Here is a 922,746-nt window from a genome sequence, read left to right as displayed (position 1 = left end):
CTGCCAATCGACCGGCACGGCTGCGGTCATGAAGCCTGACACGCCGCCGATAACGAAAAGAATAATGAAGCTAGAGAAGAATAAAAACGCGGTTGTCATTTGTGGACGTCCCATCGCGATGGTGGCGATCCAGGCGAAGACGGCAGTCGCGCTCGGAATAACGATGACGAACGAAGCCGCACTGAAGAAGGACATGCCGATGTTCGGCAGACCTGTCGCAAACATGTGATGGACCCAGACGCCGAAGCCGAGAACCATCGTCAGGACAGTAGCCAGCGCAACGAAGGTGTAGCCGACGAGGGGACGCCGGCAAAAAACAGGAAGCGCATCGGACACGATGCCCATGGCTGGAAGCACGATGGCATAGACCCAGGGATGCCCAAACATCCAAAAGAGGTGCTGCCATAGGAGAGGTTGGCCCCCGGCTGGGACGTCATAGAAATGCGTTCCAAATCGCCGGTCGAGCCAGAGAAGAAAGAACGCCAGACTGACAGCGGGAACTGCCAGGATATTTCCGGCCGATGCCGTCAGCGTTCCCCACACCATGATGGGTAAGCGATTGATCGACATCCCAGGAGCGCGCGTGCGCAGAAGCGTCACGACGAAGTTGATCGCGCCCACCGTCGTCGAGATCCCTAGAAAGATCAGCGCCATCGCGTAAATGTCGATGTTGATGCCGGGATTGAAGTCCTTTGACGCATACGGCACGTAGTCGAACCAACCGGCGTCCGGGGCAACGCCGCCGACGAAACTGCCATAGAGGAAAATTCCGGAGAATAGATAAATCCAGTAGGAAAGGGCGTTGAGCCGCGGGAACGCCATGTCGCGAGATCCAAGCAGCAACGGCCACAGGTAGTTGCTGAACCCAGAGAGAATTGGCGAGGCGTACCAAAAGATCATCGACACGCCATGCATCGTGAAAAGCTGATTATATTGTTCGGGAGTCAGCAAATGCTCGTTGGGACCGGCGAGCTGGAGACGCATAATCAGCGCTTCGATGCCGCCGATGATTAAAAATGCAAAGGCCGTAACGATATAGCGAATGCCGATCGACTTATGGTCGACGGTCGAGAGCCATCCGAGGAATCCCGGGCGCGTCTCCCAAATGCGTTCGAGCTTTTCAGCAAGTGCAGGCGTCGCATCGACGGTCGGGATCGCGGTCGTGTCTGCCATGCGTGTCCCTCCTAGTGCAACGTTCTGAGGTAGCTCGTGACGGCTTGAAGCTCGTCGCCCGACAGAGAGACCCGCGGCATGCGGCTTGCCGGTTTGATGTGCTGTGGGTCGGCAATCCATCCCGCGAGATAGCCGCCGGCGTTAGGGACCGTTCCATCCGCGAGTGTCGCACGAGTCATAAGGTGCGACAGATCTGGCCCATAGATACCGCCGGCTTCCGTCCCGCGAACGGTGTGGCAGCCCGCGCAGCGCCGCTCGAACATGACCAGTCCAGCTTTCCCGTCGTCCGTAGCTGGCGGCGCTGCGGGTTTCAGCTGATCGTTTCGCCATGCCTCGAATTTGTCCGCGGGTTCCGCAACAACGCGGATTGCCATATGGGCATGCTGAGCGCCGCAGTATTCCGCGCATTGCCCGAGATAGGTGCCCGGCTTTTTCGCTTCGATCCAGGTGGTGTTGATCTGCCCTGGAATGACATCCGTCTTACCTGACAGTGCGGGTACCCAAAATGAGTGGATGACGTCCGCAGATCGCAGCGTCACTTTTATCGGAACGCCCGCCGGGATGTGAATTTCATTGGCTGTGGTGAAAACTTGAGATGGCTTGTCGCTCAAATAGCGAATACCCCACCACCACTGATGTCCCGTGATCGCGATCGTCAACGCAGGCTTTTGCGGCGGCTCGCCAATGGCCGCAAGCGTTACCATTGTCCAGACGACGCAGCCAACAAGGACAAGCGTCGTGATGCCGAGGCCCCATCCAAAAATGTTGAAATTGTTTGGTCGATGGCCGTCAGGCTGTATGCCGTTGTCCAGATGAGACGGGGAGCGCGACCGGAATACAGCCCATAAGACCAGCCCAGTCATCAAAATCACAACGATGATCGAAATCGCCAGTAGGCCCCAGGTCAGCGCAAGGATGCTGTCGGCCTTAGGGCCGGAGGACTGAAGAAAATTGAGAGGGGCAGCGGTCGCGAATGCCCGGGCAGGAAAAAAGGCGCACAGAGAGAACGCCGGAGCAGCGTTCGCCGTCACTTTCACTAGATCGTGCTGCGCGCTTCTCATTTCTTTTCTTCTTGAGCGGCTGTCTGATTATGCGGCGGATGTGATAGCGAGCGGACGTAAGCGGCGAGCTGCCAAATCTGTTCGTCTGGCAGGAATCCGCGGAACGACGGCATGCCATTCGGGCGGCCTTCCCGGATGGTGGCGGCAATGTTTTCGATGGAATCGCCATAGATCCAGACGTTGTCCATCAGAGGCGGCCCCATGCCGCCGCCGCCATGGAAATGGCACCCGACACAGTTCATGGCCGTGAAGAGTTGCTTCCCTGCAGCGATTTGCTCGGGATCGTTTTCGATGCGGCGGCCTTCGGCGCTGTGATCGACGACGGGCTTGCCTGCTCCAGGCGTTAGCGGCACCAGGGCGACGCGTGGCTCTTCGTTCGATTGAGTAGAGCTTCGCTCAGTCGCTTGGTCGCCTTTGCTTTCTTGCGCTTTGCATGCCGACAGCGACATCGCCAATGCGGCGCACGCCAGAAAGGAAAATATACGCGTCACTGTTCTTACTCCGCAGTTGCGGATTTCTGATCCATGGAAGGCGTAATGTTGTAGTCAGCAAGAATTTTTCTGATGTCGTCGCGTCTCCGGTCGATAATTCGGTTGATCTCGTTCGCGAGTTCTTCATCTTGCTTGCGAACGCCCATGGCGATCGAGAATGACATCAAGCGCCCCGTCGTAACCGGCGTTACGCGCAATGGAGGTATCTCGCGTGCGGCGTAATAGTCGGCGATAGGTCCCCACACGAGCGCGATATCGATATCGCCGTTCGAGACTGCGTCGACGATCGGCGCCAGCGGATTTGGCTTCGACCAATCGCCATAGACCATGAAACCCTGGACATGCTGATTGAGACCACGTCGCGCAAGCTCATCCATCGGCGGCGTATTTGCGCCGTCATTACCGACGAGTTGGACACCGATGCGTGAAGTCTTAAGTCGCTCATCGTCGAAGGATGTTACGGGGCTTGCCCCTTGCCGCTGAACGAAGGCATAGCTCGCCGTATAATAAGGTTTTGTTGCTCGAACGCGCTCAAAGCTCGTCGGTACGCCGGGAACGACGTCGCAAAGCCCGGCTTTCAGCCCTTTACGGACAAAGCCGCGCCATTCTGGCTTCCAGACGAACTTCGCCGTTGCGCCCATGTCGGCGGCGACCAATTCGGCGATCCGGTTTTCGAAACCTTCACCTTTCGCGTTGGAATAAGGCATATTGTTCGGATCGGCGCAGACCTTGAGTTCGCGTGAGATTGCGGGAGAAGATGCCAGGAAGACGGTCGCAACGGCGCCGCATGCGAGGCTAAGGAAGCGCGAAGACATTGAGCGTTCCTCCTTTTGTCGTGGCCTCTGGCAGATCCTTCATCGCATTGACGAAGCCGAGCGCGGCTGTTCCGTCACGCTTGTCAAGGCCGCCGGCAACGATGGCGCCCGCCCATCCGCCGACCCCCGATAGAACCGACACATACTGTTTACCGTCGGGGCCACGCCATGTTGTCGGCTGGCCGATAATTCCCGACGAGGTTTTGTGCTGCCAAAGGAGCTTGCCGGTTTTAGCGTCCACCGCCTTGAACCAGCCATCCATCGTTCCGTAAAAAACGACGTCGCCAGCCGTTGAGAGAGCGCCGCTCCAGACGGGGAACTTTTCGTTGATGCTCCACACCTTCGTCCCGGTCTTGATATCCCAAGCGTCAAACTCACCGCGATGGCCGTCGCCCGGACCTGCTTTCATCTTGACGTTGGCGCCGACGTAGGGCGTCCCCGCGATGTAGCCGACTTCGCCCTCCTCGATATCCATGCACAGATTATTGTGTGGAATGTAGAGCAAGCCCGTTGAATTCGAGAACGAGGATGGCTGCCAATCCTTGCCGCCTGGTGGAGCGGGACAGACGTCTTTGACGACTTGATCGACCTTTGGCTGCTTAGCCGCGTTATATTGAATGCGCCCGGTCTTGAGGTCGACGCCGGTGCTGCTCGTTATGGGGGCGAAAGGCTTCGCCGATAGAACTTCGCCTGTCTCGCGATCGAGAACGTAAACGTAGCCATTGCGATCGGGATGAACGAGGAGCTTTCTTGGTTTTCCGTTCCAGTTGGCATCGATGAGGATCGTCTCGTTCACACCATCGTAATCCGACATATCGTGCGGACTTGTCTGATAGAACCATCGCGCCTGCCCGGTATTGAGATCGCGAGCGAAAATACCTGCCGTCCACATATTGTCGCCAGGCCGCATCGACGAATTCCATGGACCCGGATTCGACGTGCCGTAGTAGACGAGATTGAGATCCGGGTCATACGCAACCCAGCCCCATACGGTGCCGCCGCCATGTCTCCACATATCGGCAGGCCATGTCGATACGCCCAGGTCTTTGCCTTTGTATTGCGGGTAGAATGGTTTGAAATCCGAACCGATCAGCACCTCGGAATCGGGGCCGGTGCTGTAGGCTTTCCAGTCGATCTTACCGGTCGCCTGGTCGAGTGCCGCAATCCAGCCGCGCACACCCATTTCGCCGCCTGAATCGCCGACGAGAACTTTGTCCTTGGCGACAAGCGGCGCCATGGTGATCGTTTCGCCGTGCGTGATATCGCCGAGCTGCGTTCGCCAAATCTCTTTTCCGCTTGTCGCGTCGACAGCGATCGTATTGCCGTCCAACGTGTTGAAGAAGACGCGGCCGTTCGCATAGGCCGGGCCGCGATTGACGACATCGCAACATGCTACGCCTTGCGACGCGGCCAGAGGGTGGGGTTTGTAACTCCACTTCAAAGGCGCACCAGGTTTCGAAAGGTCGAGCGCATACAGGATATTGGGATACGGCGAGACGACATAGAGCGTATCGCCTATGACGAGTGGCGCCGCTTCCTGCCCGCGATCGACGCCCATCGAAAAGGTGAGGACGCTCGTCAGCTTGCTAACGTTTTGCGCATTGATGTCCGAGAGCGAGCTGTAGCGCGTGAGCGCCGTGTTTGCGCCAGGCATAGGCCATTCGTTGCCTCCCGGCGTCGCGAAGGCGGGGCCCTGCGGTTTTGACGCATCGGCCCCCGCATTTTCTGGATTTGCCGCCGTGCCGACCACCGCGGTCCTGATTTGAGGCGAGGATGTCTGGGAGAAGGATGCCTGGGGGATCAATACCGGCAACGATAGAGCTACAAAAAAAGAGAGAGGCGACCCGAGCTTTTTCATCGGCGGTCCCTGATGCGAGTTCTTTGCGCGCTTAGCAAAATCGTTGGCCGCTCGGAAAGGCGACCTCTAAACTTGGCTACTAGTCGTTGCTCGCTAGAACCGTATCAGCTGGTCATGGTTCCGAAATTTATCGATCTTTTTGTGCTCGCTCTTTTGCAGCACGGATAAATACGATGAGCACCGACAAACCGTCTCCGTCAGGGGAGACATGAAATACGGTGCCCTGGTGTTCGAAGGCTATTCAGCCCGACGTTCCAGTTTTTCGTTCGATTACATCGACGATTTTATCCGAGCGAGCCGCTGCCTTTTCCTGATGCTCGCGCTCGGCCTCGCTTTCATTATAAAGCTCTTTCGTAGCGCGGTCGGTAATGTCACGAGAATGGGGTATCCTATCTTTTTCGCGCGTTGTTTTCATGCCGTAGAGGTAAAGCAACGCTAGAACGACCGGACCGCCAACAACAGCGGCGACAAATATAAGATTGCTGAGCGTGGACATGGATCCGTCCTCCTTATCGTGGCAACAGACCGCCTGCTCCTGAGTTCCGAAATCTCGCGCTTTTGTAATGGGTGACGTTTCGATCAGCTGAAAATTGTCTTCGACGAGAGCCTCCTTGTCATTCTCGTCGATGTAGAGCGTCGGCCACGACGAATGAATCCAAGCGCAATGCATATTATGACATCGAGATCGACCGGGCCTTCGCGAAGCCCCACGTGGGCCAACTTTCCGAAGATGGCGAAAGGTCGCAATGTTGCCGATTGAACCCACGGCCTGAGCGTCTTGCACGTCGCCAAGCGCGATCGGATTGATACATTACAATAAAAGTATACAAATGGAGGCAAGACCATGGGCGTCCCTTGCAATGATACGGGCCGCTCCGGTCACGGGTGGAATTGGAATAGGAGTTTCAGGTGTACAGTGCTTGGCGTGCCGTTTGCGCGTGCGGAACCGTATGTTCTGTCCTCACACTGTCTCAAGCTTCAGCTCAAGAGCCAACGCAAGATTTCACGCAAGCGCCTGCCGCTGATCCAATTCCGATGCCGGAGATCACTGTCGAAGCTGCCAAGGTAACCTCGACGAAGAAGGCGCCTTCCAAGAAAAAAACCGTCGCGTCGAAAAAGCCAAATTCCCTGCCGCAAAGTGCCAGTACCGTGCAGTCTGACTCGGCTGCAGCTGCGGCAACAATGCCGACGGCAAACCCGATGTCGACGCTGACGCCGCCCGTGGCTTACGCTGGCGGTCAAGTTGCGACGGGCGGCCAGCTCGGCATGCTTGGCAACCGAAGCGTGATGGATACGCCTTTCAACCAGACAAGCTTCACGGCGAAGACGATCCAGGACCAGCAGGCACGCTCGGTTGCGGACGTCTTGTTGAATGATCCGTCGGTGCGCGCAAACCAAAGCGCGAGCGCGGGCTATGGCCAGGATACGTTCTACATTCGCGGCTTCTACTACGATACCGGCGAAATGGGCTTGAACGGGCTCTATGGCATCGCACCGACGTATACGACACAGCCCAATTACGTCGACCGTATCGAAGTTTTGAAAGGACCGAGCGCGCTCTTGAACGGCATGCCTCCGGGCGGCGCGGTTGGCGGCAGCATCAATCTCGTTACGAAGCAGGCGCCTGACGATCCGATCACGCAGGTCACGACGACCTATCAATCACAAGGCCTCGTCGGAACCGAACTCGACTATGCGCGGCGCTACGGCCTGAACAAAGAATTCGGCGTGCGGTTCAACGGCAGCTATGGCTCGGGTGACACAGCGATCGACGATCAGCACAACGAGGTGGGCGATGCCGTTCTCAATCTCGATTATCGCGGCGAGCGGCTGCGCCTCTCTGCAGACGTCGGTTATCAGGCGAATGATTTGACAGGCGTCCAACGATTCATCACCGTGGTTCCTTCATCACTTCCTACTTTGGTTAGGCCCGTTCCCCCCTTCCTGCCGCTTATGAACGGAAAAGTTCCGCCAGCGCCAGATGCCTCATCTAACTACGGCGGCATGCCTTGGGAGTATTGGAATACAAGCTCGACGTTCGCGATGGTACGCGGCGAGTACAAACTTACCGATCACGTGACGGCTTACGGCGCCTACGGCTGGAGTGACAACAATCTCGACTATCTCTTCGCGTCGCCTGGGCTGCTCAACGCTAACGGAGACTTTGTAACCTTCCCGCTCAAAGGTGGCTCTCTGACGCAAAACTGGGCGGGCAACACGGGGATCCGTGCCGACTTCGATACCGGTCCGATCAATCACCTGTTCAATGTCGATTATTCCAAGACTGTACGCGACAACGTCGGTCGCTGGCACAACGGTAACGCGGCGTCTTGCCTGCCGCCGCCCTACAACGCAGCGTTCCAAGGGTACAGTATCTGCTCGAACATCTACGATCCGGTTCCCATCTCGAAGCCGACGTCCTTCGGCCCGCAGATCGCGACGTTGGCGGAAACCAACCTGTCGAGCGAGGGCGTGTCGGATACGATGTCGATCCTGGACAATCGCATCCAATTCACGATCGGCGTCCGTCATCAGGATGCGGGTGCCGACAACACCCGTACTACTGTTACAAGCACCGAGATCTCGTCGACGGACGCGTCGGTCTGGAGTCCTGCTTACGCCTTGGTGGTAAAGCCGCTCCGTAACGTTTCGCTATACGCGAACTACATCGAAGGCCTACAAATGGGAACGACGGTTGGCCCAACCTATGCGAATGCCGGCGAAGCGCTGCAGCCGTCGCAAACCACTCAGAAAGAGGTGGGAGTTAAGGTCGATTTCGGGTCCATCAGCACAACGTTCGCTGCTTTCGACATCGCGCAGCCGTCGCTCATCGCAATCAACAACGTTCTCGGTTATGACGGCGAGCAGCGCAATCGTGGCCTCGAGTTCAATGTCTTTGGTGAGCTTACGCCTACGCTGCGGCTCTTGGGTGGCGTCGCTTTGATTGACGGGCGCCTTGAGAAAACTGCTGACGGCACCAACGACGGCCACAAAGCGCAAGGTGTTCCCGATACCAGCGTCAATATGGGAGCCGAATGGGATACGCCGATCCAAGGCCTGACCTTGAACGGTCGGGCGATCTATACGAGCGGCGTCTATATCGACGCGGCAAATCATTACTCCATTCCCGATTGGACACGCTACGATGTTGGCGCCCGCTACACGTTCGATAATCCTTGGAACGGCAAGCCGATGACTGTTCGTTTCAACGTCGAGAACGTTCTAGATACGAACTATTACGCATCATCATATAGCAGCGACGGCATCATAACGGTCGGCGCGCCACGAACCTATCTGGTGTCCAGCACGGTCAACTTCTGATCGTTAAGTCTTCGCGATTGTAGTCCAAGCGCGGACGCTCATAACTGGATGTATGTAAGTTCTAACTTCGAAGAGGCCCGCAATTCCTTCGCCGTCCTTCATGCTGACAGTGCTGCCGGCGCTCATTTTTATGGGTGCCGGTCTCTTCTTACTGCGCGCCAGTTGGCTCAGCGATCGAAGACCGCATTTGCCATGGGTAGTCGGCGGCTGGCTGTCTCTTGTCGCAAGCGTCGCCTTCCTGATGCGCGAAATGAGCGGCGAGGTCGCGCTGGCGTACGCTCTGCTGGCACTCGCCGTCATGGCCTATGTCGCCGTCGCGATGACGGTCGAAGTGCGGGGCAGACGATCTCCGGTGATGATGTCTCTCGCGCTTGAGCCGGAAGCTCGGCGCACCGACTGGCGACGCGCGGTTGCCAAAAGTCTGTTGGCTATTGTGCTCGCGGGTGTCGCTGCAATCGGCATCGGGGTCGCATTCGCCGTCGCCATGCCGCTAGGCGTTCATGACCGCATTGTTATAGGCGGCGTGCTGGTGCCCGTGCTGTGGGGCGGCGGCATGGCGTGGACGCTCGCGGATGCGAAGCTCGCGCGGGCGACGATCATTCTGCTTGGCGTGTCGGCCGTAAGTTACGGCATTGCTTTTTTGCCAAAAGTTTTGATGTGATGACGAGTCAAAAGCCGATTGTGCAAGACATCGCGAGAAACCGGAAACGTCCGCTGCTGCCGCCGAAGTTCGTGCAAGCAATGCTCGCGGGACACTCGGCGCTGGGGCTCGCGTTTGCCGCTTTGATTTATATCGTATGCCTGACCGGCACACTCAGCGTTTTCCTGCTCGAGTTTCACCGCTGGGAACAGCCGAATGCGCCGCGGGTCAGCGGTCCGGTCAGCGCTAAGGCCATAACGGAGGCGACTTGGGCAGCACACGGGCAAGCCCTGATCGATGACGCCAGCCAAAATGTCGTTCTGACATTTCCAAGCGCGATCAATCCCCGATTCACCGTCAACTATTTCAATGTGGCTACAGGAAAAGACGGAGAATGGGTGGCGGATGCGGATGGCCGATTGGTCGTGCGTACCGTAGCTCCATTCGCCGATTTTCTCGGCGAACTGCATACGCGGCTGCATCTGCCACGGACCTGGGGGTTCTTCATTGTAGGTTTAACCGGGGTCACGCTGCTATCCTCTCTCATATCGGGACTGCTCGCACACCCGCGAATCTTCAAAGATGCTTTCGCGTTGCGCTGGGGTGGATCGAAGCGATTGCAGGAAGCCGACCTTCATAATAGGTTGGGTGTCTGGGGACTGCCGTTTCATTTTATTGTTTCGCTGAGTGGGGCGCTTCTTGGTCTTTCGACGTTAATCGTCGGAGTACTGGCTTTGGCTGCGTACGACGGCGATTCCGACAAAGCGTTGGCGACCATTCTCGGTCCAAGAGCAGTGGCGACGGGCAAGCCCGCTGCGATGCCGGACATCGCCTCTATGATCGCCGACGTGCGGCGCGAGAAACCCGACGCAGAACTCGTATCTGTTCAATTTCAGCAGATTGCGACGAGCGGCCAAATGGTGCACTTGCGGATGCGGACACCGGGACATCTTGCTTTTGCAAATACCTATTACTTTGACAGCACAGGCAAACGCATCGGTGATGGCGGTCTTGAAGAGGGCGGGATCGGGCAGCAGATCCTCGGAGTGCTGCAGCCGCTTCACTTCGGCTGGTTTGGTGGCCTAACCGCAAAAATTCTCTACGCTATTCTAGGTCTGGCGCTCACGATCGTCACGCAGAGTGGAGTTGCGATCTGGCTGGCTCGCCGGCGAGACAAAGGGCGGCCGGCTGAGCGATGGGAAAGGGTCTGGTCAGGTCTGGTGTGGGGACAGCTGCTGGCACTCGCAATTGTAGTGGTTGCGGCGCTCTATGTGCAGGATGGGCTCATTGCTGTTTATCTGACGGCGACCATCGCGAGTCTTTCAATCTCATTCGTGCTTTGGAACGCAGCGCTCGTTACGAAAGTACTGCAAGCGCTGACGGGCGTTGCCTTGGCGTGTGTCGCCACGCTTCACTTCTGGAAGTGGCGCGGATTGGCGACCGATCCAGCGTCATCGTGGATCGATGTCGGATTGCTGATCATGGCGGCAGTTATTCTAATTCTAGCCGTTCGGACTTCGTACACGGCAAGTACGCCGAATATCTCTGCCGCGATCCCATGATGGCCAGTCAGCAGAGATAGCGATCGGAGCGTTAGCTGCGTGGCAGCCGCACTGTCGCCAGCAAACCACCGTCATGAGGTGAACTGAGTGCGATCGTTCCGCCCTGAGCAGAAACGATATCTCGGGCAATGGCCAATCCAAGTCCTACGCCGCCCGTTTCTCTGTTGCGAGATTGTTCAAGCCGGTGAAATGGCTGAAAGGCTGCCTCAATCAGATCGTCCGGAATGCCGGGACCGTGATCCTTTACAGTGACAACGACGTGCTCGCCAATTAGCTGAAGCCCGACGCGTGCGGACATCCCGTATTTCACCGCGTTATCGACAATATTCATGAACGCTCGTTTGGTTGCGAGGGGCTGGCAGACAGTAAGCAGATGATCCGGACCTTGGTAGTCGACGCATGCGCCTGCATCCGAAAAACTATCACAAATCGTGATAAGCAATGCACCGAGATCCACACGCTCGGTCTTTTCGCGTTTCGAGTCGTCGCTTGCGAAAGCGAGCGTCGCGGAAAGCATCTGCTCCATCTCCTCGACATTGTGGACAAGCGCGTTCCTGCTCGCGCTGTCATCTAGTTCCTCCATCGTCAACCGGAGTCGGGTCAGGGACGTTCGAAGATCGTGCGATATGGCGGCGAGCATGTGCGTCCGCTCATCGACGAAATTCTTGATGCGGTTCTGCATCTCATTCAGTGCGCGGCCGACAACCGCAAAGTCTCCCAGCTTCCTCGTATCGACCGGGGTGGCGTTGCGATCGATCCCAAGGCGTTGCGCCGCGCCAACAAGGTCATCGATCGGAGACAGCGTACGCTTGGCCGTCCATATGGATAGGAAGGAGATTAGAAGGATCGCGGCGGCGGCAGTGATCATCGGGGGACTAAAAAGCGGACCTAATCGTGGTGGGCGGCGCGGCTCAATGTGTAGCCAGCTTCCATCAGGTCCTTGGACCAAAATGCTGAAGTCGCCGATAATGGGAATATCCGGCTCGTTGGTCGTCAAGGCACCTGTCGGCAAATGTTGCTCAAATCCTGCGGGCACAAACTGTGTGTTCTCGCCGCCTCGCGGGAATGGCGGACCCCCGCGCGGTTCCACCGAGACGCTCCTGATGCTCCCGCCCAGGCTTTCACGAAGCGAACGCTCCAGCCGCATAAAGAACCCGGACGCAACGCGCTCTGGGCTTGGTGGCTCCATACGTATCTCGTCCCACGAAATGAAAAGGTGCAGTTCGTTGCTGAGGGCTTTTGCGACTTCTTTGCGATGCGTCGTCTCGACGTCGAAGATTTTCTTCGTTGCTTCGCTCGTTTCAGAAATCAGCCAACGCGCGCTGTAGATCGTTTGTGTGGGCGGCGGCAAAAAGAAGAATGTCACCGCATTGAGCCCCTGCAAAAGAAGCAGTGCGGTGAGCATCGTGAGTGCAATGCGCGTGCTGAGGCCGACCCGAAATATTCGCATGGGGGTTGCTTTCAATCGCGCGTCGCTTCGCTGTCGATCGGGGCGGTGAAAATATAACCGCCGCTGCGAACGGTCTTGATGAGCGTCGGTTGCGCGGGATTGGATTCAATCTTGCGCCGCAGTCTGCTGAGCTGGACGTCGACTGTGCGATCAAAGGGCGTGCTGGAGCGTCCGCGCGTCAGGTCGAGAAGTTGGTTTCTGGTCAGGACTTGCTGGGGCCTTTCGACAAATGCGAGCAGCAAATCGAATTCTCCCGCTGTAAGATCGACGAGGACATTATCCGGATTTCTCAGGACCCGTCTCACAGTATCGAGATGCCAACCGTCGAACATGTAGATGCTCTGCGTAACCGGCTCTTCTTTCGAAAGAGCGTTCTGCGTTCTGCGAAGAACCGCACGGATACGCGCAAGAAGTTCGCGCGGACTGAATGGCTTTGTTACGTAGTCGTCGGCACCGATTTCCAGACCAATAATGCGATCCGTCTCGCTCGACATCGCAGTCAGCAATACGATCGGAATCGGCCGGGTTGCTCTTAGTCGTCGGCAAAGAGACAAGCCGTCCTCGCCCGGCATCATAATATCGAGAACGATAAGATTGAATTTTCCCACCTCAAGCGACTTCCACATCGCAATATCGTTTCCGGCTTCTGTGACGCGAATGCCGTTCGAGACGAGAAAGCGAGCTAGGCCGGAGCGTATCTGTTTATCATCGTCGACTAGAAGAATATGGGGAGATGCAAACAACTTATCGCCTTTATGGTTCTAACTGGCATCCTATCTTTATTGCTTGGTCAGCCACACAACAATCTCATTTCTGTAACGGACCGTTACAGTTCGAAGTGTCCCCGAAATCCAAACCTCCCTTCGCTCTGTTAGATACGGCGCAACCGGTGATCGCGAGAGCTTTGAAAGCTGTTGGTGATTCGCCCTGAAGCTGAGGAGGTTGTCGTGTCCAGGAATAAACGATCCGTCATCGTAGTGACGGCTGCCGCCGCAATGTCACTCGTCTGTGGCGCCGCCATCTATTCGAGTGCGGCCGCAGAGCCAACCAACAAAATTCCGCCGCAGAAGCAAATGCCGATGGAGCCCGGTTTCCATGGAATGGGCGACAAATTCCCGGGCTGCGGAATGTTCGGTTCCATGCCGCCGCCCCCGCCGCCGCATAGTCCTCGTCCCTTGGCTTCGCTTCTGTCCGAAGCTGAGACCGAGATCGGCATTCGTGTCGAACAACTTGATGCTTGGCGCGACTTTACAGACGCGTTGCTGAATGTCGCCAAGCCGCCTCATCCCGGTAAGAAAGAGCCGGAACCGGCGGCGGGTGATCAACAAAAGCCCTTCGCGTTCGCTGAGAAAATGGCAGATGACGCGGTCGCGCGCGGTCACGATGCAGAAGCCCTCAAGAAAGCTATCGAAGCTCTTCGGGCAAAACTCACGCCCGAACAGTTGACCAAAGTTAGTGCAATAGAACAGCGCATCATGCCTCCGCCGCACGACGGACCGATGCCGCCGCCGCCTTTCAATCTCGTTCCGCCTCCGGGTTTGGGTGGCGGGAACGGACCTGACGGTCCGCATCCCGACCCGTTGTGAGCGGAGATGCTGGGCGCGGAGTTTCCTATCTCTTCGCGTCCAGCACATTTGAGGAGACGGTGATGACACGCTTTTACGAAATCGGATTGCTGCTCACACTGGCGTTTCTGTTCTTTGTTATCGCAGTGACGAGTGCACACGTCTGATGTCATTTGGCAAAATGAATATGGAACCAAAAAATATGAATCGGCAGTTGTTGCCAGACATTCAGCCTCAGACGGCGTCCGAGCAATTGGCTCTAAGCCTCATACGCGACGGTGCGTTGAGGGAAGAGGAGTTTTTGGAGATGTCGGCGTTGTACCCGAGATGGCAGGTCTATTTGTCATTGCGCTTAAGAAGGCTCGCGCATTCTTGGGGCTGGAATTGAGGTTTTAACAGCATTGAACTTTAGTTTAGGCCACGGCGGGCGACCCCCGGGCGGCTGCGGTTTCAAGCCGATGTGTTAGACGGAGCAGCGTACGTGAATTGCTGCTCGGCACTGCGGCCATCAATCGCGTTGAAAAGCCAACTGAAGCCTATGCCGCTGATAGTTCACCCGTTGGCTAGCCGGGAGAGTGCACGCTTTTCCCCAAGAGATCGAAGGACCCTACTATTTCGATCGAAAACTTATTCGCTCCGATATTCGCGAAGGAAGGTCGGGCCTAAGCACGATCATGCTGCTCATTGTGATCGATGCAACGACATGCAAACCAATGACCGGCGCTCGTGTCGAGGTCTGGCATGCCGATGCGCGCGGCGTCTATTCGGGCTATGCGCAAGAAAAAATGGTCGAAACGGTTCTTGAGATTGACGACGAGCGGTGGCGCAAAATTGTTCTTTGATAGCGTCGAAGGTCGCGGAGGGAGGGCCATAGAATGCCTTGATCGCATATTTCCGATTCTGGCGATTTGGTATTCGGATGAAAAGTTTTATGGCTGTCCGTTTGTCAATGCTGCGACTGAAGACGCAACGCACGATAAATTTCTGAGCGGGTACCGGCTGAGAGCGGGGAGTAGTTCAAGGTGATCGACAAGTGGTGAGTTGAGCCAACCTTCGGTGAGTGCGGTGCCTGCCGTGCAGAGCATGCAGACATGGGGCGCGACGACCGCTAAATGCAAATGCTACCGCAATAGCATCTGCTGCAGACCCATAAGCAGACGTGGACTAAGATGTCCTTGTGCGTACCATCTTCTCTCCATTTTCTTTTGTGTCGGTATCCCTTCGCTGGCGATCCCTCACCTCTTCGAGATCTCGTTCGAGAAAGAAGTTCAACATCGTACGAATGAGCGCAACAGCGGCCAGACGAGCCACGGCTTGCCAATCCGTTGTGACGGATGTTTCGATTATGTCGGCGGCTAGCTGAAACGTGAGTCCAGCAACGAGCCATCGCGCATAGCGCAACCACACATCGCGACGTTCGTGTCCTGTCCGGGATCCCAACAACACAAGACTACCGTTCACGAACGCCTCAATCGTTCCGAGTACGATGACCAGTAGCGCAACCGCATCGATGAGCAGAACCGCGGTCTTTCCGGCTTCAACAAACCAGGCCTCCACGACACACTCCAAGTATTTGCGAGCAGCAAAATGCTTCCTTGTTGCTCAAAGCTAGCGCCGCTTGGCGGTGTTGCCGATCCAAACCGCAAGTTTCCGGTAAGCTCAGTATCCGCGACACCAGCAAAGATTCGACCCGCGGCCGAAGGCCGAAGCTGGAAGCCGCTAGGGGAAGGATGTACCCTTGCATAAGATCAAATTTTCCGCCGCCGTTGGTGTGGAATAATAGCATGATAATTTGATAGGTGCGGCCAAGATAATTGAAGTCGTTGATATTCTGAAAGCGAGATAGAACTGCACCGTCGAGAAGACGTTGAGTGGGGTGGGGTTTTCGCTTTTTCGCATCGGCCTAGATGGACGGGGCGCGTGTGCGCAACGCGGGGATACTCAGCCGCTAAGTGGTAGATCGAGCTGGGCGGGCTCGCGTTGCTGAAAGCTTGAAACCGAAACGCCGACGAGACGAATGCCGGTAGAAACAGGATAGGTCGATCGTGTGAGCCCGAGGCTGAGTTCGCGGAGAAGCTCGCGGGAATTTATGAGGCCTGCGATCGTCCTGCTACGCGTAATGATGCGGAAATCGGAATACTTAATCTTGACCGTGACGGTTGAACCGAAACTCTGGTTCTTGTCGCACCATTCCCACACATCATCGGCCATTTCTAGCACGCCTGCTTCGATATCGGCTGGCGCGAAGCGGTCTTCGTGGAACGTGGTTTCAGAGCCCGAGGATTTGCGCTGCCGGTTTGGCTGGACCTCGCGGTGATCTTCTCCGCGAGCGATTGCGTAGTACCATGGTCCGGACTTGCCGAAGTTCTGTTCGAGAAAATTGAGCGACTTGGCTTTAAGGTCGGCTCCAGTGAGAATTCCAAGCGCGTTAAGTTTCTCTGCGGTCACTTTGCCGACGCCGTGGAACTTCGCGACAGGCAATCCTTCTATGAACTCGGCACCTTTCTGCGGAGGGATCACGAACTGGCCGTTTGGTTTGCGCATGTCGGACGCGAGCTTTGCGAGAAACTTATTGTAAGAAATGCCCGCCGAAGCCGTGAGGCCCGTCTCGTCAAATATCCGTCTTCGGATTTCTGCTGCCGTGTCGGAGGCCGTGGGTAGTCCCCGCAAATTTTCAGTCACATCGAGATAGGCTTCGTCGAGCGAAAGCGGCTCGATGAGAGGCGTGTATTCCGCGAAGATATTGCGGATCTGATTTGAGACGGACTTATAAACATCGAAGCGCGGCCTCACGAAGATAAGGTCCGTGCAGTTTCGCATCGCCGTGGTCGATGGCATCGCAGAGCGTACGCCAAACTTCCGGGCTTCATAGCTCGCGGCGGCGACAACGCCGCGTTTCGCGCCGTGACCGACAGCAACCGGCTTCCCACGCAGCTCGGGATCATCCCGCTGTTCGACGGACGCATAAAAGGCATCCATATCGACGTGAATGATCTTGCGGGCGACGTGCTCTCTCATCGGGCCAGCCTAGCGGAATTGCGTGCGCTCGGCACGAAGTTCTGCGCCAGCCGCGAATGGACACCGGCCGTAGACGACACTTCCGCGCTGCGAGGTTTGATAATTTCGATTGGAAGCAGTGCTCAGATGGAAGGTGGCGCGCGAGGACCGTTCAGCGATTGATCCAAATGGTGCAGTGGCAGTCGATCTTACTTCGGAACAATGAGGGGCAGGATCGTCACTCCCGACTTCGCCAGCAACCCGTCTATCCAATCAAAAGCCGGTCAACTTCTGCACAATACGCGCAAGCTTGCTGTGAAATCGCATCGGTCCTTCCAATGCGATTAGGCATATGCAGTCTGTTCCTTCCGCGGCGACGGGGGCGTGCTCGAAGCCCTCGCCCATCTCGACAACATCACCAACTTCATACGATCCGAATTCATCGCTGAACGCTCCTTGAAGCACGAGGGTCAACTCCGATCCGGAATGTCCGTGATCTGGCAGTTTAAGGCCGGGGCCGACCTTAATGAGCCTGAGTGACGATTTGGAATGTTTTGCCAGTGGAATAGGAAATTGCCAGATCCCGGGAGTGACGCGTTTCCATTTGATGTTTTCAAGCCGATTTCCAACGAATTTTCGGAGCGGTGCTGGAACATCGCATTTAATCGAATTTTCCGTGATTGATATGGGCTGCTCGACCGGAACGTTGGGAGACGGCATTTTCATAACGAGCGGCATGGGTGACACGTCTTCAAGAAGTGTCGCACCGACCGAGCCCAGGAACGTAAGCTCCTTTTGGCAACGAGGACAAATGGTCATGTGGCAGGCCATGACAGCCGCCAAAGCTTCCGGCATGCTGCCAGCCGCACAGCTCACTAGATTTTCGGGGGCGGGGTGGCGTCTGATCGTCATTGTTCCGGTTCCCCAACCGCGTTACGAAGTTTCAAATACGCCAAACGGATACGCGACTTGACCGTGCCAACCGGCAAATTAAGCCGGCTGGCAATGTCACGATGTGGCAAACCTTCAATGAAAGACAGAATCACCACCTGTCTTTGCTCCTCAGGCAGCGCATCGAGAGCTCTCCTTATAATCGAGCGTTGCTGCTTGCCTGAAACGGCCTCATCAGGAGACGTATCCGAACTCGCCTCCTGAGCGTAGTTATCCGGCAATTCGACCCACGTCTTTTCCTTACGTAGGTAATCAATCCTCAGATTACGTGCGATCGCAAAAATCCATGTGGCTACGCTGCCCTTGTCCTCGGAGTAGAGCGCGGCCTTGCGCCAGACGCTCAGCATCGTTTCTTGCGCGAGCTCTTCTGCCGTGGCGGCGTCAGCTCCCTGCCGCATCATGAAAGCTTTCACGATGGGTCCGAATTTCTCGAACAGCGCGCGATACGCTTGGGCATCCTTTTGAGCAGCGATCCGTTCGAGCTTCTCGATGTCCGGCATTTTTGTTTCAAATCTTGAGGAAGTCGGGCCGCCGCCGCGAATTAAAGCGTCCATCTAATAGTGATCGCGGCACCGCTTAACAGCTTTTGTACACCTTGTAACGTAAATCAAGATGAGGCCGCCGATCCAAACGCGATGGCAAGAAACCATAAATGCTATCGCAATTTGTTGTCGTAGGCGCTTTCCGATACCGCCGCGCACGCGCTTTCGCCGCTGTGATCCGAACTCTTTGGTGGTGCGTAATCTTCGCAAGTTCGCCTTTCAATCTGGGCGAATGTGCCATTGTCAACTTGCGGGGTCCATCTTGCCACGGCCCCGCATTTTTCCTTCCGCGCGGGATGCGTCTCTAACTCGTATCTCTCCAATACACATCACCGTGAGATGTGATCTTTGAAAGGCTCGCTCACGTAGCTTTGCGAAATAAAAGGGAGCGCCGCCATGCTTGCCATTTTTGTTTCCGCCTGCCTTGTTCGCGACCCCAGCGTCTGCCGCGAATTCAAGATCCAAGTTGATGCGGGTATCGATTCGATGACCTGTGTGGTCCAGGCGCCGTTGCAGTTCGGCTTCTGGGCCAAGGAGCATCCGGGCTGGCAGATTTCTCGTTGGCGGTGCGGCGCGGCTAGCGAAAACAAAATATGAGAGTTGCTGCGGATTAGAGCTGTGTGACTGTCGTCGCCTGAAACGATCCGGATAGAATTTGATACTGCTTACCGGAACGAGGCGATTGGTGAGAGATCCAAATGCGCTTTTGGCGCGTAATGATCGCTTAGACCATTCGTGGATGTCGGTATGCCTATCGTCTCGCCGATGCTTTTCTTGGGTGCAGTCGCCATCTTTGCGGCAGTTGAGCGGTTCCGCTCTTCGCAGACGCAGCTAGCCACAAGAACAAGCGTGACGGCTTTATTGAGGAAGATTGTTGAACGGCATTTTGACTGAAGCAACGGTTCAAGACAGGTCGCCATGGCTTTTCTGACTGGTTACGTTGTGTTCCTCATCGTTTTCGGACTGATGGATTTCGTTTGGTTGAGCATCACGGTTCCGAAACTGTATCTGCCTGTTCTCGGAGATTCGGCTGCGACGACTGTGAGGCTAGTTCCTGCGATCGTTTTTTATCTTTTCTACGCGGTTGGCGCAGTCTTCTTCGGCGCGTTACCGGGACTGTCGTCGGGTCCACGAACAGCGTTTTTGTGCGGATTGTTTTTTGGCACCGTTGCGTACGGGACGTATGACCTCACGAACTATGCAACCTTGCGGAACTGGTCGTTAGCGCTGACCGTTGTCGATATGTCGTGGGGATCGTTGGCGACAGGTGTTGCCTGTCTTGCCGCGTATTTTGCAATGAACCACTTCTCAGCTTGAGCAATTTAAGCCGCGTTCAACGCCCTGCGATGAGCGCGCAATAGCGTCTTTAAGAACGGCGCCGATGCGGACCTGGGAAAAAGGCGTTGGTGCCTGCTTGATACTTGCGGAATTCGTCGCCGGAGCGGGTGAGCATGTGCTGTTCGAGAAGTGGTATCCCCGAAACATGAACGAGCAGCCAGTACATCACGACGGGCCCCAGGATCGCGAGCCACCCCCAAGGATATCCGCCACTTAGATCAACGGCGATGATGGGGTACGTGAGCCAGCTTACCCACTCGAAGAAATAATTGGGATGCCGTGAGAACTGCCAGAGGCCCTGATCGCACACCCGCCCCTTATTCGCGGGGTTGCTGCGAAATCGCGCGAGCTGCCAATCCGCTAGTGCTTCTCCGGCGCAGGCAAAAATCAGTACGACGGCACCCAGAAGATCCTGAAGATGCAGCCCTTTCACGGGATTCCAGGCCGCGATCAGGATCGACAGTGTCAGCGGGATGCTTACCCACGCTTGCTTTTGCGCGAACCAGAACATTTGACGCTCGGCGTCCGGCTCCCATTCCGTAATCAGCCGCGCGTATCGCGGGTCGTCTGTTGAGCCGTTGGTTCTCACTCCGATATGGAGGGCCAGGCGGCCGGCCCACAGGCAAACCAATAGAGCAACCAGTGCGGAGCGTTCAGTAAACCCGCCGCCCACCAAAGCGCCTGCGATCGCCGTCAGGCCCACCCCGAGTGTCCAGGTTGTGTCAATCCAGCCGGAGTTGCGCGTCCCCCGCCAAACTAGCCATCCAACTGTCATGGCCAGAGACAGAGAGCCGAACGCATATGCCACTGCGAACACGAAGGATAAATTCGTCATCAGCTTCCTGTGGGCGCCAGCCTGGGGCTCGTAAGGCGCTACGTCAACGTATGCGACGACAATGTCCCGCCGAAAACGAGTTGGGCGATTGGATAATGCTTACGCGGCTTGCCCGAATATGGATCACGCCCGGGTGATCCAAGATCTACGAGCGCTCGTATTCGTACTAAGCGCTGGCGTAACCGTTCCAGTCCCTGCCGAGAAATATTTTGATGCATCACACTGCTGGCGAGCCGTTGCTGAGGATTGCTGTTGTTGGCAGTGGCATTTCGGGGCTGTCGGCGGCTTGGCTTCTGAGCCAGAGGCACATTGTAACGCTATACGAACAAGACGAGAGAATTGGCGGCCACTCAAATTCCGTGTCTGTGCCAGGCTCTGGTGAGTTCGTTGACACCGGATTTATCGTATATAATGAACTGAACTACCCAAATTTGACGGCACTATTCAAGCATCTCAACGTTGCAACGCAGCCCTCGGAGATGTCTTTAGCAGTTTCTCTTCGAGGCAGTCGGCTTGAGTATTCAGGGACCAACCTACGTGGCCTGTTTGCGCAACGACGCAATATCGTCAGCCGGCGATTTTGGTCGATGCTGTACGATCTGCGCAGGTTCTACAAAAATGCTCCAGTGGATCTTCCAATACTCGAGGCCCGACCTATCACGTTAGGCCGGTATCTGGAGGAAAATGGATACGGCGGGGCCTTTCGGGATGACCATCTCTTGCCCATGGCGGGTGCGATCTGGTCGTCGCCGCCGCACGCAATACTCGATTGTCCCGCGGCGACCTTTGTTCAATTCTATCATAATCACGGACTGCTGAAATTGAGCGACCGGCCTCCCTGGCGCACGGTAACGGGGGGAAGCAGAAATTATGTAGCGATGTTGACGTCGTCCTTGCGAAAGAACATCCGTATAGGCACGTCGATTTCCCAGATCAAATCGAGCGATCAAGCCGTGTTTGTCCGGGATGCGCAGGGCGGCATCGATAGCTTCGATCACGTGGTCATCGCGACCCATGCTGATCAGGCGAGGGGGCTTATCGTGGACCCCAATATCGCGGAGCGCGCCACACTCGGAATGTTCCGATATAGCCGAAATCGGGCCGTCTTGCATTCCGATGCCTCGTTCATGCCGAGGCGGCGCGCGGTTTGGTCAAGCTGGAATTATATCGAGACGGGCGAAGGCGTTGGCGAAGTGCCGACGATCAGTTATTGGATGAACCGGTTGCAGAATCTTCGGACGGAACGGCCGCTTTTCCTCTCCCTCAATCCGAAGTCCGAGCCGCGTGACGTCCATTATGAGACCTATTACGAACATCCGCTCTTGGATCGTGCTGCAATAGTCGCGCAGAAAATGCTGTGGTCTCTACAGGGACAGCGGCGAATTTGGTTCTGTGGCTCCTACTTTGGATATGGCTTTCACGAAGATGGCTTGCAGGCGGGGCTGGCGGTAGCCGAACAAATCGATCCGCGTTGTCGGCGGCCTTGGTCCGTTGAAAACGAATCCACTCGCATCTTCATTCGCGCCAAATTGCGATCGCCCGAGGCAGTGGCATGACCGTTGGCTCTGCTCTCTATTTAGGCTCTGTCACGCATCGCCGCGTTCGCCCGGTGCTTCATCTCTTGCGTTATCGCGTATTCTGGCTTCTCCTCGACCTGCGCGAAATTGATCAGATTTCAAAGTCGTTGCGGTTGTTCTCGCGAAACCGCTTCAACGCACTCAGCTTTTTCGATCGAGATTATTGCGACGGCGGAGAGACGCCCCTTGGCGCCCAAATCCAAGAGCATCTGCGAAAAGCCGACGTTCCAGCCGACGGCAAGATCCTTCTGCTGTCGATGCCTCGAATTCTCGGATACGTCTTCAACCCACTGAGCCTGTACTTTTGCTACGATGTCGGCGACCGGCTAAAAGCCATCGTCTATGAAGTTCACAACACGTTCGGTGAATGCCACAGCTATGTCCTTCCCGTGGAAGGGGATGGAAAGACGATCAATCAGCAATGTGAAAAGGCGTTTTACGTGTCGCCTTTCCTCGGGATGGATTTGCGGTACGAGTTCAAAGTCACGCCTCCCGGCAACCGACTTAGCGTTGCGATCCGCGGCTACGACAGCACGGGTCTCGTGATCGCGACCTCTCTTTCCGGGTCCTTACGCCCGCTCACAGACCGTGCGTTGCTTTCGGCTCTGGTAACGTTTCCATTCCTGACATTGAAAGTCATCGCTGCAATTCACTGGCACGCGCTGCGGCTCTATCTGAAGGGCCTTAAAATATATGAGCATGGTCTCGCAACTGCTGTGGCGAGAGATATTCCATCCAGGAAATATAAATGAACGATACAGCAGCACGCCTGAGTTTGAGCGATAGTTTTTCGACGCGCTCGCACTTGGCGAGGCTTATTGCTCGACGCATTCCGCCGATTGACGCGGGCGCATTGCAGCTTTCTCTTCCCGATGGCGGAGAGATTATCCGGCGCGGTGATGCGCCGGGCCCGGAGGCCATTATCAAGGTCTGCTCGTGGCGGGGGCTCGTGAGAGTACTGATCGACGGAGAGCATGGGTTTGCCGATGCTTATCTGGCGGCCGAGTGGTCGACCCCAGACCTTAGAGCGGTGCTGGCTTGGGCAATACTTAATGAAGCCGCGCTTGCGCGCGCTGGGTCGGGTTCATGGTTCACACGCGTGCAAAACAGGGTCTGCCACCTTCGGCGCAACAACACGCGAAGGGGCAGTCGCCGTAATATCGCTGCTCACTATGACCTGGGAAATTCTTTTTATCAGGCTTGGCTTGATACGGGCATGAACTATTCGTCGGCAATGTACGTGCGCGGCGACACATTAGAATCCGCCCAGACGCGAAAGATAGAAAGCATAATCGATCTCCTTGGTCTAAAAGGGGGCGAGCGGGTTCTTGAAATCGGTTGTGGTTGGGGAGCCCTTGCCGAGCGTATCGTCGGCAAAGGTTGCGATTTGACGGGGCTCACTCTCTCTCGTGAGCAGCTTTCGTATGCCCAGGGTCGAATAGGGGCCGTTCGACAAGGGGCTGCCAATTTACGGCTTCAGGACTACCGCGATGTCGTAGGATATTATGATCGCGTCGTCTCGATTGAAATGATCGAAGCGGTGGGGGAGCGGTTCTGGCCGGCCTATTTTTCAAAAATACGGGACGTTCTCAGGGAAGGCGGCAGTGCAGTCTTGCAAGCTATAACCATCGATGAAAAGCGTTATAGACATTATCGCAGAAATCCGGACTTCATTCAGCGCTATATCTTTCCAGGCGGTATGCTGCCGACGCGGACACTTCTTGTCGAACTGGCTGCTTCTGCCGGATTAAGACTCGTGCATGAAGAAGCATTTGGAACGAGTTATGCGCGGACACTGGCCGAGTGGCGGGAGCGATTCCTGTCTGCATGGCCGCGGATCGAAAGCATGGGTTTTGATCAGCGGTTCAAGCGCATGTGGGAATATTATTTTGCCTACTGCGAGGTTGGGTTTTACGTTGGTTCTGTCGATGTGAGGCTCTTTAAATTTGTTCGATGATGATGCGCTGGCTACGAGAGTTAAGTTAGCTATCGCTCTAGGCCCAACACTACGGCGCGGTATCGTGAGCTTTCGGTCGACATCGGATCGATTTGGCGTTCGTGGATGCCATGTCGATGGGCGGGCTAATTTGGCCGGGGCGCTTGGCTCCCACGCCGGTGCGTTCACCGTTTACTCATGGGCCTCGTTGTGCTTTCGCCTCGGCGATGGCCGCCCGAAGATCCTCCTGCAGATAAGGTTTGGCCAATCTCGTGATGGGAAAGCCGTTCCCGGGCAGCTCGGCGTAACCCGTAGCAATCACGATAGGCAACTCTGGATGAAGCGCCTTTGCCTCGTGCGCGAGCGCGAGACCGGTCATCTGCGGCATTGCCTGATCGGTAATGAGCAAATCGATGTCGCTCCGCTCCTTGAGGATGCGCAATGCGTCGGCGCCGGAATTCGCGCTGACGACCGTGTGCCCGAGATCCTCTAGCATCGCTTTCGTGCCCATAAGCACGAGCATATCGTCATCAACCACAAGGATGCTCATCGGATCGCCCGTGGAGATGAAGGTTTTGGGAACCGCTTCGCTCGGAACTGTCTCCTGCTCAGGGGCGGCGGGTAATACCAATTCGACCGTCGTCCCTTGGCCAATTTTGCTGAAAATATTGATTTTCCCCCCGGATTGTTCCGCTAACCCCTGCACCATCGAGAGGCCGAGGCCCGTTCCTTTGCCCACCCCCTTCGTCGTGAAAAAAGGCTCGCCGGCACGGCGCAAGGTCTCATTATCCATTCCTGCGCCGCTATCGGTCACGTACACGTGGACCTGCTTATTCCCCCCACCCGGCTGACCCGAGCGGCCGCCAATGACAATGGTCCCCCCGCCCTCGATCGCGTCCCGAGCATTGACCACCAGATTGAGGAGCGCCGTCTCCAGTTGGTGTGGGTCAGTAAGCACAGCAGGAAGCCCCACGGGAAACCGCGTCTCGAGAACGATTTCCAAACCAATGCTACGTCGAAAGATCTCAGACATGCCATGAACGAGAGAAGGAATATCTACGGGCACCTTCGTCAGCTCGGTGCGGCGCGCGAACACCAGCATTCGCTGCGTCAAAGCCGCGCCGCGCTTGGCGCCGAGAAGCGCGTTGTCAACCAACGCGGAGAGCTTGTCGTCGGCAAGAGGTCTGATCGCGCGCTTCGTCACGAGGAAGCTCATTCAACGGATCGCCGAGGAGTACGGGAAAGGCAGATTGCTCCTCATCATGACTACAAATCTCGATCAGTCACGGCCCGTCATTTGGAACATTGGAGCCATCGCCGCGAGCGGAAAGCCGGAGTCACGCGATCTTATCATCGATGTGTTGCGCGCGTCGGCAGCCATTCCGGGTGTGTTTCCGCCCGTGATGCTGGATGTCACGATAAACGGCCAGCATTTTCAGGAAATGCACGTGGATGGAGGAGTCGTTGCTCAAGCGTTCTTGTATCCGCCGACGTTGAGCTTACGCGATATCGGCAAAGCGAACCCTGATCAAAAGCGAGTTGCTTATATTATTCGTAACGGACGGCTTTTTCGCCCAGAAGAGAGCGTCCGCCGCCAAACGCTATCGATTGCCCAGCAGGCAATTTCGACGATGACTGCAACGAGCGGTGTCAACGACATGTATCGCTTGTACGTGACCGCCAAAAGAGATGGCGTCGGCTATAATTTGTCGTTTATCGATACGGACTTCTCGGAGCCATACCAAAGGACCGTTCGATCGCGACTACATGAATAAGCTCTTTGAATACGGATATCGCAACGCGCGCATAGGCTACACTTGGCACACTTCGCCGCCGGGATATGCTGAATAGCCATGATACCGACAGCGGCGATCTGAACCGAAAGAGATTGCTGTCTCCTCTGAGCTGATGTCGGTTATCTCCACACTATAGTCTTCGCTAACTTGGTCATGCAGCGTGTTTGCTCAGGTCAGCTTCTGGTGGTTGTTGGCGGCGGGGGTGCCGAGGCACCGGACGGGCAGATGGCTGCTTTGATGCGCAACGCGCACGCAACGCGTGAGGCGCTGATGACGGGGCGGGACATAACCATCGACGCAATGTCGCATAGGCTTGGCATCAAACGGGATTATCTGTCGATGCACATGCGTCTGACTTATCTCGCGCCGGACATAGTGCATGCGTTGATGTTAGGACGATATCCACCCGAGCTGACACCGGCCCGTCTTCTCTCCCTTTCCAAAGAACTGCCACATGACTGGCAGCTTCAGCGCGCAGTTCTCGGGTTTGAGACGCAGTCGCGCGCCGGTGACGCCTAAAAACGATGCGACTCTGACCGGCCGAAAAATGCCGACAGAGATAAATGGCGCCCGAGGCCCGAAAACATCTCCAGAGACGAGGCAGGCTGGACGAGAGCCCAAAATGGTAGTCGACAAGTGCCGGATTCGGCGACGAAATTCCGCCTACAGAAATCATAAAACATACAGCGATTTCAATGACTTGGTCGCTGGCTGTGCTGGCAGTCTGCCGCGAACGGGTCTCCATTTGGGAAATCCCTGCAAACAGCGAAATTATCAGGGAAGTCGTGACTTTCGCCAGCTGAGTTGCCCGCGCCCAGCGACCAGCCGCCTGTTTTCATGCACTTTTCCGCTGCACGAATGGCGAATTCCCTAAACGGCCGAACAGGGAATATCAGGGATCTCAAGGGGCGTCGGACGACAGCTTCCAGACGAGGTTTCCTCTACACCTGAAAGCTTGAATGCATCGCTGGATAGAGCCCGAAAACGGGTGGGTCGCAAACGGACCACCCGTCCTTTTTCCGGACACAGCGCCTCTCGTATGGGTGCGCGTCCGCCGTCTCCTGTGCTATAGTCGCTACATGGCTAAGACAGTTTCCAAGGGCAGCAAGAAATCCTCCGGCGGCGCCAGGTGGGTCGTTCGCGATTCACATTCTGGGCAGTTCAAGATCGGCCGCGACGCCTTCGCGAGTATCAGTTCTGTCGAAGGCATCTCCCTCTCCCAGGACATGCGCAAGGTACTTGCGCGTACCGAAGGCATGAGCGCTGCCAAGCGCCGCTCGGAACTTGCCTCGAAATACGGAAAGAAATAAGCGCTGGCTATGTACGACGCCGAGCGCGATCCGTACTGCTATCCGGGCAGTGATGTTCTCAAGAATAAAGCCGGTCTCACGACGGCGAAGGCGCTTGAGCGATTCGAGACGGCAATGACGTTTGTGCGTTCGGAAGAACCGCTGCCAAGCGGCAGGCTGTCGGTTACGCATTACCGGGCCATCCATCACCATCTTTTCCAGGACGTCTACTCGTGGGCCGGTCGCTACCGCACGATACGAATTTCGAAGGGCGACAGCGTGTTCTGCTATCCGGAGAACATCGCGGCGCAAATGACCCGTGTCTTCGGTTGGCTCAAAGACGGAGATTTTCTGCGCGGCCGAGAAACGGTTAATTTCGCCAAAGACGCCGCTCATTTTCTTGCGGAACTGAACGCCATCCACCCCTTCCGAGAGGGCAACGGCCGCACGCAGCTCACGTTCCTTGCCCTTCTTGCCGACGCAGCCGGACATGCCCTTGATCTCGCCAAGCTCGATGCCAGCGCTACGCTCGGCGCTATGATCGCGAGCTTTAACGGCGACGAAGCCGATCTCACTAAAATAATCGCGGACCTTGCCGCCTAATCCTCCGTGACCATCGCACGCGTCACACCATCTCCGAAATGGGGCGGAAGCGGAGCTGATCGGCGCCCTTTGCCATTCTTGAATTCGCAGGCTGAAAGCCTAATTGCATCGACGGAAGGCATCTCAAATCGGGGGTGGGTCGCAAACGAACCACCCCGTTTTTTTGCCCTTGAACACCCACTCCAATTGCCCGATTTTTGTCTCGGACGCTTCACCCCTGAGGTGGCGGTTGTCCAAGCGAGCCAGTCAAGCCAAGGATGGGCAGTACGTCGGCCGCGCTTTCAGCCAGGTCCTCGAGCCAAGCTCGGACCTGAGGAGCGCTGCGCGATGTCGGGCCCTCGATTGGCGACTTCCATTCCGGTGGTGAACGTATTGTTCACAGCCTGGAGAGCGAAGTCGATGTCAAACACCCGATCCGCACGGGACCCGATCCGGGCCGCAACCGGTCTTAAGTCAGCGCTGCAGGAGAAGTCACGGAACCGACGGCAGGCGAAAAAGACACTAGCCTCCTGCGAAGGTTCGGCCGCTTACCAGCGCAACGATCTGCTACCGAACCTGCGCGTTGAATATTTACCAATCGACGCGCTGCGTCCTGCCGACCGCCGTGTACGAAAATCGACTGCCTCACAATCGGCCAAGGTCGACCTGAGCCTGAAGCGGTTCGGGCTCTGCGTTCCAGTCTTGATCGATAGTGACGGTCGCATCGTGCACGGGCACGTCGTTTGGGAAGCTGCACACCGGCTCGGCCTCGCAACCATACCGGTCATCCGAATTGAACATCTTAACGCGAGCGAGCGGCGTGCGCTTTCGATTGCCCTCAATCGGCTCGCAGAAACGGGTGACTGGGATGTCGACGGTCTGCAGCTCGAGTTCGAGGAACTGATCGAACTCGATGAAGACGTCATCGCCACCGGTTTCGAACTTGCAGAGATTGATACGCTCTTACTTGTTCACGACGATGACGAAACCGCAGGCGACGTCCTCCCGCCGCTCCCTCAGTCGAGCGTTTCTCGACCGGGAGATATTTGGGTATTGGGAGACCATCGACTGATTCAAGGCGACGCGCGTGACCGCGAAGCCTATCAGCGGCTCATAGGAGCTGACGAGGGTGCCCAGCTCGCCTTGACCGACGTCCCGTTCAACGTTCCGATCCAAGGCCACTGTACGGGCCAGGCACATCATCGAGAGTTTCAGGTCGCGCACGGTGAACTGAGCCGTGAAGAGTTCGATGTCTTCAATAGGGATTGGATGCAACTCGCATCATCGGTCCTTGTCGATGGGGGCCTTCTCGCGACGTTCATCGATTGGCGCAGCGTCGAACTCATTCTGTCCGCCGGGCGCGAGCTCGATTTGGGTCTCTTGAACGTCATCGTCTGGTCAAAATCGAACGCCGGGCAAGGCAGCCTCTGGCGATCGGCGCACGAGATGCTTCCGGTCTTCAAGAAGGGAAGCGCATCGCATAAAAATAACGTCGAGCTCGGGCGCTGGGGACGCTATCGCAGCAACGTCTGGACCTATCCGGGTGCATCCAGCATGGGCTCGGATGCGCGCGAAGGCCTGGCCGTACATCCGACCGTTAAGCCTCGTGCGCTGCTCGAGGACGCTCTTCTCGATATCACGGACCGCGGCGACGTCGTGCTCGACTCCTTCCTGGGATCGGGCTCGACGCTGCTTGCGGCGGAGGCGACCGGTCGCATCTGCCGCGCAATCGAGATCGACGGCCGGTACTGTGATGTCGCCATCCACAGATGGCAGCAGATGACAGGGTGCGAGGCGATCCTTGAAGAAACTGGCGAGACGCATGCTGCGGCCGCGCAACGGCGTAGTACAGCGTCCCCGGACGAGGGAGAGAGGTAATGTCCGAGAAGCCAATCAAGGCATCACCGAAGGATGCTGTCGGTTATGGTCGTCCTCCGAAACAGCACCAGTTTAAGCCTGGTCAATCCGGCAACCCGAAGGGTCGACCGAAGGGCGCGCCGACACTCCAGGAGATCATGGCGAAAGAGGCCACCAAGCACGTCAAGATCAAGCAAGGCGAGAACATCGTCACCGTTTCTAAGATGGAGGCGCTCGCGCGGCGCGTCTTTAGCAAAGCACTCGAGGGCGATCTTGCAGCGGCCCGCGTGATTTTCCAGCTGGCTGCCGAACCGGAGGCGGCGGCGAATGCAGGTTCCGAAGAGCCCTTCGCGTTACCGAGCGACGATACCATCAAGCGTATGCTGAAACGGTTCGACCACCTCAACTCGTCAGGTGGAGGTAAATAAGATGAGCGCGATGGGTGTTGCGCAGCTGACAGGCGACGACATCGAGACGTTCGATGCTCTGATCGCCATGGCGCGTGCCGACTTCATGTGTTTCGTTGATATGACCTTCAGAGTTCTGCACCCGGGCAGCGACCTTGTCTATGCAGACTATCTACAAGTCTTGGCCGATCTGTTGATGCAGGTGGAAGAGGGAAAGTATCGACGCGTCAACATCAACCTACCGCCACGACACATGAAGTCGATGATGGTGTCCGTCTTCTACGTCGCGTGGCGCCTAGGACGCAACCCGGCATCCAAGTTCATCGCGATCTCGTATGGCGACGATCTTGCGCACGATCTTTCGGTGATGACCCGTACGTTGATGCAGTCAGAAATTTATAGACGGATTTTTCCTGAAACGGTTCTCGACAAGAAATCCGAAGATCACATTCGTACGACCCAAAAAGGTGGTCGCTACGCGACGGCGGTCGGAAGCGACATCACGGGCTTCGGTGCCGACCTCATCATCGTCGACGATCCGATCCAAGCCGATGACGCCGGTTCGGAACACGTCAAAGCTCGCGTTCGCGATTGGATGTCGAACTCGGTTTCGACGCGCTTCAACGATCAGGCAAAGGGTGCACTTATTCTTGTCATGCACAGGCTGGCTCCGGACGACCTTTCGGCAACGCTCGAACCGAATGCCGACTTCGTTCTGAAGCTGCCGATGATTGCCGAAAAAGAAGAGAAGTACGAGTGTCACGGCAAGCTGACGATGCACCGCCGGCCCGGCGACGTGCTCAATCCGGCGCGCATGACAGCAGAGGACGCGGCGAAGCTCAAAGCAAGTCTTCCGCGTCACGTCTGGGACGGTCAGTATCAACAGCGGCCGACGGCTGGCGGGTCGGGCATGCTCTCGGTCGAACGATTCCAGCGGTTCGATTTATCGAAGCCGCCGAAGTTCGAACTGAGCGTTCATTCCTGGGATGTCGGCGCGACCATCGGCGGAAATGCGAGCGTCTGTACGAAGTGGGGGCTGGCCGCCAATAAAGACAACAGAGACGCGCTCCACTTGATTCAAGTTATCTCGGTGACGCTTGAGCTGCCGGAGGTGCTTGCAACGATCAAGTCCGAAATCGAGCGGGACCGGCCAGCCCTGGTCGTCATCGACGAGCGCGGAGTCGGTCTCGGCGTAGCGCAGCATCTGAGGAAGGCTGGCTATCGAAACATATCCTGGTCTGACACGAGGTCAGCTCCGATCATCCCCGGGCCGGCTTCAAAATGTCGACCATCCGACTCCAAGATAGTGCGCTTCGGAAGAGCGATCTTCAGGATCGATGCCGGTGAAGTTCTGATTCCGACGTCGGCATCGTTTCTCGAAAAGTTTCTCTACGAGGTGAGCGCGTTTCCTAATATTTCGGATGACGATCAGGTTGATAGCATGACCCAAGTTGTTGCAAACCTCGATAACGCAATTTTTCAGGCGAGACGCAATATGCGAAATTTTGGCTAGGTGAGGGGGAAACAACGTCATTCGCACTTCCAAGAGCCACACGTTAGTGCATCGCCGGCTTCCCAGCGATACCCAGTGGTGCGTGCCCTCCGCAAGCCCACCGCGTGCCTGCACGATTGCCATTTTTCGTGCAGGAAACGGGTGCGCCGACAATGCAAAAATCGGCGACCGTCGGGCGCGTCTGAGAAGGCGCGCGCACTCCTAGTAACTCTCACTCGCCTGAACTCGACTTCAAATGCCGGATCGTTGACACGGCGCCGGCGAGGCCGTCGCTAGTCAGTGCACTGCAGCAATGAGCGCCGATGTTAGCCTTAGGAATAACTGTCGTTGATGCGCGCCTTTGCGTGTGCCAAAAATCCTGCAGCGGGCCTCGTACGTAAGCTGATATTTTGTTGTAAGGGAAATGGTGTGACCACATCACGCCTCCAAATGAACTCGACGGGGCGTCGTGTTCCCTTCTTTGCAGGCCCGGCTCTCAGCAGTGCCGACCACCCCTGGGCCGGTTACTATTTCGAGGAATCCGACGGACCCGCCGAGCCAATTCCATGTCATTCCTGGCCCAAGACAACGCTGCTGTTCGTTACCAGCGGCGGCGGGTCGTTGAATTGGAAGCATCGCGGCATTTGGCGAACGGATGCAGTTCAGAGGGGAACTGTCTCCATCATCCGGCGCGACGTTGAGATTCAAACGTGCGTGCCAAGCAATCCCATGCCGACGATGGTACTTCAATTGGATAACTCCAAATTGCAGCACATAGCACCCGATAATGTTCTCGCGATCGATAAATCCTTGGACACGGCGCAGGTCAGAAGCGATCGCGTGCTCGCCGCATTGATGTCGACGATGCGTGAGGAAGTACGAGAAGGGTGTCCCTCTGGCAGACTATTCGCAGAAACCATCTCACTCGCTTTGCTTACATATTTGGCGAGCCGATACGTAATTGCGCAGAGTGCGAACGATCGCGGAAATAGCCTGTCGCTAGCTCAAAAGCGTGTTCTTGTCGATTATATCCGATCGAACCTGACCAGCGACATTGCCGTGACTGAGCTTGCCGGACTCGTGCATATGAGCCCTTCACATTTCAGCCGGATGTTTCGTTCCGCATTCGGCGTAACGCCTTATAGATTTGTTATGTATGAGCGAATAGAAGCGGCGAAGAGCATGCTTGCCGCCACAAAATTAACTGCGAGCGATATTTCGTCCGCATACGGATTTGCTAGTCAAAGCCATTTTGTGAAAGTTTTTCGCCAGTTCACAGGCGTGACGCCGAAGCAATACAAAAGAAGCATTTGATCCGCCTACGTTCAATTGCCCATTGGGGGGCGCCGATTTTCTGCGCATGAATAAGTATACGCTGTTCGGAGCAGGATCGTGCCCGAATGCGCAGGATCATTGTAGTTCTATTGCCAGCCCGTCCGTAACATCCGTTTTGATGAGCGCACATGAGTTTCGACGAAGATCGAAAGTGCTTGTCATTAACATCAAGGGACGAAGCAAAAAAAGGTGAGTCAATGATGGGCAACAATAGTCGACTTGCAAAATTCAGTCCTTGGGGGGTGGGGGCGTTAACGGCCCTTTTCGTCGCCACAGGATCGACCGGCGCGGCTTTTGCGCACGACAACGGCAATCATGGTAAGAGGCCGCCTATCGTGCTCGACAGTTCCGGTGGGTTCATAATCGGCGGGTACCACAAGACAGGCCTGAGCCCTTCGTTCCCCGATCGAACGCTGTCGTGCGATCACGGGTACGTCGAGTATTTCCTGCCCGCAAAGCCGCGCAAGACCAGCCTTGTCCTGTGGCACAGCTCTAGCGCGCAGGTCTGGCAGAATCGTTGGGACGGCGGCGAAGGTTATAAGGATAAGATGCTGCGCGCCGATTATCCCACGTACATTTGGGACGGCCCGCGAGTGGGCAGGGCCAACTGGAGCTGCGAGACGGTCACCTACACGCCGTCAGCCCGCGATCAAGGCAATTTCACCGCCTGGGTTTTCGGCCCCGCGGTCCCTGCCGGCCAGGTCCCTACCCCAGCGGAGTTTTACCCGGGCTCCCAGTTCCCTTACCAAAGTCCGAAACTTGAGGAGTATTGGTGGAATGCGACCGGCGCTCGCTACGACGAGTTCGATATTGAGAAGAATATCGAGATCGAGACGGATGCGGCGGCCATTGCGGCCGACTCCGGCAGATTGGGCAAAAGCATCGTCTATCTGACAAACTCCGCGGGTGGGCTTCGCGCTATGAAGACGACAGCCAAGGCCACGGGCAACAACATCAAGGGCATCTATACTTACGAAAGTATCGGATATGTGTTCCCGATCGGTGATCCGCAAGTTGCAGCCGCGAACATTACGCTGTGCACGGATCCCGGCCCGGCCTGCGCCTTCGGTCCGCTGGGGGTTACACCAGAAGACTTCAAGAAGCTGGCAAGACTTCAGATTACGTTCGCATGGGGCGATCACCGGCCTGAAACATACAGCTTCGTCATACAGTCCCGCTTGTGCGCCAAGCTCATCAACGAATACGCTGCGAAGTACCACTTAGGAGGGCACGCCGAAGTGCTGAAGCTGGCAGAAGATGCAGGACTCACGGGAAGCACGCACATTGCGTTCGCCGACATGGACAACGATAAGGTTGCAGCGCTGCTCTTCAAGTTCCTGAAGAAGACCAAACTGGACGGCTATGCAAAGGCCGATGACCATGGCCATGACCACGGTTGGTGATCATCGGTAGCGAAAGTATTGATGCCTCTACCTGCGCGGTGCAGGTAGAGGACTAGCTATCGTGACACCAAGTTTGCATGGTCAGCTCATCCAAGTTTGGCGTTTTAATGCTCCGATATCGTAACCTGGAGTGCAAGTTGGAGGGTGCTACTGCACGCAAAACCGAAGAGCGAGACGGTGGAACGGAGCGAACGCGCGAGCAGGGCTTCGTGCTGCTGGTTGTTCTGTGGGTGCTCTCTTCCGTCGTCATGCTGGTTGCGTCGTTCAACAGTACGGTCCGCAGTGGCACGTCTTCGGCCGTATCAGAAGTCGGGTTGACCAAATTGGAAGCATTGCTCGACGCGGGTGTCGAAGTTGCGGCGGCGCATCTGATTGATCAGGACAAGCAGCAACGGTGGTTGGGAGACGGAAGAAAGCATTCAATTGAATTCGCCGGCGCGCAGCTGTCGATCACGGTGATGAATGCAAACAGCTTGATCGATTTGAACAAGAGCAGTGCCGCGCTGCTGCGCGCCTTCTTTCTAAAATTTACAAATTCCAAGATTGAAGCATCACGATATACAGACCTTATTCTGCGTGCCCGGCGGGCCGCCAGTGAAGATGGACGTGTCGATGGCGGCAACACGGCAGACCGCGCGGCTACGGATTTCCCTTCTCCAGATGCGGCCTTCATCGATGTATCGCAGCTCGGTCGTCTGCCCGGCATCCCCCGCGACGTGTTCGATGATGTTGCACCCTTTCTTACAGTTTTCAGCGATGATGGTACCATTTATCCTGTCACAGCACCGATTCAGATTCTTGAGGCAATTCCGGCACTCGGCCGGGCTGACGTTGAAAAAGTTCGTCACGCGGACAAATCGACTCTTGTTGGCCTGATGGGAATGGCGCCGGACTTTCTGACTTACGAAAGCGGGACCGCACATCTCGTCACCGTTCGCGCCCACCGTTCGAACGATGATTATGGCGTCGCTCGAACTTTTGTGATCGCAACAGGGGTCGACCGAGATGCGCCCTACAGGCTGCTGGCAAAGTGGCCGATGACAAATACGGCTGCAGAAAAAGCAAGATGACGCGAGAAAAGACAAACAAAAGGGCGGTTTTTCGCCTGCATAGCCACCGTTCTTTTCGGGAGATCGCCGATGCCAGCGACACGCGTTTTGGATAAATCAGTTGATCGTCTCAGTTTTCCGGCGGCGTCCCAAGCCGGTTGCCGTCAAATATTTGAACAAAGCCAGGGGCAGACGACGGTTCGCATCAGGCACCTAAGTGATTTTCCTTCTATCAACATGCTTCACACTGCGAGTTATCAGACGGGAGATGTGGAACGGCCTCGAGACATGGTTTGCGCGTGGACGTCGGATATTGCTCCAGCTTGTTTATCGAGATCCGCCTATGCGCTTTATTTAATTTCCGGCGAAATTACATATGGAGATTTGCATTGTCCGGCGACCGCCGGCGATCTCTTGGTGTTCTGGGGTGATTTTCGATTAGCCAGCATCGAAGCAGCAAAACTCAGAGCGTTGCTTTTGATAGTACACGAGCTCGAGCGACCAGATGGCATAGCCGACCAGTTCTCCACGGCAGTTCATATCTCTCGTCACCAGCTATTGGCACCTTTAGCGAGCTGTTTGGCGTTCATCGCTTCTCGCTATTCATTGGCATCTCAATTTGAATATGAAATGCTGTATGGTGCAGCTCGGGGATTAATCGCTATCGGACTGGCTCGGTCTGGCCAGCATGCTGAACCTATCGTACGGTCGCTAGGTCTCCAGATGCTCCAATACGTTGATCGCGAATTGCAGGATACTGATTTAGATCCGGCGAAAGTCGCCAGCTACTTCGGCGTCAGCGTCCGCTACGTGCACAAGTTGTTCGCTCAGCAAGGGCTTACGCTGGGGGCGTACATAAGAGCGAAGCGGCTAGAGCAAGTGCATTTTGAGCTCACCGCGCCGGGGAACCAGGACCAAAAAATAGCTAACATAGCGAAGAAGTGGGGCTTCAAAGATCTTTCAACGTTCGCGAGAGCTTTCCGAGAGAAGTACGGCTGCAAACCGAGCGAAGCGCGTTCCTCCCAGGTCCCGAGCCTCAGAAGCACTCCGCAATTAGATTTTTAGTTGCGTTTGGTCCCGGTCCTTGCAAAGTCCGATCGACCTAGTCGCCTGATATCCCGACTGAGAATTTCTCATTATCGGCCAGAATGGACGGTAAGTGCGTTCGCTTACTGATCGCGGGGAATACGCAATAGCGACATTACGCCTTGGCGCTTCCATGGGTTTAGGTCGCTCCGGGCGTCCGCTCGCTGAACGGGACATGGCTTCGGAGGTTTTTGCTATGTCTATCGCGCTCTTTGAATGACCTTAGCGCAACCGGCGAAGGCGCATTCTAACTACAGAGCTTCGTTATCCTGCACGATAAAGACCGTAACCTTGTCCATTGTCGGAAGGAAACCCGCCGCCATCGCTAGCCGGCGCCAGCATCATGGCAAGAACTCTTAAAATACTGATGAAATTGAGTTCTCTGTCAGCCTCTTTTTGTTCGCCGTAATCCGAGACTGCATTCTGGGTATCGCTACACTTTCCAGTGTCAAGACTCCGAGAATTCAAAACCCTCGTAGGTCAGGAGGACGACACCATGAAGAAATCCAATCAGCGATCGAAATTTCGGGCGCAAGCCTTGGCGGCTGGCATTCTTTGCATCTTCTCAGCGCCTTGCGCATTGGCGCACGGTAACGACAAAAATAACAACGACGATCTTGGTCCCTTTATCGTCGGCGAACAGGGTGTTCTCTACATGGGCGGCGTCTATGACACCGCGCCATCATCGGGAATGCCGACGACGATGTCAGGACAAGCGCATGTATTCTATCAGCTTCCTGTTTCGCCAAATAATCATTCGTGGAATTGGAAACGTACAAAGCGCCTGCCCATTATTATGATTCACGGCAGCCAGCAGACCGGCGCTAACTTTCTCGGAACTCCTGACGGTCGTCCGGGATGGGCAGCCTATTTCGTGGCGCACGGCTGGCCGGTTTACGTGATTGACCAGCCGGGCCGCGGCAAATCCGGCTATTTCCCGAATGCCTATGGGCCACAGGGTCCTAATCCGAACCCGACGACTGTAAAGCAGATGTTTACGGCGCCTGAACTCACCAGTCCTCTCGGCTGGCCGCAGGCAGCGCTTCATACGCAGTGGCCCGGCGGCCCCGGGAGCGGTGTGCCGGGCGAGTACGCCTTCGACCAGTTTTTCGCGTCACAAGTCGCGAACATGCCCAATGGCGATCAGGCTCTCGCACTCACCACGGCTGCAGTCGCAGCTTTGATCAAAAAGATAGGCCCGGCGATCATCATGACCCATTCGATGACGGGTCCGGAAAGCTGGTTTATTCCTCAGGCCGCGCCGGGCATGGTCAAAGCGATCATCGCGGTCGAGCCCACCGGTAATTCGAGTCTTAATGGTGACAGCACGCCTGGAACGTCATGCGGTCTCAGCAATGTTTGTTTGAACTTCAGCCCGCCTGTCGCGAGCGCTGCGGACCTCGGTCTGACCAAGACTCCGCCGCCGTCAGGCGGAGTCCAAGGACAGCCAGCAGCAAATCTGAAAAGCTGCTGGTTGCAATCCGGTCCCGTTATTCATCAGCCGACCAACCTCAAAGGCACGCCCATTTTGATTCAGACGGGCCAGGCGTCTTATCACTCAGGATATGATTACTGCACGTCGATGTTCCTCGATCAGGCCGGGATTCCCAACACCTACGTCTATCTGCCGAGCGCAAAGATATACGGCAACGGCCACATGCAGATGCTTGAGATGAATAATCTGCAAATTGCGGCCTTCGATGAGAAATGGCTTTCGAAGGCGCTTCATGTCCACGACAACGATTTGGCATGGGATCACTGAGTTTCAGAGCGGCGAGGGAAGCGGACAAGAACGTTCGCTTTCCTCGAAACGTGCTTTTCAGTTAACGGACAAGTGGCGTTGCGCAATCTATCGCCACTTGAGAGCCTAACGACGAAGGGAGCGTTGCCAGCAAGTGACGACCGCGATTTCAATCAGCTTTGCCAGAATTTCTCCGAGACGTCTTTCCTAGAAATCGTTCTATAGTCGCGAAATTCCAAGTCTCTTCTCGCGGCTGATGCGCGTTATTCGGATGGGGGCAACTTTGCGGAAATCGAGATACCAGCTTCCATCGATGAAGCTGCTCTTTTGCGGGCTATTGGCGGTCTCCGTGTTGAACGGTCCCGCCGCCGCCTTGATGCCCCCGAAGCATAGCGGTGTCGGCACTGGGTATCCCTTGGTTCAACTGGCGCATGGCTTTCATTGCCGACGAATGTTCGGTTGGGATCCTCGTTTGGGGATCTATCATTGGCATCGCCATGAAGGAATATGCAGAGATCATCACCGTTGCATGAAAGTGATGTACCGATGCGATTTGCTGATGGGGAAGGGATGGGAACCCTGGTCATACGAGCGGTGGGGCTTCGATAATTGGCGCTTCGACAAATGCATGCTTGATGCAGGATGCTATTAGTTCGAGGATGGCCTAGTTCATTCGAGCTTTGGATTTCCGGCGATGACGCGTGGTACTTCACTTGGCGGAAAATTTGCGGCCCGAGCATTCTTTTTCACGCTTGCGCTCGTTCTTGGCCAATCGGAACTTCGTGCAGAGGGTGTAACGATTGAGAGCGATAACCCGTCGCAACGCATCAAATTGCAAGTCGATAAAGCGACGGTGGGAGAGGTGCTGCAAGCATTACACGACAAATACGGTGTCGAGTTAGCTGGCAATACCGACATCGACTCTGATGATCCAATCTCGGTGACCTTTCAAGGCAGTCTGCCAAACATACTTGAGCGATTGTTGCGCAATCGAAATTATATGATTGTCCGATCAAAAAAGAACGTTACGGGCGTAGAGAAAATTTTGATCGCCGTCTCGGACCACTCGAAGGATACGAAAAGCCCACCGCCTCCCGCCGCGTCGCCGGCGATGCCTTGAGTCATCTTTCCTTGCTTAAGGCGGTGAAAGGCTAGGGACATGACGTCCCTCCGGAGTCCGAGCAAGCCTTCTTGAAGCGGATGACCTGAGACGTCTCATCATCGCGTTTAAGTGTGACCGCGTCCCGCTCCACCGAGGCTACAAGCCATCCCTTGAGCATGTCGCCGACCTGAACGTGAAAATCCGTTCCCGTATCTTCGCTGCGGAGCAATGCAATTGTTCTTTCGGGGTTCAGCAATACTCCCAGCAGTTGGTAGTCAGGTGGCGGCTGCGGTGGCGCAATTTTCGATTTAGCTTCTTGCGGGGGTGGCCGTCGCCGACTTGGCGCAAAGAGCGGTCTCTTCACCCAGTTTTCAAGCGACGCTTTGTCGAACGTGGCCAAGGGATTTCCCGTAAGAAGAGAGACTTCCGTCGTCGGCTTTTGTTCGGGCGCCGCATCTCCCTCTGACTTCGCGTTGTCGAGGGGGGTGATTTGTGCAGTCGCGCTTGAAGGGCTGGGAGCTGCGGAATTCCACATCGATAATATGGTATCACGGTTGTCGAGCCATACGAGCGCGCCCAAGGCTAAGCATACAATAACGAGCAGAAGGGGACGATACTTCGCCATATCAGGACGCTCCGCTTTGTGCAGCAAAGCCGCTAACCTGCAAGGTTACATCGAGGGGCCCTAGATAGTGGGGCTCGGGGGGCCGAAAGTCGTCGTGAATCGCTCTGACCGTAATGTCGTCTATGAAGATGAGGGGCGTTCCCGTTTCGAGTGTATGAATAATGTCGCGCAGACCGTCGATCCCGACGTTGATCGAAATGCTGACGGAGATTTGCATGAGATTGCCGTCCTCCTTGGGCGGCAAGATTTGAATGCTCGAGGCTGTTCCACCGTTTGCAGTCACGAGCGAATTGACGAGACTTTGCAGGTTCGCACCGGCCACGCCCGTCTTGTCGCCTTCGAGCAGCAGGCTCTTATCTTGTCCGAGGGCTGCGAGATCTGCATGCTCTTTGCGGAGCTTGTCCTCATGGGCGACTTGCGCACGCAGTTGCGGGAGTAATTCCTGTTTATCCGCAATCGTGCTTTCGAGCGCTGCAACGCGCATAAAGGGCGCTACTGCAACGCCGCCCAGAGTCAGGACCACGACCAGAAATATTGCGACGGATACGTAGGCTCCATAGGATTTCACTGGTTCTTCTCCGGAGTTCCTTCGCTTTGGACCTTTCCGACGATCGAAAATGTTCCGAGTTTGTCGCCGTCATCTCGTGTCGTGGGGGCGGAAAATCGCACGTCTTCAAATTCGGGAGTGCTTTCAAGTGTGCTGATGAGCCCCGTCGGATCAGGTGATTTTCCGACGATGCGCGCTTCGTTGTCGTGGATTTCGAATTCGTCGAGATAAGCGGTATCCGGAAGCGCACGACTAAGTGCCTCGATCAGTTCCATCACTGGGCGATGATCGATTTTTCGCTTTGCGAGGCGCTCGCGCTCGTCTCTGATCTTTGTGTTCTCTTCGTTGAGCCGCTTCACTTCGTCGACGCGCTTCATGACGGCGGCGATCTGACTATCGAGTTCTCTATATTGCGAATCTCTATTCCAAAGTTGATAGACCCCGAAGGCGCAGATTGCGAAGCTGGAGACGACGAGGGCGCCAAGCACCAAATTCAATCGGCCCGCCGTCCTGACGATTGGGTCGGGTTCGAGCCGTAGCAGCTCGATTTTCGATGCAGCCTCCGGCGAAGGTGCAAAGTCGACTGCACGAGGAGAAAGGCCAATTTCGCGCGCACGTTCGAGCGCACTGTCGACGATTTGCCGTGTTGTCGCGACGATTTCCGTATCGATTTGGTCGGAGGAGAGCGCGTTAGGGCCGATGATGCGATAGCCGTAGTACGTCTTCTCCTGCGGCCAAGCAACGATAGTTTCAATCTTGTTTTCCACGATGGAATTCATCAAATCGGCGGCGGCTTCGGGGACACGTATGGTTCTCTGAACGACCTCGGTCGGAGAAACTCGGAGCAAAATCTGCTTTGAATCTTGCGAAGATTTGCCGATCAAAATTCGCCTCACCTTGGCGATTTCGTCGGGCCCCGCATCCTTTGCGAGTGTCGCGAGGCACACCATGGGACCTTCGCCTTTCGTGAAGATCTGCAGGCCTCCAGCGGTATGAAAGAGCATCGTACGCCATGGGCGCTCGCCCGTGGGTCGACGTGTGATGACGCTGCTCAATTCACGGAGCCACCAGGTATAAAGCCGGCGAGCACGGCTTTGATTGTTTGGATCGTGCGTCACTGCGTTTTCTCCGCGGGCACACTGACCATGGGCAATTTCGCGAGCAACCTATAGGGTGCCGACGGATCAACGCCCGTTGCGATTACGAAGGTGCGGTTGATGCTATAGCTGTCGTCGGGGCGGTGGGCGCTGACCGTTACGAGATAGGCCGGTCCACTCTGGTCCGTCACGTAGGCCTGAGCATTTTGTACGATGTCCGCGACAGCCGATTTGTCGGCGTACTTTAGTTTTTCGATATCGGCGCGATTAAGACCCGGTATCGCCTCCAACACGGGGCGTGGCGCCGCGATAGGGTCGATGGTTCCGTCTCTGCTGTAGACGGTGAGATAGGGGGCGACCCGATTGAATAAGTCGACGGGTATTCCTTTCGTTCGTCCAAGCTCCCAGACATCGATGAATGCCGCTCGAGTAGAAAACGTATCATGCGGGGCGTTTGAAGCAGCATCGGTTTGGCTTTGCTTTCCGGTACCGGTAGCGGCTTCGCGAGCTTTCATCACGATGTTGGTCATTTTTTGAGCTTTGATGGCAGAGCGCGTAAATTTCTGGAAGAAGGACAGAAGCAGCTTTTCATCACTTTTATTGAGATCGATGAACCCATTTGCATCTGTGGCTGAGATCGCTAATTCGGATCCCGCAAATTTTATGGTGTGTTTTACGCCGTCTCCGGTCCAGCGCCGATTATCATTCTGGTCAATCAGATGCGCCGCCGCGACTTCGACCCCGGCGTCGATGAGAGCTTCCGACTTCGTCCAACTGACTTCTGAGACGGCGGATGCCGTGCTCCCGCGGACGGCGCCGTTGAAGGACGAGACAAGGATGACTGCCGAGGTCAGGACCCACAGAACAACGAGCATGACGAAGCCATGTTCGCGGGGGCGTTCGATCGCGTCCGCGCCACCAGTGAGCCTGCCAGAGATCTCCCTTTCCACCGTCTATCTCCCGCTTTGTTCCTGAGACACGAAGGTGTTCTGGTTGAACTGCCCTTTGGTCCGGGCGCTGCATCCGTCGGAGCCTTCGGTGAGACAGTCGAGTTCCGCGTCTGTCCGCAAGGCGACGACAAAGGGCTGAGCGATATCGGCGCCTGTCCTCGCATCGATGATCTCAAGCCGAATAAGATCCGGCAGCCGGTTGGGCTTCGGCCATGAGGCGAGCCATCGACCGCCGCGCGCGCCCTTCTGGGCATATGAGAATTGATATTTAAATGGCCCTTCCAATAGCGACACTTGGTTTGCCGGCGTGGCTCCTGGAAACTGAAACATGTTGCTTACGTAGGGTGCGCGGGCTCTGATCATCTCTGTCTGCGAACCATTGCGCGCGATCGAATAGTCGACGAAGTAGGGGCCGGGCGAGGTCGGGTAGGGAGGTTCCATGGTCACGAACGACAGTCGTCCTTCGGTTCCCGTGAATATGAATCGCCGGTTTTCATTCACGGTATGGCTAAGTCTACGGAGGCCTGAGACGTCCCGCTGAAAAATATCGAATGCGCGCGACAACATTTCGAGCCTCTCGATGCCGTTTGCGTTTGCATTCCAATTCTGTGAGAGCGTGCGAAGAGCTGCGCTCAGCAGGCCGAGTATCATCGTCAGGATCGTGAGACTCACGAGCAATTCGATCAGTGTGAAGCCGCTCTCTCCACGTATCGGTGCCCTATGTCTCGGGACGCTAGCCATTGTTACGTCCTAACTTCAACGAATCGAGCTCAAGTTGCCGGCCGCCGGGCCAACTGACCGTCACGCGGACGTGCTGGAGCTTCCAATCATCGCGCGCCTGAATCTTTGCCCATGGGGCCGTTTCCGGCTGCACGTCGACCGACCACTGAAAGCCGTTGTCTTCGCCGGTCTTCGGAATGGGCTTTCCCGACCAGCCGGAGTCCGCATCGGCGAGCAATCCCTGGGCAAGAATCCGCGCTCTGGCGTAGTTGGCCGCAGTTCCTGCCGTTCTAAGCGCGCGCGAATGCGCTTCAAACAAGCTGACAAGTCCGATCGACAGGACCAGCATTGCGATCAGCGTTTCGAACAAAGTGAAGCCAGATCTTGGGTCGCCGGACACGGGCCGTTCAGTTGAGCGAGTCGGCGGAGACGCGACCGGTAAGCCAGTTGACGCGAATTTCATAACCTTTGCCTTCTGATTTGAGAGCGATGGTGCCGCCGGTAGAACTGCCGTTCGGGAAGAAACGGATTCCCGCACTGGAAGGAGAGAGCCTTTCACTATCCGCGGCCGTGACATCCAAATTTATGGATCTTGAGAGCGCTAGTGGTGGGATGCCGTTGCCAAATTCTATCGCGTGCCGATCAACGTCGATCACCGCGACGCGATCCGTCCCGGAGATCATCGCGCCGGATCTGATATCGCGCAGACGCGACGCCGCCAGGAGCGAAGCTGTCTTCAATTGGGCGGAGCTCGATGGGCTGCGATAAAGCGTCGAAATCGCGCCCGCGGTTAGCGCAATAACGACGAGTACCACCAACACCTCAAAGAGGGTGAAACCGGCCTCTCCGCATGCAGCTCGGTTGCTATTGCCAGCTCGCCACATCTTGGTCCTCGCCTTCGCCGCCTTCCTTCTTGTCGGCGCCGAGTGTCAAAATATCGAATGCTCCGTGCTTTCCGGGATAACGGTAGATATACGGCTGTCCCCAGGGATCGAGCGGCACCTTATCCTTCTTGAGATAGGGTCCGTTCCAGCTCGGCATGTTGCCGGGCCGCTGAACAAGCGCCGTCAGCCCTTCTCGCCCATCGGGATATCTGCCGTTATCGAGCTTGAAGAGTTCGAGCGACGTCCCCAGGCTCTCAATCTGCACTTTTGCGGTTTTTGTTCGCGAGCTTCCGAGATAACCGATCACCCGCGGTGCGACGAGGCTCGCAAGAAGAACGAGGATGACCATCACGACGAGCAATTCGATGAGCGTGAAGCCCATCTCGCCGGCGTGCTTGCGCTTCTTTCGCCTGGCGAGGTTCGAACGATTGATTTTTTTTATCTTCATTTCCGCTGCCCTCTTCATATGGCGAGATCGTTGATGCTGATGACCGCACTCAGGATCGACACGATGATGAACGCGATGATGCCGCTGACGAGAAGAATGATCACCGGTTCGAATATCGTGAACGTCCGCTCCACGGTTCTCTCTAATTTCTCTTCGAAGACTTCCGCCATATGCTGCAGGGAAGATGAAAGGCTGCCGGTCTCTTCTCCGACCCGAAGCATGTTGATGAGGACCGGAGGGAAGATCGCCGACTGGGCAAGCGGGTCGAGGAAGCTGCGACCCTTTCTGAGCGCATCGTAGGAGCGTTCCAGGGCAGCCGACGCCGACTTATTGCCGATAACGTCGCCGACAAGCTTCATGGCCGAGGGGAGATCGATGCCATTCTCGATCAGCATGCCGAGCGTGCGGCAGAATCGGACTGTCAGGTTGAGTTTGAGGATGCTTCCGATCAAGGGGAGGCGCAGAAGCAGGTTCTCGACGTGGCCGCGGAGCTTGGACCAACCAAGCACGAGGATGATGATCGTCGCTGCAATGGCGGCAAGCAGATATTCCCAATTGGCGAGCAGCCAGTCCGACGCACCGATGACAAAGCGCGCCTGATCGGGAATCTTCGTGCCGGCGTTGCTGATCATATCTTTGAAGCGCGGTACGACGACTGTCAGCATGATCGTGACGGCGGCGATCGCCATCACGATTAGCAGGCAGGGGTAAAGCACTTCCGAAAGCGCCATGCTTTTCAGCTTTTGAGACTTTTCCCGGCCTGTCGCTATTCGCTCGAGGACGGTCTCAAGGGTTCCGCTCGCTTCGGCGACGCGGACCATTCTGGAGTAGATCGGTGGGAACGCGCCACCTTGAAGCTCTAATGCCTCGCAAAAGCTCTTTCCGCTGCTGATCTCCCCGCCGATGCGGCCGATCAATCGCCCGAGCGCTTTCGAGCCTGCATCTCTTTCGAGAAATGCGAGCGCTTGGTCGAGCGGCAAGCCAGCTTTGATCAGCATGCCGAGTTCGCGTGTGAAGAGTGTTATCTGCCGGCTTGACGGAAGTCCCGAGAAGAGAGACGAGCGCGCGCGGTTTGGCCCCGATGCAGACGCTTTGATCTCCATCACTTCGATCGGAAAATGCCCGAGCTGATGCAGGTCCTGCAAAACGGTCGTACGGTCCAACGCTTCCATCTCACCGGAGAGGCTGGCCCCGGCGCGTGTAAGCGCCTTATATCGATAGAGCATGATTAGTCGGCCAAGTGAGTATCGCCGAATCCATGCGTGTCAGATGTTGTCATGATGCGTCCTCCCAATTTCTATTTCTTTTGACGACGCTGTCTTTGGGCGTCTTCAAACGTCGAGTGCTACGCGCCGGACCTCCTCTTGCGTGGTGACGCCTGAGCGGCATTTGGCCAGTCCGTCCATAATCATCGTGGTCATGCCGTTTTTTCTGGCCGCAGCCTCGATCAGGGCTGTCTCGGCGTGCGGCTGAATGAGTTGGCGAATTTCATCATCGACGCTCAGGACTTCAGCGATGACGAGGCGCCCGCTGTAGCCAGTCCCGAAGCATCGTTCGCAGCCGACCGCGCGCCAATGACGATCTTCGCCGGGCGTGGCATCGGCGGCTTGTGCGCGACCCAGCGACAGCCTTTCGTCTGAAGGTTGCTTACAATAATCGCAAAGAACTCTGACCAAGCGTTGCCCCACGACGCATCGGAGCGAGGAGGCGAGCAAGAACGCGTCAATACCCATATCGAGAAGGCGGGGGATCGCGCCGGCGGCTGTGTTCGTGTGAAGCGTCGACAACACGAGATGTCCGGTGAGCGCTGAGTGGATTGCGATACTCGCAGTCTCTCCGTCGCGCATCTCGCCAACCATCAGAACATCGGGATCGTGACGAAGGAAAGAGCGGAGTGCGTCCGCGAACGTGAGGCCGATAGACGGCTTGGCCTGCGTTTGGTTGACACCGTCAAGTTCGTATTCGATGGGGTCTTCGATCGTCAAAATTTTGCGGTGAGATTTGTTAAGTAGCGACAGTGCCGTCGCAAGGGTCGTCGTTTTGCCGGATCCGGTTGGGCCAGTGACCAACATCAAACCGTATGGCGCCGATAGGTGCCTGCGTATTTCGGTTTCGTCGCGCTGGCTAAATCCGAGAGGAGCGAAATCCAGCATCCGCCTGACGTTATCTAGAAGTCGGATCGCCACGGCCTCGCCATGCACCGTCGGGATCGTGGCGATGCGCAGGTCGAGCCGGTGCTCGTTGATGCGGATGCGGGCGCGTCCGTCTTGTGGGAGCCGACGTTCGGCAATGTTCAATCCGGACAGAATCTTTACGCGTGAGACGACAGCCTTGGCCATTTGCGCTGGGGGTGGAGTGACCTCTCGCAACATCCCGTCGACCCTTATACGAATGACGACGCGTCCATCGAACGGTTCAATGTGAATGTCCGTTGCACGCGCGTGTATCGCATTCTGAATCATCTGATTGACGAATCGAACGACGGGCGCGCCGAGTGCCATGTCGCGAAGATGTTCTACGTCGTCGCCGCCTTCGGCTTTATTGCCCTCTTGCCAAACGGTGGTTGTTCCACGTTCGCGCGAGCTTCGCTCGATGGCGGCCAAGATGTCCTCGGCTGCGGCAACTCGAGGAATGATTTCGCGCTGAAGTGCAATGCGAACGGCGTTGATGGATTGAACGTCCGACGGGTCCTCCATCGCAAGAAGGACGCCGTCTTCGACCTCTCCTAGGGGAAATATTTTGTTTTCCCGCAAGAAGATTGGGGAAATATCCGTTTGCGGCGGTTGAAATCTTGTCCAGTCGCCCTCTTCGACTTTTGGGACATTGTGAAAATCTGCGACCGCGCGAACCAACGCCTGCGACTGTAAGCCGGATGCCTTTCGTAGAGCGGAAAAGATGGATGCGCCGGTTTCCTGACGGAACTTGCCTACACTGTCCAGGTCGGTCGGTGTGATGAGCCGCCCGCTGAGTAGGTACTCTTCAAAGCTTCCACTCATACCTTCCCTCCAACACCGAGCGCCAAAGTCGAGGGCGTCGACTGCGCGCGAGTTTAGCAAAGTGGGTGGGCTTCAAAAATCCTTTTATTTCGATTTGAGCTGCTCAATCGATCAGAGACTCGATATTCTTTTATCGGTATTTCGCATTACGAACACGGAATGCACGGAAATCCAATTTAGTGCACTAGGTGCAAATTTCGCGCGATTATGCTTTCGAGATTAAGTAACGCGGGCGCCACAGACCGCTTTTCAAAGTCCGCGCGACCAACGAAAAGACGTCACTGATTTTTTAACGCGAGCTATTGTCTGATCGATTCGGAAGGTCGGCCGTTCGGGGAAGCGGCTGATCACTTTGCGAACAGCTTTGGAGCGCCGGGTCGAAGAATAAAATAATAAAAAAAATGCGTTCGAGTCCGAGTGGTGACGGGGGAAGGCGTTGATGATTGGGTGGAAGTTTCTGGCCTTGGCCGGATTTGTTTCTATCAGCGTTTCGGGTTGCTCGGCGTTGCTTGAGAAGCCGCTTATAGAGCCGCCAGATGAGATGGATAAACTTTCTAACGCCGATCTTGCCCCTGTCGCTCCAGCGAAATATCAGCCGCAGGTGAGCCGGAGCCTGAGCACCGGCTCGATCGAACGGAAATATCCGGGCGATAACCGCATCGCGAGAATGCCTCGGCCGTCAAGCGCGGGTGTGACCCAGACGGAAGCGGGATACGAGCTCAACTTCGCCGACACTGAGCTCTCCGAACTTGCAAAGGTCATACTCAAAGACACGTTGGGTATTACGTATGTCTTTGACTCCCACGTCGAGGGCCGCGTGACGGTCTCGACGGGCGGCCCTGTTACGCGGGCAGAACTCATCTCTATTCTCGAGAGCATCTTAGCGACAAATCATGCGGCGCTGCTTATTGAGAACAATGTCTACCGCATTGTTCCGGAGGCGGATGCACATCAACAGGGGATTTCTGCATTCGACTATGTCCGCGAAAGCCATGAGGTCGGCGGCGGCTATGGGGTGTCGATTTTCGCACTTCGGTATGTCTCCACCGAGGCGATGATGCGGATGCTCGATGGCTTGATGGTGAAGCAGGACGATCTTCGCGCCAGCGTCTTCGACAACCTTCTATTCATTCGCGGATCGAGCCAAGTCCGCCAGTCAGTTGTCGATATCATTGCCATGTTCGACGTCGACTGGATGAAAGGACAGTCTGCTGGAATATTTAAACTCGCCAATGCTTCGCCTGACGATGTGATACGCGAGTTGCACCAGGTGTTCCAAACTGACAAGCAGGGTCGTGGAATGGTGAGGTTCCAGCCCATCGGACGCCTCAATGCGATTTTGGCTTTAGCTCCCCGGTCTCAGACCATCGATAAGGTCGGGGATTGGATTTCGCGCCTCGATCATAGCGGCGCCGACGACGACAACTACTATGTCTATAGAGTTGAGAACGGCAGAGCCAAGGACTTAGCAAAGCTATTGATGGCTGCGTTCTCAGGTTCAGGTGAATCGGGTCGCGGACCCGAGGAAAAAGAGGTTGCGCCGACGCTCGGCGCATCGAGACTCAATTCGACAAGCGGCAGCAGCTTTGGAAGCTCTTCAACAAATTCGACTGGAAGCGGATTTGGCACTAGCAGCGGCGGATCCGGCAATAGCGGTTTCGGCGGCGGCGACACCCCCGGAGCATCAAACAGCAGCCCATTAAAGAGCGCTCCTCCGTTGGCGTCGTCAGATGATGATTCCTCATCGGATATTTCGACATCTTCCACGTCATCATCATCGTCGTCGTCGTCGTCCGGCGGCGTGCGCATCACCCCGGACGAGCACAACAACAAGCTTCTGATCAGAGCATCCGAGCGGAACTACAAGAAAATCTTGCAAATACTTCGCCGAATTGATCAGCCGCCTTTGCAGGTCCTAATCAACGCGACGCTCGCCGAGGTCACTCTCAATAAGAACTTGCAGTACGGTGTACAGTTCTTCTTTCAGAAGAACCACGGGAAAGCGGGAGCTATCGGATTCAGCACTGCGGATGCGCTGGCGATTGCTCCAGTCACGCCGGGTCTCAATTTGATTGCAGGAAGCGTAGGCTCCGATCCGAGAGTCATTCTCGACGCGCTTGCGCAGGAGACCGCTGTTCGCGTGGTGTCGTCACCATCGGTGGTGGTCCTTCATAACCAACAAGCGACGCTGGAAGTGGGAGACCAAGTTCCGATCATCACCCGTGAAGCTCAAAGTGTAATCAATCCGGATTCGCCGACGGTCAACGAGATCGACTATAAGAACACCGGTGTTATCCTCAACGTTACGCCCCGCATCAACAGCAACGGTTTGGTGACGATGGAGATCCAGCAAGAGGTAAGCGCCCTGCAGAATCCGACGGGCCAAGCGAACGCAACCGCCTCTCTCACGCCGACGATATCTCAGCGGCGCGTCACAAGTACTATTGCCGTACAGAGCGGCCAGATGGTCGTTCTTGGTGGTCTCATACGTGAAGAAGTGAACCGTTCGAAATCGAGCATACCAGTGCTTAATAAAATTCCGTACTTGGGCGACGTATTGGGTGGGGAGACAGACAACAACAAAACACGGACGGAACTCATCGTCTTCATCAGGCCTACAGTTATCCGCGATCCGGAAGATGCGGCCGATGCCGCAGAAGCGCTGCGCGCAGGCGTGGCGTCGTTGGCGCCGCGGCCTACAGCCTGGGATGCACGAGTGGAGGGCTATGGTGGGAGGAACGAGCCACGTCGAGGCGCAATTAAATGAATTACGATGCGGCGGTTGGTAATAACCGTCTAGGCAGCCGCCGTTAAGGCATTTGCACACCAGACGATCCAAATCGCCGGTGCCAGGAAGACGCCAAACGGCATTGCGGTCGCGCCGGATAGCACCCGCCTTTGCCACAGCATCATCGCGATGATGTAGGTGATCGCGAGGATGCATCCCAATAGGAGGACATTCGTCATCCCCTGGAAACCCGTCCAGGCTCCGGCAACTGCGCCTAGTTTTACATCTCCGAGGCCAAGGCCTTCTCTGTTGCGCCAGTAAAAGTAGGCTTCCCTGATGCCATATAGGAGCATCGCACCGAATATCGCCGCTCCGGTGTGTTCTAGTGTCAGTGACGGGTCATGTTGGAGGTCGCCCAGGAAATATGTTGCCAGCAACCCGATAGGGATTGATGGCAACGACAAGGCATCGGGGATTATGTAACGTGCGACGTCGGATGCTGCGATCCCCAGCATTGTCCAGCCGAGGACGCAAGAGACTGCCGCATATGGAAATTCGAAGACGTAAACAGAGAGCACCGCAATCGCTATTGCCGCGCAAGCGATGACAGGTGGTGCAACGCGAGTGCGAGTCATCGGTGCCGTCCGTCGTGCCGTGAAAACATACACGCCGCGGCGGCAGCGACCGGGTTTGGACGGGATGTTCCAGCGTGGATAACCACTAGCGTGTTACGATCGGCAGAGGTACGGGCCCTGTAATAGTAACGGCCAATGGCGCGGACGCATCGACGATATTCACTGGGAACGGCGTGCCGCCATTGGTAACCGGGAGCGGAGTGTTCACGTCAAATGCAACGACGCGAACGTTGGCAATCGATTGCGCGTCGGCCGCGGGCGTCGTGAAGAAAGGACGTATTGCGATACAAACCAAAGCAATCGCAATGATTGTTTGAATGAATTTGCTGTATGAATCCATTTTTTATGGCTCGCTGGAAGGATTGATATCGGGCAGCACAAGAAGTTCATCGAAGCTAGCCTGTCTCGAGGAAAAATTCTCTCGTAAATATCCAGCGTTAAATCGATGAACTCTCCTGTCGCGGTTGTTCCTACGACCCGATAACACCTGCAGGTTCAGATGGCGGACGTCCTTGGCTACTCATCCGCTATAACGTAGCTCGCAACGAGGAGCGTCACCCCGTTCGACGCTCGACTTTGTGCTGGTCCTGACAAGTTCCTGGTAGTGAGCATTGCTCGGCGTACAGCCGAATTGCTTTTTGAATGCCCTATGGAAGGTCGACAGATCGTTGAAGCCCCAACGATAGGCCAGCGCGGAAATGGAGGGACGACGTCCGGAGCTGACTTCAAGATCCCATTTTATCCGCTTCAGCCGTTCGGTCGTCACGTGTGCGCTGAACGTCGTCCCGAACTGCACAAACAGCTTATGCAAATAGCGCACGGATATTCCGAACTGCTCGGCCACGTGGGGTGGTGAAAGTTCCGGATCAGAGAGGTTGTGATCGATATAATCGAGAAGTCTGGCTAGCAAATAGTTTTTTGGAATATTCGGCTGTCGATCGCATTCGATGAAGCCGACGGACATTGGAAGCAACGAGATGCATGCTTGAAAAAGAGCGGCGAGTTCTTCAGCCGGGGCGGTGCATAGCGTCTGCGCGAGCATCGTGAGGCAGCCGGCCAATGGACCAACCAGCTTTTCTGAAGGTATTAGGACGTTTGAAAATTTGTGATCGACGTCCTGTGCTTTCGGGAATGCAGAAGTTGGAATGATGAAGGCGAGATTATCGCACGGAGCATCAGGCCGTTCGGTCAACGTCACGGGAGAGAAACTCTCATACAAGACGAGGTCACCGCGTTTGGCGATGTTTGAGGTGTCGCCCTGGTCGACTTTCAGCTCACCGGAGATGATAAGATTGCCGTGTATGCAGTCGATCGGCGATTGCGAAATATTCGATTTCGTTTTTATTGCCACGATTGGGCTCATCCGGACGCGGCCGATAGCTCCATTTGCCAGCGCAACACTTTCGACTCTTCCTGCAAAATCCCTCCCGTAGAATTCGGGAGTCCACGGCATAAATGCGGTACAAATTGTTTCTCGAAAGAGGCTGAACGCTTCGGCTTTAGATCCGTATTGGCTGTCCCAAATATGAAGATGATCGTTTTTCTGCGGGAAGGCCCCATCGACGTGGCTCGCCATTGAATTCCTCCTTGCAGCGGTTCTTGCGCCGCTGCTTCTCAATGCTAGCCCGGACTAAATAACCTGTCTTGGCGTTAACAACCATGGCGCGCAGTGAACTAACGCAGAAATGATACGAACTATCGCCTGAACAATATCCTCATCTCAATCACTGCTTCCGGAGCAACTCCGAGAATTTGCTTCAAATGAGAAGAAGAGGACACGCGTACATCAATCCTCAATATTGTGCTGCAACGCGACGTGCTCTTTCGGGAATCGCCCACGCTCACAAACAAGGACATGTCTTGCAAGTCTCGCCTCAGACCTCGCGGCGCGACGGCAGGGACCGCGCTTAGTCCAAAAGCGGGCGCGCCTAGAGCGACTTCGTGCATTCGTTGCAACAACCTGTGCGCCCACGCCGTCGCTGGCCTGATCAAATTCGTGGACAACCACTTCAGGCAGAGGAGCCGGGTCTAGCCGGTCGAAGGTCCGATCGTGGCGACGCTAAACAAACCTCTGTTCTGAAGCGATCGCCCGCGTCTCAGGGAGAGAAAACATGAGAACCGCTATCCAATATGTTGGACAAAAGCGTCCCGCACGACGGCGAAGCCTGAACTCGCTTGGGTCGGCCGCAATGATGGCTGTCGCTGCCGCCGGTTTGACATTCAATGTCGCCATTGCGGACAGCGGGCCCGTCGTCGGCACAGTCGACGGCCCGGTGCGAGGATATTCTGACAAAGGCGTGAATATCTTTCTTGGGATTCCCTACGCGGCGCCGCCTATTGGAAAGCTCCGGTGGCAACCGCCTGCGGCGATGAAGAGGTGGAAGGGAACGCTTGATGCGACGCACTTCGGAAACACCTGCCCGCAGGTCACCGAACTCGGAGCATTTGCCGGGCCATCAAGCACCAGCGAGGATTGTCTTTACCTCAATGTCTTCACGACGGGTGCGAGCAAGAACGGCAAGAAAAAGCCGGTCATCGTCTGGATTCATGGTGGCGGCAACATTGACGGAGAAACAAATGACTACGATGCGAGCAAGCTCGCGACCGGCGGGCCCGCAGGCGTGCCGACGGTCGTGGTGACGCTCAACTACCGTCTCGGCATCCTAGGCTTTTTCTCTCACCCGGCCATCAACGGCGAGGGGCATCTCTGGGGTAACTACGGAATACTTGATCAACAGGCAGCACTTCGCTGGGTTCAGCGCAACATCGCGGCATTCGGCGGAGATCCAAACAAAGTGGCTCTCGGCGGCCAATCTGCCGGTGCAGTAGACACCGGCGCAAACCAGGTGTCTCCGTTCGCCAACGGCCTGTTCAACAGAGCTATCTATCAAAGCTCGCCCGGCTTCTTCTCGACGCTTCCCTCTGCTAGCGACGCCCTTGCCAAAGGGAACAAGTTCGCAACAGACGCGGGTTGTTCAGGATCGAATTCCGATGCCGCGAGCTGCCTTCGAAAACTTTCAGTGGCTCGCATACTTCAGCTTCAAGGAACACCGAATGCGGACGGTCCCTATACGGCAGGCGCGTTCGTGGATGGGACGGTTATTCCTTTAACGCCTGAGCAGGCTTTTACGAGCGGCAAGTTCAATAAGATGCCCGTCATCGGTGGCGCCGTGAAAGACGAACTCACCTTTACAACGGGCATAACCGAGTACTTCTCCGGTCCGCCCCAGGCACCCATGACTGCAGATCAGTACGCAGCAGCCGTCACCGGGCCGGCGGCGGCGCAATATCCCCTCTCGAGCTTCGGCGGAGATACGATGCTCGCCTACGAACGATATTTAACCGACCCCAATAAATGCCGTGAGCTTCATGTCGTGCGTCTCTGGGCTCCCCAGGTTCCGACTTACGCATATGATTTCACCTATCAGAATGCTCCCTATTATTTTCCGAAAATGCCGGGTTTCTCACCTTTGGCCGCGCACACCATCGACATCCAGTTCCTGTTTGCGAATTGGCACGGCGGCAATCTTGGCGTCAACATCGACCAGTCGTCGGGCCAACCGCGGGAGCTCAACGGGCAGGAGACGAAGCTCTCAGATCAACTCGTTGCGGCATGGACCAACTTTGCCGACAAGGGCAATCCAAACGGCTCCGGCAATTCGCCTTGGCCGAGATTCGGGAACGGGAAAGGCGCAAAGTACTTTGTGCAGGACATTCCGCTTTCTACGACGTCAATCGCAAATTTCCGGAACGAATATAAATGTGATTTCTGGGACACTCAGCTTACATACTAATGCATGCTGACGCACAATGAGAGTGCGGGGCGATGGCTTATTCGCTCCGCATTTCGAGTTATCGCAAATAAGACCAATTTGCATCAAAGATCGCGATTCGGATGATCGATGTTCCTGGACCGCTCATTTAATGACGTGATGCGATACGAAGTGTGCATCCCTTTCTGAGCGACGAACGTCGATCGAAATGGCTCTGAGAAATTTTACGACGCTGAATGATATTTTTGTGCGCTGGCTGCGCGCACGACGTGCGCACTACGCCAAGTTAAGTTCTCCTGCTGCGAAGCCGATTTTTTTCATCGACGCATAATTCTCTCGCGGCATTGGCAGAGACCAGCCGCTGTTCACGGCGGTCGGTGGCTCAATCCATCGGACCAAAAACAATAAATAATAGGAGAGAAAATTATGCGAAGCAGTTTTGCGTCGTGCAAACGGCGCGCGTCTCTGCGGCGTGGCGCCGTGGTCTATACGCTTGTGGCGGCAGGGTTGATGTCGTCGCCAGCCTTCGCGGGCAAGAAAGATGATGGCGGCCCGACCGTCTCCGTTACCGATGGTCGGGTCCGCGGTACGACGGCCAACGGTGTCAACATCTTCCGCGGCATTCCTTACGCAGCTCCTCCGGTAGGAAAGTTGCGGTGGGAACCGCCGCAGCCTGTCAAGCGCTGGAAGGGCGTTCTTGACGGCACAAAGTTCGCCAACACCTGCCCGCAAGTGACAGAACTTGGCGCGTTCGCCGGCCCCACGAGCGTGACAGAAGACTGTCTATACTTGAACGTCTTCTCGACCGGCAGCAGCAAAAAGAAGGGCGTTATTGTATGGATCCACGGCGGCGGGAATGTCGACGGCGAGTCCAACGACTACGACGCGACAAAACTCGCACAAGGCGGTCCTGATGGACACGAGACTGTTGTCGTCACTCTGAACTACCGCATGGGACTTTTCGGATACCTCTCGCATCCTGCGCTGAACAGCGAAGGGCACCTGTGGGGCAATTACGGGATCATGGACATCCAGCAGGCTTTGCGTTGGGTTCAGCGTAACATCTCGGCATTCGGTGGCGATCCCAATCGAGTGGCGCTCGGCGGCCAATCTGCCGGTGCGCAGGATACTGGTGCAAACGTTATCTCGCCGATGAGTGCCAACCTCTTTAGTCGAGCCATTTATGAAAGCGGGCCACTGCCGACAATGACTTCAGCGGCAACGGCTCTCGGTCGAGGTCAAGGGTTCGCTGCGGCCGCCGGATGTCCGACTGATGGCAGCAAACAAGCCGCCCAGTGCCTACGCGGACTGACGACGGAGCGAATTCTGCAACTGCAGGGCACTCCGAATGCCAACGGCCCATATATCGTTGGTCCGTTCGTCGATGGCACGGTGATTCCGATTACGCCCGAAAAGGCTTGGACCACAGGTCAATTTAACAAGATGCCTACCATGGGTGGCCGTGTGAAAGACGAGGGTAATTTCTCGATCGGCATCACCGAGTACTTCTCCGGTCAGCCGCCTGTCCCAATGACGGCCGATCAGTACACCGCAGCTATCACAAAAACCTACTCAGGCAATGCAGGTCCAGGCGGCGCGCCTCCGGCATATCCGGCTGGCACGGTGGACAAGGTCCTCGCGCAGTATCCGCTGTCTGACTATGGAAATGATCCTATGAAAGCGTACGATCGAGTGACGACGGATACTCAGAAATGTCAGGCTGATCATGTCCTTCATCTCTGGGCGCCGCAGATTCCATCATATGCATACGATTTTACCTACCAGGATGCTCCATACTATTTTCCGAAGATGCCTGGCTTCAAGCCCGGAGCGGCACATACGATCGACATCCAGTTCCTGTTCGACAACTGGCATGGCGGTCAACTCGGCGTTAATCTCGATCAGAGTTCGGGTCAGCCTCGCGAGCTCAACCAGCAGGAAACGAAACTTTCCGATCAGCTGGTGGCCGCGTGGACGAACTTCGCATGGTCCGGCAACCCGAACGGGTCTGGTAATTCGCCTTGGCCGAAATATGGTGCGGGCAACAATGCGAAGTATCTAGTCGAAGATATTCCGCTGTCGACTATGGGCCGCAAGGATTATCGCGACGCATACAAGTGCGATTTCTGGGACAGCGTGCTGCTGTATCCCGCTGAGTGAGATCAATAGAAGAGAGGAAGGCCGCTCGATTTGAGCGGCCTTTTTTATTTCGGCTAGTTCAAAGGCTTTTCATCGTCCTCAAAGCGAGCGATCGCGTCTTCGATCTGATCTTTGAGCGTCATCAACGCGCGGTGGATCGCAACGAGGCTATTACGGTCCAGCATGCCAAAACCATTTGCCGCTGACTTCTCAATGGCATGGCAAAAAGCGATTAGGAGGCGAGGATCTTCGGACATGGCGAGATAAATATGGTTTTGAGCAAAATTAACATTGAAAACGCCGACCACTATAAAACCCGTCGCGAGTGCAGGCGAATTTTTTCCGTCTCGTTGGCGGTTATTTGAAAAAGACGGCAGGTCTCATCCGGTTGCTTCCGGCTGCCGAGGACCGCGGAAAGCGGTAGTGACGGCCACGATTTTTGTGCATTGCGCACGTTGAAGAGTATCCTTAGCGCCAGATTTGAGATGACATTATGCCGAACTGGTCGGTACATATGCCATCAATGAAGAACGTTCGCGCCTAAAGCAAAAACACTCCCGACGGGCCGAAGAAGCCTGCGTGCGAGACAAAATGATCCCGAACGGGAGGCGAAAATGAAGGCGGGAGAAGACGCGGCCGACAGGCTTCATCTCAGCATTTGCGATACGGAATTCTATCCTGCTCGCGACGGATTTGCTGCCTTCCGCGAGGCGGTGGCGGCCGCGTTTATGCCATGGCTGCTGGAGCGAAATTCAGAGGCTGAGTTTAGTGCGCGAATTGCGAGTTTATCCACAGAGTTCGGATCATTCGCGCGCACTCGGATGACGCCTCTGCCGGGTTTTCGAAACAAGCCGGAGATCTCGAAATCGCCGGAACTTTGCCTCTACGCCAACTATGTCATATCGGGCCAGCTCATCGTCGATCAGGGTGATCGTATGACGACCGCCAACACAGGCGATCTCATCATTTACGACAGCACGCTGCCTGTGAAGCACATCAAGCTTGGCGATGCCCCGTTCGAAGACCTGTCTTTCAGCGTTCCTAAGACGCAATTCGGGAGCGAAGGGCAGGTCTTTGAAAACGTCTCGATACCTAATGCCAAGATTATTTCGCCCCTTGCCAGCTGCTTTGCGTTTCTCTCGCAAAATATCTCATCAGCTCAACCGGACGAGTTAGGAGCTGTCGGCGCGGCTTGTGCCGCATTGCTGCCTATTGCGGTCGGTCACTTGACTGAGCCCCCGCGCGGTAAGGACTTCGTGGTTACATCGAGCTACTATGCGCGGGAGCTTATGAAGTTTGTCGATGCCAACATCAACGATATAGATCTATCGCCAAGTACGGCAGCCGCGAACCTCGGCATATCGGTTCGTTATGTTCACAAGCAATTCGCTATGATTGGGACTACATTCAGTAGTTACGTAATGTCGAAACGTCTCGAACACGTCAGTCGCGATCTCGTTTCGGACACTGGACGACAACAGCCGATTTTCGTCCTCGCCTACCGTTGGGGTTTCAACGATCTTTCGACCTTCATAAGAGCCTTCAAGAAGAAATTCGGGTGTTCTCCGCGGGAATACCGCGCGAAGTTCTAGCTAACGCCGCACGCGCCAGGAAACTCTCGGCCCGATGGGTCCTCAAACTAAGACCCCATAGCCCGCAACTCGGTCAAGCATCAGAAAGTTACGCGAACCGCCAGCTTTGAGCGGTCGATTTTTTTGCGTTTCGTTCGCCCGCATCCAATCTGATTCTCTCGATGCAAAGTTCCATGCACGGCGATGCGCTTTATCTAACGCGCAAGAAAACGATCGTGTGTCAACGCACGTCAAAAAAAGTTCGGAGAGGAAATCCCATGCATGGATTATTTGGCGGCCCCGGCCGGGAACGCTCGTGGCGAAAGCGGATTTTTGCCAGTTTGGCAGTCGTGGCAGGCCTTGCGACGGTTCCAGCTTTCGCTCACAGCAACGCGAACTTCATTTTCGGCCCCTTCTTCTTTCCCTTTTGGGGCCATGATTTCAACTACTCTGGACATCATCACGGCGGCGACAGCAATGGCCCAGTCGTAAAAACTGCAGAAGGGTCAGTGCGTGGCTACACGCTGAACGGCGTCAACATCTTTCTTGGCATTCCCTACGCGGCGCCACCCGTAGGCAACCTGCGCTGGCGGCCGCCGCAACCCGTGCAGAAATGGAAATCGACGCTCGACGCGACGGAGTTTGGACCCACATGTCCGCAGGTGACCGAGCTTGGCGCCTTTGCCGGTCCAACAAGTATCAATGAAGACTGCCTCTATTTGAATGTCTTCACGTCCGGCAAAGGCCGTACGAAGAAGCCTGTGATTGTATGGATCTACGGCGGCGCCAACGAAGATGGCGAATCGAACGACTACGACGGCAGCAAACTTGCGACCGGTGGTCCGCTCGGGCAGGACACCGTCGTCGTGACGATGAACTACCGTATCGGCATTTTGGGCTTCTTCTCGAACCCCGCCATCAATTCCGAAGGGCATCTTGCCGTCAACTACGGCATTCTTGATCAGCAGGCCGTGCTGAAATGGGTCCAACGAAACATTGCAGCGTTTGGCGGCGATCCCAACAACGTCACCCTCGGTGGCCAGTCCGCAGGCGCCTACGATACGCAAGCGAACTTGATCTCGCCCTATGCGAAGGGACTGTTTCACAGAGCGATCCTCCAAAGCTATCCCGCGACCAGTTGGTTGACGGCGGATGCGACGCTGACGCGTGGAACCAATTTCGGCGTGGCAGCGGGATGTCCGGGATCGAATGCCGCTGCTGCAAAATGCCTCCGCAATCTCTCTGCGGCACGCGTTCTCCAACTCCAAGGCACGCCGAATACGACGACGCCATATCTTGCGCAGGTGACCGTGGACGGTAACGTCATCCCTCTCCAGCCGGATGATGCTTGGAAGTCCGGAAACTTCAACAAGATGCCGATTATGACGGGTGACGTGCACGACGAGGGCAACTTCACCGTCGGTATCAACGAATATTTTTCATCACCCCAAGGCCCGATGACACAGGATCAATACCTGGCGAGAGTCACCGGCGCCGCTCTCGATCAATATCCGCTCTCCAACTATGGAAGTCCAAATCTCGCTTACAATGCTTACGGTTCTGACCCGCAGGCGTGCCTGACACTTCACGTCGTCAAAGAACTGGCGTCGTTGGTGCCCGTGTATGCCTATGAATTCAACTATCAGAAGGCGCCGTATCACTTCCCGCAGATGCCGGGTTACACGCCGCTCGCAACCCACACGATCGATATTCAGTTCCTGTTCCCCGGTTATCACGGGGGAATTTTGGGCGTGAATCTCGATCAGGCGACGGGTCAGCCGCGTGAGATCAGCGGGGACGAGGTGACACTCTCGGATCAACTCGTGGCAGCGTGGACGAACTTCGCCAAGACGGGCAATCCGAATGGCTCTGGCAACTCGCCCTGGCCCAAGTTCACGACGGGTGATCAGAACTTCTACTCGCAGAATGTGCCGTCATCGAGCGTCTTAGGGGCCGACGCATACGCGAATGATCACAAGTGCGCCTATTGGAATCCCGTACGCGGGTACTGACCGCAGGCCATAGAAAATTGAGAGGCGCGCCGTAGCGCACCTCTCGTCCTTCGTTTGGCGCCATTGCTAGTTCGGTCGCATGACTGCAAGCGCCGACGGCAGGCGTGAAGAAATTCGCATGTCGTTCTAGGGAGAAGAAAATGAGAAATCAGAGGTCTCTTCTGAAAGCACTGTTGGCCTGCGGAGGAACAGCTTTGCTATCCGCGGCCCTACCGCAATTCGCAGCAGCACAACAATTATCTGATCTCAAATCGTCGCCGCCATTGACGCTGAAAGGAGAAGGAAGCTTCTTTGTCGGTGGCAGTACGCACGTCATTGACTCAAAGTACATCTCGCCATCGGCTTTTTCCGCTGACTCCGGGAATTCGATGATCAACCAGATGTACGTCCAGTTCCAAATTCCCAAGGATACGATTGATCAATATCCGATTGTTTTCGTGCATGGTTGTTGCCTGACATCGAAGACATGGGAAACCACGCCCGATGGACGTATGGGCTGGTACGAATACTTCACGCGGAAGGGCTTCAAGACCTACATGGGTGAACAGGTCGGCCGTGGGCGTTCGGGCTTCGATGCGTTGCAATACCAGAAGGTCCTGACGGGTGATGCGCCGCCCAGCACCAACCCCGCTATTCTCATAGCAACAGACCAATTCGCCTGGAATGTTTTCCGCTGGGGCGACTATGCAACGAAGACGCCCTACAAGGATGAACGATTTCCGATGCAGACAGTGGGCGTCGGCAAAAACGCTACGCTGGATTTCTACAAGCAGGTCATCCCGGATCTGAACTCGACGTTGAGCGAGGCAGCTTCTCCCACCTGCGCAGATGGCAATTGCACGCCAGCCGACCCCAATGCGCCTTTTAATACTCCGGAGAACATGGCGCTGCTCGCAAATCAGCTAGATGGCGCTATTCTCGTTGGCCATTCCCAATCGAGCGGCTTTCCTACGATGGCTGCCCTCCGGCCCGGTTCAAACGGCGTGAAAGGAATTATTCAGCTCGAGACGGGGTGCTTCGCGAATCTCACGCCTGCGAATATTCAGGTCCTTAAAAACATTCCCATACTGATTATGGTTGGCGATCACTTCTCGACGCCCCAACCGACACCCGCTTGCGTCACGATGCAAAAGCAAATCAAGGATGCGGGTGGCGATATGACGTTTGTCGCGCTGCCGGATCTCGGCATCCACGGCAACAGTCATATGTTCATGCAGGATAACAACAACCTGCAGGTCGCCGATATCATCATCAGCTGGATTAAAAAGCATGTGAAATACAAAAATCATGGTCATGGCCATGATGGACACGGACACTGGTGATGTCGACACCGACTATCGCATGTCGCCTCGGTTGCCGTTGGCAGACGGTTCATCGGATTTTTCCAATGAACCGTCAGCCATTTTTCATGCGATAACCTTGTCCAAGAATGTCCGTCGTGCGGCGTCTCTATCAGACGGTGCCATAACGCCTCTGGTTCGGGAATGGCACGGGCAGACGCATACAGTCATCATCTGACAATGCCTGAAAGTGATCGCACGACTCGCCATGCCAATGTACACTAGTGAGAGTGGCCCTGTGAGAACATCCGGCGCGACGAACGTTCGGGCAAATGTGCGCGGTTTCTCTCGGACGGGATTTTGCGGAAATTGGAGCGGCATTTCTTCGCTTCCAGAAGTATTGTGCGCTTAAATACAAGGCCGCCGTTGGGCAGAGTCACTGCGAACCGGGTCTTGTGAATTGATTAATCCAAGCAGCACGATTTCATTCTAAGGCAGGGTACCGATAGGCGTGCATCCAACGCGGCTTCGCAGAAAAAGCTGCCGAGGACTAGGCAGGGCAGAGTGCGTCGCACGCGGTTGAATCGTCCCAATAGCTGTCGTTGAGTAGCAGCGATCGGTGACGCAGGGAGCCCTGCCGACCACGTCCGCTGTGAGAGCGAGATAGGTCGAATCGTCGGATGGTCGATCGCGTGTTCAAGCCCTGAGTTGACTTGTTCACGTTCGGAAATCGCTTCCGAAGGCTACGAGGCCGGACGATGCTTTTTCTGCTGCTTCTTTTTATGAGCGAATTTTGACCCAGGCTTATATTCGCCGCTTGATTTTGATGAACCTGGGTGAGGCCCTGGACCCTTGGGATGAGTTTTCTGCGCGTCACGCTTTCGATGAGGATGCGCGCCAGCTTTTTCTTTGTTTCGATCCCGCCATGGCATCTTCGCGTGCCGACCCGTTTGAGGATCAGACAAGGTTGCGGCTTTGGCCTCGTCGTCTTTCTGCTGCCGGGGAGCGAGGGTCGGATTGCGGTGCGTACCAGCGTCGTCACCCATGGAGGCGCCGATGCGCGAAATTCGCCCCTCGTTAGGCTTCATGGAGCGCGCGGCATCCGCGAACGTCTCTGCGGATTGGGCGGCGATCTGGAAGCGCGTGTCGCGGTCGAAGATTTTGATGGAACCGATCTCGGCTTTCGTCACATTGCCGGCGCGGCAGAGAAGCGGCAGCAGCCAGCGGGGCTCGGCATTACGCTCGCGGCCGATATCGATCCGGAACCACACCATCTCACGGCCCTGATCACGTACGGCGTGCGCGGAGCGGCTGTCTCTCGGGGGCGCGATCGCGCGCTCGTGTCGGCCTTGCGGCCCTTGGCAGCGTACTTGCCTATGCTCGACCCGCTCCCGAGGTGCTCGCGCATGATCATTGCGCCGCCGCGGCGAGCCCGTATCCTCAGTAAGATCTTCCGGCGCGGGCAGCTGGGCTCGGTGGATGCGGACCAACGCGAGAGCAATCTCTTCTGCCGTGCGGCTGGACTGAAGGGATTGCGCAAGCTTCAGGTCCTCGTCCGTCGTGGGAGCGGTGAAGATAGAGCTGGCCAGAAAGCGCTCCTGATCGCGTGCGCGGATCTCCTCAGCGGTCGGTGCCGGGCCCCCATGTGACCTTGAGCTTCGCACCGACCAGCAGCGCATCGGCCTTACGCCGGCGGTCGAAGGGGACAATCAACACACACAGGCCCTTGTTGCCGGCCCGCCCCGTGCGACCAGAGCGATGAAGGAGTGTCTCTGCATCATTGGGCAGATCGGCGTGAATGACGAGCGAGAGAGCCGGCAAGTCGAGCCCGCGCGCCGCCACATCCGTCGCGACAAGGACGCGCGCGCGGCCATCGCGCAGCGCTTGCAGTGCATGCGTGCGCTCGTTCTGCGTCAACTCTCCGGATAGGGCCACCGCAGAGAAGCCGCGTTCCAACAGACGCGCGTGCGTCCGCTTTACGGCTTCGCGCGTCGAACAGAACACAATCGCGGCGCCGGCCTCGTGAAACCGAAGCACGTTGACGACGGCGTTTTCAGTATCGCCCGGAACGACGCGAATGGCGCGATAGTCGATGTCGGCATGCTGCTCGTTGCGCTTCACCGTTTCGATGCGAACAGCGTCGCGCTGGTAGCGGCGCGCCAGTGCTTCGATCTCGCGGGGCATGGTGGCCGAGAACAGGAGCGTCTGGCGGCCTTCAGGGGTTGCGTCGAGAATGAATTCCAGATCCTCGCGAAATCCGAGATCGAGCATCTCATCGGCCTCGTCAAGCACAACGGCTGCGAGTTTTGTCGGGTCAAGCCGCCGTCGTTCTAAATGGTCCCGTAGACGTCCGGGCGTGCCGACCACGATATGGGCGCCGAAGCCGAGTTGGCGGGCTTCCGCGCGTGCGTCCATGCCCCCGACGCAGGTCACAACACGCGCCCCGGTGTCTGCATAGAGCCAGTCGAGTTCGCGCTGCACTTGCATCGCAAGCTCACGCGTGGGCGCGATGATCAGCGCCAGCGGCTCAGCGGCTTGCGAGAGACGTTCCGCTTCTCCAAGCAGCGTCGACGCCATCGTAAGTCCGAAGGCGACCGTTTTCCCGGAGCCGGTTTGCGCCGAGACCAGCAAATCGCGCCCTACCGTATTGGCTTCGAGAACCGCTAATTGCACGGCGGTCGGCGCAGAGTAGCCGCGCGCAGAAAGAGCGCGCCCGAGCGCGGGATGAACCGACGGGAAGGTCATGATTGTGAAGTCTTTTCGAATGGAGAAGGCCCACCCGGCTCTATTCGAGTGGCAGGCGCACTTCGTCAAGAATGTCGTTATTAGCGTGCCTAGGGGGTATTCGGCGTAAACGCCAGCAGGCAGTTAACGCGCTTCGAATGTTGGTTAGCCTGCCACGTAAGACTTTCGGCCGGAAGGTCTTAATAGCGGTCGTTAGCGTCCCACGGTCGGCGACGACAAGTTGGTCGCGGACCATGTCTGCCCACGGCGCTTATGCGTCAGATTTCGATCTTCTCGGCAAACTCGATCGCGTCGTCGACCTCAATGCCGAGATAGCGCACCGTGCTCTAGATTTTTGAATGTCCGAGCAAAAGCTGGACTGCTCGGAGGTTGCCCGTCCCCCTATAGATAAGCACCGCCTTTGTGCGCCGTAGAGATGCGTGCCGAACTTGGCCGGATCAAGCCCGATGCTCGCTACCCACTCCTGCACTAGTTGGCGCGAGCGTGAGCAACTGGTGTTAAGTTGTCCGCCCTATGATACGATTTCATCATGGCAGCTTCACTCTACGACCTCGGCGTTCCGACCTTCCTACAGAACCTGAGAGCCGTCGGAGGCGATGAGAAAGAGGGACGAATTAGGCAGTTAGCACGCAAGGCCACCGCATTTCAGGCGACGTCGGCTTATGGGATGTTCCCTCAATTCGGATGCGCATTTCTTTCCTCCAATCACTGACAACGACTCCCTTATGGGTGCCGAAGAATCGAATCGCTTTAAACTCGGGCTTGCGAATTGAAAATCCGGGCAGCAGTGTTGGTTCAAGGATGGCCCACATTTGAACCAAGGCACCGGTAACTGCATATCTAGGGGACGCTTCGCAGAGAAAGCGGAAGTCGCATCTTTGAAATCGCATGCTCTTCTGATGAGCGGATACGACTTCACGAAGATCCCCGAGAGCAGACATCGGAAAATTGACACGATTGGCCAAGAAGAGACATTTTGCAAAGCTACAAAACGAGCGGAGGCATAAGCAAAGACGCTTCTTGTAATAGGATTTTATCCAGATATCCCATCAATTGAAAAGTTTTAATCGGCAGCTTCTCGTAGGCTTCAAAAGTGCTCTCCTGTTACGGGTTGAAAATCAGTGCGGCGAAGGTCAGGAAGACTACGAGACGGAGGACGCCAAAGACAATATTAGTCGGGGCGCCGGATGACTTCATTTGTGCGAGGAACAGAGTCAACGTCAATAGAGCGATTCCGACCGGCTCAAGACCGAGTTCAAACGGAGTTCCTATTGCTAGACTGATTGTCAGCATGACCGGAATGGTCAGCCCAATTGTCGAAAGCGCTGACCGTCGGAAATTCAACCGTGGCGAACCGAATTAGGACCTACCTAAAGCCGGCTGTGCATGACGAATTTGTCGATGAAGCCGCTTGCTGGATGGTGAAACCGATGTTAGCCGGCCTTATTTCGCGCATGGTGAGAGGACGGCCGCGTCTAGACGCGGCCGTCCATCAACAGACCCTACATGGGATAGCTTAAAAGCGGATCCCAGAAGTCGCATTTGTAATTGGCTCTATATTGAGTAGTTGATTCAGATGCCAATGGTATATCCTGCTGAAGGAACGGACCTCCAGTTGTAGCCTTTGGCCATGGGGAGTTTCCCGTTCCATTTGGATTTCCGGTATTTGCAAAGTTGGTCCAAGCCGCTACCAACTGATCAGACAGAGCGATTTCCGTCCCCTGCAGTTCGCGCGGCTGGCCGCTGGTCTGGTCGAGATTCACTCCCAGATTTCCACCATGCCAATTTTTGAAGACGAACTGAATGTCGGAGGTATGGTATGCGAGAGCACGGAAATGGCCTGTGGGCGATGACACATTCGGCATCTGAGGAAAATAATACGGTGTATTCTGGTATGTGAAGTCATAGCTATAGGTAGGTATTACGGGTGCCCATAAGCTTAGCACGTGAAGTGCTTGGCACTTGCCAGGATCCGTTGTGACGCGGTCATAAGCAATCTGCGGGTCATTACCGTAATTGCCAACAGGGTATTGTGCTAATACGGCGGCTGCGTTAGCGCCATATGTGTTCGTAACGTTAGCTTCATATTGCGCTTCTGTAATCGCGGTCTGAGGGGGGCCGGAAAAATATTCCGTAATGCTTATTCCGAAGTTTCCTTCGTCCTTCACCCTTCCACCCATGGTGGGCATTTTGTTGTAATTTCCGGATGTCCAGGCTGCCTCAGGCTGAATTGGAATTATTGAACCATCCACAAATGGTCCGGTGATGTATGGGCCGTTGGCATTGGGGGTTCCCTGCAATTGGAGTATCCGTTCGGCGCTCAATTTACGCAGGCATGAGGAGTTCGAACAATTGGCGGCAGCTGCGAACGCATTGCCTCTAGACAGGGCCAGCGCTGCGGTTGCAAGGGACGGCAAAGGGCCGCTCTGGTAAATTGCTCTGTTGAAGAGACCTCTAGCCAGTGGCGATAAGACGTTCGCGCCGGTGTCTTGCGCGCCCGCAGATTGACCACCAAGCGCAACCTTGGTCGGGTCGCCGCCGAAGGACGCTATATTGCGCCGTACCCATCGAAGCACGGCCTGCTGATCAAGGATACCGTAGTTACCCCAAAGATGCCCCTCCGAGTTCAGATGCGATTCTGATAAAAACCCGAAAAGACCCAGTCTGTAATTCAGGGTTACGACCACTGCTTGGGTGCCCATCGGACCGCCCGTAGCCAACTTGCTGGCGTCATAGTCGTTGGTCTCACCATCCACGTTTCCGCCGCCGTGGATCCACACTATAACGGGCTTCTTTTTTCCTTTATTCCCTGTCGTGAAAACGTTTAGGTAGAGACAATCCTCGTTCGTGCTCGAAGGTCCGGCAAATGCGCCAAGCTCGGTAACCTGTGGACAGGTGTTCGCGAATTTGGTGGCGTCCAACACTCCATGCCAGCGCTTTACTGGTTGAGGTGGTTGCCAGCGCAGATTTCCGACCGGTGGCGCCGCGTACGGGATTCCCAAAAAGATATTCACGCCCCCTTGATTAAAACCTCTGACGGGGCCGTCACTGGTGGTCACTGTCGGGCCACTAGAGGAATCGTGATTGCCCGCTAACGCGGGACTCGAAATAGCAGCCGCTGCAATTAAGCCGCAACAAATGACGCGTCGGCGTGATGATTTTGATCGCCGGACTTGATTAAACGACCTAAACATAGCGCTCTCCCTTAACAAACTGATTGTGGGTGCCAGCTGTTTGCTGGACCTCCATTTTGCGACGATGAGGGGAAATTGGCGTGGGAGCGAGCGCACTCGAAAGTGCAGTCAGTGAACTGGGCATACGAGACGCTTAGCTATGAGCGCACGATCAGAGCACGAAGTGCACTGAGTTTGCCTTCGCGAGTTTTTTTGGATTGGGTTGTCCGTCTTTAGGGTAATCGCGACAGTTGAACGTCGGCTCATCTAGTTGAAGGCCATGTGGTTGCGTTGCAGTTGACGGGGCCTCTGATCGATAGTGCGTCGCATGAGTGCGCCAACTTTTTTCGGATGCGGGCACTACGCCCGAAGTCAACGTAGGCGGGTGTGAGAATGCCCGGGCATTCGTGGAACTGGCGGCGACTGTAGTGGTCGATGAGCTGGTGAGGCCTTTCCCCTTCCGATCATGGACACGTTTCGGGGACGGCGAACAGGATTGAAACGTCCACGGAATTCACGACAAGCACGAGTATGATTTCTGGTCACGAATTACAAAATTATCGGCTGCATCCCAAATTTGGGGTGCAGCAAAATTCCAAAGCAAAGACTGGCGAGTGGCAGAAGTGCACTGCAAGCTCATATCAGTTCACCCTGAGCGTAGCTGTGATTTTCGTTCTCTGAAAAAATTCACGCGCGCGAGGGCCATCTAGATCATGTCTCGCACGCGAAAATGGCGCGCACAAATGTCTGGCCGTTGGCATGACTGCCAAACAGGAGTTGCCATCATTGGGAGAGGAACGTATGAGTTTAAAGGGCCTAATGGGAACAAGATGGAATCGCGGGCTCGCGCTTTGCTCGGCATTCCTCTCAGTATTCGGAATTTTGGCGCCCGCACTGGCGCATAATTCCGACAATGGCCAGGGACCAACCGTTAATACGGTTGATGGGCCGGTCCGGGGTTTCACAAAGAATGGCGTGAACGTCTTCTTAGGCATCCCCTATGCGGCACCGCCGGTCGGAAACCTGCGCTGGCGGCCTCCGGCGCCGGCCGCCCGGCACGGTCTCCTCGATGCCACGCACTATGCCGATTCGTGCGAGGTGACTGAACTTCAGTCGTTCGGCGGCCCCAAGAGCATGAGCGAGGACTGCCTCTATATCAATGTTTTCACGGCAAACGTGCATGGCGGCAATCACGGCAAGGCCATGCCGGTCATCGTGTGGATCTACGGCGGTGGTAACGTCGAGGGCGAATCCAATGACTACGATGGGAGCAAGCTAGCGACCGGTGGGCCGCTGGGCACCCCCACCGTGGTTGTCACCTTCAACTATCGCCTCGGTCTGTTCGGCTACCTATCAGAACAGCATTTGAACGCGGAGCATCACATTTGGGGCAACTACGGGATCATGGATCAGCAGGCCGCGCTCCGTTGGGTTCAGCGTAACATTCGCGCGTTCGGCGGCGATCCGAGCAGGGTTGCGCTTGGCGGCCAATCGGCTGGCGCAGTGGATACCGGTGCGAACGTGCTTTCACCGGGTTCAACGGGTCTGTTCAATAGAGCAATCTATCAAAGCTCCCTGCCGGCGTTCTCCGGATTGCCGACCTCTGCGACGGCGTTAGCAAGGGGCAGCGCCTTCGCTACTGCGGTCGGCTGTTCGAGTTCTGCTTGCCTGCGCAGTTTGTCAGCCGCACGCATCCTGCAGATCCAGGGAACGGCCAAAGGCAATGCCGTCGATCCGATCCTCAAGCAGACCTACACGGTTGGTCCGTTCGTGGATGGAACCGTCATTCCCCACCAGCCGGAGACGGCCTTCACGACGGGGCAATATAACCACATGCCGACGATGGCTGGGACGGTTGCCGACGAAGCGAATTTCGGTGCGGCGATCACCGAATATTTCACCGGACCGCCGCAAGTGGCTATTACCCCGGATCAGTACACGGCCAGTAAAAGTGCCGCCGTGCTGGCCGCGTATCCGCTATCGGCCTATGGCAACAATCCGCAAGTCGCGGCGGACCGGGCCGGCACCGATCCAACCAAGTGCCAGACGCTTCACGTTCTCAATCTGTGGGCGTCGAAAATACCAACCTACGCGTACGATTTCACTTACACGAAGGCGCCGTTCAACTTTCCGCAAATGCCGAACGCCTACTCTCCGACCGGACATTTCCAGGCGCTCGCCTACCACACGGCGGACATTCAGTTTCTGTTTCCGAATTTCTCGGGCGGTATCCTCGGTGTAAACCTCGATCAGGACAGCGGCCAGCCACGCGAGCTGCAGGGTAGCGAGATCAATCTCTCCGACCAGCTCGTCGCGGCTTGGACCAACTTTGCGGCAACCGGCAACCCGAACGGTCCGGGTAACCTGAAATGGGCACAGTACAGAGCAAACACTGGCCCATTCCTGCAGCAGGATATTCCCACCTCGGTTGAATCCGTCGCCCAATATAGAAGCAATTACAAATGCGACTTCTGGGATTCGAGTCTGACCTATCCCACTGACTAGCTTGTGAATTGATAGAAACGGAGAATAGGGAGGAGCGGCCTGTCCGTTTCTTGTGATTGAAGGGACAGGCCGCCGTCAGAGGGCGCTATTGCAACGGCAAAAACAGTGCGAAGATCGCCTCATCACACCGGTCTCGCGTTCGCTATGGCACCTACACTGGCGGCGATGGCTGAACCGCAAGAACGAGAATCTATGATCTTATTTTGATGAACATCACTTGCCGATTTTTGCATTGAGAGAGGTTACGAACGCGAGCCTGCCGAGATGAGCCGCCGCGTGGCTCGGCGACACATTCCCGACCGTCTTCAGAGCCTCTCGTGTATCGGACTTTTCGATCTCTTAATGCTCGACTGAAATTAAGCGAGGCGCAGCGCGAGCGATGTCCGCTATGGGTAAATCGCGTCTGTTTCCAGTTGACCAATGACGTCTGCTTCCAATCTGAAAGTTCCATCGAGGCAAGCAGAATATCTTTGGATGCGCCACGGCTTAGATTTGCCAGTCGTTGGCTATGTGATCTCGTTGTTCAGATTTGTCTTCGGAATTTCGCAATAATCTCGTCGCTTGCTTTTTCCGCGAGCATGGTCACACAAGCATAAATGTTACCACCTACCAAGCCCGGCATGACTGATGCATCGACCACCCGCAGGGCTTCGATTCCCCTCACGGAGAAATCCGGCAACACGACTGCATTGGGATTCTCGGCGGCACCCATCCTGCATGTGCCGCAGGGATGATGCAAATACGATGTATTGCGACTTATGTATGCGTGGCGCGCATCGTTCCCCTTCGGTATATCTGGGGCTGCGCGGTTGTCGATGATGTTCGCCATGGCGGGGCGGCTGGTGATCGCCTCGATAGTTGTCAGCGCTTCGGCCAGCGTTTGATCGTCGGCCGGAGCGTTTTTCCCCTGCTGAACCACAGGATCCTTTGACGGGTCGCTGTTGACGAGTTTTAAAACGCCGCTCGCCGAAGGCCTTAGCACCATGGCTCGGATGGAAAAGCCATCGGGCGCGTGCGGAACCGCAAACGGAAGATAGGGCCGTGCGTCATCGGCGACCGCCGTGCAGGAAATCTGCAGGTTTGGCGCCGCGAGGCCGGGATCGGTCCGCGCGAAGCCGATTGCGCAAGTCGGCAGCATGGAGAACAGGCCGTCTCGGAAGAGCCGAGCACGCGCCAATTCAATTGCCAGCCGGTCGTAGCGAAGATGGCGTCGGATCGTACCGGTGTCCTTTCGCCGAAACCGCACCGCCAGGGAAAGGTGATTCTGCAAATTGCGCCCGACGCCCCCAAGAGGCGCCTGCACCCGGATCGCGTGCGCGCGCAGGACCTCAGGATCCCCGATGCCGGAGAGCATCAAAAGCGCTGGCGATTGGATCGCGCCGCCAGACAAGATGAGCTCGCCTGTCGCGCGGGCGTATTTTGCCCGACCATTTTGGGCGTAATGCACGCCCCGCGCGCGTCCTGCGCTTATCTCAATGCGCGTTGCGCGGGCGCCCGCTTCGATGGTGATTGATCCGCTGCTGCTCTTCTGGCGAATGTAACCGTCAAAAGCGCTGCAACGGCGACCCTGTCGTATCGTGGCTTGGACAAATCCAAAACCATCCTGTTCGGCGCCGTTGTAGTCGTCGTTCAGTGTATGACCGGCCGACTCGGCTCCGGCCAAAAAAGCTTCGGTCAGCGGATCAGGAAGATAAGCGCGTGCAACAGATATCGGTCCATCACCGCCCCTTAGCGCGCTGGCTCCCTCTTCCCATCGCTCCATTCGGCGAAAATAATGAAGGACATCTGCAAAGCCATAACCTTTCAGGCCCTGCGCTTCCCACCCATCGTAATCAGTTTTGTGGCCGCGAACAAAGGCGAGCGCGTTCACGCTTGACGATCCGCCCAAGACCTTGCCACCGAGAAGCTCGCCTGTCTTGCGATCGTCGACACGATTTTCGTAGATCCAGTGCTGTCGTTTGCGCCGTAACAAATCGGGCCAGGCGAACGGGAGCGGAATACGCCAATCCTTGTCCGCTTCGCCGACTTCGAGAAGCAATATCCGGGCGCCAGAGTCAGCTAGGCGCCGCGCGATGACACAACCCGCGGCACCAGCGCCCACAACGATATAGTCGTATTCCGGTAATCCGTCCGACGGATGGTTAGGCATGACTATGCTGCAGCATGCTCTCGATGAAGCCAGCATTCGCGATGAGCGAACTGTCCTTGTTCCGGAAACCCATGATCTGCAACCCGAGGGGAAGTCCGTCGGCGCGCAGGACCGGTAGTGAAATGGCCGGAATGCCAAGCAGCGAAGCGGGAATCGCAAAACTTGGATCGCCCGTTGAATGTAATCCCACAGGGGCGGGACCCGAGGCCGAGAGCGTCAAGCACACGGAAGCAACTTCAGAAAGTTTTTCATAAACGCCGCGAGTTCTCTCGCGTTCGGCTAAGCAAGCGCCATACTTCTCCTGCGACATCTCGGCGGCCGATTCTAGTCGACGGCGCATGACATCGCTGAGTTTGGAAGCATCAATATCGCGCGCATAGGTGTTGAGCGGCCATTGATCTTCCCAGATATTGATCAAACCTGCCAAACCTGCGGCCCCCGAAATCGCCTCTTCCGCAGCAGCGACTGCGGGATGCGTTTCGCTCTTGTGAATGCGAACGCCGGCGTCCCATAGCGTGGCGATGGTCTTCTCGATCTCTTTCCGAGCGTCTTCCGACGCGGCCGCCCAAGCGCCTGTCCGCAAAAAGACGATGGAGTCCGGCCGCTCTGGCGATGGCACACTTAGAGGTCCATCCAGTCCCATATGTCCGTAGTCGCCGCCGGCACGCAACGATATCTGTCTGGCGACGACCCACGCTTCATCGAGGGATGCTGCGAGGACGGTCGTTACGCTGTGACTCTTGTAATCGAAACTTCCGCCTCGGTTGATCGCGTTCACGCTGGGCTTAAAGCCGTAACAGCCGCAAAAGCTTGCTGGCCGGATTGTTGAGCCGATGACTTGCGTCCCGAGGCCGACCGGAATCAAGCCGCAAGCAACCGCTGCAGCGCTTCCGCTGCTCGACCCGCCGGGAGTTCTGTTCAAATCCCAGGGATTATGCGTGGGGCCGGGTTCGACGGCGGCAAATTCCGTTGTCACGGTTTTACCGAGGATGATCGCGCCTGCCGCTCTAAGCGCTGCGACCGCGGCTGCGTCCCGATGGGTGCGCCGTCCCCTGAACAGAGGAGAACCTTCCCCCGTCGGCATCGATGCGGTTTCCATGATATCTTTAACGCCGATGGGCATGCCATCGATCGGCGACAATGGCTTTCCGGTTTGCCATCGTCGGGTCGCTTCGGCTGCAGCTCTCCGCGCCCCAGCGATGTCAAGAGCAACGAAGGCAAGGACGTTCCGCTCGTTCTCTTCAATGGCTGTCAAGCAGCGTTCGAGAAACGCCTCGGGGGTGTCTCGCCCCGCGACGAAGGCATTGGTCGCCGGTAAGAAGGGCCGCATTTCGGGCTTGAGATCCCGGCTCCAGTTGTTCACGTGACACGCCTTTTCTTGTGAAGATTTTTGGGGATTCACAGATGTCGACACGCGACACAGTCATCTGGAACGAAGCGACGGCAGCTATGCGGCCACTTCGTCGAGGGTGATCGACGCCGCTCGTTGCTGCATCGCCAGCATGCTCGTCTTCATCAGGAAGCCTCGCGCGGCGACAGGATCGCTCGCATCGGCTTGCAGGGACTGAAACACGCGCTTGCGTTCCTCGGGATCCTTGGCCTCCAAGCGCTTCTTGTTGGCGATGGTTTGGGCCTGGACGAACTCGATCGAAACCGTCCGACGCTGCAAAGAGTACAAGGACAGAAGTTCGTTGGGCTCACCATTCAAGACAGCCAGTAGCTTCTCAGAGAGATTGGCTGCGTCTTGCAGACCGCCGTTGAGGCCCATGCCACCGATAGAGTTGTTGATATGGGCCGAATCGCCAGCGAGCAGGACGCGCCCTTGCCGGAATGTCGTCGCGACGCGCTGGTGTATCGTATAGATGTTGCGATGGACGATCTCGTAAGGGCGAGGGGAGGGAAAGAATTTCTGAAGCCTGGACTGAACGGCGATATCACTCAAAATAATCTTTGGATCGATGGTGGGATCGGCGGGAAACACCGCGCGCCAAAGGCCCGGCGGGCCATCTCCTGCAACTTTGAAGCAGTTGCACCACTCTTCGGGATCGCGAAATAACTCCGTACACAATACCCGCGCTGTTCTTCGAAATCAAAGGGCGTCGTGATGACGAGAAACCGCTCAGGATAGGTGAAACCCGCAAACTCAATGCCGCACGCCTTTCGGACCGCGCTACGCCCTCCATCGGCGCCGATCAAATAATCCCCTCTCATCTTCTTCTCGACGCCGTTGACGCGGGCGGTGATCGTTACTGAATCCGCGTTCTGCTCAAGACCGAGCACCTCGTGTCCGAAATTGACCTCGACGTTGGGAAGCTTTCTCAGATGCGCCAGGAAAATGGCGGTCGTCTTGAATTGCTCACACTGCACGACGTAAGCGAACTCTGTATCCGCTTTCAGGACCGCATGGTCGAATTCCGCGACGAGGTCGCCAGTGACGCGATCCCAGAATTGAAAGATGGGAGCTACGAGACCGACATCGCGCATCTCATCCACCAACCCCTCTTTGGCTAAAACCTCCAACGTCGCGGGATGGGTCGTCGCCGCGCGGGGGTCAAGCTGCAATTCGTCATTGAGATCGAAAAGGCGCACATCGACGCCGCGTCGTCCCAGTATCAGCGCGCAGAACAGGCCGACGGGGCCGCCGCCAGCGATGAGCACAGTCTTTCCTATCATCGCACGTAACTCCAGATTTCCTACCGTGTCGCACGGGCCGACCGGCGGCCCCTGAGCCTTGCAAGAGAAGCGAGGCGCCGAAGCCCATTCTCAGCGCCCACCCCTTCTCCAAATAACGTTCGTTCGTTAGCCATCGAATAGTATCGGCCGAGAAAAGCACCATGGCCGCTTCTTTCTCCGTGTGTCGGCATGGTAAGGCCACGGGCCGTATTCGTAGTCTTCAATGGAATAAGCGCGTGGCGAAGTCTCCTTCGATTTTCGATCAGCAAATCGGCCTCATGATCTGGGATGTGGAACGCCACATCGCCCGGGAGTTCGCGCTCCGCGCCGCGACGCTTGGCATCGCGGCCGGTCTCACGCCGTTTTTGAGGGTTCTCGAGACCCGCGATGGGATCACCCAGCAGGAAATCGCCAACCAGGCAAGGATGCGCGGATCAACGACCGCGAAGGCCTTGAATGACCTTGAGCGATATCGTTTGGTGACGCGTGAATCGTCTAAAAACGATGGGCGCAAGAACATCATCTGGTTGACGCGCGAAGGAAGGGATCTTTGTCGCCGTCTCCAAGTCGAGGCGGAGCTATTCAACCGACGCCTTCTCACCGGGCTGACCCAGCGGGAGGAAAAGGCCCTTCGGCGTGCGCTCGCGAAAATTCGCGACAATCTCACATGAATGAGTGCCATCGCCATCGATTCACGAGAGATCGACGAGGATATCATCGCCTTCGACGCGCACCGGGTAGAGCTTGAGATCGCAGATGATCGGCGCGCCCATCCCGCGGCCGGTTTTGGCCTCGAACCGGCCGCCATGGAGCGGGCATTCGAGAACGTCTCCCTCGAGCCAGCCGTCGCTCATGAAAGCATGGGCATGCGTGCAGATATTGTTCGACGCATAGATCGCCCCGTCGACATTATAGACCGCGATATCACGGTCTTCGATCTTGAGGCCCAATATCGTGCCCGGCTCGATGGCAGATTTCTTGGCAACGGATGTCCATCGCTCCGTCTTGGTCTCGGTCATGTACGTTCGGTCTCCTCGTTGCGCATCACTCGCGAGGCCGCGAAGGGCTACTTGCAGAGTTCTTGAATTTTGTATGTCCGGTCGGCCAAAAGTGCCGCGTTGACCCCCTGGCCCTTTGCAATCAACTGGCGCGCAAAACGCATATCGCGCGCGTTATTGATCGCGATGGCTCCGACCGGCACGCCGCCCAGAAGTTGAAATGCGATCGATTGCTTCTCTTCCGGTTCTCCGCGCCATACAAGTTCATCCCATTCGATCGGATGGCCGGCGACCTGCAGATTCATGTCGAATTGATCACTCCAAAGCCAAGGCACCTCCGCAAAGGGGGCCGTTCCCCCAACCATTACGTTGGCGACAGCGATGGCCTGGTTCTGCGCATTCTGCCAGGCTTCCAAGCGGATCTGCCGCTTTAAGAGTGGATTGTAATGGCGCGTCACATCGCCGGCCGCGAAAATTGCGGGATCGCTCGTCCTTCCAAATTCATCGACAACGATACCGTTAGAAACGGTAAGCCCCGCCCGGGACGCCAATTCGTCGTTGGGAACCGCCCCGATGCCGGCAATGACCGTATCCGCTTCGACGGTCTCTCCATCGGCAAGACGGAGGACAACCCTAGCGTCCTTCCGGTCGACTGCGACGACCGCTGCGCGAAAGCGAAAACGAACACCACGGTCGGCATGTTTGCTGAGGACGACATTTCCGATCGCGTCCGGCATGACGCGGCCTAAGGGGCCGGAGGCAACTTCAAAAACTTCGACGTCGCAACCCACCGTGACCGCCGTTGCGGCGATTTCCAGACCGATGAAGCCGGCTCCGATAATCGCAAGTTTTTTCCCACGCTTCAGTCGATTCCTGAGACTGAAAGTGTCGTCAATACCCCGTAAATAGATGATATCGGAATCGGCACTTCCGGGAAGCGCGAGCCGCCGCGCGCGTGAGCCGGTTGTTATAAGGAGCTTATCGTACCGGAATGACCGGCCATCCTCAGCAACGACCCGCTTGTCATCGCGGTCGATTTCGACAACTCCTGTCCCGAGTCGGACATCAATGCGGGTGTTGTCGTACCAGTCGCGTGTTCGCAGGAATACGGTATCGAGAGCTACGTCTCCGGATAGCACACCCTTCGACAGTGGCGGTCGCTCATAGGGCAAATGGACTTCTTTGCCGATCAGGGTGATACGGCCGGTGTAACCTGCGTCACGCAAGGCAGCGGCAGCGCATCCGCCGGCCTGGCCGGCGCCGACGATGATGATGGAATCGTCGCTCACCCGTCTCCTCGCCTTAAATTGCATTGATGATTCCGGCAGACTTACGCGCAACAAACCCGCCGATGCACGCACACCTAGAGGAAGACCACTGGGTCGTCAATGTGAAATATCACTGGCACTTAAAGAACTCCAGATCGCGCGTTGCTTTGTGTCGTCTGGACATGTAATATTTTTGGGCATGTGCCTGTGATATTTTCAGGCAAGAGGGCAAAGACCACGATGATTCAAATGGCTAGAAGGGCACCCGCGAAGGCTGCGAGGCGCGACCGCAACAAGCCGCATATTTCGTTGCGCGACAAGGCCTACGAGACGATCAAGAACAAGATCATTACCTGCGTCTACCCCCCAGGGGAATGCATCAATGAATCTTTGGTCGCCGACGCCATTGGTGTCGGTCGCACCCCGGTTCATCAAGCGCTCGACCGTTTGCGGCTTGAGGGCATGATCGAGGTGATGCCGCGAAAGGGCATCATCGTTAAGCCGGTGATCCTGTCGGCCGTGATGCAGATGATCGAGGTCCGTGTCGCCAACGAGTGTTTCTGTGCACGTCTTGCGGCCCAGCGGGCAAGCGACGATGATATCCGCGCGCTTCAGCAAATCGCCAAGCGTGCGCGTTCCGCAATTGCAAAGCACGATATAACCGCGCTTATGTCCCTTGACCGGGATTTTCACATTGCGCTCGCCGAGGCTGCGAAGAATAGCGAACTCAGCGATATATTGCTGCGTCTGCACGAGCAGTCGCTACGATTTTGGTTCATATCGTTCAAAAGCGATCATCACGTCTCTTTCCAGGACCAGCATGAGGCTTTGATTGACGCGATTGAGCGCCGCGATCCCGACGCGGCTGAGGCGGTGATGCGGGCGCATATCGAGGCGTTTCGCGAGAGCGTAGCTCGGAACCTGTAGAATTCTTCGCGCGTGACTGGGAGGGCGCTGCTGAAGGCAGAGTGCCGTCACTCCCCGTGAAAGCGCCTTCGACGGCTAATCGGAACGATTCGATGTGACGACGCATTGCCTCTGAGGCGGCCTCCGCGTCGCCGCGTTTGATCGCCTCGACAATGGCCGCGTGTTCGGCAGCGATTTGTTCGAGGCGCATCGGCGTTCCTGGGACAACGAACCAATAGCCAAGCGATCTCGCATGGAGATTGGAAAGAATGTCCTGAAGCAGGAGATTCCGCGATATCCGGGCGAGGCTTGCGTGCAACGAGCGATCGAGGAGTAAGAGGCGTTCGACGTTCCTCATCGCCGCCGAGTGCTGCGCACGGACCGAGATGTCGTCTAATTCATCGATATCGCCTTTTGTTGCGTAGCGCGCGGCCAAACGCGCGCAAAGCTCCTCATTGGCTGAGCGTACTTCGGTTATGTCGAGCACTTCGCGCGGGCCAATAGCTCGAACGATCGACCCCCGACCCGGAATGAATTGGACAAGCTTGTCGTGCGTCAGTTGCTCCAAGGCTTGGTGCGTTGGCGTGCGGCCGATGCCAAGGTCTTTAGAGAGAGAACGCTCATTGATATAGTCGCCGGGCTTTAGTCGTTGGGTGGCGATCAAATCCAGAATGCTCTTGTAAGCGAGTTCGCGCAAGTTCGCCCGCGTCGCCTTTGCTGCTCTCTGTCGAACCATCATTGGGGCCTGTCGATGAATCATTCCGGGCTCTCCGCAGAGCAATAAGCGATGGAAAACCCGACTTCGCGTCCGAACATATATCGTTCGCAAGGTCTGAACTCTAGCACGCGACGTTGAGAACTTTGGAGCGCACATAAGCTCGCTTGCTTTGGAGGCGCGATTGACATAACGTGCCCGCACAGTGAAATACCACAGGCTTATAAATGACAGTTTATCCGGTCGCTGGATCGAAATGGGTTGATGTCCAGAAGGGCGAGGTCAGTCGCGATGTGTTCGTCGATGACGGCATCTACCACACTGAACTAGAAAAGATTTTCAACAAGACGTGGGGGTTTCTTGCGCATGAGACGGAGATCCCCGCGCCTGGCGACTATGTCGTTCGCAAACTAGGGATCGCCGAGGTCGTGGTTGCCCGGGACCGACAGGGCAAGCTCCAGGCATTCTTGAACAGTTGCCGTCATCGCGGCGCGCAGGTCTGCAGGGCCGATTCGGGAAACGCCCGCAATTTCGTCTGTCCTTATCATGGTTGGACCTATGATCAGACGGGCGCGCTGCTAACCACGACCTTCGACAAGCATCTTCCGAAAGATGTCGACATGTCGGCGCTGGGCTTGCCCAAGGTTCCGCGTCTCGAAGTCTACAAAGGTCTGATCTTCGGCGCTTGGGATGCCGACATTGTTCCGGTCGCTTCCTATATCGGCGATTTTGCTTGGTACCTGGATCCATTTCTGTCGCGTTCGCCGGGCGGCATGGAGGTGTTGGCGCCCCCGCATCGATGGCGCGCCAAGTGCAATTGGAAAGTTGGAGCGCTCAACTTCGTTGGCGACGCCCAGCATATCCTAACCACGCACGTTGGGCCGCTCACCCTCGACCCCGTTCGCGCGGCTCGCTCGGGCTTTGCGACCGCAGCCGAGAATAGCTTCCAGGTGGTCGATGAGCGCGGTCACGGTTGCACGCTGACTTATTTGGCTCCGGGCTTACCTGAGGAAGCTTATCAAACTCATCCAAAAGACCTCGATCAAATCTACCGTGAAACGCTGCAGCCAGGTCAAATGGAGATGCTCAATAGGCTCCGCGTGATCGTCGGCACCATCTTTCCCAATCTCTCCTTCATTGAAACGCAGGTGGGGCCCGCCGAAAAGGCGGTGATCATGCGCCAATGGCAGCCGGTCAGTGGCACGGAGATGGAGATTCGCAGCTGGATCCTCGCAGAACGGGAAGCAACGCCTGAATATAAGAGCAACGTGCTCCGCAAGGGCTTCCATAATTTTGGTGCAGCCGGCGTCTTCGAGCAGGACGATGTCGAACTTTGGGCGTCCGCAACACTCGCTAGCGACAACACGATCGCTCGCCAATTTCCCTACAGTTTCCATACCGCTCTCCCCTACCTCAACAATCCGGACGAGGCCCATCAGGGGCCATGCAAGGTATTCAGGCCTGCCGATACCGAGGTGGCACAGCTCGAATTTATGCGCCGCTGGGGACAGCTCATGGAACCGATCGCTTAGGGAACATCACAGTGGTTATTGCTGATTGCGCGATGACGGACGAAGATTTTCGCGTTCTCAAGAACGTCGAGCGGTTTCTGTTTCGGGAAGCACGCACTCTCGATAGTCGGGATTACGAGGCGTGGTTCGCTATGCTGACGGATGACATTCGCTACGTCGTCTGCGCCCAGGAAATGCGCGAGGCCGGCGCGAAGCCCGTCTCCTACGCGTTGATCGATGAAGGGCGGTCCGAGCTCGGCCAGCGCATTGATCAGATCAGAAACCCGCGCCTGTCGAGAGCGGAAAATCCACCTTCCCTTTCTCGGCGCTTGGTTTCAAACATCGAAATCCTGGGTGTGGGCTCCGATCACATCTTGAAGGTCAGTTCCTATGTCATGGCCCACCGCGCGCGCGGCAACGTTCCGCAAGGCGGGTTCTATGTTGGTCACCGATCAGACGTCCTTCGAATGACTTCCGATGGTCTGCGCGTCGCCCAACGCGAGGTTGTTCTTGATCAGGCCATCCTCTTTGACGGGGCGTTGACCACCATTCTTTAGACACGGCAATCCAGTTTTGCCGCCGGATAAATGCCAAATGGATACGGACCAGATAAGGCTCGGCATTGCGGGTCTCGGGCTTGCCGGTGCGTTCATGATACGTGCGGCAGCAGTGCATCCTGCTTTTGCGCTTGTGGCGGGCATGGATCCCGCAGCCGCGCCCAGGGATGCCTTTGCGCGTGATTTCGGCGCGCGCACCTATCCCGATTTCGACGGTCTGTGCGCCGACCCGGATGTCGAGGTGATCTATATCGCATCGCCCCATCGCTTCCATGCGGAACAAGCCATCAAGGCGCTTGAGAGCGGCAAGCATGTGCTGGTGGAGAAACCGCTGGCCCTAACGGTGGAAGACTGCGATCGAGTCGTGGAGGCGGCAGTGCGGACAAAGCGCGTCCTGATTGTCGGGCACAGCCACGGCTTTGATCCGAATGTGCGGAAAATGCGCGAGATCATTGCGTCGGGCGATCTTGGCCGCGTCGCCATGGTTCTGACCTTCAACTACACCGACTATGTGTATCGGCCGCACGGGCCGGACGAAGCCAATCGTGCGCTGGGTGGCGGGGTCGTCTTCAATCAGGTGGCGCACCAGATTGAGATTGTCCGCTTGCTCGTGGGCGAACCAATTACGGCGTTGCGTGCCCACGCCGACCGTCTGGACCCTGATCTGAGCACGGATGGAGCGGCAATGGCCTTTCTCGAATTCGAGGGGGGCGCCGTCGCTTCGCTGACCTATAATGGATACGGCTATTTCGATAGCGATGAGTTTCATCAGAACGTCGCGGAAGGCGGAACGCTGAAAAGCGGCGGCCACGCGTTCCTGCGCAACAAGGGCGCAAGGCATCGGGACGAAAGCGCGATCCAGGGGTTGGCATACGGGGCGCGCAACCTGCCTGTCGAGCAGCCGTTTCTACCGCATTTCGGAGTGACGATCGTAACGTGCGAGCATGGGGATATTCGATTGTCTGCCGATGGAATTCTCATCCACGGCGGCAATGGCACGGAGCGTGTCGCTGTTCCGCGAGGCCGAGGACGTCCCGGGCAAGGCGACGCGCTTGATGCTCTGTGGAGTGCGGTTCGCGAGAGAAAGGCTTACGTGCAGGACGCTCGATGGGGCCGCGACACGGTCGCGGCGCTGCTCGCCATCGAGCGCTCGGCGAGCACGTCGTCCCGCATCGAGCTCGAGAAAACCAGAGTCATGGCGTGACGGGTCATTCGATGCTGCACGAGCCGAAACGCTATGTTGACATACCCTTTCCCGAACGGGCGAGGATTTCCTGGCCAAACGCGGCACGCATTGCCGTCTGGGTCGTGCCTAATATCGAGTTTTACGAGCTCGATCCGCCGACGGGGCCGGTCAGGCCACCCTGGGGCCGTCCCGTTCCGGACACCTTGGCCTATTCATTGCGCGATTATGGCAATCGCGTTGGTGTCTGGCGCGTATTCGAGACGCTTGATCGGCACGATATCCGTGCTTCGGTTTCGCTCAACGCTGCTGTCTGCGATCATCTCCCGGACGTTGTTAATGCCTGCCTCGATCGCGACTGGGAGCTTTTTGCCCATGGGATTTACAACACACGGTGGATTTACGGCATGGATGAGCGCCAAGTCCGCGCCCTTATCCGGGACAGTGTCGATACCATTCACACTTTTTCAGGTGTGCCTGTCAGAGGTTGGCTGTCTCCCGCGGTGAGTAGCACGGAAGATTTCCTCGATCTCCTTCCCGAGTTCGGCATCGATTACGCCATTGACATGGTCCACGACGACCAGCCAACACCGATTTGCGTGCGTGAGGGCCGGCTCATCAGTCTTCCGTATTCGAGTGAGATAAATGATATCCGCGTGATGGGCATGCGCGGCTACACGCCCGCAAGCTGGGCGCAGATGCTGAAGGATGCTTTCGATCGCCTCTATCTCGAAGGGGAGGAAAGCGGAACGGTCTTTTGCATTCCACTGCATCCCTACATCGTCGGCCAACCGCATAGGATCGCGGCACTGGACGACGTCCTTACGCATATCAAAAAGCGCGAACACGTGTGGTTCGCGACGGGAAGCGAGATCGCCGATCATTATTACCGGACAAGCTATCCCGCGGCTCTCGCACCGTGCGGGGATCTCAGCCAATGATCGGCAATGAATACCTGCAGTATCCGGCGCGGCGCCCGGGGCTCGACCACATGTGGTTTCCTTTTCGAAGTGCGAACACGAGGCGCCAGCTGAGGTGGCCCGGCACCGCACAACTCGCCCTATGGATCACGATCCCGCTCGAATTCTTTCCGATGAGCGGCGGCAACGCGCCGTTTCGGGCAACCGGCGCTCTCGACCGTCCCTATCCGGACTTCTGGGGCTACGCAGCGCGCGACTACGGTCTTCGCATCGGAGTTTATCGCATCATCAAGGCTCTCGACCGGCACGGCTTTCGGGCAACCGCTGCGATCAACGCTAAGGTGGCGCCCCGCTTGTCCCGCCTTCTCGATGGTCTTCTGGAACGCCGATGGGAGATCATGTGTGCGGGCGCCGACATGGGCACGCTTCACCACAGCGGCGTCGATAAGGATGCAGAGCTTGCCATCATCAGGAGCGCCCTTGGCTGCTTGCGCCGGAGCGGTCGCGACATCATCGGATGGCATTCGCCCGGCTACTCACAATCAATGCACACGATGGAGCTACTAGCAGGCGAAGGCGTCAAGTATGTCGCCGATTGGGTCAATGATGACGTTCCTTACGAAGTCCGCACCGCCAACGGCAGCCTTGTTGCCATGCCGCTTACCTACGAGCTTTCCGACCGCAAGGTGATGGTGGAGCATGATCGTACGATCGAGGACTACACAACGATGGTCCTCGATGCCGCGCGCCGTTTGCGAGCAGAAACCGCCGACGGTGCACGAATTCTGTCGCTCTCCGTATCTCCTTGGATCGTCGGCTACCCCCACCGTATTGCGGCATTCGAGAGGATGCTCGACGGCCTTCTCGATCAAGGCCCCTTTTGGGTCGCCACGGGGCGCGAGATCTTCGAAGCCTATCAATCCATAAACTCGGAACCGGTCCCAAAGGCGTGAACATGGAAGCACAGCTCATATCGGAAAGTGTCGCGAACGACGCTCGCCACAGCACCGCATATTACTTTCTCGAAGGGCTGAATGAGATCGGCATCGAGTATCTGTTCTGCAATCTCGGAACGGATCACGCGCCTATCATCGAAGAGATGGCGGCGTGGCAAGCCGAAGGCAGAAAGATGCCTTCGGTCATTCTTTGCCCTCACGAGAATACGGCTGTTCACATGGCGGGCGGCTACGCGCTGCTGACGGGACGCGGCCAAGGTGTCCTCGTTCATGTGGACGCCGGAACGGCTAACGCCGCTATGGGCCTTCACAACCTGTTGCGCACACGCCTGCCCGTGCTGCTGATGGCGGGCACCGCTCCATTTACGAGCTTCGGCGAGTTGACCGGGTCGCGGGATACTTACGTGCATTTCGTCCAGCAGCCAAATGACCAAGGCAGCCTCGTCCGTCCCTACGTCAAGTGGGAATACACTCTGCCATCGGGCGTCATCGCAAAGCAGGTTCTGCGCCGAGCCTCATCCATAATGGAGAGCGAGCCGAAAGGCCCGGCGTATCTGATGCTCCCGCGCGAAGTCTTGGCCGACGAGTGGAAAGAAAGCGAAGTTCATTCGTATCCTGCCGAGCGCTTTGGCACGACATCGCCCGCAGGTGCCGACCCGGATCTTATTGCAGAACTGTCTGTTCGGCTTCTAGCCGCCGAAAATCCCATATTGATTACCCAATACGCCGGACGTGATCCGGAAGCGTCGGCCATCATTGCCGAACTTGCGGCGTTCGCCGGTATCCGCGTGATCGACTACCTATCGGTCAACAACATATCCTGGACGTTCCCGGGATTCGGCGGTTTCCAGCCCACCGAATTGGAGAAAGTGGATGTCGGTTTGCTCGTCGACGTCGAGGTCCCATGGCTCCCTTCGGTCTATAAGGACAATCCTGGAACTTATTGGGCCCAAATCGACGTCGACGTGCTGAAGCCCGCGTCCCCGATGTGGCCGTTTCCAGCCAATTTGCGCCTAGAGGGTCGTAGCGCAAGAATTTTAGCCCAACTCCTCAACGCTCTTCGCAAGAGGGCAACTCCGAAATTCAAGTTCGAGGCGACGAAGCGGTTCGCAGCGCTAAAAGAGGCGCAACACGCGAGAGAGCAAGGCTTCGCCAAGCTCGCGGCGGACCCGGGATCTCAGAACCTTATCAATCCTCACTATATCTGCGCCGCCCTCGGCGAGTTCCTGGAAGAGGACGACCTCGTTATTAATGAAGCCGTCACGCGCCAGTCCGTTCCGGCTATGCAGATTCGCCGGCCTCTGTCGGGGACAATGATCAGTAACCCCGGCGGCGGACTCGGGGCCTCTGGCGGCCTTGCCCTCGGCGTAAAACTTGCGCGGCGAGACAATGCTGTCGTTCAGATCGTCGGAGACGGCACGTTTTATTTCAACAATCCGTCTGCCGTTTTCGCCGTGTCGAAGCAATACGGACTTCCGATATTCACGATCGTCCTCGACAACGCCGGCTGGTCGGCTGTCAAGCAATCGGTCCAACGCGTCTATCCCGACGGCATCGCCAACGCGCACGACAGCTTCCAGGCAATCCTCGCATCTGAAATGGATTTCACGAAAGTCGTCGAGGCGGCTGGCGGTTATGGCGAGCGGCTTACCGATCCGGCGCAAACCAAAGCCGCGATTGCGCGATGCCTAGCGGCCGTGCGCGGCGGTCGGAGTGCCTTGCTGCACGCATGCACAAACAAGCTCTAAAGCGCAGATCGAAGCTTTGCGGGAAAGCCAACATATGACCTCTCGGCATTTTGAGCCTGTGCATGCCGGCCTTTTGATCGGCGGCGAGTGGCGCCCCGGTAACCGCGAGCTGGAGGTGCGCGACCCGGCTCGCTTCGATGAGCTCGTCGGAACCGCAACGCGTGGTTCAGTGGCAGAAGTCGATGAGGCGATAGCAGCGGCAAAAGCGGCACAGCCGGGCTGGGCGAAAATCGGTTTCAGAGAAAGAGCGGCTGTACTGTCGCAGGTTTTGGAGCGACTCGACCGCGACTTCGAAGCGCGCGCCATCCTCTACGTCCGCGAGAACGGCCGCACTCTCGCCGAGGCGCGCGCGGAGCTGGGCACAATAGCCGTAAATCAGCGCCTGACTTTGGAATTGGCCGGAACGCTCGAACAGGGCCGAAGCTCGTCGTTTGATCGCGGCACGACGCTTGTCCGTCACATCCCGTTCGGCGTCGTTGTGTCCATTGTTCCCTGGAACGCGCCCGTAACGCTCGCGATGCTGCAGATTATTCCGGCCTTGCTCGCGGGCAATTCCGTTGTGCTGAAGCCCCCGGAAAGCTGTCCACTGACGCTCATCAGAACGATAGAGCTTTTTGCGGACTTGCTCCCTGCCGGAACACTCAACGTCGTCACCGGTCTGCCCGCGGAGATCGGCGACAGGCTAACGACGCATCCTGATGTCGGCAAAATTGGCTTCACCGGCAGCATCAAGTCCGCGCAATACATCATGGCGAAGGCGGCAGGCACCATCAAAGGCGTTACGCTTGAGCTGGGTGGCAACGATCCGGCGATCGTGTTGGTGGACGCTGATCTCTCGGAAGAGACGCTCCGGAAAATGGTCGGCGGGATTTTTCAAAGCTCAGGCCAAGTGTGCATGGCCATCAAACGGATCTACGTCGCCGATGAGATTAAAGACCGGTTCGTTGACACGTTCCAGCACGTAGCCGATCGCATTGTCCTCGGCCACGGACTGGAAGCCCGTACTTCCATGGGCCCCATGCACACGCAAGCAGGTGTCGACCGCGCCGCCGGCCTTTTGGCCGATTGCAAAGGACGTGGCGCTGATATCGTAACGCTTGGCTCCGCTGATATTTCCGCCGATTTTTCGCGTGGCTATTTTGTGCAACCTGCCATGGTGAACAATCTTCCTGACGATGCTCCGCTCATGGCGGACGAACAGTTCTGCCCTATCATTCCCATTAGCGGCTTCAATGATGTCGACGAGATCGTTCAACGCTCGAACAACACGCATTTCGGGCTTGGCGCATCGGTTTGGGGACGCAACATGGATCGCGCCATCGACATCGCCAAACGGCTTGAGGCGGGAACCGTGTTTATCAACAGTCACGGAATCTCGAGCATCAACAGAAGAGCGCCCTACGGCGGCATCAAGCAGAGCGGCATCGGTCGCAAGGCAGCGCTGGAAGGGATCGGCGAGTACCTGCAGCTCCAGACTTTGACTATTGCAGACTAGGCCCGCTCGTCGGGCCGCCTCCAACAAGTTCAGCGAGATCACGCGGCGCCGCCCACGCGTTGTCGGCATTGCATCACGTCTAGTTCCCATTATCGCGCAAAAGCGCGCTCAGCCTTTGGCGTTCCTGCTCAAAAACTAGAACCTGATCAAAAATAATTCCAAAGGGGATCAGTTCGCGGGTTGACTAAAAAATGGCAGTGATGTTTCACTGTGCATAAAGATCGTCAGATCGTCTGGAGCTTACTATGACCGCGATACTAGAAACGACAGTGCTCAAGGGAGCTCACGTGATCGATCCGGCAAACGGCATCGATCGGATTACCGACATCATGATCCACGATGGTCGCATCGCGGCAGTAGGCGACGCGCTCGACGCCGAAAATGCATCCATCATTGATCTCAAGGGAAAATACGTCACGCCGGGCTGGATCGATATGCATGTCCACGCGTACGGCACGCTGGGCTTCGCCGACCCGGATACCGTCGGCGTTTACCACGGCGTCACGTCTTTCGTCGAAGCCGGTGGGCCGGGCATTGGCACCCTCGATGAATTCTTTGCGTTGATGACCGATCTCGAGACTGACCTTTACGTCGGTCCCTTTATCCGTCCGTTGGGATTGCTCGGCCTGAACTTCATCGAAGGCGATGTGCGCACGCTGGGTGATGTGCCGATCACGCGCTGGGTGGATACGGCGAAACAGCACAAGGATCGCATCCGCTACATCAAATGCAATGCCATGGGCGATTACGGTCCTGGCACGTTGAACGTGACCAAGGGGCTGGCCCAGATTCTGGGCGTACCGCTTTATATGCACATCGGTGAGTTCCAGCTTCAAACGCCCGACCCGGTGCTCGCCTATGAGGCGTTCCGAATTGCCGAGAAGGGTGACATGATCACCCACATCTACCACGGAAATCTTGGTCAAATTATCGACGAGAACGGCAAGATCATGCCGGTCGTCAAGGATGCGCTGGAGCGTGGCGTGATTTTCGATCTCGGTTTTGGCGGCTATAATTTCTCTTGGGACGTCGCCGAGAAGGCCTTCGCGCAGGGAATCGTTCCCCATACGATCAGCTCAGATCTCCAACAGTTCAATGTCGTGCGACCCGCAAAATCGCTCGCCAACGTACTGAGCATCATGATGCATCTCGGTATGCCGCTGAAGCAGATTATTGAAGCGGTAACGATCAATTCGGCCAAGGCCATCTCCCTGACGGATCGTGCCGGAGATCTATCTGTCGGAAAGCCCGCCGACGTTACTGTGTTCGAAATCGAAGAAGGCCAATTCGAACTCAGCGACTGCTTCACGCAGACGCGCACCGCCAATAAGCGCTTTGTGCCCAAAATGACCTTCAAAAACGGCAAGCGCTTCGATGTGGATATGGATCTCGGACAGAATGAAGCCAATTGGTTTCTTCAAATCGCAGAAGACCATATTCCCGAGGCCGGCGCCGCGCTTTCGGATCGTCAGCGTGCCTTTCTCGGCAGTCTCGGCGGGGCGCTGTCGAACGTCGATTGGGAGCTCTCCTCTGCGGAAAGGCTCGACATTCCAAAGGCGCTAGAACTTCAGGCTCTTTTCCACCGCGTGCGAGAAGAGAATGATCTTCCGCTCCGCGAAGCTCTGCGCGCGGTTTACGACTCCTTCGTCGATAGCAAATTTACCATGCAGATCGGCCTTTTCTTGATGCGTATCGAGCGGCCGCTCGCCTTGTCGAGAATGGCCGAAATGGCCGGCAAGCGCCCGCACATGGCGGCGTAACATCGACGCACCTTTCGCACCGCGACGACAACCCATCTGGACGGCTCAAGAATGACAACGATGACTGAATACTCCTGGCAAGCGCTCAAAGGTCTCGATCCTGAAACCGCTACCTTTCCGGCGCGCGCCAACTTCGAAGGTGAAGGAATAGTCATATTTCGGACCAAAGACGGCTTTCGCGGAACGCAACGAGGTTGCCCCCATATGCAGGCGACCATGCTGAACGGCGAACTCACTGCCAACGACACCATGGTTCGTTGTCCCTTGCACGTCTTCACCTTCAAGCTGTCGGATGGAAAGGGCGTCAACTGTCCGGGCTTCAAAATAAAGGTCTTCGAGGTGAGGCAGGATGGCCAAACTTTGTACGCACGGCCGGTCAACGCGTGATCGTCAAACGTTTGCAGGGATAGTGAGATGACGGTCGTCGACGTAAAACAGAATGCCGCCATTGCGCGTGAGGAAATCAGCGTGCGTCGCCGCCGCATGAACCGTAGCCTCACCATCCATCTGGTGCAGTTCGGAATACTCGTCGCGATCCTTGCCATTTGGCAATTCGGTGTATCTGACGCGTCGCTCCCCTATTTCAGCCGTCCGACGATCATCGGGCAGCGACTTATCGTGCTTTTGAGCGGCACGACAATTTACCGGCACATCTATGTGACGCTGACTGAAATCGTTTCGGGTTACGTCCTCGGAGCCGCGCTCGGTCTTCTGCTCGGCTTTGTACTTGGCCGTTCTCCCTTTCTCTCGGCGGTGCTTCAACCCTACATCATGGCGCTTTACAGCATTCCAAAAATCGCGCTGGCGCCGGTTTTCATCGTTTGGCTTGGATTGGGAATCGCGTCGAAGATCGCCGTGGTCCTGCTATCCTCCTTCTTCCTCGTGTTCTTCAACACCTACTCGGGCCTTCTCGGCGTGAACGAGGAGTTTGTTCGTCTAGCGCGTCTCATGGGCGCCTCCTGGACACATACCCTCTGGCGCGTCGTTCTTCCGGCCGCGGCCCCGCAGATATTTATCGGACTTAAGACGGCCGTTCCTTACGCCGTCATCGGCGCCGTGATCGGCGAATACATCGGCGCCAACGAGGGACTAGGCTTCTTCATTCTCTACGCTTCGCAAACCTATGATGTGCCCTCATTGTTTTCGGGCATCATCCTGTTGGTCAGCATCGTCTTCGCCGTGAACGTCGTACTGACGCGTATTGAGCGGCGCATCATGCAGTGGCGCAAAGTCGGCCCGCAGGCGCTCAACATCTGATGATCACCCATTCCTTGCCATTTCTTACATCAGTCGTTGGGGGAGAGAGTTATGCTTGAACGTCGCCTATTCATCAAAAGCGGGGCAACCGTCGTGGCCTCGCTTGCTTTGCCAAATACATACATCTCTAAAGTTTTCGCCGCCGCCGGCGCATTGGCAGCACACGGCGTCTATTCGGCTCCCGGACTTTCTTTTGCGGCGATCTTTCTCGCAGATGCATTGGGGACCTGGAAGAAAAACGGCCTTACGGCCGAGGTGAGCCAGGTGCACGGCGGCCCACTTGCGATGGCCGCTCTGACCAACGGAGAGAGCGCCTTCGCCGCTGTCGCTTCGTCCGATCCCGTGATCAGTTGGGACAAGGGGATCAAAACCCAAGCCGTTGCGGTATTCACGGGGTCTCTCGCGCTTCAGGCGACCGCCCATAAGGATTGGCTTGCTAAAACGGGCAAATCTTTGGAAAGCCCGATTGAAGAGCGGTTGAAGTCTTTCAAAGGGGCACGAATTGGAGTGGCGACCATTGGCGGGGGGCCAGCGCAATACTTACGCTACGCACTTCGCAAGGTCGACATAGATCCTGAGAGAGACGTCACCATTCTTGCGACTGGCTTTGGAGCGACAAGAATGGCAGCTTTACGTACCAAGCAGGTGGATGTCACCGTCGGAGATGCCCCGGAGGCAGATGAGGTTACGGAAGAGGGCTTCGGTTCGCTGTTCATCAATTTTGGACACGACGTGCCGGAGTTTCGCGAGTTCGCGTACACCGTCCTATCAGTGTTGCCGGAAACGGCCAGTAAAAATCCGGAACTGGTCCGGCGCATCGTACATTCGATCAAGGATGCGAATGAGACGATCCACAAAGACGTTGAGGCTGCCGTCAATATTCTGATGCCGGTCTATAACAATAAGGTCGACGCGAAGATCCTGAAGCGGGCAATCCTGCGCGATCAAAAGGCTTACACGCCCGGCTGTCTGATGACGCAAGCGATGTGGGAAAACAATTTCGCAGCCGCTCTCGCGACCGGCATGATCTCCAAAAAACCCCCCATCGCTGAAGGACAGTTCTGGACAAACCAGTTCCTGAGCTAGGCCCCGCCACGATGGATCAGTCATTTTCGAGCCGAGATGGATTACGCCAATGCTGAACAGAAACGTCTCGGGTCAAAATGATGTGGCCCTCACCTTTAAAGACGTGAGCTTGATCTTCGGAAGCGGCCAGCACGCTGTTCCCGCAATCGATAAAGTCAATTTCGACGTACTCGATGGCAAGGTAACAACGGTTGTCGGTCCTTCAGGTTGCGGCAAGACCACGTTGCTGCGCTTGGCGGCCGGCATGGTGCCCGCGTCGGGCGGTCAGGTTCTCCACGACGGCGCTGTCGTCAACCGGCTAAATACGCAGGTGGGCTTTGTCACACAAGACAGCAATCTGTTCCCTTGGCTCACAGCGCTCGCCAATGTCGAGTTCCCTCTCATCGTGCGTGGCGTTCCGAAGGAAGAGCGTCGCGAGAAGGCGCATCGCTGGCTGAAGCTCGTTGGATTGTCCGGGTTCGAAAACCACTATCCCTCGCAGCTCTCAGGCGGAATGCAAAAGCGTGTCTCGATTGTGCGCACGCTCATCTACGAGCCGAATGTCGTTCTATTCGATGAGCCTTTCGGGGCGTTGGACGCTCAGACTCGGATGACGTTGCATCACGAGCTGCTCGAACTCTGGAAAGAGAAGAAAAGCACAATGCTTTTCATCACCCACGACCTCGTCGAAGCTATAACATTATCAGATCAGATTATCGTCATGACCCGGCGCCCCGGGCGCGTGAAGCAGATTTATGAAGTGCCGCTGGCGCGGCCGCGCAACGTCTTCGAGATCTACCTTGAGCCCGGGTTTGACGAAGCTTACGCTGCACTCTGGCAGTATTTCAAATCAGAGATCGTTGTCGCTTAATGGCATCTACCTGAAGCGCGTAAATCGCTAAAGCGAGGTCGCTGGCCTAAATGACCAGCGACCTCTTTTGCTATGGCTTAGCGTCCGTCTCTCTGCGGAAGCGATCGCCAAGGCGATCAAACACAAGATAGTGGCCTTTGAACCAAGGCTCCTGTGCAAGTCGGTTCCGCCATGGTGTCTCGCGGGCCTGTTTGCGCGCGTCCGACTCCAGAACCGATCGATCGGCGAGGTAATGCAGCGCCAGACGATTATACTGACCGGGCTCGCCATCAAAGATCTCGAAGCGACGAACGCCGAGCCACCGGCTGTCCTGCATCAGAAGGGGAATATGATCCTGATCGTACCAGGAATCGAAATCCGACTGGCGTTCCTCCGGCACGTAAAAGAACACGGGATAGAGAACCGGAGAGTCGATGAAATCATCATTGCTGTTTGAACGTGACCCGATTTGCTCTGCGAGATAGCGCGTAAAACCAGTCACCGCGCCGAGCATCTCCTTTGTCTCTGCCGAAGGCTTGCCTTTGATCTCCTTGTATTCCGGTGTCTGTAAGACATCCGGCGACGACATTTCATAGACGGCGAGGTAGTTTCTTTCGTTGCCATCACGATAGCGTTGAGCGCTCGTAAATCCGGGAGCTCCCATGCGGAGCGGGATGTGATGTTCGTCATACCAACGATTGAAGCGGTCTTCGCGATCCTCCGGCGGTGTCATTTCAGAAAAGAGGATCGTAGGCACTTGGGACATCAGAATTCTCTCCGAGGTATTGCTTGACAGCACGAATGTGGCTCGCCAAATTCCGCCCAATTCACTAGGTTGTCAAACAATCTGTGAGTAAGACGATAGCGAGAGAATGGACAATGCAGCTGAACATCAGGCGAATGAGCACGGTCATCGAAGACAAGTTTGAGGAAGCCGGCAAAGCTGCAAATCCGCCCCTTCGAAAATTGGCCGTTATTGCCGTCGTGGAGAACCCGTTTGTTGGGCGCTATGTCGAAGACCTAAGCCCTCTGGTTACGGTGAGCAGCTCGATCGGCGCAGAGATGGCAAAACGTGCGATCGAAGCGTTTGGATCCTATGAAGTTGAGAGCTACGGCAAGGGGGGCATCGTCGGCTTGTCGGGCGAGCAGGAGCATGCGAACGCGCTGTTGACGACGACCTTCGCTACGCCTTTCCGCGAATTGATCGGGGATGCGCCGGCCTGGATTTCATCCATGACCAAAGTCGCCGCGCCCGGCTCGCTTATTGATATTCCAATGAACGCGATAACCGACGTCTATGTGCGGTCGCACTATAACGGCATGTCGCTCGTCCTGGCCGATTCCCCGTTGCCGGATGAGATTGCGCTCATCTTCTGTCTTGCGAATCGCGGCCGCCTCAACGCCCGCGTGGGCGGATTGACGTTTGAAGACTCCAAGTCCGCGCTACGCAAGCCCCAGTTTGCCTAAGCGTTCGCCACACCATTTTCGGTAAACTATGGTCGGCCGCCGAGCCGGGAACCGACCCTTCATCACTGCTTCCGGGGGGATGGCGTCGCAGACCTTCAGTGGCTTTCGCCACTGAAGGTCTGTTGGATGCGACACTCTGCGACTCGCGCCTTTCGCACTGTTTCCGGAGTGTTTCGGCTGCGGCCAACGAAGCGCGGTATGCCGTCGGTTACGACGGCGCCAATTCCCATGATGTCGCCATTGCATAAGGCGGAAAGCGCGTCATTTTGCGAGCCGCCGAGGCAAGCATCCACGAGCACGATGTCGGCGTCCTTCCCTTCTGCGATAGTGCCAGAGTTCAGCCGATACGTTTTTGCGTTGTTGCCCGTCGCCATCGCGATAGCGATTTCCGGCGCGACGTGTCCAAGCGACGCCAAATGGCTCATCGTATACATCATGCCCAATGGCATGATCCCGCTCCCGGTAGGCGTATCTGTCGCGATGAGAAGCCGGTCCAGACGATCGACGTCTTCAAGCAACTCAGCAACCAGCAGCGTCGTGCGCAGATTACCCGCCGTGCAGACCTGCATCGCGACATCGCTCTCGTGGACGAGACGGGGGAAGTCTCTGTCCGGCATAGCGATCGGGCCACCATTGACGTGGAAGGACACGTCGGGCTGCATCTTGATGAGGTGATCCGCCCAAATTCCTGAAGATCCAGGAATGGACGAACCGCCCGTGTGGACCATCGTGACCATGTTCTGGTCCTTCGCGAGTCGAATGTAAGGAGCGTAATCGTAGGGCGTCGCAAACGCACCAAACCCGGCTTTGGCAAGCCATACCCCGTTCCGAGCCAACTCCGCAAAATCGGCGCTCGTCAAACCCGGCTCGATGATTACAGCCCCGGCATGGACGCGCATTCCGCCGGGGCGGAACTTATCGAAGGATTTCCGCGCGGCGATAGCAAGGGCTTTCACGCCATCGGGATCGCGGGGACGGCCGGGCACATGAACTTCGGAGGCGCTGATGCTCGTTGTTACGCCGCCGTGGGTATAGCTCTCCAGAAAGCCCACGGTCTTTTGGCGAGGTGTGTAATCCCCGAAGGTGATGTGGACGTGAGAATCGATCAATCCCGGCATCGCCATCATGCCTCCCGCATCAATGGCGACATCACTGTCGGCGACCTGCCCCGATCCCACGGAAGTTATTTTGCCGTCGTCCACGAGGATGACATCGCCGGCGATTGCGGGTGAGGCAATGTCGCCGGTCAGGATCTTACCGATATTGAAGATGGATACTTTCATGAAGCTATTTCCGCCGTTCTTTATGCGTGTTTCTCAAATCCGTTGGTCCGTTCCGTGACCGACTTATTTTCCCTAAATGTCAAAAGGACATGCGTAATTAGAAGGCATTACACGCTCAAAGTTTTGTCAAACGCGCTGCTGATTTTAGATTGTCAGACGATTTGTCAAGTGCTTAGTTTTCAACTTCAGTATTCAGCTATGGGGGAATGGCGTTGAACCGGGAGAGGGACGAATACGGAAGATTTCTCGACAGACTTCCAATGAACCGTCGCCATTGGACCGTATTTGCGGTTTGTGCGGCCGCATTTGCTTTTGACGCTCTCGATTTTCAAATCATGGCACTCGTCGGGCCGGCGATCACAAAAGAATGGAGCCTTCGGCCTCAGGAACTCGGATTTATCCTTTCCGCAACCGGCGTAGGTATGCTGATAGGAGCCTATCTCTTCGGCATTCTAGGCGATCGGATTGGACGGCGCTTAGGATTTCAGATCACGATCGCAATCTTCGCATTGTCCAGTGGACTTTGCGTCTTTGTGCAAAACCCCGCCCAATTGGTGGCGCTGCGCTTCATCACCGGCATCGGAATTGGCGGATGCATTCCCATCGATACGGCAATGATGTCCGAATACATGCCGGCGCGCCGCCGCGGACAGCTCATGGCGTGGTTCGCCCTGTTTTTTCCAATTGGAGGCCTTTTGGCGGCTGCCGCTGCGCGAATCCTGGTGCCGGAAATCGGGTGGAGAGCCCTATTCGCTGTCGGCGTCGCTCCCGCAATTTTAGTCCTTTTGGTCCGCTTGCTCATCCCCGAAAGCCCGCGCTTTTTGCTTGCCCGGGGGCGCATGAGCGAAGCTGAAAAATCTATCGACTGGCTTACCGGAGGCCATTTCCAGAAGCGTTCGTCGTCTTTTTCCCTACCGCTATCCGCGATCGCTCCTGCCAATTTCGCCGACCTCTTTGGCTCGACATATTTCAGGCGCACCGTGATGTTGACGGGAGTTTGGTTCTTCTGGGCCTTTTCTTATTTCGGCTTGATCTTGTGGCTTCCGTCTATCCTCACCCGCTTCAAGGGCATCGAACCTGCGGGCGTTTTCGAATACCTCATAGGATTTCAATGCTGCGGCATTCTCGGACGTGTCACGATGTCGTTCGTTGTCGATCAATGGGGACGGATCAAGACCTTTGCGCTTTGCGCGACGGGCGCTGCTGTCGCGGCGATGGTGTTCGGGCAGCAAACTTCAGTGATCGGCACTCTTGTTGCTGGCTACATATTGGCATTCTTTCATGACGGCGGCCAAAGCGGAATAGCGGCTTACGCACCGGAGCTCTATCCGACGCGCGTGCGAACCACGGGCGTTGGCTGGGCCAATGGAGCGGCGCGAATAGCGGCATTTCTTTCGCCGGCGATCATGGGGTATTTGGTTCCTTTCGGCCCTTGGGCTCTCTTTGCGTTGCTTGCAGCCGGATATCTTCTCGCTGGCATCGTCATCGTCAGTTTCAGGATCGAAACCGCCGGTCTAAATCTGGAAGATGCGGCACTCGATGCCGATTCTCAGTCCCATGAGACTGTGGCGGTGCTGCCTTAGCGCGAGAGCTCGCGCCGGTCACGAACAAGGTAACTCTTGTCGAGCATGACATGGATACCCTTGTTGCCGTTGACGACCTGTGTCACCCGAATGTCGGCGGCAATGCTGCAAAGGCTATAGGCATCTTCGCGAGAGAGTCCGGTGCGCGCGCAGATGAGTTTCAGCATATCTCGCAAAGCGATCACGACACCATCATCGAGATCAGGGTGAAACGCCATCGTGATGATATGATTCGCCGTTTCCGCGAGCGGCCAATCAAGATGTAGATCTTCGCGCAGGTGCAATTCGAAGGTCCCGGTCAGGCCGGTCTCGATTGCGCTGCAGACCTCACCGTCGCCTTGTGCTGCATGCCCATCTCCCACCGAGAACAGTGCGCCCTCAGCGTGAATCGGCAGATAAAGGGTCGTTCCCGCAACCAGTTCCTTGTTGTCGATGTTTCCGCCATTTCTGCGAGGCGGCAGAGACGAGACGGCGCCCCATTGCTTAGGAGGCGCAGTTGCCATCACGCCGAAAAAAGGCGTGAGGGGAATTTCTAAGCCCCACGGCATTTGCGCGATCTTACGTTTCCGGTCGATCGGAAAATGAATGACTCTGAATTCTTCGAAGTCATCGGGCAGCGCGCCGGCCAGCGGAAAAATGATGTTGTAGCCCCAGTCGCAGTTGAGCTCGATGGATTTGATCCGCACCTCGAGGACGTGGCCGGGTTTGGCGCCACGAAGTTCCACCGGCCCCGTCAGAATGTGCCCGACTGGGCCTTGCCTCACTTGGGCATGGATAGCAGATAACGCGTCCGGCACGATGAAGCCGCTCGCAGCTGCCGGCATATCCATAGGTCTGCCCGAAACGGTCGAAAGTGTAACCGTGTCCCCCGATGTCACAGATATAACGGGCTTCAGGGAAGCGTCGAAAAATCCCCAATGCACGGTATCCGGCGATGCGGATACGCGATGATGTCCGAGAACCCTCGTGGCTTCTTCACTGTCATTCATCGAGATCTCCGGAGAAGAGGCGCGTCGATGGGAGCCCGCGCTTTGCAGCGGGCTCCTCTTGCTGGTGATGCGCCGCGAGGTTCAGTGGCGACCCAAAAGCGGGATAACCGCGCACGAGCATATTAGGCTGCCGCAGACAAGCACGTAGAGGCCCCAATCGATACTGTTGGTCGCTGCGATGACTACGCCCATGGCAAAAGGAGCGAAGGCCCCGATCGTGTTTGCAATTCCATTCATAACTCCAATTCCGGACGAGGCAACCGTCGGCGGAATGATCTTTATCGAGAGGACGTAGGTGGCAGGAACGCAGAGACCAAAACATCCGGCGCTGAGCGCGATCAATAAAGCCGCTGATGTTGATGAGTCGACCGCCGTGGCGAAATAAAGCAACAGGGAGGCGCCCGTCAGGCCGATGAAAAGTAACGGCGCTTTCCTTTCTAAGCGATCGGACAAGAATCCGGATAAGACCTCGCCGACGAAGAGCAAGACGAATGGAAGAGAGGAATAAACACCGAGATGCTGGACGTCGAAATGGCGCGCGCGCTGCAGATAAGTCGGCAACCAGCTATTCAAGCCCCACAGGTAAATAAGCTCGCCGCAATCGAAAATCGTGAGGAGCCAAAATGCCGGGCTCCGCAGGAAAATTTTGCTGTCGTCCCAAATGGAACCCAGCGTCGCGCTTGAAGCAGGTTTCGAACCAGGAGCGTCCGAGCGCTCTCCGACCACCATCCAAAGCAGCGGTGTCATGATAGCGATGCTGAGTATGCCCAGAACCCAAAACGCTTCCCGCCATCCATAGCCCGTGACAAGGAAGATAATCAGGGGGAACCCTACTGCAGATCCGAAGGGGCTGCCCAAAAGCCAAATCGAGTTCGCGCGTCCGTGTTCTTTTGACGGAAACCAACTGCTGACGACTTTGAGTATCCAGCTGAATTGCGGACCTTCGAAAAGGCCAAGCGCGATCCGGGACGTAAGCATAGATGCGTACGACGTTGCGCTTCCCATCACCAGCATGAGCGCGCCCCAGATGACGGAGCCGGAAATGAGCATTTTGCGTGGCCCGAAGCGATCGCCTGTAAAACTAAAGAGAAGTGACGATATCCCGTAGGTGACGAAGAAGGCGGTCATCAGCATTCCAAGAAGCGCGGGATTGAATCCAATTCCCATCGCGTTCTGAAAATCGGCGTTGTTGAAAAGAACAGCGACGCTAATCCGGTCGAGATAACCTATTACGACAAGAAGCATAAGCACGACAGCGATAAGCCATCGCTTGCCCGGAGCGCTTTTACTTTGCACCGCAACGCGGGCCGATGTCGTATCTGTTTCGAGAGTGCTGTCGGTCATCGGATTTCGTCTCCGTGTATAGGTAAGAAACAGCAGCGCGATTGAGGACTTGGCGTCAATCGGCCGACGAATCTGAGGCTAGCAAGGCAAACGGTGGGTCTGTGTGACCATATTGTCTGTATGTCTTACAGAATGGGAGGCCAATGTTGCGGCAATTCCACGTTCACCTTGCCTCAAAAGCATGCATATCGGCCCGGGTATGACGATTTAGCAACTCTCGTTCAAAGCCTCATGTAAACGGTTTGACTGATTGTAAGACAAGTTGGCATTATGGGGACGCATCGCTGGTTTGCAGCATCGGAGGACGGGGAATGAGTGTGTGGGGGATGGTTACAGGAATTCGAAAGGATGGGGCGGGCATAGGGAGTGTCAATTTCGCTGCTTCGGTCGCTCTGAGTGCCTTTTGCTTAATTCCGGCAGACACAGCCTGTGCGGTCGAGAACGGCATCTATGGCGCGCCGACGGGCGGAACGGATATTCGGCAGGCGTATCTGCCGGATGCGCCAGGCATCTATGGCGGCGCGGTCAGCGCATTTTTCAATTCTCCGGACTTTCGGAACCAGTTCGGCGACAAGTCGACGACCCTCAATCCTGCGCACTTGAATGCAGAGGTTCTAGGTGCGGGAATCTTGATCGTCTATCCCTGGAAGCCGCTTGGCTTCACGTTGGCCTCATCCTTTCAGGCGAGCGCTCAATACGAAGGCGAAACTCTCACTCCGGGAGGCTTTCACAAGCACGGAGCAGGGTGGGGCATCGGCGACAGCTTCACGGATGTTATTCGCGCAAGTAAGTATCTCGGCCTTTTCGGCGCGGAGCGGGGTGATAAGCCGTGGAAATACGGGTTGACGGTCGCCGCCGGTCTCGCGCTTGAGGTCCCAGTCGGCACGTATAACAAGAACGACTTCGTCAATATCGGACATAACACTTTCATCACCATCCCGAACATTGCTGCCACGTATTTGACAGGGCCCAATCTTTCTCTCGGCGGTGACGGCACTGAAATCAGCGGCCGGCTATTTTTTGATACAAACAAGCAAAATCCCGACACTGGCTATCACAGCGGCAATCTGATCGACCTCGACTGGGCGGTGAGCGAAAGGTATGGATCTTGGCAGGTCGGTGTTGCGGGCGACTATGTACAGCAGCTCACTTCCGACCGAACCGGGTCGGGGCTGCAGGTCGCACCCGATGGCGATCTCTTTGGCAAAATAGATCTCGGTCCAGTGGTGGCTTATGACTTCGAAGATCATAGCTCGCTGAAATTCAAGGCGCTCTTTCCGATCGAACACGAGAACAATTTCGATAACCGCGCCTTCGTTTTGTCCTACACACGTAAGCTGGTCTCATTTTAACCGACAGACCTAGATGAACTCCCGGAGCGTCCGACTAGATAGCGACGCTGTACTGCAAACGGAACGGAGCCTTTAGGCCGTTCCGTTTGCATTTTTTTTGTGGATATCAGAACGCAATCTTTTGATGAGCAAAGTCCGGGATCTCGTTCGCCGGATTATCTCAGTTTGTCGGCTTTTACGCTGTCAAATAGGGGAATTAGCGGAAATGTAGCCGAAACAAAATGCGGCTGAGGAGGCCCCGGCCGCGACGTCGTCAGAGGCCTGGTTCCGAGGACTAAGTCCGCGAAATCTCAAATACGGACGGATGGAAGATCTCGTTCAGTGCGAGTTTTCGCGCGGCAAGGCCCTGGTCGACAGAATAGCGCACGAGGGTTTCGATCTCGTGCGCTGATTCAGAAATGCCGTAGCGCCAGAAGTCCGCGCCCATCAGCTCCTTGGCGTCCTGCAAATTTACTTCCGGCCATGGAAGCGTCAGCCGCGCGACTGCTTGCTCCGCCATCTCGCGGAGTGCCACCTCCTTTGCCTGGCAGAACGCCTTGTAAAGAGTTGCTGGCAACCAGGGGTAGCGTTCGACAAGCGCCTTCTTGATCCCGATGAGATGCATCATCGGGAAAATCTTCGTCCGCCGATAATAGTCGCTCTCAACCTCCCGAAAGTTGGGAAACATGAGGCCGATGTTTGGCGTACCTTTTACATAGCAAGAAAGCTCGCGCGCGCTGAAGACGGCGTCGAGTTCTCCGTCAGCCAGCATTTTGTTCAGCGTTTTGTCAGCGGGAATCGCTTGCAGTTCAACACCGGCCGGCAATGACAGAGGGGTTCGTTCATCGCGGCCGGACTCTTCCTGACCGCCGGTTCGCCAGCGGATATCAGCGGGATCTACATCATACTCGTCCTTCAATATGCCGCGCATCCAAACATTTGCAGTCTGCTGGTATTCCGGAAGGCCGACGAGTTTTCCTTTCAGATCGCGTGGTGTCTGGATGCCGCGATCGGTTCGGATAAACAGGCAGGAGTGCCGAAAATGCCGGGATACAAACGCCGGGATCGCCACATAAGGACAGCGATCGCGCGATGTCTGCATCAGGAAGCTGTTGAAGGAAAGTTCCGCGATATCAAAATCTCCGTATCGAAACGCCCTGAAGAAAAGCTCTTCAGGCTCCAAGGCGAGGTACGTGACCTCGCAACCGTCGACGCGAACACGCCCGTCTTTGATGGCACGCGTGCGGTCATAGTCGCCGCAAGCAATAGTGATAGGCACTGGTTTTGACATACACGTCACCTTGAGCTTCCTGAGATATTTCACTGGAATATAGAAGCGGTGAGTGTTGATTTGGTCAAGTGCGCAGATCCGCAGACCTGATTGAAGACGCGGGCGAGATTTTCCTTCTCATTGCCGCCGCCTGACGATTCGCGTCAGATGTTGCCCCCGCTAAATCGGCTTGGGCAGCTCTGAGTTAAATCAAACGAGACCTGGGGATACGCAACCGTAGGGTGTTGCAAAATGTCAGCAGTTATTCGATATTGTCAAACAATCAGACTCAAGGGGGGCGAGTGAGGTTGCTCTGTCGAGGTTTGACGGCGTTTCGAAGCACGCGATAAAGGTCTAGTGTATCAGCTTGCCAAAATCTCGTAACGCGAGGCCCGTGATCGCCGTAATATTGGTTCCCATCCGGCGCGCCCTGCGAACGTCATAGTCAACTCGGAATCACCTCGGAGAGGATGATGGACCTCAAGGTCTCAGCGCAGACTGTTCAAGGACAGGCGGTACGCAACCTGCGCGAAGCGATTACTTCGGGCATGTTCCAGCCTGGTGATCGTCTTGTAGAGGCAGAGATGTGCGCACGATTGGGGATCAGCCGCCCCTCGTTGCGAGAGGCGTTGCGTAGTCTTGAAGCCGAGCGATTGATCGTAATCGTCCCCAATAAGGGACCGCACATCCCTATTCTCTCTCTCGAAGAAGCGAAGCAGATTTACGACGTGCGGGCACTGCTCGAAGGGGAGGCTGCCGCGTTGTTTGCCAGCCGGGCCACGGTGGCAGCGCTGGATATTATGAAGCGTGCGTTGACCCAATTTGACTTGGCGACGAAAGAAGAGGATCTGAGTGGGCAGCTTGAAACGACGCGACAATTCTATGAACAGATGCTCGGAGGTTGCGGCAATAAGATCATAGAGGAGATGCTGAACGCTTTAACTGCACGCATCACCTTTCTTCGGTCGAAGTCGATGTCACAACCCGGACGGGCGCAAAAGAGCAGTCGGGAAATGAAGGCGATTTTCAAGGCTTTTGCCGCAGGCGACGCGGAGGCCGCGCGCGAAGCAGCCGTGGGACATGTGCGGATGGCCTGTAAGGCAGCGACGGAAAAATTTCTTGCGGACCAAGCTAGTCCTAAGAATTGGCCCTCGCGCGGTCGATCGAAATAGTCGAAGCCGTAGGCAAATACCCGGCATTCCTCGCCGACCTGGTGTTGCAGTGGGTTGGGCTCCGTGGGGAGCGTTGCAAAAAGTGCGACCCGGATGCACGAGAGAATGCATCCGGGTCCTGGGACGCGCGACTCTCATGACGAAAGCATGCGCAAATGGCTTTATAGCACCTCTTTTTTCCCAGGCAAAGATTGTCAGACAATATGGTGGTAGTGTGTTTCCTACCTCAGATTGCTGCTCAACCATTCAACACAAAGTAGGAGCGCCATTCGCTCATAGGGAACTGCCTCGGCTTTGGGAGCCAACTCCTGCAGTACGAATCGACTTACGTTTTTGTCCGGAGTACTTGATGTCCCATGATTATGACCGCGACCACATTTGCCTTCTGCTCGTCGAGCCAGGATAGAAGCTTGGATATCTCTCGGTCCGGATAATGAACCAGTTCGACTTCCGAATGAGTCTACATCAAGCAAAGTCAAGCGTCGCGTGCCCCAATCAAGCGAAAACCACCCTAATCGGGCTTCACATCTAAGGCGAGATCGAGCTGTCCGTCCGCATCGGATCCAAATTTCGAGACAGCGACGCCGACCAACCGAATGCCCTTTGAGACGGGATAAACGGATCGCACAAGTGACAGACTAATATTGCGAAGGCAGTCGTGCGTTGCGATGGGCGCCGTTACTGTGCGGCTCCGGGTGATAATTCTGAAATCTGAATATTTGATTTTTACCGTGACTGTCGCACCGAAGCTCTGGTTCTTCTCGCACCAGACCCAGACATCATCGGCCATCGAAAGGACGCCCTCTTCGATTTCGGCTGGAAGAAAGCGGTCCTCGGGAAACGTCGTCTCGGAGCCCGACGATTTTCTCGGCCGGTTCGGCTCGATGGGTCGATCATCCTCCCCGCGCGCAATTGCATAATACCACCCGCCGGATTTACCGAAATGCTGCTGGAGGAATTCGAGGGACTGCGCGCGAAGATCGGCGCCGGTGTAAATCCCGAGCGTGTTGAGCTTCTCGGCTGTCACAGGCCCTACGCCGTGAAACCTCTTGACGGCTAAGGCTTCAATGAATTCTGCTCCGTGATGAGGTGGAATGACGAACTGGCCGTTGGGCTTGCGCATGTCGGAGGCCAGCTTGGCCAAAAACTTGTTGTAGGAAACGCCCGCAGAAGCCGTGAGGCCTGTCTCGGAGAAGATCCGAGAGCGAATTTCGGTGGCAGTATCGGCTGCCGTGGGCAGGCCACGCAGGTTTTCCGTCACGTCGAGACAGGCCTCGTCGAGAGAGAGCGGTTCAAAGAGCGGCGTATACTCGGCGAAGATTTCTCGAATCCGGCGCGAGACGGCGCGATAGACCTCAAAGCGTGGCGGTACAAAGATGAGATCCGGGCATTGCCGCAGCGCCGTCGTTGAAGCCATCGCCGAGCGCACGCCGAACGCTCGAGCTTCATAGCTTGCGGCTGCGACGACGCCGCGTTTAGCACCATGGCCGACTGCGACGGGCTTGCCGCGCAGATCAGGATTATCTCGTTGCTCGACTGAGGCGTAGAACGCGTCCATGTCGACATGGATAATTTTGCGGATAACTGTCTCGCCCATATCGAGCACCTAACACATCCACGCTAGGACTGAGAAACCGCGCTATCCAGCACTGGCTCTGGTGGAAAGAGTCACTGCAAACTCGAACTTGCGAATCCACTAAGCGGCTCCAAAATTTAATGGTGGCCAAGTTCATGCCGCGACAGCATTAGCCTTCTGATCTCGAGCCAAGACAGAACTTTGCACATCTCTCTCACCGAATTGATAAGGTAGTCCGTAGACCAAGTCAGGTCCTAGGGCCGGAGGCGATGATCCAGTATCGTCCTCGACGACGGTTTGAACTCGCCCGTCATTTTTTGTCTTGGTGCTGGGATTGCTGTGATACGCACAGCTGAATCGGAAAACTTGGCTTTTCCGCTTGAATCTTATGCGAATCGAAGAGAAACCAGAAAATTCTTCCGATCGTCTTTTTTAATCATTTTGCTTTAATCCCTTTTGCGAGGGCGACTATGTGGCCCGACACAGAAACTGACGTCGATTTTCTGAATTATACCGAGATCGCGGAACTTATCGCCGAGCTTATTGAGCGACCGAGCCTTCTGCCTTTGTCACTGGGGGTCTTTGGCAGCTGGGGCGTCGGGAAATCGAGCACCCTTCGGCTGGTTGAAGCGGAGCTAAAAAAAAACTCTGACAAATATCTCATCATAAAATTCGATGCTTGGCTCTATCAGGATTTCGATGACGCGCGCGCCGCGCTGATGTCCGTGATCACAGGTGAGCTCGTGAAGGCTGCTCCCAAACCGGACCTAAAAGAGAAGGCAAAAGGCCTGTTCGCGCGTGTCAATAAGCTCCGCGCCCTTGGCCTCCTGATGGAAGCTGGCGCGCTCACCATAGGCGTGCCCACTTTCGGGCTCGTACAAAAAGGGATCACGGGTCTAGGCGACGTGCTCACAGGTCAAGGCAACGAAGCCGACGTGAGCGCAATCGAAGACGGCATCAAGGCCGTTGGGGAAAAAACATCCGGTCTTGTGGAGCCGGCAGCGCCGCGCGAACCGCCACAGGAAATCGAAGCTTTCCGGGAAGAATTTGGCGAAGTCCTCCAGAGCCTGGGTAAAATTGTCGTAGTATTCATCGACAACCTCGATCGATGCTTACCTGCCAATGCGATCCAGACGCTCGAAGCAATCCGCTTATTTTTGTTTCTTCCCAAGACTGCATTCGTGATTAGCGCTGACGAGGACATGATCCGCCACGCCGTCGCGCATCACTTCAAGGAGCCGGGCGAAAGGCACATCGCTGACTACCTCGACAAGCTGATCCAGGTGCCGGTGCGGGTTCCGCGCGTCGGCGTAGAAGAAGTCCGAGCGTATCTTTTTTTGCTGCTGATCCGCGACGCTGTCCCAAATGAAGAGGCGCGCGAGAAAATTCGGCAGCATCTGTTGGAACGTTTGCGTCTGACATGGACTGACGAGCAACCCTTCAATGTGGCTCAAGTGCTGGCGATCATTGATAGAGCATCCGACGATAGTCTGCGAACGTCCCTGGAAATGGCAGAGCGCATGGCGCCAATGCTCGCCCAAGCGTCGCGAGTGCAGGGCAATCCACGCATCGTCAAGCGGTTACTAAACGTCGTGCGCATGCGAACATCAATCGCCAAGAAAAGGAAGATGCCGCTCGATGAAACCATCATTGCCAAGCTGGCATTGTTTGAGCGTTGCACTGATAGCCAAGCGACCGAGGCGCTCCACGATGCGATCAATAATTCGCCGGGCGGAAAGCTTTTATTTCTAGCGCCCGCTGAGGCCGGCGAGGAGGAGAGCGAATACAAGTCGAAACTCCCCGAGGCCTGGCAGAAGCACTTACTGTTCATTGGGGAATGGATCCGGCTCGAACCCAAAATAAGCGACGTCAATTTGAAACCGGCTGTTTATTTGGCTCGCGAGACAATCCCCCTTCGGTACGCGACGAAAAATCTACCGCACAAGGTCGCCACGGCAATCGCGGAGTTGTTGAAGACGCCGACGCTTGTGTCGTCAGTTGCCGCGAATGTTATTGCGGGCCTTGACGCGAGCGAGCGCATCTTGGTCACAGAGCAGGTGGTAAACCACGCCAGACAAGATTCTGAATGGAAGAAGGCTCGTGCCGATTTTCGGGGTTTGATCCTTCTCGCGCGCAGCTCGACGGACGCTGCAAAAATTATTAGACGGTTCATTCAGCAACTGCCGGTCAAGCCCCCGTGGATGGCCACCATGCTCAAATCTGAAGAATGGTTTGAGGGGTAGCGCATGGGCACGTCTGCATCGAGCAAGGGACCAAATTCGAAATCGCCGCTCGTGCCGCCCTGGGCCGATGCGAACCCGTCGAGCCCTTTGCCAGACCCAGGCCATTTGCGCTTTCGAGGCTTTCGAACGGATTTTGGACGGGCCGCCGCGGGTGGCGGCAGAGCTGACCTACAAAGGGCGCTCGGAAAATATGCGAGGGAAGCCACCGGCGGTTCGTCAATAGGTCCACGCCGTTTCGGGCCAGCCTATGTTGCTGGAGCTGCGCTCGCGGGCGCTCTGTCAGATCTTGCCGCGGGCGGAACGGGGGAGGATGCGAGCGGCGTAGACCTATCGAGTTTTGTCGGCCGACCCATTGACGTGGCGGCACAAGAAATCGCTCGTGCTCTGTCGCCGAAAAATGCCGATGCCGATCAGATCGCGGCCGCCATTCAAGAGGCTTTGGCCGAGACCCTCCCCGAGGTGGATGTTTTTGATCCAGCGCTAATTTCTCCAGACCAACTCATTCAAGTACTGGTTGAATTCTTTAGCCGCATTCTCTTTCAGGAAATCTGCAGCGTCGCCGGCGAAGCTTGGAAGCATTCTCCTGACGCCCCCGCGACGATGCAAACGGAAGCGGATCTTCTTGAGCTAGTGAAGGTCGTGGTTGAGAAGCACTTAGCCCCGCGCCTCGCTAGAGGACTTGATAGGCTCTCTCGGGCCGAGATTGCTCGATTGGAGCGGCAGGCGATCGACGAAGTTTGGCGGGAATGGGAGAATATCTCATGACACGCTTGGTCTTTAGAGTGGAAGAAGCGAAGGTTTCGGCGCGTGAGCGAAAGTCGGAAATTCAAGTTCTTTTATACGGCTCTCATGCGCCCTATTCGCATGTCGCCACTGTAGGCGCACAGGCGAGAGAAGAGTCTGCTCGCATGGGTGTGCAGCCTACTCCCGAAGCGATGGATCTTTTGTCAGTGGCGATGGCGGTAACCGCCGCCGATACTTTTGTCGCCCGAGAGGATGCGCCCGATGGATGGAGCCGTCATTTCGAGATCGAGTTACCCCTTTGCCAACCGAAGTTGTGGGAATCGCTCGAGCCGACGCTGACCGACGCATTGCGCTTCTTGAGTTCCGATACTTGGAGCTTCACTTTCACTAAGGGTGGCATGCGGCCTCCGACGTTATCAGAATTAGGTCGTTACCGGCGAGTACTGGATCTAACCCGAGCCGATTGCACGGCGTTGTTTTCGGGAGGACTAGATAGCGCGATCGGCGCGCTTGACCTACTTGAGGGCGGTGCAAGACCCCTTTTAATCAGTCACGCATCGCGCGGCGATGCTACAAAGCAGGAGGCTGTCGGCGCACGCCTCCCTTCCGTGTGTCAGCGTCTATCAGTAAATACCTATCCAACATGGGAAGGAATTGATGACGATAGCATGCGCACGCGAAGTTTTCAGTTCCTGGCGCTGGGCGTCCTCGCGGCCTCGTGTATGTCCCAAGTACGTGGGGGAATCATAAAGCTGTTTGTCTGCGAAAATGGATTGATCGCACTCAATCCGCCACTTACGCCGCGACGAATTGGCTCTCACAGCACACGGACGTGTCATCCTTATTTTTTGAACGGGTTTCGTGCGCTTGTGGAGGCACTCAAGCTTCCCGTTGTCATTGAAAATCCGTATGAGTGGCGAACGAAGGGTGAAATGGTCGCCGCGCATCGCGCACATAAAGGGTTTCGCCAGTTGGCTGCCGAAACCGTTTCGTGCGGTAAATGGAAGCGCAAGAACCAGCAGTGTGGCCGGTGTGTCCCGTGCCTTATCCGGCGTTCAGCGCTGCACGCTGGGGGCTTGATCGACGATACCAATTACCAATTTCCAGATTTAATGGCGGTGATGAAGGACGAGGATGGCCGAGACGATCTGATTGCCATTCAGGCAGCCATCATGCGCGGAGGATCATTCGCTTCCTGGGTTTCTCAATCAGGACCTCTTCCAATCGAAGATGCAGAGCGGAATCATTACCTTGACGTGGCGCGACGAGGCCTCAATGAATTGGCAGACTATCTTCGTTCCGAGGGCTTTCGTTTGTGATCGATTTTCATTGCCATCTCGATCTGTACGAGGACCCGGAAAACGTTGCAAAGCAAGCGGAAGATGCACGCATCTACGTTCTGTCCGTGACCACCACCCCCAAGGCATGGCGTGGAACAGCGGCGCTCGGCGCAAAGCGGCGTTATATTCGGACGGCTCTTGGTCTCCACCCCCAGCTAGCCCACGAGCGAGTCCAAGAGCTAGCTTTGTTCGAGAAGCTATTGCCCGAGACGCGCTATGTTGGAGAGATTGGACTCGATGGGTCGCGTGAGTTTCGTCAACATATCGATGTTCAACGCGCTGTCTTTGATCGCATTCTCCAAGCCTCTAAGGCTGCTGGTGGGAAGATCCTCACAATTCACAGTCGAGGTGCAGTCGATAGTGTACTGAGCGCGCTGCATAGCCATCAATCGGCAGCGACCTCAGTATTGCATTGGTTTTCGGGAACGGCGGCCGAACTTGCGGCCGCGTCTCGGCTGGGATGTTGGTTTTCGGTTGGGCCGGCGATGCTCAGAAGCGAAAAGGGGCGAGTCCTTGCCAAAATGATGCCGCGCGATCGGATATTGACGGAAACCGACGGGCCCTTCGCCAAGAAAGGAAACCGCCCTCTCGTTCCGGCAGATGTCGCGCTCGCCGCGCAGGAACTTGCTGCGATTTGGAAAACGAGCACCGACGAAGTGGAAATGATTCTGAAGAGAAATCTCAAGGAGTTGTTGAACCGCGTCCCTGGTGAAGGTGTGGCCGCCACAAAATAAAAGTGTCACCGTTTTCCAGTGCCGCCGATCGAGGCTGATGCCAAAATTCGCCGGCTTATCCCTTCCACTGTGCCTACCCGTTAAGAGCTCGCTTCCTCGTTCGGTTGAGCGCCCTTACTGCCTCGCGATTGGCGTCGTCGTGCAGAGAAAGCTGCCGAAGACGCGCTAGGCGATAGTGCGCTGCACATCGACGCGATGTCCCAATACCTGACGTTGGGGCTGACGAAGTTCTGCACCAACAATCGCTGCACAAAGAAGCCCGCTGTTCGATGATGAACAAACGTCATGGCTTCCTTGCGTGGCGGACTTGAGCCGCAGAATAATGCAAATCACCTTAACGTTTGGCGCGTGATGCTCGCCGCCGCGGTTGTTACGCCGAGTTCTATTGACGGCGACATGACGATCCCTTCGACAGCCGTCGACAAGCTGATTTCTTACCTGCGCGGGTCATCGTCAGGCCCGCGACGCCTGATCAATCCGCCTTATCTGTGGCACCGGATTTCCTGTGGCCAGACACACAATGAAGGGAACGTCCGTGCGAAGAGAACTCGGCTATTTTCCGCACAAGCTTGATATGTCGTTCGATGACATCATCATCGCCACCTTGCCCGAACTGCAGCGTAAGATTGAAAAGCTCCAAAAGAGCGAATATCGCGATGGTGATTGGATCTTGGCACCGGGGCGACGTCGCGTATTTGCGATGCCGAAGACGCATGAGATTGGGGCTGGGAGCGGCTCAAACATGCAGCGAATCGAGTTTATGGTCTGGTGCCTTGGTTTCCTGGTCGGGATGCGGCTGACGACAGCGGAAGCTGGCTTCCTGGACGCAACGCCTTGCCGTCAAGGCTGCCTAGTGGATTTTGTCTGTACTCCGGGCGATCTCACTCGCGCGCTGACCCACTGTAACCGCTTCTACGCTGACCGTTCGGGCGGGAAGGCGCCGGGCCTCGTGGTATCGGTTATCCACGCGCTGTTCGTGAGCGGGAGCCCGCACCTTCTTTGCTATGAGCGATTGCAGTATCTGTACACGGCACTCGACGCCTGCTGGAAGGCATCAATGGATCTGAAGCAACTGAAGAAACAGTCGCACGGCGAGCGCATCGAAGCAATGTGTCAGGCTTGGCAGATCGCGCCTCCGGCATGGGCACTCTATGACAAGTCGACCAATAACTGCCAGCTTTCAGAACTGCGCAACGCAATGATCCATGAGGGGCTGGTGGGAAGCGAGCCCTTAGGTTTTAGGATCATTCAGGGTTTCGATGGCACCCCGCATCCCCTGGGCAACCCCCTATTGGAAGTGGAGCACCTGGTATCGCGCTTGCTTGTTTCCATCATGGGCATACCCGCCTCCAGCTACATAGGCACTCCCATGGATACGAGGAGCATCTTAGCCCTAGAAGTTACGGCCTGAGACAGCATGCTTTCTGTTGGCGGCCGCTCACCGTGGGAGACAAATGATCAAGGACAGACCTCAGGCTCTTCTCGCCGATCCGGCATATTGCACGCTGCCCAAACCGCCGCTTCGGGTCGATTGGTCATCGGTTCCGGAGTTGATCCGTGCGGCGATGCAAGATCTCGGAGGTATTCAGCCGGTTACAAAGGCTATGGCCGAGGCCGCGGGCGGCAAACTTCGCGACAAGCCCAGCGACGGCGAAGTCGCACTATTCAAGAAGCGCGGTGCGCAATTCCAGATGATTTCGGTCGTGCTGAGCGTGGTTGCCGCTGGCGTGTCGGAAGGCGCGCTCAATGTGAAGCCGTTTGCCGTGACGCTGATTCCTGGTTCGAAGCGGGGAGAGATCTCGCATGACGGCATCGAGTTCGTCTCGAAAGTCGACGTGGCCAAATGGTTGAAGACCGAGCCCTCCTACACGGGCTACGATCCGTTCTCTGGCGACTGGTCTCTCTACGGGAATATTCCAGGATATCTCGACGGCAAGAGAAAGGGCTTCCTGGATGAGATCGGGATCGTCGTCGACCAGTTTTTCTTAGCCACCGAACTTGCGGATGACGATGAAGTTTTGACGATGAATCTGCAAATGCCCTCGCAGAAAATGACGGAGAAGTACGAGAAGCACCGCAACCGTCTTCTCTTCACGCCATTCCAAGAAGTCGAAGCGCGGCGCGTGTGGGGCGCCGAGACGCCAATCGAGTTATTCCTTTTGCAAGCTCTCGCAAAGGAAGGGCTATTCCCGCAGAGCCAGATGCTGATCATGGACGACGGCGTGACGTTTCCATCGTGGTATCACCTATGGAGTGACATTGAGTTTCGCCACAGCAGGGGGCTGGTGACGGAGGCAGACTTCTTCTTTGAAACCGAGCGCATTGCCGTCTTCTGCGACGGGGCCCATCACGCGAGAAAGAAGCAGCGCGAGAAGGACACAGCCATCAACCAGAAGCTCGAGGCCCTGGGTATTCAGGCTGTGCGGATTCCTGGTAGCGAAATCAATTTCGATCTTCCCAAAGCCGTTTCACGCGTCACGGAGGCCTTGAAGGCCGCAGACAAGAAGCAGCCTGTGGCACGGGATGCGAAAGCGGAAGCATCATGAAGCCACCACCTAAGATCGAGTAGTGGCGCGTTGCGACCTGTCCGATTGCCGCCATCTCTGCCTCAGCCAATTTGGCGTCGGTCCCATTAGCGGCCATGGGCCTCTAATGATCGGCGCGGCGAGGATGGCCTCGGACAATGTCTGAATTCGGAGATGCTGCGTCGACGCGGTGATATGCAAAGACAGTGTTTAGTGGCCTCAAAAGCGACCGCACCTAAGCGCGGTCATCGAGACAGTCTCCTCGACAATGTGTTTGCGGATTTCGAGGAGCATTTGCGTGACGGCCTCGTCAAAGCGAGCATCCTCAATGCGTTGCGCAGCTGTCGCGATCATCGTTCCTCCGAATAAGTACTTGCGCATGTTCTTTGTTTGTTCTATGCATGAAGAATGGTAAGGCGGGCGAAATCACGAACTGTCAGATTGATCGTGGATGGCCTTACCAGATCGCACTCAATGCGGAGGTGACAGTCGGTAGAGCGCACAATGCGGCGGCGAATTTTGCAAAAATCTGTCGATCGCACCGCGTGGCCATACGTTCCGGCAGAACGATCAGTGGATCAATGTGTGGTGTTTCGCGCAAGAAGCCGATGCCGAGAAATTCCGCGCGCGTTTTGGCGGCGAGTTTCTCGATCCGGATGAGAGGCCGAGATGGCCAGGAAAGCCGCGGAAGCGCAGCCCACGGTGAACGAGGGAGCGCGCATACCGCCCAATCGACTCAACGATGGCGGCCTTCCTTTTCTGCTAACAACTTTTGCGAACAGTACTATTGTGTTTTTTGTCGGGTCGGCTGCGATTCGTCTCAGGGGCATTTATGGCGGAAACTCAAATCGAATGGACCGATGCTACGTGGAATCCGGTAGCCGGATGTTCCATCGTCAGCCCAGGTTGCAAGAATTGCTACGCCATGGAGATGGCAAAACGCCTGGAAGCGATGAATGTCGAGAAATACAACGGCCTAACTCGGCGGAGCGGCAAGCGCACCATTTGGAAGGGCCTTGTGAGGGAAGATCCATCTTCGCTCCGCATTCCCTTGAGCTGGAAAAAGCCTAAGAAGATTTTCGTAAACTCGATGAGCGATCTTTTCCACGAGGGGGTGAGCGACAAGTTTATTGCTGAAGTGTGGAAAGTGATGCGTGCCACGCCGCACCATCACTATCAGATCCTCACCAAACGTCCCAAACGGATGGCGAGGGTCGTCACTTCTCGCATTGGTGAAGTTCTGCCCAATGTTTGGCTGGGTACGAGCGTCGAGAACGCCGGCGTGATCGATAGGATTGAACATCTCCAATCCGTCCCTGCCGCTATCCGCTTTATTTCATTTGAACCCCTCATTGGCCCTGTGGGCGAAGTCGATCTTTCCAACATCCATTGGGCGATCGTCGGCGGCGAGAGCGGCAGATCGGCCAGACCCATTCGTGAAGAATGGATCGACGAAATTCATGATCAGTGCTCTCACTACAAGACTGCATTCTTTTTCAAACAGTGGGGAACGTGGGGCAAAGATAACAAGCGTCGCTCAAAGAAGGCGAACGGCAGAATCTATCGCGGCAGGGTATGGGATGAGATGCCTCACGCCGCCACCGTGGCAGGAACGTAAGTGACCGCCGCTTTCCCAAAATAACAGGCCGCATAAATGGTCGAAAAGCCTTACCAATGGGCGAGCGGCGCAACGCTCGAAGAACACTCCAAGCGCAAACATGCTATCTTGCGCCAATACTTTTCACGATACCTGGCCGTCCGCTGCCAGTTACCTCAGCAAACCCGTTTCAGGCTTGCCATCGTTGAGGGTTTTGCAGGGGCCGGACGTTATAAATGTGGTGCCGCCGGCTCTCCGGTTATTTTCATTGAGGAGCTTCGCCAGACCTGCGAGGCAGCCAATCTAAAACGGGCTGCGGAAGGATTCGCGCCACTCGACCTTGAGTGTCTGCTCATCTTCAATGACGCCGACCCTGAAACCGTAGAAATCTTGAAGACAAATTTGCAGTCTCTCTTGGCGGCTGTCACGATTGAAGTGCCGCGTCTTCACTTGAGAGTGGAATTTTCGAGCAAGGCATTCGAGGAAGCGTATCCCGAGATCAAGCAGCGCCTACTGGCAGCGCGCTATCGCAACGTCGTCTTTAATTTAGATCAGTGCGGCCACAAGCATGTAGAGCGCAAAACACTCGTGGACATCATGCGCTCGTGGCCATCCGCTGAAATTTTCTACACCTTTGCCATCGAATCTTTGCTTACCTACCTTAGCCAAACAGCGCCGCAGGTTGTTCAAAAACAACTTTCGTATCTTGGCCTCCCAGCTGGAGGATTCGATGCGCTTGACGGCCTGATGAACAAAGACATGTGGCTTGGGGCAGCGGAAAGGATGGTATTTGAAGCCTTTCGCGACTGCGCGCCGTTCGTCAGCCCATTTTCGATCAACAATCCGGAAGGCTGGCGCTACTGGCTCATTCATTTCGCCAATTCTTATCGCGCGCGCCAGGAATACAACGATATCCTACATCTCAATAGTAGCTCTCAAGCCCACTTCGGTCGATCTGGCCTTAACATGTTAGCTTACGATCCTACGCACGAAGGGGCCCTCTACCTTTTCGACGTGTCAGGCCGCAACAACGCGCGAGACCAACTCGCAGAAGACATACCGCGTCTCGTATCGGAATTTGGTGACGCGATCATCTTGGGTGATTTTTACGAGAGCATTTACAATATGACGCCTGCTCATATGGACGATATCCACGGAGTTATGATCGAGAACCCTGACCTTGAGGTGTTAACGGGCGAAGGAGGTGAGCGCAGGAGACCAGGCACCATCGTTGCTTCGGATATTCTACGGATGAAGCAACAGCGCAGTTTTTTTCCGATGTTTTTCGGGGCTCAAAAGCCCCCAACGAAGGATTAGCAGGGCCTAGAAACCGCGCCGCTGATGCTTTGACTGTGACGCGGGATAAAGGTTTAGTGTCGTCGCCCATAGGTAACCAACATATTGATTTCGCTGAATTTTTATTGGCGGCGTTTAATGAAATTAGACACGTGCATACTTGATGTATTATAAATAGCGCTGTGTGACACCAAGGTTTCGATGACTGCGCCATTCTCCTCGATGATCGAGGACATTCTCTTCAAGGACGGGCCGATGTTGTCGGCCGCTCTTTGCAAACGGCTAGAAGGGATGGGGCTTTCGTCGGATGTGGCGCGGCAACGCGTTTCACGCGCCAGAGGCAAGGTGCGCAGATTATCGACCCTGACCTTTCCGAAAAACACATTCATTCTCTACCACGAGACGACGCATAATTCCGCTGATTATTGGGATGCTGTTGTACGCATCACATCGGCCGAGAGTCCTGCGTATGGTCCGGCGTTGGCAGCGATCCTTCGGCGCGATGGCATCGTTCCAGAATCTCAATTTTGCATCATCAGCGGCGCCCCAGAAAAGCAGCGCGGGCAAACGCCAAGTTCACTCCTTCTCGCGCGTCTTATCTCATGCGGACTTCTCAAGCGTGTCGCGATCGAAGGTATCGGTTCATGCGTCGCCTTAGATGCTAACGGTCACTTTCAACATGCTTCGCCTGCGCGGCTGCGCGCACGGCTTCTCACGGAAAATATCATGATCCTGGCCGTCCGGGACTGGGCACGAAAACTCGGCATGGCGAGCTACGAAAAAATCGCGACACGGGATGGTCTCGTTACGCCTAAATACGGAACCTTCCATTGGGACTTGTGCGGACCGTCCTACATTCGGCCGATGATAAAGCGGATACCTGGCGCCCAACCCAATCCCGGCTTTCTCGTTTGCGATGTCGTGGCGGGTAATGCCATTGACGAATACGCCATCGCTGCCTTCATCCGCAAATGCAAGACGCTCTCTGCTTTGCGCGGGCTTCCGCCCATGATGCCGATGCTCCTATCGGATGGGTTTACACGCGAAGCTTTTAGAGCGGGGCGCTCTCATGGAATTATCATGGCGACCCCGGAAACTCTCTTCGGTCGCGACGTGGCCTCGGGCTTAGCGCTTCTTCTTCAAACCGTGACGAAGGCCGCCGATGTAGTCGTTGAACGGCCGGAGGTGATCCCGGAGCTTTTCGGCAAACTCGGTGAAATCGAAGGCGCTGCCGGCAATTTGCGCGGAGCACTGTTCGAGTTGATCATGGGTCACGCCATTCACATGAACGAAGGCGATCCGATTGAAATCGGGAAAATCGTTACAAACCATGCAACCGGAGAGCGCAGAGAAATCGATGTTTTGCGGATCAAAGAACGTAGGGAGGCTTGGGTTTATGAGGGAAAAGGTAATCAGCCTTCAGAAGTCATTAGTCTCGCAACCGTCGAAGAATGGGTAACAAAAAAAGTCTCGGTTATCTACCGGGCCTTGCGGGTCGATCCTCGGTTTCAAAACCTAAAAATAGGCTTCGAATTTTGGACATGCGGCAGCTTTTCAAATGACGCTCGCGCATACCTCGAAGAAGTGGCGCGGAAGGCGAAGAAGTATACGATTGGGTTCAAGGACGGAGCGGATGTTCGTAAATACGTCGCTGAAACAAAATCCTCTGCCATTTTGAAGACCCTCGACGATCATTATTTTGAGCATCCGCTATCGCGATTTGATTTGAAGTACGATGCATCAGCAAAACGTCGCGCGGTTGAACCCGCGCCGAAAGTAGAGTTGGGCGACTTCCTTGACTGTCCTTCCTCGGAAAATTCTCCATTATTGCTTGAAGATTTAACGCAGGATCATCAGAAAGAAGGCTAAGGCGCGACGGAGTTATTCGTAAGTTTGAGCCCCTGGGATGGCGACGGAGCCCTCATGGACGAACGCGAGGCTATGGCGCGCCCGTGTGACGCCAACATACATTTTAGTAATTGATTTTTCGATGTGCGTTAAGGCTCCGGTTCGTAGCCACTGCTTGGCTTTTCCATGGGGAAATATCAAAACGCGTTTGAAGGTGAGGCCTTTGGACTCGCCAAAGTTCATGGCCGGTATGCCGTCGCATGCTGTTTTAACGTCGAGCCGAAGCACCTGCGGACTAAAGGCCTTCATGTATTCGGCAACCTTCAACGGCGCGATTATGAAAACGCCGTCATGTCCTGTGGTCTCCGTGTTTAAGGACGTCGTCGCGGGTTCTCCTGGAAAAAAGCTATCGCCGAGATCAGCAATTTTTTGATGACATCTATGCGTGTGTCGCTCGTTAGAGAGGATTGCAAGGTCAGTAGTTGCCCATTCTTCGAACTTTCTAATGATTTTTGAACCGCCGTAGGCGGCATTTTTTGCGTTATTATTTGTTTTGAAAGTTGCTTGGCGGTGGTCGCCAACGAGCGTCAACTTCACCCCCGATTTCAGAACAAGTTCGAGCAAGTCGAGATCGTATCCCGCCATGTCCTGAACTTCATCGACGATCAGGTGATCAAAACGCGTGGCGAGCCGATTCATCACGGCGCCATTCGTTAAACGGTTACACTCGCAGATGAACTTTGAGATTTTATCGGAGTAGATGTAGCGGCCTTCCGCAAAGTAGTGAGCCGCTACATTGGCAGCCGGGACGAGCGCCACGGATTTCCCTTCAACAAACATCAGATTGTCAATGCGTCGGTCGTGAAGGACACGGCGATAGGGCCGAGCCAATTCGCGAAGAAGAAACGTAAACCACGTCATCAACTCGACATGAGCAGGTATCACCGCTTCACGCTCATAAAATTTGCGCGCGATCTCCCTTTCATTGTTACGGGTATAGGTTACGAGCAAAGAGCGAGAATTGGCATCATGGAGCGCGTCGCTGACAATGCGCGTTGTCTTTCCGCCGCCCGCAGCACACATGATGATACGGTTATTCGACGGCACGGGCGATGTACTCCGGAACCTTCCAATCTTCTGTGGTTGCAAAGAACTTCAAAGCGGTGTCGGCTTTGTTGCTCGTCATGTAGTCGAGCAGCTCGGCGTCTGAAGTAAAAGCTCTGCCGAGGATTTTCTCGATCGTTGGGCGCCCATTCGCCTTTAGCAATTGCGGTTCAAGCGTCGGAAAAGATTCATCCGGATCGAAAAGGATGGCGACCTTGGGCCTTCCCGCGTAGTCCGCGTATTTCGATTGGAGCGCGGCGATTTTCCCATCGTTGTCGGTTACAACCGCGACCGTTCGATCGAGCAACACGGCGATTTCTAGAAAGCGTTTGAAGGCGAGAGAATTGACGGAGATGACGTCAACGCCGCCCTCCAAAGGCATTTTCCCGTGCAGCTTTTTGAACGCGGCTTGGACGATCAGCTCGTCCGATGGTCCCTCAACAAGATTGAGCGCGTTGCCAGAATGAGGCGCAAGGTGTCGTGACCCGGAAGGCGCATGAAGTAATCATGTGTTCCACTTGTCAGGTCGTTCAGCCGAATAGAATGTCCCTGATGGAAAAGCACCACCGCTTCCACCCCAAGCTTGTTCAGAACGAAACTACTATGCGTCGTGATGATAAGCTGCCGCTGCCCTCGGCGCTCGGCGATATGGCTGATAAGGGCGTTGAGGTTAGAGAAAGAAAGATGGTTCTCGGCTTCTTCGATGAGGATGAGGTGAGAGTCGGCGGATGATTCCATCGCCAGCTTTATTTTGATGGCGTTTTGCTCTCCCTTGCCGACGAGCGTCATAGGCACATCGTCGAGGTGGGGCATGACTCCGGTCTCCCAACTCGCCCTTGAGGATGTGTCTAGAGATACCGACAACGCTTTGTTGGAGATGTCACCCTTCTTTTGCGCCAGAGCATCATTGACCGCTTTGACCTTCGCCTGCTCCATGAACGCGTCTTTCATCATCCGATAGGACAACGCAAGGTCCACTTTTTGCTTCTTGTTCAGGCTATCCCGCACAATATCCACGACGTAGCGCGTCGCCGCAGCATTGTTGCGGATGATGCTTGCGTCTATGAACGCCGGTTTCAGGGCAATCGTGCGCGCGGTAATTTCGTTGTCGGCAAAACTTCGCCAGCGAACCATGTAGTATTCAACGGGAAGCGTCCGAATAACTTTCGGATCGGCGACGTAAGCCTTAAATTCCTCCGCATATTCTTGATTGAACTCGATCGTAAGCGTGACGCCCGGAGCATTTTGATTGAGGGAATTATTCGTGCCCTTCAAAATGGCAAGAGCCCCCACATCTTCTAAGTATAATTCGATCGTGATGGCAGGAGGAGCAGTGGTCTTGCCCGAAATGAGCGTGCTGATGTACTCCCCAACTGCCGATGCATTGAAAAGATACGGATGAAGCTCACTTTGAATTGGCCTTCCGTTTAATTGCCCCGTCAGCGCTAAATGAACGGCCTCAAGAAGCGTGGACTTGCCACACTCGTTATTGCCGACGATGATATTTAGGCCAGCGTTTAATGTAACATCTGCCTTCCGGAGGCAGCGATAATTGCTCACAATGACGCGTGAAATATGCACATTGCCCCCGATGGAAATGTCGCTCAACATGCTAGCGACGATTTAGAAAATTGAAGGAGTCCCTCCGGGGCAAAACGGTAGTCCCCGACTCACCGAATTTATCCTACCCGCAACCAGCTTTAAAATGGGAGTCGGCGCTTCGCCTGTTGGAAGCCATTATTTATGCGTGCAAGTGCGATCACGGGACGGGCACTTTAACGGCGATGCTGACTGACGCATGGCCAATCGTGGTTGTCGTCATTGGCGTTCCCGATTTCTACATTCATGCTCTTGTGAACCTGCGCGACACTGAACGGTCCAATCCGCCAGGCGATGGTATTGATGCTTCCCCTCAGGCGGAGCGCAAAACCGGCTAATTTTCTGATCGATGTCCGTTTTCAACCGTCAAGCAGGCAACGAGCGATGCTCTGTTTGGCATGAATGCGAAGACATCCCTGACTTCTGCTTTCTCGGCCTAGCAGCCGCGCACCAAAACGACGTGCTGCGGTTGCTCAGGTCAGCAAATGGGATAATGCCGTCCCAGCCCGCTGGTCGATCAAATCTAAATGTCAGTGCGTCGACACGGTTGTTAACCGATATTTCGAAGTTAGACACAGCAGCGAAATCAGCTCTCGACTTCTGCCGCAAAGGACGCATTCGTGTGGGAAGCGGTCGGCACTTTGGCTCGCTGAACATCTGAGAAATCACCTCGCGGTCGCGGGGCTTCAGGCAGTGGGAGCGCCATTGGGGCGCGCCAAAAGTCACGGAGCCCAGCATGACCACAGTTGAAGTTCATTCCCCGACCAAAGCCAAGCGAGCAACTCAACCCTCTGGTGGCGCGAACAAGTCGAAGCGTGGTCCGGAACAGTCAAAACCGGCGGCAGCGCCGGCAGGGCGCCCTGACGTACCAGCGCGCAGCACGAAGCAGAACCGTATTCTGTCGCTGCTGAATCAACGCTACGGCGCGACCATCCCCGAGATGATGCTGGCAACGGATTGGCAACAGCACAGTGTCCGTGGTTTCCTCGCGGGAACAGTGAAGAAGAAGCTCGGTCTCGATCTGACGTCCTCCAAATCTGATGGAGAGTTGCGGCGGTATAGGATTGCGCCCCGTCGCGGTCGCTGACATGGCAAAACCGTCACTGGGCCTACCTGCAGAGATCGCACGACTTGAGAGCCTTGCGATCGATGCGCTGCGCAATGAGTGGCGGCGTCTCTATCAGACGTCGCCACCCAAACGCCTGAGCCGCGATATCCTGCTGCGTGGGGTGACCTACAGGATCCAGGAATTGGCGCATGGCGGGCTATCGAAAGGTTCACTCCGCAGACTGCAGTCCTCGACTTCGGAAGAACTCTCGAGCAAGAGGCGTCGTCGGCCCGTCTCGTTTAAGGCGGGTACACGTCTGATCCGGGAATGGCGTGGGCAGACGCATACCATCGTCATCCTGGACGATGGCGTCGAATGGCGGGGACAGCGCTATCCATCGTTGTCGGTTGTCGCCCGCGAGATTACGGGCGCCCGCTGGTCTGGACCAAGGTTCTTTGGTCTGAAGACTGGTGCGGGCGCTGCCTCGTCCTCTGGTCAAGAGAGGCTTCTTGAATGATCAAGGTCCGCTGCTCCATCTATACCCGCAAGTCTTCCGACGAAGGCCTGGAGAAAGAGTTCAATTCTCTCGACGCGCAAAGGGAGGCCTGCGAAGCCTTCATCAAGAGCCAGAAGCATGCAGGCTGGACTGCGGTGTCTAACCTCTATGACGATGGTGGCCTTTCTGGCGGGACGATGGAGCGTCCTGCGCTGCAGCGGCTGCTCGCCGATATCAAGGCCGGGAAGGTCCAGATCGTTGTCGTCTACAAAGTCGACCGGCTGACACGCTCTCTGGCCGACTTCGCCAAGATCGTCGACATCTTCGACGTCAATGGCGCCTCGTTTGTATCGGTGACCCAGCAGTTCAACACCACTACGTCGATGGGGCGTCTGACGCTCAATATGCTGCTGTCGTTTGCTCAGTTCGAGCGCGAGATCGCCGGCGAGCGCATCCGTGACAAGATCGCGGCGTCGAAAGCAAAGGGCATGTGGATGGGCGGCACCGTGCCACTTGGCTACGACGTCAAAGACAGAAAGCTCGTCATCAATTCGGCCGAAGCTGAAACCATTCGCCTGATTTTCCAGCGATACGCCGAGCTCGGCTCAGTCAAGTTGCTGCAAGCTGAACTCGATCGCCGTGGCCTGCGTAGCAAGCGACGTGAGGGCACGAAAGGCCTAATTACAGGCGGCGCCAAGTTCTCACGCGGGATCCTGTATCTGATCCTTCAGAACCGACTCTACCGAGGTGAAGTCGCTCACAAGGGTAACGTCTATCCCGGCCAGCACGAAGCCATCATCGAGGCCGAACTCTGGCTTGTGGTTGAGGATAAGCTAGCCGCGAACCGAAAGGCCCGGTCCCTGGCGACAGGGGCGGAGGCGCCAAGCCTTCTATCAGGGCTGCTTTTTGACCATGACGGCAACCGGATGACGCCCACGCACGCTAACAAGCGTGGTCGCCGGTACCGATATTACATTTCTGCCGCCCTGCTTGATACAAGCAGATCCTCCGGAAACACGATGCGCGTACCGGCAAGCGAGGTAGAAGGTCTGGTCCTTGATCGCGTACGTACGCTCCTGACATCGCAAAAGGAGATCGCCGACGCTCTAGCTGCACTTCAACTGAGGGCTGGAGAACTGGAGGCAGCACTCAGCCGTGCCGCGAAGTTCGGGAAGGAATGGCCCATCATGCCGCCTGAGACGGCACGGGCAGTTATCCGTCAGGCCGTTGCTCGCGTGATGCTCTCGCCAGATCAGATCGAGATTGTGATCGATGCTGAACAGCTTGCGGGCGCGCTCGGCGTAGAGGGAAAAATTGAGAGCGCATCAGATCGGTCGATCATTCTCACAGTGCCGGCCGAGCTGCGTCGTTCTGGTCAAGGCAAGCGCATGGTGATCGGCGACCCATCGCAGAGACCTCCCGACGCATCCCTCGTTCAGGTGTTGCAGGAGGCCTTCTCTGTTCGCGCCAAGATCTTGTCCGCTACGACGGAAACCCTCAATGACATCACGTCGGGCATAACCAAAAGCAAAGGTCGTCTGACGGCACTGATGCGTCTGACGTATCTCGCGCCAAGCATTATCGAGGACATCTTTGGCGGTCGGCAGCCACCGGAGCTCAGTCCGAAACGCTTGCTCCGTACCTCCCAGGATCTGCCGCTCGATTGGAGCGCGCAGCGCAAGTTCTTGGGCTTCGCCTGACGGTCGAACGCCGGGATACTATGGCCGAAGCCAAACCGCCCGCCCCAAAAGTCGGCAGCAGAGACGTTTCGCGGAATGCCGCCTCGGAACGTGCTGATTTGCGTCTCTGCGGACCACTCACGGGACCCACCGAGGGCTAAGCCGCGGAAACGACGGCGTTATTTTGAGAGCACCCGGAGGCGTGAAAAGTCTGCGATTTCAGTAAGTTGGCTGGCTGTGCAGGCAGTCTGACGCGAACAAGTCTCTAGGTGGATTTTCCGTGTTCACCCCCGAAAAACACGGAAAATGCGCAAAAATACACGGAATTGGCGCGATTGATCGCTTCAAACGCCCGATATCATAGGGCTTTCGCGAATTTGCCGATGAAACCAAAACACGGAATCATGGGTGGTGAAGCACGGATGCCAGTACGGGGATCGCGGTTACGGCCCGGCGTCGCTTGAGGCCGGGCCAAGCTATGTTCGAGGACGTTGACGGCGACTTCGTCGAGCGCCACGCCGTCATGGGTTGAACTCACGACGGCTTTCGGTTCATGTCCTGCAAGGACTTCGGTGGAGGACGCTGGTGAAGAGCACGTTGGTCTCGGAGCAGGAACGCGTGCGCAAGCTCGAGAACGTTGAGAAATTGAAGAGCGATGACTTAATGGACGTCGCGCACCACCTGCGACAGGTGCTCGACGACAGACCAGACGAGTTTCTTACGATCGCGAAGCAACTCGGCATCGCCAGGCGCAAGGCATATTATTATGTCGAGATCGATCGGGCCTTCACGGAGCTCAAGGTGGATAGCCGTCGCTTGAACCGGATCGGCTGGACCAAGCTGCGTCTCATCTCACCACATATTAACGTTCGCAACTGCGAGCGGCTCCTGAAGCTCGCCGAGGAAAATTCGACCTACGGTCTTGCCCGTCTCGTGAATAATGACGGGGCAGATCCAGGTGCCAAGGTGCATGCCGTGCTCCTTCATCTAACGCCGGAGCAATACGACGTCTTCCGGGACGTCCTCGAGGCTCACGGCGCCAAAGCTACAGGCGGTGGCCTTTCCGAGAAGGAGCAGGCCCTGACCAAGGCGCTCACGAAACTCCGAAAACGATAGGTCGCGAGCAGCAGTTGACATCGACGGCACGTCCGTGCAATTAAAGTGCACGGACGAGGGCCGGCACACCTTGTGGCATGTGCTGATCGGCGAGATCGGACATGGCACGTCGGCTCCCACCCAACTGAATAGCACTTAACTAGCCCAGAGTGTGAACTTAAAGTGCCCACGTTTTTGAACCGCTATAGCGGTCAGTCATCTCACTTCGGAATGTGTTTCGAGCGTTAAGCATGTCAGCCAGAGAGACGATCAACTCACGAGCTTTGAAAAAGCAGCTTCAGACGGCAACTAAGAATCGCCGCTCGAACAACCATGATGAGACGCGGATCAGCGCCGCGCTCCATGGCCAAGGTCGCAATGATCCGCAACCGGCGCTCACAACTGTCTTTAAGCCTATCAACTCGCTCCGTCCGTCGGCGAATAGGACGCGCGAGACGACAGCGCAGCTCCTCGAAAGCGTGATCCGATCCATCATGAAGTTTGGGATGGTGCTCCCGATCCTGATCGACAAGAACGGCACCATCGTTGCAGGGCACGTCCTGTGGGAAGCGGCGGTCCGGCTCGGCCTCGAGACAATCGAATGCCGGGTCGTCGACCATCTCAACCCGCTTGAGCTGGAGGCCCTCAGTCTCGCGCTCAATCGCATCGGTGAGATTGGCAAGTACAACCTCGATAAACTCCGCGACCGGATGATCACAATCGAGTCGCACGGGATCGAGCTGATCTCGACCGGCTTCACCTTGCCCGAGATCGATCAGATCAAGCTCGAGCCGCTTCCGAGCGAACGCAATTCTGAGGAAAGTGAAGGCGCGGCTGATACTGTCGTTGTGCCGATGAGCAGGGCCGGTGACCTGTTCCGTCTTGGCCGCCATCAGTTGCTCTGCGGTGATGCTCTTGATGAAGCGTCGTATAAGCGTGTGCTCAGCGGGAGCGCGGCGCACGCGGCCTTTTCCGATCCGCCCTACAACTGCAAGATCGAAGGTTTCGTCGGAGGTCTCGGCAAACACAAGCACGAAGACTTCGTCATGTTTGCGGGGAAGGAGAGCGAGGCCGAGTTTCGGCAGTTCCTAAGAACGTATCTCAGTCTTTGTCGGGCATCATTGTTACCGGGCGCTGTCCTCTTCGCCTGCATGGACTGGCGTCAGATCGAACTCTTGCTCGATGGGGGGCGTGAGGCCGGCCTGGATCGCATCAATGTCGCTGTCTGGAACAAAGGGTCGGGTGGCATGGGCGGGCTCTACAGATCGTGCCACGAGCTTGTCGCCGTGTTCTGCAACGGGAAGTCGCCGGCCACAAATAATGTGGCGTTGGGTGTTTTCGGGCGAGATCGCACCAACGTCTGGACCTATGCGGGCGCTAACCGGCGGGGATCGTCGGCCGCGCTGGCACTTGCCGACCATCCGACCCCGAAGCCTGTGGAACTTGTCATTGATGCGATCGTCGACGTGACCAATGTCGGCGAAGTGGTGCTCGACCCATTTTCGGGGTCGGGCACGACGATCATTGCCGGCGAGCGCTGTGATCGCGAGGCCCGCTGCATCGAACTCGATCCCAAGTATGTCGATCGTGCGATCCGGCGCTGGGAACGACTGACCGGCGATCGCGCCGTGCATGTCGAGACGGGTTTGACCTTCGCGGAACTCGTCGAACAACGTACTGACGACGGGCAGGGCAGCCATGAGTGAGGAGAAGAAGCCTCCGAAGTCCTCGAAGTGGGGCAAAGGCAAAACCGACCCCGAGAGCTGGTGGAAGAAGGGCGGCCAATCACCCAACCCGAAAGGCCGACCCAAAGGGTCGAAGAACCAGAAGACGCTCTACCAGGAGGCATTCGGAGAAAAAGTCACCGTCACCATGGACGGTAAACAGAAGACCATGTCAAAGAAAGAACTGGGCTACCATCAGGTCGCCCAGCAAGCCGCTGCAGGCAACCTAAAGGCTTTTCAGATCCAGAAAGAGCTCGACGAGAGGTACGACCCGCCGGAGGCCGCGCCGCCATCGCCAGATGAGTCCGCCGCGGATTTTGCGACGCTCGATGCGTGGATCGAGCTTCGCGAGAAATTTCACGTCTTCAAGAAAAAGGATGATGTCGATGGCTGACCCGTTCGAGCTGCGAAGGATCGTCGATGACTTGTGTCGCCGCGAGTTCCGTTCCTTCGCGATCCGGGCCTTTCCAGTGCTCGAAGGAGGAATGCTCGAGCTGTCTCATCACATCAGCATCATCTGTCGGTTGCTCGAGAAGGTTTATGATGGCGAGGTCCCCCGCGCCCTGGTTTGCATTCCACCACGCTATCTGAAGACCTATCTGATTTCGATCGCCTACACAGCGTGGCTGCTCGGCAGGAACCCTAAAACACGCATCGTTTGCGCATCCTATGCAGCATCGCTCGCCGAGAAGTTCAGCGGAGACACGTTGAAGCTGATGCGATCTCCTTTTTATCGGCGACTGTTTCCAGGGACGATTCTGGATCCCAAACAGCAGAACAAGACCGAGGTTGGCACAACCGCGGGGGGATATCGTCTCGCAACGTCCGTCGGCGGCACGGTGACTGGCCGCGGCGCGCATTTTTTTATCGCCGACGATTTGCTCAAGGCCAGCGAGGCGCATTCGCCGACGGCTCGGGAGAACTGCATCAACTGGTTCAACTCGACGATTCACAGCCGCTTCGACAAACCGAAAAAGCGCAGGATCATTGTTGTCGGACAGAGACTTCATGCCGAGGATCTGCCGGGCCATCTCATCGCGAAAAGCGGCTGGGAAGAATTGATCCTGCCGGCGATCCACTCCGAAAAGAAAATATACGACGTTGTCGCCGGAGGATGGAACGTGTGGCTCGGCCCGGGGCACATTCTTCAGCGTTCCCGGCACGACAAGGAGGATCTTGAGCAGCTCAAGAAAGACATGGGCGAGCATGATTTTGAAGCCCAGTATAATCAGCGCCCGTTGCCGCCGGGCGGCTATATCTTCAAGAATGCCTGGGTGAAGCGCTATCAGAAAGCTCCTGGTCCAGCGAAAGTTGAAGCAGTGATCCAATCGTGGGACACTGCCTATCAAGGTGACGAAACCAACTCCTACACGGTCTGCACGACCTGGGCGAAGTGTCCCGACGGGTATTATTTGCTCGACCTCTGGCGCGACCGCCCCAACTTCGTGGACCTCGTCAATCAGGTCAAAGTCCAGAAAGAGAAGTGGAACGCCAAGCTGGTCATCGTCGAGAAAAAGGCCAGCGGCATCAGTCTCATCGAGTACTTCAATAAAACGGGCAACCAGCCGTGGCTGCTCTCGCGGGACCCTGAAAAGGGTAAGGTCGAGCGCGCGCAGGAGCAGACAGTGAAGTTTGAGCAGGGCCTCGTCTGGCTACCTGTCGAAGCGCCGTGGCTGGCAACTTATGAGGCCGAGATCTTCCAGTTCCCACATTGCAAGTTCGACGATCAGGTTGACTCGACTGTCCAATTTCTTGGTTCTACGGGTTTCGCGCTCTTTCGTAGCCGACTTCGTTCGCTGGTTTGACAGCCATCCTTCGCTCAATTGCGCACTCGCCATTGGCCGAAGACGACCCTCGACTTCTGCCGATCGGGTCGCTGTAATTTGATACAGGCTCGACCGCTCGATGGCTGCCAATTACCCTAAAGACATAGGGGCCTCGAACTCGATCCACGCTATGTCGACGTCTTCCTGCGCCGCTATCACGAGGTCTCAGGCGAGCAACGAATTCTGCACGATACCGGGGAAACGTTCCAGAAGCTAGTGTTCCGTCCCGGACACAGGATTCCCACGGCCTGGCAAATCAGTCATTCTCGGGGACATGCGAGCAAACATATCCTTCAAGGTGAGCGCGGCTGAGCGGGAGCGCCTGCAGCGCCTGGTAGCGGATCGCAACACGCCAGCGAAAGTCGTATGGCGCGCCAAGATCATCCTTGGCTCCGCGGATGGCTTGGGCACGATGGCGATCATGCGCGTGTCAACGCCGGAGCGATAGTGCAGCGGCTGGCCGGAGTAAAAGTGCAGCAGGGATGCGCAAGCAGGAAGGCCCCCTCGAGGGGGCCTTCCTGCTTGCGGCGCGTCATTCATGAGGAACGGCATCCGTCGGGTTGTCGGCCCGGTTGCGGCGTGACCGGCGCTTGGAGTGGGCGAGCCTGAAGCTGTCGCCGTTCATCTCCAGGATGTGGACGTGGTGCGTCAGGCGGTCGAGCAGCGCCCCGGTCAAGCGCTCCGAACCGAACACGGATGTCCACTCGTCGAACGGCAGGTTGCTGGTGACCAATGTGCTGCCGCACTCGTAGCGCTGCGAGAACACTTCGAACAGCAGCTCGGCGCCGGTCGGCGATAACGGCACGTAGCCGAGTTCATCGATGATCAGCAGCTTATAAGCCGCCAGCTGACGCTGCAGCCGCAACAGGCGTTTCTCATCACGTGCCTCAAGCAGTTCGTGGACGAGGGCCGACGCCGTGATGAAGCCGACGGATAGGCCCTTCTGGCAAGCCGCCAAGCCGAGCCCAAGCGCAACGTGGCTCTTGCCCGTGCCACTGTTGCCGACCGCGATAATATTCTCGCGGCGCTCGACGTAATCCGATCGCGCCAACTCCAGAACCAGCATTTTGTTCAGCGACGGCAGCGCCAGGAAGTCGAAGCTATCGAGGCTTTTGACGGTCGGGAACTTCGCCGCCTTGATCCGGCGCTCGACCATGCGCCGTTCGCGATCGATCATTTCCATCTCGGACAACCGCATCAGATAGCGCGCATGATCGACGCCCTCGGTGGCGCACAGACGGGCAACCTTGTCGTACTCGCGCAGGAACGTCGGCAGCTTCAGCGCCTTCAGATGGTGGGCGAGTAGGATCTGTGGTGTATCGGTCATGCCGCCACCTCAGCCAACAGCTCCATGTACGACCGCGCCGACGTCGTGGCCACGGTCGCTTTGGGCAGATACGGATAGATCGTCATGTCGAGCCGTGGCGGACGCCGCTCGATACGACACAGCACCAGATGCTTCACGGCATCGTATCCGATCGCCCCGCGTGCAATCGCATCGCCAACGCCGGCGGCCACGTCTTCGATCTTGAAGATCTCCATCAGCCGCAACACCTGCACGAACTCGCGCTTTCCCTTTTTGCCCATACGGGCTTCGAGTAGCCGTCGCAGGGTCGCGAACGCATTCGGCAGCTTCCAATCGGCCAACGGTGCGGCCTGGTCGAGCGCATTGGTCTTCTGCTCGATCAACGCCAGATAATGCAGAGGATTGAACACGAAGTCCTCGCGCTCATACGAACGGGGATGTCGCGCAATCACCTCGGCACCGCAGGCGATGACGACCTCGTGGACATAGCCCCGGATCAGAACTTGTCTGTGCCCGAAGGCCGTCGGCACCGAGTAGTCGTTGCTGCGATAGCGCACCAGCGACAGCGAGTTGACGCTGCCTGGCCGTTTCTCACAAGCGTCATAGGGCGCCGGCAGCGGCTTCTGGAATGCAGCACGATCCCGTTCCAGCCGCTCGCCGATCGTGCCGTCATGGCCACGCAGCCGGTCGGCCAGACGCTTGCGGCACTTGTCCAGAAGATGCGCGTTCAACGCCTCGAAGCTCTCGAACACCGGAACCGGCACAAGGAAGTTGCGCCGCGCATAACCGACGAGTCCCTCGACCTTGCCCTTGTCGTTGCCTTTTCCGGGGCGACCGAACCGGTCCGTGAACAGGTAGTGCGATTGTAACTCGCTGAACACGCGCGTGCGCTGGCGGCGGCCACACCCAAGAATGCGGCCGACCGCGATCTTTGTGTTGTCGTAGAGGATCGACTGCGGCACGCCGCCGAAGAACTCGAACGCTTTGACGTGCCCGTCGCAGAACGCCTCTGTCGTCTCGGCCGGATACGCCACGACGAAGATCGCGTCAGAGTGCGGCAGATCCATAGCCAGATAATGGATCTTGCGCTCGACGCCGCCGATGACACCGAGCGCCTCGCCGAAGTCGGCCTGGGCATGGCCCGGCGGATGCACCAGCGGCACGAACATCTCTTGGCCGCGCTGGCGCCAACCCGCCACGTAATCCTTCACAATCGTGATCCGGCCCGTGAAGCCGTGCTCATCGCGAAGCCGCTCGAAAATGCGTTTGGAGGTATGCCGCTGCTTCTTCGGCCGATCCTTGTCAGCCTCCAGGATCGCATCAATGATACCAATGAACTCTTCGAGTTTCGGCCTGAACGGCGGCTTCTGGCGCACATACCCAGGCGGCACTGAGAACTTCAGCATCTTGGAAACGGTTCGGGCGTTGATCCCAAAACGCTCCGCTGCCGCTCGCCGGCTGATCCCCTCAATCTGCACCGCGTGACGGACCCGTGCGTAAAGCTCCACCGTCTTCATCCCCCGCCGCCCTCTGCCGACGCAGGCACAAGGCTTCGTTCTGCCGCACTTTTAGTCCGGCGCAGCCGAACAAATCAGCCGCTTCTGCGAGGTAGTATTGCTCCGGCTTTTACAGGACGAGGTGCTGCTCACAGCGACGGCGCAGAATTTGAGGCGACTGGCGAAGCTGCTCTGCCGATCGCCGCCCCGAGCCACGACGGCATGTGCCGCGTAAACGTCCGGTGGCGTCAGGAGTTGGTGCGCATAAGTCGATGCGGCCGCTCTGGAGCGAGGGCGGAACAGAAAGGCCGCTCAAAAATCAAATCTGAGTGGTCGCGCCCGAGCAGACGGGTTTTGCAACACATTCTGAATAACTCCGGACATGGAAGCCATCAACACTGGCCGCCAAGGCTTGTTGGATGCGCAGTTTATGTCAACGCGACGGCAGGAGCCTTTTCGAGAGGGACCGCTGAGCTTCTCGTCCTCGACCTCGGAACCTGGACAGGGATTTGCATTTATCTTGCTGTCTCCGACCGGACGCCGCGCGCGTTTTTGTTTCAAATGGCTGGGTTCAGCGCGGCAGTCATCAGCGTTCCCTACCTCGACGATCCCGGCAACATCTTCATGGCCACGATTTCGCGTGTCGAGGAAATGAAGGTCGCTATCTTGGCGGTTACGCTCGCTTTTGGATTTTCACCCACAAGATTTTAAAATGCCGACATTTTTTTGGTAAGCTTCTGTTGGCAATCCACTCAAACTCTCACGCCTAAAGGGGGCCGCGCTACGACTTCCGAAGGAGTCTACATCAAGCAAAGTCAAGCGTCGCGTGCCCCAATCAAGCGAAAACCGCTCTAGGGTCCAGACTCAATTGAGCCAATATGCGACGAGAGCGGCGAGATGAACAGCGGCCAAGAAATTCCGGGCGAGCTTGTCATATCGCGTGGCGATGCGGCGGAAGTCCTTAAGCCTGCAAAAGCAGCGTTCGATGACATTTCGGCCTTTGTAGGCGCGTTTGTTGAAGCGATGGATGACGACACGGTTAGATTTATTGGGGATTACGGGCTTGGCGCCGCGACGAACGATTTCGCCGCGAAAGTTGTCGCCGTCATACCCTTTGTCGGCGAGGAGCGCGCGCATGGGTGGCGCGAGCGCCAGGACATCGGGCGCCGCAGCGATATCGGCATCCTGGCCTGGAGTCAGATGCAGGACGACCGGCCGGCAGAGCGGATCGCTCAGCGCATGGATTTTTGTCGTGCGGCCTCCGCGCGAGCGGCCAATTGCTTGGTTGTGCTCCCCCCTTTTCCGCCGGAGGCACACCGGTGAGCTTTAATCGAGGTCGAGTCGAGCGACAGCACAACGCCGTCTTCGCCAGGCTTGGCCAGCGCTTCGAAGATTGCGCACCATCGTCCTCGCTTGGCCCAGCGATTGAAGCGATTGTAGATCGTCGTGTAAGGGCCGTATTCACGCGGACAATCGCGCCATCGTGCACCCGATTGCAGCATGTGAATGATGCCGCTGATGATGCGCCGATCGTCGTCCCGATCCGGCCCCGTCAGTCCCGTCGGCAGATGCGGTTCGATACGCGCCCATTGCCTGTCATTCAGCCAAAACACACCAGCGCGCATTCTCTCGCCCCCGAATCAAAAACACGTAGGCAAGAGAATCACGTGGCGCTATTTAGGGAACCTCTGAATAGCACGCTCGGCCAGGGGCGGCAGTGACGTTCATCGCGCTTTTTGGGGGCGTTCGAGCAGCTGGCAGATGCCGCTACGGCGCCGTTCGGCCCGCATTCCTCGCTCAAGCAGACGCAAGTCGACTGCGAGCGAGGTAGAGATTGGCGAGCGCGAAGAGCGCGAACACCTGTGCGCCGTTCTTGGCGATGCCGCGGTAGCGCACTTTGCGATAGCCGAACTGGCATTTCAGGACACGGAAGACGTGCTCGACCTTTGCGCGCACCTTGCCGAAGCGGCGGTTCCTCGCGCGCTGGCGCTGCGTGAGATCGCGGCCGGGCTTCGCCTTCTCCTTCACCGCCCAGAGCACACCGGCGTCTTCGGCAGCGCGCTTCTTCTCCTCACTCGCGTAGCCTTTGTCGCCGTAGACCGCGGTGTCGTCCTCGCGGATCAGGTTGGCCATCACCTTCGCATCGTGAACCTTGCCCGTCGTCACGCCGGCCGTGTGCACGAGCCCGCTTTCCGCATCGACGCCGATGTGCGCCTTCATGCCGAAGTACCACTGGTTTCCCTTCTTCGACGATGACATGGCGGGATCGCGCTTCTGCTCCTTGTTCTTCGTCGAGGATGAGGCGGCGATCAGCGTCGCGTCGACGATGGTGCCGCCGCGCAGCAACTCGCCCTTGGCCGCGAGGTGCTCGGCCACGCTCTCGAAGATCGCCTTCGTCAGCTCGTGCCGTTCGAGCAGATGGCGGAAGTTGAGGATCGTCGTCTCGTCGGGGATCGCATCGCGGCCGAGTTCGAGACCGGCGAACGCGCGCATCGATTGGATGTCGTAAAGCGTCTCCTCGGCGCCAGGGTCGGAGAGGTTGTACCACTGCTGCAGGCAGTAGATGCGCAGCATCGTCGGCAGCGGGAACGGGCGGCGCCCGCCCTGCGGGCCAAGCTTGGGATAGTGCGGCTCGATCAGCGCTTCGAGCTGGGCCCACGGCACCACGGCCGACATCTCGGCCAGGAATACATCTCGCTTCGTGCGCTTCTTCTTCGCTGCAAACTCGAGCGATGCAAAGCTCAACTGGTCAGCCATCCGTTGCCCCCTCGAATCAATGACCTCAGTGTGCCATGGCCGAGCGTGCTATTCAGAGGTTCCCTAAATAGCGCCACGTGATTCTCTTGCCTACGTGTTTTTGATTCGGGGGCGAGAGAATGCGCGCTGGTGTGTTTTGGCTGAATGACAGGCAATGGGCGCGTATCGAACCGCATCTGCCGACGGGACTGACGGGGCCGGATCGGGACGACGATCGGCGCATCATCAGCGGCATCATTCACATGCTGCAATCGGGTGCACGATGGCGCGATTGTCCGCGTGAATACGGCCCTTACACGACGATCTACAATCGCTTCAATCGCTGGGCCAAGCGAGGACGATGGTGCGCAATCTTCGAAGCGCTGGCCAAGCCTGGCGAAGACGGCGTTGTGCTGTCGCTCGACTCGACCTCGATTAAAGCTCACCGGTGTGCCTCCGGCGGAAAAGGGGGGAGCACAACCAAGCAATTGGCCGCTCGCGCGGAGGCCGCACGACAAAAATCCATGCGCTGAGCGATCCGCTCTGCCGGCCGGTCGTCCTGCATCTGACTCCAGGCCAGGATGCCGATATCGCTGCGGCGCCCGATGTCCTGGCGCTCGCGCCACCCATGCGCGCGCTCCTCGCCGACAAAGGGTATGACGGCGACAACTTTCGCGGCGAAATCGTTCGTCGCGGCGCCAAGCCCGTAATCCCCAATAAATCTAACCGTGTCGTCATCCATCGCTTCAACAAACGCGCCTACAAAGGCCGAAATGTCATCGAACGCTGCTTTTGCAGGCTTAAGGACTTCCGCCGCATCGCCACGCGATATGACAAGCTCGCCCGGAATTTCTTGGCCGCTGTTCATCTCGCCGCTCTCGTCGCATATTGGCTCAATTGAGTCTGGACCCTAGAGCTTCAATGAATTCTGCTCCGCGCTGGGGTGGAATGACGAACTGGCCATTGGGCTTGCGCATATCGGAGGCGAGCTTGGCCAAAAACTTGTTGTAGGAAACGCCCGCTGAAGCCGTGAGGCCGGTCTCGGAGAAGATCCTAGAGCGAATTTCGGTGGCAGTATCGGCAGCCGTGGGCAGGCCACGCAAGTTTTCCGTCACGTCGAGATAGGCCTCGTCGAGGGAGAGCGGCTCAAAGACCGGCGTATATTCGGCGAAGATTTCCCGGATCTGTCGGGTCTCGACACAGATCGCGGCAAGACCCATCTCAACGAGGCCTGCATAAATCCATTGGGATAGTGGTCCGGCCTCCAACCCGACGCGCTCAAACGGTTGATCGAGTTCGCGCAGCCGTTCGGCAATAGCGTCCGGAGCGCTCTCAACCGTCGTTTCGAGGAGAATCTGACCATTCGCGTCGAGGACACAAATAGCGGTCGTCTTCACCGAGATATTCGAGACCAGCAAACAGTGACATGACGGCTCCTTCAATATGGAATGTCGGAGCTGCCATCTCACGCCACAATCGGCGGCGGGGCGAGGGGGAGCCCGAATACCCCATCTAAGCCCCGCACGCCGACGCGTTTGCATTGAGCATGTTCGACACGAACTCCACGTCTCCGAGCGTCGCGCCTGTGCGGCGCTCGGTCAGCATCGCTCGACGCAACGCAAGGTGCCGATCGGCCGCGACGATGAAGAGCGGCTGACCGCCGACATTATCGAACTGGCCCGCCAATATGGCCGTTACGGCTATCGCAAGATCGCCGCATTGCTGAGAGATGCGGGCTGGCTCGTGAATGACAAGCGGGTTGAACGGATCTGGCGACGCCACATTCGGTCTGACTACGGCCCCGAGTTCATCGCCAAGGCACTGCGCGAATGGACACTCTTAAAGAGGCCAGGATCATCATCGAGAGTTGGAGACGCCACTACAACCGCGCATCAGAACACCCATCTTGCTATGTGATTGAAGAGAAGAGGCTTTGTTGGCCGGGATGCGATCCCGTGGGGTATCTCGGGTTCTGTCGTGCCCGTTCGATGATTGATCGGGCGGCTGATGTCGTGAGCGCGGTGCGGGCGAAGATCCACGGTCCGTCAGGAAGAGGATGGATTGCCTCGATCTCTCCGGCTTCCGCAGCAAGCCGCAGCGTCTTGGGCGCAATCTGCAGAAGCTTCGCGGCGTTACTCAGGTTGAGCCATGGCTCAATCCCATCCTCGGCGGGCTTGAACACCGGGATGCGATAGTTCGAGCGCATCGATGTTACGCGCTCGCGGGTCCATCGGTTGCCATTGCCGGTCTTCAGACCATTGCGGTTGAGGATGCCTGCGATCAGGTCGTCATTGGCGATGAGCACGAGCTGGCGCACGGCGGTGGTCACATCGGCGGATGTGCTGTTCCGTTGACCGCGGCGACGCTTGGGCAGGCGCATCTCGCTGTGCACACCGCCAATCCAGTGAACGACGAGAACGATCTCGGCGGCTGCATCGTCGATATCGGCCACCACCTCATGGATGATGGTGCGCACGATGCGCTTCTTCAGCCGCGCATCGGTCGCTGGTGCAGACCAGACGGTCTTGAGGTTCGACGCCAGCAGACCGAGCGCGAGAGGATCGATGGCGGCAACGGGCGTGGCTGCATCATGCGCCGCGATCTTGGCTTCGACCTCCGCCACATGCGTGAGCGCCCTGTTCCAGCGCGCCTCCAGTTCGCCCGTGACCAGCCGATTGGCTGGATCGGCAGCATCGTATTGCCTGAAGGCGCGGTCAGCGGCGTAGCGCGTCGCTTCGAGGTCGCGGCCGAGGGCCTCGCGCACCTGATCCCGCCGCTGGCCGGCCTCCTTCTCGGCGGCCGTGGCGGCGGCGATCGCGCCGGGACCCACCACAGTCAGCAACGCATTCTCGATGGCATCGTCAACACGCAGACCGCCGAAGGCGATGCAGTGAGGGGCGCCATTGTCCATCCAGGCTCGGCTGCAGCTGTAGCGTGGGATGCCGTGCTTGGCGCCTGTGTACTTCAGCGTCAGCTTGCGCCCGCAGCGCTTGCAGCGGATCAGCCCGGCAAGGAGCGCGTCGCCATGCTTGGGCGCGCCGTGATGCCGGCCGGTGGGAACGTTGCTGCTGACCATTTTGCGGATCGCTTCCGCCCTCTCCCAGCTTACGTATCCTTCGTGCGCATTCGGCATCAGCGCCAGCCAATCAGTCCGCGCTTTGCGACGGACCTTCACGCTGACGCCATCGGCGCTGTATCCCGATGCTGCGGCAGTCTTACCATAGGCATAGGCCCCACCGTAGATCGGATTGTCGATCATCCGGTGGATGGTGGCGTAGTTGGGACGCCGCCAGGTCGTGTCCCCGTTGTTCTGCTTCACCGGCAAATCAAGATCGTGCTCATGGAACCAGCACAGCGCCTGCCGCGCGCTGCCAAGCTCCTGCACCTTGTCGAAGACCAGCGTGATCGCCTCCTGCACACGCCGGTCTGGATCCTTCTCGTAGCGGTCGCCGGCCTTCACGAAGCCTACCGGCGCGCTGACGACAAGCTCCCCTCGGCGCGCCTTCTCGTAGCGGGCGGACAGTGAGCGCTGGCGTAGGAGATCGAGTTCGTATTCGTTGAGGCTGCCCTTCAAGCCCAGGAGCAGCCGGTCATTCCCTTGTCTCGGCGCATAGATCGTCTCCTGATCGACCAGCACGGTGTCGACCACGCGACACATCTCGATCAGCTGTTGCCAGTCCCGGCTGTTGCGGGCGAAGCGCGAGACCTCGCGTGCGCAGACGGCGCCGACCTTGCCGAGGCAGACTTCGGCAACCATGCGCTCGAAGCCAGTGCGCTGCACGCCGCCGGCGGCGGAACGGCCAAGATCGTCATCAATGACCTCGATCTCCGACCAGCCGAGCGCCGTCAGGCGGTCTCGCATGGCGTACTGCAGCGCGCTGCTCTCGCGGTTGTGCAGCACCTGATGGGCCGAGGATTGCCGCACATAAAGTAGCGCCTTGCGCTCCAGGTGATGCGGCCGGACCTTGCCAGTGATCATGACCGGCCTCCATCCGCACGGCCGGGCCGCTGATCTGAGCGTGCTCCAGGATCAGCCGCGCCATCAGGCTGGTCAGCGTATCCCGCGTCTCCTGCGGCAGGTCCTGCCATGCCGGTATCTGCGTCGGCGTTACGCCGTCGAATAGGTCGATCTGCTGGCAGCGATCGCTTTGCTGAAGCCTTCGCCGGTCGGCCGGCATCGCTGGCGGTTGCACCGGGCTTCGCATGGTCATGGGCCTCTCCCCGATTCTGATCGTGAGAGGATATGGATGCGCCAGAATGCGACGCATTCGATGACGGCAGCGGCGGCTTCAATGCCTGCCGCAGAAGATCGGACAGCGCCGACAGCGCATCCATGCTGACAAAGGGCGATGCGCTCAGCCGCGTCGGATCGAAGCACCTCACCCGGTCGAACATCCAGGCCGGCACTTCCAGCCACCGGTCCGTCGCTGAGCCGCTCAACGTGCAGCGGAAGACGACGTCATCGGCCTTGTCGACCGCCTCGTGAATCGCCACTCGCATCCCGAACCATGGATGCCAATGATAAAGCACTTCTCGAAAAACGGTCCCGTGGGCGTTCTTAAATCTTGTTGTACAACACCGTCCGGCCACACTCATCGCTCCACTACAGGCCGCCGGCTCCGGAGGCCCTGCAATGGCCGGCTACGCAACCCGAACCAGCTTCGCCGGCCACTCCAGCATTGAAGCCAAGGCCGACGATGCATTAACATCCAAACTGGATCACCTCATGGGTCTGGCCAGTAGGGACGGGCGCGCCGGAGGCTGCTAAGATTCCACGCCGTTTACGAGCCCCAATTTCAACGAGAGCCCCCCGCCCCCATGACCTCGACACGGAAGCTTCTGATTTTTGCCGTCCTCGCTGCGATCGTGGCCGGGGGAGGGTATTGGGGGTGGCAGAGGTTCTTCAACAAAAGTCTGCCCGACGGTATCGCCAGCGGCAACGGACGCATCGAGGCGACCGAGATCGACGTCTCCACCAAGATCGCCGGCCGCATCAAGGACATCCTGGTGAACGAAGGCGACTTCGTCGAGGCGGGCCAGGTGCTCGGCCATATGGATATGGAGCAGCTCGAGGCCCAGCGTCGGCAGGCGCAGGCGCAGCTCCAGCGGGCCTTGATCGGTATCGACACCGCCAAGAGCCTCGTCACCCAGCGGGAGGCCGAGCGGCGCGCCGCCGTCGCCACCATCGCCCAGCGCAACGCCGAGCTCGACGCCGCTGATCGCAAGCTCGCGCGATCGAGCGAGCTTGTGAAGACCAATATCGTGTCCCAGCAGGTGTTCGACAATGACCGGGCGAGCGCCGAAGGCGCCAAGGCCGCCGTGGCGGCGGCAGAGGCCCAGCTCGCCGCCAGCGAGGCCGGGATCAGCTCTGCCAAAGCGCTGATAGTAGATGCGGAAGCGGCGGTGGACGCGGCGCGCGCGGCCATAGACAGCATCACCGCCGACATCAATGACGGCGTCCTGAAATCACCGCGCGCGGGACGCGTCCAATATCGTGTCGCCCAGCCGGGCGAGGTGCTCTCGGCCGGGGGGCGGGTGCTGAACCTCGTCGATCTCGGCGATGTCTACATGACCTTCTTCCTGCCCACCGCCCAAGCGGGTAGGATCGGCCTCAGCACGGACGTGCGCCTCGTGCTGGATGCCGCGCCCCAATACGTCATCCCCGCCAAGGTCACCTTCGTGGCGGACGTCGCGCAGTTCACCCCGAAAACGGTGGAGACGGAGGAAGAGCGCCTCAAGCTCATGTTCCGGATCAAGGCGCAGATCCCGCCGGAGCTGCTGAAAAAATACATCCACCAGGTGAAGACCGGGCTGCCCGGTATGGCCTATGTGCGGCTCGATCCCAGCGCGAAATGGCCTTCCCGTCTGCAACAGGGACTGCTGCAATGAGCCCCATCGGAGACGCAGGTCCGCCGGTTCCTCCCATCCCGCTGGTGGTGTCGATCCGGGCTCTGTCTCTTGTCTACGGCAAAACCCGGGCGCTGGGTGCGGTGAGTCTCGATATTCCCGCCGGTCGCATGGTCGGGCTCATCGGGCCGGATGGCGTCGGCAAGTCGAGCCTCCTGTCGCTGATCGCCGGAGCGCGGGTCATTCAGCAGGGACACATGGTGGTGCTGGGCGGCGATATGGCCGACGCTCGCCACCGGCGCGCCACCTGCCCGCGGATCGCCTACATGCCCCAGGGCCTGGGCAAGAATCTCTACCCCACCCTGTCGGTGTTCGAGAACGTCGATTTCTTTGGCCGCCTGTTCGGGCACGACCGGACCGAGCGGGAGCGCCGCATCCGCGAATTGCTGGAGAGTACCGGGCTCGCCCCGTTCGTCGATCGCCTCGCCGGCAAGCTCTCCGGGGGCATGAAGCAGAAGCTCGGGCTGTGCTGCGCCTTGATCCATGATCCCGATCTCCTGATCCTCGACGAGCCCACCACCGGCGTCGATCCTTTGTCGCGGCGCCAGTTCTGGGAGCTGATCGATACCATCCGCGGCGGCCGGCCGGGCATGAGCGTGATCGTCGCCACCGCCTACATGGAGGAGGCCGCCCGCTTCGACTGGCTGGTGGCCATGGACGCCGGGCGGGTGCTCGCCACCGGCACGCCCGCGGATCTCCTGGCGAAGACCGGAGCCACCAATCTCGATGCGGCTTTCATAGCCTTGCTTCCGGAAGCAAAGCGCGCTGGGCACCAGGAGGTAATCATTCCGCCCCGCCCGGAGGGCGCCGACGGGGAGATTGCCATCGAGGCCGAACATCTGACCATGCGCTTCGGCGACTTCACCGCGGTGGACGACGTGAGCTTCCGCATCGGCCGCGGCGAGATCTTCGGCTTCCTCGGCTCCAACGGCTGCGGCAAGACCACCACCATGAAGATGCTCACCGGCCTGCTGGCGGCGACCGAAGGACGAGCACATCTGTTCGGTCAGGAGGTGGATCCTGACGACATGGCGGTGCGACGGCGCGTCGGCTACATGTCCCAGGCTTTCTCGCTCTACTCCGAACTGACGGTGCGGCAGAATCTCGACCTGCATGCGCGCCTGTTCGGCCTGGCCACCGATGCCATTCCCGATCGGATCGCCGACATGGTGAAGCGGTTCGATCTTGCCGACGTCACCGACACGCTGCCGGACGCCATGCCGCTCGGTATTCGCCAGCGCCTGTCGCTGGCGGTAGCCATGATCCACGCGCCCGACCTGCTGATCCTCGACGAACCCACGTCCGGCGTCGACCCGATCGCCCGCGACAGCTTCTGGCAGATCCTCTCGGACCTGTCGCGCAAGGACAACGTGACCATTTTCGTCTCGACCCACTTCATGAACGAGGCGGAGCTGTGTGACCGCATCTCGCTGATGCATGCTGGCAAGGTGCTGGTCAGCGACCGTCCGGCGGCGATCATCGAGAAGCGCGGCGCCAAGGATCTCGAAGAAGCCTTCATCGCCTATCTGGAAGACGCCATCGGCGCCAAGGCGGCTCCTGCCGCGCCGGCGGAGGAGCCGCAGACGGCGCCCGCGACACGCGACCTCGTGGAGGAATGGGCCGGCCAAGTGGCCTCACATGGCAAGCCCACCTTCAGCTTGCGCCGCATGTACGCCTATACCCGGCGTGAGGCTCTGGAGCTCAGGCGGGATCCGATCCGCGCGACCCTCGCCCTCCTGGGCAGCGTGCTGCTGATGTTCGTGGTGGGCTACGGCATCAACATGGACGTGGAGAACCTGTCCTTCGCGGTACTCGATCGCGATGACACCACGGTGAGCCGCGACTACGTGCTGCAGATCGCCGGCTCGCGCTATTTCACCCAGAAGGCGCCCATAACCGATTACGATGACCTCGATCGGCGCATGCGCGCCGGCGAGCTCAGCCTCGCCATCGAGATTCCCCCCGGCTTTGCGCGCGACGCGGCATACGGACGCAAGGTGCAGATCGCCGCCTGGATCGACGGCGCCATGCCCACCCGGGCGGAGACGGTGCAAGGCTACGTTCAGGGCATCCACGCGGCCTGGCTCACCCAGAAGGCGCGCGAACTCTACGGCAAGGCCGCTGCGGCCGGGGATTTCCAGCTGCAGTTCCGCTACCGCTACAATCCGGGCGTCGAGAGCCTGGTCGCCATGGCGCCGGCGGTGATCCCGCTGCTCCTGATGATGATCCCGGCCATGCTGGCGGTGCTGAGTGTCGTGCGCGAGAAGGAACTGGGATCGATCATCAACTTCTATGTCACGCCGGTGACGCGGCCGGAATTCCTCGTCGGCAAGCAGCTGCCCTATGTGGGCCTTGCCATGCTGAACTTCCTGATGCTGGCGGCCGTCGCCGTCTTCATCTTCCAGGTTCCCTTCACTGGCAGCTTCCTCACCTTCACCTTCGGCGCCCTGCTCTACGTCATCATCGCGACCGGGATGGGGCTCGTCATCTCCACCTTCATGAGCAGCCAGATCGCCGCCATCTTCGGCACATCGCTCATCACGCTCATTCCCGCGGTGCAATATTCCGGGATGATCGATCCGGTCTCCTCGCTCGAGGGGCTGGGGAAGTTCATCGGGACGATCTACCCCACCACCTATTTCGTAGTCATCTCCCGCGGCACCTTCTCGAAAGCCCTGGGCTTCGCCGATCTGTGGAGCGCGTTCGTGCCGCTGCTGATCACCGTGCCGGTGCTTCTGGGCCTGGGAACGCTGCTCCTCAAGAAACAGGCGACGTGAGCCATGCGCGCCGCCAACGTCCTCCAGCTCGGCATCAAGGAACTGCGCGGCCTCGTCCGCGACCCGATGCTGCTGTTCCTGATCGTCTATGCTTTCACGCTGTCGATCTACACGGCGTCCAGGGCGATGCCGGAAACCCTGAACCGGGCCGCCATCGGCATCGTGGACGAGGACCAGTCGCCGGTGTCGGTGCGCATCTCCACGGCGTTCTACCCACCCTATTTCACCCCGCCGCAACTCATCACGCAGCAGGAAATGGATGCCCGTATGGATGCGGGCATCGATACGTTCGCCCTCGACATCCCGCCCGACTTCCAGCGCGATCTCCTGGCCGGTCGGTCGCCCACAATCCAGCTCAACATCGACGCCACCCGCATGTCCCAGGCCTTCACCGGCGCCGGATACATCCAGTCCATCGTCACCGGTGAGGTGAACGAGTTCCTCAACCGCTATCGCCGTGCCGACACCGTGCCGGTGGACCTCGTGCTACGCGCCCGTTTCAACGCCGAACTGAACAAGAGCTGGTTCGGAGCCATCACCAACATCATCTCGTCCATCACGATGCTCTCCATCGTCCTGACTGGCGCCGCCCTGATCCGCGAGCGCGAGCACGGCACCATCGAGCATCTCCTGGTAATGCCGGTAACGCCCACCGAGATCATGGCGAGCAAGATCTGGTCCATGGGCCTCGTGGTGCTGGTGGCGTCCGCCTTTTCCCTGACAGTGGTCGTGCAGGGCCTTCTCGCCGTGCCCATCCAGGGCTCCCTCGCCTTGTTCCTGGCAGGCGCCGCCCTCCAGCTCTTCGCCACCACATCGCTGGGCATCTTCCTGGCGACGGTCGCCGGTTCCATGCCGCAGTTCGGCCTGCTGCTGATGATGGTGCTACTGCCCCTGCAGGTGCTCTCCGGCGGCGTCACTCCGCGTGAGAGCATGCCGGAGATCATTCAGATCATCATGTTCGCGGCCCCCAACACCCATTTCGTGATGCTGGCCCAGGCCATCCTGTTCCGGGGAGCCGGGCTCGACGTGGTCTGGCCCCAGTTGCTAGCCCTCGTCGCCATCGGAACAATCCTGTTCTTCTTCGCCCTCCAGCGCTTCAGAGCCTTCCTGCGGTGAGCACCGCACCCATCGGTCAGCATGAACTGATCTTCGCCCGCACAGGTGGACACCTCGGATAAGCTCCTTCGAGGCTCGAACGAACCGACGCTCTCGCAGCTAAGCATCGATCCGGAGTAGAGGGCAATGACGATTGAAACACCTCCTGCAGGCTCAAAATCACACGCCCGACTCCCCGGTGGCATCTGGGCGCTCGGATTTGTCAGCATGTTCATGGACATCTCGTCGGAGATGATTCACACGCTGCTTCCGATCTATCTCGTAACCATGCTCGGCACATCGACGTTGACGGTCGGCTTCATCGAAGGCATCGCCGAGGCAACCGCGAACATCACCAAGATATTCTCCGGCGCGCTCTCCGACTGGCTCGGCAAGCGCAAGCTGCTGACAGCCCTCGGCTATGGCCTCGCCGCTTTCACCAAGCCGATCTTCCCGCTGGCTGCCAGCGTCGGCTGGGTGGTCGCAGCGCGCTTCATCGATCGTATTGGCAAGGGCGTCCGCGATGCCCCCAGGGATGCGCTCATCGCCGATCTTGCACCGGAGGAACTGCGGGGCGCGGGCTTCGGCTTGCGTCAGGCTCTTGACACGATCGGGGCCTTTGTCGGGCCGCTCGCCGCGATCGTCCTGATGGCGCTCAGCTCCGACAATTTTCGCTTCGTGTTCTGGATCGCGGTCATTCCGGCCTTCATCTCGCTCGCGGTGATGATATTTGCAGTTCGCGAGCCCGCTCGGCATGAAGCCGACGCCAAGCCGAGGCTCCGCCTCGTGGATGCGAAACGCCTGTCCGGCCAGTTCTGGGCCGTGGTCGGCGTCGCCACCATCCTTACCCTTGCCCGGTTCTCCGAGGCATTCCTTATCCTGCGTTCCCAGAATGTCGGTCTGCCGATCGCGCTGGTGCCCACCGTCATGGTGGTGATGAACATCGTCTACGCACTTGGCGCCTATCCGGCCGGCGTGCTCTCCGACCGGATCGGAAGAGGTGGATTGCTCGCGGTCGGTATCGTCTGCCTGATCGTCGCCGACCTCATCCTCGCGCTCGGCACGGGCATTTCGCTCGTCATGATCGGCGTCGTCTTCTGGGGGCTGCACATGGCGCTCACGCAGGGGTTGTTCGCGAGCCTGGTGGCCGACACCGCCCCGGAGGATCTTCGCGGGACGGCGTTCGGCGTGTTCAACTTCGCCGGAGGCATCGCCATGCTGATCGCCAGCGTCATCGCCGGCGGCTTGTGGGACGCCTACGGTCCGGCCGCGACCTTTCTGGCCGGCGCGGGGTTCGCCGTGGTTGCGTTGATCGCTTTCGGCCTGTCGCAACGCTGGGCCAGCAGCACCTCCCCTGACCCGAGCAAGGATTGACGTGCCCCTCGCCCCGAAACTCAAGCCGTCAGCCACCCGCGCCAGGATCGCTTCAGGATCTCCAGGACGACAACCAGACCTATGGCGGTGCCGAACGCGACGGCGAGATCATCGGCATGCAGCGGCCCGAAGCGAAAAAGATCGCGCGCCGGCGCCCATGCCAGGGCAGTGCCCAGCAGGACGCCGGCCACGGCGCTCACCCACCACAGCGCGCGATTGTCCCACCGGAGCGCCCCGCGCACCGAGCTGTCGAAGGAGCGGTTGACCAGCACCAGTCCCAGATTGGCCAGCACGAGCGACACGAAGGTGAGCGCACGCACATCCCCCGCCGGCATGCCGCGCCGCAGCGCCAGCAGATAGAGTGCGGCAACGGCTGCGAAGGCGAGAACGCCCTGCAGCAGGCTCCAGAGCACGAGCCCCGACGAGAACAGACGGCTCGTCGCCGCGCGCGGCGGCCGGCTCATGATGTCCGTCTCCTCCTTTTCCGCCTCGAAGACCAACGAGCAAACGGGATCGATGATCATCTCGAGAAAGGCGATGTGGATCGGCGAGAAGATGATGGGCAGGCCGGTCAGCAGTGGCAGCAGCGCCAGACCGGCGATCGGCACATGCACGGCGAGGATATAGCCCATCGCCTTGCGCAGATTGTCGTAGATGCGCCGGCCGAGACGGACGGTCTTGACGATCGAGCCGAAATCATCGTCGAGCAGGACGAGCGCGGCGGCTTCCCGCGCCACATCGGTGCCGCGGCCGCCCATGGCGATGCCGATATCGGCGGCCTTGAGCGAGGGGGCATCGTTGACCCCGTCGCCCGTCATTGCGACGATGGCCCCCGTCGCCTTGAGCGCGCGGACAATCCGCAGCTTCTGCGCCGGCATGGTACGGGCGAATACGGAGACCGAGGCCACCCGCCGGTTCAGTTCCGCATCGCTCATCGCCTCAAGGTCATCGCCGGTGACGACGGTGTCGGCGGCGAAACCAGCCTTATTGGCGATCGCCAGAGCCGTCGCGGGATAGTCTCCCGTGATCATGATGACGCGGATACCAGCCGAGCGGCATTCTTTCACGGCCTCCAGCACTGATGGCCGCAGCGGGTCGGCAAGCCCGACAAGGCCCAGACAAGTGAACGCGAACCCTTTCGGCGATGCGGGCCACTTCTCGCCGCGAAAGCGCGCCTCCGCCACCGCGAGGACCCGCATGCCCTCGGCGGCCATCCGGTCGACGTCGCGGGCGAGCGCGCCGAGCGCTTCCTGATCGAGCCGGCAAAGCGCGGCAATCGCCTCCGGCGCACCCTTTGCGGCGACCTTGCAATCGTCCGTCCCGGAAACCTTCCAGACCTGTGTCACCGCGAGCAGATCCGGGCGTAGACCATAGCGGTGCACGAGTTCTTGTTTGTCCTCCCCGTTGCCTTCGCTGCTGCCCGCCTGCGCGGCCAAGGCATGAAACGCCCTCTCCATCGGATCGAACGGATCGGGAGCGCTTGCGAGCTGGCCCCAGTCGACGAGGCGCCGGAACCTGTCCGGCAACATCGACTCCCGTCCGGGCTCGAGACGGAGCATCTCATCGCCGGCAACGAGACAGATGATCGACATGCGGTTCTCAGTCAGCGTACCGGTCTTGTCGGTGCACAGGACCGTTGCCGCTCCAAGGGTCTCTATGGCCGCGGCGCGGCGGGTGAGCACGCGCGCCCGCGATATCCGCCACGCGCCCATGACAGTGAACACGGTCAGGACGAGGGGAAACTCCTCGGGCAGCATCGACATACCGAGCGCGATGCCTGCGAGAAGCGCCTCGAGCCAGGACCCGCGCCACAGACCGTAGAGGAGGACGGTCAAGGCACAGGCCGCGAGACCGAAGATGGCAAAGACACGCACCAGCCGGCGGGTTTCCTGAGTCAGGCGGGGTGGCGCGCTGTCGATCGCCTCCAGCGCCTGACCGATCTGGCCGATCTCGCTGCGCGGCCCCGTGGCTTGGACCCGCGCCAGTCCCTGGCCGCGCACCACAAGGGTGCCAGAGAAGACGAAAGGCAAATCGTCACCGCCTGGCCGCGCGGCACGGACGTCATCGCCGGCCACGACTTTGCGGACTGGCGCCGATTCACCAGTCAGGAGCGACTCGTCGGCCTGCACGTCGGTCGCTGCCATGAGGCGCGCGTCCGCAGGCACCCGGTCGCCTTCGCCGAGGACGATGATATCGCCGCGAACCACTTCGCGGCCTGGGATCCGCTGTCGCTCGCCGTCGCGAATCACGAGCGCACGCGGGCTGGTGAGATCCCGCAGCGCCTCGAGCACGCGCTCGCTACGGCTCTCCTGCACGATGGCGATGATGACCGAAATCGACGCGAAGACGAGAAGCATCAGCGCCTCGACGCGGTCGCCGAGCAGGAGGTAGATGATACCAGAGCCGATGAGCAGACCGAACATTGGCTCGCGCACGATTTCGAAGGCCATGCGCGGCAGCGATCGATGTCCAGCGCGCGGCAGCTCATTGTAGCCTTCTGCCGCGAGACGGGATCGCGCTTCGCCGCTTGTCAGTCCTTCCAAATCATCCCGCACGATGACTGCCTCCTTGATGTATCGGGATGGCGCCGCCGGTCGAGAGGAGCTGCGTTCGGGGTGCTGACTTGAAACGATTGATGCCCGGTAAATCGATCTCATTCCGACACTAGCCTGTAGAAGATCGCCCGCATTGCGTCGAGAGTCAGGATGGCCGTAGGCAACAGCAAAGCACCGGCGAGCTTGTTCATCCGAAGCGGCCCGAAAGGCGATGCCTCCGAATCTCGGAGACAAGCACGCGGCGGAGCGCTGTCCGGTAGGCCTGGGCGAGCGCAATTCGACCACAAGCAGCGGCAAGGTACCGTTCTGTGTCAGAGGCAAGAAGGGGTACTCCAAATGTGGCTGTCAAAGCTCACGAGGGGAGCCCTCCATGTCACAGCGGGCTGCGACGATTGAGAGTCTACCAATGGCCTTCGAGATGGTGAAGGCGATGCAGGCTGACAGGTTAGAGTGGGCGGAAGGTTATCGCCCGCTCGGCCGGCAGGCCTTTGAAGAGGCCAAGCCAGATATTATTTGCCCGGTGCACCCGCTGCGATGCTGGTGCGGATGCCGTCGAATATCTTCGTTCCGTCCTCCAGCAGATGCGACACCGACTGCTGCGCAAACGCGACATTCAGCTTAAACGCTTCAGCGGGATCGGTGCACTGGGAGACCTGTCTCAGGTAAGTTGCCTGATCCTGCAGCCTGTCTGCGGCTAGGCCCAGAACCTTCCCCCATCCGTCGGCGTAAATCTTTGCCGGCGCGTCGCTCCAGAGTTTTACCCAGTCTGTATTGCCCAGAGACGCGAATAGGGGATTGGATGCGGCCGTTTGGCTTTTCGGCGGTGTCGTTTCGGTCGCCATGACGAGGCAATCCTTTCAAGAAAAGTGGTTAACACCATTATTTTATTATCAAGGCGCCGGTCGTCATTGATTTATCGCAACGCGCGTTGACCAAAAATATGATAAAAAAACCCTGGAGTTTCTAGTTTCTGGAGTTTCTAGTTTCTCATGGCCCGACCCACCGCCGGCGCCGCAGCAGCCAAGCGCGAGCAGATCCTCGAGGAGGCGATCCTGCGGTATGAAGACACATCGCTCAGGGCGATCGCCGCCGATGTCGGTATCGATGTCGCCCATGTGCACTGCTCCTTCGGCTCGAAGGAACTGCTCTTCGCCGAGGCTGTCTGCGCAACGAGACGCCCGGAACGTTTCCTTGGCGGTCCGCCGGGCCTGCTGGCCGCCAAGCTCTCGGCCGAGATTCTTGTTCGTCAGGCGATGCATGACAACGACGAGGTCAGGCCGCTCGATATCCTCATGCGCTCGCTGAGCAGCCGTGAAGCCTCCTGGATCCTGCACGACAGCGCTCTGACCGATTTCATCGAGCCAATTTCAAAGATGACCTATCCGTCCTCCGCGCGGCGCGCCGCGATGATCGCCGCCGTGCTCCTGGGGATCGGTGTCCTCAGGGAGGTCCTCACGGTCGAGCCGCTGCTCGATACCGAGGATGGTGAGGTCCAGCAGCTCACCATCCAACTGCTCAAGGTTCTGATCGGCGCCCGTCCCTATGATGTGGCCGCGCGCGCGGCCGAGGGAGACGACCGATGACAGCAGCAGCCTCCACCACAAAGCCTTTGACGGCGGTTGTCGCGGTCGGTGAAGAGAGCGTCGGCAGCGAGGGGTTTCGCGCTATCGACCGCATGAGCGACGTGGTCGTCGCCCAGGTCACGGTCGGCTTTTCCCCGGCCTCCCTCGCGCTCGCCTTTTTCGACTGGTCAATTCATCTGGCGGCGGCCCCGGGCAAGCGCGCTGAGCTCGTCAGCAAGGCGGCGCGCAAGGCAGCCCGCTTCCTCGGCTACCTCGCCGCGGCCAGCTCCCATTCCGATACGCCGCCGTGCATCGAGCCGCTGCCGGGGGATTATCGGTTTGCGGCGGAGGGCTGGAAGAAGCAGCCCTACGCCGCCTTCGCCCAGGCGTTCCTGCTCAATCAGCAATGGTGGCACAACGTGACCCACGAGGTGCCCGGCGTCACACCGCACCACGAGCACGTCGTCTCCTTCGTCACCCGCCAACTGCTCGACCTGTTCTCACCCTCGAACCATCCGCTCACCAATCCTGAGGTTGTCGCCAAGGCGTTCGAAACCTGTGGTGCGAATTTCATCCAGGGCTGGCGCAACTTCGTCGAGGACGCCACCCGCACGGCCACCAACCAGCCGCCGGTTGGAACCGACGGCTTCATTCCCGGCAAGGATGTTGCCGTCACGCCCGGCAAGGTCGTCTACCGCAACCACCTGATCGAGTTGATCCAGTACGCCCCGACGACCGACAAAGTCCGGGCGGAGCCAGTCCTGATCGTCCCGGCCTGGATCATGAAGTACTACATCCTCGATCTCTCGCCGGAGAATTCGCTGGTCCGCTACTTGGTGAAGAATGGCCACACCGTCTTCTGCGTCTCCTGGCGCAATCCGGACGCCGCCGACCGCGACCTCACCATGGACGACTACAGGCGCATGGGCGTCATGGCCGCCCTCGACGCCGTCAACGCCATCGTTCCCAATCGGAAGATCCACGCCACCGGTTACTGCCTCGGCGGGACGTTGCTGACGATCGCCGCCGCCGCCATGGGACGGGCGGGCGACGACCGGCTCGCCTCGGTGACTCTGCTCGCTGCCCAGATCGATTTCACCGAGCCCGGCGAACTCGCGCTTTTCATCGACCACAGCCAGATGCATTTCCTCAACAGCATGATGTGGAACAGGGGCTATCTGTCCGCCGATCAGATGGCCGGGGCCTTCCAGCTCTTGCGCACCAACGACCTCATCTGGTCGCGTCACGTGCGCGAGTATCTGATGGGTGAGCGTGCGCCCATGATCGATCTCATGGCTTGGAACGCGGATTCCACCCGCATGCCCTATCGGATGCATTCCGAATACCTGCGCCGCCTCTATCTCGACAACGAGCTGGTAGCCGGCCGCTTCATGGTCGACGGCCGTCCCGCTGTTCCCCAGAACATCCGTGCGCCCATGTTCGTCGTGGGCACCGAGCACGACCATGTCGCGCCGTGGCGGTCTGTCTATAAGGTCCACCAGCTCGCCGACACCGACGTCACCTTCGTCCTGACGAGCGGCGGCCACAATGCCGGCATCGTCAGCGAGCCCGGCCATCCCCGGCGCCGCTTCCGTGTCGCCACGAAGCGCGTCGCCGACTTCGATCTCGGTCCAGAGGAATGGCTGCTCGCGGCGGAGCGGAAGGACGGCTCCTGGTGGATTGAATGGACGCAGTGGCTCGGCGCCCACTCCTCTCCGGAAACCGTGTCGCCTCCCAGCATGGGCGCTTCAGACGAGGGCTATCCGCCGCTCGAGGACACGCCGGGCAGTTACGTCTTGCGGCGATGAGGGTGTGATGACCCAGGATTTCCTCACCAATCACACCCTCGATGCGCTGCAGCCTGGGGATGCAGCGTCTCCGGTGCGCGCCGCCGAATGCAACGACGTCGACCGGTTCGAGGCGGTATCGGGAGATGTGATGTGAAGCGGGTGCTGGGCTGCCGATTCCCGGCGATCGGAAGTGAGCATCCAATATACGGGCAACTGTGGAAGGATTTGAGATTGACCTATACGGGGGCGCCTTCCAGTGCCGCATAAGAAGTACCCTGCGGAAGAGGAACAAGCCCCACGCTCGGGTCGCCCTCCGGCGCACATCGGTGGTCTCGCATCGCAAAACGACTTACCGCCCGGCCCAAGCATCGGTATCGACCATATGGTGATCGATGGAAGGCCAGTAAGCATACGAGAGCAGGGCGTGATCGAAAAGCCATTTGGCCGCCTTCTGCATTTCGAGGCGGATCTGACCGGACGAAGGCCTCCGATACTCGTCGTCGCGCCTCTCTCGGGCATGAGGGCGGAAATCCTCTACGACATGATCCTTGGAATGCTGCCCCGCCACGACGTCTATTGTCTTGCCTGGAAAGACGCTGCAGACGTTTCCGCCCGAGACGGTCCGTTCGGCCTCGAAGACAACATCACCTATGTCGTCGAGATGATCCAGTATCTCGGCGGCGCGACCCATGTGATCGGACTTTGCCAGTCCGCCTTGCCGGCGCTGGCGGCGGCGGCGATCCTCGCGGAGGACCCAGTGCGGCCCGCGACGCTGACGCTGCTGGGCGGCAAGCTCGACACGCGCATCAGCCCGACCCGCACCGATCTTCTGACACGCAGTCTGCCTCTGGCATGGTTCAAGAATTATGTCATCGCTACTGTCCCCGCCTCCCGGCGAGGGCATGGCCGACACGTCTATCCGGGCAGCACCGAGCTGATGATGCTTTCGACCTATTGTTTCCGTCATTGCGCGAGCGGCGGCGAGCTTCTCGCTAAGTTTCTTCACGACGACGGCAGCGATGCCTTGGGCCATCCGTTCTTCAGGCTTTTCTTCTCGATTGACGATGTGTCGGCGGAATTCTTCCTGGATACGGTTGCCCAGGTGTTCCACCAGGCCGCCCTGGCAGAAGGCCGGTTGGCGTGGCGGGGCACGAAGATCGCTCCTGAACGAATCACGAAGACCGCGCTACTGACCATCGAAGGCGGGATGGACGACATTTCGGGACCGGGTCAAACGCAGATCGCCCATGATCTCTGTGCGGGGATACCCTCCGAACGGCGTGGCCATTTGCTCTGCACGCACGCGGGCCATCTCGGGCTGTTCTTCGGCTGCCGCTGGCGAAAGGAGGTTCTTCCGCATATTAGCCGCTTCATTCGGGAGAATGGAAATTGAGTCCATTGGCCACGCACGTGCTGCACGAGATTCCAGACCCGCCGCCACGGAAGGTCGCCCCCGACACGTGTTCCGTTCCGGCGCGACTCGGCAATGTTGAAGGGCTCAAATTATGATGCCGGGGTTCGAGCCGGAGCAAGGGGTGTCGACGGACACTGCGGTGTCCGTCGACAACTCGCATCCCCCGCCGCGACATATCGATTTCCTGCTGGTCGGAGGTGGCGTCGCCAGCGCCGTCGCGGCCGAGACGTTGCGGGCGGAAGGGGCTGCCGGCTCGATTCTGATCCTGTCGCAGGAGGATCTGCCGCCATACCACCGGCCGCCCCTGTCCAAGCGGATGCTACTCGACGACGGCATCGGGCAGCAGATCTTCGTTCACCCCGAAAGCTTCTATCGCCAGAAGGCGATCGATCTGCAACTCAACGCCCGGGTGGCATCCGTCGATCCGGAAAGCCACACGATAACGACCGCAATGGGCGAACGGATCCACTATGGCCAGCTCCTGATCGCCACCGGCGCGACACCGAAGCCTCTTCTCGTCCCAGGCGCAGATCTCGCCGGAATCCATGTCCTGCGGCAGAGAGCCGACGCCGAGATGGTTCGTCGGGCCGCCGCCCAAGCCAGGCGTGCCGTGGTGCTCGGGGGCAGCTTTCTTGGTATGGAAATCGCCATGTCGCTGGTCGAGCTCGGCCTCGATGTCAACATCATCGAATTCGGTGACCGGCTGCTTCCACATCTCGAATCCGCCGACGTCTCCGCCTACTTCCAGCGATATGTCGAAAATCGTGGAGTCTCGGTGCTGCTGAACGACACGGCGGTTGCGCTCCGTGGCCAGGACCGCGTTCAGGAACTCGAGATGAAATCCGGGCAGCGGATGCCCTGCGAGCTCGTGGTCGTCAGCATCGGTGTCGTGCCGGCCACCGCGTTTCTGCATGACAGCAACATCGCCCTTGAGGAGGGACGCGTCGTGGTGGACGCGCTGCTTAGGACGAGCGCGCCGGATGTCTTCGCGGCCGGCGATGTCACCACGTTCTATGACCCGGTCTTCGCACGGCGCCGCCACATCGAACATTGGGACAATGCGGTGAAGCAGGGACGTCTTGCCGCTAGGAACATGGTGGGACGCCGGCTGCCCTATGACGAGGTTTCCTATTTCTTCTGCGAGATCGGCGATATTGGCTTCAACATGCTCGGCTGGCCCACGGAGGCGGAGGAACGGATCGGTCGCGGCGCGATCGAAACCCGATCCTTCGCGCTGTTTTATCTTAAGGGCGACGTGCCGCGTGCGCTGTTCTCGATAGGCAGGCCCGTCGATGAAACCCGGCTCGCCGAAGGCCTGATCCGCCATCGGGTGAATGTACGCGCGATCAAGGACCGGCTCAGTGATCCGGCCTTTCCCCTGGAGCATATTCCTGCGGGGACGGCACTGGTCCTTCAGGGCGGAGGTGCTCTCGGCGCCTTCGAGTGCGGTGTCGTCAAGGCCCTCGAAGAGGAGGAGATTTTCCCGGACATCGTCGCCGGCGTTTCGATCGGCGCGTTCAACGGCGCGATCATCGCCAGCAACCCGCGTCATGCGACGCCGGCGCTTGAAGCATTCTGGGCCGAATTGGCCGTCGCGACCGTGGAGCTGCCATTCGCCTGCGGTGAGCGAGCGGCGGCAGCGTTACAGGTCCTGACATTCGGGGTGCCGCGGTTCTTTCGACCCCGCTGGATGCTGCCGTTCAGCTCGCTCACCGAATTCCCAGTAAACTGGACGAGCTATTACGACACCGCGCCCGTGAAGGAGCTTCTTGCGAAGTACGTGGATTTCACGGCGCTCAAGACGAGCCCGGTACGCTTGCTCATCAGCGCTGTCAATGTCACCACGGCGGAGCTCGAAGTCTTCGACAGCTATGTCGACGATCTCACCCCCGAGCATGTCCTGGCGAGCGGCAGCCTGCCGCCGGGATTCCCCTGGACGGTCGTCGACGGCAATGCCTATTGGGACGGCGGCATTGTCAGCAACTCACCGCTTGATCTTCTCGTCGACCGCTGCGGTCCGGACGGCAAGCGGGTTTTCATCGTCGATCTGTTCTCGGGCAGAAGTCCGCTTCCGACCAACATGATGGAGGTGCTGCTCCGGCGCGACGAGATCGTCTATTCCGAACGGACAAGAAGCGACCTGCGCCATCGCGAAACGATCGGCGCCTATCGCAAGCTCATCGATCATCTTCTCACCCATCTAGATCCGGCGGAAACCGCCAGGATCAAACATTTGCCGGCGTATATTCAACTCATGGGCGACGGAGCTGCGACGACCATCACGCGGTTCAGGCGGCAAGGACAAGACCGAGAGCCTGCTTCTCTCGACTATGATTTTTCATACAAGACCATTCGATCGCATCAAACCGAAGGTTACGCGGTCGCCAGGAAGGTCATTCGCGGTGGCTCACCTTGAGGGAACTCGGACTTGAATACGTCGGGCTTCAACGGCTGATGCAGGGCCTCGACCAAAGCCTTTTCTCGCGCTTCCATCAGAGAGTATACCTTGCGGGGCGGGCTTCCCGTCGCCTTTCGATCAGCCCCTCGCGCCAAAGGCGATCGAGCGCCGGATAGATGGCCCCGAAGCTTGCCTCGGTGAAGTAGCTGAGCGGCCCTTCCGCAGCGCGTTTGCGGATCTCGTAACCTGTCGCCTCTCCAAAGGACAGGATGGCCAAACATAGCGTCTTGACGTGCATGTCATCAAAAGACGGGATATCTCTTGTCATGGCATTGCTCTCCTTTGTGGAATCAGCACCCCGAGCCTACCGGCTCAAGGTGGGCAAGATCGGTTCTGCCTTACGGCAGGGATCGAGGCGCTCGGCACGATGATGGAGGCGGATGTCACGGCGGCCTGCGGGCCGCGCCACGGTCGTGACACGGCGCGGCGGGCGCACCGTTGGGGCCGCACGCGGGGACGGATCGGCTTCCACGGCGGCAAGATCGAGGTCGAGCGCCCGCGGGTTCGTGGCGTGGACGGCCGCGAGGTCACGATTCCGAGCTGGGAAACGGCGGCGCAGGAGGACTGGCTCGGTCGCTGGGCGATGAACCTGATGCTGATCAACGTGTCGACGCGCCGGTTCGCCGCGCTGTCCGGCTGCCCGAGGGTGACGTGCCGGCACCGCCCGGATCGGGGGTTTCGAAGTCGGCGGCCTCGCGGAGGTTCGTCGCGCTGTCGGCGGCGCGGCTGGCCGACTTCATGACTGCCGATCTGTCCGCGCTCGACCTTCTGGTGGTCCAAATCGACGGGCTGCATATCGGCGACGATCTCGTGCTGGTCGCCGCGATCGGTGTCGACGGTGAAGGCAACAAGCATCCGCTGACGCTGGTGGAAGGGGCGACCGAGAACGCCGCAACGGTTCAGGCCCTGCTGGACAACCTGGTCTCGCGCGGGCTCGCACCGACGGTGCCAAGACTGTTCATCGTCGACGGCGCGAAAGCGTTGTCGAAGGCGATCCGCCGCACCTTCGGCTCGGCCGCCGCGATCCAGCGCTGTCAGATCCACAAGGCGCGCAACATCATGGAACGCCTGCCGAAAGAGCATCATGCGGCCACCCGTCGGGTGCTGCGCCAGGCCTGGGAGCTCGATGACGCCGACAAGGCTGAAAAATTGATCCGCAATCTCGCGCGTCGACTCGACCAGCGATGGCCCGGCGTAGCGGCCAGCATCCTCGAAGGCGTCGACGAAATCCTGACTGTCGTCCGATTGAAGCTGCCGAAGGAGCTTCGTCGATCGCTCGCCTGTACCAACATCGCCGAGAATATGATGGGCACCATTCGCCGCGTCACACGCAACGTCAAACGCTGGCGTGATGCCGGCATGGCCTTGCGATGGGTCGCGGCCGGCATGATCGAGGCCAACAAGGGCTTCCGACGATTGAAGGCGCATAAGCAATTGTCGGTTCTGCGTGCGGCCCTTCAAGCTCACCACGATCGCATGACGATCAAGCCCGTTGCCCACGTCACGAGGGCCGCGTAACATTCAGTCCGGCAACGTCGGCCCGACCTAGTGTTCCGTCCCGGACACAGGATTCCCACGGCCTGGCAAATCAGTCATTCTCGGGGACATGCGAGCAAACATATCCTTCAAGGTGAGCGCGGCTGAGCGGGAGCGCCTGCAGCGCCTGGTAGCGGATCGCAACACGCCAGCGAAAGTCGTATGGCGCGCCAAGATCATCCTTGGCTCCGCGGATGGCTTGGGCACGATGGCGATCATGCGCGCCACGGGCAAATCGAAGCCATGTGTGTGGCGCTGGCAGGAGCGGTTCGCGGCGGAAGGGGTGGATGGCCTTGTGCGCGACAAGACGCGTCCGCCGGGCCGGGCGCCATTGTCGGCGGCGGTGAAGCGCAAAGTGCTCGCCAAGACCGCGAACGAAACGCCGCCGGACGCCACGCATTGGAGCGTGCGGACGATGGCGAAGGCGGTCGGCATCAGCCGCACGAGCGTCCAGCGCATCTGGGCCGAAGCCGGCCTCAAGCCGCATCTGGTGAAGAGGTTCAAGATCTCCAGCGATCCGGCGTTTGAGGAGAAGGTCACGGATGTGGTGGGGCTCTACATGAAGCCGCCTGATCGCGCTCTGGTGCTGTGTGTGGATGAGAAGAGCCAGATCCAGGCCCTTGACCGCACGCAGCCCGGCCTGCCCTTGAAGAAGGGCCGGGCGGCGACGATGACGCACGACTACAAGCGGCACGGCACGACGACGCTCTATGCCGCGCTCGACGTAAGGACCGGCCTGGTCATCGGCGACTGCAAGCCGCGACACCGTGCGCGGGAGTTCATCGCCTTCCTCAAGTTGATCGACGAGATCGTGGACGACCGTTTCGCCCTGCATCTGGTGGTGGACAACTACGGGCGCACAAGACGGCAGCGGTGAAGGCCTGGCTCGCCAAGCATCCACGCTTCCATCTGCACTTCACGCCGACCAGCGCCTCCTGGCTCAATCTGGTCGAGCGCTTCTTCGCGGAGATCACGAGAAAGCGCATCCGGCGCGGTGCGTTTGCCAGCGTGGCCGCGCTCGAGGCTGCCATCCGCGACTATCTGGCGAGCCACAACGCCAATCCAAAGCCGTTCGTGTGGAGCAAGACGGCGCACACCATCCTGGAAAAGGAACGGCGTGCCTTCAACGCACTCGAAGCCGTCAAAGCTGGGTATCAACCGTCAGAGTCGGAACACTAGGTTGACGTGCTGTGAGATGTATTCTTGCCTTGACGCTGATTTTCATTTCGACAGCGGTCCATGCTGATGCTGTTTCGGAATGCAATGACGGCTCAAATATTGCTCGACAGATTCACGGATGCACCGAAATTATTGATCATACAATGATAACCGAAAACCTGTCCATCGCGTACATCAACCGAGGCATCGCCTATGCGGGACAGAGCCAATCGGCCAAAGCCTTGGCCGACTTCAGCGCGTCCATAGCAGCTGACCGGAACAATGGTATTGCGTATTATGATCGCGGTAACATCTACTTCGATCTACAAAATTTTGAGAAAGCGGTCGCCGACTATTCGAAGGCGATTGAGCTCGAGCCCGACATGACCACTGCATATTTGAACCGTGCGATGGTGAACGAAATTCTTGGAGTTCGCGTTGCGAGTATTTCGGACTATCGGAAAGCCTTGGCCCTCGATCCCTTACTTTCGCCAGCCTCTTCAGGCCTGAAGAGGCTGGGTGCGGCGCCATAAGTTTGCGCCTTCGGCTAAACTGCGCTCTTGATGGAATATTGCGGCACGCCGGCCGTGTGCTTGCTAAGCTAATCTGGCCGACAACGATTATAACGCGAACTTTATTGCAGATAGCGAAGTCTCCCGAGCTATAGACCGACAATCTTTCATGAACGTGAGGGAGTCGCTCTACGGAACCACGACGACAACGCTAGGCGAGAGGCTCGCCACTTTTTGCGATACACTGCCGAGCAACAGAGCGGCGAGACGCCCACGCCCTCGTCTTCCAACGACAAGCATATTCGCCCCCACACTCTGGGATGCATCCAAGATATTTTGAGCGGCGTCTCCCCACAGTTGCTGGGTTTGAACAGTCTTCACGCCTTTAGCCAGCGCTCTTTCCCGTGCACGTATCAAGATCTGCTTGGAATGTTGATCGATAGCGTCGCCGATTAGCTTCTCCATGGCAGGGCTCCGCCTCACCTCGTGCAACGTCTCTTCGGGCAAGTCGCTTGCCACGTACACGATATGCAGGATGCCGCCGGTAGCTTTTGCCAACTCCGCCGCAACATCCACGGCGCGTTCTGCACTTTCGGACCCGTCGGTCGCCACCAAGATCTGTTGCATGTCTTTTCCTCACTGGTGGCCGTCGGATCCTGAGAAGGGGTGAGCGAACCTTTGAAGGCGCGGCACTAGGCGGGGGGAGCCTAGTGCCGCTTATCTTGGGTCTTTGCCTCGGATGTATCCGAAGCCCTGGCTCAGCATCACGGGGGGTTGAAGCTGAGCCACCCAATCGAGCTAGCCGGAGAGGGACACCGGTAGCCAACGACATCAAGACTGAGAGACGGGGACGAGCGCATTGATACGGGTCAACTGTTTTCCCAATACGACCCTCTCCATTCTTAACCGGATGCGCTACGAGATCTGAAAGTTCAAGGCATAGTAAGTTATTCTGACTCGTCGATGAATTGGAAAAACCCGCTCAATAATACCTTTGCATCCGACGACCGTCTAAATGTCTGGCAGGTGGGCACATATCTTGAGCACGAACCAACAGGTTTGTTCGCTCTCGGCGCATGGGCACGCATCAACCAGCAAGTCAATAAAATGAACAATCCAACAACAGATACGTACTATCTCAAAATTGGCGATCGATTGAAATTTACGTCACTCGGCCACACCATCCCATTCGGAGAATATCTGCAATCGACCGATGGCGTTGCAATCTATGACGTGAACAACACTCAAGGTGGCGCCAAGGTTATCGATGGGTCGGGGAGCACAATTTTGGGGACTCGGCGTTGCTCAGGAAATTGACGTTGCTGCCATGTTGGTTTGGCTACGCTACAGGCATCATGAAGTCGACGTCCCAGGTCGGAATTTAGAGGATGCGGACACCGTTGCCTTTGGATCTCAGATAAGTTTCTAAGTGATCGGACACAGACCATTATATCAAGGTTTATCGCGACGAATCCGCTAAGCGTCTGTGATGCGGTGATTGGCCGGCAATGACGACGAGAAGCGAAATACGCACATTCTGACGAACGAAGATTGGCGAGATTGCATTCGGTTTGTTAGGGAACCTCTGAATAGCACGCTCGGCCAGGGGCGGCAGTGACGTTCATCGCGCTTTTTGGGGGCGTTCGAGCAGCTGGCAGATGCCGCTACGGCGCCGTTCGGCCCGCATTCCTCGCTCAAGCAGACGCAAGTCGACTGCGAGCGAGGTAGAGATTGGCGAGCGCGAAGAGCGCGAACACCTGTGCGCCGTTCTTGGCGATGCCGCGGTAGCGCACTTTGCGATAGCCGAACTGGCATTTCAGGACACGGAAGACGTGCTCGACCTTTGCGCGCACCTTGCCGAAGCGGCGGTTCCTCGCGCGCTGGCGCTGCGTGAGATCGCGGCCGGGCTTCGCCTTCTCCTTCACCGCCCAGAGCACACCGGCGTCTTCGGCAGCGCGCTTCTTCTCCTCACTCGCGTAGCCTTTGTCGCCGTAGACCGCGGTGTCGTCCTCGCGGATCAGGTTGGCCATCACCTTCGCATCGTGAACCTTGCCCGTCGTCACGCCGGCCGTGTGCACGAGCCCGCTTTCCGCATCGACGCCGATGTGCGCCTTCATGCCGAAGTACCACTGGTTTCCCTTCTTCGACGATGACATGGCGGGATCGCGCTTCTGCTCCTTGTTCTTCGTCGAGGATGAGGCGGCGATCAGCGTCGCGTCGACGATGGTGCCGCCGCGCAGCAACTCGCCCTTGGCCGCGAGGTGCTCGGCCACGCTCTCGAAGATCGCCTTCGTCAGCTCGTGCCGTTCGAGCAGATGGCGGAAGTTGAGGATCGTCGTCTCGTCGGGGATCGCATCGCGGCCGAGTTCGAGACCGGCGAACGCGCGCATCGATTGGATGTCGTAAAGCGTCTCCTCGGCGCCAGGGTCGGAGAGGTTGTACCACTGCTGCAGGCAGTAGATGCGCAGCATCGTCGGCAGCGGGAACGGGCGGCGCCCGCCCTGCGGGCCAAGCTTGGGATAGTGCGGCTCGATCAGCGCTTCGAGCTGGGCCCACGGCACCACGGCCGACATCTCGGCCAGGAATACATCCCGCTTCGTGCGCTTCTTCTTCGCTGCAAACTCGAGCGATGCAAAGCTCAACTGGTCAGCCATCCGTTGCCCCCTCGAATCAATGACCTCAGTGTGCCATGGTCGAGTGGTTGTTCAGAGGCTCCCTAGATTCTTCTTGCAACGCGGGGCGAAATGAGGATTACATTGAGAATCTAAATTGGAGAGGCGCTTTCCGTCCCGCTGGGGGAGCAATCCATGAATAGCAATAGAAAGAATATTAGACATTCGGAGCAGACAAACCTCTCAATCACTATTTTTGATGCGGAAAGTTGTTCGGAAAAGCAAAAGTTCGCTCGCTTTCGCGACACGCTTGCAAGTAAGGGCATGCCTTGGCGTTTCGAAATGATGCCGGACGCTGATTTTCATGCACGCATTATAAGTGCAGAATTGGGTTCCGACCTGATTTCTCGTGTGCAAATGACGCCCCTTATTGGAACGCGTTCAGGGACAGAAATAGCAAATTCAAATGAGGACGTCTTTTATGTTTGTTACATTTTGCACGGCGCAGCGCAAGTAGAACAGGATGGACGGGACGCGTGCGGAATAAAGCGAAGCTTGATGATTTTTGATGGCTCATCTCCGGTCAAAGTTAAGGAGCGTGCTGAACGCTCCTACGATGTATTCTCGCTCGTGGTCCCAAAGGTTCGTTTCAATGACTTAGAGAACGCTAACTCTCTGTTTCGCAATATTTCTATTCCACCTGAACAATTGGCCAATCCACTGGCGGCGTGTTTGGACGCTCTGGTGATGACGTTGCCAACTACTTCGTCGGAAGAGCTGGCAGCTTTGTATGATGCTTCCATTATTCTTCTGCCGATGGCTGCCGGGCGGAGAAGGAAAGAGCTTATAGAACGAATGGAGCTAATACCTAGCCGCTATGTTCGAGAGTTGTTGAAATTTATCGAACATAATCTCGGTAACGCGGAACTATCTCCGGGTGCAGCAGCTGAACATTTCAACGTGTCCGTAAGATACATTCATAGGCAATTCGCTATCAATGGCACGACATTCGGCACTTACGTGATGGGAAAACGCCTAGAAGGTGTACGTCGCGACCTTGTCTCCAACGCATACGACAACATTCCTATTTCGGCCTTGGCTTTCCGCTGGGGGTTCAGTGATCTTTCAACATTTACCCGAGCTTTCAAGAAGCGATTTGATTGTACCCCGAGAGAATGTAGACGCAGGGGTTAAACGGCCAGCGGAAGTGGCGAACACTGCCGCCACTTCCGCTGGTTTACGTCGGCCACCGTTCAGTAGCCTGCAACCGGATCCCAGAAATCACATTTGTACTCGCTTCTGTACTGCGAGACAGTCGTCGTCGAGAGAGGTATGTCCTGGACGAAGTACTTCGCGCTGTTGCCGGCGCCGAACTTTGGCCAGGGTGAATTCCCCGAGCCATTCGGATTGCCGCTCTTCGCGAAGTTAGTCCACGCGGCAACGAGCTGATCGGATAGTTTCGTTTCCTTGTTATTTAACTCTCGTGGCTGACCCGTCTCCTGGTCGAGATTCACGCCGAGTTGTCCGCCATGCCAGTTGTTGAACAAGAACTGGATGTCAATCGTGTGTGCTGCCAGACCTTTGAAGCCCGGCATCTTCGGGAAGTAGTAAGGGCTGTTCTGATAGGTGAAATCGTAGGCGTAGGTCGGCACCTGCGACGCCAATGTCTGTAGAACGTGGAGATCCTTGCACTTGATCGGATCCGTCGTCGCTCTGTCGTAAGCGGCCATCGGATCGCCGCCATAGTTGGAGAGCGGGTACTGATCTGCAGTTCCGGCCGGAAATGGCGTTCCAAGGAAAGGAGAAAGCGCTCCTTGTGCGATCGCCGCTGCATACTGATCCGCTATCATCGGCGACTGAGGCGGGCCGGAGAAATATTCAGTAATACCTGTAAAGAACGTGCCCTCGTCTTTGGTCGCGCCTCCCATGACGGGCATCTTGTTGAACCTGCCGGCTGCCAAGGCTTGCGCCGGATTGGTCGGGATGATTGTGCCATCGGCAATTGCTAAACTGATGAAAGCACTGTTCGCGTTGGGCGTGCCTTGCAATTGCAGAATGCGCGCCGCTGTGAGATCGCGCAGGCATTTTGCGGCGGCCGCATCAGATCCCTTGCATCCGGCCGCAGTCGCAAAGTTCTTGCCGGTGCTCGACGCGGTGGCTGCTGGAATGGCTGTGTCGAAAAATGCTGGTGAACTCTGCGCGATGGCTCGGTTGAACAGGCCATTGCTCAACGGCGAAAGCAAGTTGAGTCCGGTATCGAGCGCGCCTGCAGATTGGCCGCCCAACGCAACACGGGACGGATCACCACCGAACGCTGAAATGTTGCGCTGAACCCAGCGAAGCACAGCTTGCTGATCGAGGATGCCGTAGTTGCCCCAGAGATGGCCTTCCTTATTTATCGCAGGGTGTGAAAAAAAGCCAAACAGGCCTAGGCGGTAGTTCATCGTCACAACGACGGTCGGGGTACCGTTCGGGCCGCCGGTCGCCAGCTTGCTGCCATCGTAGTCGCTCGACTCGCCATCGAAATTTCCACCGCCATGAATCCAGACGATGACCGGCTTCTTTTTGTTGTTATTCTTGTTGGTAGTGAAGACGTTGAGATAAAGGCAGTCTTCGTTCGCACTCGTCGGACCTGCAAATGCGCCGAGGGTCGTTACCTGCGGACACGTGTTCGCATAGTGCGTGGCGTCGAGTTGGCCTTTCCAGCGTTTGACTGGTTGCGGCGGCTGCCAGCGCAGATTGCCGACGGGCGGAGCGGCATACGGAATGCCCAGGAAGATATTGACGCCATCCTTTGTGTATCCGCGTATCTTTCCATCGGTCGTCTTGACGGTCGGTCCGCTATTGTCGTTGTTGTTTTGGGCAATTGCGGGAGTTATCGCTAGTCCTGCTGCAAGCATTGAACACGCAAGAAGACTTTGGCGCAACGAACTATGTCGAGCGCCGAGATTGAAGATACTTTGCATTATTCCTCTCCATTGCAGATTGTTTGCTTTTCTTTTATTGAGAATAATTCGCTGCTTCTTTCGCAAGGAAGTGACGGAAGCATACTCATGGCGTTATTTCGTTTGTCCTGAGCGAACAGAATTGGCCTGGAGCGCCATAATCCGGATTTTGGACCTGTATCTTTTGCACTCAACTCCGCGCATCTTGCCTATGCCAACGCAGCGTTGATTAACACCCCAAGCATTTCGGATTGAGAAGTGGCGGCTTCTGTCGCCACTTCCAGAGTTCTTGTCGTGCGTAGCTGCTTAGTAGCTGGCGACGGTGTCCCAGAAATCGCATTTATAAACAGATCGGAATTGCGATACCGGCGTCGTTGACAGCGGAACGTCCTGCACGAAATATTTCGCGTTCTGTCCGGCATCGAACTTCGGCCAAGGCGAGTTGCCCGAGCCGTTCGGATTGCCATTCTTTGCGAAGTTGGTCCATGCAGCGACAAGCTGATCGGAGAGCTTTGTTTCTTTCTCATTGAGTTCGCGAGGCTGGCCTGTCTCCTGATCAAGGTTCACGCCGATATTGCCGCCATGCCAGTTATTGAACAGGAACTGGATATCGATGGTATGAGACGCCAGAGCTTTGAAGCCCGGCATCTTCGGGAAATAGTACGGCGCATTGGGATAGGTGAAGTCGTAGGCATACGTCGGGACCAGCGGCGCCAATTTCTGTAACACGTGAACTTCTTTGCACTTCGCAGTATCTGTCACCACGCGTTCGTAGGCGATCATCGGATCGTTGTTGTATGTGGACAGTGGATACTGATCGGCAACACCTGCCGGCATTGCACCACCGGTGCAGAAGGCGCAAGGCGCGCCTTGTGTGACCGCAGCTGCATACTGATCGGCGGTCATCGGTGCCTGCGGTGTTGCGAAGTATTCGCTGATGCCTGTTAGGAATGTCATCTCGTCCTTGGTTGCGCCACCCATGACCGGCATTTTATTGAACCGCCCGGTGGCCCAGGCTTTTTCAGGGGTGATGGGGATGATCGTTCCGTCGACGAACGGCGTGCCCGTCGTGTAAGGGCCATCGGCATTTGGCGTACCCTGTAACTGCAGAATGCGCGCCGCAGAGAGATTGCGCAGACAGTCAGCGGCCTTTGCACCCGAACCGGTTGGGCAAGCGGCAGCCTTGGCAAAATTTTTGCCGCGCGTTAGTGCATCCGCAGCTGTCGGAAGTGTGGAAAAGAAACCAGGCGAGCTTTGGAAGATTGCGCGATTGAAAAGACCATTGCTCAAGGGCGACAAGAAGTTCACACCCGTGTTATAAGCCCCAGCGGATTGGCCGCCCACCGCCACGCGGGTTGGGTCGCCGCCGAAAGCTGAGATGTTGCGCTGGACCCAGCGAAGCACAGCCTGCTGATCGAGGGTGCCGTAGTTGCCCCAGAGATGGCCTTCTTTGTTGATCGCCGGATGGGAAAACGTTCCGAATAAACCCAGTCGATAGTTCAGTGTTACAACAACTGTTGGCGTGCCGTCGGGACCACCAGTCGCGAGCTTGCTTCCGTCATAGTCGTTGGATTCGCCATCGACATTGCCACCACCATGAATCCAGACGATGACAGGTTTCTTTTTGTTGTTATTCTTGTTGGTGGCGAAGACGTTGAGATAAAGGCAGTCCTCGTTCGCGCTGGTCGGACCTGCAAAGGCTCCAAGAGTAGTTACCTGCGGACAAGTATTTGCATAGTGCGTAGCGTCGAGTTGACCTTTCCAGCGCTTGACCGGCTGCGGCGGCATCCATCTCAACTTCCCGACCGGCGGAGCGGCATACGGAATACCTTTGAAGATGTTGACGCCATTTTCGGTGAGGCCGCGCACCTTGCCTTCGGCCGTTTTGACCACTGGACCGTCGCTATTCGCGCCTGCCGACGTAGGCGAGGTAATAACTGCGGTCGAGATCAGCGAACAAACCAGAATTGCACTACGTGTCGATCGTTGTCGTTGGCTCAGGTTAAACGAGCTTTGCATAGTTCGCTCCCTAGTCGTTGTGTGTGTGTTTGCTATTTTCTTTGCTCTCCACTTGGGGAGGCCGTACTAAAGGGCACTTCGAGAGCGACTGCGTTGCAGAAACCGACAGTAATATGCAGTGAGCGACATTAATCTTGATTTTGCGATGCAAAGAGCCGGCTCCGGAAATCTGCACAGTGCGATAATCTCGCCTTCATCATTCCAACTTCTGCATTCCCGAAAGCACAGGACGTCGATCACAAATTTTCAAACGTCCTAATACCTTCAGAAAAACTGGTTGGTCCATTGGCCGGCTGCCTCACGATGCTCGCGCAGACGCTATGCACTGCCCCAGCTGAAGAACTCGCGACTCTTTTTCAGGCGTGCATTTCGTTGCTTCCAATGTCCGTCGGTTTCATCGAATGCGGTCGACAGCCGAATATTCCCAAAAACTATTTGCTAGTGGATGGAATCTAACGCTTGGTGCCCGCGCTTGACGGCGGCGATGATCTTGTCGGGATCGGCGGTCCAGGTGAAGGGCTTTGGCTGCTGGTTGTGCTCGGCGAGGAAACGGTTGATGGCGGCCTGGAGATCGACAATGGAGTGGAAGACGCCGCGTTTCAGGTGGCGCTTGGACAGCTTGGCGAAGAAGCCTTCTACCGCGTTGAGCCATGAGCATGATGTCGGAGTGAAGTGGAAGGTGAAGCGCTCGTGACGGTCGAGCCAGGCGCGCACCTTGGGGTGCTTGTGGGGAGCATAGTTGTCGAGGACCACGTGCACCGCCTTGTCTGCGGGAACCTCGGTGTTGATGGCATTGAGAAAGCGGATGAACTCCTGATGGCGATGGCGCTGCATGTTCCTGCCGATGACGGTGCCGTCGAGGACGTTGAGGGCGGCGAACAGGGTGGTGGTGCCGTTGCGCTTGTAGTCGTGCGTCATCGTACCGAGCCGCCCCTTCTTCATCGGCAGGCCGGGCTGCGTGCGGTCAAGGGCCTGGATCTGGCTCACATGGGGATTTGTGGGTCAAGATGTTCGGATCAGGATTCCATGGTAAATCTCCGGTCGTTGCTGCGTATCCAAGGTCTGAGCCCGTTTGCATGACCCGGCCCGTTTCCGATGCCGCTTCAAACTCACATCCGGTCGCCGCTCACATCGGCCGCACCAATATCCCGCTTGCGTCGGGCGAGGGCTCAGGAGGGCGGGACCATTCTCTTCTTCGGCTTTTTAAGCCAGGCCAAATTTCGGTCCGCTCACCTGGATCCACCGGAGCTGATCAGGCCCCGGAAGATTGAAAAGGGGGAAGCGTTTGTTTTCAGGCGGCCGTTGTCTCGGCTCCTTCCAGCACAACCCCGGCGGTCACATATTTCCAGAAGGCGATCAGCAGCTTTCGCGCCAAGGCAACGATCAGCACTTTCCGAACTCGGCCACCATTGAGCTGTACGCGCTGATGAAACCACAGGGTCAGTATCGAACGGGGCTGATGCCTTACCCACAACCAGGCGAGCTGGATCATGGTTGTTCGCAGCCGCGGGTTTCCGGCTTTGGAGACGCCTTGTTCGTGCGCGACGGATCCGCTCCGCCAGGGCGTCGGCGCCAATCCGGCATAAGCGGCAACCTGCCGTCGGTTGGAAAAGTTTCGGAACAACCCCTCCGACCACAGGACACCGGCGAATTCCGGGAGCCGATCAAGTTCGCGTCCAATCTGTGCCTTCAAATGCTCAGGTAGCGGACGACCATCACCGGTCCTGAGTTCCTCAAGCCGCTCCCGTCTTTTGCGCAATAAGGGCCCATAGTCAGAGATGCCCTGGGCGAAGAGCAGCCCCTTGATCCGATTGACGTGCTCGACCCGCTCCGCTGTCAGCGTCTTGCGCTCGCGACAGATCCGGCGGCGATCCTCCTCTTGTGGGGTCGGTGCTCGAACCATGGCGCACACCCGCGGCTCGCCTCGCTTATACGCCAGCAGCGCGCGCACCAGAGCTTCCCCGTCGATCTTGTCAGTCTTCGCCCGTCGACGCCGGCGCGACGTCGCGATTGAAGCAGGATCAACGACGTGGCTTTCGACCCGTTCGTCCTGCAGCAAGCGGTGAATCCAAAAGCCGTCGAGACCCGCCTCCTGAATCACGATGATAGGAACGACATGCCCCGTGCGGACCTGCACCTTGTCCTTGAGCTGACAGAACCGTGCCCACAGTCCAGCGACATCGCCGCTGCGAACCGTATGCTTCGACATCTTTTCTCCGCCGCCCGGCGACAGCGATGTAATCAGCCAGGTCGATCGACTAAGTTCCAACGAGACGAAAATCGCGCCAAAATCGGTGCGGATAGCGGTCGGCGCTTGGGGTTGGTCAGTAATTATTTGCATGGTCGCCTCCAGAGTGGGTGGGTCAGCAACCTCACTCTGCCAGAGCGTCGGTCGCTATCCACTCCCCATGGGATCTCTTCTCATCCACACACAGCACCAGAGCGCGATCAGGCGGCTTCATGTAGAGCCCCACCACATCCGTGACCTTCTCCTCAAACGCCGGATCGCTGGAGATCTTGAACCTCTTCACCAGATGCGGCTTGAGGCCGGCTTCGGCCCAGATGCGCTGGACGCTCGTGCGGCTGATGCCGACCGCCTTCGCCATCGTCCGCACGCTCCAATGCGTGGCGTCCGGCGGCGTTTCGTTCGCGGTCTTGGCGAGCACTTTGCGCTTCACCGCCGCCGACAATGGCGCCCGGCCCGGCGGACGCGTCTTGTCGCGCACAAGGCCATCCACCCCTTCCGCCGCGAACCGCTCCTGCCAGCGCCACACACATGGCTTCGATTTGCCCGTGGCGCGCATGATCGCCATCGTGCCCAAGCCATCCGCGGAGCCAAGGATGATCTTGGCGCGCCATACGACTTTCGCTGGCGTGTTGCGATCCGCTACCAGGCGCTGCAGGCGCTCCCGCTCAGCCGCGCTCACCTTGAAGGATATGTTTGCTCGCATGTCCCTGAGAATGACTGATTTGCCAGGCCGTGGGAATCCTGTGTCCGGGACGGAACACTAGTGTTCCGACTCTGACGGTTGATACCCAGCTTTGACGGCTTCGAGTGCGTTGAAGGCACGCCGTTCCTTTTCCAGGATGGTGTGCGCCGTCTTGCTCCACACGAACGGCTTTGGATTGGCGTTGTGGCTCGCCAGATAGTCGCGGATGGCAGCCTCGAGCGCGGCCACGCTGGCAAACGCACCGCGCCGGATGCGCTTTCTCGTGATCTCCGCGAAGAAGCGCTCGACCAGATTGAGCCAGGAGGCGCTGGTCGGCGTGAAGTGCAGATGGAAGCGTGGATGCTTGGCGAGCCAGGCCTTCACCGCTGCCGTCTTGTGCGCCCGTAGTTGTCCACCACCAGATGCAGGGCGAAACGGTCGTCCACGATCTCGTCGATCAACTTGAGGAAGGCGATGAACTCCCGCGCACGGTGTCGCGGCTTGCAGTCGCCGATGACCAGGCCGGTCCTTACGTCGAGCGCGGCATAGAGCGTCGTCGTGCCGTGCCGCTTGTAGTCGTGCGTCATCGTCGCCGCCCGGCCCTTCTTCAAGGGCAGGCCGGGCTGCGTGCGGTCAAGGGCCTGGATCTGGCTCTTCTCATCCACACACAGCACCAGAGCGCGATCAGGCGGCTTCATGTAGAGCCCCACCACATCCGTGACCTTCTCCTCAAACGCCGGATCGCTGGAGATCTTGAACCTCTTCACCAGATGCGGCTTGAGGCCGGCTTCGGCCCAGATGCGCTGGACGCTCGTGCGGCTGATGCCGACCGCCTTCGCCATCGTCCGCACGCTCCAATGCGTGGCGTCCGGCGGCGTTTCGTTCGCGGTCTTGGCGAGCACTTTGCGCTTCACCGCCGCCGACAATGGCGCCCGGCCCGGCGGACGCGTCTTGTCGCGCACAAGGCCATCCACCCCTTCCGCCGCGAACCGCTCCTGCCAGCGCCACACACATGGCTTCGATTTGCCCGTGGCGCGCATGATCGCCATCGTGCCCAAGCCATCCGCGGAGCCAAGGATGATCTTGGCGCGCCATACGACTTTCGCTGGCGTGTTGCGATCCGCTACCAGGCGCTGCAGGCGCTCCCGCTCAGCCGCGCTCACCTTGAAGGATATGTTTGCTCGCATGTCCCCGAGAATGACTGATTTGCCAGGCCGTGGGAATCCTGTGTCCGGGACGGAACACTAGAATCTTGAATATATTCCGGTCAAAGCCGATCTCATGCAGCAACTCCAGGAGATGACCCGCTATCTTCCAGCTCTGGAAGATCCCGATTTTGCGCCCGGTGAGTTTAGTCCCGCTCAGAAGACGAAATCTGGTTCCATCATCATGCCTTATGTGATTTTCGGCGACGTCGCCGAGGCGTTTATCAGGACCGCCTATAATCGTGGATGGGTGTTACGCGGTTTCGACTGGGCATCATGGGCTCATTCGGACGAAGCTCAAGCGATGTGCGGCGATCGGGGTAGCGCAGAATCTGAGGAAGGCCGGTTATCGGAACATATCCTGGTCTGACGCGACGTCAGCTTCGATCATGTCTGGACCAGCTTCAAAATGTCGACCATCCGATTCCAAGATCGAACGCTTCGGGCGAGCGATTCTCAGAATTGATGCCGGCGAAGTTCTGAGCCCAATATCGGCACCGCTTCTCGAGAAGTTTCTGTACGAGGCGAGCGCGTTCCCTAATATTTCCGACGACGATCAGGTTGACAGCATGACTCAAGTTGTTGCGAATATCGATAGCGCAATTTTTCAAGCGAGGCGCAACAAGCAGAATTTTGGCTAGGCCCACAAGCTTCACAGGGCGATCTCGTCAGTCTACGAACGATAATCTGACGCGCGCGGACACCAGTCTCGCGCGACCGTTCCGAGCCCGATGCTTATGGCTTCCACCCGGAAGCGAGTTTGAACTCGTGGACAACTCCGCAAATTCATCAAGAGCAGGCGCACGCGGCGGTACTCGATCAGCTTCCAGAAAAGTCCCTTTCAATCGGCAGTCCTCTCGGCACGCGCGTCCGTTCGCTTCGCGACCCGTGGACCATCATCGAGCCTCGGCGGCTTGCTCCAGTTGGCGTAGCCGCGACTCTTCTTCGGTGATGTAGTTCCTCGTGTTGGGAATCGCGTCGATTTTCCTGGTAAGTTGCATTTGGAAAACCATCAGTCCGCCGTAGCGAAAACCAACTTCGCTTCCCGCCAGATAGAATTCCCACATACGGCAGAACCTTTCGCCGAGAACGGCCGCAGCATCTGCGCGATGACTGAGGAAACGGTTGCGCCACGCCGCAAGCGTGTCGGCATAGTGCAACCTCAGGATCTCGATATCGGTGACGATGAGTCCGGAATTGTCAACAGCGGGAAGAACTTCCGCTCGCGAGGGCAGCCCGTTGATCGCAAACGGCTCTATCAACTCTTGGTTTCGATGATTCAGGCTATGGTAGTTTGCTACTTTGCCCAGGAGATGTCCCGATCGCTGTTGAACTAGGTCGGGCCGACGTTGCCGGACTGAATGTTACGCGGCCCTCGTGACGTGGGCAACGGGCTTGATCGTCATGCGATCGTGGTGAGCTTGAAGGGCCGCACGCAGAACCGACAATTGCTTATGCGCCTTCAATCGTCGGAAGCCCTTGTTGGCCTCGATCATGCCGGCCGCGACCCATCGCAAGGCCATGCCGGCATCACGCCAGCGTTTGACGTTGCGTGTGACGCGGCGAATGGTGCCCATCATATTCTCGGCGATGTTGGTACAGGCGAGCGATCGACGAAGCTCCTTCGGCAGCTTCAATCGGACGACAGTCAGGATTTCGTCGACGCCTTCGAGGATGCTGGCCGCTACGCCGGGCCATCGCTGGTCGAGTCGACGCGCGAGATTGCGGATCAATTTTTCAGCCTTGTCGGCGTCATCGAGCTCCCAGGCCTGGCGCAGCACCCGACGGGTGGCCGCATGATGCTCTTTCGGCAGGCGTTCCATGATGTTGCGCGCCTTGTGGATCTGACAGCGCTGGATCGCGGCGGCCGAGCCGAAGGTGCGGCGGATCGCCTTCGACAACGCTTTCGCGCCGTCGACGATGAACAGTCTTGGCACCGTCGGTGCGAGCCCGCGCGAGACCAGGTTGTCCAGCAGGGCCTGAACCGTTGCGGCGTTCTCGGTCGCCCCTTCCACCAGCGTCAGCGGATGCTTGTTGCCTTCACCGTCGACACCGATCGCGGCGACCAGCACGAGATCGTCGCCGATATGCAGCCCGTCGATTTGGACCACCAGAAGGTCGAGCGCGGACAGATCGGCAGTCATGAAGTCGGCCAGCCGCGCCGCCGACAGCGCGACGAACCTCCGCGAGGCCGCCGACTTCGAAACCCCCGATCCGGGCGGTGCCGGCACGTCACCCTCGGGCAGCCGGACAGCGCGGCGAACCGGCGCGTCGACACGTTGATCAGCATCAGGTTCATCGCCCAGCGACCGAGCCAGTCCTCCTGCGCCGCCGTTTCCCAGCTCGGAATCGTGACCTCGCGGCCGTCCACGCCACGAACCCGCGGGCGCTCGACCTCGATCTTGCCGCCGTGGAAGCCGATCCGTCCCCGCGTGCGGCCCCAACGGTGCGCCCGCCGCGCCGTGTCACGACCGTGGCGCGGCCCGCAGGCCGCCGTGACATCCGCCTCCATCATCGTGCCGAGCGCCTCGATCCCTGCCGTAAGGCAGAACCGATCAAAGCTCGCCCGCACTTCCGCATACGCTTCGTCCACAGCCCCGGTCGCCGGCGAACCAGCTGGTGTGATATCTCTTGTCATGGCGTTGCTCTCCTTTGTGGAATCAGCACCCCGAGCCTACCGGCTCAAGGTGGGCAACGCCGACCTCTTCAGAAATTCAACAGAACCCCGGGACATCCCCTGAACCCGATTTCAATCCTTCTAGCGAGCCAAAAAAATGGATAGATACAGCAAGTTCATTCAGACCGTAATAGCGATCGCCCTGGTTTGGATCGTGATTCGACCCTTCTTCACGGTGACGGCCGCGGACGCGCAATCGATTGCCAACGTTCGCGTCGTCGCATTTGACGTGAACACTCCGCTCCCGGTCACCACTGGTGGCACGCCGTTCCCAGTGAATATCGTCGACGCGTCCGTGCCATTGGCCGTTACTATTACGGGGCCCGTACCTCTGCCGATCGTAACACGCTAGTGGTTATCCATGCTGGAACATCGCGTCCAAACCCGGGCTCTGCCGCCGCGGCGTGTATGTTTTCATCGCAAGACGGACGGCACCGATGACTCGCACTCGCGTTGCACCACCTGTCATCGCTTGCGCGGCAATAGCGATTGCGGTGATCTCTCTTTACGTCTTCGAATTTCCCTACGCCGCACTCTCTTGCGTCCTCGGCTGGACAATGCTGGGGATCGCCGCATCCGACGCCGCACGTTACATAATCCCCGATGCCTTGTCGTTGCCATCAATCCCTATCGGATTGCTGGCGACATATTTTCTGGGCGACCTCCAACGTGACCCATCGCTGACACTAGACCACACCGGGGCGGCGATATTCGGTGCGATGCTCTTGTATGGCATCAGGGAAGCCTACTTTTACTGGCGCGACAGAGAAGGCCTTGGCCTCGGAGATGTAAAACTCGGCGCAGTTGCCGGGGCCTGGACGGGTTTCCAGGGGATGACGAATGTCCTGCTATTAGGATGCATCCTAGCGATCGCCTACATCATCGCGATGATGCTGTGGCAAAGGCGGGTGCTATCCGGCGCCACCGCAATGCCGTTTGGTGTCTTCCTGGCACCGGCGATTTGGATCATCTGGTGTGCAAATGCCTTAGCGGCTGCTGCCTAGACGTCATTACCAACCGCAGCATCGTAATTCATTTAATTGCGCCTCCTCCCGGCTCGTTTCTCCCACCATAGCCCTCCACGCGTGCATCCCAAGCTGTAGGCCGCGGCGCCAACGAAGCCATGCCCGCGCGCAGCGCCTCTGCGGCATCCGCCGCGTCCTCCGGATCGCGGATAACCGTAGGTCTGATGAACACGATGAGCTCCGTCCGTGTTTTGCTGTTGTCTGTCTCCCCGCCCAATACGTCGCCCAAATACGGAATTTTGTTGAGCACAGGTATGCTCGATTTCGAACGGTTCACTTCTTCGCGTATGAGACCACCAAGAACGACCATCTGGCCACTCTGCACAGCAATAGTACTTGTGACGCGTCGCTGAGATATCGTCGGCGTGAGGGAGGCCGTTGCGTTCGCTTGACCCGTCGGATTCTGCAGGGCGCTTACCTCTTGCTGAATCTCCATCGTCACCAAACCGTTGCTGTTGATGCGGGGCGTAACGTTGAGGATAACGCCCGTGTTCTTATAGTCGATCTCATTGACGGTCGGCGAATCCGGATTGATGACACTTTGAGCTTCACGGGTGATAATCGGAACTTGGTCTCCCACTTCCAGCGTCGCTTGTTGGTTATGAAGGACCACCACCGATGGTGACGACACCACACGAACAGCGGTTTCCTGCGCAAGCGCGTCGAGAATGACTCTCGGATCGGAGCCTACGCTCCCCGCAATCAAATTGAGACCCGGTGTGACCGGAGCAATCGCCAGCGCGTCCGCAGTGCTGAATCCGATGCCCCCCGCTTTCCCGTGGTTCTTCTGGAAGAAGAACTGCACGCCATACTGCAAGTTCTTATTGAGAGTCACTTCGGCGAGAGTGGCGTTAATTAGGACCTGCAAGGGAGGCTGATCAACCCGACGCAGGATTTGGAGGATCTTTTTGTAGTTCCGCTCAGATGCTCTGATCAGAAGCTTGTTGTTGTGCTCGTCCGGGGTGATACGCACGCCGTCGGATGACGACGATGATGAGGACGTGGAAGATGTCGAAATATCCGATGACGAATCATCATCTGACGATGCCAGCGGAGGAGCGCCCTTTAACGGGCTGTTGTTGTTTGATGCTCCAGGGGTGTCGCCACCGCCGAAACTGCTATTGCCGGTTCCGCCCCCGCTAGTGCCGAATCCGCTTCCAGCCGAATTCGTTGAAGAGCTTCCAAAGCTGCTGCTGGTCGAGCTCAGTCTCGATGCTCCGAGCGTTGGCGCAACCTCTTTTTCCTCGGGTCCACGAACAGATCCGCCGCCTGAACCTGAGAACGCAGCCATCAATAGCTTTGCCAGGTCCCTGGCCCTGCCGTTCTCGACTCTATAGACATAGTAGTTGTCGTCGTCAGCGCCGCCATGATCGAGACGCGAAATCCAGTCTCCGACCTTATCGATGGTCTGGGACCGGGGGGCTAGGGCCAAAATCGCGTTGAGGCGCCCGATAGGTTGGAACCTTACCATTCCGCGACCTTGCTTGCTGGCCTGAAACACTTGCTGCAACTCGCGTATCACATCGTCAGGCGATGCATTGGCGAGTTTAAATATTCCAGCAGACTGTCCTTTCATCCAGTCAACGTCGAACATGGCAACGATATCGACAACTGACTGGCGGACTTGGCTCGATCCGCGAATGAATAGAAGGTTGTCAAAGACGCTGGCGCGAAGATCGTCCTGCTTCACCATCAAGCCATCGAGCATCCGCATCATCGCCTCGGTGGACACATACCGAAGTGCGAAAATCGACACCCCATAGCCGGCGCCAACCTCATGGCTTTCGCGGACATAGTCGAATGCTGAAATCCCCTGTTGATGAGCATCCGCCTCCGGAACAATGCGGTAGACATTGTTCTCTATGAGCAAGGCTGCGTGATTTGTTGCCAAGATGCTCTCGAGAATAGAGATGAGCTCAGCCCGCGTAACAGGACCGCCTGTCGAGACCGTCACGCGGCCCTCGACGTGGGAGTCAAAGACGTACGTAATGCCCAATGTGTCTTTGAGGATCACCTTTGCAAGTTCGGAAAGCTCAGTGTCGGCGAAGTTGAGTTCGTATCCCGTATTAGTCTGGGTAACACCCGGGGTTGAGGTCCGAGGCATTCGCGCGATCCGGTTATCGCCAGGATATTTCCGTTCTATCGAGCCGGTGCTCATACCGGGGCTAACTTGCGGCCGATATTTTGCTTGAGCGACAGGGGAAAGATCTGCGTTGGAAAGCTTAGCCATCTCATCCGGCGGCTCTATGAGTGGCTTTTCGAGCAAAGCAGAACACCCCGAAACGCTGATAGAAACACATCCGGCCAGGGCCAGAAACTTCCACCCAGTCATCAACGCTTTCCCCCGTCACCACTCGGACGCCAACTCATTTTTATTATGTGATCTATCGATTCGCTGCTCAGAGGTAGTTCGCCGAAGCCATCTGCCGCTTCCCCGGACGGCCGACCTTCCGAATCGATGAGAAGGGGACAATAGCTCGCGAAAAAAAAAGCAGTGACTTCTTTTCGTTGACCAAAGGGACTTTGAAGAACGCTCTGTGGCGCTGGCGTAACTTAACGTTCAAAGCATAACGGTGGGAAGTTTGCGTTTAGTGCACTGAATTGGATTTCCGTGCATTTCGCTCCGCAATGTACGATGCCGACAAAAGAATATCGATTAGTCTTAGATCGATTAGCCCGCACAAATCGAAATAAAAGGATTTTTGAAGCCCCTTCACTTTGCTAAGCTCACTGGCAGTCGACGCCTTCCTCTTTGGCGCTCGGTGTTGGAGGCTATGTATGAGTGGAAGCTTCGAAGATTACCTGCTCAGCGAACGGCTTATCACACCGACCGACCTGGACAGTGTAGGCAAGTTCCGTCAGGAAACCGGCGCATCCATTTTTTCCGCGTTACGAAAGGCGTCCGGCCTACAGTCGCAGGCGTTGGTTCGCGCGGTCGCGGACTTTCATAAAGTCCCAAAAGTCGAAGAGGGCGACTGGACGAGATTCCAACCGCCACAAACGGATATTTCGCCAACCTTTTTGCGGGAAAACAAAATATTCCCACTGGGAGAAGTTGACGGCGGCATCCTTCTTGCCATGGAAGACCCGTCAGACGTTCAATCCATCAACGCCGTCCGGATAGCACTTCAGCGCGAAATCATTCCTCGCGTTGCCGCGGCCGAGGACATCCTGGCTGCCATAGAGCGAAGCGCGCGAGAACGCGGAACAGCCGCCGTTTGGCAAGAAGGCAATAAAGCGGAAGGCGGCGACGACGTAGAACATCTGCGCGATATCGCACTCGGCGCTCCGGTCGTCCGATTTGTCAATCAGATGATTCAGAATGCCATCCACGCGCGTGCTACGGACATTCACATAGAGCCCTTCGATGGCCGCGTCGCCATTCGGATAAGGGTCGATGGGATGTTGCGGCAGGTCCCTCCGCCCCCGGCGCAGATGGCCAAAGCCGTTGTCTCACGCGTAAAGATTTTGTCCGGATTGAACATCGCCGAGCGTAGACTCCCGCAAGACGGACGAGCGCGCATTCGAATCAACGAGCACCGCCTCGACCTACGCATCGCCACGATCCCGACGGTGCACGGCGAGGCCGTCGCTATACGACTTCTCGATAACGTCAGGCGAATGCTGGATTTCGCTCCTCTCGGTTTTTGTGAGCGTGACGAGGCCGAAATGCGCAAGCATCTATCGGCGCCGTACGGCTTGATGTTGGTCACGGGCCCAACCGGATCCGGTAAGACGACAACGCTTGCGACAGCGCTTTCGCTACTCAATAAATCTCACCGCAAAATTTTGACGATCGAGGATCCGATCGAATACGAGCTTGACGGCGTCAACCAAACGCAAGCCAAGCCCTCGATCGGCCTCACGTTTGCGGACGCGCTCCGCTCATTCCTTCGTCACGATCCCGATGTTCTGATGGTTGGCGAAATGCGTGACGGTGAGACTGCGAGCATCGCAATCCACTCAGCGCTCACCGGACACCTCGTGTTGTCGACCCTTCACACGAACACGGCGGCTGGCGCGATTCCCCGCCTTCTCGACATGGGAATTGACGCCTTCTTGCTGGCCTCCTCGCTCAGATGTGTCGTGGGGCAACGCCTCGTCAGAGTTCTATGCGATCATTGCAAGCAGCCTTCAGATGAAAAGCTCTCGCTAGGTCGAGCACAAGCCACCGATCTTACGCCCGACGAAAATCGCCATTGGCGCGCGGTCGGCTGCGAACGGTGCTTCGGGACTGGCTACAGCGGACGCCTTGTCATCGCTGAAGTTCTGAGCGTCGATGATGAAATTCGCAAGCTCATTCAGCCGAACGCCGAGACCGCACTAATCGAGTCGGCAGCTAGAAAAAACGGCATGACGTCGATGATTATGGACGGACTGGCCAAATGCCGCTCCGGCGTCACCACACAAGAGGAGGTCCGCCGCGTAGCACTCGACGTTTGAAGACGCTCACAGACAACGTCATCAAAACAAAAAAATTGGGAGGACGCATTATGACATCGACAACTGACGAGCATCGACTCGGCGATTCCCGCCGGGCCGACTAGTCATGCTCTACCGATACAAGGCGCTGACGCGCGCCGGCGCCAGTCTCTCCGGCGAGATGGAGGCGCTGGACCGTACGACCGTCCTGCAGGACCTGCATCAGCTCGGGCATTTTCCGATCGAGGTGATGGAGATCAAGGCGTCTGCGTCCGGATCAAACAGCGCGCGCCCGTCTCTCTTCTCCGGCCTGCCGTCAAGTCGTCAGATCACACTCTTCACGCGCGAACTCGGCATGCTGATCAAGGCGGGTTTGCCGCTCGACCAAGCGCTGGCATTTCTCGAAAGAGACGCGGGCTCGAAAGCGCTCGGGCAGTTAGTCGGGCGCATCGGCGCAGAGATCAGCAGCGGAAAGAGCTTTTGCGAGGCATTAGAGCTCCAAGGGAACGCATTCCCGCCGATTTATTCTAGAATGGTCCGCGTTGCCGAAGCGAGCGGCACTCTTGATACCGTCCTCGAGCGAATAGCTGCCGGCCGGGAAAAGTCCCAAAAGCTAAAGAGCATGGCGCTTTCGGAGGTGCTTTATCCCTGCCTGCTGATCGTGATGGCGATCGCAGCCGTCACGATCATGCTGACGGTCGTCGTACCGCGCTTCAAAGATATGATTAGCAATGCCGGCACAAAGATCCCAGATCAGGCGCGCTTCGTCATCGGTGCGTCGGACTGGCTGCTCGCCAATTGGGAATATCTGCTTGCCGCCATTGCAACGACGGTCATCGTTCTCTTGCTTGGCTGGTCCAAGCTCCGCGGCCACGTCGAGACCGTTTTGCTGCGTCTCCCTTTGATTGGAAGCATTCTCAAGCTCAACTTAACGGTCCGGTTCTGCCGCACACTTGGCATGCTGATCGAGAACGGCATCGATCTGCCCGCTGCCATGAAGCTCGTCGGCGACGTTATCGGCAACAAGTCGGCGTCGGCCGCCCTGGACCGCTCATACGACGCGCTCAGAAAAGGTCGCAGCTTCCTCGACCCGCTTTCCCAGTCGGCAATCTTCCCTCCGGTCCTGATCAACATGCTTCGCGTCGGAGAAGAGACCGGGAGCCTTTCATCGTCCCTGCAGCATATGGCGGAAGTCTTCGAAGAAAAATTAGAGAGAACCGTAGAGCGCACGTTCACGATATTCGAACCAGTGATCATTCTTCTCGTTAGCGGAATCATCGCGTTCATCATCGTGTCGATCCTGAGTGCGGTCATCAGCATCAACGATCTCGCCATATGACAGAGGGCCGCGGCAATGAAGACCAAAAAAATCAATCGTTCGAGCCTCGCTAGGCGAAAGAAGCGCAAGCGCACCGGTGAGATGGGCTTCACGCTCATCGAATTGCTCGTCGTGATGGTCATTCTCGTTCTTCTTGCGAGTCTCGTCGCGCCGCGCGTGATCGGTTATCTCGGAAGTTCGCGAACGAAAACCGCCAAGGTGCAGATTGAAAGCCTGGGGACATCGCTCGAACTCTTCAAGCTCGACAACGGCCGATATCCCGATGGACGAGAGGGGCTGACTGCGCTTGTTCAGCGGCCCGGCAACATGCCGAGCTGGAATGGCCCCTACCTCAAGAAGGATAAGGTGCCGCTCGATCCCTGGGGGCAGCCGTATATCTATCGTTATCCGGGACAGCATGGATCCTTCGATATTTTGACACTCGGCGCCGACAAGAAGGAAGGCGGCCAAGGCGAGGACCAAGATGTGGCGAGCTGGCAGTAACAAAGCAGCTGCACGTGGGGAGGCTGGTTTCACGCTCTTTGAGGTGTTGGTGGTGCTCGTCGTCATTGCGCTAACGGCGGGCGCGATCTCGACTCTTTATCGCAGCCCCTCAAGCTCCGCCCAATTGAAGACAGCTTCGCTCCTGATGGCATCACGTCTCCGCGATATCAGATCGGGCGCGATGATCTCCGGGACGGATCGCGTCGCGGTGATCGACGTCGATCGGCACGCGATCGAATTCGGTAACGGCATCCCGCCGCTCGCGCTTTCAAGATCCATCCATTTGGATGTCACAGCCGCGGACAGCGAGAGACTCTCTCCAACCAGTGCGGGAATTCGCTTCTTCCCGAATGGTAGTTCTACCGGCGGCACCATCGATCTCAAATCAGAAGGCAAAGTCTATGAAATTCGCATCAACTGGCTTACCGGTCGCGTCTCCGCCGACTCGCTCAACTAAACGGCCCGTGTGCGGCGATTCAAGATCTGGCTTCACCTTGTTCGAAACGCTGATCGCGATGCTGGTCTTGTCAATCGGGCTTGTCAGCTTGTTTGAAGCTCATTCGCGCGCGCTTAAAACGGCGGGAACCGCAGCTAACTATGCCAGAGCGCGGATTCTTGCCCAGGGATTGCTCGCCGACGCCGTCTCCGGCTGGTCGGGAAAGCCGGTTGCGAAAAACGGCGAAGACAACGGCCTTAAGTGGTCGGTCGACGTCCGGCCGGAAACGGCCCCTTGGGCGAAAATTCATGCGCGCGACGATTGGAAGCTCCAGCGCGTCCGCGTGACGGTCAGTTGGTCCGGCGGGCGACAACTCGAGCTCGATTCGTTAAAGTTAGGACGTAACAATGGCTAGCGTCCCAAGACATAGAACATCGGCAAGTGGAGAGAGTGGCTTCACACTGATCGAGTTGCTCGTAAGCCTCACGATCCTGACAATGATACTCGGCCTATTGAGCGCGGCTCTTCGCACGCTCTCGCAGAATTGGAATGCCAACGCGAACGGCATCGAGAGGCTCGAAATGGTGTCGCGCGCATTCGACATTTTTCAGCGAGACGTCTCGGGCCTCCGAAGACTTAGCCGTACCGTGAATGAAAACCGGCAATTTATATTCACGGGAACCGAAAGCCGGCTGTCGTTCGTGACCACAGAACCTCCCTACCCGACCTCACCTGGCCCCTACTTCGTCGACTATTCGATCATTCACAATGGTTCGCAGACAGAGATGATCAGGGCCCGTGCGCCCTACCTAAGCAATATGTTCGCCTTTCCAGGAGCGACACCGGCAAACCAGGTGTCGCTATTGGAAGGGTCATTTAAATACCAATTCTCATATGCCCAAAAAGGCGCGCACGGTGGTCAATGGCTCGCGTCGTGGCGGAAGCCCAACCGGCTGCCGGACCTCATTCGGCTTGAGATCATCGATGCGAGGACGGGCGCCGATATCGCTCAGCCGTTTGTCGCCGCTTTGCGGACAGACGCGGAACTCGCCTGTCTCACCGAAGGCTCCGACGCATGCAGCGCACGGACAAAAGGACAGTTCAACCAGAACACCTTTGTGTCTCAGAAAGAAAGCGGGAGATAGACTGTGGAAAGGGAGATCTCCGAGAGGCTCACTCGTGACGCACACGCGATCGAATACCCCCGCGAACATGGCTTCGTCATGCTTGTTGTGTTGTGGGTTCTGACTTCGGCAGTCATCCTTGTTTCGTCCTTCAACGGCGCCGTCCGCGGCAGCACTGCCTCCGTCGTCTCGGAAGTCGGTTGGACGAAGTCGGAAGCTCTTGTTGACGCCGGTGTCGAAGTCGCGGCCGCGCATCTCATCGACCAGAATGATAATCGGCGCTGGCCAGGAGATGGCGTAAAACACTCCATAAAATTCGCGGGAGCCGAATTATCGATTTCAGCCACAGATGCGAATGGGTTCATCGACCTCAACAAGAGCGACGAAAAGCTGCTTCTGTCCTTCTTCCAGAAATTTACGCGCTCTGCGATCAAAGCCCAGAAAATAACCGACGTCGTGATGAAAGCTCGCGAAGCTGCTACCGGCACCGGCAAGCAAAGCCAAACAGACGCTGCTTCAAACGCCCCGCTGGATACGTTTTCTGCTCGGGCGGCGTTCATCGATGTCTGGGAGCTTGGGCGAACGAAAGGAATACCAGTCGACCTATTCAACCGGGTTGTCCCCTATCTCACCGTCTACAGCAGGGACGGAACCATCGACCCCATTGCGGCGCCGAACGCAGTGTTGGAAGCGATACCGGATCTTAGTCGCGCCGATATCGAAAAGCTAAAATACGCCAGCAAATCGGCCCTCGAAGACGTCGCGCAAAATGCTAAAGCCTATGTGACGGATCAGAGTGGCCCGGCTTATCTCGTAACGGTGAGCGCCCATCGGCCCAACGACAGCTATGGCATCAACCGGACCTTCGTAATCGCGACGGGTGTAGATCCGTCGGCACCCTATCGGATGCTCGCGAAATCGCCCATGGTCAGTGTGCCCGCGGAGAAAACGCAATGACGCGCGATCCGAACAGTCAAGGCCGCGTTCGCCGCCTTTACATATGGTGGCTGCGCGAATTGAGCAGCGTCATCACGCGTCGACCGACAGGCGAGCGTCCATGGCGTACGATGCTTTTTCATACCGTTGGAGGCCTGCAGATCTTCACTAAAGGCGAAGGTCCCATAGTGTGTCTCGCGACACTGGCGAAGGACGCGGGGCCAGACGAAATTGCCAACGTGAGGCGAATTTTGATCGGCAAGTCTTCGCAAGAGTCAAAGCAGATCTTGCTCCGATTATCGCCGACGGAGGTTGTTCAGAGAACCATACGCGTTCCCGAAGCCGCGGTCGATTTGATGAATTCCATCGTGGAAAACAAGATCGAAACAATCGTCGCCTGGCCGCAGGAGAAGACGTACTACGGCTATCGCGTCTTGGGTCCTAACGCACTCTCCTCCGACCAAATCGATACGGAAATCGTCGCGACGACGCGGCAAATCGTCGACAGTGCGCTGGAGCGTGCGCGCGAGATCGGCCTTTTTCCGCGCGCAGTTGACTTTGCGCCGTCGCCGGAGGCTGCATCGATCATCGAACTGCTGCGGCTCGAACCTGACCCAATCAGCAGAACGGCCGGCCGATTGAATTTGGCGCTTGGTGCCCTCGTCGTCTCCAGCTTGGCGATCTGCGCATTCGGCGTCTATCAGCTTTGGAATCGCGAAGCGCAATATGGCGAACTCGATAGCCAGATCGCCGCCGTCATGACACGCGTCGCCGAGGTCAAGCGGCTCAACGAAGAGAACACAAAAATCAAAGACGAGCGCGAGCGCCTCGCCAAGCGTAAAATTGATCATCGACCCGTCATGGAACTGATCGAGGCACTTAGTCGTGCGCTGCCGGATACCGCTTATCTCGATGAATTCGAAATCCACGACAATGAAGCGCGCATCGTCGGAAAATCACCTGATCCGACGGGGCTCATCAGTACACTTGAAAGCACTCCCGAATTTGAAGACGTGCGATTTTCCGCCCCCACGACACGAGATGACGGCGAAAAGCTCGGAACATTTTCGATCGTCGGAAAGGTACAAAGCGAAGGAACTCCGGAGAAGAACCAGTGAAATCCTATGGAGCCTACGTATCCGTCGCAATATTTCTGGTCGTGGTCCTGACTCTGGGCGGCGTTGCAGTAGCGCCCTTTATGCGCGTTGCAGCGCTCGAAAGCACGATTGCGGATAAACAGGAGTTACTCCCACAACTGCGTGCGCAGGTCGCCCACGAGGATAAGCTCCGCAAAGAGCATGCAGATCTCGCAGCCCTCGGACAAGATAAGAGCCTCCTGCTCGAAGGCGACAAGACAGGCGTGGCTGGTGCGAACCTGCAAAGTCTCGTCAATTCGCTCGTGACTGCAAACAGTGGAACAGCCTCGAGCATTCAGATCTTGCCGCCCAAGGAGGACGGCAATCTCATGCAAATCTCCGTCAGCATTTCGATCAACGTTGGGATCGACGGTCTGCGCGACATCATTCATACTCTCGAAACGGGAACGCCCCTCATCTTCATAGACGACATTACGGTCAGAGCGATTCACGACGACTTTCGGCCCCCAGAGCCCCACTATCTAGGGCCCCTCGATGTAACCTTGCAGGTTAGCGGCTTTGCTGCACAAAGCGGAGCGTCCTGATATGGCTAAGTATCGTCCCCTTCTGCTCATTATTGTGTGCTTAGCGTTGGGCGCCCTCGTATGGCTCGATAACCGTGACACCATATTATCGATGTGGAATTCCGCAGCACCCCGCCCTTCAAGCGCGACTGCACAAATCACCCTCCTCGACAACGCGAAGTTAGAGGGAGATGCGGCGCCCGAACAAAAGCGGACGACGGAAGTCTCTCTTCTTACGGGAAATCCCTTGGCCGCGTTCGACAAAGCGTCGCTTGAAAACTGGGTGAAGAGGCCGCTCTTTGCGCCAAGTCGGCGACGGCCACCCCCGCAAGAAGCTAAATCGAAAATTGCGCCGCCGCAGCCGCCACCCGACTACCAACTGCTGGGAGTATTGCTGAACCCCGAAAGAACAGTTGCACTGCTCCGCAGCGAAGATACGGGAGCGGATTTTCACGTTCAGGTCGGCGACATGCTCAAGGGATGGCTTGTAGCCTCGGTGGAGCGGGATGCGGTTACACTTAAACGCGATGATGAGACGTCTCAGGTCATCCGCTTCAAGAAGGCTTGCGCGGACTCCGGCGACGCGGCGTGCCCTTAGTCTTTCGCCGCATTGGAAAAAGAAGGAAGCTCAAGGCATCGCCGGCGACGCGGCGGGAGGCGGTGGGCTTTTCGTATCCTTCGAGTGGTCCGAGACGGCGATCAAAATTTTCTCTACGCCCGTTACGTTCCTTTTAGATCGGACAATCATATAATTTTGATTGCGCAGCAACCGCGCAAGTATGTCCGGCAGACTGCCTTGAAACGTCACCGAGATTGGATCATCAGAGTCGATGTCGGTATTACCGGCCACCACGACACCGTATTTGTCGTGTAATGCTTGCAGTACCTCTCCCACCGTCGCTTTATCGACTTGCAATTTGATGCGTTGCGACGGGTTATCGCTCTCAATCGTTACACCCTCAGCACGAAGTTCCGATTGGCCAAGAACGAGCGCAAGCGCAAAAAGGAATGCTCGGGCCGCAAATTTTCCGCCAAGTGAAGTACCACGCGTCATCGCCGGAAATCCAAAGCTCGAATGAGCTAGGCCATCCTCGAACTAATAGCATCCTGCATCAAGCATGCATTTGTCGAAGCGCCAATTATCGAAGCCCCACCGCTCGTATGACCAGGGTTCCCATCCCTTCCCCATTAGCAAATCGCATCGGTACATCACTTTCATGCAACGGTGATAATCTCTGCATATTCCTTCATGGCGATGCCAATGATAGATCCCCAAACGAGGATCCCAACCAAACATTCGTCGGCAATGGAAGCCATGCGCTAGCTGAATCATAGATTCTTTGTGGGCGAAATTGCTATATCTCGGTGGGTTCAGCGCTGCGGCCGGTTCGCTCAGTAGGAGCGCCGTCAGTAACCCGCAACAGAACCACTTCATAGACGGAAGCTGGTGTCCCGATTTCCGCAAAGTTGCCCCCATCCGAATAAAGCACATGAGCCGCGACAAGAGACGCGAAAGAACTATAAAACCATTTTTAGCGAAACCGCCCCGAAGAAATTATGGGCAATGTGATTGAAATCGCGGTCGTCACTTGCATGCCACGGTCTCCCCTCTTCGCGCGGCTTCCATGGCTATCGACCCCAAGCTCTCTCCTGATTACGCACCATAGTCAGCCATCTTGAGCCACCAGTATGGAGCGGGTTTTGCGGCAACTGCGGCGCGGGCGAGGGCGGGGATCATGGCGGCGAGATCGAAGCGGTGGTTGAAGCGCCATTCGAACTCGGCGAGGTAGCGCACGATGTGCTTCTTGCGCAGCGCGCGGTAGGTGCCGGTGATGGCGCTCTTGATGTTGCCGAGCATCGTGTTGACCCACTTGAAGGCGGGATGGCGGGGGGCCTTGCGGCCTGAGCCCGTCGCGATCGCGATATGGACGCAGCCGGCGTCAGCGACGCCGCGGAAGCAGGCGAGCCCGTCGGTGAGGACCGTCGCGCCCGGCGCGATGATGCGCTTCGCAAGGCTCTTCACACGTCGGCGCTTGAAGCGGGCGATGCGGGAGAGCTTGATCCGGTGCGGCCGGCCTTTCTCATCGGTTTGAACCGCCGCGACGATCGGCTTCTTGCCGGGGCTACCGCGACCCGTTTTGGCGCCGCCGCGCTCTCCGCCGAGATAGGCGTCGTCCATCTCGATGCGTCCGTCGAGCTTGTCCTCTCGCTGGCGATCCGCATCACCTCGGCGAGCTTGGTCTTGATTTTCCAGGCCGTCGTCTGCGTCGTGCCAAGGCGGCGGCCAAGCTCGATCGAGGAGATGCCCTGCTTGGTCTGCGTGATGAGGTACATGGCGCGGAACCAGGTCGTCAGCGGTACCTTGGTGGAATTGAAGATCGTGCCCGCCGTCAACGACGTCTGTCGCCGGCACGCGTTGCACTGGTAGAGCTTGCGCGGCCCAACGATACAGTGATCGGTTCCGCCGCATGCCGGGCAGACGAAACCGCCCAGCCACCGCCACCCGGCAATCGCCGCCCGGCAAAGGTACGCGATTGCGTCGGAAACCGCCTGGACTTCTGCCGGAAAGCACGCATTGGTGTCATGACTGGCTCGCGGCTCAACGACCGCGTTCAGCAGTAGGGCTCGCCTCGCGACTTGCGGGGCTTTGGGTGGTGCGAGCGTCAACTCCGACGCCGCGATCCACCGGAGCCCAACACCATGCCCACAATACCACATTTAAATTCATCGAACTCAAAGCGTTCGCGAGCCACCACCCGTGCAGCCGTTGAAAGACCGGCGCAATCTAAAAAGCCAACATCTCGCCCGTCAGTTAAGGAACTGCCGAAAGACGAGCCACATCGTACCGGCGTCACGAAGCACGGACGGCTTCTTACTCTTCTCGGCCAGCCACATGGTGCCAGCATCGAAGAGATGATGCAGGCGACGGATTGGCAGCAGCACAGCGTGCGCGGATTTCTGGCAGGAACCGTCAAAAGGAAGCTTGGCCTCGACCTGACATCATCCAAGACCGATGGCGAAGTCAGGCGTTATCGGATCGTGACGCGTCGAGGCCGTTAACATGGCCAAAGCCGTCCTCGATATTGCAGTTGAGATTGCGCGGCTTGAGAGTCTCGCAATCGACGAGCTGCGCGAAGAATGGCGGCGTCTACACCAGACGCCGCCACCAAAGCGATTAAGTCGCGATATTCTGCTGCGAGGGGCCACCTACAAGCTGCAGGAGAACGCATTCGGGGGCTTGTCGAAAGCGGCACTTCGCAAACTTCAGGGCTCGATTGCTGGTGGCTTATCGTCTGCCGAAAAATGCCGCCCGCGCGTTTCGTTCAAGCCTGGCACCCGGCTCGTGCGCGAATGGCACGGCGTGACGCACACGGTTGTCATCCTGACCGACGGTGTCGAGTGGCGTGGCCAGCGGTATGGGTCGCTGTCAGTCGTCGCACGGGAAATAACCGGTGCGCACTGGTCAGGGCCAAGATTCTTCGGCTTGAAAACGGGGGCAGCGCTCGAATGAACCGGATTGCCTGCGCCATCTACACCCGCAAGTCGTCCGACGAAGGGCTTGAGAAAGAGTTCAACTCGCTGGACGCACAGCGCGAGGCGTGTGAGGCGTTCATCTTGAGCCAGAAGCACGCCGGTTGGGTAGCCGTCCGCGATCTCTACGACGACGGAGGTTTATCAGGTGGCACGCTCGAGCGGCCGGCACTACAGCGGCTGCTGACTGATATTACGGCTGGTAAGGTGCAGATCGTGGTCGTCTATAAGGTCGACCGGTTGACGCGCTCGCTCGCCGACTTCGCCAAGATCGTCGACGTGTTGGATGCACACGACGCCTCGTTCGTGTCCGTGACGCAGTCGTTCAACACGACGACGTCGATGGGCCGGCTGACACTCAATATGCTGCTCTCATTTGCGCAGTTCGAGCGCGAAATCGCGGGCGAGCGCATCCGTGACAAGATTGCGGCATCCAAGGCCAAAGGGATGTGGATGGGGGGCACCGTGCCGCTCGGCTATGACGTCAAGCATCGCAAGCTGGTCGTGAATGCGGCCGAGGCTGAAACGGTGCGCCTGATCTTCAGACGTTATGCCGAACTCGGTTCCGTCACGGTCTTACAAGCAGAACTGGACAGCCAAGGTCTTCGCAGCAAGCGCCGGGAGGGGGCCGGCGAGCGGCTGGCTGGTGGCCGGCCGTTCTCGCGCGGGATCCTGTACTTGATTTTGCAGAACCGGCTCTATCGCGGCGAGGTTGAGCACAAGGGCAATGTCTATCCCGGTCAGCACGAGGCGATCGTGGAGCAAGAGGTTTGGACACTCGTTCAGGAGAAGCTCGCCTCCAGCCGTCGGGAGCACAAACTCGCCATCGGTGCCGAAGCACCAAGCCTCCTGTCGGGTCTCATCTTCGATAGCGATGGTAACCGGATGACGCCGACGCACGCCAATAAGCGCGGCCGGCGGTACCGCTACTATATCTCCGCCTCGCTTCTTGACCGCACAAAGCCTGGACCGAACCCCATGCGCGTGCCAGCAAGTGAGGTTGATGGACTGGTCGTCGAACGCCTGCGGAGGCTGATGGCATCGCGCCAGAAAATTGCGGACACGCTCGCGTCGCTGGGCCTCAAAGCGCGGGAACTCGAAGCTGCACTGGAGCGGGCCGATGCGCTCGGCAAGAAATGGCTAATGTTGCCGCCGGAAGAGCTGCGAAAGTTGACGCGAAGCGTCGTCGCCCAGGTGATGCTTTCTCTTGAGAAGATTGAAGTCACGATCGGAGTGAAGCAACTCGCTGTTGCACTTGGCTCGCCGGTCAAGTCCGAAAACGATACGGGACTCACAATCGTGTTGTCGATTCCCGCCGAGCTGCGCCGATCTGGTCAAGGCAAGCGCCTTGTCATTGGCGAGCCGTACATGCAAATTGGTGACGCCAGCTTGGTTGCGTTCCTGAAGGAAGCGTTTGCCGCCCGGCAGGCGCTTTTGGCGGATACGAGCGAGACGCTGAACGAGATCACAGCACGCACGACGAAGAGCAAGGGGCGACTGACGGCGCTCATGCGCGTCTCCTATCTTGCGCCCGACATTGTCAGCGACATTCTGGCAGGACGTCAGCCGCCTGAACTCAGCGTCAAGCGGCTGGTGCGCACGTCGCAAAACTTGCCTCGCGATTGGGGCGGCCAGCGCGCCTTTCTAGGCATGGGCTGACGAAATCAGCGCGCACCGTTCGCGAACAGTTCCGAATCCGCCCGCCCCGGCAGCCGCCATTTGAGACGTTTGCCCAGAAGTCGTCGGAGATCGCCGAAATTTGCGTCTCTGATAGGTTGTGATGCGATCACGTCGCGGCTAACGCGCGGAACTTGCGGGCTCTTTCGTCCGCACACAGAAATAAAAAATATTATTGTATTTCAATAAGTTAGCTGGCTGAGCGAGCAGAATTCGAACCTGAGCAGGCAACAGCATCGTCGGCGAAAACCACCTCTGTATGCAAGAGCGGACATTTTTGGCCTCGAGCAGAAGCTTTTCTATGGACCAGAAGCGGAACTCCCAGCCCTACGGGCTTCTTGCTGCACGATGACTGCTCTGTCCCAGAAGCGGCCGACGGCACTTGGAATGGTTGGTAGCAGCGGCGTCTCCTCGGATAGGTCCACTATCCGGCGATGAGCGGACATCGAAGGCACAGTAAGAGTGCTAATGACCGATGAGAACCGGGCCCTTGCATGAGATGAGCTTCGGACGGAACGCGGAGTGGTGGACCCCGGCGAACAATCCGTAACGGCGAAAGCGAGATCTTCAACGTGAATGCTCAGTTTGTATTCTGTGGAGAATTGCGTCCATGCGCACTTGCCACTCAACATCGAATATTTGGCACGCCACAATGGCGCATGCGATTGATACATGCAGCAAGGGGCGCAGCGAGTTCATACTGCGCGCGTGAACGGATGGCACGCACGGGTCGGACGCCGAAAGGACATTGGCTTTGGACCAAGAAAGAAGACGATATCGTCAGGGCGCTTTATCCGGACTACAAGGCTCTCCGCCGGAAGTTGCGCAGACGAACCTACCCTGCAGTTAAAAATCGCGCCCGAACACTCAACGTCGTCAAGCGACGGCGCATGTGGCTTGCTAGCGAAGTCTCGCGGCTTAGACGCCTGTATCCGAGAGCGACGCAGGAAGAACTCATGCAAGCTTTCCCCGGGATGACTTGGAGAAGGATCGCTTACAAGGCCCGGCATGTCGGCATACGCCGGGCGCGACGCAAGCTCGCGACCACCGGCCATCCGTTGATAGACACAATTAGGGACCGCGCGCAAAACCTCAATCTCTCGATGGTAGATATCGATGAGATCGCGGGAACTAAGCGCTATTTTCAGAAGGCGGCTTGGTGCAACGGGAACTTCAACCGCAAGGCCGTACTCCGCGCGGTCGAAGCCTTGGGTGGCGAGGTTTCCGTTCATTGGGATCGAGATGGCCACTTGCTGCAAGCCGTTGGATGACGCTTGCAATATTGGCGCGCAGATCGCCATGGCGTTTCGTGCGCCAAGGGAACTCGGTAGGGCGGGGCCAGTCGATGCGGTCCACTAACCATTTATACTCGCACAAAGCGACTGGAGCGCTAGAATAGGAAATTCACTCGCAACGTCCCATAAGCGGCAGTCGGCCTGATGTTTGAGGGGTTGGCATTCCAGTCTATGGGAATGTCGGTTATTGAAAGAAAAGCAGAAACACCTTTGGTCTGGCTAGTGGGGTGCGGCGAGAAACCGAGAACCGCGAAACGAGGGATTGGACGTTGAGTGGTGGCGTCAGTCCGACGGCCGATAATATGTCGTGGCAACTCCATGAAACTAGTTTTGCGATTTCTTCTGTTCACCACCCTTTCCCATGTCTAGGCACCGCCAGCCGACAAAGCATAATGGAATTATGCCTCGTCGATTCACCTGGGAGCGCGGCCCCTTCGAACAATGCCCGCAATGTATGCAGCGGACGTTCGGCATATTATCGGCCGGTGGGCAAGGCCTGACCATGCGCTGCACCGACTGCCGATATTCTTACGTCGACGGCCTGCCCGTGGTCGACAAGCGCGTTCTTTACCTGGATCAGAATGCCTTCAGCGTGCTGTTCGCCGTTTCCTCAGGCGGCAGACTCCCGAAAGGGCATGAGGAATTCGCTCGGGAAATGCATCGGCTATTGCAACGCGTCGTCCTACTCCAGCAAGCCATCCTTCCGCACTCCGACATCCACCGGGACGAAACCACGGTCTTCCGTGACGCCAGCGCCCTACGGCGGGCATATGAAATGATCGGCGGAGATATTTCGCTCACCGACACGCACTCGGTCGAGCAGCGTCAGATTGCGGAATACGCCAGCGCCTTCATCGCACAGCGCGAGCCGGCGCTGAATTTTGACGTCGACGAGGTGCTTGAAGATGAGCGCAATGATTGGCTGCGCGATATGCATATCACCGTCGACATGCACTATGGACAGTTTGCCGACGAACTGCGGGCCTCGCGCGACCGCGGGCACGAGGCGATGATGCGCCTCGTGGAAATATGGGCAGCGGAGCGTCCGACCTTTGACGCCGTGCTTCAACATGAACTGAAAGCCTTCGCGTCCGTCCGAAAATCGGGGCTCGTCGACGCCGTGAATGCAGTGATTGCCACGGCCGGAAGCGATGATCCGATGGCATTCTCCAATGCCAGTCAGAACAACTTTCTTTTGGAACAAACGACGCTCCGGCACGCATTTCTTGAAGCCGGATATAGTGAGCGTGATGCTGGGCGAGAGGTCATTCGATTCTGGGAATGGGAACGCAACAAGGATATTCCCCACCACCGCATATCTTCCTATCTCTTCGCGGGCATGGCACGTCGTGTCGTGGGTGGGCAGCGTCGTGTCACTCGTGGCTTTATGAATGACGTCCGCGCAATATCGACTTATGCGCCCTACGTGGACGCGATGTTCATCGACCGCGAATGTGCCGATTTGCTTCGGGAAGGTAGGCTTCGCGATGAGCTTCAATATAAGGCGAAGATTTTCTCTTTCGCTGATCCCCAAGCCTTCCTAAAATATTTGCAGGAGATCGAGGAGCAAGCGTCGACCGACGTCCGATCATTCGTCTCAAGAATTTATGGTCTAGACCGATGAGCGAGGCGCCGTTACGCGACCTAACGCCGGAGTTGCTCGCTCTCGTTCGACAGCATGATGCTTGGTGGGAGAGATGGGCCGGCGATAAGGATCAAGCCGACAAGCCACCTGAGCCCGTTTTTCACTACACAAGTTGGGACGGCTTTCTCGGAATAATGAAAAGCCAGAGCTTTTGGCTGCACAGCATATTCGGGATGAACGATGAGACGGAAATGGACTACGGGTCTAGTATCGCTCGCAATATTCTAATCGGCAAGAACGTCGCCGCCCACATGGCGGATGATGAAATGCTGAAAGTATTTCTAGGTCCCCTGCTTGCACCGGATCACTTGAAGCACATCAAAGAAGTGTTTGATTTTTACTCAATCAGTTTCGGTGAACGCGACGACCCCGGTCAGTGGGACACATATGGCGATAAGCATCGCGGCGTTGCCATTGGACTGGCCCCGGCACTATTCGCGAACATCAATGCAAGAGACCTTGCCCCGGAAGACAAGGTTTATGTCGCAAAGGTTTTATATGGCCCACTGGCATGCGCAGAGCGTCACCATGCGGCCATCGACGTCACCTTCGATCTTTTAGAGATCGCACGCCAGCGCGGCCTCGTAACGGCGAACGCCGCCGGTTTAGCGTTCACGAAGGCCATGGCGACACACATGGCCGTGCCGATCATATGGAACAGCATCACAACCAAATCGCTCGACTGGGAGCATGAACGCGAATTGCGGATGCTAGCCGTCAATGATTTGACGAATCCCCATCTCCCCATTCACCACCGCGATGATGGGCGATCCTATGTGATTGTGCCGATGCCCCTTCTTGAAACGGGGATGGTTGCGGAAATCGTCGTGGGCGCGAATGCCCATGTCGATGCCGAAGCCGAAGTGGAACACTTATTGCGCAGCGTCGGCATGCATGCAGTTCCGCTTATACGTCGCGCTTGAACGGCGCGCCGATCTTGATTTCGATATGGCAAGCATATGCCGCGCGGCCCGTGCAGGCGAGGCGCCCGGAGATGCCGATAATTCGCATTAAGACGATACAGCATCGCTCTGACTGGCTTCCGTGCTTTGAAGGCGCCCGAAATCTGCAGTGCCATCTGTTTGAATGACATACCGAAACGTCAGAGAATCTTGGGATGCGTCCCTAGTATCGTCCTGAATATCGACGATTTGAATTGCGGCATAAAAGCCATTTGAGTTTCGCAGGATCGCGATTTCGCCAACAGCAGGTGATCGCGATCGCGATGTAAAATCGAACGCCGATGCATCGGATATAGCGGCAATTTCACCCGCTCCCTTGGCAATCGCTACACCGTCGATGGACGGCGGATCGTTGTAGAGATGAATGCGCTCGTTGCTGGCCTTGGACCATTTCGTCTCAAACGTGAACGGTCCTGAACCAATCAAAAAACCGCCATTATAAGCGCTGTAGTCGAACGTCACTTCGCCGACAGTGGCATGTGCGGCGGGCGGAGCAATATCCGATGCCTTCGCCGACCCGGCGCCGATTCCAAGTTTCTCGCATATTTTCACGGTCAGGGCGGCAGGGCTGAAGTCTGCCGCTCGCAGGTATTGCAGCGTGTCGGGAATGCCGGGGAGCGGAGTATCGTCAAAACGAACGGGCAGCAGATATTCATCGTCTGCGCTGATGGCTCTGCTGAGGGCCGAGCGGCGCTCATGCCTCGTCCATTTCTTGGCGACATAGGCCTCCGAAATGAACATGACGGCATGCCGAGCATCTTTCGTGAAGACCTTGTGGAAGTATTCTACACCGTCCTTGCCCCACAAATTTGTGGCTTCGAATTCGTCGTAGAAGACGGCCACGCCTCTAGCGACGAGATGGCGTGCAACTTCTCGAACATAGGCTCGTTGCTCCCCCGCGAACGAGAGCGCCACTTGGTAGGCGCGCGGTGCAGCAGATGCAGTTGCGTCCGCCTTCACTGCGGGTGGCATTGCTTCGGGGGCAGGTGGAAATAGGGCGGCCTTCAGCGCCTCGGCCTGCTTGACGATCGCCTGATCGCTCACATCCTCCCAGTTTCCGGAGTCGTGCTCTGCAGGGAAATTGATCCCATCACCGCGCAGGATACGGTCCTTTTCGATTGCAGCCCGACGCAGCTTGCCAACGAAGCTCATCAACGCGCCCGCACATTCGTCGATCGCCTGAATCGCGACTGCGGGAGAATAATTCCTCACGGCTTCTTCGACCCAAGTGAACTGCTCGATGACCTCTTTTTTCGTGCCGCGAACGATTGCCCACCAATAGACATTGCGCGGTGATCCCGAGAACTTGATTCCGCCGTAGTGTGCCTGTCGGCCGTCAAACGTATCGATGTCGGCCGATGACCCAGCCCCGATGTGATGCCACTTGAAAAACCACTGGTTGTGAAACCAGAGGTATCTCTCGTCCAGGCGCATATGCAGGCGGGTTGCTGTAGGTGTCATGGCTGGATTTCTATTAGACTAGACGCGAATGTCGCAAGCGTTGCCCTGAGTGACGGAGGTTCCGCCCACAACTCACTGGGCGACAAGCTTGCCAACAAGGGGGTTATTCCTTCAGCGTGAACGGTTTTGGCGCGTGTTCAACGCATTCTCTATCCCGCGCTTGAAGCGATCTTCCGCGCCGGGTCCGTCTTCAACTTTCTCAGGTTTTTTTGCCATGTCCAAGTCTTACAGGCTCCGCAACACGAACTATGAGTTTACTCCGACCGACGGTCCCGTAGATAACGCAGAGCCGTCTCCAGGAGATAAGCTATCGAGAAAAATGGCTTGGTGGGGTAAGGTTGCCCTGAATCAGGATTGTAACGACTGGTAGGACGTAGCCATCAGCTTCACGGAACAGTATACCGATGCCCTCCTCCATTGGGAACGGCGGGTTAACTTTTGGGCTGGTGTCCAGCACGCAGAGGATGCCTATCCTCTTGCCGTTGCCAACCGCGTACGACGTTGTTTGCTTGATGAACTTCTTGCAATCCTCGAGCGCAAGAGTACGATTTGTCTCCACCTTGAGTTCGATGGGTACACCCTGAAACATTAAGTCGCCGATGCCGCCCGCTGAGCGTGGGTGCTCTTGCAAGGCCGAGCCAATGCTCGGGTCATTTCGAAGCGCCTTGCGCACTTCGATCTGAAATTGCCCCTCTGACCAAACACCGGGAAACACGTTGTCTTGTACGGCTTGACCGACGTGTTTTGCTAAGTTCACTAAGAGTTTAAGGCAGATAGCTCTTTCGTCCTGCGAAACAGTGGGCCAACGTCGCAGCTCATCTCGAATGCGCAGGATACGTTGGTCGATATTTGCGTAGCCTGTTTGGGGATTGCGCTGCCAGTCAACGCTCTCAAGCCTGAGCGTTCTTTGCCCAACAACCTCGACCGGCTGCTCGACGCTTAGCGGTTGAAACTCGGCGCCATACTTGAACTCTAACGGTCGGGAAAAAAATGACTGTGGGACGGAAAAGACAGCCCGCTCTCGAACTGAAAACGTGAACGGCGGATCACCGGACGGCGCAGAAACTTTGAAAGTTGGCAGTTGGTAGAGAGTCGCGGACTCGACGCTCAAGGGAGTCAGCACGAGGCGTTCTGCCTTCTCGGGCCAACGAGATATGCGAATGTGAAGCTCGAGGTCATGGGTCACGTTGGGTGCCATATGCTGGATGTCGGCTACGGGACGGCCATCAATGGTGAACTCAACGAATGCGACCGCGAGCTTCGGCTTTTCTTTGCCTACGCTACGATGATCCCCATCAAAAATCGGTCGCTCTTTGGGGTGGCTGGCAAAGATACCCAGGGGAAGCGGTTGTTTCGCCAGCTTGCTGAGAACAGCCTTGCCGTCGTCAGACGTCGACACGCTCGAAACATTCGCCGCAATCTCGCCAAGCGCAAGTAGGTGTTCCCGGCCAGCGTACTCCTTGAGCCAAATTGATGCCTTCTCTTTGGCCGCGCGCAAGAATCTGTCCGCGTCGCTTGTGGCGGCCACCACAGCCGCATGCCACTCAGCTATGCATGTGCCTATGCTTACGAGGTCGGCGAAGCCAGCATAGATGGAGGCCGCGGGACCTTCTCCAAATGCTTTGGCCGTATCACGCATACGCTCCGCCGCGAGTCGCAATCGCGCTGGATCGACAGCTTGCGCGGCTTCGGCGACCGATCGAAGTGCCTCTACGGCATCAATTCTTGTGGAGAAAGCCTCGCATAGGATCTCGTCGCTGCTTATTCGTCTCGTAGTCAGTTTCACGTTCCTTTCGCACCTTTCTCCATCGTTGAGCGAGAGTGTCAAGTTCTTCGGTCTTGTTATTGGCAATGACGGCTTCGTATTCAGCCGCCAGCATCCTGAGCTCAGCCGAAAGCTTAAGCTGCTTATTTGCGGTCGTGTCCTCGATCCCTTCGTAGGCAGCACGAGCCACGTGCGCAGCTTCAGCCCACGCACCGGCAAGAGACAGCAGCTCAATTGCGAAGATGGCCAGGCTGTAGGACCTGGACGCTTCCCGCAATCCGAAGTTTTTGATCTCGTCGAGACTAGTCTTCACAACGTCGAAGGGAATATTGATGAAAAGTTCCAGCAACTCGTTGGTGCGGTTACTTCCAATCTCCCTGTCGTCGAGCAGCTTGATCAGAAGCTGCGGATATTTGACATGCGATAACAAGCGCCGAGCCCAATAGTGAATGTCTCGCGAAATGACGGACGATTCCAAGCCTAGCAGAATTGACATGACCGTGTCGCCCAGCCGCCCTTGCAAATCCTCGGGCTTTCTGCAGCGGTCGCAGTAGAGCTCTAGGCATTGGAGCAAGAAACGGTCGTCCGAACGACTCTTGTTGTAGACATTCACAAGGTCGGCCAAGGCCCGCGCCTGTTCCCTCTCCAAATCCGTCGGCAAAAAGAACCGCTCCAAGGCATGTAAGGCCGCCTTGTGAACAATGACGTACGGGTCGCTCAGCAACGGTAGGAAGGCTTGGAAGACCAAGTCCGGCAGGTCTTTGGTTCGCCTGCCGGAAAGCTCGCCGATTGCGGTCGCCGCATAAGAGCGCAAGAGCTGTGAACCGCTGACCATTGCGCCATAGAGGTCAGGGAGAATGGCGCTCAGCTTTTCTGCGCTGCGGGCGATTTCTGGTAGATTGCCAATGATAACCCCAACCAATTCCACCCTGGTCTCGGGCTGGGCACGCAAGAAGACAACAACCTTCTCAATGTCCTCAAGCCCGGCTGATCCGGCAGCCTGACAAGCCCATCTAATGCAGGTATCTCGGAGATACGTCAGACCAGACCGACGATGCCAACGATCCATGGCAACGAGTTGGGCTGGACGTGGATCTTGAAGTAAGGTCGGCTCCTCTAGCTTGTTGAGTTTGTCGTCAAGTATCGCAGCCGTGCCTAGCAAACTGTCGATCTCTCGAATGGCCAAGGGCTTGAGGTCGTACAAATCGCGACTGAATGCACTTTGTAGCGAGTCGAGTGCCTCCTCGCCCTCAATTTCCGTAGCGGCCCAGATGAGGCGCCGGAAGGCTATCTCGTGGGCCTCTTTTGGAGTGACATTGCCGTTGGTAAACCTAAGATCGCGAAGCGCCCATTCGTATATCTCGAGAGCCGCCGCCCTCCCTTCATCGTCTGCGCCAAGCAAGTAGCTTTGAATCAGAGCATCGACGTCCTTGGGACTATGCAGGAAGGCATCAACGATGGCGTTGCGTATGATCGCGGCTTTCTCGAAGTCGTGATCGTCCAGGCCTTCGAGCAGGTATTTCGCGCGGATAATCTTGGCAATCAACGTGCTGGCGAACTTGACCGAAAACGCTGGATTGGCGCCTCCGATACTGATGATGACTCTAGCCGCTTCCTCGACATCGTCCGCTGAATGAGAATCGAGCATTTTGAGAATGCCGCGCTGTACGGCATCAGGATGGTGTTCGTAGATTCTAAGAAGCGGGCCCGGGCGCTTTTCCCGGCGCATTCCGCCAATCATCATGTACTCACGCGGATACGCGTGGTTGGTCAGGGCGGACAATGCGGGTTCGACGAATCCGCTATCAACCGCTTGGGCATGCTTCTCAGCTAATTCCGCAGCAATCTCCCTGCCGTCGTAACGAGCCAGGGATTTGAGCGCGGCATTTCCAACAACAGAAGGCTGTGCGCCGAGAATGTCCAGCACAGGCAGCCCAGCTGCAGCGCGATGGCCGCCCACGTCGATCAAGCTCAACAAATGCTGCTGAACTTCTGGGCTAAAGTGCTCCGGCGCGAGTCGGGCGGTCTCCATTATTGCTGCAACCTTGTCGTCACTGGGATTGTGGTCGAGTTCAGCAAGCTGATCCAGAATAGCCGCTTGCACGACCGTCAATTTTGCCCTGATGAGACGTCGATCCGCGTCTCGCTTAGCCAGTTCCGCAAGTCGATCGGATTCATACCTCGCATTACGTAGTTGCTGCTCGGCATTTTCTTTATCGCGCGTAACGACCAATTCACTGATGTTGGGAAAGCGAACCGCCGCACGATGCTTGCAGTCGACGCAGTTGCGATCGTAAAAATCGACGGCTGCCTCGCCGAGATCCCACATAGACATGCCATCAGCTGGCGCATGGGGACATTCAATCGAGTGGTGGCCAATTGGCAGGCCGGTCTCCATTTCGATCAAGCCAGTTCCGCCAAACTTCTTGACCTTGGCATGCCGGCACCAGTTGTTGATCAACATGAGCGCGCGCTGGTTCTTCTGACCAGCAGCAATACTCTCATTGATCAACTTGTGGGTGTTTCTCACGGCCTCTCCTTGCGCCTTGTGCACACCAAGCGAGCTAGAGCATGTTCCCACTGCGACTTGAGTCGGGCAACCGGAGTGCCGGGCCGAGAAGCGGAAAAACTGGAACGCAAAAATCTTATAAATTCAGTTCATTAGCGTGCATTCAGCTTGCCGAGGCACGTTTTTAACGGGCACTTCGCGCCAGTGCGAGTTTATCAAGAACAACACGAAGAGCGGCAGTGGTGGTATCCGAGGGCTCGAGCGGGGCGTTGCGGCATCCGTGATGGGTTCCACCGCTGGCCCGCAGGTCCCGTGCAGCTATGTCCGATTACTGAGGTGCTGCGGCCATCTCGCTACACCAGCGTGGGCCTCGGATCGTCGACGCCGCGAATGTCTGCAAACTCGGGAGGGTGTGTGAAAACGCGCCCAAATGTAGCGAAGCACTGTACGATTCTCGCTAGCTAAGCGGGAGGACTGAATGGGGCGGTTCATCGAGGGCGCGGACCGCGCGCAGGCAACGCTTCTTCCTGAAGCGATCGACGACTATGTTGGCGAACACAACCCAGTTCGCGTCGTGGATGCCTTTGTCGACGCGCTCGATCTGGCGGGGCTCGGCTTCGACGGCGTCATCCCCGAGGACACCGGTCGCCCGAGCTATCACCCGGCGACGCTCCTGAAGATCTATGTCTACGGCTACCTCAACCAAGTTCAATCGTCGCGCGGGCTGGAGCGCGAGTGTCATCGGAACCTCGAGTTGATCTGGCTGACAGGGCGCCTGGCGCCGGACTTCAAGACAATTGCCGACTTCCGCCGTTGCAACGGGATGGCCATCCGTAAGGTATGCCAGCAGTTCGTTGCCCTTTGCCGCGGCCTGGATCTCCTGGACGCCAGCATCGTCGCGATCGACGGCAGTAAGTTCAAAGCTGTCAACGCGAAGACGAAGAGCTTCACGCGCGAAAAGCTGCAACGGCGACTTGGCGAGATTGACGCCGCCATCGCGAGGTATCTGGTTGAACTCGACCGTGCCGACGAGGTGTTGAGCAAGACCGGCATGTCAGTACCGGAGGCTCGGCTCGGCCGCGCGATCAAGAAACTGGCCCACTGCCGGCGCGAGGCCAATACCCTGAAAGCGATAGAGCAGCGCATGGACCGCAGCGGAGAGACGCAGGTCTCGCTGACCGATCCCGATGCCCGCGCCATGGCGACTACGAGCCGGAAGCCCCGCGTTGTTGGCTACAATGTGCAAACTGCCGTCGAGGCGAAGCATCACCTGATTGTCGCGCATGAGGTGACGAACCTTGGCTACGATCGCGATGCCCTGGCGATGATGGCGCGCGCGGCGCGGGAGGAGATGTCCAGAGACGATATCGAGGCGGTTGCCGACAAGGGCTATTACAAAGGCGAGGAGATCGTCGCATGCGAGGAGGCCGGCATTCCGGTCACCGTGCCCAAGCCGCACACCTCCAACGCAGCTGCCCATGGTCGCTTCGATCGCGCCGACTTCACCTACATCGTCGGCGAGGATGCCTATGTCTGCCCGGCCGGAGCGCGGCTGACGTACCGCTTCACGAACACCGAAGCTGGTAAGACGCTGCACTCATATTGGACCGATGCGTGTGGAAGCTGCGCTATCAAAGGCCGGTGCACCACCAGCAAGCAACGTCGCGTTCGTCGCTGGAAGCACGAGGACATCCTCGAACGCGTCCAGCAGCGGCTCGACGATGATCCCGACAAAATGCCTTTGCGTTGCCAGACCGTCGAGCACCCGTTCGGGACGATCAAAGCGTGGATGGGCGCCACCCACTTCAAGATGAAGACGCTGAAGCACGTCGCCACCGAGATGGCACTGCACGTTCTGGCCTACAATCTGAAGCGGGTGATAGCGATCCTCGGCGTGCCAAAGCTGCTCGGGGCGATCTGAGGCGCAGCGGGATAGGCCCCTGGTTGCGCCAGAATCCATCCGTGCCTGCTCGTTCTCACACAGCCTCTCGGCAAAGCGGATAGGTCAGGTGGCTGATCGCTCGGTGACTGCGCGTCGGCGCAGGTCGGCTTGCGCGATCGCCGGCGGCTGGTAGGCTGCTCCGTTCACCGCAATATCCTCGCCCGGCGGGGCGATCTGATCGATCCGATTGAGAATTTCATCGTCGAGGCGCAACGCGGCACCTGCGAGCAGATCGTCGAACTGCTGCATCGTGCGCGGTCCAAGAATGGCCGACGTGACATCGGAATGTGCCATCACGAAAGCCATCGCCATGTGGGTAAGGGAAACCCCGGATTCTCCCGCAAGCTGGATAAGCCGCTCGACTGCGTCGAGACTGCGCTCATCGGACATCTGCTTCGGGAACACTTTTGCGCGCAGGCTGTCGGGCATCGGCTGCCCCTTGCGGTAACGTGCCGTGAGCAGGCCCTTCGACAAGGGGCTCCAGACCATCACGCCCATGCCGTAACGCCGGCAGGTCGGCAGCATGTCCCGCTCAATACCGCGATCGAGGATCGAGTAAGGCGGCTGCTCGGTGCGGAAGCGGGCAAGCCCGCGCCGTTCCGCCACCCACTGCGCTTCCACGATCTCGGAGACGGGGAAGGTCGACGACCCGATCGCGCGCACTTTGCCGGCGCGCATCAGATCAGTGAGCGCGGAGAGTGTTTCCTCGATGTCGGTGTCGGGGGAAGGCCGATGGATCTGGTAGAGGTCGATGTAATCCGTCTGCAATCGGCTGAGCGAGTCTTCTACCGCGCGGATGATCCAACGCCGCGAGTTGCCTTGCATGTTCGGGTCGTCTCCCATCGCCCCATGCACTTTGGTGGCAAGCACGATCTTGTCGCGCCGTCCCTTCAGCGCCTTGCCGACGATCTCTTCGGACGCACCCGCGCTGTAGCGGTCTGCAGTGTCGATGAAGTTGATGCCGGCATCGAGCGCCTTGTGGACAATGCTGATGCATTCGTCGTGATCGGGATTGCCGATCCCTCCGAACATCATGGCACCCAGGCAATAGGGACTGACCTTGATGCCGGTTCGTCCCAACGAGCGATACTGCATTGCCGGTTCCTTGCTCCAATGTGGCCAACTCAACTGTGTCGCGCTATAGAGAGACGAAGCGGAACAGAATTCCGTTTATATGGAACAATGTTCCGTTTAGCAAGAGGCATACGTGAAGGACAAGCCGGCGCATCCCGACGAGGGCTCGGAGCCTTCAAAGCGCGCGGATGCACGGCGCAACACCGACGCGTTGCTGCAAGCCGCCAAGGAAGTATTTGCAACGTCTGGAGTAGACGCACCGGTTCGGGAGATTGTGGAGAAGGCCGGTGTCGGCCTTGGTACTCTTTACCGGCACTTCCCGCAGCGATCAGATCTGATCGTCGCAATCATGCGACGTGAGATCGACGCCTGCGCAGAGGCCGCGCAAACTTTGTCTACCAAACACAAGCCGGGCGAAGCATTGGCTCGTTGGATGCAGCGTTACGTCGATTTCGTTGCGACCAAGCGGGGCCTCGCGAGCGCACTTCACTCGGGCGATCCGGCCTACCAGCCGCTGAGGGGTTATTTCGACCAGCATCTCAAGCCCGCGCTTCGCGCGCTGTTGAAAGATGCAATCGCAGCAGGCGAGATCCGCGCGGGAGAAGAACCAGACGATCTGTTGCGTGCGGTCCCGAGCTTGTGCATGTCCGCTGAGGGAAGGGAAGGCCTTGCGCGCGCTCGAAGAATGGTTGCCCTCCTCGTCGATGGATTACGCTACGGTGCGTCTTGAGCGGGCTCGTCGTCATAAAATTATGGAACTTCCGCTGAGGGTCAAAAGCGCCGTTTCGCGTCCAGCCGTTTGAAGTCCGCTTGTTATCCGTAACCGTACATCGCAATTTTTAACTGAGCGTCTGAATTCGTGCATTTGCAGCGACAACAGGCCTCGACTTCTGCCGCAAAGGACGCATTGGTGGTGTGACAAGAGGCGGTTAGCTAGCTGCCGATTTTTTCAGGGCTTCGCCCCGCGGAATGCGGGGCTTTGGGTGGTGGAAGCGCCGATTGGGCGCGTCCTTAAACCCAGGAGCCAGATATGACTTCAGCTGAGACCATTTCTTCCGCGCAGCCCCCGAAAGCCGCATCTCGGAATAAAACCGCCAAAGCAAAACCTACGGCCAGACAGCCATCATCAGCGCGGACCGCACGTAAAGCCGATCTCAGCGACGGTTCGCACACGACGCGGGTCACAAAGCACGATCGCGTCCTGACGCTGCTGAACCGACGTGAAGGCGCGACGATTCCGGAAATGATGGAAGCAACCGACTGGCAGCAACACAGCGTTCGCGGCTTCCTCGCCGGAACGGTCAAAAAGAAGCTTGGCTTTACGTTGACGTCGAAGAAGCTCGAGGGCGAGCTTCGCCGCTATCGCATCGAGACCAAGCGTGGTCGCTGACGTGAACAGCACATCACTTGACATCGCTGCTGAGCTGTCGCGTCTCGAAGGCCTCACCAACTTCGAACTGCGAAGCGAATGGCGGCGGCTGCATGGAATGCAGCCGCCGAAAAGCCTCTCTCGCGATCTCCTGCTTCGCGGCATCACCTACAAAATCCAGGAGAGGGCGTTCGGCGGCCTCTCCAAATCTGTCCTTCGCAGGTTAAGTGGTGCGGCGCCGGAGGTGCCCGAGGGCACTACCCGCAAAGCGCTTCCTGCCACTGTGAAGCCGGGCACACGACTTGTTCGCGAGTGGAATGGGCAGACCCATACCGTCCTCGTCCACGCGGACGGCGTCGAGTGGCGCGGCAAGCGGTATCGGTCGCTCTCGGTCGTCGCGCGGGAGATTACCGGCGCGCACTGGTCCGGCCCGCGCTTCTTTGGTCTGGACGCGCGTTCCAAATGAAGCGGCTAAATTGCGCCATCTACACTCGCAAGTCCTCTGATGAGGGCCTTGAAAAGGAGTTCAACTCGCTCGACGCACAGCGAGAGGCGTGCGCTGCCTTCATCCTGAGCCAGAAGCATGCTGGCTGGGCGTGCCTTCCCGACCTCTACGACGACGGAGGTCTTTCGGGCGGCACGATGGATCGGCCGGCACTCCAACGGCTGCTGGGCGACATCCAAGCGGGCAAAGTTCAAATCGTGGTCGTCTACAAGGTCGACCGGCTGACGCGGTCGCTCGCTGACTTTGCCAAGATCGTCGACGTGTTCGACGCGCACGGCGCCTCGTTCGTCTCGGTCACGCAGCAATTCAATACGACAACGTCGATGGGGCGCTTGACGCTTAACATGCTGCTCTCATTCGCGCAGTTCGAGCGTGAGATTGCCGGCGAGCGCATTCGCGACAAGATTGCGGCATCCAAGGCCAAAGGTATGTGGATGGGCGGCAATGTTCCGCTGGGATACGACATCAAGGATCGCAAGCTGATCGTGAACGAGGTTGAAGCCGAAACCGTCCGCATGATCTTCCGGCGTTATGCGGAGCTCGGATCGGTCAGGGCGCTCGGACACGAACTTGATCGGCTTGGTGTCGTCAGCAAGCGCCGCGAAGGTGCCGGTGGTGTTTTGGCGGGTGGAAACCGATTCTCACGGGGTGCTCTCTATACGCTTCTACAAAACCACCTCTATCGCGGCGAAATCGCTCATCAGGGCAACATCTATCCCGGACGGCATGAGCCAATCATCGACGCTCAGCTTTGGCAAGTCGTTCAAGAGAAGCTGTCTGGTAACCGACAAGCCCGGGCGCTTGGCGCGACTGCCGACGAGCCCAGCCTGTTGGCTGGACTGATCGTGGACGGCAGCGGTGGGCGCATGACGCCGACGCATGCCGTCAAGAAGGGCCGCCGCTATCGGTATTACGTCTCGACGTCGCTGATCACGGGCGCCCGATCGGATCACACCAAGGGCTGGCGCATTCCAGCGGGCGACATCGAATGTCTGGTTTTTGATCGCCTTCGCGCATTCTTTGCTTCTGCGTCGGATGTTGGGGAAGCGTTGTCATGCTTCGAGCTTGACGCATCGAGACTTCGTTTGGCGCTTTCGAAGGCGATGCAACTCACTGACGGTTGGGCGGCACTCCCTTCGGTCGGGATTCGGGAACTCGTCAGATCCGTTGTCGGGAATGTCGAGATCCACGATGAAAAGATCATCGTGTCGCTCAAGCGAAAGGAGATGGCATCTGTCCTGCTGGGTGACACTTTCAGTCTGTCAACGATCAAGGGGCCTGAAACATTCGAGCTGCACATCGGTGCGAAGCTGCGCCGTGCAGGGAAGGGGATCCGGTTGGTTGTTGGCGGCGGGGTCGCCGAGACACCGGACGGGCAGATGGCTGCGTTGATGCGCGACGCGCACGCAACACGTGAGGCGCTGATGACGGGGCGGGACATAACCATCGACGCAATGGCGCATCGGCTTGGCATCAAGCGGGATTATCTGTCGATGCACATGCGTTTGACTTATCTCGCGCCGGACATAGTGCGCGCGTTTATATCAGGACGATATCCACCCGAGCTGACACCGGCCCGCCTTCTTTCTCTTTGCAAAGACCTACCGCATGACTGGCAGCTTCAGCGCGCAGTTCTCGGGTTTGAGACGCATTCGCGCGCCGGTGACGCCTAAAAACGATGCGACTCTGACCGGCCGAAAAATGCCGACAGAGATAAATGGCGCTTGAGGCCCGAAAACGTCTCCAGAGACGAGGCCAGCTGGACGAGAACCCAAAACTGTAGTCGACAAGTGCCGGATTTGGCGACGAAATTCCGCCTACGGAAATCATAAAATATGCAGCGATTTCAATGACTTAGTCGCTGGCTGGGCAACCAGGATTCGAACCAGAGCATGCAGAGTCAGATTCTTCCTAACCTAACCCACGGAAATAACGAGAGAAAATTCAGAGGACTTTCGTTTCTCTGCACTGAGACGCAGAGATTCGGCATTTCAGACTCCCTGCCTACGGAGGCTCCGGCTGCCGCTTTTCGCGAGACTGCTAACGTCCCTCACCACCAAGCCGTCAGCGGTGGCGGTTCGCCCAGCGGATCATGAAATGGATCGACCGCGGGGAAGAGGCCTTTACGCTTAATCTCTTCGGCTAATCCCGCGGGACCAAGCAACCGGTCAAGTTCTTGGAGGCGTTCGCGAACCCAATTCGAAAAGCGCACAAGTCCCTCATCGGCCTCGGCATCAGCTAATCGAGACAAGCATTGCCGCAGATGAGAAGCTTCGTTTTGCTGTTCGATAACGAGCTGAAGAAAGCTTTGGCGGTTCTTGTCCCGCTCCTTGCGTTTCTTGGAGAGATCGTGACGTGCAACTAGTGCCTGATGCAAGCGCTCCTTTTCTTCACGTTCTTCTCGCCGCACCTTCTGCAGAGCAAGAAATGCTTTAAGGCCGGCCGCGATATCGTTGAGCATGCTTTCAAGCGTTTGTGTTTTGCCGTCGCCCCATGAGCGTCGGATTGGATCCCAATATCCTTCGATCTTGAATACCAGTTGTCCCGTATAAACCGTGTCGTGATCTGGATAGGCACGTGTGAATAGATTTTCGTCGCCGAAAGTGCTTCGGTTGGGATCGCGAAAGTATTGATCGCGCCTTCGGATACGCCGTTCCTCGGCTGCAATTTCCGCAGCGCTAGGCTCATGTTTCTCGCGCTTTGTTCGTTCGATAACAACAAATGTCGCGTGATCTTTCTCCTGGGTGATCCGCATGGCCTCGCCAGTTGCTTCAGGATTAAAGCCATCTTTATCGAGAAGTTTAAAAAGAGCGTCGACGAATAGCGTAACGCGCTGGACACTTTCGGGCCCAACTATGACGCCACACAGCCCTTCACCGACCGCATGAACGGCCCCGTCGGGCTCGCATTTTCTCGCTCGTAAAATTTTCCAAGTGGCGCGAAGCGTAGGATGCAAATTGTCGAAGTCTGCATTGATTACTGGTGGAGTTGCATCCTTGATCTTCTTTTCGGCTTTGGACTTCGCTAGGATTTCACGAGCCGGTTCTGGAAGTCCGGTCATTGCTCCGGAAATTTTAATTTTAGCAGGGATCCGGCCGACCGGCTTTAGAAGCGGCGGCCGGCGAACCTTTTGGCCCGCTTCAACTCTCGCCCAGTAGCCGCGAGGCGGGGTCGGAATTTCATTACGGGTGCAGACCTTCGAGAGGCCGACATCCGAGATGCCAAGCTCTTCGGCAAGCTTCTGCATCGGCTTGGACCAGACGAGCTCGTATAGCTCGGCGCGGGTGAAGTATTGCTCTTTCATCGTCATGAAACTCTGTTGGCACTTTCGCCATTCACTTGGGGGACACAACCGCCAAAGCGAATCAGCTAAGTTATCCGCCTTCCGTGCACAGCTTGCCCACACGTTGTGAAGGTCGGCCATGGTCAATTATCGAGACATCAACGCGCTCGCAAAAGATGCAAAGCGCGTCCAAAGCACAGCAAAATTCCTGTTCGCGCTAGACGCTGATTGGACGGACTGGGAACTCGATTTCCTGGAGACCATGATGCGGTGCTCAAGCGATCTGAGTACCAGACAGGCAGAAAAACTGGCGAAGCTTCGTGATGACGCGACCCGTTACACTTCGGCGAGCGGTTTCGTGTTCTCAACGGTGATAGAGAGATGCTGGCGCGACCGTTTCGACCTCGAGACCGATGAAGATTTGGAATTCATCGAGCGACTCAAGAGTCGAGGAGAGGTAGCTTTGCGTCGAGGCGATGCTTATCGATTGAGGCAATGCGCGGTAACGCTTGGCGAGATCGAGCCACATCAACCATGGGTACTCACATCTCGTACCTATTGACGAGCCAACTCGGATATATGTGACTTCGCCCGTCAAAGGCCTACTTCACGACTGGCAGCTCCAGCGCGCAGTCCTGGGGGTTTGAGACGCCCGTGACACACTGACAATGCCTTAAAGCGATGCGAGTCTGACCGGCCGAAAAATGCCGACAGAGATAAATGAGGCTCGAAGCCCGAAAATATTTCCAGAGACGCGGCCTGCTGCGCGATAACCTAAAATGCGGGTCGATAAGGCGCCGATTTTGCGACGAAATTCCGTTCGCGGAAATCTGGTAATATGCAGTGATATCAATGACTTAGTCGCTGGCTGTGCTGGCAGTCTACGGCGAACTAGTCTCTAGGTGGATTTTCCGTGTTCACCCCAGAAAAACACGGAAAATGCGCAAAAATACACGGATTGGGCGCGGTTGATCGCTTTAAACGCCAGATACAATAGGGCTTTCGCGGATTTGCCGATCAATCCAAAACACGGAATCCTGGGTGGTGAAGCACGGATGCCAGTACGGGGATCACGGTTACGGTCCGGCGTCGCTTGAGGCCGGGCCAAGCTATGTTCGAGGACGTTGAGGGCGGCTTAGTTAGGGGGGGCGCCGTCACGGGTTGAACTCACGACGGCTTTCGGTTCATGTCCTTCACGGACTTCGGTCGAGAACGCAGGTGAAGAGCACGTTGGTCTCGGAGCAGGAACGCGTGCGCAAGCTCGAGAATGTTGAGAAATTGAAGAGCGATGAATTAATGGACGTCGCGCACCACCTGCGGCAGGTGTTCGATGATAGACCAGACGAGTTTCTTACGATCGCGAAGCAACTCGGCATCGCCAGGCGCAAGGCATATTATTATGTCGAGATCGATCGGGCCTTCACCGAGCTCAAGGTGGATAGCCGTCGCTTGAACCGAATCGGCTGGACCAAGCTGCGTCTCATCTCGCCACATATTAACGTTCGCAACTGCGAGCGGCTCCTGAAGCTCGCCGAGGAAAATTCGACCTACGGTCTTGCCCGTCTCGTGAACAATGACGGGGTAGATCCAGGTGCCAAGGTGCATGCCGTGCTCCTTCATCTAACGCCGGAGCAATACGACGTCTTCCGGGACGTCCTAGAGGCTCACGGTGCCAAAGCTACCGGCGGTGGCCTCTCCGAGAAGGAGCAAGCTCTGACCAAGGCGCTCAGGAAACTTAGAAAGCGATAGGCCGAGCAGCAGTTGACATCGATGGCTCGATTGTGCAATTAAAGTGCACGGACGAGGGTCGGCGCACCTTTTGGCGTGTGCTGATCAGCGAGATCGGACATGGCACGTCGGCTCTCACCCAACTGAATATAGCACTTGGCTGGTCGGAGTGTGAACTTAAAGTGCGCTATGTCGGTTTTTCGAACCGCGATAGCGGTCGGTCATCTCACTTCGGAGCGTATTAGCGTTAAGCATGTCGGCCAGAGAGACGATCAACTCACGAGCTTTGAAAAAGCAACTTCAGACGGCGAGTAAGAATCGTCGTTCGAACAACCATGACGAGACGCGGATCACCGCCGCGCTCCATGGCCACGGTCGCAATGATCCGCAACCGGCGCTCACAACTGTCTTTAAGCCTATCAACTCGCTCCGTCCGTCGGCGAATAGGACACGAGAGACGACAGCCCAGCTCCTCGAAAGCGTGATCCGATCTATCATGAAGTTTGGGATGGTGCTGCCGATCCTGATCGACAAGAACGGCACCATCATTGCCGGGCACGTCCTGTGGGAAGCGGCGGTCCGGCTCGGCCTCGAGACAATCGAATGCCGGGTCGTCGACCATCTCAACCCGATTGAGCTGGAGGCCCTCAGTCTCGCGCTCAACCGCATCGGCGAGATCGGCAAATACAACCTCGATAAGCTGCGCGACCGGATGATCACAATCGAGTCCCACGGGATCGAGCTGATCTCAACTGGTTTCACCTTACCCGAAATCGATCAAATCAAGCTCGAACCTCTTCCGATCGTACCCAATCTTGGGGATGACGAAGACGCGGATAAAACCGTCGCTGTTCCGACGAGCAGGGCCGGCGACCTATTCCGTCTTGGCCGCCATCAGCTCCTCTGCGGTGATGCTCTTGATGAAGCATCATACCAGCGTGTGCTCAGCGGTAGCGCGGCTCACGCGGCCTTCTCCGATCCGCCTTACAACTGCAAGATTGAAGGTTTCGTCGGAGGTCTTGGCAAGCACAAGCACGAAGACTTCGTCATGTTTGCGGGGAAGGAAAGCGAAGCCGAGTTCCGCCAGTTCTTGCAAATGTACCTCAGTCTTTGCCGGGCTTCCTTATTGCCCGGCGCGGTTCTGTTCGCCTGCATGGATTGGCGTCAGATCGACCTTTTGCTTCAGGCCGGACGCCATGCCGGCCTGGATCGGATCAATGTCGCGGTATGGAACAAGGGATCGGGCGGCATGGGAGGGCTGTATCGGTCGGCCCATGAACTCATTGCTGTATTTTGTAACGGGAAGTCGCCGACCACAAATAACGTCGCGTTAGGCGTTTTCGGCCGAGATCGCACAAATATTTGGTGCTATCCGGGCAGCAACCGGCGGGGGTCGTCTGCTGCCCAGGCACTTGCCGATCATCCAACGCCGAAACCTGTCGAACTTGTCGTTGATGCGATTCTCGACGTGACCCATGCCGGTGATGTGGTGCTCGATCCGTTTTCGGGGTCGGGCACGACGATCATCGCCTGCGAGCATTGTGACCGCGAGGCCCGCGGGATCGAGCTCGATCCTAAGTATGTTGATCGCGCCATCCAGCGCTGGGAACGGCTGACGGGAGATCGCGCCGTCCACGTGGATACAGGTCTGACCTTCTCCGAACTCGTTGAACAGCGCATCGCTGAAGAGGCGGAGGGCAACAATGGCTGAGGAGAAGAAGTCACCAAAGTCCTCGAAGTGGGGCAAGGGCAAAACGGACCCTGAGACCTGGTGGAAAAAGGGAGGCCCGTCTCCCAACTCGAAGGGTCGACCCAAGGGCTCGAAAAACCAGAAGACGCTGTACAAGGAAGCATTCGGAGTCAAGGTCACCGCCACCATAGACGGAAAACAGAAGACCATGTCCAAGAAGGAGCTGGCTTACCACCAGCTGGCCCAGAAATCCGCAGGCGGGGATCTGAAGGCATTTCAGATTCAGAAGGAGCTCGACGAGCGATACGACCCGCCAGAAGCAGCTCCGCCAATGCCAGAAGAGTCCGCCGCGGATTTTGCGACGCTCGAGGCATGGATCGAGCTTCGCGAGAAATTTCACGTCTTCAAGAAAAAGGATGAATCCGATGGCTGACCCGTTGGAGCTACGAAGGATCGTCGATGACTTGTGCCGTCGCGAGTTTGGTTCCTTCGCTATTCGTGCCTTTCCGGTGCTGGAAGGAGGGATGCTCGAGATGTCTCGTCACATCAGCATCATCTCCCGGCTGCTCGAGAAGGTGTATGACGGCGAAGTCCGGCGCGCGCTCGTTTGCATCCCACCACGCTATCTGAAGACTTATTTGATTTCGATCGCATACACAGCTTGGCTGCTCGGCAGGAACCCAAAGACACGCATAGTTTGTGCATCTTATGCAGCCTCGCTCGCAGAGAAGTTCAGCGCAGACACATTGAAGCTCATGCGGTCTGCTTTTTATCGGCGACTGTTTCCAGGGACAATTCTGGATCCCAAGCAACAGAACAAGATCGAGATCGGAACGACTGCAGGGGGATACCGGTTGGCAACGTCGGTCGGAGGTACGGTGACTGGGCGCGGCGCGCATTTTTTTATCGTCGACGATTTGCTCAAGGCCAGCGAGGCGCATTCACCGACGGCACGCGAGAGCTGTATCCACTGGTTCAACTCAACGATTCATAGCCGTTTTGATCACCCAAAGAAGGGCAGGGTCATTGTTGTCGGACAGAGATTGCACGCCGAGGATCTGCCAGGCCATCTCATCGCGAAAGGGGGCTGGGAAGAACTGATACTGCCAGCCATATTCCCCAAAAAACAGATTTACGACATTGTCGCTGGTGGGGACAAGATTTGGATTGGGGAGGGATCCATACTTCAGTGGTCACGGCATAACACGGCGGATCTCAAACAGCTGAAAATAGACATGGGCGAACATGATTTCGAGGCCCAGTACAATCAGCGTCCGCTGCCGCCGGGCGGTTATATCTTCAAGAACGCCTGGGTGAAACGCTATCAAAAAGCCCCTAGTGCAGCGAAAGTCGAGGCGGTGATTCAATCGTGGGATACCGCCTATCAAGGCGATGAAACCAACTCCTACACGGTCTGCACAACCTGGGCGAAGTGCCCGGATGGGTATTATCTGCTGGACGTATGGCGCGACCGGCCCAACTTCGTAGATCTCGTTAATCAGGTCAAAGTCCAGAAAGCGAAATGGAACGCCAAGCTGGTCATTGTCGAGAGAAAGGCTAGCGGCATCAGTCTCATCGAATACTTCACCAAATCGGGTTACGAACCGTGGCTACTTTGGCGCGATCCTGAAAAAGGCAAGGTCGAACGCGCACAGGAGCAGACGGTCAAGTTTGAGCAAGGCCACGTCTGGCTACCTGTCGAAGCTCCTTGGCTAGCGGCCTATGAAGCCGAGATCTTCCAATTCGCTCAATGCAAGTTTGATGATCAAGTTGACTCAACCGTACAATTTCTCAGCTCTACGGATTTGGCAGTCTTTCGTAGCCGGCTTCGGTCCCTGGTCTGACAGCCATCGTTCGCTTAGTTGCACGGCCGCCATTGGTCGAAGACGACCCTCCACTTCTGTCGCGAAGTAGACATTCGTGCCGGAAGTTAGCGGCCTCGTAAACTCAATCGGGCCGCCTTGTTTCATTGATGCGGGATTCAGCGCGCTATGGTTGCTAAAAGCCCTCCGGACATTCCAAGTAGCGCCGAGCTTCTGCGGTATATGGAGGAAATGGCAGCTTATCTTCCGGTTTTGCAAAGTCCTGATTTTTGGCCGGGCGAGTTCAGACCAGCGCAGAAGACAGAAACCGGATCCATCATCATGCCTTACGCGGTTCTCGGCGACATCGCAGATGCATTTGTCAGCGCCGCCTATGATCGGGGGTGGGTACAGTGCGGCTTCGATTGGGCATCGTGGGCTCATTCGGATGAAGCACAGAAGTTATGCAACGATCCCTCTGCACTCGCGCAAGCTGAGCCATTGCAGCTCGTGTACCTGATCACAGTCGTGTGCCGGCAGGATCGCTTTCGAGACGGCACATTGCTCAGTGCATTTAAGTCGTTCCTGATCCTCGGCATCGTACGCCGGGCAGCGGCCATTGTGGAGGATGAGAGATGCCGATTACAAAGTTGAGCGATTGACCTTACACCCCCAAAGCATTCGATTTGTTTTAGAGAGGAGGGGCCATTATGAATTTTGTCGCTTTGGATTTCGAGACGACAAACGCCGAACTAAGCGGCATTTGGCATGTATTCATGGAATCGACGAAACGCAGGTTCGCGGTGCACTGCGCTTCGAAGCTATTTATCCCTGCGATAGCAAACTGGCAGGCTCACAAGATGATCGTCAGCCACAGCCTCTTGAAGTCCCTCGTCACTCAGGCAGAGAACAATCAGCGTTCAACCCAACATGCCACGATCGCCCCACAACACTGAAGAGAACGATCGCGATATTGGCGAGGGGAATCTTCGACAGTAGTCTTCCATATCGATCAGCTTGCTGCAGATGCGCTTGATTGTGGTCAATATCTGAAGAATGACTTTCCGGTAAGCATCGGAGATACTTAATCGAATGCGCAGGAGTATTCGAACATGCTTATGACGAGGATTGTCTACCTCATGTTCACGCTCATCATCCTTGCGATAAATATCGCGGCACTTTGGGGCGTGTTCCGTGGCTCGGGTGAAATCGCCCCGGTCGTGCCTGCAGCGCTTATTATTAATAGCGTGTGCTGGCCCCTAGCCCTTGTAGTTGCTTACCGGGTTGGCCAGGTCACAGGTGTTGAATATTTTCGCAAGGCGCGTGGTTAAATTTGAAGCCATGCGGAAGGGTAAACCGATAGCGTCGGTTGATTTTCCGCCAACGAATCCTTTTGCAAATGATTTCAATTTTTAGGTTCAGAAGGCTTGCCTAGCGAGTACGCGGGATTGACTTAGCTCAATGCCAATAAACTGCGCGGACTGCAAATTTTGTCCGGAGTATTGCGTAGCGTATGGAGCAAGTTCATGTCGATCAATAGCGCGGACGGAAGCGAGTCATGGTTGATGGCGCCTCCTATTTTGACGGCCGCTCAGACGTTTCCGGGCGTGGCGGCGAGGTGGAGTGAACTTGGAGTGTCGGCGAACCGGCAGTATTTCCAATTCCTCAATCGTCGGATCCAAGCAGACGTCGAGTTTTTAACAAGCCTTGCCCGCGTGCGAAAGCCCGAAGAGTATTGGCAGGCATGGACGTCTTACTGGATGCGTGCGACGAACGACTATCAGTGCGAGTTTGCCGAGGTGTCGAAATACTGGCAGACGGCCGCATCGGAAGGCGCTGAGATTCTATCGACTTCTCTTGAACGAGGAGGTCAGAAGTTAGCAGCGTAGATAGCCGAGTACAGGCCGAAAGACGCTTGTGCATATGGCTTTGACTGACGGCTATTTAACTCCAACTAAGATGTGGCCAGATCTTCTCAAAGAAGATATCGCGAAGACGTGGGTGCCCGATGGGTTCGAAAATAGCTGGCTGTCGCGTCGTTGTGACTGGTATGGGTACGGTTACGGCTTTAGGTCAGACGGTGTCCGAATTCTGGTCGGGCCTGACGGCAGGAAGGTCAGGCGTGGCGCCGCTCTCTGACGCCTCTTTCTCGGGTTCGCGAATCCGGATTGGCGCTTCGGTTAGGGACTTTAATCATAAGAGTCGGCTCGCGCATTGGCGCCGCGACCAAACGGTGGTGCTTTCTGATCGTTACTCATGGTTGGCGGCAGCCGCCGCAGACGAGGCAATCAAGCAATGTGGGCTTGAGCTTCCACTAACGCATGGAGCCCGCGCAGCTTGTATTATCGGCTCGGGCGCCGGCGGTCAGATCACGGCGGAAACTGCCTGCCGCGATCGATTTATAGATGGCAAGAAAGCTGTCCACCCGTTGTTGCTTCTGCGAACGATCAGTTCGTCGGCTGCCGCGCACATCGGGATAGAGTTGGGTATAAAAGGTCCAACTTTTTCAATTTGTAGTGCAGGAGCGAGCGCATCCCACGCCATAGGCGTCGGTCGTGCTCTCATTCGTGACGGCTTCGTCGACGTGGCCATCGTCGGTGGCTCCGATAGTATGCTCACTTACGGCGCGATTCTGGCATGCGATGCACTGCATTTGTTGTCGCCAGAAGGATGCTTTCCGTTCTCGCAAAATCGTAACGGAACGGTTTTGGCGGAAGGAGCCGGTGTACTGATACTCGAGTCGCAAGCGTACGCGACAGAGCGCGGTGCGAAAATCCTTGCAGAACTCTGCGGTTTCGGAATGACCTCCAACGCGACTGACATGCTACACTCGAACGATGCGAGTATGAGCGCGACTATGGACGCCGCTCTCAGCGACGCCGAGCTCGGGCCAGAGAATATTGATTACATAAACGCCAATGGTACCGGCACCGTCTCGAATGATCAGAGCGAGACGATCGCCATCAAAAAGGTTTTTGGCAGGCACGCAAAGAACCTCGCTGTTTCTTCAACAAAGTCGATGCATGGTGAGTGCTTTGGTGCAGGAGGCGCTATCGAGGCCATAGCGTGTATCAAAGCTATGGAAACCGATGTGATGCCACCAACAATTGGACTGGCTGAAAGAGATCCAGTTTGCGACCTTGACTACGTGCCGAACGTGGGTCGCCTTCGAAAGCTGCGCCATACCATGTCGAACACATTTGCATTAGGAGGGTTGAATGCGGTTTTGGTTTTCGGACCGCCCCCTTCAGCGGCATGAGCTCAGAGGAGAAGTCGCGCTCTTCAAATCTATCCTGAAGAGCACATAAGCATCGGGATTGGAAAGATCTTGATGGACGCGCTGAGCATCTCGGGGCAACCGCTGGGTAACGGAAACTGTGCTTTGAGACAAATCAATTTCGAGCGGGCTTCGCTCGGATCAATAAAACTTACGTGTATTGCGTGATCGGGGATGTGTCTCATGTCGAACGAAGAGAGTGCCGTTACTGCGTCGCCATTTTCGAAATTTTTTGAAAACGCGTCGACAGCAAGTCAGCATTACTCCGATTTCTTGCAGCGTCGAATGCAGTCGAATATAGATTTCGTCGGCTCTCTTTCGCGTTGTAAAACGCTCCCCGAATTTTGGAGGGCGTGGTCAGACTACGGCACTGCGTCCACAAACGACTATCAGAAAGAATTTGCCGATACCGCGAAATATTGGCAATCAGCCAACGAGGAGATCACCAAAGCTTTTGTGGGGTCTCTACAGGATGCAGGCAAAAAATTAGCTGCTTTAAAGTAATGCAGCACGATGGCTTTTGGCCTGAAGCTTCGTTAGGATGAATTGATCATCCAAGGCTCCGATCTGGAAGCCCCTCCGATGATTTTATCTCTCGCAATTAAAGATTTATTCGCCGACCGCCTGAAATTTATTGCGACGCTAGTTGGCGTCGCATTTTCGGTCATGTTGATGGCAGGCCAGACCGCCATTTTTCTCGGGGCATGCAGGGACATCACGATCATGATCGACCGATCGCGAGCTGATTTATGGATCATGCCTCAGGGATCTCCAAGCTTCGAAGAAGCTCTTCCGCTATTGACACAGTTCGAGCGGCAGAGCGCGTTGGTAACCCGCGGCGTCAAACAGGTAACTTCGCTTGTTACGTGTTTCTCCAATTGGCTGCAGCCCTCGGGCGAGTCGAATATTATTGTATTGATAGGCTCCGAGCCAGGCTCGGCGGGGCCGCAACCTTTCGATTCTCCCGTCATCGGTCAGGAGGGAGGGGCGAGTGTCGACATCGACCGAGGTTATCTTGACGTCCTTGGCGTTTCAGGGATTGGCGCGACAGCGGCCGTTGACGGCCGCCAGGTACGCATTTCCGCGTTGAGTGAAGGGATCCGTTCGTTCACCCACTCGCCTTACGTTTTTGCGAAGCCGAACCAGGCGCGCAAATTTCTGGGTCTTCCCGCTGATGCATCGACCTTCCTGCTTGTTGATATTGATAACCTCTCCAACCCTGAAGAGGTCCGCTCAAAGCTAAAGGAGCGGATGCCAGACGTGGATATACTGACGACACAGGAGTTCAGGACACGCAGCATCAATCGCTGGCTCTACCAAACTGGAGCCGGGCAAGCCTTGGTAATTGGGACAATTCTCGGTGCACTTATCGGAGCCGCGATCATTGCACAGAATATCAATATGAGCGTCGAAGACCACATCCACGAATTTGCCGTTCTTAGAGCCATCGGAGCCGCTAAAGGCTATTTGCAGTCAATAGTGTTGATTCAGGTTCTCGTTATGACCGGCATAGGCACGATCGTCGGACTCGGCACAATCCTTTGTCTGGTGCCCCTGAGTGAGAGATCCCCCTTGCTCCTCACCGTCAGCGCGTCTCAACTGACACTCGTCGTCGTGGCGACGTTGGGCATAGGGTTGCTCTCATCGATCGTCGCCCTCAATAAAGTCAGAAACGTCGACCCTGTAGACCTTCTGAAATAGCTAACAATACTCCGACCGCTACCCCTTATCTCCGGCTCGGCAAATCAATTTTGCCTGCGTGTTTACTGGCAAAATCTGAAGTGGCATCCGCATCGATATTGACTAAGCAACTCATCATTGGCGAACAAGTTGGCGGAAAGCCCAGCTGAAGCTTATGAGGCAGGTCAGACTTTAGGAGTTGAGTGCGTCGATCATCTATATCCTTATGCGATCTTGGCGACGTCGCCGATTCGTTTATCAACGCTGCTTATGATCGCGGATGGGGTACTTTTGCGGCTTCGATTGGGTCTCTTGGGGGCATCCGAACGAAGCTCAAGCGATGCATCCGTATTCGCCACGTGCGGAGTCGATACAACTATTGTACTCGAGCACAGCTTTGATCCGGCCGGATCGGTTCTCGGAACGTTGCTCGAGATATTCAAGTCGCGCTCGATCCTAGGCATAGTGCGCCGCGCAGCAGCCATCATCGATGATGAGAACATAACAAATGTGGTGAGAGTGGATGATACCCCTTCCGCTTCTTAACAACTGCCCTCATCAAGTCGTGCTCGACTGAAGGTAATCCAGGGGCTTATCAGCCTCTTATGTCAATCGGTCAGTGAACAGGACTGTGCACCGCCTTCCCTCGCTAACGTAGCAAGGAGCCATCATGCACTACAGCAGCGGAAACTATGAAGCTTTTGTTCGTCCCCGAAAGCCCGAGGGAGTCGATAAAAAGACGGTGTGGTTTGTCGGCTCAGGTCTCGCTGGGCTCGCGGGTGCGGCCTTCTTGATCCGAGATGGCGGTGTGCCGGGCGATAAGATCACCATCCTCGAAGAGTTGGAAATTCCGGGTGGCGCGCTTGACGGTCTCAAGGTGCCTGAAAAGGGTTTCGTGATCCGCGGCGGCCGTGAAATGGAGGAGCATTTCGAGTGTCTGTGGGACCTCTACCGCTCAATTCCATCCCTGGAGATTGAAGACGCCAGCGTCCTTGATGAGTTCTATCGACTGAACAAGGATGATCCGAATTACTCCCTGCAGCGCGTCACTCAGAACCAGGGACAGGATGTACCCGACAAGGCGCTGCTGACTCTCAATAAGCAGGCCCGGAGAGACTTGATCTCCATTTTCCTGGCGACGCGCGAGGAAATGGAAAACAAGCGCATCAACGAAGTTTTTAGCGAGGATTTCTTCAAGAGTAATTTCTGGCTCTATTGGCGCACCATGTTCGCCTTTGAGGAGTGGCATTCCGCGCTGGAAATGAAACTCTATCTTCATCGCTTCATCCATCACGTCGGACACCTCGCGGACTTCTCTTCCCTCAAGTTCAATCGATACAATCAATATGAATCGATGGTCCTTCCGCTCGTCAAATGGCTGCAGGATCATGGCGTCCGATTTCGGTACGGCGTCGAGGTGACGGACATCGATTTCGATATCCAGCCGGGCCGCAAGCAAGCAACCCGGATCCATTGGGTGGAAAACGGCGCGATCGGAGGCGTCGATCTCGGGCCGGACGATCTTGTGTTCATCACCAACGGATCGCTGACCGAGAATTCCGACAGCGGCGACCACCACATGCCCGCGAAAATCAAGGATGGGGCGGCGCCCGCATGGGACCTATGGCGGCGGATTGCGGCCAAGGATCCAGCCTTTGGTCGCCCGGACGTGTTTGCCGCCCACATTCCCGAGACGAAATGGGAATCGGCGACGATCACAACGCTCGACGAGCGGATACCGCGCTACATCCAAAAGATCGCCAAGCGCGATCCCTTCAGCGGCAAGGTCGTGACGGCTGGCATCGTCACCGTGAAGGATTCCAGCTGGCTCCTGAGTTGGACGGTAAGCCGACAACCGCACTTCAAGCAGCAACCGAGGCATCAGATCGTGGCCTGGTTCTACGCTCTGTTCGTCGATAAGCCGGGTGACTACGTGAAGAAGCCAATGCAGGACTGCACGGGCGAGGAAATCACTCAAGAGTGGCTCTATCACCTCGGGGTGCCGGCAGAGGAGATCCCGGAACTCGCCGCGACCGGCGCAAAGACCGTGCCGGTGATGATGCCCTACGTCACAGCCTTCTTCATGCCGCGTCAGGCGGGCGATCGGCCAGATGTTGTTCCGGAAGGGGCAGTCAATTTCGCTTTCATCGGCCAGTTCGCCGAGTCCAAGCAGCGCGACTGCGTCTTCACCACCGAATATTCCGTTCGAACTCCGATGGAAGCCGTCTACACACTCCTCAACATCGAACGGGGCGTACCGGAAGTTTTCAACTCCACCTACGACATTCGCACGCTGCTTGCCGCGATCGGCCCGCTGAGGGACGGCAAAGGAATTAGCGTCCCTGTGCCAGCGTTCCTGCGCAAGCTTCTAGTGAAGAAGCTCGATTCCACCGAAATCGGCGAACTGCTCAAGGAGTTCCATTTGATTTCGGAGTGAAGAAAAGGGCCCGTCATTGCAAGACGATCACTCGCATGGCTTGTCACTGGGCTTTCGGGGAGGTGGGGGTCCAGCAATTTTCGAGCTTGAAAAAGCGACACGTGGATCTTCATGGCCTTGCATTGCCAAATCGGAGTTTGATGGCGGCGATGAATATCGACATTGGGTATTCACTTCAAAAGTTCGGTGCACATGTTCTACGAACGGCCAATCATCGTCGGGATGTCCCTGCACGCCTCCAACAAAATAGCGGTCTAATCAGCCTTAAACATCATAGAAAATGTTGTGCCAATGATTGTGATCAAGCAAAGGAAGAGCGACGCTGCCTTTGAGCGACATCAAGGCGAATTCGTCCAGAACTGTTTTTGAGTTGGTCGTTGTCGGTTTCCCTCCCCGGCAACACGTTGGGTCTGCTTGCATCTTTTCCCCCGTGACGCAAGCTCAGCCTTGGTCATTCCCCCCCACCAAGGCACCTTAACCAACTCGGCGGCATCAGGTGTCCTGCTCCTTCGGATCCTGCTGTCGCCTTCTCTCCTCCCGACTTAACTGCATTGTCAGTGCCCAATCGTACGGGCGAGGCCCTTTTGCCGTTAAAGAGCGGTCCCGAAAACGTATCGCCGGGAGGTGTCCCAGCGGAACCGCCAGGGTCTCGTTCGGGTCGAACAGACGTGTTTGAAATAAACAGTGGTTTATCTAGCACCGACTCATTGCATGTAGTGCAACGTTACCCTGGCACCGACACTGGACAAATTTTGTCTAAAGCGCGAACTGCTGAAGATGGCTTGACGGGCAACGTGCCGGCATTCTGTCCACGCCCCACAGGAGGTACAATATATCCGCTTATATCAAGGCCGGGCAACGCGACTGACCGTAAGCATTTGTAGAGTGTGATGTGTTATCCGACAATTCATTACATAATTAGCTGTCTTTTAGGCGGATTTTACATATCGTATCAAACAATCATTTCACTTTTATATTGAATTAGCTTATCCCTTAGCCTTGTAGGGAGCAGTGGGCCGATGGCGAAACAAAATTCGTTGGGTCACTGCGCCCCATAGATCGCCGGTGCTGCAATTAGAAACTCACGACGATCGCAAAGCAGCGCGCTGGAATTCGGTGGTTTAGCCACTGCTGACGAGTAGCCGCGAGTATCTGAGAAAGCGATACGCTACCCAGAAGAAGCCCGGCAAGACGTCCCCGGCCGCGGCGACCGACTATGACAACATCTGCTTTTAGCTGCGCAGCCGTTTGCATGATCACCTCGGTCGGATCACCCCAGCCCCAGTGAAGAGCTAACGGGTTCGCACCTGCCTGACGGGCCTGCTCTCGGGCCCTTGCTAATATCTGTCGGCACTTGGTATCGAATGCTTCTGGCATGGCCTCCTGTTCCTCAACGTTTGCAAATGCCCCAAGATCCTCGCCTAAACCTGTCATGACTGAAATTACCGTCAACTCGGCATTCGCGCGCTTTGCGAGGATTGGCCGCGAATTTGACCGCCCGGGCTGCTCCTTCGGAGTCGTCCGTGGCAACCAAGATTGAATACATTTGGTGCTCTCCTTATATTTCCGAGAGCCTCCTATTTGACGCGCAAACTCCCAAGAACGCACCGCGCTATTCAATGCCTGGGTCGTACACTTCTTTTTGCACGTTTGGTGCCAACTCTACTGCCGCGATGCTGGCGATCGGCGATGAATTTGATCGTATTGAAAATGAGAAACTCAAGTTCACGTTCGTCTATTCCGTGGCTTGGTTCGATCCGCAGAACCTTCCGTAGAATGCCTACGCCTGCCAACAGCGAGGCAATGATAAAGGCACGGCATTCCGTCGAATCCTCGAGTTTGTTCCCGAGAGGCTGAATGAAATCCTTCAATACAAATTCGTGCAAAACCCGGGAGGCATCCGGGCTCGAGAGCGAATGAACAATAATGTCGAGTGGCCCTGGCGCTCTTAGGTCGCCTGCCTCCTGGGCAAATAGCTCGTTCGTGAGAACTTCGGGTAGCTCGTTTAGGCTTCCGATGAGAAGACGCTCAGGTTGGACTGCCGTTTTAATTGCTTCAGCGAAAAGCCGCTCTTTCGACCCAAAACACCGATGGACATAGGCGACGTCCACTCCGACATCAGCCGCAATATCTCGTAATCCCGTATCTTCAAAGGAATGCGTGGAAAACCGGTGTATCGCGGCATTAAGGATTTGGTCCCGCGTAGTGGCCGGCTTCGCTAAACAAGGACACATAAATACCTCACCAAAATAGAATATTGCGATCTTCGCCGAAAAAAAGTCAACAGCTGTTGACGAGGATCAAAGCTGATCTATCGGGTTGCTGCTGATGCTCGTGTTATTGCCACTGCAGGCTCTCTCAGGAGGCGTGACACCCCGAGAAAGCATGCCCGAAATCATTCAAGATATCATGCTCGCAGCACCCAACACGCACTTCGTGATGTTGGCACAGTCCATTCTGTTTCGTGGTGCGGGGCTTGATGTGGTCTGGCCACAGTTCGCTGCTCTCCTTGTAATCGGATCTATCCTTTTCATTTTGTCATTACGGCGCTTCCGGAAGTTTTTGAGATGATTGCACTGGGTGGAACTGCGGAAGCGAAGTCCTTTTGTGTTCGTCTGCCCACTTTAAACGGCGCTTAAGGTGACTGAGCGAACCCGGCTATTTCCAACCTCGGTTCAGGAAATGAGGAAATGGCGGTGCAATCGCCAACTAAGGTTCAATTCAGCTTTCGTCGTCGCAACGCATTAGTGCCGGCGAATCGGGTACATGGAGCGTGTACATCAAGGGTGGCAAGCGCATTGATCTGCGAGCTACCGCCCATGCGCACGCTAGAGAAAATTTCCGTTGGCAGAGTGGTAGAGCTGTGGCCTGAAATGAAGCTTGCCACGACCAGATCATCGAATGACAGGGTGCAGGCCAATAGCCGACCGGCCCCGAGCGCGGGTGCAATCAGCGGCAACGTGATCGCCTAGAGTGAGCGGCGATCGCTCGAACGAAACAAGCCGAGCCTGCACCACTAAGGCCATCTGCCCCATCCGCGGATCATTCGGTCGACAAAGCCATAGGTCCAGCAGCTCCTCCGGCAGCAGATTCGTCAGCTTCCCAATTTCGCCCGGGTCGAGCCCGCTCTCCATCACGCCGAAAACGGCGCTCACTGCCTCTTCCGGATCAATGCCCAGCCCGCGAAATGGATCGCCATCGACATAATCTAGGAAGTCTTGTTTGTGGTGCTATCACATCCATTCATCGAGAGATCCAGCCAGACTCGATGTTTCGACAGGACCCCCAGGAGACAAATCTCTGGCTTAAAGAGCTGATGAGACGGTTTGAGACCGGAGACCGATATTTGGCATATAAAGTGCTGAACGCTACCTTGCGCGCGCTTCGCGATCGTATCGGGCCAGAGAACGCGGCGCATCTGCTTCCCATGCTCATCCACGGGTTCTATTATGAAGGCTGGCATATGGCTGCGACGAATGGACAATGAAACAGCCTCTGAAATCGAAACTGCTCGGTGTCAATTTTTCGATCCCTGGCTGGCCTAGGCAGTGAACCTTAGGCAGCGAACTCTGAAGCGTCACTATCTTGATGCTCTACATCGGTCGATCGCGGATGTGCCCCTCGGCACGCAGAACGGCAATGGCCGCCTCGAAAACGCGTCGTGGGTCGCCGGAAGCGTCAAGACGATGCCATGATATCGGACCGAGATCGAACTTCAGTTGCGAGCGGACGACGTCCGCCGTCGCATCGGAGGCATCCCCCATGCGCGCTTCAACACGGGCCGTCAGTTGGTCTTCCGGAGCATCGAGCCAGAAGCCCAAGAAACGACCGCCTGCGCGCAATGCAGCTTCCTCTATCGCCAACCTTTCATCAGGACGTGCGAATACCGCGTCCGTCACCACCGAATGGCCGGAAGCAACAGTTGCTGCAGACTTGTCGCCGAGGTGTTGGTAGACGGCCTTCGACGTCTCGGCAGTGTAGTATTGGCGCGAGAGACGGTGCTCTTCCGCCACCCCCGCGAGACGCTTGCGCTCAATATCGCTGCGCAAATGTATTGCGCCCGGGGCACGCCCCAAAAGCGGAGCGAGTATCCGTCCTAAGGTCGATTTTCCCGAACCGGATAGCCCTCCGATGGCGATGGCAATTGCCGGAGACGGACGCAGGTATTGAAGCGAAGAGGTGAGAAATGCTTGGGCTTCCCGGAGGAGCCCGTCCGAAATAGGGCCTTGCTCTTGCCGCGCGCGCTCGAGCGAAACGACGGCCCTGACGCAGGAGCGACAGGCAAGGAAGAGCGGTAGGCACGCGAGACCATCGATCTCAGAGCCAAGCGGTGCTTCGCCAACGTAGCCGTTGATAACGCCGTTGGCTTCGGCTCGCAGGCCACGATGGTCAAGATCCATCAGCAGAAAAGCGAGATCGTAGAAGACGTCGGTCGTCGCCAGCTCCTCATCGAACTCGAGAGCGTCAAAGGGAACGGGGTCGGAGTTGATCATGACGATGTTCCCGAGATGGAGATCGCCGTGACATCGTCGCAACGCACCTGATGCCGCTCGTTGATCGAGCAAACGCGCATTTCTAAAAAGATGGTCGTGCGCCAAAGAGCTGAATGTTGAGGCATTCTCGCAAATGAGATCTCCACCCGTTGAAAGCTCCGATGCGAGCTGCTCGACGAGACGGTAAATGCGTGCTGAACCTTGGTCTGCCGATGACCGCGGCGCAGAGCGATGGTAGTTCGCGACCATAACTGCAAGCTTCTGTGGCAATACCGCCGGCAGCGGACCGCGATCGGCGATCCGCACAAGAACCGAGGCCTGGTCGAACCGGCGCATATGAACAGCCCAGTCGACCGTCTTGCCGGCATTCTCCAAAGTCAAGATGCCGTCCGCACGCCGCGAGATCTGCCGAAGACCGAGATAGATGGTTGGCGCGTGGGGTTGATTGAGCTCGATTTCCCGGCGGCATGCCGAGAACCGTCGCTCGAGGATCGTGAAGTCGAGGAACGGCAACTTGACCCGCTTCTTGACCTTGAAGGCCTGATCACCTGCTAGAAAGACGCGCGCGCAGTGCGTCTCAATGACGTCGACAGATCCGCGAGGCAAAGAATAAGTCTCGGCGGCACTTAACAAGGCAACAACTTCGGCCTCTTCGTCGATTGCATCGTTCAAGCGTCGAAGCTCCTTGCCAGCCAGCCTTGCACTTAGCTCCTACCCCGTGAAACGGCTACCAGACTCGCTCAAAAGCATCATCAGACGAATGGAGCATATGCGACCGTACTCCCAATGATCTCGGTTTCGTCGGTGCGGATCAGTCCCAAATGGCCTGCTGCCTTGAAGCGGCGCCAAGGTGACTGAGCGAATCCGGCTATTTCCAACCTCGGATGAGGAGATGAGGAATGGCGCGGAAGCGGTTTACGACAGAAAGAGATTATCGGCCTGCCGCGGGAAGCAGAAGTCCGGTTGAGTCAGGGCCAGACGATCGGATCGGTGTGTCGAGGCCTCGGTGTTTCAGAGCAGAGCTACTATCGCTGGCGGCGTGAGTACATTGGCCTGAAGCTTGACCAGGCGAAGCGCTTCAAAGATCTCGAACGAGAGAACGGACGGCTGAAGAAGGCCGTGTCAGAGCTCACCATCGACAAGCTGATTCTGAAGGAAGCGCTCGAGGAAAAATTCTAAGCCCTTCCCGGAAGCGGGCATGTGTTGCGCATGTCCGCTCCCAGCTGTCCATATCCGAACGCTGGGCGTGCACCGTTATCGGTCAATCTCGTGCGACGCAGAGACGGTGTCTCACGACGGCAGACGATGAGGCGGCTCTGACAGCCGACATCGTGCGGCTGGCGACCCGTTATGGCGGTACGGATATCGCCGCATCTGTGCGTTGCTCGTCGCCGAAGATTGGCGGGTGAAAGTCAAACGGATCTATCGGATCTGGAGCCGGGAAGGGCTGAAAGCTCCCATGAAGCAACTGAAACGGGGCCGTCTCTGGCTCAACGATGGGTCATGCGTGCGTCTGAGGACCGATCCGGCGAACCACATCGGATCGTATGACTTCGTTCACGACCGCACTCAGGATGGTAGGAAGTTCCGCATGCTCGTGGTGCTTGATGAGTTCACGCGGCGATGCCTTGCGATCATCGTTGCCCGGCGGCTCAGATCTGACGACTGTCTCGCCGATCTCTTCGTCACTCACGGACCGCCGGAACACATCCGCTCCGACAACAGCCCGGAGTTCGCCGCAATAGCTGTACGGGGAATGGCTCGGCCGGGTCGGCGTCAAGACGCTCTCCATCGAACCGGGAAGTCCATGGGAAAACGGCTACTGCGAGAGCCTGAACTCGAAGCTCCGAGACGAGCTTCTAAACGGTGAGATCTTCACGACATTGCGTGGGGCTCAGGTCCTGATCGAGAACTGGCGGCGACACTACAATGCCGTTAGACCGCACTCATCGCTGAATTATCGGCCGCCGGCACCAGAAGCGATCTTGCCGCCAGCATCCGGTCAGCCCAGATGCTGGACAACGACGGCCGGATTCTAACTTAGACCCTGGCTCCGCGATGTGGGGCAGGCCAATGCCTAGCAACGGCCTCAAGGCTGCTCGACAAGTGAATAAGCAGCTATTAGATGATGCGGGTCAGATAACCTCGCGCTTTCTTCAGCGTTGAAGCACGTAATAGCCAGGAGCGTCGTCAAGCGAGGGGTATCCTTTTTCAGGTGCTCCCAAGGATGGCGGTGGAACGTCCTCAGTCGAGTGCTCCCTCAGCCACGCTTCCCACTCAGGCCACCAAGAACCTAGGCATTGGGGTACTTCTTGGTGCCAGACGTCTGGTGCGACGTACGACTGAGAGGCAGGCTTGACAGCCACCTGATAAGAGCGATGCGGATGGCCGGGCTCCGAGACAACGCCGGCGTTGTGGCCGCCGCTCGTAAGCAGGAAAGTGACCTCGGTCTCTGCGAGCAGGTGAATCTTGTAAACGGAGCGCCACGGAGCAACGTGATCTTTGAGAGTTGCAACTCCGAAAATCGGGGGGCGAATCTCACTAATGGAAATGGGCTGGCCGTCCACAGCATAACGTCCCTGAGCCAGATCGTTACGCAAGTAGAAATGGCGCAGATACTCTGAATGCATTTTGTATGGCAAACGGGTGCCATCGGCGTTCCAGGCCATTAAATCGAATATAGCCGGACGTTGACCGAGTAAATATTCACGAACGGTACGTGACCAAATGAGGTCTTTCGAGCGCAGAAGCTGAAATGCCCCGGACATCTGATTAGAGTCGAGGTATCCCTTTTCCCACATCATGTCTTCGAGGAACGCGACCTCGCTATCATCAACGAAAAATTGGAGTTCGCCGGGCTCCGAGAAGTCCGTCTGTGCAGCAAGAAGAGTCAAGGATGCAAGCCGATCGTCTCCGTCGCGACCCATAGCTGCCGCTGCTAAGGCGAGGAGGGTTCCCCCGAGACAATAGCCGACCCCGTGGATCTTACGATCAGGCACAATGGCGCCAACAGCTTCGAGCGCTGCCGTGATGCCAAGGCGACGGTAGTCATCAAGACTTTTATCCCGATCATTCTCATCTGGATTTTTCCATGAGATTATGAAAACGGTGAATCCCTGGCTCACTAACCAACTAACAAGAGAATTCCGCGGCGACAAATCGAGAATGTAATACTTCATGATCCAGGCCGGCACGATCAGGATGGGCTCGGCTTTGACCTTATTGGTGGTGGGTACGTACTGGATCAGCTCGATCAGCTCATTGCGTAAAACGATTTTGCCGGGCGTCAGCGCAACATCGCGGCCCACAGTGAAATTTTCGGTCCCCACGGGTTGATCACCGAGAACTGCGCGGCACCAATCCTCAAATAAATTTTGGGCGCCGAGTACGAAGTTGGCTCCTCCTTCCTTCAAACTCCTATCGATAACTTCGGGATTGAAAGCCGGAAAATTTGATGGCGAGAATGCATCGAGGATCTGCCGAGTTGCAAAGGTGACGACATTCTCGTGATGCGGTTCCACACCCGCAACACCCGTCATTGCGTTATGCCACCACTGTTGTGTGAACAAGAAGCCCTGATAGATGAGATTAAAGGGTGGCCGCTGCCAAGCTGGGTCATCGAACCGGTCATCCTGTTCCAGCGGTTCGATGCATGGCTGACAATCTTTTCCGACGACGGCGTGGAACGTGAAGTTCACGTAGCGTAACCATTTCCGCAACCCCTTTTCCCACAATTGCTGTTGCTTCCCAGGGGAAATCGCTAGATGCGCCAGCCAATCGGAATAGGCGCTGGTCAAGGACCCAGGCGAAAGACCGAGCGTCGCATGGGCCATCGCTGCGTGGATGAAGCGGTCGAGGGCGCGGCGCTCGCCAATGTCCTCGCCCGGTTCTCGCAGGACCGTGGTATCTTGCGATGGCGTTACAATGCCGTGTCTTGAGTTCGGAGCCAAAGGCCGACGGGCTGTTTCACTATGGCGAGAAGCCTCGCCAACCTTGTCACGCGGCTCGTCGACACGAAGTGCTGCTTGAACTTTCTCAGTCATCGATTTCCTCGCGCTATTCGCTGGCATGGGTCGGATAAGGGCGGGGTAGAAACTATGAGGGTGTTATTTTTTTCCGAGCTTGCTTAAGGCTCGTCCCAGAGGAGTTTTGAGCCTTCCTGCCCACCAACGTTCAATTGAGGGCGGCGGATCTGGCGGCTTCGTATCAGACGAATTTTGAGATGTTTGCCCGGTCCCAGACTTTGTCGATCGTTCGTCGGGCACGATGCATCTCCCTCCGGTCAGGCCAAAAGCTTGATTTAGGCCAAAGATGAGCGAGATCGTCATGTCTGTCTGTTCGATTTCCAACAGATCTATCCACTTAAAATATCGGTAAATTTTGCGTTTTTTTGGCTCCCCGAGAAGGCGATAGGTCAGATCTCGGATTGTGCCATAACACTCGCAGGTGCAATCCTCGAGCCCGCGCCGATCTTCGATTGTTACCCAGCCTCGAGAATAGCTAATGAGGCCTGATCGTTGGAGAGCTTTGGCGGCAATTGAAACCCCAACGCGCTGTAGGCCGAGCATCATAGCCAGAAATTCGTGAGTAAGGTCGAATTGGTCGGATCCGGCGCTATCATGCGCGATCATAAGCCAACGACAGCACCGCTGCTCCAAGCTGTGCAAACGATTACAGGCAGCAGCCTGCCCGATTTGGTCGATAGCAAGATGATAATACCGCTCAAGCAGCTTTTCAAAGCGCCGGTTCCTCGCAACTTCGGTCCGAAGATGATGCGCATCAAAACAAAGCGCCGAACCGGAGAGTTGAACTATCCGCTCAAGGGTCGCCGTCGACCAACCCAGCAGCGCGTGGGGCCCGACAAGCCTTCGATCCCGACGGCGTCGATCTCGACTGTACGCACGTCTTTGATAGTGATGATCGTAGAAACGAGGCCGCTGTTGACGAATTAGGCTTTGTCTGTTGACTCCTCGGCGCCATAAATAATTTGACCGCGACGAAGAACGAAGCGTTTCATCAAGGGGAGAATGTCTCGAAGGGTCGCAGCTGGAACGGTCAATAGAAGCCGACTTTTAATCTCGACGTCGCCGACTTGGCAAAACCACTCGCTTCGCTCTCAACGCTGCTACGTTCGGGGATGTTTCAACAGCCTACCAATCATCCCGGGGGCAGGCTCGAGATCTCCTCCTTGCCAACTAAGCGATAGCACGAGCCCAGCCGTGTGTTTAGCCACTATCAATTCCTCGTTCGTGGGAATGACCCAGACAGAAACCTCGCTATCGACTGTGCTGATGCGTGACGCATTTTTTCTGTTCGCATCATCATCGACCTGAATTCCGAGCCATCCTGAGCGCTTACACACTAATTCACGGACTTCTGCGGCGTGCTCTCCGATTCCGGCCGTGAACACGACCGCATCGAGCCCCTCGAGAGCGGCGCACAAAGAACCAAGTTCTGATGATACCCTGTAGACGAATAGGTCCACCGCTTCACGAGCTTGCGGTTCTTTGCTCGAAAGAAGGTCTCGCATATCGCCGCTCAGTCCTGAAACGCCCTTCATTCCGGACTCTCGATAGAGCATCTGCTCCACCTGCTCGACGGTCATACCGCGCTCTCGGAGAAGCCAGATCATGAGGCCGGGGTCGAGATCGCCTGAGCGGGTGCCCATTACGAGACCGCTCAAAGGGCTAAATCCCATCGTCGTCGCGATGCTCCTCCCGCCACGAACTGCACACATACTGGCACCGCTGCCAAGGTGTGCAATGACGGTGCGTCCCTCCGCAGCGCGTCGATCGAAATTTGCAAGGGAGCCACTGATGTACTCATAGGAGAGACCGTGAAAGCCGTAGCGGTGCGCGCCGGCTTCGCTCAAGCTGCGCGGAAGACCATAAAGCTCCGCGACGCGCGGCATCGTCCGGTGAAATGCGGTATCGAAGCATGCGACCTGCGGAAGATGAGGATGCAATCGCTTCAAGATCTCTAGTGGCTCGAGATTGCGCGGTTGATGTAGCGGGGCAAGCGGCACGAACGAACGAAGCTTTTCCAGAATAGCTGGCGTGACAACGACGGGACCGGTATGTTCCAGCCCGCCTATAGCCACGCGGTGGCCGATGGCGCCGAGCTTCTCGGAGCCAAGATGCTCTTCGAGCCAACTCATCAACTGCGAAAGCAAGTTATGGACGTCGTTTCTGTCCTGGGTTGGCGGGCGCCGATCGACGAGCGACGTTCCGTCGGCGTCCGACGCCACAAGACGAGGATGCGTCCCGATACCGTCAAGTTCCCCATGGAGCCTTAAAGCAAGATCTACCGTATAAATGGCGAATTTGATGCTCGATGAGCCGGCGTTGATCACGAGGATGTTCGAATCCTTAGCCGTGGCCGCCTCCATCAGTTAAGTCTGACATCGCCAATTGCCGTTTTCGTCGTGCATGAGCAAGCAACGCGGCAACAGCACTCGACGCCAAGCGGCTCTTCGCGCTATCGGCCCTGCTTGTGAGTACGATTGGAACGCGAGCACCGAGCACGATGCCGGCCGCCTCACTGTCCGCTAGATACTCGAGTTGCTTCGCGAGCATATTGCCGGCTTCAAGATCAGGCACAACGAGAATATCTGCCTGCCCGGCGACGGGTGAGTGGATATGCTTGATCTCGGCCGCCTTCAGATTGATCGCATTGTCGAATGCAAGGGGCCCCTCAAGAAGGCCACCCACAATCTGCCCCCGATCCGCCATTTTGCAGAGCGCGGCCGCTTCGATTGTCGAAATGATCTTTGGAGTAACGGTCTCCACCGCGGAGAGAATAGCAACCTTCGGTTCCGAGATACCCAGAGCTTGCGCGAGATCGACCGCGTTCTGGATGATATCGACCTTGTCCTCAAGCTTCGGATAGATGTTGATCGCCGCGTCGGTTATCAGCAACATACGAGGATAAGCTGGAACGTCGAATATAAAGACATGACTGATGCGCCGCGCCGTGCGCAATCCGGTCTCATCGTCCATCACAGCATGCATGAAATGGTCGGTATGCAAGCTCCCTTTCATAAGAGCCTCAGCCTCACCAGACCGGCAGAGGCTCACGCCTACAGCGGCAGCCTTCACATCGGTCTCCACGTCGATGACCTTATAGCTTGAAATATCGAGTTTCAGACGATGCGCCAAATTGGCCAATTCTTCCTTTGGCGCAATGAGCGTTGGCGTAATGAGCCCTGATTCCGCGGATTCACAAGCGCCCCGTAGCGCAACGTCGCTCAATGGGAACACAACCGCCGTGGTGATCGGCTCAAGGATTTCAGCTCTATCAACTAGCTTCGAAAAAATGTGATGGTGTCGAGACATCATGACGTCGACCCGCCGACCGGCGTACCATTGAGATCATCGCGGCACGACCGAGTCCAATTCCAATGCTGTCGCAAGTTTCGTTCCCTCCCTTTGGGTTCTTGACTCATGAACACTCAAGCGCAAGTGCAATGCCTTGTCCGCCGCCGATACACAGAGCGACAAGGCCTCGGCGAATGCCATCGCGGCGCATCGAATGCGCGAGGCGTGTCGTCAGCACTGCACCTGTCGCACCAATCGGGTGACCGTGGGCAATCGCACCACCCTCGACGTTCACAATCTCCTCGGGTAATTGGAGCTCTTGAATAAGCGCCAGCGCGATGGCGGCGAAGGCTTCGTTGATTTCAACGCGCTCGAGATCGCTGATCTTCCAGCCCGCCCGCGCAAGGGCCTGATGCACGGCTGGCACGGGGCCTAAGCCGAACATGCCTGGTTCGACGGCACCAACGCCAAACGAAACGAGCCGCGCCATGGGCTCTATGCCCTGCTTATCGGCCCAATTCGCATCCGCAACGATCATTGAAGCCGCGCCACTATTGAGCCCCGGTGCATTGCCAGCGGTTATTGTTCCATTCTTGCGAAAGGCCGGTTTCAGCTTGGAGAGCTTTTCAAGCGTCGTATCCGGACGATTTTGCTCATCTTTCTCGAACACCAAAGGGCCCTTACGACTTGGCACGTCCACAGAGACGATTTCTGACGTGAATTTCCCCGCAGCTTGAGCGGCGCCAAAGCGCGTCTGCGAGCGGTAAGCCCACTTGTCTTGAGCTTCCCGCGTAATTTGAAACTTGGCGACCAAGTCTTCCGTCACCCAGCCAGAATGCTCGTCGCAGAAGGCATCGGCCAACCCGTCGCGTAACATGCTGTCATAGATTTGGGCATCTCCCATCCGGTAGCCCCACCGTCCCGACGCCATCAAGTACGGTGCTTGATCCATATTCTCCATGCCACCCGCTATGCCGCATTTCGCGTGCCCAAGCATTACTTCCTGGGCAACACTTGCGATGGCCTGTGAACCGGATCCACACACACGATTTACCGTCATTGCTGGAACTGTCACAGGAATGCCGGCTTTAACAGAAGACTGACGCCCAGGGTTCATCTTCGAGCCCGCCTGAATAACCTGCCCCATAACGGCAAGTTCGACTGCCGATGGATTGAGTTTCGCACGCTTTAGCGTCTCTTTGATTACTGCAGCCCCCAGATCCGGCGCAGCAATATCTTTGAGCTCTCCTTTATACGCACCGATTGCCGTGCGGACTGGAGAGCAGAGAACAAGAGCCGACTGACCCATGGATTCATACCCCTGAAAAATTTACCTCGGCCTATTGCATGTACTTGCCGCCGTTGATCGAGAGCGTTTCGCCTGTGATGAAACCAGCATCATCACCGACAAGAAAAACAACGGCACGCGCAATCTCTTCCGGCTTTGCCAAACGTCCGACGGGCACAGCAGCGACAATTTTTTTCAAAATGTCCTGAGGCACTGCCGCAACCATCGCCGTATCGGTGTATCCCGGGGCGATGGCGTTGACGGTAATGCCGCGGGCCGCACCCTCAAGAGCCAGAGATTTGCTGAAGCCGATAATTCCTGCCTTTGCGGCGGCATAGTTGGTTTGACCGAACTGCCCGGCGAGGCCGTTGATTGAACTGATATTGACGATGCGGCCGAACCGCCTCTCCCGCATGGATTCGATCACGGCCCGGCACATGTTGAAGCAGCCGCCAAGATCGATGTCGATCACGGAGCGCCACTGCTCGCATGTCATCTTATGCAACGTCACATCTTGCGTGATGCCAGCATTGTTGACGAGGATTTCGATTGGTCCGATCGCTTTCGCGATTTCCGCAACACCACGCTGACAATCATCGAAGACGGCGACGTTCCACTCATAAACCGGAATTCCGGTTTGATCATGAAACTTCTTCGCCTCGTCTCCATTTCCGAAAAACGTTGCTGCCACCTGGTGGCCGGCCTTCTTGAGAGCGATACACGTCGCCGCACCAATACCAGTAACGCCTCCGGTAACAACCGCTGTTCGCGTCACATCAGTCATCCGACTCATCCTCCCATATAAAATCAATTTAAAACCTAGCTCGACAATCGTTGGCTGGCATTGATATCGATCAGTAAAATCGACATCGGAGAGAAGGACGGCGGCGTCGTTGACCACATTGGCCAGTAATCGTTCCGGTCACCCAGGCAGCACTCCAATGGATGAAGCGGTATGGGCGTGAGCCGCCCCCAATTCTTGGACCACGTGGGATGAGAAAATTCTCAGGTTGTCGTCATCTGGGGCGCGCCCCAGATGACGGTTTCGCCAGCTCGCTGGGCGTTCTGTTGCCGATCGAGCTGTGGGGCCGAATTTCGTTATAATCTCGTCGCCATATATCACACTTTCGCTGGGCGTCCGAGACATTCATGAACCAGTGTACGTTCAGGCACTCAGCTCGGAACTTGCCGTTCAGGCTCTCGATGAAGGCATTGTCCGTCGGTTTCCCGGGCCGCGAGAAGTCGAGGATTACACCGCGCTGGTAAGCCCAGAGATCGAGATCCTTGGAGACGAACTCCGAGCCTTGGTCGACTCGAATGGTCTTCGGATAGCCGACGTCCCGACAGACACGCTCGAGCGTTGCAACCACATCGGCACCTTTATAGGTCCGGCGAACTTCGATGGCCGGTACAAAGCGCGAGTGCGTGTCTATGACCGTCAGGATGCGCAAGCGATCGCCATCGTAGGTTTGATCATGCACGAAATCCATCGCCCACACATCGTTGGGATGAGATGCCGCCCGGCGGTCTTCGCGCAATTTTGCTCTGACCCGCCGCTTCGGCGTTTTATTGCGCAATTGCAGGCCCATTTCACGATAAAGCCGATACACACGCTTGGCGTTCACACCCCAGCCTTCACGCCGCAGAAGCACGTGGATGCGGCGATAGCCATAGCGCACGCGCGTCTCGGAGATCTCTTTGATGCGCTTTTTAAGTCCGGCCTGCCCGGCACGGCGGTGGCGGTAATGATAGGTCGAGCGGCGGGCCCTCAGAACCGAGCACGCACGCCGAATGCTCACTTTCCATTCGGCTCGAACATCATCAACCAGCTCCCGCTTGCGAGCAGGCCTTAGAGCTTTCTGCGGATGACGTCCTGCAGCATGGCACGATCAAGGCTCAGATCGGCGACCAGCTTCTTCAGCTTGGCGTTCTCTTCGTCGAGCTGCTTCAGACGCTTCATCTCCGACGGCATCAAGCCGCCATACCGCTGACGCCATCGATAAAAAGTCTGCTGGGAGATTCCAGCTTTCCGGCACACCTCCGCAACCGCTGTCCCTTCGTCAGCTTGCCTCAGAATGAAGGCGATCTGGCTATCGGTAAACTTCGAGCGTTTCATCGTCTCTCCTCGTCCGGCCAGCAAGGCCGCTAAACGAGAATTTTCTCAGATTCGATGGTCCAGTTTGCGGGAGGCAGGTCATGGAACTCAGACGCCGACAGCACTTCAACGCAGCAGCATGATCTTCAACCCGATGAGCCAAAGACTCTCTTGGATCAGCCGCTCAACTGTCCTGAAAACCCTGACGGCGAACAGTTGATCGCTTCGACGCGTCCGATAAACTCTCGAACCTGCGTGACAGGTTTTTTCTCTGGGATCGCATAGCCAACCACCGGAGTTCCTCCCGGCATTTGAGCATGCGCTGGTGAAGCAAGAAGAAGTACGATTGTGTGGGCTGCAATCCAATGGAAGCGATTCTTTTACAAGAAGCGATGGACATCATTTGTCGCCCTTGGAGGATATGTCGCGATTGAATGCCGGGTGTGCGAGACCCGTGACGTCGGACCCTACCGAAATCGCCACTTGGTGGCTTGCCAGTTTCCGCCGATCCGGATCAGCTTGTGGTCTCCCGATCTTGCCTTCCAGATCAGTAAGGTCGACGAACTGATCCGCCTGCCGTCGCAAGTCGTCCGAGATCATTTGCGGCTGCGTTTGCAACGTAGACACGACGCTGACGCGTCGGCCTCTTTCCTGCAGTGCCGCCACAAGATAGCGAAGGTTGCCATTTCCTGAAAAGAAGATGAGATGATCGATATGAGCGGCGATACGCATGGCATCGACTGCCAATTCGACCTCCATGTTTCCCTTGAGCCTACGTCGGCCGTCATGTTCCATGGTTTCCCTGATAGGCTTAGTCACCACGGAAAAACCATTGTAGTCTAGCCAGTCCACGAGGGGCCGGACGGAAGAAAATTCCTGATCGTCGGCAATTGCCGTATAATAATAAGCTCGGATAAGGCGCGCCCGCTCGCGGAAGACTCCAAGAAGCCGACGATAGTCAATCTCAAAGCCGAGCTGTCTCATGCTCGCGTAAAGATTGGGGCCATCGATAAAGAGTGCCATGCGTTCATTGCGGTCAAAAAACATCGAACCTGACATCCCGAAGAATTTCGTGCCGACTATTCAAAAAATTACCTATTTCAGTTGTTAGCGGACACGGCTAAATCTGAAGCTTTTCTATTAGGGGTGCCATGACGCGCCTCTGCTTCAAGACCGGGAGGCGTCTTCATCCACGTGTAACCACCACGTCCTGCGCGGTAACCGACTTGGTAGAGCGTGCGCATATACTTTTGATCAAAGGGTTCGGGACTCTTCATTTTGAAGTCAGCCGGGATGGCAGCGAGGTTGAAGTCCATATGATCGCGCTCGGCCGTTGCATAGATACGATAGAGGTCGCCGAGGCCTTCGTTCTTGATGAGCGTCGAGATCGAGCGTCCGGTAATCGACAGCGTGTTCGCTTCAATCGGCTGCCACTCGGGGCTGATCTTGCCATTCCGGATAATGAAGACCCGTCTGGTCATGGCCTTCGCACTTAGGTCAGCGCCGGACAACGACAAGGCCGGAGGCGCTACAAATACCTGCTGAGTGACGCCGCCGTCGGCATGCAATTCGTCATAGGTTCGGCCATCCGCACGCACTTGGATGCGCACAGGCGGAAAGACCCCCGGAATCGATGCCGAAGCCAGCAAGACCTTTCGAAATAGACTAAGGGCCTCGGGACTATCGCTCATCGCAATGCGACCCATATCCCAGAGCACCGGGCGCTGCGCATCGAGATTCGTCGTTCCAATAAGGAGTATGCGGCCGTTCATGCGCTCGCGAGCGACCTCGCGCAGGAACTGCCGGTCGACATATCTGGCGATGAGACGCGCGAGAGGAGAACTGTCGGCCAGGGCGGAACCACCGAAAAGTCCGGAGACGACGTTTTGCGTGAAGATGTCCTGCTGTGTATACTTCGTGAAAATCTCCCCGAGCTCTGGATCCTTTTCCCGCCCAAGAAAGACGAACGGCGCGATCAGTGCACCGGCACTAACGCCGGTGACGAGATCAAAATCTGGCCTCGCACCGGCATCGCTCCAGCCGACTAAAAGCCCCGCACCAAATGCCCCGTCATCGGCTCCTCCCGATATCGCGGCGATGTTGATCACGGGGACCTGGCCTTGATGCTGATGTGAAGCCATAAGGGCACGCATCTTAGGAGCTTCAGCGCGCACGAGCTTTCGCAAAGACTCTTCGGAAGCATCGCCCCAGATGCGAATGCCTGTCATCCCTGTTAGCTGGGCTTCATCGACGAGCGTTTCCGGGACAATGTCGCGAGGGAGTGTGGCCGCGCATCCTGCGTCGAGACCGGCAAGAAGGACCGCTGCTAAGATTGATCGCGCACGCGTTGTGGAGCCATGTTCTGGACGCATCTGTGTCTCCCCCCTTCCGGAAGAATCTCTCAGGCTCGCCGCAGCGGCCTTCGATTCGTCCTTGTTTCTCTAAGGGACATAGTCAGATCGTTCGTCCCGTAGGCTTTCAAAAACGCGGCGACACCCGCCTTGGCGCGCCGGCGAATCTCTTGAGAGGAAAGTCTGGATTCGACGCCAAAAAGAGCTTTCAACTCGGTATCCCGGCACGTAAGCGCCATAAAATGACCAGCCGCCACGAACGGGTCCGCCAATTCGAGGTGGCCATTTTGGGCTTGTTCGCGGAGATATTCTGCAACTGTTTCCTGTGCCCGCTGCGCGCCCGCCTTGTAAACGGTGGGACAAAAATCTGGGAAACGATCGGTTTCAGTGAGCGATAATCGGTAAAGGGCAACGAACTTGCGGCGAACCAGAAGTCCGAGCGTATGTTCGGCAAACGCAATAAGGGTCTCGCGGACGTTCGCATCCCTGCTCGCTCTGGCGAGAGGCTCCATGAACTCATCGACGAGCTCATCAATGATCGCACGAAACAGGGCCTCTTTGCTTTCAAACTGATTGTAGATGGTTTGGCGCGAAACGTTGGCCGCTTCAGCAATTACTTCCATGCTGACGCCATCATAACCACGAGAGACGAACAGCTCGGACGCTGCAAGGATGATTGCATCGTGTTTCCGCGAATGCTCGCTCAATTTGATTTGTGTCATGATTGCCCTCCGCCTTGGGAGACATAACGCTTAGGATTGGACTGTAAAGTCTAAAATTTTGGCAAAAGCAAGTTTCCCAGGGCTTATGAAGCGCTGGGGAATGACGCTATGAAGTAAAAGGCAATTATTCGGGAGCACATTGCGCAGAAATTGAATGGGCCGGCCGAGGCGCTTATCCGGCCAAAATAGATAGGAGCCTCCGCCCGGATGGAAAGAGCAGCAACATCTTGGGTCGTTCGACCATGAACCCTGAGAGAGCACAACGCACATTATAATAGCGAGATAATAGCGAGAAAAAAAGGTGGCCGAGAGCTAAGTCGCCAGCAGGAGGGGGAAAGCTGGCACAAAGGCTCTGGCCACCTAGGGCACCCACGAAGTACGATTTGAAGCCGCAAAAGATACTTCATTTTCTTGTTAGTTTGCTCAACGCGTGACCCAGCCGCGTTCGGCCTAAGCTCCCCAACTTTCCAAATTGATCGTAGGAAGATTGGATCGGGGCCGAAGCGTTTCCTCCTTTTTTATTATGCAACCTTGATGCAATGTCGAAGACATCGCATCTGACCCTTGCTCTTGTTCCCTCGTTCGGCAAAAGATCATCGCCGAGTTTTTACTCGAAGCTCGAGACGGGTGTCTGTTCGGTTCCAAACACGGAGGTTGAAGAAGATGGTGATAGAAAACAAAAACAAACGATTATTTTGTGGGTTGGAGAGAGAGGCGATCAAACAGGCGTCGAATCGTGCCGTAACATTCGCAGGCCGTAGCTTCGAGACCACCGCGTTCTATGATTGTTATTTGCCCCCGCTTATATTGGATATAGCCTTCCTGCTGGAGGGTAAGTGCGGTGAGGGAAATACTGGCGCGTTGAACTCCAAGTGTCATGGCGAGGAACTCATGTGTCAGCTGAAAATGATCAGCTCGCGCACTGTCATGTGCTGTTAGAAGCCAACGGCAACAACGTTGCTCGAGTTTATGTAGACCATTGCATGCTGAGATTTGCGCGATCTGACACATAGCTAGATAACAATATTGCTGCAGAAGCGTCATGAAGCGAGGGTTTCGCGTAACTTCGGGCTGTAAGTCTCCAGTTTTGCAGTAAAGAGCGGTGGTGGGAAGGCTAACTACATATTCGAGAGCGGCGGCCTCGAATCCGAAAAGAGCAACCGCGCCGACTGCACCTTCAATACCAACAGCGCCGATCTCCATTGTGCGCCCGTCCTCCATTGTCCTGGCAGACGAGACGGGCCCTTGATTCACGAAGTAGATCTTATCCACGCAGTCGCCGACGCGATAGAGCACCTGTCCCGCTGACAATCTTATGACTTTCATTGGAGCAGTGACGCGCTTCAGGGCTTCCGGCGGAAGTGCGCACAAAACGCGGTTTGCGATTACCTCATCGGGTCGTTGCCCCATCCCTTTTGCCCTGTCCCCTTTGAGACGCACCGACGGCAAGGCAACGCCTATCGGTTGTGAGTCCCAACAGAAGCTCGCCATTCCACGTGTCTTAAGTGGAACGCCCCATAAAAAATGACCGAATTAGACTGGACTGTAAAGTAAAAAATCTAATCACCTAGAGAATCGTCACCTTCGTATTAGGCCCGGGGCTCAGGTGGTGCGGCGAGTCGGCAGATGTCTCGCTTTCACTCTCTTCTCAAGCTAAGGCCGATGGAAACGATCTCAGCAATACTGTTTCTTTTCCTGGCCAACCAGACGCCGACTTGGCCGTTCGAGCCGCTCTCCTCTCTGCAGCTGGTGGTAGAGGGGTGAGTTCCAGCGTGCCGACAACGTCCAGGGAAAGTGAAGGCCACGACGTTGACGTCATCTTTGTCAGGCTCGAGTTTAGCTAAGCGTTGAACGAGATTTGATAAGTCAATTCTCCAGATACGCGCGGCCGACTGCACAATGTCGCCAACCGTCGCTAGCCGAGCCGTCGGTGTAAGCCGCAGTTGAGAGTGAGTTACGTAGGCAGCGCCGTCACCCGTTATGAGAGCAGCGATGCCGTCGTGGTAGTAGCATGATGATCGATAGGCCTCTCTACATCACGACCGGTGCCGCAGGACAAAGAAGGCTTTGTCACCGCGGACACTAAAGCCCACAAAACAAGGGCCAGATCATCAGGATCAAATCATCGGTGGCTGGACACGTTTTATCAGCTGAGGGCGCTTTTCGTAATGTTCCACGCCTGTGCGAGCTTGCTTGACCTGCGCTTGTAGTCCTCGCGAACTTCGGAGATCCTTTGTACGATGGTGTCCTTCGTTTTCGCCGCCGCAGCTTTCGCCTGCTCCTGCAAGGCCGCAACTTTGGCTTCGGCTTCGTCGTGCAGCGCGGTCGCCTTCGCCTTAGCGCGCTGCAGCGCGTCCTCGAGCCGTTGTTCGACCTCGGTGATACGGCCCTCAAGATCTTTTTTAGCTTGGTCCGTCGCTTTTTTGTACGCGCTGTGAAGATTGGCGAGTTCGGCTTTAGTAGCGGAGATTTCGCGCTCTATTTGCTCGTCCTCGACATCGTTGCGGAATGTACGGATAACTACACCCCCAAGTGCTGAAATCCGCGTGTCGAGAGGGGTCACCCAGTCTTCCCCGATCTCAGCGACGATCGCCGTCTTGCCGGGCGTCAATTCTCCGGCCACCCGCTCGACGAAGTCAGCAGAAACTCCCATGTCGTAGACGTCTTTGAAGCTGCCGGCGAATGCCCCAGCAGCCAGTCCTGCAGCAACACCGAGCGGTCCGGCGAGGAGACCGATCAAACTTCCAGTCAATGCACCAATCGCCGTCCCTAATGGACCGCCGGAAGCTGCCTCTTTGACCACGATGAGACCTTTGTCATCTTTGGCAATGACGGCCTCGCTATAGACGACGATGTCGCCGTCCCTATGCAGTTCCTTGAGTGCGCGTGTGCCTTCATACGCTTTTGCTTCATCGGAAAAGATAATCGCTACGAATTTGCTCATTGCTGTTGTCTCCAAAGCCGCAACGGCCAGGACGGGCCTTCACATATATTACATACATGCCGTATGTTTGCAAATGAAGGATGCAACCGATTTATCGGATGAGATCGTGGGCCGGGATCCCTGTGAAGTCAGTTAACCTTGCTATCACAAGAGACAAATACGAAGACGGCCATTGCGTCCAGGTTGTCAGGATACTGATCTGTGCGATCTCTCGACCAGGGATGCATTCGTCTGCTCATTGCTTTTTCAACTCGTGCGCAAACCGAGCGCCAGAGCGACCCAGGCCCATCCGTAGAAGATCAAATCAATTCCAATAAATAGGCCGATCACCCAAAGTCCTGAGGCGGGCCATTGAGCGAGAACGAGTAGCCCGAGAGCGAACGAGATTATTCCATCCATTGCCTGCCAACCCCAGCCCGGGAGCGCTAGAACGATGGAACTGATCAGGTGAAACAGTCCACCAACAATGAAGAACATCGCCATAAACATCGTCACAACCTCGGCGCTGGCCAACGGCCTCGCAACTATCAGCAGACCTGTTACCCCGAAGAGAATGGCGGCAAGCAGGTGGTGAAAGACACCTGCCCAATGCCCAATCATGATGGCCTGCGCAATTTCGATACCGGACGCAATTACAAGCAACCATCCGAAGAACACCATCGACGCGACTGTGGCCGCCATGGACCGAATGACTGCGGCCATACCGAGCGCCACCAATGCAATCCCGAATGCCAGGAACCAGCCCCAATATTGAACAAGATCGGGCGGGATCTGCACAACAAGAACTTGAACGTCACTCATCCCTGCGATCCTATCTGCGCATTTGGTTTGCTCTGGAATGCACGCCACTGGTCAAATGACCAACGAACTCATTCACAAAAACAGTTCCGGCATATTGACCCGCATCACTTGACGGCGAACGGAGGGTGATCAGCTCGAAATCGTTTTGCGGAGCGCTATTCATTGACCAGCCCGTTACTGGCGGGTTGGAATGCAACCGCCGACGAGATTGGTGCGCATGGGCAAAATCTCCCACGTGCATAACTTCGTCGTCATTTCGGAATGCTCAGGCTGAATACCTTTCCAATTTCGTGCATACAAACATACTGTATGTATGTATATTAGGCAACATGTATTTTAAGCTACGTCGCGGTACGCGCATGACGCCGCGGATCGACGGCAATAAGCAGGCGGGCGACCAATGAGGGAAGCGAGCTACATCGACGCGTCGTCGGCGTCGGTAGGCGATAGCAGGAGCATCAAGCTGCATGGGCCTGAGGCCTTCGAAGGCATGCGCCGGGCGGGACGGCTGGCCGCCGACATTCTGGACCGGCTCGTCCCCTACGTCGTGCCGGGAGCACAGACCGATACACTCGACGCTCTGGTAGTTCAGATGTGCTAGTTCAGATATGCGCAGAAGCAGGTGCACGTGCACGTGCTGCGTCGCTCGGCTACCGCGGATTTGGTCACAGTTGTTGCATCTCGATTAATCATGTCGTCTGCCACGGCATCCATCCGAATGGACGCTCAAAGAAGGCGATATCGTCAATATCGACGTGACACCTCTGCTCGACGGCTGGCACGGTGATGCGAGTCGCATGTACCTCGTCGGCGCGGTGAGCCTGAAGGCTCGCTGTCTTGTCGAGGTGACCTATGAGGCACTGATGCGAGGCATCGAACAGGCGCGCCCTGGTAACCATCTGGGGGGACATAGGTCACGCCATCGAGCGGTTCGTCGGGCCCTATGGCTACGGCATTGTGCGCGACTTCTGCGGCCATGGCTCGGACGCGTATTCCACGACGCGCCCGAAGTTCTGCATGTGGGCCAATCGGGCAGTGGTCCGCAGTTGCGACCCGGCATGTTTTTTACCATCGAGCCCATGCTTAACGCCGGGAGTCAGGCAGTGAAAGTCTTGAAGGACGGCTGGACTATCGTCACCTGTGATCATAGCTTATCGGCGCAGTTCGAACACTCAATAGGCATTACGGCAACCGGTTGCGAAATTTTCACCCTTTCTGCCGCCGAACGATAGTGAGGAGACCGAACACGAAGTGAGGTTCAGGGCATTGCCAAGAGCGGCGCCCGTCAACCAGACCAGCGTGCGATGCCCTTGAAGTATTCGATCTTCACCTCAACGGAGAGTTCACGCGAGCATGCTCCGCTCGGGGCGGCTTCAGCAGAGGCCGCTTCAGCAGAGATCGGAGCGGCCATTCCTTTCCTGACAGTGCAGACATGACCGACACCAAACGACGTCTCCCGATTATCACCCCCTCAACGCCGCACGAATTGTCTCGCGCAAAGAGGTGGTCCGCCGTCCGATGAGCTTGCTGAGTTGGTGGCTCTGGTCAAAAAGTGCCCCCTTGCTGGCGGCTACGTCCGATTGCGCCAGCATCGCAGCGATCGGCTCGGGCAGGCCGGCGTTGAGCAGCACTGCTTTGTATTCGGTTTCAGCCAGATTTTGAAAAAGGATGCTCTTTCCTGTCTGGTGCGAGAGTTCGGCGGCAAATTCGGCAAGCGTATAAGCCTCATCGCCCGCTAGCTCGTAAGTGCGACCATCCTGGTCTTCGCCAGCGGTCAAGACAGCGGCGGCCGCATCCCCATAGTCGCCCCGGCCTGCCGAGGCGATGCGACCGTTTCCGGCGCTGCCGAGGACGGCGCCGTACTGGAGCGCAGCTGGGATGGAGGCGGTGTAGTTTTCAGTATACCAGCCGTTTCGCAACAGTACGTAAGGAACGCCGCTCGCCTTTAAAAGCCCCTCGGTCTGGCGATGCTCCTCGGCGAGACCGAGCAGCGAGGTATCGGCGTGAAGGAGGCTCGTGTAAGCGATGAGCTTGACGCCGGCCCCCTTCGCCGCATCGATGACTGCCTTGTGTTGCGGTACGCGCCGTCCAACCGCATTGCTCGAAATTAGCAGCAACTTGTCGACACCTGAGAGCACTGGGCCAAGGGTCTCGGGCCGGCTGTAGTCAGCCTCCCGAACCTCGATGCCTCGTGCCACAAGATCGGATGCCTTCTCAGGGTCACGCACGAGGGCTGCGATCTCCGCCGCTTGAACAGTTCTTAGCAGTGCAGCGATTACAAGGCGGCCAAGATGGCCAGTCGCTCCGGTAACTGCGTACATGATATTTCTCTTTGTCGCCGGTTGAGATGTCACCTATTTAGGGAGCACTGTTGTTTTCGATAAGTACGCACACGAAGGTAAGTATGGATGGAGAGGCAGACTGATCCGGACCTCCAGGAAAGCGGATGCTTTTCAGACAGAGTTAGGCGGGGCGAGGTGCTCGCCGCCGACTGCCCTTCGCGCAAAGTCCTGATTCATCTCACCAGCTGCTGGGGCGTGCTGATCCTCGTCGCGCTCTCGGCGGGCACGCATCGCTTTAGCGAGCTCAAGCACAAAATCAGCAGTGTGAGCGAGCGGATGCTGGCGCAGACGTTGCAATGGCTCGAGGCAGATGGATTCGTGCGTCGCGTCTCGCATCCCGTCGTGCCGCCGCACGTCGAATATAGCCTGACCCGACTCGGCGCTCACGTTGTTGATGCGTGATTGCTGCCTGCCTTGCAATTAGGGAATGGCACGAAAGTGCCGAAGAACTGCTCAATGCCCCGAGCTTGACAGCTGTCCTCCAAGGTTCGGTCTATTTCCTGCGCGAGGCGTTCTTCGTCAGTATCGCCCAAGAATCGAGAACGGACCTTACGATGGCTGCGGCGTCGGGAATGAGCTCGAAATCGGTTTTGCCACGAGCCCATTCATTGACAAGCCCACTGATCACAGCCTGAAACGCAATGGCAGCTGATGTGGGAGTCCAATGGGCGGGCATTTTACCGTTGCGTCCGACGGCTTCAAAAACGGTGACAAGCGAAGCACGTAAGCGCTGTTGAAACACATCGCCATCGTTTGGGGCATCGGTGTCGTCGGTGCTATCGAGCTGTAGGAGGACTTTAAGCAGCCGCCGCTGACGCGGGTCCGCCTGAAGTCGTTTGAACGTTGCACTTATGACTCTGCCGAGAGCGTTGAGAGGATCAACCTTGGTGTCCTTCGCGAGCTGGTCGGCAAGCTCCTGCATGGGAAGGCGCATGTCGTCCCGGATGGCAAAGACGACGCCCTGCTTGTTGCGGAAATGCCAATGGACAGCACCGCGCGTGACGCCGGCGGCAGCCGCAATTTCGTCGAGCGATACATTCTCATAGCCCTTATCGAGAAAGAGCGTTTCTGCGGCCTTCAAAATGGTTCTCCGCGTCTCTTTCGCTTGTTCCTTTGTTCGTCGCATCCTTCCCCACATTCCTAGCTATTCACAAACATACTGTATGTATATTAGGCTAACCGTTTTTAGCGTCCAGTGCATGGTCCACGTATGATTTCCTTCCTTCGCAAAGCAACGCTGCTTGGCGCAGCCTTTTTCTTTCCCTCTCCGGCACTTGCGCAAGCGGACCAAGGGCCACCGCCAGCCGTAGGCGTTGTAAAGGCGGTAATGATCCGCGATCACCGAGACCACAGAAATCAGCGGCCGCGTCCAAGCTGTCGACCATGTCAATCTTTCAGCTCGTGTAATGGACTTTCTAGATGAGCGTCTTTTCGTTGAGGGGGCGGAAGTCAAGAAAGGCGATCTCCTCTTTCGTCTCAAGCATGCGCCATTCGACGTGGCGGTGAAAGCCAGTCGTGGCGCAGTGGCTCAGGCCCAAGCCCAAGCCCAAGCCCAAGCCCAAGCGCAGTTGGAGAACGCCAAACTGACGCTCAATAGGGCAGAAGCACTACTGAAAACCGCGGCTGGCATGCAGAGCGCCGCTGACAACGTGCTTGCGGCACAGAGGTCGGCTCACCCCACCCCTATCTGGCGATGCCGAGAACGGTTTCTTCCTCAACATGCTTCTTCCACATGGTCAGCCTCTTTATCGCTATACGGGCCGCTCGAGGTTTAGCGAATACGCGGTGGTCACGGAAGACTCGCCAAGGAAGATCAATCCGTAGGCTAACCATCAGCACGTGTTGTCTGCTGGGCCGCGACGCAGCCACCGGCATCGGCGCAGTTCATAACATCGACAGCGTTCAGATAGGCAACTCAAGTACCATGTTCGGTCTCGGCGGTATCGACCTCGCGATCGAGTGCATCGGTGGCGTTCTTATCATGCGGGTATCGTGGCTGGTGGTAGTCTGAGATCATCGGCATGGCCAGTCGGACTAAGTATGATGGCTTTCATTTGGGAGAAGAGGATGGGCTTGGCGAGCGTAGATTCTTTCTCAAACTGCAGTTCAACGTTTACAGCGGACCCGTATTTGCCGGAACGGTGTCGAGATCAATCATCGAATTGAGTTCGTGAAACGGACAGCCGTTCAGCTCGCTGCGGTAGTTGGCGGAAAACCGGTAGGCTGATCGGCGTGCGCGCATAACATTTCCCAGCGGACGATGCGCCTCAATTCCGTGCCAAGGGGAGAAAAGAACCCCATCGTCCAAGTTGGCGGATCGTGCTGCGGTCCAGCTCGCTTGCGGTGGAACTGTCAGTGTTGCCACTGGGAAAAATGGGCTGCCGCTCTCTGGCCAGACCACGGACGCATCCTCAATAGGATTGGCCTCTAGGTCGCGGCACAACTGCGCCCGGATGGTCCAGGCACCGCCTTCCTGCGCGAGAATTCCCGCAAGTTCCTCGCGAATCGCGTTGGGCCGGGCGGCGAGATTGATCCGCTTTTCTTGCAGAGCTTGGAAATTCGCGATGTTTACTCGCTCCTCGGATTGAACGGCGCGTCTTGCGGAAAGATTAGGCCGTGCTCACGTGTAGCAGGAATTGTGTCCTCTGAGCTGGCCACGCTTGCTCGGAAAGACCGGATTCGTGTTAAATTTGAATGGGGTTTCGGCCAAATCTTCGCTAGGTCAAGGTCTGGCCGCGCCAATGCGGCTGCGTGGAGTTGGGATCTTGCTTGAAAATGGGCAATTATCAAAGCCAGATAGCCATGCGCTCGTATAAATTTTTTTCAATTCAAGGGAGTGCAAACCGGACCTCGAGTAAATCAGTTTCGCGTACAAGACGTCGAACCAGTTCCTGTGAGATTTGATTCGAACGACCCAAGCGATAGATTTCTTCGCGTTCAGCCTTGATAGCTGCAAGACGCAATTCTCGCTCGATGCGGCTGGCTTTCTTAGCTATAGCTGCCTCTTTCCCAGTTTTTGATCTTCCATCAATTCGCTCTCTATACAGTTCCATAATGCGCGCGCTTACATCTGCGTAGAGGTCTGCATCGTCTCGGCTTCCTTCTTTCTCGCGGAGAAGTCGATCAATCGCTTTAATAGCAGCTTCTGCGGAAGCGACACGTGCATCATCTTCTTCTTGAAGATGTGAAGGTTCCGGTGGAAGCTTTAGACCAGATAGGAGAAATGGCAGACCGACTGTGGCGGCGAGAAGCGAAACGATAATAACGCCGGCAGCGAGAAAGATTGCAAGATCTCGTGCTGGAAATGGCGAGCCGTCGTTCATTACGAAGGGAAGCGTCAAGATACCCGCGAGCGTAACTGCGCCTCGCACACCAGCGACGGAGGTTGCGGCAACGAGCCTCCAACTCGGCCTTTCCACATACTGTCCACTCCGCGCCGCGCGAAAGAGTGTGAAGCGCAGAGAGACCCAAACCCATATCAAACGTAACACCGCGAGTGCCACGTTTATCGCTATAACGTAGATGGCAAGCCAAATGGGATTTGGGTGACCTGTGTCGCGAACAACTTTCGCCGCTCCGTCCACGAGCTTTGGGAGCTGTTCTCCGAGCCCGACAAATATCACTCCGTTTGCCGCAAACTCTATCGTCGAAAGAACCGCTGTGCGCCGAACACGGGTGACGGCGAGCGCCTGTCCAGTTTGTTCTGCGTAGCTCATTGTTATGCCCGCAGCGACAGCCGCGAGAATACCCGAGCCTTGTAAATGATCAGCGAGAAGATAGGCGCCAAACGGGATGAGGAGGGCGATCAGTATCTGCGACTCAGGCTCTTCTCCCAGACGGCGAGAAAGTAAATTCTTTCCGATAATAGCGCACCAAGTGAAGGTAACACCAACCAATATTCCCGCAAAGGCGAGCCAGAGGAATGTGAGCGAGGCTTCTGCCAGCGAAAATGCCCCGGTCATGGCCGCCGCGACCGCGAAGCGCATGCAAACCAGACCCGATGCATCGTTTAGGAGCGCTTCTCCCTCCAGGATATGCATAAGCCGATTAGGTATCGGTACACGTTCGGCGATTGCCGATACGGCAATAGGATCGGTTGGAGAAAGAATTGCCGCAAGTGCAAAGGCAACTGAGAGTGGCACAGCCGGGATCATCCAATGAACAAAAAATCCCAAACCTAATACCGTGAAGACGACAAGTCCGAGAGCTAGTCCCAAAATTGTCTCCTTGTCGCGAAAGAGGCCGTCTTTGGGAATTCTCCATCCATCGATGAAGAGAAGCGGCGGCAAGAAGAGGAGAAAAAATACCTCCGGCTTTAGCTCGATTCCTTGAGACGCCACAGAGGCAATGCCTGCACCGAGCGCGATCTGAACAATTGGGAGCGGCAACGGAATTGGAGACAGTCGCGCGAGCCATCCGCTGATGACTACGGCAAGCAATATCAAAAGCATAATAACGATAGCGTCCAAACGGCTTTCTCCTTTTTATGGCTTTCAAGGCCGACGAACCGAAATTCAGCATTGTTTTCGCGCAACCTAAAACTTTGGTTGGCGAGCATCGGTGCGAACTCGTCCTGTGTACTCGCGCGCATATGCGCTTAACCGGAATTTCTCCGAGGAAGCAGGTATGGCGTTTGATCGTGGATTGGAAATCATCGCGCTCAGTTAGCAAGAAAGCCGCTGAACTTCCGAACGGTTCGAATCTGATCGATGAAGAGCGATGCCGAATGCCGCGATGCATAGGCCTTCGACAAAGATATCAATTTCCAGGACGGTCGGGAGGCTTGGCTTCCAATCAAAAATCAGAGCACAGCCGGCCCAGAGGGCACCAACGGTTCCCAAATATCCAGAATCTCCGATCCACTGAGCTGCCCGCCGCGGATAGGCCGTTATGCCAATCCAGACGCGTGTTAAGGCAGATAGCAGCAAAAGCGCGCCGCTTGCGGCGAATTGCAGATCATTGATCTTGTCATTCACGAGAATGAGGCCTGCAACTGCGACGAAGGCGCCATTTAACATCCAATCGAGATAGATATCGGGCCTAGCGATCTTAGAAGTCATGACAATCGTCGTTATACCCGTGAAGGCGGCCGTCATCCCGATTGCCAAATTGGATGATGTCGCTTGATAACAGATCAGCAAAAAGCCGATCAGACAGTAGAGGCTGATCATGAAACTCAATACGATGAGCCTGAGCCAATCGGTCTTCTTTGAGAATCGCTTAGCCGAAACCGTTCGGCTTGACTGAATAAAATCCCACATTCTTGTCCCTCGCTTTGAGGTTGGCGGTCGAGGCGGCGCCTAAGTCGTTTCTTCCGATCTGTCGTCATTAGCTGCATGCGAGGCGAAGCGTTTTGAGACGCCGTGCAGAAAAAGTCGTACCGAGGCCGAGACCCATTGTTCGATATCGTCCGGACTGGGCGGACTTCCGGAATAGGCGCGCCGTAGGCAGCTATCTATGGCGAGACTCATGAATTGCTCTGCAGCCAATTCGAGGTCGTTGATGTCAAGTTTTTTGCGATGTTTTCTGAGTATGGCGACTATAGCTGCTATGGCAGGTTTTCTGGCCGCTTCGTCCGCGAGCGCACCGAATTCGGGACGTCGCTTTGACTCAGAAATTATGATTCGATTGACGCTGACGTGTTGTGGCGTAACGGCGAATGTTGCCAAGTAGTGAGCGAGAGCACGAAGGGTCGTCTCAAGGTTGCTGCTCCTGGACTTTGCCTGATCAATTGGAACGAGCCACCGGTTGATAAGTCTGCGAAGCACGGCATTAAACAGCGCACCCTTATCGGGATAATGTGCGTAGAGCGTTCGTTTGGACGTCCGAGCAATCTCCGCGACCGCATCCATCGTGGTGGCGTCGAAGCCCAGCCGTAGAAACATCTCTCCCGCCACGTCGAGGACGAGAGCCTGGCGCCGTTCGATATCGTCGTTTCTGGGCCGTCCGGACTTGGCTTTGGGAACGGCAATTTTTCTGGTTCTGATCATCGCTGATTTTCCAGTCGCAGTTTTTTTAATGCAAAATAAAACGGTACAGTACCGTTTTATTTTCATTGCTGCGCTCCCTAAATTGAGGGGCTCAGAAAGAGCCGACGGCGACGCCGATTTATCCGGGGAACACTGTTGTTAAAGCGGGTCAACGCGTTCTACGCGGGCGCTGGAATTTAGCTCCGCGCATGATGTTGGAACGCTGCGTCGCATGGGGAAGAACGTGCTCGAACGGCAATCGATCGTAGCGGATGTACTATGAAACCCAATGTTTTCTCACGAAGTGGAGCGCTGAGCCTCCTTGACGCAAATCTTCTTATCCGAGATCGCGATAGAAAGTCCGTTGGTGATCGAAGTTTTTACAATTCCGCTTTGTGTTCCGGCTCAGCGCTTCTGCCCTGTTTGATACGTTCGCGGATCGACTGGAAGAACACATAGAGCATCGGGATCAGGAAGATGCCGATGATACTGGCTCCGAGCATACCTGCAAAAACCGGTGTTCCAACGTCGCGTCGGCTGATCATCGCCGCGCCCGTTGCAACAATGAGCGGGTAGAGACCGAGAATAAAAGCAATCGACGTCATCATCACAGCGCGAAAACGCATTTGAGCGCCGAGGATGGCGGCATCTTGGATCGAATCGCCATGTTCCCGGCGTTCCTTGGCAAATTCGACGATAAGAATGCCGTTCTTTGCTGCGAGCGCGATCAAGACGACCAAACCGATCTGCGCGTAGACGTCGAGCGACAGCTTTGCCGTCAAAATTCCGAGGAAGGCGCAGAGGACACCGACGGAAACGGACAGCAGAACCGGCACTGGAATCATCCAGCTTTCGTACAGGGCGACGAGGAAGAGGAAAGCAAAGAGAACGGCAAGCCCGAGCACGATGCCGGTCTGTCCTTGAGCTTCGTGTTCTTGATAGGCTGTGCCGGTCCATTCAAAGCTGTACGACGGCGGTAAAGTTTTCGCCGATACCTCAGACATGGCTTGCAATGCGCTTCCCGAAGAGACGCCGGGGGCGGGTGAGCCATTGATGGTTGTCGAGCGATAATTATTGTAACGGCTGATGGTCTGAGGTCCGAGTATAGTCGATAAGGTGGCAACTGAGCGAAGTGGAACCATTTCACCGCTCTTATTACGTACGTAAATTTTCCAGATCGCGTTTATGTTGTTGCGATCGGTTGTTTCCCCTTCAAGATTGACCTGCCACACGCGACCGAAAAGATTGAAGTCGTTGATGTAGGTTCCGCCGAGTGTCGATTGCAATGCGGAGAAGATATCGCTGACTGCGAGCCCCAATGCCTGCGCCTTATCGCGATCGATATTCAGATAGATCGAGGGATTGGAGGCGGTGAAGGTCGAGAAAACGCGCTGCAAGCTCGGATCCTGGTTCGCAGCAGCGATCAACCCTTGCATAACGCTGCCCATCGTTGCGGGATCGGCGCCTTCGAGGTTTTCCAGCTGATATTCAAAGCCGCCGCTCGTCGACAGACCGATAATCGGAGGTACGTTGAACGCGAAAATTTGAGCGGTGCTGATCCGTTGCGCCGCCGCTGTTACCTGGCCAATCAGCGCTTGAGCCGAGTCTTGCGGCGCCTTGCGGTCTTCGAATGGCTTAAGGCGCGCGATCAGAAAGGCTGCATTCGGTTGTGCGCCGCTGTCGAGAAGGGAATACCCAACGATCGAGATGCTATCCTGCACTTGAGGATATTGTTTCAAGATTGCTTCGGTTTGGGCGACGACATCTGTGGTCCGGTTAAGGGATGCGCCGTCCGGTAATTGGATGACAATGAAGAAGGCGCCTTGATCTTCTTCCGGGACAAAGCCTGTTGGCGTGACTCTGCCTAGGTAGAAGATGGCGGCCGCAGCTGCGGCGACTGCAACAAGGCTGAGAATTGAGACGCGCACGAGCCGGCGGACAATTGCGGCGTAGCCATCGCGCACATGATCGATGCCACGCAATACATAAGCCATCGGACCACGCTTAACGCTGTGCCGCAGGAAGACGGCGCAAAGTGCGGGTGATAGTGTCAACGCGTTGAGCGCCGAGATAATCATCGCTGCGGAAATCGTGACCGCGAATTGCCGGAACAGTTCACCCGTAAGCCCTGGAATGAACGCTATGGGAACAAATACCGATAGCAGGACCAGCGTGATGGCGATGACGGGGGCTGTGATCTGGGACATCGCCTTCTTTGTGGCATCTGCGGGCGAAAGTTCCGGCTCCTCCTCCATGACGCGCTCGACGTTCTCGACCACTACGATGGCGTCGTCGACGACGATACCGATGGCTAGCACCATGGCCAAAAGTGAGACGGTATTGGCTGAATAGCCAAGCGCGAGCATGACCGCGAAAGCGCCGATCAAGCTTACCGGGACGGCAATTGCCGGAATGATGGTCGCGCGGAGACTGCCGAGGAACAAGAAGACGACAACGATCACGAGCACGAAGGCTTCGACAAGTGTTTGAATGACCTCGTGAATGGTGTCGCTGACGAACGTGGAGGTGTCATAGACAACCCGAGACTTCAGCCCTTCGGGATATCTCTTGGACATCTCATCGAGCGCGGCGTTGATGCGGGCCGACGTTTGAACGGCATTGGCGCCGGGTGCGAGATAAATTGCGATAGCGACGGCGGGCTTTCCATTGAGCCGGCTGTTCACATCGAGGTTTTGCGCTCCAAGCTCGATGCGGGCGACATCTCGGACGCGCAAAACCGATCCATCCGGATTCGCGCGGACAACGATATCGCCGAACTGTTCAGACGTCGTTAGACGGCCTTCAGTCTGGACGTTCATCTGAAACTGTTGATCGCCCGCCGCCGGTTGCGCACCGATACGACCAACGGGAGCCTGCACGTTCTGAGCTTCGATAGCCTGCACAATGTCGGACGGTTGCATTCCGAGATTCGTTAGGCGCTGCGTATCAAACCAGATCCGCATCGAATAATTCTGCGCGCTGAAAAGAAGCGCCTGCCCCACCCCTTCCGTGCGCGACAAGCGATCAAGAACATTGATCGTCGCGTAATTTGTGATGAATAGCGGATCCTGCTTGCCAGTCTCGGAATAGAGAAAGATGACCTGCAACATGGCTGACGAGCGCTTCTGCGTGAGAAGGCCTTGCTTCTGGACTTCAGGCGGCAGACGGGACAAGGCAGCCTGGACGCGATTGTTTACGTTGACGGTATCGATGTCGGGATCGGTGCCGAGCGCAAACGATACGGTCAGATTATAACTTCCGTCGTTGCCGCTGTTTGATTTCATGTAAAGCATCTTGTCGACGCCGACGATCTGCGACTCGAGCGGCTGAGCCACCGACGATTCGACCACGCTTGCGGAGGCGCCAGGATAGGTCGTCGTCACCTGAACCTGTGGCGGCACAAGATTTGGAAATTGCTCGACCGGAATGCGTGTGATCGCAAGAGCGCCAGCGATGGTGATGACGATTGCAATGACAATAGCCAATCGGGGCCGGTCGACGAAGATCGCAGAAAACATTGGTTATTGACCGTTTGCTTTGGTGGGGTCGGGCCCGGCTGGCTGGGGCGCAACTTTTATATTAGGACGAACGCGTTGGATGCCTTCGGTGACAATTTTCTCGCCCTCGCTCAGGCCGGTCGACACCATGGCGACGGCTGCTGTCGATTGCCCGAGTTGAATCCGGCGCTGCGTTACGACGTCATCATTATTGACGACGTAGACATAATCGCCCTGCTGATCCGAGAGCACAGCGGAGCGCGGAATTGCGAGGGAAACGATAGGCTCGACGCCTTCGACCAGCGCGGTGACAAACTCTCCGTCTATCAACGGGCGGACCGTTACCTCTCCTGCCTTGCTCACTTTTTGCAGGGGATTGGGAATCGTGCCGCGAACAATGACGGTATCGGTATTCGCGGCGACTGTGGGATCTACGTAATCGAGCTTGCCCTTCTCCGCATAAAGAGTGCCGTCAGGAAGGCGCACACGAAGGATGACGGCATCAAAGCCGCCTTTCGGACCATACATCTTTCCGAGCTCCAATAAAGTCGGCGATGGCACGGGGAAGGTGATGTACATGGGGTCCTGGCTGACGATTGTCGTCAACGTTCCGGAGTTGGGACCAACAATGTTGCCCACCGTCACGGCGATTCGCCCGACTTTGCCGTCGATGGGAGACGTGATCGTGGTGTAGCCGAGATTGATTTCCGCGGTTTTTTGCTGTGCTTGGGCACCAAGCATCTGGGCTTCATAAGCCTGCTGTTGCGCAAGGGCGCTATCCACGCTCGATTGCTGGCCTGCGGGGCCGGAAAGCAGTTTTTGATACCGCTCCGTCGTCAAGGTTGCATTGCGAAGCAGTGCGTGGAATTGATCGACCGATGCTTTTGCGCTTTCTACTGCGGCTTCATAAGGGGGCTTTTCGAGTTCGTAGAGAATGTCCCCTTTCTTGACTTCCGTTCCCTCCTTGAACGGAGCTTTTTCAAGTTCCGCCGAGACGCGGGCAATCACATTCACCTTATTGACGGCTTCAACGCGGCCGATGAATTCCTGAACCTGCTTCACCGGCTGCTTCTTAGCGATCGTATAACCAACGACGGGAGGGGGACCTGGCATTTGTGCCATGGCCGGCGACGCGAGGAAAAAGGTGATCGTAACTGCAATCACACACCTGAAATTTTTCGTATAGTGCAGCATTTCTTGTCCTTAAGTGCAGATCACAACTGAGAGTTCATGCGTGTTAGGCGATTTTTTCCCAGCGACGCTTTTTGCTGACCCAATCGTGCTTCGATGTCTGCGAGTTCAATGAATTGATCTTTCTGACGGCGCAGAACATCTGCAACTATCGACGTGCTCGTTCTCGTGGCGTCGATATGATGCGGGAAGAAGCCGAGAAGCTGTCTAAGCCGATTCACACCGACGCTCATCGCTTTCAGTTGGTCGCCGATACCGCGAAATCTGAAGCTTTGGATGAGCACCTCCGGGACGATGTCCCGCGGAAGCGCTGCCGAACAACCAGCGCCGACCAAGGCTGGAAGCACGACGATATATGCGGGATGTGGAACAATATTCGGACGCATCCGTGCCCCTGCCTAAAGCGGCTCAAGCCTGCCGCACCGATCTCCGGTTTGTCTTCGGAATTTTGTGCGACAGGGTCAGTTCGCTTCGTCCATACACTTTCAGAAAAAAATCGACTCCCGCCTTCGCGCGCCCTTGGATCTCATGGGTCGATAGCCTAGATTCGACGCCAAAAAGCGCTTTCAATTCGGTATCTCGCACAGTGAGGGCAATAAACTGTCCGGCCGCAGCGAACGGGTCTGCCAATTCCAAGGTGCCGCTTTGGACTTGTTCGCGAAGGTATTCCGCCACCGTTTTCTGCGCTCGCAGCGCGCCCGCTTCGTAGATGGTGGGCCCGAAGTCCGGGAAGCGGTTGGTTTCGGTGAGCGCCAATCGGTACAAACCCACAAATTTCGGTCGAACCAACAGCCCAAGGGTATGCTTCGCGAAAGCAAATAACGTCTCACGAACATTCGTACCCCGACTGGCCTTGGCCAGGGGGGCCATGAACTCGTCTACGAGACAATCGATGATGGCGCGAAACAACGCCTCCTTACTCTCAAACTGATTGTAGATGGTCTGCCGAGAAACGCCGGCTTCCTCTGCGATCACTTCCATGCTCGCACCATCATAGCCGTGAGAGAGGAACAACTCGGAGCCGGCGCGTATGATCGCGTCGCGTTTGCTCAAGTGCTCACTTAGTTTCATCGGTGCCATGGCGAAGCCCTCCAACCGACGAGATACCACATAAGATTGGACTGTAAAGTCCAGAATTGGCGCACGCGCAGAAATGTCGCGACGCCGCGGGAAGCCATCCAGAAAGATCTGCGCTACCAGTCCTGAGGCAACCAGCGTCGAGTGACACCGAGGGCAGTCGGAAGATTTTGACGGTCACTTGACCAGAAGGGCATATTCCTGGAATAGCCTCGTGCAGACACTAATTCTTGATCATCGCTCGATTTCATCGAGTGACAGAGGGGGGAAGCCACTAGTGTCTACTTCGAACCGCAGCTCTTGGGGGCAGAAAATTGCTGCGGATAAGGTCTTTGATAATCGCCTCAATTTGCTGAGCATCCTTGTGGCGAATCTGCTTCTGGCCCATCGCCCGAAGTACAAATCCTCGCAGTAATCTGAAGGAAATGATCGTTGTAATGATTGTGCTCACCCGCAACCGGACGGCGTTCGGATCCATAGTGCGAGGGGAAATATTTTTGGCCACTTCAGATACATTTTGTTGAAATGGCTCAAGGGCATCGTCGTAAATCATCGCGAATGCGTCATCGTTCTCGAACGTGCAGCGTGCGAGAAATGATGTCCAAGATCGCGGTTCCTTGTCGTCCAGTATGATATGCAGAAGATGGAGAAAAGCGCTCTCCACACGCGTCAAAGGGTCCTCGCTGTCGAGCTCGATAAGCAGATTGCTTGCTTCCTCGAGTCGGCATTGTGCGTAGTCTGCTATCTGACGTGCAGCCGCCAAGTAGAGTTCGCGTTTTCCCCCGAAGTGATAGGGAATTGCAGCAAGATTTACGTTTGCCCGCTGCGTGAGCGTGCGAGTGCTCGCAGCTTCATACCCTACAGCACCAAACTCATCGATGGCAGCTTCGATTAATTTCGCCCGCGTCTTTGCGCTGCGAACATCTTGACCGCTCGGAGGTGAGTAAGAAGCGGTGCTTGTCTTGCCAGACGGGGACATCTCTTTCGAAACCTCGAAGTTAGCTTAGCATTATTTCATTCGAGCGAATAATCAAAGTCGCGTTCGAGACCTCAAGCGCTTCTCGCTGGCCGAAATTGGAAAGACCAAGTTTAGGCAAGGGCGTATCGCATGGAACGGAACTCCAGGAAATCCCCCTTTGCTCAGCGTCTGCTTCAGGGCGCTTTAGGCTGCGAGCCGAGACGAGAAGCATAACCACGCCCAGAAGAGCATGGCGGGTCCCTGCGCTTCCATCATTAGTTTTATTTGTTTTTAAGGGTGAGGTGTTCCCGTGAACGGGCACGTGTCAAAGCGATTATTCGCACGTCTTGAATAATTCATTCGATTGAATTATATGTCGGCGGTCTGGTGATTGAACGTGAAGAGATGAGGTTCTGTTTCCGGTCCGTCATTGCCCTTCTGAAGCGTGTCAAAGATCAGAGCGTATTCAAGCAGAGTATAATGTTGGCTGATAATAGAAGGATGTGATCTTATGGCTAGCCAAGCGGCAACGCACGATGCCATCGCATGGGCAAAACAACGCCTCGATGAACTTGACTCGGTTGTATCCGAGATTGAGAAATCTGCTGAGAGCATGAAAGGCGATTTTCGCAAGAGCGCTGATAGCGCAATTGCGAAATTGCAGGCATCTCGGGCAAAATTGGAAAAAACACTCGATGATTTGCGCGCCGAGCCGGACGGACTGAAGCTTGATGCGAAGAAGGTGCAAGGCGTTCTTGATGCAGAATGGGTTGAGATTGAAGCGTCGATCCAAGACTATTTGACCGCCGTCAAGTCTCAGGCGTCTGCTGTGCAGGGCGTTCTGGTCGCGCGCGCTGCAGCCCAGCATCAAGCGTGGGAAGCAACGCTACAATCTCTGCGCGCTCAAGCTTCGGCCATCGTTGAGAAGGCGACCGGAGAGCTGGAGATTGCGATTCAGCGCCTTACGCAGGAGGCCGACAAATTCCAATCTAAAATCGGTGCGGTTAAGGGCGCTGGCGACGAGTCTTGGAACGCCGTGAAGAGTGGTGTCGCTGAAGCCAAACTCGCCCAAGATCGAGCGATCCAGAAAATCAGGGATGCGTTTTCAAAGTTATTCTGAATGTAGGCCACAAAACGCCGGTCTTCGCAGGCCATCGGAACTGGAAAAGATGAAATGAAAATTCGCACGTCCGCTATTGGAATCGTTGTGGCTGCACAAGCTATGGTCCTTACAGCACCTACAGCCTTTGCGGATGCAACTGATGCGCAGCGCACTCAGCAAGCATCCGAGGAAAAGCTCTCGCTGGCGAGGCAAGCCATTCGATGGTCAAAAGACAGGCTCTCAGAGGCCGACGCCTCAATTGCCGTTCTAGAGCAGCACGCAGCCAAACTTCAGGGGGACGCAAAGGCAAAAGCCGACGCCGCCCTGCAGTCTCTCCGTGACAAGCGCGATGCCTACCGGAAGCAGGCCCAGGAGGCAGTCGAGGACGCGAAAACTTGGACAGACGCTCAGGTGGATACTGCACGTAAGTCGCTCGATGAACACTGGGATGCGTTCCAGTCGGCCACGAACGACTATTTGGAAACAAGAAAAGCAGATCTTGAAACACGCAAGGCTGTCCTCGAGGCCGACATCGAAGCTCGACAAAAAGCCTGGGAAAAATGGATTGAGGATTTGCGTAAGCAAAGCGAGAAAGTCGCCCAAGAAAAGCGTGCTCAAATTGACGCGCAAATCGCCGCCCTAAAATCCAAGGTGGACGAAGAGAGAGCTAGGGCTGATCGTCTGAAGGATGCTTCGCGCGAGTCATGGAAGAAAGCCCAGAAAGGTTATGCTGACGCCCAGAAAGTCATCGCTGATACATACGGTTCTATTCGGCAATCCATTGAGGACGCGTTGAAATAAAAAAGGCGGCATGACGTTTGACGATCGAATTCAAAGGTAGAATCTAATGAGTCTCGAGAACAAAATCGCATTGCTGAGAGCCGAAATCAACGCGACTGCACGATCGACTTCGTCGCGCGAGTTGCCAAGTGAGGTTCCTCAAGCACCTACAGCATCCGTCGAAAACCGAGACCAACAAGAAATCGAAAGTCTTATTAAGCTGATAAATGACGCGCTCGATGAGCTTCCAAAAGAGATAGAAAAATATCCTCGATTGACGGCAATCGGGGCTTTTGGCGTTGGTCTTGCTTTTGGCGTCATTCTCGATAGGCGATTCCAATGGTAAAACCCCGATTTTTAGGCTTTTGATGTCAACATTAAGTTCCGCAAAACTGTATGGGCGGATCCCACTTCTTCGCCGACAAGTGCCGGGGGGCTTGCAGTGGCGACATTCATTGTCGCTGCCGGATTGGCAACATATGCGCTTTATCTTGTTGGCCTGCCCCTCGTCACGATGCCACGGTCTAAGTTAGAACCCGGCCGTCTGACCTGCCTCCCGCAAACTGGACCATCGAATCTGAGAAAATTCTCGTTTAGCGGCCTTGCTGGCCGGACGAGGAGAGACGATGAAACGCTCGAAGTTTACCGATAGCCAGATCGCCTTCATTCTGAGGCAAGCTGACGAAGGGACAGCGGTTGCGGAGGTGTGCCGGAAAGCTGGAATCTCCCAGCAGACTTTTTATCGATGGCGTCAGCGGTATGGCGGCTTGATGCCGTCGGAGATGAAGCGTCTGAAGCAGCTCGACGAAGAGAACGCCAAGCTGAAGAAGCTGGTCGCCGATCTGAGCCTTGATCGTGCCATGCTGCAGGACGTCATCCGCAGAAAGCTCTAAGGCCTGCTCGCAAGCGGGAGCTGGTTGATGATGTTCGAGCCGAATGGAAAGTGAGCATTCGGCGTGCGTGCTCGGTTCTGAGGGCCCGCCGCTCGACCTATCATTACCGCCACCGCCGTGCCGGGCAGGCCGGACTTAAAAAGCGCATCAAAGAGATCTCCGAGACGCGCGTGCGCTATGGCTATCGCCGCATCCACGTGCTTCTGCGGCGTGAAGGCTGGGGTGTGAACGCCAAGCGTGTGTATCGGCTTTATCGTGAAATGGGCCTGCAATTGCGCAATAAAACGCCGAAGCGGCGGGTCAGAGCAAAATTGCGCGAAGACCGCCGGGCGGCATCTCATCCCAACGATGTGTGGGCGATGGATTTCGTGCATGATCAAACCTACGATGGCGATCGCTTGCGCATCCTGACGGTCATAGACACGCACTCGCGCTTTGTACCGGCCATCGAAGTTCGCCGGACCTATAAAGGTGCCGATGTGGTTGCAACGCTCGAGCGTGTCTGTCGGGACGTCGGCTATCCGAAGACCATTCGAGTCGACCAAGGCTCGGAGTTCGTCTCCAAGGATCTCGATCTCTGGGCTTACCAGCGCGGTGTAATCCTCGACTTCTCGCGGCCCGGGAAACCGACGGACAATGCCTTCATCGAGAGCCTGAACGGCAAGTTCCGAGCTGAGTGCCTGAACGTACACTGGTTCATGAATGTCTCGGACGCCCAGCGAAAGTGTGATATATGGCGACGAGATTATAACGAAATTCGGCCCCACAGCTCGATCGGCAGAGACGAGGCCAGCTGGACGAGAGCCCAAAATGGTAGTCAACAAGTGCCGGATTTGGCGACAAAATTCCGCCTGCGGAAATCGAATAATATGCAGCTATTTCAATGACTTAATCGCTGGCTGTGGTGGCAGTCTACGGCGAACTAGTCTCCGGTTGGGTTTTCCGTGTTCACCCCGGAAAAACACGGATAATGCGCAAAAATACACGGATTGGGCGCGGTTGATCGCTTCAAACTGCAGATACAATAGGGCTTTTGCGGATTTGCCGATGAATCCAAAACACGGAATCCTGGGTGGTCGAGCACGGATGCCAGCACGGGGATCACGGTTACGGTCCGGCGTCGCTTGAGGACGGGCCAAGCTATGTTCGAGGACGTTGAGGGCGTCTTAGTTTGGGGGCGTGCCGTCACGGGTTGAACTCACGACGGCTTTCGGTTCATGTCCTTCACGGACTTCGGTGGAGGACGTAGGTGAAGAGCACGTTGGTCTCGGAGCAAGAACGCGTGCGCAAGCTCGAGAACGTTGAGAAATTGAAGAGCGATGACTTAATGGACGTCGCGCACCACCTGCGACAGGTGTTCGATGACAGACCAGACGAGTTTCTTACGATCGCGAAGCAACTCGGCATCGCCAGGCGCAAGGCATATTATTATGTCGAGATCGATCGGGCCTTTGCGAAGCTCCAGGTGGACCGCCGTCGCTTGAACCAGATCGGCTGGACCAAGCTGCGGCTCGTCTCGCCACGTATTAATGCCCGTAACTGCGAGCGGCTCCTGAAACTCGCCGAGGAAAATTCGACCTACGCTCTTGCCCGTCTTATGAACAATGACGGGGCCGATGCGGGTACCAAGGTGCATGCCGTGCTCCTTCATCTAACGCCGGAGCAATATGAGGTGTTCCGGGACGTCCTTGAGGCTCATGGCGCCAAAGCTACAGGCGGGGGCCTTTCCGAGAAGGAGCAAGCCCTAACTAAGGCGCTGATGAAACTCAGAAGACGATAGGCCTCGCGCCGCGCTTGACATCGGCGGTCCAGTCGTGCAATTAAAGTGCACGAGCGATTGACGCGCCTGTTGGCGCGTGCTGATCAGCGACACAGGACGTGACACCCTCGGCTCTCGCGCCATCGAGCATAGCACTTAGCTCATCGAGGGTGTGAACTTAAAGTGCCCTCTGATCGGTCATCAATCGAGATATCAGGGCAGTCAGCCATCTCATTTCGGGGCGCGTCTGAGCGTTAAGCATGTCGGCAAAAGATACGATCAATTCTCGTGCTCTGAAAAAGCAGCTTCAGGGCGCGACCAAGAAGCGCCGCTCAAACAACCAGGATGAGACGCGGATCGCCGCTGCCCTCCATGGCCACGGCCGCAATGATCTGCAGCCAGGGCTTGCCACTGTCATAAAGCCGATCAACGCACTTCACCCGTCACCGAACCGAACGCGAGAGACCACGCCACAGCATCTCGAAAGTGCGATCCGATCCATCAAGAAGTTCGGCATGGTGCTGCCGATCCTGATCGACAAACAGTGCACCATCGTTGCGGGGCACGTCCTTTGGGAAGCGGCGATCCGGCTTGGCCTTGAGAAAATCGAATGCCGCGTGGTTGATCATCTCAACCCGGTTGAGCTGGAGGCCCTCAGTCTCGCGCTCAACCGCATCGGCGAGATTGGCAAATACAACCTCGATAAGCTGCGCGACCGGATGATCACAATCGAGTCCCACGGGATCGAGCTCATCTCAACTGGTTTCACCTTGCCCGAGATCGATCAGATCAAGCTCGAGCCTCGTCCGACGGAACTCAATTCCGGGGTTGACGAAGACGCGGACAATACCGTCGTTGTTCCGACGAGCAGGGCTGGAGACCTATTCCGTCTTGGCCGCCATCAGCTCCTCTGCGGTGATGCTCTTGATGAAGTATCATACAAGCGTGTGCTCAGCGGGAGCGCGGCTCACGCGGCCTTCTCCGATCCGCCTTACAACTGCAAAATTGAAGGTTTCGTCGGAGGTCTCGGCAAGCACAAGCACGAAGACTTCGTCATGTTTGCGGGGAAGGAGAGCGAGGCCGAGTTTCGGCAGTTCCTAAGAACGTATCTCAGCCTTTGTCGGGCATCATTGTTACCGGGCGCCGTCCTCTTTGCCTGCATGGACTGGCGTCAGATCGAACTCCTACTCGATGGCGGGCGCGAGGCCGGCCTGGATCGCATCAATGTCGCCGTCTGGAACAAGGGGTCGGGCGGCATGGGCGGGCTCTACAGATCGTGCCACGAGCTCATCGGCGTGTTCTGCAACGGAAAGTCGCCGGCGATAAATAATGTGGCGTTAGGCGCTTTCGGTCGAGATCGTACCAACGTCTGGACCTATCCGGGTGCTAACCGGCGGGGATCGTCGGCTGCCCAGGCACTCGCTGACCATCCAACCCCGAAGCCTGTGGAACTTGTCATTGATGCGATCCTCGACGTGACCAATGTCGGCGACGTGGTGCTCGACCCATTTTCCGGGTCGGGCACGACGATCATTGCCAGCGAGCGCTGTGATCGCGAGGCCCGCTGCATCGAACTCGATCCCAAGTATGTCGATCGTGCGATCCGGCGCTGGGAACGAGTGACCGGCGATCGCGCCGTGCACGTCGAGACGGGTTTGACCTTCGCAGAACTCGTCGAACAGCGTGCTGACGAAGGGCAGGGCAGCCATGAGTGAGAAGGAGAAGTCTCCGAAGTCCTCGAAGTGGGGGAAAGGCAAGACCGATCCCGAGAGCTGGTGGAAGAAGGGCGGTCCATCACCGAACCCGAAAGGCCGACCCAAAGGCTCGAAGAACCAGAAGACACTCTACCAGGAGGCATTCGGAGAAAAAGTCACCGTCACTATGGACGGTAAACCGAAGACCATGTCGAAGAAAGAGCTGGGCTACCATCAGGTCGCCCAGCAAGCCGCTGCAGGCAACCTAAAGGCTTTTCAGATCCAGAAAGAGCTCGACGAAAGGTATGACCCGCCGGAGGCCGCGCCACCATCGCCTGAAGAGTCCGTCGCAGACTACACGACCCTCGAGGCATGGATTGAGCTGCGCGAAAAATTTCACGTGTTCAAGAAAGCAGATGAAGCCGATGGCTGACCCACTCGAGCTGCGAAAAATAGTGGATGATTTGTGTCGTCGCGAGTTCCGTTCCTTCGCTATTCGTGCCTTTCCAGTGCTGGAAGGAGGAACGCTCGAGCTGTCTCATCACATCAGCATCATCTGCCGGTTGCTCGAGAAGGTTCATGACGGCGAGGTCCGGCGCGCTCTAGTTTGCATTCCACCACGCTATCTAAAGACCTATCTGATTTCGATCGCATACACAGCTTGGTTGCTCGGCAAAAATCCAAAGACACGCATCGTTTGTGCATCCTATGCGGCTTCGCTCGCCGAGAAGTTCAGCGGAGACACGTTGAAGCTGATGCGGTCTCCTTTTTATCGTCGGCTGTTTCCGGGGACGATTCTGGATCCCAAGCAACAAAACAAGACCGAGATTGGAACGACCGCGGGGGGATATCGGCTGGCGACGTCGGTCGGTGGCACAGTGACTGGGCGCGGTGCGCACGTCTTCATTGCTGACGACCTGCTCAAGGCTGGCGAAGCGCATTCGCCGACGGCACGAGAGAGCTGCATTCACTGGTTCAACTCAACGATTCACAGCCGCTTTGATCACCCGAAGAAGGGCAGTATCATTGTAGTCGGACAAAGACTTCACGCCGAGGATCTGCCGGGCCATCTCATCGCGAAAGGGGGCTGGGAAGAATTGATCCTGCCGGCGATCCACTCGGAAAAGAAAATATATGACGTTGTTGCCGGAGGGTGGAAGGTGTGGCTCGGTCCGGGGCACGTTCTTCAGCGGTCCCGGCACGACAAGGAGGATCTTGAGCAGCTCAGAAAAGACATGGGCGAACATGATTTCGAAGCCCAATATAATCAGTGCCCGCTGCCGCCAGGCGGCTATATCTTCAAGAATGCCTGGGTAAAACGCTATCAAAAGGCCCCGGGTCCAGCAAAGGCCGAGGCGGTGATTCAATCCTGGGATACCGCCTATCAGGGCGACGAGACCAACTCCTACACGGTCTGCACGACCTGGGCGAAGTGCCCCGACGGGTATTATTTGCTCGACGTCTGGCGCGACCGCCCCAACTTCGTGGACCTCGTCAATCAGGTCAAAGTCCTGAAAGCGAAATGGAACGCCAAGCTGGTCATCGTTGAGAAGAAGGCCAGCGGTATAAGTCTCCTCGAATACTTCAACAAGACGGGTAACCAGCCGTGGCTACTCTCGCGCGACCCCGAAAAAGGTAAAGTCGAGCGCGCGCAGGAGCAGACAGTAAAGTTTGAACAGGGTCTCGTCTGGCTACCTGTTGAAGCGCCGTGGCTGGCAACTTATGAGGCCGAGATCTTCCAATTCCCACACTGCAAATTCGACGATCAGGTAGACTCGACCGTCCAATTTCTCGGCTCGACGGATTTCGGGCTTTTTCGTAGCCGACTTCGGTCCCTGACCTGAAGGCCATCTTCGTTTAACTGTGTCGAAGACAGTCGTCGACTTCTGCAGAAAAGTACGCATTCATGTCGGGAGTGGGCGCACCCGTAACGTCAATCAGGCCGCTGTGATTCATTGATACAGGCTCGACCCCGGTGGCTGATAAGAACCTTAAGGACGTTCCGAGCAGCTTCGAACTTCTGCGGTGCATGGAGGAGATGGCCCTCTATCTTCCGGATTTGGAAAGCCCTGATTTCGGGCCAGGTGATTTCAGTCCCAGTCAGAAGACGGAGGCGGGATCTATCATTCTGCCTTATGCGGTTCTCGGCGACGTCGCAGATGCGTTTGTCAGCGCTGCTTATGATCGCGGATGGGTGTTACGCGGCTTTGACTGGGTATCATGGGCTCATTCGGACGAAGCTCAAGCGATGTGCAGCGATCCCTCCACACTTGAGCGAGCGGAGCCATTGCAGCTCGTGTACCTGATAACTGCTTTGATCCGACAGGATCGCTTTTCGGAAGGCGCGTTGCTCGGCTCATTCAAGTCTCGCTTGATCCTCGGCATTGTGCACCGGGCAGCAGCCATTATCGAAGAAGAGAGGCGCCGCTCACTGTCCCCCGTCAGGACCTGCCGGTCGGATTGATCTGATTGCATAAGAGAGAGTTTGCGGCTCATCGTAACCCTGGGAAGGGACACGATGAGACAGAACGGCAAGCAGCAGGCTCCGCAAAGCGCAGAGCGAACCGTCAGGGACATCCGACGGGCGACCCGGCGGCAGTTCTCGGTCGAGGAGAAGATCCGCATCGTCCTTGCAGGCCTGAGAGGCGAGGACAGCATCGCCGAGCTCTGCCGCAAAGAGGGTATTGCCCAGAACCTCTATTACCGATGGTCCAAGGAGTTCCTCGAAGTCGGCAAGAAGCGGCTCGTCGGCGATACCGCCCGCGAGGCGACCTCCGATGAGGTCAAGACGCTCCGGGCCTCGGTCCGATTGTCACTCGTTAATGTTGCCAGACGATCACAATGAAGACGGTAAGATCGTCATTATACGTCACAAATTAATCCGCCCTAAATAAGAATGAGCATATCGATGGCGCTGATCCGGTGATCGAACAACATCGGAGCGCATGAATCCTCGGACCCACGCCAGAGAGCGAAGAGACGGCAGAAAGGCCGCGACCAACGCAGCGAAAGCGTATCGGTAATGATCGCGCCACATCTGGCGATGGTCGCAGCCTCCCATATTCTCCGTCTATTTGCTGTCCCACACGCCATGCGGCGTGATGCTGCCGGAAGCAGAAGCCTCGCGGATTGCATTGCCGTATTCCGAAGAGCCAGCGAATGCGGGCGTGCAAGTGGAGAAGACAACCGCTGCAAAAAGAGCGGACACTATCAATCGAGTCATTGCTAGAACTCCTTTGTTGGTTTCTGACGTGGGCAGATCTCTGGCTGTCGATCGAAGCGAGGGGGCTTGCAGACATCCGAAATCGAATGTTAGTCGCGGGAAACTCGCGAAAAGTTACAGCTGGTCCGAGCCTAATGGGTGCCATGTCAGATCTTGTCGATGAAGCCGAGGAGTACGACGCACAGGTTGCCGCCTATCGGCCGGTGCTGCTCAAGCTCGCGCTCGTGCAGCTTCAGGATCAGGCAACTGCGGAAGATGCCGTACAGGAGACGCTGGTCGCGGCGTTGAGCGGTCGAAAGTCATTTCGTCAAGAAGCCAGCATCAAGACGTGGCTCGTTTCGATCTTAAAGCATAAGATCCTCGACATTATCCGATCGAAAAAGCGATATCAGCTCGCGCCAAGCAAATTCGATGATTCTGACTACGACACCAGTGCCTTCGACGCTTTGTTCGACGAAACGGGTTGCTGGCGAGATACGAAGGATCCATGGACCGACCCGGAAAGCGTTACAGAACGGGCCGCTTTCTTCAAAGTCCTTGAAGCCTGTCTCAGCCGTCTGCCTGAAAAGACATCGCGCGCTTTCATGATGCGGGAATGGTTGGACATCGATGCCGACGAAATTCAGCGGCTGCTCAAGATCACACCCGGTCACTTGCGCATCCTGCTTTATCGCGCGCGAATGCAGCTGCGCTTGTGCATGGACATCAACTGGAGAAGAGGATGAACATGACCCCGAAGATAACTTGTCGCGATACAACTTGGCTCGTCAGCGACAGTCAGGATCGCCGATTGAGCGAGGCCGAATCCCGTGCTCTCGAGCAGCACATTACTGAATGCCCACTATGTTCTAAGGCCAGCATCCAGTTTGAGGTCTTGTTTCGACATTTGCGGACCTACTTCAATCGCGAGACGGATAAGGGTGACCCGAGATGAACGAGGTTCGCTCAGTCGCAGGCTGAATTCACCCTCTTCGCGTCACAAATGAGCTCTATCAGGAGCGATTGATAAGCATCGTAGCAACCCGAGTAAAATGTCTCATTAACTCGGATTTGACATCACACGGCAGTCCGACACGATCTATGGCAATTGCCATGCATTCGAGCCAGCGATCGCGAGCCGTTTTGGAAATCTCGACATGCTCGTGCATTTTGCGAACGTCAGAATGGCCGTAACGCTCGACATAAAGGCGTGGCCCACCGAGGAAGCCCGACAAAAAGCGAAACTGCTCGATGCGTGAATGCGCTACGCCGTGTCCACGCAGGTGCAGGATATGGAGTTCCTCACCAGTGGGTTCAAATTCAATAATATCGTAAAACGATTCAACCAGCGCCCGAAGATTTTTCTCGCCGCCGAGACGGTCATAAAGCGATTTTACAGTTTTTCGAGGCGTCGCGCCGCCGGGGCAATCTGAGGGTGCGTCCATGGAATGATTCGCAAAAAAAATCGGAAGTGCAATTCCTAAGCCTTGAGATCCGCGTTGCGCAAGTGCGCGCCTGACACGACGTAACCGCAGAACGATGGATACTCCCTATAAGGAACGCAGTTCCCGATGTAGGAATGCCAGAGCCAAACTATAGGCAGCGGGTTATGGACCCTATAACGATTTGCTCTTCGACAAATCTTCTCTCGTGCCCGAAACAGGAATGTCTCGAACCGCGCTGATACATAATGCGTGGTGTTTGAAAACGTCGAAACACGAATGCATCAAGGTGAACTGTGAACTTTCTTGATTGGAAGGCCTATCGCTCGTCGCTCATGGCCCATATCGGCGACTTTGGGAAGCTGTCTCCGGATAGTGTTAACGGCTATCTGACGACCATGGGAGCAGGTGCAAAGACCGCTCATTTGGACGAGAAAACGCGGCAGCTCATTTCGTTGGCGGTTGCTGTCACGACGCGGTGCGATGGCTGCATTTCTGATCATTCTCAGCTCGCGGTCGATGCCGGTGCCACGAAAGAAGAGATCGCTGAAGCGCTGGGCGTGGCCATTGCGATGAATGCAGGCGCGGCATTGGTCTATTCGGTCCGCGCGATGGACGCTGTCGAACAAGCGAAGAAATAAAAAAATTCCTAGCGGCAGAGCAACGATCAAGGCGCTCGTCCGCGCAGGAGCGGAGCCGGGCGACCCCTACCCCGGCTCCGCTATTAATCTTCAATAAGTGGCCGGGGGATGTTCGACAGTTCTTTTCATTTGAACCGCCTCATTCATCGCCGCAACGACGTTAATTGGATGTTCCCGTAACGCCAGGGCGTTCTTCCCCGACTAATCGCCATACCCAACGCAAAAATGCGTGATCGGCCGGGACGGCGTGATTTGCGACAACCTCGCCTCCTGGCTGCATTTGGGTGGCTCTACCGGAGGAGAGAACAGCATGAAGACTATTTTAGTATCTGTTTTGATTACGAGCGCGTTTATGGCGGCGGAATCGGTGTCGCTGAAGGCGGACGAAGCCACGCCAGATAGCCTAGTTCACGCTCTTAACGGCGTGTTCGGCGAGCACATGGTCCGGGCGGTACATGCAAAAGGAACAGTCCTTAAGGGCACATTCATAGCTGCAGCCGGTGCCGAGCGGCTTTCTGAAGCACCGCATCTGCAAAGCGGTTCCGAAGTGCCCGTGATTGTGCGCTTTTCCGACTTCGCCGGCGTCCCAACGATTCCTGACAACGATGGTCTTGCAAGTCCCCGAGGCATGGCGATTAAGTTCAAGCTGCCTGATGGCACCGATACTGACATCGTCGCACATTCTTTCAATGGATTCCCCGTAGCCACCGCCGACGAATTTCAGCAATTGCTTATCGCATTGGCGAATTCAAAACCTGACACGCCCAAGCCCACACCCCTTGACAAGTTTCTTGGCGGTCACCCGATAGCAAAGGCGTTTCTTACGGCACCGAAGCCGATGCCAGAGAGTTACGCGACCTTGCCATACTTCGGAGTGAATTCGTTCAAGTTCACGAACAAGAGCGGAACGGAGACCTTCGGAAGATATGAAATTATCCCGGGCGCCGGAGAGCATTTCTTTTCTGATAAAGAGGCCAAGTCGAAGTCCGCGAACTACCTCATCGACGAAATCGCTCAGAGGGTAAAAACGCAACCTGTTGTCTTCTCGCTCGTGGTTCAAAAATCAGCAGCAGGCGACAAAATAGCGGATCCTTCGATCGCATGGCCTGCTAGCCGGCCAACCGTCCTACTCGGCACGATCCGCCTCACAGAAAGTCTCGGGGGTGATGCATCGAACTCCAAGCTCTTTTTCATGCCAAATGCGGTACCAGCGGGAATTGAGCCTGCCGATCCGATGATCGATGCAAGGGCCGGTGCCTACGCAGTTTCGGTAGCGCACCGAATGAAATGATGATGCACGAGTCGCGCGACACAATGCGCGACTCGCCTTCAAGAATCGGAATGTGCTTCACCCACGTGTCAGAACGACGTCGTTAATAACGAGAGGCTTGTCGGCGTAACAGAAACGAGAATCCGTTCAGCAGCGTGCATAATGTCGAAGACCAAATTGTTATGGAGGCTATAGTCAGCAGTTATGAAACTTACGTCGCCTGCAAACGGCTTGAGCGACGAACTCGCGCTATGGAGTGTGGCGTATAATTGGATGAGTATAGAGTCGATAACGAATTGGTCTTCGACATCTTCTCAAGCTTCGCCATAGTCGGAAATGAGTGCCTATCGGGGCAATCGCTCCCTAGAATTGGACGCGGTATAGCACTCAAGCCTACAGCCTACGCTGACCGTCTTACCTTGAAATCCTTCGGTGCCAGCATGATGTCGGCAAGGGTGTGCTTATCGAGTGTGGCTGCGAAGGCGAGAAGCGCTTCATTCAAGACGCCTTTCAAGCGGCAGCGTGGTGTAATGAGACAGCTGTTTTGCGTGCCAAAGCATTCAACCAATGCGAAATCGGGTTCCGTCGCGCGCACCACATCGCCAAGTCGGATCTTTTCCGGACGAAGGGCGAGTGCGAAGCCGCCGGATCTTCCGCGTACGCCGCGTAGGAAGCCGGCATTTGTCAATTGGTTGACCACTTTCATCAGGTGAGTACGCGAAATCCCGTAAACCTCTGCGGTTTCTTCAATCGTGATGAGGCGATCACCGTGCGAAGCCGCGAAAAGCAAGACTCGGAGGGCGAAGTCGGTGAAGTTGGTCAGTCTCACAAGCAGCTCCACGTCGGAAATGACAACCACGTTCGATAATGCCGAAAAGATGCATCGAGCTTATATATTTTTCAAGCAAACCATCTGCGCGGCCGACGACGAAACCTTATATGGCGCTTTGTTTATTGCAGAACAGTCGCAGCCAAAGCAGTAAAGCCAATGGAAATGAAGCCCGTTGAGTTGCGGCGCCATCCAAAATCACATGCGCCTTATGTGCCTGCTTCGTATTTTGGCATTGTTCTGGGCCTCGCTGGACTGGCCAATACTTGGCGCGTTGCCCACCGAGTGTGGGGCCTGCCTATCTGCGTGGGGGAAATCATCGGGGCGGTGGCGACCTTCTTGTGGGCCGCTCTATTGATCGCTTACGCTTTGAAATGGTCGGTCGCGCGCGAAGCAGCCTGGAAGGAATTGCGACATCCAGTCGATGGTAGCTTCATCGGTCTCGTCGGTGTTGCAACCACGCTCATCGCGGGATTGATGGATAACTATTCCCATCCCGTTGCGCTTGGTCTTTTCATCGCGGGCAGTTGCTTCAGCCTCTCCTATGCGGTTTGGCAAACGGCAGAGTTGTGGCGCAATGATCGCGGCCACGAATCGACGACGGCGGCGATGTATCTCCCTACGGTGGCCGGCAGCTTCGTTGCCGGCACGACAGCGGCGACATTGGGTTTTCGCGATTGGGGTGAACTCGCATTCGGTGCAGGCGTATTTTCTTGGCTTGCGATCGAATCCGTTCTTGCGCATCGCTTGTACACTGTAAGCGGCTTGCCCAAATCGCAGCGCCCGAGTCTCGGGATACAATTTGCGCCACCAGTCGTCGGAGGCGTTACTTATCTAAGCATTACATCGGGTCCGCCGGACTTGGTGGCGATGGCTTTGATGGGCTACGGGCTCTTACAGGCGCTTGTCGTCATTCGCTTGTTGCCATGGATCAGAAAAGAACCGTTTGGCCCCTCTTATTGGGCTTTCACGTTCGGAGCGGCTTCCTTAGCTACCATGCTTTTGCGCATGTTGGAGCGGGGCGGTAATAGACCTGTTGCGATACTCGCGCCTCTGGCATTTGTCGCAGCCAATATGGTAATCGGGACAATCGCGCTCGCGAGCGCGCGCTATTTTATTCAGCGATTTGAGGCGGCTCTTCGTCGATCTAATCAACGCCGCACTGCGCGGGCAACGCGCGAGCCAGGCATTTCGCGCGCGGAATCCTAATCAAAGGCAACGATCAGCCATGTTGTGACTGCATCGGCAGATAGCAGCAACCGCTGAGCATTAAAGATACATTATTGCATCTTTTTGGTGTCCGGTATAAGAGGCATCGGTGATGCATCTTTTTGGTGCGGTGTGACTTCAATTCGGGAATGATGTGATGAAATCGCTGAGTGAGACTACGATTGCCGTTGTCAAGGCGACCGTCCCGGCCCTGTCCGCGCATGGGCAGGCCATAACCACGGAGATGTATGCCCGGCTCTTTCAAGATGAGCACATTAGAGCGCTCTTCAATCAATCCAACCAAGGCGATGACGGCAAGCAGGTGAAAGCCCTGGCTTCAGCGATTCTCGGCTACGCACAGAACATCGAAAATCTCGGGGCCTTAACGCCGGTCGTGGAACGCATTGCGCAGAAACACATTGGCTACAACATCTACCCGGAGCACTATCCATATGTCGCCAAGGCGCTGCTCGCTGCCATTGAGCACGTGCTCGGCGACGCGGCGACGCCGGAAATTATGACCGCTTGGGGAGAGGCTTACTGGTTCCTTGCCGAGATCTTGATAGGGCGGGAAAAGGCAATTCGGAATGAAATCGAAGCAGTTGAGGGCGGGTGGACCGGATGGCGGGACTTTGTCATCTCGGAGAAGGTGAAGGAGAGTGCTGTCATCACCTCATTCGTGATGCGTCCCGTCGATGGCGGAAAAATCATCCCGCATAAGCCGGGCCAGTACCTGACCTTCGCGCTTGCGCCACAAGGCCGTACACCGATGAAGCGCAACTATTCCATTTCGAGCGCACCGAGCGAAGAAACCTACCGCATCTCTGTCAAACGCGAAGCGAATGGCCAGGGAGGATCGAGGTATTTGCATGATGAGATCGATGTCGGAGCGACGCTTCAAGCGACTCCGCCTGCCGGTGATTTTTACTTACCCGACGATCAAAGTCGCCCCATAATCCTTTTATCCGGCGGCGTGGGCCTGACGCCGATGGTAAGCATAGTGGAGACAGTGGCGGCGCGGCATCCGGATATCGACGTCCATTACATTCACGGCGCTCTCAATAGTTCGACCCATGCTATGGACGCCCATGTGCGCACAATCGCCAAACAACACGGCCGAATCTCAGTTGCAACCTTTTATTCAGAGCCCGCGACGTCCGACGTTCTCGGAAAATCGCACGATGTAGAAGGCATGATCACGGCCGACTGGTTGGCCGCCAACACGCCGTTGCAGCAGGCCGACATTTTCGTTTGCGGGCCACGGCCATTTCTGCGCGCGATGGTAGGCGATCTTTCTCGAGCGGGCGTGGCGTCTTCGCGGATCCATTATGAATTCTTCGGCCCTGCGGACGAGCTTCTGGCCGCATAGTGCAAGACGAACCGTCGCCACCGCGGCCTTCCCGCCGCGGCGGTCAGAAACGGGAAAGGAATGACTATGACGTCGAACCGATTGCGTGTTGGTCCTGGAGAGGCGGTAGGCGTCACAGAGTCGATGATTGCCGAGGTGGTGAACGCGTTCTACGCGCGCATTCGGTCTGACGACTCGCTGGGCCCCATATTCGAGCGCGTCATCGGCGAAAACTGGGATCACCATCTCTCAAAAATGCGCGATTTCTGGTCATCGGTGCTTCTGATGTCGGGCCGCTTCCATGGAACTCCGATGGCCGCTCACATAAAGCTCGGCGACCTAGAGCCTCATCATTTCAAGATCTGGCTCGATCTGTTCGAAAAGACCGTGACTGAGATCTGCCCGCTCGAGGCCGCTGCATTATTTGTGATGAAGGCGAACATGATCGCGCAAAGTTTGCAGCTCGGAATCGCCCACCACCGGGGCGATCCGCTGGTTGGTCGTCCCGAATCACGAGCGACAGTGGCTGACGACCCGCCTATCACTTTGCCGGAAACACCGGCGGGGCGCCCTTATCCTTGACGAAAAAGGCGAGGAACTTTGCGGGTTCCGTTTGGCTGGCATTGTGTCCGACGATGTGGATGTCGTCAGGACCCTCAAAGAATGTCTGACCGTTATGCAAGGTGACCTCCTTGCCGCCGCGTACCTGCATGACAACGCTTCCTTCGAGCACGTAGACAAAAACTGAAGCATTGTGACGGTGGACTGGATCTGAGCCGCCAGGCGGATACTGGACGAGAAGAAGTGCGCCCTCCTTGCCTGGAATGCCCTTCAGATCTTTTGAGAGGAGAGGCGTGACTTTGGTCGTCCCTGCGGCAGCAACAATCCTCGGATGAACGGACATGACCGTAACGGCCAGTATGAGAGTAAGCATACGATAGAACATCTTCGCCTTTCCTTCTGTGTGCGTTGTCAATCTCTCGCGCCGTCCCGCGCTTCGTGGAGCCTCTCGTGCTCAAGACGAAAATCCGGCTGCCAACCCAAGTCCTCAAGCGCTTTGTCGATCACAACCGCGCCTTCCGGTTCGGCGATGTTGTAGGCTCCGGAGCGGCCATGGTTGATGGCAAGCAAAGCAGCATATGCTGCGGCATCGACATGCACCGGCGAGCGGCCGTGGGGTACCTTCGACCATGTGCCATCACCGTAGAGCTCACCGTAGCGAAGGACGATGCCGATAAAATCGTTCTGGTCGATCACCGCACGTTCGAGCGCGATGACACCTCCGACGGTTACGGCGCGAAGACCATCTGCGTGCTCGTCCAGCGGATCGTCTTCATGATAAGGCGGCACGTGCGGAGCGTAGGCCCATGCGATGCTTTGTGCGATCAGCCGTTGCACGCCAGCAGCGCGTGAGGCGGCGACCAAATTGTACGTGCCCTCGCGGCGAAGTCGCGCGTTTCGTTTCAAAACCCCCGCTTGTACCTCCGGCGTCAATCCCGCTGAAAGATCCGTCAGCTGATGAATGACAACGCTCGGCCGTGCAGCTTTGACCGCGAGTTTCAGCGCTTCGCCATCGAGGACGTTAACAATGACAGGATCGATGCCAAGTCCATGCAGCTTACTTGCGCCCTCGGTGGTTCTGGTCGTTCCAGTAACAGTATGACCGTCTCTAAGAAGCAGAGGGATCAAGGAGCGTCCGATGACGCCCGTGGCTCCGGCAAGAAAAACTCTATGTTTCACGACGGCTTCGCTTACTCTTGACCTGGATGTGTTTTCTTTGCCCTGCACGCATCGCCATCTGGCGTGCTTTTTCGCGCTCGGTCTGTCGGTCTGCGAACCAGCCGCGAACCTTCTCGGGAAAATCATTGGGGAGTCGTTTTTCGATGAAGCCTCTGGAAAGCGAGGCAAGGCTCGTTTGTGCCAACTCCGCTCGGAGAACCTGTTCCGCACGGAGCATTACAGCGTGAATTCCACAAACGCCTCGAGTCGCCCATGCCGGCGCACTGCCGTCAAACAGAACGCATCGCGCCCTTATTTCTTGGCAATCGAATAGGGCCTTTCGTCCTTCGATCGCGTCGACAATGTCCAGAACGCTTATTTTCTCCGGCGGCCGCGCAAGCCGATAGCCGCCGCGGATCCCGGTCATCGCCTCGACAATCCGGGCTTTCTCGAGTTTCTGAAAGATCTTTGCCAGAAAGGTCGGCGAAACGCCCTGCAACTCCGCAAGATCCCTACTGCTTGGCGGGTGATCCAACGGCGCTGCAATCCAAAGAAGGCAATGAAGAGCGTATTCGACGCCATTTCCGATATGAGCCATAACAGAGACTATATAGATCCTTGTTATAGCGAGCAAGTGCAGCGAGAAGGGAATGCCGATCAGCCGCTATCAGTGCTCCTTTGCTGTTTCAGGATGTCTACGAGGGCCTTGGCAGCCGCGCTTCGGTAGGCGTCTTTTCGTTGCAGCACGGATAACGTCCAGGTACCTGGAGACGGTAAAAGCGAAACGGCCTTGAGGCCGGTGAGTTGCCTCGCGGTTGCCGACGGCATCACCGTCGCGACCGGCGCACCTCGCACGATGGCGATAATCGAATCCGCTGAATTAGATTCGATTGCGATCCGGGGGCGCACCTTGTGGTTCCGGAAATAGCGATCGATCGGGCCGCGCGTAATGAACGCCTTTGTCAGTAATGCAAGATCGGCGCCCTTAAGCTCCGACACCCGCACCTTATCTCGCCCGTAAAGCGAATGCCGCTTGCCGACCACGAGACAGAGTTCGTCGTCTTCGATCTGCTCGACTTCGATCTCCTCGCTCTCGACATCGCTGAACGCCAAGCCGATATCAATGGAGTCGTCGATCAGAGCAGCCTCAAGCGCGGCTTGCGCAAGTATGTCGATCGTGACCGCAACGCCAGGATGCTGTATGTAAAACGCTTGCATCAGGGGTCCAACTAAGTGCGTGGTGAAAAGCGGAAGAAATGCGACGCGAAGTGTACCGCCAAAGGCCCTCGCGACGTCCTGCATCGCCCGCTCTCCGGCATTAAGCTCACGCAGAGCGCGACGCACATGCTCGATATAGGTTCGTCCCTCGTCCGTTGGTCTCACCGTTCGACCTGAGCGGTCGAAGAGTTGCACGCCGAGTTGAGCCTCGAGATCGATGATCCGTTGCGAGAGAGCCGGCTGCGAGATGTGGAGGGCAGATGCGGCGCGAGTGAAGTTTCCGTGATCCGCGACGGCGAGAATGTAGTGCGCCTGCCGAACAAGCATAATCAGCCACCTATGATATCAATAATATTTTGGTCTTGGACATTATTGCATATCGGACGCATTTCCTATGGGCAGACGAGCTTTTGGTATCTCGATGTCTGATCACGGAGGAAACGACATGCTCGGAGAAGTTTCGCGGAGAAATATCATGGCCTTGGGCGTAGGCGCCGGAGTCGGACTAGGATTGTCCGGGCTCAATGCGCCGACTTTTGCAAAAGAAGCAGAGCAGCGCACCCAAGCGCCGTATTGGTATCGCTTCTATGTTGGCGATGCGGAAATATCTGTCGTCTCCGATGGGTGGCAGATGCTCGGCGATCCGACGAACACATTTCTGGGAGGCCCGGAGGGAGAGGTTCGTCGAGAGTTGACCGAAAATTTCATGAACCCGACGGATATGAACATCGAGCTCAATTCCTTCGTCGTGAACATGAACGGCAAGCTCGTTCTGTTCGACACAGGCCTCGGCACATCGAAGATGTTTGGTCCAAAGGGAGGGCTGTTGGCAAATACCCTGGCAGCGGCTGGGATCAAACGCGAAGATATCGATGCCGTCGTCATCTCGCACGGCCACATTGACCACATCGGTGGCATCGTCGATGCGAACGATGCCCTCATGTATCCGAACGCTCACGTCTATATGAGCCAGGCTGATTTTGATTACTGGACCGATGAGGGGCAGATGGATTTGCCCTGGAAGAAGAAATTCATCGCCCACGCCCGCAAGAACCTGCTGCCCGCCCGCGATCGCCTGACGTTCTTCAAGGATGATCAGGAGTTTCTTCCGGGCATCACGGCCATTTCCGCTCCGGGTCACACGCTCGGTCACACCATGTTCAATATTCAGTCGAAAGGGCGGTCATTCATGTTCGTCGGCGATATTTCGCATCACTCGGTGCTTCTCATTGAAAATCCACGCATGGAATTTGTGTTCGACACGGACAGAAAGCTGGCGGTGAAAACGCGCCTAAAGATGCTCGATTTCCTTGCGACGAATAAGATTCCAATCCTGGCCTATCATTTTGCGTGGCCCGGATACGGGCATTTCGCCAAGCAAGGCGATGGATTCCGCTATCTGCCGGCCCCGATGAATATGAATCTCTGATGGAAGACGGCGGAGCCACTCAGAATGAGAGGGCTCCGCCGCAAGGCGATAGCCGAAGAGAAAGACTCCCCATGAAGTATGCAAAATCAAATGATGAATACGGCCGTTTTCGTATCGCCCTGAACGTGGGGCTGGCGACCGCCGTGACCTCGGTATTGGCTGGTATCTGGTTCTTGTCGCGAGGCTGAGCGCCGGGAGCTTCGTTCGGGAAACCGAGCAAGATAAGGAAGACGCGTCAATGTATTCTATCGTGAAAGGAAAATCCAAGCGAAGAAAAATAACGACGCGGCATGAGCATTCCCTTGCTCAATGTATCGAGCGAGCGGCAAGAGCATAGCTCGCCAAAACATTTTTTGCCATCACGCCGCAATTATATGATTTTGAGTGACTCGGACAGATGTGAAAGACGCTTGCCCAATGATGCGGGAGGGCAATGAACGGGTTCCGAGCTTGCTTCTACTTGTCAGGGGAAACTGCATTTCGTCTGCTCATGCCTGCATCGCGAGGCGCCGACTGGGCATCATGGGCCCATTCGGACGAAGCTCAAGAGGAGTGTAGCGATCCACCCACAGCCGCACGAGTGGAATCGATGCAACTCTTGCACTTGATTACAGCTTTGATCCGACAGGATCGTTTCTGCGAGGGCACGTTGCTTGGCGCATGCAAGTCAAGCGTTCTTCTATAGCGGCGAGAGCACATTATCCGTTACCAGCCGCAGCTATTGTTCAAGCACGGCGGCATAGATAAAGCAGTTTGAAGCATGCAGGCTCCGGTGAAGCTGTCGCTATCGCCGAACGAGTCTCGGCAGTGGGTAGCGCCGCACATGCACTTGCCTACTGCGAGGCCGTGCGATCGTACGAAAGAGCCGCCAAAGGAAATAGGTTCTTCAAATATATTCACGTCCAGGGATATTGGTTCCACATGTGGCGTAACTCACGAGTGTTATAGATCGCACTTTTCCCAGAGTTGCCCTCACGGCCGTACATTCTCTATCTCGCAGAGGGCTACCAATCAATTTGGCGGTCGAATAAAAACATTCAAATTTTGAATTTGGATCCTTGGGCACCCTTCAGTTAGCTTTTTTACCTTGCCCGGTTTTCTCGTGCGCAAGGATAATGACTAATCGAGGGGGGGTGGTGGAACAAAGTTGCTTCGGGCACGGGGTCGGAACGCCCTTTGAACTTCTTGTTGTCGAAGACCATCCCATCGTCCTCGCCGGATATCGCCACCTCTTTCAGGGCAGCGCCAGTGTCCTCGTCGAAGCGAAGACCCTTGCGGAGGCGCATAACCAACTCATCACCCAGAAGCCTGACGTGATGTTGATTAACGCAAATCTGCCCGATGGATCTGGTCTCGCGTTTCTGCGCCGATTAAAGCGAGAAAAGTTGTGCATGGGGATCGTTGTATTCTCCATGAGGAGTGATGTTCGTGTGGCAATGCAAGCCATCGACTACGGTGCCAAGGGGTTTGTCACTAAAAGCGAAGGTCCGGAAGACATTGTCGCCGCTGTCCAAGCGGCAGCCCAAGGGGAGATATGGATCACTGACGATCTCATCCGGCGGATTGCCTTCGGAAGGATTAATGGATGTACTCGCATAAAGGCACAGCGTGCTATCTCCGCATCGAAGACGACGCGTTTTACCCGACGGGAAAAGAACATACTCGGTCTGCTGATCCTCGGAGCGGAGGCAACGGAGATTGCGTCAGAACTCAATATCTCACCAATGCTGGTGTCGAGCGACACGGAGGCATTGTGTCGAAAACTCAATGCAAGGACGGTCGACGAGATGATAACTATTGCTGTTGAGTCGAACCTTCAGACCATTGTTTGGTCAACCTATCGGCTGAGGCCAGAACATTGGGAGAAGCGGTTCGCAGCAGCGCAAACCACCTAATTTATCGCCAACCTCCAATCAGTGCCTTGTGTCCGTGCTCCAGCCCTGCGCAAGCGGGGCAATTAGAGCTTCGCAACCGGCATCGCCGTGCAACGTCGAGCGCCTCGCTGAAGTAAAACCTCACGAGGAACAGAATGACTAAAACGCCATCACGCGCGCAAGCGTTGCGACCGAACCTCGAACCGCGTTGGGAGTATGCCCGAGAGCAATAGGGAATATCTTGCGCTTACGAGCCTTTGGCGTTCCAAATAGAACACGCGAGGCTTGGACCGAGGATTGCCCTCCTATCTTGTCGGCAGTAGTCGGAGCAATGCCTCACTTCCCCAGAAGGATAATTCGGGACGATGATTTCGGGAATGAAACGACCTTACTTGATGTGGCTTGCAGTAGGCGCGTTGTACTGTGCCTTCGTCAGCCCGCGTATCGCGTCTGCCGGAGAGTTTCCAAAGAATCAGGCGAGCCTTGATGCATACATTCGAGATTATATCCTCAAAAATCCGTCCATCGTGCGCCAAGCGTTACTGGAACTTCAGCAGCAAGAGGATGGCGACCATGCCAGAGAGGTCTTGCGCGGCTATCGCAAGGACATTTACGGCACAAATTCGCCAGAGATAGGGGATAAGGCTGCGAAGATCACTATTGTCGAGTTCTATGATTACAATTGTCCCTACTGTAGAGCCTCATATCCGCGTCTCAAAGCCTTCCTCAAGACGCATCCCGACACCAAACTGCTGCTCAAAGACACCGCGAGCTTCGGCAAGGACTCGGAGGCTGTTGGACGCCTTGCGCTGGCTGCGAACATACAAGGCGAGTTCGCGGCCTTTCACGATGCGCTCATGTCACAGAAAGGAACGATGACGAATGTCCGCGCCCTCGATATTGCAAAAGGCCTGGGAATCAACATCGAACGCCTGAAGGCGGATGCGAGTTCGGCGAAAATCAGTGAAGCTCTGGATCAGACACGGCTGCTTGCGAATAAACTGAACGTCACCACAACACCGCTTTTTATCATAGGCCATAATGGCATCGTCGGCGTGCCGGATGATTTCGACAAGCAGCTCGCATCCTATGTCGATGCCGTCCGCACCGCAGGTTGTGACGCGTGCTGAGCCGTGACGACGGTCAATCCATTTGTCTAAGGCGAGACTTTCTCCTCCGATGCGGGTGGTTCCGTATGAAACGCTGCGCGCAATAAGGAGCCGCCGAGCAGACCTACGGTCATGGTCGATACAAAAATGATAGGTTCGCCCCGGACGAGACCGAGCGCCGCGATCGCGGAACCAGGACAGAAGCCTGCGAGCCCCCAACCAATCCCGAAAACTGCGGCGCCGACGACCAACCGGAAGTCGACAACATGTACCGTCGGCAGATGGAATGCGCGATCAAAAAGAGGCGCTCCGTGCGCCCGCGCAAGCCAGAAGCCGGTCGCCGCGATGAGAAGAGCGCCTCCCATGACGAAATCGAGCGAGGGATCCCATGTCCCCGCCACGTCGAAGAAGTTCAGGACTTTGGCGGGATTGATCATGCCTGAGATCGTAATCCCCGCTCCGAAAACAAGGCCGAACAGGTAGTACAACACCGAGCGTATCATGGTGTTCCTCCCAACACATGGCGTAAGACGAAGACCGTTACCCCAGCGGTAAGCATAAACGTGAGCGTCGCTACGAGGGAGCGCACTGAAAGCCGGGAATTCCCGCAGATCCCATGACCTGAGGTGCAGCCCGAGGCGAGGCTGACGCCCACGCCGACGATCAGTCCGCTGACCGCCAGCGTTAGCGTGGATATGGATGTTGAGAACGGGACCTCGAGTTTGGCCAGCCGTTGAAGGAGAAATGGCGCGCTTGCAATTCCAATCAGGAACGCGAACCGCCACACGAAGCCACCCCCCGCGTTCGTGAGCATGCCTTGAATCATGCCGGAGATCCCCGCAATTCGTCCGTAGCAGACCATAAGCATAGCGGCAGCGGCACCGATCAATAGCCCTCCCTCGAGCGATTGCAGGGGTGTGAAATCCGTCATCGTCGTTCCTTCATCCGAACTCAGGCATCATCCCAAGGCGTCCCGACCAAACGATTGAGTGGAAATTTGAGATATCGCGTCCCGTTGGCTTCGAGAGGAGGAAGGAGACCGCCGTTGATGTTGATCTGCAACGCATGCAAAATGAGTTTAGGCATTGCGAGTGTCATGTCCCGCGCCTCTCGCACCTTAACGAAGCTTGCTTCGGTCTTGCACGTTGCGATGTGAATGTTCGACGCTTTTTGCTCTGCGACGGTGGATTCCCAAAGTGGCTTCCGGCCACCTGGTTGATAATCGTGTCCGGTGAAGAGACGCATCTCGTCTGGAAGCGAGAGGATTTCCTTGATCGATTTCCAAAGTGCCTTAGCGCTGCCACCGGGAAAATCCGCTCGTGCGGTGCCGCTGTCAGGCATAAACAAGGTATCGTGAACGAAAGCCGCGTCGCCGATCACGTATGTGATCGAAGCGAGCGTGTGACCTGGCGAAAACATGACTTTAGCGGGGATCGTGCCGATATGAAAAGTATCGCCGCGCGCGAAGAGGCGGTCCCATTGAGAGCCATCGGTCGCGAGGTCGGGCCAGTTGTAAATATCTTGCCAGAGCAGCTGCACATCGACCACTTTTGTGCCGATTGCTTTTGGCGCGCCCGTTTTCGATTTCAAATAATCCGCCGCCGAGAAATGATCAGCATGCGGATGCGTGTCGAGGATCCACTCGACGACATAACCACGTTCTTTGATGAATTCGAGGATGCGATCTGCGTTAAAAGTGGCTGTCTGCCCAGACTTTTCGTCGAAGTCGTAGACAGGATCGATGATTGCGCATTTACAACTGACAGGATCTGCAACGACGTACTGGACGGACCAAGTGTGACGATCAAAGAAACCAGTGACTTCCGGAATGTGTTTCATTCGTTATCCGCTTGATGAAAAGCGAAGCTTCCTTTCCGATCCGAGTTGTGAATTGATCGAGGTCTATTCGTCCATGTCACCGTCGGCGAGCAAAGCGCGGCGCATGTCGAGCTTTGTCTGTAAGCCGGAAATATCAAAGCCGATATCGCGGCATCTCGCGATCAGAGAATCCGTGTCATTCTCGGCGACAGTGGCCATGGCCCACAACGACGCGGATCGCCCCCCCGACCTGCAATAGGCAAAGATGGGATGCGGCATCTCCGTGAGCGCCTTGTGAAAGCTGCGGACATCGCGTTCCAGCGGATTGTGGCCTTCAATCGGGATATAAGTGTAGTCCAAGCCGCAGGATTTTGCTTCAGCCTCCATCTGGGATGACGTCATCAGCAAGCCCGCGTCGGTGTCCGGTTGATTGTTGATGATCGAGCGGAAGCCGGCGGACTTAAGGTCACTCGTAGTTCCCGGTCGTGGCGCGGGACCCACCCAGAGGTCGTCCGACAATGCAACAGGTCCTGTCGGCTTCGGAAGGCTGCACGTTTCGATTTCGGTCATCGAGTATCCCATCACCTAAACTTCCGCGAGGAGGATGGCCTCCATCCGCTTGATGCCGAACATGCCGCCGGTCACGATAGCGACAAACGTAAGAAGCGATCCGAGGGCGAGGGTGGAGACTCCTGTCACGCCTTGGCCAATCGTACAGCCTAGAGCCATGACGCCGCCGATTCCCATGAGCGCCGCGCCGAATAGGTTCCTGACAGTATCGGCAGGGTTGGCGAACGTCGTCAGTCGGAAACGCCCCGACGTGACGGAGGCAACCAATGCCCCTAAAATCGCGCCGAGAGTAGTCGTAACCGCAAAACTGGGAACAGGACCCGCGGTGAACCGCTCGAACCACTCCAGAGTATCTCCAGCCGGGCGGACAAATGTCAGCGAAACCGGTGAGATGGGCTGGGCAGCCATATCATCGTAAGCAAGCCCAGTAAGTGCCCATCCCGCGATAACGCAAAGACCGATGCCGATGCCCGCGAAAATGTGGACCGGAGAAGACCGGAACGAGGGATCGCTGAGACAGTAGAGAATAGCGATTCCAGCGATGACAGCCGTCGCGATCAGGGCAGCGGTGGAAGCAGACAAACCGAATGCCTGAGCCAACAGGGACGGAATCGTCGTTCCGCCCGCGGCAGTGAGATCGATGGATGTCCGGGCCGAGACATCCGCACGCACAGGTCCAAGAAGTCCGCCGATCGATATGTATGCAAAAAGTCCGATTACGATCAACACAAGAAGCGATCGCAGATCTCCGCCACCTGCCCGAGCCAAATTTCGGCTGGCGCAACCACCGGCGAATACCAATACGCGACCACCGCGCAATATGGAGCGGGCTTAACAGGGACCCTTTGGAGCGGCGGTTCATGCAATCCCACACCGCATCACCGCCGCCTTGGCCGCCGTGCTCACGACTCGAACGCGGCGGGCCACTTCGAGAACGTTGCAACTTTTGCGAGACGAATTGCGGAGGCAGTTCGCGTAGCTAAGCCGGAGTTGCCGATGACGGCTGGCGCGGTCAATTATTGCGATCCATTTTTCTGCGCTTCGTGGCAGCTCAAGGTGGGTTTTTCAAAACATTTTAGGTACGCTTACCAGAAGGAATGGCGGTTTGTTTGGCCGATGGCCGCGCCCACGGAGAGAAATGAGGCATTCTTTATTGAGCTAGGTCCACTGGATTCTTTGGCTTCGCTGTACACAACTTGAGGCGTTGGCATCGCGGCAGATGAAGAACTGCTTCGGCTACATGCTTTCCATTCAGGCTTCAGGCGGCGAAAGCGCGGCTATCCGCACGGCTGCGAATGTCAAGATCTATAAGCATGCGACGTCACTTGGGGGCGTGGGAAGCCTGATTGAGCATCGGGCGTCCATCGAGGGACCGGATCGCCGTTTCCTGCCGACTTGCTGCGCCTTTCCACCGGCCTGGAAGATATCGACGACCTTTACGTGGATTTGGACCGGGCGCTTATTGCCGCCCACGGCTGAACGATTTTAGCGGGCCGCTGCCTATCCCCTGATACGGCAGGCAGCGGCCTGTATTTACTTTGCCTCACAAGCTATTTGGTCACCGAGTCGACGGCGTCGAGAGCACGGGCGGAATAGACGAGGGCCGCGCCAGCATTCATGGCGATCGCGACGCCAAGCGCTTCGGCGATTTCTTCTTTCGTGGCGCCATTTTTGACGGCGAGGTCGGAGTGCACCGAAATGCATCCATCGCAACGCGTCGTCACGGCCACTGCAAGGGAAATCAATTGACGGGTTTTCTCGTCGAGATGCGCTGTCTTTGCACCCGCGCCGCTTGCCATCATGTACCCACCTACCGAATCTGGCGAGAGCTTTCCAAGCTCTCCGATGCGACCCATCAGGTCATTGCGATAGTGAGACCAGTCCATCAGTGGCATGTCATTCTCCTTGGGCTTGCTTATTGTGAGGCAACGGCCTTGCCGCTGCTTCCTGTGAATTTGACGTCGTCGGAATCGACGGCTACGACATCGAGACCGTTCTCCTTGCCGTTCGCATACGTGAAGCGGAAATTCGGATTGGTTGCGATGGAAATGCCCGTCTCCGCCTTGAAGACAAGGTCGCCGCCGCGTTTCACCGTGATGTCTTTGATGAATCGCGCCGGAGGATAGCCCCGCGTGTCAGGGTCCATCTGCATGCCATTGATGTTAGGATGCTTGATCATCAATTGGCCTTCGCGCAAGGGAGTGGTGTCAACGGCGGGATCAAAGCTTTTGACGATCATTTTGCCGATATCGGCTTTATCGGCGTCGGCATCTTTCGGGGCTGGCGCCGAGCAACCGCCTGACGCTTTAACGAAAGCTTTCGCCATGTGCAGAACGCCATCGGAGGTTTCGACGACGGCATGAACGTAACTGTACATGTCCACGCGCACGCGCGTCGACATGTGGCGTTCGCCGCCGCCGTCGCCCGCTGCCGGGCCGAAGACGAAATTGGCGGCTACCGGCGCCGGGTTCTTGTCGATGATGAGAGCCATCGACTTAAGCCGGCCTTTTATAGTGGGCGGTATCCGGATGTTTATGGGCACCACGGCGGCGTCCTCGGCCCGCTCCGGCGCATCCAGAATGACAACGCCGTCATTCTCCTTGAGCGGACGCGACCCGTATAAGTCTTGCCGGATTGAGGGCCACGGGTCATCGTCGGCCTTGGAGGCGACAGGCAACGAGAAGATAGTGGCGAATAGGGCCGCACCCAGGGCCAAGCTCCAAACCGAATTCATCCGCATGTCGATGCTCGCAATCATGACCAGTCTCCGAATGACGACGTTTCTATTTCTTCATTCCCACTCGAGTTCCGCGAAGGCCGCGGTGACGTTACGGACGTGGTATTGATCGAACAGTTGCCATTTCCCGCGCTCTGAAGAGCCCGCCGAGGCCGCCGCCTGTTCGATCGTCTTTCCTTCCTTGATCATCCTGCGGACATCGGCAGCGACCACCGACCAATATCTCTGCTCGTCATACATTGCCGCCGGGAGGTGCATCGCGTGAGGGCCGTGGCCCGGGATGACGCGCGCGGCCTTGCGATGTTCAAGTTGATCGATGAGCGCGAGCCAACCTCGGATCGATCCATCGAGCGTCGGAATAGCGCCGGAGAACAGCAAGTCCGCCAAAATAACCGTATCCGACTTGGTGTCCGTGACGATCAGGTCGTTGTCTGTATGGGCCGTCTTCTGCGCTTCGAGCACAAGGGTGCGGCCACCGAGATCCAGTTGCATCGTGTCCTGGACACCGACCGAGGGGAGGATGATCTCACATCCTTCGAAAGCGACGGGGCCAAGCATATCTTTGCTTGCCCTCAGGTATTGCGTCGCTCTTTCCGACAAACCGCGCGCAAGTTTGTGATGGCCGACGAACTGAGGATTGTCCTGTTTGAATGCGGCGTTTCCGAATACGTGATCGGGATGCATATGGCTGTTGATGACGTATCGGATCGGCCGATCGGTCACTTTTTTGATGGCCGCCCGCAGCGCATCTCCCGCTTTGGCGCTTCCCAGAGTATCGATGACAGCGACGCAGTCGTCTCCGATAATGAAGCTCGCATTCGCCATGTCCCCTATATTTTCGGGAGACTGAAGTTCGTACCGTCCCTGGTGGACGTAGACGCCCGGAGCGACCTCTAAGAAGGACATGTCAGTCGCCGCCCGCGCCGGCAACTTCGACAGAAAAGGCGCCACAGAAAAGGCGAGCGCGGAAGCGAGGAGTTCGCGACGGCCTAATCGGCAGCGTCGCAGCGCTTTGGATACGATCTGCGTCTCGCCGCTTCCTGCGGTCCCGATTGCTTTCAACTGCTCCATCGTGCACATCGCCGGACTTCCCTTTCGGTAGCAGAGCCTTTGCGCAAATTAACTATCGGATGATGCTCGCCAGCGCCTGCGTATAAGCCCTTTTAATGACGCTCGGATCTTTTAAAGCCCACGCGATAATGCTTGCGCCCTGCAGGGTGCTCAGAAGCAAGGTGGCCGTTGACGACGCCGAGGGACCGGATTTCAGCATCCGGTCGCGCAGACCATCCGAGACGGTTTCTTCCAGCCACTCCAAATGAATCTGAAAAAATTTCTTGACCCTGCGTTGCATTGATTTCGGCAACGCGCTCGTGTCGGCCGCTAGAGCACCACAAAGCGGCATCAGACCATCGTTGAGGCTGGTCGAGAAGAATTCTCCGTAGGATGATAGTTTTGTCGCCGCGTCAACAGGCTTGCTCGCGAGTGCGTCGAGTTCTCGGGAAAAGCGCTCAAGATATGTATCAATCACCGCGACGCCCAAATCTTCCTTGGTCGGAAAATGGTGATGGACACTGGCCTTGCGGATGCCAATCCGTTTGGACAGGTCGGCATAACTGAAACCGGCATACCCCTGAATCCGTATAAAACGCTCCGCCTCATCGACGAGGGCCGATCTCGTATCCAGACTCTTCATTAAACCTACCTACTACCAGGATGGTTTAATGTAAATACCCACGAGGGGCAGAGATCGCAACTCCCCTGCAAGCGTTCAACGCAAATTTAATCTTGGCGTTTCTCTCATCAACGACGGAAGCGTATCGATTGTTGTGGCAAGAGTTGCGTGGATTTTATGCTCCTATGCCACGAAAGCGGAGGTTCGCGGCAAGTCGGCGGTGTCATTGAGGAAGATGAACTATCCTTCGTGCGCAGAAAATCCGGAAAAAATCGACACTTGGCTTGTAGGGCGGGTGAGTGGGTGGTTCGCGAGAGTGTGATCAATCATGCGGTCGCACAGACGACAAACGAGGAGCTGCGAAGCGTGGCGTAGTACCGGCACGATCCGGGAATCGTGTGGGCGGCCCTCAATAGACTTGATCACGGCGGCGAATTCCAGAAACCGCGCTGGACACGCAGCCCGCAAACTAGAACACTATCCGGCGCTGCCAGTCAGGATCTGTCGCCACATCCTTCCATATCGATGCTGGATCACAGTACAGACGCCGGAGGGTGCTCACCATTTCCTCGAACGACTTATCGAGCGTCTGACGAGTTCGGGCGGTAGGACGCACGTAACTTGAGCGGCCAGTTTTCTCCTGGAGAAGAAAGCCGGTCTCGATCAGATTTTTGACCTTGCGGTGTACCGTCGAGATTGGCAGATCCAACACGATTGCGAGCGCTGAAAGATCATAAGGCCTGTGCTGCATCTCACCCACGACCGTAGTTCGGATAATCAGGGCATCCAACGGGCCGCCCCACATTCCCGTCTCGATCGCATAAAAGCGGTTCAAACATTCGATGATCTGGGCTTGGACCGCGGCGCAGATCTCGTCGTTGCCTATCATCTTATTCATCTTGAAACCTTGGCAAACCGCGCGTTTTCCAGCGTAACCAGCGCAGACGAACACTCGCTCAAAGGTTCGTACCTGATCATCCAACTATCCTTTCCAGAATGGAAAGGTACACTGACGCGCCTCGGTGTCTCTCATGTTACGTTTCCTGAAAGTGTACCAGAAACCCGCGTCATGTGCGCAGAGAGAGAGTGGTCGTTTTGTCCAAGCATATCCTTGTTGTCGGTGGCGGCATCGGCGGTACGATGACAGCCAACAGTCTCGTGGCCAAGCTGTATCCTGAAATCGTACGCGGGCAAGTCCGCGTCAGCCTTTTGTCCGACTCCCCCTGGCATTATTACAAACCGGCCTATATGTATGTGGCGTTCGATATGTTCTTTCAGGAGGAATTGCGGCGGACGCAATCTAGCCTGCTTCGCCCGGAAATCGACTTCCGCATTGACAAGGCGGTCCATTTCGACTTCGCCGGCTCCAAGGTGAAGACGGCCAGCGGTAAGACAATCGGTTATGACTACATCGTTGTCTCAACGGGATGTCTGCCCGCACCGGAACGCGTTCCCGGGATGAAGGAAGCCGGCGACTACTTCTATCAATACGAACCCGCACGACAGCTTGCGGAGAAGCTGCGCAAATTCGAAAAAGGCCGAATCTTCATCACCGTGAATTTTCCTAAAACGCCCAATGTTCCGCACCAGTGCGGAATTGCGCCGATGGAAACCACGTTCATGGTCGATGAATACCTCCGACGCAAAGGCGTCCGCGATCGGGTCGAGATTGTCTACACCTACCCGACGACGTCTCAGCTCCTGCGCAACTGCCTCTTCATGCAGCAGGAAACCTGCGAGATCCTACCGTCCTTTTTCGAGGCCAAGGGTATAAAGTTTCAGCGTGGGTTCACGCCGGTCGCAGTCGATCCAGAAAAGAAGATCGTCCGCTCCGCGGAAGGCAAAGAAGAAAATTTCGATATTCTCATGTGCACGCCTCCCATCCGGGCGGTCGATGCGGTGATCGAAAGCGGCGTCTCACAGGCAAGCGACAATGAAGGTTGGCTACCTACAAACCGACAGACGCTTCAAATGGACGGTTTCGCCAACGCTTACGTGATGGGCGATACGGTGGACCTTCCGATCAGTAAGGCTGGCGGCTCCTGCCACAATCAGAGCCCCGTCATTGCCAACAATATCGCTGGCGACATCAGAATAGGTCGCACAGTCGACGCCTATGATGGACGCGTGCAGGCAATCGCGCAGATGGGCCTCGAAGTTGGCATGCCGCTCTTGTACAATTATCATGAGGACGTTCACCCCACTCCGCCGACAAAACTCGGGGGCTTGCTGCGCAAGTCCTTTAACCGCGGCATTTACTGGTCTGTCGCCCGAGGCATTATCTGATTGCCTCAACTGCACAGACAAACTCCGCGGAGGAACCCTTCATGACTGCAAATAATTCGAATACGACCATCGACGCACACGGCGAAACGTCGAGCCCGAATGTTTCTAGCCTTGCGCCGCTTCTCGATGAAGCGACGCAAAAAGGCTTAAGCGAGCTTTTGGGCAAGGTTGCGCCGCTGATCCAGGGCAAACGCCTCGACAATATCGTCGACCTCTTGTCTCTGGTCTCAGACGGCGTTGATATGTTTGACGACGCCATGGTCCAGAAGCTGATGAAAAACTATGAAGAGCTGACCGGCGCGGCATGGGGACTTGGAAATGCTGCTCGCTTCGCTGCTGCACAGACTTCGTCTTCGAGTCCCCCTGGCCTTTTCGGACTTTTACGCATGGCGAGACAGGAAAATGTTCGCCGCGGTTTGGCATTCACCCTCACATTTCTGTCGGTCATTGGCGGGCAAATGCGCAACCAAGAAGTGGGTGGTCCGTAGATGGATGCAGACTTGGCCAGTCTGTATCGCGACCACGTGCGAATGTGGGCGCGTAAGGTGCACAAGGATCGAAGGCTTGCCGAACCCGATGTCACGCTCGCTAGAACGAGCCGCGCTTGCGGAAGCAGGCTAACACTCGATCTGATTTTTAAAAACGACCATCTCTTTGATATCGGCTGGATGGCGCGCACTTGTACGCTCGGAATGGCCTCGACAGCGGTCTTCGTCGCATCCGCCCCTGGGCTGAGCTTGGAGGAAATCCAAGCTGTTGGTTGCGAGCTTTCCCGGCTGCTGGAAGGCAACGACATGCGCTTCGACGCCAGATGGAAAGCCCTGACCATGTTTTGCGCCGCGCGCGATTTTCCTGGCAGGCATAGCTCGATCTTGCTGCCCTTCGCGATAAATGCCGACGCAAAGGAGTTAACCGCAGATAAGTCCTCCTGATGCGGGGTGCTGCGGTAATTTTCTGATCGGATTCTTTCTTTTCGTCGCGCCGGACAATCGGCCGGATACGGGCGCCCAAAAGCGCTTGCAGCGCGGTGGGAGAGGTCTGACCCGTGGCCGGCGGTTCGCCCCAGCCGACTGGTCCCCGTCAGGACGTGCGGGAAACAGTCGAGAAAGCGGTTCGTGCGCGATTGGCGAAGGCGTCCTAGTTTTCGACGCGGCGGCCCGATAAGCGGACATGCTCCTGGCTGCTGGCTCACAGATCGCTCAGTTCCGCTATTGGGACACCCCGGAAATTCGGAAGCGCATTTCTATCTTCCAATAACCGACAACGATACCCTTATGTGTGCTGGTGCAGGGAGTCACTGCAAACTCGGACTTGCAATGCAGCCGGATCCGAGAGCGCTAGTTTCAACGCCAGAGCTCGTCTAAGAACGTACGGATGGACCTTCGCACCTGCGTGGCGCAAACTAAGTCTTTGCTTGAGCGCGGCGAAGTCGCCGATCACGCGTTTACGCGATGTTGAGCGCGTGACAAATTGCGGAACGCTCGATGCTGCTGGGGCGACGAGCACCACATTCTCTCCCAACACAACATCGGCAAAGTCTCGGACGACGGGGATATGGCCGTCCGCATAGACCCTCTTAGCAAATCGCACAAACCGCGGCTATTGCCGCAGAGAGGACGAAGTGCGGTGTGGATACAATCAACGAACGTTTTTGCGCTCCGCTGATTCGCATATAAGTGGGTATATATGCGCACACTGCGGCGCGAATTTCTAAACGCAGTTTTTATGGTAGTTGACTTCCAAGGCGACACAAGGAAACTTCCGCGTAGGACACGGGAGGTACGCGTGGAAGCCAATTGCCACGAATTCACAGCTATACGCGGTATTCAAGCAGGGGCTGCGTACTACGTCGTTATGGTTCCCCTAAAGGTGGTGCCGCGGCTTTTCCGATTCGACGATGAAGCGGTGCCACCGGAATTGCGAGCCCAACGGGTACTGAACCGAGCAAGGGTACCGGCAATCGCCCAATACATCACGGATAACGCGACTGAGTATATCCTTTCGTCGCTATGCGCTTCCGTCGACGGAGAAATAGAGTTCGAGCCCGCAGCCCACGACGGTCCCTTGCGAGCAGTGGGCAAGCTACGGATTTCAATGTCGGCTACGATTCTAATCAACGATGGACAACATCGGCGAGCCGCAATTGAAGAAGCGCTTCGCGGTCGCCCTCTGATCGGGGATGAAACCATCTCAGTGGTAGTTTTCGCAGATCGAGGCCTCAAGCGGTCTCAGCAGATGTTTGCGGACCTCAATATTCACGCAGTGCGACCGACGAAGTCCATTAGGCTACTCTACAACCATCGTGATGAACTGGCGAAGCTCACTCGCGATGTGGTCAGCGCGATCCCTCTCTTTCGAGATTTCACGGACCTAGAAAAGACAAGCATATCGAACCGATCTCTCAAGCTATTCACTTTGAGCAGCCTACATCAGGCCACCGCCGAGCTGATCGGGAAGGTCAAGAGTGGAACAATTGATGAAGCCGACCGAGAGCTTGCGGTAAGCTTCTGGAAAGAAGTGATTCAAAACATGCTCGACTGGCAGCGCGTCGGTACCCGCGAGGTAGCCGCCGCAGAGCTTCGACGTGATTACATCCATGCCCATGGCATCGCGGTCCAAGCGATCTCAATAGCCGGCGCGCAGCTCATTGGGGCTCGGCCAAAGGATTGGGCGAAGCGACTTTCAAAGCTCCGCGAAATTGAATGGTCGCGCGCCAATCGCAAACTCTGGGATGGCCGCGCGTTGGTCGCGGGGAAAGTCAACAAATCCAAGAATAACGTCGTGCTGGTGAGCAACGTTCTGGTCCGAGCGTTCGGTTTGGCTCTATCGGTCGAGGCGGCGCGCGTTGAGCAGCTTCACGCGCCTGCAACCGCTCCAAAGCTGAAGGTTGCAAGCTAATGGCAGTCCGCTCAAATTTTGATGGTACGGCCCTTGCGGCTCGTTACCAAGAAATCCGGGACGTTTATCTGTCGGACAATCGGCCGTGGGTGGTCGGGTACAGCGGCGGAAAAGACTCCACCTGTGCACTTCAGATGGTTTGGTCGGCTCTACAGGAACTACCTCCTGAAAGGCGGCAGAAGCCAATCTATGTGATTAGTTCCGATACCCTGGTCGAAACGCCCGTTATCGTTCGCTACATCGATGTAACGCTGGAACGAATTCAAACAGCGGCGCAAGCGCAGGGCCTACCGATAAAAACCGAAAAGGTATCGCCCACAACCGATCGTAGCTTTTGGGTGAATCTGATCGGTCGCGGATATCCGGCTCCATCTCGACGTTTTCGTTGGTGCACCGAGCGCCTGAAGATCGAGCCCGCCGACGATTTCATTAAGGCGTGCGTCGCTGAATTCGGCGAGGTCGTGATGGTTCTTGGCGTCCGGTCCGCTGAGAGCGCAACGCGTGCCCAGGTGATGTCGCTGCATCGAATCAAAGGCTCGACGCTTTCGCGGCATTCATCGCTACTGAATGCATTCGTTTACGCACCGATCGAGTCCCTATCCACTGACGACGTGTGGACTTATCTCCTTCAGACGCCGTCGCCTTGGGGTAACGACAATCGCGACTTGGTCGCAATGTATCGGAGCGCCCAAGCCGGCGAGTGCCCACTTGTCGTTGATAAGACGACACCGAGTTGCGGTAATTCTCGCTTCGGCTGCTGGGTTTGCACGGTCGTTGAGCGCGACCGTTCCATGGAGGCGATGATCGACTCCGGCGAGGATTGGCTCGAGCCGCTACTCGCCTTTCGTGATCTGCTCTCAGAGACTCAAGAGCCCGAGAAGAAGCGGCAATACCGCGAATTTCGTCGACGAAGCGGCCAGGTCAATTTTATTAGAGGCACTGATGACCCTGTGCCCGGCCCCTATAAACTTGAGTTCTGCAAGGAATTGCTCCGCCGTCTATTGCAAACGCAGATCGAAGTTCAGCGCAATGCTCCGCCGGGGGAAGCGCCTTTGCTGATCCACGATGCCGAGCTGCATGAAATCCGGCGAATATGGCGGACGGAGCGAGGGGATTGGGCGGACAGCGTCCCGACCGTCGTTCGAGATGTTTTGGGGCATGATCTTGATTGGGTAAGAGAAGACGCCGTAAGCCTGACCGCCGATGACGGACGGCTACTGCACGAAGTCTGCAGCGCTCACAGCGTACCCACCGAGCTTGTTGTGCAGTTATTGGACGTTGAGCGTGAAGCCCATGGCTTAAAGCGTCGGCATGCTGTTCACACCCGCATTGAGGATCTGTTTCGTCAGGAATGGCGCGACTTGGATACATTAGTGGCTGTCCGCAAGGCCGGACGCATCGAGAGTGATACCACCGAAGAGGAGTCCGAGATCGATCCCGAACCCGAGCTGCCGTTGCTACGCGGAATGTCTGAACGGACCAACCCATGATCCTGAGAAGCATCGAACTTGTTGACTTCGGGCTTTACGCAGGCACGAACGAAATCGATCTTATACCGCGGCGGCGACGCGGCTCCGAAAGCCCGATTATTCTAATTGGTGGAAAGAACGGAGCGGGCAAAACGACATTGTTAGAGGCCGTGCGACTTGCGCTTTACGGTCGTCGCGCCCTTGGAACGCGTGTCGCGCAATCCGAATATGAGACCTATCTGCGAGAGCGCATCCATCGAAACGCCGGCGTTCGGTCGGCAGCCGTCGGTCTAGAATTTGACTACGCCGAATCCGGCGTCATTCACCGATATCGCGTTCGTCGGGAATGGGTCGTGAGGGGAAAGAACGTCGTAGAGACGCTGGTGTTGAATAAAGATGGGACGCTGGTGACGTCCGTTCCGCGAGAGGAATGGCACTATTTTCTGCAAGAACTTATCCCACCGGGCGTGTCGCAATTGTTCTTCTTTGATGGAGAGAAGATCAGAGAAATTGCGGACGGGGAAGAAGAGAACGAGCAGCTGGCCGACGCTGTTCGAGGTCTACTCGGAATCGAGCTTGTGGGACGCCTTCGTACTGATCTTGGGCTTTATCTTGCCCGTCACAATCGCAACGATGAAGGCAGTGCGAAGAACAAGCTTGAAAGCGTTCTCCGCGACCACGCTCAATTAGAGCGCCGGGCGATCGCACTCGCGGAAGAAATTGCCGAGCTCAATTCGGTGCGGGAATCCCAGGCACGCGCGGCGGAACAAATTCGGCGGCGCTTTATAGCCGAGGGCGGTGACGCTGCGGCTCAACGAGGCCGCCTTGAAGGCGAACGCGAAGAAGTCCTGCGATCGATCGCCCGTTGCGAGCACGAACTGCGCGAGTTGGCTAACGGGTTGTTGCCATTTACGGTGGCCCCTCGGCTGGTCGCGAGTTTCCAGCGAGGGCTAAGAGCGGCAAACGCCGACAAAGGCACGCGAAGCGAGGCAAAGGCATTGCAAAAAGCGCTCGCCACTTGGAAGAAGAGCAAATCAGCGAGCCCGGAACGTCGCGCCACCTGGTCCGCGAAGCACTGGACTGATTTGGAAAGATTTCTCGACACCTGGTCGAAGGGACCGAAAGAAATCGCGCGAACCAGTCCTGCCTTTCGTGAAGTTGGCGACGGCAAAGCCGCGCTGACGCGCCTTACCGAGGTTGAGGTAGCTGTCAGGCCTAAAGCAAGGAAGATTTTGGATGAACTTGATACACTTGGCCGGCGGGCAGCAAAACTAGATGCGGCCCTCGCGCGCGCGGACAATGCCGCTGCCGGAATTTTGTTGGATGAACTTCGACTGGCTGAGCAGCGCGTCGGGTCCACGGAGGCAACGCTCCAATCCAAGCAGGCGGAGCTGAAGGAAGTGCGTGGTCAGCAAGTTACGCTTGATAGAGAGCGACGGCGGTTGCTCGATGAACAAGCAGGGGCGGCAGCCGCGGCTGATCGGGCCGACCTGGCAGCCCGTGCTGCGCAGGCCCTCTTGGAGTACGAGTACAAACTTCTCGATCACAAGTTGGCGCAGCTGCGCGGTGAATTTGTTCGGAGATTTAATCAACTCGCCCGTAAGACCAATTTGGTCTCCGACGTGAAAATCGATCCAAAGACATTTGCGACGACTTTAGTTGATGGGCAGGGACGGGAATTACCAAAGTCCGCACTTTCTGCGGGCGAAAAGCAGGTTTACGCAATCGCTATGCTTTGGGCTCTCGCCAAAACGAGTGGTCGGCCGTTGCCGATGATCATTGATACCCCGCTTGCCCGTCTAGATTCGGAACATAGAGGCAGTCTTATCGAGCGTTATTTTCCTACCGCCAGCCATCAAGTCATCCTCTTGTCGACCGACACTGAGGTTGATGAAACGCTCGTGGCAGCGCTGGGTGACAGTATCTCGCACGCCTATCGACTCGATTATGATCAAGACGCGGCGTGTACGGTCGTTTCTCCCGGATACTTTGGGCGCAGCACGAACAGGCCAGAAGAGGATCGACGTGCATTACAGCAAGCTTAAGATCTCGGCTGATGCTACGAGCAAACTTCGATATTTGCGCCAACGGACGGGGTTGACGCCCAACCTCCTCTGCCGGATCGCCGTGATGCTGTCATTGGAAGAGGGCCCATTGGGAAATGTACCCCCGCCGGATGAGGATGGGTCGGAATTCAACGCGTACACACTAACGGGAGAATATGGCGCCCTGCTCGCCGCGTTGCTTCGATGGGTTGAAGAGGGACCTTCGCCCACGGAGCCGTTAGACAACGCCGCGCTGCTGACGCGGTTTCGCGGACACATCCATAGAGGCGTTGGTACGCTGTCTGTCCGTGCGAAGTCTCCTGCAGACGTTCTGCGGCTGGTGCCGGCAGCTGCGTGATTAGATAGGACACCTAGTATGGGCAGCGATCAGAGCTCCGTGATCTATCTCGATCACAACGCAACCACTCCAATCGATCCCGCTGTGATCGATGCAATGGAGCCTTACTTGAAATCCGTATTCGGAAACCCATCGAGCGTTGAGCACACCCATGGCCACGCGGCGTCGATGGCCGTAGATCGTGCGCGCGGGCAGGTTGCCGAGACGATCGGCGCAAGGCCGCAGGAAATTGTATTCACAGGAAGTTGCACGGAGGCGAATAATCTTGCCATTCTCGGTGTCGCCCGTGCTCATCCAAATAAGCGACATCTCATCACAACCGTAGTTGAGCACCCGTCGATCTTAGAGCCAGCTCGAGCGTTGGAGCGCGAGGGCTGGTCGGTCACTTATATTAAAGTCGACGAAAACGGCCGTGTCTCCCCGGATGCAATTGCTGAGGCCCTCACAGATCAAACGGTTCTTGTCTCTGTGATGGGAGCAAATAATGAAGTCGGGACATTACAGCCCATCAAGGCAATCGGGGCACTATGTACGGAACGGGGCGTATTATTTCACAGCGACCTCGCCCAGGCTGTGGCCTACGTCGATGTAGATGTCGAACGCGATAATATCCACCTAGCGAGTTTGTCGGCGCACAAGGCATACGGACCAAAAGGGGTCGGCGCCCTTTATCTTCGCTCACGGCGGCCGCGAGTGCGTGTCGCCCCGTTGATTTATGGCGGCGGTCAAGAGCGCGGATTGCGGCCGGGAACGCTGAACACTCCGGGTATTGTTGGAATGGGCGAAGCATTTCGGCTCGCGCGGTCCCAGAGTACAAGTGATGCGGCTCGTTTACGATCATTCTGTGAGAGTTTTCGTGAGCATCTAATCGGGACGCTACCAAATGCGCGTTTAAATGGGGATCCTATTGAGCGACTCCCCAACAATCTCTCCTTTTCCATTGAGGGGGTTGAGCCCTTGGCATTAATGCGTTCATTGCGCAATCAAATCAGTTTCTCGGCTTCGAGTGCATGCGCGACTGATAAGATCGAAACGTCGCATGTGCTGCTCGCGATGTTCGGGAACATCCCGCGCGCAAGAGGCGCTTTTCGAATCGCGCCAGGCCGTTTCACGACTGAAACTGAAATGTTGGGCGCCGCCGCGCACATTGTTCAGGAGGCACAGCGGCTATCAGAAATGAGTAGAACAGCAGCGTAGTTCTAAACCCCACGTCTTTAGCTCTAAGGATAGTCCTCGAAAGAATCCGGAAGGGCTGGGCCCTTCCGGAAGGAGTGGTCGTTGTCAGATCGCGCCGCGGCCGGCGAGCTCCATCAGGACGATCCCATAACACCCACGATAAGCGGCTTCCTTACGGCCTACTTCGGCGGGCTTGTCTTTGTTGTCGGCGTGTTCCTGGCGGATCACGCTGCACATCTCCTCGGTGGTCTCTTTCAGAACGTCGAACGGGTCCGCCAGCCAGCGAAATTTCCCAGTTGCCCATGCCTTGGGATCGATATTAGCGCGGAAAGCAGCCACAACAGGGTACAGCCATCCCAGTGGGATGTGTCCTCCGATTTTTCCGCCAGCAAAATAAGCCGGTTCGTCCTTGTGTTTGGCAGAGGCCACGCGATTGCTCTTCTTCGTCTCCTTTATCTTCAAACGACCCAGCTCATCAGCCATAGCGCGCTGTACCTCGTCGGTCAGACGCAAGATTTCGTGCAGTTTGGGCAGCATCCGCTTGTATCCGACATCCTGACCGCCATTCTTTCTCGCGTTGACGAATGTCTGCAAGAGAACTTTGGGCTGCCCGAACAACGTATGAGGGTAGCTCTTGCGGTCGGGGAATACGTTCAGATCGAGCATCGCCATGACAGTCAACACGAACATGATGTCGATCTCACCAAGGTCACCTTGGCGGTACGCGATCTGATCGGCACCTGGCTTCCCATCGAGCGCTTTCTTGATCTCATCGAAAGTGCTCTTAAGATTCTCAAGGCTTTTATCATCCACCTGCAGCGAACGATTTAGCCCCTCCGCCATATCCGCGATGTCGTCTTTCTCAACTCCCTGAACAAAGAACACGCGCACATAAGCCTCGATCGGCTTGGCAACGCTGTCGTCTTCCTCAACCTCCCTGATGGCAGTGAAAGTGTGCCCACCGTTCGCAATCCCGTGCCGATTGGAATCGGAAAGCGTAATGGTGAGGCTTCCTTCTTCCTCCGATGCGCGATCGAACAACATTTCGTCGACGAGTATGGTGATGCCGTTGTTGCGAAGCGACATCTTCTCAGGCTCATCTCGCAGAGTGTCGACGATTGCCTTAGCGACGGGCCCTTTCAGATGCTCTTTCCGGTCGAGCTTGGGGACGCGTGGATTAACCTCCATCCACTCGCCAAGTTCTGTTGGAAGATCGCCGACGCGCGCGAAACACATGCCAAGACGCACGTTCTTTCCAGAAGAAGTTTTGTAGGGGAATTTAAGAGCGCGGTATTCCGCGACAGGCAGCTTGAACTGCAGCATGACTTTTCCTTTCATAGCGGCCGGTGGGAAAACCCTGCGGCCTGACGGTGCGACCACCATAGCGGCACCGCAGTCAAGCTGGCACGAAAAGAGATGCTCGTCAATCCTCAGCGTTCGCGATTCTTGGATGGCAGCATGCAGCGTCCCTTAAGCTTAAAATGCGGGTTCTCGCCAGATCGGATTAGGTCTTCACTCGAGGAGCTGAAGGGATATTCAGTACCAGGAGGATTGCCGATCTGGATACGAAAATATTGTCAGCGATTTTTTCCGGCCCTCATTGCATGAGGCCAAATTATATTGGCGAGCGGTGGGCTATTTCTCAGCTCGGCGTTTGAGGCATTTTGCATCTGTCAGACTAGGAAACGCCTACGTTCTGTAGTCGACTTGCAAATCCGCATAACCGCATACCTCTCGTCATCATACTTGTTCTAACGTAGTAAGCTCACCCGCGCTGTACCAGAATCCGTGGTAAGCAACCAAGAACTCTTCGAGACTGCCCGGCGGCATCATGCGATCATGCACCAGCCTGAAGCCTTCGGCGGCATATAGGTTCAGCAACCTGTTTCCCTCATCGCTTAGGCGTGTCGCGGAAGTCGGATTGAGCAGCTTTACCATTTCCTGCTCTATGCTCGCCTTATCCTCCGGTGCGATGGCTTTTCGATCTAACTCCGCGTCGATGAGAAGGCCCGCGATAATGTCAGCCTGTGCGCGGTAGTCTTCAGGATATGCAACAATGAAGGGCTCCCCTTCTAGATCCTCTTCGTTTCCGATCTGTCGACCTTCGAGCCCGACCAACAAACAGCAGTAGTATTGGTCAAACATAATAAACTTTTGACCACTTTGCTTATCGATACCCTTAAAAAAATCGCGCGCACCTTTGGGAAACGCAAAACTCATACTACTGCCTCCGGAGCATGAAATGCGCGGAAGAAGGCTAAGCCATCCCGCACTTGCGTGACTTCATCCGTCTCACGCCACAAAGTGAGAAACCGCACGCTTTGTCGGGCATAGAATGCGTCGGCAAAGCCCTCGCGCTCGCTCGAGATAACAAACATAATCATTTGTCCAAACAAATTTGGGATCAGCTCGCCGACCTCTCGGCGAACCTTAGTATCGAGCGATACTGCCGGGCTATCAACAATGAACGGAAGTTGGTAAGGAGCCTCGGTGAGGAGCGACGTCAAAAACGCATAGGCAACAGAAAGGCTTTGGCCTTCACTCACATCGGCTTTGGATGCAAGTCGCGTTGATTCCAATTCCAATGCGCCGCCGATCCGAGCTACTTGTAGCGACTCGCTAGGAATAAAACGCAGCAACTTCTCATTCGTCGCCTTGCGAACGCGCTCGCGCAAACGATCAAGAGCAAGATCGGCTATCTTGCCGACCAGTTCCTGTAGGCGCTCGGCCTGGTCCATGAAGCGCCTCGTCTTCGTGACTGTCGCGTACTTCTCCTGACATCGCTTCAATTCGGCTTCGCACAATGCGATGTTATTATTTGTATCTGCCCGCAGAACGCGCTGGCGGGATGGATCTCGGGTCGCTACACGCTCCGCTGCTAGCTCCATCTCCTTCAATTCAGACTCAATTCTCTGCGCCTCAGTACGCAGCGCTTCAACCTCGGAATCTCCCGACTCGATCTGATCGAGTTCCAATTGATCATGGTCGCGTTTATTCTGCTGCAATTCACGAAGTTTGCCTCTCAGGCTATTGGCAACCGTCGAGAATTCAGAATCATCCGCGCTGCTCTCACGGAGAGCAAGCTTCATCTTGTTGATCACGGCGATTTGGTCCTCGGCCAAGTAGAGGTTTGCACGGTCAAGTACTGCCTTCTTCTCGATCTGGCTAATGGGACGGCCGCAGACACACTCATTTTGCTCCGCAAGCTCTCGAAAAAACTCGGAAGAGATGGTCTTCGGGAGTTTTAGACTAGTGAGCTTGCCGCCAAGGGCATGGAGCCGAGCAAGAATGCGAGGGTGCACCTTCGGAGGCGAACGGAGAAGTGCCATTCCTCGGCTAGTAGCCTCAAAGAGCTCCTTGTCAATTTGGCCGCGCATTTGATCGAGCGCCTCTTTGCGAGCCCTCAAACTAGCATTCTGTTGGATATGCTCTTGAATAGTCGTCGCAATAGCGGCCTGTCGCTGCCCAAGCTCTCTCAAATGGCGTTGATACTCACGTTGCTCGGTGAGGAGTTGCATTTTCCGCGCTTCGGCGGCCTTCGCCGCGTTGCGCCACCGGCTTACGCCGCGCAATTCGGTGGCGCTCGTTACGGAAGCCGCTGCTTGCTGCCTTTCATCGACAAGCCGACCAACTTGGACTTTCAATTTTTCCAACTGGTCGAGCCGGTACAAGGTTTTGATTGCTTCGGCGGCGCGTTCTTTACCTACCGCGCGGATTTCCTTCGCTAGCTCACCATCAAAGATAAACAGGCGCGCAAACTCGGGCGTCAAAAGACGAACCAATTCTCTGGGCAGAAGCAATCCCTCCTCGATTCCACCGCTTCGCTCCTCAGATCGTGCCGTCCAATAGGCATGGCCGCCGGTGCGGTAGTCGAGACGCAGTTGGATGCGGTAGAGCCGCTCATCAATGGTGAGTCGAACCTCAAATTGGCCGGTCTCCGCATTATCGCTCGCTCGAAATTCGCGAACAGTGTTTGGAGAAAGAGCCTCGCCTGTGAAGACAGCCCTTAATAGCGCCATCGTAGTCGTCTTGCCGGTTCCATTCGGCATCTGAATGAGAGTCCACCGTGGCAACGGAGAACCGAGGTCGATTTCAACCTCGCGCAATCCGCCACGAATGTTCTCGTAGCTCCAACCGAGGACCCTGATATCCATATCAATCCTCCACAGGGTCAGGGACAGAGGCAAGTTCAATCACCTCTTGCACATCATCGTCGGCAAGGTTTCCGGTAACGGTGTTTTCGAGGAGACGCCTTAGGCGCCGCTTAAATTCATCGCTCTGGTCGCCGGCTGCTCCTAACGCCTCATCAATGGCGGCAGCCAAATCCGGATAAACCGATGTCATGGATACTTTCCCCCGCCCGACTTTTCTCTAAATCAGACACTAGGTTTCAGCGCTTTTGATAGAAGCAAGGGCGCGCAACCAATCGCGACGTTCTATGTCCGCGGTAAGCTCGCCGGTCGGATCATTTTCATCTATATCGTCTGTTCGGATGAAGTCGATCACAACGGCCCTCTTCCTCGGATTAGCGGGGTCCATTCGTAGGCACCGACCAAGGCGCTGAACAGTCTCAAGTCTTGCGCGCGCCGCTGAAAAAAGAACGATAGTGTTTACTGACTGAATATCGATGCCCTCAGAAATCCTATGGCAAGTGATAAGTGAGTCGAGCTCACCGCGAGCGAATCGTCCCAGGTTCAATCGATCATCGTCGCCATAATAGGTGTGGAAATCCAAGTTCAGGCTCATGAGTATCTCCTGGACAAGGAATCCATATTCGGCGGTTTCGACAAAGATCAAAGACCGCTTCAGCGCCTCCGGGTGCGTGTGTGTGTATCTACGAAATGGCTCAATCTTTTCACGCGAGAGTTTGCGGATGCGTGCGATCTCCTGATATAGAACGTCTATCGCGGGCGCTTCGCCGGCGCTTGCTTTCGCATGGTAACGGCGAATTGCCTGCCGAACCGAAGCTCGATCTTCGTCAGAAAATGCATATTCCAGTTCGACGTAATCGAAACTGCAAAGGATGCCACGTTCGATAGCCTCTTCCAGTCCGAATCTGAATATCACGGGGCCGATTTCGTCCTCGATAAACTCGTTGCCGACGTGATCGTATTCCCGCTCGGGCGTAGCGCTAAGACCTAGGCGGAACGCGAAAAGTTTCAATCTCCCAGTTAGCGCCGATACGAGAGAGGGCGAGCCCATTCCGTGTACCTCGTCGCAGATGAGGAGTCCTCGCTGGTAAGCCGACGCGCGAAGTCTGGAAAGAATCTCAGCAAGAGATTGGCGCGAGACCAAGAGAACTGCGTCTTCCGGATCGTTTAAGAATGATTGCGCTTCATGATGTCTTTCGTAGGCGCGGAATATGGGGAGAGAAGTGCGGCGGACTAGCTCTTTGTGCCACTGATCCAAAAGGTCGGTGCCGTATGCCGCAATGATGAACGTCTGCGCCATTCCGCGCTCTCGCAGTTCATCTACTATCGAGAGCGCAGTTCTGGTCTTCCCCGTGCCGGTTGCCATCTCAAGAATACCGTGCTTCTTCTTTAGAAACTCAGCAATGGCTTCGCGCTGATGTCGCCATTTCCATGCGTCGGCCGTATCTTCCTTGTCCGATGGCGCTGCATATGGGCGCTGTGAGTGGGTGGCGAACTCAATAAGATTGCGCCGCACTGCATCTGGAAGCTGGTAGACACGAAGATTCATTTCGCCATTATCCCAGATCAGATCAAATCGCTCCTGTTGGCCCTTCACCCGGCTAAGTTCACGTTCATCGACCCATGAATAATAGATACTGATGGACTCATAATTTCTGAACGCCTTCTCACTGTCATTCGGCGATCCGTGGAATGCGATTGCATTCCTCGATATGTCTTGGAAGATTCCGAATTTATCGTGGAAATCGCCATCAAGCTCTCCCGTTGGGATAGCAATGCGGAAGTCGAGCAAACCATCGGCGACCATCCACGCAAGCGTAGTCAGCGTATTGTTAGTGAGATCGTGGGCAAGGTCTTTGACTTCTTTTTCGAGAGCGGCACGCAAACGCGGATCATTGCGTGCATCAGCACCTTGGTTAAGTGCAGCACAATCGTCCGGATCGAGTTTAGGGCTCGCAATGATCCGCGCTTTGCCGCCATTTGCGGCAAGGCCAGCGAGACCGCTTGCTGCGAGGCGAAGCCAATTGGATGTAAAAAAACCTACGCCTCGATCGTAAGTATTTGAACGAGCCAGGGCCGGCACGTAGAAGCTCTCAAGAAGCTTGTGGGTAGACGTCGCGAGATGGGGAGTGGTCGGAAGATCGCGTAAGCTCATGGCCAATTGTTTTTCTGTTATCGATGTGCCCAACCAACATTGCTTGAAACAGCGGAGCCCACAAGTAGCTCCAAGCCATCTGAGGCGGGCGCTGAGCTAGACGCTGTCAACAGCTATCATTCAGGGGGGCGATTGGGGGACGTTCCGCCTGCCGAGACGCTCCCATCAGCAGACCCCTCGGGCTAGCCAGTTTTTGCGGGATTCAATTTCGCCCATTGCGGCTCATTCGGCGAATGCAGCTGCGCTAGTTTTTCTTTGCCGCATCCGTACTAACCATGTACTGGGGTTGGTAAAGTTCCGACGGGCTCTTCCAATCGAGAAGGAACTTCATCGGGTCGAGAGGTCCAAGAAGTTCGCGAGCTAGAGTGATGCGGTCTAAGACTGCTTGCTGCGCTTCACCCGGCAGTCGTGTAACTTTTTCCTCAACGCCAAGAAGGAATTGCTCGATATTCTTCGCATTGGCCCATTGTTGAATGACGCGAGCCAAGTGCTCCTGACTGTCCTTCAGCGACTGCGCTACCTTGCGAAGATCTTCCTCTCTCTTATGGTTTTCAATTGCGGCTAGTTGCCGGAGATGCTCGGCCTCTGCTGCGCGTTCTGCGGCCGTCAGTTTCTCCATCAGCATACCCGCTGACCCCTCGACAGTTTTAAGGATCATGCGCAAGGAATTCTCAAGCGGAGATTTGGATGTTTCCTGCCATTCAGTCGACCATGTTACGCGCCAGGAGGGACAATAGGCAGTGAGGCGCAATCTGCCGGACGGTATTGATTGCATCGTGGTCCATGTTCGATCCACGTAATAGCGCGACGCTTTGGGAGGTTTATAATCGGTATCTCGTATATAGGTACCGTCGACGTAACGCATGAGAACGTCTTCGGACATCTCGACGATCGCAAGTCCGAGCGCTACTTCTCCAACGTATACGACGGTCGGTTTTCTCGGTGTCCAGAGGCTTGGATAGCGATAACTTTGTTGTCTGCGATGCACCTCGTGCTCATCGATTTTCCCACGGTGCATGCCTGGGCTTGTTGCCAGCATCACGCGATGACCGGCGGATTCGAGAGCATTGAAAAGAGTGCTGGAAAAGCTGAAGGCTTTTTCGAGGCATGCTTTCGAAGACGTGATATCGACAAGAAGATTCTTGTACGGCTTAATGTAGTCGCCGTCTTTCATGGGACGACTATTGTCGAAGTGCTGTCTGGCGCTCCTGATCAACCAGTGCTCGAGTTCCCTGGATAGAGATTGGCGATCGCTCTCATTCATCCAAGGCCGCGGTTTGGCGATTGGAGCGAGTTCTTGCCCCGGCGCCCATGAGAGTTGATCGCCAGCTCGTGCAGCCGGCAAAGGAATTTGGGATGATGCTGCGCCAACGGCCAGTTTAGCCCAATAGCCCCGCCCTGGTTTAGGCACATTGAGGGCAGCGCAGACACGTGCCAAGTAGCTACTTGACACATTGAATTGCTCGGCCACTTTGGTCATGGGCGTGGACCACACTAGCTCGTACAATTCTTGCCTCGACACCATTTTTAGCTCCCTCTGGCGTGTTCGCCAAAACTCAATAGAAAGCCGTTTAACCGACATTCCGAAATTAGTGGCAGTTAGGTCAGCAGCCCTGGACTTCTGTCGCAAAGGACGCATTGGTATGGGACATCAGCGGTCGGCGCGTTGACGCGCTAGGAATTAAAATATCGCCTCGCGGTTGCGGGGCTTCGGGCAGTGGGAGCGCCAACGGGGCGCGCCGAAAGCACGGAGCCCAACATGACCGCAGTTGAAGTTCATTCCTCGACCAAAGCCAAGCGAGCAACCTCACCCAGCAAAGCAGGTAAATCAAAGCCCAATCCGAAACAGTCGAAACCGGCGGCAGCACCTGCAGGACAGTCTGACACACTATCGCGCAGCACGAAGCAGGATCGCATCCTGTCGCTGTTGAGCCAACGCAACGGCGCGACCATCCCCGAGATGATGCAAGCGACTGAGTGGCGGCAGCACAGTGTCCGTGGCTTCTTGGCCGGAACGGTCAAGAAGAAGCTCGGTCTTAATCTGACGTCCTCCAAATCCGATGGAGAGTTGCGGCGGTATCGCATCGTCCCGCGTCACGGCCGTTGAGATGGCAAAGCTGTCGCTGGACCTAGTCGCAGAGATCGTGCGGCTCGAGAGCCTTGTGATCGATGCGCTGCGCAATGAGTGGCGGCGTCTCTATCAGACGTCGCCTCCCAAACGCTTGAGCCGCGATATCCTGCTGCGCGGGATCACCTACAGGCTCCAGGAGCTGGCACATGGCGGGTTGTCGAAAGGCACGCTCCGGAGGCTGCAGCGCCCAAGTTCAGAAGATGCCTCGGCCCGGCGGCGCCGGCGCCCCCTCTCATTCAAGGCGGGCACGCGTCTCGTCCGGGAATGGCACGGGCAAACGCATACCATCGTCATCCTGGACGATGGCGTCGAATGGCGGGGGCAGCGCTATCCATCATTGTCGATTGTCGCCCGTGAGATCACCGGCGCTCGGTGGTCCGGACCGCGGTTCTTCGGCCTGAAGACTGGTGCGAACGTTGGCTCGTCCTCTGATGAAGAAAGGCTTCCCGAATGATCAAGGTCCGTTGCGCTATCTACACTCGGAAGTCCTCGGACGAAGGATTGGAGAAAGAATTCAACTCCCTCGATGCCCAACGGGAGGCCTGCGAAGCGTTCATCAAGAGCCAGAAGCATGCAGGCTGGATCGCTGTTTCGGATCTCTATGACGATGGCGGTCTCTCGGGCGGAACGATGGAGCGTCCCGCGCTTCAGCGGCTGCTTGCCGATATCAAGGCTGGGAAAGTTCAGATCGTTGTCGTCTACAAGGTCGACCGGCTGACACGCTCGCTTGCCGACTTCGCCAAGATCGTCGACATCTTCGATGAGCAAGGCGCTTCGTTTGTCTCAGTCACCCAGCAGTTCAACACGACGACATCGATGGGGCGCCTGACGCTCAATATGTTGCTGTCGTTTGCCCAGTTCGAGCGCGAGATCGCTGGCGAGCGCATCCGCGACAAGATCGCGGCGTCCAAAGCCAAGGGCATGTGGATGGGTGGCACTGTGCCGCTCGGTTACGATGTCAAAGACAGAAAGCTCGTCATAAATCCAGCCGAAACGGAAACCGTTCGCCTGATTTTCCAGCGATACGCCGAGCTCGGCTCGGTCAAATTGCTGCAAGCCGAACTCGATAGCAGTGGTTTGCGCAGCAAACGCCGGGAGGGCGCGAAGGGCCTTATCACTGGCGGCGCTAAGTTCTCACGCGGGATCCTGTATCTGATCCTTCAGAACCATCTCTATCGAGGTGAAATCGCTCACAAGGGCATCGTCTATCCCGGCCAGCACGAGGCCATCATTGATGCTGAACTTTGGTCTGTGGTTCAGGAAAAGCTGGTCGCGAACCGAAAGGCCCGGTCTCTGGCGACAGGGGCTGAGGCTCCAAGCCTTCTATCAGGGTTGCTTTTTGACCATGACGGCAACCGGATGACGCCGACGCATGCCAACAAGCGCGGTCGTCGCTATCGATACTACATCTCTGCCACTCTGCTTGATTCTCGAAAATCCACCGGAAACACGATGCGTGTGCCAGCGAGCGAGGTGGAGGGTCTGGTCCTTGATCGCGTACGTATGCTCCTGACATCGCAAAGGGACATCGCGGACGCTCTCGCGGCACTGGAACTGAAGGCCGGAGAACTGGATGCAGTGCTGAGTCGAGCTGCGGAGCTCAGCAAACAATGGCCCGTTATGCCGCCTGAGACCGTACGGGTAATCGTCCGTCAGACTGTTGCTCGCGTCACCCTTTCACCGGACCAAATTGAGATTGTGATCGATGCCGGACAGCTTGCGGGCGCGCTCGGCGTAGAGGGAAAAAATGGGAGCGCATCAGATCGGTCGATCAATCTCACAGTGCCGGCGGAGCTGAGTCGTTCTGGTCAAGGCAAGCGCATGGTGATCGGCGACCTGTCGCAGAGGTCTCCCGACGCATCCCTCGTTCAAGTGTTGCAGGAGGCCTTCGCTGTTCGGGACAAGATGTTGGCCGACACGACCGAGACCCTCAATAACATCACCTCGGGCATCACCAAGAGCAAAGGCCGTCTGACCGCGCTGATGCGTCTGACGTATCTCGCCCCAAGTATCATGGAGGACATCCTTGCCGGTCGGCAGCCACCGGAGCTCAGCCCGAAGCGTCTGCTGAGAACCTCCCAGGATCTACCGTTCGATTGGACCGCGCAGCGCAAGTTCTTGGGCTTCGCCTGACCATCGAACGCCGAGATCTTCTGATCGGAGCCCAAACCGCCCGCCCCGAAAGTTGGCAGTAGAGACGTTTCGCGGAATGCCGCGTCAAAACGCGCAGATTTGCGTCTCTGCGGACCTCCGATGGTGCCCAGGCAAGGCTAAGCCGCGGCAATGTGGGCGTTATTTCGAGCGCGTTGGAAGGTAGGAAAATTCTGTGATTTCAGTGAGTTGGATGGCTGGGGGACTAGGATTCGAACCTAGACAGGCAGAGTCAGAGTCTGCAGTCCTACCATTAGACGATCCCCCAAAGCCGGGATCAGGCGCGCCTGTTGGCCGCCGAGAGGGCGCGTCATAGCAGCAGCGCTGAGCGACTGCAAGGCCGGCGTCGCTTCAACGCTCCCCTGCGCCAAAAGGCTCGTGCGCACATCAGCTTACGGCATGGGGCCGTCACCACGCGCTGGGTCCAATTTGGATGTCGTCCGGCGCAAGGCTCGCGCCTATTGGCGCAGTCCGAGAAGCTCCGGGCGGTATTCGAAGTGCATCGTATCGTAGTGATACCAGCGCCCGCCCCAGATGAAGCCGTGCCGCTCGAAAATGCGCACGATCTCGAGCGGGACGGCGTTGCGATAGACTGGCAGTTCACTCGCGCCGCCCTTGGCCCATCGCCAGTAATGCGAATGCGTCGTCGCAATGTCGATCGCAATGCCGTAGCCGTGCCCCGAGCGCTGCGCCGTCCCCGCGATCGTGCGGCACACGAACCCTCCTGCGGAAGGAATGAGGTACGCGTCGAACCTTCCGGGCAGAGCATCGAGCTCGTCGCTGACGGCCTGGAGATGCGCCGCGACTCCATTCCTGCGGGTCACCACGATTCGCTGATTGGCTTTCCCCGGCAGCCACCGGACGGTCGTCAATGACGCGGCGAAGCCCGGCTGCTGGCAGTCGCCATAGAGCTTTGTAAAGAATGCCGCGTCGCGCGCACGGCCCGGATCGAAATTGAACTTTGGCGGACGAGCCTCGGCGCCTTGCGGATAAGAATATCGGAACATGTCCTTGATGCTCGGATGTGCGAGCCACGTTTCGAACGGTTTTTCTTCGTCGCTGCCGAGCGGCAATGTCGTTCCGTCACGGAACTTCAGATTGCGGCCGTCGAGGCCCGCCACCGAGTCGGGATAGGCCGCAGCAAGTCGCCCGGCCACAGCCTCATCGCTGAGGCCATCTGCAACACAAATAGTGGGTGAGATTGCGATGATCGAGGCAGCGTGTCCAACCACCCGGAACAACAATCGAATTCGCTGCAGCATGGGAAGCCGCCGTTCGCGAGGCACGCCTGAGAATGTGTGGCGCGGCGTTAAGCATCCCGCGAGAGCTTTACGGGCGTGCGCGACCTGATACACTTCCCCCTAACTGAGGTCCAGATCGTTGGCCTGATGAGCACGGCGCTTGGCGGCAAGCTGCTGATGCACCAGGTCCTGGAGATATAAATTTGACGCCCGAGAAATCAGGCTCCGATGCGTCCGACGCAGCTGGGCTCCCGGAAAAATCCGACGACGAGATTCCAGATACGACTGGATTTTCCGCGCTTTCGCTACCTAGTGAGAGCGAACGTGACGACAGCGATCGGCAGCTCTACAAGCGCAACGACAATGGTTCAAAGCCGTTCGTGAACCGGGCTTCGCCGCGCGGAGACGGCCGTGACGAGCGGCGCGATCCGCACGCCATTCCGGTGTCGTCGCTTGCGATCAAGCCGCCGGGCGGCGAACAAATTTACGGCGCGCTCGACCTTGGCACCAACAACTGCCGGCTGCTTCTGGCGCGGCCGTCGCGGCGCGGCTTTCGCGTCGTCGATGCATTCTCGCGCATCATTCGTTTAGGCGAAGGCGTAAGCCGCACGGGCCACCTTTCAGATCTTGCGATGAATCGCACGATGGAGGCGTTGAAAGTCTGCGCCGGCAAGCTGCATCGCCACAATGTGACGCGCACCCGTCTCGTGGCGACCCAAGCCTGCCGCGTCGCGGCCAACGGTCCTGACTTCGTCGCCAAGGTAAAGGACAGCTTCGATCTCGATATCGAAATCCTGACGCCGGAGTTGGAAGCGCATCTGGCGGTCGCCGGATGCGCAACGCTCATCGATCCGAGTACTGATTACGTGCTCGTGTTCGACATCGGCGGCGGCTCGTCGGAGATCATCTGGCTGGACCTGACGAGGCTCGGCACTCGTCAGGATGCGCTGAGCGGCCGCGGCGATGTCGACGACGCCATCGTCGCCTGGGAATCGCTTCCCGTCGGAGTCGTTACGCTGGCAGAGCGCTTCGGCGGTCGTGACGTGACGGCGGAGAGCTTCGCCGCCATGTCCGAGGCGGTAACGAAGCTGCTTCTGCCGTTCGAGGCGAAACATAATTTCCGCGAGCGGACCGCAGGCAAGCCCGTGCACTTCCTCGGCACGTCCGGCACGGTTACGACGATTGCCGGCGTCATGCTCGGCCTCGACCGCTACGATCGCAAGCGTGTTGATGGTATTTGGCTCGGCACGCACGACATCGAGAATGTCACGACCGAGCTTCTGGCGCGCTCCTACGACGAACGCGTGCTGCAGCCGTGCATCGGCCGCGAGCGCGCCGATCTCGTCCTTGCAGGCTGCGCCATCCTCGACGCAATCATGAAGCTCTGGCCCGCCGATCGTTTGCGCGTCGCCGACCGCGGGCTGCGTGAAGGCATCCTGATGCGAATGATGATGGAAGATGGCGTCTGGCGCTCCAGCCGCCGCCGTCGCGGGCGCGGCAAGCGCGGGAAGGGTGCACGGTAGTCGTGAGCGGCAAAAGTAATAACGGCGGTGCCGGCGGCAAGAAGGGCGGCGTCGGTGGCGCCCATTCAAGCTTGAGCGGCGGCCAGCGGCAGCTTCGCACGACGGTCAAGACTGCGCGCAAACGCTCCGTCTCGTCTGCCCGCTGGCTTGAGCGTCAATTGAACGATCCCTACGTCGCAGCGTCGAAGCGTGAGGGTCTGCGCTCCCGCGCGGCCTTTAAGCTGCGCGAGATCGACGCCCGCTATCATTTCTTGAAGCCCGGCCAGCGGATCATCGACCTCGGCGCAGCGCCGGGCGGCTGGTCGCAGGAAGCGGCAGAGCGGGTGAAGGCAGCCGACGGGAAGGGCCAGGTCGTCGCCATCGACTATCTGGCGTTCGAGCCGATCCCCGGTGTCGATATGATTGAAATGGATTTCACCGATCCGGGCGCCGAGGAGCTTTTGAAATCCCGCCTGCGGGACGGCCGCGCCGATGTCGTGCTCTCCGATATGGCGGCGCCGACAGTCGGTCACGCCAAGACCGATCACTTGCGCATCATGGGTCTCGCCGAGGCGGCCGCCGCCTTCGCCGCAGACGTGCTGGAGCCGGGCGGCGCTTTCCTTTGCAAGGTCTTTCAGGGCGGCACCGAGCGCGACCTGCTCGACATGCTGAAGCGCGATTTCAAGGTCGTGCGCCACGTGAAGCCACCTGCCAGCCGCGCCGAAAGCTCAGAGCTTTACGTTCTGGCGACGGGATTTCGGGGAGAGGGGTCGGCCGACTGAGGCTGTTTCGGCTCTTGCCGAGGCCTTGTCGCGATCTGCTTTCCCTGCCGCCGTGGGCTGGGGAAACGCTGAACGCACCCGCCGACGGCTCTAACTCAGAAGCAAATCCTATGGGGGCTTTGAACCCCGTGGGCGCCTCTTTGCTCCTCATCCGCGACACGCGTATGACGAAAAAGGCCTTTTCGCGCCACTTTTTGCACGCCGCTTGAATTGGTTACCATCATCCCCATTTGACGCGGCCAAGAACGCTTCCAAGTCGGAAATCTTGGTGATATAGACCCCGCGACAGTGTTCCGCCCCAGGGGGCCTGAACGTGTCGCCCCCCAAAATCTGGAGAAGTCGGCATGACTTCGAGCCTATCCGCGCTCGATTCGGCGATCGCGCTTACCTTTGACGACGTTTTACTGGTGCCGGGTCCGTCCGACGTCATGCCAGGACAGACGGACGTCTCGGCCCAGCTGACCAAGAGTATTCGACTGAATATCCCGCTGCTGTCGTCCGCCATGGATACGGTGACCGAAGCGCGCCTCGCCATCGCTATGGCCCAGGAAGGTGGCATCGGCGTTCTTCATCGCAACCTCACCATCGAGGAGCAGGCCCGCCACGTCGCACAGGTCAAACGCTATGAAAGCGGCATCGTCCTCGATCCGGTAACGATCGCGCCGCAGAAATCTCTGCGTGACGCCCTGACGCTGATGGCAGAGAAGGGCGTGACCGGGGTGCCGGTTGTTGATAGCGGCCGCGAAGCGCCGGACGGCAGCGCCGGCAAGGGCAAGCTCGTCGGCATCCTGACCAACCGCGACGTCCGCTTCGCCACCGACCTCGACCAGCCCGTTTCAAAGTTCATGACGAAAGACAATCTGGTGACCGTGAAGCGCAACGTGTCGCCGGAAGACGCTAAAAAGCTTCTGCACAAGAACCGCATCGAAAAACTGATCGTTGTTGACGATCAGGGCAACTGCATCGGCCTCATCACCGTCAAGGACATCGAGAAGGCCGCCAAGCATCCGAATGCCTCGAAGGATGCCCAGGGACGCCTTCGCGTCGCCGCCGCGACGACCGTCGGCGAGGATGGCTTCGAGCGCACCGAGCGCCTCATCGCGGCCGGTTGTGACGTCATTGTCGTCGATACCGCACACGGACATTCCATTAAGGTCATCGACGCCGTTGCGCGCATCAAGCGGCAGTCGAACAGCGTGCAGGTGATTGCCGGAAACGTCGCCACGGCCGACGCGACGAAGGCGTTGATCGACGCCGGAGCCGACGCTGTGAAAGTCGGCATCGGTCCGGGCTCGATCTGCACCACGCGCATCGTCGCGGGTGTTGGCGTGCCTCAGCTCACCGCCGTGATGGAATGCGCCAGGGAAGCCGCCCGTTATGGCGTGCCGGTGATCGCCGACGGCGGCATCCGCTTCTCCGGCGACATCGCCAAGGCCGTCGCCGCTGGCGCCTCGTGCGTGATGATCGGCTCGCTGCTTGCGGGCACGGACGAAGCACCCGGCGAGACCTATCTCTATCAGGGCCGCACCTACAAGTCGTACCGGGGAATGGGCTCCGTGGGTGCCATGGCTCGCGGCTCGGCCGATCGCTACTTCCAGGCCGAGGTCCGCGATACGCTGAAGCTCGTTCCGGAAGGCATCGAAGGCCAGGTTCCCTACAAGGGGCCGATGGAAGCTGTCGTTCACCAGCTTGTCGGCGGCTTACGCGCGGGCATGGGCTATCTCGGAGCCAAGACCATTCCGGAACTGCAGAAGCGCGCCAAGTTCGTTCGCGTTTCGCCGGCCGGCATCCAGGAAAGCCACGCCCATGGCGTCATGATCACACGCGAAAGTCCGAACTATCCGGGCGTTGGCCGGTAATCTAATAGACTATATCGTCTGGCCAACTCGCGAGGACCACATCATGACAGTCACGGACTTTTTGCTGCCGGTCTTCGTTGAGGTGCTCCTGATCTTCGTGCTGATGGGTCTGATGGGGCGGGCGCGGCTCGGTAGCATCGCCCGCGGCGAAGTGAAACCGGAGGACGTTGCGCTCGACAGCCGGAACTACGGCCCGCGCGCGCGGCAGTTCGGAAACAGCTTCTCCAACCAGTTCGAGCTGCCGCTGCTGTTCTTCGCGTTGATCGCCTTCCTTCTGATCACGCGCGTCGGCGACCTGCTGCTACTCGTCCTGGCCTGGGTCTTCGTGCTCTCCCGCATCGTCCACGCCTACATCCACACGACGAGCAACGATGTCATGTGGCGCACGCGCGTCTATTCGCTGGGTGCCGTCGTCCTTTTCATCATGTGGCTCGTCTTCGCCATCAAAATTCTGATTGGCATCTAGAGATGTTTTTCCAATGAAAGCCGGTGCTCGGATCGCTGCGGCGATCGAGGTCTTGGAAGCGATCATCAATCGCTACCAGCCCGTTGCCATTGCCTTGACCGATTGGGGCAAGGCCCATCGTTTTGCCGGCTCCGGCGACCGCAACGCCATTGGCGGCCTTGTCTATGACGCCATGCGCCGCCGCGCGTCCATCTCCTGGGCTTTCGGAGAGGACACGCCCCGCGCGCTCGCGCTTGGCGCTGCGTCTTCTGCGCTGGGCCTGACGCCGGAAGCCGTCATCGCCGCGTGCGACGGCTCCGATCACTCGCCGCCACCACTAACTGAGACCGAGCAAGCTGGCCTGACACGCCCGCTCGACGGCACACCGCCTCACGCGCAGGCCGACATTCCCGAATGGCTTTGGCCGTCGTTCTCCGATCAGTTCGGCGCCGACGCCGTCGCCGAAGGCCAGGCGATGGCCCGCCGCGCCCCCGCCGACCTTCGCGTCAACACGCTGAAGTCGACGCCGGAGAAGGTTCTGAAGGCGCTCGCAAGCTTCGGCGCCGAGCCATGCGGCCTGTCGCCGATCGGCATTCGCGTGCCCCCGCCCGTCGGTGCGCAGCGCACGCCGAACCTCCAGGCTGAGGCTGCCTTTCAGGCGGGCTGGTTCGAAATCCAGGACGAAGGCTCGCAGATCGCTGCGCTGCTGTCCGGCGCCGGACCGCGCAAGCAGGTGCTCGATCTCTGTGCCGGTGCGGGCGGCAAGACGCTCGCGCTTGCGGCCCTGATGCAGAACACCGGTCAGATCTATGCCTACGATGCTGACCGCAACCAGCTTAAGCCGATCTTCGAGCGCATCAAGCGAGCGGGTGTCCGCAACGTTCAGGTGCTGCGTGCGGGCGACGAGGTGGCGGTTGATGCCCTCGGCCCGCGCTTCGATGTCGTCCTCGCGGACGCGCCATGCACCGGAACTGGAACCTGGCGCCGCCGACCGGACGCCAAGTGGCGGCTGAAACCTGAAGCATTGAAGGCGCGGATGGCAGAGCAGCAGTCCGTGCTGAAGCGGGCCGCGAGCCTCGTCAAACCGGGCGGCCAACTGCTCTACGTGACGTGCTCAATTCTTCCCGAAGAGAACACTGGGCAGATCGCGTGGTTTCTTGAAGGCAACGCCGACTTCTCCGTCATCCCGACGGCTGAAGTCTGGAAGGTGGCGTTCGCGAGCGAGCCTCCGCCGTCGGCCGACGCGCGCACCGACACGTTGTTGTTGACACCTCACCGGCATGGCACCGACGGGTTCTTCATTGCGGCACTAGGCCGAAAGGCATAACCGAACTTTCGGCGGATTGATTTGCCGCCGGGGATCGTCGCCTTGAAGCGCGCGGACAGATTTCCTCAGCACGCAAACTGCTGCGGGAAATGTTTGTCCGCCCGTTACGCGCTGACATAAAATGTGAGCGGATTACTTGGGGCCACCGCCAAGAAACTCCGTTGACATCACAAACCTTCAAACTATCTCATCAGGCGTTTGCCGCTGGCTCGCGGCAGATCGAGGGACCGCGGCTTTGTATGCGTATTTCACGCCGTGCCCACGCTCGTGAGGCCAATTGAGGTCAATGAATGAGCGGTAGGCCCCACTCCTTCCTCTCCCCGAAATGCGAAGTTCGTCCCGCACCGGATCGCGGCGGCCATACCGTCGTTGCCCGGCACGCAATCGCCAAAGGCGAATTGATCGTCGTCTGGAGCGGAACGCTCGTAACCGGCGAGGAACTGAACGAAATGCCTCAGACCGTGAAGCGCTATTCGCTTCAGGTCGAGGAAAACCAGTATCTGGTCTCGCTGTCGGACTGCGAGCCGCCGGATTACGTCAACCATTGCTGCGATCCGAACTCCGGCCTCTCAGGCCAGATCACGCTCGTGGCGATGCGCGATATCTCGCCGGGCGAAGAGATCACCTACGACTACGCGATGAGCGACGGCTCGCCGTACGACGAATTCGCGTGCTCGTGCGGTTCGCCACACTGCCGTGGCCACGTGTCGGGACAGGATTGGATGCGCCCGGATCTCTGGCGGCGGTACGCAGGATACTTTTCGCCGTATCTCCAGCGCCGCATTCTGGCCGGTCAGGCGCTCACGTCTTTGGCGGCACGGCGGCGGCGATCGCTTCGCAAATCGGCGGCCGAGCCGATCATCATCCCTGGCGAGTAGCGCGTCGCGTGCGCTACTCCTGACCGCCGAGCTTCCGGTCGACGTGCGCGTCGAACGTCCGGTAGTCGCACGTGATTTCTTCCCCGGCTCGAATATCCCGCGAGGCGATGTCGTAACCCTCGATCGAGCCGGTCTCGTGCACGCCCTCGGTGTTCGGCTCGTCGGCGTGGTTCATGAAGCGGGCGTTGTCGGCGCAAAGCACGAACATGCCGCTGGCCTCGTGGAGATAGACGTGGTCGAGAAGGTTGGCGCGTGCGACCTCCGGCAGGCTTTCGATCTCATCTTCCCTCAGCAGCCGATCGAAGTGTGCCATGAAGCGCCATGTCACGGTGCCCTTAGGAATGTCTTCCGCCGCAAACAGCCCGATCCCGGCAATTTCGCTCAGACCAAGCCGGGTCTTTACCATCAGCATGAAATACAGTCCTTTCGATCATCGCGACGAAACAATTAGGCTTGCTCAACGATATGCATGCGCCCGTGTGAGCGTCAGTACTCGGTTCTGGTGAAATTGGGAGCTTCGAATTTGCGAAATCTAGGGTCGCTCGTCGTTTTCGCAGCATTGGTGGTGGCGGCCGCGTCATCCGGGTCGGCTTTTATGCCGGGGGAGTGGTACGCCGCGCTGAATAAGCCATCCTGGACACCCCCGAACTGGGTTTTTCCCGTCGCTTGGACGATTCTTTATATCCTGATCGCGATCGCTGGTTGGCTCGCTTGGCGGGCGGGCGGATGGACGCCGGCCATTCGGGCTTGGGGTGCTGGGCTTGTCCTGAATGCGCTGTGGTCATACCTCATGTTCGGACGCCACGACATCGCGCTCGCGCTTGTTGATCTTTGCGCGCTCTGGGCCACGGTCATTGTCTTTATCGTTACGGCTTGGCCCATCAGCCGCAGCGCGAGTTACCTGTTCCTGCCCTATTTCGCCTGGGTAACTTTTGCGGGTGCCCTGAATTTTGCCGTCTGGCAAATGAACTAGGACTTTTCATTTTCTGCCCCGCGGCGGATGGAGCGGGATGGGCTGTCGCAGGTGGCTCGAATTGGCGGGCGTTGCGACATGCCCCAACTTCGCGTAGGGGAAGGCCCTGAAGAAAGGGCCCACCCACTTTGACCGATTCCGTCCTCATCATCGACTTTGGCAGCCAAGTAACGCAGCTCATTGCACGACGTGTGCGGGAGGCGGGCGTCTACTCGGAAATTCACCCGTTCCAGAGCGCCGCCGAAGCGTTCCAGAAGCTGAAACCAAAGGCTGTGATTTTGTCGGGCGGTCCGGCGTCCGTCACTGAGGCAGACTCGCCACGGGCGCCGTCGGCAGTGTTCGAAGCAGGCGTGCCGGTGCTCGGAATTTGCTACGGCCAGCAGACCATGGCCGAACAACTCGGCGGCAAGGTTGAAAGCGGCCACGACCGCGAATTCGGCCGCGCCTTCCTCTCAATTGCGACGCACAGCCCGTTATTTGAAGGCGTCTGGTCGAAGGGCGAGCGCTATCAGGTCTGGATGAGCCACGGCGACCGCGTCACCAGTCTGCCGGAAGGTTTCGAAGTCATCGGCACCAGCGATAACGCGCCATTCGCCGCCGTGGCAGATGAGAACCGCCGCTTTTACGCCGTGCAGTTCCACCCCGAAGTCGTGCACACGCCCGACGGTGCGAAGCTGATCGCTAATTTCGTGCACAACATTGCAGGTCTGAAGTCCGATTGGACGATGTCGGCCTATCGCCGCGAAATGATCGCCAAAATCCAGAAACAGGTCGGCAAGAGCCGCGTGATTTGCGGGCTGTCGGGCGGCGTCGATAGCGCCGTCGCCGCCGTGCTGATCCATGAAGCGATTGGCGACCAGCTGACCTGCGTGTTCGTCGATCACGGCCTGATGCGGCTCGGCGAGGCGGACGAAGTCGTCGGCCTCTTCCGCGATCACTACAACATTCCGCTCGTGCACGTGGACGCGTCGGAGCAGTTCTTAAGCGCGCTCAGCGGTGTTTCCGATCCCGAGACCAAGCGCAAGACCATCGGCAAGCACTTCATCGACGTCTTCGAGGCCGAAGCCAAGAAGATCGGCGGCGCGGAGTTCCTGGCCCAGGGTACGCTCTATCCGGACGTCATCGAAAGCGTGTCGTTCACCGGCGGCCCGTCGGTCACGATCAAGTCGCATCACAACGTCGGCGGTTTGCCCGAGCGCATGAACATGAAGCTCGTTGAACCGCTGCGCGAACTGTTCAAAGACGAGGTGAGGGCGCTGGGCCGTGAACTTGGCCTGCCGGAAGCCTTCGTCGGTCGGCACCCATTTCCAGGGCCGGGTCTTGCGATCCGCATTCCCGGCGAGATCACGCGCGAAAAGCTGGACATCCTGCGCAAGGCCGACGCTGTTTATCTCGACGAAATCCGCCGCGCCGGGCTTTACGATGCGATCTGGCAGGCGTTCGCCGTCCTGCTTCCCGTGCGAACTGTCGGCGTCATGGGCGACGGCCGCACCTACGACCACGTTCTCGGCCTGCGCGCCGTCACATCCGTCGATGGCATGACCGCCGACTTCTTCCACTTCGACATGGCGTTCTTGGGCCGCGTCGCCACCCGCATCATCAACGAGGTCCGCGGCGTCAACCGCGTTGTCTACGACGTCACGTCAAAGCCGCCCGGCACGATCGAGTGGGAATGACCGACAGCCGATAGCTGCCGGTTGCCGCTCATGCCGCGAAATTGGTCGAGCGCGAGAGAGCATCCCAGGCACTGATTTCGGTCTGCATGCCCTTAAGCTTCTGTTCGACCAGGCCCAGGGCATCGTCGCCGAGAAATAGCCGCGTCGGCGGGTTTTCGGCATTGACGATGGCAAGCAACGCTTGGGCGGCCTTTGCCGGATCGCCAGGCTGGTTGCCACTCTTCGCCTGCCGCGCCGTGCGGATCGGATCCATGACGCGGTCGTAGTCGGCAATGCTTCGTGGCGTACGGTCCATCGACCGGCCAGCCCAATCGGTCCGAAATTGTCCAGGTGCAAGCGTCGTCACACGGATGCCGAATGACGCAACTTCCTTGCCGAGCGATTCCGAGATGCCCTCAAGCGCAAATTTGCTACCGCAATAAAAGCTGATCCCCGGCATCGTGATGAAGCCGCCCATCGAGGTCACGTTGATGATGTGACCCCGCCGGCGTTTTCTCATGCCGGGCAAGACCGCTTTGATCATCGCCACCGGACCGAACACGTTGGCGGCGAACTGCCGTTGCAGATCTGTGATGGAGGATTCCTCCAGCACGCCCTCATGGCCATAGCCGGCGTTGTTCACGAGCACGTCGATCCGACCGGCGCGCCGCTCCGCCGCGGACACGGCGTCGGGCACAGCATCGTACATGGTGATATCGAGCACGACGGGATGCGCAAGGTTCGGCGCAAGAGCTGCAAACGCGTCGGCGTCTTCCGCTCGGCGCACGGTGCCGATCACGCGATGTCCGGCGTCCATCGCACCTTTCGCGAAGGCGCGGCCAAGACCGGAGCTGACGCCGGTGATGAGGAAGGTTTTAGGTTCGGTTGCTGACATACGAATAGCTCCCACTAGTAAACAATTTATATCATGATATAGTTTGTCAATGACATCTCGCAAGAGCCAAAAGCCAGCCAGCCCGCGGGGCGAGCAGGTTCGCCAGCGCATACTCGATGCCGCCGAACGCTTGCTGCGCCAGGGCAATGCCGAGTTTTCAATGCGCGATCTCGCGGCTGAGGCCTCCGTCAGCTTCGCCACGCCGTTCAACCAATTCGGCAGCAAGCTTGCGATCATGCACGCGCTTTCGGGGCGACGCATTGACTCGATGGAAGCGTTGCTGAGCAGCGGCTGCCCGGCAGGCGACGCGATTGATCGCGTGTTCTTCGCCACCGACGCCGCAGCGTCCGTGATGGTGCTGGAGCCGGTTGTGAACCGGGCTGTCATGGGGTCGCTTGGCGCCCCCAGCTCTACGCCCGGAACGGTCTTGGAGCGCTCCGCGAAGCTATGGGCGACGGCGCTTGATCGTGGCGATGGCCTGTCGGGGGCTCATCGCGCTGAAGCGCTCGACATTCTGCCAAAGCAACTCGCGTTTGGATTTCGCGGAGTTTTGTCTTTTTGGACTGCGGGCGAATTGAATGACGCCGATCTCGCGCCCGCGGCGAAACGGGTGGCCGCGACGCTCATGCTCGGCTTCGCCGATCCACGTCGGCGTGCAGCGCTGATCCAAGCCGCGATCCCTCATGCAAAATAAAGAATTGACATGCTGATCTACTAGAAGGTAGACAGAAGCTATGAGCAACGTATCAACCACCGCTGACGATATTCTGGCCTGCGCACGCACTCTCATTATCGCAGGGGGCTATAACGGCTTCAGTTACGCCGATATCGCCGACGTTGTTGGCATTCGCAAGCCAAGCATCCACCATCACTTTCCGAGCAAAGTCGATCTCGTCCGCACGCTCGTGTCCCGTTATCGCCAAGAAGCCGAAGTCGGGATTGCTGAACTGGAACGGAATATCTCGGATCCTGTCGAATTGCTGCAGGCGTACACTGGGTACTGGAAGGAATGCATCACAGATGCCAGTGCCCCGTTCTGTGTGTGCGCTCTGCTCGCAGGCGAACTTCCCGTGCTTCCAGAAGAAATTGCACTTGAAGTGCGGGGGCATTTCCGCGCGCTATCGACGTGGCTCACATCCGTCTTTGAGCGTGGGATGCAGCTCGGCAGCCTTCGGCTCTCAAGTTCTCCGCGCGTAGAGGCTGAGGTCTTCATAGCCACAATTCACGGAGCCATGCTTTCCGCGCGAGCCTATGGAGATCCCCAAGTCTTCGGGCAGATCACCGACCCGCTTCTCGACCGAGTTTCCGTTCGGCACTGAGGCGTCCTGCGAAGGATCAGGGGGCCTCACTGAATTCACACGACGAGGCAGAAAGTCGAACTCATTTACCGCCGCTATTTTGCTTGCTTAACCTACCAACTAGTAGAAAGGACGTCAGTATGTCTACTCAATACGCGGAGATTTCCGCCGTCACCGAAGAGCGTTGGCTCAAGCAATACTATTTTATTCGAGGTGCGTTTTCGGTGCTGTGGGTCGCGTTGGCTCTGACAGCCGGACCGCAGGGAGGCGCGATCGCCGCCGCTTTGCTCATCATTTACCCGGCGTGGGATGCTTTGGCGAACTATGTCGACGCGGCGCGGAGCGGGGGTCTTGGGCAAAATCGCACGCAGGCCATCAACGTTTTCGTCAGCGTCGCAACGACGGCGGCCGTGGTCGTGTCGTTGCAGTCAGGCATGAGTGAGGTGCTCGGCGCTTTCGGCGTTTGGGCGATCCTCGCTGGCTTGCTTCAGCTCGGGACGGCCCTTGGCCGCTGGAAGACCTACGGCGCACAATGGGCAATGGTTTTGAGTGGCGCTCAGTCGGCCGTGGCCGGAGGCCTCTTCATTTCGCGTTCGACGATGGCCACGCCGCACTCGATCAGCGACATTGCGGGTTACGCCGGCGTGGGTGCGCTTTACTTCCTGATTTCGGCAGGTTGGTTGGCCGTTCGGGACTGGCGCAACAAGGCCGCGTGACGGCTATCGCTTCAGTGTGTCGCCAATATGAGCATCGATCCAACTGCCGACGATGCCGACGACTTTGTCTTCGATGCCATAGTATCCATGCGGACTAAGAGAGCCGCACGCACGGTTTGATCGATCGGTGCCACCGCTGACTTCGACGACGCGGACATCAGGAGAATGGATCATCGCTGCGGCGATCTTAGTGGCGTCGCTCGGAGGCGCCACGTCGCAGCGGTCATCCTTGTTAGCGACGATGAGTGCGGGCACGCGAATATCATCCAGGCCTGCATCGAATACGGTCTCATGGCTGCCGCCACGCACCGTAACGGACTCGGTCAGAATGACACCTGTAAGCGCACCGGCAGGTGCGTGTGCTGCTCCGTTGGCCGCCGCAATGGATCCCTGGCTCGTACCAAGGAGAAACACCGGAAGCGCGACCTGCGTCGGGGCATATTGGATCAAGTCTTCTACGACGGCCGCGTACTCCGGAGAACTTCGCGCACCGCGTAAACTTTCACGATTGATCCAGTCGGGTATCAACACGGCGTAGCCTTTAGCCAACCACATATCGCGCGATCGAACCACGAAGTTGTGGCCATGGCGGATATCGCCGTTGCGCGCTAATCCGACATCCCCCGCGCCTCCTGGCAGCATGACAATTGTGGCCCGCGGTGACGGCGGTGCGACGTAAAGAGTGTGCTGATGCTTACCGGAACTAAGCTTCAAATCGATGATACGTTCGCCGCTATTATCGGCGTCCGCCAAAGCCGGCGTTGAGAGAACAAGCGCACAGATTGCGGCCAAGCCCCAAGACAGGATGAATGTCTTTATTGTCATCGTCGAAAAACAAGTACCGGGCTAATGGAACAGCGTGATTGCCGTGGTCGCCAGCTCTGTGCCACTCTGAGCATGAACAGGAACTGGACGACACGCAAACGCCGCCGATCCGATTGATATCCGATGAGTTCGCCGAACATTCTGACCGACGCAGAGCCCGCCAACGCGTCGGATCGCACACGGCGCATGCGCAAGCTTGCCGTTACGCTCTTGGTGCTGGCGGGTTGCGTCAATTATTTTGACCGCGCCGCCCTTGCCGTCGGCAATCCGGAAATTCGCGCCGAGCTTGGACTGACCTACAGCGAAATGGGCTTGCTGCTGTCGGCTTTCGCGTGGAGCTACGGCCTCGCGCAAATTCCCGCCGGCGTGCTCGTCGATCGATTCGGCCCTCGCAAAGCCCTCGGCGTCGGAATGGTGCTTTGGTCGTTCGCGCAAATCGCCGGAGGCCTCGTTCATTCGTTGCACCAGTTTCTCACCGCGCGTGTCGCGCTGGGCCTCGGCGAGTCGCCGATGTATATCGGCGGCACGCGGGTCTGCGCCGACTGGTTTCCGCTGAAGCGCCGTGCGCTCCCGATTGCGATCTTCAATTCATCATCCGCGCTGGCACCTGCCTTGGCGCCGCCGATCTTGACGATGCTGATGCTCGCGCACGGCTGGCGCGTGATGTTCATTATCGCGGGCCTTGCCGGTTTCGTCGTTGCGGCGCTTTGGATGATCTATTATCGCGCCCCGAAAGATGCTGGCATTCCCGCAGCCGACATCGATGAAATACATCGCGATGACGGCGCTGCGATCCCGCACGTCGGCTGGACGCAAGTTCTCTGGCTGCTGCGCTTTCCGACGACGTGGGGCATGTTCCTCGGGTTCTTCGGCGTCGTTTACATCTCGTGGCTCTACGCGACCTGGTTGCCAGGATACCTAGAGATTGCGCGCCATCAGTCGATCGCGAACGCCGGGATCTGGTCCGCGATCCCGCTCGCGGCAGGCTTTGTCGGTGCCGTCGCTGGTGGGGTGATCTCTGACCGGCTTGGCCGCCTCGGAGGCATCGATGCCGCCGGCACCTGCCGATTGCCCGTCATCGTTGGATTGATCGTCGCCGGAATTGCTACGATCGCTGCGGTCTACGTCGCCGACTTGTGGACGGCGATCGCGCTCATGTCGCTCGGACTTTTTGCGGCCAACGTCGCTTCAAGTTGCGGTTGGGCACTTGCCGCCGTGATCGCTCCGGTCAACGCCGTCGCGACTCTCGAAGCGATCCAGAACGTCGGCGGTTCCGTCGGCGGATCGCTGGCGCCACTCGTGAGCGGCATCCTGCTTCAGCATTCAGGCTCGTTCGTGCCTGCATTCGTGCTCGCGGGCGCTATAGCGTTTGCCTGCGCTGCAATCTATTGGTCCATGACTCAGAGGAGAATTACGGCGCCCACCTAGTCCGAATAGGCGTATTGGCAGCGCCCTAAGAACAGGGCCGGCAATATCGGGACCATTTACAGGATGAGAAGATGCGCGACGTCGCGATTTTCTTTGCAAGGTCTGATTTTAAGAAATCGCCCCGCAGCCGCTAAGCTACGAGGCGATTGATCCGAGAGCGTGTCGGACGATCACCAGCCGCGTCGGCAGACATAGAACTTCCGCTTCCAATAGTAATCGCCGGTGGCGAGCCAGCGGTCGTAGAGATAACCGCAGCCGACGCCAGTATTGGCGATAATGATCCCGGGCCTCCGATGGTGATGGAAGAAGTGGTTGTGCATGGAGTTATTATGCATGTGCATTTGCATATGCTTTCCGCCCGCGTTCGCGGCCGAAATGCCGCCAGTCAACGCGGCGACTGCAACGACTGCGGCGAGTGCAAAGGACGTCTTTGACATAGGTATCGTTCTCCGTGAACAGAAGTTCGTTTTGCCAAAGCACGGGGGTGTGTTTTGGCAATCCAGAGCGCTGTGCGCTCAGGAACGGAGAATTGACAGGTGCGAGGGTGACCAACAGTTCCGGCTGGAACACAGCTCACGAATTCCGTTGCGACGTCATTTCCTCCAGCGCAGCGACACGAGCCACCGGCGCCTGCCCGAACGAAGTCACGATAGAGCCGTGGCCGACACACGGATGTTGTGGTCAGGTCACAAGGAATGACCGCTGAAGCCTTAGGGATGCTCGGCAAAAATTTCCGCGACTTCGAGCCCAGTGGCATCGCGCGGTAGCGAGAAGAAGTTGGCCTCTTTGCCCAACGCCTTCTCCAATTCGCGCTGGAACGTCATCCGGTCGAGTTCGATCGTGCCGAACTGCCGAAGGTGATCCGTCACGAATTGCGTGTCGAGCAGCGTAAATCCACCCTTGATGAGACGCGCCGCGAGATGCACCAGCGCGATCTTCGAGGCATCACGCTCCGTCGAAAACATGCTTTCGCCGAAGAACGCGCTTTTCAACGCTACGCCGTAAAGGCCGCCGACCATCTTGTTGCCATTCCAGACCTCGACCGTGTGGCAGGCGCCAAGGTCGAACAGCTCGCGATAGAGCGAACGGATTCGGCCGTTGATCCAGGTCGACATCCGCCCGGCGCGCGGCGCGGCGCAGCCGTCGATGACACCGTCATAATCGTTGTCGACCTTGACGGTGAATGGCGTGGTGCGGACCGTGCGCATGAGGCGTTTCGGGATATGTAGGCCGTTGAGCGGTAGTACACCGCGCTGCTGCGGCTCGATCCAATAGAGCGCGGGATCGTCGGCACTTTCCGCCATCGGGAAAATGCCACAGCTATACGCCTTCAGGAGAACCTGCGGCGTAATCTCGAACATCGGGTCGTCGCGCGACGCCATGCTGCCACTTGCCAAGCGAACTCTCGGACGCGCGCGGAACATGTCGCGCAGAGGCAAACCTTACTTCATCCCCAGATATTTTTCGAGCCAATGAATATCATAGGCCCCATCGACGATATCCGGCTCTCGGACCAGATCCTGGAACAATGGGATCGTCGTTTCAATCCCATCGATCACGAACTCGGCCAGAGCGCGGCGTAAACGCATCAACGCGTCGTTGCGTGTCTTGCCCGTCACGATCAGCTTGCCGATGAGGCTGTCGTAGTAGGGCGGGATGCGATAGCCCTGGTACACGCCGCTGTCGACGCGCACGCCGAGGCCCCCCGGCGGATGCCAATAAGTGATCTGGCCCGGCGAAGGCCGGAAATCCTTGGGATTTTCAGCGTTGATGCGACACTCAATGGCATGCCCGCGAAGCTCGATGTCGTCCTGCGTGAAGCTTAACGGCAGGCCGGCCGCAACGCGGATTTGCTCCAGCACAAGGTCCGTGCCGGTGACCATCTCCGTTACAGGATGTTCGACCTGCAACCGGGTGTTCATCTCGATGAAGTAGAATTCGCCGTCCTCGAACAGGAACTCCACGGTGCCGGCGCCGCGATATTTCAGCTTGCGCATCGCATCCGCAACGGTCGAGCCGATCTTCTGGCGCTGAGCCGCATTGAGAGCAGGCGAGGGGCTTTCTTCGAACACCTTTTGATGCCGCCGCTGCAGTGAGCAATCGCGCTCGCCCAGATGCACGGCATTGCCCTTGCCGTCGCCGAACACTTGGATCTCGATGTGGCGCGGCTTCTGCAGATATTTCTCGATGTAGACGGAATCGTCGTTGAAGGCCGCCTTCGCTTCGGACCGCGCCGTCGAAAGCGCGACACCGAGGTCGGCCGCGGTCAACGCGACCTTCATGCCCCGCCCGCCGCCGCCAGCAGCGGCCTTGATGAGCACGGGAAAGCCCATCTCCTTGGCGACCTTCATCGCCTCGGTCTCACTCGTCACGGCGCCCGCGGATCCCGGAACAACCGGAATGCCGAGCTTCTTCGCGGTCTCTTTCGCCTCGATCTTGTCGCCCATGATCCGGATGTGTTCGGACGTCGGACCGATGAACGTGATCTTGTGCTCTTCGAGAATTTCCGCGAAGCGCGCATTCTCAGATAGAAAGCCATAGCCCGGATGCACAGCGTCCGCGCCGGTGATTTCACACGCCGTCACCAGCGCCGGAATGTTGAGATAGCTGTCGCGCGCAGGCGGCGGACCGATGCACACGCTCTCGTCGGCCAGACGGACGTGCATGGCGTCGGCATCTGCGGTCGAGTGGACGGCGACCGTTGCAATTCCAAGCTCGCGGCAAGCGCGCTGGACGCGAAGCGCGATTTCTCCTCGGTTGGCAATCAGGATTTTATCGAACATTTGGACTCCGGGCGCTTTTCACCGCCGTATGCGGTGCGCGCTCTATTCTATGATGATCAGCGGCTCGCCATACTCGACCGGTTGCGCGTTCTCGACGAGGATGGCTTTGACCGTGCCGGCGCGCGGCGCGGGGATTTGGTTCATGGTCTTCATCGCCTCGATGATCAGCAGCGTGTCGCCCTGATTGACCTTGGATCCGACTTCGCAGAATGCCGGTGCACCGGGCTCCGGCGAGCGGTAGGCCGTACCGACCATCGGCGATTTGACCGCGCCCGGATGCTTCGAAAAATCACCCGCACCCGTCGCCGGTTTCGCTTCGCTCGGCGTCGACGCTGCGGCTGCAACCGGCGCAGACATGTAAGCCTGCGGCGCCGCGGCCGTGATCGAGATTTTCTTGGCGACGCGGATCTTGAGGCCGCTTTTCTCGATTTCGATTTCCGTCAGACCCGTATCGTTCAAAAGCTCGGCGAGCTCGCGGATCATCTGACCTTCGGCGCTTCCCATTTTCGGCCCTTGGTCTTTTGCGCTCATCAGTCCCGTGTCCTCGATATTTAGTTGGCGTGCGTCTTATAGCCTAAGCTCTGGCCGCAACGTCACGCTTTGCCTGTGGATTTGTTCAGAATGTCGGCCATTGCCTCGATCGCGAGTTCATAGCCCTTGGCGCCGAGCCCGCAGATCACCCCCGTCGCTGCAAGCGAGATGTAGGAGTGCTGACGAAACTCGTCGCGCCGGAAGATGTTGGAAAGGTGCACTTCGACAACCGGCAGGCTGACGGCCTGCAGGGCATCGAGAATGGCGACCGACGTGTGCGTATAGCCCCCGGCATTGATGATGATGCCCTTGGCCTTTCCGCGCGCCTCCTGCACCCAATTGACGATTTCGCCCTCGATATTCGATTGCCGGAAGTCGATGGCGAGCCCGTTCGCCGCTGCCGATTTTTCGGTGCGCACGCGCAGGTCGTCGAGTGTCTCGCGGCCATAGACTTCGGGCTCGCGGACGCCGAGCATATTGAGATTGGGGCCGTTAAGAACGTAAACGAGGGAGGTCATGTCAGGAGGCCGATAAGGCACCGAGCTGGTGCCCGACGCCGATTGTGAAGGCCCAGGGTCTATCAGCTTTCGTCGAATGCGCAAAGTGCGCGGCGATGGCCGCGCACTGCAATGTGTCTTTGATGTTAAATGTCTGGTATGGCACGAGAATTTCCGGCCACCCTCAGCACATGTTGCAGCCGGTCTTGCGGTAGCCGCTGACGAGTGCCTCAAGCTGGTCGTGCAGGTCATCCGGCGCGCCGGGCACCGACTTGTCGCCGACCAGGAAGTGCGGGGTGCCGTTGACGCCAAGCTGCTTGGCAAGCAGTAGATCGCTCTGCAACTCGTTCTTGACGTCGTCGCCTGCCATGTCGGCCTTGACCTTATCCATGTCGAGACCGAGGGATTCCGCGATCTTCAACGCTGAAGCTTCGTTGGCAACGCCCTTGGAGCCCAGCATCGCTTGATGGAACTCCCAGTACTTGCCCTGGCGCTTGGCGGCCAGCGCGACCTTCGCGGCCTCGATTGAGCCCGTCGACAGGATCGGCAGCTCCTTGAAGACGAAGCGAACCTTCTTGTCGTCGTGGATCAGCTTCTGCACTTCCGGCAGGCCGTGTTTGCAGTAACCGCAGTTGTAATCGAAGAACTCGACGACAGTGACGTCGCCATTGGGATCGCCGGCAACAGAGCTGTCAGGGGCGCGATAGATCTGCTTGGCGTTCTTCGCCATAAAGGCTTTGAGTTTGGTTTCCTGCTCTTTTTGGGACTTCTCATCCAGAGCGTTCTGCACCTCGAACATCACTTCGGGGTTCTTGATCAGATAGTCTCGGATGATGTCGCCGAGCGCCTTTTTCTGCTCGTCAGTGAACACCTTGCCGCCCGCGGTGGGCGCAATGGTGTCGGCGCGCGCGGAGCTATTTCCGAAATTCGATGCTGCGAGTGCCGCGAATGCCAGGCACGCAAATCCGAGCGCGATGACAGAGAGCTTTTTGCCGGCGGAAGCCGCGCGCGCTCTGTTACGGTCAGGAGACTTCTGGGTCATGGATTTGATCTCATTTTTCGATAAAGCAGCCGGCTGCTCAGGTTTGCGGCTTGTAGTTAATGATGTCGTCGTTTTTCAACCACTCGGGCGAGCCTGCTCGTAATTTCAGTTGGGCTCGTTTAGCGAAGACCTGTGCGTCTTTTATGTTCCCTTCGTTGAAGTAGGCCTGGGCCGTCATGGCGTCGGCTTCCGGACCCCGTCCCTGCTTATAATAGATATTTGCGAGCAGCCTGTAAGCATGGCCATTTTCCGGGTCTTCGATAAGGGATTTCCGCAATAGATCGATAGCCTCTTTTTGCGCATCGCTGCCCTTGAGGCTTTGGACCGCTGTGGCCAGTTCGACCATGATTAAAGGACTGTTAGGCGCCAGTTTCAGGGCTTGCCGCAAGCTCGGGACCGCAGGCGCGAGTTTGCCTGATCGCATAAGGAAATCGGCCCGAAGTTCGTAAAAGTACGGGTAATTTGGGTTTTCCTTGATCATGCTGTCGGTCTGCTGGACCGCCGATTCCAGCGCACCGCCGCCGCCGCGAAAGAATGTCGCGATGGCCCGTGCATAGCGCGCCGGCAGCGTCTTATTTGAGTCAGGATAGCGATTGAACACGGTCGCGGGCGATTCCAGATAGCCCGAAAGCTTCGCCCGCATCAGGTCGTGGCGAAGCTGCAGCGACGGAGGGTCTTTCTTGTTGAAATACGGACTGGTGGTTGCGAGCCTGCTGAGCCGGTCGAGGCGTTCGGCTGACAGAGGATGCGATCGAATGAACGGGTCCTGGAACTGATCTGATAGATATTCCTGTTCCTTGAACCGCTCGAACGTGTCGAGCATGCCTTTGCCCGACTGTTTCGTGGCCGTGAGATACTTGATCCCCGCCTGATCGGCCGCCGATTCCTGCGATCGCCGCTCGGCCAGAAGCCCCTTGAGAATGACGCTGCTGCCGCCCTGCAAAAGAGCAGCGCCGCCTTGTGCCGTCTCGCGTCCTCCGTCTCCGCCTGTGACGCCGCCCGCAACCATGGCGCCAATGCCGAGAACCTGCGTCAACAGAGCGCGTGTTTGATCCTTCGCGATGCGCGAGCGGAGCGCCGCCATGTGGCCGCCCGCGATATGACCGCTTTCATGCGCGATGACGCCGATCACTTCATTCGGCGTCTGGGCCTGCATCAGCGTGCCGGTATTTACGAACACATTCGCGCCGTCGAGAACGAACGCGTTGAAGGCTTCATTGTTGATGATGCGGACGGTCACGCGGCCGCCGCCGAAACCCGCCGCTTCAAAAATCGGTTTGGAATAATCCTGCAGCAACGCTTCGATCTCGGCGTCGCGGATCAGCGGCAGTCCCTGCGCTCGGGCGCCGTTGGCTAATGTCAACAGCGATGCGATGAGCGCAACGATCCAAATCGTCAAACTTCGGGCGTTGGAATGCGCCGGAAGTGACTTCCAAAATATCGGCATTCGCAGTGCCCTGATCTCGACAAGCGTTTCGAGACGCCACGCACAATCAAAGTATGCGCCAACCCTATTTGGGTCAAATGCGTTGCTACGAGGTGCTTATAAACATTCACGAGTTTAGGGCGTCAGCATGGCGGCAAGCGCTGCCGGCGGCGCTAGTCCGAAGCAAGATAGGCAAGTAGCAGCTTTGATTTTGAAAAGGGGGCCGAAGCACGCGATGCCTCGGCCCTTCGTCTTTTATTCGCCGCCGAACTTGCGCTGCCACCAGCCCTTGCGCTGCGGTGCAGCCTGGGCTTCGGCGTCGGCAGCCGAGCCTTCATCGTCCGGTCGGACAACAACGCGCTCGATTCGCGGCTCGCTGGAGCCGATCTCGTGCCGACGACGCGGTGCCGCCGCAGGTGCTCTGTCCTCGGCGGTGGCCGGAACTTCGGCGGGCACCTCAACAGCCTGCTGCGGTTCTTCCGTCGCAACCTCGGATGCCGTGCCTTCGAGCATCACGACTTCATCCGCGTCTTGCGCCTTCGAGGGAACGTCCCAAAGCCGTTGTTGCCGCGGAACCTTGAGTTCCGGCTGTTCGACAGCCATCGCAACGTCTTCCGACGACAGCGCCTCGGTGATGTGTCCACCGTTTGACCAAGTTTCCGGCTGGGCAGCCTCGGTATCGCCGTCGGCGTCCCCGCTGTCGAGTTGTTCGAGATCTTCGCCTTCGGCAACGCCGTTGGCATCATCGGCATGCATCGGGCCGCCTTCACGATTGCGGTCCCGACCGCGACGGCCACCGCGGCGTCCACGCCGGCGCCGCCGGGCGGGCTTTTCGCCGTTGGCGCCGTTTTCGCCGTGCTCACCGAGTTCCCCTTCCTCGGATGCCGGTTGGGCATCGAGGTCGCCCTCGTCAACCGGTCCTTGTTCGCCTTCATCATCGTCGTGCGGCTGCGGACCTGCCGCAAATCCATGATCGTCTTCGCCGCGCGGTTCTGAACTGAAACGCTCGCGGCTTTCGCCACGATCGCGTCCTCCGCGACCGCGACGCCGCCTGCGCCGCCCGCGACGGCCGCCGGCCTCATCGCCCTCGCCACGACCATTCTCACGGGCCACGGTATCTTCGTCGCCGTCATCGACGTGCGATACGGTTTCAATCTCGCCGCCTTCGAATGTCGGTGCTTCTTCCTCGCCGTCGAAGCCCCAGTCCATGTTGACGGCAGCACGTTCGACACGACGCACCGGAACGGCAGGGCCGCCGCGCTCGATCGTGAAGTTCGCACCCTGCACGCGATCGCTACCGAGTACCGTCACCGAGTAACCGTGGCGATGCTCCATGTCGGTGACGTAGGCGCGCTTGCTGTTCAGAATGTAGAGTGCAACCGGCGGCGTCGTCGTCGCGGTCAGCGGACCTGTAGCACCCGCCGTGATCGCATCCTCAAGGCCACGCAATACGGCGAGCGCGATGCTCTCCGTCGAGCGGATGATGCCAGTGCCCTGGCAGTGCGGACACTGTGACGTCGATCCTTCCAGCACGCCCGTTCTGAGACGCTGGCGCGACATTTCCATCAAGCCGAAATGCGAGATGCGGCCGAGCTGGATTCGCGCCCGGTCGAAACGAAGCGCATCCTTCAGGCGGCGCTCAACGGCGCGGTTGTTGCGCTTCTCCTCCATGTCGATGAAGTCGATCACGATGAGGCCCGCAAGGTCGCGCAACTTCAGCTGGCGCGCGATTTCGTCGGCAGCTTCGAGATTGGTCGCAAGTGCCGTTTCTTCGATCGAGAATTCGCGCGTCGATTTTCCTGAGTTGACGTCGATCGCGACGAGCGCTTCCGTCTGGTTGATGACGATGTAGCCGCCCGAACGCAGCGTCACCTGCGGCTGGAACATGGCGTTGAGCTGCCGTTCGACGCCATAGCGCGTGAACAGGGGCGTCGGCTCACGATAGGCCACGACGTTTCTCGCGTGGCTCGGCATCAGCATCTTCATGAAGTCGGCGGCTTCCTGGTGCCCCGCTTCGCCGGCAACGACGATTTCCTCGACATCCTTGTTATAGAGGTCGCGGATCGAGCGCTTGATGAGGTCGCCTTCTTCGTACACGAGGCTCGGCGCCGTGGACTGCAGCGTGAGATCACGCACGCTCTCCCAAAGGCGCAGCAGATATTCGAAGTCGCGCTTGATTTCCTGCTTCGTGCGCGCCGCACCGGCCGTGCGGATGATGAGGCCCATGCCCTCCGGAACCTCGAGTTCCTGTGCAATGGCCTTCAGGCGGCGACGGTCCTGCGGGTTGGTGATCTTGCGTGAGATGCCGCCACCACGGGCAGTGTTCGGCATCAAAACAGTGTAGCGGCCGGCAAGCGACAAGTACGTCGTCAGCGCTGCGCCCTTGTTGCCGCGCTCCTCTTTGACAACCTGCACCAGAATGATCTGGCGGCGCTTGATAACTTCCTGGATCTTGTAGCTGCGCGGACGGCGACGCTGACGTTGCGGCGCTTCCTCGTGGAACTCCGCGCCCTGCGAGTCGTCAATCTCGCCGCCATGATGGTCGTGATGGTCGTGGACATGCGGCTGCTCGGCATGGTGCTCATGCTCATCATGCTCGGAGCCATGATCGTCGTTGGCATGAACGTCCGAACCGCCTTCGCCCTCGTGGTGATGGTCGTGATCGTTGCTCTCGTCGTGCGCGTGGTCGGCGTCCGCCTCCGCGGCAGGCTCGTCCGCCGATGCGCTTGCTGCAAGATCGGGATTTGACTCGCCGTTATCTGCCGCTTCGGCTTGGACTGGTTCGGAGACGACGTCATCGTCCGGCATCGGAACGGCGACGGCCAAGACCTTGATCGGCTCTTCGTCTTCGTCGCCACCAATCTCTTCGATGTGCTCATCGTCTTCTTCGACATCGACGATGTGCGTGGATTCGCCGTCCTCAGAATCCTCTGAGGACTGTTCCGCGAAATCGTCGTTCGTCGCTTCCCCTTCAGCGTGAGGGGCGGTCGACCCACCGCCGCGTGTCGAATTTCTGCGGGCAAGCGCCTCCGCGCGCCGGTCGGCGGCGGCTTCGAGCTCGGCTTCAGCGGCAGCTTCTTCATCGAGAAGCGCCTGACGGTCGGCGACCGGAATCTGATAGTAGTCAGGATGGATTTCGTTGAAGGCGAGAAAACCGTGCCGGTTGCCGCCGTAATCGACGAAAGCCGCTTGTAGCGACGGCTCAACGCGCGTCACTTTGGCGAGATAGATGTTGCCGCGCAGCAGTTTCCGAGCGGCGCTTTCGAAATCGAATTCCTCTACCCGGCCGTTGCGTTGGACCACGACCCGAGTCTCCTCGGGATGCGTGGCATCGATGAGCATTTTCGTATTGGACATAGGTTATTTTCCTTGGCGCGCCGGGGCGGCGGCTCGCATCTCGAACCGGAATTGCCGGAACGGATCGCGAGGATCGCGCTGTGGCGCGTTCTTTTGGTTGATTGTGCTGATGGAACTGGCGGCCGAGCCGCTGTCTGCACCATCCCGTTCCCCGATGCGCGCGAGTGGCGCGCAGGGACGCATGCGAACGCCGGGTGGATCGAGATCCCGTTGGCGCTGTCTTGGATGATGCAAGCTGTCGTCATGGCCTGTCGTCTATGACCCAGCTGCGTGTCCAGAATTGGGGGACTTCAGGCTGGGGAGAAAAATCCGACACCCTGCGGCGTCGTGGTCGATCAATTTTGGGCCGCCCAGCAATTCGCGCTTTTACCCGACTGACAAACCGGGGCGACCGGCACAAAGTAAGTTCACTCCGACAATGAGCCGCCGGGGGCTCGGAAGTCAAAGCTGCGAAACCTGCTGAGCGACGTTGATACTCCCCGTGCGCTTGCCTCGAGCAGGTGCCATCCGTGCTGGCCCAATTACCTGTGAAAGCAGAGCTTTGCCCCGCAGCAGGCCGACTGGGTTCTGCAGGCGCCTGTTCAACCTACGCCACTTAGGCGTGTGTCTCGGGCGCCACCGAATACATTTCAAACTTTACGAGGTCGATCCTTCGCTGGCAAGTGCTATAAAACTGGCGCGGGATCGACAACGTGAGGCGGTAATGGTCCTTTTATATAACGAATGAAAACAAAGATTTAACGGGGTATGGGGATCGGGCAGACAAGACGAGCAAGGGGGAAAATTCGGCAATGCGCCCGCCCGGGAAACCTTTGGTGAACATTCTAGCAGCAGTAGCAACCGTGCTATGCCTGTTGCTTGGGCGGCCCGCTATGGCGGCCGATGCGCTCGAAACCCACCTGACGGTGACCGGCCGCTCGACGATTTTCGAGCTGACGATGAGCGAAGGCGTGACTGCACAGGCTTTTACGCTCGCGAGCCCCTACCGTGTCGTCATAGATCTGCCCGACGTCAGTTTTCGGCTGGACCCTGCGGCAGGACAGAAAGGGGCGGGACTTATCTCGGCGTTCCGCTATGGCCTTTTCGCGTCGCATAAATCGCGCATCGTGATCGATACCAAAGGCCCCGTTGTCATCCATTCCGCCAACATGACGCGGATCAAGGGATCGTCAGCCGTAAAACTCGCCATCGCCCTTATGCCGACCGACGCAAAATCGTTTGGCGGCGGTACGGGCGCGGGAATGGCCGCGGCCTCCCAGGAGCCGAATTTCGAGAGCGCATTTGAGGCCCCGCCCGATAAGAAGCAGCCCAACGCCAAGCCCGTCATCGTGATTGATCCGGGCCACGGCGGTATCGACCCCGGCGCCATCGGCCCCAACAATGTAAATGAGAAAACGATTGTTCTTGCTGTTGCTATGCAACTCAAGGAGGAGCTGGAGAAAACTGGCCTCTACGATGTCAAGATGACCCGCCACGACGATGTTTTCGTCTCTCTCGACGACCGCCTCAAATTTTCCCGCGCGGCCGGAGCCGATCTCTTTATCTCACTCCACGCCGATTCCATCGAGACGGCCGCCAGCAGCATTCGCGGTGCCACCATCTACACGCTGTCCAGCAAAGCGTCCGACAAAGTGGCGCGGATTGCGGCCGAAAAGGAAAATGCCTCGGATCTTTTGGCCGGCATCGAAAATCTCGACGAAGGCAAAGACGATCAGGTCAAAAGTATCCTCATCGACCTGATGAAACGTGAAACCTCGAACTTTTCCTCAGATTTCTCGCAGCTTCTGGCCAAACACCTGCGCAAAAAGATTACGATGTCGCGTGTGCCCCGCCGCTCAGCTGCGTTCAAGGTGCTGAAGCAGACGGATTCGCCGTCCGTACTCGTGGAACTGGGGTATATCAGCAATCGCAACGATGAGGAGCAGATGCTGACACCGGAATGGCAGTCGAAAGTCGCCGACGCGATCACCGGTGCGGTGCAAATTTACTTCAACAAAAGAACGGCCTCACGCCCTTGAGGATACTCGTCCATCCTCGGACGACGTGCTGCCACATTCAGTGCTAATGTGCGAATGTTCTGAGGGGATTGCCATTGCTGCGGCGCGGCAATAGACGTAACCGCCTCATTCGGAAAAATTTAAGCCAGCGACAGACTGACGGAATCTCGGATTTGATGCGCGCGCCCACGCTGCCGCCACCACCGGCGCCCAGGAGAAGGAAAAAGCGGCGCAGAAGCCTGCTGCTCAATTTTCTTGGGTTTGCGTTCGGTACCTTTGTGCTGGTTTTCATCGCCGGTTCCGCAGGTGCTGGCTTTTTGATCTGGCAGGCCTCGCGGGATCTTCCCGATTACGAGAGCCTGTCGAAATATGAGCCGCCCGTCATGACGCGCATCCACGCGCACGACGGCTCGCTGATTTCCGAGTTCGCGCGCGAGCGGCGAATCTTCGTACCGATCAACAACGTTCCGAAACTCGTGATCGGCGCGTTTCTGTCGGCGGAAGATCGTCGCTTCTACGAGCACGGCGGTATCGACATTCAGGGCGTGCTTCGCGCCGTCTTCGCGGCGGTCGAAGCGAAAATTCACGGTTCCAATCGGCGTACGCAGGGTGCTTCGACCATCACCCAGCAGGTCGCCAAGAACTTCCTGCTGACGAACGAGCGCTCGATCGAGCGTAAGATCAAGGAGGCGATCCTGGCGATCCGCATCGAGGGCGCCTACTCGAAGGACCGCATTCTCGAACTCTATCTCAACGAAATTTTCCTCGGCATGAACTCTTACGGCGTCGGCGCAGCTGCGCTGACCTATTTCAATAAAGAGCTGAAGGACCTTACCATCGAGGAGGCGGCTTATCTTGCCGCGCTTCCGAAGGGGCCGAACAACTATCATCCGTTCCGCCAGAAGGCGAAAGCGACCGAGCGTCGGAACTGGATCATCGGTCAGATGGCGGAAAACGGTTACATCACGAAAGAGCAGGCCGAAGAGGCCAGGAAGAAGCCCCTCGTCGTCAATCTGCGACCCAATACCGTTCGCATCGAGAGCGCCGAATTTTTCGCTGAAGAAGTTCGCCGCACGCTGCTTGCGAAATACGGCGAGGACAAGCTCTACGGCGGCGGCCTGTCGGTGCGCACGACACTCGATCCGCAACTGCAGAAGCTGGCGAGAACAGCTCTCGTCGATGGCCTCGTGAAGTTCGATCGTATCAAGGGGTGGCGCGGGCCGGTCTCGCACATCGATATTTCGGGCGACTGGGGTGTGGCGCTCGGCAAGATTTCGAGCCCCGGGGATATCGACCCCTGGCGTCTCGGGGTCGTCCTTGAAACGCAGAAGAAAAAAGCGATCGTCGGTTTCAAACCGCATCGTCAACAAGATTCCACGCTCGCGAAGGATCGCGAAGCTGTCGAAGTTTCGCTCGACGACATGAAGTGGGCCGCGAAGAAAGCCAACGGCAAGCGCATCACGCCCAAATCGACGGCTGACATTCTGAGCCCCGGCGACGTCGTCTACGTCTCGCCGAATGACCCGAATAACATTCAGGGTGCATGGTCCTTGATGCAGATTCCGCAGATTGGCGGCGGTCTGGTCGCCATGGACCCCTACACGGGCCGCGTGCTCGCGATCGCCGGCGGCTTCTCTTACGATTTGAGCCAGTTCGATCGCGTCACGCAGGCCAAGCGCCAGCCCGGCTCGTCGTTCAAGCCGTTCGTCTATGCATCCGCAATCGATAATGGCTACAAGCCGACGTCGATCGTCCTCGACGCGCCGATCGAGATCGACCAAGGCCCCGGTCAGGACGTCTGGAAGCCGAAGAACTATGAGACCGACGATACGGCAGGTCCGGAAACGCTGCGCTTCGGCATCGAGCATTCGCGCAACCAGATGACGGCGCGCCTCGCGCAGGATCTCGGCATGCCGATCATCACCGAATATGCGAAGCGGTTTGGCATCTACGACGATCTCTTGCCGGTTCTGTCGATGTCGCTTGGCGCTGGCGAAACGACGCTGCTGCGCATGGCGACCGGCTATTGCATGCTGGCGAACGGCGGCAAGGAAGTCACCGCCACTCTGATCGACCGTATCCAGGATCGCTATGGCCATACCATCTGGCGTCACGACGAACGCCAGTGCATGGGCTGCATGGCCGACCGTTGGGCCAATCAACCCGAGCCGCAGCTTGTCGATAGCCGCCGCCAGGTCATTGATCCGCTGACGGCCTATCAAATGACGCACATTATGGAAGGCGTCGTTCAGCGCGGTACCGGTAAGATACTGAGCGCTCTCAATCGCCCGATTGCCGGCAAGACCGGCACGACGAACGAGGAGAAGGACGTCTGGTTCATGGGCTATACGCCGACGATGGTCGTCGGCGTTTACATCGGCTACGACATCCCCAAGCCGCTTGGAAAAGGCAACACCGGTGGCGCGATTGCAGCGCCGATCTTCGGTGAGTTCGTCAAGGATGCGCTGGGTGACACGCCGCCCGCACCGTTCCGCGTTCCGCCCGGCATCAAGTTCGTGCGTGTCGATCTGAAGACCGGCCTGCGTGCCTCGGCTGACGATCCGAACACGATAATGGAAGCGTTTAAGCCCGACGAAGAACCCGACGACGCCTACTCGATGATCGGTGTTAACGGCATGACGGCAGACGCGTCTTCGTCGATGTCACCGCCGCCGGTCAGTGAACGTGTGGCGCGTCCCGCACCGCCGATGAGTCGGCCGGACAGCGGCTCTCTCACGCCGAACGGATTGTGGTAACCAAATGCGCGCCGATTGCCGCGCCGCCGAACGCGCGCGTTTACACGGCGACCGCGCGTCACTATACGTCCGCACCTGATTTCTGAGATTGATCCACTTTGCCGGCGAGAGCCGGCGTCGGAGGCTCCCATGCGCGCAGAAGCGCAAAAACTTTCGGACGGCATCGAGGAGGCGTTCGCCCTCCTGAGGAGGTCTCTTTGACTGGGAGACGGCCGAAGACCGTCTCGCCTCGCTGAACGCGAAAGCCGAAGACCCCAATCTCTGGAGTGATGCCAAGGCTGCGCAGAAGGTCATGCGCCAGCGCAATTCGCTTGAGCGCTCCGTCTCCGAATTCAAACGTCTGCAGCGCGACTACGAAGATGCATTGACGCTGATCGAGCTTGGCGAAGCCGAGAACGACGAGGCCAGCGTCAGCGAAGGCGAGTCTGCGCTGGAACGCATCGACCACGAAGCGCAGCGCCGCTCGATCGACGCCATGCTGTCGGGCGAAGCCGATGCGATGAACACCTACATCGAAGTGCACGCCGGCGCCGGCGGCACCGAGAGCCAGGATTGGGCGTCGATGCTTGCGCGCATGTACGTGCGCTGGGCGGAGCGGCGCGGCTACAAGGTCAAGCTGATCGACGAAAGCCCGGGTGAAGAAGCCGGCATCAAGTCGGCGACCTACGAGATCGAAGGCGAGAACGCCTATGGTTGGCTGAAGACCGAGGCCGGCGTCCATCGTCTTGTGCGCATCTCGCCATACGACTCGAACGCCCGCCGCCATACGAGCTTCGCGTCGGTCACAGTTTATCCGGTCATCGACGACACGATTGACGTCGATATCAATCCTGCTGACGTCGACATTTCATACGCGCGTTCGTCCGGCGCTGGCGGTCAGCACGTCAACCGGACGGAATCGGCCGTCCGCCTCGTGCACAAACCATCGGGCATCGTCATTTTTGCCCAGGAGCAGCGGTCGCAGCACCAGAACAAGGACATCGCGTTCAAGCGCCTTAAGGCGCGCCTGTACGAGATGGAATTGAAGCGCCGAGAGGAAAAGGCGAGCGCTGAGCAGGCGGCAAAGACCGACATCGGCTGGGGACACCAGATCCGCTCTTACGTGCTGCAGCCGTATCAGCTCGTGAAGGACCTACGCACCGGCGCCCAGTCTACCAACCCCGATGAAGTCCTGGACGGCGATATTGACCAGTTCATCGAGGCGGCGCTGTCACAGCGCATCAAAGGCGGCGGTGAAGCCGTGACAGTCGAAGATCTGGAATAACCGGATGAGCCGGAAATCCGGCTCAGTTGCGATCGCGAAGAATGGGCGTGTTGAAGGGCGAGGCGGGCTCGGCAGAGGTGCTCTGCGAGCCGGTGAAGCCGAAATTCGGCGATCCCGGTCCGTTCAGCCAATTCGTCCGCGCGCTGTCGGCATTATCCGTTGCGGACCCGGCTGAAAAATTGAAATTGCCGAAGGGTGACGACGAGGACGTCGATGGCGCGAGCGCCGCGCCCAGTTCGTCCGGATCCTTGTAATTGGCGGTCCCTGATCCCGGAGCACCACCGATAGACGTCGTTTCAAAGGCGTTAGCGCCGCTCGTCACCAAGAGCGCCGTGGCAAAAACGGCCGCCGCAATGGAACGATGAAATTGCATCAAGACCTCCGGTAACGTCCCGCCAACGCGCACCATCCTATTGTCGGCTAACGCTGATTTGCGGACGGATCTAGGCGGCGACACACTTTTCTCGAAAGTGTTGCAACCATGCCGCGCGGTGGGCGGCGTCTAGGCGCTCCGCCAGATCGCCGGCAGCCGCCGCTTCAAGCCGATCTTGGCCGCAGCCGCGTGAGAACCGCCCGTCGCCTGCGCGTCGAATTTCGCGCGCGCTGTTTCAACGGTTCGCCGATTCTCGACGGCCCAGTCGCCGAGCGGTTTCAGAATGCAGATTAGCGTCCGGCCAAGCTCGGTCAGCTCGTAATCTACCCGCGGCGGAATGGTCGGATAGACGGTCCGCGTGACGAGGCCATCGCGCTCGAGACCGCGCAGCGTCAGCGTCAGCATCCGTTGCGAGATGCTGCCCACCGCCCGGCGTATCTCATTGAAACGCATAGGACCATTCGAAAGCAGCCCGACGACGTAGACCGTCCACTTGTCGCCGATCCGAGACAGCACGTCGGAGACCGCACGGCAGTGCTCGGTTTCATGTTTGATACCGGCTTCCAAAAATGTGCCTCCTTGCGGGGTTTTTGCCAGTGAACAATTTAGCTCTGGTCACAAAATGTGACTGGCTGAGGCTCGGCTGTCAAATGGCCCGCTCCAGTCTCCGCCCAACCGTCATGGATGGAGATCCTCCTATGAAACTTTTGCATGTCGACTCGAGCATTTTGGGTCCGGGCTCGGTCAGCCGCCAGCTTTCGGCCGAGATCGTCACTGCCGAGCAGCGCCTGCACCCCGGTATCGAGGTCGTCTACCGAGACCTCGCGGTCGCCCCGGTCGGCCATTTGTCCGGTGCGCATCTCGCAGCCGCCCAGGGCGCCGCTCCGGAAACAGTTGATGTTCAACAAGATGTCGCGGCAGGCCAGGCCGCACTAAACGAGTTCTTGGCGGCCGATATCGTGGTCGTCGGCGCTCCGATGTACAACTTCGCTATTCCGAGCCAGCTCAAGGCCTGGATCGACCGCCTCGCCGTTGCCGGTAAGACCTTCCGCTACTCCGAGAAAGGCGCTGAGGGCCTCGCAGGCGGCAAGAAAGTCATCATCGCGTCGTCGCGCGGCGGCTTTTACGGCCCGCAGACACCCATCGCCTTCCTGGACCATCAGGAAACCTATCTCCGCAATATTTTCGGCTTTTTCGGCATCACGGACGTGACGTTCGTTCGCGCCGAGGGCCTGAATCTCGGGCCCGACCAGCGGGCGCAATCGATTGCCGAGGCGCAAAGCGCCATCGCCGGGCTGGCGGCCTGAATTCCCGCGCGGCGGAGGCTGCGACAGTCTCCGCCGATATCCGCCGGACGTTTGATTTCTCGACATAAGCGACAGTCGTGTTAAAGCGCGGACCCGTCTTTCCGTTCGAACCGTCCGCTGCCGATGTCACCGCCCGATCATTTGCACCTCGTCACATCCGAAGGCTTCTCCGACTACGCCCTGCTTGATTGCGGGGCGGGCCGTAAGCTTGAGCGCTTCGGCAAGGTCGTCGTCGATCGTCCCGAGCCGCAGGCTCTCTGGCAGCCGAAGCTCGCGAAGTCCGAATGGGCAAAAGCCAATGCCGTCTTTTCGGCATCCGGCGAAGACGACGAAAAAGGCAAATGGCGCATCGACAAGCCCTTGCCCGATGCCTGGCCGGTCAAACTTGCACTCGGCGATATCTACAAGAGTTCCCCTCACCCTCGCGGGGAGGGATTAGGGGCGGGCGGCTCCCAGCCCGTCACCATGCTCTGCAAACTCGCGGGCCTCTGGCACTTAGGCCTCTTCCCCGAGCAGGAACCGCACTGGACATGGATGCTCGATCATCTCGCCAAAGTGAAAGGCGAGACGCCACGCGTCCTGAATCTCTTTGGCTATACGGGCGCGGCGTCGTTGCTCGCCGCGAAAGCTGGCGCTGAGGTGACCCACGTTGATGCCTCCAAGAAGGCGATCCAATGGGGCAAGGAGAATCAGGAAGCCTCCAAGCTCGGCGCCGCGAAAATCCGCTGGCTGCTCGATGACGCCGCGAAGTTCGCAGCGCGCGATGTCCGTCGTGGCAAGACCTATCACATGATCCTCGTCGATCCGCCGAAGTTTGGGCGCGGCCCCGAAGGCGAAATCTGGGACCTGTTCCAGAACTTGCCGTCGCTGCTCACCGATCTGGCGAAACTGCTCGCACCCGAACAGGCTGCGATGGTGCTGACGATCTACGCCATTCGCGCCTCATCGCTCGCCTTTGACCAGCTGCTGCGCGAAGCATTGGCGAAGCGCGGCGGCACATTCGACAGCGGCGAGCTTGCCATTCAATCGCGTGCCGGCCTGCTCGTGCCGACATCGCTGTTCGTGCGCTGGGTTCAGACATCATGAAGCCAAACGCCAATACGCCAAAGATCATCACCAGTCTGACGAACGATCGGATCAAGGCGATCCGTGCGCTGGAGATGCGCAAGGTGCGCAAGGAAACGGGCCTGTTCGTAGCCGAAGGCACGTCGCTGCTCGTCACTGCACGCGATCATGGTTTCGCTCCCGAAACGCTCGTCTATCAAGCGGGCGCTGCGGCGGGCGGCGTCGCGCGCGGGCTGGTGAAGCATGCGCTTGAAGCGGGCTCGGAAGTTCTCGAAGTCTCCGAAGCCGTGCTCGCGAAACTTGCCTCGAAAGACAATCCGCAGTCGTTGCTTGGCGTCTTCAAGCAACGCTTCGTCTCACCCCCCGATCCTGCAAAGCTCACAAACGCCGACACGTGGCTCGCGCTCGAAGAGATCCGCGATCCCGGCAACCTCGGCACGATCGTCCGCACCGCCGATGCTGTCGGCCTATCCGGCATCATCCTCGTCGGCACGACCTGCGATCCATACGCATTGGAATCTATCCGCGCCACAATGGGCTCGATCTTCGCCGTGCCGCTTGTGAAGCTCGACCGCGAAAGCTTCTTCACGCTTGCGAAGGCATGGCCCGGCGAAGTCATCGGCACGCACCTCGATGCGCGCGAAGATTTCCGTCAGACGCAATATAATGGCCGCGAACTGATCGTCATGGGCAGCGAGGGGCCGGGCCTCTCGGGCGGCGCCGCCGCAGTCTGTTCGACGCTCGTGAAAATTCCGATGGCGGGCGCACTCGATTCGCTCAATCTCGCGATCGCGACCGCCCTGATGCTCTATCAGGTCCGCGGCCCTAGTTTGAAGCTCTGATCATGCGCATCGAATATCACCGCACACTGATCGCCGATCGGGTCCGCAACGAAGCGTTCTTCGCCGCGCTGAAGGCCGGCATCATTCCCGGCAAATCGGTCGTCGCGGACATCGGCGCGGGAACGGGCCTGCTCGGGCTCATGGCATCGAAGTTAGGGGCCAAGGAAGTCTTTCTGTTCGAAACCGCTGAAGTCGCGGGCGTCGCCGCCGCCGTGCTCAAAGCCAACAAGGCAAAACGCTGTCATCTGATCCCATGTCACTCTACGGAGTTTCAAGACAGGCTCGCCGTCGACATCGTCGTCTCGGAAACGCTCGGCAACTACGCGCTCGAAGAAAACATTATCGCAACGCTCGCCGACGCGCGTCAGCGCTTTCTGAAACCGGGCGGCACTGTCATTCCCGACCACATCATTCAATACGTGGCGCCCGTCGTTACGCCACGTATCGACGCCGAGCTGCGCGCCTGGGACCGCGTCGGCCACGGGCTCGATCTCTCAGTCGCGCAGACGATGTCGCTGAACAACGCTTACGTCCGCGCGTTGCAGCCCGCCGAAATCCTCGATGGCTGCCGCAGCGCCATGGTCTGGGACGAAGTCGATCTGACGACGGAGACGAAATCGAAGCGCCGCGGCGAAGCGGAATGGCGTCTGCCGCGCCCGGCGAAGATCTATGGCTTCGCGACCTGGTGGAAAGTCGAGCTGGTGCCGGGCATCGGTTTTTCGACCGGTCCGCTATCTCCGCGCACGCATTGGGAGCAGCTCTATTTCCCGCTCTCCGCGCCGATGGACGCCGACGCCAGCGATCTCATCGCTATCGATCTTCGTTCAAGCTCGTCCGAGGAAGCGGGCACCCATCTCGCGTGGACGGCCATTCACAAGAATGCTGGCGGCAAGGTGCTGGCGCGCCAGTCGCACGATCTCGACAAAGGATATCTGCCCTAGCCGCCCCTAGGCCTTGAGCCCGGCTGGCCGCGGCCCATTTATGATGCTATCGGGGCGAGCAAATTCCAGGGGAGGGCCTATGCCATGATGGTGCTGATCGTCGGTTTGATTTTATTTCTCGGCATTCATCTGCTGCCCACATCACCCGAACTGCGTGACGGATTGAAGGAACGCCTCGGCGAGACGACTTACAAAATCCTGTTCTCGTTGCTGTCGCTGGCCGGATTGATCGTCATCGTCCTCGGATTTCACAAGCTGCAGCTTCACCCCGGCAAGAACCCGATCCTGTGGTATCCGCCGGTTTGGACGCGCCACATCGCCGTCGGATTGATGCTGCCCGCGATGATCCTGCTCGTTGCTTCGCTCATTCCCTCACGCATCCGCACGATGACACGGCACCCGATGTTGATCGCTATCAAGATCTGGGCGCTGGCGCATCTTTTGGCGAACGGCGATCTCGCAGCGCTTCTGATCTTCGGATCGTTCCTCGCGTTCGCGGTTTACGACCGGATCTCGGTGAAGAAGCGCGGCGCGGCGGGTCCGCTCGGTACGGCGCAGCCCACAAGCGCATTGAACGACGTGCTCGTCGTCGTTATCGGTATTGGACTTTATGCAGCGCTACTCTTCGGCGGCCATCAGTGGCTGATCGGCGTCTCGCCGATGCCCGAGCTTGGCTGAACCGGCGCAAAGACTTTCGCTGGTATAATGCGCTTGATGACAAAGCCGATCACAAGCGCAATCCAGGTTCCGCAGCCGATGATCCAGGCGACCGGATCGACGATGTAGTCCCAGAGATTCCTGCTTGCGCCAGCCTCGAGCAGGAACCCCGCAATTCCGACGTTCAGCGCCAAGGCGGTGATGAAATATCCGCGCCATAGCGCATAGGCGATCACAATCGCGACCGCCGTCGGCAACAGATAGCCGCTATAGCCGATGACATACGGGTCCGCATTCAAAAAGCCCGTTGCGCCGGGATAGAGCGCGATGCCTGCCAGCGCCAGCATCAGTGTCGCAAAGCGATATTCCGCTGACGTTGCAACCCGCCTGCCGGTCGTTGCCGAAATCGCGAGCACGGCAAGCAGCACGAAGCCAGGAAACGATGGCCGCTCGATCGCGGAAACCATCCACGCGAAAAGCGAACGCGGCCCGGCCGAAACGCATAAACTTGCCGCGACAACAGCAAGTCCGGCACCAAAACGGAGGGGCGGTGATTTCGTGAACGCGGCGGCAAGCGCAGCCGCAACGGTAAAGAGGATGAGCGCCGCATTGCTGCTGTTCAGCAGCATGTTCAGTGTGTGAGTCATTGTTGCGCCGTGCTCTGCTGTAAGCCGTGTTCGATCCAGGCGCTCGACACGCGCACATGGTTGATCGTCTTTATCGGGCGCGAATACATCACGTCGAATTGCCCCGGTCCGGACTGGATCAGAAACGGATAGGCAACGATGTGGTCTTGTCTATCCGTATCCATGCGCGCAATGACGCCGATGCGGCGGAACGTCTTTCCATCGAGATCGGCAAGTGCCAGCGTGATGTTTCTCTCCATCTTGGCATCGTCGTTGAACGCCATCAGGATACGCGTTGCATCATACCGGATTGCCGAGATTGGGCCGCCGGGGTTGGGAAGGTTGGTGGGCTCGACTGGCGTCCATGTCTGGCCGCCGTCGGTCGTCCGGGTGATGAGAATTTCCCGCGGTCTTCGGCTCTTCAGCGGACGAACGAATGCGATGGCTGTCGACTGTCCGGTGGCCACGATCATCGGTTGGTAACCGATCTTGCCGGCCTTTCCCATGCGTCGCCGGTCGATGACATGGCCATCTGCATCGAGAACGAGCAGAACCGGGAATTTCCGGTTCATCTCCTGGTAGACAGGCAGACCGATGCGTCCGTCCGAAAACAGGAACGGCGTCGATTTCGTGAGGTGAGACATGTTGAAGAACGGCGTCGCATAGAGGCTTTCAGCCGGTCCCCACGTCGCGCCGTTGTCGAAGGAGCGTACCAATCCGATTTCGCAAGTCGCCCAGCCGCTGAGACGCGACGTTGCGAAGAACAGCCAGATTTCTTTGTCGGAACGGCGAAATGGCACAGGGTTGGCGAGCGACTTGATCCTGATTGCCAAATCGTGGCTGACGCGTGCGCTCGTCGTCACAACACGCGTCGGCGACCATTCCTTTCCGTCGAAACGCGCTGACACCAGTTCGGCATCGTTGGCGCCCTCGTAAGGCGCGCGATACCAGAACGCCTGCAAGCCGCCATTTGGCATCGCGACGGCGGAGGCGCCATGTACGAATTCGCTCTCACCCTTCGGCGTTACGATTTCGCTGCTCAGATCGAGCGGTCCTCGGACGGGTTGCTCAGGAACAGAGACGGCAAAGGTCCACGGCTCCGAGCTTGGCCGCATCTTTTGAAACAGCAGAACCATCAACGCTGCCGAGCACAGCAGTATGGCCCAGCCCACGAGGGTGCGCGTTCCGCGATCTAAAATCAAATGTGGTCACCGCCGATTGTGCGTGGCTTCGGTTGAGGGCCAAGCCGTCCCGCTTCAAGTAGCAGGTGGAACGTCGCAAGAGAGACTGTTCCGGCGCAACTGAAAAAAAGTACCGTGCAAGTGTGGCTAACGGGTCAGCACGACAAATTCAGTGCCGCTCCCGTTTTCGTGGAGCGGCAGTTCGCGGTCCGACACGATCAGCGACGAGCCCGGCCGCGCCAGCTCCGAGATTGTCTGCTGAATATCGTCCGGAATTGTGAACGCATTCAGCGCCTCATTCGCCATTTGGACGTCAAGCTCGCGCCCCCGCGCCAGCGCAGTCCGGCGGCGCTTCTTCTTGCCCTCGTCGAATGCCTGGCCGGGCGAGGGCGTTTGCGCGCTGACCAGACGCCAATCGAACGTGTTCGGATCGCTGCCGTAGTTCATGGCCGTGAACACGTGTGTTCCGACCTTATGCTTGAGCGGAGCAACCTCGATCGGCGCTTCGAGCAAGGGCTCGAAGCCCTGACGCACATAAATCCTCTGAGCGCGCAGGCTGATGAGCACCGCGACGGGCTTCGAACGCAGCCGCATTTCCTTGTTGACGTCTGTCAGCGCCGCCTTCGCCGACGTCAGATCCGACTGCGCATCGCGCAAAGCATCGGCGGCGCCATCGCGCGCACTCTGTGATGACGAGTAGGCACCTTGCACGCCGGCAAAACTTAGTTCGTTCGCCGCAGCATCGGCCCGCGCCTTATCGGCTTCGATCGTGGCGTCGAGCAGGGCATCTTCGAGATCGCTCTCCCGGTCCATATCGGCATTTTCGCCAGCAGACGCGGACTTGCTGTTATCCGCCGCGTCCGCCATGTAGGCTTCGAATGCCTTCATCGCCGCCGTCTGCTGGGCTTCTGCGGATTTCACGGCCGCTCGCAGCGGTTCGACCGAACGCCGCGCGGTTTCGAATTTCTGGTTCACGTCCGTGAAGTCTTTCGCGGTCTGCTGGGCTTTTTCGTCGGCGGACGTAAGCGCGGCTTCCGCGGTCTTGACGGCTGCTCGCGCGCGATCGAGCTTTTCCTGCATGATCTGATCGGCTTCGGCCCGTGTCGTCGGCCGCCGCTGCAGATCCTTGGGCATGTCAGCAACAGCGCGCAGCAGCGCTGGAGAAATGCCGATCAACCGCACGCCTGCACCCGCGGCCGAATGATCATCAGGCCGGTCGTTCACCGCGATGAGCTGCGGTTTCGCCAATCCGCCTTGCATCGCCGTCGCGTCGTCGAGCGGCAGCGGCTTGAACAGCTTCGGGCTGTCGAAGGCAATCGGATCGGGATCGTCATACGAAACGACCACACGGTTACCGATTTTGGTTAAGCCGTAGAGTTTGCGCGCAAAGCTATAGGGCAACCGGATGCATCCATGCGACGCGCGATAGCCCGGCAGATCGCCGGCGTGGAATGCGATGCCCGACCACGTGATGCGCTCCTGATAAGGCATCGACGCGCCGGAATAGATATTGCTGACGTGATAGACGTTCTTTTCCAGGATCGAAAACACGCCCGTCGGCGTATCGTGGCCTGGCTTGCCTGACGAAATTTTCGACGACGCGATTTCGCCGTTCATGTCGTACACGCGAACGCGCTGCTTCCTGATGGAAACGACAATGAGAAGCGGCGATTTCGACTGAGCGGCGGCCGATGCGGCGGCCTGCGATTGAAGTCTCAGCAGACCGGTTTTTGACTTCGCGTCGGCTGCGAGCGGATAAGCTGCCATCGCAGCTGCGACCGCATAAATCGCGATCGAACGCAACGCCGGAGATATTCTGCCGCTGACATTCTCTGCACGACGCACGCAACCACCCCGACGTTAAAAATAACGAAACCCGTCGCAGCGACATGATCAGGCCGGAAACTGGCCCCCGATTTTTGGCGCTGATGATTGGCTAACAGACGCCAGTCAGAGCGCGCAACGAACTACCGCTCATGCGGAGCATTCAACATTTGCGATGTTGCGCCAATTCAACGCTTTCGCGGGTTTTACAGAAATACTTGTGGACGGGACGTGGAAAAATTTACCATGCCACCGGTTCTTCGCCGCTCCTGTGGGTACTGGCCAGAAAGCCTGGGGTTTCGTAAACTCTGTTTAGCTGATCTGGGGTGACGTTGAAGCGTGCAAACCCCACATGATGACGGCTGATCGCTCGATTTGAGCGCGCCTGAACGGCCTCGGGCCGATGGAGTGAAATGTCTATTCACGTCAAGCGTCGGCGGCTCATGGCGCCGGATATTGCAGGCCGCAAAGGCGGCGACCCGATCGTCGCGCTGACCTCCTATCACGCGCACACGGCGGCCATCGCCGACAACCACTGCGATTTTCTCCTCGTCGGCGACAGCCTCGGCATGGTCATGCACGGCTTCGAGACGACGGTGCCGGTTCCCCTTGAGCTGATGATCATGCACGGCCAGGCAGTCGTGCGCGGTTCGAAAAAAGCCCTTGTCGTCGTCGACATGCCGTTCGCAACCTACGAGGAAAGCCCTCAGGTCGCGTTCCGTAACGCCGCCCGCGTTATGAAAGAGACCGACTGCGGCGCCGTGAAGCTCGAAGGCGGCCGCCGCATGGCGGAAACGATCCGCTATCTCGTCGATCGCGGCATCCCGGTGATGGCGCACATTGGCTTGACGCCGCAGTCCGTGAACGTGCTGGGGGGCTTCAAGACCCAAGGCCGGACGGTCGATCAGTGGGACGCCATAGAGGAAGACGCCCGCCTGGTTGCGGAAGCCGGGGCCTTCGCCGTCGTCCTCGAAGCCATGACCGCCCCTCTCGCCGAGCGCATTACCAGGGCAATCCCGATCCCGACCATCGGTATCGGCGCCTCCGCCGGCTGCGACGGGCAGATCCTTGTCATGGAAGATATGCTCGGATTGTCTCCAAACGTGCCGAAGTTTGTGAAGAAGTTCGGGGCCATAGCTTCCGCGATCGACCGTGCCATTGCGTCCTACGCCGACGAGGTCCGCGCCCGGACGTTTCCGGCCCCCGAGCACACCTACGCCCTGAAATCCCCCGATATGGAGGCGTCGGTCTCGCCGGTGCGAGCCACGAAAAAGCCGAAGACGACGAGCACTTAGCGGCTTCGGGCCTAAATTCAGGCGAGGATTGCGGCGCGAAACGCTCAGGAAACTTGCGGTCAGGGCTTGCCCGGAGCGCTTGCTCGGTTATCTATGCTCCCGAACCGGCGTGGCCGTGGGAAACCCCGCGTTCCGAGCTTCGGACTGAATGAGGTTAATGGTTTAATGGCCGAGAACGACGACAGTCTGTTTCGCGAAATCAAAGAAGAAATTCGCCGCGAGCAGATGGAGAGAATTTGGAAGCGTTACGGCGGCCTGATCCTCGGTGCTGCAGCACTGATCGTGCTTGGCGTTGCCGGCTTTCAGTATTGGCAAACGCACCGCGTTGCGTCGGAAGAGGCCGCAGGCGCTAAGTTCGCCGCCGCCGAGACGCTGAGCGACGACAAGAAGAAAGACGAAGCCGACAAGGCCTTCCAGGCGATCGCTGACGGCGGTCCGGCCGGTTATGCAGCACTCGCAAAATTGCGCTTGGCCGGCGCCGAGGTGAAGGAAGGCAAAACCTCAGACGCCATTGCAACTTATGACGCGCTCGCCAAGCAGCCGGGTGCGGATCGTCTGTTGAAAAGCTTTGCAGAACTGCAGGCGGCATCACTGCGAATGGCCGATGCCGACTATACCGAAATCCAGAATCGCCTGACACCTCTCATGGGCGATGGCGAACCCTTCGCCAATACGGCGCGCGAATTCCTTGGAATTGCCGCTTACAAGGCCAAGAAATACGGCGAGGCACGAAAGTATCTGGAGCCGCTTCTGATCGATCCGAACGCATCTGCTGACCTGCAGGAACGCGTTAAGATCATCATGGGAGAGATAGCGGCGGCTGAGGTGGCAGCGAAAAACCCGGCACCTGCAGCAACGGCTGCTCCGGTACCAGGGATTTTGGCGCCAGAAGCCACGGCACCGGCAACACCGGCTCCGGCAGCCTCAGCGGCGACGGTCAAACCGGCCGAGCCGGCCACGACGACGGAGGCGCAGCCCAAGACGGGAGAGGCTGCGGGGACCGACAAGAAATAAACCGCGAAGCGGTGTGAGGGGAGATTGGGGTTGAGATCAGGGGGAAGGCAAATGCGTTTCGGCGCCGCGTCGCTTTTGGCGGTCGCTGCCGCCGTTTTGCTCGCCGGCTGCGCGAGCGACGGGCCGACGCTTCCCAAGATCAGCGAACTCAATCCGTTCAAGACCAAGCAGACGCCGCTGCCCGGACGCCGCATCCCGATCGTGGAAACGACGGAAAGCATTGGGTCCAATCTGGCGGAGGCCAACAAGCCCATCTCGCTGCCGTCACCGCGTATGAACCAATCCTGGTCGCAACCGGGTGGCGACGCCAACAACGCCCCCGGCAATTTGGCCCTGACCGGCTCGCTGCATCAGCTCTGGAGCGCCAGTGCAGGTGAAGGATCGTCGAAGACCGGCCGCGTCACCGCCAGTCCGATCGTTTTCGGAGATCGTATTTATACGCTCGATGCCGCCGCCAACGTCGCCGCCTTCACCCTGACCGGCAGCAGCGTTTTCACCGTTTCGACCAAGCCTGAGACTACTGTCGGCCTCGGCGGTTATGGCGGCGGTCTTGCCGCTGATAACGGCCGCCTCTACGTCGCCAACGGCTACGGCGTCGTATCCGCACTCGATCCCGGCACGGGCAAGGCGATCTGGACGAAAAACCTCGATGTGCCGGTGCGCGCTGCGCCGACCGCAGCCGGTGACCGGCTTTACGTCATCACCATCGACGGGCGCTTTTACTGCTTGAGCGGCATCGACGGCTCCGAACTTTGGGCGGCACGTGGCCTGCCGCAGAGCGCCAGCCTTATGACTTCGACAAGTCCCGCGGTAGACGGCGATGTTGTCGTGGTTCCCTATCCGTCGGGTGACATCATGGCGTTCAAGCTGTCGGACGGCTCGACCGTCTGGACGGAAAATTTGGCGCGCACGCGCCAGACCTCGCAAATCGCCTCGATGAGCGATGTCGCGCGCCCTGCAATCGACGACGGCGTCGTCTATGCAATCGGTCACGCGGGCCGCATGGTGGCAACGCAGGCGAAGTCCGGCGATCGGGTCTGGTCGTTGAGCATTCCCGGCTCTGAGCCGCCGTGCGTGGCGGGAGACACCGTGTACGTCGTCGATACCGGCGGCCGCCTGATGGCGCTGCAGAAGTCCGACGGCAAGACCCGCTGGCTCACCCAGCTTCCGGCCGCGAAAAACTATGCCGGTCCCGTTCTGGCCGCCAATACGCTTTTCCTGGTGTCGAGCACGGGCGAGGTGGTTAGCGTGGATCCGATGACCGGCAAGGTCGGGGGTACGATGCAAATCGGGGACAAGGTTTATATTCCCCCCATCGTCGCCCAGGGTCACATGTACGTTTTGACCGACTCCGCAAAACTCATCGCTCTCAACTGAGAATTGGGCTAGGAGGGCATGTTCGCCTCGCCGCGGTACCCCCGCGCAGGCGTTCTTCCCGTATCCCAGCAAGCCCCGGTTTCTCTTTTGTCGTCGTCCCCTGAAATGCCTGTTGTCGCTATTGTCGGCCGTCCGAACGTCGGCAAATCGACCCTGTTCAACCGCTTGACCGCGACGCGTGCCGCGCTCGTCTCCGATTTACCGGGGCTGACGCGCGACCGTCGCGAAGGTATCGCCAACCTGTTCGGCGTCGATATCCGCCTGGTCGATACCGCAGGCCTTGAGGAGGCGCAGCGCGGCTCCATCGCTGATCGCATGCGCAAGCAATCGGAACAGGCGATCTCGGAAGCCGATCTCGTGCTCTTCGTCATCGATGCCCGCGCTGGCGTCACGTCGGCCGACACCGGCTTTGCCCGCATCGCGCGGCAGTCCGGCAAGCCCGTCGTGCTTGTCGCGAACAAGGCCGAAGGCAACAAAGGCACCGACGGCGTGCTCGATGCTTTCTCGCTCGGCCTCGGGGCGCCGATCGCGATTTCGGCTGAGCACGGCGAAGGCATCGGCGATCTCGCCGAGGACATGCTGGCCGCGCTGGGCTTGAAGTCCGCGCCGACGACGAAGAAACGGCGCAAGGGCGATGACGCCGAGGAAGAAAAGCCGCAAGAGCGCCCGGCTGTCGTCAAGCCGATCCGCGTTGCGATTGTCGGGCGTCCGAATGCCGGCAAATCGACGCTCGTCAACGCGCTGCTCGGCGAAGAACGCATGATCACCGGACCCGAGCCGGGCCTGACGCGCGACAGCGTCTCGACCGACTTCGAATGGAAGGGTCAGAAGATCCGCCTGTTCGATACGGCCGGACTTCGTCGCAAAGCAAAGATCACTGAGACCGCCGAAAAGCTGTCCGCCAGCGACGCCGTACGCGCCATCCGCTTCGCCGAAGTCGTCGTGCTGCTAATCGACGCCGAACGTCCCTTCGAGCATCAGGATCTCACCATCGGCCATCGCGTGACGGAAGAGGGCCGTGCTCTCGTCGTGGCAGTCAACAAGTGGGACCTTGTCGAAGAAAAGCAGAAAACGCTGCGTGAGCTTAAAAAGACGGTCGCCGAAAGTTTGGCGCAGGTTCCTGATGTGCCGTTCGTGGCTATCTCTGCCCGCTCCGAGAGTGGCCTCGATCAACTCATGACGGCGATCTCCAAGGTTTACGCGACCTGGAACCGCCGCGTATCGACGCCGCAATTGAACCGCTGGCTTAACGAAGCCCTGACCCGCCATTCACCGCCGGCCGTGCACGGCAAGCGGATCAAGATCCGCTACGTCACGCAGCCCTCGACGCGGCCGCCAACGTTCGTTGCCTTCTCGCAGCGCGCCGAAGCGCTGCCCCAGTCCTATGTGAAATATCTGACGAACTCGCTGCGCGACACGTTCGATCTGCCCGGCGTGCCGATCCGCTTCAGCCTTCGCAAAGGCGAGAACCCGTACTCAAAGAAATGATGGGCAGCATTGCGCTGTGCTTACGAGTGGCTGTGTATAGACTGCATTTATAAGGAAAAGTCGCAGCGGGAGGGGAGCAAACAGCAGCGAGAATACTCTCGAACCGCCACGCTCCCCGCCCGCACGGGCGTCAGCCGATTAAAACTGGCGCCGCTCCGGACGGGGTTAAATAGGGTACCTTGCGCCGACGTCAAGAGGTGGCGCGAGTGTCTTGCTTTTCGCCGTTGCCTGCGCCATCCGAGACGTATGGACGTTTTTTTCTACCACCTCGAACATCAGCCGCTTGATCGTGTGCTGCCGAGCCTTCTGGAGAAGACTCTGGCGCGCGGTTGGCGTGCCGTCGTCCAAGTTGGAAACGAAGAGCGCCTGGAAGCTATCGACCATATGCTTTGGACCTACACCGACGACAGCTTTCTGCCGCATGGCACCGCGCGTATCGGCCATTCCAGCGACCAGCCCGTCTATCTGACGACGACCGACGAGACGCCCAACGGCCCGGGCGTTCGTTTTCTTGTCGATGGCGCCGAGGCGCGCGAATTTGCGGGCGCGGAACGCTTCGTCTACGTCTTCGACGGAAATGATGCGGACGCCGTCGCCCTGGCGCGCAGTCAGTGGAAAGCAGCGAAAGCAGCGGGCTGCGCTGTCACCTATTGGCAGCAGTCGCAAAGCGGGCGATGGGAGCAGAAGGCGTGAGCCTTCGCAGAAACGATCCCTAAGCATGAATTACCATCACGATTATCACGCCGGAAATTTCGCTGACGTCTTGAAGCACGTCATTCTGGCGCGCGTCGTGACGTACATGAAGCAGAAGCCGAAGCCATTCCGCGTCATCGACACGCACGCTGGCGCTGGGCTCTACGATCTCGAAAGCGACGAAGCGGCGAAGACGGCCGAATGGCAGGACGGTATCGCCCGCATCTTCGACGCCGAGATGCCAATGGACGTCGCCGGCCTTCTGGAGCCTTATCTCGATGCCGTGCGCGCCGTGAACGGCGTCGGTCTCAAACACTATCCCGGCAGCCCACTGATCGCGCGCCACCTGATGCGCGATGAAGATGTGCTGGTCGTCAACGAGCTTGCAGACGTTGAATTTCAGCGGCTCAAGCAGGAATTCCGCCGCGCCAAATCGACGACCGTGGTGAACATCGACGCCCGGCATGCGGTGAAATCGCTGCTACCGCCGAAGGAGCGTCGCGGCATCGTGCTTATCGATCCGCCATTCGAAGACAAAAACGAGTTTGCAGATCTCTCGAGCGCCATCGACGACGCACTGACGCGTTTCGCGACTGGGACCTATCTCATCTGGTATCCGCTGAAGGATGAAGCAGCCGCCGATCGGTTCGTCGCCCTCACGATCTCAAAGCCCGGATTGGAATATCTTGATGTGAGGCTCTGGGTCGCAAAGCCGTTTCCTGGCCTCGGGTTGACGGCAACCGGCATGCTCGTTCTCAATCCGCCTTTCGTCTTGAAGGCCGAGCTTGAGACGCTGCTGCCATGGCTCGAAGAGCATCTCGCAGAAGGCCCCGGCAGTCGTTTCGCGTTGCAAGCCAGCGTTCAATAATGGGTCTCGTCGTTGCTCTGCAGCATTTCGCCTTGCAAGAAGCGCGCATTTACAGGATAAATTGCCGCACGCTAAGGCGGGCCACGGCACGGGAGCTCCCGACGCGTTCGACGTGACCGGAAGCGTGTTTGTGCGATCCGGTAGGGAGGCGCTTGGAATTTTCCGGCTCCGCAGTCCGCCACGGCTGTCGATGCGAAGCTATTTTGCTTCACTCGTCGGCCGGGCTGCCAGGAGACGATGCATGCGCCAGACAGGTACCGTAAAGTTCTACAATTCCCAGAAGGGCTACGGCTTCATCAAGCCGGATGCCGGTGGCAACGACGTGTTCGTTCACGTCACCGCTGTCGAGCGATCGGGAATCGGCGAGCTCAACGAGGGAATGCGAATTTCGTTCGAGACCGAACCCGATAAACGCGGCAAGGGACCAAAAGCCGTCGATCTGCAACGCGCAGGCTGACGTTCTACGCGGCCGAGCTTGCGCACGCTGCGGCCTTCGGTTGCGGCGATAGAGAGAGTCGTGCCTGCATTTGTCGATCGTTCCACGTCGCTTTGGCCGCTGCGCCAGAACAAGCAAAAACAATTCGGCTTGCGGCTGATTCGCAGCCTTTCGCGATAAAAGCGATAGATAACAAAAAGCTCGCCGGGCTTCGCCTGGCGAGCTTTCCGCATGTGAAGATGGGTCGACGCGTTACTTAGCGATGGCGCCGCGGAGAGCCCCGACGATCGCCATCAGGATGCCGCCACCCACGCCGCCGCCAACGATTTGCGTGACGATCGAGACGGGATCGAGCGCGCCGCCCGCCACGGCCGTATGAAAGACCTGCTCGAGAATCTGGCCGCCGATGCCGCCGCCGACGATCCCGGCAATGGAATTACCGAGCGTCCCGAGGCTGATATTTTTCATCAGGCTGCCGGCGACGTTGCCGCCAACGGCACCGCTGATGAGCTGGATAAGCAACGGAAGATATTCCATGTGAGGTCTCCACGAGCTAGGTGGGACAACGGCGAGCCGTGCGTTTACCGCATCGATAAGCTGCGCACCCAGATGGGTTCCCACAAAGGGAATCGTATCATAAGACCTGCGACAGGACGTTTTTGGCCAGTGTTCATCACGGCGTATCAGGGGATGCGTGTTCGAGAAGTGACATACGGTACCGAAATAAGGCCGGAAAACTTTTCTTGAGGCAGCGCAATGATAAATATTCGTAACTTTGCGCTATATAGGATGACCACGTGAACGGCGGCGGAAAGGCCAAACCATGATGTCGAGATTGATTTCAGCCTTGATTGCGGGCGTATGCCTCATCGGGTTGGTCGCGCCGGCCTTTGCCGACCCCGAGGACAACTACTCGATCCGCCGCAAGAAGGGCGGATACTCGTACGACAAGTCCGAGTCGGTGAACACGTACGGTGGGCCACGCAAGCCAAAAAGCGCACCTCCCGGACCGCCCGACTTCCGCGATCAGACGCCGTCAGGTCCGTTCGATAACAGCTTCTTCTTCGACTCGGGCGTCGGCAGCCTCTACGGCGGTAACTCGCCGTATATGCACTAAAAAACCTGACGGTTGTGGGTTTGGGAAGATTGCAAGCCAGGGGCCGCGGTATCGCGGCCTTTCGCATATCTGTGGCTTTCGCGGCCTAGTACCAGAATCCTGTCAACTGATGCCGATGCGCCACTCGCCCTGGTGCCGCCATTGTGCTGTCAATATAAAGGCAGCCTGATCCCAGGGTGGGCTATGAGGGAGAACTTCGTTATGCGCTTCTCGGGCAAAATCTTTGCCGCATTTGGCTTGGCCGCAACCATCGCCGTTGCCTCCGCCGCGTCTGCGAACGCGGAATGCAAGCGCTACGGCTTCTCGGTGAATGACTACGGCAAAGATGGCCCGACGAACGACGCTAAGAGCCTTCTCGACAAACTGATCTCCGACAAAATGGCGGAGAAGGGTGTGAAGGACTATCACACCGGCAAGAAGAGCGTGTCTTGCGAGCTGTTCCTCAACTTCATCGTGTTCGACGAGCACACCTGCACCGCAGAAGCCACCGTTTGCTGGGGCGGCTCGAAGCTTCCTGGCGCTGAGAAAACGTCAGCCGAAGACGTCGCGCCCGCGAAGAACGACGAAACGGCGTCGGAAGAAAAGCACGCCAAGAAGAAGGCCGTGAAGGAAGCTGCGGTACACACCGAAGCCGCTCCGGTTCACAAGACGGCGGCTGCTCAGACTGTGCCTGATCCCAAGTCGCTCATTTTTCGCAAAATGAAGAAGCCCGCCGGGAGCAAAGAGGCCTCCGCGACATCGCCAGTCGAGACGGGCTCTCTCGCTGAGACGAAGCACACGACGCACAAGTCTGACGACGTCGCGCCGGTCAAGGAGACGAGTGGGGGCGAGGGCTATCCGACGCCGGAAGCGCCGGCAGACGGCGACGCCGCGCAGTAAGCGCAGCACCACTGTACCGACCAGATAGCGCGCCGTGGCGGATCAAGCTGCGGCGCGAATTTCTTGCAGCTTTATTTCGATAATTTGCCGGTTGTACGGCTTCAGCAGGAACGTATCTGCTCCACGCGAAATCGCGCGCTGAATTTCGAACGGATCATTTTCGGTGACCATGTAGATAATGTACGGACGCGCGCTACGCGGCAGCGCTCGAATCTTTTCGAGCAGTTCGATGCTGTTGGTCTCCGGCATCCGCCAGTCGAGCAAAATATAATCCGGCGTTTCCGATCTGAGCCGCTCCATCGCTGCGATGGCGCTATCGGCTTCACTGACGCGGAAGCCGAGGCTTTCGAAAATGAGGCGCGTGTATTTCCTGATAATTTCAGAATCGTCGATGACGAAGCAATGCTGCATGTAAAGAGCTTCTCGTAAGCGAGGCGTTGCCCAACCGGCAGCAGGGCAACTGGAAACTCAAACGAATGCGTCAAAAAATGCCTCTAAACTGTTAAGGGCCTCTTAAGACGTATGGCGGAATCCGGTCATCCAGCTGAACGTCGGGCCGCTCTCAGCTTGCGGGTTTTGCCATCAGCAGAATGTCGGCGCCGTCCTTCAGGATTTCGAGCTTCATGCCGGCGGTCGGAGCGATTCGCCACGTGTAGTAGGCCTGGATGGTGATGGCATCGAGCGCCAGCGGATTGCCGGCGACGAAATCCGTCAGATACTGAGGCGGCCGCGCGCCGGTGCCCTTACAGCGAATGAGAAATGTTGGCTGCTCGAACGACCCGCCGATCGACACGTCGATCTCGCCGCCGCGCGGCAATGCCGTGACGGCCGAAGCAATGAGATTGAGAAGAAGCTTCACCTTGTCTTTGGGAACCAGACCAGGCGCGCCGCGCCACGTCAGCTTGTGCTTCCCTTGGGTGATGCCCACGAACCCACGAGAAATTTTCTCGGCCGTCGTCAAATCAATGACGCTACCTGCCGAGCCGGCGGCGCCAAAAGCGAAGCGTGCGAATTCGAGCCGGGCGGAGGCTTGCTCCGTCACGTTACGGATCACGGTCATCGCATAGCTTTTCGCCTGCTGATCGTCGTCCTCGTCAAGGATTTCCAAACCGTTGACGATCGCACCGACCGGATTGATGATATCGTGGCATATTTTGCTAGAAATCAGCGCTGCAAGTTCAAGATCGGTCGGCGGAACGCGCTGGTCCATCATTAGTCCTTCGTCGTGATCATTGTGTCGCTACGTTGCGGCAGTTTAAGCGCGACAGCGCGACGCGAATACAACGTGGCCGCTTGCGACAATGCCCTATGCTCTGATACATGCGCCGTACAACGGTTGCCAAGTCTTGTAGCCGGTGGGGTCATTGACCTCCGTTTTTCATGGAAGACATGAGTCTTGCGCGCCACGGTTTGAGCCGCGGCGCGATAATCGCATTGATGTCGCGAGCATCTCTCGCGCAAAATGATTCGGGTTGAGGTTTTGAAGCGCGCGATGGTGCCGATCGACGTCAAAGACTACGACGCTCTCATCGCGGCATTGCTTCCTGCGGTTCGAGAAGCCGGGCGCCTTGAGATGGCGCACTTCAACAATGGCGTCAGTTTCGAGCAGAAAGCCGACCGCACGCCTGTCACCGTCGCCGACAAAGAGGCGGAAGCAATCATTCTTGCCGCGCTCGCGCGCATTGCACCAGACGTGCCGGTCGTGGCGGAAGAAGAAATCGCCGCGGGCAAGGTCTGCCATTACGCTAGGCGTTTCTTTCTCGTGGATGCGCTCGACGGAACGCGCCTCTTCATTCGCCGCAAGCCCGAGTTCTCAATCAATGTCGGCTACGTCGAAGACGGCAGAACCAAGTTTGGCTTGATCTACCTGCCGCCGTCCGAGCGTCTGTTTGTGACGCGCCCAGACGGCGCGTACGAAGCCCACATGCCGATCGCAGGCGACGTGCCGTTCGCGGCCTTGCGTTTCAAGCGGCTCACAACGCGAAAGCCCGATCCCAATGCACTTGTCGCCTTCAACAGCCGCGGCGCAGGGGCGGCAAGCTCGGGTCTGTTGGCGCTGCTCAAAGTGCACGATGCCAAGCCGATCGGGTCGTCGATGAAGTTCTGCCTGATCGCGGCCGGCGAGGGCGATCTTTATGCGCGCTTCGGCGAAACCTGTGAGTGGGATACGGCAGCCGGGCAGGCGATCCTCGAAGCTGCTGGTGGCTCGGTCACGACGCTTGACGGCGCACCGCTGACCTACGGCCATTATGATCGCGCATTCCGTAATCCCCATTTCGTCGCTTGGGCACGCCAGCCGCTGTGGCGCGGAGCCGTTGCAGAATTGCCCTCCGTAGGCGCATAGACAACGCGAATTAGCCATACTTTAGCAACGAATACTCGCGATTCTGTATCCTAGGATTCGAGTGGTCCTCGGTCATGGGTGGCCTGCGCGTTCGCGCGTAGATGGCTTGGGGCGCGCAATCTCGAACGCAATGAGAAGAGGGAACTCGCCGATGCGTTTCGGCTTCGAGGGAATCTCGCGAATAGCACCTGCCGTTTTTCAGGTTCGCAACTGCGTGCCGGGTCTGGCGTTGCTGGCTTGCCTGGCGTTCGGCGGTTCGAGCGCCAATGCCGTCGACGATGCTTATCGGCCGCCTGAGGACACTTATTCAGGCCAAGGTTATTCGGGCCAGGGTTATTCCGGCCAAGGCGGCAGCGATGCCTATCAGCCCGATAATGGCTATCGAGGGAACAACCCGAGCAACTATCAGGCTCCCCCGCCAGGCCCTTCAGGCGGGGCTTATCAACCGCCACCCTATAACGGCGCGCGCGGTCCGGACAGCGATCCCGGTGGTTATGGTGCGCCCTATACGCCGCCGCCGAGCGCGAGTCGCGACTACAATTCGGGGCCGCCTCCCGGAGACGGGCCGCCGCGCGATTCATACTCGCAAGACGAAATCATCCACGCCGGCAATAAATTCTTTGGCTCCATCAGCGGCGGTCTGGCGTCGGCCATCGAATGGACGTTCCAGAAGGCGGGGCGGCCGAATGGCTACATCCTCGGCTCGGATGCGGGCGGGGCGTTCATCGGCGGCTTGGCGTACGGCGAAGGTATGCTTTACACGAAGGACGCCGGAAACTTCAAAGTTTACTGGCAGGGTCCGTCGGTCGGCTACGATTTCGGCGGTGACGGCTCCAAGGTCATGACGCTCGTCTACAACCTTCGCGATCCTTCCGACATTTACGAGCGTTTTGGCGGCGTCGAAGGCTCAGCTTATCTCGTCGGCGGTGTAAGCGTGCAACTTCAGAAAGCCGGACATGTCACACTGGCGCCGATTCGGGCAGGTGTGGGGCTGCGACTCGGTGCGAATATCGGCTATTTGAAGTATACAAGAAATCCAACTTGGAACCCGTTCTGATTGCAAGCAATGCACGCGGCGCGAGTAAAATATTGCAGGGAGGCAGAAAACCGGGTTTCTCTGTCGCTTAAGGGACGTTTGGAGCGGCGGGGGCCGCGAAGTTATTCATTTCAGGACGAGTATCCGTGATCAATCTGTATGCCGCGATGCTCGTCACGTTGGGCTTTCTCGTCGCGGCCCTGATTGTCGTTGTCCTGTTGCCGGCCTACCGGCGGCGCATCGAGCGCTTTACGGCCGAAGCCCTGAAGCGGACGCTTCCCCTCACCGAAGAAGAAATACGCGCCGATAAGGACCGCCTGCGTGCCGATTTCGCGATGGAGGTCCATCGCCTGGAGTCGAAGCTGGAAGATGCCGGGCTGATGGCAGCCCGCCAGCGCGTCGAGGTCAATCGCCGCGACGCCAAGATTCAGGAACTTTCCGAAGCCATCGCCGATCAGAAAATGAGCGTCGAGGAGCACGAGAACGCCCGGCGTGTGCTGGAGCAGGCGATTCTCGATCGCCTTCCGAAAGTCGAGCAGCGCCTGTCCGAGACGCGCAAGCTGCTCGCAACCCGCGACCGCGAGATTAAGACGCTCGCAGCCACCGGCGCCAAGCAGGCGGCCGCTCTCGAAGAAGCATCCCAGCTCAACAGGCAGCGCGAGCGCGAAATCGCGCAGTTGCGCACCACGCTTGATACTCGCGCCGTTCGCAATCGCGACAGCGTGAAAGGCGGAGCCGCTGACGCCAATGTCGCCCTGCGCACCGAGCTTGAGGCTTTGCGTGAAAAAAGCCGCGAACAGGCCGCCATGATCGAGCGTCTGCAGGCCGCCGGGAAAATGGCGTCGAACAGCGAGCAGAGCGCCGAGATCAAGCGCCTCATGCTGGCCCTGGCGAAAACCGAAGCCGAACTCAACGGGATCAAATCGGGCCTCGATGGCGACGACGCGGAGCGCATGGCCCTCGAAGACCGCATCGCCGATATTCAGGTCGCAAGCGACGCGAAGTCCACCGAGATCGCCAAATTGAAGGCGATGCTGCAGGCCTATGAGGATCGTGAGCATCCGCCGGCCGACTTCGCCCAGAAGGCGGACATGGGCGCGCTGCAAGCCGAGATCGACCACCAGCGCCAGGTCATCATCGAGCTTCGCGCCGAAATTGCCGCCGGGCAGGAGCGCCTGTCGCGGCAAGCCATCCGCTTCCATGAAGAGATGCGGCGCGTCGGCCCGGCCGGAGAAAATGGCGCTCAGGCGACGCCGCCCGAGCTTCCTCGACCATCGCTTGCCGAACGCATTTCTGCGCCCCGACCGCCGAAGCTCGCCGCCAACGATACCGAGGGCTCGGCCGCCAGCGAAAGCGCCCGTGAGCCGCGCCAGGGACCATCACCGATACGCGCCCTCAAGATGCCCTCAAACGGCGCTGGGGAAGTCCCGAAAGCGGATCTCGACGGACCGCCGCCACTTCCCGCAAGTGATGTGGAACCCGCCCAGGGAGTGCAGGCCGCCTCGCCTCGCCGTCCCCGTCTGCTTGAGCGCATCAGCGGCGTCGATAAGAGCTAGTCCCCGCGGAGGGCACAGGCGCTATTCGATTGCCCAGTGCCGCCGGATTGCGGCACCGTCTATAAACCCCATTTCAACGATGGGGATGACGTTCTCCTCCCAGGCTTGAATTTCGACTGAGCGGTAGACCATGACAACGCCACACGCTGCGCACGGTGATCACGACCACAGCGGTCATGACCACGCGGGCCATAGCCATGATGGCCACAGCCACGGTGGGCTTGGTCACAGCCACGCGCCGAAGGATTTCGGGCCCGCATTCGCGCTGGGGACGGCGTTGAACATCGCGTTCGTCGTTGTTGAAGCCATCGCAGGCTTCATGGCGAACTCGATGGCGCTCGTCGCCGATGCCGGCCATAACCTGGGAGACGTGCTCGGACTGCTGATGGCTTGGGGTGCCAGCATTCTCGTCAAGCGCCGCGCGACCTTCAACTTCACCTACGGCTTCGGTTCATCGACTATTCTCGCCGCGCTCGCCAACGCCGTGCTCCTGCTTGTGGCAGTAGGTGCCATCACTCTCGAAGCGGTTCAACGTCTGATCGAACCGGCGCCCGTCGTCGGCAGCACCATGATCATCGTCGCGTCGATTGGCATTCTGATCAACGGCTTTACAGCGTGGCTGTTCATGTCCGGCCGCGAGCGTGATGTGAATATCCGCGGCGCTTATCTACACATGGTCGCCGACACTGCCGTCTCGTTCGGCGTCGTCCTGGTCGGCATCGCGGTGCTGCTTACCGGGTGGGACTGGCTCGACCCGCTCGTCAGTCTCGTCGTCGGCGGTATCATCGTTTGGGGCACATGGGGCCTGCTGCGCGATTCCATTCGCCTCGCAATGCAGGGCGTTCCGGTGAAGATCGATCCCAGTAAAGTGCAGGCTCGTCTCGCTGCGCTGCCGGGCGTCGCGAGCATTCACGACCTGCACATCTGGCCGATGAGCACCACGGAAACTGCGCTCACCTGCCATTTGGTCATGCCCGGTGGACATCCAGGTGACGCCTTCATCGCGACGGCCGCCAAGATGCTGCACGACGAATTCGAAATCCGCCATTCGACGCTGCAGTTTGAGGTCAGCGCCGATGCACCTTGCGGTCTGGGTCATGACTGCGCGCCAGCACTCGAACCGATGCCCCACGGCCATTAAGGGCCAATTACAGCCTAAAATTGCATAATGATCGCATCGCCCCCTTATTTTTAGTGGGCGAGGCGATATATTGCCGACCGATCAATAAAGAAAATCGATTGAAACCAGCGGGGCTTTGCGTTGGAATGGCTTAAAGGAGAACGTCATGCTGCGGCAGATTTCGGAAGGAGAAAATCATGCCGCCCGCCATCCAAGCTGACGTTACCGTCGCTTCAACAGAAGCTCCCTCGATAGAAAACCGGCATCCTCGAAAGAAGCCGGCATTTCACGCGATTTACACGCAAGGCGTATGGCCCGGTCTTTTTCTCACGGCGACGATAGCAGCCCTCGCATACTGTCTCCGCGAGCTCCCCGGTGTCGGCACATTCAGCCCGATGATCCTTTCGATCATCATCGGCATCGCATTCCACAATATCGTCGGCACCCCGCGCCGCGCCAAAGAAGGCGTGACGTTCTCGCTCCGCCGCATCCTGCGCTTCGCCATCATCCTGCTGGGCTTCCAGCTGACCGCACAACAGATCGTCGAAGTCGGACCGATCGGATTTGCCGTTATCGTCGCGACGCTCGTTGCCACCTTCGCCTTTACAACCTGGCTGGGTCACATGATGGGCGTTGATCGTAAGCTGACGCAGCTCATCGCCGCCGGGACGTCGATCTGCGGCGCATCCGCCGTCATCGCCACCAACACGGTGACGAAGGGACACGACGAAGACGTCGCCTATGCCGTTGCGTGCGTGACCATCTTCGGCTCGATTGCCATGTTCACGTATCCGCTGTTCCCGGCAATCTTCCATCTTGATCCGCAGGCTTTCGGTCTCTGGGCCGGTGCATCGATCCACGAGATCGCGCAGGTCGTCGCTGCATCGTTTCAGGACGGTCAGGCATCGGGCGAATACGGCACGATCGCCAAGCTCAGTCGCGTGATGCTGCTGGCGCCTGTTGTCATTACGCTCGGATTAACGACGGTACGTCGCCAGCAGCCCCACCATCATCACGGCGCGGCGAACGTCTCCGGCAAGGCGCCGATGCCCTGGTTCCTCGTCGGCTTCATCGCGCTCGTCGGCTTAAACAGCCTCGTCGTAATCCCTCCGGACATGAAGCACGTCATCGTGCCAGTGACGACATTCCTGCTCTCCGTGTCGCTCGCCGCCATGGGGCTCGAAACCGACATCATGAAGCTCAAGGCCAAGGGACTGCGTCCGCTGTTGCTCGGTGCAGCTTCATCGCTCTTCATCGCCGGTTTCAGCTTGGGCTTGATCAAGGTAATCGTTTGAGAAGAACGCGAGGATGACATGACGCTTGAACAACTTCGCATTTTCGTCGCCGTCGCCGAAAAGCAGCACGTGACGCAGGCCGCCCACGAAATCAACATCACGCAGTCGGCGGCCAGTTCCGCCATTGCGACCCTTGAAGAACGTTACGCTGTAAAGCTGTTCGACCGCATCGGCCGCCGTATTGAATTGACCGATGCCGGCCGCGTCTTCCTCGTCGAGGCTCGCGGCGTCCTTGCGCGCGCGGCAACTGCGGAAAAGGCGCTTGCCGACCTCGCCGGATTGAAGCGCGGCTCGCTGTCGATCTATGCCAGCCAGACCATCGTAAATTATTGGCTGCCGCCGTTCCTCGCGATCTTCAACCGGCGTTATCCCGAAATCCAGCTGAAGCTCAAGGCAGGTAATACCCAGCAAGTGGCGATTGCGACGCACGATGGCATCGCCGACATCGGCTTTATCGAAGGAACGATCGACGATCCGCATCTTTCGGTCCGGACGGTCGAGGGGGATCGGCTCGTCATCGTCGTCTCCCCGAACCATCCGTTCGCCGGCAAGGAGAAACTCGAACCCGCCGACATCAAAGCCATGACTTGGGTGATGCGTGAGCAAGGATCTGGCACCCGTGGCGAATTCGAGACCGCACTCAAGGATCATAGTGTTGAGACAGCGGATCTCAATGTCGTCCTTGAGTTGCCGTCGAACGAAGCCGTGTGCGCGGCCGTCGAAGCGGGCGTCGGTGCCACCGCAATCTCAAACCTCGTCGCCGAGGCTGGGCTGCTCGCGGGCAAGCTCGTGGCGCTCGAATTCCCGCTTCCACAGCGCTCGTTCTACATTCTGCATCACAAGGAGCGCTACGCGAGCCAAGCCGAGCTGGCGCTTCTGGAACTCATGGGAGCGACAGGCAGGCCATCCGTCCGCCGCCGCGAAAAAGCAGTGTGAGAGAGGCGGTTCCGGCTCACAAGCCACGCGCAAGCCGAAGCAGAAACAGATCGAACTGCTAGGCTTGGCGGGCAGTAGGGAGCGGCCATGAAAATTCTTCTCGTGGGGCATGGCTATGTGGGGTCGTTCCTCCTCTCTGCGCTGACGAATGCCGGTCACGATGTTTCTGTCTGCGATCAGAACGTCGACCGCCTTGTCGGTGTCCGCAACGCCATGCGCTGCCGCTACCAGGAACTGACGATCGCCGATCTCGCTGACTTCGGCGTGATCCTTTGGTTCGCAGGTCATTCCAGCGTGCCGATGTCCTTGCGCGATCCGGACGGCGCACTTGCAAACAACTGTCTCGATTTGCTCCATTTTGCCCGCCGCAAGCAGCTCAACGCCCGGCTGATCTATGCAAGCACCGCAAGCGTTTATTCCGTGATGCAGGCCGAGGACGGCACGCCGCCATCCCCGCTCGATGAAACGGAGACGCGTCTCGATCCGGTCAATCCCTATGATTGCTCCAAGATCTCGATGGACGCGCTCGCCCGCTGCTTCGCCAACGCCATCACCGGCCTTCGTCTTGGTACGGTTTGCGGCACGAGCCCTTATTTGCGCGGCGAATTGATCTTTAACGCCATGAACCTCGCGGCCATGCGCGATGGTTTCGTGCAGGTCCGCAACCGCCAGTCCTATCGCAACATCCTCTTCCTGGAGGACCTCGCGCACTACGTTCTGCGCCTGATCGAGCTGTCAGACACCCTGCCGCCGATCCTGAATACCGGCTCGCTCAATATCGGCATCGGCGATCTGGCCGAGCAAATCGCCGCGTTCCACGGCGTGCCCGTCGTCGATAACGGCAACTCCGTGACGTATTCTTTCCAGATGAACTGCGCACACATTCAATCCCTGTGCGGCGCCCCCCGTCCGATGACCATCGCAGAGCGCTGCGCGCGTTTCCGCGAACAATTCCGGCCCGAGCTGCAAGTGGCATCATGAGTGCAATCTGCGAACTCCCACGCTCCTGCATCGTCTGCGGAAGCGATGTCACGTCATTACTCGATCTCGACGTGCAGCCACCGGCGAATCTGCTTCTCGAAAAGCCCGGCGACGCCTACGAGGCATTTCCGCTCGGATTTGCGAACTGCCCGTCATGCACGCACGGCCAGCTGACGTATTTCGTCGATCCCGCCAAGCTCTTTAAGCACTATCTCTACGCCAGCGGCACGAGTGGAACGCTCAAGGCCTATTTCGAGTGGTTCTCCGACACCCTGCGGCGCGCCTGCAAACCGGGTGCACGCGTGCTCGACATCGCGTCCAACGACGGCAGCTTGCTCGGCATTCTGGAATCCCGCGGTTTTGAAGCCATTGGCGTCGACCCAGCGGAAAATCTCAACAAGGTTGCGATCGCTGCGGGACGAAAGGTCGTTACCGGTTTCTTTCCGGCGGCGAGGCCCGAAGGGCTATTTGACGTCATCATAGCGATGAACGTCGCCGCGCACACGCCCGATCCGTCGACCTTCATGAAGGGCGTGCGCGAGTGTCTCGCGCCGGGTGGCGTCGCGATCATTCAGACCAGTCAGGCAATGATGATCGCCAACGGTGAGTTCGACACCGTCTATCACGAGCACTATTCGTTCTACACGGTCGCGTCGATGGCGCGGCTTGCGGAAAAGAGCGGCCTGCGAGTCGAGGCATCACGGCTGACGTCCGTTCACGGTACAAGCCTGCTTTCGTTTCTGCGCCGCGCCGATGAGGATGTAGAATCGTTCGCGTTTGAAGAAAGCGCGCCATTCAGCGTGACGTGGCCATCTCCGACGCCGCCCTTCCTTCTGCCCGAACTTACACTCTCCGAGGCTGATGCGGCCTATGCAAAGTTCGCCGACGGCGCGAAAGGCGCAATGCAATCGGCCGCCGAAGCCGTCGCACGCCATCGCGCGTCCGGCCGCAAGATCGCGCTGGTCGGCGTTGCCGCGAAAGCTTTGACCTTCATTCGCGCCGCCGGCATCGAGCCCGATGTCTATCTCGACGAAGCCGCGCTGAAAGTCGGGCTTACAATTCCCGGAACGTCCCAGCCGATCGAGCCGTTGCAGAACGCAGGCGCGATGGCAACCGATACGACGTTCCTCATCGGAGCCTGGAACTTCGCCGACGAATTGATGCGGAAAATTCGCAACGTCAGCGGCCCCACGACACCGAAATTTATCATTTACTTCCCCACGCTCACGGAAATCGGATAGCGCCGCGATGGCACAAAGGGTCGTCATTTCGCACTTCTTCAATGAGGCCTATCTGCTGCCGTGGTGGCTTCGCCATCACCGCGAAATCTTCGATCATGGCGTGCTAATCGACTATCATTCGACGGACGCTTCCGTCGAAATCTGCCGTGAGCTCGTGCCGCATTGGGAAATCATTTCCTCGGAAAACGCGACCTTCGCTGCGCTTCTTTGCGATTTCGAGGTCATGAAGCACGAGCAGCGTTTTCCCGACGCCTGGAAGCTTGCGCTCAACACCACGGAATTTTTCGTGGCGCCCGGGCTCGCGAAAATGGAACGCCTGATGCTGCAGCACGATCTTGTCGGCGCACGCCTGCCGGGCGCCGTCATGGTCGATACCGATCCCGATAATCCTCCGGACCCCGATAAGCCGCTGGTCGACCAGAAGGCGACGGGCATCTGGGAAGACGAGATGGACTTCAAGCGCCTCGCCATTCCCGGACTCACATTTCCGACGCGCAGCAGGCTTTATCATCGCTATGCCATCGGCGCCTACACGCCGGGTAGGCACAGTTCGCATCTCCCGCGCCAATGCAACGGCAGCCGCGACCTGGCCTCGATCCGCTGGTATGGTTTCAGCCCTTGGTCGAACGCATTCAAGGCGCGCAAGCTGCAGATCTCGACGAAGCGCGATTCATTCGATGTAAAGAACGGCTTCGGCGCTCAGCATCAAGCCGATATCGCTGAGCTTGACGGCCGTTGGGCCAAGCTCGCGCCGCTGAGTACCGCGCTGCATAGCGCGGCCTGACGATCCATCCACCTTCAGACAGTCGCTTCCGGAAGCACCGTGGCTGCGATGGTGTCGCGCAGAATTTTCACCTGATCGCGCCTGACGAACGTCGCGAACGCCTGACGCTCCAGTTCGCGCCGCCGCGCCTCGTCGCGCACAAGCATGACGCAGGCCTGCACGAGATCTTCATAAGGCACGGCGAACATCGAATGTCGGATGTCTTCATCAATTTCGGTTTTCGGTCCGCACTCGGAGACGACGGCCTTGCTGTTGGCAAGCAGATATGACGTGCGGACGATCTCGTGAATGCTGTCCTCATAGAAGTGCACGTTGAGGACGACCTTGGCTTCCGCAATCGCCTGATCGCGCTCGCTGCCGTACACGCTGAACATATGCTTGACGTTGAGCCCGGCCTTTGCGAGCCCCTGCAGAACCGCGATGCGGCGTGGATTGGTGCTGCCGTAGAACAGGACGTCGACCGGCTGTTCAAATGACGGAATGCGGCGCGTCATCTCCGGAACGTATCCGACGCTGAAATGGCGAATCAGCGGGTTCTGCGTCAAACGCCGAAGTTCAACGATGTTGCGGACGCTATAATCCCAGATGGCCAGCCGCTTCAGAAGGCTGAAATAAGCGGGCCGTCCTTTAACGTCGAAACCCGTCACCTGTTCGAGATTGACGACGACGGTGTTCGCCGGAACGCTGTCGGCCTCATCTTGCGAAGCGAGCAGATGGGCGCCGAACAGAATGTTGATGCCGGTCTCAGCGAACGAATTGATCCTTCGGGTCACTGAAACGCCCAAAGCCCGAAGCGCGCTTTCGAAACCCAGCACAAGATCATCGAATGCGGCCGAGTGCGGGTTGCCCGCGGGAACGATGGTGACAATGCTGACCGATTGCCACGCAGGCGGAACAGGATCGGCGCTCAGGAACTCGGATCCGAAAATATCCGCCTCGGCCTTCGAGTGGGAAGCGGTTCCCAAAGCCTTTGACCGCAACCCGCGAACCCGCGCCGCTTCGAGCTTGTATTCCAATTCCGTTGATGTGGGCTCGAGGTCGAGCGCCGTCTTAAAGGCGTCCGCCGCGTCGTCGAACTTGCGAAGGCTCACCAGCATTTCGCCGAGCATGTCCCACGACTGGGCAGAATTATAGCCAAGGCTGATCGCCTTCGCCTTGGCACGGCTGGCAAACTCGATCTTGCCGAGCGGGACGAGGACCGTCGCCAGCGCTTCGTAGGCCTCGGCCGATTCCGGATCCTTTAGGATAGCTTTCGCGAAAATTTCCGCAGCGTCGTCGAAGCCGCCCGACCGGGCAATCCGCAACCCAGCAAACAACAGCTCCGACACGGAAGCGGTTTCTGGATCGAAGGCGGCCGTCGTTTCGGATGCAATCTCAGTCTCGTCCGGAAGATCAGCAAGCGAGGGCCACTGTTGGTTCATTGCCATCGAGATCTCCGAAACGGCGCAAACGATCAGAAGCCGGACGCTGGTGGGACCGGCCCAATCTTTCACCTAACGGTTTAACCCTGCGCGAGACTGGCAATGGAAACCAACCAAGGTCCATGGGATGCCCCACGTCCGGCGCGCGTCCCGGCTCAACTTCTGGCGCGGTCCTTGGCGAGAGATACGAGAGCCAGCGTCCTGGTGCGTTCGATGGCGCGCGCCTGCTCAAGCAGAAAGGTGTAAGCAGGGTGATCGTCCGTCAAAGGCTCCAAAAGCTTCACGCCCGCCTTGTGCCAGACGGACCAGGCAATCTGTCCTTCTATGATCAACGCGGGCGCCAGTGAAATGTGCACCGGGTCTCCGGTCGCAAGTCCCTTGATGCTGTCCAGGCGAACGCCGGAGGCGGAAAAATCGATAACTCTGACCTTTTGGGTCGCGCCGCGGCATTCGACGATTGCAGGCAGCATGACCCGCCGCCGCTCGTCGCGTCGTCGCAAATAATTTCTCGATAAAATAGTTGCTGCCATCTCGCCTCCGAATGTCTCGCTTTTACGTGAGAGAAGCGCTGCGGAAACATTGAGCGCACAAAAGGGTATCCGCGCGCCTAACTCGGGCATTTTTGATCAATAAGTACTATAATCAAATTGTTCGGATCCTCAGTGGATCGAGAAAACTTCCCGAACATCTTGGATTCGCTCGGTATCCGATTTCCGTCTCGTGGGCCTCAACGGATGGGTCATTGCGTTTTACGTATAGGACTAGTTAACTAGGGCTAGTCATATATGATTCTAGGAGAATGCGATGCGGCCCGAACTCGAAGCTGTTCTGGAAGCCTACCGGCAGGATGCAGCACTTGAAGAGCAGTTGATCCAGGAAATCTTGACCGTCCTTGCCGTTACCGGAGCGGCGCGAAAGCGGACTGTTCAGGAATTGTCTCAGATCGTCAGTCGTCACACGATGAAGGCCGCCGAAGAGCGCGACTATCGGCAAAGCTCAGAGGATTTGGCGCGTTTCGATTTTCATCAGCCGCTACGGCAGATGTAGTCGGGCGCGGAAAGCCTGCGTGTCGCGTTTCATTCCGCCAATGTATGGGATCGGCACGCGTGTGCGACGCGCTGCAGGACCACTGAAGATCTGCCCAGACATCGACAGCTAATCCACTCATGATGAATCTTTTATCGCGCATGCGTCGGTTGCACACGAAGATCGCGTTTCCGCGGCATGGCGGCTTGAAAACGCATGACCGTGAGAACTGGTCCATCCTGCCGCTACGAATTTTCCGAAAAGTGAATAAAGCTTCCATTCCACAGGGCCAAATAGCATGTGCCACACAGCGGCACATGCCCCGCCGGCCACAAAAATTTGGAGTGCCGTCCAGCCAGTCCGCAACGAGCGACGCGCAGGAAAAGTCGGATGTCGAAGCTTTTCGTTCCGATCTTGAATTGATGTTGGCGTCAATGTCTGCCGCCCTCTCACCCAATCAGTGGCGGAGCGATGGCATCGACAGTCACATCTCTGATCCGGATTCGACCTTGGAAAGTGATGTCGCTGACGCCGTTCGGCAGCTTTCTATTCGCGCACTCGGTGTTTGACGCACCCGTTCCGTCGCGTCTGTCGCTTCGTATTTAAAGTGCTCCGGAAGACCGCCTTCGGCGACCGTTCTGCGACTGTCGCACGGTAGCGCTGCCGCCGTCGCGCGGCCTCTCCCTGGTCGCTATGCTCTCCTGATGAAATTGCGCCACAGCGGCTACCAATAAGCCATCCCGCCGACCGAGATGCTGTGCGCGACCGGATCTTGGTGCGAGGGATCGCTTTTAATGGTACTACGCATGTAGTACCTAATAACTACAACTCTCGATTCGCGGTGACGATCTCACCGCTCTGACCACCTTCAACGGAAAAAGCGCCAGCTTTTCCGAACGCGGAGTTGCGTGTGCTGCGTCAAAACACTGGGGAAACTTCGCATGGGCAGCAAACGCGCTCCTACGCTCCACCTCTTCCGCAACGGCGGGACTAAAAATATTGGTCGTCGTGCATGGTCGCATCGGCGAGACGGCTACGGCCCCTCATTTGCGCCACCGCCAAGTTTTGTTTCAGCGTTGGCGCTCGGCATGATTATCGGCAGCGGGAGCGTCCTGTCAGAACCTGCGGGCAGTTGCAACGCAACCGCCAATAGCCTGACCTGCACCGGTTCCGTGACCAACCCGAGTGCGTTCTCGCCAACCGGCGATTTCACCGTTGATATCGGAACGACGACGCCAACAGATACGCCTGCGCACATTGAGCAAAGCAATGGCTTCGCAGGCATCAAGATCAACGCCGGAGATTTTGGCGGCACCATTTCGATGACGACCGGTTCGACCATATCGGTCGCTGCAGGCCCCGGCACCAGTCGCAACGGCATGGTCGTCGCAAGCTATAGTGGAGGGCCCAGCCGGACATATACGCTCGATATCGATGGCACGATCACGTCGAACGCCACCGATGGCGATGCGCTCCGCTTGGAAGGATCGAGCAGCGTCATTTTCAACGCGACGATCGGCCGGGCAGGGCACCTCGGCGGCGGCACAGGCGATGATGCCGTCATCGTCACGGGCGCCCAAAGCCTGTTGCTGACCAACTACGGCGTTCTCGAAGGTGGCAGCGCGCATCCCGATTCAGGAGGCGAGGGCATCAACATCGGCAATGCCAACGGCTCCGGTGAGCGTATCGCAGCAGATGGCGTGACCATCAACAACTACGGAACGATCAAAGGCACCGGAAATGCCGGGATTTCCGGCGGTCAGGGCATCATCGCATTTGGCGCCGGTGATGTAACCATTAACAACGGTCGGCGCGGCGACATCATCGGCGCGAGCGAGGGCATGCACACGACGGACCTGACGCCAACGGTCGACAAGATTGGCCGCCATCGCATGGTAGAATGCGTGAGGCGTGCAAAAAGATAGCCTGGAAAAAGCGGACGCAATACCTCGCGCACTTGTCGAGCATGCCGGATTTGTTTCCGCAGCACGGGGACGTAGACCTCGTACCCCTGATTGCGAAGATGCATTTCCGCGGTGTGCTCGCGATTAGGATGCACGTTGACCGCGATCCACGCGGCATCGTCAGCAGTCGAAGAATCCACGAATTGCCCCTCATGGCTCTAAAATGATCCATAAGTATCATAACAGAATTTCTGGATGTCTAAATACCAATCTCGCCCCTCAGTCCAATTTTGCCCGCAGAATCTCGAAAAACGCGAATTTTCGGAAGCGGATGAAGGGTGTGGATGAACATTAGTAATGGGTGCATTTATAATTATAAAGGACTAGATATAAAGAGTTCGATTCGCTTGGGTGGTCGGAATGCATTGTTTCGTTTTGCTTGTCGTCGATCTCTTGCTCGTTTCGATGTCGACGCTTATTGCCGTCGTTGTCACGCTGCCTGGACCGGTCGCGTCCGCAATAGCGGCGGCAAGCGCGTATGGGGCTTTCACGCTCTCGGCGGCCATTCCTGTGATGCTGATCTTCGGTCTCAACCGCACCGTCTGGCGTTTCACGTCCCTGGGTGACGGCGTGCACGTGGCCGGCGCCGCCGTGGGGATTGTCGCGCTCACGACAGCGCTGGCGCTCGTTTTAGATCAGACGGTGCTGATCACGCCCAATCTGCTGATCTTGCAGAGTCTGCTGATGCTCTACGCGTTGATCGGGGTGCGCGTCGCAATGCGCATCCGCCACGATCGCCGGCGCCGCGCACGGGTACCCCATGGAAGTGTCGGTGGCTTTCGCAAAAACGTATTGATAGTGGGGCTCGGTCCGCAGACCGACATCTTTCTCTGCGGCGCCAAGGAAGCGGGAGGAGAAAACGAAATCGTCGGCATCCTGTCTCCCTCCCGCCGTCACCACGGCCGAAGGCTGAGATCGCGTAAAATTCTGGGGCCGCCGGAAGCGGTTTATGAAGTTCTGCACGACCTCGCTGTCCATGGCATCTTCGTCGACCGTATCGTGGTGACATTGCCACCGGCCGCACTTTCGGGAAAAGCACAGGCCGCGCTGGTGCAGTTGCAGGATGGCGGCCTGCTTCGCGTCGACTGGCTGCCGCCACGCCATAGTCTACGAGAGAATGCCGATGCCGCCATCGATGGCCTGGAGCCTTCGGTCAACACCTATTTGCCCTGGAAGCGCTTCATCGATGCCACCGCTGCGCTTGTTGGCATTGTGGTATTTGCTCCGTTGATTCTCGTCGTCGCAATGGTGGTTCTTCTCGACGTCGGCGCTCCGGCGATATTTTGGCAGCAGCGCCCTGGTGCACGCGGCAAGCCGATCAAGGTACTGAAATTCCGCACGATGGGGCCGCCGCGGGATCACGCAGGCCGTGCCCTGACAGATGCTGAGCGCGTCTCTACGGTCGGTCGCCTGTTGCGACGGATGCGTCTCGACGAGCTGCCCCAGATCTATAACGTGCTCGTCGGCGACATGTCGTTCGTCGGTCCACGGCCCCTGTTGCCGGTTGATCAGCCGTCCGCGCCTGCTGCCCGCTTGTGTCTCCGTCCTGGTCTGACGGGCTGGGCGCAGATCAAAGGAGGCCGTGACATTTCGAGTGAAGATAAAGCCGCCCTCGATCTTTGGTATATCAGGAATGCATCGTTCGCACTCGACATGACGATACTCGCGCAGACCGCAGGCATGCTTTTATTTGGCGAGAGGGTCGACCCGAACGCGATTCACGAGGCTTGGCAGCTCCTTCGCAACGATCGGCCGTCTATTCTGTCGGCCGATATGGCGGAACATAAACCCGTATGAAATATCTCTTTTCATTCCGACGACATAGCTTCGATTGGCCCGTTCTTCCAACGCCCGGAACCTAACGGCTTTCACCGCGTTAAGAGCCGTCGGGAAAATGGAAATGAACGGCGGGCCAATATCAACGATTGAACGGTCTTCTCTCATCTGGGGCGCATGCATAGCGCGCGTTCCTATTAGAAAGAATTAGACCCGGTTCAAAAAATGCGGCAAAATAAAAGTCGTACGTCTATTGCGTGTTGATCGCGATATCGGTATTGCCCTGCACGAACATTTCATTCCTTTCCGAAAGATTTTCCCTGGCGCCGCGTGGTTAACTAGTCGGCGGGACAAACATATTTGCAGTGTGGAGTTCAGGTATGCTGCGGATGGACATAGCCGGTGACGGCAACGGGGCAGGCGCCGCCAATGTCGCCGCGCTGACAATTCAAGACACAGATACCTCGCTCCGAACCTTGGCCCGCAACGAGCTTTTGTTCGAGGCCGGAGATATCAAAACGAAAGTGTATCGGGTCGAGTCCGGCGCGCTGTGCATTTACCGTATCCACCCCGACCTCCGCATTGAGATCATCGAGCATGTGCTCGCTGGCGAGCTGGTCGGCATGGGCTTCCTCGACCGGCACACCGCCAACGCCCGCGCGACCGTCGACGCGACGATCCGTTGTTTCGAACGCGATGCTCTTGAAGGGCTCATTGAGGACGACCCGCACAATAAAGCGCGCTACCACGACGCCGTCGAACGCGAATTTGCCTTCCGTCGCGAAAGCTTGGCGAGTGCTGCACGTGAGCGTCCAATGGTTCGTCTGGCCGCGTTTCTCGTCGCTGTATCGCATCGTATTCGCGACGAAGGTGGTGATCCGAGCTTCATCGATGACTCCGTCGATTGCGGAGTCATCGCCGATTTTCTCGGCCTTAGCGTCGACCTTCTTGCGCTCGCGTTGATGCAACTCGAGATGCGCGGACTGATCGAGACGGCACCGCTTCACGGTCTCCGCCTCAAGGACGTACCGGCCCTGGAATCCATTGCCGAGGAACGTGAGAACGTCCCGGTTAAGTGGGCCGCGGCGACGGACGAAGAGTGGCGCGCCACTCTTCAATAAGTGCGCCTGCCGCCTAGGTACCGTGCGCTCCGGTAAATCGAGTGGGTTGATGACGACGTGCAGTTGGCTGACCGGTAGGCGACGGCAGCGCTGCTTATGTTCGCGGACCGACCAATAAGCCTCGACGTTCGCTCAGCTTCCTGGCCTTGACGCGAGGGGAAGAATGCCCGTTGTTCGTTCCCGCAATCGAAGGGAGCGATCATGAGCGGATTTCCTTTTACGGCATTGAGCAAGCCGGGTGCGGTTTCGCGGCGTGGCTTTCTTGGCACGTCCCTGGCGGCCGCTCTGATTCCATCGGCAGTGACAGCCGAGGAGGCGGTGACCGCGCCGCCCGCGTCACCTGCTCAGCCTCAGCCCACAGCTGGTCCGCCACCCCGCAAAATCCCCGCACGCGAGCTGCCCGTTCCAAAAACAGTGAGCCCGGAACTGCAGGCGATCATCGGCTCGCCATATCCGGTAGGCTGGGACGACATTCCTCAGGACGCGACCGCCTGGAAGCAACTTGCTCTCAAGAGCGCGGCGTCAGTGGCGAGCAATATCGCCGCGATCAAAGAGAAATTTTCCCTTCACGTCGAAAGCACGACGATGGCCGGCGTGCCCGTGTTCGTCATTACGCCGCCGGAAATCGCGCCGAACAATCGCAATCGCTTGCTCGTTCATATTCACGGCGGCGGCTTCGTGCTGTTTCCGGGAGAAGCCGGCGCAGGCGAGGGCATGCTGATGGCGGGCTACAGCAAATGCCGCGTCGTCTCGATCGATTACCGGATGGCGCCCGACTATCTGTTCCCGGCAGCGCTCGACGATGTAACGGCCGTCTGGCGCGTGCTGCTGGCATCGTATGAGCCAAGCAAGATGGCGATCTTTGGTACGTCGGCGGGCGGCGGGCTGACGCTGTCGACGATTTTACGCGCGAGATCCCAGGGTTTGCCGCTGCCCGGCGCCATCGCTCCGGCAAGCCCATGCGCAGACCTGACATGGTCCGGCGACACCGTCATGGCGAACGCGTACGTCGACAATGCGCTTGTCTCGGGGGCGGGCTGGGCTCACGCGGCTACGACGCTGTACGCCGGAACGCACGATCTGACCTTTCCCGAGTTGTCGCCGATCTTCGGCGATTTCCGTGGCTTTCCGCCCGCCATTCTCACATCGGGCACGCGCGATCTGATCCTGAGTGACACGGTCCGAACGCACCGCAAGCTCAGGCAGGCTGGCGTCCATGCTATCTTGCAAGTCTTCGAAGGCGAAAGCCATGCCCAGTTCCTGACGCCGTTCGTCCCGGAAACGAAGGAGGCCTTCGATGAGATCGTTGGCTTCTTCGATACGCACCTCAAAGCGTGAGAAACGTTAAAGCCCCATCATAGCCATGACTTTGTCGACGGCGAGCGTCGGCAGGAGTGTGCCGTTGCGCACGGCCGCTTCAATTTTCGGAAGCTCTGCTCCGACCAGAGAATTGGCCTTCAGTGCGCCCATAAGCCGGTCTTCCAGCATGTCGCGCATCCAGGAGACGGCCTGAATCTGTCGCCGCTTCGCAAACTCACCAGTCTCCGTCATCGTCTTGCGATGTTCGAGAACCTTCTCCCACAGCTCTTTGAGGCCGCGGTTGTCGCGCCCCGAAACCGTCAGCACGGGCGGAAACCACGTCGCGCCATGCGGTGTGAAAATCTGCAGCGCGTTCTTGTAGTCGCCCGCCGCGCTCTCCGCCCGTTTGATGTTGTCGCCGTCAGCCTTATTGATGGCGATCATGTCGGCAAGCTCGATAATGCCTTTCTTGATGCCTTGAAGATCGTCGCCGCCGCCTGCGAGCAGCAGCACCAAAAAGAAATCGACCATGTCGGCAACGGCGACTTCCGATTGCCCGACGCCCACCGTCTCCACGATCACCACATCGAAGCCCGCTGCTTCGACGAGCGCCATCGTTTCGCGCGTGCGCCGCGTCACGCCGCCGAGCGTGCCGGACGAGGGCGACGGACGAATGAACGCGTTTCGCTCCTGCGCCAGCGAACTCATCCGCGTTTTGTCACCCAGAATGGAGCCGCCCGAACGCTTCGACGTCGGATCAATCGCCAATACCGCCACGAGGTGCCCCTCAGAGATCAGGTTCATGCCGAGCTGATCGATGGTCGTCGATTTGCCGACGCCCGGTACGCCGGTGATGCCGAGGCGAACGGCATTGCCCGTTTTCGGCAATAGCTCCTGCAGCACCTTCTGGGCGAGGCGGCCATGCTCCGGGTTCGAACTTTCCACAAGCGTGATGGCGCGTGCCAGCATCGCCCGGTCCCCGCCAGCAATGCCCGACACATAGTCGGCAACCGAAATTTTGTGTGCTGGGAGTGCGGTAACGGCCATGGCTTAAATGCTGAATCCTGTTCGTTCGCAAAGTGGACGTTGGACAAGAAAAACGACGCCGCTGCAAGCTGCGATTTCGCTCTTCGCCGTCACAATCACATGCCATAGATCCGGTTGCTTGCGGAGCCCAAGCTCCGTAGCCTTAAGACGGGGCGTTGGAGGGAGGGTAGCGTGACTTGGGTTACCGAACGCTGGCGGCGGCCGGCATCGCTCGCAAGGATCGGCCTGACGGCCATTATCGCATGCGGCCTGCTGACGGCCTGCTCCGAAGCCCCCAAAATCGGCAAGACCGCCGATAATCAATCGCGCTCCATCGAGGAAGCGCCTGCGGGCTCGGCCGCACCTGCTGCGCCTCCCGCGCCGGAAGCGAGCGCGCCTAAGCCAGTGGCTCCCGAACTATCCGACGGGCAAGAGCAAAGCCAAGTATCGAGCGGAAGCGACGAGAAGCCCGGAACGTACCATTACTATCGCAAGAAGAAGGCTGCCGCGCCGGATGAGGATGCTGATACCGCAGCCGAGCCGCCGTCGTCAGAACCCGCACCTGCCGGCGCTGCTCGGCCACCTGAGGAAGAATCTGCCGGAGCCGCTCCCACCGCTTCGCCATCTCCAGCACCGCCGCCGCCGCCACCCGTCGTTGCGATGCCGCCGCCGGCTGCACCGGGCGCCGCCGGTCGCGCTGCCGTCGAAACCGATCCGAACAAGAAATATAAAGTCGTTCCGGTTTTTTACGGAACGGATCGCGCGGTCGAGCCCGATCCAACGCGCCTTCAGTTCGGTTCCGAACGCGGACACAAGCTGCAGCTTGGCCGTGCGCTTATCACCGTGCCGTTCAGCCATGAAGTCCCGCACATCGAGCGGCCACGTGTGATCGAGATTCCGTATTTCAAGATCAAGATCTACGCCGAGAAGGAAGATCCCGATAAGCACTTCACCGTGCAGGAGATCACCAGCCTGACGGAAGATCAGATGCTGGCGCTCGTGAAGGAGCAACTGGCGAAATCATCTACGTTCAAGAACCACGCCTTCGTCTTCATCCACGGGTTCAACACGTCGTTCGATTGCGCCCTCTACCGGACGGCGCAGATCACTTACGACCTTGGCTTCGACGGTGTGCCGTTCCTCTATAGCTGGCCATCTGGCGGCAATGTCGCGAGCTATACGTATGATCATGGCAGCGTCGAGCAGGCCGAGCCGATGCTTGCCGAATTTCTCGACATGGTCATCCAGAAGAGCGGCGCAAAGTCCATCAGCCTCATCGCGCATTCGATGGGCAACGAACTGCTGCTGCGCGTGCTCGAACGGCTGCGGCCGAAAATTCCGCAAGGCGTTGTCATCAGTCAAGTCATTCTTGCGGCTCCGGATGTCGACCGAGACAAGTTCAACATCATCGCGCGTGAAATCAAAAACTTCGCCAAGGGTGTAACGCTCTACGCCGCCTCAAACGATCGGGCGCTTGGATATTCTCAACGGTTCTGGGGCGGCGTTCCTCGCGCGGGCGACGTTCCGAAAGATGGCCCGTTGATTATTCCCGGCGTCGACACCATCGACGTAACGGCCGTCTCGACCGATGCGCTGGGACTCAATCATTCGGGTTACGCTGAGAACCCGGCGCTTCTCGATGACGTCAAGGCGCTTGTCGAATTTGGTGTCCGTCCGCCGGACAAACGCTTGAAGAGTATTCTTGCCGTCGAAAGTCCGGGCGGACTGTATTGGCGCTTTCAAGCAACCAACTGACGGCGAACGTCGCGCGGCGTTCGCTTGATACGCTTAGCTACGCCGATTTGGCGCCCGCATCTCCTCCAGGCTGTGCATTTCCCGAGCTCGACCCTGGTTGCTTGCCGGGCTCGCCCTCATCGTGATGGTGGCGATCTTTGATTGTCAGTCCGTAATACAACAACACGCAAAAAATGATTGGCGCTGCAATCAGGGAAAGCACGAGCAGGATGTCGTTCAGATATCCATCCACTGGTCAAACTCCGGCAAGATTGCAGTTCAACGGAGAACCCCATCCAAAGTTCCAGGATTGGGGACTAAGAACTATCCTTCCAAAGACTTACATCACGGCGTTTGCGGCCTGCGCGTGAAAGAAAAAACCGCGGAGGCCTCGTCTTCGTGGCATATGCCACGAATGTAAATTTCGTTCAGAAAATACGAGTTGCGAAACTTTTTGGCTTGTCCGGAATGTCAGTATTCTTGACACGCTCAAGAAAACCGCGGCGACCGCCACCGATGGTTCCGGCAAAATCGTCTAGAAAGCCGAAGCTGTGCCGCGCAAAGCATGCTTTTTCGTGACGGACGGCTTATCGGCACGCCGCGCCTTGCCTGATTGTCCGCGCAAGTGCTCAGTCTCTTGTCGGACGTTGCGACGGATGGCCTGCGGCGGCTGCCCCAACACACGAAGAAACGCGCGGCGCATCCGGCCGCGATCGGCGAAGCCTGTCTGCCGCGCAACGACGTCGATCGAATGTCGTGACTGTTCCATCAAAATGCGGGCCGCCTCAACGCGAAGCGACTCGATTGCCTTTGCGGGAGATTGCCCCGTCTCGTCGCGAAAGGCGCGCGAGAATTGCCGCGGGCTTAAATGCGCAGCTCCGGCGAGATCCGTGACAGTGAGTGGCCGATGCAAGTTCTTCTTCGCGTAGTTGAGGGCCGTTTGAATGCGATCGGACTTTGGCTCCAACTCCAAAAGTTCGGAGAACTGCGATTGTCCGCCAGACCGGCGATGATAGAGCACGAGCTTCCGCGCTACCGAGCGCGCCGTCTCCGCGCCGAGATCGGCTTCCACCAATGCCAGCGCGAGATCGATCCCGGCGCTCATGCCTGCCGATGTCCAGATCTTGCCGTCGTTGATGAAAATGCGATCCTCGTCGACGAGGGCCGTCGGACATTTCTCCTGCAGTGTCCGCGCGAAGAGCCAGTGGGTCGTCACCCGTTTGCCGTCGAGCAGTCCCGCATCGCCAAGGACGAGCGCCCCGGTGCAGGTCGCTGCCACGCGCCGGAAGCGGTGCTGTGCTGACTGAAGATATTTGATCATGGCCGGCGACGCCGGCTTCGGCTCGTTCGCGCCATCCACGATAAGCGTATCTATTGCTATCCCGCCGATCCGCTTCGTTTCCAAGACGAGCCCCGGCGAGGTTTTGATCAGGCCGCCTTTCTCGGACAGGAATAGCATTTCGTAGACGTTCTCGCCGCGCACGACGTTAGCGACCTCGAAGACCGCCGAAGTGGCAAGCCCCATGAGCGAGCAGTTTGGATAAACGACAAATCCGATGCGCATGCCGATGCCTCATGACGACGATGGCTTAAAACGCCTCATATATGACGTTTGAGACACGGCAATGCAAGCCTACCTATCAGCCATCGCATCCTGATAAAACGGAGATTTGTTATGAGCGCTTCAAAAGGCACGGCCGTCGTCACCGGCGCGTCAAGCGGCATCGGCGCGATTTACGCCGACCGTCTCGCAAAAAGGGGCTACGATTTGATCCTCGTCGCCCGCAACGAGGAACGTCTGAAAGACGTAGCGGCACGGATCTCCGGCACGACCGGCCGTTCGGTCACGATCCTTCCCACAGATCTGAACGACAAAGCCTCGTTAGCCAAAGTCGAAAGCGTGCTGAAGGAAAATCCGGCCATTACGATGCTCGTCAACAACGCGGGCTTCGGCTCCGCCGTGCCGCTTCTTCAATCCGATATCGGTAAGATGGTGGAGATGATCGACCTCAACGTCACGGCGTTGACGCGTCTTGCGTACGCGGCAGCACCGGCCTTTGCGTCGCGCGGGAAGGGGACGATCATCAACATCTCGTCCATCGCGGGCATTGCGCCGGAAGTGCTCAACGGCGTCTACGGCGGCTCGAAGGCATACGTCCTCGCCTTTTCGCAATCTCTTCAGCACGAACTGGCCGACAAGGGCGTGCGCATCCAAGCGGTTCTGCCCGGCGCGACCGCCACCGAGTTCTGGGACATCGCCGGTTTTCCACATTCGAACATGCCGTCGTCGTGGGTGATGTCGGCTGAAGATATGGTGGACGCTGCGCTCGCTGGTCTCGAGAATGGCGAGGTCGTGACGATTCCTGCGTTGCAGGATGCAGCAGACTGGGAGACGTACGAGGCGGCTCGGAAAGCAATGTCCGGCAAGCTCAGCAACGTCAATCCGGCCCCGCGCTATGGCATCAAAGCCGCGCAGACGGCGTGAGCGTTAGACATCTCATCTGACTGATCATCAGTCGCGCGACCTTGAGCGCGCGGCGCTTCACCGCGCCGCGTCGCTTGCCGAGCGCCGCTCCGGAACTTGTGCGATTTGACGGCTGCCCGCTAGAAGGTGAGCAGTTCGCAATTGGCATGATGGAAAGTTCGGTGAGCAAACTTCAGACGGTGGTCGAAGAGATAGTCGACGAGATGCGCGGCATGTCCGAGCGCGGCACAGTCGCCTCGTACATTCCCGAGCTTGCCTGCGTCGATCCGAAGTACTTCGGTATCGCCGTGATCGAATCGGACGGTAACGTCATTATCGGCGGCGACGGCGACGTTCCGTTTTCCATTCAGAGTATCTCGAAGGTCTTCACGCTGACGCTGGCGCTGGGCAAGGTCGGAAACCGGCTCTGGACGCGCGTTGGCCGCGAGCCGTCTGGCAGCCCTTTCAATTCGATTGTCCAGCTCGAACGCGAGCAGGGGATACCACGCAATCCCTTCATCAACGCCGGGGCCATCGCCGTGACGGATTTGATTCTGTCTGGTCACCAGCCACGCGAAGCCCTGGGTGAAATCTTGCGGTTTATGCAATTTTTAGCCGACGATCCGACCGTTACGATCGACCAAGAAGTTGCCGCCTCCGAGCATCGAACCGGCTTCCGCAACGCCGCTCTCGCCAATTATATGAAATCTTTCGGCGTTCTCGATAATCCGGTGGATTTTACTCTAGGTGTCTATTTTCACCACTGCGCCATCGCTATGTCGTGCCGCCAGTTGGCCATGGCGGGGCGCTTTCTTGCACAAAATGGCAGCAATCCCTCAACCGGCCTCGCCGTTGTGCAACCGGAACGGGCGCGTCGGATCAACGCGCTCATGCTGACGTGTGGCCACTACGATGGCTCCGGGGAGTTCGCCTATCGCGTGGGTCTGCCGGGCAAGAGCGGTGTCGGTGGCGGCATCCTGGCGGTCGCTCCCGGCAAGGCGTCAATTGCCGTCTGGTCGCCGGGACTGGACCCCACGGGCAATTCTCGACTGGGCCAGATCGCGCTCGAAAAGCTCGCCAAGAAAATGGGCTGGTCGATTTTCGGCGCCTGAATGCCGTTGCTCGTTTTGAGGAGACGAAGCCACGTGGAAAATACCGAACGCCGCCTTGAGACGCTCAGCAAAGAAAATGCTTTTGATCTAATGGAAGTTCAATTTGGTCTAATAGAAGTTCAATTAAGCGGCTGAAATTCATCCGTTTCGCGCAAAAGGTTCGAGCCAACCCTTCGCGCGATCATTCAGCGGACATCTCGTCGACTTTCGGAATGGACGAGCACAAACGCTCAGCTCCAACGCACCACTCGGGCGTCTTCCTCGACGGCTTCTTCGTGATACCAGCAATCGCTGAAACCGACTTTGCGAAAATGCCATGCCGGCAAGATTGCTGCGCCAGACTTAACTAGGCGTTCCTGACCATGCAGGGCCGCACGTCCGCCCTTTGGGAATTGATAAATTTTAGCAGTCGGACGTAATTGCCTTTCTTCCATTTTAGCCTCTCGTTTCGTTTCGCCGGGTACAAAAGATGACCGGCTCGTCCTTCATGATGGCCCGATTTTCCTGATGCCTCAATTGAAATCAGCAATTGCCTATATTATGAGCATGCTAGGTTTTGCATCTTTCGGTAGCATTGCCAGCGCTGTTGAACGCACGTAGTCATCGTTGTGTTCCGCCGCAAGCCTTGGCTCCGATGGCCATGCTTCATTTGAGGAGGTTCGATGCTGACTGACGATTCCCAGGTCGAGAGCGACTGCCTCTTCGCCGGGAATGTGTCTGGAGGCATGTTCGAAGCCGCTGTTAACGTTGCCCGACGGCGTGATGGCGGCTTCACCATGGATATCTCAATGAGCGCCATGTTCCATCGACGCTGGTGCGCGTACGTCGCGCCCAACGCGCCTTCGGGTTCGCGCAGCCAGCCCTGCGATCGGCGGCCGCGCATCCAATAGGAATTCCACAGACGTCAACTTAGGGAGCTGTCCAGAATGACGAAGTACAAACTTGAGTATATTTGGCTCGATGGCTACACGCCCGTGCCCAACCTGCGCGGCAAGACACAGATCAAGGAATACAGCTCGTTCCCTGATCTCGCGGATCTCCCGCTGTGGGGCTTCGACGGTTCTTCCACGAAGCAGGCTGAGGGCTCGAGCTCTGACTGCGTTCTGAAGCCGGTTGCTCACTATCCCGATCCGGCGCGCACCAACGGCGTACTGGTCATGTGCGAAGTCATGATGCCCGACGGCGTCACGCCGCACGTTTCCAACAAGCGCGCGACCATTCTGGACGATTCCGGCGCATGGTTCGGCTTCGAGCAGGAATACTTCTTCTACAAGAACGGCCGTCCGCTCGGCTTCCCGGCTGAAGGCTATCCGGCACCGCAGGGCGAGTATTACACCGGCGTCGGCTACAAGAACGTTGGCGACGTTGCCCGCTCGATCGTCGAAGAACACCTTGATCTCTGCTTGGCTGCCGGCATCAACCACGAAGGCATCAACGCCGAAGTGGCGAAAGGCCAGTGGGAATTCCAGATCTTCGGTAAGGGCTCCAAGAAGGCTGCCGACGAGATGTGGATGGCGCGCTACCTGCTTCTCCGTCTCACGGAAAAGTATGGCGTCGACATCGAGTTCCATTGCAAGCCGCTCGGCGACACCGACTGGAACGGCTCAGGCATGCACTGCAACTTCTCGACCGAGTACATGCGCACGGTCGGCGGCAAGGATTATTTCGAAGCGCTGATGAAAGCCTTCGACAAGAACCTGATGGACCACATCAACGTCTACGGCCCGGACAACGACAAGCGTCTGACCGGCAAGCACGAGACCGCGCCGTGGAACAAGTTCAGCTACGGCGTTGCCGACCGCGGCGCTTCGATCCGTGTTCCGCACTCGTTCGTGAAGAACAACTACAAGGGCTACCTTGAAGATCGCCGCCCGAACTCGCAGGGCGACCCATACGCCATCGCGTCCCAGGTTCTGAAGACGATCTCGGAAGTGCCGGCCGGCGCTGCTGCGAAGGCTGCCTAACGCATTATCGTGGCGCCGGCTCTTGCAGTCGGCGCCACGAGTCTATCTGGGACGAGGCGTCCCTTCTGGCTCAGGCACTCAAACACCATTTTGCGCTGCGCATTCACGTCTCGGACCGCCTCTATTTGGGCGAACACCCGCGCCGCGTGAACAATGTAACGTCCGATCTCGACGCCACGTACTGATGAGCAACGGCCATAGCTTTCGATTGAGAGTTGGCTCATGACAGTTCGTTCACGATAGAGACCGGAAATGCTCCTGCTCCTCCTCGCATACGTCGGCGGCGTCCTCACCATCGTCAGTCCGTGCATTTTGCCCGTGCTGCCATTCGTCTTCGCGCGAGCCGATAAGCCGTTCCTGCAAAGCGGCTTGCCGACTCTCATTGGCATGGCGGCGACGTTCGCTGTTGTTGCGACGCTGGCGGCTGTCGGCGGCGGTTGGGCCGTTGCCGCCAACGAATATGGCCGCTATGCCGCGCTTGTTCTGGTCGCGCTCTTCGGTCTCGCGCTCATCTTCCCCGGCCTTTCCGAACGTCTCACCCAACCGCTCGTCGCACTAGGTGACCGGCTCTCGAAACGCGCTGACAGCGCTGCAGCCAGCCACGCCGCGATCTGGCCGTCGCTGCTGCTCGGCGTCGCTATCGGCTTGCTGTGGGCTCCCTGTGCCGGTCCCGTGCTCGGTCTCATCCTGACAGGTGCTGCACTTAACGGCGCCAGCGCGACGACGACGTTGCTGCTGCTCGCCTATGCGGCAGGCGCAGCGACATCACTCGCTTTGGCGCTGCTGGCGGGTGGACGTGTGTTCGCCGCCATGAAGCGCTCGCTTGGCGTCGGCGAGTGGGTGCGCCGCGGCGTCGGCGTCCTCGTTTTGGTCGCGGCAGGCGCAATTGCTATGGGCGCCGACACCGGCGTTCTCACCCGTCTCTCGCTTGCGAGCACGTCCTCTCTCGAACAGCGTCTGGTCGATATGTTCGGCGGACGCTCCATGATGCCGAATGCCGAAACCGCCGTCGCGTCGAACGACAAAGGCGAGCTTCCCATCGAAGGCAAGATGCCCTCAATCGATGGCGCGGTCGAATGGCTCAACTCTCCGCCGCTGACGCGCGAGGCGTTGAAGGGCAAGGTCGTCCTGATCGATTTTTGGACCTACTCGTGCATCAACTGCTTGCGCGCACTGCCGTATGTCGAAGCCTGGGCAAAGAAGTATAAGGCCGAAGGTTTGGTCGTCATCGGCGTCCACGCGCCAGAGTTCGCCTTCGAGAAGAAGATCGCGAACGTCAAGCAGGCAGTCTCGGATCTCGGTATCACGTACCCGGTCGCGATCGACAATAACTATGCGATCTGGCGCGCCTTCAATAACGAGTATTGGCCCGCGCACTACTTTATCGACGCCAATGGCAACATCCGTCACCATCACTTCGGCGAAGGCGACTATGACGGTTCCGAGCGTGTCATTCAGAAACTACTTGCGGAAGCGGGACACAAGAATGTCTCGACCGGCATCGTCTCAGTCGATGGTTCCGGCATCGAGGCGCAGCCCTCCGACACGGTGAAATCACCCGAGACGTATGTCGGTTACCGTCGCGCGGAAAACTTTGTCTCGCCGGGTGGCGCGATCCGCGACGCCTCCCACGATTATACTGGCAAGCCCGATGAGCTGAACGACTGGGCCCTGAATGGCAACTGGACCATCACGCCGGAGCATGCCGCGCTAAATGCGGCAAGTGGCAGCATCAGCTTTCGGTTCCATGCACGCGATCTGCACCTCGTTTTGGGGCCAGGGCCGGACGGCAAGCCCGTGCGCTTCAAGGTCACGATCGACGGCAAAGCGCCGGATGCCGGTCACGGCGCGGACACTGATGCCTCTGGCGACGGAACGGTCACGACGCAGCGGCTCTATCAGCTTGTCCGTCAATCTGGGGCGATCGCAGATCGCACGTTCAAGATCGAGTTTCTCGATCCCGGCGTGCAGGCTTTCGCTTTCACGTTCGGCTGATAGCCCCTGCGACGGCAGATCTATCAGACGGATTCTGTTTTCTGCTGTGGGTGCTCCAGAGTGGCTCCCACAAATCGCCAGAACGCGGCCAATTTGGCGGCGTCGTGGAAGTCCTGGATCTCTGCAATCAGAAATCCCCTGAAGCGGATGAGCTGCCGAAGCCGCACGGTCGATTCGATGCCCGTTTCGCGATGCCGCATCGTGGCGACAAGCCGTGTCCGCACGAGGCCATTGTCCCACCGAACATATTCGATGCGTGAGCGACTTTCGATGAGTGCCATAGCGCCGAGATAGCGGCGGCGAACATCTTCCTTTCCCCGAATAGTCAAAGACTCGCCGTTGGGACCACCGGTATTCGTAGTGTAGATGATGTCTTCTACGTATTTATCCAGCACGCCTTCAACGCTTCCGGAGTTCCATGCCTCCCGCGCGGATTCCAATATCGCTCTGATGATCTCGATATTGATGGAAAAGGATCTCTGCCGTTTCTTGACACGTCTAGCGCAACGTCCAAACGCTGTGCCGCATTGTCAACAAAATGCAAATTCGCTCGGATCGACGTTCAGTGCAAATCAAAATTGCTTATGGCGGTATGCGCGCGATGCATGTGCGATCATGCAGTGTTCGCGGATGACGGCCATACGCTATTCGACGAGGGCTGATTTCCGTCGAAGCGAAGCCCTTCGAGCGTGTGAAGAATATTTTGTATAAGCCTTGCGTTTGATCTTTCGCGAGCTGCGCTTGGTGACCGGCTTCGGCGCCGGCGGCGATACGTCGGCGATGACCTGCACCGGCGCCTTGGCTTTGAGCTGAACGACCTTGTAGCCCCCAGCCTTGAGCTTTGCTAGCAGTTGAGGAACGGCGTCGGCCGTCCACTTATGAATGTCGTGCATCAGGATGATGCCGCGACCGCGCGCCTTGAGCCCCGCCATCACACGCGCAATAACCGGAGCCGAACTCCGCACACGCCAGTCGTTCGAATCGACGTCAACCGCGAACTGAGCAATGTTGCGGCTCTTGAAATAGTCTTCCGACAGCTTGCTGCTGCTGAGATAAGGATAGCGGAAAAACGGCGCGACCGGTTCGGGGCTGTTCTTCTGGACGATATCGAAAGTCGCTTCGACTTCCTGCTTGATCTCGGGAAGCGTCAGTCGCGCGACGTTGGGATGAGACCAGGTATGCGTTCCGATCGTGTGTCCCTGTTCGGCGACTTCTTTGACGACCTCCGGATGGAGGGCCACCATCTCTCCAACCATGAAGAACGTCGCCTTGGTGCATTCCTTGGCGAGAGCGGCCAAAACCTTGCGCGTGTCCTGCGGCGAGGGGCCGTCGTCGAAGGTCAATACGACTTCGCCCGGCGCGAGAAATTTCGGATCCCCATGCGGCTCGCCAAACCACGGGCCGCCCGTCGTATCCACTTCGATCGTTCGCGATACTCCGAGCGTCCCTTTCGGGCACGTGTCCTCGGCGCGCACTGCGGTGGGCATCTGCAGGCCTGCTGTCATTACGGCCGACATCACAAAGCTTAGCTTCCAAATCAGCCGCATGTCGCCCACCCCCAAAGGGCCATAAAATCAAAGCAGGTAGAGGTCCAGAAACGACCACCGCGAGCGAGACTTCTGCTCAGCCTGAGATGGTTCGTCAATACAACACGTCGTGGCAATAGCGCATACATCTTAAGCTGCCCGACAAGTGTCCTGGCATGAGTCAGGACACCGCACCCGGCATTGGTCGTATAGGCACGTTCATTTACCCGGCCGCAATCGAATCTCTGCCACACTTAGCTAGCAAAGTCTTTACCTTGACCCGTGCAGGAGCTGATGTGCGTAAATTCGTTCTGTTGCTTGGCTGTTTTGCTGCAAGCCCCGTCGCGGCTGGCGAGGTCCAGCTCACGGGCGAAGCCATCAAAACGACGCTTGGCGGATCGCATTTGGCACTCGACACGCCTGTCGGGAGCACCGTTTCTGTTCACATCGGCCACGATGGCCTGATGTCAGGCGAGGCAGGCACCGCCCTGGGCGCGGTGCTGGGTGCCTCCAAGGATCGTGGCCGCTGGTGGGTCACCGAAAATAAAGTTTGCTTCAAGTGGTTTCGCTGGTTTGACGCCGAGCAGCGGTGCGCCACGATCACTTTGAACGGCGACCGCTTCACCTGGCGGAAGGACAACGGCGACACCGGCACCGGAACCATCGTCGAACGTGGCACGCCTGTCGCCAAGCCTGCCACGATCGTCGCCGAGGCAAAGAAGCCGGCGGCTCCGCTACGCAAGCGCGTGGAAAAGAAGCCTGAGGTCGCGGTGGCTGCGAATGAGCCGGAGGCGAAACCTTCGACGCTCCAGGCTTCCGCACCCACGGCCGAGGCCAAGCCTCGCGCCTCCCAGCAAGCTTCTCATTTCAATACCTCGACAGTGGCTGTAGCTGCGGCCGCGCCGAAACATATTGACGCCGAGACGACGACCGTCGCCTTCCATGTTCCCGCGCCGCGTCCGGCGGTCCGGCCGCAACATCACGATCCCGTCGCCGTCGCATCGGTGAAGCCGCAGTTTTTTACGTCGGTCAAGGTCGCCGCCAAGACCCATCGCGCAAAAGTCGAAGTCGCGAAGATCCAAGCCCCGCGCGCTGATCGGAAGCCGTTTCGCGTTGCTGGCGTCGATCCGAGCGACGTTCTCAACATTCGCACCGGTCCATCGTCTGACTACGAGACCGTCGGCGGCATTCCGCCCAACAGCCGCGGCATCACCATCACCGGGCCATGCCAGAACGACTGGTGCCCCGTGAAGCACCAGACGCTCGTGGGCTGGGTCAATCGCCGCTATCTCACCGAAGAGACCGCTGCAAACACCGCTGCGGTTTCGGAGCCGAATTACTGGGATCCGGCTCCCTGATGCGCTTCAGCGGCGCTTCCTGACAGAAATGCTTTCGCCGTTCCGCTCCTAGGCGGTCGGCGGCGTTTTGCGTTTGGCCGTCGTGCCTCAAAACCTTGCTGTGAAATGCTGCCGCGCTAGCGCGTGCGGCTGACGGCGCGCCACTCGCGCATCTGCGCGAGCAGCACGGAGACAAAAAGGCCGCCAAACCTCGTATAGCGAGACATCAGCGCTCGTTCGCGTAGCGATGGCGGCCACGCAACTGGTTGGCAGACTTTGCGCTTCATGCTCCAGGCGGGGCAAATAACATCGGATCACAATTGATTGCGAATTGCGGTTCAATGCGATCCGAGTGTTTTTCTGGTGCGGAATAGGTGATTCGTATTTAGGCTCATGGGCATATGCCGTGAGATATATTTTGTCGTATATCCGGCAATTGATTTTCTTCTGCAGAATAAACGGTGCTGCCGAATAGATAAAACACGCATGTTTTATATTTGTGAAATATCGGACACATAAAAAACTATTGTTTTTCAGGTTGATGGTGAGTTTTGAAGGATTCAAAATGGCATGTGGAATGCAGCGCGCTTTGTCGCTTTTCTTATGTGGTTATGCGAGTCAAATAAGAATTATTGCGTCAAATATAATGTGCTGAATTCATTGAATATCGATGCGAAATAAAAAGGGAAAAATAATCTGAATTAGGCCCTGGAATTGAGCGGACTGAATGCCACCTAACAGACGCCGTCGGAATGGCGGCCCGTGTCGCAAGGCACGTCTCCAAGAGGCGCACCAAAGTCTTGGTGTGGCTCCGTTCATCGATGGTCATGCATCGCTCGAGGAGTACCTGACTATGATTCACAGCGATAACCTCCAGAACGCCTTTCAACAGAATCCCAACAGCTACTACGGCGGCTGGAACCCGAACCCCGCGCAAGCCTGGGGTCAGGCATGGGGTGCACAGGCTTTCGCCCAGCCTCAGCACGCCTGGAACGCCGGATTAGGGCAGTCGGCCTTCGGCTATGGTCCGAACTTCGGCGGCCAGAATTTCGGTGGTCAGTTCGGCGGCCAGCGGCAGCTGTCTCATCACGACGTCGGTGAGGTCGTTCGCCAGCTTATGCCGATCCTGCCGCAGGTCATCGCCCAGGCCCAGCAGTCGCAGGCTGCGTTCGGTCAGGGCGGTTACGGCGCTGGGTTCGGAGCAGCTTATGGTGGAGCCGCGCGCAATCTTTCGCAGCAGGATGTGAATGAGGTGGTTCGCCAGATACTGCCTGTCATCCCCCAGATCGTCGGCCTGCTGCAGCAACAGGGCCAGCAGGGGTCTTATGCTAACGCCGTCTACGGCGGCGGCCAGGGTCTCAATAACCTCGGCTGGGGCAATCAGGGCTGGAATAACCAGGGTTGGAACAATCCGGGTCAGCACAATCAGGGCGCCTACGGCTACGGCAATCAGAACCCATATCAGTTGTCGCTCTTCGGTCAGAACCAGCCGAACGCGTTCGGACCGTTCGGTCAGGCAGCCTTCGGCGGCAATCAGGGCCACGCCGCCTTTGGCGGCAATCAGGGCCACGCCGCTTTTGGCGGCAATCAGGGCATGGGCCAGCAGCGTCAGCTGAACCAGGTCGAAGTCGGCGAGATCGTCCGTCAGTTGACGGCCGCCCTTCCGCAGGTGATCGCGAACCTCCAGGCGATCAATCAGCAGCCGAACATGCAGCGCGGCGCCTGCTGACGCCCACATTTGCTCTCCCCAAGCCAACCGGAAGCGCCGCCCTTTATGGGTGGCGCTTTCTTCCCCATTTCAAGAAGTGAGGATCACCCATGTCGAACGAGTCTCAGCGCTCCGATCAGGGCGGCAGATCGCAGGATACGCACGCGGATACGCAAGCCCTGATCGGGCTGCTCGAAAATCTCGTGCCATTATTGATGCGCTTTCAGTCTGATGCTTTCGGTCAGCAAGGTCCGTCGCATCTTGCTGGCGGTAACGCCGCGCAACTTGAGCAACATGCCGCCGTTGCCTTCACGGAAGATATCATCCTCGACTCTCTCCGAAACGTCTCGGCGTATCTTCAGCGAAACGCCAGCCGCTATCCCGGCCTCGATACCTATAGCGGTGTCGTCGAGCAGGCGCGGCGGGCGTTCGATGCGCGCGATTATCAGTCGGCGCTTGCTCTGATCCTGCAGGCGTATCGCGCGATCACTGTCGTTCGCTCCATTCGCCCCGAACTGCCGCCCATCCGTGAGAGGGCGCAGAACGAGCAAAACGGATCGGGCCGAGCCGTGCACTGAGTGCGCGAGACGAGACGGCTGAGCTGAGGCTTTGTCAGCGGACGCGCCGCGCGATTCGTCCGCGCGCGTGCGCGCCGCTTGTCTGCGTGCGCCGACGCCCGTTATCATGCCTCCTAAACCGTGACCGATAATCCTCAGTCCTGTGGTCGTCCGGCATTTTCGTCAGTTTTTTGACGGAAAATGATGTGACTGGCGCGAAATTCGCAAAACTCCTGATAAGCTTTTGTCACTTATCGGGGAACAGCGAAAATCGTGGATTTACCGGGAGATTTCGGCACCTTCCTTCGCGCCAATCGATGGCCGCCATTCCATGTTGATGGAATTCCAGGCAGCTCGGCTGCGTGCGGCATGGTCGATATCTCCCGCGCGTTCGCGCCTTGCGACCGCTCAGGCAATCCGTCCGCTCCGTTTCAGCCGCAGTCACAACGTGCCGAAAACGACCGGCTCTCCCGTCACGTCCGTGCAGGATTGCTGTTGCTCCTGGCATCATGCGGATGGATCGTCGGCGGCGACGAAGGCGTAAGACGCGCCGTTGCGCGCGGCACGCCGTGTCGTAATCGCGGCCCGGAAATGCAAAACGCTCCGCGTGATCATTTTGCGATCCGCACGCTCGAGCCGGCGGACGCTCCCGAGCTGTTCGCCGAAATCGATCGCATCTGCTGGCGCGCAAAGCTGCCGCAACGGCCTCGCATCTGCGTGCTGATCGGGCAGAGGGCGATGAACGCCTATGCATTCGGCGGTCCGAACGATGCGATCGTCACCTTCACCGAAGGGTTGCTGCGTGGCATGACCACGAAAGAAGTCGGGGCGATTTTCGCGCACGAGATTGCGCACATCTGTAACGGCGACAGCGCGACGATGTCATGGGCAGCGCAGCTGCAGCGCGCGATCAATGACGTTGCTGCGGCAGGTCTTGCACCGGTCCACGCTTTCGGCGCTGTCAAACAGCAATCTTCGCTGCAGTGGGTGCTCACGCGAGCCCCCGCAATCGCCGAGCTGTTGATGCTTGCGCTATCCCGCTTCCGTGAAATCGAGGCCGACGCATTCGCTCTCGAGTTGACGGGCGATGCCAAGACGCTCGAAACCGCGCTTGCCAAGCTTGAGCATCATCATCGTGCGCTGAGCGGTATCCCCGAAGGCTATATCGAGGACCGGCTCGCGTCGTATCTGCGCAGCCATCCGGTTACCAGCGAGCGCATCGGCCATCTGCGCGCCTCGCCGCTCTACGGCGCAGCCTAGTTACGCCGACTGGCGTAGCGGTTGGGTCGACGCCCTCTCGGCCCGCATCGGCAACTCGACGATGACGCGAAGGCCGCCCCGCGGCGAGTCTCCCAGCGTGATGGACCCATTGTGAAGCTCGACAATTTGCTTCGCGATCGCAAGCCCGAGGCCGCTGCCGCCGGTCTCGCGGCTGCGCGAGGGTTCGCGGCGGTAGAACGGCTCGAAGACCAACGCGCGCTCGGCAACGGGAATGCCGGGGCCGTCGTCATCGATCAGAACGCGCACGCGTCCGCCGATTGCGCCCGCCGTCACTTTGGGGGCTTTCGCACCGTAGCGGAGCGCGTTGTCGATTAGGTTCGTAAAAAGTCGCCGCAGCGCGACCTCGTCTCCCATCAGCGTCAAGGTATTGCCTGGAAGCTCCAACTCGACATTCGGATGATCGGCGCAGAGCATACCGAGCACTTCACCCAGATCGACGACACCGCTGCGAACCTGTTCCGACCCGCCACGTGCTACCGCCAGGGCATCGTCGATGAGAACCGTCATGTCGTCGAGATCGCGCTCGGCGCGCGCCTGCTGATCCGGATCCGAAATCATCTCGGTTCTGAGCTTCAGTCGCGTGATGTATGTCTTGAGATCGTGCGACACGGCACCGAGCAGCACGGTCCGGCCTTGGAGGAGCGTCGCGATGCGCTCCTGCATCCGGTTCGTCGCCTCAATCAGCCGTTTGAGTTCCGGCGCGCCGCGCGGCGTAATCACAACCGGCGTCCCATCGCCTGAGAACCTCGTTACGGCGCGCGACAGCTCTTTCAGAGGCCGCGCCTCGCGCCAGACCGCGAACAACGCCGCGATGCCAACGAGGGAACCGAGTACGGCCAGCCAATAGCCGGCCGGAACGCCGAAAAATCGCCGCGAAATCTCGCCCCGCGGCTCAAAGACAGCGTACCCGCCGCTTTTGAGAGCCACTGCAATCCGGACGACGCGGCGCGTCAGCATCCACCGGCTCCCAGGACGAATGTCGGCAACCATGCCCGTGCCGGTCGGGCCGGAGACCGCAATCACCTCGCGGTTGCCGAGTTCATTGACGTAACGATCGACCAGCCATTCAACCCCCTTGAGCCGCCGTTGATCGACGGCCACTACCGGAGCTTTGTCGGCAATCTCGACGCCGAGCGTATCGCTTCTCACGGCGTTGAGAACCGTCTCTCGGCGGGCGCCATCCGTCGTCTCGAGCAACTCGACGATGGCAGCCATTTGGTTCGGCAGCGGAAACGCGCCAGGCGTCGTGACCAAAGGTGAGTGCGTGACGTAGGACAGCCCGGCGCCCACCGCCCACAGACCTATCAGCGCCAGCAAAATGATCGCCGAGAGACGGCCGACAAACCCAAGACGCGACAGCACGCTTAAACCTCCTCGATGCGCGCAGCCAGAATGTATCCGACATTACGCATCGTCTTGAACATGGGGACCTCGCCGCGGTCTATTTTCTTTCGCAGCCGGCTGAGCTGAACGTCGATGGTGCGGTCGAGTGGTTCGGAGCGACGTCCGCGCGTCCAGTCCATTAATTGCTCGCGCGACAGAACGCGTCCCGGCCGCGTCACAAAACATTCGAGCAAGTCGAATTCGGCGCTTGTCAATTCAATGGGAGCGGCGCTTGCGTCCGTCACCGACCGCGCTTCGAGATCTATGATCATGTCGCCGAGCTTTAGACGCTTCTTCTCGACGGGCGGCGGCTCGTTGCGGCGCAGGATGGCACGAATGCGCGCCGTCAGCTCGCGAGGATTGAACGGCTTCGGAAGATAATCGTCAGCGCCGATCTCCAGCCCGACGATACGGTCGATATCCTCGCCGCGCGCCGTCAGCATCAGGATCGGCACGCGTGACGTGGCGCGAAGTCTTCGGCAGATCGACAAGCCGTCCTCTCCAGGCAGCATGATGTCGAGCACGATCAGATCCGGCTCTCCGAAAATCGATAGATGCCGGTCCAGCGCTGCGCCGCCGTCTCCTGTCTCGACGCGAAAACCTTGCTTCTGCAGATAGCCTTGAACGAGCGACCGGATTTCGGCGTCGTCTTCGATGATGAGGATATGCGGGCGGTTGGTCATGTCGCGATGTGAAGCCAGCGCCGGTGTGAGTGCAAGCGTTCCGAGGCCCTGTTACAAAACGTAAAGTTCGGGGCGCGGTTTGAAATACACCGGATACGCTAGCGGGTGAGGTTCCCTGTCGTCACGCCACCCCGGAGTGACGATTGCAAAGGAGAACCCTCATGATCCTCAAAAAATTCGTCATAGCTCCGTTTTGTGTCGCCGCCGCTATGTTCGTCGCTGGCGCCACCGTGGCTGAGGCCGGATGGCAGCGCTCCAGTGGAGGCGTTGGCCCTCGCGGTGGAACTTGGCACTCGTCGGGATCAGGTTCCTGTGCCTACGGCTCATGCGCTTCCCATCAGAGCTATACCGGTCCGCGTGGAAACACTGTGAACCGCTATGGCAGCACCAGCTGTTCTGGCGGGACGTGCAATCATTCCGCGACCTATAGCGGCCCATATGGCGGCAGCGTAACGCGCAATAGCTCGGTCACTCGAAACTGAAACCTGCCGCATAGAGACAATGCTCGGCCAACCCAAGCTATTTCATTTTTCCTTTGACCCCGGAGTACGTGATGCGACCCGTCATTTTCGCTGCCTTGTTTGCCCTACCTTGGATCGGCTTTTCCGCGGGCGTCGCGCTCGCACAGGCTGCATCCGACAAACCACTCACCAAGGCGCAGATTCAAGCTCTCGCCAATAATCCGAACGCCCGCGCGGCGCTCGCCGTCTGCAAGGACGATCGTGCGCGCCTCTGCGGCAGCGTGATGCCGGGCGGTGGCCGAATTCTCCGTTGTTTCTCGGAGAAGGCTGGAAGCCTCAGTCAGCCATGCCGCGATGCCATTATCGCCGTGAGGAATTCAGCGGCGAACTAATGCCGAAGACGACATGGCATCGAGACGGGGAGGGGCAATGCCCTCCCTGCCGTTGCGCGCACTCTCAAAATCAAAGGACGCAAGCCCCATGACGGATATTCCGGCATTTCTGAGCACTGCTCCCCGGCCGCTCTTCGGCTTCTTTCCTGTTGCGCTTGTATTCATTGCCGTCGAGCTTCTCTATATGCGGCTCGCACACCATGCTGACGAGCAAGATGGGCGGGAGACAGTAGCTTCGATAGGCGTCGCAGTCGGCGATCTTGCGTCGCGTATTCTGACCGGCGGCCTCGTCGCGATCCCGATGCTGTTCTTCTATCGGCATCGCCTTTTCGATATTCCGCTCGATACAGCATGGAGCTGGATCGCGCTGTTTCTCGGTGTGGAGTTCTTTTACTACTGGTTTCATCGCGCGTCGCACCGGGTCCGTTGGTTTTGGGCGACACACGCCGTGCATCACTCAGCGACTCACTTCAACCTGTCGGCCGCCATCAGGCTCGGCTGGACGGGCGTGATCAGCGGTGCGTTTCTGTTCTTCCTGCCGTTGGCGCTCATCGGATTTCATCCGGCTGCCATCGGGCTGACGCTCGGGCTGGGGCTTGTCTATCAGTTTTTCCTGCACACCGCCGTTCCCGTTCGCCTGGGTCCGCTGGAATGGGTCTTGAACACGCCGGCTCATCATCGTGTCCATCACGCGTCGAACGAAACCTGCCTCGACAAGAACTATGGCTCAGTCCTTATCGTCTTCGACCGGTTGTTTGGGTCGTTCGCGGCTGAGCCGGCTGGCGAGGCGCTGAAATTTGGCCTGAAGGGCCGCGAGCCCAGCACGAGCCCGCTTCACATCGCGTTGTCGGAATGGGGCTATCTTTGGCGGGATTTCCGAAACGCGCCGAACCTCTCGCGCAAAATCAGGGTGTTGTTCGGTACACCGTAAGCTCGCACGTCTTCCGCGAACTCAAAAGATATTGAACGCAAATCATCCAACTCGAATGTCAAGTTAGACCGAACGGCATATCCGGGCGCTCGAGTGCCTACAATTTAAACAATTGCAAACGAATCGATCTATCTGGCCGTTTATTTTCTGGAAAATCGGCTGATTTTCCTGAGAAGAACATGAAAATACGACCAGGCACCATTTGGCACGATTCCTGCGCTTACGAATTTGTAAGGAAACTGCCTTGGACGGCCGCGACGGCAGGCCAGGCACGAGAGGGGAGTCGCTTATGGCCGATCAATCCGCGGCAATGCTGACGATATTCACCGAGTTCTATTTCTTTCTCACTATCGTCTTGATGTTCTTCATTCACATCGGCTTCTGCATGTACGAAGTCGGTGTCGCCCGCACCAAAAACGTCCAGCACACGCTTCTGAAGAACGCGATGGCGATCCCCGTCGTCGGCCTTGCGTTCTTCCTGTTCGGTATGTGGATCTACATCGCCTTGCAGGGTTGGCCTGTCAGCTCGACATCCGTCAGCTTCTCAACGGGCTTCGAGCCATGGTCCGATAAGCTCGCTCCCAACCTGTCTGACCGCATCTCCGGCGTTTTCTGGGGTGCATTCGCACTCTTCGGCATGACCGCGGCCTCGATCGTCTCGGGCTCGATCATCGAGCGCGCAAAGACGTCGGGCTTTTTGATCATCGCCATCTATGTCGGCGCAGTTGCCTGGGTCGTCCCCGCAGCATGGGGCTGGTCAGGCAATGGCTGGATGACGCAATACCTCGGGTTCCACGACCAGTATTGCTCGGCCGTCCTGCACTCGGTTTCGGGTTTTGTTACCCTCGGCATCCTGATGCACCTCGGGCCGCGCATCGGCAAGTTCGCGCCTGACGGCACGCCGCGCGAAATCCCGGCGCACAATCCGTGGATGGTCACCGTGGGTCTCTTCATGATCTACGTGGGCTTCTTCGGCTTCTATGCCGCTTGCCACATCCCGATGGCCAACGTCGCCGCCGAAGGCCAGCCCGCCTACTGGACCGCGACGAACATCTATGGCTTCCCGATCACGTTGTCGGGCGTCACGATGAACTTCTTGCTCGCCCTCTTCGGCGGCATGATGACGGCCTATCTGGTGTCCAACGGCAACGCCTTCTGGACGTTCTCCGGCGGCCTCACGGGCCTCATCTCGGCAAGCGCCGGCAACGATCTCTACCATCCCGTTGTCGCTCTTGCGATTGCCGTCGCCGGTACGATCATGGCGTACTACGCGCATAACTGGGTCGAAAAGAAATACAAACTCGATGACGCTGTCGGCGCGGTTGCGGTGCACGGCTATTGCGGCGTGTTCGGCGGCATCGTCGCCGGATTTGTGCTGTGGGGTTACCCGGCAATCATGCCGAGCTCCGGCGCAGCCGTTGCGCTTTCAGAAGGTGCAGGTTGGTTCGGGACGAACGCGCAAGGTCTGCCGGTCGTAACGCCGATCGGCAACACCATCGCGACGCTCGTCTTCGCCCTCGGTTTCGGTCTGATCCCAGGCTACATTATCGGCTTTGTCCTGAAGATGCTGGGCCTACTCCGTGTCGATCCGAAGGTCGAGCTGACGGGTCTCGATGGCGAGCACATCGAGACGACCTACCCGAATCTCTCGGGAGCTGAAGCAGCCTTTGAGGCTCTGCAGCGTAAGGAACTCAAAATCTAATCTTTACGCCGGCGGCGGACTATGCCGCCGGCTCTCTTATTCCATAAGATCCAAAGGAGAGCTTCATGAACACGGGTGTCTCTGGCTTCGAAAAACTTCCCGAGATGAGCGCTATCTATCCGTTCCATGGCGACGAAATTCTTTTCACGCTCGCCATCCTCGCATTCTTTATTGCCTTCTTCATTTTCCAGATCAGCATGGAAGCAAGGCATCACAAAACGATCATCGGCAATTTCACGGCCAGCCCGGCTGAGTGACGAACTGAGATATAGACGAGCCACAGAAAGGCCTCCCTCGCGGAGGCCTTTTTATTTTTGCTATCACGGTCATGCAGGCACCGAGCGCCTTTCGAGCCCCGCCGTCCTTATGAGATTCTTATACGGATCTCCCCCCGCTCAACTCGAATTCCTATGCGCCGCGTGTCACCTAAACGCGGCCCGCAATCCCTTTCGTGCGGGCGCTGCATGCCTCGGAGTAGGAAAACGAAAATGCTGGACATCATCCTTGTAGCGGGCGGGCTGGCGCTCTTTGCCGTTGCCATCGCTTACGCTTTTGCCTGCGACCGATTGTGAGGTCTCCATGACATTCGACTACGCCCTGGCCGGCATCGTCACGGCCGGCCTGCTCGCCTACCTCGTTTACGCCCTTCTGCGTCCTGAGCGGTTCTGAAAGGCCAACGCATATGACACTTATAGGTTGGATCCAGATTGCGCTCTATTGCGCGATCGTCTTGGCGCTCGTGAAGCCGCTCGGCTGGTACATGACGCGCGTTTTCTCTGGCGAGAAAACATTTCTTTCGCCAATCTTGAGCCCGGTCGAAGCCGGTCTCTATAAAATCGCGGGCGTCGACGCACGCGGCGAGCAGGATTGGCTGCGCTATACCGTCTCGATGCTGCTGTTTCATATCGGCGGCTTCGTCATTCTCTATGCCGTGCTGCGCGTGCAAGGTGCTCTGCCTTTCAATCCGCAAGGAATGACAGCGCTGGCGCCCGACCTGTCTTTCAACACCGCCATCAGCTTCATCACCAACACGAACTGGCAGAACTACGGCGGCGAGACGACGATGTCGTATCTCACGCAGATGCTTGGACTGACGCATCAGAATTTTCTGTCGGCTGCAACGGGCATCGTTCTTGCGATCGTCTTGATACGTGGCTTTGCGCGCGCATCGACAAGAAATCTCGGTAACTTCTGGGTGGATGTTACTCGCTGCACGCTCTACATCCTGCTGCCGATTTGTATCCCTTACACGTTGTTTCTCGTCTGGCAGGGTATCCCGCAGACGCTTGGCGCGTATGTCGATGCGACGACGCTCGAAGGCGCCAAACAGACGATCGCCGTCGGTCCGGTCGCCTCCCAGGTTGCCATCAAGATGCTCGGCACCAATGGCGGCGGTTTCTTCAATGCCAACGCCTCACATCCGTTCGAGAACCCGACCGCGCTCTCGAACTTCGTCCAGATGATCTCCATTTTTGCGCTCGGCGCTGCGTTGACGAACGTCTTCGGTCGCATGGTCGGCAACCAGCGCCAAGGCTGGGCCATCCTCGCCGTTATGGGCGTGCTTTTCATTGCCGGCGTTGCGGTCTGTTACTGGGCCGAAGCCAACGGCACCACCGGCCTCAACGCACTCGGCCTGACAGGTGGCAACATGGAAGGCAAGGAAACCCGCTTCGGTATCGTGGGATCGGCCTTGTTCGCAGTCATTACGACGGCCGCATCCTGCGGCGCCGTCAATGCTATGCATGACTCCTTCACGGCCCTCGGCGGAATGATCCCGCTCCTGAATATCCAACTAGGCGAAATCATCGTCGGCGGCGTCGGGGCAGGGCTTTACGGCATGTTGCTGTTCGTCGTCCTCGCAATCTTCGTTGCCGGACTTATGGTTGGCCGCACGCCCGAATATGTCGGCAAGAAGATCGAAGCGAAAGAAGTCAAGATGGCCATGCTCGCCATATTGATCCTGCCGCTGATGATCCTCGGTTGGACTGCTGTCGCGGCGGTGCTCCCATCCGCCTTAGCCTCCATCGCCAACCCCGGTCCGCACGGCTTCTCTGAGATCCTGTATCTTTTCTCATCGAGCACCGGAAACAATGGCTCCGCCTTCGCAGGCATCACAGGCAACACTTTCTTCTACAACGTAACGGGCGCGATCTCGATGTTTGTTGGGCGTTTCCTGATGATCGTGCCGGCGATGGCGATCGCAGGCGCGTTGGCAGAAAAGAAGACGCTCGCACCTTCTGTCGGAACGTTCCCGACCACCGGCGGACTCTTTGTCGGCCTTGTCGTCGGCGTCATCCTGATCGTTGGCGGACTGACGTTCTTTCCCGCGCTCGCACTCGGGCCCATCGTCGAGCACCTCTCGATGACGGCCGGTACGCTCTACTGATCTCTCTTTTCGGAGTTTCCAAGATGGATACGTCTATGGCGCGCAAGAAAAGCTCGGCGACGATGCTCGATCCCAAAATCGTGGTTCCGGCAATCGGTTCGGCCTTCGCGAAGCTTGATCCGCGCAAGATGATCAAAAATCCGATCATGTTCGTTCTCGAAGTCGTGACGGTCTTGACCACGATCATCTTTCTCCACGGCATGGTAACGGGCGAAGGTAACTTGGCGTTCACGTTCCAAATCATCCTGTGGCTTTGGTTCACTGTGCTTTTCGCAAACTTCGCGGAGGCCATCGCGGAAGGTCGCGGCAAGGCTCAAGCAGACTCCCTGCGTGTTCAGCGCCAGGAAACGCAAGCCAAGCTGATGACGGGATCTGGCCGCAACTACAAGCTCATTCCCGGAACCACGCTGAAAGTCGGAGACGTGGTCCTCGTCGAGCCGGGCGACACCATTCCCTCCGATGGAGAAGTTATCGAAGGTGTCGCGTCGGTCAATGAAGCCGCGATCACCGGTGAATCAGCGCCGGTCATTCGTGAGTCCGGAGGCGACAGGTCGGCAGTAACGGGCGGAACACTCGTGTTGTCGGACTGGATCGTCGTCCGCATCACGGCGGCCCAGGGTTCGACCTTCATTGATCGCATGATCAAGCTTGTCGAAGGCGCGGAACGCCAGAAAACACCCAACGAGATCGCACTCAACATTCTTCTCGCTGGCCTCACGATCATTTTCGTCTTTGCGACCGCAACGATCCCGAGCTATGCCGCTTATGCCGGCGGCACGATCTCGGTCATCGTCCTTGTCGCGCTCTTCGTTACGCTCATCCCGACGACGATCGGCGCGCTGCTTTCGGCCATCGGTATCGCCGGCATGGATCGCCTTGTGCGTTTCAACGTTCTTGCGATGTCGGGCCGAGCCGTTGAAGCCGCTGGCGACGTCGACACGCTCCTTCTCGATAAAACCGGAACGATCACGCTCGGCAACCGTCAGGCAACCGAGTTCGTACCGCTGTCCGGCGTCAGCGAGTCGGAACTCGCGGATGCCGCCCAGCTCGCATCTCTGGCGGACGAGACGCCGGAGGGCCGCTCGGTGGTTATTCTCGCTAAAGACAAGCACGGCATTCGCGGTCGAGATGTTGCGGATATTAAAGCGCACTTCATTCCGTTCACGGCCCAGAGCCGCATGAGCGGTGTGGAATTCGAGGGATCGTCGATCCGTAAAGGTGCTGTCGACGCTGTGTTGAAATACCTAAATGCCCCGGTCGCGACGGCCTCGTCCGGCGCAACAGCACAAGTGCTTCGTCCGACAATCAGTGCTGAGGCCACACGCGAGATAAAGGCTATCACGGAAACGATCGCGAAAGAGGGCGGGACACCGCTGGCGGTCGCCAAGGACGGCCGCTTGCTCGGTGTCATCCACCTTAAGGATATAGTCAAAGGCGGTATTCGCGAGCGCTTCGCCGAGCTTCGCCGCATGGGCATTCGCACCGTGATGATCACCGGCGACAACCCGATGACGGCGGCCGCTATCGCCGCCGAAGCCGGCGTTGACGACTTTCTCGCCCAGGCGACACCGGAAGACAAATTGCGCCTCATCCGCGAAGAGCAGGCAAAAGGCAAGTTGGTCGCCATGTGCGGCGACGGCACTAACGATGCGCCAGCACTTGCACAGGCCGACGTCGGGGTCGCGATGAATACCGGAACTGTCGCTGCTCGCGAAGCCGGCAATATGGTCGATCTCGACAGCAACCCGACCAAGCTCATCGAGATCGTCGAAATCGGCAAACAGCTATTGATGACGCGCGGCGCGCTTACGACGTTCTCTATTGCGAACGACGTTGCCAAATACTTCGCGATCATTCCGGCGATGTTTGTTGCTTTCTATCCGCAGCTTAATGCGCTCAATATCATGGCGCTTGGTAGCCCGCAAAGCGCGATCCTGTCGGCGATCATCTTCAACGCTCTGATCATCATCGCGCTGATTCCGTTGGCGCTGAAGGGCGTCGCCTATCGCGCGATCGGTGCCGGACCGCTGCTCCGCCGCAACCTGCTGATCTACGGGCTCGGCGGCGTCGTCGTCCCCTTCATCGGCATCAAGGCCATCGACTTGGCCATCAACGCTCTGCATCTCGCTTGAGGTAACCCGTCATGTTGAAGGAAATTCGCCCAGCCATCGTCGTGCTGCTCGCATTGACGCTAATCACCGGCCTCGTATACCCGCTCGCTATGACCGGCATAGCCGAAGCCATCTTTCCCAAGCAATCCCAGGGCAGCTTGATCGTCCGCAACGGCAAGGTCATCGGATCCGAACTCATCGGCCAGTCGTTCATGTCCGATAAGTACTTCCATGGCCGTCCGTCCGCGACAACGGGCTCGGACCCAGCCGACCCATCGAAAACGGTAGCGCAGCCCTATAATGCCGCGAACTCGATGGGCTCGAACCTCGGCCCCACAAACAAGGCCCTGATTGATCGCGTTAAGACTGACATGGCCAAATTGAAGGCAGAGAATCCCGGAGCGGAGGTGCCGATCGAGCTGGTTACGACGTCCGCGTCGGGCCTCGACCCTGACATTTCGCCGTCTGCCGCCTATTTTCAGATGACCCGAATTGCCCAGGCCCGCAACATGCCGGAAGCGGACGTTCGCAGCCTCATTGACCGCCACATCGAAAAACCCTTCCTAGGGTTGATCGGCGAGCCCCGCGTCAATGTCCTGGCGCTCAATCTGGCTCTTGACGGTACGACGGCACAGTGAATATTGCGCGGCGCGCTGGCGCCGCGAGGAAAGTAATAAGATGGCGGACGAAAACCGCACACCCGATCATCGACCGTCGCCGGAGGCGCTCCTCGAGGTTTTGAAACGCGAGGAGCGCCAGAAGGGACGGTTGAAGATTTTTCTCGGCGCGGCTCCCGGCGTCGGCAAGACCTATGAAATGCTTCGCACCGCCCGCGCCAAGGTTAAAGAGGGCGCTGACGTCGTTGTCGGCGTCGTCGAGACGCACGGACGCAAGGAAACAAAAGCACTTCTTCGCGGTCTTGACGTTATCCCTCCGCGTCAGGTCGAATACAAAGGTCGGACGCTGGAGGAACTCGATATCGACGCCGTCATCGCGCGGCGCCCCGAGATTGCGCTGATAGACGAGCTGGCGCACACTAATGCGCCGATGAGCCGTCACCCGAAACGCTATCTCGATGTCGAAGAGTTGCTCGACGAAGGCATTGACGTTTTCACCACTATCAACATCCAGCATATCGATAGCTTGAATGACGTCGTTGCCCAGATCACCGGAATTCGCGTCCGCGAAACGGTGCCGGATTCGATCCTCGCCCGAGCCGACGACGTCGAGCTTGTCGACATCACGCCCGAGGATCTTATTCAACGATTGAAGGAAGGGAAGGTCTACGTCCCGGATCAGGCGCGCCGCGCGCTCGAAAATTTCTTCTCGCCCGTCAAGCTCACCGCATTGCGCGAGCTCGCTTTACGCCGCACCGCCGAACGCGTCGATGAACAACTCGTAACCCAGCTTCGCGCCAAAGCCATGTCCGGACCGTGGGCGGCGTGTGAACGCGTGCTCGTGTGCGTCAACGAAGATGTGCGCTCATCCGCGCTCGTGCGCTATGCGAAACGTGCTGCCGACCGCCTGCACGCACAGTGGACCGCGGTCACTATCGAGACGCGCCGCAGCCTCAGATTTTCCGAAGGCGAGCGTAACCGCATTGCTGAAGCGATGCGTCTCGCCGAACTTCTCGGCGGCGAAACGCTGACAATGCCCGGAAGCTCCAAGTCGATCGCCGACGATATCATCTCGTATGCGCGCGCCCACAACGTGACGCAAATCATCGTCGGCAAATCCGATCGGCCGCGATGGTTCGAAATTCTCAACGGTTCTGTCGTCCACGATCTCGTCAGGCAATCTGGAAACATCAGCGTTCACGTCATTTCCGGAGAGCAACTGCCAACCGAGCCGGCGACAGCGCAGGCGGTTCGAACAGCAAAGGATCAACCGCCGCATCGGCCGCTGAATTATCTCATCACGTTTGTAGCGATGGCTGTTGCGCTTGGCGTGGCCTGGGTGCTCAGACCATGGATCGGCGTGGAAAGCGTCGATCTTATATTCTTGACGGCGATTGTGGGCGTGGCAGCCAAGCTTGGCATCGGCCCCTCGCTTGTCGCCAGCGTGGCCGGCGCGCTGCTCTACAACTATTTCTTTCTGCCTCCGCTCTTCACATTTACCATCGCCGATGCCAAGAACGTCGCGGCGTTTCTTTGCTTCGTCGTCGTAGCGGTCGTCGTGTCGAACATCGCAGCGCGCATGCGCAGTCAGACTGTGATCGCCATGAACCGCGCCAGCACGACGGAGTCGCTGTATGGCTTCAGTCGCAAGCTTGCCGGAACCGGCACGCTTGATGATGTGCTTTGGGCAACCGTCTTTCAGATCGCCTCGATGCTGAAAGTCCGTGTCGTGCTGTTGCTGCCGGAGAATGGCTCGATTGCCGTGAAGGCGGGATATCCGCCGGAAGATATGCTTGATCCGTCCGATATCGCGGCCGCGACGTGGGCTTGGACCAACGACCGCCCGGCAGGGCGCGGCTCCGATACGCTGCCCGGGTCGCACCGCCTTTTTCTGCCGCTCCGGACCGCACGCGGTATCGTCGGGGTCGTCGGGATAGACAGCGACCGTCCCGGACCGCTGCTGACGCCGGACCAACGGCGGCTGTTCGATGCGCTCGCCAACCAGGGCGCACTCGCCATCGAGCGCGTCCACCTCGTCGAGGACGTCGAGCGCGCGAAACGCAGCATCGAGACGGAACGGCTCCGCGCTGCTCTGCTGACGTCGTTGTCTCACGATCTCAAGACGCCCCTGGCCGCTATTCTCGGCGCTGCAACGACGATGCGCGACCTGGGCGACAAGTTCGATGCCGAGGCGCAGTCGGAGTTGCTCGCTACGATCATCGATGAATCCGAACGCCTCAACCGGTTCATTGCCAACCTTCTCGATATGACGAAGCTAGAAGCCGGCGCCATCGTCGCCAAGACGGAAATTCAAGACGTTGGCGAGATTGTCGATGCAGCGCTCAAGCGCGCGAGAAAGATCCTTTCGAGACATAAGGTCCAGGCCAATCTTCCATCGGAGCCATTGAAGGTGGATGCTGATCCCGTTTTACTTGAGCAAGTGCTTTTCAATCTCCTTGACAATGCTGCAAAATACGCGCCCGAGAATACGTTGATTGAGGTCGGCGCTTGGAACGATCATGGACTCGCTGTCATTCAAATCCGAGATGAAGGGCCTGGCATCCCCGACCGTGATGTTGAAAAAATCTTCGATAAATTCTATCGCGCGAACAAGGCTGATCATGTCCGCGCCGGAACGGGGCTTGGATTGCCGATCTCCCGCGGATTTATCGAAATCATGGGCGGAACGATAACGGCGGGTAATCGGCCTGATCGCAGCGGTGCACTGCTGACCGTAACGCTTCCGGCATCCGCCCGATCAGAAACGCTGGAAAACGCCGCATGAGTGCGCCCGCTATCAAAGTTCTCGTCATCGATGATGAGCCACCAATCCGCAAACTTCTCCGCATGGGGCTTGCAACGCAAGGCTATCAGGTAATCGACGCGCCGAATGCGCGCAAAGCTCTGGAGCTGATGGCGGAGACTCCGGATATTGTCGTCCTCGATCTCGGCTTGCCGGATATGCAAGGCATGGACCTGCTGCGAGCCATCCGCGATCAGAATGAAGCCGTTCCCATCGTGGTGCTGTCGAGCCGCGCTGACGAAACCGCCAAGGTACAGGCCCTTGATTTCGGAGCCGATGACTATGTGACGAAGCCATTTGGCATCAACGAGCTTCTCGCCAGAATGCGAGCCGCACTTCGCCATCGGCTACAGATTCAGGGCGAGCGGCCCATTTTCCATGTCGGCGATCTGTCGGTCGATCTCGTGCGCCGCATTGTCAAGGTTGGCGAACGAGAGATCAAGCTATCGCCGAAGGAATACGACCTGCTGCGTCTCTTTGTTCAGCATGCGGGCAAAGTACTGACGCACAATTTCCTGTTGCGAGAGCTTTGGGATCCCTCTGCCGATTCCCAATACGTCCGCGTTTACGTCGCGCAGCTTCGGCAGAAAATCGAACCGCGTCCGAACAGCCCGGAATATATTCTGACTGAAACAGGCGTTGGCTACCGCCTCCGCGCTCCCGATTGACGGTGGCGCGTGCGCCGAGGATTTCTCATGGCATCCTGCATTATTGACTTTCTTTCGCCGCGCGCCGTCATGCTGGACGTGCGCGTGCCGACGAAATTAGCGCTCCTTCGCACGTTGTCGGAACGGGCATCTGCAGCGACCGGGCTTCCTGCCGAGACGATCTTCGCCGAACTCAACAAACGAGAAAGTCTCGGCTCCACCGGAATGGGCGACGGCATTGCCCTTCCCCACGCAGCTTATGCTGATCTCAAGCAAACGTTCGGCCTTGTCGCGAGACTTAAGCCACCGGTCGAGTTCGAAGCGATTGATAGCAAACCGGTCGACTTGGCTTTTCTGCTTTTGACACCGGCTGGAGCAGAGAAGACGCATCTGAATGCCCTTGCCGCGGTTTCACGCCGACTGCGTAATCGCGACGTAGCAGAGAAGCTTCGCATGGCCAATAACGAGAACGCGTTTTACGACGTACTTCGCGGTTCGGCTTAAAACGGTCGGCAAGACCGCGCCGTTAATCCGTTTTGATGCCAAGTTCGCGCGCGGCCGACACGAGGCGGACCTTGGCGGCAGCATCGCCGGAGAAGGCTTGGAGAGCTTTGGTCAACGCCGTTTTGGCCGCCTCGGTCTCGCCGAGCGTGACGCGCGAACTCATCAGACGCAACCAGCCGTTCTCATCGTTTGGGGAGGCCTCGAGTCTGGCGGTAAGCTTGTCGACCATGCCGCGGATCATGTCTTTGCTTTGTGTATCTGAAAGCTTTGCCGCCGCTGCGACGTCGTTGTCGGACGGCGACGCGACGCTGGGTGAAAATGTCTGCGGGGTGGCCTGCGCTGTGCGTGCCTCATCGAGCGCTTTCTTGAGCGTGGTATCGCCGGGCTGAAGCTTAAGGGCTGTCTCATAAGCCGTCGCCGCATCGCCTGGTCGCCCGGTATTGACATACGACCACCCGAGCATTTTCCAGCCATTGACGTCATTCGGTTGCTTTTCGAGACGAGCGATCAGTTTCGCAATCATCGTGTCCACGTCAGGCAAAGCAGTGGAAGTATTGTCCGGCGAAGCAACAACCTTCGACGACGCGCCAGAATTTGTATCGGCAGCGTAGGCGCGAAGATCAGCAAACGCTTGTGCCGTGTCTGGTTCAATATTGCCATCGGCGGCTTCCGGCGGCATCACATGCACGTCGCTACGGCTTATCATGGAAGAGCCCTCGACGCCGCTCGGGGCTTCTGCGATGTGCACAAAACAAGCCGCGGCGAGCGCTACGAGAGACCCAAGGACAATGCCCGATGTGCGCGTGTCGGCGCTAATCCATCGATGCGTAAGCGCAACGACCGGTCGGCGACCGTGGAGCGGCGCGCGCAACAACAGAAGTACTGCGGCCAGAAGTGCGACAGCAGTCCCCGCCGCGATCGATGCAAAAGCCTGGACCATATCCAACCTCGATGATCATTTGACGGAAGATTGGGATGCAAATGGGGGCCTAGCGTGGCGATGACGGCCAAAGTGCCCGCATCTTGGCACTACTGAGATGGATTACGCGTTGTCATGATCGGTGTGATAACGCCATTCACATGATAGTTGTGGCATGTCAGGCAGTCTTGGCGTACGCCGCTGCTGGCGTGGCAGCCCTGGCAGACATCCTTCCTCACCGCGCTGAAATTCGACGCAAAATTCTGCGGATTTCCCTGCTCGTAGCTCTTCAGATATGGCCGGTCTTTTGCGAGGTCGTGGCATGTAAGGCAGCCGCGCTTGCCCACGATGCCGAAATGCGGCTCGTGAATAAAACGCGTAAAGCGTCCGTCTTTGGAGCTTGCCGAAAGCGGAGAAAAATTGACGACGCGCCCACCATTGCGGCCGTCATCGATGCTGTGGCACTTCGTGCATGATCCCGGTGCGTCCTTATTGGTCAGGATGTTGAAAACAGCCGTAGCGGCCGTCGTGCCATCTTTCTGCGTCTTCGGACCAGTCAGGAACAGCCAAGAGTAGATGAACTTGTCTTTGTGCCCGGTGGGTCGATAGAAAATCGCGTAATCCTGCCGATACCAGCCGCCATATTCAGCCCAGCTTTCAGCATCGATATCGCTTGCAATGCTGATAATCGGCGGCGTGCTCTTTTCTGTACTCGCAGTTCCCGAGGGCGACGCTGCGTCTTGTGTTGCACTGCTTTGACCGCCGGCGATGCCTTTGTTTCGCGCCTCAAGATCGCGACTCTCCTCTTCTGAGAGAGAGAGAAGGTCGTCGGATTGGCGCGAGGCCTTTGCCGCGGGTTGAGCACGTGCGTTGACCGCGGTTTTGCTCGTCGAAACTTGCGCCAATTGCATTGTGCGTTCGCCATCGGCTGTTGGCCGGAGATCTTTCAAGCCTGCTTGCATGGCAGGCGGTAGAGGGTTGGCACGGGCCTTTTTCCTTTCCGTAGACGTGCTATCGCCATTGTCGTCGCCGTCCAAATGAGCCGCATCTGCAGAGTTCCCGGGCGCATTATTCATGATGCATTGACCGAAGACGCGTAGCAGGCACGCTGGAGGATCGCGCTTGACCTTATCCGCTGCCTGTCCCGTTTTTTCTTGATCACCGTCAGCAGGAGGCGAACGTTTGTCCATACTCGTCGCCTCGTCCTTCGCCGCGGAACGCAAAATACCGGGTGTTGAGTTGGACGCGCTCGGCGCCGGGGCATCTGGCAATGGGCCATTGGCAATCTCTCTCGCCAAATTTGGCAACCATTGCTGCTGCGCACCAATGACAACGTCCCGCGGGATGTTCGCAGTCAAATCGGCGACGAGCGTCACACTCAACTTGGCGTTGCCGTTACCTATATTAAGATCGCCAAGAACGTCTGATGCCTTTCCCGCGATCAGCGCATAGAACAGCTTTTTAATGTTCCACGCCAGATCGGTCACAGCTTTGATTTGATCGTTGTTAGCCTGTGCAAGGTCCTGCAGATTGAGGCCGTCGACCGCTCTCAACGTCGCGCGACCTTCGTCGGTTCGACCGATCATCATTTTCATGAAAGGCGTGAGTTCGGCTTCCGACGCATCCGGCCATTCGCCGATTGCCGCGTTCTTCTTTTTCAGCGTTTCGAGATCGAGACCCGGCAGCGTCAGAAATGCAACGCCTTTCGGACCGTTCACGCGGTCCTTACCGGTAATTTGTCCCAGATGACAGCCACTGCACGTTCGCTCAAAAGGAACAACAGCCATAAACCGTCTGTCGTTTTGGCTGTCGTGACACGTCGAGCAGGCGACCGGAATCTGTCGCGACGGGTCTTTTTTCTCGACGTCCCGAAAGTGTTTGTCGAAATGTGCGGCGTGGTCATAGATGATCCGTGTGCGTCGCCGGAACGGGTAGGTATCGAATGCCGGATGACCATTATCGAAGCTGTCGAATTTCACCGAATGACAGGATCGGCATTGCTCATTGGAGATCTTGTCCAGATCGAAATTGATGCCCTGGTGCTCCTGATGACAGCTTGCGCAGTTAATGCCTCCGGAAATCATCTTCTGCATCGGCAGGGCAGCGGTTTGCGCGCGCGCGGACAACGGTTGAGGGCCTACAGTTGCAATATTTACAAGCCGCAGCGTGCTCTTCCTCAGGACATCAGCTGAAGCGCCGTGAGGGTTAAAGGCGCTTTCCGGGATCTTGTGACAGGTCAGGCAAGCCTTGCTGTCGGCGGTCGATCCAAGGGCGACGATGCCATGGACCCAACTCAATTTTCCGTCGCCGCTATGGGCATGGCACGAAGAACAATTCTTGATCGCGCCGTGCACGCTGCTCAATGGCCCCGGCATGAGAAATTGTGTTCCGGGAGATGCAATGAAAGCAGCGCCCATGCCGACGAATGTTAAGAGCGCCAGAATGCGCGCAAATCGGTCTCGCCCCAAGCTGGGAAGCGGACGCAGTTCCGTCGCTCGCCATGGCAATAGCCGCATCACCAAGCCCCCGACGAATAGGAATAGACGACAAGGATGTGCAACACCGACAGCACGATGAGCGCGTAGGTGATGGGGACATGCACGAATAGCCACGCTCTCGTCAGTGCAAGATGAACGCGCGCAAAGTCGAGACGATCTTTTTCAGCCGTCATTTTGCTGATCGTCGCGAGCTTGTCTTGTCGTGGGCCATCGACGTAGCGCGACAGGCGTTCGATCTGCGCCGTCAGGCGCTGGAGCGGCCGCCGCGAGCCGAAGAGATGCGACGGAAAATTGCGCGACTCCGCGAAAAAGTGATTGAGATGGTTTGCGTAAAGATCGGTGATCCAAGCGTCGTAAGGCAGAGCGGGCAGCGACAACTCCATAGTAATTGGATCTGGTGTCGTAATGAGTTCGCGCACGTCTTGCGCAAGCTCGGCGCGGCGGGCAAGGATGCGCTCGCGGCTAACGTTGTCGTCGATTCCGCCCTTGGCGCGTGACGACCACGCGAGGTAAGTGCCGAACACACCACTGAGCGTCACCGTTACGAAGCCGCTCCACAGTGCCCACTCAAACGGGGTATCTGGCATCGAAAAATTGGAATGTGAGAGGAACGCGGCGACAAGCGCGTAGCCGATGAAGATGTGGACGCCCCGCCATCTCTTGAGGAGCTTCGGCGGAAGCTTGTTCGTCTTGACAGCGGCGTGAAAGCTGAACTGCAGGCTCACGCCGGCAGCAAGCACCCAGCCATCGAGATAGCGCGGATCGCGAAGCGCGCTGGCATATATCGATACCCAGAAGAATAAGCCCGCGGACAGCGCGATCATCAGGGCAACGAGGCTCGTGCGGCGGATGACCGTCCACGCCGAGCCAAGCATCCAGAACACGCTGCCGGGAACGCGTCGTCCTACCGTCTTCACGCGAGGCCACCAGATTTGCTCATTCCCACCCCCGTAGGAATTGCGCGCCGGTCGCGGCCGCGCTCAGATAACGTCAATTGACTGCTGAAGCTTTTCTTGCAGTGCCTTTGAACTGGCTTGGCTGCGGGATCATACTGTCGAGGCCGGCCATGGTGCTGCCGTCATACTTGTCGGTGATGCTGACGAGCAGCTGAGAGATGCCATCGGCTGCCGCCGAGAGATCTTTCTCGTTGTTCAAGGTCAGCGCAGCCGAATGAGATAATTCCACGATCTTGGCAATTTCGGGCACGTTTGGCACTGCCGTCGCCACCGCGGCGATCCGCCGTCGCGCTTTGTCTGCACGCTGAGCCATTTCGAGGGCGTAAGCCTTTCGCACAGTGGCCTTTCCGACAGCGCGCAACGCGGTTTCAAGTTCGACGCCAAGGCCGATCAGATAAAGCATGCGTTTGCGCTCCGCATCGGCCGGAACATTTTCTTTGCCTCTCGAATACCATGTGTTGTGCAAGACCTCGCCCTGCGACCAGGACACCAGCTCGAATAGGCTGCCAGCTCGATGTAGCCCTTTGTTTACGAGATCTTCTCGCGGCACGACGTGGCAGCCGTAGCAGTTCTTCGCCAGTTGATAGAGCGCATGACGTCGGATCATGCCTTTTGACTCCGCGAGCTTCCAGCGCGCCTGCGCTTCACTTTTCGTTTCCGTCTTCACGGTTTTGCCGCTGAAGCTGCTATGAATTTTGATCCAATCCTTAGCGGCGCCATGACAGGACTCGCAGGAGATGCCGGACACGGCTGCATCGCTGTTATCCTTGCGTTGAACTGTGTAATGACAATTCACGCATAAGCTTTCCGATTTGATGCGCCTGACGCCCATCCTTTCAGCGATTTTCTTGGCTTCGGGGTTGCGCGGCAGCTCTCGGAACGTCTTGAAATGATGTGTGCCTTTCCAGGCTTCGGCTTCCTGTTTGTGGCATTCGGCGCAGGCATTCGGCCCGACGACCTTCGTCGAATCCAACGCAACAGCGCGACCGATGTCGAGCGTAACGACCAACAACGGTGCGAGTGACAGACCGAACCGCACAGCATTGAAATATGCGCTGAGCATCGACCAATTGTTACGCTTTGAAACAAGCAATGAAATATTCCTCGCGCATCTGCTCGTAAGCGAGCAGCGATTGCTACCTGAAACCTCCTGGGCGCTCGTAAGCGAGTTGAAGCATGTTTCGATCGAGGGGAGAGGAGAGCTTCTCGATGGTGCGGGTGATAGGGCTTTGCCCGCCCGCTGTGTCGGGCGCCGGCAGGAATGGGTCGGCGTAGCAGGTCGCGCCAACGTCTGCAGAAACTGCCTTTACCGACTCGACCATGCCCGGTGCCCCGCAAGCGTACAAAGCATCGGTGGGCAATAAGCGTGGAAGATAGTCGGTTGGCCGACCCGGTCTGACCGCCGGAATCGATACCTGCAAGGAACTGCAGACCGGTACGACGACGACGTTCGGAAAACGCGCCAGGCGCACAAGAGCGGGGGCCATATAAAGGGAATCCAAGGTGCGGCCGCCGGCAATGACCATCATTCTTCGTGAAGGATCTTCGCGAAGCGCTGCGACGGCGATTGCCCAGATCGGCGCAAAACCAGTGTTGGTTGCCACGAGAACGATCCGGCCACCGGGATTCGGCCGGAAGTGCGCAGTTCCGAAAGGTCCTGTGAGTTTGACACGGTGCCCGATCCCGATCCGCTTGCCGAGGGATGCGCTGACGCGGCCCTTCTCGACGCGGCGGACGTGAAACCACGTGGCATCGCAGTTGTCCGATTCATTCAGAGCATGCGTGATGCTATACGAACGGTTCGGATAACCGCTGAACTGTACGTGCGCGTATTGGCCGGGCAGATGCGGAAGGGGACGGTCCGTTGTAATGCCGATTTCCAGGACCTCCGACGACAGCGGCCGCAATGTGCCCAAGACGCCGTTGACGGAACGAATATCAGCGGGCTGCTCGCGCTCGATGACTGCGTCGGCAACGATCAGACACTGACAGGCGTGAATGAGCCCGGGCTCAGCTCCTTCGCCACCGTGTACGTCGCCGGATACAAGCCGCACGCAGCATGTTCCGCAATGTCCGGCGCGACAGCTGTAGGGCAGGTCGATACCGTTGTTCAACGCCACATCGAGCAGACGCGCACCGCGCGGCGCCAGAAAGCTTTTGCCGTCGATCGTGATTTTGTGGCGTTTTGACATAAGTTCATCCCAGTAGGGTTGAGGTTCATGATGTCGATCTATCCCGCTGAGATCAGGCGCTGAATTTCAAGTTCATCCGCCTGCATTTTATTTCCAGTAATGATCATTCGTGGTCAGACAATGGCCGCGCGAGTAATCGCAAAAAAACGGAAATGAAGACGGAATTAGAAACGACGAAAAAGCAGTAATGAATGAGGCAATGAGAAAAATTAGATCAATGAGATGAGGCTAGGCGCGGGCCGCCGTGGCCTACTGCGAACGGGAGTGCGAACGGCACAAAAGGTCCGATAAACAGCCGCTTGCATTGGAAACATAATCAGCAAGCTGATGGAGTGTGTTGCCGTAAGGAAGCAAGTGTCATCAGTAATTACGAAGGCGAGTAATTGTCCGAATTGAACGTTCCGGCGAGAGAATAAATTTGCGGCCATATCGCGGCCCATTTCGCGTTTCAATTAATCAGCAGGCCATCCATTCCAGACGGCTGTTCAGCGTCGTTTCGCGGGGCGATGCTAATTGAAATGATGCCCTGAAATGTACTGAGGACAGGGATAAGGCCATGACGCGATTATCAACATTCGCAATGCTCTCCGGTATGTTCGCCGGTGCCGCTCTCATATCTGCGGCACCTCCGTATAAAGCCGCAGCCGAGGAGAACAACAACGCATCAAGGCATACACAAGCCCTGCCGCGCACGCTTATGCTTGCTGAAAACGCAGGCGAGATCCGAAGGCCGGAGGCCGGCAAAGCCAAGCCTGACGGATTGGATAACAGCAAACCCGATGCGCACGGCAGTCCGAATAGCGACGAAGAGCTTTATCCGACCGCCGCGCAATGCGGCACTTGCCATAAGCAGATCTACGAAGAGTGGTCATCTTCGCAGCATGCTTATGCGTCGATCTCACCGATGTTCCACAAATTCGAGCAAAAGTTCCAAACGCTGACGCAGGGGACGGTCGGCACCTTCTGTGTGCGCTGCCATCAGCAGGTCGGCACGCAACTCGGAGAAGCGCGCGAGGCTCCGCTTTGGGCTAGAAGCCAAATCTCACGTGAAGGCGTCACTTGTATCACGTGCCACCGGGTTAAAGAACAGTACGGCAGGGTCAACGGCGAGCGTCGGGTTGAACCGGGTAAGATTTACGAACCCGTTTATGGCAGCGGCGAAAAAAGCGTCATCAAAAACGTCATAGCGAATAAGGAAACCTATTCGGTCAAGACGAGCGCAAAAGGCCGCGGCAACGACATACATAAAGGCATGATCACGAACGACCAGATCACCAAGTCGGAGTTCTGCGTCAGTTGTCATCAGGTCGCCGTGAACCTCGGCATCAAGCTCGAAATCGTGTGGGACCAATATCGCGATAGCCCGGCGCGTAAAGCAGGGATTACTTGCCAGGACTGTCACATGGGCAAAGTTCCCGGCCAGTCGAAGGGCTATGCGACGGCGCCGTCGGCGATCGTCGGCGGCAAGGAGATCAATCCAGGTCGTAAACATGCCAACCACCGTTTCATCGGACCGGGCTATTCGATCGCTCATCCGGGCATCTTCCCGCACAACGTCAAAGCCCAGGCCTACAGCATTAAGGACTGGCTGCAGTTCGATTGGCGCGCTGGCTGGGGCACGAGCAAATTCGAAGACAAAGTCGCCGACGGCAAGATCAAAGTCTCGTTTCCGAAGCGCTGGAGCGATCCAAACGATCGTGAGGACGCGCGCGAAATTATCGACGAAAATCTGAAGAAGCTCGACGCACGAGATGTTTTTCGTCGTCGGGTGATGGAGAACAGCAGCAAAGTCGATGGCCCATTCATCGAAGGCACGCCGAAGGTCGGCTCGGCTCTTGCGTTCTCCTACAAGATCAAGAACACGAACACCGGCCACAACCTGCCGTCGGGATCTCTCGGCGCACAACCGCAGCTTTGGGTGAATGTCGCGCTTGTCGATCCGGACGGTAACAATGTCTGGGAGTCAGGTTACGTCGATAGCAACGGCGATATGGCCGATCTGCATAGTCTCGATGTCGCCGCCGGCCGCATCGATACCGACCAGATGCTGGTGAATTTTCAGACCAAGTTTCTGACGACCAACGTTAAGGGCACGGACCGCGAAATGTATCTTCCGGTCAATTTCGACATTGATCCGTTGCCGCAATTACGTCCGCCGAGCATCCCGACCACCGTCCTCAATCATCCGCCGCTGGTGCGCATGGAGAACCATTCGTTGACGCCGTTGGGTGTGAGGGAAGCCAAATATGAAGTGCCAGGTAATTTGATCAGCAAGCCTGGTCGATACCGCCTTGCTTTCCGCATGCGAAGCCGCGCCGAGCCGATCTATTTCATGCGCTTTGTCGGCGCCACCAAAGATATGGAGCGGAGCATGAACGAGCGCATCATGAACTTCCACGACTTCGCGGTTGATGTCGACGTAAAGGGCTAACGCCGAGAACCGAGCGTTTCGGATTTGGATCGAAGGAATGGTCCAAAGACGCGGGTCCGAAGCCTCTCTGAATCCTCCTGCCTGCGGTGAAGCGCTGGCCGGAGGCATGAAGTGGGAGCTTCAGCATGACTTCTGCCGTAAAAGGCAACTTGCGATCTTACGCCGGGACGGCAACGGCCATTGCGGCTTTGATCGCGGGCGGCAATCTTATGATCTCAGGTTCGCCTGCAGAGACGATTCTTTCCGAGGAACGCAACGACGCGCGCGAGCGGGACGATGTCGAGGGGGCGTCCGGAAAAGAAACGTCGGAGTGGAAGCCGGAAATAAAGCGCCACAACGAAACGATCGTTCCGAAGCAATATCTCGGCGCTGACGTTCCCGGCGATGGTAAGGCGAATACACCCGCGGAAGCGAATGCAAAGCCGCGCAAGAAAAAGACATCGACCAAGGGCGCCTTCCGTCCCGATCCGCAATACAACAAAAAGTACGATGCCAAGAGGCAGGCGGATATCTACGGCGGTAAAACCGCAGTTGAGCCACCACGCCCGCTTTTGGAAATCGGTCGTGAGCAGTACACGTCGGGGATATACGACGAGAGCAGCACGCTGTTCGGCAAGCTGAATCCGCTGCTTCCGGGGCTATCCGTCTATGGCGATTGGCGAACGGCGATCGCGTACAACAAGAACAACGGCAAGGATATCGCGCAGGTCGCAACCCGCTTGAACCTCGACGTCGATTTCAAGATCACTGCGACCGAGCGAATCCATGCGTTCTTTACGCCGTTTCAGGACGGGAATGCGAAATTCACTCGCTTCGAGTTCGGCGGTAACGATGGCGATCAGAAGTTTACCGACGAAATCGATCTTGATCCGCAGACGTTGTTTTTCGAGGGTGATGTTGGGTCAATTTATTCGGGCGTGACAGGGAAATATGCTGGCTTCGATTTGCCGTTCACGGTCGGGCTCTTTCCGTTGTTCCTGCAGAACGGCATCTGGGCGAACGATGCGATCCTTGGCGGCGCCGTGACAATCCCGGCGCAGAACTCGCCCACCCTCGGCCTGTCAAACTACGATCTCACCTTCTTCGCGGCCTTCGATAACGTCGATAATGCGAGCCTTATCGATCGAAACGGCAAAGTCGATAACCACGCCGCTAATCTGTTTGGCGTTACAACTTTCATCGATGCGTACGGCGGTTATATCGAAGCGGGATACGGCTTCCTTCAAGGCAACGGAAGTCAGGAAGCCGTCGAGCAACACTTCCTAACCGCGGCTTATAGCCGGCGCTATGCCAACACCATTTCGAATTCGACCCGATTGTTCGCTAACTTTGGAGACGATGGTCGGGGAAGCGGAGATGGCTTTGCCTTCATCTCGGAAAACAGTCTGATCTCACCCTTGCCGAGCACGCTTTTGCCTTACGCGAATTTCTTCGTCGGCGTCGGCAGTCCTGAACCGCTGGTCGATGGCAATAATGCGGGTATATTGAAGAACGTCGGTATCAACTTCGAAACCGACGCGCTGACGGGTTATCCGAAACTCGACGATACCGCATCAAATACGTTCGGCGGTGCGCTTGGCGTCGAATATCTCTTCAATCTCGACCAGCAGATTGTTTTTGAAGTGGCAACCGTGCAGCCATTCGAGAACGACGGCATCGGCGTAAGAGATCCGCAATATGGCTTCGGTGTTCGATACCAAATTCCGCTCGACCGAGCGTGGCTGTTTCGCGCCGATGCGACCTATCAGATCCAGGAAGGTGGCGAGGACAACTTCGGGTTCCGCACGGAACTCCGCAGGAAATTCTAGACGCCTCGCCAAAGGAATCGAATAGCGCCCCAAAAGTTGGGGCGCGTGGTGGATGAGATGAAAGGTGATTGGCGTGAGCTATCGCGGCCGAGCGATGGCTTCGATTTCGATATCAACATCATCGTCGACCATGGCTTGGTAGTCCACCATGTTGAACGCGCTGCGCCGAATGCGGGTCTTAGCAATAAATTTGCGCGCGCCGACGTCATACTTCAGGGCGGGATCATCGTGCGGCTCAATTGTGACGTTCAGCGTCACCGGCTTTGTGATGCCATTAACGGTCACCTCGCCGGCGACCTCCGCGGAGGTTGCTGATCCGGCATGCACTTCAACGCTCTTGAACGTTATCACCGGCGACGTTGCGGCATTGAAAAAGCTCGCCCCCTTCAGCTCGCTGTCTATGAGCGTATCCCCAGTCGTAAGGCTGGAAGCCGCAATCAAAGCCTTGATTTTGCTCTTGCCGGGCTTGCCTTCGTCGTAGTCGAGAGTGCCGGAAACCTTGGTGAAGCGGCCGCGCTGTTTTGCATAGGCGATCTTGTAAATGAAGCGCACCTCGGTGCGGCGCTGATCGAATACGAAACGCGCCGCTTGCGCGATCGGAGCCGGTAACAAGTTGATCGCAAGCGCAGCACCAAACAGAACGCGCGTAAAAGTGGGCCTTTTATAACCCCGCTTCTCCAGCACATTTTGGCGCTTGCGGACACTGACAGTCCCGAAATCGCCATGAACATGATTGCCGGTCTTAGCGTTTTTCACTGCTCGCGCTCCCTCGTTTGGCGTGCGCGTCCGCGCCGCTGGGCTGCGTTAGGGCTGCCACGACCTGCGAAATCTCATCTCGAGCCGCCAGGGCTTTGATCGCAATGATCCATGCTACGGACAGAGAAATAAGTGGTCCGAGCAACAGAATGAGGAGGTCAGAAAAGACGTCGGCCATCGCGCTTCCCCCAATTGCGAGTGCGCTCTCTCGCTGCCAATCTCCCCTCCGACACGACGCGACGACAGAGTGGCGAAAATGGGTTCGGGAAATGCGTGATTTGTCGAAAACGCAGTGCTGGCGCGCGACGGCTGCCTCGTCAAAATGCAAAGTTTATGAGGCTGGTAGCGACGCGCCGACGTGGTCCGATCAGCTCTGCGCTGAGCAATCAAATTTCATTGCAGTGATTTTGACGCCGGTGCCAAACACGCCGTAAGGAAAGAGTTGCGGCGGCGCCAATTTTTTTGCGCCGACGCCATTCGCAATGGAGTTAAGAAAAAGGTGATCAAAGGCGTCAATGGGGAATCTGGTTCTGTTCCTGCTTGACGATCGACTCATCGTTTCCCTGAGAGGCATTGGGATCGACGTCGGGCTTGGCGGAATCGCCGATCTGCTCATCCTCCTGCTTCACAATTGAGGAGTCTCCGCCCGTGGAGGCGTTCGGATCCACGTCGGGGCGAGCTGAATCGCCGACTTGATCGTGCTCCAATTTGTTAAGTTCTCCCGCTCTCAAATCCGATACATAGGCCGTCGCAACGACGGTCGAAGCTATGAACAGCATCAAAACTTTTTTGGACATCGGAGCTTTATCCTTCAATGGCGCTGAATTCATTGGGCAGTATTCGAGAAAGGATAGGGGACAGACCGAGCAACGCTCGGAGGCGGCATCGACGCCGTTCGCGAAATATGCAATTTTGTCCGATGACGGTCTTTTAGTTTCGCGCTTTTTTTAAAAAAGCCTAAATGGCATGTAAACGCCGTCGTCACAATCGATGCTTTGATGCGGCGCGGCAGAGTTTTCTCGACGGTGTCGAGCGCTCCTTGACCGAAGGCACGATGCCGGCTGATACTACGGCGTGGATTCTCATCAGCCGCCCTCACGACAAACCAACTCCCCTTCCCAGACTGCGATGCTGGGGGTGTGCGCCGCTATTCTCTCGTGCGCGGCGCTATATGTGGCCGAGACGATCTTCGCGCCGCTCGCTTTCGCGCTCTTCATCATCGCCATCACCTGGCCGTTGCAGAGGTTGCTGCAAGCCAGAATGGCCCGGCTCGTTGCAGTTGCAATAACAACAGCTGCGATCATCATCGTGATCGTCGCTTTTGCCATGTTGCTTGCCTGGGCCGCGGGGCGCGTGGGGCAATTTATCGTGAACGACGCAGCCCGCCTGCAGGCTCTCTATGGTTCGCTGACGTCGTGGCTGGAAGGTCATGGTGTCGAGTTGGCCGGGCTATGGGCGAGTTATTTCCGTGGCGATCAATTGTTGCGCGTGGCCCAGGAAGTCACCACACGCCTCAATACTGCGCTCAGCTTCCTGATTGTCGTCTTCATTTATGTGCTGCTCGGATTGCTCGAAGTTGACGACGCATGCGCAAGACTTCGTGCGTGGCGACAAGGAAGCCTTGGCACAGTTCTACTGACCGGAGGAGCGAACGCCGCCACCAAGCTTCGTCACTATATGCTCGTCCGCACACAGATGAGCGCGATCACTGGCCTTTTGGTATGTATGTTCGCGTGGCTTGCGGGGCTGCCGCTGGCGCTCGAATGGGGTGTGATCGCATTCGCCCTGAACTTCATACCTTTCATCGGCCCATTTATCGCGACCATGTTTCCGACCGTGTTTGCCGTCGCGCAATTTGCATCGTGGCCCGCGGCCGTCGCCATTTTCGCGTGTCTCAACGTCATCCAGTTTGTGGTCGGAAGTTATCTGGAACCGCGGTTCGTCGGGAACGCATTGTCGATATCGCCTTTCATCGTCCTATTTTCAGTCTTCTTCTGGACGTTCCTCTGGGGGCTTCCCGGAGCCTTCATTGGCGTACCGATCGTCATAGTGCTTCTTTCGCTGTGTGAGGTTCATTCGTCGACGCGTTGGATTGCGGATCTTTTCGGCGCACCGCCGCTGCGGGGGCCTGGGACACAGGATTGAGGGCGCCAGAAAGAACAACGCGCTCCGGCGTGAAGAGGGTAAATCGCCCGTCCGGTCCCGCGCCGAGCGTATGGATATAAAAATAGGTATCTTTATCGTCGGTCACGTCCATCACTGGCGACGGAGCAGAGACGATCGTCAGCTCGCCACAGCGCCCGATCCAATCGATATGACGATGGCCGTGCATGACGATGATCTTCTTCCCATGTCGTTGCATCCGACGAACGAACCAGCTGCCATTGATCAGAGCCGTGCCAATCCGCTCCGAAAGCGCCTTCGAGGCTTTGGGATACTCGACGACGTGATGATGAAGCGCAACGATCCAGTAGGCATTGGGATATTGCGCGAAGACCTTGTCGGCCGCATGTATTTGCTCGGTGGTCACAAGGCCGAGCGCATTCGTGAACGAGAAATGGGTCTCGGCATTCGAATCCATCAGGATGACGCCGAGCCCGTCCGGCGTCTGCGGCGGCAGAATCATCGGAAAGCTTTGCGCCCAAACGTTTGCGAGGCGCCATGATAGGCGCATGGCGCCGCTATCGGCGAATTCTGCAATTTGCTCTTCCAAAGGCTCAAGCGACTTTTGCAAGCTCGCGCCGGACTGATCGCTCTCGTCATCGAAAATGCGGACACGCTTGCCTTGCACCTCGGTTATGGCGGCAAGCGCCCGAACTTCGCGCAATCGCATCTTGGGACTGAGAGGCAAATCGAGTCGCGCAGGATTTGCTCTGTCGACGACATTGAGATCGTGATTTCCCGGGAGTATCACGGTGAGTTCTAACAGCCGCGGATAGTGCGTCATTGCATCGAGAAATTCCGCCCATTCGGTCGAGCGGCCTGCGTCTGTGATATCGCCGGTGATCACGATCAAATCGAGTGGTGTTCGTGCGTGAATGGCGTCGAGCTTCGCCAAAAGCTGCATAAGGCGATTGTTGCCGCGTGGGCCGGAGCGTCCTCCTTCTATGCGAAAGCCATATCTCTCGCCGACAGTATGAATGTCGGAAAGGTGCACGACGCGCCAAAGTTTTGTTGCTGAAGCTGAAGCGGGCCTCGGAGAAAAATCCTGCGGCTGCGCCATCAGGGTATCGGCCAGTCCCCAAGTCAACGCCGCCGCCGCGAGATATGCGGTGACGATGGCGACGCTGTTGCAAAGCGCGATACCTATCAGTCTGGTCGGCGATGAAAGATCGCTGACGGAGCCCGTCCACCTCGTCTGCGGCCACACGAGCGTAAAGACCCAGATCGCAAATGCGCAAATCAGAACGCCGGCTACAGTAGCGCTCATTGCGCGCACGCGGCCGCGGCTTCGCTGGTCAGCGCTGGCGGTCATGAAGCGCTCGGCGAATTGACGGACCGCTTCCCGCACAATCGCGTAAGCCGGCTGTACCGCGAGTGCGTTCAGTGACCAGAAATTCGTCTCGACGAATCGCCATAATGGCTTGCCGCCAAACCATCCGATCGCAATCAGGGCGAGCAACGCGATCGGCGCGAAGAGACCAGTATAAAGCGCGGCCGTCTTCGAAGAAACCGTTCCGATCCATATCGAAACGAGAACCGGCGCTGCTCCGAGCATGATCGCAGGAACGACGATCAGCGCAGTCCAGGCCGCAAGTAACTTTGGCAAACTGATTTCCGAGAGAAGCGTTCCCGCAAGGGATAACAATGTTCGCCGTTTTGTGCTCGATCCGTCGTCTTCGGCATCGCCGTTCCGCGGGTCGATGATCGACTGCATGGTCGCTTCTCTCTGACAGGGTGGCAAAGCCACGAGATTTGCAACACTTAAGGCAAGCAGGCCGAAGTGTCAGCTCCGGCCTCCATGCGCTTTCCTCCCTCTATCTGAGATAGGGATCGACTGCTTGTGGCCACTACAGAATAAACGATAAAAGGCGCCCCCCAGATGAAGGCTCCATGCGAACCTTCGCCCTGGGTGCCAAATGCCGCCTCCCGCCCAGCGTTCGTCAGCCGAGTGCGGCGCTGTTCTCCTGACGCACCCGGCTTCCGAAGAAGATCCACCAAATGCCATGAGACAGGAGATCGATGCCGACCAGAAGTCCCAAGACCCACAGGCCACTAAATGGCCATTTGGCGAGAATGACGAGGCCTGCCACGATGCCGATGATCCCGGAAATCAGCAGTAGTGGGCCGAACAAAGCCCAATACTGAAACGACTGGACGATCCGAACGCATCCCGAAGCGATCAGAGATAGCGCGAATACTAAGGTCAGGATAACCGAAGCACGTGCAGGGTCCGTGATCAGCATTATTCCGCAGACGCCGTAAAGAAAGCCGACAAGCAATCTCAAGATGAAGCCGCGCCAATGCTGTGTCGAAAACGCTTGGAATATTTCCGATATGCCTGCCACCAGCAGCAATATGCCAATGAGCATCGTACTGATTACCGTCGCAGCGACGACGTCTCCCAGGACGAAGATGCCAGCGAAGACGAAAATGGCTCCGACCAGGATAGCGCCCCACCAACTGGGGTCCGAGGCCTCTGTAGGTCTCGCAGAAACAGGACTGGCGGTCATGACGAACCTCTCAATCTATCGAACGAGGAACGGGAAATGCTGATCCATGAGTAGCGCCAAAGAGTGCGCGCCGACCGTTGGATCATAAGCGGCACGTGAAATGTTTAATGGCGCCATCGCCCAGCATATGACGTGCGCTTGCGGACATCTGATCGTCTGCGATAGATGGCGTCGCTATGAAAGACAGAAGAATTTACCGGCGAAGCGGCCGCGAGGAGAGACTGCATGATACGGACTCCTTGGTTTGCTTGTTAGCTGCCAAGTGTCCCCCGTCTCCCATCATTATAGAGAGCGCGCCGAGGAACTGTCTTCTCTTTTGTTTCTCAATTGATTGTCTTGATGAATTCCTGATCACATGCCGCCAATTCGTAGGCGGGGAAAGCAAGGCGCCTGAAGCGGGTGATTGGATCGGGGGGCTGCCGCGTCATCGTTAAATCCCGAGTCGTAATGAGACGCGCCTCGACCGCATCCGTTCGACTGAACGTTGACCTCCATCAAGGCCGAAAAGAGCGCGAGCAACCAGAACTCCGATGAGTTCAACGGAGAAGACAGATGGCTGCAGCTTTAAGACACTTCATCGACACACAGGACTTCTCGCGCGAGGAGCTGCTGCGGATCATGGACCTTGTCTGCCTTCTTAAGGAAGCTGACAAGGCAGGCGCATGCCCGCGGCTCCTTCAAGGTGCGTCGCTGGGCATGATCTTCGAAGAGCCATCGACACGCACGCGTGTTTCGTTCGAAGTCGCGATGACCAAGCTTGGTGGTCACGCTCTCTATTTGAGACCGGGAGAGATCCACCTCGGCAAGCGCGAGAGCATCCGCGATACGGCAGAGGTGATCAGTCGTATGGTCGACGTGATTGAAGCGCGAACGCTCAAGCACAAGACGGTTCTCGATCTCGTGGCAAATTCGACCGTGCCGGTCATGAATGGCTTGACGGACTACAACCATCCGACCCAGGTCGTGTGTGACGTCTTCACGATGATGGAGCACAAGCTTCCGGATAAGTCGCTGACCGACGTCCATGTGACGTTCGTCGGTGATGCGACCAACGTTTGCTCCTCGCTGATGATGATTTGCACGCAGATGGGCATGCATTTCACGCACGCTGCACCTGTGCGTTATCAGGCCCCGAAGGCCTGGCAGGATATCGCCCGCGCCAATATCGCGAAGTCCGGCGGCACCCTTACTGTTACAGATGACGTTAATGCGGCGGTTAAAGACGCCGATTTCATCTATACGGATCTCTGGTGGTGGATCGGACAGGAAGCTGAAATTCCTGATCGCGAACGGGCTTTCATGCCGAAGTATCAGGTCAACGAGAGCCTGCTCGCGCGTGCTCCCGCGCAGGCCAAGTTCATGCACTGTTTGCCGGCATCACGTGGTGTCGAGGTGACAGATGCCGTCATGGATGGACCTCAATCAATTATCTACGACCAATCTGAAAATCGGCTCCATACCGAGAAGGCCCTGCTGGCCTACTTCGTCTATCCGCGCCTGAAGATCGCGGATCCAAGCGCTATCGCGCGGTATCGGAGCGCGGTCGATGACTTCCACATGCGTGCAACCGAACTCGTCAGTTAAAAACATAAGAGGATAATCCAATGGCGGTCTCAGCCCCGGGTGCAGTGCGGCCTCCGCGCTTCCAAAAGGTTCTCCACGGCTTGGATATGACCTTGTTTACCGTCTGTGCGGTACTCGTCATTGACCAGCTGACGGCAGCGGCCTCGATCGGCGTGCAATCGATCTTCTGGTGGATATTCACGCTCGTCTTGTTCTTCATTCCGTATGGTCTGATCACTGCTGAGCTTGGCAGCACCTACACGGAGGAGGGCGGCATCTATGCCTGGGTTCGCCGCGCCTTCGGACCCGTCTGGGCTGGACGTACCGCTTGGCTCTGGTGGGTCAACGTCGCCTTCTGGATGCCGTCTGTGTACATCCTCTTTGCAGGCATTCTGGCAGAATTGATTGCGCCGGATATGAGCCTGTGGACGAAGATTGTCATCACGCTGGGCCTGACGTGGCTCACCGTCGGCATCAATATCATCACCCTGGAGGTCGGGAAATGGGTGCCGAATATCGGCGCCATTTTCAAAGTGATTATCATGCTCGCGCTCGGCCTCGGCGGCATTGCCTACGCAATGCATAACGGTCCCGCGAACGAGTTCAGCCTCGCGACGCTCACGCCGCACTGGGGCGATAGTCTCGCGTTCCTTCCGGTCATTATCTATAATTTCCTCGGCTTCGAGCTGATGTCCGGAGCGGGTGAGGAGATGGAAAATCCTGGGCGGGACGTGCCGTGGGCAATCGTACGCTCGGGGTCGATCATCGCGTTCTTCTACATTCTGGCAACCGTCGGCATTCTGCTCGCACTCCCGCTTTCCGACATCGGCCTCATTAAGGGCCTGCCGGATACGTTTCAAAAGATCTTCGGCGCAGGCATCTCCGGCAATGTTCCGGTCATCGCCCTATGTGTGATGACGCTCTATACATTGATCGCCAACATGACGACGTGGTCGATCGGAGCAAACCGATCGGCCGCCGAAGCGGCCAATCGTGGTGATCTGCCGTCGATCTTCGCCAAGCTTCATCCTGTTTATAAGACACCCGCCAACTCGGCTATCCTGTGCGGTGTCATCGCCAGCGTCGTGCTGTTGATTTACGGGTGGCTCGCAAAAAGTTCCGAAGATCTCTTCTGGACGACCTTCGCGTTCTCGTCAGTCGTCTTCCTGCTTCCCTACTTCCTGCTGTTCCTCTCGTTCCTGAAACTACGTAAGGATGATCCAGATATTCGACGTCCTTATCGCGTTCCCGGCGGCTATCCGGTTGCTGTGCTGCTGAGCAGCATCTGCATGCTCTTTATCCTGCAGGCTATCGTCTTCTTCATCTACAAGCCCGGCGCGGTTGATATGACCTACATAGGCGCCGTGGTCGGAGGCGTCGTGCTCACGGTCATCGTCGGCGAATTCCTCGTCCATGGCAAACGTCCCGAACCAGCGAAACCGACGAAGGAGATCGCCCATGTCTAAGGTCCTCGCAACGACACCTAAGCAGGACGGCTTTCGGATGCCGGCGGAATGGGAGCCCCACATTGGTTGCTGGATGCTCTGGCCTGAGCGATCGGATAACTGGCGAAGTGGTGCAAAGCCTGCACAGCATGCTTTCGCGGCTGTCGCCGCCGCGATCGCCCAGGGAGAGCCGGTAACTGTCTGTGCGTCTCCCGCTCAATATCTTATCGCCCGAGAGATGCTCGACCCGTCCGTACGTCTCGTCGAAATGACGAGCAACGACAGTTGGATCCGCGATTGCGGGCCGACATTCGTCGTAAATGATGCGGGCGCGGTAAGGGGTATCGATTGGAAATTCAATGCTTGGGGTGGGCTTGCTGGAGGGCTCTACTTCCCTTGGGATCAAGACGACCTCGTCGGTGAGAAAGTCATAGAACTCGAAAGGGATGATCGGTACGCGCCGGACTTCATTCTCGAAGGCGGTTCAATCGATGTCGACGGGCAAGGCACGCTCTTGACCACAGAAGAGTGCTTACTCAATCCGAACCGCAATCCCGATAAAAGCCGTGCCGAGATCGAGAAGTATCTCTGTGACTATCTCAATCTCGAGAAGATCATCTGGTTGGAAAAAGGCGTCTATCTCGACGAGACGAGCGGCCACACTGATAATTTCTGCCGCTTCGTTGCGCCCGGAGAAGTTGTGCTGACGTGGACGGAAGATCGCTCCGATCCGCAATATGCAATTTCGGCCGGGGCCTTGGAACGGCTCGAAAAGGCGACCGACGCTCGCGGGAGGCGGCTGAACATTCACAAGCTCGTCGCGCCAAAACCAGTCTTGATCACGGCTGAAGAAGCCGCCGGAGTCGATAAGGTTGCTGGAACGCTGCCGCGCGAAGCAGGCAATCGGCTCGCAGCATCATACGTCAATTTCTACATCGCCAACGACGTAATCGTGATGCCGCGCTTCAACGATCCAGCTGACGATCCGGCGCAGGATGCGTTGGCGAAACTCTTTCCGACCCGGCGGATCGTAAGCGTGCCTGGGCGTGAGATCCTTCTTGGTGGCGGCAACATCCATTGCATCACCCAGCAGGAGCCGCTCGGGCGACGTCTGCTCCGTATGGCAGGAGCCGCATAACAGATGCGGATTGTCGTTGCCCTTGGCGGGAACGCGTTGTTGAAACGCGGCGAGCCTTTGTCTGCAGAAAATCAGCGGCGCAATATGCGCGCCGCTGCCGATGCATTGGCCCTGGCATGTAAGGGACATGAAATCGTCATCGTGCATGGAAACGGTCCTCAAGTGGGCTTGCTCGCTCTTGAAGCCAATGCCTACAAGGCGCTCCCGCCGTATCCGCTCGATGTGCTCGGGGCCGAGTCGCAGGGGATGATCGGTTACGTCGTCGCTCAGGAACTGCGAAATGCGAGCCCGGAACGTCCCACCGCGGCGCTCATTACACAGACTATCGTCGATGGCAGCGATCCAGCATTTCAACGGCCGACGAAACCGATTGGTCCCGTCTACACTTCAGATGAAGTTGCGTCGCTTCGGGAGCAGCACTCTTGGACGTACGCGCAAGATGGGAAGTCATTTCGCAGGGTTGTGCCTTCTCCCCAGCCGGTGGAAATCGTTGAACTCCCGATTATTGATAGTCTCGTTCGCAGCGGCGTTCTTGTCATCTGCGCCGGCGGCGGCGGCATACCCGTCCGTCGCAACCCGGACGGCAGGGTCAGTGGCGTCGAAGCCGTCATCGACAAGGATCTAGCCGCAGCACTCCTTGCGGAGAAGCTTGGAGCCGATCAGCTGGTCATCCTCACTGATGTTGATGCTGTCTATCTCGACTGGGGAACGCCGCAACAAAAGCCCATCGGAAAAATCAAATCGCTCGATTTACGCCGCTATGGCTTCGCGGACGGCTCAATGGGACCGAAGGTAAGCGCGGCGTGCAACTTCGCCGAACGGACCGGTCGCGCGGCCGTTATCGGATCCTTGGCCGCTGTGCAGTCTGTATTGAGTGGAAAGGGTGGCACGATTGTGCTCCCCTGACGGCCTCATCGTTGAGGTGATTTCACCAGATCCGTGGATCCTTAGAAGGGCAGAAATCCCCCCAGTGACGATTCATAGGTAGGTTTTCGAACGGTGCGACGACCGCCGCTTCCTTTGCGCGCCAGATATCTCTTGGCGTCCGGGTCTCCCAAGGCGGCGGCTTTCTGCAGCCATGCACGGCCATCTTTCGTCATGCGGGGACCGCCTTTCCCCTGGATCAAAGCAATGCCGTAGTCGTACATGCCGATGCGATCACCCGCATTGGCAGCCTTCTCGTACCACTGGCGGGCTTCCTGAAGATTTTTAGGGCCACCCAAGCCCCTTTCGAGGAGAAAGCCATATAGAGGCATCGCAAACGAACAGCCGGCTTCAGACGCGCTCTTAGCCCATGTACGCGCCGACGAATAATTCACGGCAACGCCTTGCCCGTGCGCGTAGATTGTTGCGAGCATCCCCATAGCGTCCGCATCACCTTTTTCGGCCGCTTTTTGAGCCCAGTCCCGCGCTCCGCTTAAATCCTTTCGACCGCCGGTCCCGTCATACAAAACTTTCGCATAGTAGGTCATGGCCCGAACGAGGCCCTTTTCGGCCGCCTTCTGATACATTTCGCGCGCGCCCTGGGGATTTGCCGGGCCACCCTTCCCGGTTTCAAAATAGTAGCCCATTCTGTACAAGCCGTTGGCGTCGCCCTGATCAGCCGCCCGCTGAAACCACGATCGCGCCGCCGCGAAATCTTGAGGGCCGCCCTCACCATCCTGATAAAGATAGCCCATCCAATCCATCGCCGGGACATTCCCGGCATTCGCTGCTTTCTCAAACCAGGAACGAGCAGAGGCAACGTCTTTGGGGCCGCCTTGGCCGTCATGCAGCATCATGGCCAGGCTGAACATTGCTTCTGATAGGTCACCGTTATTTGCGGCCGCTTCATACCATTTTCGAGCGGCTGGTAAGTCCGCGTCGCCCCCCAATCCTTTCTGTAGGATCGACGCCAAAAGGTTCATCGCAGAAGCATTGCCGGCGTCTGCTGCGTGTGACAGCAGCTCTCGCGCCTGAGTTAGGTTTCCGTCGTCGTATGCCTTGGAACCAGCTTCCCAGAGTGCCACCCCTTTCGGGTCAGCGTCCCTCGCGTAGGCGCCCGTGTGACTAAAGAAATTCATAAGCACGGCTGCCAAGGCGAAGACGAATATTCGTGCCAATTCTCTTCTCCGTCTTATGCCGTGCTTGTTCAAAACGATCCGCGATATGCGGCGGGTAGCTGCAACGGCTATCATCGCCTTCGAGGCATCGAATAGCTTCGCTCATGACATCACCGGCGGCACCAACGATTGCAGGATGTGTAAGATTCGCGCTAGGCCAAGGCATTGCATGCGCTGATGGCCATCTGACGTCTGCGGCAAATGTTTTAGTCCTATCGCCCGGGCTCGTGCGGGGCACCGTAGACATGCATCAAGACATTGGTTTTCATTGATAAAATGGAATGGCGTGGCCATTTAAATGGCCGTTTTCAGACGCAGTTCCAAGTAATTTTGAGCCAACCTTCTAGGCTCGCGTGATGCTAGCCCAGCTAAAAATTGATTTCAAACGGCTGGTACATCTCGGCCGCGGATATCGATCGTGCCGACTCGGTTGCTCCTTCGCGACGACATCTTTCAAAGAAGAGGCTTCCCTATGAGCCTCAGCTCTCGAGCAGATTTGATTGATGTGAATCAAGCATCACTGGCAGTGCATATGCGAGCCTCGAAGCCATTCATTGCTCGGGAGGTTTCGTCATGTCCAAGAGCGGGAATCACACGCCATTTCATTACGTCGCAATCGCGATAGGAGTTTTTGGGCTTCTGTTGGTCCGTAGCCCTGCGGCATTCTCCGAGCAATTTCAATCTGCGCAAACCACATCCGAAACTCCAACGGATGCCGGGGAAGATGCTAAAGCGGCCATTGATGTCGCCAAGAAAGCCGCTTTGAACGCAATCGAAAAGGCAAGGCGAGCAGTCAAAGACGCAATCGACAAAGCGCGAATTGTCATTCCGCGTTCCATTGACAATGTTCACCATAAAACGACGGAAGTCTTGGACAAGGCGCAACGAAGCGCGGATGAGCTATTCGATAAGACCGAAGATGCGACGAAGGATGTCCTCGGCAAAGCTCGGGAAACTATCGATGAAGCGCCAAAGGCGATTCCCGATCAGAGGTTCAAAGCGGGCGAACAAACGTACCGAACCTACTGCGCCTTATGCCATGGAATAGGCGTAGGCCCTGGGATGTTTGCTGAAGCGCTGAAGAAGCCCGCTCCCGATCTAACCCAAATCTCCAAGCGCAACGGTGGTTGGTTCCCCAGAGGAAGGGTGGAACGAATTATCCGCGATGGCGGCATCAGTGGGCACGGAACAATGCGGCTGCTTGCGTGGGAAGGCTATTTCTACGAGAACATGCCACCTGATGCCGCTGATCGTGAAATTGATCAGCTGGTCTCCTATTTGGAGAGCCAGCAGGCACAGTGAACCCAATGCCAGTCTCGGCATCATTGTTAGCATGAGTTCATTGTAGCCGTGACCTGACAAGTTCTTCGGCAGTTGATGTTGGTCCCTAACGTATCGACGCGCCGAGGCCTGCGACGTCCGTCGATTGCACGCTCTTTTGAGAGCAGCTCCACGATCATCCCGACGGAATTCTCTCCAGGTGCACAGTCGCTTGCGCCAGTCTAAGAAACAGATCTCGCCGGCGCTTCAGCGGCAACCAATCGTAAAGAAAAGTCTCGATCGGCTTCCAATTGGCGACCCATCCAAAGAAGACTAAGCTCTCGGAGACGATGGCCGCAAGCGGCCCTGCGCCGAGCGTGCTTCGCACCAATTGGCTGCCGAGGAGACACGCCACAAGGGTGGCGGAGCCCACGAATAAATAGAGACGTCCGATTCTAAACAGCTCATTTAGTTCGCGTTGCGCAAATTGCGCGCGTTCTGTGAAGTAGTTTGCCAGCGCCGACGGAAGCTCCCACTTTTGAGCATCATGCATCGCCTCGTCGGGCAAATGGATAACAATCTTCAGAGGCACATCTGATGGTAACTCGCGTGCCCAGCCGACGATGTAATCTTCGGCATCTTGATCCAGATCCCGCTCGTGAAAAGGCGATGGGTCGAGCGAGTTAAAAAGCTGCGCCAGCTTTTGAATCCGCAGCTCGATGACGCCGTTGGCGTTCGATATCTTGTCGTCAGTGTTGCTTGTTGCCATAAGCCCGAGTCCCAATCCGAACCTGCGGTGGCGATGATAATATAAGGCTTAAGCAGGCTTGTGCGACCCACTGGAGGGTGTGTTCGCTTGGCCGAAGTGCGAAATGGCATTTCTACCACTTAGGGACGACGACTTGGGGTGCGCCTGGAGGCCACAAATGCATTTCTGAGTCTGTTTTCTATGCATCTCGGACGAGACGCTATATTTGCACCATTCGAGTGGCGGAACTCGGCGTAAGGAACTCGGCGTAATGAGTGTCCGAACGAGCGGTCGTTTAAAGGTTTTACCGCCGCGGCGTGTCGTTCACGGCCGAGGGCAGGTTCACGCGACGCGACAGTTCCTCGGCGCTTTCCTTCCTTTCACTGTAACGGTCGACAAGATAATCAGCGCGGTCGCGGGTAAGCAGGGTGAACTTCACCAGCTCCTCCATCACATCTACAACGCGGTCGTAATACGCTGACGGCTTCATGCGGCCGTCCTCGTCGAATTCATTGAAGGCCTTCGCGACGGAAGACTGGTTCGGGATGGTGATCATCCGCATCCAGCGGCCCAGCACGCGCATCTGGTTCACGGCATTGAAGGACTGAGAGCCGCCGCTGACCTGCATCACGGCCAGCGTCTTGCCCTGGGTGGGACGAATAGCGCCCGTAGACAAAGGTATCCAATCGATCTGTGACTTCATCACGCCGCTTATCGCACCGTGCCGTTCCGGCGAGCACCAAACCTGGCCCTCGGACCAGGCGGCAAGCTCGCGCAATTCCTGCACTTTGGGGTGGGTTGCCGGCGCGTCATCTGGCAGCGGTAAGCCATGCGCGTGAAAGATCTTCGTTTCGGCCCCGAAATGCTCCAGCAATCGCGCCGCTTCCATCGTGAGAAAGCGGCTGTACGACCGCGCGCGTAGTGAACCGTAGAGCAAAAGGATACGCGGCTTATGGCTACCCGCCACGGCGAGCTTATCATGGGCGGGAATGTGCAGATGCTCGTGCGCGATGTTGGGCAGGTCGCTGGCGCCGTTCTTGCTCATCAAGCCTTCTTTCTTGCCGCAATCACTTCGCCGTCCTCTTTGGTGAAGTTGCCGATGTTCGGCTCCGCCAGGATGTCGAGCACCTTCTCCGATGGCCGGCACAGCTTCACGCCTATCGGTGTGACAACGATCGGCCGGTTGATGAGGATAGGGTGCTCCATCATGAAATCAATGAGTTGATCGTCGGTCCACTTGGCATTGCCCAGGTCAAGTTCCGCAAAGGGCGTTCCCTTTTGGCGGAGCAGCTCGCGGGGAGTGATGTCCATGCGCCTCATCAGGTCCACCAGTGTTGTGCGCGAAGGCGGCGTCTTGAGGTATTCAATGATCTCCGGCTCCTCGCCGCTCTGGCGGATCATCGCCAGCGTGTTGCGGGAAGTGCCGCAGGCTGGGTTGTGGTAGATGGTGATAGCCATCGCTCATTCTCCTGCTTGCGCGGACAGGCCATGCTTTCTGACCGTCCGACCGGCCTCGTACCAGTCGCGCGACGAATTGACGATCTTCACCACAGACAACATCACGGGGACCTCGATCAGCACGCCAACGACGGTGGCGAGCGCTGCGCCGGAGTGTAGCCCAAAGAGGCTGATCGCGGCGGCGACTGCCAGCTCGAAGAAGTTGCTGGCGCCGATTAGCGCGGAGGGTCCCGCCACGCAATGAGCTTCGCCTGACGCGCGGTTGAGAAGGTAGGCGAGCGCCGAGTTGAAATAGACCTGGATGAGAATGGGTACCGCCAGCATGGCGATGATCAATGGCTGCGCCAAGATCTGCTCGCCCTGAAAGCCGAATAGCAAGACCAGCGTGGTGAGCAGGGCCACGAGGGACAGAGGCTGAATGCGCCGAAGCAATGCGTTCAGCGCCCCCTGGCCACCGGTCGAGAGGACGAGGCTGCGGATCACCTGCGCGATGATGACCGGCACCACAATGTAAAGGGCGACCGACAAGAGGAGCGTGTTCCAAGGCACCGTGATTGCCGAAAGACCTAGCAGCAGACCGACAATCGGCGCGAACGCGAAAACCATGATCACGTCGTTGAGTGCCACTTGGCTCAAGGTGAAATGCGGCTCGCCGTCAGAGAGGTTGCTCCACACGAACACCATGGCCGTACACGGCGCAGCGGCGAGGAGAATGAGGCCGGCGATATAGCTGTTGATCTCCTCGGCTGGTAGGCACGGCCGGAATATCCAGCCGACGAAGATCCAGCCCAGCAGCGCCATCGAGAACGGCTTTACCGCCCAATTGACGAAAAGCGTGACGCCGATGCCGCGCCAATGAGCTTTCACTTTGGACAGCGCTGAGAAATCGATCTTCACCAGCATCGGAATGATCATCAACCAGATCAGCGCCGCGACGACGAAGTTCACGTTGGCCACTTCCGCCGCGGCGATCTCCGCAAAGGCAACGGGAAAGAAATGACCAAGCGCGATGCCGAAAACGATGCAGAGCGCGACCCATACTGTCAGATAGCGTTCGAAGGTTGACATGCTCAGGCTCTCTCCGGCACGGCTGAAGCTTTCAATCGGCCAATATCGTTGAGGCGATTCTGGAGGCTGAGTTCGTCGAGTGACGCGAGCGGCAAACTGGTGAAAATGCCAATCCGGTTGTTGAGCATGCGGTACGTATCGGCGAAGGCGAGCGCTCGCTGAGCTTCATCCCCCTGAGCCTCGGCGGGGTCCGGCAGGCCCCAGTGCGCTGTCATCGGCTGCCCCGGCCAGATCGGGCAAACTTCGTTGGCGGCGTTATCGCAAACGGTAAAGACGAAATCCAATTCAGGTGCACCGGCTGCCGTGAACTCCTCCCAGGACTTTGAGCGGAGAGAACCGGTGCCATAGTTGAGCTTATTCAGAAGATTGACGGCCAGCGGGTGAACCTCACCTTTTGGCATGCTGCCCGCGCTGTAGCCTTTGAACTTCCCTGCCCCGATGCGGTTGATGATGGCCTCGCCCATGATGGAACGGGCGGAATTGCCGGTGCAGAGAAAGAGGACGTTATACGGTCGATCTCGGTTCATTTCGCTTCTCCCTTACACAGCTTACGCGCCTTTTTGATTGTCGAGCCGCAAAGCTCCGGATTTCCCTGGCAGCAGTCGTCGGTGAGAAAGCTCAAGAGTTGTCGCATTCCCTCAAAGTGCGCCGCATAGCGGATGTACCGGCCAACGCGCGTGGCATGGATTAGTCCGGCGCGGTCCAATTCTTTAAGATGAAATGACGCTCCTGTTGGGGTGGCGCCAACAGCTTCAGCGATCTCACCTGCAGGCAGCCCGTTTGGGCCCTCCCGCACCAGGAGCCGGAAGATAGCGAGGCGCTGATCGTGGGCCAACGCCGCGAGACGAGTGACAGCTTCATCAGTGTTCATAAATTGACAATACAAGAATTATTGAAATGTGCAAGCCTTATAAAGACTGCTCACTCACGTCTCCCCTCCCATCAACGGATGGGGCGATCAAATATGCCTTTCAGCAGCTCCAGGATTATCAGCAGTACAACGCCCACGCTGACTGATATGAGCGCGTCATGAGCGTGAAAAGCGCCAAAGTCGAAAAGGGCGCGTGCAGGTGTCCAGTAAAGAGTTGTCGCAAAGATTGCCGTAGCGAGTGTGAAGACTGCCCAGAGCATGGGGTTGGGTCGGACGAGAGATCCGAAGAGCACATTGTCAAAGCTGCGATTGATAATAACCAATGCAACCGAGGATGCGATCATTGCTCCGAAGGAGAGGGAACGAGCCTGGTCGGCGGGAAGACCATACCGCAAAGACGTAACATAGAGGCAGGCAATGAGAGCAAACGCTATTGCACCCTGCAGCAAACACCATAGGAGCCGCGCCAATGAGAGCAGGGGAGCCTTTGTCGATCGAGGCGGGCGGCTCATGACATCGGATTCTTCCGGCTCGTTTTCGAAGGCGATCGAGCAGACTGGATCGATGATGAGCTCGAGGAAGGCAATATGTAAGGGGCCAAGGATCGGTGGCAGTCCAGCGATGATTGGAAACAAAGCGACTCCTGCAATCTGCACGTGAATAGCTGCGATGAAGCCCGTTGCCTTGCGAAGATTGTCAAATATTCGACGGCCTAGCCGAATAGCAGTGACGACCGAGCTGAAGTTGTCATTCAGGAGGACGAGTGCAGCCGCTTCACGGGCCACGTCAGTTCCGCGACCGCCCATAGCCACACCGATGTGGGCTGCCTTCAGAGATGGAGCATCGTTTACACCATCACCAATCATCGCAGTAATCTCGCCGTTCGACTGAAGCGCCTGAACGATGCGCAACTTGTCGGCCGGCGTAATTCGCGCGAAGATGGAACATTCCCTGATGTTGCGGCCGAGAGCCGCCGCAGCCATGCTCTCGATTTCGGGGCCCGAGACCACACGGCTTGCGTCGATACCGGCTTTACGGGCGATTGCAAGGGCAGTCGTCGGATAGTCGCCGGTGATCATGACGACGCGAACGCCAGCGGCCCTGCACTCCCTGACTGCATTGGCAATATCTGCCCTGATCGGATCAGCGAAGCCGATGAGTCCCACAAATTGAAAATTGAAAGCGTTCGGCTCGAGCGGCAGATCTCTTTCAGAAAACGTCGCTTCGGCAATGGCTAACACGCGCAGCCCCTCGCGCGCCATCGTATCCGTCATCGTGGAGACCCCGGCATACTCGGCGGCCGATAACCCGCACAGGTTGGCTATCGTCTCGGGCGCGCCTTTGGCCGCTATTTTAAATTCGCTCGTAGAATTCGCCCGCCAAGCATTTACCACGGCCAGGCGCTTCCGTGTCATGCCATAGGTGCGCTCCAAGACGTCCCGATTTCGCGATTCTGTGCCGCAAGAACGCGCCTCGGCAAAATCGACGATAGCGACATCCATGGCGTCGACAGGCGTCGGTTGCGAAGCCAGCGCTCCGGCGCGGATGAGGCGATGGAACTGAGTGGGCAACGAACCCGACGCCTCTGGCTGGCTCGCGCCAAATGTCTCGCCTGTCTGCAAGCGCAGTTCAGCAATCGACATACGGTTCTCTGTCAACGTCCCTGTTTTATCGGTGCAGAGGACGGTGGCTTCGCCGAGTGCCTCTATCGCGGCCGCACGTCGCGTTAAAACCTGGGCGCGCGAAAGACGCCAAGCACCCATGACCGTAAAGACGGTGAGGACGAGCGGGAATTCTTCGGGCAGCATCGCCATGCCAAGCGAGATGCCTGCAAGGAGGGCGGGGAGCACGGAATGCCCCGATGCCCATTGCAATAGGAAAGCGAGAGAGCAGACCGCCACACCGATAATCGAGAACATCCGCACGAGACTATTGATCTCGGCCTTGAGCCGGGGCGGTTCCGGTTCAATTCGGGCGAGTGAGGCACCGATTTTTCCGATCTCGCTTCGGCCTCCGGTTGCGACAACTTCGGCTTTGCCTTGTCCCCGAACGGCGAGCGTGCCGGAAAACAAGTAAGGCGTATCATCGCCACCGGGTTTTCGGTCTATCGGAACCGAGGCATCCCTATCGACAGGAACCTTGCGGACGGCCACGGATTCCCCTGTCAAAAGTGACTCATCGGCCGACAAGTCACCTTCAATCAAAAGTCCATCGGCAGCAATCCGATCACCTTCGCTGATGATCAAAATATCGCCGCGGACAACATCTCTGCCAGCGATGCGGCGACGCTCTCCATCCCGAATGACGAGAGCACGGGGGCTCGAGAGCTCTTTTAGGGCGTCCAGCACACGTTCACTGCGAAACTCTTGGACAATTGCGATGGCGACGGAAGTTGTCGCAAAAAGACAGAGGACAATTGCTTCACTCGTTTCGCCAAGGATGACATAGATCCCGCCAGCGCAGACGAGGAACAGAAACATCGGCTCGCGCAGCACCTCCAACGCAATCGCGAATGCAGAGCGGCTGCTCTTACGTTCAAGCTCGTTTGGCCCCTCAGTGGCGAGCCGCTTCCGCGCGTCGTCCATGGTGAGGCCGGCTTCAAACCGGGAACTCCGCTCCACGTTGTCCGCGTCAAGGGCCATCATAAAAAATGACTATAACTTCTGGCCGCAAGCGTCGCCGTTGCATTGTCGGATAAGTGAAGGAAATCGCTCATCGGCAGATCAACACAGAGACAGCACAGGTCGTGACGACGCGGTGGGCCTGACTGCCAAGTACAAATTCCATCAGGCCGCGATGTCCGTGAGATGCCATAACAATCAGATCACAGGCCCGCGCTTGAGCCGCCTGGACGATGCCCTCAGCCGGAAATTCGTCTTTGATGTGCACGGTCTCGCAGGTTATTCCGACTTTGGCGGCTGCAGAAGCAGCATCGGCGAGAATTTTACTCGCATTTGAAGCCGCCGCTTTTTCATAATCTTCGATCGGATACACCACCGCGACTTCGGCCGGGGCGACCATCCTCCACGGTTCGGTGACTGTTACAATCGTTGCTTTCGACCCGAGCGCTTTCGCCAACTCGCAGCCCTGTGCGACCGCACGTTGAGCAAGCTCTGATCCGTCTGTCGCGATGAGTAAATGTTTGTACATATCGCTTTCCGAAAAGATGTTTGCGGATGATCTTCGCTAGCGCACTGTTTTCCTTGATGAACGTCAATCTCAAAGCAGTTTGAGCGTCCGGATGTGCTTGACGGCGATCAAGGTCGGTTCAGGAAACATAGCCATTTTTGCATCATTTGGAGGAATCCGAAAATGGCGAAGACTACTAGAATTATTGATGAAGCGCCTGCACTGCCTGAGCTTCAAATTTCTCCCGAAAAGGTTTGCTTTATTATTGCGAAGGCGCGGGAGTTCGACGCGAAAGACGCCGTCAGTGATCCAGATCCCGGCTCGAACGCGTCCGACGACAAGATGACATCTGTTCTCGAAGATCATGCGGACGATCCCGTCGTTGAAGAACTAACATCGGTAATCAACGACATGAATGAAGACGAGCAGATTGATCTCGTTGCGCTTGTTTGGCTTGGCCGCGAAGACTATTCGGCCGCGGATTGGGCCGAGGTGCGCAAAGAGGCGACCCGGGCGCACAACAAAAACACAGCGCGCTATTTGCTTGGTATTCCATTGCTTGGCGACTTCTTGGAAGACGGCTTCGCGCTTCTCGGTCGTTCCTGCGAGAAATTTGAGCTGGACCACCTTTAATTGTGAAAGGCGACGACGATGAAAACACGAGATTTACATCGCACAGAACCGCGCCATGATCTTATGAAATCGCATCTTATCGAGCCGCATCGGCATGATCCTTACAAGGCGCGAGGGAAGCTGCAAGAGCCGACAGTCTGCAATCAGTGCGGAGCCGTATTCCTCGAAGGTCGTTGGCAGTGGCTGGAAAGCGCGCCGACTGACGCTGCGATGCAATTGTGCCCTGCGTGTCTGCGGGAGAACGATAAATATCCTGCAGGTGAAGTCACGCTGTCTGGCAAGTTTTTCCAAAACCACAAAGACGAGATTTTCGAGTTAATTACAAACACGCAAGCCGATCAAAACGCTGAGCACCCGTTGTCGAGGATTATCGAGATCGCCTATGCAAACGGCTCGGCGATCATAACCACCACAGATATTCATCTGCCGCGCCGTCTCGGGCATGCGCTCGAGCACGCCTACAAGGGCCAATTTGATATTGACTACAGCGAAGGGGATTATTTCGTGAGGGCTCACTGGCGTCGCGACGAGTAAGAGCCATTCAAATTCGCAGCAATTTTCGACATAGCGGGAGTGTTTCCATGCAGATCCCTCTTCAAATCTCGTTTGAGCACATAAAGCCAGTTGATTACATCGCGATCCGGGTTCGCGACGAGGCAAAGAAACTCGAGCAGTTCTACGATCGGATTACATCGGCGCGGATCGTTATAGGGCGACCGCAACATCGCCACCGGCATGGAGATTGCTATAGCATCCGGCTACTCATTACGGTTCCAGGCGCCAACGATATTGCTGTGAGCCGTGAGCCGAGCGTGACGGGTCGCCACGAGGATATCAACGTCACAATTTCAGATGCCTTCGCGGCAGCGCGTCGTCAGCTTCAGGATCTGACTCGCAAGCGGCAGGCCTAGGACAGAAACAAGAAGGTCAGGCCGTGTGTTGCGCAAGATTTGCGCCTTTTCGGAATTCGTGCAGTGCTTTCGCAATCTCATCATCGTCGATCTGATGGAAGTCCTTATAGTGCATACCGACAGCGTAAAACGGCTCCGGAGTTTGTAAGCAGATCACCGCATCGACATCGGAACGAAGCGAGTTGACAGTTTCCAGAGGCGCGACGGGAACGGCTACAATAAGTTCCTTTGGCTTCTTTCTGCGGAGTGCGTTTATTGCGGCCCGCATGCTGGTGCCGGTCGCGATGCCATCATCGACAATGATAGCGGTTCGTCCCGTGATAGCGGGTCCAGCCGCCGTGCTGGCATATTCCCGTCTTCGGCGCTCGATCTCATGAAGCTCAGCTTTCATCTCGCGATCGATATAGGCTTGCGGGATTTCGATTTGTGCGCTGATCTCTTCGTTGAGAACAAGCTCCGGCGCTGCACCATCGACGACCGCCGCCATGGCGACCTCTTTGTGCCCCGGAACGCCGATGCGGCGCACGAAAACAAAATCGAGCGGTGCCTTCAGCTGTTTGGCGATCTCGATGGCGACCGGCACACCGCCACGCGGCATGGCTAGAATGATCGGATTTTCGAACTTTTGCTTGGAAAGCACAGATGCAAGGGCGCGTCCCGCCTCTTCTCGGCTTCTAAAAGGCAGCCAGAAACTCATCTGATATCCTCACGTCAAATATTGATCATACCAGCTGATTGAGAGTGCAATAACACGATCCAAAGTGCCCGGCTCCTCGAAAAGATGCCCTGCTCCTGGGACGATCTGCAGCTTTCGGGTACAAGTCATGTGCCGAGCGGCAAATTCGTTGAGTTCGATCACGCCAATGTCGTCGCCGCCAACGATCAGGAGCGTGGGAGCGGTGACGCCTCCCAATGCCTCTTTTGCTAAATCGGGACGGCCGCCGCGCGATACCACTGCCGAAATAGCCGGACCGAGTGCAGCCGCTGCGACCAATGCCGCGGCAGCGCCGGTGCTTGCGCCAAAGAGACCGAGGGTAAGGTCGGCTGTCTTAGGCTCCTCGAGCGTCCAGTTCACCGCCATCTGCACGCGACGCGCCAGGAGCGAGATATCGAACACATTACGGCGGTCGGAAGCTTCGGCCTCGGTCAAGAGATCGAAGAGGAGGGTGGCGTATCTATTTTCATTGAGGACGTCGGCGACATAGCGGTTACGAGGGCTAAGGCGGCTTGAACCGCTGCCGTGTGCAAATATAACAATCCCGCGTGCGCCGCTCGGAATGACAAGGCTGCCCTGAAGCGCCGGCAACCCAATCGTCACATCCTCTTCTTCCAGAACATCGACCGCCACTGACGCCTCCTTAAGCGTGGTGTGCAGATACGGCGCTGATCACCTCGCCAGAGAGATTACGGACGACCGCGTGCGAGACGTCTCCGAGGCTAAGCATGCCCACCATTCTTTTTTTATCGTCAATGACCGGAAGTCGTCGGATCTTCTTCGATTCCATCAAACGGATGGCATCCTCGATATCTTCGTCGGCCTTGCAATAGATGATGCCCTTTGTCATGACCTTCTCTGCGGTCAGGGCGGAAGGATTGGCGGAGTCGGCAAACCCTCTGCACGTAATATCGCGATCGGTCACCATGCCGATGAGACGATCATCTTTCCCGATCGGAACAGCTCCGATATCGAGGTCTTTCATCATTCTGGCGACCTCCGAAACAAGTGTATCGGGGGCAACCCATTTGGCACCTTTATGCATGACATCTTTGACTTTCATGGGACTTACTCCCTTCCCATTTTACGAAGCAACGGTGAGACGATCATCGACCCCTTGCACGCCGGGAACGGACCAAGCGGCATTCTCGATGATGTCGTGATCTTCCCAGCTGTTGACATGGCCTTCGAGACAAACTCGATTGTCTAAAACGGCGACGCGGATTCCTTCAGCCTCGACATGGGCGTTGCGAGCCAGTGCGGCCTCGATTTTCTTTTTGATATCCGGGGCCTCAACGGGCGATTTCACCACTATGGAATTTGTTACGCCGATCACGCCCATCAGCTTTCTGACCTCGTCTTCAGCGATCTTCTTTTGGTATTGCCAATCGAGTTCGCCGCTCAGATTGACCCAACCTTTCTGCACCGTCACTCGGACGTGTTCGTCGGGTATCATGGCATGCCATTTCAAGACGCTTAGTACGCGCTTTGCAATTTCCTCATCCGACGTCTTGATTTCCGCCGGATAGCAAACATCGATTTCCTGGGCGATGGCACGAACGCCTTTCACCCGACGTGCAGCCTGAAGCGCGGCGACTTTTTCCGCGTAGCTGCGAACGTGTCCGTGGAGCGTGACGACGCCTCCGCTCGCCGAAACGCCAATATTTATCGAGTTGATGCTCGGTTCGAATTCCAGTTCGTCTATGACCAACTGACGAAGCTGCATATCGTTCATGGCCAAAAATCCTCTGACGATAAAGCTCAAAAAAACTTCGCTAGGCTGTCGGTGCGCGCAGAGATCCTCCCGACAATAAAATTTTTTGCAGCGCACTCAGTTCTGAGAAATAATCCTTCGCTGCGTCTTGCCAGAATGCGATGGCGAACGACGTCAATTCGTTTGGCGACTTGATCGCTATGGTGCGCTGCAGCGCATCCACGTCCTTCAAGTAACGTTTCTGCAAAAATTCCATCCAATTGCGCGCGATCTCTTCATTAAGACGAAGGGAGACAGCGAGCGCTTGATATCCAGACCAATTGGGCATCAACGCTGCCAAGCCAGGTCCGGGCGCTTTTGGATCAAACATTTCGTGAAGCATACTGCGCACCTCCGAATTGTCAGTGCGATTTTTGCTGCTATTCCGCGCCTCTCATTGATGCATCTCAATGTTGTCGCGGAATGCTCGAATGAGCGAAGTTCAATTTAGATCGTCATCTTTTGACGCTCATCAACGCGGCACCTGCGTTTGATCTGCCTAAAGATGATCGTTGAGTATCGATCAACAAGGAGTTTTGTGCCATGGCAGAACCTGCAGTAAAACTTCCGGTAAAATCTCAGAGAGAATCTACATCGGGCCGTGAGTGGTGGCCGCTCGAAAATATTCGCCATCAGTTCGAGGATCTTGTAGACGAGTTTGACCGAGGTTTCTTGCGATCGCCGTTCCGCGGCTCACGCCTCGGTATTGAGCCATTATTGCGACGGGAACTGAGCTTTGTGTCTACGCCGCCTGTCGACATCGTCGATAAAGACACAGCTTACGAGATCACCGCTGAGCTTCCGGGCCTTGATGAGAACAATATCGATGTAAAGTTCGCCAATGGAATGCTGACCATCAAAGGGGAGAAGAAGGAAGAGAAAGAGGAGAAGAAGAAGGATTATTTTCTCTCCGAGCGTCGGTATGGTTCGTTCGAGCGCCGCTTCAGCGTTCCGGAAGGTGTCGATACCGGAAAGATTGAGGCAAACTTTAAGAAGGGCGTCCTGACCGTAACGCTGCCAAAGACGAGCGAGGCCAAGACAGCCGAGAAAAAGATCGCGGTCAAAGCCGCATAAAGCAGCGCCACCTCCCGCCGGGGTGCGCATCCCGGCGGGGAGTGTGAAATCCAAATTTCGGATGGGCTTAGGGTATATTCATGGAGTTTCATCCATGCCTAAAGCGTTGTTGCAGAGGAAATCGGAATCTTCCGCGGAAGAGCGGCATCAGTTTGTTGCAAGCCAGATAGAAAGCCGTGGCGTCCGTGACGCTCTCGTGCTTGAAGCCATGAGGCATGTGCCCCGCGAGCTCTTCGTTCCGCGCGAACTTGCGGAAAAGGCTTACGATGATACTCCGCTCCCGATTGGATGCGGCCAGACAATTTCGCAGCCTTATATCGTCGGGTTCATGATCGAAGCCCTTCGACTTCGCGGCGGCGAGCGCGTCCTCGAGATTGGCACGGGATCGGGCTATGCAACCGCCGTTCTGGCCCATATCGCCGGCGAGGTTTATACGATCGAGCGTATCGGAGAGCTTGCCGCGAGAGCGCGGGATAATCTCCAGCGGGCGCGGACACATAGCGTGCACGTGCGTCATGGTGATGGTACGCAGGGATGGCCTGAGTATGCGCCGTTCGATGCGATCCTCGTCTCGGAGGGCGTGCCAAATATCACGGCGGCGCTTCTTCACGAGCTTAAAATCGGAGGCTGTCTGATCGCTCCTATTGGCGATAACCCACGTTCGCAGGAGCTTGTGAGAATTACGCGCGTAGCCGAAGAGGAATTTGAGCGCGAGGATATCGCCGATGTGCGCTTCGTGCCCCTGATCGGCAAAGACGGATGGGAAAGCCCTGAGGATGATTGGCGCGTGAAGCCGCCTCGGGTGGTCCGCGCACGGCCGGCTGTCAGCGTTTCGGTGCCCTCGATGATCGCCAAGGAAGGCGAGATTTTCACACATCTCCATGACGCGGACCTCAACCCACTCATCGAACGCATCGGCGATGCGCGCGTCGTTCTCATCGGCGAGGCAAGTCACGGGACTTCCGAATTTTACCGCATGCGTGCGCGGATAACGCAGCGTCTCATTGAAGACAAGAAATTCAAATTCGTTGCCGTCGAGGCCGACTGGCCGGATGCTGCCCGCATCGATCACTATGTTCGTCACCGTGATGTGCCGCCGTCAGATTGGACAGCATTTGCACGTTTTCCCACTTGGATGTGGCGTAACGCCGAGACGAAAAGCTTCGTCGACTGGCTACACAAGAATAATGAGAAGCGAGCCTTCGAAACGCGTGTGGCCTTCTATGGCCTTGATCTCTATAGTCTCTACAATTCCGTTCGCGTTGTCTTGGAGTATCTCGACAGCGTTGATCCCGAACTCGCCGTGATCGCGCGTGAGCGCTATGGCTGTCTTAGCCCGTGGGAGGCGGATCCAGCTGCTTATGGTAGGGCGGCGCTGACGGGCGAATACCGAAAATGCGAAAAAGACGTATCCCGTGTTCTCGTTGACGTACTGCGAAATCAACAAGACTATGTGATGCAGGATGGCGAGCGCTATTTCGATGCGGCGCAGAATGCCCGTCTAATAGCTAACGCAGAACGCTACTATCGCACGATGTACTACGGTTCGCGCGCATCCTGGAACCTGCGCGACAGTCATATGTTCGAGACGCTCGATCAGCTATTGGTCCATCATGGTGCTCACTCTAAGGCAGTCATATGGGCGCATAACTCGCATATCGGTGACGCCTCGGCGACGGAGATGAGCCAGCGGGGTGAGTACAATATCGGCCAGCTGTGCCGTCGCGCCTTTGGCGTGGTTTGTTTCAGCATCGGGTTTGGCACGAATGACGGCACGGTAGCGGCGGCATCGAACTGGGACGCGCCGATGCAAGTCATGAATGTGCGCCCGGCCCACGCCCAGAGCTATGAACGTCTCTTCCATTTGACCAACGCGCCGGGATTGATGCTCTCGCTCAGGGAAAACGGTGCGCTGCGCGAGAAATTGATGAGGCCGCTGCTGGAGCGCGCCATTGGAGTTATCTACCGGCCCGATAGCGAACTTGCGAGCCATTACTTTGAAGCCACGCTGCCCCGACAGTTTGACGAGTATATTTGGATCGACCGGACGAGCGCTGTGAAACCCATCAAGGGCATTGAACTCGAAGGCATGCCCGAGACGTACCCATTCGGGCTTTAGCGGACATCGTCCGCGGCAGCGTCACTTATTGGCCGACGTCGGCTTCACAAGGTCTGCACGATGAAAATAGGAGTGATCCAGCGGCGGTGCTTCACGCTTGCCTTTCTCAACAATCTCAGAAAGGTCATCCACCATCCAGCTAAAAAGCTTTTGTCCATCCTCTACAGTCGCCAGGCTCGGTTTGCCAGTGACACCGTTTTCGCTCGTTCTGTTTACGGGATGCGCAAAGACGAGGTTGTCCGTGCGATCCGGATCATCTGACGTTGGGACAAGTTCAGCACGCACGATTTCCGGCGCGATCGCAAGCATAAGAGCCGTCTCGGCAGCATTGGCATGCCAATCCTGTGCATCGGAAAAATGCGCGTCACGCACTCGTTCGCTGATTGTCGCGGTGTTGATAACCGCAACCATCAGATCATCGTGATCTGCTCGCAGCATTTCGAGAGCACAGCGCAATGGCGCTGCATTCGTAACGTGACTGTTGACAATAAAGAGACGGCGGACTCCGCTGTGGTGTGCCCAATCGCCAATTTCTTTGACTAAGGTGATCAATGTGATGGGCTGTAGCGCAATCGTCCCGGGCCATCTCCGGCTATGCCCAAGAGAGCATCCGTATGGAAGCGTCGGCAGAACCGGAACGCGCGTTCGCTCGCCGACCACCCGGCAGAGCTTTTCTCCGAGAATAAAATCCATTCCGGTGCCGAGGTGCGGACCATGTTGTTCCGTCGCTCCGACCGGCAGAATTGCGATCCCGTGGCTATCGGCTAAGTCCGCCGGTATTTCAGTCCAGGTCTTATCGGCCCAATTCATGACGTTTCCCGAGTAAGCATGTGTTTGCTAGGCACCCGATTGAGTGCCATCCTCCTAGCGATGCTTCCGAACCTTGAATGACGTACGCTTCTTTTCGTCGTTGCCCCTGGCAGATGCTTTCATGCTCTTTTTGATATGAAGAGGCACATCGGGAAGGGGATGGAGCTGCGGAATGATCGCAGCCGCCAATTGCATTCGGCCGAAGATAACGCCGCGAAGCGTACTCAACTCGTCCGTGAGTTCCTGCAGCTTCACGGCAGGCCCCTGCACGAGAATAACTTCAAGCGTCTGATTTCCCGCCAAGTGCACGTGAAGGGAGCTGATAACCTCCGCAATGTTTTCGTATTGCAAATCAGCGAGCTTCTTCTGCAAGCCACGAACCGTGTTGTCGTAAAAAAGCGTGATCGTACCGACCATAACTTCGGTCCCGGACTCACGTTTGTGCTCAACCAGCCAATTGTGCAGCATATCGCTGATGGCCTGCGATCGGCTTGCGTAACCCTTCGCTTTAACGACGGCATCGAGCTCCCACAGCTGTTCCTCCGGCAACGACACGCTCATCCTAGCGACGAGGTTACTCGTTGTTTCTACAGACATCGGATCCTCCGGCATGGGCGCCTCCGCATGAAAAAATGCGGACAGCAAATTATTGAGTTGGAATCACTTTATCATGCCGGAGGATCGATGCTCAGAAGAGATGGCTGTAGCGCTCGGTCTCCCAGCTGCTGATCGACAGATGGTAGCTTTCCCATTCGGCCGTTTTGTATTTCACGAACTCGTCGCGAAGTTCCTTGCCAAGCGTTTCCTCCACGAAGGGATCGTTGGCGAATGCGGCAACAGCGTCTTGCAAGTTCTGAGGGAGGAACTGAATGCCGCGCGCTGAACGCTCGGATTCCGAAATTGCGTAGAGGTTATCTTCGTTCGGCTCGCCAGGATCCATCTTCTCGCGAACGCCTTTGAGGCCGGCTGCCAAGGCAAGCGTGGCCGCGAGGTAAGGATTCACCGCGCCGTCGGCGTTTCGTGACTCGCATCGGCCGCCGCTCATCGGGACGCGCAATGAATTCGTTCGGTTGTTTGAGCCGTAAGAGTTGAAGACCGGCGCCCACGAGAATGTTCCCATCGCTCCTTGGCGGACGAGTCGCTTGTAGCTATTGACCGTCGGCGCATACGCCGCGCACAGGGCGCGTCCATGACGCAGGATTCCGCCAATGAAGTGATAGCCCGTTTCAGTCAAGCCAAGGCCTCGCGGATCATCCTCCGGCTTGCAGGAAAAAACATTTGTCCCGGTCGCGAGATCGGAAAGCGACATGTTGAAATGGGCGCCGCATCCAGTTCTGTTTGCGAAGGGCTTCGGCATCATCGTCGCGATGAGACCTTCTTCTTTAGCGTAGTGCTTCGCCATAAAGCGGAAAAAGGTGAGACGATCGCAGGTCGTGAGGGCGTCCGAATATGTGAAATCAAATTCGAATTGACCGTTGGCATCCTCATGGTCGAACGAATAGAGATCCCAACCGAGATCGTTGATGCACGACGCAACCTTATCGAGCCAACCGAAGGCATTCACGAAGCCTTGCACATCGTAGCAAGGCTTGGCGAGCTTGTCGTCGGGATCTGGGATCGACAGGCTGCCATCCGCATTTTTCTTCAGCAGATAGATCTCGCATTCAATCCCGAGGTTGAAGCCGAATCCCATGTCTGCGGCTATTGCGAGCTGGTTTTTCAGTGCGACGCGTGTGCTGAGCGGATAGGGCTTGCCGTGGAACGTGAGATCCGCTGGCGCCCATGCGAGCTTTGGCTCCCAGGGAAGTTGGATGACGCCATTAAAATCAGGGACCGAAGCAAACTCATCTTCGTTCGGCTCCTGACCTAGTCCATCAAGCGCATATCCCGTGTAGAGTTCTGAACCTTTCGCCATATGCTTCAAATGCTCGATCGGGACGACCTTGCCTTTCGGCACGCCGTGAATATCGACATAAGCGCCGATACAATATTTGACGCCCTGAGCCTTCAGCCGCTGGTACGTTTCGTCAAGCGCTGACGCCGCGCCGACTGGGGTATGTTCATTCATCGTTTTTTCCTCATACTGGTGATTGTTTGATGCAGGTCGCGTCGGCGGTTGGCTTCTCTAACCGCTTCGCGAATTTGAGTTGTCTCTAGTCAATGGTGTCTGAGACGTCCGTCAGCCGCGTGAAAGTTGGAAACGGTTCGTCGGATGCCGCTTCGCTCTCGCTGCCGGTCGCAGCATGCTGGCTGCCATGAATTAGCATTTCCAACCGGGCTTTCGCCCCGACGTAACTGGGCGACGCCAAATCTTCGGGCGTGCGCGAACGTGGCACTGGCACTTCCATCAGTTCGATAACTTCACCCGGGTGCGGCTTCAGCACCAGGATGCGGTCTGCGAGGAGAATAGCTTCGTAGAGATCGTGGGTGACGAAGACGATGGTGATATCGATCTTGCGCCAGATCTCCATCAGGTGCCTTTGCATACGGCTGCGCGTCTGCGCGTCGAGTGCACCGAAAGGCTCGTCCATTAATAGAATGCGGGGCTGATTTGCGAGCGATCGGGCAATCGCCACGCGTTGTTTCATGCCGCCCGAAAGCTGGTGCGGATAGTGATTGGCGAACTTCGAAAGGCCGATCAAATCGAGCCACTGCAGAGCAGAAGTCTCCGGATCCCGCTTGCCGTCGTAAGACATCTCCAATCCGAACATGACGTTTTTCTTCACCGTCAGCCACGGAAAGAGTGTGTACCCCTGAAAAACCATTCCACGGTCACTGCCGGGACCGATCACAGGTTTGTTGTCGAGCAGTACGTCACCCGAAGTTTGCTGGTCGAGTCCGGCGATGATCCGGATAAGGGTGGATTTTCCGCATCCGGATGCGCCCACGACGCAAACAAATTCCCTACGATACGTCGTGAAATTGATGTCGCTCAGCGCCGTCGTTGTTTTGCCATTGCTGAAAAACGTTTTGCTGAGATTGCGCACCTCCAGAATAATGTCGCGCGCTTTGAGCCGCTGGAATCGATCGTGCACCGCCAGCGATTGCTCGAGTACCGGAAGCGAACTCATGTCCTGCATCAGCGCTAACTCCGCTTCGTTGCTTGGTCCCAGGGGAAAAGACGCCGTCCGATCCGCGCGAGCACCATGTCGACGCCGAGGCCGATGATGCCGATCATGATGATGGCGGCGTAGACGTTGGCGAAATGCTGGTATCGCGCCTGCTGCGTGATGAACCAGGTTATGCCGGAAGAGGTGCCGATCAATTCCGCGACGATGAGATATGTCCACGCCCACCCAAGCAGGATTCGTTGGTCGCGATAGAGGTCCGGCATGATGCCGGGAACGACGACGCGCGTCAGGATTGCTCGGCCTTTAGCGCCGAGTGTCAGCGCAGCTTCGATCAATCCGAAGTCGAGTTTTCTAGTCGTATTCGCGATAATCAGAATCTGCTGGAATAAAGTTCCGATAACGATGATTGCGATCTTCGGGCCGTCATAGATACCCAGGATCGCAACAGCCAGAGCTCCGAATGCGGGTGCCGGAAGATAGCGAACGAACTCAGTGAACGGCTCGATCAGCCGTGAGATGCCGGAATAGGCACCGCACAATACTCCGAGCGGGACACCGATGAGAGATGAGATTAGAAATCCCCAGAAAATGATCGTGATGCTGTGCCAAAGGCTTTCGTACAGCCATTGACCGTCTCGCGTCTGGGGAGGTGTCGAGAACGCCGTGAACATCGCGATCGCGACTTCATGCGGCGCCGGAAGATAAACCGGATTTGCCGGATTGCCCTCAGGCTTCGCAAGACCGGCTTTCTCCATAGCCGCAACCTGCTGATCGAATGCGTCTTGCTGAACCCGCATGCCGGGCCTGAAATAACTCACACCGCCGGGTTGCGTGACGACGACCAGTGGATGCCAAACGAACGGCACATAACTGACGACACACCAGAGGAGCACTGGCAATACGAATGACAGGATGCCGAGCATGACGCGCGACGTGGGGGAAAGGGGGCGTCCGACCACAAACCAGCGCCGCTTCGACGTACGCTGTTGTGGCGCCGCCCCCGCCGTAACGGCAGGAGCGGCGACGACGCCGACATTAGGGCTGTGCATTGGTGAGCGACGGATCGATGAAGCTGTCGACGTCGAGCTTGTCCTTGTAGACAGCGTATTTCGTGTTGAAGTCGTTAGCGATTTCGGACGAGCCGTAAAGCGATCCGAAGCCTTTGGCTTTCACAAAGACCTTTTTTGCGGCCGCCACATCGAGCAGTTTTGTTCCGGCGATCAGAGGTTTGTATTCCGCTGGCTTCAGGCCAACTCGTGCGGCCATGATTTTCGCTGCATCATCGACAGTCGCGGGATCGTTGATGTATTTAACAACCCGATCCCAGACCTTGATGACCTTTTCCCAATCCGCTTTTCGCGTCGCCAGACTCGTCGGGTTGACAGTGATGACGTCGTAGATCAGGCCGGGTTCGTCGGCCGACGTATAGATTGGCGTCGATCCCGGTACTTGCTTCATCGCCTGCCCTGAGTTCGGCTGCCATGCGCCAATCGCGGAAACCTCGCCGGAAGCAAGGGTTTGAGGTGTCTCATTTGTCTTGGTGTTGACGAGCGTGACATCCGATTCCGTCATGCCGTTTTTCTCAAGGCCGTTCAGCAGCAGTAAGTGCTCGACGAAGCCAACTTCGATCCCGACTTTTTTCCCCTTGAGGTCCTTCAGCGACTTAATTCCTGGAACTCCAACAATCATGTCATTGCCGTTGGAGTAATCAGTCAGCATGATCATCGTGTTCTTGGTGCCCGATCCACCCATGACGAGTGCATCGCCATTCGTCACCGTCACGCCGTCGAGCTTCCCAGCAGAAAATGCGTCCATCGATGGCACGTAGTCGAACCATTCGAAATCGACGTCGACACCGGCTTCTTTGAACCATCCTTTGTCAATTGCGACCTGCCACGCCACCCAGCCAGGCCAATCGCTGTAGCCAATTTTCAAAGGTTCTGCCCAGGCGTTTGCCGCAGATACTGCGAACATTGAAACTGCCAAGACTACGAGTTCACGGATGCGTAATCGACGCGCCATTCTCAACCTCCTGCGCAAAGGCGATATTACGAAAATGATGTTTCGTAATACTGATCATTAGCAAGCGGCGTGCCATTGAGACGGCGCGCATAGCATCGGTGTTTTGAGGGTATAAGAGAGGCGATCTACGCTTGGATTTGCCCAATCGACGGTCGACACGCCAAAAGACTGCGCAGCATCCATCCTAACATCACGCTGGAATGCGACGGACCCGATACCGAACGTGGCAGACGTTCCGGCTCCAATCTTCCTATAATGGATTAATTGAAAAGAAGACCTGCGGAGACTAAGGCCCTGCGATAGCCATAACTCGACGAAACCGAAGAAGCGCCAAAAATAAGAAAATTCCACCGATCGCGCCAACAGCAACAAATCTCGGCCAAACCACGTCGAAACCGGCGCCTCGATAAAGGATCGCCTGTGCGAACGCCACAAAATGAGTCGACGGTGATACCTGCATGATGGTGCGCAGGAACGGAGGCATGCTTTCGAGCGGAGTATTGGCGCCAGATAGCAAGTTCAGCGGCACAGCAACGAGAATGTAAAGCAGGCCGAGTTGAGGCATCGTACGTGCGATCGTTGCAAGAAAGATCCCGACCGCCGTCGAGAAAAACAAATAGATCATCACGCCGCACATAAACAGCGGTATGGAACCTGCGATGGGAATGTGCAGCAGTCTCTGCACGACAAAAAACAACGAGAGCCCGACTGCAATCGTGATAACCACGGCGTTCGCCCACACTTTGGACATGGCAATTTCAAATGGCGTCAGCGGCATGACGAGAAGATGATCGAGCGTTCCGTGCTCACGCTCGCGCACGACGGCCGCCCCCGCGAGGATGATCGCGAGCATATTCACGGAACTGATAATACCCATTACGGCAGTGAACCAAGCTGTCGTGACATTAGGATTGAAGGCTATCCGTACCGAGAGCGTGACGGCGGGCGGGGGGACATCCTCAATTCGGGAAACAAACTTATTGATCTCGGTCGAAATGATCTGCTCCGCATAGCTCGAGCCGATGCCCGCCTGGACCATCGCGGTTGCGTCCACATTGACCTGCAAGGCCGGCTTACGCCCTCCAAGGACGTCGCTTTCGAATCGGGGCGGAATGTCGATGACGAACGTGTAGTGCCCTGTGTTCATAAGCCGGTCGACGTCGCGCTCTTCAACATATTGCGGCGTTTTGAAATAGGGCGGCAGAAAAGCGCCCGCGATACGCCAAGAGAGATCCGAATGATCCTCGTCCACAATGGCGATCGAAGCGTTGTGCAGTTCTTGTGAGTTGCTCTGGGCCTGCGCCATTACAGCGATAGAGAACGAATATATGACGAGCGCGAGTAGGACCCAATCGCGGAAGAAGCTGCGTAACTCTTTCACTCCAAGCCAATAAATATTCGAAAGCTTACGCATGGCCGATCACTTTTCTTGCTTACGCAGAAGGAACAGGCTGATTGAGGTTAAGGCAGGGACGAAAAGCGCAAGTGTCGCGATGTATCGCGCAAGATCCGGGAACCCTAGCCCCTTCGTAAAAGCCCCCACACTGATCGGGACGAAATAGGTCATCGGAAAAAGACGGCCCAATATCGCTCCAAAACCGGTGATCGACGAAACGGGCGTCATCATGCCGGAAAACATCGTCGCTGGCAGGACAGTCAAAATAGAAGTCCCGAACAAGGCCGCAATTTGCGTTCCCGTGAAGGAGGAGATGACCATCCCATAGCCCGTTGTGGCAGTAACATAGATGAGCGATCCAACTAGCAGTGCTAAAAAGCTTCCCTTGAGCGGCACATCAAAAATAAAGATGGCCATCAGAAAGAGTATGAAGAAATTGAGCATTGCTACCGCGATGTACGGAAGCTGCTTTCCAATCAGGAACTCAAGCCGCGTTACCGGCGTCACGTAAAGATTGGTTATGGAACCCAGCTCCTTCTCGCGGACGATAGCGAGCGCCATCAAAATCGCAGGGATCAGCGCCAGTTGCATTGCGATCGTCGAGGGGACCATCGCATAAATGCTATCGAAGTCCTGATTGTAGCGAAAGCGGATCTCTATATCCGCGGGCGTGTCCGTATCTGCAAGGCCAACGTGACCTCGGATTGCGGGATCGGAAAGGAACTGCTGGTGCACGCCCTCAATATAGCCGTGAATAGTTTCGGCTCTGAACGGCATCGCGCCGTCAATCCAAACGCCAACCTCGGTTGGCCTCCCGCGTCGTATATCGCGCCCGAAGCCCGGCGGAATCTCGATCGTCGCCGTAACCGTGCCGCTTTTTAGCCGGCTCTGCAACTCATCCTCATTCCTGAAGGGCTCTTGCTCGATGAAATAGCGCGAGCCTCGCAGCTCACTGAGATAAGCGCGGCTTTCAAAACTATTGTCTCGATCGAGAGCGGCGAACGACAATGAGTTGACATCAGTCGTGATGCCGAAACCAAAAATCAGCATTAGAAATGCCGTACCGAGAAGAGCGAAGCTCAACCGGATCGGGTCGCGAAGCAGCTCGAGCGACTCTCTTATGGTGTAAGCCAACATGCGCCGCACCGAAAAGATTCTGGATACGCCCGGTGAAGCGGTTGAACTATCCCCTTTTTGTCCGACATCGAGGATCGTCTCTGACCCGGAGGGCTGCGATCGTGACGAAGCCGATTCCTCGAGGTATGAAATAAAGGCATCTTCGAGTGTCGTCGCGTGACGCGCTTCGATCAGTTTGGCTGGAGTGTCTGTTGCCAAAACGCGTCCCGCGTCCATAAGAGAGATACGGTCGCATCGCGCTGCTTCGTTCATGAAGTGAGTCGAGACGAAGATCGTCACACCATTCTTTCTCGACAGCTCGATCAGCAATTCCCAGAACTGGTCTCTCGCGATCGGATCTACGCCCGATGTCGGTTCATCGAGAATGAGAAGCTCCGGCTCATGAACCGCGGCCACCGCGAGCGACAGCCGCTGACGGATTCCAAGCGGAAGATCTTCCGCCAGTTTATTCAGGTGCTCTGACAGGCCAAAGCGCCGGACGAGGTAAGCAATCCGTCCCTCGATCGATCCAGCCGGAAGATGAAACAGTCGGGCATGTAGCTCGAGATTCTGACGGACGGTCAATTCGCCATAAAGCGAAAACGATTGCGACATGTAACCGACGCGCATGCGAGAACTTATTTCGTCCGCGTTGACGGGTTCGCCGAAAAGCATCGCGCTGCCTTCGGTCGAGGGCAGGAGACCCGTGAGCATTTTCATCGTCGTAGATTTGCCGCAACCATTCGACCCGACGAACCCGAAAATCTCCCCACGTTCTATATCGAAGCTTACGTGGTCAACCGCAGTGAAGTCGCCGAACCGGCGTGTGAGATTACGGGCGACGATCACCGCACCATCGGCAATGCTCTGACGCGGCGGGATCGTCGGAGTGCGATGGTCCAACTTCGCCTCCGGAGGAAGCAGGTCAATGAAGGCTTCCTCGATTGCGCCCGCGCCGGTTCTCTCTTTGATGTCGCTTGGGGATCCCGCCGTAAGGATCTTCCCGGCATTCATCGCGAACAGCCAATCGAAGCGCTCGGCTTCCTCCATATAGGCTGTTGCAACTAATACGCTCATGCCCCTACGATGCTCGCGCATCCGCTGAATAAGCTCCCAGAATTGCCGCCGCGATAGCGGATCGACGCCTGTCGTCGGCTCATCGAGTATCAAAAGATCTGGATCGTGAATGAGCGAGCAGCAGAGCCCAAGCTTCTGGCGCATGCCGCCCGAAAGTTTTTGCGCCGGCCGATCGGCGAAAGGTCCGAGGCCCGTGCTGTCGAGAAGCTTGGGGATGCGTTCTTCGCGCTGGCGCCGCCCCTGACCGAAGAGCCGGGCAAAAAATTCGATGTTTTCGCGCACGCTGAGATCGGGATAGAGGTTCTTGCCGAGGCCCTGCGGCATGTACGCGATATGCGGACAAACTGCCTCGCGGTCCACGGCCTTGGACATATCCGCGTTCAACACCGTGACGTGCCCCGATTGAAGCATGCGCGCGCCCGAGACTAGCGCAAGCAACGTCGATTTACCGACGCCGTCCGGTCCGATAAGGCCGACCATTTGGCCGGCCGGAATCTCGATTGTTAGGTCGTCGAGCGCGAGGATGCCGCCATATCTGTGGGTCACGCGTTCGAGACGAGCAACTGCTGCCCCGTCCGCCATCGTCATGATCCAGCTTTCAGGCGTTCCGGCCACTCAGTCTTGGTGTCGGTTCGAACGTAAGCGACTCCCGGTAAACCGCTCCGGACGTAGTCCGCATGAGCTTCCGAGCGCTCAGGATCGATACGCACGCGCACCCGGAACATCAGCTTGTCTCGTTCAGTCTGCGTCTCGACCATTTTTGGTGTAAATTGCGCCTGATCAGCAATAAACGTCACGTTCGCGGGAATGGGATGGTCTGGATATGCATCGAGCACGATGCGGGCGTCCTCGCCGATTCTGACTTTCCCGGCCTCGAGTGTTGGAAGATATACGTCCATGTAAACGTAACCGAAGTCCAGCATAGTGAAGACTTTGCCTCCAGCCGCGAGGACCTCTCCCGTATTGGCGATGCGATAAGCAATCCGGCCGTCTCGCGGTGCAACGAGGGTATTATCCGCAATATTCACCCGATAGAGTTCGGCGTCATGATTGGCTGCGTCCAGCGCATGCTCTGCCTCGGTGACGCGTGCCTGGGCCGCGAGTTCTCCGGCTTTGGACGAGTTGAGCGTCTGCTGGCGCTGATCATAGGTCTGCTTCGTGACCCAGCCGGATTTTAACAACGACTCGGCGCGGTCCATCTCCTGCTGCGCGAGCACGACTTGAGTATGCTGCTGATTGAGGAGCGCCTTTGCCTCGCTGATGCTCTTCTTTGCCTGTTCTGCCTGAGCTTCTGCTTTTTTAAGCGACGCATCGAGGTCGCGCGTATCCATGACGGCAAGAACTTGCCCAGCTGTTACCCTGGCGCCCTCGTCGACGCGCAATTCAAGAACCCGCCCGGCAAATTTCGTCGCTATGTCAATCGGGTCGGCTTCAATTCGCCCATTACCCATTACGATCCCGGGAGGAAGCGGAGGCACCCTGTGCATCCACCAATAACCAGCGCCGCCTATGGCCATGATGACGGCGAGAACTGCCAGCATCTTCCGCCAGCGGCCGAATGGGCCCGTCGAGATGTTCCCTGCTGGAACGGGTAATTTTGCTGTTACGGGAACGAGCTGTCCATGAGACGGCGGCAGTTCTTTCAGAGCAATTGCTTCTTTCTCTGCATTTTGCTCGGATTGCATGATGGATTGCTCACTTGGCTCAATGCACGGTTAGAACGCGTTTGCTGGGCCATTGTTCTCGTCTGTCGGCACGAGCATTTCCAAATAAACATTGGCTACGAGGTGCGTGTGCCCGACATGCTCACTTGCCCCTTAGCCATTTCAAGTCGACGCTTAACCTTGCCCATGGATGAGAGCGTTGACTTGGAACAAATTTTCTCTGCCACCCCTCCGGCCAACGCTACGATAATTCTCTTTGCTTGATACTCGTCAACGTTTGAGCCGCCGCCTAGGGTCATTTGTTTATGCGTCTAATCTTGGAGGCGTCTTTTTGGGTATCGCAGCAATGATCAGTTTAAACCAAAGCCGATTCACGGTCCCTGGGATTGCTGGCGCGTTTGCTATGCTGTGTGTCGCCAGTACCGTTGCCGTCTCCGCGCCGATTGGGGAGGCTGAAGTTCCCTCAGGGCGAGAACTTTTTCTTCACCACTGTGCTCAGTGCCATGGCGATGATGGCGCGGGAGACGGACCTATGGCCAGCGTTCTGACCTTAAAGCCGGCAGATCTAACCACGCTAAGCAAACGTGCTAACGGAAAATTTGATGCACAGCGTATCGTCGAGATTATCCGCTATGGAGGCGATATCTCCGGACATGGTACGAGCGCCATGCCAATTTGGGGCATGATCTTTAGCATTGAAGGCGAGGGTGGAAAGGTCGGCGCCGCCTATTCGCGCATCGCTGTCATCAACCTCAAAAACTATATCGAAGCCCTCCAGACGAAATAGCTGTCTGAGCAAGACAAGCGAAGCTGCAGAAATGAGACTAAACGCTGGGCCTTTGCCGTTTGCGAATGTGCGACGGTGATTGTTACGATCTCTACCGTCGACCCGGGCGCTTTCGACAACTCGCAGCACCGAGAGCGCTAGAGATGGTAAGGTTCCTCCACCAAATCATCTCAAATTCACTGCGCCAAAAAGTTCGAGGATCTCGCCCCTCCGCGATCCTCTTTTTATTTCCTCCCTCGCAGGCGATTGGTGCGCGGATCGCCCCTAATGTCGCTTACTCCATTGAAGTTCCGGCATTTACGACTGCCGCCACGGCCGAAGTGCAAATTTTGCTCTTGACGTAAGCTTGCGCCAGATCAGAATTGGCGGCGTTCATTTTTTCGGCACTTGGGCCTTTTCCTATGTCGCCAATTGCTGCTGACGACCCTGCCCCGGAGGCATCACTCGATCATCTTGCAGCGGTATTTCAGTCCGCAATCGATGCAATTATTGCTATCGATGGTCTGGGCCTCATCACGAGTGTCAACCCGGCGGCTGCAAGACTGTTCGGCTATACGAACGCAGAGCTAATCGGCGCGAATGTCAGCATGCTGATGCCGGCACCCGATTCGGAGCGGCACGACGACTATCTCCGGCAGTACCGTCATACGGGCCGTCGCAAGATTATCGGCATCGGACGCGAGGTTTTTGGGCGGCGACGGGATGGCTCGACCTTTCCCATGCATCTCTCGGTCAGTGAATATCAGATCGACGGCAAGGCGCATTTTGCGGGCATCGTGCGTGATCTCACCATGGAGAGGCGCGTACAAGAAGAAAGCGAACGCCAGCAAGTGCTTTTCGAGGCGATCATCAAGGATACACCCCGCGCGCTCGTTCTGACGGACAGTGGCCGGCGGATTTTTCTCGCAAATCCCGCCGTAAAATCTGTTTTTGGCTACGATGAAGCCGAGCTCGTGGGCCAGAGCTCCCGGCTCCTCTATGAGACCGACTATGACTTTGAGCGGGTCTGGAGAGCCTCTCTCGCGGGCTCGACGGGCCTCGATCCACTGGCGGTTAACTGCCGCCGCAAAGACGGAAAGGTTTTTCCGGCCGAGGTCGTTGCAACCTCTGTCACCGCCCGCAATGGACAGATCCTCGGGCATATGCGTTCCTTCCGCGATTTGACCAAGCAGGTTGCGCAGACGGAGGCACTCCACCGGTCACAACGGCTTGATGCGCTCGGCCAACTGACGGGCGGTGTCGCGCATGATTTCAACAACATCCTGACGATTGTCCTCGGAAATCTTGAGCAAGTTTTCGAAACCTCCGATGTTGCAGAGAAACACGATTACTGCCGGCGAGCGCTAGAAGCTGGGGAAATGGGGGCGCGTCTGACGCGCCGCCTGCTGAGCTTTTCCCGTCAGAGAAAACTGGAGCCGGCCGTTCTCCAGCTCAACACCTACATCACCTCGATGGTTGAAATGCTCGAAAGGGCCCTGGGAGAAACCGTCTCGCTATCGACGAACTTCGCACAAGATCTCTGGATGGTGTGCGTCGATCCCAGCGAAATTGAGAATGCGATCCTCAATCTCTCGGTCAACGCCCGAGACGCCATGAGGCATGGTGGCCGTGTGAGCATCGAGACAGCTAATCTCCAGCTGACATCCGATGACGTTCTCGAAGAATACGGCATCCCGGCGGGGGATTACATACGTATAACAGTGGCCGACAATGGCGAGGGAATGTCACCGGAAATCGTGAAGCGCGCCTTCGAGCCGTTCTTCACGACCAAGGGTACCGGTAAAGGTACGGGTCTCGGGCTTTCAAGCATTCACGGCTTTGTCAAACAGTCAGGCGGTAATGTCACCATCTATAGCGAACTTGGAAAGGGGACCGTGGTCAATCTCTATCTGCCACGCGTGGCGATGGAAGTGCGGCGAGATCTGCAAGCAACAGAAAAACACGCTATCCCTCCTGCCAACTTAAAGGTTCTTGTTGTCGAAGATAACCCTGAACTACGACAGCTGGTGGCCGAGCGAATTCGAAGATTGGGATATACCGTTGAGGAAGCCGATTCCGGCGCCTGCGCGCTGCAAAAACTTTCCGAGGAAAGCTTCGATATTCTCTTCAGCGATGTGGTGATGCCGGGGGGCATGAGCGGCTATGAACTTGGCTCCCGGACCCGCGTCGCGAGTTCCGGTACGAAGATCTTACTGACCTCAGGGTACGACTCGGAGTTCGCATCCGAGCTTAATAGCACCAATGATACGTTTCATGTGCTCCGCAAACCGTATAGGCAGGCAGACCTCGCGCAGGCGCTTCGAGACTGCCTGTGACCAGCGTGTTTTTTAAGCATATTGGCTCTGCCGGAGACAATGTCAGCTAAAGCCCGAATGAGTGAGTCTCGAGCATGCCTTCGAGTTTAATGTCCTCGATGGGTCTCACAGCGTTCGTCCGGTCGATCCAAATGTATTCGTCAAACTGTGGGATAGCGTGCTTCAATGTAATGGCTCGCAAGTTCGCTAGACGATAAGAAAAGAATCCTCCGCACCGCCATTTTGGATATCAAGCCTTCCAGCGTGACTCGCGGATCACTGAGCAGAAGTTCCCTCGATGGAAGTGAGGCACCTTGTCGGCGATGACATCAGCCTTGACGTTGCCAAATGTCGTGTCAGGCTTGTGTTTGATGCCGTCGTAGAAGGCTTGAATGATATCTTCCTTAAAGTGAGGCGTGCGCGGATAGGCCTTCACCACAGCCTCTCGGGTGTCATCGAAATATTGCCCATAGGTCAAGCCTAGAACATCCATTTCGACACCTGCGGTCGTCAGTGCAACGATTGGATGCATGAACTCAGGCACGCCCGGTGTCGTATGCAGCGCAATGGCCGTCCAGACTCTTTCTATGTCGGACGGATCGACATTATAGCTCCTGAGAAACTCGCGAGCCGCATTAGCTCCGTCCACTTCGAAACGAAGATTCGAGCTGCTGTGTTTGGGCATGAGGCCGACGTCATGAAACATTGCGGCAGCGTAGAGAAGCTCAGAATTGAAGGTAAGCTCTCGCTGCCCGCCGGCAATGGCAGCAAAGAAGTAGACGCGGCTGGAATGATTGAAGAGTAAGTCGCTTTCAGTGTCGCGGACGAACTCAGTTATAGCTCCGCCGAGCTTGCTGTCGGGCACCTTGACGCCTTCAATGCTCGTGGTCTTCAGCCTATCCGACATGGTTTGAAGCCCTTCCTCATCTCTATATTTCTGAGGATGTTATTGCCCCGTTCGGCGGCATGGCAGCAATAGTAACGTTCATTGAAAAACTGCCAAATTCCGACGATATTCTGCCGACGCCCTGAGAGGCAGCTGACAAGGGAAGTTGGGCTGAATGGCAAAGAAACAGGTTGCACTCGTTATTCATGAAGGTGTGCAAGCATTGGACGTAGCCGGGCCGCTCGACGTCTTTGCCGAGGCAAATGCATTTCTTAGCAAAGGCGAAGGTTATGATTGCATAGTCGTTGCAGGCCAGCGGGGTTCGCTGCGCGCCTCCAATGGCATGCTGATTGGCGTGCATAAGACGTTTGCGCAAGCCGCACGGAAATTTCACACGGTTCTTGTTGCTGGCGGCCCGACGCTTCCAAATGCCGAAGACGATACCGCTATGTCAAAGTGGCTTCGCACTTGGTGCAAGAGAGCGGTGCGGTATGGGTCAATCTGCACCGGCGCTTTCGCGCTCGGCCGAGCGGGTCTCTTAGACGGGCGGACGGTTACAACCCATTGGCAAAATGCTGCCAAGCTCGAAGCAGACTTCCCCAAAGCGCGGATCGAGCATGATCGTATTTTTTTGCGCGATGGCGCGTTGGTAACGTCCGCCGGCGTCACCGCCGGAATTGATCTTGCACTCGAACTTGTGAGCGAAGACTATGGGGCTTCAGTCGCTCTTTCCTGCGCAAAGCGTCTGGTGGTTGTGACGCAGCGCCAAGGCGGTCAGTCGCAGTTCAGCCCCTTGCTGCAGCCGCGCAGCGATCCGCGATCAGCCCTTGGTAAGGTCCAAGCATACGTGCTCAGTCACATTGGAGAGCCACTATCGGTTGCGCGCCTGGCGCAAATAGCTGGTACAAGTCCTCGCTCGATAGCCCGACTATTCGTCAAAGACCTCAAGATAACTCCTCACGATTACGTCGAAGCGGTGCGCCTCGACCATGCGCGCAATCTCCTCGAAGCAACCGACCTTGCACTGAAATCGGTGGCTTTTGCTTGCGGGTTTGGAGGCCCCGAGCAGATGCGTGCTGCTTTTCAGCGTCGGCTAGGCGTAAGCCCTCAACGCTATCGAGAGAGCTTCCGCTATGTGCACCGAAGAAGACTGGTTGACGCAAGATCTTGAATTCGCAACGCTCGAGTAAGGGGGCGGCATCACTTTTTGAGTCACCAACTCTTCCTCTCGCTCTGCTAATCCGCCAAGATGATGCGCGCCAGATCGCCGGGATTTTCGACCGCTGAGAAGTGGCCAGTGTCTTTAAGAGTGATCAAGTTTGCCTGTGGGATTAGCGAACGAGTCCGATCCCTTTCGACAGTATGAGACCAGTCAGTGTCACCGTAAATCAAGGTAACCGGTGCGCTGATGCCGCGATAAAGGTCCCGCGCTTTGCTCCAGGATCGCCAGCCGGCCAGCACTTTGCGCGCAGCGCGCTTATATCCTGGTAGGTGGGCAACTTGATCGAATTCGACCAACAAATCGGCAGGAAATTTTTTTGGATCGTGATAGCCGCCGTCCATGATCTTCTTGAGCACGACCTTGTTCTCCAACGACGCGTTAAACGCCCCCAGTACAGGGATTTGCAAACTGCCGATGATGAAGTTCGAGAACCAGTTTCCGCGCCGGATGCCATCGCCGTAACGGGTTTCGTAATCGTAAGGGTTGATCGAATATACGCGCTTGATCCGCTGCGGTATCGAGGCTGCAACAGTCAGCGCAAGTGCACCTCCGATGGACTCGCCAACAAGCGTAACGTCTGTGAGGTTGAGCAATTCAATGAAGCCGATAACGGCTTCTCTCATATAGGGTTCATCCAATCTTGCGTTGGGGTCGATGGGCGAGCGGCCGTGCCCGGGCAGATCAATAGCGTAAACGGTGTAAGACTTGGCGAGAGTTGGCGCTAACTCACGAAAGTATTCAAGTTGCGTTCGGATCGTATGCATGAGAACCAAGGGTGGGCCTTCACCAATCTTTTGGAATCGCATGCTGAGCTTGTCCGAGACCTTAAGAAGGCTTGGTGCGGATACGCTGGCGGTCGCCATAATGGTATCTCCTATATTGATCTGTAAGATTTCGTTCAGGTTAAATGACGCTTGCGAAGGCTTACGCTCTGAGATCTCAATCCTTCTGGTCGATGATCTGAAGCGCGCGGCGTTTTGCATCTGCGAGGACTTTTTCCGATAGCTGCACATCGTTGCTCGCCCGCGCCATGACGAGGGCTCCGAGCATCAGCCCTCCGAGCTCGATGGCGCGTTCAGCGCGCGTTTCCTTTGGGCAGGACAATCCGTCTGAGACAAGCTCAATGAGCTGACAGATACCGGACGTGAAGGCGCCGCGAACGACGTCGCTTTGTCTTGATGCTTCTGCGCCGCACGCCGAGATCATGCAGCCCACAGTGGGATCGTCGCGGTGCGTATCGGATAAATAGTCGAGCACGTACGCCGTGAGCGCCGCACGCGGCCCAGCCTCCTCCGCTTTTCTTTCAAAGCGTTCGACGACTTCCTCGAACGCCTTCGTTGCCGATGAGGCTACAAGCTCGTCCTTCGATTTGAAGTGGCGGTAAAACCCGCCATGCGTAAGCCCGGCCGCATGCATGAGATCGACGACACTGGTGCGCTCGATGCCCCGTTCCCGCAGCATCCTCGACGCTACGGATGTGATCTCCTTATGGTGTCGAGCTTTGACCTCGCGCGAGAGTCGCACGGCATTTCTCCTTTGTTCTTGCTCTTGTTCGGTCACGCCACTGCTGTGACTTCAGCCGCGTGCGAATGAACCTTTTCAGTCGGACGGACGCGGAACCAAATCGCGTAAAGCGCAGGCAGAAAGAGTAGGATCAAGAATGTTCCGACCGCCGTCCCGCCTATCAGTGTGTAGGCCATGGAGCCCCAAAAGACCGATGTCGTCAGTGGAATGAAGGCGAGCACGGCAGCCAAAGCGGTGAGGACAACGGGGCGTGATCTCTGGACGGTGGCCTCAACCACCGCATGATAATCATCGAGGCCTTCATCTTTGTTGGTCTTGATCTGCTCGATCAGGATCAACGTGTTGCGCATCAAGATACCGGATAGCCCGATCAAACCGAGGATGGCGTTGAAGCCGAAGGGCTGGTTGAAGATCAGCAGCGTCGGCACCGCACCGATCAGTCCAAGCGGCGCGGTCGCCAAGACAAGCCACATTGCCGCGAACGATCTCACCTGGAAGATGATCACGATCATTGTCAGTGCGATCATGATTGGAAACACGGGGACCAGCGCGTCGTTGGCTTTCGTCGCCTCTTCGATGTTGCCGCCCATCTCGATGCGATAGCCATCGGGAAGAGACGCAATCAGTGGCTGCAAGGCTTTTTGAATTTCCAACGATACCGGCGGCGGCTGCATCGACTCGTCGATGTCGCTCTGCACCGTAATCGTCGGCGTGCGGTCACGCCGCTTCAGGATCGGATCCTCTTGCACAATCTCGATGTGGCCAACCTGACTGAGCGGCACCAATTGGCCGCTATCGTTTTGCAGGACAAGATTGCCGAGTTTGGTCGGATCCAGCCTGTCCGGACCGGCGCTGCGGGCAACGACTTGCACCGTGCGGATATCTTCTCGGACCCCGGTCACAGTCACGCCGGTCAGCAGGAACTGCAGCTGCTGGGCGACGTCGCTCGGTGATAATCCGATCAAACGAAGCCGATCCTGATCAACCGTGAAACGAACGGACGGTGTTCTTTCGGTCCAGTCGGTGTTCACATCACGCGTATGCGGATTGGCACGCATGATCGCGACCACTTTTTGTGAGATTGCTCTCAGCTTATCGAGGTCTGGCCCCATGACGCGGAAAGCGACCGGGAAGGGTGACGGCGGTCCGAACACGAATTGCGCTGCACGAACGCGCGCCTCGGGTGCCAGTCCCTCGGTAATCTTTTGACGAATGCGCAACTTCAGTTCATCTCGTGCTTCCGAGCTTGGTGTCAGGACGACGATTTTCGCGAATGATGGGTCCGGCAGTTCCGGATCATAGGCGAGGAAGAAGCGTGCAGCGCCTTGTCCGATGAAGGAGACGATATTCCTCGTTTCGGGCTGCGTTTTTAGCCAAGCCTCGACTTTCGCGACGGCCGCGCTCGTCACTTCGATGCTTGAGCCTTCGGGCATCTGCACTTCGACAAGCAACTCACGTCGATCGGAGCTTGGGAAAAACTGCTGTTTTACCCCAGCCATGCCCACACCAGCGGCAACAAAGAGCAGGACGACGAAGCCCGCCACGATATACTTGCGACGCACCGCCCAGCTTACCGCTCGTCTGAAGCGCTCATAGTTCGGAGTTGAATAAATCGCGGTGTGTCCACCTTGGATGGGCTTAATGTTCGGCAGCATTTTCACACCGAGGTAAGGCGTGAAGGCTACGGCCACGATCCACGAAGTGATGAGGGCGAAGGCGACAATCCAGAAAATATTGCCCGCATATTCGCCTGCCGTTGACCTCGCAAACCCGACTGGCATCAGGCCGATGACGGTGACGAGCGTTCCCGAAAGCATCGGCGCTGCCGTGTGGCTCCAGGCGTAGGCCGCCGCTTTTGTGCGCTCGTAGCCTTCTTCGAGCTTCACGACCATCGTTTCGATAGCGATGATGGCGTCATCGACGAGAAGACCAAGAGCCAGGATGAGCGCGCCGAGCGTAATGCGATCGAAGTTTCTGCCGGTGATCATCATAATCACGAAGACTGCCGCGAGCGTCAAAGGTACGGCCGCTGCCACAACGATGCCGACGCGCCATCCAAGGCTCAGAAGGCTGACGATCATCACCACCGCCAAAGCGACGACGAACTTCAGCATGAACTCGTCAATGGATTCTCGGATGTTTTCAGCCTGATCGATAATCTTGTTTAAGGACAATCCGGCGGGCAAAGATTTCGCAATCTTCGCTTCTTCTTCGTCGAGGGCTTTGCCCAGATCCAGGCCATTCCATCCGTCTTGCATGACGACGCCTAGCACCATCGCCGGATCGCCGTTATGTCGGATCAAAAAGGTGGCTGGATCCTCGTAGCCGCGCTTCACCTCTGCGACGTCGGAGAGCTTCAGAACACGGCCGCCGGCCACGATTGGCGTGTCGGCAATCTTTTGAAGATCGTCATAAGCACCTTCGACCCGGACAAACACTTGCGGACCGTTGGTGTCGACGGAACCTGCGGCCGTGACGACGTTCTGGCGATTGAGCGCATCAAAGATGGTCCGGGCGCTGATGCCCAACGTCGCGAGCTTGGCGTACGAAAACTCGACGTAAATGCGTTCTGGCCGCTCGCCGAGGATATCGACTTTCTTTACGCCCGCCACATGGAGTAGTCGCTGCCGCAGCGCTTCGGCCTCTCTAGTTAACTGGCGCGGCGGCATCCGATCGCCCTGTACGGTATAAAGAGCAAAGGTGACATCGGCGTATTCGTCGTTGATGAAAGGCCCAATTGTACCGGACGGCAGCTTCAGCGCCTCATCGCCGAGCTTTTTGCGCGCTTGGTAGAATTGCTCGGGGATATCGGCTGGCGGCGTCTGGTCCTTCATCTGGACCTTCATCAGCATCAAGCCAGGGCGCGTGAACGTCTCCACCCGATCATACCAACGCAGTTCCTGCATGCGCTTTTCGAGAGGCTCGGCAACGAGATCCTGCATCTCTTTTGCGGTCGCGCCGGGCCACATGGCGGTTACCGTCAAAACTTTGATGGTAAAAGGCGGATCTTCGGCTCGGCCGAGCTTGTCGAACGCATAGGCGCCCGCCAAGGTAATTGCGATGATGAGAAACAGCGTGATGGCACGTTCGCGGACCGCGAGGGCGGAGAGATTAAAGCTTATCATCGTGATGCCGTTTCTTCGCCTTCGACGCGAACGTTATCGCCGTTGTGCAGAAGTCTACCGCCCAGTGCGACTACCTGATCGCCAACGTCTACGCCGCTGCTGATGAATGCCTTCTCTTCACCGATGCCGGCGAGCTTCACCGGTCGGAAATTCACGGCCATCTTCTGCTGATCGACCAGCCATACGCCCGACGACGTACCGTTATCGATCACCGCGCTCACAGGCACTTCGACGATATCTTTGGCTTTGAACTGCGGGATGTGAACCGTTACCGTCGCACCGAGAGGAGCATTTGCTGCCGCCCCGCTAAGGACGTATCGCGCTTCATAGGTACGCGTCGCGGGATTTGCGGCATCAGAAAGCTGACGGAGCCGAGCGATCGAGCGAGACTTGAGATCGCCATAAAGCGTAGCGGTTGCTTCCGAGCCGATCGCAGGCCGCACGGTTTCGGGAAGATCAACGGAAGCCTCTCTCGCGCCGGCATGCGCGAGGCGAACCACGGTTTGTCCGGCAGAGACGACCTGTCCGGGTTCTGAAAGCGTCTCCATAACCACACCGTCAGCGTCGGCTGTCAGGACCGAATAATCTTCTGCGTTGCGGGCGAGTTGCGCATTGGCTTCAGCGGCGGCGAGCTGCGCTTCCGCGTTATCCAACGCAGACTTCGCCTGTTCGTAGCGCTGATGAGAGATCCAGCCTTCGCCGACAAGGTTCTTGTACCGCGCCTCATCGGCACGCGCTTGAATGGCAGTGGCGCGGGCCGCATTGATGGCGTTTGTCTGCGCGACGATGGTGAGTTTCAGGTCTACGGGATCGAGCTTCATCAATGGCTGACCAGCTTTGACGGTCTGCCCGGTATCGACGAGGCGTTCGATGATCTTTCCGGCAACGCGGAAGCCGAGATTGCTCTGCACCTTTGCCGCAATCACACCTGTGAAGGCGCGTTCGGCGGCGCTTGCCGAGTGAACTGTTGCCACACGAACGAGTGGCACGCCGCTCCTCGGATCGGCGTCGGTCGGTTTGCAAGCGGCTACGCCCACGGACACGAGCGTCAAAGCCACGACGGCGACGGATGCTTTCAATAATGACGTGCCGACCAGATGCGAATGCCCGGCGTTCGTTTCTAGAATTTTCATCACGACCTCACTGCCTGACGGCGGTCCACTAACCTTCGAACCGAATTTCTAAATATAGATTATATTTGACATCTTAAAAGTGCAAGCGGGAAAAGATGCTGGCCATAATCTTTTTTATTTTGGACGGGGGGATGACGAGCAGCTTGGGGCGAGCCGGAGGGCGGAGGTCCGGCTATCAAGTGGCAAAGTCTGGCATGACGGCTGCTGGCCGGTTGCCGCGACGCGACTAGGCGTGCGGGGGCAACCGCATTAGCGTCCCGAAGTAGGAGGGAGCCCCGCGAGCCGGGAAGTTTCCGTTATTTACGGGCTTCGATGATTTGGTTTGCGCGTTTGCGGGCCGAAGCGATGATTTCGCCGGACAACTTTTCATCGTCCGTCGCGCGGGCCATAGCGACGGCCCCGGACAGAAGCGAAAGCAGCTCAACTGCTTTGTCTTTGCGCTCTGCCGCTGGGCAGGACAAACCCTCCATGATCAGGGACAGATTTGTCTTGATGCCGTTTGTGAATACGCCTCGGATGGCACCTTGCTCTCGACTCACGTCTGGGCCGAATGCCGCAATTGGGCAGCCCATTTCGGGCTTTTTGACATGCCCGAGCGTGAGATAATCCGTGACGTAAGCGATGAGAGCCGCCTTGCTCCCCTGCGACTCGACGCGTTCCTGAAAGCGCGCGTTGATCTCGGCAAAAATCCGCTCGGTCGCCTCGGCGACAAGCGCATCCTTTGAATCAAAGTGCTTATAGAAGCCACCATGCGTCAGGCCGGCCGCCGCCATCAAATCGGCGAGACTCGTACCGACGATGCCACGTTGGCGCAGCATTTTCGACGTCTCGGAAATGATTTCGTCGTGTCGTTGGGCCATCACCTCCCGGGACACTCGCATGGTCTCACCTCTTGTTTTGAACGTTTCTTTGTTGGTGCAGCTATCTTAATTGGCTGGCGTAACTTGATCAGTCACCTTGTCCGAAGCGTCCTGATCTCATTTTCCAATCGCGTGACGCAGGCTTCCTGTATGCCGCCAGGCTCGTAGGCCATCGCCAGCGCGACCAGATCCACCCATTTCAAGAAACGGCCTAAATGCCTGTTGTATCATGTCTATCCAAAGCGTCATTGCGTATTAGATGTCGATCGGAATGCAATTGTCAAGGATTGTTTGGGCGGCGTCCAAAATCGAGGGGAGACCGAGGTGGCCACTCGGTCCCCCGATCGTTCTCCTGTTAGCGCTTATTATGCCGCACGGACGCGCCAGCATGGCTAACCTTGGCCGACGAGGAAGCTTGCCAGGCTCCCTGCTTAGAGCCGTTGGGGTTGACATAGGAGCCGGCGCCCATAGCGCGATCGGTCTCTTCGAGAGCCTGGGCGCTAAGCGCACCAGCAGAAAGGGCAGCGGCCGCAACAGTGACGAGGATCAAAGCTTTCATTGTCGTTCTCCATTCAATTGTTTAGCCGCCAACCCGATGGTCGCGGATTTTTAGATGACGAATGTCATCCGTATAAATAGATTGCTATTAACATCTAAAATATCAAGACATAACCTGACGATGGGGAGGAAGAGACGATTGTGTCGCATCTTGGATGCGAGGCACAATCTAATCGAAGGAGTTTGCTAATCGCCGTAAGGCCTGATTTTCGCACCTAAGGCGCCTCAACCGCATCAAGCAACTTTGCCTGCCGTCAGAGCGGTATGATGCTTTTCGATTTTGTCGGCGAGATAGCGACTATCTTCATCGATGGCGAGGAAGCGACCGGAACCCCAGGTATTTAGCCAACCCAAGCCAATAAAATAGAAGCCGGGAACATCGCAGACGCCGCGATCGAATACGGGTTTTCCGCCCGCGCCGAACACGTCCACGTCGATCCAAGAATAATCCGGTCGGAAGCCAATAGACCAGATGACCGACGTGATGCCGAGCGCCGTGGCATCGATCTCCGTCGTTTCCGTCTCCGGGCGCCACAGTTTCTGGAATGCAGGCTCTGCCGGTACTTCGATGCCGTTCTTCTCGATGTAGGCGTCGATCTGCTCGCGGATGCCGACATAGCTCTTGTCGGCATCGTCGAGATTCTTTTCGAGATCGGGATCAAAGCTAATTTTTGCACCGTTCATGCCGGAAACAGAACCGTAAAGTGATACGCCGCTATCGACGACGAACCGGCGCAAATCGATTTCTTTGCCGCCGTCACGACCGGACATGTAATGGTTGGTCTGCGTGAGCGCCTTCATCGGATCCGGGTGTTCGGCGATCGTGATGGCGTAGTGGCCCATGTCGTAGAGCCAATCCGTTGCGTCACGACCGCGATACTTGCGCGGGCTGCGCGGCGCTGGGCCGACCGCCATGTGGACCTTCCGCCCGTCGCGAACGAGATCTTCCATGATCTGTACGCCGGACTGCCCCGTGCCGACAACGAGCGTCGCGCCTTCTGGGATCTGGGACGGCCGGCGGTAATCGACGGAATGAATTTGAGTGATCGCAGGATCGAGATCTTTCGCGTAGGGCGGCACGATCGGATTGTCATAACCGCCAGTTGCGATGACAACCTGATCGCAGATCCAGCTACCGATCGATGTTTCAATGGCGTATCCGCCTTGCTCGCGCGGAGCGATCCGCGTTACCGCGACGCCCTCACGGAGCGGCGGATTGAACGAGGATGCGAAGCCGTCGAGATAGTCCGTGATTTCGTCCTTCAGCATGAACCCGTTCGGATCATCGCCAGCATAGGGGTAACTCGGCAGTCTGCATTGCCAGTTCGGCGTGACGAGGCAGAACGTGTCCCAGCGGTTCACGCGCCAGGAGTGAAACTTCCTGTGGCGCTCGAAGACGATATGCGCAATTCGCTTTCGCGTTAGATAATAGCTCACTGAAAGTCCGGCCTGCCCGCCGCCGATAACGACGACAGGAATATGCGGTACGCCGATATCCTTCATATCCGTCTCCTTAAGTGGCCTGATGTCCAGACAAGCCACCTCGGCGTCTGGCGTCGCTTCGAACAATTTGACCCGCGTCTCGATGCGATCGAGCTGTCCCATGGCGGCGGCGCAGGCATATCCGTACTTGCGCATTACGCGTGATGAAGCGCGCTCCATCGCGATACGAGCGCGCAGAAGAAATTCCTGGAGCGGATAGCTCGCACCCGGCGTCAATAATTCCGATACAATGCTTGATGGCGAATAGCAGTTCTCCGTGCTGCCATCGGGCCAGCGCAGGGTGAAAGAGGTCTCAGGCATGTTCGCAATCCCTCTGCCGAAAGCCGAGGTAGGGTTCGTTCGCGTAGTTCCAGAAGGCGGCCGTTTCACCGCCCGCAGAAAAGCGCACTTCGTCCCCGTGGAAGACACTCCCGATCACGGCCGCGCTGATGTCGCGATCGGCAAAGTGGCTGACGACGCGATCGGCGAACGCCACGGGTACGGCGAGAAGGAAGCCGTAGCTTGGGAATGCGCGCAGCCAACGCGATAGCGAAATGCCGGCAGGCGTATCGATCGCGTCGAGGTCGAGCTCTATTCCGACGTCGGAGCTTTCCGCTAGCATCAGCGACGTGCCGGCAATACCGCTCTGGCTGACGTCCTTGCCTGCCGATACGAGATCGTCTTCGGCGAGACGCGGGAGAATCTCGAGATCGTTCCGAAGTCGGTCGGCCGGCGCGCCCTCTGCTGCGAAGAAGTTGTCGTAGTTGCGGAACGCACCGCGCCTGTCTATCGCGGCGATGATGACGTCGCCCGGCGTCGCGTCGAAACTCGTGATGATGGCCTTCGCGCGGCCTAAAACTGTCACGGCGAGGCTGAGCTCGGTTGCGGAAAAATTCGTATGGCCGCCGACAAGGGGCACGCCGTAAGCATCCGAAGCAGCTTTGAGGCCGGCGAGGAGGGGCCTGGCGAGATCGCTATTCGGCGCCCAAATCTGGTCGATGAGCGCGACACCGCGTCCGCCCATCGCGGCGATGTCGGAAAGGTTCACCATCACGCCGCACCAGCCTGCGAACCACGGATCGCTCGTCACAAATTGCGGAATGAAGCCTTCGCCTGCGAGAAGGTCGTAGCCGCTGGCGTGCGGCAGGATCGCGGCGTCGTCTCCCGGGTGGCCGACGCTTTGTTGGGCGAGGCCAAGTCCCTTGGCAGCGTCGCTGATCGCCCGCTTGGATTGGATCGCAGGATGATTGCGCAGCTCTTCGATCAGAGCGTTGAGTGCTGAGGCCGTCATGCCGCGATCCTCCGCGGCTTGTGATACCAGCCCATGGCCTCGTTCAAGATCGGCGGATAGTGGGCGAGATCCGCGCTCATGAGTCCATGTGGTCTGCCGTGCAGTTCAACCATCTCAAGCAGCCGCCAGTTCAGACGGCGGAACAGGATGACGTTCTGCTCCTGCACATGCGCGTGAAAGGTGTGGCAGCCGCGCGTGTTCGCCAGCGAAACAGCGAAGCGGATCAGCTCAGCGCCCAAGCGGCCGACTTGGCGAAAGTTTCGGTCGACGACGAGGCGCGATCCCCACCAAAGACCGGGCTCGGCCTGGTGAATGCGGACTGTGCCGACCACCGCATCGGCTTCGTGTGCGTAGGTTGAGATCGCGACGAGATGCGTGGCGATCAGATCAATGTCGTCGCGGTCGTGCTCCTTGAAGATTTTTTGCTCTTCGACGAACACGCGCTTGCGGAGATCTGATGCGCCGCGCGCTTCCCAAGGCATGGAGGCCGCACGAATGAAATAGCCTGGGCACTGATAGGAACGAGGCTCGATCTCGATCATTGCATCACTCGCAGCTTTTCATAAGTTGAGAGGGCTGAGCAGGCGCCGCACTTGCCGCAACCAGCTTTGATGTTCTCCGATGCCATGCCTGCCGCGACGATCATTTGGCCCAACGGGCGCAGGATCGACGCCATGAAGTCGGCGCTGGGGGCGGGATGACTTTCGAGCGGCGTGCCGGAGATAGGGACGAAGGGGACAACGAAGGGATAGACGCCCATCGTCACGAGTTTCTCCGACACGGCCAGGATGGCGTCGGGCGTATCGCCAAGGCCGGCGAGGATGTAAGTGGAAACTTGTCCGCGCCCGAACACTTTCACGGCGGCTTCGAAGGACGAGAAATATTTGTCGAGCGGGACGGACGCCTTGCCGGGCATGATCTGTTCGCGGATTTCTTGTGTCACCGCTTCGAGATGCATGCCGAGCGCATCGACGCCTGCGTCCGCCATGCGCTGGTGCCAGATATCGTCATCCGGCGGCTCGCATTGCACTTGGATTGGGATATCGACGGCGGCTTTGACGGCGCGTGCACTGTCGGCAAGGACCGCGGCGCCGCGGTCTTTTCCGGGCGGCGTGCCGGTCGTCATCACCATGTGCTTGACGCCGTCGAGTTCGACGGCCGCCCTGGCGACCTCGGCCAACTGTTCCGGCGTCTTGCGCGCGATGGTGCGACCCGCAGCGAGACTCTGACCGATGGAACAGAACTGGCAGGTCTTCTTCCGGCTTTCATAGCGGATACAAGTCTGCAGAACCGTGGTCGCCAGCACGTCGCGCGAATGCAGCGTAGCGATGTGGCTGTAGGGGATGCCGTCTTCGGTCTGCATATCATAGAAGCGTGGACGGCCGGGAAAGCGGACCTGCGCGATTTCGCGACCGTCTCTCGTAATGCGCGCGCGGCCATCGGAGCCCGGAGCCTCGACGAGAAACGGGCTTTCAAACGCAGGTGCGGTATGGACCGGCACCATCACCGTCTTATCGCCGATCGTCAGAGCCTTGTGGTCGGAGGGCCCTGCACCGCCACGGCGGCTTTCGTGGCCGGCGCGCGGATCCAAGAGACGTACGCCGCGTGTCTGAAGTTCGTTGATGAGCGCCGAGTCAGACATAGTTCGCCTCCTCCTCGATCGATTGCGACTCCGATGCTTGTGCTGCGTGCGATATCTCGCGGGCATTCGCGGGGCGCGTGTCGTGGACGAGGTGCAACAGCTCCGGCCGCGCGTAATGGCCGACGCTGTCCATCATCCGCTTGCGCTTCGTGATGAGCCGCATGTCGAGGTCGGCGATGAGGATGCCTTCGCCATTCGTGATGGGATCAGCGAGATGGCGACCTTCGGGCGAGACGATGCAGGTCATACAGCCATCACGCATTGCGGATTGCAGCTTGGGATCGGGATGAATCGATGCGATCTGCTCTTCCGTGAGCCAAGCTGTGGCGTTGACGACGAAGCAGCCGGCTTCGAGAGCGTGATGGCGCATCGTCACCTCGATCTGCTCGCCGAAGATCGGACCTACAAGACTGCCGGGGAAATGCGCTGCGTGGATCTCCTCGTGCTGTGTCATCAAAGCATAGCGGGCAAGCGGATTGTAATGCTCCCAGCAGGCGAGAGCGCCGACCCGGCCGACTTTCGTCTCGACGACCTTGAGCCCTGCGCCGTCGCCTTGGCCCCACACCATGCGCTCGTGATAGGTCGGCGTGATCTTGCGCCGCTTTAGTAAGAGCGAGCCGTCGGCGTCGAAGATCAGTTGCGTATTGTAGAGCGAGCCGTGGTCTCTCTCGTTCACGCCGAGAACGATGACGACGCCGCGCTTGCGGGCGATGTCGGCGACCGCATTCGTATCGGCAGAGGGAACGACCACCGCTTCCTTATAAAGTTCAAGATGCGGGGCGCCCTGAAGGACCGGAGGAAGGACGAACGAAAAGTAGGGGTAGTAAGGAACGAACGTTTCCGGGAAGACGATGAACTGCGCGCCTTTGTCGGCCGCCTCAGTGATGGCATTCAGCACGCGCTCGATCGTGCCAGCGCGGCCCTTGAGGTCGGGAGCAATCTGGACGGCGGCGGCGCGGATGGTATCAGTTCGCACGACTGTCTCTCCTTCTACGCAAGCGTGTTGCCGGTTGGAGCCGGACCGGCTCGTGCGCGGTCCGGCTCAGGGATCAGACGGTCCAGGTGTCGAGGATGACGGCGTTGGCCTTCTTGTGCAGAAGGACGCAATCGAGAACGTCCTGTGGCGCTATCGGACGAATACCGGGGAGTAGAGACGGCTCGCCGTGGCCATAGAGTGCCTGCAGCGCAAAGCGGCAGGCGTAGACCTTGCCGCCTTCCTTCATGAACTTGTTGAGGTTGGCAGCGAAGTTCTGGTGGCCCGGAAAAGCTTCATCACCGAGGGTTGGGAAGCCGCGCTGTACGCCAAGCGTGACGCCCGGCCCGTACAGCAAGATCGACGTCTCGTAGCCTTTCCGGTTGAGGCGGATGGCATTCAAGATGTTGACCAGGCCGATCGAGCCTTCGAAGGCCACGGTGTGGAACGTCACCAGGGCTTTCTCGCCGGGCGAGGCTTTGACATCCTCGAAGACCTTCTCCTCGTAGTCGACGAAGTAGTCGCCGGCCTTATGGGCTTCCTGGGTCACTTGCGGCATTGCGGGCCTCCTTGTTGCGCCAACATGATTGAGTGTTTCGTCGATAATATGCATACATTTGACGGTCAATAAGACAATCAATTATACATACAATATAGTCGCATAATTTTCTCTTTTGTCGATTTTTCTGGCACAATGGTGGGATTTTTGCTCGAAATTCCGGCGAAAGCAGTGCTTCAATTTCCAATATTTGCATGGCCTACATGCATACAATATTGCATCCATACAATCGGCTTCAATTTCCGTGCGGCATCACTTAATGGTTCGGTTGAGGAGAACGAGATGGCGACCTGGAGACCGACGCTCACCGACAGCGGCAAACCGCGATACCTGGCGATCGCCGACGCCGTGGAGGAGGACATCCGGAACGGCACCCTCGCGCCGGGGGATCGCCTGCCGCCGCAACGCAAGCTCGCCGAATGGCTTGGAATCGATTTCACGACGGTTTCGCGGGCCTACACGGAGGCGCAGTCGCGCGGGCTGATCGATAGCCACGTCGGACGCGGCACGTTCGTTCTCGGCACGGACGCGGGCGATGTTGGCCCTGATCCCGCGAGATCGAGCCAGGAAGATCTGGCAATGAACATGCCGCCGGAGCCGACCGACGCCGCACTTCTCGCCAAGATGCGCGAAGGGCTCGAGTACGTCTCGACCAACCTCATTCCGCTCCTTCGGTATCAGTCCGCGATTGGCGGCGAGAAAGACAAGATCGCTGCCTCGACTTGGCTATCGCTAAGGGGGATGGTGCCGAAACTCGACCGCGTGGCGGTGACGCCCGGCGCTCACGCGACGATGACTGCGATCCTGGCGACGATCACCAATCCCGGCGACATCGTTTTATGCGAGCGCATCACGTATCCCGGCATTCGCGCCATCGCCGGCCGCCTGCGTGTGAAGCTCGTTGGTGTCGAGATGGACGGCCAGGGCATTCTGCCTGATGCCATCGAGAAGGCCGTCAAAGCATTTGGCGCGAAGGCGCTCTACCTCAATCCTACTTTGCAGAATCCGACAACAATAACGGTGCCGACGGAGCGCCGCTTGGAAATATCGCAGGTGCTTCGCAAACACGGATTGCCGCTGATCGAAGATGACGCCTATGGATTCATCCCGACCAAGGCCCCTGCACCGCTTGCAGTCTCGGCACCGGAGCTCAGTTGGTATATCGGTGGACTGGCAAAATGCATCGGCGCGGGTTTGCGTCTTGCGTATACGGTTGTGCCGTCGGCAAAGGACGCTTACGCGCTCGCCGAAGCCTTGAAGGCCGTCTCCGTGATGCCGTCTCCGCTCGGAATGGTGTTGGCGACACGCTGGATTGAAGATGGTACCGCGGACCGCATCCGCCGGTTCATCCGCGCCGAAACGGCGGCTCGTCAGCAGCTCGCCTCAGAAGTGCTAAAAGATTTCGATTACATCGCCGCCGAGAATGCCTTTAACGTCTGGCTTCGTTTGCCGGAAGGTGCTGGGCGCGCCGATATCATCGCCCGCATGGCTGGGCGGCATATCGGCATCATTCCATCCGACGCATTCACCGTTGGCGGTTCGCCGAGCGAGCATGTCCGTGTCTGCCTTGGAGGCTCGATCGGCCGTGAGGCGCTCAGATCGGGACTTCTCTTCATGTCGCACACGCTCACGCAGAACGCCTATTCCGGATAGCGGTCTCGTCGAACCGCCGAGGCAGAGCGCGTCGCCTTCTCCATGTCAGGCGGCTCTATAGGGTCGTGAAGGTCCACGATCGCGGCAACTCGCCGACGTTCATCGTAGCGATTGATGTGCAGGAATATCCAGCGTTCGGACCATTTCGCGGGAATCGAGCCTTTGCACATTTTTTCTGCAACGCGATGCCTGAAAACCGGTCCGCCGAATCCAAATCTTTGTGCGCCTTAAGACAAGTGCACCGGCGCGCGCCGGGCATAGGCTTCTCAATCGAAATTGGACCATGGCGTGCGCCATGACGATGTCGAGGAGACCAGGATGCACAACCGTTATTCTCGTGAATGCCCGACGATAGCTTCGAGCATGCGTTGGCGATGGATCGCCGTCCTCTTGGGCGCAGTGCTCGTCGCAAATATTTGCGGAACCGCTCCGGCGAGCGCGGCTCCCGATGCGTGCGCGGCGCTGCAGGCAAAGTATCCCGCATGGAAAGGCAAGACGCTCGTCAACGCCATCAATCCGCACACGCCGGGATACGAAGCGCTCGATCCCAATGATCCGTCGAAGTACGTTGGCTACGATATCGATCTCGGCGAGGCGATCGGTGACTGCCTCGGCTTCAAGGTGACCTACAAGGCTGTGACGTTCGCGGCGCTTCTGACCACGCTTGCCAGCGGCCAGGCTGACATTGTCATCTCCGACATCTACGCCACCGAAGAGCGCGCCAAGGCCGCCGACTTCATCAAATACTCAAAAGTGTTCGATGGCGTCCTCGTCGCGAAAGGCAACCCGAAAAAGATCGACGGCATCAATCTCTCGATGTGCGGCGCTGCCGCTGCCGAGAACACGGGTTATGTCGAAGTGCCTTTGATTCAGGCTCTCGTTCCCGAGTGCAAGGCCGCCGGCAAGCCCGAGCCGACACTACAGCTCTACGACAACAACGCCGACTGCATTCAGGCCATTCTCGCGGGTCGCGCCGACACCTACGTCAACGACGTCAACACTGTCGATCAGGCCGTGAAGGCGTATCCGGACAAGCTCGAGAAGGCGGTCGCGGTGACGATCCCCTATTCGGTCGGCATCGCCGTTCCCAAGGACAAGCCTGAGTTCCGCGAGGCCGTCTTCGCCGCCCTCAAGGAAATTTATAAGTCTGGCGCCCAGGCCGAGCTTCTGAAGAAGTGGGGCCTTGATCCGAACAATCTCGAAGAGCCGAGCATCCTGTCGGTTAAATAATGGATCTCTTCTTTCACTATCTCAGCCTGCCGTACCTGCTTCAAGGCATCTGGTTCACCGTCGAGGTGACCGCCTTGGGGCTGGCCGGCGGGCTTATCCTAGGCGTGATGCTCGCGGGCATGCAGCTGAGCCGGTATAAAATTCTCGCCGCCTTCGCCCGCGCATACACCGTGATTTTCCGAGGCACGCCGCTGATTCTGCAGATGGTGTTCGCCTACGATGCCTTGCCGCGCGTCGGCCTGACGTTGAGCGCCATCGGGGCCGCGGGGCTGGCACTGGCCGCCAACGAAGCGCCATTCATCGCTGAAATGCTGCGCGCCGGCGTGCTCGGCGTCGACCGTGGCCAGATCGCGGCCGGACAGGCTCTCGGCATGACGCCGGGAATGCTGATCCTTCGCATCATCGCGCCGCAGGCGTTGCGCACGATGATCCCGGCGATCGGCAACGAAACCGTCAGCGCCTTGAAGAACTCCTCGCTGGCGAGCGTCATCTCGGTGCAGGAGCTGACGCTGCGCAGCACGCAGCTCGCCTCATCGACCTTCGATTTCTTTTCGATCTTCTTCGCGTCTGGCCTGATCTATCTCGGTCTCACGACGACGGTCAGCATCATCCAGCTTGCGCTCGAACGCATATTCGATCTCGACCGGCCCAAGGGCGCATCGATCTGGGCGAACTTTCTTCCCTGGCGCACGGAGGTTCCCGTAACTCCGCCCGAGCCGGCCGCGACTGATACCGAACCGCCGCAGATCTCCGCACTCGCACCCAAAGCCACCGTCCGTCGTGACGCGGCCGCACGCGCGGCGACACTTGCCGGTAACGACATGGCGGTCGAGGTGAAAGGTCTGCGCAAGAGCTACGGCAAACAGCCAGTGCTCGACGGCGTCGATCTCGGCGTCCAGTTCGGCGAAGTCATCGCGCTTCTCGGGCCGAGCGGTTCCGGCAAGAGCACACTGCTTCGCTGCATCAATCACCTCGAAAGCTGGGACGCGGGCTCCGTTCTCGTCGCGGGTCGCCGGCTCGACGTCAGCGAGAGCGGACGAGCCCTGACGCCGCGCGAAATCGCAAATGAGCGCGCGAGCGTCGGCGTCGGCATGGTGTTCCAGCATTTCAATCTCTTCGCCCATCTGACGGCGCTAGAGAATATCGCGGGCCCACTGCGCTGGATTCACGGCATGTCGCGCCCCGATGCGGAAAAGCGCGCCCGGTCGCTACTCGCCCGTGTCGGCCTCAGCGACCGTGCCGATGCTTTGCCGCGGCATCTCTCGGGCGGACAGCAGCAGCGCGTCGCCATCGCCCGCGCGCTCGCACCTTATCCGAGCGTCCTGCTGCTCGATGAGCCAACGTCCGCGCTCGATCCGGAGCTCATCAGCGAAGTGCTCGATGTCATCCGCCAACTCGCCGTCGAGGACGGCCTGACGATGATCATCGCCACGCACCAGATCCGTTTCGCCGATGAGGTCGCCGATCGCGTCGCGTTCCTGAGCGGCGGCGCCATCATCGAGCAGGGGCCGGCGCACGAGGTTCTGAGCAACCCCAAGCATGCGCTGACGCAGCGCTTCTTGAGCATGATGGAAGGCGACAAGGCGCCGAAGCGCTCGGCATGAGCAGCATCCGACAGACCATCCTAACCGCGCGCAAGAGGAATTCAAATGAAGCACTATAATCTGCCGGTTTCGCCCGCGACGATCCATTGGGGCTACTTCAGCAAGATCGTCACGCCGGCGCTGACATTGAAATCCGGCGACCGCGCCACTATCGAAACGCTGACGCACCACGCCAACGACGATTACGAGAGGATGATCGCCGATGATCCCGGCGCCGAGAGCGTGTTCAAATGGACGAAGGAACAAAAAAACGTCGCCCGCCGGGGTGCCGGCCCGACCGAAGGCCCCTTCGTACGCGGATCGGGCGAAGGCGTCGGCGTCCATATCCTGACCGGCCCCGTCGCCATCGAGAATGCCGAGCCCGGCGACGTGCTCGAAGTCCGCATTCTCGACATCCGCCCGCGCCCGTGCTGCCACATTGCCCACGCTGGCCGCTGCTTCGGCTCGAATGCCGCCGCGAACTGGGGCTTCCATTATAACGATCTGATCGAGGAGCCGAAGCCGCGCGAGGTCATCACGATCTTCGAACTCGATACGTCCGGCGAGCCGTTCGCCAAGGCCGTCTACAACTACGTGTGGGTGCCGCAGACCGATCCCAATGGCATCGTGCATTCGACCATCGATTATCCGGGCGTCCGGGTCGATCACACGATCGTCAAGAAGCGCGAGAACATTCTGCCGAACGTGAAGGTCCCTGCGCGCCTTCACTTCGGCACCATGGGCCTCGCGCCGAGCGAGCAGGATTTCGTCAGCTCGATTCCGCCGAGCTACACCGGTGGCAATATCGACGACTGGCGCATCGGCAAGGGCGCGCGCATGTATTACCCGGTCGCGGTGCCGGGCGCATATTTCTCGGTCGGCGATCCGCACGCCGCGCAGGGCGACAGCGAGCTTGCCGGAACCGCCATCGAGACGTCGCTGACGGGCGATTTCGAATTCATCCTGCACAAGCATCGCGATCTCGGCGGCACGCCGCTCGAAGGCCTGACGCATCCGATGCTAGAGACCGAAAGTGCGTGGTCGGTCTACGGCTTCACGTACCCCAATTATCTCGCCGAGCTCGGTCCCGGCGCGCAGACGGAGGTTGGCAAGCACTCGAGCCTCGACCGCGCCATGCGAGACGCCTTCCGCAAGCTGCGCCGCTTCCTGATGACAGTTCACGGCCTGAGCGAGGACGAGGCGATTTCGCTGATGTCGGTCGGCGCCGATTTCGGCGTGACGCAGGTGGTTGACGCGAATTGGGGCGTCCACGGCACCATCAGAAAGAACGTATTCGTCGGCGATTGAGCGCGCACCTTGCGGCTCTAATTCTGGTCACCGCCACCCAACGGCTGTGTTGGCGGAGAATAAGCAGTGACTTGGCACGCGGGTTGCGAAGCGTCGTTGATGATGAACCAACGCACCGGATTTCAGCCGTTCTCCAGCGAGTCCTATCCCGAGGATGCTCGCACCGAGGCCTGGCAAGACGTCCTGAAGATCGCCGGATTACAGGGCACGTCCCCATCTTGGGGGCAGAGCCGGCACGCCACGGCCTCCTATCGTCAGGCCGAGGGTGTTGCCGTTGTGAGGCTGTCCGCTGGTCCGCAGTCGGTTGCGCCACTTTCTGGCGGCAGCAAGGACCTGCCATTAGCGCTGATGCCTATTGAGGATGACCTCTGTCTGAAGACGTCCGACGGCCTTCGAACCGTTTCGGCAAAAGAGCTTGTGCTCGTGCCGCGCCGGAGCGGATCGACCCTTATTTTCCAGCAGACGATGCGCGCGCTCGTTCTCTCTGTTGCACCGGAAGCCTACCACGGCCGCAAGATCGACATGCGCGGGCTTCGCGAGGCGCAGGTCGTCGAACGCAGCGGCCTCAGCGAAATTTTTGTGCAGATGCTCGAAACGGCGTCGCTCTGGCTCGAAACGCTGTCGGATCCCGAGTGGCTGGCACTCGCCCGCAGCCTCAGCGATTTCTTGCCGCTGTTCCTGCCGAAGCTGTTGCCCTCTGATGAGCCCGTCGGCACGCATTCGCAAAGCTCCATCCTACATCGACTCTGCCAGACGATCGAATACCGGCTTGGCGATCCTGATCTCAGCCCCTCGCGCATTGCCGTGATCGAAGGCATATCCGAGAGCTACGTGCAGAAACTGTTCGTCGGCATGGGGAGCAATTTTACCACCTACATTCGCGAACGGCGCTTGCAGCGGGCGTGGGCCGATCTATCAAACCCTGTCGACGCACATCAATCGATTTCCGAGATCGCCTATCGCGTCGGCTTCTGCGATCCCGCGCACTTCAGCCGCGCCTTCCGCCACCGTTTCGGTATTCCACCGCGTGAGTTCCGCCGTCAGGAGGCCGAACGCGTGACGGCTTCCGCCGCAACGACGGGCCAGCGCGGTTGGCCGGCCGACGCCCTCGCGCAGTTGCGCGGCGCGTATCCTGTGCCAATCCCGCGCCCGAAAGCTCTGACATCGCTCGGGCGCGCCGCCGCGGGTAAGCACCATCACCATCTCGCAGTCAATGCCGGCAACGTCCATTGGGGCTACTTCTCGCGCTCCCTCCAGCCGCGCATCGAGATCAACTCCGGCGACGCGATTACCATCGAGACGCTGACGCAGCACGCCTCTGACGATCCCGAGCGCATGATCGCTGGCGATCCCGGTGCCGAAAGCGTCTTCCACTGGACGGCCGAGAAAAAGAACGTCAACCGTCGCGGCGCCGGTCCTATGGACGCGTCCGTCTACGGTCGCGGCGCGGGCGAAGGCTTCGGCGTTCACATCTGCACCGGCCCGGTCGCAATCCGCGATGCCGAGCCCGGCGATGTGGTCGAAGTCCGCATCCTCGACATCGTCCCGCGCCGCAGCCGCAATCCAGACTTCAAAGGCCGGTCATTCGGCAGCAACGTCGCGGCGTGGTGGGGCTATCACTATAGCGAAATCATTACCGAGCCGAAGCAGCGCGAGACGGTGACGATCTACGAGATCTTCGAAAAGGACGAAGATCCGCACGCGCGCGCGGTCTATTCCTATTTGTGGGAGCCGCAGATCGATCCGTCGGGTGTGCTCCACGACACCTATGACTATCCGGGCATTCCGATAGCACCCGAGACGGTGAGACGACGCCACGCCGTGCTCGACGGCATCCGCGTTCCGCTTCGGCCGCATTTCGGTGTGATCGCGGTCGCGCCGGCTGAAGCGGAATTCGTCGATTCAGTTCCGCCCTCCTACTTTGGCGGCAACGTCGACAATTGGCGGCTCGGCAAGGGCGCGACGATCTATCTGCCGGTGTCGGTCGCCGGCGCGCTGCTCTCGGTTGGTGACCCTCACGCGGCCCAAGGCGACGGCGAACTCGGCGGCACCGCGATCGAATGTTCGATGACGGGCACATTCCAGATCGTGCTTCACAAGAAGGCTGACCTCCCGGGCACGGTTCTCGCCGATCTCACCTATCCGCTGATCGAAACCGAAACCGACTGGGTGCTGACGGGTTTCAGTCATCCGAACTATCTCGCTGAATTCGGCGCCCAGGGGCAGAGCGAAGTCTACAACACGTCGTCGCTCGATCTCGCGATGAAGGATGCGTTCCGCAAGATGCGCCGCTTCCTGATGACGATCAAAGGTCTCAGCGAAGATGAAGCCATCACACTGATGTCGGTCGCGGTCGATTTTGGAGTGACCCAGGTCGTGGATGGGAACTGGGGCGTCCACGCGATCCTGAGCAAAAGCATCTTCGACGAGCCGAAATCCGATTCTTGAAGGAAGCCATCCATTGCAATTTCATATGATCACGGGCGGTCCACGCCCCGTCGCACCGTTCAGCCATGCCGTCGAAACGGCTGGCTTCGTTTTCGTGACGGGACAGATGCCGGATACGCCGGAAGCTCCCGGCGTGCTGCCTGAAGGGATCGAGGCGCAGACACACGCGGTGATGAAAAATCTTAGGCTTGTGCTTGCTGGGCTCGACCTTGGCTTCGAGCATGTGGTCATGAGCCGCGTCTATCTCGAATGCTTCAAGCGCGACTACAAAATCTTGAACGGGGTCTATCGCAGCTATTTCGCGCCGGACCGGCTGCCGGCGCGAACATGCGTGGGTGTTCAAGGCTTGGCCTACGACGCGCTTGTGGAAATCGATTTGATTTGCCGGCGGCCGGCATGATTGCACGAGCTGACGTATGCCAATCTTCTGGTAAGATCGGCAATAGTTTGAGCCAACTTGTATCAGTTGGCGCCATAGCCGAGGCTTACTTGGGCACACCCACATGTCGGGCTCTATGGCGCCCGTGGGGCAGGTTTCAACGCCAAGGAGATCAAAAGCTTATTAGGTCCGGCGCAGGTTCGGCGGAAGGCCGGAAGCTGGGCTTTTTTGACTGCACCGAGATCGGGCAAGTGCTTTGCAATTCCTCGAACACAATTGACCTCTACAAAACTCAGTATGCGGAAGCCAATGACTGCAAGCAGAGTTCGGCAGCACACTCCCGCCAAGGCGACCTCAACTCTGAAAATAAATCCACGATCGTTATCGGGAGCGGCGTGAGCGTCCACGAGTGAGGTCCATTGCAAGTTGCACCTCAGTCGACTCTGCCGGAGGCGATTCATGGGTCCTCGACGAGAGCTCTTGGGCTTGCGAAATCGCCGCTCGGCGAAGGCAGGACCTCTACGTAGTGCCACGCTGACTGCCTGAGAGCAGCCCCTTGAACTCGTGGCGGCGGCGTTCGTAGGAAAACATCAAGTTGGGTTGATGGTTCTCAGCAGGTGCAAAGCTGTTTTCTCCGAGGTGTGGGTGCTGAGCCTTCGGTCGAGCTAAGCTTTTTGAGGTTTGGTGGAAAGCATAACTGTACCTCTCGATAATTGCCCTTGATCGGCTGGCAGCCGCGTTTCAAGCCCAAGACAACACGTGAGATATGGGCCCAATCCCATTTTTCGAATATTGAAGACCATGCGTTGAAGTTGATTGTTCTTCTTCGGCCGACTCCTTGCCGGGATCGTTGTTTCGACTTCGGTCCCACTTGCTTGGGTCACGGGCGGCGGGTCAATCCCGTACACATTCAAGTCCAGTTGCCATGGCCAACGAATTTCGACGTCGATAGGCTCTTTTATCAGGCGAGGCGTCAGGAGTTTGCGCGCGCCGGACAGACTCACCACGAGACCTGTTGTGCTTCTAGGGACTCGCAGGTAGCGGACCAGGGATTTGCCCTGACCAATGTCCACCAGTCGTTGAAGCGGACGTGACGATGTCTCGATGAGACGAATGATGTCCCAATCCCGTGGCACCGTCTTCAATGCGATCGTGAGGGCACAGAGGCAGTCCCTTTCCAAACGCGCATCATCTTCCAGAACTAATGCGTACGGAAGGCCTCTCTCGACGATTGAGCGGTAAATAACGAGATGGCTTGCGGAGCAACCGATTTCGCCGTCGCTCATGCGATTGTCGTAGAACGTTTGCAGCCAGTCAGGAACAGCGCGCCCATCGACCGCAGATATCCTTTCGGCACGAAGTCCGGCGGTTGCGAGTTCCTCTTCGAACCTCACGCGTCGAGAGTGATCTCTATCCAAATTGATGTAGAAGGCGGGGATCGACAAATTGGGCATGATTGGCACACCGCTTCCTTGCGCTGTTGCCAACGATAGGTGTCACCCGATTGCGCGATTCGCTATAGAGCGCGCCAGTTATAAACGTTTTCTTCGAAGCCAAGCGCTGACGACACATCGGACCGCTCTTTCTCCACATCTTCTCTTGGCGCGGTTCTGGCGGATTTTTCCCGCTGCGGATTATTATCAGGCACGACGACTGCCAGTCAGGTGAAAATCGAGCATGCAGACATTGACGGTCGCGATGCGACACCACATTGAGGGCTTCCTCGCGCAATTCGCAGGAACCAAAGCGGTGTTCGTTCCTAATGAGGGAAATGTTGGCGATTGTTTTATTTTTGCGGCTACGATGAATGCCTTCGCCAAGGCATCTATCGACGTTGATGTGGTGGACAAACGCGCGGATTTTCGTAACCGCGTCGTGTTTTTGGGGGGCGGCGGAAACTTGGTCGGTGCGTACCGAGGAATGCGAGAGACGATCGAAGCCTGCCGACAACAAGCCGACCGCATTATTTTGTTGCCGCATACGATAAGAGCTAACGTCGACTTGCTTAAATCGCTCGATGACCGCGCGACGATCTGGTGCCGCGATCTCAGATCGTTTCAACATGTCCGTCAATCGAACCCGAGCCTGGATTGCCAATTGGCGCATGACATGGCTTTCCACTGCGATATCCCGCAGTTCATGAGCGACGAAGCTTGCAATAGGGCCGGGACGGCAATGCTAGCGGAAAAGCTAGCACTGCATCGCACGAGCCTGGATAAAATATCGAGCCTGCCTGTCGTTCGTTTCATGCGCACCGATCGCGAGGCGCGATCGTCGCATATTCAAACAGACTTAGACGTCTCGAGGGCGTTCGGATGCGTTACGGATGCCGAAACGTCGAGACTGGCGGCTTGGTGCTTCGTCAAGACGATTTCCGTCGCAAATCGTGTGCTCACCGATCGCTTGCACGTGGCAATCGCCTGCGCGCTCCTCGAAGTCGATTGTGAGCTGGTTGACAATAGCTACAATAAGAACAGGGAAATTTACGCGCATAGCCTGAACCGGTTCGATTGGGTTTCGTTTTCGAAAACCGGCAACGTGGAAGTGCCTGACATTCCATCTGCTAAATTATCATTGGTCACGAAAGTTGCTCGCCGTACCCAACGCTTCAGAGATCGTTGGTTGAGTGGCGCTTCGCGATGATGGGAATGCTAGGCAGCGGCCAAGATTATTTCACCCCCGCTCGATCGCTTGAGTTAGTAGCTGACGAAAGTCGGTCCAGAAATCCGCATTTGATCGCGGAAATCGATTTGCGGATTGTTCGGAATAATGTCGAGGTCATCAGGAAGACCACCGGCGTTTCCGTTCTGCCAGTTGTCAAAGCGGATGCCTATGGATTGGGAATACGGAGAGTCAGCGAGGCCATAGCTGATCTCGCTGACGGTTTTTGTGTGTTTAGCGCTTCGGAAGCAGTTGCGGTGAACCTGGCCCATCGTACCGATAGACGGGTGCTCGCACTGGGGCCGCCGGAAAGCAATGATCCAACAGACTACATCACTCATCGCATCACGCCGACAGTCTACAATCATCAGCAGGCTCGGCAGCTTCGTCGCGCTCAGCCCGCGCTTTGCGTTGATACTGGAATGCAACGCTTTTCCTGTCCCCCTGAAGACTGCCGCGAAGCCTTGACCGCAGGAGATTGTCGCGAGGTCTTTACGCATGCCGTCGAGCTGAGGCAAGTTGAGCAGCTGATCGACGTGACGAGCGGTTGCGATCTTCCACGTCACGCGGCGGCCAGCGGATTGCTTCATCAAGCGCTTGCCGTTCTCGACGCCGTGCGTCCGGGATTGGCGATGTATAAAGGTGCAGCCAATATTTCTGCGCGAATTGCCGAGATTCACCAGTCTCGTGGGCCAGCGGGCTACTCGGGCTTCACTGCGGAACGTCACGGGATCATTTTGGTCGGCTATTCGCACGGTCTCCGTCGAGGTCCCTGCTTAATCAACGGTCGGAAATCATGCTTGCTCGAAGTGGGCATGCAGACCGCTTTCGTCGAACTCGACGCCGAGGATCGCGTCGGCGACAGGGTTGTCCTGCTCGGCGACGGTCTGACGGAAGCGGACCTCGCGCAAAACTGGAACTGCGGCCCCCATGAAGTCCTGACAGCATTATCCTCGGCTGCCACGCGCCGTTACCTCCAGTAAATTACCAGCGTCACGGATATTTTGGAGAACTCGAATGGCGGGTCTCAAACTGCGCATTTCTGACGATGGGCTTCGCCGCGAAGTCATAAGTAACGGTGAGCTTCCTCCGCTTTTTTTTGAGATCACGCCGCGCGACAACGCGAGTGCTCCGGCTTTCGATGGTGGCGATTTTGCTCTGATCGCGATGCTGCCGATTGCGATGCATCAAATGGTGGATTTGCATGCCGAGTTCGAATTGGACTCAACACTTCTTGACGGCCTTGATCATTATCAGGAGGTTTGGCACTCCTGGCGGCCCGACATTTATAAGAAGAAAATTCAAATCACGTCGGACTCAGAATCCTATCGCGCAAATGCTGGCCAGGTTACAAAGCGCGCCTTGGTTGCGTTTTCGTCGGGCGTAGACAGTACCTTCACGCTAAGTCGTCATGCCCACAACGAGGCTGGCAGGGCAGTTCGCGATGTCGCGACCGCTGTCATGGTTCATGGATTCGATATGCCTCTCGACGAGGCCGACGGGTTCGAGACAATGGCCAGACATGGCTCGGCGATATGTAGGGATCTGGGAGTTGATCTCGTCACTGTTAGGACGAACTGGCGACGCCTGGTAGCAAATTGGGAAATGACGTTTGGCGCTGGTTTGGCTTCCGTCCTGCATCAATTTTCCCACCAACACAATCTTGCATTAATCGCAACTGAGGAAAGCTATCAGAACTGTTTCCCGGTTTGGGGGAATAGCTTTTGGAGCGATCGCTTTTTTTCTTCTTCGAAGCTGAAGATTGAATCGGACGGTGGCGCTTTCGATCGCATCGAGCGAGCGCGTTACATTGGGCGTTATCGGTCTCTTATTCCTCACCTTCACGTCTGCTGGGCAGGACCAAGGACAGGCAAAAATTGTGGTGTCTGTCCAAAGTGCATTTTGACCAAACTTAACTTTGTAGCGGCAGGCGTTCCGGAGCCATGGCCATTTCCGCAACCGCTGACCACCGGCTTGATCAGCGAGATGCCTCTAAAAACGCGCTGGCAGAGGCAATTCCTGGAACTCATTTTGACGAAGATGGAGGCTCAGCCGTCTGCAGACCCACAGATTGTTGCCGCTGTAAGACGTCGACTCGGCGTGGAGCAACCGCAAAAAGATCGCAAGTTTTCACCCGCCGTTTTGAAATCGGCTCTTTGGTCATCGTTTACTAGAAAAAAGGGGTAAACTTGTCCAAGCGCCGAAAAGCCTTGGGCTCCAGCGATCGACGCCGCTCCGCAGTGCGTTATCAGGCAATCAGCAAGCGCGCCAATCCAGTTTCGCATTCCAAAACCGGCACTGGAAACGCAGCTGGCGGCGGAAGGAAAAGAACGCGAGCATCCGTTTTATCCAAATGGGAAGACGTGATGACTAGAAGATAAGCGCGAAGGGCTACTTAGATACCGCGTTCGCGTGGGATGCGATCTGCCTCGGCAATTCTCTTTCCAGCAACGACGCGATAGCACGAACACGTGGTGGGATCGGTCTCATCGCGGAGTAGAGCAGATTGAGTTCGAAGCCGGGGACCGTTAACTCGGGTAGGTGATGGTTGGCCCGGTCGATGACTTCAGCGCTCAGGTCCTGCTTCTTACTGACGGACGCCAGGCAGATTCAATTGCGGATCGATCACCGAGCCTAATTAGTGCTGCATCAAAAAAGGCGACGCGGAAGCATGCAACCAATGACCCAATTCGGCTTGTCGACGACCTCGTGGATTCGTAACTCCCCGACCAAACCCAACATTGCATACGCTTCGAGCTCGCTCACGTTTTGCGATCGTGCAAGGGGAGCGATTGCCCGGCGAACCGCGTCGCGAGTAGCGGTCATCATATCGGGGCCGATGCCTGTAAAGATGCGATAGCCTTCCTCCGCTGCGAATGTATCTCCTGTCAGAATTTCAGGTGCTTCTATGCCCGCGTTTTTTATCAAGTTGATCTTGAGCGACATTTCCATCGGACATTCGATGGCGGTGCCATTGATTTCCCCGTCGCCTTGAATGGCATGACCGTCCGCGGCAGATAGCAATGCGCCGTCATTAAAGATAGGCACATACAGCTTTGCGCCGACTCCTAGATAACGGACATCGATATTGCCAGCCGCATTGGTTGGAGTGATGGAAGCGTAATCGCCGTCCTCGCCTGGAGCTACACCGATGCAGCCGATCATCGGGCGTAATTTGAACTTCGCTCCATTAGGCATTTCGATGTGGTCGCGATCAAGCTCCCAGATCTTTAGATAGGGATCCGTGATTTCGTCCGAGAGAAGACCGAAGTCAGGTAGGCATGCGTTCCAACCCCAGCTCAAAATCTTGAGGTCGAGCACTTCAATTTCAAGAGCATCCCCCGGAGAGGCACCTTCAACGTAGATCGGCCCTACCAACGGGTCGAGCTGGCGATAGTCGATTTTAGCGATGTCTGCCGTGGTCGATGCGCGCGTGATCTCGCCATTGGATGCGTCGGGCGATGAAATGGTCACCTGATCTCCGGGCTTGATGAACAGAAGCGGCTTTTGCGTTCTGTTCCAGGTTTTGTGAATGCATTTTTCGGAAAGACAGTAACAGGCGCTAGTGGCCATTGGGGCGGCGTCCGGATTTCGGTTCCTACTCAAAGTCGTCAGGCTAACAAAGTGCCATCAATCATTGATGAGGGTTCGACGTTGTGGGGGATAAGTTTGGCTTCCACCATGAAGTTGGACATAGCCTTGACGGCTTCAGAATAAGGCCCGGGTTTTTCCGGTGTCCCGATGAGCTGGATATTTTCGGGACGCGAATACATTTTGACACCGGCCCACATGCCCGCGAATTCATCGACCTTGACGTCCGAATGCTTCGCCATGATCGCAAATGCCTCGTCTTTATTCGTACTTACGAATTCGAGCGCGTCGTACCACGCATCCAAAAGGCGCTTCACGTCTTCCCTGCGCGACTTCAGGATGTCGTTGCGCGCCGAGATGATGTCTATGATCAGGTTCGGAGTATCTTTGCTCGTCACCAGCGCCGTGCCGCCCGATGCGATGCCTTGAGAGGCGAACGGTTCCCAGGTCACGGACACGTCGATAGCCTTCGCTACGAACGCCGCGCCTGCGTCTTGCGCCGACATGTTGATGATGTTGACGTCGCTCTCCTTTAGACCAGCTTTTTCCAGCACTTTGCTGAAAAAGAAATGGCTGACAGAACCAATCTCAAGGGCAACCTTTTTGCCCTTCAGATCCTCAACTTTGTCGACGCCCCGCGCGATGATGATATCGGCTCCGGCTGACGCGTTCGTCAGAGTGATGACTTTAGCCACTGGTGATACGGCGTCGATAGCCAGCACGTCGGCTGTATTAAGGGCGCAGACGTCAAGGCTCCCCGCAGCCAGCGCTTGCCGTGCGTCGGTTTGCACCGTGAATTGTGTAAGCACAGCATTGAGCTTGTGCTTATCGCCAATCTTCTTCTCATCCATGATCCAGAATGGCATCCAGCCCACCCAGATCGGAATTCCAACTTTGAGAGGCGCATCGGCAAAAGAAAACTTCGTACCGAACGTCAAACCAGCGGTGGCACCCGCCAGAAGACCAAGCGCGCCGCGGCGAGACACAATTCCGGCGACCATCGAAAATCTCCTTTTCTGACGATTTCGACGAAAATGGCGGACCGGATGCCCCGCGTCTTGGAAGAAAGCGCAGACTTTTAGAAAGGCGCAAAAATTCCAGTGCGTCAGGAGCGCACATTCTTGCGATATTTCGCCGGCGGCAATCCCTCGTAACGGCGAAATACCGAAGTCAAATGGGCTTGATCGACGAACCCAGTGGCGTGCGCGACCTCCCAAATCGTCATGGTGCTGTTGGCAAGATAGTCTTTGGCGCGATCGATGCGCATTCTGATGAGGTATTGATAGGGCGTTTGGCCGGTAGAGAATTTGAAGGCGCTTGCGAAAGAACGTTCTTTCATCTGTACGCGCTTGGCCAAGTCGGCCAAGCAGAGTTCGTCTTCAAGGCGATCTGAAACAAAAGCATGTAGCGACCCTAGTTCTGAACGGGAAAGGCGTCGGCCTTTTTGGCCACGAATTGTTCCGTCTTGAGACCGCCGAACAAGCGCAGCCACGAGTGCCATTCGCATTGAATCGGCATACAACGCGCCGTTACCATTGTTTTCCCGGGCCTCGAGCCAAAGCGCACGCACGATTTCGGATAAAAGCGTATCCTCGAAGCCGTCTTCGTAAGCCAGGCGCGGAGAGAAGGGCGCATCAGAGTGCGCTCGCCAGGGCTCAAATGCGTTCTGTGGCAGCGTCAACATAAGATGCTGCATTGGAGCGCTCATCCAAAAGTCTGCGGAGACATTTGGAGGAGTGACGGGAACGAACATCCCCGCACGAAAATATTGTTTTCGGGCTCTTAATCCATCAAAAGAGGAACGAATGTCGCCGCACCCGCGAAGCACAAAACATAGGACAAAATGATCGCCCGCCGGGTCTGCGCTGCCGCCAGCTGAGAAGTCGACGAGATCGAGGCGCAACGGCACAGCGCCGGCAGTCCGCCAGGATTCCCGCACGTCAACAGTCGCGGCGCAGGTGCTTGCCATAAGTAAGGACTGTCCGAATTACGTCTTGCAGTGTCTGGGCAGGTCCAGCTTATGAAGAGATAACGCAGACGCCAACGGCAAAAAGACATCACGATGCCCAACGAATAGCCATCTTAGCAGCCGATTTATGCAATCGCCGCCGTCACCGCCCACGGGTTTTCACTCGTTATCAGGCTGGCTAGAGTTTTCGTAGCGCGCCGGAGAACATCATTATTTTCCGCTGCCGATAGGCAGACGCGAACGGCATCCCGGGCGTTCTTTGGATCCAAGTTGAAGAACGCCGCCGGACTGACTCCCACGCCGCGTAGTTTGGCTTCCGCAGCAAAGACCTCGCTTGGCCACTCCTCCGGCATGTGTAGCCAAACGTGAAAGGCGTTTGCGTTAGATGAATAATCCAGGCCACGGAAAGCCTGCTCGGCGATGCGTTGCCGTTCCGAGTTTTTTTCTTGTTGCGCGCTCTCTAGATGCGCAATGAGACCGGAACGCACGAGCCGAGCCGCAATCTCGGCCTCGATGGGCGGCGCCATGAGTGTGGTCGCGCGCAGCGCAGTTCCAACTGCCCGACGCCACTGCTCGGGCACGCGCATGTAACCGAGGCGGAAGCCTGGGCCGCAGCTCTTGGAGAAACTGGTGATATAGATTGCTTGAGAGCTGAGCCGAACGGACAGCGGTTCACGTCGCGGCGACATGAGAAATCCATATACGTCATCCTCGACCACGGCGATTTTGTAACGTTCGCAGATTTTAGCGATCGCTTTTCGGCGCGCGGGTGGCATGATCGTAGTGGTCGGATTATGCAGGGTGGGTGCACAATAAAGCACCCTCGCGTGGCTCGAACGCACCTTTTCTTCGAGCGCGTCCGGTACCAATCCCTCGTCATCTATCGTTACGGGGATGACGTTGCGGCCAAGCATCCGCGCCGCGGTACGAGCGCCGTAAAATGTTGTCGCTTCCATCAGGATACTATCCCCAGGCTCGGTCAAAGCCGCAAAGGCGATTGCAATTCCGTGCTGCGCACCGGCACAAACGACGACATCGTCGCCCCCGGCCTTCACGCCTAAAGTCTCTAGATAAGCGGCTCCAGCCGCGCGATGTGAGACGGTCCCAACGTCGCTTTGCCTGCCGAGAAGCGCTCCGTAATCGAGGTCGCGAGCGACTTCGTTCGCAAGCTCGCGCAAGTTTGGAAGGGGCGGAGCGCCAGCAGGGAAGTTGTGCGAGAGATCAATAAATGGCGCACGGTTTGTCGCCGCAAACGATGACGCAGGCGAATCGGGAAGGCTCGCGAGTACGAAGGTTCCCTGGCCAACGCGAGCTTCCGCGAGTCCGCGCCGCTGAATTTCCGCATACGCACGCGTTACGGTAGTCACGTCGAGTTCCAACTGGTCGGCGAGTGAACGATGTGTCGGCAATCGGGTGCCGTTGAGAAGCTCGCCGCCGTCGATCGCTCGCGTCACTGCGTCTGCGATTGCGAGATACCGCGGCCCTCTGATGCGCCTGACTTCCGAAATCCATTTCATGCAGCATCCACAATCTGATCGCTTTGATTGTATGGATTTTTGCGCGCCTATAAAGACACTTTGTCTGCATATATTGGGAGCACGTCGCCGAACAGTTGGGCAAATAGCTCCTTCGTACATTCGCACAAGCAGGACGACCAGGTGCCGATCCCACAGATTTACTCGAGGAAACCGAATGCTACATCGCGTGACGAATTAGCGAGCGGCGTGGCACATGCTTTGCAAAATTCCATGCAGACACTTCGTCTGTATGGATCAGTTCATGTCGGCAAAAATTGCGACTACGGGATTGAGCTTTTACATGGTCTCGAATGCTCCGGAGCCGGTTGCCACATTCTCGCACGCAGTTGAAGCCGGAAGTTTCGTGCACGTCACAGGGCAGATGCCGACATATCCCGGTGAACCCGAACGCCTCATCGCTAATGACATAAAAGAGCAGACGCATCGGGTGATGGCCAATCTGCATATCGTGCTCAAAGGGTTGGGCCTCGAGTGGTCGAATGTCGTGCGAGCCGGTGCCTACCTGACGAACTTCGAAGACGATTACGCCAGTTTCAACGAAATCTACTCGAGCTACTTCCCGGCAGACCGGTTGCCGGCACGGACATGCATCGGCGTAACTGCGCTCGCGCGTGGTGCGCGCGTAGAGGTCGATCTCGTGGCCTTCAGGCCCGCTGCGCAGTGAGGGGGCTGGCCTGATGAACCAACCCGGGCTGACATTGCAATTACGCCGCAACATACCGACACGTCGCTATCGTGTGCTTGCCGTCGTCGGATTTGCACTCTGCCTCGCCGTTTGGGGCTTGATCAGCGCCTCGGCGATCGTCGATCCAGTGTTCCTGCCGTCTCCCGTCACCGTAGCACACACGATGACGGAGATTTTTAGCGATCAGACGATCTGGTCCGATCTCTGGGTTAGCTTCGTAAGAGTGACTATTGGCTTTTTGCTCTCGGCCGTTGTCGCTTTGCCGATGGGGATCCTGATAGGATCGTTCAAGCCAATCGAAGCCATTGCACAGCCGGTTACGGAGTTTGTTCGCTACGTTCCTGTTCCCGCGCTCATTCCAATTTTAATGGTGACGCTAGGCATTGGCGAAGAATCCAAATGGGCGCTGATTTTCATCGGCACTTACTTTCAACTCGTCCTTATGGTCGCCGACGAGGTTCGACGTGTCCCATACGAGCTGCTGCAAGTCGCTCAGACGCTCGGCGCGAAACGAGGGGAGATTATCAGTCGTGTTCTCTGGCGATCGGCAATGCCCGGAATTTTCGATGCGCTTCGTCTCTGCAACGGCTGGGCCTGGACCTATCTGATCGTCGCTGAACTCGTTGCAGCAAACGAGGGGCTGGGCTTTCGTATTCTGAAATTCTCGCGCTTTCTGCAGACACCGAAAATATGGGTGTATCTGATCCTGCTCGGTGCGATCGGCCTGCTTCTCGACTTACTGTTTCGCGCGCTCAACCGCCGTTTGTTCAAATGGGCGGAGAGCGGAAAATGAGACCGATCCTGGAGGTTCAGGACGTATCGAAAGTCTATCCCACCGATAACGGGAGCGTCGAAGCCCTACGTCCCACCTCGTTCAAAGTCGAGCGCGGAGAGTTCGTCACGCTTATCGGTCCATCCGGCTGCGGTAAGACGACGATGCTTTTTATGCTCGCAGGCCTGGATGAACCGTCGGACGGTTACATGCTCGTCAATGGCCGACAAGCCATCGGGCCAGGCGCGGACCGCGGCATGGTTTTTCAGAACTACACTCTCTATCCGTGGCTGACCGTAGCGCAGAACGTGCTTTTCAGCGCGACATTAAAGACTTTCCGCCAGGACGGAGGGGACCTGAAAGCCGCAAAGGAACGATGCGACGCGCTTCTCTATCTGATGGGGCTCGAAGCGTTTGCAAAGGCCTATCCACGCGAGTTGTCCGGGGGGATGAAGCAGCGCGTCGCCATTGCGCGAGCGCTGCTTCCGCGCCCGGCGATCCTTCTGATGGATGAACCGTTCGGTGCTCTCGACGCGCAGACGCGCGAAGAAATTCAGCAGCTAACCGCGCTTTTGACGAGGCACGAAGGCACGACCGTCTTGATGGTCACTCACGATGTTGACGAAGCGCTTTTTCTATCGACGCGTACGCTCGTGTTCTCACCTCGTCCGGGCAGAATCGTTGAAGACATTTCGGTTCCATTCGGTGAAGTCCGCACACTCGATTTAAAGCTGACCCCAGAATTCATATCACTTAAGCGGCGCATGCTTGGCCTTCTTAGGCGCGAATCAGATGCAAACCGCGAAGACTATTTGCAACGGCTGCTGCAGGTGCAGGAGCCAGAAATGTCTGATGTGAGCCACCGGCCTAAAGCGCGAAAGGAAAGTCTATGAAAGCTGCGTTCAGAGTATTGGCAGTCAGCCTCGCCTTGGGACTTTCGGCCTTAACGTGTTCCGCCGTCAACGCGGATGCGCTGAAACCTTATAAGGTCGGATATAACAGTTGGATCGGCTATATCTCGCTCTTCATTGCGAAGGAAAAGGGCTTCTTCAAGGACGAGGGCTTGGACCTTCAAATGCAATCGTTCAGCTCTCCGGGGGATGGACTGGCACCGCTCCTTGGGGGGCAGCTTGACGCGCATTTTACGACGGCTGACAGTGTTATCACTGCGCTGGACAAAGCTCCTGGTCGCCTGGAGATCGTCTATATGACAGACACCTCCGCGGGCGCCGATGCGATCCTTGCGAAATCGGATATTGCGACACCTGCCGATCTCAAGGGAAAGACTGTGGCCGCGACCGCCGGACAGTGCAACGAACTGCTGCTGCGAAAGGCACTCGCGAAGTACGGCTTAGTACCGAGCGATATCAAGCTGACAAACATGAATCCGGACGATGCAGGCGCCGCCTTTGCCGCCGGCAAGCTCGACGCAGCGGTCACTTGGGAGCCTTGGATTACGAAGGTTCAGGGCGAGAAGAAGGGTCACGTTATCTTTTCATCCAAGGAAGCCCCTAACCTGATCCTCGACGTCGTTGCGATCAGCGACAAGACGGCGAAGGATAAGGCCGACGAGACCAAGGCGTTCCTTCGCGCGTTGAACAAAGCCAATGAACTGGCAATCGCCGATCCCAAGGCCGCTTCGGAAATCGCAGCGAAATCTCTCGAGCTTAAGCCCGAGGAGGTTCTGGATATGCTTCCTAAAGTGAAGCTCTACGGTGCCACCGATAATGTCGCTCAGATGAAGGGCCCGGCGATTGAAGTCGGAAAAGAGCTCGCAGCGTTCTTCAAGGAAGTCAAAGTCAACGACGGCGTCGTTGATACCTCAAATATCTTCAACCCGTCCTTCATAGGCAAATGAGCTATGGAGCCACTCTATAGAGCCATGCCTGCCGGCAAAGTGGGGACGCAAAACACGGCTTTGCTGGTCATTGACATGGAGCGCGACTTCATCGACGCGGGCGCGGTTCAAGAGACACCGGGAGGGCGGGAGATTATCCCCGCCATCAATAGGCTCATAAACTGGGCCAGAAACCACGCGCTCCCCATCATTTTCACACACGAAATGCATCGGGCGGATCAAAGCGACTACGGGATCGAACTTGAGTTCGATCCCGTTCACTGCCTCGAGGGCACGCCTGGTTGCGAGTTGGCCGAGGGGCTGAATGCCCGTCCCGAAGATTGGCGCATTCGAAACAAGCGCCGTTATGATTGCTTCGTCGGGACCGACCTCGATATCCTCTTGCGCTCGCGCGGTATCAAAAACCTTGTCTGCTGCGGAGTGACGACGCACTGCTGTGTAATGAGTACGGTTTATTCGGCCCGCAACCTGGATTATCGCGTCATCGTTCCGACCGACGCCGTCGCCGCTGTTTCTCCCGCGCATCAAGCCGCCGCGCTACTCTGTATGAGCGACGTATTTGCCTATCTGTCATCGACAGCCGCAATTACGTCATGGCCAGTCGTCGCGTGCAGCTTCGACACTTCAACAGTTGGTCATCCTCAGCATGTCGTTGCCTGAGACGTCCTTGGGGTGCCGGGAGGCGGTCCTCTACGCATCAGGCGAAAAGGGCTGCATTTCGGCGCCCCATCACGCCGCAGCAGAGGCTGGACTCACGATCCTAGCCGAAGGCGGTACCGCAATCGAGGCTATGGTTGCGGCCGCGGCGACCATCGCCGTCGTCTACCCGCATATGAATGGTCTTGGTGGCGATGCGTTCTGGTTGATAAAGCGCAAGCACCAAGAGCCCATCGTCGTCTCGGGCTGCGGTCGCGCCGCCGAGCGGGCAACGGTGCGCTACTATCACGATCGCCGTTATGATGCGCTTCCGACGCGAGGCTCTGACGCGGCGCTGCTCGTTCCAGGTGCGATATCGAGCTGGAAGCTGGCGCTAGACCTCGTTCCCCCCACGCGGCGCTTTGCATTGGAGCGTCTGTTGCGAGATGCAATCGGCAAGGCGATCGGTGGCTGCCCCGTTTCGCGCAGCCTTGCCTCGACTCTCGAAATCTTCTCGCCCGAGCTCAGCACGATTGAAGGATTTGAGCAGGTATTCCTGCCCGATGGGCGAGTGCCGGGCGCAGGCGAGATTTATCGCCAACCGGCTCTTGGAGCGACTCTCGGTAAGCTCGCGGGTGACGGTCTCGATAGCTTCTATCGCGGCACGGTTTCGAAAATTCATGCGCAGTTCCTTGAAGAAGCGGGCACTCCGCTTCGGCTCGAAGACTTTCAATCTTACTCGGCTGAGTATTCGAAGCCGCTATCTCTGCCTGTTTCTGTGGGAACGCTCTTCAACACCCCGCCGCCGACGCAGGGTCTGGCATCTTTGCTCATCCTAGGAGTTTTCGACCAACTGGGCGTGAGCACGGCCGACGAAACTTCTTATATTCATCACCTCGTCGAAGCGACCAAGTGCGCATTCGCGGTTCGAAACGCCAAACTTGGCGACCCCGATTTCATGGATGCTAGGCCATCGGAGTACCTAGCACCCGCGCTTATCTCCAAAGCCGCAGCATCGATTAATCCGGCGAAAGCGGTACCATGGCCTGGCCCATCGCAAGTCGGGGGCACAATATGGATGGGCGCTGCGGACAGCGAGGGCACCGTCGTGAGCTTCATACAAAGTTTGTTTTGGGAGTTTGGCTCAGGCTTGGCGTGCCCCGAAACAGGCATCGTCTTCGAGAATAGGGGTGCCGGATTTTCGCTTGCGAACGGACCTAATCAGCTAGCGCCGCGGAAGCGTCCCTTTCATACCCTCAACCCCGCAATGGCCGAGCTCAATGATGGTCGCGTAATGGCATACGGGACAATGGGTGGCGACGGGCAGCCGCAGACGCAAGCGGCGGTATTCACGCGTTACGTCCTATCGGGCCGCGGCCTCGCGGATGCGATTGCCGATCCGCGCTGGCTTCTTGGCAAAACGTGGGGCAACAGCAGCCTTTCGCTAAAGCTCGAAGGGCGTTTTTCTGAACAAACCGAGGAGCAGCTTGTCCGACTAGGGCACGATACCGAGCGCGTCTCCGATTACGCGGAGATGATGGGTCATGCCGGAGCGGTCGTTCTTCATCCATCGGGCCATATCGAGGGCGCAAGCGATCCTCGCTCGGATGGTGCGGCCTTCGCGATATGACAGCGATCGGAGCAGCTCAAGGAAGCAATGCTTTGGCAAAAACATTCATCGAGGCCGATCCCTACCTCTGGCCCCACGACGGGCATTTGCAGCCGCAAACAACGGCGTTGCTCGTTATCGATATGCAGCGCGACTTCTGCGATCCGGATGGATATTTGGCTGCGTCGGGTTACGACATCCGCGCCACCCGCTCGATTGTCCCGAACGTCGCTTCAGTTTGCCAGACAGTCAGAGACTGGGGTGGTCTGGTTATCTACACGCGGGAGGGCCATCGACCTGACCTCAGCGATTTACCGCCCTTGAAGCGCTGGCGCTCGGAACGAGGCGGCGGGGAGATAGGGACGCCCGGGCCGATGGGTCGTTTGCTAGTCAGAGGCGAGCATGGCTGGGACATCATTGACGAACTCAATCCGCAGCCAAGCGATGTCGTCGTCGACAAGCCCGGTTATAGTGCATTTTTCGCTACCGATCTCGAACGCATCCTCAGCACGCGAGGTATCCGCAATCTTATCCTGACCGGAGTAACGACCGACGTGTGCGTGCACTCAACTCTGCGCGACGCAGTCGATAGAAATTACGAATGCTTGGTCATCGAGGACGCGTGTGCTGCAAGCATTCTTGACAACCATGCTTCTGCGTTAAGTACCATCGCAACCGAGGGCGGGATATTTGGTGCGGTGGCAAAATCCGACAGTCTTAGGCGGACGTTAGGAGCAGCCCTTCGTGCCTGAGAGCAACCCGTAACTGCGTGGGCTACGTCTGCTGCCCGCGCAACGCACGCGAGTGGGGCCGCCCAGCACGAGATTGAGCTTCTTTGACCAATGACGGCGAGAAGATGATCGGCCAATCGCCAGGGCTGGCACCTCGCAAAGTAGCAGCGAAAGGTAGCAGCGAGTAAAGAAAGCCCTTGTTTCTCAATGGCTTCTATAAAAATCAATGGCTTAGCTTGAAATGGCGCCCCGTAGGGGACGCGAACCGACCCGTCATCCTCTTGAAAAGTATATATAAAGCGCAATCGGAAGAATGCAATGTTGACGAGTAAGTTGACGAGTTTTTTTGGGGCAGAAAGGAGAGTTCATCCTAGCATTGTGTGGGGGGGATGTCACAGGGGGTTTGAAGTTGAATGCGGCGCGTACACGTCCTGCCCAGGAAAGAGTCACGCACGGTTGGAACCGTCGGCGCACTGACTATCATCGAAGGCAAGGTACAGCTGAGGAGCCAGGGCCGGGGCGGTGAGGCGAAAGCCTTCCGTGACTGAGGAACCGGCGGGCCTCGCCTTCGCGCCCCGCTGAACGAAAGGCCGCGCGTCGACCGCGGCCGACGACCAGGCCTGATGCACCTTGAAGAACCCGGCCCGCCGCATCGTCCTTTTGCGCAGGGGCCGGCTTCCCCGGGCAATCAGCGCGCGCTACATGCTGGCTTCGTCTTCGTTCTCGTCGCCTTCGAGGTCTGTGTCTTGCGGTTGAGGATTTTCTGCGCGCTGTTTGCGTTTGACGAGGTAGGGGAGAAGCTCTTCACACCGCCTGGCGAGGTTTGAGAAGTGTTCGACGTCGTTTCTCCACCGGGTGTGGAATTCCGCGTTCGCTGGATTTGAGAGGGCGTGCTCGAGATCCTTGAGGATGGCGCGGCACTCAATCAACGTGCGCTCGACGTGGAATTTATAGCGCCCCGATAGCGTCTCCAAAGGAAAGTAGGGGTCTTTGGCCATCGCTCAGATGGGATCAACTTCAAGATCGTAGCGCAGTTGGGCGGAGCGGCGCTCGAGGTTGAGGGCAAAGCGCCTGTCGAAATCCGGTTGGACCTTGCCGGAAAGAACGTCCTGATCATGGGCAAAGAGGGCGCGTTGCGCGGCGATGAGGCGTTGGTGAGCGGACGTTACGGAAGCGGGTTGAGGCGCGGACGGGGTGGCAACGGGTGTCTGTCCGGAAGAGGGATTGCGCGGAAGCAAGGTCATGGGAGTTCTTTCTCGGAGGCGGATGATGAAGGAGCGCGGGGGTCGCGTCAAACGGGAATTCGGGAATGTGTTGGCTTGCGCGTTTCAGCGAAGCCGCTGCAGTTTTTCCAGGTGGGACAGTTTCCAACGCTGCTTGCGCCGGTCGCGCGGCGGTGAGTTCAACATGTCGGCGACGGCTGCCGCTTCCTCTTGCACCGAGTAAGAGGCAACGGCGCGCAAACGGGCCTCCAACGCATCCTGCATCATTTTGGCGAGCGCCTGCTCAAAGGGACCCTCGGCGGATTCAGAAAACGATCCCACGAGCCCCACAATGCGCCAGTACCGTCCGAAGGCGTGGTCCTCGGGGCCGACGCGCGCGAAGACCTCGACCAGCTTGCGGGCGAGTTTCTCGAGCTGGGCCGGTGAGACGTCCATCGGTTATTTCGCAAAACCCTCCTGGGCGGCCTCGTGGAAGGCTTTGGCGAACGCTTCCTCAACATCACCCACCGCACCGCGTGAAAACGTCTGGAGCGTCGCCTCAACGCGTGCGCGTCGGAGAGCCATGTCGCGGGGACCGCTTTCGGCGGCGAGGGAAATAAGCTTTCGTGCGAGTGCGGTGAGGTCGTGGTCGGTGACGAGCATTATGGCGTATGGCGACCAGCGTAAGACGCCCTGACCTCCCTCCCCTCCCCTACAACTCGCGACCAAATCAAAAAGCAAAAAACAGCTGTTTTGAAGTTGAAGGATTTTCGGGGAAGAAGGTTCGGTGAGGTTCGGGGATGTTCTGTTCTATAAAGAGGGCGCCCCTCAATATGCGTGGAATTGGCCCCTGAATATGCGCGGTGTTCGCCTCCGGATATGCGCGGCGTCTGAACGGATCGCTCCCGATTATGCGTGCCCCCGCACCCGAATATGCGTGGGTGCTTGTGAAAGCCAAGCCAGGCGCGGAGTGCTTGGACGCGCGTCGCACCCGAATATGCGCGGAGGCTTCTGGTGTCGAGGGGCAGGCGCGGGGTGGCGTGTAAGGGAGTGGGTGACACGCCCCCGAATATGCGTGGGCGGGAACCAGGAGCGCGCACCTGATTATGCGTGGTCTGGCGGGTCTTTCTGCGCCCCCGAAACTGCGTGGTGGCCGACGGCGGGCGCCCCCGATTATGCGTGGCATGGAATGGGGATCGCGTGCTGTCGCTGGGAGGCGAGAAACCGGGGTGTCGGTGCGGGCGCCCCCGAATATGCGCGGGGGAACTGAATAACGCGCCCCTGAATATGCGTGGCGATGACGTGCGCCCGCACCCGAACATGCGTGGCGGATTGAGGAGGGAACCGGAAAGGAAAAAGGCGCGCGAAAACCGAGGGGCATGTGAAACGGCGGCGACGAAACGTGAGGCCTCCGCCCCCAAATATGCGTAAGTTAGATTCACTATTTCCGTGGCTTGAGAGGAATGGCCATGACCTCTGCCGCGCCGGGTTGGATTGTGAAACCTTTTTCTGAGAGAAGAACCGGCAGCTTTGGGAAGACTTCCTTGATCTGTTTGATCTCTTCGGTGAAGTCGGCGCGGAACTTCCGGTCGCGCGTGTAGCCGATGCCGAACTGTTCCTTGAGGGCGTCCCAGCTGATGTGCTTCGCCTCGGCGATCGAGTTGAAGCGGTAGGTGAGCCAGAAGTAGATGTCGAGCTTCCTGGGCGATCCGGCGAAGGCCCTCACGGCGTGCAGGTTGACTGGCAGAGCGTGCTTCTTGAGCGTGTTGTAGAATTCCTGGCTGAAGACGATTTTTTCCGGCCACAGGATCTTTTGCTTCGAGCTGGCGGGTAGCCAGATGTCGAGCGACGTGAAGGGCTGGGTGCTGATGGTGCGCGCCTTTTCCTTGTCTCCCGCGAACAAGCCGATCTTCATCGAACAGGCGGCAAGGGCGTTGATCTGCTGCTTGAAGGCGTGGATTGACCCTTGCTTGCCCCCCGTGACCGCGATGCCCATCGAACGGATGAAGCCGGTCAGGGATTTCTCGATGTCGATTTCCGGGCTGTTGTGGAGGATGGCCTGGCTGGAGAGGTGCATCAGGATCAGGCGTGCGCGGGACCCGTAGGGCAAGGTCTGCTGTTCCCATTCGCCGGTGTTCGGGTTCATGAGTTCTCCAGCGGTGATCTTGAGTTTCATCTGGCCCTGGGTGCGTTCCCAGGTCGGGTCGGGAGTGGCCTTGTAGGGAAGCGAGCACATCGCCAGGACCGAGTGGATGTGGCGGAGGCTGTCGCGTTCGGCCCCCTTCCCTTCCGTCAGCAGGTGCTGGGTTTCGGCGCGGCGGCGTTGGTCGCGCGGAAGCGTGCGCAGCTGGTCGCGGCGCGCCTGTTCCTCCTGGAGCCGGCGCATCTCGAATTCACGGATGAGCGGTGCCGTTTGGTCGAGCTTTTTGAGGAGGTCGGCGTCGCGGATGCCATCAACCGGCAGCAGACCGATGCGCGCGACACCATCGCCCTCGTCGGTCGGGGTCGTGATCAGGGCCTTGCGCAGGTTCATGCATGGGAGGCTTTCTTCGGGAAAGATGCGCAGGTGCGCACATGCGCAGGTGTGCATGTGCGCAAATCCAACAAGGCGCGGTTATTCGCGGCCACGGCGCCCATCCTCCGTGAAGTCGGCTTCGCGCACTTCGTAGCCCGCGTCCTTGAACGCTTGCAGCACGATGAAGCGTTTGGTCTTGTTGCGGGTCCTCTTTTTGTCGAGGGCCTCAAGGAGGTAGACGGGTACCATCACAGAGAGCTTACCTTCTTCCGCCCGGGTTTGTTTCTTCGGGGCGCGTTCCTTGCGTGGGGTGAGCGCGGTGACATTGTCAGTGGTCGGTGTTGAAGCGGGCGCGAGTGGAGCGTCGGACGGTTTGGTGAGGGATCCGACGTCGTTCTTGTCGGCGACATGATCCACGGCGGCGGCCATGGCGTCGAAGTCGGGCATCGGCTTCTTGGCGAGTGCGGATTTGAATCGGTTGGGTTGGGTCGTGGTCATGCCGCTTCTTTCTTTGGCGGTTGGATGGCGGTGTCTTCGTCGGTCAACGCGGTTTCGATCTCGGCGAAGAGGGCGTCGAGCTCGTCCACGGCCTTGGTGATGGCGGGCCGGGTTTGGTCAGCGAAGTGGGGTGGTAGACCGGTTCCGAAGATTTCCTTGTAGGCGGCGCGGTGGAAGATGAGCCTGTTGAAGCGGGGCAACTGCGCCTGGATCAGCTCGTCGAGGAGCGCGTTTTCAAAGGCACCCCTCAACGGCTGCACGTTGTTGACGAGCAGGCGGTGGATGATCGGTTTGTGTACGCGGGTTTGGATGTCGAGCAACTGGTCATGGATGCGGTTGGCTTCCACGATGTCGGGTTCGCTGAGTTGGACGGGGGTGATGGTGAGGGTCGCAAACACCGCGAGGTGGAGCATTTCGCGGGTGAGCTGGCCGGCAAGGTCGATGAGGACGAAATCTGCGGGATGGGACCAGAGGCCTTTTGCGAAGTCCGAGAGGTTTTCTTTGGGAGGAAGTTGGACCGTGAGGTTGGTCGTTGCGGTCGGCGCGGCCTTCTCCGTGTACCAACGCCACAGCGTTTGGGATTGGTCGAAGTCGATAATGTGGACGCTGTAGCCTTTAGAGAGGAGCGCCCCCGCGATGGCGAGGCAGGTGGTGGACTTCCCTGCCCCACCCTTGGGCGAGGCGAAGGCGATGATGGTGGGCGGTGTGGTGTCAGTCATGGGCTGATAGTGCGTACGCGGACGGTCCTGGTCAACGTATACCGCTTCCATACTGTGCATTCATCGTGAGGGGGTGTGGCAATCGGAACAAGTGCGCACCTGCGCAGGCGCGCAGGAGAGGACAAGCGCACGAGAGCAAGAGCGCATATGCGCATGTCCAAAAAGCCAAGGAAAGCGCGCCTATCAAATGATGCGCACATGCGCAGGTGCGCAGGTGCGCAGAAGCGGAGATGCGCAGGAACGCAGGTGCGCACGTCCACATGTGTAAGTGTGCAAGAACGCAGGTGCGCACGTGCGCAGCAGCGCAGGTGAGGACGTGAGTAGGTGGGGAGGAGCGCACTTGCGCACAAGCACAAGAACGCACAAGCGCAGGTGCGGAGATGCGCAGAATCGCACGAGCGTACCTGCGCACATGCGCATGTAGAAAAACGGCGCGCGGCGAAGGTTTGAAGCGGGGTAGCGGGGGGTAGCGGGCGGTAAGAGCGGGGTACTTGGAAATGATTCCGAGGCTTCCGCGCCGATAGGTAAACATTTGCTCACATCAGCGATGAGGAGCAAATGAGCGGCGACCGCCATGCGGTTTTGAAAAAGTTTTCGATGCTGAAGGTGGGGTCGGGATCGACGCGGCGCGTCGATTTCAAGGGCAATCGCGCCCGCCTCAACCTGCGCATCGAACCGGACGTCGCCTTCAATCTTCACATCGTGAAACTCGCCACCGGCGAGAACAAGAACAGCTTCTGCGAGCGGGTGCTGGCGGAGGCCATTGCCGAGAAAGTGAAGGAACTGAGGTCGAGGTATGATGATGCGGCGTGGCAGGCCCTGGCGGATTGCGCGAAAAAAAGAAAGCGGTGAAGGCTGGGTCCCGCACGCGGTGTCGGCGTTCGGGGTGGCGGTGAGCCTGGGCCTTGTCGTGGTCTCGGCGCTTCTCAATTTCCGCATGGGTTACCGGAGCGCTGACACTGAATTCGATGGCCTGGTGTACGGCGCCGGTGCGGCGTTAGGCGATGGCCTGAAGGCGATCTCACCGTTCATGGCCTTCTGGGGGTTCAGGCAACGGGACTGGATGGCGGTCGGCTGGGCGATGGCGCTTTTTACCGCGCTGACGTCGTACTCCTTCACGGCTGCCCTGGGATTCGCGGCCGAGCACCGGGCGGCGAAAGCGGCGCTGGCCCTCGGGGACATCGAGCATCATCAAGATGCGCGCAAGGAAATGGACCGCGTGATCGCAAGGCTTGATGAACTTGGGCCTCAGCGAACCCCCGGTGAGGTGGAAAGCGCCATCGACGCGCTGATGAAAAAACCCGTCGGTCGCTGGACGGTGGCGGACGTGTCGGCGAAGTGCACGTTGAACCGGATTTCCACACGGAAGGCATGCGCCGACATCGGGGCGCTGGAAGGGGAACTCGCAAGGGCGCGGGAGGCGGTGAGTCTCAGCCGGTCGGCGGAAATTCTTCGCCGGCAGTTGTCCAAGGAAACGGCGGTGGCCAAATCGGCGGACCCTCAGGTCGATGCACTGCAGCGCGCGGCCGAGGTGGTCTATGTCGCGGTGAGCAAGGACGACATTTCCTACGTGCTGTCGTTCCTTCTTGCGCTGTTCATTGAGCTTGGAAGCGGTGTCGGGCTTTACGTGGCGACGACGCCGTGGCGGGCGCGGGGGAAGGACGCGGGGACACCGGGAAATGGCGGGCCGGGGGAGGTCGTGGCGCTGAAGGCGCTCGGTGAAGTGGAAGCGTATGTGCTCGACCAGTTGGATGTGGACCCGGCGGCGGAGGCCGCGATTGGCGAGATTTATCTGGATTACCTGGTGTGGTGTCGGGTGAAGGGCTTCAGCGCGTACGGGCGCGTGGAGTTCGGGAAGAAGTTTGCGGAATTGGCGCGTGAGGCGGGCATGCGCCATCTCCTCCGGAACCGGAGCGAAGTCTACCAGCAGGTGAAGCTGATTGGCCGTTAGGGAGTGATGATGGAAGCGGAAAAGGATGTCGCTGTGGCGGAAGCTCGAAACCGTAGCGAGATTAAGCGGCAGCGACTGATGCTGGTCGGTCCACCGGAGAAACCGATGGAGCGGCTCTCGGCCGCCATCTTGGGGGCGATGACAGCGGGGCGGAAGTACGATGTGAGTTATCCCATGGTGGGCGTTGTGGGTGGGGGGGTGCTCAGTCACCGGACGTCGTCGCTGGCCCGCGAGGAGTTCTGGGTGCGGGATGCGAAGGGGCGTTGGCAGGAGCTTCTCGCGTTGTTCAATAATCCGATGGTGAAGGTGCGGCGCTGCCTGAAGGCCGGGCCCGGGGGGCAGTTCCTGATGGAGGTGAGGGAGCAGGCGTATTGGCCGGCAGGTGATGGAGAGCTTGATTTCGAAGCCAACCTTGGGGAGGCGCATCGCCTGGTTGCGCTGCAGGCGTGTATGGAAGATCCCTTCGCGGTCATTGACATGGTCGATGACGTGGTGAGGGAAGCATTGACGGCGGCGTATGCGTTACATCCACATGGCGCGGCTTTCCTTGCGGAAGTGGGTACGTACTATCGTTGGGGCGCGCGCTAAATCAGGCAGGCGCTGGGGGGAGGCTCAGCGAAAGAGATCGCCCTGCCGCCATTTGTACAGGGCTTGCGTGTACCGCGGATGATCCGCATCACGATCAAGCCATGAAAGGACAAAAGCGACGGCGCCGCCTGCCGCTTTCAAGTCATCCTCGTCGAGCTCATGGACGTGATAGCCATCCTCGCAGAAGGGGAGCGGGGCGCCGCGCGGGTGGACCACGCGGATCATAAGCTTTGACCAGCCATCGATCTTCCAGTCGGGGATGTGGTCCACCTGGCAGGTGACGTCCCGCCAGGTGATGGTGGTGGTTTCACGCGGCCGCATCGTAGGCAACCTCCGCTTTGGAAAAGGACGCGAGATAGCGCGCGGCTTCCGACGCTTTCGCCGCCGCGGTGAAGATCGCGCGGTTGTCCTCCTTCAAGACCTGGATCCAATTCTGGATGTAGGCGGCATGGTCCGGCCGGGGGGAAGGCGTGACCCCGAGTTCGGCCGCGAGAAACGCCGCCGTGAATTCGGCACAACATTCCTCAAGGGCGTAGGCGTTGTCCCCGAACCGCTTTCCGAACTCTCGGTGCAGGCGCTTTTCATGGCCAGTCCAATGGGCAAGTTCGTGGAGTTCCACGCAGGCGAAGGCTTCCCTCCGCTGGAGCGCATCGCCGGTGAAGCGGTCCTCGTCGGGCATCGTGATGCTGTCGGACGCCCGCGAATAGAATGCACGGTCACCGCCGATTTTCACCATGGCGCCGGTCGCCTTGACGAAGGCCTCGACCGCGGCAAGGCGTTCGATGGGTGGTTTGGGTTCTGGTGCATCCGGAAGGGCGAAGCCGTCGACCTGACTGCAATGGAACACCCAACTCGCCTTGGCGACACGGCGGAGTCCATCGTCCCCTTCCACGTCGGGGTCGGGGTCGCCATGATACTCCTTGTAGAATATGACCAGCGTCGCCTTCTCACCCTTCCTCACCTGGGCGTCGATGGAGGCCCATTGCTTATACGAAGCCCACAGCCCTTCGCCCGGGTAGTGCTTCAGCTCGGAAACGGCCCACAACTGCAATACGTTGATGCCGTTGTAGTGCCTTCCCGTGACGGCGTTCTTCGGCAGGAAGCCGAAGGATGAGCCTCCGCGCTGCCACGGCAGGATGACCTCGCCGGCGCCGTTGTCGATGGCAGCGATGATGTGGTCGGTCACGGTCTGGTGGATGTCGTGGGTGGAGGTCTTCTTCATGGCGCCACCTCCCACACGCGGCAGGGGACGATGGCGTCGACGCCACGGCCGGCACCGGAATGTCCGTGGTGGAACATCCAACACGAGACGCTGCGCGTGAGGCCGGTGTCGATCAACAGGTCTTTGAAGAAGACGTCGGCCCTGCCCCCGGAGTGGCTCATGGTGCCAATGTCGTGGAGGTGGAAAGTTCCCCCGTGGGCGAGCTGAACCCTGTCGTGGAGAACCGCACCGATGCGGCGGACCTCGCCGTTGAGGAGGACGCAGTAGTCGCCCACCAAGGGCTTCATCAGCGTGGCGCGCCATTTGATGGCGAAACCGAGGATGGACGCGTCCTTCTCGTCGAAGACGATGTCGTCGGTGACGGGGACGATCGTGGGTACTGTGAGGTGTTCGAAGGCGAGTGTATTCATCCCGCGACCTCCTCGTAGACGCGGCAGGGGATGAGGGCGTGGACTGCGTTATTCCCGCGCCGGATGTCGTGGTGGAAGAACCAGCAACGGCCGGTGCGTTCCTCACCAATCCGCTGGCGTAGCCGCGCGAGCGGAATCGCGGGATCGAGCCCGCCCGAGTAGTCCATGGCTCCGGTCGCATCGAGATAGAACGACGAACTGATGCCCTTCATCGTGACCTGGATGCTGTCGCCCCAATGGTGCGTGAAGCGGCGCTCGTCGCCAGTTTTCAAAATGCAGAAGTCGCCGACGCGCGGTCCGCTGATCTTGCTTCGGCGCGCCAGCCTTTCGGCAAGGATAGCGCTGTCGGTGTTGTCGAGATGTGGATTGCTCATCTCTCTCCTCCTCTTTGGCAGAGGCGGGCGCATCAGGCGCGCCGCCTGCGCCGGAGGAAGCCGAGGCCGCAAGGGCCCCCGCACCCGAAGGGCGCGGCGCAGCCGCGAGGGTTCATCCCTTGAGGGGAAGGCGGACCGGCTTAGGCGCATCGGGCGGCGGCGCGCCCCCGCTCCTCTCGACCACCATGTTCGAAAATCAGAAAATCCCCGGAAACCACGCTCATCTGCGAGGTTACGAAGACCGGGGTTGATTCATCCGGATAACTGGTCAATACGCGCCCATGCGCGTTGCCGGGGGAGGGGGATTCCGGCGACAATCGGCGCCAAGACAACGGGGACCAACATGAACGCCGTCGAAATCGAGGTTGCGGTATCGGAGCTGGCGGCGCAGCCCTATGCGCGCGCGGATTTTCCGTACCAATTCCTCACTGCCTTTGGTTTCAAGGAGACCACCGTCAGCAAGCTGCGTGCAACGGCTGCCAACACCTCCGACATTGAGAATGGCGTGCTGCTGCGCACCAACATCCATCTTGCGACTGCCGATGCGGGCAAGGCCAATGACGTTCTGGCTGCCCTGAAAACGTCGCCGAAGACCCTGAAGGGCAAGGTCAAGTTCATCCTCGCCACCGACGGCGAGATGATCGAGGCGGAAGAACTGGCAACAGGCGAACCGCTGTCGTGCCGCTACACCGACCTGCCGGACCACTTCGGGTTCTTCCTTCCTCTCGCCGGCATCTCCACCGTGGCGGAGATCAAGGACAACCCCATCGACATCCGCGCCACCGCGCGCCTCAACAAGCTCTACCTGGAACTCCTCAAGGACAACAAGGACTGGGCCACCGACAAGAAGCGCCCCGCGCTCAACCAGTTCATGGCCAGACTGATCTTCTGCTTCTTTGCGGAGGATACTGGCATCTTCAATCACGCCGGCATGTTCACCGAATGCCTGCGCCAGATGAGCGAAGCCTCATCTTCCAACACCCACGAGGTGATCGAGGAACTCTTCCGCGCCATGAACACAGCGCCGGAGGCGAGGAAAGCCGCCAACCTCAAACGCTGGGCCGAACCTTTTCCCTACGTCAACGGCGGCCTCTTCGCCGACGACATCGGCTGCCCGAAATTTTCGAAGATCGCGCGCTCGTACCTCCTCCGCGCCGGCGACCTGCACTGGGAACAGATTAACCCGGACATTTTCGGCTCGATGATCCAGGCCGTGGCCGACGACGATGAGCGCGGCTCCCTCGGCATGCACTACACCAGCGTGCCCAACATCCTGAAAGTCCTCGACCCGCTGTTTCTCGACGACCTGCGCCAGCAGCTGGAGGAAGCGGAAGACAACCCGCGCAAGCTCCTGAACCTCCGGAAGCGCATCGCCAACATCCGTGTGTTCGACCCGGCCTGCGGCTCCGGCAACTTCCTCGTCATCGCCTACCAGAAGATGCGGGAGATCGAAGCCGACATCATCAAGCGCCGGAAAGATGAAGACAAGAAGAGCTGGATCAAGCTCACCAACTTCTACGGCATTGAGATCAAGACTTTTGCGGCGGAGATCGCCCGATTAGCTCTGCTCGTCGCGGAGTTTCAGGAGAATGTAAAGCACATCGGACAGAGGGAAGCTTGTCTCGACGTTCTGCCACTCCACCAAACGGGTAAAATCATTAACGACAATGCGTTGGGAGTTGATTGGAAGGAGGTATGCCCGCCCCTCTCAAATTGCAAGGTCGTCGAAGAAGATCTTGCTGGGCCAACTGGCCGAATGTCTTTTGACGGTGAACCGCAGGGCCAAACATTTATATGCGGAAATCCCCCATACATGGGCCGCAAATTCCAATCTGACGAACAGAAGGATGAGTTGAAGTCGGCGTTTGCGGGGCGGTCGAAAGATACGCTCTCGCTAGACTATGTCACGGGATGGTTTGCGAAGGCAGCCGACTATATTGTTGGCAGCAATGCCGAGTCCGCTTTCGTGACGACTAATTCGATTTGCCAAGGAATACAGGTTTCAGCGCTCTGGCCTGCGCTTTTCGGCATCGGAGTGCGAATCTCTTTTGCCTATGTGTCGTTCAAATGGAGCAACCTTGCTTCAAACAAAGCGGGAGTGACGGTTTGCATCGTGGGACTCACCTCAAATTTTCAAAAAAGACGGAAGATTTTTGAAGCGGGCGAGAATGACGAGATTACGGTTCGGGACGTTTCGAACGTCAACCCTTACTTGATTGCAGGCCCGGACATCTATGTGGCTCCAAGGTCCAATGTGCCGGATGACCGGACCGCGATGCAATTTGGCAATCATCCCTACTATGCGAATGCACTGATGCTCACCCAAGGTGAAGCGAGAGAATTCCTGCGACAGAATCCGGAGGCGGAAGGTTTTGTTCGGCCGCTTTATGGATCGAAGGAGTTTATCGGTGGGCTGGCTCGGGCGTGTATCTGGATCACCTCTGCGAATCTGGATGCCGCCATGAGCATTCCGGAGATACGAAAACGGGTGGAGCAGGTGCGGCATGATCGGGGAGAAGTAAAAAAGGATGCTCAGGCGCAAAAGCTGGTGGCCACGCCGTACCGTTTTCGGGACCAATATGAAGCCAAGAGCGGCTTGATCGTGGTTCCAATCGTGAGTTCTGAGGAACGAGCATATTTACCGGTCGGGGTCGCGGAGGCGAGGGCCATTGTCCATAACAAGGCCTTCGCGCTTTATGATGCCCCTTTATGGAATCTTGCGCTGATTGCGTCTCGGCTTCATTGTTTATGGATTGGAACTGTGTGCGTTCGGCTTGAGATGCGGTTTTCTTATTCCAACACCCTCGGCTGGAACACCTTCCCCGTCCCCCAGCTTACCGAAACCGACAAAGCCGACCTCACCCGCTGCGCGGAAGACATCCTCCTCGCGCGCGAAGCGCACTTCCCCAAAACCATCGCCGACGTTTACGACCCCGACGAAATGCCTGCCGACCTGCGCGCCGCCCACGATCGCAACGACGAAACCCTTGAGCGCATTTACATCGGCCGCCGCTTCCGCAACGACACCGAACGGCTGGAAAAGTTGTTCGACATGTACACCAAGATGACCAAGGATGAGGTCAAGACGAAAAAAGCCGGTACCCGGAAGAACGGGAAGCCGGCGGAAGAGGGGGAAGGGGCATGACCGCGAAGATGACGCCGCCGTCGGTGTCGATGCAGTACGGGCAGACCGGTGCATCCACGCGCATGAACGAGATGGGCATGCGCACCATGCAGGAACGCGCGTACAAAAAGCGCGGCGAGCAATACCTTCTCATCAAGTCGCCGCCCGCCTCCGGCAAATCCCGCGCGCTGATGTTCATCGCGCTCGACAAGCTCAACAACCAGGGCATCAAGCAGGCCATTATTGCCGTGCCCGAGCGCTCCATCGGAGGCAGCTTTGCCGATGCCGATCTCACCAAACACGGCTTCTTCGCCGACTGGCGCGTGAAACCCCAGTGGAACCTTTGCAACGTCGCCGGCGTGGATGACAGCCGCATCGCCAAGTCCAAAGTGAAAGCCGTCGGGGAATTTCTCAAGAGTGAGGACCAGGTGCTGGTCTGCACGCACGCCACCTTGAGGTTCGCCATAGAGGAGCTGGGCATCCAAGCTTTCGACGGACGCCTCATCGCCATCGACGAATTCCACCACGTGTCCGCCGACGGCGACAACGTCCTCGGCCGTCAGCTTTCAGAACTGATCGCCCGCGACAAGACCCACATCGTGGCGATGACCGGCTCTTACTTCCGGGGCGACGCCTCGCCGGTGCTCTCCCCAGCCGACGAAGCCAAGTTCGAGCCGGTCACCTACACCTACTACGAACAGCTCAACGGCTACCGCTACATGAAGTCCCTGGACCTCGGGTATTTCTTCTACACCGGCTCCTACCTTGACGCCGTGGAGAAGGTGCTCGACCCCGACAAGAAGACCATCGTCCACATCCCGAACGTCAACGCCCGCGAAAGCACCAAGGACAAGCTTCGCGAGGCCGACGAGATCATGCAAAGCCTTGGGACGTGGGAGGGCAAGGAAGAATCCACGGGGTTCGACATCATTAAGCGTCCCAACGGCAAAGTCCTCAAGGTGGCGAACCTGGTGGACGACGATGCCGCCCACCGGGACAAGGTGGTGGCGGCCCTGAAGGATCCCGCGACCAACAAGGACCGTGACCGGGTTGACATCATCCTCGCGCTCGGCATGGCCAAGGAAGGCTTCGACTGGATTTGGTGCGAGCACGCCCTCACCATCGGTTACCGCAACAGCCTCACCGAAATCATCCAGATCATCGGCCGTGCCACGCGGGATGCGCCGGGGAAAACCCGCGCCCGCTTCACCAACCTCATCGCCGAGCCCGACGCCGGCGAAGACGCGGTCATCGATGCGGTGAACGACACCTTGAAGGCCATCGCCGCGAGCCTGCTGATGGAACAGGTGCTGGCGCCGAGGTTCAATTTCACGCCGAAGGACCAGGGGAAGCAGGACGGTTACGACTACGGCGAGAACGGCTACCGGGAAGGCGGCAAGAACATCGGTTTCAATCCGGAGACCGGCCAGTTCCACGTCGAGCTGAAAGGCCTGGCGGAACCGGAAAGCGCGGAAGCCAGGCGCATCTGCGAGGAAGACCTCAACGAGGTCATCACCGCCTTCGTGCAGGATGCCCGCACCGTCGCCAAGGGCCTGTTCGACGAGGAGGCCGCCCCGCAGGAACTGACTCAAGTGAGGATGGGCAAGATCATCAGCGACAGATACCCCGAGCTTAGCGAAAACGACCAGGAAGCCATCCGCGAGCGCGCCGTCGCCGCCTTCAACCTTATCCAACAGGCCCACAAGCAGATCACCGGCGACGGGAAGGATGACACCCCGACCGCCAACACCGCCCTGATCGATGGCGTGCGCCGCTTTGCCCTCGACGTGCGCGAACTCGACATCGACCTCATCGACAGCAAGAACCCGTTCGAGGCCGCGTACAATCTGCTCGCCAAGACCATGGACCCGGAACTCCTGCGCCAGGTGAAGGAGGCCATTTCGGCGCGGAAGACCCAGCTCACCCCGCAGGAAGCGCGGGAACTCGCGGTCCGCGCGGTGATGTTCGCGCGGGAGCGCGGCAAGCCGCCGGTCATCACCTCGGCCGACGCCTGGGAGAAGAAACTCGCGGAAGCGGCCTTGGCCTTCCAGCGCTACAAGTCGGAGGGGGCCTATGGCTGACATCACCGACGACGACATCCTTTCCGAGCTCGGCCTTGATGCCGCGCCGAAGAAGGAAAGCAAATACAGCCCGGAAGAGGCCCGCATCATCGCGGGCTTCGAGGACATCCTGCGCTTCGCGGAGGAACACGGCCATAAACCCGAACATGGCGAAGACAAGGACATCTTCGAACGCCTCTACGCCGTGCGCCTTGACCGCATCCGCGGCAACGCCGCCTACCGGGAACTGGTGAAGCCCCTCGACACGCATCGTCTTCTTTATGGCGCGGAGGATGACGTGTTGCCCGATGTCGAAAACCTTGACGACGATGCGCTGCTCGCGGAACTCGGCATGGACGTGCCCCGGGAAGGCAGCATCACGAACCTCACCCATGTGAAGCCCCGCGCCGACATCCAGGCGGCGGAAGATGTGGCCAACCGCATGGCCTGCAAGGATTTCGGGAAATTCAAGCCGCTGTTCGAAGCGGTGCGCGCCGACCTCGACACCGGCAAGCGGGAGACCCGGCCCTTCGGAAAGGATGCCGCCATCGAGAAAGGCGAGTTCTTCATCCTGTCGGGGCAAATGGCCTATGTGGCGAACGTCGGCGCGGAGGAACGCCGCACCAAGGATGCGCGCCCCGACCGCCGCCTGCGGGTGATTTTCGACAACGCCACCGAGAGCGACCTGCTGATGCGCTCCTTGCAGCGCGCGCTGTACAAGGACGAAAGTGGCCGCCGCATCATCGATCCGAATCCTGGCCCGCTCTTCGGCGGCAAGGCCGAAACCGATGACAGCGAATCCGGCACGATCTACGTGCTGCGGAGCAAGTCCGACCTTCCCCTGATCGCGCAGGGAAGGGACTCCATCCATAAGATCGGTGTCACCGGCGGCGATGTGGAAGCCCGTATCGCCAATGCCGAACAAGACCCCACCTTCCTCTTTGCGGCCGTTGAGGTCGTGGCCACCTACAAGCTCTTCAACATCAACCGCGCGAAGCTTGAGAACGTCCTGCACCGGTTTTTCTCGAGGGCACGGCTGGATTTCGAAATCCCCGACCGGTTCGGCAACAAGGTCAAACCGCGCGAATGGTTCCTGGTGCCCATCACCGCGATCGATGAGACGGTGAAGCATATCCGGGAGGGAACGATCGGGAGCTATTTGTACGATCCCAAGAGTGCCGACCTGAAGAGGGTGTGACCGGCACCGGAAAACAAATGGGGGGAAAATGGCCGGGGAACGCATCCTGCATCTGACGCTGCATCGCGAGTTTTTTGAACAGATCGCGGAGGGGGTGAAGCGCGAGGAATACCGCAACAGGACCGACTATTGGAAAACTCGCCTCGAAGGCCGTGATTACGACATCATCCGCTTCCGCAACGGGTACAGCTCTACGGCGCCTGAAATGGATGTGGAATGGAAGGGCCTCAATGCCCGCAGGAAGGATTGCTACGCGATAAGGCTCGGCAGGGTCCTCAACCTCAAGCATTGGCCCGCTTGACCGGGAGGACGGGAATGGAGGCGGAGCCGAAACGCAAGGTGGCGCAAGCGGAATGCTTCGAGTGTCACGAGATCTGGCCGAAGAATGAGATGACGCCGACCTTTGCGGTCTCCAGCACGCGCACGTCGATCTGCCGACGTGGGAGCATGAGCGCCAGCACCACGAAATCCCGGGTGTGGCGTTGCCCGAATTGCCAGCGCAGGATCGACGAGGCGTGGGAGAAGCGGTCCGCGGCGCTTGCGGGCTTCATGGGGCAGGCGTTGAAGATTGGCGCGGTGTTCGGAGTGCTCTATGCCGTGAAGGTCTATCTGTTCCCGCATCTCCATTCGGCGACGCTCACCCACATCGGCGCGATGCTGTTTCGCCATCATATTTGAGGGGGCGAACGTCCGGGCCGGGGCGGCTCCATGGGTGAGACGGAGCCGGGTCAGCGGCTTGGTGATTCGACGAAGTCCGGGGTGTGGAGAACGCCGGTGATCCCGGTGGACAGCGGAGCAGCGCGCGGGATGTGATGGGCGGGATGCAGCGATGGAGGGGGCGATGAACCGGTATCTGGTGGCGGGCGCCGTATTGGCGTTAGCGGGGGCGCTCTTTGTTATCGGCGGTTATCATGGACAGCAAACGGTGGCGGAGATGCTCAATGAGCGGTCCGTGCTGGCGGGCGTCGTATTGGTTTCTATAGGGGGACTGCTCTTGGGTTTTGGATTCGTGAGCCGACGAATTTAGCGCAAAGGCAGTGTTTTTGGTTGCCATCTGGGGTTCTTCTGGGGTCAGCTCATCGGATGGATGGACATTTTCTGGTGTGGCTGGCGCTGGCGCTCGTCGTCGCCGTGTGTGTGTGGCTGGTTCGCGCGCTTGTGCGGAGCAAAGTAGCGAACGAGGTGGCCGATCCCAGGAAGCAGTTGGGGTTTGTGGAGAAGGTCGCGTTCGAGGCACGGCCGTTGCTGAACCGGGGCGAATTCCAGGTGCTGGTGGTCCTCGAAGAGGCGTTACAAGGCGTGGGCAGCAGTCACCGCGTGATGGCGCAAACGTGTTTCGGCGAATTCCTGAAATTGAAGAAGGGCGAGAAGACGGCGGACGCGGAGCGTGCCTACCGTTCGATCAACAGCAAGCGTGCGGATTTTGTGATCATCGACGCGGCGGGCTACCCTGTCGTTGTGGTCGAATATCAAGGTTCCGGCCACTATCAGGGGACGGCGCATCTGAGGGACGCCGTCAAAAAGGAAGCGTGCCGTTCGGCCGGTGTTGCGTTGCTGGAGGTCATGCCGGATTTCGTGAAAACCGAACTTGCGGTGGCGGTGCGGGGCATTCTGGCTCGAGGGGGAAAACGTCGGGCGACCCTGTAAGGCAGAAACAACAAGGGCTGTTCGCGGGCAGAAGACGAATAAGAAGGGGGCCGGCCGAGGCCGCCACGCATGATCGCCTATTGATCGAGAGGGGACACGGAAATTGAAGCCGTCGCGGTCGCGGTCCTTGCGGCAACAGTCAAGTGGCGGTGGGGCACGGCCACGATTTTTAATGTAAGACGCTGAACGAAAATGATTTGGTCCTCGAAGTGTGGAAAAGCGCGCAGCCGATGAGGATGAGGGCGGCAAAGCCGTGGCGGAAGGCGTGAAGCTCTTGCCATAAGAGACATTTGGATGAGGTTTCCGTGTAGGCGGCAATGGCGGCGTATTCTTCTTTGAAAACGGCACGATTAAAAAGCAAGCGCGGTAGCATTGCACGCGGCAGCACCGCACCCCATACTGACGCCGTGAGTTCCGACGCCGGCCTTCTGGAACGCGTTCGCGTTGCCCTTGAAAATCAGATGAGGTCTGATCCGTCGGCGTGGAAGGATATCTCTCCAAAGGTCTTCGAGGAAATTGTGAGCGGCTGCGTGGTTGCGCTCGAGAATGTCGCACATCCGGAGGCAATGTTTGGGACAACAATTATCGACCCGGTAAGTGGGCTTGAATTGCCACCTAAGGCCGAATTGTTGTTTCAGGATCGGGCAAAGAAGTACGGCCGCAGGATTTCAATTGAGGAATTTATTGCAGGCGAAAAATGGCACGCCTATCGCGAGGCGGGGTTGCTTTATTCTGAGTTCATCCGGAATGCCGACGAGCCGCTTTATAAGGCGATCAATGACAGGGCCCGCCGTGTGGGCTCCGTGATGAAGGACTACCTGGGTCAGCTCGGTATCCTTTCTCGCGGTGTCGTATCGAATCCTCCGCCGGAACTTCTGCGCCAAGCTCGGTTGATCAAGGCTGCGCTTGTTGGACTCGAAAGAACGCGGTCGAAAGAAAAAACGCAGGAAGGGGACGAATTGGCGAAATAGGACAAGGCGATCGGAGACATCATTCAAAAATCGTAACTCACATTCGACCTACGACCGCGAATCAGGCAATACTAAATGCAGGCTCGAACCAGGAGGTTCATCATGGCCCGTTCAGGTGGTATTGCGCGCGTTTTGTCATTAGCCGTTGTCTTCGGCACTGCCGGAACGTCGGCACAAGCGTTTGAAATGAAGTCCCTGTCGCATTTTGAGCAGGCAGGCACGCACCTGATGGATTTTGAGAAGGCATTATCTGTTCTAGAAAGAATTGAGGAAGTCTTCGCGAAATTCACGGCCCGTGTTACGGTCGACGTTATCTTTGAATTTGGGAAGAAGCTTATCGGGTTTCTGAATGGGAAATCGGCTACTCCGCCTGACTGTCCCCGGCTTGACGATGTCTTGCCGCAAGCCGAAGCCGTTCCTGAGGCGTTAAAACTGCAGTTGGAAAGCGCGCTCGGTGAATTGCGTGCAATGATTGCGGATTTGCAAGAGCGGTCGCGTGCCTATCGCACATGCGGAGTTGGCATGAGCCGTCGCGCGGACGGTACCTGCTGGGACCATGCGCGATGAACCGGGAAAGCGAGAAGGATCATCTTTGGCTGTCATCGTTCGCGTCGCGGTATGCGGAGGGACAACTGGCGGAATTGCGGAACCGTATTGTGCTCCACATCTGCGCCGTTGCGCGGGAGCATGAAGCCGCGAGATCGGCGCACGGGAAGGCCGTGTCCAAGGCTTTGAGGGATATTTGCCGTACCATAAGGTCCGAAAGGCTGTGACAGTGGGGCGGCGCTGTCACGCCGCCCTTGATTTTTGAATACTTTCGGCATACATATTCCGCCTACTGACGAAAGCAAACCTCCTTGAAAATCAGCCTTGCGCTCGACGCCTCGACCGCCCTCAACTGGGCGGAGTCGAAGGACCGCGCGCTCATCCACGAAAACCTCCTCACCAATTCCGAAGTGCTGGCCGGGGAGATCATCAACGCGCGTTCGCCCGAAGAGCGGATGTGGTTCATGAACGACCTCGCCTGGGTGTACCGCCGGCTTGCGGTTTGTGACATGCTGGCGGCGCGGGACGTGGAGCGCAGGATGGACGACGAAGAGAATCGGTCGAAGTACGTGAGCTTCACGCTCGAAAAGATGGCGGACATGCTGGAGGAAGCGAACATGTCGCCTGCGGCCGGCATGGATAGGCATTACCTGGTGATTGCGAAGGCCTTTGCGATGCGCCTTGGCGAAGAGAAGGTGGATGGGTGGTTCACCGACGGGCCGTGGGGCGGCCTCGGCCGTCTCTCCGGCACTGTTGCGGCGATGGACATCGACACCGCATTGAGGGAACGGCACGCGTTCCCTGAGCTTATCAAGATGGCGCGCATGATCCCGCCGGGCCAAGGCGTGGATGAGGAAAAGATCGAGTCGCAGATTTTCCGCGATGGGCTTCGGTTGTTTCGCCGCCATCAGGGCCTTGAGAAATACCCTCACGAAAAATGAGTTGGACCGCTCTTTTCATCCCGATGCCCGGGCCGAAACTCTGCCTCGAATTGCGGCTTGAACCGGCACTCGACAACATGGCCGAGCACATCAACCAAGCGATCCATTCGGATCGCGATGCCGCATGCGCTTATGTGCTCCGAGCGAAGACGTATGCTGATGAGGCGGCGTTTCCGTTTGAGCGGCGCCATCATCGGATGCCGATCGGCGCTTCATTCCGAGTAGGATACTATGGAGGCCTCAGGATGCTGGCGTCTCTGATAGCCTGCAATGCAGATTATGTCGGTGGGCGCAACCGATATGACATGGCTCAGGTGGTGTGGTCGGCACGGGGGCTTGCGTCGCGTTTGGCGCCGATGGCGAAGAAGCCGCAAAACAGCCCTTTCCAGGTCGCTTATTGGCAATTCGTTTCCAAGCTCCCCAAGGAAAGTCACAGGCGTTGAGCCGCGTGGATGAGTGGGTTTTCTTTGACGATATTGGCCGTGAGGCCTATCGCCGTTGGCAAAAGCGCGAGGAGGTGAAGGAAGACGCCGTGCGAAAGGAGCACAACCGCTTGGTCATCGAAAACCATGATCCTGAAATGGAGCTCATGATTGCGGCCTTGGAAGAGGGTTGGCGCGAAGAACGGTAATGCGCAAGCGTGGTTCAATTACCAAGCCCATCTAATTGCGTGGACATTTAGGTAACAAAATCGCTTTCGGTGTGTCCTTGCCCTGGTGATGCCGGAAAGTCGGCAACATTTCGCCAATACTGGTTAACAGAAATTAAGCATCCAATTTGTCGAGTTTTTTGGCGGCCGCATCGCGGCCGTTCGCATCTTTATTGTCTCGCGTGGAGAATGCCCGTGCCCTACGTGTCGCCCACCCCATCGGACGTTGCTATCGCCAATGTCCTCATGAAAAAGACCGTCGAGGGCAAGGATATGCGCTACAAGAAAATTCATCTTTCATCGAAATTCAGAAAAACGGCTGAGGATGGTCTATCCGTTTTGGTGGAATCGCTCGGGGGCAGCAAGATCCAGCCAACCCTCACGGACGAAACGCACACGGCGCTGGCATGGAAAATAGCTGCCTATGTTGCCAATGCCCGTCCTGCAAACGACGTCAACTTTCATAACGATATGGCACGAGTGGGATATTTTCTTGCCCTTAATCCGGATCTCATTACCGGCCGGGCGGGATTGTCCGCCATCTTGAAGCAGTCGCTAAGGGAAAAGCGGCGGTCTCGCCGCAACGCCGCGCGCAATCCGAACTTTCTCGAGCACATCCAACAGTGGCGCGGCATGTCGGTTGGCAAGTCTTTTCCTATTGTTTGGCGCTCATCGGAACCCGGCTATTATGCTGAGCGCTTGACGTATGACAATCTAGTTGCGCTCGGCATGCCTTCTCAGGATTCCAGGCGTGCTGGTTTGGCGCATTTTCATTCCTTGGAAGAATTGCGGCGCGGCCGGATGAACATCTACCTGTTGCGTCGGGACACGACCCCGCTGGTCTATTTCATTGTGCTGGGTGCTGATCTCATAGACGTTTATCATCACCAGCCGTTCAACGAGCGATCCTGGCAGAAGCTTGCGGATGCCTTCGTTGCCGTCAGTAGGGGGTCTGGCCTCATCAAGCTGCGGCCTCAAGAGCAAAGCCGCCTTGCGCCATATATCGTGTCGGATTCCACAACAGCGATTTGCGAGTGAGCGTGTTTTGACTGGCGCTGTTAGTGCTCGGGCGGATAGGTTGTTGGAACGGTTTAAATCTGGCGCATTGGGGAGTGAACGAAACTTAGGCGGCATTCAACGATGAATACGCGGTGGCTGCCTTAGCAGTCCCATAGGCGATAAACACCCTCGGCCGTCTGGCGTGACCGCCAGCCACAACATATCGCCAAGGAAACGGTAGCGGGTGATGACCGCGCCGGAATTCATAGCGGTCGTCCGGGACAAAATTGTTGTCGCGCAGGTAACGGTCGAACCATGCCGCGCCACGGCAAAACGGTTCAAGCTTGGGGTCGATGCGGAGGGGTCCGCATAACATGGCGGTCGCCGTCAACGCAGCGACGAAGGTTTTCAGCACGGGCACGCGACGTGTAGGCACGCGTGTGTTGTTCGCAAATGGACGTGAAAGATCCGGCGTGGATAGCGGTGCGGGATGATGCGGAGCGGAAGTAGCAGAAACGACGCCGTCGCGAACAGCAGGAGATTGATGAACGGATGCCTGTTGCAGGGAAAGCTCATCGGCGTCTCCGCTTCCTGAAGATGCCTCCCCGCGCATGCACCTTGAGGGCTTTGACGGCGATCCTTCTTTTGACGCCGGTAAGGGACCGCAGGAACTGCCCGCTAAGCTGGTTGCGCCAGTAGTGATGTCCGGCAGACGCCTTGAGGCTGCGGCCCTTCATCAACCGCCAGATGTTGGACCAATACTTCATGCGCCCCATGGGCAGGATGGGCTCGTACTTGGAGGCGCCAAGGCCAAGCTGGTGCTCCAAGCGACCGAATTCGCGGATGACGTCGGTGTTATCCGAGCGGATGATGTGGGAGAGGAGCGTGAAGACGGTGGCGTGGTCGACAACGAGGCCATGCGGGGCCTTTGCCCGGCGCACGAAGGCGGGTAGCATGTCGTGGAAGCCGGCCGCCATGTCCTTGACGCGCGGCGCCCATCCTTCCCACTGCGTGTCTTCGGCGGCGAACACCGGTTCCACGCCCGTGGGCGTTTCCTCGAGGGCGATGGTTGATGGTTCCGGCGCGGAGAACAGGAATTCCGCGATTTCCACGCAATCGAACACCAGCTGCCAGTTCTCGAACGGGATGCCGTAGCTGAAGAACATGGCGTTGTGCTTGGCGTCCCTGGGCTCGTATTCCTTGCGGGTGCCGAAGTAGAGCCAGTTCCATTGTCGGGTTTCCGGGGTGGCGTGCCACAGGACGGAAGCGACCGTGCCACCCCAGCCGATGTCGGCCACCGCGACGCGGGAGGGATCGCGCAGCAGGTCGTGCTGTTCGAGGTAGCTGTAAAGCAGCGGGCGGGCGGTGCGCGAGATCTCGGCCAGGTCGTCCTTCGCTGCGTGGAAGAAGTCGACGAGCTCTTCCCGGGCGATGTCCTTGCCGACGATGGGGTCGCCGTGGAAATCTTTCGCGGCGCGCTGGAGCAGGGCATCGACGCCGTCGCCCAGGCGCCGGATGTAATCGGAAACCGGGGCGCTGACGCCGGAACAAAGCTGGTAGAGGACGATTTCGGACCTTGTGTCGAGACCGGCCCTGAGGGCGACGGCACGCGACAGGTGCACATAGGGCGTGGCGACGGCGCCGTCTCCGTAAAGCGCATGAAAGGCCTCGCGCGGCATGCGGCCGTCGCGGGCGGCGAAGGCAACGCGGTCGCAACCCGCCGCTTGGGCTTCGCCGTGGATCCATCGGGCGAAGCCAACCATCAGCGGTGTGACGATATATCGGCCGATGTCGGGCCAAAAGGAACCGACCCCGTCGCTGACGAGGGAATCGCGGATGACGCTTGCAACAGACGAGCTGTGGTGGGAGCCGTTGGACTCCAGTGCCCGCGTGAGGTCCGCCAAGTGATGGTTGTCACCGCTGCGAGGAAGTTTGTTGGCGACGAGGACGCTGCGGATGCCGAGGGCGGCGGGGGCATGGAAATCGGCGTGGGGGTTGTCGCCGAAGTGGAGGATGTCGCGGAATTGCACGTTGTGGCGCGACGCCAGGAGGCGGAATGCCGAGCCGTCGCCCTTCACCACGTCATCGGCCGAGGAGACGATGAGGTCGTCCACCGCGAGGCGGTGCGTGGCCAGGAGGCTCGCGATGAAGGGCTTCGGAAGGTACATGTCGGAGACGGCGACCACTTTCTTCCCCGCCGCGCGCGCCAGGGACAGCCACACCGTGACGTCGGTGCGGGGGTAGAGGCTGTCCCGTTCGAAGGCGAGTTCCCGGTCGATGGGATGGGGAAGCTGCTCATAGATCTGGGCGAGCGTGACGTCGCGTTGGGTGTGGTGTCGGATGCGGGCGCGCGCTTCGGCAAAGCGCCGGTCGCGGCCGAAGAACGGCGTTTGCGATGAGCAGCCCAGGGCGTCGAACAGATGGGTCGGTTCGGCATAGGGGCGCCGCAGCAAGGTGTCAAAGACGTCGAAGGACACGAGGGAGCTGCGTGCGATGGCTTCTTCGATGGTGCAGTGGAACGAGCGCTCAAGCACGTTGGGAGGCGTGGACGGATCAGGGTTGCGGCTGCGGGTGGACATGGATACGCGTCCTCGGACAAAGCGGGTGGCTAGGTGGTGCGCAGGTATTTGCTGTCGTGGGCGCGGCATCGCGCGAGGGTGACGTAGGCGGTGACGGCGTCGGCGAGGTTGCCGCGACGGAGGGCGTCTTTCCCGGCGCGGGTGATGAGGTCGTAGCGGATGCGGCGGGCGTCCCCGAGATAGCGGTCGCGGGCAAGGTGCGGGATGACGCGCGCGGCGTCGGCGGGGAGCGGGGCGTGGGCGCCGGAGGCCAGCAGCTCGATGGCTTCGTAGGCAAGGGCGAGTTTGCGGATGACCGGATGGTAGGTGGTGGATTGCAATTCCCGGTAGGAGAGCGCCGCGATGTCGGCGGTGGCGGGATCCATGCGTCGGGCGGCGCGTTCCCTGGCGGACAGCAGGGCAAGATCGCGGTTGAATGCCTGGCGCACTTTGTGGACGCGCGACACCTGGTGGGGATGGGTTCGGACGTGGAGCAGGCACGCGTCCATGTTGGAGACGGCGCCGGTTTCGGAAAGCCTCAGCCAGAGGTCGAAGTCCTCCGCGTAGGTGAAACTTTCGCGGTAGCCGCCGACGGCAAGGACGTCCGCGCGCCTGAGGATGACGGAAGGGTGGGCGATCGCGCAGCGGCCGCGTGTGTAGAGTTCTTCGCGAAGGCCACCGGGCGTGGTCGGGAAGGCGCTCCGTTTGGCGGAAGTTCCGTCGTCACTCATGGTTGTGACTTGGGTACCGGCCGCTGCGAGATGGGGATGGGCGTCCATCCATGAGATTTGCGCGGAAAGCCGGCCCGGGAGCGAGATGTCGTCGGCGTCCATGCGTGCGGCGTAGACGCTGGTGCTGGCGGCGAGGCCCCGGTTCAGCGCGGCCGCGATGCCCGATGGCGATTGGCGGATGATCTTGGTGCGTGCGCCACATAGATGAGGGCTCGCTACCTGCTGCCAATCGTCGGTCGATCCGTCATCGACGATGATGAGCACGCCGAGCGCGGGTTCGGCGAGGATGCTTTGCAGGGCGGGAACGATGAAGCGCGCCGCATTGCGTATCGGCATGATGACATCGGCGGTCAATGTCACAGCGGCGCTCCTTCGTCTGTGGTGGGCGGGCTGCGGAGGGTGTCGACGAAGCCCCGGGTCTGGAATTTGTCGCGGTTGGGGTAGGGGCGGCCGAGCAGTGCGGTGAGGAGCCTTCGTTTCAGGGTTTTGAGGCGCTTTGCGTTGGTGAGCGCCATGGTTTTTCCATGCGCGCTGTAGTGGAGGATGACGGATTCGGGCGTGGCGTATTCGGGGTCGCGGGCGATGAACCGCTTGTGGATGTTGTTGATCGAAAGCCCATCGGTCACGCCGAGGGCCAGCATCAGGATCTGTTCGTCGTCGGTCTGGACGCTCGTGCGCTTGTATTGGGCGCAAAGGGTCGACCAGTTCTCGATGAGGGTCTTGGCGGGAGCGGTTTGCTTGAAGGCGATGATGCGGGAGGACGGCAGGACCCGCAGGCGCGATTTGTTGCTGCCGTAGTTGAATTTGAAGCGGGCCCAGAGGCAGAGGGACATGTCGCCTTCAAAGCGCGCGGCATCGGCGATGTCGCCGGAGATCACGCAGTCGATGTCCATGAGGATGATGGTCTTGCCGGGGTTGTCGCTCATCGCGCGGGAGACGATCATCGGCTTGAGGAGGATGGCATTCTCCCAGGCCGAGGCGGGAACGTCGTAGAGCATGTGGGGAACACCGTGGGCGACGAGGTTCTGGGAAAACGCGATGGCCAGCGGTTCATAGTCGGGGGTGAAAAAGCCGGTGACGATGGCGTCGTTCCATCGTGGGTCATCGACATGGTGGGTGATCATGTGGGCTCCGGGTGTTGGAACATTTGGCGTGCCGTGGGGAAAGGGGGAAAGCGCTACGTGTCCGGGGGGCCGGAGATGAATTTGCGCCGGTATTCGGAGGGCGTGGTGTGGAACTCGGCCCTGAAGGCGTCGGCGAAGTGCTTTTCGCTTTTGTAGCCGCAGCGCTTCGCGATCTTGTGGATCATGAGCCGCGTGTGGGTGAGCAACTTGGTGGCGTGGCGCATGCGGGCCTTCCTGATGAGCTCCCCCGGCGGCGGTGCGCCAAGCTTGGCAAGTTCCCGCCGGAAAGTGGCTTCGCTCATGCCGTCGATGCGGTTGGCGAGGCGGTGGGTTGTGAGCGTCGCGTCGCGAAGACGGGCGTGGCGTTCCGGGGTCCATCCGTCTGAGGAAAGCGCTTCGGTACGGATGGCCTCCTTGCGCTCCCACTCACTCGCGATCCAGTCATCAATGGTCGCGTAGACGCGGCGGAGGAACGGGTCTGCCGGGGGAAGAATGCTGGCGAAGTGCAACGCGAAAAGCAGCAGGTCCTGTTTCATGCGACTGGCAAAATCCGGGCGTGCGCGCGAACGGTCCCGCTCGCGCCGTGGAAATGTCATGAAGGCAAAATGAGTCCCCTACCGCCGATAGGGGCGGTTAAGCGGCGTTATCATCATGGGGGTTCGAGTTCAGCATAATGAATGAAAAACACCCCTTGTTGAAGTGATCTGTGGGCCTGCCGACGGCATTTGGTCGGGGTCATGGGTGAATGTTCTCCGGGGGTTGCGGGCTGATCCTGTCGCCGCGCTTGGCGGGTGCCTCGGGGAGGAGGCAATCGTAGCCGCCGGTGGGCGCTTGGGGTGCCGGGTAGGCGCAGTCGGGTTCTGCCCCTAGCACCACTTTCCAGACATGGACGTAGGTGCGGGCGAAGTCGGGGGCGACGATGATCAGCGCAGGGACGATGTAGGAAAGCGCGGCGGCGAGGAGGATGCGCGCGATCCACTGGTTGAAGGAGTCAGGGACGAATTTTCTCGGGGTTGCGTCTTTCAACGCTTCCTCTTCCCGGGGCTCGTTGATGCGGCCGGGTGTATCGTTGAGATCGCGCGTGCCCTCCGTTTTTTCTGCGGTTGTGTGGAGAGGGCGCCTTGGGTCGCGCCCAGTCGCGCGGCGGCGCCGGAGAGCGTTGCGTAGCGTGCAGTGGAAGGGAACCTTGAACATGGTCATTTCTCCCGGTTGTGTTGATGGGGTGGGAGGCGTGGTGCGCAGGGCGGGGGTTGTTGATCTGGGCAGTCGTCCGGCGGGGCGTCGATGTCGTAGGCGGCGACCATTTCGCCATCGATCATGACGTGGGTAAGCTCGTCGCGGATGGGGCCATAGCGGCGTTCCAGTTCCGCGTTGACCATGTGCAGGAAAGCAAGGATGTCGGCGGGCGGGTTGACGTACTCGAATTCCCGTATGGCGCCGTTGGAGATTGAGAAGACGGCGCACAGGCTGTTGTTGCTGGTGATGGCGAACAGGTTGGCTTCGCCGCGCGCGATCCTCATCCAGTATTCGGGGTTGGGAAGTTCTTCGCCGGCGATGAGTTGGATGAGGCAGTTGTCGGCGCTTGTTCCGGCGCGGAGCAGGTGCATCGGGTGTACGAATTGGACGAGACGAAAGTGTCCATCCTGGAGCAGCACCGGGCAGGGCGGCTCGGGTACGGCCATGGCCGAGCGGAGAAGGTCGCGCTGGATGCGGCGGTGGTCGGCGGCAAGGACTGCGAGATGCTGTTCCCGTCGCCGCGCGGCGGCGTTGAAGCTCATCTTGGAGAGGAGATCGATGGGGTTGGTGGCGAACCACAACGTACCGTTGGTGAAATCGATCTGGTCGTCGTCATGGTAGCCGTGTCGAATGAGGTAGGTCGCCAGCTTCCTGATGAAGAGGGTGCGGGTGCGGTCGTCCTGCCACGCGCATTCTGCGAGGAAACGTCGGGACCAATGGAGCAGGACCTTCATGGCGGCGGGGTCGCGGGGGTACCCGATCGGTCCGTAGCCGCGCTCTCCCATCGCGGTGCGGCCCGCCAGGACGTTTTTGACTTGTTCGGGAAGGTTGGGCGTCACGTGGGGTCCTCCATGAAGAAGCGCCCTTCACGGGGATGGGGCGGGTTTGTCTCCGCCGGATGGCGGGGCCAGGATGTGGCGTTGAATGGTGCGGTGACAGGGCCGATGCGCGCTTCGATGGCGTCGGCGGCGCGGCGCATGGCGGCATGGAGTGTGTCCGGCGCGTTGACGGTCTCCATTTCGGTGATGCGGTTGTCCCTTATCGCGAAGACCAGGCAGAGCCGCCCTTCGTGCGTCAGGGCGTAAAGGTTGAGCGTGCCCGACTTGACGTCCCGCCAATAGGTGGGGTTGGGGAGCAGCTCGTCGCCGATGATCTGCTTGAGGCAGTTGCCGGCGGCGGTTCCCACATCCACCAGATGCCGGGCATGGACCAGTTGGATGAGCGCGTAGCCGTCGAAGGCCGCGAGGAGTGGCGCATCGACGTAGGGGCGGTTGAGGTCGGAGCGGAGAAGTTTGGGGTCGGCGCTGTGGTTCTTGGGCAGGCGCCCGTTGGATTGCTTTTGCAGGCGCATGGCGTGCCCGAAGCCCATGCGGGAGGTGAGCGCGCTCGGGTTGGCTGAGAACCATTGCGTGCCGAAAAGAAGGTCAAATTCCAATTGGTGGGAAATGTGTTGGCGCGCGATGTAGAGCGCAAACTTGCGGATGTAGGCGATGCGCTGCAGGTTGGTGAGTGAGGGGCGGATGAGGAAGAAAACGGCCGCGTGCCGCGTGACGATGCTGGAGGCGCGCGGGTCGATCGGGAAGCGGATGGGCGGGAATCCTTCCTTGCCGGCGATGACCCGCTGCACGAGAAGGGCGACTTCGGTGGTAGTCATGGCGCGCTCCCCCAGAAGGAAAAGTGAAGCTGGTTGGGGTTGGGGGGAAGGGGCAGCGGCGGTTCCGGCGGGATGGGCCATACCATGCTGGCGCGGGATGGCCAGAGGACGCCGAGGAGGCCGTGCAAAGTGGTGATGACGGCGGGCATGACGAATTGGAGGTCGTGAGCGTCGTCGAGGAATTCCTCTTCGGTGACGACACCGTCCACCACGGAGATGAGGAGTGATAGGCGGTCGCGGTGGCTGAGGGCGAACAGCAGCCGTGTTCCGTTCTTAATGGGGATCCAATACGCGGGGTTGGGGAGGATCGTATTGCGGACCTCGTGGATCAGGCAGTTATCGGCGAGCATGCCGGCTTCGAGGACGTGTTGGGCGTGGGCCAATTGGTGCAGCGTGTAGTCGCCGTGGACCATGAGGAGCGGTTTGGGTGTGAGCCGCGACTTGAGGTCGGTCCGTGTCGTGTCGCGCTCAGGCCCGTCGATCTTGCGGAATCGCGCGGAGGTGCTGTCGAACTCGCGCTTCATGGCGCCGCCGAAGGTGAGCTTGGTTTCGAGCGTGTGGGGATTTCGGGCGAAGTAGGCGGACCCCATCGCGTAGTGGGTGAAAAAGTAATGAGCCTTGCCCGTGCGCACGATGTGGATGGCGAGCTTCCTGATGAAGAGGGCGAGGTGGAGGTGGGATGCCGTCTCGCCCGCCTTTTCGAGGAACATGCGGGTCCACTTGACCACGGCGTCCATCGCCCAGGGGTCGTGCGGGAAGGCGATGGCGGGGAAGTCGCCGTGGCCGCTGATGAGGCGGTGGGCTTCTGCGCGGATGTCGTCTTCGGTCATGACAAGGGTTTCCCAGGCATGGGTTGCGGTTCCGGGTAGTCTTCGATCAGCGTGCGGAAGGCGGTGAGCGCGAGCTTCGCGAGTTCGGGCGATGAGGGATGGGTCAGCGCCACCTGCAGCTGGTCGCAAACCGCCATGATGCGAGAGAGTCTCCAGGCCAGGCTTTCGATTTGGGCGTAGGCGCGTTCAAGCTCGGTCATGCCTCGTCCTCTTCCGGGGTTGATCCGCTCGCGGAGGATGAGGTCGGCGGTGAATTCTCCCTTGCTCCACATGGCGGCGCGTTCCTGTGCTTGGGATGGATCCAGTTGGGCGGCTGGCCGGAGGGCTCGAAGCGCAGGCTTTCGGACTCGGGACGTGGCCAGAGATCGTTCCGTAACGGATTGAGATGGCCGGTGATGGCTTCGACGGCCGGGACACAGTCAGCCAAGATGCTGGAAAGGATGTCGTGAGGGACGAAGGTGTGCATCTCGGAGAGGGTGCTGAACATGGTGGTGAAGGCCACGCAGAGCTTGTCTCCGCGCCAGAGCGTGAAGAACCGGCGGTGTCCGGTGTGGGCTTGACCCCACATGCGCGGCTGCGGGTACCACTGGCGGCCTCGGCGTATGACGAAAGGGGTGTCGGCCACGCCGCCGAGGTCGGCGAGGTGTCGGGGGTGGGTCAGCATGGTGAGGCGGAAGCCGTCCTTCTCGAGAAGGACGAGCGGTTGGCAACAAGGCGCAGCCATCAGGCGTTTGAGTCTGGTGAACGCGACTTTGTCTTGGCGATTATCAAACTGGCGCCACATGAGTCCGTTCAAGCGGGCGGCTCCGGCGAAGCTGAGGCGTGTCCTGAGCGCGGCGCGGTGTTGGGCGAAGTAGGCGGTGCCACGGACAAGCGCGAAGCCGTCTTCGGGTTTTGGGTGACGCACGAGATACACCGCGACCTTGCGCGCGAAGCGTAGTCGGTCGTCGAGGGTGTGGTAAGGCGCGAGGCGCGCGAAGTCGGTCATCGCATTCATCAGGAGGTCGCGCGCTGCCGTCGTCGTAGGGAATGCGAGCGGCTTGAAGTCGGGTCCGCCGGGGATATGGCCGTTCAGGGCGGGGGCGATGTCGGTGAAGGAGATGCGCGGAGGCTCGGAAGGTGGGTTCGGGCGGGGCGCGCGGCGGGATAAACGGCGGGGCGGCGCGATAGGGGTGGCGGCAGGTGCAAGGGCAGCGAGGGAGCGGGAGAACGCGCCTTTGAGGTCGGGGTCTGGGGAGAGGATTGCGGCTTCGGTCACGCGGTTCGCAGCGACGAGAAAAACCATGCGGAGGGAGCCGTCCCGCCTGACTGCGTAGAGGCATGCGCCCTTGCGATTGATGGAAGTCCAATAGAGCGGGTTGGCGATCGGCAGGACATGCTTGTCGACCGCGAGGCAGTTTCCGGCCTCAGTGCCCGCATCGGCGAGGTGGCGGGGGTGGATGAGCTGTTCGAAGACGAAGGGGCCGTCGACGTGGACGACGGGCGGCGGCGCATACGGGGTGTCGGCGCTGTCCTTGAGGACGTCCCGCCGGCGCGCCTTGTTGTGCTGGTTGGCGATGTGCCGCTGCTGGTCCTCGGCGACGGCGATGGCGCCGGCGAACGAGAGCCTGGTGGTGAGTAGCTCGGGGTGCGCGCGCAGGTGATTGACCGCGCTGGCCGCGCGAAGGGCGTCGAATTTCCCCGTGCGGATCATGTAGTGGGCGAGCTTGCGGATCAGGGCCGTGCGCTGCGCGACGGTGAGCCGGGGCCCGTCCTTATCGAAGGCGGTGCCGATCCATGCCTGGAGCTTGAGAAGCTTCATCGGGCTGTCAGGGAACGCAATGGGCGCCCCGTAGGGTCGGCCGGTGACGTTTCGCCCTGCCAGCACATGGGTGACCTGTCGTTGGGTGACGCGGGTGATCATGCGGCGGCGCTCCCGCTTTCATCCCGTTCGAGTTCTTTGAGGCAATAGAAGAGCAGCCATGAGGTTGTGCCGCGCTGGTTGTTGCAGTGGTTGCAGGCCGCCACCTCGTTGGGAAAGCGGCGACTGCCGCCTTCGGAGAGCGGGGTCAGGTGCTCGAGGGTGAGGGCGCGTGGTGCGATCGGCCGGAGAAAAGGCTTCGGCATCATCGGTTCGCGGCAGTAGAAGCAAAGCCCTTCCTGCTCCTGGAAAAGCTGGGCGCGCCGGAGGGAATCATGCCTCGTAGGGTGGTTTATGCGCGGCGCCTCCAGAGGTCGGTCGGCGTGGGTGTTGGCTTTGGTCCCTGGCAGGACGAGGATGACGCGTCCATCCATCACGCTTCCTCCCGTTTAGGGAAGGTCAGCACCGTCGCCCCTTCGCGTTCTTCAATTTCGAAGTCCTCGTCCACGAGGGCGAGTTCGGGTTGCGCGGCGTGGAAGGGGTTGTTCTCGAAGAGTCCGGCGAACATCGCATCGTTGAGGTAGTTGGGGGTGCGCACCACAGTGCCACGCTGGCCGGGCCGGTAGAGCGCCAGCTCGTTGGGCTTGAGGGCGGTGACGGGACGCGGGCAGGTGTCGGCGAGGTAGTCTTGGAGCAGCCGGGCCGCCATGGGCGTCGCGGCGCCGAAGTATTGGTGGAAGCTGGAATTGTTGAGGATGGATTCCCAGTCGTTCGCGTAGGTGGCCTTGAGTTGCGAGAGGTCCTGCCAGAACGTCCACACCTTCACGCCGTAGCCGCGCATGAGCGTGATGGCGGTGGTGAGCGGTTTCAGTTCGCCGAGTTGGGCCGCTTCGTCGACGAGGAGCAACGTGGGAACACGGGGCGCTGTCCTGCGCTTGGACAACGCAGACATCAGCGTGAGGAGCCACAGCCGCAACAGCTTGCCGTGGGTCAGCAGTTTGTCGGGCGGCACCACGAGGTAGACAGTCATCGGGTCGCCGCGCTCGACCTTCTTCAAATCGATGGTGGAGTTGAACAGGCTGTCGCTGACGGCGCCGTCGGTGAGGAAGGCGAGGTGGTCGATGGCCGTCGAGGTGATGCAGGTGCGGGTCCTGTCCGTCGCCATGCCGCGCGGGTTGAACCCGAAACGGATTCCGGCGTGGCAAACGCGCGGCGCGTCGCCATGCCGGTCCACGCAGCACCACTCGTCATAGGATTCGACGACGATGCGGATGTCGCGAAGGTTGGGTTGGGTGAGACCGAGGCAGCAATGGCCGATGGCTTCGGTGATCAGCGTGATGGCGCGGTTGTCCCAGTAGGGGTCGTTGTTGCGGGAGAGTGCGCGTTCCTGCACGACGGATTCCGCGAGCACGCGCATGTCGTCCGCGGTAGCCTTCTTCACCGGCCCCAGCGTGTCGAAGGGGTTCAGGGAGGCGCGCTGGATGCAGTCGGTCACGCCGAAGGGGTCGAGGACATGCACCTTCTGGCCCATGGCGCGCCGCCGCGTCGCGGTGACCGCATAGTTTTCGCCCTTGGGGTCGATGACGATCGCGGGCCCCTGCCACGTGAGAAGCGCGGGGATGATGCACGAAACCCCCTTTCCGGCGCCCGTCGGTGCCACGGTGATGAGGTGGCCTTCCCGGTCGTCGTGCCAGACGGGCTTTGGAAATCCGTCCCGCTTTTCCTTTTCGGCCCATCCGAGCATCAGGCCGTGTTGTGGGCCGGTTTTGCGCTTCGCCATGAAGTGTGCCTCAACTCAAATTCGAAAATTCAAACAAGGGCGGTTCAGTGGGTCGGGGCGACACGGCGGGCGATGCGCCCGAGTCGTGTGGCGGTGAGCAATCCGAGCAGCTTCAGCCACCGCACCAGCACGAGGATCAGCGCGGTCCTGACGGCGTCGCTTTGCATCTGTTCGGGGATGTGCTGTTCGAGATCGCGGAACAGCGCATTGAGGATGAGGCCTAGCTGCCCGATTGCGAGGTTTCCGCCGGGCATGGCGATGGGGGCGCCTCGGACGTCGCCGTCGGCGGTGTAGCCTTGCATGACGTTCAAGAGCTGGTCGTAGACGTCGGTTTTCCTGGTCACGCGGAACCTCCCCCCAAGAGAAATCGGGTGGTGCTGCGCGCCGGTGAAGGACGCGTCGGGCGAGGCTCCGCTTGACGGGAGCCGGGGGGATGCTTGGTCGTGAGGAACCCCGTTGCCTCCGCGTACGCTTCAAAAGCGCCGCAGCACCGGGTTCGCAATCATCGCACGCAAACGGACGGCAATGTGGCGTAATTCCGATTTTGGGCGGGCATCTGAACTATGCTACACGCGCCACGCCGTGCCAGGCTGTGGATGAGTGCGGTGCGGATGATCATTATACATGCGGATTTGCGGCGATTTATGTGGGTGCCAAAATATTGCCCCTCGCGGTGCGCGGAGGACAGCGCCGTTGCTTGTTTAGAACTTCGCGGGATTTTTTTGGGGAGGCGAAGGGGCGATTTTCTTTCAAGCGCGCTAGCGGGTGAACGGGTCCGCAGGCGAAATCTCCAAGCCTTCGAGAAAAATTTCCGCGTTTCGCAGATGAAGTGCGGTACTGAGGCGCTGCGCCGGTGGCCGCTGCAGAACGAGGGAGGGTTGTCCCGCAATGGCGCGCGTGACGTTGGCGCGGTCGATGCGGAGGATGTCGGCGGTATCGCTGATAGCGTAGCCGGCGCGCGTGACGTGATTGCCGACGTTTCTCCACACAGCGGCGGTGTGGCGCGCCGAGATGCGGTAGAAGCTCCAATCGCGCTGTTCATCGTCCAGAAGAGACCGCGTGAATTCCGTGCGTGGTAGCGCCAGTGCTTGCTCGAGGAGGTCGAGGTCGTTGTCGCCGAGGATGATGCGGGCATTGCGGATGGCGAGCGCATCCGTGCGGTGCAGGCCCGTCGCCGCCGTGAGCGCGGACGCGGTGATGTTGAGGCGGTGGAGATGGAAGGCGACGCGCGCGGCGAGACCTTCGGGGTCTTGTCCCTCCTGGAGAAGGGGGAAGGGGCGTCGTGCCAGTGTCCGTGCTTTCGTTCGTCCCCATTATGAGGGGCTCCGAAAGCGGGGAAACGGACAGGGCCGGAAAGTTGCGCAAAGGTAGTGCAGGAAAAGCCGCTGGAGGTCGGCGGCGGAGTTTCGGGTTGAGGGAGTTTGGAGGGATTAACTGCGCAGCAAAGTGGCACGCGCGGTGACGTGTAAGGGATTTGGCGGCATATTTGACATGTGGGAATTTCGGGGAATGTCCGTCAGCTGACGATTGCGGCCGCAGGGCCGTCCAACGTCGCGCCGAGGACGTCTGCGCATAGCATTCCCGCAGAGCAAGCGTTGATCGCCGCGGTGATGGTCAACAACAAGCTCTACGACGAATTGGGCGGCAGTGTCCGGCCCGAGCACTTTTACATTCCGCTGCATGCCGCTGTCTTTGAAGCGATGGAACGCTTGATCAACGTGCGGGGCGTGGAAGCGAATCCGATCAACCTCAAGCAGGAACTGAAGGGGTCGCCCTTCGATGCGGAGAAGGATCTCTATCCTCATCTGAAAGACATGTTCGAGAGCGGCGCGCTCGCAAGCGACGTGAAGAGTCTCGCGGAAGTGATTCAAACAACGTACGTCCAACGGCAAATGATCGGTCTTGCCGACGGCGTGAAGAGTGCGGCCGAGAAGGCGGTGACGCCGGAAGACATTGGCCTGATCTTGAGCCAGGCTGGGGACGAGCTTTACCGGTTGTCGGAAACCGGAAGCACGAACACCACGCGGAGCGTCCGCGAAAGCCTCAAAAACATGATCGAGCATGCCGAACTGGCGCGCCAGAGCGGCACGGGCATCATCGGCGTGGCAAGCGGGTTTCCGGACCTGGACAGGTTGCTCGGCGGGTTCCAGCGCAGCGACCTCATCATCCTCGGCGCCCGACCCAGCATGGGGAAGACCAGCCTTCTCCTGAACATCGCCGAGCATGCGGCCGAGCGGCTTTCGGAAGGCGGTGATAACGGCGCGGCCGTCGGCATCTTCAGCCTGGAGATGTCAGCCGAACAACTGATGCAGCGGCTGACGGCATCGAAGGCCGGCATCAACAGCCAGCTCATCGCCAACGGGCGGTTGTCGGACAAGGACCGCGACCGGATGATGGCGGCGGCCGGGCAACTTGCGGACCTGCCGCTCTATATCGACGACACGCCCGCGTTGCCTATCAACGCCCTGAGGGCGCGTGCGCGCCAGATGAAACGCCAGTACGGCATCGGCGTCCTCATCATCGACTATCTGCAGCTCCTCACGTCACCGGGAAAGCGCAGCGAGGCGAGCCGCGTCCAGGAAATCTCCGACATCAGCCAGGGGCTGAAGCAGATCGCGCGCGACCTCAACATCCCGGTCATCGCGGCTTCTCAATTGTCGCGCAGCGTGGAAGCGCGGGACAACAAAAGGCCTCAACTCTCCGACCTGCGGGAGAGCGGGTCGATCGAGCAGGATGCCGACGTGGTCGCGTTCTTGTACCGCGACGATTATTATATTTCGCGGGCACTTGGGGGCGCATCTGAAACCGACCTGTCAAGCGACGCCGACCGGCGCAAGGTGATGGAGATGAAGGACAGGCTCGAGAAGGCGCGGGGCATCACCGAGCTGATCATCTCGAAAAACCGGAAGGGCCCCACCGATACCGTGCGGCTGTTGTTCACGCCCGAGACCACCAGCTTTTCATCGTACCAGTCGTACTGAGGGGAGAGGGTGTCAGGAGGTTTGTGGCGCCCTCCATGAGAAGGGGTCCGCCGAACACGTTGGCGGGGAACCCACAAGAAAGCATCTCTCATGGACCGCGACTACCTGCGCCGCTTGCGTGACAATGAAACCGAATTGACCGGCTCTGAACAGGCCGAGTTGTTGGAGAAGGCGGTCGCCGAACACGCGCTGCTGTTGAAGCATGATGAGGAAGTGGCGGTTCCGGATGACCTTCCCGAGGAAATCAGTCGTCGCCTTAGCCACGGCCGTGACCTTGCGCTGGCGCGTGCGGCGGATGTCCGTGACGTTGTCGGCAACATCGTGAACAGGGTGGGGATCAAGGAACTGCCTGATCGGTTCCAGTCCTTCCACAAGGACTATTGGAATACCGTGGCCAAGGACAAAACCGATGCCGCGATGATGAAGTTCGGTTTCGGGGACGAGGCGTCTCGCTAACCGCGCCGGGCCACGCGTAGGCGGGTCTCCTTCCTGTCTCTCGTCATCCGCGTATCGATGGAACGGGGTGAGCAGCCGATGATGTTCGCGGCCTGGTCGTAGGTGACGGAGAGGGTGCCGTCGGGCCGCATCAGTTTGGCGAGCCGTGCGTCGGCCTCGGGGGTCCATGAGAACCGCGGCCTGGCGGAGAGGTTCAATACCTGCATGGCGCGTCTCAGGACTTTTTCGGAACAGCCGAGCCGCATCATGACTTCGGGGAGCGGGCGGCGGAGCACGCCGTTGTGGCAGAAGGAGCGCAAATGCGCGACACGGGCTGGAGTCCATTCGAAACGGACGTAGCCGGGGTTTGTCAGCAGCACCAAGCCGAGGCGGAGGGACTTGCGGTCGCATGCCAGGGCGGCGCAGGCGTCCTTGATGGTCATGGAGAGACGGCCGTGTCCGTTGAGGAAGCCTTTGAGTTTGCGGAGGCGTGCCGGGGTCCAGGGTGATTTTGGCGTGGGGATCGCTCCGATGCGGGCGAGGCCTTCCCGGATTTGCCCGACGCTGCATCCGAATCGTTTGGCGGCCGTAGGAACGGGGACGGTGAGGATGCCCTTGGTGCACAGGCGCCGGAGGGCGGTTTTGCGTGGCGCGGTCCAAGTGAAGATGGTGCGGCGGGTTGCGGCGACGCCCGTCGCGATGACGTAGCGGTGGACCATCGGAGGACTGCAGTCGAGTTCCTTTGCGGCGTTGGCTTTGGACATGGTGAGGCGGCCATCGGTGGAGATGCAGGCCTTGAGCCCTTGGATACGGGACCGGGTCCAGAAGGTTTCGGCGGCCTTGCGCTTAAGGTCATCCTTCATCGGCCGCAGCGAGAGAATCTTCATCGCGTCTTCGACGGCATAGACGCTGTTGCCGATCCGCGCGGCGGCGACGCGTTCGGGCACGTTGAGGAAGCCGGCGCTGGAAAGCTGGAGAACGCCCTCGATGGTCCGGCGCTTGACGTCACCGGCGTTGTTCTTGGTGGCGATGCCTTGTCGGGCGGCCTGGCCGGCGAGGACCGTCACGGGGATGTTCAGGGCGCGGGCGATGGTTCCGAGGGGCTCCGTGAATTTTCCATCGACGACGAATGCGGATATCGCCTTCTGGTGCTCAGGCGTCCAGATGTTGGGCCACTTTGCTTTGATGTCGTGGAGCATGCAGTAAGTCGTGATGGATGCGCGGCTGACGCCGCAAAGCACGGCGGCTTGGCTGTGGGTGCACACCAGTGCGCCGTCCCGCACGAGGCCTTTGATGATGCGTAAGCGCGCGGGCGTCCAGACGGTGGGCTGCATGGATGCAGTCTGATCAAAGGGCGGCTGGTGTTCCATGCCCGTGCCTACGGAAGCGGCATTGGCGCGTCCGTGGTTGGGAGGGGTGGTTTTCTGTCAAACGGTTGAAGGGCGCAGTGCGGGGTTGTTAGGTCGTGCGAGGGGGGACCATGACAACACGGGCAATCTGGATTGTGGGGACGCCGTTTTCGGGAAGCACCATGGCGCAATGGCTGGTGGGCCGCTTCTCAAAGGTGTTCGTCGCGGGAGAGGTCGATCGGGTGAGGGTGTTCCGCATGCACCCGCATCTGGAAAATGATCCGAAGTGCTATTTGGATTACTGCGCGCGTTGCCGGGCGCACGACGAAGATTGCGCAGTGTGGACGCCAGAGCTGTTCGGCGATCTTGCGATGCTGGGCCCGGGCCCGGGGGTTTATGACGCGCTTGCGCGCGCGTCAGGTGCGGAGGTGGTGGTGGACGCGTCTAAAACCCCGTGGTGGTTTCTCAACGTAACCAATCATGCGGATTTCAGAAGTTGGAGCGGGAGAGTGTTCGTTTTGCATTGTGTGCGTACCCCGTTCGCTTTTGCGGTGAGCTATTCGAACAGGACGGGCCTTCCGCTGGAGCAGTGCGTGCTGTCGTGGGTCATCATCAACCGTGACGCGCTTGGCGTGGTTCAGCGCTGCGGAGCGTTCGCGCCAGTCCTCACGGTCTATCACAACAGGTTGCTTCGTGACCCGGAGGGGTTCCTGCAAACGATGTCGAACTGGTTGGATATTGGAGAGGATCTGGGTGGCGAACGGGATCATCATTTCCTGGGCGGCAACGTGGCGGCATATCCCTTCAAGGTGAAGGAGGAGCAGACTACTGAGGCCTTCGACGCGAGCATCGATCATTTTTCGAAGGTTGACGCGGTGTCGGATGACGATGGCCGTTGGCGTGGAAGGATCGATGCGGGGATGCGTTGGAGGCTTGCGGGACTTCCCGGGGTGAGGGAGACGTGCGCTGTTTTCGGTATCAACATCGATGCGTTGATTGGGTCATAAGGCGTGGAGTTGGCCCGCGAAGTGGGGTGATCAGTTCCGGCGTCGGAGATCTGCGGGAAGGCGATGGACGTTGTTGAAGGTCCATGACGCCGGTCGCTGCGGAGGGATGTCGGCGGCGCTGCCCCCTGCGGGGAGGTTGTGTGCGCCGAATGTAGGCAGAACTGCAACGCCGGTTGCCTTTAAACGCATCAGGTGCGGTGAAGTATACGCCGGAACTGGTTACGGTTTGGGTGTGAGAACGACCCTCGCCCCCATGTTGCTCGGCACGATGCTCTGCGCCGTGGCGGCGTGGTGCGCGATGGGCTGGGCGCTGGACAACGCGCCGCGCGAGAACGTCTGCGCGGCAGCGAACATCGGCATAATCAACAGCTGGGTGCAGATATGCCGCCCCGGCTGAGATCGCTTTCCAAGGTTGTGGGGTTGGCCGCCTTGGCGGGTTCTTTGCTGGTCGCCCAAGCGGTCCACGCGGCCAACGATTGGGTCAACTTCGCCACCGTCTCCATGACCAATCCGACCACCCCCAAGCTGACGGGGGGCTACGGGTGCTATACCGACGGCAAGGACATCCTCTGCGACAGCGCCGCTTCCGCCGTCAGCTTCGGCACCGGTGGCCTCATCGACTACGGCGGGATGACGGTGGTGGGCGCCGTCTCGGCCTCGGCAGTCAGCGCCACCTACGTGTCGGGCACCGCCATCCAGGTGGGGACGGGCGGCGGGCTTGGCTGCACGGCGGGGGTCAACGGCGCCATGCGGTATTCCAGCACCTCCAATACCCTCGAAATCTGCACCGGCACCACCTGGACCACGCTCGCGTCCGGCACCATCACCGGAAGCGGCATCAGCGGCGGCAGCGCCACCGCGGTCGCCTTCTGGTCCGGCCCCAACAGCCTCACCTACGAATCCGCCACCACCAGCGGCCTCTACTGGGACCACGCCAACGGCCGGCTCGGTGTCGGTACGAACGCGCCTTCAACCGAATTGCATGTATCGGGAACCGGTGTCATTCGGATTGCCGGTTCGAGCGCGCGCATAGCGTTTGAACCCTTCGGTTACGCCACGACCAACCTTTGGAATATCGATAATAGCGCCGGGAATCTTCGTTTTTTCACCGAAGATTATGATGGCACCAACGGCGCCTTGAAGATGATCATCACGAGTGCGTCGACTATTGGAATTGGGACGGCTTATCCCGGCAGTAGTTTGACCGTGGTAGGCACGGTGCTTTCTAAGGCCGAGTTGGTGAACAATAGGTCGGGCCTTGGGTCACCGAATGTCGCCAACTTCATTGCGTGGGCACCTGGAACGGCACAAGGCCAACTTGTGGGCATGTCGTTTTACCCGACATTCTCCAACACCGCTGACAACGGTCCGCGACGGGCAGCCGACATTTTAGCAGGCTTCAATGGGGGCAGTTGGGGCAATCAGTACCTCTCTTTCAATGTCGGGGGCGTTGGCGCGAATGACGTCGCGAGTACGACGACGGAACGCATGCGGATTACCAATACCGGCAACGTCGGCATCGGCACACAATCCCCCACCGCCACCCTCCAGGTCTCCGGCTCGTTCACGGTAAGCCAGACCGGCCAGAACACCGCCTCAGCCGCCTCGATGCTGGTGGACAACCGCGGCGTGTCGGTCTCCAGCATCGTCCACATCAACGGCAGCGCGTTCTCGCCCATCGGCGCGGGCGGCAACGTCATCCTCTCCGGCACCACGGCCGTTTCCACCAGCAGCGCGGGCAGAATCACGTTTTACACCGGCGGCAATCAACGGATGATGGTGGACAGCAACGGCAACGTCAGCATCGGCGGCACCGCCGGGGCCAATGCCAACAGCAAGCTGCAGATTACGCAGGCAAGCCAGGCCACCCTTGGCCTGCTCATCGGAAACGCGAGCTATTCGACCACGGCGTTCGATGGCTTGGGCATGCAGGTCAACGACGCGGGCACGGCCCTCATCCGTGGCGGCTGGAATACCGCGAAAAACCTCATCCTGAACGACAACGGCGGTAACGTCGGTATCGGAACCGCCGCACCAACGTCGAAACTCACCATTTCGGGAGACTCCAGCGGTGGTTTTACGAACAATGCCATTGAAATCAATGATACCAGCGCGAGCGGTCGTTTATATTCGATAGGTTCTCGTGGTGCCACTGGGTTTGTTCTGGGCGATGAAACCGCGCATGTAGGCCGCCTGACTATCGCTCCCAATGGTGTGGTCACGTTGGTGGGCGTCTCCACCTGCGCACTCGCCAGCGGCACCGGCACCACCAGTTGCACCTCGGACCGCCGCCTCAAGGATCGCATCCACCCCATCGAGGATCCTCTGGACAAGCTGATGCTCATCAAGGGCGTCACCTACCACTGGAAGCGCAAGGACATCAGCGGGCCCGAACACATGGGGGTCATCGCGCAGGACGTCGAGAAGGCCTTCCCGCAGGCTGTCAGCGAAGTCTCGGACACCACCATCGGCACTGCCAAGACGGTCGATTATTCCATCCTTGTTGCTCCGATCATTGAGGTCATCCGCGAGTTCAAGCACCGTTTTGAAGACAACGACGCCCGCATCAAAACCCTCACCAAACAGGTCGAGGCCCTGCAGGCGCAGGTGAAGCAGTTGGAGGCCAGGCCATGAGCCGCAACTTCTCCCTCCGCTTGTTGCTGTCGATGGTGGGCCTGCTGATGCTCGCCCAGGGAGCCTACGCCGCCTGTTCCAGCCCCACCGGCACCGGGGGCGACATGACCTACTCCACCTCCGCCAACGTCATGGCGTACTGCGACGGCACCAACTGGATTTCCATGAACGGCGGCGTCAGCCTCACCGTCAACACCTCGGGCGGCGGTACCGTCACACCCTACGGCGCCACCAATGACATCCAGATCAACAACGGCGGCGCCCTCGGCGGCGACACCGGCACCTTCACCTACAATCCCGGCACCGACACCCTTGCGGTGCCGTACGTCTCGGCCACCGCCATCAGCGCCATCAACCAGGGCACCTTCGGCGGGTTGCTGGTGAACGGCGGCATGACCGTCACGGGCGTCTCCAGCCTCACCACCGTGAGCGCCAGCATCGTCTCCGCCACGCTTATCCAGATCGGCAACAGCGGCGCGGCCTGTACAGGCGGCCTCGCGGGAGGTCTCCGTTATTCAACGGTTTCCAATACGATGGAATACTGCACCGGCACAGTGTGGATGAGCTTGGGGCCGAGCGCGACGGTTGTTCCGGCGTTCTTGGTCACCAAGGGAGGAGTCAACCAAACAGGGGTGACAACCAACACCAAGTTGACGTGGCCCACAGTAAAGCTCGACCCCTACTCCATGTTCGACACGGCGAACAACCGCTTCAAGCCGAATATCGCAGGCACGTATCTCCTCAACGCATCGGCCTATTGTTCGGACAGCACCGGATATTGCCAGCTTTTCATCACGAAGAACGGAAGTGGGATACCATCGGGCAACGGGTTGACGCGCGGGTCCAGCGTGGTTGTCGCGGGGACGGCAATCCTGACGATGAACGGGACGACGGATTATGCCGAAGTGAATGTCACGAATAACGGCGGAAGCACCGTAGCAGGCGCCGAAGGCGCAACGTATTTCCAAGGCTCCCTGCTTTCCATGGTGGGCGGCGGATCCGGTGGCGGCACCGCCAATCCGGCGGGCAGCACCGGCGATGTGCAGTTCAACACCGGCGGCTTGCTGGCGGCGGACACCGGCAATTTCTTCTGGGATAGCACCAACCACCGCCTCGGCATCGGCACCGACACCCCGGCGGCGGCGTTGCAGGTGTCGGGCGGGCTCATCGTCAGCGCCACCGGCCAGGACAGCCTCGCGTCGGCGTCCCTCGCGGTGGACAGCCGCGGCGTGTCGGTCTCGAGCATCATCCACCTCGGCAGCAACGCGATCGTTCCGATCGGAGCGGGCGGCAACGCCATTCTTTCCGGTACCACCGCCGTGTCCACCTCCAGCGCGGGAAGCATCACCTTCTACGCCGGTGGCGCGCAGCGGCTGGGAATTGATGCCAACGGCAACATCGGCATCGGAACTCTAACGCCCACCCAACCCCTCGAAGTGAATTACAACAGCAACGGAACCAAAGGCCTTTTGGTGAAGAGCGGCGCTACCGCTACCGCGCGCATCGATATTCAAAACGCGACAAAGGACTATGCGCTTCTTACCGGAATGTCCGCGGTCAACGATGATAAATTCGCTATCTATGATTCAACCGCAGCCGCTGCCCGCCTGGTGATTGATGGGAGCGGCAATGTGTTGGTTGGTTATATCTCCGGCTTGCCAAATCCTGGCGTTGGTCTCACTCCCGACGGCTCCTTGCTATTGGGGAAACACAACTCAGCCGGGGGTACGTGGTACACGGGGTTTTACTACAATGGTGGTGCCATCGGTTCCATCGCGCAGAACGGCACCACCGCCGTGGCCTACAACACCACTTCCGACCGCCGCGTGAAGGAGAACATCACCGACAGCCGCGGGGGCCTGCAAAAACTCATGCAGATTGGTGTGAAGGACTTCTCCTTCAAGACCGACCCCTCGCACACCATCGTCAACGGCTTCATCGCGCAGGACCTCAACAAGGTCTACCCCGAGGCCGTCACCACCAACGGCGACAACGGCGAGGTCCCCCTCAAGGACAAGAGCAAGATCTGGCAGGTGGACTACGGCCGCGTCACCCCGCTCATCGTCAAGGCCGTGCAGGACCTCAAGCACCTCTTCGACACCGACCACGATGAGGTGGTGAAACTTAAGACCGAGCTCAAGGCGGCGAACGACAATATCAAGGCGCTCACCCGCCAGGTGACGGAACTGCGAAGCGATGTGACGACGCTTAGGGCGGTTGGGCGCTAGTTCTCGGTGCCGAGCTGGATCGAGGTGAGACGGCAGCTCGCGTCGTCGAAGGCACCGCTGGCGACCTCGAGGTTGTAGCCGCCGAACCCGTTCTTGGCCCGGTAGGTCATGAGGATGCGATGTTGACCGGCGGTGTCCTCCGGCGTGATGAGGGTGCGCACGTGTTGGAAGCTGTCCGGGTCGCGCAAGGCGCTGGTCACCGCCATCACCATGGCCCGGTGGCTTCCGTCCCAGCCGCTGAGGCATTGGAAACCGCTACGGCCGCCCGCCTCGTGGTTGGCGGGGACACGCGGCGCGGAGAGGAGGAGAACGATGACCACGACCAGTCCCATGAGGGTCCATCCCTTCGGGCCCATGGCCTCCACTTTTTCGCCGATCCAGGTGAACATGGGAACTCGCTGAAGAACAAATGGTCAGGCAATGGTTTGGCGCCCTGTCGAAAAGGTTGGGAGGGCGCGGTTCCGATGGTGGCCTTATGGGGGTTAGCGGGCGGTTAAGGTGACGACCGGTCAGCTCACGCGCTCGGCGGGTCTGCAACAGGGCTGCGCGCAGAATAGGCGCCCGTAAGGCTCTTCCCCTCGCGGTATACGTTTTCACCCAATATCTTATGAGGCGTGACCCTCACGGTTCGCTCTTTTGGCGCGATGCTGCGCGTGCTGACGCTCCTGGTGGGGCTTTTGCTGCTGGCCGAATCCGCAAACGCGGCGTGCACCAGCCCGGCGGCTTCGGCTGGGGATATGACGTATTCGAACATCGCCAACACGATGGTGTTCTGCGATGGCCAGAATTGGGTGAGCATGGCGGGCGGCGTCTCGCTCACCGTCAACACCTCCGGCGGCGGGACGGCGACCCCCGCAGGTTCCGCGAGCGACGTCCAGTTCAATGACGGCACGAAGCTCGCCGCCGACACCGGCAACTTCACCTACAGCGCCGGGCTGTTCAAGGCGCCGAACATCTCCACCACCAACATCACCGCCACGGGCGCGGGCAACTTCGGGACCATCAACAGTAGCGGGCTTGGCACGCTGGGCTCGCTGATCGTCACCGGCGGCGCCACCATCACCGGCCAGGCAAGCATCACGACCATTTCCACCAGCCTCATCCAGGTGGGCGGCAACGGCGCGGCGTGCACCAGCAGCCTTGCCGGAGGCGTACGCTACAACAGTACGTCCAACACCATGGACTACTGCTCCGGCAGTGCGTGGCTGTCGCTGGGGCCGTCAGCTACTGTTGTTCCCGCCGTTCTCGTGACGATGAGCGCTAATCAAACTATTGCGGCCTCGACCGCCGCCGCCCTGAACCTGGACACCAAGGCTTTTGACACCAACAACAACTACGATACGTCGACCCAAAAGTTCACCCCCACCATTCCCGGCTATTACCAGGTCAATACGGCGGTCACCTGTGCGAGCGCGACCAGCGTCCTCAATGCGTGCATAGGGTATCTCTCGAAGAATGGGGTGACGTTGATGGCGCCGGTCAACCGGGCCGGGGAAACCGGCTCGCAATGGACCAGCGCGGGTTCGATTGTCGTCTACATGAATGGATCGACCGACTATCTCCAATTGAAAGGCTTCACCGAAGCGACAGGAGGCGGGATCCTCAGCGGAAGCAATATCGGCGGTACGTTTTTCTCGGCGGCCCTCCTCACCATGAACAGCGGCGGCTCCGGCGGCACGGCCACCCCGGCAGGCTCTACGGCGGATGTGCAGTTCAACAACGCGGGAGCATTGGCGGTCGATACTGGCAACTTCACCTATGCGAGCAGCACACTCAAAACTCCTTCGCTCCTTACCGGCGGCATCACGGCGACGGGTCAGGCGAGCCTCACCACCGTCAGCAGCACACTCATCCAACTCATCTCTAATACCATCACCGCTTGCAGCTCAAACCTCGCGGGGGCCCAACGCTACAACAGCGTGTCCAACACCATCGACTACTGCACCGGAACCGGGTGGATGAGCTTGGGCCCGTCGAGCACGCTTCCTGTCGCATTCATGGTCAACAAGGGGGGGACCGATCAAACGATTGCGACCAACACCCACGTTAAATTGACGTTCTCGACCAAGGAGCTTGATACCAACAACAACTTCAATACGTCGACCGGTCGGTTCACCGTGACAATCCCCGGTGTTTACCTGATCAACGCGTCGGTGACGTGTAGTGGCGCGGCCACCAACTGCCAGGCCGAGATAAGCAAGAATGGCACCTATAATAAACTGGCCATTACGCAAAACGCCAACACCGGGACTGGGACATCCCAAGCTTCTGCCGTGATGTATCTTGCGGCGGGGGATTACATTGAGGGTGGTGTCTGGTCTACGGCAGCCACAACCGTCGTGGGCGCCACATATGATACCTATCTTGATGGTGTGCTGATTTCGGCGTCGGGGGGAGGATCTGGAGGCTCCACGCCCGCAGGTTCCACCAACGACATCCAATTCAACTCCGGCGGACTTCTTGCAGCCGACACCGGCAACTTCACCTATGCCAGCAGCACCCTCCATGCGCCGAGCATCCTCACCGGCGGCCTCACTGCGACGGGGCAGGCGAGCCTTACCACGGTCAGCACCACGCTGCTGCAACTGATCTCTAACACCACCACGGCCTGCACCACCGGCCTCGCGGGGGCACAACGCTTTAACAGCGTCTCCAACACCATCGACTACTGCACGGGTACGGCATGGATGAGCATGGGGCCATCCAGCAGCCAGCCGGTGAGTTTCCTCGCCACGATGAGCGCCAACCAAACGGTGACGACCAACACAACGACCAAGGTGGCCTTCAACACAAAGAGATTCGACACAAACAATAATTTCGACACGACGAACTATCGGTTCACGCCGACCATCCCCGGCAAGTATCTCTTCATTGGGGCCGCGTTCTGTTCCGATGCGACGACCAGCTGTTACGTCATGATATACAAGGACGGCGTTGTCACCGCCCAGACGAATGTCGGCGTGAGTGCCGGCGCGACGCCGAAGAGCATGGCTATCGTGGATATGAATGGAGCCTCGGACTACGTCGAAGTCTATGCATCGAATAATGGTGGGACGACGATCTCCAACCAACCGTATGTGTCTTACTTCTCCGGCGTTTTGCTCTCGCCCCAAGGCTCCGGCGGCGCCAATCCCGCAGGCTCCACCAACGACATCCAGTTCAACTCCGGCGGACTTCTTGCAGCCGACACCGGCAACTTCACCTATGCCAGCAGCACCCTTCATGCGCCGAGCATCCTCACCGGCGGCCTCACCGCGACGGGTCAGGCGAGCCTCACCACCGTCAGCAGCACCCTTGTCCAACTCATGTCGAACACCACCACCGCCTGCACGGCGGGCCTCGCGGGCGGCCAGCGCTACAACACCACCAACCAGGTGATCGAGTTCTGCAACGGGACTTCCTGGACCACCGTCGGCCCCAGTTTTGGTGCGAGCCTCACGGCTTTCACGGCGCTCGTCTCTACTAACCAGACCGTCACGAACAACTCGGTGGTCCACTGGAATTTGACGATCACCAACAATGGCAATGCCTTCGACACGTCGACCGGCAAGTTCACGGCTCCGGCAACAGGTCTTTACTATTTCATCGCGACGTTGCTCACGGCCAACGACAAGACTTTCGGGGATTTCGTGCTTTATAAAAACGGCGTGAGCGCCAGTATCCGTTCATACGACGCCATTCCCGCCGCCACAAATACCGCTGCCTACGCGCCTTCCGCTTTGCAAGGCGTGCTCTATTTGGTTGCGGGGGATGTCGTGGACATCCGCAACGTCACCGGAAGCTCTGAAACCGTCGAAGGTAGCGTGAGCCGGTTCAGTGGCTTCATGCTCAATGCAGCGTCTGGCTCCGGCGGCACGTCCACCCCCGCAGGCAGCACCGGCGATGTCCAGTTCAACTCCGGCGGCCTGCTCGCCGCCGACACCGGCAACTTCACCTACGCGAGCAGCACGCTGCACACGCCGAGCCTCCTCACCGGCGGCCTCACCGCGACGGGTCAGGCGAGCCTCACCACCGTCAGCAGCACCCTTGTCCAACTCATCTCCAACACCACCACCGCCTGCACCACCGGCCTCGCGGGTTCCCAACGCTACAACAGCGTCTCGAACACCATCGACTACTGTACGGGCTCTGGCTGGTTAAGCCTAGGACCCTCCGCAACAGTGGTTCCGAGTTTTTACGCTATCTCCAACAATACGACATCTGTTCCCAACAACACGGCGACCAAGCTTGATAACCTGGGAACCGTGAAATTTGATACGAACGGCAACTACGCAAATAGTCGTTTCACGGTGACGATTCCTGGCACGTATATCTTCACGGCGTCGGCGAGATTTGCTTCCAACAGCAGCGCAAATTGGCTTTACATTACAAAAAACGGAACTCCTTTAAGCCAGAACCAAACCACGGCTGCAGCAGCGACGTGGAGTGTAAACGGCACGCTCATCGATCGCGCTGTGGCTGGCGATTACTATGAGGTATACGTCCAGCAGAACACTGGATCGACGATGACGATGCCTAGTACGGGGGCCGCAACTTACTTCGGAGGTTCGTTACTCAGCATGAACGGTTCCGGCGGCACGGCCAACCCGGCGGGCACCACGAATGACGTGCAATTCAACTCCGCTGGCCTGTTGGCGGTGGACACCGGCAACTTCACCTATGCCAGCAGCACCCTGCATACACCGAGCATCCTCACCGGCGGCCTCACTGCGACGGGACAGGCTAGCCTGACCACAGTCAGCACCACGCTGCTGCAAATGATCTCCAATACCACCACCGACTGCACGTCCAATCTCGCGGGCGCCCAACGCTACAACGGCGTGTCCAACACCATCGACTACTGCACGGGCACGGCGTGGATGAGCATGGGTCCGTCCAGCACCCAACCAATTTCATTCAGCGCGGCGAAGAACTCTGCGCAAGCGTTGACGGCGCTAACGTGGCAACAGCTTACGGGCTGGACGGAAGAATTCGATACCAACAACAATTTCGCTTCGGACTCGTACACCGTCACTGTGCCCGGAAAATACTTGTTCAACGTGGGCTCACGATTTGTGCTTGGGGCAAGCGGCGGCGTTTACGCTGTCGGGATCTATAAGAATGGTGTGCAGCAGAAGTACGTTAGTGGGTCCGCAGGGGCGAATGATCATCCGGGTGCCGAAGTCTCAGTAATCTTGGATGGCGCTGCTGGTGATGTGTTTACGGCGTATGTCTACGTTTCGACGTCCGGCGACAGCGTCTATACTTCGGACAGCAAGGGGAATTTTTTCAGCGGCGTTTTATTGTCCCCGCAAGGTGGCGGTTCCGGCGGCACGGCCAACCCAGCAGGCTCCACGGCGGACATCCAGTTCAACACCGGCGGGCTCCTCGACGCCGACGCCGGGAAGTTCACCTACGCGAAAGCCACCGGCACCATCTCCGTGACCACCGTCAGCACCACCATTGCCAACTTCGTCTCGGCCTCCACCTATGCGAACGTGGTGGGCGGGCTCGGCAATATGATTTCCAGCGGCTCGGCGGTGGTCTCCACCTCCAGCGCGGGAGGTATCGGCCTGTTCTCCGGTGGCAGCCAGCGCATGAGCGTTGACTCCGGCGGCAACGTGATGATCGGAACCTCCACGCCGTCCACGACGCTCACGGTCTCCAGCAGCACCGGCCTCACCGTCACCAATGGCGCCAAGGCGATGATCATGGACATGAGCGGCAGCGGAAACGACTTCCGCAGCGTGAACGCGCCGCTTTACATCAATAATGCCTTCTCCAACGCGTCGGCGACAATCATCAACGCGAGGAGCGGCAACGTGTTCATCGGGGAAGCCAGCAACTGGAACATGTCCGACGGCGTCCTGCGCGTCAAAGGCGTCCCCGGCTCGACGGCAGGGATGCTGGTCGATGGCAACACCACCGCAAACTTTGTCAATATCCGCTTCGCCAACAACAACGGCTCGGTGGGAACCATCACCACAAACGGCACCACCACGGGTTACAACACCAGCTCCGATCGGCGGGTGAAGGAGAACATCACCGAGACCCGCGAGGGCCTGCAGCAGCTGATGCGGATTCCGGTCCGTGACTTCGCCTTCCGCAAGGACCCCTCCCACACCATCGTCAACGGCTTCATCGCGCAGGAGCTCAACAAGGTGTACCCCGAGGCCGTCACCACCAACGGCGACAATGGCGAGGTGCCGCTCAAGGACAGCAAAAACATCTGGCAGGTGGACTACGGCCGCATCACGCCGCTCATCGTGAAATCGGTGCAGGACCTGAAAATCGAAAAGGATTCCGAGATCGAGAGCCTCACCACCCAGCTCAAGGCCGCCAACGACAACATCCGGGAATTGCGCGACGAGATGCGGGCCCTTAAAAGCGCTCTCCGGCGTTAGAGTCTTGGACGGAGCCGCGTAATGGCCGACTATTTTGAAGAGAACTTCGACAAATACCGCCCCCTGGTCGACAAAGGCAGGTACCCCGACGCCATCGAAGCATGCCTCGCGTTCCTGCAGGACTACCGGTCAAACAATTCCGACTACGAGACCCAGCACAAAGGCAGCCCGTTCTACGTGATGGGCTACGCGGCTTTCGCCTCGCACGACTACAGCGGCGCGAGCCTGTTCTTCGACGCGGCGGTGGAGGAGGACATCACGAAGTTTGGTCCCACGGCCGACAAGCCTGCCCTCAATTTCATGCGGCTGGAAGACAAGGGTTTGGAAGTCCTCGCCAGCGAGATCGTGCGCAACCTCATCCTTGCTACGGAGGAGCTGTTGACCGACTACAACGCGCGCCCGGGCGCGCAGGCGATAACCCTCTCCGAATTGCGTTCAAAGTTTTTGGTCTGGGCCCTGGGCGAGAAGGACGTGCACAAACGCGCGCTGATGACGACCTTCATCTCCTTCGTCGCCGAATGGAAATACCGCCAGCGCCTGATCGGCTTGCTGGCGAACGGGTCCAGGGAACCGTTCTTCGTCCACCTGTTCCGGGGTTGTGTCCTCTTCGAGAGCCTGCTGAAGGAAAACCCCAATCATTTCTGCAAGAAGGACATGCTGGGGCCTATCCTCGATGATTTCCAGACGCAGCTTAACATCACGAAAGTCACTACCGGCGGCGCGGCCTTCGACACGGTTCTAAAAAACTTGACGCCGGCAATGCCCGTCCAGCAAACGATCGAGGCGGCCGCCCGGCTGCGCAACACGGTGGGCCACAAGATCTCCTGGACCACCGCAAACCTCGACAAGGACAGCTACGAGCTCGCCGTCAAAGCCGTGGCGTCGTCCTGCATCCACACCATTTCTACGCTTTACTGACTCACCGCGCGCGAGCGCCATTTCCTTCAACAGCCCTGCCACACCGGTGCCGCGCATTTGAGCGGCACCGCTTATCGTATACGTGTTCTTCCAATACTTTATTCCCTGTGAAGACCCTGCTCCGCCGTCTTAGCGCGGCCTCCCGCGTGATGTTGCTCCTGCTGGGGCTCGCGTCGGTTGCGCAGACGGCGCAAGCGGCTTGCACCAGCCCGGCGGGCAACGCTGGCGACGTCGGTTACGCCGGCAACTACGGGACGATGGTGTTCTGCAACGGGACGCAATGGGTTTCGATGGCGGGCGGTGTCTCCGTCACGGTCAATACCTCCGGCGGCGGCACAGCTACCCCGGCGGGCTCCGCCAGCGACGTCCAGTTCAACGACGGGACCAACCTCGCCGCCGACACCGGCAACTTCACCTACACGAGCGGCCTGCTCAAGGCGCCAAGCATCTCGGCGACAGCCCTCAACAGCCAATATCTGTCCGCGACCACGGTCTACAACCCAGGGACCCTGAGCGGCAACACGGCGGCGTTCAACAGCGTGAGCAGCACGGCGCTGAGCGCCAGCACCATCAGCTCCACCTATATCCAGCTCCCGAGCGCGACGACGGTGCTGGCCTGCGGAAGCAACCTCGCGGGCACCATGCGCTACACCTCCGGCACCATGCAGGTTTGCGATGGCTCGGGCTGGACCAACGTCGGCATCGGCATTCCCACCGGCACCATCGCGGCATTCGCCGCAAGCTCTTGCCCCAATGGCTGGTCGGAATACACCGCCGCGCGCGGCCGCTTCCTGCGCGGCATCGACAACGGCGCAGGCGTCGATGCCGATGGCACGCGCGTTCCCGGCAATCAGCAGGCGGGCCAGAATAAGTATGAGATAAACCTTTATAATGGGTCCGGGTCCCAAAGCGCGCGCCGATGGCTTACCAACCAAGCGTTGAGTGGATGGTGGGCCGATATGGGTTCGAATCTCGATCCCCGTCCTGCCAACGTCGCCGTCACGTTTTGCGAGTATGATGGCTACCAGAGCCAACTCCAGACCGGCGTCGCCACGCTGGCGAGCCTCACCGATGTCTCGGTCGCGGGCGTCACCACCGGCCAAGTCCTCACCTACAGCGGCGGTACGTGGATAGCTTCCACCACCACCGGAGGTGCCACCGCCTCGGGAGCCGCTAACGATGTGCAGTTCAAAAACGCCGGCGGCAACCTGGCAGCCGACACCGGTCGCTTTATCTACACCAGCAGCACGGGCGTGTTGGCGGCACCCACGGTTTCCGCCACGTACCTCAACAGCCAGTACGGCAGCGTCACCACGCTCTCCAATTCCGGCACCTTCAGCGGCAACACGGCCTCGCTCAACAGTGTGAGCAGTACGGCCGTCTCGGCGAGCACAGTCTCCGCTACGATGATTCAGCTCGGCAACAACGGCGCGGCGTGCGGCTCGGGGATCTCCGGCGCGATGCGCTACACCAGCGGCACCATGCAGGTGTGCGATGGCTCGGGCTGGACCAATATCGGTCTGGGCGTTCCCCAAGGTACGATCGCGGCCTTTGCGCTGACCAGCTGCCCGGGCGGTTGGGCCGAATACACCGCCGCACGTGGCCGCTTCCTGCGCGGCATCGACAACGGCGCAGGCAACGACCCGGCCGGTACCCGTGCGCCAGGAAATGCCCAGACAGATATGGTTGGCCCCGTGTCGGTGACGCTAGGCCATACACAAATCCCCAATGGGACGAACAGCGCATGGGTTGTTTGGAATCAGGGTAACGTCGGTGGTTCTTGGGAAACCGCGACCGGTGGAGGCACAGAAACGCGTCCGAAGAACGTCGCGGTGATCTTCTGCCAATACCAGGGCTACCAAAGCCAACTCCAAACAGGCGTGGCCACATTGGCCAGCCTGTCCGATGTCTCTGTGGCCGGCGCGACCACCGGCCTGGTGCTCACCTACAGCGGCAGCGCATGGGTGGCATCGACCACGACGGCCAGCTCCCCGGCGGGCTCCACCGGCGACATCCAGTTCAACACCTCGGGCGCCTTCGACGCTGACACCGGCAACCTGTACTGGGACAAGACCAACCACCGCCTGGGCATCAACACCAACAGCAGCGCCTATGAACTGGAAGTGAGCGGCACGAATGGCTTGCGCGTGAGCCAATTCGCCAACGGCGTGCGCTATTCAGTCAACACCAACTCCAACCAAATCTACAGCTTAAATAGTCCGCTCTACATCAACTACAGCAGCACCTCCAATACGCTCATCAGCGCCAACGGGGGCTTTGTCGGCATCGGCACCACCGCGCCCAGCAGCACCTTGACGGTCTCGGGCACCACATGGACGAACGGCGAAATCCAGTCGGGTTACACGGGCAGCGGCGGGCAATTCCGTGCCATCGGCGGCAACTACGGCATGATGATCCGCAACGACGGCGCCAACACCTACTTCTTGCTCACCAACTCCGGCAGCCAGTACGGCACCTGGAACAGCCTGCGCCCGCTTTCCTTCAGCGACACCACCGGCGACGTCACCATGGGGACCAACGTAACCGCCGCAGCCTACCTCTACTCGTCAGACCGCCGCCTCAAGAGCGACATCACCGCCATGACCGGCGGCCTCGCCAGGCTGGACAGGCTCAACCCCGTGTCCTTCCGCTTCACCGCTGACCCGAGCCGCACCATCCACCTGGGCCTCATCGCGCAGGACGTGCAGAAGGTCTACCCCGAGGCCGTGAAGACCGACGACAAGGGCTTCCTCAAGCTTGACTACCCCTCGCTGATCGGCCCGCTGGTTGACATGCTCAAGGAGCTGAAGGTTCTCGTGCTCGGCGACCACGAGTCCCTCGCGAAGCTTCAAGCCGCGAACGACAACATGGCGTCCGCGATCAAGTCCCTCCAGGCAACAAATGCCGCCTTCAAGGCAGCCAACGACAACCTCGCCCGCCGCCTGGACGCGCTCGAGAAGAAAGCCGCCGCCCGGTGAAGGGTCGGTGCTTCGGGTGGTTCCGGGGGCAACCGCAGCCGCGACGCGGAGCTAAATTGGTCCTCCTGAAACAGGATGTGAATGTGTTTTAAGGTGCCAAGGGCCCTTCGGGGGGTAGGCGGGCAAGGAAGAAACGACGTGGACGTGTTCCACGGGCATTTCACGAGAAAAGGGATTAGGGCGTCACCGTAGCGGGCAGCAGCGGAAACCGCCGTGCCAGAGCTTGCGGCCGGTCTCGACGGGGCCGCCGACGATGGAAACCAGGACCATGCCTTATTAAAGCGCAAAAGGAACGTCAGGGCCTGTTGCGAAAAAAGCAACTAAGGCATGCGGTGGGTCAGGCTGATGATGCGGTGTTTGGAGACGATCAGGTCGAACATGGCGTTGCCGTCGGGGTGCGCGAGAAAGGGCAGTGGGATGGTCGGCTCGCGCGGCGTGATGTCGAGCAGCCGGCCGGAGGAACCGGCGACAACGGAGTGGGCCTGGAAGCGGGTCATCGGCCGGGAGGATAGGGGAAGGTGGAGGACGAACCATCCACGGACGACGGTGTCGGCGGGGTGGAGCTGAACCCAGCGGTCGGCGTTGGTGTGGCAGTCGTGGGGGTGTGCTTCGAACCCGCGTGCCACGCGCCGGGTGTAGCGGAGGGGCACGGCGCGGTCGCGCACGGCGTAGAGCTCGGCGGCGAGTTCGATGAGGTAGCTGTCGGTGGCCATGACAGAGATTATCACGCCAGGCATCGGGCCGGTCGGCGGATGGTTGAGCCGTAAGCAGCTGAGCGGGAGAGGGGCGCTCCGAAGGCACGGGGGAAGTGCTCGGAGCGCCTGGCGGTTTTGCTTGTGAAGCCGGATGCCGGCGACCGCCATTTCTTCCGTTAGCGGATTATGCGACCGACGGCGAGTGCAAAGGCGGGTATTCCGCCGTGAGCGGAGGTCTGTCAGTTTGGTTTGCGGGAGCTGGTATAACGCATTGACCCGCCCGAGCTCCGACGCATGGAGCTCTCCTTGTTCCTTGGGGCGGGTTACTTCATTCGAACATGGTGGTCTCGGAGCGATGGCGTGAGGCACGCCGTCAAAGGGGATCAGCGAGCCGCGGCCGGGGTGAGCGGGGTTACACCGCGCTCTCGCGCCCCATGCGCCAGAGCACTTCCGGGTCCTTGATGATATGGGGCGGGATGAAGGGCCTCTTGGGCCGGGGCGGGACGCCGGACGTGCCCGCCCAAAACCACGAGGGGTGCATGACGGACGCGTAAGAGATGGCTTGGATGGTTTCGTGGGCCACTTGTTCGTAGGTAAGGCCGGGCATCATTCGCCAAAGCGTGGCACGGGCATTGGCCGTGCAGATCCACTCGTAATGTCCCTCGCGGCGGCAAGCGCGGTATTCGACGCAGGCTGCGCGCCAGGCGTCGCGGAGGCGCGGATGGCGGGGAGCGGTTTTCTGGGCGGGGCCGTGGCTCATGCAAATGAGGGATAGAGCCAAATTCCGCGCTGTTCCACCCCTGTTCCCGTTGTCGTCGCGGAAGGCCGGGAACATCTTGTGGTCCACAGGTTTTCCACGGCCAGATGTAGCATCGTGAGTTTTGCGTCATGCCGAAACCCCGCGCCCGCGCGTACTGGAAAGGCCATCTTCGCCTCTCCCTGGTGTCGTTGCCGATCGAGATCTACAGCGCCGTCGAGAGCCAGGCGGAGGTCCGGTTCAACGAGATCCATAAGCCTTCCGGCCGCCGCGTCGGCCGCAAAAGGTGGGTTGAAGGTGTCGGCGAAGTGGGCTCGGCCGACATTGTGAAGGGCGTGGAAGTGGCGCCGGACGAATACGTGCTTGTGGACCAGGCTGAGATTGACGCTGCCAAACCCGAGTCCTCGAAGACGCTGGACCTGGTGCAATTCATCGATCAGTCGGAGATCGACTATCGCTACCTGGAACGGCCGTATTTCCTTGTGCCGGCCGACAAGCTGGCGGGCGAAGGTTATGCCGTCATCCGCGACGCGCTGAGGAAAACCGGCAAGGTCGGCCTCGGTGAAGTCACCATTTCCAACCGGACCTGGGTGGTGTCGGTGTCGCCGTTGCAGGATGGGCTGGTGATGGAGATGCTCCGCTTCGCGGATGAACTGAAAAAGCCCGAGGACTATTTCGACGAGGTGCCGCCGGAGAAGCCGCAGAAGGAAATGATTGACCTGGCGGTGCGGCTCATTGGTCAAAAGAGTGCGCCTTACAAACCCGAGAAGTTTGAAAATGCCTACCAGCAGAAGCTTCGCGAGCTGGTCGAGGCGAAGCGCAAGGGCAAGAAGATCATTTCTCACGTTGAGGCGCCGCGCCGTCTCGGCGGCAACGTGGTCGATCTGATGGATGCCCTGCGCAAGAGCGTGGGCGCGAAGGAGAAGGCAAAGACAAAAGCCAAACCCGCGAAGGGAAAGAAGTCGGCGTAAGGGAGACGATGCCCATGTACCGTAAATTCGAGGAACTGGGAATTACGCTCGGCGGGGCGAGCTACGGATTTTTCAGCGGTGAAGCGGAATTCGACGTCACCGGCCATCCGGTCGCGATCGAGGTGGAAGCGGCGGCGGTTGGCCAACCCGATCTCCGTCTGGACATTGCGGAGCTGGTGCGGGAGCGGATTGGCCTCAGGGACAGGTTTGGCTTGGGCTTCCTTGAAGACAGCGACGAGCGGGTGCGCGCGCACGTTACGAAGTGGATGCTATTCCATGCGCTGGCAGACAGCCTCGTGGAACGGTACCGGGAAGACATCGAGGACGAGCTCAGTGCAGCGAGGGCGTTGCGGGGCACCCATGCCGCGTGAGCGTAAGGTGGTGAACATCGAGGACGATGTCCTGCGCGCTGTTTCAATTTATGCGCGCGATTCAGGGACATCCCTCGACGACATCCACAACGAGGCCTTGCGCGAGTTGTTGAAGAGGAAAGGTCAGCCCGTGGGCTTGCACGAAGCGCTGAAGCAGAGCGCGAAGATGATCGCCGCGAATGACGGCAGCAAATCACGACGGCGGCGGGCGAAGTGAAGGGCGGCGGGCGCCGGCAGGATTTGAAGTTGGGGCCGGGGCGCGCCATATCAGGCGCATGCTGAAGAAACATCCGTTCATCCCGCCGATGCTGGCCACGGCGGCGCGGGCCATCCCGGCCGGCCCGGAGTGGACGTGCGAGCTGAAGCTTGACGGGTACCGGGTGCAGGCCCACGTCGAGGGCGATGCGGTGACCCTTTTCAGCCGGAACGGCAACGATTTGTCCCGCCGGTTCCGGACAATCCTTTCGGCCCTTTCGTCGTTTCCAGCAAGATCCGCGATCCTCGATTGCGAATTGGTGGCGTGTGGTGAGAAGGGGCGGCCGGATTTCGACAGGTTGGTCAGGGAAGGGGGGCGTTGTCCCGACCTTTCGCTGTGGGCATTCGATCTTCTGATGCTGGACGGCCGGCCGATGCTGAAAGAGGCGTTGGGTTTTCGGCGCGATCGGTTGAACAGGCTGCTCAATGCGGCCGATGAGGAAAGGCTGCAATTTTCGCCGGAGTTTGCGGACGCCGCCAAGCTCTTGGCGGAGGCGGAGAAGCGCGGGCTGGAGGGCGTGGTGCTGAAAAAGCGGGAAGGGATCTACGCGTCTGGCCGGAGCAGGGAGTGGCTGAAAATCAAGACGAAGGCCTGGAAGGAGAAGAACGCGCGCCAGCGGGCGGTGCTTTTCAACCGCGGCCGGGGGGCGGGGAATTAGCGGGTCGGCTCACGCAATTGTTCTTGCTTTGTTCGGGAGAGTGGCTACCTTGGCGCGCCATGGTTGAAACCCTTGGACAGGCGCTGGATTTGGGCTGGAAGGTCAAGGCGAAATGCGCCGCCGGCAAACGGGAGGGCATGAAGACCGTGAGGGCCTGCGTGCATGGCTATGCGCTGGATTTGCAAACGCTTGTGTGGACGCGCGGCCGGGATTTTCCATTGTCCTGGCTGGGGTCGAGGATGCGCTGCCCGCGCTGTGGCTCGCGCCAGGTCACGGTGTTTTTCGAACCTCCGGGCAACGCCGGCCGGGGAAGGGGGCCGGAGCGGCCGGCACCGGCATGGATCAGAATGCGGGACCAGACGGGCTGACGGAGTGGTCGGCGCGCACTTCCATAGCGATAGGACCTTGGGACGGAGAACCGGCCGTGTGCAATCTCTACAGCTGCTTGAAGGGCCCTGACAGCATCCGCCGGCTGTTCCGCGCGGCCCGGGCCTCGCCGGGCATCCCCCTTTCCTTTCCGGCCATATTCCCCGACACCCTGGCACCTGTCGTGTCCACGGCGGCTGATGGCGAACGAGAGCTTTCGATGATGCGGTGGGGATTCCCGCCGCCACCGAAGGGCAACCGGCCGGTGACCAACGTGCGGAATGTAACGTCGTCGTTCTGGCGGGCGTGGCTGAAGCCGGAGTGCCGGGTACTGGTGCCGGTAACGTCCTTCTGCGAATACACCGACAGCACACCCAAGGTGCCGCATTGGTTTGCGCTCGCCGAGACGCGGCCGTTGTTTGCGTTCGCGGGGATCTGGCGACCGTGGACGGGAACCAGGAAGGGAGAGACGGGGGAGCACCGGCTCTACAGTTTCCTCACCACGGAGAGCAATGGCGTGGTCGGGCCCATTCATCAGAAGGCGATGCCGGTTCTTCTCACGACGGAGGCCGAGTTCGATGCCTGGCTGACCGCGCCGACGGAGGAGGCAATCTTCGGCTGCAAAGGCCGTTGGCTGACGATGAGATGATGATTGTGGCGCGGGGTATGCGCGCGGATGTGGAACTGGCGGTCCGCTAGGATTGGTCCCAGGCTTCAATGTAGAGCCACTCGTGCGGCGCGCAGAGCGCTGCGAGATTGAGGTTGATGTCGGTGCGGCCGAGGTAGTGCGGGAGCAGGATGTCCCACGGGTCGCGGCGCCAGACTTTTTCGGCGAGGGGAGGACCGGCGATGATGGTCGGCAGAACGTCCTTGCCCTGCGCGGTGTATTCAAGGGGATAGCCGCCGTTGAAGGCGAGGAAGTGGGCGCTTCCGGCCGCTTTGAGGGCATCGATCCAATCCAGGCCATCGAGTCCCGTCTGCCAAATCGCGATGCGGCCGTCGCAGGCGCATTTGGACGTGGCGGGTTTGGATTTATCGCCGGATTGCCGATGAACGCTGATGCACCATCCAAGGGGCATAAAGGAGCCTTTCGATAGAACGCTCCTGGTGCGCCGCGTTCGTGACCGGATGAGGGAAGGGAAGGGGTGGTTTTCTTTCACGCAGGAATGTTGCGGCCAGGCGACAGGGGTATGGATGGAAACGGCGATAGGTTTGAAGGTGTGTACGTTGTGTAGGCGGGCTGCCTTGGCAGGGAGGCGAGGCACATCTAGCGTGGCGCTATGGAACGAGTGATGAAGTGTCTGCCGCCGGCGCTGGAGGTTATCGGTATCGTACTGCTGTGGTCGCTGAAGGCGGCGGCGCAGGTGTGCGGTTTAATCGTGGGGCTGCTCGTGTTGGTGTTGTGGGTCGCTGTCGTGGGCGTCCTCTTCGGCCGGTTGCCGCGTCCCATGATGCGGTATTTGTAAAGGCTGTGCGCTGTCGCAAGGCTGGATGGCGGTTTTGGTGAATATGATGATGGATTTGAGGTCGGCCAATTTCACGCGCCAAAAGGAACCGTCACGGCTTTCGCCGACGATGAAGGCGATTTGGCGGGCGTAGCGAGGGTACCAACTGCGGCCTTGTGCGGTGAACTCTGCGGGGCGCGGGGGCTTGCGGTGGCGGGGCACGGCGTTGCTTTCTTTCGGGGGGAGGTTCGGCGGTGGCCCGGGCATCGGCAAGGGAAATGCCTGCGGAAGAGGCAACGACGTTGCGCGTGTCATGCGCGCGTTGGATGGATCGGAATCATCGGTACGCTGGGAGAGCGCGGGAATCTGCGGAGAAAACCGGGTGAAGAGTTTGTCGGCTCGATGTTCCGTGTCTCGGAAAATATGCACGGTGCACATTTGTGGAGTCATGGATCGTGTCGTAATATATGCAGCGTGCAAACAATGACGTGTTTCGAACTTCGATCTGCGCTGGAGGATCTCGGCCTGACGCAGCGCGACCTGGGTCGCCTGAGTGGTGCGAATGCTTCGCAGGTTTGGCGGTGGTGCGATGGGTTCAGTCCGGTGCCGTCGTATGTGAGGACCATCCTCACGTTGATGAAGACGAACGATCGGTTTTCGGTGCGGGTTGGTCACCGCGAACGGTGGGAGGTGGAACGCCATCATGTGTTCCGCAAGGGAGCGACGTTCCGTGAATTGCTGCACCGGCGGCACCCCGACAAGAACAAGCGCGATACGAATGATGAAATGAAGATGGTGCTTCAGTTCAGGGAGTGACCCCGAGCAGCTGGCGAAGGTCGACGTTTAAGAAATTGGCCAGCAGGACGGCGCGCTCGGCCGAGAGGTGGGCGGTTCCGTGCTCGAGTCTCTGAACCATTTGGTACGTGCAGTCGAGATGATGGGCAACGGCGGTCTGGGAAAGGCCGGCGGCAAGGCGGGCGGCACGGAGGCGTTCGCCTTGGGCGATGGCCCACGGCGTTTTAGGGTGGTGTTTTGGCAAGGATGAGCGCTTTCGGCAGTTGAACGGGGCCACCTGGGTAAGGGTGGCCGGGGAGTTCAAAGCGGCCAAATCAACCGCGCAGCATATTGGCTTGCGCGTATTTTGCTGCCTCCCCAGCCATGGCTGAAAGGCAGTTTGATGTCGGCTGTGCGACAGCCGGATTTGGCAAGGCTTTGAAACCCGGCACTCTGTGGTGCGATGGGGACTATACCGCGTGTGGTTGATGTCGCCAACGGCGACGTGCTGCGCATCTGAATCGAGTGCGGGATTCGAATGGCGTTGTTTGGCGGTTATCTATTGGTTAGTGAAAGGGGACAGGTACGATCGAAAAAGACGTCGGGCGTGCGCGCCCAATCGCTTTACATAACTATCCTTATACGAACCGAAGTACCTGTATCGAAATACATTATTGTCGTCATATTTCGCATAATAACGGCGCACCCATCTGCACATCGGCGTCAAGGGCAAAAGAGTGAATGGGCTGCCGTCCCTTTTGGGTGTGGTGATGCTCAGTGGGGTGGAATTGTATTTTGCGTTGCGGGGATTAAGGGGCTGGGGGACAATGCGCGAAAGAGGAGAGAGCTGGGGATCGTTTACGTCAGCGCCAATTTAGGGGCGGCCGTGCGCGAGGCGCACCGGCGGGCTGTTGCCTTGAGCGGTGAAGATGGTGGCAAGGCCGTGTGGCCCGTGGAGATGGTCTTTGACTACGGGGGCAATGTTTTCAGCTGCGGCGCGGGCGATGACCCGTTGCGGTCCCTCAAGTGGGCGTTGAAGACAGGGCGCGTGAGCGAACTGGGATTCGTAAGTTGCTGGGATGTCGGCGACGATGGGAGGTTTCGGCATCTGCGGTACGCGGAAGGTCGGGGTGACACGGCAGAGGTCTGGATCCCGGTGGATGCGCTGGAGATTTATGCCGACAGGCTCGCGATGCTGGTCGACCTCTGCGTGCTCGAGGCGGCGACGATGAGCCTCCCATATACGTCGTTCGGGTTTTCACGGTTGAACAAGGTGCTGGGAGAACTCCGGGCCATGGGGAACGTGTTCGCGCCGGAGGTGGAGGGTGGTGATGTTCCGTGGCGGAAGAAGCCGCGGAGCAGGCGTTCGGTGAACAACGCGTGACAGGGCACTTCGTCATTTGACTAAGTGGCGGATGAGCGCAGGTGCAGGCGCTTATCCACGGGGAAATCGGCTCCGCTTGTGGATTTCGATTAAAAATCAGCGTTCAGACGAAGCAAGTGGAACCGCGGAACGAAGAATTGCTCGTTCCAACAAGGGGCTTGGTTTGGGGCGAGCATATGGCAGTTTAGAGGATGTTTTCTTTTCATTTCATCCGTATTTTCTGTCGTGCCGCCACCTCATGCAGATTCAATATGTTCTTGATGCTGCGTCCGAGCCGGAACTTTTGACCGCTTGGAATGCCTTCCTGACCCAATTCATTGCGGAAAGGAACGTCTTCGGTGTTTCCATCCGATGGGTGTTCTCGGAGGCGCCGTGCTTGTCGCGGTCTCTGACGAGCGGACCGTACGGCGAGTTTGTGGCGACAGTCTTGCAAGACCGGGCGCGGTTGTCGCTGGATTGCGCTGAGCTGCCGGTCCGGAACAGCGAGTGGACAACGGCGGGCGTGCTGCTGGCGGGCGTGCCGGCGGCGATCGGGGTGAGCAGCGAACGCGGGCCTTTGGCCGTGGAGGTTTTGAAGAAGGTGTGCGCGTCGGGGCGGTTCGTGGAGGCGGTGGGGCACAGCTTTCGGGTGCTGAAGGTTCAAATCGCGGTGACGAAGGCGATGGCGCTGGAGAGCAAGGATGCCACCGTCGTCATCGATGGGGCGGGTGTGGTGCACGGCCGGAACCAGGCGGCGATTGCATTGCTGCAAAACTTGGCGGGCGTGGTGAGGTATGCGGATGATCATCGGCTGCGGTTCGTGTCGCGGCATGATGAGGGGAAATTCCGCCGGGCACTTGAGGAGGTGTTCGAGGAAGGCGTGAGGGCGCGGCGACGGCTGTTGTTCGATAACGATCTGGTGGTTGTGTTGGGTGGTGCCTCAAATGGGTGGGGATCGGGAGAGCGGTTGGTGACGGCGACGATGAGGAAGTTATCGCTTGCCTTGGAGGTAGATGCGGAAGAGGTGATGGGGCTGCTCAAGGTATCCCCGTTGCAGGCCCGGCTGGCGCAGGCGCTGCTCAGGGGAGACACCATCATCGAGCATGCACGGGAAATCGGTTCGTCGGAAAGCACCGTGCGGTGGCACCTGGCGCGGTTGATGGATAGTCTTGGGTGCAGGAAGCAATCGGAAGTGGTCTTGAAACTCGCGAGAATGTTTGGATAACACCTCGTCACACCGTTCCCGAACAGGGTCAGAAGCGCGACTTATCGCATGGGCCCGCCATTTAGGCGCGCGGCAGCTGCCCCTCGTAAGTCTCGAACATGAAAATGCGGAAGGCGGCGTCGGTTTGGGCGTCCTTGGTGTTCGGGTTGAGGGCCCGGAACGCGCTCTTGTTGGCGCGCATCCAGTCGTCAAAACCGATATGAGGCTCGGCGGCGCTCGCGTAATAGCTCCGGTAGATGGGTTCAAAGGCGGATGTGGTTGTCATGGAGCGAAGCATGCGGTGGGGACGTCGCGTCGGCAAGCGAGGGAGGGAAAGAAAGATGCCGCCTTGGAGGGCATTCTCGAGCGGTTGGGGTTAAGAGGGCTAAAAGTCCCGGCTGTCTGCGGGCTTGACCGACAAGCGGGTGATGGGAACGAAAGTCTTGGGGTCGTGAAGGCATTTGCCGCAGGCGCCGTGGCAAAGGCCGCGGTCGGTTCCCATGCAGTGGTGGGTTTCGCACGTCGTGCAATAAAACGCCGGGGCCCAGGCACCGGAGAGCTTGGCGTTCATGCCGCAACAGGGGCAGACGAAGGAGGAGCTGTCGATCCTGTTGATGGCTCCGATGGCAGGGGCGGTCGGGGCTGCGTTCCTTCTGCGGCGGCGGGCAATTTAACGGCGTGGCGGAAGGTGAGCGTCCCCTCAGTGAGCGTGGCAATGATGAGGAAGGCTTCGCATTTGCTGGAGCAATAGCCATGGAACATCACTTGTTGTGCCATCCGTCCCCCCGGCGCGGTTGCAGCCTGGAGTTCAGGTAGCGGCGTCGGCGGCGATGGCGAATGCGTCGTTTGACGAAGTCGGAAGGGGTTTTTGTGGATGGCATGCGGATAGCGATTGGCGCTGGCAAAGCGGACAGGCGTGGTGGCGGCGGGGGTGGCGATGCCTGTCGATACCGGTGTGAAGATTTCCCCCTTCGGGGCGTTTCCCGAGACTGAGCTCACGCTCGCCGAATACCCGCAGTTTCCGATGATGGGGAGCTTGGCGTTGGTCCTGACCCATGAGGGAGAGGATGTGTGTGTTGCCACGGTCAATCCGTTCCCGGCAGATGTGCGGCCGCTGGATGACAATCAGGTATGGCTGAAGGGCTGGGGGGAGAACGAGGGCGTACCCGAAGCGTTGGAGAAGGCGGGCGTGGTGACGCGGACCGGGGAGAAGTCGGCAACGGGCTTTGCCGAGGCGGAGCTTGCCGTTGTTTCCGAGGCGGTGATGGAAAAGTGGCGTGCGGCTCACCCGGAGGTCGATGAAGAGAACGAGGAGTGGGAAGAGATGGGCCCATTCTGAATAAAAAAAGCCGCTTCCCCGAAAGGAAGCGGCTGTTCGAGAGCGCGGCGGATCAGGCAGCGGGTTGTTCCGGTTCGGCGGGGTCGGCGAGGAATGCCGGAAGGGCTGCGGGTTCGCTCACCGGTGCGTCGGCCAGGACGCGCGGAAAGCGCAGCGGACCGGGTAGCCAGCCGGTTCCGGCGAGAAGGCGTTCGGCCTCCATCACCATGCCTTGCTTTTTCATGCCCTCGATGAGGTGGGCGGTGTCGTCACCCTTGGCTTCGCGGACAGCGTCGATGATGTGGGTCTTGCTGACGCGCGACAGGTAGTTTTCTGCCGTCGGAATCCAGCCGGCCGCCACCATGTTGAGACCGAGGGTGTGCTGGAGTTTCCCCGCATGCCCGATCTGTTCCTTGCGCTGGGCGTGGCGTTCCCGCACGGCGTTGATGGTCGACGCCGCGCAGTAGGCGAAGAGGCGTTCTGACACCTCCTTGGTCAGGAAGAACAGCGCGTCCCAGAGGTCGCGGGGGTTTTCCGGCAGGAGGGCCTTGAGTTCGGCGCGGCGGGCGTCGAGGTCTTTCTTGGGCGCCCAACCGTCAAGTCCCGGGGCGTTCGAAGGAACCACATCGTTGGAGGTGATCTGGAAGCAGCTGTGGTAGGTCGAGTGGTAGAACCGTGCCAGGCACATGGCGTGCAGCACGGCGATGAAGGCCGCGCGGTAGTCCTTCATCGTCGCCTGCTGAAGGGCGACGGTGCGGAACTCGGTGAGGTCCTGCAGGAGCGCGTCGGACAACGGTTTGCCGTGTTCGACGGTGTCTTCGGGCGCTGAGGTGTTGACCCCGTCCTCGCCGTCGGAGGTATCGTCATCCTCGGCGTCCGCGTCGTCGGTGGATTGACTTCCCGCCTTCGGCATGTCCTCGGCGCGGACGAAGCCGTAATCGATGTCGAGCTTGCCGTCGCCGTCGATCTCGATGAAGACGCCGGCGCGCTTCATCTCCTTCTTGCGGAAGGTGGGGACCGGGTCCTCTAGCAAGCTGATTGCCTCGTCGATTTCGTCGATGCGCTTGTGGATTTGGTCGGCATCGCCGTCCTCATCGTTTTCGAGGTCCTCACGTTCATCCTCGAGCGCCTTGAGCCGGTTTTTGTCGTCGGCGGAGAGCTTGACGTCCAACGGCGTGATGCGAGGGAGGCGCTTCTGCTCGTAAGGGATGTCGACGGCGGCTTCGGCCCATTTCCACCCGGCCTTGACCATGTCGTCACGCACCAGGGCAAGTTTCTCATCGACCAGGCGGTTGAGGAGGTCGGGGTCCTGAAGGAAGCCCTCGCTCTGCTCGTTGAAGAGATCGCCGATCACGACACCGCCTGCGGCTTGGTAAGCGTCAAGTCCGAGGAAGATCGCGCGGCGGTCATCGGCGCGGACGGTCTTTTCGGTGAGCATGGAACGGATGGTGTGCTCGGAACGCTGCCACTCGGGCATTTGCATGATGCGCGCGAAGGCGTCTTCCTGCCGGGCGGCATCATCGATGACGCAGAACGCCATCAGCTCCTTGAGATTGATGTCGTCGGCGACGTAGGCGGCGATGAGTTTCGGGCTGGCGTTGGAGAGGCGGAGGCGTTGCTTCACAACGAGCGGAGTGGTGCGGTAGGCGGCGGCGATGTCCACCTCGCTCATGCCCTTGTCGATCATCGCCTTGAAGGCGTGGAATTCATCGAGGGGGTGCATGGCCTCCCGCATGACGTTCTCGGTGAGGCTGTCGTTTTCGGCGACGCCTTCGGGCTTGATCATGCACGGGATCGGCGCATCCGGCGCGATGCGCTTCTGCTTGAGAAGCTTCTGGAGGGCGCGCAAGCGGCGGCCGCCGGCTTTCACCTCGAAGAGTTCAACGCCATCGGCATTGCCGCAGGGTTGCAGCAGGAGGCTTTGCAGGAGGCCTTTTTGGGCGATGTCCTCGGCAAAGTCGTCGATGGATTTCTCATCGTAGATCTTGCGCACGTTGGAGGCGCTGAGGATCAGCTGGTTGAGGGGGATGTCGCGCGTCGGGTAAAGCGGGACTTGGGGTTTGGCAACCGTGCGGGTCTTGGGGGCGGTTTGGGTTCGTGCAGCCATGGGGCGGGTCTCCTTTGGGAACGGGCGAAGGCGAAGCGGGAGCCTTTCTCCCGCCCGGAACTTCGTCAGCCCTCGACCCCCTCCTCTCTTTCTCTGACAGGGGCTGGGGGCTGCGGCAGCTGCACGATGTTGCCGGCCCGGACGGCTGCTTCATGGTACCGGGAGAGTGGTCCGCGCGGGCGCCAATAGATGTCGCGCTCGATGCCGAGGCCGAGGCGGCCCTTGTAGGCGGTGATTTCGGCAAGGTCGATTTCACCGATCTCGGGGAACCCGATTCCAAGGTCGGCGAGGCCGAACGCGACGGCGCTGTTGGTTCCCGGAATGATTTCGGTGAGCAACCAGGTTGAAGCCCTGACGGGGTCGAAGAGCTTGCAGACCGGCCAAAGGTCCTGCTCGGAGGACGTTCCTTTGACGGCGGCCTGGGTTTCGCCGTTCTTGATGAGCTGGTCGAGGACAGCTTTGGTGAAAAGCTTCATGGTGTGGTCTCCTGTTGGGTTGCGAAACCGGGGCCTCGTCTTGCGAAGCGCAATTGCTCCCCGGGGCCCCTTCCCCTTTCTCTCGAGAATGAAGAAAGGCGGCGCCGAAGCGCCGCCGTGAAGGCTTATGCCGCCTTCCCCGGTGTTGCGGGCTTCGGGCGACCGGTGCGGTCGAGAAGCCGGATGCCGAGCTTCTTGGCTTTGTCGGCGAGATTGTAGTTGATGCCGTTGCCCGGGTAGACGATGACCCCGATGGGGTTACAGTCCAGCATGCGGTCATTGCGCTTGAAGGGCGCGGACTTGTCGTCCTTGCTGGTGGCTGTGGGGCGGAACGGCACCACGGGGACACCGCGGTTCGCGGCCCAAGCTTCAGCGATGCGGTCAGCGCCGCGCGGGTTGGCGGAGTGGCCGAGGACCATCTTGGGGTGGTTGGAGAGGACAGCGTCGAGGTCCTTGAAGATGCCGTCGATGTCGTTGCAGTCCTGGCCGCCGGAGAAGAGCACCAGCTCGCCCGGCGGGATGAGGACATTGGTCTCGGCGTATTTTTTGGCGGAAAGGAAAGCCTTGCTGTCGATGACTGCGGCAGTCTGGGCGCGGTGATTGACCATCGACTTGGTGCGGGGGCGCCAATGGGACCCCGTGAGGTCGTGGAAGGCATCGGCCGCGAGGTCGCGCATTTGTTCGAAGGCGTCGCGGCGCTCGGTGAGGGCACGGCCCTTGTCGATGAGCCGTTCGAGTTCCACCGACATGACCTCGGAGCCATCCTGCTGGTCCTGCGCGTCGCGCTGGCGGGCCTCGTTGTCGTGGAGGAAGCGCTGCACGCGGTCGGCCTTACGGTGGATGACGTCGACCAGCGACCAGCTGAGGTCCTCGATGTCGGGCTCAAGGGCGGTGTCACCGAACGGTTCGGAAATCGCGGCAAGGAGGGCGGTGACAGCCCCCTTCAGGGTGTCCGCGTCCGGCATCGGCCGGGTGTCGGGTTCGTCGTAGCCCGGGGTATGGCCGTAGAGGTCGAGGTTCGCCATGACACGCGCGGTGGCGGTGGTGCGGGAGGGAGAGTGGGACATGGATGATCTTTCCATTGGTTGTGGGAAGACCCGGCGCCCATCGCCGGCCTTTCCGGCGAGCCTTTGGCCGGAGGCAGGACCGGGCAGCACCGCGCCCCTGTCGGCGCGGCCGGAACGCAGTGGAGGACGGCAAGGCCGGGACTTTTTTGGTTCGCGATGCAAAGCCCGGCGGAGCCGGGCGGCGGAAAAAAGTCTCCGGACGCCGTTGCGCCCTAGGGACCGCCTCTGGCCTACTCGCCGCTTTAAAAGGCCGGGGGCCCGCGTCATTCCGGCCTGATGGGAAGTCTTTCTGCTCCCCCCTTCCCCCCGGTGCGTTGGGGCATCAGCCGGAGTGGAGGTAATGGATTCACGGCAGCCAGCAGACCGGCGCTAACTTTCTCGGAACTCCCGACGGTCGTCCGGGATGGGCAGCGTATTTCGTGGCACACGGCTGGCCGGTTTACGTGATTGACCAGCCGGGCCGCGGCAAATCCGGCTATTTTCCGAATGCCTATGGGCCACAGGGTCCTAATCCGAACCCGACGACCGTAAAGCGGATGTTTACGGCGCCTGAACTCACCAGTCCTCTCGGCTGGCCACAGGCAGCGCTTCATACGCAGTGGCCCGGCGGTGCCGGGAGCGGTGTGCCGGGCGAGTACGCCTTCGACCAGTTTTTCGCGTCACAAGTCGCGAACATGCCCAATGGCGATCAAGCTCTCGCACTCACCACGGCTGCGGTCGCGGCTTTGATCAAAAAGATAGGCCCGGCGAGACATGGGAAACCACGCCTGATGGACGTATGGGCTGGTACGAATACTTCACGCGGAAGGGCTTCAAGACCTACATGGGTGAACAAGTCGGCCGTGGGCGTTCGGGCTTCGATGCGTTGCAATACCAGAAGGTCCTGACGGGCGATGCGCCGCCCAGCTCCAACCCCGCTATTCTCATCGCAACAGACCAATTCGCCTGGAATGTTTTCCGCTGGGGCGACTATGCAACGAAGACGCCCTACAAGGATGAACGATTTCCGATGCAGACAGTGGGCGTCGGCAAAAACGCTACGCTGGATTTCTACAAGCAGGTCATCCCGGATCTGAACTCGACGTTGAGCGAGGCAGCTTCTCCCACCTGCGCAGATGGCAATTGCACGCCAGCCGACCCCAATGCGCCTTTTAATACTCCGGAGAACATGGCGCTGCTCGCAAATCAGCTAGATGGCGCTATTCTCGTTGGCCATTCCCAATCGAGCGGCTTTCCTACGATGGCTGCCCTCCGGCCCGGTTCAAACGGCGTGAAAGGAATTATTCAGCTCGAGACGGGGTGCTTCGCGAATCTCACGCCTGCGAATATTCAGGTCTTGAAAAACATTCCCATACTGATTATGGTTGGCGATCACTTCTCGACGCCCCAACCGACACCCGCTTGCGTCACGATGCAAAAGCAGATCAAGGAGGCCGGTGGCGATATGACATTTGTCGCGCTGCCGGATCTCGGCATCCACGGCAACAGTCATATGTTCATGCAGGATAACAACAACCTGCAGGTCGCCGATATCATCATCAGCTGGATTAGAAAGCATGTGAAATACAAAAATCATGGTCATGGCCATGATGGACACGGACACTGGTGATGTCGACGCCGACTATCGCATGTCGCCTCGGTTGCCGTTGGCAGACGGTTCATCGGATTTTTCCGATGAACCGTCAGTCAAGAATATCCGTCGTGCGGCGTCTCTATCAGACGATGCCATAATGCCTCTGGTTCGGGAATGGCACGGGCAGACGCATACTCCTGCGTTTCTTACATATGATCGGCTTGGCTAAGAAAAGCGAAGGTCCAAGTCCAGCATATAAATGTCCTCGGAACTTGCGGCGCAGGACGAAAGTCTTAGGCGCTGAAGTGGCACCGCACACATGCACTTTGTGCTGCATTGCACGCTTAGTGGCGGCGACCGGGATGGCCGAATTCAGTCGAAGTACTAAAGAAAAAAAGCATCTATTTATCTCTTTCACCTCCGACATCGAGAAATGGCTTAAAACTCAATCGAAAAGGCAATAGGGTATAAATAAGCAGCAATCCATTCCTGGGAAGGCAATCTATGAATAAAGACTTGGGAGACGGTGATCGCCTTGAACGGACGCGCTTCGCAACAAATGTTTGTGACACCGAGTATTGTACGGACAAACAAAAATTCTCTGCGTTCCGCGACGCGATTGCAAATATGGGAATGCCATGGCGTTTCGAAATTAGCCCGGAGGCAACATTTGAAGCGAGACTGACGAGCCTAGAATTCGAAAGAGGCGTCGTCGCCCGTTCGAAAGCGACGCCTCTCATTGGAGTACGGTCCGCGACGGAAGTTGCAAATTCGGACATCGATGGCTTCTACATTTGCTATCTGCTCACAGGTAACGCTCTCGTTGAACAAGGCGGTCGGGAAGTAGATGGCATTGGTGGAAGCTTGATGATTTTCGACGGCGGCTCCCCGGTTAAAGTCACAGCACGGGCTGAAGGTTGTTACGATGTGCTATCGTTATTCGTACCCAAAACTCATTTCAGCGATTTACCTCGGATCAACACACTGTTGCGAAATCTTTCGCTTCCCGCTGAGCGATTGGGACACCCTTTATCTGCCTGCTTGGCAACCCTGTGCGATACTTTTGCCACCGCTACGGCTGACGAAATTATTGCGCTGTACGAAGCCTCAATTGCCCTACTTCCAATTACGGCTGCCCGTTGGAATGACGAGGATGCGGATACGCTCCCACTGAACAATCGGGCGTCTCGTGAGCTTTTGCGGTATATCGCTGAAAATTTAGGGAATGCGGAACTTTGCCCAACGGCGGCGGCGGAACACATTGGTATGTCTGTGCGATACCTTCACCGGCAGTTCGCAATAAACGGTACAACGTTCGGCTCGTATGTAATGTCGAAACGTCTGGAGGGTGTTCGTCGCGACCTCATCTCCGAAACTTGCGAAAGACTGCCGATATCTGCGGTAGCATTTAGGTGGGGCTTCAACGATCTTTCGACATTCATTCGAGCGTTTAAGAAGCGATACGGCTGCACCCCCCGAAGTTACAGGGCCAATCAGTGATATCGCTCACCGCAAGTAAGTCGTCACGAAAAGAGAGAGTGGCGGCGACCGCCGCCACTCCGGATAATTGAACCTAATAGCTCGCGATGGTATCCCAGAAATCGCACTTGTAGTCGGCTCTGAATTGCGAAACAGGTGTCGTCGATAACGGAACATCCTGGACGAAGTATGCGCCTGAATTGCCAGCCGAGAATCGCGGCCATGGCGAATTCCCCGAGCCGTTCGGATTGCCGGTCTTCGCAAAATTCGTCCACGCCGCGACGAGCTGATCTGACAATCTGGTTTCCTTTCCGTTCAATTCACGGGGTTGGCCCGTAGCTTGATCCAGGTTCACACCAAGATTGCCACCGTGAAAACTCGCGAACAAAAACTGGATGTCGATCGTGTGCGATGCCAGGGCTTTGAATCCAGGCATTTTCGGGAAGTAGTACGGAGCATCCTGATAGGTAAAATCGTACGCGTAGGTTGGCACTTGCGGTGCTAGCTTCTGCAGGACGTGGACTTCTCTGCATTTCGCTGGATCGGTAACGACGCGCTCGTAAGCGAGCATCGGATCCCCACCGTAATTGGAAATTGGATAGAGATTCGCGACTCCCGAAGGCATTGCGCCACCCGTACAAAAGGCGCAAGGAGCACCCTGACTGACGGCAGCAGCGTATTGATCCGATGTCATCGGAGCCTGCGGAGTTGCAAAATACTCGCTGATGCCCGTCAGAAAGGTCATCTCATCCTTCGTCGCTCCGCCCATGACCGGCATTTTGTTAAAGCGACCGGATGACCATGCCTGTTCCGGTGTTAGTGGAATTATAGTCCCGTCTACGAATGGGGTTCCGGTTGTATACGGCCCGTCGGCGTTAGGAGTCCCCTGCAATTGCAGAATGCGCCCGGCCGAAAGTTTTCGCAGGCAGTTCGCTGCCTGCGCGCTTCCGGCCGGCGGGCAGCCGGCGGCTATCGCGAAATTCTTGCCGCGGGTCAGAGCATCTGAAGCCGATGGAAGCACCGAGAAGAAGCCAGGCGAGCTTTGAAATATAGCCCGATTGAATAACCCGTTGCTTAGCGGCGAGAGAAAATTAGCACCCGTGTTATACGCGCCTGCGGACTGCCCGCCAACAGCGACGCGAGTGGGATCGCCGCCAAATGCCGAGATATTGCGCTGAACCCAACGTAGCGCGGCCTGTTGGTCCAACGTGCCGTAGTTTCCCCAAAGGTGACCCTCAGAGTTGATGGCGGGATGCGAGAAGGTTCCAAAAAGACCTAATCGATAGTTCAGCGTCACAACCACGGTTGGTGTACCGTTTGGCCCCCCCGTTGCGAGTTTACTGCCATCGTAATCGTTGGATTCTCCGTCAACGTTGGCGCCGCCGTGAATCCAAACGATCACCGGGCGTTTCTGACGGTTGTTCCGTGCCCCAATCGTGAAAACATTCAGATAGAGACAATCTTCATTCGTGCTGGTCGGTCCAGCGAACGCACCCAGTGTCGTTACCTGCGGACAGGTGTTAGCATAGCTTGTCGCATCAAGAGGCGATTTCCAACGTTTTACAGGCTGCGGCGGCTGCCATCGCAATTTTCCGACAGGCGGCGCAGCATAGGGAATCCCCAAAAATATATTGACGCCATTTTGGGTATAGCCACGCACGGGTCCTTCAACCGTATTGACCCTCGGTCCGTGGTCTGACTCTCCGCCGTTGTGCGCCAGTGAAGGTCCAGCGATAAGTGCCGCCGAAAAAAGGGTAGCGAGAAAGAAGGATTGGCGTAGAGGACTTTTTTGGCTTTTTGACTTCGCGTCGCCGAGCATTGTTTCACTCCCAGTGGTTGGTTTTGTGTTTTTTCGCCCGAAGTGGGGCAAAAAAACTAAAGACCAAAACGCGAAGGCGCGCGTTGCGCAGGAGGACAATAATTTGCGTTGAGCGACGCCGACGTCGGATTTTTTCTGGCGGACAGAATCGTCCGCCGTAGCCGCAAAGCCTTTTAGACTTCCACCATGAGCAGCACGCATGCACCCAAGATGCCTCAGCCGCATCCTCAGCCTCAATTTGAGCGGTTGTCCGCACACGGGCTGAACAGGCTTGGGAAGGATCCCTTTGCCGCCCTTCGCTGCGAGCTCCTTCTGTATGGTTTCCAAATGATGAAGCGTCGGAGACCCGAAGTACGGCGTCGTGGCCATTGAGAACGCTGGTGGGACGATCCACCACGGAGAACTTGAAATCTCCAACCTTACAGCTAAAGCCCCTTCCCTTCGGGAGCGGCTGCGCGCTGGCCGTGACCTTACGCTGTGGGTCACCGAATCTCGTGACGAGATTGTTCTCCACACGTCCCAACAGCACCCGGCGCGCGCGAAGCTCAAGCTCCATTTCGGTTTCGGAAAGGTCGTTCACATCAACACAATATCAAAACGCCGCGTACGGACTTCGCGGCTGGCGCGGAAAGCCGACACTGCAATTGATGGCTATCCGCTCCCAGTGGACAGGCGGCTCAGCGTCTGCAAACTCGGCATCGCTTCGGGTTGGCGATTGGTAGTTGTCAACGGACCAACGTCTGCGTCAGGTCAAAAGCGCCGTTTCGCGTCAGCTATTTGAAGTCCGCTTGTCGTCCTGACCGCACTTCGCAATTTTTAACTGAGTGTTTGAATTCACTTATTTGCAGCGACAACAGCCCTCGACAACAGCACCCGCCCGCAAGGTGTCGCGTGATATCGACGAGGACGTGCGCGATCAGGTGCGTGCGCTCGCCAATACCGCAGTCTTCGAGGTCTCGCGTCGGGAACGTAAGAAGGTCGAGATGCGGTTCGCGCACATGAAGCGCATCCACAGGCTCGATCGGCTACGCCTGCGCGGACTGACGGGTGCGAAGGACGAGGTGCTGCTCACAGCGACGGCGCAGAATTTGAGACGACTGGCGAAGCTGCTCTGCCGATCGCCGCCCCGAGCCTCGAGGGCATGTGCCGCGTAAACGTTCGGTGGTGTCAGGAGTTGGTGCGCATAAGTCGATGCGGCCGCTCTGGAGCGAGGGCGGAACAGAAAGGCCGCTCAAAAATCAAATCTGAGTGGTCGCGCCCCGAGCAGACGGGTTTTGCAACACATTCCACCTTGATGCGGACGTAAACAATAGAAGCCCCGGGCGGTTCATTAGCTATTCGACGACTTCCGCTTCTGGCACTAAGCCGACAGCCTCTGACTCTCGCTAAGCAGAGAAAGCCGACGAGGACGACTTGGGCATAGTGCGTCGCATATTTGCGAAACGTCCCATGTGTGGACGGCACCCCGTTGGCAAGGACTTTTTGGTTTGTCGCGCAGTGCTGGTCGGTAGCGCCCATGTGTCCGGCCTTTTTTCTCGGCGCGAACACCGATGGCCTCCATGCTATCCGCAAGATCAGCTCCCGATCAAAAGCACGCGCTCAAGGCGCCCTGGGACAATTGGGTTTTGCTGATCTCGGTGGTCGACCGCTTACTGCATGACTAACCTTTTGGCGGTCCTGTTCGGCCAGCTGGGGGTGAAGACGGTCTCGCGTCATGTGGGTCCCGTCTGCGCGAAGGTCGCTGTTCCAGTCATCGAGGCGTGAGGCGAGGATGAAGACCTCGATGCCTTGGGCGGCGGCGGTAAAGATGAGGCGCTCGGTGGCGGACCTGCCGGCGCGGCCGGCCTCCATCGCGATATACAGGCGCTGGAGGGAACGCGGGAGTTCCATGGCGCCAAGGTGGGCGGCGGAGGATGCGGCGGCCATCGGCATTTTCGGCAGAAGCGATTTCAACGCGAGCATGGTTTCAACCCCTTCGCCTGCCGCCATGACGTCATCGGCGAGACCGAAGCGCACGGCATTTCCGAGGATGTTGCCCATGGACAGCTTGGGTTCGGTGACGGCGGCCTTCGTCGTTCCGTCTTCCGAGAGGTAGATCCTGAGGAGGCCGGTGATGTCGCCCGCAAGCGAGGTGACGCCCGCGATCAGCGCCGGAAGCTTCTGTAAGGTCGCGTTGTCGTTCCCCCGATAATAGCAGCCGGGGTGAAAGCGCAGCGAGGGGAAGTCGAGGGCGGTGGTGATGGAGCGGTTGCGGAGGTAGGTTTCGGCCGGTGTGCCGCGAAGGGGTGCGGACGCCTTGAACAGGCGGCGGGCGGCTTCGGGGCTGTTGCGCGGCGCTGGCGTGGTGGCCGGCCGGGTGATGTGGCGTGGCTCGGAGAGGAAGGACAGCACTTCATCGCGGATGTCGTCGTGGGTGGCGAGATTGCGGTTCAAAGCGATGAGGTCGATAAGGTCGCCGTGCTCACCGGTCGCCGCGTCGGTCCACTTTCCCGCCGCGCCATGGCCGTAGCTTGGGCCAACAAGGCGCACCCACATCGATTGGCCCGGCGCGTTCTGCACGTTGCCGACGATCCAGTAACGACCGTTTTTCTTGCCGTTCGAAAGATAGTAGGCGCACACCGCCTCGGCGTGGGCGGACAAGCGTTCTGAGAGCTGCCGGAAGGCCTGTGTCATGTCAGTTCCTCCCTTCAGTTGGCGACCGGGTATTTGCCGAGCAGTCGCGCCAGCACGTCCTGGGATTCGGCGCCGATGGGAACGAAGAGGCGGGTCTTCCAGGCGATCATCTCGGTGAAAAGGCCCATGGCCTTGAGGAGAGGCAGCGCGTCGGCGTCGAAGTTCTGAAGTTCGACACGGGATTCGCGCATCACCGTGACTTTCAGGAGGCGTTGTTTGGATTCGAGCATGACGATGCCGCCGTCCATGACCTTCTGCCAGATTTCGCCCTGGTTGAGAGGCCGCGACGTTGGGGTGGCGAAGGCGCTCAAGCACTCCGGTGGAACCAGGCGGCCGATGATGCGCTCCCCGGTTTCGGCGGTGAAGCGGTAGACGCGCGGGTTGTCGAAGGGCATGCGCTTCCAGATCGGCAGCAGCAAACCGGTGATGATGTGGAAGCGGCTCTCCTTGAATTCCGGCACGGCGGCGGCTTCCGCTGTCCACAGTTGCGAAAAGGTCTTGTGGTCGCAAGGTTCCCAAGCGGTCTCGTCAATTTCATCGCGGCCGATCGCTTGGTCTTCGGTCGGTCGGAGGAGCATGACGCGATGTTGGACCGTGCCATCTTTTCTCGTGAGACTTGACCACGGGATTTCGACGGCGGCGCGTCCCGAACGGGTGTTGGCGAGACGGCGGGAGGTTGACGCCTGGAGCAGCTCCTCGGCGAGTTCGAGGGTGCGGGGGCGGTTCCTGTCCTTGCGGGCGATCTCGAGGATCTCGGTCGCGGCGCTGGCGCTGGCCGAGGTGGCGATGCTGTTGCGGCCGATGATGGTGAGGCGCTCGGCGGTGATGGTTTCGAGGCCGACCTCGTAGCTTCCTGCAGCCATCGCGCTTTCGACATTGGCGGCAATCAGGTTCTCGAAGGTTTCGAACAGCGCGTTCTGAAGCCCGATCTCCAAGGCCAGCACCCGATTGAGGAAGCGGGAGATGGGGGGCAGGTCATCGAGGAGTTGCCCTTCGCGGGTCGTGAGGGTGAGGCCAGTGGCCTCGATGAAGCGCTTGAAGGAACAGCAGGTGATCTTGCCCTCGACGATGAGGGCGTAGAACGTGCGTAGCGCCTCGCGGGCATAGCTGTTCTCAAGGCTGTCGCTCGCCTTGAAAAGTCCGTGCCCGCCGGTCTTGCGTTCCCCGCGCGTGATGGCGCCGAGGGAATCGAGCCGCCGGGCGATGGTCGAGAGGAAGCGTTTCTCACCGCGCACGTTCGTGGTCACCGGACGGAAGCGGGGTGGTGACTTTTGGTTGGTGCGGTTGGTGCGTCCGAGGCCCTGCACGGCGGCGTCTGCTTTCCAGCCACCTTCCAGAAGATAGTGGATGCGCTTCCTTTGGTTCTTGGCGCCGAGGTCGGCGTGGTAACTGCGGCCGGTTCCGCCGGCGTCGGAGAAGATCAGGATGCGTTTCATGTCATCCATGAAGGCCTGGGTCTCGCCGATATTGGCGGTGGCCGGGCGGGACTGGACGGCAAGCACGTCGCCGCGCGGCGTGGGCCGCTTGACGATGCGCCGTGACCTTCCGGTGACTTCGGCCACCATGTCCGTGCCGAAGTGGTGGATGAGTTGGTCGAGCGCGGCCTGCACCGGGGGCAGCGCGGCAAGATGCTCGATCATGGTGTCACGCCGGTGCACGGCCTCGCGGCATTGGACCGGGTTGCCGTCATTGTCGTAGACGGGGCGGCAGCATTCGTTGCCCTCGTCATCGGTGTAGACCTCCTGGAGCTGCGTGGGGAATGAGTGCTTGAGGTAGTCGAGAACGTATTCGCGCGGCGTGACGTCAACCGAGAGGTCGTTCCATTCGCCGGGAGGAATCTCGGAAAGGCGGCGGTCCATCAATGCTTCGGACGTGGAAACCAGCTGCACCACCACGGCGTCGCCGCGCGCGAGGTCGTCCTCGATGGACGCAATGAGGGTCGGGACTTTCATTCCGGTGATGAGGTGCAGGAAGAACCTTTGCTTGGCGGATTCGAACGCGGACATGATGGCCGATTTGGCGCGGGCGTCGCGGGCTTTGCCCTGCTCGTCGTTGATGTTCAGGGCTTCGAGCGCCGCGGTGAGGTTCGAATGGATCATCTGGTAGGCGCCGGCGTAACTGTCGTAGATCTTGACCTGTGCCGGGGTGAGCGTGTGCTCGAGCATCTCGACTTCGACACCCTCGTAGGAAAGAGAGCGGGAAACGTAGAGTCCAAGCGCCTTGAGGTCGCGCGCCAGCACCTCGGCCGATGCGATGCCGCCTTCGTGCATGGCGGTGACGAATTTCTCCCGTGTTTCGAACGGAAGGTCGTTGGAACCCCATAGTCCGAGCCGCTCGGCATAGGCGAGGTTCTCGATGACGGTGGCGCCGGTGGCGGAGACGTACACGATGCGGGCCTGGGGCAGCATGCGTTGCAGCTGGAGGCCCTTGATGCCCTGTTGGGAGCCTTTCTGGGCGCCGCGCTCGCTGCGCGAGGGGGCGGCGTTGCCCATGGCGTGGGCCTCGTCGAAGACAATGACGCCGTCGAAGTCTTTCCCAAGCCAGTTCACGAGTTGATCGACCCTGGCGTGGTGGTCGTCGGTTTCCGAGCGCAGCGTGGCGTAGGTGGTGAAGAGGATCCCCTCGCGGAGCGTGATGGCTTTCGAGGGTTTGTAGCGGGATTGCGGAACGACCTGCAGCTTTTCCTGATGGAGCGCCGACCAGTCTCGTTGCGCGTCTTCCAGGAGCTCATCGGATTTTGAGATCCACAGGGCACGTCGCCGTCCCTTGAGGAAGTTGTCGAGGACGATGCCGGCGACCTGACGGCCCTTCCCCGCGCCGGTGCCATCGCCGAGGAAGAAGCCCCTTCGGTATTGGATGGCGCCGGGTTCGTTGTCCCAGGCGGCCTTGAGCGTGAAGGTCTCGGGGTTCAATTGCCAGTGGCCGGCGAGGAAGCCGGAATGGGCTTGCCCGGCGTAGATGACGGTTTCGAGCTGCGCGTCGGAGAGGAGCCCTGCCTCCAGCATCGCCGGGATGATGTGCGGGCGGTATTTGGGTTTCGGCGGTGCCACGGACGCCATAGCGGCGGATTGCACGAGCTTGGTCGGGTGGGAGCGGGCGCCGGCGATGGTTATGCGCTCGGGGCTATACGGTTCATACAACGCGTCGCTGATGCTCCGGGCCTGGGGGGCGTCGAGGATGTCATAGGCGAGTTCGATGCCGGAGGGCGGCGCGAAGACGACCGGGCTACAGCCGGCCGGGGACGATGTGGACGCGGCCGGAGAGGGTGCTGGGCGTGGCTGAACGCCAGGGGTGAAGGATGGGCTGACCGTGGCGCGCGGGGGGAGATGTTCGAGCAGCATGGCAAGCAGCTCGCGGGGGCCACCACCCTGGAACCGCATGTGCTGGTAGCTGTACAGGTGGGGCTCTGCGACCTTGTCGATGACGGTGAGGCGGGTCGCCATATTCGTCCCATGTCGTTTGAAGCCGCCGGCATGGAGGGCGAAGGTGAAGCTGACGCGCGCCCCCAATTCGGTAACGCGGGTGAGCATGGCCGCGTGGTCGGGCGCGAAGGGATTGAGGCCAAGGCTGGTGATCGCAACCAAGCGGCCGCCGGGCGCCAGGCGCGCGAGGGCGGAGCGCATGTGGCGGAAGTCGACGCCGGCATGGGGGCCGGTGACGTTGGGGGATGAGGAGAAGGGCGGGTTCATCAACACGACCGACGGGGAGAGGGCGCGCGGCAAGCGGTCGTCGATATGGTCGGCGTTGAAGCGGGAAAGATGCGCGTCGGGGAACAGGCCCTCGAGGATGTCGCCGCGGTCGTTTCCAAGCTCATTGAGGATGAGCTTCGCACCCTGGGCTTCGGCGAAGACAGCGAGCTGGCCTGTTCCGGCCGAGGGTTCGAGGACGACGTCATTGGCGGTGACGGCACTGGCGAAGGCCACCAGCCAGGCGAGTTCGAGCGGCGTCGAGAATTGTTGAAGCTCCTGGCTCTCCTCGCTGCGCCGGGTGTGCGTCGGGATGAGCGCGCCGAGTTTTTCCAGCATGGAAAGCAGGGGGGCCGGTGTTTTTGCACCCTTGGCCATCGCGGGCAGGTAGTGGCGCAGGAACAGGACCTGGGCGATTTCAACGGCCTCGTAGGCGTCCTTCCACACCCACGCCCCGGAAGCGTCTGTCGCCCCGAAGGCGGCTTCCATGGCGGAGCGGAGAATGCGGGCGTCCAGCGCCTGGCCGCCTACGAGCGATTTGAGGAGGGTTTTGCCCGCCGCGATGAGGGCGGGGGCGTCGGAGACTGAAGAAACGGCGGGAAGGCTCGGGGAAGGAAGGATGCCGGTGGCGGCGGGCAGGGCTGGGGTCATGGGAGAAGCTCCTCGGCTGGTTGAGGGCCGGGTGGAGCCTCGCCTCTCGAGACCCCTTCCGGCTCGGCCGAGGGCCCCTTCCCTTTCTCTCTCGGTGGGGTGGCGTCACCGCGCGCTGGGGACGTGGGGAAGATCAACGCCGAGGTCGTTGACGTTGGCGATGAAGATGACGTCGCCGATTTCAGAAATGACCCCCTCATCGGGGTTCAATGCCAGGTGGGCATTCGCGGCGTTGTCGTTGGCGAAGATGGCGGTGACGCGCACCGCCTTGCCCATGGTGGAGACGTAGATGCGGGTGTGATCGGGGAGGGCCGGCATGGTGGAGGGTCCTTTCTCATCGGCCATGGCGGTTGCAGTGGTGCCAGTTGGGCCAGCGTTGCCAGCCGTCGGTGTCGCCGGAGGGGTCGCGGTGGAACCATGCGGCGTCACCATTGAGGTAGACGTTCAGAATGGAGCCGTCGTCGAAGGTGTAGCGGGCCGAGGTGCCGTTGCGAGTGCGGTCCGTCACATGCGCGGTGGGGGACCACGCGTGGGATCCACGCAGTCGCTCCATTTCAGTGACGGCAATTGGCTGTAGTTTCATTGTGCCCATCATGAAACCGTTCCCGGCCCATCGACGGTTGGCAGGGACGCCAGTACGTGCTTCGCCTGGATGCGGATCTCGGTGATGCGGTCGACGGCGTCGGCACCAGAAAGGTCTTCATCGCCGTGGAGTTCCGGAAAGTCATTGTCAAGGCGGCGGAGGACCGCTTCCATGCGGTTGAAGAGGTCCATGAATGCCTCAGGCTTGTCGAACAGGGTTGCTGGTGTGGTGGTCATGGTCGTGAGTTCCTTTCAGGTTGCGGCGTCGGAAAGCTTCACCGTCAGCGCGACGCCTTGCGCTGGACGGTCGTGAGGACGATCTGCTCAGGCGTGAACTCCATGACCAGGTGCGTGGGCTCTTCGCGGCGGAACCTGATGAAGTCTTCGAGGGGAAAGAAGTCCACGCCGTCATCGCCGCCGAAGGAGGCGCGCTTGTTGGCCCACCATTCCTCGAACGGCATCTTCGTGGGATCGCACTCGAGGGCGTAGATCACGAACGGCTTGTCGCCCTCGCGGCGCTTGCTGTTCACCTCGCCATCGGTGGTGTTGGCCATCAGGTAGACGCCCTCATCGCCGGCGAGCCACAACCCCTTGCCGGTGACGTCGCCGTAAAGCTTGCGCGCGGTGGTGGCGGTGATGACCTCTGTGAGCAGCTTCTCGATGCCGTCCCAGGGAAAATGCAGCTTCATCGCTTGTCCTCCCCGTTGGCGCGCGGGGAGATGATTTCGAAGCCGAAGGTTTCCGGCCGGAACGAGTAGAAAAGCCCGGAGCCCTTGGCGGCGTAGGCGGTGCGCTTGCGCCCCCTTCCCCGCACGAGCACGCAGGTGAACTCGCTGTGGCTGGTGCCGTCGCGGAAGGTGACGGGACGCTGGGTGCGGAAGGTGTCGCCGGGCTTGGGCTTCGCCGCGCTGGCGCTGCGGGTCGCCTTGTGCCTGGCGCGGCAGGCCTCGCGCCATTCGGGGCCGAAGGCGCCTTGTCCCTCCTTGAAGGGCGAGGCCGCCCTGAGCAGCCGTTCGGGGCAATCCTTTTCGACCGGGCCTGCGGTCTCGCCGAGGTCCTTGTAGGTGAATTCGCCGCCGGAGCGGCTGGTCAGCACCACCAGGATGTAGCGGTGGCTGCCGTCTGGCTCTGTGACGTAGGGGCAGCGGTCCTCCGCGTCGGCGATCTTCAGGGTTTTCCTGATGAGCACGTAAACTGTGTTGCCGTGCTGGGAATGGTCGAGCCATTCCCATTTGGCGAAGCTGTTCTCGTCGGCCAGCTCTTTGATCAGCAGGTTGATGGTGTCGCGGCCCATGTGGGCGAACGAGGTCGAACCCATGGCGGGTTTCTCCTTAGTTGCGGGTTGGTGGTTGGGGTCAGTGGCGGTTGAGGGCGGTCACTGCGGCGATCGCCGTGTCGATGTCGGCCTGGGCGGACGCGAGGCGCCGGAGGGCTGTTGCGGCGTCGGTGCAGTCTTCGCCGCTGGACAGCTCGATCATCAGGAAGCGGAAGAGGCCGTCGCCGACGTCATCGAGGGCGTCTTTCCAGCGTGGGCTTCGTCGCAGGTGGCGGTAATCGCCGCCGCCGTACGTGGCGCACACGGCCGCTTGCCACTTGTTCATGAAGGCGCTCATGACAGCGCCTCCGTGCGAATGATGTCCCATGGAACGACACCGCGTCGCGGGGTCGTGGTCGGAATAGCGCACACCCCGTCGGGGCGGTCGTGGGTTTCGTAGTTCTTCCGCCAATCATCGACGGCCTGGTCGGCGGAGTGGGCCCAGGTGAACAGGTCGCGGTTGGCGTCGACGCTGGGGTTATCGGCGATGAAGAAGAGGATGAGGGGTGGCGTGGGCGTGTCGGGCATGGAAGGTTCCTTTCGCATGACCCGGCCTTCGGTCAGGACCTCTCCTGTGCCTCCGGCCGGTCACCCGGCCTCCCTCCTCTTTCCTCTCGGTGAAACCGCCGGAACGCTTTTGGCGGTCGCGGCCCGCGCCACAGGCGCCGCGCCACCGATCGTCACCCGGATGGGCGGAGACGCTAAAGCGGCTCCGGCCGCCCCGCGCTTTGCAAAAAGCGCGGCAGGCGGCTAGAGCGGGACCGCGCGCAGCGCGGGGGCGCACCATTTCGCACCTAGGAACTTGGCATGCCGAAAATCAGCATCATCACCCCGACCCTCAACCGTGAACAGCATCTGCCCGCGATCTGGGACTGTGTGCGCAGCCAGACCATTCAAGACGTCGAATGGCTGGTGCACGGCGACAGCGTGCAGGAATCCCAATTCATGAAGGAGCTGGCGGAGGAAGACGACCGCGTGCACTACCAGCATTCGAAAAATCAAATGTGGGTGGGGGCCAAGCGCAACGAACTGGTGTCCAAAGCCAAGGGCGACACCATCATCCACTTCGACGACGATGATTATTATGCTCCCGGTTACATCGAGGGCATGCTGACGTTCATGGCGAATAGCAACACCGACTTCGTGAAGCTGTTTGGGTTCTTCCTCTATCACCAGCGTAGCGGCTATTTCGGGTATTGGGACCTCGAAGTGGCCTTCCCGGTGCACTACATCATGGATCCGCGACTTGCCGATCTTCATGCGGGGCCCAAGCACCGCAACGATCAGGACCAATTTGGATACGGCTGCTCCTACGTCTACGCGAAGAAGGTGTGGGACAGGCAGCCCTTCCCTGATGTGAAGTTCGGCGAGGACCAACCCTTCGCGGAAGCAGCGGGGAAGGCCTTTGCCTGCGCGGGTATGCAGGACCACGGCTTCTTGATGGTCCACGTCATCCACAACAGCAATTCGTCGATCGTTTACCCGCAGCAGATATTGCCGCGCGATGTCGGGGTGCAGTTGTTTCCGGGCTTCACGCCGCCGGCGGCAGCGACGGTCGCGTGAGGCAGCGCACGGACAGGAGCCGTGGCTTAGGAGACGTCTCCTGTGGTGGGGTCGATGGCGTAGCGCGCGATGTGGTCTCCGAAGACGATGAGGTCCTTGTCGCCCATGCCGGAAAGGATGAGCTCGGCGACGCGGTCGGAGACGATCTTCCTGGTCAGCGTCTGCTCGTCGATGCCGAAGGTCACTCTGATGCCTTGGAATGGCAACGGCGTATTGTCCGAGACCTGGAGTTGCCAGCCATCCGCCGGAACGTCGATGGAAATGGCTTGGGGGTTACTGTCGCGGATGGCGTCGTTCATATGCGTGGTCAAGAACGCGTTGAATTGAACGCGCTCGCCGTCGCGGGTGAAATGGACGTCGTCGGTGTCTTTGACACCGTTGGTGATGCCGATGTCGGCCAGTTGAGCTTGGAAGCCGGCTAAGTGGTCTTCGTCGACGACGAGTGTGGCGTTCGCGTCGGCGGGGCGCTGGACGGTGATGTTGAGGAGGATGGTTTCAATGCGCCCTTCTCTGTCGCGTTTTTCGAAAATGCGCAGGATGGCGAGCGTGATGCCCTTGGACTTTGCGAATTGCCGGGCCTCCTTGGTGTAGTCATTGCACGTGATGACGACGGCTTCATCGGCGCGGGTGTCGGCGAAGACGGCCCAGAAATTGCGGATGATGCCGAGGTCGACCTTTGCACCTGAGAGGTCGAAGTCCTTGCATTCGATGATGATGCGCCGTCGTGCTTGGCCGGACACTTCCACGGTGACATCAATTTGGTGTTTGACCTCGGATTCGCCGCGGAGGTTGAGATCGTGGATGACCGCATGCTTGTCGTTGAGGGCCTTGAGCACGAGGGCGGCGAGCATTTCATAGCGGGTTCCGGCTTTGCTGGTGGCAAGCCGATGATATTTGTCGAACAGTTCGTCGTAGCGGGAGCGGGCGGGAGGCTTCTTGTCGGTCATTGCGATTACTTCAGGATGAACTTCGCCTTGAGGTCGCGGAGGAGCTGATAGGGCCCGATGCAAGGGACACCGAGGTCGGCACAGATGTCGGGGATTTTTACGACGCGGCGGGCATCGCGGTTGCTGGTTTCGTAGGTGACGACGGTGTGGCCGTGGGCGAGCGCAAAGGCGATGAGCCAGGGGTCGGCTTTTGCCATGAAGGTGGCGATGGCTTCATCGAACAGACGGCCACGCTGGCCTTCCACATGGCGAACGACGGTTTGGTAGGCGCGTTGAACCGGTTCCGCGTCGATTTTCATCAGCCAAGGGGGGCCGTTGCGGCCCTTGATCCAGACGGCCAAGTCATCCTTGCCGTCGGCCAGTTCGTCGTAGATGGCGCGGACGCAGAGAAGGTTGCCGGACGCGGCCTCGCGGTCGATCCAGTCCCAGTATGCGGGACAGAAATCGAAAGCGTAGTGCAGGTTTTTGGCTTGGATGAAGGTGTTCGCGTCGAGGCAGTAGGCCATGTCACCCCACTTCTCTTTGGAGGTCGCGGAGCTTCGACGGTTTGACGGAAAGAAGGGCCCCGGCGTCCCTTAGGAGCAACCGTCCCTCGAAGGCTTCGCGCAGAACGGCGCGGGCGAAGGTCGGGCTGTTGCGCAGCTTGGCCATGACGTAGAAATCCGGTCCTCCGCTGCCTTTTTCGTGGGTTGCTTCTTGGCGCGCTTCAAAGGCATCGGTTGCGGCGCGGACGAAGGCGGTATAGGCGCCGCGGTCGATGCGGCCTAGATCAAGGGCGCGTCGCGCGATGACGATGGTGCTCACCTTGAACTCGCGCGCCAAGGCGTCGGCGTTTTCCTGGAGGGTCAGGGTTTCGTTCCAGCGCTCGCGAAATTCCGCCTGGCTGACGAGGAACTCGGCGGCGACCTTGTTGCAGAAGACCTCGATGGGGTCGTAGCCCTCGGTGGACGTCGAGATGCCGAAATTGGAAATGGCGCTTTCGTTGATCCAGATGTGCACCAGCTCGTGGCAGAGCGAGAAGATCTGTGCTGCGGCGCTGTCGCCGGTGTTGACGAAGATGAGGGGTGCGTAGCCGTCGCTCAGCGCAAAGCCGCGGAATTCGTTGACGGACAGTTTGCGGTGGGTGTTGTTGCCGACGAGGCTGTTCCTGAGGACAAGAATGCCGGCGGTTTCGGTCTTGTCGACGAGGCCGCGGAACATGGCTTCCCAGTTGGGGCAGCCACGTCGCCATTCGGCATCGACACCAAGCGTTTCACGAATGGTCTGCGCTACGGTAATAGCGGAATCTCGTATGGAAGCACTGCCGACAAAATCAAGCTCGTCGGCGCCGCTGGCGATGAGGTGGTCGCGGTACCAGGCCTGCTTGTTTTTGGCGTCCTGGTAGACGGCCATGAAGTCGGCGCCGAGGGCCTGGGCGGTGTCGTCACCCAAGCGGCGGAGGTCGGCGATCGCCACAGTTTCGTGCGGCGGTTTTTCAAGGAAGAAGTAGCCGAAGGGGACGCGCAACAATTTTGCGAGGTCGCGGGCCTTGGCAAACGACGGGAGTCCTCTGTCCTCTTCCCATTCGAGCACATCCTCGGGCGTGACTTTGAGTTTGTCGGCGACGATGTCGACCGTGAGCCCGGCCCGCTGCCGGGCCCATTTTAAGACTTCGCCGGTGACAAGCGCGTGGACCATGGCGGAATCATACTGGAGGCCGTTGCGCAAGGGAATCCCGTCGCCGGCGGGAAAGGGCGCCCGATGCGGCAGTAGCGCCACGGCGGGGCTTACATCGAGTGTTCGTCTTCCTCTTCCGGTGGGAAATCGGCGTCGAGCGGCAATTCACACCGGCACCAGACCTGACCGCAGCCGTGGCACACGGGGTGAGTCTCGATCTCGTCTTCGTAAGGTGCGAACGTCGCGCTCTCGGCGTAGGCGACGCCGGGGTTAACTTCGGCCGGGCCCCGCTCCTTCTTCCCGGTATCCCCGTTGTAATCGGGGAACGCAGCGACGGCGGCGCTCTTCTCGTTTTCGGCATAAGGACCGGCGAGGAGCTTTCTGACGGCGCGGGCGCAATGGAGGTCATCGAGGACGGCGACCACCATGTCCTTGCCATGGTCGCGGGCGGCAACCAGTTTTTTAGCATCGCCGATGTCGAGCAGCAGGGGTTCTTTGTGGATGGCGACGCGAACATCCAGCGGGAATTGCCCGATACAGGGCTTGCCATTCCAGTCCGGGGCATAGCTGACTGTGACGCGGCCTCGGCCATCGAGGCCGTAAATGACCGCCCTGCGGTAGGTCATCGGCCCATCTCCTGTTCGTCCTCGTCTTCGAACAGCGGCCTGCCTTGTTCGTCGCAGATGCGGCAGGTGGTGACGTCGCTGGGGCGCTGGTCTCGTTCTCTGAAGATGCTTCCGATGGCGGACTTGTATTCGATCTTTGTGATGTCGCCCCGGAGGTATTCCCGTTCCACGGCGGCGAGCGCGCTGTCGATCGTCTTCATCGGCCTTGCTCCTGTTCCCGCACCATCGCGTCGAGCTGGCGGCGCTTCACCGAGTAGAGTTTCTTGATGCGGCCGGTGCGGAGTTTCTGGACCCGCTGGATGGCGCGCTTCTTGGCCATCTGGAACAGCTTCTCTTGGCGGGCGCGGAAGTGTTTCTCGTTCATGGAAAGCTCCGAAGGGTTGGGAAGAAAAAAGGGAGCCGGTGGTCCGGCTCCCTGGTCGTTGCGTGAGCCGGGTGGCTTACATGGCGCGTTCCTCTTCCTCTTCGTGGTCGTCGTCGGGGACGCGGGCGTGACCGGTGCGTTCCGGGCGTTCCGTTGCGGGAGCTTGTGCCTCCATGTCCTTCTCCATGCGCGGTTCCCACTTTTGGACATCGCCGGTCATCATCAGGTCGTTCTGTTTGTCGGTGCCCATCCATGAACCGATCGAGAGCAAGGGTTCGCCGTTGCCCGGGTTGGCATAACCGAAGTAGTTCGGCTGCTTCGGGTTCTTCTCGCGATTGGGGTTCAGGAACAGCACCACGTCGTTGGGCTTGATCTTCATGGGTTCGCGGTTGTCCTTCATCGCCATCTCGATGGTGTAGTCCTGCTGGGGCGCGGCGTTGGCGTAGAGCGCCATCTGGTCGTCGGCGCTGAGGCCGGTTCCCAACCGGCCGGTGAGAACGCCGGGGAGGTTGCCGTTTTCCTTGCCGGTGTAGTGCGGCCAGAGCGACACGTTGCGCTCAACCGTTGTTCCGGGTGGGAGCAGCTTGCCGGTGAGCAAGGGGCGTTTGTCGCCGGGTTCTTTTGACTTGTTGAGGAAGACGCGGAAGCGGAGCGGAGAGTCGGAGGTATTGGCCATTGATGGTCCTCATGGGGGCGGCGAACCGCCGTTGAACACCGACCGAAGTTCGTCGGCGCCCAAGATAGAGAACATCAAAAAAGCCTTATGCAATCGATGTTTTTTGACGATCGGGGTAGCGCGGGGTAGCGGGGGAAAGCGGGGGAGAAGCGTGACCATCACGTTTTCGTGTGAGGTCTTACGGGCGGTCGACGTTGTTCGGTTCAGCGAATCGCGTAGCTGCCGTCCGGCGCATATGGGGGTAGCCGGATACGAACGGACGGCCCCGTGGGGCCGTCCATGAACCGGCTAAGGCTTACCGCCCGCCGCGACGACTCTTGCCGGCTTTGGGTTCTTGGCCAAAGGGCGTGAGATCGGTGTCGTCTCCGGTGCGGCCTTCGCCACGGACGTCCATGTCAGCCAGTTCTTTTTCCATTTGGGCGAGGTCATCCGCGCTCATGCTGAAGTCCGGGCCGTCGGAAACTTCGGTCCCCGGCGCCGCTTCGCGTTCGAGCGGGAACTGGGTCTTCCCGCCGATGAAGAAGTAGCCTTCGCGGTCCTGGTGGTTCCAGCCGCCGATTTCCACGAGTTGGCCGTTGTGGTTCCAGTACCCGTAGTAATCCGAGGGCTTGGTGGGCTGGCCCTTGGCGTTGAACTTCTCCTTGCCTTCCTTGGGCTTCTTGTGCTCGTCGGCCTTTTCGAAAACGACGACCTGGCCCGGGCGAAGGGGCTTGTTGTTCTTGCCGTAGAACACGGTCTTGGAAGCATCGGCTTGCGCGGCGATGGCGTCGGCCTGTTCTTGGCGGGTCATCTTCGGCGAGATGAGGTCGGCGTTCCCGCCCAGCACCTTGAGCTTTTGGACGCTACCGTCAGCCTTGCTCACATAGTCGTATTCGTTCGAGTAGAGTCCGGCGCGGAAGGTCATGTCGGTGCCCGGCACGGCGAGCTTGGCGAAGTAGTGGGGCTTGCCTTCGGCCGCATAGCGGCGCGGGTTGGCGGTGAAGTTGCCTTCAAGGCGTACGGGTTGGTCCATGGCGTCGTCTTTCTTTGGTTGGACGCCGCAAGAGTTCCCTAAAGCGGGGAGGGTACACAACTCGTATGCACAGCGATTGGGCGAAAAAGCATACACGGCGCATGCCGCGCGCATACAAACGACGTGGGACCTTCAAGGAAATCCGCCATGACTTCGTCAAATGATGAAGTCGCAGGTGTGGAAGGGCTGTGCCGCCGGATTGACCACCCGGCTTCTGGTGTCGACACTTCGGCGCGATCCGGGGGAGAAGATGGCAATGGGTTGGTCCTGGTCGGTGTCAAAGGATAAGTCGAAAAAACCGGCGGACGCTGCGGTGGCGCTCAATTCTGAGTCGCGACCTCAAGCTGGGGCGGCACCTGCGCAGGGCGTGGGCTGGCGGCTTGCCACCTTCGCGAGCGAGTGTCTTGTCGAGGATCAGGAAAGCGGGGTGAGCATCACGGCCATTTGGGATGCCTATCTTCGCTGGTGTGGTCGCGGGCGCATGGCGCCATTGTCCTACCCGCTGTTCGTCGGTGAATTCACGGCAGTGGTGCAAGAGGCGGGGATTCCCCGGCGGCAGATCGGTGCCAATGTGGTGTTTCCCACGGTGGGGATGAGGTGAGAAGCATGGCGTGGGCGTCGAAACTGAAAGAGGTGGCCAAGGCGCGTGGCGAAACGCTTGCCCTCAGTCCCGATCTCGAGATGGCGCTGCTTTGTCAGGAACGCATGATGGGCCGGGTCGAAGAGCCCTACGACACCGCGCGCGCGGAAGCGGAACTGGAGAAGGTGCTCACGAACCTCGGCAGGAAAATTGATATTCCGAAGCCGGCGTTTGGTGCGTGGCAGCAGCTTGAACGGATGGTTGAAGCGTATCAAGGGCCCGCGCAGCAGGCAGTGGCGGAGGTCGAGAAGGTCGACGAGAAGCCGCCCGTGCCTGAGATCCAGAAGGTCACCGAGGCGTTGAGGACCGTCGTCGCAGCGGTTGCGAAGGTCTATGCCGAAGAGGCACGCGAGGAAGACGAAGAGGAAGAAGAACACGCGATGGGGCGTTAGCGCGCGCTCCAGCCTTCAAGGTAGACGGCGACTTCACGTTCGGTCAGCGGAGTTGCACGGAGCTTCATGCCCGGTATGCGGCTGGCCATGTTGTCGGCCCGCTCAGGCGAGACGAGGACGGAATTGGCCAACGCCCAACGGGTTGCGTGGCGGGCAAAGTCGTGGACGGTGCCTGGAAAACTGTCGGCGAGGGCATAAAGGCTCTCGACATCGACCTCGTGCTCATCGCGGTTGGTGAACGTGGCGTGCGCAAGGATGTGATGCAGGCTGCGGGCCATGAGGACGCTGCTCCTCGGGGTGATGGCACCGTCGCGGGCAAGGGCCTTGATCTGTTTCTGCCAAGGGTCGGTGTGGACGTCGACGGTTCCGTGAAGGACCGGTTCGTCGTTGCTGCTCTCGAGCGGGTTGCCCCTGGGGGGCAACGTGCCGGAGAGCTGATCAACGATGGACACATGCAGGTCTTTCCTTGGGGTGGAATGATGCGCCGACCCCAAGGTTGATGCAACCTGACCTAAGCTACGGATAAAATGAGAAGACGGTGAGGAGGGAAGAGTTCCCCTCCCGCTTACGGTGCGGAGAGCGGCTTGACGGTGGGCGGCGGCAGGAACATCGCCTTATCGGTTTGCCAAGCGTATTTTTTATCAAGCGACATGGGAAGCTCGCCGCGCGAGGTGACGATAATCTTGTCCTTGAAGGGCCGGCCCATCAGTTCGGCGGCGGGAGCAAGCGGTGAGTCGGCGCCGCTCAGAAGGTCCTTGGCGCGGCCGAGGTTGGGTTCGATCATCTTCGCGGCCTGGTTGTCGGGTTGCATGAAGCAGCGGACGCGGCAGGCATCGACGACGCCCTCGTAGCGGTTGTGGCCGAAGGCATCGGAGAGCTGGCCGAGCGATTGGGCGAACATCCAAAGTCTCAATCCGGCGCTTCGTCCGACGTCCTGCAATTCCAGGATGGACGTGAAATTTCCAAGCTGGGGCATTTCATCCAGGAAAAACGTGATGGGCTTTTCGCCGGGCTTGATCTGCATCTTCTGCATCGTGCGGGAGTGCTGCACCAGCATGGCGCGGATGACCGGCGCATAGGCTTTGAGCTCGGCGGGCGACAGGCAGATGTAGAGTGAGGTTCCGGGCCGGGTGCGGAAGTATTCCGGCCGCCAGTCGCTGGTGGCCATGGCTGCGGTCATGCGCGGACCACGGTTGAAGATGTTGATGAAGCGCCGCGCGTTGTCGAGAACGGATTCGAAGCGGTCCTTGGATTCCACGCCCTTGCGGATAGCGTTGGCGGTGAGGGCCATTTCGTTGACGCCGGTCTTCTGCGCAAGCTCCTCCATGATGTCGGCAAGTCTCAGGATGTCGGAGCCGGGCGCCTTGCTGGGAGGCGTCGCCAGCAGTTCCGCCAATCCCTGCACGGTGCGGACGGGGCCGCTTCCGTTCAGCGCGATCACCATGGCGTAGGCCCACATCATGTCGCGGCCGCGGTTGGTCCAGTAGGGGTCGGAGAGATTGGGGTTATCTTCGATCACCTGCAGCGAGAAGATGGTGCATTCGTTGGCGGCGTCGTTGGGTTCCTTCGGGATGAAATCGAAGGGGTTGTAGCGATGGGTGGCGCCGTGAGGGTCGGTCGGCGCGAAGCGGTAGACCGGTCCGTAGTGCTTGGCGCGGTAGCCGGCGGTGAGGTTCCAGAGTTCGCCTTTGACGTCGAGGATGATGGCGCTGCCCTCGTGGCGGAGCAGGTTTGGAATGACTTGCGCCTGGCTTTTGCCGGATCCGGGTCCTCCGATGGTGATGAGACTTTCGGCATCGGAATAGTAGACCGGGGAATCGGTGACGGGTTCGTAGCCGACGATGACCGACGTTGGCGTTTTGGTGTCCGTGTAGAAGGAGCTGGAGCGGATGTCTTGTGCGGTCATCCAGCGCGCACCTGGTGAGAGAATGTTGTGGAGCGGGGAGTTGGCGGCGAAGGCTTGGTTCTTTGCGGCCCAGGCGATGGCTTGCGCGGCGGCGGCGAAGACGGCGTGCTGGTCGGGGCGCTGGGTATTAAGAAAGTCTGTGAGGAGTTTTTGAAATTCCACGACGCGCGTGGGGTCACGGAAGGTGGTGGTGGGTTGTGGGACCGTATCGCCGTTGTTGTAAACGACGAGGGCCAGGAACGCTGCCCACTGTTGGGGCGTGTATTGGTTATGGGCGACGAGTTGCGCGACGCCGCGCATCAATTGCCGTTCCTTGTCGGAAAGGCTGATCGCCGGGCGGCTGATCTCGAAATTGAGGATGTCGTTGAAGGCGCCTCGGACTTTGTTGCGGTACTTGCGCTTGGAGTGACCGTGCTTGGCGGATTGGGCAACGGTCGTGAGGACAGGGCCGGTAAAGACGTTGATGAGGATGCCGGCAAATTCAAAGGCTGGCGGTTTGTCGCCCTCGTAATGGGTCCGGATGAATTGGTCGAGGCGGTCAAGCCCAAAGACCGCGACGAGGTCTTGGATTGGCAAGGTGAAGACCGCCGCCGGGTCCGTAAGCATGTCCTCGACGGCAGTTGGGAAGTTGGTGGTGGTATACTCCTCAAGGTTCCTGAGCGGGCGGCGCGAGGTTCTGAGGTGGCCGGTAGGCGATGAGGATGGAACGGTCATCTTTGTTTTCTGCCGGTTCTTTTTCCATGAAGAAGGTCATCACGTTGCCGATGAGGAGTGGACCCCAGGCGCCAAGGGCATCGCGAAGGGCGTTCGGGTAGGCCGGGTCGAATTCGTAGGTGTCCGGGCCAACTTCATCGGTGAAGAAGTTCTGGCCGCCGTCGGTGGCGAGGTAGATGCCATCCACAGCGGGGTTTCTTGTCTCGTTGGTGGCGAGGACGTCGAGCCATTTGGGTTCGATCAGCGACCATGTCTCGTCGGAAGCACCTGATTGCTTGGGTGTGACGAAGCCCGTGAGGTAACGGACGTCCTTGCCATCGTTCCCTTTGTGGGTCGAGCTGGTGGCGATGCTGGAATCTCCGATGGAGGCGGCGATGATGTGGTCGCCGTTGATCAGCGCCGCGGCGAGCGTGCAGGCGTATTCGTAGACGGGTTGCTGTTGGCGCTTGGCTAGGGAATTGAGCTCCCCGTGGGCGTACCCGATGGCTTCCAGCAGAAGCTTTTTTGAGGGTGGCGCGCCTTTGGTGATTTGATGGCCGAGGTAGTGCTCGATGGCGTGACAGGCAAGACGGCTGCCGTCATGGGAAAAGCGTGCGGAACTGACGCCGTCGGCGAGGACCAGCCAGGAGACCGTGCCGGCGCCACCGATCGTATGGGAATCCTCGATGGGTTCGCCGGCGTTGAAATGGCGGACGCCCTGTTGGGCCGCGCGGATCAGGATCCACGGCGGCCGCCATGCCGTTTCCACGCGCTGCATCGGGGCGAGATCGTAGCGCGGCGGCAGTTCGAGGAGGCTCATGCGCGGGCGGCCGCCTCCCCGATCTTCACTTTGGTGCGCTTGTCCGTCCCAGTCTCGGTGCGGGCCTGGTCGAGGGCCTGCTTCGCCGACAGGTTCTTGGTGATCTTGGTGATGACGACGGTGATGAGCTTGACCAGTTCCTGGAAGGTATGGATCTCGCTGCCCATCTCATAGACGGATTTCTCGCCGGAGAGTTGCTGGAGGAGTTCCTTGCCCGACATCTTCTGGCCTTCGATTTCCACCCAGTCGGCGATGAGACCTTTGGGCGAGATGAAGTTGAGGAGGGTCGCGTACTTCTTTTCCGGGTTGGCGCGGCCATCGATTTGGGTCAGCCGGTCCTTGATCTCGTTCCAGCGCGGTTCGCCGGGTTTGGTGTCGTTCATGGCGCCGTCGGTGAGATGCAGGATATGGGGCATGCCGAAGGGGATTTTGCGGGAGGGGTCGCGGTAGTAGCGCAGCCGCTCGGCGACCTTTTCAAGGGCGGCCTCGAGTGCCTTGCCGGTGGCGGTTCCGTTCAAGGGTTGCATCGGGGGGATGCTGGCCGGGAGGTTTTCGACGGTTGACCAGTCGAGGTACTGCGTGACGTTGTCGGAATAGGCGAGGATGGTGACGTCGATCTGGTCGACGTGCTGGGCCAGTTCCGAGGAAGGTGTCGGCTTCTTGAGCATGTCGAGGAGCGTGGCCATCGCCTGGTTGATGTGGTCGATGTCGGGATCGGGCGGCAGGCCGGTGGACCCCGACACATCGATCAGGAAGATGAAGGGGAAGCGTTTGACGCCCATCTTGTTGGGCTTGACGTTGCCCGCGCCGGGAAGGCCCGAGCCTTTGGCGAGAATATCGACGATCTTGCTCATGGTGTTGGTCTCCGGCTTGTCAGTGTTTGGGATTGGTCTTCATCACCCAGCCGTGCGGTGTTCGGCAGGCGTCGCCGCTGATGGTTGCGGCGTAGGCGGCGCGGTTGAAGGTGAGGTCGTAGGTGAGGCAGCGCCCCGGCGTATTGCCCATCTGCCAATAGGCCTGGGTTCCACCGGTGACGACGGCGCCCTCTTTCGAGAGCGTGCTTGAAAGGGTGTGGACGTTGGAATCCTCAACCAGCATGGCTTTGAGGCTTTCCGACAGGAATACGACATCCACGGGCGAGAGCAGCGTCAGCAAGGAATCCGGGGTGGTGGCGGGCAGCGGGAACCGCCCGGCATAGGGGCGCATCTTTTGGGCCTGGGCCTTGGCGGTGGTGAGTGCACCTTTGGCGGCCGTGGCGTCGGTGAAATGGGCAACACCCACGAGGCCCGCAAGGCTGTCGAGGTAGTCGGCGTCATGCCGGAGCTTCTCGGTTCCAGAATGAAAAGCGCGGATGGCGGTCATGAGCGCCCGGTCCTCCTCTGGAGGAATGACGTGGGGTGTGGTGATGGCCGGCGCGAAGTTCGGCACCGTGACCGTGACGGGGTGAAGGTCGGCAACGCTTGCAGTTTGCCATGGCGTGGGGCGGTCAGACGCCGACGCGGGTGGTGGTGGCGGCAGCGGACGTGCGACCTGAGCGGAGAAGATGGCGATGAGGATGGCAACGGAAGCGGCGTACCCATAGCGGATGTCGATGGTTGGCAGCCGCGCGGACACGCGGGTGATGAGATCTGGTGTACGGGATCGTCGGTGACGGATGATGTTGGGGAGCCGGGAAAGCTCTGGTGATGTGGTCGTCGCGACCATGCTGGGGCTGGGTCGTGGAGGTGTTGCTCCGGGAATGACGGTTTTGAGGCACCGCGTCGACGATGAGACGAGCGGGGCGACGTTAGCTTCGCCAAAGAGACCTCCGGTAGTTGGTGAGGAGCGGGATCCATTGGAGCGCTGTCACGGGGGTGTCTTTGGTGAAGGAGTGGGTGAATGCCTCGCGGATGTCGTCCGGGAGTTGGGCGTAGGCGTCCTTCATGAAGTTGTTGGTGTCGCCCGCGTCCATCGGGAAATGGCGGCGGTCGATGACGTCATCGGGGTCTTCGCCGTCGAGGGTGAAAGGATGGCATTCGAACCCGAGGTCCCGCATCAGGAGCTGGTAGATCAGGATGGCGAGGACGAAATCATCGTGGGTGGCGGTCATCTGTCGGTTGGCAGTGACGGCGGCGCGGCCGCCCGGCGAGGAATAATCCGGCGTCAAGCCGGACAGCTTGCAGTCGAAGGCGCCGTTGTCGAATTGGAAACTGTCCGTGTCGATGAACAGCACCTTGGAGAAATCCTTGGTGATGTGGATGTTCATCGGGCTCATGTCGCCGAAGATGAAGCCCCACGGGTGGCGGTGCATTTTCGCAAGCTGGTCGGCGAGCGTGATGGCGATGTGGATGGTGCGCTCGCGCGTGAGGTTCTTTCGGTCGATGTCCTTCCCAAGCAGGGTGTTCAGAGACTTGGTGCCGACCAGCATCTCCATGGTGAAACCGATGACGTGCTTATGGAGGTCGGCGGCGGGAGGTTCCTTGAGATCGAACAGGATGCGGCGGGGCCAGGATGCGAAGTCGAGGGTTTGATTGAGGCCATCGCGGTGCAGCGCAGGCATGATGATACGGAGGGCGGCCTCGCGGTCGCTTGCCATGCCGGCGCGGACCTCGGGGTTGTAGAATTTTCCGACCAGCGGGGGTTCGGTGTCTGGCGAAAGGGTGAAGACGGCGCCGGCTCCACCCGCGTTACCGACGGGTGCCACCACCTTGTATTCAAACCAGTCGTCGTCTTCCGTTTCATGGAGGCGCGCGCCCCATACCGTGGCGCCGGCGGTGACGCTCATGACCAGGCTCCGGGGGTCAGCCCGGCGGGGCAAGGGTCCCCTGCCCTAGCGGCCCATTTCTTCTTCGTCCTCCAGCTCGTCGTCGGGCTCGGGTGGTAGGGCGGGTGCCTTGGGTTTGCCGGAGGCATTGAGTGCCGCAAGCTTTTCAGTGATGGCTTTGTTGTTCCATTCGACCAGGGTTTGGTGCCGCGCGAGGTCTTCCTCGGCTTGGGCCACCTCGTCCTTGGCACGGTCGAGCTGGTCTCGGTCAGCGAGGGACCCGAGGGAGTAGGCGAAATCCAAGGCTTCACGGGCGGCCGCCAGTTTCTCGAAGGCTGCGCTTCTGGCGATCTGTTGTTCGTCCTGGGGTTCCTGCGCCATTGCCGGTTCCGAAACGGTTGCGGGGATGCGGTGAAAGTCGGGCTCGGCCGCATTGGCCTCGTCGTCTGAAGATGCCGCTGCGGCCGATTGGGCGCGGCGCTCTGCGCGCTGTTGCTCGCGCTCTTCGTCTCGGCGCTGGCGGGCTTCCTCGCGCAAGCGCTGCTTTTCATCGTCATCAAGGTCTCGCGTCGGTGATGCCGTATCGTCCTCTTCATAGGCCGCGCCGGGTTTGTCGCCGCCCGTTGAATGACGAAGTCGGGTCTTCTTCGCTGTGGGTGACGCGGGCTTATCAACAAGGGTTTCGTGGACGGTGGCGTCGGTGATGTCCTCGTCATCGGTGGCGGTGGTGGTAGGCGCCGTTGCCGTGGCAAGGTCGGTCGTGCGGCGGGCCTCGCGCGCGGTTGTGCGCTGGGCTTCGAGTTCCTCATGGAGGGCACGTCGCTCGGCGAAGGAATCGAAGCTTTCGTGGAAGATGGCTTCAAGGCCCTTGAGGCGAATCTCCTTCCCGAGGTCGGAGAGCTTCATGTAGCCGGACGCGTCGGCGATGATGATGCCCTGACCTTTCTTCGCGATGGTGAGTTGTTCTTTGGAGAGAAGCGAGGTGAGCTGGTCCCAGGAGCGGGCACCGGCGAAGATGGGTTGCAGTTGCAGGCGGCGGGATTTGATTTCATCCACAGTCCAGCGGTCCTTGGGGATGGGGCCGCCCTTGCGGCCGTGCATTTGGAACTCGCCATTCTTGACGCGGATCGGGCGGTCCTTCATCTGTTCGGGTGCGTTGTGGCGGCCGGGCACGTAAATGAGGTCGAACGTCTTGGCTTGCTTCGCGACGCTCTTTTCAATGCGCGCGTAGTCTTTGCCCGTGTGCCAGGCCTTGCCGGTGCCGGGGTGGACGCGGTTGATCATCAGGTGGAGGTGGCGGTGCGCGGTGTCGTTGTGGGCGATCATGACGACCTGGTGCTCGGTGAGCTCGAGGTCGGCAAGCGTTGTGTCCCCGCAAAGGCGCATGAGCTCGTCGGAGGGGTTCTCGTCGTGACGCCAGGAGAGGACCAGGTGGTAGGCGGGCTTCTCGCAGCGCAGGGATTGGGCCGCGACCGCGCGCATCTGCTTCGGCGCATAGTTGGGGTCGGGGTTCAGGAGATTTCTTGTTTCGGTCCAGGCGACGCGGTCGGGGTTGGGCTGTTCTTTTTTCCCCTGCATGAGGTAGCGGTAAAGGCCGCGAAAACCTTTCCCCCCGGCGGCAACCTTGCCGATCATGAAATCCGTTCCATCGCCGAGATGGTTGCGCTCATCGTCAGCTGGATGATGTTCTTGAGGTAGTCGCATTCCCGCGTGGTGAGCGGCAGCAACTGAAGGTTGGCCTGGTGGGCAAGCTGGTTGATGTTGATGCCGATCTTCCTGAGCTGCCAGTCCACCCGGTGAAGCGCGGCGATCACATCGTCGTCGCCTTTGCGCTTGGACTTGGGTTTTACGGTGGAGGGGGCGCCGATCGCAGCCAGTGTCGCCGCTCTGAGGAACGCCGAGGTGGTGAGGCCGGCGGCGCGGGCGTATTCGGCGATGCGCAATTCCTCTTCATCTGAAAAGTAGGCTTTGGCCTGGCTGCCACGGCGGACGCGGTCGACGGGTTTCTCGCCGGCGCCTGCCGATGGAGGAAGCGGCGCATCGGCGCCGATCACCGCGAGCACGCTCTGGCGCAGGAACGCGGCTTCGGTCAGGCCACGCTCCTTTGCCTTCACGGCCAAGCGCGCCGCCTCCCCATCGGTGAAGCGGGTCTTCTTCGGGTGACGTAGCGCACCTTTCTTCGCGTGCCCCTTGGCAGGCATAAAACTGGAGCCCTCCGGCGTTTGAGGAGCAAGCAAAACGCTTGAGGCCGTGAGGCCGAATGCGTTTCGCGTTTGGGGCCCACTTTGGGCCCAAACGCATTGCTTGCTCCACTTCGGAGCAGACTACAGTGATGTATTCAGGCCGTACATACGGCGCGTATTCAAGTTGCGCAAAGTTATCGCAACCATGGTGCCAAGATCAGAGACCCCCCGGGGGCTATCTGCCCCCGGACCCCCGAAGGTTTTTTTGGCGGTGAGCTGGACGAAAATTACCCCGCCAGACGAATCTGGACGCGTTTTACTTGAGTTCGAGCGGGGAATATAGGGGAAGCGCGGGGTAGCGGGGTGATTATCGTGCGGGCGTGCGCTTGTGGCGACGGCCGGTCCAGGTCGGGCGTTCCGACAGCACGGGATCACACACCAACGCCAGTTCGGACATCGAACGCGCAAGCACTTTGTCGATTGGGCATGAGAGACGTTTCGCGGCCTCGGTGAGTACGGCGGCACGGACGTGGTTGAAGAGCTCGGGTGTTGCCACATAGGGGCTGAGGAACTCGCCGGGCTCGGCGTGCAGCATGGTGCCACCGTCGCCGTCGTCTTCAAAGTACGTCACCACCGACGCCTGCTGCGTCGCATAGATGCGCACGTTACCGCGGCGGTCTGTTTCCTCAGTGAAAAGCATGGTGCCGACATCAAAGACACCAAGCCGCCATGACACCAAGACAGCATGCTGCCAGTTTAATCAGGCGGCATACATCCTGTACGCTCGTTGGCACCCCCCTGTGGCTTTGCTGCCAGCTCACATGTGCGGTTCTGAATCCTCGAGCAGCTCCCGCCAGGCGCTGCACAATGCGCAGTTCTCCGGCGCGTTGGCGAACATGGGTGCGATGTCATCGTGGTGGTACCCCGGGAGGCCGGTGCCGATGGCGGTCACCTCGAAGGAAAGCTCGGAATGGGATTCGGCGTAGCGGATGAATTCCGCGACGTGTGCGGCAATGGCCGGTAGGGGGAGCGTCTTGAGGGACGCGTCTTTGGTGGGAATGGCATAGGCATTGCCGGTGCGGCCGTTACCGACACCGTAGGCGGCGCCGTGGTGGTGGCGGGCATGAAGGGCCGCCCCTTTCCGTGCCGACCGGCGAGGTTGGAGCCGAAGACGAAAATGACAATTTTGGCCGATGGCGAGGTTAGAGGTTCTTATCCATCGGGTTCGCGGGTGGGGTGTTGCTCGCGGCGACTGTGGTTGGCCTGATGTTGGTGATGGGAGGCTCGGGGTCGCCGTTTTGGTTGGGTGGTGTCGGTGGCGGGTTAAGGTGCGAAAGCTCGTCGGGCAAGCGAAGGTCCAGCCAGTGCGGATTGATCTTGTGGTACATCTCCGGGGTCATGGCTGAGCCGGAAGGGAAGAGTTTGACCGCTGTCCCCATGCCCGTCACCGTGATGGCGGTCTGCCGTTCCTGCTCACTGTGCTGGCCGAGGTGAAAATTCCCCCGGCTGGCGCTGGCGAACATCGCCGAAGCGATGTTGACCGCCACCGCGGCTTTGTTGGTGAATGCGACAACGCCTTTTTCGAAACGGAAGGTGGTGTAGAGCACAGCGTCTCCGCCGAGGTGCCGGCACTGGAACCAGAGTGAGTTTTTCACATCCTCCAGCGCCGCATCGACGTCGGGTGCTTCGCGGCGTTCCGCCCCGGTGACGGCGGATGCGACAAGGGAATCCAAGATCAGGAACGGCATCCCTGCGTCGCCGGTGGAAATGCGCCTCGCCAGCGCCTTCATGATGTCCCTGGGCCGTTGATTGGTATAGGCGTCGTATTCTTTCTGGCGCTGTTCGTCCTTGGCCCGGGCTTCGGCGTCGCGCTGCTCTTGAATTGCTTGTTGACGCGCGCGCTCCCGTTCCGCCGCGGCGTCCGGGCTTCTGCGGAATGCGTTGATGATAGCCATGTGCGTCCCCCCGACGACTGCCGGAAGGTTAGTTCGAGAGGCATGGCAGCGTGCCCGTTGAATGACGAAGTCCGGTAGGTTTGCTGTGGATGGTGGGGCTAGAGCGCGGCTAAAGCATCGAGGATCGCCGCCAGGTTGCGATGGGCGGCGCGCATGCGGGTGATGGCTTGCGCCGTTGAGGTGCATCCTTCTTGGGCGGCAAGTTCAATCATGATGAAGGCGAACAGGGTGTCGCCGATCGTGGGGAGCTCCAGCGGCCAGTCCGGGTTATCGGCGAGGCCAGCGTGCTTTCCTCCGGCGTAGGTCATCGCGGCCACCATTTGGTAGCGGTTCATGCTCGTCATCGGCCGGCGCTTTCGTCGGCGGAGGAGGTGTGGGGAAAGGGGAATTTACGGGCCTGCAGAGTCGGCGCATAGGCTGCGCGCAAAATCCTGAGCTCCTGGTCGGCGCGCTCGGGGTCGTCGCTTGCAACAAGTTGCTCGAGGATCTCCTGGTGGCGTTCCTTGGCTTGGCGGATGTCCGGCGTGTCGTCATCGCCGGTGCCGATGGTGTTGTCACAGATCTCCAGCTGCTGGAGGAGGTGGACCGTATCGGTCTCTGAGTTCGTCAGGATGCTCGGGTAGACGCCGGCGTCGAATTGGAAATTGCTTTCGATGGTGGTCTGGCAGAAATCCTCCATCCAGTAGGCGAGGTCCGCGCCGATAGGGGGCTCGCCGTCCTCCTCTGCGCAACGCTCCCAAAGCTTCCGGGCTTCGGTTTCGGTCAGGGTGAGCGTCATCATGATTTTCATGGACTGGGCTTTCGTGGATTGACGGTCGCGGTACCTCACCGGCGCCACGCTCCGCCCTTCCGTCCCACCCTCTCCCTTGGCGCGGCGGCCACGGTGGCCGTCCCCCGCCCGTCAATAGACGTAATGCGGGTGGTCGGCGGCGTTGCCGCCCCATGGGCGGCGGCATTGGATGTACTGTTCGTCCTCGCCGTGGCCGATGCCGGGGTAAATGTGCCAGGTGGCGCTCAACGGGCCGGTCACGACGGTCCACCAATGGCGTTCGTCCGCCCCGGCGGGGGCGCGGTCATGGGTGATGTCGTGGGGCCTTTTGGGGATGGGCGCGAAACGCTGGTCGAACAGGCGGCGTGGCAAGGCGCGAGCCGATTTCTTGGCGGGCGGCATCACCGGGTCGTCCGTGTAAAGGGGGTTTCGCGTGGTGGGGCGAACCACGAATTTGCACTGGAGCATGTGGAGGCTTTCGTTCGTTGCGGCGCGCGCGGCGCAGGAGGACTTTCCACCCCACCGGTCGGCCGCTGTTTCTCCCCCTGCTCGACTTCTTGAGCGGTGCTCCGTTGGCGGAGTTTCCTGGTGGGCCCGCTGTGGTAGAATCCATGATTCGAACAGGAGGGCGACGTGATGCCGGAAATTCTGAAAGGGCTTGCGTTGGACTGTTGGTACAAGGTGGTGATCTGGATTGGGGGATGCCTCATCCTCGCGGCCTTGTTCGTGGATACAAAAGTGCTGACCAACAGTCAGGTGCTCACCTTGGGGGCCGGGTTGGCGCTTATTGGTCTCGGAGAATGGAAGAGTATGGTGCACGTCCATCGATTTAAGCCGGCCAATGCGTACACGGGGCCGGCCGGGTTTTTCCATTGGACGGAACGGCAACCGGACGTCATGGCGAAGCTGATGCTGTTCGCGGGTTATCTATGCCTCGCCGGATTTTTCGTGGAGCTGATTTGGATGTTCGTGCGTGTGTAGCCTAGTGAAGAACCAGGCTACTGTCGTTGCGTAGCTGGCGCTCAAACAGCGGGAGGGGGAAAGCGCCGTTGCTGCTGTCTTGCTGAGATTGCGCTAGGGGTCCGTGGCCCCACCGACAACGAGGCGCTCGAGCGTTAGCGCCGCTCAGGTCGCTCCTCTTCTACGCCTCGCAGAAGCGCCCGCGCAGATGTCTTCAAGGTAATCCCGCACATCTTCCGCGAAACTGTCCTGGAGGGCGTCCGAAAGGCCCTGGAAGAGAAACCACTTCCACGCATGGTCGCGCACGTCGCGATCAGTCGCCTCGAGAAAGCCCGTCCCGTATTTTTGGCGCAACGCAATCCGCTCTATCTCCTTCAGCCGGCAGCGGAGAGACAGAAGCGACGTGACCAGCCCATCTTCGGTTTTCCTCATCGCATCCCGGAGCGCCGGCTCCTGGCCGGGCTCGTGCACGTCCATCAGCAGCACCGCTTCCGCTTCGACCGACGTCGCTTCGTAACCAACTCCGCCACGCTGACTTTCACGAATGGCATGTTGACAGGGCTCAAGGCTGAAGATCCGAGCGAAATCGTCGGGTTCCTCAATCTTCCATCCGAGGTCGCGAAAACTGTTTATGTGGGCGTTCAATTCTAGCGCGTCATGTGCCCGAGAGCCGCGGTTGGCACTAGGACCCAAACCACACGTCCCCTTGGCGTTTTTTGCCGACAAGAGTTGCAGGAAATCTGAGCTTCGGCGGACCCCCAAAACTGGTGGCTGAGAGCGACGACTTCCGAAGAAGTTAGCGCGGCATTAACGTGGCCTATGCCAAAAGGCTTACAACGGGTCGAATCACTGTGCATGCGTTGAGCTGCAACTCATATTGGCGGGGCATTTTATGACAACGATTTCCAGTACGAACAATGCAACGGCGCTTTCGATCCTTCAGCGCATGAACGCTCCCGAAAACACGTCATCAAATACCAAGGCCAGCGCCTTAACAGACGTTCTGGGCCCTATCCAATCGATCAGTGACGCCAGCAAGCAGGCGGCGCAGCGGATCGTCGCCATTCTCCACGATAATGGCGGGACCATCGATCTGTCGTCGTACACACGTGCTTCGGCGGACGTTTCCGCTTTGAATAACGCGACGATCACGACTGGTGATGGAAATACCTCCATCGAGGCATTGGACCGCGCCACGATCCACAGTGGTAGCGGCAACGATCATGCGAATGTTCAGAACTACGCGACCATCTATGCGGGCGCGGGCAATGATGTCTTGCGAGCCTATAGCAACGCAAAGATCGATGCTGGTGCCGGCAACGATTGGGTAAGCGCCTATGATCACGCGACCGTAGATGGTGGTGACGGCAATGACGAGATCCGCACCTATGATTATTCGACCGTCGATGCCGGCAACGGTGATGATGTCGTAGTTACGCTGGGCAATTCCACGATAGAAGGCGGTGCCGGCAACGATACACTTATTGTAACCTCGCACCGCAGCGAGAAGAACTCGACCTTCGACAACGCCACTGTAGATGGTGGCGATGGCGACGACTACATCCAGGTCAATGGGAATTCGACTGTGACGGGCGGTACCGGAAACGACACAATTCGGGTGCTCGGCAATGGCACCACCATCAATTACCGAAAGGGTGATGGGCAAGATACTATTGGAATAGGTACCACCAACATCACGGCTCCGGCCAACACCACGATCAACATCGGCGGCTATAGCAAGAATGATGTCACCCTGACGCGTGGTGACACGGGTGTGACGGTAAGTTTCAAGGGTTCGGAGGACTCCCTCACACTCCAGTTTGAATACGGCTCAGCGCGCCTATCATTTGAAGATGGGGCGAGCCTTGATGTCACCCCGACCGATTTCACAAGACTTCAGCATCTGCAAGCATTCGTCGACGCCCCCGTCGGAGGAGGAGATCTTGAATGGCTAACCTGAGCCCTTCTATCAATTTCTACCCAAATTAGAAATGTTGCAAAGCCCCCGCCACAGCCTGGTGACGGGGGCCGAAATTTTTTAAGCGTAAGTAAGATCTGTAGGGCTACTCGTAAGAGTCATCGTATCCACACCGACGACAGTAATATCAACATCGTGAATTGCCGAGGTAATGTGGGCATACCCCGAGCTGTCGTCCGCGATGTTTATGTCGGTGTAGCTGAGTGGCAATTGGATGTTGTCGACGCCATCAGTGAAATCGTTGATGGTGCTGTAGTCGTGGTCTTGTGTCACCTTAAAGGTGTCATTTCCCGCATTTCCTGTCAGGGAATTGGCACCGGCACCACCATCAATTATATCATTTCCCGCACCGCCGAGAATATTCTCCGCAAGGTACACACCTGCATACATATTGCTGCTGCCGGTGATGGTATCGTTTCCAGATTGGCCGGTTATGGATGTAATGCCGTCTTCTCTCTGGACTTCAGAAAAATCGACATTGCCATCGACGAGAATGTATCCCGGCTGGGTGGCTGACGTATTAAGCAGGTACTCAACGCCGCTAATGTGCGTGAGTCCAGCCGCAGTCCAAAGATAACTCGTCGTCGAATTCAACGTGAGAATATCGTACCCGTTTCCTCCGTCGATGTAATCAAATCCCGTGCCGTATCCGCCTGGGTCCTGGACGCCGAACTGAAATTGATCATTGCCTTCTCCGCCGTACATATGATCATTTCCAGCACCGCCGTTGATAATATCGTCGCCTCCGTTTCCATAAAGGGTGTCATTGCCACCATAGCCATAAATGTAGCCTCCGGTATCGGTATCAGAATAATAGTTGGCGGAACTTGTCCCGTAGTAAGTGCCCATAGATTCTCTCCACTGTTTTGAAAGCGTCAGGCTCCTGCCTGCCGATACCGGCGCTGCGACGTCCCTCGCCCACACCGCCGGTATTCTTTGGGTCGGGCAGCGCGCCGCCCGACAAACTTATTCCTCGCGGAAAACTTGCGCCCGGCGATCCAGGATGGGTTTCATGAAATAGGAGATGACGGTCCGCTCGCCGGTCCGGATGTATGCTTCAGCCGGCATGCCGGGCAGAAGGGTCAGGCTGGCGATACGGGCCAGTTCGTTGTCCGGAATGGCGATCGTGGCCCGGTAGAACCTAGCGCCCGTCTTCTCGTCCGTATCGAGATCCGCCGACACGCGAAGCAGCTTGCCGTCGAGCTCCGGCGTGGTGTTGCGGTTGAAGGCGGTAAGCCGAAGGATCGTTTGCTGGCCGACGCTTAACTGGTCGATGTCTTTTGGATCGATGCGGCATTCGACGGTGAGCTTGCGCTTCTCGGGGACGATCTCCATCAACGTCTCGGCAGGATTGATCACGCCTCCCACCGTGTGGACCGAGAGGTCGTGGACGATACCCGACGCGGGAGCCTTGATGTCGATACGCTGCAGCTGGTCGGCCGCAGAAATCTCCTTCTCCGCGGAATCGGCGATCTCGTTACCGACATCGCGAAGCTCGGACGCCACATCGGCGCGCATCTGCTGGTCGACTTGCAGGAGCTGCAGCTCGATCTCGGCAATTTTCTCCTTGGCGGAAGCGATCTGGGCGATCAATTGTCCCCGCTCGCCGTCAAGCCGGGCGCTGTCGCGCTCAAGGCTGTTGAGGCGCGTGAACGGGGTAAGGCCCCTTTTGTAGAGGTCGCGCTGGCCTTCAAGTTCGACCGCGATCAACGAAATTTCCTTGGCCTTGGCCTGTTGTTGGACATCAAGACCCTTGATTTGCTCACGGTACTGCGCGGCCTGTTCCCGCAGCCGGTCTTTCTGGCCCTCCCGCGAAGCGCGGCGATCCTCAAACAGGCGGCGCTCATCGGCCATGATCGCTGCCGTGTCAGTTTCAGAAACCCGCGCTGCGAGTTCAGCTGGCACCCCTACGTTTGCACCACCGTCCCGCTCCGCCTCCAAGCGCGCGCGGCGGGCATAAAGATGGTTCAGCTTCTTGGTGATCGCGCTCAGGTTGGCCCGGGTGATCGTGGCGTCCAAACGGACGACGGTGTCACCCTCACTGACCGTTTGCCCTTCATGAACCAGCAATTCGGCGATAACGCCGCCAGTCGGGTGTTGCACTTTCTTCGCGTTGCCATCCACGACGAGGACTCCAGGCGCAATCACGGCGCCGGAAATTTCCGACGTGGCAGCCCAAGCGCCGAAGCCGCCTACAAGGAGGGCGAGGGCAGCGCCACCCCAGACGAGGTGCTGCCGTATCGAGCGGTTGAGCATTTCATTCGGTGCGCGGTTCATACGGCGTCTCCTGCGACAACGGCCAAGGCCGCGGTTTGCGGAGCGCGCACGGCCCGTGCGTTGCGTTGTTCCAGGGATTTGAGGACCACATCGCGCGGCCCAAAGGCTTTCGCAAAGCCGTCTTCCATGAAGAGCACGTGGTCCAGAACCGAGAGCACGCTTCTCCGGTGCGCAACAATGATCGTGATACCGCCGCGCTGCCGAATTCCGGCTATCGCCGCGGCCAGCGCTTGATCACCTTCCGTATCGAGATTGGAGTTGGGCTCGTCCATAACGACAAGGAAGGGATCCTTATAAAGTGCACGAGCAAGCGCGATGCGCTGGCGCTGGCCCGCCGAAAGATTCACGCCCCCTGGACCGACATGGAAATCGTAGCCGCCTGGCAGACGGACGATCATGCCATGAACACCTGCGGCTTCGGCCGCAGCGATGACGGCGGGATTGTCGCGTACAGGGTCTAGGCGGCTGATATTGTCGGCAATTGTCCCCTCGAAGAGGTCGACCGATTGTGGGACGTAGCCAATAAACCGGCCAAGCTCTTCCTCCGACCATTGGTCAAGGCTTGCGCCGTCGAGACGAACATGGCCGCGACCCGGCTGCCACACCCCGACGATGGCGCGCACCAAGGATGATTTGCCCGATGCGCTGGCGCCGAGGACGCCGATGACGGCTCCGGCATTGGCACGGAAGCTGACGTTCTGGACTGTCGCTCTCGTTTGGCCGGGTGGCGAGACGAAGATACCTTCGATGGCAAGAGACTTACCCGGCAGAGGCGGTGCCGTGGCGATCACCCTGGTCGCGAGGGATGTGAATTTCAGATGCAGCGACTGCCACGCCTGCCGCGCAGCAACGAGTGACCGCCATTGCGCGATGACCTGCTCGATGGGTGCGACGGCACGGGCGACGACGATCGAAGACGCCACAATCATGCCGCTTGAGATTTCGTTGTTGATGGTGAGGTAGGCCCCCAGCCCGAGCGCGCCAGACTGCAGTGAATAACGTACGGCTTTCGATACTCCGGATAGTGATCCGCCAATGTCGGCGGCCTGCCGCTGCTTGCTAATGAACTCCGCGTGCGCCTTGCTCCACCGCGCGAGCATCACGGGTGTCATGCCGAGGGCGGTAACGGATTCCGCCCCGCGATGCGTGGCTTCGCCGAGAATGTTGCGGTTTGATGCGGCTTGGGCGGCGGCCTTGGTCAGCCCTCGCGTCTTGACATCGGTAAGGGCGGCCAGGGCGATCAGGATCAGCATGGCGGCGGTCGTCAGCCCACCGATGAGGGGATGAAACAGAAAGCAGATGACGAGGTAGATCGGCATCCACGGAAGATCGAACAGCGCGAGAGGTCCAGAACCTGACAGAAACGTCCGGATTTGATCCAGCTCTTGCGAAGGCTTCAGTGCATCCGCTCCGGCCTGCCCCTTGAGTGGAGATTCCAGGATTAGCGCGAACACCCTTTTCGAGAGAATAGCATCCACCTTCGCCGCGATGCGCGTCATCAGGCGCGAGCGGATGACGTCAAGAATGCCGAAAATCGTGTAAAGGCCGAGTGCCAGAAGCAAAAATGCAACGAGTGTTGGAACACTATGACTGGGAATGACCCGGTCATAGATTTGCAGCATGAACATCGAGCCGGTCAGCGCCAAGATGTTGGTCACGCACCCGAAGACGGCAACGCCGACAAGCGCGGGCGTCAAATTCGTTGCTGCAAAGCCGACGCACGCATCCATTGGCGCGCAAAGCGGCGTTGCCCTCTCCGATGGCGAGGTCATTGATCCACCCATAAAGATGTTATTGTGCGTGGTCTCGCGCCGCACCCTGGTCAGGCGGACGAACGGCCGACGATTTTTTGTCTAGAAAGAATGATGAGCTTTAAGACGACCGCGGAAACTTGCTTACCGCTGCGCAAAATGAAAATGCGAATGCTTTCATGAAATGGCCTGACATCAAACTGTCCCCTCAACTTAATATCAACCCGGTGAAACGCGGATGCGCAACGCCGTGCAAGCAATGCTTTTGTCGATGGTCTCTCAATCTGCCTGCGACCAAAGTGCCCGTTCGTGCCGGCGACATTAAGGCAAATCGCAATCACAAACTTTGTGAGTTGAGCCTGCTTGCAATGAGTGGATGATATGCGCCGACCACGAAGATCATGTAACACACGCATCCTCTCAATCCGCAAAGCCGTTCAACATTCCTCACAGCGCCGTGTGTCGAACCATGGGCGCAGCAATGTATGGACCTTGGGCGTCGGATCGCGCGCGGCGGCTAAGAAATTGCCCGCAGTTGAAAAAGAGAGCGCCATGCGTCGAGCCCGGGTAGGTCAGAGTTTTATGCAGGGCACTTCACAAACAATCCTGACGGGTCAGGCAAATGCCCGCCGACGCGAGCAGACGGGCTCGCGTCACGCTGGCGTTATGGAGGGACGCCCAGCTGACGAAGTTTTCGGGTGAAGCCGTCTGGCGTGTTGAGCGTGTGGAGCACCGTCCCGTCGTTGCGCAAATAAGAAATGACGCCACCGCCGTCGATGCGTGCGACAATCACCAGGTCGCGCGCCGCGTCCGTCCGATGCACCGTCGTGGGCATCTCGCCGATGAGCTCCGAGATCGGCAAACGCGGAGTCCGGTTGTGGAGTGCGTAGCGGCCCGGGCAGTTGCGGATCGGCCGCCACTCCCATGCGGCAAACACGAATGCGAAACTGGTTGGCATCTTCCTCAGCTACTTGCAGCTCACGATCACGTCTTCGGAAGGGCCGGTGCGCCAGATCGGTGGAATGTCCAGCGCCTCAAGGCGCCTCGCCTTCGAACGCATCCAATGCGCCGTTCAGGCTTGCGCGTACGTTTTCCGGCATAGCGGGATCGCCGGCCGCCGCGCGCACAACGCCGAGGAAGGCGGGGATGCCCGCGCCGTTGATGATCTGGCAGGCTTTCTCGACGTAGGATTCCCACATGGCTTTGCCCTCGAAGCGCGTGTCGGCCGCATTGCCATGAAACCCACACAGCGCGCGGCACACGCGCTCCACCAACGGCCGACGCCGAACCACCATTTTGCACCCCACGCCATGTTCAATCTCCCTTCTTGGCGATCGCCCTCACGGGCGGAAGGGAGACGTCGCCGAGTCCCTAATCCTTCCTTACCGCCAGTTGGCATTGGCGCAACAGGGGTCAGCTCCGTTCCGCCCCTTCCCCTTGTCAGTTCTATTTTTGGGGAGCCTGATAAAGCTACGACAAGGAAAGCACCGATTGTGCGTGTTCTGGAACTTCTCGTTTTGCGCCGCGCTCTGCGGCAACGCCATGGCACTCGAGGCTTCCGCCGGGGCCGATACCGTCAACAGCAGCCAAATCGGCATCAACGCCAAGCTCGACGCGAGCAACGCCATCACCACGGCCGGGCTCAACTACATCTTCAACTGCGGCAAGGACGGCAAGTTCTTCGACTCCGTCCACGGCATCTGCATCACGGTGGACGAGCAGTTGGCGAAGAAGATCGCGACTTGCACGACCGCGCACGCATTCTACAACCAGGGCACCGACAAATGCGACACCGTCGTCATTCCGCCTGACGAGAGCACGAATGTTGCCAACATCCTGGCGTGCGCGAAGCAAGGTAAAGTCTTCAACGGCACCGCTTGCGTCGCGTTCAACGGAAGCAAGCCCAAGCTGGCCTACACGAAAAACGTCGCAACGTCCGTCGGCAACAACGTCGCGAAAGCTTCCGCGCTCGGCGTCCATGACCTCTGCATCGTCACCAACCACGACTACGGCAGCGGCAAGGGGCGCGGCGGTTGCTTCGATCAGCGTTCCCCCGGCGCCTCACGGACCGGCCATACCGTCAACCACGACGGTGGCCCGGCACACTCATGTGTGGCTTCTCTTGCTACGACTTTCAATAATCCCCGGGTCCTCTAGGAAGCCCCTCAGAGGGGCTTCTTCGGTATTCGAATATCGACTTCAACAGTTTCATCGATGCCTTCGGTGCGCACGTATCATCGAGCGACGCCGATATTGAGACCTCCGCCGGCGACAAGATTGCGTCGGTTTGCACGGCTTTTGTGGCGTCCGAATTGGTGACGTTCCATTCCACAACGTCCCTGACATAATCGCGCGCCAATACTCGCAGGCTTTTTGTCTTGAAAAAATTGAGGAGACCTCACGTGATGAAGCTCCGAACCCTGACGTTCTTGTTGGCGCTGTCCCTACTTTCTCCTGTTCCCGGCTATGCCGACGAACAGAAGAACAACGACGCCAACGCGGTCCCGCAATCGAGCGCGACGCCAGGCAGTGGCCAGAATGACGCCCGGGCCCTCTTCAAGGACGCCGAAGATGCGTATTACACGATGCAGGATTTCACGACCGCGTTCCAAAAATACAAAGCCGCAGCCGAACTGGGCAATGCTTCAGCCGCCAATATGGTTGGTCGCATGTATGCGGCGGCTGGCGGTGCGTTACCTGAATGGCGAAGGCGTCAACAAGGATGCCAACCGGGCGGCCGACCTGAGCTACAAAGCATTGATCAATGGTGTGCAACCGGCGCGCGATACTCTGCTTGACGCGCCCCGCGTCCATCTCACCGGCACCTTCCTCAAACATGTACAGGAATTGCTGGCCAAGGATGGATATTACAAGGGTCGTATTGACGGGAGCTTTGGTCCGCAGGTCAGAGACGCAATTACAAAAGCTTTTGACAGCGAAACGGCGGCCGCCGCATGTCTCTTCGGAGCATGTTAGCGCGTCCGACCACTGGCGCTGCCAGGCTGTGATGTCCTTCCGTGGAGCCCTGCCCGGGCCTGGTCTGCTGGATGATGTCGAGCGGAGCGTAACCATCCATCCGTAAAAGTCCTTTATCCGGGTTCTGCGTGAAAGGCCCGTGAAACGCGATTGAGATCGATTTTGGGGCGGGCGATGGAGAGGGGAGTCGGTTCCCCTGTTAGAACTCACTCCGAAGGCTTGCCAGCGGCTGGTCGTCACCACCAGGATGTAGCGGTGGCGGCCGTCGGCTTCGGCAACGTAGGGACAGTGGTTGTCCGTGTCCTCGACCTTCGGGGTTTTCCTGATGAGGGAGACGCGATCATGCCGACAGATTGCCCTCAGGCGATTGTGTTACTGACTGTCGTCCCCGTCATTCACATAAAACGGTAGCCCAATAATGCACCGGGAAATTCTTGGGCAAGCGTGACGGTTACTTGGTGGTCACTGCACTCGAATATCGCCTTGAAATTTCCGAAGGCATGGTGGTGACTTAGGTGCAGGTCGGATGGGAAGCGCTGTTTGCAGTTGCCTAAAAGCCTGGACACCGGTGACCACCGATAATTTGTCGGCACACTGACATGATCTGCAAAATAGATTCGATCGTACATCACCGTGAAAAATTTCTTGGTCACGCTATGCCCTAGAATGAGCCCCTCAAACTTTGCGTGTCTATTTAACTCTTCATTATGGCCTGGCTGCGTCTACTGTCGTTGCAACTCGTCAGCTTGCAACGGAGGGAAACATGACGGAAGCGCTTATGGCTGCTGCCGGTCCGGAGCAAACCCTAGGAACAAGCCTTCCACATTATTCAAATGCTTTACATCCTGCACTCAGCGACAGCGAAATGCAGAATCACGCTTCCGCGGCGGAAAGGTTTGCTAACGCGTTCGCCCACGCGGTTTTTGTTTTGATGAAATCAAAGGATTACAAGTCGCTTGCGATTTCGAACCTTCACGGGCTTTTATGGCCAGCTTTGAGCACGGGCCAGTTTGCAATCCTGAAGTCACAGTCGAAATCCACAGGGATTGTTGTCCCCGTAGCGTTTGTCTCTTGGGCGAAGCTATCGGAGGAAGACGACCGCCTATTCTCCCAACAAGCGGAAGCAGACAGGGCTTCGCCAAAAAACTGGTCGTCGGGCGATATTGTTTGGTTGGTTGACGCCGCGGGGGATCCCAAAATGTTGGCCGCTTTGATTGCGCGCTTGCGCGGTGATCAACTCAAGGGCCACACAATCAAGTATCATGCGCGGGCGGACGGGGACCGGCGGGAGGTCCGTACCATCGAAATTGAGGGAGAACGATTATGACTGGGGTCAGATCTTATAAATTTTTTTCTCGTAGCTGGCGCAGCCCTGGCGCGTTCAAACTGATTTCTAATTCAACTTTTGCTTAGGCGAGGGTCGCATGAGGGGCCTCGCACGAATCGTATTCTTTGGCGCGGTCGGCGCCGCTGTTCTTTACGGAGCTTACCTTTTGGTATTTCCGCAATACACGCACCGTTTCCGGATCACGATTACTGTTGATGACAATGGAAAGCCGAGAGTGGGCTCCGGCGTCGTCACCGTGACTTACCAGAATGTTGATGCGCTACTTGTGAATCAAAAGAGCTGGAACGTGTCTGCGAGGGGGCCTGCGCCCTGGGTGGACCTCGGACAGAAGGGTATTATTGCTGCCGCGATTTATAGCTATACGCCAGTGAACTACGAGCCGATGCCGTATTCGGCAGCAGATTTATCGTTCGTTGCTTATTATGGAGCAAAGCATCACGATCCAAAACTCTCAAAAGCCAACATAGAAAATATTTCCCGAGAAGCCGGCCTTCGCAAGTTGCGCCTTGACCAAATGCCCGAATTCATTTGGATCCCCGACGTCGCTAATCCGAATTCCGCCGAGCTGGTGCCGGCCGACAAGTTTTCGGAAATCATTGGTCCTGGCATTCAGCTTTCATCCGTCACCGTTGAGATCACGGATGCGGGGTCGGACAATTCTCTTTATCAAAAACTGCCTTGGCTTTCGGGCATGGAGCGCGATCAATATCGTCGCCTTGTGGTGAGCTCTATCCCTTTCAAACTCAATGCTACTTATCTCGTCGGAGACCTTCATCCATTTTAGAGGAGTAATTTGTCATGTCGGCCCCACCGAACTTGAAATGGCTATTCTCGCAATGGACGTCTACGAGCAGCAAACGGGCGGTTTAAACGTCGGCAATGGGATCGGGAACTTTTCTTTAGGACAAAATAGCGGGCAGTCGGGCGCGTTCTTCGCCCAGAGCTACACGTTCTCTGGCGGCACGGTCATTTCATATAGCGGCACCAACGGACCTGGCGATGCATTGCTCGGCTGGCCCGGTGGACTTTTCAACACTAGTACCGCTCAGGAATATATTGATGCCGCGCAGTTCTATCAAAGCATCAACGGCAACAGCACCGACCCAAACGCGAACATCTTTTTGACGGGCCATTCTCTCGGTGGCGGTCTGGCTGGCTTTGTCGGCTCTCTGTATGGCGTCAGTGCCGAAATCTTCGACAACATAAACTTTCTCGCTGCCGCTCAAGATGCTTGGGAAAAATCGCGGACCGTCGAGCTGTCGCCTGGAATTTACGGCCCCACCGTCGAAGCATTGCGTGAGGTCTACTATCGTGGCGACGAACCTCCGGTACCCGTTTTAACGGGACTTGGTCATCGAACTCTGCAATATGCGCGGTGGGGCGCGGATTACGGCCACCCTTCATCAAATATCTCTTGCTGATTGGTGTCGGCAGAAGAACATCTTACTCTGGCGCGCCGCAAAATCCCGTTGAAATGGTGGGGAATCCGCCCTATCCATTTAACACCATGATTTCGTGTGCTAATTTCTTGAAATTAGGCCCAAGCCAATAAGTGATAATTCGTAACGCCTTGAATTAATTGATATAGCGTAATTCGAGCGCTCTATTTGACAAAACAACATATCTAAGCAAATTATGATGCACCAAAAAGTGCGTATAGATGGATTTCTCGAAAGCTGAATTACTCGCCATCCTCCACGAATTCAATCCGTGGTGGACCCGTCAACCTATTCCCGAACTTCCCCCCTGGGAGCGTAAAGCCGTCAAGAAGGTCTGCGCCTGGGCCAGGGATAAGACCATCGCCAGAATGCTTCTACTGAGTGGGGCGCGGCAGACCGGAAAGACCACCATTTTCCGACAATCCATCGCCCATCTGCTTAAGGACGGCATAGAACCCACCGACATCATCTACGTAACCTTCGACCACCCAGTGTTGCGCCTTGCCGGCATCGAAAGAACGCTCGACGCATGGCGGGAGGCCTATCCCGGCGCCGAGGGTCGCCAGAGGTTCCTATTCTTGGACGAGATCCAATTCCTGAAGAACTGGGAAACATGGGTCAAGCATCAGGTCGACTTCCGCCGCCAATATCGCTTGGCCGCTACCGGCTCGGCCACGTCGCTGAAGGACGGCTCTATTGAGAGCGGTCTCGGCCGTATCGAAACCCTGCCCCTCCCGACCATGACTTTCCGGGAATACCTGCAATTGAAAGAGATATCGGAGCCCTCCTTGCCCGATGTCCGTAACCTGAGCGAGATCCATGCTTGGGGCGAGGGACAATTGGCCGAGGTCAGGCGGCATGTCGAACCGCTGACCGCCCATTTTCATGAATATCTGATCCGTGGCGGTTTTCCCGAGCCGGCTATCCAGCCCGATATTTCTCGAACCCAACGGCTCCTGCGCGAGGACATCGTGGATAAGGCCCTGAAGCGGGATATGACAGCGTACTACGGTGTCCGCCGGGTCCTGGAATTGGAAAAGTTGTTCCTTTATCTCTGCCTTCACGATGGGGGCATGGCGGATTTGCCGACCATCGCATCAAATCTTGAGAACACAAACCGCCAAACCGTCAGCAATTACCTTGACCTTCTGGAAGGCACGCACCTGATTTACCGGTTGAAACCCTACGGCTACGGCAAGGAAGTCTTACGCGGGCGGGACAAGATTTATCTCTCTGATGCCGCGATTCCCGGTGCGGTCACCCTGCTTGGGCGCAAGTTGCTCGAAAATCCCCGCAAGCTCGCTTCGGCTGTTGAGACCGCGTTTTTCAAGCACGTCTACACCCGTTACTACGGCGCGGCGCCGGCGTTTCGGTATTGGACGGGGAAGAAAGGATACGAGGTTGACGTGGTGGCGGACTTTTCCGACCGTGTTGTGCCGTTCGAGGTCAAGTACCAGGACACAGCCCTTATGGAATCGGACCTTGTTGGCCTCCGCCAATTCTGCGAAGCGCATAACCCGGAATTCGCTTACGTCATCACCCAACGCTGGACGGAATTTGGACGAATGGCGCTCAGTTCAGCCAAGCGGGGCTCTAAAGAACCATTGGCAGCAAAAGTTGTTCGCGTGCCCGCGCCATTAGCGTGCCTGTTGCTATCCTAAGTTGGCTCGGTGGGGGCCCCAATGGAATTCGATTACGACAACATCGATGAATGGGCGCCGGTCATCACCCAGCTTTTGAAGGACCTTCTTCCCGCGAATATTGCGGAGATAGTGCGGGATGCGTACCCAAAATACGTCGAAGACGCGCGGGATCTGGTGCTTGAGCATGGCGACCGGAATGCCATAGCCCTGGTAATCCTCGGGTGGCTCAAGTCTTCAACAGTGGCCGCGTACCACGGCACCCGCGTTACCGAGGAAGAAGCGGCATCCATAGGTCGGGAAGGGTTCCGTCCGCTGAAAATCGCCGACCGCAGAAAACGTCTAGAAAGGGCGCTTTCCGGTCATCCTGAATGGGAAAAAGCGGCGCGACGATTCGATGACGTCGTAACCAAGTTCGTCAACGGCTATGCGGGCCGCCGCGAGGGGCAAGTTCACTTCACCCTATCGCGCGCCGGCCTCGCAGGTTTCGACCACTACATCACCCATGGGGCTGAGGTGGACCAACATATGGCCAGGGAACTCATTGGGAATGATGGACTTCACCTTCTCGAAAATGACGGCACCCGGACAGTTTACAAGATCGGCGTACCTGGCGACGTGGCCATCCAAGCGACGCATCCCTTTTTCTCACCCGAGGATATGATGGATCGAGGCGATTTGCCGAACATGGTTGGGGAGATTTTGAACGCTTGGGCATTCCGACTTTCAAGGCCCGGTTATCAATCTCGAAGCTTGGAAATTGACTGTGGCCTTATCTTCTACAAGCCAGTTCCGCCCGAATATATTATCTCCAAAGAGCAGCTGTAAGGTTTAATAGCGGCCGCCTCATCAACAGTGACCGCTTAATGTCCTCGTAGGTTTCGGGGTGCGAGGAAGGCCAACCTTCGCCGTCATCACGGGCAATGGCGTGGAAAGTACCCTCGAGACCTTTGGGCGTATCGGTCCAGTGCTCGAGGCCCCAAAAGGCGCACCAGCGGAGGAAGCGTTTCTCGTCCTTCACCTTGAAGTAATTGCTGCGGCAGATGGAGACGTAATTGGCCATGTCACGTGTCCTCCACTCCGGACGTGGTGTGGGAGATGTATACGAACATGTCTAATCCCATGGTGATCCTTTCGGTTGGTCCGTTGCCCCGTCTTCGCTGCGGCGGCTCTCGCCGCGTCCGCCGGTTCACGTCATCCCCCCTTCCCTTTTCCTCGGGGCTCATGCCCGGAAGAGGGGAATGTCGCCGGGGAGGAACGCGGAGTGCTGGCTGAAGTCTGCAAAAGGCAGCGTGGCGGGCAAGGGGTCGTCGTGCATCGCCGGCGGTGACAGTGCGGGCGGGGTGGCGGATTTGAGGGGAATGAACCGCCCGCGGAGCAATCCTTTGGCGGAGGCGGATCGCAGCGCCTCGACGTTCGAAGGCCCGTAGGCAACGATGCAACTTGGCGCGTTGGCGGCGCCATCGGCTTCGCGGCCGTTGACGTGGAAAAATTTCAGGCGGCCCTTGAAGAAGAAGATGGCGTCGGCCTTGTTCCACACTTCGTTGTGGAAGCCCTTGGTCTCGGTGCGGGCGAAGATCAGGCACATGGCATTGCCATGCGCGGCGCCGCGGCTGATCCACTTGAAGGTTTCGTCACCATACGGAGGGTTGAGCCACACGCGACCAAACCAGGGAAGCTCCATGCCGTTGTCGGCGATGGAATAGTGGTTGTTCGCCATGTCCCAGGGACGCTTTACAGGCGCGCAAGGGTCGAGGTCGAATTCACCGAGCGCGCGGATGATGTCGGGAGGTGTCAGCCATTCGTCCTTGGTGGCGGGCGTGGTGGGGGTGTTGAAGGTGCGGCTGGTCATGGGAGGAGGGCTTTCGTTGTCGCCCGGTGCGGAGATGAAGCCCTCTCTTCACCCCCGGCCGGGCACCCTTCCCGGCCGACCTCCCTCTCGCCTTTTCGCCTCCCGGGAATGCCGTGGTCGTTACTCAAAGGAACCTGCGCATATGCGCAGGTGCGTACATGCGCATGTGATCAGGTGCGCTTTGCGGCGTGGTCGTCGCCCGTGAATCGCTGAACGGATTGCGTTAGTGGCGGGTGCTTCGCTAGGCGGTTAGTTGGGTTTTTCGCCCGAGGCGGCGGCGGTGTCGGCGAGGTATTGGGCAATTTTCATCTGGGTGGAAAACGGGCGGGCCTTGTGAACCAGGGCTTTGAGGGCGATGAGCTGCGCGCGGGCCTTTTGGGAGGCCTGTCTCAAAAGGGTGTGCGTGGCGGTGTCGATGGTCCAGGTGCCGGCGCGGTGGAGCACGGCGTCGATGGCCTCGATGTCGTCTTCCGCTGACCATTCGACATGGTCGAGGGCTTCGTCCGAGCGCGCGTCGTTTTCCGCGATGGCGCTCGTGAGGTCGTCGATGATTTCGCGTTCGGGGCTTGCCCATTCTTCCAATTGCATAAGCCATCCTGGGAGGTCGTTGGCGGAGGTGATGGCCTTTGGCGGGTTGGGATGGTCCGGCACGACCGGGGTGGTGTGGAGAAGCGCGCGCATTTCGCGCCAGGCGCGTTCGGTGTTGGCGACGCGCGAAAGCAGCTCGCGGACGTGTTGGGGTTCAGCGAAGCCGGCCGCCAGCCACTTGTGGAGTTCCTGTGTTCTGTCGGCGGCGCGTTCAAGGTTGCGCGCGATGACGATGTCGACGCGCTTGCGGATTTTGGCGGTCATGGGGGAGGTTTTGCTCTGCGCGAGCGAGAGGGCATAGGCGGCGTCGATTTCGGCACCGACCCAATAGGTGCGCATGTCATCAAGCGCGTGCGCAAGGTCGTCGGGGCTGTGGTCGAACGTCATGGGGTGGCGCCAAATTACAACGCGTACGGACGAATGCCAAGCAGGTTGGGGTGGGGGTGGTGAAGGACCTTACCGTTGTCAGCGGCCCATCTCGTCTTCTTCTTCCTGCTCATCATCGATGGCGCGGTGTCCGTGGTGGGGGTCGGGGCGGTGAGGCTCGGGGGCCTGGGTCTTGGAGGTGTCCGGTTGTGGCGTGACGGGGTGGCGATGGATGGCGGCCTGCTTCTCGGCCTGGCGAGCGAGGAAGTCGAGGTGGGTTGATTGGCGCTTGTTTTCGTCGTCGATCTGGTCCTCTGCGCGCATCCGCGTGGCCTGGCGGGCGAGATGGTCTTGCTTGTGCTGATAATCGGCGCGCCGGTTGCTGATGATGTAGTGGGCGACCACCCGGCGCTGGTAGATGTCGAGGTGCTTCGAGGCCTTCATGAGCTGTCGCTCGGCGGAGGTAAGCGGTTTGAAAAGGATTTCTTCGCGCGCAAGGGAGTGCATGCCCTCAAGCGGGTTGGTGAGGCTGGTGGAAGCGCTGGCTTGCACCACGCGGAGACGGCCGATGTCGTCGCGGTCGAGAATGATGTTGTGCACGGCAAGCCCCGGGAAGGACAGCAGGGCTTAATAGCAGCAGGTTAGGCAGATTCACTTGGTCATTTGACGAAGCGAGGGAGCGGAAGTGTTCACATCCCGCGTTCTTCTTCCTCTTCGTCGTCGTAATTGTGCTCAAGAGACACGTCCTCGTGGTCCATGTCCTCGTCTTCGCCGGTGTCCATCCAGTAGGCGACGTTTCGCTCGGGGTCGTAGACCATAGGGCGGCCGTTGACCATCACGGCTTTGGGCAGAGTGGGATCGGCCTCGCGGAGCTTCATTTGCTTTTCGGAATTGAGCTTGGAGACGTCGTGGCTGCTGGCATAGGCGGCGGTCAGGGATTTGCGCAACTCTTCGATTTCGGTCGGGCTTGCGGCGCGGGCAAGTTCCAGCAGCGCGGGATTGTCCCGCATGACGTCCAGGACGTGTTCGGGGCCATATTCATCGGCCATGTTGATGAGACGGTCCTCCGCCCCTTCCCGCGCGGCGAAATTGGAGAGCTTTGCGCTGAGCACACCACGCGACATGTTGAAGGCGATGAGCGCCCGGTTGAGGTCGCGTTCGATCGCGGTTAGGTCACGGTCCTGCTTCATGGTCGCCGTTGGTTGGGGGATGACGAGACGACCCTAGCAGATGACCGCGGCGATGTTTAGGCTGGATTTGATTGGCGCGGACGCGGGAACGGGGAATGTGGTGACGGGCGATGAACGGAAAAGGCCGCTTCCGGTGTTCCTTGAATCGGTCGAGGTCGCGGAAATGCTTCGGATTAGCGACCGGACCCTTGAGAATTGGAGGATGGCGAAGCGGGGCCCCAATGCCATTCGTTTGGGAAAGGGTGGACGAGCGAAAGTGATTTACAGTCTTGATGAGGTGTTGCGGTGGTTGAAAGAAGACGGGAACCGGGATTGATGGCGGTCACGTAGAAGTGAAATACACGCTACCCCGCTGTAGTCCGCGCTAGTCCCCGATACGCCGTCCAATTTAAAAATCGGTTTGAAAATTGGAATTGGACCGCCGAATGCTTGGGAATGGCATCGAACCCCGAGACTGTTCTGACCGTTGAAAAGATCGAATTCGCCCTGAAATATGCGGCGTATGTAACCGTGCACGTGAGCGAGGAATACGCGGTCATCTTGGAGATGTTGGAGCGCGCGCTTGAGGATGCGCGCAAGGATGATCCCATGGAACGTGCGCGGCGTATCGTGGCGTCTATATCGAAGCCGGTGGGGTGAAGGCGATTTTTTGCAGCCACGCGTGCCGATGCGCGAGTGTGGTTCCCTCGCCGTACGTATGCACGTGGCCTTGAATGTCTTCCTGGATATCTTTGGGGGCTTCCACGGCTTTGAGCCGGTCAACAAGTGTGTGGCGGAGGGAGTAGATGCTCTGCTTGGGGCCCGCTGGGCGGAGGTTTCGGGCTGTGAGGGCTTTGTTGAGCAGGGCGGTGAGGGCATCCGGTTTGTCGTAATAGCGAGGGAAGCCGTCGGGATGTTGTTGCATGGCAAGGAGAGCAACGCCGACGAGGGGGATAACGCGGACTGATCCGGCGGTTTTGGTTTCGCGGTGTTCGTTGGAAACTTCAATGAAGGGGACAGGGCAGTTGAGGTGGATGGTGTCGCGCGTGAGGGCACATGCCTCGGAGGGGCGCAATCCGGTTTCGACGATGAGATAGATGATGCGGCGTGCCTCGTGGTTGAGGTCCGCAAACATGTCCTGCGCAAGGAAATGATTCTGGACGAAGGATGGTGGGTAGGGAACGCGTTTGCCATCGCGGCCTCCGGGGATGCGGATAGCGGTAAAGGGATTTTTCTGATCGAGTTGGTGGAAGGAATGGATGGCTTTGTAGAGTCCGGCGACGGCGCGCATTCGTCGGTTCGCGGAGTTGATTTGCACTTGGCCTTTTATTGCGCGTTCTTGCCAGTGGGCCCTGAACCGGTGCGTGTGTGCGGTTGACAGGTGGGTCACGGCGCAGTCCTCGCCGATCGTTTCAAGGAACACGTCAAGGGCGGTTTGGCGATGGACTTTCCACTTGTGGCGTTGGCGAGGGGATTTCCTTGCGAGTGTCGTGGCGTTGATGCGTTCGAATTCTTCCAGCATTTGAGACACGCGCAGACCTGATGTCGTGGTCGGTGCTGCGGAGGTTGGGATACCGAAGGCAAGGGAGGGTGCGGACAAGGCCTGGTCCTTCGATGATGCGATGAGATCTTCTATGGGGCGGGCTGCGGTCGCTTTGAGGAGGCGTTCGATGACTGCGGCGACGCCGAGTTCGGTGACCTTGGGGAGCGAGAGCACCGGAAGGTCGACGTCCTGGCCACGTTGGGTTGCCTTCAACGCGACTGCGGCAGCGCGGGGGTTGAGGCCATCGCGGCATTGGCGCCAGAAGGTTTGGAGTTGGGCGTCGAGTTCGGCGACGCGTTGTTTGGCGAGGATGCCGCGAGGGTCATGGCGGACGCGAACGCCGGTGCTGATGGTGACCATGCCGCGCGGGTCGAACGTCGAGAATTCCTTCGGTACGCGGCGGACGAGATACCAGACACCTTGGCGATTTACAGGGGTCGCGTGTTGCGATTTGTGGCCCAATTCGATCTCCGTTTGATGGTCGCAACATGAGTGTCTGAGCCAGCGCTATGCTGACGTCTATGTTGACGACTTATTCCCCGCAGTACTCCCCCGGTACCCCGTTGAGAGACGAGCAAGGCGTTGTTTTCAAAAGGAAAAACGGTGATGGAATTGGCGCCCCGTAGGGGACTCGAACCCCTGTTGCCCACGTGAGAGGCGGGTGTCCTAGGCCACTAGACGAACGGGGCCGGCGCAGTGCGACGTGTAGTCGACTGTCGGCAGCCGATCAAGCCCCGTCAGCGCGGCAATCACGCCAAACCGACGCATCCGTTCGGCAGGCTGCGAACCGATCTGAAGTGGGAACAACAACTCATGCCCCCTCGATGTCCTTCGACAGTCTCATTGAGCAACCCCGGTTCAATTCCGCGGCAATGTCTCGGTCGGTTTCAATTCAATGACCCGTTGCCCGGTGTCCGTATCCAGAATTGTAATGCCGGGGCCCGATGGCCCGTCGTGTTGAATAGCAAGGCGGTTGCCTGACAGGGACATCGAAACGATCTTGGCGCCTTTGGGCAGTTCGAACGACACCGACGCATCTGTGCCAGGGACGGCTACGGACCGCGACACAGCCCCGCTTCCCGCCGGGCGCGTCGCTGTCGATATGATTTTGAAGGCGATGGCCGCTAATCCGGCAAAAATCATAAGCCCGAGAACGGCAATGACGATCTTCAGATTGCGTTGCAGCCGCTGTTCGCGCATCAAGTCGGCCGAAGGCGGCTCAGGATGGGTCATCTCTCAGGTTTTCTTTCTGGTAATCACGTGCCGATCGAGGAAAAAACAGCAAGCCACATCGACGTCGTCGCGGGGCCTGAAGATGCCGGCCAGCGTGTCGATCGATGGCTTGCAACGAAAATCGAAGGCGTCAGCCGCGCTCGCGTCCAAGCGCTCATTCGCGAAGGTCACGTCAGCGCGGGCGACACGATACGAGAGCCGCGCACGCCGGTCAAACCGGGCCTGACATACACGGTTAGCATTCCGCCTGCTGAAGAGTCTGGAGTTCAAGGCGAAGAGATCGCACTCGACATCGTGTACGAGGACGAGGACGTCATCGTGATCGATAAGCCGGCCGGCTTGGTCGTGCATCCGTCCGCCGGACACGACGCTGGGACCCTGGTGAATGCTTTGATTGCCCATTGCGGTGACAGCCTCTCGGGCATTGGCGGTGTCAAACGTCCGGGCATCGTTCACCGCCTCGACAAGGACACCTCTGGTCTTCTCGTCATCGCGAAGTCCGACGCGGCACATCAAGGGCTGGCGGAGCAGTTCAAAAGCCACGGCCGGGACGGCCGGCTGCATCGGAGCTATCTTGCGTTCGTCTGGGGTCGACTTCCCAAACCGGCCGGAAGTATCGATGCGCGCCTAGAGCGAAGCCGTGCCAATCGCCTCAAAATCGCCGTCGCGCGTGGAGAAAATGGTCGCGAGGCAAAAACCCATTACGAGGTTCTCGACGTCTTTCCAGGCGAAACGCCGTCCGGCGATATTTCGCTGCTTCGGCTCGTTCTCGAAACCGGGCGTACGCATCAGATACGCGTGCATCTCGCGCATATCGGCCATCCAGTCGTGGGTGACCCCACGTACGGCGCCGGCTTTAAGACGAGACTTGCATCGGTTCGTGCGAATGCGAAAGACCAAGCAACCGCGTTGATGCGACAAGCGCTACATGCTGAGCGACTTCAGTTCGAGCATCCGATTACCGGCAAAAAGCTGAATTTTTACAGCAAATTGCCATTGGACCTCGAACGTCTTGGAGAGGCCTTGCGGCCTATGCCATCAGTGCCGACGGATAAACGCCGCCGGCGGCGTTCGTAAAAGAGACAAGCTCCAAAACCTGGGGTTCGGTGACGGAGCATTCAAGTGGAAGTGACCGGAACCCCTGATGAAATTTTGGATTTTACTACTATGTAACACCCGACGTCGGGGGAGCGTACCGCTTCTCCGACACTGAGAAGGGAGCGCGGGGCCGAACCGGAAACGGGCGAAGGTTCTGCAGAGGGCAATGGCATCAGTAGCAAAAGGTCTTCCGTCCCTGGCCGGCGGTTCGCTCGGCCTGTCGCGGTATCTGGAAGAGATCCGCAAATTCCCGATGCTTGCGCCTGACGAAGAATTTATGCTCGCCAAGCGTTGGCAGGAACATCAGGACGCGGACGCCGCCGAAAAACTCGTGACGTCGCACCTCCGTCTCGTCGCGCGCATCGCGATGGGCTATCGCGGCTATGGCCTGCCGATCGGCGAAGTCATATCGGAAGGCAACGTCGGCCTGATGCAGGCCGTCAAACGCTTCGATCCAGACAAGGGCTTTCGCCTCGCTACATATGCGATGTGGTGGATCCGCGCGTCCATTCAAGAGTACATCCTGCGGTCGTGGAGCCTTGTGAAGATGGGCACCACCGCGGCGCAGAAGAAGCTCTTCTTCAACCTGCGGCGCGCCAAGAGCCAGCTGCAGGCGCTGGACGACGGCGATCTGAAGCCCGAACACGTCAAGACGATTGCGACTAAGCTGGGCGTTCCGGAAGAAGACGTCGTCAATATGAACCGGCGGCTTGGCGGTGACGCTTCGCTGAACGCGCCGATCCGTGCCGAAGCTGAATCCGGCGAATGGCAGGATTGGCTCGTCGACGATACGCCGACGCAGGAAGATCGCCTCGTCGAGGACGAAGAATTGCAACGGCGCAAGTCGTACCTGTCGTCCGCGATGTCGGTTCTGAACGATCGCGAGCGTCGCGTCTTCGAGGCGCGCCGGCTTGCCGAAGAGCCTGCAACGCTTGAAGAATTGTCGGAAGAGTTCGGCGTCAGCCGGGAACGCATCCGGCAGATCGAGGTCCGGGCCTTCGAGAAGGTCCAGAAGGCGGTGACGTCGACGGCTCGGCAGGCGGAAGCGCCTGCCGCCCTTGAGGCCCACCGCTAAAGGACAGTCTTGACGCCGCAACTCGCGGCGCATACGCGATGTCCCAATGGGTATTCTGGCGGCGCTGAACGGCGCCGCCATTCTCTTATGGGGTTCGCCACGCCGATGCGGCGCCGATTTGCACTTGTTTTCAACGCGACTGCGGGCGTTGCCCTGCCGAGGCTGCTCGACGGGGTGTTGGGTGCATTGCGCGCAAGAAATGCGGACGTGTTTCAGGTCCCGGCGCGCAGTGCCGAAGAAGCGGCGGACCGCGTGCGGGAACTGGCCCAACGTCATGTCTGCGACGCCGTCATTGCGGCGGGCGGCGACGGGACGTTCCGCGCCGTGGCGACGGGCGCTGCCGGCACCCAGCTGCCGGTGGGCGTCATTCCGATCGGAACGGGTAACGTCCTCGCCAACGAAATCGGGCTGCGCAGGCGGGCAGGGGAGGTGGCCGATGTGCTGCTTGCGGATACTGCGGTTGACGTTCGCGGCGGCCTTGTGAATGGCGCGCCGTTTTTCTTGATGCTCGGCGCTGGATTTGATGCCCGTGTCGTCGCCAAGCTCAGCTATCGGACGAAACGGGCGTTCGGCCGCGGGGCGTATGTCTATCCGGTTTTGAAAACACTCGCTGAAGGTCCGCGACGCTTCGACGTCGAACTGGATGGCCGCAGGTTCGAGGCGAGCTGGACAATCCTGTCGTTCGCCAGCCGTTACGCCAGCGTGTTCGAGCTGGCGCCGGACGCCGGTCTCGGACGCGACAGGCTGATGGCGGTCGTGATGGAAGCAGGGACGCGTCTCGAAACGGCAGCCAACCTCATCTCGCTGGCGTTCGGATGGATTGCCCGGCCCGAAACGCGGCCGAAGGGTGTGCACGTTCTGCCGGTCAATACTGCCCGCATCGGCTACTTTACGACCACGCCCGTTGAGATCGACGGCGACGATGCGGGCGGATCGCCGGTCGAGGTCAACGCCGCGGGAAAGCCGGTGCGTCTCCTCGTCCCCAATCGCTATGTTGCTGATCTCACGAAACGTCACGCGAATCGCTTAGCCTATGAGTCGTGAAGCGTTGCGAGGTATGCGGCTAAAGCATGTCCTTACAACATTGTGCGAGCGTCAGAGCGAGAACTAGGGGTCCATGCCCTTCTCTTCTCTGAACCGGATCCAGACGGACCGGCAGATGGCTTCGAACGGCGCGTGGCAGCGATGGACAGGGCTGCCCGAGGGAGCGTCGTTCGTGTCCAGGCTCCACGACTTCACGTCTCTGTCCAACCCTCCCCGCCCCGTCGATACCGAACCCGGAACGTTAGCGCGCCGCTCAGTGAGCCCGAGTGCTGGACGAGCGCGTGCGTTGTCTCGGTATCGGAAAATCCGCTCTATCGAGCGGATGGGCGGTTACCTGGAAGATGGAGTGCCTCATGCAGAAGCGCTGTCACCGGCCAATCGAATTTCTCCGATCCAGCGAAGCGTACTCTTCGCGCGATATGTCGAGGAAACGTTGGCTTATTCTGCTCTGGCGTCAACACCATAAGCATCCTCCATGTAGGAGATAACTGATGCACTGCGGGAGGTCGGTGCGACGATCTCCTGCCACACAAGATACCAAGGCCGGCTTTGATGAGCCGGCCTTTTTTATTTGGCGCTTCGCGACGCCGGCCGGAAGCGCCGAAATATTCGCTGCATCGTCTGCGCCGGCGGCCGGCTCCCCGGAGGGAAGTCGCCGGCGCAATCAAAAAAGCCAACTACATAGGCAATCTGGCGATGTCGCGTGAGAAGTAGTTGTCGATGGCGGCGACGATCGAATGCGCGACTTTCTCGCGCCATTCGTCTGACTTGAGATTGCTCGCGTCTTTCGGATTGGTGACGTAGGCCAGCTCGATCAGCACGGACGGGAACTGGGCCGTCTTCAGAACGCGGAAAGCGGCTTGCTGCTCCGGCTCATCGCGAAGCGGCGTGCTTTCGCCCATGTTCTCGATCACCGACTTCGCGAACATGCCCGTGCGTTCGTGCGTCAGCTCGACGTCCCGATCGGCGAGATCCGCAAGAATGTCTCTCACGGCATTGACGTCGCCGTTGACGCTCTTGACGGTATCAATCTCGTCCGGCGACAGCACGTTGCGTGCGATTTCGCCCTTCGCGGACCGCTCGAGCTTTTTGGCGACACCGTCACGCAGCGAATAGATTGTTGCGCCGCGTGCACGCGAACCGCCGTCCGAATAATCGGCATGGATCGCGATAAAAAGGTTCGCCTTGTTTTTTTCGGCAAATCGCGTGCGCTCGTCGAGCGGGATGAACGTGTCGTCGCTGCGTGTCATCAGCACTTTGTAGCGCCCGGTCTTCTCAAGCAGATCGCGCAACACCAATCCGAACGCCAGGACGACGTTCTTTTCGACGATGCCGCGCTTCTCCGCGCCCGAGTCATAGCCGCCGTGCCCCGGATCGAGCACGATGATCGGCTTGAAGGTCCGCGCTGCCCGTTCCTTGGGGCTTTCGGCGAGACGGGGAAGCGGCGGCTGGATGCTGAGAGGTGCAAGCCCCGTCCGTGTCGCCACGCCTTTGACGTCGCCTTTAAGCGCCGCGCTGGCCGGGAGGATCGCGAGGGAAATTCTATACTGTCCCTTGTCGTCTTTGGAGATCTCGGAATTCTCGACGACGACGGGCTGCGTGACCCCGATTACGACGCGCATTTTTCCTGCTGCTGCGAGACCGGCGCGCACGCTGCGGACGAGGCCGACGGGTGTCTTGCCGTTGAGTTCCGGCAGCCGGACGTTGACCTCCGGCAACTCGATCACGACCCGGTTCGGGTTCGAAAGCGAGAAGATCTGGTATTTGACTTTGCTGTCGAGGCCGATGACGAAGCGTGTGCCGGTGATGCGATGTGCGGCAACGGGCACCGGTGCGGGCACGGCCGTCGCCGCCGTTGCTGCGACCTGCAACTCATCGGCGTAGGCGGTGCACATCGCAGCGGCGGCAATGACTGCCGCGAAGACGCCGCTCAATGCGCGTCGAGCCAAACTACGCATTCGTTCCGTTTCCCCCAAGGCGCGCCCACCCAGCCCGTGCGCCACAGATACGATCTGTATGCCTACGGAAGATGGCGTTTTGGCGGTCAAAGTGGCACAAGGATTAAGGTTATCCGGCTCAGCCGGTTAAGCGGCCGTTAACTGCCGCGCTAAAATGCCAGCTATCGAAGCCTCGAAAATCTATTTGCTCCTTAGAGCCCACGCCGCGGCGGCATCCTCATCGCTTTCGCGGGCATCGACCCACTGTGCGCTACCGTCGCCAAGCGTTTCCTTTTTCCAGAAAGGCGCGCGCGTCTTGAGATAATCCATCAGATATTCGGCGCCCGCGAACGCATCCTGCCGGTGCGGCGCGCAGGCGATGACGAGCACGATGTTGTCGCCAGGCTTGAGTTCGCCGACCCGATGTATGATCAGCGACGCCGAAAGCTTGAAGCGCGCGCAAGCTTCCGTCTCGATGCGTGCGAGTTCCGCTTCCGTCATGCCCGGATAGTGTTCGAGCGTCATCGAGACGAGAGGCTGGCCTTTAACGTCGCCGCGAACCTTGCCGACGAAGAGCGCCACGCCGCCAATGCCCGTGTCGCCGTCCGAGAGTTTCGCCATCTCCTCGGAAATATCGAAATCGTCGGTGGAGACCCGAACGGCCACGGTATCAACCTCCCGTAACGGGCGGAAAGAAGGCGATCTCGCGAGCATTGCCGACGGCCGCCGTCGGCTTCACGTGGGCATGGTCGATGGCGACACGGATAGCCTCGGGTTTGGCAAACGCCTGGTCGAAAGGTTGCCCACGGCGCGCCTGCCAGAGGAGCAGATCGCGGACCGTCACGATATCGGCCGGCAGTCTCAGGCGCTCTTCGCTGACGCCTGCGCGCTCGCGCAACCACGCAAAATAGCGAAGCGTCACTTCGGGGGCTGATTGTCTGTCGGTCATGTCGGGCTCAGCGATAGATCGCGTGGCGGATACCGGCCTTCAGATAGTCATAGCCGGTGAGAAGCGTAAGGAGCGCCGCCACCCAAAGCAGCACCATTCCGGCCAGCGTCGTGCCGGGGAGTAGCTTCTCAGCGGCCGGCCCGGCCAGCAGGATCGCAAGCGCCACGAACTGGACCGCTGTTTTCCATTTAGCAAGCTGCGTCACATGCACCTTGACGTTCAGCTCCGCCAGGAACTCGCGTAGACCCGATACGAGGATCTCGCGCGACAGGATCGTCAGAGCCGCCCAGATCGACCAGCTGCCAATGGTGTCCGTATACACCAGCATCAGCAGCGTCGCGCCGACCAGCAGCTTGTCGGCGATCGGGTCCAGCATCCGGCCAAGATTGGACTGCTGCTCCCAGATCCGGGCCAGATAGCCATCAAGCCAGTCTGTTACGCAGGCGGCAACGAAAATCGCGAACGCCAGCCAGCGCGCAATTTCGCCCGTCCCGAAGAACAGCACGCCCGCAAGCACGGGCACGGCCGCAATCCGTCCGTAAGTTAGGATATTGGGCAGGCTCATTGACAGCGAGCGGTGCGCGACGTGATCCATGGTTTTGGGTAGCCGCAGCACCGCCGGGCCGTCAATCCCCAGTGAGCAAAGTGCGCGTCGATGGTGAACGGCTCAGGGCAGAAAGCCGCAGGAATTCGTTATGACGCCGCGGCCGAAGCCGGAACCGGGGGAGGCACAGGATCGGGTGGTGGTGGGGGGGACACGGCAGCTGGCGGTGCGAAAGCCTGCCGACTGACAATGCCGGCCTTGCGGAACGCCTCGTAGACTGCAATCCGAAGGTCCGATTGGACCTTCAGTGAATGCGTAATGTCGGGAAGCATGATCCGCAGGGTGTACTCGGTCGTCGTCGGCGTATAGCCGTCAAACGTCGCCAGCGGGGCCGGTTCCCGCAGGATCGTAGGATGCCGCGCAGCGCATTCGTTGAGGATCGGCAGGACGAGCCGGGGATCGATCTCGGCCCCGGCAGAAAATTTCAGCACCACTCGGCCGAGCGCGCTGCGGTGCGTCCAGTTCAAGACGCGGCCGGTAATGAGTTCCGAGTTCGGCACAATGAGGCTAGCGCGGTCGAACGTCTCGATTTCCGTCGAACGGACCGAAATGCTTCTCACCGTCCCCTGTTCGCTGCCGACGACGATCCAGTCGCCGACTTTGATCGGCCGCTCGATCAGGAGGATAAGGCCCGAGACAAAGTTATTGACGATCGACTGCAAGCCGAAACCGATACCGACCGACAATGCACCGGCGACGATCGCGAGGTTCGTGATGTTGAACCCGGCGTAAGAGATCGCCATCACAGCGGCGAGCGCCGTACCGGCATAGCCGACCGCAGTGTCGATCGAGTTCGCGATGCCCGGGTCCATTTTCGGCGCGATGAGAATGTTCTCGCGCAAACGCCGCTGGATCATTCGGGTAGCGACGATCACCGCGATGAAAAGCGCGATGCCAATCAGGATGCGCACGATAGAGATGCGGATCGAGCCGACTTCGAAGCCGAAGAATGCCCGTTGCATCCAGTCGCGAATGTCAGGAGCCGAAAAACCCCACTGAAGCAGGAGCACAGGCACCGTGATCAGCGCTACACCCAGGGTCAGCGCGGTTTCCGTCAGCCAGCCGAGCTGCTTGCGGCGGACGTCATCGAAGCCCATCCGAGCTTCGAGAAGCTCGCTGATATGTCCTCGCGACGTTGTGCTGCCGCGCGTAAAGGCGCGGATTGCGAGGATCAGAAGCATGGCTACAAGTCCGACAACACCGGTCATGACCAATTGCTGCGCCAGGAACCGGCCGAGCGCGATGTAGCCCGTGAGGCAAAGGCCGATGATGGACAACGCCGCAACCCATAGCGGCAGCTTGAGCCACAGCGGCTCACTGCGCGTAACCGGACGCGTGCGGGTCATCTGGTTGGACTCGAAGGGCGTCAGCAGGAGGCCGATCAGTACAAGCGCGAACGCAATGCTCGTGAACAGTGACTGCGCGACGCTCATCGAAAGCGGCAAATACAGAACCTGCGCGAACTTCGACAGGAAGAGATCGATCGAATAGATCAGCGCCAGTATGACGAGAAGCCGCGAGATGCGCCGCGCGCTGCGATCGGAAAGATGCATCAGCCGCCGCTCATGACTGCGCGGCGCGAAGACTGTAATGACCAGCGCGGACACCGCCACGAATACCAGCGATGTTTCAAGAAGGGCCACACCCACCGGAGCGGCGGTCGGATAATAGAGCAGTCCAAGATATTCGAGGCCGCCATAGGCCAGGAAGGCTGCTGCAACACCAGGAATCGCCCGTACCGGCGCGATCCATGCGGCGGAAGCTGCCCGCTGGAAGAACGTCGGCGGGGTTGCGCTCGGAGGTGCCCGATAGCGCGTGATCGAAACGATCACGGTCTTGAGCAGCAGATAGAGACCGATGACTGCGACGAGCAGGATCAGGGCACTCGTCTTCTGTCCGGTAACAGCGTTCCACCAATCCCGCGCGTTATAATCAAGGCGCCACTGAATGGCCTCCCTGTGCCTGTGGAAGTCGTTCCAGAACTCGGGAAAGACCGGACTCGTCATCTGCTCAGTGAGGCTGCGTACGAACATTTTGAGGCGCAGCTCGGTGATCTTGTCGATCGCCTGGCGGGCGCGCCACCAAGTGTTTTCGAGCGTCTTAATGGCTCCCGAGACGTCCGCCTCGCGCGCGTCGAGCCTCGACCGTTCCGCTGCCACGGCTGGCGTTTCCGACGGTTGGTCTTTCGCGGGCGGTGGACCAAGCCGCTTGATCTGCGTTTGAATGTCAGACAAGCGCGGACGCAGAGAATCTGCCGTTTCCGTCGTCTTTGAAATGACCGCGTCGAGCTTGTCGCGCAATTGCCCGAGGTCGTCGTCGGCGTTCGAGATGTTCGAAAGCGATTTCTCCGCCCCGTCCATCTGGCCGACGAGATTGGTGATCTCCGCGTTGACCTCCTGAGAAACCGCGGGCGGCGGCGGAGGAGCAGCTGGTGCTGCCGGAGCTGCGGTGGGAACTGCCGCAGCGGGAGCCGCTGCCGCCGGAACAGCTGCCGCAGGCGCCGCTGGGGCTGCAGTCGCCGCAGGAGCGGCTGCAGCGGGTGTTTGCGCCGTGGCAGGAGGAGGTGCTGCGGCGGGTGCCGCAGGCGCTGGCTGGGCCGCTGGAGCCGCCGCAGCTGGCTGTTGCGTCGGCGTGATAGTCTGAGCGGGCGCCGCTTGCGGCTTCTGCTGGGGTGCCGCCGCGGCTGGCGGTTCCGCAGATTGCGCCGGAGCGATCGGCTGTACCTGCGTCGTGGCCTGCGCCTGCGGCTGAGCCGGGGCTTCCTTGGTTTCCTTGACGGGATCGGCAACTGGTGCCCAGCCGTTCGTGGTGGCGTCCTGGGCGTCGGCCCGCGGTACCGCAAAGAGAATGGCTAAGGTGGCGATCGCAAGTGCACGTCTGAGCATCGGCAGAACTGGAGCCTTTGGAAAGTGAATTGAGCACAAGGGAGATGGCCCATCGCCCTCAAGTGCCGCGAAATTAGGGCGGACGGTGTGCAGCTGGCTAGCCTTTAAAGAGTCCCCGCGACTATCCCGCCCGTTCGTGGAAGAAGTCGTAGATTTTTTTGGCCATATCGGCCGAGATTCCATCGACGGCCTTCAAGTCTTCGACACCGGCGCGTGACACCGCCTTGGCCGAGCCGAAGTGTTTCAGAAGCGCCCGCTTACGCGTGGGACCAACGCCCTCGATCTCGTCGAGCGGATTGGCACCGAGCGATTTCGCACGCTTCGCCCTGTGCGTGCCGATCGCAAACCGATGTGCTTCGTCACGCAGACGTTGCACGAAGTAGAGCACCGGGTCCTTCGCTTCAAGCATGATCGGCCGGTCGCGCCCAGGAATGTGGAAATGTTCGCGGCCGGCATCGCGATCCGGACCTTTTGCGACACCGATCAATGCAATGTCGTGCAATCCGAAGCCGGCCAAGACTTCGCGCGCGACCGAAAGCTGCCCCAGGCCGCCGTCGATCAGGACGAGATCGGGCTTGTCTGGAAACACGCGTTCATCTGCGGTGTCATCCGGATCGTCGACAATGGGCGAAAGCGGACCGCCGCTGACGTCCGAGGCAATCTCTTCGACCTCGGTCTCGATCTCGTCCAGCACCTCGGCTTCCGCGATGCGCTTGAAGCGGCGTGTCAGCACCTCGCGCATCATGGCGTAGTCGTCGCCCGGCGTTGTCTCCGGCGACTTGATGTTGAACTTGCGATACTGGCCTTTGACGAACCCCTCCGGCCCCGCGACGATCATGCCGCCGACGGCATTGGTGCCGGAGATATGGCTGTTATCGAAAACCTCGATGCGGCGCGGCACGGCCGCAAGCGAGAACCGCTCCGCCACACCTTCGAGCAGACGCGCCTGCGACGAGCTTTCTGCGAGCTTTCGGCCGAGCGCTTCGCGGGCGTTCGCAAGCGCATGTTCGACGAGCGTCGATTTGGTGCCGCGTGATGGCACGCGAATTTCAACCTTGCGCTCCGCCTTTGTCGTCAACGCTTCGGCCAGCAGTTCGCGGTTCGGGATATCGTGCGAGATCAGGATCAGGCGCGGCACGGGCTTATCGTCGTAAAACTGCGCGATGAAGCTATCGAGTACGTCCTCGACGTTCAGCGAGCGATCCGCTTTCGGATAGTAGGCGCGATTGCCCCAGTTCTGTCCGGTGCGGAAGAAGAACACCTGAATGCATGTCTGTCCGCCGTCCTGGTAGGCGGCGAACACGTCGGCTTCTTCGACGCCTTCCGGATTGATCGACTGATCGGCCGTGACATGCGCCAGCGCCCATAGACGATTGCGATATGTCGCGGCGGTCTCGAATTCGAGCTTCTCTGCGGCTTCCGCCATCAACCGTTGATACATCTCGCGGACCGTCTGGCTTTCGCCGCTGAGAAAGCTTTCCGCTTCATCGACGAGCCGGCCGTAATCGTCGAGGCTGATCTCTCCGGTACACGGCGCCGAGCAACGCTTGATCTGATAGAGCAGGCACGGCCGTGTGCGGCTGTCGTAGACGCTGTCGGAGCATGAGCGCAGCAGAAACGCGCGTTGCAGCATGTTGACGGTGCGGCTGACGGCGCCAGCGGACGCGAACGGTCCAAAGTATCGGCCTTTGCGGTTGCGCGCACCGCGATGCTTCATGACGGCCGGCGCGCCGTGGTCCCGGCTGATGAGAATGTAAGGAAACGACTTGTCGTCGCGCATCAGCACGTTGAAGCGCGGCCGGAAGCGCTTGATGAGGTTCGCCTCAAGCAAAAGCGCCTCGGCTTCGGTGCGTACCGATACGAACTCCATCGACGCCGTCGAAAGGATCATCCGTGCGATGCGGTTCGTATGGCCATTGAGACGGGCGTAATTCGAGACGCGGGCTTTGAGCGACCTCGCCTTGCCGACATAGATCACCTCGCCGTCCGTATCGAGCATTCGATATACGCCGGGGCTCTGCGGCAGCAGCTTGAGATAGGCCGCAATGACCTCGGGCCCTGTCTTTGCGGGCGTTTCCGGGGGGGATGTCAATGTCGCGGGTTCTTCGGTCATGGCGCACCTAAAATTGGGCCGCCGCCAAGGTCAAGCAAGGCATTGCATGCTGCGCCACAAAATCACCATGCCGAGGGCGTGGTGTCCAATTTCATTGAAAGTTCAGGGAACAACGATGCGCCGAGGGGGGTGTCATGCGTCGCGTCATCGCCATTCTTGGCTTAGCTTGGTTCATTTTGCTGCCGGCGTTCGCGCTGGCGAGACCCGTGAAAGTGAATGATTTCACACTTGCCGGACCTGCTAAAAATTCCGCCGTCGCGAAACACACGAAAGGCAAGTCTCAGAAGCCGTTTCAGAATTCGCAAGAGCTTCTCAAGTGGATCAACGATTACCGCAAGAATCCTGATCCTCAACGCCTGCCGCAGGCCGTGAAGGCAATGTCGGATTTCGGCGTGACGAGGGATACCGATCAGTCCGGCGTCTACATCGGCTTCGTCGCCGGCGTGCTGGGCGCTAACCCAAAGATCGCCGACGAACTGATAACGAAGATGTTTCCGCTCCCGCCGGAAGATCAGGTGCTCGTGATCAAGGGCATCGCGTATTCTGGCCTGCCGCGTTGGCGCGATACCCTGAAGAAATACGTCGAGCGTATGCCGGCCCGCAGAGTGCTGATCGAGAAGTATCTCTACGGCAACAAGCCGACGCTGACGGAGATGTCGATCAAGGATGACTCCAGCGTTATCGATTTGAATTGGGGCTATTACTTCGCGACCGGCTGGGAAGCGCCAGTCCGACGCATCGTGACCGCGCTCGAATTATCGCTCGATAAGGACAAGGTCGATTATCTGACAATCGGCGCGATGGCGAAGTGGACGCTGGCGCAAAACGCCGCTCGCAACGATGATTTGCTGCGAATGTTGAAAAAGATTTCGACCGACGTCGATCCCAAACTGCGCAAGCCGCTTGCCGAAGTGATCGACGCGGCCGAGTCCTATGAGCTCGCCAAACTGCGCAAGGATGCGCTGGCGTCGATCGATCAGCTCAAAGCTCAGGGTCCTGAGAGCCTTCGCAATTACAACTGGTGGGGTCAGGCCGGGCAGACTGTGCTGGCGCTCGGCTGTGTCGCTGCCGGTGCGCTGGGGCAGGTTGAGGTCGGCATTCCCTGCGTCATAGGCGGTGCGGCATCGACCGCTGCGCTTAAGTATCTAGCGCCGACATCGACGCCGTAAAACGGGCGCGAACGGCGCCTCACTTGTCCTCAGGACAATTGACCTTGGCGTCGATCAGCGCCGATTCCGGTGACGCATATTCGCCGACGATCTCGGCACCTACTGCTTCCGTGCGGGCGTAGGCTTCGAACATCGGCTTTTCGAAACCGTCCATGATCGTCAGCGCCGTGTATTGAACTTCATCGCCGGAGCGTGAGCGGATCAGCAGTGTTTTCTTGCCGCCGTAGCTCGCTGTCAGCACCTTGCAGTGCGCTGCGGGCGCGTTTTCCGCGGCCTTCGCTGCGGCGCCAAGCTCCGCCGGGAGCGGACCGCCGAGACGTGACGGCTGGGGCGGCTCCGGCGCGATACGAAACGTCGGCAGCCACGGCAGGAAACTTGAGCTTTCGCTGTTCTCTGCAACTTGCTCTGTCGCTGGCGGCGCGGGAGCCACGGCTGGAGCAGCGTCCGCTCCTTCCTTGGCAATAGTCGTCTCGTGCGTGACTTCGGTCGTTGCAACCCAAGCCGATGTCGAAGTGTGGGCGCTCGCCAAGTGCGACGCCGTTTTCGACTTTCGCGCTAGTTTGCGAACTTTCGCTTTTTTCAGTGCATGTTTCGGCGTTTTCACCGCGGGCTTTTTCGGAGCCACCGCGGCGGGATGGGCATGATGGACCGGTGCAGCCGGTTGTTTCTTCGATTTCGCGCCCAAGGGCGGGACCTCGGGGGCGGCGCTGTCGTCTTCGGGCACTGGTCCGCCAAGTCCCGACGGCGGCCGGAACGGATACCGCCATTCACGCCGGATCTGTAACGGTGCAGGCGGCGGTACATCGCTTTCCGCTGCTTGCGCCGGCTGGTCGCAATAGCGTGAACGGAACAACCCGGCGACAATGTCGATCGACTTGCCGTAAGCGCGGTCTGCAGCCCATCGGCGGGCGAGATCGCCGAACGTCACCGGCCGTCCGAGCCGTTGGGCGAGTTTGATGATGTCGTCTTGATTTTCGCGTGTCCGCTTGGCAACCGGCGCCGCGAGACGTTCGCCCGAATAGGCGACGAGATGCTGGATCTGCGCGTGTACGCCGGTCTTCACATCCGCGAAGCGCTCGCCGCGCACGCCGCCGCCGGTCGCACCGATGCCTGCAAAATTGTTTTGGTTTTCACGAACGTCGCCGCGCTGTCCATCGCCCCGGCGATAGGACAGATAGTTCGTCTCCAGCACCATCTGATAGAACGCATAGTCCCACCGCACGTGCCAGCCTTCGCCGAAATATTTGTACCAGCGCGCGATCTCGCGGAAGCGCGGGTCAACGTGCGGATTGCGCTCGGCCACAAAAGCCATAAGGCGTTCCGGCGTGACGCAGGCGGGAACCTGATTTTGCGCACTCGTCCTGATCGGAGGCGCGGCTTTGGCACCGCTCGTCGTCAGGACGAACAGTGCCGATGCCAGGGCGGCGGTTAGATTCCGGAATGGAAGCGGCTTTGGTGTCGCCATTAAATAAGGCCCTCTGCGACGGTTTCTCTTCGCGATCAACCGTCAGGGCAGAGTTCGAAGGCCTTATCGAGGGCTTGCGATGGGTTCGAGTATTCGCCAACGGTCACGCCGCCCTTCGCGTACGCTGCAATGTAGGCTGCAGCCTCGCGTTTTTCGGAGCCTTCGTTGACGTCAAGCACCGTATAATTTTCCTGCGCATCCGCTTTGGCGCGGATAATAACCGAGTGGCCGCCGCCATAGCTCGCCGTCCAGACTTTGCACTTCGGCTTTACGCCTGCAGCCGGGATCATCATCGCGGTCTTGGTGCCGCCGGACAGTTTCGCGGCAGCAGACTGCTTCTTGTTCGTCTTCGACTTCAACGGCTCGACCTGAGCGGAGGTATCAGCAGTCGCGGCTTCATCGTCGGGCGACGTCGAGGCGTTGATGACCTTGAACGACGTTGTCGACGTATTGGCGGCCGGTTCGCCGACGGCGGGTGCATTATCCGCCGGCGGGATCAGCGATTCAGCGCCGAGGCCAGAACGCTCAAACGAACCGGATTTCCGCGCTTCCTCAACCGCGCGCTTGGCGAGCGCCGCGCCAGAAATATAGGGACCCGTGTTAGCCGAGCTGTCGTCGGCCGAGGCGACTTGCGTTGACGTGGTGTCCGCAGGCGGCGTCTGCGCGGCAACCTTCGTGCCGCCGCCCGGCTGGGCGAGGGCCATCAGTTCAGGCTGCGGATCAGGGCCGCGGCATGGGCTGCCGTAGAATGCTTCGACGAGCCCTGCGATTTCGCGGCTGTAGCGCCGCGAGCCGGGCGCCCATTGCTTTGCAAGCTGATCGTAGGTGACAGGACCGTGCAGTGATTTCTGCCAGTCCGTCAGAATACCCCACTCCTGAACCTTCCGCGTGCGCTCGGCGACCGGATTGTCGATGTGTTCGCCGGCGTACATCAAGAGATGCTGCAGATGGGCTTCGACGCCCGTCGCGACATTCGGAAAGCTTTCGCCGGGCACATTCTTGCCCGTGGCGCCCATGCCGGCGAAGTTGTTTTGCGTCGCCTTGACGTCGCCTTTGAACGTCAGGTTGCCGGTTTCGAGCATCATCTGGAAGAAAGCGATATCCCAGCGAATTTTAAGCTCGTTGCCGATCCGCATGTAATCGGCGGCGATCGTCTGAAATTTCGGATCGAGATCGCGATTGCGGCTTTCGAGAAAGCCCATCAAGCGTCCAGGCGTGGCGCACACCGGGACCTTGTTCTTTGCGCTGATTTCGACCTGAGGAAGTCCCGCAGCCTTTACAGGCAGCGACGTGGCAGCCAATGGCACGGCTGCAGCCAAAGCGAACGCAAAAGGCGTCCGAACGCGGCGAAGCATGGTTACACCCATTTGCACGCGGCACCCCCTGTCGAGGCGCCCAACAGAACTATTAACGTTCGTAGGCGCTTAACGTTAAAAAAGTGTTTATGAGCCCCCCATTTGGACCCGATTCAAAGGTCGCGAACTATTTGGGCGGTAATGAGAACAGCGCGCGGAGACATTGCGGCGGCGCTGAGGTATTTGCCGCGCAGGAAACGACTTAGTCGTGCTCAAGTCAGATGCTGGCCGCCGTCGAGGGCAATCATCTGGCCGGTGAGGGACGGCGTCGCGAGAATAAATCTCACGGCGGCGGCGATCTCATCCGTAGAGGCGCCGCGTCCCAGCAATGTCGACCGGCTCTCGCGCTCGAAATCATCGTCCGTCTGGTGAATGCTGCGCAAAACGGGGCCGGGACCGATGGCGTTCACGCGAACCCGGGGGGCGAGCGCTTGCGCCAGCGTTCGCGTCGCCGTCCAGAGGCCCGCCTTCGAGATCGTGTAGGAAAAGAAGTCCTGCGTCAGATTCCAAACGCGCTGGTCGATGATGTTGATGATGTTTCCTTCGCTGCCCTCCGGCAGACCCGCGGCAATCGCCTGGGCCAAAAACACCGGCGCTTTGAGATTGATGCCGAGGTGGAGATCCCAAGTCGCGTTATCGAGATTTTGAACCGTGTCGGGCAGAAACTCGGACGCGTTATTGATAAGCACGGTCGGCGAGCCGAAGACCCGCTTAACGTCGGCAACGAGGGCGCGAGGCGCTTCAGAATCGATCAGATCGGCTTGAAATGCTTGTGCACGGCCCCCCTTGGACTCGATTTCCTCGACCAGCAGCAGGGCCGCTGGCGTCGATTTCCGGTAATGGATCGCAATCGTCCATCCCGCGCGCGAAAGATCGAGGGCGAGCGCACGTCCAATGCGCCGCGCCGCGCCGGTAATGAGGACGGTACCGGGGGGGCTGTCGGGGTGATTCATGTCTTTGACGGCTTATGTGCGAGCGAAACTGAGTGCGTTGTAACTGCCACAGATGATTCCTGACGAGACGTCACGACGAAGCGTGTTCAGATAGTTTCTCATTTGGTGTTCAATTTGCTTTTGCTTTTTGCAAGGTGCCTCTAAGTTGGCTTTTGCCGCAGCACTGACGTGCTTAATTTCAAGGCATATCGACAACGCGCAGGCTTCTTCTCTCGGCAGCGTTGCACGCAGGTAACATACGCCTGGCAAGTCACACAGTGTTGCTCCTAATCGCTTGTGCGGTCCCATCAAAAAAGTTTTCCTAATCTCAGAGCGGTTGAGAGTCGCGTTGTCCGCAATAGAGCGGGTGTTGCGAGCCGCAGATCTGGGACGGGGGTTGTCTTATGAAGAACATTAGAAGTTTCTTGGGCGCTGCAGGCGTGGCGGCTGTCGCCGCGCTGGGCATGTCAACGGCAGCGCTCGCCGATGACGACGGGGCGAACAAGTTCGGTTACTCGATCACCATCTCGGGCACCTCGGACTACATGTTCCGTGGTATCTCGTTCACGAACGAAGATCCGGCCTTCCAGCCGTTTATCGAATTTACCTACGGCAATCCGAACCTTACCTGGTACTTGGATTTCTGGGGTTCGAACATCGCCGATCCGTTCGGCCCGTTCGAGTTGGATATTTATGCGGGTGTCCGTCCTGTGACCGGTCCGGTCAGCTGGGACTTCGGCATCCTATACTATACGTATCCGAACAACTCTATCGGTTCGCCGAAGGCATGTGCTTTGGGCTACTGCGCGGACAACGAAGGCGATTATATCGAATTGAAGGCTGCCGCGTCGATCACGCCCTTCACTAATTTTACGACCGGCGCAACCTTCTATTATACGCCGGATCAAGGCAACAACTACGGCGAGACGTGGACTATCGAAGGTAACGCAGCCTATACACTGCCAAACTTCTACATGTTCACGCCAGTTGTTAGCGGTGTCGTCGGCTACACGAGTGGCATCGGTGACTCATCGCCTGGACTCGGACAGCATGATTACACTTATTGGAACGCCGGTTTGAAGCTGTCAGTCGACAAGTATTTTATGGACTTCCGTTACTGGGATACCAGCATCGGAAAGAACGCTGCTGACGGCTTTGATAACGATCTGGCCGACTCGCGTTTCGTCTTCACGGCTGGCGTAAACCTCCCGTAATTACGTAAGTAAAACAGACCCTAATCCCGTCGCAGATGGCCGGAGCCTTCCTCAGGGCTCCGGTTCCATTTTGTGGCGGGATTGCTCTTTGTGCAGATAATGTTTTTCACCAAGCGAATTGCTCAAGGCCGCTTGAGAATTGCCGCAACTCAGCTCAGAGATTGTAGTGAGGTTTCTGGCATCGTGCGGTCCGGTCCGTGCTTCTAACGGTCGTTGCTCTCGTTTCTCTGACCACTATTGCCGCCGCGACCATCGTCGTGCCGCGGCTCGTGCCGCATCATGTCCGCTTGGCCGATAATCCAGACCGTCCGCGCGCCTTCGGGCACGATATGGCTTGGCTTGCGATCAAATCGAACGATCGAGCGGCCGTAGCGGCAGCACTCGGACTTGTCCGGCTTCGCCCTGCAAACTGGAATTCTGGCGTCGGGGCAATTTACGATTCGGAGATCTCGAACGGGCTCGTTTTCATCGCCCCTCCGATCAAGGGCTGGACTCTCGTCGCTGCCGAGTCGCTTCCTATTCCGTCCAGTGAGTCGTTTATCGATAAGATGACGCCGCTGCTTCGACATCTCGCGATCGAATTCCCGGCCGTCCAGTATTTCGCGTCGTTCCCGATCATCGACTTCTACGCCTGGGCGCGCTTTGAAAAGGGCCGGCGCGTCCGTGCCTTTGCGGTTGGCGATGGAGGCGTGATCTGGAATGCCGGCAAGCTGTCGCAGGAAGAACGTCAGCTCGGCCTGTCGTTCATCGAAATCAGGGGCATCCGCGACCGCCACGGTGACCTCGGCGGCGAGCTACAACTCTACCCGACCGAAGAGCACGTCTCCGCGATTTCCGGCGGCTGGAGCATCAATCCTATGGCGATCGAATCGCTGCGGGCGCCCACCAGCGTCGGCTGGATCGCCGATGCACCGCGTTCCTGGCGACCTGAGCGCATTCGCAAGGTCGCCTGACGCCGATCACGCGAGGAGCGGGGAAGGGCACGGCGCGCCTCGTTGGCCGACACCAATCACACGACCTTCGGAGCTTTACTGCGTGCTGCGCCCGTAATTGTAATTCATCTGCGGCCCTGGCAGATGGTCGCCGCCTTGTGCATTGTTTCCCGGTGGCGTCGGCAACTGGATCTGCTGTTGGTTCTGCCAGGTGCGCGCCGTCGAGCGGGCTGGCGGCACGAAGACTTGGTTGGCCGTGCAGAGATTGCGTCGCGTTTCGTTCTGGCCGCAACGGCGCGGTGCGCCGTCCTTCGTCAGGCAAAGCCGCACTTCCCGCAGCATGCCACCTGCGCCGCCGCAGACGACGGTCATCATATCGGGACTGAATCGAGGGTTGGCCTGCAGGAAGACCCGTTTGACGTCGGCCGCCGACAAGATCTGCGACTCAAACGGATTGTTGAAGCGCTCAGGAATGTTGATGCCGTCGAACAGGCGGCGTGCCAGCGCGAAGTACTGCATCGGGTTGAGACCCGAGCATGTCCCGTGGGCGCGGTACTCGTGAATGACCAAGCCACGGCTAGGCATGATGTCGAGCATGTTGTTGATCACGGGATCAGGAACGAACGGCCGCCTCGGCAGGCGGCAGTTCGACGGATAGCCGCTGTCATACTGTGGCCAGAGACCATGCAACACGAACGAGTAGCGACGGCCGTCGCGGCGATTGCACTGCGTGTCGTCATCGCGTCCCTGGTCGGAGCAGTAGGTCGGGCTCCATGAGAGAACCAGCGCGTAGTAATCGAACTGGCCCGGAACGTTTCGCTGATCGCTATCGTCGTCGGAGTTCTCGTTCCAACGGTCGTCGTCGTTGTACGCCTGTTTGTTTCGGGCATCGCGGCCGGAGCGATTGGAATTTCCGTTGCCGCTCGTACCGGCGCTGGATCCTGTTGTTCCTTTGCCACCGTCGGCGGTGCGGCCGGGCAACGGATATATCTCGGGCCGCTCGCTCATAAAGTGGGCAAAGTAAGCGCCGAGAGCCACGAGCACTAAAACCGTCAGAAATAAATGAGGTTTGAGCATTTCTCTTTCTCTGACATCGCACGCAAGATGCGGCGTGAGCGGACGGTTTCGGGAGCCTCACGTACCAGGTTTGGCGAGCGCTGCAAGAATACGCGCCCAGCTCCGCGCACCCTTCTCGAAGCTTCGGATATTGTATTTCTCGTTGGGCGAATGAATGCGGTCGTCGTCCAATCCGAAGCCGACCATCAGGCTGTCCATGCCAAGCGCATCGCGGAACGAAGAGACAATCGGGATCGAGGCGCCGCTGCCCATCAGCACCGTGGGCTTGCCCCATTCTTCTTCCAGCGCCTTGGCCGCCGCGCGCATCGTCGGGTCGTTGGTATCGAACATGATCGCGCCTGAGCCGTGATGGCCGAGCCAGGTCGCCTTGCAGTCGGCTGGAATAAGCGTCGCGACGTAATCGCGGATCGATTTCATGACGTGCTCGGGATCTTGGCCGGACACCAATCGGCACGTGATCTTCACCGAGGCTTTCGCCGGGATCACGGTCTTCGAGCCGATGCCCTGGTAGCCGCCCGTCACACCGTTGAATTCAAGCGTCGGGCGCGACCACAGTTGCTCAATGACGGAGCGGCCTTTCTCGCCTGCAGGCACTGACAATCCAACCGAGCCGAGGAACGACTGCGCGCGCACGCCAAGTGCCTGCCACTGCGCGAGCTGCTCTGCTGTCGGCTCTTGAACGCCGTCGTAGAATCCCGGAACGGCGATCTTGCCGGTATCGTCGTGGAGTGCGGCCATCACCTTCGCCAGCACGCGAATGGGGTTCGCGACGGGGCCGCCGTAGATGCCCGAATGCAGATCGCGCGTCGGTCCGGTAATGACGAGTTCGTCGCCGACAAGTCCGCGCAGCATCGTCGTGATGGCAGGGGTGTCCTTGTCCCATTGTCCGGTGTCACAGACCAGAACGAGATCGGCCTTGAGTTCATCGCCGTGCGAGGCGAGGAACGCCGGCAGCGACGGCGAGCCGCACTCTTCTTCGCCCTCGATCAACACCGAGACGGCGATCGGCAATTCGCCCGCGACCTTCTTCCAGGCCCGCGCCGCTTCGAAAAAGGTCATGAGCTGACCTTTGTTGTCTTCTGCGCCGCGCGCCACGATCACCTCGCCGTTGACGAGATCGCTTTCGATCCGCGGCTCGAACGGCGGCGTTTTCCAGAGGTCGAGAGGATCCGGCGGCTGCACGTCGTAATGTCCGTAGAACAGGACGTGCGGCATGTTGGGGTCGCGCTTCGGCCGGTCATGCGCCACGACCATCGGATGGCCGCTTGTTGGCACAACCTTGGCTTCCGCAAAGCCGATGTCTTTTAACGTCGCCGCGCACCATTCCGCAGCCCTGAGGCAACTCGCCTTGTGGCCGGGATCGGTCGAGATGCTGTCGATGCGCAGAAGCTGGAACAATCGGTCAAGTCCGGCCGATTTTGACTGGCCCAAGGTATCGAGAACGGTTTCGAGCTTGCTCATTGCGACAGACTTTCCGACGTGTTGCCAGCGGGGCAGGATGAGGCGGCGCTAGGAATGCGGGGCCTCATTTGCTATGGCACCTCTCCCTGACGCCCATCACTCCTGAAAGGAATGATGGGCAGCAAAAAGACCGCATCGGAGGTCTGATGGCACAGCCGAACGCCGACGGCAAAAAGAAATGGGTTTACGCTTTCGTACCTGGAAGGGCCGAAGGCAGCGCCGAGATGTCCGAACTGCTGGGCGGTAAGGGTGCCAATCTTGCCGAGATGGCGGCACTCGACCTCCCAGTGCCGCCCGGATTCACGATCACGACCGAGGTTTGTAAGGCTTTCTTTGCCGCAGGCCACCAGCTGCCGGAAGAGCTGAAAGGCGAGGTGCTCCAGGCGCTCGACGCCGTCGGCGAGACCGTGTCGGCCAAATTCGGCGACGAGACGCGGCCGCTGCTCGTTTCCGTCCGCTCCGGCTCGCGTGCGTCGATGCCCGGCATGATGGATACGATCCTCAATCTCGGTTTGAACGATAAAACGGTCGAAGGGCTCGCCGCGCTGACTGGCGACCCGCGCTTCGCGTTCGACAGCTATCGCCGCTTCATTCAAATGTACGGCGACGTCGTCCTGGGTGTCGATCACGGTGCGTTCGAAGATATTCTCGAAAATTTCAAGAACCTGAACGGCTTCGCCGCCGACACCGACCTCGACGCCGAAGCCTGGCACGAAATCATTGCCGACTATAAGGCCGCGATAGAGCGCGAGCACGGCGCGCCGTTTCCGCAGGACACCAGCGAGCAGCTCTGGGGCGCCATCGCCGCCGTCTTCAATTCCTGGGACAATCCGCGCGCGGAGACGTATCGCCGGCTGCATGACATTCCTGAGGATTGGGGGACCGCCGTCACCGTTCAGGCAATGGTTTTCGGCAACCTGGGTGACAACTCCGCGACAGGCGTCGCCTTCACGCGAAACCCATCGACGGGCGAGAAAGAAATCTTCGGCGAGTATCTTCCCAATGCCCAGGGTGAAGATGTCGTCGCCGGCATTCGCACCCCGCACGCGTTGACGAAAAAGAGCGCAGCCGGTGAGGCCGAGACGTCGCTAGAAGTCGCGATGCCCGACGTCTTTGCCGAACTCAAGAACATCTTCGACCGCCTGGAACGCCATTATCGCGACATGCAGGACGTCGAGTTCACTGTCCAGATCGGCAGGCTCTGGATTCTGCAGACGCGGTCTGGAAAGCGCACGACGGAAGCCGCGCTCCGCGTTGCCGTCGATCTGGCGGCAGAAGGCCTGATCTCACAGGATGAAGCCATTCTGCGCGTCGAGCCCGCGCAGCTCGATCAATTGCTGCACCCCGCGATCGACCCGTCGGCCGACCATGACCTGATCGCCAAAGGCTTGCCCGCGTCTCCTGGTGCCGCATCCGGAGAAATCGTTTTCCATTCTGAAATGGCCGAGGCTCTGAAGGCTAAGGGCCGCGACGTCATCCTCGTGCGCTCCGAGACGAGCCCGGAAGACGTTCACGGCATGCACGCAGCCGTCGGGGTTTTGACGGCGCGAGGCGGCATGACGAGCCACGCCGCCGTCGTCGCGCGCGGCATGGGCCGGCCCTGCGTCTCTGGCGCCGGAACCCTTCGCATCGATGCCAACGCCGGCACCATGCGGGCCGGCACGCGTACCTTCAAATCCGGCGACATCATCTCGATCGACGGCAGCTCCGGCCGCGTCTACGCGGGCAAAGCCAAGATGCTGCCGCCGCAGCTTTCCGGCACGTTCGCGACCGTCATGGAATGGGCGGACAAGACACGGCGCATGAAAGTGCGCACCAACGCCGACACGCCCCGCGACGCCCGCCAGGCCCGCTCGTTCGGCGCCGAAGGTATTGGCCTCTGCCGCACCGAGCATATGTTCTTCGAGGAAAAGCGCATTCTTGCCGTCCGCGAGATGATTTGCGCGGAAGACGAGGAGGGCCGCCAGCAGGCGCTCGACAAGCTGCTTCCCGTCCAGCGCGCCGACTTCGAAGAGCTGTTCGAGATCATGGCGGGCCTGCCGGTCACAATCCGCTTGCTCGATCCGCCGCTGCACGAATTCCTGCCGCACGAAGATCGCGAGGCCGCGCAGGTCGCGGCCGCGTTGGGCATGGATCTGATGCGCCTGAAAGCCCGCGTCGCCGAGCTTGAGGAATTCAACCCGATGCTTGGGTTCCGTGGCTGCCGTCTCGGCATCAAGTTTCCTGAGATCACGCGTATGCAAACGCGCGCCATCTTCGAAGCGGCGATCAATGCGCAGAAGAAAACGGGCGACGCGGTCCATCCCGAAATCATGATCCCATTCATCGCCTATCGTCGCGAGTTCGATATTTTGCGTGACGTCATCACGGCGACTGCAAAGGCCGTGGAACAGGAGACGGGCGTCACCATCCCCTACGCCGTCGGCACGATGATTGAGTTGCCTCGCGCGGCGTTACGCGCCGCCGATATCGCTGCAGGCGAGAAAGGGGCCGACTTCTTCTCCTTCGGCACCAACGACATGACGCAGACTGTGCTCGGCCTGTCGCGCGATGACGCCGCGCCAATTCTATCGAACTACCTTGAGCACGAAGTCATCACGACCGATCCGTTCGTTTCGATCGATCAGCTCGGCGTCGGCGAATTGGTGAAAATCGGTGTTGATCGCGGCCGGTCCGTCAAGCCAGGCATCAAGACTGGCATCTGCGGCGAACACGGCGGCGATCCGAGGTCGATCTACTTCTTCGAAACGGTCAATCTCGACTACGTATCGTGCTCGCCGTATCGCGTGCCGATCGCGCGTTTGGCAGCAGCACAGGCAGCGATCCGCAGGAAACGGCGCGAGCAGGCGGCGTCCTAGAGCGGCCCGTTTTCGTGCCTGTCGATTTCATCGAGTGTCGGCCGGCGCGGCCGCGGACCCTTGTTTCGCGGCAAGAGCAGCAGCCAAAGTGCGAACGGCGGCACCAGGAAGCTCCACGCTGTCCAGTACGACAGATCGCGATTCTTGATGCCTGCGAGGACGGCCGCAAAGACCGAGGCTGCGATTGCGATCCCGCCCCAAAGCACGATCCATTGCATTGCCATCGACATGCCGATTCTCCCAAACCCGCGCCCGAGACTCAGAGTTTCTACCACAGTCAGCCAGATGCGAGCCGACTATGGCGAATTCAAGCAGGGCGGCCGGAACTCTTTTGCGGTGCCGAGATGAAATCAAGTCCCAGGTCGAGAACGGGCGCCGAATGCGTCAGCGCACCGACCGAAATCAAATCAACGCCGCTTGCGGCAATTTCCTTGACGGTATCGAGGTTAACGCCGCCCGAGGCTTCGGTCAGGCAGCGCCCGGCGACCGTCGCGACGGCCGCTCGCAATCCCTGCGGGGTCATGTTGTCGAGCAGCACGCAATCGACCTTTTCCCGCATGACGACGTCAAGCTGTTCGAGTGTGTCGACCTCGACTTCGATCTTCGTCATATGACCGGCCGCGTCGCGGGCAGCCTTGATCGCCTCGGCGACACCACCGGCGGCGACGATGTGATTGTCTTTGATGAGGATGGCGTCGAATAGCCCGAAGCGATGGTTGTGGCCGCCGCCGCAGCGCACCGCGTATTTTTCGAAGACGCGAAGTCCGGGCGTTGTCTTGCGCGTATCGACGATTTTCGCCTTCGTTCCTGCCGTCGCTTCGACATAGCGCCGCGTCAGTGTTGCGATCCCGCACATTCGGCCCATGAAATTGAGGGCGACGCGCTCGGCCGTGAGAATGGCGCGGGCATTGCCGCTAATCCGGGCAACCGTATCGTCGGCAACGATGCTTGCTCCGTCGTCGATATCGACCTCAAAACTGCAATCGGGATCGAGTTCCCGGAATGCTGCTTCGGCGAGCGCGATCCCTGCAACGACGCCGGGCGTTCGCGCCACAAGCAGCGCATCCGCACGAACGTCGGCACGGACGGTCGCATTCGTTGTAATGTCGCCGCTGAGGCCGAGATCTTCGGCAAGCGCAGCGCGAACGGCGGCAAGAACAAGATTATGGGAAAGCATCATTGGCGAACTTGCGGGACTTTGATCATGAGCATGCGGCGAGGGGTGGCGCCTCGGAGCGTTGTTTTGCGGAGTCATTCATCGCATCGAGGTCGGCGAGCATTATGAACGTACGCTGCGCGAGAGCTGGATTGGTTTGCGGATAGTCGACGCGATAGTGGCCGCCACGGCTCTCAGTGCGAAGCAGCGCTGCCGCCGTAATCAATCGCGCGGCCAGCAGCATGTTGGATAGTACGCGATCATTGGCGTTGCTCGTCTCGAGCGCTTTCAGTTCGGCGAGTGCCCTTTTTAGACCGCGACTGGAGCGTTGAACGCCAACGTGCGTCGTCATGATATTGCGCAGCGTCTGCATCGCTTCCTTCCGCGAGGCCGTATCCGCCGCCCGGCCGCTGCCGGGAATGCGGTGCGGCACCACGAAATGCCCGACGCGATCATGCGGAAGCAGCTTGCGGATATCGTTCGCGACACGCGCGCCAAAGACGACGGCTTCCAGTAGCGAATTTGAAGCCAGACGGTTGGCGCCATGAAGGCCCGTCGATGCAACCTCGCCGACGGCCCAAAGACCCGCAAGGCTCGTGCGGCCACGCACGTCAGTTGCAATGCCGCCCATGTGATAGTGCTCGGCCGGAGCAACCGGAATAAGATCCTTCGACGGATCAATGCCGGCGCGCTGGCAATGTCCCCAGACGGTCGGAAATTCTTTTTCGAAATGCATGCCGATCGCAGCACGGCAGTCGAGATAGACACGGCGTCCGGCAGCGAGTTCGTTATAGACGCCGCGCGCAACGACATCTCGTGGGGCAAGCTCTCCGCGTGGATCAATGGACAGCATGAAGCGCTCGCCGTCCGAATTGACAAGCGTCGCGCCTTCGCCGCGCAATGCTTCCGTCGCCAGCGGAGCGGGATCGATGCCCGCATCGATTGCAGTCGGATGGAACTGCACGAATTCCGGATCGGCAATAACCGCACCGGCGCGCGCCGCCATCGCCAGCGCTTCACCTTTGGCGTAGGAGGGGTTTGTCGTCAGTGCGAACAACGCGCCGACGCCGCCCGTTGCCAGCACCACCGCTGAAGCAGGCACGAAGGCATAGCGGCCGTTGCCAAGCGCTGTCGGACGGATCAGCCGAACGCCTTCGATGCGGCCATCGGCGACGATGAGATCATCCGCTTCGTAACCTTCCAGCACACGGATTGACGGCGTCGCGCGAACCGCTGCGATCAGCGCCTGCATGATCGCCGCGCCCGCCTTGTCGCCGGAGACGCGCACGACGCGCTTTTCCGAATGCGCTGCTTCCTTCGAAAGCACGTAATGGCCTTCGAGATCGCGATCGAACGGCACGCCATAGCCAAGCAGATCGCGAATGCGATCGGGACCTTCCTCCGCAACGAGGCGCGCGACGTCCGGATCGACGATCCCGGCCCCCGCCTCGATCGTATCGGCCGCATGCTTTGCCGTGCTGTCACCTTCGCCGACAGCGGCAGCGATGCCGCCTTGCGCCCACATGCTCGATGCGCCTTCGCCGAGGGGCGCCGCGGCAATCACCGTCACAGGCAGCGGCGCAAGCTTCAATGCCGTAAACAGACCCGCAAGCCCGGCCCCGATAATGGCGACGTCACCGGGGCCGGGCTCGCCCGTGAAGCCTTTGAAGTCCGTTACGGAATAGCGCTTCTTGTGTGCGGCCATTGAATTGCCCTCCTGGGCGAAGTTGACCCCGGCGCTTCGTTCGTTCTCAATTCGTCAGATTGACCATACGCTCGACCGCACGGCGTGCACGGGCAGCGATATCGGGATCGACCGTCACCTCATGCTGCATATGCACGAGGCTGTCGTAGATGTTTTCCAGGCTGATGCGCTTCATGTGCGGGCAGAGATTGCACGGCCGGATGAACTCGACCTCGGGCGCCTCAACGGCCACATTCGACGCCATCGAGCATTCCGTGACGAGCATCACCTTGCGCGGATGTTCGTCTTTCACCCACTTAATCATGCCGGACGTCGAACCCGTAAAGTCCGCCGCCGCGATGACATCGGGCGGACATTCCGGATGCGCGATGATCTTAAGACCCGGCTCGTCTGCGCGCATGCGTTGAAGCTCCTCGCCCGTGAAACGCTCGTGCACCTCGCACGAACCTTTCCACGTGATCACTTCGACGTTGGTCTGAGATTGCACCCATTTCGCCAGATACTGGTCGGGTATGCACAGGACGCGCGGCACGCCGAGGCTCTCGACGACTTTCACGGCGTTCGCCGATGTGCAGGTGATATCGCATTCCGCTTTCACAGCCGCCGACGTGTTGACGTAGGTCACGATCGGCACGCCCGGATAAGCTTCGCGAAGCATGCGAACGTCTTCCGGTGCGATCGACGAGGCCAACGAACAGCCCGCATGCATATCAGGTATGAGAACCGTTTTTTCCGGGGACAACAGCTTCGATGTTTCCGCCATGAAGTGCACGCCGGCCTGCACGATCACCTTTGCGTCGACGCGCGCCGCTTCTTTTGCGAGCTGCAGCGAGTCGCCGCGAAAATCCGAAACGCAGTGGAAGATCTCCGGCGTCATGTAGTTGTGCGCCAGGATGACGGCGTTCCGCTGAACTTTGAGTTCGTTGATCGCCTTGATCAGCGGCGCGTAGTAGGGCCACTCCATCGGCGTGATGACGTGCTTCACGCGCGCATAAAGCGGCGCCATCTCCTTTTCGAGGGCAGGCGACCACGAATAGGGCAACGGCTTCCGAGCTTTCTCGCGGGTCGCGGAAGCAGGAGCCAATGTCGAAACCGCAGAAACCATTCTTCGTGCCCTCCACATATGCTCTAAGAGAGCATATTTAGCTTACGAAACGCGCCGGCAAACCTGCCGTGCACACCTCACGCAGGAATGCTCAAAAAGAGCATTCCTGAACGTGTTTAAAATAATAGAGTTGAGAACGAATTTCTAGGGCGGGGGTTCCGCCCCAGATATGAGACGAAAGTCGGATCAGTTCCGGCTTGGCGGCGCTGACACCCGAACGCCGGGAGCAGGGCGCTCCAAAAGCACTTCGCGACGGAACCGGAAAAGCTTGGCCGGTCGGCCGCCGGTGCGCGTCTTGACGTCTCCCGTGGGCTCCACGAGGCCCGCGCCTTCAACCAGGCGCCGAAAGTTCTGCTTGTGCAGGTGCGGGCCGAGAATGGCTTCCACGGTCTTCTGCAGCTCATACAGCGTGAACTCGTCCGGCATCAGCTCGAATACGACCGGGCGATACTTGATCTTGGCGCGTGTACGGCTGATCGCCGTCGCCAGGATCCGCCGATGATCGGCCTGCATCGGCAGACCGAGTTTTGGACGATCCGTCCACTCGCGCGCAGCCGCTCGATCGTCGCGCAGTGCTTCCTCGGCAAGACCTGCCTCGTAAAGCAGCTCAAACCGCTCAAGCACTTTCTCTTCGTCCCAGGCGGTGCCGTCGAGACCAAAGCAGATCCGCGCGCGATCTGCACGCGCGATCGTCGGCTGGGACGTGGCGGCATTGCCGGACGACCGTTCGGCCCATGCCTTGAGACGCGGCTCGATATCCCGGGCGATGATCTCCGGGCGGCCACGGCGCCAGTCTTCCCATGGGAAATACTGGTACCAGCTACGCCACAGCCCATCGGTCAGCCCGTGGTGGCCGATCGCCTGCGTTAAGGCGAGATAGCCGATCGAGATGAAATGCGGAGCCGTATCGCCCGGTTCGGGATGGCGGCCGCGATCGGCGAACGTATAGAGCTGCTCGGCATATCCGAGTTCCAAACCAGTTTGGTCTTGAACCCAAGATCTAAGCCCACTCTCGAGCGTGCGATGCGCACGCGGATTAAATGGCCCGTACGGCAGCATGTCCGTAGCGCCAATGCTGTCCGGTTCGGCACGGACGACCAGCGCCACAGGCTCATTGTCAGACACGGCGACGATCGCCGCGTTCAAGCCAATCCCGACAGACGGCTCATGATCCTGCTCATCTTCAGGAGCTCGCTGAGACTTGTCGGGCGTCGGTTTTCTCCGGCCAGAAAGTTCCATGTTCATGTGTATCTTCCCCGTGCTCCCCATGAGGCGAGCTAGTCGCCGATCATGGCGATTTTCAGATAAGCCTCTGAATGAAAACCGCGAAACAGCCCCAAAAACGCCAGATTGTCAGTGCGGCAACAATTCCGCGAACTTGGCAAGAAAGAGTGTTTGGGCATCACTCGCCGATACGGGTTTTAATACGGCCAGGGCGTTATGAAGTTCCGTTGGTAAATTCGGAATTTCAAAAAAAGTTTCCGCTTCCGACTTTTCGAAGCCCGCTAGACGAGTTGCTTCGTAGTAGGCCGCAACCGTATCCGCCTGTTTAATCGCGCCTGCTGCACTAAGGCTTAGTTCTCGAATTCCGAACCGGCAATAGATCGCTTGGAGGAGTTTGTGTTCGAAGGCCTTATAGTCCAGGCCGATTGCCGTTTTGAACGGACTAATAAGATCACCAATGACGTACTCTGGCGCGTCGTGCAAAAGCGCCGCAAGCAGTTCATTATGCGTGTATTCTGGCTGCAGCGCATGAACGATGTCGGTGACGATAAGGCTATGCTGTGCGACCGAGAATGCATAGGAGCCTTGCGTCTGCCCATTCCATCGCGCGACGCGGGCCAAGCCGTGTGCAATGTCTTCGATCTCGATGTCTTTGGGGTCGGGTGAGAGCAGATCGAGCCGCCGGCCGGAGAGCATTCGTTGCCAAGCGCGCGGTTTCGACTGGTTTGATGACGTCATAATCCGGGGATCTTGAGTTTCTTTTGAAGCTTCGCGCACTGATCATATCGAAAGCACGTCACGAGATGATCATTGACCATGCCTGTCGACTGCATGAAGGCGTAGAGCGTGGTCGATCCGACGAAGCGGAAGCCATCAGCCTTCAGAGCCTTGCTCATTCGTTTTGAGACGTCGGTCTCGGTGCGAATGTCCTTTGAGGATGTTATCTCGTTGACGATAGGTCGGCCATCAAGAAAACCCCACAGATATTGCGAAAACGGCGCGTGCTCCGACAACGTGAGAAATGCCTGCGCATTCGAGATCGTAGCTTCGATCTTGGCGCGGTTTCGGATGATGCCTTCGTTCTTCATTAACCGCTCGACGTCGCGCGCTGTGTAGCGCGAGATGCGCTCGGCATCGAAATTATGAAACGCAGCGCGGAAATTCTCGCGCTTGCGCAAAATGGTGATCCACGACAGGCCCGCTTGAAAGCCTTCCAGCACGAGCTTTTCAAACAGCGCACGATCATCAGTCATCGGCACGCCCCACTCTTCGTCGTGGTAGCGGATGTAGTCCGCGTCAGTGCCGGCCCACGTGCAGCGATGGATCTCTTTCGCCGCCATTACGATATCGGCCGTGTCGATTGGGATGCTCGCGCAGCGGCCGCGGAGCGATAGCGGTTCATCGCATCCTCATCGGGAGCAATCGCAATTCCCCCGGCCGTCAACGGAAGACTTTTCTGCTCTCCCTCGATAACGCGATCCAGCCGAAGCATTGCAATTGCATTTGTTCCGTCCGCCGTTCCGACACGTCCGACAGAAATATCGCCGAGAAGAATTTCCGAATTGGGCTCCAGCGGTGCGTTAGCGGAGATTTTGACGGCGCGCTTACGCACCAGTGTTTTGTTTTGCATCCGCGCGACCACTTCCTGCCCGATGAAACAGCCTTTGGTAAAGGACACGCCATTGAGCAAATCGAAATCGGCTTCATGCGGATAAGCATCGCCGAATTCGTAGTCTTTGCCACCTTCGGGAATTCCGTATTCAATGCGAAGTGCGTCGTAGGCGAGGCGCGAATCACCCTCCGATTCTGCGCCATCGGACGACAAAAAATTTTCATGGGGGCTGGCCAAAAGTCTTAGGCCGATGCCCCGATGACGCGGGTCCGGGAACGAAATGCCGCGCCCTTCCGCGAGCATTTTCGAATCAGTTCCCCACAGTGCGAAGACTTTGAAAGAATCCGAAACATCCGTGATCGTGACGTCGGCGCGGAGTTTATACATCGCCATCCGCTTGGCGAGTTCGGCCGCCTTGGCCCGCGCGACGTCGAGCAGATAGCCGTCGCCGTGGCGGACGACAAAAAAGTCGAAGAGAATTTTGCCCTGAGGGGCGAGCAGGGCGGCGTGCCGGGCCTCCCCCTCAGCGAGGCCCTGGAGATCGTTGGTCACCAGCCCCTGGAGCAGCTTTTCGCTGTCGGCGCCGGTCACGCTGACGACTCCGCGGTCGGCAAGTCGCGCTATCTTTGCGGCAGACATCGGCTCACGCTCGGTTGCAAACGGAAAGAGAGTTACGTATGCGGGGTTCCGCTTGATGGCAAGACTGAGGAGTTCCCCGACATGGCTGAGACGTTCGACCTCCTGATCCGCGGTGCGACCGTCGTCAACCATGACGGCGAGGGCATTCGCGACATCGCCATATCGGGCGGCCGGATCGCGGCAATCGGCGAGCTGGGCTCGGTGTCCGCGCCTGAGATCATCGAAGCCCAGGGCCTGCACATTCTGCCGGGCGTCATTGATACTCAGGTCCATTTCCGCGAGCCGGGCCTGGAGCATAAGGAAGACTTGGCGACAGGCAGCCGCGCAGCTGTCGCAGGTGGCGTCACGGCCGTTTTCGAGATGCCGAACACCAAGCCGCTGACGACGAGCGCCGAGATGCTGGCCGACAAGGTGCGCCGCGCCCGTCACCGCATGTTCTGCGACTTCGCCTTCTTCGTCGGCGGCACGCGCGACAACATCGCCGACATCCCGGATTTCGAGAAGCTCGAAGGCTCGGCCGGCATGAAGGTCTTCATGGGCTCATCGACCGGCGATCTTCTGGTCGATGACGGCGTCTCGCTAGACAAGATCATCGCCAGGATCTCGCGCCGTGCGTCGTTTCATGCCGAAGACGAGGCGCGGCTGAAATCGCGGATGCATTTGCGCCGCAAAGGCGATCCGTCTTCGCATCCCGAATGGCGTGACCCCGAGGCTGCTCTGATCGCAACCAAGAAGCTCGTCGGCCTTGCTGAGAAGCACGGCAAGCGCGTCCACGTTCTGCACGTCTCGACGGCGGACGAAATGGACTTCCTGATGCATCACAAGAATTACGCGACCGTAGAAGTCACGCCGCACCATCTGACGCTCGAAGGCCCCGAGTGTTACGAACGCCTCGGCACCTATGTGCAGATGAACCCGCCCGTCCGCGACGCGCGCCATCGTGCAGCGATCTGGGCCGCGCTCGAGTCCGGCGTCGTCGATGTGCTCGGCTCCGACCACGCCCCGCACACACGCGAAGAAAAAGACCACGTCTATCCCGATACGCATTCGGGCATGACGGGCGTGCAGACGCTGGTGCCGATCATGCTCGACCACGTCAATGCCGGACGCTTGTCGCTTCAGCGCTTCGTCGATTTGACGAGCCACGGCCCGCAGCGCCTGTTCGGCATTCGCGGCAAGGGCCGCATCGCTGTCGGCTACGATGCCGACCTGACCGTCGTTGATTTAAGCCGCACAGAGACGATCTCGAACGCCTGGATCGAGAGCCGTGCCGCCTGGACGCCGTACGATGGCGTCGAGGTGAAGGGCTGGCCGGTCGGGACGTTCGTCCGCGGCCGGAAGGTGATGTGGGAAGGCGAGATTGTCAGTCCCGCCCACGGGGAGCCGGTCGGCTTTCTCGAAGGCTACGCCGGCTAAGCTTCCAGGGCTCAGCCGTCACGGTCCGCAACGCGCGACAGGTTCCCCGGCAGCCGCTTCAGGACGTACACCGTCGTCCCGACATCGGCGATGCTTGCCAAATGCATCACGTTGGCGTTCGTCATGCGGATGCAGCCCGACGAGGATGCCGTCCCGATCGACGACGCATCGTTCGTGCCATGAATGCGATAGAGCGTGTTGCCGAGATAGAGCGCCATGGCGCCGAGAGGATTGCGCACGCCGCCCGACATCCGGACCGGAAGTCCAGGCTTTCGAGCCCGCATTTCAGCAGGCGGAATCCAGTCGGGCCACGCAACCTTCTTCGAGATCTTTTCCGTGCCCGACCAAGCAAAGCCCTGCTTGCCGACGGCGATCGGATAACGGTAGGCGGCTTTCGACGACAGCACGTAGTAGAGGTGCCGCCCGGCCGTATCGATAATGATCGAACCCGGCGCATAGCCGCTGGGGAACGAAACCTTCGGCGGCGCCTTGGCCGCGATGCGCGGCTGGCCGCCGCCCGTCAGCGATTGCTTGTTGTCGGCACGCTCGTCGTCTTCATCGTCGGTATCATGCGACTTTTGCGGGCGGCCCCAGTCCCAGCCCATGCCGAACAGAGCTTGGCTGTTGTCGGCATCGGTTTTCGCGCTGGGCTTGCGGGCGAATTTTTTCGGCGGAACGTAGCCGTACGTTTCGTCGGCCGGATGAAAGGCATAGGCCGGTGCGGCCAGGACGCAGCCAAAAATAATGGCCGCCAAAAGCGACAAACGTTTCATGAAACTAAACCCTCGCTCTTCACGTAAAATGTGACAAGCGGAATACAGTCAAGCCGCGGCGGTGACCACCCCTCTGCGGCAATTGGACGGCATATGCAAGCTAAGCAACGGAAAGCACCAACAGATTAGGTGCCCTTCCTAAACAGCGTCCATGTCCCATCGGCTGAAATCACGATGCGCCACCAGAGCCAGCGCTTCTTCTTGCGCATTTCCGCGGCGAGTTCTGGTGTCACCAGTCGATAGAGATCGACTTGTTCGGCCGGTGTCAGCTTGTCGAGCTGGCGCGTCGAGAGATATGGCCAGACGTAGATCAGATTATTCTCGATGTCGTTGCCGAACGGCAGTGTCGACGGCGGCATGTCCAGCATTTCGACGATCGCCGCGAGCGTATCGCGGCCCAGTGGATCAGCCGACCTGTCTTTCAAAACTTTAATGGGATCGGAGCGTGGCGAGATGCCGAGATCGGGAATGTTGCCGCTGACCTCGAAGGCCGATTGCAACTCGTTGATATCGCCCGAGCGCGCCGCCGTCAGGATTGCGTCGCGCACATCGGCCACATGATCGGGAAGCTTTGGACCGCGAACACCTTCCGCGTGCGCCCTTGAGACATAGACAAGCGCGCCGGCCGCAACTACGAGTAGGAGAGTGCGCGCCATTGTCGTCAAGGACGCTGACGGGACCAACTGCTGATGTCTTTTCCACACCGCTCGGGGGAGCGCTTGCCATCGCTGCTGCTGCGCTTTCCTCCCGTTCCGATCGATGCGGAGGATGCGCGTCTGCCTGCCGCCGCTGGTGAAGTCCACGTCCGACATCGAGCTTCTGCCCCTTGCTGAGTTACATCCCCAATCCGCTCATCATTCCGGTCGGCCTGATTGTCGGAATGCTCATTGCGGCCCCGGTCGGCCCTGTCAACGTTCTGTGCATCCAGCGGGCGATCGAACGCGGCTTTTGGGGCGGCATAGCGGCCGGCATCGGCTCGGTGACCGGAGACGCCCTGATCGCGTTGTGCGCTGGCCTGGGCGTCGGCTCAATCTCAGGCGTCGTCGAAACGCATCGCGCCATGATCCAGGTGGTCGGCGGCGTCGCGCTGGTGGCGTTCGGAATGCGTCTTTATTTCAGCGCCCCGCGGCTCAAACTGGACACCGATGGTTCTTCTGCCCGTTTGAAGGATTTTGTCTGGGACATCCCGCAGACTTTTTTTCTGACGATCACCAATCCGGGAGCCGTCCTCGGGCTTTTCGCGGTTTTCGGAGGCATCAGCACGTTCGTCGAGGTTCACTCGACGATCGATGTGCTTCTTCTGGTAGCGGCAATTGCCAGTGGCAGCATGCTGTGGTGGGTCGCGCTCTCGAACCTGATCGGGCGCTACCGTCACCACATCGATCTGCGCATGCTCAACCGCATCAACCGGATCGCGGGCCTGCTGCTCGCGATCTTCGGTGCGGTGCTGATCGCTGAAGTCATCTGGAAGGCTGGACGTTTCTGACGCCGCTTCCCCGATTGCGGCGCTTTACTGGTCGCGCCGCGCCAGCGTGAATTCCCCCTCGACGACGCGCTTCTCCAGACCGCGCGTCAAATGAATGACGGCGTCCTCGCCATAGATCGCGACGAGATCGGTGAGCGCAGTGAACAGAGCCGCGTAGGCCATCTGCTGCGGCTCAACGCCGGTATCCACCCCTTCATCCCAAGCAGCGAGGATTAGATCGAGCGCCTTTAACGTCGGATTTTTCGTATCGAGATCCTCGAAACACTGCATACCGTTTACAATCCTTCCCTCAACCCTGACCGCCACGCACGGGCGGCCCCCATCCATTGTCACCTAGCACGACAATTTGCGGTAGGTCGTAGCTGCCACTATTCACAGTAAACCGGCGAGAAACGATATGCGCCTCTCGCGACCGGCTTCACTGACGTTTAGTTGGGGAAAGCCTTCAGCATCCCATCCGAAAGCTCAGACCCTTCCGACAGAAATCGCGTGATGGCCGTTTGTGCCGACGGGCTGCAGGTATTGTAGGTTCGGCTGTAGCTGCGATACCCCTGGTTGAAGGCGCGCGTGAGTTTCGCGCGTCGCAGCGCCGTCGAGCCTTCGGCATTCATCAAGTCATGCATACGGTCGCGCCAGTATTGGCCTTCGTTGGCACCGCAGAGTTCGCGAAGATAGTGAATGGCGCCCAGAATTTCGGAAAGCCGCATCAGGCGGTCGTCATAGGGCTTGCTGTCGGATGCTGCGAATGCTTGCCCGCCGACTGCTGACAGGGCCAGCATCAGCATAACAAGGTATTGGCAGAGCTTGCGGCAGTGGCGTGTCACGCGGGCGTCCAGCACGTTGAGGTTCGCTCAGTCAAAGCCGTCCCTGGCGGCGAATCCGTCAACGCTTATAGTCCGGAATCATAAGGCATCAAAAGGACGGCCCTTCGTGTGTGCGCGCTTTAGTCTGATATCTTCACCGGAAGCTGTGCGCGCATTCTTCGACGCACCGGCCGTTGACGATTTCCCGCCACGCTACAACATCGCGCCGACGCAACCCGTTCTGATTGCACGCAACGATCTCAAGGGCGTCCCCGAGCTTCGGCTGGTGCGCTGGGGTCTGATCCCGTCATGGGTACGCGACCCGGCGGCGTTGCGTGCGCCATTGATCAACGCCCGTGCTGAGACGGCTGCCGAAAAACCAGCCTTTCGCGGCGCGCTGCGCCATCGCCGCTGTCTCATTCCAGCGACCGGCTTCTACGAGTGGAGCGGCAAGCGATCGGCGCGGCGGCCGCATCTTATCCTTTTGAAAGACCAAGATCTTTTTGTCTTGGCCGGGTTGTGGGAAGACTGGCTCGGTGCCGACGGCAGCGAGATCGAGACGGTGACGATCCTGACGACCGCTGCAAACGCTGATATGGCGCCGATCCATGACCGCATGCCTGTGATCATCACGCCAGAAAACTTTGAGCGCTGGCTCGACTGCCGCTCGGGCACGGCTGAGCATATCCTCGACCTGATGAAGCCTTTCGCCGCCGGGCTCCTCACCATCACGCCCGTCAACCCCGCACTTAATGATGTTCGCGCCGAAGGCCCCGACCTTCAGACACCGGCGGCCTTTGGTCCGCTACTTTAAGAGCAGGCCTTCTTGGCAACGGATTGGGAGGGAATTGCTGTGTATCTGCCGCTTGCGACTCGCCCCCGAAATGAAACGGCGCTAACCTAAATGCTGTCTTAAAAGTCAAGACCTTGCCGACATAGGCAGGTACATAGCTTCGACTTGCTTGGGGTGTTTGGGTTTGCGAGGCGCGCGGCGACGGACGGCGCGGAGCGACAGAGGGGAGACGACGACATGGCGTATCACGGCGAGGATCTCGATCTCAGGACGTCGCAGACCTGGACACCAAGCGAGGTCATTCTGCCGGCCGATGCGGCACTGTCGAACGGTAAGCGCGGGTCGCTTCTTGCCGGTCCTGTGCTGGTCGATGACACCGTTCTTGCCTGCTTCAATCAAGCCTATGACATCGCCGCAGCGCATCGCGCCGGAGAGGTTCGCGTCGAACATCTCTTGAATGCCATGACGCGCCTTGATGCCTCTGCGGCAGCCCTAGAAACACATGGCATCCGCGTCGTCGCCCTGAAACGCGAGACGGCGGCGATCATCGCGGGCGATATTCCGGCGATGCCGGGAAGTGGCCCGGTTTCCCCGCGCCGCTCGGAAGATTTGGCGGAAGTGCTGAAGTTTTCAGTTGCGCTCGCAGCACGTCGCAACACGGCGGTATCGGTCGACGACCTTTTACAAGTCCTCTTCGATCACCGCGGCGAATTCGGCGCCTCGGAACTGCTTTTGCGCTTTGTCGCGCGCGCCGAACCATTGCCGCCGCTGACGCGCCCTGAGCCCCGCTATGCGGCGCCACCGCGTTATGCGGTCGATTACGGGCGTCCCCTTTATCGCAACGAATATCTCGGCACTCAAACAGATGCGCTGCAGAATTCTCGCATTGAATCGCTCGAACAAGCTGTGCGGGCGCTGGGGCAGGATCTCTCCAACGAGCGGCACGCCATCGCGAGCCTTGTACGGGACTTCGCGCGCGATACCGTCGCCCACCAAGACGATCAGGGCCGCACCCACGCACTGCTGATCGACCGGATCGGCTCGCTCGAATCTGCGTTTCGCGAAGGGGGCGCCGCCGGTCCCGTCGCCGCCGTTGACACGTCGGGGCTCGTCGCAAAACTCGGCGACATCGAAGCCGCGCTTGAGCTTCGCCTTCAGGAGATGTCGCAGTCGTGGTCGGTGCTTTCGACGCGGCTGCAGGAACTGGAAGAGGCGATAAAGCAACGCCCTATCCAGACAGAAGGCGGCACCGCGCTCGAAGACATTCGTCAGGCCGTTGATTTGAAGCCAATCAGCGATCGCCTCGACATCATCGAAGAGGCGGTCCTCGGTAGCCATCAGAGCGGCTTCGTCGAATTGGGCGATCGCCTGTCCCGCCTCGAAGACGGCGTCGGCCAAGTCCTCGCGACGCCGACGGGCGATGGACGAACCGATGAAATCATCGGCGGCATCGACCGCATCCACGGACTGTGGGGCAACATCGAAGGCCTGTCGGGCAACGTCGCGAGCCTTGCAGGAAACCTTGAAAGCCTGACGGGGAACGTCGCCGGTCTATCGGAAAAGTTCGACGGCCTTTCCGGCAAGGTGGATACGCACTCAGGCTCGCTGACCGAGCTTCTCACCAATCTGTCGGAACGGGTGAAGGGTGCCGAAAGCGCGATCGCTGCCGAGATCGAAACGGCCGCGGCTAAGCATCAAGCCTACACGCAGGACCTCACCGAGGTTCATGAAGCGCTTCTCAAGGTCAATCAGAACCAGCACACGCTCGCCGGCGCGATGGATCAATGGCGCACCGATTCCGCAAGCGACGTCGCGGCCATCATGAACCGGCTCGGTGAGATCGACCGCGATACCGCGCTTCCGGCTGAGACCCTGAGCGCGTTGAACACGCACATGGACCAGATGAACAAGTTCATCATCGAGCGGTATCATCGCCGTCATCGGTTCATGTACTGGCTGTTCGGCACCGACGATTGGATCAGCGCCAGCTGGCCCTCGACGAAGGCGAAAATCGAGACGGATCAGCATCGCCTCAAGGTCGTCGAGCAAACGAAGGCCTAACAGCATCCTTCGTCCCATTCTGGAACACGTATTCACCATGCTTTGATTAAAGGCCTTGAGCCTGGCGGCACCCGCGTGCTCTCATTAACGAAGCGTTAACCGGCTTTGTTTGGGGAGCAGGAATGTTGCGTCGGTACCTGATCACGAACGGAATCAGCACGGCATTGCTATATGGCGGCATCTACGCTGCCATTCCCTCCATCGTGCATGCTTTGGGGTCGGTGCAGGACGCATTCAACGGGTTCGTGGCGCAAAGCCCGATCCTCGCACCGCTCGTCAATAAGATCGTTGTGATGGTCAGCAGCCTCTAGGGCTGCTCACGAGGCGCTGCCGCCCGCCGCAACCGGTCGTTGATAGCTTCGCCGAGGCCCTTCTGAGGAATAGGCGTCACCGCGATGGAGTCCGCCCCGGAGGCATCGAGCGTACGCAGCGTCGCAAAAAGATTTGCCGCCGCCTCGATCAAGTCGCCGCCCTCGCTGATGTTGACGAAGGCGCGTGCCGGGTGCTCCGAGATCGCACCGAACGCCATCACTGCTTCGCTCGGTTTCCACTCATAGGCATTCAGACGCAAACGCGCGCGTGGCGCATAGTGGCTCGCAAGCTGCCCCGGTGACGTGAGATGATCGCCTGCTTCTTCGCGCCGTAGCAGGCGCTCTCCGATAACTTCTTCGATTGCTTCCGCGGGGATGGCGCCGGGACGCAACAGCACCGGTGCACCGTCGACAAGACTGACCACCGTTGACTCGAGCCCGAGTTTCGTCGGGCCGTCATCAAGAATGAGCGCGGCCTTGCCGCCGATGTCGGCCGCAACATGCTCGGCGCGTGTCGCGCTGACGTGCCCCGAGCGATTGGCGGACGGGGCCGCCAGCGGACGATGGGCTTCCGCGAGAAGCGCGCGTGCAACCGGATGATCAGGAGACCGCAGTGCAACGGTCGGAAGTCCTGCCGAGACGAGCTGACTGACGTCCGTCGTCTCGGTGCGCGGCACCACGAGCGTCAAAGGACCGGGCCAGAACGCCTCTATCAGACGACGCGCAGCAGGCGAAAGCACGCCGATGATGAGTGCCTGCTCCAGTCCGAGAACATGTACGATAAGCGGATTGAAAATCGGCCGGCCCTTGGCTTCGAAAATGCGAGCGACCGCTTCACCATTGGTCGCGTCGGCACCGAGTCCGTAGACGGTTTCAGTCGGAAATGCGACGAGCGCACCCGCTCGGATCATTTGTCCGGCTTCGGCAATCCATTCTTTGTTGGCGGGTACGATCCTGCCCAGCATTTGGTATGTCACCTGGTTTGCTTGTACTTTCGTTCGGCTTAGTGTCCTGATGCAAAACCGAACGGCACCGAGAGACGATCCATGACCTATCAGGCTCCCCTAGACGACATTGTCTTTGCCCTCGAGACGGTGGCGGGCCTCAGCGATATGGGCGCTCGCGGCCTCTATCCGGGGCTTGACCGCGAGACGATAATCGCCGTCATCCAAGAGGCAGGAAATTTCGGCGCCGAGGTCCTAGCACCTTTGAACGCAATAGGCGACCGTATCGGCTCCAAGCTCATTGACGGAAAGGTGACAACCCCTCCGGGCTTCGCCGAGGCCTATCAGGCGTTCGTCGCGGGCGGCTGGAGCACGCTGCCATGCTCGGAGGCATACGGCGGCCAGGATTTGCCCGAAATCGCTGCCACACCTGTCGGCGAAATTTGGAACGCTGCGAATGTGTCTTTCGGTCTCTGCCCGCTTCTGACGCAGGGTGCCATTCATGCCATCGAAGCGGGCGGCAGCGAGGCTCTGAAAGCGAAATATCTCCCCAAAATGGTGGCGGGCGAATGGACCGGCACAATGAACCTGACCGAGCCGCACGCGGGCTCCGATCTGAGCCCGCTCTCGACGCGTGCAGTGCCGCAAGGCGATGGAACATACCGTATCACCGGCACGAAGATTTTCATCACCTGGGGTGAGCATGGGATGGCTGAGAACATCATCCATCTCGTCCTAGCGCGGCTGCCGGATGCGCCGGCCGGAACGCGCGGCATCTCGCTGTTTCTCGTCCCTAAGTTTCTTGTGGGTGACGACGGCTCGCTCGGCGAGCGCAACGACGTCATCTGTGCCGGTGTCGAACATAAGCTCGGCATCATGGCGAGCCCGACCTGTGTAATGAAGTTCGGCGAGAACGGCGGTGCGATCGGATATCTGGTCGGCGAAGAAAACCGCGGCCTGGCAAACATGTTCGTGATGATGAACGCCGCCCGGCTCGGTGTCGGCGCGCAAGGCGTGGGCGTTGCGGAAAGCGCGACGCAGCATGCAGTCACCTACGCCAAGGAACGTCTTCAGGGCAAAAGTTTCGCGGCCAAAGACCCCGGCAGCATGAGCCCGATCATCGAGCACGCCGACGTGCGCCGCATGCTGCTGACGATGAAATCTCTGACGCAGGCCGCCCGCATGCTCTGTTACGCGACGGCCAAGGAACTCGACGTCGCCCATCGCGCGACAGTTGAAAAAGAACGTGTCGCAGCCCGCAATCGCGCCGCTCTGCTGACGCCGCTCGCAAAAGCCTTCTCTACCGATATTGCCAACGAGGTTGCTTCTCTCGGCGTTCAAGTGCATGGCGGCATGGGCTTCGTCGAAGAGACGGGGGCTGCGCAATTCCTGCGTGATGCGCGAATCCTGCCGATCTACGAAGGCACGAACGGCATCCAGGCCATCGACCTCGTCACGCGCAAGCTGACGCTCGACGGCGGCTCTGCGATGACGAGCCTGCTCGGTGAACTCGGCGCCATTATCGCCGCCGTGCGCGCTGCAAAACGCGGCGAGTTCGGTCACATGACGGAACGCTTGATGGAAGGCTTGAGTGCGCTTCAAACGGCCACCCTCTGGATGGCGCAAATGCTTCCCGGTAATCAAGAAAAGGCGCTGGCGTCGGCGACGCCCTATCTGCGGCTCATGAGCCTCGTCACTGGCGGCACATACCTCGCGAAGGGTGCCCTCGCGAAAGACGCTGCATCGCCCTACATCGTAATCGCGCGGTTCTTCGCCGAAAATATTCTGACCGAAGCCCGCGGTCTGTCTGATGCCGTGCAACACGGCGCAGATGCCGTGCTGGTCGATGCGCATGGAGCGGTGTTCGCATGACAGCAGAAATCGCAATCTGGCGCGATGGCCCCGTCCAGATTCTCCGCATCGCTCGACCTGAGAAGAAAAACGCGCTGACCGCTGCCATGTACGGCGCGCTAGCCGATGCCATCGAAGCGGGAGACGCGGACGATACGATTGCCGCGCACATTCTCACCGGCTCGGGCGGCGTGTTTACGGCCGGCAATGACATCGGCGACTTTCTTGCCACAGCACGCGGCACCGGTGGCCTCGACAAGAATGTCGTGCGTTTCATTCGCTTGCTGCCGCTCATCAAGAAACCGCTGATCGCGGCGGTCGACGGCAACGCCATCGGCATTGGAACGACACTGCTTTTTCACTGTGACCTTGTTTACGCCGCGCCGGACGCCACGTTCGCCACTCCGTTTCTTGATCTCGGTGTGGTGCCTGAAGCCGCCTCAAGCCTGCTGATGCCGGCCCGCATGGGCTACACGCGGGCCTTCGCCATGTTGGCGCTCGGCGATCCGTTGTCAGCCGACGATGCGCTCGCTGCCGGTTTCGTCAACGCCATCGTGCCTGCAAGCGATCTTGAAGCCACCGCGCTCGCCGCCGCCAAGCGGCTCTCCGCCAAACCGCCGGAAGCGCTAGCCGTTGCGCGCCGCCTGATGCGTGGCGACCCGGAGATAATTCTTGCCCGCATGGACGAAGAGGTTGCGGCCTTCCGCGAACGCCTGCGCTCGCCGGAAGCCGTCGAAGCTTTCACGGCCTTTTTCGAGAAACGCCCGCCGAATTTCCGCAAACCCGTATAATTCGGAAATCCCGAGCCTCAGTCTTTACTGTTTAAGCAATCGAAGTCACCCCTTACCTAGGGTCCGCCAAGAGATTAGGCTACCCCCAGTCTGGCGTCGGAATGAGAGCAGTGGCATGGCGGCACTCAAGGGCAAGACTCTCTTCATTACGGGCGCGAGCCGCGGTATCGGATTGGCCATCGCGAAAAGAGCGGCCCGCGACGGCGCCAACATTGCCATCGCGGCCAAGACGGTCGACCCCAATCCCAAGCTCGAAGGTACGATTCATTCGGCCGCAAAAGAGATCGAAGCGGAGGGCGGCTCGGCGCTCGCGCTCGAATGCGATATTCGCAACGAAGGGGATGTCGAACGCGCCGTCGCGCTAACGGTTGAACGTTTCGGCGGCATCGACATTTGCGTCAATAACGCCAGCGCCATATCGCTGACGCCGATTGAAAAGACCGAGCTTAAGCGGTTCGATCTGATGTTCGCAGTGAACACGCGCGGAACGTTTCTGACCTCGAAGATCTGCCTGCCGCATCTGAAGCGCGCCGAGAATCCACACATTCTCGCATTGTCGCCGCCGCTCGATATGCATCCCAAATGGTTCTCGGGCCACGTCGCGTATTCGATTGCCAAGTACGGTATGAGCCTTTGCGTGCTCGGTCTCGCCGACGAATTGAAGCCCAATGGCATTGCCGTCAATGCTCTCTGGCCGCGTACGACCATTGCTACGGCTGCCGTGCAGAATATTCTAGGCGGCGATAAGCTAATGCGCATGAGCCGGACGCCAGAAATCGTGGCCGACGCGGCCCACCTTGTTTTTAACCAACCGGCGAAGACATTCACCGGAAACTTTCTGATCGACGATACGTTTCTTTATGATGTGGGCGGCGTCACAGACTTTGGATCCTATCGCATCGACAAGTCGGTGCCGCTGGCGCCGGACTTCTTTGTTCCTGCAGACAGCAAACCGCCGCCTGGCGTGCAGATCGCGCGACTTTCGGAATTGACCTCATAACGCTTCAGAGCCACCCTCGCGATAAATGACGACGGTCCTGATCACCCATCCGGCTTTTCTGGAACACGATACCGGCGAGCATCATCCCGAGCGGCCGGACCGGATGCGGGCGATCGACAAGGCGCTTTCTGCTGCAGTCTTCAACGAGCTTTTTCATCGCGACGCGCCGCTGCGTGAGGATGACAAAACCTATATCGCAATGACGCACGGGCCAGCGCACCTCGCTAACGTGACAGCCGCTATCGAGCATATTGATGGCGGGGCGCGCCATGTCGATTCCGATACCGTCGCGTCTGCCGGCACCTGGGAGGCCGCGCGCCGCGCCGTCGGCGCCGGTCTCGATGCCGTCGATCTCGTCATGGAAGGCAAAGTCACGAACGCCTTCTGTCAGGTCCGTCCGCCCGGCCATCACGCCGAGAGCAATCGCGCGATGGGCTTCTGTTTTTTCAATAACATCGCGATCGCAGCGCATTATGCTCGCGCGAAGTACGGCGCCGAGCGTGTCGCCGTCGTCGATTTCGACGTCCACCACGGCAACGGTACGCAGGAAATTTTCTGGTCCGATAAAGACCTGTTCTACGGCTCGACGCATCAGATGCCGCTCTTCCCCGGTACGGGTGCATTGAACGAGACCGGCGTCGGCAATATATTCAACGCGCCGCTGCGCTCCGGCGACGGGCGCGAGGCATTCGAAGAGGCGTTCCGCAGCCGCATTCTGACGCCTCTCCACAATTTCAGCCCCGATGTGCTGCTGATCTCTGCAGGCTTCGATGCGCATCAGCGCGATCCGCTTGCCGGGCTCGAACTTGTCGAGGAGGATTTTCGCTGGGCGACTGAAGCGCTCGCAGAGATGGCGCGGCGCCATGCAAAAGGGCGAATCGTGTCGATGCTCGAAGGCGGGTACGATCTGAAGGGGCTTGCCCTATCGACCGCCGCCCACGTAAAGGCATTGCTGGACGCAGACGTCTGAGCGGAATTTCGGTACATCCGCCCGTTTGCGCCACGAAAGCAGGACGATTATGACGACGACCACACCGGCTCCGGCAAAAAGCTTTGCTGACATCAAGGAGATGACCTTCGAACGCGCCTTGAAGGAGCTGGAGGTCATTGTCGGCAAGCTTGAACGCGGCGACGTCGAGCTTGAAGAAAGCATTGAAATTTATGAGCGCGGCGAAGCATTGCGCGATCATTGCGACAGACTGCTGAAAGCAGCCGAGGCCAAGGTCGAAAAGTTGACGCTCGGCGCTGACGGCACGCCGTCAGGCACTGCCCCACTCGACAAGAACGGCGATGCGCCATTTTGAGGCGTCATTCCGCTTTGGCGGTTCGGCCGTCAACTGGTTTTTTAAACGTCTGCGGCACGCGGGCGCATTACATCCGGTCCATAGCAGCGCTCTTTGGGGGATCGAAGATAGCCCAAAGGCATGCTAGCGTCCCTTTCGCACGGCCTGTCTCGGGCGCTTTAGGTCTAATGCCGATCGCCGCATCAAGGTTTTATTGTGAGCAAGACACCATTACTCGATAAAATTGCGACGCCGCACGAATTGCGTCAGTTGTCGGAAGATCAGCTGCCTCGGCTTGCGGCCGAGCTTCGCGACGAGATGATTGACGCCGTTTCGGTAACGGGCGGCCATCTTGGCGCGGGCCTTGGCGTCATCGAGCTGACGGTGGCGTTGCACTGGGTCTTCAACACACCGGACGATCGTCTGATCTGGGACGTCGGCCATCAGGCTTATCCCCATAAAATTTTGACCGGCCGCCGCGACCGGATTCGCACCTTGCGCCAGCCCGGCGGTTTGGCGGGGTTCACCAATCGCGAGGAGAGCGTCTACGATCCGTTCGGCGCCGGGCACTCGTCCACATCCATTTCCGCAGCGCTCGGCATGGCCGTTGCGCGCGACCTGACCGGCAAATCGAACAACGTCATCGCCGTCATCGGTGATGGCGCGATGAGCGCAGGCATGGCCTATGAAGCGATCAACAATGCCGGTGCTCGCAACGAACGCTTGATCGTCGTCCTTAACGACAACGATATGTCGATTGCGCCGCCGACGGGCGCGCTCTCGGCTTATCTCGCACGTGTGACGTCGAGCGGTACTTACGTTCACCTTCGCGACTACGCAAAGCAGCTCGCCAAAATGCTGCCGAAAGCGTGGGAGCGCCGCGCCGCGCGCGTTGAAGAATATACGCGTCATCTGTGGCAGGGCGGGGCTTGGTTCGAAGAACTCGGCTTTTATTACGTCGGCCCAATCGACGGTCACAACTTCGAGCAGCTTCTGCCCGTTCTGAAGAACGTCCGTGATCTTGAGCAGGGGCCGATCCTCGTCCACGTCGTCACGCAGAAGGGCAAGGGCTACGCACCAGCCGAAGCGTCGCCGGATAAATATCACGGCGTGAATAAGTTCAACGTTGTGACGGGCGCACAGGACAAGCCGAAGCCGAATGCGCCGAGCTACACGAAGGTGTTCGCCGATAGCCTGATTGCTGAAGCGCGAAAGGATAAGCGCGTTGTCGCAATTACCGCCGCGATGCCGTCCGGTACGGGGCTTGACTATTTTGGCAAGGAATTTCCCGATCGCACGTTCGATGTCGGCATCGCTGAGCAGCATGCCGTCACGTTCGCGGCGGGACTCGCGGCGGAGGGTTATAAGCCTTTCACGGCAATCTACTCGACCTTCCTGCAGCGCGCCTACGATCAGGTCGTGCATGATGTAGCCATTCAGAAGCTGCCCGTCCGCTTCGCCATCGACCGCGCCGGACTTGTCGGAGCTGATGGCGCAACGCATGCGGGATCGTTCGACGTTGCCTATCTCGCTTGCCTGCCGGATTTCGTCATCATGGCGGCGGCCGACGAAGCCGAACTCGTCCACATGGTCGCGACCCAGGCACAGATCGACGATCGCCCGAGCGCGCTGCGCTATCCGCGCGGCGAGGGCGTCGGCGTAGAGCTTCCGGCCGAAGGCATTCCGCTCGAAATCGGCAAGGGCCGTATCGTGCGGCAAGGCTCGAAGGTCGCGTTGCTTTCACTTGGCACCCGGCTCGCGGAGTGTCTGAAGGCGGCCGATCAGCTCGCGAGCTTCGGCCTGTCCACGACCGTCGCCGACGCACGCTTTGCAAAACCGCTGGACGAGGGCCTCATTCGCGACCTCGCGACCAATCACGAAGTCCTGGTGACCGTAGAAGAAGGTTCCATCGGCGGCTTCGGCAGCCACGTTCTGCAGTTTCTCTCGAACGAGGGCTTGCTGGATCGCGGCCTTCGCGTCCGTCCCAAAGTTTTGCCCGATGTCTTCATCGACCATGGCAAACCCGAAGCCATGTACGAAGCCGCACGGCTTAATGCCTCAGGCATCGTCGAGACGGTCTTTGCTGCCCTTGGCCGCGCAGACATGCTAAGCGAGCGGGCATGACGCGCACATCTGCGCGTTAACCAGCTCGCCGTTCGGGAGAACAAACATGCACGCGCTCGTCAGCTTGGCCGCACGGGTACTTCTGTCTGCTATTTTCGTCACGGCAGGGATCAACAAGGTATCCGGCTACGCGCAGACCCAGGCCTACATGGAATCGCACGGTCTGCCGGGCAACCTGCTCCCACTCGTTATCGCGCTCGAGGTCGTCGGCGGCCTTGCCGTGCTGCTTGGCGTCTTCTCTCGCTACGCCGGTCTGGCGCTCGCCGCGTTTTGCTTGGCAGCCGCCGCTGTGTTTCACAGCAACTTCGCCGACCAAGCCCAGATGACGAACTTCATGAAGAACGTCTGCATGGCAGGTGGCTTCCTTCTCCTGTTCGCGAACGGCTCAGGCCGTTACGCCATCCGGCCTGACTGACGCTGGCGTTTGACTGATGGCCCAGTGATGCGCCTCGATCAGATGCTGGTGACCCGCGGTCTCGCGCCGTCGCGCGCCCGCGCTCAGGACCTGATAAAGCGCGGGTTCGTCTCGGTTGGTGGCACCGTGTGCAACAAGCCAGCCTACGACCTGAAAGGCGATCTCGCCGTCGCTGTTGCAGCGGAAGCGCCGGGTTATGTTTCGCGCGGCGCAGAAAAACTGGCAGCAGCGCTTGCACATTTCGGGTTCGATCCGACGGGGCGCACTGCGCTCGATATCGGCGCTTCGACCGGGGGCTTCACCGAGGTGCTTCTGGAACGGGGGGCACGGCGCGTTTATGCCGTCGACGTCGGCACCAGTCAGCTGCACGCGCGCTTGAAAGATGATCTACGCGTCGTTTCACTCGAAAATATCGATGCACGTGCGCTGACGCCAAACGAAATAACAGAGAGCGTTTCCGCCGTCGTGGTCGATGTCAGCTTCATATCCGTCACGAAGGTTTTGGGCACTGTTTTGCCGTTCGCTTCACGTGGAGCTTGGGCTGTGATCCTCGTAACGCCGCAGTTCGAAGTCGGCCGCGACAACGTCGGCAGCGGCGGCATCGTACGCGATGAAGCCGCGCGTCTGGGCGCGCTGACCAGCGTCCGCGAATGGTTCGCCGCGCAGCCAGGCTGGACGGTCGTTGGCGATATGCCATCGCCCATTCTCGGTGGCTCCGGCAACGCCGAGTTCCTGCTCGGAGCGCGCTACGATGGCTGAGCGTGAATTCGTCATCAGTCGTCTCGGCGCGCAAGGCGATGGCATCGCCGAAGTCGATGGCCGGATGGTCTTCGTACCGTTCGCGCTGCCGCGAGAACGCATCGAAGCCGAAGTCGAAGGCGAGCGCGGGCGCCTCCTGCGTGTGCTCGAACCGAGCGCCGAACGCATCGCTCCGGTCTGCAAACATTTCGGCAAATGCGGCGGTTGCAGCGTGCAGCATTTGGCGTCGGACAGTTACGCGGCATGGAAACGCGATCTCGTCGTCAACGCCTTTCAAGCGCGCGGCCTCGAACCCGAGGTCGATCAATTGCAGCGCACCGCCGGGCGCCGTCGCCGTGCGGCGCTCAAGGCGATCCGTTCGCAGTTTGGCGTCGAGCTTGGCTTCCACGAGGCCGCCTCTCACGATCTCGTGGCCATCGAAGAATGTCCGGTGCTTGAACCGAAGATCGTTGCGGCATTGCCGGCTGTAGGAAAACTGATCGCGCCGCTGCTGCCGAAACGCGGTGAGGCGCGCGTCACGATCACGCTCACGAGGTCTGGCCTGGATGTCGAAGTCGATGGCACGGAACGCAAACTGTCGCCGGAAATCCGAACCGGACTTGCGTCCGCGGCGAGCGCGATGGGACTCGCACGTCTCGTCGTGGCCGGCGATGTCGTCGTCGAAACGCTACCCCCCTTCCTGTCATTCAGCTCCGTGGAAGTTCCGTTGCCACCGGCCGTATTCGTTCAAGCCGTTGAAGCCGCCGAGATCGAAATTGCTCACCGCATCGTCGCTGCGCTCGGAAAGACGAAAAAGGTTGCCGATCTCTTCTGCGGCCTCGGCGCCTTCACGTTTCCGATAGCAGCGAAGGCCCGCGTCTCCGCGTTCGACGGCAGCAAGGCCGCGGTGACGGCACTGGGCGACGGCGCAAAAAAAACATCTGGGCTAAAGCCAATTAGCGCCGTTGTTCGTGATCTCTTCCGCGATCCGCTATCGCCGCTGGAGCTCAATGAGCACGATGCTATCGTTTTCGATCCGCCACGTGCCGGGGCCGAAGCGCAGTCGCAGCGCTTGGCGCGCTCAAAGGTGAAGACTGTTATTGCGGTGTCCTGCAATCCCGCGACGCTCGCACGCGACGCGCGCCATCTTGTGGATGGCGGCTATAAGATTGAATCCGTTACGCCGGTTGATCAGTTCATTTATTCCACACACGTTGAGGTCGTCGCGGTCTTTCGCCGTTAGCGGCCGGCCAGAATACGATCGACGAAGGCCGGAACGATCTCGGTCGCATGACCGTAGATGGCTTCGTCGAATTGGCTCGCACCCTCCGACAGTTCGAGGTTGAGCTCCACCGTGCGCGCGCCGTGCTCACGCGCTTCCGCCACGAACCCGGCCGCCGGATAGACGTGCCCGCTAGTGCCAATCGACAGGAAAAGATCAGCCTCTCCAAGAAGCCCCGTGATCCGCCCCATCTGATAGGGCATCTCGCCAAACCAGACGACGTCCGGCCGCATTCCGCCCGGCAGCCCGCAATAGGGGCACGACGTATCGACCAGCAAATCGCCCTGCCACGGGACCCGATGCTTGCAGAACGTGCACAGCGCCTTGAACAGCTCGCCGTGCATATGAATGAGGGAACTCGATCCGGCGGCTTCATGCAGGGCATCGATATTCTGCGTAACGACGGTCACGCCGCCATGCTCGGCTTCGAGACGCGCCAAAGCGATGTGCGCAGCATTTGGCTTGATGCCGTGATGAGCGCGCCGCCGCGCATTATAGAAATTCAGCACGAGTGCCGGATCGCGTTGAAAACCGTCGGGCGTGGCGACGTCGCGCCAATCGTATTTCGCCCACATGCCGTTTGGATCACGAAACGTCGGGACGCCGCTTTCGGCCGACAGTCCCGCGCCAGTCAAAATGACGATCTTTGGATGCTGCGCGATGGGTCGGCCCTCGAAATTACCCGCCGATTTGGCCGCGATGCCGCAGGAAATGGTCCGCGAGCACAATCGCCATCATCGCTTCGCCCACCGGTACGGCGCGAATGCCGACGCACGGATCGTGGCGACCCTTTGTGATGAGCTCCGTCTCATGGCCTTGACGGTCAATCGTCCGGCGCGGCGTTAAAATCGAAGATGTCGGCTTAACCGCGAAACGGCAGACGATCGGTTGACCGGTCGAAATGCCGCCAAGAATCCCGCCCGCGTGGTTCGACAGGAAATCCGGTGCACCGTCGTTGCCGATGCGGATTTCGTCCGCATTCTGCTCGCCCGTTAGCTCGGCAGCTGCCATGCCTTCGCCGATCTCGACGCCCTTGACGGCGTTGATCGACATCATCGCGCTGGCGAGGTCCTGATCGAGCTTGCCGTAGAGCGGCGCGCCCCAGCCTGCCGGCACGCCTTCCGCTACAACTTCGATAATGGCCCCGACGGACGAACCGGCCTTACGCACCTGGTCGAGATAGTCGGCCCAGTGCTCTGCCGCCTGCTTATCCGGAGAGAAGAACGGATTGTTGCCGACCTCGTCCCAATCCCAGTTGCCGCGATCGATTTTGATCTGCCCGATTTGCACCAGCGCGCCGCGAATCTTGACGCCAGGGATGACCTTCCGCGCTACGGCGCCAGCGGCCACACGCGACGCCGTTTCGCGCGCCGACGACCGCCCGCCGCCGCGATAGTCGCGAATGCCGTACTTGGCGTCGTAGGTGAAGTCGGCGTGGCCAGGACGGAACTTGTCCTTGATCTCGCCGTAGTCCTTCGAGCGCTGATCGGTATTTTCGATTTCGAGCGCGATGGGCGTTCCAGTCGTCACCTGTTTGCCCGCAGCATCGGCGAATACACCCGACAGGATTTTGACGGAGTCGGCCTCCTGCCGTTGGGTCGTGAAGCGCGACTGGCCGGGCTTGCGCTTATCCAGATAGGCCTGGATCTCACTGGCTTCGAGCGCGATGCCCGGCGGGCAGCCGTCGACGACGGCGCCGATAGCCGGGCCGTGGCTTTCGCCCCAGGTCGTCACGCGAAACAGATGTCCGAAAGTGTTGTGAGACATTGCCTGAAATATGCGGAATTGGCCGGATGGGCGCTGGATGGCTCTGCAACGATTGTTGCCGGGCTGCGTCACCGCTCTTCTTAGGTGGCTGGCGGGGTGGCGGCAAGAGCGCATCGCGGCCAAAGCCGCGTGACAACCTTCCGCGACGCAGATTAACTCGACGAAGTACTGCGTTCGTCGGCAGTTCCGTCGCCCTGACGATGGGACGAGGCAGGTGTGAGTCCGTATTTGACCGGCAACTCGGCCGAGCCCGCATCCGCTGCCCGAAAGCAGCCCGCGGCGCATCGCAGGATCGCATGTTGCGAAGGCGGTACGGACAGGTCGCTCATTCGAACGACTGCGCCGTATGCCATGTCTCATCCATTCCAGGGCGAACGTCTCTGTCGGCTCATAAAAGCCCATTCCTCTCGGATTGAGCCCCGGGTCGAGGGGGCTTTCAGCATGCACTCCTTATCGAGTGCCGAAGAGCCGGAGAGCCGCATCTCCGGCTCTTTTGCTCTGATGGCATTACAGCCCTCACAGCCACCGCATCTTGGCGTCGGCGAGCTTCAAAATCTTATCCTGGGGCACTTCAAGGAATGGCACGAGAGTTCTGTCGATTCCGAGCAGAGCGCCGCGCGCGACGCGGCTGACGCCGCCATGTCCGACGGCAACCGTGTTCTGATTTAGGGTTCCGAGCCATTTCGAAACCCGGCCTTCGAGGTCGCGGTAACTCTCTCCATTGCGCGGCCGCCAGCCGTATGGGTCGGCCGCTTTGGCGGCGACGCCCTCGGGATCTTTAAGCGGCAACTCGCCCGCGAGTTCGCCTTCCCACTGTCCGTAGCTGAGTTCAGCAATGTCCGGCATAATGCGAAAGCCGTCCGGGTCGAGGCCAAGGCCTTCTCGGATCAACCGCATCGTCTCGATGGCGCGTTGCAGCGGGCTGGCGACGAAATCGAATTCGGCGATTGCCGGCATCAGCGTTTTCAGCACGCCGCCGTGGCGACGCGCCTGTGCCCTGCCGGTATCGTTCAAGGGAATGTCGCGCTGCCCTTGGTAGCGCGACTCCCGGTTCCAGTCCGTCTCGCCGTGGCGAATGAGATAGAGCGTGAGTCCGGGCTTCAACGACGCGGTCGTTGCCGCCCCACCACTCACGCTTCGTCGCTCTTGACGACCGAAATGTCGGGCGCTTCCTCGTTCTTCATGCCCTGCACGTGATAGCCGCTATCGACGTGATGAATCTCACCGGTCACGCCGCGCGACAGATCCGAAAGCAGATAGAGCCCGGCGTTGCCGACGTCGTCGATCGTGACGTTGCGGCGGAGTGCCGAGTTATACTCGTTCCACTTCAGGATATAGCGGAAATCCGCGATGCCCGAAGCAGCCAGCGTCTTGATCGGGCCGGCCGAGATCGCGTTGACGCGGATGCCGTTGCGGCCGAGGTCGGACGCCAGATACCGCACGCTCGCCTCGAGCGCGGCCTTGGCAACGCCCATCACGTTATAGTGCGGCATTACCTTTTCGGCGCCGTAGTAGCTGAGCGTGATCAGTGAACCACCGTTCGGCATCAGCTTCTCGGCGCGCTGGGCGAGGGCTGTGAACGAATAGCAGGAGATCATCAGGCTCTGCGTGAAGTTTTTCTCCGTCGTATCGACGTACCGGCCGTCGAGCTCGTTTTTGTCCGAGTAGGCGATGGCATGGACGAGAAAATCCAGGCTGCCCCAGCTCTTTTCGAGAGACGCGAAAACGCTGTCCATCGAGGCCGCATCGGTCACATCGCAGTGGAGAACCGACTTGGCGCCAAGCTCCGCCGCTAGCGGCTCGACCCGCTTCTTCAGCGCATCCCCTTGATAGGTGAGGGCAATTTCTGCGCCCTGGGCCGCGCAGGCTTTCGCGATGCCCCAGGCGATCGATCGATTGTTTGCGACGCCCATGATGAGCCCCCGTTTTCCGGCCATCAAAGTGCCTGGGGAAATGGACGTGTTCGCTTGAGGCCCCGCCATGGGCGCTATTTCCTTAGTTATTCCAATTTGGGATTGGTGAGTTTGGGCGCATCCTACACAAATGCCCCTTCCGGTCCAGATGCCCGGAGAGGGAGCGTGCGCGGCCATTGGCCCGAGGGACGGCCATTAAGGACTAGCCCGTCCATGCGTGCGCCCGAAAAGGCCGTCATTACAGCCTTTTTGGCGGGGGTTATCCCACCGCCACCCGAACGGGGGCATTTGCAACCTTTGGCCGCTCAGACCCTGCAATCCGGCCGTCGTCGATGGTGATGATACGATCGGCGTATTGCAGCGTCCGGTGGTCGTGGGTAACGGCCAAAACGGCCCGCCCGGTATCCTGTGCCACGGCTGCCAGCAATTCCATGACGGCCATGCCGTTCTGGGCATCGAGCGCCGCCGTCGGTTCGTCGGCCAGAATGACCGAGGGGGAACCGGCGAGCGCTCTGGCAATCGAAACGCGCTGCTTCTCTCCGCCCGACATTTTGGCCGGCATGGCGTTGATGCGGTGGCCAAGGCCAACCGCTTCGAGCGCTTCGACCGCCTGGCGGCGCGCGTCGGGACCGTTGAGGTCGCGCAGGTCCAACGCCAGCATGACATTTTCGACGGCCGAGAGCGTCGGCACGAGATTATAGGACTGGAACACGAAGCCGACATGCTTGCGCCGCAGATTGGCAAGCTGCTCCTTGTTCATGTTCCGCGTATCCATGCCGGAGATCGACAGCTTGCCCTGTGTGGGTGACAGGATGCAGCCGAGGATCGAGAGCAGGGTGGTCTTACCGGATCCGGACGGCCCCATCATCAGCGTCAGCTCGCCGGTATGCAGCTGAAGGTCGACGCCTTTCAAAACCTTGTTTTCGCCGGCTCCCGCGCCCAGCACCTTCACGATGCCTTCCGCTTCGACGATGACTTTGCTGTTGTTTGGCTCGGTCATGTTAAGTCTCCCTGGAATTCGGTTAGCGGCTGAACACGACGGCCGGGTCGATGCGGACGACCTTGATGATGGCGCTTATGGCGGCGAAGATGCACATGCCGATCGTTATTGCGAAAAGTTGGGCGGCAAGTGGCGCAGTCATGATGATTGTGAGCTTGGTGTCCTGCGCAAAATGAATGGCGGTCAGCGCCAGTCCCATACCCAGCACATAGCCGATCAGCCCTGAAAGCACGGCTTGAATGAGAATCACCTTGACGATGTAGCCCGCACCGGCCCCCAAGGCGCGCAGAGTGGCGAACTCGTTGATATGATCTTTCGTGCTCGAATAAAGCGTCTGCGCGACAATGACAATGCCGACGATCAGGCCCAAGAGCTTACCCGCATCGAGGGCGGCACCCGCGCCGGTCTGCTTCAACCAATAGTCCTGGCTGCGGGTGCGGAACTCCGCCTGTGTCAAAACTTCCGTGTCTGGAAGGCGCGCTGCGATTTCCTTACGCACCGTTTCGAGATCGGCGCCGGGCAGCAGTGTGACGCGCTGGTAGCTCGCCTGGTCCTGGTTGGCGCCGGACAGCTGACGCGCTTCGTCGATGGACGTGAAGACGAACGGCAGCGTCGTGAACGAACGCACGCGCTTGGTGATCGCCACAAGCTTGACCGCCGCGCCGTTGAGTTCGGCGTGCTCGCCGAGCCTGTTGACGCCCAGATCGTTGAAGTAGCTGCGATCGATCGCCACCGTATTCGGAGCTTCGAGCGCTGCGCGGCTGCCTTCGATGATGTTCGCAGGCAACGCCTTTGGGCTGTCACCTGACGTTCCAATTAGCTGGACCGTCGTTTCGCCGCCTCGCGGTTTGCGCCAGCGGGCGAATGAAACCAGCATGTCTTCCGAATTTTCAACGCCGGGTGCCGAGAGCGCCAGATAGCGTTCGCGGCCAGCGAGAAACGAGGGATCGTCGTAGCTCTTGGTGCCGAGCGGCACGATCCAAAGATCGGCCGGTGCCGCGTCGATGATCGTCGCGATCTTGTTTGCCGATCCGAGATAGATGCCGGATTGGACCGCGACCAGCACAACCGAAAACAGAATGCCGACGACGGTCACGAAGAAGCTTAGGCGATCATGAAAAAGATTGCGATAAGCGAGCTTCACGACCATCGGCACGCGAAATGCGCTTGGGCGTTTTTCCCGTGCGGCTGCTAACGGCTTACGCATGATGACTGGTGCTGTTGCGGCGAGTTCCATGACCTGCTCCCTCCTTGGGCGTTGGTCAGACTTTGAACGATGGCGTTGCGGTTGGCTGTTTCGCGGGGCACAGAGCTTTCAGCCTGCCGCCCGGTGTTGGTGTCAGGCTTAGTCGCAGGGAACGTCGATCAGCGCCGCGATGGCCGGCGAATAGCGCCGGCAGATGTGTGTGGTTGCTGCCGTCTCGGTATCCGATTTCGCAGATGAAGCACGAGTATCCGAAGCGACCTTTCCGCCGTTCACTGACGTTTCCGGTTTGGTTGATGCAATCGCCCCCGTCGTGGTAGCGGCGGCCGTCTTTTCTACCGCGGCAGTCGTCACGGTATCGGCTGGCAGCCTGCCTTCGAGCTTTACTGGTTGCACGGTTGCTGTCGCGGGCGGCTTGATGGCGGTCTCGGCAACGTCGGATTGCGCGGGACGCTTGACCTTTACGATTTTGCGAGGGGCGCTCTCCTTGACTTCGCGACGGGCGGAGCGTGGTCGCTCGACGCGCTGATAATCGCGGCCACTGTAAGTCTCGTTCGAATGCGCGACGAACGAACCGAGCGGAAAGCCAAAACCGACCCTGACCGCATCTGCGTTCGCGGCGCTTGTCATCGTCGTCCCTGCCAGCAGCGTCGCGGCGAGAGCAAAGGTGATCTTGGACATGGTAGCCTCCTGACGATGGTTTCTTGCTGGCCGGTCGCGCCGGCCATGTCGCAACAATGCCTCGCCGGCTGCGTGGTCGCTGTTCCGGCAGGAACACGGCCGAAGACCAGGAAATTGCTTTTATTTCAGCGTGTTGCTTTATGCAGCGAGAGGCAGGGTATGGGAACTCTGCCGCGGTCGTGCTGCCGAGGCGTCCAGCGCGAGCAGCATCTGCTGCGTATTGAACCCAAACCGGACGTTCAGTGGGCGCGCCGCGGCGTCCTGAGCAGCAAGCGCGAGCAACCGAAAGCCGCGCTCCAGAAACAGCGCTTTGAGGCGCCGGCCGGAGAAGGCGGTTAGCAGCGCCCGGAAGCGCAGCGCGACGGCGAGCCGGGCCGCGCCCTTGCGCGCATCATCGAACGCCACCCAGATCTCATCCTCGACCTCCCGGATCTCGTCTTCTCGCAGGCCGCGCAGCAGCGCCAATCCCTGACCGCGTTCGCGAAGAAGGTCGATGACAAATGCAAGGTCGGAAGCCTCGACGACCGGCACATCGGATAAATCGAAATGGGCTCGCATGGCTGGTTCTCCCGAAGGCCGATCAAAGGACGTTTCCGAATGCTGTCCATGGCGAGCCCGCAAGCACTATGATGTCGCGCGCTTTGCGTTCGCCGAGTTCGAAATGAACTTCATGGCCTTCGAGTTTTTCGATGCCATTGCGGATGTCTCCGCCTGCGAAACGGAAGCTGCGTCCATCCTCGCCGCGAATGATGCCGACGCCGAGATCGGCGCGGAATTTCTTGATCTCTCCGTACATCTGTCTCTCCTCGATCAGTCGGTGGGGTCGATGCAGAGATGATGCGAAAAACCCATGTTTTCCGCTGTTCCGGGTGAAACAGGATGTAGGCAGATTATTTTTTCGAGGTGCAGAGTAGGTCAAAGCGAAACGCGGCGGGGAGGCGTGCTGAACGGGACCGCATTCCCGTTTCCCACACCTCCCCGCCATCGGGGACCTGCGGCGCCTTCACTAAGGAGGAAGCGAGCCGCCGCAGGTCTTTCGAAAACCGCTACTTGAAGAAGGCGTCCGCCCGCATTCCCGGCAGCAGCGGCGGATTGCCCGCGAGATCGATGGTGACTTCGAGCACTTCAACATCGGTTGGGCGGCGTGCACCGCGCAGCGAGAACTGCGGCGAGGTCAAAGTCGGAGCAAGCTCGGCGACGGTGCCATCGAATTCTTTGCCGGGGTAGGCGTTGCTCTTCACGGTGACCTTGCCGCCGGTCTTGATCTTCGAGACGTCGATTTCGTCAACCTCGGCCTTCAGCCGCACGACCGACATATCGCCGAGCATGACCAGCGATTGCTCAGGAGAGGGCGACGCCATCTCGCCGACTTTTGCAGAGAGCTGCAGAACGGTGCCCGCAACAGGTGCACGGATGCGCGTTTTTTCAAGCATGGCTTCCGCAACAGCGACATCCGAGCGTGCAGCCTGCAGTGCCGATTCAAGGCGGTTCGGAGCCGGGATATCCGGTTTCGACTGGGCTTTGGCGTACGAAGAACGCTCTTTCTGCAGCTTGGACTTCGCTTTCGCCAGATCGTCGCGTGCGTCGGCAACACGCGCCGCGCTACCAGTACCTTGGCGCTCGGCCTGTAGTTCGTATTCGAGCCCGAAGCGTGCATTCGTCAGCGCCCGTTCGGCATCGAAAACGTTGTCCTCTGCGGTGCGAAGATCGTCGCGCGCCTTATCGAGCGGCTGCGCATCGCGTTCGCGCTTGCGGGATGCAGCTTCCGTCTCGGCGGCTTGCAGACGAGCGCGGGCTTCTTCATCATCGAGACGGATCAGAAGCTCGCCTTCCTCGACCTTGTCGTTCCGTTTCACGTTCACTTCGGCGATGCGTCCGACGAGCTGTGCGCCGACGCGAATGATGCCGGATTTCGGCTCGACACGGCCAGGTGCTGCGGCCACCCAGTCGATCTGCGGTGCGCTATCATTGTCCGCCTTGATGACGTCATCGCCGCCCGCCTTTGCATTTAGCAAATCGCTGTTCGTCACGGCGATGGCGCCAAACGCTCCGGCGCTTACTGCGACGAGAAAGAAAAAGGTTTTTACGAGAAAGCCGCCGCGTCGGGGGCGATAGGTTTCTTCGGTGCTCATGTCGTTGTCCTCCTTAAGGGCCAACCTTCGAAGCCGCGCCGTCGCGGCGAAAGGTCATGAGCAGCAATAGTCTCTGTGCATCAGGTTCGCTGTTTCGATCGGAACACATGCAAATTGCGACGAAGAAAGACGATCTCCTGGCAGATCATTTGGAAGGAGGCATCAAAAAAGAAAAGCTCCGGTGCGTTGCCGGAGCTTCAAAATGGAGGAAGAGGTTTGCGAGGAAACGAGGTGCTTACTGGCACATCTCACGTAGCGTCCAGCCTACGATCCGGCAGCTTTCCGTGCCGTTCGCGTTGATCGTGCACTTGCGGTTCGGTAGCCGCTGATAATCGCAGTAGTAGTTGTTCGAATAGCCGGAAAAGCCGTGCATCGGCTTCGAGAACTGATAGTCCTGCACGAAGAACTCCTTGGCGCTGCCCGCCGCGTTCGCGGCCGAAACGCTGGCGCCGAACGTCGCTGCCAGAATGGCGAAAGCCACTGCAACCTGACGTGTGCTGTTGAATGCCGACATATCGAAGTCCTCCTCGTGGTGCGCGTTCGCGCTGGTGTCATTCACTGGAGGCTAAGCTACGGGAGGGCGGTGCGCGTCGCTGTCCCGGGCGGAACAGCAGTTATGGCGGTCCGGCCTTGAACCTGCCAAGTCCTGGACTACTATAAGGAACCCCCCCGCAACATCGCTGTGACAGCGCCCTGCAGGCACGAGGTGAAAGGTGCGAAAGCTCTGGAATACAGGCGTCAATATCTTTTCGATGATGACCGCGAACAAAAGTACGGCGCCCAGCAACCAAGTGGAGGGGTCAGCCTACGACTTTGAGTTCAAAAGCATAGATGGCGGGCCGATGAAACTCTCGGACTGGCGCGGCAAACCGCTTCTGATTGTCAATTCAGCCTCGTTCTGCGGCTTTACCAAGCAATACGCCCAATTGCAGGAGCTTTGGAAGCGCTACGAGGATGACGGCTTAGTGGTCATCGCGGTGCCTTCGAATGATTTCGGCGAGCAGGAACCGCACGCTGACGGTGAAATCCAGTCATTCTGCCAAGGCGTGTTCGGCGTCACGTTTCCGATTGCGTCGAAGCATCCCGTCATCGGCCCTGAGGCGCATCCGTTCTATAAATGGGCCGCAAACGCCATGGGGCCCAGCGGCGTGCCGACGTGGAATTTTCACAAGTACCTTGTCGGCCGCGACGGTCAGCTCGTCAGATCATTTTCGACGAAATTGTCTCCGACCTCTCCTGAAATGGTCTCTTGGATCGAAAAGACCCTCTCAGAGCCTGTCCCGGCCGTCACCTAGCGGCGCTACAGCAGCGATGAAAAAAAGGCGCGCGATCGTCTCGCGCGCCTGTTCTCAACTGGAAGTCACGCAGCGCTCGTTACTTCGCCGGACCTGTCTCGATAGGCAGACCGTTCTCTTGGCCCCATTCGGCCCAGCTGCCGTCGTAGACGGCCGCGTTGGTCTGGCCGACCACGGCAAGTGCCAGGGCCAGCATCGAAGCCGTGACGCCGGAACCGCACGTCGTTACGACCGGCTTCGACACGTCGATGCCGACGCCCGAGAACAATTTGTTGATCTCGGCTGGTGACTTATAGGTTCCGTCCGGATTCAAGAGCTGCTGTGATGGAATATTCTTCGAGCCCGGTATGTGGCCCTTCCGGAGACCTGGTCTCGGCTCCGCGTCCTTGCCTTCGAAGCGTCCTGCCGGGCGCGCATCGACGATTTGGACGCCGTTCTTTTTGAGCAGCGCCTTCATGTCTTCGAGGTCGCGCAGGATCTCGGTATTCTGCAGCGGCGAATAATGCCGTTCTGAGCGCTTCGGTGGCGGCCCATCTTCCAGCGGACGTCCCTCTGCCTTCCACTTGCGCAACCCGCCGTTGAGCACGGCGACGTCGCGGTGTCCCATGGCGCGGAACGTCCACCACACGCGCGCAGCCGAAAAGATGCCGGTCGTATCGTAGACGACGATGCGGGCACCGTCTCCGATACCCATTTTCTTCATCCGCGACGCAAATTTCACGGTCGAGGGCAGCATGTGCGGCAGCGACGACTTCTCGTCCGAGAGATCGTCGATATCGAAAAACAGCGCGCCGGGAATATGCTCGGCGAGATATTCCTTCTTGGCATCCCGTTTTTCGGTCGGCAGATGCCAGCTGCCGTCCAGAATGATCAAATCCGGCGATGAGAGGTGATCGGCGAGCCAATCCGTCTCGACGATCCAATTCTTGGCGGTATCAGGCAAGGAATGTCCTACAGGTTCGACATGGCTTTATTTTGGGGCTGACTGCACATAGGCAAAACTTGCTGGCCTCGCAAGTTGGTCGCCACAAAATCAGACGGGGTGGCCAATTGGCCGAGCCTTACAGCCGCTATGCCGTACAGCCGTTTACGCGTTGTTTTCGGCAGAACTTTTCAGTATGACACCCGCTCCGCGGCAGTTTGTGGGTGCACCGCACACCTGCCGGGATGCAAAAGTGCGATATCGCGATAAAAGGCGGTTCGTTCAACCGATGCGGGCGTGGCGGAACTGGTAGACGCACTGGATTTAGGTTCCAGCGGCGAAAGTCGTGGGGGTTCAAATCCCTCCGCCCGCACCACTTTTGCGAAGATCATCGCGGCATAAAACTTATCCCGGGCACGCTCGGCCGCAGGCGCGAGCGCTTGCGGATTTGGCGAGGCGCCTCTAAAGGAAGCCCGGTCGGCAGCTACAACGCGCAAACCCGAAGGTTTTCCTGAGTTTACGCGTCATTCTCAGCGCGCTGGCAACGGCTTAACTAGCTCAGAATTGGACGGGGAATGTCTCGAAAATGGCTCGTCGCCGGGGGCGGCATATCGGGACTGGCGGCCGCTCAGTGCTTGCAGGCGAACGGCCGCGATTATGTCCTGCTCGAACGCTGCCCTGCAGTCGGCGGCCTGACGCGGACGACGCAGGTCGAAGATTTCTGCTTCGACTACACCGGCCACTTTCTGCATCTGAGGCGCTACCCATCGCCCGCGCAGGTTCCCTATGCGCATCTGAATGATGACGATTGGGCGACTGTCGACCGGAAGTCCTACTTCTACGCCGGAGAGCGCCTGATCGAAGCGCCCATCCAGTACCACCTGGGCGAGCTGCCGGACGGGCTTCGCCAGGACTGCGAGAAATCATATGACGAGCGGCCGAAAGCCTCGGGCGACGGCACCGGCTTTCGCGATTTCATCGTCTCGGGCTTTGGGCAGGTCGTCGCGGATCGCTTCCTCATCCCGCAGAACGAAAAGACGATGGCGACGCCGCTGAGCCGCCTGTCGATCGGCGCCGTCAAACGCTTCTTTCCGCCGCCCGACGAAGCCCGCATTCGCGCCGGTTTCGCCAATACGGGCGAGCGTTTCGCCGAATACAACACCACCTTCTGGTATCCAAAACGCGGCGGCATCGACGTGCTGACGCGCGGCCTCGCCCATGGCCTCACCAGCGTTGCGACGACGCAGGAAATCTCGCGGATCGATCTTAATCGTCGTGTCGCGACCACGAGCGCGGGCCTGTCCGTCGAATGGGAAAAGATGTTCCCCAGCATTCCGCTTAAAATGCTCTGCGAGTTGACAGGAGACGCGCAGCTCGCTGGCGCCGCCGCCAAGCTCAGCCATAGCTCGACGATAAGCTTCAATTTCGGCGTGCGCGGTAAGCTGCCAAGCGTCTTGAAAGATGCGCACTGGGTTTACGTTCCCGACCGCGACATCCCGTTCTATCGTTTCGGCTGCTATTCCAACATCTCGTCGGCGATGGCCTCGCATGGGCTGAATGCGGTCTACGTCGAGGTCGGCGTACCGGGCGAAGAAATCGACAAGATCGATATCGTCAGCAAGACGCAGAAAGACGTCATCGCGGCGCTGGAAAAACTCGGCTGGGTCAAAAGCGAAGACATCATCTGTGCCGTCACCCACGTGATTCGCTGCGCTTACGTTCACCACACGCCCGAGCGCGATCAGCTTGTGGACGAAATTCTTGCGCGGTTGAATACATTCGGAATTCACCCCATCGGCCGTTATGGGCTGTGGGATTATGTGGGCATGGAGGATTCGATCAGCTCGGCGCTGACGACGGTCGAGGCCCAGCTCTGAGGGAGATCAGCGTTTGAAATCTCTGATCGTAACCGCCGACGATTTCGGGATGACCGTGCCGGTCAACGAGGCCATCGAAGCCTCGCACAAGAACGGTATTCTGTCGGCGACGAGCCTGATGACCGGCGGCGAAGCCTTCGCCGACGCCGTCGACAGGGCCCGTCAGCTTCCCGAACTCGGTGTGGGGCTACACATCCATTTGGTCGATAGCCGTCCCGTCTTGCCGCCGGAGCAGGTGCCCGATCTCGTCGGGCCAGACGGGAATTTCTCCAACAACCCCGAGGTTTTTGGCTTCAAATTGTTCTTTTCGCCCGAGATGCGCCGCCAGGCCGAAGCCGAGATTACGGCCCAGTTCGAGCGCTTCGAAAAGACCGGGCTCGTGATGGACCACGTCAATGGTCACCATCATTTCCACATGCATCCGGTGGTGACGGACGCCATCGCCAAGCTGGCGCCGAAATTCGGCTCGCCGCCGGTGCGTTTTCCGGTCGAGCCGTTCGGCCCGTCGCTGCAGGCCGGTGGCGATAAGCCGATCCGGCGGTTCTTCAATTGGGCCTTCTACGCCGGATTGACGCACCGGATGCGCAAGAAGCTCGAATCCGTCAACCTGAAGCTGAACGATCACGTCTTCGGCGTCACCGACACCGGCGGGATGACCGAGGATCGCATTCTGGCCTATCTCGATCATTTGCCCGAGGGCGTAACCGAGCTTTACGCCCATCCAGCCATGGGCGGAGACGGCCGACCGCAGTCTTATCCTTCTTTTGAGGAATACCGTGGGCTGATAAGTCCGGCCGTCCGCGCAAAAGTTGCGGCACTTGGGTTGCACCCTCTCACCTTCAAAGCGGCATTTGCGTCCTGAGGGGTCGAAAGCCGCCGCATTTATGCTACGCCCGTGTTGCGTGATTACGGCTAGGTCGTAGTCGCCGCCACCTATGTCTTGGAGACGCCAGCCGAATGCACATGCCGATCGTGCTTCTCAATCCCTTCGTTATTGCCGGCATCGTTTTGGGTCTTGCTGCGCTCGCATACTTGGTTTTGGCGCTCTACTTCACGTGGCGATTCCGCGAACGCCCGGTTCCTGCCGCCGAAGGCTTTCGTCCGCCGGTATCGGTGCTGAAGCCGGTCCACGGCGGCCAGCCATTTCTTTACGAATGCCTGCGGACCTTCTGCGATCAGGACTGGCCGCAATACGAGGTCATCTTTGGTGCCCATTCGGAAACCGACCCGGCCGTAGCCGTGGTGAAGCGGCTGATGGCGGAATTTCCGGATCGCGATCTGCGCCTCGTCGTTGATGCAAACCTGGCCGGACCAAATCCCCGTGCCTCGAACCTTGCAAACATCTATCGCGCCGCCCGCTACGACATCCTGCTCGTCGCGGACGCCGATCTGAAGGTCGACAGCAATTGCATCGCGTCGCTCGCTGCTCCCTTCATCGATCCGAAGGTTGGCGCCGTCGCCTCGATTTACAAAGGGTTGCCCTACGGCGGCGCAGCGGCCGCCGATTTCGGCACCATGAACATCAGCGATTGGTTCGCGCCGTCTGTCCTCGTTGATGTCGGCCTGCGCGGCATCGACTTCGTTTTCGCGATGGCGAGCGTGCGTCGCGAGGCGCTCGACTCCTTCGGCGGCTTCAACCATCTGTCGAACTTTTTCCCCGATGACTTCGCGCTCGGAAATCTCGTCGCGCAGCGCGGCTACAAGGTCGAGTTGTCACCCTACTGTTGCGATACGATCGTGGCGGAGAAGAGCTTTTCAGAACTCTTCCGCCACGAAATCCTGTGGCAGCGCATGGAGCGCTTCTGCCGCCCGAGCGATCACTTCATGTCGGTGATCACGTGGCCGTTGCCGCTGCTTCTTCTGCTTCTGCTGCCGTGGCCCACGGTCATCGGACTGTCGATTATCGCAGCCGAAATCGTGCTGCGCATCGCACTCCACTATCAGGTGCGGCGCAGCTTCAAGATGAACATGCCCGCACAGCCCTGGCTCGTGCCGATCCGCGAATGCGTTTGCTTTTTCGCCTGGGCCTTCGGCCTATTCGGCAACAAGGTGAAGTGGGGCAAAAACATCTTCACCTATGAAGCCTTCCGCAAGCTCATCGCCGATGGACGCAACATTGGCGCCATCGCCGCCACGGTTGGAGAGAAGTGATGAGCGCCGAGGAGGTGTCGACACAGATGGGCTCGCGGACGGCCTTGTTCGCCGCTGCGACCTGCGGCGTGCTCCTCGCCGTCGGCCTGGTCGTCTACTTCGGAATTGGCGAGATCTGGGATGCGCTGTCGACCGCAGGCTGGAGCGGCATGCTCGCCGTCATGTGCGCCTATCTCTTTTCGCTGTGGTTCTGCGCCTGGAGCTGGCGCGTCCTCCTCGTCGAAAAATACCCGCAGAGCCGCGGTCTGATGTTTCTATGGGCGCGCTGGATCCGCGACAGCGTCGGCAACCTGCTCGCCGTCATTCCCGGCGCAGGTGAGGCCGCGGGCGCACGCGAGTTGACCAAGCACGGGTTGCGCGTGAACGTCGCCGCAGCGACCACCATCGTCGATATGACGACCGAGATGCTGGGCCAGCTCATCTACACGTTCATGGGCCTTGCATTCCTGTTCGCCTATCACCCGGACGAGCCAGCCGCGTGGTGGGCCGCGGCCGGCCTTTGCGTCGCGACGATCGCCGTCGTCGGCTTTTTGATCGCGCAGCGGAACGGCCTGATCCTTTTTCTCGAACAGCTTCCCGCGAAGCTCGGCTTCACGCGCGGCTGGGAAGGCATGTCGGACACGGGCAGCATTCACAGCGCGATCCAGTCCATCTACCGTGAGCGGAGCGCGGTCGCGGCATCGGTCGGCATCCACTTGCTCGGCTGGCTGTCGGGCGCTGCGGAAACGTGGCTTGCCCTCTATTTCATGGGCCATCAGCTTTCCGTCGGCGATGTTCTCGCACTTGAAAGCCTCGTCTTCGCGCTTAGAAGCGTGGCGTTCGTTGTCCCTTGGGCGGCGGGCGTGCAGGAGGGTGGCTATATCGTGATCGGCGCGCTGTTCGGTCTCGGCCCCGACGTCGCGCTCGCACTTTCCCTTCTGAAGCGTGCCAAAGAGATCATCGCCGGAGTGCCGGGTCTCATTGCCTGGCATATCTCGGAAGGCAAGCGCTTCTGGCAGGGCCGCCTTGCCGAGTCCCGAAAGTGAAGGCGAGGGCTTTCGGCGGCGGCGCGGCAACATCAAACCTTCATACGAACGCCGTATCGAGGTACCTCAGCGGAAAATCGCCAGCCGGATCTGTGCCATGAAACGCCTCGCCCTCGCGGGCCTGCTTGCCCTGACAGTTGCAGTCCCAGCAGCCGAAGCCAGACGCGCGCCGCGTTGCGATGGCAATTTCCAGTATGTCAGAGGTGGCTGGGTTTCGACGCCATACTGTCGTGCCGATCAAATCGCCCGCGTAGCGCGCGAACGGGGCATCCGCACGACGGCCGAGGCATTGCTGGCGCATCCGGCGGATGCCGAAGAGATCTGCAGGTTCGTCAAGGCGGACTATCGCGTGCATCCGGCTTGCGAAGAGATCTATTCCATCTTCCAGATCGACGCCGGCACCGGCGGGCTGTGGCTGCACTTTTAAGCGCCTGGCAGCAGATCGTTAAGATCGTGCATGCTTTTTAGCGGCAGGGCATCTTTCCGCCCGCGCGAAACTCGCTAGCATGGCGCGTGATGTCGTCAGCCGCCAGAGGACTGTTTGGAACTTTCAAAAGCCGCTCTCCTTCGCGATCTTCCCTCGGTCGATTCCGTTCTGAAAAGCGGAGTTGCTGCCGATCTTCTGGGACGCTTTGGCCGCACCGCCGCAACGGACGCCATCCGCGATGTCCTCGCAGAAACGCGCGCCACGCTCAAATCCGGGAGCACGACGCTACCGACGATCGAGAGCCTGGTCGCCATTGCGTTTGCCCGACTCGCCGAAAGCGATCGCTCGACAATGCGTCCGCTGTTCAATCTAACGGGCACCGTGCTGCACACCAATCTGGGCCGTGCGCTCATCGCCGAGGCCGCCATCGAAGCCGCCGTCGAAGCGATGCGCGATCCCGTGGCGCTGGAATTTGACCTTGCGACCGGTAAGCGCGGAGAACGCGACGACCATATCAGGGAACTGCTTTGCGAACTGGCCGGCGCGGAGGACGCGACCGTCGTCAATAACAACGCCGCCGCCGTGCTGCTCGCGCTCAACACGCTTGCCGGTGGTCGCGAAGCCATCGTTTCGCGTGGCGAGTTGATCGAGATCGGCGGCGCCTTTCGCATGCCGGATATCATGTCTCGCGCGGGCGCGAAACTGGTCGAGGTCGGAACAACGAACCGCACGCACGCGAAAGATTATCGCGCCGCCCTCACGGACGCGACCGGCGTCATTCTGAAGGTGCACACGTCGAACTATCGCATCTTGGGCTTCACCAAAGAGGTTGCCGCTCCCGAACTCGCGGAAATTGCCGCGGCAGCCCACGTTCCGCTGATGAACGATCTCGGTTCGGGTTCACTGATCGACCTTTCGATATTCGGCATGCAGAGCGAACCAACGGTGCGCGAAGCCGTCGCCGAAGGCGCGGGTATCGTTACGTTCTCCGGCGACAAGCTGCTCGGCGGACCGCAGGCAGGCTTCATCGTCGGCAAACGCGACCTGATTCAGGCGATCAATCGCAATCCGATGAAGCGCGCGCTTCGTGTCGATAAGATCCGCCTTGCGGCAATCGAGGCTACGCTGAAGCTCTATCGCGATCCCGACCGCCTGTTCGAGCGTCTGCCGACGTTGCGCCTGCTGGCACGGCCACGCGCCGATATCGAAGCCCAGGTGCGTCGGCTGCTGCCCGAAATTCAATCTGCAGTCGGACCGGACTTCGCGGTCGAACTTTGCGAATGCAAGAGCCAGATCGGATCAGGCGCATTGCCGCTCGATACCATCGCAAGCGCCGGGCTCGACATTCGCCCGAAAAGCGGCGGCGCGGCTCTTGAGCGTCTCGCGTCGGCGCTGCGCGCTCTGTCGCGGCCCGTGATCGGCCGCATCGAAGATGGCGCGCTCATTCTCGATCTCAGGTGCTTGACCGACGAAGCCGCGTTTCTATCTGTGCTTGGACACCTCAATCCGCAACGCCCAGCCTGATGAGGGCAGGGCAAATCGCAGCCGACAGATAGCACAATGATCATCGGCACTGCCGGACATATCGACCACGGCAAGACAGCGCTCGTCAAAGCACTGACCGGCGTCGATGGCGATCGCCTGAAGGAGGAAAAGGCGCGCGGCATCACCATTGACCTCGGCTTTGCCTATATGCCGGTCGCGGATGGTCGTATCATCGGTTTCATCGACGTGCCGGGCCACGAACGCTTCGTCCATACGATGTTCGCCGGTGCGAGCGGCATCGACCTGGCACTTCTCGTCGTCGCGGCCGACGACGGCGTCAAACCGCAAACGCTCGAGCACTTGGCCATTCTCGATCTCCTCGGGATCGGGAAGGGGCTGATCGTCATTACCAAAGCCGATTTGGCGAGCCCAGAGCGCTTGGCGGACGTCACCGCAGAAATCAAAACCGCCGTCGCCGGAACGGTGCTCGAAGGTGCAGAAATTTTGACTGTATCCGCCGTGACCGGGCGAGGCATCGATGCATTGCGCAGCCAGCTGATCGCCGCGGCGACGGAGACGCCGGCGCGCTCATCCGAAGGGGCATTCCGCCTTGCGGTCGATCGCGTCTTTACACTGTCCGGCATCGGCGTCGTCGTCACGGGCACCGTGCTTTCGGGCTTCGTCGGTATTGGCGCACAAGTTCAGATCAGCCCATCGGGCCTAATGGCCCGCGTGCGTTCCATCCACGCCCAGAACACGCCCGCGGAAATCGGTTGGGCCGGCGATCGCTGTGCGCTCAATCTCGCAGGGCCTGATGTTGCCAAGGATGCGATCAGCCGCGGCGATATCGTTCTCAGTCCAGCACTCCATGCCCCGACCGATCGCATCGACGCTGTTCTGCACGTCCTTCCATCGGAGGAGAAAGCAATCAGCCAGTGGTTTCCGGTACGATTGCATCACGCGTCGGCTGAGGTCGGCGCACGCATTGTTCTTCTCGATGACAAGGCCTTGCAACCCGGTGCGACGGCCGACGTGCAACTCGTGCTTGATGCGCAGATAGCAGCTGCCGTGCCCGACCGCTTTGTCATTCGCGACGTGTCGGCGCAGCGCACGATCGGGGGCGGAAAATTTATCGATCTAAGGGCGCCCGCGCGCAAACGGCGAACGCCGGAGCGACGGGCGCAGCGTGCCGCGCTCGCCATCGATGACCCCAAGGCAGCGTTCGCCGCGCTGCTCGATGCGCCGCCATTCACCGCGGACCTCGCGACCTTCGCGCGAGATCGTGCGCTTGCATTGGCACAGGCTGATCGCATTGCTTCCGAACTCGATCTCGTCGTCATCGATGCGGAGGGAGCGCGCGCATCAATATTGCCGGAGCGCTGGCGATCGTTCATCGCGACTCTGATCGAACACATCACGCTGTTTCACGCCAACAACCCTGACCTCCAGGGCGTCGGCCGAGAGCAACTGCGGCTGTTGCTTGAGCCGCGTCTGAGTAAGCCCGTGTTCGCTGCAGCGCTCTATAAAATCGCCGACAAAGGCGAGATCGCGCTCGATGGAGCGTTCGTTCGTCTCGCCGCGCATCAAGTGCGCTTGGCGCCGAGCGATGAGGACACTTGGAAAGTCATTGCGCGTCAGCTTGGCGGTAACGAACGTTTCCGGCCGCCTCGCGTCCGCGACATCGCCAATTCAACTAAAAGCTCCGAGCGCGACGTCCGCAGGTTGATGAAGCTCGCAAGCCGCCTCGGCCGGGTCGATGAAATCGCCCACGATCATTTTTTCCTGCGGCCGACGGTCCGCGAGATGGTCGCGATCGCTGCCGACGTGCAGGCGAAAGCCGAGACCGGCTGGTTCAACGCCGCCGAATTCCGTGATCGTCTCGACAACGGCCGTAAGGTTGCGATCCAAATTCTCGAATTTTTTGACCGCAACGGCGTGACGCTCCGCAAGGGTGATCTGCGCCGCATGAACCAACACCGGCTGGACTTGTTCGGAAGCATCGTGCATGCGTCCACAATGGCCGATGGAGGAGAATCGTCCCCGGTGGGGCGTTCGGACTTCAAATCCGAGTGGGGCAGCGAGCCTGCCCTTGGTGGGTTCGACTCCCATTCTCCTCCGCCAGGCGCCAGAACCCGCAAACCTAGCACATCGTGATCAATGCGGCCGATGCGGGCAATAACGCATATTGTAACGAATAAGGGCGGATGGATATCGGCGGGATGCTGCTAGCTTTTACCCAGTGATAGCTAGCCGATATTCTGCTCCGTCAATTGCATAACCAAATCTCTCGAAGTCAAGACGATACATTTTCGTAATCGCCTCGATATCACGTTCGTTTAATTTGTGATTGTCTCTGGATTTTTCTACCCAGTGATTAAATGGCCGTGAAACCCCTAGCTTCGCCTCGATGAACTTCATATCTTCGTCGAGTTGCTCGTATCGCGCTATAAAATCTAATGGCTCGTTGAGGATATTGCAGTAAACCGCGTTGGGTTGATGTCGGTCATTTAATAGCTCGCTGCGATTCGAAAAGCGATAATCGTGCTCCAGAACTATGTCGCGACCAAAATGTGAATGGTATTCCTCGAAAGAAATACCGCTTGGCGTTTGCCGCAAGCCAAAATAATCCGAATAGTGCAGGCATGATCGCGTCCGATCAATCGGGTTCCGAACCACGGCGAATTTGAAATAGTCATCCCACCAGTTGGCATAAAGCTCTTTGGCTTGGCTGGCTAAAAGATGCTTGGTGTGAGGCTCGAATTCCCACCAATCCTGATTGCACAGCCACGTCTCAATGCTTGTCCCTGCGCAGCGAGGAATGTGTACAAAAATACATCGATATTCGTGTGAGATCATCATGTCATCCGTACTTATGATCTACGCACTTTAAACAGGCCCATTGTTCTAAGTCTTCAGCGGGGCTGCGGAAACCAGTGGACAACGGGTTGATCGGACGTCTGGGTCTCCGATAACCTTTGCTCATTCTCGCTCGCCGTTGTGTAGTGTAAGTGTTGATCCATCCGGCGGAACGCTTGTTCGCAATATTGCGCGGGCAAGTGTCGTGTCGGTCCACATTGAAGGATGGTCGGGAGAATTAGTCTGACTATGCCATCGGCGTCCATCGCCGGAATTGCCGTCAAGCCGGAGCCTTTTCAGCGCGCTTGTTCCTGAAAGAGGGATATCGTTCATGGAGAGAAGAGACGCTCGTCATCGTTCAACATTGAACTTTTCTCGCGCATCATGCGCATAGCAATTACCGATAGTTGGCCCAATCTTCCTTGCACGGCTGAGCGAGAGTTCATTCGACGATTTGCGGTTGCGGCGAAGAATGTTGGCCACGAGGCAATAGAGGTTGTCACGTCGAATGATATCCTGACGTGCCAGCCCGACGTGGTGCTTTGCCTTCACGAATTCACTCCAAAATTGACCGGCTATCCTACGTTTGGAGTTATGTGGAGCCCTCCGGAGTTCTACCGGCACGATGCCTACCGTGTTCGTTCAATAAGAAGCTATGACGCGTATCTGGTAGGCTCTCCTGCCGTCAAACAATACCTTGACGATTTGGAATTCTCTTCTCGGGTACAGAAGCCGAAATCTGATTTTTGGTTCCTGCCGGTGTCCCCTCGTCAAAAGTTGATCCCGTCCATCCCCAGCACGGTTCGATCGCTTGCGTACATCGGCGTACATTGGGACGGCGCCCGACACGCGGACATACTGACAGATCTTGCCGATGACGGGTCTCTCGCCGTCTATGGACCGGAGTCGAACTGGACCCATCTTCAATCAGGCTATCGCGGTCCTGTTCCTTTTAGCGGAACGGCCGTTCATGACATCCTCTCGTCTCACGGCATCGCGTTATGCCTTCATAAGACAGAACACAGAGAAGCCGATACTCCGTCTATGCGCCTGTTCGAGGCAGCCGGGGCAGGTTGCGTGATCATCGCCGATGAAATTCCGTTTGCTAAACGGATGCTAGGGGATGCCGCCCTTTACGTCGATCTCCGACAGCCCGCAGACAGGGTTGTTGGCGATATCAGGAAGCATCTGGAATGGATCAATCAGAATCCAGGTCAAGCCGACGAGTTGGCAAGACGAGCCCATACCGCCCTGAACCAAGAATACAATCTCGAAGATCTGATTTCCAAAACCGTTGATTTTGCCACCGAAGTCGCATCTATACAGCGCCGCAACATGGAGGAAGTGAAGCGTTTTTATTCGGTTCAAGAGACAGGGTCATCGGCATCGAGCCCGATATCCGAGCCGCTCATAGATATTATTATTCGCGTGGGAGGACGCCCTCTTTCATATGTGGAGCGCGCGGTTCAGAGCGTCGAGAGGCAACTCGTCGGAACATTTCGTATTCTGTTGGTTGATTGCAAAAAGAGAGACGACATACGAGCTATTGAGCATCGCTCGTTCCGTAACTTGAAAATTTGCTACCTCGAATGTGAAGAAGACGGTCTTCGTAGTGCCGCGTTGTGGAGGGGGCTCCAAGCAGTAACCGCTCCTTTCTTCGCCGTCCTGGACGATGCGGATCAGATTGAACCCGCTCACTTCTCGCATCTGCTATTTGCGGCCATCAGGCATCCTGAAGCGGGCTTTATCTATGGTGGTGTAATCCGAACCGAAGAGGACGAAGGCTGCTTCGTGGAGGCTCGCAATTTCAGAGGGCCGGGCGGGAAACAGATCGAGGAAACACGTGAACTCAAGTTTCTTGATGAATTCAATCTCACTCGATTGATAACGGGCGACAATTATATTCATTCAAATGCTTGGATAGCTAGGAAGGAAGTTCTTGATTGGACCCTTCTTCAAGATCCACGACTTGAATTCGCCGAGGACGTTTATCTTTACAATTTGATAGCCTCGAAGACGCGATTTGCATTGTGCAATAGAGCGACAGCGGTATGGAATTGGCGGACGATCAGTGAAGATAACAGCGTATTTTTGGATAAAACTAGCGCGTGGATCGCATGCGACGAAAGAATAAGACTTCGCCTGCAGGAATTGACCTATCCCGGGACGGCGACTTTTTCTGAGTTGTTTCACGCTCAGAGGTCGTCAGCGGAGCTCGTTAACGCGCTGTCCTCGCGCCATCTTCAGGAGCGCCCTCAAGAGAACGACAGTTCTAATGCGATAAAAGACGACAGTCCCGAAACGATAAAAAACGATAACGCCAAGACGATTAAACAAGTGGGCCATTTTAAATCGTGGCTGCAAACAATTCCGATTTACAACTCCTATCGGGAAAATAGGCGGAGGCTCCGGCGAAACGCCAGATCGTTAAAAGAGAGTCAAAGTTCGCCGGAATGAGCTGGCCCGAAATCGGATGTTTGCGGTTCCACCTCGGATGAAGTTCTCGGGCGTCCGGTCGGCGTATTTTCCTGAATTCCTTCGCCGTCTCGAACCGCGCTGCCGCTTCGATTTGACCAAGGTGCGCTTCTTTTTCTGGAAGGACTTGTTGCCCGACATCAGTTGAGTTTCCTGTCGAGCGTCCGTCCTGACGGCGGCAGGATTCAGCGGATGCGAACTTGTGGCGTGCCGCTCGCAACCAAACCAATGATGCGCGCCATCGGATATCCGGCGCGTTCGATCTCGCTGCGAATGTTCTCGGCTTGATCTGCCGCACAGGCGACGAGAAGACCGCCGGAGGTTTGCGGATCGGTCAGCAGCGCTTGCTGCCATTGCGGGTAATCACCCGGCAAAACGACCTCATGGCCATAGCTCGCCCAGTTGCGCCCAGAAGCGCCTGTGATGAAGCCGCTTTTGGCTAGCGCTTCGGCACGTGATAGAAATGGCAACTTATCAAATGCGATCTCGATGCTGACATCGCTGCCACGCGCGATCTCGAGCGCGTGCCCCAGAATGCCGAAGCCGGTCACATCGGTAATAGCGTGCACATCTGCGTTCTCGCCAAGCGTCTGACCGATCCGATTGAGCAGTGTGGTGGACGCCATGAATTCTGCGTACGCATCGTCCGGCAACGCGCGCTTCTTGAAGGCGGCCGAGTAAATGCCGACGCCGATGCCTTTGGTCAGGATCAACGCGTCACCGGGCTTCGCACCGGCATTGCGGCGGACGTTCTGCGGCTTTGCAAGCCCGATAACGGCAAGCCCATAGATCGGCTCCGGCGCGTCGATCGAATGACCGCCTGCCACGGGAATGCCCGCCTCCGCACAAACGGACGCGCCGCCGGCCAGGATCTCGCGCACGTCCTCAACGGAGAGTTTGCCTAGCGGCATGCCGAGGATCGCCAGCGCCATGATCGGGCGGCCGCCCATCGCATACACGTCCGAAATCGCGTTGGCCGCCGCGATCCGCCCGAAGTCGCGAGGATCATCGACCATCGGCATGAAGAAATCGGTCGTCGCAATGATGCATTGGTCGTCGTCGATCTGCCAGACGGCGGCATCATCGCCGGTTTCGTTGCCGACGAGCAGTTGCGCGAAGGCCCCCGCTGCGGGCTGTTTGGCCAGAAGGTCCTGCAGGACGGACGGCGCGAGTTTGCAACCGCAGCCGCCGCCATGCGCGAGGTCGGTCAAGCGTTGTGTAGGGCCAGACATGTTTCCTGCTATGGTCGAGACGGATTGAGCCGTCGATATAGGCAGGCGCGCCAGTTATCGCCACGGCGATTTTTCGGAATGCGTAAAAAGGCGGACGCTACTGTCGCGCGTCAGCCGACGAGAAGCAGGGGATTGGGCGCATGCCGCGCCCAGCCGGCTTCTGACACCATGATATCGAGCCCGAGGGAAGCCAGATCGTCGGCGTAAGGATCGACCTTCGTATCTTTCACTTGGTAAAGCATCTTCGCGTATGTGTGGCAGTCGTCGCAAGTTTCCGCTTGGACGGCCGCCGAGCCGCCTTGAATACCTTTGAGCAGCAAGGCGCCGGAGCTTTCACACGTGATGCAGACCGCCCGCACGTGGTTCCACGCCGTCGAGCATAGTGAGCAGTAGAGGTACCGCGTGCCGGGCGTCGGCCCCGAGGCGGTGATCAATCCTGAAACCGGCGTCGAGCCACAGCAGGGGCAAAGTCCGCGCTGCGGCAGCAGGCGAAGCGTTGACGCATCGAGGCTCGCGGCAAGGCGCGTGAAGTAGACCTGCAAGGCGGCTGCAACATAAAGCGCCGCGCCGACGTCTCCCATGCTCAGAGCACCGCGCAGAAAGCCGTCCGCTAAATCTTCGACGTCATTTACAGGCAAGCCACGCATGTTGGCGATGACCGCCGCAGCAGATTCGGGAATATCTTTGCTGTCGAGTTCTTCGAACAGCACTGCCAGTCCGTCGCGCCATGCTGCATGCCGGTGATGGCCATCTGCCGCGAGGGGCGGCATGCGCGCAGCGACCGATTGCTCGATGAGTGAAGGATCGATACCGGGCATTGGCGGTAACGTCGCCGCGGCTTTGTCCTGCGCGTCCGAAAGAAGCGCCATGAAGCCAAGCCACTTCGTCATCGGGTGACCGGTTGCAAGCGCTCGAAGACGAGCGGCCGTCGCGGAGAAGCGTGTTGTCAGATCGGGCAGAAGCAGCGGCTCGGGCGTGCTGACGCCGCCAAGCGGACTGCCGACCCATTTGCCGGTCGGTGGCGCGCCGCCTTGCCTCACGCAACACTCCTTACTTGTGCAGACGGCCGTTCACGCTTGGCCGCGGTCCGGTTGAACCCGTCGTCGCGAGCGACCGGAACCATTTCCGATGGTGCCGCCACGCCCAGCCCGGCGTCACCCAGCCCTGCGTCATGGCCCGCATAGAACCGCGCACCCAGATCGCAGCATAGACGTGAACGATCCAGATGATAATCGCGGCAATGGCAGCCAACGAATGAATGAGCAGAGCCGCGCGCTGCGTCGGGATCGACGTATAGCTGCCGAAATAATATTCCCAGATGACGAGGCCAGTAAAGAACAGCACCGGAACGAGAAGCGTCATCGACCAGAATACGAATTTCTGTCCGGCATTGAAGCGCGCAACTTCCGGAACGCCTTCCTCTTTGTTCTCCAGAACCTTGTCGATGGCCTTCATCCACGCGACGTCGTCGCGGGTCCAAAGATTGTCGCGCCAGAACTGAATGATGAGGCCGGTATAGCTAATCAACAGCACACAACCGATCCACGGATGCGCAGCGCGCGTCCATTGCCCGCCGCCGAACAGGTTCGACAGCCAGTACAGCAGCGGATCAAACATCGACAGGCCTGACAGCATCAAAAGAATGAAGCAGGCGGCCGTCAGCCAATGGTTGAGGCGAGTGATCGTGCTGTTGCGCGTCAGCGTTCCATACGGGCGGCTCATGTCGGATGCTCCGTTCGCTGCGAACGGCCACCGACTTCGGGGAAGCGGTTGGCCTCAAGAACGTGCTTGGCTTCATCTTCGTCTTCCGGCTGCACTTCGTTGGGCCCTGCGATGACCCAGTGCAGGAAACCCGAGACCGCTGCGGCAGCGATTCCGACCAGCGCAACCGGCTTGATGAGGCCCTTCCAGAACTCGACAGTCGAGCTGATTTTTGGATTTTCCGGCAGTCCGGCATAGATCCCGGGCTTGTCGGCGTGATGCAACACGTACATCACATGCGTGCCTTGGACGCCCGGCGGATCATAGAGACCGGCATTTTCAAAACCGCGCGATTTGAGATCGACGATACGCTCTCCCGCCCAGTCCGTCATGTCCTTCTTCGAGCCGAACATGATGGCACCCGTCGGGCATGCCTTCACGCAGGCAGGCTCAAGCCCCACCGCCACGCGATCGGAACAGAGCGTGCACTTGTACGATTTGTGATCGACCGGGCTGATGCGCGGAATGTCGAACGGACAGCCTTTCACGCAATAGCCGCAACCGATACAATTCTCGCTGATGAAATCGACGATGCCGTTCGCGTACTGAACGATCGCTCCGGGAGCAGGGCAGGCCTTGAGGCAGCCCGGATCCTCGCAGTGCATGCAGCCATCCTTGCGGATGAGCCATTCGAGGTTGCCATCGGGATTTTCATATTCCGTGAATTTCATCACGGTCCAAGTGTGCGGATCCAGATCGAGCGGATTGTCGTACGTACCGTGGAACTCGCCGACCTCGTCGCGCAGATTGTTCCATTCCATGCAAGCCGCCTGGCACGCCTTGCAGCCGATGCAACGCGTGACGTCGATGAGCTTCGACACCTGGTCTTCCCAGCTGCGCGCATCGGGCGGTGTCATCGTCGTCGCGGAGCGGCGGATGTAGTCTTGCGATTGCAGATCAGACATCGGCTTCTCCGTCAGACCAGAGGTCCGTTGACACTTTCGATATTGACCAGGAACGCCTTGAACTCCGGCGTCTGCGTATTGGCGTCACCGACGGACGGCGTCAGCGTGTTGGCGCCGTAGCCTTTCCTCGCCTGGCCGGTGAAGCCCCAGTGCAGCGGCACGCCGATCACATGCGTCGGCTTGCCGTCGACCATCATCGGCTTGATCCGTTTCGTGACGTAGGCCTTGCATACGATGAAGCCGCGCTTGGAGGCCACGCGCACCCAGCCGTTCTGAGCGATGCCCTTTTCGTTCGCGAGAGCTTCGCCGATCTCGATGAATTCCTGCGGCTGCAGGATCGAGTTGATGCGGGCGTGTTTCGTCCAGAAGTGGAAGTGTTCCGTCAGGCGGTAGGTGGTCGCCACATAGGGGAACTCGGCTGGCGTTCCGAAATCGGCCCTATCGTCGGGGAACACACGCGCGGCCGGATTCGTCTGCACCTTTGGATGCAGCACATTGATCGCCGGCGACTCGAACGGCTCGTAGTGTTCCGGGAATGGTCCTTCGACCATCATTTGGCGCGCGAACAGGCGCCCGACGCCTTCCGCGTTCATGATGAAGGGACCGACCGAGTCGGAAGGCTTCACCGTTGGGCCGTAGTCCGGCACGTCGATGCCGACCCACTTCGAGCCATCCCACTGGATGATCGGTTTCGCCGGATTCCATGGCTTGCCCGCGGGGTCCGCGCTGGCGCGATTGTAGAGAATGCGCCGGTTCATGGGCCACGCCCACGCCCAGTTCGGTGCGATGCCTTGTTCGCGCGGATCGGATGCGTCGCGCCGGGCCATCTGGTTGCCCTTCTCGGTCCAGCAGCCCGAGAAGATCCAGCAGCCCGACTCCGTCGTGCCGTCATCACGCAGTTGCGCGAAACCATCGAGCAATTCGCCCGCTTTCTTGATGACGGCGCCGGACGCATCTTTGAGATCGATGCGCGCCCGGCCGTTCATGTCCTTCGCCAACTCGTCCGGGTTGGGCTCGACCGGATTGGTATAATTCCACGTGAGATTAAGGATCGGATCGGGGAACGCGCCGCCTTCCTTGCGATAAAGCTCGCGCATGCGGTGGAAGATGCCGGACATGATCCAGATGTCGGGCTTCGCCTGAGCAGGCGGCTCCGCAGCTTTCCAATGCCATTGCAGCCAGCGCGCAGAGTTGACGAGCGAGCCGTCTTCTTCGGCAAAGCACGTCGTCGGCAGCTGGAACACTTCCGTCTGGATCTCGGCGGAGTCAGCCGGGTTTTGTGGCCCGAAGTTCTCCCAGAAACGCGACGTCTCTGTATCGAGCGGATCCATCGTGACGAGGAACTTGAGCTTCGACAAGCCGCGCCGGATCTTGCCGCGATCAGGGAATGCTTGCTGCGGATTGAAGCCCTGGCAGATGTATCCATTCATCTGCCCCTGGTTCATCATCTCGAACGCTTTGATGATGTCGTAGAGCGGAATATCGAGCTTCGGCAGCCAATCGTAAGCCCAGCTATTTTCCTGGGTGGCGGCATCGCCGAACATCGATTTCTGGAAGCTGACGAAGAACTTCCTGTAGTTCGACCAATAGCTCGTCTGGCCTGGTCGCAGCGGCTTATAGAGCCGTGTCTTCATATAGTCGTCGAACGTAACCTCATGATCGGCCGCAAGCGTCATGTAGCCGGGCATGAGGTTCGACAACAGACCGACGTCGGTCAGGCCCTGAATGTTCGAGTGGCCGCGCAGCGCATTCATGCCACCGCCGGCGATGCCGATGTTGCCGAGCAGCAGCTGCACCATCGCCATCGTGCGGATGTTCTGCGAGCCGATCGAGTGCTGCGTCCAGCCAAGCGCGAACAGGCTCGTCATCGCTTTGTCGGGTGCCGCCGTCTCCGCGATCATCTCGCAGATGTGCAGGTATTTATCCTGTGGCGTACCGCAAATGCGCGACACCATCTCGGGCGTGTAGCGCGCGACGTGGGTCTTCAGAAGGTTCATGACGCAACGCGGATGCTGCCACGTATCGTCGACCTTCGCGAAGCCTTGATCGTCGAGTTCGTAGTCCCAGCTAGATGTGTCGTACTGGCCCTTCTCGCGGTCGTACCCGCTGAACAGACCGTCTTCGAAGGCATAGCCTTCTTTCACGATCAGGCCGGCGTTCGTATAGGCGCGCACATACTCGTGCTGGATCTTGTCCTTTTCGAGCAGATACCGGATCACGCCCGACAGGAAGGCGATGTCGGTTCCTGGACGGATCGGCGCATAATAGTCGGCGACCGACGCCGTCCGCGTAAAGCGCGGATCAACGACGACGAGCCGCGCCGCATTTTCTATTTTTGCTTCGACAACCCACTTGAAGCCGCACGGATGCGCTTCGGCGGCGTTTCCGCCCATAACGATGACCAAGTCGGCATTCTTGATATCCTGCCAAGTGTTGGTCATTGCGCCGCGACCGAATGTTGGAGCCAGACTGGCCACCGTCGGTCCGTGTCAGACACGTGCTTGGTTATCGAAGACCAACATCCCGAATGAGCGGGCGACTTTCCACGTGAGATACGACGTTTCGGTCGATGAAGCCGACGCCGCCAGCATGCCGGTCGAGATCCACCGGTTGACGGTGGTGCCCTCGGCATTCTTAGCGATGAAATTCTTGTCGCGGTCGTCCTTCATCAGGCGCGCGATACGGTCAAGCGCCCAGTCCCAGGAGACTTCCTCGAACTCGGTTCCGCCTGGCTTGCGGTACTTCGGCACCTGCAGGCGCGTCGGCGCGTGGACGATATCAAGCAGCGCCGAGCCTTTCGGGCACAAGGTACCGCGGTTCACCGGATGGTCCGGATCGCCTTCGATGTGAATGATGTCGGAGCGGGCGTTCTTGGCGCCGTCGCCGAGCGTGTAAATCAGGATGCCGCAAGCGACGGAACAGTAAGTGCAGGTGTTCCGCGTCTCCTTGGCGTGGGTGAGCTTGAAGGGGCGAACGTCTTCCGCGACCGCCTCACCGCAACCACCAAACCCGAGCGCTCCCATACTCGAAGTCGCAAGCGCCGCGCCTGTGAGCTTTATGAAGCCTCTACGAGTGAGATCCATGCCGGGCGCTCCATCTTCCATGCCTGCAACTTTTAACAGTTCTCGATGGCGGTCGTATAGCCCTCGTGAACATGGATCGGGGAATTGGCCGCAGTCTTTCAAGAACTTAGCTATAGTTCCGCGGAAATAATCGTGCGTTTTCGATAGACAACCCTTCGAACGGCTGTCCGTTGCAATCACCTCGGCGCCGAGCCTGTGTTTGACGGCCATGCGACAGCGTATTGCCAATCTCCCAGAAAGGCTGTTTAAGCCTCGGCATAGGCTTCCAGGCGCGTGATGCTGGCATTCCCGATGGGGCATGGCCAAGGATTCGTGGCTTGCGGTGGTTTAAAAACGTAGCAATTTCAAAGCAATATCTCTGGGGGCTCACTTCTGTCCGCACGAGTGTTGCGGCAGCTGGTGGCGTTTGGCGCTTTGTGGACCCGCGGGCGGCTTCCTAAATAGTCGGTCGGCGAGGTCGGGTGCCGCGCTTTGATCTCGAATTCAGGACACGGACAATGCAAGTCACGGAAACGGCACGAGAAGGTTTGAAGCGGACGCTCCAAGTGGTCGTCGGCAAGGCGGAGCTGAGCGAGCGCTTCGCGACCCGCCTCGACGAGATCAAGGACCGCGTGGAGATCAAGGGTTTCCGCCGCGGCAAAGTTCCGGTCGCGCACATCAAGAAGCTGTACGGCAAGTCGCTGATGCAGGAAGTGATGGAGCAGACGCTCAACGAAACGAGCGCGCAAGCCATCAAGGATCGCAATGAGCGTCCGGCACAGCAGCCGAAGGTCGAGCTCGTCGACTTCAACGAAGAGACGTTCGAGAAAATCGCGAGCGGGCAGGGCGATCTCGCCTACAACATGTCGTTCGAGGTCCTGCCGCCTATTCCGTTGGCTGATCTGTCGACGCTGAAGCTCGAAAAGCTCGTTGCCGACGTCGACGACGAAGCTCTCGACAAAGCGCTTGCGAACCTCGCCGAGCGCAACACGGCCTACGACATCGAAGAAGGTCGCGCCGCTTCGGAAGGCGATCTCGTAACGCTCGATTTCGTCGGCAAGATCGATGGCGAAGCGTTCGAAGGCGGCTCGGCCGAAGGCCAGAGCCTGGTGATCGGCAAGAAGCAGTTCATCCCGGGCTTCGAAGAAGGCGTGACGGGCATGAAAGCGGGCGACGAGAAAGTCGTGACCGCAACGTTCCCGGCCGAGTATCCGGTCGCGGCTCTCGCCGGCAAGACTGCAGAGTTCGACGTCAAGGTGAAGGGCGTTTCAAAGTCCCGCACCCCGGCTGTCGACGAAGATTTCGCCAAGGGCGTCGGTGCTGAAAGCCTAGAGCAGCTGCGCGGCTTCATCTCTGAGCAGATCAAGCGCGAGTATGATCAGGCGTCTCGGCAGAAGCTGAAGCGCGAGCTTCTCGACGCGCTCGACGCCGCTCACACGTTCGAGCTTCCGGCGTCTCTTGTCGATTTCGAATTCGACAATATATGGACTCAACTCGAGAACAATCTCAAAGCCACGAACAAGACGTTCGCCGACGAAGGCAAGACCGAGGACGAGGCGCGCGCCGAGTATCGGAAGATCGCCGAACGCCGGGTTCGCCTTGGCCTCGTGATCGGCGAGATTGGCGAGAAGAACAATCTGCAGGTCTCCCAGGACGAATTGCGCCGGGCTCTGGTTGAGCAGGCGCGCCGTTATCCTGGGCAGGAGAAGCAGGTGTACGAATACTACGAGAAGACCCCTGGCGCGCTGGCCGAACTACGCGCACCGATCTTTGAGGATAAGGTCATCGACTTCGTCATCGACGAAGCCAAGCCGACCGAGAAGAAGGTGACTCGCGACGAGCTTCTCAAGGCCGTCCAAGAGGCGACTGAAGAATAGAGAGCCGCAACCGCGGCTCCTGCAATCCAATACGCAATGCGTGCGAGTCAGGCAGGCGGGACCGGGGTGGTCCGCCTGCGAAATGAGGAAAGACGAAGGCGATGCGCGATCCGATCAATACTCTGACCAACACCTTCTGGCCCATGGTCGTCGAGCAGACGACGCGCGGTGAGCGCGGCTACGATCTGCCGTCGCGGCTTCTGAAGGAACGCATCATCTTCGTGACCGGACCGGTCGAAGATCACATGGCCGCATCGATCTGCATGCAGCTTTTGTTCCTCGAGTCCGAGAACCCGAAGAAAGAGATCTCGATGTACATCAACTCGCCGGGCGGTGTCGTCACTGCGGGTATGGCGATCTACGACACGATGCAGTTCGTGAAGCCGGCCGTCGCCACGCTGTGCATCGGCCAGGCTGCCTCGATGGGTTCGTTGCTGCTTTGTGCCGGTGCGAAGGGCATGCGCTACGCGCTACCGAATGCCCGCGTCATGGTGCACCAGCCGTCGGGTGGTTTCTCTGGCCAAGCGTCCGACATTGAACGCCACGCCGAGGACATCATCAAAATGAAGCGGCGTCTGAACGAGACCTATGTGAAGCACACGGGTCAGACCTACGAGATGGTTGATAAGACGCTGGACCGCGACTACTTCATGACGGCCGACCAGGCCCGCGATTTCGGCCTGATCGACAAAGTCCTCGAAAACCGCGACGAAGTCGAAGGGACTGTCTTCGAACCTGGCAAAATCGCCGACTGATAAGGCAAATTGCCAGCGCAACTCGGCCGTTCGCGGTCGGAACACCACGAGAGTGGGCGGCAATTCGCCCTCTCAGGAGAACAAACGCTGCACATCAGCGTGTGAGTTTAGGTAAATGCTCGGATTGAATCGCCGGTGTTGCCAGCTCGTTTATCAACTGTGGCAATAGCGCCGCTTGCGAGCTGTGGCCGGGTAGGCTCCATTAATCCAATCTTGATCTGCTGAACGATAGCGTGCTCAGATTGGCTATGGAGTTCACGTCGCCGCAGAATCGGCTCAGCGCCGAGCGTGAAAAGCGGGCCAAAGCAAGAACATCGCGTTGGTGGGTCTTGCACGGAAGGTGAGAACAAATGGCTCAAGAGAAGAACACTCTCTACTGCTCTTTCTGCGGCAAGAGCCAGCATGAGGTCCGCAAACTGATTGCTGGCCCGACAGTATTCATCTGCGATGAATGCGTCGAACTTTGCATGGACATCATCCGCGAGGAGAACAAGAACACCCTCGTCAAATCCCGCGACGGCGTTCCGACTCCGCAGGAGATTTGCGGCGTGCTCGACAGCTACGTCATTGGCCAGAACCATGCCAAGCGCGTTCTCTCTGTCGCCGTCCATAACCATTACAAGCGCCTGAACCACGCTTCGAAGAACAACGACGTGGAGTTGGCGAAGTCGAATATCCTGCTCGTCGGACCGACGGGTTCGGGCAAGACGCTGCTCGCGCAAACGCTGGCGCGTATCCTGGATGTTCCGTTCACGATGGCAGACGCCACGACGCTCACCGAAGCCGGCTACGTCGGCGAGGACGTCGAGAACATCATCCTGAAATTGCTGCAGGCTGCTGACTACAACGTCGAGCGGGCGCAGCGCGGCATCGTCTACATCGACGAGGTCGACAAGATCAGCCGCAAGTCCGACAACCCATCGATCACGCGGGATGTCTCGGGCGAAGGCGTGCAGCAGGCGCTTCTGAAGATCATGGAAGGAACCGTTGCGTCGGTTCCTCCGCAGGGCGGCCGCAAGCACCCGCAGCAGGAATTCCTGCAGGTCGACACGACGAACATCCTCTTCATCTGCGGCGGCGCGTTCGCCGGCTTGGAGAAGATCATCTCGCGTCGTGGCAAGGGTTCCTCGATCGGCTTCCAGGCCCGCGTCAGCGGTCCGGACGAACGCCGCACGGGCGAGATCCTGCGCAACGTCGAGCCGGAAGATCTGCTGAAGTTCGGCTTGATCCCGGAATTCATCGGCCGTCTGCCGGTCATCGCAACGCTGGAAGATCTCGACGAGTCGGCGCTCGTTCAAATCCTGACTGAGCCGAAGAACGCCATCGTCAAGCAGTACCAGCGCTTGTTCGAGATGGAAGACGTCAAGCTGACGATCACGCTTGATGCTCTGAAGGCGATTTCGCGCAAGGCCATCGAGCGCAAGACCGGTGCACGTGGCCTGCGGTCCATCATGGAGGGCATCCTGCTCGACACGATGTACGACCTGCCGACGCTTAAGGGCGTCGAGGAGGTCGTGATCGGACCGGAAATCGTTGAGGGCTCGGCGAAGCCACTGCGGATCTACACGGAACGCGCGGAAGAGAAGGGCTCGACAGCCTGAGCCGTCGCGACAATTAACGCTTTCCCGGGGCACTGCCCCGGGACTTGTTTGCGGGGCGCTGGTCCCCATTTGTTCGGAGGGAGTGGCGTCAAGCAGCCAGCCGTATTTCTCCGAAAACCGGTGTCTAGGGCTTGGGTCTCACCCCGCGCTCGCGCTCACGAGCATGCAGAACCGTCGCCACAAAAAGGGGCGGGACGCGTGGCTCCTAAAGTGGAACGGGTGTGGAATGTACCGGTAGGATATGACAGACCTTCGGTGCACGGCGAATAGGTAGTGAAATGAGCGAAGACAAAAAGACCAAGGAAAAAGCCGGCGGAAAAGAGCTGTTCCCGGTTCTGCCGCTCCGAGATATCGTCGTTTTTCCCTACATGGTCGTCCCCCTCTTTGTCGGGCGCGAGAAGTCGATCGCGGCCCTTGAAGAGGTCATGCGCGCCGACAAGCAAATTCTGCTCGCCGCGCAAAAGAACGCCAGCGATGATGATCCGGCGCCGGATGCCATCTACGAGATCGGCACGCTCGCATCGGTTCTGCAACTTTTGAAGCTTCCCGACGGGACGGTGAAAGTCCTCGTCGAAGGCAATGCGCGCGCCAAGATCACGCGCTACACGCCGAACGCCAACTATTTCGAAGCTGAGGTCGAGCGCGTCGCTGAAGTACCCGGCGCTAAGGACGAACTCGAAGCGCTGGCGCGTTCCGTCGTGACCCAGTTCGAAAGCTACGTGAAGCTCAACAAGAAGGTCTCGCCCGAGGTCTTGAGCAACGTTGGCCAGATCGAGGATTACGCGAAGCTCGCAGACACGATTGCCTCGCATCTCGCCGTCAAAATCTCCGACAAGCAGGACGTGCTTGAAACCGCCAGCATTTCCGAGCGGCTTGAGCGTGTCTACACGCTGATGGAAAGCGAGATCTCGGTTCTCCAGGTCGAGCGTAAGATCCGTTCGCGCGTCAAGCGCCAGATGGAGAAGACGCAGCGCGAGTACTATCTGAATGAGCAGATGAAGGCCATTCAGAAGGAGCTGGGCGATTCCGACGAGCGCGACGACATCGCCGAGTTCGAGGAAAAGATCGAGAACACCAAGCTGTCGAAGGAAGCCAAGGACAAGGCGCTCGCTGAGCTGAAGAAGCTCAAGCAGATGTCGCCGATGTCGGCCGAAGCGACGGTCGTGCGCAACTATCTTGATTGGCTGCTGTCGATCCCGTGGGGGATCAAGGGCAAGGTCAAGAAGGACATCGCCGAAGCTCAGCAGGTTCTCGACCAGGAGCACTATGGCCTGGAGAAGGTCAAGGAACGCATCCTTGAGTACCTCGCCGTGCAGGCGCGGACGAACAAGCTCAAGGGGCCGATCCTGTGCCTCGTCGGTCCTCCGGGCGTCGGTAAGACGTCTCTGGGCAAGTCGATCGCTAACGCGACCGGCCGTGAGTTCGTGCGCATGTCGCTGGGCGGCGTCCGTGACGAAGCGGAAATCCGCGGCCATCGCCGCACCTACATCGGCTCGATGCCCGGCAAGGTCATCCAGTCCATGAAGAAGGCAAAGCGGACAAACCCGCTCTTCCTCTTGGACGAGATCGACAAGATGGGCCAGGACTTCCGCGGCGACCCTGCGGCGGCTCTGCTCGAGGTGCTCGATCCGGAACAGAACCAGTCCTTCAACGATCACTATCTTGAGGTCGACTACGATCTCTCGAACGTGATGTTCGTGACGACGGCCAACACGCTGAACATCCCCGCGGCCCTTATGGACCGCATGGAGATCATTCGGCTCGCGGGTTACACGGAAGACGAGAAGCTTGAGATCGCCAAGCGCCACTTGATCCCTGAGCAGTACGGCGCTCACGGGCTCGAGCAGGGCGAGTGGACGGTCGAAGACGATGCAGTGAAGGAAGTCATTCGCCGCTACACGCGTGAAGCCGGTGTGCGTTCGCTCGAACGCGAAATCGCCAAGCTCGCCCGCAAGGCCGTGAAGGAAATCCTGACGTCGTCGAAGACCTCGATCGTCGTCACCGCGGAGAACGTTCACGACTTCCTCGGCGTGCCGAAGTACCGCTTCGGTGAAGCTGAGCTTGAGGATCAGGTCGGTATCGTCACCGGCTTGGCCTGGACGGAAGTCGGTGGCGAGCTGCTCACGATCGAAGGCGTTATGATGCCGGGCAAGGGCAGGATGACCGTCACGGGCAACCTCCGTGACGTGATGAAGGAGTCGATCCAGGCCGCGAACGCCTACGTGCGCTCGCACTCGGTTGATTTCGGCATCCATCCGTCGCTCTTCGAAAAGCGCGACATCCACGTGCACGTGCCGGAAGGCGCAACGCCGAAGGATGGACCGTCCGCAGGCATCGCCATGACGACGGCGATCATCTCGGTTCTGACCGGCATCCCCGTCCGCAAGGACGTCGCGATGACGGGCGAGATCACGCTGCGCGGTCGCGTGCTGCCGATCGGTGGACTGAAAGAGAAACTGCTCGCGGCTCTCCGTGGCGGCATCAAGACGGTCATCATTCCCGAGGAGAACCGCAAGGATCTCGCGGAAATTCCGTCGGAAGTGCAGACCAAGATGGACATCATCCCGGTCTCGCGTCTCGACGAAGTTCTGAAGGTCGCACTCGTCCGTGTGCCGGAGCCCATCACGTGGGACGAAGCTGCGGAAGCTGAGGCTCTGGAAGCCAAAGAAGCGGCCAAAGGCGGTGCGCGAATTACCGCGCACTGACCTTCGTCGGATAAGCGTAAATTTACGTTAAGGAATGCCCCTGCTCGGTTGCCGCGCAGGGGCATTTTGTTCTGGGCTGAATGAGCATTAGGATGCGCTTTTGTCCGGAAATACGGGCGTTTTCCGCTTGACGACCGGGGCGATTGAGCGCTTCTAGCCCTTCATGCGCGGCCCGCTTCTCCCCGAAATGGCCGCCTCGGGCTTCGAGCCCACGCGCCGAAGCCCCACCTCCCACATTAGAGGAAAGACGAGATGAGCAAGAAAGATTTGATTGATGCCGTTGCCCGTGATTGCGAGCTGACGAAGGAGAAGGCGAGTGGCGTTGTTGATGCCGTTCTCGCCCACATTCGTGCCGCGATGAAGGACGGCCATGAAGTGCGCATCCCGGATTTCGGCACGTTCAAGGTCGCTGCCCGTAAGGCGCGCGAAGGCCGCAATCCGGCGACCGGCAAAACGATCCAGATCCCGGCTTCACGCGTGCCGAAGTTCACGCCGGCCAAGGGCCTGAAAGACGCGCTGAACATCAACTAAGCCGCGGTACACTTTTCCACGCGCGCCGCGAAAGTGGCGCGCGTGTTTGTTTTGACAGCCTTTTGCAGACAGACTAGCAAGGGCGCGTCGGGCGGTTAGCTCAGTGGTAGAGCGCCTCGTTTACACCGAGGATGTCGGGAGTTCGACCCTCTCACCGCCCACCATTGCTTCGTTCCAGGCGACAGGCCTGTGAGACGGCGGCATCCCACTTCGCCAATCCCCAAGAAATAAGCGTGCGTAGACGCTGGCGCGAACTTAGCGCAGCTGACGCATGCCTTGCTGCCGCCGATCAATTGCAATACGTTAGTTCGGTACAACCGAACTTTAGAAGGAGGAAACACAATGGCTCTCTCATTGTACGACATCGCCGTCCAGACTTTTCAGAAGCAGCTCTCAGCGCTTGAAGCGTTCCTCGACAAGGCCGCAGAGCAGGCGGCCGCGAAGAAGATCGACTTTGCAGTTTATCTCGGCTCGCGTCTGTTTCCCGATATGTTCAACCTGACGCGTCAGGTTCAGCTCGCGACTGACTTCGCCAAAGCCGCGCCGGCGCGCCTCGCTGGCGTAGAGGTGCCGAGCTTTCCCGACGTCGAGACAACACTGCCGGAACTCAAGGCGCGCATCGGAAAGATCCAGGCGCTTCTCGCGGCTTACAAGCCTGAGCAGTTTGAAGGCGCAGACACGCGGGAATTGACGATCAAGACTGGCGGCCAGGACGTGACGATGACGGGACGCGAATACCTGCTCCACGTCGCGTTCCCGAACTTCTATTTCCACTGCACTACTGCCTACGACATCCTGCGCCACAATGGCATTGAGATCGGTAAGCGCGATTTCATCGGCCGAACCTGAGCACATGGCGCAAACGGCGAAAATCGGATCACGTCTGGTAATCGTTACGGGCGGACCTGGCTCCGGTAAAAGTTCGCTGGCGGCGGCCTTGGCCGACGCCGGCTTTCGAACCATGCCGGAAGCAGGACGGGGTATCATTCGCGACCAGGTAGCGATCGGCGGCGCGGCACTCCCGTGGGCGGATCAAAACGCATTTGCCGATCTCATGCTGAGTTGGGATCTGCGCTCCTATCGCGAAGCTCAAGCGGCTGCCGAAACAGGAATTGTCTTCTTCGACCGCGGTATCCCGGACGTCATCGGCTATCTGCAACTTTCTGGCTTACCGGTACCGTCGCAGGTGCAGCGCGCTGCAGAAATGTTTCGTTATAATGATCGCGTTTTCATAGCGCCGCCCTGGCCCGAAATTTTCACCCAGGATTCCGAACGCAAGCAGACGATTGAGGAGGCGGAAGCCACCTACCACGCCATGGCCGACGTCTATACTGGGTTGGGCTATGAATTGGTCACCTTGCCGCGCCTGTCCGTTGCCGAGCGTGCGGCCTTTGTTCTGTCGACTTGCGCCTGAGTTTCAATCGGTTGGAAGCGCTGTGAGCGCATCCAAATTCTATCAACCGGCCGCTTGACTTGGACGCCGCGAACACGTATCTCGACCGCTCGCATCGATGCTCTGCGCATCTGGATTGCGGGAGTAGCTCAGTTGGTTAGAGCGCCGCCCTGTCACGGCGGAGGCCGCGGGTTCAAGTCCCGTCTCTCGCGCCATTTATCAGTCCGATAAACGGTTTTCTGATGATGGCTTCGACGGTGGCCGATTTACAGCCACCGCAACACGAATTCCCACTCGCAATACCAAAAATGGGTCGGCATACCGCCAGGCCGAATGGCGTCTCAGGCAGAACTGGGCGTTTCTTTTGCCAGCGCCACGAGCACCGGCCTCAGTTCCGCAGCCGAGGAAAGCGGGCGGTCGAACCACAACCGCGCGGCGCGGTCGCCGGAGGCGAGGTCCAGACCCTCGGGATCGAGCGTCGAAAGCTTCCAGCCGCCCGGTTCCTCGCCGATCTTCGCCGCATAACGCTCTATCGCGGGGAGATGATCGGAATTCATATGTGAGACGGCACCATCTTCCATGTCGGCCAACGCCTCGACGCCATCGAGTGACGTCGCAAGATCGGCAGCTTTCATCGCGTAGGCCTTGCCGAAGCCCCCGTTCAAAGATGCGCGCGCCGTCTCGAAACGCCAGAACGAAAAATCCGGAAAGTCGACGTAAAGCGCCGCCTTCGGATTCCGCCTGAGATAGCGACTGCGATAAAGCGTGAGTTCGGCGCCTGCGGGAACCTGTTTAGCCGTGCCGATCAGCGTCATGCGCGGATGGGCTAGGGGATCGCCCTTGCCGGGTTCGCCGACGAGCAATGAGCATTTCCCGTCACCCATCAAGTTGGTGCAATGGGACGAGAGCCGGGAAATAAGAAATATCGGCGCGCCATCCATAGCGGTGGCAAGGCTGACGCGGCTCACCGACGGCGAGCCGTCGAGCGGATCGAGCGTTCCCAGTGCGCCATAGCGGGCGCTCCGCACAAGTGTCTTGCCGAGCCGAATAGCTGTGTCGTCGACGGGCTGCAGGACGTCGAGTTTCTTTTCTTCCATGGTCGATGTTCCTTGTATCGGTAGGCGCCCGCCCTGGCGCAGGCCCAACCCGTTTGTCTCAGGGGTCGAAACTACACAAATGCGCGCCCATCAGCTACAGGGGGCACCTTACCTGGCAGGCGCACGCACGATTGGAGAACTTGAACCGCATGCATCCCGTCCAAGTCTTCGAACTCATCTTCACGATGCTGCTCGCCATCCTCGCGCTCCACTGGGTCGCGCTGCGTCTGAAACTGCCTCCCGCTGTGGCGCTTTTGATCGGCGGCGGTGCAATGGCGTTCATTCCGGGGCTGCCGGTCTTCGAACTCGATCCCGAACTCGTGCTCGTGCTGTTCCTTCCGCCGTTGCTGATGGACGGCGCCTATTTTACGGCGCACGCCGAATTCCGCAGGCACATAGCCGGCGTCCTGTCTCTCGCCATCGGCGCCGTGATTTTCACGACACTCGTCGTTGGCGTTGTCACGCACTGGCTGGTGCCGAACATGCCGTGGGCCGCCTGTTTCGCGCTTGGCGCTATCGTGTCGCCGCCGGACGCCGTCTCGGCGCGGGCCGTTCTGCAAACCGTGAAGCTGCCGCGCAGGCTCTCGACGCTGCTCGAAGGCGAAAGTCTTCTGAATGACGCAACCGGGCTCGTGCTTTTCCGGTTCGCCGTCGCGGCCGTGTTGACCGGCACGTTCTCTGCTGGAGCGGCAGCCGGACAGTTCTTCGTGCTGGCGCTGGGTGGCGTCGCGGTCGGCGCGGGCATGGGCGGCCTTTGGATGCTCCTGCTGCGGCGGCTCGGCGACGACTATCTGACGATCGCCGCATCAATCCTGCTGTGCTGGGCGGCCTACATTTCTGCCGAAGCCGTGCATGTGTCCGGCGTCATCGCAACGGTCACCGCCGGGCTTCTGTTCGGCTGGTTTCAGCACACGGTATTTTCAGCCAGCATCCGCATGCGCGCCGGTGCATTCTGGCAGGTGATGGTCTTCATCTTCGAAGCCTTCATTTTCATCCTGATCGGATTATCGCTGCGCGGCGTCCTCGACCGCGTCGGTGGCATTGACGTCGTTCTGGCGCAAATGGCCGTCCCGGTCTTGGTCATCGTACTGGCGATGACGGTTGCGAGGTTCGCGTGGATCTTCGGCAGCGATGCCATCCTTTGGGTGCTGCGAAGCCTGGGCGTCAAACGCGCCCGGCCGCTCGGCGCACCGGCAGCGACCGTTCTCGGATGGGCGGGCATGCGCGGCGTCGTTACGCTCGCAGTCGCGCTGACGCTCCCAGATGCCGTGCCGGGCCGCGACTTCATGCTGGTGACGGCGTTTGCGGTGATCCTCGTTACGGTGCTCCTGCAGGGAACGACGCTCGGCGCTCTCATCCGCCTGCTCGGTCTCAAGGAAGATGAAACGCCTCACGCGAGACTATCGGCATCTCAGGCCGAAGAGGCGATGATCGTGGCGCAGAAGAACGCCGTCGAAAAGCTAGCTTACGATGGCGAGGGCAACCTCGTTCATCCGCAACTACTCGAAAGGTATACGCGTCGCGCCGCGGTAGCCGCGATTTACACGGGCAACGAAAGCGCACACACAGATCGGATCAATGCACATTTCGATGTCATCCTGGCAGCCGTCGCTGCCGGACGCAGCGAGCTGATGCGTTTGCATCGCGCTGGCGACATTGATGATGAAACGCTGCATTCGCTCGAACGTGATCTCGACATTCAGGAAATCGGCGCTTTAGAAAATCGCGTTTAGCCGAACCGGCGGAAGCCCAAACGATTTGTGCCGCCGCCCATTAGCGATGGACGACGGCACTTAATCGGCTTGCTGCCTTTCTTTTTACTTCGACGCTGGGGATTGCGTGCCCGCCTCGCCGCTGCTCGATCCGGTGCTGCTCGCAGGTGGCGATCCCGGCGACGACTGAGCCGTCGCTACGCCGATGGAGTTGAAGCGGGCTTTCTGCTCGTCGGAGAGGGACGCATAGAAGTCATCGACGGCGGGTTGAAGCTCGTTCGTCGCCTGCAACAGCGCATCGACCCGTTTCTCGACCGCATCGAGGCGCCCGCCGACGGTCGTCGGCATCGTCGAGATACAGCCGCCCTTGGAGATATCCGCCGCTTTCGTCGATGCTGTCTTCAGAGCATCGAGCTTACCGCGCTGGGTGTCATCCAAGTTGATCGCCCGTTCGATCTGGTCAGCGGGCAGATCGGCAAACGCCGGTCCGCGGTCGCCGCATAGCTTCGCCACGTCGAGACCTGCGGCCTTGTTGGCTGACTTGCCTTTCGGTTGCGACGCCAGAAGAGCCTTATCGAAGCGCCGCTGTTGGTCCTCGCTCAGCGCACTGTAGAGCTTATCGAGCGACGGACGAACTTCGCCAATCGCGGTTTTCATGGCGGTGAGCCGTTGGGTGACGGCCTGGAGCTTGGCCGGAGGCGTAAGCGGCGCCTCGGCGGGACAAGCCTGCTTCATGACGTCAGCGCCTTTGGTCAGCGCCGTGTCGAAGTCCTTCAGCGCGACACGCTGGTCCTCTGTCGTGGGTGCAATAGCTTTCTGGATGCGTGCAACCGGCAACTGAGCCACGCCGGGAGCCAGGCTGCCGCAAGCGTCCTGCCGCTGCGGCTCCGGAATGGACGCACTCGCGACGCTAGTCGAGCGTCGGCGCGGCGTGTTTACGCCATAGATATCGCCGTAGTCGTAGCTGCCGCCGTAATTGTAATATCCGGGTTCGCCACCAGGCCAGAATACGCTCGACAGGATCCAGTCTGAGCCATAATCCCAGAACGGATCGTAATAGTCATACGGCCACAGCGCAAAAGCGAATGCGTCCCCGTAGGCGTACGGCCAGAATACCGGGCCATACCATCCGTAGCCCCAGCCGCGATGCCAGCGCCCGTAGCGGCCATAGGCGTAGCGATTATGCCAGAAGCCGTTGCGGGCGAAGTGGTGGCCGTAGCCGTGACGACCGAAGGCATGTGTCATACGGCCGGTTGCTGCAAGCGCGCGGCCGTGGCTTGCGAACTGCTTGTTGCCTCGAAAGTGCCGGTTCGCGAAGCCGCGGTTTCCGACGCCACGATGTCCACGCGCGAAATGCGATCCGCGGAAATGATTGCCCCGAGCAAAGCCTCTATTGCCAAAATGGCGGCCTCCGAAGTGTCGACCGCCGAAGTGCCTGCCGCCAAAATGGCGGCCCCCGAAATGTCGACCGCCAAAGCCCCCGAAGTGCCGTCCTCTGAAGTGCCTGCCACCGAAGCCACCGAAGTGACGTCCACCGAAGTGTCGGCCGCCAAAGCCTCCGAAGTGACCGCCTCCGAAATGTCCGCCGCCAAAATGTCCGCCGCCAAAATGCCCACCGCCGAAGTGGCCTCCATGACCACCGCGCGCCTCAGCTTGGCTGGAAAACATCAGCGAACCCATCGCCAACACCGATGCGCTCGCGACGACGGAAATCATACGCACTATGCGAAACATGAGATTGGCTCCATTTCCCTGGCGCGGGAATGATTGAAACAAATACAACTATAATCGACGATTATTGAACACCATCCCACATAATCTGTTCCCGGAGCGGAACGACATATCGGCCATTCCGTAATCGTACGGAGCCGTGCTGCGACGCATCACGTCAGCCAATCCGGAAGGTCTCCGTCAGCCAGTCGAAGGGTGATGCGTCTCGCATTCGAATGCGGGCATTGCGACGGCGAGCAAAACGAAAACGGTCGGTCGCCGACATCACATGTTTCCTAGGCCAACTGGCTAGGCCGAGATTCCGGCGCAAGATCGATAATCTTAGCCCTCCATTAATGTGCAATATTGATCTTCATTCGAGCGTGTAACGGGCTCGGTGTTATCGCAATGCGTTTTGTCAAAATCGTTTTCGCCGGATGGATTGCGTCCCTGGCTGCGACCGCCGTATGTGCAGGCGAGGCGCAGCCGCATCTGCAGCATGTGATCCAAAATCTCTTTCTGGAAGAATACGGAACTGTCGCTCCTCCCGCCGCGTTCGTCCGGTTTTGCACCGAGTCTCCGAGCGAATGCGTGCTCCGCAAAGCGGGAAATGGCTTTGCGGAATCGGCTAAGCGCCTTGAACAGCTGGACGAGGTCAATCGCCGGATCAACCGCGCGATCACGCCGATGACCGATATCGAGCACTACGGGATCGAGGACTATTGGACCATCCCGAAAGACGGAAAGGGCGACTGCGAGGATTACGCTCTTCTCAAGCGCCACATCTTAATTTCTCTGGGATGGCCGACAAGCTCTCTGTTGATGACGGTCGTGCGTATCGAGAACGGAGAAGGGCACGCGGTTCTGACTGCAAGAACGAAATTCGGCGACCTTATTCTCGACAATCGTACGGACGACCTGAAGCCTTGGTACCAGACGGGGTACAGCTACAAAATGATTCAGTCGTCTAATGATCCTCAGGTCTGGCGCGATCTCGATCCCGATGACGACGTGTTGCCGACGCCGATTGCGGTGCCGCAACTTCTATACGACCTGACGCATTTGCACTGAGCGAGCGGCTCTCTGCACAGCTCAGAGATTAGTTTGCATGTTTGCTCTCGTTGGCTTGTTGCGCGCCCTGACTGCAATGCCAATCGCCCTTGTCTGGGTCAGGCAAACAAAAGTCGTCCAGTTCCAGTTCGCGGTTGTCAAGAGCACACGCGTTTCGTGCAGCTTCCTTCGCTGCGGTCTCACTGGTGCTCGATCCTTCGTAGGTTTTCTCGCCCATGCCGCTGAAGCGCCATACTGGCTTGCAGGTCCAAACGGCGCCCTCGGCTGAAGCCGAGAAGGGCATCGACAACATCAAGAGCGCGACGGCGGCATGGAGTTTCACGGTACATCTCCCCAAAGAATTTGGAGCTTGCCATTGCCGCGACGACGCCGCGATAGACTGCGTAGCCTAAAGGTGCCACGGCCGTCAGCGTCTGCAATACGTTGTCAGGAAGGATCGGCAATCCAATTGATAAGTCTCCAACGGGCGCATAGAAAATAATCCCTCGACACAATCAGCGCAGAGAACCTTTCTTTGATCGTCCGACCGAAAGCCTCCTTCTTCGACATCCTCTTTGCCGTCCGCGGATCCATCGCGGGCCGTGTCGCATGGCGCTGCCTTTTCATTACGGTGCTAGCCTGCGTCGTCGTCTTTACTGGCGATTTTCATCTGGAGCCGATGTCTCATCTGGGCACGGCGCCGTTCGGCCTGATCGGCATTGCCATTTCGATCTTCATGAGCTTCCGGAACAGCGCCGCTTATGACCGCTGGTGGGAAGGGCGCAAGCAATGGGGAGAGCTTCTCGTTCAAGTCCGGTCTTTGATGCGTGAGCTATCCGACCTTGATACGGAAGCCAAACGCCGCATCTTCATGCCCTTGATCGCGTTCGCCAATGCGCTCTCGGCGCGCCTTCGCGATGAGGATGAACTGGCCGCAGCCCGCCCGTGGGACGCGACGGTATCCGCCGGCCCCAACGTGACTGATGCCATTCTCAGGCAGGTCGGTGCGGAGCTGATTGCACTGAATAAATCCGGAGAGCTATCGGATTGGCGTTATTCGTCTGCTGCCATCCGTATGAATGGCCTCTCGAACGTTCAGGCTGCCTGTGAACGCATCAAGGCGACGCCGCTGCCATTCGCCTATACGCTTCTCATTCACCGAACGGTCTATCTTTTTTGCGTGTTGCTGCCGTTTGCGCTCGCCCCGCAACTCGGCTGGGGAACGCCCGTCATCGTGGCCTTCATAAGCTACACATTCTTCGGGCTCGACGCGATCGGCGATGACCTCGCCGAGCCGTTCGCCCCCGCCGACAACAGCCTTCCGGTCAAAGCGCTCGTGCGCGTCGTGGAACGCGAAATACTCAGCTCTCTGGACGTGTCGCCTCTGCCCGACGAGCTTCAGCCCGTTGGCTACGTATTGTCGTGAGGCTGAGGAACTCGCGCCGCTATTTGAACAGCGACGTGAGCGAGAACGACGAGGCGACGACGATCGGCGGGTTTTCCGCGACTTGAGGATACGGCTCGTCGATATAGGCGTTGACGCCCGTCGCGCGGCCAGCCTTGACCAATGACGCGACGTAAGCCCAGCCCTTCGGTTCCAGCCCGAGGCAGGCCTCCGACATCTCGCCCTTGAGGCGCTCGTGAATGGCGATGTTCCCGCGCGCGAGAATGGCGGCCGTCTGGCGCGGCGTGAACCTGTCCTTGTCCCAAAGCTTCCGGAGATAGATGCCGACGACGTTCCGCTTGGTCTTCGGCCCCCATGTCACGCGCTTGCTTGGATCGTTCGAGCCGAAGGCGTATTCGCCTGGCGGCAGCGGGCCGACGGCGCGCGTTGCAAGACAATCAGGATCGGGATTGTTTCGGCACATCTCTCGGCCGGAAATCGCCCACGCGATCGTTTGTCCGTTCGAACGTGGATCGCTGGAGATTACGAATAGGCGCCCGGTCCGGATCGTATAGCCGAGCCGGAAAGTTCCGGCGGTCGGCGGAACCTCGTGGATCACATCCTCGAACGGATTGCAGATTTCGCCGCCCGTCAGCTTGCGCGGATAACCGTTGAGCTGAATGGTGACGAAATCGACGCCAGGCGCGCAGTCCCACTGCGGAAGCGTTCGCTTGTTCGCGATGGAAATGGGCGGGCCGGTCGGGACCTTCGCGGGCGCTTTCGGCACGACGGGAGGCGGCGGTGCTTCGGGCTCATCCGTCGGCGCTAGGCTTGCGATCGGCCCTGGTTCCTTCGGCAGACGGCGGATGGCTTCGCACTTTGCGGACAACTTCGGCGGATGAATTTGCTTCACGGCGAGCTTTCGCGCCATGGCAGCGCTCGCGCCGGCCTTGATGTAGGCCACGATCAGAGCCTGCTGAACCTCGATCTGCTCCTGTGAGAGTTCGAAGATGCAATCGTCGTAGATTTGATCTCCGACCTCACTGAAGAAGTCCGCGATCTGCCCGGCTGCAGCCGCTGCTGCCGCCGAGGGATGCGTCGCGCCGGGCGGGGATTGCTGCGCCTGGCTATGACCGGCCGCAAGGAACGGCAGGCACGCGGCGAGCACTACGGTAGCCGCGTTGAACGCCACTCGCGCCCCGGTCAGCCCCGCGCGTGCGCCCCGCCGATGAGCAATATGGTTAGTCCAAATCATATGCCATCCCTAACCAAGAGTCGGGGCAACAGCGAGGCTGTCAGTAAAATTGCGCTCATTCGCCTGCGTCGCAGCGGTCGCGCTCCCCCAAAAGCTCAAAATTGGTCCCGCGCAAATCCGCCGAACGATCCAGTCGCGAGGCGCCTGACGCAGAAAGCGATCTGCGCGCCGATTGCCATCAGCGCGCAGGATGAACTCGAACGGAATATTTGAAAGAGAGCAGGGGGTTATCGCCAGCCGCGATGACCACCCCAGTGTCCACCGCGCCAACCACCGCCATGGCGGCCCCAATAGCCGCCGCGATAGTACGGCCGGCCGCCCCAATAGCCATAACGATAGGGATTATAGCCGGCCCAGTAGGGATAGGGTCGGTAATAGCGGGGCCCGTCGTAGTAGGTCACAACGGGGCCGTCATAATAATATTCCCGTACTGGAGGGCCTTCGACCACCGGACCGCGTTCGACATAACCGCCGTTATATCCGTCAAGGTCCGCTGCCTGCGCCGAAAGCGGCGTGACGCCAACAATGGCTATCGTCGAGAGCGCATAAATCAAGGTTTTCATGAGGATCTCTCCCTGGAGAACTTGCAGCAGAAAACACCTCTGGCTCTGAATGGTTGCTGAACACTGCTCGTTATCTTGCCTGATCTCGAAGCGCAAAGAACAATGCTCGCCGAATAGCTATCAGCAGAAAGTAATATTGTATTAATAATTGTGATCGGGTCTGCAATCACCCCGTACTGCAACGCCCTCCAATCGCGTTCGAACGAAAAAAGCTTCCGGCAATGCGGGGCGATGCAACTGTTTTGTCCTGCGTTTCTCGCTCAGGGCATGGTCAGAAGCAGGGTGTTGCGCCGCAGGACGGCGTGAGTTAACACCGCACAGAAGGCGCTCGGACACTTCGTGCAAGCGGACGCACTGCAATGATGGATCTGACTACGCAATATTTGCCGATAGCTATCTTTATCGGCGTGGCTCTGCTGATCGGCGGCGCCCTGATGATCGCGCCCTTTCTCGTCGCCGTCCGCAACCCTGATCCCGAGAAGGTCTCGGCCTACGAATGCGGTTTTGACGCCTTCGACGACGCCCGCATGAAATTCGACGTGCGCTTCTACCTCGTGTCGATCCTCTTCATTATTTTCGATCTTGAGATCGCATTCCTCTTTCCCTGGGCAGTCGCCTTCAAGGAAATCGGCGTCTTCGGCTTCTGGTCCATGATGGTTTTCCTCGGTGTGTTGACCATCGGCTTCATCTACGAATGGAAGAAGGGCGCGCTGGAATGGGAATGATAATGAAGGACGACGGCGCGTCTGGCCTGCTCTTCGATCGAACCTTTGACCGCGCCCGCGAAGGCGCGGCGGTGACCGGCGCTCCGGCGGCCGATCCGTTTTTCACCGACGTCTCGAACGAGCTGGCCGACAAGGGTTTTGTCGTCACGACCGTCGACGATCTTATCAATTGGGCGCGAACCGGCTCGTTGATGTGGATGACGTTCGGCCTTGCCTGCTGTGCGGTCGAGATGATGCAAGTCTCGATGCCCCGCTACGACGTCGAGCGCTTCGGCTTTGCGCCCCGCGCCTCGCCCCGGCAGTCCGACGTGATGATCGTCGCCGGTACGTTGACCAACAAAATGGCGCCCGCGCTGCGGAAGGTCTATGACCAGATGCCCGAGCCGCGGTACGTCATTTCGATGGGGAGCTGCGCCAACGGCGGCGGCTACTATCATTATTCCTATGCCGTCGTCCGCGGCTGCGATCGCATCGTTCCGGTCGATGTTTACGTGCCGGGTTGCCCGCCGACCGCGGAAGCACTGCTCTACGGAATTCTTTTGCTGCAACGGAAGATTCGCCGCACTGGCACGATCGAACGTTAGGCAAAAGCAAAAAATCACCATGGCCGGCTCATGCTGTCGGCCGCGCTGGGAGATCGCCGGCCGATGACAGAATTGTCTCTATTGCAGGATGCCGCGAATTCGCTTGCAGGCGCCGGCTTGCAGCGGTCGGCCATCGCTTACGACGAATTGACGATCACCGTTGCTCGCGAAGATATCGTCGGCGTGCTGACCAAGCTTCGCGACGATCCCAAATGCCTGTTTGAAGTTCTGATCGACATCTGCGGCGTCGATTATCCTGAACGAGCTGAACGCTTCGACATCGTCTATCATCTGCTGTCGCCGCGCCTGAACCAGCGTATCAGGGTCAAGATCGCAACCGACGAGGTAACTCCCGTCGCGAGCGTCAACGACGTATTTCCCGCTGCCAACTGGTACGAGCGCGAGGCCTACGATCTTTATGGGATCCGCTTCATTGGCCATCCCGATCTGCGCCGCATCCTGACGGACTACGGTTTCCAGGGCCATCCGCTGCGGAAGGATTTCCCGCTCACTGGCTATGTCGAAGTTCGCTATGATGACGAGAAGAAACGTGTCGTCTACGAGCCGGTGAAGCTCACCCAGGAATTCCGCGATTTCGATTTCGAGAGCCCGTGGGAAGGTCCCAGTCACGTTCTGCCGGGCGACGAGAAAGCCGGTCCGAAATCTTAAAGCCCGCAATCTGGCGTTCCGCTTTAAATGTTCGTTCGTTTAGTCTTGCCATCCAGTTGTTCAGCTGCGTTGCCCGAGGCGCCGAAGCAGGGGCATGCTCTCGAATTCAGAGGTCGGCGCGAAGTGCGCCTTTTCGCAGTTGCCGGTAACGAGGTTGTCGGAGGTGCGAAATGGCGGTGATGCACAGGACCCGGATCGCAATGCAACTGGAAGCTAGCGTCGCAATCGCGGCAGCCTTCATGACCATGGCCTTTATCATCGACTGGCCGCGCGCTGTGGCGGGCTTGGTTCTTGGTGCCGTATGCCGCTTTCTGCCCTACGGCACCATTGTCGTGCCGCTGGGCGTGATCTTCGTCTCCGCGCTGTTTGAGCTTCTCTATCCGTGGTTCGGACGCACGACGGGGCCGCACTTCTGGGGTTTTTTCGTTGGCCTGTTTGCAGTCGCAGGGACGGCTTCGAGCCTCTACATCACGATCCGCAATCTGAAGGATCGCGTATGAGCGGCGTGCCATGAAAGATACGCTTCATCCCGGCGCCAAGACACAATTCAGTTATCGCATTCCCGCGACGAAGACCGTGCCGCATCTCTACCCCGAGGCGCATGAGTTCCAGCTCATGCCGACGGTGTTCGCAACAGGCTACATGGTCGGCCTGATGGAATGGACGTGCCTACACATCATTGCGCCTCACCTCGACAAGGGGGAGGGCTCGCTTGGCATCCACATCAATGTTTCGCACCTCGCCGCCACAGTCCCCGGACAAACGGTGACGGTCGACGCCGAATGCACGAAAGTTGCTGGCCGCCGCCTATATTTTCATGTCAAAGCCCACGACGGCATTGACCTAATTGGCGAGGGCGAGCATCAGCGTATGGTCGTCAACTGGGAAAAGTTCGAGCAGCGGGTGAACGAAAAGGCGAAGATCGCCAGGCTTGCACCCATCACGCGCGGGACCGTTTGAACATGGCCGAGACTGAGATCCGCAATTTCAACATCAACTTCGGGCCCCAGCACCCGGCAGCGCATGGCGTGCTGCGCTTGGTCCTCGAACTCGATGGCGAGGTGGTCGAGCGGGTCGATCCGCACATCGGGCTTCTCCATCGCGGCACCGAAAAGCTGATCGAGCACAAGACCTACATGCAGGCGATCGGCTACTTCGATCGCCTCGATTACGTCGCGCCGATGAATCAGGAGCATTCGTTCTGCCTCGCAGCCGAAAAGCTTCTAGGGTTGGAAGTTCCGCGCCGCGCACAGCTCATTCGCGTGCTTTATTCCGAGATCGGGCGCCTCTTGTCCCATCTCTTGAACGTCACCACCCAAGCGATGGACGTCGGCGCGTTGACTCCGCCGCTCTGGGGCTTCGAAGAGCGCGAAAAGCTGATGGTGTTCTATGAGCGCGCATCAGGCTCGCGCATGCACGCCAAATACTTCCGCATCGGCGGCGTCCATCAGGATTTGCCCGATCAGTTGATCGACGATATCTACGCTTTCTGCGATCCGTTCCTGAAGGTTCTGGACGACATCGATGGTCTGCTGACCGAGAACCGGATTTTCAAGCAACGCAACGTCGATATCGGCGTCGTCTCGCTCGATGAAGCGTTTGCGTGGGGATTTTCTGGCGTCATGGTCCGCGGCTCCGGCGCCGCCTGGGACCTGCGCAAGGCGCAGCCCTACGAATGCTATGCTGAGCTCGATTTCGATATCCCGATCGGCAAGAACGGTGATTGTTACGATCGCTATCTCATCCGCATGCAGGAAATGCGTGAGTCGACCAAGCTGATGAAGCAGTGCTGCGAGCTTTTGAAGTCGGCCAGCGGCCAAGGCCCGCACGTCGCCCAGAACAAGAAGGTCGTGCCGCCCAAGCGCGCAGAGATGAAGCGCTCGATGGAAGCGCTCATTCATCACTTCAAGCTCTACACCGAAGGCATCCATGTACCGCCCGGCGAAGTCTATGCGGCCGTCGAAGCGCCCAAGGGCGAATTCGGCGTCTATCTCGTCGCCGACGGTTCGAACAAGCCCTATCGGTGCAAGATCCGCGCTCCCGGCTTCCCGCATCTGGCGGCGATGGATCACATCAATCGCGGCCACATGCTCGCCGACGTCTCGGCGATCCTCGGCTCTCTCGATATCGTCTTCGGCGAAATCGACCGCTGATTCGCCATGGCGCGCGTGATCGAAACGGCGGTGCTGATCCGGGCTGTGCCGTCGCGCGTCTGGTCCGTCCTGATGGACTTCCACGCCTACCCGAGCTGGAACCCTTTTATTCGCAGCATCTCCGGGGAAAAGCGTGTCGGCAGCAAGCTCGAGGTGGTTATCGCGCCGCCGGGCGGAAAGCCGCAGACGTTTCGGCCAGTCGTCGCCGAATTCGTCCCCGAACAACGCTTCTGCTGGCGCGGATCGCTTCCCATTCCGGGGCTCTTCACGGGTGAGCACCGGTTCGTGCTTGGCGCAGAGGGATCAAACACGCTTTTCACGCACTCGGAAGCATTTTCAGGTCTTCTGGTGCCGTTTGTCGGCGGTATCCTCGCCGCGACCGAACGCGGATTTCAAGCCATGAACGGCAAGTTGAAAGCGCGCGCTGAAGAGAGCTAGCGGTCGTCGCCCCAAAAAAACTTATCCCCCCGCGTGGGGGGGCCGGTATGATAGCCGGAGGATAGATTTCGAGGCATTGCGCAGAAGGACACCAACATGCTTCCCGGTGCAGCCCCCATGGTCGACAACCTATTCCTGCTTGCCGTCGCGTCGCTCGGCTGGGGCTTGAGCCTCGCGACCTATCGGCTTTTTGCCCGTTCGCGCGGCTGGCCGATGGGCGCGCTGCAGGCCGATCTTCCGTTCATCCCTGTTCTGATCGGTCTCGTCGGGCTCTTCTCGGCGTTGCTGTTCGCGACCGCGCGGGGCGCTGACGACGGCGGTTGGGTGATTATCGTGCTGGGGCTTCTCTTCGCGGCCATTTGGACGGGCTTCCTGCGTGTGGGATCGCAAGTCGCGCTCTTTCTGGCGCCGGTCGCGACGTTCCTGTTGTTGCTTGGCTGGCTTGCTGTGCCGCTCGGATTCTCCGAACGCAGATGGGCGACCGAGAAGCCGACCGAGACGTTGCAACGGCGCGGGCTGCTCCCCTCGGAATCGGCGGCGCCGCCTCCGTCTGCGACACCGTAATCTCGCGCGCGTATCGTCGCACCTGAACGCTGATGACGATCATCACTTGTCACATGTGACAGATGGACAAATGCTTGCTTTGCGTCCGCGATCCTCGTACTGGACCGCGTAACGAAGTGAGAGTTAATGTCGCCGAGTGATTAGACGTGAAGCATAACGGGCAAATCGTCCCGCGACGTTCGCTCATTATGCTCCGGCGACATTAGGATTGACGTTCGAGGGAGCCGTGAATGGCCGTTCGCCGACTGAATCCTGAGCAACCTGCCCAGTTCGCTTTCACGGCTGAGAATCTTGCATGGGCGCGCGAGACAATCGCGAAGTATCCCGAAGGCAAGCAGGCTTCCGCGATCATTCCGCTGATGTGGCGGGCGCAGGAGCAGGCGGGCGGTTGGCTTCCTGAGCCGGCGATCAGGCTCGTTTGCGATATGCTGGGTATGGCCCACATACGCGGCATGGAAGTTGCGACCTTCTACACGATGTTCCAGCTGTCGCCCGTCGGCAGCAAGGCGCACATCCAGGTCTGCGGTACCACGCCTTGCATGCTACGCGGCTCCGGCGATCTCATCTCCGTTTGCAAGAAGCGCATCAACGAGCACGCCCACGAAACGAACGCCGACGGTACGCTGTCGTGGGAAGAGGTCGAATGCATTGGCGTGTGCGCCAACGCCCCTGTCGTCCAGGTCCACAAGGATACCTACGAGGATCTGACGGCTGAGCAGCTGGACAAGCTCCTGGATGCCTTCCTCGCCGACAGTAAGCCGAAGCCCGGTTCCCAGACTGGACGCACCGCATCCTGCCCGTCTTCCGGACCGACGTCGCTGACCGACGCGACGCTTTACGACGGATCGACCATCGGCGCCTGGAAAAAGCGGTTCGAGGAATCGTCGGGTGGCGCCGAAGACCAGCCGAAAGAGTCGACGCCGCCTTCGGCTCTGGCTTCGCCAGCACACAAAGAGCAGGTTGCGACCGGGACGTCTCCGGCATCGCCGACGAACGCGCAATCCGGCAGCGCACCGCTGCATCCCGCGGCCCTGACCGCGATGGCGAACGCCGGTCTCGTCAAGGAACTCGAAGCGCGCGGCGGCGGCAAGGCATTGAGCGCCGGCGAGCTCGATAAGATCAAGTCCGACATGATCCGCGACCGCGCGATTGCGGCAGCTGCCGAGCAGGCGGCTCCGGCAATCGCTATCGTCCAGCCCGAGCTTCTCAAGGAGCCGCTCGGAGGCAGCGCGCCCGACGATTTATCCTTGATCTGGGGTGTCGCCGATAAGATGGCGGAGAAGCTGAACGCAATGGGAATTTGGCACTTCGACCAGATTGCCAAGTGGACGCCCGAGAACGTCGCTTGGTTCGAAAGTCAGCTTGACGGGTTCAAGGGCCGCGTTACCCGTGACAAGTGGATTGAGCAGGCTCAGAAGCTTGCTTCCGGGTGGCGTCCCGAAAGCAAAGCCGGCGAAAAGCCGAAGGGGTAGCGCGCATGCTGCATGATCGCGACCGGATTTTCCGTAATATCTACGGCTTCCACGATGTCAGCCTCAAAGGCGCGCAGAGCCGTGGCGTGTGGGACGGCACCAAGTTCTTCATCGACAAGGGCCACGACTACATCATCGACGAGGTGAAGAAGTCGGGCCTGCGCGGACGCGGCGGCGCCGGCTTCCCGACCGGCCTCAAGTGGTCGTTCATGCCGAAGGCGGATGCGCGCCCGAGCTATCTCGTTATCAACGCCGACGAGTCGGAGCCCGGCTCCTGCAAAGACCGCGAGATCCTCCGCCATGACGCGCATCTACTAGTCGAAGGTGCGCTTCTCGCATCCTTCGCGATGCGAGCGCACGCCTGCTACGTCTATGTGCGCGGCGAATACATCCGCGAACGCGAAGCGCTGCAGCGGGCCATCGATGAGGCTTATGCGGCGAAGTTCATCGGCAAGAACAACATTCATGGCTGGGACTTCGACCTCTACGTCCACCACGGCGCCGGCGCTTATATCTGCGGTGAAGAGACGGCGATGCTCGAAAGTCTCGAAGGCAAGAAGGGCCAGCCGCGCCTGAAGCCGCCGTTTCCGGCCAATGTCGGACTCTACGGCGCGCCGACGACGATCAACAATGTCGAAAGCATCGCGGTGACCGGCGAAATCCTGCGCCGCGGATCGGCGTGGTTCGCGGCTCTCGGCAAGCCGAATAATACCGGGACCAAGCTCTTCCAGATCTCAGGCCACGTCGAACGCCCGTGCGTCGTCGAGGAAGAGATGGGCATTCCGTTGAAGGAACTCATAGACCGTCACTGCGGCGGCATTCGCGGCGGCTGGGATAATCTGCTGGCAGTTATTCCAGGTGGTTCGTCGGTTCGCTGCATCACCGCTGAGCAGGCCGAAGCCGTGACGATGGACTTCGACGCGCTCGGCAAGCTCGGCTCCGGTCTCGGCACCGCCGCTGTGATCGTGATGGACAAGTCGACCGACATCATCGCCGCCATCCGGCGCATCGCCTACTTCTATAAGCATGAGAGCTGCGGCCAGTGCACACCGTGCCGCGAAGGCACCGGCTGGATGTGGCGCGTCATGGAACGCATGGAGCGTGGCGAAGCAGAAAAGCGCGAAATCGATTTGCTGTTTGAAGTCTCCAAGCAGATCGAAGGTCATACGATTTGCGCGCTGGGAGACGCAGCGGCATGGCCTATCCAGGGTCTCATCAACAATTTCCGCCCCGTGATCGAGCAGCGGATCGACGACTATAAAGCCAAACATGCTCGTGTGGCGGCGGAGTAAGCAGAATGAAAATCGAAAACGAGAAACACCGGCTTGAAGTCCGACGCGCCGTCATCTCGGGTTCGGTGTTTGATGACGTGAATCTGTCCGGCGCCACGTTCGAGAACGTGAACCTATCCGGCGGCCGGTATCACAACGTCAATCTTTCTGGATGTTCCTTCGACGATCTCAACATGTCTGGCTGGAAAGTGCACGACGTCAACTTGTCGGGAATGTGCATCGAGAAGGCCAATCTTGCTGGCGCCTCTATCAAGGACAGCTGCATGGAAGGCATGACCATCGAAGGAATTCCCGTTACAGAACTGCTCGCCTATTGGCGTGCCGGCCATGAAGCGGTTTGAACGCAAGGGCTCGCTGATCAATGTCAAAGCAACTCATAGTCGACGGCACACCGATCGAGGTCGAGGACGGCACGACCTTGATGCACGCCTGCGAAATGGCGGGCTCTGTCATTCCGCGCTTTTGCTATCACGAACGCTTGTCGATCGCCGGTAACTGCCGCATGTGTCTCGTCGAAGTGCAGGGCTCTCCCAAGCCCGTCGCTTCATGCGCGATGCTCGTCAACGATTTGCCGCCGAACAAGGACGGCTCGCCGAAAGTCGTCAACACCTCGTCCCCAATGGTCAAGAAAGCGCGGGAAGGGGTGATGGAATTTCTTCTCATCAACCACCCGCTCGATTGCCCCATCTGCGATCAGGGTGGCGAATGCGATCTGCAAGATCAGGCGATGGCCTTCGGCATGGGTGGCTCGCGCTATCACGAAAACAAGCGCGCCGTCGAAGAGAAGCACATCGGTCCGCTGATCAAGACGATGATGACGCGCTGCATCCACTGCACGCGCTGCGTCCGCTACATGACGGAAGTCGCGGGCGTCGAAGAGCTAGGCCTGATCGGCCGTGGAGAGGATGCCGAGATCACGACCTATCTCGAACACGGCATCATGTCGGAGATGAGCGCGAACGCCGTCGATCTCTGTCCTGTCGGCGCGCTAACCCACCGTCCGTGGGCGTTTGCCGCGCGGCCCTGGGAAATGGAAGCCGTCGAGACAATCGACGTCATGGATGCCGTCGGCTCCGCCATCGCGGCGGACGTACGCGGCGCGGCGGTCATGCGCATCCTTCCGCGCAACAACGATGCCGTGAACGAAGAATGGATTTCCGACAAGACGCGGCACGTCTCGGACGGACTGAAAACGCAGCGTCTCGATCAGCCCTACATCAAAAAGAACGGCCGCTTCGTGCAGGCAAGCTGGGATGAAGTGCTGGGCCTCGTCGCCGAGAAATTGAAAGCCGCTCCCGCCGACAAGATCGGTGCGATAGCGGGCGATCTGTCCGGTGCGGAAGAAATGTTCGCGCTGAAAGATCTTCTCACCCGCTTCGGCGCAAAATCGCTCGATTGCCGCCAGTCGGGTGACAGGCTCGATCCCAAGCTCGGCCGCGCGAGCTATCTCTTCAATTCTTCGATCGAAGGCATCGAGCAGGCCGACGCAATTCTGCTGATCGGCGCCAATCCGCGCATTGAAGCGACGGTGCTCAATGCCCGCATTCGCAAGCGCTGGCGGTCCGCGCCGACGAAGATCGGCGTCGTCGGCCCGAAAGTCGATCTAGCCTACGGCTACGACTATCTTGGCGCCGGGCCGGACACCCTGGCGGAAATCGCCAACGGGAGGCATCCGTTCGCCGAAGTTTTGAAAGCTGCCGCCAAGCCGATGGTCATCGTTGGCGAAGGCGCTTTTGCACGGCCCGATGGGCTTGCAGTGCTGTCGGTTGCAGCACGCATTCTCCTTGCCGCTTCGGCCGGAAAAGAAGCGAGCTGGAACGGCTTCAATGTCCTGCACACTGCCGCGGGGCGTGTCGCGGGGCTCGATCTCGGCTTCGTGCCCGAGAAGGGCGGCAAGGACACCGCAGGCATTCTCGGACCCGACACCGAGTTTCTTTATCTTCTCGGCGCCGACGAGTGCGATCTTTCCAAGCTCAGCCCGAAAGCCTTTGTCGTCTACCAGGGTACGCATGGTGATAAAGGCGCCGAACGCGCCGACGTCATTCTGCCGGGCGCCGCGTACACCGAAAAGAACGCGACCTACGTCAACACGGAAGGCCGCGTGCAGCAAACTGCCAAAGCTGTCTTCCCGCCGGGCAACGCCAAGGAAGATTGGACGATCCTTCGCGCCCTATCGCAGCGCGCTGGCGCCACGCTTCCCTATGACAATATCAAGGAGCTGCGCGCCGCCATGTACCGGGCGAGCCCGCAACTTGCTGCCCTCGACACGGTTGAGATGCGCGCCGTGTCTGGCTTGGAGACGCTCGCCAAGCTGACCGGTCAAACATCGTCCGAGCCTTTCGCTCCGGCCGTGCTCGACTTCTATCTCACGAATCCGATCGCGCGCGCTTCGGCCGTGATGGCAGGAATGAGCGCGTTGAAAGCTTCAAAGACGCAGCAACTCAAGGCGGCGGAGTAGGGACGGATGCTCGAATCGCTGCAGACCTTCATGACTGACTACGGCTGGAACATTCTGGCCCTGATCGGCTTCTCGCTGCTCATGCTCGTGGTTCTGCTCATCATAATCGCATTCCTGTTGCTCATGGATCGCAAGGTCTGGGCTGCCGTGCAGATGCGGCGCGGGCCGAACGTCGTCGGTCCATTCGGCCTGTTGCAGTCGTTTGCCGATCTTCTGAAATTCGTCCTGAAAGAACCGATTATTCCGGCAGGTTCCGACAAGGGCGTATTCCTGCTTGCGCCGCTGGCGACGGCCGTATTCGCGCTCGCTTCCTGGGCGGTCATACCAGTCAACGAAGGCAGCTTCTTCGGTCTGACCTCCGGCCGCTGGGTGATTTCAGACATGAACGTCGGGATCCTCTACCTCACGGCCATCTCGTCGCTCGGTGTCTACGGCATCATCATGGGCGGCTGGGCCTCGAACTCGAAGTATCCATTCATGGGCAGCTTGCGCTCGGCAGCTCAGATGGTCTCCTATGAAGTTTCGATCGGCTTCGTGATCGTCTGCGTGATCCTTTGCGTCGGCTCGCTCAACGTCACCGATATCGTCAATGCGCAGAAGGCCGGTATTGGCACGCGACTCGGCCTAACAAACTCGTTCTTAGACTGGCACTGGTTGCCGCTGTTCCCGATGTTCGTCGTCTTTTTCATCTCGGCGCTGGCTGAAACGAACCGGCCGCCGTTCGACCTCGTCGAAGCGGAATCGGAACTCGTCGCGGGCTTCATGGTCGAATATTCCTCGACGCCCTATCTTCTCTACATGCTCGGCGAGTACGTCGCGATCACCACCATGTGTGCGCTGACGACGATCCTGTTCCTCGGTGGTTGGCTGCCGCCGCTCGATATCTGGCCGCTCAATGCCATCCCTGGAATTTTCTGGTTCCTGATCAAAGTCGTGATGGTCTTCTTCATGTTCGCCATGGTGAAGGCAATGGTGCCGCGGTATCGCTATGACCAGTTGATGCGCCTCGGCTGGAAAGTGTTCCTGCCGCTGTCGCTCGTCATGGTGATCCTCACCGCCGCCGTGCTGCAATTCGGAGGCTTCCTCTCATGAACATGGCGCAGGGCGTAAAGTCGCTCTTTCTGACCGAGTTCGTCTCGGCGTTCTTTTTGACGATGCGCTACTTCTTCTCGCCGAAGAAGACGCTGAACTACCCTTATGAAAAGGGCCCGCTGTCGCCCCGCTTTCGCGGCGAACACGCGCTCCGTCGCTATCCGAACGGCGAGGAACGCTGCATTGCCTGCAAACTCTGCGAGGCGATCTGTCCGGCTCAGGCGATCACCATCGAAGCTGGCCCGCGCCGCAACGACGGCACGCGTCGCACGACACGCTACGACATCGACATGACGAAATGCATCTATTGCGGTCTGTGCCAGGAAGCCTGCCCGGTCGATGCCATCGTCGAAGGCCCGAACTTCGAATTCGCAACGGAGACGCGCGAGGAGCTTTTCTACGACAAGGACAGGCTGCTCTCGAACGGCGACCGCTGGGAACGCGAGATCGCCAAGAACATCGCGCTCGACGCGAAATATCGCTGAGGGGAGAGAAATGGCATCGGCTCTCTTCTTTTATCTCTTCGCGGTCCTCGCGGTCGCATCCGGCGCGATGGTGATCCTGACCAAAAACCCGGTGCACGCCGTGTTGTTCCTGATCCTCGCCTTCTTCAATGCCGCCGGGCTCTTTGTTCTCCTAAATGCCGAGTTCCTGGCGATGCTGCTCGTCATCGTCTACGTCGGCGCGGTGTCGGTGCTGTTCCTCTTCGTCGTGATGATGCTCGATGTTGACTTTGCGGAACTGAAAGCCGGCTTCATCAAAAATGCCGGAGTCGGCGCGGTAGTCGGCGGCATCGTTCTCGCTGAAATTCTGGCGCTCGTCGGCTATCGCGGTTTGACGGCTGCTTCGTCTCTCAACGTCGCGTCGCCGGTTCCTGCCGCAGGCTCCGGCATCACCAATACGCAGGCGCTCGGTGAGATACTCTACACGAAGTACGTCTACTTCTTTGAGGGCGCGAGCTTGATCCTGTTCGTAGCAATGATCGGCGCCATCGTGCTGACGTTGAAGCATCGTGTCGCCGTGAAGCGCCAATCGATCGCCGCCCAGGTCGCGCGCGGACCGAAAACTGGCCTCGAAGTCATCAAGGTCCCAAGCGGCGGCTCTGTGATCCCGCCCGCTGCAAAGCACCCGGAGGCAGCCGAATGACCATCGGTCTTGGACATTACCTCGTCGTTGCCGCGTGCTTGTTTACGCTCGGTATCTTCGGCATCTTCCTCAACCGCAAGAACGTCATCGTGATCTTGCTGTCGATCGAGTTGATGCTGCTGGCGGTCAACATCAACCTCGTGGCGTTTTCTCACTTCAACGGCGACCTCGTCGGCCAGGTCTTTGCGCTCTTCGTGCTGACGGTCGCCGCCGCCGAATCTGCCATTGGTCTCGCGATTATGGTCGTCTACTTCCGCAACCGCGGCTCCATCGCGGTTGAAGACATCAACATGATGAAGGGGTGAGGCGGGATGATCTACGCCGCCATCGTATTCCTGCCGCTCGCAGGCGCGCTCATCGCGGGCTTTTTCGGTCGCGCTATCGGCCCGCGGCCGTGCGAGATCATCACCACCTCGTTTCTGATGATCGCCGCGGTGTTGTCCTGGATCGTTTTCTTCCAGGACGCGCTTGGCCACCAGACGAGTGAGATCACGCTGATGCGCTGGATCACATCCGGCGAACTCGACATCTCGTGGGCGTTGAAAGTCGATACGCTGACGTCGGTGATGCTCGTTGTCGTGACGACGGTATCCTCCCTCGTGCACCTTTATTCCATCGGCTACATGCACGAGGACGACTCGCGTCCACGCTTCTTTGCATATCTGTCGCTGTTCACGTTCGCGATGTTGATGCTCGTGACTAGCAACAATCTCGTGCAGATGTTCTTCGGCTGGGAAGGCGTCGGCCTCGCGTCCTATCTGCTCATCGGCTTCTGGTACACGAAGCCGTCGGCGTGCGCCGCGGCCATCAAGGCCTTCGTCGTAAACCGTGTCGGCGACTTCGGCTTCGCGCTTGGCATCTTCGCCCTGTTCTTCGTCTTTCACACCGTCAATTTCGATACGCTCTTCACGGCTGTACCGAGCGCTGTCGGCAAGACGTTTAGCTTCGCCGGTCATGACGTCGACATCCTGACGACGATTTCGCTGCTCCTCTTCATGGGCGCGATGGGCAAGTCAGCGCAGTTTCTGCTGCACACTTGGTTGCCCGACGCCATGGAAGGCCCGACGCCTGTGTCGGCGCTCATCCACGCCGCCACCATGGTCACCGCCGGCGTATTCATGGTTGCGCGGCTATCGCCGATCTTCGAACTTGCGCCGGATGCCTTGGCGTTCGTCACGCTGATCGGCTCGATCACCGCGTTCTTTGCGGCAACCGTCGGTCTCGTTCAGAACGACATCAAGCGCGTCATCGCTTATTCGACCTGCTCGCAGCTGGGCTACATGTTCGTCGCTTGCGGTATCGGCGCTTATGGCGCCGGCATCTTCCATCTCTTCACGCACGCCTTCTTCAAGGCGTTATTGTTCCTCGGGGCAGGCTCCGTCATCCACGCGATGCATCACGAGCAGGACATGCGCGCGATGGGCGGACTGCGTAAGAAAATCCCGTGGACGTTTGCCGCCATGCTGATCGGCACATTTGCGTTGACGGGCGTCGGCATTCCGCACCTGACGGGCTTTGCAGGCTTCTATTCCAAAGACGCCATCATCGAAGCCTCCTACGCTGCTGCGACGCCGAACAACTATGCCTTCTGGGCCCTCGTCATCGCGGCGGTGTTCACGTCGTTCTATTCGTGGCGTCTGGTCTTCATGACCTTCTACGGACACACCCGCGCCGATCATCACACCTATGATCACGCGCACGAAAGCCCGCCCTCGATGATGATCCCGCTCGCGGTCCTTTCGATCGGCGCTGCGCTGGCAGGTGTCGTTTTCACGTCGTATTTCATCGGGCATGACCAGAAGGAGTTCTGGGGCGCTGCAATCTTTACCGGCGAGCACAACCACATCCTGCACGAGATGCACGACGTGCCGGAATGGGTCAGCTACTCGTCGTTCATCGCGATGATCTTCGGCTTCGTCGTTGCCTGGGTTTATTACATCGGCGCGCCCTGGCTTCCCGAGGCCACTGCAAGGGCATTCAAGCCGCTATACCTGTTCCTGTTGAATAAGTGGTATTTCGACGAACTCTACAACTTCATCTTCGTGAAGCCGGCCTTCGCGCTCGGCCGCTTGCTCTGGAAAGGCGGCGACGGAACGATCATTGACGGCGCGATCGACGGTACGGCGGAAGGCGTTGTCCGCGTCACCGACCGGGTCGTCAAACTGCAGACCGGCTACATGTATCACTACGCCTTCGCGATGCTGATCGGTGTCGCCGCCATCCTCACGTGGCTGACGTACAACGGGCTCTTCGGCGGGGTGCTCAAATGAGCAACATTCTCTCGGTCACGATTTTCCTCCCGCTCATCGGAGCGGTGCTGATCGCGACGCAAAACGCCGAAGCGAAGGGCAATGCGCGCTGGATCGCGCTTTGGACGACGCTCGTCACCTTTGCTGTGTCGTTGCTGATCTGGATCAACTTCGACAGCTCGTCTGCCGGCTTTCAGTTCGTTGAGGAATACAACTGGCTTGGCCCCCTGAAATACAAGATGGGAGTTGACGGCATCTCGATGCTGTTCGTCATCCTGACGACGTTCCTGATGCCGCTTTGTATTCTTGCGAGCTGGCAGTCGATACAGATCCGCGTCAAGGAATACATGATCGCGTTTCTGATCCTAGAGACGATGATGCTCGGCGTCTTCTGCGCGCTTGATATCGTGCTCTTCTATCTGTTCTTCGAGGGCGGCCTCATCCCGATGTTCGTCATCATCGGCGTCTGGGGCGGTAAGCGCCGCGTGTACGCGAGCTTCAAGTTCTTTCTGTATACGCTGCTCGGCTCTGTGTTGATGCTGCTCGCCATGATGGCGATGTACTGGCACGCCGGTACGACCGACATCCCGACGCTGCTGCAAACGAAGTTCCCGCCTGAAATGCAATGGTGGCTATGGATCGCGTTTTTCGCATCGTTCGCGGTCAAGATGCCGATGTGGCCGGTCCACACGTGGCTTCCCGATGCTCACGTCGAAGCGCCGACCGCAGGCTCCGTCATTCTCGCCGGCATTCTTTTGAAGATGGGCGGCTACGGCTTCCTACGCTTTTCGCTGCCGATGTTCCCGAATGCATCTGCCGATCTCGCGCCCTTCGTCTTCACGCTCTCGATCGTGGCGATCGTCTACACCTCGCTCGTCGCGCTCGTTCAGGAAGACATGAAGAAGCTGATCGCCTATTCGTCGGTTGCGCACATGGGCTACGTGACGATGGGCATCTTCTCGGCGACCCAGCAGGGCGTTGACGGCGCCATCTTCCAGATGCTCTCGCACGGCATCGTCTCGTCGGCGCTGTTCCTGTGCGTCGGCGTTATCTACGACCGCATGCATACGCGTGAGATCGCAGCTTACGGCGGCCTCGTCGAGCGCATGCCGAAATACGCCTTCGCCTTCATGGTCTTCACGATGGCGAATATCGGCCTGCCTGGCACCAGCGGCTTCATCGGCGAATTCCTGACTTTGCTCGCGGCGTTTAAAGCCAATACCTGGGTTGCGATCATCGCGACGACGGGCGTGATCCTCTCGGCGTCTTACGCGCTCTATCTTTATCGGCGCGTGATTTTCGGGGCGCTGGAAAAGGCGAACCTCAAAAGCATCCTCGATCTGTCGCCGCGTGAGGTTGCGATCCTGGCGCCGCTGATCCTGCTCACCATTTTCTATGGCGTATATCCGTCGCCGGTTCTGGACGTGACGGCGACGTCGGTGAAGAACCTAGTCGAAAATTATCAGTCGGCCCAGGCAACGGCGGCCGCATCGCTGACGACGCGAGGATACCAATGATCGATAGCACGGTCCTGCAAGTCGTCCTGCCCGAGCTCATCCTCGCGCTCGGCGCCATCGCGCTGCTGATGGTCGGCGTTTTCATGAAGAACGGCGAAGCGGCTGGCCGCGTCGTCTCGTGGTTGGCCATCGGCCTGCTGGTCGTCGTCGCCATCGCCGTCTTCGAGCAAAGCGGCTCCGCAACGGTATTCAATGGTGCGTTCGTATCCGACAGTTTCACCCGCTTCCTGAAGATCGTCATTCTCGTCGGTGCGGCGCTGACGCTGCTGATGACCTTCGACAACTTCACGCGCGCGAAGCTGCTGTTGTTCGAATATCCGGTGCTGGTGCTGCTAGCGACGCTCGGCATGCTGATGATGGTTTCGGCGAATGACCTCATCGCGCTCTATCTCGGCCTCGAGTTGCAATCGCTGGCGCTTTACGTCGTGGCCGCCTTCAATCGCGACGATGTCCGCTCGAGCGAGGCGGGTCTGAAGTATTTCGTGCTCGGCGCGCTGTCGTCAGGCATGCTGCTCTATGGCGCTTCGATCCTGTACGGCGTCACTGGCTCGACGAGCTACGCGTCGATCGCATCCGCTGCTGGCTTGCCGGAAATGGCGACGAACGTCGGCCTGACGTTCGGCCTCGTTTTTGTGCTTGTCGGCATCGCTTTCAAAATCGCCGCCGTGCCGTTCCATATGTGGACGCCCGACGTCTACCAGGGATCGCCGACGCCGGTGACGGCCTTCTTCGCCGGCGCGCCGAAAATCGCTGCGATGGCACTCCTGCTGCGATTCACGCAAGCCGCAATGCCCGCAGCTGCGCCGCAATGGCAGCAGATCGTCATCTTCCTGTCGATCGCGTCTATGGCGCTTGGCGCGTTCGCCGCCATCGGTCAGACCAATATCAAGCGGCTGCTCGCCTATTCGTCGATCGGCCACGTCGGCTTCTCGCTGGTGGGCCTCGCCGCCAACAGTCCCGAGGGAACGAGCGGCGTACTGATCTATCTCGCGATCTACGTCGCCATGACGCTCGGCGCCTTCGCCTGCGTCCTGTCAATGCGCCGCGGCGACCGCTACGTCGAAAGCATCTCCGATTTGGCCGGTCTCGCGCGCTCCGATCTGACGTTCGCGACGATCCTGGCGATTTTGATGTTCTCGTTTGCAGGCATTCCGCCGCTCGCGGGCTTCTGGGCGAAGTGGTACGTGTTCCTTCCCGCCATCAAGGCGGGGCTCTATCCGCTCTCGGTCATCGGCATGGTTTCGAGCGTCATCAGCGCCTACTATTATCTGCGCATCGTGAAGGTCATGTTCTTCGATGAACCGGCCGAGGCGTTCTCGCCGCGCGAAGGCCGAACCTCCGCTGTCATGGCGCTGTCGGCTGTTTTCGCGGCCGCATTCGTGCTGCCGTTCGTCGGTGGTGCCATCGTTGACGCTGCCACCGCCGCCGCCTCAGTCCTGGTGTCGGCGCATCCGCTTTAATGACTGATGGATGAAGTCCCGCCGCCGCGAATCGTCCACGTCGCCCAGACCGGCTCGACGAACGCCGACGCTACGCGCTTAGGACTGGCGGGTGAACCGCTGCCCCTATGGGTCATCGCCGACGTCCAGACCGGGGGTAGGGGGCGTTCCGGGCGACAGTGGGTCTCCCAGACAGGAAATCTTCACGCCAGCTTGGCCTTTCGTTGCACTGCGCCAATGGAAAAAGCGGGCCAATTGTCACTTCTGGCAGGAATTTCAGTCATAGACGCCATTCGAGCGACAATGGATCTTGCTTCGGAGGCCGAACTTCGCCTCAAATGGCCGAACGACATTTTGATTGGATTTGCCAAAGCCGGTGGAATTCTGGTCGAGAGCACGTCGTTACGGGAAGGCTCCGGCTTTTTAGCTATTTTGGGTTTTGGATTGAATCTTGTGACTTTTCCGGACGCCCTTGGGCGCGCTGCTACTGCACTCGGCCATTTCGGTCGACCACCTGAACCGCGTATCTTGCTCGACGTCCTGTCGGAACGCGTTTTCCATTGGCTGGATTGCTGGAACGCTGGAGCGAATTTTGCTGCGATCCGCGAGGCCTGGATCGAACGCGCCGGTCCGCTCGGGGAACGGATAACGATCAATACAACCCAGGGGCCCGTCTCCGGAACCTATCAGGGACTGGCGGAAACCGGTGCTCTGCTGGCCGAGGTCGGCGGCGCCGTCAGGGAAGTCAACTACGGTGACGTTGCCTTGGTCGGCGAAGTCGCGCGCGATGGGGATTCATGAGCGAACGTCCGACGTCATCCCCATCCTCCGGAAAGTTTAATTCAGACGAACTCGTATTCATGGCGCTTGGCGGTCTCGGTGAGATCGGCATGAACGTCTATCTGTACGGCTTCGGTCCACCGCGCGCGCGCTCGTGGCTGATGGTTGATCTCGGCGTGACATTCCCGCACGAGGGCGAACCCGGCGCCGACGTCATATTGCCTGATCTCCGCTTTATCGTCCCTGAACGGAAGAATATCGCCGGTCTCGTGCTGACCCACGCGCACGAAGATCACATCGGCGCCGTCATCGACCTGTGGCCTTCGCTGGAATGCCCAATCTTCGCAACACCGTTCACGGCAGGAATGCTGAAGACGAAAGCCGGCGAGTTCGGCGGCTCCGTTTCGCTTCCAATCAAAGAGGTGCCGCTCGGCGGCAGGTTCAAGGCGGGCGCTTTCGATATCGAACTCGTAAGCCTCACGCATTCGATCCCTGAGCCCAACGGGCTCGCGATCCGGACGCCTGCGGGCCTCGTATTCCATACCGGCGACTGGAAGCTCGATCCGACGCCCGTCGTCGGCCGTCCACACGATGCCGCTAAGCTGCAATCCCTGGGCGATGAAGGCGTGCTCGCACTTGTCGGCGATTCCACGAATGCTATGCGCGAAGGGCGCTCGGCCTCGGAAGAGGACGTCGCCAAAACGCTGAAAAAGCTGATCGCCGATGCGCCGCGCTGTGTCGCCGTCACGCTCTTTGCCTCGAATGTCGCCCGCGTTGCTTCGATTGCGGCCGCGGCTCAAGCAGCCGGGCGCTCGCTGGTTGTCGCAGGGCGCGCTTTGCATCGGATCATCGAAGTTGCGATTGAGACCGGCTACTTGCCGCCGAACTTCACGTATCTGGACCAGCAGCGCTTTTCCGATCTGTCGCGCAATAAAGTCGTCGTGCTGTGTACCGGCAGCCAGGGTGAGCCGCGCGCCGCCATCGCGCGTATCGCCGAAGACGAGCATCCGGACATTTCGCTCGATAAGGGCGATCTCGTCATCTTCTCGTCGCGCACCATTCCGGGCAACGAACGCGCCGTCTCGCGCGTGCAGAATGCTTTGGCGCGACTCGGTACCGAAATCGTCACCGACGCCGAAGCGCTCGTGCACGTCACCGGCCATCCCCGTCGCGACGAACTGAGAGATATGTATTCCTGGCTTCGCCCGAAGATTGCCGTCCCGATGCACGGCGAAGCGCGGCATCTCAGGGAACACGCCAAGCTCGCGCGCGCTTGCGGCGCTGAGCAGACGTTTACCATTGTTGATGGCGAAATCCTGAAGCTCTGGCCGGAGCCGGTTTCTGTCATCGATGAGGCGCCGGTCGGCCGTCTCTATCGCGACGGCAATCTCATCGTGCCCGACGTCGAAGGACCGGTGAAGGCGCGCCGCAAGCTATCGTTCGTTGGCATCGCCGTCGTTGCGATGGCATTGTCGCGCCGTGGCGAAATTCTGAGTGAACCCGGAGTCGTGCTCGAAGGCATTCCGGCCGCGGACCGAGACGGTGACTCGATGCGCGAGATCGTGCTCGATGCCATCGATGGCACGCTCCGCTCCATTCCGCCGAAGCGGCGGGCCGACCACGGCATGGTCCAGGAAGCCGTTCAAAGGGCTGTGCGCTCGGCCATTAACGAAGCCTGGGGCAAGAAGCCTGTTGTCAAAGTGCTCCTCTCCGTGGTGGATGGCAGGGGCTGAAGTCTCGAAACTTCGCCAAATCTCAATCCCACATCGGAGAACGGAGCATGATCGGACGCCTGAACCACGTTGCCATCGCGGTCAAGGACCTCGAAAAGGCCTCGGGCGTCTATAAGAACGCTCTGGGAGCCAAAGTCGGCGCGCCCATGGAGCAGCCTGAGCACGGCGTCAAAGTCGTGTTTATCGAGCTTCCGAACACCAAGATTGAGCTTTTGGAGCCGCTCGGTGAAGCTTCGCCTATCGCGAAATTTCTCGAAAAATCTCCTGACGGCGGTATCCACCATGTGTGCTATGAAGTGGACGACATCATTGCCGCGCGTGACCAGTTGAAGGCCCAGGGTGCGCGCGTGCTCGGCGACGGAACTCCGAAGATCGGCGCGCACGGCAAGCCCGTGCTGTTCCTGCATCCGAAGGACTTCTGCGGCACCCTCGTCGAGCTGGAACAGGTGTAAACCGAGCCTTTGGCTCTAGTTCGAAGGGTCTCGTCATGCGAACCTCGATCGCCGTCGCCACGTTCTTTTGCCTGTGGTTCATCACGCTTTTTACGGTCCTGCCATTCTTCGCAAAAACACAGGGTGAAGCGGGCGACGTCGTGCCCGGCACACCCGAAAGCGCGCCCCACAGAATCAACCCATTACGCGTCTTCCTCGTGAATACGGTCGTGACGTGCGTGGTGTTCGCGATCGTTTACGCGGTCGCTGCAAAGGTCGACCTTTTGCAGATCTCAACAGGCCTCATTCGCGTCGGCAACTAGGCGGCGAACCCGTCCGGCGGCCCTTAAGCGCAAATTTCGCACATAATTCCACCAATTTGGGGCCTGCACCTGCGCGACGTGTTGCAAGCGGCATTCCAAGCGGCTATGCGCGCTGATCCCTAGAATAGGCGGGGCCCGCGGCTATGGGTCCGCCAGAAGCATAAAGTCGATACGATGAGCAAGCGCGCGCTTTCCATTTCCCGCGAGGAGAACTTCCCCGAGTGGTATCAAGCCGTTGTCCGTGACGGCGACATGGCCGAGACGAGCCCTGTCCGCGGCTGCATGATCATCAAGCCATGGGGCTGGGGCGTGTGGGAGCGTATCCAGGCCGATCTCGATGCCCGCATCAAAGAGACGGGGCACGACAACTGCTATTTCCCGCTCTTCATCCCGATGAGCTTCATCGCCAAGGAAGCCGAGCACGTCGAAGGCTTCGCCAAGGAAATGGCGGTTGTCACCCATCACCGCCTGAAGAACGAAGACGGCAAGCTCGTCGTCGATCCCGACGCCAAGCTGGAAGAACCGCTGATCGTCCGTCCGACGTCGGAAACCATCATCGGCGACGCGTTTCAGCGCTGGGTGAAAAGCTATCGCGATCTTCCGCTACTGATCAATCAATGGGCCAACGTCGTGCGCTGGGAAATGCGCACGCGTCTGTTCCTACGCACGGCAGAATTCCTCTGGCAGGAAGGTCATACCGCTCACGCCGACCGCGATGATGCCGTCACTGAAACGCTGAAGATGTTGGAGGTCTATCGCACCTTCGCCGAAGACGTTCTCGCGATGCCGGTTGTGGCTGGCGAAAAACCGCCGAATGAGCGTTTTCCCGGCGCCGACAACACCTATTCCATCGAAGCCATGATGCAGGACGGCAAGGCGCTGCAAGCCGGTACGTCGCATTATCTCGGTACGCACTTCGCCGAAGCGCAGAACATCCAGTTCCAGAATGCGCAAGGCCAGCTGACCTATTGCCATACGACGAGCTGGGGCGTGTCGACCCGTCTCATCGGTGGTGTGATCATGACCCACGGCGACGACGATGGCCTTCGCTTGCCGCCGATGATCGCGCCGCGCCAGGTCATCATTGTCCCGATGCTACGCGAGAAGCCGGAAGACGCCGCACTTATCGAATATTGCGCTGCTATCGAGAAAGACCTGAAGGCTGCCGGCATCCGCACCCTCGTTGATCTGAAGCCCATCAAGTCGGCCGAGAAGCGTTGGAACTGGGTCCGCCGCGGCGCCCCCGTCATTGTCGAGGTTGGCGGCCGCGATGCTAGCGGCGGCAACGTCACGTTCATGCGCCGCGATCGCCTGCGCGATGGCGACAAGGTCATCTCGACCACCATGCCGCGCGACGAGTTCGTCGCCGGAGCCCCAGCACTTCTCAAGGATATTCAAGGCACTCTGTTCGCCGAGGCCAAGGCGCGGCTCGACGGCAACATCATCACCAACATGACGACGTTCGACGAGCTGGCTGACTATTTCGGGCCTGGCGAGGGCGAAGACGAGGCGGGCGCCTTCAAAGGCTGGGTCCGTGTCCCGTGGTCGCGCCCTGATGGCGAGATCCTGGAAGGAATCGCAGATCGCCTGAAGGCTCTGAAGCTTACGATTCGCAATGCGCCTCTGGTTCAAGACGCGCCCGCAAGTAAATGTTTCTTCACGGGAGAACCGGCGAAAGAGTATGTGCTTATCGCCCGCGCATACTAAAACGGCCGCAATGCGGTGAGATGGCCTTAACTGCGACACAGGGAGCTGCGATGCGGCGCGCAATGGGGCAACGACAGTGAGGGCACGATGACAGTTTCAGCGCACGGTGGGGTGTCCGCTGGAGTGCCCGCCGACCAAGGGGCCATAAGCGGGACGGCGCCGTTTTCCGCTTTCGAGTGGATGATCGCGGGCCGCTACCTCCGCGCGCGCCGCAAGGAAGGCTTCATCTCGGTCATCGCCGGGTTCTCCTTTCTCGGCATCATGCTCGGCGTCGCGACGCTGATTATCGTGATGGCGGTGATGAACGGCTTCCGACACGACCTGTTCTCCAAGATCATGGGCCTGAACGGCCACGTCATCGTGCAGAAGATCGGCGAGCGCTTCACCGATTACGACGCAGTCGCTGAGCGGATCAGCAAAGTGCCCGGCGTCAAAATCGCGATGCCGGTGATCGAAGGCCAGGTCATGGTTTCCTCCAGCACCCAGGCGCTTGGCGGACTCGTGCGCGGTCTGCGCGAAAGCGACCTCAAATCCTTGAAGCTCGTTTCCGGCAATATGCGCGCCGGAACGCTCGATGGCTTCGACAGCCAGCACGGCATCGCTATGGGCGTGCGCCTTGCCAACCAGCTTCACGTTGGCCTGGGCGATATGGTCACGCTCGTGTCGCCGCGTGGCGCCTCGACTCCCTTCGGCACCGCGCCGCGATCTAAAGCCTATCAGATCACCTCGATCTTCGAGCTCGGCATGTCGGAATACGACCGCATGATGATTTTCATGCCGCTGGCCGAAGCGCAGAAGTATTTCTCAAAGACGGGCGAGACCGACGTCGTTGAAGTGGTTGTCGACAATCCTGAGGACGTCGATCACTACGACGATCTGATCAAGAACGCGGGCGGCCCGACGATCGCCGTCAACGACTGGCGTCAACGCAACGAGACGTTCTTCAACGTGCTCTCAGTTGAGCGCAATGTCATGTTCATCATCCTGTCGCTGATCGTGCTGGTCGCGGCGTTGAACATCATCTCCGGCCTGATGATGCTCGTGAAAGACAAGGGCCGTGACATCGCCATTCTCAGAACGATGGGCGCCACCAAAGGCGCAGTGATGCGCATATTCCTGATAACCGGCGCATCGATCGGTATCGTCGGCACGCTCGCCGGTCTCGTCATCGGCGTGCTCTTCTGCTGGAATATCGAGAGCATCAAGAACTTCGTCTCGTGGGTTTCGGGTACGACCGTATTCGACCCGAGCGTCTACTATCTGACGAAGCTTCCAGCCGAGATCGATTTCCACGAAACCGGCGGCATTGTCGTGATGGCGCTCGTGCTCTCGGTCATCGCGACGCTCTATCCATCGTGGAAGGCGTCGAAGCTCGATCCCGTCGAAGCCCTGCGGTACGAGTAGGACGCATGGAAAACAAACCGATCGCACCAATTCTGCAGCTTGAGGGCGTCACGCGTTCTTTCCGCCAAGGCGAGAAGGAAGTCGTGGTGCTGCGCGGCGTCGATGCCGTACTTTGGCCGGGTCAGGCCGTGGCGCTCGTCGGCCCTTCTGGTGCTGGTAAGTCGACGCTTTTGCACATCACGGGCCTACTTGAATCGCCGTCGAGCGGTCGGGTCGTCATCAACGGACGCGACTGCGCCACGATGACAGAAGCCGAGCGCACACGTCTGCGTCGCAAGGAAATCGGCTTCGTCTATCAGTTCCACCAGTTGCTGCCCGAGTTCAGTGCGCTGGAAAACGTCGTCATTCCGCAGCTCATTCTCGGCAAAAGCCGCAAGGCTGCCGAAGCCCATGCACACGAACTTCTTGCGGGCGTCGGACTTGCGCAGCGTGCGGAGCATCGTCCGGCCGAGTTGTCCGGCGGTGAGCAGCAGCGCACTGCCATCTGCCGTGGCTTGGCGAACAGCCCCCGCCTTCTGCTGGCCGATGAGCCGACGGGCAATCTCGATCCGCACACGTCCGACCACGTTTTCGTGCAACTCGTTGACGTCATCCGCCGCCAGGGCGTTGCAGCCTTGATCGCGACCCACAATATGGAGCTGGCAGCGCGCATGGACCGCGTGCTGCAAGTCCAGGAAGGCCAGCTGATCGAAATTTCGCTGTCCAAAACGCGTTAAGGCGCCAAATGGCTTTCGACGCGAGCCAAACGGGTTGTTTTTGCCCGGTATTTTTGCGTCGAGACAGCCGCGTTTGAAGCGCGCAAAATAGGCTTATGAACGCTCCGATTCGCACCGCTCCGCACGCGCCAAAATTCATTCACCTGAAGGTCCATTCGGCTTATTCGCTGCTGGAAGGCGCGTTGCCGATTACCAAGCTCGCCAAGCTCGCGACGGCGATGAACCTTCCCGCGATCGGCCTCACCGATACGAATAATCTTTTCGGCGCGCTTGAGTTCTCCGAGAAAATCTGGGGCGCAGGTGTGCAGCCCATCGTCGGCACGACGCTCGATATTGATTTCGGCGATAACCGCGACAATGGCCCGATGGCATTGCGAGCCATGAGCAACGAGCCGCGCGTGAAGCCCGCGGGCAAGCTCGCGCTGCTGGCCATGAACGCCGACGGCTTTGCGAACCTTATGAAGCTGTCGAAGGCGCTGAATTTCGAGGCGGCGTCGGACGAGCCTGCGCATGTGAAGATCGCGCGGCTCGAGGAATTGTCAGCCGGATTGATCGCGCTGACGGGTGGCCCGCAAGGCCCGATCGACACCGCTTTGCGCAACGCTCAGCCCGATCACGCCGCCGAGAGGCTCGCGACGCTTGAGAAGATATTCGGCGATCGCCTCTACGTCGAAATTCAGCGGCACGGTCTTGCAGAAGAAGCCGAAGTCGAGCCGCAGTTGCTCGAACTTGCCTATGCGCGGCGCTTGCCGATCGTTGCGACGAACGAATGCTATTTCGCCTCGCGTGCCGATTACGAAGCGCACGACGCGCTGCTATGCATCGCCGATGGCCGTTATGTTGTCGAAGACGATCGACGCCGAGCCAGCCCCGAGCATTATCTCAAGACCGAAGACGAGATGGCGTCTCTCTTCGCCGATCTTCCCGAGGCGCTGGCGAACACGATAGAAATTGCGATCCGCTGCGCATTCCGCCCCGAAGGCAAGAAGCCGATCCTTCCACGCTTTGTTGCCGGTGATGATAGCCTCAGCGAAATCGAAAATTTCCGCTTAGAAGCCGCGGAGATGAAGCGTCAGGCGGTCGAAGGCCTGAAGCGCCGCCTCGAGGCACACGGGCCATCGCCAGGCTTCACGGTCGAAGACTACGAAAAGCGCCTCGCTTACGAGGTCGACGTCATCACGCAGATGAAGTTTCCCGGCTACTTCCTCATCGTGGCCGACTTCATCAAATGGTCGAAAGCCAACGGCGTGCCGGTCGGACCGGGCCGCGGCTCGGGCGCCGGTTCTCTCGTCGCTTATGCGCTGACGATTACCGATCTCGATCCGTTGCGCTTCGGCTTGCTGTTCGAGCGCTTTCTCAATCCCGAACGTATTTCGATGCCGGACTTCGACGTCGACTTCTGCCAGGAAAAGCGCGACCGCGTCATCGACTACGTGCAGAAGAAATACGGCGACGTCCGCGTCGCGCAGATCATCACGCACGGAAAGCTGCAAGCCCGCGCCGTGCTGCGCGATGTCGGCCGCGTGCTGCAGATGCCGTATGGTCAGGTCGACCGGCTCTGCAAGCTCGTGCCGAACAATCCCGCCAATCCCGTCACGCTCCGTGAAGCGATCGACGGCGAACCCAAATTGCAGGAAGAGCGCGATAGCGAACCGATCGTCGCCCGCTTGCTCGAAATCGCCGAAAAGCTCGAAGGCCTTTATCGCCACGCCTCGACGCACGCCGCCGGTATGGTGATTGGCGACCGTCCGCTCGAAGAGTTGGTGCCGCTCTACCGCGATCCGAAATCGAACTTCCCGATCACACAATACAACTGGAAGATGGTCGAGGCAGCGGGCCTCGTGAAGTTCGACTTCCTGGGTCTCAAGACGCTCACCGTGCTCGAAAAAGCCGTGCAGCTCATCAAGCGCGTGCGCGGCATCACCGTCGACTTGCCGAGTTTGCCGCTCGACGACAAGCCCGCTTATGAAATGCTGGCCAAGGCCGACACGGCCGGCGTGTTCCAGCTTGAAAGTACGGGCATGCGCGAAAGCTTGAAGCGGCTGAAGCCCGACCGCTTCGAGGACATCATCGCCATGGTGGCGCTCTATCGCCCCGGCCCGATGGATAACATCCCGACCTACATCAACCGCAAGCACGGCGAGGAGCCGGTCGACTACCTGCATCCGATGCTCGAAGGTATTCTAAAAGAGACCTACGGCGTCATCATCTACCAGGAGCAGGTCATTCAGATCGCGCAGGTGATGGGCGGATACACGCTTGGCCAGGCCGACATGCTTCGCCGTGCGATGGGTAAGAAAGACAAGGCCGAAATGGCGAAGCAGCAAGCGCGCTTCGTCGAAGGCGCTGTCAGCAAGGGCGTGAAAAAGGAAGAAGCGATCTACATCTTCGAACTCGTCGATAAGTTCGCTGGCTACGGCTTCAACAAATCGCACGCAGCCGCGTATGCGCTCGTCAGCTATCACACGGCGTATTTGAAGGCGAACTTCCGCGAGGAATTCTTCGCCGCGTCCATGACGCTCGATATGGGCAACACGGATAAGCTCGCGATGTTTGCGTCCGAAGCGCGCAAATCCGGCATCCGTATGCTGCCGCCGTGCGTGAACAATTCCGGCGTGGATTTCGGCGTTGAGCCGCCATCCGGAGATTCCAAGCTTGGTTCGATCCGTTATTCGCTTGCCGCATTGAAGAACATCGGGGCGAGCGCCGTCGAGACGATCGTCAATGAGAGAAACTCCGGCGGCCTTTATGAATCGCTCGCCGATTTTGCGTCACGCGTCGACGCCAAGGCTCTGAATAAGCGTGCGCTCGAGACGCTCGCCAAGGGCGGCGCGTTCGACTCGTTGAATTCCAATCGCGCGCTCGTTGCGGCCAACGCCGATACCATTCTGGCGTCTGCACAGCGCCGCACCGCCGACGAAGCTCAGGGCACGACCGATCTTTTCGGCACCGCCGGGAAGCCCGCAGATCTCGTTCTGCGCGCGACGCAGTCGTGGACCGCGATGGAGAAGCTATCGGAAGAGTTCCAAGCCATCGGCTTTTATCTCTCTGGCCATCCGCTCGATCAGTATGATCGCGTGCTGAAGAAGCTTGGCATCAAGAAATTCAGTGAATTCGAAATGCTCGTGCAGCGTGGCGCGACGGCCGGACGCCTCGCTGGCATCGTCATCGCCGCCCGCGAGCGCCGCTCGCAGAAAGGCAACAAATTCGCTTTTGCAACATTCTCCGACGCGACCGGCCAATTCGAAGCGGTCATATTTTCCGATACGCTTGCAGCCAGTCGCGAGCTTCTGGAGCCGGGCACGCCGGTGATCGTTTCAGTCGAAGCCGAGCGCGATGGCGAGACGATGAAAATGCGCGTGCAATCTATTGAGGAACTCGACAAGGCTGCGTCGGCAGTTCCCCGCAATCTCAAACTTGTTCTCGATCGAAAGTCTGTCGTGGCTAATGCTGCGCCGGTTTCGGACGTTAGCAAATATTTACGCCCGAGTGCGCGCGGCGGCGAAATTCGCATTGTATTGCCGCTCGAAGATCGCAATCGCGAAATGGAATTTATCCTCGCGGGGCGGTACGACGTTTCCCCGCGCGAAGCAATTCGCATTGAAGCGCTGCCAATTGTGGCGGAAATAATCGAAATCTAATACCGCTGGTTGCTGGCTCAAAAGTTACACTCAATTCGCGGAATATTTTTCGTCATCACCGACGGCTTTTCGCTGCGCTAAGCGTTAGAGGTTCAAGACGTGAGAGACCGCGTCTTTCTTTGAAGAAGATAGGAGCCTCTAATGAAAAAGAGCTTGATCGCAGCAGCTGTTGCCGCTGCCGTCACCCTCGGCGCTTTTGGCGGCGCTGCAAACGCAGGTGTCGCCGGCGCGAACCTCAACGGGATTGGCGTGCATGCGGATAAAACCGCCGTCGAGCACGTCTATTACAAGAAGCGCTACTACAAGCATCGGCACTACAAGCACCGCAAGTGGGTTTGCCGTTGGCATCACGGCCACCGCAAGTGCTACTGGCGCTATTGGCGCTAAGTGAAGTTGCGTTTTTAGTCGAAGGCAGCGCCGTGACGCTGCCTTCTTCTGACACAGTTTCAGCGCATAGCTCCGCACCCCGAGCTAGCCAAAAACGAGGCAAGAGATGTCAAAATTCCACGCCGCTTTGATTGCTGCTTTGCTGCTTGCTCCTGCTGCTACCGTCGCTCGCGCCGCCGACGACGAGAAAGAGCCGCCGAAATTGAGCGCAGCCGACATTAAGAAGAATATCGAAGCCGTCGCCTCCGACCCCGCGAAGGTGAAAGCCTATTGCGCCATGACCAAGAAAATGGACGAGGTCGGCGACGACGAGAAAAAGGCGGAAGCCGCCAGCGACGAAATCGACGGATATTTCAAAACGCTGGGCGAGGATTTCGAGAACGCCTGGGATGACGGCCAGGACGCCAAGGACGACTCGCCGGAAGCCAAGGCGATGGACGACGCCGTCTCGACGCTCGATTCCAAGTGCAGCAAGTAAACTGACGACGCGACGCGTCTCGCCTCGAACGCGGGGAGGGGCGAGAGCAGTAGCCGCATATCCCCTTAATCCATAATTCGGCGCGCCACGATCCGCTCATCAAGACGGCGGCCGTGGCGCGCGTTGCATTCGCGGCCTGGCAGGCGAGGCGCCGGAGGTGGCTGATACAAGTTTAGCCGCAGCCTAGGCTTGCACAAAAAGCCGATCCCCCGTATACAGCCGCCATCTCACACGCGAGACATTTGCGCCATGCGGATGAAAAGCCCCGCATCGTGCTCCGGTGGAGAAATGCTAAGTCTGTAAAAAGGCTTGCAAATCTCTTCTCAAGTCTCGCGGAGGTCTAACCGGAAAAGGAAACGTTTCGATGGCACTTCCTGCCTTCAACATGCGTCAGCTATTGGAAGCTGGCGTTCACTTCGGCCACCAAGCTCACCGCTGGAACCCCAAGATGGCGCCGTTCATCTATGGGTCGCGCAACAAAATCCATATCCTTGATCTGACGCAGACGGTGCCGTTGCTGCACCAGGCGCTGCTGAAGGTTTCCGACACGGTCGCTGGCGGCGGTCGCGTTCTCTTCGTCGCGACGAAGCGTCAGGCGTCAGACGGCATCGCTGATGCTGCCAAGCGCAGCGCCCAGTACTTCATCAACCATCGTTGGCTCGGCGGCACGCTGACCAACTGGAAGACGGTTTCGCAGTCGATCCGCCGCCTGCGTCAGCTGGATGACATCCTCGCCGACCCGCAGGGCCGCACGAAGAAGGAAATCCTGAACCTGACGCGTGAGCGCGACAAGCTCAACCAGTCGCTCGGCGGCATCAAGGACATGGGCGGCACGCCTGATCTTCTCGTCGTGATCGATACCAACAAGGAATCGATCGCCATCCAGGAGGCGCGCAAGCTCAACATCCCGATCGTTGCGATCGTCGATACGAACTGCGATCCCGACGGCATCGACTATCCGGTTCCGGGCAACGACGACGCTGGCCGCGCCATCACGCTCTATTGCGATCTCATGGCCCGTGCTGCGCTCGATGGTCTGGAGCGTTCGCAGGGTTCCGCCGGCGTTGACGTTGGTGCATCCGAGACGCCGCCGGCTGAAGATCTGCCGAAGGTCACCTTCAAGGGCATCGAAGCGCCGCGCGGCGAGGCCGACGATCTCAAGCGCATCACCGGTATCACGCCGAAGATCGAGCAGCGCCTCAACGATGCGGGCGTCTACCACTTCTGGCAGATCGCCGATCTCGACAACGATTACGCCGAGGCGCTCGATCGCCAGCTGAAGCTCAAAGGCCAGATTGCCAGCGAAAACTGGGTTGCCCAGGCCAAGAAGCTCGTCGAAGCCGCCAGCGTCTAAAGCGCGTTGGCAATTCGACACAAAACTGACGTGCTTTTGAAGCGCGAACGTGAATGAACTTTGATGAGGCGCCCGCCGGGGCGCCTCGAACCTCATAGGTGACAGGAATGACAACGATCACCGCCGCAGACGTGAAAAAGCTGCGCGACATGACCGGCGCCGGTATGATGGACTGCAAGACCGCGCTGACCGAAACGAACGGCGACATCGAAGCCGCCGTTGATTGGCTGCGTAAGAAGGGCCTTTCGAAGGCTGCGAAGAAGTCGGGCCGCATCGCCGCCGATGGTCTCATCGGCATCGTCGCGAAGGGCCGTGAAGGCGCCGTCGTCGAGGTCAACTCGGAAACCGACTTCGTTGCCCGCAACGAGCAGTTCCAGACCCTCGTCCGTGATATCGCAGGCCTCGCTCCTGCAGCGAAGGGCGACCTCAAGGCGCTCCTCGATGCGAATTATCCGGGCACCAAAAACACCGTCGAAGTCCAGCTTCAGGAAGCTGTCGCAACGATCGGCGAAAACATGACGCTGCGCCGCACGGCGGCCGCTGCGGTGAAGGAAGGCGTCGTCGCTGACTACGTCCACAATCGCGTCGCAGACGGCCTCGGCAAGATTGGCGTGCTCGTTGCACTCGAAAGCGCGGGCGATGAGCCGACGCTCTTCGATTTCGCCCGCAAGATCGCGATGCATGTGGCAGCTTCGCCGACCACGCTCGTTGTCAACGAGAGTGACCTTTCCCAAGAGGCGATTGACCGCGAAAGGGCGGTCTACGTCGAGCAGGCGAAGGCTGAGCCGCGCAACGCCGGTAAGTCGGATGACATTCTGGCCAAAGCCAGCGAGGGCCGGCTGCGCAAGGAATTCATCGGTACGGTTGTGCTCATGAACCAGGCGTTCCTGATTGGCGACGGCAAGGCGACGGTCGCGCAGGCCGTTAAAGAAGCCGAGAAGGCCTGCGGTGCGCCGATCAAGGTCGCAGGCTTCATCCGCTACGCGCTCGGCGAAGGCATCGACAAGAAGGAAGAAGATTTCGGCGAGGAAGTCCGCAAGCTGGCAAGCGGCGGTCGCTGAGATCGGCAAGGTCGAGCTCAAGGTCAACGGACGCCCGCTGGCCGGAATCGCCCGAGCAGGTTAGGTATCAACCGGCCGATCGCCCGTGATCGGCCGGTTTTTCGTATTATGATGGCTTTGGTGCTGATCGGGAGGCAACGGAATGGCGGACGCGCGGGGTCTTAAATACAAGCGGCTGCTGCTGAAGCTTTCCGGCGAAGCTCTGATGGGTAAGCAGCCCTACGGCATCGACATGAGCGTTGCCGAGCGGTTGTCGAAAGACATTGCGGATGCTGTTGCGGCAGGCGCCGAAATTGCGGTCGTCATCGGCGGCGGCAATATTTTCCGCGGCCTTTCCGGCGCAGCGAAAGGCATGGACCGCGCGACCGCCGACTACATGGGCATGCTCGCGACAGTCATGAACGCATTGGCGTTCCAAAATTCTCTTGATCGTCTCGGCGTCCCAGCCCGCGTGCTCTCGGCAATCCCCATGCAAACGGTCTGTGAAAGCTACGTGCGCCCCAAGGCGCTGGCCTATCTCGCGCGCCAGCAGGTCGTCATTTTCGCGGCAGGCACCGGAAATCCGTTCTTCACGACCGATACGGCAGCCGTTCTGCGGGGCATCGAGATGAACTGCGACGCCGTCATCAAGGCCACCCAGGTGGACGGCGTTTACTCTGCCGATCCCAAAAAACACAAAGATGCAGTACGTTATGATCGGCTCAGTTATTCCGAAGTTTTAGCGAATGATCTCAAAGTGATGGACGGAGCGGCCATTGCCCTTGCCCGGGATAACGGACTTCCGCTAATTGTGGTTTCCATCGAAGAACCGGGAAATCTCTTGAAGGCGCTGCGCGGCGAGGCTCGCCAGACCCTCATTGAAGGAACCGGCTGAAGGCCGCTCGATGCCGATCTGCGCCGCGTTTCGAGCGGGGCGCTGCTGTCCGGTTTTGCGCGCCGGGAAGGAATAGGAAATGTCTCAGACTGTTCACGACATCAAAGAAATTGAAAAGCGCATGCGCGCTTCGATCGACGCTCTGAAGCGCGAGTTTACTGGCCTTCGCACTGGGCGTGCACACGCCAATCTCCTCGATCCCGTACAGGTGATGGTTTATGGCTCGCGGATGCCGCTCAATCAGGTTGCAACCGTTTCGGTTCCCGAACCCCGCATGATTACGGTTCAGGTTTGGGATCGCAGCAACGTCATTGCCGTCGATAAGGCAATCCGTGAAGCTAACCTCGGCCTCAATCCCATCACCGATGGCCAGATACTCCGTCTGCCGATTCCCGCGCTGACAACCGATCGCCGCCAGGAACTCGTCAAGCTCGCCCACAAGTATGCCGAGCAGACGAAAGTTTCGGTTCGCAATGTTCGGCGCGAAGCCATGGATCTTCTCAAGAAACTTGAGAAGGACGGCAAAATGAGCCAGGACGAACAACGGGGAAACTCGGATAAGGTCCAAGAACTCACCGATCGCCTCATCAAGGAGGTCGACTCGACGCTCGCTACTAAAGAGGCCGAAATTCAAAAAGTCTGATGGCCACGGTCGTTTTGCTGGCTTGAAGTTGTCTGAAGATATGTGAGATCTCAATCCCAGAGGCCGTTTGACATTGGCGCCACCAGCGAAGCCGACAGACGAGCGGACCGGCCCTGTAACGCCGCCGAAGCACGTTGCCATTATCATGGATGGCAACGGTCGCTGGGCGCGCGAGAGGGGATTGCCGAGAACGCTCGGCCATCGTCAGGGCGTCGAAGCCGTCCGCCGTGCCGTGCGCGCCGCAATCGAACTGCAAATCACATATCTCACGATCTTCAGCTTCTCCTCTGAGAACTGGAAACGTCCGATCGACGAAATCGACGATCTGATGGGGCTGATGAAACGCTTCATCCGGCGCGATCTTGCCGATCTGCATAAGTCGGGCGTTTGCATTCGGGTCATCGGTCAGCGTTTGCACGTCGACAGCGAACTGATGACCCTGATCGACGAAGCCGTCGAATTGACCCGCAATAACGACAAGCTGACGCTCGTTATCGCTTTCAACTACGGCTCGCGCTCGGAGATCGCAGGCGCCGCGCGCAAGCTCGCCGAACAGGTCGCAGCGGGCCTGTTGGATCCGGCCGACATCACCGTCGAACGCATGGCGAATGCGCTCGATACTTCTGGTATTCCGGACCCCGATCTGCTGATCCGCACGTCCGGCGAAATGCGTCTTTCGAACTTTCTATTGTGGCAGACCGCCTACTCAGAGTTCGTCTTTCTCGACTGCTACTGGCCGGATTTCGACAAGACGGCATTTGAAAACGCCATTGCGGAATTTCGCTCCCGCGAGCGCCGTTTCGGCGGCTTGACCAAGCGCTCGATGGCCTGAGGATTGGCAATGCCATCAGAAAATCGGGACGGCCAGCAGCGTTTTCTTGGCGGCTTGTTCGACTTTATCCCCGCTGAATTGCGCCTGCGGATCGTCTCTGGTGTCGCCATTGGCGCCATTGCCTTCACCATGCTGTATTGGAGCCCAGGCGCTTTCGCGCTGCTAACCTTTCTGGTCGCTGCGGCGATGAGCTGGGAGTGGGGCCGGATTGTCAGGGGGCCGATGCCGGATAGCGGGTTGATCGTCCATGTGCTGGCGGTATTGGCTGCCGCCGTGCTGACGGCCCGAGACATGGCCGGAATGGCCATCGTCTCAGCCGTCGTCGGCGCCGTCGCCGTTGCGGCATTGGCGGCCGGTTCCGATCGAGCACGGCTGTCAGGAGCAGGCGTGCTTTACACCGCGCTGCCGGTCGTCGCGCTCGGATGGCTGCGAAGCGATGAGCCTCTGGGCTTTCTCGCCACGTTGTTCGTTGTTCTCGCAGTGGCCGTAACCGACGTCGCAGCCTTTGCCGCCGGACGCACCTTCGGAGGGCCGAAACTCTGGCCCCAGGTCTCACCGAACAAGACCTGGTCCGGTTTGATCGGTGGCATCACGGCTGCGGCTGCGGTGGGCGCGCTGTTCTCGGTCGTGTCCGGTACGGGCGGCGCGATTTGGCTCGCAAGCCTCGGATTGGCGGTCGGTTTGGTGTCGCAATGGGGCGATTTGGCTGAATCGGCACTAAAGCGCCATTTCGGCCTGAAAGATTCTGGAGGCTTGATTCCCGGCCATGGCGGTTTCATGGACCGTATGGATGGGCTTGTGACAGCCAGCGTTGCGGCCGCGCTCATCGGCTTTTCAATTGATGCGTTCGCGCCGGCGCGAGCTCTTTTATACGGATCATAATGATGGCAGTGACCGCAAGCGTTCCGAACCGGTTGCCCGATCGCGCCACGGCAGCGCCGCGAGGCGATGCAGCACGGCCGATGCGGCTCAGCGTGCTTGGAGCGACGGGGTCGATCGGGACGAGCACACTCGATCTCGTCTCGCGGACTCCCGAAAAATTCGAAATCGTTGCGCTGACGGCGCAATCGAACGCCAAGGAACTCGCGGCCCTGGCGCGCCGTCACAATGCCCGGGTTGCCGTTATCGGCGATGAAACGCGTCTTGGCGAACTGCGTGAGGCGCTGGCTGGAACGAGCATCCGCACGGCCGCAGGGCCGGAGGCGCTCGTCGAAGCCGCGCTTGAACCCGTTGATTGCACGTTGGCGGCCATCGTTGGCGCCGCGGGGCTCAAGCCGACGTTTGCGGCAGCCTCGCAAGGCGCCCGCGTGGCACTCGCAAACAAGGAATGTCTGGTCTCGGCCGGCCACGTCTTCACGTCGGCAATCTCTCGGGCTGGCGCCGAGCTCCTGCCGGTCGACAGTGAGCACTCCGCCGCCTTTCAGGTCATGGCCGGCGCAGACCCAGCGTCGATTGATAAGATCGTGCTGACGGCGTCCGGCGGCCCCTTCCGGTCCTGGACCCGCGACGCCATCGCTGCCGCTACGCCGGAGCAGGCGCTCAAGCATCCGAACTGGTCGATGGGCGCCAAGATCACCATCGACAGTGCCACCTTGATGAACAAGGGCCTGGAACTGATCGAAGCTTTCCATCTCTTTCCTGTGGGTGTGGATAAACTCGATTGCATCGTCCACCCGCAATCAATCATCCATTGCCTCGTCAGCTACGTCGACGGCTCTGTGCTCGCACAGATGGCGTCCCCCGACATGCGCACGCCGATCGCCGTCGCTCTGTCCTGGCCCGACCGAATGGCGGCGCCGACGGAAAAGCTCGATCTCGCCCGCCTCGCGACCTTGACGTTCGAAGCCCCTGACGAAGATCGGTTTCCGGCTCTGCGCGTCGCCCGGGCGGCGATGCGCCGCGGCGATACGGCTCCGGCAGTGTTGAATGCCGCTAACGAGGTGGCCGTAAAGGCATTTCTCGATCGCCGCATCAAAATGTTCGACATTGCCGCGCTCGTCGAAGAAACGCTTGCTGCGGCGGAGCGTCAGGGGGCCATTTGCCCGGCCCAAAGCCTCGACGATATACTGGCGGTCGATGACATGGCCCGAGCCTTATCTAACGAGAAACTTAGTGGCTATTGAGGCGCCTAGCGCCTAATCTCGGCGGCTAACGGTAATCCGAATCAGCATCGGGATCGCGGACCTATGGATTTTTTGGCGTCGCTCGCAGGTTGGATCTGGCAATACGGCGTGATGTTCCTGCTGGTGTTGACCCTCGTGGTCTTTATCCACGAGCTGGGGCATTTTCTGGTTGCGCGCTGGTGCGGCGTTACGGTCAAGGCCTTTTCGATTGGCTTCGGCCCTGAAATCTTTGGCTTTTATGATAAGTACGGGACGCGCTGGCGCTTCGCCTGGATCCCGCTTGGCGGCTACGTCAAATTCATCGACGATGAAAATCCGTCGTCGTTCGGCGGCGAAAAGCAGCTGAAGCCCTCCGAACGTGCGGGCGCATTCCATTCGAAGTCGGTAGGTGCGCGCGCCGCAGTCGTCGCGGCCGGTCCGATCGCCAACTTCATCCTCGCCATCGTTCTATATTCCGGCCTTAACGCCACGGTTGGCCTGCATATTCTGCCGCCGCTGGTCGATGCGGTTGTGCCCAATTCCCCCGCCGAGCGCGGCGGTTTCAAGCAGGGCGATATGATTGTCGCGATCAATGGCACGAAGATTGATCGTTTCGATGATTTGCAGCGAATTGTCGGCTCAAGCGCCGGCGAGCAGTTGACCTTCACGGTCGATCGCGACGGTAAGACCGTCGAACTCAAGGCGACGCCAAACGTCGATGAGCAGCGCGATGCGATGGGTCGGACGTTCCGCCGTGGCTTGATCGGCATCCAGCGCGCCATTGCGCCGGACAAGGTGCGGACAGTTCACGTCGGGTTGCCGGAAGCCGTAATGCTCGGCGTCAGCGAAACCTATGGCAACATTACCGCGACGCTGGCAGGGCTCAGAGATATCATAACCCGCCGGCAGTCGGCGGAGCAGATGGGCGGCCCGATTATGATGGCCGAGGTCACCGCAAAAGTCGCCGAACTCGGAATCGAGCCGATGCTGCGGTGGATCGCCTTCATCTCGGCCAATATCGGCTTCCTGAACCTGCTGCCGATCCCCGTTCTCGACGGCGGTCACCTTATGTTCTACGCATTCGAGGCGGTGCGCCGGAAGCCTGCCAGCGAGCGCCTTCAGCAGATGGGCTTCCAGGTCGGGCTGGCGTTGCTCATGATGTTGATGGTTTTCGTGAATTTCAACGACATTATGAACGTTTGGCGTCGATTGACGGGGGCGGGCTGATGCCGAGAAGAATCATTGGGGAGTGACGTAAACTTACAACTTTTCGAGGGCTTTCTGAATCGTTAAAAGCGGTATCCTGCGCAGCATGTTATGATTTCGACTCGGGGGGCCGAAGAGAAGTCAGACGGGAGAGGCTGTCGCAGAGCTGGGACGTCACCACGAACAAGACCAATAAGAAACGAGCCGACAAGAACGACAAAAAGACGACGAAAAAAGAAGACGCATGAGTGTGACGCTGCCGCCGACAGCGCGCATGTGAATTTGGGGGTCGGCGGCACACGGGGGCAATTCCGCGTATGCAGAAATTCAAGATCATCCTGGCGGGATTGCGCCTCTTACTGGCGCTTCTTGTCCTCTCGCCGATGGTCGCGATGGTGGATGCAACCTGGACGTCGGGTGCTGCGTTCGCTCAAAGCGTGATCAAGAATATCGAAGTTATCGGTAACCGGCGGGTGGAGCCGGAGACTGTTCGCTCCTACTTGCAGTTCAACGCTGGCGATCCCTACAACGCCTCGAAGGTCGACGCCTCAATCAAGGCTCTCTTCGCAACCGGCCTCTTCGCTGACGTTTCGATCGACTACAAGGGCACGACGATTGTCGTGACCGTGAAGGAAAACCCGGTCATCAACCAGGTCGCCTTTGAGGGTAACAGCGAGGTCGATACGGCCACGCTTGTCGGCGAAGTTCAGTTGAAACCCCGCTCTGTCTTCACGCGCGCCAAGGCTCAGGCCGATGTGCAGCGCATTCTTGACGTTTATCGCCGTCAGGGCCTTTTCGCCGCGACCGTCGAACCGAAGATCATTCAGCTTGAACAGGATCGCGTAAACCTCGTCTTCGAGATCAACGAAGGTGCGGCTACGAAGGTCAAAGGCATCAATTTCGTCGGCAACCACGCGTTCTCCGACAGCCAGTTGCGCGACGTCATCTCGACGACGCAGGTCGGCTGGTTCGACTTCCTCAAGGGAACGTCGATCTACGATCCTGACCGCATGAACCTCGACCGCGAGCTCATCCGTCAGTATTACCTCAAGAACGGCTATCCCGACGCGTCCGTTACGGCTGCTAACGCCGAAATCGATCCGGACGGCACGGGTTTCATCATCACCTTCGCTATCGAGGAAGGTCAGCCCTACACGTTCGGGGCCATCAACATCGAAAGCTCGCTTCCGGGAATCGATACCAGCACGCTGACGGGCGATCTCCTGACGCAGACGGGGCAGGTCTATGACGCCTCGCAAATCGACAAGACGTCCGAAAAGCTGACGCTCGACATCGCGGACCAAGGCTATGCCTTCGCGCGCGTTCGTCCGCGGCCGATCCCTGATGCAGCATCGCACACGATTGCGATTACCTACGTCGTTGACGAAGGCCCGCGCATCTACATCGAGCGCATCAACGTCATCGGCAATACGCGCACGAAAGACTTCGTGATCCGTCGCGAATTCCGCCTTGCAGAAGGCGACGCGTTCAACGCGTTGATGGTCGATCGCGCCAAGAAGCGCTTGCAGGCACTCGGCCTCTTCAAGAGCGTCGACATCAAGCGCCGTCCCGGTTCCGCACCCGACCGCGTCATCCTCGACGTCGAGGTGCAAGAACAGTCGACCGGCGAGCTTTCGTTCGGTGCGGGCTACTCGACGAGTGAAGGCGTCATCGGCGACGTCTCGATCTCCGAGCGCAACCTGTTCGGTAATGGACAGTACGTCCGCTTGAAACTTGCTGGCTCGTTCGAGCGTGCGCAGGTGGACTTCTCGTTCACCGAGCCACGCTTCCTTGATCGTAACTTGGCCGCGGGCTTCGACCTGTTCTTCAAACAGCTCGACTACACTGATCAGTCAGGTTTCCAACAGCGCAAAATCGGCGGTGACGTTCGTCTGGGCTTCCCGCTTGCCGAGCATCTCTGGATGCAGACGACCTACGCATTGTCTCGCGATGAGATCTTCGACGTTACGTCTTGGGCATCGCCTGCCATTAAGGAAGCCTGCGGTGCGAACTTCAACGGCGGCACCGACCAGAACGGCCTGTTCCGTTGTACCGATAAGGGTTACTGGACGTCGCTCATCGGCACGACCATCAGCTACGATCGGCGTAACAATGCGCGTAACCCGACCAACGGCTACTACATCGAGCTGGCCAACGACTTCGCGGGTCTCGGCGGTGACGCACAATACTGGCGTGTCAATGCGGAAGGTCGCTACTACTACCCGATCACCGACAAGATCACCTTCGTTGGCCGCGCAGTTGGCGGCGTGATCCAGGGCTGGGGCGGCGAAGATGTCCGCCTGCTCGACTCCTTCTTCAAAGGCGGCGAGACGGTTCGTGGTTTCGATATCTCTGGCTTCGGTCCGCGAGACATCAATTCGTCGAACAAAGACGCGCTCGGTGGTCAGAAATACTGGGCGGCAACTGCGGAAATCCGCTTCCCGCTGCCGTTCGTTCCTGAGGACATCGGTCTCAGCGGTGCGGTCTTCGCCGACGCGGGCTCTCTCTGGGATGCGACGGGCGGCGCCCACGACGCGCTTGATGGCTGCGTAGCGAAGAACGGTCAGTCCTGCTTGCAGGATAGCAGCGCCATTCGTTCGTCGGTCGGTGGCAGTATCATGTGGAACTCGCCGGTCGGACCGCTTCGCATGGACTTTGCCAAGGTCCTCACCAAGGAAAGCTACGACCAGACGCAGTTCTTCCGCTTCGGTGCTTCGTCCAGGTTCTAAGATCCGGACGCGAACGGTTTGAAATTATGATAAATTTGAGAACGGCGCCCCAACAGGCGCCGTTCTTTTTGTCGATCAGGCAATACAGCTTTGGGCAATTCCGTTCAGGGGCTTGCCATTATCTCTCAGGTCGTTCATTCAACGTCCCCACACCAATCATCTGAAACAACGACGTGCCGGAGGCGGCGCCATGGAGCATCCCGGTTTTTTCGAACGCACCGGGCCATATACGCTGTCTGAAGTCGCAAAGGCGGCAGGCGCAAAATTGGCTGAAGGGGCAAATCCCGATGCCCTGATCGACGACGTACGGCCGCTCGTCGAAGCGGCGGCCACGCATGTGTCGTTTATCGACAATAAGAAATATCTGCCGCAGCTGGCTACGACGAACGCTGGCGCTTGTCTGGTTAGTCCGGCACTCGCCGATCGCGTGCCGGCCGGAACGACGGCTCTAGTCACGCCGCAGCCCTATCACGGCTTTGCTTTGGCTTTGGCGCTGTTTTATCCAAGCGCTATGCAACCCATGGTGGCTGCAGTAGGCGCGCCGCCTATCGACCCGACCGCCAAGATCGAGGCCGGTGTCATCATCGAGCCGGGCGTCATCATCGGACCCGGCGTGCAGATCGGCAGCGGCACTCGCATCGCCGCAGGTGCGGTCGTCGGCGCGCGGGTAACGATCGGACGGGACTGCTTTATCGGCCCGCTGGCGACCGTCACCCACGCTCTTGTGGGCGATCGCGTCATAATTCATTCCGGCGTCCGGATCGGCCAGGACGGTTTCGGCTTCGCCATGGGCCGCGGTGGACATCTGAAAGTTCCGCAGATCGGTCGCGTCATCATCCAGGATGATGTTGAGATAGGGGCAAATACAACCATAGACCGCGGCGCCCTTAAGGATACGATCATCGGCGAGGGGACGAAAATTGATAATCTCTGCCAGATCGGGCACAACGTCCTGATCGGCCGCAACTGCATCATCGTTGCGATGTGCGGCATCTCGGGCTCGACCGAACTCGGCGATTTTGTCGTCATGGGCGGTCAATCCGGGACTGTCGGCCACATCAAGATCGGTAGTGGCGCGCAGGTCGGCGGGGCATCGCATCCGACGCACGATCTCGCGGCGGGCGGCCGATACTTCGGCACACCGGCAAAGCCGTTGCGCGAATCCGCGCGCGAGCAGGCCATGATCAAACGGCTTGTCGCGCGCGACAAGGGAAGTCATGACGACGGATCGTCAGGCTCGGACGCAAGCTGACAATTCGAAGTCGGCGGGTGCGCCCGTGCAGTCACAATTTTTTGGAGCAGACGACGATGGAAGGCAAGGCACCAGCGGGCAAGGTTCTCGGGACCGCGGATATCAATCGCGTGATGCAGCTATTGCCCCATCGCTACCCGTTCCTGCTCGTCGATCGCATCTACGATATGGACGGCGATGAAAGCTGCGTTGGCGTCAAGAACGTGACGATCAACGAGCCGTTTTTCCAGGGGCACTTTCCGCAGTTTCCGGTCATGCCGGGCGTGCTGATCATCGAAGGCCTTGCGCAGACGGCAGGCGCGCTTTGTGTCTCGAACGTCGGTCAGGATTACAAGGCCGAACTCGTCTACTTCATGGGCATCGACAACGCGAAGTTCCGCAAGCCGGTTCTACCGGGCGATCAGCTCCACTTTCACGTGAAGAAGGTCCGCAATCGCGGCCGCGTCTGGCGCTTCAAGGGCGAAGCCAAAGTCAACGGCAAGGTTGTCGCCGAGGCGGAGATCAGCGCCATGCTCGCCGACACGGCCGACGCCCGCGCATTTGCGAGCCAGAATGGCTGAGGTCGAAGTCCATCCGACGGCCATCGTCGAAGACGGCGCCTCGCTTGCGCCCGGCGTGAAGATCGGGCCGTTCTGTGTCGTCGGGCGCGAGGTCAAGCTCGGCGAGCGCGTGGAGCTCGTGAGCCATGTCGTCGTCGCCGGCACGACGGACATCGGAGCGGGCACGCGCGTCTTTCCGTTCGCCTCGATCGGCCATCAGCCGCAGGATTTGAAGTACAAGGGCGAGCCGTGCTCGCTGTCCATCGGTTCCGATTGCATCATCCGCGAAGGCGTGACGATGAACCCCGGAACGGCAGGCGGCGGCTCGGTGACGACAGTCGGCAACGGCTGCGCGTTTCTTGCAAACAGCCACGTCGGCCACGATTGCCGCGTCGGCAATGGCGTCATCTTTTCGAACAACGTCATGCTAGCGGGCCATTGTAATGTCGGCGACTTCGCCATTATCGGCGGTGGCGCAGCCGTGATCCAGTTCGCTCGCGTTGGTCATCACGCCTTCGTCGGCGGCATGTCTGGCCTTGAGAACGATCTCATTCCGTACGGCATGGCGCTCGGCAATCGCGCCTATCTATCGGGCCTCAATATCGTCGGCTTGCAGCGGCGCGGCTTCTCGCGCAACGACATCCACGATCTCCGCCGCGCCTATCGCCTGCTGTTCGCGGCCGAAGGCACGCTCGTAGAACGCATGGAAGACGTCGCCGAGGAATTCGCGGGCCACGCCTCCGTGCAGGAAATCCTGGCCTTCATCCGCCAGGGCGGCAAACGTTCTCTGTGCACGCCGAAGAACGGCGCTGAAGACTGAGCTTACGCGCGATGGGCGAGGCGACGAAGCGCATCGGGATCATCGCTGGCTCAGGATCGTTGCCGCTTGAGGTCGCTCGCAGCATCGCGCGTCAAGGCGGCAGCGTTCACGTTGTCATGGTCGAAGGCGCAGCCGATCCGGCCTTAGCGGCCTTTCCACATACGACCGTCAATTGGGCGCAGCCCGGTCGCGCGATGGCTGCGTTCCGCAATGCTGGCATCACTGACGCCGTGCTCATTGGCGGCTACGGCCGCCCATCGTTTGCCACGGCGCGTCCCGATCTCACGTTTCTGCGTCTCGTCCCGGCCGTCGTGAAGTTGCTGAAAGCAGGCGGTGACGATGCTGTGCTGCGCGGCGTGCTCGCGCAATTTGAAGCCCTTGGTCTTCACATCTTGAGCGTCGGCGATGTCGCACCGGAATTGATCGTTGCCGAAGGCGGCCTGACGAAAGCGCGTCCCTCCGATGGCGACACTGCCGACATCGCCCGTGGGTTCGATCTCGTTGCCGCGCTCGGCCGCTACGATATCGGCCAGGCTGTCGTCGTCACGCGTGGCGAGATCGAAGCCATCGAAGGCGCGGAAGGCACAGATCGCATGCTGAAGCGCGTCGCCGAACGCCGGGCTGCGCATGGAATGCGCGAACGCGCAGGCGTACTCGTCAAGCGCCCGAAGCCCGGCCAGGACATGCGCGTCGATCTTCCGACCATCGGACCCGATACGGTCGCGAATGCCGCCGCAGCCGGATTGGCAGGCATCGCCGTGATGGCCGACCACGTCATCGCCGTGAATCGCAACGACATGATCGCGGGCGCCGATGCGCAAGGCCATTTCGTGACCGGCGTGAAAGATGGCGAGCGCACCCCGCTTGCTGCGAATCCGCCGTCATCGCGCATGACCACGCTTGGTCATATGACCGCCTACGAAGCAGCCGATAAAGACGTGACGCGCGCTGCGGGCATTTTGTCGGCCCTCGAACATTTCGGCGGCGGATCAGCCGTCGTCATCGACCGTGGCCGCGTACTCGCTGTCGGCACGACTGAAGGCCCGTCCGACGTCATCGCCCGTGTTCGCGATCTTCGCGGCAACAATGCCAAGCGGCGCGGCTTGGTCGTCGTCGGCGCGGGGCAAGCTCTCACCCCAGATTTCATAAAGGTCGCCAACGCCGCGCATCTTCTCGGCGTCGTCGCAACCGAAGCAGTAATCTCTCCGCCTGTCATCACGGCGGCAAACGAATTAGCGATGTTCGTCGCAACGACTGCAGCACCGGCAACCGCACGAGGCACGGCTCGAACGATGACATCGCAATCGACATCGCGACCGTTAAAGATTTTTGTCGTCGCGGGTGAGCATTCCGGCGACGCACTTGGCGGAAAACTGATCCACGCGCTGAATAAGCGATACGCAGGCGACATCATCTTTGCCGGCGTCGGCGGGGAAGATATGGCGCGCGAAGGTTTCTCGTCCATCTTCCCGATCGAAGACGTCGCGGTCATGGGACCGCTGTCGATCTTGCCGAAGCTGCCGCGCATCGTACGCCGCGTCTATCAGACGGTCGATGCCGCGCTTCGCTTCGCGCCCGATCTCGTCGTCATCATCGACAGCCCGGAGTTCACGCACCCAATCGCAAAGCGCATCAGGAAGCGCGCACCGCAGATCCCGATTGTCGACTACGTCAGCCCGAGCGTTTGGGCTTGGCGTCCCGGACGCGCAAAAAAGATGCGCCCGTATGTCGATCATATCTTGGCACTGCTGCCGTTCGAGCCGGAAGCGCACGCGCGTCTCGGCGGACCTGCATGCACCTATGTCGGCCATCCGCTGATCGAAAAGCTTGCCGAAATCCAGAACGCCGACGCCGCGGCTCTTTCCGCGCGCTTGCATCTCGATCCGACGCGCCCGGTCCTTCTCGTTCTTCCCGGCAGCCGAACATCCGAGGTCGAGCGCCTGATCGACGTCTTCGGAGAAGCGGTGTCGCAGCTGGCCGGTACTATCGGACCGATCGAAGTCGTTATTCCAGCGGTGCGCCACGTCCGCGACCGCATCGTGGAAAAAACCGCAAACTGGACGCCGCGTCCGCACATCGTTGAGAGCGACGACAGATACGCCGCGATGCGATTGGCCCGCGCCGCGCTCGCCGCTTCCGGTACGGTGACGCTCGAACTGGCGCTCGCGCAGACGCCCGCGGTCGTCGCCTACAAAGTCGATAAAGTGATCGCGAACCTGCGCTTCCTGCTGAAGGTGCCGAGCGTCGTGCTCGCAAACCTCGTCATCGGTAAGAACATCTATCCGGAATTTCTACAGGAAGCCTGCACGGCGGAAAATCTCGAAGGCGCGCTGAAACCGTTGTTCGGCGAAACACCTGAACGCGCAGCCCAGCTCGAAGGCCTCTCGCTGGCGCCCGCCAAAATGCAGCTCGCCGCCTCAAGTCCAAGCGAGGCGGCGGCCGATGTTGTTCTGTCTGTCGTGAAAGCTTAGGCCGCCGGGAAATCGCGGCGTGCCGGACCTATGTAGAGCTGGCGCGGACGGCCGATGCGCTGCTCCGGATCTTCGATCATTTCTTTCCACTGCGCGATCCAGCCAACGGTGCGAGCCACGGCGAACAGCACCGTGAACATGTCGACCGGGAATCCCATCGCGCGCAGCGTGATGCCCGAATAGAAGTCGATGTTCGGATAGAGCTTCTTCTCGATGAAGTACTCATCCTGCAGCGCGATGCGTTCAAGCTCGATTGCGACCTTCAAGAGCGGATCGTCCTTGTGGCCGAGCGCGTCGAGCACCTCGTGGCAGGTCTTCTGCATCACCTTGGCGCGCGGATCATAGTTCTTGTAGACGCGATGGCCGAAGCCCATGAGGCGGAAGCCCGATGTCTTATCCTTCGCCTTCTTCACGTACTCGGGAACGCGATCAACCGTGCCGATCTCTTTCAGCATGTTGAGCGCGGCTTCATTGGCGCCGCCGTGTGCGGGACCCCAAAGACAGGCGATGCCCGCCGAGATGCAGGCAAACGGATTGGCGCCTGACGAGCCCGCGAGGCGAACTGTCGAGGTCGAAGCATTCTGCTCATGGTCGGCGTGCAGGATGAAGATGCGATCGAGCGCGCGAGAGATGATCGGATTGACGATGTAGGGCTCGCACGGAACGGCGAAGCACATCTGCAGGAAGTTCGACGTGTAATCGAGATCGTTGCGCGGATAGATGAAGGGCTGGCCCATCGAATATTTGTAGGCCATTGCCGCGATCGTCGGCATCTTGGCGATCATGCGCTGGCTCGCGACCTCGCGCTGCGCCGGATCGTTGATGTCGGTCGAGTCGTGATAGAATGACGACAGCGCGCCGACCGTGCCGACCATCACCGCCATCGGATGCGCGTCGCGCCGGTAGCCGGTGAAGAACCGCGTCATCTGTTCGTGAACCATCGTATGGTTCGTGATCGTCTTGCGGAAGTTGATGAACTCGGCGTTCGTCGGCAGCTCCCCGTAAAGCAGCAGGTAGCAGACCGCGAGGAAATTCGTGTTCTCGGCGAGCTGGTCGATCGGATAGCCGCGATAGAGCAATTCGCCCTTGTCACCGTCGATATACGTGATCGAGCTTTTGCAGTTCGCCGTCGACGTGAAGCCGGGGTCGTACGTGAAGCAGCCTGTCTCTTTGTAGAGATTGCCGACGTCGATGACGTCCGGGCCGATGGTGCCGGAGCGAACCGAAAGCTCGACCTGCTTGTTCTCGACCGTCAATGTTGCGCTGGGCTTCGCTGTGCCCTTCGCCGCCTTGTCGTGGATGTTCATGATCGCCACCTCGCCCCGGGGAAGACACTACCGACGCCTGAAGTAACTATCGCATTCCCCGACGGGTGGGCCCGTATGCTTAAGGACCCTGGAGAACGTTCGGCGGCCTTCACAGAAGCAATCGGCAAACCAGGATTTACCGGATTTTTTGCGGTGCGGCAAGAGATCGTTAAGTGGGATATGAATGCTGAAAACAGCCCGGATACAGTCCGTCTGATACGGTCATCCTGAAAGGCAAAGCCGATGATACAGTGCGGCCGCTCGCTAGTTTCCCGTTGATCTTCCGAACAAGCCCCGAGGATCGCGTTCGAAGTCGGAAATTAGCGTTTACGCTGCGGTATCGGCAATCCGGCCTAGACTTTCGTCGCGTCCCAGCACTTCGAGGACGTCGAAGACCGGCGGCGAGACTGCGCGCCCCGTCAGCGCCGCGCGCAGCGGTTGCGCGACGTTGCCGAGCTTTAACGCTTTCTCTTCGACGTAGGACTTCACCTTGGCTTCGAGCAACGCCGAGGTCCATTGCTCCGCGGAAACCTCCGAGAGCAGCTTGACCACTTCGGCGTTCGAAGCACGGCCCTCTGTATTTAAAAGCTTCGCCGCCTTGTCTTCGAGCTTCAGCGGACGCTGGGCGACAATGAACAATGCGCCGCCGACCAACTCGGCGAGCGTCTTCGAGCGTTCTTTCAGCGACGGAATTGCGCGCACGAACGTATCCCAGCCTTTCGCCGCGAAGAGATCAGCCAGATCTTTTCCTGACTGCACGGCCGGAAGCTGGCGCAGAACTTCGCGCGCAAGCACAATATCAGAGCGCGGCGGCGCTTTCGGATCGGGCGCGATCTCAGCAACCGCTGAAAAATTCAGATGCGGCAACATTCCGCGCACGTGCGCAGCCAATTCATCGTTGGAGGTCGCGCGAATGTAATGGCCATTGAGATCGTCAAGTTTCTTAAAGTCGAGCCGCGCCGCACTCTTGTTGATGTTATCGATGTCGAACCAGCGGATCAGGTCCTCCGTCGAAATAATCTCGTCGTCGCCGTGGCTCCAGCCGAGGCGGACGAGATAATTGCGCAACGCCACCGGCAGATAGCCCATGTCGCGATATTCTTCGACGCCCTGTGCGCCATGACGCTTCGAAAGTTTCGCGCCGTCCGCGCCGTGAATTAGCGGCACGTGCGCAAAATCGGGCACCGTCCAGCCCATGCCATTGTAGATTTGCGTCTGCCGCGCCGAGTTGGTCAGGTGATCGGCGCCGCGAATGACGTGCGTGATTTCCATGTCATGATCGTCGACAACGACAGCGAGATTGTACGTCGGGTTGCCATCCGATCTGAGGATAATCAGATCATCGAGATCCTTATTCGGAAAGGCAACGCGTCCCTGCACGTGATCGTTGACGATCGTCTCGCCGTCGCGCGGTGCCTTGAGGCGGACAGCGGGCTTTACGTCCTTCGGTGCGTCACTCGGATCGCGGTCGCGCCAGGGCGACAGGAAAATCTGCGGTCGCCCCTCGGCTTTGGCTTTCTCACGTGCCGCTTCGATCTCGGCGGGCGAAGAATAGCAGTAATAGGCGGCGCCGCGCGCCAGCAGCTCGTTCGCCACCTCGCGATGCCGGTCGGCGCGCGAGAACTGCGAAATCACATCGCCGTCCCAGTCGAGGCCAAGCCACTTGACGCCATCGAGGATCGCCGCGACCGCCGCCTCGTTGTTGCGTTCCCGGTCCGTATCTTCGATGCGCAGCAAAAAGCGGCCGCCACGCCCACGCGCATAAAGCCAGTTGAATAGCGCCGTCCGTGCGCCGCCGATATGGAGAAATCCGGTGGGCGAGGGTGCAAATCGAACGATGGGCGCGCTGGGTGTCATGGTCTCGGCCTTTGGACCTTTTGTTCTGTCTGCCATTGAGGGATTGAGGCTCCGCTCGTAGCATGTGAGATGGGACAAGTTAAGGGGGCGGAAAATTCCCGTTCCCGATGCGTCATGGACAGGGCATGTCGGTCGAAGCGCGGGGACCGGACGTCGCATTTCCAGGCTATGCCGACCACGGCATGAGCCGCGCTGCCCTGTTGTTTGAAGCTGAACGGCAGAGCTTTTTCCTTTGGGCGCCCGTTTGCCTCGGTGCCGGAATTGCCGCCTATTTCGCGCTCCCAATGGAGCCGGCGCTGATCGTAGCGTTCGCGCCGCTGGCACTCGCCGTGATTTTGCGCCTGACAGTGCGCTCCGGCACGCTCGCCGCGACACTGATGATGGCGCTGGTTCTGATCGGTGCGGGCTTTGGCATCGCCAAGCTGCGCGTCGAAGCGGTCCGCGCGCCGGTTCTGACCAAGGCGCTGCACAGCGTTGAAGTCTCAGGCACCGTGACAATGGTCGAGGCGAAGCTGCCGCGTGGCCAGCGGCTGACGATCGCCAACCCCAAAATCGCAAATCTCGCTGCAGCCGATACGCCTGCCGTCGTGCGCATCCGCACGATGTCGTCCAAAACGCGCGCCGCACCGGGCGACAAGATCCGCATCAAAGCCAATCTCTCACCGCCGGCAAAGCCAGCGCTTCCAGGCGGCTTCGATTACGCGCGCACCGCTTGGTTCGAATCTGTCGGCGGCGTCGGCTACGCATTCGCAGCGCCAACGATCGAAGGCCACCTCGACCCCAATAGCATCGTCCAATGGTATCGCCGCACCATCGAAAATATCCGTCAGGCGATTGCCGCACGCATCCGTGCGGCGCTTCCTGGCGAAACCGGCGAGATTGCACTTGCCCTTATCACCGGCGAGCGCGGCGGCATCAGTGCCGAGACGAACAACGCCTTCAAGAATTCGGGCCTGTTTCACATTCTCTCGATCTCCGGCCTGCACATGGTGATTGCAGCAGGCGCTGTTTTCTTTTCGATCCGCCTGATCCTCGCTGCGATCCCGCGCATCGCCTTGACGATGCCGATCAAAAAGATCGCCGCCGCGCTCGGCATCATCAGCGCGGTCGCCTATCTCGCGATTTCGGGAGGCCAGTTCGCAACCGTGCGCTCGGCGCTGATGATCTTGATCATTTTCGGCGCCATGCTGATCGACCGGCCGGCGCTTGCGTTGCGCAACGTCGCGCTCGCGGCGTTCCTTATTCTGTTGGCTTATCCCGAGAGCCTGCTCGACGCGGGCTTTCAGATGTCGTTTGCCGCCGTAACCGCGCTGATCGCCTCGCACGAATTTCTGAGCAGCCTGTTCAATCGCGAGCAGAAGCCGCATCCCGTCATGCGCGTCGTCGTCTTCTTCGGCGAGATCATCGCCTCGACGTTGATCGCAAGCGTCGCGGTCGCGCCGTTCGCGGCCTATAATTTTCACCAGAGTCAGCAATATGCCGTGCTCGCGAACATGATCGCCATTCCGATCTGCAACCTGATCGTCATGCCGGCGGCGCTCGTCGCGATGGTGCTGATGCCGTTCGGCCTCGAATGGCTCGGCCTGAAGCTGATGGGCTGGGGCATCGAAGGCATGACGTGGTGTGCGAACGAAGTCGGCGCGTTGCCGGGCGCTGTCGGACATATTCCAGCGATCCCCGAACTGGCTTTCGTGCTGATGCTCACGGGCGGCACATGGTTTTTGCTTTGGCAGACGCCGATCAGGCTTCTCGGCGTTGCACTTATCGGCGCCGGTTTGCTTGTTGCGCCTTGGATGCCGCGCCCTGATGTTCTGGTCGGTCAGAAAGGTTTGCTTGTCGCCGTGCGCGATGACTCGGGCAAGCTCGACGCCATGCCGGGCAAGGGCACGAAATACGACCTCGACCGCTGGCTCGAATACGACGGCGATTCCCGAACGGCGCGCGATGCCAAGACCGGCGAAGGCTTTACTTGCGACGCTGTCGGCTGCATCGCGCATGTCAAAGGCGCGACCGTCGCGGTCGCGCGCCATCCCGCTGCCGTGACCGACGATTGCCTCAACGCCGACGTGCTTGTGCTCGATACGCCCAAGCCCGGCAATTGCGCCGTGCCGCGAACGGTCGTCGACGTTTTCGATCGCTGGCGCAATGGTGCTTACGCCCTTTACGTCGACCGCGGCAACGACAGTCCGGAGCCCAAAATCCGTCTTGAAACGGTCGCGGCCCATCGCGGCGAACGACCTTGGAGCGAGACGCCGGAGCGAAAGCAGGTAGTGCTGCCGAAACCCCGTATTCTGCAGACCCCGTCCCCGGCGGGTGCCCCGGCTGCCGAACCTGCCCGGACGGTCGAAGCAGAACCCGAAACACGCACCTCAGCCGACGTCGATCCGGGGGAGGGGGCGGAACTCGAAACGGAAGATCTCACTGAGCCGGACGCCGAGAGCGGTCGTTAGCCATCGATGCTGCGCCGCGTCGCTCTAGCTCGGTCGACGCATGGCGGCGAACCGCCCCTCAATACCGCCGCATCAAGCCGACGAGGCGCCCCTGAATGTCGATCTGATCCGGTCCGAAAATCCGCGTCTTGAATTCGGGGTTCGCGGCTTCGAGCGCAATCGTCGAGCCCTTCTTGCGCAGCCGTTTCAGCGTCGCTTCCTCGCCCTCGACCAGCGCCACGATAATATCGCCGTTCTCCGCCGTATTGCAGCGCCGGATGATGACGGTATCGCCGTCATGGATGCCCGCCTCGATCATCGAATCGCCTTTGACCTCCAGCGCAAAGTGCTCGCCGTTGGTCAGGATGTCGGGTGGCACCGCAATGTCGTGCGTGTGGTTCTGAATGGCGCTGATCGGCGTACCGGCAGCGATGCGGCCCATGACCGGGATCGACACCGTCCGCGCGTCAATGACGTGCGACGGCGGCGGCGTGGCCACATTCGTCTTCGGCGGCCCGGAGCCTTCGATCACGCTCGGTTGGAAACCCCGCTGCGGTGCTGCGGCCGCGCTGGCACCCTGTGCCGCGGACGGCAAGCCAACCTGGTTGTCCGGCAGCTTGATGACTTCGATGGCCCGCGCCCGGTGCGGCAAGCGGCGGATGAACCCGCGTTCCACCAGCGCCGTGATCAGCCGGTGAATGCCGGACTTCGACCTGAGATCCAGCGCATCCTTCATCTCGTCGAAGGATGGCGGCACGCCGCGCTCCTGCATGCGCGCATGGATGAAGAGGAGGAGGTCTTTCTGCTTTTCGGTGAGCATAGCGGTTCGTCTCAAGCCTTTCCTGGCTGGCAAGCGCGGCGGGCTGAGACGCTGACCACCGAAATACCGCCCGCTCATTCACAGTACAAATCGTGTATGTACTCTAACCGTTCTCGTCTCGTTCCGCAACCCATGCAAGTCAATAGGTCGTGTCTCAGTTTGAATTTTTAGCGCCTGTTGCGCGTTTGCTTGCCCCATTCAGGGTGGCGCTCACCATCTGGGCCAATTTCCGAGGCGCAGTGACTGCAAACCAAAACTGTTACTAGGCCAGGAACCCGTAAGTCCGGCTGGAGAAAAGATTTTATGCCTTCTTGGTAGCAGGATGCACAAAGGCGATGACCGGGCTCGCCGTTGCGCATTTCTTCCCTCAGGACATAGGCCAAAACCTCATTGTGCCCGAACCTCTCCAGCTGATAGCGTGATGTCACCCAAGGCGGGAATAGAAACGAGCTTTCGGGACTGAAGCCTGACGATCTTATCTGCACGTAAGACGCACAATTTGCAGATTACAGTTATAATCACCTCGGCTATGCGCGGACAGAATCACGCGGCCATGCGACACCCAAAGCATAAGCGGCTTGATAGAATAGCATCACCCCGAAAACGACAATTCCCACACGCCGGACCATAGGATCGGCCAAATTCGTATCCAGCGTCCCACTTAAAACAGACAACAAAATCCAAGGAGCCACTCCGACTACCAACATCGTTAGTAGGCAAAAAAACAGAACTCCGAACAAACGGAGATAGGGAGACATCCCCAGCTTGCGGAAAGCGAAATTCCACCATTTTGCCCAAAGAGGGGCCATTGCCGTCCCGAACAAGCTAACGACTATAAGCCAACTGCTGTCCATGCGTCCTCCTACATTAGCGGCAATCCCGCTTCTTATAGGGTCGTCCGTCTTCCGGGCTTAGGCGCCGCTTCGCCCGTCAGTCCAATAATCTCTTCCATCGTCCACAGATGATCTGTGAGTCCCGTGGGCGTGGCGGCCGGCTCGCTAGAGGCGAGTCGGATGCGCCAGCAAAAAACGACGGAAAGACGTCGCATGTCTGTTTATCGACCCGGGCGTTTCATACTTTTGCCGTTGGGGTGGAGCATCGTGCGAACAATGCGAGGTTTGTTTTCTCAAATCATCATTGGGGTCATTGTCACCGTAATCGGGACGCTTGTGACCGACGCCATCACCGGCGGCAACATGAGCCGTCATTTTGTCCCCGGCGTGCACGGCTCCTGGCGCGGGCATTGATGTCCAGATCTGCGCGACTCCTCTGACGCTTTAATGCACGACGCTCCCGATGTGCGCATCGTGGCCGGCTCCCCTTTTTGATTGCGCCGGGACGACACGCTTTTGATTTGCGCATGGCGACTCCCCTGCGGGGTAGCCGGCCGCCATGCGCGGATTTTTTCGGCGCGCTGGCCGCCCGGCGCGTCGCGAAGGAAGAAGCTCCGGGCGTGTGCAACCGGCCGGCTCTGCGGAGCAGAGTCGGTTGCACCAAGTATATAAAGCACGAAGCGGACGGGTTCCGCGGCTGGGTCGTGGCATTTGAAGTCTCGGAACCGATCCGCTCCGTGACAGCCTGAGAACAGGGTCGCGAGCACGGCCACTTAATGAAGCGGGATGCTCCGCACACGGGTTTCTCACCCCGTGCGGACCGGCCGTTCGCCTTGTCCGGAAGCGCGCGTGACGCGCCGGGTCAGGCTGCCCCGTCCGAGCCCGACGCAACGCCTTGCGCGCGAACCCTTCACCGGACGGGCGAGGGAAGTATGCGGGCGGCTCGGAGCGCGGGGATAAGTTTTTTTGTGGGAGGCGCAGCGCCCCGCACGAGCTGACTGACCCACGCCCGAAGCTGACCCGATACCCGCTTTTCGATGGCTGGGAATATAACGGGAGCATTTTTAGGCGACAGGTTGCGGTGGGGCAGGGTCCGCCTTACATTTTTTGAATGAAGCCGAAGTAATCGGTTTATGGAACTCGCCATAGCGGCATTCCGAGCGCGTTTAATCAACAGCCAGCCAAGGAAAAAAGCCATGAACTATTATTCGGATTCTGGTCGCTTCTATTCTCCACGGCCCAATCGGACCGGCGCGATTTACGATGCGCTTGCCGTATCAGTCTTCATGTTTCTGCTGGTCTTCGGGATCGTCTCGACCTACGGCCTCGGCTAGCGCGCCGCGTGTAACCTCTTCCTTGAGGCTTAGACGGCGGAGCCCTCGGCGTTCAGCGGGACAACACCAGATGGGTTGCCAAACCCGTCGGGACCACCTCCGTTACGCGATACCCAAGGCTTGGCAGGTCGATGCCTACAAACAAGTTTTCACCGCGGCCCAGGACGATGGGCGACTGCACTAGGTGTAACTCGTCTATCGCTCTTGCCTTCAGATACTGCTGGACCGTCGAAACTCCGCCGCCGATCTTTACATCAAGGTCGCCTGCGGCGGCTTTGGCTTGAGCGAGAGCCGCCTCGATCCCATCGGTAACAAAATGGAACGTCGTCCCGCCGTCCATCACGATTGGGGCGCGCGCATGGTGGCTGAGGATGAACGTCGGAGCATGATACGGGGGATTGTCGCCCCACCATCCTTTCCAGTCGGGTCCTCCCCAATCGTCTCCGGCCGGGCCGAACATATTTCTTCCGAGGATGAAGGCGCCAAAGCCTGCCATTGCGGCGCTGGCGAACCGGTCTTCGGTACCGCCATCCTTCCCTATCATCGACCGAAAAGCCCGCGTCGGATAGAACCACTGGTGCAAGTCCTTGCCACCCTTTCCCATCGGGTGTTCCAGGCTTTGTTCTGGGCCTGCACCGAAGCCGTCGATCGATACCGCAAAGCCGGCCACTCGAACCCTGCCCATGAATTTCCCTTCCGATTGTGAAACTCGCCGTCTTGTTTGCTTTAAGGACGACCGACTAACCGCACGGCCGACATGCGGTTAGAAATTTATCCCTGCAAATCCCCGGCCTCGGCAACAGCAACCAGCAAACTAAACCATTAGTGGAGGGATGACGGTGCTCCTCAGCCGAGAACGCGAACTTGAGACGAGGCTTTCTGGCGCGCCAGCCGAGGCGTTCAGTAGCGCCACAACCACAGAAGGAGGGTTCCGACATAAGCCGTTGATAACCACGCAACGCAAACGGCGATCAGAGAGTTTCAGGTCCGGCAATTCGGAGCACACAATTGAACGCAGCATCATCGGAGGCTTCACCCCTCCGTATCCCCACCATCATCCTCGTCGCGATCGAGACGCTGGTCGCGATCTTCTACATCGCGGTCTTTCATCAGGCGGGGCGGAGCAATGCCATCGCCAACATCGCCGTCGATAGCGTGACGACGATTGTCGTCGCGATTTGGGTCGTGTTCGTGCTGCCCGCAATCGTGCTCGTCGTTCGCGACACGAAACCGGGATTGGCGCTGGGCCTGTCGCTCGCGGCAGTCGTGGCCTTTGCTGCGAACCTCGTCATTTTCTGATGCTTCGTCGGCCGGACGTCGCTCGTCCCGTGAGAGAAGCGCAACCGGCAGCGGCTACTTTTTAAATTGCGCCGGGACGACACGCCTACGGCGCGCCGGCCGCCCGGCGCGTCGCGATGAACGAAGACCCAAGCCCGCGCGTGCGGCCGGCTGCGCGCAGCGCAGTCGCACGCGCAAATAAAAAAGGCGACCGGAGGGCCGCCTTTTTCATTGGTCTGGGGGAGAGGTTTGGGGAAACTTATGACTCGATCTGCCAGATGCCGGTCGGCAAACGGCAGGCGACGATTTCGGTGCGCTTCGTGGCATGCACAGCGGTCAGCATGACGACGGCATAGCGGCAGACGCTGCCGTGCGTGTCTTTGAATGAGGCGAGGGGCGCCACGAGCCCGGAGAGCTGACCGTGGCCGCGATGCCAGACATAGTTGGCGCCGTCGGCGACTTCGGTCAGTGCGAATTGCACGCTTTCGAGCGCCGCATATTCGTCGCTCTGATCGAGAACGGCTTTCGCGCTCTTGATATCGGGCAATTTCGGTTTGATATCGACGGCGTTAGGGTACGCCTGCGTCGGCTGGCCGAAGCTCTGATCGGCGGCGAGCGTGTAGCTGTAGGGTACGAAAATGGCCGCAACCAGCGCGAATGCTGTTGCGCCGGCCGCGGCTAAGGGAAAAAAACACGGATTTGACGACATAACGCGACTGACCCTAACGCGACTGAAAAACTCGAACTCCGCCCAACAAGGCGGCTACTGGGATATAGTCTGCGCCGGTATGGTTAATACGGACTAAAGAGCGAGCCTTGAACGTCCTCAAACGGCGCAGGGCAGATAAGTGAAATCGAGCGTTGAGCACGCAACATGAGCAACACTGACGATACCCCGGCCGCGATGCCGGAAACGGCGCTGGACTTCTCAGGCGCAACCGATCCGTTTCAGCTCTTCGACGCGTGGATGGCGGAAGCCGGCCGCACTGAGCCGAACGATCCCAACGCCATGTCGCTCGCGACCGTCGATGCCGGCGGCATGCCGAACGTGCGCATCGTGCTGCTGAAGGGCGTCGATGCGCCGGGCAATGCCGACCGCGGTTTCGTTTTCTATACGAACTTCGAAAGTGCGAAGGGCCGCGAGCTGCTTGCCAACCCCAAGGCAGCATTGCTCTTTCACTGGAAAACGCTGGAACGGCAGGTGCGCATTCGCGGCCCCGTCTCGCTGGCCTCGCACGGTGAGGCGGATGCCTATTTCGCGTCGCGTCCGCGCCTCAGCCGCATCGGCGCCTGGGCCTCGCATCAGTCACGGCCGCTTTCCGCGCGTGACGTGCTCGAAGCCAAGGTCCAGCATTTCGAGGCGAAATTCCCCGATGAGGGCATCCCGCGCCCGGCGTATTGGTCCGGTTTCCGAGTGCTCCCGGTCGAAATCGAATTCTGGATGAGCCGCCCGTACCGCCTGCACGACCGCATCGTTTTCCGCCGCGACGCGCCGCGCGACTCCTGGCACAAAACCCGCCTCTATCCTTAACGAATCACAAAAACGAACGAGTTAGGGTAGAGAAGGCGGGATGTATCAGAGTTCGGGGACGGGAGCGTTTGGGTCGCGAATGGTGACGGATCGTATCGACGAACGCCGCACGCAAAGGCGGCCGCGCGATCGTTATCGTTCGTCGCGCATTTATTATGCTGTCGGCGAGCCTCCCTCGTTTCTGGCGATGTGGACGAGCCGCATCGCGATTTTTTGCGCTGCGGCAGCGGTCGTGACGGCGGCGCTACATCGGGTGTCGCTGTTGCAGACGCCTGTCGCGCTGACGATTGCATATCTGCTGGTCGCGGGCGCGGCGCTGGCGCTGCTGATGGCCCTCGTCGCCGGGCTCGATATCTGGGTGACAGGCAGGCCTGGGTCCGCGCGTGTCTTCGTGGGCGCCATCGTGGGCCTAGGCATTCTTGCGGTGCCGGTCGCGGTCTGGGCCATGAGCCTGCATTATCCCGCACTCTACGACGTGACGACCGACCTCGCCGAGCCGCCCGAGTTCACGATGGCGAAAGAGGAACGGGGAGCCGAGACCAATCCGATCAGCTATGACGGTGAGCGGTTCGCCGCGCTCCAGCGCCAGGACTATCCCGATCTCAAAAGCCTGACCATTCCGCGCGCCACGGATGAGACTTACGAACTCGTTCTGCAGGCGCTTCATAAATTGAAATTTAAGCCGACGCTTGAAGTCCCGCCCGACGATGAGGACGACTCTCCCGGCTTCATCGAGCTCTCCGAGCACACGCAAGTCCTGGGCCTGATCGATGATATCGTTATTCGCGTGCTCGGCAGCGACGACGACAGAAGCGCGCGCGTCGACGTCAGGTCCGCGTCGCGCTACGGCCCGACCGACTTCGGCCGCAACGCCGACCATGTCCGCACGATTTTGAAGGAAGTCGCGGCGCGCTTCGAAGCCTCCGTCCCCGATCCTGACAAGGAAGCTATGGCGGCGCGAAAGGCCAAGCTTAAAGCCGAGAAAGGTCGCGGTCGGGCGTCAAAGGCAGATCGGAAGCGACCAAACCTTTCTCGATCAAATATTCGACGTGCGCCTGAACGGAAAGCGTCGCGGCCGGGATCAGCTGGGGCGCGAGGTCGCGATAGACCTGGGGCACAATTCGACGAATAGTCGTAGCACCGCCCGTCAATGCATCGAGAACAGATTTCTCGCGCCAGTTCCGGTGCAGAAGATACGCTCTGACCGTTCGCTGCGGCTCGCTCAGGCGATCGCCGTGACCCGGTAGGAAAACGTCGTCGTTGCGATCGAGCAGAATTTCGAGCGACGCTTCGTAGTCGGCCATACGCCCCTCGGGCGGTGCGATGACGGTCGTGTTCCACGCCATAACGTGATCGCCCGAGAAGACGACCCGGCGGCCATCGACGGCAAAGCAAAGATGATCCGGCGCGTGTCCCGGCGTATGGATCGCCGTGAGACCCCAGTCGGCACCTTCGATCCTGTCGCCACCCGCGAGCGTAATGTCAGGTTCGAAATCGTAATCGACGAAGTAGCGCCCCGAGGGTGAATTTTCGAGCGCAACGCGCCCCGCTTCCGGATCGCGCGCATAGGCAGCGACTAGGGCGCCAGTTTCGGCCTTGAGCTTCGCAACGCCGTCGACGTGATCGCGATGTGCGTGCGTCGACAGGATATGCGTGATCGGTCGCCCGGCCGCGGCTTTCAGAATGGCCGCGCGATGCTCATCGCTATCGGGACCCGCGTCGATCACCGCAAGCGACGTCGAACCGATGAGATAGGTATTCGTGCCCTTGTGCGTCAGCGGGCTCGGGTTGGGCGCGACGAGGCGAACGATCCCCGGCCCCATCGGCGACGGTTCGCCATAGGTGAATACCATTTCCGTTTTGAATTTGAGAGAGTCCAAGCCCCCAAAACCTCTCGCGTAAGCCCTCAGTATTGCGCCCGGTTATAGAAAAGTCGGGCGAACGACGAATACCCCGAAATTCGCCGCAGGTTAACGCTGCGCTTTCAGCCGCACATGCTCGGGCCGAAAACCGAGCCCGATCAACCGTCCCGAAAGGTGCGCGAGGATCGGCCAGCGCGCGATGCCCCTGATGAAACCGGGCGGACCCGAGCGCGTCGCCGCATCGGCTTCGCGCTTGCACTTGTCGCTACGCATCATGAGCTGAATTTTCTGCGTCGCCTTCGTCGGAAACGTGCGCCGCTTCTCCACTGCTGCCAGATGCCGGTCCGACAAGCGTCCGTCTTTCAACGGACCTGCAAGGATGTTCGCCGCAGCGACCGCATCCTGAATCGCAAGGTTCACGCCGACACCGCCGATCGGTGACATCGCGTGCGCCGCATCGCCGATGCACAGAAGCCCCGGTCGCCACCACTGCTTCAGCCGGTCGATGCGGATGCTCAAGAGGTGCACGTCATCGAAGGAGGCAAGCTCTTGCACGCGATCCTCCGGCAGCGGCGACACCGCTGCGACCATGGCGCGGAAAGCCTCGATACCGCCCGCCTTAATATCGGCATACGTGCCGCGCCGCACGATGTACCCGCATTGCCAGTAGGCGCCGCGGTCGATCATCACGAAGCCCTGGCGCGGCCCGGCGTGGCCCATCGTGTAAGGCGGATCGGTCGCCAGACGCGAGAACTTCATCCACAGCACTTCGCTCGGGATGCCGAAGCTTTCGATTTCGAGTCCAGCAAGCGACCGCGCGATCGAGTTGCGCCCGTCCGCGCCGACGACGAGAGACGAGCGGATCGTCAGTGCGCCATCCGGAGACGTCGCGCGAACGCCCGCAACATTGCTGTTCGCGATGATGAGATCTGTCACTTCCGTTTGCATCAGCAGCCGGAAGTTCGGATGCCGGTTCGCCTCGCGCGCGAGAAAATCGAGAAAGTCCCATTGCGGCATGAAGGCGATGAAACGGTTCTTCGTCGGCAGCCATGAAAAGTCGGCGATAGTGATGTCCTTGCCGCCGATCTCGGCATGCAGCGAGCGTGCTTCCGTGTGCTGCAATTTCAAAAGCTCGTCGGCGAGGCCGAGTTCGTGCATGACTTGCAGCGTCGAAGGGTGAATGGTGTCGCCGCGAAAATCGCGCAGAAAATCGCCGTGCTTTTCGATCACCGTCACATCGACGCCCGCACGCGCCAGCATCAGGCCGAGCATCATCCCCGCCGGTCCGCCGCCGACGATGGCGCAGGCGGTGGTGATGTTTTGATCTGCCGCAGAACGAGATTCCGCATTCGCAAGTCCGGCGGATTTTGTACCCTCAGTCATGTCGTAGCCGACGTCTTGGGCCATGGGTCTCATCCCGAAAGCTGCCGTTGTTCGCAATATAGATAGGCGCTCGGAAGCAGGTAGCCAAATTTGTATATTTTCGAAGGGATTCGCTTGTTCTCAGGTGGCCGTGATTTTTTCCTCACGTCCCGGCGCAGTCCGAGATCCAGTCAAACCGCACCATCGAGCTTGCTGCTTGTTGTCTAATGGCCGCCTTCGCGTCTAAAAATCAAACGCCGTAATACGACCGGTACCACGCAACGAACCGTGCGATGCCGTCATCGAGCGATGTCGAAGGCCGGAAGCCGACGTCGCGCACCAGATCATCGATATCTGCAAATGTCTTCGCAACGTCGCCGGGCTGCATTGGAAGAAATGTCTTCTTCGCCTCGCGCCCTGTCGCCTTTTCTATCGCTGCCACGAAATCCATCAGCGCCACGGGTTTGTTGTTGCCGATGTTGTAAACGCGGTAGGGCGCATCGGATGTCGCGGGATCGGGCGCATTGCTGTCCCAGTTAGGATCGGGCGCGGCGATCTTATCAGCCGTTCGCAAGACGCCCTCGACGATATCGTCGATATAGGTGAAGTCGCGCGCATGATCGCCGCCGTTGAAAATCTCGATCGGCTCACCTGCCAGGATCTTTTTCGTAAAGCTGAAGTAGGCCATGTCCGGCCGTCCCCATGGACCGTAAACGGTGAAGAAGCGCAGCGCCGTGATCGGAAGCCGATACAGATGCGCGTAGGAATGCGCCGCAAGCTCGTTGGCCTTCTTCGTCGCGGCGTAGAGGCTGACGGGATGATCGACGTTGTCGTGCTCGCTGAACGGCATCTTCGTATTGGCGCCGTAGACCGAACTCGACGACGCCATCACGAGATGCTGGACGTCATTGTGGCGGCAGCCTTCGAGAACGTTCTGCGTCCCGACGATGTTGGAGTCGATATACGCGTGCGGATTGTGCATGGCGTAACGCACGCCCGCTTGCGCCGCGAGGTGAATGACCTTGTCGAAGCGCTGCACGCGAAAAACCTCCGCCATAGCGCTCCGCTCCGCGATGTCGAGATGCAGGAATGAAAAACCCGGCCTGCCGCCGAGATTGACGAGGCGCGCTTTCTTCAGCGCCGGATCGTAGTAGCCGTTGAGGTTATCGATGCCGACCACTTCGTCGCCGCGTTCGAGCAGGCGCAGACACGTGTAAAAGCCGATGAAGCCAGCGGCGCCGGTCACCAGAAATTTCATTGCGGCAGCCCTCGTTGCGAATTTCTCGCCAAGCCTGAAACGACGCCCGGTTTAGAGAGTCCGGTGTCGCTGTCAATCGCACTGGCGGCAAGCAGTAAATGAAAGCAATCAGATGTCATCCTCTGGCATCTCACCAAGGCCGCGCCAGCGGCCGGCTAGCTTTTTATCGGTGCTGGCGACTCCCGTCCCGGGAGCCGGCCGCCAGCACAAAATAAAAAACAAAAAACTTATCCCCGCCCTTTCGCCCGCCCGTATCTTCATTCCGGGAGCATGACAACGGACGAACGCGCGACGATGACCGATACGCCGAACCTCGCATTGCCTTACATTTTGCCGTCCCAAGCGCAGAAGCACGTCACGCACAACGAAGCGATCCGCGCTCTCGATTGTCTTGTGCAACTCGCGGTCGAAAGCCGTTCGCTGACCGCGCCGCCCGCAAGTCCCGGAGAAGGTAGCCGCTATCTCGTCGCCGCAGCGGCGACGGACGACTGGAGCGGCCACAGCGAGAAGATCGCAGCCTTCCAAGATGGCGCCTGGATGTTTTACGAGCCGCGGGAAGGGTGGCTCGCATGGGTTGCTGACGACCATGAACTCGCGATCTATTCGGCCGGAGCATGGACGGCGTTCACGTCCGGCGGAGACGGCGGTAGCGATCCGGGCGACATCACGGAACTCGATGATCTCGCCCACGTCGGCATTAACGCGGCAGCGGACACGACCAACCGTCTCACGCTGAAAAGCCCGGCCAGCCTCTTTGATAATGCGGGCAACGGCCACCAGCAGAAGATCAACAAGCACGCAGCGGGCGACACTGCATCCGTGCTTTACCAGACGAACTATTCCGGCCGCGCCGAAATGGGGCTCGCTGGCGATGATGATTTTCATTTCAAGGTGAGTCCTGACGGCGCAAGTTGGTACGAAGCGCTCAAGATCGACCGCAACACCGGCAAGCTCACTTTCCCGGTGACTGGCGGTCCGCGCGAAGTCTTGACCGCCCATCGCACCTACTACGTCCGCTCGGACGGTTCCGACAGCAACAACGGTCTTGCGAACACATCGGGCGGTGCATTTCTGACGATTCAGAAGGCACTCGACGTCGTCTACGGCACGCTCGATCTCTTCGGTTTCAACGTCACCATTCAGGTGCAAGCCGGAACGTGGACACAGAGCCTAAGCGTGCCGTCGCCGCAAGTTGGCGCAGGCGCCGTTACGCTTCTCGGTGACGCAACAACGCCGTCCAATGTCGTCATATCGACCACGAGCGCATGCATCACCGTGGCAGGCTCGGGCACCTCTCTCACCGTGCGCGGATTCAAGCTGACGTCATCAGGCAACAACTGCCTTCAGGCGACGCAAGGCGGCCGCATCAGCTATGGAAAGATCGAGTTCAGCGCGGCCAGCGCCTTCCACTTGCGTGCCGACAATGCGGGCGCAATCAGCTGCCCGTCAGGAGAAGCGTTCACGCTCTCGGGCTCTGCGCAGGGCCATCTCCTCACACTGTCCTACGGTTTGATCTCGATCCCGACGAGTGCAATCACCATCGCGGGCACGCCCGCTTGGGGCACCTCGTTTGTCAGCAACCAAGGTGGGCAGGTGTCGTTGTACGGCGTGACCTTCAGTGGATCGTCCACGGGCCGCCGCTATGACGTGTCTGCCAACGGCGTGATCAACACATTCGGCGCCGGTTCGGCCTCGACCTACTTCCCCGGCAACGTCAACGGCGTGACGGCAACAGGAGGCCAGCAGATATGATGATTGATTTCGATATGCCCGTCTTCTTGATCCGGGATTGGTTCTGGCAGATCGGCGCGGATGAGAGCCGCTACTGGTCGAGCGCGGCGGGCACGTATGTCGCCGAGGCGCAAGAGGGCCGGATTACGATGGTGCCCTCGCTCGAAGACTTGCAGGCGGCCTTGGCGCAGCTCGGACTATCCGCGCCGAGCGAATAAGTCAGTGAGCCGTGCGCGCCCTGTTGGCTTCACCATGCGATTGTTCGCGCCGCCCCGCATTGCGGGACGCAGCGTATCGCCGGCGCGAACGTCTCACGCAGCGTCGCCAGAAAAGGATTTCTTGGGACAATTTCCGAGGCACGGCTAGCGGATTAACTCGCTAACCCATTGAAAAGACTGGTCGGAGCGAGAGGATTCGAACCTCCGACCCCTTGCTCCCGAAGCAAGTGCGCTACCAGGCTGCGCTACGCTCCGCCCGACCGTCTATGCCTGCATTTAGGCTTTCCTGGGCGCCGTGTCGAGCGCCTAGGAGACGCGCTTATAGCGGCCTCGATCCCGTACCGCAAGCGTCTCAAAATACCGATTTTTTGAGGTGCCTCATGCAACTTCCTGATGAAAGCCCCGCCGGAGCTTGCCCGCTGCGGCGCGCCATCGCATCGAGTCTGTGAATCCGGTGGTGCGCTTTGCCGCGCGCCATTGCCCAGTCGCAAACGACTGACTATGGTGCGCTCCGCCGACGCTTCGGACGTCGGTTTTCCTGACGCGCTGGTGGGATGTAGCCAAGTGGTAAGGCAGCGGATTTTGATTCCGCCATTCGGAGGTTCGAACCCTCCCATCCCAGCCAACTGTTAGAAGTGGCGATAACTGCTATTTTTGCGCGGCATCGCCGGTCGGCATGCGGAACGCGGCGGCATGGCCGCTGTCGCCGAAATCGCTTTGCCGGCATTTGCCGTCCAGATTGCGAAATTCGGTGCTCCGCAGACCCGCATCGACAAACGCAACCCCGCGCGCGGAAGGCTCTAAAGCAAAAAGCACGATGCGGATGGCGCCGTCTGGCGACGTGACCGTTGGCGCTCCGTCGTCGTCGAACGCATAGGTCCAGACAGGGCGCTCACCGGCATCGAAGATTTGATTGCCGTCGCGCGTCGCTTGGCTGCGCTGATCGAAACGGGGCGGCGCACCATCCGGGAAGGCGATGGCAAAATCGAAGCTGACGACGATGTTCGCGTGCGTCAAATCGTAGAACACGCAATTGAGCGTCGGGGCCGGACTTTCCGGCGCCGTTGTTTGCTGCGGTGCGGCACCCTGGTGGGCGAAGCGCGCGATGGCAATACCAGCCAGGAGAACCGCCGCGGCACCAGCCCAGAACAGGAGCACAGACCGTCGGATGTGTATGACTGGCATGGCAGGCCACTAGCTCGTTTGAGTCTCAGGAGACGCCGGATGGAGATGCCCCGATTGATGTTGCCAATCAACCCTTGAGTGAAGGGTGCATCCATCACAGTTGCGCGTAAAGCCGCGATCCCATACCACGCATCCGGCATTCGCGGGGCAGCGAGAGACGTTTCGGACATGGCGGCATCAGAGGCGGCAAGCGATTTCGAGACGGTTGTCATCGGCGCCGGTGTCGTCGGATTGGCCGTCGCAGCCGAGCTTGCCGAAGCAGGGCAGAATGTGCTCGTCGTCGAGCGTCACGGCACGTTCGGCACCGAAACGTCGTCGCGCAATTCCGAAGTCATTCACGCCGGAATTTATTATCCGCCGGGCTCGTTGCGCGCCAAGCTGTGCGTCGAGGGCCGCGAACGCCTCTACGCGTTTGCTGTGAGATACAACGTGCCGGTCCATCGCTGCGGGAAACTTCTGGTCGCCACAGCCGAAAGCGAAATCGCGCAGCTCGAAACCATCGAAGCGAAAGCGGCGGCGAATGGCGTGCCTGATCTAAAACGCTTGACGCCGGACGAAGTCCGCCGCCTCGAACCCGACGTGCGCTGCGTCGCTGCAACTCTGTCGCCGTCCACCGGCATCATCGACGGTCACGCCTTCATGGCTGCGCTCGAAGCGCGATTGCTCAACGCCGGAGGCGAGATCGCGTATCATTCCGAAGTCGTCGGCACATCCGCCGGATCGGGCGATGGCTTTCGCCTCTCGATATCCTCCGCAGGCGATGTCTCTGAGCTTTCATGCATGCGCCTCGTCAACGCCGCAGGTCTTGGCGCCTCGCGCATCGGCCGCATGATCGAATATCGCAACGCCGGTTACGCCGTGCCCGGCCTTTTTCCCGCCAAGGGCCATTACTTCTCGCTAGCTGCAAAAGCGCCGTTCAAGCATCTGATCTATCCGATGCCGTCGCCCGACGCGCTGGGCGTGCACGTTACGCTCGATATGTCAGGCGCAGCGCGCTTCGGCCCGGACGTTTATTGGCAGAACGATCTCGACTATGCGTTCGTCTCAGCCGATGCGCGCCGCGAAACGTTCGCAAAAGAGATCAAGCGCTATTGGCCGTCGCTACCTGACGGTGCGTTGATGCCCGCATATACCGGCATCCGCCCGAAGATTTACGCCGAAGGTTCGAACCCGGCGGATTTCGAGTTTCATGGCGTCGAGCGGCACGGTGTTCCGGGCTTCGTCGCGCTTTACGGTATTGAAAGCCCCGGCCTCACATCCGCGCTCGCGATCGCGACGCACGTCGCGCAATTGCTCGACGCGTGACGAAAAACGCGAGGCCCGCACACCCTGCTGCAAGCCTCGCGCCGCACGCGACTTAGTGGTTCGCGTTGTCCGCGTCCGCTGCCTGCTTCGGCTCCGGAGCGTAAAGCCCGACCGGATTGCCGTCGGGATCTTCGATGATGGCGAGGCGGCCGACATCGTCGACGTCGGAAGGTGCTTTCAATACGCGTCCGCCTTTCTTGATCGCTTCGGAAACGGCGGCATCGACATTGCCGACCTGAATGTACGTCACCCAGCCCGGACGCGGATCGTTTGGCTTGCCTTCATATTTCGTAAGCCCGGCCTGTTCTGAGCCGTTGGCATTGAAAAGCGTGTACTCGGACTCGCCCGGAGCCGGAGGCCGCGAGTTGTCGTCCGCCGAAACGATCTTCGGCGTCCAGCCGATGACGCTCGCATAGAAATCGCGGGCCTTTTCGGGATGCGCGCTGACGAGCTCGCTCCACCACACACTCCCGTTGTCGCTGCTCGATGCCGGTGCCGCCGGGCTCTCGGCAAAAGCCGGCATCGCAACGCACGCGGCGAGCGCCACAGAGAAGACCGCGGCGACGCCGTGCCGGGAACGCGAAAGAGTACGGGACATTGCTTCACTCCTGGATCGGATAAAATCTATCAGGCCAGAAGCAAGTGAAGTGCCAAGTCGCGTAACCGTGCTATTTCGGGACGCACTGAAGAATATAGGTGAAGCCGCGAAAGCTTGCGTAATCTCTGCCTTGGACGAACGGAACGATCTTCACGTTGCCGTCTTTCGGCGGGTCGTTGAGACCCAACATGTAAAGCGGATCGATCAGCGCAGCGGTCCCGTTCCACCAGTCTTCGGCGCCGTAACGGTTGGGACGCCAGCTGATTTGATCGTCATCGACTTCCCAGACTTCCCAGTGCACTTCCGGCAGATAATTCGGGTTGCCGCCGGGCCGTGTCACGCGCGCCAGCCGCTCGCCGCGTTCGACGCGCTGTCCCTCTTTGAGATGCTTGATCTCGTCGAAATCGAGATGATCAAACTCGGAATAGTAATATTTCGGGCCGTCGGACAGGTTGACGTCGCGCCGGTCGTGCCGGATGAGCAGCGCGCCCTCGCGGCCCCATTTCCAGTCGGCCTTCCAGACGGCGCGCACCGTGCCGGACGCAGGCGCCACGATCCAGTCACCGAGCCGCCCGGCATCGATGCCGGTGTGGACTTCGTCGCGCCGCGTACCGTCGACGTCGATCCACGTCGCATAGGGTGACGTGATCGGCGAGCATTTGAAGTCGTCCGGATAGACCGGCTTCAACCCGGTCGGCTTGACGCCGTAGCCTTTTTTCATCGCCATTTGCGGATCGTCCTGCGGAGCGTTTGCCCTCGCGATGACGGCGAGCGCCAGGCACCCGAGCGCGAACGGCACAAATCGTCGTGTCAGTGAAAGCATGAGCTACATCGCGATCCGATGGCCGACGCGCAAGGCCCCGCAAGTCTTTTCGGTATCGGCCGCAACGAGCGGCATCGCGATGGCGTCAGGGCGGGCTGCCGCATTTACGTTAATATGAGCAATTTGATCGGTCATTCGTTATCGGTCCCTTAATGGGCTGGTCTTTGCAGAACACCGCACTGTGTTTGCGCCAGAAAGGCCGGCCCAGTGTTTGGTTTCGAATTCCTTGCAAGTGTTGCTCCAATTTTAGCTTACCGCGGTGAGGGCGGCCGGAGCGTTTCGGCACGCCGCGTTTCGGAATGCGCCAACCCTGTCTCGGGTCAGGAAATTTCGCCCGGTGTCCGGATCTGGTACGTGCCGCACCGCTCTGAGACGGGCGCGGGTCATTGTGCGACGACGACCGCTGACGATGCCGCCGAGTTTGCCGTTATTCGTGACGCCGCCATGCGCCGCCGCTCGCTCACGACGCGGGCCGTGCTGCGCTCCGCGCTGAGCGAAATGGTTGGCGGCACGGTCGCTCCGCACGCCTGGCGCTTCGGTCGGACGGAGAACGGCAAGCCCGTCCTGACGAATGGCCCCGATACGCTGAACTTCAGCTGCTCGCACACCGAGATAGCGTCAATAATCGTGGTTTCCGCGAGCAAAGAGGTCGGCATCGATATCGAAGCGGCCGCTATTCCCACGACTGAGCATTGGCTGGCCGATGTCTTCACCAAGACGGAACGCGCCGCCATTAATGCTTTACCGGCTCACGAGCGCGAACGGACCGTCGCCCGGCTTTGGACGCTGAAAGAGTCGTATTTGAAGATGCTTGGCACCGGAATTGCTGACCTGTTGGAAGTTGCGTTCGATCCCCGCAACGATTGCCTCTTGCCGGGACATATGTCCCGCCAGGCGGCGGCATCGTTTCAAACGTGGATCGTTAACTGCCAAGGGCAGCTTCTCTCCGTGGCCGTCGCCATCCGCGACCCCAAGAAGAAAGGCGCCTTTTGGCGTCAGTTGATTGGGGAATGCCGTGGCCGTTCACGAGCCAAATTTGTATCCGATGACAACCGCGCGCCCTCGGGAGCCGCGGCTGCTGCATCACTATTTCGAGGCGCAGGTTCGGCGGCGACCTGACCATCCGGCGGTTGAATTCGCGGGTGAGATGCTGACTTATGAAGAACTCGACCAGTCGGCCAATCGCATCGCCAACTATCTCATTGAAAAAGGCGTCGGGCCTGACGTTCTCGTCGGCATCTACCTGAAGAAGTCGCCGCGCCTTTACGCGACCATCCTCGGCATCCTGAAGGCGGGCGGCGGCTACGTGCCGATTGACCCGCGCGCGCCGCAGGAGCGCATCCAGGCCATCGCCGAAGACGGCAACCTGCATTCCATCGTCACGGAAGACGCGCTTGCCGATCAGATCGAAGGCAAGCTTGAAACGCCGTTGTTCCGTCTTGACAGCGAGCAGCGCGCACTCGCAGCGCAGCCGTCCGCACAGGTGCTGCGCGTCGACGCCGAGATCAGCAACAAGGCGCTGAGCTACGTCATCTTCACGTCGGGTTCGACTGGGCGCCCCAAGGGCGTCATGATCGAGCACCGCAACGTCGTCGCTTTCGTCAAATCGCTGCAGACCGTTTATCGCGTCACGGCGGATGATCGCGTCTATCAGGGCTTCTCGACGGCGTTCGATGCGTCCGTCGAAGAAATCTGGGCTGCGTTCTCGCGCGGGGGCACGCTGATCGTTCCGACCGAAGACGTCGAGCGCTCGCCTGTGGATGTTGCCCAGTTCATCGATGACATGGGCATCACCTATTATTCCACGGTGCCGACGATGCTGGCGATGATCGACCACGATCTTCCCACCGTCACGACGCTGATCCTCGGCGGCGAAGCCTGCTCGAACGAGCTCGTCGCGCGCTGGGCGAAGCCCGGCCGCCGTATGCTCAACACCTACGGCCCGACGGAAGCGACCGTCGTCGCGACGTGGCACGAGTGCGTCAGCGGTGAGCCCGTCGCCATCGGTAAGGCCATCCCTCAGTATTCGACATATGTTCTCGATGAAAACCTCAAGCCGGTGCATCCGGGCGAGAGCGGCGAACTGTTCATCGGCGGCGCCGGCGTCGGCCGCGGCTATATGAACCTCGAAGCCCTGACCGCGCAGCGCTTCATCGCCAACACCATCGAGCCGGAATGCAACGACCGCCTCTATCGCACCTACGACCACGTTCGGTTGGGGATGGACGGAGAATTGTTCTTTCTCGGACGCCTCGACGATCAAGTGAAGATCCGGGGCTTCCGCATCGAGTTGTCCGAGATCGAAGCGGTGCTGATGGAGCATCCGCAGATCAAGGCGGCGACCGTCGCCGTCATCGATCGCGGCGAAACGAAGGACCTCGCCGCTTACGTCGTCGCGAATTGCGCCGCCGACGAACTCGATCGCGCCGAGGTCGATCAGCTGCTTCGCCGCCGCATGCCCGCGTACATGGTGCCGCAGTATCTCGATGTCATCGACGAGATGCCGATGATGCCGAGCGGCAAGGCGGATCGCAAAAGCCTACCCGCGCCGAAATCGTTGCTGAAAGGCCATAAGGACATCGTCGCGCCCGCGAACGATCTCGAACGTCAGGTCGAAGCCGCATGGGGCGAAGCGTTCCGCTTGAGCAACGTCTCCGTAACCGATGACTTCTTCCTCGATCTCGGTGGCCATTCGCTGATGGCGTCGCGCTGCGCCAGCTTCCTGCGCGATAAGATCGATGGCGTGCAGCTTTCGGTCCGCGATTTCTACGAGCATCGCACGGTGCGTCGCTTGGCGGCCGTCCTCAAGGATCGCATTGACGCCAGAGGCCAGAACGCCGCCGCCAACGACAACGCCGGTGCGGATGCCTTCAAGAGCGTCCACCCGCTGATGTGCTGGACGACGGTTGCGCTTCAGGCTGTCAGTATCTCGATCTATTACGCCATCCTCGTCGCGCCCGTCGCCTATGCCATTCTGATGGTGACCGCCGTGATCGACGGCAAGGTCAACTGGGTCGATGCCGCGCAGATTTCGACCATTGTCGGCTTCGCGATCTGGCCGTGCATGCTGCTGGGCAGCATCGCGCTGAAATGGATCGTCATCGGCCGCTACAAGCCGGGCCGCTATCCGCTGTGGAGTTTCTATTATTTCCGCTGGTGGCTCGTCACGCGCTTCCAGGCGCTGAGCTGGGCCGAGATGTTCTCCGGCACGCCACTGATGAGCCTCTACTGGCGCGCCATGGGCGCCAAGATCGGCCGCGACGTGACGATCTGCACACCGCTCTGCGGTGCCTTCGATATGGTGTCGATCGGCAGCGGTACGAGCGTCGGCGTCGAGAGCCAAATCCTCGGCTATCGCGTCGAAGACGGCTATCTCATCATCGCGCCCGTTTCGATCGGCAATGATTGCTTCGTCGGCATGCACTGCGCGCTTGGGCTGAACACCAGAATGGGCGACGGCGCTCGTCTTGATGACATGTCGTTGCTGCCAGACGGCACCGAGATGGCAAGCTACGAATGCCGCCGCGGCTCGCCTGCGCAGCTATCGGCCGTCGTCGTGCCGGAAGCGAAGCGCGTGCGCGCTCCGCGGCTGAAGCGCTTTGCCTTCGGCCTGATGCACCTCGCGCTGATCTATGCGATGGGCTATTTTCTTCTTGCGACTATGGTCCCCTCGATCGTGCTGATCGCGGCCGGTCTTTGGTTTGCCGGTCCCGTCGGCGGCATTATCGCGGCATTCGTTGCGGTGCCGGTCGGCATCCTGAGCTACGCGTTCGGCGCAATCGACATGGTTCGCATTATCCGTCCCGTCGCGGCCGGCACCATGTCGCTCTATAGCGTCAAGTATCTGCGCCACTGGTTCGAGGGTTATCTGCTTGAAAACACCAAGACGATCCTGTCGCCGCTCTATGCGACGATCTACTGCCCGTCGTTCCTGCGCGCCCTCGGCGCTAAGATCGGCGCCGGATCGGAAGTCTCGACCGTTGCGCACATCACGCCGCATCATCTCGAAGTGGGCGAGGGCAGCTTCCTCGCCGATGCTTGCCTCGTCGGCGGCCAGCGCGTCTTTGGCGACGTGGTCGAGATCGGCGCTGTCCGCATTGGCGCCAAGAGCTTCATCGGCAACAGCGCGCTCGTGCCGGGCGGCACCACCATCGGCAACAACACGCTGATCGGCGTCGCTTCGACGCCGCCGTCGGATACGAACGTTGTCCCCGACGACACGCGTTGGCTGGGCTCGCCCGGTTTCGAACTGCCGCATACGCAACGCAACGTCTGCTTCAACAACGCCGAGATCTTTGCGCCGACGCGAAAGATGATCGTCGCGCGGGCGCTGACCGACGCAATGCGTATCCTGCTGCCGGGCGTCATCATGATGGCCGAGGGCGTCGGACTTGCGGCCTATCTCGTCGCTGGGTTCCGCTCCCTGCCGCTGTGGATGGTGATCGCCGGCATCCCGCTCGTCGCGACCGCGCTTGCGGCCGGTTCGGTGCTGATGACGGCGCTGGTCAAGTGGCTGGTCGTCGGTCGCATCCGCCCGACCGTCAAGCCGCTGTGGTCCCGGTTCATCTGGAACAACGAACTCGTCAATGGCGTGTTCGAGATGAACGCCGCAGCCGCCATGACACCGCTGCTCGGGACGCCGTTCGTCGCCACCTGTCTGCGGCTCATGGGCGCCAAGGTCGGTAAGTGGTGCTATCTCGAAACGACGCTCTTCTCCGAGTTCGACCTCGTCGAAATCGGCGACCGGGCCTGCTTGAACCTCGGCGCAACCGTCCAGAACCACCTGTTCGAGGATCGCGTTTTCAAGGCTGAGCGCATCAAGATCGGCAACGGCTGCAGCGTCGGCAACATGGGCGTCGTTCTCTACGGAACCCAGATGCACGATGGCTCCAGCCTCGGCGCTCTATCGGTGCTGATGAAAGGCGAGGTGCTGCCTGCAGCGACTCGCTGGCATGGCACCCCATGTGAACCGCTGGTCTCGCAACCCGCCGACATCGATGCGGCCATCATTAAGTTGTCCACAGCCGCAGGTTTCCGTGCACAAGAGTCTCGTTCGCGGCGACAGGCCAAGCAACACATCGAGTTACTGCCGCTCTCTGCATAGCGGCAGCCTCTCTCTGTGGCTTGGCGGTCATCCGAGCCACAGATTGACGCTTGACTATTGACACCATCCTCGACGGGCCGTCGCGAATCACGTTCCCTCATCCCAAATCGGGACTCTGCCAAACGCGTTGTTAAGGGTTTGGCGGCGACAAACAGCGCGACGCAAAAAAACGCGCCGAGGAATGGTGATGAAGAAATATCTGGTGTTGGTTGCGTGTGGAGCGGCAATGCCCGCATTGAGCGTACCTGCTTTTGCGGACGGGCCATTTTCGCTCAAAGATACGCCAGTTCAGGTTGAGGTTCCCAGCTGGACCGGATTCTATTTCGGTGTCGGCGCCGGATACGGCCATAACCACTCGAAGAACAACTATCACGATAACGGCGGCGGCGGCGATGGGCCGACAACCTCATCGAAGAATGAGTCCGCGGATGGCGGTTTCATTTCGACGATGTTCGGCTACGATCGCCAGATCAGCGATCGGTTCGTTGTCGGCGCCTTCGCGGATCTTTCGACGTCGGAATTCACGCGCGGCAATGAAGACATTCACGACGGTCTCGTCGTCGATCGCTCTTGGGCCATCGGCGGCCGTCTCGGCTACCTCATCAACGAACGCACGATGATTTACGCCAACGCCGGTTATACCCAGGCGCATTTCTCCAATGATGGCTGGTGGGACATCGACGCCAATGGCGTCGGTCCAACGCTCCCCGGTAAGGGCGGCAATTGGTTCAGTGGCTATTTCGTCGGCGGCGGCTTCGAACGCAAGCTGAACGACAATTTCTATCTTCGCGGCGAGGCCCGCTATTCGGATTTCGGCTCGGAAGTCACGAACACCGGCGACTTCGAAGGCACGCACTACGTCGACAAGGAAGTTCCGTCCATCGTCACGGGTGAGCTGGCGCTCGTCTATAAGCTCGACCGGCCGCGCATCCTCGGCGGCGACACGACGCCGATCGACGAAAATCACGGCCCGCGCGTCATCACCTATAACGGGATCGATGCGGCATCGAACTCGGTCTATTATTACGGCGGTACGGTCTTCGGATTGACCAACGACCTCTACCACAACGGCCTGCTGCTCCGTTCGGAGGGCGTCATCGCCGACTACAATTATGATGAGTCTGCTGCGCCCCACACCAACATCGACGCCGATGATCGTTCGCTCGATGTGATGCTGGGCTATCAGTGGGTGTTCCCGACTTGGAGCGCAATCGGCTACGTCGGCTACGAGGTGCGCAGCGTGCACCTGTCGCCGTTTGATCCGAACAATAACGTCGTCGGTGGTGAGAGCGGCTTCAAGGTTGCCGGCGAGTTGGAAACGGACGACTCGCTGCCGTATTACGCCAGCCTCGAAGGCAGCTACTCGACGGCATTCGACTCCTATTACGGCCAGGCGCGTGTCGGCTGGAACAGGGAAATGTCGTTCTTCGGACCGCGCACGATCACGTTCGGGCCTGAAGCCGCCGTTTACGGCGACGGCGGCGATTACGCCCCGCGCGTCGGTGCCTTCGCGACGATCCCGTTCCAGATGTGGTGGCTGAATACGCCCGCCAAGCTGACCTTCGACGTGGGGCAGCAGTGGACCGGCGGCAGCGATGGTGGCGAAACCCGAGCCGGCGGCGAGGGCGCCTATGGCGGCTCGATGCTCCGCATCGATTTCTGATCGCAAGAGGGGGGCAGAGATGCCCCTCTTTCTTTTTAAAGTCGCTCTAGCTTCAGAACCGGGCCTTGGCCCGGCGCTTGCTCGATACCCGTTGAAATGACAGCGAGTGTTCGACAATGAAACTGAGCAACTACAACTCACCCCGCCGCCCGACAATTGCCCCGAACAGAAATCTGACCGAGCGTGCTGGTTTGATCCGCGACGTCGCCAACATGCTGGGCATTGACGCGATCAAGATCGAGCTTTCAAATCTGCTGAAAGATGCGTTCCGGATCCAGTTCGACGACTGCACCGGCCGCGCTCAAACCCTCTTCATTCCCGCCGCCGCCAGCCCCGCCCGCATCAGCCAGACGCTTAGGCTTGTCTCGGGGCCTCGGCGCAGCAGTGGCCAATTCTGGCGGGGTTGAAGCAGATCTCGTCAATAAGCGCGGAGGGCGATCGCTCGCCTATTGCGGCCTTTCGACGAGCGCCTTCAGATCCGGGCGCGATCGCGACACGCAAAAGTAGTTGCAGAACTTAAAGTCCTCCATCGTCCAGTGATAATCCTGGAACGGCACGCCGCCTGGAAAGATCTTTCCAATCCAGAACGACTTGGAAAGCGTCGCAAAATAGTCCGCAAGCAGATGGCGCGTGTCGATCGCGAACGGCCCGTATTCGAACTGCAGACAATCGACTTTACCCGCGTCGAGGAAGTCCGAAAAACCTTTCAAGACGCGATACTCAGCGCCTTCGACGTCGATCTTCAAGAAGTCGATTTTTTCGATGCCGTTCTTTGCGCAATAGGTATCGAGCCGAACCATCTTCGCCTCGAACTGGACTGAGGTCAGGTCGTGCCGCGGCATATCACAAGTGAGTTCTGGCGCGTCGGCGAAGTAGTACATAGTTTGCGTTTCTTCAGTGTCAGAAACGCCGACGTTGTTCAGAGTGATCCGCTTGCTGTTTGCCGGAAATGCACTCTGTAAATCTCGAAACGTGTTGGGAGCAACCTCGAACGCGTGTACGTGAGCATTCGGCCAGTTTTCGAGAGCGGTTTGGGACCATTTCCCAACGTTTGCGCCGACATCGAAAATGATGTCGAAATTCGCTTTGCTCAACTTGGAGAGCACCTCTTTCTCGCCATTTCTCGTGAAGTCAGAGCCTTCATTCTCATATGCCTGCTCGATGAAGCGAGCGACGCTGTGCGCCATCCTTATGGGGTAGGTCGATCTGTTCTTGGTGATCGCCGATTTCACGGCCTCCTTCATCTGGCCGAGACGTAAAACCTTTTTGAGCGTGGTCATGACTGGAGACCTGTGTCTACGGGCTAGATGACGTTGATTGGGTATCAGGTATTAGGGTCAGCTTGCGGCGATATTCTATAGTTCGCTATTTATTTGGTTATTTACTTGAAGCCATTTCTGCATTGCCATCGCCATCAAGACGAAAAAGCCAACATACAGCATGCTGAGGTTCCTCATTTCGCCCTCGGCGCAAAAAAGGAAAAAGAGTGGAATGTTGACTATCGCCGCGATGGCGATGTGCGCCTTTATGTAGTGTGGCGTATTCGGCCAGCCATAGTAAGCGAAGACGGCGATCCATGCGAACATGATCAGGCTATAGCCTTTGAATAATGGAAGGCCGTAAGTCTGGTCGAAGCCGAAAAGATTGAGCGGATTGGCGTAAAACGACAAGTGTCTGAAGAATTGAAAAATCGCTGTTGATCCAGGATTTCCAGAATAGATTTGGTGGACTACCGCATAGGCCGCCAAGGAGATAACTAAGCTGCCGACAGTACCAATGAGCGCTTTCCTGCCGGAGACGCGATAAAGCAGAAGCGGCCATAGGCTCAAAGTAAAGAACGCGTACGATTCCTTATTCAGCGTCGCAGGCACGGCAAGGAGCAGAAGAAGGCCCACCTGGCCCGCCAAAGCGAGGCGTGCCGCCAGGGCGAACGCCAGCAATTCCGGATAGTCGTAGAAGTAACCGCCCCGCGTTTGGATTACAGGGATCATGATGGCAAACACGATCGGCGCAACGATTGCCGCTGGCCTTCCTGCACCGATGCATTCGCCGATCGACTTGAGCACGAACAACGCAGCCAAAAGCGACAGAAAGGTCAAGTAATAAACGATGCGATACCGCAAAACATAGCCGGTCTTGTTTGCGCCGATACCGGTCGGTGCTTTCAGCGCGCCATTAGCGTTTTCCAGGCGTGTGCTGATTGCGGAGCGTACCCGCTCGGGTAGCGCTTTCTCGATAAGGTTTGCCGTCGCCGGTAGCAGTTGTCTGTAGACGTATGGGCGATCCGCGATGCCATCGAGCATTGAGATCAAAGACTGCGAAGGCGTTTCGTCGCTCATCGTCCACTTCGAATAATAGCCTTGGAACGTAGCGGCGGCCGTTACGGCATAGAGAACGATCAGCACAAAATTAAACGCAACCGTTTGGGAAGTGATAGAAGCGCGGATACGCTGAAACACAGGGACGCCTACGTCTATTTGCGTTGTCATGCCCGATCCATTGCTGCTGAGGCGTGGTTCCATAGGTGCGTCGTTGTAATGAGAACCGTGGCGAGCCCGACCAAAGTTACCTCTGCGCGATGAGGAAGATGCCGATGAACACGAGGATCGTACCGCCAATGCGCGACGAACTCAGCGTGTCGCCAAACAGCAGATGTCCCGCAAGCGCGGTCATAACAAAGCCAAGGCCGACAAACGGATAGGCCTGCGAGAGCTGAACCTTGCCAAGCGCCGTGAGCCAGAGAAGGGTGCCAATGCCATAGCAGCCGAGGCCCGCGAGCACGCCGGGTGTGATCAGCGCATGCGCAAGTTTGCTGATGGCACCGATGTCGGATCGCTGGTCCATCCAACTCAACGAATTGAGCCCGAACTTGAAACAGATCTGGGCGAGTGCCGATAAACTCACGCTCGTGATGATCAGAAGCAGCGCAGAAATGGGCATGGAGATCCTCAGTAGAAAGATACAATTCCGGTCGCTGACGCGAACATGATAAGAACCGCAGTAACGACCACGCACCATGTAACCCAGTCGCGCGCCGCATACACGATCGGGTCATCGTGCATCCAACCCCGCATCGTTGCGAGCCAAAGCCGGCACTGCCAGAAAAGCATGAGCGGAACGAGCAGCCATAGAATCTCGGGCGAACGATATTGTTCAGATGCCGCGGAGCTGCCGACGAAGAGGGCCAGAACGACGCTGGAAGCAAACGTCGACGAGCAGCCGAGCATTTGAAGAAATGGGAGGTCTTCGGGCAGATAACCGCGCGCCGAGTTCGTTTTTCTGGTGGGCGATCTCTGTATGGCCATCAGTTCTTCTGTTCTCTTGACCGACGAGAGGCTCAGGAATGTGAAGCCCGAAAAGCCGAGCAGCCAAAAGCTGACTGGATGCGCAACCGCGATGCCGCCTGCGAGAACACGAAGCGTGTAAAGCGCGGCCAAAATGAAGATGTCGACGAGCGGCAACTTCTTAAGCCCGAGCGAATAGGACAAAGACGTCAGCGCATAGATGACGACGACCGTTGTCACGCCGGCGACATAGGACAGGACGAGGCCGATCGAAAGTGTAGTCAGTGAAATCGCGATCGCGATGGGGATCGATACGTCTCCGCTCGCAACCGCCCGCTTGCGTTTGCGTGGATGTCTGCGATCCGATGAAATGTCGATGATATCGTTGATGACATAGATCGAAGACGCGATCGCGCAAAAACTCAGAAATGCATATACGGCGTCGCCCCATGCGCCCAGATCGGTCCAAAGTCGCGCCGCAATGAGCGGGACGAAGACCAGTAGGTTCTTCGACCACTGATGAGGACGCAAAAGGCGCAGGCTGGAGACCAGGATATTCGGGCGGTCGTCGATGATCGTTTGAATGGTCGCCGATTGCTGCGCTTGGGCAACGACCGCCGGAGAGGCATTGACGACAATTGCCGCATCCGCAATTTTCCAGACGGCTAAGGCGTCTTGGTCATTTCCGACATAAATGAAACCGCTTTCACCGAACCGCTCTTTGAGACTGTCGACAATCTGATTTTTATCTGATGGGCCGTGTTCAAGAAAGATGACGTCGTCGAAGATTGATAAATGCTCCACCACCGCGCGCGCCAGCGGGTCTTCGGCCGTGGCCAGAAGCACGATGGGATGCCCCTTCGATTTTTCTGCTCGCAGAAATTCAAGAAGCTTCTCGTTGTATGGAAGTGTTTCTGCATCCTGCGTATCGAAGCGGGAGACGCACTCCCGGAGTTTGGTGGCCCCTCCGCCGGCGTTTGCAAGGAGCGCCAGCAGTCCGGTCGGCTTAAAGAGCATCGCCAGCAAGCGTTCTTGCGTAAGGTTCGCACGAACGAGGCCACCCTCCAAGCAGAGACAAATCGGTTTCAAGGCGAGAGTCCGCGAACCACCAGCCGGCGCGGGCGAGTGGATTTTCTGTGCGATGTCGAAGGGCTGACCCATCAACTTTCCCTCGGAATTAAATGGCGGCACCGGGCGTTGAAACAAAAGCGATCTCTTTTCCCGTCATGAGATCGTACGACCAGTGACATTTGGGCATTCATAGAACGGCTGAATAAAATTAGTCCTACTGCCGGAGTATTGATGGAATTTAAGAAATGTCCGGAATTGGATAGCTGCGGTCAACTCGTTAATCGAGCATTTATTGCCGAAGATCCGACGCTGTCGCTTCGGGCAGGAATAAAGGGGCTCATTCCGGCGAAGTATCAAAGTCGTCGTCCAGTTTTTTGCTTTTCGGCTTCGGCGGAGGCGGATGGGCGGGACCGGCCTCATAGATGAATTTCAAGCATCCCTGAAAGAATGCCTTTGAATGCCCGTAGCAGAGTGAAATGTCACGCGTGTCTTTCTCTTGACCGAATTTATAGCCGGCGACGACGTCGTCGCAGTCGTCGTCGCAGGCAATGCCATGAACGTCCCTGCTCAGCGCGGCTTGAGGCGCAGCAAGGGCGAAACCGACGAGCAGGAGTGTCACGGCTGTCTTTGACATGAGGTACTTTGAGAGAGTGATGGCAGATGTCTCTGTATCTAAAGTGCGCACGAACCCCTTAAGGAAGAGACCGTCAATCCGCGGCAACAGCTCAAAAAGGTAAGGGCCGGTACCGCTGGAATCGCTGGCGTGCAGACGAGCAGCAATCATGCCAGCGATGCGACATCGCATCGATCTCCTCCGGCGTTGGTTAATAGCTGTCTAAGATCGCTGACTACGCTACCTCTGTGAGACATCGAGATGACGAACTTTCAGCGCGCGGTCGGATACGATGAGACTAAATTAACTGCATTTCAAAAACGCATAAATTTGATGCATCTCAGGCGCAGGCGATTTACGCGCATTTGACGCTTGGCTGATTTTCTGGCCCGAACCTTTGACAACGCCATCGAGTGGGCGAGTCCATGCAGCGTTTGCAGTCTCCAAGCCCTGTCGAGGCGGCAGCGCACCGGCAACTCAATTGAGCAAAACAGTGGGAAATTCGTCTTTGCCGGAAGTGTCATCACAGTTCACCACTATCGTGATGCCGGCGTTCAATGAGGAATTGTACATCGCGGCAGCGATAAACTCACTCTTACAACCGCAAGAGCCGCGTGATTACGAGTTGTTGGTTTTGGATGGCGGAAGTTCCGATCGCACGCCGGCAATCGTTCAGGAACTCGCCAAACTTAATCCTCGCATAAAGCTCATTCACAATACGCGCCGCACCCAATCCGCCGCAATGAATATCGCTGCCTCTATTTGCGATCCGAGGGCGACAGTGCTGGTCCGTGCGGACTGCCACGCCAGTTACCCGCCGCACTTTGTTTCCGATTGCGTCGCGACGCTGCGTGAAACGGCAAGCTCCTCGGTCGTCGTTTCGATGCGCGCCGTCGGCCGCTCGCCGCTTCAGAAAATCTTTGCTGCGGCTCAGAACAGCCGACTGGGCAACGGAGGCTCCGCGCACCGCCGTCAATCGCAGTCCGGATACGTCGATCATGGCCATCATGCCGCGTTCGATCGACAGGCGTTTCTGTCACTCGGCGGCTACGATGAAACCGTCCAATATAATGAAGATGCCGAATTCGACGCCCGTCTCGTCGCGTCTGGGCGGAGAATTTATCACGATGGCCGCTTGCTGATAGACTATTATCCTCGCACGTCCTTCCCATCTCTGGCGCGACAGTACTTTCGGCACGGCAAGGGGCGCGCAAATACGCTGTTGAAGCATAAAATGCGGCCGAAGCTTCGCCAGATGTTACCGGTGTTCGTCCTTCTGGCCTCCGTGATTGCGCTCGCCGCTTACCCGTTCGTCGGATCCATCGCGTTGCTAGTTCCCGCTGGGTACATACTGGTGTGCATGGCGTGGGGAGCGTACCTCGCGGCCGAGTGCCGACAGCCGTCATTTCTCCTTATCGGGCCCGCGGCAATCACAATGCACATGAGCTGGGCCGCGGGCTTTCTGAGCCGATTTCTGCGCGGAAATTCGAACGGTCTTAACCATGCGAAATAGTTTTGCGGCGCGATTGGCACATCAATTGCTTCATCTCAACTGCTTGGTCGGTAAACCACCCCCAAGCGCGTCTAACGCGTATCTACCTCTTTAGTAGGCTTTCTGGTGGAGAGGATTACCCCAGGCGAATATCCCATTGGATCGCTAGGGAAATACTGGCGCCGTGATAGGATGTAGAGTGCAGTGGGAAGGTTTTTGGCGTTCGCCAAGTTTTGGTTGCGAGAGTCTCGGCGAAGAAATCCGCGCTGTTGTGCGTCCCGAATTGGGACCGCTGAAAGTAAGATTTCGGGACGAGATGGTTGTTTTGGGATTGAGTGCGGAGAGGGTTTCGCTATGAGACGTCGGTTTGGTTTTCTGCCATCCAATGCGTCCAGGTCATTCAAGCTCTGGGCCTCGATGCCGGTTGCATGCAGCTTCGCAACACTGATTGCCTTGGGGACAGTTATTCCCAACGACACGACAGCTGCTGCCGATCAACAGCGCGACGGCGCGCTGAGTGACGTAATCGCGCAAAGAGGCGTTGCGTCCAATCCGATGGCTGATTACCGGCTTGGTGTACGCGATCGCGTTCGCGTCCAGGTCTTCGAGTGGCGTCCTTCGCGTGACGAAGTCTATAGCTGGAACGCGCTCAATCAGGTCTATACGGTTGACCCGGCAGGCAAGATTTCGATGCCGCTTGTCGGCGTCGTGAATGCAGCCGGCTACACCACTGAAGAATTGGGGATGATTATCTCCCGCCAGTTGATGCACCGGCTTGGTCTTGCGACCCAGCCGGACACGACGGTCGAAGTTACGGATTTCCGTCCGATTTATATCACCGGCGCAGTCGAAAAATCGGGCGAATATCCCTTCGCGGCGGGCATGAACGTCCTCCAAGGCGTAAGCCTCGGCGGCGGCCTGTTCCGGAATTCGGCACTCGCCGGTCTGCGGCTTGAGCGTGAATTCGTTTCGACGGTCGGTAGCTATCAGGCGCTTGAGCAGGAGCGTCAGCGTCTGCTCGCCCGCAAAGCTCGGCTCGACGCAGAGCTGAGCGGAGCTGATCGCATCGCATTTCCCGCGGAACTTCAAACCGTCAGCGCGCCCCAGGCAATCGAATCCACGTCGTCTGTGATGGCGAAGGAACAGAGCGTGTTCGATCTGCGGCGGCGCGCCAACGAAACACAGCTAATCGCGCTTGATCAGTTGCAAGGTTCGCTCGAGCAGGAGGTCAAGACGCTGGATATGCGCGTCGACTCCCAGCAAAAGCAGATTGATTTGTTGCGTTCGGAATACGACGGCATCAAGCGGCTGAGCGACAAGGGGCTGTCCACTGCACCACGAGTTCTGGGTCTGCAACGGAACTTGGCGGAGCTTGAAGGTGAGAAGCTGCGCATCGAAAGCGATCGCACGCGTGCCGAGCAGGAAGTCAGCCGCACCAAGATTTCTCGTATCGAATATCAGAATAAGCGAGACAACGATCTGACCGTCGAACTCCAGACGACGGAAGCGCGCTTGCAGCAGATCGACCAGGAAGCAACTGTCAATCAGCGCCTTTTGGCCGAGACCAAGTCGCAGGCCGTTGCCTCGCCGCTCCATCTTGTTACGACGGGCGGCACGGCCCCTGACGGCAGCTCGACTCTAGAGCCGAAGATCCACTACACAATCGTGCGGCAGGTAAGCGGCGGTGGCGTGCTCAATATAGACGCAACGGAAGACACGCTTTTGCAGCCGGGTGATACGGTTAAGGTCGAGATGACGATGCCGGCAACGTCGAAAGATGCCATGTCGCTTGATGCCGTCCTTCGCTCTCAGAAGCCGGCAATTCAGGAGCGGTCCGTCCAGACGACGCCCATCAGCGCGCCTCCGAGCATGGTGCCGTCCACGGTCTTTCCCGCGCCGGATCATGCCTCGCTGGAACCTGTCCGGGCAGATGTGCTGCGGCCCGATTGATCCGCATTGTCATAAAATGAGACTTCGAATGTGTGGGGCAGCACCGTTGCTCCACACATTTCATTTTGGGATCGGGGAACTGTCGTCAGGTCGCTGGACCGTCAGCGTTCCGAAATAGACAGAGTAAATAGATTTCGCTTGATACGGGGCCTTTTCCCATTCGTTTTTCCCTCACCCTCGAAACCAGAAACGCTGTTTCCTCGCTGGCGGCGTATCCTGCGCGCGCGGACGAATTGCGCGAATTGTCTCTCTGCTGAATGGATTGTTTACATCGTTCGATAATTCGATAACGGATCAGAAATGGTGATGTGTTATCGATGTCATTGCGATGACGACGACGGCATTCGTCAAAAAAGCTGCCTGCATGTGCAATTGAGAATTTGAATGTCGAGCGTTCGCAGGGGACTGATATTTTCAAGTTTTGAGCGCTATAGCGTCCTCTTACTGGGGATGTCGACGACCATTGTAACGGCCCGCCTCCTGACCCCGGCGGATTTTGGTATCGCGGTCATCGGCCTAGCAATCTTCGGATTGATCGACATCTTCCGAGATTTCGGCAGCGGCACCTACATTATTCAAGTCGATGATCCGACACCGGAACGCGTACAGTCCGTTTTCACCGTTACGCTGATGCTCGCGCTTCCGCTTTTTCTGTTGACCTATTTCTTCGCCGGAACAATCGCAAAATTCTATGGTCTGCCGGGTCTCGAATCCTATTTGCATGTCACCGCGTTTTGCTTGCTGACGTCATCATTCTGTTCTCCGGCTTACGCGTTGTTGAACCGAAATCTTCAGTTCGACAAACTGACGATCCTGAGCCTGACGACCAGTTCCTTGAATGCCGTCGTAACGATCCTGCTGGCGCTCGCTGGCTTCAGCTATATGAGCTATGCTTGGGCACAGCTCGTATCGACGGTCATATATTTTGGGCTTTGCCTGATGTGGGGCCCGAAGTTTCCAATTTACAGGTTTTCGCTTTCGGAATGGCGGCCTGTCGTCAGGTATGGGGTGTATGATAGCGCCCGGGCGCTGTTGTTGCACCTTGGCGATGCCGCTCCTTTTCTTGCCTTCGGAAAGACACTCGGCGCAGCGTCTCTCGGTATCTATCAGCGCGCGTTGTCGATCAGCCGGCTGGCAGACAAAACGTTATTGTCTGGCTTCGCTCCCGTTCTCCAACCAGCCTTCTCCAAACACTCGCGCGAGGGGCGCGATCTCGGCAAGAGTTTCCTGTTGGGTATTGAGCATGTGACCGTGCTTCTATGGCCCGCATTGGTTGGAGTGGTCCTCCTCGCTCATCCGTTGGTCATGATTTTGCTGGGGGCGCAGTGGAGTAGCACCGTTCCGATCATCCAGGTGCTGGCGATGTCGTCGATGATTTGCTTCCCGCTCAGTTTGTGTCGTCCCGCTCTCATTGCCGCCGGAGGAGTTCGCGAGACAGCTATTCTAGCAATCCTGACTGTGCCTGTCGTTGTTGCCGTGCAGATCGCAGCTTCTTTTTGGGGGCTGATGGCCGTCGCTTGGAGCTTCGTTCTGACGAATATGTATACAGTTGCGGTCTCACTTCATTTCGTCAGTAAACACATCTCATTGCCTCAAAACGACGTTCTACGTGCTTTGAAAAAAAGTTTTATCGTGACCCTCGTGAGCGCAGTACCTTTGATACTCGCGGCAATCATTGCGGACGGAGCGGAGCAAATGCCAGTGGCGATCGGCGTCGGCGCGGGCATTCTCTCGGCCATCTCGTGGCTCTTCGCGATCCATTTGACGGGCCATCCCATTAAAAATGAGATAGATCGCTTATTGGATGCCGCAGCCGCGGTCTTGTTTTCACCAGCGACGGTGCAAAATTTGAAAGCTGTCAGGTTGGCTGTGGTCTCGCGGACGTCCGTGAGAAAAGAATAATCCAAGGATAGCCGGCCAGATGGGCGTCGTCGGATCGACAGCGGTAGTGATTGCAGCCAAGAACGCCTCGGCGACCGCGGCTTACGCCGTCAGTTCGGCTTTGCGCCAGTCCTTGGCCGGAGAAGTCATTTTCGTCGACGACGGATCGCGTGATGATACTGCAGCTGTTGCCGCGTTCGCCGATGATGGATCGGGACGACTTAAGATTTTGCGCCTCGAGCAGAATGTCGGGCCGTCCAGAGCCCGCAACATAGCAATCGAGTCCTCGACGTCGCCGTTCATTTGTATCCTTGACGCCGACGATTACATGGCGCCGGCTCGTCTTGAGCGGCTGTTTTCAGCGGGAGGAGACGACTGGGATTTCCTCGCCGACGATCTGTTCTTCACGGCTGATTACCGCGGCGAAAGCATCCTCGATAGGCTGTTGCCGAAGGCGACAAAACTGCCGCTTCAGCTCAGCCTAGATGCCTTTCTTGCTGGGAATATCTCACGCAAGGATCGTGTTCGCCGCGAACTGGGGTTTCTGAAACCCGTCATGCGGAGAGAGTTTCTGCAGACGCATGCCCTGCGGTATGACGAACGGCTGCGCCTGGGCGAAGATTTGATCCTGTATGCCCATGCACTCCGCCGCAACGCGCGATTTAAGCTGGTTGCGGGCTGCGGTTATTTCGCGGTCGAACACCCCACGTCGTTGAGCGGCTCCCATCGCACCCAGGACATCGCCGAACTCTATCGCGCCCTGACGGAACTCGATGCTGCATTGGGGCACGATGGGTACGCGCCCTCGCTCGAAAGATTGTTAGTTTCAACTCGGAACAATAGGGACTTCCGGATTTTGTTGGATGCCAAGCGCGAGCATGGGCTTGTGGGAGCGCTTGGCGCTATCTCGAAGTCACTTGCAAGCGTCCCCTATATGGCTCGCGAAGTCGCCGAGGCAAAGCTCAGTGCAATAAAGCGAAAGCTGAGCGCCTCGCCCTAGGCCACCCTCAGTTAAGGCGACCCAAATCGAATGACGCTCATGCCGGCCACGACGAGGGCCGGCCCGTGCCGTTGTGAAGTGTTCGGCAATAGGCGGTCCTACGAAAACTTCGCGCTCACGACGCCGAGAGGCGGCTGTCCGACGATTCGCATGCGTGATGCGACGTCCTCAAGTTCCGCCAAGCTTGTCTGCCATATTTCGGCAACGATGACGACGCCTTCGACGGCCTTCGTGACGACTTCGGTGTCCGATCCAGATGGGAGATGCACGAAAATATTTTCGTATGACCCGCTCAGGCTTTTGATGAGTTCGCTCAGTTTCGCGACACGCGGGAGGGTCCAGAACCCCGCCGCCTCTGTCTTGTTGATCAGAAGCAAGGAGAGGGCGGGTTCGATGTCGTACTGCACGATAGCCGCTTCCGGTTCTGCTCGGCCTTCTATCACGTCCTTCAGATCGAACTGGACATCGCCGACCAGCGAGGCTGCAAGATTTGTACGGCCAGGCTCCGTCTCGATCAGCAAAGTCGTCTTGCCAGCGCGCGCATTGAGAAGCGCAACGTTGCTGCAAACGGCGGCGTCATCGATTGCCTTGGAAATTCCGAAGACGCCTATGGCTACCGCACCCCTCGCTTTGGCTGCATCGTTGATGGCAGCCGCGGTCTTGACGAGTTGTCGGGCGTCTGGCGATTGCGGATGGCTTACGACGATTAGGGCGTTTCGCTTTCGTCGCTGCTGCCGGCCGAGGTGCTTTCCAACGAAGGGTAGCCGCGAACGCCATCGCGTATCGTCGATTTCACCAAGAAGGGGCGCTCCGATATGCCTCATAAGCTGGTTGGAGGACCGCACACGCTCGTTCAGAACAGACATGGCCAGCGCCGCTCCGGCGCCTAGAATGCCGCCAAAGATGAGAGAGCCGAGAAGAGTCAGCGTGCCTTTTGGGCTGCTTTTACGTTTTGGCGGCTGGGCTCGAGTGATGAGACGAGCGGACGTCGAAGGGTAGGACTGGCGCTGAACGGTGTCCGTGTAGGCGCGAAGGTAGCTCTCATAGATCTTCTGATAGGTAAGCGCGCGGGAGTCGAGCTCTTCGAGCGTCGGAGCCTCCTGAGGCGTCGTCGCCGGCTGATTATCCTTCGGCACCGGTTTGGGAGCGCTGTCTCCCGTTGCGGGGCTTGCCGGAGCTGTCGGTTTGGGCAGAAAATCTAGTCCGAGATTGCTGTCGCTGGATGTGGGACGGTCAGCCAAGCGGTAATCGCGGCGAGCCTTGAATTCCTGCACGTCGATAGCGGCTTCATTCATCAGTCGGCGGATTTCTTCGATGCGCGCCTCGAGCCAAAGGCTGTTGCGCCGAGCCGCGCTTGCGCGCCCGTCGATCTTGTCCTGGACGTAAGCATCTCCAAGTGTATTGACGATCTCTGCAGCCTTTTTCGGATCCGGATCTCTGTAGGAAAGCTCCAGAACATAGGAAAGTCCGACACGCTTGACGCCCAGATTGGATTGGATGGTGAGCTCGATCTGGCGCAGCTTTTCCGCTTCTTGAGCCGGCGTTGGCGGTGGGGGGGCGCCAAACAGAAGCCGTGACAGCCAGCCCCGCTCGCTGGTGCTGGCCGGAGGGGGCGGAGGCGTTTTGTCGGCTGCGTCTGCTTTCGCATCACCTTTGAGCAGTGTTTTCGCGACACGCCCGACAATCTGTTCCGAATTGAGAACGGCAATCTCACTTTCGATCTGCGGTGTATCAAGAGAAACCACCGCCTCCGGCGTCATAATGGTTGGCCCGGAAGCCTGATTGGTCTCGATCAAAAGCTGAGCCGTCGCCATGTATGTTGGCGTGGCCGTCAAGACATAAAGCAGACCTAATATTGCGGACGCGATTGAAGCGCTTGCGATGAAAGGCCAGAAATGCTTGAAAAATGAGATGACGTCAGCGATCGAGAGAAGCTCGCCATGTCGAATGCCGTCGTCATCCTGATGAATGTCCGCATTTTGAACGCTGCGCAAATTATCGAAACGCACCAGAGCGACTCCTGACCCAATCCGTATGTTCGAGCCAATATGACATGACGGTTGGTGTGTATCTTATGAAAATTTGCGCAATACCTGATGTCAGACGGTGACGCAGACTTTGACCATTTATTCGCTGTACGGAATAAAAATATCTTAAATTTTTAAGCGACGGCCTTATGGTGATCCGGGACGCAAATTTTCTGCTACGTTAAGTTTAGATTTCGAGGTCTTTTTTAAATCTTCAGGAGATAGATATTCGGCCACGACGGCCTAAGCCGTCGAAAGGTCAGTTAATGAAGTATTGCCAAATTGGGAACAGGAAATGCCGATCGACGGATCTGTGCGGCTGGGGGTGGACGTTAAAATTTATCACCCCGATCAGGTCAATCTTTACGGATGCACAATCGGCAATGGCACGAGAATTGGATCGTTCGTCGAGATTCAGAAAAATGCCGTTGTTGGGGACCGGTGCAAAATTTCGTCCCACAGTTTCATTTGTGAGGGTGTCGAAATCGAAGACGAGGTGTTCATAGGCCATGGCGTGATGTTTACCAATGACCTCTATCCCCGAGCGGCAAACCCCGACGGGAGTCCGCAAAGTGAGGCGGATTGGACGGTCATTAAGACACTCGTCAGGAAAGGAGCAAGTATCGGTAGCAACGCAACGATCCTTCCCGGCGTGACAATCGGATATGGCGCGCTTGTTGGCGCCGGTGCCGTGGTTGCGAAGGACGTGCCGGACCATACGATCGTGGCAGGGCCTGCCGCGACCATCGTTCGGAAATGTGATTGAGAGTTTTTCGCTTTCTGCTTCGGCAGGAGCGGGGGTGTCTTGTTAGCGGGTGGCGTGAGTACGATGATTGGTATCGGCGTAATCGGGTATGGCTATTGGGGGCCAAACCTCGTTCGAAATTTTGCGGAGCTTTCGCGGGCTAAGCTCGTTGGCGTTTCAGACCTTGACAGCAAGCGACTTGCCTTAGTCGCCGCGCGTTTTCCAGGTGTTCACACTACAACTGATTATCATGAGCTGCTTCGCGACCCGAAGATTGACGCGATTATTATCGCTACTCCGGTTTCAACGCACTTTCCCATTGCAATGGCGGCTTTGAAGGCCGGAAAGCATGTCTGGCTCGCCAAGCCGATGACGGAAACGTCGATGCAGGCCGCGCAACTTGTCGAGGTCGCTGCAAAGCGCAATCTCGTTTTGCTGGTCGATCACACATTCGTCTATACCGGCTCGATCCGGAAGGTCGGCGAGATCGTGCGCTCGGCCGATATGGGACAGTTGTTCTATTATGACTCGATCCGGGTCAACCTCGGCCTCTTCCAGCGCGACGTGAACGTCATTTCTGATTTGGCCGCGCACGACTTCGCAATTCTCGACTATCTGCTCGACGAAAAGCCCATTGCGGTGACGGCGGCGGGTTCGAACCATTTTCCCGGCTCGCCAGAAAATCTCGCGTACGTCACGCTATTCTATAACTCCGGCATGATCGCCCACGCCAATGTCAGCTGGCTTGCCCCCGTGAAGGTCCGTCAGATTCTGATCGGCGGAAGCAGCAAAATGATCACTTACAACGATCTCGAGCCGAGTGAGAAAGTCAAAATTTACGACAAGGGCGTCAGCTTCACGGACGATCCAGGACAGATCCAGGAAATGCGCGTCGGCTACCGCATGGGCGACATGTGGGCACCCAAACTGGACAGTAAGGAAGCTTTGAGCGTCGAGGGCGAACATTTCCTCGACTGTATCGAAAAGCAGCAAAAACCTATTTCAGACGGCCAATCCGGAGAGCGTGTCGTTTCGCTCATCGAGGCGGCAACCAGTTCCATGCGCGGCCGTGGCGAAACCATTTACATTCATCGGTAGGCTTTGATGATCCCGTTCGTAGACCTCAAGACCCAATTTCATTCTATCAAGCCGGAGATCATGAGTGCGATCGAAGGCGTTCTCGAAAGCTGTCAGTTTACGCTCGGCAAAGAAGTCGCGACTCTCGAAAACGAGTTCGCGACTTACTCAGGCAACAGCATCGGCTGCGGCGTGAACAGTGGTACGAGTGCCCTTCATCTGGCGCTCCTGGCGGCAGGCGTTGGTCCTGGCGACGAAGTCATCACCGTGCCGTTCACATTCGTCGCAACCGTCTCGGCGATCCATTATGCCGGCGCGAAGACCGTGTTCGTTGATATCGATCCACTGACCTACACCATGGCGCCGGACGCGATCGAAGCTGCAATTACGCCGCGGACGAAAGCAATCATGCCGGTCCATCTCTATGGCCAGCCCGCCGATATGGATCCGATCAACGCGATCGCGAAGAAACATGGCCTCGTCGTTATCGAAGACGCCGCTCAGGCGCATGGCGCGGAATATAAAGGCCGCCGCGTAGGCAGCCTCGGTGATCTTGCGTGCTTCAGCTTCTACCCGGGCAAGAATCTCGGCGCGTACGGTGAAGCCGGCATGGTCGTCACGGGAAACGAGAATTATGCACGCACGGTCCGCATGTTGCGAGACTGGGGCGCGGAAAAAAAATATCAGCATGAGCTCAAGGGCTTCAACTATCGCATGGAAGGCGTCCAGGGCGCCGTTCTTCGTGTGAAGTTACGCTATCTCGAAGGTTGGACGGAGAACCGTCGCGCGGCCGCTGAACGTTATCGAGATCTGCTTCAGGGCAGCCCCTATGCGCCGCCGCATGAGCGCAACGATGCGCGTCACGTTTATCACGTTTACGCGATCAGGACGAAGTCGCGTGCGGCGCTGCAAAGCTGGATGGAGTCCAAAGGCGTGCAGACGGGCATTCATTACCCGACGCCCGTTCATTTGCTGCCCGCGTTCCGGGATCTCGGATACGAGGCAGGTCAATTCCCGTACGCCGAAGCGGCCGCTGCCGAAGTCCTTTCGCTTCCGATGTATCCGGAGCTGAAGCCTGAAGCGCAGAAAGCCGTTGTCGATGCTCTTCTTGCATTTCCAGGATAATAGCGCCGTAATAACTTTGGTGACGGATAGGACAAGGCCATGTTGATCGAAGGTTCAAGAATACTCGTAACGGGCGGTTGCGGTCTCGTCGGCTCGACGACAATTGATCTTCTTCTCCAGCATCACAAACCCGAGAAGATTATTATTCTCGACAACCTGGAACGCGGCACCATCGGCAATGTCGACGGTGCGTTACGTGACCCCCGCGTCGAACTCGTCAAAGGCGATATTCGCGATATTGGCACCGTCCAGCGAGTGACGGATGGCATGGACGCCGTCATCCACATGGCAACCCTGCGTATTACTGCCTGCGCCGAGCAGCCGCGCGCCGCTCTGGAGACGATGTGCGACGGCTCCTACAATGTTCTCGAAGCGGCCGTCGCAAAGGGCGTGAAGAAATTCGTCACGGCCTCGTCGGCTTCGATTTATGGCCTGGCCGATGTCTTTCCGACCAAGGAAGATCATCACCCGTACAACAACCGCACTTGGTACGGCGCGAGCAAGATCATGCTCGAAGGCTTGCTTCGGTCGTTCAACGATATGTATGGGCTGCCGTACGTCGCGCTGCGCTACTTCAACGTCTACGGTCCGCGCATGGACATCTACGGCAAATATACCGAGGTACTGATCCGCTGGATGGAACGCATCGAAGCCGGTCAACCACCGTTGATCTTTGGTGACGGTAAGCAGACGATGGACTTCGTCTATATCGACGACGTTGCCCGCAGCAATATCCTGGCGCTGCAGTCTGATAAGTCCGATAATGTCTACAACGTCGCCAGCGGCACCGAGACGTCGCTGAACGATCTTGCCTATGCGCTGCTCCGCGTTATGGGTTCGAACATGCAGCCGGAATATGGTCCCGAGCGCAAGGTGAACCCGGTATCCCGCCGCCTTGCCGACACGACAGCCGCCGAAAGAGATCTCGGCTTCACGGCCGAGGTCGATCTCGACGAAGGGCTGCGCCGCCTCGTGAACTGGTGGCAGATGAAACGTAAGAGCGCCGCATGATCCCGATCATGCGCCCGATCATGGATGAGCGCGAGGCGGACGCCGTCCGCCGTGTCATCCTGAGCGGATGGACGACACAAGGCCCAGAAGTTGCAGCCTTCGAAAAAGAGTTTGCGGCGTTCGTCGGCGCGCCGCACGCTTGTGCTGTGTCGAGTTGCACGACGGCACTTCATCTTGCGCTGCTCGCTCTTGGCGTAGGCGAGGGCGATGAAATCATCACCGTCAGTCACACCTTTGTCGCGACTGCCAACGCCGTCCGCTATTGCGGCGCGACGCCGGTCTTCGTCGATATTGAGGAAACTGGCTTCAACATCGATCCAGAACTGATCGAAGCCGCGATCACACCGAAGACGCGTGGGATCATCTGCGTGCATCAGATCGGAATGCCGTGCAATCTCGAAGCAATCGCCGCCGTTGCCTCCGCTCACGGTTTGCCCGTCATCGAGGATGCAGCCTGTGGCATCGGCAGCGAGATCAATTGGAAGGGCAATTGGGAGCGGATCGGCAGACCGCACGGCGACATTGCCTGTTTTTCGTTTCATCCGCGCAAGATCATGAACACCGGCGACGGCGGCATGATCACCACCGCCAATCCGGAATGGGATGCGAAATTTCGCCTGCTGCGCCAGCACGGCATGAGCGTACCCGATACGGTGCGGCACGGCTCCGCTCAGGTCATTTTCGAAAGCTATCCGACCGTCGGATACAACTATCGCATGACCGACATTCAAGCCGCGATCGGCCGCGAGCAGTTGAAGCGCGTGCCTGAAGTTGTCGCCGCTCGCCGCGCGCTTGCAGACCGCTACACGGCACTATTTAGCGACAATTCCGGGATTAACGCACCGGTTGAACCGGCATATGCGCGCAGCAACTGGCAGAGCTATTGTGTCCGCCTGCCTGATGGACTCGATCAGAAAGCGGTAATGCAATCGATGCTCGACGCGGGAATTTCAACTCGTCGCGGCATCATGTGCATTCATCGCGAAGCCTCTTACTCCGGCACCGCGAACACGGTTCTGCCGCGCTCGGAAGCCGCCCAAGATCAATGCATCATTCTGCCATTGTACCCGCAGATGACGCATGCAGAGCAAGATCAAGTCATCACAACCTTGAAGCAATCCTGCACCGTAAACGTATGAGTTTTCTATCGACTGATACCATTGTTCCATCCGGCGCGCCGCCGAAAGGCGGACGGTCGCCAGGCTATGACTTGCGGCCTAGCCGTGGGCTGTTCGATCTAGAACTCGGTGATGTCTGGCGCGCGCGCGAGCTTCTGTTCGTCTTGATGATGCGCGACGTGCAGGTGCTTTATCGCCAAGCCATACTCGGCGTCGCTTGGGCGATCATTCAGCCGGTCTTCGCCGTAATAATTTTCACTATCATCTTCGGCCACTTCGCCAGAATTGCTTCCGATGGCCTGCCGTATTCAGTCTTCGCATTCGCAGGCGTTTTGATCTGGACGTATTTTTCGGAGTCCGTTCGCCGCAGCGCAACTGCGCTCGTCACCGATGCCGAACTCGTGCGCAAAATCTACTTTCCGCGGCTTATCATTCCGCTCGGAAGCGTCATTGCACCCTTGATCGAATTCTCGATTGGCTTTGTCATTCTGCTTCTGCTGATGTTCTGGCACGGGCTTTATCCGTCTTGGCATATACTCGCCATTCCACCGCTTCTGCTGGTGGCCGGCGCTCTGGCGCTGTCAATGGGACTTTGGCTTGGCCCGCTTAACGTGCGCTTTCGCGACATCAAGCACACGCTGCCGTTCATGCTGCAGATCTGGATGTATGCATCGCCCATCGTCTATCCGCCGAGCATCGTGCCGCCAGAATGGCGTTGGGCCTATTCGCTCAATCCTATGGTCGGCGTCATCGACGGTTTTCGCTGGGCCGTCTTCGGTCAGGGCCAGTTGAACCTCGATACCTTGGGCATCAGCGTGGTGATAATCGCCGCCCTTCTGGTCAGCGGCTTGGTCTTCTTCAAACGCCAGGAGCGCGTCTTCGCGGACGTCATATGACGACGAATGATATTGCCATTCGCGCGTGCGGCCTCGGTAAACGCTACCGGCGGGGACAGCGCAACAAAAGTAACTCGTTCCGCGAAGTCCTCGTGGATGGCGCAAAGTCGTTGTTCGCACCACGTGCGAAAGCGGATGACGATAGGCCTTCGCCCGACTTCTGGGCGCTTCGCAACGCGACGTTCGACATAGAACGCGGTGAAAACGTCGGCATCATCGGGCTGAACGGCGCTGGCAAGAGCACACTTTTAAAGATTCTATCGCGCATTACCACGCCGACCGAGGGTACGGGGCGCGTCGAAGGGCGCCTCGGTGCACTTCTCGAAGTCGGCACCGGCTTCCATCAGGAACTGACCGGCCGCGAGAATGTTTTTCTTTACGGCTCGATCCTCGGCATGTCGCGCGAAGAAATCGCCCGCAAGTTCGACGCCATCGTCGCCTTTTCCGAGATCGCTGATTTCATCGACACGCCGGTTAAGCGTTATTCGAGCGGCATGTACGTCCGTCTCGCGTTTTCGGTCGCTGCCCACCTTGATCCGGACATTCTTCTTCTCGACGAGGTTCTGGCCGTCGGTGATTTTACGTTCCAGCGCAAATGCATCGACTTTGCGCACGAGCTTGAAAGGAAGGGCGCGACCATCCTGTTCGTGTCGCACAACATGTTCTCGATCAAGTCGATGTGCCAGCGCGTTATCTATCTGCGGCACGGCGAGGTCGTGTTCGACGGGCCAACCGACGATGGATTGAAACTTTATGAGGCCGATTGCCGTCTCGCCGTTGCGCCCTGGTTCCACCCGGATCCGGATGCGCCCGCCATCGACATCACCGATATCGAGCTCATTGGTGAAGGCGGCGAGCGCAAGCAGATGTTCGATTTCGGCGAGCGCATGACGATCCGAGTACATTACGACGCCAAGGATCCAATCAAAGATCCAGACATACGCATCGGCATCAACCGCTCGGACGAAGTTCATTGCTGCACGTTCAGCAGTGTCGCTGACGATGTCGGCTTGAGCGTACTCTCAGGCCCCGGTGAAATAGAGCTGACGACGCCGCCGATCAAGCTCGTCTCCGATCTATACACGCTGACGATTGCGGTTCGTGAGAAAAAATTCGGCCGCTTGGTTGTCGCGCGCATCGGAGAAACATTTCACGTCCGCCACCCCATCCTCGCGTCGAATGCATTTGGCGTCATGCATGAGCATGGGGAATGGCAGCACTCGGGTGCAAAAGTCGTGGGTAAGATTGGGCCGCAGCGATGCGCATAGAAAACGTGGCTCCTACTGCCGATGAACATGGCGCATCGCCGTCGTCGCCCGGCGCGGATCGGCATGCGCAGAATGCGGACCGCCAGATCGCGCGCATGAAGAGCAATTACGCTATCTTCGATTCGTATGTCGCGAAGGCGCAGAAAAGCCTTGAGCAGGGAAATCTCGAAACGGCTGGCGGCTACGCGTTGATGGGAGCCTGGGTTGCGGCCCATATGCATTGCGGCTTCTTTGCGAGCCCGCGAATTGAGCGCATTCTGAATAAAATAGGTCGTCAAATTCCGTCTTCTCTGCCTACTACGGACAGAGCAGGGCGACCGGAGCAGGTGAAGCGCGTTCTCCATGTCAGCGGCGAAATCACCGCTGTAGGAGGGCTCGCGACGATGTTGCGGCGCTGGATTGAAAGCGATCCAGGCCGTGAACACTCGGTCGCCCTGACCCAGCAGTACGATCAACCAAGCGCCTTGATCACGGCGGCCGTTTCGCGCGCAGGCGGCAGTATTCATCTGCTCAGCCGTGCCGGCGGGCTGGCCGCCAAGGTAACAAAGCTGAGGCAGCTCGCAAGCGAGCACGATCTCATCGTCCTGCATATACCGAATTCGGACGTCGTTGCCCCGATCGCCTTCGCCGAGCCGAAGCGCTTTCCGCCTGTCCTTTTTCTCAATCATTCAGATCACATGTTCTGGATCGGATCGACGATCAGCCAAGTCGTCGGCAGCATGCGGAAAGCAGCTCTCGATATCTGCGAAAAGCGCCGTTACGTTGAAAAGAAGCGGAGCGTATTGCTTCCGATCCTCGTCAGTCCCACTGCGCGGACGAAGGACAGGGAGGCGGCGAAGGCGGCGTTGGGCCTCGATCCTTCGGCGCTGCTTCTCATCTCCGTTGCGCGGGCACAGAAATACCGAACGATCGGTGGTGTTTCATACGCGGATACGCACTCGGAGTTGCTCAAAAGGTTCCCGAATGCATTGTTGATGGTCGTCGGCGGCGGCGAACGGCCGGATTGGGCGGATGCGAGCGCAGCCGTTGGCGGTCGTATTCAATCACTGACACCGCGTGATCCGAAACCCTATTTTGAAGCCGCGGACATCTATCTGGATTCCTTTCCGTTCTGCTCAGCGACATCAATGATGGAAGCTGCGGGGTATGGGCTGCCTTGTGTTTCTCGTTTCGTGCTGCCCCCCGAGGCGCGAATTTGCGGCATGGATCATCCCGGCCTCGCGGGGCCACTGGTTGAATCGACAAACGACCAAGATTATATCGCAAGCCTCGAACGATTGATGTCGGATCCGAAGCTGCGCGCGCGCATCGGTGAAGCGACCGAGAAGTCCGTGCTGGATGCCAATGTCTCACCCGGCTGGAACAAGTACCTCGAAGCTGCGGTTGCGCGCGCTCTTGAATTACCTCCTGTCGATCTCGAAGCCATTCTCAGCGGCGACTTCACCGAGAAGCTGAACTTCGGCGAGCCTGACACGCGCCTCGAGGATATCTACGGCTTCGCGCCGCCCCAGGCTGCGATCTTGCGCCATCATCTCGGGCTGTTTCCGTTGTCAGAGCGCCTGAAGCTTTGGATTGATGTAGCGAGAGCGCGAGCGTTTCTCGGATGGAAGGATGCCGTAAAGGGGCTCTTCCGCGAAAGCTTGGTTTTCAAGTTGAAGGATACGCGCGCGGTCGCATTGTCGGTCTGGAGGCCAAGCCAGTGAGCGAGGTCGCCATTATCATCCCGTATTATCAGCGCGAACCAGGAATCCTTCGCACCGCAATTCGGTCCATTTATGCGCAGGACATCCCGCTGGGCGTGACCGTCCGCGTCGTGATCGTAGACGATCAATCGCCAGTGCCCCCCGAACCAGAATTCGCAGCTTTTTCGCATTCGGAAATCTCCGTTGAAGTCGTCAAGCGTGAGAACGGCGGCCCGGCGAAAGCACGAAATACCGGCTTGGACACAGTCAGGCATGCAGACGTCGTAGCGTTTTTGGATTCCGACGATTTCTGGGACCCTCACCATCTTGCAAAGGGACTCGCTGCACTCGCGCAGGGCGCGGAGTTTTATTTCGCGAACAACTTCTACGAGGACAAGCGCACCTGGTTCGATGGGCTCGAAGGCATCGACGCGCTTAAGGCCGAATCAAGACTCGGGGATGACGGCATTTATCACATCTCCGGAGCCGGCATTATGCCGTTTATGCTTCAGGACTGTCTCGCACACACATCGACCGTGATGTTCGACAACCGCATCCACGGCGCAATGCGTTTCGATGAAGATCTCGCCTTTGCCGGAGAGGACTATCTCTTCTGGCTAACACTGTCGTCCAAGGCGAAAGACGTCGCGTTTTCCGCAGCGCCGATGGCTGCTCGGGGCAGAGGAATGGACCTTTACCGCGGGGCGCTCGATTGGAACCGTCCGGAGTGCATCCGCAGACTTTTTTACGCGCTCTTGCTTCATAAGAAAGTTCGGGAGCGGTTCTGCACGACGAGTGCATCCAAAAGCGTGATCGACGCTAAGATCGTCAAGCTGCGTCAAGGCATAATCTATCTTCTGATCCGCAACGGTCTTGTCCATCGCCGTATCAGCGGATGGATCATTCGCGAGCTTGCACGCAAGGATCGTCGGTTCTGGGTCGAGTTTCCTCGGAACGCTTACCAGACGATCTCAGGTAAGTTGCGCGGAAACTTCGAATTTCCGATCGGATAGCAATCGAGTTAGAATTTGAGGCGCACACGTCTATCCGACGTTACCCTCTTTGGTTGCGAGATTGCGGTTGCGAAGCACAGATGCGAACAGTGCGGCTCGCAAAGCCGTTGGTCGAATGAGCCGGACAGCCGTCACATGTGGCAACGTCACAAATGCGCCGAACAACGCATGTCTCGCGCCTTTAAATTCGCCTGCGGTTGATCGCTTGACTGCTTGGCCGCAGAAATAATCGAAATACTGCCAGACCGACCCCAGATACGCGCGGTAGACTTTGCGCGCGGTAAGCCGCTCGAGCGGCGGCTGCCGCGATAGGAAAGCATGCCGGCGAAAAATGCGCTTCGTGTATTTCTGCCGTGTGCGTTGCAATTGATCGAAAGAGCCGGGATCCCGCTGGCGGAACAGTACGCACGGCATCTTGACGAGGCCGATCCTGCCGTTGCGAGCAATGCGCAGCTGCCAGTCCCAATCGGAATCGCCGATGAGGCTTTCGTCCATCAGACCGTATTTTGCGACGGCGTTGCCTCGGAAGACGCTGCCTCCCACCTGCGGAAAATATCCACTCAGCATCATGTCGAACACGTCGCCGTCGGAAGGCAGAGCGCCGGGCCAAGGCTCGCCTATTGGCTGCCGCAGAGTATTCGTACTCACGATTTGGCTGAAAACGGCTTCGTGGTCGGGATGCGCGTCGAGGAACGCGATATGTGGTCGGATATGCTGCGGAGTCCACAGATCATCGTCGTCGAGGAACGCGATGAATTCGCCTGTCGCGCGCCGCATTGCGAGGTTGCGTGCCGCCGCGCAACCATTCTTGTCCGTTTTCGCGTAGATCCCGCTGAATTCGGCAACGACGGCCGGCGTCTCGGGTGTCGTTCCATTATCTCCGACGAGAATCTCGAATGTCAGGTCCGGCCCCTCGAGCGCACGAATGCTCGCGAGAGCTTCGCGCAACAATGCGGGACGGTCCCGAGTTCCGATGACAACCGAAACCCGCCTGGGCGTTGTTGGCGTCATATCCATTCCTCCCAGCGGTCGAACACGCCGGCAAGCGAGGCACTGAAAATGCGCGTGTCGTCGAAATGGGTGACGAATGTGCGCGGGACGGTAGAAGCGGGCCGCGTCTCCTCCGCCTGCGCGTAAATGATCTCATATCCGGCTTCTCGCGCGGCGGTGGCCGCAGCGGCGGTCCAATTCATTGATTGACCGAGTGGAATGGCAAATGTCGTTGGCGCGACCCCCAATCTGTCTTTGATAATCTTTCGCGATCCAGACAGCTCGTCAGTCAGAAAGCGCTCGCTGATCTTGCCAAAGTCGGGGTGGGTACGAGAATGGCTGCCGATCTCGACGCCGAGGGTCATCAAGTGTTCGAGATCTTTCCAGGATACGATCCGCTCTTGGTGATAGGCATTCGTGTGGTCCGTCCAATCCGTAACCACGAACAGCGTCCACGGAATTTCGTATTCTGCAAGAATGCGGGCAGCGTGTGTCGCCACGCTCCGGCGACCATCGTCGAACGTAATCGCGAGGTCGCGTTCGCTTCCGAGGCCTCGCGCTATTCGCGACGGCTCGACGAACGTGTAACCCTTCTTGAGCGCCAGCTCGATCTGCGCCCGGAATTGCCGCTCGCTGACGTCATTGACGCCCATTTCCGGTTCGTCGATGGAGTGATAGCAAAGAATGCGGCCATGAGGCTTGAAGCGTTTCTGGCCGAACGTGGCGAGGAAATTCCGTTCCCCCCACATCCGCGCTGCCGCCACGTGTTTGCGTTCAATGCCCGCCGCTTTAGCCAGTGATTTAACCTGTTGCCGCATTCGTTCGGACCCCGTTAGCCCAGCTAGCGACTTCTATTCATTGTCCAGCCCGGTGCAAAGACTATGCCCATCGTAAGCTGGCAGACGATCATTAACGCGGCGTGGCGGTCGATGAAGAAAGACTGTCCCTATAGTACGGGAATTGCAACGCAGTCACGCCATGAACTTGGTGTATTAATTTGGGCTTCGGGTCCGATGTCCCACTAACCCAATCGGAGATCATGTTGTCCCAACGGATCAGGGGCTTTGACGGCCTGCGCGCGATCGCATTCTTGCTCGTTTTTGTCAGCCACAAAGTTATTATGCCGGTGACAGATCGCATCGGATCGCTGGCGGTTTGGATTTTTTTTGTTCTGAGCGGCTTTCTGATCACCCGCATTTTGGCGGGGCAAAGATCGAAGATCGAAACGGGACGAACGTCCCGTAAAGAGGCACTGCTGGGCTTCTATCTGACTCGGGCTTTTCGGATTTTTCCGCCCTACTACGCATTGCTGGCGGCGCTGGCCATCCTGGCCGCGAGCGGCCATTACGATCTTGGAGACGCCGGGCGGCAATGGGCTAATCTGCTTTTCTATTCGAATATTTATATCGAGCGTCACGGTTGGCGGGACGATCTCGGCCACTTTTGGAGCCTGGCCGTCGAGCAACAATACTATCTCGTCTTCGCACCGCTCGTACTGTTCCTGCCGCGCGCCGTCGTATCCAGATTATGCGTTGCCCTGCTAATCGTCAGCATTGCGGCAACTGTCTTGTTCATCGCTGATCGCCGTCCGCCCATTACCTTCGACGTTAATTCGCTCGTAAATATCGGACTGTTTGGCTTTGGCGGCCTGGCCGGACTTTTTGCCGACCGGCCTTTGCCGCGATGGCTGTTGAACGATTGGGCGATCGTGATCGTGTTCGCACTCGTCCTGTCGCCGCCAATTCTACTATCCAATCCCGAATTTGCTGAACTTAGCCGTCCGGCAGTCGGCATCTTGGCGGCCTGCCTTCTCGTTCAGATTACGCAATGTCAGGATGGTCTCGCCGTCAGAGCCTTGGATCTGGCGCCAATCCGCTGGGTGGGCGTGATCAGCTACGGCGCCTACCTCTTCCACCCAGTGATCCATTCCAACGCGTTTCTTGAATTTTTTGGCCTGCCAATTCCGCTGCTGCATCGGTGGATCGTGGTGCTCGATTTCTTGCTCACCATTCTCTTCGCGTCGGCATCCTGGCTATTACTGGAACAACCCTTGATCAGACTTCGCCAGAGGCTGACAACGCGGCGGCTCGATGGCGCGCGCGCCTTCCAAAAAGGCTGAGCGACGGTTTAGCCACCCCTAGCCATTTGCCGTAACGGCAGACCGGCGCGCATCTCACCACTTACATCTTTTGGTTCGGTTGGCTTTCACAGGGCAATATTTGACAATTGGAATGAGCGGAAGAGACCTAGTTCATTAAATTATAAGTGCGTTTTTGCGGGGTATATGTTCCAGATGTCTGTCGTTTCGCCGCGCGATTTTTCGGTAATTTCGCGTTCGGATGGCGGCGGCTCAGAGGCTAGGCTGCTGTCTGCAACTTTAGCTCGCACCGACGAGCGCGGACGCGTGGAGGTCGAAGGCGAAGCGTCTGTGACCCGCGCGCGGCGTCGCCTCTGGGCGCTCTACAGCATCAACGCCAGTCCTGAGCGGGCACCGCCGCCTGTCGGCGGCCGATTCAAGCGTGTGTTCGACGCGTTCGTAGCATTCACGGCTCTGATCCTGCTTGCCCCATTACTGCTCGTCCTCGCCGGCGCCATCAAGCTGACGACTGGCGGCGACGTGATTTACCGCCACCGAAGGGTCGGCTTTGGCGGCAAGTATTTTTCATGTCTCAAGTTCCGCACGATGGTGCTAAACGGCGACGCGGTTCTCCGTCGCCACCTCGAGACAAATCCTGCAGCAGCCGACGAATGGCGGCGGACGCGCAAGTTGGCCGATGATCCGCGGATTACGGCACTCGGATATGTGCTCCGTAAAACAAGCCTTGATGAGCTGCCCCAGCTGATCAACGTTCTTCGCGGGGAAATGAGTTGGGTCGGCCCTCGGCCGATCGTTGCCGAGGAACTGCATTTCTACGGCGACAATGCCGTCGAATATTTCAAGGCTCGCCCCGGCATTACCGGCTTGTGGCAAATCAGTGGTCGCAGCCTCGCAACCTACGATGAGCGCGTAAATTACGATCTTCGATATGTGCGGGATTGGTCGTTTGCAAAGGATCTCGTAATCCTGATCCGTACCATCCCAGCGGTTTTGAATACAGGGCAGGCGGCCTAGCTAGCGGCTCTCGATGGCGCAGCGCCATGTTTGGCAACTAGAGGTAGCGTCCAAAAAAGGGGAAGAGGGGGGAAATCATTTATTCCAGAAATGGGGCAGTGATCCGGATTCTGAGCAGTTTTTATTCAAATTACATTCATACCCACATCTGATGACCTATAATGAAACAAATCATAAAGCGTAAGTTGTAGAACTTTTGCGTGCGTGGTCTGATAATCAGCCATCGGAGATGGCAGTGTGCGCTATTTATATGGTAAACGAGCGCGTGTAAGACCTTGGTAGAAGAAACAAGAATGCTGTAAAATAAAACTTATTTACTCATGCAATTTCAGTAGCTTGGACGTCATGCATTCACGATGACAACAAAAAGCCGGCATATAAATGGCTTAGATCTGCGACTATGGCACCAATAATGCAATCCGAATTTATTAACGAGGTGCTGCGTTTTCGGTCCAATTGTAACTAAAATTGGTATAAAAGAGAGTGGGCCATACTACGTCATACACCTCATCGTGGCGGTAGGTTTGGAGTTTTTGTATCGTGCGTACGTCCTTCCGTGAGACCGGGCCCGTCGTTCCTTTGGCGATGGGCAAAACACCTTCAAATAACAACAAAGCGCCTTTGGAGAATGCGCGGTCTGAAACCGCGCAATTGAAGCAGCCCGGCATTTCGGTGCTAATTGTAATTGAGCCGCGCTCTTTCGTGCGCAACTGCATTGTTTCAAGCCTTTCCAATGCAACCGAAATAAAGGGCATCGGTGTCGGCAGTGTCGCGGAATATTTCGACAAGCTCTCCGATGTCAGGCCCGCAGTCATCATCGTATGCGCGATGGACGCCAGCAGCTCCGACATTTCGAGCCAACTCGAACAGCTGAAGAATGCCGGCGTTAACGTTCCGGTCATCGTTATGGCCGACGCGAATAATGTCGACCTCATTCTTACTGCGCTCAACGGCGAGGCTAACGGCTTCATTCCTGCAGATATTTCGCTTGAAATAGCGGCGCACGCTCTGCGGCTCGTTATGGCCGGCGGCAAGTATTTCCCAGTGAACGGCCTACTCGCGGCCCGGAAATCATCCGCGGCATCCGCGCCTCGTGAGGCGCCGCCCAAGACCACGCTTTTCACGCGGCGCCAGATTGCGGTCATCGACGCGCTTCGCAAGGGTAAGGCGAACAAGATTATCGCCTACGAACTGAACATGTGTGAAAGCACGGTGAAGGTTCACGTCCGTAACATCATGAAAAAACTTAACGCAAAAAATAGAACTGAGGCTGCTTATTTGGCGGGTGAGATGCTCTGCGCTGACAGCCGATAGTCAACCGGGCATTCGCAACTTCCGCATCTATGCGGCGAGTGATTTCTCCTCGGACGGAGAAGCCGATCGGCTTTAAGACATAAGTAATGCTTAGAGTTTCACCCGCGCCGACCGTCTCGGTTCTGATCGCCAATTACAATTGCGCTCAATTCCTCGGCGGCGCGATTCATTCGGCATTACATCAGACGTTGAAGCGCCTCGAAGTCATCGTCGTCGACGACGCGTCGACAGACGGAAGCCGAGAAATCGCGCGGGATTTTGCCGCTCGCGATCATCGCGTCAGATTGATCGAACTGCCTACCAACGCTGGCCCGGCCGCTGCGCGCAATGCCGGGCTTGCTGCGGCTGAGGGAACCTGGGTCGCCATTCTTGATAGCGACGATTTCATGCACCCGGAGCGGCTGCAAAGGCTCGTCGAGGAAGCCCAGGCCGGAGCGGAAATCTGCGCCGATGACCTGCTCGTATTCGGCGAGGGACGCCGTCCTGGCGAGCACCTTTCAAAAGCTCAGCGACAGATGGCCTATATCTCGCTCGCCGATTTTTTGAATTCGAACCTCATCTACGGGACCGTTCCGGCGACAGGCTACCTCAAACCACTTTTGAATTTGGCGTTCTTACGCAAGCACGCCCTGACATACGATACGGCGCTGAAGATTGGCGAAGATGCCGATCTTATCGCGCGGGCCCTTGCTGCGGGCGCCAAATACCGGCTGATCGACAGTCTTGGCTATTTCTACCGCAAGCATCCGAATTCGATTTCTCACCGTTTGTCACGCGATGACCTTCAGCAGATGCTCAACGGCGACATGCGCCTGAAGGCGTCGCTCTCGGCTTGTTCTGTTGAAGTCGCCGAAGCGTTCGCTCGCCGCCAAGCATCCATCGAACGCGCGTCGAACTTCGATCGTCTCGTTACGGCGATCAAATCTCGATCCTGGTCGCAAGCCCTACAGATTGCGATCCATCATCCCAACACGATCTCGGCTCTGGGGATGCCGTTGGCTGCGCGTCTCCAACGTCTGCGCCGAATTCAAGGTTCGAAAGACCAGTCGGAGTCGACCAAAAAGGCTTGTTTGATTTCAAGACAACGCATCATCGGGCCGACAAACGGCAGCTCCGCGTACATCCTGGGAATTTGCCGGGCGTTGCGAGACGATGGCTATGACGTAACGCTCGTATCGCCGAACGCCGGTACCATCGGGCGCTTGCCAGTGTTGCGTCTTCGTGCCGAAATGTCAGTCTTCAGCGAAATCTTTCTGCGCGGCGCCTGGAAGTTCGGAAATTTCTGCGTCAGCAAAGACCCGCGCATCGCACTTGCTGCATTGAAGGCCAAGATTGCACGCGTCCTACGGCGCTTCGGCGTGGAACGTCTCTCTTATTGGGATACGCCGGCGCCCTATGTCATTGGCGCGCCTTGGCAACGTGACGAACTTCTGTACGTGGCTCGGCACGCTTCGAAAAGTGAACTGGTCATCGCCGATTATGCGTTCACCACGCCAGCAATCCCGTTCGCGCTCAGCGAGCCGGCGCGCAGCTTGGTCGTCATGCACGACCTTCTTTCCGTGAGGGAAAGTCGCTTCAAGGACGCCAAGCTGCCTGACTCGGTCAAGACTTTGGACGAAGCCAGCGAGATGCAGCTTCTTGGTCAGGCCGATGCGATCATCGCCATCCAGGATATCGAGGCGAAACACGTCAAGGCGCGCCTTCCGGATCATACGGTACTCCTGGCTCCCGTCGTGTGCGCATCAGTCGATGCGCCTCAACCAGGCGCAGGCAAAAGCGTGCTGTTCATAGGCAGCAATACGGCTCCGAATGTTATCGGCCTCAGATGGTTTCTGGAGTTTTGCTGGCCGCGGATATATGCCGAAAATCCCGACGCTGAATTGGTTGTCGCGGGCGGTGTCGGTTCGCAATTTCCCGAAGGTGCGCCCCGAGCCAAGTTCTGCGGCATCGTCGATGACCTTGATCCTATCTATCGCGAAGCCAGCGTTATTATTTCGCCGCTGACGGTAGGCTCCGGACTGAAAGTCAAAGTCGTTGAGGCATTGGCCCAGGGCAAGGCCATCGTAGCGACTACGGTGTCCGTCGAGGGGATGGGGGACGACATCGCGTCGGCGCTTAATGTCTGTGATGACGCTGTCACTTTCGGCAATGCAGTCAGCGCGCTCTTATCGGACAATGAATTACGCCGTCGGAGCGCTGATGCCGCCTACACTTACTTCAAGCAACATTATTCTCGCGAGGCCTGCGTCCGTGAGTTGCTCGCCTACGTCGACGGTCGGTCGGACGTATCGGCGTCGACAGTTTGCAGTCTTGCTCCCTGCGCTCGTCGAGGCACGTCGATCGCGGTCGATTGTGTGCGCTGAGCGATAACTCCGAAGCCGGACAAAGAGATGCCAACAAGCTGCTGCATCGGACAGGACGAGGAGATCGAGCTTTCGTTTGATAAAAGCCGAGCAAGGCGTGCGCGCGAGAACATCAGCATCGCGTTTTTTGGACATGACTCGAACGAGAGCACCATCCGAAAGCGCGTTTGCGCATTGCAAAGAAATGGTGCCGACGTTACCGGTTTCATGTTCGATCGTCGCCGTGAAATGGCATTGCCTGCCCCAGATTGGAATAACATCAATCTTGGGGTGACCGAGGACGGGCATCACGGTCGTCGTTTGTTCAGCTTGATGCAAGCGATTGTAATTCTATGGTGTCACCGTGCGGTCATTCGGCAAGCCGACATTCTTTATGCACGCAACATCGACATGCTTGCGCTAGCTTGGTTGGGTCGCCTTTTGGCGCGCTCCCATGCACCGATTGTCTACGAAGCGCTCGATGTTTATCCGGCCTTTACGGGCCGCGGCGTCAAGGCAGCCATCCTGCGCCTCCTAGAGCGCCAGCTGTTGGCTTGCAGCCGACTGCTGGTTGTGAGTTCTCCCTATTTTGTCGACCGTTATTTCTCGCCGGTTCAGAGATACACGGGAGAGTGGTTTCTTCTCGAAAACAAGCTCGGGTCAGAGCATGAGACGGTTCGTCCTCTGGATCACATCCGCAATCAAAGCGACGAGCGTGCTTGGACGATAGGTTGGTTCGGTGTTCTTCGCTGCAATCGCAGTCTAGAGATTCTCCGCGCGATCGCGTCTCGGCTCGGGAATCGGATCGCCGTCCATATCAGGGGCGTTCCGTCGGAACCCGACGGGATTACCCGTGAACTGCTAGAATCTGTCGCGGCTGAAACACCGAATATATCCTATTTCGGAACATATCAAAATCCGCGCGATCTCGAGGAAATCTATTCCGCAGTCGATTTCGCCTGGGCGATCGACTTCAGCGCCTGCGGTGCCAACTCCGATTGGCTGATACCGAACCGGCTTTACGAGGGCGGGCTATACGGCGTGCCTGCGTTGGCACGGGCAGGTACGGCCACAGGCGATATTGTGGAGCGCGACGATCGCGGCTGGACGTTTCGCGAGCCAATGGAGGAAACGGTCTCCGATTTTCTTATTCATCTCGATGCCTCCGGCTACAACGAAAAAGCAAACGCGTTGCGTCAAACCGAGCGCGCTGTGTTTGTAGACGTGTCCGACACATCTCGGCTCTTGTCGCGGCTGAGAAACCTTTGTCACCTGGCGGAATCCCGCCAGCTTCCGGAACATCAGCCGTGATAAGAATCCCAGCAAACGCCACCGAGACGAATAACGGGCGCGAAACCAATGTGGTTAAGCGCATCGACACGATCGATTCTCTGCGCGGTTTGGCGATCTTGCTCGTCATCTGCTTCCACTATCTTGTTCGCTGGGCGCCTCCGTTCTTTCCCGACAACCTCTATCAGTATTCACAGGCCTATTCGCCGCTATGGGAACTCGGCCGCTTCGGCGTTGAATTCTTCTTCGTCATCTCAGGTACGGTCATCGCGCTAACGGTTGAGAGCTCGAGTAATGCAGTTGACTTCCTCTTCAGGCGGTTTTCGAGGATATACCCGGCGCTTATCTGCTCGATCTTCGTGACATTTTTTATCGTCAACGTTTTTGGCCCCGAACCCTTCCATCGCGGCGTCGTCGACATCATTTCAAGTATGCTGATGCTTCCCGCCGTTCTGCCGTCGAAGTGGAACTTTCAGTATGTCGATGGTGTGTATTGGAGCTTGGCCGTCGAATTTAAGTTTTATGCGGTGGTCGCTTTTTTTCTGATCCTCTTGGGCCGGCGGTTCTGGGCCGGGATCATTCTGTTCGGCATTCTGGGCGAAATTTGCTTTCACATCGCCCCTAACCTCGCTGATAAAATATTCATTCACCAATATATGAGCTTCTTTCTCTTCGGCGTCGCGATCGCCCAATGGCACTTCTCCCGAAACGTTCTCGCGGCCAGTCTTTGTCTGATGAGCGCGGTAATTCTTTACGTCCTTAATCTCGACTACGTCAGCTTGCTCGATCAGCCGTCCGTTGTGGCGGCGCTCTTCGTCGCGACCGGGGTCGTTTTGATGGGTGTTCTGATTTGTCTGAACGTTCCGCTCAGTTGGCGGCCGCTGCTGCTTGTTGGTCAGGCATCATATTCGCTGTATTTACTGCATGAAAACATCGGCATAACGATCATCTCAAATCTGAAGCGATTAGGCTTCGGCGACATGACCGCTATCGCGATTGCCTTCGCGTCGATGCTTGCGCTGGCAGTTGCGATGTTTAACTTGCTCGAAAAGCCGGCTCAGCGCGCCTTGCGGCAGATGTGGAAAGCATTTCCCGTCTTTAGCGCAGCCAGATCCAGTTCGGCAGCTTGAGGACGGCTGAAAGCGATGACGCGAAAACACAAATCTTCACAGCGATCGCGCCGCCGCCTGCTGAATTACCCGCTCGCCGCCACGACGTTTTTCTTTGCCATCTTCAACGTCCAGATTTTTTCGCTGATTATTCCATTGCTAATAATGGCGGTCACGGGCCTCTGCGCTCTCAAGTTTCACCGGGAGCTTGTGGGATATGGTGCCGAACTTAAGGTCGTGCTCATTTTTCCGGCGATTGTCATGCTGTCGGCGACCTGGTCAGACGTGCCGACCATCTCGCTTTGGTACGGTATCCAGCTGCTTGTGACGATCTTTGTCGGCATTCTCATCGGCATCTGCGCGACAAGTCGAGAAATTGTTCGCGGCATTTATTACGCGATGGCAATCGTGGTCATTGCTTCGCTCATATCCGGTCAAACTGGCCCGTCGGCGGCGGGTCCGGTACTCATCGGAATAACGGGAAGCAAGGACGCAATGGGTTTCGTGGGCCTTACGCTGTTCGCTGCGGCCTTGGGCGTGGCCACGGATGCAGGTCAGCCGACGTTCTCCCGCTTGTCGACACTCGTCTTTCTTCCGCTCGGCGCGGGCATAGCGGCCGGCGTCGAGGCGCTCTCATCGGCGCTTGCAGCCGTCGGCTTCGCATTGGCATTCTTGGGCTTCCTGACGCTCAAGCGGTTTGACCGATGGTCGCGCTGGACATTTGTGGTCATTGGGCTCATCGCTGTGATGTTCGCCGCCTTGGCCCTTGCTGGCATGGGGTTCTCGTCAGACCGCGTGCTTGCCGCCTTCAACAAAGATCCGACGTTGACAGGCCGAACCACGCTTTGGGACTGGGCCGATATCTGGATTTCGAGAGCCCCGTTGCTTGGACATGGATATAAGGCATTTTGGCTCGGCGACTCGAATGAAACGGCTTCAGTGCTGTCGATGTTCGGGCAGACCGATGGACGCGTCTTTCAGTTCCACAATACCTTCCGCGAAATTCTGGTCGACCTGGGATGGCTCGGGTTACTTGCGTTTCTGGCTGCTGCCCTTGTCTTTGTTTATTTCGCGTTGATGAACGTCATGAATTTTCCAAGCAGCACGACAGCATTTTTTGCGTCGATGCTATTATTGCTCGTCGCTCGCTCACCATTTGAATCGATAGTTCTGGTTTTTTACCCTTACACCGTTTTGTTTTACGCCTGTGGAATTGCCAGCTTGATGCCTCGGCTCAAATTGCGGCATAGGACACCGATGCCACGTTGGCCATCGTTGCCCAACGCTGAATTGACCCCCTCTGTTGGCATTCAACAAACCCGGTAGGTCGATCTCGGCCTGCGCCGAATTCGCCGCGAGAGCATGTATGCGTTTCATGAGTTTCCCCCACCCTCTGGGCGCAGTGCCGCTTGTGCTTGTCGTCTGCTTGCAGCTCTGCTGCGCCGTCGTCGCCAAAGCTCAATCGTCTGAAGCCTCCGGTACTGGGACGACCTATTATGTGTCGCCGACGGGGGATGATTTGAATTCAGGAATAGCGCCTGACGCGCCTTGGCGCAGCCTCGAGAGGATACAGCAGTCTGTCTATAATGCCGGAGATTCAATTCTCCTTGAGGGCGGCAAGACATTTGTGGGCTGTCTTCAGATTTCGCGCGGGATGCTGCGCGGTACCGCGGAACGTCCGGTAACGATCGGCGCTTATGGGGATGGAAAATTTGAGATCAAATCGAACTGCGCCGGGCGTCTCGTGGCAGCGATCGATATCGTCGGCGCCAGCGGCGTTGTCGTGCAGGATTGCACTCTACGCGGCAACGGCGGCAAGACGCCCTTTGGTGTCTGGATTCAAAACCCTTACGACAATGACGCCGCTCGAAACATAACAGTTCGACGATGCGACATTAGCGGGTTCTTCACCACCAGCCCCGGACAGAATGGCGCCGAGATTTTTGTTACTGGCCACCCGGGCGCCGGACTCGATGGTGTGAATGTCATCGACAATGTGCTGCACGGTTCTGACGGACCGACAAGTCCGGACAATAACGGGCTTTATGGCTTTGGACGCGACAAGAACGTCCGAAACATTCTGTATCAGGGCAATGTCATTTACGACATTGGAGGCCGGCCTGGCGGTACCAACGGGGCCGACGGCAACGGCATGATCGCCAATGGCGTTACTGGCGGCCTGATTCAAAACAACATTGCGTACAATCTCGGCGCCAATGTCGATACCTGCGGTGGGCCATCCGGTTTCTGGGCATATAGCTCAAGTCACATCGTCATTCAGTTCAACGAAGTCTACAACGCCAAGCCGAGCAAATTCGTCAAAGGCTGCGATTGGGATGGCTTCGATCTCGACGGCTACGTCACGGACTCGGTTCTTCAATACAACTATGCTCACGACAACTGGGGTTCCGGCTTTGCCGCATATATCGACGGCGAGTGGGGCCGGAATATCATTCGCTATAATGTCGCCGTGAACAACGCCACATCGTGGGGCGCTTCCTACTTCGGAAACATCGTAATTGCGAGGGGAGCCGACGCGCCCCAGCTCAGTATTTATAACAACACGCTCATTTCCAACGGGCCGTCGAACACAACCGCCGGCATTTCCATTCAGGGAAATCCCAAGGGCGCGATCATTGCAAACAATCTCATCGTAGCGCTGAATGGAGCGAACTACATCAATACCGGATCAGAACTGCCTGAGGTTCAAATCCTCTCCAACAGCTACTATTTGACGGACCAGTTCGCCATTCGGTGGCGCGATAGAAACTACACCAATCTTGATACTTGGCGGCAAGCGACGGGCAGCGAAACGCTCGATGGCAGGTCGACGGCATTCACCGATGATCCGCAAATTGACACCACCGCCCTGGGAGAGATTTGCGGCGGCTACAAGCGATCATGTCCGCGTGCGGCATTGCACGTCTCGCAAAAGCTGATGGGGCGCGGAATTGATCTAACGAAGCCGCCATTTAATCTTGATGTCGGATCTCGCGACTACTTCGGCAACAAGATTCCGCAGTCGGGATCGGGCACCGGATATGGGATCGGCGCAGTTGCTGTAGATAAGTGAACTGGGGTAGATGCGAAACAACAAGACAGTTCACGGCCTAGGTGCGTCTTGCGGGACCATTCGCGTCGAGCGCGATTTTCGTCGCCGCGCGAACCAAGCCTTACCCCGCTCCAGCATCAGGTAAATCACCGGCGTCGTATAGAGCGTCAGGATCTGCGACACGACCAGTCCGCCGATAATGGTGATGCCGAGCGGCCGGCGCAGTTCGGAGCCGGGGCCGATGGCGACGGCAAGCGGAACAGCACCCAGGAGTGCCGCGAGCGTCGTCATCAGGATGGGCCGGAAGCGCTGCAGGCATGCGTCATAGATGGCGTCATGCGGGGAAAGCCCAAGCTCGCGCTCGGCATGGATTGCGAAATCGACCAGCATGATGCCGTTCTTCTTCACGATGCCGATCAGCAGAATGACGCCGATGAGCGCGATCAGCGACAGATCCATATGGGCAAGTTCGAGTGCCAGCAGCGCGCCGAGGCCCGCAGACGGCAACGTCGATATGATCGTCAGCGGATGCGCGAGACTTTCATAAAGAACGCCAAGCACGATGTAGATCGAGAGCAGAGCGGCAACGATCAGCAGCGTCTGGGCGCGTGCTTGCTCCTGAAACGCCTTGGCATCACCAGCGGGCTCGGCCCGGATGCTTTCCGGCATATGCAGTTTCTGCAGCGCCTGATCGATCGCCTGCAGGCTCGTGTCTACGCTGACACCCGGCTTCAAGCTGTAGTTGATGGTGACCGCCGGGAACGGTCCCTGGTGATTGACGACGAGCGGCGCGATGCCTTCAGTCAATGTCACGACGCTCGACAGCGGAACCTGCCGCCTTCCATCAATCGTCGGTACATAGATGCGCGACAGATCTTTCGGCTGGCCCTGGAGATTGGGGTCCACCTCGATGACGACTTTATATTGATTGCGATCGGTGTAGATCGTCGAGAACTGCGTCTGCGAAAAGGCGTTGGATAGCGCGGTGTCGATATCGGCGATCGCCACGTTGAGGCGTGAAGCGACATCGCGGTTGATGTTGACGTTGAGCTGAAGGCCGCCCGACTCGCGATCTGAGCTGACATCGACGACGCCCGGGATGGCGCGAACCGCGGTGAGGGCTTTTGGCACCCAGGCATAAAGATCGTCGGCGTTGAGCGACCATAATGTATATTGATAGTCGGCTTTGCCCGATCGCGCGCCTACGCGAACGTCGCGTGACGACATCAACCGCGTCGCGAGCCCGACGATCTTGCCGAGCGGCTTCCTCAGCCGGTCGATGACTTCCGCCGTTGGAACGTTGCCGCGCTCGCTCAGCGGCTTGAGGCTGATGAACATCCGGCCCTGGTTCTGCGTCGGGTTGAAGCCGCCGGCGCCCATCGACGAACCGATGTTGTCGACGGCGGGATCGGCGAGGATGACCTTCAGCGCCCGGTCCTGAAGTTTTTTCATTTCGGCGAACGAGATATCCGCGTTGGCTTCGGTCGCCGCGATGATCAGGCCCGTGTCGTCCTCGGGCAGAAAGCCCTTCGGCAGTACGCTGTAAAAATGCACAGTCAGGAAGATCGTTGCGACGAAGACGCTCAGCATGACAAGCTGATTACGCAGCGCGATCCTGAGAGTGAACGCATAGGCGCGCACAACCATGCTCAGCACACCTTCGAAGATGCGGTCGGCGAGGTTGCGATGTTCTTCAGCGCCTTCCTTGATGAAGTGTGCGCAAATCATCGGCGTGACGGTCAGCGAGACGATCGCGGAAATGACGATGGCGAAAGTCAGCGTCATGGCGAACTCGTGCAGCAGCCGGCCGGCAATGCCGGTCATGAACAGCACTGGAATGAATGCTGCGACGAGCGAGACGGAAATCGATATGACGGTGAAGCCGATCTGGCGCGAGCCTTCTAGCGCCGCAGGAATAGGCTTCATGCCCTTTTCCATGTTGCGGTAGACGTTTTCGATCATCACGATTGCGTCGTCGACCACGAAGCCAACAGCAACGGCGAGGGCCATCAGCGTCAGGTTATTTATGGAATAGCCTGCCGCCCACATGGCCGCGCACGTTCCGGCAAGCGAGAGCGGCACCGTGATGCCCGCGGCGATGGTCGGCGTCGTGCGCCGCAGAAAGACGAACACAACCGACATGACGAGCAGGATCGTGAGACCCAGCGTGAACTGCATGTCGTGCACCGAAGCGCGGATCGTCGTCGTGCGGTCGGACAAAATGGAAATGTCGACGCCCGCCGGAATCCATTCCTTGAGCTGCGGCAGGATCGCCTTCACGCGATCGACGGTGTCGATGACGTTGGCATCGGCCGTCTTAGTGACGATGAGCAGGACGGCGGGCTGCAATCCATAGCGCGCCAGCGAGCGGGTGTTACGCGTGGCGTTGATGACTTTCGCAACGTCCCCGACCTTGACCACATCGCCGTTCGGCATGTTCTTGATGACGATGTCCTTGTAGTCCTCGGGGTCCGTCATCTGCGAATTGGACTGCAGCACGATGGTCTGGTTCGGTCCGTCGATGGAACCGATCGACGACAGATCGTTCGCCGCCTCGACCGCGTTTTTGACATCGTCGAAGCTGACGCCCATCGACGCTACAAGCGTTGGATCGACCTGAATGCGCGTCGCCGGCTGGTCAGCCCCGCTGACGGTCACGTCTGCCACGCCTTCTACCTGCGAAATACGTTGCCCGAGGATCGTATCCGCGGTGTCGTAGATGTCGCTGGTCGTCATCGTCTTCGATGTCAGCGCCAGAATGAGAACGGGTGCCGCCGATGGATTATATTTGCGGTACGTCGGCACCTGCGGAAGATCGCCGGGAAGATCGGCCGTTGCACTGTTGAGGGCGGCTTGAACGTCGCGCGCTGCGCCGTCGATATTTCGGCTGAGATCGAACTGCATCGCAATCGACGCCGAGCCGAGCGAGCTGGTCGACGTCATTTCCGTCACGCCCGCGATCTCGCCGAGTCGGCGTTCGAGCGGCGACGCGACGCTTGCTGCCATCGTCGCTGGGTCGGCACCCGGTCGCGACGCCATGATGCGGATCGTTGGAATTTCGATCGACGGCATGCTGGCGACCGGCAGCATGAAGTATGCGACCGCGCCCACCAGAAAGAGCCCGATGGCGAGAAGCGCCGTGCCGATCGGTCGTTCGATGAAGATGCGTGAGACGTTCATGCGCCTACTCCGCAGCCTCGCGGTTGCCCGCAGTGATCGCCCGTGATTGCTCCGGCGCAGCGGTAACCGGTTCGCCATTGGCGTCGAGCGCGCGGCCGCCGAGCCTGGCGCGCAGCCGTTCCATCGCCAAATAGATAACTGGCGTGGTGTAAAGCGTCAGCAGCTGGCTGAGCAGCAGGCCGCCGACGATGGTGATGCCGAGCGGGTTGCGCAGCTCAGAGCCCGTTCCGCTTTCGAGAGCCAGCGGCAACGCGCCGAACAGTGCCGCGAGCGTCGTCATCATGATCGGCCGGAAGCGCAGAAGTGCCGCTTCCTTGATCGAGTCTCGCGGCGACAGCCCACGCTCGCGCTCCGCTTCCAGCGCGAAGTCGATCATCATGATCGCGTTTTTCTTCACGATGCCCATGAGCAGGATGATGCCGATCAGCGCCACGAACGACAGGTCGTTGCCCGTCAGTTCCAGTGCCAGCGCCGCACCGATGCCCGCCGACGGCAGCGTCGTCAAAATCGTGAACGGATGAATGAGACTCTCATAGAGCACGCCGAGCACGATATAGATCGTGACGATGGCCGCCAGGATGAGCCACGGCTGGTTCTGCAGCGACTTGGAAAACTCTGCCGCGTCGCCATAGAACGTGCCCGATACCGTCGCGGGAAGGTCAATTTCCTTCTTCGCCGTGTCGATGGCCGCGAGCGCATCGCTCAACGACGCATTCGGCGCCAAGTTGAAGCTGATCGTGATGGCCGGGAACTGATCCTGGTGGCTGATCGCAAGCGGCGCCGTCTCGTACTTGATTTTCGCCACGGCCGTCAGCAGCACGGGCGTTCCGGCCGTCGTCGATGCAACGTAAAGCCGGTTGAGGCGTGACGGGTCGCTGCGATATTGCTCAGCGGCTTCCAGCACGACGCGATACTGGTTCGCCTGTTCGTAGATCGTCGAAACCTGCCGTTGGCCGAAGGCATTGCTTAGCGCATCGTTGATGGCCTGCATTGTGACGCCGAGACGTCCGGCGACGACACGGTCGACGTCGATCCGCGCGATCAGCCCGCCATCGACTTCTTCCGTCGCGACGTTGCGCAGGAACGGCGACGCCCTGAGCGCGTCGGCCATCTTCTTCGACCACTCGGTGACCTCGTCGCTGTCGGTGCTGGCGAGCGTATACTGATAGCGCGCGCGGCTCGACTGCGTTGAAATCTGCACGTCTTGGACCGGCTGGAAATAGACCATCGTGCCCGGCGCGGTCTTGACCTCGCGCTTCAGGCGCTGGATCACCTCGACGACGTTGGACTCGCGTTCGTCGCGCGGCTTCAGCATGATCTTAAGGCTGCCCGCATTCTGTGTCGCGTTGAGCTGTCCGATGCCGACGATGGAAGCAACGCCCGCAACGTCTCTATCCGTTGCGACGATGGCTGCGACGTCCTTCTGCAGCTTCGTCATTTCGGTGAACGAGATCTGCGGGCTGCCCTCGACGACGGCGGTGATGGCTCCGGTATCCTGGTCGGGCAGGAAGCCCTTCGGCATGATGACATAGAGCCAGATGGTCAGGACCACGGTCATCAGTGCCACGATAAGCGTCGCGCCCTGATGCCGGAACACGAATTCCAGCGAGCGGTCGTAACCGGCGATCACGCGCTCGATGAAGCGGCCGATGATGCCCGACTTCTCATCATGGCCGCCGCGCAGAAGCTTCGAACACATCATCGGCGTCAGCGTCAACGACACGATCGCGGAGACGACGACGGCAATTGTCAGCGTCATCGCGAACTCGCGGAACATGCGCCCGACGAGACCCGTCATGAAGAGCAGGGGGATGAAGACGGCGATCAGCGACAGCGTCAGCGAGATCACTGTGAAGCCGATTTCGCGCGCACCATCGAGCGCCGCCTTCATCGGCTTTTCGCCCTTCTCGATGTGGCGCACGACGTTCTCGATCATGACGATGGCGTCGTCGACGACGAAGCCGGTGCCGATCGTCAATGCCATCAGCGACAGGTTATCGAGACTGAAGCCGCAGAAATACATCACGCCGAACGTGGCGATCAGAGAAACCGGCAGCGCCACGCCTGCAATGATCGTCGCGCGCAGCGAGCGCAGGAACAAAAGCACGACCATGACGACGAGGCCGACGCTCAGGACGAGTGTGAACTGCACGTCGCGGACGGAAGCCTCGATCGTGCCGGTACGGTCGCTGACGATCTGCAGATTGACGCCGGCCGGCATCGAACGCTCGAAGCGGGGCAGTTCGTCCTTGATGCGGTTGACCGTATCGATGACGTTGGCGCCAGGCTGCCTCTGAACGTCGACGATGACCGCAGGCTTGCCGTTATACCAGCCGCCAACGCGTGTATTCTCCAGCCCTTCCGTAACCTTTGCGACGTCCTTGATGCGGACCGGCGCGTCGTTCCGATAGGCGATGATGACGTCTTCATAGATATGCGCCTGGTCGATCTGGTCGTTGGCGGCAATCGTGTAGGATTGCTTCACGCCGTCGATCGAACCTTTCGGCCCCGAGACGTTGGCGCTCGCAATCGCGGCGCTGAGATCGGCCATGCTGAGGCCGTAACTCGCCAGCCGCGAGACGTCGGCTTCGACGCGCACCGCAGGCTTGATGCCGCCTTCGATCGATACGTGGCCGACACCCGAGACCGACGCCAAGCGTTGCGCCAAAAGCGTATCGGCAAGGTCAGACAGCGACCTGAGCGATTGCGTATCGGACGTCAGCGCTAAGGTGACGATCGGCGTGTCGGCCGGATTGACCTTCGAATAGGTCGGCGGGTAGGGGAGGTTCTTCGGTAGCGTCGATCCAGCGGCATTGATCGCTGCCTGCACGTCCTGAGCCGCGGCGTCGATATCGCGGTCGAGGTTGAACTGCAGCGTGATGCGGCTCAACCCGAACGAGCTCGTCGAAGACATCGCGGCGAGCGATTGGATCTGTCCGAACTGGCGTTCGAGCGACGCCGTAACGAGCGTCGACATCGTCTCGGGGCTGGCGCCCGGAAGCTCGGTCGTCACCTCGACGGTCGGGAAATCGACCTGTGGCAACGACGAGATCGGCAGCGCGAAGTAGCCGAGAATGCCGCCGAGGATCGTCGCTACTGCAAGCAGTGACGTCGCGATCGGACGGACGATGAAAAGGTGCGAAACGCTCATGGCGATGCGCCGTTATCCTGGTCGTGGTGGCGGCGATGTTTGCCGTGGCGCGGTTCGTCGCCAGCTGTCGAGCCGGTAACGAGCGCGGCTTCCGTCGGCAACTGCGCGGCCTGCGCGTTCTGATCCGCCGAGGTCGACTTTTTGCCGTCCGGCGACTTCTTGTGGCGCGGTTTGTCGGCGGCAGGCGCGGACGTGCCGTCATTAATAGAGACAGTCGATCCGTCCTTCAGACGGCTGAAGCCGCTCGTCACGACCTTGTCGCCCGGCTTGAGGCCCTCGGCGATGACAGCGAACTTGTCGTCCTGGCGCGAAACCTTGACCGCCCGCATAGCGGCGGTGTTGTCGGGGCCGATGACGAACACATAGGTTCCATCCGGTCCGCGCTGCACGGCTTCCGTCGCCACGACCGTCGCGTCTTTGACGGTATCGACCAGCAACCGCACGTTGACAAACTGGCCCGGCCAAAGCTGACGCTTCTCGTTCGGGAATTCGGCCTTGAGCTTGATCGTGCCGGTTTGCTGGTCGACCTGATTGTCGATGACCTTCAGCGAGCCGGTTTCGAGTTCCGTCTGGCCGTCCGTCGACAGCGCCGTCGCGACCAACGGACCGGTCTCGATGGCTTTGATCAGAGTGGGCAACTCCTGCTGCGGCAATGTGAAAGTCGCCGTGATCGGCTGCACCTGGGTAATGACGACGATGCCGGTTGTGTCATTGGCATGCACCAGGTTGCCTTCATCGACGAGGCGGATGCCGGTACGGCCGTCGAACGGCGCCACGATCGTCGTATAGCCGAGGATCGCCTGCGCATTCTCGATAGCCGCGACGTCAGATTTGATCTGCGCTTCCTGTTGCTTGATCAGCGCGACTTGGGTGTCAATCTGCTGCTGGGAAATGGCGAGCGTGCCGACCTTCTGGTAGCGGTCGAGGTCGCGCTTCGTATTTGCGAGCAGGGCTTCGTCGAGCGCTTTCTTTGCTACGGCCTGATCGAGTTGCGCCTGGTAGGTCGCCGGGTCAATCTTGGCGAGCAGATCGCCCTTCTTGACGTCCTGGCCTTCCTTGAAGTTGACGCTCAAAATGCGCCCATCGACCTGCGCCCGGATGGTCGCGGTGTTCAGAGCTTTGACGGAGCCGACGCCTTCGAGATAGACCGGCACGTCAGCCTTCGCGGCGTCCTTAGCAAGAACGGCAACCGGGCCGCCGAAGCCGCCGCGCGCATTCCGGCCTTTGGCGCCGTCCTCCGGCGCTCCGCTGCCTCCGTGCATCGTATAATAGACGCCGCCCGCTATCGCACCGATAACGACGACCGTAGAAACCCACCGGAGTAACGCCATAGTCTCTTTGCTCTCGTAAGAACTTCGCATGCCGGGCTGAACGATTGGCAGGCGGAAGCTCTGTCCCATACACCCGGAGAAGAAAACGTACCGCCCTGCGGAATCCGTTGCCCTTCATGTGGTGCTTCTGCATCACATGGCCGGGGTAGGCATGGGCCACCGGCATGGCCGAAACATGCCGCAAAGGCTTCCGGGTCGCGGAGCCATAACGAAAATTCGCTCGGCGCCGCTTATGCTCTCAATTATTATATGGTGCTTGCGGCGAGTGACGCAGCGCAACACTCGGAAAGCGCGATTTTTTTTGCGAGTGCGGGAGCAACTTAACGAATTATCTGTCCTGGCGCAGCAGGATCGTTAAGGGCTCCGGCCTAGTGTGGCCGCCGTCTCAATGCGCACTGAGGCCTGGAAGTGAAATTTCTGCATGATGAAGGCGGGTGGAAGTGGTCATCCGTCCACAAGGAGCAACTTGCGAGTATCGCCCGGGCAACGCCAGCGGCGATGGCTGGTTACGCGATCAACGTCCTGCTGGCCACCATCGCATTCAGCGGCCTGATTCGATGGCCGGCGCTCCTGCTCTGGACGCTCTTTGCATTAGCGATTTGCAGTTTTGTCGGCATTCGGTCACTGCGTAACCGTGCTAATCACCGGACGTCTGCCAACGGCAGAAATACCTCGCGCCGCCCGGCACGAAACGCCTTGCTGTTTAGTGTCCTGCTGGCCCTGCCCTGGAGTCTGCTCGGAACGCTATGGACCGGGACGGTTGCCAACAGCGAGGTCATCATTGTTGCGCTTGTAGTCGGCATGGCCGCGAGTGGCAGCGTCTTGCTCTCTCCCATTCCTGCCGCCGCGATCCTCTATGCGGCGACGATCCTGATCCCGTTGGCGGTGAAGTGCGTGTTCATCACGCTCGACAACCATCTCATTCTCGCCGCACTGGCGCTCAGCTATTTCATGTTCCTCGTCGGCCTCATTGCGTCGAACGCCCGGATTTTCGCCGAGCGCCTGGAGGCCGTCGAAAAACTGAAGGACTCCTTTGCCGCCCTGGTGTCGGCGCGCGAAGAGACTGAACGTGCCGCGATGACCGACGGCCTGACGGGTGTCGCCAACCGCCGCGCTTTCATGGCCCGCCTCAACACGCTGGCCGCCGATCGCGACCAGTCACCGGAATACGGCGTGTTCTATATTGACCTCGATCGCTTCAAAGGCGTCAACGATGCCTTCGGCCACGCAGCGGGCGATGCGGTGCTGCGAATGGCGGCGTCGCGGATCGCGAAGGTCGTCCGCGACGGCGATCTGGTAGCACGCCTCGGCGGCGACGAGTTCGCTGTCGTCGCTCAGGAGATCTGCGGCCGCGCTACGGCTCAGGCCCTGGCTGTGCGTCTCGTCTCTGCTTTATGCGATCCGTTCTTTCTTGAAGGTCAGCGCGTGCAAATTGGCGCGAGCGTAGGCGTCGCCATCGCTTTCGAAAGCGACTCTACCGGCGATCAACTGCTGACTCAGGCCGATCTTGCGATGTACGCGAGCAAGTCTGCGGGCCGCAACGCGTACTGCGTTTTCGAGCCCGACATGCTGCGCTCGGTGGAAGAGCGTCAGGCTGTTGAGCAAGGGCTGCGGAGCGCGCTTGCCAAGAACGAACTGGAACTCTTTTTCCAGCCGATCCACGGCCTGACCAAGAATGAAATTGCCGGTTTCGAGTGTCTCATTCGTTGGCGGCACCCGCTGCGTGGTCTGCTGCCGCCTGCCCAATTCTTAAGTATCGCAGATGAAATCGGAATGGCGAACGATATCGGCGGATGGGTGATCGAGGCTGCATGCGCCCAGGCCGCGAAGTGGCCATCCGATGTCGTCGTCGGCATCAATCTATCGCCGTTGCAGATCGCCTCCGACGACGTCGCGCAACGCGTCGAGCGCGCGCTCAAGTCATCGGGGCTTCCGGCCAATCGGCTCGAAATAGAGATCACCGAGACGAGTTTGCTGCAAAACGATCCGGTGACACTCGATCAGCTCAAACGGCTGAAACAACTCGGCGTCTCAATCGCACTTGACGATTTCGGGACCGGCTATTCGTCGTTGAGCTATCTTGTCAGCTTCCCGCTCGATCGCATCAAGATCGACCGGCTGTTCGTCAGTCAGCTGGGGCGTTCGCGGGAAAGCGATCTCATTGTGCGCTCAATCACGCAGCTTGCGCGCAACTTGAACTGTACGGTTGTCGCTGAAGGGATCGAGACGGACGAGCAGCTTCAAAGGCTGCGTGCGCTTCATGTCGGGTTCGGGCAGGGTTATCTGTTGGGAATGCCGATGCCAGCCGCCGAGGCGACGGAATTTCTGGCTTCGGGCAAGAGCAACGCTCTCGCCCAAAGTGCTTGACGATTTGCTTGCTGACTAGGCGACCTTGGGCACGAACTTCAAAGCCACGCCGTTCATGCAGTAGCGCAGGCCTGTCGGCTTCGGTCCGTCTTCGAACACATGACCAAGATGTCCGCCGCAGCGGTGGCAATGAACTTCCGTGCGGGTCATGAAGTAGCTATTGTCGGTAGACGTCTCGACCGCACCATCAAGCGGCTTCCAGAAGCTCGGCCAGCCGGTGCCGCTATGATACTTCGTTTCCGATGAGAACAATGCAAGCTGGCATCCGGCGCAAAGGTAGGTGCCCGGCGCGTCGTTTGCATCGAGCGGCGACGTGCCAGCCCGTTCGGTGCCCTGCTTGCGCAGCACGTTGTACTGCTCCGGCGTCAGCTCTTTGCGCCACTCCGCGTCCGACTTCGTAACTTGGAATGTCTCGGCCGAACCTTCCGCCGCCAAGCCGGTTGCCGATTTAAGTGCTGCGACGCCACCGGCCAGGGCAAGCCCCAGCCTCGAAAAATCGCGACGTGAATACATCGATCGTCACCTTGGGTTTCGTTTCCTTGACCGGCGCCCTAAACGCCGTCTGCTGGAGAGTACGTTGCCTCTCTCTTGTGTGTTTCAGCCGTTGACCGGCCTTCTCGTTAAAGATCCGCAATCTCGATGCGTTTCTCAACTGCGATTTCTGTAGGGCTGAGCTGGCATTTATAGCACAGCATTTCAACACCTGATGCCGCAGCAGCCTGAAAAGCGGTGGCATATGCGGGGTCGATGTCACGCGCGAGCTTGAAACTCTCAGCATCGTTGCGCTGCACAAGAAAAACCATCACGGCGCGGTGGCCTTCGCCAACCATGTTTGCAAGTTCGCGCAAGTGTTTGGCACCGCGCGCTGTTTTGCTGTCGGGAAACTCGGCGAGGCCGTTCTCGCGCATCAAATGCACGTTCTTCACCTCGACATAGCAGTCGCGATTATCACGTCCGCCCGAAAGCAGCACGTCGATGCGGCTGTTGAGGCCGTATTTCACTTCGCGCCGCAACATCGGATATCCGGCAAGTTCGGCGATCGTCCCGGTCTCGATGGCTTCGGTGACGAGCGCGTTCGGTCGTCCCGTATTGATGCCGACGAGGTGCGGACCCGTCCCAAGGTCGGCCTCGATCATTTCCCAGGTATGCCGGTATTTACGCGTCGGGCTGTCGCTTTCCGAAAGCCAGACCTTCGAGCCGGGCTTCGTCAGGCCGAGCATAGAGCCCGTATTGGGGCAACTCGCGGTGACCGTGACGCCGCCAGCGGTTGTGACGTCCGCGAGAAAGCGCTTGTAGCGCTGGATCAGAATGCCGGGCACGAGGGGGTGTGTAAATTTCATGGATCAGGCCATATCGGCGTTCGGCGCCGCCCGGCAAGTATTTTCGCCGCGCGTTCGGCGGTGCTATGACGGCGGCTGAAAGCAGCGATGGACGAGCGAGCCTTGACGGAAGAACGGATTGTTACAGCAGCCCTCCTGGTCATCGGCGACGAGATTCTGTCGGGCCGCACCAAGGATGAGAACATCGGCGCCGTCGCCGAGCATTTGACGAACATCGGCATCCGCTTGCAGCAGGTGCGCGTCGTCGCCGACGATGAGGATGAGATCGTCTCGGCCGTCAATGCGCTTCGCTCCCGCTACACCTATGTGTTCACGACCGGCGGCATCGGTCCGACGCACGACGACATTACCGCCGACAGTATCGGCAAGGCGTTCGGCGTTTCGGTCGGCATCGACGCCCGCGCGGAAAAGCTGCTTCGTGACTATTATACCGGCCGCGGGCTTGAGGTGACGGCTGCGCGCTTGCGCATGGCGAGAGCGCCCGCAGGCGCCGAGCTGATTGACAATACTATTTCGGTCGCGCCGGGATTTCGCATCGGCAATGTGTTCGTGATGGCGGGCGTGCCGAGCGTCATGCGCGCCATGCTCGCAAGTGTGACGCCGATGCTGGAAACCGGCGCCAAGCTTTTGTCGATCACCATTCCCGTCGATCGCCCGGAAAGCGAGATCGCGGATATCTTCTCGACACACCAGCAGCGCTATCGCGACGTGGCGATGGGCAGCTACCCGCAATTGCGCAATGGCCGCCCGGTGTCCGACCTCGTGCTGCGGTGCTCGAATCCTCAGCGCCTGAACGAGGCGGCTGAAACGCTCAAGGCTGCGCTGAACCTTTGAGCGACGCTGGGGTCGGCCTATCAGGCGCCGCGACGGGCGCTGCGATAGGTGCCGGCGCAGGCTCGGGAGCGCTGGGCCTTATGGTTCCTGATGACTGTTTGTTGCAGTCCGGCGACCACGTGTAGGCGCTCCGATCGCCGCAGACATGCGGATCAAAGTCCTGCGGACAGTCGCACCTCTTGATGCGTATTGATCTCAGCACGGACGTGGCGGATGGTTTCGTCGCATCTGTGCTAGGTCTTGGCTTGGCCGGTATCGCCAGCGCGACCCGTTTCGCGTGCACGCGCTTTTTGATGGTCAGTCGCTCGACCGGCGGATCGCAGACACAACCGCTTAGAAACGGCAGCAATGCCAGCGCAATAGATCCCAGGAATAGACGCAAAATTTCCCCCGAAAATCCCCGTATTTGCGGCCCCCGCGCGAGATGAGACGCATACGCCCTATGCGGCGCAACCGGAGAATTTCGTCCGGCTTCGTATTACACTCCGCGTGATGCATATACGCCTCAGCAACCGTGGCCTTCGGGGCGCATGCGGCACACCGTTTCACCTGCATAGAAACGGAGCCAACTCAGTCACGCAACGTCATGAAATAACTTGTGATTGCGCGGGAATTGTAACGGCAATTCTTGGGTTGTCGTGGTGCATCGCAAACTCTATGGTCCGGCGCTGCAGTTGGTGTTTTGTTCCAAGGCGGATGGAACGCACGGAGGAGAACGGCGCGTAGGCCCGTGCCGAAGAAAGACGGGAGAGTAGGGATGTCATCGAGTATTCGTCGTCGTGCGCATGCATGCGCAGCGGCATGGGTTGCCTGGAGTGTGCCGGCAGCCGTTGCAGCGGTGTTGGCCTTCAGCGCCGCCCCTGTCGAAGCCAAGACGCCTGGCAAGACATACTGCTTCAACCACACCTGTCACCGCGTGCTGAGCATCGCCGAGATGGTCGCCATCGTCGGCCAGGACACGGTGCTCCAAGCCTCGTACTACGATGACTGTCGCCGCGACTGCTACAACCCATGCGGATTGACGTCATCTGGCGAAGCCTTCCGCCCCAACGAGGCCGATAGCGCCGCCAGCCCGATTTATCCAGACGGCACGATCCTGCTCATTCGCAACCCTGACAATGGCAATGCCGCCGTCGTTCGCGTCAACAACGCCGGACCGTACTGGCGTCAGCGCAAGCTCGACGTATCGCGCGCAACCGCGCACAAGCTGGGCTTTGCGGGAAGCGGCGTTGCGAAACTCGAAGTCCGCGTGATGTCTGCGCCGTCCATCGTCGACGCGACCTATAAGAGAAATCGCCGTTATGCGCCGGTCCCGGGTTCCATCGGATCGTTCGCATCGCTCGACCAGGCCCAAGGCGGCATGATGATCGCGATGGCGCTGGATGCCATGTCGACGTCGGTCTTCGCGCCGGTCGCCGGCAAGATGCTGACGGCGGTGAAAACCATGAAGCCCGCATTGGCCAACGTCCTGCGCACGGATTCAACCCGTGTGGCGTCCGTTGACGGAACTGTGCCGGCAAGCATCGCGGTGAATTTCGAAAAGTCGGCGGCTGCGGTTGAGAAGCCTGAGGCCAAAGCTGAGGCGCGTTCGCTTGTTCTCAGACGAGCGACTGTGGCGTCGCGCTCGGTCAAGCGTTCGCCTACCCGTTCGGCACGCGTCGCCAAATGGCGCAGCAAAACGCGCTGGGCGTCTGCGACGTCGCGCCGTCAGTTCAAGGGCAGCCGGTCGGCGTCGTCGAGGTCGAGCAGGAGCGTCCGCTTCGCAACCGGCGCCTCTTCGACGAAGAGATCGTATTGGACGTCGAGAGCATCAAGGAAGGCCGCCGCCATATCCAAGAGAGGCCCGAGAGCCATGCGCGCGGCGACCAGGAAGCTGTCGTCGATCGTCAGGTCCGACGCTTTCCGGATGGCCGCTGCATCGGGGGCGATCAGTCCGCGGCTGCGAACGTAGGCGATGATCTCATCGCCCGTGTCGAAGTCGAGTTCGCGCGCGTCGCCGCTTTCCTCGACCGCGTCGAGCAGAATGGCCGTGCCCGACGCAAATAACCGTCCGAGCGTGCGAAAACGCTCGTCGTATTCGGAGAGCGCGATGGCATGGCTGCGCGCCTTCAGAACGCGGGCGACGAGCATCAGCTCAAGGGCGCGGATCTCGTCGGCAATCTTGCGCTGACGCATCACGAAGTCTGCCGGCTCACCGGTGTGCTCGGCGAGTTCGCGCCACTGGCTGCCGCGCACCATGATGTCCTCGCCGGCGGCGAGTGCAGCATCGAGGTGATCGGCCAGCATATAGACCGATAATGGCGCCTGCGCCCCACCGAGTTTCATCTTCAACTCCGCATTATTTCTCAAGCACTTGGATACGACTGAAGCGTGTTGATTCGCTATTGCTGGGCGGCGTTTACCCAATGTGCAAAAGGAACGGGGAGGACTGAGGATAAGGTGTGGAAGCGCATTGCGGCTTCATGCTGGACACAATCAAAAACGCAACAAACAAGGCGTTAGCGGTCTTTCGCTGAGAATCACTGTGATTGATACGGCGTATACGTCCGATGAACGCCGAAATGTTTTCGCGCCTCGATGTGGCCGAGACGACATACAAAGCCGTCGCAAAAATGCGACGCGCGCCTCCAAGCGAGGCGGCCGTTCGAAGAAAATCTTCCGAGCATTTGAAGTCTTCTTCTTTCTCTTTTCGGGAACCGCCGCCTAGCGTCGCGTTGCAGCTCGAGACCGGCTGCGTCTCTGCTTGGGATAGAAGACAATGAAAATTGCACGATTGATTTTGCTCGGCGCCTTCGCTCTCGGCGTTGGCGCCACCGCTTCCGCCGAGGCTGCAACGACAGCGCCACGGCTATCCGCCTCGCACACCGCGACGCTCGTCACGCTGAAATCAAAGGACAAGAAAAAGGTCCACGCGCACCAGGCTGGCAAGCAGAAGGTCGCGCAGACGCACAAGACGAAAAAAGTGAAGAAAGCCAAGAAGACTTGACGCCGGATCGCGCGCTGGATCGGGGGGTCGGTTCAGTTCGCGGATCCACGCACCGCCGAGAGCACGCTCCGTTTCCTCGCATATCAGGACGCACGCTCTCGGCGGGTTGGTTTTAGTGGGATGTTTGTTCCTGGGGAATGGCGATTTTAAGAATACGGTCGTCTTCGACGAGCCTCACGCTGGATCCCCGAACGCGCATCGCAAAATACAGAGCTAGGCTTTAGTTGCGATATTGCGCGTCACGTTCTTTACCACTGAGTTTATCAATGTTTTGCTCTTCCAATCACGCGCTTTGACCATCTGGCGAAGCGCGCGAAGCTCGCCGGGTGCCAGGGAAAGCGCGTTTATAGAGGAAGTTACCTTTTTCACTTGAGAAAAAAACGTGTAGCCAAGCAAAAATCCGAAGCCCAAGGCAAAAAACACGACAAATGGAATTTCGAATATTGCGTAGTAGTCAGTCCCAAATGTCCAATTCCAAAAATCGATCCCAACGTCAAAAGCTATGAGAAGGCCGGCGATCGCAAGCACGCCCCAGAAGATATAGTTAAGTGCCTTTTCGCTTTCCTCTTCATCTTCGAGTTCAAGAAGCAAAAGGGCTTTGTTCACTCGAGCGCTTTTGAAGTCTGAGTCCGCCGCAGATGGGTAACTGATTAAAGGCTGAGAAGGGGCTGAGCGTCTTATCGGGTGAACAAACTCCACCGCAGAAGTTATCGCGCTGGCGAGAGCGACATGATCATCAAGGTATGGATAGAGGTCTACATAGCGGATGGCTTTTAAAAAGCCGATTGGGGAGACATCCTCGATCCGAAATACGATCAGCTTTTGGGATTTGTTTTCTGGGTCGTCCGTTAGCGGATAACGTGCCTCTTTCATGCAGTGAGGCTTTATCAGATAGCTCCCAGAAACCAATGCGATCACTCTGGCTCCGGCTTCGACTAGTCCGAACCCATCATCCATTTTGGCGGTAAAATCCGCGTATCCGAAATCGCGGTCCTGAAGGAAGGTCGAAAAACCGGCTTCACGCAAAACCGTGTCTACGGTGCGCGCAATAACTTTGTCTTCCCCGGCTCGCGAGATGAAAAAATCTACCATTCTTTACGCCCTAAAGACGCCGCCGAATTATCGGCGGCGTCTGCACTTAATGATTGCGCATCAACTGCACCCGCTCGTTGAGCCGCACGTGTCGCACTTCAGGCAGGTGCCGTTGCGGACCATCGTGAAGTTCTGGCACTCGGTGCAGGCGACGCCTTCGTAGCCGCGGAGTTTCGCTTCGGAGAGACGCTGCTTGTAAAGCTCCGACTTTGTCAGAACCGGCGATGACACCGCCGCTTGCATCTCTTCGCTTACCGCCGACAGTGCATTCGCGCCGTGCGTCAGTGTCGATTCAACGTAGCGTGCGCTGACGTCGTAGCTCGCGTTTTGCACGGCGGCCGCACCAAGCGACGACGCCTTGGGACCCGAAACGTTCGTCGTCGTGCGGCTCGCGAGGCGAACCACGTCGGCGCCGCGAACGAGGCCCTTCGACACCATCTTCGTCACGCTCTCCGGCAGGTTGAGCGACAACTGCTCATCCGTATCGTCGTCGCTGGAGCCCAGCCCCGTCTCGCCGACGATCTCGCGCGGATCGACGTGCGCCAGATCGTGACGGCCGAGGTACGACACCGCCAGCTCGCGGAAGATGTAGTCGAGGATCGACGTCGCGTTCTTGATCGTCTCGTTGCCCTGCACGAGACCTGCCGGTTCGAAGCGCGTGAAGGTGAACGCCTCCACGTATTCTTCCAGCGGCACGCCGTATTGCAGGCCGAGCGAGATCGCGATGGCGAAGTTGTTCATCAGCGAGCGGAAAGCAGCGCCTTCCTTGTGCATGTCGATGAAGATTTCGCCGACGCGGCCGTCGTCGTATTCGCCGGTGCGCAGATACACTTTATGCCCGCCGACAGCAGCTTTCTGCGTGTAGCCCTTGCGGCGGCCCGGCAGCTTGTCGCGGCCCTTCGCCTTCTCGCGCTCCACGTAGACGACGCGCTCGACGATCTTCTCGACGATCTTTTCAGTCACGGTCGCCGTGCGAGCGGCAAGCGGCTGGCTCATCAGAGCCTCCACCGCATCCGCTGCCTCGTCTGCATCATCGCCGAGGATCTGGCTGTTGAGCGGCTGAGAAAGCTTCGAACCGTCGCGATAGAGCGCGTTGGCTTTGAGAGCCAGCTTCCACGACAGCATGTACGACTGCTTGCAGTCTTCGACCGTCGCATCGTTCGGCATGTTGATCGTCTTCGAGATGGCGCCCGAGATGAACGGCTGTGACGCCGCCATCATGCGGATGTGGCTCTCGACCGAAAGGAAGCGCTTTCCCTTCTTGCCGCACGGATTGGCGCAGTCAAACACCGGCAGGTCGTCGGCCTTGATGTGCGGTGCACCTTCAAGTGTCATCGCTCCGCAGACGTGCTCGTTGGCGGCTTCGACGTCTTTCTTCGAGTACCCGAGGTGCGCGAAGATATCGAACGACGGATCGTTGAGCTTGTCGGCTGGAATGCCGAGTTTGCCCGTCATGAAGTCGTCGCCGAGCGTCCAGCGGTTGAACACGAACTTGATGTCGAACGCGGTCGCCAGACCCTTCTCGACCTTCGCCAGCACGTCGTCGGTAAAGCCCTTGGCCTTCAGCGTGCCCGTGTTGATGGCGGGCGCTTGGGCCAGCGAACCGTGACCGACCGCATAAGCCTCGATCTCGGCGATCTGGCTTTCGCGATAGCCGAGCGCGCGCAGCGCTTCCGGCACCGACTGGTTGATGATCTTGAAGTAACCACCGCCCGCGAGCTTCTTGAACTTCACGAGTGCGAAGTCGGGCTCGATGCCGGTCGTGTCGCAGTCCATGACGAGGCCGATCGTGCCGGTCGGCGCGACGACCGTCGCTTGAGCATTGCGATAGCCATGCTCCTGGCCGAGTTCGATCGCGCGATCCCAGGCGCGTTTTGCAGCGTCGCCGAGACGCGCATCCGTCAGAGCGCCGTGATCGAGCGGCACGGGAGCAACCGAAAGTTTCTCGTAGAACTCGGCTTCGCCATGAGCGGCGCGGCGATGGTTGCGCATCACGCGCAGCATGTCCTGCGCATTCGGCGCGTAGCCGGGGAACGGACCGAGCTCTTCCGCCATCTCTGCGCTCGTCGCATAGGCAACGCCCGTCATGATCGCCGAGATTGCACCGCAGATCGCGCGGCCTTCCTCGGAGTCATAAGGAATGCCCGACGACATCAAGAGACCGCCGATGTTCGCGAAGCCAAGGCCCAGCGTGCGATAGCGGTACGAAAGCTCCGCGATCTGCCGCGACGGGAACTGCGCCATCAGCACCGAGATTTCGAGCACAACCGTCCACAGGCGGCAGCCGTGCTCATACGATTCGATGTCGAACGACTTGTCCTCGCGGCGGAAGCGCAAGAGGTTCAGCGACGCCAAGTTGCACGCCGTATCGTCGAGGAACATGTATTCCGAGCACGGGTTCGATGCGCGGATCGGCCCCGACTGCGGGCAGGTGTGCCAGTCGTTGATCGTCGTGTGGAACTGGATGCCGGGATCGGCCGAGGCCCACGCTGCAAAGCCGATTTGCTCCCAGAGATCCTGGGCGCGGATCGTCTTCGTTACCTTGTTGCCAAGGCGAGAACGAAGGTTCCAGTCTTTGTCCTCGACGACGGCGTTGAGGAAGTCATCCGTCACGCGCACCGAGTTGTTGGAGTTCTGACCGGCGACCGTGAGATAGGCCTCGCTGTCCCAATCGGTGTCGTAGGTGTCGAACTCGATGTCCTTGTAGCCCTGGCGCGCGAACTGGACGACGCGCAGGATGTAGTTCTGCGGAACGCCGTCACGCTTGGCTTCGCGGATCGCGATTTTCAGCTTGGGGTTCTTCGTCGGCTCGAAGCAGGCGTCGCCTTCCGCTTCGCAGTTGACGCAAGCCTTCATCACGGCCTTGAGCCGCTTCTGGCAGATCTTCGAGCCGGTGACGAGCGCCGCCACTTTCTGCTCTTCTTTGACCTTCCAGCCGATATATTCCTCGATATCCGGGTGGTCGACATCGACGACGACCATCTTCGCCGCGCGCCGCGTCGTGCCGCCCGACTTGATGGCGCCCGCCGCCCGGTCGCCGATTTTGAGGAAGCTCATCAGGCCCGACGAACGGCCGCCGCCCGACAGCTTCTCATTTGCGCCGCGCAGCGACGAGAAGTTCGAGCCCGTGCCAGAGCCGTATTTGAAGAGGCGCGCTTCGCGCACCCAGAGATCCATAATGCCGCCCTCGTTGACGAGGTCGTCGGCAACCGACTGGATGAAGCAGGCGTGCGGCTGCGGATGCTCGTAAGCCGACGTCGACTGCACGAGTTCGCCCGTCTGATAGTCGACATAAAGGTGGCCCTGGCCGGGGCCGTCGATGCCATAAGCCCAGTGCAGGCCGGTGTTGAACCACTGCGGCGAGTTCGGCGCCGCCATCTGCATGGCCAGCATGTAGCGCAGCTCGTCGAAGAACGCCTGCGCGTCTTCCTCGGACGAGAAGTAGCCGCCCTTCCAGCCCCAGTAGGTCCAGGTGCCGGCGAGACGGTCGAAGACTTGGCGCGCGTCCGTCTCGCCGCCGAAACGCTCGTTCTCCGGCAGCTCGGCAAGAGCGGCGTCATCCGGGGCGGAGCGCCACAGCCACGACGGAACCTGCGTTTCTTCGCACCGCTTCAGGCGCTGCGCCACGCCCGCCTTGCGGAAGTATTTCTGCGCCAGGATGTCGGCTGCAACCTGACTGAACTGTTCGGGAACATCGAAGCCTTCGAGACGGAAAACGATCGAACCATCGGGGTTCTTGATCTCTGACGTCGCACGCCGGAACGGGATCGAGGCATAGGGAGAAAGGCCGGCTTTCGTGAAACGCCGTGTAATCTTCATGTGAAAGTGCCCCCGAATTGCGCGGCGCGCAGCGGTGTTGCCGAGCGCCGTATGTGATTTTTTGGACGCCACGCGCTCAGAGCCCTGCAACTCCGGCGAACGGCGGGTCGAGAACGCGGATGGACTGCCCTGAGGCGCCTCGTCGGCACTCAACACACCGGCCGCAGTTTCCCCGTGCCCGCGAAGACACCGAAAAGGCGACTCCGCCGGCCTCATGCCGACCCGAAGTGTGTGATTGCGACGAAGACTCGCGCGCTACGCTGGAACGCTACTGAACCGAACAGCTGCGAAGTCGTCGTCAACCGATCTCGAACGGTCCGTCTTACGAATGTCGCAACAGGGCCAAAGTTAGGAGATTCGAAGCCGACCCGACAAGGGAAATTAAATAGATGTTGGGGTGGCAGAGACAACAAGCACTATATCTAGTGGTGTTAACAACTTCCGGCCGGAGTTGGCATTTGCCGCGCATTCGTTGGGGTTTTACCGGTCATCTTGGCCGTTGGTGGTGTGGACAGGACTTAATTACGTCCGTTTTTTCGATCCGGCTGCTGACGAGCTTAGTGCGATTCCGCGTCAGCTATGTTGCATGCCTGCACCGGCTCAATGGCGTCTGGACATCACCGCCGAAGAACCGCTAATTCGTGATCAGGGTAGCAGCGGCAAAGGATGCCCAAACGATGAGCTTATTCAGCGAGATTTTCTGCTGGTGGGGCGGCAATACCTGGGGCACGCGCCTGTTTACGTGGCGCAAAGGCAAGCTCGTCGGCGAGGACCAGTTCGGGAATCGCTACTTCATTCAGAGAAGCGGCGTCGGCCCGTTGGGCGTCCCGGCGCGTTGGGTCATCTATCCCAAGCTCTCGGAAGCGAGTCAGGTGCCGCCCGAATGGCACGGCTGGCTGCATTATACTGTCGATACGCCGCCGACCGAAGAGCGCTATCACCCGCGCCCTTGGCAGAAGCCCCATCAGATGAACATGACGGGCACGGCGAAGGCTTATCGCCCCAAGGGATCGATCCTGGGCACCGGCCAGCGCGCGGCATCCACCAGCGACTACAAGGCGTGGAAGCCGAATTAATCGAGATTAATCCGGCAGAACGAAATATCGCCCCCTTTGGCGGGCAATCCGGCGAGGCGCGGTAGCGCGCCTCAGGGGAATGGATTTTTGCAGTTGAGACAGACGGACTTGTTAGATTTCGGGCGCTGCACGAAGGTCTGTCGCCGTGCGGGCGTGTTCGTGTCGGCGCTGCTTCTGTCTGGCACGCTCGCCGTCCTGACCGCGCCGCCCGCAGCCGCCGATCGCATTGAGAATCAAGTCGCCGTCTTTTCAGCGCTCGATAAGGTGACGGCGCACATCTCGAAGATCGAAGTCGAACTCAACAAGACGGCGACGTTCGGCGCGCTCAAGATCACGCCGCGCGCCTGCTATTCGCGCCCGCCCACCGACGAGCCCAAGACGGACACGTTCGTCGAGATCGATGAGTCTCAGGTCGACGGTTCCGAGAAACGTATTTTCACCGGCTGGATGTTTGCCGAAAGCCCCGGCATCTACGGTCTGGAGCATCCGACATATGATGTCTGGCTGACAAAATGCGAGAAGCCGATCCGCACCATCGCTGAGGACAATCCGAACGCTGGTACGGTCGCGCCGTCCGACGATCCGAACCAAGCTGGTGCTGCCGCGGCCGCAGGCGGCAACGCCCCTGCCGATCAGATCCCGCCCGACCAGGATTTCCGCCGCCGCGTTCGGCGCTAGCTTCTCACCGCCATCTCGGCCGAGCGCGGGCCTCACAAACTCGTCAGATCGAGAATGACGGAGCCCGCTACTCCGCCAGCAATTTCGCGACTTTGGGCGCGAAGTATGTCAGCACGCCGGACGCGCCCGCGCGTTTGAAGGCCAACAGGCTCTCGACCATCGTCTTGTCGGCATCGAGCCAGCCGCGCTCGAACGCTCCCGCCAGCATCGCATACTCGCCCGACACCTGATACGCGAACGTCGGCACGCCGAATTCGCTCGAAACCCGTTGCACGATGTCGAGATAGGGCATGCCGGGCTTCACCATAATCATGTCGGCGCCTTCGTCGAGATCGAGCGCAACCTCGCGCAGCGCTTCCTCGGTGTTCGCCGGGTCCATCTGATACGTGCGCTTGTCGCCCTTGAGCAGACCCGTCGAGCCGACCGCATCGCGGAAAGGCCCATAGAATGCGCTCGCATACTTCGCGGCATACGACATGATCTGCGTGTTCTTGAATCCCGCCGTCTCAAGTGCGGCGCGAATGATGCCGATGCGCCCGTCCATCATGTCCGAAGGGGCCAGAACGTCGGCGCCTGCTTCGGCCTGCACCATCGATTGCTTGACGAGCGCGGCCGTCGTCTCGTCGTTCACGATCTCGCCGCCGACGATCAGCCCGTCATGCCCGTGGCTCGTATAGGGGTCCAGCGCCACGTCGAGAATAACGCCGATGTCGAGCTTCGCAGCCTTGATCGCGCGCGTCGCCCGGCAAACGAGATTGTCGGGATTGAACGCTTCCTCGGCGCTCTCGCTACGCTTCTTGGGGTCGGTAAACGGGAAGAGGGCGAGAGCCGGAATCCCGAGCGCTTCAGCTTCCTTCGCCGCCTCGACGATCAGATCGACGCTCAACCGTTCGACGCCCGGCATCGACGCCACCGGAATGCGCTGGGCTTCGCCATCGACGACGAACAGTGGCCAGATCAGATCGTTCGGCGAAAGCAGATGCTCGGCAACGAGGCGGCGCGACCACGGACTTTTCCGGTTCCGACGCATGCGAATTGCCGGAAATCCGCCGGAAAGAGAGTCGGGCGGCGTGCCTGCATTGGCGGCGGAAGACGTGGGGCGCATGCGAGAAGACATGGGAAAAGTCCTGCTGACGTGTCGATCCGTTCCTGAGATGGCGGAACCGCGGGGACAATGGACACGTGCCGGGCTTCCGCGCAAGCCGCGTTACGCAGGTCAGATATCCGCAGGCGCCGCGCTCGTTCCCTCATCCCCTGGCCTAGAGAGGGCGGTCGGTCCTAATCGCAGATCTTGCCGAACTTCCGCTGGGCCATGTCGATGTGAAAATGGTTCCGGTGCGCGGCATTCGCTTCCGGTCCAAGCGTCGTGCCGAACGTCCGGCAGGCCGACGCGTGCGCCTCCCGCAGGAAGGCCTGCATTTCCGGCGGGGGGTTTCTGAGGCCGACAGGAAACGCCGCCTTGGGCGTCGCTGTTTCCGGGCCCGGTCCGCCGAGCCGGTTCACATCCGTGGCCGATGCCCACGACGACGTGACCACGACATTTGACACGCCTTCGATGATGGTCGAACGCACGAGCCCCGCCGCCGCCGCGCCCGCAGTCGATGGCACGATGGACGGCAACGCCCCTTGCGCCGGATTGCTGGCCACGTTCGTTTGCGCAGTCTTGGCGGCCGCGTCTTCCGCAGCCTTCTTCCGAGCCGCAGCTTCAGCGGCAATCTCGCGCTGCGGCATGCCCCAGTCGTCGAGCACCTCGGCCGTCTTCGCGGATCTGGTAACGAAACCGCCGATGTCGATGGCGTTTGCAAGCGCGTGTTCGCTGAGCTTCGTCGACTTGCGGCCATAGGCGTTGCGGCAGGAATAAGAACTCATCGTCTCGATTCGGACGATCGCCGATTTTAGATGCTTGCGCGCCAGGGGCTGCACGTCGTTTTCGAACCAATTCGCGAGCTGCTCGACGAGATCGCAGCGCACAATCGCGGGCGGCGACAGCGCGACCTCCGGACTTTGTCCGATGCTGATGAGTTCGACCGGCGCGGGAGCCCCGCAAGCGCCGTCGCGGATGGGCGCGTGCGGGAGCGCTACGGCATGAATGCGCTGCAGGATAACGGCGCAATGCGCGCGGGCGTCGGCAATTTCCGTTTCCGACCAGGTGTCGGCAGGTTTCGCTGCGGCTTGCGCGTCGGCCTTGGCGGGATTGGTGGCGGAAGGCGTCGCATTGGCCGGATCGGCAGCCGTCGAAGCCGCCGCAGCGTTTGTTTTCGGCGCGGCCGTTTGCTGCGTGGGCTTATGATGTTTCTTGGTGGTTGTCGCGTCCGCATCTGCAGCAACAAAGCCGATCGCAGCGGATGCGCACGCGGCAGCAGCCACGACGGCGCGCCAATACGTTCGTTTGGCCGAATTGCGCTCGTATGCTGTCATCATGATTGTCTGTATGCGGCCTGGTATTTCAACGCGGGCGAGATTTCGAAAGCCGATGCCAAGGTCAGGGCGCGACGCATGCCCGCGCAGTCACGCAATTATGATCATCGCAGAGTTTGCGTCCGCGGCCAAGTCATTGGCGTTGCACGGCAGTTACAAGTTCTGGACAAATTCCGTGAGCCTTGTGACCGATTGTGCTTTATCGCCGCAAAAACTAGCGAGCCCGGTGGAAACGGGGCATAGCATAACGATTGGAATCAAAGCACGTCTACGATCGAGCAGGCAGTGAACGAACCTAAGATCGCCATCAACACGGCCACACCGATGCAGGCTGAGAAAATCGTCGCCGCCCAAACACAGGCGTTGCAGACGTTCACGCTTGATCGGCCCTCGTCCCTCAATGCTCTCGACAATGAGATGTGCCGTGTGTTGCTTTCGGCCATTCCGCGTGTTGCGAGAAATCCCGACGTTTACATCGTTGCGCTCGTGTCGAGCAGTCCGAAAGCATTTTGCGCCGGCGGCGATGTTGTGGCGCTTTCCGCCGCCGCGAAAAGCGATATCGCGACGGCAAAAAGCTACATGCGAGACGAATATTCGCTGAACTGGTTGCTTGAATGCTTCTCCAAGCCGACCGTCTCTTTCATCGACGGGCTGTGCATGGGCTCGGGCGCGGGACTTTCGGCGTTCAATACGCACCGCGTCGCCGGTGAAAACTTCAAATGGGCAATGCCTGAGACGAAGATCGGACTTTTTCCCGATGTTGGGATTGCGCGCGTTCTGGCGAAAATGCCATGGCCGATCGGTCTCTATCTCGGCCTGACGGGGCGCTCGATCGGCCGCGCCGATGCGCAATGGCTGAGGCTCGTCACGCACTGCATATCGTCCTCGCATTTCGAAGATATTCGCGCCAAGCTCGCAGACGCCCTGCCCGTCGATCCGCTTCTCGATGATCTGAACCAGCCGCAAGTGCCGGGCGATCTGCAGAAAGAGCGCGGCCATATCAATGAGCATTTCTCCGAGCCGACACTGGACGGAATTTTTCGCTCGCTCGAAAGGGCCGAGGCGAAAGGCTCGGAATGGGCGCAACGCACGCTCTCTGGGTTGAGGAAGTGCTCTCCGATTTCATTGGCGATAACGCTGCGCCATATTCAGAATGCGCTTCGTTTCGATATTCGCGATACGCTGATTGAAGATTATCGTCTCGCGGTGCGCTGCCTTGAAAGTCACGATTTCCACGAAGGCGTGCGCGCTCTGCTACGCGATAAAGATGGCAAGCCCGTCTGGCAGCCGGCGCGTTACGAAGATGTTGCAGCCGACATCGTCGAAGGTTATTTCAAGCCGCTGCCGGAAGGCGATCTCGAACTGCCGAGTCGCGTGGAAATGCAGGCCGCGCGCGTCTGATTTGCGATGGCGTATTGCATCCAATTATCGTTGCGCAATTAACGCGAAAATCACCACAAACAAATTTCATGTTGCTGACTGGTTAAAAAACCCTTGGAAATAGGGCCTGTCACTATTCTTTTACTATATCTATTTAGGCGAAATTCAGTCCTTCCCATTATCTATTTGTCAAAACCCGGGGCAAACCGGGTGGCGTCAAAAACATGTGAGGCAGGGTAATGAGTTTAGCGTATGAAGTGGCACGTCACCGCGCGCCGATTCAAGAAGAAGGCTTCCGTGGTGAATATCTCCAGGCATTGCGCCTGATCGAACGCCTTCATCGGCTTTTGCTCGACGTCATCAAAGACGAATTCGATCGTCGTGGCGGCGCCGAACTCAACAGCGTGCAAGCGCTGCTGCTCTATAACATCGGTGAGAGCGAATTGACCGCGGGCGAATTGAAGACGCGCGGCTATTACCTCGGCTCGAACGTCTCCTACAATTTGAAGAAGCTCGTCGATATGGGCTACATTCACTACAAGCGGTCGGATACCGATCGCCGCTCGGTGCGTGTCAGCCTCACCGACAAAGGCCACGAGGCCCGCGACGTCGTCAGCAAGCTATATCTTCGCCAACTCGGCTCCGTTCAAACCGTCGGCGAAGTGTCGGGCGATGACGTCAAGAGCCTGAATAAGGCGCTGGTTCGCCTGGAACGTTTCTGGTCTGATCAGATCCGCTACCGCCTGTAATACGGACGATTGCGCCACTCCCCGGGTTTGCCATGCTGTTGTCCCGCAGCATAAAATGGGCCGTTCCTTAAATCCGGAGCGGTCCTTTTTCGTTTGCAGTTATTCGGTTAGACTGTCCCTGAGAAAAGCCGCCAAGGCGAGGGGCAGGGGGACGACGTGCATATCGGGCGATCGACATTTGCCAGGGCGGGCTCAACCGCCCGCAGAATCGCGCCACTGCTGGTCGGTATCGGTTTCGTGACGCTTTCCGCCGCCGCATGGACCGGCATGGGAAGTGCCGCCGCCCAGAGCTTCGGCTGGATCAATTTCGGCCCGACCGGAAACGACGCGCCGGGTTCCTCGCTCTCGACCAATCCGACCGACCCCGATTTCGTCCGCGAGTGGGAAGCCAACCCGCCGAAGGGCTTCGCCACGCTCGCGAAAGCGAACATCGAAGCGACGAAGATGGCCGTCCGTGAGTATCTGATGATCGTCAGCCGGGGCGGCTGGCCGCAGCTTCCGGTGCCGCCGAACAAGACGCCGCGCGATAGCCTGCTGCAGTATGGCACGACCGATCCAAGCGTCGCGCTTCTCCGGGCACGCCTTGCAGCGTCTCGCGATTTGCGGAGCGGCAATACAACTTCGACCTATTTCGATTACGAGGTCGACAAGGCGCTGAAGCGGTTCCAGGCGTCGAACGGGTTGACCCCGACCGGCATCGCCGACAAGCGCACGATCATGGCGCTGAACGTGCCTGCCGACGTACGCCTAAAGCAATTGAAGGCCAATCTGGCGCGCCTCCAGGAAGTCATCCCGACGACGCAGAAGAAGTACGTCGTCGTGAACATTCCTGCCGCCCAAATCGAAGCCGTCGAGAACGGACAGATCGTTGCCCGCTATGCAGGCGTCGTCGGCAAGGAAGATCGCCCGACGCCGTTGCTGCGCACGCCGATCACCGATCTGAGCTTCAATCCGACCTGGCGCCTGCCGCCGACGGTCATCGCTGAGGATCTGATTCCGCGCGGTCAGCAGATGCAGAAGAAGGGGCAGAACGTCCTGGTGAAATTCGGCATCGATGCCTACGACGGCAGCGGTAAGAAAGTCGATCCGGCGAAAATCGACTGGGACAAGGTCAAGCCCGGCACCTACCGCTATAGCCAGAAGCCCGGCAAGGAGAACCCGCTCGGGTTCCTTAAGATCAATTTCAACAGCGCCCACTCGGTTTACATGCACGACACCCCGTCCGACCGCATTTTCGGGCGAAATTTCCGATCCGAAAGCTCGGGTTGCATCAGGGTTCACAACATCGAAAATCTGGCGACGTGGTTGCTTGCCGGACAAAACGGCTGGAATGCCGACCGGATCGAGCAAATGAAAGAATCAGGCAAGCCGATGGACGTCCGGCTGAAAAAACCCGTTCAGCTGCTGTTTGTTTACATTAGCGCCTGGGCCACGGCCGACGGGGTCGTCCAGTTCCGCCGCGACATCTATCAAAAGGACGGCGTCGGCGAGATCGCTGCCTCATATTAGTTCAGAGAACGGTCTACATACCTCGGTATGGTTTGATGCGCCTCAAGGTTGGTTGTGGTGCTTTAGAATAATTGCAAAGGTTCTGGGCAGGAGCGTTGGGTGTTGAAGAAAGTCCTTGAACCTGACCAAAATTTCATGCAACTGCGCGACGAAACGGCACTGGTTCTTTGTGCCCTCCGGGGCCATAAAGGCTGAAAAATAAAATGAACGTCGTGCTTTTGGGAGCGGAAACCAGAAGATGAATTACGAGCAGAAGCTCTCCGATGCCCTCGATGCCGTCAAGAAAGAAGGCCGCTATCGCGTCTTCGCCGACCTGAAGCGCCGCCGAGGTTCCTTTCCCAAAGCCGAAGTGATCAAGGGCGAGGCTGCCAAGCCCATTACCGTATGGTGCTCGAACGACTATCTCGGCATGGGCCAGCACCCCAAAGTGCTCGCCGCCATGCACGAAGCGATCGACCTCGTTGGTGCCGGTTCGGGCGGGACGCGAAACATCGCCGGCACGACCCACTATCACGTCGAACTTGAAAACGAACTCTCCGACCTCCACGGCAAGGAAGCCGCTCTCGTCTTCACCTCGGCCTTCGTTGCCAATGAAGCGGCCCTGTCGACGCTGGCCACGCTCTTTCCAGGCTGCGTGATTTTCTCGGATGAAAAGAACCACGCTTCGATGATCGCCGGCATTCGCAATGGCCGCGGACCGAAGCAGATCTTCCTCCATAACGATCTCGCCGATCTCGAAGCCAAACTCAAAACGGTGCCGCGTGAGACGCCGAAGATCATCGCTTTCGAGAGCGTCTATTCGATGGACGGCCACGTCGCCATGATCGGCGCCGTCTGCGATCTGGCAAAGAAATATAACGCCCTGACGTATCTCGACGAAGTGCATGCCGTCGGCCTCTATGGTCCGCGTGGCGGCGGCGTCGCCGAACGTGACGGCGTCATGCACCGCGTCGACATCATCAACGGCACATTGGCCAAGGGCTTCGGTGTCATGGGCGGCTACATCGCTGCCTCGAAAACCATCTGCGACGCCATCCGTTCATATGCGCCGGGCTTCATCTTCACGACGTCCCTGGCGCCGGCTATCGCTGCTGGTGCAGTTGCTTCAATCCGTCACCTGAAGTCGAGCAGCACTGAGCGCGAAGCGCACCAGGAACGTGCCCGCACGTTGAAGCGCAAGCTCGCTGCCGCCGACCTTCCGGTCATCCAGGGACCGAGCCACATCGTGCCGGTGCTCGTCGCCGATCCGGTGCGCTGCAAGGCGCTGACGGACGTTCTCCTTGATCGCTACGGCATCTACGTCCAGCCGATCAACTACCCAACCGTGCCGCGCGGCACGGAGCGATTGCGCCTGACGCCGTCTCCGCATCACACCGATGCCGACATGGATCACCTCGTTAACGCCCTGTCCGAGCTGTGGTGCCAGTGCCCGCTGGCGCTGATGGAAAGCCTCGCCGAAGCCGCCGAATAGGGCGGGTTCGCCGAGCAGGACCTGACTACCCCTTTGAGCCAAAAGCCCCATCCGCGCCGATATTACGCGCCCGGGTGGGGTGTTGAGCCCTGGCGCCTGAGCCCTTACTATGGTTGAACCCGCGTCCGGCCGGGCTTGACTTAACGGTCCCCGCCAGCGCTACAAAAACATTTCCAAAATCAGGGGAAAGCTCAATGTCGACTGCACCGGCCGCAGCAAACTCGCAGACGTCGCGCTTCTTCAAGGCGCACCTCTCGGAGACCGATCCCGAGGTCTTCTCCGCCATCCAGAAGGAATTCGGACGTCAGCAGCACGAAATCGAGCTGATCGCATCTGAGAACATCGTGTCTCAGGCTGTGCTCGATGCTGCAGGTTCCGTTCTGACGAACAAGTACGCCGAAGGCTATCCGGGCAAGCGCTACTACGGCGGCTGCCAATACGTCGATATCGCCGAAGAGCTCGCGATCGACCGCGCCAAGAAGCTGTTCAACTGCGGTTTTGCCAACGTTCAGCCGAATTCGGGCTCGCAGGCCAACCAGGGCGTCTTCAACGCGCTGGCGAAGCCGGGCGACACGATCCTCGGCCTGTCGCTCGCTGCCGGCGGACACTTGACGCACGGCGCACCCGTCAACCAGTCGGGCAAGTGGTTCAACGCCATCCATTACATGGTGAAGCCCGACACGCACCTCATCGACATGGACGAGGTGAAGAAGCTTGCCCACGAGCACAAGCCGCGCATCATCATCGCCGGCGGTTCGGCCTATCCGCGCAAGATCGACTTCGCAGCGTTCCGTGCGATTGCCGATGAAGTCGGCGCGACGTTCCTCGTCGATATGGCCCACTTCGCCGGTCTCGTCGCCGCTGGCCTGATCCCGAGCCCGTTCCCGCACGCTCACGTTGTCACGACGACGACGCACAAGACGCTGCGCGGCCCGCGTGGCGGCATGATCCTGACGAACGACGAAGATATCGCGAAGAAGATCAACTCGGCGATCTTCCCTGGCATCCAGGGTGGCCCGCTGATGCACGTCATCGCTGCGAAGGCCGTCGCTTTCGGTGAGGCGCTGCGCCCGGACTACAAGGTCTACATCAAGAACGTCATGGACAACGCCAAGGCTCTTGGTGAAGTCATGGTGCAGAACGGCTTCGCGCTCGTCTCGGGCGGCACCGACACGCACCTGATCCTCGTCGACCTTCGTCCGAAGAAGATCACGGGCAACAAGGCCGAGAAGTCGCTCGGCCGCGCGCACATCACCTGCAACAAGAACGGCATTCCGTTCGACCCAGAGAAGCCGATGGTCACGTCGGGCATCCGTCTGGGTTCGCCTGCCGGCACCACGCGCGGCTTCGGCGTCGCGGAGTTCCAGGAGATCGGCCGCCTGATCTCGGAAGTTCTCGATGGTCTGTCGAAGAACGGCGAAGAAGGCAACGCAGCTGTCGAAGAGGCCGTGAAGGCCAAGGCGACGGAACTCTGCACCCGTTTCCCGATCTACGCTTAAGCGCGATGTAATGAAAAAGGCCGTGCGGCGCTCGCCCCACGGCCTTTTTTCATGTCTGCGAAGCTGAGTGATCGGGGCTTTACGCGCCCTTCTTCCAGCGCGCGGCGGCTTCGGCGATGCGGGCCCCGAAGAGCTCCGCTGTCTTCCTATCCTGTTGTGGCGGCGCTTTATCAGCGCCTTCGTCGGCATTCGCTTGCGTCATGAGGCCGAGAAACGATCCCAGGCGATTAATGGCTTCGGGCGTCGTCGTCGTTGAATTGTAACCCGGCATCATGCCCGTGCCGACCCAGACCATTCCGTGCTGACCGGCAAAAACCGCCAACTGGGTGAGCGTTGACAGCTTATCACCCGACCAGCTCGCCGAATTCGTAAAGCCGGCCGCGATCTTGTCTTTCCAGCCCCGCGTGTACCAAACCTTCGAGGAAGCATCCATGAACTGCTTCATGACGGCGGAAGCCGAGCCCATGTACGTCGGCGCGCCGAACACGATGGCGTCTGCATTCGCAAGCTCGTCCCAAGGCCCTTGTTCGGACGCGGTAAGGTCGTCAGCTTTATAAAGCCGGGCTGTGGCGCCCGCGACGGTTTCTACACCTTTGGCCACGTACTCCGCGACGACGGCGGTGTGGCCATATCCAGAGTGATAGACGACGGCGATAGTGGTCATTTAGCGTTCTCCGCACTTGCGATCTGCCCGGGTCGCATATACGGGTTAGAAACTGACGGTAAAGTACGCACCTTTTGGTAACTATGGGTCAAACATGCCAGGCGCCGATCCATTCAAGAGGTTGAAGGACGATGCGGAAAAGCGGGGTTCTCGCGCCGCGAACATCTATGCGGAAGCTTGCCCGTCGCGCGCCCTGCTTGAACTCGTGGCGGACAAATGGACGCTACTCGTCATGCCCGCGTTACGCCGCGGCCGAATGCGCAACGGCGAACTCATGCGGCTGGTTGAGGGTGTCTCGCAAAAAATGCTGACTCAAACTTTGCGTGCTCTTGAGAGCAACGGGCTCGTGCGACGCATCGATCGCATGGAAGTCCCTCCTCATGTTGAATACGAACTGACTGAGCTTGGCCTCTCTCTGGCCGACGCGATGCGCAAGCTTGATTCGTGGGTTGAGACGCATATCCAGGCAGTCGAAAAGGCCCGTGAGGAGTTTAAAAAGCAGAATCGGCCTAAGAGCCGGCAATCGAAGCTTTGAGTTCTCTGAACTCTTTTACCCATATGAATTTGGTTCACAAATGCGCTTCCGTAAGGGATAACGCGCCACTCCGTGCTATACGACGCACGTATTGAATTAAGGAGCAATCGGGATGCGCTGTCCCTTCTGTGGAAGCGAGGATAGCCAGGTCAAGGATAGTCGGCCGTCGGACGAGAACTCCGCGATCAGGCGTCGGCGTATCTGTTCCGATTGCGGCGGCCGCTTCACGACGTTCGAGCGCGTGCAGTTGCGCGAGCTGACGGTTGTCAAACGTTCCGGCCGCAAGGTACTGTTCGATCGCGACAAGCTCTCGAAGTCGATCTCGGTCGCGATGCGCAAGCGCCCCATCGAGCCCGAACGCATCGACCGCTTGGTGTCGGGCCTCGTCCGCCAGCTCGAAAGCTCCGGTGAAACCGAAATTACCTCGGCCGAGATCGGCGAACTCGTCATGGCAGCCTTGCGCGGCCTCGATCCGGTCGCATATGTCCGCTTCGCCTCCGTCTATCGCGACTTCCGCGATGCGGCGGATTTTCACGCCGTCCTACGCGAACTCGCGAGCGATACCCACGATCCGCTCGATCTTAACGAACGGTTCGGCACGCCCGTGCTTGATGAGCTTGCCGCCGAGAAAAAGCACTAAGCGACATGTCGCGAAGAAAAAGTTCTGCGTTCGACGCCGAGATGATGGCGATTGCGCTGCGCATGGCCGAGCGCGGGCTTGGTGCGACTGCGCCTAATCCATCCGTCGGCACTGTGATCGTCAATGAAGAAACCGGGGAAGTGATCGCGCGCGGCACGACGGCGCGCGGCGGCCGCCCGCACGCAGAACCTCAGGCGATCGCGCTCGCCGGCGATAAAGCCCATGGCGCGACGATTTATGTGACGCTGGAGCCATGCTCGCATTATGGCCGTACCGCGCCATGCGCCGACGCCATTGTTGCCGCTGGATTGAAACGCTGCGTCGTCGCTATCGAAGATCCCGATCCGCGCGTAGCGGGCCGGGGGCTCAATCGTCTCCGCGATGCTGGCATCGAAGTCTTGCGCGGCGTCGGTGTGTCGGAAGCCCGCTGGATCACGCGCGGCCACATCGTCCGCATCACCGAGCGCCGCCCGCTCGTCACTCTGAAACTTGCGCTCGATGCCAACGGCGAAATCGCGCGCGGCTCGGGCTCTGCGCCCGTCTGGGTCACGGGCGAACTCGCCCGCCGTCACGGCATGCTTCTGCGCAAGGAGTTTGACGCTATCCTCGTCGGCAGCGCCACCGTGCGCGATGACGATCCGGAACTCACCTGCCGCCTGCCGGGCCTCATGGATCGCTCGCCGGTACGTGTCGTGCTTTCGCGCGCTCTCGATCTGCCGCTCGCAGCCAAGCTCTTCAAAAGTGCCCGCGACGTTCCCGTCTGGCTGATGACGTCGGCGGCAAGCGACGCTGCGAAGAAACGCGCCATCGCCGACGGCGGCACGGAGGTCGTCGACGTCGGTGTCGTCGGCGACACGTTATGGCTGCCATCGATCATGGAGGCGCTGGTCGCGCGCGGCATCACCCGCCTCCTGGTCGAAGGCGGCCCGGGAATCTGGCGCGGCTTCGCGGATGCAGCGCTGGCGGACGAGGTCGTGCTCTATATGGCGGGCAGCCCATCAGACGTTGCCGCCGACAGGGCCATGCGGCGGTGGGTCGGAGACCTTGGAATGACCGCAGTCGAACGACGGACAATCGGCACCGATACGATGTGGCGCTATCGTCGCCTTGCAGATAGGGAAGGACGCTGATCGCATGTTTACTGGATTGATCACCGATGTCGGCGAGGTCATAGCGCGCTCTGGCGGCTGCTTTACGCTGCGGACGGCCTATCCCCTGAAGCCGGAAGAAACAGGCCTTTCAATCTGCTGCAACGGCGTCTGCCTGACGGCGACGGACATCAGACCAATTTCGGCCGGTGCCGAATTTACCGTCGACGTCTCGAATGAAACTCTGGCCAAAACCACCCTCGACAGCTGGCAGCCTGGCCGCCGCGTCAATTTGGAACGGTCGCTCCGGGCGGGCGACGAGCTTGGCGGGCATATCGTCTCGGGGCACGTCGACGGCGTCGCCAAAATTATTTCAATTACCCCGGACGGTGACAGCAAACGCTTTCTTTTGGAAGCGCCCGAGCATCTTTCCCGCTATATAGCGCCCAAGGGTTCGGTCGCGTTGGACGGAACCTCGCTGACCGTCAATGAGGTTGCGGAAACCCGGTTCGGCGTCAATCTCATACCGCATACCTTGACGGTGACGACCTGGGGCGCGAAAACCCCCGGCGATCTGGTCAATCTGGAAGTGGATGTTTTCGCGCGCTACGTCGCGCGGCTGATGGAGTTTCGCCCCTAATGTCGGGTCCTTCAAACCTACGGACTGTGCGCAGCGACAGCGTCCTGTCGTCGATCGAGGAGATCATCGAAGACATGCAGAATGGCCGCATGGTCATTCTCGTCGATGCCGAAGATCGCGAGAACGAAGGCGATCTCATCATCCCGGCGCAGATGGCGACGCCCGATGCCATCAACTTCATGGCCAAGTACGGCCGTGGACTGATCTGCCTATCGCTGACGCAGACGCGCGCGACCGAGCTCAATCTCGATTACATGGTTCGCCACAACGGCTCGCGCAATCGCACGGCTTTCACCGCGTCGATCGAAGCCCGCGAAGGCATCTCGACGGGCATCTCAGCGTTTGATCGCGCCCGCACCATCGCGACCGCCATTGATCCGACGAAAGGGGCAAACGACATCGTCTCGCCCGGTCACGTCTTCCCGCTGATCGCGCGCGAAGGCGGCGTTCTCGTCCGAGCCGGCCATACTGAAGCCTCGATCGATCTCGCCAAGCTTGCCGGGCTCAATCCGGCGGCCGTGATCTGTGAGATCATGAACGAGAACGGCACGATGGCGCGTCTTCCCGACCTGACAGCCTTCGCACAGTTCCATGGGCTGAAGATCGGTTCGATCGAAGATCTCATCGCCTATCGCCTGAAGAATGACCGCATCGTCAAGCGCGTCGCCCAGACGCCGGTGACGACGGCGGCAGGCGATTTCAATCTTGTCGTCTACGATACGACGGTCGAGCCAGGCGAACACTTGGCGCTCGTCAAGGGCGACCTCTCGAAGGGCGGCCCGGTTCTCGTGCGTGTGCATGCCGTCAATGTTCTCTCCGACGTCGTCGGCATTGATCAGCATTGCGAAGATGGCACCGCCATCGAGCAGGCGATGCGCGCCGTCGAAGCTGACGGCCGTGGCGTCATCGTTTTGATCCGCGATCTTCGTCCGAAGTCCGTTTCCGAATGGATTTCGCGTCGGTCGACGCCGGGCGCGGTGGCGGATGCGAGCAAGGAGCGCCGCCAGGTTGAAATCGGTATAGGTTCGCAAATTCTTGCCGATCTCGGCGTCAAGGACATGGTGCTTTTGACGACGTCCCCGCAACATGTGTACGTGGGCCTCGAGGCGTTCGGGCTGCGTGTCACCGGAACACGGAAAATCGAGTAGCCCGAGCCATGGTTCAGAAAACGCCAGCAGCGCCGCACGATGACAAGGGCGCCGGCCAGATTCGCGCCCACGTCCTCCTGATCGAGGCGCGCTTCTATGAAGATATTGCCGATCTGCTGATCGAAGGCGCCATTGCCGAGTGCGCCAAGCGTGGTGTCACGTTCGAGCGGGTTGCCGTTCCGGGCGCGCTTGAAATTCCGCAGGTGCTTGCTGCTGCCGCCGAAGCGCGCGCAGCCGGCCGCGCCACCTTTGACGGCGCCATCGCTTTGGGCTGTGTCATTCGAGGCGAAACGGGCCACTATGACATCGTCTGCAACAACGCCAATCACTGGCTGATGGATGTCGCGATGAAGCAGTGCATTCCCGTCGGCAATGCTATCCTCACCGTCGAAACGCGCGCTCAGGCACTGGCGCGCGCCGAAGGCGGCATCAACGGCAAAGGCGGCGATGCCATGCGCGCGTGCCTCCGCCTCATCGAGACGAAACGCGCATTCTGGGACGTGCAGGTATGACGGCCAAGGGCAAACCAAAGGTCGGAGAAATAACGCCGCGCACGGCTGCGCGCATTTCGGCTGTCCAGGCACTCTATCAGATGGACGTCGCGGGCACGGACGTAAACGACGTCATCGCTGAGTTCATCGAGCAGCACTTCGAAGGCGACAATCGCAACGAGACGCTGGCGACCGCAGATCGCGTTTTCTTCGCTGACATCTTGCGCGCGGTGATCCGTCGGCAGCGCGAGATTGATCCGATGATCGACGAGCAGCTCGCAGCCGGTTGGCGGCTCGTACGCGTCGATTCGATCCTGCGCGCCATTCTCCGCGCGGGCGTCGCGGAAATTCTGGACCGCAGCGATGTTCCCGCGCGCGTCGCCATCAGCGAATATGTCAACGTCGCGCATACCTTCTTCGACGAGGAAGAGCCACGCGTCGTCAATGGCATCCTGGATAAACTAGCGCGGCGCGTTCGCGGCCACGAATTCGTTTCAAAGCGCGTGACGCCGTCGTCCTGAGACGTCTCGCCCGCAGCCAAGCGTTGGGTTGAGAGCATGCCGCCAGCGCCGTCGAAAATGTCTGCCTCAGGCGATCGGATCGCGAACGAAACCGATCTGATCCAGACCTACCTCGCACCGCTGACGCGCGGCGCGCCGGGCGCATTTGAACTGCGCGACGACGCCGCGCTGATTGCGCCCGAGCCCGAAACCGATCTCGTCTTCACGAGTGATCCAATCATCGCGGGCGTGCACTTCGTTCCGACGGACAACCCTGCCGACATTGCGTGGAAGGCGCTCGCCGTCAACGCCTCCGATCTCGCCGCCAAGGGCGCGAAGCCCATTGCCTACATGCTGAACCTCGCGCTCCCCGAGCCGCCGACGCGGGAATGGATAAGCAACTTTGCGAATGGCCTGCACGCCGCGCAAGATCGCTTCGGCTGCCATCTAATCGGCGGCGATACCGACATGACGCCCGGTCCGCTTTCGATTGGCGTGACGATCATCGGAGCGGTGCCGACGGGCAAATTCGTTCGTCGCCAGGGCGCGGCATCGGGCGACCACGTGTTCGTCACTGGTACAATCGGGGATTCCGCGCTGGGTCTGCGCGTTCATGCCGATCCCTCGGCGTTCCCGCACCTGACGTCCGTTGAGCGCGCCTTTCTCGAAGACCGCTACTTGCGCCCGACGCCGCGGCTGGCGCTCGGCGAAGCGCTGCGCACCCACGCATCCGCCGCGCTCGATATCTCGGATGGCCTGATGAAGGATCTCACCCGGCTTGCGGGCGGCCTGGGGTTGAGGCTTCATTTCGATCTCATACCTTTGTCTAAGGCCGCAGCCTCGGCGCGGGCACATGATCCGGCCCTCGCTGAAACGATCCTTGGCGGTGGCGACGATTACGAATTGCTGGTCGCGGTAGCCCCGGCGGCGATCGCGGACTTCAGAAATGCGGCGCAAGCCGCAGGCATCGCCGTGAGTGACCTTGGTGCACTCGACGCGAACATTTCGCTGCAGGTCGTCGATGCGGACGGAACCCCGATGGCGATTGAGCGGTTTGGATACGACCATTTTTCCCGGTCGGCGCGATAGCAACACTCGGACCGCTTCCGCGCGGCATGTATGCCACATCGCATCGGCTTTCGCAGCGAGATCGAGACGGAAACGGCTTGGAAACGCGTCACTGTTTGGCCATATGCGTGATGACAGGTAAGTGGCTGAAATAGCACGACGGCGGCGTTTGAGGGCGGTGTGCGGCTGCAAGCCGACCGGGTGCGTATTATCTATTGGTGCGCGTCGAACGAGGTAGCCGGGCAAGCGGGGATGGAAGATTTGATTTCGACAACGCGGTTTGGGACTTCTGTTGTCAGAGCTGCGGTGCTTGGCGCCGTCGTTGCGTTCGCCCAATTCGTCCCAAGCTTCGTGACGACCGGCCACGCCCAAAGCCTATGGGAGCAGCTGCAGCGAAACTACGGCGCGGACACGAGCACCAACAGCGCACCGATTGACCGCGCGCCTCAGCGGCTCGACGACCTGCGGCCGGACTCGACGCCCTGGCGCAGCGACACGATGCTGAATGCGATTTCCGCGGCCATCGAACACTATCAGCAGATCGTTAGCGCTGGCGGCTGGCCGTTGGTCCCACCCGGCCGCATGATGCGCGAGGGCGACGACGACGACCGCGTGCCTATCCTGCGCAAGCGTCTTCGCATCACTGGCGATCTCTCCAGCAAAAGTACCTATTACGACTCGACGACGTTCGATTCCGAGCTGACCGATGCCGTGAAGCATTTTCAGAAGCGCAACGGCTTGCGCGAAACGGGTCGCATCGAGCGCTCCGTCTATCCGGTTTTGAACATCACGGCCGAGCAGCGCCTCGCTGAGCTGAAGCTCAACTACGATCGCATCAAGGGCCTGATGCAGAACGTCGAGGAGCGCTACGTCCTCGTCAACATCCCGGCGTTCCAGGCTGAGGCCGTCGACAAGTTCGAGGTGCAGCTGCGTTTCCGCACCATTGTCGGCCGCCCCGAGCGCGAAACCCCCGAAGTTGCGGCGATGATCCGGAACATCAATTTCTATCCATACTGGCACGTGCCGCAGAGCATCGCGACGCTGGACCTTATTCCGCGCCTCAAGAAAGAGCCGGGCTACCTCTCCGATGAAGGCATCCGCGTCTATACGGGTAATGGCCAAGAGCTTGATCCGAAGACCGTCGATTGGTCGTCGCCGCAGACGGCAACGTATCGCTTCCGGCAAGACCCCGGCGCGAAGAACGCTCTCGGTCTGCTGCGTCTCGATATGACGAACCAGTACGGCGTCTACATGCACGATACGCCGATGAAGACGCTGTTCGACCAGCGCAGCCGTCCGTTCAGCGCTGGGTGCGTGCGCGTGCAGAATGTCGTCGATCTGGCGGATTGGATCGCGCACAACGAGCCGGGCTGGGGCGAGCCGGGCAGTGTCCGCAAGCAGCTCGCCCTCGGCCAGCCGATGGAGCTGAAGCTGACGCGTCCCGTGCCGGTTCACTTCGTCTACATCACGGCCTGGGCCGAGCCCTCGACCGGCGAGGTGCAATTCCGCCAGGACATTTACGGCCGCGACGGCTCGGCGCTGAAGTCCGGCTACGAACGTGACGACGGCGACGCCCCCAATGCCGCCTCCGCTGCAGCGCTCGCGCCTTGATCTAATTGCTTCGTCCTCGGCCGAGCACGCCATAGGCGTGTCGAAGGCGGGGATCAGGCACAAAAATTACTTTGCAATATTGGGCCATCGGCGCATCTCACGCTGGATCTTCTCAGCGCAGCAGGCTGGACACCGGCAGCGAGCGGCTCGCGACTTCGCGCAGTACAAAGCTCGAGTGCAGCCGCGACACGCCCGGCAGCCGTGAGAGCTGCTCCTTATGGATGCGTTCGAAATCCGCTAGATCGCGCGCCAGCACCGTGATGAGATAATCGTCCTGCCCCGACATCATGTAGCAGGACACGATCGAGGGCGCCGCCGCGGCTGCCTTCTCGAAGGCCTCCAGCAGTTCCTGGCTTTGGCTTTCGAGGCTGATCTGGACCACGGCCATCATGCTGAGCCCCAGGGCCTTGCGGTTGACCCGCGCCTGGTAGCCGTCGATCACTCCGGACTGTTCGAGCGTCTTGATCCGCCGCGCGATGGCCGTCGGCGATAGAGGAACACGCTCAGCGAGGTCGACTTGGCTCTGACGGCCGTCAACCAGAAGGGCCGCCAAGATGGCCTTATCCAGCGCATCCAAAGGAACTTCAGCCATTTTTCTGCGCCTATCCCGCCATTTTCGCAGATTTTCATCAAAAACGCTGTTGAGCACAACAAAAATCGCAGAGTAACAGCCGCGGGCCTGTGTCAACCTACACTGTAGAAGATCGGAAGCTGCGCTTTACAGGAGCGGATCATGCGCATCGGTGTTCCCACGGAAATTAAGAGCGATGAGTTTCGGGTCGGCCTAGTGCCGGGTTCGGTTCGCGAACTGGCAGCTCGCGGCCACGAAGTGATCGTTCAGTCGGGTGCCGGTGCCGGCATTTTCGCCGACGATGCGGCCTACGAAAAGGCGGGCGCCCGCATCGTCAAATCGGCCGAAGAAGTTTTCTTCGACTCCCAGATGATCGTGAAGGTCAAGGAGCCGCAGAAGGTCGAGTGGAAGCGCCTGAAGCCCGATCAGATCCTGTTCACCTATTTGCATCTCGCTCCCGATGCGCAGCAGGCCATCGGCCTGATGGAATCGGGCGCGACGGCCATCGCTTACGAGACGGTCACCGACGCCAACGGCTCGCTGCCGCTTCTCGCGCCGATGAGCGAAGTTGCTGGCCGTCTTTCGATTGAAGCCGCAGCTCAGGCCCTGCGTCGCCCTACCGGCGGACGCGGCGTTCTGATGGGCGGCGTCCCGGGTGTGAAGCCCGCAAAGGTCGTTGTACTCGGCGGCGGGGTCGTCGGTACGCATGCAGCGCGGATGGCGGCCGGCCTCGGTGCCGACGTGTCGATCATTGACCGGTCGCTTCCGCGTTTGCGCCAGCTCGATGAGCTGTTTGAAGGTCGCGTGCGCACGCTCGCTTCGACGATGGAAACGATCGAGACCGAAGTTCTCGCCGCAGACGTTGTCGTCGGCGCGGTGCTTGTCGCCGGTGCGAGCGCGCCGAAGCTCGTCAATCGTGCGATGCTGAAAGACATGAAGAAGGGTGCCGTGCTCGTTGACGTCGCGATCGATCAGGGCGGCTGCTTCGAAACGTCGAAGCCGACGACGCACGCGCATCCGACGTTTGAAGTCGACGGTATCATTCACTACTGCGTCGCCAACATGCCGGGCGCCGTGCCTGTCACATCGGCTCAGGCATTGAACAACGCAACGCTGCCATTCGTGATGAAACTCGCAGAGCAGGGGCTTGCAGCATTCGATCGCGATCCCCATCTCGCAGCAGGATTGAATGTCAAAGGCGGTCGCATCACACACTCGGTCGTCGCTGCGTCTCTCGGCTTTGATACCGTAGAAGGCAGCCGGAACTTCCGTCACGCTGCTGAGTAGTTAGAACATCGAACCCCCGTGCCGCCGGATCCCTCACCGGCGGTGACCAGCCGGTCGCTTCTTCCCCCCGGAGCGACCGGCTTTCTTTTTTGTAATTTTGTAATTCACCGCAGCTTCATCGCGGAGAGAGTGTACTGCGCTCATCGCCTTCGAAATGTCGCGAAGCGAGTCCATCGTATTCGGCAACGAATCATCAGGACTTGTGATCATTTCAGGGCAAGCGACGGATCTCTCCCGTCCACCGCGTTAGGCGGATCAGACACTTCGTTACGGTGGAAACGTAATATGACGAAATTCAAAAAAGTTATCGCTTCTTCTCTCATTGCCGCCACCATGACGGCGACTTTTGCTGCGACTGAGCAAGCTGCTGCCGCGCCGTTCGGAACCGGCGTTCCGGCGCTTTCGAAAGACGCTGGCGCCGTCACCCACGTTTATTGGCGCGGCCATGGCGGTTGGGGCTGGGGTCCTGGCGCATTGGTCGGCGGCCTTATCGGCGGCGCAATCATCGCAGCCGCTATTTCCGAGCATCGCGCCGCACCGCGCGACATGGATCGCTGCGCGCGTGACTTCCCCGACTTCAGCTATCGCACGGGCACCTATATCGACCGCCGCGGCGTCGAACGCGTCTGCCCCTATCTCCGCTAAATCAGATATTCGGCAGTGATGCCGAATGAGCGACTGTGCGCTTTCCTTAAAGGAAGGCGCACAGCGCGGGACGTGCGCCGCCAGCGAGGCGGTGCGTGCAGGATCTCGTGTGCTTCGCCCGCTCGGTTTCTCCGGCCTTTCGAAGATCATTGTCCATAACGATCGATCAGCAAGGAGATGGTATGAGATTTTTGTTGGTGTTCGCCGCTGCCGCAACGCTGGGTTCTGCGGCATCTCTGGCAGCCGATAGCGCCACGCCTCCCAACGGCGGGAAAGGTGCCTGCAGGGCCGACATCCAGAAATTCTGCACGAGCGTTCCACACGAGAAGAGCAAGATACGCGGCTGCCTGACGGAGCATCAAACTGACCTTTCCGATACGTGCAAACAGCGCGTGGCAGCGTGGGCCGCAAAGGCCAAGTAACCGTTGCCGATTTTGCAAATGACGGCGGCGCCCGATCCCAAGGATCGCGGCGCCGCTTCTGTTTTTGTTCGGGTTTGTACGCTCAGCCGACGACGCGGAGCCGTGCGCTCTTTGCGGCGGCGTGACCGGAATCAGACGTCTTGAATGCCGTGGCGAGAGATTTGAGATCGCTCGTTTCCGACGCCAGCACGTTTGTCGACGACGTCAGCTCTTCGGCCATCGCCGCATTCTCTTGCGTGTCGTGATCCATCGTCGCGACGGCGCTGCTGACTTCGGCAAGCGCGGATGCCTGCTCTTGTGCTCCCGCCGCGATCTCGGCCATGACCGTGTTCACCTGTGTGACGGCTTTGGCAATCTCTCCGAACACATGTCCGGTGCTCGTCACCAGCCTCACGCCGTCGCTGACATTTTGCTGCGCCGTCGAAATCAGATCTTTGATCTCGCGCGCCGACTCGGCCGACCGCTGTGCGAGCGCGCGCACTTCCGATGCCACGACCGCGAAGCCGCGGCCATGCTCGCCCGCACGGGCGGCTTCGACGCCCGCATTGAGCGCTAGCAGGTTCGTCTGGAACGCGATGTCGTCGATGACGCTGATGATATGCCCGATCTGCTTCGACGAACTCTCGATTTTCGAGACGGCCTCGATCGCCTCATCGACGATCTTTCCGCCGTCGGACGCCTGGCTGCTGGCGCGCGTTATGATGTCCTGCATGCTGGTCGTCGAGGTCGCCGTGCTTTGCACCGAGACGGCGGTTTCTTCGAGTGCCGCCGCCGACTCTTCGAGAGAGGCGGCCGTGGTCTGGGCTCGCCGCGAAAGGTTCTCGGACGCCGCGAGGATCTGCTCGGTCGCTGCCGTAATGCCGCTGATGCGCTGTAGAACGACCTGCAAGGCTTGATCGAGCTGACCGCTCGCCGAATTGAAATCATCGCGCACGCGTTCGAACTGTGGCGGCAACGCCGCGCCGATGCGGTACGACAGGTTCTGCTTGGCAAGCTCTGAGAGGCCCGACGTGATCGCATCGAGGACGTGCGCGCGCTCGGCCGCAACCTCTTCTTCAACGCGCAGGCGGTCCGCGTCTGCTTCCCGCTGGCGCTTCGCGGCTTCGGCCTGTGTCTGCTGTTGCTCCGCCTCGGCCTTGAGCCGGGCGCTTTCCGCCGCCTCAATGTACGTCGAAATGGAATAATCCATGTCGAGCATCACCGCTTTCGTAAGCGCGATGAGTTTGTTGAGAAGGTTCTGATGCGTCGTCTGCTGATTGAAGGAGAGAAGGCTTTTTGGCTTATTCTCCTCGATGATCGCCGCGAAGAGGTGTTCAAGCAGCAGCGTGTAGCCGCCGATGTACCATCGCGGCTCAAGTCCGATCCTGGCGTGTGTTTGGCCGATGCGGCGAACATTGCCGACATACGTCTCATCGATCTTGCCCGCGCTTATCGCGCCCCAGTGACCGAGCTGAGCGGACTTGGCGCGCGCGATATGCGCGTCGTCAGCGAAGAAGCGCTTGAGTTGCGGCGTGGCTTTGATCTTCGCATAGAATTTATCGAGAGCGACGGGGAGATGCCGCATGAGAAGCGGCTTGAGGTCGCGAAGCTGCGAGGTCGTAAGCTCATCCAGTTCCAGGAAAGAAAGGCGGCCGTCGAGATCGGCGCCGGAATTTGCCGGGTGAGCGGTCTTAGCAGGTTGGTGCATTGGCAAAGGATCTCGCGAACTTGAGTTCATGCTGCGATGAACTAAGGACGCAGGGCTTGTGCCAGCCTTAAAGTCAGGAAGAAATTTCTGATGTGCCGCAGTACTTTAGAATAAGGAGGGAGTGAGCGGGCTCATCTGCCGCTCACTCATCCAATTTTACTTCAGGCTCGGAAAATTAAACTCCGCACCCTTGCGGATGCCGGCCGGCCAGCGCGCCGTAACTGTCTTGAGACGCGTGTAGAAGTGCACGCCTTCCGGTCCGTAAATCGCGTGATCCCCGAACAGCGAGCGCTTCCAGCCGCCGAACGAGTGATAGGCAACCGGCACCGGCAGCGGCACGTTGATGCCGACCATGCCGACCTCGATCTTGTCTGCGAACGCGCGTGCCGTATCGCCGTCGCGCGTGAAGATCGCGGTACCGTTGCCATATTCGTGCGTGTTGATGAGATCGGCGGCTTCATCGTAGTTCTTCGCGCGCACGACCGAGAGCACCGGCCCGAAAATTTCTTCGCGGTAGATCGTCATGTCGCGCGTGACGTTGTCGAACAGTGTACCGCCGAGGAAGAAGCCGTTCTCGTAGCCCTGCAGCGTCAGTCCGCGGCCATCGACGACGAGCTTCGCACCTTCCGCGACGCCCTTGTCGATCAGCGAGGTGATCTTGCGCTTTGCGTCTGCCGTGACGACCGGGCCCATCTCCGATTCAGGGTCCGTTGCCGGGCCGACTTTCAGCGCACGCACGCGCGGCGCCAGAGCCTCGACGAGCTTGTCGGCCGTCTTCTCGCCAACCGGAACCGCAACCGAGATCGCCATGCAGCGCTCGCCAGCGGAACCGTAGCCCGCGCCCATCAGCGCATCGACCGCCTGGTCCATGTCGGCGTCGGGCATCACGATCATGTGGTTCTTGGCGCCGCCGAGTGCCTGCACGCGCTTGCCGTTCGCGGTTCCGCGGCCATAGATGTACTGCGCAACGGGCGTTGAGCCGACGAACGAGATGGCGGCGATATCGGGATGATCGAGAATCGCATCGACGATCGTCTTGTCGCCGTGCACGACGTTGAACACGCCGTCCGGCAGACCGGCCTGCTGGAACAGCTCCCAGATCAGCATCGGTGCCGACGGATCGCGTTCGGACGGCTTCAGGATGAAAGCATTGCCGCACGCGATAGCGACGGGGAACATCCACATCGGCACCATGGCGGGGAAGTTGAAGGGCGTGATGCCCGCAACGACGCCGAGCGGCTGCCGGTCCGACCAGCTGTCGATGTCCGGGCCGACGTTGCGGCTGAATTCGCCCTTCAAAAGATGCGGAATTCCGCAGGCGAAATCGACGACGTCGATGCCGCGCGCCAGCTCGCCGAGCGAGTCGGCGTGCGTCTTGCCGTGCTCACGCGAGATCGCGCGCGCGATCTCATCGGCGTTCTTTTCAAGCAGCTCTTTGAACTTGAAAAGCGGACGCACGCGCTTCATCGGCGGCGTTGTGCCCCACGTCAGTGCGGCTTTCTTCGCGGCAGAGACGGCGGCGTTGAGATCGTCGACTTTCGACAGCGGCAGGCGCGCAACTTCTTCGCCAGTCGCCGGATTGAAGACAGCCTGCGTGCGCTCGGCGTGAGCAGGTGAGCGGCGCCCGTTGATGGCGTTCTCGATCATGTGCATTGGGAAAGGAATCCTCGTTTTGACTTTCGTCATCCTCGAACACGAGAGCGCAGCGATCGCGTTCGGGGATGACAAGTGAATTAGTTCGTCTCCTTCAGCACCTTCGTGAAGGTGTCGAACAACTGGTCGATCTCGGACTTCGAAATGACGAGCGGCGGCGACAGCGCGATGATGTCGCCCGTCTGGCGAACCAGAATACCGGCCTCGAATGCCTTGACGAAACGGTCGAACGCCCGCTTGCCGGGCTGCTCCGGATCGGGCGCGAACTCGACCGCGCCGATGAGGCCGATGTTGCGCACATCGATGATATGCGGCAGGCCCTTCAGCGCGTGGACGCGTTCTTCCCAGTAGGGTGCCAGCTCTGCGGCGCGCGTCAGCAGGCCTTCTTCCGCATACGTGTCGAGCGTGCCGATGGCGGCTGCCGCGGCGACCGGATGGCCCGAATACGTATATCCATGGAAGAAGTCGATCATCCAATCAGGGCCGTTCATGAAGGCGTCGTGGATGTGCGATTTGACGAACACGGCGCCCATCGGAATCGTGCCGTTCGTCACGCCCTTCGCCGTTGTGATGATATCCGGCGAGATGCCAAAATAGTCGGAACCGAACGGCACGCCGAGACGGCCGAAGCCCGTGATGACTTCGTCGGCGATCAGCAGAATGTCGTGCTTCTTGGCGATGGCTTCGAGGCGCTTCAGATATCCCTTCGGCGGGATCAGCACGCCCGTCGAGCACGCAACCGGCTCGACGATGACGGCGGCGATGGTCGAAGCGTCATGCAGCGCAACGAGGCGTTCCAGATCGTCCGCAAGCTCCGCTCCGTGCTCCGGTTCGCCGCGCGTGAAAGCGTTCTTCGCCAGATCGTGCGTGTGCCGCATGTGATCAACGCCTGCGACGAGCGCGCCGAACATCTTGCGGTTGGGGCCGATGCCGCCGACCGACATGCCGCCGAAGTTGACACCATGATAGCCGCGTTCACGGCCGATCAGGCGCACCTTGGTACCGTTGCCCTTGGCGCGATGATAGGCGATCGCCATCTTCAGTGCCGTCTCGACCGACTCCGAACCGGAGTTGGTGAAGAACACATGATCGAAGCCCTTCGGCGCGATGGCCGTCAGCCGATTCGCGGCCTCGAAGGCCTTGTTGTGGCCCATCTGGAACGTGCCTGCGAAGTCGAGAGTCTCGACCTGGGCTTTGATCGCTTCGGCAATCTTCGGACGGCAGTGTCCGGCGTTTACGCACCAGAGACCCGATGTGCCGTCGAGCACCTTGCGGCCATCGTTCGTCACATAATGCATGTCCTTGGCGCCGACGAAGAGCCGCGGATTCGCCTTGAACTGCTTGTTGGCGGTAAACGGCATCCAGAAGGATGCGAGGTCGTTGGGCTTGATCTGTACATTCATATGAAGAGTCCTTTGTTTGCTCCCGGCGATACCCCCTGCGGGACGTCAGCCGCCGGAAGCGAGTCCAAATATCAAGCGACCTTGGCGACGGCGTCGGTGAGTGCCGACTCGAACACGTCCATGCCCTCGCGAACGAGTTCGTCGCTGGCAGTCAGCGGCACCAGGAAGCGAATGACGTTTCCGTACGTGCCGCACGAAAGAAGAATGAGGCCGCGGTCGCTCGCCGCCTTGAGCAATGCGCTCGTCAATTCCGGCGCCGGTTCGCCGCTCGCCTTGTCTTTCACAAGCTCGACTGCGCACATCGCGCCGAGGCCGCGGACGTCGCCGATGCAGTTGAGGTTCGAATTGGCCTGTAGCGCCGAGCAGCGATCCATGATGATCTTGCCGATTGCGTTGGCGCGGTCGCAGAGCTTCTCGTCGTGAATGACGTCGAGCACGGCATGGGCCGACGCACACGCAACCGGATTGCCTGCATAAGTGCCGCCGAGGCCGCCGGGATTGGAAGCATCCATGACGTCCGCGCGGCCGACGATCGCCGACAGCGGCATCCCGCCCGCGAGGCCCTTCGCCATTGTGACGACGTCGGCCTTCACGCCGAAATGCTCCATCGCGAACATCTTGCCAGTACGTGCAAAGCCCGTCTGGATTTCATCCGCGATCAGCAGAATACCGTGGTCGTCACAAAGCTCGCGCAGTGCGACCATGAATTCCTTCGGCACGATATTGAAGCCGCCTTCGCCTTGCACCGGCTCGATGATGATACCGGCGATGTTCGACGGATCGACCGAATGCTTGAACAGCGACTTCAGGCTGCGAATGCTTTGCCCGGTACTGCCGCCGTGGAAGACGTTCGGGAACTCGACGTTATAGACGTCCGGCGGAAACGGTCCGTAGCCCTTCTTATAAGGAACGACCTTGCCCGTCAGCGCCATGCCCATCAGCGTGCGGCCGTGGAAGCCGCCCGCAAACGAAACGATGCCGGGACGTCCTGTGAATGCGCGCGCCACTTTGACGGCGTTCTCGACGGCTTCAGCACCCGTTGATGCCAGCATCGTCTTGGCCGGACCGGCGATTGGAGCAATGGCGTTGAGCCGTTCCGCAAGGCTCACATAGTTTTCGTACGGCGTCACCTGGAAGCAGACGTGACTGAAAGCCTTGAGCTGCTCCTCAATGGCCTTGATGAGGCGAGGGTGCTGATGGCCTGTGTTGACGACCGCGATGCCCGCACCGAAATCGATATAGCGCTTGCCGTCCTCGCTCCAGATCTCGGCGTTCTTCGCGGTCTTGGCAAAGATTTGCGTCACGTTTCCGACGCCGCGTGGGACAGCGGCGACGCGACGGGCCTGAAGCTCGGCTGAGGTAGCCATGGACGATCCTTCGTGGTTCGATGGGTGAGCGAAAGAGGGTTCAATGCTTTTTCGGCGGAGCATTAATCGAAATGCCCCGCCGAAACTTGACTGCTAGGCGTTGATGCCGCCAAGGGCGATCATTTTTGTCTCGAGATATTCGTTGAGGCCTTCGTCCGCGCCCTCGCGGCCGAGACCCGACTGCTTGATGCCGCCGAACGGCGCAACCTCATTCGAGAACACGCCTTCGTTGACGCCTATCATGCCGGCTTCGAGCGCTTCAGCCACGCGCCACGCGCGAGAGACATTCTGGCTGAATAGGTAGGCGGCGAGGCCGAACGGCGTGCTGTTGGCGATGCGGATCGCGTCGGCTTCCGTCTCGAACTTGATGAGCGATGCAACCGGACCGAAGATTTCTTCGTTCGCGATCTTCATATCGGTCGAGACGCCAGTCACGATTGTCGGCTCAAAAAAGAGCGCCCCGTGATTGTCCGGCTTGCCACCGATCTCGATCTTGGCGCCTTCGGAGACGGCACCGGAAAGCAGTGACTTCACCTTGTCGATGGCTTCCGCATTGATCAGCGGTCCGACCGTCGATTTGGCATCACGGCCGGGCGCCACGACGAGCTTCGCGGCTTCCTCTTTCAGGGCTGAAACGAACTTGTCGAAGATGCCTGCCTGCACGAGGATGCGGTTGGCGCAGACGCACGTCTGGCCCGCGTTGCGGAACTTCGACGCCATCGTTCCGGCGACCGCCTGCTTCAGATCGGCATCGTCGAAAATGATGAGCGGCGCGTTGCCGCCGAGTTCGAGCGTCAGCTTTTTGATGGTGTCGGCACACTGACGATAGAGAATGCGGCCGACTTCCGTCGAGCCTGTGAACGTCAACTTGCGCACGCGGTCATCCGCCGTCAGCACCTTGCCGATGCCGGGGCCGTCCATTGTCGTGATGACGTTGAATACGCCCGCCGGAACACCTGCGTCCTGCGCGAGCTTCGCAAGCGCCAGCGCACACAGCGGCGTCTCCTCCGACGGCTTCACGACGATCGTGCAACCGGCAGCCAGGGCGCAGCCAACCTTGCGGGTGATCATCGCGATCGGAAAGTTCCACGGCGTAATCGCCGCGCATACGCCGATGGGTTGCTTGATCGTGAGGTAGCGGCGCGAAGCGACCGTCGTTGGGATCGTGTGCCCGTAGGCGCGCTTTCCTTCTTCCGCGAACCACTCGATGAACGACGCGCCATAAGCGACTTCGCCGCGCGATTCCGTCAGCGGTTTGCCTTGCTCGGCCGTCATCAACTGAGCAAGCGCTTCGGTATCCGCGATGATGAGGTCGAACCACTTGCGCAGGATCTGCGCGCGTTCCTTCGCGGGCTTCGCAGCCCACGCCGGAAATGCCTTGTGCGCGGCGTCGATGGCGCGCTTGGCGTCATCCGGTGTCAGGTCCGGTACATCAACGAGCTTTTCGCCCGTCGCCGGATCGAGAACCGGAAACGTCTTGTTCGAAGTCACCCACTCGCCGTCTATGAAGGCGGCCGAGGGGAAGGGCGTTGACGATTTGATATTCATTGCACCGTCTCCAGGGCGTCAGAGTGTGATCGAGACCGATTTCAAATCGGCATACTTATGTAGTGCGTGCAGAGAGCGATCGCGGCCGAAGCCCGATTGCTTGAAGCCTCCGAACGGCATCGTGATATCGCAGCTGTCCCAGCCGTTGATCCAGACCAGTCCGGCGCGGATCTCGCGGGCGGCGCGGTGGGCCAGCGTGATGTCCTTGGTCCAAAGACCGGCGGCGAGGCCATAGTTCGTATCGTTGGCGATGCGGATGGCGTCGTCCGCTTCGGTGAAACGCGTAATGGCAAGCACCGGTCCGAAAACTTCTTCGCGCGCCAGTGTATTCTCAGGCGTCACGCCCGAAAACACCGTCGGCTCGACGTAGAATCCGCCGCTTCCTTCGAGCGTACGATTGCCGCCGAGGGCCAGTGTGCCACCCTCGCGCTTTGCCGTTTCGATATAGCGGAGTGCCGTCTTCATCTGTTCTTCGCTAACCATAGCGCCCGACGTCGTCGCGGGCTCCAAGGGGTCGCCAGCAACGATTTTTCGAGCAACCGATATGAGCCGATTGGTGAAATCATCGGCTATCGCGTCCTGCACCAAGAGACGAGACCCGGCAGTGCATACCTGCCCTGAATTATAGAAGATGCCCCACGCCGCTTCCGTGGCGGCGCGGTCGAGATCGGGGCAGTCTGCGAAAACGATATGCGGAGACTTTCCGCCGAGTTCCAGGCTCACGCGCTTCAGATTGCTCTGTCCCGAATACTGCATGAGCAGCTTGCCGACCGGGCCCGAGCCGGTGAATGCAATCATATCGACGTCATTGTGCAGCGCGAGCGCCTTGCCTGCTTCTGCGCCGAAGCCCGGAATAACGTTCAGTACACCCGCAGGAATACCGGCTTCGAGCGCCAATTCACCGAGCTTTAGCGCTGTCAGCGGCGATTGCTCCGCAGGCTTTAGAATGACGGAGTTGCCCATCGCGAGTGCCGGGGCGACCTTCCACATCGCCATGTGCAACGGGAAGTTCCACGGCACGATAGCGCCGATGACGCCCAGCGGATCGTGGACGACGAACGAGAACCGGTCCGGAGCTTCCGGCGCCACTTCGCCGTAAACCTTATCGAGCGCTTCCGCATAATAGCGCAGCGAGCGGATGGCATTCGGAACGTCGCCGCCGAGCGCGTTCGAGATCGGCTTGCCAACGTCGAGGCTTTCGAGCACGGCGAGCGTTTCGATATCGCGTTCCATCAGTTCGGCGAGTTTGAACAGAATGCGCTTCTTCTCGCGATAGTGCAGCTTGCGCCACGATCCCCCATCGAAGGCGCGGCGCGCGCTTTTGACGGCGAGATCGACATCCTCTGGCCCACATTGGGCGACATGATTAAGGACGCGCCCGTCGCGCGGTGAGACGTTGGCGAAGGTCTTGCCGGAAACGCTCTCCGTCAGCTTGCCGTCGATGACGGCTTCACCCGGAATTTTGATCGATCCGGCAACGGCTTCGAAGTGTGCAAGCGATGTCATGACCGTAAAGCCTTATGCAACTTGAGCGTACCATTCATAGTCGAGCGCAGTAACGACACGCTCGAAACTGATGCGTTCGGTCTCTTTCAAGCGATAGTAGACGTCCTGGAACGCCGGGCCGAAAGACTCGCGCACGATGTCGGAGGTGCGGAACGTCTGCAGAGCGTTCACCCAGGCGGTCGGCAGTTCGTTGCCGTCGAGTTCTTCCGCATTGCCTTCCGCATGCTGCCCCGGATCGACGCCATTGGTGATGCCATGGCGGACGCCCGCCAGGATGCTTGCAATGACGAGGAACGGATTGGCGTCCGCGCCTGAGACGCGATGTTCGATGCGCGTCGCAGGCCCCGAGCAGCACGGCACGCGCAGTGCCACCGTGCGATTGTTGAAGCCCCAGTGCGCCGACATCGGCACATAGGATTCAGGCACGTAACGGCGATAGGCGTTCGCCGACTGCGCCCACACCGCCATGAAGTCCGGCATGGATGTCCGCAACCCGCCGATCGCCTGCCGGAACATTGGCGCCATTGGATCGCCCGCAAACAGGTTGTTGCCCTGCTTATCGATCAAGCTGACGTGAACGTGCATGCCGGAGCCCGTCCAATCGTGGTGCGGCTTCGCCATGAACGTCGCTTCGAGATCGTGCGCATGAGCAGCCGCCTTGACCGCGCGCTTCAAGAGCACGCCGTCGAGAGCTGCCGTCATGGCCTCGCTGTGCTTCAGATTGATCTCGAATTGACCAGGGCCGGACTCCTGCATAACCGCGTCGAGCGGCAGCCCTTGTGCCTCAGCGATGCGATAGACGTCATCGATGAACGGCCCGAGCGTGTCCATTTCCTCAAAGCCGAACGTCATGGGCCGTTCGGGATCGGCGGAGAGGCCGGGCGGCGTCACGAGGCTGAAAACGCCGTCCGGCGGGCGCTTTGTCACGTAGAATTCGAGTTCGACCGCGACGATGGGCTTCTGCCCGGCATCCGCAAATCGCGACACCTGAGCGGCAAGCACACCGCGCGGATCCATATCGCAAAGATCGACAGGCACCATTACCGCTTGACCGTGCGAGCCCTTACCGACGGGGACTGGCTTCAGCGTGCCGGACAGCACGCGGAACGGAATGTCGTGATCGCCCGTCTCCCAGAGCCGGCCTGTCTCGGCAATCGAATTGCCGCGCGGATCGAGCACGTAAACGGACGCCGGAAGCAGCAGCCCGTTCCGCGCAATGCTGACGAGATCGCCGCGCCGGATGCGCTTGCCCCGCGGCATGCCGTTCATGTCGAACAGCAGAATGTCGATCCAAGACACGCTTGGATTGGCATCAAGGAAAGCTGCAGCTTCTTCGACGGAAATGAATGTATCGGTCATGCGGCCTGGCCTTTCGCGATCATACCTCTCGCGGCGTCGCCGAAGCGGCGGAACAGCGCCAGGGATGCTGGGTTGGATGTGTATTGCCATTCGGGGTGCCACTGCACACCGAGGGAGAACGTATTGCCCGCCGCGACGCGGGCGGCTTCGACCAGGCCATCCTCAGCGAATGCCTCCGCAACGAGCGGCTTGGCGAGATCGCGGATGCCTTGCCCGTGCAGCGAGTTGACGATGATCTGATCCTGGCCGAGCCACGCCTTGAGCTCACCCTTGAGCGTCACTGGGTGGCGCGGCGCGAACATCACGTCGAAGTCCGTGACCTTCGGCTCGCGATGGTCGGCATAGCCGTCGACGGTATGAACCGCCTGGTGCAGAGAGCCGCCAAGCGCGACGTTCAACTCTTGAAACCCCCGGCAAATCGCCATGATCGGCACCTTGCGTTCGACCGCCGCGCGGATAAGCGGCAGCGTCACCGCATCCCGGTCACGGTCGATGGCGTCAGGCAGAACGGGCTCTTCGAGGCCGTAGTTTTCAGGGTGCACGTTCGAGATGGCGCCCGTCAGCAAAATGCCCGAGGCAACATCGAGAACGGAGCCGATGTCGGAAAGGTTCTTGCCGACCGGCAGCAGCAACGGCTGGCAGTCGGCGCCCTCGGCCACGGCGGCGGAATATTTCCGCCCCGCCGCGTCCGAGGTCAGTCCGCTGACCGTCTCTGTACTGCAGGGTATGACGACGACGGGCCGCCTCATGCCGCCATTTCTCCCTGGACTGCCGAAAGCGTCTGATCGAGCGCCTTCTGGATCACGCGGCCCGCTTCCTCGAACTGCTGCTCTTCCCACGTCAGCGGCGGCGCGCACACCATCGTGTCCCAGACGGCCCGCATGATGAAGCCTTCCCGGAAGAAATGATCGCGACAGATAAGACCGACACGGCCGAGATTATCGAAGCGGCGACGCGTTTTCTTATCCGCCACGAGTTCGATCGCGCCCATCATGCCGACCGTGCGAACCTCGCCGACGAGCGGATGATCCTTGAAGCGATCAAACAGCTTCGCCAGAGCCGGGCCGGTGAATTCCTTCACCTTCGGAACGAGTCGGTCGCGCTCCATGATCTCCAGGTTCTTCAGCGCGACAGCGCACGCCACCGGATGGCCCGAGAACGTGTAGCCGTGGTTGAAATCGTCGTCCTTGGCCATCAGCGCTTCGACGATTTTGTCGTCGACGAGCACGCCCGACAGCGGGATGTAGCCCGACGTCGCCGCCTTCGCGAAGGTGATGATATTGGGCCGGATGCCGTAGAAATCCGAGGCGAACCACGTGCCGAGGCGGCCGAAGCCGGTGATGACTTCGTCGGCCAGCAAGAGGATGCCGTACTTGTCGACGATGCGCTGAACCTCCGGCCAGTAGGTCGACGGCGCGATTTTCACGCCGCCTGCACCCTGAACCGGTTCGCCCGCGAACGCCGCGACGTTTTCCGGACCGCAACGCAGAATTTCTTCTTCAATAGCCCGTGCAGCACGCAGGCCGAACGCCTCCGGCGTCTCGCCGGGGAAGGAGTCGCCGTACCAGTACGGGTCCATGACGTGGCGGAAGCCCTCATAGACTGGATAGCTGTGCGCATGCACGTGGCTCATGCCGCCCATCGAGCCCGCCGCAATGGTCGAGCCGTGATAGGCGTTCTTGCGGCTGATGATGATGCGCCGCTTCGGCTCGCCCTTGAGCACCCAGTAATGACGGATCAGGCGGATCGCCGTGTCGTTCGATTCCGAGCCCGACGAACCGAAGAAGACCTGATTGAGATGCGCCGGTGCGATCTCGGCCAGCTTGCGCGCCAGCTCGACGACCGGCGGGTGCGTCGTCTTGAAGAAGGTATTGTAGAACGGCAGTTCGACCATCTGATCGTAAGCGGCCTGCGCCAGCTCTTTGTTGCCGTAGCCGATGTTCGTCGTCCAAAGGCCGGCCATGCCGTCGAGAATGCGATGGCCCTCGCTGTCGATCACATACGGACCTTCACCTTTGACGATGACACGGACGCTGCCGCTGCCTCTCAGCGACTGATGATCGGAGAAGGGATGCAGATGGTGCTGCGCATCGAGTTGTTGGATCTGTTGCGTCTGAATACGGTTGGACACGAGGAAGCCTCCAGCAAAAGAAAAATGGCAATGAGCAGGCCTTGAGGGCCTGCTGAGAACTGAGCGCTCGGAGAGTTCAGTGCGGCGTGTAGCCGATGCGCGCGCAGAGCTTCAAAAGCTCGCGCTTGGGATGGGGAATGCTGCACATGGGACGCGGCACCTCGCGGCAGTGAGCGATATCACCGCCATCGTAATAAGCCGGAAACCCGATATGCAACAGTGTCATACGCGACGTTCCCTGGGGCAAGCACGACCCGCGCCTAGCTTCGACACTCAACCATTGACACGAAAGCGTCTTGCTTCTTAGAACGCTTCGAGTGTAAAGTCTACAGTGTAGAAGTCAAGAGGCTGGACGGATGACTGAGCCAAAATCGCGGGCACGGCGGGGCGTTGAGAAATCCGAGATCCTCCAGGCGGCGTTCGATTTGTTCGCCGAGGTCGGGGAGGCTGCGTTTTCCATTCGTAAGGTGGCGGCGATCGTCGGTGTCGATCCGATGACCGTTCTGCATCACTTCGGCTCCAAGGATGAGCTGTTGCGCGCCATCGCCGATCACGGACTTCGAAGCGTTGAGATGCCGACGGCAACAGCGAACTGGCGCGACGACCTAAGAGCCGTCGCGAAGGCCTACCGGATGCTGGCTCATCATCATCCGCGGGTTTTTCCGCTGCATTTTCGCTACAATGCAACCGGTCCTGCTGACCACATTTCGAGTGAGATCGTCTACTGTGCCCTGCGTCGTGCGGGGTTGACCGATACTGCGGCGGCAGGCCTTGGCCTTGCATTCTATGCATTCGTTCTGGGATTTGCGTTGGCCGAGGCAGAGGGCCTTCTGCGCGCGATCGGCCCGGCGGAAGAGACCGAGTTGAGTGCACTCGATCCGACTATGTATCACGCCACGCAGGACCTCATTCCTGTTCTGAAGACGCTCGATCCGAGCCTTGCGTTCGAAGACTCTATGGACGTCTTCATCGCAGGCGTCGCAGATCTCGCGAAGCTCAAACCCCGTCCGAAACCGGTCGTCGAGTGCGACGCCAAGTGTGCATGAGCGAAGCTGCTCCCTGATTGGGCGGCGGGTGGCACCATTTGATGCTTGCAAGCCGCTGATTGAAGGACATTATTGAACGAGCAACCGGCGAGATTGGGAGAGCGGCCATGTATCGGGTGCACGCGGGCGGAACAACCTACACGTTTTCATCCCTGAAAGAGCTGTTGGCGAAAGCCACGCCGCCGCGCTCTGGCGACGTGCTGGCGGGTGTCGCGGCAAAGTCCGCCGCCGAGAACGTCGCCGCCAAGATGGCGCTCGCCGACGTGCCGCTGAAGCAGTTCCTTAACGAAACGATCATTCCCTACGAAGACGACGACGTGACCCGTCTTATCGTCGACACACACGACGGCGCGGCATTCGCGCCAGTTTCTCATATGACGGTCGGCGAATTCCGCGATTGGCTGCTGTCAGAGAAGGCGACGCCGGAGAAGGTCTCCGCGCTGGCGCCGGGCCTGACGCCGGAAACGGTCGCCGCCGTCTCGAAGATCATGCGCAACCAGGACCTCGTGCTCGGCGCCAAGAAGGCACACGTCATCACGAAGTTCCGCGATACGATCGGTTTGCCCGGACACATGTCCGTGCGTCTGCAACCCAATCATCCCACCGACGACAAGAAAGGCATCGCCGCGTCGATGGTCGATGGCTTGATGTACGGCTGCGGTGATGCCGTCATCGGCATCAATCCGGCGAGCGACAACATCGGCGCCATCACCGATCTTCTGGTGATGATGGACGACGTCATCCGCCGCTTCGAAATCCCGACCCAGAGCTGCGTGCTGACACACGTCACGACGACGATAGACGCCATCGCCAAGGGAGCGCCTGTCGATCTCGTCTTCCAGTCGATCGGCGGCACGCAGGGCGTCAACGATAGCTTTGGCGTAAAGCTCTCGCATCTGCAGGAAGGCCGCGAAGCCGCTTTGAGCCTGAAGCGCGGCACCGTTGGCGACAACTGCATGTATTTCGAGACGGGGCAGGGATCGGCGCTCTCGGCCGACGCGCATCACGGCTGCGATCAGCAGACGCTCGAGGCCCGCGCCTACGCCGTCGCACGCCAGTTCAAGCCGCTGCTCGTCAATACCGTCGTCGGCTTCATCGGCCCGGAATATCTCTACAATGGCAAGGAGATCATCCGCGCCGGCCTCGAGGACCATTTCTGCGGCAAGCTGCTTGGCCTGCCGATGGGCTGCGATATCTGCTACACCAACCACGCCGAAGCCGATCAGGACGATATGGACATCCTGCTGATGATGCTCGGCGCTGCCGGCGTCAACTTCATCATGGGTATTCCGGGCGCCGACGACATCATGCTGAACTACCAGTCGACCTCATTCCACGATGCGCTCTATGTGCGCGAGGCGCTGGGCCTGAAACGCGCGCCCGAGTTCGACGCCTGGCTGACGAAGATCGGCGTCACCGATGCGAAAGGTCACCTCGCACCGCATCGTCCGGGCAATCCGCTTCTCACCCACGCTCAAGCATTGGCGGCGTAACATGACAGCGGATCCCTGGGCCAATCTCAAACAGTTCACGGACGCACGCATCGGCCTCGGCCGCTCGGGTTCGGCCATGCCGACGCACGAAGTCTTGGACTTCGCATTGTCTCACGCCATGGCGCGCGACGCCGTGACGACACCGATCGACTGGACGCCGATCGAAAAAGGCTTAGCCGATCTCGGTCTTTCCACGCTTCGCGTCGGCAGCGCCACGCACGACCGGTCGGAATATCTCCGCCGCCCGGACCTCGGTCGCAAATTGTCCGATCACTCGCGCGAGGCGCTGATGCGCGCCGCCGAGATGGAGGATGGCCGGCCCGATCTCGTCGTCCTCGTCGGCGACGGGCTCTCGTCGATGGCAGTTTCCGCCAATACCATTTCCTATATGGCGGCCCTCCTGCCGCATGTCGTCAAAGCCGGCTGGAAACTGTCGCCGATCTTGCTTGCCGATGACGCGCGCGTCGCGCTCGGCGACGAAGCCGGAGAGATCCTGGGCGGCAAAGCCGTGCTCGTGCTGATCGGCGAGCGTCCCGGCTTATCGTCGCCCGACAGCCTCGGTGTCTACATCACCTTCTCGCCGCGCGTCGGTATCAAAGACGCCGACCGCAACTGCATCTCGAATGTGCGCCAGCGCGGACTGTCCTATGAGGAAGGCGCCTTCAAGACCGCATGGCTCCTGCGCGAAGCCTTCCGTCGCGGCCTGACGGGCGTGAACCTCAAGGACGAATCTCAGTTCCTGATCGAAGGCCAGAAAGGCCCCGAGCAGATCAAGTAATTGCTGTCATCTTCGGCTTTGTCGAAGCTAGAACTCCGTCGACATCGAGAGGATGAATGTCCGCGGCGCGCCAAGGCGCAATCCCGTCGACGGATCTGCCGTTTCCCAATAGTTGGTATCGAGCACATTGTAGACGTTGGCGCGAAATTCGATTGGACGGTCTTCGAGCTTGTAGCGAACGCCGAGATCGAGCCTCGCCCAAGCGGGAAGCTCAAGCTTGTTCGCCGCGTCGGCATATTGTGTGCCGGTAATGACCGACCTGGCACTTAACGTTACGCCCTTGGCGAAGTAGGGATCCCATTCCACCCCGACGTTACCGTTCCAGTTCGCGACGCCGATCGCGTCTTTCCCGTCGTTTAGACCGCCTTGTGTCTTTGTCTGCTCCGGATCGAGATACGTCACGCCGCCAAGCAAGCGGATGCTCGGCGTCAGTTCTCCGAAGACGTTGAATTCCACGCCTTTGTTAAGTTGCTGTCCATCGATCGTGTAAATGGTCGATGCGGGCGTCGAGCCGGGGATGGTAATTGCGTTCGGCTGTTCGATCCGAAACACGCCGAGCGTCCCGGCGACCTTGCCGAAATCGACCTTTACGCCCGCCTCGGCTTGCCTCGTCTTGGTCGGTGGGAAGACTTCTCCGGCATTTTCGGTTCCCGCAGGCGCGGTCATGCCTTGGGTAAGACCCTCGATATAGTTTCCATAAAGCGAGACGTTGTGCCAGGGCTTCACCACGAGACCCACGGATGGCGTCGTCGCGGATTCGTCGTAGGTTGATGTCCGCGCACCGCTTGTGACATCGTAATTGTCTTGATCGACGTATTGGCGGCGAACGCCCAAGGTCAACCACACCCGGTCATCGGCGAACACCATCGTGTCGGCAAAGGCGACGGAGGTGAGATCGGTGCTGGCATTCTTTCGAGCGTCGGAAAGGTTCGATGTATCCGGCTTTGGGATCTCCGCAACGTGATAGAGATCGGAGAGACCGCCGCCCAGGACGTCCAGGCCGTATCCGACCTCGCTGCTCAGTCGCGTCGCGCCGATATTCCATTCGTGCCGCACGCTTCCGAAACGCAGAACGCCTTTGATGCCGCCCTGGTAGGACTCGCTGTCGGAATACTGCGGATAGTTTAGAATCTGCGTCAGAAGCGAGCCGGAATTGTCGTTCAGCCTGGAACTGGTGCGCAGATCGGCTTGGTCGTTGGTTCGCCCGCCAGCGGCGGCATAGACGGTAATGTCCCGCGTGACGTCGACCTCTCCACGGACGACGCCGTAGAGATCCTCATTGTCGATATATTCCCAGAGCTGCGCCGTTCGGTTGCTGGCATCGGGGGCGTCCGGAATATGCGTGACGCCGCCACCAATTCTTAGGCCGCCACCCCAACTGCTTGGAACGTCGGTGCGATCTTTCTGGTATCCGAGATCTGCTGAAAGTCGCACGGCACTGCCGCGGAAATCCAAGCCGAGCGTCGCCGATTGGACTTCGTTCGTCTGATCGTCAACAGCGGTATCGCCATTCTGATAGAGACCGTTGAAGCGCACCCCGAATTCTTTGCCGGTGCCGTACCGCCGTCCGACATCCAATTCTGCGCTCCCCGATCCCGAACTCTCAAAGCCGGTTGTCAGGCGCGTGAGCGGTTCATCGCCCGCACGCTTCGGGACAATATTAATGGTACCGCCAACGCCGCCGCTCGGTGACATGCCGTTGAGCATGGCATTTGGGCCCTTGAATATTTCGACCCGCTCCACGCCCGCCAGAGAGATGGTTCCAACCGGCAGGACGCCGTACAAACCATTGAAAGATGTGTCACTGTTCGGAACGGTAAAGCCGCGAATGGTAAAGACGTCGCCGCCACCATTATTGCTCCCCCGTCCATGGTTGTTGATTCGCACTGAGGGATCGGTGTCGACCACATCTGCAAGGGTCGAGGCCTGCTGATCGCGCAGATAATCTTCAGTATAGCTGGTTACGCTGAAAGGCGCGTCCATGACATCCCGGTTGCCGAGAATGCCGAGTTGCGCGCCGCTCGCCACCTGACCGCCGGCATACGCGGGAGGCAAATTATCGATGATCGCCGTTCCCGGAACCGAGGGAAGCTGCTCTGTAGCAGGGGTTTTCGGTGCGGCAGCCGCAGCTTTTGTCGTCGGCTTTGCCGTATGCTTTTTCGGCTGCGGTTGTTTCTCTACAGGCTTAGCTTCGACCGTGACCTCTGGCAGCGTGGTCGCTGCAGGAGCGGTCGTCGAACTGGCTGACGGAGGCGCCGGCTCGGGTGAAACAATTTGGTTCGCTTGTTGAGCACCTGCCGTGGATGCAGACAACAAAACTTCGCCCGCCAAAACGGCGGCAACAGACACGCGCATTTCCCCTCGAGCCCCCCGGCGTCGATGATTCCCCAGGCACACGTCGCCTCTCAAGGCGAGCCGTGCCTAGACCGAATGTTAAGAGATCGAGCTATATTGTCTACGAAAAAAGTATTATATATGGCCGCGACAATTTTGATGCGGTTCCAACGAAGATTGAAAACCTATTGAAGCCTTAAGATCGCGTGTGACGACTTTTATCTGAGGCGGTCACACCGGCAAGACGATACAAAAGGGGATCGCTCCTCCGTGCGGTCTTCCCGTCAGTCCTCAGCGTTGGCGCCCCCGCATCGCAGAACCGCCAACGCCCAAGGAACAACCTCACACCGCCGTAAAGCAGTTATCGACGAAGATGGACGCGCCGTTGACGAAGCTCGCTTCGTCGCTGGCAAGGAAGAGAGCCGCGTTGGCCACTTCTTCCGGCTTGCAAAGACGGCCCTGCTGCACGGCGAGCGCTTCCTCTGATGCGTCAACGCCGAGCTTTTGCAGCTCCGCCACTTCACGCAGTCCGTGTGGCGTCGCGACGAAGCCCGGTGCAACGGCGTTGCAGCGAATGCCCTTGTCGCGATATTCGACCGCAATCGACCGCGCAAACATATGGCAGGCAGCTTTCGACGTATTGTAAGCCGTCTCGAGCGGCGTCGCAGCGATCGCCGAAATCGACGACGTGCACACGATGGAGCCGCCGCCCATCTCGATCATGCCCGGCAGGACGGCCTTCGTCATGAGGAACATGCTCGTGACGTTGATGCCCATCAGCCATTCCCATTCCTTCAGCGTCATTTCGAGGAACGGCTTGATGATGATCGTGCCCGCGTGATTGAACAGCACGTTCGCCTGGCCGATGGCCGACGTCACCTTGGCGACGGCGTCGTTGACCTGGCCTTCATCCGCGACGTCCGCAGCCGCGAACACCGCCTTGCCGCCGGCGTTGTTGATCTGATCGACGATGGCTCGTCCTTCTTCCTCCCTCCGGTCGATAACGCCGACCGTGGCGCCTTCGGCCGCGAACAGCAGCGACGACGCCCCGCCCATTCCCGTCGAGCCGCCTGAGATGATCGCAATCTTGCCTTTGAGCCGGTCTGCCATCGTCAACACTCCTTGTCGTAGTCGTTTGGCTGAGCGGGTGTAACAGAAACGGGCCGGATCGTTTGATCCGGCCCGTACGATTTCTTGACATCTGACAGCGTGCCGCGGCGCGGTCTTACTGCGGCTTCATCCTGGCGAGCAGATCGGTGGTCGGCTCGAGCCGGAAAAGGGCCGCCTCGCTGCTGTCCTGCAGCAGGTAGATATAGCCATCGGGCCCGATTGCGACGTCGCGGATGCGCCCCATCGTGTGATGCAGGTAGCGCTCTTCTTTCACGACGCGGCCGGAGTCGATGTGCAGCCGGATTAGGCATTCACCCGCGAGCGAGCCGATCAGGAAGTCGCCGCGCCAGTCGTCCGGCATGATGTTCCCGTAATAGGAAACGAGGCTTGCCGCGGCGACCGAAGGCACCCAGTAGTGAACAGGGTCGATCAGCCCGGGGGCTGACGTCTTGTCCGAGATTATAGTCTCGTCGTAGTTGGTGCCGTAGGTCACGAGCGGCCAGCCGTAATTGCCGCCGGCCTTGATGAGGTTCAGCTCATCGCCGCCCTTCGGGCCTTGCTCGATCGCCCAGATCTGACCGTCGCCGACATTGCCGATGATGCCCTGAGGGTTACGGTGGCCGTAGCTGTAGATCTCCGGTAGTGCATCGGCGCGTCCAACGAACGGATTGTCCTCGGGGATCGAGCCATCGACGTTGATGCGGATGATCTTGCCGCCGTCGTCCAGCAGGTTCTGCGCCCGCTCCATCTGGAAGCGATCGCCTATCGTCAGATAGAGCTTATGGTCGGGACCGAACGCAAGGCGGCCGCCGATCTGATCGAGGCCCTTCGCAGCCGGCCGGCTTTCGAAAATAACCCGATTGTCGATAAGCGAATTGCCATCGAGTGTGGCACTCATAATACGGATTGTGCCGGCTTCCGCAGTCCCGTGCATATAAGTCAGGAATAGACGGTGATTGTCGGAGAAATCGGGATCGACCAAAACGTCGAGCAATCCCGAATGACTGCAGCACAGAACAGTCGGTACGCCGGAAATCGGCTGCGACTGTAATTGATCGCCGATGACGACGCGCAACCGGCCGGGCCGCTCGGTGACGAGCATGCGTCCGTCGGGCAGGAAGGCCATCGACCAAGGGCTTTCGAGCTTGTCGGCAACCTTGCGTAACTCATAGGGAAAATCCTTATCCGCGACGTCGCGCGGATCTTCCGGCGGCTGCAGGGCGTCGACCCGCGGCTCGTCCGAACCAATCTCCGCCCGGCTGACGTCCGGCGTTCCCAGGAGGAGAGCTGCGAACAACGCTGTTACGAAACCGGAGTGAATTCCGAGGCGCCTTCCAAGGGCTAATGTTCTATTTTCCAATTTGCCCCATCCCACAATGAAAAATCCGCCGTATGCGGATTTGTGATAGTTTTAAGACTATTCGGAATGTGGGCGTGAGCAAGCCCAAAAAATGAACGTTCAGTCACCCGCTTGGCTTAGGAGAGTTCGCGTATCTTGCGCACGTGTCTTTCAGTCCTAATACCGCACGTGCAGACCAAAGTTCCACGTCGGATGAATGCGTTAAGCTGAGGACCATGCCGCGGCCTTTGCCGTGGAGCAAAACCTGGATCGGAGCATGACTGCCGGATCGAATCGCCTTTCGCTCGCTCTGGTCATCGCCGCGATCCTGTTAACCGCTTGCGTCGCGATTCGCATTGCCGATCCCGAGCCGGTCGCGCGGCTTCGGCTGTCGGTCTTCGATACCTATCTTCGTAGTGCCCCCCGAGCCCTGGATAAGTCTTTTCCGGTTCGGATCGTCGCGATCGACGAAGCGTCTCTCGCGCGCATCGGACAATGGCCGTGGCCGCGCGATCGGCTCGCCGCCATCGTCACGAAGCTCGCTGCAGCCGGAGCTGCCTCGATCACGTTCGACATGGTCCTCGCCGAGCCCGACCGGCTGTCGCCCGACGTGATTGCTGAAGCCCTCGCAAGCAATCCGCGGGCGACGGCAATCGCGTCCGAACTGGCGGGCCTGCCCTCAAACGATGAAATTCTGGCCAAGGCCATCGCCCCGGCGCCCGTCGTGCTCGGCGTCGCTGGTGACAACGGCCGCGCGCGGAAGCAGGGGATCGGCCGCTACCCCGGTGCAATATCGTTCGCGGGCGACGATCCGGCGGCTTTCGTTCACGCCTTCTCGGGTGGTGTCGAGAACCGTCCGGAGCTGACGAAAGCTGCCCGCGGGATCGGCGCTGTCAACTGGCTGCCGTCCAGCGATCAGGTCGTGCGCCGCATTCCGCTGCTCGTTTCGATCTCCGGTGCGCTTTACCCGTCGCTGGCGCTGGAAGCGTTTCGCGTCGGTACCGGCCAATCGACGATTTTCATCAAGTCGTCGGGAGGCAGCGGTGTGCTGGCCTTCGGACAACAGACCGGCATCGACAGCATTCGCGTCGGTCAGACCGTTATGCCGACCGACGGACGCGGGGAGCTTTGGCTGAAATTCTCGCGCAGCGATCCGCGCCGCGAGATTTCGGCTCTCAAGATCTTGGACGGCACATTCGATCCGGCAGACGTGAAAGGCCGCCACGTCATCATCGGCGCAACGGCGACAGGCCTGCTCGATTTGCGCGCCACACCACTCGACGTTGCCGTTCCGGGAGTCGAAATCCATGCCCAGGCTTTGGAGCAAATTCTATCAGGTGATCACCTGGTGCGGCCGGCTTACGCGACCGGCTCCGAAATCGCATTCATCTTGCTTGTCGGCGGCTTCGTCGCATGGCTGATCGAACGCTCCGGCGCGCTTGTCGCCGCCATCGTCGGCGTAAGTGCGATCGCGCTGATCGTTGCCATCTCATGGTTCGATTATGCGTACATGGGCATGCTGTTCGACCCCGTCTATCCGTCTCTCTCAGTTGCGTTGCTCTATCTCGGTGTCTCGCTGACGAGTTATCTCAAATCGGAGGTGCAGCGCGCCGAGATTAGATCCGCATTCGGACACTACGTTGCAGCGCCTCTGGTCGAAGAACTGGCGCGCAATCGCGACAAGCTGAAGCTCGGTGGCGAGACGCGTGAGGTGACGCTGCTTTTCGCCGACGTGCGAGGCTTCTCGAAAATATCAGAAGGCATGCGCGCGGAGGAATTGATCCGCTTCGTCAATCGGCTCTTTACGCCGCTGACGGACGAAATCCTGAAGCACAACGGCACCATCGACAAATTCATGGGCGATGCCGTCATGGCCTTTTGGAATGCACCGTTGCCCGATCCCGCGCACGCTGCGAATGCCTGCCGCACAGCGTTAGCGATGCTGGATGCGCTGGCGCGCTTAAATGAAGCGTTGGAATCCGAATGCCTGGCCGGCGGCCAACCCTTCGTCCCGGTTCGCATAGGTATCGGCCTGAACACGGGGGAATGCGTCGTCGGCAACGTCGGCTCGCCGCAGCGCTTCGACTATTCCGTTTTGGGCGATGTCGTGAACGTTGCTGCCCGGTTCGAAGAAGCTACGAAGACATATGCCGCCGGCATCATCGTCGGCGAGCGGACGGCAGCCGAAGCGCCACAATTTGCATTGCTTGAACTCGGCGCCGTCACGCCACGCGGCAAGGACAGGCCCGAAATCATCTTTGCGTTGCTCGGCGACGAAGCATTTGCACGTTCGGAAGATTTTCGTCGCTGGGAAACGGCGCATGCAGACTTTCTGTCCGCAAAAAGTGACGGCGATGGAGATCGGATGCACGTCGCTATCGCCAATTGTTTGCAGTACGCAACGGGCGGCATGGCCGACTACTACAGCAAGGCGTTCGCGGACGGCACGGCGCGCTGCTAAAGGCCAAGCCGCGCGCGCCGAGACGCTCCTGCTCAACGGCCGCGATTGCCGCCATACCTACCGCCATCGGACCCGCCGCGATGTCCGCCCCCGAATCCGCCCATGCCGGCGCCGATGGCGATGCCCATTCCGGTCATGCATCCATCGCAGCCGCCACCGTACGCGCCGTCACCATTCTTCGGCTTGCGCGTTGCGACCTTCTTCTTCGGCGGCGTCTTTCTGGGCTTCTCGGCCTTCTTCGTCTTGATCGGCCTGGTCGGGATGATCTGCAGGTGCGGATTGAGGCACTTCTGATCCGGCTCGTCCGCAAAGTTCGCTTCGCTGATCTGCGCGCGTGACAGCAGCGGATTGGGATCAATCGACGGCGTATTGATCACGAACGGGAACGCGGTGTCGAACGCAACCGCTTTACTATCCGGCATTTTCGACCAGTTGAACGGCCCCGCGACGGCACCGTCCGCCCCGATGTGCATCATCTGGCCGGGCCGGTCGAGCACGCGGCACACGTTTCTCTTTCCGGTCACTTCGATGGCGCCTTCGTGCAGCAGCACCCACACGGATCTGTCCGGCAGCACGTAAACGTCGAAGATGGTCCCGCGCACGGTGATCGACGCATTCGGCGTGTTGATGACGTAGGTCGGCTTCGTCGCGACGCCGGTAATAAAGCGGAAGGCGCCCTTCGCCATGTTCAGGATGATCGAGCCGGATTTCTTGTCGCTGTCGTAGACGAACCTGTCGAGTACGAGGCGAGAGCCGGGGCCGAGCGCGAGCTTAGTGTCGTCGTCGAGCTTGAACTCGCCTTGAGCGTCGGTGTTGACCTCAATGATCTCGTCCTGCCGGACATCGTCGCCGCGCGCGAGGCGCCGCTCTTCTTTGGCGAAATCCGCCATGACGATGTTGGTGATCACGACCGCATCGCCGATCCGATCTCCGGACGCAGCGAAGGCCGGCAAAGAAAAAGCCGCCAGCGAACCGGCACTCACTGCGGTGAAGGCGAATGCAAACGACATCAACGAAGATCGCGGCATGTCACGGCTCCAGGATCAATGAATCCGAAACGCTATGCGCTTGCTGAATACCACAGTTGCGCAGCGTCCGCTCGTTTATGCCGAAGTTTGCGAAACTGCTGTGCCGGAGGTGACACGCGGTTTTCGTCCACAGGGAGCCGCGAGATTGCGATGGATTCGAAATAGTTGAAAAACTATAACGAAAACAGCCATCAATCGTAACTGAACGACGTATGGGAAGCGGCGCATGCGCATCGACGTGCAGGATCTGACGGAATTCAACGTTGAAACGGACGGTCGCAGCGTCACCCTCCATGTCGTTGATACGGACGGTACGCCCGCAGCCGTCAATCTTCAGGTGGCGCAGCTCGGAATGCTGGCCATGTCGTTGCCGAACTTCATCGATGCTGCGATCCAAGTCCAATATGGCGATGCGAGCTGCCGCTTCACGTATCCGCTGGCATCGTGGGTGGTTGATCAGGCGCTCGATCCGTCTCTCTTGATTGTGACCTTGAAGACCTCGGACGGCTTCGGTGTCCGCTTTTCGTTGCCGCGACAGAAAGCGGACGAAATGTCGGAATCGCTGGCGATGGCGGCGCAAAAGGAAGTCGAATTGCTCACCCACTGAGGGATCGTTCTGCGAAGATTTGCGTTTTTTGTTAATCGGCTCGTTGTAGCGAATATAAATGTCGATTATAATTTAAATAAAAAGCGCGTTCCGAATGGAAACGCCACGGCTCCTTGGAGGAAGCATGAGGTCACGGAAGCGAAAGGGCTATCTCGCAGCCCTCGCCATCGTTTGTTCATCTGCAGTTGCTGCTTCGGCGATGGCAGGGGACATGAAGCCGATCGCGATACCCGGCGATCAGGCTTATCCGGAAAGTATGTCGGCATCGTCTGACGGCACGATCTATATCAGCAGCATCGCGTCCGGTGGTGTCGCGCGTGTCAAGCCCGGCGAATCCAAAGCAGAGATGTGGATCAAGCCCGGCGCATTCGACACGCGCAGCACGTTCGGCGTTCTGGTTGACGAAAAAAACAGCACGCTCTGGGTCTGTTCAAACGACGTATCGACGATGGGCGTCCCGGGCCCCAGCACGGTTCCCGGCGCTTACCTGAAGGGTTTCGATCTGAAGACGGGAGAGGGGAAATTCAGCGCCGCATTCCCCGGCAAGGCCCATGTCTGCAACGACATGGCGATTGCATCTGACGGCACGATGTACGTAACGAACACGGCTGCGCCGCAAATCCTGCGCCTGAAGCCGGGGGCCAAGGAACTTGATGTCTGGCTTGAAAACGATCTGCTCGCACCGAAAAATGGAGCGGGGCTTGACGGCATCGCGTTCGGTAGCGATGGCAATCTTTACGTCAACACCTATGGCGGCAACGAATTCTTTCGTGTCACGTTGAAGGATGGCGCAGCGGGAAGCGTCACAAAGCTTGAAACATCCAGGCCCATTCAGAACCCTGACGCGCTCCGTCCTCTCGACGGCAACACGTTCCTGATGGCCGAAGGTGGCGGCACTGTCGATCGCGTAACGGTCAACGGCGATAAAGTCGATATCGAAACCTTGAAGGATGGCCTCGGCGGACCGACATCGGTTGCAAAGGTGGGCGATACGGTCTGGGTCGGCGAGGGCCAACTCACTCGTCTCTTCGGCGCCAAAGAGAACGGACCGCCGAAACTACCTTTCCAGGCCGTGCCGGTTCCTCTCGGCAAATAAATACAGCCGAGGCTTTATGGGCGTCGGCTTCCAGTCGAGACTTCCAGGAGAATGAACATGCAACCTGCTGCAACAGTACGCACATGGGTGTCTGCAGCACCGATGGCGTTTGTACTCGCGCTCGCCATGCCATTGGCCGGGGCGACATCGTCGCGCGCCGCCGAATGTCCGGGAGACAATGGCGGCCTCAGTTTGCCGAAAGGTTTCTGCGCTTCGATATTCGCCGACAAAGTCGGCCATGCCCGTCAGATGGCCGTGGCACCGGACGGCACGCTCTATGTCAACACGTGGAGCGGGCGCTACTATCAGAACAACGATTTGCCTCCGGGCGGTTTTCTAGTCGCCCTGAAGGATAGCAAAGGCACGGGCAAAGCCGATGTCATCAAGCGCTTCGGCGAAACGCAGGCCGAAGGCGGCCACGGCGGCACCGGTATCTATCTCTATAAGAATTACGTTTACGCCGAGATCAACGATCGCATCATTCGCTATCCGCTGAAGGACGGCGAGATCGCGCCGGAAGGAAAGGGCGAAACGGTGCTGTCGGGCATGCCTATCACCGGCGATCATCCGATGCATGGATTCATCATCGACGCAAATGGCAACCTCTTCGTAGAGATGGGTTCGGCGACGAACACCTGCGAAATCAAAAATCGCATGCCGCACTCGAAAGGCCACGAGCCATGTATCGAGCAGGAAACGCGCGCCGGCATCTGGAAGTATGACGCCAACAAGCTCGATCAGAAATTTTCGCCTGCCGAGCGCTATGCGACGGGTATCCGCAATGGCGAAGGCTTCGACTTCGATGCCGCGGGCAGGCTCTACGTCACCCAGCACGGCCGCGATCAGCTACATGAAGATTGGCCCGAGCTTTATACCGCGCAGCAGGGTTTCGATCTGCCTGCTGAAGAAGTGTTGGAACTGAAAGCAGGCGGCGACTACGGCTGGCCGCACTGCTATTACGACGGCTTCCAAAAGAAGCTTGTTCTTGCGCCGGAATACGGCGGTGATGGCGGCAAGACAGTCGGCGTTTGTGCCGACAAGCTCGGTCCCGTTGCAATCTTCCCAGCTCACTGGGCGCCGAACGACATGAAGATCTACAAGACATCGGCATTCCCCGAGCCTTATCACGGTGGCATGTTCATTGCGTTTCATGGCTCGTGGAATCGCGCGCCAGGTCCGCAGGGTGGCTACAACGTTGTCTTCCAGCCGTTCGCTGACGGCAAGACGACGGGCAACTTCATCGTCTTCGCCGACGGCTTCGCGGGCACGCAGAAAAATCCGGGTAGTGCTCCGCACCGTCCATCGGGTCTCGCGGTTGCACCCGATGGTGCGCTGTACGTTTCGGATGACGTCGCCGGTCGCATCTGGCGCATCACGTACGTCGGCGATCCGAACGCGAAAGAGCTTGAGGCAGCACCCGAAGTGCAGGCTCAAGCATCGGGCGACAAGAACGTCCTGCCGCCGGAAGGCATTCATCCGGATGCAGGCGATGCGGCATCGCTCCCCGTTCCGCCTGGTGCGACTGCCGATCAAGTCGCGCTCGGCAAGAAGATCTTCGACGGCGAGGAAGCCGGCGCAACGTGTGCAGGCTGCCACGGTGCAGGCGGTGTTGGCAGCCCGGTCGGTGCAGATTTGACGGCCGGCAAATGGCTCTGGAGCGACGGTAGCCTTGCAGGTCTCAAGAAGACGATCCTAGACGGCGTCGAAACGCCGAGAGAGCACGCCGGTGCCATGCCACCGAAAGGCGGTGTGGACTTGACGGATGCACAGGTGGACGCCGTCGCCGCCTATGTCTGGGCAATTGGGCATGTGAAGAAATAGATTGCGTCATCCTCGGCCGGGAGCAACGAATGGCGCTTCGAAGGCCGAGGATCCAGCGTGAGCCTCGCCGGAGCCGCGAAACATGAGGCGGCTCCGATGAATTTTATGTTGGATGCTCGAATGCGCTGTCGATGCTCAGGCATTCGAGGACGACATGTCTAGAAAAGCCGCGCCCCGTTCGGCACTTTGATGTCGGGCGCGAACAGCACGACTTCGCCGTTTGTGTCGGGAAAGCCGAGCGTCAGCACTTCCGACATGAACTTGCCGATCTGGCGCGGCGGAAAATTCACGACCGCCGCCACCTGTCGCCCGATCAGCGTCTCGCAATCGTAATGCCGCGTGATCTGCGCACTCGATTGCTTAATGCCGATACCGGCGCCGAAGTCGATCTTCAGTTTCAATGCCGGTTTTTTTGCTTCCGGATAAGGCTCGGCTGCGACCACAGTGCCGACGCGAATATCGACCGTCAGAAACTGATCGAACGTGATCGCAGGAGATATCGGCGCGTTGGGATCATGCACGAGATGCATCGTAAATTCCTTACTCCGGCTTGCCGCCAAGCTTGCCTGTTAGGAACTGCGCCTCGCCATTGCCGAACGACCAGTCGGCGTCGGTATTGGTGACGAAGTTCACCATAACGTCACTCGACGCGATACTGCAACGCTTCGACAACGCGTCAGTCAGCAGGCGGTAGAACGTCGTCTTTTCTTCGGTCGTACGGGGCCGCGTGGTCACAGAAACGAGAACAACCTTGTCTGTGCGCGGAATGTCGAGGCCCGTATCCTCAATGCGGACGCGGCTTGGCTCGTGCTCGTGCACGATCTGATAGCGGTCGCGCACCGGAACCTTGAAGGCTTCGAGCATCGCGTCATGTGCAGCATCGAGCAGCGCTGTGAGTTCTGCGTCCGTGCGTCCTTTGATGAGGTCGAAGCGAAGAAGGGGCATTGCAGTATCCTTGCGAAGCGGAGGGAGGGAGCTAGCGGGAAACGTCGATGACGATGCGGCCGCGGATCTTGCCGTCGATGAGATCGCGAGCAGCATCGATCGCGTCGGAAAGAGGGATCGTCTTGGTCATGGCATCGAGCTTGGCAAAGTCGATCTCGTCGGTGAGACGGTTCCAGGCTTCGATGCGGTCAGCGATCGAACGGTAGACCGAGTTGATGCCGACAAGCGTCACCCCACGCAGGATGAACGGCGCGACGGTAGCGGGAAAATCCATGCCCTGCGCGAGGCCGCAGGCGGTCACGACACCCTCGTCCTTTGTTTGCGCACAGACGTTTGCGAGCGTGTGACTTCCGACGCTGTCGACAGCGCCTGCCCATCGCGCCTTCTGCAGCGGGCGGCCGGGTGAGGACAGTTCGTTGCGGTCGATGATCGTTTTTGCACCGAGGCCTCTGAGGTAGTCGGATTCTCCGATGCGCCCTGTGGAGGCTGCGACCTCGTATCCAAGGCGCGAAAGGAGAAGCACCGCAACGCCGCCGACGCCGCCAGCGGCCCCCGTCACGATCACTTCGCCCTTCGCCGGCGTCACGCCTTGGCGCTCGAGCGCCATGACGCACAACATCGCCGTATATCCGGCAGTGCCGAGCGCCATCGCGCGCGCGGCGGTCATGCCCGGCGGAAGCGGGATTAGCCAATCGCTTCTGACGCGCGCATATTCGGCGAGGCCGCCCCAGTGGTTCTCGCCGACGCCGAAGCCGTTGAGAAGAACCGCCTCCCCCTTTTTGAAGCGTGGGTTGGCGCTATCCTCGACGATTCCTGCGAAATCAATACCAGGCACCATCGGGAAGCTGCGAACGATCGGCATTTTGCCGGTAATCGCAAGGCCGTCCTTGTAGTTCAGCGTCGAATGGCTGATGCGGACAGTTACGTCGCCGTCTGGCAGCGCCGTTTTGTCGACATCTGCGAGGCGGGGCCCTGAGCGCTCGCTGCTTTTTTCAATGAGAATGGCTTTGAACATCGATGTCTTCTCCCTCAGAGCTACGGCGCGTTTAGCCCTCGAAGACAGGAGACGCAACACGGACGGCCTAAAAAAACGCGGCCGGGAGTGCTCCCAACCGCGTTTTGCATGCGTGCTATGCGTGGAGCTTCACATCCGGACGCGTTCTTTCTTTGGATCGTAGAACGGGAACGGCACGACTTTCGCCTTGAAGCGCTTCTGCAAGCCATCGAGACGGCCAATTTCAACGGCCGTGTCGTTGGCGGCGTGAATGGCTTCGATACGTGCGAACGCCAACGTCTTCTTCAATAGCGGCGAGCGCATCGCGCTTGTCACGATGCCAATCTGTGCCCGGCCGATGTACACCGGATCGCCGTGCGACGGCTTCTCGTTGCCCTCGATTTCGAGACCGACCAGTTTGCGCAACGGGTGAGCACGGCGATTTTCGATCGCGGCCTTTCCGATGTAGTCGTCTTCCTTCTTCGTTGGCACCGTAAAGCTGATGCCGGCTTCGAGCGGATCAGTCGTCGAGTCGAAGTCATGTCCGCCAAACACGAGGCCGGCTTCGATGCGGACCATATCGAGCGCGTCGAAACCGAACGGCTGGATCTTGAACGGCGCACCCGCCGCCATGATCGCATCCCAAACGGCAGGCGCATCTTTGGGATGGCAGAAAACCTCGTAGCCGAGCTCGCCGGTATAGCCGGTGCGCGACACGAGTACCGGAATGCCCGCAACGCCTCCGATGCGTCCGATCGTGAAGCGGAAAACGCCAAGCTCCTGCATCGTCGGACGGCTGGGAGCTGTCTCGACGATGGATGCCAGGATTTCGCGCGACTTCGGGCCTTGGACGGCGACGTTATTGAGTTCGTTCGTTGCCGTCTTGAGGTTCACCTTATAGTTCGTCTTGGCGAGTTGCTCTTTTAGCCAGATGAGACTTGCGTCGTCACCGCCGATCCAGCGGAAGTTGTTTTCGCCCAAGCGGAACAGCGTGCCGTCGTCCACCATACCGCCGTGCTCGTAGCACATCGGCGTGTAGTAGATCTGGCCGACCGCAAGCTTGCGCACGTCGCGCGTGATAATGCCGTTGAGGAACTGCTCAGCATCCGGCCCGAGCACTTCCATCTTGCGCAGCGGCGACAAGTCCATGATGACTGCCCGCTCGCGGCATGCCCAATATTCTTCAATGGCCCCGGCATTCGCATAGCAGTGCGGTACCCAGAAGCCGCGATAGTCGCCGAAGTTGCGGGTGAGGGCTGACGTGCGCGGGTGAAATCCCGATTCTCTTGTCAGCTGCATTGGAGCATCCGGTGCCATTCTGTATCCGATCGAGCGCTTGAACGGGGTGTCCTTCGGGTAGACCCGAACTTGGATTTCGGTGAGGTTCCAGCCGTTCGAAGCGTCGATGTCGGCCGGGCAAGAGGATGTGCCGCAGACGAGATCGGTCAGCGCGCGCATCATCACGTAGTCGCCTGGACGCGACCACGGTTCGTCGGACCATATGTTGTTATGGCAGTCGACGTTGGTGTTGAAAAAGAAGTTGATCGCCGGCCAGCCTTTATAGCTGCCGATCGGATAGTCCTTCAGCGCCTCGTTGAAGTTGTCCGAGCAGTTCGGGTGGCCGAAGTAGCCCATGTCTTCATAATAGCGCGTGGTGCATGCAAGGTTGAATGTATCATGCCGTCCGACCGTGTCCTGCACGACTTCGACGAGAGGGTTGCGGTCGCGATCGAAGAACTTCGAGAACAGTCCGGGCTTCGGATAAGCCATGCCCGTCATCGTCCGCGTCGTCGTCGAGTCGAGGCCGAGCACATTGCCCTTGTCGAGCTCCTTGCGGTTGAATGCCAGGAAGTCCGAGCACTGACGGCCTTGCACGTCGATGATCTGAACATATTCGCCTTCGTGAACCTCGAAGCTTTCCGCACTTGCGATGTTGATTCGAATGTCGAGGCGCGGCTCGGCAATCGGATCGGGTAGTCTTGCTTCGTTCAGAAGTTTCGGATTGGCGCGCTGAATGAAAACAAGAACGTCGGTCGCAGGCGTCTGATCCCAGACGATCATCGGCTCCGCCGGTGCGCCGATAACGACGAGAACCGGTTTTTCAGCCTGAAGAGAAACGACGTCGCCGGGAAGGGATTCGGGGCCAAGCACGCGTGCAGCTTTGACCCGTCCCAGATCGAGGCCGCGCCGGAAAAGCCCAAAGCGCACGCGTTGTGCATCCTCGCTGTCGGCTTCAAGTGCCTTTTGGATGCCGGTCGGCGTCCCTTCGCCTTTGAGGCCGATTGCGCCGAGGTCACTTTTTCCGCCCGGTGCGAAAGCCGCGATCTCAACGGTCTGTCCGCCTTCGAGCGGACTGATTTCCACGCGGTCGCCCTTGTCGAGTTCGTAGACGGCCGTGCCACCGCCTTTCAAGACATAACGCTCGACACCGGGCAGCAGTGAGGATTGGCCCGGAACAAAAAGCTTGGGTCGTGCGGGGGACGTCAGAACATTGTCGCTCATGGTGTCCTCATCTCGCTGAAAACGATCGGTGGACTGACCGCTCCGTTGCGGCCAGTCCACGATCGGTCGTTGGCGTGTCGTAGGGCTTACTCAGCAGCCACCTTCGTGCCTGGCTGGTTGAGGAACGCTTCCATCGAGTCATCGAGTGCACGCATCCATGGCGTATGATGAACCGGTGCCTGCGTGCCCGTCAGAACCGATTTGTGCGAGCGGTCACGGTAGGTCAGGATGTCTTCCATCTTGTGATGCTCCCACTCCTTGAACATCTTCGCGACGGCGTCGACGTCGAGGCGCGGATAGTCGGTCGGAGCAAGAAGGTCGCGCATGTACTCGGTCTGGAAATCGATCGCGCCTTCCGCATCCGGAATGGCTTCTTCCATCTCCGTCCACTTGTGGATGTCTGCCATCATATCCGACTTCGACGGCAGCTTGATGCGGCCAAGCACGACGTCACGCGCATACCACGCCTGAGCATCGAACATGTTGAACGTGTAGAACTGATCCTGCATGCCGATGTACATCAGCTTCGGATTGTCGATCCAGAAGATGCCCTTGTAGAGGTTCGGCGGATAGAGTCGGTTACGCGACTTGAGGCGCAGCGAGTCTTCCATGAACGGGTGATGATGCAGATAGCCCGTGCACAGCACGATGGCGTCGACCTCTTTCGTGGTCCCGTCCTGGAAGAAAGCGGTCTTGCCTTCGACCTTTTCAAGGAGCGGCCGCTCATCCATGCGCGCCGGCCATTTGAAGCCCATGGCCCGCGTGCGGAAGGAGAACGTGACGGACTTTGCACCGTACTTGTAGCACTGAATGCCGATGTCTTCCGACGAATAGCTGGCGCCGACGCACAGAACGTCCTTGCCGGCGAACTCGTCTGCCGAGCGGAAGTCGTGCGAGTGCAGCGTGCGGCCGAGGAACTTGGTGAGGCCGGGGAATTCCGGAATATTCGGCGTCGAGAAGTGGCCACTGCCGCAGAAAACATAGTCGAATTCCGACGAGAAGATCGTGTCGTTCACGAGATCCTTGACCGACACTGTGAACTTCTGCGTCGTCTCGTCGTAGCTCACCCAGCGAACCGTGTGACTCATCTTGATGTAGTGCATGATGCCGCTGCGTTCGATGCGGCCCTTGATGTAGTCATGCAGCACGGCCCGCGGCGGGAACGACGGGATCGGCCGACCGAAGTGCTCTTCGAACGAATAGTCGGCAAATTCGAGCGCTTCCTTCGGGCCGTTCGACCACAGATAGCGATACATCGAAGCGTGAACCGGCTCGCCGAACTCGTCGGTTCCGGTGCGCCACGTGTAGTTCCAGATGCCGCCGCAGTCTTTCTGCCGCTCGTAGCAGACCATCTCCGGAATGTCCGCGCCCTTCTTCCGGGCGCTTTCGAATGCGCGCAAAACTGCCATCCCGCTCGGGCCGGCGCCGATAATCGCAATACGCTCTGCCATGTGTTGGTGTCCTTCCGACAAAAGTGGCGGCCTGGATCAGTGCACACGCAGGTTCGATCCCGGCCGATTCTCCGCGTATCGCCGAATGGCTTGCTGCCAACCACGGTAAGACCGCGGCCGACGCAATTAGCGCTTTGCTCTCGACGGATGCCATCGCGGCGCTGACGCCTGCAATTCGCAACTGGTCGGCGTTCCACGGCACCCTCGGCCCGGTGTCGTTCTCGTTCAACGCCGCGTTCTTCATCGGCGCAATCCTGATGCTGATTACCTTCGCTATTCAGCACCGGGGTATTCTCGGCACTGCGAGCGTGCAGAAGTACATCGGCCTCGCGGTCATCATCCCGATGCTGATCGTCGGCGTCGTGCCAATCATAACGGGCCAGATCGACTGGTCGAACTTCACACCCCTTGAACCCTTGAAAGCGGCGTATGCGCCGGACATGGGCTCTTGGGATATCGGCGGATGGACGCTGATCCTCGGCGCGATGTTCATCGCGGCGTGGTCAACCTACGGCTTCGAGACGGCGGTCTGCTACACGAGCGAGTTCCGCAATCCCGGCACCGACACGTTCAAGGCGATCTTCTATTCGGGTCTCCTTTGCCTTGTGCTCTTCACGCTGGTGCCCTTCACGTTCCAGGGCGTCCTCGGCCTGTCGGGTATGCTTGAGCCATCCATCGTCGATGGTTCGGGCGTCGCGGCGGCGATGGCCAACATGGTGGGTCATGGCAGCGCGTTCGTCACGAACCTGCTCGTCATGCTCATGATCCTCGCCCTGATGCTCTGCCTAATGACGGCGATGGCGGGTTCCTCGCGCACGCTCTATCAGGGCTCGCGTGACGGCTGGCTGCCGCGTTACCTCAGCCACGTCAACGAGCACGGTGCACCGACGCGCGCGATGTGGACCGATCTCGTGATCAACCTCGCAGTCCTGGCGATTGCCTGCGCGGATGCCACGAGCTTCTTCTTCATCCTCGCCGTCTCGAACTGCGGTTACATCATCTTCAACTTCCTCAACCTCAACTCGGGCTGGCTGCATCGCATCGATAACGCCGACGTTCCGCGTCCGTGGCGGGCGCCGACGTGGGTGCTTGCCATCGGCGCAGTGTTTGCTTTCGTGAACGCCGTGTTCATGGGAGCGGGCGCGAAGGTGTGGAATCCGTCGGCTCTGTGGGCCGGCCTGTTCACGGCGGCGTTGATCATCCCGGTCTTCTGCTTCCGCCACTACGTGCAGGACAAAGGCGTTTTCCCGGCACACATGCTGGAAGACCTCGGACTGCACGAAGCTGACTTCAAGAAAAAGAAAGCCGGCGCGCTGCCCTACATCGTGCTCGTAGCCGGTTTCCTTGTGGTCCTGGCTTCCAACTGGTTCTTCCAGTTGCCCGCCTAAAGAAAGAGCGGACCGGAGCGGTTCACATCGCCGCTCCGGTCTGGTCAAATCGCTTCCGGAAGTTTCCGGCAGGAAGCTCACCGGAATTAAGGAGCACTTGATGACGATCAGCACGAATAAAAGCCGTCCGATCTATCCGGGCCTCAGCCCGGACCTCAACGCCCGCAGCAACATCATCGTATGTGACAAGGGCGGCGCGGCCGCCGTCACAGAATTGTTTTCGCGCGCCGACACCGCCTTTGCAAAGCGCACCACGGTGCTTCTTGCCGACACGCTGAGCGACGCTGACATGCAAACAGCGAAGTCCGAGCTCTCGCCGGCGACAACCGAATTTCTTCCTTCACTTGCGCCAGCGATCACGCGACTTCGCGAGCTGCTCGAGGAGGCGCCGATGGGTCTCCGGCTGTACGCCGCCGGAACAGAGCCGCTGATCGGCTCGGTCGTACAGACCGCGGCCGACTATTCAATCGACCATCTCTCGATCCGGACAGAACACCGCGGCTCGCTGATGCGCCGCGTGCAATGCGTGCATTGCAAAGGCTTCATCGAGAACGTCACGACCAATCCCGTGACCTGCACACACTGCGGCCTGACGCTTCTCGTTCGCGACCACTATTCCCGCCGCCTCGCGGCATTCCAAGGCGTCTGCATCGACGCTGAAATTCCAGGCGATGTTCCACCGACGGAGGCACTTTATCAATGAGCGGTTCCCCTCTTCGCCGCGTCCGCGTTGCCGAGGTTGAGCAAGTCGCCGCCCGCATCAAGCGCTTTCGCCTAGTCGATATCGACAACGCGCCGCTTTCGGAATTCTCCGGCGGCTCGCACATTTCCGTCGTCATGCATTCGGGCGACCGCATGATGCGCAACCCCTACTCGCTGATGGGATCGCCGTTCGACACATCGAGCTACCAGATCAGCGTCCTGAATTGCGGTGCTGACTCGCGCGGCGGCTCGAAGTTCATGCACGAGAACGTCTCGGTCGGCACCGAGCTTGAGATCAGCGAGCCGCTCAATCTGTTTGCGCCCGTGAAGCTCGCGAAGAAGCACGTTCTTATTGCAGGCGGCATCGGCATCACCCCGTTCATGTCGATGATGAACGACCTCGACAGCCTGAAATCGAATTTCGAGCTGCACTACGGCGTGCGTTCGCTCGAAGAAGGAGCCTACTGTAAATATCTGCAGTCGCGGTACGGCGCACGGGTGAACGTCTATCGCCAGGACCAAGGACAGATGATCCCGCTCGAAAGCATCCTCGGCAATCAGCGGCTCGGCACGCACATGTACGCATGCGGCCCCAAGCCGATGATCGACTGGGCGCTGCAGACGGCGGAGCTGCTCGGCTGGCCTGCAGAAAACGTTCATTCGGAACAGTTCTCTGCCCCGCCGCCGGGCAAGCCGTTCATCGTCAAGCTCGCGAAATCCGGCCGCGAGATCATGGTCAAAGGCCATCAGAGCATTCTCGAAGCGCTCGAAGAACACGGCGTCGACGCACCATTCCTCTGCCGCGGCGGCGCCTGCGGCCAGTGCGAAACGGGCGTGGTCGCATGCGACGGCTACATCGAGCACAACGACCACTTCCTGACCGAGCCCGAACGGGTCAGCGGCAAGAAGATCATGATCTGCATGTCTCGCATTCAAACCGGGTCGATCACACTCGACCTCTGACGGCATCTTTCAATTCGCATTCGGGGAGGCACCGGCATGGCGCTGACTTTCAAAGACGAGACGTTCCGGGACGATTTCACCTATAAGAACAGCCCGTCGACGATCCGTCGATTTCCGTTTCCGTTCATCGAAGACAAGTACCGCTATTCGGTGAACATCGAGCCGCACACGCCAGGCCCTAAGGGTTCGGTCTACGAGAACGCCTTCGACATCGACGAGCACTACGTCTCGGAAATGCGCGATCGGGCGATGGTGCTGCAGGAAGATCCAGGCCGCTGCCAGGCCCTGCCGCACATGATGACGGCGCAGTGGGACATGCTCGAACTGGTCATGGTCTCGCTTGCACGCGACTATCCCGATCTTTTCACGTTGCGCCGGGACGGCGCGCACTGGCACTGGATCAACAAGCCGCTCAACATCGACCAGAAGTTCACGTTCGGTGAAGTCAACTCGCTGCCTTACGAACCGATGGAATATATCGGTCGTCAGGTGCAGGGCGATTTCTCGATCCAGGACCAGCGCGACAATCAGCTCTGGATGGATGCGGGCATCATTACCTCGCAGGCGGACTGGTCGCTCGATTTTGACGTCGGCATGAACTTCTTCGAATGGCACGGTCCCGTGCCACTGGCGCATGAAGCTGGCGTGTTCGAACGCGCGCTGAAATTCCTTTTGAACCTGCAAATCGGCAATCCGGTGCGCCGTCTCAACTGGACGATGACCGTCAATCCGCGTCTCGATACGAGTCCTGAGAACTATCCCAAGTGGGGAAAAGACCGGACAACGATCACGCCTGAGAACGTCGGAGAAAAATTGCATCTTCGCGTCGAGCTGCAGGGCCTGTTCCGGCTCCCGCGCTCGAACGCGATCCTGTTCTCCATCCGCGGCTATCTCATGAGCCTCGAACAGATCGCCACGGTTCCGAAGTGGGGCCGCCGTCTGCCGCGCGTGCTCAAGACGCTGCCGCCGGAGCTCATCGATTACAAAGGTCTCGTCCGTTATCGCCAGACCGCAATCGACTGGCTGGAGAAATACGATGACGGCGCGCCGACCTCGCCCGGCGGCGGCCCGGATTGAACCCTTCGTCCTCAAAGAAACGTCAGCCACAACCAGTTTAAAGACAGCCAAGAGGTAATGCTCATGTCACTCGCTCATCTGCCCCGGCAATCCATCCTCAACGATCGCCACCGGGCGAACGGAGCCGATCTGGATTCGGTTTCGTGGAACAACATGCCGCTGCCGCAGACCTATCAGACCGACCCCTATTTCGAGACCGAAGCCGTCCGCAACCGTGCAGGTCTGTTCGACGGCGCATCTGCCGGCGGGATCGGAGCCAGTGCGTTGAGGATGTAAGCGGCGGCAATGGAGCACCCGAGCGATAGCACGGGCGACCAGGCGAACCAGTTACACCAGACGGAGAGCGGTGCGATGAGCTTGGAATAACGCACCCAGGCGGCCGCGCCGTAGACTGAGGCGCCGCCTGATTTGTTGGGAAAGAGACCGGCGATTTCTGCGTAGGTGAAGGATTGAATGAATCCCATGATCATCGACGCGAACCACACGAGAAAGGCGACCTTTCCCGCAACGCCCGCGATACCGCCGATCGAGAAAAGGACGAGAGCCGGGACGCCGCTGGCGACCCAAAACGCACCTCTCCAATCGATCGCCCTAACAAGTTGACCGGACGTGGCGCTTGGCCCGTCCGCAGTAAGCGTTCCCGTTTCTGTTGCCATGTTCTCTCCCGATTGAGCCTTATCGGTTGATGAAAAACGAGCACCTCCCGGTCTCGCGGCTCAAGCCCTTGAGGGCCTTTGCCGATCGAAGCCGAAAGAGCGGCGGACTGCCGTCGAGCGCGGGCTTGGTTTGATGCAACCGGATGAAATGCCCGGAAACCAATTTAAACCAGAAAACACCGCAATTGCCCAACGGCGGCCATGTTAGGGGAAGGTGAATTACCCGCAAGTCAAAAAAATCACCATCAAGAAACCCTAATTGATTATTTCGCAGGCACAAAAAGCATATTTTATCGCAATACTTAGATGTTATCGCGGTTATCGCAGTTGCGAAACCAAATTGGGTATTTTTGGTCAAATGCGGTTGCATTTTGGTCCGCAAAGAGCGATTGCTGTGGCATGGGAGTGAGATAGAGAAGGATTTTCGCAATCGAGATGCGAAGCGCAGCGGCCAGCAAGTCTCGGAATTTGTGGGTGGAATCGTCGGTGAGTGGGTTCGATCGGATATCGCGCGCCCGGACCGAAGAGGCTGCACGTTGCTGGCTCGAAGCCGACGCCGTGTCGGCTGTGGAGCAAAGCGAATTCGATTCCCTGCGCGCCGTCTGTCGATCCAACGCTGGCGCTGCGCGCCTGCTTCTCGGGCACGAGCACGAGGCTGGGAATTGCTTTGAGGCGGCCGAGCTAACGTGGCGAAATGTTATCGCCGGCGTCGCCACACTCGATGTGCCGATGGGCGGCGCGAGTTCGTCTTTTCATTTCCGGCTCGCCGCAAAGGCGCCGGACGTTTTGATGGGCGCGCAAAGGGAGCGATATCGCCGTCTTGCAGAAGCGGCTCTCGCGATCACCCAATTCAATCGCACGCTGATCGGTCGCCGAACGCCAGACGCCGCATGCACCGCGGAGTGTGCGGCCGCGTTGAGGGCGACTTTACGAGACGTGCTAGGCTATGCGGCGCCGGAAGCGCGACTGCTCTCGGCTTGCATCGAGCCGAACGGCGACGCTGATATCTACGCGATTTATGCCGACAAACTCTACGATATTTCCACGCGTCAGCTGACGTTGTCGGCCGCGCTTTCCGAGACGTGCGCAAATTTGGAAAGCGCCGTGGCACTGACCGCACTTCTCGCACCCATGATTTTAGAGGCGATCGATCGTTCCGCTGACGACACGTGCGACGCCGCCAATCCGAACCAGCAGCTTGAGTTTGAATGATGTCTGATACCTACGACTTCGAAACACCGCCTTGGATCGATGACGTCTCGCGACATCCGCTCGTCACGCCGCGGGTCAAGGAGATTGCGACACGTCTTTTCGGGCGGCTCGCGTCGGGAGAATTTCCGTTCGGAACGCGAATCCCTGCCGAACGAGACTTGGCGGAAGCGTTCGGTGATAGCCGCGCAACGATCCGTCAAGCGCTCGAATTTTTGTCGGTTTACGGCATTGTTTCGCGTCGCCCTGGCAGCGGTACGTTCGTTTCATATCAGCGAAAACCACATGCGAACGGCAATGCGGGGGGACACTTCTCGTCGCATATCAACGTCGATCAGCTTGCCGAGACGGCCTCGCCCTTTGCCATGAACGTCGCGGGCTCCATTCTCGCGCCCGAGATGACGCGCCTCGCGACGATCTATATGTCGACACGCGATATCGCCGACCTCCAGAGTCAGCTTCAGCGCCTCGAAGCCATCGTCACCGAAGCTGAAATATTTGCTGCGCTTGAAGAAGAATTCATGATGACGATCGCGCGAGGCACGCATAATTCGCTCATCGTCGCGATGTACGCGATCCTCCATGAAGTTCGTCGCCATCCGCAATGGGCGGCCGCCAGGCGGCAGGTGCTTACGCCGGCCAAGATCAAGAGCATCCAGCTGATGTTTCGCTCGCTTTACGATGCTATTGCGCGGCGCAACGTCGAAACGGCCGTCGAGATCATCAAGCTTTACGTGGCGAACGCCCACGAAGATATGATCTACGAATCCTGAGCGGTAAGGCGTTCGAGCGTTTCCGCCGACGCCGCCAAATGCTCGCGCTGGTCCCACATCAGATCAAGCGCGCGCATATGCTTGACGAGTAACGAGCGGTTCTTCGCCCACCAGTCGGCAATCGAACCGAACTCCTGGATGCGTGCTTTGCCGTCAACGATGGCGACGACCGGCCAATCGCCGACTAGCGCGTTGTCGATGCCGAACAGATCCTTGCCCCACCACCGTGCTTCGCCGAACGCGTGCTGGCCGATGCCGCCGATCTTCATGGCGGCGAGCACTGAGAAGGGCTCGAACGCGCGGGCGCGCTGCACGGCAGATTTCCAAAGCTCCAGCGTCGAGGCGTATTCCCACGACACCGCGCTCCATGTGCCCGGAAAACGCCGGCAGAATTCATCGTAGAAGGCGCCGGGATCTTCGAAATTGATGTGCCCTTCATTGAGGCGCGGATCGTCGAAATCAGGGAACTGAAAGACGAAACCTTCCATGAAATCGCTGCTCGTCCGCCGGATCAACTCCTCGTAGTTGTCGCACGTGCACGATAGCAGCCGGCCCCGGAAGCCGCGCTTGAAGGCTTCAATCGTCAGGGCATGGACGAACGGCTCATAGGCCGTGTCCCAGCATAGAATGTCCGGGTTCTTCGCCATCAACTTATCGACGATCGGACCGAAATCGCTCGTATCCGGCTCGAACAGGTGCTCCGCAACGAGTTCAATGCCGGCCGCCTCAAAGGCCGCCCGATAGGTAGCGATCGACGGCAGGCCAAGCAGGTCGCGCTGCGCGCAAAGGGCCGCTGTCTTGATGCCGGGATGCGTCCGTTTGAGCCACTCGACGCCCGTGACGTTATAGATCGGATGCACTTCGCTCGGCGCAACGAGCGTTGGCGCGTCGGGAGACAGATCGCTCGGCAACAGCGTCGCGACAAGCATGCGATGCTGCTTGATCAGCCTGCGAACGTCCGTCGTGAGATCGTTGCCGCCGATCATCAGGATGAGTTTGACGCCTTCCTCGACGATCAGCTTCTTGGCGCCCTGAAGCGCCCGGTCGGGCTGATACATCGTGTCGTAAGGCACCAGTTCGAGCATGTAACGGCGGCCGCCGACTTTCAGTCCGCCGGCAGCATTCACGCGCTCGGTCCAGATGAGGCTGCCGTTATATCCGGGAACTGCCCATGCCTTCAGCGGGCCTGTAAGAGGCGCGAGAACGCCGATCTTGAGGACGGTTGAAGACCCCAACCCTAGGTCTCTCATCGCAACCGCCAGAGCCGATACAACGGCACTTCGGGGTCTAGCGGCCATAGCTTGAAATTACCGGACTTTGAGTTTGTTGCCGCACGAGGATTAACGTCATTGCATTCCAAAAGGCCCACGCTTGCACGGCGGGCGACAACTCTTCACACGCAAGAATGTTTAGCTACGCTAAATCGCAGCACGCATCTTGTCGATAGCGCCGGATCAATGACAGACCGTCCCAATTAGATGAACGGCCTGTTGTGCGGTCGCTATCGCGTTGCGCCGGTTGTTGCAATGGCCGAAGTTGCCAATGCCGTCGCAGGTTGCTCGGCGGGCTCTCCTGCAACCTGCATCTCGCTGCCGCGAACCGTCGTCAGAAAATGGTCCAGGCTCGCACCCCAGATGTCCCAGCCCTGGCGATCGTCCGCAATGGTGTGTCCGTCCGAGCCGTAGGGCGGCAGGATGTGTTCCTCGACGTTGCCTCCCCCGCTGCTCCAAGCGTGCGCCAGCTTCACCGCGAGGTTGGGTCCGAAATAGCTGTCATTTTCGGAATAGAACCAGATCGTGGGCTCGCGTGCCGTCTCGCCGTAGAAATGCGCCGCCGACAGAAGATCGCTTTCACCGCAGATCGCATTCGGCTGGCCATACGCGTGCCCGCCGCGTCCGCCGGCGAAATTCACGATGGCCTGGACTTGCGGAAGGTTGCGAGCCGCGACGGCCAGCGATGCCCATCCGCCGGTGGAGATGCCGGCGACGATGGCGCCGCGCTTGGCGATAAAGGGCTGTGCCGTCATGTAGTTGATCGTCGCCACGATGTCGTCGGCGGCGATGTTGCCGGATTCATAGTGATTGGGATTGGCGCAGGTGCCGACGGCCTCCGACAGTTGGCCGCCGGTGGCGCCATGTCCGCGGCGCTGCGGAAGGATGACGGCATACCCACGCTCGACGAACCACCGCGACAGCCAATAATAAACCGGCATCGAAACGGCGAGGCGCGTGGATTCATCAGTGCCGTGATTGATGACGACGAGCGGAAACTGTTTGCCCGGCGCTTTGGGATCTTCCGCGGGCCGGAAAAGGGTCGCGCGCAGCGAACGTCCGGGTTCACCGCTCGGCAGGATCCAAAGCTGCTCGCGCATGCGCGGACCTTCGGGACCAAAGCCGCCATAGGTGTTGTCCGCCGCTGATGCCGTGCCGCAAACGAGGGCGGTGAGGCCGATTACGGCGATGAGAAAAAGTCCGGTACGCTCCATCAATATTCGCAATCCGTCCCCCGCGTCGCGCGACACGCAAATTCCCTTCAAGAAAGCCATCAGAGGTTCCCCGTCTCGCGCAACTTCCGCGCTGCAACATTGGATGGCGGCGCGCCGCCATCGTCAAGGGCTGTAATAATGATCGCGGAATTGCGATTTATGCCTGTTTTTATTGACGAATTTTGACGTTCGCGCCGATGGCCCGCGACAGGCAGCCACCGAATTTCCCCAATTGCAATGGCCAAGCTTCGCTGTGCGCGGCGCGGCGGACGCTGCGATTCGTTTCCAATTTGCTCCGCCGACGTCAAAAAAATGAAAGCGCCGGAGAGCCTTCGGCGCTGTTCGTTCGTCAGATGTGGTCACCACCAGCACAGGCCGATGCAATAGCCCGGACGATAGCGGTAGGCGTACGGGCGGCGATAGGAATTATAGTAATAGTGGCGCCGGTATACGCTGTGATGGCGGCGATAGTAGCGGTTGCGCCAGTGGCGGTGACGCCAAGCGCGATGATGACGCCAGTAGCCATGCCGGTAGCCGCAATGGCGATATCCGTTCCGCCACCAGCAGCGGTAGCGGGCCTTTTCGACGAGATTGGCCTGATCGCCTTTCAGCGCCAGCACGCCGCTCGTCAGCGCACCGGCGCGCGCACTTGGTGCGTAAGCGCCGAATGCCAAGGCCATCGCGCAGCTGAGCGCGATGATCGAAAGCAGTTTCCTCACATTGTCCCCCTTTTACCCAACACGTTCGTCCCGAAGAAATTGTGATCCGTTGTGCTCCGGGTCCGGCGATACTGCATTCGCGCCATGTCAGTACAACCATAATCCGTCCGTTCAGCCCGCGTCGACGCGCACTTGTGGCGAGAGTGTGGCATGTGCGCGCCACCGCATGGCTCAGACGAGGCGGCTATCCACAGGCCGCGAAGTATCGCAGGGGGCGCCGGATGGCGCTTGGCGATGTGCTGCCCCGGTCTCGGCGCTAAATTGCTCCGCCGCGAGCCGACAGCCGTCGCCGAATTTCGCGTAGAAAAATCTGCGTCGGCACGGTCTGTTGTGCCTCGGGATGCGTGATCAGGTAGAGGCAGTAATTCGGCAGCGTCACCGACGGCAGCAAAGGCCAGAGGTGATCACGTTCCTCGCGTGAGACGAGAATGGTCGGCAGAAAGCCAAGTCCGACGCCCATACGGATCATGCGCTTGGCTTCATCCAGGTTTTCCGCTTCGCCTGACGGTCTCAGTCCCAGTCCATAACGCAGGCGGAAATTCTTCACCTCCATCGGCTCATCCGTGCCGGTCACAACGAAGCGTTCGGTGGCAAGTACTTCCGGACGGTTGACCGTCGCCCCATAGAGTGGGCTGGAGCGAGCGCAGTAGAGCTGCTGAAATTCGCGCACCAGCGGCTCGTAAAGCAGTTCGGCGCGCGGCGCGGCATCGAAAGAAATGCAGACTTCCGCGCGGCCCTTGGCCAAGGCCTCGACGACGATCGGACAAGGTGCAACTTCGATTTTCAGGCGGATGCCAGGGTGACGCCGCCGCATCGTATCGAGCGTCGCATCGAGTTCCGGCGATACAACGCCTGAGACGGTGCGGATCGTGAGCAGGCCCTGTACGTCGCCGGACGTCCTGGCGATATCGTTGGGCAGGGATTGGACGGAGTCGAAAAGGGTGTCGCAAAACTTGGCCAGGACGTGCCCCGCCGCCGTCAGCTCGACACCCCGCGGTGTTCGAAGGCATAATTTTTCACCAACGTGCTCTTCGAGACGGCGAAGCGCCAGGCTCACCGTTGGTTGCTGCAGGTTGAGCCTTCGGGCCGCTGAACCGATGCCTTCCGAGCGGCATATTTCGCGGAAAATCTTCAGTAAATTGAGGTCCAAGCGCCTGAAAAGCGAGGCGCCGGACGGCATCGTCTTTTTTCGCACAGCCAATGCGACACCACTCTTGATCGAGTCAGCCTACTCATAAATTCTATTTATGTCACAGATTGTAAAGCGATGGGTTCCCGGTCTCTGCCCGACCGCTGATGATGCGCGCGCCTTCAACAGTCGAATTCGACCTCCCGGGAAAGGATCGAAATTCCATGTCCCCTTCAAATATCGTCGGGTTTTCCTCGACGGAAACAATTGCCGACAAGCTCGCGACGATCACCGCCAAAATCGAGCAGGCGGCCGCGCAGCCGCTAGCCCGTGCGGTGACGTTTCCTCCGGCAGCCTATACCGACGAGGATTATTTCGCCTTCGAAGCCAAGCGCGTTCTTGAGACCGGCTGGCTTTGCGTCGCGCATGTCTCCGAGCTCACGGAGCCAGGCAGCTTTCTCGCCGTCGATCTGCTTGGTGAACCGCTGGTCGTGACGCGCGACGAACGCGATCAGATCCACGTGCTGTCGCGCGTTTGCCCGCACCGCTCTATGGACATCATCCCGGAAGGCTTTGATTTTCCGCGCCGTGGCACCGCGAAGCGTCTGACGTGCCCTTACCATCTTTGGGCGTTCGATCTCGATGGGCATCTCAAGGGCTGTCCGCACATGCAGCGTGTCGAGGATTTCAAAAAGGACGACTGGCAGCTCGCGGGTTTCCGTACCGAGGTCTGGAAGGGCTTCGTCTTCGTCAACTTCGACGGCAACGCGGCGCCTGTCGCCGAGCAATATAAAGACCTCGCGACGATGCTCGCGCCATGGAACACGGAAGACATGGAGGTCGTCATCACGCTCGACTGGGAGTGCGACTTCAACTGGAAGGTGATGATCGAGAATTGGATGGAATCCTATCATCACATCGGTGCGCACGCCGAAACGCTCAATCGCACGATGCCTGGCCAAAACACCTGGAGCGAGCCCGAGCACCCGCATTTCATTCGCGCCCATCTTCCCTTCAAGGAACGCATTCGCGAGGAGATGGAGGAGGCACTGGCCAAAGGCGAAACGCTACCCGGTTTTTCGCCCATCTCCGGTCTTTCGATGGAAAACCAGGTCGAATGGGGGCTTTATGTCGGCTTTCCCTGCTTCATGCTTCTGACAACGCACGACCGCGTGCTGTGGTATCGGCTGCTGCCGCTATCGGCCGGAAAGTGCAAGCTGCAGACAATGACGCTCGTCACGAAGGCTGCGATGGTCGCGCCCGACTACGCTGAGACACTCGCCGCCGAAACTAAAATGCTGAGTGATTTTCACAAGGAAGACATGCTCGTGAACGTCGGCGTGCAGCGCGGGTTAGCGTCACGAAAAGTCGTGCAGGGGCGCCTCAGTCATCTCGAGGAACCGGTCTGGCTTATTCAGCGCTACGTCGCTGCCCGGCTGAAAGGGACGTATCCCGAACGCGCCAAGCGCGCGCCCTACAGCGGTCCGCTCGCGGCCGCTGAATAGACGATATGGTCTCGGCTAGTTGCCGAAGATCTCGCGCTGACGGGCTTCGAGCTCCTGGCGATAGCGCCGGAGCGCGAACGCTTCCGTGATGTAGCCCAAGGCGTGCCTCGACGTTTCGTTGTCGACGATGATCAGGCGCTCTGTTTCGCGCTGTTCAAATAAATGCACGAGCATGTCGAAGCGCGTCGAGGCCATCACCCAGTCATTGCTATGCTCAAGCGACGACTTCAGGTCTTCCAGCGTGCTGCCCGGATTGTCGTTCAATTGGTCGACATGCAAGGCAGCGACATCAAGGAGGCCAACGTACGCCGCCTTTTGGTCCGCGACCGCTACGTACTTCGTCGAGCCGACAGGAAAGCGTGCGCAAAAGTCGGCGAGCGACATGCTGATCGGCACTGTATTCAAATCGCGCCGCATCAGATCGCGGGCCGTCGTCTGTCGTGCCCAGCCGACGTCTTCGCCGCCGAGGATCGCTTCGCCGCGCAGATGAAAACGCCACGTCGCAAACGAGTATCCGAACACTTGCCTGACGGTCAGTGTCGCGGCCAGAACACCGAGCAGAACAGGTTCGACGACCGTCAAGTCGCCGGTAACTTCGATCGCGAGCAGCGCCATCGCCATCGGTGCTCCGACGACTGCAGCGCCAAAGCTTGCCATGCCGACAAGGCTGATGATCGCCACATCGTTCGGCGCGACCACGCCGGCCATCACGCCGACGTTTCCGGCAATGGCGCCCGTGACGGCCCCGAGGAAGAGCGATGTCGAGAACAGGCCGCCACGAAACCCCGAGCCGAGCGACAGCGCCGAAGCCACAATCTTGCCAGCCAGTACGACGGCCAACAGCTTTACCGGCCATTCGTTATTCAGGATCAGCGCCATCGCATCGTGGCCGGAGCCGAGCAGATGCGGCACGAAAATGGCCATTAAACCGACCAGCAGGCCGCCTGCCCATGGCCGGAAGACGTCACGCATTTTGCTCTGTCGGAATATGCGCTCGACACCCGTCACGCAGCGCATCAAACCGACCGACAGTAGTCCGCAAGCGACGCCGAGAAACAGTGCCAGAATGGCGTAACCATCGCTGCCAAAGCCATTTGGATTGAGCGGAATGTGATAGGAGTGGCCGACCAAAAGTCGCGACGCCAGATGTCCCGCCACGGCCGCCGCAACGACGGGTGACAGCGTCGCGACGGTATAGCTGCCGACGATGAGTTCGAAGCCATAAGCGGCTCCTGCGAACGGCGCCGCAAAGGCTCCCGCGATGCCGCCTGCGCATCCTGCGCCGACGAGCATGCGCACGTCGTGACGACGACGGTTCAAGAATTGTCCGACTTTCGAGCCGACGGCTCCGGCAGCCTGCGTAAAGCCGCCTTCGATACCGAGCGACAGGCCGAAGCCGCTCGACAGCAGCGACTGCAAGGCCACGAACGCGCTGTCCCTGAACGACATGCGGCCGCCGTAAAGCGCGTTGGCTTCGATCGGGTCGACGATCACATGCCTCAGCCGCGACTGGTGCAAGTACGTTGCGCCGACAAGGACGCCGCCCAGCGTTACGATGAAAATCACCTGGGTGGGAGAGAGGTCCAATGCCGAGCTGAGCCGCTCTCCCGCATTAAGCCCAAAGAGATATTGGTGCGCGGTTTCCGAGATGAGGATCATCAGCGAAGCGATGGCGCCGCTGGCCGCGCCGACACACGCTGCTGCGACGACCAGGATAAAAGTGTTGTCGCGGAGAAGCTTGCGCAGGGACCCCCGGTAAACGCGGATAACGGCAACAGCCCATCTGAGCGGTCTGCGTTTCTGGCCGAAGGGGAAAAGGCGCATATGGAATTTAAATCGACATGAGGCTCCCAGCTGAGCCGGACCTAGCATACGCCGATTGTCTCTGTCATTGCAGAAGATGCCGTATTCGGGCGGGCGCAAGGCAGCCGAACTTGTACGCTGGGTCGCTTGTGCCAGTCTCCAGCAGAAGACAATGAGCGGTGGAGAGACGGCGCGAGAAGAAAAGAGTAGCTGGACAACTATGACGAGTCGTCGCACCCTGACGCTCTCTATGCAGACCATCAGGAGTCCCGGCCGAAATCCCCTGAAGTCAGGCCGGGGCTTTTCTCTGCCGATTGACGGTACGCCCCAGGACCTATTTCGTTTCCGCGCTCATCCCATAGTATTGCGCTAGAGAATGCATTTGCTCGGCCGTCAGATCTTTCGCGATCGAGCGCCTCCGCGCAAATGTATCATTGTATCTCTCGCCTCTCGCAAATTTCGGAGACGTCTTCGATCTGCCGATCTGTCAGAGCGTTGCCACCGGCGCCATGATATCCGACCGCCGTGCAGACTCCCACGACGCTCCGCCGGCGTGTCGGTGCTGTCCGAAAAGGCCGGACAGATTTTCCGAGCAGGGTACGGTAAATCCCAGAGCTCAGACGGCAAATTCGCTATGTAATTTGACCTTCCGGACGCTTCTGCTTAATGCGGCGTCGCTGCAATGCATTCGGGCCTGCCGACAACAGTTCTCGCGGGGGGCGGCGACCGCCGCTGCGTCATTGGCGCTTGGCGCGAGACCCTGTTATCTTCGGCATTCGGCGCCAGTTATGCTATTGGCCAGCCCACGAAAAGCGGCCGGATGGCGAGCCATCGTCCGCTTGATCTCCAAACGACTGTTACGAGCTCATTACGAGAAAGACCCTCGATATGCCTCCTTATCGTTCCAGGACGACCACCCACGGCAGAAACATGGCTGGAGCGCGCGGTCTATGGCGCGCAACCGGCATGAAGGACGAGGACTTTGGCAAGCCGATCATTGCCGTCGTCAACTCGTTTACGCAGTTCGTTCCGGGGCATGTGCATCTCAAGGATCTCGGACAGCTCGTGGCGCGTGAAATCGAACGCGCAGGCGGGGTCGCGAAAGAGTTCAACACCATCGCCGTCGATGACGGCATCGCGATGGGCCACGACGGCATGCTCTATTCGCTCCCCTCTCGCGAGCTGATTGCCGACAGCGTCGAATACATGGTCAACGCCCATTGCGCTGACGCCATGGTCTGCATTTCCAATTGCGATAAGATTACGCCCGGCATGCTGATGGCGAGCCTGCGGCTCAACATTCCGACCGTGTTCGTTTCGGGTGGACCGATGGAAGCCGGAAAGGTCGTCCACGACGGCAAGGAGACCGCGATCGACCTTGTCGACGCGATGGTCGCTGCCGCCGACGATCGCGTGTCCAACGAAGCCGTCATGGCGATGGAGCGTTCCGCCTGTCCGACGTGCGGTTCGTGCTCGGGCATGTTCACCGCGAACTCGATGAACTGCTTGACCGAAGCGCTCGGCCTTTCGCTGCCCGGCAACGGCTCAATCGTCGCGACGCATGCTGGTCGCAAGCGATTGTTCGTTGAAGCTGGCCATCTCATCGTCGATCTGACCCGCCGCTATTACGAGCAGAATGACGAGACAGCACTACCGCGGACCATTGCAGGCTTTGCCGCCTTCGAGAACGCTATGACGCTCGACATTTCGATGGGCGGATCGACGAACACGGTGCTGCATTTGCTTGCCGCTGCGCAGGAAGCCGAAGTGCCGTTCACGATGAGCGACATCGATCGGCTGTCGCGCCGCGTGCCATGCCTGTGCAAGGTCGCGCCCGCGAAGTCCGACGTGCACATGGAAGACGTTCATCGCGCGGGTGGCATCATGGCGATCCTCGGCGAACTCGATCGTGCGGGCCTGCTCCACACCGACGTTCCGACCGTCCACGCCGCCACCCTGGGTGAGGCCCTGTCGCACTGGGACGTCGCTCAGTCCAACAGTGAGACGGTCGCAGATTTTTATCGCGCATCGCCCGGAGGCGTGCCGACGCAGGTCGCGTTCAGCCAGGATCGGCGTTACGCCGAACTCGACCTCGATCGCACGAAGGGGGTCATTCGCGACAAGGCTCATGCTTTCTCGCAAGACGGCGGCTTGGCCGTACTGTTCGGCAATCTCGCCGAAGACGGCTGCATCGTGAAAACCGCGGGCGTCGACGACAGCATCCTGAAGTTCACCGGACGTGCCCGCGTTTTCGAAAGCCAGGATTCGGCCGTGTCAGACATCCTCGGCGGCCGGGTTAAGCCGGGCGATATCGTGCTGATCCGTTATGAGGGACCGCGCGGCGGACCTGGCATGCAAGAGATGCTCTATCCTACGAGCTATCTGAAATCGAAAGGCCTCGGCAAGGCTTGTGCCCTCGTTACGGACGGGCGCTTTTCAGGCGGATCGTCGGGCTTGTCGATCGGCCACGTATCGCCAGAGGCGGCAGCCGGCGGCGCTATCGCGCTCGTGCAGGAAGGAGACGAGATTCAGATCGACATCCCCGAGCGCCGCATTCATCTCGCGATCAGCGACGAGGAAATGGCAAAGCGTCGGGCCGCGCAGGAGCGGATCGGCTGGAAGCCCGCAGAAGCCCGAACGCGTAAGGTTTCGAAGGCTCTGAAAGCCTACGCCAGCATGGCGACCAGCGCTTCCCGGGGTGCCATTCGCGAAATTTGAGCCTTCAAAATCGGCGCCGTCTTCCTGAGAGGGAGGACGGCCGTTCTGGGCTTGCGGGAATAGGCCGTTTGATGCATCGACGTTCCGTTCCGACTGCAGCGGCACGCCATTATGCCATTCCTATACCGTCGCCCCTTCCGCCTTCTCGATTCCAAATATGGCCATCGCTACCTCTTCGTCACGAAAGGAGATGAGCCATGACATATCCAGGCATAGTACTGATTGGGCGTAACACTTGGGATCGACAAGACAGCGATAAGGGCGCGGCCCGCAAGATCGCGTACAACTTGTTCGCGGTCGTCGCGCTGATGGTTGCGGCAGGCGTTATCACAACTGCATATCATCCAACCAACGGATCGGTATCAAATCCGCGCTTCGAGTCGATGGGCGTGAACCATATCCCAACAACGTTTCGAGGCGCCCCACCGCCAAAACACGGCAGCTGATTGCGGCCAAGCTTCTTTAATGGCCGCTAGCCAGAAAGGTCGGACGACTTTGCTACGAACGGCGTCCGGCCTTTTTGAGCGTTGTTATTCCGAGCGCCAAGCTGCCGCCAGGGTTCTTATGGGATCCTTAGGAGATGACCCCGTGCCCCGCATGGCTTTCGAACATTGGTCACCCGAAATGAAAGTGGTGATGATGACGCGTTCGGAGGCTGCAGATGCTATTTAAGTCTAATTCTGAAAGCGCAGATCGACATGACTCAGCCGCCCTCTTTTGCCAAGCCCGTTTAATCGAACTGACA

At 58.8% G+C, this 922,746-nt stretch carries 837 protein-coding genes, 8 tRNA genes and 27 pseudogenes (1 of these 872 only partly in view); 472 read left to right on the top strand and 400 right to left on the bottom strand.

Annotated features, from left to right (window positions below):
- The 6 genes from ctaD to RLW41_RS05195 all read right to left on the bottom strand — a co-directional run.
- A protein-coding gene (gene ctaD / locus RLW41_RS05220; RefSeq protein ID WP_414463794.1) for a cytochrome c oxidase subunit I crosses the window boundary here: on the bottom strand, positions 1-1,173 show its 5' portion. 765 nt of this gene lie to the left of the window's left edge; only the first 1,173 of its 1,938 coding nucleotides appear in the window; the start codon lies at positions 1,171-1,173; its stop codon lies beyond the left edge, outside the window.
- An 11-nt stretch (positions 1,174-1,184) separates the two neighbouring features.
- A complete protein-coding gene (gene coxB / locus RLW41_RS05215; protein WP_414463793.1) occupies positions 1,185-2,234 on the bottom strand; it encodes a cytochrome c oxidase subunit II in 1,050 nt (349 codons plus the stop codon).
- Positions 2,231-2,725, bottom strand: a complete 495-nt coding sequence (locus RLW41_RS05210) for a c-type cytochrome (RefSeq protein ID WP_409560877.1) — start codon at positions 2,723-2,725, stop codon at positions 2,231-2,233. The genes coxB and RLW41_RS05210 overlap by 4 nt, the downstream gene beginning before the upstream one ends.
- A gap of 5 nt (positions 2,726-2,730) precedes the next feature.
- Positions 2,731-3,540, bottom strand: coding sequence for a quinoprotein dehydrogenase-associated putative ABC transporter substrate-binding protein (locus tag RLW41_RS05205; RefSeq protein WP_409560876.1), 810 nt, complete (start codon positions 3,538-3,540; stop codon positions 2,731-2,733).
- A complete protein-coding gene (locus RLW41_RS05200) occupies positions 3,521-5,398 on the bottom strand; it encodes a methanol/ethanol family PQQ-dependent dehydrogenase (protein ID WP_414463792.1) in 1,878 nt (625 codons plus the stop codon). Before RLW41_RS05200 ends, RLW41_RS05205 begins: the two co-directional genes overlap by 20 nt.
- Positions 5,399-5,639: 241 nt before the next feature.
- Positions 5,640-6,068 (bottom strand): hypothetical protein, encoded by a 429-nt coding sequence (locus RLW41_RS05195; RefSeq protein ID WP_414463791.1) that lies wholly within the window; start codon positions 6,066-6,068, stop codon positions 5,640-5,642.
- Positions 6,069-6,433: 365 nt separating this feature from the next.
- Here RLW41_RS05195 and RLW41_RS05190 point away from each other — a divergent pair, with 365 nt between their 5' ends.
- The 3 genes from RLW41_RS05190 (at position 6,434) to RLW41_RS05180 (ending at position 10,921) form a co-directional block, all read left to right on the top strand.
- Positions 6,434-8,719, top strand: a complete 2,286-nt coding sequence (locus tag RLW41_RS05190) for a TonB-dependent receptor (protein WP_414463790.1) — start codon at positions 6,434-6,436, stop codon at positions 8,717-8,719.
- Positions 8,720-8,906: 187 nt separating this feature from the next.
- Positions 8,907-9,380 carry a hypothetical protein gene (locus tag RLW41_RS05185; RefSeq protein WP_409560871.1) on the top strand — a complete coding sequence of 158 codons (474 nt, stop codon included), beginning with the start codon at positions 8,907-8,909 and terminating at the stop codon, positions 9,378-9,380.
- Positions 9,380-10,921: a PepSY-associated TM helix domain-containing protein gene (locus RLW41_RS05180; RefSeq protein ID WP_414463789.1), complete on the top strand. Its 1,542-nt coding sequence runs from the start codon at positions 9,380-9,382 to the stop codon at positions 10,919-10,921. Before RLW41_RS05185 ends, RLW41_RS05180 begins: the two co-directional genes overlap by 1 nt.
- Positions 10,922-10,952: 31 nt before the next feature.
- Here the strand turns inward: RLW41_RS05180 and RLW41_RS05175 are convergent, their stop codons facing one another.
- A complete protein-coding gene (locus tag RLW41_RS05175; protein ID WP_414463788.1) occupies positions 10,953-12,371 on the bottom strand; it encodes a sensor histidine kinase in 1,419 nt (472 codons plus the stop codon).
- A gap of 11 nt (positions 12,372-12,382) precedes the next feature.
- Entirely contained in the window at positions 12,383-13,114 is a 732-nt protein-coding gene (locus RLW41_RS05170) for a response regulator (RefSeq protein WP_414463787.1), read from the bottom strand.
- A 204-nt stretch (positions 13,115-13,318) separates the two neighbouring features.
- Here RLW41_RS05170 and RLW41_RS05165 point away from each other — a divergent pair, with 204 nt between their 5' ends.
- On the top strand, positions 13,319-13,957 hold the full coding sequence (locus tag RLW41_RS05165) for a Spy/CpxP family protein refolding chaperone (RefSeq protein WP_414463786.1): 639 nt from the start codon (positions 13,319-13,321) through the stop codon (positions 13,955-13,957).
- A gap of 554 nt (positions 13,958-14,511) precedes the next feature.
- Positions 14,512-14,778 (top strand): hypothetical protein, encoded by a 267-nt coding sequence (locus RLW41_RS05160; RefSeq protein WP_414463785.1) that lies wholly within the window; start codon positions 14,512-14,514, stop codon positions 14,776-14,778.
- 322 nt (positions 14,779-15,100) lie between these two features.
- Here RLW41_RS05160 and RLW41_RS05155 read toward each other — a convergent pair whose 3' ends face one another.
- The 4 genes from RLW41_RS05155 to RLW41_RS05140 form a co-directional block, all read right to left on the bottom strand.
- On the bottom strand, positions 15,101-15,493 hold the full coding sequence (locus RLW41_RS05155) for a DUF1622 domain-containing protein (RefSeq protein WP_414463784.1): 393 nt from the start codon (positions 15,491-15,493) through the stop codon (positions 15,101-15,103).
- 384 nt (positions 15,494-15,877) lie between these two features.
- A complete protein-coding gene (gene dinB, locus RLW41_RS05150) occupies positions 15,878-16,954 on the bottom strand; it encodes a DNA polymerase IV (RefSeq protein WP_414463783.1) in 1,077 nt (358 codons plus the stop codon).
- Positions 16,955-17,206: 252 nt separating this feature from the next.
- A complete protein-coding gene (locus RLW41_RS05145; RefSeq protein ID WP_414463782.1) occupies positions 17,207-17,845 on the bottom strand; it encodes a ChrR family anti-sigma-E factor in 639 nt (212 codons plus the stop codon).
- Positions 17,842-18,438 (bottom strand): sigma-70 family RNA polymerase sigma factor, encoded by a 597-nt coding sequence (locus tag RLW41_RS05140; RefSeq protein WP_414463781.1) that lies wholly within the window; start codon positions 18,436-18,438, stop codon positions 17,842-17,844. The genes RLW41_RS05145 and RLW41_RS05140 overlap by 4 nt, the downstream gene beginning before the upstream one ends.
- A gap of 384 nt (positions 18,439-18,822) precedes the next feature.
- On the opposite strand from RLW41_RS05140, the gene RLW41_RS05135 reads away from it, so the two are divergent.
- Both RLW41_RS05135 and RLW41_RS05130 read left to right on the top strand, forming a co-directional pair.
- Positions 18,823-19,023: a hypothetical protein gene (locus RLW41_RS05135; RefSeq protein ID WP_414463780.1), complete on the top strand. Its 201-nt coding sequence runs from the start codon at positions 18,823-18,825 to the stop codon at positions 19,021-19,023.
- A 321-nt stretch (positions 19,024-19,344) separates the two neighbouring features.
- A complete protein-coding gene (locus tag RLW41_RS05130) occupies positions 19,345-19,743 on the top strand; it encodes a DUF2177 family protein (protein ID WP_414463779.1) in 399 nt (132 codons plus the stop codon).
- 49 nt (positions 19,744-19,792) lie between these two features.
- Here RLW41_RS05130 and RLW41_RS05125 read toward each other — a convergent pair whose 3' ends face one another.
- A complete protein-coding gene (locus RLW41_RS05125) occupies positions 19,793-20,599 on the bottom strand; it encodes a DUF1295 domain-containing protein (RefSeq protein ID WP_414463778.1) in 807 nt (268 codons plus the stop codon).
- A gap of 212 nt (positions 20,600-20,811) precedes the next feature.
- Here RLW41_RS05125 and RLW41_RS05120 point away from each other — a divergent pair, with 212 nt between their 5' ends.
- Genes RLW41_RS05120 through RLW41_RS05110 form a run of 3 tightly spaced genes read left to right on the top strand, consistent with a single transcriptional unit; the run spans position 20,812 to position 24,133 of the window.
- On the top strand, positions 20,812-22,155 hold the full coding sequence (locus RLW41_RS05120) for an NAD(P)/FAD-dependent oxidoreductase (RefSeq protein ID WP_414463777.1): 1,344 nt from the start codon (positions 20,812-20,814) through the stop codon (positions 22,153-22,155).
- Positions 22,152-22,928, top strand: coding sequence for a DUF1365 domain-containing protein (locus RLW41_RS05115; RefSeq protein ID WP_414463776.1), 777 nt, complete (start codon positions 22,152-22,154; stop codon positions 22,926-22,928). The genes RLW41_RS05120 and RLW41_RS05115 overlap by 4 nt, the downstream gene beginning before the upstream one ends.
- The gene (locus tag RLW41_RS05110) at positions 22,925-24,133 is read left to right on the top strand and encodes a class I SAM-dependent methyltransferase (protein ID WP_414463775.1); all 1,209 of its coding nucleotides are present in this window, start codon (positions 22,925-22,927) and stop codon (positions 24,131-24,133) included. The genes RLW41_RS05115 and RLW41_RS05110 overlap by 4 nt, the downstream gene beginning before the upstream one ends.
- A 175-nt stretch (positions 24,134-24,308) precedes the next feature.
- Here RLW41_RS05110 and RLW41_RS05105 read toward each other — a convergent pair whose 3' ends face one another.
- Positions 24,309-25,328, bottom strand: a complete 1,020-nt coding sequence (locus RLW41_RS05105; protein WP_414463774.1) for an ATP-binding protein — start codon at positions 25,326-25,328, stop codon at positions 24,309-24,311.
- 34 nt (positions 25,329-25,362) lie between these two features.
- On the opposite strand from RLW41_RS05105, the gene RLW41_RS05100 reads away from it, so the two are divergent.
- From RLW41_RS05100 to RLW41_RS05035, 14 genes are all read left to right on the top strand, one after another.
- Positions 25,363-25,887 (top strand): patatin-like phospholipase family protein, encoded by a 525-nt coding sequence (locus RLW41_RS05100; protein WP_414463773.1) that lies wholly within the window; start codon positions 25,363-25,365, stop codon positions 25,885-25,887.
- Positions 25,888-26,061: 174 nt separating this feature from the next.
- Positions 26,062-26,427 (top strand): hypothetical protein, encoded by a 366-nt coding sequence (locus RLW41_RS05095; RefSeq protein WP_414463772.1) that lies wholly within the window; start codon positions 26,062-26,064, stop codon positions 26,425-26,427.
- Positions 26,428-26,987: 560 nt separating this feature from the next.
- The gene (locus tag RLW41_RS05090) at positions 26,988-27,218 is read left to right on the top strand and encodes a hypothetical protein (RefSeq protein WP_414463771.1); all 231 of its coding nucleotides are present in this window, start codon (positions 26,988-26,990) and stop codon (positions 27,216-27,218) included.
- Positions 27,219-27,227: 9 nt separating this feature from the next.
- Entirely contained in the window at positions 27,228-27,800 is a 573-nt protein-coding gene (locus RLW41_RS05085; protein ID WP_414463770.1) for a Fic/DOC family protein, read from the top strand.
- 399 nt (positions 27,801-28,199) lie between these two features.
- Entirely contained in the window at positions 28,200-29,657 is a 1,458-nt protein-coding gene (locus tag RLW41_RS05080) for a site-specific DNA-methyltransferase (RefSeq protein ID WP_414463769.1), read from the top strand.
- On the top strand, positions 29,657-30,064 hold the full coding sequence (locus RLW41_RS05075) for a DUF5681 domain-containing protein (RefSeq protein ID WP_414463768.1): 408 nt from the start codon (positions 29,657-29,659) through the stop codon (positions 30,062-30,064). Before RLW41_RS05080 ends, RLW41_RS05075 begins: the two co-directional genes overlap by 1 nt.
- 1 nt (position 30,065) lies before the next feature.
- A complete protein-coding gene (locus tag RLW41_RS05070; RefSeq protein WP_414463767.1) occupies positions 30,066-31,556 on the top strand; it encodes a hypothetical protein in 1,491 nt (496 codons plus the stop codon).
- A 408-nt stretch (positions 31,557-31,964) separates the two neighbouring features.
- Positions 31,965-32,849 (top strand): helix-turn-helix domain-containing protein, encoded by an 885-nt coding sequence (locus RLW41_RS05065; RefSeq protein ID WP_414463766.1) that lies wholly within the window; start codon positions 31,965-31,967, stop codon positions 32,847-32,849.
- Between the two features lie 149 nt (positions 32,850-32,998).
- Positions 32,999-34,273, top strand: coding sequence for a hypothetical protein (locus RLW41_RS05060; RefSeq protein ID WP_414463765.1), 1,275 nt, complete (start codon positions 32,999-33,001; stop codon positions 34,271-34,273).
- Positions 34,274-34,410: 137 nt separating this feature from the next.
- Entirely contained in the window at positions 34,411-35,343 is a 933-nt protein-coding gene (locus tag RLW41_RS05055) for a hypothetical protein (protein ID WP_414463764.1), read from the top strand.
- A gap of 69 nt (positions 35,344-35,412) precedes the next feature.
- Entirely contained in the window at positions 35,413-36,387 is a 975-nt protein-coding gene (locus RLW41_RS05050; RefSeq protein ID WP_414463763.1) for a helix-turn-helix transcriptional regulator, read from the top strand.
- A 517-nt stretch (positions 36,388-36,904) separates the two neighbouring features.
- Positions 36,905-38,170: a hypothetical protein gene (locus RLW41_RS05045; RefSeq protein WP_414463762.1), complete on the top strand. Its 1,266-nt coding sequence runs from the start codon at positions 36,905-36,907 to the stop codon at positions 38,168-38,170.
- Between the two features lie 374 nt (positions 38,171-38,544).
- Positions 38,545-38,682, top strand: a complete 138-nt coding sequence (locus RLW41_RS05040; protein ID WP_414463761.1) for a hypothetical protein — start codon at positions 38,545-38,547, stop codon at positions 38,680-38,682.
- A 161-nt stretch (positions 38,683-38,843) separates the two neighbouring features.
- Entirely contained in the window at positions 38,844-39,269 is a 426-nt protein-coding gene (locus tag RLW41_RS05035; RefSeq protein ID WP_414463760.1) for a hypothetical protein, read from the top strand.
- A 31-nt stretch (positions 39,270-39,300) separates the two neighbouring features.
- On the opposite strand, the gene RLW41_RS05030 is transcribed toward RLW41_RS05035, so the two are convergent.
- From RLW41_RS05030 to RLW41_RS04985, 10 genes are all read right to left on the bottom strand, one after another.
- On the bottom strand, positions 39,301-39,876 hold the full coding sequence (locus RLW41_RS05030) for a hypothetical protein (RefSeq protein WP_414463759.1): 576 nt from the start codon (positions 39,874-39,876) through the stop codon (positions 39,301-39,303).
- A gap of 1 nt (position 39,877) precedes the next feature.
- Positions 39,878-40,444 (bottom strand): type II secretion system protein GspM, encoded by a 567-nt coding sequence (gene gspM / locus RLW41_RS05025; protein WP_414463758.1) that lies wholly within the window; start codon positions 40,442-40,444, stop codon positions 39,878-39,880.
- A complete protein-coding gene (locus RLW41_RS05020) occupies positions 40,441-41,541 on the bottom strand; it encodes a PilN domain-containing protein (RefSeq protein ID WP_414463757.1) in 1,101 nt (366 codons plus the stop codon). The genes gspM (RLW41_RS05025) and RLW41_RS05020 overlap by 4 nt, the downstream gene beginning before the upstream one ends.
- Positions 41,538-42,470, bottom strand: a complete 933-nt coding sequence (locus tag RLW41_RS05015; RefSeq protein WP_414463756.1) for a hypothetical protein — start codon at positions 42,468-42,470, stop codon at positions 41,538-41,540. Before RLW41_RS05015 ends, RLW41_RS05020 begins: the two co-directional genes overlap by 4 nt.
- A gap of 3 nt (positions 42,471-42,473) precedes the next feature.
- The gene (locus tag RLW41_RS05010) at positions 42,474-43,211 is read right to left on the bottom strand and encodes a prepilin-type N-terminal cleavage/methylation domain-containing protein (RefSeq protein WP_414463755.1); all 738 of its coding nucleotides are present in this window, start codon (positions 43,209-43,211) and stop codon (positions 42,474-42,476) included.
- Positions 43,204-43,590: a type IV pilus modification PilV family protein gene (locus RLW41_RS05005; protein WP_414463754.1), complete on the bottom strand. Its 387-nt coding sequence runs from the start codon at positions 43,588-43,590 to the stop codon at positions 43,204-43,206. The genes RLW41_RS05010 and RLW41_RS05005 overlap by 8 nt, the downstream gene beginning before the upstream one ends.
- Positions 43,591-43,597: 7 nt before the next feature.
- Entirely contained in the window at positions 43,598-44,074 is a 477-nt protein-coding gene (locus RLW41_RS05000; RefSeq protein ID WP_414463753.1) for a GspH/FimT family pseudopilin, read from the bottom strand.
- Positions 44,055-44,522, bottom strand: coding sequence for a type II secretion system major pseudopilin GspG (gspG, locus tag RLW41_RS04995; RefSeq protein WP_414463752.1), 468 nt, complete (start codon positions 44,520-44,522; stop codon positions 44,055-44,057). The genes RLW41_RS05000 and gspG (RLW41_RS04995) overlap by 20 nt, the downstream gene beginning before the upstream one ends.
- A 14-nt stretch (positions 44,523-44,536) precedes the next feature.
- The gene (locus tag RLW41_RS04990; protein WP_414463751.1) at positions 44,537-45,748 is read right to left on the bottom strand and encodes a type II secretion system F family protein; all 1,212 of its coding nucleotides are present in this window, start codon (positions 45,746-45,748) and stop codon (positions 44,537-44,539) included.
- Between the two features lie 105 nt (positions 45,749-45,853).
- Complete coding sequence (locus tag RLW41_RS04985) at positions 45,854-47,518, bottom strand: GspE/PulE family protein (protein WP_414463750.1); 1,665 nt, start codon at positions 47,516-47,518, stop codon at positions 45,854-45,856.
- 439 nt (positions 47,519-47,957) lie between these two features.
- Here RLW41_RS04985 and gspD (RLW41_RS04980) point away from each other — a divergent pair, with 439 nt between their 5' ends.
- On the top strand, positions 47,958-50,285 hold the full coding sequence (gene gspD / locus RLW41_RS04980) for a type II secretion system secretin GspD (RefSeq protein ID WP_414463749.1): 2,328 nt from the start codon (positions 47,958-47,960) through the stop codon (positions 50,283-50,285).
- A 29-nt stretch (positions 50,286-50,314) separates the two neighbouring features.
- On the opposite strand, the gene RLW41_RS04975 is transcribed toward gspD (RLW41_RS04980), so the two are convergent.
- Both RLW41_RS04975 and RLW41_RS04970 read right to left on the bottom strand, forming a co-directional pair.
- The gene (locus tag RLW41_RS04975; RefSeq protein WP_414463748.1) at positions 50,315-50,881 is read right to left on the bottom strand and encodes a prepilin peptidase; all 567 of its coding nucleotides are present in this window, start codon (positions 50,879-50,881) and stop codon (positions 50,315-50,317) included.
- 520 nt (positions 50,882-51,401) lie between these two features.
- Positions 51,402-52,457 (bottom strand): AraC family transcriptional regulator, encoded by a 1,056-nt coding sequence (locus RLW41_RS04970; protein WP_414463747.1) that lies wholly within the window; start codon positions 52,455-52,457, stop codon positions 51,402-51,404.
- A 535-nt stretch (positions 52,458-52,992) separates the two neighbouring features.
- Between RLW41_RS04970 and RLW41_RS04965 the strand changes: the two genes are divergently transcribed.
- Together RLW41_RS04965 and RLW41_RS04960 are read left to right on the top strand one after the other, a co-directional pair.
- Complete coding sequence (locus RLW41_RS04965; protein WP_414463746.1) at positions 52,993-54,675, top strand: carboxylesterase/lipase family protein; 1,683 nt, start codon at positions 52,993-52,995, stop codon at positions 54,673-54,675.
- A gap of 405 nt (positions 54,676-55,080) precedes the next feature.
- A complete protein-coding gene (locus tag RLW41_RS04960; RefSeq protein ID WP_414463745.1) occupies positions 55,081-56,814 on the top strand; it encodes a carboxylesterase/lipase family protein in 1,734 nt (577 codons plus the stop codon).
- 53 nt (positions 56,815-56,867) lie between these two features.
- Here the strand turns inward: RLW41_RS04960 and RLW41_RS04955 are convergent, their stop codons facing one another.
- Complete coding sequence (locus RLW41_RS04955) at positions 56,868-57,101, bottom strand: hypothetical protein (protein ID WP_414463744.1); 234 nt, start codon at positions 57,099-57,101, stop codon at positions 56,868-56,870.
- A 306-nt stretch (positions 57,102-57,407) separates the two neighbouring features.
- On the opposite strand from RLW41_RS04955, the gene RLW41_RS04950 reads away from it, so the two are divergent.
- The 3 genes from RLW41_RS04950 to RLW41_RS04940 all read left to right on the top strand — a co-directional run bounded on the left by RLW41_RS04950 (position 57,408) and on the right by RLW41_RS04940 (position 61,698).
- The gene (locus RLW41_RS04950; protein ID WP_414463743.1) at positions 57,408-58,385 is read left to right on the top strand and encodes a helix-turn-helix domain-containing protein; all 978 of its coding nucleotides are present in this window, start codon (positions 57,408-57,410) and stop codon (positions 58,383-58,385) included.
- A gap of 257 nt (positions 58,386-58,642) precedes the next feature.
- On the top strand, positions 58,643-60,376 hold the full coding sequence (locus RLW41_RS04945; RefSeq protein WP_414463742.1) for a carboxylesterase/lipase family protein: 1,734 nt from the start codon (positions 58,643-58,645) through the stop codon (positions 60,374-60,376).
- Between the two features lie 104 nt (positions 60,377-60,480).
- The gene (locus tag RLW41_RS04940; RefSeq protein ID WP_414463741.1) at positions 60,481-61,698 is read left to right on the top strand and encodes a hypothetical protein; all 1,218 of its coding nucleotides are present in this window, start codon (positions 60,481-60,483) and stop codon (positions 61,696-61,698) included.
- A 701-nt stretch (positions 61,699-62,399) separates the two neighbouring features.
- On the opposite strand, the pseudogene RLW41_RS04935 reads toward RLW41_RS04940, so the two are convergent.
- From RLW41_RS04935 to RLW41_RS04925, 3 genes and pseudogenes are all read right to left on the bottom strand, one after another.
- A pseudogene (locus tag RLW41_RS04935) lies at positions 62,400-64,401 on the bottom strand (DEAD/DEAH box helicase).
- Positions 64,402-64,658: 257 nt separating this feature from the next.
- A pseudogene (locus RLW41_RS04930) lies at positions 64,659-64,876 on the bottom strand (tyrosine-type recombinase/integrase); the annotation flags it as partial.
- Between the two features lie 1,027 nt (positions 64,877-65,903).
- Entirely contained in the window at positions 65,904-67,460 is a 1,557-nt protein-coding gene (locus RLW41_RS04925) for a carboxylesterase/lipase family protein (RefSeq protein WP_414463740.1), read from the bottom strand.
- 873 nt (positions 67,461-68,333) lie between these two features.
- Between RLW41_RS04925 and RLW41_RS04920 the strand changes: the two genes are divergently transcribed.
- Positions 68,334-70,079 carry a carboxylesterase/lipase family protein gene (locus RLW41_RS04920; RefSeq protein ID WP_414463739.1) on the top strand — a complete coding sequence of 582 codons (1,746 nt, stop codon included), beginning with the start codon at positions 68,334-68,336 and terminating at the stop codon, positions 70,077-70,079.
- A 523-nt stretch (positions 70,080-70,602) separates the two neighbouring features.
- On the opposite strand, the gene RLW41_RS04915 is transcribed toward RLW41_RS04920, so the two are convergent.
- From RLW41_RS04915 to RLW41_RS04900, 4 genes are all read right to left on the bottom strand, one after another.
- A complete protein-coding gene (locus tag RLW41_RS04915; protein ID WP_414463738.1) occupies positions 70,603-72,228 on the bottom strand; it encodes a GMC family oxidoreductase in 1,626 nt (541 codons plus the stop codon).
- On the bottom strand, positions 72,221-73,591 hold the full coding sequence (locus RLW41_RS04910; protein ID WP_414463737.1) for an amidase family protein: 1,371 nt from the start codon (positions 73,589-73,591) through the stop codon (positions 72,221-72,223). The genes RLW41_RS04915 and RLW41_RS04910 overlap by 8 nt, the downstream gene beginning before the upstream one ends.
- An 84-nt stretch (positions 73,592-73,675) precedes the next feature.
- Positions 73,676-74,170, bottom strand: a complete 495-nt coding sequence (locus RLW41_RS04905; protein ID WP_414463736.1) for an FAD-dependent oxidoreductase — start codon at positions 74,168-74,170, stop codon at positions 73,676-73,678.
- A complete protein-coding gene (locus tag RLW41_RS04900; RefSeq protein ID WP_414463735.1) occupies positions 74,167-74,901 on the bottom strand; it encodes an FAD-dependent oxidoreductase in 735 nt (244 codons plus the stop codon). Before RLW41_RS04900 ends, RLW41_RS04905 begins: the two co-directional genes overlap by 4 nt.
- A 236-nt stretch (positions 74,902-75,137) precedes the next feature.
- Between RLW41_RS04900 and RLW41_RS04895 the strand changes: the two genes are divergently transcribed.
- Positions 75,138-75,572: a MarR family winged helix-turn-helix transcriptional regulator gene (locus tag RLW41_RS04895; protein ID WP_414463734.1), complete on the top strand. Its 435-nt coding sequence runs from the start codon at positions 75,138-75,140 to the stop codon at positions 75,570-75,572.
- 21 nt (positions 75,573-75,593) lie between these two features.
- On the opposite strand, the gene RLW41_RS04890 is transcribed toward RLW41_RS04895, so the two are convergent.
- The gene (locus RLW41_RS04890; protein WP_414463733.1) at positions 75,594-75,920 is read right to left on the bottom strand and encodes a non-heme iron oxygenase ferredoxin subunit; all 327 of its coding nucleotides are present in this window, start codon (positions 75,918-75,920) and stop codon (positions 75,594-75,596) included.
- Positions 75,921-75,967: 47 nt separating this feature from the next.
- Positions 75,968-77,188 carry an NAD(P)/FAD-dependent oxidoreductase gene (locus tag RLW41_RS04885; RefSeq protein ID WP_414463732.1) on the bottom strand — a complete coding sequence of 407 codons (1,221 nt, stop codon included), beginning with the start codon at positions 77,186-77,188 and terminating at the stop codon, positions 75,968-75,970.
- 228 nt (positions 77,189-77,416) lie between these two features.
- Here RLW41_RS04885 and RLW41_RS04880 point away from each other — a divergent pair, with 228 nt between their 5' ends.
- On the top strand, positions 77,417-78,094 hold the full coding sequence (locus RLW41_RS04880) for a GntR family transcriptional regulator (RefSeq protein ID WP_414463731.1): 678 nt from the start codon (positions 77,417-77,419) through the stop codon (positions 78,092-78,094).
- A 100-nt stretch (positions 78,095-78,194) separates the two neighbouring features.
- Here the strand turns inward: RLW41_RS04880 and RLW41_RS04875 are convergent.
- Positions 78,195-78,809, bottom strand: a pseudogene (locus RLW41_RS04875) (GntR family transcriptional regulator); the annotation flags it as partial.
- Between the two features lie 206 nt (positions 78,810-79,015).
- Here RLW41_RS04875 and RLW41_RS04870 point away from each other — a divergent pair.
- The 12 genes from RLW41_RS04870 (at position 79,016) to RLW41_RS04815 (ending at position 92,111) form a co-directional block, all read left to right on the top strand.
- Positions 79,016-80,320: an aromatic ring-hydroxylating oxygenase subunit alpha gene (locus RLW41_RS04870; protein WP_414463730.1), complete on the top strand. Its 1,305-nt coding sequence runs from the start codon at positions 79,016-79,018 to the stop codon at positions 80,318-80,320.
- A gap of 32 nt (positions 80,321-80,352) precedes the next feature.
- Positions 80,353-80,856: an aromatic-ring-hydroxylating dioxygenase subunit beta gene (locus RLW41_RS04865; protein ID WP_414463729.1), complete on the top strand. Its 504-nt coding sequence runs from the start codon at positions 80,353-80,355 to the stop codon at positions 80,854-80,856.
- Between the two features lie 37 nt (positions 80,857-80,893).
- Positions 80,894-82,060, top strand: a complete 1,167-nt coding sequence (locus tag RLW41_RS04860; RefSeq protein WP_414463728.1) for a Gfo/Idh/MocA family protein — start codon at positions 80,894-80,896, stop codon at positions 82,058-82,060.
- Positions 82,057-82,980, top strand: a complete 924-nt coding sequence (locus RLW41_RS04855) for a polysaccharide deacetylase family protein (protein ID WP_414463727.1) — start codon at positions 82,057-82,059, stop codon at positions 82,978-82,980. The genes RLW41_RS04860 and RLW41_RS04855 overlap by 4 nt, the downstream gene beginning before the upstream one ends.
- A complete protein-coding gene (locus RLW41_RS04850) occupies positions 82,977-83,912 on the top strand; it encodes a hypothetical protein (RefSeq protein ID WP_414463726.1) in 936 nt (311 codons plus the stop codon). The genes RLW41_RS04855 and RLW41_RS04850 overlap by 4 nt, the downstream gene beginning before the upstream one ends.
- A 2-nt stretch (positions 83,913-83,914) precedes the next feature.
- A complete protein-coding gene (locus tag RLW41_RS04845) occupies positions 83,915-85,663 on the top strand; it encodes a thiamine pyrophosphate-requiring protein (protein WP_414463725.1) in 1,749 nt (582 codons plus the stop codon).
- A 34-nt stretch (positions 85,664-85,697) separates the two neighbouring features.
- Positions 85,698-87,158, top strand: a complete 1,461-nt coding sequence (locus RLW41_RS04840; RefSeq protein ID WP_414463724.1) for an aldehyde dehydrogenase family protein — start codon at positions 85,698-85,700, stop codon at positions 87,156-87,158.
- Between the two features lie 245 nt (positions 87,159-87,403).
- Complete coding sequence (locus RLW41_RS04835) at positions 87,404-88,918, top strand: amidohydrolase family protein (RefSeq protein ID WP_414463723.1); 1,515 nt, start codon at positions 87,404-87,406, stop codon at positions 88,916-88,918.
- Between the two features lie 51 nt (positions 88,919-88,969).
- Positions 88,970-89,305, top strand: coding sequence for a Rieske (2Fe-2S) protein (locus RLW41_RS04830; RefSeq protein ID WP_414463722.1), 336 nt, complete (start codon positions 88,970-88,972; stop codon positions 89,303-89,305).
- Positions 89,306-89,332: 27 nt separating this feature from the next.
- A complete protein-coding gene (locus RLW41_RS04825) occupies positions 89,333-90,175 on the top strand; it encodes an ABC transporter permease (RefSeq protein ID WP_414463721.1) in 843 nt (280 codons plus the stop codon).
- Positions 90,176-90,226: 51 nt separating this feature from the next.
- Positions 90,227-91,261 (top strand): ABC transporter substrate-binding protein, encoded by a 1,035-nt coding sequence (locus RLW41_RS04820; protein WP_414463720.1) that lies wholly within the window; start codon positions 90,227-90,229, stop codon positions 91,259-91,261.
- Between the two features lie 49 nt (positions 91,262-91,310).
- On the top strand, positions 91,311-92,111 hold the full coding sequence (locus RLW41_RS04815; RefSeq protein WP_414463719.1) for an ABC transporter ATP-binding protein: 801 nt from the start codon (positions 91,311-91,313) through the stop codon (positions 92,109-92,111).
- Between the two features lie 70 nt (positions 92,112-92,181).
- On the opposite strand, the gene RLW41_RS04810 is transcribed toward RLW41_RS04815, so the two are convergent.
- The gene (locus RLW41_RS04810) at positions 92,182-92,856 is read right to left on the bottom strand and encodes a hypothetical protein (RefSeq protein WP_414463718.1); all 675 of its coding nucleotides are present in this window, start codon (positions 92,854-92,856) and stop codon (positions 92,182-92,184) included.
- A gap of 134 nt (positions 92,857-92,990) precedes the next feature.
- On the opposite strand from RLW41_RS04810, the gene RLW41_RS04805 reads away from it, so the two are divergent.
- Positions 92,991-93,557 (top strand): amino acid synthesis family protein, encoded by a 567-nt coding sequence (locus RLW41_RS04805; protein WP_414463717.1) that lies wholly within the window; start codon positions 92,991-92,993, stop codon positions 93,555-93,557.
- Positions 93,558-93,652: 95 nt separating this feature from the next.
- Here RLW41_RS04805 and RLW41_RS04800 read toward each other — a convergent pair whose 3' ends face one another.
- Positions 93,653-94,840 carry an amidohydrolase family protein gene (locus RLW41_RS04800; RefSeq protein WP_414463716.1) on the bottom strand — a complete coding sequence of 396 codons (1,188 nt, stop codon included), beginning with the start codon at positions 94,838-94,840 and terminating at the stop codon, positions 93,653-93,655.
- A gap of 260 nt (positions 94,841-95,100) precedes the next feature.
- Between RLW41_RS04800 and RLW41_RS04795 the strand changes: the two genes are divergently transcribed.
- On the top strand, positions 95,101-96,423 hold the full coding sequence (locus RLW41_RS04795) for an MFS transporter (RefSeq protein WP_414463715.1): 1,323 nt from the start codon (positions 95,101-95,103) through the stop codon (positions 96,421-96,423).
- On the opposite strand, the gene RLW41_RS04790 is transcribed toward RLW41_RS04795, so the two are convergent.
- Both RLW41_RS04790 and RLW41_RS04785 read right to left on the bottom strand, forming a co-directional pair.
- Positions 96,420-97,412 (bottom strand): acetamidase/formamidase family protein, encoded by a 993-nt coding sequence (locus tag RLW41_RS04790; protein ID WP_414463714.1) that lies wholly within the window; start codon positions 97,410-97,412, stop codon positions 96,420-96,422. The two genes, RLW41_RS04795 and RLW41_RS04790, sit on opposite strands and share 4 nt — an antisense overlap.
- 81 nt (positions 97,413-97,493) lie before the next feature.
- Complete coding sequence (locus RLW41_RS04785) at positions 97,494-98,657, bottom strand: MFS transporter (protein ID WP_414464666.1); 1,164 nt, start codon at positions 98,655-98,657, stop codon at positions 97,494-97,496.
- A gap of 410 nt (positions 98,658-99,067) precedes the next feature.
- Between RLW41_RS04785 and RLW41_RS04780 the strand changes: the two genes are divergently transcribed.
- Positions 99,068-100,108, top strand: a complete 1,041-nt coding sequence (locus RLW41_RS04780; RefSeq protein ID WP_414463713.1) for a transporter — start codon at positions 99,068-99,070, stop codon at positions 100,106-100,108.
- Positions 100,109-100,382: 274 nt separating this feature from the next.
- Here RLW41_RS04780 and RLW41_RS04775 read toward each other — a convergent pair whose 3' ends face one another.
- On the bottom strand, positions 100,383-101,270 hold the full coding sequence (locus RLW41_RS04775) for an ABC transporter substrate-binding protein (RefSeq protein ID WP_414463712.1): 888 nt from the start codon (positions 101,268-101,270) through the stop codon (positions 100,383-100,385).
- Between the two features lie 557 nt (positions 101,271-101,827).
- Here RLW41_RS04775 and RLW41_RS04770 point away from each other — a divergent pair.
- Positions 101,828-102,529, top strand: a complete 702-nt coding sequence (locus RLW41_RS04770) for a GntR family transcriptional regulator (protein WP_414463711.1) — start codon at positions 101,828-101,830, stop codon at positions 102,527-102,529.
- A 511-nt stretch (positions 102,530-103,040) separates the two neighbouring features.
- Here the strand turns inward: RLW41_RS04770 and dinB (RLW41_RS04765) are convergent.
- On the bottom strand, positions 103,041-104,126 hold the full coding sequence (gene dinB / locus RLW41_RS04765) for a DNA polymerase IV (protein ID WP_414464665.1): 1,086 nt from the start codon (positions 104,124-104,126) through the stop codon (positions 103,041-103,043).
- 449 nt (positions 104,127-104,575) lie between these two features.
- Here dinB (RLW41_RS04765) and RLW41_RS04760 point away from each other — a divergent pair, with 449 nt between their 5' ends.
- From RLW41_RS04760 to RLW41_RS04720, 9 genes are all read left to right on the top strand, one after another.
- Positions 104,576-106,348, top strand: coding sequence for a P-loop NTPase fold protein (locus RLW41_RS04760; protein WP_414463710.1), 1,773 nt, complete (start codon positions 104,576-104,578; stop codon positions 106,346-106,348).
- A gap of 357 nt (positions 106,349-106,705) precedes the next feature.
- Positions 106,706-107,113, top strand: coding sequence for a hypothetical protein (locus RLW41_RS04755; protein WP_414463709.1), 408 nt, complete (start codon positions 106,706-106,708; stop codon positions 107,111-107,113).
- Positions 107,110-108,411, top strand: coding sequence for a Qat anti-phage system QueC-like protein QatC (qatC, locus tag RLW41_RS04750; protein WP_414463708.1), 1,302 nt, complete (start codon positions 107,110-107,112; stop codon positions 108,409-108,411). Before RLW41_RS04755 ends, qatC begins: the two co-directional genes overlap by 4 nt.
- Positions 108,408-109,166, top strand: a complete 759-nt coding sequence (gene qatD, locus RLW41_RS04745) for a Qat anti-phage system TatD family nuclease QatD (RefSeq protein ID WP_414463707.1) — start codon at positions 108,408-108,410, stop codon at positions 109,164-109,166. The genes qatC and qatD overlap by 4 nt, the downstream gene beginning before the upstream one ends.
- A 535-nt stretch (positions 109,167-109,701) precedes the next feature.
- Positions 109,702-110,577, top strand: a complete 876-nt coding sequence (locus RLW41_RS04740; protein ID WP_414463706.1) for a hypothetical protein — start codon at positions 109,702-109,704, stop codon at positions 110,575-110,577.
- 43 nt (positions 110,578-110,620) lie between these two features.
- Positions 110,621-111,712, top strand: coding sequence for an endonuclease domain-containing protein (locus RLW41_RS04735; RefSeq protein WP_414463705.1), 1,092 nt, complete (start codon positions 110,621-110,623; stop codon positions 111,710-111,712).
- A gap of 811 nt (positions 111,713-112,523) precedes the next feature.
- The gene (locus RLW41_RS04730; protein WP_414463704.1) at positions 112,524-113,309 is read left to right on the top strand and encodes a DUF5131 family protein; all 786 of its coding nucleotides are present in this window, start codon (positions 112,524-112,526) and stop codon (positions 113,307-113,309) included.
- A gap of 36 nt (positions 113,310-113,345) precedes the next feature.
- Complete coding sequence (locus tag RLW41_RS04725; protein ID WP_414463703.1) at positions 113,346-114,605, top strand: three-Cys-motif partner protein TcmP; 1,260 nt, start codon at positions 113,346-113,348, stop codon at positions 114,603-114,605.
- A 201-nt stretch (positions 114,606-114,806) separates the two neighbouring features.
- Positions 114,807-116,453 carry a hypothetical protein gene (locus RLW41_RS04720; protein WP_414463702.1) on the top strand — a complete coding sequence of 549 codons (1,647 nt, stop codon included), beginning with the start codon at positions 114,807-114,809 and terminating at the stop codon, positions 116,451-116,453.
- Positions 116,454-116,465: 12 nt separating this feature from the next.
- On the opposite strand, the gene RLW41_RS04715 is transcribed toward RLW41_RS04720, so the two are convergent.
- From RLW41_RS04715 to RLW41_RS04705, 3 genes are read right to left on the bottom strand one after another with little or no spacing between them, the layout of a single operon-like run.
- On the bottom strand, positions 116,466-117,539 hold the full coding sequence (locus tag RLW41_RS04715; protein WP_414463701.1) for a UvrD-helicase domain-containing protein: 1,074 nt from the start codon (positions 117,537-117,539) through the stop codon (positions 116,466-116,468).
- Positions 117,526-117,930 (bottom strand): hypothetical protein, encoded by a 405-nt coding sequence (locus RLW41_RS04710; RefSeq protein ID WP_414464664.1) that lies wholly within the window; start codon positions 117,928-117,930, stop codon positions 117,526-117,528. Before RLW41_RS04710 ends, RLW41_RS04715 begins: the two co-directional genes overlap by 14 nt.
- A 23-nt stretch (positions 117,931-117,953) precedes the next feature.
- Positions 117,954-119,147 (bottom strand): ATP-dependent nuclease, encoded by a 1,194-nt coding sequence (locus RLW41_RS04705; RefSeq protein ID WP_414463700.1) that lies wholly within the window; start codon positions 119,145-119,147, stop codon positions 117,954-117,956.
- Between the two features lie 116 nt (positions 119,148-119,263).
- Here RLW41_RS04705 and RLW41_RS04700 point away from each other — a divergent pair, with 116 nt between their 5' ends.
- From RLW41_RS04700 to RLW41_RS04660, 9 genes are all read left to right on the top strand, one after another.
- Positions 119,264-119,473: a hypothetical protein gene (locus RLW41_RS04700; RefSeq protein ID WP_414463699.1), complete on the top strand. Its 210-nt coding sequence runs from the start codon at positions 119,264-119,266 to the stop codon at positions 119,471-119,473.
- Positions 119,474-119,871: 398 nt separating this feature from the next.
- Positions 119,872-120,222, top strand: a complete 351-nt coding sequence (locus RLW41_RS04695) for a DUF3489 domain-containing protein (protein ID WP_414463698.1) — start codon at positions 119,872-119,874, stop codon at positions 120,220-120,222.
- A 1-nt stretch (position 120,223) separates the two neighbouring features.
- The gene (locus RLW41_RS04690) at positions 120,224-120,700 is read left to right on the top strand and encodes a DUF2924 domain-containing protein (RefSeq protein ID WP_414463697.1); all 477 of its coding nucleotides are present in this window, start codon (positions 120,224-120,226) and stop codon (positions 120,698-120,700) included.
- A complete protein-coding gene (locus RLW41_RS04685; RefSeq protein WP_414463696.1) occupies positions 120,697-122,379 on the top strand; it encodes a recombinase family protein in 1,683 nt (560 codons plus the stop codon). The genes RLW41_RS04690 and RLW41_RS04685 overlap by 4 nt, the downstream gene beginning before the upstream one ends.
- Before the next feature lie 564 nt (positions 122,380-122,943).
- Positions 122,944-123,474, top strand: coding sequence for a hypothetical protein (locus RLW41_RS04680; RefSeq protein WP_414463695.1), 531 nt, complete (start codon positions 122,944-122,946; stop codon positions 123,472-123,474).
- A 230-nt stretch (positions 123,475-123,704) separates the two neighbouring features.
- Positions 123,705-125,159 carry a DNA methyltransferase gene (locus tag RLW41_RS04675; RefSeq protein WP_414463694.1) on the top strand — a complete coding sequence of 485 codons (1,455 nt, stop codon included), beginning with the start codon at positions 123,705-123,707 and terminating at the stop codon, positions 125,157-125,159.
- On the top strand, positions 125,152-125,571 hold the full coding sequence (locus RLW41_RS04670) for a DUF5681 domain-containing protein (RefSeq protein ID WP_414463693.1): 420 nt from the start codon (positions 125,152-125,154) through the stop codon (positions 125,569-125,571). Before RLW41_RS04675 ends, RLW41_RS04670 begins: the two co-directional genes overlap by 8 nt.
- Positions 125,564-126,982 carry a phage terminase large subunit gene (gene terL / locus RLW41_RS04665; RefSeq protein ID WP_414463692.1) on the top strand — a complete coding sequence of 473 codons (1,419 nt, stop codon included), beginning with the start codon at positions 125,564-125,566 and terminating at the stop codon, positions 126,980-126,982. Before RLW41_RS04670 ends, terL (RLW41_RS04665) begins: the two co-directional genes overlap by 8 nt.
- Positions 126,983-127,277: 295 nt before the next feature.
- Positions 127,278-127,451: a hypothetical protein gene (locus RLW41_RS04660; protein ID WP_414463691.1), complete on the top strand. Its 174-nt coding sequence runs from the start codon at positions 127,278-127,280 to the stop codon at positions 127,449-127,451.
- An 84-nt stretch (positions 127,452-127,535) separates the two neighbouring features.
- On the opposite strand, the gene istB is transcribed toward RLW41_RS04660, so the two are convergent.
- Both istB and istA read right to left on the bottom strand, forming a co-directional pair.
- On the bottom strand, positions 127,536-128,330 hold the full coding sequence (gene istB, locus RLW41_RS04655) for an IS21-like element helper ATPase IstB (RefSeq protein WP_414463690.1): 795 nt from the start codon (positions 128,328-128,330) through the stop codon (positions 127,536-127,538).
- Positions 128,327-129,826 (bottom strand): IS21 family transposase, encoded by a 1,500-nt coding sequence (gene istA, locus RLW41_RS04650; protein ID WP_414463689.1) that lies wholly within the window; start codon positions 129,824-129,826, stop codon positions 128,327-128,329. Before istA ends, istB begins: the two co-directional genes overlap by 4 nt.
- Positions 129,827-130,027: 201 nt before the next feature.
- On the opposite strand from istA, the gene RLW41_RS04645 reads away from it, so the two are divergent.
- Positions 130,028-130,516 carry an FUSC family protein gene (locus RLW41_RS04645; RefSeq protein ID WP_414463688.1) on the top strand — a complete coding sequence of 163 codons (489 nt, stop codon included), beginning with the start codon at positions 130,028-130,030 and terminating at the stop codon, positions 130,514-130,516.
- A 153-nt stretch (positions 130,517-130,669) separates the two neighbouring features.
- Here the strand turns inward: RLW41_RS04645 and RLW41_RS04640 are convergent.
- Together RLW41_RS04640 and RLW41_RS04635 are read right to left on the bottom strand one after the other, a co-directional pair.
- A protein-coding gene (locus RLW41_RS04640) for an IS5 family transposase (RefSeq protein ID WP_414463687.1) occupies positions 130,670-131,430 on the bottom strand; the annotation gives its coding sequence in 2 pieces (ribosomal slippage) (positions 130,670-131,091 and positions 131,091-131,430; 762 coding nt in all).
- 172 nt (positions 131,431-131,602) lie between these two features.
- Positions 131,603-132,562, bottom strand: coding sequence for an IS5 family transposase (locus RLW41_RS04635; protein ID WP_414463669.1), 960 nt, complete (start codon positions 132,560-132,562; stop codon positions 131,603-131,605).
- 119 nt (positions 132,563-132,681) lie between these two features.
- Between RLW41_RS04635 and RLW41_RS04630 the strand changes: the two genes are divergently transcribed.
- Positions 132,682-133,442, top strand: a protein-coding gene (locus tag RLW41_RS04630) for an IS5 family transposase (RefSeq protein ID WP_414463686.1) whose coding sequence is annotated in 2 segments (ribosomal slippage) — positions 132,682-133,038 and positions 133,041-133,442 — 759 coding nt in all. Because the reading frame shifts where the segments join, the coding sequence is not laid out codon by codon here.
- Between the two features lie 10 nt (positions 133,443-133,452).
- Here the strand turns inward: RLW41_RS04630 and RLW41_RS04625 are convergent.
- A pseudogene (locus RLW41_RS04625) lies at positions 133,453-133,734 on the bottom strand (DNA polymerase IV); the annotation flags it as partial.
- Positions 133,735-134,053: 319 nt separating this feature from the next.
- On the opposite strand from RLW41_RS04625, the pseudogene RLW41_RS04620 reads away from it, so the two are divergent.
- A pseudogene (locus RLW41_RS04620) lies at positions 134,054-134,320 on the top strand (IS3 family transposase); the annotation flags it as partial.
- A 130-nt stretch (positions 134,321-134,450) separates the two neighbouring features.
- Here the strand turns inward: RLW41_RS04620 and RLW41_RS04615 are convergent.
- Together RLW41_RS04615 and RLW41_RS04610 are read right to left on the bottom strand one after the other, a co-directional pair.
- Positions 134,451-136,520, bottom strand: a complete 2,070-nt coding sequence (locus RLW41_RS04615; RefSeq protein WP_414463685.1) for a recombinase family protein — start codon at positions 136,518-136,520, stop codon at positions 134,451-134,453.
- Positions 136,517-137,035, bottom strand: coding sequence for a hypothetical protein (locus RLW41_RS04610; protein WP_414463684.1), 519 nt, complete (start codon positions 137,033-137,035; stop codon positions 136,517-136,519). The genes RLW41_RS04615 and RLW41_RS04610 overlap by 4 nt, the downstream gene beginning before the upstream one ends.
- A gap of 77 nt (positions 137,036-137,112) precedes the next feature.
- Here RLW41_RS04610 and RLW41_RS04605 point away from each other — a divergent pair.
- From RLW41_RS04605 to RLW41_RS04585, 5 genes and pseudogenes are all read left to right on the top strand, one after another.
- A pseudogene (locus tag RLW41_RS04605) lies at positions 137,113-137,247 on the top strand (IS3 family transposase); the annotation flags it as partial.
- Between the two features lie 112 nt (positions 137,248-137,359).
- Positions 137,360-138,430, top strand: a complete 1,071-nt coding sequence (locus RLW41_RS04600; protein WP_414463683.1) for an HlyD family secretion protein — start codon at positions 137,360-137,362, stop codon at positions 138,428-138,430.
- Entirely contained in the window at positions 138,427-141,225 is a 2,799-nt protein-coding gene (gene rbbA, locus RLW41_RS04595) for a ribosome-associated ATPase/putative transporter RbbA (RefSeq protein WP_414463682.1), read from the top strand. The genes RLW41_RS04600 and rbbA (RLW41_RS04595) overlap by 4 nt, the downstream gene beginning before the upstream one ends.
- A 3-nt stretch (positions 141,226-141,228) precedes the next feature.
- Positions 141,229-142,341 (top strand): ABC transporter permease, encoded by a 1,113-nt coding sequence (locus RLW41_RS04590; RefSeq protein ID WP_414463681.1) that lies wholly within the window; start codon positions 141,229-141,231, stop codon positions 142,339-142,341.
- A gap of 126 nt (positions 142,342-142,467) precedes the next feature.
- Positions 142,468-143,694, top strand: coding sequence for an MFS transporter (locus RLW41_RS04585; protein WP_414463680.1), 1,227 nt, complete (start codon positions 142,468-142,470; stop codon positions 143,692-143,694).
- Between the two features lie 20 nt (positions 143,695-143,714).
- Here RLW41_RS04585 and RLW41_RS04580 read toward each other — a convergent pair whose 3' ends face one another.
- Entirely contained in the window at positions 143,715-146,249 is a 2,535-nt protein-coding gene (locus RLW41_RS04580; protein WP_414463679.1) for a cation-translocating P-type ATPase, read from the bottom strand.
- Between the two features lie 509 nt (positions 146,250-146,758).
- Positions 146,759-147,091: a phasin family protein gene (locus RLW41_RS04575; protein WP_414463678.1), complete on the bottom strand. Its 333-nt coding sequence runs from the start codon at positions 147,089-147,091 to the stop codon at positions 146,759-146,761.
- A 147-nt stretch (positions 147,092-147,238) separates the two neighbouring features.
- On the opposite strand from RLW41_RS04575, the gene RLW41_RS04570 reads away from it, so the two are divergent.
- The 5 genes from RLW41_RS04570 to RLW41_RS04550 all read left to right on the top strand — a co-directional run bounded on the left by RLW41_RS04570 (position 147,239) and on the right by RLW41_RS04550 (position 153,431).
- Positions 147,239-147,832, top strand: a complete 594-nt coding sequence (locus tag RLW41_RS04570; RefSeq protein WP_414463677.1) for a TetR/AcrR family transcriptional regulator — start codon at positions 147,239-147,241, stop codon at positions 147,830-147,832.
- Positions 147,829-149,619 (top strand): PHA/PHB synthase family protein, encoded by a 1,791-nt coding sequence (locus tag RLW41_RS04565; RefSeq protein ID WP_414463676.1) that lies wholly within the window; start codon positions 147,829-147,831, stop codon positions 149,617-149,619. The genes RLW41_RS04570 and RLW41_RS04565 overlap by 4 nt, the downstream gene beginning before the upstream one ends.
- Before the next feature lie 7 nt (positions 149,620-149,626).
- Positions 149,627-149,755 (top strand): hypothetical protein, encoded by a 129-nt coding sequence (locus RLW41_RS04560; RefSeq protein WP_281380669.1) that lies wholly within the window; start codon positions 149,627-149,629, stop codon positions 149,753-149,755.
- Positions 149,756-149,857: 102 nt separating this feature from the next.
- Positions 149,858-150,994, top strand: coding sequence for a polyhydroxyalkanoate depolymerase (phaZ, locus tag RLW41_RS04555; RefSeq protein WP_414463675.1), 1,137 nt, complete (start codon positions 149,858-149,860; stop codon positions 150,992-150,994).
- Between the two features lie 112 nt (positions 150,995-151,106).
- Positions 151,107-153,431: an FAD-dependent oxidoreductase gene (locus RLW41_RS04550; RefSeq protein ID WP_414463674.1), complete on the top strand. Its 2,325-nt coding sequence runs from the start codon at positions 151,107-151,109 to the stop codon at positions 153,429-153,431.
- A 76-nt stretch (positions 153,432-153,507) separates the two neighbouring features.
- On the opposite strand, the gene RLW41_RS04545 is transcribed toward RLW41_RS04550, so the two are convergent.
- Positions 153,508-153,741 (bottom strand): PadR family transcriptional regulator, encoded by a 234-nt coding sequence (locus tag RLW41_RS04545; RefSeq protein WP_414463673.1) that lies wholly within the window; start codon positions 153,739-153,741, stop codon positions 153,508-153,510.
- 99 nt (positions 153,742-153,840) lie between these two features.
- On the opposite strand from RLW41_RS04545, the pseudogene RLW41_RS04540 reads away from it, so the two are divergent.
- From RLW41_RS04540 to RLW41_RS04530, 3 genes and pseudogenes are all read left to right on the top strand, one after another.
- Positions 153,841-154,991: pseudogene (locus tag RLW41_RS04540) on the top strand (IS256 family transposase).
- 88 nt (positions 154,992-155,079) lie between these two features.
- Positions 155,080-156,188: pseudogene (locus RLW41_RS04535) on the top strand (IS630 family transposase).
- A gap of 29 nt (positions 156,189-156,217) precedes the next feature.
- The gene (locus tag RLW41_RS04530; RefSeq protein ID WP_414463672.1) at positions 156,218-156,700 is read left to right on the top strand and encodes a tetratricopeptide repeat protein; all 483 of its coding nucleotides are present in this window, start codon (positions 156,218-156,220) and stop codon (positions 156,698-156,700) included.
- 168 nt (positions 156,701-156,868) lie between these two features.
- On the opposite strand, the gene RLW41_RS04525 is transcribed toward RLW41_RS04530, so the two are convergent.
- Positions 156,869-157,306, bottom strand: coding sequence for a universal stress protein (locus RLW41_RS04525; RefSeq protein ID WP_414463671.1), 438 nt, complete (start codon positions 157,304-157,306; stop codon positions 156,869-156,871).
- Positions 157,307-157,642: 336 nt separating this feature from the next.
- On the opposite strand from RLW41_RS04525, the gene RLW41_RS04520 reads away from it, so the two are divergent.
- The gene (locus RLW41_RS04520) at positions 157,643-157,996 is read left to right on the top strand and encodes a hypothetical protein (protein WP_414463670.1); all 354 of its coding nucleotides are present in this window, start codon (positions 157,643-157,645) and stop codon (positions 157,994-157,996) included.
- Positions 157,997-158,373: 377 nt separating this feature from the next.
- Here the strand turns inward: RLW41_RS04520 and RLW41_RS04515 are convergent, their stop codons facing one another.
- Positions 158,374-159,333: an IS5 family transposase gene (locus RLW41_RS04515; protein WP_414463669.1), complete on the bottom strand. Its 960-nt coding sequence runs from the start codon at positions 159,331-159,333 to the stop codon at positions 158,374-158,376.
- Between the two features lie 153 nt (positions 159,334-159,486).
- Here RLW41_RS04515 and RLW41_RS04510 point away from each other — a divergent pair, with 153 nt between their 5' ends.
- On the top strand, positions 159,487-160,485 hold the full coding sequence (locus RLW41_RS04510) for a helix-turn-helix domain-containing protein (RefSeq protein WP_414463668.1): 999 nt from the start codon (positions 159,487-159,489) through the stop codon (positions 160,483-160,485).
- A 59-nt stretch (positions 160,486-160,544) separates the two neighbouring features.
- Here RLW41_RS04510 and RLW41_RS04505 read toward each other — a convergent pair whose 3' ends face one another.
- From RLW41_RS04505 to RLW41_RS04480, 6 genes and pseudogenes are all read right to left on the bottom strand, one after another.
- Positions 160,545-162,257: a carboxylesterase/lipase family protein gene (locus tag RLW41_RS04505; RefSeq protein WP_414463667.1), complete on the bottom strand. Its 1,713-nt coding sequence runs from the start codon at positions 162,255-162,257 to the stop codon at positions 160,545-160,547.
- A gap of 285 nt (positions 162,258-162,542) precedes the next feature.
- Positions 162,543-164,129 (bottom strand): carboxylesterase/lipase family protein, encoded by a 1,587-nt coding sequence (locus RLW41_RS04500; protein WP_414463666.1) that lies wholly within the window; start codon positions 164,127-164,129, stop codon positions 162,543-162,545.
- Between the two features lie 564 nt (positions 164,130-164,693).
- Positions 164,694-165,239: pseudogene (locus RLW41_RS04495) on the bottom strand (IS630 family transposase); the annotation flags it as partial.
- 307 nt (positions 165,240-165,546) lie between these two features.
- Positions 165,547-166,596 (bottom strand): IS110 family transposase, encoded by a 1,050-nt coding sequence (locus RLW41_RS04490; protein ID WP_414463665.1) that lies wholly within the window; start codon positions 166,594-166,596, stop codon positions 165,547-165,549.
- Positions 166,597-166,672: 76 nt separating this feature from the next.
- Positions 166,673-167,206 (bottom strand): annotated as a pseudogene (locus RLW41_RS04485) (IS630 family transposase); the annotation flags it as partial.
- Between the two features lie 57 nt (positions 167,207-167,263).
- A pseudogene (locus RLW41_RS04480) lies at positions 167,264-168,372 on the bottom strand (IS630 family transposase).
- Between the two features lie 94 nt (positions 168,373-168,466).
- Here RLW41_RS04480 and RLW41_RS04475 point away from each other — a divergent pair.
- On the top strand, positions 168,467-168,760 hold the full coding sequence (locus RLW41_RS04475) for a DUF6508 domain-containing protein (protein WP_414463664.1): 294 nt from the start codon (positions 168,467-168,469) through the stop codon (positions 168,758-168,760).
- Positions 168,761-169,286: 526 nt separating this feature from the next.
- Here RLW41_RS04475 and RLW41_RS04470 read toward each other — a convergent pair.
- Both RLW41_RS04470 and RLW41_RS04465 read right to left on the bottom strand, forming a co-directional pair.
- Positions 169,287-169,625, bottom strand: a pseudogene (locus RLW41_RS04470) (class I SAM-dependent methyltransferase); the annotation flags it as partial.
- A gap of 129 nt (positions 169,626-169,754) precedes the next feature.
- Positions 169,755-171,028: pseudogene (locus tag RLW41_RS04465) on the bottom strand (IS256 family transposase).
- 136 nt (positions 171,029-171,164) lie between these two features.
- On the opposite strand from RLW41_RS04465, the gene RLW41_RS04460 reads away from it, so the two are divergent.
- The gene (locus RLW41_RS04460; RefSeq protein WP_414463663.1) at positions 171,165-171,419 is read left to right on the top strand and encodes a hypothetical protein; all 255 of its coding nucleotides are present in this window, start codon (positions 171,165-171,167) and stop codon (positions 171,417-171,419) included.
- Positions 171,420-171,504: 85 nt separating this feature from the next.
- The gene (locus tag RLW41_RS04455) at positions 171,505-172,071 is read left to right on the top strand and encodes a prepilin peptidase (RefSeq protein WP_414463662.1); all 567 of its coding nucleotides are present in this window, start codon (positions 171,505-171,507) and stop codon (positions 172,069-172,071) included.
- Positions 172,072-172,099: 28 nt separating this feature from the next.
- On the opposite strand, the gene gspD (RLW41_RS04450) is transcribed toward RLW41_RS04455, so the two are convergent.
- On the bottom strand, positions 172,100-174,424 hold the full coding sequence (gene gspD / locus RLW41_RS04450; RefSeq protein WP_414463661.1) for a type II secretion system secretin GspD: 2,325 nt from the start codon (positions 174,422-174,424) through the stop codon (positions 172,100-172,102).
- A 446-nt stretch (positions 174,425-174,870) separates the two neighbouring features.
- On the opposite strand from gspD (RLW41_RS04450), the gene RLW41_RS04445 reads away from it, so the two are divergent.
- The 10 genes from RLW41_RS04445 to RLW41_RS04400 all read left to right on the top strand — a co-directional run bounded on the left by RLW41_RS04445 (position 174,871) and on the right by RLW41_RS04400 (position 183,090).
- Entirely contained in the window at positions 174,871-176,535 is a 1,665-nt protein-coding gene (locus RLW41_RS04445) for a GspE/PulE family protein (protein ID WP_414463660.1), read from the top strand.
- 106 nt (positions 176,536-176,641) lie between these two features.
- Entirely contained in the window at positions 176,642-177,853 is a 1,212-nt protein-coding gene (locus RLW41_RS04440; RefSeq protein WP_414463659.1) for a type II secretion system F family protein, read from the top strand.
- A 15-nt stretch (positions 177,854-177,868) separates the two neighbouring features.
- Entirely contained in the window at positions 177,869-178,336 is a 468-nt protein-coding gene (gene gspG / locus RLW41_RS04435; RefSeq protein ID WP_414463658.1) for a type II secretion system major pseudopilin GspG, read from the top strand.
- The gene (locus RLW41_RS04430; protein WP_414463657.1) at positions 178,317-178,793 is read left to right on the top strand and encodes a GspH/FimT family pseudopilin; all 477 of its coding nucleotides are present in this window, start codon (positions 178,317-178,319) and stop codon (positions 178,791-178,793) included. Before gspG (RLW41_RS04435) ends, RLW41_RS04430 begins: the two co-directional genes overlap by 20 nt.
- Positions 178,687-179,187: a type IV pilus modification PilV family protein gene (locus tag RLW41_RS04425; protein ID WP_414463656.1), complete on the top strand. Its 501-nt coding sequence runs from the start codon at positions 178,687-178,689 to the stop codon at positions 179,185-179,187. The genes RLW41_RS04430 and RLW41_RS04425 overlap by 107 nt, the downstream gene beginning before the upstream one ends.
- A complete protein-coding gene (locus RLW41_RS04420; RefSeq protein WP_414463655.1) occupies positions 179,180-179,917 on the top strand; it encodes a prepilin-type N-terminal cleavage/methylation domain-containing protein in 738 nt (245 codons plus the stop codon). Before RLW41_RS04425 ends, RLW41_RS04420 begins: the two co-directional genes overlap by 8 nt.
- Before the next feature lie 3 nt (positions 179,918-179,920).
- On the top strand, positions 179,921-180,853 hold the full coding sequence (locus RLW41_RS04415; RefSeq protein ID WP_414463654.1) for a hypothetical protein: 933 nt from the start codon (positions 179,921-179,923) through the stop codon (positions 180,851-180,853).
- Positions 180,850-181,950: a PilN domain-containing protein gene (locus RLW41_RS04410; RefSeq protein WP_414463653.1), complete on the top strand. Its 1,101-nt coding sequence runs from the start codon at positions 180,850-180,852 to the stop codon at positions 181,948-181,950. Before RLW41_RS04415 ends, RLW41_RS04410 begins: the two co-directional genes overlap by 4 nt.
- On the top strand, positions 181,947-182,513 hold the full coding sequence (gene gspM / locus RLW41_RS04405) for a type II secretion system protein GspM (RefSeq protein ID WP_414463652.1): 567 nt from the start codon (positions 181,947-181,949) through the stop codon (positions 182,511-182,513). Before RLW41_RS04410 ends, gspM (RLW41_RS04405) begins: the two co-directional genes overlap by 4 nt.
- A gap of 226 nt (positions 182,514-182,739) precedes the next feature.
- Complete coding sequence (locus RLW41_RS04400) at positions 182,740-183,090, top strand: hypothetical protein (RefSeq protein ID WP_414463651.1); 351 nt, start codon at positions 182,740-182,742, stop codon at positions 183,088-183,090.
- A gap of 30 nt (positions 183,091-183,120) precedes the next feature.
- On the opposite strand, the gene RLW41_RS04395 is transcribed toward RLW41_RS04400, so the two are convergent.
- The 4 genes and pseudogenes from RLW41_RS04395 to RLW41_RS04380 all read right to left on the bottom strand — a co-directional run bounded on the left by RLW41_RS04395 (position 183,121) and on the right by RLW41_RS04380 (position 185,435).
- On the bottom strand, positions 183,121-183,546 hold the full coding sequence (locus RLW41_RS04395) for a hypothetical protein (RefSeq protein WP_414463650.1): 426 nt from the start codon (positions 183,544-183,546) through the stop codon (positions 183,121-183,123).
- A 600-nt stretch (positions 183,547-184,146) separates the two neighbouring features.
- Positions 184,147-184,914: an IS1595 family transposase gene (locus RLW41_RS04390; RefSeq protein ID WP_414463649.1), complete on the bottom strand. Its 768-nt coding sequence runs from the start codon at positions 184,912-184,914 to the stop codon at positions 184,147-184,149.
- 35 nt (positions 184,915-184,949) lie between these two features.
- A pseudogene (locus RLW41_RS04385) lies at positions 184,950-185,210 on the bottom strand (hypothetical protein); the annotation flags it as partial.
- Between the two features lie 90 nt (positions 185,211-185,300).
- Positions 185,301-185,435, bottom strand: coding sequence for a hypothetical protein (locus tag RLW41_RS04380; protein WP_414464673.1), 135 nt, complete (start codon positions 185,433-185,435; stop codon positions 185,301-185,303).
- Between RLW41_RS04380 and RLW41_RS04375 the strand changes: the two genes are divergently transcribed.
- The 6 genes from RLW41_RS04375 (at position 185,397) to RLW41_RS04350 (ending at position 191,563) form a co-directional block, all read left to right on the top strand.
- On the top strand, positions 185,397-185,552 hold the full coding sequence (locus RLW41_RS04375; protein ID WP_414464663.1) for a DUF3489 domain-containing protein: 156 nt from the start codon (positions 185,397-185,399) through the stop codon (positions 185,550-185,552). The genes RLW41_RS04380 and RLW41_RS04375 overlap by 39 nt on opposite strands.
- 1 nt (position 185,553) lies before the next feature.
- Positions 185,554-186,003, top strand: coding sequence for a DUF2924 domain-containing protein (locus RLW41_RS04370; protein ID WP_414463648.1), 450 nt, complete (start codon positions 185,554-185,556; stop codon positions 186,001-186,003).
- Complete coding sequence (locus tag RLW41_RS04365) at positions 186,000-187,682, top strand: recombinase family protein (RefSeq protein ID WP_414463647.1); 1,683 nt, start codon at positions 186,000-186,002, stop codon at positions 187,680-187,682. The genes RLW41_RS04370 and RLW41_RS04365 overlap by 4 nt, the downstream gene beginning before the upstream one ends.
- 734 nt (positions 187,683-188,416) lie before the next feature.
- Positions 188,417-188,971 (top strand): hypothetical protein, encoded by a 555-nt coding sequence (locus tag RLW41_RS04360; protein WP_414463646.1) that lies wholly within the window; start codon positions 188,417-188,419, stop codon positions 188,969-188,971.
- Between the two features lie 478 nt (positions 188,972-189,449).
- Positions 189,450-190,619: a hypothetical protein gene (locus RLW41_RS04355; RefSeq protein WP_414463645.1), complete on the top strand. Its 1,170-nt coding sequence runs from the start codon at positions 189,450-189,452 to the stop codon at positions 190,617-190,619.
- 155 nt (positions 190,620-190,774) lie between these two features.
- Positions 190,775-191,563, top strand: a complete 789-nt coding sequence (locus tag RLW41_RS04350; RefSeq protein ID WP_414463644.1) for a DUF2971 domain-containing protein — start codon at positions 190,775-190,777, stop codon at positions 191,561-191,563.
- Positions 191,564-191,650: 87 nt separating this feature from the next.
- On the opposite strand, the gene RLW41_RS04345 is transcribed toward RLW41_RS04350, so the two are convergent.
- The 3 genes from RLW41_RS04345 to RLW41_RS04335 form a co-directional block, all read right to left on the bottom strand.
- On the bottom strand, positions 191,651-193,063 hold the full coding sequence (locus RLW41_RS04345) for a TIR domain-containing protein (RefSeq protein ID WP_414463643.1): 1,413 nt from the start codon (positions 193,061-193,063) through the stop codon (positions 191,651-191,653).
- A gap of 307 nt (positions 193,064-193,370) precedes the next feature.
- Positions 193,371-194,702: a hypothetical protein gene (locus tag RLW41_RS04340; RefSeq protein ID WP_414463642.1), complete on the bottom strand. Its 1,332-nt coding sequence runs from the start codon at positions 194,700-194,702 to the stop codon at positions 193,371-193,373.
- Between the two features lie 79 nt (positions 194,703-194,781).
- Positions 194,782-197,358, bottom strand: coding sequence for a hypothetical protein (locus RLW41_RS04335; RefSeq protein WP_414463641.1), 2,577 nt, complete (start codon positions 197,356-197,358; stop codon positions 194,782-194,784).
- Positions 197,359-197,815: 457 nt separating this feature from the next.
- Between RLW41_RS04335 and RLW41_RS04330 the strand changes: the two genes are divergently transcribed.
- Positions 197,816-199,258, top strand: coding sequence for an IS1182 family transposase (locus RLW41_RS04330; protein WP_414463640.1), 1,443 nt, complete (start codon positions 197,816-197,818; stop codon positions 199,256-199,258).
- An 84-nt stretch (positions 199,259-199,342) separates the two neighbouring features.
- Here the strand turns inward: RLW41_RS04330 and RLW41_RS04325 are convergent, their stop codons facing one another.
- Complete coding sequence (locus tag RLW41_RS04325; protein ID WP_414463639.1) at positions 199,343-200,374, bottom strand: aldo/keto reductase; 1,032 nt, start codon at positions 200,372-200,374, stop codon at positions 199,343-199,345.
- A gap of 112 nt (positions 200,375-200,486) precedes the next feature.
- Here RLW41_RS04325 and RLW41_RS04320 point away from each other — a divergent pair, with 112 nt between their 5' ends.
- The 4 genes from RLW41_RS04320 (at position 200,487) to RLW41_RS04305 (ending at position 203,900) form a co-directional block, all read left to right on the top strand.
- A complete protein-coding gene (locus RLW41_RS04320) occupies positions 200,487-201,083 on the top strand; it encodes a TetR/AcrR family transcriptional regulator (protein ID WP_414463638.1) in 597 nt (198 codons plus the stop codon).
- A gap of 300 nt (positions 201,084-201,383) precedes the next feature.
- Entirely contained in the window at positions 201,384-201,743 is a 360-nt protein-coding gene (locus RLW41_RS04315; protein WP_414463637.1) for a DUF3489 domain-containing protein, read from the top strand.
- Complete coding sequence (locus tag RLW41_RS04310) at positions 201,733-202,188, top strand: DUF2924 domain-containing protein (RefSeq protein ID WP_414463636.1); 456 nt, start codon at positions 201,733-201,735, stop codon at positions 202,186-202,188. The genes RLW41_RS04315 and RLW41_RS04310 overlap by 11 nt, the downstream gene beginning before the upstream one ends.
- The gene (locus tag RLW41_RS04305; protein ID WP_414463635.1) at positions 202,185-203,900 is read left to right on the top strand and encodes a recombinase family protein; all 1,716 of its coding nucleotides are present in this window, start codon (positions 202,185-202,187) and stop codon (positions 203,898-203,900) included. Before RLW41_RS04310 ends, RLW41_RS04305 begins: the two co-directional genes overlap by 4 nt.
- A gap of 377 nt (positions 203,901-204,277) precedes the next feature.
- Here RLW41_RS04305 and RLW41_RS04300 read toward each other — a convergent pair whose 3' ends face one another.
- Entirely contained in the window at positions 204,278-205,537 is a 1,260-nt protein-coding gene (locus tag RLW41_RS04300; RefSeq protein WP_414463634.1) for a hypothetical protein, read from the bottom strand.
- 112 nt (positions 205,538-205,649) lie between these two features.
- Here RLW41_RS04300 and RLW41_RS04295 point away from each other — a divergent pair, with 112 nt between their 5' ends.
- The 12 genes from RLW41_RS04295 to RLW41_RS04240 all read left to right on the top strand — a co-directional run bounded on the left by RLW41_RS04295 (position 205,650) and on the right by RLW41_RS04240 (position 218,124).
- Positions 205,650-206,072: a hypothetical protein gene (locus RLW41_RS04295; RefSeq protein WP_414463633.1), complete on the top strand. Its 423-nt coding sequence runs from the start codon at positions 205,650-205,652 to the stop codon at positions 206,070-206,072.
- Positions 206,073-206,728: 656 nt separating this feature from the next.
- On the top strand, positions 206,729-207,259 hold the full coding sequence (locus RLW41_RS04290) for a hypothetical protein (RefSeq protein ID WP_414463632.1): 531 nt from the start codon (positions 206,729-206,731) through the stop codon (positions 207,257-207,259).
- Between the two features lie 232 nt (positions 207,260-207,491).
- A complete protein-coding gene (locus tag RLW41_RS04285; RefSeq protein ID WP_414463631.1) occupies positions 207,492-208,949 on the top strand; it encodes a DNA modification methylase in 1,458 nt (485 codons plus the stop codon).
- The gene (locus RLW41_RS04280) at positions 208,942-209,361 is read left to right on the top strand and encodes a DUF5681 domain-containing protein (protein ID WP_414463630.1); all 420 of its coding nucleotides are present in this window, start codon (positions 208,942-208,944) and stop codon (positions 209,359-209,361) included. The genes RLW41_RS04285 and RLW41_RS04280 overlap by 8 nt, the downstream gene beginning before the upstream one ends.
- The gene (locus RLW41_RS04275; protein ID WP_414463629.1) at positions 209,354-210,772 is read left to right on the top strand and encodes a terminase; all 1,419 of its coding nucleotides are present in this window, start codon (positions 209,354-209,356) and stop codon (positions 210,770-210,772) included. The genes RLW41_RS04280 and RLW41_RS04275 overlap by 8 nt, the downstream gene beginning before the upstream one ends.
- A 210-nt stretch (positions 210,773-210,982) precedes the next feature.
- Positions 210,983-211,384, top strand: a complete 402-nt coding sequence (locus RLW41_RS04270) for a DUF6508 domain-containing protein (RefSeq protein ID WP_414463628.1) — start codon at positions 210,983-210,985, stop codon at positions 211,382-211,384.
- 485 nt (positions 211,385-211,869) lie between these two features.
- Positions 211,870-212,061, top strand: coding sequence for a hypothetical protein (locus RLW41_RS04265; protein ID WP_414463627.1), 192 nt, complete (start codon positions 211,870-211,872; stop codon positions 212,059-212,061).
- Positions 212,062-212,256: 195 nt separating this feature from the next.
- Complete coding sequence (locus RLW41_RS04260; RefSeq protein ID WP_414463626.1) at positions 212,257-212,619, top strand: phasin family protein; 363 nt, start codon at positions 212,257-212,259, stop codon at positions 212,617-212,619.
- Positions 212,620-212,738: 119 nt separating this feature from the next.
- On the top strand, positions 212,739-213,989 hold the full coding sequence (locus RLW41_RS04255; protein WP_414463625.1) for a beta-ketoacyl-[acyl-carrier-protein] synthase family protein: 1,251 nt from the start codon (positions 212,739-212,741) through the stop codon (positions 213,987-213,989).
- A 201-nt stretch (positions 213,990-214,190) separates the two neighbouring features.
- Positions 214,191-214,511 carry a phasin family protein gene (locus tag RLW41_RS04250; RefSeq protein ID WP_414463624.1) on the top strand — a complete coding sequence of 107 codons (321 nt, stop codon included), beginning with the start codon at positions 214,191-214,193 and terminating at the stop codon, positions 214,509-214,511.
- Positions 214,512-214,589: 78 nt separating this feature from the next.
- Complete coding sequence (locus RLW41_RS04245; protein ID WP_414463623.1) at positions 214,590-215,708, top strand: ABC transporter permease; 1,119 nt, start codon at positions 214,590-214,592, stop codon at positions 215,706-215,708.
- A gap of 649 nt (positions 215,709-216,357) precedes the next feature.
- Positions 216,358-218,124: an oleate hydratase gene (locus tag RLW41_RS04240; RefSeq protein ID WP_414463622.1), complete on the top strand. Its 1,767-nt coding sequence runs from the start codon at positions 216,358-216,360 to the stop codon at positions 218,122-218,124.
- A gap of 1,074 nt (positions 218,125-219,198) precedes the next feature.
- Here the strand turns inward: RLW41_RS04240 and RLW41_RS04235 are convergent.
- A complete protein-coding gene (locus RLW41_RS04235; RefSeq protein WP_414463621.1) occupies positions 219,199-219,732 on the bottom strand; it encodes a universal stress protein in 534 nt (177 codons plus the stop codon).
- Here RLW41_RS04235 and RLW41_RS04230 point away from each other — a divergent pair.
- Positions 219,648-219,899 (top strand): hypothetical protein, encoded by a 252-nt coding sequence (locus RLW41_RS04230; RefSeq protein WP_414464672.1) that lies wholly within the window; start codon positions 219,648-219,650, stop codon positions 219,897-219,899. The two genes, RLW41_RS04235 and RLW41_RS04230, sit on opposite strands and share 85 nt — an antisense overlap.
- Before the next feature lie 3 nt (positions 219,900-219,902).
- On the opposite strand, the pseudogene RLW41_RS04225 reads toward RLW41_RS04230, so the two are convergent.
- Positions 219,903-220,358: pseudogene (locus RLW41_RS04225) on the bottom strand (TetR/AcrR family transcriptional regulator); the annotation flags it as partial.
- An 82-nt stretch (positions 220,359-220,440) separates the two neighbouring features.
- On the opposite strand from RLW41_RS04225, the pseudogene RLW41_RS04220 reads away from it, so the two are divergent.
- A pseudogene (locus RLW41_RS04220) lies at positions 220,441-220,695 on the top strand (ABC transporter permease); the annotation flags it as partial.
- Positions 220,696-220,840: 145 nt separating this feature from the next.
- Here RLW41_RS04220 and RLW41_RS04215 read toward each other — a convergent pair.
- Together RLW41_RS04215 and RLW41_RS04210 are read right to left on the bottom strand one after the other, a co-directional pair.
- Positions 220,841-221,089, bottom strand: a pseudogene (locus tag RLW41_RS04215) (putrescine ABC transporter permease PotI); the annotation flags it as partial.
- Entirely contained in the window at positions 221,019-221,279 is a 261-nt protein-coding gene (locus RLW41_RS04210; protein WP_414463620.1) for a hypothetical protein, read from the bottom strand. The pseudogene RLW41_RS04215 and the gene RLW41_RS04210, both read right to left, overlap by 71 nt.
- Before the next feature lie 32 nt (positions 221,280-221,311).
- On the opposite strand from RLW41_RS04210, the gene RLW41_RS04205 reads away from it, so the two are divergent.
- Positions 221,312-221,611: a DUF2267 domain-containing protein gene (locus RLW41_RS04205; protein ID WP_414463619.1), complete on the top strand. Its 300-nt coding sequence runs from the start codon at positions 221,312-221,314 to the stop codon at positions 221,609-221,611.
- A gap of 106 nt (positions 221,612-221,717) precedes the next feature.
- Here RLW41_RS04205 and RLW41_RS04200 read toward each other — a convergent pair whose 3' ends face one another.
- Complete coding sequence (locus RLW41_RS04200) at positions 221,718-223,289, bottom strand: AAA family ATPase (RefSeq protein WP_414463618.1); 1,572 nt, start codon at positions 223,287-223,289, stop codon at positions 221,718-221,720.
- A 258-nt stretch (positions 223,290-223,547) separates the two neighbouring features.
- Here RLW41_RS04200 and RLW41_RS04195 point away from each other — a divergent pair.
- Positions 223,548-224,656: pseudogene (locus RLW41_RS04195) on the top strand (IS3 family transposase).
- A 117-nt stretch (positions 224,657-224,773) separates the two neighbouring features.
- Here RLW41_RS04195 and RLW41_RS04190 read toward each other — a convergent pair.
- Both RLW41_RS04190 and RLW41_RS04185 read right to left on the bottom strand, forming a co-directional pair.
- A complete protein-coding gene (locus RLW41_RS04190) occupies positions 224,774-226,660 on the bottom strand; it encodes a PHA/PHB synthase family protein (protein ID WP_414463617.1) in 1,887 nt (628 codons plus the stop codon).
- A gap of 63 nt (positions 226,661-226,723) precedes the next feature.
- The gene (locus tag RLW41_RS04185; protein ID WP_414463616.1) at positions 226,724-227,248 is read right to left on the bottom strand and encodes a Crp/Fnr family transcriptional regulator; all 525 of its coding nucleotides are present in this window, start codon (positions 227,246-227,248) and stop codon (positions 226,724-226,726) included.
- On the opposite strand from RLW41_RS04185, the gene RLW41_RS04180 reads away from it, so the two are divergent.
- Positions 227,237-227,569, top strand: a complete 333-nt coding sequence (locus RLW41_RS04180; protein WP_414463615.1) for a hypothetical protein — start codon at positions 227,237-227,239, stop codon at positions 227,567-227,569. The two genes, RLW41_RS04185 and RLW41_RS04180, sit on opposite strands and share 12 nt — an antisense overlap.
- 173 nt (positions 227,570-227,742) lie before the next feature.
- Here the strand turns inward: RLW41_RS04180 and RLW41_RS04175 are convergent, their stop codons facing one another.
- From RLW41_RS04175 to RLW41_RS04125, 11 genes are all read right to left on the bottom strand, one after another.
- Positions 227,743-229,005 carry an acetate/propionate family kinase gene (locus RLW41_RS04175; RefSeq protein ID WP_414463614.1) on the bottom strand — a complete coding sequence of 421 codons (1,263 nt, stop codon included), beginning with the start codon at positions 229,003-229,005 and terminating at the stop codon, positions 227,743-227,745.
- On the bottom strand, positions 228,986-229,954 hold the full coding sequence (locus tag RLW41_RS04170) for a bifunctional enoyl-CoA hydratase/phosphate acetyltransferase (RefSeq protein WP_414463613.1): 969 nt from the start codon (positions 229,952-229,954) through the stop codon (positions 228,986-228,988). The genes RLW41_RS04175 and RLW41_RS04170 overlap by 20 nt, the downstream gene beginning before the upstream one ends.
- Before the next feature lie 103 nt (positions 229,955-230,057).
- A complete protein-coding gene (locus RLW41_RS04165; protein ID WP_414463612.1) occupies positions 230,058-231,242 on the bottom strand; it encodes a thiolase family protein in 1,185 nt (394 codons plus the stop codon).
- Positions 231,243-231,273: 31 nt separating this feature from the next.
- Entirely contained in the window at positions 231,274-231,996 is a 723-nt protein-coding gene (phbB, locus tag RLW41_RS04160; protein ID WP_414464662.1) for an acetoacetyl-CoA reductase, read from the bottom strand.
- Positions 231,997-232,237: 241 nt separating this feature from the next.
- Positions 232,238-233,337 (bottom strand): IS3 family transposase gene (locus RLW41_RS04155; RefSeq protein ID WP_414463611.1). Its coding sequence is split into 2 segments (ribosomal slippage): positions 232,238-233,076 and positions 233,076-233,337, totalling 1,101 coding nucleotides; the frame shifts between segments, so codons are not numbered across the junction.
- Positions 233,338-233,715: 378 nt separating this feature from the next.
- Positions 233,716-234,363: an NYN domain-containing protein gene (locus RLW41_RS04150; protein ID WP_414463610.1), complete on the bottom strand. Its 648-nt coding sequence runs from the start codon at positions 234,361-234,363 to the stop codon at positions 233,716-233,718.
- Between the two features lie 53 nt (positions 234,364-234,416).
- Positions 234,417-235,688 carry a patatin-like phospholipase family protein gene (locus RLW41_RS04145; RefSeq protein ID WP_414463609.1) on the bottom strand — a complete coding sequence of 424 codons (1,272 nt, stop codon included), beginning with the start codon at positions 235,686-235,688 and terminating at the stop codon, positions 234,417-234,419.
- 29 nt (positions 235,689-235,717) lie between these two features.
- Positions 235,718-236,389 carry a TetR/AcrR family transcriptional regulator gene (locus RLW41_RS04140; protein WP_414463608.1) on the bottom strand — a complete coding sequence of 224 codons (672 nt, stop codon included), beginning with the start codon at positions 236,387-236,389 and terminating at the stop codon, positions 235,718-235,720.
- A gap of 690 nt (positions 236,390-237,079) precedes the next feature.
- Positions 237,080-237,715 carry a Crp/Fnr family transcriptional regulator gene (locus tag RLW41_RS04135; protein ID WP_414464661.1) on the bottom strand — a complete coding sequence of 212 codons (636 nt, stop codon included), beginning with the start codon at positions 237,713-237,715 and terminating at the stop codon, positions 237,080-237,082.
- An 820-nt stretch (positions 237,716-238,535) separates the two neighbouring features.
- Positions 238,536-239,333, bottom strand: coding sequence for a DUF1269 domain-containing protein (locus tag RLW41_RS04130; protein ID WP_414463607.1), 798 nt, complete (start codon positions 239,331-239,333; stop codon positions 238,536-238,538).
- Positions 239,334-239,579: 246 nt separating this feature from the next.
- The gene (locus RLW41_RS04125) at positions 239,580-240,134 is read right to left on the bottom strand and encodes an HdeD family acid-resistance protein (RefSeq protein WP_414463606.1); all 555 of its coding nucleotides are present in this window, start codon (positions 240,132-240,134) and stop codon (positions 239,580-239,582) included.
- A 400-nt stretch (positions 240,135-240,534) separates the two neighbouring features.
- Between RLW41_RS04125 and RLW41_RS04120 the strand changes: the two genes are divergently transcribed.
- Both RLW41_RS04120 and RLW41_RS04115 read left to right on the top strand, forming a co-directional pair.
- Entirely contained in the window at positions 240,535-240,735 is a 201-nt protein-coding gene (locus RLW41_RS04120; RefSeq protein WP_414463605.1) for a hypothetical protein, read from the top strand.
- 154 nt (positions 240,736-240,889) lie between these two features.
- Positions 240,890-241,366 (top strand): M24 family metallopeptidase, encoded by a 477-nt coding sequence (locus tag RLW41_RS04115; RefSeq protein ID WP_414463604.1) that lies wholly within the window; start codon positions 240,890-240,892, stop codon positions 241,364-241,366.
- Positions 241,367-241,419: 53 nt separating this feature from the next.
- Here RLW41_RS04115 and RLW41_RS04110 read toward each other — a convergent pair whose 3' ends face one another.
- Positions 241,420-241,545 (bottom strand): hypothetical protein, encoded by a 126-nt coding sequence (locus RLW41_RS04110; protein WP_414463603.1) that lies wholly within the window; start codon positions 241,543-241,545, stop codon positions 241,420-241,422.
- 52 nt (positions 241,546-241,597) lie between these two features.
- Positions 241,598-242,455 (bottom strand): SDR family oxidoreductase, encoded by an 858-nt coding sequence (locus RLW41_RS04105; protein ID WP_414463602.1) that lies wholly within the window; start codon positions 242,453-242,455, stop codon positions 241,598-241,600.
- 156 nt (positions 242,456-242,611) lie between these two features.
- On the opposite strand from RLW41_RS04105, the gene RLW41_RS04100 reads away from it, so the two are divergent.
- A complete protein-coding gene (locus RLW41_RS04100) occupies positions 242,612-242,878 on the top strand; it encodes a winged helix-turn-helix transcriptional regulator (RefSeq protein ID WP_414463601.1) in 267 nt (88 codons plus the stop codon).
- A 91-nt stretch (positions 242,879-242,969) separates the two neighbouring features.
- Here RLW41_RS04100 and RLW41_RS04095 read toward each other — a convergent pair whose 3' ends face one another.
- Positions 242,970-243,557: a TetR family transcriptional regulator gene (locus RLW41_RS04095; RefSeq protein ID WP_414463600.1), complete on the bottom strand. Its 588-nt coding sequence runs from the start codon at positions 243,555-243,557 to the stop codon at positions 242,970-242,972.
- A gap of 650 nt (positions 243,558-244,207) precedes the next feature.
- On the opposite strand from RLW41_RS04095, the pseudogene RLW41_RS04090 reads away from it, so the two are divergent.
- Positions 244,208-244,430: pseudogene (locus tag RLW41_RS04090) on the top strand (S-(hydroxymethyl)glutathione dehydrogenase); the annotation flags it as partial.
- 159 nt (positions 244,431-244,589) lie between these two features.
- Here the strand turns inward: RLW41_RS04090 and RLW41_RS04085 are convergent.
- The 9 genes from RLW41_RS04085 to RLW41_RS04045 form a co-directional block, all read right to left on the bottom strand.
- On the bottom strand, positions 244,590-244,718 hold the full coding sequence (locus RLW41_RS04085) for a hypothetical protein (protein WP_414463599.1): 129 nt from the start codon (positions 244,716-244,718) through the stop codon (positions 244,590-244,592).
- Positions 244,719-245,304: 586 nt separating this feature from the next.
- A complete protein-coding gene (locus tag RLW41_RS04080) occupies positions 245,305-246,945 on the bottom strand; it encodes a Na+/H+ antiporter (RefSeq protein WP_414463598.1) in 1,641 nt (546 codons plus the stop codon).
- A gap of 195 nt (positions 246,946-247,140) precedes the next feature.
- Positions 247,141-247,737 (bottom strand): hypothetical protein, encoded by a 597-nt coding sequence (locus RLW41_RS04075; RefSeq protein WP_414463597.1) that lies wholly within the window; start codon positions 247,735-247,737, stop codon positions 247,141-247,143.
- A gap of 39 nt (positions 247,738-247,776) precedes the next feature.
- Positions 247,777-248,532 carry a TetR/AcrR family transcriptional regulator gene (locus tag RLW41_RS04070; protein ID WP_414463596.1) on the bottom strand — a complete coding sequence of 252 codons (756 nt, stop codon included), beginning with the start codon at positions 248,530-248,532 and terminating at the stop codon, positions 247,777-247,779.
- Between the two features lie 293 nt (positions 248,533-248,825).
- On the bottom strand, positions 248,826-251,963 hold the full coding sequence (locus RLW41_RS04065) for an efflux RND transporter permease subunit (RefSeq protein ID WP_414463595.1): 3,138 nt from the start codon (positions 251,961-251,963) through the stop codon (positions 248,826-248,828).
- Between the two features lie 3 nt (positions 251,964-251,966).
- The gene (locus RLW41_RS04060) at positions 251,967-253,064 is read right to left on the bottom strand and encodes an efflux RND transporter periplasmic adaptor subunit (RefSeq protein ID WP_414463594.1); all 1,098 of its coding nucleotides are present in this window, start codon (positions 253,062-253,064) and stop codon (positions 251,967-251,969) included.
- Positions 253,065-253,156: 92 nt separating this feature from the next.
- Positions 253,157-253,417, bottom strand: coding sequence for a hypothetical protein (locus RLW41_RS04055; RefSeq protein WP_414463593.1), 261 nt, complete (start codon positions 253,415-253,417; stop codon positions 253,157-253,159).
- Positions 253,418-253,541: 124 nt separating this feature from the next.
- A complete protein-coding gene (locus RLW41_RS04050) occupies positions 253,542-254,213 on the bottom strand; it encodes a TetR/AcrR family transcriptional regulator (RefSeq protein ID WP_414463592.1) in 672 nt (223 codons plus the stop codon).
- 271 nt (positions 254,214-254,484) lie between these two features.
- On the bottom strand, positions 254,485-255,189 hold the full coding sequence (locus tag RLW41_RS04045) for a CerR family C-terminal domain-containing protein (protein ID WP_414463591.1): 705 nt from the start codon (positions 255,187-255,189) through the stop codon (positions 254,485-254,487).
- Positions 255,190-255,679: 490 nt separating this feature from the next.
- Between RLW41_RS04045 and RLW41_RS04040 the strand changes: the two genes are divergently transcribed.
- The 10 genes and pseudogenes from RLW41_RS04040 to RLW41_RS03995 form a co-directional block, all read left to right on the top strand.
- A complete protein-coding gene (locus RLW41_RS04040) occupies positions 255,680-256,288 on the top strand; it encodes a hypothetical protein (protein WP_414463590.1) in 609 nt (202 codons plus the stop codon).
- A gap of 54 nt (positions 256,289-256,342) precedes the next feature.
- The gene (locus tag RLW41_RS04035; RefSeq protein ID WP_414463589.1) at positions 256,343-257,071 is read left to right on the top strand and encodes a hypothetical protein; all 729 of its coding nucleotides are present in this window, start codon (positions 256,343-256,345) and stop codon (positions 257,069-257,071) included.
- 46 nt (positions 257,072-257,117) lie between these two features.
- On the top strand, positions 257,118-257,396 hold the full coding sequence (locus RLW41_RS04030; RefSeq protein ID WP_414463588.1) for a hypothetical protein: 279 nt from the start codon (positions 257,118-257,120) through the stop codon (positions 257,394-257,396).
- Between the two features lie 280 nt (positions 257,397-257,676).
- Positions 257,677-258,830, top strand: a protein-coding gene (locus RLW41_RS04025) for an IS3 family transposase (protein WP_414463587.1) whose coding sequence is annotated in 2 segments (ribosomal slippage) — positions 257,677-257,929 and positions 257,929-258,830 — 1,155 coding nt in all. Because the reading frame shifts where the segments join, the coding sequence is not laid out codon by codon here.
- A gap of 362 nt (positions 258,831-259,192) precedes the next feature.
- Entirely contained in the window at positions 259,193-259,723 is a 531-nt protein-coding gene (locus RLW41_RS04020; protein WP_414463586.1) for a hypothetical protein, read from the top strand.
- 239 nt (positions 259,724-259,962) lie between these two features.
- The gene (locus RLW41_RS04015; protein ID WP_414463585.1) at positions 259,963-261,417 is read left to right on the top strand and encodes a DNA modification methylase; all 1,455 of its coding nucleotides are present in this window, start codon (positions 259,963-259,965) and stop codon (positions 261,415-261,417) included.
- Positions 261,410-261,829, top strand: a complete 420-nt coding sequence (locus RLW41_RS04010; RefSeq protein ID WP_414463584.1) for a DUF5681 domain-containing protein — start codon at positions 261,410-261,412, stop codon at positions 261,827-261,829. The genes RLW41_RS04015 and RLW41_RS04010 overlap by 8 nt, the downstream gene beginning before the upstream one ends.
- On the top strand, positions 261,822-263,240 hold the full coding sequence (terL, locus tag RLW41_RS04005; protein WP_414463583.1) for a phage terminase large subunit: 1,419 nt from the start codon (positions 261,822-261,824) through the stop codon (positions 263,238-263,240). The genes RLW41_RS04010 and terL (RLW41_RS04005) overlap by 8 nt, the downstream gene beginning before the upstream one ends.
- 131 nt (positions 263,241-263,371) lie before the next feature.
- Complete coding sequence (locus tag RLW41_RS04000; RefSeq protein ID WP_414463582.1) at positions 263,372-263,860, top strand: DUF6508 domain-containing protein; 489 nt, start codon at positions 263,372-263,374, stop codon at positions 263,858-263,860.
- A 54-nt stretch (positions 263,861-263,914) separates the two neighbouring features.
- A pseudogene (locus RLW41_RS03995) lies at positions 263,915-264,193 on the top strand (transposase); the annotation flags it as partial.
- A 273-nt stretch (positions 264,194-264,466) separates the two neighbouring features.
- On the opposite strand, the gene RLW41_RS03990 reads toward RLW41_RS03995, so the two are convergent.
- Entirely contained in the window at positions 264,467-264,619 is a 153-nt protein-coding gene (locus RLW41_RS03990) for a hypothetical protein (RefSeq protein ID WP_414463581.1), read from the bottom strand.
- A gap of 143 nt (positions 264,620-264,762) precedes the next feature.
- Between RLW41_RS03990 and RLW41_RS03985 the strand changes: the two genes are divergently transcribed.
- Positions 264,763-265,344 (top strand): sigma-70 family RNA polymerase sigma factor, encoded by a 582-nt coding sequence (locus RLW41_RS03985; RefSeq protein WP_414463580.1) that lies wholly within the window; start codon positions 264,763-264,765, stop codon positions 265,342-265,344.
- On the top strand, positions 265,341-265,553 hold the full coding sequence (locus RLW41_RS03980) for a zf-HC2 domain-containing protein (protein ID WP_414463579.1): 213 nt from the start codon (positions 265,341-265,343) through the stop codon (positions 265,551-265,553). Before RLW41_RS03985 ends, RLW41_RS03980 begins: the two co-directional genes overlap by 4 nt.
- 58 nt (positions 265,554-265,611) lie before the next feature.
- Here the strand turns inward: RLW41_RS03980 and RLW41_RS03975 are convergent, their stop codons facing one another.
- Positions 265,612-266,043: a group II truncated hemoglobin gene (locus RLW41_RS03975; protein WP_414463578.1), complete on the bottom strand. Its 432-nt coding sequence runs from the start codon at positions 266,041-266,043 to the stop codon at positions 265,612-265,614.
- 332 nt (positions 266,044-266,375) lie between these two features.
- Between RLW41_RS03975 and RLW41_RS03970 the strand changes: the two genes are divergently transcribed.
- Positions 266,376-266,681 (top strand): carboxymuconolactone decarboxylase family protein, encoded by a 306-nt coding sequence (locus tag RLW41_RS03970; protein ID WP_414464660.1) that lies wholly within the window; start codon positions 266,376-266,378, stop codon positions 266,679-266,681.
- Between the two features lie 310 nt (positions 266,682-266,991).
- Positions 266,992-267,972, top strand: coding sequence for a catalase family peroxidase (locus RLW41_RS03965; protein ID WP_414463577.1), 981 nt, complete (start codon positions 266,992-266,994; stop codon positions 267,970-267,972).
- A 379-nt stretch (positions 267,973-268,351) separates the two neighbouring features.
- Here the strand turns inward: RLW41_RS03965 and RLW41_RS03960 are convergent, their stop codons facing one another.
- Complete coding sequence (locus RLW41_RS03960) at positions 268,352-268,780, bottom strand: Rrf2 family transcriptional regulator (RefSeq protein WP_414463576.1); 429 nt, start codon at positions 268,778-268,780, stop codon at positions 268,352-268,354.
- Positions 268,781-268,939: 159 nt separating this feature from the next.
- On the opposite strand from RLW41_RS03960, the gene tehA reads away from it, so the two are divergent.
- The 3 genes from tehA to RLW41_RS03945 all read left to right on the top strand — a co-directional run bounded on the left by tehA (position 268,940) and on the right by RLW41_RS03945 (position 271,919).
- Positions 268,940-269,989, top strand: coding sequence for a dicarboxylate transporter/tellurite-resistance protein TehA (gene tehA, locus RLW41_RS03955; protein ID WP_414463575.1), 1,050 nt, complete (start codon positions 268,940-268,942; stop codon positions 269,987-269,989).
- Positions 269,990-270,143: 154 nt separating this feature from the next.
- Positions 270,144-271,358, top strand: coding sequence for an NO-inducible flavohemoprotein (hmpA, locus tag RLW41_RS03950; protein WP_414463574.1), 1,215 nt, complete (start codon positions 270,144-270,146; stop codon positions 271,356-271,358).
- 66 nt (positions 271,359-271,424) lie between these two features.
- Positions 271,425-271,919: a group III truncated hemoglobin gene (locus tag RLW41_RS03945; RefSeq protein WP_414463573.1), complete on the top strand. Its 495-nt coding sequence runs from the start codon at positions 271,425-271,427 to the stop codon at positions 271,917-271,919.
- On the opposite strand, the gene RLW41_RS03940 is transcribed toward RLW41_RS03945, so the two are convergent.
- The 4 genes from RLW41_RS03940 to cynR are packed head-to-tail and all read right to left on the bottom strand — an operon-like array spanning position 271,879 to position 274,601.
- Entirely contained in the window at positions 271,879-272,271 is a 393-nt protein-coding gene (locus tag RLW41_RS03940; protein WP_414463572.1) for a cupin domain-containing protein, read from the bottom strand. The two genes, RLW41_RS03945 and RLW41_RS03940, sit on opposite strands and share 41 nt — an antisense overlap.
- 38 nt (positions 272,272-272,309) lie before the next feature.
- Positions 272,310-273,077 carry an NAD-dependent epimerase/dehydratase family protein gene (locus tag RLW41_RS03935; protein ID WP_414463571.1) on the bottom strand — a complete coding sequence of 256 codons (768 nt, stop codon included), beginning with the start codon at positions 273,075-273,077 and terminating at the stop codon, positions 272,310-272,312.
- Positions 273,067-273,654, bottom strand: coding sequence for an RrF2 family transcriptional regulator (locus RLW41_RS03930; RefSeq protein WP_414463570.1), 588 nt, complete (start codon positions 273,652-273,654; stop codon positions 273,067-273,069). Before RLW41_RS03930 ends, RLW41_RS03935 begins: the two co-directional genes overlap by 11 nt.
- A gap of 59 nt (positions 273,655-273,713) precedes the next feature.
- Positions 273,714-274,601: a transcriptional regulator CynR gene (gene cynR / locus RLW41_RS03925; RefSeq protein WP_414463569.1), complete on the bottom strand. Its 888-nt coding sequence runs from the start codon at positions 274,599-274,601 to the stop codon at positions 273,714-273,716.
- Between the two features lie 118 nt (positions 274,602-274,719).
- Between cynR and RLW41_RS03920 the strand changes: the two genes are divergently transcribed.
- The 4 genes from RLW41_RS03920 to RLW41_RS03905 all read left to right on the top strand — a co-directional run bounded on the left by RLW41_RS03920 (position 274,720) and on the right by RLW41_RS03905 (position 278,707).
- The gene (locus tag RLW41_RS03920) at positions 274,720-275,703 is read left to right on the top strand and encodes an MBL fold metallo-hydrolase (protein ID WP_414463568.1); all 984 of its coding nucleotides are present in this window, start codon (positions 274,720-274,722) and stop codon (positions 275,701-275,703) included.
- 433 nt (positions 275,704-276,136) lie between these two features.
- Entirely contained in the window at positions 276,137-276,388 is a 252-nt protein-coding gene (locus tag RLW41_RS03915; RefSeq protein WP_414463567.1) for a DUF6508 domain-containing protein, read from the top strand.
- A 451-nt stretch (positions 276,389-276,839) separates the two neighbouring features.
- Complete coding sequence (locus tag RLW41_RS03910) at positions 276,840-277,598, top strand: response regulator (RefSeq protein ID WP_414463566.1); 759 nt, start codon at positions 276,840-276,842, stop codon at positions 277,596-277,598.
- 344 nt (positions 277,599-277,942) lie between these two features.
- Positions 277,943-278,707 carry a DsbA family protein gene (locus RLW41_RS03905; protein WP_414463565.1) on the top strand — a complete coding sequence of 255 codons (765 nt, stop codon included), beginning with the start codon at positions 277,943-277,945 and terminating at the stop codon, positions 278,705-278,707.
- Positions 278,708-278,733: 26 nt separating this feature from the next.
- Here the strand turns inward: RLW41_RS03905 and RLW41_RS03900 are convergent, their stop codons facing one another.
- The 5 genes from RLW41_RS03900 to RLW41_RS03880 all read right to left on the bottom strand — a co-directional run bounded on the left by RLW41_RS03900 (position 278,734) and on the right by RLW41_RS03880 (position 281,875).
- Positions 278,734-279,189: a DUF6691 family protein gene (locus RLW41_RS03900; protein WP_414463564.1), complete on the bottom strand. Its 456-nt coding sequence runs from the start codon at positions 279,187-279,189 to the stop codon at positions 278,734-278,736.
- Positions 279,186-279,617: a YeeE/YedE family protein gene (locus RLW41_RS03895; RefSeq protein ID WP_414463563.1), complete on the bottom strand. Its 432-nt coding sequence runs from the start codon at positions 279,615-279,617 to the stop codon at positions 279,186-279,188. Before RLW41_RS03895 ends, RLW41_RS03900 begins: the two co-directional genes overlap by 4 nt.
- Positions 279,618-279,637: 20 nt before the next feature.
- Positions 279,638-280,525 carry an MBL fold metallo-hydrolase gene (locus RLW41_RS03890; RefSeq protein WP_414463562.1) on the bottom strand — a complete coding sequence of 296 codons (888 nt, stop codon included), beginning with the start codon at positions 280,523-280,525 and terminating at the stop codon, positions 279,638-279,640.
- Positions 280,526-280,588: 63 nt separating this feature from the next.
- The gene (locus RLW41_RS03885; RefSeq protein ID WP_414463561.1) at positions 280,589-281,074 is read right to left on the bottom strand and encodes a beta-lactamase hydrolase domain-containing protein; all 486 of its coding nucleotides are present in this window, start codon (positions 281,072-281,074) and stop codon (positions 280,589-280,591) included.
- Positions 281,075-281,089: 15 nt separating this feature from the next.
- A complete protein-coding gene (locus tag RLW41_RS03880; RefSeq protein WP_414464659.1) occupies positions 281,090-281,875 on the bottom strand; it encodes a YeeE/YedE family protein in 786 nt (261 codons plus the stop codon).
- Between the two features lie 400 nt (positions 281,876-282,275).
- Between RLW41_RS03880 and RLW41_RS03875 the strand changes: the two are divergent.
- Positions 282,276-282,553, top strand: a pseudogene (locus tag RLW41_RS03875) (PLP-dependent transferase); the annotation flags it as partial.
- A 71-nt stretch (positions 282,554-282,624) separates the two neighbouring features.
- Here RLW41_RS03875 and RLW41_RS03870 read toward each other — a convergent pair.
- From RLW41_RS03870 to RLW41_RS03850, 5 genes are all read right to left on the bottom strand, one after another.
- Positions 282,625-282,963, bottom strand: a complete 339-nt coding sequence (locus RLW41_RS03870) for a carboxymuconolactone decarboxylase family protein (RefSeq protein ID WP_414464658.1) — start codon at positions 282,961-282,963, stop codon at positions 282,625-282,627.
- Positions 282,964-282,989: 26 nt separating this feature from the next.
- Positions 282,990-283,832: a quinoprotein dehydrogenase-associated SoxYZ-like carrier gene (locus RLW41_RS03865; RefSeq protein ID WP_414463560.1), complete on the bottom strand. Its 843-nt coding sequence runs from the start codon at positions 283,830-283,832 to the stop codon at positions 282,990-282,992.
- Positions 283,833-283,865: 33 nt separating this feature from the next.
- Entirely contained in the window at positions 283,866-284,717 is an 852-nt protein-coding gene (locus tag RLW41_RS03860; protein ID WP_414463559.1) for a quinoprotein relay system zinc metallohydrolase 2, read from the bottom strand.
- Between the two features lie 217 nt (positions 284,718-284,934).
- Positions 284,935-285,504 carry a TetR/AcrR family transcriptional regulator gene (locus RLW41_RS03855; RefSeq protein WP_414463558.1) on the bottom strand — a complete coding sequence of 190 codons (570 nt, stop codon included), beginning with the start codon at positions 285,502-285,504 and terminating at the stop codon, positions 284,935-284,937.
- Positions 285,505-285,952: 448 nt separating this feature from the next.
- Entirely contained in the window at positions 285,953-286,465 is a 513-nt protein-coding gene (locus tag RLW41_RS03850; protein WP_414463557.1) for a hypothetical protein, read from the bottom strand.
- Between the two features lie 113 nt (positions 286,466-286,578).
- On the opposite strand from RLW41_RS03850, the gene RLW41_RS03845 reads away from it, so the two are divergent.
- From RLW41_RS03845 to dndA, 8 genes are all read left to right on the top strand, one after another.
- Positions 286,579-287,769 carry an FAD/NAD(P)-binding oxidoreductase gene (locus RLW41_RS03845; protein ID WP_414463556.1) on the top strand — a complete coding sequence of 397 codons (1,191 nt, stop codon included), beginning with the start codon at positions 286,579-286,581 and terminating at the stop codon, positions 287,767-287,769.
- 41 nt (positions 287,770-287,810) lie between these two features.
- Positions 287,811-288,257: a DUF1641 domain-containing protein gene (locus RLW41_RS03840; protein ID WP_414463555.1), complete on the top strand. Its 447-nt coding sequence runs from the start codon at positions 287,811-287,813 to the stop codon at positions 288,255-288,257.
- A complete protein-coding gene (locus RLW41_RS03835; protein WP_414463554.1) occupies positions 288,258-288,701 on the top strand; it encodes an iron-sulfur cluster assembly scaffold protein in 444 nt (147 codons plus the stop codon).
- Between the two features lie 754 nt (positions 288,702-289,455).
- Complete coding sequence (gene dndB, locus RLW41_RS03830; RefSeq protein WP_414463553.1) at positions 289,456-290,667, top strand: DNA sulfur modification protein DndB; 1,212 nt, start codon at positions 289,456-289,458, stop codon at positions 290,665-290,667.
- A complete protein-coding gene (gene dndC, locus RLW41_RS03825) occupies positions 290,667-292,157 on the top strand; it encodes a DNA phosphorothioation system sulfurtransferase DndC (protein WP_414463552.1) in 1,491 nt (496 codons plus the stop codon). Before dndB ends, dndC begins: the two co-directional genes overlap by 1 nt.
- Positions 292,154-294,181: a DNA sulfur modification protein DndD gene (gene dndD, locus RLW41_RS03820; protein WP_414463551.1), complete on the top strand. Its 2,028-nt coding sequence runs from the start codon at positions 292,154-292,156 to the stop codon at positions 294,179-294,181. The genes dndC and dndD overlap by 4 nt, the downstream gene beginning before the upstream one ends.
- Entirely contained in the window at positions 294,084-294,539 is a 456-nt protein-coding gene (gene dndE, locus RLW41_RS03815) for a DNA sulfur modification protein DndE (RefSeq protein ID WP_414463550.1), read from the top strand. The genes dndD and dndE overlap by 98 nt, the downstream gene beginning before the upstream one ends.
- Positions 294,540-294,557: 18 nt before the next feature.
- A complete protein-coding gene (gene dndA, locus RLW41_RS03810) occupies positions 294,558-295,736 on the top strand; it encodes a cysteine desulfurase DndA (RefSeq protein ID WP_414463549.1) in 1,179 nt (392 codons plus the stop codon).
- An 84-nt stretch (positions 295,737-295,820) separates the two neighbouring features.
- On the opposite strand, the gene RLW41_RS03805 is transcribed toward dndA, so the two are convergent.
- From RLW41_RS03805 to RLW41_RS03780, 6 genes are all read right to left on the bottom strand, one after another.
- On the bottom strand, positions 295,821-297,038 hold the full coding sequence (locus RLW41_RS03805) for an AIPR family protein (RefSeq protein ID WP_414463548.1): 1,218 nt from the start codon (positions 297,036-297,038) through the stop codon (positions 295,821-295,823).
- Between the two features lie 417 nt (positions 297,039-297,455).
- Entirely contained in the window at positions 297,456-297,935 is a 480-nt protein-coding gene (locus tag RLW41_RS03800; protein WP_414463547.1) for a hypothetical protein, read from the bottom strand.
- Positions 297,932-299,869 (bottom strand): AAA family ATPase, encoded by a 1,938-nt coding sequence (locus tag RLW41_RS03795; protein WP_414463546.1) that lies wholly within the window; start codon positions 299,867-299,869, stop codon positions 297,932-297,934. The genes RLW41_RS03800 and RLW41_RS03795 overlap by 4 nt, the downstream gene beginning before the upstream one ends.
- A gap of 1 nt (position 299,870) precedes the next feature.
- Positions 299,871-300,059, bottom strand: coding sequence for a hypothetical protein (locus tag RLW41_RS03790; protein WP_414463545.1), 189 nt, complete (start codon positions 300,057-300,059; stop codon positions 299,871-299,873).
- Between the two features lie 39 nt (positions 300,060-300,098).
- Positions 300,099-302,021 (bottom strand): DEAD/DEAH box helicase family protein, encoded by a 1,923-nt coding sequence (locus RLW41_RS03785; protein ID WP_414463544.1) that lies wholly within the window; start codon positions 302,019-302,021, stop codon positions 300,099-300,101.
- 244 nt (positions 302,022-302,265) lie between these two features.
- Entirely contained in the window at positions 302,266-303,501 is a 1,236-nt protein-coding gene (locus RLW41_RS03780) for a hypothetical protein (protein WP_414463543.1), read from the bottom strand.
- Positions 303,502-303,780: 279 nt separating this feature from the next.
- On the opposite strand from RLW41_RS03780, the gene RLW41_RS03775 reads away from it, so the two are divergent.
- From RLW41_RS03775 to RLW41_RS03765, 3 genes are read left to right on the top strand one after another with little or no spacing between them, the layout of a single operon-like run.
- The gene (locus tag RLW41_RS03775) at positions 303,781-304,128 is read left to right on the top strand and encodes a DUF3489 domain-containing protein (RefSeq protein ID WP_414463542.1); all 348 of its coding nucleotides are present in this window, start codon (positions 303,781-303,783) and stop codon (positions 304,126-304,128) included.
- A gap of 1 nt (position 304,129) precedes the next feature.
- Positions 304,130-304,606, top strand: coding sequence for a DUF2924 domain-containing protein (locus RLW41_RS03770; RefSeq protein WP_414463541.1), 477 nt, complete (start codon positions 304,130-304,132; stop codon positions 304,604-304,606).
- Positions 304,603-306,285, top strand: a complete 1,683-nt coding sequence (locus RLW41_RS03765) for a recombinase family protein (RefSeq protein WP_414463540.1) — start codon at positions 304,603-304,605, stop codon at positions 306,283-306,285. Before RLW41_RS03770 ends, RLW41_RS03765 begins: the two co-directional genes overlap by 4 nt.
- A gap of 212 nt (positions 306,286-306,497) precedes the next feature.
- Here RLW41_RS03765 and RLW41_RS03760 read toward each other — a convergent pair.
- Positions 306,498-306,571: transfer RNA gene (locus RLW41_RS03760), tRNA-Gln, on the bottom strand.
- 190 nt (positions 306,572-306,761) lie between these two features.
- Positions 306,762-307,565, bottom strand: coding sequence for a M15 family metallopeptidase (locus RLW41_RS03755; RefSeq protein ID WP_414463539.1), 804 nt, complete (start codon positions 307,563-307,565; stop codon positions 306,762-306,764).
- A 182-nt stretch (positions 307,566-307,747) separates the two neighbouring features.
- Between RLW41_RS03755 and RLW41_RS03750 the strand changes: the two genes are divergently transcribed.
- From RLW41_RS03750 to RLW41_RS03725, 6 genes are all read left to right on the top strand, one after another.
- Positions 307,748-309,067 carry a Ppx/GppA phosphatase family protein gene (locus tag RLW41_RS03750; RefSeq protein ID WP_414463538.1) on the top strand — a complete coding sequence of 440 codons (1,320 nt, stop codon included), beginning with the start codon at positions 307,748-307,750 and terminating at the stop codon, positions 309,065-309,067.
- A 2-nt stretch (positions 309,068-309,069) separates the two neighbouring features.
- Positions 309,070-309,828, top strand: a complete 759-nt coding sequence (locus tag RLW41_RS03745) for an RlmE family RNA methyltransferase (RefSeq protein ID WP_414463537.1) — start codon at positions 309,070-309,072, stop codon at positions 309,826-309,828.
- A 344-nt stretch (positions 309,829-310,172) separates the two neighbouring features.
- Positions 310,173-311,687: an IMP dehydrogenase gene (gene guaB, locus RLW41_RS03740; RefSeq protein WP_409560852.1), complete on the top strand. Its 1,515-nt coding sequence runs from the start codon at positions 310,173-310,175 to the stop codon at positions 311,685-311,687.
- Positions 311,688-311,730: 43 nt separating this feature from the next.
- Positions 311,731-312,153 (top strand): MAPEG family protein, encoded by a 423-nt coding sequence (locus RLW41_RS03735; protein ID WP_013948829.1) that lies wholly within the window; start codon positions 311,731-311,733, stop codon positions 312,151-312,153.
- A gap of 13 nt (positions 312,154-312,166) precedes the next feature.
- The gene (locus tag RLW41_RS03730; RefSeq protein WP_414463536.1) at positions 312,167-313,459 is read left to right on the top strand and encodes an RsmB/NOP family class I SAM-dependent RNA methyltransferase; all 1,293 of its coding nucleotides are present in this window, start codon (positions 312,167-312,169) and stop codon (positions 313,457-313,459) included.
- Between the two features lie 290 nt (positions 313,460-313,749).
- Positions 313,750-314,337 (top strand): SET domain-containing protein, encoded by a 588-nt coding sequence (locus RLW41_RS03725; RefSeq protein WP_414463535.1) that lies wholly within the window; start codon positions 313,750-313,752, stop codon positions 314,335-314,337.
- A 13-nt stretch (positions 314,338-314,350) separates the two neighbouring features.
- Here RLW41_RS03725 and RLW41_RS03720 read toward each other — a convergent pair whose 3' ends face one another.
- Complete coding sequence (locus RLW41_RS03720; protein WP_414463534.1) at positions 314,351-314,749, bottom strand: SET domain-containing protein; 399 nt, start codon at positions 314,747-314,749, stop codon at positions 314,351-314,353.
- Between the two features lie 111 nt (positions 314,750-314,860).
- Between RLW41_RS03720 and RLW41_RS03715 the strand changes: the two genes are divergently transcribed.
- Both RLW41_RS03715 and guaA read left to right on the top strand, forming a co-directional pair.
- A complete protein-coding gene (locus tag RLW41_RS03715) occupies positions 314,861-315,310 on the top strand; it encodes a TspO/MBR family protein (RefSeq protein ID WP_414463533.1) in 450 nt (149 codons plus the stop codon).
- A gap of 128 nt (positions 315,311-315,438) precedes the next feature.
- Positions 315,439-316,986, top strand: a complete 1,548-nt coding sequence (gene guaA / locus RLW41_RS03710) for a glutamine-hydrolyzing GMP synthase (protein ID WP_414463532.1) — start codon at positions 315,439-315,441, stop codon at positions 316,984-316,986.
- A gap of 28 nt (positions 316,987-317,014) precedes the next feature.
- Here guaA and RLW41_RS03705 read toward each other — a convergent pair whose 3' ends face one another.
- Complete coding sequence (locus RLW41_RS03705) at positions 317,015-317,860, bottom strand: oxidoreductase (RefSeq protein WP_414463531.1); 846 nt, start codon at positions 317,858-317,860, stop codon at positions 317,015-317,017.
- 49 nt (positions 317,861-317,909) lie between these two features.
- Here RLW41_RS03705 and RLW41_RS03700 point away from each other — a divergent pair, with 49 nt between their 5' ends.
- The 3 genes from RLW41_RS03700 to RLW41_RS03690 all read left to right on the top strand — a co-directional run bounded on the left by RLW41_RS03700 (position 317,910) and on the right by RLW41_RS03690 (position 319,874).
- On the top strand, positions 317,910-318,554 hold the full coding sequence (locus tag RLW41_RS03700) for a TetR/AcrR family transcriptional regulator (RefSeq protein ID WP_414463530.1): 645 nt from the start codon (positions 317,910-317,912) through the stop codon (positions 318,552-318,554).
- Positions 318,555-318,594: 40 nt separating this feature from the next.
- Positions 318,595-319,179, top strand: a complete 585-nt coding sequence (locus tag RLW41_RS03695) for a TetR/AcrR family transcriptional regulator (protein ID WP_414463529.1) — start codon at positions 318,595-318,597, stop codon at positions 319,177-319,179.
- A gap of 119 nt (positions 319,180-319,298) precedes the next feature.
- Complete coding sequence (locus tag RLW41_RS03690; protein WP_414463528.1) at positions 319,299-319,874, top strand: DUF308 domain-containing protein; 576 nt, start codon at positions 319,299-319,301, stop codon at positions 319,872-319,874.
- Between the two features lie 3 nt (positions 319,875-319,877).
- Here the strand turns inward: RLW41_RS03690 and RLW41_RS03685 are convergent, their stop codons facing one another.
- Positions 319,878-320,699 carry an alpha/beta hydrolase gene (locus tag RLW41_RS03685; protein ID WP_414463527.1) on the bottom strand — a complete coding sequence of 274 codons (822 nt, stop codon included), beginning with the start codon at positions 320,697-320,699 and terminating at the stop codon, positions 319,878-319,880.
- A 123-nt stretch (positions 320,700-320,822) separates the two neighbouring features.
- On the opposite strand from RLW41_RS03685, the gene RLW41_RS03680 reads away from it, so the two are divergent.
- Entirely contained in the window at positions 320,823-322,127 is a 1,305-nt protein-coding gene (locus tag RLW41_RS03680) for an MFS transporter (RefSeq protein WP_414463526.1), read from the top strand.
- Between the two features lie 170 nt (positions 322,128-322,297).
- Here the strand turns inward: RLW41_RS03680 and RLW41_RS03675 are convergent, their stop codons facing one another.
- The 8 genes from RLW41_RS03675 to RLW41_RS03640 all read right to left on the bottom strand — a co-directional run bounded on the left by RLW41_RS03675 (position 322,298) and on the right by RLW41_RS03640 (position 331,763).
- Entirely contained in the window at positions 322,298-322,564 is a 267-nt protein-coding gene (locus RLW41_RS03675) for a hypothetical protein (RefSeq protein WP_414463525.1), read from the bottom strand.
- A 273-nt stretch (positions 322,565-322,837) separates the two neighbouring features.
- Positions 322,838-323,509 carry a leucyl/phenylalanyl-tRNA--protein transferase gene (gene aat / locus RLW41_RS03670; protein ID WP_409560838.1) on the bottom strand — a complete coding sequence of 224 codons (672 nt, stop codon included), beginning with the start codon at positions 323,507-323,509 and terminating at the stop codon, positions 322,838-322,840.
- A gap of 60 nt (positions 323,510-323,569) precedes the next feature.
- On the bottom strand, positions 323,570-324,910 hold the full coding sequence (gene accC, locus RLW41_RS03665; RefSeq protein WP_013948814.1) for an acetyl-CoA carboxylase biotin carboxylase subunit: 1,341 nt from the start codon (positions 324,908-324,910) through the stop codon (positions 323,570-323,572).
- Between the two features lie 42 nt (positions 324,911-324,952).
- On the bottom strand, positions 324,953-325,441 hold the full coding sequence (accB, locus tag RLW41_RS03660; protein WP_414463524.1) for an acetyl-CoA carboxylase biotin carboxyl carrier protein: 489 nt from the start codon (positions 325,439-325,441) through the stop codon (positions 324,953-324,955).
- Between the two features lie 62 nt (positions 325,442-325,503).
- Positions 325,504-325,959, bottom strand: a complete 456-nt coding sequence (aroQ, locus tag RLW41_RS03655; protein ID WP_414463523.1) for a type II 3-dehydroquinate dehydratase — start codon at positions 325,957-325,959, stop codon at positions 325,504-325,506.
- Positions 325,960-326,122: 163 nt separating this feature from the next.
- A complete protein-coding gene (locus RLW41_RS03650; protein WP_414463522.1) occupies positions 326,123-326,980 on the bottom strand; it encodes a DsbA family protein in 858 nt (285 codons plus the stop codon).
- Between the two features lie 37 nt (positions 326,981-327,017).
- Complete coding sequence (locus RLW41_RS03645; protein ID WP_409560834.1) at positions 327,018-328,427, bottom strand: M48 family metalloprotease; 1,410 nt, start codon at positions 328,425-328,427, stop codon at positions 327,018-327,020.
- A gap of 234 nt (positions 328,428-328,661) precedes the next feature.
- The gene (locus tag RLW41_RS03640) at positions 328,662-331,763 is read right to left on the bottom strand and encodes an Rne/Rng family ribonuclease (RefSeq protein WP_414463521.1); all 3,102 of its coding nucleotides are present in this window, start codon (positions 331,761-331,763) and stop codon (positions 328,662-328,664) included.
- An 815-nt stretch (positions 331,764-332,578) separates the two neighbouring features.
- On the opposite strand from RLW41_RS03640, the gene RLW41_RS03635 reads away from it, so the two are divergent.
- The 3 genes from RLW41_RS03635 (at position 332,579) to prfB (ending at position 337,780) form a co-directional block, all read left to right on the top strand.
- The gene (locus RLW41_RS03635) at positions 332,579-333,781 is read left to right on the top strand and encodes an N-acetylmuramoyl-L-alanine amidase (protein WP_414463520.1); all 1,203 of its coding nucleotides are present in this window, start codon (positions 332,579-332,581) and stop codon (positions 333,779-333,781) included.
- Between the two features lie 155 nt (positions 333,782-333,936).
- Positions 333,937-336,516 carry a penicillin-binding protein 1A gene (locus tag RLW41_RS03630; RefSeq protein ID WP_409560831.1) on the top strand — a complete coding sequence of 860 codons (2,580 nt, stop codon included), beginning with the start codon at positions 333,937-333,939 and terminating at the stop codon, positions 336,514-336,516.
- Positions 336,517-336,645: 129 nt separating this feature from the next.
- Positions 336,646-337,780 (top strand): peptide chain release factor 2 gene (gene prfB / locus RLW41_RS03625; protein WP_409560830.1). Its coding sequence is split into 2 segments (ribosomal slippage): positions 336,646-336,714 and positions 336,716-337,780, totalling 1,134 coding nucleotides; the frame shifts between segments, so codons are not numbered across the junction.
- Between the two features lie 22 nt (positions 337,781-337,802).
- Here prfB and RLW41_RS03620 read toward each other — a convergent pair.
- On the bottom strand, positions 337,803-338,153 hold the full coding sequence (locus RLW41_RS03620; RefSeq protein ID WP_414463519.1) for a hypothetical protein: 351 nt from the start codon (positions 338,151-338,153) through the stop codon (positions 337,803-337,805).
- Between the two features lie 129 nt (positions 338,154-338,282).
- Positions 338,283-338,720, bottom strand: coding sequence for a winged helix-turn-helix transcriptional regulator (locus tag RLW41_RS03615; RefSeq protein WP_409560828.1), 438 nt, complete (start codon positions 338,718-338,720; stop codon positions 338,283-338,285).
- Positions 338,721-338,851: 131 nt separating this feature from the next.
- On the opposite strand from RLW41_RS03615, the gene RLW41_RS03610 reads away from it, so the two are divergent.
- The 5 genes from RLW41_RS03610 to RLW41_RS03590 all read left to right on the top strand — a co-directional run bounded on the left by RLW41_RS03610 (position 338,852) and on the right by RLW41_RS03590 (position 342,986).
- On the top strand, positions 338,852-339,460 hold the full coding sequence (locus tag RLW41_RS03610; protein ID WP_414463518.1) for an FMN-dependent NADH-azoreductase: 609 nt from the start codon (positions 338,852-338,854) through the stop codon (positions 339,458-339,460).
- A gap of 123 nt (positions 339,461-339,583) precedes the next feature.
- Positions 339,584-340,546, top strand: coding sequence for a class I SAM-dependent methyltransferase (locus RLW41_RS03605; protein WP_414463517.1), 963 nt, complete (start codon positions 339,584-339,586; stop codon positions 340,544-340,546).
- On the top strand, positions 340,543-341,367 hold the full coding sequence (locus tag RLW41_RS03600) for a TrmH family RNA methyltransferase (RefSeq protein WP_414463516.1): 825 nt from the start codon (positions 340,543-340,545) through the stop codon (positions 341,365-341,367). Before RLW41_RS03605 ends, RLW41_RS03600 begins: the two co-directional genes overlap by 4 nt.
- Before the next feature lie 2 nt (positions 341,368-341,369).
- On the top strand, positions 341,370-342,308 hold the full coding sequence (locus tag RLW41_RS03595) for a 50S ribosomal protein L11 methyltransferase (RefSeq protein ID WP_414463515.1): 939 nt from the start codon (positions 341,370-341,372) through the stop codon (positions 342,306-342,308).
- Between the two features lie 84 nt (positions 342,309-342,392).
- Positions 342,393-342,986 carry an NnrU family protein gene (locus tag RLW41_RS03590; RefSeq protein ID WP_414463514.1) on the top strand — a complete coding sequence of 198 codons (594 nt, stop codon included), beginning with the start codon at positions 342,393-342,395 and terminating at the stop codon, positions 342,984-342,986.
- Here the strand turns inward: RLW41_RS03590 and RLW41_RS03585 are convergent.
- From RLW41_RS03585 to RLW41_RS03575, 3 genes are all read right to left on the bottom strand, one after another.
- On the bottom strand, positions 342,944-343,612 hold the full coding sequence (locus tag RLW41_RS03585; protein WP_414463513.1) for a hypothetical protein: 669 nt from the start codon (positions 343,610-343,612) through the stop codon (positions 342,944-342,946). The two genes, RLW41_RS03590 and RLW41_RS03585, sit on opposite strands and share 43 nt — an antisense overlap.
- Positions 343,609-344,763: a sialidase family protein gene (locus tag RLW41_RS03580; protein ID WP_414463512.1), complete on the bottom strand. Its 1,155-nt coding sequence runs from the start codon at positions 344,761-344,763 to the stop codon at positions 343,609-343,611. The genes RLW41_RS03585 and RLW41_RS03580 overlap by 4 nt, the downstream gene beginning before the upstream one ends.
- 156 nt (positions 344,764-344,919) lie before the next feature.
- Positions 344,920-346,617, bottom strand: coding sequence for a L,D-transpeptidase family protein (locus RLW41_RS03575; RefSeq protein ID WP_414463511.1), 1,698 nt, complete (start codon positions 346,615-346,617; stop codon positions 344,920-344,922).
- A 392-nt stretch (positions 346,618-347,009) separates the two neighbouring features.
- Between RLW41_RS03575 and panB the strand changes: the two genes are divergently transcribed.
- From panB to RLW41_RS03540, 7 genes are all read left to right on the top strand, one after another.
- Positions 347,010-347,891, top strand: coding sequence for a 3-methyl-2-oxobutanoate hydroxymethyltransferase (gene panB / locus RLW41_RS03570; RefSeq protein ID WP_414463510.1), 882 nt, complete (start codon positions 347,010-347,012; stop codon positions 347,889-347,891).
- A 165-nt stretch (positions 347,892-348,056) separates the two neighbouring features.
- A complete protein-coding gene (locus tag RLW41_RS03565; RefSeq protein ID WP_414463509.1) occupies positions 348,057-348,905 on the top strand; it encodes a tetratricopeptide repeat protein in 849 nt (282 codons plus the stop codon).
- Positions 348,906-348,956: 51 nt separating this feature from the next.
- Positions 348,957-350,282, top strand: a complete 1,326-nt coding sequence (locus tag RLW41_RS03560) for a PQQ-binding-like beta-propeller repeat protein (protein WP_013948792.1) — start codon at positions 348,957-348,959, stop codon at positions 350,280-350,282.
- 105 nt (positions 350,283-350,387) lie between these two features.
- On the top strand, positions 350,388-351,770 hold the full coding sequence (der, locus tag RLW41_RS03555; protein ID WP_414464657.1) for a ribosome biogenesis GTPase Der: 1,383 nt from the start codon (positions 350,388-350,390) through the stop codon (positions 351,768-351,770).
- A 246-nt stretch (positions 351,771-352,016) separates the two neighbouring features.
- A complete protein-coding gene (locus RLW41_RS03550) occupies positions 352,017-352,463 on the top strand; it encodes a DNA polymerase III subunit chi (RefSeq protein ID WP_409560815.1) in 447 nt (148 codons plus the stop codon).
- Positions 352,464-352,488: 25 nt separating this feature from the next.
- Positions 352,489-353,331 carry a 23S rRNA (adenine(2030)-N(6))-methyltransferase RlmJ gene (locus tag RLW41_RS03545; protein ID WP_414463508.1) on the top strand — a complete coding sequence of 281 codons (843 nt, stop codon included), beginning with the start codon at positions 352,489-352,491 and terminating at the stop codon, positions 353,329-353,331.
- A 241-nt stretch (positions 353,332-353,572) separates the two neighbouring features.
- Positions 353,573-353,788 (top strand): cold-shock protein, encoded by a 216-nt coding sequence (locus RLW41_RS03540; protein WP_013948788.1) that lies wholly within the window; start codon positions 353,573-353,575, stop codon positions 353,786-353,788.
- Positions 353,789-354,019: 231 nt separating this feature from the next.
- On the opposite strand, the gene RLW41_RS03535 is transcribed toward RLW41_RS03540, so the two are convergent.
- Complete coding sequence (locus RLW41_RS03535) at positions 354,020-354,304, bottom strand: hypothetical protein (protein ID WP_409560813.1); 285 nt, start codon at positions 354,302-354,304, stop codon at positions 354,020-354,022.
- 286 nt (positions 354,305-354,590) lie between these two features.
- Between RLW41_RS03535 and RLW41_RS03530 the strand changes: the two genes are divergently transcribed.
- Positions 354,591-354,884, top strand: coding sequence for a hypothetical protein (locus tag RLW41_RS03530; RefSeq protein ID WP_013948786.1), 294 nt, complete (start codon positions 354,591-354,593; stop codon positions 354,882-354,884).
- Between the two features lie 201 nt (positions 354,885-355,085).
- Positions 355,086-355,763: a hypothetical protein gene (locus RLW41_RS03525; RefSeq protein ID WP_414463507.1), complete on the top strand. Its 678-nt coding sequence runs from the start codon at positions 355,086-355,088 to the stop codon at positions 355,761-355,763.
- Between the two features lie 42 nt (positions 355,764-355,805).
- Here the strand turns inward: RLW41_RS03525 and RLW41_RS03520 are convergent, their stop codons facing one another.
- On the bottom strand, positions 355,806-356,174 hold the full coding sequence (locus tag RLW41_RS03520; RefSeq protein ID WP_013948784.1) for a response regulator: 369 nt from the start codon (positions 356,172-356,174) through the stop codon (positions 355,806-355,808).
- A gap of 151 nt (positions 356,175-356,325) precedes the next feature.
- Positions 356,326-356,976 carry a histidine phosphotransferase family protein gene (locus RLW41_RS03515; RefSeq protein ID WP_414463506.1) on the bottom strand — a complete coding sequence of 217 codons (651 nt, stop codon included), beginning with the start codon at positions 356,974-356,976 and terminating at the stop codon, positions 356,326-356,328.
- A 249-nt stretch (positions 356,977-357,225) separates the two neighbouring features.
- Between RLW41_RS03515 and RLW41_RS03510 the strand changes: the two genes are divergently transcribed.
- The 9 genes from RLW41_RS03510 to RLW41_RS03470 all read left to right on the top strand — a co-directional run bounded on the left by RLW41_RS03510 (position 357,226) and on the right by RLW41_RS03470 (position 367,056).
- On the top strand, positions 357,226-358,107 hold the full coding sequence (locus RLW41_RS03510; RefSeq protein WP_013948782.1) for a 3'(2'),5'-bisphosphate nucleotidase CysQ: 882 nt from the start codon (positions 357,226-357,228) through the stop codon (positions 358,105-358,107).
- Between the two features lie 151 nt (positions 358,108-358,258).
- Positions 358,259-359,164 carry a DUF1134 domain-containing protein gene (locus RLW41_RS03505; protein WP_414463505.1) on the top strand — a complete coding sequence of 302 codons (906 nt, stop codon included), beginning with the start codon at positions 358,259-358,261 and terminating at the stop codon, positions 359,162-359,164.
- A 125-nt stretch (positions 359,165-359,289) separates the two neighbouring features.
- Positions 359,290-360,699, top strand: coding sequence for a hypothetical protein (locus RLW41_RS03500; RefSeq protein ID WP_414463504.1), 1,410 nt, complete (start codon positions 359,290-359,292; stop codon positions 360,697-360,699).
- A gap of 130 nt (positions 360,700-360,829) precedes the next feature.
- Positions 360,830-361,840, top strand: a complete 1,011-nt coding sequence (locus tag RLW41_RS03495; protein WP_414463503.1) for a cation diffusion facilitator family transporter — start codon at positions 360,830-360,832, stop codon at positions 361,838-361,840.
- A 176-nt stretch (positions 361,841-362,016) separates the two neighbouring features.
- A complete protein-coding gene (locus RLW41_RS03490; RefSeq protein ID WP_414463502.1) occupies positions 362,017-363,114 on the top strand; it encodes a YeiH family protein in 1,098 nt (365 codons plus the stop codon).
- A gap of 18 nt (positions 363,115-363,132) precedes the next feature.
- On the top strand, positions 363,133-364,050 hold the full coding sequence (locus RLW41_RS03485) for a LysR substrate-binding domain-containing protein (protein WP_409560806.1): 918 nt from the start codon (positions 363,133-363,135) through the stop codon (positions 364,048-364,050).
- 87 nt (positions 364,051-364,137) lie between these two features.
- Entirely contained in the window at positions 364,138-365,031 is an 894-nt protein-coding gene (locus RLW41_RS03480; protein ID WP_013948774.1) for an NAD-dependent epimerase/dehydratase family protein, read from the top strand.
- Positions 365,028-366,272 carry a class I SAM-dependent methyltransferase gene (locus RLW41_RS03475; protein WP_414463501.1) on the top strand — a complete coding sequence of 415 codons (1,245 nt, stop codon included), beginning with the start codon at positions 365,028-365,030 and terminating at the stop codon, positions 366,270-366,272. The genes RLW41_RS03480 and RLW41_RS03475 overlap by 4 nt, the downstream gene beginning before the upstream one ends.
- Positions 366,273-366,279: 7 nt before the next feature.
- Entirely contained in the window at positions 366,280-367,056 is a 777-nt protein-coding gene (locus tag RLW41_RS03470; RefSeq protein ID WP_414463500.1) for a glycosyltransferase family 2 protein, read from the top strand.
- Positions 367,057-367,070: 14 nt separating this feature from the next.
- Here the strand turns inward: RLW41_RS03470 and RLW41_RS03465 are convergent, their stop codons facing one another.
- Both RLW41_RS03465 and RLW41_RS03460 read right to left on the bottom strand, forming a co-directional pair.
- Positions 367,071-368,483, bottom strand: a complete 1,413-nt coding sequence (locus tag RLW41_RS03465) for a tetratricopeptide repeat protein (RefSeq protein ID WP_414463499.1) — start codon at positions 368,481-368,483, stop codon at positions 367,071-367,073.
- A gap of 149 nt (positions 368,484-368,632) precedes the next feature.
- Entirely contained in the window at positions 368,633-369,007 is a 375-nt protein-coding gene (locus RLW41_RS03460; RefSeq protein WP_409560802.1) for a PilZ domain-containing protein, read from the bottom strand.
- Between the two features lie 274 nt (positions 369,008-369,281).
- Between RLW41_RS03460 and RLW41_RS03455 the strand changes: the two genes are divergently transcribed.
- Positions 369,282-369,524 carry a hypothetical protein gene (locus tag RLW41_RS03455; RefSeq protein WP_013948768.1) on the top strand — a complete coding sequence of 81 codons (243 nt, stop codon included), beginning with the start codon at positions 369,282-369,284 and terminating at the stop codon, positions 369,522-369,524.
- 1,738 nt (positions 369,525-371,262) lie between these two features.
- Here the strand turns inward: RLW41_RS03455 and RLW41_RS03450 are convergent.
- The gene (locus tag RLW41_RS03450; protein ID WP_414464656.1) at positions 371,263-371,532 is read right to left on the bottom strand and encodes a transcription termination/antitermination NusG family protein; all 270 of its coding nucleotides are present in this window, start codon (positions 371,530-371,532) and stop codon (positions 371,263-371,265) included.
- A gap of 295 nt (positions 371,533-371,827) precedes the next feature.
- Here RLW41_RS03450 and RLW41_RS03445 point away from each other — a divergent pair, with 295 nt between their 5' ends.
- From RLW41_RS03445 to RLW41_RS03435, 3 genes are all read left to right on the top strand, one after another.
- The gene (locus RLW41_RS03445) at positions 371,828-373,264 is read left to right on the top strand and encodes a sugar transferase (RefSeq protein WP_414463498.1); all 1,437 of its coding nucleotides are present in this window, start codon (positions 371,828-371,830) and stop codon (positions 373,262-373,264) included.
- A 359-nt stretch (positions 373,265-373,623) separates the two neighbouring features.
- Complete coding sequence (locus tag RLW41_RS03440) at positions 373,624-374,364, top strand: Crp/Fnr family transcriptional regulator (RefSeq protein ID WP_414463497.1); 741 nt, start codon at positions 373,624-373,626, stop codon at positions 374,362-374,364.
- A 201-nt stretch (positions 374,365-374,565) separates the two neighbouring features.
- On the top strand, positions 374,566-375,702 hold the full coding sequence (locus RLW41_RS03435) for an alpha/beta hydrolase (RefSeq protein WP_414463496.1): 1,137 nt from the start codon (positions 374,566-374,568) through the stop codon (positions 375,700-375,702).
- 6 nt (positions 375,703-375,708) lie between these two features.
- Here the strand turns inward: RLW41_RS03435 and meaB are convergent, their stop codons facing one another.
- A complete protein-coding gene (gene meaB, locus RLW41_RS03430) occupies positions 375,709-376,710 on the bottom strand; it encodes a methylmalonyl Co-A mutase-associated GTPase MeaB (RefSeq protein ID WP_414463495.1) in 1,002 nt (333 codons plus the stop codon).
- A 171-nt stretch (positions 376,711-376,881) separates the two neighbouring features.
- Between meaB and RLW41_RS03425 the strand changes: the two genes are divergently transcribed.
- On the top strand, positions 376,882-378,444 hold the full coding sequence (locus RLW41_RS03425) for an alpha/beta hydrolase (RefSeq protein WP_414463494.1): 1,563 nt from the start codon (positions 376,882-376,884) through the stop codon (positions 378,442-378,444).
- 37 nt (positions 378,445-378,481) lie between these two features.
- On the opposite strand, the gene RLW41_RS03420 is transcribed toward RLW41_RS03425, so the two are convergent.
- Positions 378,482-378,676, bottom strand: coding sequence for a hypothetical protein (locus RLW41_RS03420; protein WP_414463493.1), 195 nt, complete (start codon positions 378,674-378,676; stop codon positions 378,482-378,484).
- Between the two features lie 282 nt (positions 378,677-378,958).
- On the bottom strand, positions 378,959-379,987 hold the full coding sequence (locus RLW41_RS03415) for a GlxA family transcriptional regulator (protein WP_414463492.1): 1,029 nt from the start codon (positions 379,985-379,987) through the stop codon (positions 378,959-378,961).
- A 111-nt stretch (positions 379,988-380,098) separates the two neighbouring features.
- On the opposite strand from RLW41_RS03415, the gene RLW41_RS03410 reads away from it, so the two are divergent.
- Together RLW41_RS03410 and RLW41_RS03405 are read left to right on the top strand one after the other, a co-directional pair.
- A complete protein-coding gene (locus RLW41_RS03410) occupies positions 380,099-380,908 on the top strand; it encodes an SDR family NAD(P)-dependent oxidoreductase (protein ID WP_414463491.1) in 810 nt (269 codons plus the stop codon).
- Between the two features lie 149 nt (positions 380,909-381,057).
- Positions 381,058-381,999 carry a glutaminase gene (locus RLW41_RS03405; protein WP_414464655.1) on the top strand — a complete coding sequence of 314 codons (942 nt, stop codon included), beginning with the start codon at positions 381,058-381,060 and terminating at the stop codon, positions 381,997-381,999.
- Between the two features lie 230 nt (positions 382,000-382,229).
- On the opposite strand, the gene RLW41_RS03400 is transcribed toward RLW41_RS03405, so the two are convergent.
- The gene (locus tag RLW41_RS03400) at positions 382,230-382,433 is read right to left on the bottom strand and encodes a DUF2735 domain-containing protein (protein ID WP_013948733.1); all 204 of its coding nucleotides are present in this window, start codon (positions 382,431-382,433) and stop codon (positions 382,230-382,232) included.
- 228 nt (positions 382,434-382,661) lie between these two features.
- On the opposite strand from RLW41_RS03400, the gene RLW41_RS03395 reads away from it, so the two are divergent.
- The 3 genes from RLW41_RS03395 to RLW41_RS03385 all read left to right on the top strand — a co-directional run bounded on the left by RLW41_RS03395 (position 382,662) and on the right by RLW41_RS03385 (position 385,958).
- A complete protein-coding gene (locus RLW41_RS03395) occupies positions 382,662-382,889 on the top strand; it encodes a hypothetical protein (RefSeq protein WP_024276260.1) in 228 nt (75 codons plus the stop codon).
- Positions 382,890-382,925: 36 nt separating this feature from the next.
- Positions 382,926-383,963, top strand: coding sequence for a glutamine synthetase beta-grasp domain-containing protein (locus RLW41_RS03390; RefSeq protein WP_013948732.1), 1,038 nt, complete (start codon positions 382,926-382,928; stop codon positions 383,961-383,963).
- A 252-nt stretch (positions 383,964-384,215) separates the two neighbouring features.
- Complete coding sequence (locus RLW41_RS03385) at positions 384,216-385,958, top strand: cytochrome c biogenesis protein DipZ (RefSeq protein ID WP_414463490.1); 1,743 nt, start codon at positions 384,216-384,218, stop codon at positions 385,956-385,958.
- A 23-nt stretch (positions 385,959-385,981) separates the two neighbouring features.
- Here the strand turns inward: RLW41_RS03385 and RLW41_RS03380 are convergent, their stop codons facing one another.
- The gene (locus RLW41_RS03380) at positions 385,982-386,398 is read right to left on the bottom strand and encodes a nuclear transport factor 2 family protein (protein ID WP_414463489.1); all 417 of its coding nucleotides are present in this window, start codon (positions 386,396-386,398) and stop codon (positions 385,982-385,984) included.
- A 204-nt stretch (positions 386,399-386,602) separates the two neighbouring features.
- Positions 386,603-387,475: a polysaccharide deacetylase family protein gene (locus tag RLW41_RS03375; protein ID WP_414463488.1), complete on the bottom strand. Its 873-nt coding sequence runs from the start codon at positions 387,473-387,475 to the stop codon at positions 386,603-386,605.
- A gap of 305 nt (positions 387,476-387,780) precedes the next feature.
- Between RLW41_RS03375 and RLW41_RS03370 the strand changes: the two genes are divergently transcribed.
- The 4 genes from RLW41_RS03370 (at position 387,781) to RLW41_RS03355 (ending at position 392,346) form a co-directional block, all read left to right on the top strand.
- Positions 387,781-388,842, top strand: a complete 1,062-nt coding sequence (locus tag RLW41_RS03370) for an SH3 domain-containing protein (protein ID WP_414463487.1) — start codon at positions 387,781-387,783, stop codon at positions 388,840-388,842.
- A gap of 832 nt (positions 388,843-389,674) precedes the next feature.
- Positions 389,675-390,550, top strand: coding sequence for a hypothetical protein (locus RLW41_RS03365; protein ID WP_414463486.1), 876 nt, complete (start codon positions 389,675-389,677; stop codon positions 390,548-390,550).
- An 89-nt stretch (positions 390,551-390,639) separates the two neighbouring features.
- Positions 390,640-391,107 carry a hypothetical protein gene (locus RLW41_RS03360; RefSeq protein ID WP_414463485.1) on the top strand — a complete coding sequence of 156 codons (468 nt, stop codon included), beginning with the start codon at positions 390,640-390,642 and terminating at the stop codon, positions 391,105-391,107.
- A 252-nt stretch (positions 391,108-391,359) separates the two neighbouring features.
- Entirely contained in the window at positions 391,360-392,346 is a 987-nt protein-coding gene (locus RLW41_RS03355; RefSeq protein WP_414463484.1) for a zinc metalloprotease HtpX, read from the top strand.
- On the opposite strand, the gene RLW41_RS03350 is transcribed toward RLW41_RS03355, so the two are convergent.
- Together RLW41_RS03350 and RLW41_RS03345 are read right to left on the bottom strand one after the other, a co-directional pair.
- A complete protein-coding gene (locus tag RLW41_RS03350) occupies positions 392,347-392,721 on the bottom strand; it encodes a sensor histidine kinase (RefSeq protein WP_414464654.1) in 375 nt (124 codons plus the stop codon).
- 1,010 nt (positions 392,722-393,731) lie between these two features.
- A complete protein-coding gene (locus tag RLW41_RS03345) occupies positions 393,732-394,433 on the bottom strand; it encodes a response regulator (protein ID WP_414463483.1) in 702 nt (233 codons plus the stop codon).
- Between the two features lie 553 nt (positions 394,434-394,986).
- Between RLW41_RS03345 and RLW41_RS03340 the strand changes: the two genes are divergently transcribed.
- From RLW41_RS03340 to RLW41_RS03290, 11 genes are all read left to right on the top strand, one after another.
- The gene (locus tag RLW41_RS03340; protein WP_409560762.1) at positions 394,987-395,286 is read left to right on the top strand and encodes a cysteine rich repeat-containing protein; all 300 of its coding nucleotides are present in this window, start codon (positions 394,987-394,989) and stop codon (positions 395,284-395,286) included.
- 88 nt (positions 395,287-395,374) lie between these two features.
- Positions 395,375-396,217: a sterol desaturase family protein gene (locus tag RLW41_RS03335; RefSeq protein ID WP_414463482.1), complete on the top strand. Its 843-nt coding sequence runs from the start codon at positions 395,375-395,377 to the stop codon at positions 396,215-396,217.
- A 289-nt stretch (positions 396,218-396,506) separates the two neighbouring features.
- Complete coding sequence (locus RLW41_RS03330) at positions 396,507-397,919, top strand: ammonium transporter (protein ID WP_024276252.1); 1,413 nt, start codon at positions 396,507-396,509, stop codon at positions 397,917-397,919.
- Positions 397,920-397,984: 65 nt separating this feature from the next.
- Positions 397,985-398,176, top strand: coding sequence for a hypothetical protein (locus RLW41_RS03325; RefSeq protein ID WP_013948718.1), 192 nt, complete (start codon positions 397,985-397,987; stop codon positions 398,174-398,176).
- Positions 398,177-398,498: 322 nt separating this feature from the next.
- Positions 398,499-398,588, top strand: coding sequence for a K(+)-transporting ATPase subunit F (locus RLW41_RS03320; protein WP_035575846.1), 90 nt, complete (start codon positions 398,499-398,501; stop codon positions 398,586-398,588).
- A 13-nt stretch (positions 398,589-398,601) separates the two neighbouring features.
- A complete protein-coding gene (gene kdpA / locus RLW41_RS03315) occupies positions 398,602-400,305 on the top strand; it encodes a potassium-transporting ATPase subunit KdpA (protein ID WP_414463481.1) in 1,704 nt (567 codons plus the stop codon).
- A 23-nt stretch (positions 400,306-400,328) separates the two neighbouring features.
- Positions 400,329-402,437 (top strand): potassium-transporting ATPase subunit KdpB, encoded by a 2,109-nt coding sequence (kdpB, locus tag RLW41_RS03310; RefSeq protein ID WP_414463480.1) that lies wholly within the window; start codon positions 400,329-400,331, stop codon positions 402,435-402,437.
- Between the two features lie 11 nt (positions 402,438-402,448).
- Positions 402,449-403,054 carry a K(+)-transporting ATPase subunit C gene (locus RLW41_RS03305; protein WP_414463479.1) on the top strand — a complete coding sequence of 202 codons (606 nt, stop codon included), beginning with the start codon at positions 402,449-402,451 and terminating at the stop codon, positions 403,052-403,054.
- Positions 403,055-403,094: 40 nt separating this feature from the next.
- Positions 403,095-405,818: a DUF4118 domain-containing protein gene (locus RLW41_RS03300; protein ID WP_414463478.1), complete on the top strand. Its 2,724-nt coding sequence runs from the start codon at positions 403,095-403,097 to the stop codon at positions 405,816-405,818.
- The gene (locus RLW41_RS03295) at positions 405,815-406,504 is read left to right on the top strand and encodes a response regulator (protein WP_414463477.1); all 690 of its coding nucleotides are present in this window, start codon (positions 405,815-405,817) and stop codon (positions 406,502-406,504) included. Before RLW41_RS03300 ends, RLW41_RS03295 begins: the two co-directional genes overlap by 4 nt.
- Positions 406,505-406,531: 27 nt before the next feature.
- Entirely contained in the window at positions 406,532-406,987 is a 456-nt protein-coding gene (locus tag RLW41_RS03290; protein WP_409560754.1) for a PTS sugar transporter subunit IIA, read from the top strand.
- A gap of 22 nt (positions 406,988-407,009) precedes the next feature.
- On the opposite strand, the gene RLW41_RS03285 is transcribed toward RLW41_RS03290, so the two are convergent.
- Together RLW41_RS03285 and RLW41_RS03280 are read right to left on the bottom strand one after the other, a co-directional pair.
- Entirely contained in the window at positions 407,010-407,927 is a 918-nt protein-coding gene (locus RLW41_RS03285) for a tetratricopeptide repeat protein (protein WP_414463476.1), read from the bottom strand.
- Between the two features lie 89 nt (positions 407,928-408,016).
- On the bottom strand, positions 408,017-409,624 hold the full coding sequence (locus tag RLW41_RS03280; RefSeq protein WP_414463475.1) for a cytochrome c3 family protein: 1,608 nt from the start codon (positions 409,622-409,624) through the stop codon (positions 408,017-408,019).
- A 27-nt stretch (positions 409,625-409,651) separates the two neighbouring features.
- Between RLW41_RS03280 and RLW41_RS03275 the strand changes: the two genes are divergently transcribed.
- Positions 409,652-410,098: a hypothetical protein gene (locus RLW41_RS03275; protein WP_414463474.1), complete on the top strand. Its 447-nt coding sequence runs from the start codon at positions 409,652-409,654 to the stop codon at positions 410,096-410,098.
- A gap of 323 nt (positions 410,099-410,421) precedes the next feature.
- Here the strand turns inward: RLW41_RS03275 and RLW41_RS03270 are convergent, their stop codons facing one another.
- From RLW41_RS03270 to RLW41_RS03260, 3 genes are all read right to left on the bottom strand, one after another.
- Positions 410,422-411,321, bottom strand: a complete 900-nt coding sequence (locus RLW41_RS03270; protein ID WP_414463473.1) for a hypothetical protein — start codon at positions 411,319-411,321, stop codon at positions 410,422-410,424.
- Between the two features lie 73 nt (positions 411,322-411,394).
- Complete coding sequence (locus tag RLW41_RS03265; RefSeq protein WP_414463472.1) at positions 411,395-412,453, bottom strand: cytochrome c family protein; 1,059 nt, start codon at positions 412,451-412,453, stop codon at positions 411,395-411,397.
- A gap of 43 nt (positions 412,454-412,496) precedes the next feature.
- The gene (locus RLW41_RS03260; RefSeq protein WP_414463471.1) at positions 412,497-413,552 is read right to left on the bottom strand and encodes a 2Fe-2S iron-sulfur cluster-binding protein; all 1,056 of its coding nucleotides are present in this window, start codon (positions 413,550-413,552) and stop codon (positions 412,497-412,499) included.
- Between the two features lie 556 nt (positions 413,553-414,108).
- Here RLW41_RS03260 and RLW41_RS03255 point away from each other — a divergent pair.
- Both RLW41_RS03255 and RLW41_RS03250 read left to right on the top strand, forming a co-directional pair.
- Positions 414,109-415,983 (top strand): multiheme c-type cytochrome, encoded by a 1,875-nt coding sequence (locus tag RLW41_RS03255; RefSeq protein WP_414463470.1) that lies wholly within the window; start codon positions 414,109-414,111, stop codon positions 415,981-415,983.
- Between the two features lie 125 nt (positions 415,984-416,108).
- On the top strand, positions 416,109-417,791 hold the full coding sequence (locus RLW41_RS03250; RefSeq protein WP_414463469.1) for a hypothetical protein: 1,683 nt from the start codon (positions 416,109-416,111) through the stop codon (positions 417,789-417,791).
- Between the two features lie 78 nt (positions 417,792-417,869).
- Here the strand turns inward: RLW41_RS03250 and RLW41_RS03245 are convergent, their stop codons facing one another.
- The 3 genes from RLW41_RS03245 to RLW41_RS03235 all read right to left on the bottom strand — a co-directional run bounded on the left by RLW41_RS03245 (position 417,870) and on the right by RLW41_RS03235 (position 419,344).
- Positions 417,870-418,547, bottom strand: a complete 678-nt coding sequence (locus tag RLW41_RS03245) for a YceI family protein (protein WP_409560745.1) — start codon at positions 418,545-418,547, stop codon at positions 417,870-417,872.
- Positions 418,534-418,725 (bottom strand): hypothetical protein, encoded by a 192-nt coding sequence (locus RLW41_RS03240; protein WP_414463468.1) that lies wholly within the window; start codon positions 418,723-418,725, stop codon positions 418,534-418,536. The genes RLW41_RS03245 and RLW41_RS03240 overlap by 14 nt, the downstream gene beginning before the upstream one ends.
- Before the next feature lie 334 nt (positions 418,726-419,059).
- The gene (locus tag RLW41_RS03235; protein WP_409560744.1) at positions 419,060-419,344 is read right to left on the bottom strand and encodes a hypothetical protein; all 285 of its coding nucleotides are present in this window, start codon (positions 419,342-419,344) and stop codon (positions 419,060-419,062) included.
- Between the two features lie 331 nt (positions 419,345-419,675).
- On the opposite strand from RLW41_RS03235, the gene RLW41_RS03230 reads away from it, so the two are divergent.
- Entirely contained in the window at positions 419,676-420,692 is a 1,017-nt protein-coding gene (locus tag RLW41_RS03230) for an AI-2E family transporter (RefSeq protein ID WP_414463467.1), read from the top strand.
- Here RLW41_RS03230 and RLW41_RS03225 read toward each other — a convergent pair.
- Together RLW41_RS03225 and RLW41_RS03220 are read right to left on the bottom strand one after the other, a co-directional pair.
- Positions 420,592-422,424, bottom strand: a complete 1,833-nt coding sequence (locus RLW41_RS03225; protein ID WP_414463466.1) for a metallophosphoesterase family protein — start codon at positions 422,422-422,424, stop codon at positions 420,592-420,594. The genes RLW41_RS03230 and RLW41_RS03225 overlap by 101 nt on opposite strands.
- Before the next feature lie 226 nt (positions 422,425-422,650).
- Positions 422,651-423,220, bottom strand: a complete 570-nt coding sequence (locus RLW41_RS03220; protein ID WP_409560741.1) for an HdeD family acid-resistance protein — start codon at positions 423,218-423,220, stop codon at positions 422,651-422,653.
- A gap of 552 nt (positions 423,221-423,772) precedes the next feature.
- Here RLW41_RS03220 and ptcA point away from each other — a divergent pair.
- From ptcA to arcC, 4 genes are read left to right on the top strand one after another with little or no spacing between them, the layout of a single operon-like run.
- Positions 423,773-424,804 (top strand): putrescine carbamoyltransferase, encoded by a 1,032-nt coding sequence (ptcA, locus tag RLW41_RS03215; RefSeq protein WP_414463465.1) that lies wholly within the window; start codon positions 423,773-423,775, stop codon positions 424,802-424,804.
- Between the two features lie 20 nt (positions 424,805-424,824).
- The gene (locus RLW41_RS03210; RefSeq protein WP_414463464.1) at positions 424,825-426,249 is read left to right on the top strand and encodes an APC family permease; all 1,425 of its coding nucleotides are present in this window, start codon (positions 424,825-424,827) and stop codon (positions 426,247-426,249) included.
- Positions 426,242-427,366, top strand: coding sequence for an agmatine deiminase (aguA, locus tag RLW41_RS03205; protein ID WP_409560738.1), 1,125 nt, complete (start codon positions 426,242-426,244; stop codon positions 427,364-427,366). The genes RLW41_RS03210 and aguA overlap by 8 nt, the downstream gene beginning before the upstream one ends.
- A 3-nt stretch (positions 427,367-427,369) precedes the next feature.
- Positions 427,370-428,272: a carbamate kinase gene (arcC, locus tag RLW41_RS03200; RefSeq protein WP_414463463.1), complete on the top strand. Its 903-nt coding sequence runs from the start codon at positions 427,370-427,372 to the stop codon at positions 428,270-428,272.
- Positions 428,273-428,313: 41 nt separating this feature from the next.
- On the opposite strand, the gene RLW41_RS03195 is transcribed toward arcC, so the two are convergent.
- A complete protein-coding gene (locus tag RLW41_RS03195; protein ID WP_414463462.1) occupies positions 428,314-429,468 on the bottom strand; it encodes an SEL1-like repeat protein in 1,155 nt (384 codons plus the stop codon).
- 573 nt (positions 429,469-430,041) lie between these two features.
- Between RLW41_RS03195 and RLW41_RS03190 the strand changes: the two genes are divergently transcribed.
- On the top strand, positions 430,042-430,770 hold the full coding sequence (locus tag RLW41_RS03190; RefSeq protein WP_414463461.1) for a c-type cytochrome: 729 nt from the start codon (positions 430,042-430,044) through the stop codon (positions 430,768-430,770).
- 154 nt (positions 430,771-430,924) lie between these two features.
- Here RLW41_RS03190 and RLW41_RS03185 read toward each other — a convergent pair whose 3' ends face one another.
- The 8 genes from RLW41_RS03185 to RLW41_RS03150 all read right to left on the bottom strand — a co-directional run bounded on the left by RLW41_RS03185 (position 430,925) and on the right by RLW41_RS03150 (position 438,023).
- Complete coding sequence (locus RLW41_RS03185; protein ID WP_414463460.1) at positions 430,925-431,497, bottom strand: hypothetical protein; 573 nt, start codon at positions 431,495-431,497, stop codon at positions 430,925-430,927.
- A 283-nt stretch (positions 431,498-431,780) separates the two neighbouring features.
- Positions 431,781-432,524, bottom strand: coding sequence for an arsenical resistance protein ArsH (gene arsH / locus RLW41_RS03180; RefSeq protein ID WP_414463459.1), 744 nt, complete (start codon positions 432,522-432,524; stop codon positions 431,781-431,783).
- On the bottom strand, positions 432,521-432,934 hold the full coding sequence (gene arsC / locus RLW41_RS03175) for an arsenate reductase (glutaredoxin) (protein ID WP_409560732.1): 414 nt from the start codon (positions 432,932-432,934) through the stop codon (positions 432,521-432,523). Before arsC ends, arsH begins: the two co-directional genes overlap by 4 nt.
- 3 nt (positions 432,935-432,937) lie before the next feature.
- Positions 432,938-434,002: an ACR3 family arsenite efflux transporter gene (gene arsB / locus RLW41_RS03170; protein WP_414463458.1), complete on the bottom strand. Its 1,065-nt coding sequence runs from the start codon at positions 434,000-434,002 to the stop codon at positions 432,938-432,940.
- A gap of 2 nt (positions 434,003-434,004) precedes the next feature.
- Positions 434,005-434,529 carry an arsenate reductase ArsC gene (locus RLW41_RS03165; RefSeq protein WP_409560730.1) on the bottom strand — a complete coding sequence of 175 codons (525 nt, stop codon included), beginning with the start codon at positions 434,527-434,529 and terminating at the stop codon, positions 434,005-434,007.
- Entirely contained in the window at positions 434,526-434,873 is a 348-nt protein-coding gene (locus RLW41_RS03160) for an ArsR/SmtB family transcription factor (protein ID WP_013948685.1), read from the bottom strand. Before RLW41_RS03160 ends, RLW41_RS03165 begins: the two co-directional genes overlap by 4 nt.
- A gap of 71 nt (positions 434,874-434,944) precedes the next feature.
- Positions 434,945-437,518 carry a cation-translocating P-type ATPase gene (locus RLW41_RS03155; protein ID WP_414463457.1) on the bottom strand — a complete coding sequence of 858 codons (2,574 nt, stop codon included), beginning with the start codon at positions 437,516-437,518 and terminating at the stop codon, positions 434,945-434,947.
- 67 nt (positions 437,519-437,585) lie between these two features.
- Entirely contained in the window at positions 437,586-438,023 is a 438-nt protein-coding gene (locus tag RLW41_RS03150) for a universal stress protein (protein ID WP_409560728.1), read from the bottom strand.
- A 162-nt stretch (positions 438,024-438,185) separates the two neighbouring features.
- Between RLW41_RS03150 and RLW41_RS03145 the strand changes: the two genes are divergently transcribed.
- Genes RLW41_RS03145 through RLW41_RS03135 form a run of 3 tightly spaced genes read left to right on the top strand, consistent with a single transcriptional unit; the run spans position 438,186 to position 439,546 of the window.
- Positions 438,186-438,635, top strand: coding sequence for a DUF3775 domain-containing protein (locus tag RLW41_RS03145; RefSeq protein WP_414464653.1), 450 nt, complete (start codon positions 438,186-438,188; stop codon positions 438,633-438,635).
- Between the two features lie 18 nt (positions 438,636-438,653).
- Positions 438,654-439,169: a BCAM0308 family protein gene (locus RLW41_RS03140; protein WP_414463456.1), complete on the top strand. Its 516-nt coding sequence runs from the start codon at positions 438,654-438,656 to the stop codon at positions 439,167-439,169.
- Positions 439,170-439,216: 47 nt separating this feature from the next.
- Complete coding sequence (locus RLW41_RS03135; protein WP_414463455.1) at positions 439,217-439,546, top strand: HPF/RaiA family ribosome-associated protein; 330 nt, start codon at positions 439,217-439,219, stop codon at positions 439,544-439,546.
- 16 nt (positions 439,547-439,562) lie between these two features.
- On the opposite strand, the gene RLW41_RS03130 is transcribed toward RLW41_RS03135, so the two are convergent.
- The 5 genes from RLW41_RS03130 to RLW41_RS03110 are packed head-to-tail and all read right to left on the bottom strand — an operon-like array spanning position 439,563 to position 442,357.
- Positions 439,563-440,243, bottom strand: a complete 681-nt coding sequence (locus tag RLW41_RS03130) for a phosphoribosyltransferase (RefSeq protein ID WP_414463454.1) — start codon at positions 440,241-440,243, stop codon at positions 439,563-439,565.
- Between the two features lie 9 nt (positions 440,244-440,252).
- Positions 440,253-440,894, bottom strand: coding sequence for a dienelactone hydrolase family protein (locus tag RLW41_RS03125; protein WP_414463453.1), 642 nt, complete (start codon positions 440,892-440,894; stop codon positions 440,253-440,255).
- Between the two features lie 10 nt (positions 440,895-440,904).
- Complete coding sequence (locus tag RLW41_RS03120; RefSeq protein WP_013948679.1) at positions 440,905-441,324, bottom strand: CBS domain-containing protein; 420 nt, start codon at positions 441,322-441,324, stop codon at positions 440,905-440,907.
- Between the two features lie 21 nt (positions 441,325-441,345).
- Positions 441,346-441,996 carry a BON domain-containing protein gene (locus RLW41_RS03115; protein WP_414463452.1) on the bottom strand — a complete coding sequence of 217 codons (651 nt, stop codon included), beginning with the start codon at positions 441,994-441,996 and terminating at the stop codon, positions 441,346-441,348.
- 40 nt (positions 441,997-442,036) lie between these two features.
- Positions 442,037-442,357 (bottom strand): hypothetical protein, encoded by a 321-nt coding sequence (locus RLW41_RS03110; RefSeq protein WP_414463451.1) that lies wholly within the window; start codon positions 442,355-442,357, stop codon positions 442,037-442,039.
- A gap of 200 nt (positions 442,358-442,557) precedes the next feature.
- On the opposite strand from RLW41_RS03110, the gene RLW41_RS03105 reads away from it, so the two are divergent.
- Positions 442,558-443,088, top strand: a complete 531-nt coding sequence (locus RLW41_RS03105) for an Hsp20/alpha crystallin family protein (protein ID WP_414463450.1) — start codon at positions 442,558-442,560, stop codon at positions 443,086-443,088.
- Between the two features lie 94 nt (positions 443,089-443,182).
- A complete protein-coding gene (locus RLW41_RS03100) occupies positions 443,183-445,207 on the top strand; it encodes a protein-L-isoaspartate(D-aspartate) O-methyltransferase (protein ID WP_414463449.1) in 2,025 nt (674 codons plus the stop codon).
- 21 nt (positions 445,208-445,228) lie between these two features.
- Here RLW41_RS03100 and RLW41_RS03095 read toward each other — a convergent pair whose 3' ends face one another.
- The 9 genes from RLW41_RS03095 to RLW41_RS03055 all read right to left on the bottom strand — a co-directional run bounded on the left by RLW41_RS03095 (position 445,229) and on the right by RLW41_RS03055 (position 456,384).
- Positions 445,229-446,017, bottom strand: coding sequence for a creatininase family protein (locus RLW41_RS03095; RefSeq protein ID WP_414463448.1), 789 nt, complete (start codon positions 446,015-446,017; stop codon positions 445,229-445,231).
- A gap of 54 nt (positions 446,018-446,071) precedes the next feature.
- On the bottom strand, positions 446,072-446,614 hold the full coding sequence (nikR, locus tag RLW41_RS03090; protein ID WP_414463447.1) for a nickel-responsive transcriptional regulator NikR: 543 nt from the start codon (positions 446,612-446,614) through the stop codon (positions 446,072-446,074).
- Between the two features lie 91 nt (positions 446,615-446,705).
- Positions 446,706-448,085, bottom strand: a complete 1,380-nt coding sequence (gene glnT / locus RLW41_RS03085) for a type III glutamate--ammonia ligase (protein ID WP_414463446.1) — start codon at positions 448,083-448,085, stop codon at positions 446,706-446,708.
- 85 nt (positions 448,086-448,170) lie between these two features.
- Entirely contained in the window at positions 448,171-449,097 is a 927-nt protein-coding gene (locus RLW41_RS03080) for an ABC transporter ATP-binding protein (protein WP_414463445.1), read from the bottom strand.
- A gap of 5 nt (positions 449,098-449,102) precedes the next feature.
- Positions 449,103-450,137 carry an ABC transporter permease gene (locus RLW41_RS03075; protein WP_414463444.1) on the bottom strand — a complete coding sequence of 345 codons (1,035 nt, stop codon included), beginning with the start codon at positions 450,135-450,137 and terminating at the stop codon, positions 449,103-449,105.
- On the bottom strand, positions 450,124-451,110 hold the full coding sequence (locus RLW41_RS03070; protein WP_414463443.1) for an ABC transporter substrate-binding protein: 987 nt from the start codon (positions 451,108-451,110) through the stop codon (positions 450,124-450,126). The genes RLW41_RS03075 and RLW41_RS03070 overlap by 14 nt, the downstream gene beginning before the upstream one ends.
- 286 nt (positions 451,111-451,396) lie before the next feature.
- Positions 451,397-452,524, bottom strand: a complete 1,128-nt coding sequence (locus RLW41_RS03065; protein ID WP_414463442.1) for an ABC transporter permease — start codon at positions 452,522-452,524, stop codon at positions 451,397-451,399.
- Positions 452,525-452,530: 6 nt separating this feature from the next.
- On the bottom strand, positions 452,531-455,287 hold the full coding sequence (gene rbbA, locus RLW41_RS03060; RefSeq protein ID WP_414463441.1) for a ribosome-associated ATPase/putative transporter RbbA: 2,757 nt from the start codon (positions 455,285-455,287) through the stop codon (positions 452,531-452,533).
- Entirely contained in the window at positions 455,284-456,384 is a 1,101-nt protein-coding gene (locus RLW41_RS03055; protein ID WP_414463440.1) for an HlyD family secretion protein, read from the bottom strand. Before RLW41_RS03055 ends, rbbA (RLW41_RS03060) begins: the two co-directional genes overlap by 4 nt.
- 325 nt (positions 456,385-456,709) lie before the next feature.
- Between RLW41_RS03055 and RLW41_RS03050 the strand changes: the two genes are divergently transcribed.
- Both RLW41_RS03050 and RLW41_RS03045 read left to right on the top strand, forming a co-directional pair.
- The gene (locus tag RLW41_RS03050; RefSeq protein WP_414464652.1) at positions 456,710-457,150 is read left to right on the top strand and encodes a c-type cytochrome; all 441 of its coding nucleotides are present in this window, start codon (positions 456,710-456,712) and stop codon (positions 457,148-457,150) included.
- A 362-nt stretch (positions 457,151-457,512) separates the two neighbouring features.
- On the top strand, positions 457,513-459,465 hold the full coding sequence (locus tag RLW41_RS03045; RefSeq protein ID WP_414463439.1) for a PAS domain S-box protein: 1,953 nt from the start codon (positions 457,513-457,515) through the stop codon (positions 459,463-459,465).
- 229 nt (positions 459,466-459,694) lie between these two features.
- Here the strand turns inward: RLW41_RS03045 and RLW41_RS03040 are convergent, their stop codons facing one another.
- Complete coding sequence (locus tag RLW41_RS03040; protein WP_414463438.1) at positions 459,695-460,351, bottom strand: HD domain-containing protein; 657 nt, start codon at positions 460,349-460,351, stop codon at positions 459,695-459,697.
- Positions 460,352-460,505: 154 nt separating this feature from the next.
- On the opposite strand from RLW41_RS03040, the gene RLW41_RS03035 reads away from it, so the two are divergent.
- Positions 460,506-461,501: a GlxA family transcriptional regulator gene (locus RLW41_RS03035; RefSeq protein ID WP_414463437.1), complete on the top strand. Its 996-nt coding sequence runs from the start codon at positions 460,506-460,508 to the stop codon at positions 461,499-461,501.
- Positions 461,502-461,566: 65 nt separating this feature from the next.
- On the opposite strand, the gene RLW41_RS03030 is transcribed toward RLW41_RS03035, so the two are convergent.
- The 12 genes from RLW41_RS03030 to RLW41_RS02975 form a co-directional block, all read right to left on the bottom strand.
- Entirely contained in the window at positions 461,567-462,415 is an 849-nt protein-coding gene (locus RLW41_RS03030; RefSeq protein WP_414463436.1) for an alpha/beta fold hydrolase, read from the bottom strand.
- A 76-nt stretch (positions 462,416-462,491) separates the two neighbouring features.
- A complete protein-coding gene (locus RLW41_RS03025) occupies positions 462,492-463,076 on the bottom strand; it encodes a TetR/AcrR family transcriptional regulator (protein ID WP_414463435.1) in 585 nt (194 codons plus the stop codon).
- A gap of 32 nt (positions 463,077-463,108) precedes the next feature.
- On the bottom strand, positions 463,109-466,198 hold the full coding sequence (locus RLW41_RS03020) for an efflux RND transporter permease subunit (protein WP_414464651.1): 3,090 nt from the start codon (positions 466,196-466,198) through the stop codon (positions 463,109-463,111).
- Entirely contained in the window at positions 466,198-467,334 is a 1,137-nt protein-coding gene (locus RLW41_RS03015) for an efflux RND transporter periplasmic adaptor subunit (protein ID WP_414463434.1), read from the bottom strand. Before RLW41_RS03015 ends, RLW41_RS03020 begins: the two co-directional genes overlap by 1 nt.
- 296 nt (positions 467,335-467,630) lie before the next feature.
- Complete coding sequence (locus RLW41_RS03010) at positions 467,631-468,194, bottom strand: TetR/AcrR family transcriptional regulator (RefSeq protein ID WP_409560706.1); 564 nt, start codon at positions 468,192-468,194, stop codon at positions 467,631-467,633.
- Between the two features lie 355 nt (positions 468,195-468,549).
- Positions 468,550-468,753, bottom strand: coding sequence for a hypothetical protein (locus tag RLW41_RS03005; RefSeq protein ID WP_414463433.1), 204 nt, complete (start codon positions 468,751-468,753; stop codon positions 468,550-468,552).
- 233 nt (positions 468,754-468,986) lie between these two features.
- A complete protein-coding gene (locus RLW41_RS03000) occupies positions 468,987-470,555 on the bottom strand; it encodes an MSMEG_0569 family flavin-dependent oxidoreductase (protein WP_414463432.1) in 1,569 nt (522 codons plus the stop codon).
- On the bottom strand, positions 470,548-471,525 hold the full coding sequence (locus RLW41_RS02995; RefSeq protein ID WP_414463431.1) for a sll0787 family AIR synthase-like protein: 978 nt from the start codon (positions 471,523-471,525) through the stop codon (positions 470,548-470,550). Before RLW41_RS02995 ends, RLW41_RS03000 begins: the two co-directional genes overlap by 8 nt.
- Positions 471,522-472,067 carry an MSMEG_0567/Sll0786 family nitrogen starvation N-acetyltransferase gene (locus tag RLW41_RS02990; RefSeq protein WP_414463430.1) on the bottom strand — a complete coding sequence of 182 codons (546 nt, stop codon included), beginning with the start codon at positions 472,065-472,067 and terminating at the stop codon, positions 471,522-471,524. The genes RLW41_RS02995 and RLW41_RS02990 overlap by 4 nt, the downstream gene beginning before the upstream one ends.
- Positions 472,064-473,167, bottom strand: coding sequence for an MSMEG_0568 family radical SAM protein (locus RLW41_RS02985; RefSeq protein ID WP_409560701.1), 1,104 nt, complete (start codon positions 473,165-473,167; stop codon positions 472,064-472,066). The genes RLW41_RS02990 and RLW41_RS02985 overlap by 4 nt, the downstream gene beginning before the upstream one ends.
- Positions 473,160-474,143: a Nit6803 family nitrilase gene (locus RLW41_RS02980; RefSeq protein ID WP_409560700.1), complete on the bottom strand. Its 984-nt coding sequence runs from the start codon at positions 474,141-474,143 to the stop codon at positions 473,160-473,162. Before RLW41_RS02980 ends, RLW41_RS02985 begins: the two co-directional genes overlap by 8 nt.
- Before the next feature lie 73 nt (positions 474,144-474,216).
- Positions 474,217-474,699: an MSMEG_0572/Sll0783 family nitrogen starvation response protein gene (locus RLW41_RS02975; protein WP_414463429.1), complete on the bottom strand. Its 483-nt coding sequence runs from the start codon at positions 474,697-474,699 to the stop codon at positions 474,217-474,219.
- A 282-nt stretch (positions 474,700-474,981) separates the two neighbouring features.
- Between RLW41_RS02975 and RLW41_RS02970 the strand changes: the two genes are divergently transcribed.
- From RLW41_RS02970 to RLW41_RS02945, 6 genes are all read left to right on the top strand, one after another.
- Positions 474,982-476,352 carry a PLP-dependent aminotransferase family protein gene (locus RLW41_RS02970; RefSeq protein ID WP_414463428.1) on the top strand — a complete coding sequence of 457 codons (1,371 nt, stop codon included), beginning with the start codon at positions 474,982-474,984 and terminating at the stop codon, positions 476,350-476,352.
- A gap of 363 nt (positions 476,353-476,715) precedes the next feature.
- Positions 476,716-477,582: an ABC transporter substrate-binding protein gene (locus tag RLW41_RS02965; protein ID WP_414463427.1), complete on the top strand. Its 867-nt coding sequence runs from the start codon at positions 476,716-476,718 to the stop codon at positions 477,580-477,582.
- Positions 477,582-479,186, top strand: a complete 1,605-nt coding sequence (locus RLW41_RS02960) for an amino acid ABC transporter permease/ATP-binding protein (RefSeq protein ID WP_414463426.1) — start codon at positions 477,582-477,584, stop codon at positions 479,184-479,186. Before RLW41_RS02965 ends, RLW41_RS02960 begins: the two co-directional genes overlap by 1 nt.
- Positions 479,187-479,231: 45 nt before the next feature.
- On the top strand, positions 479,232-480,473 hold the full coding sequence (locus RLW41_RS02955; protein ID WP_414463425.1) for an acetamidase/formamidase family protein: 1,242 nt from the start codon (positions 479,232-479,234) through the stop codon (positions 480,471-480,473).
- A gap of 102 nt (positions 480,474-480,575) precedes the next feature.
- Positions 480,576-482,921, top strand: coding sequence for an acetamidase/formamidase family protein (locus tag RLW41_RS02950; RefSeq protein WP_414464650.1), 2,346 nt, complete (start codon positions 480,576-480,578; stop codon positions 482,919-482,921).
- A 13-nt stretch (positions 482,922-482,934) separates the two neighbouring features.
- A complete protein-coding gene (locus RLW41_RS02945) occupies positions 482,935-483,321 on the top strand; it encodes a RidA family protein (RefSeq protein WP_414463424.1) in 387 nt (128 codons plus the stop codon).
- A 644-nt stretch (positions 483,322-483,965) separates the two neighbouring features.
- On the opposite strand, the gene RLW41_RS02940 is transcribed toward RLW41_RS02945, so the two are convergent.
- Complete coding sequence (locus RLW41_RS02940; protein WP_409560693.1) at positions 483,966-484,754, bottom strand: glycosyltransferase family 25 protein; 789 nt, start codon at positions 484,752-484,754, stop codon at positions 483,966-483,968.
- A gap of 223 nt (positions 484,755-484,977) precedes the next feature.
- Here RLW41_RS02940 and RLW41_RS02935 point away from each other — a divergent pair, with 223 nt between their 5' ends.
- The 3 genes from RLW41_RS02935 to RLW41_RS02925 are packed head-to-tail and all read left to right on the top strand — an operon-like array spanning position 484,978 to position 488,148.
- A complete protein-coding gene (locus RLW41_RS02935) occupies positions 484,978-485,943 on the top strand; it encodes a polysaccharide pyruvyl transferase family protein (protein WP_414463423.1) in 966 nt (321 codons plus the stop codon).
- Complete coding sequence (locus tag RLW41_RS02930) at positions 485,919-486,944, top strand: alanine racemase (protein WP_414463422.1); 1,026 nt, start codon at positions 485,919-485,921, stop codon at positions 486,942-486,944. The genes RLW41_RS02935 and RLW41_RS02930 overlap by 25 nt, the downstream gene beginning before the upstream one ends.
- A gap of 34 nt (positions 486,945-486,978) precedes the next feature.
- Complete coding sequence (locus RLW41_RS02925) at positions 486,979-488,148, top strand: hypothetical protein (protein WP_414463421.1); 1,170 nt, start codon at positions 486,979-486,981, stop codon at positions 488,146-488,148.
- Positions 488,149-488,610: 462 nt separating this feature from the next.
- Here RLW41_RS02925 and RLW41_RS02920 read toward each other — a convergent pair whose 3' ends face one another.
- From RLW41_RS02920 to RLW41_RS02905, 4 genes are all read right to left on the bottom strand, one after another.
- A complete protein-coding gene (locus RLW41_RS02920; RefSeq protein ID WP_414463420.1) occupies positions 488,611-489,534 on the bottom strand; it encodes an acetamidase/formamidase family protein in 924 nt (307 codons plus the stop codon).
- Between the two features lie 38 nt (positions 489,535-489,572).
- Positions 489,573-490,553: an ABC transporter substrate-binding protein gene (locus RLW41_RS02915; RefSeq protein WP_414463419.1), complete on the bottom strand. Its 981-nt coding sequence runs from the start codon at positions 490,551-490,553 to the stop codon at positions 489,573-489,575.
- A gap of 104 nt (positions 490,554-490,657) precedes the next feature.
- Positions 490,658-491,521 carry a helix-turn-helix domain-containing protein gene (locus tag RLW41_RS02910; protein ID WP_409560687.1) on the bottom strand — a complete coding sequence of 288 codons (864 nt, stop codon included), beginning with the start codon at positions 491,519-491,521 and terminating at the stop codon, positions 490,658-490,660.
- Between the two features lie 125 nt (positions 491,522-491,646).
- Positions 491,647-493,038, bottom strand: coding sequence for a PLP-dependent aminotransferase family protein (locus tag RLW41_RS02905; protein WP_409560686.1), 1,392 nt, complete (start codon positions 493,036-493,038; stop codon positions 491,647-491,649).
- A gap of 289 nt (positions 493,039-493,327) precedes the next feature.
- On the opposite strand from RLW41_RS02905, the gene RLW41_RS02900 reads away from it, so the two are divergent.
- The 7 genes from RLW41_RS02900 to RLW41_RS02870 are packed head-to-tail and all read left to right on the top strand — an operon-like array spanning position 493,328 to position 499,371.
- Positions 493,328-493,723: a RidA family protein gene (locus tag RLW41_RS02900; protein ID WP_414464649.1), complete on the top strand. Its 396-nt coding sequence runs from the start codon at positions 493,328-493,330 to the stop codon at positions 493,721-493,723.
- Positions 493,724-493,736: 13 nt separating this feature from the next.
- Positions 493,737-494,537 carry an ABC transporter permease gene (locus RLW41_RS02895; RefSeq protein WP_414463418.1) on the top strand — a complete coding sequence of 267 codons (801 nt, stop codon included), beginning with the start codon at positions 493,737-493,739 and terminating at the stop codon, positions 494,535-494,537.
- Positions 494,534-495,409 carry an ABC transporter ATP-binding protein gene (locus RLW41_RS02890; RefSeq protein ID WP_414463417.1) on the top strand — a complete coding sequence of 292 codons (876 nt, stop codon included), beginning with the start codon at positions 494,534-494,536 and terminating at the stop codon, positions 495,407-495,409. Before RLW41_RS02895 ends, RLW41_RS02890 begins: the two co-directional genes overlap by 4 nt.
- Positions 495,406-496,374 (top strand): aliphatic sulfonate ABC transporter substrate-binding protein, encoded by a 969-nt coding sequence (locus RLW41_RS02885; protein ID WP_414463416.1) that lies wholly within the window; start codon positions 495,406-495,408, stop codon positions 496,372-496,374. Before RLW41_RS02890 ends, RLW41_RS02885 begins: the two co-directional genes overlap by 4 nt.
- A gap of 3 nt (positions 496,375-496,377) precedes the next feature.
- Positions 496,378-497,034, top strand: a complete 657-nt coding sequence (locus RLW41_RS02880) for a cysteine hydrolase family protein (RefSeq protein WP_414463415.1) — start codon at positions 496,378-496,380, stop codon at positions 497,032-497,034.
- Entirely contained in the window at positions 497,021-498,640 is a 1,620-nt protein-coding gene (locus RLW41_RS02875; protein WP_414463414.1) for a gamma-glutamyltransferase family protein, read from the top strand. The genes RLW41_RS02880 and RLW41_RS02875 overlap by 14 nt, the downstream gene beginning before the upstream one ends.
- A 32-nt stretch (positions 498,641-498,672) precedes the next feature.
- Positions 498,673-499,371 carry a cysteine hydrolase family protein gene (locus RLW41_RS02870; protein WP_414463413.1) on the top strand — a complete coding sequence of 233 codons (699 nt, stop codon included), beginning with the start codon at positions 498,673-498,675 and terminating at the stop codon, positions 499,369-499,371.
- Positions 499,372-500,048: 677 nt separating this feature from the next.
- Here RLW41_RS02870 and RLW41_RS02865 read toward each other — a convergent pair.
- From RLW41_RS02865 to RLW41_RS02835, 7 genes are all read right to left on the bottom strand, one after another.
- Complete coding sequence (locus tag RLW41_RS02865; protein WP_414463412.1) at positions 500,049-500,348, bottom strand: hypothetical protein; 300 nt, start codon at positions 500,346-500,348, stop codon at positions 500,049-500,051.
- Between the two features lie 3 nt (positions 500,349-500,351).
- Positions 500,352-500,594 carry a hypothetical protein gene (locus RLW41_RS02860; RefSeq protein ID WP_414463411.1) on the bottom strand — a complete coding sequence of 81 codons (243 nt, stop codon included), beginning with the start codon at positions 500,592-500,594 and terminating at the stop codon, positions 500,352-500,354.
- A gap of 84 nt (positions 500,595-500,678) precedes the next feature.
- Positions 500,679-501,008, bottom strand: coding sequence for a hypothetical protein (locus tag RLW41_RS02855; RefSeq protein WP_414463410.1), 330 nt, complete (start codon positions 501,006-501,008; stop codon positions 500,679-500,681).
- Positions 501,009-501,011: 3 nt separating this feature from the next.
- Complete coding sequence (locus RLW41_RS02850) at positions 501,012-501,215, bottom strand: hypothetical protein (RefSeq protein WP_414463409.1); 204 nt, start codon at positions 501,213-501,215, stop codon at positions 501,012-501,014.
- 778 nt (positions 501,216-501,993) lie between these two features.
- Entirely contained in the window at positions 501,994-503,085 is a 1,092-nt protein-coding gene (locus RLW41_RS02845; protein ID WP_414463408.1) for a replication protein RepA, read from the bottom strand.
- A gap of 81 nt (positions 503,086-503,166) precedes the next feature.
- Positions 503,167-503,565, bottom strand: a complete 399-nt coding sequence (locus tag RLW41_RS02840; RefSeq protein WP_414463407.1) for a hypothetical protein — start codon at positions 503,563-503,565, stop codon at positions 503,167-503,169.
- Entirely contained in the window at positions 503,562-504,284 is a 723-nt protein-coding gene (locus RLW41_RS02835) for a division plane positioning ATPase MipZ (RefSeq protein WP_414463406.1), read from the bottom strand. The genes RLW41_RS02840 and RLW41_RS02835 overlap by 4 nt, the downstream gene beginning before the upstream one ends.
- 558 nt (positions 504,285-504,842) lie before the next feature.
- Between RLW41_RS02835 and RLW41_RS02830 the strand changes: the two genes are divergently transcribed.
- The 3 genes from RLW41_RS02830 to RLW41_RS02820 are packed head-to-tail and all read left to right on the top strand — an operon-like array spanning position 504,843 to position 506,823.
- A complete protein-coding gene (locus tag RLW41_RS02830; RefSeq protein WP_414463405.1) occupies positions 504,843-505,136 on the top strand; it encodes a hypothetical protein in 294 nt (97 codons plus the stop codon).
- Positions 505,081-506,235 carry a hypothetical protein gene (locus RLW41_RS02825; RefSeq protein ID WP_414463404.1) on the top strand — a complete coding sequence of 385 codons (1,155 nt, stop codon included), beginning with the start codon at positions 505,081-505,083 and terminating at the stop codon, positions 506,233-506,235. Before RLW41_RS02830 ends, RLW41_RS02825 begins: the two co-directional genes overlap by 56 nt.
- Before the next feature lie 6 nt (positions 506,236-506,241).
- A complete protein-coding gene (locus tag RLW41_RS02820) occupies positions 506,242-506,823 on the top strand; it encodes a hypothetical protein (RefSeq protein ID WP_414463403.1) in 582 nt (193 codons plus the stop codon).
- Positions 506,824-506,847: 24 nt separating this feature from the next.
- On the opposite strand, the gene RLW41_RS02815 is transcribed toward RLW41_RS02820, so the two are convergent.
- The 4 genes from RLW41_RS02815 to RLW41_RS02800 are packed head-to-tail and all read right to left on the bottom strand — an operon-like array spanning position 506,848 to position 508,829.
- Positions 506,848-507,144: a hypothetical protein gene (locus RLW41_RS02815; protein ID WP_414463402.1), complete on the bottom strand. Its 297-nt coding sequence runs from the start codon at positions 507,142-507,144 to the stop codon at positions 506,848-506,850.
- Positions 507,131-508,045, bottom strand: a complete 915-nt coding sequence (locus RLW41_RS02810; protein WP_414463401.1) for an ArdC family protein — start codon at positions 508,043-508,045, stop codon at positions 507,131-507,133. Before RLW41_RS02810 ends, RLW41_RS02815 begins: the two co-directional genes overlap by 14 nt.
- On the bottom strand, positions 508,042-508,455 hold the full coding sequence (locus tag RLW41_RS02805; RefSeq protein WP_414463400.1) for a hypothetical protein: 414 nt from the start codon (positions 508,453-508,455) through the stop codon (positions 508,042-508,044). The genes RLW41_RS02810 and RLW41_RS02805 overlap by 4 nt, the downstream gene beginning before the upstream one ends.
- On the bottom strand, positions 508,452-508,829 hold the full coding sequence (locus RLW41_RS02800) for a hypothetical protein (RefSeq protein WP_414463399.1): 378 nt from the start codon (positions 508,827-508,829) through the stop codon (positions 508,452-508,454). Before RLW41_RS02800 ends, RLW41_RS02805 begins: the two co-directional genes overlap by 4 nt.
- A gap of 343 nt (positions 508,830-509,172) precedes the next feature.
- Between RLW41_RS02800 and RLW41_RS02795 the strand changes: the two genes are divergently transcribed.
- The 12 genes from RLW41_RS02795 (at position 509,173) to RLW41_RS02740 (ending at position 521,003) form a co-directional block, all read left to right on the top strand.
- Positions 509,173-511,974 (top strand): class I SAM-dependent DNA methyltransferase, encoded by a 2,802-nt coding sequence (locus RLW41_RS02795; protein WP_414463398.1) that lies wholly within the window; start codon positions 509,173-509,175, stop codon positions 511,972-511,974.
- On the top strand, positions 511,971-514,034 hold the full coding sequence (locus tag RLW41_RS02790) for a DEAD/DEAH box helicase (protein ID WP_414463397.1): 2,064 nt from the start codon (positions 511,971-511,973) through the stop codon (positions 514,032-514,034). The genes RLW41_RS02795 and RLW41_RS02790 overlap by 4 nt, the downstream gene beginning before the upstream one ends.
- The gene (locus tag RLW41_RS02785; RefSeq protein ID WP_414463396.1) at positions 514,027-515,211 is read left to right on the top strand and encodes a GIY-YIG nuclease family protein; all 1,185 of its coding nucleotides are present in this window, start codon (positions 514,027-514,029) and stop codon (positions 515,209-515,211) included. Before RLW41_RS02790 ends, RLW41_RS02785 begins: the two co-directional genes overlap by 8 nt.
- Positions 515,212-515,239: 28 nt before the next feature.
- Positions 515,240-515,512 (top strand): ASCH domain-containing protein, encoded by a 273-nt coding sequence (locus tag RLW41_RS02780; RefSeq protein WP_414463395.1) that lies wholly within the window; start codon positions 515,240-515,242, stop codon positions 515,510-515,512.
- Between the two features lie 89 nt (positions 515,513-515,601).
- Positions 515,602-515,889: a hypothetical protein gene (locus tag RLW41_RS02775; RefSeq protein ID WP_414463394.1), complete on the top strand. Its 288-nt coding sequence runs from the start codon at positions 515,602-515,604 to the stop codon at positions 515,887-515,889.
- 163 nt (positions 515,890-516,052) lie between these two features.
- The gene (locus RLW41_RS02770; RefSeq protein ID WP_414463393.1) at positions 516,053-516,238 is read left to right on the top strand and encodes a hypothetical protein; all 186 of its coding nucleotides are present in this window, start codon (positions 516,053-516,055) and stop codon (positions 516,236-516,238) included.
- 56 nt (positions 516,239-516,294) lie between these two features.
- Positions 516,295-516,858 (top strand): DUF2726 domain-containing protein, encoded by a 564-nt coding sequence (locus RLW41_RS02765; RefSeq protein ID WP_414463392.1) that lies wholly within the window; start codon positions 516,295-516,297, stop codon positions 516,856-516,858.
- 317 nt (positions 516,859-517,175) lie between these two features.
- Entirely contained in the window at positions 517,176-517,829 is a 654-nt protein-coding gene (locus RLW41_RS02760) for a hypothetical protein (RefSeq protein ID WP_414463391.1), read from the top strand.
- Between the two features lie 102 nt (positions 517,830-517,931).
- Positions 517,932-518,396: a hypothetical protein gene (locus tag RLW41_RS02755; RefSeq protein ID WP_414463390.1), complete on the top strand. Its 465-nt coding sequence runs from the start codon at positions 517,932-517,934 to the stop codon at positions 518,394-518,396.
- 290 nt (positions 518,397-518,686) lie between these two features.
- Positions 518,687-519,316 (top strand): hypothetical protein, encoded by a 630-nt coding sequence (locus RLW41_RS02750; protein WP_414463389.1) that lies wholly within the window; start codon positions 518,687-518,689, stop codon positions 519,314-519,316.
- A 319-nt stretch (positions 519,317-519,635) separates the two neighbouring features.
- A complete protein-coding gene (locus RLW41_RS02745; protein WP_414463388.1) occupies positions 519,636-519,947 on the top strand; it encodes a hypothetical protein in 312 nt (103 codons plus the stop codon).
- Positions 519,948-520,160: 213 nt separating this feature from the next.
- Positions 520,161-521,003 carry a hypothetical protein gene (locus tag RLW41_RS02740; protein WP_414463387.1) on the top strand — a complete coding sequence of 281 codons (843 nt, stop codon included), beginning with the start codon at positions 520,161-520,163 and terminating at the stop codon, positions 521,001-521,003.
- A gap of 533 nt (positions 521,004-521,536) precedes the next feature.
- Here RLW41_RS02740 and RLW41_RS02735 read toward each other — a convergent pair.
- The 14 genes from RLW41_RS02735 to RLW41_RS02670 all read right to left on the bottom strand — a co-directional run bounded on the left by RLW41_RS02735 (position 521,537) and on the right by RLW41_RS02670 (position 533,706).
- The gene (locus RLW41_RS02735) at positions 521,537-523,543 is read right to left on the bottom strand and encodes a hypothetical protein (RefSeq protein ID WP_414463386.1); all 2,007 of its coding nucleotides are present in this window, start codon (positions 523,541-523,543) and stop codon (positions 521,537-521,539) included.
- Between the two features lie 29 nt (positions 523,544-523,572).
- Positions 523,573-524,613: a glycosyltransferase gene (locus tag RLW41_RS02730; RefSeq protein WP_414463385.1), complete on the bottom strand. Its 1,041-nt coding sequence runs from the start codon at positions 524,611-524,613 to the stop codon at positions 523,573-523,575.
- Positions 524,610-525,377 carry a hypothetical protein gene (locus tag RLW41_RS02725; protein ID WP_414463384.1) on the bottom strand — a complete coding sequence of 256 codons (768 nt, stop codon included), beginning with the start codon at positions 525,375-525,377 and terminating at the stop codon, positions 524,610-524,612. The genes RLW41_RS02730 and RLW41_RS02725 overlap by 4 nt, the downstream gene beginning before the upstream one ends.
- A 53-nt stretch (positions 525,378-525,430) precedes the next feature.
- Positions 525,431-525,913 carry a helix-turn-helix transcriptional regulator gene (locus RLW41_RS02720; protein WP_414463383.1) on the bottom strand — a complete coding sequence of 161 codons (483 nt, stop codon included), beginning with the start codon at positions 525,911-525,913 and terminating at the stop codon, positions 525,431-525,433.
- 199 nt (positions 525,914-526,112) lie between these two features.
- The gene (locus RLW41_RS02715; RefSeq protein ID WP_414463382.1) at positions 526,113-526,571 is read right to left on the bottom strand and encodes a hypothetical protein; all 459 of its coding nucleotides are present in this window, start codon (positions 526,569-526,571) and stop codon (positions 526,113-526,115) included.
- A 2-nt stretch (positions 526,572-526,573) separates the two neighbouring features.
- Positions 526,574-527,452 carry a hypothetical protein gene (locus RLW41_RS02710; RefSeq protein WP_414463381.1) on the bottom strand — a complete coding sequence of 293 codons (879 nt, stop codon included), beginning with the start codon at positions 527,450-527,452 and terminating at the stop codon, positions 526,574-526,576.
- Complete coding sequence (locus RLW41_RS02705) at positions 527,449-528,267, bottom strand: hypothetical protein (protein WP_414463380.1); 819 nt, start codon at positions 528,265-528,267, stop codon at positions 527,449-527,451. Before RLW41_RS02705 ends, RLW41_RS02710 begins: the two co-directional genes overlap by 4 nt.
- Positions 528,264-529,097 carry a hypothetical protein gene (locus RLW41_RS02700; RefSeq protein ID WP_414463379.1) on the bottom strand — a complete coding sequence of 278 codons (834 nt, stop codon included), beginning with the start codon at positions 529,095-529,097 and terminating at the stop codon, positions 528,264-528,266. The genes RLW41_RS02705 and RLW41_RS02700 overlap by 4 nt, the downstream gene beginning before the upstream one ends.
- The gene (locus tag RLW41_RS02695) at positions 529,094-529,297 is read right to left on the bottom strand and encodes a hypothetical protein (protein WP_414463378.1); all 204 of its coding nucleotides are present in this window, start codon (positions 529,295-529,297) and stop codon (positions 529,094-529,096) included. Before RLW41_RS02695 ends, RLW41_RS02700 begins: the two co-directional genes overlap by 4 nt.
- Positions 529,294-531,000, bottom strand: a complete 1,707-nt coding sequence (locus RLW41_RS02690) for a hypothetical protein (protein WP_414463377.1) — start codon at positions 530,998-531,000, stop codon at positions 529,294-529,296. The genes RLW41_RS02695 and RLW41_RS02690 overlap by 4 nt, the downstream gene beginning before the upstream one ends.
- Positions 530,997-531,371, bottom strand: coding sequence for an HNH endonuclease (locus tag RLW41_RS02685; protein ID WP_414463376.1), 375 nt, complete (start codon positions 531,369-531,371; stop codon positions 530,997-530,999). The genes RLW41_RS02690 and RLW41_RS02685 overlap by 4 nt, the downstream gene beginning before the upstream one ends.
- Complete coding sequence (locus tag RLW41_RS02680; protein WP_414463375.1) at positions 531,371-532,717, bottom strand: type IV secretory system conjugative DNA transfer family protein; 1,347 nt, start codon at positions 532,715-532,717, stop codon at positions 531,371-531,373. The genes RLW41_RS02685 and RLW41_RS02680 overlap by 1 nt, the downstream gene beginning before the upstream one ends.
- Positions 532,718-532,761: 44 nt before the next feature.
- Positions 532,762-533,061 (bottom strand): hypothetical protein, encoded by a 300-nt coding sequence (locus RLW41_RS02675; RefSeq protein ID WP_414463374.1) that lies wholly within the window; start codon positions 533,059-533,061, stop codon positions 532,762-532,764.
- Positions 533,062-533,475: 414 nt separating this feature from the next.
- The gene (locus tag RLW41_RS02670; protein ID WP_414463373.1) at positions 533,476-533,706 is read right to left on the bottom strand and encodes a hypothetical protein; all 231 of its coding nucleotides are present in this window, start codon (positions 533,704-533,706) and stop codon (positions 533,476-533,478) included.
- 504 nt (positions 533,707-534,210) lie between these two features.
- Here RLW41_RS02670 and dnaB point away from each other — a divergent pair.
- Positions 534,211-535,698: a replicative DNA helicase gene (gene dnaB, locus RLW41_RS02665; protein WP_414463372.1), complete on the top strand. Its 1,488-nt coding sequence runs from the start codon at positions 534,211-534,213 to the stop codon at positions 535,696-535,698.
- A 90-nt stretch (positions 535,699-535,788) separates the two neighbouring features.
- Entirely contained in the window at positions 535,789-536,154 is a 366-nt protein-coding gene (locus tag RLW41_RS02660) for a hypothetical protein (protein WP_414463371.1), read from the top strand.
- On the opposite strand, the gene RLW41_RS02655 is transcribed toward RLW41_RS02660, so the two are convergent.
- Complete coding sequence (locus RLW41_RS02655) at positions 536,151-537,467, bottom strand: hypothetical protein (protein ID WP_414463370.1); 1,317 nt, start codon at positions 537,465-537,467, stop codon at positions 536,151-536,153. The genes RLW41_RS02660 and RLW41_RS02655 overlap by 4 nt on opposite strands.
- A gap of 146 nt (positions 537,468-537,613) precedes the next feature.
- Between RLW41_RS02655 and RLW41_RS02650 the strand changes: the two genes are divergently transcribed.
- The 3 genes from RLW41_RS02650 to RLW41_RS02640 all read left to right on the top strand — a co-directional run bounded on the left by RLW41_RS02650 (position 537,614) and on the right by RLW41_RS02640 (position 543,351).
- The gene (locus RLW41_RS02650) at positions 537,614-538,489 is read left to right on the top strand and encodes a hypothetical protein (protein WP_414463369.1); all 876 of its coding nucleotides are present in this window, start codon (positions 537,614-537,616) and stop codon (positions 538,487-538,489) included.
- Positions 538,490-538,780: 291 nt separating this feature from the next.
- Positions 538,781-541,123, top strand: a complete 2,343-nt coding sequence (locus tag RLW41_RS02645) for a tail fiber domain-containing protein (RefSeq protein WP_414463368.1) — start codon at positions 538,781-538,783, stop codon at positions 541,121-541,123.
- Positions 541,120-543,351 (top strand): tail fiber domain-containing protein, encoded by a 2,232-nt coding sequence (locus RLW41_RS02640; protein WP_414463367.1) that lies wholly within the window; start codon positions 541,120-541,122, stop codon positions 543,349-543,351. Before RLW41_RS02645 ends, RLW41_RS02640 begins: the two co-directional genes overlap by 4 nt.
- Here the strand turns inward: RLW41_RS02640 and RLW41_RS02635 are convergent.
- On the bottom strand, positions 543,348-543,740 hold the full coding sequence (locus RLW41_RS02635) for a hypothetical protein (protein ID WP_414463366.1): 393 nt from the start codon (positions 543,738-543,740) through the stop codon (positions 543,348-543,350). The two genes, RLW41_RS02640 and RLW41_RS02635, sit on opposite strands and share 4 nt — an antisense overlap.
- Before the next feature lie 225 nt (positions 543,741-543,965).
- Here RLW41_RS02635 and RLW41_RS02630 point away from each other — a divergent pair, with 225 nt between their 5' ends.
- From RLW41_RS02630 to RLW41_RS02620, 3 genes are all read left to right on the top strand, one after another.
- Positions 543,966-549,734: a C1q-like domain-containing protein gene (locus RLW41_RS02630; RefSeq protein ID WP_414463365.1), complete on the top strand. Its 5,769-nt coding sequence runs from the start codon at positions 543,966-543,968 to the stop codon at positions 549,732-549,734.
- Positions 549,735-549,755: 21 nt separating this feature from the next.
- Entirely contained in the window at positions 549,756-550,652 is an 897-nt protein-coding gene (locus RLW41_RS02625) for a hypothetical protein (RefSeq protein WP_414463364.1), read from the top strand.
- 149 nt (positions 550,653-550,801) lie between these two features.
- On the top strand, positions 550,802-553,630 hold the full coding sequence (locus RLW41_RS02620) for a tail fiber domain-containing protein (RefSeq protein WP_414464648.1): 2,829 nt from the start codon (positions 550,802-550,804) through the stop codon (positions 553,628-553,630).
- Positions 553,631-553,950: 320 nt separating this feature from the next.
- On the opposite strand, the gene RLW41_RS02615 is transcribed toward RLW41_RS02620, so the two are convergent.
- A complete protein-coding gene (locus RLW41_RS02615; RefSeq protein WP_414463363.1) occupies positions 553,951-554,343 on the bottom strand; it encodes a hypothetical protein in 393 nt (130 codons plus the stop codon).
- Positions 554,344-554,737: 394 nt separating this feature from the next.
- Complete coding sequence (locus RLW41_RS02610; protein WP_414463362.1) at positions 554,738-555,172, bottom strand: hypothetical protein; 435 nt, start codon at positions 555,170-555,172, stop codon at positions 554,738-554,740.
- A 41-nt stretch (positions 555,173-555,213) separates the two neighbouring features.
- On the opposite strand from RLW41_RS02610, the gene RLW41_RS02605 reads away from it, so the two are divergent.
- Genes RLW41_RS02605 through RLW41_RS02580 form a run of 6 tightly spaced genes read left to right on the top strand, consistent with a single transcriptional unit; the run spans position 555,214 to position 558,353 of the window.
- Positions 555,214-556,053, top strand: a complete 840-nt coding sequence (locus tag RLW41_RS02605; protein ID WP_414463361.1) for a Ku protein — start codon at positions 555,214-555,216, stop codon at positions 556,051-556,053.
- 14 nt (positions 556,054-556,067) lie between these two features.
- Positions 556,068-556,424, top strand: a complete 357-nt coding sequence (locus tag RLW41_RS02600) for a hypothetical protein (protein WP_414463360.1) — start codon at positions 556,068-556,070, stop codon at positions 556,422-556,424.
- Positions 556,414-556,641 (top strand): hypothetical protein, encoded by a 228-nt coding sequence (locus RLW41_RS02595; protein WP_414463359.1) that lies wholly within the window; start codon positions 556,414-556,416, stop codon positions 556,639-556,641. Before RLW41_RS02600 ends, RLW41_RS02595 begins: the two co-directional genes overlap by 11 nt.
- The gene (locus RLW41_RS02590; RefSeq protein WP_414463358.1) at positions 556,604-557,338 is read left to right on the top strand and encodes an RNA ligase family protein; all 735 of its coding nucleotides are present in this window, start codon (positions 556,604-556,606) and stop codon (positions 557,336-557,338) included. The genes RLW41_RS02595 and RLW41_RS02590 overlap by 38 nt, the downstream gene beginning before the upstream one ends.
- Before the next feature lie 59 nt (positions 557,339-557,397).
- Positions 557,398-557,706, top strand: coding sequence for a hypothetical protein (locus tag RLW41_RS02585; RefSeq protein ID WP_414463357.1), 309 nt, complete (start codon positions 557,398-557,400; stop codon positions 557,704-557,706).
- Positions 557,676-558,353, top strand: a complete 678-nt coding sequence (locus RLW41_RS02580) for an SOS response-associated peptidase (RefSeq protein WP_414463356.1) — start codon at positions 557,676-557,678, stop codon at positions 558,351-558,353. The genes RLW41_RS02585 and RLW41_RS02580 overlap by 31 nt, the downstream gene beginning before the upstream one ends.
- 46 nt (positions 558,354-558,399) lie before the next feature.
- On the opposite strand, the gene RLW41_RS02575 is transcribed toward RLW41_RS02580, so the two are convergent.
- Entirely contained in the window at positions 558,400-558,783 is a 384-nt protein-coding gene (locus RLW41_RS02575) for a hypothetical protein (RefSeq protein ID WP_414463355.1), read from the bottom strand.
- Between the two features lie 294 nt (positions 558,784-559,077).
- Positions 559,078-559,599 (bottom strand): hypothetical protein, encoded by a 522-nt coding sequence (locus tag RLW41_RS02570; protein WP_414463354.1) that lies wholly within the window; start codon positions 559,597-559,599, stop codon positions 559,078-559,080.
- A gap of 33 nt (positions 559,600-559,632) precedes the next feature.
- Between RLW41_RS02570 and RLW41_RS02565 the strand changes: the two genes are divergently transcribed.
- Positions 559,633-559,965: a hypothetical protein gene (locus RLW41_RS02565; RefSeq protein WP_414463353.1), complete on the top strand. Its 333-nt coding sequence runs from the start codon at positions 559,633-559,635 to the stop codon at positions 559,963-559,965.
- Here the strand turns inward: RLW41_RS02565 and RLW41_RS02560 are convergent.
- Positions 559,955-560,221, bottom strand: coding sequence for a helix-turn-helix domain-containing protein (locus RLW41_RS02560; protein ID WP_414464647.1), 267 nt, complete (start codon positions 560,219-560,221; stop codon positions 559,955-559,957). The genes RLW41_RS02565 and RLW41_RS02560 overlap by 11 nt on opposite strands.
- A 588-nt stretch (positions 560,222-560,809) precedes the next feature.
- On the opposite strand from RLW41_RS02560, the gene RLW41_RS02555 reads away from it, so the two are divergent.
- Both RLW41_RS02555 and RLW41_RS02550 read left to right on the top strand, forming a co-directional pair.
- The gene (locus tag RLW41_RS02555; RefSeq protein WP_414463352.1) at positions 560,810-561,307 is read left to right on the top strand and encodes a hypothetical protein; all 498 of its coding nucleotides are present in this window, start codon (positions 560,810-560,812) and stop codon (positions 561,305-561,307) included.
- Positions 561,308-561,383: 76 nt separating this feature from the next.
- On the top strand, positions 561,384-562,511 hold the full coding sequence (locus RLW41_RS02550) for a helix-turn-helix transcriptional regulator (RefSeq protein ID WP_414463351.1): 1,128 nt from the start codon (positions 561,384-561,386) through the stop codon (positions 562,509-562,511).
- A 61-nt stretch (positions 562,512-562,572) separates the two neighbouring features.
- On the opposite strand, the gene RLW41_RS02545 is transcribed toward RLW41_RS02550, so the two are convergent.
- Positions 562,573-562,776: a hypothetical protein gene (locus RLW41_RS02545; RefSeq protein ID WP_414463350.1), complete on the bottom strand. Its 204-nt coding sequence runs from the start codon at positions 562,774-562,776 to the stop codon at positions 562,573-562,575.
- A 606-nt stretch (positions 562,777-563,382) separates the two neighbouring features.
- Here RLW41_RS02545 and RLW41_RS02540 point away from each other — a divergent pair.
- Positions 563,383-563,829 (top strand): hypothetical protein, encoded by a 447-nt coding sequence (locus tag RLW41_RS02540; protein WP_414463349.1) that lies wholly within the window; start codon positions 563,383-563,385, stop codon positions 563,827-563,829.
- Positions 563,830-563,881: 52 nt separating this feature from the next.
- Here the strand turns inward: RLW41_RS02540 and RLW41_RS02535 are convergent, their stop codons facing one another.
- The 3 genes from RLW41_RS02535 to RLW41_RS02525 all read right to left on the bottom strand — a co-directional run bounded on the left by RLW41_RS02535 (position 563,882) and on the right by RLW41_RS02525 (position 567,458).
- Positions 563,882-565,915 (bottom strand): ParB/RepB/Spo0J family partition protein, encoded by a 2,034-nt coding sequence (locus RLW41_RS02535; RefSeq protein ID WP_414463348.1) that lies wholly within the window; start codon positions 565,913-565,915, stop codon positions 563,882-563,884.
- A gap of 65 nt (positions 565,916-565,980) precedes the next feature.
- Positions 565,981-566,391: a DUF2958 domain-containing protein gene (locus RLW41_RS02530; protein WP_414463347.1), complete on the bottom strand. Its 411-nt coding sequence runs from the start codon at positions 566,389-566,391 to the stop codon at positions 565,981-565,983.
- A 125-nt stretch (positions 566,392-566,516) separates the two neighbouring features.
- Positions 566,517-567,458, bottom strand: a complete 942-nt coding sequence (locus RLW41_RS02525) for a DUF2493 domain-containing protein (RefSeq protein ID WP_414463346.1) — start codon at positions 567,456-567,458, stop codon at positions 566,517-566,519.
- Between the two features lie 778 nt (positions 567,459-568,236).
- Here RLW41_RS02525 and RLW41_RS02520 point away from each other — a divergent pair.
- Both RLW41_RS02520 and RLW41_RS02515 read left to right on the top strand, forming a co-directional pair.
- Positions 568,237-569,067, top strand: a complete 831-nt coding sequence (locus RLW41_RS02520) for a hypothetical protein (protein ID WP_414463345.1) — start codon at positions 568,237-568,239, stop codon at positions 569,065-569,067.
- Between the two features lie 468 nt (positions 569,068-569,535).
- Complete coding sequence (locus RLW41_RS02515; protein ID WP_414463344.1) at positions 569,536-570,531, top strand: AraC family transcriptional regulator; 996 nt, start codon at positions 569,536-569,538, stop codon at positions 570,529-570,531.
- Between the two features lie 73 nt (positions 570,532-570,604).
- On the opposite strand, the gene RLW41_RS02510 is transcribed toward RLW41_RS02515, so the two are convergent.
- The gene (locus RLW41_RS02510; RefSeq protein WP_414463343.1) at positions 570,605-572,698 is read right to left on the bottom strand and encodes a carboxylesterase/lipase family protein; all 2,094 of its coding nucleotides are present in this window, start codon (positions 572,696-572,698) and stop codon (positions 570,605-570,607) included.
- A gap of 503 nt (positions 572,699-573,201) precedes the next feature.
- Here RLW41_RS02510 and RLW41_RS02505 point away from each other — a divergent pair.
- A pseudogene (locus tag RLW41_RS02505) lies at positions 573,202-573,483 on the top strand (transposase); the annotation flags it as partial.
- Between the two features lie 445 nt (positions 573,484-573,928).
- On the opposite strand, the gene RLW41_RS02500 reads toward RLW41_RS02505, so the two are convergent.
- The 9 genes from RLW41_RS02500 to RLW41_RS02460 all read right to left on the bottom strand — a co-directional run bounded on the left by RLW41_RS02500 (position 573,929) and on the right by RLW41_RS02460 (position 581,782).
- The gene (locus RLW41_RS02500; RefSeq protein ID WP_414463342.1) at positions 573,929-575,002 is read right to left on the bottom strand and encodes a toprim domain-containing protein; all 1,074 of its coding nucleotides are present in this window, start codon (positions 575,000-575,002) and stop codon (positions 573,929-573,931) included.
- Between the two features lie 14 nt (positions 575,003-575,016).
- Positions 575,017-579,339: a strawberry notch-like NTP hydrolase domain-containing protein gene (locus RLW41_RS02495; RefSeq protein WP_414463341.1), complete on the bottom strand. Its 4,323-nt coding sequence runs from the start codon at positions 579,337-579,339 to the stop codon at positions 575,017-575,019.
- A gap of 105 nt (positions 579,340-579,444) precedes the next feature.
- Positions 579,445-579,657 (bottom strand): hypothetical protein, encoded by a 213-nt coding sequence (locus RLW41_RS02490; RefSeq protein ID WP_414463340.1) that lies wholly within the window; start codon positions 579,655-579,657, stop codon positions 579,445-579,447.
- Between the two features lie 16 nt (positions 579,658-579,673).
- The gene (locus RLW41_RS02485; RefSeq protein WP_414463339.1) at positions 579,674-579,934 is read right to left on the bottom strand and encodes a hypothetical protein; all 261 of its coding nucleotides are present in this window, start codon (positions 579,932-579,934) and stop codon (positions 579,674-579,676) included.
- Positions 579,931-580,158 (bottom strand): hypothetical protein, encoded by a 228-nt coding sequence (locus RLW41_RS02480; RefSeq protein ID WP_414463338.1) that lies wholly within the window; start codon positions 580,156-580,158, stop codon positions 579,931-579,933. The genes RLW41_RS02485 and RLW41_RS02480 overlap by 4 nt, the downstream gene beginning before the upstream one ends.
- 44 nt (positions 580,159-580,202) lie before the next feature.
- Positions 580,203-580,610: a DUF3085 domain-containing protein gene (locus RLW41_RS02475; RefSeq protein ID WP_414463337.1), complete on the bottom strand. Its 408-nt coding sequence runs from the start codon at positions 580,608-580,610 to the stop codon at positions 580,203-580,205.
- Positions 580,607-581,239, bottom strand: coding sequence for a DUF6927 domain-containing protein (locus RLW41_RS02470; RefSeq protein ID WP_414463336.1), 633 nt, complete (start codon positions 581,237-581,239; stop codon positions 580,607-580,609). The genes RLW41_RS02475 and RLW41_RS02470 overlap by 4 nt, the downstream gene beginning before the upstream one ends.
- A 37-nt stretch (positions 581,240-581,276) precedes the next feature.
- Positions 581,277-581,534 (bottom strand): hypothetical protein, encoded by a 258-nt coding sequence (locus RLW41_RS02465; protein ID WP_414463335.1) that lies wholly within the window; start codon positions 581,532-581,534, stop codon positions 581,277-581,279.
- Positions 581,531-581,782 (bottom strand): hypothetical protein, encoded by a 252-nt coding sequence (locus RLW41_RS02460; protein ID WP_414463334.1) that lies wholly within the window; start codon positions 581,780-581,782, stop codon positions 581,531-581,533. The genes RLW41_RS02465 and RLW41_RS02460 overlap by 4 nt, the downstream gene beginning before the upstream one ends.
- On the opposite strand from RLW41_RS02460, the gene RLW41_RS02455 reads away from it, so the two are divergent.
- Both RLW41_RS02455 and RLW41_RS02450 read left to right on the top strand, forming a co-directional pair.
- A complete protein-coding gene (locus tag RLW41_RS02455; RefSeq protein WP_414463333.1) occupies positions 581,781-581,990 on the top strand; it encodes a hypothetical protein in 210 nt (69 codons plus the stop codon). The genes RLW41_RS02460 and RLW41_RS02455 overlap by 2 nt on opposite strands.
- Positions 581,991-582,043: 53 nt before the next feature.
- Positions 582,044-582,799: a glycosyltransferase family 2 protein gene (locus RLW41_RS02450; protein ID WP_414463332.1), complete on the top strand. Its 756-nt coding sequence runs from the start codon at positions 582,044-582,046 to the stop codon at positions 582,797-582,799.
- A 26-nt stretch (positions 582,800-582,825) separates the two neighbouring features.
- Here RLW41_RS02450 and RLW41_RS02445 read toward each other — a convergent pair whose 3' ends face one another.
- The 8 genes from RLW41_RS02445 to RLW41_RS02410 all read right to left on the bottom strand — a co-directional run bounded on the left by RLW41_RS02445 (position 582,826) and on the right by RLW41_RS02410 (position 588,080).
- On the bottom strand, positions 582,826-583,746 hold the full coding sequence (locus RLW41_RS02445; RefSeq protein ID WP_414463331.1) for a restriction endonuclease: 921 nt from the start codon (positions 583,744-583,746) through the stop codon (positions 582,826-582,828).
- A 5-nt stretch (positions 583,747-583,751) separates the two neighbouring features.
- Positions 583,752-584,252 (bottom strand): DUF4411 family protein, encoded by a 501-nt coding sequence (locus RLW41_RS02440; RefSeq protein ID WP_414463330.1) that lies wholly within the window; start codon positions 584,250-584,252, stop codon positions 583,752-583,754.
- A 1-nt stretch (position 584,253) separates the two neighbouring features.
- A complete protein-coding gene (locus RLW41_RS02435) occupies positions 584,254-585,453 on the bottom strand; it encodes an ImmA/IrrE family metallo-endopeptidase (protein WP_414463329.1) in 1,200 nt (399 codons plus the stop codon).
- Between the two features lie 59 nt (positions 585,454-585,512).
- On the bottom strand, positions 585,513-586,028 hold the full coding sequence (locus tag RLW41_RS02430; protein ID WP_414463328.1) for a hypothetical protein: 516 nt from the start codon (positions 586,026-586,028) through the stop codon (positions 585,513-585,515).
- Entirely contained in the window at positions 586,025-586,228 is a 204-nt protein-coding gene (locus tag RLW41_RS02425; protein ID WP_414463327.1) for a hypothetical protein, read from the bottom strand. The genes RLW41_RS02430 and RLW41_RS02425 overlap by 4 nt, the downstream gene beginning before the upstream one ends.
- Positions 586,225-586,392 carry a hypothetical protein gene (locus RLW41_RS02420; protein WP_414463326.1) on the bottom strand — a complete coding sequence of 56 codons (168 nt, stop codon included), beginning with the start codon at positions 586,390-586,392 and terminating at the stop codon, positions 586,225-586,227. Before RLW41_RS02420 ends, RLW41_RS02425 begins: the two co-directional genes overlap by 4 nt.
- Before the next feature lie 76 nt (positions 586,393-586,468).
- Positions 586,469-587,068 carry a hypothetical protein gene (locus tag RLW41_RS02415; protein WP_414463325.1) on the bottom strand — a complete coding sequence of 200 codons (600 nt, stop codon included), beginning with the start codon at positions 587,066-587,068 and terminating at the stop codon, positions 586,469-586,471.
- Positions 587,069-587,363: 295 nt separating this feature from the next.
- A complete protein-coding gene (locus tag RLW41_RS02410) occupies positions 587,364-588,080 on the bottom strand; it encodes a hypothetical protein (protein ID WP_414463324.1) in 717 nt (238 codons plus the stop codon).
- A 160-nt stretch (positions 588,081-588,240) separates the two neighbouring features.
- Between RLW41_RS02410 and RLW41_RS02405 the strand changes: the two genes are divergently transcribed.
- Together RLW41_RS02405 and RLW41_RS02400 are read left to right on the top strand one after the other, a co-directional pair.
- Entirely contained in the window at positions 588,241-588,681 is a 441-nt protein-coding gene (locus RLW41_RS02405; protein WP_414463323.1) for a hypothetical protein, read from the top strand.
- 5 nt (positions 588,682-588,686) lie between these two features.
- On the top strand, positions 588,687-589,112 hold the full coding sequence (locus RLW41_RS02400) for a hypothetical protein (protein WP_414463322.1): 426 nt from the start codon (positions 588,687-588,689) through the stop codon (positions 589,110-589,112).
- Here the strand turns inward: RLW41_RS02400 and RLW41_RS02395 are convergent.
- The 13 genes from RLW41_RS02395 to RLW41_RS02335 form a co-directional block, all read right to left on the bottom strand.
- Positions 589,109-589,564 carry a hypothetical protein gene (locus RLW41_RS02395; RefSeq protein ID WP_414463321.1) on the bottom strand — a complete coding sequence of 152 codons (456 nt, stop codon included), beginning with the start codon at positions 589,562-589,564 and terminating at the stop codon, positions 589,109-589,111. The genes RLW41_RS02400 and RLW41_RS02395 overlap by 4 nt on opposite strands.
- Before the next feature lie 113 nt (positions 589,565-589,677).
- The gene (locus RLW41_RS02390; protein WP_414463320.1) at positions 589,678-591,732 is read right to left on the bottom strand and encodes a type IV secretory system conjugative DNA transfer family protein; all 2,055 of its coding nucleotides are present in this window, start codon (positions 591,730-591,732) and stop codon (positions 589,678-589,680) included.
- A complete protein-coding gene (locus tag RLW41_RS02385) occupies positions 591,665-592,531 on the bottom strand; it encodes a PP2C family serine/threonine-protein phosphatase (RefSeq protein WP_414463319.1) in 867 nt (288 codons plus the stop codon). Before RLW41_RS02385 ends, RLW41_RS02390 begins: the two co-directional genes overlap by 68 nt.
- Positions 592,528-593,385, bottom strand: coding sequence for a vWA domain-containing protein (locus tag RLW41_RS02380; protein ID WP_414463318.1), 858 nt, complete (start codon positions 593,383-593,385; stop codon positions 592,528-592,530). Before RLW41_RS02380 ends, RLW41_RS02385 begins: the two co-directional genes overlap by 4 nt.
- A gap of 19 nt (positions 593,386-593,404) precedes the next feature.
- On the bottom strand, positions 593,405-594,235 hold the full coding sequence (locus RLW41_RS02375; RefSeq protein WP_414463317.1) for a hypothetical protein: 831 nt from the start codon (positions 594,233-594,235) through the stop codon (positions 593,405-593,407).
- Between the two features lie 82 nt (positions 594,236-594,317).
- Positions 594,318-595,295, bottom strand: a complete 978-nt coding sequence (locus tag RLW41_RS02370; protein WP_414463316.1) for a hypothetical protein — start codon at positions 595,293-595,295, stop codon at positions 594,318-594,320.
- 45 nt (positions 595,296-595,340) lie between these two features.
- Complete coding sequence (locus RLW41_RS02365; protein WP_414463315.1) at positions 595,341-596,909, bottom strand: relaxase/mobilization nuclease domain-containing protein; 1,569 nt, start codon at positions 596,907-596,909, stop codon at positions 595,341-595,343.
- Entirely contained in the window at positions 596,906-597,475 is a 570-nt protein-coding gene (locus tag RLW41_RS02360) for a plasmid mobilization protein (RefSeq protein WP_414463314.1), read from the bottom strand. Before RLW41_RS02360 ends, RLW41_RS02365 begins: the two co-directional genes overlap by 4 nt.
- A 349-nt stretch (positions 597,476-597,824) precedes the next feature.
- Positions 597,825-598,157 carry a hypothetical protein gene (locus RLW41_RS02355; RefSeq protein WP_414463313.1) on the bottom strand — a complete coding sequence of 111 codons (333 nt, stop codon included), beginning with the start codon at positions 598,155-598,157 and terminating at the stop codon, positions 597,825-597,827.
- A gap of 502 nt (positions 598,158-598,659) precedes the next feature.
- A complete protein-coding gene (locus tag RLW41_RS02350; protein WP_414463312.1) occupies positions 598,660-599,412 on the bottom strand; it encodes a hypothetical protein in 753 nt (250 codons plus the stop codon).
- Positions 599,413-599,510: 98 nt separating this feature from the next.
- Positions 599,511-599,756, bottom strand: a complete 246-nt coding sequence (locus tag RLW41_RS02345; RefSeq protein ID WP_414463311.1) for a hypothetical protein — start codon at positions 599,754-599,756, stop codon at positions 599,511-599,513.
- Entirely contained in the window at positions 599,753-600,202 is a 450-nt protein-coding gene (locus RLW41_RS02340; RefSeq protein ID WP_414463310.1) for a hypothetical protein, read from the bottom strand. The genes RLW41_RS02345 and RLW41_RS02340 overlap by 4 nt, the downstream gene beginning before the upstream one ends.
- Before the next feature lie 111 nt (positions 600,203-600,313).
- The gene (locus RLW41_RS02335) at positions 600,314-600,649 is read right to left on the bottom strand and encodes a hypothetical protein (RefSeq protein ID WP_414463309.1); all 336 of its coding nucleotides are present in this window, start codon (positions 600,647-600,649) and stop codon (positions 600,314-600,316) included.
- A 168-nt stretch (positions 600,650-600,817) separates the two neighbouring features.
- Here RLW41_RS02335 and RLW41_RS02330 point away from each other — a divergent pair, with 168 nt between their 5' ends.
- Positions 600,818-601,162 (top strand): hypothetical protein, encoded by a 345-nt coding sequence (locus tag RLW41_RS02330; RefSeq protein ID WP_414463308.1) that lies wholly within the window; start codon positions 600,818-600,820, stop codon positions 601,160-601,162.
- 144 nt (positions 601,163-601,306) lie between these two features.
- Here RLW41_RS02330 and RLW41_RS02325 read toward each other — a convergent pair whose 3' ends face one another.
- Positions 601,307-601,786, bottom strand: a complete 480-nt coding sequence (locus RLW41_RS02325) for a hypothetical protein (RefSeq protein ID WP_414463307.1) — start codon at positions 601,784-601,786, stop codon at positions 601,307-601,309.
- Positions 601,787-602,033: 247 nt separating this feature from the next.
- Here RLW41_RS02325 and RLW41_RS02320 point away from each other — a divergent pair, with 247 nt between their 5' ends.
- Complete coding sequence (locus RLW41_RS02320) at positions 602,034-603,101, top strand: calcium-binding protein (protein ID WP_414463306.1); 1,068 nt, start codon at positions 602,034-602,036, stop codon at positions 603,099-603,101.
- 78 nt (positions 603,102-603,179) lie between these two features.
- Here RLW41_RS02320 and RLW41_RS02315 read toward each other — a convergent pair whose 3' ends face one another.
- From RLW41_RS02315 to RLW41_RS02295, 5 genes are all read right to left on the bottom strand, one after another.
- Positions 603,180-603,968: a calcium-binding protein gene (locus tag RLW41_RS02315; RefSeq protein WP_414463305.1), complete on the bottom strand. Its 789-nt coding sequence runs from the start codon at positions 603,966-603,968 to the stop codon at positions 603,180-603,182.
- 117 nt (positions 603,969-604,085) lie between these two features.
- Positions 604,086-605,375 (bottom strand): HlyD family type I secretion periplasmic adaptor subunit, encoded by a 1,290-nt coding sequence (locus RLW41_RS02310; RefSeq protein ID WP_414464646.1) that lies wholly within the window; start codon positions 605,373-605,375, stop codon positions 604,086-604,088.
- A gap of 17 nt (positions 605,376-605,392) precedes the next feature.
- Positions 605,393-607,168, bottom strand: coding sequence for a type I secretion system permease/ATPase (locus RLW41_RS02305; RefSeq protein WP_414463304.1), 1,776 nt, complete (start codon positions 607,166-607,168; stop codon positions 605,393-605,395).
- Between the two features lie 643 nt (positions 607,169-607,811).
- On the bottom strand, positions 607,812-608,105 hold the full coding sequence (locus RLW41_RS02300) for a hypothetical protein (RefSeq protein ID WP_414463303.1): 294 nt from the start codon (positions 608,103-608,105) through the stop codon (positions 607,812-607,814).
- 76 nt (positions 608,106-608,181) lie between these two features.
- Positions 608,182-608,421, bottom strand: a complete 240-nt coding sequence (locus RLW41_RS02295) for a hypothetical protein (protein ID WP_414463302.1) — start codon at positions 608,419-608,421, stop codon at positions 608,182-608,184.
- 268 nt (positions 608,422-608,689) lie between these two features.
- Between RLW41_RS02295 and RLW41_RS02290 the strand changes: the two genes are divergently transcribed.
- The 3 genes from RLW41_RS02290 (at position 608,690) to RLW41_RS02280 (ending at position 610,123) form a co-directional block, all read left to right on the top strand.
- A complete protein-coding gene (locus RLW41_RS02290; protein ID WP_414463301.1) occupies positions 608,690-609,304 on the top strand; it encodes a hypothetical protein in 615 nt (204 codons plus the stop codon).
- Between the two features lie 245 nt (positions 609,305-609,549).
- Complete coding sequence (locus RLW41_RS02285) at positions 609,550-609,945, top strand: hypothetical protein (protein WP_414464671.1); 396 nt, start codon at positions 609,550-609,552, stop codon at positions 609,943-609,945.
- Positions 609,836-610,123 (top strand): peptidoglycan-binding domain-containing protein, encoded by a 288-nt coding sequence (locus tag RLW41_RS02280; protein ID WP_414464645.1) that lies wholly within the window; start codon positions 609,836-609,838, stop codon positions 610,121-610,123. The genes RLW41_RS02285 and RLW41_RS02280 overlap by 110 nt, the downstream gene beginning before the upstream one ends.
- Before the next feature lie 395 nt (positions 610,124-610,518).
- Here the strand turns inward: RLW41_RS02280 and RLW41_RS02275 are convergent, their stop codons facing one another.
- Positions 610,519-610,776: a hypothetical protein gene (locus tag RLW41_RS02275; RefSeq protein WP_414463300.1), complete on the bottom strand. Its 258-nt coding sequence runs from the start codon at positions 610,774-610,776 to the stop codon at positions 610,519-610,521.
- Between the two features lie 110 nt (positions 610,777-610,886).
- On the opposite strand from RLW41_RS02275, the gene RLW41_RS02270 reads away from it, so the two are divergent.
- From RLW41_RS02270 to RLW41_RS02250, 5 genes are all read left to right on the top strand, one after another.
- On the top strand, positions 610,887-611,450 hold the full coding sequence (locus RLW41_RS02270) for a toxin-activating lysine-acyltransferase (RefSeq protein ID WP_414463299.1): 564 nt from the start codon (positions 610,887-610,889) through the stop codon (positions 611,448-611,450).
- Between the two features lie 97 nt (positions 611,451-611,547).
- Positions 611,548-612,255 carry a hypothetical protein gene (locus tag RLW41_RS02265; protein WP_414463298.1) on the top strand — a complete coding sequence of 236 codons (708 nt, stop codon included), beginning with the start codon at positions 611,548-611,550 and terminating at the stop codon, positions 612,253-612,255.
- 37 nt (positions 612,256-612,292) lie between these two features.
- Positions 612,293-612,892, top strand: coding sequence for a hypothetical protein (locus RLW41_RS02260; RefSeq protein WP_414463297.1), 600 nt, complete (start codon positions 612,293-612,295; stop codon positions 612,890-612,892).
- 239 nt (positions 612,893-613,131) lie between these two features.
- Positions 613,132-614,571, top strand: a complete 1,440-nt coding sequence (locus RLW41_RS02255) for an ATP-binding protein (RefSeq protein ID WP_414463296.1) — start codon at positions 613,132-613,134, stop codon at positions 614,569-614,571.
- A gap of 21 nt (positions 614,572-614,592) precedes the next feature.
- Positions 614,593-615,378 carry a hypothetical protein gene (locus RLW41_RS02250; protein ID WP_414463295.1) on the top strand — a complete coding sequence of 262 codons (786 nt, stop codon included), beginning with the start codon at positions 614,593-614,595 and terminating at the stop codon, positions 615,376-615,378.
- On the opposite strand, the gene RLW41_RS02245 is transcribed toward RLW41_RS02250, so the two are convergent.
- The 5 genes from RLW41_RS02245 to RLW41_RS02225 all read right to left on the bottom strand — a co-directional run bounded on the left by RLW41_RS02245 (position 615,356) and on the right by RLW41_RS02225 (position 618,546).
- Complete coding sequence (locus RLW41_RS02245; RefSeq protein ID WP_414463294.1) at positions 615,356-615,613, bottom strand: hypothetical protein; 258 nt, start codon at positions 615,611-615,613, stop codon at positions 615,356-615,358. The two genes, RLW41_RS02250 and RLW41_RS02245, sit on opposite strands and share 23 nt — an antisense overlap.
- 159 nt (positions 615,614-615,772) lie before the next feature.
- On the bottom strand, positions 615,773-616,402 hold the full coding sequence (locus RLW41_RS02240) for a DNA N-6-adenine-methyltransferase (RefSeq protein ID WP_414463293.1): 630 nt from the start codon (positions 616,400-616,402) through the stop codon (positions 615,773-615,775).
- 249 nt (positions 616,403-616,651) lie between these two features.
- A complete protein-coding gene (locus RLW41_RS02235; RefSeq protein ID WP_414463292.1) occupies positions 616,652-617,377 on the bottom strand; it encodes a hypothetical protein in 726 nt (241 codons plus the stop codon).
- A gap of 78 nt (positions 617,378-617,455) precedes the next feature.
- A complete protein-coding gene (locus RLW41_RS02230; protein WP_414463291.1) occupies positions 617,456-617,956 on the bottom strand; it encodes a hypothetical protein in 501 nt (166 codons plus the stop codon).
- A gap of 89 nt (positions 617,957-618,045) precedes the next feature.
- Entirely contained in the window at positions 618,046-618,546 is a 501-nt protein-coding gene (locus RLW41_RS02225; RefSeq protein WP_414463290.1) for a hypothetical protein, read from the bottom strand.
- A gap of 40 nt (positions 618,547-618,586) precedes the next feature.
- On the opposite strand from RLW41_RS02225, the gene RLW41_RS02220 reads away from it, so the two are divergent.
- Both RLW41_RS02220 and RLW41_RS02215 read left to right on the top strand, forming a co-directional pair.
- Positions 618,587-618,862, top strand: a complete 276-nt coding sequence (locus RLW41_RS02220) for a helix-turn-helix transcriptional regulator (RefSeq protein ID WP_414463289.1) — start codon at positions 618,587-618,589, stop codon at positions 618,860-618,862.
- Between the two features lie 119 nt (positions 618,863-618,981).
- A complete protein-coding gene (locus RLW41_RS02215) occupies positions 618,982-619,185 on the top strand; it encodes a hypothetical protein (RefSeq protein WP_414463288.1) in 204 nt (67 codons plus the stop codon).
- Here RLW41_RS02215 and RLW41_RS02210 read toward each other — a convergent pair.
- The 3 genes from RLW41_RS02210 to RLW41_RS02200 all read right to left on the bottom strand — a co-directional run bounded on the left by RLW41_RS02210 (position 619,163) and on the right by RLW41_RS02200 (position 621,301).
- Positions 619,163-620,530, bottom strand: a complete 1,368-nt coding sequence (locus RLW41_RS02210) for a hypothetical protein (RefSeq protein WP_414463287.1) — start codon at positions 620,528-620,530, stop codon at positions 619,163-619,165. The two genes, RLW41_RS02215 and RLW41_RS02210, sit on opposite strands and share 23 nt — an antisense overlap.
- A gap of 151 nt (positions 620,531-620,681) precedes the next feature.
- Positions 620,682-620,757, bottom strand: a tRNA-Glu gene (locus RLW41_RS02205).
- A 169-nt stretch (positions 620,758-620,926) separates the two neighbouring features.
- On the bottom strand, positions 620,927-621,301 hold the full coding sequence (locus tag RLW41_RS02200) for a hypothetical protein (RefSeq protein ID WP_409560679.1): 375 nt from the start codon (positions 621,299-621,301) through the stop codon (positions 620,927-620,929).
- On the opposite strand from RLW41_RS02200, the gene RLW41_RS02195 reads away from it, so the two are divergent.
- The 3 genes from RLW41_RS02195 to RLW41_RS02185 all read left to right on the top strand — a co-directional run bounded on the left by RLW41_RS02195 (position 621,293) and on the right by RLW41_RS02185 (position 624,518).
- Positions 621,293-622,378 carry an RluA family pseudouridine synthase gene (locus RLW41_RS02195; RefSeq protein WP_414463286.1) on the top strand — a complete coding sequence of 362 codons (1,086 nt, stop codon included), beginning with the start codon at positions 621,293-621,295 and terminating at the stop codon, positions 622,376-622,378. The two genes, RLW41_RS02200 and RLW41_RS02195, sit on opposite strands and share 9 nt — an antisense overlap.
- A 187-nt stretch (positions 622,379-622,565) precedes the next feature.
- Positions 622,566-623,474, top strand: a complete 909-nt coding sequence (gene rpoH / locus RLW41_RS02190; protein ID WP_013948612.1) for an RNA polymerase sigma factor RpoH — start codon at positions 622,566-622,568, stop codon at positions 623,472-623,474.
- Between the two features lie 87 nt (positions 623,475-623,561).
- Positions 623,562-624,518 (top strand): diacylglycerol/lipid kinase family protein, encoded by a 957-nt coding sequence (locus RLW41_RS02185; RefSeq protein WP_414464644.1) that lies wholly within the window; start codon positions 623,562-623,564, stop codon positions 624,516-624,518.
- A 677-nt stretch (positions 624,519-625,195) separates the two neighbouring features.
- Here RLW41_RS02185 and RLW41_RS02180 read toward each other — a convergent pair.
- From RLW41_RS02180 to uvrC, 6 genes are all read right to left on the bottom strand, one after another.
- A complete protein-coding gene (locus tag RLW41_RS02180; protein WP_409560676.1) occupies positions 625,196-626,476 on the bottom strand; it encodes an N-acetylmuramoyl-L-alanine amidase in 1,281 nt (426 codons plus the stop codon).
- Between the two features lie 180 nt (positions 626,477-626,656).
- Positions 626,657-627,121 carry a molybdenum cofactor biosynthesis protein MoaE gene (locus RLW41_RS02175; RefSeq protein ID WP_414463285.1) on the bottom strand — a complete coding sequence of 155 codons (465 nt, stop codon included), beginning with the start codon at positions 627,119-627,121 and terminating at the stop codon, positions 626,657-626,659.
- Positions 627,122-627,125: 4 nt separating this feature from the next.
- Positions 627,126-627,404 carry a molybdopterin converting factor subunit 1 gene (gene moaD / locus RLW41_RS02170; protein WP_013948608.1) on the bottom strand — a complete coding sequence of 93 codons (279 nt, stop codon included), beginning with the start codon at positions 627,402-627,404 and terminating at the stop codon, positions 627,126-627,128.
- A 7-nt stretch (positions 627,405-627,411) separates the two neighbouring features.
- Positions 627,412-627,999 (bottom strand): CDP-diacylglycerol--glycerol-3-phosphate 3-phosphatidyltransferase, encoded by a 588-nt coding sequence (gene pgsA, locus RLW41_RS02165; RefSeq protein ID WP_024276208.1) that lies wholly within the window; start codon positions 627,997-627,999, stop codon positions 627,412-627,414.
- A 98-nt stretch (positions 628,000-628,097) separates the two neighbouring features.
- Positions 628,098-630,893: a mechanosensitive ion channel family protein gene (locus RLW41_RS02160; RefSeq protein WP_414463284.1), complete on the bottom strand. Its 2,796-nt coding sequence runs from the start codon at positions 630,891-630,893 to the stop codon at positions 628,098-628,100.
- Between the two features lie 121 nt (positions 630,894-631,014).
- Complete coding sequence (gene uvrC / locus RLW41_RS02155) at positions 631,015-633,006, bottom strand: excinuclease ABC subunit UvrC (RefSeq protein ID WP_414463283.1); 1,992 nt, start codon at positions 633,004-633,006, stop codon at positions 631,015-631,017.
- A 134-nt stretch (positions 633,007-633,140) separates the two neighbouring features.
- On the opposite strand from uvrC, the gene RLW41_RS02150 reads away from it, so the two are divergent.
- Positions 633,141-634,175: a hypothetical protein gene (locus RLW41_RS02150; protein WP_414463282.1), complete on the top strand. Its 1,035-nt coding sequence runs from the start codon at positions 633,141-633,143 to the stop codon at positions 634,173-634,175.
- A 19-nt stretch (positions 634,176-634,194) separates the two neighbouring features.
- Here the strand turns inward: RLW41_RS02150 and RLW41_RS02145 are convergent, their stop codons facing one another.
- The 3 genes from RLW41_RS02145 to RLW41_RS02135 all read right to left on the bottom strand — a co-directional run bounded on the left by RLW41_RS02145 (position 634,195) and on the right by RLW41_RS02135 (position 637,948).
- Positions 634,195-635,640 carry a hypothetical protein gene (locus RLW41_RS02145; RefSeq protein WP_414463281.1) on the bottom strand — a complete coding sequence of 482 codons (1,446 nt, stop codon included), beginning with the start codon at positions 635,638-635,640 and terminating at the stop codon, positions 634,195-634,197.
- Positions 635,641-635,675: 35 nt separating this feature from the next.
- Positions 635,676-636,995, bottom strand: a complete 1,320-nt coding sequence (locus RLW41_RS02140; RefSeq protein WP_414463280.1) for a glucosaminidase domain-containing protein — start codon at positions 636,993-636,995, stop codon at positions 635,676-635,678.
- A 212-nt stretch (positions 636,996-637,207) separates the two neighbouring features.
- Positions 637,208-637,948 (bottom strand): SDR family oxidoreductase, encoded by a 741-nt coding sequence (locus tag RLW41_RS02135; RefSeq protein ID WP_414463279.1) that lies wholly within the window; start codon positions 637,946-637,948, stop codon positions 637,208-637,210.
- A 383-nt stretch (positions 637,949-638,331) separates the two neighbouring features.
- On the opposite strand from RLW41_RS02135, the gene RLW41_RS02130 reads away from it, so the two are divergent.
- On the top strand, positions 638,332-639,141 hold the full coding sequence (locus RLW41_RS02130) for a TorF family putative porin (protein ID WP_414463278.1): 810 nt from the start codon (positions 638,332-638,334) through the stop codon (positions 639,139-639,141).
- A 197-nt stretch (positions 639,142-639,338) separates the two neighbouring features.
- On the top strand, positions 639,339-640,094 hold the full coding sequence (locus tag RLW41_RS02125; RefSeq protein ID WP_414463277.1) for a hypothetical protein: 756 nt from the start codon (positions 639,339-639,341) through the stop codon (positions 640,092-640,094).
- Positions 640,095-640,169: 75 nt separating this feature from the next.
- Here RLW41_RS02125 and RLW41_RS02120 read toward each other — a convergent pair whose 3' ends face one another.
- Positions 640,170-641,150 (bottom strand): ribonuclease T2 family protein, encoded by a 981-nt coding sequence (locus RLW41_RS02120; protein WP_414463276.1) that lies wholly within the window; start codon positions 641,148-641,150, stop codon positions 640,170-640,172.
- A 57-nt stretch (positions 641,151-641,207) separates the two neighbouring features.
- Complete coding sequence (locus RLW41_RS02115; RefSeq protein WP_414463275.1) at positions 641,208-642,611, bottom strand: dipeptidase; 1,404 nt, start codon at positions 642,609-642,611, stop codon at positions 641,208-641,210.
- 146 nt (positions 642,612-642,757) lie between these two features.
- On the opposite strand from RLW41_RS02115, the gene ppdK reads away from it, so the two are divergent.
- On the top strand, positions 642,758-645,469 hold the full coding sequence (gene ppdK / locus RLW41_RS02110) for a pyruvate, phosphate dikinase (protein ID WP_414463274.1): 2,712 nt from the start codon (positions 642,758-642,760) through the stop codon (positions 645,467-645,469).
- Here the strand turns inward: ppdK and RLW41_RS02105 are convergent.
- The 8 genes from RLW41_RS02105 to RLW41_RS02070 form a co-directional block, all read right to left on the bottom strand.
- Positions 645,466-645,699, bottom strand: coding sequence for a hypothetical protein (locus RLW41_RS02105; RefSeq protein ID WP_409560662.1), 234 nt, complete (start codon positions 645,697-645,699; stop codon positions 645,466-645,468). The two genes, ppdK and RLW41_RS02105, sit on opposite strands and share 4 nt — an antisense overlap.
- 77 nt (positions 645,700-645,776) lie before the next feature.
- Positions 645,777-646,649, bottom strand: a complete 873-nt coding sequence (gene nadC / locus RLW41_RS02100) for a carboxylating nicotinate-nucleotide diphosphorylase (RefSeq protein ID WP_414463273.1) — start codon at positions 646,647-646,649, stop codon at positions 645,777-645,779.
- 22 nt (positions 646,650-646,671) lie between these two features.
- Complete coding sequence (locus tag RLW41_RS02095; RefSeq protein ID WP_414463272.1) at positions 646,672-648,330, bottom strand: L-aspartate oxidase; 1,659 nt, start codon at positions 648,328-648,330, stop codon at positions 646,672-646,674.
- Positions 648,331-648,376: 46 nt separating this feature from the next.
- Positions 648,377-649,435, bottom strand: coding sequence for a quinolinate synthase NadA (gene nadA, locus RLW41_RS02090; protein WP_414463271.1), 1,059 nt, complete (start codon positions 649,433-649,435; stop codon positions 648,377-648,379).
- Positions 649,436-649,621: 186 nt separating this feature from the next.
- A complete protein-coding gene (locus RLW41_RS02085; protein ID WP_414463270.1) occupies positions 649,622-650,680 on the bottom strand; it encodes an NUDIX hydrolase in 1,059 nt (352 codons plus the stop codon).
- Between the two features lie 108 nt (positions 650,681-650,788).
- Complete coding sequence (locus tag RLW41_RS02080; protein WP_414464643.1) at positions 650,789-651,397, bottom strand: hydrolase; 609 nt, start codon at positions 651,395-651,397, stop codon at positions 650,789-650,791.
- Complete coding sequence (locus RLW41_RS02075; RefSeq protein WP_414463269.1) at positions 651,394-651,999, bottom strand: DNA-3-methyladenine glycosylase I; 606 nt, start codon at positions 651,997-651,999, stop codon at positions 651,394-651,396. The genes RLW41_RS02080 and RLW41_RS02075 overlap by 4 nt, the downstream gene beginning before the upstream one ends.
- Positions 651,999-652,910, bottom strand: a complete 912-nt coding sequence (locus RLW41_RS02070) for a YgfZ/GcvT domain-containing protein (RefSeq protein WP_414463268.1) — start codon at positions 652,908-652,910, stop codon at positions 651,999-652,001. The genes RLW41_RS02075 and RLW41_RS02070 overlap by 1 nt, the downstream gene beginning before the upstream one ends.
- An 81-nt stretch (positions 652,911-652,991) precedes the next feature.
- Between RLW41_RS02070 and RLW41_RS02065 the strand changes: the two genes are divergently transcribed.
- Entirely contained in the window at positions 652,992-654,326 is a 1,335-nt protein-coding gene (locus RLW41_RS02065; RefSeq protein WP_414463267.1) for a dihydroorotase, read from the top strand.
- A gap of 11 nt (positions 654,327-654,337) precedes the next feature.
- Here RLW41_RS02065 and RLW41_RS02060 read toward each other — a convergent pair whose 3' ends face one another.
- Both RLW41_RS02060 and RLW41_RS02055 read right to left on the bottom strand, forming a co-directional pair.
- The gene (locus tag RLW41_RS02060) at positions 654,338-655,099 is read right to left on the bottom strand and encodes a L,D-transpeptidase (RefSeq protein WP_414463266.1); all 762 of its coding nucleotides are present in this window, start codon (positions 655,097-655,099) and stop codon (positions 654,338-654,340) included.
- A 125-nt stretch (positions 655,100-655,224) separates the two neighbouring features.
- Positions 655,225-655,755: a hypothetical protein gene (locus tag RLW41_RS02055; RefSeq protein WP_409560654.1), complete on the bottom strand. Its 531-nt coding sequence runs from the start codon at positions 655,753-655,755 to the stop codon at positions 655,225-655,227.
- A gap of 170 nt (positions 655,756-655,925) precedes the next feature.
- On the opposite strand from RLW41_RS02055, the gene RLW41_RS02050 reads away from it, so the two are divergent.
- Complete coding sequence (locus RLW41_RS02050) at positions 655,926-656,585, top strand: LysE family translocator (RefSeq protein WP_414463265.1); 660 nt, start codon at positions 655,926-655,928, stop codon at positions 656,583-656,585.
- 24 nt (positions 656,586-656,609) lie between these two features.
- Here RLW41_RS02050 and RLW41_RS02045 read toward each other — a convergent pair whose 3' ends face one another.
- Together RLW41_RS02045 and RLW41_RS02040 are read right to left on the bottom strand one after the other, a co-directional pair.
- The gene (locus RLW41_RS02045; RefSeq protein WP_013948581.1) at positions 656,610-656,855 is read right to left on the bottom strand and encodes a hypothetical protein; all 246 of its coding nucleotides are present in this window, start codon (positions 656,853-656,855) and stop codon (positions 656,610-656,612) included.
- A 158-nt stretch (positions 656,856-657,013) separates the two neighbouring features.
- Positions 657,014-657,409 carry a TIGR02301 family protein gene (locus RLW41_RS02040; protein ID WP_414463264.1) on the bottom strand — a complete coding sequence of 132 codons (396 nt, stop codon included), beginning with the start codon at positions 657,407-657,409 and terminating at the stop codon, positions 657,014-657,016.
- Between the two features lie 106 nt (positions 657,410-657,515).
- On the opposite strand from RLW41_RS02040, the gene RLW41_RS02035 reads away from it, so the two are divergent.
- The 3 genes from RLW41_RS02035 (at position 657,516) to RLW41_RS02025 (ending at position 660,553) form a co-directional block, all read left to right on the top strand.
- A complete protein-coding gene (locus tag RLW41_RS02035; RefSeq protein ID WP_414463263.1) occupies positions 657,516-658,202 on the top strand; it encodes an SOS response-associated peptidase in 687 nt (228 codons plus the stop codon).
- Between the two features lie 216 nt (positions 658,203-658,418).
- A complete protein-coding gene (locus RLW41_RS02030) occupies positions 658,419-660,242 on the top strand; it encodes a Clp protease (protein WP_414463262.1) in 1,824 nt (607 codons plus the stop codon).
- Positions 660,243-660,364: 122 nt separating this feature from the next.
- On the top strand, positions 660,365-660,553 hold the full coding sequence (locus RLW41_RS02025) for a hypothetical protein (RefSeq protein ID WP_409560650.1): 189 nt from the start codon (positions 660,365-660,367) through the stop codon (positions 660,551-660,553).
- Here the strand turns inward: RLW41_RS02025 and RLW41_RS02020 are convergent.
- Complete coding sequence (locus RLW41_RS02020) at positions 660,550-661,518, bottom strand: L-threonylcarbamoyladenylate synthase (RefSeq protein ID WP_414463261.1); 969 nt, start codon at positions 661,516-661,518, stop codon at positions 660,550-660,552. The genes RLW41_RS02025 and RLW41_RS02020 overlap by 4 nt on opposite strands.
- 81 nt (positions 661,519-661,599) lie before the next feature.
- Between RLW41_RS02020 and RLW41_RS02015 the strand changes: the two genes are divergently transcribed.
- The 9 genes from RLW41_RS02015 (at position 661,600) to RLW41_RS01975 (ending at position 670,942) form a co-directional block, all read left to right on the top strand.
- Complete coding sequence (locus tag RLW41_RS02015) at positions 661,600-663,369, top strand: acyl-CoA dehydrogenase (RefSeq protein WP_414463260.1); 1,770 nt, start codon at positions 661,600-661,602, stop codon at positions 663,367-663,369.
- Complete coding sequence (locus tag RLW41_RS02010) at positions 663,366-664,139, top strand: crotonase/enoyl-CoA hydratase family protein (protein ID WP_414463259.1); 774 nt, start codon at positions 663,366-663,368, stop codon at positions 664,137-664,139. The genes RLW41_RS02015 and RLW41_RS02010 overlap by 4 nt, the downstream gene beginning before the upstream one ends.
- Positions 664,140-664,254: 115 nt before the next feature.
- Complete coding sequence (locus RLW41_RS02005) at positions 664,255-665,139, top strand: SDR family oxidoreductase (protein ID WP_414463258.1); 885 nt, start codon at positions 664,255-664,257, stop codon at positions 665,137-665,139.
- Positions 665,140-665,164: 25 nt separating this feature from the next.
- The gene (locus tag RLW41_RS02000; RefSeq protein WP_414463257.1) at positions 665,165-666,109 is read left to right on the top strand and encodes a histone deacetylase family protein; all 945 of its coding nucleotides are present in this window, start codon (positions 665,165-665,167) and stop codon (positions 666,107-666,109) included.
- Positions 666,110-666,158: 49 nt separating this feature from the next.
- The gene (locus tag RLW41_RS01995) at positions 666,159-666,443 is read left to right on the top strand and encodes an exodeoxyribonuclease VII small subunit (RefSeq protein WP_414463256.1); all 285 of its coding nucleotides are present in this window, start codon (positions 666,159-666,161) and stop codon (positions 666,441-666,443) included.
- A 195-nt stretch (positions 666,444-666,638) separates the two neighbouring features.
- A complete protein-coding gene (gene dxs / locus RLW41_RS01990; protein ID WP_414463255.1) occupies positions 666,639-668,546 on the top strand; it encodes a 1-deoxy-D-xylulose-5-phosphate synthase in 1,908 nt (635 codons plus the stop codon).
- A gap of 46 nt (positions 668,547-668,592) precedes the next feature.
- Positions 668,593-668,961, top strand: coding sequence for a DoxX family protein (locus RLW41_RS01985; RefSeq protein WP_414463254.1), 369 nt, complete (start codon positions 668,593-668,595; stop codon positions 668,959-668,961).
- A 27-nt stretch (positions 668,962-668,988) separates the two neighbouring features.
- Complete coding sequence (locus tag RLW41_RS01980) at positions 668,989-669,720, top strand: TlyA family RNA methyltransferase (protein ID WP_414464642.1); 732 nt, start codon at positions 668,989-668,991, stop codon at positions 669,718-669,720.
- On the top strand, positions 669,713-670,942 hold the full coding sequence (locus RLW41_RS01975; RefSeq protein ID WP_409560641.1) for a class I SAM-dependent RNA methyltransferase: 1,230 nt from the start codon (positions 669,713-669,715) through the stop codon (positions 670,940-670,942). Before RLW41_RS01980 ends, RLW41_RS01975 begins: the two co-directional genes overlap by 8 nt.
- Here the strand turns inward: RLW41_RS01975 and RLW41_RS01970 are convergent.
- The 11 genes from RLW41_RS01970 to RLW41_RS01920 all read right to left on the bottom strand — a co-directional run bounded on the left by RLW41_RS01970 (position 670,939) and on the right by RLW41_RS01920 (position 680,192).
- A complete protein-coding gene (locus tag RLW41_RS01970; RefSeq protein ID WP_414464641.1) occupies positions 670,939-671,625 on the bottom strand; it encodes an NAD-dependent deacylase in 687 nt (228 codons plus the stop codon). The two genes, RLW41_RS01975 and RLW41_RS01970, sit on opposite strands and share 4 nt — an antisense overlap.
- A 34-nt stretch (positions 671,626-671,659) precedes the next feature.
- Entirely contained in the window at positions 671,660-672,748 is a 1,089-nt protein-coding gene (gene aroC / locus RLW41_RS01965) for a chorismate synthase (RefSeq protein ID WP_414463253.1), read from the bottom strand.
- Between the two features lie 516 nt (positions 672,749-673,264).
- Complete coding sequence (locus RLW41_RS01960; RefSeq protein ID WP_414463252.1) at positions 673,265-673,882, bottom strand: histidine phosphatase family protein; 618 nt, start codon at positions 673,880-673,882, stop codon at positions 673,265-673,267.
- Entirely contained in the window at positions 673,879-674,730 is an 852-nt protein-coding gene (fabI, locus tag RLW41_RS01955) for an enoyl-ACP reductase FabI (protein WP_013948563.1), read from the bottom strand. The genes RLW41_RS01960 and fabI overlap by 4 nt, the downstream gene beginning before the upstream one ends.
- 190 nt (positions 674,731-674,920) lie before the next feature.
- Positions 674,921-675,661, bottom strand: coding sequence for an ABC transporter ATP-binding protein (locus tag RLW41_RS01950; protein WP_013948562.1), 741 nt, complete (start codon positions 675,659-675,661; stop codon positions 674,921-674,923).
- 22 nt (positions 675,662-675,683) lie between these two features.
- A complete protein-coding gene (locus RLW41_RS01945; RefSeq protein ID WP_414463251.1) occupies positions 675,684-676,898 on the bottom strand; it encodes an ABC transporter permease in 1,215 nt (404 codons plus the stop codon).
- A 108-nt stretch (positions 676,899-677,006) separates the two neighbouring features.
- A complete protein-coding gene (locus RLW41_RS01940) occupies positions 677,007-677,546 on the bottom strand; it encodes a hypothetical protein (RefSeq protein ID WP_414463250.1) in 540 nt (179 codons plus the stop codon).
- Positions 677,547-677,684: 138 nt separating this feature from the next.
- The gene (locus RLW41_RS01935) at positions 677,685-678,104 is read right to left on the bottom strand and encodes a hypothetical protein (protein WP_414463249.1); all 420 of its coding nucleotides are present in this window, start codon (positions 678,102-678,104) and stop codon (positions 677,685-677,687) included.
- Between the two features lie 22 nt (positions 678,105-678,126).
- On the bottom strand, positions 678,127-678,342 hold the full coding sequence (locus tag RLW41_RS01930; RefSeq protein WP_013948558.1) for a hypothetical protein: 216 nt from the start codon (positions 678,340-678,342) through the stop codon (positions 678,127-678,129).
- 250 nt (positions 678,343-678,592) lie between these two features.
- Positions 678,593-679,678: an HlyD family secretion protein gene (locus RLW41_RS01925; RefSeq protein ID WP_409560634.1), complete on the bottom strand. Its 1,086-nt coding sequence runs from the start codon at positions 679,676-679,678 to the stop codon at positions 678,593-678,595.
- Positions 679,679-679,913: 235 nt separating this feature from the next.
- Entirely contained in the window at positions 679,914-680,192 is a 279-nt protein-coding gene (locus tag RLW41_RS01920) for a hypothetical protein (RefSeq protein WP_414463248.1), read from the bottom strand.
- Positions 680,193-680,391: 199 nt separating this feature from the next.
- On the opposite strand from RLW41_RS01920, the gene RLW41_RS01915 reads away from it, so the two are divergent.
- Entirely contained in the window at positions 680,392-680,973 is a 582-nt protein-coding gene (locus tag RLW41_RS01915) for a glutathione peroxidase (RefSeq protein ID WP_414463247.1), read from the top strand.
- Between the two features lie 79 nt (positions 680,974-681,052).
- Here the strand turns inward: RLW41_RS01915 and sseA are convergent, their stop codons facing one another.
- Positions 681,053-681,916, bottom strand: a complete 864-nt coding sequence (gene sseA, locus RLW41_RS01910) for a 3-mercaptopyruvate sulfurtransferase (RefSeq protein WP_409560631.1) — start codon at positions 681,914-681,916, stop codon at positions 681,053-681,055.
- A 270-nt stretch (positions 681,917-682,186) separates the two neighbouring features.
- Between sseA and RLW41_RS01905 the strand changes: the two genes are divergently transcribed.
- The 9 genes and pseudogenes from RLW41_RS01905 (at position 682,187) to RLW41_RS01865 (ending at position 690,981) form a co-directional block, all read left to right on the top strand.
- Positions 682,187-682,271, top strand: a tRNA-Leu gene (locus tag RLW41_RS01905).
- A gap of 199 nt (positions 682,272-682,470) precedes the next feature.
- Positions 682,471-683,772, top strand: a complete 1,302-nt coding sequence (locus RLW41_RS01900; protein ID WP_414463246.1) for a protoporphyrinogen/coproporphyrinogen oxidase — start codon at positions 682,471-682,473, stop codon at positions 683,770-683,772.
- A gap of 13 nt (positions 683,773-683,785) precedes the next feature.
- Positions 683,786-684,634, top strand: coding sequence for a hopanoid biosynthesis-associated protein HpnK (hpnK, locus tag RLW41_RS01895; protein WP_414463245.1), 849 nt, complete (start codon positions 683,786-683,788; stop codon positions 684,632-684,634).
- Positions 684,635-684,729: 95 nt separating this feature from the next.
- Entirely contained in the window at positions 684,730-685,923 is a 1,194-nt protein-coding gene (hpnI, locus tag RLW41_RS01890) for a bacteriohopanetetrol glucosamine biosynthesis glycosyltransferase HpnI (protein ID WP_414463244.1), read from the top strand.
- Complete coding sequence (locus RLW41_RS01885) at positions 685,923-686,948, top strand: lysylphosphatidylglycerol synthase domain-containing protein (protein WP_409560627.1); 1,026 nt, start codon at positions 685,923-685,925, stop codon at positions 686,946-686,948. The genes hpnI and RLW41_RS01885 overlap by 1 nt, the downstream gene beginning before the upstream one ends.
- 97 nt (positions 686,949-687,045) lie before the next feature.
- Complete coding sequence (locus RLW41_RS01880) at positions 687,046-687,375, top strand: hypothetical protein (RefSeq protein ID WP_414463243.1); 330 nt, start codon at positions 687,046-687,048, stop codon at positions 687,373-687,375.
- Positions 687,376-687,489: 114 nt separating this feature from the next.
- Entirely contained in the window at positions 687,490-688,899 is a 1,410-nt protein-coding gene (gene selA, locus RLW41_RS01875) for an L-seryl-tRNA(Sec) selenium transferase (protein ID WP_414463242.1), read from the top strand.
- Between the two features lie 36 nt (positions 688,900-688,935).
- Positions 688,936-690,768: pseudogene (gene selB / locus RLW41_RS01870) on the top strand (selenocysteine-specific translation elongation factor); the annotation flags it as partial.
- A 117-nt stretch (positions 690,769-690,885) separates the two neighbouring features.
- A tRNA-Sec gene (locus RLW41_RS01865) sits at positions 690,886-690,981 on the top strand.
- Between the two features lie 111 nt (positions 690,982-691,092).
- On the opposite strand, the gene RLW41_RS01860 is transcribed toward RLW41_RS01865, so the two are convergent.
- Positions 691,093-691,719 carry a sulfotransferase family 2 domain-containing protein gene (locus RLW41_RS01860; RefSeq protein ID WP_414463241.1) on the bottom strand — a complete coding sequence of 209 codons (627 nt, stop codon included), beginning with the start codon at positions 691,717-691,719 and terminating at the stop codon, positions 691,093-691,095.
- 381 nt (positions 691,720-692,100) lie between these two features.
- On the opposite strand from RLW41_RS01860, the gene RLW41_RS01855 reads away from it, so the two are divergent.
- Complete coding sequence (locus RLW41_RS01855) at positions 692,101-694,173, top strand: glycosyltransferase (protein ID WP_414463240.1); 2,073 nt, start codon at positions 692,101-692,103, stop codon at positions 694,171-694,173.
- 203 nt (positions 694,174-694,376) lie between these two features.
- Here the strand turns inward: RLW41_RS01855 and selD are convergent, their stop codons facing one another.
- From selD to fdnG, 5 genes are all read right to left on the bottom strand, one after another.
- Entirely contained in the window at positions 694,377-695,423 is a 1,047-nt protein-coding gene (gene selD / locus RLW41_RS01850; protein WP_414463239.1) for a selenide, water dikinase SelD, read from the bottom strand.
- Between the two features lie 110 nt (positions 695,424-695,533).
- Complete coding sequence (fdhE, locus tag RLW41_RS01845) at positions 695,534-696,463, bottom strand: formate dehydrogenase accessory protein FdhE (RefSeq protein ID WP_414463238.1); 930 nt, start codon at positions 696,461-696,463, stop codon at positions 695,534-695,536.
- A 10-nt stretch (positions 696,464-696,473) separates the two neighbouring features.
- Positions 696,474-697,145 carry a formate dehydrogenase subunit gamma gene (locus RLW41_RS01840; protein WP_414463237.1) on the bottom strand — a complete coding sequence of 224 codons (672 nt, stop codon included), beginning with the start codon at positions 697,143-697,145 and terminating at the stop codon, positions 696,474-696,476.
- Entirely contained in the window at positions 697,142-698,089 is a 948-nt protein-coding gene (gene fdxH, locus RLW41_RS01835; protein ID WP_414463236.1) for a formate dehydrogenase subunit beta, read from the bottom strand. The genes RLW41_RS01840 and fdxH overlap by 4 nt, the downstream gene beginning before the upstream one ends.
- Before the next feature lie 11 nt (positions 698,090-698,100).
- Positions 698,101-701,172 (bottom strand): formate dehydrogenase-N subunit alpha, encoded by a 3,072-nt coding sequence (gene fdnG / locus RLW41_RS01830; protein WP_414463235.1) that lies wholly within the window; start codon positions 701,170-701,172, stop codon positions 698,101-698,103.
- Between the two features lie 497 nt (positions 701,173-701,669).
- On the opposite strand from fdnG, the gene tig reads away from it, so the two are divergent.
- From tig to RLW41_RS01785, 9 genes are all read left to right on the top strand, one after another.
- Complete coding sequence (tig, locus tag RLW41_RS01825) at positions 701,670-703,028, top strand: trigger factor (protein ID WP_414463234.1); 1,359 nt, start codon at positions 701,670-701,672, stop codon at positions 703,026-703,028.
- Positions 703,029-703,129: 101 nt separating this feature from the next.
- Entirely contained in the window at positions 703,130-703,783 is a 654-nt protein-coding gene (locus RLW41_RS01820) for an ATP-dependent Clp protease proteolytic subunit (protein WP_013948535.1), read from the top strand.
- A gap of 350 nt (positions 703,784-704,133) precedes the next feature.
- Positions 704,134-705,384, top strand: coding sequence for an ATP-dependent Clp protease ATP-binding subunit ClpX (clpX, locus tag RLW41_RS01815; protein WP_013948534.1), 1,251 nt, complete (start codon positions 704,134-704,136; stop codon positions 705,382-705,384).
- Positions 705,385-705,662: 278 nt separating this feature from the next.
- A complete protein-coding gene (gene lon, locus RLW41_RS01810; RefSeq protein ID WP_414463233.1) occupies positions 705,663-708,089 on the top strand; it encodes an endopeptidase La in 2,427 nt (808 codons plus the stop codon).
- A 252-nt stretch (positions 708,090-708,341) separates the two neighbouring features.
- Complete coding sequence (locus RLW41_RS01805) at positions 708,342-708,620, top strand: HU family DNA-binding protein (RefSeq protein ID WP_013948531.1); 279 nt, start codon at positions 708,342-708,344, stop codon at positions 708,618-708,620.
- Positions 708,621-708,709: 89 nt separating this feature from the next.
- A tRNA-Val gene (locus RLW41_RS01800) sits at positions 708,710-708,784 on the top strand.
- Between the two features lie 178 nt (positions 708,785-708,962).
- Positions 708,963-709,469, top strand: coding sequence for a DUF1993 domain-containing protein (locus tag RLW41_RS01795; RefSeq protein WP_414463232.1), 507 nt, complete (start codon positions 708,963-708,965; stop codon positions 709,467-709,469).
- A 4-nt stretch (positions 709,470-709,473) separates the two neighbouring features.
- Entirely contained in the window at positions 709,474-710,034 is a 561-nt protein-coding gene (locus RLW41_RS01790) for an AAA family ATPase (RefSeq protein ID WP_414464640.1), read from the top strand.
- A 117-nt stretch (positions 710,035-710,151) separates the two neighbouring features.
- Positions 710,152-710,228 (top strand) — tRNA-Asp (locus tag RLW41_RS01785).
- Positions 710,229-710,354: 126 nt separating this feature from the next.
- Here the strand turns inward: RLW41_RS01785 and RLW41_RS01780 are convergent.
- Entirely contained in the window at positions 710,355-711,110 is a 756-nt protein-coding gene (locus RLW41_RS01780; RefSeq protein ID WP_414463231.1) for a HugZ family protein, read from the bottom strand.
- A gap of 149 nt (positions 711,111-711,259) precedes the next feature.
- On the opposite strand from RLW41_RS01780, the gene RLW41_RS01775 reads away from it, so the two are divergent.
- Positions 711,260-712,843, top strand: coding sequence for a Na+/H+ antiporter (locus tag RLW41_RS01775; protein ID WP_414463230.1), 1,584 nt, complete (start codon positions 711,260-711,262; stop codon positions 712,841-712,843).
- A gap of 84 nt (positions 712,844-712,927) precedes the next feature.
- Here the strand turns inward: RLW41_RS01775 and RLW41_RS01770 are convergent, their stop codons facing one another.
- A complete protein-coding gene (locus RLW41_RS01770) occupies positions 712,928-714,067 on the bottom strand; it encodes a Spy/CpxP family protein refolding chaperone (RefSeq protein ID WP_409560611.1) in 1,140 nt (379 codons plus the stop codon).
- Between RLW41_RS01770 and RLW41_RS01765 the strand changes: the two genes are divergently transcribed.
- Both RLW41_RS01765 and RLW41_RS01760 read left to right on the top strand, forming a co-directional pair.
- Positions 714,044-714,589 (top strand): hypothetical protein, encoded by a 546-nt coding sequence (locus RLW41_RS01765; protein ID WP_414463229.1) that lies wholly within the window; start codon positions 714,044-714,046, stop codon positions 714,587-714,589. The genes RLW41_RS01770 and RLW41_RS01765 overlap by 24 nt on opposite strands.
- A gap of 351 nt (positions 714,590-714,940) precedes the next feature.
- On the top strand, positions 714,941-715,603 hold the full coding sequence (locus tag RLW41_RS01760) for a transglutaminase-like cysteine peptidase (protein WP_414463228.1): 663 nt from the start codon (positions 714,941-714,943) through the stop codon (positions 715,601-715,603).
- Positions 715,604-715,631: 28 nt separating this feature from the next.
- Here RLW41_RS01760 and RLW41_RS01755 read toward each other — a convergent pair whose 3' ends face one another.
- Positions 715,632-715,925, bottom strand: a complete 294-nt coding sequence (locus RLW41_RS01755) for a hypothetical protein (protein WP_414463227.1) — start codon at positions 715,923-715,925, stop codon at positions 715,632-715,634.
- Positions 715,926-716,117: 192 nt separating this feature from the next.
- Between RLW41_RS01755 and RLW41_RS01750 the strand changes: the two genes are divergently transcribed.
- On the top strand, positions 716,118-717,008 hold the full coding sequence (locus tag RLW41_RS01750; protein ID WP_414463226.1) for a bestrophin family protein: 891 nt from the start codon (positions 716,118-716,120) through the stop codon (positions 717,006-717,008).
- 19 nt (positions 717,009-717,027) lie between these two features.
- Here the strand turns inward: RLW41_RS01750 and RLW41_RS01745 are convergent, their stop codons facing one another.
- A complete protein-coding gene (locus tag RLW41_RS01745; RefSeq protein ID WP_414463225.1) occupies positions 717,028-718,221 on the bottom strand; it encodes a DUF2778 domain-containing protein in 1,194 nt (397 codons plus the stop codon).
- A 227-nt stretch (positions 718,222-718,448) separates the two neighbouring features.
- The gene (locus tag RLW41_RS01740; RefSeq protein ID WP_414463224.1) at positions 718,449-718,784 is read right to left on the bottom strand and encodes a hypothetical protein; all 336 of its coding nucleotides are present in this window, start codon (positions 718,782-718,784) and stop codon (positions 718,449-718,451) included.
- A gap of 359 nt (positions 718,785-719,143) precedes the next feature.
- Here RLW41_RS01740 and RLW41_RS01735 point away from each other — a divergent pair, with 359 nt between their 5' ends.
- From RLW41_RS01735 to lpxB, 43 genes and pseudogenes are all read left to right on the top strand, one after another.
- A complete protein-coding gene (locus RLW41_RS01735; RefSeq protein WP_013948518.1) occupies positions 719,144-719,509 on the top strand; it encodes an NADH-quinone oxidoreductase subunit A in 366 nt (121 codons plus the stop codon).
- The gene (locus tag RLW41_RS01730; RefSeq protein ID WP_414463223.1) at positions 719,500-720,093 is read left to right on the top strand and encodes a NuoB/complex I 20 kDa subunit family protein; all 594 of its coding nucleotides are present in this window, start codon (positions 719,500-719,502) and stop codon (positions 720,091-720,093) included. Before RLW41_RS01735 ends, RLW41_RS01730 begins: the two co-directional genes overlap by 10 nt.
- 63 nt (positions 720,094-720,156) lie before the next feature.
- Positions 720,157-720,762 carry an NADH-quinone oxidoreductase subunit C gene (locus RLW41_RS01725; protein WP_414463222.1) on the top strand — a complete coding sequence of 202 codons (606 nt, stop codon included), beginning with the start codon at positions 720,157-720,159 and terminating at the stop codon, positions 720,760-720,762.
- Between the two features lie 200 nt (positions 720,763-720,962).
- Positions 720,963-721,262, top strand: a complete 300-nt coding sequence (locus tag RLW41_RS01720) for a hypothetical protein (protein ID WP_409560604.1) — start codon at positions 720,963-720,965, stop codon at positions 721,260-721,262.
- 10 nt (positions 721,263-721,272) lie between these two features.
- Positions 721,273-721,722 carry a thioesterase family protein gene (locus tag RLW41_RS01715; RefSeq protein WP_414463221.1) on the top strand — a complete coding sequence of 150 codons (450 nt, stop codon included), beginning with the start codon at positions 721,273-721,275 and terminating at the stop codon, positions 721,720-721,722.
- Between the two features lie 2 nt (positions 721,723-721,724).
- On the top strand, positions 721,725-722,915 hold the full coding sequence (locus tag RLW41_RS01710; RefSeq protein WP_409560602.1) for an NADH-quinone oxidoreductase subunit D: 1,191 nt from the start codon (positions 721,725-721,727) through the stop codon (positions 722,913-722,915).
- Between the two features lie 6 nt (positions 722,916-722,921).
- On the top strand, positions 722,922-723,353 hold the full coding sequence (locus tag RLW41_RS01705; RefSeq protein WP_414463220.1) for an SRPBCC family protein: 432 nt from the start codon (positions 722,922-722,924) through the stop codon (positions 723,351-723,353).
- A gap of 96 nt (positions 723,354-723,449) precedes the next feature.
- A complete protein-coding gene (locus tag RLW41_RS01700) occupies positions 723,450-723,917 on the top strand; it encodes a hypothetical protein (RefSeq protein ID WP_414463219.1) in 468 nt (155 codons plus the stop codon).
- 230 nt (positions 723,918-724,147) lie between these two features.
- Positions 724,148-725,389, top strand: coding sequence for an NADH-quinone oxidoreductase subunit NuoE (nuoE, locus tag RLW41_RS01695; protein WP_414463218.1), 1,242 nt, complete (start codon positions 724,148-724,150; stop codon positions 725,387-725,389).
- A 5-nt stretch (positions 725,390-725,394) separates the two neighbouring features.
- Positions 725,395-726,681, top strand: a complete 1,287-nt coding sequence (nuoF, locus tag RLW41_RS01690; protein WP_013948509.1) for an NADH-quinone oxidoreductase subunit NuoF — start codon at positions 725,395-725,397, stop codon at positions 726,679-726,681.
- A gap of 5 nt (positions 726,682-726,686) precedes the next feature.
- Positions 726,687-727,022 (top strand): pentapeptide repeat-containing protein, encoded by a 336-nt coding sequence (locus tag RLW41_RS01685; RefSeq protein WP_414463217.1) that lies wholly within the window; start codon positions 726,687-726,689, stop codon positions 727,020-727,022.
- Between the two features lie 20 nt (positions 727,023-727,042).
- Positions 727,043-729,139, top strand: a complete 2,097-nt coding sequence (gene nuoG, locus RLW41_RS01680; RefSeq protein ID WP_414463216.1) for an NADH-quinone oxidoreductase subunit NuoG — start codon at positions 727,043-727,045, stop codon at positions 729,137-729,139.
- A 6-nt stretch (positions 729,140-729,145) separates the two neighbouring features.
- The gene (gene nuoH, locus RLW41_RS01675) at positions 729,146-730,231 is read left to right on the top strand and encodes an NADH-quinone oxidoreductase subunit NuoH (protein ID WP_409560596.1); all 1,086 of its coding nucleotides are present in this window, start codon (positions 729,146-729,148) and stop codon (positions 730,229-730,231) included.
- Positions 730,228-730,716, top strand: a complete 489-nt coding sequence (nuoI, locus tag RLW41_RS01670; protein ID WP_409560595.1) for an NADH-quinone oxidoreductase subunit NuoI — start codon at positions 730,228-730,230, stop codon at positions 730,714-730,716. The genes nuoH and nuoI overlap by 4 nt, the downstream gene beginning before the upstream one ends.
- Positions 730,717-730,726: 10 nt before the next feature.
- A complete protein-coding gene (locus RLW41_RS01665) occupies positions 730,727-731,377 on the top strand; it encodes an NADH-quinone oxidoreductase subunit J (RefSeq protein ID WP_414463215.1) in 651 nt (216 codons plus the stop codon).
- Complete coding sequence (gene nuoK, locus RLW41_RS01660; RefSeq protein ID WP_013948504.1) at positions 731,374-731,682, top strand: NADH-quinone oxidoreductase subunit NuoK; 309 nt, start codon at positions 731,374-731,376, stop codon at positions 731,680-731,682. Before RLW41_RS01665 ends, nuoK begins: the two co-directional genes overlap by 4 nt.
- A gap of 6 nt (positions 731,683-731,688) precedes the next feature.
- Complete coding sequence (gene nuoL, locus RLW41_RS01655) at positions 731,689-733,647, top strand: NADH-quinone oxidoreductase subunit L (protein ID WP_414463214.1); 1,959 nt, start codon at positions 731,689-731,691, stop codon at positions 733,645-733,647.
- Entirely contained in the window at positions 733,644-735,143 is a 1,500-nt protein-coding gene (locus RLW41_RS01650; RefSeq protein WP_409560592.1) for an NADH-quinone oxidoreductase subunit M, read from the top strand. The genes nuoL and RLW41_RS01650 overlap by 4 nt, the downstream gene beginning before the upstream one ends.
- Entirely contained in the window at positions 735,140-736,603 is a 1,464-nt protein-coding gene (nuoN, locus tag RLW41_RS01645; RefSeq protein WP_409560591.1) for an NADH-quinone oxidoreductase subunit NuoN, read from the top strand. The genes RLW41_RS01650 and nuoN overlap by 4 nt, the downstream gene beginning before the upstream one ends.
- 6 nt (positions 736,604-736,609) lie before the next feature.
- Positions 736,610-737,383 (top strand): biotin--[acetyl-CoA-carboxylase] ligase, encoded by a 774-nt coding sequence (locus tag RLW41_RS01640; protein ID WP_414463213.1) that lies wholly within the window; start codon positions 736,610-736,612, stop codon positions 737,381-737,383.
- On the top strand, positions 737,380-739,095 hold the full coding sequence (locus RLW41_RS01635; protein WP_013948499.1) for a ribonuclease J: 1,716 nt from the start codon (positions 737,380-737,382) through the stop codon (positions 739,093-739,095). Before RLW41_RS01640 ends, RLW41_RS01635 begins: the two co-directional genes overlap by 4 nt.
- Positions 739,096-739,142: 47 nt before the next feature.
- Complete coding sequence (gene mce / locus RLW41_RS01630; protein ID WP_013948498.1) at positions 739,143-739,547, top strand: methylmalonyl-CoA epimerase; 405 nt, start codon at positions 739,143-739,145, stop codon at positions 739,545-739,547.
- A gap of 35 nt (positions 739,548-739,582) precedes the next feature.
- On the top strand, positions 739,583-739,849 hold the full coding sequence (locus tag RLW41_RS01625; RefSeq protein WP_414463212.1) for a DUF1467 family protein: 267 nt from the start codon (positions 739,583-739,585) through the stop codon (positions 739,847-739,849).
- Positions 739,850-740,023: 174 nt separating this feature from the next.
- On the top strand, positions 740,024-741,556 hold the full coding sequence (gene proS / locus RLW41_RS01620) for a proline--tRNA ligase (RefSeq protein ID WP_414463211.1): 1,533 nt from the start codon (positions 740,024-740,026) through the stop codon (positions 741,554-741,556).
- Between the two features lie 87 nt (positions 741,557-741,643).
- Positions 741,644-742,960, top strand: a complete 1,317-nt coding sequence (locus RLW41_RS01615) for a lipoprotein-releasing ABC transporter permease subunit (protein ID WP_409560585.1) — start codon at positions 741,644-741,646, stop codon at positions 742,958-742,960.
- Positions 742,961-742,965: 5 nt separating this feature from the next.
- Positions 742,966-743,676 carry an ABC transporter ATP-binding protein gene (locus RLW41_RS01610; RefSeq protein WP_409560584.1) on the top strand — a complete coding sequence of 237 codons (711 nt, stop codon included), beginning with the start codon at positions 742,966-742,968 and terminating at the stop codon, positions 743,674-743,676.
- Positions 743,677-743,771: 95 nt separating this feature from the next.
- The gene (gene dnaE / locus RLW41_RS01605; RefSeq protein WP_414463210.1) at positions 743,772-747,317 is read left to right on the top strand and encodes a DNA polymerase III subunit alpha; all 3,546 of its coding nucleotides are present in this window, start codon (positions 743,772-743,774) and stop codon (positions 747,315-747,317) included.
- Positions 747,318-747,458: 141 nt separating this feature from the next.
- Positions 747,459-747,704 (top strand): hypothetical protein, encoded by a 246-nt coding sequence (locus RLW41_RS01600; protein WP_013948492.1) that lies wholly within the window; start codon positions 747,459-747,461, stop codon positions 747,702-747,704.
- Positions 747,705-747,810: 106 nt separating this feature from the next.
- Entirely contained in the window at positions 747,811-748,182 is a 372-nt protein-coding gene (locus RLW41_RS01595) for a hypothetical protein (RefSeq protein ID WP_409560582.1), read from the top strand.
- Between the two features lie 364 nt (positions 748,183-748,546).
- A complete protein-coding gene (locus RLW41_RS01590) occupies positions 748,547-749,536 on the top strand; it encodes a 30S ribosomal protein S2 (protein ID WP_409560581.1) in 990 nt (329 codons plus the stop codon).
- Between the two features lie 107 nt (positions 749,537-749,643).
- Positions 749,644-750,597: a translation elongation factor Ts gene (tsf, locus tag RLW41_RS01585; protein ID WP_414463209.1), complete on the top strand. Its 954-nt coding sequence runs from the start codon at positions 749,644-749,646 to the stop codon at positions 750,595-750,597.
- A 142-nt stretch (positions 750,598-750,739) separates the two neighbouring features.
- Positions 750,740-751,471: a UMP kinase gene (pyrH, locus tag RLW41_RS01580; protein ID WP_409560579.1), complete on the top strand. Its 732-nt coding sequence runs from the start codon at positions 750,740-750,742 to the stop codon at positions 751,469-751,471.
- A 79-nt stretch (positions 751,472-751,550) separates the two neighbouring features.
- Positions 751,551-752,114, top strand: coding sequence for a ribosome recycling factor (gene frr / locus RLW41_RS01575; RefSeq protein ID WP_409560578.1), 564 nt, complete (start codon positions 751,551-751,553; stop codon positions 752,112-752,114).
- A gap of 73 nt (positions 752,115-752,187) precedes the next feature.
- Positions 752,188-752,946 carry an isoprenyl transferase gene (locus RLW41_RS01570; protein WP_013948484.1) on the top strand — a complete coding sequence of 253 codons (759 nt, stop codon included), beginning with the start codon at positions 752,188-752,190 and terminating at the stop codon, positions 752,944-752,946.
- Positions 752,947-752,955: 9 nt separating this feature from the next.
- Complete coding sequence (locus RLW41_RS01565) at positions 752,956-753,828, top strand: phosphatidate cytidylyltransferase (RefSeq protein ID WP_414463208.1); 873 nt, start codon at positions 752,956-752,958, stop codon at positions 753,826-753,828.
- Between the two features lie 2 nt (positions 753,829-753,830).
- Positions 753,831-755,069: a 1-deoxy-D-xylulose-5-phosphate reductoisomerase gene (locus RLW41_RS01560; protein WP_414464639.1), complete on the top strand. Its 1,239-nt coding sequence runs from the start codon at positions 753,831-753,833 to the stop codon at positions 755,067-755,069.
- Positions 755,070-755,132: 63 nt separating this feature from the next.
- Complete coding sequence (gene rseP / locus RLW41_RS01555; RefSeq protein ID WP_409560575.1) at positions 755,133-756,275, top strand: RIP metalloprotease RseP; 1,143 nt, start codon at positions 755,133-755,135, stop codon at positions 756,273-756,275.
- Between the two features lie 296 nt (positions 756,276-756,571).
- On the top strand, positions 756,572-758,983 hold the full coding sequence (bamA, locus tag RLW41_RS01550; protein WP_414463207.1) for an outer membrane protein assembly factor BamA: 2,412 nt from the start codon (positions 756,572-756,574) through the stop codon (positions 758,981-758,983).
- Positions 758,984-759,173: 190 nt separating this feature from the next.
- Positions 759,174-760,235 (top strand): UDP-3-O-(3-hydroxymyristoyl)glucosamine N-acyltransferase, encoded by a 1,062-nt coding sequence (lpxD, locus tag RLW41_RS01545; RefSeq protein WP_409560573.1) that lies wholly within the window; start codon positions 759,174-759,176, stop codon positions 760,233-760,235.
- 56 nt (positions 760,236-760,291) lie between these two features.
- Positions 760,292-760,795 carry a 3-hydroxyacyl-ACP dehydratase FabZ gene (gene fabZ / locus RLW41_RS01540; protein ID WP_013948478.1) on the top strand — a complete coding sequence of 168 codons (504 nt, stop codon included), beginning with the start codon at positions 760,292-760,294 and terminating at the stop codon, positions 760,793-760,795.
- Positions 760,788-761,594, top strand: a complete 807-nt coding sequence (gene lpxA, locus RLW41_RS01535) for an acyl-ACP--UDP-N-acetylglucosamine O-acyltransferase (RefSeq protein WP_013948477.1) — start codon at positions 760,788-760,790, stop codon at positions 761,592-761,594. The genes fabZ and lpxA overlap by 8 nt, the downstream gene beginning before the upstream one ends.
- An 11-nt stretch (positions 761,595-761,605) precedes the next feature.
- Positions 761,606-762,415: pseudogene (locus tag RLW41_RS01530) on the top strand (LpxI family protein); the annotation flags it as partial.
- A gap of 471 nt (positions 762,416-762,886) precedes the next feature.
- Positions 762,887-764,065: a lipid-A-disaccharide synthase gene (gene lpxB, locus RLW41_RS01525; RefSeq protein ID WP_414464638.1), complete on the top strand. Its 1,179-nt coding sequence runs from the start codon at positions 762,887-762,889 to the stop codon at positions 764,063-764,065.
- Here lpxB and gltA read toward each other — a convergent pair.
- Both gltA and gltX read right to left on the bottom strand, forming a co-directional pair.
- On the bottom strand, positions 764,062-765,372 hold the full coding sequence (gene gltA / locus RLW41_RS01520) for a citrate synthase (RefSeq protein ID WP_013948475.1): 1,311 nt from the start codon (positions 765,370-765,372) through the stop codon (positions 764,062-764,064). The genes lpxB and gltA overlap by 4 nt on opposite strands.
- Positions 765,373-765,699: 327 nt before the next feature.
- Entirely contained in the window at positions 765,700-767,265 is a 1,566-nt protein-coding gene (gltX, locus tag RLW41_RS01515; protein ID WP_414463206.1) for a glutamate--tRNA ligase, read from the bottom strand.
- A 71-nt stretch (positions 767,266-767,336) separates the two neighbouring features.
- On the opposite strand from gltX, the gene RLW41_RS01510 reads away from it, so the two are divergent.
- Entirely contained in the window at positions 767,337-769,679 is a 2,343-nt protein-coding gene (locus RLW41_RS01510; RefSeq protein WP_414463205.1) for a ComEC/Rec2 family competence protein, read from the top strand.
- Between the two features lie 58 nt (positions 769,680-769,737).
- Here RLW41_RS01510 and lexA read toward each other — a convergent pair whose 3' ends face one another.
- A complete protein-coding gene (lexA, locus tag RLW41_RS01505; RefSeq protein WP_414463204.1) occupies positions 769,738-770,478 on the bottom strand; it encodes a transcriptional repressor LexA in 741 nt (246 codons plus the stop codon).
- Positions 770,479-771,491: 1,013 nt separating this feature from the next.
- Between lexA and RLW41_RS01500 the strand changes: the two genes are divergently transcribed.
- Positions 771,492-771,725 (top strand): hypothetical protein, encoded by a 234-nt coding sequence (locus RLW41_RS01500; RefSeq protein ID WP_414463203.1) that lies wholly within the window; start codon positions 771,492-771,494, stop codon positions 771,723-771,725.
- 782 nt (positions 771,726-772,507) lie between these two features.
- Positions 772,508-772,645 (top strand): hypothetical protein, encoded by a 138-nt coding sequence (locus tag RLW41_RS01495; RefSeq protein ID WP_409560568.1) that lies wholly within the window; start codon positions 772,508-772,510, stop codon positions 772,643-772,645.
- A 52-nt stretch (positions 772,646-772,697) separates the two neighbouring features.
- On the opposite strand, the gene RLW41_RS01490 is transcribed toward RLW41_RS01495, so the two are convergent.
- A complete protein-coding gene (locus tag RLW41_RS01490) occupies positions 772,698-773,330 on the bottom strand; it encodes a dihydrofolate reductase family protein (protein WP_414463202.1) in 633 nt (210 codons plus the stop codon).
- 323 nt (positions 773,331-773,653) lie between these two features.
- Here RLW41_RS01490 and RLW41_RS01485 point away from each other — a divergent pair, with 323 nt between their 5' ends.
- Positions 773,654-773,944, top strand: a complete 291-nt coding sequence (locus tag RLW41_RS01485) for a hypothetical protein (RefSeq protein ID WP_414463201.1) — start codon at positions 773,654-773,656, stop codon at positions 773,942-773,944.
- A 238-nt stretch (positions 773,945-774,182) separates the two neighbouring features.
- Here RLW41_RS01485 and RLW41_RS01480 read toward each other — a convergent pair whose 3' ends face one another.
- Entirely contained in the window at positions 774,183-774,632 is a 450-nt protein-coding gene (locus RLW41_RS01480) for a hypothetical protein (protein WP_414463200.1), read from the bottom strand.
- A gap of 165 nt (positions 774,633-774,797) precedes the next feature.
- Here RLW41_RS01480 and pdxH point away from each other — a divergent pair, with 165 nt between their 5' ends.
- Entirely contained in the window at positions 774,798-775,454 is a 657-nt protein-coding gene (gene pdxH / locus RLW41_RS01475; protein WP_414463199.1) for a pyridoxamine 5'-phosphate oxidase, read from the top strand.
- 40 nt (positions 775,455-775,494) lie between these two features.
- Positions 775,495-776,343 (top strand): annotated as a pseudogene (locus RLW41_RS01470) (DUF1499 domain-containing protein); the annotation flags it as partial.
- An 82-nt stretch (positions 776,344-776,425) separates the two neighbouring features.
- Here RLW41_RS01470 and RLW41_RS01465 read toward each other — a convergent pair.
- The 3 genes from RLW41_RS01465 to RLW41_RS01455 form a co-directional block, all read right to left on the bottom strand.
- On the bottom strand, positions 776,426-777,334 hold the full coding sequence (locus RLW41_RS01465) for an MBL fold metallo-hydrolase (RefSeq protein ID WP_414463198.1): 909 nt from the start codon (positions 777,332-777,334) through the stop codon (positions 776,426-776,428).
- 90 nt (positions 777,335-777,424) lie between these two features.
- The gene (locus RLW41_RS01460) at positions 777,425-778,699 is read right to left on the bottom strand and encodes an FAD-dependent oxidoreductase (RefSeq protein WP_414464637.1); all 1,275 of its coding nucleotides are present in this window, start codon (positions 778,697-778,699) and stop codon (positions 777,425-777,427) included.
- Positions 778,700-778,928: 229 nt separating this feature from the next.
- Entirely contained in the window at positions 778,929-779,936 is a 1,008-nt protein-coding gene (locus tag RLW41_RS01455) for an NAD-dependent epimerase (protein ID WP_414463197.1), read from the bottom strand.
- A 270-nt stretch (positions 779,937-780,206) separates the two neighbouring features.
- On the opposite strand from RLW41_RS01455, the gene RLW41_RS01450 reads away from it, so the two are divergent.
- Both RLW41_RS01450 and RLW41_RS01445 read left to right on the top strand, forming a co-directional pair.
- A complete protein-coding gene (locus RLW41_RS01450) occupies positions 780,207-781,688 on the top strand; it encodes a DUF2793 domain-containing protein (protein WP_414463196.1) in 1,482 nt (493 codons plus the stop codon).
- A complete protein-coding gene (locus tag RLW41_RS01445) occupies positions 781,685-781,885 on the top strand; it encodes a hypothetical protein (protein ID WP_414463195.1) in 201 nt (66 codons plus the stop codon). The genes RLW41_RS01450 and RLW41_RS01445 overlap by 4 nt, the downstream gene beginning before the upstream one ends.
- A 178-nt stretch (positions 781,886-782,063) precedes the next feature.
- Here the strand turns inward: RLW41_RS01445 and RLW41_RS01440 are convergent.
- Positions 782,064-782,140 (bottom strand) — tRNA-Pro (locus RLW41_RS01440).
- 295 nt (positions 782,141-782,435) lie between these two features.
- On the opposite strand from RLW41_RS01440, the gene RLW41_RS01435 reads away from it, so the two are divergent.
- Positions 782,436-782,510 (top strand) — tRNA-Gln (locus RLW41_RS01435).
- A 23-nt stretch (positions 782,511-782,533) separates the two neighbouring features.
- On the opposite strand, the gene RLW41_RS01430 is transcribed toward RLW41_RS01435, so the two are convergent.
- Positions 782,534-783,070 (bottom strand): hypothetical protein, encoded by a 537-nt coding sequence (locus RLW41_RS01430; RefSeq protein ID WP_414463194.1) that lies wholly within the window; start codon positions 783,068-783,070, stop codon positions 782,534-782,536.
- Positions 783,071-783,238: 168 nt separating this feature from the next.
- On the opposite strand from RLW41_RS01430, the gene RLW41_RS01425 reads away from it, so the two are divergent.
- A complete protein-coding gene (locus RLW41_RS01425) occupies positions 783,239-784,375 on the top strand; it encodes an NAD(P)/FAD-dependent oxidoreductase (protein WP_414463193.1) in 1,137 nt (378 codons plus the stop codon).
- A gap of 52 nt (positions 784,376-784,427) precedes the next feature.
- On the opposite strand, the gene RLW41_RS01420 is transcribed toward RLW41_RS01425, so the two are convergent.
- The 3 genes from RLW41_RS01420 to RLW41_RS01410 all read right to left on the bottom strand — a co-directional run bounded on the left by RLW41_RS01420 (position 784,428) and on the right by RLW41_RS01410 (position 785,931).
- Positions 784,428-784,973, bottom strand: a complete 546-nt coding sequence (locus tag RLW41_RS01420; RefSeq protein WP_414463192.1) for a VOC family protein — start codon at positions 784,971-784,973, stop codon at positions 784,428-784,430.
- A gap of 70 nt (positions 784,974-785,043) precedes the next feature.
- Positions 785,044-785,796 carry a M23 family metallopeptidase gene (locus RLW41_RS01415; protein ID WP_414463191.1) on the bottom strand — a complete coding sequence of 251 codons (753 nt, stop codon included), beginning with the start codon at positions 785,794-785,796 and terminating at the stop codon, positions 785,044-785,046.
- Positions 785,797-785,799: 3 nt separating this feature from the next.
- Entirely contained in the window at positions 785,800-785,931 is a 132-nt protein-coding gene (locus RLW41_RS01410) for a hypothetical protein (RefSeq protein ID WP_414463190.1), read from the bottom strand.
- A 72-nt stretch (positions 785,932-786,003) separates the two neighbouring features.
- On the opposite strand from RLW41_RS01410, the gene RLW41_RS01405 reads away from it, so the two are divergent.
- From RLW41_RS01405 to RLW41_RS01390, 4 genes are all read left to right on the top strand, one after another.
- Positions 786,004-786,915, top strand: coding sequence for a 4'-phosphopantetheinyl transferase family protein (locus RLW41_RS01405; protein ID WP_414463189.1), 912 nt, complete (start codon positions 786,004-786,006; stop codon positions 786,913-786,915).
- Complete coding sequence (locus tag RLW41_RS01400) at positions 786,842-790,900, top strand: Pls/PosA family non-ribosomal peptide synthetase (RefSeq protein WP_414463188.1); 4,059 nt, start codon at positions 786,842-786,844, stop codon at positions 790,898-790,900. The genes RLW41_RS01405 and RLW41_RS01400 overlap by 74 nt, the downstream gene beginning before the upstream one ends.
- Before the next feature lie 187 nt (positions 790,901-791,087).
- Positions 791,088-792,563, top strand: a complete 1,476-nt coding sequence (gene bcsS, locus RLW41_RS01395; RefSeq protein ID WP_414463187.1) for a cellulose biosynthesis protein BcsS — start codon at positions 791,088-791,090, stop codon at positions 792,561-792,563.
- A 116-nt stretch (positions 792,564-792,679) separates the two neighbouring features.
- Positions 792,680-792,970 carry a hypothetical protein gene (locus RLW41_RS01390; protein ID WP_409560551.1) on the top strand — a complete coding sequence of 97 codons (291 nt, stop codon included), beginning with the start codon at positions 792,680-792,682 and terminating at the stop codon, positions 792,968-792,970.
- A 39-nt stretch (positions 792,971-793,009) separates the two neighbouring features.
- On the opposite strand, the gene RLW41_RS01385 is transcribed toward RLW41_RS01390, so the two are convergent.
- From RLW41_RS01385 to RLW41_RS01365, 5 genes are all read right to left on the bottom strand, one after another.
- On the bottom strand, positions 793,010-793,843 hold the full coding sequence (locus tag RLW41_RS01385; RefSeq protein WP_414463186.1) for an FkbM family methyltransferase: 834 nt from the start codon (positions 793,841-793,843) through the stop codon (positions 793,010-793,012).
- Between the two features lie 75 nt (positions 793,844-793,918).
- Entirely contained in the window at positions 793,919-795,085 is a 1,167-nt protein-coding gene (locus RLW41_RS01380) for a hypothetical protein (RefSeq protein WP_414463185.1), read from the bottom strand.
- A 43-nt stretch (positions 795,086-795,128) separates the two neighbouring features.
- Positions 795,129-795,503: an EamA family transporter gene (locus tag RLW41_RS01375; protein ID WP_409560548.1), complete on the bottom strand. Its 375-nt coding sequence runs from the start codon at positions 795,501-795,503 to the stop codon at positions 795,129-795,131.
- A gap of 8 nt (positions 795,504-795,511) precedes the next feature.
- Positions 795,512-797,008, bottom strand: coding sequence for a UbiA family prenyltransferase (locus RLW41_RS01370; RefSeq protein WP_414463184.1), 1,497 nt, complete (start codon positions 797,006-797,008; stop codon positions 795,512-795,514).
- Positions 797,009-797,255: 247 nt separating this feature from the next.
- Positions 797,256-797,552: a hypothetical protein gene (locus RLW41_RS01365; RefSeq protein WP_414463183.1), complete on the bottom strand. Its 297-nt coding sequence runs from the start codon at positions 797,550-797,552 to the stop codon at positions 797,256-797,258.
- A 496-nt stretch (positions 797,553-798,048) separates the two neighbouring features.
- Here RLW41_RS01365 and RLW41_RS01360 point away from each other — a divergent pair, with 496 nt between their 5' ends.
- From RLW41_RS01360 to RLW41_RS01345, 4 genes are all read left to right on the top strand, one after another.
- On the top strand, positions 798,049-799,044 hold the full coding sequence (locus tag RLW41_RS01360) for a glycosyltransferase family 2 protein (RefSeq protein WP_414464636.1): 996 nt from the start codon (positions 798,049-798,051) through the stop codon (positions 799,042-799,044).
- 333 nt (positions 799,045-799,377) lie between these two features.
- Positions 799,378-800,973 carry a polysaccharide biosynthesis/export family protein gene (locus RLW41_RS01355; protein WP_409560545.1) on the top strand — a complete coding sequence of 532 codons (1,596 nt, stop codon included), beginning with the start codon at positions 799,378-799,380 and terminating at the stop codon, positions 800,971-800,973.
- Positions 800,974-801,357: 384 nt separating this feature from the next.
- Entirely contained in the window at positions 801,358-802,875 is a 1,518-nt protein-coding gene (locus RLW41_RS01350; RefSeq protein WP_414463182.1) for a lipopolysaccharide biosynthesis protein, read from the top strand.
- Positions 802,876-802,894: 19 nt separating this feature from the next.
- A complete protein-coding gene (locus RLW41_RS01345) occupies positions 802,895-803,854 on the top strand; it encodes a glycosyltransferase family 2 protein (RefSeq protein WP_414463181.1) in 960 nt (319 codons plus the stop codon).
- A gap of 98 nt (positions 803,855-803,952) precedes the next feature.
- Here the strand turns inward: RLW41_RS01345 and RLW41_RS01340 are convergent, their stop codons facing one another.
- Positions 803,953-805,863 (bottom strand): exopolysaccharide transport family protein, encoded by a 1,911-nt coding sequence (locus RLW41_RS01340; RefSeq protein WP_414463180.1) that lies wholly within the window; start codon positions 805,861-805,863, stop codon positions 803,953-803,955.
- A gap of 313 nt (positions 805,864-806,176) precedes the next feature.
- Between RLW41_RS01340 and RLW41_RS01335 the strand changes: the two genes are divergently transcribed.
- The 9 genes from RLW41_RS01335 (at position 806,177) to RLW41_RS01295 (ending at position 815,816) form a co-directional block, all read left to right on the top strand.
- Positions 806,177-806,647, top strand: coding sequence for an acyltransferase (locus RLW41_RS01335; protein ID WP_409560541.1), 471 nt, complete (start codon positions 806,177-806,179; stop codon positions 806,645-806,647).
- A 63-nt stretch (positions 806,648-806,710) separates the two neighbouring features.
- Positions 806,711-807,724 (top strand): Gfo/Idh/MocA family protein, encoded by a 1,014-nt coding sequence (locus RLW41_RS01330; protein WP_409563280.1) that lies wholly within the window; start codon positions 806,711-806,713, stop codon positions 807,722-807,724.
- 6 nt (positions 807,725-807,730) lie between these two features.
- Entirely contained in the window at positions 807,731-808,828 is a 1,098-nt protein-coding gene (locus RLW41_RS01325; protein ID WP_409560540.1) for a DegT/DnrJ/EryC1/StrS family aminotransferase, read from the top strand.
- 45 nt (positions 808,829-808,873) lie between these two features.
- A complete protein-coding gene (locus RLW41_RS01320) occupies positions 808,874-809,839 on the top strand; it encodes an NAD-dependent epimerase/dehydratase family protein (RefSeq protein ID WP_414464635.1) in 966 nt (321 codons plus the stop codon).
- A complete protein-coding gene (locus tag RLW41_RS01315; protein WP_414463179.1) occupies positions 809,836-810,978 on the top strand; it encodes a DegT/DnrJ/EryC1/StrS family aminotransferase in 1,143 nt (380 codons plus the stop codon). Before RLW41_RS01320 ends, RLW41_RS01315 begins: the two co-directional genes overlap by 4 nt.
- Positions 810,975-811,853, top strand: coding sequence for an ABC transporter permease (locus tag RLW41_RS01310; protein WP_409560538.1), 879 nt, complete (start codon positions 810,975-810,977; stop codon positions 811,851-811,853). The genes RLW41_RS01315 and RLW41_RS01310 overlap by 4 nt, the downstream gene beginning before the upstream one ends.
- Positions 811,850-813,121 (top strand): ABC transporter ATP-binding protein, encoded by a 1,272-nt coding sequence (locus RLW41_RS01305; protein ID WP_414463178.1) that lies wholly within the window; start codon positions 811,850-811,852, stop codon positions 813,119-813,121. Before RLW41_RS01310 ends, RLW41_RS01305 begins: the two co-directional genes overlap by 4 nt.
- A complete protein-coding gene (locus RLW41_RS01300; RefSeq protein ID WP_414463177.1) occupies positions 813,112-814,824 on the top strand; it encodes a glycosyltransferase in 1,713 nt (570 codons plus the stop codon). Before RLW41_RS01305 ends, RLW41_RS01300 begins: the two co-directional genes overlap by 10 nt.
- Positions 814,821-815,816, top strand: coding sequence for a glycosyltransferase family A protein (locus RLW41_RS01295; RefSeq protein ID WP_414463176.1), 996 nt, complete (start codon positions 814,821-814,823; stop codon positions 815,814-815,816). The genes RLW41_RS01300 and RLW41_RS01295 overlap by 4 nt, the downstream gene beginning before the upstream one ends.
- 30 nt (positions 815,817-815,846) lie before the next feature.
- On the opposite strand, the gene RLW41_RS01290 is transcribed toward RLW41_RS01295, so the two are convergent.
- Both RLW41_RS01290 and RLW41_RS01285 read right to left on the bottom strand, forming a co-directional pair.
- Positions 815,847-816,827, bottom strand: coding sequence for a glycosyltransferase family 2 protein (locus RLW41_RS01290; RefSeq protein WP_414463175.1), 981 nt, complete (start codon positions 816,825-816,827; stop codon positions 815,847-815,849).
- The gene (locus RLW41_RS01285; protein ID WP_414463174.1) at positions 816,824-817,555 is read right to left on the bottom strand and encodes a polysaccharide deacetylase family protein; all 732 of its coding nucleotides are present in this window, start codon (positions 817,553-817,555) and stop codon (positions 816,824-816,826) included. The genes RLW41_RS01290 and RLW41_RS01285 overlap by 4 nt, the downstream gene beginning before the upstream one ends.
- A gap of 290 nt (positions 817,556-817,845) precedes the next feature.
- Between RLW41_RS01285 and RLW41_RS01280 the strand changes: the two genes are divergently transcribed.
- From RLW41_RS01280 to RLW41_RS01245, 8 genes are all read left to right on the top strand, one after another.
- Complete coding sequence (locus RLW41_RS01280) at positions 817,846-818,925, top strand: acyltransferase family protein (protein ID WP_409560533.1); 1,080 nt, start codon at positions 817,846-817,848, stop codon at positions 818,923-818,925.
- A 174-nt stretch (positions 818,926-819,099) separates the two neighbouring features.
- Positions 819,100-819,918, top strand: a complete 819-nt coding sequence (locus RLW41_RS01275; RefSeq protein ID WP_414463173.1) for a sugar transferase — start codon at positions 819,100-819,102, stop codon at positions 819,916-819,918.
- Positions 819,919-820,458: 540 nt separating this feature from the next.
- The gene (locus tag RLW41_RS01270; RefSeq protein WP_414463172.1) at positions 820,459-821,232 is read left to right on the top strand and encodes a LuxR C-terminal-related transcriptional regulator; all 774 of its coding nucleotides are present in this window, start codon (positions 820,459-820,461) and stop codon (positions 821,230-821,232) included.
- 86 nt (positions 821,233-821,318) lie between these two features.
- Positions 821,319-823,595: a glycosyltransferase gene (locus RLW41_RS01265; protein ID WP_414463171.1), complete on the top strand. Its 2,277-nt coding sequence runs from the start codon at positions 821,319-821,321 to the stop codon at positions 823,593-823,595.
- A 27-nt stretch (positions 823,596-823,622) separates the two neighbouring features.
- Positions 823,623-824,885 (top strand): glucosyl transferase, encoded by a 1,263-nt coding sequence (locus RLW41_RS01260; RefSeq protein WP_414463170.1) that lies wholly within the window; start codon positions 823,623-823,625, stop codon positions 824,883-824,885.
- Positions 824,882-825,994, top strand: a complete 1,113-nt coding sequence (locus RLW41_RS01255; protein WP_414463169.1) for an acyltransferase family protein — start codon at positions 824,882-824,884, stop codon at positions 825,992-825,994. The genes RLW41_RS01260 and RLW41_RS01255 overlap by 4 nt, the downstream gene beginning before the upstream one ends.
- Positions 825,995-826,009: 15 nt before the next feature.
- Complete coding sequence (locus tag RLW41_RS01250; RefSeq protein WP_414463168.1) at positions 826,010-827,299, top strand: O-antigen ligase family protein; 1,290 nt, start codon at positions 826,010-826,012, stop codon at positions 827,297-827,299.
- A 40-nt stretch (positions 827,300-827,339) separates the two neighbouring features.
- Positions 827,340-829,046, top strand: a complete 1,707-nt coding sequence (locus RLW41_RS01245; RefSeq protein ID WP_414463167.1) for a hypothetical protein — start codon at positions 827,340-827,342, stop codon at positions 829,044-829,046.
- A 30-nt stretch (positions 829,047-829,076) separates the two neighbouring features.
- On the opposite strand, the gene RLW41_RS01240 is transcribed toward RLW41_RS01245, so the two are convergent.
- Genes RLW41_RS01240 through RLW41_RS01230 form a run of 3 tightly spaced genes read right to left on the bottom strand, consistent with a single transcriptional unit; the run spans position 829,077 to position 836,687 of the window.
- Positions 829,077-832,205 (bottom strand): efflux RND transporter permease subunit, encoded by a 3,129-nt coding sequence (locus tag RLW41_RS01240; protein WP_414463166.1) that lies wholly within the window; start codon positions 832,203-832,205, stop codon positions 829,077-829,079.
- A gap of 4 nt (positions 832,206-832,209) precedes the next feature.
- Positions 832,210-835,356, bottom strand: a complete 3,147-nt coding sequence (locus tag RLW41_RS01235) for an efflux RND transporter permease subunit (protein ID WP_414463165.1) — start codon at positions 835,354-835,356, stop codon at positions 832,210-832,212.
- Complete coding sequence (locus RLW41_RS01230) at positions 835,353-836,687, bottom strand: efflux RND transporter periplasmic adaptor subunit (RefSeq protein ID WP_409560523.1); 1,335 nt, start codon at positions 836,685-836,687, stop codon at positions 835,353-835,355. The genes RLW41_RS01235 and RLW41_RS01230 overlap by 4 nt, the downstream gene beginning before the upstream one ends.
- 408 nt (positions 836,688-837,095) lie before the next feature.
- On the opposite strand from RLW41_RS01230, the gene RLW41_RS01225 reads away from it, so the two are divergent.
- Positions 837,096-839,054 (top strand): putative bifunctional diguanylate cyclase/phosphodiesterase, encoded by a 1,959-nt coding sequence (locus RLW41_RS01225; RefSeq protein ID WP_409560522.1) that lies wholly within the window; start codon positions 837,096-837,098, stop codon positions 839,052-839,054.
- A 15-nt stretch (positions 839,055-839,069) separates the two neighbouring features.
- Here the strand turns inward: RLW41_RS01225 and msrB are convergent, their stop codons facing one another.
- Together msrB and sfsA are read right to left on the bottom strand one after the other, a co-directional pair.
- A complete protein-coding gene (gene msrB, locus RLW41_RS01220) occupies positions 839,070-839,567 on the bottom strand; it encodes a peptide-methionine (R)-S-oxide reductase MsrB (RefSeq protein ID WP_013948411.1) in 498 nt (165 codons plus the stop codon).
- 107 nt (positions 839,568-839,674) lie between these two features.
- Positions 839,675-840,394 carry a DNA/RNA nuclease SfsA gene (gene sfsA, locus RLW41_RS01215; protein ID WP_414463164.1) on the bottom strand — a complete coding sequence of 240 codons (720 nt, stop codon included), beginning with the start codon at positions 840,392-840,394 and terminating at the stop codon, positions 839,675-839,677.
- Positions 840,395-840,481: 87 nt separating this feature from the next.
- Here sfsA and RLW41_RS01210 point away from each other — a divergent pair, with 87 nt between their 5' ends.
- Together RLW41_RS01210 and RLW41_RS01205 are read left to right on the top strand one after the other, a co-directional pair.
- Positions 840,482-841,228: a competence/damage-inducible protein A gene (locus RLW41_RS01210; protein ID WP_409560519.1), complete on the top strand. Its 747-nt coding sequence runs from the start codon at positions 840,482-840,484 to the stop codon at positions 841,226-841,228.
- A gap of 757 nt (positions 841,229-841,985) precedes the next feature.
- Positions 841,986-842,459, top strand: a pseudogene (locus RLW41_RS01205) (septal ring lytic transglycosylase RlpA family protein); the annotation flags it as partial.
- Between the two features lie 68 nt (positions 842,460-842,527).
- Here RLW41_RS01205 and RLW41_RS01200 read toward each other — a convergent pair.
- Entirely contained in the window at positions 842,528-842,860 is a 333-nt protein-coding gene (locus RLW41_RS01200; RefSeq protein ID WP_024276122.1) for a hypothetical protein, read from the bottom strand.
- Positions 842,861-842,935: 75 nt separating this feature from the next.
- A complete protein-coding gene (locus RLW41_RS01195) occupies positions 842,936-843,553 on the bottom strand; it encodes a hypothetical protein (protein ID WP_414463163.1) in 618 nt (205 codons plus the stop codon).
- Between the two features lie 433 nt (positions 843,554-843,986).
- Here RLW41_RS01195 and RLW41_RS01190 point away from each other — a divergent pair, with 433 nt between their 5' ends.
- Complete coding sequence (locus tag RLW41_RS01190) at positions 843,987-844,214, top strand: hypothetical protein (protein WP_414463162.1); 228 nt, start codon at positions 843,987-843,989, stop codon at positions 844,212-844,214.
- A 213-nt stretch (positions 844,215-844,427) separates the two neighbouring features.
- Here the strand turns inward: RLW41_RS01190 and RLW41_RS01185 are convergent, their stop codons facing one another.
- Positions 844,428-845,306, bottom strand: coding sequence for a toll/interleukin-1 receptor domain-containing protein (locus RLW41_RS01185; RefSeq protein ID WP_414463161.1), 879 nt, complete (start codon positions 845,304-845,306; stop codon positions 844,428-844,430).
- 60 nt (positions 845,307-845,366) lie between these two features.
- On the bottom strand, positions 845,367-849,125 hold the full coding sequence (locus tag RLW41_RS01180) for a vitamin B12-dependent ribonucleotide reductase (protein WP_414463160.1): 3,759 nt from the start codon (positions 849,123-849,125) through the stop codon (positions 845,367-845,369).
- Between the two features lie 677 nt (positions 849,126-849,802).
- On the opposite strand from RLW41_RS01180, the gene RLW41_RS01175 reads away from it, so the two are divergent.
- Positions 849,803-850,201, top strand: a complete 399-nt coding sequence (locus tag RLW41_RS01175; RefSeq protein ID WP_409560513.1) for an NADH:ubiquinone oxidoreductase subunit NDUFA12 — start codon at positions 849,803-849,805, stop codon at positions 850,199-850,201.
- Between the two features lie 93 nt (positions 850,202-850,294).
- Entirely contained in the window at positions 850,295-850,879 is a 585-nt protein-coding gene (locus tag RLW41_RS01170) for a DUF2155 domain-containing protein (RefSeq protein ID WP_414463159.1), read from the top strand.
- A 67-nt stretch (positions 850,880-850,946) separates the two neighbouring features.
- Here the strand turns inward: RLW41_RS01170 and hemB are convergent, their stop codons facing one another.
- On the bottom strand, positions 850,947-851,996 hold the full coding sequence (gene hemB, locus RLW41_RS01165) for a porphobilinogen synthase (protein WP_414463158.1): 1,050 nt from the start codon (positions 851,994-851,996) through the stop codon (positions 850,947-850,949).
- 161 nt (positions 851,997-852,157) lie between these two features.
- On the bottom strand, positions 852,158-853,300 hold the full coding sequence (locus RLW41_RS01160; RefSeq protein ID WP_414463157.1) for an extensin family protein: 1,143 nt from the start codon (positions 853,298-853,300) through the stop codon (positions 852,158-852,160).
- Positions 853,301-853,582: 282 nt separating this feature from the next.
- On the opposite strand from RLW41_RS01160, the gene RLW41_RS01155 reads away from it, so the two are divergent.
- The 5 genes from RLW41_RS01155 to glyA all read left to right on the top strand — a co-directional run bounded on the left by RLW41_RS01155 (position 853,583) and on the right by glyA (position 859,905).
- Entirely contained in the window at positions 853,583-854,698 is a 1,116-nt protein-coding gene (locus RLW41_RS01155) for an enoyl-CoA hydratase/isomerase family protein (RefSeq protein ID WP_414463156.1), read from the top strand.
- Between the two features lie 218 nt (positions 854,699-854,916).
- Positions 854,917-855,426 carry a transcriptional regulator LdtR gene (gene ldtR, locus RLW41_RS01150; RefSeq protein ID WP_414463155.1) on the top strand — a complete coding sequence of 170 codons (510 nt, stop codon included), beginning with the start codon at positions 854,917-854,919 and terminating at the stop codon, positions 855,424-855,426.
- A 156-nt stretch (positions 855,427-855,582) separates the two neighbouring features.
- A complete protein-coding gene (locus RLW41_RS01145) occupies positions 855,583-856,935 on the top strand; it encodes a L,D-transpeptidase family protein (protein WP_414463154.1) in 1,353 nt (450 codons plus the stop codon).
- Positions 856,936-857,173: 238 nt separating this feature from the next.
- Entirely contained in the window at positions 857,174-858,406 is a 1,233-nt protein-coding gene (gene hemA, locus RLW41_RS01140) for a 5-aminolevulinate synthase (RefSeq protein ID WP_409560507.1), read from the top strand.
- A gap of 194 nt (positions 858,407-858,600) precedes the next feature.
- Positions 858,601-859,905 carry a serine hydroxymethyltransferase gene (gene glyA, locus RLW41_RS01135; RefSeq protein WP_414463153.1) on the top strand — a complete coding sequence of 435 codons (1,305 nt, stop codon included), beginning with the start codon at positions 858,601-858,603 and terminating at the stop codon, positions 859,903-859,905.
- Positions 859,906-859,984: 79 nt separating this feature from the next.
- On the opposite strand, the gene RLW41_RS01130 is transcribed toward glyA, so the two are convergent.
- The gene (locus RLW41_RS01130) at positions 859,985-860,569 is read right to left on the bottom strand and encodes a flavodoxin family protein (RefSeq protein ID WP_409560505.1); all 585 of its coding nucleotides are present in this window, start codon (positions 860,567-860,569) and stop codon (positions 859,985-859,987) included.
- A gap of 94 nt (positions 860,570-860,663) precedes the next feature.
- Here RLW41_RS01130 and RLW41_RS01125 point away from each other — a divergent pair, with 94 nt between their 5' ends.
- From RLW41_RS01125 to RLW41_RS01085, 9 genes are all read left to right on the top strand, one after another.
- The gene (locus RLW41_RS01125; protein ID WP_414463152.1) at positions 860,664-861,104 is read left to right on the top strand and encodes a winged helix-turn-helix transcriptional regulator; all 441 of its coding nucleotides are present in this window, start codon (positions 860,664-860,666) and stop codon (positions 861,102-861,104) included.
- Between the two features lie 112 nt (positions 861,105-861,216).
- Positions 861,217-861,744, top strand: a complete 528-nt coding sequence (nrdR, locus tag RLW41_RS01120; RefSeq protein WP_013948389.1) for a transcriptional regulator NrdR — start codon at positions 861,217-861,219, stop codon at positions 861,742-861,744.
- Between the two features lie 5 nt (positions 861,745-861,749).
- Positions 861,750-862,874 carry a bifunctional diaminohydroxyphosphoribosylaminopyrimidine deaminase/5-amino-6-(5-phosphoribosylamino)uracil reductase RibD gene (ribD, locus tag RLW41_RS01115; RefSeq protein WP_414463151.1) on the top strand — a complete coding sequence of 375 codons (1,125 nt, stop codon included), beginning with the start codon at positions 861,750-861,752 and terminating at the stop codon, positions 862,872-862,874.
- 4 nt (positions 862,875-862,878) lie between these two features.
- Positions 862,879-863,472, top strand: coding sequence for a riboflavin synthase (locus RLW41_RS01110; protein WP_013948387.1), 594 nt, complete (start codon positions 862,879-862,881; stop codon positions 863,470-863,472).
- Positions 863,472-864,620, top strand: coding sequence for a 3,4-dihydroxy-2-butanone-4-phosphate synthase (ribB, locus tag RLW41_RS01105; RefSeq protein ID WP_409560502.1), 1,149 nt, complete (start codon positions 863,472-863,474; stop codon positions 864,618-864,620). Before RLW41_RS01110 ends, ribB begins: the two co-directional genes overlap by 1 nt.
- Before the next feature lie 8 nt (positions 864,621-864,628).
- Positions 864,629-865,132: a 6,7-dimethyl-8-ribityllumazine synthase gene (ribH, locus tag RLW41_RS01100; protein WP_013948385.1), complete on the top strand. Its 504-nt coding sequence runs from the start codon at positions 864,629-864,631 to the stop codon at positions 865,130-865,132.
- Positions 865,129-865,632, top strand: coding sequence for a transcription antitermination factor NusB (gene nusB, locus RLW41_RS01095; RefSeq protein WP_013948384.1), 504 nt, complete (start codon positions 865,129-865,131; stop codon positions 865,630-865,632). The genes ribH and nusB overlap by 4 nt, the downstream gene beginning before the upstream one ends.
- Positions 865,633-865,689: 57 nt before the next feature.
- The gene (thiL, locus tag RLW41_RS01090; protein WP_414463150.1) at positions 865,690-866,700 is read left to right on the top strand and encodes a thiamine-phosphate kinase; all 1,011 of its coding nucleotides are present in this window, start codon (positions 865,690-865,692) and stop codon (positions 866,698-866,700) included.
- 231 nt (positions 866,701-866,931) lie between these two features.
- Complete coding sequence (locus tag RLW41_RS01085; RefSeq protein WP_414463149.1) at positions 866,932-868,290, top strand: L,D-transpeptidase family protein; 1,359 nt, start codon at positions 866,932-866,934, stop codon at positions 868,288-868,290.
- Between the two features lie 112 nt (positions 868,291-868,402).
- Here the strand turns inward: RLW41_RS01085 and RLW41_RS01080 are convergent, their stop codons facing one another.
- Positions 868,403-868,882, bottom strand: a complete 480-nt coding sequence (locus RLW41_RS01080; protein ID WP_414463148.1) for an Lrp/AsnC family transcriptional regulator — start codon at positions 868,880-868,882, stop codon at positions 868,403-868,405.
- 141 nt (positions 868,883-869,023) lie between these two features.
- On the opposite strand from RLW41_RS01080, the gene ald reads away from it, so the two are divergent.
- The 3 genes from ald to RLW41_RS01065 all read left to right on the top strand — a co-directional run bounded on the left by ald (position 869,024) and on the right by RLW41_RS01065 (position 871,215).
- Positions 869,024-870,148: an alanine dehydrogenase gene (gene ald, locus RLW41_RS01075; protein ID WP_414463147.1), complete on the top strand. Its 1,125-nt coding sequence runs from the start codon at positions 869,024-869,026 to the stop codon at positions 870,146-870,148.
- 285 nt (positions 870,149-870,433) lie between these two features.
- On the top strand, positions 870,434-870,793 hold the full coding sequence (locus RLW41_RS01070; RefSeq protein WP_013948378.1) for a hypothetical protein: 360 nt from the start codon (positions 870,434-870,436) through the stop codon (positions 870,791-870,793).
- Between the two features lie 182 nt (positions 870,794-870,975).
- Positions 870,976-871,215 carry a cysteine rich repeat-containing protein gene (locus RLW41_RS01065; protein ID WP_414463146.1) on the top strand — a complete coding sequence of 80 codons (240 nt, stop codon included), beginning with the start codon at positions 870,976-870,978 and terminating at the stop codon, positions 871,213-871,215.
- Positions 871,216-871,297: 82 nt separating this feature from the next.
- Here RLW41_RS01065 and RLW41_RS01060 read toward each other — a convergent pair whose 3' ends face one another.
- The 10 genes from RLW41_RS01060 to RLW41_RS01015 form a co-directional block, all read right to left on the bottom strand.
- Positions 871,298-872,902, bottom strand: coding sequence for a methyl-accepting chemotaxis protein (locus RLW41_RS01060; protein ID WP_414463145.1), 1,605 nt, complete (start codon positions 872,900-872,902; stop codon positions 871,298-871,300).
- A gap of 156 nt (positions 872,903-873,058) precedes the next feature.
- Entirely contained in the window at positions 873,059-874,555 is a 1,497-nt protein-coding gene (locus tag RLW41_RS01055; protein WP_409560496.1) for a CoA-acylating methylmalonate-semialdehyde dehydrogenase, read from the bottom strand.
- An 80-nt stretch (positions 874,556-874,635) separates the two neighbouring features.
- The gene (locus RLW41_RS01050) at positions 874,636-875,958 is read right to left on the bottom strand and encodes an aspartate aminotransferase family protein (protein ID WP_409560495.1); all 1,323 of its coding nucleotides are present in this window, start codon (positions 875,956-875,958) and stop codon (positions 874,636-874,638) included.
- Positions 875,959-876,029: 71 nt separating this feature from the next.
- On the bottom strand, positions 876,030-877,325 hold the full coding sequence (gene gabT, locus RLW41_RS01045) for a 4-aminobutyrate--2-oxoglutarate transaminase (RefSeq protein ID WP_414463144.1): 1,296 nt from the start codon (positions 877,323-877,325) through the stop codon (positions 876,030-876,032).
- 93 nt (positions 877,326-877,418) lie between these two features.
- The gene (locus RLW41_RS01040) at positions 877,419-878,873 is read right to left on the bottom strand and encodes an NAD-dependent succinate-semialdehyde dehydrogenase (protein ID WP_414463143.1); all 1,455 of its coding nucleotides are present in this window, start codon (positions 878,871-878,873) and stop codon (positions 877,419-877,421) included.
- Between the two features lie 18 nt (positions 878,874-878,891).
- A complete protein-coding gene (locus tag RLW41_RS01035; protein WP_414463142.1) occupies positions 878,892-880,379 on the bottom strand; it encodes an aldehyde dehydrogenase in 1,488 nt (495 codons plus the stop codon).
- Between the two features lie 12 nt (positions 880,380-880,391).
- Positions 880,392-881,738 carry a glutamine synthetase family protein gene (locus RLW41_RS01030; protein WP_409560491.1) on the bottom strand — a complete coding sequence of 449 codons (1,347 nt, stop codon included), beginning with the start codon at positions 881,736-881,738 and terminating at the stop codon, positions 880,392-880,394.
- Positions 881,735-882,487, bottom strand: coding sequence for a gamma-glutamyl-gamma-aminobutyrate hydrolase family protein (locus tag RLW41_RS01025; RefSeq protein ID WP_414463141.1), 753 nt, complete (start codon positions 882,485-882,487; stop codon positions 881,735-881,737). The genes RLW41_RS01030 and RLW41_RS01025 overlap by 4 nt, the downstream gene beginning before the upstream one ends.
- Positions 882,484-883,869: an aspartate aminotransferase family protein gene (locus RLW41_RS01020; protein ID WP_414463140.1), complete on the bottom strand. Its 1,386-nt coding sequence runs from the start codon at positions 883,867-883,869 to the stop codon at positions 882,484-882,486. Before RLW41_RS01020 ends, RLW41_RS01025 begins: the two co-directional genes overlap by 4 nt.
- Positions 883,870-883,945: 76 nt before the next feature.
- The gene (locus tag RLW41_RS01015) at positions 883,946-884,095 is read right to left on the bottom strand and encodes a hypothetical protein (RefSeq protein ID WP_013948367.1); all 150 of its coding nucleotides are present in this window, start codon (positions 884,093-884,095) and stop codon (positions 883,946-883,948) included.
- Between the two features lie 130 nt (positions 884,096-884,225).
- Between RLW41_RS01015 and RLW41_RS01010 the strand changes: the two genes are divergently transcribed.
- The 3 genes from RLW41_RS01010 to eutC all read left to right on the top strand — a co-directional run bounded on the left by RLW41_RS01010 (position 884,226) and on the right by eutC (position 887,186).
- Complete coding sequence (locus RLW41_RS01010; protein WP_409560488.1) at positions 884,226-884,915, top strand: TetR/AcrR family transcriptional regulator; 690 nt, start codon at positions 884,226-884,228, stop codon at positions 884,913-884,915.
- Positions 884,916-885,022: 107 nt separating this feature from the next.
- On the top strand, positions 885,023-886,408 hold the full coding sequence (locus RLW41_RS01005; protein WP_414463139.1) for an ethanolamine ammonia-lyase subunit EutB: 1,386 nt from the start codon (positions 885,023-885,025) through the stop codon (positions 886,406-886,408).
- A 1-nt stretch (position 886,409) separates the two neighbouring features.
- Entirely contained in the window at positions 886,410-887,186 is a 777-nt protein-coding gene (gene eutC / locus RLW41_RS01000; protein ID WP_409560486.1) for an ethanolamine ammonia-lyase subunit EutC, read from the top strand.
- Between the two features lie 27 nt (positions 887,187-887,213).
- On the opposite strand, the gene RLW41_RS00995 is transcribed toward eutC, so the two are convergent.
- From RLW41_RS00995 to RLW41_RS00985, 3 genes are all read right to left on the bottom strand, one after another.
- Complete coding sequence (locus RLW41_RS00995; protein WP_414463138.1) at positions 887,214-889,535, bottom strand: TonB-dependent receptor; 2,322 nt, start codon at positions 889,533-889,535, stop codon at positions 887,214-887,216.
- 327 nt (positions 889,536-889,862) lie between these two features.
- Positions 889,863-890,630 carry an SDR family NAD(P)-dependent oxidoreductase gene (locus RLW41_RS00990; RefSeq protein WP_013948362.1) on the bottom strand — a complete coding sequence of 256 codons (768 nt, stop codon included), beginning with the start codon at positions 890,628-890,630 and terminating at the stop codon, positions 889,863-889,865.
- 115 nt (positions 890,631-890,745) lie between these two features.
- On the bottom strand, positions 890,746-891,990 hold the full coding sequence (locus tag RLW41_RS00985; RefSeq protein WP_414463137.1) for a PQQ-dependent sugar dehydrogenase: 1,245 nt from the start codon (positions 891,988-891,990) through the stop codon (positions 890,746-890,748).
- Positions 891,991-892,246: 256 nt separating this feature from the next.
- Between RLW41_RS00985 and RLW41_RS00980 the strand changes: the two genes are divergently transcribed.
- Entirely contained in the window at positions 892,247-894,430 is a 2,184-nt protein-coding gene (locus RLW41_RS00980; RefSeq protein ID WP_414463136.1) for a CHASE2 domain-containing protein, read from the top strand.
- A 32-nt stretch (positions 894,431-894,462) separates the two neighbouring features.
- Here RLW41_RS00980 and RLW41_RS00975 read toward each other — a convergent pair whose 3' ends face one another.
- Entirely contained in the window at positions 894,463-895,458 is a 996-nt protein-coding gene (locus tag RLW41_RS00975; RefSeq protein ID WP_414463135.1) for a FecR domain-containing protein, read from the bottom strand.
- A gap of 226 nt (positions 895,459-895,684) precedes the next feature.
- Between RLW41_RS00975 and RLW41_RS00970 the strand changes: the two genes are divergently transcribed.
- From RLW41_RS00970 to RLW41_RS00960, 3 genes are all read left to right on the top strand, one after another.
- Complete coding sequence (locus RLW41_RS00970) at positions 895,685-896,065, top strand: hypothetical protein (protein ID WP_414463134.1); 381 nt, start codon at positions 895,685-895,687, stop codon at positions 896,063-896,065.
- A 124-nt stretch (positions 896,066-896,189) separates the two neighbouring features.
- The gene (locus RLW41_RS00965) at positions 896,190-897,161 is read left to right on the top strand and encodes an SMP-30/gluconolactonase/LRE family protein (RefSeq protein ID WP_414463133.1); all 972 of its coding nucleotides are present in this window, start codon (positions 896,190-896,192) and stop codon (positions 897,159-897,161) included.
- Between the two features lie 57 nt (positions 897,162-897,218).
- On the top strand, positions 897,219-898,982 hold the full coding sequence (locus tag RLW41_RS00960; protein WP_414463132.1) for a c-type cytochrome: 1,764 nt from the start codon (positions 897,219-897,221) through the stop codon (positions 898,980-898,982).
- 158 nt (positions 898,983-899,140) lie between these two features.
- On the opposite strand, the gene RLW41_RS00955 is transcribed toward RLW41_RS00960, so the two are convergent.
- The 5 genes from RLW41_RS00955 to RLW41_RS00935 all read right to left on the bottom strand — a co-directional run bounded on the left by RLW41_RS00955 (position 899,141) and on the right by RLW41_RS00935 (position 904,874).
- Positions 899,141-899,512 (bottom strand): tRNA-binding protein, encoded by a 372-nt coding sequence (locus RLW41_RS00955; RefSeq protein WP_409560479.1) that lies wholly within the window; start codon positions 899,510-899,512, stop codon positions 899,141-899,143.
- 10 nt (positions 899,513-899,522) lie between these two features.
- Positions 899,523-899,927, bottom strand: coding sequence for a tautomerase family protein (locus tag RLW41_RS00950; protein ID WP_414463131.1), 405 nt, complete (start codon positions 899,925-899,927; stop codon positions 899,523-899,525).
- 31 nt (positions 899,928-899,958) lie between these two features.
- Positions 899,959-900,942, bottom strand: a complete 984-nt coding sequence (locus RLW41_RS00945; protein WP_414463130.1) for an MDR family oxidoreductase — start codon at positions 900,940-900,942, stop codon at positions 899,959-899,961.
- A gap of 129 nt (positions 900,943-901,071) precedes the next feature.
- Positions 901,072-903,423: a DUF1989 domain-containing protein gene (locus tag RLW41_RS00940; protein WP_414463129.1), complete on the bottom strand. Its 2,352-nt coding sequence runs from the start codon at positions 903,421-903,423 to the stop codon at positions 901,072-901,074.
- A gap of 86 nt (positions 903,424-903,509) precedes the next feature.
- A complete protein-coding gene (locus RLW41_RS00935) occupies positions 903,510-904,874 on the bottom strand; it encodes an NAD(P)-binding domain-containing protein (RefSeq protein WP_414463128.1) in 1,365 nt (454 codons plus the stop codon).
- 23 nt (positions 904,875-904,897) lie between these two features.
- On the opposite strand from RLW41_RS00935, the gene RLW41_RS00930 reads away from it, so the two are divergent.
- From RLW41_RS00930 to RLW41_RS00915, 4 genes are all read left to right on the top strand, one after another.
- The gene (locus tag RLW41_RS00930; protein WP_414463127.1) at positions 904,898-906,262 is read left to right on the top strand and encodes an APC family permease; all 1,365 of its coding nucleotides are present in this window, start codon (positions 904,898-904,900) and stop codon (positions 906,260-906,262) included.
- Between the two features lie 100 nt (positions 906,263-906,362).
- Entirely contained in the window at positions 906,363-906,965 is a 603-nt protein-coding gene (locus RLW41_RS00925) for a dimethylamine monooxygenase subunit DmmA family protein (RefSeq protein WP_409560471.1), read from the top strand.
- On the top strand, positions 906,962-907,927 hold the full coding sequence (locus RLW41_RS00920; RefSeq protein WP_409560472.1) for a PDR/VanB family oxidoreductase: 966 nt from the start codon (positions 906,962-906,964) through the stop codon (positions 907,925-907,927). Before RLW41_RS00925 ends, RLW41_RS00920 begins: the two co-directional genes overlap by 4 nt.
- Positions 907,928-907,963: 36 nt before the next feature.
- Positions 907,964-909,004, top strand: a complete 1,041-nt coding sequence (locus RLW41_RS00915) for a heme-dependent oxidative N-demethylase family protein (RefSeq protein ID WP_414463126.1) — start codon at positions 907,964-907,966, stop codon at positions 909,002-909,004.
- A gap of 230 nt (positions 909,005-909,234) precedes the next feature.
- Here the strand turns inward: RLW41_RS00915 and RLW41_RS00910 are convergent.
- Positions 909,235-909,660: pseudogene (locus RLW41_RS00910) on the bottom strand (amino acid permease); the annotation flags it as partial.
- A gap of 486 nt (positions 909,661-910,146) precedes the next feature.
- Between RLW41_RS00910 and RLW41_RS00905 the strand changes: the two are divergent.
- Together RLW41_RS00905 and RLW41_RS00900 are read left to right on the top strand one after the other, a co-directional pair.
- Entirely contained in the window at positions 910,147-910,872 is a 726-nt protein-coding gene (locus RLW41_RS00905) for a hypothetical protein (RefSeq protein WP_414463125.1), read from the top strand.
- Positions 910,869-911,642 carry a FadR/GntR family transcriptional regulator gene (locus RLW41_RS00900; RefSeq protein WP_414463124.1) on the top strand — a complete coding sequence of 258 codons (774 nt, stop codon included), beginning with the start codon at positions 910,869-910,871 and terminating at the stop codon, positions 911,640-911,642. The genes RLW41_RS00905 and RLW41_RS00900 overlap by 4 nt, the downstream gene beginning before the upstream one ends.
- Here RLW41_RS00900 and RLW41_RS00895 read toward each other — a convergent pair.
- From RLW41_RS00895 to RLW41_RS00880, 4 genes are all read right to left on the bottom strand, one after another.
- Positions 911,630-912,940 carry an ABC transporter substrate-binding protein gene (locus RLW41_RS00895; protein ID WP_414463123.1) on the bottom strand — a complete coding sequence of 437 codons (1,311 nt, stop codon included), beginning with the start codon at positions 912,938-912,940 and terminating at the stop codon, positions 911,630-911,632. The two genes, RLW41_RS00900 and RLW41_RS00895, sit on opposite strands and share 13 nt — an antisense overlap.
- Positions 912,941-913,143: 203 nt before the next feature.
- Positions 913,144-914,187: an alpha/beta hydrolase family protein gene (locus RLW41_RS00890; protein ID WP_414463122.1), complete on the bottom strand. Its 1,044-nt coding sequence runs from the start codon at positions 914,185-914,187 to the stop codon at positions 913,144-913,146.
- Positions 914,188-914,486: 299 nt separating this feature from the next.
- Positions 914,487-914,846: a hypothetical protein gene (locus RLW41_RS00885; protein ID WP_409560465.1), complete on the bottom strand. Its 360-nt coding sequence runs from the start codon at positions 914,844-914,846 to the stop codon at positions 914,487-914,489.
- Positions 914,847-915,102: 256 nt separating this feature from the next.
- A complete protein-coding gene (locus tag RLW41_RS00880) occupies positions 915,103-916,041 on the bottom strand; it encodes a LysR family transcriptional regulator (RefSeq protein ID WP_414464634.1) in 939 nt (312 codons plus the stop codon).
- A gap of 158 nt (positions 916,042-916,199) precedes the next feature.
- Between RLW41_RS00880 and RLW41_RS00875 the strand changes: the two genes are divergently transcribed.
- Positions 916,200-917,480 carry an aromatic ring-hydroxylating oxygenase subunit alpha gene (locus tag RLW41_RS00875; RefSeq protein ID WP_414463121.1) on the top strand — a complete coding sequence of 427 codons (1,281 nt, stop codon included), beginning with the start codon at positions 916,200-916,202 and terminating at the stop codon, positions 917,478-917,480.
- Between the two features lie 15 nt (positions 917,481-917,495).
- On the opposite strand, the gene RLW41_RS00870 is transcribed toward RLW41_RS00875, so the two are convergent.
- The gene (locus tag RLW41_RS00870; RefSeq protein ID WP_414463120.1) at positions 917,496-919,304 is read right to left on the bottom strand and encodes a chloride channel protein; all 1,809 of its coding nucleotides are present in this window, start codon (positions 919,302-919,304) and stop codon (positions 917,496-917,498) included.
- Between the two features lie 867 nt (positions 919,305-920,171).
- On the opposite strand from RLW41_RS00870, the gene ilvD reads away from it, so the two are divergent.
- Positions 920,172-922,001 carry a dihydroxy-acid dehydratase gene (ilvD, locus tag RLW41_RS00865; RefSeq protein ID WP_414463119.1) on the top strand — a complete coding sequence of 610 codons (1,830 nt, stop codon included), beginning with the start codon at positions 920,172-920,174 and terminating at the stop codon, positions 921,999-922,001.
- Positions 922,002-922,746 lie beyond the last annotated feature (745 nt).

The sequence above is a fragment of the Hyphomicrobium sp. DY-1 genome (genome assembly GCF_047497105.1).
Classification (GTDB): Bacteria; Pseudomonadota; Alphaproteobacteria; order Rhizobiales; family Hyphomicrobiaceae; genus Hyphomicrobium_B.
Note: the sequence above shows the minus strand (reverse complement) of the source record. Positions and strands in the feature narration are given on the sequence as shown.

Bases quoted from the DNA above. Each gene is read 5' to 3' on its own strand.
- RLW41_RS02425 (WP_414463327.1), bottom strand. From the start codon at position 586,228: ATGAAGACGATCGACAGCGCGCTCGCCGCCGTGGAACGGGAATACCTC.
- RLW41_RS01190 (WP_414463162.1), top strand. From the start codon at position 843,987: ATGAAAATTGCACGATTGATTTTGCTCGGCGCCTTCGCTCTCGGCGTT.
- RLW41_RS04040 (WP_414463590.1), top strand. From the start codon at position 255,680: ATGGCTAGCCAAGCGGCAACGCACGATGCCATCGCATGGGCAAAACAA.
- RLW41_RS02415 (WP_414463325.1), bottom strand. From the start codon at position 587,068: ATGGCCAATACCTCCGACTCTCCGCTCCGCTTCCGCGTCTTCCTCAAC.
- RLW41_RS00990 (WP_013948362.1), bottom strand. From the start codon at position 890,630: ATGGCAGACCGGCTCAAAGGCAAGATTGCGATCATCTCAGGCGGCTCG.
- RLW41_RS03535 (WP_409560813.1), bottom strand. From the start codon at position 354,304: ATGGAATATCTTCCGTTGCTTATCCAGCTCATCAGCGGTGCCGTTGGC.
- aguA (WP_409560738.1), top strand. From the start codon at position 426,242: ATGTCTAAGGTCCTCGCAACGACACCTAAGCAGGACGGCTTTCGGATG.
- RLW41_RS02625 (WP_414463364.1), top strand. From the start codon at position 549,756: ATGGCCGACTATTTTGAAGAGAACTTCGACAAATACCGCCCCCTGGTC.
- RLW41_RS01210 (WP_409560519.1), top strand. From the start codon at position 840,482: ATGGACGAGCGAGCCTTGACGGAAGAACGGATTGTTACAGCAGCCCTC.
- RLW41_RS02695 (WP_414463378.1), bottom strand. From the start codon at position 529,297: ATGACCGAGCTTGAACGCGCCTACGCCCAAATCGAAAGCCTGGCCTGG.
- accB (WP_414463524.1), bottom strand. From the start codon at position 325,441: ATGAGCGCAAAAGACCAAGGGCCGAAAATGGGAAGCGCCGAAGGTCAG.
- lpxA (WP_013948477.1), top strand. From the start codon at position 760,788: ATGGCTGAGGTCGAAGTCCATCCGACGGCCATCGTCGAAGACGGCGCC.
- RLW41_RS03730 (WP_414463536.1), top strand. From the start codon at position 312,167: ATGAAAGCCGGTGCTCGGATCGCTGCGGCGATCGAGGTCTTGGAAGCG.
- RLW41_RS01290 (WP_414463175.1), bottom strand. From the start codon at position 816,827: ATGACGCCAACAACGCCCAGGCGGGTTTCGGTTGTCATCGGAACTCGG.
- RLW41_RS03185 (WP_414463460.1), bottom strand. From the start codon at position 431,497: ATGGCAACAAGCAACACTGACGACAAGATATCGAACGCCAACGGCGTC.
- RLW41_RS02215 (WP_414463288.1), top strand. From the start codon at position 618,982: ATGGCATCGAACCCCGAGACTGTTCTGACCGTTGAAAAGATCGAATTC.
- RLW41_RS04805 (WP_414463717.1), top strand. From the start codon at position 92,991: ATGAGCACGGTCATCGAAGACAAGTTTGAGGAAGCCGGCAAAGCTGCA.
- RLW41_RS02300 (WP_414463303.1), bottom strand. From the start codon at position 608,105: ATGCCAACCAGTTTCGCATTCGTGTTTGCCGCATGGGAGTGGCGGCCG.
- RLW41_RS03260 (WP_414463471.1), bottom strand. From the start codon at position 413,552: ATGTCAAAACGCCACAAAATCACGATCGACGGCAAAAGCTTTCTGGCG.
- RLW41_RS02240 (WP_414463293.1), bottom strand. From the start codon at position 616,402: ATGACCAGCCGCACCTTCAACACCCCCACCACGCCCGCCACCAAGGAC.
- RLW41_RS05200 (WP_414463792.1), bottom strand. From the start codon at position 5,398: ATGAAAAAGCTCGGGTCGCCTCTCTCTTTTTTTGTAGCTCTATCGTTG.
- RLW41_RS02160 (WP_414463284.1), bottom strand. From the start codon at position 630,893: ATGCTCAGACGTGCACTTGCGATCGCCACCTTAGCCATTCTCTTTGCG.
- RLW41_RS02650 (WP_414463369.1), top strand. From the start codon at position 537,614: ATGACAACACGGGCAATCTGGATTGTGGGGACGCCGTTTTCGGGAAGC.
- RLW41_RS03525 (WP_414463507.1), top strand. From the start codon at position 355,086: ATGCGCTTCTCGGGCAAAATCTTTGCCGCATTTGGCTTGGCCGCAACC.
- RLW41_RS02835 (WP_414463406.1), bottom strand. From the start codon at position 504,284: ATGACTGACACCACACCGCCCACCATCATCGCCTTCGCCTCGCCCAAG.
- RLW41_RS01250 (WP_414463168.1), top strand. From the start codon at position 826,010: ATGACGCGAAAACACAAATCTTCACAGCGATCGCGCCGCCGCCTGCTG.
- RLW41_RS02030 (WP_414463262.1), top strand. From the start codon at position 658,419: ATGGCGTATCACGGCGAGGATCTCGATCTCAGGACGTCGCAGACCTGG.
- RLW41_RS04550 (WP_414463674.1), top strand. From the start codon at position 151,107: ATGATGCCGGGGTTCGAGCCGGAGCAAGGGGTGTCGACGGACACTGCG.
- RLW41_RS03510 (WP_013948782.1), top strand. From the start codon at position 357,226: ATGATTCGGGTTGAGGTTTTGAAGCGCGCGATGGTGCCGATCGACGTC.
- RLW41_RS05070 (WP_414463767.1), top strand. From the start codon at position 30,066: ATGAGCGCGATGGGTGTTGCGCAGCTGACAGGCGACGACATCGAGACG.
- RLW41_RS02520 (WP_414463345.1), top strand. From the start codon at position 568,237: ATGGGCTGGTACGAATACTTCACGCGGAAGGGCTTCAAGACCTACATG.
- RLW41_RS04120 (WP_414463605.1), top strand. From the start codon at position 240,535: ATGAGGGAAGCGAGCTACATCGACGCGTCGTCGGCGTCGGTAGGCGAT.
- RLW41_RS04970 (WP_414463747.1), bottom strand. From the start codon at position 52,457: ATGGCGAGCCACGTCGATGGGGCCTTCCCGCAGAAAAACGATCATCTT.
- RLW41_RS04945 (WP_414463742.1), top strand. From the start codon at position 58,643: ATGCATGGATTATTTGGCGGCCCCGGCCGGGAACGCTCGTGGCGAAAG.
- RLW41_RS03115 (WP_414463452.1), bottom strand. From the start codon at position 441,996: ATGAACGATATGCAGCTTCGTCAGTTGGTCATAGACGAACTGGAATTC.
- RLW41_RS04695 (WP_414463698.1), top strand. From the start codon at position 119,872: ATGACCACAGTTGAAGTTCATTCCCCGACCAAAGCCAAGCGAGCAACT.
- RLW41_RS03605 (WP_414463517.1), top strand. From the start codon at position 339,584: ATGTCACCGCCCGATCATTTGCACCTCGTCACATCCGAAGGCTTCTCC.
- RLW41_RS04520 (WP_414463670.1), top strand. From the start codon at position 157,643: ATGAATTGGAAAAACCCGCTCAATAATACCTTTGCATCCGACGACCGT.
- RLW41_RS03550 (WP_409560815.1), top strand. From the start codon at position 352,017: ATGGACGTTTTTTTCTACCACCTCGAACATCAGCCGCTTGATCGTGTG.
- RLW41_RS02910 (WP_409560687.1), bottom strand. From the start codon at position 491,521: ATGGCAAGCACCTGCGCCGCGACTGTTGACGTGCGGGAATCCTGGCGG.
- RLW41_RS02720 (WP_414463383.1), bottom strand. From the start codon at position 525,913: ATGAAACAGGACCTGCTGCTTTTCGCGTTGCACTTCGCCAGCATTCTT.
- RLW41_RS03630 (WP_409560831.1), top strand. From the start codon at position 333,937: ATGCGCGCGCCCACGCTGCCGCCACCACCGGCGCCCAGGAGAAGGAAA.
- RLW41_RS00920 (WP_409560472.1), top strand. From the start codon at position 906,962: ATGAGCGGTTCCCCTCTTCGCCGCGTCCGCGTTGCCGAGGTTGAGCAA.
- RLW41_RS01480 (WP_414463200.1), bottom strand. From the start codon at position 774,632: ATGTCGTCAAATCCGTGTTTTTTTCCCTTAGCCGCGGCCGGCGCAACA.
- RLW41_RS03890 (WP_414463562.1), bottom strand. From the start codon at position 280,525: ATGAAACACATTCCGGAAGTCACTGGTTTCTTTGATCGTCACACTTGG.
- RLW41_RS02760 (WP_414463391.1), top strand. From the start codon at position 517,176: ATGGCGGCGTATTCTTCTTTGAAAACGGCACGATTAAAAAGCAAGCGC.
- RLW41_RS03590 (WP_414463514.1), top strand. From the start codon at position 342,393: ATGATGGTGCTGATCGTCGGTTTGATTTTATTTCTCGGCATTCATCTG.
- RLW41_RS02775 (WP_414463394.1), top strand. From the start codon at position 515,602: ATGACGCCGACCTTTGCGGTCTCCAGCACGCGCACGTCGATCTGCCGA.
- RLW41_RS02795 (WP_414463398.1), top strand. From the start codon at position 509,173: ATGAACGCCGTCGAAATCGAGGTTGCGGTATCGGAGCTGGCGGCGCAG.
- RLW41_RS01650 (WP_409560592.1), top strand. From the start codon at position 733,644: ATGAGCAACATTCTCTCGGTCACGATTTTCCTCCCGCTCATCGGAGCG.
- RLW41_RS03225 (WP_414463466.1), bottom strand. From the start codon at position 422,424: ATGCAGTCGATCATCGACCCGCGGAACGGCGATGCCGAAGACGACGGA.
- RLW41_RS00970 (WP_414463134.1), top strand. From the start codon at position 895,685: ATGCGCATCGACGTGCAGGATCTGACGGAATTCAACGTTGAAACGGAC.
- RLW41_RS01455 (WP_414463197.1), bottom strand. From the start codon at position 779,936: ATGAAATTTCTGGTGACCGGCGCCGCTGGCTTCATCGGCTTTTACACG.
- RLW41_RS02440 (WP_414463330.1), bottom strand. From the start codon at position 584,252: ATGGCCTACTGCCTCGACGCGAACACCTTCATCCAAGCCAAAAACCTG.
- RLW41_RS03725 (WP_414463535.1), top strand. From the start codon at position 313,750: ATGAGCGGTAGGCCCCACTCCTTCCTCTCCCCGAAATGCGAAGTTCGT.
- gspD (WP_414463661.1), bottom strand. From the start codon at position 174,424: ATGACTGGGTGGAAGTTTCTGGCCCTGGCCGGATGTGTTTCTATCAGC.
- RLW41_RS03695 (WP_414463529.1), top strand. From the start codon at position 318,595: ATGAGCAACGTATCAACCACCGCTGACGATATTCTGGCCTGCGCACGC.
- RLW41_RS03900 (WP_414463564.1), bottom strand. From the start codon at position 279,189: ATGATACGCTCGGTGTTGTACTACCTGTTCGGCCTTGTTTTCGGAGCG.
- RLW41_RS03155 (WP_414463457.1), bottom strand. From the start codon at position 437,518: ATGATGGCCCTTGACGCGGACAACGTGGAGCGGAGTTCCCGGTTTGAA.
- RLW41_RS02335 (WP_414463309.1), bottom strand. From the start codon at position 600,649: ATGCTCCAGTGCAAATTCGTGGTTCGCCCCACCACGCGAAACCCCCTT.
- RLW41_RS04780 (WP_414463713.1), top strand. From the start codon at position 99,068: ATGAGTGTGTGGGGGATGGTTACAGGAATTCGAAAGGATGGGGCGGGC.
- RLW41_RS03070 (WP_414463443.1), bottom strand. From the start codon at position 451,110: ATGGCGCGTCGATTACGCATCCGTGAACTCGTAGTCTTGGCAGTTTCA.
- RLW41_RS02365 (WP_414463315.1), bottom strand. From the start codon at position 596,909: ATGATCGGCAAGGTTGCCGCCGGGGGGAAAGGTTTTCGCGGCCTTTAC.
- RLW41_RS01130 (WP_409560505.1), bottom strand. From the start codon at position 860,569: ATGACCACTATCGCCGTCGTCTATCACTCTGGATATGGCCACACCGCC.
- RLW41_RS03860 (WP_414463559.1), bottom strand. From the start codon at position 284,717: ATGTCCTTCTTAGAGGTCGCTCCGGGCGTCTACGTCCACCAGGGACGG.
- RLW41_RS04645 (WP_414463688.1), top strand. From the start codon at position 130,028: ATGTGCCGCGTAAACGTCCGGTGGCGTCAGGAGTTGGTGCGCATAAGT.
- RLW41_RS02105 (WP_409560662.1), bottom strand. From the start codon at position 645,699: ATGTCGATGGCAATGCAATGGATCGTGCTTTGGGGCGGGATCGCAATC.
- RLW41_RS02465 (WP_414463335.1), bottom strand. From the start codon at position 581,534: ATGAGCGCCTTCATGAACAAGTGGCAAGCGGCCGTGTGCGCCACGTAC.
- RLW41_RS01790 (WP_414464640.1), top strand. From the start codon at position 709,474: ATGGCGCAAACGGCGAAAATCGGATCACGTCTGGTAATCGTTACGGGC.
- RLW41_RS01385 (WP_414463186.1), bottom strand. From the start codon at position 793,843: ATGACCACGCTCAAAAAGGTTTTACGTCTCGGCCAGATGAAGGAGGCC.
- RLW41_RS03220 (WP_409560741.1), bottom strand. From the start codon at position 423,220: ATGACCGCCAGTCCTGTTTCTGCGAGACCTACAGAGGCCTCGGACCCC.
- RLW41_RS01920 (WP_414463248.1), bottom strand. From the start codon at position 680,192: ATGTCGGCATTCAACAGCACACGTCAGGTTGCAGTGGCTTTCGCCATT.
- RLW41_RS04255 (WP_414463625.1), top strand. From the start codon at position 212,739: ATGGGTTCGAAAATAGCTGGCTGTCGCGTCGTTGTGACTGGTATGGGT.
- RLW41_RS03800 (WP_414463547.1), bottom strand. From the start codon at position 297,935: ATGAGTTTTGCGTTTCCCAAAGGTGCGCGCGATTTTTTTAAGGGTATC.
- RLW41_RS02330 (WP_414463308.1), top strand. From the start codon at position 600,818: ATGCCGGAAATTCTGAAAGGGCTTGCGTTGGACTGTTGGTACAAGGTG.
- RLW41_RS02140 (WP_414463280.1), bottom strand. From the start codon at position 636,995: ATGCTTCGCCGCGTTCGGACGCCTTTTGCGTTCGCTTTGGCTGCAGCC.
- RLW41_RS01160 (WP_414463157.1), bottom strand. From the start codon at position 853,300: ATGATGACAGCATACGAGCGCAATTCGGCCAAACGAACGTATTGGCGC.
- RLW41_RS04915 (WP_414463738.1), bottom strand. From the start codon at position 72,228: ATGCCTAACCATCCGTCGGACGGATTACCGGAATACGACTATATCGTT.
- RLW41_RS03620 (WP_414463519.1), bottom strand. From the start codon at position 338,153: ATGCAATTTCATCGTTCCATTGCGGCGGCCGTTTTTGCCACGGCGCTC.
- rbbA (WP_414463441.1), bottom strand. From the start codon at position 455,287: ATGACGATGGCGGACGGGGCAGCAGTTGCTCGTCTCGAACGCGTGACC.
- RLW41_RS04685 (WP_414463696.1), top strand. From the start codon at position 120,697: ATGATCAAGGTCCGCTGCTCCATCTATACCCGCAAGTCTTCCGACGAA.
- RLW41_RS00945 (WP_414463130.1), bottom strand. From the start codon at position 900,942: ATGTTCAAAGCCATTCTCATTGAAAAAAGCAGCGAGCGCTCAGGGCCC.
- RLW41_RS02500 (WP_414463342.1), bottom strand. From the start codon at position 575,002: ATGACACAGGCCTTCCGGCAGCTCTCAGAACGCTTGTCCGCCCACGCC.
- RLW41_RS02410 (WP_414463324.1), bottom strand. From the start codon at position 588,080: ATGGACCAACCCGTACGCCTTGAAGGCAACTTCACCGCCAACCCGCGC.
- RLW41_RS03855 (WP_414463558.1), bottom strand. From the start codon at position 285,504: ATGAAGAGTCTGGATACGAGATCGGCCCTCGTCGATGAGGCGGAGCGT.
- RLW41_RS01725 (WP_414463222.1), top strand. From the start codon at position 720,157: ATGACAGAATTGTCTCTATTGCAGGATGCCGCGAATTCGCTTGCAGGC.
- RLW41_RS04845 (WP_414463725.1), top strand. From the start codon at position 83,915: ATGGAAGCACAGCTCATATCGGAAAGTGTCGCGAACGACGCTCGCCAC.
- RLW41_RS03765 (WP_414463540.1), top strand. From the start codon at position 304,603: ATGATCAAGGTCCGTTGCGCTATCTACACTCGGAAGTCCTCGGACGAA.
- RLW41_RS04325 (WP_414463639.1), bottom strand. From the start codon at position 200,374: ATGCAGTATCGCTCGTTGGGACGAACCGGCATCAAGGTCAGTCCCTAT.
- RLW41_RS03325 (WP_013948718.1), top strand. From the start codon at position 397,985: ATGAACACGGGTGTCTCTGGCTTCGAAAAACTTCCCGAGATGAGCGCT.
- glyA (WP_414463153.1), top strand. From the start codon at position 858,601: ATGTCGACTGCACCGGCCGCAGCAAACTCGCAGACGTCGCGCTTCTTC.
- RLW41_RS04420 (WP_414463655.1), top strand. From the start codon at position 179,180: ATGGCTAGCGTCCCAAGACATAGAACATCGGCAAGTGGAGAGAGTGGC.
- RLW41_RS02765 (WP_414463392.1), top strand. From the start codon at position 516,295: ATGGATGGACATTTTCTGGTGTGGCTGGCGCTGGCGCTCGTCGTCGCC.
- RLW41_RS04950 (WP_414463743.1), top strand. From the start codon at position 57,408: ATGAAGGCGGGAGAAGACGCGGCCGACAGGCTTCATCTCAGCATTTGC.
- RLW41_RS04850 (WP_414463726.1), top strand. From the start codon at position 82,977: ATGATCGGCAATGAATACCTGCAGTATCCGGCGCGGCGCCCGGGGCTC.
- RLW41_RS02345 (WP_414463311.1), bottom strand. From the start codon at position 599,756: ATGACGAGCATGAACCGCTACCAAATGGTGGCCGCGATGACCTACGCC.
- ilvD (WP_414463119.1), top strand. From the start codon at position 920,172: ATGCCTCCTTATCGTTCCAGGACGACCACCCACGGCAGAAACATGGCT.
- RLW41_RS04035 (WP_414463589.1), top strand. From the start codon at position 256,343: ATGAAAATTCGCACGTCCGCTATTGGAATCGTTGTGGCTGCACAAGCT.
- RLW41_RS05205 (WP_409560876.1), bottom strand. From the start codon at position 3,540: ATGTCTTCGCGCTTCCTTAGCCTCGCATGCGGCGCCGTTGCGACCGTC.
- RLW41_RS04985 (WP_414463750.1), bottom strand. From the start codon at position 47,518: ATGAGTGGAAGCTTTGAAGAGTACCTACTCAGCGGGCGGCTCATCACA.
- RLW41_RS02935 (WP_414463423.1), top strand. From the start codon at position 484,978: ATGCAGACATTGACGGTCGCGATGCGACACCACATTGAGGGCTTCCTC.
- RLW41_RS04890 (WP_414463733.1), bottom strand. From the start codon at position 75,920: ATGACCGAGACCAAGACGGAGCGATGGACATCCGTTGCCAAGAAATCT.
- RLW41_RS01230 (WP_409560523.1), bottom strand. From the start codon at position 836,687: ATGGCGTTACTCCGGTGGGTTTCTACGGTCGTCGTTATCGGTGCGATA.
- RLW41_RS03340 (WP_409560762.1), top strand. From the start codon at position 394,987: ATGCGACCCGTCATTTTCGCTGCCTTGTTTGCCCTACCTTGGATCGGC.
- RLW41_RS01885 (WP_409560627.1), top strand. From the start codon at position 685,923: ATGAGCGCCGAGGAGGTGTCGACACAGATGGGCTCGCGGACGGCCTTG.
- nuoG (WP_414463216.1), top strand. From the start codon at position 727,043: ATGTCAAAGCAACTCATAGTCGACGGCACACCGATCGAGGTCGAGGAC.
- bamA (WP_414463207.1), top strand. From the start codon at position 756,572: ATGCAGAAATTCAAGATCATCCTGGCGGGATTGCGCCTCTTACTGGCG.
- RLW41_RS03895 (WP_414463563.1), bottom strand. From the start codon at position 279,617: ATGACGGATTTCACACCCCTGCAATCGCTCGAGGGAGGGCTATTGATC.
- RLW41_RS02850 (WP_414463409.1), bottom strand. From the start codon at position 501,215: ATGCTCGTCACCGACCACGACCTCACCGCACTCGCACGAAAGCTTATT.
- RLW41_RS01300 (WP_414463177.1), top strand. From the start codon at position 813,112: ATGCGCATAGAAAACGTGGCTCCTACTGCCGATGAACATGGCGCATCG.
- RLW41_RS05125 (WP_414463778.1), bottom strand. From the start codon at position 20,599: ATGACGAATTTATCCTTCGTGTTCGCAGTGGCATATGCGTTCGGCTCT.
- RLW41_RS00950 (WP_414463131.1), bottom strand. From the start codon at position 899,927: ATGCCCCTTCTTCGCTTCGACCTCATCAAAGGACGCACGGACGCAGAA.
- RLW41_RS02075 (WP_414463269.1), bottom strand. From the start codon at position 651,999: ATGGCGGCGAAAGAGATCCATCGCTGCACGTGGGCCGGCACTGACGCG.
- RLW41_RS03160 (WP_013948685.1), bottom strand. From the start codon at position 434,873: ATGAACACTGATGAAGCTGTCACTCGTCTCGCGGCGTTGGCCCACGAT.
- dndB (WP_414463553.1), top strand. From the start codon at position 289,456: ATGCGCACACTGCGGCGCGAATTTCTAAACGCAGTTTTTATGGTAGTT.
- nadC (WP_414463273.1), bottom strand. From the start codon at position 646,649: ATGATGCTTTCCCATAATCTTGTTCTTGCCGCCGTTCGCGCTGCGCTT.
- RLW41_RS01380 (WP_414463185.1), bottom strand. From the start codon at position 795,085: ATGGAACCACGCCTCAGCAGCAATGGATCGGGCATGACAACGCAAATA.
- terL (WP_414463692.1), top strand. From the start codon at position 125,564: ATGGCTGACCCGTTCGAGCTGCGAAGGATCGTCGATGACTTGTGTCGC.
- RLW41_RS05180 (WP_414463789.1), top strand. From the start codon at position 9,380: ATGACGAGTCAAAAGCCGATTGTGCAAGACATCGCGAGAAACCGGAAA.
- RLW41_RS02640 (WP_414463367.1), top strand. From the start codon at position 541,120: ATGAGCCGCAACTTCTCCCTCCGCTTGTTGCTGTCGATGGTGGGCCTG.
- RLW41_RS04690 (WP_414463697.1), top strand. From the start codon at position 120,224: ATGGCAAAACCGTCACTGGGCCTACCTGCAGAGATCGCACGACTTGAG.
- RLW41_RS04785 (WP_414464666.1), bottom strand. From the start codon at position 98,657: ATGCTTCTTGTCGTAATAGGTTATCTCGACCGGATTAGCGTCGCTGTT.
- RLW41_RS02150 (WP_414463282.1), top strand. From the start codon at position 633,141: ATGCGTCGCGTCATCGCCATTCTTGGCTTAGCTTGGTTCATTTTGCTG.
- RLW41_RS02360 (WP_414463314.1), bottom strand. From the start codon at position 597,475: ATGCCTGCCAAGGGGCACGCGAAGAAAGGTGCGCTACGTCACCCGAAG.
- RLW41_RS04315 (WP_414463637.1), top strand. From the start codon at position 201,384: ATGACTTCAGCTGAGACCATTTCTTCCGCGCAGCCCCCGAAAGCCGCA.
- RLW41_RS03055 (WP_414463440.1), bottom strand. From the start codon at position 456,384: ATGCAATCCGAGCAAAATGCAGAGAAAGAAGCAATTGCTCTGAAAGAA.
- RLW41_RS02830 (WP_414463405.1), top strand. From the start codon at position 504,843: ATGAGCGGCGACCGCCATGCGGTTTTGAAAAAGTTTTCGATGCTGAAG.
- nuoI (WP_409560595.1), top strand. From the start codon at position 730,228: ATGAACATGGCGCAGGGCGTAAAGTCGCTCTTTCTGACCGAGTTCGTC.
- RLW41_RS05045 (WP_414463762.1), top strand. From the start codon at position 36,905: ATGAAGAAATCCAATCAGCGATCGAAATTTCGGGCGCAAGCCTTGGCG.
- RLW41_RS03915 (WP_414463567.1), top strand. From the start codon at position 276,137: ATGAACGGGTTCCGAGCTTGCTTCTACTTGTCAGGGGAAACTGCATTT.
- mce (WP_013948498.1), top strand. From the start codon at position 739,143: ATGATCGGACGCCTGAACCACGTTGCCATCGCGGTCAAGGACCTCGAA.
- RLW41_RS02420 (WP_414463326.1), bottom strand. From the start codon at position 586,392: ATGAACGAGAAACACTTCCGCGCCCGCCAAGAGAAGCTGTTCCAGATG.
- RLW41_RS01330 (WP_409563280.1), top strand. From the start codon at position 806,711: ATGATTGGTATCGGCGTAATCGGGTATGGCTATTGGGGGCCAAACCTC.
- RLW41_RS03965 (WP_414463577.1), top strand. From the start codon at position 266,992: ATGAAGACTATTTTAGTATCTGTTTTGATTACGAGCGCGTTTATGGCG.
- RLW41_RS02990 (WP_414463430.1), bottom strand. From the start codon at position 472,067: ATGATCGAGATCGAGCCTCGTTCCTATCAGTGCCCAGGCTATTTCATT.
- RLW41_RS03100 (WP_414463449.1), top strand. From the start codon at position 443,183: ATGCCTAAAGCGTTGTTGCAGAGGAAATCGGAATCTTCCGCGGAAGAG.
- RLW41_RS03240 (WP_414463468.1), bottom strand. From the start codon at position 418,725: ATGGCCGACGTCTTTTCTGACCTCCTCATTCTGTTGCTCGGACCACTT.
- RLW41_RS03565 (WP_414463509.1), top strand. From the start codon at position 348,057: ATGGCCGAGAACGACGACAGTCTGTTTCGCGAAATCAAAGAAGAAATT.
- fabI (WP_013948563.1), bottom strand. From the start codon at position 674,730: ATGGCGGGGCCTCAAGCGAACACGTCCATTTCCCCAGGCACTTTGATG.
- RLW41_RS03595 (WP_414463515.1), top strand. From the start codon at position 341,370: ATGCGCATCGAATATCACCGCACACTGATCGCCGATCGGGTCCGCAAC.
- rbbA (WP_414463682.1), top strand. From the start codon at position 138,427: ATGAGCCCCATCGGAGACGCAGGTCCGCCGGTTCCTCCCATCCCGCTG.
- RLW41_RS03385 (WP_414463490.1), top strand. From the start codon at position 384,216: ATGCTCCTGCTCCTCCTCGCATACGTCGGCGGCGTCCTCACCATCGTC.
- RLW41_RS05130 (WP_414463779.1), top strand. From the start codon at position 19,345: ATGGCTTTTCTGACTGGTTACGTTGTGTTCCTCATCGTTTTCGGACTG.
- RLW41_RS02185 (WP_414464644.1), top strand. From the start codon at position 623,562: ATGGGGTTCGCCACGCCGATGCGGCGCCGATTTGCACTTGTTTTCAAC.
- RLW41_RS03065 (WP_414463442.1), bottom strand. From the start codon at position 452,524: ATGCGTAAGCTTTCGAATATTTATTGGCTTGGAGTGAAAGAGTTACGC.
- frr (WP_409560578.1), top strand. From the start codon at position 751,551: ATGTCTCAGACTGTTCACGACATCAAAGAAATTGAAAAGCGCATGCGC.
- RLW41_RS04525 (WP_414463671.1), bottom strand. From the start codon at position 157,306: ATGCAACAGATCTTGGTGGCGACCGACGGGTCCGAAAGTGCAGAACGC.
- RLW41_RS05095 (WP_414463772.1), top strand. From the start codon at position 26,062: ATGCAGCGTGTTTGCTCAGGTCAGCTTCTGGTGGTTGTTGGCGGCGGG.
- RLW41_RS03075 (WP_414463444.1), bottom strand. From the start codon at position 450,137: ATGCACAGCCCTAATGTCGGCGTCGTCGCCGCTCCTGCCGTTACGGCG.
- RLW41_RS04455 (WP_414463662.1), top strand. From the start codon at position 171,505: ATGACTCGCACTCGCGTTGCACCACCTGTCATCGCTTGCGCGGCAATA.
- RLW41_RS02480 (WP_414463338.1), bottom strand. From the start codon at position 580,158: ATGACCACCACACCAGCAACCCTGTTCGACAAGCCTGAGGCATTCATG.
- RLW41_RS05050 (WP_414463763.1), top strand. From the start codon at position 35,413: ATGCCAGCGACACGCGTTTTGGATAAATCAGTTGATCGTCTCAGTTTT.
- RLW41_RS04820 (WP_414463720.1), top strand. From the start codon at position 90,227: ATGCTTGAACGTCGCCTATTCATCAAAAGCGGGGCAACCGTCGTGGCC.
- RLW41_RS01015 (WP_013948367.1), bottom strand. From the start codon at position 884,095: ATGACACTGTTGCATATCGGGTTTCCGGCTTATTACGATGGCGGTGAT.
- RLW41_RS03520 (WP_013948784.1), bottom strand. From the start codon at position 356,174: ATGCAGCATTGCTTCGTCATCGACGATTCTGAAATTATCAGGAAATAC.
- RLW41_RS01795 (WP_414463232.1), top strand. From the start codon at position 708,963: ATGGCTCTCTCATTGTACGACATCGCCGTCCAGACTTTTCAGAAGCAG.
- RLW41_RS02815 (WP_414463402.1), bottom strand. From the start codon at position 507,144: ATGCGGCCGCGTGAAACCACCACCATCACCTGGCGGGACGTCACCTGC.
- RLW41_RS02995 (WP_414463431.1), bottom strand. From the start codon at position 471,525: ATGACGGCCTCAGCACTCAACGCTCTGATCGAAGAGCTGCGCAATCAT.
- RLW41_RS03980 (WP_414463579.1), top strand. From the start codon at position 265,341: ATGAACATGACCCCGAAGATAACTTGTCGCGATACAACTTGGCTCGTC.
- RLW41_RS03230 (WP_414463467.1), top strand. From the start codon at position 419,676: ATGCTGGGGGTGTGCGCCGCTATTCTCTCGTGCGCGGCGCTATATGTG.
- RLW41_RS03435 (WP_414463496.1), top strand. From the start codon at position 374,566: ATGAGCGGATTTCCTTTTACGGCATTGAGCAAGCCGGGTGCGGTTTCG.
- RLW41_RS03930 (WP_414463570.1), bottom strand. From the start codon at position 273,654: ATGGCTCATATCGGAAATGGCGTCGAATACGCTCTTCATTGCCTTCTT.
- uvrC (WP_414463283.1), bottom strand. From the start codon at position 633,006: ATGACCGAAGAACCCGCGACATTGACATCCCCCCCGGAAACGCCCGCA.
- RLW41_RS02005 (WP_414463258.1), top strand. From the start codon at position 664,255: ATGGCGGCACTCAAGGGCAAGACTCTCTTCATTACGGGCGCGAGCCGC.
- rseP (WP_409560575.1), top strand. From the start codon at position 755,133: ATGGATTTTTTGGCGTCGCTCGCAGGTTGGATCTGGCAATACGGCGTG.
- rpoH (WP_013948612.1), top strand. From the start codon at position 622,566: ATGGCATCAGTAGCAAAAGGTCTTCCGTCCCTGGCCGGCGGTTCGCTC.
- RLW41_RS03505 (WP_414463505.1), top strand. From the start codon at position 358,259: ATGCGTTTCGGCTTCGAGGGAATCTCGCGAATAGCACCTGCCGTTTTT.
- nusB (WP_013948384.1), top strand. From the start codon at position 865,129: ATGACGGCCAAGGGCAAACCAAAGGTCGGAGAAATAACGCCGCGCACG.
- RLW41_RS02825 (WP_414463404.1), top strand. From the start codon at position 505,081: ATGATGATGCGGCGTGGCAGGCCCTGGCGGATTGCGCGAAAAAAAGAA.
- arsB (WP_414463458.1), bottom strand. From the start codon at position 434,002: ATGTCAACCTTCGAACGCTATCTGACAGTATGGGTCGCGCTCTGCATC.
- RLW41_RS01715 (WP_414463221.1), top strand. From the start codon at position 721,273: ATGAAAGATACGCTTCATCCCGGCGCCAAGACACAATTCAGTTATCGC.
- RLW41_RS02685 (WP_414463376.1), bottom strand. From the start codon at position 531,371: ATGGATGGACGCGTCATCCTCGTCCTGCCAGGGACCAAAGCCAACACC.
- RLW41_RS05060 (WP_414463765.1), top strand. From the start codon at position 32,999: ATGAGTTTCGACGAAGATCGAAAGTGCTTGTCATTAACATCAAGGGAC.
- RLW41_RS04575 (WP_414463678.1), bottom strand. From the start codon at position 147,091: ATGGCGACCGAAACGACACCGCCGAAAAGCCAAACGGCCGCATCCAAT.
- RLW41_RS04410 (WP_414463653.1), top strand. From the start codon at position 180,850: ATGACGCGCGATCCGAACAGTCAAGGCCGCGTTCGCCGCCTTTACATA.
- RLW41_RS02080 (WP_414464643.1), bottom strand. From the start codon at position 651,397: ATGACGTCATCAAACCAGTCGAAACCGCGCGCTTGGCAACGAATGCTC.
- RLW41_RS04330 (WP_414463640.1), top strand. From the start codon at position 197,816: ATGGGGCGGTTCATCGAGGGCGCGGACCGCGCGCAGGCAACGCTTCTT.
- RLW41_RS04760 (WP_414463710.1), top strand. From the start codon at position 104,576: ATGTGGCCCGACACAGAAACTGACGTCGATTTTCTGAATTATACCGAG.
- RLW41_RS02265 (WP_414463298.1), top strand. From the start codon at position 611,548: ATGAGGGGCCTCGCACGAATCGTATTCTTTGGCGCGGTCGGCGCCGCT.
- RLW41_RS01775 (WP_414463230.1), top strand. From the start codon at position 711,260: ATGCATCCCGTCCAAGTCTTCGAACTCATCTTCACGATGCTGCTCGCC.
- RLW41_RS04425 (WP_414463656.1), top strand. From the start codon at position 178,687: ATGGTAGTTCTACCGGCGGCACCATCGATCTCAAATCAGAAGGCAAAG.
- fabZ (WP_013948478.1), top strand. From the start codon at position 760,292: ATGGAAGGCAAGGCACCAGCGGGCAAGGTTCTCGGGACCGCGGATATC.
- RLW41_RS01740 (WP_414463224.1), bottom strand. From the start codon at position 718,784: ATGAAAACCTTGATTTATGCGCTCTCGACGATAGCCATTGTTGGCGTC.
- RLW41_RS04965 (WP_414463746.1), top strand. From the start codon at position 52,993: ATGAGAACCGCTATCCAATATGTTGGACAAAAGCGTCCCGCACGACGG.
- RLW41_RS02235 (WP_414463292.1), bottom strand. From the start codon at position 617,377: ATGACGTTCGACCACAGCCCCGACGACCTTGCGCACGCGCTTGATGAC.
- RLW41_RS01185 (WP_414463161.1), bottom strand. From the start codon at position 845,306: ATGGTAGATTTTTTCATCTCGCGAGCCGGGGAAGACAAAGTTATTGCG.
- RLW41_RS03445 (WP_414463498.1), top strand. From the start codon at position 371,828: ATGCATTGTTTCGTTTTGCTTGTCGTCGATCTCTTGCTCGTTTCGATG.
- RLW41_RS03865 (WP_414463560.1), bottom strand. From the start codon at position 283,832: ATGATTGCGAGCATCGACATGCGGATGAATTCGGTTTGGAGCTTGGCC.
- RLW41_RS02095 (WP_414463272.1), bottom strand. From the start codon at position 648,330: ATGGCCGCACACAAGAAGCGCTATTCCGTAACGGACTTCAAAGGCTTC.
- RLW41_RS03700 (WP_414463530.1), top strand. From the start codon at position 317,910: ATGACATCTCGCAAGAGCCAAAAGCCAGCCAGCCCGCGGGGCGAGCAG.
- RLW41_RS04175 (WP_414463614.1), bottom strand. From the start codon at position 229,005: ATGGAGGCGGCCACGGCTAAGGATTCGAACATCCTCGTGATCAACGCC.
- dinB (WP_414464665.1), bottom strand. From the start codon at position 104,126: ATGGGCGAGACAGTTATCCGCAAAATTATCCATGTCGACATGGACGCG.
- RLW41_RS02530 (WP_414463347.1), bottom strand. From the start codon at position 566,391: ATGAAGCTTTTCACCAAAGCTGTCCTCGACCAGCTCATCAAGAACGGC.
- RLW41_RS01855 (WP_414463240.1), top strand. From the start codon at position 692,101: ATGCGCATAGCAATTACCGATAGTTGGCCCAATCTTCCTTGCACGGCT.
- pyrH (WP_409560579.1), top strand. From the start codon at position 750,740: ATGGCGGACGCGCGGGGTCTTAAATACAAGCGGCTGCTGCTGAAGCTT.
- RLW41_RS03705 (WP_414463531.1), bottom strand. From the start codon at position 317,860: ATGTCAGCAACCGAACCTAAAACCTTCCTCATCACCGGCGTCAGCTCC.
- RLW41_RS04345 (WP_414463643.1), bottom strand. From the start codon at position 193,063: ATGACACCTACAGCAACCCGCCTGCATATGCGCCTGGACGAGAGATAC.
- RLW41_RS02725 (WP_414463384.1), bottom strand. From the start codon at position 525,377: ATGATCACCCACCATGTCGATGACCCACGATGGAACGACGCCATCGTC.
- RLW41_RS05195 (WP_414463791.1), bottom strand. From the start codon at position 6,068: ATGCATTGCGCTTGGATTCATTCGTCGTGGCCGACGCTCTACATCGAC.
- RLW41_RS05010 (WP_414463755.1), bottom strand. From the start codon at position 43,211: ATGGCTAGCGTCCCGAGACATAGGGCACCGATACGTGGAGAGAGCGGC.
- RLW41_RS02715 (WP_414463382.1), bottom strand. From the start codon at position 526,571: ATGTTCAAGGTTCCCTTCCACTGCACGCTACGCAACGCTCTCCGGCGC.
- lexA (WP_414463204.1), bottom strand. From the start codon at position 770,478: ATGCTCACCGAAAAGCAGAAAGACCTCCTCCTCTTCATCCATGCGCGC.
- RLW41_RS01635 (WP_013948499.1), top strand. From the start codon at position 737,380: ATGAGCGAACGTCCGACGTCATCCCCATCCTCCGGAAAGTTTAATTCA.
- RLW41_RS02855 (WP_414463410.1), bottom strand. From the start codon at position 501,008: ATGGACGTCTCACCGGCCCAGCTCGAGAAACTCGCCCGCAAGCTGGTC.
- RLW41_RS01495 (WP_409560568.1), top strand. From the start codon at position 772,508: ATGAACTATTATTCGGATTCTGGTCGCTTCTATTCTCCACGGCCCAAT.
- RLW41_RS02305 (WP_414463304.1), bottom strand. From the start codon at position 607,168: ATGACCTCGCCATCGGAGAGGGCAACGCCGCTTTGCGCGCCAATGGAT.
- RLW41_RS04475 (WP_414463664.1), top strand. From the start codon at position 168,467: ATGCAGCAACTCCAGGAGATGACCCGCTATCTTCCAGCTCTGGAAGAT.
- RLW41_RS01565 (WP_414463208.1), top strand. From the start codon at position 752,956: ATGCCATCAGAAAATCGGGACGGCCAGCAGCGTTTTCTTGGCGGCTTG.
- RLW41_RS03840 (WP_414463555.1), top strand. From the start codon at position 287,811: ATGACTGCAAATAATTCGAATACGACCATCGACGCACACGGCGAAACG.
- RLW41_RS03330 (WP_024276252.1), top strand. From the start codon at position 396,507: ATGGCCGATCAATCCGCGGCAATGCTGACGATATTCACCGAGTTCTAT.
- RLW41_RS03000 (WP_414463432.1), bottom strand. From the start codon at position 470,555: ATGCCTGAGACCTCTTTCACCCTGCGCTGGCCCGATGGCAGCACGGAG.
- accC (WP_013948814.1), bottom strand. From the start codon at position 324,910: ATGTTCGATAAAATCCTGATTGCCAACCGAGGAGAAATCGCGCTTCGC.
- RLW41_RS03035 (WP_414463437.1), top strand. From the start codon at position 460,506: ATGGCAAAGAAACAGGTTGCACTCGTTATTCATGAAGGTGTGCAAGCA.
- RLW41_RS01035 (WP_414463142.1), bottom strand. From the start codon at position 880,379: ATGACATCGCTTGCACACTTCGAAGCCGTTGCCGGATCGATCAAAATT.
- RLW41_RS02060 (WP_414463266.1), bottom strand. From the start codon at position 655,099: ATGAAACGTTTGTCGCTTTTGGCGGCCATTATTTTTGGCTGCGTCCTG.
- RLW41_RS01425 (WP_414463193.1), top strand. From the start codon at position 783,239: ATGGCGGCATCAGAGGCGGCAAGCGATTTCGAGACGGTTGTCATCGGC.
- RLW41_RS01195 (WP_414463163.1), bottom strand. From the start codon at position 843,553: ATGAAACTCGGTGGGGCGCAGGCGCCATTATCGGTCTATATGCTGGCC.
- RLW41_RS02385 (WP_414463319.1), bottom strand. From the start codon at position 592,531: ATGAGCCTCCTCGAACTGCCGCCGCGCTACGATCTCGCCCCGATGCAG.
- RLW41_RS02515 (WP_414463344.1), top strand. From the start codon at position 569,536: ATGAATAAAGACTTGGGAGACGGTGATCGCCTTGAACGGACGCGCTTC.
- RLW41_RS04725 (WP_414463703.1), top strand. From the start codon at position 113,346: ATGGTCGAAAAGCCTTACCAATGGGCGAGCGGCGCAACGCTCGAAGAA.
- RLW41_RS03015 (WP_414463434.1), bottom strand. From the start codon at position 467,334: ATGAAAATTCTAGAAACGAACGCCGGGCATTCGCATCTGGTCGGCACG.
- RLW41_RS02975 (WP_414463429.1), bottom strand. From the start codon at position 474,699: ATGCCGCAAGTGACCCAGGAAGCCCATAAGGCCGGCGACTACTTCGTC.
- RLW41_RS01125 (WP_414463152.1), top strand. From the start codon at position 860,664: ATGCCAGGCGCCGATCCATTCAAGAGGTTGAAGGACGATGCGGAAAAG.
- RLW41_RS03905 (WP_414463565.1), top strand. From the start codon at position 277,943: ATGATTTCGGGAATGAAACGACCTTACTTGATGTGGCTTGCAGTAGGC.
- aat (WP_409560838.1), bottom strand. From the start codon at position 323,509: ATGGCGTCGCGCGACGACCCGATGTTCGAGATTACGCCGCAGGTTCTC.
- RLW41_RS02690 (WP_414463377.1), bottom strand. From the start codon at position 531,000: ATGATCACCCGCGTCACCCAACGACAGGTCACCCATGTGCTGGCAGGG.
- RLW41_RS02660 (WP_414463371.1), top strand. From the start codon at position 535,789: ATGGACCGCGACTACCTGCGCCGCTTGCGTGACAATGAAACCGAATTG.
- RLW41_RS01935 (WP_414463249.1), bottom strand. From the start codon at position 678,104: ATGCGAGCCCATTTCGATTTATCCGATGTGCCGGTCGTCGAGGCTTCC.
- RLW41_RS05090 (WP_414463771.1), top strand. From the start codon at position 26,988: ATGGCTAAGACAGTTTCCAAGGGCAGCAAGAAATCCTCCGGCGGCGCC.
- RLW41_RS01430 (WP_414463194.1), bottom strand. From the start codon at position 783,070: ATGCCAGTCATACACATCCGACGGTCTGTGCTCCTGTTCTGGGCTGGT.
- RLW41_RS01610 (WP_409560584.1), top strand. From the start codon at position 742,966: ATGGAAAACAAACCGATCGCACCAATTCTGCAGCTTGAGGGCGTCACG.
- RLW41_RS01710 (WP_409560602.1), top strand. From the start codon at position 721,725: ATGGCCGAGACTGAGATCCGCAATTTCAACATCAACTTCGGGCCCCAG.
- guaB (WP_409560852.1), top strand. From the start codon at position 310,173: ATGACTTCGAGCCTATCCGCGCTCGATTCGGCGATCGCGCTTACCTTT.
- RLW41_RS04050 (WP_414463592.1), bottom strand. From the start codon at position 254,213: ATGGCACCGATGAAACTAAGTGAGCACTTGAGCAAACGCGACGCGATC.
- RLW41_RS01335 (WP_409560541.1), top strand. From the start codon at position 806,177: ATGCCGATCGACGGATCTGTGCGGCTGGGGGTGGACGTTAAAATTTAT.
- RLW41_RS01600 (WP_013948492.1), top strand. From the start codon at position 747,459: ATGAAAAAGAGCTTGATCGCAGCAGCTGTTGCCGCTGCCGTCACCCTC.
- RLW41_RS02045 (WP_013948581.1), bottom strand. From the start codon at position 656,855: ATGCAGTGTTTCGAGGATCTCGATACGAAAAATCCGACGTTAAAGGCG.
- RLW41_RS00925 (WP_409560471.1), top strand. From the start codon at position 906,363: ATGACGATCAGCACGAATAAAAGCCGTCCGATCTATCCGGGCCTCAGC.
- nuoN (WP_409560591.1), top strand. From the start codon at position 735,140: ATGATCGATAGCACGGTCCTGCAAGTCGTCCTGCCCGAGCTCATCCTC.
- RLW41_RS03040 (WP_414463438.1), bottom strand. From the start codon at position 460,351: ATGTCGGATAGGCTGAAGACCACGAGCATTGAAGGCGTCAAGGTGCCC.
- RLW41_RS03390 (WP_013948732.1), top strand. From the start codon at position 382,926: ATGACGAAGTACAAACTTGAGTATATTTGGCTCGATGGCTACACGCCC.
- RLW41_RS02585 (WP_414463357.1), top strand. From the start codon at position 557,398: ATGGTTGAAACCCTTGGACAGGCGCTGGATTTGGGCTGGAAGGTCAAG.
- RLW41_RS02225 (WP_414463290.1), bottom strand. From the start codon at position 618,546: ATGAAGCAGGACCGTGACCTAACCGCGATCGAACGCGACCTCAACCGG.
- RLW41_RS03455 (WP_013948768.1), top strand. From the start codon at position 369,282: ATGCGGCCCGAACTCGAAGCTGTTCTGGAAGCCTACCGGCAGGATGCA.
- RLW41_RS03610 (WP_414463518.1), top strand. From the start codon at position 338,852: ATGAAACTTTTGCATGTCGACTCGAGCATTTTGGGTCCGGGCTCGGTC.
- RLW41_RS03675 (WP_414463525.1), bottom strand. From the start codon at position 322,564: ATGTCAAAGACGTCCTTTGCACTCGCCGCAGTCGTTGCAGTCGCCGCG.
- RLW41_RS04370 (WP_414463648.1), top strand. From the start codon at position 185,554: ATGGCCAAAGCCGTCCTCGATATTGCAGTTGAGATTGCGCGGCTTGAG.
- RLW41_RS01615 (WP_409560585.1), top strand. From the start codon at position 741,644: ATGACAGTTTCAGCGCACGGTGGGGTGTCCGCTGGAGTGCCCGCCGAC.
- RLW41_RS04300 (WP_414463634.1), bottom strand. From the start codon at position 205,537: ATGACGATGAAAGAGCAATACTTCACCCGCGCCGAGCTATACGAGCTC.
- lpxB (WP_414464638.1), top strand. From the start codon at position 762,887: ATGACATCGCAATCGACATCGCGACCGTTAAAGATTTTTGTCGTCGCG.
- RLW41_RS01595 (WP_409560582.1), top strand. From the start codon at position 747,811: ATGTCAAAATTCCACGCCGCTTTGATTGCTGCTTTGCTGCTTGCTCCT.
- RLW41_RS02780 (WP_414463395.1), top strand. From the start codon at position 515,240: ATGGCCGGGGAACGCATCCTGCATCTGACGCTGCATCGCGAGTTTTTT.
- dinB (WP_414463783.1), bottom strand. From the start codon at position 16,954: ATGAGAGAGCACGTCGCCCGCAAGATCATTCACGTCGATATGGATGCC.
- panB (WP_414463510.1), top strand. From the start codon at position 347,010: ATGTCTATTCACGTCAAGCGTCGGCGGCTCATGGCGCCGGATATTGCA.
- RLW41_RS04670 (WP_414463693.1), top strand. From the start codon at position 125,152: ATGAGTGAGGAGAAGAAGCCTCCGAAGTCCTCGAAGTGGGGCAAAGGC.
- RLW41_RS04770 (WP_414463711.1), top strand. From the start codon at position 101,828: ATGATGGACCTCAAGGTCTCAGCGCAGACTGTTCAAGGACAGGCGGTA.
- thiL (WP_414463150.1), top strand. From the start codon at position 865,690: ATGTCTGCCTCAGGCGATCGGATCGCGAACGAAACCGATCTGATCCAG.
- nadA (WP_414463271.1), bottom strand. From the start codon at position 649,435: ATGGTTTCTGCGGTTTCGACATTGGCTCCTGCTTCCGCGACCCGCGAG.
- RLW41_RS03320 (WP_035575846.1), top strand. From the start codon at position 398,499: ATGACATTCGACTACGCCCTGGCCGGCATCGTCACGGCCGGCCTGCTC.
- RLW41_RS02605 (WP_414463361.1), top strand. From the start codon at position 555,214: ATGCCGAAACCCCGCGCCCGCGCGTACTGGAAAGGCCATCTTCGCCTC.
- RLW41_RS02130 (WP_414463278.1), top strand. From the start codon at position 638,332: ATGAAGAACATTAGAAGTTTCTTGGGCGCTGCAGGCGTGGCGGCTGTC.
- RLW41_RS02455 (WP_414463333.1), top strand. From the start codon at position 581,781: ATGACCCGGCCTTCGGTCAGGACCTCTCCTGTGCCTCCGGCCGGTCAC.
- RLW41_RS02445 (WP_414463331.1), bottom strand. From the start codon at position 583,746: ATGACCGACAAGAAGCCTCCCGCCCGCTCCCGCTACGACGAACTGTTC.
- RLW41_RS01985 (WP_414463254.1), top strand. From the start codon at position 668,593: ATGCACGCGCTCGTCAGCTTGGCCGCACGGGTACTTCTGTCTGCTATT.
- RLW41_RS02350 (WP_414463312.1), bottom strand. From the start codon at position 599,412: ATGGCTATCATCAACGCATTCCGCAGAAGCCCGGACGCCGCGGCGGAA.
- ald (WP_414463147.1), top strand. From the start codon at position 869,024: ATGCGCATCGGTGTTCCCACGGAAATTAAGAGCGATGAGTTTCGGGTC.
- RLW41_RS02810 (WP_414463401.1), bottom strand. From the start codon at position 508,045: ATGAAGAAGACCTCCACCCACGACATCCACCAGACCGTGACCGACCAC.
- RLW41_RS01590 (WP_409560581.1), top strand. From the start codon at position 748,547: ATGGCACTTCCTGCCTTCAACATGCGTCAGCTATTGGAAGCTGGCGTT.
- nuoH (WP_409560596.1), top strand. From the start codon at position 729,146: ATGCTCGAATCGCTGCAGACCTTCATGACTGACTACGGCTGGAACATT.
- RLW41_RS05120 (WP_414463777.1), top strand. From the start codon at position 20,812: ATGCATCACACTGCTGGCGAGCCGTTGCTGAGGATTGCTGTTGTTGGC.
- RLW41_RS02200 (WP_409560679.1), bottom strand. From the start codon at position 621,301: ATGACCCATCCTGAGCCGCCTTCGGCCGACTTGATGCGCGAACAGCGG.
- RLW41_RS01080 (WP_414463148.1), bottom strand. From the start codon at position 868,882: ATGGCTGAAGTTCCTTTGGATGCGCTGGATAAGGCCATCTTGGCGGCC.
- hemA (WP_409560507.1), top strand. From the start codon at position 857,174: ATGAATTACGAGCAGAAGCTCTCCGATGCCCTCGATGCCGTCAAGAAA.
- RLW41_RS03540 (WP_013948788.1), top strand. From the start codon at position 353,573: ATGCGCCAGACAGGTACCGTAAAGTTCTACAATTCCCAGAAGGGCTAC.
- RLW41_RS04975 (WP_414463748.1), bottom strand. From the start codon at position 50,881: ATGACTCGCACTCGCGTTGCACCACCTGTCATCGCTTGCGCGGCAATA.
- RLW41_RS01245 (WP_414463167.1), top strand. From the start codon at position 827,340: ATGCGTTTCATGAGTTTCCCCCACCCTCTGGGCGCAGTGCCGCTTGTG.
- RLW41_RS04140 (WP_414463608.1), bottom strand. From the start codon at position 236,389: ATGACACAAATCAAATTGAGCGAGCATTCGCGGAAACACGATGCAATC.
- RLW41_RS04305 (WP_414463635.1), top strand. From the start codon at position 202,185: ATGAAGCGGCTAAATTGCGCCATCTACACTCGCAAGTCCTCTGATGAG.
- RLW41_RS02475 (WP_414463337.1), bottom strand. From the start codon at position 580,610: ATGAAGCTGCATTTTCCCTGGGACGGCATCGAGAAGCTGCTCACAGAG.
- RLW41_RS04460 (WP_414463663.1), top strand. From the start codon at position 171,165: ATGGATAGATACAGCAAGTTCATTCAGACCGTAATAGCGATCGCCCTG.
- RLW41_RS03255 (WP_414463470.1), top strand. From the start codon at position 414,109: ATGACGCGATTATCAACATTCGCAATGCTCTCCGGTATGTTCGCCGGT.
- RLW41_RS01930 (WP_013948558.1), bottom strand. From the start codon at position 678,342: ATGTACGGAGAGATCAAGAAATTCCGCGCCGATCTCGGCGTCGGCATC.
- kdpA (WP_414463481.1), top strand. From the start codon at position 398,602: ATGACACTTATAGGTTGGATCCAGATTGCGCTCTATTGCGCGATCGTC.
- RLW41_RS01005 (WP_414463139.1), top strand. From the start codon at position 885,023: ATGTATCGGGTGCACGCGGGCGGAACAACCTACACGTTTTCATCCCTG.
- RLW41_RS02485 (WP_414463339.1), bottom strand. From the start codon at position 579,934: ATGATGGGCACAATGAAACTACAGCCAATTGCCGTCACTGAAATGGAG.
- RLW41_RS02195 (WP_414463286.1), top strand. From the start codon at position 621,293: ATGGGTCATCTCTCAGGTTTTCTTTCTGGTAATCACGTGCCGATCGAG.
- pdxH (WP_414463199.1), top strand. From the start codon at position 774,798: ATGAGCAACACTGACGATACCCCGGCCGCGATGCCGGAAACGGCGCTG.
- RLW41_RS04560 (WP_281380669.1), top strand. From the start codon at position 149,627: ATGACCCAGGATTTCCTCACCAATCACACCCTCGATGCGCTGCAGCCT.
- RLW41_RS02915 (WP_414463419.1), bottom strand. From the start codon at position 490,553: ATGGTCGCCGGAATTGTGTCTCGCCGCGGCGCGCTTGGTCTTCTGGCG.
- RLW41_RS01175 (WP_409560513.1), top strand. From the start codon at position 849,803: ATGAGCTTATTCAGCGAGATTTTCTGCTGGTGGGGCGGCAATACCTGG.
- RLW41_RS03465 (WP_414463499.1), bottom strand. From the start codon at position 368,483: ATGGCAATGAACCAACAGTGGCCCTCGCTTGCTGATCTTCCGGACGAG.
- RLW41_RS02955 (WP_414463425.1), top strand. From the start codon at position 479,232: ATGAAGCACTATAATCTGCCGGTTTCGCCCGCGACGATCCATTGGGGC.
- RLW41_RS04015 (WP_414463585.1), top strand. From the start codon at position 259,963: ATGTCGGCAAAAGATACGATCAATTCTCGTGCTCTGAAAAAGCAGCTT.
- RLW41_RS00875 (WP_414463121.1), top strand. From the start codon at position 916,200: ATGTCCCCTTCAAATATCGTCGGGTTTTCCTCGACGGAAACAATTGCC.
- RLW41_RS03600 (WP_414463516.1), top strand. From the start codon at position 340,543: ATGAAGCCAAACGCCAATACGCCAAAGATCATCACCAGTCTGACGAAC.
- RLW41_RS02785 (WP_414463396.1), top strand. From the start codon at position 514,027: ATGGCTGACATCACCGACGACGACATCCTTTCCGAGCTCGGCCTTGAT.
- RLW41_RS03990 (WP_414463581.1), bottom strand. From the start codon at position 264,619: ATGACTCGATTGATAGTGTCCGCTCTTTTTGCAGCGGTTGTCTTCTCC.
- RLW41_RS04180 (WP_414463615.1), top strand. From the start codon at position 227,237: ATGCGCGATCATAAGCCAACGACAGCACCGCTGCTCCAAGCTGTGCAA.
- RLW41_RS03095 (WP_414463448.1), bottom strand. From the start codon at position 446,017: ATGAATTGGGCCGATAAGACCTGGACTGAAATACCGGCGGACTTAGCC.
- RLW41_RS04285 (WP_414463631.1), top strand. From the start codon at position 207,492: ATGTCGGCCAGAGAGACGATCAACTCACGAGCTTTGAAAAAGCAACTT.
- RLW41_RS03720 (WP_414463534.1), bottom strand. From the start codon at position 314,749: ATGCTGATGGTAAAGACCCGGCTTGGTCTGAGCGAAATTGCCGGGATC.
- RLW41_RS04735 (WP_414463705.1), top strand. From the start codon at position 110,621: ATGATCAAGGACAGACCTCAGGCTCTTCTCGCCGATCCGGCATATTGC.
- gabT (WP_414463144.1), bottom strand. From the start codon at position 877,325: ATGGCTACCTCAGCCGAGCTTCAGGCCCGTCGCGTCGCCGCTGTCCCA.
- RLW41_RS04065 (WP_414463595.1), bottom strand. From the start codon at position 251,963: ATGTTTTCTGCGATCTTCGTCGACCGGCCCCGATTGGCTATTGTCATT.
- RLW41_RS03335 (WP_414463482.1), top strand. From the start codon at position 395,375: ATGACGGATATTCCGGCATTTCTGAGCACTGCTCCCCGGCCGCTCTTC.
- RLW41_RS02470 (WP_414463336.1), bottom strand. From the start codon at position 581,239: ATGGGTTCGACCTCGTTCGCCCACATGGGCCGCGACACCATCAACCTG.
- RLW41_RS01260 (WP_414463170.1), top strand. From the start codon at position 823,623: ATGCCAACAAGCTGCTGCATCGGACAGGACGAGGAGATCGAGCTTTCG.
- RLW41_RS02015 (WP_414463260.1), top strand. From the start codon at position 661,600: ATGACCTATCAGGCTCCCCTAGACGACATTGTCTTTGCCCTCGAGACG.
- RLW41_RS02000 (WP_414463257.1), top strand. From the start codon at position 665,165: ATGACGACGGTCCTGATCACCCATCCGGCTTTTCTGGAACACGATACC.
- RLW41_RS01420 (WP_414463192.1), bottom strand. From the start codon at position 784,973: ATGTCCCGTACTCTTTCGCGTTCCCGGCACGGCGTCGCCGCGGTCTTC.
- RLW41_RS03920 (WP_414463568.1), top strand. From the start codon at position 274,720: ATGCTCGGAGAAGTTTCGCGGAGAAATATCATGGCCTTGGGCGTAGGC.
- hemB (WP_414463158.1), bottom strand. From the start codon at position 851,996: ATGTCTTCTCGCATGCGCCCCACGTCTTCCGCCGCCAATGCAGGCACG.
- RLW41_RS00915 (WP_414463126.1), top strand. From the start codon at position 907,964: ATGGCGCTGACTTTCAAAGACGAGACGTTCCGGGACGATTTCACCTAT.
- RLW41_RS01860 (WP_414463241.1), bottom strand. From the start codon at position 691,719: ATGATGATCTCACACGAATATCGATGTATTTTTGTACACATTCCTCGC.
- RLW41_RS05115 (WP_414463776.1), top strand. From the start codon at position 22,152: ATGACCGTTGGCTCTGCTCTCTATTTAGGCTCTGTCACGCATCGCCGC.
- RLW41_RS02375 (WP_414463317.1), bottom strand. From the start codon at position 594,235: ATGGTCGCGACGACCACATCACCAGAGCTTTCCCGGCTCCCCAACATC.
- RLW41_RS03190 (WP_414463461.1), top strand. From the start codon at position 430,042: ATGTCCAAGAGCGGGAATCACACGCCATTTCATTACGTCGCAATCGCG.
- RLW41_RS01745 (WP_414463225.1), bottom strand. From the start codon at position 718,221: ATGATTTGGACTAACCATATTGCTCATCGGCGGGGCGCACGCGCGGGG.
- RLW41_RS04515 (WP_414463669.1), bottom strand. From the start codon at position 159,333: ATGGCTGACCAGTTGAGCTTTGCATCGCTCGAGTTTGCAGCGAAGAAG.
- RLW41_RS04245 (WP_414463623.1), top strand. From the start codon at position 214,590: ATGATTTTATCTCTCGCAATTAAAGATTTATTCGCCGACCGCCTGAAA.
- RLW41_RS01770 (WP_409560611.1), bottom strand. From the start codon at position 714,067: ATGACACATGCCTTCGGTCGTCACGGCTACGGCCACCACTTCGCCCGC.
- RLW41_RS04105 (WP_414463602.1), bottom strand. From the start codon at position 242,455: ATGTACGCAGTTACCGGAGCGACTGGCCATCTTGGCCGCCTTGTAATC.
- RLW41_RS02590 (WP_414463358.1), top strand. From the start codon at position 556,604: ATGACGGCAGCAAATCACGACGGCGGCGGGCGAAGTGAAGGGCGGCGG.
- RLW41_RS02545 (WP_414463350.1), bottom strand. From the start codon at position 562,776: ATGACAACCACATCCGCCTTTGAACCCATCTACCGGAGCTATTACGCG.
- nuoE (WP_414463218.1), top strand. From the start codon at position 724,148: ATGGCCGTTCGCCGACTGAATCCTGAGCAACCTGCCCAGTTCGCTTTC.
- RLW41_RS04165 (WP_414463612.1), bottom strand. From the start codon at position 231,242: ATGGGTCAGTCGGCTCTTGTTCTCTGCTCTCCAGTCCGCACGGCAATC.
- RLW41_RS01055 (WP_409560496.1), bottom strand. From the start codon at position 874,555: ATGCACATGATCGAGAACGCCATCAACGGGCGCCGCTCACCTGCTCAC.
- RLW41_RS03975 (WP_414463578.1), bottom strand. From the start codon at position 266,043: ATGGACGCACCCTCAGATTGCCCCGGCGGCGCGACGCCTCGAAAAACT.
- qatC (WP_414463708.1), top strand. From the start codon at position 107,110: ATGACACGCTTGGTCTTTAGAGTGGAAGAAGCGAAGGTTTCGGCGCGT.
- RLW41_RS02840 (WP_414463407.1), bottom strand. From the start codon at position 503,565: ATGACCACGACCCAACCCAACCGATTCAAATCCGCACTCGCCAAGAAG.
- RLW41_RS05080 (WP_414463769.1), top strand. From the start codon at position 28,200: ATGTCAAACACCCGATCCGCACGGGACCCGATCCGGGCCGCAACCGGT.
- RLW41_RS02635 (WP_414463366.1), bottom strand. From the start codon at position 543,740: ATGTTCACCTGGATCGGCGAAAAAGTGGAGGCCATGGGCCCGAAGGGA.
- eutC (WP_409560486.1), top strand. From the start codon at position 886,410: ATGACAGCGGATCCCTGGGCCAATCTCAAACAGTTCACGGACGCACGC.
- dndC (WP_414463552.1), top strand. From the start codon at position 290,667: ATGGCAGTCCGCTCAAATTTTGATGGTACGGCCCTTGCGGCTCGTTAC.
- istA (WP_414463689.1), bottom strand. From the start codon at position 129,826: ATGAAGACGGTGGAGCTTTACGCACGGGTCCGTCACGCGGTGCAGATT.
- RLW41_RS02880 (WP_414463415.1), top strand. From the start codon at position 496,378: ATGGAGCCACTCTATAGAGCCATGCCTGCCGGCAAAGTGGGGACGCAA.
- RLW41_RS03485 (WP_409560806.1), top strand. From the start codon at position 363,133: ATGACGCTTGAACAACTTCGCATTTTCGTCGCCGTCGCCGAAAAGCAG.
- RLW41_RS04075 (WP_414463597.1), bottom strand. From the start codon at position 247,737: ATGTGGGATTTTATTCAGTCAAGCCGAACGGTTTCGGCTAAGCGATTC.
- RLW41_RS03795 (WP_414463546.1), bottom strand. From the start codon at position 299,869: ATGGATATCAGGGTCCTCGGTTGGAGCTACGAGAACATTCGTGGCGGA.
- RLW41_RS05110 (WP_414463775.1), top strand. From the start codon at position 22,925: ATGAACGATACAGCAGCACGCCTGAGTTTGAGCGATAGTTTTTCGACG.
- RLW41_RS02320 (WP_414463306.1), top strand. From the start codon at position 602,034: ATGACAACGATTTCCAGTACGAACAATGCAACGGCGCTTTCGATCCTT.
- RLW41_RS02310 (WP_414464646.1), bottom strand. From the start codon at position 605,375: ATGCTCAACCGCTCGATACGGCAGCACCTCGTCTGGGGTGGCGCTGCC.
- RLW41_RS01995 (WP_414463256.1), top strand. From the start codon at position 666,159: ATGACGACGACCACACCGGCTCCGGCAAAAAGCTTTGCTGACATCAAG.
- RLW41_RS04545 (WP_414463673.1), bottom strand. From the start codon at position 153,741: ATGACAAGAGATATCCCGTCTTTTGATGACATGCACGTCAAGACGCTA.
- RLW41_RS02370 (WP_414463316.1), bottom strand. From the start codon at position 595,295: ATGAGCGTCACCGCCGGCGCCACGGTATGGGGCGCGCGCCTCCATGAA.
- RLW41_RS03285 (WP_414463476.1), bottom strand. From the start codon at position 407,927: ATGGTCCAGGCTTTTGCATCGATCGCGGCGGGGACTGCTGTCGCACTT.
- pgsA (WP_024276208.1), bottom strand. From the start codon at position 627,999: ATGGATCACGTCGCGCACCGCTCGCTGTCAATGAGCCTGCCCAATATC.
- RLW41_RS04250 (WP_414463624.1), top strand. From the start codon at position 214,191: ATGTCGAACGAAGAGAGTGCCGTTACTGCGTCGCCATTTTCGAAATTT.
- RLW41_RS02260 (WP_414463297.1), top strand. From the start codon at position 612,293: ATGGCTATTCTCGCAATGGACGTCTACGAGCAGCAAACGGGCGGTTTA.
- kdpB (WP_414463480.1), top strand. From the start codon at position 400,329: ATGGATACGTCTATGGCGCGCAAGAAAAGCTCGGCGACGATGCTCGAT.
- ribH (WP_013948385.1), top strand. From the start codon at position 864,629: ATGGTTCAGAAAACGCCAGCAGCGCCGCACGATGACAAGGGCGCCGGC.
- RLW41_RS01410 (WP_414463190.1), bottom strand. From the start codon at position 785,931: ATGACCGATCAAATTGCTCATATTAACGTAAATGCGGCAGCCCGCCCT.
- RLW41_RS04660 (WP_414463691.1), top strand. From the start codon at position 127,278: ATGCGAGCAAACATATCCTTCAAGGTGAGCGCGGCTGAGCGGGAGCGC.
- RLW41_RS03770 (WP_414463541.1), top strand. From the start codon at position 304,130: ATGGCAAAGCTGTCGCTGGACCTAGTCGCAGAGATCGTGCGGCTCGAG.
- RLW41_RS00975 (WP_414463135.1), bottom strand. From the start codon at position 895,458: ATGCCGCGATCTTCGTTGATGTCGTTTGCATTCGCCTTCACCGCAGTG.
- RLW41_RS04960 (WP_414463745.1), top strand. From the start codon at position 55,081: ATGCGAAGCAGTTTTGCGTCGTGCAAACGGCGCGCGTCTCTGCGGCGT.
- RLW41_RS02885 (WP_414463416.1), top strand. From the start codon at position 495,406: ATGAAAGCTGCGTTCAGAGTATTGGCAGTCAGCCTCGCCTTGGGACTT.
- RLW41_RS04085 (WP_414463599.1), bottom strand. From the start codon at position 244,718: ATGCGCGCACGCCGATCAGCCTACCGGTTTTCCGCCAACTACCGCAGC.
- RLW41_RS03165 (WP_409560730.1), bottom strand. From the start codon at position 434,529: ATGAACCGAGATCGACCGTATAACGTCCTCTTTCTCTGCACCGGCAAT.
- RLW41_RS04190 (WP_414463617.1), bottom strand. From the start codon at position 226,660: ATGACTGAGAAAGTTCAAGCAGCACTTCGTGTCGACGAGCCGCGTGAC.
- RLW41_RS02290 (WP_414463301.1), top strand. From the start codon at position 608,690: ATGGCACTCGAGGCTTCCGCCGGGGCCGATACCGTCAACAGCAGCCAA.
- RLW41_RS04900 (WP_414463735.1), bottom strand. From the start codon at position 74,901: ATGATAGGAAAGACTGTGCTCATCGCTGGCGGCGGCCCCGTCGGCCTG.
- RLW41_RS01040 (WP_414463143.1), bottom strand. From the start codon at position 878,873: ATGAATATCAAATCGTCAACGCCCTTCCCCTCGGCCGCCTTCATAGAC.
- RLW41_RS01685 (WP_414463217.1), top strand. From the start codon at position 726,687: ATGAAAATCGAAAACGAGAAACACCGGCTTGAAGTCCGACGCGCCGTC.
- RLW41_RS01110 (WP_013948387.1), top strand. From the start codon at position 862,879: ATGTTTACTGGATTGATCACCGATGTCGGCGAGGTCATAGCGCGCTCT.
- RLW41_RS04280 (WP_414463630.1), top strand. From the start codon at position 208,942: ATGGCTGAGGAGAAGAAGTCACCAAAGTCCTCGAAGTGGGGCAAGGGC.
- RLW41_RS03460 (WP_409560802.1), bottom strand. From the start codon at position 369,007: ATGGCAGCAACTATTTTATCGAGAAATTATTTGCGACGACGCGACGAG.
- RLW41_RS04490 (WP_414463665.1), bottom strand. From the start codon at position 166,596: ATGCAAATAATTACTGACCAACCCCAAGCGCCGACCGCTATCCGCACC.
- RLW41_RS03780 (WP_414463543.1), bottom strand. From the start codon at position 303,501: ATGACCAAAGTGGCCGAGCAATTCAATGTGTCAAGTAGCTACTTGGCA.
- tig (WP_414463234.1), top strand. From the start codon at position 701,670: ATGCAAGTCACGGAAACGGCACGAGAAGGTTTGAAGCGGACGCTCCAA.
- RLW41_RS00965 (WP_414463133.1), top strand. From the start codon at position 896,190: ATGAGGTCACGGAAGCGAAAGGGCTATCTCGCAGCCCTCGCCATCGTT.
- gltX (WP_414463206.1), bottom strand. From the start codon at position 767,265: ATGGCAGACAGAACAAAAGGTCCAAAGGCCGAGACCATGACACCCAGC.
- RLW41_RS04505 (WP_414463667.1), bottom strand. From the start codon at position 162,257: ATGCAAAGTATCTTCAATCTCGGCGCTCGACATAGTTCGTTGCGCCAA.
- RLW41_RS01665 (WP_414463215.1), top strand. From the start codon at position 730,727: ATGGCATCGGCTCTCTTCTTTTATCTCTTCGCGGTCCTCGCGGTCGCA.
- gspD (WP_414463749.1), top strand. From the start codon at position 47,958: ATGATTGGGTGGAAGTTTCTGGCCTTGGCCGGATTTGTTTCTATCAGC.
- RLW41_RS04815 (WP_414463719.1), top strand. From the start codon at position 91,311: ATGCTGAACAGAAACGTCTCGGGTCAAAATGATGTGGCCCTCACCTTT.
- RLW41_RS02115 (WP_414463275.1), bottom strand. From the start codon at position 642,611: ATGAGCAAGCTCGAAACCGTTCTCGATACCTTGGGCCAGTCAAAATCG.
- lpxD (WP_409560573.1), top strand. From the start codon at position 759,174: ATGGAGCATCCCGGTTTTTTCGAACGCACCGGGCCATATACGCTGTCT.
- RLW41_RS02220 (WP_414463289.1), top strand. From the start codon at position 618,587: ATGACCGCGGCGATGTTTAGGCTGGATTTGATTGGCGCGGACGCGGGA.
- RLW41_RS01950 (WP_013948562.1), bottom strand. From the start codon at position 675,661: ATGACCGAGCCAAACAACAGCAAAGTCATCGTCGAAGCGGAAGGCATC.
- RLW41_RS02890 (WP_414463417.1), top strand. From the start codon at position 494,534: ATGAGACCGATCCTGGAGGTTCAGGACGTATCGAAAGTCTATCCCACC.
- RLW41_RS01375 (WP_409560548.1), bottom strand. From the start codon at position 795,503: ATGCCCATTTCTGCGCTGCTTCTGATCATCACGAGCGTGAGTTTATCG.
- RLW41_RS04865 (WP_414463729.1), top strand. From the start codon at position 80,353: ATGACGGACGAAGATTTTCGCGTTCTCAAGAACGTCGAGCGGTTTCTG.
- RLW41_RS02355 (WP_414463313.1), bottom strand. From the start codon at position 598,157: ATGCTTTTCACTGAGGAAACAGACCGCCGCGGTAACGTGCGCATCTAT.
- RLW41_RS03290 (WP_409560754.1), top strand. From the start codon at position 406,532: ATGGCATCCTGCATTATTGACTTTCTTTCGCCGCGCGCCGTCATGCTG.
- RLW41_RS02570 (WP_414463354.1), bottom strand. From the start codon at position 559,599: ATGACTCCACAAATGTGCACCGTGCATATTTTCCGAGACACGGAACAT.
- RLW41_RS04800 (WP_414463716.1), bottom strand. From the start codon at position 94,840: ATGAAAGTATCCATCTTCAATATCGGTAAGATCCTGACCGGCGACATT.
- RLW41_RS02535 (WP_414463348.1), bottom strand. From the start codon at position 565,915: ATGGCTGCACGAACCCAAACCGCCCCCAAGACCCGCACGGTTGCCAAA.
- RLW41_RS04565 (WP_414463676.1), top strand. From the start codon at position 147,829: ATGACAGCAGCAGCCTCCACCACAAAGCCTTTGACGGCGGTTGTCGCG.
- RLW41_RS04365 (WP_414463647.1), top strand. From the start codon at position 186,000: ATGAACCGGATTGCCTGCGCCATCTACACCCGCAAGTCGTCCGACGAA.
- RLW41_RS04060 (WP_414463594.1), bottom strand. From the start codon at position 253,064: ATGGCACAAATGCCAGGTCCCCCTCCCGTCGTTGGTTATACGATCGCT.
- RLW41_RS02755 (WP_414463390.1), top strand. From the start codon at position 517,932: ATGGCCCGTTCAGGTGGTATTGCGCGCGTTTTGTCATTAGCCGTTGTC.
- RLW41_RS01025 (WP_414463141.1), bottom strand. From the start codon at position 882,487: ATGAGGCGGCCCGTCGTCGTCATACCCTGCAGTACAGAGACGGTCAGC.
- RLW41_RS05085 (WP_414463770.1), top strand. From the start codon at position 27,228: ATGTACGACGCCGAGCGCGATCCGTACTGCTATCCGGGCAGTGATGTT.
- RLW41_RS01390 (WP_409560551.1), top strand. From the start codon at position 792,680: ATGAAACTGAGCAACTACAACTCACCCCGCCGCCCGACAATTGCCCCG.
- RLW41_RS04860 (WP_414463728.1), top strand. From the start codon at position 80,894: ATGGATACGGACCAGATAAGGCTCGGCATTGCGGGTCTCGGGCTTGCC.
- RLW41_RS01805 (WP_013948531.1), top strand. From the start codon at position 708,342: ATGAGCAAGAAAGATTTGATTGATGCCGTTGCCCGTGATTGCGAGCTG.
- RLW41_RS02450 (WP_414463332.1), top strand. From the start codon at position 582,044: ATGCCGAAAATCAGCATCATCACCCCGACCCTCAACCGTGAACAGCAT.
- RLW41_RS02025 (WP_409560650.1), top strand. From the start codon at position 660,365: ATGTTGCGTCGGTACCTGATCACGAACGGAATCAGCACGGCATTGCTA.
- RLW41_RS00980 (WP_414463136.1), top strand. From the start codon at position 892,247: ATGACTGCCGGATCGAATCGCCTTTCGCTCGCTCTGGTCATCGCCGCG.
- arcC (WP_414463463.1), top strand. From the start codon at position 427,370: ATGCGGATTGTCGTTGCCCTTGGCGGGAACGCGTTGTTGAAACGCGGC.
- tsf (WP_414463209.1), top strand. From the start codon at position 749,644: ATGACAACGATCACCGCCGCAGACGTGAAAAAGCTGCGCGACATGACC.
- RLW41_RS01880 (WP_414463243.1), top strand. From the start codon at position 687,046: ATGAAACGCCTCGCCCTCGCGGGCCTGCTTGCCCTGACAGTTGCAGTC.
- RLW41_RS02565 (WP_414463353.1), top strand. From the start codon at position 559,633: ATGACGTGTTTCGAACTTCGATCTGCGCTGGAGGATCTCGGCCTGACG.
- RLW41_RS04790 (WP_414463714.1), bottom strand. From the start codon at position 97,412: ATGAATGACAGTGAAGAAGCCACGAGGGTTCTCGGACATCATCGCGTA.
- RLW41_RS04130 (WP_414463607.1), bottom strand. From the start codon at position 239,333: ATGAGCAAATTCGTAGCGATTATCTTTTCCGATGAAGCAAAAGCGTAT.
- RLW41_RS01940 (WP_414463250.1), bottom strand. From the start codon at position 677,546: ATGTCCAAGATCACCTTTGCTCTCGCCGCGACGCTGCTGGCAGGGACG.
- RLW41_RS02270 (WP_414463299.1), top strand. From the start codon at position 610,887: ATGACGGAAGCGCTTATGGCTGCTGCCGGTCCGGAGCAAACCCTAGGA.
- RLW41_RS00870 (WP_414463120.1), bottom strand. From the start codon at position 919,304: ATGCGCCTTTTCCCCTTCGGCCAGAAACGCAGACCGCTCAGATGGGCT.
- RLW41_RS01280 (WP_409560533.1), top strand. From the start codon at position 817,846: ATGTTGTCCCAACGGATCAGGGGCTTTGACGGCCTGCGCGCGATCGCA.
- RLW41_RS03805 (WP_414463548.1), bottom strand. From the start codon at position 297,038: ATGCTGCAGTTCAAGCTGCCTGTCGCGGAATACCGCGCTCTTAAATTC.
- RLW41_RS02120 (WP_414463276.1), bottom strand. From the start codon at position 641,150: ATGCTCAAACCTCATTTATTTCTGACGGTTTTAGTGCTCGTGGCTCTC.
- RLW41_RS02065 (WP_414463267.1), top strand. From the start codon at position 652,992: ATGGCTGAGACGTTCGACCTCCTGATCCGCGGTGCGACCGTCGTCAAC.
- RLW41_RS02620 (WP_414464648.1), top strand. From the start codon at position 550,802: ATGTTGCTCCTGCTGGGGCTCGCGTCGGTTGCGCAGACGGCGCAAGCG.
- RLW41_RS04445 (WP_414463660.1), top strand. From the start codon at position 174,871: ATGAGTGGAAGCTTCGAAGATTACCTGCTCAGCGAACGGCTTATCACA.
- RLW41_RS01760 (WP_414463228.1), top strand. From the start codon at position 714,941: ATGCGTTTTGTCAAAATCGTTTTCGCCGGATGGATTGCGTCCCTGGCT.
- RLW41_RS05140 (WP_414463781.1), bottom strand. From the start codon at position 18,438: ATGGACGCTTTAATTCGCGGCGGCGGCCCGACTTCCTCAAGATTTGAA.
- RLW41_RS03135 (WP_414463455.1), top strand. From the start codon at position 439,217: ATGCAGATCCCTCTTCAAATCTCGTTTGAGCACATAAAGCCAGTTGAT.
- RLW41_RS03235 (WP_409560744.1), bottom strand. From the start codon at position 419,344: ATGTCCAAAAAAGTTTTGATGCTGTTCATAGCTTCGACCGTCGTTGCG.
- RLW41_RS03010 (WP_409560706.1), bottom strand. From the start codon at position 468,194: ATGGCCCAACGACACGACGAAATCATTTCCGAGACGTCGAAAATGCTG.
- bcsS (WP_414463187.1), top strand. From the start codon at position 791,088: ATGAAGAAATATCTGGTGTTGGTTGCGTGTGGAGCGGCAATGCCCGCA.
- arsC (WP_409560732.1), bottom strand. From the start codon at position 432,934: ATGGCTATCACCATCTACCACAACCCAGCCTGCGGCACTTCCCGCAAC.
- RLW41_RS02680 (WP_414463375.1), bottom strand. From the start codon at position 532,717: ATGGCGAAGCGCAAAACCGGCCCACAACACGGCCTGATGCTCGGATGG.
- RLW41_RS03130 (WP_414463454.1), bottom strand. From the start codon at position 440,243: ATGAGTTTCTGGCTGCCTTTTAGAAGCCGAGAAGAGGCGGGACGCGCC.
- RLW41_RS02020 (WP_414463261.1), bottom strand. From the start codon at position 661,518: ATGCTGGGCAGGATCGTACCCGCCAACAAAGAATGGATTGCCGAAGCC.
- RLW41_RS03295 (WP_414463477.1), top strand. From the start codon at position 405,815: ATGAGTGCGCCCGCTATCAAAGTTCTCGTCATCGATGATGAGCCACCA.
- RLW41_RS03005 (WP_414463433.1), bottom strand. From the start codon at position 468,753: ATGAAAGCTTTGATCCTCGTCACTGTTGCGGCCGCTGCCCTTTCTGCT.
- RLW41_RS01085 (WP_414463149.1), top strand. From the start codon at position 866,932: ATGGAAGATTTGATTTCGACAACGCGGTTTGGGACTTCTGTTGTCAGA.
- RLW41_RS01510 (WP_414463205.1), top strand. From the start codon at position 767,337: ATGCGTCATGGACAGGGCATGTCGGTCGAAGCGCGGGGACCGGACGTC.
- RLW41_RS03350 (WP_414464654.1), bottom strand. From the start codon at position 392,721: ATGGGAGACGAGGTCGCGCTGCGGCGACTTTTTACGAACCTAATCGAC.
- RLW41_RS04270 (WP_414463628.1), top strand. From the start codon at position 210,983: ATGGCAGCTTATCTTCCGGTTTTGCAAAGTCCTGATTTTTGGCCGGGC.
- ppdK (WP_414463274.1), top strand. From the start codon at position 642,758: ATGGCACAGCCGAACGCCGACGGCAAAAAGAAATGGGTTTACGCTTTC.
- RLW41_RS01030 (WP_409560491.1), bottom strand. From the start codon at position 881,738: ATGACCGATACATTCATTTCCGTCGAAGAAGCTGCAGCTTTCCTTGAT.
- RLW41_RS03970 (WP_414464660.1), top strand. From the start codon at position 266,376: ATGGCCCATATCGGCGACTTTGGGAAGCTGTCTCCGGATAGTGTTAAC.
- RLW41_RS01780 (WP_414463231.1), bottom strand. From the start codon at position 711,110: ATGGAAGAAAAGAAACTCGACGTCCTGCAGCCCGTCGACGACACAGCT.
- RLW41_RS02905 (WP_409560686.1), bottom strand. From the start codon at position 493,038: ATGAAATGGATTTCGGAAGTCAGGCGCATCAGAGGGCCGCGGTATCTC.
- aroC (WP_414463253.1), bottom strand. From the start codon at position 672,748: ATGTCTCACAACACTTTCGGACATCTGTTTCGCGTGACGACCTGGGGC.
- RLW41_RS04350 (WP_414463644.1), top strand. From the start codon at position 190,775: ATGAAAAGCCAGAGCTTTTGGCTGCACAGCATATTCGGGATGAACGAT.
- RLW41_RS03775 (WP_414463542.1), top strand. From the start codon at position 303,781: ATGACCGCAGTTGAAGTTCATTCCTCGACCAAAGCCAAGCGAGCAACC.
- RLW41_RS03650 (WP_414463522.1), bottom strand. From the start codon at position 326,980: ATGACCCAGAAGTCTCCTGACCGTAACAGAGCGCGCGCGGCTTCCGCC.
- RLW41_RS04135 (WP_414464661.1), bottom strand. From the start codon at position 237,715: ATGAAAGTCATAAGATTGTCAGCGGGACAGGTGCTCTATCGCGTCGGC.
- RLW41_RS02615 (WP_414463363.1), bottom strand. From the start codon at position 554,343: ATGGCCACCGACAGCTACCTCATCGAACTCGCCGCCGAGCTCTACGCC.
- RLW41_RS00955 (WP_409560479.1), bottom strand. From the start codon at position 899,512: ATGCATCTCGTGCATGATCCCAACGCGCCGATATCTCCTGCGATCACG.
- RLW41_RS02255 (WP_414463296.1), top strand. From the start codon at position 613,132: ATGGATTTCTCGAAAGCTGAATTACTCGCCATCCTCCACGAATTCAAT.
- nikR (WP_414463447.1), bottom strand. From the start codon at position 446,614: ATGTCTGTAGAAACAACGAGTAACCTCGTCGCTAGGATGAGCGTGTCG.
- RLW41_RS01980 (WP_414464642.1), top strand. From the start codon at position 668,989: ATGCGCCTCGATCAGATGCTGGTGACCCGCGGTCTCGCGCCGTCGCGC.
- RLW41_RS03515 (WP_414463506.1), bottom strand. From the start codon at position 356,976: ATGATGGACCAGCGCGTTCCGCCGACCGATCTTGAACTTGCAGCGCTG.
- RLW41_RS01730 (WP_414463223.1), top strand. From the start codon at position 719,500: ATGGGAATGATAATGAAGGACGACGGCGCGTCTGGCCTGCTCTTCGAT.
- RLW41_RS01975 (WP_409560641.1), top strand. From the start codon at position 669,713: ATGGCTGAGCGTGAATTCGTCATCAGTCGTCTCGGCGCGCAAGGCGAT.
- RLW41_RS04110 (WP_414463603.1), bottom strand. From the start codon at position 241,545: ATGGCCGCTCCGATCTCTGCTGAAGCGGCCTCTGCTGAAGCCGCCCCG.
- RLW41_RS03735 (WP_013948829.1), top strand. From the start codon at position 311,731: ATGACAGTCACGGACTTTTTGCTGCCGGTCTTCGTTGAGGTGCTCCTG.
- RLW41_RS04340 (WP_414463642.1), bottom strand. From the start codon at position 194,702: ATGCGTGATACGGCCAAAGCATTTGGAGAAGGTCCCGCGGCCTCCATC.
- RLW41_RS04440 (WP_414463659.1), top strand. From the start codon at position 176,642: ATGCTCTACCGATACAAGGCGCTGACGCGCGCCGGCGCCAGTCTCTCC.
- RLW41_RS04990 (WP_414463751.1), bottom strand. From the start codon at position 45,748: ATGCTCTATCGATATAAGGCGCTTACACGCGCCGGGGCCAGCCTCTCC.
- RLW41_RS02135 (WP_414463279.1), bottom strand. From the start codon at position 637,948: ATGAATCACCCCGACAGCCCCCCCGGTACCGTCCTCATTACCGGCGCG.
- RLW41_RS04880 (WP_414463731.1), top strand. From the start codon at position 77,417: ATGGCTAGAAGGGCACCCGCGAAGGCTGCGAGGCGCGACCGCAACAAG.
- RLW41_RS01625 (WP_414463212.1), top strand. From the start codon at position 739,583: ATGCGAACCTCGATCGCCGTCGCCACGTTCTTTTGCCTGTGGTTCATC.
- RLW41_RS02875 (WP_414463414.1), top strand. From the start codon at position 497,021: ATGTCGTTGCCTGAGACGTCCTTGGGGTGCCGGGAGGCGGTCCTCTAC.
- RLW41_RS03450 (WP_414464656.1), bottom strand. From the start codon at position 371,532: ATGCATCTTCGCAATCAGGGGTACGAGGTCTACGTCCCCGTGCTGCGG.
- RLW41_RS04145 (WP_414463609.1), bottom strand. From the start codon at position 235,688: ATGCGTCCAGAACATGGCTCCACAACGCGTGCGCGATCAATCTTAGCA.
- RLW41_RS03395 (WP_024276260.1), top strand. From the start codon at position 382,662: ATGCTGACTGACGATTCCCAGGTCGAGAGCGACTGCCTCTTCGCCGGG.
- RLW41_RS02070 (WP_414463268.1), bottom strand. From the start codon at position 652,910: ATGTCTGCCGCAAAGATAGCGCGACTTGCCGACCGCGGAGTCGTCAGC.
- RLW41_RS02950 (WP_414464650.1), top strand. From the start codon at position 480,576: ATGAACCAACGCACCGGATTTCAGCCGTTCTCCAGCGAGTCCTATCCC.
- RLW41_RS03680 (WP_414463526.1), top strand. From the start codon at position 320,823: ATGAGTTCGCCGAACATTCTGACCGACGCAGAGCCCGCCAACGCGTCG.
- RLW41_RS03685 (WP_414463527.1), bottom strand. From the start codon at position 320,699: ATGACAATAAAGACATTCATCCTGTCTTGGGGCTTGGCCGCAATCTGT.
- RLW41_RS01700 (WP_414463219.1), top strand. From the start codon at position 723,450: ATGCTTCCCGGTGCAGCCCCCATGGTCGACAACCTATTCCTGCTTGCC.
- RLW41_RS03940 (WP_414463572.1), bottom strand. From the start codon at position 272,271: ATGCTTACTCTCATACTGGCCGTTACGGTCATGTCCGTTCATCCGAGG.
- RLW41_RS04275 (WP_414463629.1), top strand. From the start codon at position 209,354: ATGGCTGACCCGTTGGAGCTACGAAGGATCGTCGATGACTTGTGCCGT.
- RLW41_RS02380 (WP_414463318.1), bottom strand. From the start codon at position 593,385: ATGAGCAAGATCGTCGATATTCTCGCCAAAGGCTCGGGCCTTCCCGGC.
- RLW41_RS03275 (WP_414463474.1), top strand. From the start codon at position 409,652: ATGACAGCCACTGCACGTTCGCTCAAAAGGAACAACAGCCATAAACCG.
- terL (WP_414463583.1), top strand. From the start codon at position 261,822: ATGGCTGACCCACTCGAGCTGCGAAAAATAGTGGATGATTTGTGTCGT.
- RLW41_RS03300 (WP_414463478.1), top strand. From the start codon at position 403,095: ATGGCGGACGAAAACCGCACACCCGATCATCGACCGTCGCCGGAGGCG.
- RLW41_RS05105 (WP_414463774.1), bottom strand. From the start codon at position 25,328: ATGAGCTTCCTCGTGACGAAGCGCGCGATCAGACCTCTTGCCGACGAC.
- RLW41_RS02315 (WP_414463305.1), bottom strand. From the start codon at position 603,968: ATGGGCACTTACTACGGGACAAGTTCCGCCAACTATTATTCTGATACC.
- RLW41_RS04590 (WP_414463681.1), top strand. From the start codon at position 141,229: ATGCGCGCCGCCAACGTCCTCCAGCTCGGCATCAAGGAACTGCGCGGC.
- RLW41_RS01500 (WP_414463203.1), top strand. From the start codon at position 771,492: ATGCGCCAGCAAAAAACGACGGAAAGACGTCGCATGTCTGTTTATCGA.
- RLW41_RS04045 (WP_414463591.1), bottom strand. From the start codon at position 255,189: ATGTCCCCGTCTGGCAAGACAAGCACCGCTTCTTACTCACCTCCGAGC.
- RLW41_RS05000 (WP_414463753.1), bottom strand. From the start codon at position 44,074: ATGTGGCGAGCTGGCAATAGCAACCGAGCTGCATGCGGAGAGGCCGGT.
- RLW41_RS01370 (WP_414463184.1), bottom strand. From the start codon at position 797,008: ATGGGTCAGCCCTTCGACATCGCACAGAAAATCCACTCGCCCGCGCCG.
- RLW41_RS03530 (WP_013948786.1), top strand. From the start codon at position 354,591: ATGATGTCGAGATTGATTTCAGCCTTGATTGCGGGCGTATGCCTCATC.
- RLW41_RS02800 (WP_414463399.1), bottom strand. From the start codon at position 508,829: ATGAGCAATCCACATCTCGACAACACCGACAGCGCTATCCTTGCCGAA.
- RLW41_RS05145 (WP_414463782.1), bottom strand. From the start codon at position 17,845: ATGACGATCAGACGCCACCCCGCCCCCGAAAATCTAGTGAGCTGTGCG.
- RLW41_RS03345 (WP_414463483.1), bottom strand. From the start codon at position 394,433: ATGACCAACCGCCCGCATATCCTCATCATCGAAGACGACGCCGAAATC.
- RLW41_RS01285 (WP_414463174.1), bottom strand. From the start codon at position 817,555: ATGTGGGGGGAACGGAATTTCCTCGCCACGTTCGGCCAGAAACGCTTC.
- RLW41_RS03365 (WP_414463486.1), top strand. From the start codon at position 389,675: ATGATTCACAGCGATAACCTCCAGAACGCCTTTCAACAGAATCCCAAC.
- lon (WP_414463233.1), top strand. From the start codon at position 705,663: ATGAGCGAAGACAAAAAGACCAAGGAAAAAGCCGGCGGAAAAGAGCTG.
- RLW41_RS04360 (WP_414463646.1), top strand. From the start codon at position 188,417: ATGGCACGCACGGGTCGGACGCCGAAAGGACATTGGCTTTGGACCAAG.
- RLW41_RS01345 (WP_414463181.1), top strand. From the start codon at position 802,895: ATGGGCGTCGTCGGATCGACAGCGGTAGTGATTGCAGCCAAGAACGCC.
- RLW41_RS03415 (WP_414463492.1), bottom strand. From the start codon at position 379,987: ATGCGCATCGGATTTGTCGTTTATCCAAACTGCTCGCTCATGGGGCTT.
- RLW41_RS02895 (WP_414463418.1), top strand. From the start codon at position 493,737: ATGAACCAACCCGGGCTGACATTGCAATTACGCCGCAACATACCGACA.
- RLW41_RS02250 (WP_414463295.1), top strand. From the start codon at position 614,593: ATGGAATTCGATTACGACAACATCGATGAATGGGCGCCGGTCATCACC.
- aroQ (WP_414463523.1), bottom strand. From the start codon at position 325,959: ATGACCTCCCTCGTTTACGTTCTTAACGGCCCCAATCTCAATATGCTC.
- RLW41_RS01010 (WP_409560488.1), top strand. From the start codon at position 884,226: ATGACTGAGCCAAAATCGCGGGCACGGCGGGGCGTTGAGAAATCCGAG.
- RLW41_RS02390 (WP_414463320.1), bottom strand. From the start codon at position 591,732: ATGACCGTTCCATCCTCATCGCCTACCGGCCACCTCAGAACCTCGCGC.
- dnaE (WP_414463210.1), top strand. From the start codon at position 743,772: ATGAACGCTCCGATTCGCACCGCTCCGCACGCGCCAAAATTCATTCAC.
- RLW41_RS04260 (WP_414463626.1), top strand. From the start codon at position 212,257: ATGTCGATCAATAGCGCGGACGGAAGCGAGTCATGGTTGATGGCGCCT.
- RLW41_RS01315 (WP_414463179.1), top strand. From the start codon at position 809,836: ATGATCCCGATCATGCGCCCGATCATGGATGAGCGCGAGGCGGACGCC.
- RLW41_RS04840 (WP_414463724.1), top strand. From the start codon at position 85,698: ATGACCTCTCGGCATTTTGAGCCTGTGCATGCCGGCCTTTTGATCGGC.
- RLW41_RS02180 (WP_409560676.1), bottom strand. From the start codon at position 626,476: ATGCGTAGTTTGGCTCGACGCGCATTGAGCGGCGTCTTCGCGGCAGTC.
- clpX (WP_013948534.1), top strand. From the start codon at position 704,134: ATGGCTCAAGAGAAGAACACTCTCTACTGCTCTTTCTGCGGCAAGAGC.
- moaD (WP_013948608.1), bottom strand. From the start codon at position 627,404: ATGACCGACAGACAATCAGCCCCCGAAGTGACGCTTCGCTATTTTGCG.
- RLW41_RS02700 (WP_414463379.1), bottom strand. From the start codon at position 529,097: ATGACCGAAGACGACATCCGCGCAGAAGCCCACCGCCTCATCAGCGGC.
- nuoF (WP_013948509.1), top strand. From the start codon at position 725,395: ATGCTGCATGATCGCGACCGGATTTTCCGTAATATCTACGGCTTCCAC.
- ribB (WP_409560502.1), top strand. From the start codon at position 863,472: ATGTCGGGTCCTTCAAACCTACGGACTGTGCGCAGCGACAGCGTCCTG.
- RLW41_RS02400 (WP_414463322.1), top strand. From the start codon at position 588,687: ATGGCGTGGGCGTCGAAACTGAAAGAGGTGGCCAAGGCGCGTGGCGAA.
- RLW41_RS00935 (WP_414463128.1), bottom strand. From the start codon at position 904,874: ATGGCAGAGCGTATTGCGATTATCGGCGCCGGCCCGAGCGGGATGGCA.
- RLW41_RS04810 (WP_414463718.1), bottom strand. From the start codon at position 92,856: ATGTCCCAAGTGCCTACGATCCTCTTTTCTGAAATGACACCGCCGGAG.
- RLW41_RS02525 (WP_414463346.1), bottom strand. From the start codon at position 567,458: ATGTCCCACTCTCCCTCCCGCACCACCGCCACCGCGCGTGTCATGGCG.
- RLW41_RS01365 (WP_414463183.1), bottom strand. From the start codon at position 797,552: ATGTCAAAGACAGCCGTGACACTCCTGCTCGTCGGTTTCGCCCTTGCT.
- RLW41_RS02085 (WP_414463270.1), bottom strand. From the start codon at position 650,680: ATGAACATGGAACTTTCTGGCCGGAGAAAACCGACGCCCGACAAGTCT.
- RLW41_RS04705 (WP_414463700.1), bottom strand. From the start codon at position 119,147: ATGTTGAGCGACATTTCCATCGGGGGCAATGTGCATATTTCACGCGTC.
- RLW41_RS04835 (WP_414463723.1), top strand. From the start codon at position 87,404: ATGACCGCGATACTAGAAACGACAGTGCTCAAGGGAGCTCACGTGATC.
- RLW41_RS01735 (WP_013948518.1), top strand. From the start codon at position 719,144: ATGATGGATCTGACTACGCAATATTTGCCGATAGCTATCTTTATCGGC.
- RLW41_RS02495 (WP_414463341.1), bottom strand. From the start codon at position 579,339: ATGACCCCAGCCCTGCCCGCCGCCACCGGCATCCTTCCTTCCCCGAGC.
- RLW41_RS01180 (WP_414463160.1), bottom strand. From the start codon at position 849,125: ATGAAGATTACACGGCGTTTCACGAAAGCCGGCCTTTCTCCCTATGCC.
- msrB (WP_013948411.1), bottom strand. From the start codon at position 839,567: ATGTATTCACGTCGCGATTTTTCGAGGCTGGGGCTTGCCCTGGCCGGT.
- RLW41_RS03755 (WP_414463539.1), bottom strand. From the start codon at position 307,565: ATGCTGCAGCGAATTCGATTGTTGTTCCGGGTGGTTGGACACGCTGCC.
- ldtR (WP_414463155.1), top strand. From the start codon at position 854,917: ATGAGTTTAGCGTATGAAGTGGCACGTCACCGCGCGCCGATTCAAGAA.
- RLW41_RS01350 (WP_414463182.1), top strand. From the start codon at position 801,358: ATGTCGAGCGTTCGCAGGGGACTGATATTTTCAAGTTTTGAGCGCTAT.
- RLW41_RS04615 (WP_414463685.1), bottom strand. From the start codon at position 136,520: ATGATCACTGGCAAGGTCCGGCCGCATCACCTGGAGCGCAAGGCGCTA.
- RLW41_RS04295 (WP_414463633.1), top strand. From the start codon at position 205,650: ATGGTCAATTATCGAGACATCAACGCGCTCGCAAAAGATGCAAAGCGC.
- RLW41_RS02960 (WP_414463426.1), top strand. From the start codon at position 477,582: ATGGATCTCTTCTTTCACTATCTCAGCCTGCCGTACCTGCTTCAAGGC.
- meaB (WP_414463495.1), bottom strand. From the start codon at position 376,710: ATGGCCGTTACCGCACTCCCAGCACACAAAATTTCGGTTGCCGACTAT.
- RLW41_RS03560 (WP_013948792.1), top strand. From the start codon at position 348,957: ATGCGTTTCGGCGCCGCGTCGCTTTTGGCGGTCGCTGCCGCCGTTTTG.
- RLW41_RS02405 (WP_414463323.1), top strand. From the start codon at position 588,241: ATGATGAAGTCGCAGGTGTGGAAGGGCTGTGCCGCCGGATTGACCACC.
- RLW41_RS01355 (WP_409560545.1), top strand. From the start codon at position 799,378: ATGAGACGTCGGTTTGGTTTTCTGCCATCCAATGCGTCCAGGTCATTC.
- RLW41_RS03585 (WP_414463513.1), bottom strand. From the start codon at position 343,612: ATGACTCACACACTGAACATGCTGCTGAACAGCAGCAATGCGGCGCTC.
- RLW41_RS00900 (WP_414463124.1), top strand. From the start codon at position 910,869: ATGATGTCTGATACCTACGACTTCGAAACACCGCCTTGGATCGATGAC.
- RLW41_RS01705 (WP_414463220.1), top strand. From the start codon at position 722,922: ATGGCGCGCGTGATCGAAACGGCGGTGCTGATCCGGGCTGTGCCGTCG.
- RLW41_RS02845 (WP_414463408.1), bottom strand. From the start codon at position 503,085: ATGAACCTGCGCAAGGCCCTGATCACGACCCCGACCGACGAGGGCGAT.
- RLW41_RS04395 (WP_414463650.1), bottom strand. From the start codon at position 183,546: ATGACGCGTGGTACTTCACTTGGCGGAAAATTTGCGGCCCGAGCATTC.
- RLW41_RS02510 (WP_414463343.1), bottom strand. From the start codon at position 572,698: ATGGCCACGACGCCGTACTTCGGGTCTCCGACGCTTCATCATTTGGAA.
- RLW41_RS04070 (WP_414463596.1), bottom strand. From the start codon at position 248,532: ATGAAAATAAAACGGTACTGTACCGTTTTATTTTGCATTAAAAAAACT.
- RLW41_RS01305 (WP_414463178.1), top strand. From the start codon at position 811,850: ATGACGACGAATGATATTGCCATTCGCGCGTGCGGCCTCGGTAAACGC.
- RLW41_RS02595 (WP_414463359.1), top strand. From the start codon at position 556,414: ATGCCGCGTGAGCGTAAGGTGGTGAACATCGAGGACGATGTCCTGCGC.
- RLW41_RS01840 (WP_414463237.1), bottom strand. From the start codon at position 697,145: ATGAGCCGCCCGTATGGAACGCTGACGCGCAACAGCACGATCACTCGC.
- RLW41_RS02460 (WP_414463334.1), bottom strand. From the start codon at position 581,782: ATGCGAAAGGAACCTTCCATGCCCGACACGCCCACGCCACCCCTCATC.
- sfsA (WP_414463164.1), bottom strand. From the start codon at position 840,394: ATGAAATTTACACACCCCCTCGTGCCCGGCATTCTGATCCAGCGCTAC.
- hpnI (WP_414463244.1), top strand. From the start codon at position 684,730: ATGCACATGCCGATCGTGCTTCTCAATCCCTTCGTTATTGCCGGCATC.
- RLW41_RS01415 (WP_414463191.1), bottom strand. From the start codon at position 785,796: ATGCTTTCACTGACACGACGATTTGTGCCGTTCGCGCTCGGGTGCCTG.
- RLW41_RS01310 (WP_409560538.1), top strand. From the start codon at position 810,975: ATGAGTTTTCTATCGACTGATACCATTGTTCCATCCGGCGCGCCGCCG.
- RLW41_RS02920 (WP_414463420.1), bottom strand. From the start codon at position 489,534: ATGGCCACTAGCGCCTGTTACTGTCTTTCCGAAAAATGCATTCACAAA.
- RLW41_RS03405 (WP_414464655.1), top strand. From the start codon at position 381,058: ATGGAAAGTTCGGTGAGCAAACTTCAGACGGTGGTCGAAGAGATAGTC.
- RLW41_RS03480 (WP_013948774.1), top strand. From the start codon at position 364,138: ATGAAAATTCTTCTCGTGGGGCATGGCTATGTGGGGTCGTTCCTCCTC.
- RLW41_RS04570 (WP_414463677.1), top strand. From the start codon at position 147,239: ATGGCCCGACCCACCGCCGGCGCCGCAGCAGCCAAGCGCGAGCAGATC.
- RLW41_RS01900 (WP_414463246.1), top strand. From the start codon at position 682,471: ATGTCTCGAAAATGGCTCGTCGCCGGGGGCGGCATATCGGGACTGGCG.
- RLW41_RS03305 (WP_414463479.1), top strand. From the start codon at position 402,449: ATGTTGAAGGAAATTCGCCCAGCCATCGTCGTGCTGCTCGCATTGACG.
- RLW41_RS02820 (WP_414463403.1), top strand. From the start codon at position 506,242: ATGATGGAAGCGGAAAAGGATGTCGCTGTGGCGGAAGCTCGAAACCGT.
- RLW41_RS02940 (WP_409560693.1), bottom strand. From the start codon at position 484,754: ATGCCCAATTTGTCGATCCCCGCCTTCTACATCAATTTGGATAGAGAT.
- RLW41_RS04510 (WP_414463668.1), top strand. From the start codon at position 159,487: ATGAATAGCAATAGAAAGAATATTAGACATTCGGAGCAGACAAACCTC.
- RLW41_RS04430 (WP_414463657.1), top strand. From the start codon at position 178,317: ATGTGGCGAGCTGGCAGTAACAAAGCAGCTGCACGTGGGGAGGCTGGT.
- RLW41_RS05175 (WP_414463788.1), bottom strand. From the start codon at position 12,371: ATGCGAATATTTCGGGTCGGCCTCAGCACGCGCATTGCACTCACGATG.
- RLW41_RS02735 (WP_414463386.1), bottom strand. From the start codon at position 523,543: ATGTCCACCCGCAGCCGCAACCCTGATCCGTCCACGCCTCCCAACGTG.
- RLW41_RS01400 (WP_414463188.1), top strand. From the start codon at position 786,842: ATGACAACCGCGCGCCCTCGGGAGCCGCGGCTGCTGCATCACTATTTC.
- RLW41_RS02340 (WP_414463310.1), bottom strand. From the start codon at position 600,202: ATGAAAATCATGATGACGCTCACCCTGACCGAAACCGAAGCCCGGAAG.
- fdxH (WP_414463236.1), bottom strand. From the start codon at position 698,089: ATGTCTGATCTGCAATCGCAAGACTACATCCGCCGCTCCGCGACGACG.
- RLW41_RS01060 (WP_414463145.1), bottom strand. From the start codon at position 872,902: ATGCACCAACCTGCTAAGACCGCTCACCCGGCAAATTCCGGCGCCGAT.
- RLW41_RS04675 (WP_414463694.1), top strand. From the start codon at position 123,705: ATGTCAGCCAGAGAGACGATCAACTCACGAGCTTTGAAAAAGCAGCTT.
- RLW41_RS03490 (WP_414463502.1), top strand. From the start codon at position 362,017: ATGCCGCCCGCCATCCAAGCTGACGTTACCGTCGCTTCAACAGAAGCT.
- RLW41_RS02010 (WP_414463259.1), top strand. From the start codon at position 663,366: ATGACAGCAGAAATCGCAATCTGGCGCGATGGCCCCGTCCAGATTCTC.
- RLW41_RS02705 (WP_414463380.1), bottom strand. From the start codon at position 528,267: ATGACTACCACCGAAGTCGCCCTTCTCGTGCAGCGGGTCATCGCCGGC.
- RLW41_RS04920 (WP_414463739.1), top strand. From the start codon at position 68,334: ATGACTGCCAAACAGGAGTTGCCATCATTGGGAGAGGAACGTATGAGT.
- RLW41_RS04240 (WP_414463622.1), top strand. From the start codon at position 216,358: ATGCACTACAGCAGCGGAAACTATGAAGCTTTTGTTCGTCCCCGAAAG.
- RLW41_RS04825 (WP_414463721.1), top strand. From the start codon at position 89,333: ATGACGGTCGTCGACGTAAAACAGAATGCCGCCATTGCGCGTGAGGAA.
- RLW41_RS04600 (WP_414463683.1), top strand. From the start codon at position 137,360: ATGACCTCGACACGGAAGCTTCTGATTTTTGCCGTCCTCGCTGCGATC.
- RLW41_RS02245 (WP_414463294.1), bottom strand. From the start codon at position 615,613: ATGGCCAATTACGTCTCCATCTGCCGCAGCAATTACTTCAAGGTGAAG.
- RLW41_RS03985 (WP_414463580.1), top strand. From the start codon at position 264,763: ATGTCAGATCTTGTCGATGAAGCCGAGGAGTACGACGCACAGGTTGCC.
- RLW41_RS00895 (WP_414463123.1), bottom strand. From the start codon at position 912,940: ATGGCCGCTAGACCCCGAAGTGCCGTTGTATCGGCTCTGGCGGTTGCG.
- RLW41_RS03945 (WP_414463573.1), top strand. From the start codon at position 271,425: ATGACGTCGAACCGATTGCGTGTTGGTCCTGGAGAGGCGGTAGGCGTC.
- RLW41_RS05190 (WP_414463790.1), top strand. From the start codon at position 6,434: ATGCCGGAGATCACTGTCGAAGCTGCCAAGGTAACCTCGACGAAGAAG.
- RLW41_RS03410 (WP_414463491.1), top strand. From the start codon at position 380,099: ATGAGCGCTTCAAAAGGCACGGCCGTCGTCACCGGCGCGTCAAGCGGC.
- selD (WP_414463239.1), bottom strand. From the start codon at position 695,423: ATGTCTGGCCCTACACAACGCTTGACCGACCTCGCGCATGGCGGCGGC.
- RLW41_RS02860 (WP_414463411.1), bottom strand. From the start codon at position 500,594: ATGACCTTGCTTCCGCGCAATCCCTCTTCCGGACAGACACCCGTTGCC.
- RLW41_RS02770 (WP_414463393.1), top strand. From the start codon at position 516,053: ATGAACCGGTATCTGGTGGCGGGCGCCGTATTGGCGTTAGCGGGGGCG.
- RLW41_RS04030 (WP_414463588.1), top strand. From the start codon at position 257,118: ATGAGTCTCGAGAACAAAATCGCATTGCTGAGAGCCGAAATCAACGCG.
- RLW41_RS02490 (WP_414463340.1), bottom strand. From the start codon at position 579,657: ATGCCGGCCCTCCCCGATCACACCCGCATCTACGTCTCCACCATGGGC.
- RLW41_RS02655 (WP_414463370.1), bottom strand. From the start codon at position 537,467: ATGCAGCCCACCGTCTGGACGCCCGCGCGCTTACGCATCATCAAAGGC.
- RLW41_RS02865 (WP_414463412.1), bottom strand. From the start codon at position 500,348: ATGGCCAAAGACCCCTACTTTCCTTTGGAGACGCTATCGGGGCGCTAT.
- RLW41_RS02575 (WP_414463355.1), bottom strand. From the start codon at position 558,783: ATGCCCCTTGGATGGTGCATCAGCGTTCATCGGCAATCCGGCGATAAA.
- RLW41_RS01720 (WP_409560604.1), top strand. From the start codon at position 720,963: ATGCAACTGGAAGCTAGCGTCGCAATCGCGGCAGCCTTCATGACCATG.
- RLW41_RS01450 (WP_414463196.1), top strand. From the start codon at position 780,207: ATGACAACGGACGAACGCGCGACGATGACCGATACGCCGAACCTCGCA.
- nuoL (WP_414463214.1), top strand. From the start codon at position 731,689: ATGATCTACGCCGCCATCGTATTCCTGCCGCTCGCAGGCGCGCTCATC.
- cynR (WP_414463569.1), bottom strand. From the start codon at position 274,601: ATGCTTGTTCGGCAGGCGCACTACATTCTCGCCGTCGCGGATCACGGA.
- RLW41_RS03470 (WP_414463500.1), top strand. From the start codon at position 366,280: ATGGCACAAAGGGTCGTCATTTCGCACTTCTTCAATGAGGCCTATCTG.
- nuoK (WP_013948504.1), top strand. From the start codon at position 731,374: ATGACCATCGGTCTTGGACATTACCTCGTCGTTGCCGCGTGCTTGTTT.
- RLW41_RS05075 (WP_414463768.1), top strand. From the start codon at position 29,657: ATGTCCGAGAAGCCAATCAAGGCATCACCGAAGGATGCTGTCGGTTAT.
- RLW41_RS04585 (WP_414463680.1), top strand. From the start codon at position 142,468: ATGACGATTGAAACACCTCCTGCAGGCTCAAAATCACACGCCCGACTC.
- RLW41_RS01325 (WP_409560540.1), top strand. From the start codon at position 807,731: ATGATCCCGTTCGTAGACCTCAAGACCCAATTTCATTCTATCAAGCCG.
- RLW41_RS01820 (WP_013948535.1), top strand. From the start codon at position 703,130: ATGCGCGATCCGATCAATACTCTGACCAACACCTTCTGGCCCATGGTC.
- RLW41_RS05035 (WP_414463760.1), top strand. From the start codon at position 38,844: ATGACGCGTGGTACTTCACTTGGCGGAAAATTTGCGGCCCGAGCATTC.
- RLW41_RS03145 (WP_414464653.1), top strand. From the start codon at position 438,186: ATGGCGAAGACTACTAGAATTATTGATGAAGCGCCTGCACTGCCTGAG.
- RLW41_RS03110 (WP_414463451.1), bottom strand. From the start codon at position 442,357: ATGCTTCACGAAATGTTTGATCCAAAAGCGCCCGGACCTGGCTTGGCA.
- RLW41_RS03495 (WP_414463503.1), top strand. From the start codon at position 360,830: ATGACAACGCCACACGCTGCGCACGGTGATCACGACCACAGCGGTCAT.
- RLW41_RS02925 (WP_414463421.1), top strand. From the start codon at position 486,979: ATGGCGGGTCTCAAACTGCGCATTTCTGACGATGGGCTTCGCCGCGAA.
- RLW41_RS03030 (WP_414463436.1), bottom strand. From the start codon at position 462,415: ATGGCGACCGCCAGCGTATCCGCACCAAGCCTTCTTAAGGTCTCGGAC.
- RLW41_RS02805 (WP_414463400.1), bottom strand. From the start codon at position 508,455: ATGAATACACTCGCCTTCGAACACCTCACAGTACCCACGATCGTCCCC.
- RLW41_RS01235 (WP_414463165.1), bottom strand. From the start codon at position 835,356: ATGAGCGTTTCGCACCTTTTCATCGTCCGTCCGATCGCGACGTCACTG.
- RLW41_RS02970 (WP_414463428.1), top strand. From the start codon at position 474,982: ATGGCGACCTGGAGACCGACGCTCACCGACAGCGGCAAACCGCGATAC.
- RLW41_RS02985 (WP_409560701.1), bottom strand. From the start codon at position 473,167: ATGTCTGACTCGGCGCTCATCAACGAACTTCAGACACGCGGCGTACGT.
- RLW41_RS03690 (WP_414463528.1), top strand. From the start codon at position 319,299: ATGTCTACTCAATACGCGGAGATTTCCGCCGTCACCGAAGAGCGTTGG.
- RLW41_RS01460 (WP_414464637.1), bottom strand. From the start codon at position 778,699: ATGACTGAGGGTACAAAATCCGCCGGACTTGCGAATGCGGAATCTCGT.
- RLW41_RS04720 (WP_414463702.1), top strand. From the start codon at position 114,807: ATGATCGAGGACATTCTCTTCAAGGACGGGCCGATGTTGTCGGCCGCT.
- gspG (WP_414463752.1), bottom strand. From the start codon at position 44,522: ATGAAGATAAAAAAAATCAATCGTTCGAACCTCGCCAGGCGAAAGAAG.
- RLW41_RS03250 (WP_414463469.1), top strand. From the start codon at position 416,109: ATGACTTCTGCCGTAAAAGGCAACTTGCGATCTTACGCCGGGACGGCA.
- RLW41_RS03785 (WP_414463544.1), bottom strand. From the start codon at position 302,021: ATGAGCTTACGCGATCTTCCGACCACTCCCCATCTCGCGACGTCTACC.
- RLW41_RS04265 (WP_414463627.1), top strand. From the start codon at position 211,870: ATGTTCACGCTCATCATCCTTGCGATAAATATCGCGGCACTTTGGGGC.
- RLW41_RS03440 (WP_414463497.1), top strand. From the start codon at position 373,624: ATGCTGCGGATGGACATAGCCGGTGACGGCAACGGGGCAGGCGCCGCC.
- RLW41_RS01445 (WP_414463195.1), top strand. From the start codon at position 781,685: ATGATGATTGATTTCGATATGCCCGTCTTCTTGATCCGGGATTGGTTC.
- RLW41_RS04125 (WP_414463606.1), bottom strand. From the start codon at position 240,134: ATGAGTGACGTTCAAGTTCTTGTTGTGCAGATCCCGCCCGATCTTGTT.
- RLW41_RS03375 (WP_414463488.1), bottom strand. From the start codon at position 387,475: ATGTCGGCCGTAATGACAGCAGGCCTGCAGATGCCCACCGCAGTGCGC.
- RLW41_RS05030 (WP_414463759.1), bottom strand. From the start codon at position 39,876: ATGGCGAAGTATCGTCCCCTTCTGCTCGTTATTGTATGCTTAGCCTTG.
- RLW41_RS04795 (WP_414463715.1), top strand. From the start codon at position 95,101: ATGAACCGTCGCCATTGGACCGTATTTGCGGTTTGTGCGGCCGCATTT.
- RLW41_RS04185 (WP_414463616.1), bottom strand. From the start codon at position 227,248: ATGATCGCGCATGATAGCGCCGGATCCGACCAATTCGACCTTACTCAC.
- RLW41_RS03105 (WP_414463450.1), top strand. From the start codon at position 442,558: ATGGCAGAACCTGCAGTAAAACTTCCGGTAAAATCTCAGAGAGAATCT.
- dndD (WP_414463551.1), top strand. From the start codon at position 292,154: ATGATCCTGAGAAGCATCGAACTTGTTGACTTCGGGCTTTACGCAGGC.
- ptcA (WP_414463465.1), top strand. From the start codon at position 423,773: ATGGCTGCAGCTTTAAGACACTTCATCGACACACAGGACTTCTCGCGC.
- RLW41_RS00940 (WP_414463129.1), bottom strand. From the start codon at position 903,423: ATGAGCGACAATGTTCTGACGTCCCCCGCACGACCCAAGCTTTTTGTT.
- RLW41_RS03640 (WP_414463521.1), bottom strand. From the start codon at position 331,763: ATGTCCAATACGAAAATGCTCATCGATGCCACGCATCCCGAGGAGACT.
- RLW41_RS03645 (WP_409560834.1), bottom strand. From the start codon at position 328,427: ATGCCGATATTTTGGAAGTCACTTCCGGCGCATTCCAACGCCCGAAGT.
- tehA (WP_414463575.1), top strand. From the start codon at position 268,940: ATGGAAATGAAGCCCGTTGAGTTGCGGCGCCATCCAAAATCACATGCG.
- RLW41_RS04730 (WP_414463704.1), top strand. From the start codon at position 112,524: ATGGCGGAAACTCAAATCGAATGGACCGATGCTACGTGGAATCCGGTA.
- RLW41_RS05135 (WP_414463780.1), top strand. From the start codon at position 18,823: ATGCTTGCCATTTTTGTTTCCGCCTGCCTTGTTCGCGACCCCAGCGTC.
- RLW41_RS00890 (WP_414463122.1), bottom strand. From the start codon at position 914,187: ATGGCTTTCTTGAAGGGAATTTGCGTGTCGCGCGACGCGGGGGACGGA.
- RLW41_RS04870 (WP_414463730.1), top strand. From the start codon at position 79,016: ATGACAGTTTATCCGGTCGCTGGATCGAAATGGGTTGATGTCCAGAAG.
- RLW41_RS01050 (WP_409560495.1), bottom strand. From the start codon at position 875,958: ATGAATGTACAGATCAAGCCCAACGACCTCGCATCCTTCTGGATGCCG.
- RLW41_RS03790 (WP_414463545.1), bottom strand. From the start codon at position 300,059: ATGACATCGGTTTATCCGGATTTGGCTGCCGCCATTGATGAGGCGTTA.
- RLW41_RS04830 (WP_414463722.1), top strand. From the start codon at position 88,970: ATGACAACGATGACTGAATACTCCTGGCAAGCGCTCAAAGGTCTCGAT.
- RLW41_RS02055 (WP_409560654.1), bottom strand. From the start codon at position 655,755: ATGGCGCGCACTCTCCTACTCGTAGTTGCGGCCGGCGCGCTTGTCTAT.
- RLW41_RS01560 (WP_414464639.1), top strand. From the start codon at position 753,831: ATGGCAGTGACCGCAAGCGTTCCGAACCGGTTGCCCGATCGCGCCACG.
- RLW41_RS02430 (WP_414463328.1), bottom strand. From the start codon at position 586,028: ATGACCTACCGCAGGGCGGTCATTTACGGCCTCGATGGCCGAGGCCGC.
- dndA (WP_414463549.1), top strand. From the start codon at position 294,558: ATGGGCAGCGATCAGAGCTCCGTGATCTATCTCGATCACAACGCAACC.
- RLW41_RS03360 (WP_414463485.1), top strand. From the start codon at position 390,640: ATGTCGAACGAGTCTCAGCGCTCCGATCAGGGCGGCAGATCGCAGGAT.
- ribD (WP_414463151.1), top strand. From the start codon at position 861,750: ATGTCGCGAAGAAAAAGTTCTGCGTTCGACGCCGAGATGATGGCGATT.
- RLW41_RS03140 (WP_414463456.1), top strand. From the start codon at position 438,654: ATGAAAACACGAGATTTACATCGCACAGAACCGCGCCATGATCTTATG.
- RLW41_RS01240 (WP_414463166.1), bottom strand. From the start codon at position 832,205: ATGAACGTCTCACGCATCTTCATCGAACGACCGATCGGCACGGCGCTT.
- RLW41_RS02145 (WP_414463281.1), bottom strand. From the start codon at position 635,640: ATGGCGACACCAAAGCCGCTTCCATTCCGGAATCTAACCGCCGCCCTG.
- RLW41_RS03120 (WP_013948679.1), bottom strand. From the start codon at position 441,324: ATGAAAGTCAAAGATGTCATGCATAAAGGTGCCAAATGGGTTGCCCCC.
- RLW41_RS03475 (WP_414463501.1), top strand. From the start codon at position 365,028: ATGAGTGCAATCTGCGAACTCCCACGCTCCTGCATCGTCTGCGGAAGC.
- istB (WP_414463690.1), bottom strand. From the start codon at position 128,330: ATGACCGATACACCACAGATCCTACTCGCCCACCATCTGAAGGCGCTG.
- RLW41_RS01275 (WP_414463173.1), top strand. From the start codon at position 819,100: ATGTCTGTCGTTTCGCCGCGCGATTTTTCGGTAATTTCGCGTTCGGAT.
- RLW41_RS04205 (WP_414463619.1), top strand. From the start codon at position 221,312: ATGGATCGCCATCGACATAATCTAGGAAGTCTTGTTTGTGGTGCTATC.
- RLW41_RS03545 (WP_414463508.1), top strand. From the start codon at position 352,489: ATGAATTACCATCACGATTATCACGCCGGAAATTTCGCTGACGTCTTG.
- nrdR (WP_013948389.1), top strand. From the start codon at position 861,217: ATGCGCTGTCCCTTCTGTGGAAGCGAGGATAGCCAGGTCAAGGATAGT.
- RLW41_RS02965 (WP_414463427.1), top strand. From the start codon at position 476,716: ATGCGTTGGCGATGGATCGCCGTCCTCTTGGGCGCAGTGCTCGTCGCA.
- RLW41_RS04150 (WP_414463610.1), bottom strand. From the start codon at position 234,363: ATGTTTTTTGACCGCAATGAACGCATGGCACTCTTTATCGATGGCCCC.
- proS (WP_414463211.1), top strand. From the start codon at position 740,024: ATGAGCAAGCGCGCGCTTTCCATTTCCCGCGAGGAGAACTTCCCCGAG.
- RLW41_RS01070 (WP_013948378.1), top strand. From the start codon at position 870,434: ATGACGAAATTCAAAAAAGTTATCGCTTCTTCTCTCATTGCCGCCACC.
- coxB (WP_414463793.1), bottom strand. From the start codon at position 2,234: ATGAGAAGCGCGCAGCACGATCTAGTGAAAGTGACGGCGAACGCTGCT.
- gltA (WP_013948475.1), bottom strand. From the start codon at position 765,372: ATGAACATCCACGACAAGGCGGCGAAGGGCACAGCGAAGCCCAGCGCA.
- RLW41_RS04170 (WP_414463613.1), bottom strand. From the start codon at position 229,954: ATGATGTCTCGACACCATCACATTTTTTCGAAGCTAGTTGATAGAGCT.
- RLW41_RS03080 (WP_414463445.1), bottom strand. From the start codon at position 449,097: ATGCAGGACATGAGTTCGCTTCCGGTACTCGAGCAATCGCTGGCGGTG.
- RLW41_RS03150 (WP_409560728.1), bottom strand. From the start codon at position 438,023: ATGTACAAACATTTACTCATCGCGACAGACGGATCAGAGCTTGCTCAA.
- RLW41_RS01925 (WP_409560634.1), bottom strand. From the start codon at position 679,678: ATGAGCACCGAAGAAACCTATCGCCCCCGACGCGGCGGCTTTCTCGTA.
- RLW41_RS01945 (WP_414463251.1), bottom strand. From the start codon at position 676,898: ATGGAACTCGCCGCAACAGCACCAGTCATCATGCGTAAGCCGTTAGCA.
- RLW41_RS04010 (WP_414463584.1), top strand. From the start codon at position 261,410: ATGAGTGAGAAGGAGAAGTCTCCGAAGTCCTCGAAGTGGGGGAAAGGC.
- RLW41_RS03400 (WP_013948733.1), bottom strand. From the start codon at position 382,433: ATGGAAGAAAGGCAATTACGTCCGACTGCTAAAATTTATCAATTCCCA.
- RLW41_RS01490 (WP_414463202.1), bottom strand. From the start codon at position 773,330: ATGGGCAGGGTTCGAGTGGCCGGCTTTGCGGTATCGATCGACGGCTTC.
- gspG (WP_414463658.1), top strand. From the start codon at position 177,869: ATGAAGACCAAAAAAATCAATCGTTCGAGCCTCGCTAGGCGAAAGAAG.
- RLW41_RS00960 (WP_414463132.1), top strand. From the start codon at position 897,219: ATGCAACCTGCTGCAACAGTACGCACATGGGTGTCTGCAGCACCGATG.
- RLW41_RS04635 (WP_414463669.1), bottom strand. From the start codon at position 132,562: ATGGCTGACCAGTTGAGCTTTGCATCGCTCGAGTTTGCAGCGAAGAAG.
- RLW41_RS04355 (WP_414463645.1), top strand. From the start codon at position 189,450: ATGCAGCGGACGTTCGGCATATTATCGGCCGGTGGGCAAGGCCTGACC.
- RLW41_RS03050 (WP_414464652.1), top strand. From the start codon at position 456,710: ATGATCAGTTTAAACCAAAGCCGATTCACGGTCCCTGGGATTGCTGGC.
- RLW41_RS01065 (WP_414463146.1), top strand. From the start codon at position 870,976: ATGAGATTTTTGTTGGTGTTCGCCGCTGCCGCAACGCTGGGTTCTGCG.
- RLW41_RS02580 (WP_414463356.1), top strand. From the start codon at position 557,676: ATGGATCAGAATGCGGGACCAGACGGGCTGACGGAGTGGTCGGCGCGC.
- glnT (WP_414463446.1), bottom strand. From the start codon at position 448,085: ATGAATGAACATACCCCAGTCGGCGCGGCGTCAGCGCTTGACGAAACG.
- RLW41_RS03885 (WP_414463561.1), bottom strand. From the start codon at position 281,074: ATGACCGAAATCGAAACGTGCAGCCTTCCGAAGCCGACAGGACCTGTT.
- RLW41_RS01640 (WP_414463213.1), top strand. From the start codon at position 736,610: ATGGATGAAGTCCCGCCGCCGCGAATCGTCCACGTCGCCCAGACCGGC.
- RLW41_RS03210 (WP_414463464.1), top strand. From the start codon at position 424,825: ATGGCGGTCTCAGCCCCGGGTGCAGTGCGGCCTCCGCGCTTCCAAAAG.
- RLW41_RS03835 (WP_414463554.1), top strand. From the start codon at position 288,258: ATGGATGCAGACTTGGCCAGTCTGTATCGCGACCACGTGCGAATGTGG.
- dndE (WP_414463550.1), top strand. From the start codon at position 294,084: ATGATCAAGACGCGGCGTGTACGGTCGTTTCTCCCGGATACTTTGGGC.
- RLW41_RS02600 (WP_414463360.1), top strand. From the start codon at position 556,068: ATGTACCGTAAATTCGAGGAACTGGGAATTACGCTCGGCGGGGCGAGC.
- RLW41_RS01265 (WP_414463171.1), top strand. From the start codon at position 821,319: ATGCTTAGAGTTTCACCCGCGCCGACCGTCTCGGTTCTGATCGCCAAT.
- RLW41_RS02790 (WP_414463397.1), top strand. From the start codon at position 511,971: ATGACCGCGAAGATGACGCCGCCGTCGGTGTCGATGCAGTACGGGCAG.
- der (WP_414464657.1), top strand. From the start codon at position 350,388: ATGCCTGTTGTCGCTATTGTCGGCCGTCCGAACGTCGGCAAATCGACC.